This is a genomic window from Ensifer sp. ENS10, from assembly GCF_014852025.1.
GTDB lineage: Bacteria > Pseudomonadota > Alphaproteobacteria > Rhizobiales > Rhizobiaceae > Ensifer.
Genome location: NZ_JACVAS010000002.1, coordinates 1 through 899502 on the forward strand (window position 1 = coordinate 1; position 899502 = coordinate 899502).

At 62.9% G+C, this 899502-nt stretch carries 857 protein-coding genes, 3 tRNA genes, 2 other RNA genes, 12 pseudogenes and 5 riboswitches (1 of these 879 only partly in view); of the genes and pseudogenes, 395 read left to right on the plus strand and 479 right to left on the minus strand.

Features of this window, described 5'->3' with window-relative positions; translation table 11 throughout:
* Window positions 1-635: pseudogene (locus IB265_RS07030) on the plus strand (ISNCY family transposase); the annotation flags it as partial.
* 304 nt (window positions 636-939) lie between these two features.
* On the opposite strand, the gene IB265_RS07035 reads toward IB265_RS07030, so the two are convergent.
* The gene (locus tag IB265_RS07035; RefSeq protein WP_246805906.1) at window positions 940-1446 is read right to left on the minus strand and encodes a hypothetical protein; all 507 of its coding nucleotides are present in this window, start codon (window positions 1444-1446) and stop codon (window positions 940-942) included.
* Window positions 1447-1864: 418 nt separating this feature from the next.
* Between IB265_RS07035 and IB265_RS07040 the strand changes: the two genes are divergently transcribed.
* Entirely contained in the window at window positions 1865-2287 is a 423-nt protein-coding gene (locus IB265_RS07040) for a DUF4864 domain-containing protein (RefSeq protein ID WP_057250316.1), read from the plus strand.
* Window positions 2288-2320: 33 nt separating this feature from the next.
* On the opposite strand, the gene tgt is transcribed toward IB265_RS07040, so the two are convergent.
* The 5 genes from tgt to coaD form a co-directional block, all read right to left on the minus strand.
* Window positions 2321-3451 carry a tRNA guanosine(34) transglycosylase Tgt gene (gene tgt / locus IB265_RS07045; protein WP_057250314.1) on the minus strand — a complete coding sequence of 377 codons (1131 nt, stop codon included), beginning with the start codon at window positions 3449-3451 and terminating at the stop codon, window positions 2321-2323.
* The gene (queA, locus tag IB265_RS07050) at window positions 3452-4534 is read right to left on the minus strand and encodes a tRNA preQ1(34) S-adenosylmethionine ribosyltransferase-isomerase QueA (protein WP_057250312.1); all 1083 of its coding nucleotides are present in this window, start codon (window positions 4532-4534) and stop codon (window positions 3452-3454) included.
* Between the two features lie 73 nt (window positions 4535-4607).
* The gene (locus IB265_RS07055) at window positions 4608-5117 is read right to left on the minus strand and encodes a peptidylprolyl isomerase (RefSeq protein ID WP_057250311.1); all 510 of its coding nucleotides are present in this window, start codon (window positions 5115-5117) and stop codon (window positions 4608-4610) included.
* Between the two features lie 22 nt (window positions 5118-5139).
* A complete protein-coding gene (locus IB265_RS07060) occupies window positions 5140-5712 on the minus strand; it encodes a peptidylprolyl isomerase (protein ID WP_057250310.1) in 573 nt (190 codons plus the stop codon).
* A gap of 35 nt (window positions 5713-5747) precedes the next feature.
* Window positions 5748-6242, minus strand: a complete 495-nt coding sequence (coaD, locus tag IB265_RS07065; protein WP_058324186.1) for a pantetheine-phosphate adenylyltransferase — start codon at window positions 6240-6242, stop codon at window positions 5748-5750.
* 360 nt (window positions 6243-6602) lie between these two features.
* Here coaD and IB265_RS37295 point away from each other — a divergent pair, with 360 nt between their 5' ends.
* Window positions 6603-6731 (plus strand): hypothetical protein, encoded by a 129-nt coding sequence (locus tag IB265_RS37295; protein WP_256436624.1) that lies wholly within the window; start codon window positions 6603-6605, stop codon window positions 6729-6731.
* 135 nt (window positions 6732-6866) lie between these two features.
* Here IB265_RS37295 and IB265_RS07070 read toward each other — a convergent pair whose 3' ends face one another.
* From IB265_RS07070 to IB265_RS07080, 3 genes are all read right to left on the minus strand, one after another.
* Window positions 6867-8279 carry an MATE family efflux transporter gene (locus IB265_RS07070; protein WP_110878586.1) on the minus strand — a complete coding sequence of 471 codons (1413 nt, stop codon included), beginning with the start codon at window positions 8277-8279 and terminating at the stop codon, window positions 6867-6869.
* A 142-nt stretch (window positions 8280-8421) separates the two neighbouring features.
* Window positions 8422-9744 carry a TCR/Tet family MFS transporter gene (locus IB265_RS07075; protein WP_082641120.1) on the minus strand — a complete coding sequence of 441 codons (1323 nt, stop codon included), beginning with the start codon at window positions 9742-9744 and terminating at the stop codon, window positions 8422-8424.
* Between the two features lie 166 nt (window positions 9745-9910).
* The gene (locus IB265_RS07080; protein ID WP_057250302.1) at window positions 9911-10819 is read right to left on the minus strand and encodes a LysR family transcriptional regulator; all 909 of its coding nucleotides are present in this window, start codon (window positions 10817-10819) and stop codon (window positions 9911-9913) included.
* A 119-nt stretch (window positions 10820-10938) separates the two neighbouring features.
* Between IB265_RS07080 and IB265_RS07085 the strand changes: the two genes are divergently transcribed.
* Window positions 10939-11931 (plus strand): aldo/keto reductase, encoded by a 993-nt coding sequence (locus IB265_RS07085; RefSeq protein WP_057250300.1) that lies wholly within the window; start codon window positions 10939-10941, stop codon window positions 11929-11931.
* 61 nt (window positions 11932-11992) lie between these two features.
* Here the strand turns inward: IB265_RS07085 and IB265_RS07090 are convergent, their stop codons facing one another.
* Window positions 11993-12931 carry a neutral zinc metallopeptidase gene (locus IB265_RS07090; protein WP_093235850.1) on the minus strand — a complete coding sequence of 313 codons (939 nt, stop codon included), beginning with the start codon at window positions 12929-12931 and terminating at the stop codon, window positions 11993-11995.
* A gap of 254 nt (window positions 12932-13185) precedes the next feature.
* Between IB265_RS07090 and IB265_RS07095 the strand changes: the two genes are divergently transcribed.
* The 3 genes from IB265_RS07095 (at window position 13186) to IB265_RS07105 (ending at window position 17511) form a co-directional block, all read left to right on the plus strand.
* Window positions 13186-13440: a hypothetical protein gene (locus IB265_RS07095; protein ID WP_110878590.1), complete on the plus strand. Its 255-nt coding sequence runs from the start codon at window positions 13186-13188 to the stop codon at window positions 13438-13440.
* Window positions 13441-13524: 84 nt separating this feature from the next.
* On the plus strand, window positions 13525-17016 hold the full coding sequence (carB, locus tag IB265_RS07100) for a carbamoyl-phosphate synthase large subunit (RefSeq protein WP_058324182.1): 3492 nt from the start codon (window positions 13525-13527) through the stop codon (window positions 17014-17016).
* A gap of 219 nt (window positions 17017-17235) precedes the next feature.
* Window positions 17236-17511 (plus strand): DUF6894 family protein, encoded by a 276-nt coding sequence (locus IB265_RS07105; protein WP_063893379.1) that lies wholly within the window; start codon window positions 17236-17238, stop codon window positions 17509-17511.
* A gap of 28 nt (window positions 17512-17539) precedes the next feature.
* On the opposite strand, the gene IB265_RS07110 is transcribed toward IB265_RS07105, so the two are convergent.
* Complete coding sequence (locus IB265_RS07110) at window positions 17540-19030, minus strand: MFS transporter (protein ID WP_058324181.1); 1491 nt, start codon at window positions 19028-19030, stop codon at window positions 17540-17542.
* Window positions 19031-19323: 293 nt separating this feature from the next.
* Here IB265_RS07110 and greA (IB265_RS07115) point away from each other — a divergent pair, with 293 nt between their 5' ends.
* A complete protein-coding gene (greA, locus tag IB265_RS07115) occupies window positions 19324-19800 on the plus strand; it encodes a transcription elongation factor GreA (protein WP_058324180.1) in 477 nt (158 codons plus the stop codon).
* Between the two features lie 86 nt (window positions 19801-19886).
* A complete protein-coding gene (locus IB265_RS07120; protein WP_057250291.1) occupies window positions 19887-20945 on the plus strand; it encodes a glycosyltransferase family 4 protein in 1059 nt (352 codons plus the stop codon).
* Window positions 20946-20986: 41 nt separating this feature from the next.
* On the opposite strand, the gene IB265_RS07125 is transcribed toward IB265_RS07120, so the two are convergent.
* The 3 genes from IB265_RS07125 to IB265_RS07135 are packed head-to-tail and all read right to left on the minus strand — an operon-like array spanning window position 20987 to window position 23318.
* On the minus strand, window positions 20987-22009 hold the full coding sequence (locus IB265_RS07125) for a glycosyltransferase (protein WP_192494685.1): 1023 nt from the start codon (window positions 22007-22009) through the stop codon (window positions 20987-20989).
* A gap of 7 nt (window positions 22010-22016) precedes the next feature.
* Entirely contained in the window at window positions 22017-22838 is an 822-nt protein-coding gene (locus IB265_RS07130; protein WP_058324178.1) for a glycosyltransferase family 2 protein, read from the minus strand.
* A gap of 9 nt (window positions 22839-22847) precedes the next feature.
* The gene (locus IB265_RS07135; RefSeq protein WP_053247447.1) at window positions 22848-23318 is read right to left on the minus strand and encodes an Lrp/AsnC family transcriptional regulator; all 471 of its coding nucleotides are present in this window, start codon (window positions 23316-23318) and stop codon (window positions 22848-22850) included.
* Window positions 23319-23975: 657 nt separating this feature from the next.
* Between IB265_RS07135 and trxB the strand changes: the two genes are divergently transcribed.
* The 5 genes from trxB to IB265_RS07160 all read left to right on the plus strand — a co-directional run bounded on the left by trxB (window position 23976) and on the right by IB265_RS07160 (window position 28908).
* On the plus strand, window positions 23976-24950 hold the full coding sequence (gene trxB, locus IB265_RS07140) for a thioredoxin-disulfide reductase (RefSeq protein ID WP_057250287.1): 975 nt from the start codon (window positions 23976-23978) through the stop codon (window positions 24948-24950).
* A gap of 117 nt (window positions 24951-25067) precedes the next feature.
* Window positions 25068-25964 carry a LysR family transcriptional regulator VtlR gene (locus IB265_RS07145; RefSeq protein WP_034791460.1) on the plus strand — a complete coding sequence of 299 codons (897 nt, stop codon included), beginning with the start codon at window positions 25068-25070 and terminating at the stop codon, window positions 25962-25964.
* Window positions 25965-26581: 617 nt separating this feature from the next.
* Entirely contained in the window at window positions 26582-26872 is a 291-nt protein-coding gene (locus IB265_RS07150; RefSeq protein WP_058324177.1) for a helix-turn-helix transcriptional regulator, read from the plus strand.
* A 45-nt stretch (window positions 26873-26917) separates the two neighbouring features.
* On the plus strand, window positions 26918-28039 hold the full coding sequence (locus tag IB265_RS07155) for an alkene reductase (protein WP_192494813.1): 1122 nt from the start codon (window positions 26918-26920) through the stop codon (window positions 28037-28039).
* A gap of 65 nt (window positions 28040-28104) precedes the next feature.
* The gene (locus tag IB265_RS07160; RefSeq protein ID WP_192494686.1) at window positions 28105-28908 is read left to right on the plus strand and encodes an aminoglycoside phosphotransferase family protein; all 804 of its coding nucleotides are present in this window, start codon (window positions 28105-28107) and stop codon (window positions 28906-28908) included.
* A 2-nt stretch (window positions 28909-28910) separates the two neighbouring features.
* Here the strand turns inward: IB265_RS07160 and IB265_RS07165 are convergent, their stop codons facing one another.
* Window positions 28911-29480: an XRE family transcriptional regulator gene (locus IB265_RS07165; RefSeq protein ID WP_192494814.1), complete on the minus strand. Its 570-nt coding sequence runs from the start codon at window positions 29478-29480 to the stop codon at window positions 28911-28913.
* Between the two features lie 37 nt (window positions 29481-29517).
* Between IB265_RS07165 and IB265_RS07170 the strand changes: the two genes are divergently transcribed.
* Window positions 29518-30027 carry a GNAT family N-acetyltransferase gene (locus tag IB265_RS07170; RefSeq protein ID WP_057250279.1) on the plus strand — a complete coding sequence of 170 codons (510 nt, stop codon included), beginning with the start codon at window positions 29518-29520 and terminating at the stop codon, window positions 30025-30027.
* Window positions 30028-30125: 98 nt separating this feature from the next.
* The gene (locus IB265_RS07175) at window positions 30126-31070 is read left to right on the plus strand and encodes a lytic transglycosylase domain-containing protein (protein ID WP_309140263.1); all 945 of its coding nucleotides are present in this window, start codon (window positions 30126-30128) and stop codon (window positions 31068-31070) included.
* Between the two features lie 49 nt (window positions 31071-31119).
* Here IB265_RS07175 and IB265_RS07180 read toward each other — a convergent pair whose 3' ends face one another.
* Window positions 31120-32136 (minus strand): SDR family NAD(P)-dependent oxidoreductase, encoded by a 1017-nt coding sequence (locus tag IB265_RS07180; protein ID WP_210334435.1) that lies wholly within the window; start codon window positions 32134-32136, stop codon window positions 31120-31122.
* Window positions 32137-32228: 92 nt separating this feature from the next.
* Between IB265_RS07180 and IB265_RS07185 the strand changes: the two genes are divergently transcribed.
* Window positions 32229-33158 carry a LysR family transcriptional regulator gene (locus IB265_RS07185; protein WP_058328218.1) on the plus strand — a complete coding sequence of 310 codons (930 nt, stop codon included), beginning with the start codon at window positions 32229-32231 and terminating at the stop codon, window positions 33156-33158.
* A 110-nt stretch (window positions 33159-33268) separates the two neighbouring features.
* Here IB265_RS07185 and IB265_RS07190 read toward each other — a convergent pair whose 3' ends face one another.
* A complete protein-coding gene (locus tag IB265_RS07190) occupies window positions 33269-33664 on the minus strand; it encodes an SgcJ/EcaC family oxidoreductase (RefSeq protein WP_058328219.1) in 396 nt (131 codons plus the stop codon).
* 276 nt (window positions 33665-33940) lie between these two features.
* On the minus strand, window positions 33941-36718 hold the full coding sequence (gene gyrA, locus IB265_RS07195) for a DNA gyrase subunit A (RefSeq protein ID WP_057250270.1): 2778 nt from the start codon (window positions 36716-36718) through the stop codon (window positions 33941-33943).
* Between the two features lie 422 nt (window positions 36719-37140).
* Here gyrA and IB265_RS07200 point away from each other — a divergent pair, with 422 nt between their 5' ends.
* The gene (locus IB265_RS07200) at window positions 37141-37770 is read left to right on the plus strand and encodes a MarC family protein (RefSeq protein WP_057250268.1); all 630 of its coding nucleotides are present in this window, start codon (window positions 37141-37143) and stop codon (window positions 37768-37770) included.
* 121 nt (window positions 37771-37891) lie between these two features.
* Here IB265_RS07200 and IB265_RS07205 read toward each other — a convergent pair whose 3' ends face one another.
* On the minus strand, window positions 37892-38449 hold the full coding sequence (locus IB265_RS07205) for a single-stranded DNA-binding protein (RefSeq protein ID WP_057250266.1): 558 nt from the start codon (window positions 38447-38449) through the stop codon (window positions 37892-37894).
* 279 nt (window positions 38450-38728) lie between these two features.
* On the opposite strand from IB265_RS07205, the gene uvrA reads away from it, so the two are divergent.
* The 4 genes from uvrA to IB265_RS07225 all read left to right on the plus strand — a co-directional run bounded on the left by uvrA (window position 38729) and on the right by IB265_RS07225 (window position 47578).
* Entirely contained in the window at window positions 38729-41650 is a 2922-nt protein-coding gene (uvrA, locus tag IB265_RS07210) for an excinuclease ABC subunit UvrA (RefSeq protein WP_065373649.1), read from the plus strand.
* Between the two features lie 45 nt (window positions 41651-41695).
* Window positions 41696-42148: a GNAT family N-acetyltransferase gene (locus tag IB265_RS07215; RefSeq protein WP_057250263.1), complete on the plus strand. Its 453-nt coding sequence runs from the start codon at window positions 41696-41698 to the stop codon at window positions 42146-42148.
* A 41-nt stretch (window positions 42149-42189) separates the two neighbouring features.
* A complete protein-coding gene (locus IB265_RS07220; protein WP_192494689.1) occupies window positions 42190-42993 on the plus strand; it encodes a DUF72 domain-containing protein in 804 nt (267 codons plus the stop codon).
* Between the two features lie 781 nt (window positions 42994-43774).
* Window positions 43775-47578, plus strand: a complete 3804-nt coding sequence (locus IB265_RS07225; RefSeq protein WP_192494690.1) for a vitamin B12-dependent ribonucleotide reductase — start codon at window positions 43775-43777, stop codon at window positions 47576-47578.
* Between the two features lie 248 nt (window positions 47579-47826).
* On the opposite strand, the gene IB265_RS07230 is transcribed toward IB265_RS07225, so the two are convergent.
* From IB265_RS07230 to IB265_RS07240, 3 genes are all read right to left on the minus strand, one after another.
* Window positions 47827-50175 (minus strand): ethanolamine ammonia-lyase, encoded by a 2349-nt coding sequence (locus IB265_RS07230; RefSeq protein WP_057250258.1) that lies wholly within the window; start codon window positions 50173-50175, stop codon window positions 47827-47829.
* Window positions 50176-50380: 205 nt separating this feature from the next.
* Complete coding sequence (gene adhP / locus IB265_RS07235; RefSeq protein WP_110878641.1) at window positions 50381-51406, minus strand: alcohol dehydrogenase AdhP; 1026 nt, start codon at window positions 51404-51406, stop codon at window positions 50381-50383.
* A 668-nt stretch (window positions 51407-52074) separates the two neighbouring features.
* On the minus strand, window positions 52075-52758 hold the full coding sequence (locus tag IB265_RS07240; RefSeq protein ID WP_192494691.1) for an RNA ligase family protein: 684 nt from the start codon (window positions 52756-52758) through the stop codon (window positions 52075-52077).
* Window positions 52759-52942: 184 nt separating this feature from the next.
* Here IB265_RS07240 and IB265_RS07245 point away from each other — a divergent pair.
* The 5 genes from IB265_RS07245 to IB265_RS07265 all read left to right on the plus strand — a co-directional run bounded on the left by IB265_RS07245 (window position 52943) and on the right by IB265_RS07265 (window position 61763).
* Window positions 52943-53018, plus strand: a tRNA-Ala gene (locus IB265_RS07245).
* Window positions 53019-53227: 209 nt separating this feature from the next.
* The gene (locus tag IB265_RS07250) at window positions 53228-53893 is read left to right on the plus strand and encodes a CBS domain-containing protein (protein ID WP_058328223.1); all 666 of its coding nucleotides are present in this window, start codon (window positions 53228-53230) and stop codon (window positions 53891-53893) included.
* A gap of 211 nt (window positions 53894-54104) precedes the next feature.
* A complete protein-coding gene (locus IB265_RS07255) occupies window positions 54105-56567 on the plus strand; it encodes a phosphoketolase (RefSeq protein ID WP_192494692.1) in 2463 nt (820 codons plus the stop codon).
* Between the two features lie 22 nt (window positions 56568-56589).
* Complete coding sequence (locus IB265_RS07260; protein WP_192494693.1) at window positions 56590-60441, plus strand: GH36-type glycosyl hydrolase domain-containing protein; 3852 nt, start codon at window positions 56590-56592, stop codon at window positions 60439-60441.
* A 2-nt stretch (window positions 60442-60443) separates the two neighbouring features.
* Entirely contained in the window at window positions 60444-61763 is a 1320-nt protein-coding gene (locus IB265_RS07265; RefSeq protein WP_112946834.1) for a glucoamylase family protein, read from the plus strand.
* A 121-nt stretch (window positions 61764-61884) separates the two neighbouring features.
* On the opposite strand, the gene IB265_RS37300 is transcribed toward IB265_RS07265, so the two are convergent.
* Together IB265_RS37300 and IB265_RS07270 are read right to left on the minus strand one after the other, a co-directional pair.
* Entirely contained in the window at window positions 61885-62010 is a 126-nt protein-coding gene (locus tag IB265_RS37300; RefSeq protein WP_255571446.1) for a hypothetical protein, read from the minus strand.
* Window positions 62011-62224: 214 nt separating this feature from the next.
* A complete protein-coding gene (locus tag IB265_RS07270; RefSeq protein ID WP_058328308.1) occupies window positions 62225-62467 on the minus strand; it encodes a hypothetical protein in 243 nt (80 codons plus the stop codon).
* A gap of 270 nt (window positions 62468-62737) precedes the next feature.
* Between IB265_RS07270 and IB265_RS07275 the strand changes: the two genes are divergently transcribed.
* On the plus strand, window positions 62738-63658 hold the full coding sequence (locus IB265_RS07275) for a DnaJ C-terminal domain-containing protein (protein WP_192494694.1): 921 nt from the start codon (window positions 62738-62740) through the stop codon (window positions 63656-63658).
* Window positions 63655-63969, plus strand: a complete 315-nt coding sequence (locus IB265_RS07280; RefSeq protein ID WP_057250244.1) for a chaperone modulator CbpM — start codon at window positions 63655-63657, stop codon at window positions 63967-63969. Before IB265_RS07275 ends, IB265_RS07280 begins: the two co-directional genes overlap by 4 nt.
* Here IB265_RS07280 and IB265_RS07285 read toward each other — a convergent pair.
* On the minus strand, window positions 63933-64394 hold the full coding sequence (locus IB265_RS07285; protein WP_057250242.1) for a nuclear transport factor 2 family protein: 462 nt from the start codon (window positions 64392-64394) through the stop codon (window positions 63933-63935). The genes IB265_RS07280 and IB265_RS07285 overlap by 37 nt on opposite strands.
* A gap of 209 nt (window positions 64395-64603) precedes the next feature.
* Between IB265_RS07285 and IB265_RS07290 the strand changes: the two genes are divergently transcribed.
* A complete protein-coding gene (locus tag IB265_RS07290; RefSeq protein ID WP_112946833.1) occupies window positions 64604-64960 on the plus strand; it encodes a hypothetical protein in 357 nt (118 codons plus the stop codon).
* 18 nt (window positions 64961-64978) lie between these two features.
* Here the strand turns inward: IB265_RS07290 and IB265_RS07295 are convergent, their stop codons facing one another.
* Window positions 64979-65965 carry a DUF1775 domain-containing protein gene (locus IB265_RS07295; protein WP_058324156.1) on the minus strand — a complete coding sequence of 329 codons (987 nt, stop codon included), beginning with the start codon at window positions 65963-65965 and terminating at the stop codon, window positions 64979-64981.
* A gap of 76 nt (window positions 65966-66041) precedes the next feature.
* Window positions 66042-66431 carry a hypothetical protein gene (locus IB265_RS07300; RefSeq protein ID WP_112946847.1) on the minus strand — a complete coding sequence of 130 codons (390 nt, stop codon included), beginning with the start codon at window positions 66429-66431 and terminating at the stop codon, window positions 66042-66044.
* 162 nt (window positions 66432-66593) lie between these two features.
* Window positions 66594-66681: riboswitch (glycine riboswitch) on the plus strand.
* A gap of 141 nt (window positions 66682-66822) precedes the next feature.
* Between IB265_RS07300 and gcvT the strand changes: the two genes are divergently transcribed.
* From gcvT to gcvP, 3 genes are read left to right on the plus strand one after another with little or no spacing between them, the layout of a single operon-like run.
* Window positions 66823-67962 (plus strand): glycine cleavage system aminomethyltransferase GcvT, encoded by a 1140-nt coding sequence (gene gcvT, locus IB265_RS07305; RefSeq protein WP_192494695.1) that lies wholly within the window; start codon window positions 66823-66825, stop codon window positions 67960-67962.
* 16 nt (window positions 67963-67978) lie between these two features.
* Window positions 67979-68341 carry a glycine cleavage system protein GcvH gene (gene gcvH, locus IB265_RS07310; RefSeq protein ID WP_025427112.1) on the plus strand — a complete coding sequence of 121 codons (363 nt, stop codon included), beginning with the start codon at window positions 67979-67981 and terminating at the stop codon, window positions 68339-68341.
* Complete coding sequence (gene gcvP / locus IB265_RS07315; protein WP_058324155.1) at window positions 68341-71205, plus strand: aminomethyl-transferring glycine dehydrogenase; 2865 nt, start codon at window positions 68341-68343, stop codon at window positions 71203-71205. The genes gcvH and gcvP overlap by 1 nt, the downstream gene beginning before the upstream one ends.
* Before the next feature lie 164 nt (window positions 71206-71369).
* Here the strand turns inward: gcvP and IB265_RS07320 are convergent, their stop codons facing one another.
* The 9 genes from IB265_RS07320 to IB265_RS07360 all read right to left on the minus strand — a co-directional run bounded on the left by IB265_RS07320 (window position 71370) and on the right by IB265_RS07360 (window position 80643).
* Window positions 71370-71798 (minus strand): response regulator, encoded by a 429-nt coding sequence (locus tag IB265_RS07320; protein WP_057250231.1) that lies wholly within the window; start codon window positions 71796-71798, stop codon window positions 71370-71372.
* A 10-nt stretch (window positions 71799-71808) separates the two neighbouring features.
* Window positions 71809-73314, minus strand: coding sequence for an ATP-binding protein (locus IB265_RS07325; RefSeq protein WP_192494696.1), 1506 nt, complete (start codon window positions 73312-73314; stop codon window positions 71809-71811).
* Window positions 73315-73407: 93 nt separating this feature from the next.
* Entirely contained in the window at window positions 73408-73800 is a 393-nt protein-coding gene (gene sufA / locus IB265_RS07330) for a Fe-S cluster assembly scaffold SufA (RefSeq protein ID WP_112946829.1), read from the minus strand.
* A gap of 97 nt (window positions 73801-73897) precedes the next feature.
* Complete coding sequence (locus IB265_RS07335; protein ID WP_057250224.1) at window positions 73898-74278, minus strand: SUF system Fe-S cluster assembly protein; 381 nt, start codon at window positions 74276-74278, stop codon at window positions 73898-73900.
* A 69-nt stretch (window positions 74279-74347) separates the two neighbouring features.
* Entirely contained in the window at window positions 74348-75589 is a 1242-nt protein-coding gene (locus tag IB265_RS07340) for a cysteine desulfurase (RefSeq protein ID WP_058324153.1), read from the minus strand.
* A gap of 128 nt (window positions 75590-75717) precedes the next feature.
* On the minus strand, window positions 75718-76998 hold the full coding sequence (gene sufD, locus IB265_RS07345; protein ID WP_058324152.1) for a Fe-S cluster assembly protein SufD: 1281 nt from the start codon (window positions 76996-76998) through the stop codon (window positions 75718-75720).
* A 22-nt stretch (window positions 76999-77020) separates the two neighbouring features.
* Window positions 77021-77776, minus strand: a complete 756-nt coding sequence (gene sufC, locus IB265_RS07350; protein WP_192494697.1) for a Fe-S cluster assembly ATPase SufC — start codon at window positions 77774-77776, stop codon at window positions 77021-77023.
* Window positions 77777-77856: 80 nt separating this feature from the next.
* On the minus strand, window positions 77857-79326 hold the full coding sequence (gene sufB, locus IB265_RS07355; protein WP_058328235.1) for a Fe-S cluster assembly protein SufB: 1470 nt from the start codon (window positions 79324-79326) through the stop codon (window positions 77857-77859).
* A gap of 150 nt (window positions 79327-79476) precedes the next feature.
* The gene (locus tag IB265_RS07360) at window positions 79477-80643 is read right to left on the minus strand and encodes a cysteine desulfurase family protein (RefSeq protein ID WP_192494698.1); all 1167 of its coding nucleotides are present in this window, start codon (window positions 80641-80643) and stop codon (window positions 79477-79479) included.
* Between the two features lie 224 nt (window positions 80644-80867).
* Between IB265_RS07360 and IB265_RS07365 the strand changes: the two genes are divergently transcribed.
* Window positions 80868-81545 carry an alpha/beta hydrolase gene (locus IB265_RS07365; protein ID WP_057250211.1) on the plus strand — a complete coding sequence of 226 codons (678 nt, stop codon included), beginning with the start codon at window positions 80868-80870 and terminating at the stop codon, window positions 81543-81545.
* Window positions 81546-81783: 238 nt separating this feature from the next.
* On the plus strand, window positions 81784-82686 hold the full coding sequence (locus tag IB265_RS07370; protein WP_309140316.1) for an alpha/beta hydrolase: 903 nt from the start codon (window positions 81784-81786) through the stop codon (window positions 82684-82686).
* 11 nt (window positions 82687-82697) lie between these two features.
* Here IB265_RS07370 and IB265_RS07375 read toward each other — a convergent pair whose 3' ends face one another.
* Together IB265_RS07375 and IB265_RS07380 are read right to left on the minus strand one after the other, a co-directional pair.
* Window positions 82698-83897 carry a diguanylate cyclase gene (locus tag IB265_RS07375; protein WP_058328237.1) on the minus strand — a complete coding sequence of 400 codons (1200 nt, stop codon included), beginning with the start codon at window positions 83895-83897 and terminating at the stop codon, window positions 82698-82700.
* 135 nt (window positions 83898-84032) lie between these two features.
* The gene (locus IB265_RS07380) at window positions 84033-85160 is read right to left on the minus strand and encodes an anhydro-N-acetylmuramic acid kinase (protein WP_058328238.1); all 1128 of its coding nucleotides are present in this window, start codon (window positions 85158-85160) and stop codon (window positions 84033-84035) included.
* Window positions 85161-85258: 98 nt separating this feature from the next.
* On the opposite strand from IB265_RS07380, the gene tyrS (IB265_RS07385) reads away from it, so the two are divergent.
* Window positions 85259-86512: a tyrosine--tRNA ligase gene (tyrS, locus tag IB265_RS07385; RefSeq protein WP_093233047.1), complete on the plus strand. Its 1254-nt coding sequence runs from the start codon at window positions 85259-85261 to the stop codon at window positions 86510-86512.
* A 51-nt stretch (window positions 86513-86563) separates the two neighbouring features.
* Here the strand turns inward: tyrS (IB265_RS07385) and IB265_RS07390 are convergent, their stop codons facing one another.
* A complete protein-coding gene (locus tag IB265_RS07390) occupies window positions 86564-89956 on the minus strand; it encodes a DUF3971 domain-containing protein (protein WP_192494699.1) in 3393 nt (1130 codons plus the stop codon).
* Window positions 89957-90368: 412 nt separating this feature from the next.
* Here IB265_RS07390 and IB265_RS07395 point away from each other — a divergent pair, with 412 nt between their 5' ends.
* From IB265_RS07395 to IB265_RS07415, 5 genes are all read left to right on the plus strand, one after another.
* Window positions 90369-90836 (plus strand): peroxiredoxin, encoded by a 468-nt coding sequence (locus tag IB265_RS07395; RefSeq protein WP_058328241.1) that lies wholly within the window; start codon window positions 90369-90371, stop codon window positions 90834-90836.
* Between the two features lie 8 nt (window positions 90837-90844).
* Window positions 90845-91672 carry a ferritin-like domain-containing protein gene (locus IB265_RS07400; protein WP_058324144.1) on the plus strand — a complete coding sequence of 276 codons (828 nt, stop codon included), beginning with the start codon at window positions 90845-90847 and terminating at the stop codon, window positions 91670-91672.
* Window positions 91673-91775: 103 nt separating this feature from the next.
* A complete protein-coding gene (locus IB265_RS07405; RefSeq protein ID WP_058324143.1) occupies window positions 91776-93107 on the plus strand; it encodes a M23 family metallopeptidase in 1332 nt (443 codons plus the stop codon).
* A 199-nt stretch (window positions 93108-93306) separates the two neighbouring features.
* A complete protein-coding gene (locus tag IB265_RS07410; protein WP_058324142.1) occupies window positions 93307-94821 on the plus strand; it encodes a DEAD/DEAH box helicase in 1515 nt (504 codons plus the stop codon).
* Between the two features lie 8 nt (window positions 94822-94829).
* Window positions 94830-95297, plus strand: a complete 468-nt coding sequence (locus IB265_RS07415; protein WP_058324141.1) for an NUDIX domain-containing protein — start codon at window positions 94830-94832, stop codon at window positions 95295-95297.
* Window positions 95298-95394: 97 nt separating this feature from the next.
* On the opposite strand, the gene IB265_RS07420 is transcribed toward IB265_RS07415, so the two are convergent.
* From IB265_RS07420 to IB265_RS07450, 7 genes are all read right to left on the minus strand, one after another.
* Window positions 95395-95712, minus strand: a complete 318-nt coding sequence (locus IB265_RS07420) for a TfoX/Sxy family protein (protein ID WP_058324140.1) — start codon at window positions 95710-95712, stop codon at window positions 95395-95397.
* 4 nt (window positions 95713-95716) lie between these two features.
* Complete coding sequence (locus IB265_RS07425) at window positions 95717-97333, minus strand: NTP transferase domain-containing protein (protein WP_192494700.1); 1617 nt, start codon at window positions 97331-97333, stop codon at window positions 95717-95719.
* On the minus strand, window positions 97330-98037 hold the full coding sequence (locus tag IB265_RS07430; protein ID WP_058324138.1) for an XdhC family protein: 708 nt from the start codon (window positions 98035-98037) through the stop codon (window positions 97330-97332). The genes IB265_RS07425 and IB265_RS07430 overlap by 4 nt, the downstream gene beginning before the upstream one ends.
* Before the next feature lie 2 nt (window positions 98038-98039).
* Window positions 98040-98372, minus strand: coding sequence for an XdhC family protein (locus IB265_RS07435; protein ID WP_058324137.1), 333 nt, complete (start codon window positions 98370-98372; stop codon window positions 98040-98042).
* Between the two features lie 24 nt (window positions 98373-98396).
* The gene (locus tag IB265_RS07440; RefSeq protein WP_192494701.1) at window positions 98397-99650 is read right to left on the minus strand and encodes a VWA domain-containing protein; all 1254 of its coding nucleotides are present in this window, start codon (window positions 99648-99650) and stop codon (window positions 98397-98399) included.
* A 2-nt stretch (window positions 99651-99652) separates the two neighbouring features.
* The gene (locus IB265_RS07445) at window positions 99653-100582 is read right to left on the minus strand and encodes a MoxR family ATPase (protein ID WP_058324135.1); all 930 of its coding nucleotides are present in this window, start codon (window positions 100580-100582) and stop codon (window positions 99653-99655) included.
* Between the two features lie 125 nt (window positions 100583-100707).
* Entirely contained in the window at window positions 100708-101157 is a 450-nt protein-coding gene (locus IB265_RS07450) for a flavin reductase family protein (protein WP_110878723.1), read from the minus strand.
* Window positions 101158-101488: 331 nt separating this feature from the next.
* Here IB265_RS07450 and IB265_RS07455 point away from each other — a divergent pair, with 331 nt between their 5' ends.
* The 7 genes from IB265_RS07455 to IB265_RS07485 all read left to right on the plus strand — a co-directional run bounded on the left by IB265_RS07455 (window position 101489) and on the right by IB265_RS07485 (window position 107453).
* On the plus strand, window positions 101489-102577 hold the full coding sequence (locus IB265_RS07455; protein ID WP_192494702.1) for a branched-chain amino acid ABC transporter substrate-binding protein: 1089 nt from the start codon (window positions 101489-101491) through the stop codon (window positions 102575-102577).
* A complete protein-coding gene (locus IB265_RS07460) occupies window positions 102574-103581 on the plus strand; it encodes a P1 family peptidase (protein ID WP_192494703.1) in 1008 nt (335 codons plus the stop codon). Before IB265_RS07455 ends, IB265_RS07460 begins: the two co-directional genes overlap by 4 nt.
* Before the next feature lie 75 nt (window positions 103582-103656).
* Entirely contained in the window at window positions 103657-104334 is a 678-nt protein-coding gene (gene rpe, locus IB265_RS07465) for a ribulose-phosphate 3-epimerase (protein ID WP_110878656.1), read from the plus strand.
* Window positions 104331-105074 carry a DUF2259 domain-containing protein gene (locus IB265_RS07470; RefSeq protein WP_192494704.1) on the plus strand — a complete coding sequence of 248 codons (744 nt, stop codon included), beginning with the start codon at window positions 104331-104333 and terminating at the stop codon, window positions 105072-105074. Before rpe ends, IB265_RS07470 begins: the two co-directional genes overlap by 4 nt.
* Window positions 105071-105631 carry a hypothetical protein gene (locus IB265_RS07475; protein WP_192494705.1) on the plus strand — a complete coding sequence of 187 codons (561 nt, stop codon included), beginning with the start codon at window positions 105071-105073 and terminating at the stop codon, window positions 105629-105631. Before IB265_RS07470 ends, IB265_RS07475 begins: the two co-directional genes overlap by 4 nt.
* A 62-nt stretch (window positions 105632-105693) precedes the next feature.
* Window positions 105694-106995 (plus strand): adenylosuccinate lyase, encoded by a 1302-nt coding sequence (gene purB / locus IB265_RS07480; protein WP_058324132.1) that lies wholly within the window; start codon window positions 105694-105696, stop codon window positions 106993-106995.
* Between the two features lie 152 nt (window positions 106996-107147).
* Window positions 107148-107453, plus strand: a complete 306-nt coding sequence (locus IB265_RS07485) for a PilZ domain-containing protein (protein WP_110878658.1) — start codon at window positions 107148-107150, stop codon at window positions 107451-107453.
* 92 nt (window positions 107454-107545) lie between these two features.
* Here the strand turns inward: IB265_RS07485 and IB265_RS07490 are convergent, their stop codons facing one another.
* Window positions 107546-108361: a DUF2189 domain-containing protein gene (locus tag IB265_RS07490; RefSeq protein WP_057248964.1), complete on the minus strand. Its 816-nt coding sequence runs from the start codon at window positions 108359-108361 to the stop codon at window positions 107546-107548.
* A 258-nt stretch (window positions 108362-108619) separates the two neighbouring features.
* Between IB265_RS07490 and IB265_RS07495 the strand changes: the two genes are divergently transcribed.
* Window positions 108620-109174: an alpha/beta hydrolase gene (locus tag IB265_RS07495; RefSeq protein WP_058324128.1), complete on the plus strand. Its 555-nt coding sequence runs from the start codon at window positions 108620-108622 to the stop codon at window positions 109172-109174.
* Between the two features lie 186 nt (window positions 109175-109360).
* The gene (locus tag IB265_RS07500) at window positions 109361-111895 is read left to right on the plus strand and encodes an EAL domain-containing protein (RefSeq protein WP_192494706.1); all 2535 of its coding nucleotides are present in this window, start codon (window positions 109361-109363) and stop codon (window positions 111893-111895) included.
* 53 nt (window positions 111896-111948) lie between these two features.
* On the opposite strand, the gene IB265_RS07505 is transcribed toward IB265_RS07500, so the two are convergent.
* Window positions 111949-112263: a DUF1476 domain-containing protein gene (locus tag IB265_RS07505; protein WP_057248961.1), complete on the minus strand. Its 315-nt coding sequence runs from the start codon at window positions 112261-112263 to the stop codon at window positions 111949-111951.
* A gap of 336 nt (window positions 112264-112599) precedes the next feature.
* Between IB265_RS07505 and purC the strand changes: the two genes are divergently transcribed.
* From purC to IB265_RS07525, 4 genes are all read left to right on the plus strand, one after another.
* On the plus strand, window positions 112600-113364 hold the full coding sequence (gene purC, locus IB265_RS07510; protein ID WP_057248960.1) for a phosphoribosylaminoimidazolesuccinocarboxamide synthase: 765 nt from the start codon (window positions 112600-112602) through the stop codon (window positions 113362-113364).
* A gap of 18 nt (window positions 113365-113382) precedes the next feature.
* Window positions 113383-113625, plus strand: coding sequence for a phosphoribosylformylglycinamidine synthase subunit PurS (gene purS, locus IB265_RS07515; RefSeq protein ID WP_057248959.1), 243 nt, complete (start codon window positions 113383-113385; stop codon window positions 113623-113625).
* A 165-nt stretch (window positions 113626-113790) separates the two neighbouring features.
* Complete coding sequence (gene purQ, locus IB265_RS07520; RefSeq protein ID WP_192494707.1) at window positions 113791-114462, plus strand: phosphoribosylformylglycinamidine synthase subunit PurQ; 672 nt, start codon at window positions 113791-113793, stop codon at window positions 114460-114462.
* A gap of 56 nt (window positions 114463-114518) precedes the next feature.
* Entirely contained in the window at window positions 114519-114926 is a 408-nt protein-coding gene (locus IB265_RS07525) for a hypothetical protein (protein ID WP_057248958.1), read from the plus strand.
* A gap of 90 nt (window positions 114927-115016) precedes the next feature.
* Here IB265_RS07525 and IB265_RS07530 read toward each other — a convergent pair whose 3' ends face one another.
* The gene (locus IB265_RS07530) at window positions 115017-115271 is read right to left on the minus strand and encodes a DUF1127 domain-containing protein (RefSeq protein WP_192494708.1); all 255 of its coding nucleotides are present in this window, start codon (window positions 115269-115271) and stop codon (window positions 115017-115019) included.
* A gap of 82 nt (window positions 115272-115353) precedes the next feature.
* Here IB265_RS07530 and IB265_RS07535 point away from each other — a divergent pair, with 82 nt between their 5' ends.
* From IB265_RS07535 to IB265_RS07570, 8 genes are all read left to right on the plus strand, one after another.
* Window positions 115354-116772 carry a PLP-dependent aminotransferase family protein gene (locus tag IB265_RS07535; RefSeq protein WP_192494709.1) on the plus strand — a complete coding sequence of 473 codons (1419 nt, stop codon included), beginning with the start codon at window positions 115354-115356 and terminating at the stop codon, window positions 116770-116772.
* 91 nt (window positions 116773-116863) lie between these two features.
* Complete coding sequence (locus tag IB265_RS07540) at window positions 116864-117445, plus strand: acyloxyacyl hydrolase (protein WP_192494710.1); 582 nt, start codon at window positions 116864-116866, stop codon at window positions 117443-117445.
* A gap of 196 nt (window positions 117446-117641) precedes the next feature.
* Window positions 117642-119873 (plus strand): phosphoribosylformylglycinamidine synthase subunit PurL, encoded by a 2232-nt coding sequence (gene purL / locus IB265_RS07545; RefSeq protein WP_192494711.1) that lies wholly within the window; start codon window positions 117642-117644, stop codon window positions 119871-119873.
* Between the two features lie 234 nt (window positions 119874-120107).
* Window positions 120108-120341, plus strand: a complete 234-nt coding sequence (locus IB265_RS07550) for a BolA family protein (RefSeq protein ID WP_057248940.1) — start codon at window positions 120108-120110, stop codon at window positions 120339-120341.
* A 6-nt stretch (window positions 120342-120347) separates the two neighbouring features.
* Window positions 120348-120593 (plus strand): hypothetical protein, encoded by a 246-nt coding sequence (locus IB265_RS07555; protein ID WP_057248939.1) that lies wholly within the window; start codon window positions 120348-120350, stop codon window positions 120591-120593.
* A gap of 234 nt (window positions 120594-120827) precedes the next feature.
* Complete coding sequence (gene grxD / locus IB265_RS07560) at window positions 120828-121166, plus strand: Grx4 family monothiol glutaredoxin (protein ID WP_058328257.1); 339 nt, start codon at window positions 120828-120830, stop codon at window positions 121164-121166.
* A 461-nt stretch (window positions 121167-121627) separates the two neighbouring features.
* Window positions 121628-122866 (plus strand): multidrug effflux MFS transporter, encoded by a 1239-nt coding sequence (locus tag IB265_RS07565; RefSeq protein ID WP_192494712.1) that lies wholly within the window; start codon window positions 121628-121630, stop codon window positions 122864-122866.
* Between the two features lie 49 nt (window positions 122867-122915).
* Window positions 122916-124208 (plus strand): multidrug effflux MFS transporter, encoded by a 1293-nt coding sequence (locus IB265_RS07570; RefSeq protein WP_192494713.1) that lies wholly within the window; start codon window positions 122916-122918, stop codon window positions 124206-124208.
* Window positions 124209-124285: 77 nt separating this feature from the next.
* Here IB265_RS07570 and IB265_RS07575 read toward each other — a convergent pair whose 3' ends face one another.
* From IB265_RS07575 to IB265_RS07595, 5 genes are all read right to left on the minus strand, one after another.
* Complete coding sequence (locus tag IB265_RS07575; RefSeq protein WP_112996132.1) at window positions 124286-125110, minus strand: inositol monophosphatase family protein; 825 nt, start codon at window positions 125108-125110, stop codon at window positions 124286-124288.
* Entirely contained in the window at window positions 125107-125991 is an 885-nt protein-coding gene (gene ttcA / locus IB265_RS07580; RefSeq protein WP_192494714.1) for a tRNA 2-thiocytidine(32) synthetase TtcA, read from the minus strand. Before ttcA ends, IB265_RS07575 begins: the two co-directional genes overlap by 4 nt.
* Window positions 125992-126122: 131 nt before the next feature.
* Complete coding sequence (locus IB265_RS07585) at window positions 126123-127070, minus strand: glutaminase (RefSeq protein ID WP_112996130.1); 948 nt, start codon at window positions 127068-127070, stop codon at window positions 126123-126125.
* A 135-nt stretch (window positions 127071-127205) separates the two neighbouring features.
* Window positions 127206-127823, minus strand: a complete 618-nt coding sequence (rpsD, locus tag IB265_RS07590; protein ID WP_057248932.1) for a 30S ribosomal protein S4 — start codon at window positions 127821-127823, stop codon at window positions 127206-127208.
* Between the two features lie 227 nt (window positions 127824-128050).
* Window positions 128051-128578, minus strand: coding sequence for a MarR family winged helix-turn-helix transcriptional regulator (locus IB265_RS07595; protein ID WP_192494715.1), 528 nt, complete (start codon window positions 128576-128578; stop codon window positions 128051-128053).
* 118 nt (window positions 128579-128696) lie between these two features.
* On the opposite strand from IB265_RS07595, the gene IB265_RS07600 reads away from it, so the two are divergent.
* A complete protein-coding gene (locus IB265_RS07600; RefSeq protein ID WP_192494716.1) occupies window positions 128697-129032 on the plus strand; it encodes a cupin domain-containing protein in 336 nt (111 codons plus the stop codon).
* Window positions 129033-129094: 62 nt separating this feature from the next.
* Here IB265_RS07600 and IB265_RS07605 read toward each other — a convergent pair whose 3' ends face one another.
* Window positions 129095-130612: an ATP-binding protein gene (locus IB265_RS07605; protein ID WP_058324118.1), complete on the minus strand. Its 1518-nt coding sequence runs from the start codon at window positions 130610-130612 to the stop codon at window positions 129095-129097.
* A 256-nt stretch (window positions 130613-130868) separates the two neighbouring features.
* On the opposite strand from IB265_RS07605, the gene IB265_RS07610 reads away from it, so the two are divergent.
* On the plus strand, window positions 130869-131054 hold the full coding sequence (locus IB265_RS07610) for a hypothetical protein (protein ID WP_192494717.1): 186 nt from the start codon (window positions 130869-130871) through the stop codon (window positions 131052-131054).
* On the opposite strand, the gene murI is transcribed toward IB265_RS07610, so the two are convergent.
* The 3 genes from murI to IB265_RS07625 form a co-directional block, all read right to left on the minus strand.
* Window positions 131051-131896, minus strand: coding sequence for a glutamate racemase (murI, locus tag IB265_RS07615; RefSeq protein WP_192494718.1), 846 nt, complete (start codon window positions 131894-131896; stop codon window positions 131051-131053). The two genes, IB265_RS07610 and murI, sit on opposite strands and share 4 nt — an antisense overlap.
* Window positions 131883-132728 carry an RNA methyltransferase gene (locus IB265_RS07620; protein ID WP_057248928.1) on the minus strand — a complete coding sequence of 282 codons (846 nt, stop codon included), beginning with the start codon at window positions 132726-132728 and terminating at the stop codon, window positions 131883-131885. The genes murI and IB265_RS07620 overlap by 14 nt, the downstream gene beginning before the upstream one ends.
* 65 nt (window positions 132729-132793) lie before the next feature.
* Window positions 132794-134770, minus strand: a complete 1977-nt coding sequence (locus tag IB265_RS07625; RefSeq protein ID WP_192494719.1) for an FUSC family protein — start codon at window positions 134768-134770, stop codon at window positions 132794-132796.
* Window positions 134771-135046: 276 nt separating this feature from the next.
* On the opposite strand from IB265_RS07625, the gene IB265_RS07630 reads away from it, so the two are divergent.
* The gene (locus IB265_RS07630) at window positions 135047-136261 is read left to right on the plus strand and encodes an NADP-dependent isocitrate dehydrogenase (protein WP_192494720.1); all 1215 of its coding nucleotides are present in this window, start codon (window positions 135047-135049) and stop codon (window positions 136259-136261) included.
* A 114-nt stretch (window positions 136262-136375) separates the two neighbouring features.
* On the plus strand, window positions 136376-136855 hold the full coding sequence (locus IB265_RS07635; RefSeq protein WP_192494721.1) for an N-acetyltransferase: 480 nt from the start codon (window positions 136376-136378) through the stop codon (window positions 136853-136855).
* A 238-nt stretch (window positions 136856-137093) separates the two neighbouring features.
* Here the strand turns inward: IB265_RS07635 and IB265_RS07640 are convergent, their stop codons facing one another.
* Window positions 137094-137945 carry a GyrI-like domain-containing protein gene (locus IB265_RS07640; protein ID WP_058324114.1) on the minus strand — a complete coding sequence of 284 codons (852 nt, stop codon included), beginning with the start codon at window positions 137943-137945 and terminating at the stop codon, window positions 137094-137096.
* A 190-nt stretch (window positions 137946-138135) separates the two neighbouring features.
* On the opposite strand from IB265_RS07640, the gene IB265_RS07645 reads away from it, so the two are divergent.
* Entirely contained in the window at window positions 138136-139794 is a 1659-nt protein-coding gene (locus tag IB265_RS07645; protein ID WP_192494722.1) for a SulP family inorganic anion transporter, read from the plus strand.
* Window positions 139795-139890: 96 nt separating this feature from the next.
* On the opposite strand, the gene alaS is transcribed toward IB265_RS07645, so the two are convergent.
* Both alaS and recA read right to left on the minus strand, forming a co-directional pair.
* Window positions 139891-142554, minus strand: coding sequence for an alanine--tRNA ligase (gene alaS / locus IB265_RS07650; protein ID WP_057248922.1), 2664 nt, complete (start codon window positions 142552-142554; stop codon window positions 139891-139893).
* A gap of 229 nt (window positions 142555-142783) precedes the next feature.
* The gene (gene recA, locus IB265_RS07655; protein ID WP_057248921.1) at window positions 142784-143875 is read right to left on the minus strand and encodes a recombinase RecA; all 1092 of its coding nucleotides are present in this window, start codon (window positions 143873-143875) and stop codon (window positions 142784-142786) included.
* Between the two features lie 321 nt (window positions 143876-144196).
* Between recA and IB265_RS07660 the strand changes: the two genes are divergently transcribed.
* Entirely contained in the window at window positions 144197-145144 is a 948-nt protein-coding gene (locus IB265_RS07660) for a carbohydrate kinase family protein (protein ID WP_058328265.1), read from the plus strand.
* A 31-nt stretch (window positions 145145-145175) separates the two neighbouring features.
* Entirely contained in the window at window positions 145176-146105 is a 930-nt protein-coding gene (locus IB265_RS07665) for a pseudouridine-5'-phosphate glycosidase (RefSeq protein ID WP_057248919.1), read from the plus strand.
* Window positions 146106-146204: 99 nt separating this feature from the next.
* Here the strand turns inward: IB265_RS07665 and cckA are convergent, their stop codons facing one another.
* Window positions 146205-148832, minus strand: coding sequence for a cell cycle histidine kinase CckA (cckA, locus tag IB265_RS07670; RefSeq protein ID WP_110878670.1), 2628 nt, complete (start codon window positions 148830-148832; stop codon window positions 146205-146207).
* A gap of 264 nt (window positions 148833-149096) precedes the next feature.
* On the opposite strand from cckA, the gene IB265_RS07675 reads away from it, so the two are divergent.
* Complete coding sequence (locus IB265_RS07675; RefSeq protein ID WP_192494723.1) at window positions 149097-150098, plus strand: flagellar biosynthetic protein FliO; 1002 nt, start codon at window positions 149097-149099, stop codon at window positions 150096-150098.
* Window positions 150099-150224: 126 nt separating this feature from the next.
* Here the strand turns inward: IB265_RS07675 and dksA are convergent, their stop codons facing one another.
* Window positions 150225-150644: an RNA polymerase-binding protein DksA gene (gene dksA, locus IB265_RS07680; protein ID WP_034794589.1), complete on the minus strand. Its 420-nt coding sequence runs from the start codon at window positions 150642-150644 to the stop codon at window positions 150225-150227.
* Window positions 150645-151060: 416 nt separating this feature from the next.
* Here dksA and IB265_RS07685 point away from each other — a divergent pair, with 416 nt between their 5' ends.
* From IB265_RS07685 to IB265_RS07695, 3 genes are all read left to right on the plus strand, one after another.
* Window positions 151061-151579, plus strand: coding sequence for a histidine phosphatase family protein (locus IB265_RS07685; RefSeq protein WP_058328269.1), 519 nt, complete (start codon window positions 151061-151063; stop codon window positions 151577-151579).
* Window positions 151580-151710: 131 nt separating this feature from the next.
* A complete protein-coding gene (locus tag IB265_RS07690; protein WP_112946810.1) occupies window positions 151711-153207 on the plus strand; it encodes a YcjX family protein in 1497 nt (498 codons plus the stop codon).
* On the plus strand, window positions 153204-154289 hold the full coding sequence (locus tag IB265_RS07695) for a YcjF family protein (RefSeq protein ID WP_192494724.1): 1086 nt from the start codon (window positions 153204-153206) through the stop codon (window positions 154287-154289). The genes IB265_RS07690 and IB265_RS07695 overlap by 4 nt, the downstream gene beginning before the upstream one ends.
* Before the next feature lie 141 nt (window positions 154290-154430).
* Here IB265_RS07695 and IB265_RS07700 read toward each other — a convergent pair whose 3' ends face one another.
* Entirely contained in the window at window positions 154431-155222 is a 792-nt protein-coding gene (locus IB265_RS07700) for a molybdopterin-binding protein (protein WP_058324104.1), read from the minus strand.
* Entirely contained in the window at window positions 155219-156082 is an 864-nt protein-coding gene (locus tag IB265_RS07705; RefSeq protein ID WP_057248911.1) for a cytochrome b/b6 domain-containing protein, read from the minus strand. The genes IB265_RS07700 and IB265_RS07705 overlap by 4 nt, the downstream gene beginning before the upstream one ends.
* A gap of 237 nt (window positions 156083-156319) precedes the next feature.
* Between IB265_RS07705 and IB265_RS07710 the strand changes: the two genes are divergently transcribed.
* Complete coding sequence (locus IB265_RS07710; protein ID WP_057248910.1) at window positions 156320-156871, plus strand: hypothetical protein; 552 nt, start codon at window positions 156320-156322, stop codon at window positions 156869-156871.
* An 89-nt stretch (window positions 156872-156960) separates the two neighbouring features.
* Here IB265_RS07710 and folK read toward each other — a convergent pair whose 3' ends face one another.
* From folK to folP, 3 genes are all read right to left on the minus strand, one after another.
* Complete coding sequence (gene folK, locus IB265_RS07715) at window positions 156961-157485, minus strand: 2-amino-4-hydroxy-6-hydroxymethyldihydropteridine diphosphokinase (protein WP_058324103.1); 525 nt, start codon at window positions 157483-157485, stop codon at window positions 156961-156963.
* The gene (gene folB, locus IB265_RS07720) at window positions 157475-157843 is read right to left on the minus strand and encodes a dihydroneopterin aldolase (protein ID WP_057248908.1); all 369 of its coding nucleotides are present in this window, start codon (window positions 157841-157843) and stop codon (window positions 157475-157477) included. Before folB ends, folK begins: the two co-directional genes overlap by 11 nt.
* Window positions 157844-157968: 125 nt before the next feature.
* On the minus strand, window positions 157969-158820 hold the full coding sequence (gene folP / locus IB265_RS07725; RefSeq protein WP_058324102.1) for a dihydropteroate synthase: 852 nt from the start codon (window positions 158818-158820) through the stop codon (window positions 157969-157971).
* Between the two features lie 107 nt (window positions 158821-158927).
* Here folP and IB265_RS07730 point away from each other — a divergent pair, with 107 nt between their 5' ends.
* Window positions 158928-159557, plus strand: coding sequence for a DUF922 domain-containing Zn-dependent protease (locus IB265_RS07730; protein WP_058324101.1), 630 nt, complete (start codon window positions 158928-158930; stop codon window positions 159555-159557).
* A gap of 532 nt (window positions 159558-160089) precedes the next feature.
* Here IB265_RS07730 and IB265_RS07735 read toward each other — a convergent pair.
* Both IB265_RS07735 and IB265_RS07740 read right to left on the minus strand, forming a co-directional pair.
* Window positions 160090-160410 carry a 2Fe-2S iron-sulfur cluster-binding protein gene (locus tag IB265_RS07735; protein WP_058324100.1) on the minus strand — a complete coding sequence of 107 codons (321 nt, stop codon included), beginning with the start codon at window positions 160408-160410 and terminating at the stop codon, window positions 160090-160092.
* A gap of 222 nt (window positions 160411-160632) precedes the next feature.
* Window positions 160633-161001, minus strand: coding sequence for an Hpt domain-containing protein (locus tag IB265_RS07740; protein ID WP_057248904.1), 369 nt, complete (start codon window positions 160999-161001; stop codon window positions 160633-160635).
* Window positions 161002-161539: 538 nt separating this feature from the next.
* Between IB265_RS07740 and IB265_RS07745 the strand changes: the two genes are divergently transcribed.
* Together IB265_RS07745 and IB265_RS07750 are read left to right on the plus strand one after the other, a co-directional pair.
* The gene (locus IB265_RS07745; RefSeq protein ID WP_192494725.1) at window positions 161540-168283 is read left to right on the plus strand and encodes a kinesin; all 6744 of its coding nucleotides are present in this window, start codon (window positions 161540-161542) and stop codon (window positions 168281-168283) included.
* A 242-nt stretch (window positions 168284-168525) separates the two neighbouring features.
* Window positions 168526-168948, plus strand: coding sequence for a VOC family protein (locus IB265_RS07750; RefSeq protein ID WP_057248902.1), 423 nt, complete (start codon window positions 168526-168528; stop codon window positions 168946-168948).
* Window positions 168949-169151: 203 nt separating this feature from the next.
* Here IB265_RS07750 and IB265_RS07755 read toward each other — a convergent pair whose 3' ends face one another.
* Window positions 169152-170084 (minus strand): ribose-phosphate pyrophosphokinase, encoded by a 933-nt coding sequence (locus IB265_RS07755; RefSeq protein WP_210334436.1) that lies wholly within the window; start codon window positions 170082-170084, stop codon window positions 169152-169154.
* 268 nt (window positions 170085-170352) lie between these two features.
* Between IB265_RS07755 and IB265_RS07760 the strand changes: the two genes are divergently transcribed.
* Entirely contained in the window at window positions 170353-170895 is a 543-nt protein-coding gene (locus IB265_RS07760) for a GrpB family protein (protein ID WP_113132892.1), read from the plus strand.
* Window positions 170896-171062: 167 nt separating this feature from the next.
* On the opposite strand, the gene IB265_RS07765 is transcribed toward IB265_RS07760, so the two are convergent.
* The 6 genes from IB265_RS07765 to IB265_RS07790 all read right to left on the minus strand — a co-directional run bounded on the left by IB265_RS07765 (window position 171063) and on the right by IB265_RS07790 (window position 178471).
* Window positions 171063-171932: a cytochrome c1 gene (locus IB265_RS07765; RefSeq protein WP_057248900.1), complete on the minus strand. Its 870-nt coding sequence runs from the start codon at window positions 171930-171932 to the stop codon at window positions 171063-171065.
* A 32-nt stretch (window positions 171933-171964) separates the two neighbouring features.
* Entirely contained in the window at window positions 171965-173245 is a 1281-nt protein-coding gene (locus IB265_RS07770) for a cytochrome b N-terminal domain-containing protein (protein WP_058324095.1), read from the minus strand.
* Window positions 173246-173259: 14 nt separating this feature from the next.
* Window positions 173260-173838, minus strand: coding sequence for a ubiquinol-cytochrome c reductase iron-sulfur subunit (petA, locus tag IB265_RS07775; protein ID WP_057248898.1), 579 nt, complete (start codon window positions 173836-173838; stop codon window positions 173260-173262).
* A gap of 369 nt (window positions 173839-174207) precedes the next feature.
* On the minus strand, window positions 174208-176073 hold the full coding sequence (locus IB265_RS07780) for an ABC transporter ATP-binding protein (RefSeq protein WP_192494726.1): 1866 nt from the start codon (window positions 176071-176073) through the stop codon (window positions 174208-174210).
* A gap of 120 nt (window positions 176074-176193) precedes the next feature.
* Window positions 176194-178047 (minus strand): ABC transporter ATP-binding protein, encoded by a 1854-nt coding sequence (locus tag IB265_RS07785; RefSeq protein WP_057248896.1) that lies wholly within the window; start codon window positions 178045-178047, stop codon window positions 176194-176196.
* Window positions 178031-178471 carry a hypothetical protein gene (locus IB265_RS07790; RefSeq protein ID WP_162770954.1) on the minus strand — a complete coding sequence of 147 codons (441 nt, stop codon included), beginning with the start codon at window positions 178469-178471 and terminating at the stop codon, window positions 178031-178033. Before IB265_RS07790 ends, IB265_RS07785 begins: the two co-directional genes overlap by 17 nt.
* Between IB265_RS07790 and IB265_RS07795 the strand changes: the two genes are divergently transcribed.
* Entirely contained in the window at window positions 178459-179031 is a 573-nt protein-coding gene (locus IB265_RS07795; protein WP_192494727.1) for a GNAT family N-acetyltransferase, read from the plus strand. The genes IB265_RS07790 and IB265_RS07795 overlap by 13 nt on opposite strands.
* 6 nt (window positions 179032-179037) lie before the next feature.
* The gene (locus tag IB265_RS07800) at window positions 179038-179499 is read left to right on the plus strand and encodes a tRNA (cytidine(34)-2'-O)-methyltransferase (protein ID WP_057248894.1); all 462 of its coding nucleotides are present in this window, start codon (window positions 179038-179040) and stop codon (window positions 179497-179499) included.
* An 80-nt stretch (window positions 179500-179579) separates the two neighbouring features.
* Here IB265_RS07800 and IB265_RS07805 read toward each other — a convergent pair whose 3' ends face one another.
* Entirely contained in the window at window positions 179580-180155 is a 576-nt protein-coding gene (locus tag IB265_RS07805) for an NADPH-dependent FMN reductase (protein ID WP_192494728.1), read from the minus strand.
* A 76-nt stretch (window positions 180156-180231) separates the two neighbouring features.
* Here IB265_RS07805 and soxR point away from each other — a divergent pair, with 76 nt between their 5' ends.
* On the plus strand, window positions 180232-180702 hold the full coding sequence (gene soxR / locus IB265_RS07810) for a redox-sensitive transcriptional activator SoxR (protein ID WP_057248892.1): 471 nt from the start codon (window positions 180232-180234) through the stop codon (window positions 180700-180702).
* A gap of 15 nt (window positions 180703-180717) precedes the next feature.
* Here soxR and IB265_RS07815 read toward each other — a convergent pair whose 3' ends face one another.
* Window positions 180718-180978: a hypothetical protein gene (locus tag IB265_RS07815; protein ID WP_057248891.1), complete on the minus strand. Its 261-nt coding sequence runs from the start codon at window positions 180976-180978 to the stop codon at window positions 180718-180720.
* Window positions 180979-181195: 217 nt separating this feature from the next.
* Between IB265_RS07815 and hemF the strand changes: the two genes are divergently transcribed.
* Window positions 181196-182107, plus strand: a complete 912-nt coding sequence (hemF, locus tag IB265_RS07820; RefSeq protein ID WP_057248890.1) for an oxygen-dependent coproporphyrinogen oxidase — start codon at window positions 181196-181198, stop codon at window positions 182105-182107.
* Between the two features lie 46 nt (window positions 182108-182153).
* On the opposite strand, the gene IB265_RS07825 is transcribed toward hemF, so the two are convergent.
* Window positions 182154-182330, minus strand: coding sequence for a hypothetical protein (locus IB265_RS07825; protein ID WP_156414592.1), 177 nt, complete (start codon window positions 182328-182330; stop codon window positions 182154-182156).
* Between the two features lie 153 nt (window positions 182331-182483).
* Here IB265_RS07825 and IB265_RS07830 point away from each other — a divergent pair, with 153 nt between their 5' ends.
* Window positions 182484-182756, plus strand: a complete 273-nt coding sequence (locus tag IB265_RS07830) for a BON domain-containing protein (RefSeq protein WP_057248968.1) — start codon at window positions 182484-182486, stop codon at window positions 182754-182756.
* 6 nt (window positions 182757-182762) lie between these two features.
* Here the strand turns inward: IB265_RS07830 and IB265_RS07835 are convergent, their stop codons facing one another.
* From IB265_RS07835 to IB265_RS07850, 4 genes are all read right to left on the minus strand, one after another.
* Window positions 182763-183377: an ABC-type transport auxiliary lipoprotein family protein gene (locus IB265_RS07835; RefSeq protein ID WP_057248889.1), complete on the minus strand. Its 615-nt coding sequence runs from the start codon at window positions 183375-183377 to the stop codon at window positions 182763-182765.
* Between the two features lie 75 nt (window positions 183378-183452).
* Window positions 183453-184823: an MlaD family protein gene (locus IB265_RS07840; protein WP_192494729.1), complete on the minus strand. Its 1371-nt coding sequence runs from the start codon at window positions 184821-184823 to the stop codon at window positions 183453-183455.
* An 81-nt stretch (window positions 184824-184904) separates the two neighbouring features.
* Entirely contained in the window at window positions 184905-185714 is an 810-nt protein-coding gene (locus IB265_RS07845; protein WP_192494816.1) for an ABC transporter ATP-binding protein, read from the minus strand.
* A 22-nt stretch (window positions 185715-185736) separates the two neighbouring features.
* Complete coding sequence (locus IB265_RS07850) at window positions 185737-186864, minus strand: ABC transporter permease (protein ID WP_082641105.1); 1128 nt, start codon at window positions 186862-186864, stop codon at window positions 185737-185739.
* Window positions 186865-187120: 256 nt separating this feature from the next.
* Here IB265_RS07850 and dgcA point away from each other — a divergent pair, with 256 nt between their 5' ends.
* Window positions 187121-188104 (plus strand): N-acetyl-D-Glu racemase DgcA, encoded by a 984-nt coding sequence (gene dgcA / locus IB265_RS07855; RefSeq protein WP_192494730.1) that lies wholly within the window; start codon window positions 187121-187123, stop codon window positions 188102-188104.
* Here dgcA and IB265_RS07860 read toward each other — a convergent pair.
* Both IB265_RS07860 and IB265_RS07865 read right to left on the minus strand, forming a co-directional pair.
* Window positions 188056-189276: an MFS transporter gene (locus tag IB265_RS07860; protein ID WP_113399123.1), complete on the minus strand. Its 1221-nt coding sequence runs from the start codon at window positions 189274-189276 to the stop codon at window positions 188056-188058. The two genes, dgcA and IB265_RS07860, sit on opposite strands and share 49 nt — an antisense overlap.
* Window positions 189277-189373: 97 nt before the next feature.
* Window positions 189374-190210: a UDP-2,3-diacylglucosamine diphosphatase gene (locus tag IB265_RS07865; protein WP_058324085.1), complete on the minus strand. Its 837-nt coding sequence runs from the start codon at window positions 190208-190210 to the stop codon at window positions 189374-189376.
* 173 nt (window positions 190211-190383) lie between these two features.
* Here IB265_RS07865 and IB265_RS07870 point away from each other — a divergent pair, with 173 nt between their 5' ends.
* The 4 genes from IB265_RS07870 to IB265_RS07885 all read left to right on the plus strand — a co-directional run bounded on the left by IB265_RS07870 (window position 190384) and on the right by IB265_RS07885 (window position 195734).
* The gene (locus tag IB265_RS07870) at window positions 190384-192696 is read left to right on the plus strand and encodes an NADP-dependent malic enzyme (RefSeq protein ID WP_057248882.1); all 2313 of its coding nucleotides are present in this window, start codon (window positions 190384-190386) and stop codon (window positions 192694-192696) included.
* A 282-nt stretch (window positions 192697-192978) separates the two neighbouring features.
* On the plus strand, window positions 192979-193716 hold the full coding sequence (locus tag IB265_RS07875; RefSeq protein WP_057248881.1) for a LuxR C-terminal-related transcriptional regulator: 738 nt from the start codon (window positions 192979-192981) through the stop codon (window positions 193714-193716).
* A 142-nt stretch (window positions 193717-193858) separates the two neighbouring features.
* Window positions 193859-194500, plus strand: a complete 642-nt coding sequence (locus tag IB265_RS07880; protein ID WP_058324083.1) for an acyl-homoserine-lactone synthase — start codon at window positions 193859-193861, stop codon at window positions 194498-194500.
* A 127-nt stretch (window positions 194501-194627) separates the two neighbouring features.
* Entirely contained in the window at window positions 194628-195734 is a 1107-nt protein-coding gene (locus IB265_RS07885) for a DUF2865 domain-containing protein (RefSeq protein WP_192494731.1), read from the plus strand.
* Between the two features lie 117 nt (window positions 195735-195851).
* Here IB265_RS07885 and bluB read toward each other — a convergent pair whose 3' ends face one another.
* From bluB to IB265_RS07900, 3 genes are all read right to left on the minus strand, one after another.
* The gene (gene bluB, locus IB265_RS07890) at window positions 195852-196547 is read right to left on the minus strand and encodes a 5,6-dimethylbenzimidazole synthase (protein WP_112996095.1); all 696 of its coding nucleotides are present in this window, start codon (window positions 196545-196547) and stop codon (window positions 195852-195854) included.
* A 45-nt stretch (window positions 196548-196592) separates the two neighbouring features.
* Window positions 196593-196805, minus strand: a riboswitch (cobalamin riboswitch).
* Between the two features lie 141 nt (window positions 196806-196946).
* The gene (locus tag IB265_RS07895; RefSeq protein ID WP_192494732.1) at window positions 196947-197759 is read right to left on the minus strand and encodes an SDR family oxidoreductase; all 813 of its coding nucleotides are present in this window, start codon (window positions 197757-197759) and stop codon (window positions 196947-196949) included.
* An 89-nt stretch (window positions 197760-197848) separates the two neighbouring features.
* Window positions 197849-199042 (minus strand): phytanoyl-CoA dioxygenase family protein, encoded by a 1194-nt coding sequence (locus IB265_RS07900; protein ID WP_112996091.1) that lies wholly within the window; start codon window positions 199040-199042, stop codon window positions 197849-197851.
* 104 nt (window positions 199043-199146) lie between these two features.
* Between IB265_RS07900 and IB265_RS07905 the strand changes: the two genes are divergently transcribed.
* A complete protein-coding gene (locus IB265_RS07905; RefSeq protein WP_112996088.1) occupies window positions 199147-200166 on the plus strand; it encodes a LacI family DNA-binding transcriptional regulator in 1020 nt (339 codons plus the stop codon).
* On the opposite strand, the gene IB265_RS07910 is transcribed toward IB265_RS07905, so the two are convergent.
* The 5 genes from IB265_RS07910 to IB265_RS07930 form a co-directional block, all read right to left on the minus strand.
* Window positions 200141-201688 carry a GGDEF domain-containing protein gene (locus IB265_RS07910; protein WP_192494733.1) on the minus strand — a complete coding sequence of 516 codons (1548 nt, stop codon included), beginning with the start codon at window positions 201686-201688 and terminating at the stop codon, window positions 200141-200143. The genes IB265_RS07905 and IB265_RS07910 overlap by 26 nt on opposite strands.
* A 245-nt stretch (window positions 201689-201933) precedes the next feature.
* On the minus strand, window positions 201934-203667 hold the full coding sequence (locus IB265_RS07915; protein WP_192494734.1) for an ankyrin repeat domain-containing protein: 1734 nt from the start codon (window positions 203665-203667) through the stop codon (window positions 201934-201936).
* Window positions 203668-203832: 165 nt separating this feature from the next.
* Window positions 203833-204660 carry a TolB family protein gene (locus IB265_RS07920; protein WP_192494735.1) on the minus strand — a complete coding sequence of 276 codons (828 nt, stop codon included), beginning with the start codon at window positions 204658-204660 and terminating at the stop codon, window positions 203833-203835.
* 27 nt (window positions 204661-204687) lie between these two features.
* Window positions 204688-205023, minus strand: coding sequence for a hypothetical protein (locus tag IB265_RS07925; protein WP_113737256.1), 336 nt, complete (start codon window positions 205021-205023; stop codon window positions 204688-204690).
* 3 nt (window positions 205024-205026) lie between these two features.
* Window positions 205027-206709: an NAD+ synthase gene (locus IB265_RS07930; protein ID WP_113737257.1), complete on the minus strand. Its 1683-nt coding sequence runs from the start codon at window positions 206707-206709 to the stop codon at window positions 205027-205029.
* Between the two features lie 268 nt (window positions 206710-206977).
* On the opposite strand from IB265_RS07930, the gene IB265_RS07935 reads away from it, so the two are divergent.
* The 5 genes from IB265_RS07935 (at window position 206978) to IB265_RS07955 (ending at window position 213058) form a co-directional block, all read left to right on the plus strand.
* Window positions 206978-208909 carry an LTA synthase family protein gene (locus IB265_RS07935; protein WP_082615755.1) on the plus strand — a complete coding sequence of 644 codons (1932 nt, stop codon included), beginning with the start codon at window positions 206978-206980 and terminating at the stop codon, window positions 208907-208909.
* 137 nt (window positions 208910-209046) lie between these two features.
* Window positions 209047-209595, plus strand: coding sequence for a DUF1003 domain-containing protein (locus IB265_RS07940; protein ID WP_057248868.1), 549 nt, complete (start codon window positions 209047-209049; stop codon window positions 209593-209595).
* A gap of 186 nt (window positions 209596-209781) precedes the next feature.
* Complete coding sequence (locus IB265_RS07945) at window positions 209782-210204, plus strand: TadE/TadG family type IV pilus assembly protein (RefSeq protein WP_058324072.1); 423 nt, start codon at window positions 209782-209784, stop codon at window positions 210202-210204.
* A 1-nt stretch (window position 210205) separates the two neighbouring features.
* Window positions 210206-211945 carry a pilus assembly protein TadG-related protein gene (locus IB265_RS07950; protein ID WP_192494736.1) on the plus strand — a complete coding sequence of 580 codons (1740 nt, stop codon included), beginning with the start codon at window positions 210206-210208 and terminating at the stop codon, window positions 211943-211945.
* Between the two features lie 195 nt (window positions 211946-212140).
* A complete protein-coding gene (locus IB265_RS07955; protein WP_192494737.1) occupies window positions 212141-213058 on the plus strand; it encodes a hypothetical protein in 918 nt (305 codons plus the stop codon).
* Between the two features lie 4 nt (window positions 213059-213062).
* Here the strand turns inward: IB265_RS07955 and IB265_RS07960 are convergent, their stop codons facing one another.
* The 5 genes from IB265_RS07960 to rpiA form a co-directional block, all read right to left on the minus strand.
* On the minus strand, window positions 213063-213461 hold the full coding sequence (locus tag IB265_RS07960; protein WP_057248864.1) for a GFA family protein: 399 nt from the start codon (window positions 213459-213461) through the stop codon (window positions 213063-213065).
* Window positions 213462-213648: 187 nt separating this feature from the next.
* Window positions 213649-215022 (minus strand): class II 3-deoxy-7-phosphoheptulonate synthase, encoded by a 1374-nt coding sequence (locus IB265_RS07965; RefSeq protein WP_057248967.1) that lies wholly within the window; start codon window positions 215020-215022, stop codon window positions 213649-213651.
* 256 nt (window positions 215023-215278) lie between these two features.
* Window positions 215279-216667: a glutathione-disulfide reductase gene (gor, locus tag IB265_RS07970; protein ID WP_112996241.1), complete on the minus strand. Its 1389-nt coding sequence runs from the start codon at window positions 216665-216667 to the stop codon at window positions 215279-215281.
* 187 nt (window positions 216668-216854) lie between these two features.
* On the minus strand, window positions 216855-217400 hold the full coding sequence (locus tag IB265_RS07975; protein ID WP_058328291.1) for a DUF2059 domain-containing protein: 546 nt from the start codon (window positions 217398-217400) through the stop codon (window positions 216855-216857).
* Window positions 217401-217521: 121 nt separating this feature from the next.
* Window positions 217522-218217, minus strand: a complete 696-nt coding sequence (gene rpiA, locus IB265_RS07980) for a ribose-5-phosphate isomerase RpiA (protein WP_057248861.1) — start codon at window positions 218215-218217, stop codon at window positions 217522-217524.
* Between the two features lie 224 nt (window positions 218218-218441).
* On the opposite strand from rpiA, the gene IB265_RS07985 reads away from it, so the two are divergent.
* Window positions 218442-219119: an HAD family hydrolase gene (locus IB265_RS07985; RefSeq protein WP_192494738.1), complete on the plus strand. Its 678-nt coding sequence runs from the start codon at window positions 218442-218444 to the stop codon at window positions 219117-219119.
* 49 nt (window positions 219120-219168) lie between these two features.
* Here the strand turns inward: IB265_RS07985 and IB265_RS07990 are convergent, their stop codons facing one another.
* Window positions 219169-221058: a murein L,D-transpeptidase gene (locus IB265_RS07990; RefSeq protein WP_058324069.1), complete on the minus strand. Its 1890-nt coding sequence runs from the start codon at window positions 221056-221058 to the stop codon at window positions 219169-219171.
* 450 nt (window positions 221059-221508) lie between these two features.
* Between IB265_RS07990 and fumC the strand changes: the two are divergent.
* Both fumC and IB265_RS08000 read left to right on the plus strand, forming a co-directional pair.
* Window positions 221509-222961 (plus strand): annotated as a pseudogene (gene fumC, locus IB265_RS07995) (class II fumarate hydratase).
* Between the two features lie 191 nt (window positions 222962-223152).
* Complete coding sequence (locus tag IB265_RS08000) at window positions 223153-224223, plus strand: GGDEF domain-containing protein (protein ID WP_057248857.1); 1071 nt, start codon at window positions 223153-223155, stop codon at window positions 224221-224223.
* 115 nt (window positions 224224-224338) lie between these two features.
* Here IB265_RS08000 and IB265_RS08005 read toward each other — a convergent pair whose 3' ends face one another.
* The 3 genes from IB265_RS08005 to IB265_RS08015 all read right to left on the minus strand — a co-directional run bounded on the left by IB265_RS08005 (window position 224339) and on the right by IB265_RS08015 (window position 226839).
* Window positions 224339-225130 (minus strand): M15 family metallopeptidase, encoded by a 792-nt coding sequence (locus IB265_RS08005; protein WP_309140264.1) that lies wholly within the window; start codon window positions 225128-225130, stop codon window positions 224339-224341.
* 64 nt (window positions 225131-225194) lie between these two features.
* Window positions 225195-225803 carry a pyridoxamine 5'-phosphate oxidase family protein gene (locus IB265_RS08010; RefSeq protein ID WP_192494741.1) on the minus strand — a complete coding sequence of 203 codons (609 nt, stop codon included), beginning with the start codon at window positions 225801-225803 and terminating at the stop codon, window positions 225195-225197.
* Between the two features lie 127 nt (window positions 225804-225930).
* Entirely contained in the window at window positions 225931-226839 is a 909-nt protein-coding gene (locus IB265_RS08015) for an alpha/beta fold hydrolase (protein WP_192494742.1), read from the minus strand.
* Window positions 226840-226856: 17 nt separating this feature from the next.
* Here IB265_RS08015 and IB265_RS08020 point away from each other — a divergent pair, with 17 nt between their 5' ends.
* Window positions 226857-227369: a MarR family winged helix-turn-helix transcriptional regulator gene (locus tag IB265_RS08020; protein WP_093232993.1), complete on the plus strand. Its 513-nt coding sequence runs from the start codon at window positions 226857-226859 to the stop codon at window positions 227367-227369.
* Window positions 227370-227387: 18 nt separating this feature from the next.
* On the opposite strand, the gene IB265_RS08025 is transcribed toward IB265_RS08020, so the two are convergent.
* A complete protein-coding gene (locus tag IB265_RS08025; protein WP_057248853.1) occupies window positions 227388-227762 on the minus strand; it encodes a gamma-butyrobetaine hydroxylase-like domain-containing protein in 375 nt (124 codons plus the stop codon).
* Between the two features lie 253 nt (window positions 227763-228015).
* Between IB265_RS08025 and moaA the strand changes: the two genes are divergently transcribed.
* Window positions 228016-229065 (plus strand): GTP 3',8-cyclase MoaA, encoded by a 1050-nt coding sequence (gene moaA, locus IB265_RS08030; protein WP_192494743.1) that lies wholly within the window; start codon window positions 228016-228018, stop codon window positions 229063-229065.
* Between the two features lie 284 nt (window positions 229066-229349).
* Here moaA and IB265_RS08035 read toward each other — a convergent pair whose 3' ends face one another.
* Window positions 229350-231893, minus strand: a complete 2544-nt coding sequence (locus IB265_RS08035; RefSeq protein ID WP_192494744.1) for a methyl-accepting chemotaxis protein — start codon at window positions 231891-231893, stop codon at window positions 229350-229352.
* A gap of 453 nt (window positions 231894-232346) precedes the next feature.
* On the opposite strand from IB265_RS08035, the gene IB265_RS08040 reads away from it, so the two are divergent.
* From IB265_RS08040 to mobB, 3 genes are read left to right on the plus strand one after another with little or no spacing between them, the layout of a single operon-like run.
* Window positions 232347-233255 carry a DMT family transporter gene (locus tag IB265_RS08040; RefSeq protein ID WP_058328844.1) on the plus strand — a complete coding sequence of 303 codons (909 nt, stop codon included), beginning with the start codon at window positions 232347-232349 and terminating at the stop codon, window positions 233253-233255.
* A 10-nt stretch (window positions 233256-233265) separates the two neighbouring features.
* Window positions 233266-233928, plus strand: coding sequence for a molybdenum cofactor guanylyltransferase MobA (gene mobA, locus IB265_RS08045; RefSeq protein ID WP_058328845.1), 663 nt, complete (start codon window positions 233266-233268; stop codon window positions 233926-233928).
* On the plus strand, window positions 233925-234446 hold the full coding sequence (gene mobB, locus IB265_RS08050) for a molybdopterin-guanine dinucleotide biosynthesis protein B (protein ID WP_192494745.1): 522 nt from the start codon (window positions 233925-233927) through the stop codon (window positions 234444-234446). The genes mobA and mobB overlap by 4 nt, the downstream gene beginning before the upstream one ends.
* 22 nt (window positions 234447-234468) lie before the next feature.
* On the opposite strand, the gene IB265_RS08055 is transcribed toward mobB, so the two are convergent.
* From IB265_RS08055 to IB265_RS08065, 3 genes are all read right to left on the minus strand, one after another.
* On the minus strand, window positions 234469-236070 hold the full coding sequence (locus tag IB265_RS08055; protein ID WP_192494746.1) for a tetratricopeptide repeat protein: 1602 nt from the start codon (window positions 236068-236070) through the stop codon (window positions 234469-234471).
* Between the two features lie 269 nt (window positions 236071-236339).
* Window positions 236340-237083: a polysaccharide deacetylase family protein gene (locus IB265_RS08060; RefSeq protein ID WP_110878695.1), complete on the minus strand. Its 744-nt coding sequence runs from the start codon at window positions 237081-237083 to the stop codon at window positions 236340-236342.
* Between the two features lie 145 nt (window positions 237084-237228).
* Window positions 237229-239622, minus strand: coding sequence for an OmpA family protein (locus IB265_RS08065; RefSeq protein ID WP_192494747.1), 2394 nt, complete (start codon window positions 239620-239622; stop codon window positions 237229-237231).
* A 417-nt stretch (window positions 239623-240039) separates the two neighbouring features.
* Here IB265_RS08065 and IB265_RS08070 point away from each other — a divergent pair, with 417 nt between their 5' ends.
* The 4 genes from IB265_RS08070 (at window position 240040) to IB265_RS08085 (ending at window position 243053) form a co-directional block, all read left to right on the plus strand.
* On the plus strand, window positions 240040-240822 hold the full coding sequence (locus IB265_RS08070) for an ABC transporter substrate-binding protein (protein ID WP_057248843.1): 783 nt from the start codon (window positions 240040-240042) through the stop codon (window positions 240820-240822).
* Window positions 240823-240990: 168 nt separating this feature from the next.
* A complete protein-coding gene (locus IB265_RS08075) occupies window positions 240991-241794 on the plus strand; it encodes an ABC transporter permease (protein WP_057248842.1) in 804 nt (267 codons plus the stop codon).
* Complete coding sequence (locus IB265_RS08080) at window positions 241791-242621, plus strand: ABC transporter permease (RefSeq protein ID WP_057248841.1); 831 nt, start codon at window positions 241791-241793, stop codon at window positions 242619-242621. Before IB265_RS08075 ends, IB265_RS08080 begins: the two co-directional genes overlap by 4 nt.
* Before the next feature lie 165 nt (window positions 242622-242786).
* Window positions 242787-243053 carry an usg protein gene (locus IB265_RS08085; RefSeq protein ID WP_057248840.1) on the plus strand — a complete coding sequence of 89 codons (267 nt, stop codon included), beginning with the start codon at window positions 242787-242789 and terminating at the stop codon, window positions 243051-243053.
* Window positions 243054-243171: 118 nt separating this feature from the next.
* Here IB265_RS08085 and IB265_RS08090 read toward each other — a convergent pair whose 3' ends face one another.
* A complete protein-coding gene (locus tag IB265_RS08090) occupies window positions 243172-243897 on the minus strand; it encodes a DUF2270 domain-containing protein (RefSeq protein WP_057248839.1) in 726 nt (241 codons plus the stop codon).
* Window positions 243898-244100: 203 nt separating this feature from the next.
* Here IB265_RS08090 and IB265_RS08095 point away from each other — a divergent pair, with 203 nt between their 5' ends.
* On the plus strand, window positions 244101-244928 hold the full coding sequence (locus IB265_RS08095) for a class I SAM-dependent methyltransferase (protein ID WP_057248838.1): 828 nt from the start codon (window positions 244101-244103) through the stop codon (window positions 244926-244928).
* A gap of 205 nt (window positions 244929-245133) precedes the next feature.
* Here the strand turns inward: IB265_RS08095 and IB265_RS08100 are convergent, their stop codons facing one another.
* On the minus strand, window positions 245134-246102 hold the full coding sequence (locus IB265_RS08100; protein ID WP_057248837.1) for a DMT family transporter: 969 nt from the start codon (window positions 246100-246102) through the stop codon (window positions 245134-245136).
* A gap of 401 nt (window positions 246103-246503) precedes the next feature.
* On the opposite strand from IB265_RS08100, the gene IB265_RS08105 reads away from it, so the two are divergent.
* Both IB265_RS08105 and IB265_RS08110 read left to right on the plus strand, forming a co-directional pair.
* A complete protein-coding gene (locus IB265_RS08105; protein ID WP_057248836.1) occupies window positions 246504-247373 on the plus strand; it encodes an NAD(P)-dependent oxidoreductase in 870 nt (289 codons plus the stop codon).
* The gene (locus IB265_RS08110; protein WP_113737270.1) at window positions 247370-248071 is read left to right on the plus strand and encodes a DNA alkylation repair protein; all 702 of its coding nucleotides are present in this window, start codon (window positions 247370-247372) and stop codon (window positions 248069-248071) included. The genes IB265_RS08105 and IB265_RS08110 overlap by 4 nt, the downstream gene beginning before the upstream one ends.
* 19 nt (window positions 248072-248090) lie before the next feature.
* On the opposite strand, the gene IB265_RS08115 is transcribed toward IB265_RS08110, so the two are convergent.
* The 3 genes from IB265_RS08115 to IB265_RS08125 all read right to left on the minus strand — a co-directional run bounded on the left by IB265_RS08115 (window position 248091) and on the right by IB265_RS08125 (window position 249950).
* Complete coding sequence (locus IB265_RS08115; RefSeq protein ID WP_113737271.1) at window positions 248091-248579, minus strand: Lrp/AsnC family transcriptional regulator; 489 nt, start codon at window positions 248577-248579, stop codon at window positions 248091-248093.
* A 65-nt stretch (window positions 248580-248644) separates the two neighbouring features.
* On the minus strand, window positions 248645-249283 hold the full coding sequence (locus IB265_RS08120) for a uracil-DNA glycosylase family protein (protein WP_057248833.1): 639 nt from the start codon (window positions 249281-249283) through the stop codon (window positions 248645-248647).
* Window positions 249276-249950, minus strand: coding sequence for a thermonuclease family protein (locus IB265_RS08125; RefSeq protein WP_244495557.1), 675 nt, complete (start codon window positions 249948-249950; stop codon window positions 249276-249278). Before IB265_RS08125 ends, IB265_RS08120 begins: the two co-directional genes overlap by 8 nt.
* A gap of 226 nt (window positions 249951-250176) precedes the next feature.
* On the opposite strand from IB265_RS08125, the gene IB265_RS08130 reads away from it, so the two are divergent.
* Both IB265_RS08130 and IB265_RS08135 read left to right on the plus strand, forming a co-directional pair.
* On the plus strand, window positions 250177-251712 hold the full coding sequence (locus tag IB265_RS08130) for a HAMP domain-containing sensor histidine kinase (RefSeq protein ID WP_058328857.1): 1536 nt from the start codon (window positions 250177-250179) through the stop codon (window positions 251710-251712).
* Between the two features lie 3 nt (window positions 251713-251715).
* The gene (locus tag IB265_RS08135) at window positions 251716-252261 is read left to right on the plus strand and encodes a GNAT family N-acetyltransferase (RefSeq protein WP_057248830.1); all 546 of its coding nucleotides are present in this window, start codon (window positions 251716-251718) and stop codon (window positions 252259-252261) included.
* A 4-nt stretch (window positions 252262-252265) separates the two neighbouring features.
* On the opposite strand, the gene IB265_RS08140 is transcribed toward IB265_RS08135, so the two are convergent.
* Window positions 252266-252679 (minus strand): diacylglycerol kinase, encoded by a 414-nt coding sequence (locus tag IB265_RS08140; RefSeq protein WP_057248829.1) that lies wholly within the window; start codon window positions 252677-252679, stop codon window positions 252266-252268.
* Between the two features lie 228 nt (window positions 252680-252907).
* Entirely contained in the window at window positions 252908-253924 is a 1017-nt protein-coding gene (gene cobT, locus IB265_RS08145; RefSeq protein WP_057248828.1) for a nicotinate-nucleotide--dimethylbenzimidazole phosphoribosyltransferase, read from the minus strand.
* A gap of 213 nt (window positions 253925-254137) precedes the next feature.
* Here cobT and IB265_RS08150 point away from each other — a divergent pair, with 213 nt between their 5' ends.
* From IB265_RS08150 to IB265_RS08160, 3 genes are read left to right on the plus strand one after another with little or no spacing between them, the layout of a single operon-like run.
* Window positions 254138-254926, plus strand: a complete 789-nt coding sequence (locus IB265_RS08150; RefSeq protein ID WP_113737273.1) for an adenosylcobinamide-GDP ribazoletransferase — start codon at window positions 254138-254140, stop codon at window positions 254924-254926.
* A 36-nt stretch (window positions 254927-254962) separates the two neighbouring features.
* Window positions 254963-255184, plus strand: coding sequence for a DUF1289 domain-containing protein (locus IB265_RS08155; RefSeq protein ID WP_057248826.1), 222 nt, complete (start codon window positions 254963-254965; stop codon window positions 255182-255184).
* Complete coding sequence (locus IB265_RS08160) at window positions 255181-255882, plus strand: TIGR02281 family clan AA aspartic protease (protein WP_057248825.1); 702 nt, start codon at window positions 255181-255183, stop codon at window positions 255880-255882. Before IB265_RS08155 ends, IB265_RS08160 begins: the two co-directional genes overlap by 4 nt.
* A gap of 38 nt (window positions 255883-255920) precedes the next feature.
* Here IB265_RS08160 and IB265_RS08165 read toward each other — a convergent pair whose 3' ends face one another.
* From IB265_RS08165 to IB265_RS08200, 8 genes are all read right to left on the minus strand, one after another.
* The gene (locus tag IB265_RS08165; RefSeq protein WP_057248824.1) at window positions 255921-256682 is read right to left on the minus strand and encodes an ABC transporter permease; all 762 of its coding nucleotides are present in this window, start codon (window positions 256680-256682) and stop codon (window positions 255921-255923) included.
* Window positions 256679-257605: an ABC transporter ATP-binding protein gene (locus IB265_RS08170; RefSeq protein ID WP_057248823.1), complete on the minus strand. Its 927-nt coding sequence runs from the start codon at window positions 257603-257605 to the stop codon at window positions 256679-256681. The genes IB265_RS08165 and IB265_RS08170 overlap by 4 nt, the downstream gene beginning before the upstream one ends.
* A gap of 105 nt (window positions 257606-257710) precedes the next feature.
* Complete coding sequence (locus IB265_RS08175; RefSeq protein WP_057248822.1) at window positions 257711-258193, minus strand: YeeE/YedE family protein; 483 nt, start codon at window positions 258191-258193, stop codon at window positions 257711-257713.
* Complete coding sequence (locus IB265_RS08180) at window positions 258190-258597, minus strand: YeeE/YedE family protein (protein WP_057248821.1); 408 nt, start codon at window positions 258595-258597, stop codon at window positions 258190-258192. Before IB265_RS08180 ends, IB265_RS08175 begins: the two co-directional genes overlap by 4 nt.
* Entirely contained in the window at window positions 258594-258926 is a 333-nt protein-coding gene (locus tag IB265_RS08185; RefSeq protein ID WP_057248820.1) for a metalloregulator ArsR/SmtB family transcription factor, read from the minus strand. Before IB265_RS08185 ends, IB265_RS08180 begins: the two co-directional genes overlap by 4 nt.
* A 635-nt stretch (window positions 258927-259561) precedes the next feature.
* Window positions 259562-260818 carry an extensin family protein gene (locus IB265_RS08190; RefSeq protein WP_057248819.1) on the minus strand — a complete coding sequence of 419 codons (1257 nt, stop codon included), beginning with the start codon at window positions 260816-260818 and terminating at the stop codon, window positions 259562-259564.
* A gap of 320 nt (window positions 260819-261138) precedes the next feature.
* A complete protein-coding gene (locus IB265_RS08195) occupies window positions 261139-261690 on the minus strand; it encodes a Kazal-type serine protease inhibitor domain-containing protein (protein WP_057248818.1) in 552 nt (183 codons plus the stop codon).
* A gap of 268 nt (window positions 261691-261958) precedes the next feature.
* The gene (locus IB265_RS08200; RefSeq protein WP_057248817.1) at window positions 261959-263773 is read right to left on the minus strand and encodes a methyl-accepting chemotaxis protein; all 1815 of its coding nucleotides are present in this window, start codon (window positions 263771-263773) and stop codon (window positions 261959-261961) included.
* 275 nt (window positions 263774-264048) lie between these two features.
* Between IB265_RS08200 and IB265_RS08205 the strand changes: the two genes are divergently transcribed.
* From IB265_RS08205 to IB265_RS08215, 3 genes are all read left to right on the plus strand, one after another.
* Complete coding sequence (locus IB265_RS08205; protein ID WP_057248816.1) at window positions 264049-264441, plus strand: acyl-CoA thioesterase; 393 nt, start codon at window positions 264049-264051, stop codon at window positions 264439-264441.
* Window positions 264442-264509: 68 nt separating this feature from the next.
* Window positions 264510-265043, plus strand: coding sequence for a hypothetical protein (locus tag IB265_RS08210; protein ID WP_210334465.1), 534 nt, complete (start codon window positions 264510-264512; stop codon window positions 265041-265043).
* Window positions 265044-265179: 136 nt separating this feature from the next.
* Window positions 265180-265815, plus strand: coding sequence for a TerC family protein (locus IB265_RS08215; protein ID WP_057248814.1), 636 nt, complete (start codon window positions 265180-265182; stop codon window positions 265813-265815).
* 104 nt (window positions 265816-265919) lie between these two features.
* Here IB265_RS08215 and IB265_RS08220 read toward each other — a convergent pair whose 3' ends face one another.
* Window positions 265920-266273 (minus strand): DMT family protein, encoded by a 354-nt coding sequence (locus IB265_RS08220; RefSeq protein WP_057248813.1) that lies wholly within the window; start codon window positions 266271-266273, stop codon window positions 265920-265922.
* A 485-nt stretch (window positions 266274-266758) separates the two neighbouring features.
* Here IB265_RS08220 and IB265_RS08225 point away from each other — a divergent pair, with 485 nt between their 5' ends.
* Window positions 266759-267202: a TIGR02594 family protein gene (locus IB265_RS08225; RefSeq protein ID WP_057248812.1), complete on the plus strand. Its 444-nt coding sequence runs from the start codon at window positions 266759-266761 to the stop codon at window positions 267200-267202.
* A 218-nt stretch (window positions 267203-267420) separates the two neighbouring features.
* Here IB265_RS08225 and IB265_RS08230 read toward each other — a convergent pair whose 3' ends face one another.
* Together IB265_RS08230 and IB265_RS08235 are read right to left on the minus strand one after the other, a co-directional pair.
* Entirely contained in the window at window positions 267421-267936 is a 516-nt protein-coding gene (locus tag IB265_RS08230; protein WP_057248811.1) for a GNAT family N-acetyltransferase, read from the minus strand.
* A 100-nt stretch (window positions 267937-268036) separates the two neighbouring features.
* Window positions 268037-268774 carry an aspartate/glutamate racemase family protein gene (locus IB265_RS08235; protein ID WP_309140265.1) on the minus strand — a complete coding sequence of 246 codons (738 nt, stop codon included), beginning with the start codon at window positions 268772-268774 and terminating at the stop codon, window positions 268037-268039.
* Window positions 268775-268922: 148 nt separating this feature from the next.
* On the opposite strand from IB265_RS08235, the gene IB265_RS08240 reads away from it, so the two are divergent.
* Together IB265_RS08240 and IB265_RS08245 are read left to right on the plus strand one after the other, a co-directional pair.
* Window positions 268923-270677 carry an adenylate/guanylate cyclase domain-containing protein gene (locus IB265_RS08240; RefSeq protein ID WP_057248810.1) on the plus strand — a complete coding sequence of 585 codons (1755 nt, stop codon included), beginning with the start codon at window positions 268923-268925 and terminating at the stop codon, window positions 270675-270677.
* Between the two features lie 6 nt (window positions 270678-270683).
* Complete coding sequence (locus IB265_RS08245; RefSeq protein ID WP_192494748.1) at window positions 270684-272855, plus strand: CHASE2 domain-containing protein; 2172 nt, start codon at window positions 270684-270686, stop codon at window positions 272853-272855.
* 202 nt (window positions 272856-273057) lie between these two features.
* On the opposite strand, the gene IB265_RS08250 is transcribed toward IB265_RS08245, so the two are convergent.
* Window positions 273058-274074: a FecR domain-containing protein gene (locus tag IB265_RS08250; RefSeq protein WP_058324038.1), complete on the minus strand. Its 1017-nt coding sequence runs from the start codon at window positions 274072-274074 to the stop codon at window positions 273058-273060.
* A 183-nt stretch (window positions 274075-274257) separates the two neighbouring features.
* Window positions 274258-275232 carry a FecR domain-containing protein gene (locus tag IB265_RS08255; RefSeq protein ID WP_058324037.1) on the minus strand — a complete coding sequence of 325 codons (975 nt, stop codon included), beginning with the start codon at window positions 275230-275232 and terminating at the stop codon, window positions 274258-274260.
* A 320-nt stretch (window positions 275233-275552) separates the two neighbouring features.
* Between IB265_RS08255 and uvrB the strand changes: the two genes are divergently transcribed.
* The gene (uvrB, locus tag IB265_RS08260; RefSeq protein ID WP_113737670.1) at window positions 275553-278495 is read left to right on the plus strand and encodes an excinuclease ABC subunit UvrB; all 2943 of its coding nucleotides are present in this window, start codon (window positions 275553-275555) and stop codon (window positions 278493-278495) included.
* Window positions 278496-278672: 177 nt separating this feature from the next.
* Here uvrB and IB265_RS08265 read toward each other — a convergent pair whose 3' ends face one another.
* The 4 genes from IB265_RS08265 to IB265_RS08280 all read right to left on the minus strand — a co-directional run bounded on the left by IB265_RS08265 (window position 278673) and on the right by IB265_RS08280 (window position 283555).
* The gene (locus IB265_RS08265; protein ID WP_192494749.1) at window positions 278673-280244 is read right to left on the minus strand and encodes an ATP-binding protein; all 1572 of its coding nucleotides are present in this window, start codon (window positions 280242-280244) and stop codon (window positions 278673-278675) included.
* Complete coding sequence (locus tag IB265_RS36610) at window positions 280165-280875, minus strand: SIR2 family protein (RefSeq protein WP_162261327.1); 711 nt, start codon at window positions 280873-280875, stop codon at window positions 280165-280167. The genes IB265_RS08265 and IB265_RS36610 overlap by 80 nt, the downstream gene beginning before the upstream one ends.
* Before the next feature lie 237 nt (window positions 280876-281112).
* Window positions 281113-282320 (minus strand): IS3 family transposase gene (locus IB265_RS08275; protein WP_192494750.1). Its coding sequence is split into 2 segments (ribosomal slippage): window positions 281113-281997 and window positions 282000-282320, totalling 1206 coding nucleotides; the frame shifts between segments, so codons are not numbered across the junction.
* A 15-nt stretch (window positions 282321-282335) separates the two neighbouring features.
* A protein-coding gene (locus IB265_RS08280) for an IS3 family transposase (RefSeq protein ID WP_113738009.1) occupies window positions 282336-283555 on the minus strand; the annotation gives its coding sequence in 2 pieces (ribosomal slippage) (window positions 282336-283222 and window positions 283222-283555; 1221 coding nt in all).
* A gap of 285 nt (window positions 283556-283840) precedes the next feature.
* Here IB265_RS08280 and tyrS (IB265_RS08285) point away from each other — a divergent pair.
* On the plus strand, window positions 283841-285103 hold the full coding sequence (gene tyrS, locus IB265_RS08285; protein ID WP_113133790.1) for a tyrosine--tRNA ligase: 1263 nt from the start codon (window positions 283841-283843) through the stop codon (window positions 285101-285103).
* A 651-nt stretch (window positions 285104-285754) separates the two neighbouring features.
* On the opposite strand, the gene IB265_RS08290 is transcribed toward tyrS (IB265_RS08285), so the two are convergent.
* Window positions 285755-286108: a helix-turn-helix domain-containing protein gene (locus tag IB265_RS08290; protein ID WP_286161489.1), complete on the minus strand. Its 354-nt coding sequence runs from the start codon at window positions 286106-286108 to the stop codon at window positions 285755-285757.
* A 164-nt stretch (window positions 286109-286272) separates the two neighbouring features.
* Here IB265_RS08290 and IB265_RS08295 point away from each other — a divergent pair, with 164 nt between their 5' ends.
* Window positions 286273-287157 (plus strand): NAD(P)-dependent oxidoreductase, encoded by an 885-nt coding sequence (locus IB265_RS08295; RefSeq protein WP_244495703.1) that lies wholly within the window; start codon window positions 286273-286275, stop codon window positions 287155-287157.
* A 58-nt stretch (window positions 287158-287215) separates the two neighbouring features.
* On the opposite strand, the gene IB265_RS08300 is transcribed toward IB265_RS08295, so the two are convergent.
* Window positions 287216-287950 (minus strand): LssY C-terminal domain-containing protein, encoded by a 735-nt coding sequence (locus IB265_RS08300; RefSeq protein ID WP_113133791.1) that lies wholly within the window; start codon window positions 287948-287950, stop codon window positions 287216-287218.
* Window positions 287951-288166: 216 nt separating this feature from the next.
* Window positions 288167-288808: a J domain-containing protein gene (locus IB265_RS08305; protein ID WP_093232964.1), complete on the minus strand. Its 642-nt coding sequence runs from the start codon at window positions 288806-288808 to the stop codon at window positions 288167-288169.
* Window positions 288809-289472: 664 nt separating this feature from the next.
* Between IB265_RS08305 and IB265_RS08310 the strand changes: the two genes are divergently transcribed.
* Window positions 289473-289685, plus strand: coding sequence for a cold-shock protein (locus IB265_RS08310; RefSeq protein WP_034788487.1), 213 nt, complete (start codon window positions 289473-289475; stop codon window positions 289683-289685).
* 215 nt (window positions 289686-289900) lie between these two features.
* On the opposite strand, the gene dusA is transcribed toward IB265_RS08310, so the two are convergent.
* Window positions 289901-290998 (minus strand): tRNA dihydrouridine(20/20a) synthase DusA, encoded by a 1098-nt coding sequence (gene dusA / locus IB265_RS08315; RefSeq protein WP_057254294.1) that lies wholly within the window; start codon window positions 290996-290998, stop codon window positions 289901-289903.
* A gap of 292 nt (window positions 290999-291290) precedes the next feature.
* Here dusA and IB265_RS08320 point away from each other — a divergent pair, with 292 nt between their 5' ends.
* The 9 genes from IB265_RS08320 to IB265_RS08355 all read left to right on the plus strand — a co-directional run bounded on the left by IB265_RS08320 (window position 291291) and on the right by IB265_RS08355 (window position 295858).
* Complete coding sequence (locus tag IB265_RS08320; protein WP_192494751.1) at window positions 291291-291674, plus strand: hypothetical protein; 384 nt, start codon at window positions 291291-291293, stop codon at window positions 291672-291674.
* A 143-nt stretch (window positions 291675-291817) separates the two neighbouring features.
* Window positions 291818-291940: a hypothetical protein gene (locus tag IB265_RS37305; protein ID WP_255570991.1), complete on the plus strand. Its 123-nt coding sequence runs from the start codon at window positions 291818-291820 to the stop codon at window positions 291938-291940.
* A gap of 156 nt (window positions 291941-292096) precedes the next feature.
* A complete protein-coding gene (locus tag IB265_RS08325) occupies window positions 292097-292387 on the plus strand; it encodes a hypothetical protein (RefSeq protein WP_057254292.1) in 291 nt (96 codons plus the stop codon).
* Between the two features lie 206 nt (window positions 292388-292593).
* Window positions 292594-292986 carry a hypothetical protein gene (locus IB265_RS08330; protein WP_057254290.1) on the plus strand — a complete coding sequence of 131 codons (393 nt, stop codon included), beginning with the start codon at window positions 292594-292596 and terminating at the stop codon, window positions 292984-292986.
* A 115-nt stretch (window positions 292987-293101) separates the two neighbouring features.
* Window positions 293102-293338, plus strand: coding sequence for a hypothetical protein (locus IB265_RS08335; protein ID WP_093232960.1), 237 nt, complete (start codon window positions 293102-293104; stop codon window positions 293336-293338).
* A 197-nt stretch (window positions 293339-293535) separates the two neighbouring features.
* Complete coding sequence (locus IB265_RS08340; RefSeq protein WP_082616090.1) at window positions 293536-293772, plus strand: DUF982 domain-containing protein; 237 nt, start codon at window positions 293536-293538, stop codon at window positions 293770-293772.
* A gap of 332 nt (window positions 293773-294104) precedes the next feature.
* Complete coding sequence (locus IB265_RS08345) at window positions 294105-294311, plus strand: hypothetical protein (RefSeq protein WP_057254287.1); 207 nt, start codon at window positions 294105-294107, stop codon at window positions 294309-294311.
* A gap of 253 nt (window positions 294312-294564) precedes the next feature.
* Entirely contained in the window at window positions 294565-295251 is a 687-nt protein-coding gene (locus IB265_RS08350) for a fumarylacetoacetate hydrolase family protein (RefSeq protein WP_057254473.1), read from the plus strand.
* 76 nt (window positions 295252-295327) lie between these two features.
* A complete protein-coding gene (locus IB265_RS08355) occupies window positions 295328-295858 on the plus strand; it encodes a gamma carbonic anhydrase family protein (protein ID WP_057254285.1) in 531 nt (176 codons plus the stop codon).
* A 50-nt stretch (window positions 295859-295908) separates the two neighbouring features.
* On the opposite strand, the gene IB265_RS08360 is transcribed toward IB265_RS08355, so the two are convergent.
* Genes IB265_RS08360 through IB265_RS08370 form a run of 3 tightly spaced genes read right to left on the minus strand, consistent with a single transcriptional unit; the run spans window position 295909 to window position 298032 of the window.
* Window positions 295909-296304 (minus strand): Fur family transcriptional regulator, encoded by a 396-nt coding sequence (locus IB265_RS08360; protein WP_057254283.1) that lies wholly within the window; start codon window positions 296302-296304, stop codon window positions 295909-295911.
* The gene (gene znuB, locus IB265_RS08365; protein WP_112995598.1) at window positions 296304-297134 is read right to left on the minus strand and encodes a zinc ABC transporter permease subunit ZnuB; all 831 of its coding nucleotides are present in this window, start codon (window positions 297132-297134) and stop codon (window positions 296304-296306) included. Before znuB ends, IB265_RS08360 begins: the two co-directional genes overlap by 1 nt.
* Complete coding sequence (locus IB265_RS08370) at window positions 297127-298032, minus strand: metal ABC transporter ATP-binding protein (protein ID WP_057254279.1); 906 nt, start codon at window positions 298030-298032, stop codon at window positions 297127-297129. The genes znuB and IB265_RS08370 overlap by 8 nt, the downstream gene beginning before the upstream one ends.
* A 184-nt stretch (window positions 298033-298216) precedes the next feature.
* On the opposite strand from IB265_RS08370, the gene znuA reads away from it, so the two are divergent.
* Both znuA and zigA read left to right on the plus strand, forming a co-directional pair.
* Window positions 298217-299239, plus strand: coding sequence for a zinc ABC transporter substrate-binding protein ZnuA (gene znuA, locus IB265_RS08375; RefSeq protein WP_057254278.1), 1023 nt, complete (start codon window positions 298217-298219; stop codon window positions 299237-299239).
* Between the two features lie 365 nt (window positions 299240-299604).
* Window positions 299605-300807 carry a zinc metallochaperone GTPase ZigA gene (gene zigA, locus IB265_RS08380; protein ID WP_113736684.1) on the plus strand — a complete coding sequence of 401 codons (1203 nt, stop codon included), beginning with the start codon at window positions 299605-299607 and terminating at the stop codon, window positions 300805-300807.
* Between the two features lie 505 nt (window positions 300808-301312).
* On the opposite strand, the gene IB265_RS08385 is transcribed toward zigA, so the two are convergent.
* Together IB265_RS08385 and IB265_RS08390 are read right to left on the minus strand one after the other, a co-directional pair.
* The gene (locus IB265_RS08385; protein ID WP_058324214.1) at window positions 301313-301714 is read right to left on the minus strand and encodes an RcnB family protein; all 402 of its coding nucleotides are present in this window, start codon (window positions 301712-301714) and stop codon (window positions 301313-301315) included.
* 125 nt (window positions 301715-301839) lie between these two features.
* On the minus strand, window positions 301840-303468 hold the full coding sequence (locus tag IB265_RS08390) for a glycoside hydrolase family 43 protein (protein ID WP_057254272.1): 1629 nt from the start codon (window positions 303466-303468) through the stop codon (window positions 301840-301842).
* A 347-nt stretch (window positions 303469-303815) separates the two neighbouring features.
* Between IB265_RS08390 and IB265_RS08395 the strand changes: the two genes are divergently transcribed.
* Window positions 303816-304391 (plus strand): TRAP transporter small permease subunit, encoded by a 576-nt coding sequence (locus tag IB265_RS08395; protein WP_058324212.1) that lies wholly within the window; start codon window positions 303816-303818, stop codon window positions 304389-304391.
* Window positions 304388-306241 (plus strand): TRAP transporter large permease subunit, encoded by a 1854-nt coding sequence (locus IB265_RS08400; protein WP_057254268.1) that lies wholly within the window; start codon window positions 304388-304390, stop codon window positions 306239-306241. Before IB265_RS08395 ends, IB265_RS08400 begins: the two co-directional genes overlap by 4 nt.
* 305 nt (window positions 306242-306546) lie before the next feature.
* On the opposite strand, the gene IB265_RS08405 is transcribed toward IB265_RS08400, so the two are convergent.
* The 11 genes from IB265_RS08405 to IB265_RS08455 form a co-directional block, all read right to left on the minus strand.
* Window positions 306547-306960, minus strand: a complete 414-nt coding sequence (locus IB265_RS08405; protein ID WP_057254267.1) for a cupin domain-containing protein — start codon at window positions 306958-306960, stop codon at window positions 306547-306549.
* 185 nt (window positions 306961-307145) lie between these two features.
* Complete coding sequence (locus IB265_RS08410; RefSeq protein WP_057254265.1) at window positions 307146-308252, minus strand: TRAP transporter substrate-binding protein; 1107 nt, start codon at window positions 308250-308252, stop codon at window positions 307146-307148.
* 275 nt (window positions 308253-308527) lie between these two features.
* On the minus strand, window positions 308528-309556 hold the full coding sequence (gene mgrA / locus IB265_RS08415; protein WP_113736686.1) for an L-glyceraldehyde 3-phosphate reductase: 1029 nt from the start codon (window positions 309554-309556) through the stop codon (window positions 308528-308530).
* A gap of 388 nt (window positions 309557-309944) precedes the next feature.
* On the minus strand, window positions 309945-311123 hold the full coding sequence (locus IB265_RS08420; protein WP_113736687.1) for a Gfo/Idh/MocA family protein: 1179 nt from the start codon (window positions 311121-311123) through the stop codon (window positions 309945-309947).
* 15 nt (window positions 311124-311138) lie between these two features.
* On the minus strand, window positions 311139-311900 hold the full coding sequence (locus tag IB265_RS08425; RefSeq protein WP_093232952.1) for a sugar phosphate isomerase/epimerase: 762 nt from the start codon (window positions 311898-311900) through the stop codon (window positions 311139-311141).
* A 64-nt stretch (window positions 311901-311964) separates the two neighbouring features.
* Complete coding sequence (locus tag IB265_RS08430; RefSeq protein ID WP_113736688.1) at window positions 311965-312654, minus strand: D-lyxose/D-mannose family sugar isomerase; 690 nt, start codon at window positions 312652-312654, stop codon at window positions 311965-311967.
* A 5-nt stretch (window positions 312655-312659) separates the two neighbouring features.
* Window positions 312660-315134 carry a glycoside hydrolase family 2 protein gene (locus IB265_RS08435; protein ID WP_113736689.1) on the minus strand — a complete coding sequence of 825 codons (2475 nt, stop codon included), beginning with the start codon at window positions 315132-315134 and terminating at the stop codon, window positions 312660-312662.
* An 89-nt stretch (window positions 315135-315223) separates the two neighbouring features.
* Window positions 315224-316318, minus strand: a complete 1095-nt coding sequence (locus tag IB265_RS08440) for an ABC transporter ATP-binding protein (protein WP_057254254.1) — start codon at window positions 316316-316318, stop codon at window positions 315224-315226.
* 4 nt (window positions 316319-316322) lie between these two features.
* Window positions 316323-317150 (minus strand): carbohydrate ABC transporter permease, encoded by an 828-nt coding sequence (locus IB265_RS08445; RefSeq protein WP_210334467.1) that lies wholly within the window; start codon window positions 317148-317150, stop codon window positions 316323-316325.
* Window positions 317151-317265: 115 nt separating this feature from the next.
* Window positions 317266-318174 carry a carbohydrate ABC transporter permease gene (locus IB265_RS08450; RefSeq protein ID WP_058324203.1) on the minus strand — a complete coding sequence of 303 codons (909 nt, stop codon included), beginning with the start codon at window positions 318172-318174 and terminating at the stop codon, window positions 317266-317268.
* Window positions 318175-318388: 214 nt separating this feature from the next.
* The gene (locus tag IB265_RS08455) at window positions 318389-319624 is read right to left on the minus strand and encodes an ABC transporter substrate-binding protein (RefSeq protein WP_113736691.1); all 1236 of its coding nucleotides are present in this window, start codon (window positions 319622-319624) and stop codon (window positions 318389-318391) included.
* Window positions 319625-320144: 520 nt separating this feature from the next.
* Between IB265_RS08455 and IB265_RS08460 the strand changes: the two genes are divergently transcribed.
* The 4 genes from IB265_RS08460 to IB265_RS08475 all read left to right on the plus strand — a co-directional run bounded on the left by IB265_RS08460 (window position 320145) and on the right by IB265_RS08475 (window position 324088).
* On the plus strand, window positions 320145-321200 hold the full coding sequence (locus IB265_RS08460) for a LacI family transcriptional regulator (RefSeq protein WP_057254246.1): 1056 nt from the start codon (window positions 320145-320147) through the stop codon (window positions 321198-321200).
* A gap of 307 nt (window positions 321201-321507) precedes the next feature.
* Window positions 321508-323130: an ABC-F family ATP-binding cassette domain-containing protein gene (locus IB265_RS08465; protein WP_058324201.1), complete on the plus strand. Its 1623-nt coding sequence runs from the start codon at window positions 321508-321510 to the stop codon at window positions 323128-323130.
* 370 nt (window positions 323131-323500) lie between these two features.
* Complete coding sequence (locus IB265_RS08470; RefSeq protein ID WP_058328736.1) at window positions 323501-323731, plus strand: hypothetical protein; 231 nt, start codon at window positions 323501-323503, stop codon at window positions 323729-323731.
* 177 nt (window positions 323732-323908) lie between these two features.
* Entirely contained in the window at window positions 323909-324088 is a 180-nt protein-coding gene (locus IB265_RS08475; RefSeq protein WP_057254241.1) for a hypothetical protein, read from the plus strand.
* 292 nt (window positions 324089-324380) lie between these two features.
* On the opposite strand, the gene gndA is transcribed toward IB265_RS08475, so the two are convergent.
* The 5 genes from gndA to ccoG all read right to left on the minus strand — a co-directional run bounded on the left by gndA (window position 324381) and on the right by ccoG (window position 330503).
* Window positions 324381-325811, minus strand: a complete 1431-nt coding sequence (gndA, locus tag IB265_RS08480) for an NADP-dependent phosphogluconate dehydrogenase (protein ID WP_192494752.1) — start codon at window positions 325809-325811, stop codon at window positions 324381-324383.
* Between the two features lie 180 nt (window positions 325812-325991).
* Complete coding sequence (gene ccoS, locus IB265_RS08485; RefSeq protein WP_034788403.1) at window positions 325992-326150, minus strand: cbb3-type cytochrome oxidase assembly protein CcoS; 159 nt, start codon at window positions 326148-326150, stop codon at window positions 325992-325994.
* Entirely contained in the window at window positions 326147-328438 is a 2292-nt protein-coding gene (locus tag IB265_RS08490) for a cation-translocating P-type ATPase (protein ID WP_113737659.1), read from the minus strand. Before IB265_RS08490 ends, ccoS begins: the two co-directional genes overlap by 4 nt.
* Window positions 328435-328932: a FixH family protein gene (locus tag IB265_RS08495; protein WP_058326996.1), complete on the minus strand. Its 498-nt coding sequence runs from the start codon at window positions 328930-328932 to the stop codon at window positions 328435-328437. The genes IB265_RS08490 and IB265_RS08495 overlap by 4 nt, the downstream gene beginning before the upstream one ends.
* Window positions 328929-330503: a cytochrome c oxidase accessory protein CcoG gene (gene ccoG, locus IB265_RS08500; protein WP_113737658.1), complete on the minus strand. Its 1575-nt coding sequence runs from the start codon at window positions 330501-330503 to the stop codon at window positions 328929-328931. The genes IB265_RS08495 and ccoG overlap by 4 nt, the downstream gene beginning before the upstream one ends.
* A 313-nt stretch (window positions 330504-330816) precedes the next feature.
* Between ccoG and IB265_RS08505 the strand changes: the two genes are divergently transcribed.
* From IB265_RS08505 to IB265_RS08515, 3 genes are all read left to right on the plus strand, one after another.
* Window positions 330817-331614, plus strand: a complete 798-nt coding sequence (locus IB265_RS08505; RefSeq protein ID WP_162771009.1) for a helix-turn-helix domain-containing protein — start codon at window positions 330817-330819, stop codon at window positions 331612-331614.
* A gap of 63 nt (window positions 331615-331677) precedes the next feature.
* Window positions 331678-332088 (plus strand): SRPBCC family protein, encoded by a 411-nt coding sequence (locus tag IB265_RS08510; protein WP_113737656.1) that lies wholly within the window; start codon window positions 331678-331680, stop codon window positions 332086-332088.
* Between the two features lie 4 nt (window positions 332089-332092).
* Window positions 332093-332446, plus strand: coding sequence for a VOC family protein (locus IB265_RS08515; RefSeq protein ID WP_113737655.1), 354 nt, complete (start codon window positions 332093-332095; stop codon window positions 332444-332446).
* A 478-nt stretch (window positions 332447-332924) separates the two neighbouring features.
* Here the strand turns inward: IB265_RS08515 and ccoP are convergent, their stop codons facing one another.
* From ccoP to ccoN, 4 genes are read right to left on the minus strand one after another with little or no spacing between them, the layout of a single operon-like run.
* Entirely contained in the window at window positions 332925-333788 is an 864-nt protein-coding gene (ccoP, locus tag IB265_RS08520) for a cytochrome-c oxidase, cbb3-type subunit III (RefSeq protein ID WP_113515106.1), read from the minus strand.
* A 4-nt stretch (window positions 333789-333792) separates the two neighbouring features.
* Window positions 333793-333945, minus strand: a complete 153-nt coding sequence (locus IB265_RS08525; protein WP_057254226.1) for a CcoQ/FixQ family Cbb3-type cytochrome c oxidase assembly chaperone — start codon at window positions 333943-333945, stop codon at window positions 333793-333795.
* 13 nt (window positions 333946-333958) lie between these two features.
* Window positions 333959-334690 (minus strand): cytochrome-c oxidase, cbb3-type subunit II, encoded by a 732-nt coding sequence (ccoO, locus tag IB265_RS08530; protein ID WP_058323179.1) that lies wholly within the window; start codon window positions 334688-334690, stop codon window positions 333959-333961.
* Between the two features lie 13 nt (window positions 334691-334703).
* Window positions 334704-336335 carry a cytochrome-c oxidase, cbb3-type subunit I gene (gene ccoN / locus IB265_RS08535; protein WP_058323180.1) on the minus strand — a complete coding sequence of 544 codons (1632 nt, stop codon included), beginning with the start codon at window positions 336333-336335 and terminating at the stop codon, window positions 334704-334706.
* 189 nt (window positions 336336-336524) lie between these two features.
* Between ccoN and IB265_RS08540 the strand changes: the two genes are divergently transcribed.
* Together IB265_RS08540 and IB265_RS08545 are read left to right on the plus strand one after the other, a co-directional pair.
* On the plus strand, window positions 336525-337025 hold the full coding sequence (locus IB265_RS08540; RefSeq protein ID WP_057254471.1) for a hemerythrin domain-containing protein: 501 nt from the start codon (window positions 336525-336527) through the stop codon (window positions 337023-337025).
* 304 nt (window positions 337026-337329) lie between these two features.
* Window positions 337330-338695: pseudogene (locus IB265_RS08545) on the plus strand (DUF1254 domain-containing protein).
* A gap of 95 nt (window positions 338696-338790) precedes the next feature.
* On the opposite strand, the gene IB265_RS08550 reads toward IB265_RS08545, so the two are convergent.
* On the minus strand, window positions 338791-339363 hold the full coding sequence (locus IB265_RS08550) for a PAS domain-containing protein (protein ID WP_309140317.1): 573 nt from the start codon (window positions 339361-339363) through the stop codon (window positions 338791-338793).
* Between IB265_RS08550 and IB265_RS36615 the strand changes: the two genes are divergently transcribed.
* Window positions 339274-339561 carry a hypothetical protein gene (locus IB265_RS36615; RefSeq protein WP_246805933.1) on the plus strand — a complete coding sequence of 96 codons (288 nt, stop codon included), beginning with the start codon at window positions 339274-339276 and terminating at the stop codon, window positions 339559-339561. The two genes, IB265_RS08550 and IB265_RS36615, sit on opposite strands and share 90 nt — an antisense overlap.
* A 303-nt stretch (window positions 339562-339864) precedes the next feature.
* Here IB265_RS36615 and IB265_RS08555 read toward each other — a convergent pair whose 3' ends face one another.
* The 7 genes from IB265_RS08555 to hemN form a co-directional block, all read right to left on the minus strand.
* Window positions 339865-340794 (minus strand): lipid A biosynthesis lauroyl acyltransferase, encoded by a 930-nt coding sequence (locus IB265_RS08555; RefSeq protein WP_057254466.1) that lies wholly within the window; start codon window positions 340792-340794, stop codon window positions 339865-339867.
* 11 nt (window positions 340795-340805) lie between these two features.
* Window positions 340806-341834 (minus strand): zinc-binding dehydrogenase, encoded by a 1029-nt coding sequence (locus tag IB265_RS08560; RefSeq protein ID WP_113737652.1) that lies wholly within the window; start codon window positions 341832-341834, stop codon window positions 340806-340808.
* 101 nt (window positions 341835-341935) lie between these two features.
* Window positions 341936-343219 carry a beta-ketoacyl-ACP synthase gene (locus IB265_RS08565; RefSeq protein ID WP_065774608.1) on the minus strand — a complete coding sequence of 428 codons (1284 nt, stop codon included), beginning with the start codon at window positions 343217-343219 and terminating at the stop codon, window positions 341936-341938.
* A gap of 12 nt (window positions 343220-343231) precedes the next feature.
* Window positions 343232-344434 (minus strand): beta-ketoacyl-ACP synthase, encoded by a 1203-nt coding sequence (locus IB265_RS08570; RefSeq protein ID WP_093234592.1) that lies wholly within the window; start codon window positions 344432-344434, stop codon window positions 343232-343234.
* A 1-nt stretch (window position 344435) separates the two neighbouring features.
* Window positions 344436-344921, minus strand: coding sequence for a 3-hydroxyacyl-ACP dehydratase FabZ family protein (locus IB265_RS08575; RefSeq protein ID WP_113737651.1), 486 nt, complete (start codon window positions 344919-344921; stop codon window positions 344436-344438).
* Between the two features lie 130 nt (window positions 344922-345051).
* Window positions 345052-345336 carry an acyl carrier protein gene (locus IB265_RS08580; protein WP_089044188.1) on the minus strand — a complete coding sequence of 95 codons (285 nt, stop codon included), beginning with the start codon at window positions 345334-345336 and terminating at the stop codon, window positions 345052-345054.
* Between the two features lie 159 nt (window positions 345337-345495).
* Window positions 345496-346845, minus strand: a complete 1350-nt coding sequence (gene hemN, locus IB265_RS08585) for an oxygen-independent coproporphyrinogen III oxidase (protein WP_113737666.1) — start codon at window positions 346843-346845, stop codon at window positions 345496-345498.
* Window positions 346846-347061: 216 nt separating this feature from the next.
* On the opposite strand from hemN, the gene IB265_RS08590 reads away from it, so the two are divergent.
* Window positions 347062-347799 (plus strand): Crp/Fnr family transcriptional regulator, encoded by a 738-nt coding sequence (locus IB265_RS08590; protein WP_113737650.1) that lies wholly within the window; start codon window positions 347062-347064, stop codon window positions 347797-347799.
* A gap of 238 nt (window positions 347800-348037) precedes the next feature.
* Here the strand turns inward: IB265_RS08590 and IB265_RS08595 are convergent, their stop codons facing one another.
* The 6 genes from IB265_RS08595 to IB265_RS08620 all read right to left on the minus strand — a co-directional run bounded on the left by IB265_RS08595 (window position 348038) and on the right by IB265_RS08620 (window position 353305).
* Entirely contained in the window at window positions 348038-348466 is a 429-nt protein-coding gene (locus IB265_RS08595; protein WP_058323186.1) for a L,D-transpeptidase, read from the minus strand.
* 148 nt (window positions 348467-348614) lie between these two features.
* A complete protein-coding gene (cbiB, locus tag IB265_RS08600) occupies window positions 348615-349586 on the minus strand; it encodes an adenosylcobinamide-phosphate synthase CbiB (protein WP_113737649.1) in 972 nt (323 codons plus the stop codon).
* On the minus strand, window positions 349587-350606 hold the full coding sequence (gene cobD, locus IB265_RS08605) for a threonine-phosphate decarboxylase CobD (protein WP_113737648.1): 1020 nt from the start codon (window positions 350604-350606) through the stop codon (window positions 349587-349589).
* Window positions 350603-351904, minus strand: coding sequence for a cobyrinate a,c-diamide synthase (locus IB265_RS08610; protein ID WP_093234596.1), 1302 nt, complete (start codon window positions 351902-351904; stop codon window positions 350603-350605). The genes cobD and IB265_RS08610 overlap by 4 nt, the downstream gene beginning before the upstream one ends.
* Window positions 351901-352740: a uroporphyrinogen-III C-methyltransferase gene (cobA, locus tag IB265_RS08615; protein WP_375293058.1), complete on the minus strand. Its 840-nt coding sequence runs from the start codon at window positions 352738-352740 to the stop codon at window positions 351901-351903. The genes IB265_RS08610 and cobA overlap by 4 nt, the downstream gene beginning before the upstream one ends.
* A gap of 130 nt (window positions 352741-352870) precedes the next feature.
* Entirely contained in the window at window positions 352871-353305 is a 435-nt protein-coding gene (locus tag IB265_RS08620) for a cobalamin biosynthesis protein (protein WP_113737646.1), read from the minus strand.
* Between the two features lie 550 nt (window positions 353306-353855).
* On the opposite strand from IB265_RS08620, the gene IB265_RS08625 reads away from it, so the two are divergent.
* The 3 genes from IB265_RS08625 to IB265_RS08630 all read left to right on the plus strand — a co-directional run bounded on the left by IB265_RS08625 (window position 353856) and on the right by IB265_RS08630 (window position 356441).
* Window positions 353856-354641, plus strand: coding sequence for a TSUP family transporter (locus IB265_RS08625; RefSeq protein ID WP_057254193.1), 786 nt, complete (start codon window positions 353856-353858; stop codon window positions 354639-354641).
* Between the two features lie 730 nt (window positions 354642-355371).
* Entirely contained in the window at window positions 355372-355494 is a 123-nt protein-coding gene (locus IB265_RS37310) for a hypothetical protein (protein WP_256436634.1), read from the plus strand.
* 353 nt (window positions 355495-355847) lie between these two features.
* Window positions 355848-356441: an isoprenylcysteine carboxylmethyltransferase family protein gene (locus IB265_RS08630; protein WP_113737645.1), complete on the plus strand. Its 594-nt coding sequence runs from the start codon at window positions 355848-355850 to the stop codon at window positions 356439-356441.
* A 663-nt stretch (window positions 356442-357104) separates the two neighbouring features.
* Here the strand turns inward: IB265_RS08630 and IB265_RS08635 are convergent.
* The 5 genes from IB265_RS08635 to cobU form a co-directional block, all read right to left on the minus strand.
* Window positions 357105-357530 (minus strand): EamA family transporter, encoded by a 426-nt coding sequence (locus IB265_RS08635; RefSeq protein WP_113737643.1) that lies wholly within the window; start codon window positions 357528-357530, stop codon window positions 357105-357107.
* Window positions 357530-358174 carry a cob(I)yrinic acid a,c-diamide adenosyltransferase gene (gene cobO / locus IB265_RS08640; protein WP_057254188.1) on the minus strand — a complete coding sequence of 215 codons (645 nt, stop codon included), beginning with the start codon at window positions 358172-358174 and terminating at the stop codon, window positions 357530-357532. Before cobO ends, IB265_RS08635 begins: the two co-directional genes overlap by 1 nt.
* Window positions 358175-358327: 153 nt before the next feature.
* Window positions 358328-362095 carry a cobaltochelatase subunit CobN gene (gene cobN, locus IB265_RS08645; protein ID WP_113737642.1) on the minus strand — a complete coding sequence of 1256 codons (3768 nt, stop codon included), beginning with the start codon at window positions 362093-362095 and terminating at the stop codon, window positions 358328-358330.
* 101 nt (window positions 362096-362196) lie between these two features.
* Entirely contained in the window at window positions 362197-363261 is a 1065-nt protein-coding gene (gene cobW, locus IB265_RS08650; protein WP_113737641.1) for a cobalamin biosynthesis protein CobW, read from the minus strand.
* Between the two features lie 3 nt (window positions 363262-363264).
* A complete protein-coding gene (gene cobU / locus IB265_RS08655; RefSeq protein ID WP_113737640.1) occupies window positions 363265-363789 on the minus strand; it encodes a bifunctional adenosylcobinamide kinase/adenosylcobinamide-phosphate guanylyltransferase in 525 nt (174 codons plus the stop codon).
* Between the two features lie 127 nt (window positions 363790-363916).
* A riboswitch (cobalamin riboswitch) is annotated at window positions 363917-364374 on the minus strand.
* Between the two features lie 243 nt (window positions 364375-364617).
* Between cobU and IB265_RS08660 the strand changes: the two genes are divergently transcribed.
* The gene (locus tag IB265_RS08660) at window positions 364618-366849 is read left to right on the plus strand and encodes an adenylate/guanylate cyclase domain-containing protein (protein WP_192494753.1); all 2232 of its coding nucleotides are present in this window, start codon (window positions 364618-364620) and stop codon (window positions 366847-366849) included.
* Between the two features lie 40 nt (window positions 366850-366889).
* Here IB265_RS08660 and IB265_RS08665 read toward each other — a convergent pair whose 3' ends face one another.
* Together IB265_RS08665 and IB265_RS08670 are read right to left on the minus strand one after the other, a co-directional pair.
* Complete coding sequence (locus IB265_RS08665; RefSeq protein WP_113737638.1) at window positions 366890-367516, minus strand: trans-aconitate 2-methyltransferase; 627 nt, start codon at window positions 367514-367516, stop codon at window positions 366890-366892.
* A gap of 150 nt (window positions 367517-367666) precedes the next feature.
* Window positions 367667-369124, minus strand: coding sequence for a cobyric acid synthase (locus IB265_RS08670; RefSeq protein WP_113737665.1), 1458 nt, complete (start codon window positions 369122-369124; stop codon window positions 367667-367669).
* A gap of 250 nt (window positions 369125-369374) precedes the next feature.
* Between IB265_RS08670 and IB265_RS08675 the strand changes: the two genes are divergently transcribed.
* From IB265_RS08675 to IB265_RS08695, 5 genes are all read left to right on the plus strand, one after another.
* Complete coding sequence (locus IB265_RS08675; RefSeq protein ID WP_093234608.1) at window positions 369375-369518, plus strand: hypothetical protein; 144 nt, start codon at window positions 369375-369377, stop codon at window positions 369516-369518.
* Window positions 369519-369598: 80 nt separating this feature from the next.
* The gene (locus tag IB265_RS08680; RefSeq protein WP_162771008.1) at window positions 369599-369967 is read left to right on the plus strand and encodes a hypothetical protein; all 369 of its coding nucleotides are present in this window, start codon (window positions 369599-369601) and stop codon (window positions 369965-369967) included.
* A 340-nt stretch (window positions 369968-370307) separates the two neighbouring features.
* Window positions 370308-371306 carry an ABC transporter substrate-binding protein gene (locus tag IB265_RS08685; protein WP_057254177.1) on the plus strand — a complete coding sequence of 333 codons (999 nt, stop codon included), beginning with the start codon at window positions 370308-370310 and terminating at the stop codon, window positions 371304-371306.
* 294 nt (window positions 371307-371600) lie between these two features.
* Window positions 371601-372512, plus strand: coding sequence for a proline/glycine betaine ABC transporter permease (locus IB265_RS08690; protein WP_057254175.1), 912 nt, complete (start codon window positions 371601-371603; stop codon window positions 372510-372512).
* Entirely contained in the window at window positions 372505-373551 is a 1047-nt protein-coding gene (locus tag IB265_RS08695) for a glycine betaine/L-proline ABC transporter ATP-binding protein (RefSeq protein WP_057254173.1), read from the plus strand. The genes IB265_RS08690 and IB265_RS08695 overlap by 8 nt, the downstream gene beginning before the upstream one ends.
* A gap of 325 nt (window positions 373552-373876) precedes the next feature.
* On the opposite strand, the gene IB265_RS08700 is transcribed toward IB265_RS08695, so the two are convergent.
* Window positions 373877-374746, minus strand: a complete 870-nt coding sequence (locus tag IB265_RS08700) for a D-alanyl-D-alanine carboxypeptidase family protein (protein ID WP_057254171.1) — start codon at window positions 374744-374746, stop codon at window positions 373877-373879.
* A 371-nt stretch (window positions 374747-375117) separates the two neighbouring features.
* Here IB265_RS08700 and IB265_RS08705 point away from each other — a divergent pair, with 371 nt between their 5' ends.
* On the plus strand, window positions 375118-376476 hold the full coding sequence (locus IB265_RS08705) for an O-antigen ligase (RefSeq protein WP_113737637.1): 1359 nt from the start codon (window positions 375118-375120) through the stop codon (window positions 376474-376476).
* Window positions 376477-376541: 65 nt separating this feature from the next.
* Entirely contained in the window at window positions 376542-377558 is a 1017-nt protein-coding gene (gene bmt / locus IB265_RS08710) for a betaine--homocysteine S-methyltransferase (protein ID WP_192494754.1), read from the plus strand.
* A gap of 103 nt (window positions 377559-377661) precedes the next feature.
* Here the strand turns inward: bmt and IB265_RS08715 are convergent, their stop codons facing one another.
* The 3 genes from IB265_RS08715 to IB265_RS08725 form a co-directional block, all read right to left on the minus strand.
* Window positions 377662-379632: an acyltransferase family protein gene (locus IB265_RS08715; protein ID WP_192494755.1), complete on the minus strand. Its 1971-nt coding sequence runs from the start codon at window positions 379630-379632 to the stop codon at window positions 377662-377664.
* Between the two features lie 176 nt (window positions 379633-379808).
* Window positions 379809-380954 (minus strand): aminotransferase class I/II-fold pyridoxal phosphate-dependent enzyme, encoded by a 1146-nt coding sequence (locus tag IB265_RS08720; protein ID WP_113737634.1) that lies wholly within the window; start codon window positions 380952-380954, stop codon window positions 379809-379811.
* A gap of 99 nt (window positions 380955-381053) precedes the next feature.
* Window positions 381054-381689, minus strand: coding sequence for a transcriptional regulator (locus IB265_RS08725; protein ID WP_093234612.1), 636 nt, complete (start codon window positions 381687-381689; stop codon window positions 381054-381056).
* A 241-nt stretch (window positions 381690-381930) separates the two neighbouring features.
* On the opposite strand from IB265_RS08725, the gene IB265_RS08730 reads away from it, so the two are divergent.
* Window positions 381931-382278, plus strand: coding sequence for a hypothetical protein (locus IB265_RS08730; RefSeq protein WP_058323203.1), 348 nt, complete (start codon window positions 381931-381933; stop codon window positions 382276-382278).
* A 307-nt stretch (window positions 382279-382585) separates the two neighbouring features.
* On the opposite strand, the gene IB265_RS08735 is transcribed toward IB265_RS08730, so the two are convergent.
* From IB265_RS08735 to IB265_RS08760, 6 genes are all read right to left on the minus strand, one after another.
* On the minus strand, window positions 382586-384634 hold the full coding sequence (locus IB265_RS08735) for a VWA domain-containing protein (RefSeq protein WP_162771007.1): 2049 nt from the start codon (window positions 384632-384634) through the stop codon (window positions 382586-382588).
* Entirely contained in the window at window positions 384631-385158 is a 528-nt protein-coding gene (locus IB265_RS08740; RefSeq protein ID WP_113737633.1) for an RNA polymerase sigma factor, read from the minus strand. Before IB265_RS08740 ends, IB265_RS08735 begins: the two co-directional genes overlap by 4 nt.
* 137 nt (window positions 385159-385295) lie before the next feature.
* A complete protein-coding gene (locus IB265_RS08745; RefSeq protein WP_113737663.1) occupies window positions 385296-386045 on the minus strand; it encodes a phosphodiester glycosidase family protein in 750 nt (249 codons plus the stop codon).
* An 84-nt stretch (window positions 386046-386129) separates the two neighbouring features.
* Window positions 386130-386681, minus strand: coding sequence for a hypothetical protein (locus IB265_RS08750; protein WP_210334438.1), 552 nt, complete (start codon window positions 386679-386681; stop codon window positions 386130-386132).
* Window positions 386682-386919: 238 nt separating this feature from the next.
* Complete coding sequence (locus IB265_RS08755) at window positions 386920-387621, minus strand: 4Fe-4S dicluster domain-containing protein (RefSeq protein WP_058327015.1); 702 nt, start codon at window positions 387619-387621, stop codon at window positions 386920-386922.
* A 107-nt stretch (window positions 387622-387728) separates the two neighbouring features.
* Window positions 387729-389303, minus strand: coding sequence for a trimethylamine methyltransferase family protein (locus IB265_RS08760; RefSeq protein ID WP_058323207.1), 1575 nt, complete (start codon window positions 389301-389303; stop codon window positions 387729-387731).
* 335 nt (window positions 389304-389638) lie between these two features.
* Between IB265_RS08760 and IB265_RS08765 the strand changes: the two genes are divergently transcribed.
* Complete coding sequence (locus IB265_RS08765) at window positions 389639-390337, plus strand: B12-binding domain-containing protein (protein ID WP_057254147.1); 699 nt, start codon at window positions 389639-389641, stop codon at window positions 390335-390337.
* A 120-nt stretch (window positions 390338-390457) separates the two neighbouring features.
* Here the strand turns inward: IB265_RS08765 and IB265_RS08770 are convergent, their stop codons facing one another.
* Entirely contained in the window at window positions 390458-390616 is a 159-nt protein-coding gene (locus IB265_RS08770; RefSeq protein ID WP_057254143.1) for a hypothetical protein, read from the minus strand.
* 39 nt (window positions 390617-390655) lie between these two features.
* Between IB265_RS08770 and IB265_RS08775 the strand changes: the two genes are divergently transcribed.
* Window positions 390656-391276: a DUF1638 domain-containing protein gene (locus IB265_RS08775; protein WP_113737631.1), complete on the plus strand. Its 621-nt coding sequence runs from the start codon at window positions 390656-390658 to the stop codon at window positions 391274-391276.
* A 31-nt stretch (window positions 391277-391307) separates the two neighbouring features.
* Here the strand turns inward: IB265_RS08775 and IB265_RS08780 are convergent, their stop codons facing one another.
* A complete protein-coding gene (locus IB265_RS08780) occupies window positions 391308-391922 on the minus strand; it encodes a LysE family translocator (protein ID WP_113737630.1) in 615 nt (204 codons plus the stop codon).
* Window positions 391923-392279: 357 nt separating this feature from the next.
* Between IB265_RS08780 and IB265_RS08785 the strand changes: the two genes are divergently transcribed.
* The 8 genes and pseudogenes from IB265_RS08785 to IB265_RS08820 all read left to right on the plus strand — a co-directional run bounded on the left by IB265_RS08785 (window position 392280) and on the right by IB265_RS08820 (window position 396272).
* A complete protein-coding gene (locus tag IB265_RS08785) occupies window positions 392280-392498 on the plus strand; it encodes a hypothetical protein (RefSeq protein ID WP_113737629.1) in 219 nt (72 codons plus the stop codon).
* 118 nt (window positions 392499-392616) lie between these two features.
* On the plus strand, window positions 392617-392934 hold the full coding sequence (locus tag IB265_RS08790) for a hypothetical protein (RefSeq protein ID WP_057254138.1): 318 nt from the start codon (window positions 392617-392619) through the stop codon (window positions 392932-392934).
* Between the two features lie 62 nt (window positions 392935-392996).
* A complete protein-coding gene (locus IB265_RS08795; RefSeq protein WP_113737628.1) occupies window positions 392997-393290 on the plus strand; it encodes a hypothetical protein in 294 nt (97 codons plus the stop codon).
* 173 nt (window positions 393291-393463) lie between these two features.
* Window positions 393464-393967, plus strand: coding sequence for a ferritin-like domain-containing protein (locus IB265_RS08800; RefSeq protein WP_113399757.1), 504 nt, complete (start codon window positions 393464-393466; stop codon window positions 393965-393967).
* A 46-nt stretch (window positions 393968-394013) separates the two neighbouring features.
* Window positions 394014-394390 (plus strand): annotated as a pseudogene (locus IB265_RS08805) (DUF1638 domain-containing protein); the annotation flags it as partial.
* Window positions 394391-394659: 269 nt separating this feature from the next.
* Window positions 394660-395181: a hypothetical protein gene (locus IB265_RS08810; RefSeq protein ID WP_113737627.1), complete on the plus strand. Its 522-nt coding sequence runs from the start codon at window positions 394660-394662 to the stop codon at window positions 395179-395181.
* A 140-nt stretch (window positions 395182-395321) separates the two neighbouring features.
* Window positions 395322-395951 (plus strand): annotated as a pseudogene (gene dmeF, locus IB265_RS08815) (CDF family Co(II)/Ni(II) efflux transporter DmeF); the annotation flags it as partial.
* 45 nt (window positions 395952-395996) lie between these two features.
* Window positions 395997-396272 carry a metal/formaldehyde-sensitive transcriptional repressor gene (locus IB265_RS08820; RefSeq protein ID WP_043619696.1) on the plus strand — a complete coding sequence of 92 codons (276 nt, stop codon included), beginning with the start codon at window positions 395997-395999 and terminating at the stop codon, window positions 396270-396272.
* Window positions 396273-396531: 259 nt separating this feature from the next.
* Here IB265_RS08820 and IB265_RS08825 read toward each other — a convergent pair whose 3' ends face one another.
* Together IB265_RS08825 and IB265_RS08830 are read right to left on the minus strand one after the other, a co-directional pair.
* Complete coding sequence (locus IB265_RS08825; protein ID WP_113737626.1) at window positions 396532-397644, minus strand: AI-2E family transporter; 1113 nt, start codon at window positions 397642-397644, stop codon at window positions 396532-396534.
* A 500-nt stretch (window positions 397645-398144) separates the two neighbouring features.
* Window positions 398145-398516 carry a hypothetical protein gene (locus IB265_RS08830; protein WP_057254125.1) on the minus strand — a complete coding sequence of 124 codons (372 nt, stop codon included), beginning with the start codon at window positions 398514-398516 and terminating at the stop codon, window positions 398145-398147.
* A gap of 134 nt (window positions 398517-398650) precedes the next feature.
* Between IB265_RS08830 and IB265_RS08835 the strand changes: the two genes are divergently transcribed.
* Window positions 398651-398905, plus strand: coding sequence for a hypothetical protein (locus tag IB265_RS08835; protein WP_143032969.1), 255 nt, complete (start codon window positions 398651-398653; stop codon window positions 398903-398905).
* A 12-nt stretch (window positions 398906-398917) separates the two neighbouring features.
* On the opposite strand, the gene IB265_RS08840 is transcribed toward IB265_RS08835, so the two are convergent.
* Window positions 398918-399076: a hypothetical protein gene (locus tag IB265_RS08840; protein ID WP_162771004.1), complete on the minus strand. Its 159-nt coding sequence runs from the start codon at window positions 399074-399076 to the stop codon at window positions 398918-398920.
* 550 nt (window positions 399077-399626) lie between these two features.
* On the opposite strand from IB265_RS08840, the gene IB265_RS08845 reads away from it, so the two are divergent.
* The 4 genes from IB265_RS08845 to IB265_RS08855 all read left to right on the plus strand — a co-directional run bounded on the left by IB265_RS08845 (window position 399627) and on the right by IB265_RS08855 (window position 401543).
* Window positions 399627-399932 carry a hypothetical protein gene (locus IB265_RS08845; protein WP_113737623.1) on the plus strand — a complete coding sequence of 102 codons (306 nt, stop codon included), beginning with the start codon at window positions 399627-399629 and terminating at the stop codon, window positions 399930-399932.
* A gap of 45 nt (window positions 399933-399977) precedes the next feature.
* Window positions 399978-400100 carry a hypothetical protein gene (locus IB265_RS37315; protein ID WP_093234627.1) on the plus strand — a complete coding sequence of 41 codons (123 nt, stop codon included), beginning with the start codon at window positions 399978-399980 and terminating at the stop codon, window positions 400098-400100.
* A gap of 92 nt (window positions 400101-400192) precedes the next feature.
* Window positions 400193-400456: a DUF1488 domain-containing protein gene (locus IB265_RS08850; RefSeq protein ID WP_057254121.1), complete on the plus strand. Its 264-nt coding sequence runs from the start codon at window positions 400193-400195 to the stop codon at window positions 400454-400456.
* A 313-nt stretch (window positions 400457-400769) separates the two neighbouring features.
* Window positions 400770-401543: a pyrroline-5-carboxylate reductase gene (locus tag IB265_RS08855; RefSeq protein ID WP_058323486.1), complete on the plus strand. Its 774-nt coding sequence runs from the start codon at window positions 400770-400772 to the stop codon at window positions 401541-401543.
* Between the two features lie 16 nt (window positions 401544-401559).
* Here IB265_RS08855 and IB265_RS08860 read toward each other — a convergent pair whose 3' ends face one another.
* Complete coding sequence (locus IB265_RS08860; RefSeq protein ID WP_058323485.1) at window positions 401560-401985, minus strand: pyridoxamine 5'-phosphate oxidase family protein; 426 nt, start codon at window positions 401983-401985, stop codon at window positions 401560-401562.
* 203 nt (window positions 401986-402188) lie between these two features.
* On the opposite strand from IB265_RS08860, the gene IB265_RS08865 reads away from it, so the two are divergent.
* From IB265_RS08865 to IB265_RS08900, 8 genes are all read left to right on the plus strand, one after another.
* Window positions 402189-402368, plus strand: coding sequence for a hypothetical protein (locus IB265_RS08865; protein WP_058327025.1), 180 nt, complete (start codon window positions 402189-402191; stop codon window positions 402366-402368).
* A gap of 45 nt (window positions 402369-402413) precedes the next feature.
* Complete coding sequence (locus IB265_RS08870) at window positions 402414-403217, plus strand: formyl transferase (protein ID WP_058327067.1); 804 nt, start codon at window positions 402414-402416, stop codon at window positions 403215-403217.
* Between the two features lie 340 nt (window positions 403218-403557).
* Window positions 403558-403860, plus strand: coding sequence for a virulence factor (locus IB265_RS08875; RefSeq protein WP_113737622.1), 303 nt, complete (start codon window positions 403558-403560; stop codon window positions 403858-403860).
* Window positions 403853-404455, plus strand: coding sequence for a methylenetetrahydrofolate reductase C-terminal domain-containing protein (locus tag IB265_RS08880; RefSeq protein ID WP_093234630.1), 603 nt, complete (start codon window positions 403853-403855; stop codon window positions 404453-404455). Before IB265_RS08875 ends, IB265_RS08880 begins: the two co-directional genes overlap by 8 nt.
* On the plus strand, window positions 404452-405543 hold the full coding sequence (locus IB265_RS08885) for a methylenetetrahydrofolate reductase (protein WP_057254108.1): 1092 nt from the start codon (window positions 404452-404454) through the stop codon (window positions 405541-405543). The genes IB265_RS08880 and IB265_RS08885 overlap by 4 nt, the downstream gene beginning before the upstream one ends.
* 98 nt (window positions 405544-405641) lie before the next feature.
* Window positions 405642-406604, plus strand: coding sequence for a methyltetrahydrofolate cobalamin methyltransferase (locus IB265_RS08890; protein WP_093234631.1), 963 nt, complete (start codon window positions 405642-405644; stop codon window positions 406602-406604).
* Between the two features lie 140 nt (window positions 406605-406744).
* Window positions 406745-407077: a hypothetical protein gene (locus tag IB265_RS08895; protein ID WP_057254103.1), complete on the plus strand. Its 333-nt coding sequence runs from the start codon at window positions 406745-406747 to the stop codon at window positions 407075-407077.
* A 154-nt stretch (window positions 407078-407231) separates the two neighbouring features.
* Complete coding sequence (locus IB265_RS08900) at window positions 407232-409304, plus strand: ASKHA domain-containing protein (RefSeq protein WP_058323480.1); 2073 nt, start codon at window positions 407232-407234, stop codon at window positions 409302-409304.
* Between the two features lie 32 nt (window positions 409305-409336).
* Here the strand turns inward: IB265_RS08900 and IB265_RS08905 are convergent, their stop codons facing one another.
* Complete coding sequence (locus tag IB265_RS08905; protein ID WP_245299211.1) at window positions 409337-409792, minus strand: hypothetical protein; 456 nt, start codon at window positions 409790-409792, stop codon at window positions 409337-409339.
* A gap of 148 nt (window positions 409793-409940) precedes the next feature.
* On the opposite strand from IB265_RS08905, the gene IB265_RS08910 reads away from it, so the two are divergent.
* Window positions 409941-410252, plus strand: a complete 312-nt coding sequence (locus tag IB265_RS08910) for a hypothetical protein (protein WP_057254099.1) — start codon at window positions 409941-409943, stop codon at window positions 410250-410252.
* A gap of 217 nt (window positions 410253-410469) precedes the next feature.
* On the opposite strand, the gene IB265_RS08915 is transcribed toward IB265_RS08910, so the two are convergent.
* From IB265_RS08915 to IB265_RS08950, 8 genes are all read right to left on the minus strand, one after another.
* Window positions 410470-410955 (minus strand): BA14K family protein, encoded by a 486-nt coding sequence (locus tag IB265_RS08915; protein WP_065376572.1) that lies wholly within the window; start codon window positions 410953-410955, stop codon window positions 410470-410472.
* A 376-nt stretch (window positions 410956-411331) separates the two neighbouring features.
* A complete protein-coding gene (locus IB265_RS08920; RefSeq protein ID WP_192494756.1) occupies window positions 411332-411799 on the minus strand; it encodes an SRPBCC family protein in 468 nt (155 codons plus the stop codon).
* 64 nt (window positions 411800-411863) lie between these two features.
* Window positions 411864-412202 carry a helix-turn-helix transcriptional regulator gene (locus IB265_RS08925; protein WP_113737620.1) on the minus strand — a complete coding sequence of 113 codons (339 nt, stop codon included), beginning with the start codon at window positions 412200-412202 and terminating at the stop codon, window positions 411864-411866.
* A gap of 112 nt (window positions 412203-412314) precedes the next feature.
* The gene (locus IB265_RS08930; RefSeq protein WP_113737619.1) at window positions 412315-413172 is read right to left on the minus strand and encodes a transporter substrate-binding domain-containing protein; all 858 of its coding nucleotides are present in this window, start codon (window positions 413170-413172) and stop codon (window positions 412315-412317) included.
* 72 nt (window positions 413173-413244) lie between these two features.
* Window positions 413245-414021 carry an ABC transporter ATP-binding protein gene (locus IB265_RS08935; protein ID WP_113737618.1) on the minus strand — a complete coding sequence of 259 codons (777 nt, stop codon included), beginning with the start codon at window positions 414019-414021 and terminating at the stop codon, window positions 413245-413247.
* A gap of 2 nt (window positions 414022-414023) precedes the next feature.
* Window positions 414024-414746: an ABC transporter permease gene (locus IB265_RS08940; protein WP_113737617.1), complete on the minus strand. Its 723-nt coding sequence runs from the start codon at window positions 414744-414746 to the stop codon at window positions 414024-414026.
* The gene (locus tag IB265_RS08945) at window positions 414746-415465 is read right to left on the minus strand and encodes an ABC transporter permease (protein ID WP_192494757.1); all 720 of its coding nucleotides are present in this window, start codon (window positions 415463-415465) and stop codon (window positions 414746-414748) included. The genes IB265_RS08940 and IB265_RS08945 overlap by 1 nt, the downstream gene beginning before the upstream one ends.
* A gap of 33 nt (window positions 415466-415498) precedes the next feature.
* Window positions 415499-416923: a M20 family metallopeptidase gene (locus tag IB265_RS08950; protein ID WP_093234636.1), complete on the minus strand. Its 1425-nt coding sequence runs from the start codon at window positions 416921-416923 to the stop codon at window positions 415499-415501.
* Between the two features lie 274 nt (window positions 416924-417197).
* Between IB265_RS08950 and IB265_RS08955 the strand changes: the two genes are divergently transcribed.
* A complete protein-coding gene (locus IB265_RS08955; RefSeq protein ID WP_058327032.1) occupies window positions 417198-417854 on the plus strand; it encodes a GntR family transcriptional regulator in 657 nt (218 codons plus the stop codon).
* 246 nt (window positions 417855-418100) lie between these two features.
* Window positions 418101-418499 (plus strand): hypothetical protein, encoded by a 399-nt coding sequence (locus tag IB265_RS08960; protein WP_192494758.1) that lies wholly within the window; start codon window positions 418101-418103, stop codon window positions 418497-418499.
* Window positions 418500-418653: 154 nt separating this feature from the next.
* Here IB265_RS08960 and IB265_RS37320 read toward each other — a convergent pair whose 3' ends face one another.
* The 4 genes from IB265_RS37320 to IB265_RS08975 form a co-directional block, all read right to left on the minus strand.
* Window positions 418654-418782 (minus strand): hypothetical protein, encoded by a 129-nt coding sequence (locus tag IB265_RS37320; protein WP_255571003.1) that lies wholly within the window; start codon window positions 418780-418782, stop codon window positions 418654-418656.
* A 140-nt stretch (window positions 418783-418922) separates the two neighbouring features.
* Window positions 418923-419156, minus strand: a complete 234-nt coding sequence (locus IB265_RS08965) for a hypothetical protein (RefSeq protein ID WP_093234639.1) — start codon at window positions 419154-419156, stop codon at window positions 418923-418925.
* A gap of 233 nt (window positions 419157-419389) precedes the next feature.
* Window positions 419390-420037 (minus strand): VIT1/CCC1 transporter family protein, encoded by a 648-nt coding sequence (locus IB265_RS08970; RefSeq protein ID WP_113737615.1) that lies wholly within the window; start codon window positions 420035-420037, stop codon window positions 419390-419392.
* A gap of 74 nt (window positions 420038-420111) precedes the next feature.
* The gene (locus IB265_RS08975; protein WP_057254074.1) at window positions 420112-421002 is read right to left on the minus strand and encodes a LysR substrate-binding domain-containing protein; all 891 of its coding nucleotides are present in this window, start codon (window positions 421000-421002) and stop codon (window positions 420112-420114) included.
* 112 nt (window positions 421003-421114) lie between these two features.
* Between IB265_RS08975 and IB265_RS08980 the strand changes: the two genes are divergently transcribed.
* The gene (locus tag IB265_RS08980; RefSeq protein WP_057254072.1) at window positions 421115-421393 is read left to right on the plus strand and encodes a hypothetical protein; all 279 of its coding nucleotides are present in this window, start codon (window positions 421115-421117) and stop codon (window positions 421391-421393) included.
* Window positions 421394-421492: 99 nt separating this feature from the next.
* Window positions 421493-421696: a hypothetical protein gene (locus IB265_RS08985; RefSeq protein ID WP_057254070.1), complete on the plus strand. Its 204-nt coding sequence runs from the start codon at window positions 421493-421495 to the stop codon at window positions 421694-421696.
* Between the two features lie 122 nt (window positions 421697-421818).
* Here IB265_RS08985 and IB265_RS08990 read toward each other — a convergent pair whose 3' ends face one another.
* Complete coding sequence (locus IB265_RS08990; protein ID WP_162771003.1) at window positions 421819-422541, minus strand: hypothetical protein; 723 nt, start codon at window positions 422539-422541, stop codon at window positions 421819-421821.
* Window positions 422542-423084: 543 nt separating this feature from the next.
* Here IB265_RS08990 and IB265_RS08995 point away from each other — a divergent pair.
* On the plus strand, window positions 423085-424089 hold the full coding sequence (locus IB265_RS08995; protein WP_057254457.1) for a GlxA family transcriptional regulator: 1005 nt from the start codon (window positions 423085-423087) through the stop codon (window positions 424087-424089).
* 150 nt (window positions 424090-424239) lie between these two features.
* Window positions 424240-424839, plus strand: a complete 600-nt coding sequence (locus IB265_RS09000) for a YdeI family protein (protein ID WP_192494759.1) — start codon at window positions 424240-424242, stop codon at window positions 424837-424839.
* 36 nt (window positions 424840-424875) lie between these two features.
* Here IB265_RS09000 and IB265_RS09005 read toward each other — a convergent pair whose 3' ends face one another.
* The 6 genes from IB265_RS09005 to IB265_RS09030 form a co-directional block, all read right to left on the minus strand.
* Window positions 424876-425283 (minus strand): DUF805 domain-containing protein, encoded by a 408-nt coding sequence (locus IB265_RS09005; protein ID WP_158539409.1) that lies wholly within the window; start codon window positions 425281-425283, stop codon window positions 424876-424878.
* A gap of 226 nt (window positions 425284-425509) precedes the next feature.
* Complete coding sequence (locus IB265_RS09010) at window positions 425510-425986, minus strand: VOC family protein (RefSeq protein ID WP_113737613.1); 477 nt, start codon at window positions 425984-425986, stop codon at window positions 425510-425512.
* Between the two features lie 122 nt (window positions 425987-426108).
* Window positions 426109-427377, minus strand: a complete 1269-nt coding sequence (locus IB265_RS09015; protein ID WP_063891512.1) for a diguanylate cyclase — start codon at window positions 427375-427377, stop codon at window positions 426109-426111.
* Window positions 427378-427684: 307 nt separating this feature from the next.
* A complete protein-coding gene (locus IB265_RS09020; protein ID WP_113737612.1) occupies window positions 427685-428530 on the minus strand; it encodes a response regulator in 846 nt (281 codons plus the stop codon).
* A gap of 184 nt (window positions 428531-428714) precedes the next feature.
* A complete protein-coding gene (locus IB265_RS09025; RefSeq protein ID WP_192494760.1) occupies window positions 428715-429788 on the minus strand; it encodes a cyclic nucleotide-gated ion channel in 1074 nt (357 codons plus the stop codon).
* A 141-nt stretch (window positions 429789-429929) separates the two neighbouring features.
* Entirely contained in the window at window positions 429930-430340 is a 411-nt protein-coding gene (locus IB265_RS09030; protein WP_057254052.1) for a GFA family protein, read from the minus strand.
* Window positions 430341-430529: 189 nt separating this feature from the next.
* Here IB265_RS09030 and IB265_RS09035 point away from each other — a divergent pair, with 189 nt between their 5' ends.
* Window positions 430530-430946, plus strand: a complete 417-nt coding sequence (locus IB265_RS09035) for a nuclear transport factor 2 family protein (RefSeq protein ID WP_057254051.1) — start codon at window positions 430530-430532, stop codon at window positions 430944-430946.
* A gap of 139 nt (window positions 430947-431085) precedes the next feature.
* Here IB265_RS09035 and IB265_RS09040 read toward each other — a convergent pair whose 3' ends face one another.
* Window positions 431086-432483, minus strand: coding sequence for a DUF1254 domain-containing protein (locus IB265_RS09040; RefSeq protein ID WP_246805891.1), 1398 nt, complete (start codon window positions 432481-432483; stop codon window positions 431086-431088).
* A gap of 264 nt (window positions 432484-432747) precedes the next feature.
* Between IB265_RS09040 and IB265_RS09045 the strand changes: the two genes are divergently transcribed.
* Entirely contained in the window at window positions 432748-434157 is a 1410-nt protein-coding gene (locus IB265_RS09045) for an adenylate/guanylate cyclase domain-containing protein (RefSeq protein ID WP_058323463.1), read from the plus strand.
* Window positions 434158-434390: 233 nt separating this feature from the next.
* Here IB265_RS09045 and IB265_RS09050 read toward each other — a convergent pair whose 3' ends face one another.
* Window positions 434391-435152, minus strand: coding sequence for an MBL fold metallo-hydrolase (locus IB265_RS09050; RefSeq protein ID WP_058327043.1), 762 nt, complete (start codon window positions 435150-435152; stop codon window positions 434391-434393).
* 227 nt (window positions 435153-435379) lie between these two features.
* Between IB265_RS09050 and IB265_RS09055 the strand changes: the two genes are divergently transcribed.
* Window positions 435380-436132 carry a hypothetical protein gene (locus tag IB265_RS09055; RefSeq protein ID WP_113737610.1) on the plus strand — a complete coding sequence of 251 codons (753 nt, stop codon included), beginning with the start codon at window positions 435380-435382 and terminating at the stop codon, window positions 436130-436132.
* A 53-nt stretch (window positions 436133-436185) separates the two neighbouring features.
* Here IB265_RS09055 and IB265_RS09060 read toward each other — a convergent pair whose 3' ends face one another.
* The 8 genes from IB265_RS09060 to IB265_RS09095 form a co-directional block, all read right to left on the minus strand.
* The gene (locus tag IB265_RS09060) at window positions 436186-437742 is read right to left on the minus strand and encodes a caspase family protein (protein ID WP_113737609.1); all 1557 of its coding nucleotides are present in this window, start codon (window positions 437740-437742) and stop codon (window positions 436186-436188) included.
* A gap of 451 nt (window positions 437743-438193) precedes the next feature.
* Window positions 438194-438472: a hypothetical protein gene (locus IB265_RS09065; RefSeq protein ID WP_057254041.1), complete on the minus strand. Its 279-nt coding sequence runs from the start codon at window positions 438470-438472 to the stop codon at window positions 438194-438196.
* Window positions 438473-438639: 167 nt separating this feature from the next.
* The gene (locus IB265_RS09070) at window positions 438640-441453 is read right to left on the minus strand and encodes a mechanosensitive ion channel domain-containing protein (RefSeq protein WP_375293053.1); all 2814 of its coding nucleotides are present in this window, start codon (window positions 441451-441453) and stop codon (window positions 438640-438642) included.
* Window positions 441454-441579: 126 nt separating this feature from the next.
* Entirely contained in the window at window positions 441580-442140 is a 561-nt protein-coding gene (locus IB265_RS09075) for a DUF924 family protein (RefSeq protein WP_057254039.1), read from the minus strand.
* A gap of 229 nt (window positions 442141-442369) precedes the next feature.
* The gene (locus IB265_RS09080; RefSeq protein ID WP_192494761.1) at window positions 442370-443437 is read right to left on the minus strand and encodes an iron ABC transporter permease; all 1068 of its coding nucleotides are present in this window, start codon (window positions 443435-443437) and stop codon (window positions 442370-442372) included.
* 3 nt (window positions 443438-443440) lie between these two features.
* On the minus strand, window positions 443441-444238 hold the full coding sequence (locus IB265_RS09085) for an ABC transporter substrate-binding protein (protein ID WP_375293059.1): 798 nt from the start codon (window positions 444236-444238) through the stop codon (window positions 443441-443443).
* A complete protein-coding gene (locus tag IB265_RS37720) occupies window positions 444165-445109 on the minus strand; it encodes an ABC transporter ATP-binding protein (protein ID WP_375293054.1) in 945 nt (314 codons plus the stop codon). The genes IB265_RS09085 and IB265_RS37720 overlap by 74 nt, the downstream gene beginning before the upstream one ends.
* A gap of 160 nt (window positions 445110-445269) precedes the next feature.
* Window positions 445270-445683, minus strand: coding sequence for a DUF1636 domain-containing protein (locus IB265_RS09095; protein ID WP_113737995.1), 414 nt, complete (start codon window positions 445681-445683; stop codon window positions 445270-445272).
* A 104-nt stretch (window positions 445684-445787) separates the two neighbouring features.
* A riboswitch (cobalamin riboswitch) is annotated at window positions 445788-446004 on the minus strand.
* 215 nt (window positions 446005-446219) lie between these two features.
* On the opposite strand from IB265_RS09095, the gene IB265_RS09100 reads away from it, so the two are divergent.
* From IB265_RS09100 to IB265_RS09115, 4 genes are all read left to right on the plus strand, one after another.
* A complete protein-coding gene (locus IB265_RS09100; protein WP_058327048.1) occupies window positions 446220-446513 on the plus strand; it encodes a DUF1330 domain-containing protein in 294 nt (97 codons plus the stop codon).
* A gap of 521 nt (window positions 446514-447034) precedes the next feature.
* Window positions 447035-448723, plus strand: a complete 1689-nt coding sequence (aspT, locus tag IB265_RS09105; RefSeq protein WP_245296076.1) for an aspartate-alanine antiporter — start codon at window positions 447035-447037, stop codon at window positions 448721-448723.
* Window positions 448724-448782: 59 nt separating this feature from the next.
* Complete coding sequence (locus tag IB265_RS09110) at window positions 448783-450435, plus strand: bifunctional aspartate transaminase/aspartate 4-decarboxylase (RefSeq protein ID WP_057254032.1); 1653 nt, start codon at window positions 448783-448785, stop codon at window positions 450433-450435.
* A gap of 268 nt (window positions 450436-450703) precedes the next feature.
* Window positions 450704-452383, plus strand: a complete 1680-nt coding sequence (locus IB265_RS09115) for a TrkA C-terminal domain-containing protein (protein ID WP_192494763.1) — start codon at window positions 450704-450706, stop codon at window positions 452381-452383.
* A gap of 81 nt (window positions 452384-452464) precedes the next feature.
* Here IB265_RS09115 and IB265_RS09120 read toward each other — a convergent pair whose 3' ends face one another.
* Complete coding sequence (locus tag IB265_RS09120) at window positions 452465-454240, minus strand: SLC13 family permease (protein ID WP_058327051.1); 1776 nt, start codon at window positions 454238-454240, stop codon at window positions 452465-452467.
* A gap of 483 nt (window positions 454241-454723) precedes the next feature.
* On the opposite strand from IB265_RS09120, the gene IB265_RS09125 reads away from it, so the two are divergent.
* Window positions 454724-455020, plus strand: a complete 297-nt coding sequence (locus tag IB265_RS09125) for a hypothetical protein (RefSeq protein ID WP_057254026.1) — start codon at window positions 454724-454726, stop codon at window positions 455018-455020.
* A gap of 17 nt (window positions 455021-455037) precedes the next feature.
* Here IB265_RS09125 and IB265_RS09130 read toward each other — a convergent pair whose 3' ends face one another.
* Window positions 455038-455946 carry a LysR substrate-binding domain-containing protein gene (locus IB265_RS09130; protein ID WP_065377312.1) on the minus strand — a complete coding sequence of 303 codons (909 nt, stop codon included), beginning with the start codon at window positions 455944-455946 and terminating at the stop codon, window positions 455038-455040.
* Window positions 455947-456088: 142 nt separating this feature from the next.
* Here IB265_RS09130 and IB265_RS09135 point away from each other — a divergent pair, with 142 nt between their 5' ends.
* From IB265_RS09135 to IB265_RS09145, 3 genes are read left to right on the plus strand one after another with little or no spacing between them, the layout of a single operon-like run.
* A complete protein-coding gene (locus IB265_RS09135; RefSeq protein ID WP_113737993.1) occupies window positions 456089-456481 on the plus strand; it encodes a RidA family protein in 393 nt (130 codons plus the stop codon).
* 41 nt (window positions 456482-456522) lie between these two features.
* On the plus strand, window positions 456523-456915 hold the full coding sequence (locus IB265_RS09140; protein ID WP_113737992.1) for a RidA family protein: 393 nt from the start codon (window positions 456523-456525) through the stop codon (window positions 456913-456915).
* Between the two features lies 1 nt (window position 456916).
* Entirely contained in the window at window positions 456917-458029 is a 1113-nt protein-coding gene (locus tag IB265_RS09145) for an NADH:flavin oxidoreductase (protein ID WP_113737991.1), read from the plus strand.
* Window positions 458030-458104: 75 nt separating this feature from the next.
* Here IB265_RS09145 and IB265_RS09150 read toward each other — a convergent pair whose 3' ends face one another.
* Together IB265_RS09150 and IB265_RS09155 are read right to left on the minus strand one after the other, a co-directional pair.
* Window positions 458105-459070 (minus strand): MBL fold metallo-hydrolase, encoded by a 966-nt coding sequence (locus IB265_RS09150; RefSeq protein WP_192494764.1) that lies wholly within the window; start codon window positions 459068-459070, stop codon window positions 458105-458107.
* A 73-nt stretch (window positions 459071-459143) separates the two neighbouring features.
* Entirely contained in the window at window positions 459144-460160 is a 1017-nt protein-coding gene (locus IB265_RS09155; protein ID WP_192494765.1) for an alpha/beta fold hydrolase, read from the minus strand.
* 118 nt (window positions 460161-460278) lie between these two features.
* Between IB265_RS09155 and IB265_RS09160 the strand changes: the two genes are divergently transcribed.
* Window positions 460279-461310: a GlxA family transcriptional regulator gene (locus tag IB265_RS09160; RefSeq protein ID WP_286161594.1), complete on the plus strand. Its 1032-nt coding sequence runs from the start codon at window positions 460279-460281 to the stop codon at window positions 461308-461310.
* 357 nt (window positions 461311-461667) lie between these two features.
* Here the strand turns inward: IB265_RS09160 and IB265_RS09165 are convergent, their stop codons facing one another.
* The 9 genes and pseudogenes from IB265_RS09165 to IB265_RS09200 form a co-directional block, all read right to left on the minus strand.
* Window positions 461668-462057 (minus strand): DUF1515 family protein, encoded by a 390-nt coding sequence (locus tag IB265_RS09165; RefSeq protein WP_309140267.1) that lies wholly within the window; start codon window positions 462055-462057, stop codon window positions 461668-461670.
* On the minus strand, window positions 462029-462286 hold the full coding sequence (locus IB265_RS36625; protein WP_113736983.1) for a hypothetical protein: 258 nt from the start codon (window positions 462284-462286) through the stop codon (window positions 462029-462031). Before IB265_RS36625 ends, IB265_RS09165 begins: the two co-directional genes overlap by 29 nt.
* A gap of 120 nt (window positions 462287-462406) precedes the next feature.
* A complete protein-coding gene (locus IB265_RS09170) occupies window positions 462407-462610 on the minus strand; it encodes a hypothetical protein (protein WP_058323330.1) in 204 nt (67 codons plus the stop codon).
* Window positions 462607-463455, minus strand: a complete 849-nt coding sequence (locus tag IB265_RS09175) for a hypothetical protein (protein ID WP_162770931.1) — start codon at window positions 463453-463455, stop codon at window positions 462607-462609. Before IB265_RS09175 ends, IB265_RS09170 begins: the two co-directional genes overlap by 4 nt.
* 25 nt (window positions 463456-463480) lie before the next feature.
* Window positions 463481-463915 (minus strand): hypothetical protein, encoded by a 435-nt coding sequence (locus IB265_RS09180; RefSeq protein WP_246805892.1) that lies wholly within the window; start codon window positions 463913-463915, stop codon window positions 463481-463483.
* 25 nt (window positions 463916-463940) lie between these two features.
* Window positions 463941-464734, minus strand: a pseudogene (locus tag IB265_RS09185) (phage portal protein); the annotation flags it as partial.
* A gap of 241 nt (window positions 464735-464975) precedes the next feature.
* A complete protein-coding gene (locus IB265_RS09190; RefSeq protein ID WP_113736985.1) occupies window positions 464976-465452 on the minus strand; it encodes a hypothetical protein in 477 nt (158 codons plus the stop codon).
* The gene (locus IB265_RS09195) at window positions 465452-466891 is read right to left on the minus strand and encodes a terminase large subunit domain-containing protein (RefSeq protein ID WP_112995535.1); all 1440 of its coding nucleotides are present in this window, start codon (window positions 466889-466891) and stop codon (window positions 465452-465454) included. The genes IB265_RS09190 and IB265_RS09195 overlap by 1 nt, the downstream gene beginning before the upstream one ends.
* Window positions 466776-467165, minus strand: coding sequence for a hypothetical protein (locus tag IB265_RS09200; RefSeq protein ID WP_113133112.1), 390 nt, complete (start codon window positions 467163-467165; stop codon window positions 466776-466778). The genes IB265_RS09195 and IB265_RS09200 overlap by 116 nt, the downstream gene beginning before the upstream one ends.
* Before the next feature lie 413 nt (window positions 467166-467578).
* Between IB265_RS09200 and IB265_RS09205 the strand changes: the two genes are divergently transcribed.
* The 4 genes from IB265_RS09205 to IB265_RS09215 all read left to right on the plus strand — a co-directional run bounded on the left by IB265_RS09205 (window position 467579) and on the right by IB265_RS09215 (window position 469642).
* Entirely contained in the window at window positions 467579-467947 is a 369-nt protein-coding gene (locus tag IB265_RS09205; RefSeq protein WP_057254007.1) for a tetratricopeptide repeat protein, read from the plus strand.
* A gap of 433 nt (window positions 467948-468380) precedes the next feature.
* Window positions 468381-468548 carry a hypothetical protein gene (locus IB265_RS09210; RefSeq protein WP_176907390.1) on the plus strand — a complete coding sequence of 56 codons (168 nt, stop codon included), beginning with the start codon at window positions 468381-468383 and terminating at the stop codon, window positions 468546-468548.
* A gap of 334 nt (window positions 468549-468882) precedes the next feature.
* On the plus strand, window positions 468883-469014 hold the full coding sequence (locus IB265_RS37325) for a hypothetical protein (RefSeq protein ID WP_255571009.1): 132 nt from the start codon (window positions 468883-468885) through the stop codon (window positions 469012-469014).
* A gap of 325 nt (window positions 469015-469339) precedes the next feature.
* A complete protein-coding gene (locus IB265_RS09215) occupies window positions 469340-469642 on the plus strand; it encodes a hypothetical protein (RefSeq protein WP_113398944.1) in 303 nt (100 codons plus the stop codon).
* A 127-nt stretch (window positions 469643-469769) separates the two neighbouring features.
* Here IB265_RS09215 and IB265_RS09220 read toward each other — a convergent pair whose 3' ends face one another.
* Both IB265_RS09220 and IB265_RS09225 read right to left on the minus strand, forming a co-directional pair.
* A complete protein-coding gene (locus tag IB265_RS09220; protein WP_110879491.1) occupies window positions 469770-470315 on the minus strand; it encodes a BA14K family protein in 546 nt (181 codons plus the stop codon).
* A gap of 117 nt (window positions 470316-470432) precedes the next feature.
* Window positions 470433-471515 (minus strand): D-alanine--D-alanine ligase family protein, encoded by a 1083-nt coding sequence (locus tag IB265_RS09225; protein ID WP_057254003.1) that lies wholly within the window; start codon window positions 471513-471515, stop codon window positions 470433-470435.
* Window positions 471516-471542: 27 nt separating this feature from the next.
* On the opposite strand from IB265_RS09225, the gene IB265_RS09230 reads away from it, so the two are divergent.
* Together IB265_RS09230 and IB265_RS09235 are read left to right on the plus strand one after the other, a co-directional pair.
* Window positions 471543-471686, plus strand: coding sequence for a hypothetical protein (locus IB265_RS09230; protein WP_156414718.1), 144 nt, complete (start codon window positions 471543-471545; stop codon window positions 471684-471686).
* A gap of 19 nt (window positions 471687-471705) precedes the next feature.
* Window positions 471706-472287 carry a dienelactone hydrolase family protein gene (locus IB265_RS09235; RefSeq protein WP_113736986.1) on the plus strand — a complete coding sequence of 194 codons (582 nt, stop codon included), beginning with the start codon at window positions 471706-471708 and terminating at the stop codon, window positions 472285-472287.
* 463 nt (window positions 472288-472750) lie between these two features.
* Here the strand turns inward: IB265_RS09235 and IB265_RS09240 are convergent, their stop codons facing one another.
* Both IB265_RS09240 and IB265_RS09245 read right to left on the minus strand, forming a co-directional pair.
* On the minus strand, window positions 472751-473644 hold the full coding sequence (locus IB265_RS09240) for an SDR family NAD(P)-dependent oxidoreductase (protein WP_093234673.1): 894 nt from the start codon (window positions 473642-473644) through the stop codon (window positions 472751-472753).
* A 111-nt stretch (window positions 473645-473755) separates the two neighbouring features.
* On the minus strand, window positions 473756-474214 hold the full coding sequence (locus IB265_RS09245; RefSeq protein ID WP_063891506.1) for a MarR family winged helix-turn-helix transcriptional regulator: 459 nt from the start codon (window positions 474212-474214) through the stop codon (window positions 473756-473758).
* 494 nt (window positions 474215-474708) lie between these two features.
* On the opposite strand from IB265_RS09245, the gene IB265_RS09250 reads away from it, so the two are divergent.
* Complete coding sequence (locus IB265_RS09250; RefSeq protein ID WP_057254444.1) at window positions 474709-475659, plus strand: hypothetical protein; 951 nt, start codon at window positions 474709-474711, stop codon at window positions 475657-475659.
* Between the two features lie 15 nt (window positions 475660-475674).
* On the opposite strand, the gene IB265_RS09255 is transcribed toward IB265_RS09250, so the two are convergent.
* Window positions 475675-476298, minus strand: a complete 624-nt coding sequence (locus IB265_RS09255) for a LysE family translocator (protein ID WP_093234675.1) — start codon at window positions 476296-476298, stop codon at window positions 475675-475677.
* A 115-nt stretch (window positions 476299-476413) separates the two neighbouring features.
* Between IB265_RS09255 and IB265_RS09260 the strand changes: the two genes are divergently transcribed.
* The 3 genes from IB265_RS09260 to IB265_RS09270 all read left to right on the plus strand — a co-directional run bounded on the left by IB265_RS09260 (window position 476414) and on the right by IB265_RS09270 (window position 478242).
* Window positions 476414-476866 carry an Lrp/AsnC family transcriptional regulator gene (locus IB265_RS09260; RefSeq protein ID WP_057253994.1) on the plus strand — a complete coding sequence of 151 codons (453 nt, stop codon included), beginning with the start codon at window positions 476414-476416 and terminating at the stop codon, window positions 476864-476866.
* Between the two features lie 250 nt (window positions 476867-477116).
* Window positions 477117-477500: a DUF4440 domain-containing protein gene (locus IB265_RS09265; RefSeq protein WP_112995609.1), complete on the plus strand. Its 384-nt coding sequence runs from the start codon at window positions 477117-477119 to the stop codon at window positions 477498-477500.
* Between the two features lie 91 nt (window positions 477501-477591).
* Entirely contained in the window at window positions 477592-478242 is a 651-nt protein-coding gene (locus tag IB265_RS09270) for a glutathione S-transferase family protein (protein ID WP_057253992.1), read from the plus strand.
* A 108-nt stretch (window positions 478243-478350) separates the two neighbouring features.
* On the opposite strand, the gene IB265_RS09275 is transcribed toward IB265_RS09270, so the two are convergent.
* Window positions 478351-479157: a class I SAM-dependent methyltransferase gene (locus IB265_RS09275; protein ID WP_057253990.1), complete on the minus strand. Its 807-nt coding sequence runs from the start codon at window positions 479155-479157 to the stop codon at window positions 478351-478353.
* A 341-nt stretch (window positions 479158-479498) separates the two neighbouring features.
* Between IB265_RS09275 and IB265_RS09280 the strand changes: the two genes are divergently transcribed.
* Both IB265_RS09280 and IB265_RS09285 read left to right on the plus strand, forming a co-directional pair.
* A complete protein-coding gene (locus tag IB265_RS09280) occupies window positions 479499-479963 on the plus strand; it encodes a cupin domain-containing protein (RefSeq protein ID WP_057254440.1) in 465 nt (154 codons plus the stop codon).
* A 235-nt stretch (window positions 479964-480198) separates the two neighbouring features.
* The gene (locus IB265_RS09285; protein ID WP_057254438.1) at window positions 480199-480669 is read left to right on the plus strand and encodes a nucleoside deaminase; all 471 of its coding nucleotides are present in this window, start codon (window positions 480199-480201) and stop codon (window positions 480667-480669) included.
* Between the two features lie 159 nt (window positions 480670-480828).
* Here IB265_RS09285 and IB265_RS09290 read toward each other — a convergent pair whose 3' ends face one another.
* The 4 genes from IB265_RS09290 to IB265_RS09305 all read right to left on the minus strand — a co-directional run bounded on the left by IB265_RS09290 (window position 480829) and on the right by IB265_RS09305 (window position 483398).
* The gene (locus IB265_RS09290) at window positions 480829-481431 is read right to left on the minus strand and encodes a hypothetical protein (protein ID WP_057253988.1); all 603 of its coding nucleotides are present in this window, start codon (window positions 481429-481431) and stop codon (window positions 480829-480831) included.
* A 104-nt stretch (window positions 481432-481535) separates the two neighbouring features.
* Window positions 481536-482213, minus strand: coding sequence for a helix-turn-helix domain-containing protein (locus IB265_RS36630; RefSeq protein WP_244495697.1), 678 nt, complete (start codon window positions 482211-482213; stop codon window positions 481536-481538).
* A complete protein-coding gene (locus tag IB265_RS09300; protein ID WP_143032972.1) occupies window positions 482203-482739 on the minus strand; it encodes a hypothetical protein in 537 nt (178 codons plus the stop codon). Before IB265_RS09300 ends, IB265_RS36630 begins: the two co-directional genes overlap by 11 nt.
* 458 nt (window positions 482740-483197) lie before the next feature.
* Window positions 483198-483398: a hypothetical protein gene (locus tag IB265_RS09305; RefSeq protein ID WP_057253982.1), complete on the minus strand. Its 201-nt coding sequence runs from the start codon at window positions 483396-483398 to the stop codon at window positions 483198-483200.
* 1017 nt (window positions 483399-484415) lie between these two features.
* Between IB265_RS09305 and IB265_RS09310 the strand changes: the two genes are divergently transcribed.
* Entirely contained in the window at window positions 484416-485063 is a 648-nt protein-coding gene (locus IB265_RS09310; protein ID WP_057253980.1) for a S24 family peptidase, read from the plus strand.
* A 374-nt stretch (window positions 485064-485437) separates the two neighbouring features.
* Here IB265_RS09310 and IB265_RS09315 read toward each other — a convergent pair whose 3' ends face one another.
* Window positions 485438-485686, minus strand: a complete 249-nt coding sequence (locus tag IB265_RS09315) for a hypothetical protein (RefSeq protein WP_057253978.1) — start codon at window positions 485684-485686, stop codon at window positions 485438-485440.
* A 247-nt stretch (window positions 485687-485933) separates the two neighbouring features.
* Between IB265_RS09315 and IB265_RS09320 the strand changes: the two genes are divergently transcribed.
* From IB265_RS09320 to IB265_RS09330, 3 genes are read left to right on the plus strand one after another with little or no spacing between them, the layout of a single operon-like run.
* On the plus strand, window positions 485934-486359 hold the full coding sequence (locus IB265_RS09320) for a hypothetical protein (protein WP_112995530.1): 426 nt from the start codon (window positions 485934-485936) through the stop codon (window positions 486357-486359).
* Window positions 486356-486619 (plus strand): hypothetical protein, encoded by a 264-nt coding sequence (locus IB265_RS09325; RefSeq protein ID WP_110881668.1) that lies wholly within the window; start codon window positions 486356-486358, stop codon window positions 486617-486619. The genes IB265_RS09320 and IB265_RS09325 overlap by 4 nt, the downstream gene beginning before the upstream one ends.
* Window positions 486620-486654: 35 nt before the next feature.
* Window positions 486655-487059, plus strand: a complete 405-nt coding sequence (locus IB265_RS09330; RefSeq protein WP_057253974.1) for a hypothetical protein — start codon at window positions 486655-486657, stop codon at window positions 487057-487059.
* 187 nt (window positions 487060-487246) lie between these two features.
* On the opposite strand, the pseudogene IB265_RS36635 reads toward IB265_RS09330, so the two are convergent.
* The 5 genes and pseudogenes from IB265_RS36635 to IB265_RS09345 all read right to left on the minus strand — a co-directional run.
* Window positions 487247-487369, minus strand: a pseudogene (locus IB265_RS36635) (entericidin); the annotation flags it as partial.
* Window positions 487370-487817: 448 nt separating this feature from the next.
* A complete protein-coding gene (locus IB265_RS09335; RefSeq protein WP_057253972.1) occupies window positions 487818-488234 on the minus strand; it encodes a hypothetical protein in 417 nt (138 codons plus the stop codon).
* A gap of 326 nt (window positions 488235-488560) precedes the next feature.
* Window positions 488561-488926, minus strand: coding sequence for a hypothetical protein (locus IB265_RS09340; RefSeq protein ID WP_057253970.1), 366 nt, complete (start codon window positions 488924-488926; stop codon window positions 488561-488563).
* Window positions 488927-489056: 130 nt separating this feature from the next.
* Window positions 489057-489254 carry a hypothetical protein gene (locus tag IB265_RS36640; protein WP_244495696.1) on the minus strand — a complete coding sequence of 66 codons (198 nt, stop codon included), beginning with the start codon at window positions 489252-489254 and terminating at the stop codon, window positions 489057-489059.
* A complete protein-coding gene (locus IB265_RS09345; protein ID WP_244495695.1) occupies window positions 489229-489756 on the minus strand; it encodes a 50S ribosomal protein L11 methyltransferase in 528 nt (175 codons plus the stop codon). The genes IB265_RS36640 and IB265_RS09345 overlap by 26 nt, the downstream gene beginning before the upstream one ends.
* A 216-nt stretch (window positions 489757-489972) precedes the next feature.
* Between IB265_RS09345 and IB265_RS09350 the strand changes: the two genes are divergently transcribed.
* The 3 genes from IB265_RS09350 to IB265_RS09360 all read left to right on the plus strand — a co-directional run bounded on the left by IB265_RS09350 (window position 489973) and on the right by IB265_RS09360 (window position 491883).
* The gene (locus IB265_RS09350; protein WP_057254434.1) at window positions 489973-490989 is read left to right on the plus strand and encodes a glycosyltransferase family 2 protein; all 1017 of its coding nucleotides are present in this window, start codon (window positions 489973-489975) and stop codon (window positions 490987-490989) included.
* A gap of 253 nt (window positions 490990-491242) precedes the next feature.
* Window positions 491243-491512 (plus strand): hypothetical protein, encoded by a 270-nt coding sequence (locus IB265_RS09355; protein WP_057253968.1) that lies wholly within the window; start codon window positions 491243-491245, stop codon window positions 491510-491512.
* 149 nt (window positions 491513-491661) lie between these two features.
* Window positions 491662-491883, plus strand: a complete 222-nt coding sequence (locus tag IB265_RS09360; RefSeq protein ID WP_057253966.1) for a hypothetical protein — start codon at window positions 491662-491664, stop codon at window positions 491881-491883.
* A 371-nt stretch (window positions 491884-492254) separates the two neighbouring features.
* Here IB265_RS09360 and IB265_RS09365 read toward each other — a convergent pair whose 3' ends face one another.
* The gene (locus tag IB265_RS09365; protein ID WP_113736988.1) at window positions 492255-492515 is read right to left on the minus strand and encodes a DUF1127 domain-containing protein; all 261 of its coding nucleotides are present in this window, start codon (window positions 492513-492515) and stop codon (window positions 492255-492257) included.
* A gap of 701 nt (window positions 492516-493216) precedes the next feature.
* Here IB265_RS09365 and IB265_RS09370 point away from each other — a divergent pair.
* The gene (locus tag IB265_RS09370) at window positions 493217-493648 is read left to right on the plus strand and encodes a GFA family protein (protein WP_113132960.1); all 432 of its coding nucleotides are present in this window, start codon (window positions 493217-493219) and stop codon (window positions 493646-493648) included.
* A 37-nt stretch (window positions 493649-493685) separates the two neighbouring features.
* Here the strand turns inward: IB265_RS09370 and IB265_RS09375 are convergent, their stop codons facing one another.
* Together IB265_RS09375 and IB265_RS09380 are read right to left on the minus strand one after the other, a co-directional pair.
* The gene (locus IB265_RS09375; RefSeq protein ID WP_156414716.1) at window positions 493686-493838 is read right to left on the minus strand and encodes a hypothetical protein; all 153 of its coding nucleotides are present in this window, start codon (window positions 493836-493838) and stop codon (window positions 493686-493688) included.
* 143 nt (window positions 493839-493981) lie between these two features.
* Window positions 493982-494057: transfer RNA gene (locus tag IB265_RS09380), tRNA-Lys, on the minus strand.
* A gap of 366 nt (window positions 494058-494423) precedes the next feature.
* On the opposite strand from IB265_RS09380, the gene IB265_RS09385 reads away from it, so the two are divergent.
* Window positions 494424-494499 (plus strand) — tRNA-Lys (locus tag IB265_RS09385).
* Window positions 494500-494554: 55 nt separating this feature from the next.
* Here the strand turns inward: IB265_RS09385 and IB265_RS09390 are convergent.
* Together IB265_RS09390 and IB265_RS09395 are read right to left on the minus strand one after the other, a co-directional pair.
* Window positions 494555-495472, minus strand: a complete 918-nt coding sequence (locus IB265_RS09390) for a PhzF family phenazine biosynthesis protein (RefSeq protein ID WP_113736989.1) — start codon at window positions 495470-495472, stop codon at window positions 494555-494557.
* A 289-nt stretch (window positions 495473-495761) separates the two neighbouring features.
* On the minus strand, window positions 495762-496691 hold the full coding sequence (locus IB265_RS09395) for an MBL fold metallo-hydrolase (protein WP_113736990.1): 930 nt from the start codon (window positions 496689-496691) through the stop codon (window positions 495762-495764).
* A gap of 352 nt (window positions 496692-497043) precedes the next feature.
* Here IB265_RS09395 and IB265_RS09400 point away from each other — a divergent pair, with 352 nt between their 5' ends.
* The gene (locus IB265_RS09400) at window positions 497044-498303 is read left to right on the plus strand and encodes a calcium-binding protein (RefSeq protein ID WP_110878568.1); all 1260 of its coding nucleotides are present in this window, start codon (window positions 497044-497046) and stop codon (window positions 498301-498303) included.
* A gap of 226 nt (window positions 498304-498529) precedes the next feature.
* On the opposite strand, the gene IB265_RS09405 is transcribed toward IB265_RS09400, so the two are convergent.
* A complete protein-coding gene (locus tag IB265_RS09405; protein WP_113736991.1) occupies window positions 498530-499255 on the minus strand; it encodes an NUDIX hydrolase in 726 nt (241 codons plus the stop codon).
* Window positions 499256-499257: 2 nt separating this feature from the next.
* Window positions 499258-500364, minus strand: coding sequence for an endonuclease/exonuclease/phosphatase family protein (locus tag IB265_RS09410; protein ID WP_113736992.1), 1107 nt, complete (start codon window positions 500362-500364; stop codon window positions 499258-499260).
* 332 nt (window positions 500365-500696) lie between these two features.
* Between IB265_RS09410 and IB265_RS09415 the strand changes: the two genes are divergently transcribed.
* The gene (locus IB265_RS09415; RefSeq protein ID WP_246805893.1) at window positions 500697-502148 is read left to right on the plus strand and encodes a CHAD domain-containing protein; all 1452 of its coding nucleotides are present in this window, start codon (window positions 500697-500699) and stop codon (window positions 502146-502148) included.
* 158 nt (window positions 502149-502306) lie between these two features.
* Window positions 502307-502519 (plus strand): hypothetical protein, encoded by a 213-nt coding sequence (locus IB265_RS09420; protein WP_058323863.1) that lies wholly within the window; start codon window positions 502307-502309, stop codon window positions 502517-502519.
* A gap of 160 nt (window positions 502520-502679) precedes the next feature.
* Here the strand turns inward: IB265_RS09420 and dapA are convergent, their stop codons facing one another.
* Both dapA and IB265_RS09430 read right to left on the minus strand, forming a co-directional pair.
* Window positions 502680-503585, minus strand: coding sequence for a 4-hydroxy-tetrahydrodipicolinate synthase (gene dapA, locus IB265_RS09425; RefSeq protein ID WP_113736994.1), 906 nt, complete (start codon window positions 503583-503585; stop codon window positions 502680-502682).
* A gap of 426 nt (window positions 503586-504011) precedes the next feature.
* On the minus strand, window positions 504012-504407 hold the full coding sequence (locus IB265_RS09430) for an Ohr family peroxiredoxin (RefSeq protein WP_057253948.1): 396 nt from the start codon (window positions 504405-504407) through the stop codon (window positions 504012-504014).
* A gap of 154 nt (window positions 504408-504561) precedes the next feature.
* Here IB265_RS09430 and IB265_RS09435 point away from each other — a divergent pair, with 154 nt between their 5' ends.
* Window positions 504562-505047, plus strand: a complete 486-nt coding sequence (locus IB265_RS09435) for a MarR family winged helix-turn-helix transcriptional regulator (RefSeq protein ID WP_113736996.1) — start codon at window positions 504562-504564, stop codon at window positions 505045-505047.
* Between the two features lie 138 nt (window positions 505048-505185).
* Window positions 505186-505425 (plus strand): hypothetical protein, encoded by a 240-nt coding sequence (locus tag IB265_RS09440; protein WP_113736997.1) that lies wholly within the window; start codon window positions 505186-505188, stop codon window positions 505423-505425.
* Here IB265_RS09440 and IB265_RS09445 read toward each other — a convergent pair.
* The 4 genes from IB265_RS09445 to IB265_RS36645 form a co-directional block, all read right to left on the minus strand.
* Entirely contained in the window at window positions 505374-506399 is a 1026-nt protein-coding gene (locus IB265_RS09445; RefSeq protein ID WP_113736998.1) for a DUF3095 family protein, read from the minus strand. The two genes, IB265_RS09440 and IB265_RS09445, sit on opposite strands and share 52 nt — an antisense overlap.
* 267 nt (window positions 506400-506666) lie before the next feature.
* Window positions 506667-507149 carry a transcription elongation factor GreA gene (gene greA, locus IB265_RS09450; protein WP_113736999.1) on the minus strand — a complete coding sequence of 161 codons (483 nt, stop codon included), beginning with the start codon at window positions 507147-507149 and terminating at the stop codon, window positions 506667-506669.
* A gap of 304 nt (window positions 507150-507453) precedes the next feature.
* Entirely contained in the window at window positions 507454-508593 is a 1140-nt protein-coding gene (locus IB265_RS09455; RefSeq protein WP_246805894.1) for a phenylacetate--CoA ligase family protein, read from the minus strand.
* A gap of 14 nt (window positions 508594-508607) precedes the next feature.
* A complete protein-coding gene (locus tag IB265_RS36645; protein ID WP_246805895.1) occupies window positions 508608-508832 on the minus strand; it encodes a hypothetical protein in 225 nt (74 codons plus the stop codon).
* Window positions 508833-509219: 387 nt separating this feature from the next.
* On the opposite strand from IB265_RS36645, the gene IB265_RS09460 reads away from it, so the two are divergent.
* Both IB265_RS09460 and IB265_RS09465 read left to right on the plus strand, forming a co-directional pair.
* Window positions 509220-509873 (plus strand): glutathione S-transferase family protein, encoded by a 654-nt coding sequence (locus IB265_RS09460; protein WP_113512727.1) that lies wholly within the window; start codon window positions 509220-509222, stop codon window positions 509871-509873.
* Window positions 509874-509960: 87 nt separating this feature from the next.
* Window positions 509961-510506, plus strand: a complete 546-nt coding sequence (locus IB265_RS09465; protein ID WP_210334441.1) for a putative immunity protein — start codon at window positions 509961-509963, stop codon at window positions 510504-510506.
* A gap of 24 nt (window positions 510507-510530) precedes the next feature.
* Here IB265_RS09465 and gcvA read toward each other — a convergent pair whose 3' ends face one another.
* Window positions 510531-511439, minus strand: coding sequence for a transcriptional regulator GcvA (gene gcvA / locus IB265_RS09470; protein ID WP_113737002.1), 909 nt, complete (start codon window positions 511437-511439; stop codon window positions 510531-510533).
* 125 nt (window positions 511440-511564) lie between these two features.
* On the opposite strand from gcvA, the gene IB265_RS09475 reads away from it, so the two are divergent.
* Window positions 511565-512269, plus strand: coding sequence for an SDR family oxidoreductase (locus IB265_RS09475; protein ID WP_112997053.1), 705 nt, complete (start codon window positions 511565-511567; stop codon window positions 512267-512269).
* 75 nt (window positions 512270-512344) lie between these two features.
* Here the strand turns inward: IB265_RS09475 and IB265_RS09480 are convergent, their stop codons facing one another.
* Entirely contained in the window at window positions 512345-513118 is a 774-nt protein-coding gene (locus IB265_RS09480) for a transporter (protein ID WP_113737003.1), read from the minus strand.
* A 354-nt stretch (window positions 513119-513472) separates the two neighbouring features.
* On the opposite strand from IB265_RS09480, the gene IB265_RS09485 reads away from it, so the two are divergent.
* The 3 genes from IB265_RS09485 to IB265_RS09495 all read left to right on the plus strand — a co-directional run bounded on the left by IB265_RS09485 (window position 513473) and on the right by IB265_RS09495 (window position 514851).
* The gene (locus tag IB265_RS09485) at window positions 513473-513844 is read left to right on the plus strand and encodes a DUF2750 domain-containing protein (protein ID WP_113737004.1); all 372 of its coding nucleotides are present in this window, start codon (window positions 513473-513475) and stop codon (window positions 513842-513844) included.
* A gap of 136 nt (window positions 513845-513980) precedes the next feature.
* Window positions 513981-514124 (plus strand): hypothetical protein, encoded by a 144-nt coding sequence (locus IB265_RS09490; RefSeq protein ID WP_192494766.1) that lies wholly within the window; start codon window positions 513981-513983, stop codon window positions 514122-514124.
* Window positions 514125-514440: 316 nt separating this feature from the next.
* Window positions 514441-514851 carry a hypothetical protein gene (locus IB265_RS09495; RefSeq protein WP_246805896.1) on the plus strand — a complete coding sequence of 137 codons (411 nt, stop codon included), beginning with the start codon at window positions 514441-514443 and terminating at the stop codon, window positions 514849-514851.
* A 104-nt stretch (window positions 514852-514955) separates the two neighbouring features.
* Here IB265_RS09495 and IB265_RS09500 read toward each other — a convergent pair whose 3' ends face one another.
* On the minus strand, window positions 514956-515858 hold the full coding sequence (locus IB265_RS09500; protein WP_113737005.1) for a LysR family transcriptional regulator: 903 nt from the start codon (window positions 515856-515858) through the stop codon (window positions 514956-514958).
* A 297-nt stretch (window positions 515859-516155) separates the two neighbouring features.
* On the opposite strand from IB265_RS09500, the gene IB265_RS09505 reads away from it, so the two are divergent.
* From IB265_RS09505 to IB265_RS36655, 10 genes and pseudogenes are all read left to right on the plus strand, one after another.
* A complete protein-coding gene (locus tag IB265_RS09505) occupies window positions 516156-516929 on the plus strand; it encodes an SDR family oxidoreductase (protein WP_057253927.1) in 774 nt (257 codons plus the stop codon).
* Between the two features lie 442 nt (window positions 516930-517371).
* Window positions 517372-517929 (plus strand): thioredoxin, encoded by a 558-nt coding sequence (locus IB265_RS09510; protein ID WP_113737006.1) that lies wholly within the window; start codon window positions 517372-517374, stop codon window positions 517927-517929.
* Between the two features lie 274 nt (window positions 517930-518203).
* A complete protein-coding gene (locus tag IB265_RS09515) occupies window positions 518204-520483 on the plus strand; it encodes a mechanosensitive ion channel family protein (RefSeq protein WP_113737007.1) in 2280 nt (759 codons plus the stop codon).
* Window positions 520484-520574: 91 nt separating this feature from the next.
* Window positions 520575-520756 (plus strand): annotated as a pseudogene (locus IB265_RS37565) (hypothetical protein).
* Between the two features lie 184 nt (window positions 520757-520940).
* Window positions 520941-521360 (plus strand): hypothetical protein, encoded by a 420-nt coding sequence (locus IB265_RS09520; RefSeq protein ID WP_113133743.1) that lies wholly within the window; start codon window positions 520941-520943, stop codon window positions 521358-521360.
* Window positions 521361-521659: 299 nt separating this feature from the next.
* Window positions 521660-521782, plus strand: a complete 123-nt coding sequence (locus IB265_RS37330; RefSeq protein ID WP_255571016.1) for a hypothetical protein — start codon at window positions 521660-521662, stop codon at window positions 521780-521782.
* Window positions 521783-522197: 415 nt separating this feature from the next.
* Window positions 522198-523298: pseudogene (locus tag IB265_RS09525) on the plus strand (MFS transporter); the annotation flags it as partial.
* 232 nt (window positions 523299-523530) lie between these two features.
* Window positions 523531-523662, plus strand: a complete 132-nt coding sequence (locus IB265_RS37335; RefSeq protein WP_255571017.1) for a hypothetical protein — start codon at window positions 523531-523533, stop codon at window positions 523660-523662.
* Window positions 523663-524484: 822 nt separating this feature from the next.
* Window positions 524485-525351, plus strand: coding sequence for a glycosyltransferase family 39 protein (locus IB265_RS36650; protein ID WP_246805897.1), 867 nt, complete (start codon window positions 524485-524487; stop codon window positions 525349-525351).
* Window positions 525345-526082, plus strand: coding sequence for a hypothetical protein (locus IB265_RS36655; RefSeq protein ID WP_246805898.1), 738 nt, complete (start codon window positions 525345-525347; stop codon window positions 526080-526082). The genes IB265_RS36650 and IB265_RS36655 overlap by 7 nt, the downstream gene beginning before the upstream one ends.
* A gap of 396 nt (window positions 526083-526478) precedes the next feature.
* On the opposite strand, the gene ftsZ (IB265_RS09535) is transcribed toward IB265_RS36655, so the two are convergent.
* The 3 genes from ftsZ (IB265_RS09535) to IB265_RS09545 all read right to left on the minus strand — a co-directional run bounded on the left by ftsZ (IB265_RS09535) (window position 526479) and on the right by IB265_RS09545 (window position 529547).
* Window positions 526479-527513, minus strand: a complete 1035-nt coding sequence (gene ftsZ, locus IB265_RS09535) for a cell division protein FtsZ (RefSeq protein WP_093234707.1) — start codon at window positions 527511-527513, stop codon at window positions 526479-526481.
* A gap of 463 nt (window positions 527514-527976) precedes the next feature.
* Window positions 527977-528585: a glutathione S-transferase family protein gene (locus IB265_RS09540; protein WP_113479431.1), complete on the minus strand. Its 609-nt coding sequence runs from the start codon at window positions 528583-528585 to the stop codon at window positions 527977-527979.
* 164 nt (window positions 528586-528749) lie between these two features.
* Entirely contained in the window at window positions 528750-529547 is a 798-nt protein-coding gene (locus IB265_RS09545) for an aminoglycoside phosphotransferase family protein (protein WP_112994438.1), read from the minus strand.
* A 258-nt stretch (window positions 529548-529805) separates the two neighbouring features.
* Here IB265_RS09545 and IB265_RS09550 point away from each other — a divergent pair, with 258 nt between their 5' ends.
* On the plus strand, window positions 529806-530102 hold the full coding sequence (locus IB265_RS09550) for a hypothetical protein (RefSeq protein ID WP_112994439.1): 297 nt from the start codon (window positions 529806-529808) through the stop codon (window positions 530100-530102).
* Here the strand turns inward: IB265_RS09550 and IB265_RS37725 are convergent.
* From IB265_RS37725 to IB265_RS09575, 5 genes are read right to left on the minus strand one after another with little or no spacing between them, the layout of a single operon-like run.
* Window positions 530023-530451 carry a type II toxin-antitoxin system death-on-curing family toxin gene (locus IB265_RS37725; RefSeq protein WP_113133969.1) on the minus strand — a complete coding sequence of 143 codons (429 nt, stop codon included), beginning with the start codon at window positions 530449-530451 and terminating at the stop codon, window positions 530023-530025. The genes IB265_RS09550 and IB265_RS37725 overlap by 80 nt on opposite strands.
* On the minus strand, window positions 530448-530747 hold the full coding sequence (locus IB265_RS09560) for a hypothetical protein (protein WP_113133970.1): 300 nt from the start codon (window positions 530745-530747) through the stop codon (window positions 530448-530450). Before IB265_RS09560 ends, IB265_RS37725 begins: the two co-directional genes overlap by 4 nt.
* A gap of 54 nt (window positions 530748-530801) precedes the next feature.
* Entirely contained in the window at window positions 530802-531857 is a 1056-nt protein-coding gene (locus tag IB265_RS09565) for an ABC transporter ATP-binding protein (protein ID WP_113133971.1), read from the minus strand.
* Window positions 531845-533617 carry an iron ABC transporter permease gene (locus tag IB265_RS09570; protein ID WP_082616050.1) on the minus strand — a complete coding sequence of 591 codons (1773 nt, stop codon included), beginning with the start codon at window positions 533615-533617 and terminating at the stop codon, window positions 531845-531847. Before IB265_RS09570 ends, IB265_RS09565 begins: the two co-directional genes overlap by 13 nt.
* A gap of 8 nt (window positions 533618-533625) precedes the next feature.
* A complete protein-coding gene (locus IB265_RS09575) occupies window positions 533626-534606 on the minus strand; it encodes an ABC transporter substrate-binding protein (RefSeq protein WP_057253902.1) in 981 nt (326 codons plus the stop codon).
* A gap of 175 nt (window positions 534607-534781) precedes the next feature.
* On the opposite strand from IB265_RS09575, the gene IB265_RS09580 reads away from it, so the two are divergent.
* The 3 genes from IB265_RS09580 (at window position 534782) to IB265_RS09590 (ending at window position 536574) form a co-directional block, all read left to right on the plus strand.
* A complete protein-coding gene (locus IB265_RS09580) occupies window positions 534782-535045 on the plus strand; it encodes a hypothetical protein (RefSeq protein WP_057253900.1) in 264 nt (87 codons plus the stop codon).
* A 201-nt stretch (window positions 535046-535246) separates the two neighbouring features.
* Window positions 535247-535717 (plus strand): carboxymuconolactone decarboxylase family protein, encoded by a 471-nt coding sequence (locus IB265_RS09585; RefSeq protein ID WP_057253898.1) that lies wholly within the window; start codon window positions 535247-535249, stop codon window positions 535715-535717.
* Window positions 535717-536574, plus strand: coding sequence for a sigma-70 family RNA polymerase sigma factor (locus IB265_RS09590; RefSeq protein WP_057253896.1), 858 nt, complete (start codon window positions 535717-535719; stop codon window positions 536572-536574). Before IB265_RS09585 ends, IB265_RS09590 begins: the two co-directional genes overlap by 1 nt.
* A gap of 249 nt (window positions 536575-536823) precedes the next feature.
* Here IB265_RS09590 and IB265_RS09595 read toward each other — a convergent pair whose 3' ends face one another.
* On the minus strand, window positions 536824-537990 hold the full coding sequence (locus IB265_RS09595) for an IS481 family transposase (RefSeq protein WP_057253894.1): 1167 nt from the start codon (window positions 537988-537990) through the stop codon (window positions 536824-536826).
* 164 nt (window positions 537991-538154) lie between these two features.
* The gene (locus IB265_RS09600; RefSeq protein WP_057253892.1) at window positions 538155-538577 is read right to left on the minus strand and encodes a RidA family protein; all 423 of its coding nucleotides are present in this window, start codon (window positions 538575-538577) and stop codon (window positions 538155-538157) included.
* 168 nt (window positions 538578-538745) lie between these two features.
* Here IB265_RS09600 and IB265_RS09605 point away from each other — a divergent pair, with 168 nt between their 5' ends.
* Window positions 538746-539336 carry a TetR/AcrR family transcriptional regulator gene (locus tag IB265_RS09605; protein WP_057253890.1) on the plus strand — a complete coding sequence of 197 codons (591 nt, stop codon included), beginning with the start codon at window positions 538746-538748 and terminating at the stop codon, window positions 539334-539336.
* Between the two features lie 24 nt (window positions 539337-539360).
* Here the strand turns inward: IB265_RS09605 and IB265_RS09610 are convergent, their stop codons facing one another.
* From IB265_RS09610 to IB265_RS09625, 4 genes are all read right to left on the minus strand, one after another.
* Complete coding sequence (locus IB265_RS09610; protein WP_057253888.1) at window positions 539361-541265, minus strand: adenylate/guanylate cyclase domain-containing protein; 1905 nt, start codon at window positions 541263-541265, stop codon at window positions 539361-539363.
* Window positions 541266-541510: 245 nt separating this feature from the next.
* The gene (locus IB265_RS09615) at window positions 541511-542116 is read right to left on the minus strand and encodes a deaminase (RefSeq protein WP_057253886.1); all 606 of its coding nucleotides are present in this window, start codon (window positions 542114-542116) and stop codon (window positions 541511-541513) included.
* 364 nt (window positions 542117-542480) lie between these two features.
* Entirely contained in the window at window positions 542481-543992 is a 1512-nt protein-coding gene (locus tag IB265_RS09620; protein ID WP_113133629.1) for a nucleobase:cation symporter-2 family protein, read from the minus strand.
* 303 nt (window positions 543993-544295) lie between these two features.
* Window positions 544296-544793, minus strand: a complete 498-nt coding sequence (locus tag IB265_RS09625; protein WP_057254424.1) for a helix-turn-helix domain-containing protein — start codon at window positions 544791-544793, stop codon at window positions 544296-544298.
* 157 nt (window positions 544794-544950) lie between these two features.
* On the opposite strand from IB265_RS09625, the gene IB265_RS09630 reads away from it, so the two are divergent.
* The 3 genes from IB265_RS09630 (at window position 544951) to IB265_RS09640 (ending at window position 546545) form a co-directional block, all read left to right on the plus strand.
* Window positions 544951-545490, plus strand: a complete 540-nt coding sequence (locus IB265_RS09630; protein ID WP_057253882.1) for a hypothetical protein — start codon at window positions 544951-544953, stop codon at window positions 545488-545490.
* A 32-nt stretch (window positions 545491-545522) separates the two neighbouring features.
* Complete coding sequence (locus tag IB265_RS09635) at window positions 545523-546149, plus strand: isochorismatase family cysteine hydrolase (RefSeq protein WP_057253880.1); 627 nt, start codon at window positions 545523-545525, stop codon at window positions 546147-546149.
* A 102-nt stretch (window positions 546150-546251) separates the two neighbouring features.
* Window positions 546252-546545: a putative quinol monooxygenase gene (locus IB265_RS09640; protein ID WP_057253878.1), complete on the plus strand. Its 294-nt coding sequence runs from the start codon at window positions 546252-546254 to the stop codon at window positions 546543-546545.
* A gap of 95 nt (window positions 546546-546640) precedes the next feature.
* Here the strand turns inward: IB265_RS09640 and IB265_RS09645 are convergent, their stop codons facing one another.
* A complete protein-coding gene (locus tag IB265_RS09645) occupies window positions 546641-547279 on the minus strand; it encodes a glutathione S-transferase family protein (RefSeq protein ID WP_057253876.1) in 639 nt (212 codons plus the stop codon).
* A gap of 235 nt (window positions 547280-547514) precedes the next feature.
* Here IB265_RS09645 and IB265_RS09650 point away from each other — a divergent pair, with 235 nt between their 5' ends.
* Entirely contained in the window at window positions 547515-549263 is a 1749-nt protein-coding gene (locus IB265_RS09650) for an adenylate/guanylate cyclase domain-containing protein (RefSeq protein WP_113479429.1), read from the plus strand.
* Window positions 549264-549495: 232 nt separating this feature from the next.
* Here the strand turns inward: IB265_RS09650 and IB265_RS09655 are convergent, their stop codons facing one another.
* Together IB265_RS09655 and IB265_RS09660 are read right to left on the minus strand one after the other, a co-directional pair.
* The gene (locus IB265_RS09655) at window positions 549496-549825 is read right to left on the minus strand and encodes a hypothetical protein (RefSeq protein WP_112994448.1); all 330 of its coding nucleotides are present in this window, start codon (window positions 549823-549825) and stop codon (window positions 549496-549498) included.
* A 154-nt stretch (window positions 549826-549979) separates the two neighbouring features.
* The gene (locus IB265_RS09660; RefSeq protein WP_113132233.1) at window positions 549980-552415 is read right to left on the minus strand and encodes an arylsulfatase; all 2436 of its coding nucleotides are present in this window, start codon (window positions 552413-552415) and stop codon (window positions 549980-549982) included.
* Window positions 552416-552738: 323 nt separating this feature from the next.
* Here IB265_RS09660 and IB265_RS09665 point away from each other — a divergent pair, with 323 nt between their 5' ends.
* Window positions 552739-553131 (plus strand): hypothetical protein, encoded by a 393-nt coding sequence (locus tag IB265_RS09665; RefSeq protein ID WP_112994450.1) that lies wholly within the window; start codon window positions 552739-552741, stop codon window positions 553129-553131.
* Between the two features lie 584 nt (window positions 553132-553715).
* Window positions 553716-554726 (plus strand): aldo/keto reductase, encoded by a 1011-nt coding sequence (locus IB265_RS09670; protein WP_058324842.1) that lies wholly within the window; start codon window positions 553716-553718, stop codon window positions 554724-554726.
* A 26-nt stretch (window positions 554727-554752) separates the two neighbouring features.
* On the opposite strand, the gene IB265_RS09675 is transcribed toward IB265_RS09670, so the two are convergent.
* The 4 genes and pseudogenes from IB265_RS09675 to IB265_RS09690 all read right to left on the minus strand — a co-directional run.
* Window positions 554753-555685: a LysR family transcriptional regulator gene (locus IB265_RS09675; protein WP_057253867.1), complete on the minus strand. Its 933-nt coding sequence runs from the start codon at window positions 555683-555685 to the stop codon at window positions 554753-554755.
* Window positions 555686-555758: 73 nt separating this feature from the next.
* Complete coding sequence (locus tag IB265_RS09680) at window positions 555759-556631, minus strand: NAD(P)H-binding protein (RefSeq protein ID WP_057253865.1); 873 nt, start codon at window positions 556629-556631, stop codon at window positions 555759-555761.
* 87 nt (window positions 556632-556718) lie between these two features.
* On the minus strand, window positions 556719-557591 hold the full coding sequence (locus IB265_RS09685; RefSeq protein WP_057253863.1) for an AraC family transcriptional regulator: 873 nt from the start codon (window positions 557589-557591) through the stop codon (window positions 556719-556721).
* Between the two features lie 128 nt (window positions 557592-557719).
* Window positions 557720-557959 (minus strand): annotated as a pseudogene (locus IB265_RS09690) (efflux transporter periplasmic adaptor subunit); the annotation flags it as partial.
* A gap of 225 nt (window positions 557960-558184) precedes the next feature.
* Here IB265_RS09690 and IB265_RS09695 point away from each other — a divergent pair.
* The 3 genes from IB265_RS09695 to IB265_RS09705 all read left to right on the plus strand — a co-directional run bounded on the left by IB265_RS09695 (window position 558185) and on the right by IB265_RS09705 (window position 562051).
* Window positions 558185-560125 carry a DUF3604 domain-containing protein gene (locus tag IB265_RS09695; RefSeq protein ID WP_057253858.1) on the plus strand — a complete coding sequence of 647 codons (1941 nt, stop codon included), beginning with the start codon at window positions 558185-558187 and terminating at the stop codon, window positions 560123-560125.
* 82 nt (window positions 560126-560207) lie between these two features.
* A complete protein-coding gene (locus IB265_RS09700) occupies window positions 560208-561056 on the plus strand; it encodes a peptidyl-prolyl cis-trans isomerase (RefSeq protein WP_112994530.1) in 849 nt (282 codons plus the stop codon).
* Window positions 561056-562051 carry a HupE/UreJ family protein gene (locus IB265_RS09705; RefSeq protein WP_112994453.1) on the plus strand — a complete coding sequence of 332 codons (996 nt, stop codon included), beginning with the start codon at window positions 561056-561058 and terminating at the stop codon, window positions 562049-562051. Before IB265_RS09700 ends, IB265_RS09705 begins: the two co-directional genes overlap by 1 nt.
* Window positions 562052-562205: 154 nt before the next feature.
* Here the strand turns inward: IB265_RS09705 and IB265_RS09710 are convergent, their stop codons facing one another.
* The gene (locus IB265_RS09710; RefSeq protein ID WP_112994454.1) at window positions 562206-564164 is read right to left on the minus strand and encodes an elongation factor G; all 1959 of its coding nucleotides are present in this window, start codon (window positions 564162-564164) and stop codon (window positions 562206-562208) included.
* A 288-nt stretch (window positions 564165-564452) separates the two neighbouring features.
* On the opposite strand from IB265_RS09710, the gene IB265_RS09715 reads away from it, so the two are divergent.
* Window positions 564453-565133 (plus strand): glutathione S-transferase family protein, encoded by a 681-nt coding sequence (locus IB265_RS09715; protein ID WP_057253852.1) that lies wholly within the window; start codon window positions 564453-564455, stop codon window positions 565131-565133.
* 340 nt (window positions 565134-565473) lie between these two features.
* Here IB265_RS09715 and IB265_RS09720 read toward each other — a convergent pair whose 3' ends face one another.
* The gene (locus tag IB265_RS09720) at window positions 565474-566394 is read right to left on the minus strand and encodes a transporter (protein WP_309140278.1); all 921 of its coding nucleotides are present in this window, start codon (window positions 566392-566394) and stop codon (window positions 565474-565476) included.
* Window positions 566395-566686: 292 nt separating this feature from the next.
* Between IB265_RS09720 and IB265_RS09725 the strand changes: the two genes are divergently transcribed.
* The 5 genes from IB265_RS09725 (at window position 566687) to IB265_RS09745 (ending at window position 572044) form a co-directional block, all read left to right on the plus strand.
* Window positions 566687-567736: an aldo/keto reductase gene (locus IB265_RS09725; RefSeq protein ID WP_057254418.1), complete on the plus strand. Its 1050-nt coding sequence runs from the start codon at window positions 566687-566689 to the stop codon at window positions 567734-567736.
* A gap of 312 nt (window positions 567737-568048) precedes the next feature.
* Window positions 568049-569806: an adenylate/guanylate cyclase domain-containing protein gene (locus tag IB265_RS09730; RefSeq protein ID WP_057253850.1), complete on the plus strand. Its 1758-nt coding sequence runs from the start codon at window positions 568049-568051 to the stop codon at window positions 569804-569806.
* A gap of 201 nt (window positions 569807-570007) precedes the next feature.
* Window positions 570008-570412 carry an antitoxin Xre-like helix-turn-helix domain-containing protein gene (locus IB265_RS36660; protein WP_057253848.1) on the plus strand — a complete coding sequence of 135 codons (405 nt, stop codon included), beginning with the start codon at window positions 570008-570010 and terminating at the stop codon, window positions 570410-570412.
* Window positions 570409-571098, plus strand: a complete 690-nt coding sequence (locus tag IB265_RS09740) for an RES family NAD+ phosphorylase (protein WP_057253846.1) — start codon at window positions 570409-570411, stop codon at window positions 571096-571098. The genes IB265_RS36660 and IB265_RS09740 overlap by 4 nt, the downstream gene beginning before the upstream one ends.
* 499 nt (window positions 571099-571597) lie before the next feature.
* On the plus strand, window positions 571598-572044 hold the full coding sequence (locus IB265_RS09745; RefSeq protein WP_057253844.1) for a GNAT family N-acetyltransferase: 447 nt from the start codon (window positions 571598-571600) through the stop codon (window positions 572042-572044).
* A 71-nt stretch (window positions 572045-572115) separates the two neighbouring features.
* On the opposite strand, the gene IB265_RS09750 is transcribed toward IB265_RS09745, so the two are convergent.
* Window positions 572116-573312, minus strand: coding sequence for a TCR/Tet family MFS transporter (locus tag IB265_RS09750; RefSeq protein WP_057253842.1), 1197 nt, complete (start codon window positions 573310-573312; stop codon window positions 572116-572118).
* Window positions 573313-573779: 467 nt separating this feature from the next.
* On the opposite strand from IB265_RS09750, the gene IB265_RS09755 reads away from it, so the two are divergent.
* The gene (locus tag IB265_RS09755) at window positions 573780-574298 is read left to right on the plus strand and encodes a GNAT family N-acetyltransferase (protein ID WP_057253840.1); all 519 of its coding nucleotides are present in this window, start codon (window positions 573780-573782) and stop codon (window positions 574296-574298) included.
* Between the two features lie 69 nt (window positions 574299-574367).
* Here IB265_RS09755 and IB265_RS09760 read toward each other — a convergent pair whose 3' ends face one another.
* The 3 genes from IB265_RS09760 to IB265_RS09770 form a co-directional block, all read right to left on the minus strand.
* On the minus strand, window positions 574368-575900 hold the full coding sequence (locus IB265_RS09760; RefSeq protein WP_162261324.1) for a sensor histidine kinase: 1533 nt from the start codon (window positions 575898-575900) through the stop codon (window positions 574368-574370).
* Between the two features lie 218 nt (window positions 575901-576118).
* Window positions 576119-576886, minus strand: coding sequence for an adenylate/guanylate cyclase domain-containing protein (locus tag IB265_RS09765; protein ID WP_057253836.1), 768 nt, complete (start codon window positions 576884-576886; stop codon window positions 576119-576121).
* Between the two features lie 112 nt (window positions 576887-576998).
* Complete coding sequence (locus tag IB265_RS09770; RefSeq protein ID WP_057253834.1) at window positions 576999-577886, minus strand: LysR family transcriptional regulator; 888 nt, start codon at window positions 577884-577886, stop codon at window positions 576999-577001.
* Window positions 577887-578011: 125 nt separating this feature from the next.
* Here IB265_RS09770 and IB265_RS09775 point away from each other — a divergent pair, with 125 nt between their 5' ends.
* Window positions 578012-578368, plus strand: a complete 357-nt coding sequence (locus IB265_RS09775) for an antibiotic biosynthesis monooxygenase (RefSeq protein ID WP_057253833.1) — start codon at window positions 578012-578014, stop codon at window positions 578366-578368.
* Between the two features lie 181 nt (window positions 578369-578549).
* Here the strand turns inward: IB265_RS09775 and IB265_RS09780 are convergent, their stop codons facing one another.
* The gene (locus tag IB265_RS09780; RefSeq protein WP_057253831.1) at window positions 578550-579989 is read right to left on the minus strand and encodes a DUF1254 domain-containing protein; all 1440 of its coding nucleotides are present in this window, start codon (window positions 579987-579989) and stop codon (window positions 578550-578552) included.
* Between the two features lie 407 nt (window positions 579990-580396).
* On the opposite strand from IB265_RS09780, the pseudogene IB265_RS09785 reads away from it, so the two are divergent.
* Window positions 580397-582335: pseudogene (locus IB265_RS09785) on the plus strand (GTP-binding protein).
* A gap of 240 nt (window positions 582336-582575) precedes the next feature.
* Here the strand turns inward: IB265_RS09785 and IB265_RS09790 are convergent.
* The 8 genes from IB265_RS09790 to napE form a co-directional block, all read right to left on the minus strand.
* On the minus strand, window positions 582576-583424 hold the full coding sequence (locus tag IB265_RS09790; RefSeq protein WP_057253830.1) for a hypothetical protein: 849 nt from the start codon (window positions 583422-583424) through the stop codon (window positions 582576-582578).
* Window positions 583425-583898: 474 nt separating this feature from the next.
* Entirely contained in the window at window positions 583899-584321 is a 423-nt protein-coding gene (locus tag IB265_RS09795) for a YciI family protein (protein WP_057253827.1), read from the minus strand.
* A 570-nt stretch (window positions 584322-584891) separates the two neighbouring features.
* Window positions 584892-585590: a NapC/NirT family cytochrome c gene (locus IB265_RS09800; RefSeq protein WP_057253825.1), complete on the minus strand. Its 699-nt coding sequence runs from the start codon at window positions 585588-585590 to the stop codon at window positions 584892-584894.
* A gap of 4 nt (window positions 585591-585594) precedes the next feature.
* Window positions 585595-586050, minus strand: coding sequence for a nitrate reductase cytochrome c-type subunit (locus IB265_RS09805; protein WP_057253823.1), 456 nt, complete (start codon window positions 586048-586050; stop codon window positions 585595-585597).
* A gap of 110 nt (window positions 586051-586160) precedes the next feature.
* A complete protein-coding gene (gene napA, locus IB265_RS09810; RefSeq protein ID WP_057253821.1) occupies window positions 586161-588668 on the minus strand; it encodes a periplasmic nitrate reductase subunit alpha in 2508 nt (835 codons plus the stop codon).
* Window positions 588665-588949, minus strand: a complete 285-nt coding sequence (locus IB265_RS09815; RefSeq protein ID WP_057253819.1) for a chaperone NapD — start codon at window positions 588947-588949, stop codon at window positions 588665-588667. Before IB265_RS09815 ends, napA begins: the two co-directional genes overlap by 4 nt.
* Window positions 588942-589448: a ferredoxin-type protein NapF gene (gene napF / locus IB265_RS09820; RefSeq protein ID WP_375293055.1), complete on the minus strand. Its 507-nt coding sequence runs from the start codon at window positions 589446-589448 to the stop codon at window positions 588942-588944. Before napF ends, IB265_RS09815 begins: the two co-directional genes overlap by 8 nt.
* A gap of 2 nt (window positions 589449-589450) precedes the next feature.
* A complete protein-coding gene (gene napE / locus IB265_RS09825; protein WP_057253815.1) occupies window positions 589451-589639 on the minus strand; it encodes a periplasmic nitrate reductase, NapE protein in 189 nt (62 codons plus the stop codon).
* A gap of 388 nt (window positions 589640-590027) precedes the next feature.
* Here napE and IB265_RS09830 point away from each other — a divergent pair, with 388 nt between their 5' ends.
* Window positions 590028-590402, plus strand: coding sequence for a DUF4180 domain-containing protein (locus IB265_RS09830; RefSeq protein ID WP_057253813.1), 375 nt, complete (start codon window positions 590028-590030; stop codon window positions 590400-590402).
* A 79-nt stretch (window positions 590403-590481) separates the two neighbouring features.
* Here IB265_RS09830 and IB265_RS09835 read toward each other — a convergent pair whose 3' ends face one another.
* Window positions 590482-591924, minus strand: a complete 1443-nt coding sequence (locus IB265_RS09835; RefSeq protein ID WP_113479424.1) for an MFS transporter — start codon at window positions 591922-591924, stop codon at window positions 590482-590484.
* Window positions 591925-592234: 310 nt separating this feature from the next.
* Here IB265_RS09835 and IB265_RS09840 point away from each other — a divergent pair, with 310 nt between their 5' ends.
* Window positions 592235-593146 (plus strand): LysR family transcriptional regulator, encoded by a 912-nt coding sequence (locus IB265_RS09840; protein ID WP_057253809.1) that lies wholly within the window; start codon window positions 592235-592237, stop codon window positions 593144-593146.
* A 322-nt stretch (window positions 593147-593468) separates the two neighbouring features.
* On the opposite strand, the gene IB265_RS09845 is transcribed toward IB265_RS09840, so the two are convergent.
* On the minus strand, window positions 593469-594362 hold the full coding sequence (locus tag IB265_RS09845) for a LysR family transcriptional regulator (protein WP_057254416.1): 894 nt from the start codon (window positions 594360-594362) through the stop codon (window positions 593469-593471).
* A 155-nt stretch (window positions 594363-594517) separates the two neighbouring features.
* Here IB265_RS09845 and IB265_RS09850 point away from each other — a divergent pair, with 155 nt between their 5' ends.
* Entirely contained in the window at window positions 594518-595171 is a 654-nt protein-coding gene (locus IB265_RS09850) for a hydrolase (protein ID WP_057253807.1), read from the plus strand.
* Window positions 595172-595383: 212 nt separating this feature from the next.
* Here the strand turns inward: IB265_RS09850 and IB265_RS09855 are convergent, their stop codons facing one another.
* Window positions 595384-597120 (minus strand): adenylate/guanylate cyclase domain-containing protein, encoded by a 1737-nt coding sequence (locus IB265_RS09855; RefSeq protein WP_057253806.1) that lies wholly within the window; start codon window positions 597118-597120, stop codon window positions 595384-595386.
* 353 nt (window positions 597121-597473) lie between these two features.
* On the opposite strand from IB265_RS09855, the gene IB265_RS09860 reads away from it, so the two are divergent.
* A complete protein-coding gene (locus IB265_RS09860; protein WP_057253804.1) occupies window positions 597474-598397 on the plus strand; it encodes a bifunctional helix-turn-helix transcriptional regulator/GNAT family N-acetyltransferase in 924 nt (307 codons plus the stop codon).
* Window positions 598398-598464: 67 nt separating this feature from the next.
* On the opposite strand, the gene IB265_RS09865 is transcribed toward IB265_RS09860, so the two are convergent.
* From IB265_RS09865 to IB265_RS09880, 4 genes are all read right to left on the minus strand, one after another.
* The gene (locus IB265_RS09865; protein ID WP_057254414.1) at window positions 598465-599070 is read right to left on the minus strand and encodes a histidine phosphatase family protein; all 606 of its coding nucleotides are present in this window, start codon (window positions 599068-599070) and stop codon (window positions 598465-598467) included.
* A gap of 56 nt (window positions 599071-599126) precedes the next feature.
* A complete protein-coding gene (locus IB265_RS09870; protein WP_057253802.1) occupies window positions 599127-599405 on the minus strand; it encodes a hypothetical protein in 279 nt (92 codons plus the stop codon).
* Between the two features lie 10 nt (window positions 599406-599415).
* Entirely contained in the window at window positions 599416-600111 is a 696-nt protein-coding gene (locus IB265_RS09875; protein WP_057254411.1) for an SOS response-associated peptidase, read from the minus strand.
* A gap of 173 nt (window positions 600112-600284) precedes the next feature.
* Window positions 600285-601688, minus strand: a complete 1404-nt coding sequence (locus IB265_RS09880) for a DUF1254 domain-containing protein (protein WP_057253800.1) — start codon at window positions 601686-601688, stop codon at window positions 600285-600287.
* A gap of 305 nt (window positions 601689-601993) precedes the next feature.
* Here IB265_RS09880 and IB265_RS09885 point away from each other — a divergent pair, with 305 nt between their 5' ends.
* From IB265_RS09885 to IB265_RS09925, 9 genes are all read left to right on the plus strand, one after another.
* Window positions 601994-602569 (plus strand): TetR/AcrR family transcriptional regulator, encoded by a 576-nt coding sequence (locus tag IB265_RS09885; RefSeq protein WP_058327140.1) that lies wholly within the window; start codon window positions 601994-601996, stop codon window positions 602567-602569.
* Window positions 602566-603537: a DMT family transporter gene (locus tag IB265_RS09890; protein ID WP_057253796.1), complete on the plus strand. Its 972-nt coding sequence runs from the start codon at window positions 602566-602568 to the stop codon at window positions 603535-603537. Before IB265_RS09885 ends, IB265_RS09890 begins: the two co-directional genes overlap by 4 nt.
* Window positions 603538-603553: 16 nt before the next feature.
* On the plus strand, window positions 603554-604477 hold the full coding sequence (locus IB265_RS09895; RefSeq protein ID WP_057253794.1) for a DMT family transporter: 924 nt from the start codon (window positions 603554-603556) through the stop codon (window positions 604475-604477).
* A 72-nt stretch (window positions 604478-604549) separates the two neighbouring features.
* Window positions 604550-605281 (plus strand): hypothetical protein, encoded by a 732-nt coding sequence (locus IB265_RS09900; protein WP_192494767.1) that lies wholly within the window; start codon window positions 604550-604552, stop codon window positions 605279-605281.
* Window positions 605282-605811: 530 nt separating this feature from the next.
* Window positions 605812-606246, plus strand: coding sequence for an Rrf2 family transcriptional regulator (locus IB265_RS09905; protein ID WP_057253788.1), 435 nt, complete (start codon window positions 605812-605814; stop codon window positions 606244-606246).
* A 195-nt stretch (window positions 606247-606441) separates the two neighbouring features.
* Window positions 606442-607326: an NAD(P)/FAD-dependent oxidoreductase gene (locus IB265_RS09910; RefSeq protein WP_057253786.1), complete on the plus strand. Its 885-nt coding sequence runs from the start codon at window positions 606442-606444 to the stop codon at window positions 607324-607326.
* Between the two features lie 129 nt (window positions 607327-607455).
* Window positions 607456-608274, plus strand: a complete 819-nt coding sequence (locus IB265_RS09915) for an arginase family protein (RefSeq protein WP_057253784.1) — start codon at window positions 607456-607458, stop codon at window positions 608272-608274.
* A 92-nt stretch (window positions 608275-608366) separates the two neighbouring features.
* The gene (locus IB265_RS09920) at window positions 608367-609161 is read left to right on the plus strand and encodes a DUF1194 domain-containing protein (protein ID WP_057253782.1); all 795 of its coding nucleotides are present in this window, start codon (window positions 608367-608369) and stop codon (window positions 609159-609161) included.
* Between the two features lie 388 nt (window positions 609162-609549).
* Complete coding sequence (locus IB265_RS09925) at window positions 609550-609891, plus strand: DUF6616 family protein (protein WP_057253779.1); 342 nt, start codon at window positions 609550-609552, stop codon at window positions 609889-609891.
* A gap of 22 nt (window positions 609892-609913) precedes the next feature.
* Here the strand turns inward: IB265_RS09925 and IB265_RS09930 are convergent, their stop codons facing one another.
* Window positions 609914-610345: a GNAT family N-acetyltransferase gene (locus IB265_RS09930; protein ID WP_112994464.1), complete on the minus strand. Its 432-nt coding sequence runs from the start codon at window positions 610343-610345 to the stop codon at window positions 609914-609916.
* A 338-nt stretch (window positions 610346-610683) separates the two neighbouring features.
* On the opposite strand from IB265_RS09930, the gene IB265_RS09935 reads away from it, so the two are divergent.
* Entirely contained in the window at window positions 610684-611193 is a 510-nt protein-coding gene (locus tag IB265_RS09935; protein WP_057253774.1) for an NUDIX hydrolase, read from the plus strand.
* Window positions 611194-611344: 151 nt separating this feature from the next.
* The gene (locus IB265_RS09940) at window positions 611345-611812 is read left to right on the plus strand and encodes a group III truncated hemoglobin (protein WP_057253772.1); all 468 of its coding nucleotides are present in this window, start codon (window positions 611345-611347) and stop codon (window positions 611810-611812) included.
* 21 nt (window positions 611813-611833) lie between these two features.
* Here the strand turns inward: IB265_RS09940 and recX are convergent, their stop codons facing one another.
* From recX to IB265_RS09955, 3 genes are all read right to left on the minus strand, one after another.
* Window positions 611834-612394, minus strand: coding sequence for a recombination regulator RecX (gene recX / locus IB265_RS09945; RefSeq protein ID WP_256436637.1), 561 nt, complete (start codon window positions 612392-612394; stop codon window positions 611834-611836).
* A 263-nt stretch (window positions 612395-612657) separates the two neighbouring features.
* Complete coding sequence (locus IB265_RS09950; protein WP_057253769.1) at window positions 612658-613428, minus strand: siderophore-interacting protein; 771 nt, start codon at window positions 613426-613428, stop codon at window positions 612658-612660.
* A 270-nt stretch (window positions 613429-613698) separates the two neighbouring features.
* Window positions 613699-614928, minus strand: a complete 1230-nt coding sequence (locus tag IB265_RS09955) for a PLP-dependent aminotransferase family protein (RefSeq protein ID WP_057253767.1) — start codon at window positions 614926-614928, stop codon at window positions 613699-613701.
* A gap of 553 nt (window positions 614929-615481) precedes the next feature.
* Here IB265_RS09955 and IB265_RS09960 point away from each other — a divergent pair.
* The 3 genes from IB265_RS09960 (at window position 615482) to IB265_RS09970 (ending at window position 618608) form a co-directional block, all read left to right on the plus strand.
* A complete protein-coding gene (locus tag IB265_RS09960) occupies window positions 615482-617119 on the plus strand; it encodes an arylsulfatase (RefSeq protein WP_082616045.1) in 1638 nt (545 codons plus the stop codon).
* Between the two features lie 162 nt (window positions 617120-617281).
* Window positions 617282-617728: a hypothetical protein gene (locus IB265_RS09965; protein ID WP_057253765.1), complete on the plus strand. Its 447-nt coding sequence runs from the start codon at window positions 617282-617284 to the stop codon at window positions 617726-617728.
* A gap of 283 nt (window positions 617729-618011) precedes the next feature.
* A complete protein-coding gene (locus tag IB265_RS09970) occupies window positions 618012-618608 on the plus strand; it encodes a bifunctional 2-polyprenyl-6-hydroxyphenol methylase/3-demethylubiquinol 3-O-methyltransferase UbiG (RefSeq protein ID WP_057254407.1) in 597 nt (198 codons plus the stop codon).
* Window positions 618609-618778: 170 nt separating this feature from the next.
* Here IB265_RS09970 and IB265_RS09975 read toward each other — a convergent pair whose 3' ends face one another.
* Window positions 618779-619996 carry an RDD family protein gene (locus tag IB265_RS09975; protein ID WP_057253763.1) on the minus strand — a complete coding sequence of 406 codons (1218 nt, stop codon included), beginning with the start codon at window positions 619994-619996 and terminating at the stop codon, window positions 618779-618781.
* A gap of 712 nt (window positions 619997-620708) precedes the next feature.
* Here IB265_RS09975 and IB265_RS09980 point away from each other — a divergent pair.
* Together IB265_RS09980 and IB265_RS36665 are read left to right on the plus strand one after the other, a co-directional pair.
* Window positions 620709-622013: an arylsulfatase gene (locus IB265_RS09980; RefSeq protein ID WP_246805899.1), complete on the plus strand. Its 1305-nt coding sequence runs from the start codon at window positions 620709-620711 to the stop codon at window positions 622011-622013.
* Window positions 621959-622219: a hypothetical protein gene (locus tag IB265_RS36665; protein WP_246805900.1), complete on the plus strand. Its 261-nt coding sequence runs from the start codon at window positions 621959-621961 to the stop codon at window positions 622217-622219. The genes IB265_RS09980 and IB265_RS36665 overlap by 55 nt, the downstream gene beginning before the upstream one ends.
* Before the next feature lie 39 nt (window positions 622220-622258).
* Here IB265_RS36665 and IB265_RS09985 read toward each other — a convergent pair whose 3' ends face one another.
* From IB265_RS09985 to IB265_RS10020, 8 genes are all read right to left on the minus strand, one after another.
* Window positions 622259-622561, minus strand: a complete 303-nt coding sequence (locus IB265_RS09985) for a hypothetical protein (RefSeq protein WP_244495711.1) — start codon at window positions 622559-622561, stop codon at window positions 622259-622261.
* A 123-nt stretch (window positions 622562-622684) separates the two neighbouring features.
* Window positions 622685-623392, minus strand: coding sequence for a L,D-transpeptidase (locus tag IB265_RS09990; protein ID WP_057253759.1), 708 nt, complete (start codon window positions 623390-623392; stop codon window positions 622685-622687).
* Entirely contained in the window at window positions 623389-624303 is a 915-nt protein-coding gene (locus tag IB265_RS09995; protein WP_057253758.1) for a glycine betaine ABC transporter substrate-binding protein, read from the minus strand. Before IB265_RS09995 ends, IB265_RS09990 begins: the two co-directional genes overlap by 4 nt.
* Before the next feature lie 380 nt (window positions 624304-624683).
* Window positions 624684-625214 carry a metal-dependent hydrolase gene (locus IB265_RS10000; RefSeq protein WP_057253755.1) on the minus strand — a complete coding sequence of 177 codons (531 nt, stop codon included), beginning with the start codon at window positions 625212-625214 and terminating at the stop codon, window positions 624684-624686.
* Window positions 625215-625351: 137 nt separating this feature from the next.
* Window positions 625352-625567 (minus strand): hypothetical protein, encoded by a 216-nt coding sequence (locus IB265_RS10005; protein ID WP_057253754.1) that lies wholly within the window; start codon window positions 625565-625567, stop codon window positions 625352-625354.
* Window positions 625568-625621: 54 nt separating this feature from the next.
* A complete protein-coding gene (locus IB265_RS10010; RefSeq protein ID WP_057253752.1) occupies window positions 625622-626671 on the minus strand; it encodes an MBL fold metallo-hydrolase in 1050 nt (349 codons plus the stop codon).
* Window positions 626672-627050: 379 nt separating this feature from the next.
* Complete coding sequence (locus IB265_RS10015) at window positions 627051-627713, minus strand: peroxiredoxin (protein WP_057253750.1); 663 nt, start codon at window positions 627711-627713, stop codon at window positions 627051-627053.
* 518 nt (window positions 627714-628231) lie between these two features.
* Entirely contained in the window at window positions 628232-628702 is a 471-nt protein-coding gene (locus IB265_RS10020) for a c-type cytochrome (protein ID WP_375293056.1), read from the minus strand.
* 329 nt (window positions 628703-629031) lie between these two features.
* On the opposite strand from IB265_RS10020, the gene IB265_RS10025 reads away from it, so the two are divergent.
* Window positions 629032-629967, plus strand: coding sequence for an IS110 family transposase (locus IB265_RS10025; RefSeq protein WP_192494768.1), 936 nt, complete (start codon window positions 629032-629034; stop codon window positions 629965-629967).
* Between the two features lie 30 nt (window positions 629968-629997).
* On the opposite strand, the gene IB265_RS10030 is transcribed toward IB265_RS10025, so the two are convergent.
* The 4 genes from IB265_RS10030 to IB265_RS10045 form a co-directional block, all read right to left on the minus strand.
* Window positions 629998-630981: a threo-3-hydroxy-L-aspartate ammonia-lyase gene (locus tag IB265_RS10030; protein ID WP_057253746.1), complete on the minus strand. Its 984-nt coding sequence runs from the start codon at window positions 630979-630981 to the stop codon at window positions 629998-630000.
* A gap of 71 nt (window positions 630982-631052) precedes the next feature.
* Complete coding sequence (locus tag IB265_RS10035) at window positions 631053-631457, minus strand: hypothetical protein (protein ID WP_210334445.1); 405 nt, start codon at window positions 631455-631457, stop codon at window positions 631053-631055.
* Between the two features lie 292 nt (window positions 631458-631749).
* The gene (locus IB265_RS10040) at window positions 631750-632433 is read right to left on the minus strand and encodes a redoxin domain-containing protein (RefSeq protein WP_057253744.1); all 684 of its coding nucleotides are present in this window, start codon (window positions 632431-632433) and stop codon (window positions 631750-631752) included.
* A gap of 170 nt (window positions 632434-632603) precedes the next feature.
* Window positions 632604-634088 carry a PLP-dependent aminotransferase family protein gene (locus IB265_RS10045; RefSeq protein ID WP_309140283.1) on the minus strand — a complete coding sequence of 495 codons (1485 nt, stop codon included), beginning with the start codon at window positions 634086-634088 and terminating at the stop codon, window positions 632604-632606.
* 87 nt (window positions 634089-634175) lie between these two features.
* Between IB265_RS10045 and IB265_RS10050 the strand changes: the two genes are divergently transcribed.
* From IB265_RS10050 to IB265_RS10105, 13 genes are all read left to right on the plus strand, one after another.
* Window positions 634176-634799, plus strand: coding sequence for an FMN-binding negative transcriptional regulator (locus IB265_RS10050; protein WP_057253740.1), 624 nt, complete (start codon window positions 634176-634178; stop codon window positions 634797-634799).
* A gap of 117 nt (window positions 634800-634916) precedes the next feature.
* The gene (locus IB265_RS10055; RefSeq protein WP_057253739.1) at window positions 634917-635549 is read left to right on the plus strand and encodes a LysE family translocator; all 633 of its coding nucleotides are present in this window, start codon (window positions 634917-634919) and stop codon (window positions 635547-635549) included.
* Window positions 635550-635645: 96 nt separating this feature from the next.
* Complete coding sequence (locus IB265_RS10060) at window positions 635646-637232, plus strand: acetolactate synthase large subunit (RefSeq protein ID WP_057253737.1); 1587 nt, start codon at window positions 635646-635648, stop codon at window positions 637230-637232.
* A gap of 282 nt (window positions 637233-637514) precedes the next feature.
* Window positions 637515-637757 (plus strand): helix-turn-helix domain-containing protein, encoded by a 243-nt coding sequence (locus tag IB265_RS10065; RefSeq protein WP_057253735.1) that lies wholly within the window; start codon window positions 637515-637517, stop codon window positions 637755-637757.
* Window positions 637758-638254: 497 nt separating this feature from the next.
* Window positions 638255-638464: a cold-shock protein gene (locus IB265_RS10070; RefSeq protein ID WP_057253733.1), complete on the plus strand. Its 210-nt coding sequence runs from the start codon at window positions 638255-638257 to the stop codon at window positions 638462-638464.
* 119 nt (window positions 638465-638583) lie between these two features.
* Window positions 638584-638856: a hypothetical protein gene (locus tag IB265_RS10075; RefSeq protein ID WP_057253730.1), complete on the plus strand. Its 273-nt coding sequence runs from the start codon at window positions 638584-638586 to the stop codon at window positions 638854-638856.
* 45 nt (window positions 638857-638901) lie between these two features.
* Window positions 638902-639141 (plus strand): 30S ribosomal protein S21, encoded by a 240-nt coding sequence (rpsU, locus tag IB265_RS10080; protein ID WP_057253728.1) that lies wholly within the window; start codon window positions 638902-638904, stop codon window positions 639139-639141.
* 43 nt (window positions 639142-639184) lie between these two features.
* Complete coding sequence (locus IB265_RS10085) at window positions 639185-639406, plus strand: hypothetical protein (protein WP_057253726.1); 222 nt, start codon at window positions 639185-639187, stop codon at window positions 639404-639406.
* Between the two features lie 260 nt (window positions 639407-639666).
* Window positions 639667-640065: a hypothetical protein gene (locus tag IB265_RS10090; RefSeq protein WP_156414711.1), complete on the plus strand. Its 399-nt coding sequence runs from the start codon at window positions 639667-639669 to the stop codon at window positions 640063-640065.
* 379 nt (window positions 640066-640444) lie between these two features.
* Entirely contained in the window at window positions 640445-640567 is a 123-nt protein-coding gene (locus tag IB265_RS37340) for a hypothetical protein (protein WP_255571031.1), read from the plus strand.
* Window positions 640568-640736: 169 nt separating this feature from the next.
* Window positions 640737-641651 (plus strand): pyridoxal-phosphate dependent enzyme, encoded by a 915-nt coding sequence (locus tag IB265_RS10095; RefSeq protein ID WP_057253723.1) that lies wholly within the window; start codon window positions 640737-640739, stop codon window positions 641649-641651.
* Between the two features lie 147 nt (window positions 641652-641798).
* The gene (locus IB265_RS10100) at window positions 641799-642572 is read left to right on the plus strand and encodes a TIGR01458 family HAD-type hydrolase (RefSeq protein ID WP_057253721.1); all 774 of its coding nucleotides are present in this window, start codon (window positions 641799-641801) and stop codon (window positions 642570-642572) included.
* Window positions 642573-642808: 236 nt separating this feature from the next.
* Window positions 642809-643033: a hypothetical protein gene (locus IB265_RS10105; RefSeq protein ID WP_057253719.1), complete on the plus strand. Its 225-nt coding sequence runs from the start codon at window positions 642809-642811 to the stop codon at window positions 643031-643033.
* Between the two features lie 374 nt (window positions 643034-643407).
* Here the strand turns inward: IB265_RS10105 and ilvC are convergent, their stop codons facing one another.
* A complete protein-coding gene (gene ilvC / locus IB265_RS10110) occupies window positions 643408-644427 on the minus strand; it encodes a ketol-acid reductoisomerase (protein WP_057253717.1) in 1020 nt (339 codons plus the stop codon).
* A 165-nt stretch (window positions 644428-644592) separates the two neighbouring features.
* A complete protein-coding gene (locus IB265_RS10115; protein ID WP_210334446.1) occupies window positions 644593-645234 on the minus strand; it encodes a TetR/AcrR family transcriptional regulator C-terminal domain-containing protein in 642 nt (213 codons plus the stop codon).
* Between the two features lie 228 nt (window positions 645235-645462).
* Here IB265_RS10115 and IB265_RS10120 point away from each other — a divergent pair, with 228 nt between their 5' ends.
* Window positions 645463-646041 carry a hypothetical protein gene (locus IB265_RS10120; RefSeq protein WP_057253712.1) on the plus strand — a complete coding sequence of 193 codons (579 nt, stop codon included), beginning with the start codon at window positions 645463-645465 and terminating at the stop codon, window positions 646039-646041.
* 337 nt (window positions 646042-646378) lie between these two features.
* On the opposite strand, the gene IB265_RS10125 is transcribed toward IB265_RS10120, so the two are convergent.
* The gene (locus IB265_RS10125; RefSeq protein ID WP_192494770.1) at window positions 646379-647227 is read right to left on the minus strand and encodes a LysR family transcriptional regulator; all 849 of its coding nucleotides are present in this window, start codon (window positions 647225-647227) and stop codon (window positions 646379-646381) included.
* A gap of 127 nt (window positions 647228-647354) precedes the next feature.
* Between IB265_RS10125 and IB265_RS10130 the strand changes: the two genes are divergently transcribed.
* The 3 genes from IB265_RS10130 to IB265_RS10140 all read left to right on the plus strand — a co-directional run bounded on the left by IB265_RS10130 (window position 647355) and on the right by IB265_RS10140 (window position 651458).
* Complete coding sequence (locus IB265_RS10130) at window positions 647355-647978, plus strand: cysteine hydrolase family protein (RefSeq protein ID WP_113133722.1); 624 nt, start codon at window positions 647355-647357, stop codon at window positions 647976-647978.
* A 178-nt stretch (window positions 647979-648156) separates the two neighbouring features.
* Entirely contained in the window at window positions 648157-649506 is a 1350-nt protein-coding gene (locus IB265_RS10135) for an efflux RND transporter periplasmic adaptor subunit (RefSeq protein ID WP_057253707.1), read from the plus strand.
* 8 nt (window positions 649507-649514) lie between these two features.
* Complete coding sequence (locus tag IB265_RS10140) at window positions 649515-651458, plus strand: MacB family efflux pump subunit (RefSeq protein WP_057253705.1); 1944 nt, start codon at window positions 649515-649517, stop codon at window positions 651456-651458.
* A gap of 661 nt (window positions 651459-652119) precedes the next feature.
* On the opposite strand, the gene IB265_RS10145 is transcribed toward IB265_RS10140, so the two are convergent.
* A complete protein-coding gene (locus IB265_RS10145; RefSeq protein ID WP_246805901.1) occupies window positions 652120-652479 on the minus strand; it encodes a Type 1 glutamine amidotransferase-like domain-containing protein in 360 nt (119 codons plus the stop codon).
* 23 nt (window positions 652480-652502) lie between these two features.
* Here IB265_RS10145 and IB265_RS10150 point away from each other — a divergent pair, with 23 nt between their 5' ends.
* Together IB265_RS10150 and IB265_RS10155 are read left to right on the plus strand one after the other, a co-directional pair.
* Window positions 652503-652733 carry a hypothetical protein gene (locus IB265_RS10150; RefSeq protein ID WP_192494771.1) on the plus strand — a complete coding sequence of 77 codons (231 nt, stop codon included), beginning with the start codon at window positions 652503-652505 and terminating at the stop codon, window positions 652731-652733.
* A gap of 43 nt (window positions 652734-652776) precedes the next feature.
* Window positions 652777-653346: a nucleotidyltransferase family protein gene (locus IB265_RS10155; protein ID WP_057253699.1), complete on the plus strand. Its 570-nt coding sequence runs from the start codon at window positions 652777-652779 to the stop codon at window positions 653344-653346.
* A gap of 91 nt (window positions 653347-653437) precedes the next feature.
* Here the strand turns inward: IB265_RS10155 and IB265_RS10160 are convergent, their stop codons facing one another.
* The gene (locus IB265_RS10160; RefSeq protein WP_162261323.1) at window positions 653438-653683 is read right to left on the minus strand and encodes a hypothetical protein; all 246 of its coding nucleotides are present in this window, start codon (window positions 653681-653683) and stop codon (window positions 653438-653440) included.
* Window positions 653684-653757: 74 nt separating this feature from the next.
* On the opposite strand from IB265_RS10160, the gene IB265_RS10165 reads away from it, so the two are divergent.
* Entirely contained in the window at window positions 653758-654651 is an 894-nt protein-coding gene (locus IB265_RS10165) for a LysR family transcriptional regulator (RefSeq protein WP_057253695.1), read from the plus strand.
* Here IB265_RS10165 and IB265_RS10170 read toward each other — a convergent pair.
* Both IB265_RS10170 and IB265_RS10175 read right to left on the minus strand, forming a co-directional pair.
* Entirely contained in the window at window positions 654648-655256 is a 609-nt protein-coding gene (locus tag IB265_RS10170) for a hypothetical protein (protein ID WP_057253693.1), read from the minus strand. The genes IB265_RS10165 and IB265_RS10170 overlap by 4 nt on opposite strands.
* Window positions 655257-655271: 15 nt before the next feature.
* The gene (locus IB265_RS10175; protein WP_057253691.1) at window positions 655272-655679 is read right to left on the minus strand and encodes a GFA family protein; all 408 of its coding nucleotides are present in this window, start codon (window positions 655677-655679) and stop codon (window positions 655272-655274) included.
* A 165-nt stretch (window positions 655680-655844) separates the two neighbouring features.
* On the opposite strand from IB265_RS10175, the gene IB265_RS10180 reads away from it, so the two are divergent.
* Window positions 655845-656594, plus strand: coding sequence for an SDR family oxidoreductase (locus IB265_RS10180; protein WP_057253689.1), 750 nt, complete (start codon window positions 655845-655847; stop codon window positions 656592-656594).
* An 83-nt stretch (window positions 656595-656677) separates the two neighbouring features.
* Here IB265_RS10180 and IB265_RS10185 read toward each other — a convergent pair whose 3' ends face one another.
* Entirely contained in the window at window positions 656678-657133 is a 456-nt protein-coding gene (locus IB265_RS10185) for an Lrp/AsnC family transcriptional regulator (RefSeq protein ID WP_057253687.1), read from the minus strand.
* Window positions 657134-657249: 116 nt separating this feature from the next.
* On the opposite strand from IB265_RS10185, the gene IB265_RS10190 reads away from it, so the two are divergent.
* On the plus strand, window positions 657250-658233 hold the full coding sequence (locus IB265_RS10190; RefSeq protein WP_057253685.1) for a nucleoside recognition domain-containing protein: 984 nt from the start codon (window positions 657250-657252) through the stop codon (window positions 658231-658233).
* A gap of 10 nt (window positions 658234-658243) precedes the next feature.
* Here IB265_RS10190 and IB265_RS10195 read toward each other — a convergent pair whose 3' ends face one another.
* Together IB265_RS10195 and ftrA are read right to left on the minus strand one after the other, a co-directional pair.
* On the minus strand, window positions 658244-658831 hold the full coding sequence (locus IB265_RS10195) for an immunity 26/phosphotriesterase HocA family protein (RefSeq protein ID WP_113133719.1): 588 nt from the start codon (window positions 658829-658831) through the stop codon (window positions 658244-658246).
* On the minus strand, window positions 658828-659853 hold the full coding sequence (gene ftrA, locus IB265_RS10200; RefSeq protein WP_375293060.1) for a transcriptional regulator FtrA: 1026 nt from the start codon (window positions 659851-659853) through the stop codon (window positions 658828-658830). Before ftrA ends, IB265_RS10195 begins: the two co-directional genes overlap by 4 nt.
* An 86-nt stretch (window positions 659854-659939) precedes the next feature.
* Here ftrA and IB265_RS10205 point away from each other — a divergent pair, with 86 nt between their 5' ends.
* Together IB265_RS10205 and IB265_RS10210 are read left to right on the plus strand one after the other, a co-directional pair.
* The gene (locus IB265_RS10205) at window positions 659940-660371 is read left to right on the plus strand and encodes a rhodanese-like domain-containing protein (protein ID WP_057253681.1); all 432 of its coding nucleotides are present in this window, start codon (window positions 659940-659942) and stop codon (window positions 660369-660371) included.
* A 181-nt stretch (window positions 660372-660552) separates the two neighbouring features.
* A complete protein-coding gene (locus tag IB265_RS10210) occupies window positions 660553-661041 on the plus strand; it encodes a GNAT family N-acetyltransferase (protein WP_057253679.1) in 489 nt (162 codons plus the stop codon).
* 385 nt (window positions 661042-661426) lie between these two features.
* On the opposite strand, the gene IB265_RS10215 is transcribed toward IB265_RS10210, so the two are convergent.
* The gene (locus tag IB265_RS10215; RefSeq protein WP_057253677.1) at window positions 661427-662659 is read right to left on the minus strand and encodes an HlyD family secretion protein; all 1233 of its coding nucleotides are present in this window, start codon (window positions 662657-662659) and stop codon (window positions 661427-661429) included.
* Window positions 662660-662662: 3 nt separating this feature from the next.
* Window positions 662663-663103, minus strand: a complete 441-nt coding sequence (locus IB265_RS10220; protein WP_199536405.1) for a hypothetical protein — start codon at window positions 663101-663103, stop codon at window positions 662663-662665.
* Between the two features lie 270 nt (window positions 663104-663373).
* On the opposite strand from IB265_RS10220, the gene IB265_RS10225 reads away from it, so the two are divergent.
* Window positions 663374-664099, plus strand: coding sequence for a bifunctional 2-polyprenyl-6-hydroxyphenol methylase/3-demethylubiquinol 3-O-methyltransferase UbiG (locus IB265_RS10225; protein WP_057253674.1), 726 nt, complete (start codon window positions 663374-663376; stop codon window positions 664097-664099).
* 25 nt (window positions 664100-664124) lie between these two features.
* On the opposite strand, the gene IB265_RS10230 is transcribed toward IB265_RS10225, so the two are convergent.
* The 4 genes from IB265_RS10230 to IB265_RS10245 all read right to left on the minus strand — a co-directional run bounded on the left by IB265_RS10230 (window position 664125) and on the right by IB265_RS10245 (window position 667206).
* Complete coding sequence (locus IB265_RS10230) at window positions 664125-664577, minus strand: hypothetical protein (RefSeq protein ID WP_156414710.1); 453 nt, start codon at window positions 664575-664577, stop codon at window positions 664125-664127.
* Window positions 664578-664747: 170 nt separating this feature from the next.
* Entirely contained in the window at window positions 664748-666016 is a 1269-nt protein-coding gene (locus tag IB265_RS10235) for an NAD(P)/FAD-dependent oxidoreductase (RefSeq protein WP_192494772.1), read from the minus strand.
* Window positions 666017-666141: 125 nt separating this feature from the next.
* Window positions 666142-666735, minus strand: coding sequence for an isochorismatase family protein (locus IB265_RS10240; protein ID WP_057253669.1), 594 nt, complete (start codon window positions 666733-666735; stop codon window positions 666142-666144).
* 6 nt (window positions 666736-666741) lie between these two features.
* On the minus strand, window positions 666742-667206 hold the full coding sequence (locus IB265_RS10245) for an Lrp/AsnC family transcriptional regulator (RefSeq protein ID WP_057253667.1): 465 nt from the start codon (window positions 667204-667206) through the stop codon (window positions 666742-666744).
* Between the two features lie 185 nt (window positions 667207-667391).
* Between IB265_RS10245 and IB265_RS10250 the strand changes: the two genes are divergently transcribed.
* Window positions 667392-668111, plus strand: coding sequence for an aspartate/glutamate racemase family protein (locus tag IB265_RS10250; protein WP_082616040.1), 720 nt, complete (start codon window positions 667392-667394; stop codon window positions 668109-668111).
* A gap of 61 nt (window positions 668112-668172) precedes the next feature.
* Here the strand turns inward: IB265_RS10250 and IB265_RS10255 are convergent, their stop codons facing one another.
* From IB265_RS10255 to IB265_RS10270, 4 genes are all read right to left on the minus strand, one after another.
* A complete protein-coding gene (locus IB265_RS10255; protein WP_057253664.1) occupies window positions 668173-668538 on the minus strand; it encodes an NIPSNAP family protein in 366 nt (121 codons plus the stop codon).
* Window positions 668538-668918, minus strand: coding sequence for a VOC family protein (locus tag IB265_RS10260; RefSeq protein ID WP_057253662.1), 381 nt, complete (start codon window positions 668916-668918; stop codon window positions 668538-668540). Before IB265_RS10260 ends, IB265_RS10255 begins: the two co-directional genes overlap by 1 nt.
* Window positions 668919-668980: 62 nt before the next feature.
* The gene (locus IB265_RS10265; RefSeq protein ID WP_057253660.1) at window positions 668981-670261 is read right to left on the minus strand and encodes an NAD(P)/FAD-dependent oxidoreductase; all 1281 of its coding nucleotides are present in this window, start codon (window positions 670259-670261) and stop codon (window positions 668981-668983) included.
* A 367-nt stretch (window positions 670262-670628) separates the two neighbouring features.
* A complete protein-coding gene (locus IB265_RS10270; protein WP_057253658.1) occupies window positions 670629-671033 on the minus strand; it encodes a helix-turn-helix domain-containing protein in 405 nt (134 codons plus the stop codon).
* Window positions 671034-671232: 199 nt separating this feature from the next.
* Here IB265_RS10270 and IB265_RS10275 point away from each other — a divergent pair, with 199 nt between their 5' ends.
* Together IB265_RS10275 and IB265_RS10280 are read left to right on the plus strand one after the other, a co-directional pair.
* The gene (locus IB265_RS10275) at window positions 671233-672117 is read left to right on the plus strand and encodes an NmrA family NAD(P)-binding protein (protein ID WP_057253656.1); all 885 of its coding nucleotides are present in this window, start codon (window positions 671233-671235) and stop codon (window positions 672115-672117) included.
* A 201-nt stretch (window positions 672118-672318) separates the two neighbouring features.
* Window positions 672319-672702 carry a VOC family protein gene (locus tag IB265_RS10280; RefSeq protein WP_057253652.1) on the plus strand — a complete coding sequence of 128 codons (384 nt, stop codon included), beginning with the start codon at window positions 672319-672321 and terminating at the stop codon, window positions 672700-672702.
* 152 nt (window positions 672703-672854) lie between these two features.
* Here the strand turns inward: IB265_RS10280 and IB265_RS10285 are convergent, their stop codons facing one another.
* The 3 genes from IB265_RS10285 to IB265_RS10295 form a co-directional block, all read right to left on the minus strand.
* Entirely contained in the window at window positions 672855-674069 is a 1215-nt protein-coding gene (locus tag IB265_RS10285; protein WP_057253650.1) for a multidrug effflux MFS transporter, read from the minus strand.
* Between the two features lie 109 nt (window positions 674070-674178).
* Window positions 674179-674811, minus strand: a complete 633-nt coding sequence (locus IB265_RS10290) for a histidine phosphatase family protein (protein WP_057253648.1) — start codon at window positions 674809-674811, stop codon at window positions 674179-674181.
* A 62-nt stretch (window positions 674812-674873) separates the two neighbouring features.
* The gene (locus IB265_RS10295) at window positions 674874-675626 is read right to left on the minus strand and encodes a pyridoxine 5'-phosphate synthase (protein WP_057253646.1); all 753 of its coding nucleotides are present in this window, start codon (window positions 675624-675626) and stop codon (window positions 674874-674876) included.
* A 449-nt stretch (window positions 675627-676075) separates the two neighbouring features.
* Between IB265_RS10295 and IB265_RS10300 the strand changes: the two genes are divergently transcribed.
* The 3 genes from IB265_RS10300 (at window position 676076) to IB265_RS10310 (ending at window position 679320) form a co-directional block, all read left to right on the plus strand.
* The gene (locus tag IB265_RS10300) at window positions 676076-677188 is read left to right on the plus strand and encodes a hypothetical protein (RefSeq protein ID WP_057253645.1); all 1113 of its coding nucleotides are present in this window, start codon (window positions 676076-676078) and stop codon (window positions 677186-677188) included.
* A 582-nt stretch (window positions 677189-677770) separates the two neighbouring features.
* On the plus strand, window positions 677771-678448 hold the full coding sequence (locus tag IB265_RS10305; RefSeq protein ID WP_057253643.1) for a MerR family transcriptional regulator: 678 nt from the start codon (window positions 677771-677773) through the stop codon (window positions 678446-678448).
* A 197-nt stretch (window positions 678449-678645) separates the two neighbouring features.
* The gene (locus IB265_RS10310; RefSeq protein ID WP_057253641.1) at window positions 678646-679320 is read left to right on the plus strand and encodes an MnmC family methyltransferase; all 675 of its coding nucleotides are present in this window, start codon (window positions 678646-678648) and stop codon (window positions 679318-679320) included.
* 171 nt (window positions 679321-679491) lie between these two features.
* Here the strand turns inward: IB265_RS10310 and IB265_RS10315 are convergent, their stop codons facing one another.
* Both IB265_RS10315 and IB265_RS10320 read right to left on the minus strand, forming a co-directional pair.
* Entirely contained in the window at window positions 679492-680016 is a 525-nt protein-coding gene (locus tag IB265_RS10315) for a hypothetical protein (RefSeq protein ID WP_156414709.1), read from the minus strand.
* Window positions 680017-680041: 25 nt separating this feature from the next.
* Entirely contained in the window at window positions 680042-681169 is a 1128-nt protein-coding gene (locus tag IB265_RS10320; protein WP_057253637.1) for an ATP-dependent RecD-like DNA helicase, read from the minus strand.
* Between the two features lie 437 nt (window positions 681170-681606).
* On the opposite strand from IB265_RS10320, the gene IB265_RS10325 reads away from it, so the two are divergent.
* Window positions 681607-682695, plus strand: coding sequence for an AbrB family transcriptional regulator (locus tag IB265_RS10325; protein ID WP_244495689.1), 1089 nt, complete (start codon window positions 681607-681609; stop codon window positions 682693-682695).
* Between the two features lie 12 nt (window positions 682696-682707).
* Here IB265_RS10325 and IB265_RS37730 read toward each other — a convergent pair.
* Window positions 682708-683587: pseudogene (locus IB265_RS37730) on the minus strand (LysR family transcriptional regulator).
* Between the two features lie 96 nt (window positions 683588-683683).
* Between IB265_RS37730 and IB265_RS10335 the strand changes: the two are divergent.
* From IB265_RS10335 to IB265_RS10350, 4 genes are all read left to right on the plus strand, one after another.
* Window positions 683684-684667 (plus strand): quinone oxidoreductase, encoded by a 984-nt coding sequence (locus IB265_RS10335; RefSeq protein WP_057253634.1) that lies wholly within the window; start codon window positions 683684-683686, stop codon window positions 684665-684667.
* 256 nt (window positions 684668-684923) lie between these two features.
* Window positions 684924-685298: a hypothetical protein gene (locus tag IB265_RS10340; RefSeq protein WP_057253632.1), complete on the plus strand. Its 375-nt coding sequence runs from the start codon at window positions 684924-684926 to the stop codon at window positions 685296-685298.
* The gene (locus IB265_RS10345; protein WP_057253630.1) at window positions 685282-685836 is read left to right on the plus strand and encodes an RNA polymerase sigma factor; all 555 of its coding nucleotides are present in this window, start codon (window positions 685282-685284) and stop codon (window positions 685834-685836) included. Before IB265_RS10340 ends, IB265_RS10345 begins: the two co-directional genes overlap by 17 nt.
* Complete coding sequence (locus tag IB265_RS10350; RefSeq protein WP_057253628.1) at window positions 685833-686666, plus strand: anti-sigma factor; 834 nt, start codon at window positions 685833-685835, stop codon at window positions 686664-686666. Before IB265_RS10345 ends, IB265_RS10350 begins: the two co-directional genes overlap by 4 nt.
* Window positions 686667-686703: 37 nt before the next feature.
* Here the strand turns inward: IB265_RS10350 and IB265_RS10355 are convergent, their stop codons facing one another.
* The 5 genes from IB265_RS10355 to nthA all read right to left on the minus strand — a co-directional run bounded on the left by IB265_RS10355 (window position 686704) and on the right by nthA (window position 690371).
* Entirely contained in the window at window positions 686704-687549 is an 846-nt protein-coding gene (locus IB265_RS10355) for a glycosyltransferase family 2 protein (protein WP_057253626.1), read from the minus strand.
* Between the two features lie 30 nt (window positions 687550-687579).
* Window positions 687580-688482, minus strand: coding sequence for a glycosyltransferase family 2 protein (locus IB265_RS10360; RefSeq protein ID WP_375293057.1), 903 nt, complete (start codon window positions 688480-688482; stop codon window positions 687580-687582).
* Window positions 688483-688715: 233 nt separating this feature from the next.
* Entirely contained in the window at window positions 688716-689090 is a 375-nt protein-coding gene (locus IB265_RS10365; RefSeq protein WP_057253624.1) for a nitrile hydratase accessory protein, read from the minus strand.
* Complete coding sequence (gene nthB, locus IB265_RS10370; protein ID WP_057253623.1) at window positions 689077-689736, minus strand: nitrile hydratase subunit beta; 660 nt, start codon at window positions 689734-689736, stop codon at window positions 689077-689079. Before nthB ends, IB265_RS10365 begins: the two co-directional genes overlap by 14 nt.
* On the minus strand, window positions 689733-690371 hold the full coding sequence (gene nthA, locus IB265_RS10375; protein WP_057253620.1) for a nitrile hydratase subunit alpha: 639 nt from the start codon (window positions 690369-690371) through the stop codon (window positions 689733-689735). Before nthA ends, nthB begins: the two co-directional genes overlap by 4 nt.
* A gap of 458 nt (window positions 690372-690829) precedes the next feature.
* On the opposite strand from nthA, the gene IB265_RS10380 reads away from it, so the two are divergent.
* The 3 genes from IB265_RS10380 to IB265_RS10390 all read left to right on the plus strand — a co-directional run bounded on the left by IB265_RS10380 (window position 690830) and on the right by IB265_RS10390 (window position 694563).
* The gene (locus IB265_RS10380) at window positions 690830-692464 is read left to right on the plus strand and encodes a DUF1254 domain-containing protein (RefSeq protein ID WP_197423424.1); all 1635 of its coding nucleotides are present in this window, start codon (window positions 690830-690832) and stop codon (window positions 692462-692464) included.
* Window positions 692465-692788: 324 nt separating this feature from the next.
* Window positions 692789-694084, plus strand: coding sequence for an SDR family oxidoreductase (locus tag IB265_RS10385; RefSeq protein WP_057254397.1), 1296 nt, complete (start codon window positions 692789-692791; stop codon window positions 694082-694084).
* A 2-nt stretch (window positions 694085-694086) separates the two neighbouring features.
* Complete coding sequence (locus IB265_RS10390) at window positions 694087-694563, plus strand: DUF2269 domain-containing protein (RefSeq protein ID WP_057254395.1); 477 nt, start codon at window positions 694087-694089, stop codon at window positions 694561-694563.
* Here IB265_RS10390 and IB265_RS10395 read toward each other — a convergent pair.
* Window positions 694555-695148 (minus strand): LysE family translocator, encoded by a 594-nt coding sequence (locus IB265_RS10395; protein WP_057253616.1) that lies wholly within the window; start codon window positions 695146-695148, stop codon window positions 694555-694557. The genes IB265_RS10390 and IB265_RS10395 overlap by 9 nt on opposite strands.
* Before the next feature lie 239 nt (window positions 695149-695387).
* On the opposite strand from IB265_RS10395, the gene IB265_RS10400 reads away from it, so the two are divergent.
* Window positions 695388-696233, plus strand: coding sequence for an aldo/keto reductase (locus IB265_RS10400; RefSeq protein ID WP_057253614.1), 846 nt, complete (start codon window positions 695388-695390; stop codon window positions 696231-696233).
* A gap of 20 nt (window positions 696234-696253) precedes the next feature.
* On the opposite strand, the gene IB265_RS10405 is transcribed toward IB265_RS10400, so the two are convergent.
* Window positions 696254-697216: an acyl-CoA desaturase gene (locus tag IB265_RS10405; RefSeq protein ID WP_057253611.1), complete on the minus strand. Its 963-nt coding sequence runs from the start codon at window positions 697214-697216 to the stop codon at window positions 696254-696256.
* Window positions 697217-697395: 179 nt separating this feature from the next.
* On the opposite strand from IB265_RS10405, the gene IB265_RS10410 reads away from it, so the two are divergent.
* A complete protein-coding gene (locus IB265_RS10410; protein ID WP_057253609.1) occupies window positions 697396-697740 on the plus strand; it encodes a metalloregulator ArsR/SmtB family transcription factor in 345 nt (114 codons plus the stop codon).
* A 275-nt stretch (window positions 697741-698015) separates the two neighbouring features.
* On the opposite strand, the gene IB265_RS10415 is transcribed toward IB265_RS10410, so the two are convergent.
* From IB265_RS10415 to IB265_RS10425, 3 genes are all read right to left on the minus strand, one after another.
* Entirely contained in the window at window positions 698016-699032 is a 1017-nt protein-coding gene (locus IB265_RS10415; protein WP_057254393.1) for an NADP-dependent oxidoreductase, read from the minus strand.
* 394 nt (window positions 699033-699426) lie between these two features.
* Window positions 699427-699999 (minus strand): acetolactate synthase small subunit, encoded by a 573-nt coding sequence (gene ilvN, locus IB265_RS10420; RefSeq protein ID WP_034792687.1) that lies wholly within the window; start codon window positions 699997-699999, stop codon window positions 699427-699429.
* A 23-nt stretch (window positions 700000-700022) separates the two neighbouring features.
* Window positions 700023-701801, minus strand: a complete 1779-nt coding sequence (locus IB265_RS10425; protein ID WP_110878477.1) for an acetolactate synthase 3 large subunit — start codon at window positions 701799-701801, stop codon at window positions 700023-700025.
* A gap of 583 nt (window positions 701802-702384) precedes the next feature.
* On the opposite strand from IB265_RS10425, the gene IB265_RS10430 reads away from it, so the two are divergent.
* On the plus strand, window positions 702385-703194 hold the full coding sequence (locus IB265_RS10430; protein ID WP_057253605.1) for a DUF2092 domain-containing protein: 810 nt from the start codon (window positions 702385-702387) through the stop codon (window positions 703192-703194).
* The gene (locus IB265_RS10435) at window positions 703191-703403 is read left to right on the plus strand and encodes a hypothetical protein (RefSeq protein ID WP_082616034.1); all 213 of its coding nucleotides are present in this window, start codon (window positions 703191-703193) and stop codon (window positions 703401-703403) included. The genes IB265_RS10430 and IB265_RS10435 overlap by 4 nt, the downstream gene beginning before the upstream one ends.
* 117 nt (window positions 703404-703520) lie before the next feature.
* Here the strand turns inward: IB265_RS10435 and IB265_RS10440 are convergent, their stop codons facing one another.
* Entirely contained in the window at window positions 703521-704588 is a 1068-nt protein-coding gene (locus tag IB265_RS10440) for an alkene reductase (RefSeq protein WP_057253603.1), read from the minus strand.
* Between the two features lie 107 nt (window positions 704589-704695).
* Here IB265_RS10440 and IB265_RS10445 point away from each other — a divergent pair, with 107 nt between their 5' ends.
* Window positions 704696-705574, plus strand: a complete 879-nt coding sequence (locus tag IB265_RS10445; RefSeq protein WP_057253601.1) for a LysR family transcriptional regulator — start codon at window positions 704696-704698, stop codon at window positions 705572-705574.
* A gap of 169 nt (window positions 705575-705743) precedes the next feature.
* Window positions 705744-707477: an adenylate/guanylate cyclase domain-containing protein gene (locus tag IB265_RS10450; protein WP_057253599.1), complete on the plus strand. Its 1734-nt coding sequence runs from the start codon at window positions 705744-705746 to the stop codon at window positions 707475-707477.
* A gap of 48 nt (window positions 707478-707525) precedes the next feature.
* Here the strand turns inward: IB265_RS10450 and IB265_RS10455 are convergent, their stop codons facing one another.
* The 3 genes from IB265_RS10455 to IB265_RS36485 all read right to left on the minus strand — a co-directional run bounded on the left by IB265_RS10455 (window position 707526) and on the right by IB265_RS36485 (window position 709734).
* Window positions 707526-707894: a hypothetical protein gene (locus IB265_RS10455; RefSeq protein ID WP_057253597.1), complete on the minus strand. Its 369-nt coding sequence runs from the start codon at window positions 707892-707894 to the stop codon at window positions 707526-707528.
* A gap of 410 nt (window positions 707895-708304) precedes the next feature.
* Window positions 708305-709402, minus strand: coding sequence for a calcium/proton exchanger (gene cax, locus IB265_RS10460; protein ID WP_057253595.1), 1098 nt, complete (start codon window positions 709400-709402; stop codon window positions 708305-708307).
* An 86-nt stretch (window positions 709403-709488) separates the two neighbouring features.
* Window positions 709489-709734 carry a hypothetical protein gene (locus IB265_RS36485; protein WP_210334489.1) on the minus strand — a complete coding sequence of 82 codons (246 nt, stop codon included), beginning with the start codon at window positions 709732-709734 and terminating at the stop codon, window positions 709489-709491.
* Between IB265_RS36485 and IB265_RS10465 the strand changes: the two genes are divergently transcribed.
* Window positions 709684-711759, plus strand: a complete 2076-nt coding sequence (locus IB265_RS10465) for an ATP-binding protein (RefSeq protein WP_110878473.1) — start codon at window positions 709684-709686, stop codon at window positions 711757-711759. The genes IB265_RS36485 and IB265_RS10465 overlap by 51 nt on opposite strands.
* A 236-nt stretch (window positions 711760-711995) precedes the next feature.
* Entirely contained in the window at window positions 711996-712397 is a 402-nt protein-coding gene (locus IB265_RS10470; RefSeq protein ID WP_057253593.1) for a VOC family protein, read from the plus strand.
* Window positions 712398-712426: 29 nt separating this feature from the next.
* Here the strand turns inward: IB265_RS10470 and IB265_RS10475 are convergent, their stop codons facing one another.
* Together IB265_RS10475 and miaA are read right to left on the minus strand one after the other, a co-directional pair.
* On the minus strand, window positions 712427-712714 hold the full coding sequence (locus IB265_RS10475) for a hypothetical protein (protein WP_057253590.1): 288 nt from the start codon (window positions 712712-712714) through the stop codon (window positions 712427-712429).
* Window positions 712711-713649 (minus strand): tRNA (adenosine(37)-N6)-dimethylallyltransferase MiaA, encoded by a 939-nt coding sequence (gene miaA / locus IB265_RS10480; protein ID WP_057253588.1) that lies wholly within the window; start codon window positions 713647-713649, stop codon window positions 712711-712713. Before miaA ends, IB265_RS10475 begins: the two co-directional genes overlap by 4 nt.
* Between miaA and serB the strand changes: the two genes are divergently transcribed.
* Together serB and IB265_RS10490 are read left to right on the plus strand one after the other, a co-directional pair.
* Window positions 713648-714535, plus strand: coding sequence for a phosphoserine phosphatase SerB (serB, locus tag IB265_RS10485; protein ID WP_057253586.1), 888 nt, complete (start codon window positions 713648-713650; stop codon window positions 714533-714535). The two genes, miaA and serB, sit on opposite strands and share 2 nt — an antisense overlap.
* Entirely contained in the window at window positions 714532-715098 is a 567-nt protein-coding gene (locus tag IB265_RS10490; RefSeq protein ID WP_057253584.1) for a GNAT family N-acetyltransferase, read from the plus strand. The genes serB and IB265_RS10490 overlap by 4 nt, the downstream gene beginning before the upstream one ends.
* Before the next feature lie 86 nt (window positions 715099-715184).
* On the opposite strand, the gene IB265_RS10495 is transcribed toward IB265_RS10490, so the two are convergent.
* The 11 genes from IB265_RS10495 to IB265_RS10545 all read right to left on the minus strand — a co-directional run bounded on the left by IB265_RS10495 (window position 715185) and on the right by IB265_RS10545 (window position 724625).
* A complete protein-coding gene (locus IB265_RS10495; RefSeq protein ID WP_057253582.1) occupies window positions 715185-716087 on the minus strand; it encodes a LysR substrate-binding domain-containing protein in 903 nt (300 codons plus the stop codon).
* Window positions 716088-716301: 214 nt separating this feature from the next.
* Window positions 716302-717081 (minus strand): RDD family protein, encoded by a 780-nt coding sequence (locus IB265_RS10500; protein WP_057253580.1) that lies wholly within the window; start codon window positions 717079-717081, stop codon window positions 716302-716304.
* A gap of 335 nt (window positions 717082-717416) precedes the next feature.
* A complete protein-coding gene (locus IB265_RS10505; protein ID WP_057253578.1) occupies window positions 717417-718898 on the minus strand; it encodes a DegQ family serine endoprotease in 1482 nt (493 codons plus the stop codon).
* A 350-nt stretch (window positions 718899-719248) separates the two neighbouring features.
* Window positions 719249-719635 carry an ACT domain-containing protein gene (locus IB265_RS10510; protein ID WP_057253576.1) on the minus strand — a complete coding sequence of 129 codons (387 nt, stop codon included), beginning with the start codon at window positions 719633-719635 and terminating at the stop codon, window positions 719249-719251.
* A 6-nt stretch (window positions 719636-719641) separates the two neighbouring features.
* Window positions 719642-719827 carry a DUF2065 domain-containing protein gene (locus IB265_RS10515; RefSeq protein ID WP_057253574.1) on the minus strand — a complete coding sequence of 62 codons (186 nt, stop codon included), beginning with the start codon at window positions 719825-719827 and terminating at the stop codon, window positions 719642-719644.
* Between the two features lie 7 nt (window positions 719828-719834).
* The gene (gene hflC, locus IB265_RS10520) at window positions 719835-720758 is read right to left on the minus strand and encodes a protease modulator HflC (protein WP_057253572.1); all 924 of its coding nucleotides are present in this window, start codon (window positions 720756-720758) and stop codon (window positions 719835-719837) included.
* Window positions 720755-721867 carry an FtsH protease activity modulator HflK gene (gene hflK / locus IB265_RS10525; RefSeq protein WP_057253570.1) on the minus strand — a complete coding sequence of 371 codons (1113 nt, stop codon included), beginning with the start codon at window positions 721865-721867 and terminating at the stop codon, window positions 720755-720757. Before hflK ends, hflC begins: the two co-directional genes overlap by 4 nt.
* Window positions 721868-722022: 155 nt before the next feature.
* Entirely contained in the window at window positions 722023-722559 is a 537-nt protein-coding gene (locus IB265_RS10530; RefSeq protein WP_057253568.1) for a dihydrofolate reductase, read from the minus strand.
* On the minus strand, window positions 722552-723157 hold the full coding sequence (locus tag IB265_RS10535) for a glutathione S-transferase (protein ID WP_057254388.1): 606 nt from the start codon (window positions 723155-723157) through the stop codon (window positions 722552-722554). Before IB265_RS10535 ends, IB265_RS10530 begins: the two co-directional genes overlap by 8 nt.
* A 161-nt stretch (window positions 723158-723318) precedes the next feature.
* Window positions 723319-724113, minus strand: coding sequence for a thymidylate synthase (locus tag IB265_RS10540; protein WP_057253566.1), 795 nt, complete (start codon window positions 724111-724113; stop codon window positions 723319-723321).
* Window positions 724114-724316: 203 nt separating this feature from the next.
* Entirely contained in the window at window positions 724317-724625 is a 309-nt protein-coding gene (locus IB265_RS10545; protein ID WP_057253564.1) for a DUF2853 family protein, read from the minus strand.
* A gap of 146 nt (window positions 724626-724771) precedes the next feature.
* Between IB265_RS10545 and ssrA the strand changes: the two genes are divergently transcribed.
* From ssrA to IB265_RS10570, 5 genes are all read left to right on the plus strand, one after another.
* Window positions 724772-725131: a transfer-messenger RNA gene (gene ssrA, locus IB265_RS10550) on the plus strand.
* 132 nt (window positions 725132-725263) lie between these two features.
* Window positions 725264-725776 carry an SspB family protein gene (locus IB265_RS10555; RefSeq protein ID WP_057253562.1) on the plus strand — a complete coding sequence of 171 codons (513 nt, stop codon included), beginning with the start codon at window positions 725264-725266 and terminating at the stop codon, window positions 725774-725776.
* Window positions 725777-725900: 124 nt separating this feature from the next.
* The gene (locus IB265_RS10560; protein WP_057253560.1) at window positions 725901-726113 is read left to right on the plus strand and encodes a DUF4169 family protein; all 213 of its coding nucleotides are present in this window, start codon (window positions 725901-725903) and stop codon (window positions 726111-726113) included.
* 193 nt (window positions 726114-726306) lie between these two features.
* On the plus strand, window positions 726307-726543 hold the full coding sequence (locus IB265_RS10565; RefSeq protein WP_057253558.1) for a ribbon-helix-helix domain-containing protein: 237 nt from the start codon (window positions 726307-726309) through the stop codon (window positions 726541-726543).
* Between the two features lie 288 nt (window positions 726544-726831).
* Complete coding sequence (locus IB265_RS10570) at window positions 726832-727620, plus strand: hypothetical protein (protein WP_057253556.1); 789 nt, start codon at window positions 726832-726834, stop codon at window positions 727618-727620.
* A 114-nt stretch (window positions 727621-727734) separates the two neighbouring features.
* Here the strand turns inward: IB265_RS10570 and IB265_RS10575 are convergent, their stop codons facing one another.
* Together IB265_RS10575 and IB265_RS10580 are read right to left on the minus strand one after the other, a co-directional pair.
* Window positions 727735-729069 carry a TadE/TadG family type IV pilus assembly protein gene (locus IB265_RS10575; protein WP_057253554.1) on the minus strand — a complete coding sequence of 445 codons (1335 nt, stop codon included), beginning with the start codon at window positions 729067-729069 and terminating at the stop codon, window positions 727735-727737.
* A 287-nt stretch (window positions 729070-729356) separates the two neighbouring features.
* Entirely contained in the window at window positions 729357-730169 is an 813-nt protein-coding gene (locus IB265_RS10580) for a sulfite exporter TauE/SafE family protein (protein ID WP_082616029.1), read from the minus strand.
* Between the two features lie 102 nt (window positions 730170-730271).
* On the opposite strand from IB265_RS10580, the gene IB265_RS10585 reads away from it, so the two are divergent.
* Window positions 730272-730853 (plus strand): cation transporter, encoded by a 582-nt coding sequence (locus IB265_RS10585; RefSeq protein WP_057253552.1) that lies wholly within the window; start codon window positions 730272-730274, stop codon window positions 730851-730853.
* Window positions 730854-731076: 223 nt separating this feature from the next.
* On the opposite strand, the gene IB265_RS10590 is transcribed toward IB265_RS10585, so the two are convergent.
* Together IB265_RS10590 and IB265_RS10595 are read right to left on the minus strand one after the other, a co-directional pair.
* Window positions 731077-734814: an AsmA-like C-terminal region-containing protein gene (locus tag IB265_RS10590; protein WP_244495709.1), complete on the minus strand. Its 3738-nt coding sequence runs from the start codon at window positions 734812-734814 to the stop codon at window positions 731077-731079.
* 243 nt (window positions 734815-735057) lie between these two features.
* A complete protein-coding gene (locus IB265_RS10595) occupies window positions 735058-736464 on the minus strand; it encodes an FAD-binding oxidoreductase (protein ID WP_192494773.1) in 1407 nt (468 codons plus the stop codon).
* A 324-nt stretch (window positions 736465-736788) separates the two neighbouring features.
* Between IB265_RS10595 and IB265_RS10600 the strand changes: the two genes are divergently transcribed.
* The gene (locus IB265_RS10600; protein WP_057253547.1) at window positions 736789-737223 is read left to right on the plus strand and encodes a DUF1772 domain-containing protein; all 435 of its coding nucleotides are present in this window, start codon (window positions 736789-736791) and stop codon (window positions 737221-737223) included.
* Between the two features lie 26 nt (window positions 737224-737249).
* Here the strand turns inward: IB265_RS10600 and IB265_RS10605 are convergent, their stop codons facing one another.
* Complete coding sequence (locus tag IB265_RS10605) at window positions 737250-740387, minus strand: efflux RND transporter permease subunit (RefSeq protein WP_057253545.1); 3138 nt, start codon at window positions 740385-740387, stop codon at window positions 737250-737252.
* Entirely contained in the window at window positions 740384-741568 is a 1185-nt protein-coding gene (locus IB265_RS10610) for an efflux RND transporter periplasmic adaptor subunit (protein WP_112994809.1), read from the minus strand. Before IB265_RS10610 ends, IB265_RS10605 begins: the two co-directional genes overlap by 4 nt.
* A gap of 318 nt (window positions 741569-741886) precedes the next feature.
* Between IB265_RS10610 and IB265_RS10615 the strand changes: the two genes are divergently transcribed.
* The 4 genes from IB265_RS10615 to IB265_RS10630 all read left to right on the plus strand — a co-directional run bounded on the left by IB265_RS10615 (window position 741887) and on the right by IB265_RS10630 (window position 747237).
* Window positions 741887-742708 (plus strand): cyclase family protein, encoded by an 822-nt coding sequence (locus IB265_RS10615; RefSeq protein ID WP_113132884.1) that lies wholly within the window; start codon window positions 741887-741889, stop codon window positions 742706-742708.
* Window positions 742709-742768: 60 nt separating this feature from the next.
* Window positions 742769-743176 carry a carboxymuconolactone decarboxylase family protein gene (locus IB265_RS10620; protein ID WP_112994808.1) on the plus strand — a complete coding sequence of 136 codons (408 nt, stop codon included), beginning with the start codon at window positions 742769-742771 and terminating at the stop codon, window positions 743174-743176.
* 188 nt (window positions 743177-743364) lie between these two features.
* The gene (locus IB265_RS10625) at window positions 743365-745830 is read left to right on the plus strand and encodes an ATP-dependent helicase (protein ID WP_192494821.1); all 2466 of its coding nucleotides are present in this window, start codon (window positions 743365-743367) and stop codon (window positions 745828-745830) included.
* Between the two features lie 156 nt (window positions 745831-745986).
* Complete coding sequence (locus IB265_RS10630; protein WP_058321265.1) at window positions 745987-747237, plus strand: adenylate/guanylate cyclase domain-containing protein; 1251 nt, start codon at window positions 745987-745989, stop codon at window positions 747235-747237.
* A gap of 84 nt (window positions 747238-747321) precedes the next feature.
* Here IB265_RS10630 and IB265_RS10635 read toward each other — a convergent pair whose 3' ends face one another.
* From IB265_RS10635 to IB265_RS10645, 3 genes are all read right to left on the minus strand, one after another.
* The gene (locus IB265_RS10635; protein ID WP_112994805.1) at window positions 747322-747783 is read right to left on the minus strand and encodes a GNAT family N-acetyltransferase; all 462 of its coding nucleotides are present in this window, start codon (window positions 747781-747783) and stop codon (window positions 747322-747324) included.
* A 65-nt stretch (window positions 747784-747848) separates the two neighbouring features.
* Window positions 747849-748487, minus strand: coding sequence for a cysteine hydrolase family protein (locus IB265_RS10640; protein ID WP_113134002.1), 639 nt, complete (start codon window positions 748485-748487; stop codon window positions 747849-747851).
* 164 nt (window positions 748488-748651) lie between these two features.
* Entirely contained in the window at window positions 748652-749320 is a 669-nt protein-coding gene (locus tag IB265_RS10645; protein ID WP_112994804.1) for a phosphoribosyltransferase, read from the minus strand.
* Window positions 749321-749722: 402 nt separating this feature from the next.
* Between IB265_RS10645 and IB265_RS10650 the strand changes: the two genes are divergently transcribed.
* Together IB265_RS10650 and IB265_RS10655 are read left to right on the plus strand one after the other, a co-directional pair.
* Window positions 749723-750967 carry a diguanylate cyclase gene (locus IB265_RS10650; RefSeq protein ID WP_246805904.1) on the plus strand — a complete coding sequence of 415 codons (1245 nt, stop codon included), beginning with the start codon at window positions 749723-749725 and terminating at the stop codon, window positions 750965-750967.
* Between the two features lie 165 nt (window positions 750968-751132).
* On the plus strand, window positions 751133-751630 hold the full coding sequence (locus IB265_RS10655; RefSeq protein ID WP_112946575.1) for a CreA family protein: 498 nt from the start codon (window positions 751133-751135) through the stop codon (window positions 751628-751630).
* A 143-nt stretch (window positions 751631-751773) separates the two neighbouring features.
* Here the strand turns inward: IB265_RS10655 and IB265_RS10660 are convergent, their stop codons facing one another.
* The 3 genes from IB265_RS10660 to IB265_RS10670 form a co-directional block, all read right to left on the minus strand.
* On the minus strand, window positions 751774-752076 hold the full coding sequence (locus IB265_RS10660) for a hypothetical protein (RefSeq protein ID WP_082616023.1): 303 nt from the start codon (window positions 752074-752076) through the stop codon (window positions 751774-751776).
* Window positions 752077-752316: 240 nt separating this feature from the next.
* Window positions 752317-752781, minus strand: coding sequence for a chemotaxis protein CheW (locus IB265_RS10665; RefSeq protein ID WP_057253527.1), 465 nt, complete (start codon window positions 752779-752781; stop codon window positions 752317-752319).
* Window positions 752782-752783: 2 nt separating this feature from the next.
* A complete protein-coding gene (locus IB265_RS10670) occupies window positions 752784-754886 on the minus strand; it encodes a methyl-accepting chemotaxis protein (RefSeq protein WP_113134003.1) in 2103 nt (700 codons plus the stop codon).
* A 368-nt stretch (window positions 754887-755254) separates the two neighbouring features.
* Here IB265_RS10670 and IB265_RS10675 point away from each other — a divergent pair, with 368 nt between their 5' ends.
* The 4 genes from IB265_RS10675 (at window position 755255) to IB265_RS10690 (ending at window position 760012) form a co-directional block, all read left to right on the plus strand.
* The gene (locus tag IB265_RS10675) at window positions 755255-755413 is read left to right on the plus strand and encodes a hypothetical protein (RefSeq protein WP_192494774.1); all 159 of its coding nucleotides are present in this window, start codon (window positions 755255-755257) and stop codon (window positions 755411-755413) included.
* Window positions 755414-755734: 321 nt separating this feature from the next.
* Window positions 755735-756334, plus strand: coding sequence for an SCO family protein (locus tag IB265_RS10680; protein WP_057253523.1), 600 nt, complete (start codon window positions 755735-755737; stop codon window positions 756332-756334).
* A gap of 158 nt (window positions 756335-756492) precedes the next feature.
* Complete coding sequence (locus tag IB265_RS10685; RefSeq protein WP_058326743.1) at window positions 756493-757368, plus strand: 50S ribosomal protein L11 methyltransferase; 876 nt, start codon at window positions 756493-756495, stop codon at window positions 757366-757368.
* Window positions 757369-758176: 808 nt separating this feature from the next.
* Entirely contained in the window at window positions 758177-760012 is a 1836-nt protein-coding gene (locus IB265_RS10690; RefSeq protein ID WP_192494775.1) for an aminopeptidase P family protein, read from the plus strand.
* 122 nt (window positions 760013-760134) lie between these two features.
* Here IB265_RS10690 and IB265_RS10695 read toward each other — a convergent pair whose 3' ends face one another.
* From IB265_RS10695 to panC, 5 genes are all read right to left on the minus strand, one after another.
* Window positions 760135-760374: a hypothetical protein gene (locus IB265_RS10695; protein WP_192494776.1), complete on the minus strand. Its 240-nt coding sequence runs from the start codon at window positions 760372-760374 to the stop codon at window positions 760135-760137.
* A gap of 141 nt (window positions 760375-760515) precedes the next feature.
* Window positions 760516-760830, minus strand: a complete 315-nt coding sequence (locus IB265_RS10700; RefSeq protein ID WP_058321312.1) for an AzlD family protein — start codon at window positions 760828-760830, stop codon at window positions 760516-760518.
* 2 nt (window positions 760831-760832) lie between these two features.
* Window positions 760833-761549, minus strand: a complete 717-nt coding sequence (locus tag IB265_RS10705; RefSeq protein WP_113132988.1) for an AzlC family ABC transporter permease — start codon at window positions 761547-761549, stop codon at window positions 760833-760835.
* A 211-nt stretch (window positions 761550-761760) separates the two neighbouring features.
* Window positions 761761-762582, minus strand: coding sequence for a 3-methyl-2-oxobutanoate hydroxymethyltransferase (gene panB / locus IB265_RS10710; protein WP_057253510.1), 822 nt, complete (start codon window positions 762580-762582; stop codon window positions 761761-761763).
* Window position 762583: 1 nt separating this feature from the next.
* On the minus strand, window positions 762584-763459 hold the full coding sequence (gene panC, locus IB265_RS10715; RefSeq protein ID WP_093233702.1) for a pantoate--beta-alanine ligase: 876 nt from the start codon (window positions 763457-763459) through the stop codon (window positions 762584-762586).
* A gap of 303 nt (window positions 763460-763762) precedes the next feature.
* Here panC and IB265_RS10720 point away from each other — a divergent pair, with 303 nt between their 5' ends.
* Window positions 763763-764005 carry a hypothetical protein gene (locus IB265_RS10720; protein ID WP_245296060.1) on the plus strand — a complete coding sequence of 81 codons (243 nt, stop codon included), beginning with the start codon at window positions 763763-763765 and terminating at the stop codon, window positions 764003-764005.
* A gap of 36 nt (window positions 764006-764041) precedes the next feature.
* Here IB265_RS10720 and IB265_RS10725 read toward each other — a convergent pair whose 3' ends face one another.
* The 4 genes from IB265_RS10725 to IB265_RS10740 all read right to left on the minus strand — a co-directional run bounded on the left by IB265_RS10725 (window position 764042) and on the right by IB265_RS10740 (window position 767531).
* A complete protein-coding gene (locus IB265_RS10725) occupies window positions 764042-764431 on the minus strand; it encodes a VOC family protein (RefSeq protein ID WP_058321252.1) in 390 nt (129 codons plus the stop codon).
* A gap of 218 nt (window positions 764432-764649) precedes the next feature.
* The gene (locus IB265_RS10730; protein ID WP_112994798.1) at window positions 764650-765627 is read right to left on the minus strand and encodes an aldo/keto reductase; all 978 of its coding nucleotides are present in this window, start codon (window positions 765625-765627) and stop codon (window positions 764650-764652) included.
* Between the two features lie 15 nt (window positions 765628-765642).
* Window positions 765643-767100, minus strand: coding sequence for an MFS transporter (locus IB265_RS10735; RefSeq protein ID WP_113133025.1), 1458 nt, complete (start codon window positions 767098-767100; stop codon window positions 765643-765645).
* A 23-nt stretch (window positions 767101-767123) separates the two neighbouring features.
* Window positions 767124-767531 carry a cupin domain-containing protein gene (locus tag IB265_RS10740; protein WP_058321249.1) on the minus strand — a complete coding sequence of 136 codons (408 nt, stop codon included), beginning with the start codon at window positions 767529-767531 and terminating at the stop codon, window positions 767124-767126.
* A gap of 124 nt (window positions 767532-767655) precedes the next feature.
* Here IB265_RS10740 and IB265_RS10745 point away from each other — a divergent pair, with 124 nt between their 5' ends.
* Entirely contained in the window at window positions 767656-768549 is an 894-nt protein-coding gene (locus IB265_RS10745) for a LysR family transcriptional regulator (RefSeq protein WP_058321248.1), read from the plus strand.
* 165 nt (window positions 768550-768714) lie between these two features.
* Window positions 768715-769122, plus strand: a complete 408-nt coding sequence (locus tag IB265_RS10750) for a VOC family protein (RefSeq protein ID WP_057253499.1) — start codon at window positions 768715-768717, stop codon at window positions 769120-769122.
* Between the two features lie 93 nt (window positions 769123-769215).
* Here the strand turns inward: IB265_RS10750 and IB265_RS10755 are convergent, their stop codons facing one another.
* From IB265_RS10755 to aqpZ, 10 genes are all read right to left on the minus strand, one after another.
* Window positions 769216-769584: a hypothetical protein gene (locus IB265_RS10755; protein WP_057253497.1), complete on the minus strand. Its 369-nt coding sequence runs from the start codon at window positions 769582-769584 to the stop codon at window positions 769216-769218.
* Window positions 769585-769618: 34 nt separating this feature from the next.
* Window positions 769619-771772, minus strand: coding sequence for an NAD-dependent DNA ligase LigA (ligA, locus tag IB265_RS10760; protein ID WP_112994796.1), 2154 nt, complete (start codon window positions 771770-771772; stop codon window positions 769619-769621).
* A gap of 65 nt (window positions 771773-771837) precedes the next feature.
* Window positions 771838-773511, minus strand: a complete 1674-nt coding sequence (recN, locus tag IB265_RS10765) for a DNA repair protein RecN (protein WP_112994795.1) — start codon at window positions 773509-773511, stop codon at window positions 771838-771840.
* A gap of 37 nt (window positions 773512-773548) precedes the next feature.
* A complete protein-coding gene (locus IB265_RS10770) occupies window positions 773549-774415 on the minus strand; it encodes an outer membrane protein assembly factor BamD (protein ID WP_057253491.1) in 867 nt (288 codons plus the stop codon).
* A gap of 174 nt (window positions 774416-774589) precedes the next feature.
* Window positions 774590-775543 carry a UDP-3-O-acyl-N-acetylglucosamine deacetylase gene (gene lpxC, locus IB265_RS10775; RefSeq protein WP_058321246.1) on the minus strand — a complete coding sequence of 318 codons (954 nt, stop codon included), beginning with the start codon at window positions 775541-775543 and terminating at the stop codon, window positions 774590-774592.
* Between the two features lie 334 nt (window positions 775544-775877).
* Window positions 775878-777665 carry a cell division protein FtsZ gene (ftsZ, locus tag IB265_RS10780; RefSeq protein WP_093233707.1) on the minus strand — a complete coding sequence of 596 codons (1788 nt, stop codon included), beginning with the start codon at window positions 777663-777665 and terminating at the stop codon, window positions 775878-775880.
* A 106-nt stretch (window positions 777666-777771) separates the two neighbouring features.
* Window positions 777772-779103: a cell division protein FtsA gene (gene ftsA, locus IB265_RS10785; RefSeq protein WP_057253485.1), complete on the minus strand. Its 1332-nt coding sequence runs from the start codon at window positions 779101-779103 to the stop codon at window positions 777772-777774.
* Entirely contained in the window at window positions 779100-780050 is a 951-nt protein-coding gene (ftsQ, locus tag IB265_RS10790) for a cell division protein FtsQ (RefSeq protein WP_192494777.1), read from the minus strand. The genes ftsA and ftsQ overlap by 4 nt, the downstream gene beginning before the upstream one ends.
* On the minus strand, window positions 780038-780964 hold the full coding sequence (locus tag IB265_RS10795; RefSeq protein WP_057253480.1) for a D-alanine--D-alanine ligase: 927 nt from the start codon (window positions 780962-780964) through the stop codon (window positions 780038-780040). Before IB265_RS10795 ends, ftsQ begins: the two co-directional genes overlap by 13 nt.
* A 307-nt stretch (window positions 780965-781271) precedes the next feature.
* Entirely contained in the window at window positions 781272-781958 is a 687-nt protein-coding gene (aqpZ, locus tag IB265_RS10800; protein ID WP_057253478.1) for an aquaporin Z, read from the minus strand.
* A gap of 323 nt (window positions 781959-782281) precedes the next feature.
* Here aqpZ and IB265_RS10805 point away from each other — a divergent pair, with 323 nt between their 5' ends.
* Window positions 782282-783592, plus strand: a complete 1311-nt coding sequence (locus IB265_RS10805) for an MFS transporter (protein WP_112946587.1) — start codon at window positions 782282-782284, stop codon at window positions 783590-783592.
* Between the two features lie 308 nt (window positions 783593-783900).
* Here IB265_RS10805 and murB read toward each other — a convergent pair whose 3' ends face one another.
* The 17 genes from murB to IB265_RS10890 form a co-directional block, all read right to left on the minus strand.
* The gene (murB, locus tag IB265_RS10810; RefSeq protein ID WP_112994792.1) at window positions 783901-784875 is read right to left on the minus strand and encodes a UDP-N-acetylmuramate dehydrogenase; all 975 of its coding nucleotides are present in this window, start codon (window positions 784873-784875) and stop codon (window positions 783901-783903) included.
* Window positions 784876-784877: 2 nt separating this feature from the next.
* On the minus strand, window positions 784878-786287 hold the full coding sequence (gene murC / locus IB265_RS10815) for a UDP-N-acetylmuramate--L-alanine ligase (RefSeq protein WP_112946589.1): 1410 nt from the start codon (window positions 786285-786287) through the stop codon (window positions 784878-784880).
* Complete coding sequence (gene murG, locus IB265_RS10820; RefSeq protein WP_058326755.1) at window positions 786284-787408, minus strand: undecaprenyldiphospho-muramoylpentapeptide beta-N-acetylglucosaminyltransferase; 1125 nt, start codon at window positions 787406-787408, stop codon at window positions 786284-786286. Before murG ends, murC begins: the two co-directional genes overlap by 4 nt.
* 3 nt (window positions 787409-787411) lie before the next feature.
* On the minus strand, window positions 787412-788566 hold the full coding sequence (gene ftsW, locus IB265_RS10825; protein WP_057253468.1) for a putative lipid II flippase FtsW: 1155 nt from the start codon (window positions 788564-788566) through the stop codon (window positions 787412-787414).
* Window positions 788567-788669: 103 nt separating this feature from the next.
* Window positions 788670-790061 (minus strand): UDP-N-acetylmuramoyl-L-alanine--D-glutamate ligase, encoded by a 1392-nt coding sequence (gene murD / locus IB265_RS10830; RefSeq protein ID WP_058321241.1) that lies wholly within the window; start codon window positions 790059-790061, stop codon window positions 788670-788672.
* A gap of 7 nt (window positions 790062-790068) precedes the next feature.
* Window positions 790069-791169 (minus strand): phospho-N-acetylmuramoyl-pentapeptide-transferase, encoded by a 1101-nt coding sequence (gene mraY, locus IB265_RS10835; protein ID WP_057253465.1) that lies wholly within the window; start codon window positions 791167-791169, stop codon window positions 790069-790071.
* 250 nt (window positions 791170-791419) lie between these two features.
* Entirely contained in the window at window positions 791420-792859 is a 1440-nt protein-coding gene (locus IB265_RS10840; RefSeq protein WP_057253464.1) for a UDP-N-acetylmuramoylalanyl-D-glutamyl-2,6-diaminopimelate--D-alanyl-D-alanine ligase, read from the minus strand.
* 1 nt (window position 792860) lies between these two features.
* Window positions 792861-794324 carry a UDP-N-acetylmuramoyl-L-alanyl-D-glutamate--2,6-diaminopimelate ligase gene (locus IB265_RS10845; RefSeq protein ID WP_058321311.1) on the minus strand — a complete coding sequence of 488 codons (1464 nt, stop codon included), beginning with the start codon at window positions 794322-794324 and terminating at the stop codon, window positions 792861-792863.
* A gap of 66 nt (window positions 794325-794390) precedes the next feature.
* Window positions 794391-796139 (minus strand): penicillin-binding protein 2, encoded by a 1749-nt coding sequence (locus tag IB265_RS10850; RefSeq protein ID WP_057253461.1) that lies wholly within the window; start codon window positions 796137-796139, stop codon window positions 794391-794393.
* On the minus strand, window positions 796139-796522 hold the full coding sequence (locus IB265_RS10855; RefSeq protein WP_057253459.1) for a hypothetical protein: 384 nt from the start codon (window positions 796520-796522) through the stop codon (window positions 796139-796141). The genes IB265_RS10850 and IB265_RS10855 overlap by 1 nt, the downstream gene beginning before the upstream one ends.
* A gap of 6 nt (window positions 796523-796528) precedes the next feature.
* A complete protein-coding gene (rsmH, locus tag IB265_RS10860; RefSeq protein ID WP_113132989.1) occupies window positions 796529-797554 on the minus strand; it encodes a 16S rRNA (cytosine(1402)-N(4))-methyltransferase RsmH in 1026 nt (341 codons plus the stop codon).
* Between the two features lie 14 nt (window positions 797555-797568).
* Window positions 797569-798009, minus strand: coding sequence for a division/cell wall cluster transcriptional repressor MraZ (mraZ, locus tag IB265_RS10865; RefSeq protein ID WP_057253455.1), 441 nt, complete (start codon window positions 798007-798009; stop codon window positions 797569-797571).
* Between the two features lie 609 nt (window positions 798010-798618).
* An RNA gene (gene rnpB / locus IB265_RS10870) (RNase P RNA component class A) lies at window positions 798619-799019 on the minus strand.
* A gap of 105 nt (window positions 799020-799124) precedes the next feature.
* Window positions 799125-800315, minus strand: coding sequence for an FAD-binding oxidoreductase (locus IB265_RS10875; RefSeq protein ID WP_113132990.1), 1191 nt, complete (start codon window positions 800313-800315; stop codon window positions 799125-799127).
* Window positions 800316-800615: 300 nt separating this feature from the next.
* Window positions 800616-801143, minus strand: coding sequence for a lytic transglycosylase domain-containing protein (locus tag IB265_RS10880; protein ID WP_057253452.1), 528 nt, complete (start codon window positions 801141-801143; stop codon window positions 800616-800618).
* Window positions 801144-801367: 224 nt separating this feature from the next.
* Window positions 801368-802132 (minus strand): N-acetylmuramoyl-L-alanine amidase, encoded by a 765-nt coding sequence (locus IB265_RS10885; RefSeq protein ID WP_113132991.1) that lies wholly within the window; start codon window positions 802130-802132, stop codon window positions 801368-801370.
* Entirely contained in the window at window positions 802129-802836 is a 708-nt protein-coding gene (locus IB265_RS10890) for a DnaJ family molecular chaperone (protein WP_058321238.1), read from the minus strand. The genes IB265_RS10885 and IB265_RS10890 overlap by 4 nt, the downstream gene beginning before the upstream one ends.
* 429 nt (window positions 802837-803265) lie before the next feature.
* On the opposite strand from IB265_RS10890, the gene IB265_RS10895 reads away from it, so the two are divergent.
* From IB265_RS10895 to IB265_RS10905, 3 genes are all read left to right on the plus strand, one after another.
* Window positions 803266-804483, plus strand: a complete 1218-nt coding sequence (locus IB265_RS10895) for a pyrophosphate--fructose-6-phosphate 1-phosphotransferase (protein WP_057253446.1) — start codon at window positions 803266-803268, stop codon at window positions 804481-804483.
* A gap of 130 nt (window positions 804484-804613) precedes the next feature.
* Entirely contained in the window at window positions 804614-805249 is a 636-nt protein-coding gene (locus IB265_RS10900; protein WP_112994785.1) for a LysE family translocator, read from the plus strand.
* Window positions 805250-805365: 116 nt separating this feature from the next.
* On the plus strand, window positions 805366-806412 hold the full coding sequence (locus tag IB265_RS10905) for a lytic transglycosylase domain-containing protein (RefSeq protein ID WP_057253442.1): 1047 nt from the start codon (window positions 805366-805368) through the stop codon (window positions 806410-806412).
* A 42-nt stretch (window positions 806413-806454) separates the two neighbouring features.
* Here IB265_RS10905 and IB265_RS10910 read toward each other — a convergent pair whose 3' ends face one another.
* Together IB265_RS10910 and IB265_RS10915 are read right to left on the minus strand one after the other, a co-directional pair.
* Entirely contained in the window at window positions 806455-807807 is a 1353-nt protein-coding gene (locus tag IB265_RS10910) for a serine hydrolase (RefSeq protein WP_057253440.1), read from the minus strand.
* A gap of 214 nt (window positions 807808-808021) precedes the next feature.
* Window positions 808022-809572 (minus strand): bifunctional diguanylate cyclase/phosphodiesterase, encoded by a 1551-nt coding sequence (locus IB265_RS10915; RefSeq protein ID WP_082616020.1) that lies wholly within the window; start codon window positions 809570-809572, stop codon window positions 808022-808024.
* Between the two features lie 175 nt (window positions 809573-809747).
* On the opposite strand from IB265_RS10915, the gene IB265_RS10920 reads away from it, so the two are divergent.
* From IB265_RS10920 to IB265_RS10940, 5 genes are all read left to right on the plus strand, one after another.
* On the plus strand, window positions 809748-810998 hold the full coding sequence (locus IB265_RS10920; protein WP_112994782.1) for a DUF3419 family protein: 1251 nt from the start codon (window positions 809748-809750) through the stop codon (window positions 810996-810998).
* 4 nt (window positions 810999-811002) lie between these two features.
* Window positions 811003-811671 carry a class I SAM-dependent methyltransferase gene (locus IB265_RS10925; protein ID WP_057253433.1) on the plus strand — a complete coding sequence of 223 codons (669 nt, stop codon included), beginning with the start codon at window positions 811003-811005 and terminating at the stop codon, window positions 811669-811671.
* A 252-nt stretch (window positions 811672-811923) separates the two neighbouring features.
* Window positions 811924-812709, plus strand: a complete 786-nt coding sequence (locus IB265_RS10930; RefSeq protein ID WP_057253431.1) for a GH25 family lysozyme — start codon at window positions 811924-811926, stop codon at window positions 812707-812709.
* A 255-nt stretch (window positions 812710-812964) separates the two neighbouring features.
* A complete protein-coding gene (locus IB265_RS10935) occupies window positions 812965-814194 on the plus strand; it encodes a lytic murein transglycosylase (RefSeq protein ID WP_192494778.1) in 1230 nt (409 codons plus the stop codon).
* 515 nt (window positions 814195-814709) lie between these two features.
* Complete coding sequence (locus tag IB265_RS10940; RefSeq protein ID WP_057253427.1) at window positions 814710-815648, plus strand: DMT family transporter; 939 nt, start codon at window positions 814710-814712, stop codon at window positions 815646-815648.
* A 525-nt stretch (window positions 815649-816173) separates the two neighbouring features.
* On the opposite strand, the gene metF is transcribed toward IB265_RS10940, so the two are convergent.
* The 4 genes from metF to IB265_RS10960 all read right to left on the minus strand — a co-directional run bounded on the left by metF (window position 816174) and on the right by IB265_RS10960 (window position 820975).
* Window positions 816174-817124 (minus strand): methylenetetrahydrofolate reductase [NAD(P)H], encoded by a 951-nt coding sequence (gene metF / locus IB265_RS10945; RefSeq protein WP_057253425.1) that lies wholly within the window; start codon window positions 817122-817124, stop codon window positions 816174-816176.
* Window positions 817125-817126: 2 nt separating this feature from the next.
* Entirely contained in the window at window positions 817127-818146 is a 1020-nt protein-coding gene (locus IB265_RS10950) for a metalloregulator ArsR/SmtB family transcription factor (protein ID WP_057254375.1), read from the minus strand.
* A 229-nt stretch (window positions 818147-818375) separates the two neighbouring features.
* Window positions 818376-820025 (minus strand): energy-dependent translational throttle protein EttA, encoded by a 1650-nt coding sequence (ettA, locus tag IB265_RS10955; protein ID WP_057253423.1) that lies wholly within the window; start codon window positions 820023-820025, stop codon window positions 818376-818378.
* A gap of 167 nt (window positions 820026-820192) precedes the next feature.
* The gene (locus tag IB265_RS10960) at window positions 820193-820975 is read right to left on the minus strand and encodes a ribonuclease T2 (RefSeq protein WP_244495687.1); all 783 of its coding nucleotides are present in this window, start codon (window positions 820973-820975) and stop codon (window positions 820193-820195) included.
* Window positions 820976-821160: 185 nt separating this feature from the next.
* On the opposite strand from IB265_RS10960, the gene IB265_RS10965 reads away from it, so the two are divergent.
* Genes IB265_RS10965 through IB265_RS10975 form a run of 3 tightly spaced genes read left to right on the plus strand, consistent with a single transcriptional unit; the run spans window position 821161 to window position 824753 of the window.
* Complete coding sequence (locus tag IB265_RS10965) at window positions 821161-822096, plus strand: alpha/beta fold hydrolase (protein ID WP_057253416.1); 936 nt, start codon at window positions 821161-821163, stop codon at window positions 822094-822096.
* 11 nt (window positions 822097-822107) lie between these two features.
* Window positions 822108-823061 (plus strand): DMT family transporter, encoded by a 954-nt coding sequence (locus IB265_RS10970; RefSeq protein ID WP_057253414.1) that lies wholly within the window; start codon window positions 822108-822110, stop codon window positions 823059-823061.
* Window positions 823062-823106: 45 nt separating this feature from the next.
* Entirely contained in the window at window positions 823107-824753 is a 1647-nt protein-coding gene (locus IB265_RS10975) for a thiamine pyrophosphate-binding protein (protein WP_057253412.1), read from the plus strand.
* A 264-nt stretch (window positions 824754-825017) separates the two neighbouring features.
* Here the strand turns inward: IB265_RS10975 and IB265_RS10980 are convergent, their stop codons facing one another.
* From IB265_RS10980 to IB265_RS10990, 3 genes are all read right to left on the minus strand, one after another.
* A complete protein-coding gene (locus tag IB265_RS10980) occupies window positions 825018-825368 on the minus strand; it encodes a cupin domain-containing protein (protein WP_057253410.1) in 351 nt (116 codons plus the stop codon).
* A 65-nt stretch (window positions 825369-825433) separates the two neighbouring features.
* Window positions 825434-825772 (minus strand): TIGR01244 family sulfur transferase, encoded by a 339-nt coding sequence (locus IB265_RS10985; protein ID WP_057253408.1) that lies wholly within the window; start codon window positions 825770-825772, stop codon window positions 825434-825436.
* Window positions 825773-825862: 90 nt separating this feature from the next.
* On the minus strand, window positions 825863-826696 hold the full coding sequence (locus IB265_RS10990; RefSeq protein ID WP_057254373.1) for a DUF4432 family protein: 834 nt from the start codon (window positions 826694-826696) through the stop codon (window positions 825863-825865).
* Window positions 826697-826863: 167 nt separating this feature from the next.
* Here IB265_RS10990 and IB265_RS10995 point away from each other — a divergent pair, with 167 nt between their 5' ends.
* The 3 genes from IB265_RS10995 (at window position 826864) to IB265_RS11005 (ending at window position 830893) form a co-directional block, all read left to right on the plus strand.
* Window positions 826864-828291 carry a L,D-transpeptidase gene (locus tag IB265_RS10995; protein ID WP_057253407.1) on the plus strand — a complete coding sequence of 476 codons (1428 nt, stop codon included), beginning with the start codon at window positions 826864-826866 and terminating at the stop codon, window positions 828289-828291.
* A 497-nt stretch (window positions 828292-828788) separates the two neighbouring features.
* A complete protein-coding gene (locus IB265_RS11000; RefSeq protein ID WP_057253405.1) occupies window positions 828789-830078 on the plus strand; it encodes an FAD-binding oxidoreductase in 1290 nt (429 codons plus the stop codon).
* 284 nt (window positions 830079-830362) lie between these two features.
* Window positions 830363-830893 carry a dihydrofolate reductase family protein gene (locus IB265_RS11005; protein ID WP_057253403.1) on the plus strand — a complete coding sequence of 177 codons (531 nt, stop codon included), beginning with the start codon at window positions 830363-830365 and terminating at the stop codon, window positions 830891-830893.
* A gap of 95 nt (window positions 830894-830988) precedes the next feature.
* Here the strand turns inward: IB265_RS11005 and IB265_RS11010 are convergent, their stop codons facing one another.
* From IB265_RS11010 to IB265_RS11045, 8 genes are all read right to left on the minus strand, one after another.
* Complete coding sequence (locus IB265_RS11010; protein ID WP_192494779.1) at window positions 830989-832509, minus strand: globin-coupled sensor protein; 1521 nt, start codon at window positions 832507-832509, stop codon at window positions 830989-830991.
* A gap of 464 nt (window positions 832510-832973) precedes the next feature.
* The gene (locus IB265_RS11015; RefSeq protein ID WP_192494780.1) at window positions 832974-833693 is read right to left on the minus strand and encodes a ParA family protein; all 720 of its coding nucleotides are present in this window, start codon (window positions 833691-833693) and stop codon (window positions 832974-832976) included.
* A 186-nt stretch (window positions 833694-833879) separates the two neighbouring features.
* Window positions 833880-834626, minus strand: coding sequence for a ParA family protein (locus tag IB265_RS11020; RefSeq protein WP_192494781.1), 747 nt, complete (start codon window positions 834624-834626; stop codon window positions 833880-833882).
* A 238-nt stretch (window positions 834627-834864) separates the two neighbouring features.
* On the minus strand, window positions 834865-836010 hold the full coding sequence (locus IB265_RS11025) for an iron-containing alcohol dehydrogenase (protein ID WP_192494782.1): 1146 nt from the start codon (window positions 836008-836010) through the stop codon (window positions 834865-834867).
* Window positions 836007-837392, minus strand: a complete 1386-nt coding sequence (locus tag IB265_RS11030; protein WP_057253394.1) for an aldehyde dehydrogenase family protein — start codon at window positions 837390-837392, stop codon at window positions 836007-836009. The genes IB265_RS11025 and IB265_RS11030 overlap by 4 nt, the downstream gene beginning before the upstream one ends.
* Before the next feature lie 83 nt (window positions 837393-837475).
* Window positions 837476-838840 carry a glutamine synthetase family protein gene (locus tag IB265_RS11035; protein ID WP_057253392.1) on the minus strand — a complete coding sequence of 455 codons (1365 nt, stop codon included), beginning with the start codon at window positions 838838-838840 and terminating at the stop codon, window positions 837476-837478.
* Between the two features lie 150 nt (window positions 838841-838990).
* Window positions 838991-840538 (minus strand): amino acid permease, encoded by a 1548-nt coding sequence (locus IB265_RS11040; RefSeq protein WP_057253390.1) that lies wholly within the window; start codon window positions 840536-840538, stop codon window positions 838991-838993.
* Between the two features lie 113 nt (window positions 840539-840651).
* Window positions 840652-841425, minus strand: a complete 774-nt coding sequence (locus tag IB265_RS11045; protein ID WP_192494822.1) for an N-formylglutamate amidohydrolase — start codon at window positions 841423-841425, stop codon at window positions 840652-840654.
* Window positions 841426-841599: 174 nt separating this feature from the next.
* Here IB265_RS11045 and IB265_RS11050 point away from each other — a divergent pair, with 174 nt between their 5' ends.
* The 7 genes from IB265_RS11050 to IB265_RS11080 all read left to right on the plus strand — a co-directional run bounded on the left by IB265_RS11050 (window position 841600) and on the right by IB265_RS11080 (window position 848042).
* Window positions 841600-842478: a MurR/RpiR family transcriptional regulator gene (locus IB265_RS11050; protein WP_057253386.1), complete on the plus strand. Its 879-nt coding sequence runs from the start codon at window positions 841600-841602 to the stop codon at window positions 842476-842478.
* 205 nt (window positions 842479-842683) lie between these two features.
* The gene (locus IB265_RS11055) at window positions 842684-843790 is read left to right on the plus strand and encodes an ABC transporter substrate-binding protein (protein WP_057253383.1); all 1107 of its coding nucleotides are present in this window, start codon (window positions 842684-842686) and stop codon (window positions 843788-843790) included.
* A 185-nt stretch (window positions 843791-843975) separates the two neighbouring features.
* Window positions 843976-844857 carry an ABC transporter permease subunit gene (locus tag IB265_RS11060; RefSeq protein ID WP_057253381.1) on the plus strand — a complete coding sequence of 294 codons (882 nt, stop codon included), beginning with the start codon at window positions 843976-843978 and terminating at the stop codon, window positions 844855-844857.
* Window positions 844854-845636, plus strand: a complete 783-nt coding sequence (locus IB265_RS11065; protein ID WP_057253380.1) for an ABC transporter permease — start codon at window positions 844854-844856, stop codon at window positions 845634-845636. Before IB265_RS11060 ends, IB265_RS11065 begins: the two co-directional genes overlap by 4 nt.
* Window positions 845637-845647: 11 nt before the next feature.
* Window positions 845648-846709 carry an ABC transporter ATP-binding protein gene (locus IB265_RS11070; RefSeq protein ID WP_057253378.1) on the plus strand — a complete coding sequence of 354 codons (1062 nt, stop codon included), beginning with the start codon at window positions 845648-845650 and terminating at the stop codon, window positions 846707-846709.
* Window positions 846710-846804: 95 nt separating this feature from the next.
* On the plus strand, window positions 846805-847149 hold the full coding sequence (locus IB265_RS11075) for a TfoX/Sxy family protein (RefSeq protein ID WP_162261321.1): 345 nt from the start codon (window positions 846805-846807) through the stop codon (window positions 847147-847149).
* A 177-nt stretch (window positions 847150-847326) separates the two neighbouring features.
* A riboswitch (FMN riboswitch) is annotated at window positions 847327-847477 on the plus strand.
* 91 nt (window positions 847478-847568) lie between these two features.
* Window positions 847569-848042 carry a 6,7-dimethyl-8-ribityllumazine synthase gene (locus IB265_RS11080; protein ID WP_057253375.1) on the plus strand — a complete coding sequence of 158 codons (474 nt, stop codon included), beginning with the start codon at window positions 847569-847571 and terminating at the stop codon, window positions 848040-848042.
* A gap of 388 nt (window positions 848043-848430) precedes the next feature.
* Here IB265_RS11080 and IB265_RS11085 read toward each other — a convergent pair whose 3' ends face one another.
* From IB265_RS11085 to IB265_RS11175, 19 genes are all read right to left on the minus strand, one after another.
* The gene (locus IB265_RS11085; protein ID WP_192494783.1) at window positions 848431-849714 is read right to left on the minus strand and encodes a low temperature requirement protein A; all 1284 of its coding nucleotides are present in this window, start codon (window positions 849712-849714) and stop codon (window positions 848431-848433) included.
* A 155-nt stretch (window positions 849715-849869) separates the two neighbouring features.
* Entirely contained in the window at window positions 849870-850310 is a 441-nt protein-coding gene (locus IB265_RS11090; protein WP_057253372.1) for an RpiB/LacA/LacB family sugar-phosphate isomerase, read from the minus strand.
* A gap of 43 nt (window positions 850311-850353) precedes the next feature.
* The gene (locus IB265_RS11095) at window positions 850354-851121 is read right to left on the minus strand and encodes a triose-phosphate isomerase (RefSeq protein WP_192494784.1); all 768 of its coding nucleotides are present in this window, start codon (window positions 851119-851121) and stop codon (window positions 850354-850356) included.
* Window positions 851118-851903, minus strand: coding sequence for a DeoR/GlpR family DNA-binding transcription regulator (locus IB265_RS11100; protein ID WP_057254371.1), 786 nt, complete (start codon window positions 851901-851903; stop codon window positions 851118-851120). Before IB265_RS11100 ends, IB265_RS11095 begins: the two co-directional genes overlap by 4 nt.
* Before the next feature lie 100 nt (window positions 851904-852003).
* Complete coding sequence (locus tag IB265_RS11105; RefSeq protein ID WP_057253369.1) at window positions 852004-852942, minus strand: sugar phosphate isomerase/epimerase; 939 nt, start codon at window positions 852940-852942, stop codon at window positions 852004-852006.
* A 14-nt stretch (window positions 852943-852956) separates the two neighbouring features.
* Complete coding sequence (locus IB265_RS11110; RefSeq protein ID WP_057253367.1) at window positions 852957-853802, minus strand: TIGR01459 family HAD-type hydrolase; 846 nt, start codon at window positions 853800-853802, stop codon at window positions 852957-852959.
* Window positions 853799-855079, minus strand: coding sequence for an FGGY-family carbohydrate kinase (locus IB265_RS11115; RefSeq protein WP_057253365.1), 1281 nt, complete (start codon window positions 855077-855079; stop codon window positions 853799-853801). The genes IB265_RS11110 and IB265_RS11115 overlap by 4 nt, the downstream gene beginning before the upstream one ends.
* Window positions 855076-856128, minus strand: coding sequence for a class II aldolase/adducin family protein (locus IB265_RS11120; protein WP_057253363.1), 1053 nt, complete (start codon window positions 856126-856128; stop codon window positions 855076-855078). Before IB265_RS11120 ends, IB265_RS11115 begins: the two co-directional genes overlap by 4 nt.
* 11 nt (window positions 856129-856139) lie before the next feature.
* Window positions 856140-857675 (minus strand): glycerol-3-phosphate dehydrogenase, encoded by a 1536-nt coding sequence (locus IB265_RS11125; protein ID WP_057254370.1) that lies wholly within the window; start codon window positions 857673-857675, stop codon window positions 856140-856142.
* Between the two features lie 12 nt (window positions 857676-857687).
* On the minus strand, window positions 857688-858350 hold the full coding sequence (locus IB265_RS11130; protein ID WP_057253360.1) for a class II aldolase/adducin family protein: 663 nt from the start codon (window positions 858348-858350) through the stop codon (window positions 857688-857690).
* A gap of 10 nt (window positions 858351-858360) precedes the next feature.
* Complete coding sequence (locus IB265_RS11135) at window positions 858361-859398, minus strand: 2-hydroxyacid dehydrogenase (RefSeq protein ID WP_057253358.1); 1038 nt, start codon at window positions 859396-859398, stop codon at window positions 858361-858363.
* The gene (locus IB265_RS11140; RefSeq protein WP_057253356.1) at window positions 859395-860972 is read right to left on the minus strand and encodes an FGGY-family carbohydrate kinase; all 1578 of its coding nucleotides are present in this window, start codon (window positions 860970-860972) and stop codon (window positions 859395-859397) included. The genes IB265_RS11135 and IB265_RS11140 overlap by 4 nt, the downstream gene beginning before the upstream one ends.
* Window positions 860972-862096 (minus strand): ABC transporter ATP-binding protein, encoded by a 1125-nt coding sequence (locus IB265_RS11145; protein ID WP_057253353.1) that lies wholly within the window; start codon window positions 862094-862096, stop codon window positions 860972-860974. The genes IB265_RS11140 and IB265_RS11145 overlap by 1 nt, the downstream gene beginning before the upstream one ends.
* Window positions 862093-863211 (minus strand): ABC transporter ATP-binding protein, encoded by a 1119-nt coding sequence (locus IB265_RS11150; RefSeq protein ID WP_057253351.1) that lies wholly within the window; start codon window positions 863209-863211, stop codon window positions 862093-862095. Before IB265_RS11150 ends, IB265_RS11145 begins: the two co-directional genes overlap by 4 nt.
* A 3-nt stretch (window positions 863212-863214) precedes the next feature.
* Entirely contained in the window at window positions 863215-864072 is an 858-nt protein-coding gene (locus tag IB265_RS11155; RefSeq protein WP_057253349.1) for a carbohydrate ABC transporter permease, read from the minus strand.
* An 11-nt stretch (window positions 864073-864083) separates the two neighbouring features.
* Window positions 864084-865007, minus strand: coding sequence for a carbohydrate ABC transporter permease (locus IB265_RS11160; RefSeq protein ID WP_057253347.1), 924 nt, complete (start codon window positions 865005-865007; stop codon window positions 864084-864086).
* Window positions 865008-865192: 185 nt separating this feature from the next.
* Complete coding sequence (locus IB265_RS11165; RefSeq protein ID WP_057253346.1) at window positions 865193-866635, minus strand: extracellular solute-binding protein; 1443 nt, start codon at window positions 866633-866635, stop codon at window positions 865193-865195.
* A 122-nt stretch (window positions 866636-866757) separates the two neighbouring features.
* Complete coding sequence (locus IB265_RS11170; protein WP_057254368.1) at window positions 866758-867723, minus strand: sugar-binding transcriptional regulator; 966 nt, start codon at window positions 867721-867723, stop codon at window positions 866758-866760.
* Between the two features lie 231 nt (window positions 867724-867954).
* A complete protein-coding gene (locus IB265_RS11175; RefSeq protein ID WP_375293061.1) occupies window positions 867955-868725 on the minus strand; it encodes a LuxR C-terminal-related transcriptional regulator in 771 nt (256 codons plus the stop codon).
* A 218-nt stretch (window positions 868726-868943) separates the two neighbouring features.
* On the opposite strand from IB265_RS11175, the gene IB265_RS11180 reads away from it, so the two are divergent.
* From IB265_RS11180 to IB265_RS11200, 5 genes are all read left to right on the plus strand, one after another.
* On the plus strand, window positions 868944-870026 hold the full coding sequence (locus IB265_RS11180) for an ABC transporter ATP-binding protein (RefSeq protein WP_057253341.1): 1083 nt from the start codon (window positions 868944-868946) through the stop codon (window positions 870024-870026).
* Between the two features lie 70 nt (window positions 870027-870096).
* A complete protein-coding gene (locus IB265_RS11185) occupies window positions 870097-871257 on the plus strand; it encodes a spermidine/putrescine ABC transporter substrate-binding protein (protein ID WP_057253339.1) in 1161 nt (386 codons plus the stop codon).
* 266 nt (window positions 871258-871523) lie between these two features.
* Window positions 871524-872390 (plus strand): ABC transporter permease, encoded by an 867-nt coding sequence (locus IB265_RS11190; RefSeq protein ID WP_057254366.1) that lies wholly within the window; start codon window positions 871524-871526, stop codon window positions 872388-872390.
* The gene (locus IB265_RS11195; RefSeq protein ID WP_057253338.1) at window positions 872390-873208 is read left to right on the plus strand and encodes an ABC transporter permease; all 819 of its coding nucleotides are present in this window, start codon (window positions 872390-872392) and stop codon (window positions 873206-873208) included. The genes IB265_RS11190 and IB265_RS11195 overlap by 1 nt, the downstream gene beginning before the upstream one ends.
* 4 nt (window positions 873209-873212) lie before the next feature.
* The gene (locus IB265_RS11200) at window positions 873213-873974 is read left to right on the plus strand and encodes an SDR family NAD(P)-dependent oxidoreductase (RefSeq protein WP_057253336.1); all 762 of its coding nucleotides are present in this window, start codon (window positions 873213-873215) and stop codon (window positions 873972-873974) included.
* A 242-nt stretch (window positions 873975-874216) separates the two neighbouring features.
* Here IB265_RS11200 and IB265_RS11205 read toward each other — a convergent pair whose 3' ends face one another.
* From IB265_RS11205 to IB265_RS11235, 7 genes are all read right to left on the minus strand, one after another.
* The gene (locus IB265_RS11205) at window positions 874217-875023 is read right to left on the minus strand and encodes a class I SAM-dependent methyltransferase (RefSeq protein ID WP_057253334.1); all 807 of its coding nucleotides are present in this window, start codon (window positions 875021-875023) and stop codon (window positions 874217-874219) included.
* Window positions 875024-875428: 405 nt separating this feature from the next.
* A complete protein-coding gene (locus IB265_RS11210; protein ID WP_192494785.1) occupies window positions 875429-877087 on the minus strand; it encodes a urocanate hydratase in 1659 nt (552 codons plus the stop codon).
* Between the two features lie 488 nt (window positions 877088-877575).
* The gene (locus tag IB265_RS11215; protein WP_057253330.1) at window positions 877576-877905 is read right to left on the minus strand and encodes a TfoX/Sxy family protein; all 330 of its coding nucleotides are present in this window, start codon (window positions 877903-877905) and stop codon (window positions 877576-877578) included.
* 13 nt (window positions 877906-877918) lie between these two features.
* Window positions 877919-879013 carry a DUF917 domain-containing protein gene (locus IB265_RS11220; protein WP_057253328.1) on the minus strand — a complete coding sequence of 365 codons (1095 nt, stop codon included), beginning with the start codon at window positions 879011-879013 and terminating at the stop codon, window positions 877919-877921.
* 1 nt (window position 879014) lies between these two features.
* Complete coding sequence (locus IB265_RS11225; protein ID WP_057253326.1) at window positions 879015-880298, minus strand: Zn-dependent hydrolase; 1284 nt, start codon at window positions 880296-880298, stop codon at window positions 879015-879017.
* A complete protein-coding gene (locus IB265_RS11230; protein WP_057253324.1) occupies window positions 880298-881674 on the minus strand; it encodes a dihydroorotase family protein in 1377 nt (458 codons plus the stop codon). Before IB265_RS11230 ends, IB265_RS11225 begins: the two co-directional genes overlap by 1 nt.
* Before the next feature lie 28 nt (window positions 881675-881702).
* On the minus strand, window positions 881703-883241 hold the full coding sequence (locus IB265_RS11235) for an aromatic amino acid lyase (protein ID WP_057253323.1): 1539 nt from the start codon (window positions 883239-883241) through the stop codon (window positions 881703-881705).
* A 219-nt stretch (window positions 883242-883460) separates the two neighbouring features.
* Between IB265_RS11235 and IB265_RS11240 the strand changes: the two genes are divergently transcribed.
* On the plus strand, window positions 883461-884639 hold the full coding sequence (locus tag IB265_RS11240) for a LysR family transcriptional regulator (RefSeq protein WP_162261319.1): 1179 nt from the start codon (window positions 883461-883463) through the stop codon (window positions 884637-884639).
* Between the two features lie 102 nt (window positions 884640-884741).
* Here the strand turns inward: IB265_RS11240 and IB265_RS11245 are convergent, their stop codons facing one another.
* The gene (locus tag IB265_RS11245) at window positions 884742-885713 is read right to left on the minus strand and encodes a GlxA family transcriptional regulator (protein ID WP_057253319.1); all 972 of its coding nucleotides are present in this window, start codon (window positions 885711-885713) and stop codon (window positions 884742-884744) included.
* A 108-nt stretch (window positions 885714-885821) separates the two neighbouring features.
* Here IB265_RS11245 and IB265_RS11250 point away from each other — a divergent pair, with 108 nt between their 5' ends.
* The 9 genes from IB265_RS11250 (at window position 885822) to IB265_RS11290 (ending at window position 898066) form a co-directional block, all read left to right on the plus strand.
* Entirely contained in the window at window positions 885822-886724 is a 903-nt protein-coding gene (locus IB265_RS11250) for a 3-keto-5-aminohexanoate cleavage protein (protein WP_058321823.1), read from the plus strand.
* Between the two features lie 16 nt (window positions 886725-886740).
* Complete coding sequence (locus IB265_RS11255) at window positions 886741-888234, plus strand: carnitine 3-dehydrogenase (protein ID WP_057253315.1); 1494 nt, start codon at window positions 886741-886743, stop codon at window positions 888232-888234.
* A 136-nt stretch (window positions 888235-888370) separates the two neighbouring features.
* Complete coding sequence (locus IB265_RS11260) at window positions 888371-889531, plus strand: acyl-CoA dehydrogenase family protein (protein WP_057253313.1); 1161 nt, start codon at window positions 888371-888373, stop codon at window positions 889529-889531.
* Window positions 889532-889726: 195 nt separating this feature from the next.
* Window positions 889727-891793, plus strand: a complete 2067-nt coding sequence (locus IB265_RS11265) for an acetate--CoA ligase family protein (RefSeq protein ID WP_057253309.1) — start codon at window positions 889727-889729, stop codon at window positions 891791-891793.
* A 5-nt stretch (window positions 891794-891798) separates the two neighbouring features.
* Window positions 891799-892581, plus strand: a complete 783-nt coding sequence (locus IB265_RS11270; RefSeq protein WP_057253307.1) for a carnitinyl-CoA dehydratase — start codon at window positions 891799-891801, stop codon at window positions 892579-892581.
* A 338-nt stretch (window positions 892582-892919) separates the two neighbouring features.
* On the plus strand, window positions 892920-894509 hold the full coding sequence (locus IB265_RS11275; protein WP_057253305.1) for an ABC transporter substrate-binding protein: 1590 nt from the start codon (window positions 892920-892922) through the stop codon (window positions 894507-894509).
* Window positions 894509-895618, plus strand: a complete 1110-nt coding sequence (locus IB265_RS11280; protein ID WP_057254364.1) for an ABC transporter permease — start codon at window positions 894509-894511, stop codon at window positions 895616-895618. The genes IB265_RS11275 and IB265_RS11280 overlap by 1 nt, the downstream gene beginning before the upstream one ends.
* Window positions 895615-896442 (plus strand): ABC transporter permease, encoded by an 828-nt coding sequence (locus IB265_RS11285; protein WP_057253303.1) that lies wholly within the window; start codon window positions 895615-895617, stop codon window positions 896440-896442. Before IB265_RS11280 ends, IB265_RS11285 begins: the two co-directional genes overlap by 4 nt.
* Window positions 896435-898066 carry an ABC transporter ATP-binding protein gene (locus IB265_RS11290; RefSeq protein ID WP_057253301.1) on the plus strand — a complete coding sequence of 544 codons (1632 nt, stop codon included), beginning with the start codon at window positions 896435-896437 and terminating at the stop codon, window positions 898064-898066. Before IB265_RS11285 ends, IB265_RS11290 begins: the two co-directional genes overlap by 8 nt.
* Before the next feature lie 259 nt (window positions 898067-898325).
* Here IB265_RS11290 and IB265_RS11295 read toward each other — a convergent pair whose 3' ends face one another.
* A complete protein-coding gene (locus tag IB265_RS11295) occupies window positions 898326-898583 on the minus strand; it encodes a DUF1127 domain-containing protein (protein WP_057253298.1) in 258 nt (85 codons plus the stop codon).
* Between the two features lie 149 nt (window positions 898584-898732).
* Here IB265_RS11295 and IB265_RS11300 point away from each other — a divergent pair, with 149 nt between their 5' ends.
* A protein-coding gene (locus IB265_RS11300; RefSeq protein WP_057253296.1) for a LuxR C-terminal-related transcriptional regulator crosses the window boundary here: on the plus strand, window positions 898733-899502 show its 5' portion. It continues 661 nt past the right edge of the window; 770 of the gene's 1431 nt are visible here — the first part of the coding sequence; its start codon is at window positions 898733-898735; its stop codon lies off the right edge, out of view.

Here is an 899502-nt window from a genome sequence, read left to right on the forward strand (position 1 = left end):
CCAAAGGTCGCGTCGAGCGGATGAACCGGACGCTGCAAGATCGCCTGGTCAAGGAATTACGGCTGGCGGGTATCGACGACATGGAGGCTGGCAATAGGTTTTTGCCGGGCTTCATAGAGCACTACAATGCGCGGTTTGCGATCGTCCCTGCCCGACCCGATGACCTGCACCGCCCGCTGAATCTCGCCCCGGATCGGTTGCGCGACGTCCTGTGCAAACGTGAGCAGCGCTATGTTGGATCGCAGCTGACGTTTTCGTTCGAGCGCCAGCGGATCATGCTCGAGGAGACCGAGGTGACACGCGGCTTGGCTGGTCGCTATGTCGAGACCTATGCCTATGCCGATGGTCGATTGGATGTGCGGTGGAAAGGCCATTCCCTGCCCTACCAGATGTTCGATAAGGACCAGCGGGTGACGCATGCGGCGATCACCGAGAACAAGCGGCTCGGTGATGTCCTGGCCTATATCAAGGAACGCCAGGAGCAGCAGACGCAGCCGGCGGTGAAGACGAACAGCGAGAAGAATGGCTACAAACCGCGTGGCCGCAAGCCGGGCAAGCGGACGGATTTCATGAACGATCCGGTGGTGATTGCTCGGCGCGAGCAGGCCCTGTCCCGACTTGATGCTGCGGAATGATCCCCTGACCGAGCTCTCAAAGCTAAAGCCGAAGGAGTGCTCCCCACCCGCCCCGATCTGATCTTGCAACCGGGTCAGCCGGTCAGATCGGGGCTGGTCGCTGTGCAGTAGGGCAGCTCAAGTGACATTTCTACTTTGCGCCAAAGCGGACAGTTCAACCTGGCCGCCACATTGTGTGTGACCGGGCGGATTCCATTTTCAAATGCAACATGCCAATCGATTCCACCCTCACCACTTTGTCGAACGCAATGAGCCGATGCAAATGAAGCAGTCTGGTGCGGGTCTCACCTTCGCCCCGTTCAGCTTATGCCGTTTCGACCTCGGCGCGATTCGCCATATAGGCCGACGGACTGGGCGCGCTTTTCATCATCGTTTTTCGCCAGGCTTCCTGCTCGGCATTGATCAGAGCCAGTTCCCAAACACAGGCAACAACAGGTCTCCGTACGGTGTCCAAGGGTTCAGCAGCCGAATAAAGCTTCCGATAGATATGCTGGCAAAGAACCGAACCCTGTATCCACCAATGGGCCGAGATGGAGATACCAAGGGTGCCGGCATGAACGATCACAAAGCCCATGCCGTTGCTATCACCTTCATCCGTGACACGCGGCAAGACGTCATGTCGGATGAAGGACTGCGCCAACGCCACCATCGGCCCATCGATTTCCTTGCGATCGGCAACGAGGCCATAGGCCTTGAGCTTGAGACCGCCGATGTCCCATTCACCCAAATTCAAAACAGGACGCGGCTGGTAGATTTCGATTGTCTTCGCGCTCATCGCAATCGCTCCATACGGGCATTTCGAGGCAATCATCACTGCAGGTTACAGGATCACCATATGTTCAGGTCGCCGCGCCCCACAACAGGCTCGCCCCCGAGCCAAGCAAGAGCGCGAGCCAAGGCGACGGCCGCGATGTGGCGGCAGGGTCCAACTCGGTCTTTGTGCTCGCCACACACCATGCCGCCGATACATGCGATCACAGTCGCGTTGAAGGCAATCCCGCGCCAACTCTCCCCGAAAACGTCGCTTGCCAGCAGGAGCGCCCCCGGCCAAATATCACCAATTTATGATATTTAAAGTAATATACATAAACTGTGATATAAGTGATTGAATTTGAACACATGTATTGTCTTGCGTGCGTTGCGAAGACGCCTAAAGAGACTGGCGCCTCCGTTTCCAAAGCGCACCGCTGTCCTATGCTCTTTGGAAGCTGGCTGCATGGAGATCGGCGATGTTCAGGACCTTTGCCATTGCCCTCGGACTGACGACCCAACTTTTCACTGCAAGTGCGGTCCGCGCCGATGAACCTGTCGATACCGCGCGCGCGATCATTCAGGAGCAGATCGCAGCCTTTCTGCATGATGATGCAGAAACCGCCTATTTCTTCGCCTCACCGGCGGTCCGCGGCAAGTTTCCCGACAAGACCACATTCTTCGACATGGTCAAACGCGGCTACCAGCCCGTCTACCGGCCCGGCAACTTCGCCTTTGGCCGGTCGAAGGTCGTCGGCGATCAGGTCCTGCAGGAGGTGTTGATCTCGGCCCCTGATGGCAAGGACTGGACGGCAATCTACCAACTGGTGAAGCAACCGGACGGGAGCTACAAGATCAACGGCGTCATGATGCTGCAGGCAGCACCGGGGCCGGCGATCTAGGCCCTGCACAAAGCGCCAAGCGTCCTCCAACCGTCAGACCGGCGGAAGGTCCCCTCGCCGCCAGGTTTCCTGAGTTTCCGCCATGAAGTCGGCGAAGCGACCTTCGTCGATCGCCAGACGGATGCCGGCCATGAGCTCCTGGTAATAGGCCAGGTTATTCCAGCTCAAGAGCATGCCGCCGAGCGACTCGTTCGAACGGATCAAGTGATGCAGATAGGCGCGCGAATAGTCGCGCGCCGCCGGGCACGAGGATTCTTCGTCGAGTGGGCGCATGTCTTCGGCGTGCCGCGCATTGCGCAGGTTGATGCGGCCATGACGCGTGAACGCGAGGCCATGGCGCCCCGAGCGGGTCGGCATCACGCAGTCGAACATGTCGATGCCCTCGGCCACCGACCGCAGGATATCATCGGGCGTGCCGACCCCCATGAGGTAACGCGGCTTGTCCACCGGCATGATCGGGCAGGTAATGTCGAGCATGCGCAGCATCACTTCCTGCGGCTCGCCGACGGCCAGACCGCCGACAGCGTAGCCCTTGAGATCGAGCCCCTTCAGCGCCTCGGCCGAGCGTTCGCGCAGCTTTGGAATGTCGCCGCCCTGCACGATACCGAACATCGCCTTGCCTGGCTGGTCGCCGAAGGCCACCTTGCAACGCTCTGCCCAGCGCAGCGACATTTCCATCGCGCGCTCGATTTCCTTGGGCTCGGCCGGCAGCGCCACGCATTCGTCGAGCTGCATCTGGATATCGCTGTCGAGCAGGCCCTGGATCTCGATCGAGCGTTCCGGCGACATGTGGAAGAGCGCGCCGTCGACATGGCTCTTGAAAGTGACGCCCTGCTCGTCGAGCTTGCGAAGGCCCGCAAGCGACATGACCTGGAAGCCGCCGCTGTCTGTGAGGATCGGTCCCTGCCAACGGATCAGGCCGTGCAGACCGCCGAGCCGTGCGACGCGCTCGGCGCCGGGGCGTAGCATCAGGTGGTAGGTATTGCCGAGAATGATGTCGGCGCCGAGATCCTTCACTTGGTCGAGATACATCGCCTTGACCGTGCCGACCGTGCCAACCGGCATGAAGGCCGGCGTGCGGATCGTGCCGCGCGGCATGGACACTTCGCCGCGACGGGCCTTGCCGTCGGTCTTGTGAAGCTTGAACTGGAAGGTCTCGGTCATCTAGTCTTTCCGGAAAAGCAGGCTGGCGTCGCCATAGGAATAGAAGCGGTAGCCGGTTTCGATCGCATGTGCGTAAGCCGCGCGCATAGTTTCCAGGCCTGAGAAGGCCGAAACCAGCATGAACAGCGTCGATTTCGGCAGATGGAAATTGGTCATCAGCATGTCGACGGCGCGAAAGCGGTAGCCGGGCGTGATGAAGATGCCGGTCGGCCCGGACCACGGCTTGACGATACCCTCTGCCGAGGTCGCGCTTTCGATCAGCCGGAGCGAAGTCGTGCCGACGCAGACGATGCGGCCACCCCTCGCCTTCACGGCGTTCAGCCGCTCGGCGGTGCGGGCGTCGACGTGGCCGATCTCCTGGTGCATCACATGGTCGTCGGTGTCGTCGGCCTTGACCGGCAGGAACGTGCCCGCCCCGACATGCAGCGTCACAAAATGCCGTTCGATGCCGGCCTCGTCGAGCTTGGTGAAGAGACGGTCGGTGAAGTGCAGTCCGGCGGTGGGCGCGGCTACGGCGCCCTCCTCCCGGGCATACATCGTCTGGTAATCGGCGCGATCCTGGGCGTCCTCGGCGCGCTTGGAGGCGATGTAGGGCGGCAGGGGAATGTGGCCGACCGCCATGATCGCCTCGTCGAGCGACGGGCCCGAGAGGTCGAAGCGCAGCGTCACCTCGCCGGCATCGCCCTTTTCCTCGACCGTCGCGTCGAGTGTGCCCAGCAGGCAACTCGAACCGCCATGGCCGAAGGCGATGCGGTCGCCGACCTTGAGGCGCCGCGCCGGGCGGGCAAAAGCCTTCCAGCAATCGGGTGCCGTGCGCATGTGCAGCGTCAGCGAAACCGGTGTGGTGATCTCCTCGCCGCGGCGGCGGATGCCTTCCAGTTGCGCCGGGATCACCTTGGTGTCGTTGAAGACCAGTGCGTCGCCTTCCCTGAGGAACGACGGCAGATCGAGCACACCCTTGTCGGACAGAACTTCCGCGCCATCAGGGCGAACGACAAGCATGCGGGCGCTGTCGCGCGGGCTTGCGGGCCGAAGCGCAATCGAGGTTTCCGGAAGGTCGAAGTCGAACAGGTCTACGCGCATTGTTATCTTCAGACAAAAGCAAACCCGCCCCGGCGCAGTTGGCGACCGGGGCGGGTCCGTGCATTAGCGCAAATCAGGCGTCTGCGGCAACCCGCATCGTGACGATCGAGTCGGGATCGCGCACCGGTTCGCCGCGCTTGATCTTGTCGACATTGTCCATGCCTTCGATGACCTGACCCCAAACGGAGTACTGCTTGTTGAGCCAGGGGGCATCGGTGAAGCAGATGAAGAACTGCGAGTTTGCCGAGTTCGGCATCTGGCTGCGGGCCATCGAGCAGGTGCCGCGAACGTGGCTGACGTTCGAGAATTCGGCCTTCAGATCCGGCTTGGAGGAGCCGCCCATGCCGGCACGCGCCGGGTTGAAGTGCTCGCCGCCGGTCTTGCCGTACTGAACGTCGCCGGTCTGCGCCATGAAGTCCTCGATCACGCGGTGGAATACCACGCCGTCATAGGCACCTTCGCGAGCCAGTTCCTTGATGCGGGCGACATGACCCGGAGCGACGTCAGGCAGAAGCTCGATGACGATCTTGCCCTTGGTGGTCTCCATGATGATCGTGTTTTCCGGATCCTTGATCTCGGCCATGGGTTTTCTCCTTTTGTTGACTTTACTTGCCGACCTTGACGTTGATCATGCGGTCGGGATCGGTGACGGAGCCGTTGTTGGCATCGTCGCCGAGCTTGATCTTGTCGACGTTCTCCATACCCGAAACGACCTTGCCGACGACCGTGTATTGGCCGTTCAGGAAGTCGCCCGGTGCGAACATGATGAAGAACTGCGAGTTGGCGCTGTTCGGATCCTGCGAGCGCGCCATGCCGACCGTGCCGCGTTCGAACGGAACGTCGGAGAACTCGGCCGGCAGATCGGGCTTCGACGAGCCGCCGGTGCCGGCAGCCTGTGGCTGGTAGCCGTTTTCCATATCGCCATACTGCACGTCGCCGGTCTGGGCCATGAAGCCCTTGATTACGCGATGGAAGGCAACGTTGTCATACTCGCCGGCGGCGGCAAGCGCCTTGATCTGCTCGACATGCTTCGGGGCAATGTCCGGACGCAGTTCAACGACGACCGGCCCATCCTTGAGCGTGATCGTGATGAAGTTGTCGGCCGATTGTGCGATCGCCGTTCCCGTCCAGGAGGCAAGCGCAAGGGCGCCGGCAAAAGCGAGGTGGAGGATTTTCATGGTTTCTCCCTGCGTGGTGTAAAGAGGGCCGCGCCTCAAGCGCGGCGTTTGGCCTGCAGTGCTTGGTAAACTGCCGCGGGCACGAAGGCGCTGACGTCACCGCCCATGGCGGCGATCTGGCGGACCAATGTGGCCGTAATGGGCCGCGATGCCGTGCCTGCGGGCAAGAATAGCGTCTGGATGTCGGGGGCCATCTGCCGGTTCATGCCGGCCATCTGCATCTCGTAGTCGAGGTCCGTGCCGTCGCGAAGCCCGCGCACAAGCAGTTTCGCGCCGCGCTCGCGCGCCGCGTCGACGACCAGATTGTCGAAGGCGACGACGTCGATATCGCCGACCCGGTCGGGCAGGAATTCCTGAAGCGACCGACGGATGAGTTCGGCGCGTTCGTCAAAGGTAAACAGCGGCGCCTTCCCCGGGTGGATGCCGATTGCGACGATGACCTTCGCCGCCACATTCAGCGCCTGCACGAGTACGTCGAGGTGGCCGTTCGTCATCGGATCGAAGGAGCCGGGATAAAATGCCGTGGTCATCGCACCTGTTTCCGTTTGGTGAAGCCTTTTGTCACGGACGGCGACGGATCGCAAGAGTTGTGCCGATGGCTAGAGCTGTTCCCTGGGAAACAGCGGGACAGAAAGAATGAATGCTAAATGAATGCCATGTTCAACGGTGCTTCACACGCAGAACGCTAGTGTAAGCGCAGTAAACAACGGAACTTTTCGAACGTACTGCCGTTTAGGATGCGAAAGGATTACGGCTATGGGACTTGCTCTGTTTTCGATGGCGATGTTTTTCGCGATGCTGTTTGCGACGATACATGGACTTCGCAATGAGTCCCGTGCCCGGCGCGAGCAATTCGTGACCCAGAAGATCTTCCGTTGATGGAGGGCGTCATGGCCACCCTGTTCATGATCGCGGCAGCGGTCATCAGTTTCGTTTTTTTGATCGATTTTGCCCGGACGATACGCGACCTCCAGCGCGATCGCCAGGGTTCGGAGGGGCTTGACGGTTTCAACGTTTAGCGGTTTCGAGGCTTCGGAATCGAAGCTTGGTAGTAGGCGACGCCGTTCCCTTCCCCTGAGGCGGTCGCCATTGCAAGCCGGACGGCATCCCCTGCCCGTCCGGCTTTTTCTTTGCCCGCAGCCTGGAGCCTATCTCTAGATCGCGGTCTGCCTCGGGGGCGTGGTCGAAATCGCGCCGATCATCCGGAAGAAGCGCCAGTTCAAAAGCACGGCGGCTGCCGCGAGTCCGAGGACGAAGCCGAACCAGACGCCCATGCCGCCGAAGTTGAACGGAAAGGCGAAGGCCCAGGCGCAGACGAAGCCGATCGGCCAATAGGAGATCAACGCCAGCAGCATCGGCACCTTGGTGTCCTTCAACCCGCGCAGCATGCCGGCGGCGATCGCCTGCATGCCGTCGACGAGCTGGAAGGCGCCGGCAATGACGATGAGCGGCGCGGCGAAGGCCAGTACTGCCGCGGCATCCGGGCGGTTGGTGTCGAGATAAAGGGCGGCGAGATGGCTCGGGAACAGGGCAAAGATCGCGCTTCCGACGACGGCAAAGCCCGCACCGAGCACCAGTGATGCAACCGCCGCGCGCCGGACGCCCAGCATGTCGTTTCGGCCGTAGGCAAGGCCGACACGCACCGTGGCGGCTTGCGCGAGCCCGAGCGGGATCATGAAGGCGAGTGAGGCGAACTGCAGGGCGATGCCGTGCGCGGCAAGTTCAATCGTGCCGATCGTGCCCATCAGCAGCGAAGCGACGGTGAAGAGGCTCACTTCGGCAAGGATCGTCAGCGAGATCGGAATGCCGAGAGACACGACCTCCCAGAACGCCGTCCAGTCAGGCCGCCAGAATCGGACGAACAGTTCGTACTGGTTGAGCTCAGGCTTGCTCTTGATGTAGCCGATCGTCAGCGCCGCGCCGAGCAACGCAACGCCGAGCGCCGCTACCGCTGCACCGAAGATGCCGAGCTGCGGGAAGCCGAAATGGCCGAAGATCAGCACGTAACAAAGAGCGGCATTGAGTACGAGAGTCGCCAGCGTCACGTAGAGAATGATTCCTGCCCGCTCGAGGCCGCTCAAGAAGGCTCTGAGCACCATGAAAATCAGGCCGGGAAAGATCGCCCACTGGGCGATGCGGATGTATTCCCCTGCAAGGGCTGCGACCTCGGGTTGCTGACCGGCGAAAAGCAGGATCGGTTCGGCCATCCAGAGCACCGGCGCCGTCAGCACCCCGTAGAGCAGCACGACCCACATGCCCATGCGCACGGAGCGGCGCACCGAAACCTTGTCGCCTCGACCAACGGCTTGGGCTGCCATCGGAACCACCGCGTTGGCAAAGCCGTTCCCGAAAACATAGACGGTGAAATACATCTGCGTCGCAAGAATGATCGCCGCGAGTTCGGTGGCGCCGAGCTTGCCCACCATCAGGACGTCCGTCGTGTTGATCGCGAGCTGGGCGAGCTGGGCGCCGATAAAGGGCACGCCGAGATAGAAGCTCGCGCGATAATGCATCCGCCAGGAGTTGTCGGTCGTCAACGGCTTCGGGCTCGCATTCGCGGTCAGCATGGCAGATTCCTGGCGGTCGATGCGGCCTCGGCCGCAACTAAAGGTCGGAGGGAGGAAAACCGGAGATAGAATACCCCCGGGCAAAGAGCCAGCCGCAAGGGCGAGGTTGCTCAAACTTTCATCGATAGATCACGAAAATTGATCAATTTCCGTGCATTCTTGGCTGTTCGATCCCTTCAGCCTCTTCCGCTGCTGCAACCGCAGCCGCAGCCGGCTCGATAGCCTCCTCCAGCCCTTGCGGTCCTACCGCCCTGCTTCTGGGTATCTTCAACAGGAACACGACGAGCGCGCCGACGAGGAAGCAACTCGCGAGCGCATAGGGCGCACCGGCGAAGGCGACGGGAGCGCTAGGGCTGGTGAAATAGCCGAAAGCCTGGGTGAAGACCAGCGGGCCGATGATCGTGGTGATGCTGCCGATGCTGGTCAGCGCGCCCTGAAGTTCTCCCTGTGCCGATGGCGGCACGTGGGCGGCAGCGATACTGCGCAATGGCGGATCTGCGAGGCTTTCGAGCGCGGTTGCGATGATCACCGCATAGATCATCCACCCCTGCCAGGCACCCGCATAGCCGATGGCGCCAAGGGTGGTGAAGGTCAGTCCCAGCACCGCCGTCCGCCACTCGCCAAGCCGTGGCACGACGCGCGGCAGTATGACGGCCATGACGAACGCGCCGCCGATGCCGAAGATACCGAGAGATAGCCCGATCTGCCCCTCGCTCCAGCCATAGCGGTAGTTGGATACGAAGGACCAGACCGCCGGATAGACGGAGTGGGCGAGCCAGAAGAGAAAGAAGACGAGCCCAACCCAGCCGATGCCTGGGTAGTTGCGCATCTGCTTGAGGGCGCCGAGCGGATTGGCGCGCTTCCACTCGAAGCGACGGCGATTGGCGCGATCCAGCGTCTCGGGCAGCAGAAATACGCCGAGAATGAAATTGACGAAGGAGAGCGCCGCGGCACCGTAGAACGGCACGCGTGGCCCCAATTCGCCGAGCAGACCGCCAAGCACCGGGCCGAGGGCGAAGCCGGTCCCGAAGGCGATGCCGATCAGCCCAAAATTCTTGGCGCGGTTTCCGTCATGGCTGATGTCGGCGATATAGGCCGATGCGGTGCCGAAACTTGCACCGCTGATGCCGGCGAGCACACGGCCGATGAACAGCATCCAATAGCTGGTGGCGAGCGCACAGATCAGATTGTCGAGTGCGAAGGTGAAGACCGATGCGAGCAGCACCGGACGGCGGCCGAATCGGTCGCTGAGGTTGCCGATCAGCGGCGCGAAGAGAAACTGCATCGCCGCATAAACGAGCAGCAGCCAACCACCGTCGATTGCCGCTTCGCTGATATCGGAGCCGGTCAGTTCCTCCAGATAGGTCGGCAGCACTGGAACGATGATCGCAATGCCGATGATATCCAGGAACAGGATGAGGAAGACGAGGAACAGGCCGCGTCGCACAAACTTCTCGTCGCGCATGCGATCCCTCCCCCGAGCGGCCTGCCCCGGGATGCGGGACAGAACATGAACAACGCTACCAATTTAGGTGTAACGGATCATTTCGCGCGAAACAATCCGTGAACGTCTCAAATTATCTGATGGGACTATCGCAATGGTTGATGTGACGGGTGACGTGCATCTGCCTTCACCCGTTGTCGCGCCGCTGTTCAAGCTTCAAGAAATCCACGAAGGCGCGCAGCGGCGTCGGCATATGCCTGCGGCTCGCATAGTAGAGAAACGGTCCGGAAAAACTCGTCGTCCAGTCTTCAAGAATGGGCCGGAGCCGTCCTGCCGCGATGGCCGGGGCGACGAACTCCTCGAAGGTCCGGATGATGCCAAGCCCGTCAAGGGCAGCGCCGAGTTCGAGGTCGATCGTATTGGCGGTCACGACGGCAGGAGGCGCGATCGTCAGCGCCGCCTCCCCTTCACCGAACTCCCAGGGAAGAGAAATGCCGCTGGCGAAACGGTGGCGAATACAGCCATGGTCAAGCAGATCGCGTGGATGTTGGGGCACGCCGTGCCTGGCGAGATAATCCGGTGCCGCCGCGGTGACGTAGCGTTGCCGGCTCGGCCCGATCGGTATGGCGATCATGTCGCGCTCGACCCGTTCCTCATAGCGAACGCCAGCGTCGAAACCCGCCGCCAGAACGTCGACGAACCCATCTTCCGCCGTCACTTCCAAGGAGATTGCCGGATGCTTGCTGAGGAAGCGGCCGACGATCGGTGGTAGGATTTCGCGGGCAACGATGGTCGGGACATTCAGTTTCAGCGTTCCCGCCGGACTGTCGCGCATCTCGTTGACCTGATCGAGCGCGCCGGCAATCTCGCCGAGCGCCGGCGTCAGCCGATCGAGCAACCGCATGCCCGCCTCCGTCAGTGTCACGCTGCGGGTCGTGCGGTTGAGCAGGCGCACTTGCAGCTTGGCTTCGAGCCGTCGCAGCGCCTCGCTCAGCGACGACGCGGAAACGCCGCGCTTCTTGGCAGCGGCGCGGAAGCTGCGCGTCGCGGCAACGGCGGTAAAGGCATCGAGATCTGCAAGCGGCAGGTCGTTCATTGTGCGGAATTTCGTACAAGTCGTTCGATTGAGGTCGGATTATCGCACGACGCCAAAGGAAGTAAACAAGAGACCGATCAACGGCCGGCGGATTTCGGCCATGTCGAAGGAGAACGAGAATGGATTACGTTTCACTCGGAAAGACCGGCCCCTCGGTGTCGGCGCTCGGACTCGGCTGCATGGGCATGTCCGGCATGTACGGCCCGGCCGACCGTGCCGAAAGCATCGCCACCATCCACGCCGCGCTGGAGGCCGGCATCACGCTGCTCGATACCGGTGACTTCTATGGTATGGGCCACAACGAGATGCTGATCGGCGAGGCGCTGAAGGGCGGTAGGCGCGACAAGGCGCTGTTGAGTGTGAAGTTCGGCGCATTGCGCGATGCTGCGGGCAACTGGGCTGGCTATGATTGCCGGCCGAAGGCGGTTCGCAACTTTCTCGCCTATACGCTGCAGCGGCTTGGCGTCGATCATATCGACATCTATCGTCCCTCAAGGCTCGATCCCGACGTTCCGATCGAAGATACCATTGGTGCGATCGCTGACATGGTGAAGGCTGGATATGTCCGCCATATCGGCCTCTCCGAGGTTGGGCCCGAGACCATCCGCCGCGCCGCTGCCGTCCACCCGATCTCGGATCTGCAGATCGAGTATTCGCTGATTTCACGCGGCATAGAGAGCGAGATCCTGCCGACCTGCCGCGCTCTCGGTATCGGCGTCACCGCCTATGGCGTGCTGTCACGCGGCCTGATCAGTGGCCACTGGCAGAAAGGCGCGGCCGGCAAGGGCGATTTCCGCGCCATGAGCCCGCGGTTCCAGGAGGGCAACATCGACAAGAATCTCGCCCTCGTCGAAGCGCTGAGGCAGGTCGCTGAAGAGAAGGGCGTTTCGGTGGCTCAGATCGCGATTGCCTGGGTAGCCGCCCAGGGCAAGGACATCGTGCCGTTGATCGGTGCACGCCGGCGCGACCGCTTGGCGGAAGCCCTCGCGTCGCGCGATGTCGATCTCAGTGCCGGCGATCTGGCGGTGATCGAACAGGCGGTTCCGAAAGATGCCGCCTCGGGCGCCCGCTATCCCGAGGCCCAACTCGCCCATATGGACAGCGAACGCTGACCCGACAAACGAAAGGGCCGGCAATCGTGCCGGCCCTGACGGTTTTCTTGTATAGAAGCGGCTAGACGGCGCCCGAGAAAGTATCGCAGGCCGACATCTTGCCGCTGTCGAAGCCACGCTTGAACCAGCGCATGCGCTGTTCGGAGGTGCCGTGGTTGAAACTCTCCGGAACGACGTAGCCCTGCATCCGCTTCTGCAGCGTGTCGTCGCCGATCTGGGTGGCGGCGTTCAGCGCCTCTTCGAGGTCGCCTTGCGAGAGCAGGCCCTTCTGCTCGGTAAATTTGCCCCAGACGCCGGCGAAACAATCGGCCTGCAGTTCGACACGCACCGACATCTGATTGGCTTCGGTTTCGCTCATCGACTGGCGCATCTGGTTGAATTTCGGCAAGACGCCGATCAGGTTCTGGACGTGGTGGCCGACCTCGTGCGCAACCACATAGGCCTGGGCGAAGTCGCCGGATGCATCGAACTTCTGGGCGAGTTCATCGAAGAAGCTCATGTCGAGATAGACCTTGTGGTCTCCCGGGCAATAGAACGGTCCGGAGGCGGCGGACGCGAAGCCGCAGGCGGAGCGCACCTGGCCGCGGAAGAGCACCATCTTGGGCTCTTCGTACTGTTTGCCGCTCGCCTGGAAAATGCCGTTCCAGGTATCCTCGGTCTCGGCGAGCACGGTCGCCATGAAAGACTTCATTTCCTCTTCCTGGGCCGAACCACGCGGTGCCGGCGAGCCGTCACTCTGCTCGAAACCGGGCAACTGTACCTGACCGCCGCCACCTTCCAGCACCTGCAGCATGTCGATGCCCATGGCCTTGAGGATAAAGTAGAGGATGACGAGGAAGATGATCGTTCCGAAGCTCATGCCGCCGCCGGCGCGCCGCATACCGCCTCCGCCGCCCGGCATGCGGAAACCACCGCCGCGCCCGAACGGATTGCCGCCACCCGGGCTCGCGCCGCGCTGGTCTTCGATGTTTTCGGATTGGCGGCGGCCTTTCCATTCCATGATCTGTCCTCCCAGCCTCTGTAAAAAGGGCGTTGTCGGTTTGCTCTTTTATAAGATGCGCCCAACGTCGTTGTAAAACGCAATCGCCGCCCGTAAGTTCGCGATCTGGCCAAACTTTTTGCGGCGGCTGCTAGCTCCCGCTACGGATATCGGCAGCGAAAACTCCGCCGGCTGAAGTCTGCTCCGCTCTCCTTGACGCAAAGCCGCTTTGCCGCTCCTAAGCCACCCGCAGAGCGGGACGAGGCGGAGCCTTCGTGAAGGCGTTGCGGCTTGAAGGAATCGGTCGCCTCGGCGTGGAAGAAGTGCACAAACCCCTGCCCGATCCGCACGACCTGCTCGTCCGGGTCGAAGCCGCCAGTGCGCGCCGTCGGCGCCTAACGCTTTGGCGCGGTTTTAGTGCCGCCGAGCGAGCGATAAAGCAGAGGACGCGCAAATATGCCGGCTTCTTGTCGATTCCGGTATTTTCGGGGTTTCGCTTGCAGATACATTTGCCTATAAGCCGCTTCTAGCCTGAAAAGACCATCAATGCGTGCCCGGCCGGTGACCTCCCACTTTGGCCGGTTTTTCGCGCAGCTAGAAACGGATGACCGACCATGCCGAAGCGCCAAGATATCAAGTCCATTCTTATCATCGGCGCGGGGCCGATCGTCATCGGTCAGGCATGCGAATTCGACTATTCCGGCACCCAGGCCTGTAAGGCGCTGAAGGAGGAAGGCTACCGCGTCATCCTCGTCAACTCCAACCCGGCGACGATCATGACCGATCCGGGCCTCGCCGACGCGACCTATGTCGAGCCGATCACCCCGGAAGTCGTCGCCAAGATCATCGCCAAGGAGCGCCCGGACGCGCTGCTCCCGACCATGGGCGGCCAGACCGCGCTCAACACCGCACTGTCGCTGCGCCGTATGGGCGTTCTCGACCGCTACAATGTCGAGATGATCGGTGCCAAGCCCGACGCGATCGACAAGGCCGAAGACCGTGCCCTCTTCCGCGAGGCGATGGCGAAGATCGGCCTGGAGACGCCGAAGTCGCGGCTGGCGAACGCCACCGACATCAAGGACCATGACCGCAAGGTGCATGAGGCCGAGCGCGCCGAACTGAAGGGCCGACTGTCCGGCCCGGACCTCGACAAGGCGCTCGACGAGCTGGAGAACCAGTGGAACCTCGGTGAAGGCGACCGCAAGCAGCGCTATCTGAACCATGCGATGGCGATCGCCGCGCAGGCGCTCGACGATGTTGGCCTGCCCGCGATCATCCGCCCGTCCTTCACGCTCGGCGGCACCGGTGGCGGTATCGCCTATAACCGCACGGAATTCTTCGACATCGTCGGCAGTGGCCTCGACGCTTCGCCCACCACCGAAGTGCTGATCGAAGAATCGGTGCTCGGCTGGAAGGAATACGAAATGGAGGTCGTCCGCGACACGGCGGACAACTGCATCATCATCTGCTCGATCGAAAACATCGATCCGATGGGCGTGCACACCGGCGATTCGATCACCGTTGCTCCGGCGCTGACGCTGACCGACAAGGAATACCAGATCATGCGCAACGCCTCGATCGCGGTTCTGCGCGAGATCGGCGTCGAGACCGGCGGCTCGAACGTGCAGTTTGCCGTCAACCCGAAGGACGGCCGTCTGGTCGTCATCGAAATGAACCCGCGCGTATCGCGCTCCTCGGCGCTCGCCTCCAAGGCGACCGGCTTCCCGATCGCAAAGATCGCGGCGAAGCTCGCCATCGGCTACACGCTGGACGAACTCGACAACGACATCACCGGCGGCGCGACGCCGGCCTCCTTCGAGCCCTCGATCGACTACGTCGTCACCAAAATCCCGCGCTTCGCCTTCGAGAAGTTCCCGGGCGCCTCGCCGGTCCTGACCACCGCGATGAAGTCGGTCGGCGAAGTCATGGCGATCGGCCGCACCTTTGCCGAATCGCTGCAGAAGGCGCTGCGTGGCCTTGAGACCGGCCTCACCGGCCTCGACGAAATCGAAATCCCCGACATGGACGACAACGGCGATGGCCGCAACGCCATCCGCGCCGCGATCGGCACGCCGACGCCGGACCGGCTGCGTATGGTTGCCCAGGCGCTCCGCCTCGGCATGAGCGAGGCAGATGTTCACGAGGCGAGCAAGATCGATCCGTGGTTCATCGCCCAGTTCAAGGCGATCGTCGACATGGAGGCACGCATCCGCGAGCACGGCCTGCCCCAGGATGCCGAGAACCTGCGCATGCTGAAGGCCATGGGCTTCTCCGATGCGCGCCTCGCTACGCTCGGCGGCAAGCGCCCGAAGGAAGTGGCCGAACTGCGCAACGCGCTGAATGTTCGCCCGGTCTACAAGCGCATCGATACCTGCGCCGCCGAATTCGCCTCGCCGACCGCTTACATGTACTCGACCTACGAAACGCCCTTCGTCGGTGCCGCCCGGTCGGAAGCCGGGGTTTCCGACCGCAAGAAGGTCGTTATCCTTGGTGGTGGTCCGAACCGTATCGGCCAGGGCATCGAGTTCGACTACTGCTGCTGCCACGCGGCATTCGCGCTGAAGGATGCCGGCTACGAAGCGATCATGATCAACTGCAACCCGGAGACGGTTTCGACCGACTACGACACCTCCGATCGCCTCTATTTCGAGCCGCTGACGGCCGAAGACGTGATCGAGATCATGCGCGCCGAACAGGAAAAGGGCGAACTCGTCGGCGTCATCGTGCAGTTCGGCGGCCAGACGCCGCTGAAGCTGGCCGAAGCGCTGGAAAAGAACGGCATCCCGATCCTCGGCACGGCACCCGACATGATCGACCTTGCCGAGGACCGCGACCGCTTCCAGAAGCTGCTGATGAAGCTCGACCTCAACCAGCCGCGCAACGGCATCGCCTACTCGGTCGAGCAGGCCCGCCTGGTCGCTGCCGAGATCGGCTTCCCGCTGGTCGTGCGCCCGTCCTACGTTCTTGGCGGCCGCGCCATGCAGATCATTCATTCGGAAAGCATGCTGCAGACCTATCTGCTCGACACGGTTCCGGGCCTGGTTCCGGAAGACATCAAGCAGCGCTACCCGAACGACAAGACCGGCCAGATCAACACGCTGCTCGGCAAGAACCCGCTGCTCTTCGACAGCTACCTGACGAATGCCACGGAAGTGGACGTCGACTGCCTCTGCGACGGCAAGGACGTCTTCGTCTCGGGCATCATGGAACACATCGAGGAAGCCGGTATCCACTCGGGCGACAGCGCCTGCTCGCTGCCGGTGCATACGCTCGACACGGCCATGGTCGACGAACTCGAACGCCAGACGGCAGCGCTTGCCAAGGCGCTCAATGTCGGCGGCCTGATGAACGTGCAGTTCGCCATCAAGGACGGCACGATCTACGTGCTTGAAGTCAACCCGCGCGCATCGCGTACCGTGCCCTTCGTCGCGAAGACGATCGGCGCGCCGATCGCCAAGATCGCAGCCCGCGTGATGGCCGGCGAAACGCTCGACGTCGCGATCGCCGCCTATGGCGAGAAGCCGGATCCGCGCAACCTGAAGCACATTGCGGTGAAGGAAGCGGTCTTCCCCTTCGCCCGCTTCCCCGGCGTCGACACGCTGCTCGGTCCGGAAATGCGCTCGACCGGCGAAGTCATCGGTCTCGACACCGACTATGCGCTGGCCTTCGCCAAGTCGCAGCTCGGCGCAGGCGTCGACCTGCCGCGCGATGGAACGGTGTTCGTTTCGGTGCGCGACGAGGACAAGACCCGGGTTCTTCCGGCGATCCGCATTCTCGTCGATATCGGCTTCAAGGTCATGGCCACGGCCGGCACCGCGCGTTTCCTCGGTGAAAACGGCATTGCCGCCACCAAGGTCAACAAGGTCCAGGAAGGCCGGCCGCACGTCGAAGACGCGATCCGCAACCGTCACGTCCAGCTCGTCATCAACACGACCGACGGCAACAAGGCGATCTCGGACTCCAAGTCGCTTCGCCGCGCGACGCTGATGCAGAAGGTGCCCTACTACACCACCATGGCCGGCGCGGAAGCGGCAGCCCATGCGATCAAGGCGCTGAAGGCCGGCAGCCTCGAAGTGCGTCCGCTGCAGAGCTATTTCAAGGCCTGATACGACGAGCGGCGCGCGACAATCTCGCGCGCCGTTTTCGCTCCCCGCGAAACGATCGTCCGTGTGGGATGCCGTATGGCGCGACCTTTGTCCGGCACCTCCGGCTGAATGCCCGATGAACGAGCGGTTCAGCCTGCATTCTTCCGCACCATGCTCTTATACGCCTGCGCACTTCGGGATCGGAGAAACCTCCGGCATGGCGCGATATGGGGCAAGATCGTGCAACTCTATTTCTTCGATCTGCATTGCGGCGACGAGCACTTCGTCGACGAGGACGGCATCATCCATTTCGATGAGGGCTCGGCCCTCTATTATGGTCAGCGCATCGCCGACAAGATCGGCCGCGACGCGGACTATGGATCGCTGAAGGTCGAAGTCTTCTCCAGCAATCGCAGGCTGCTCGCAACGATCGTGCCATCGATCGGGCGCGGCGGCGAGCAACGGGCGCTTCTTGGGCGCCGTCACGTCGGTACGCCGCTCCACGCAGCTGCCTAGAACGTCATCTGTCTGAACGCACGGCGCTCTAGTCTCCTGCGAGCGCCCCGAGCGCCGCTCCTCCTTGGGCGTGCCGCGATCGTTTGCCTGCAAGCCGCACGGTTCTGACGCCGAAATAGAGCGATGCCGTCGATATCACGGATGCGACCACAAAGACGGTGAACAATGCGCCATGCATCGTCGCCACGCTTGCCTTCTCGTCAAAGCCGCGGAGATTTGCGGTAAGCCCGCAGATTGCAGCACCGATGGCGTAGCCGGCCGATTGCAGCGTCGGCAAAAAGGCTGACGTCTTGTCGCGTTCCTTATGCGGCGACACATCCATCATCAACTGGCTGAGCGTGCCCCAGGAGATGCCAAAGCCGGCGCCAATCGCGATCTGGCTCGGAAAGACCAGGCGGAATTCGTCGATGGCGACCGCGATCGTCAGGCCGGCAAGTCCGATACTGAGAAGAGCCGGCCCGGCCTGGATCAGCTTCACGCGCAGATCATGTGAGCGCAGGCTCGCAACGAGAATTGCGGTCAGGCTCCAGGAGATCGCCATCAGCGCGCCGGAAAAGCCGGCGGCCGTCGGGCTGAAGTTCCACACGTGCTGCAGGCCGTAGATGAGGTAGATCGAGCCGGATGCCTGCGCCAGCGGCATCAGCAGCACCACCCAAAGGCCGGTGCCGAGCGGTTTTGCGAGCGTGAAAGCGCCGGCAGGCAGGATCGAATGTTCTGCGCGCCGGTCGGTCTGGACCACCGCCCAGAGGATCGTTAGCGCTGTCGCTAGCGCTGCGACCATCAAGGGGACGCTTCTGGCCGTGGTCGATACCGATATCAGCAATATGCCGGTGCCGACGATGACCAACCGTAGAAGCGGGATCGGACGTGATTTCGTGGTTGGTATCTTCTGTGCCGGCACGATGGCGAGGACGAGCACGACGAAGATTGCGGCTGCCGGAATATTGACGCCGAAGGCCGCCCGCCAGGACCAATGTTCCGTCAGGAAGCCGGAGACGAGCGGACCGCCAAAGGCAGCCATCGCCCAGACGATGGCTTCGGCTCCGAAGACCTTCGGCACCAGCCGCGGCGGGAAGAGTTCCGGGATCAGTGCGTAGCAGACCGCGGCGATGATACCTTCGCCGAATCCCTGGAACACCCGTCCGGCAAGCACCTGCGGCATGCTGCTCGCGGTCGTCGCGATCATGGTTCCGGCGACAAATACGACGGCGGCAGCAATCAGCGTGCCACGTGCGCCGAACCTCGCCTTCAGATTGGCGGCAAGCGCCCCGCCGAGAATCGCAAAGACGAGATAGAGCGTAACCGCCCATGAAAGCAGCGTGGCGCCGCTGATCTGCGCGACAGCCGTCGGTAGCGCCGTCGAAATGAAAAATTCATTGAACGCAAAGAGTGCGACCCCAAGGCAAAGTGTGACCGTTGCCGCCAGATAGTCGGGCCGGAGCAGTTCGCTCCAGCGGCCATCCGCTTGCGGCTCCGCGTTCGGGCCTGTCTTGATGTGGTGATCCTTGGCCAGATCCATGGGCCATGCTTCCTCGTGATATTCTGCAGGAGCAGTTCTGATACGACCTCAACCGCAGTTGAGGTAAAGCTGTTTCTGCAAAACTTGCCACCGGTTTCCTTCGTCTACAAGTTGCGGATGGTTTGTTGGCTTCGGTGGATGGTGGCGAAATATCTGGCTTTCGCGCTTCCGTTTCTGCTATAACGAAGGTTCGAAGTTTCGGACGGTTCCGGTGTTTACGCGCCGGAGACCGTTTTCTTTTGCGTTGGCGCCGCCCAAAGGGCGGCGCCTCGTGCTTGATGAAGGACAATGAAATGGTCGAAAAAGTGCCGATGACACAGGGTGGATTCGTCAACCTGCAGGAGGAGCTGCGCTGGCGCCAGCAGGAAGAACGACCACGAATCATCGAGGCGATTGCCGAAGCCCGTGCACATGGCGACCTGTCGGAAAATGCCGAATACCATGCCGCCAAGGAGGCGCAGAGCCACAACGAAGGCCGCGTCACCGAGCTCGAAGACTTGATCGCCCGCGCGGAAGTCATTGATCTCTCGAAGATGTCCGGCTCCAAGATCAAGTTCGGCGCCAAGGTCAAGCTGGTCGACGAAGACACCGAAGAAGAAAAGACCTATCAGATCGTCGGCGACCAGGAAGCCGACGTGAAGGCTGGCCGCATCTCGATCTCGTCGCCGATCGCGCGCGCCCTGATCGGCAAGGAAGTCGGCGATTCCATCGAAGTGAACGCCCCCGGCGGCTCCAAGGCCTACGAAATTCTCGCGGTCAACTGGGGCTGATCAGCCCCGGCAGGGGCGAAGCCTCCCTTCGCCCCATTTCTCTCTTTCCAAAAGACGAACGTTGCTCGCGCAAGGAGTGCGCTTTCGTGGCCGATATCCGGAACGTCGAGGTCATCGCTCCCAATTTCAAGCGCCGCCTCTCGGGCGTGACGTCCACCATTATCCAGTTGGTTCCGATCCAGCGCGCGCTTGGCGAAAAGGTCGCCGTGCTTGGCCCGGGGCTGCCGGACACCCTGCCCTCGATCCGATTCCGCGATCTCCTGCGCTTGTGGAGCGCACCGGATGGCCGCCCCTGCCGGGTCTGGCATGCACGCCGTAACGTCGAGATGCTGCCGGCAATCGTGCTGCGCGATCTGCTCGGTATGAAGCTGAAGATCGTCTTCACCTCGGCTTCGCAGCGGCGCCACACCGGCTGGAGCAAGTTCCTGATCTCCAGGATGGATGCGGTGATTGCGACGAGCGGCAAGACCGCCGCCTATCTCGAAGTGCCGAACACGGTCATCCTGCACGGCATCGACACGAAACGCTTCCAGCCGCCGGCGGATACAGTCGCCGCCAAGTCTGCGCTCGGGCTCGATCCGGCGCAGAAATATGTCGGCTGCTTCGGACGGGTGCGTAAGCAGAAGGGAACCGATCTCTTCGTCGATAGCATGATCGCGTTGCTCCCCTGCCGGCCGGGCTGGAGCGCCATCGTCGCGGGGCGCGCGACCGGCCCGCATGTGGCGTTCGAGAACGAGTTGAAGGAACGGGTCGCAAAGGCCGGGCTGACGGACCGCATTCGTTTCGTCGGCGAGCACACCAACATTCCCGATTGGTATCGCGCGCTTGATCTCTTCATCGCGCCGCAGCGCTGGGAAGGTTTTGGCCTGACGCCGCTCGAAGCCATGGCAACCGGTGTGCCGGTTATTGCGACCGATGTCGGTGCGTTTTCGGAACTGGTCGTCGTCGGCGAGCAGGAAACCGGTACGGTCATTGCGGCAAACGATCTGCAGGCGATGGTTGAGGCGACTGCCGGCTTCATGGATGATGATCGCCGCCGCACGATGGCAGGCGCCAACGGCCTGGGGCTCACCTGCGCCTCCTTCGCCATCGAGGGCGAGGCCCGTGCGATCAACGCCGTCTACGAACGGCTGATGCGTTCCTGATCGGCTGCCATTCGTGTGGCAGCCGCGCGAGCGAAATTAGCTCAGCGCCTGGAAGCGAAGAGCTTCAAGTAGGCGTCAGTGATCGCCTGCTTCGAGAACTGGTTCATCAGCGTCTCGTGGCCGCGTTCGGCAAGGCGTTCGCCCAGTGACGCGTCGCTCGCGATGCGGTCGATCGCTTGCGCGAAACCGTCGGCGTCGCCGATATCGACCATCAAGCCGTTCTCGCCGTCGCGCATGAACCATTGCGGCCCTTCCGAACGGCTGGAGACGACCGGCGTGCCCTGGGCCCAGGCCTCGAGGATGACATTGCCGAGCGGTTCATGGCTCGATGCCATGACGAAAATGTCCGAGGCAGCGAGGAAAGGCCGCGTATCCTTCTGCCAGCCAGCAAAGCGTACGCGCTTTGCCACCCCGAGGTCGGCCGCAAGTTTCTTGAGGTTTTCCCGCTCCTCGCCGTCGCCGACCAGCCAGAGATAGGCGTCCGGCACCTTGGCGATCGCCTGGATCAGGGTGTGGAAGCCCTTGCGCGGCACGAACCGCCCCATCGACATGACGACCGGCACATTCTCCGGCGTGTCGAGCGTGGCGCGACTGACTGGCGCGACGCGTTCCGTCCCGGTGAAGTTGGAGATCACTTCGACGTCGCGTTTCCAGCCGATCTTGCGCACATGCTCGGCAATTCCGGGCGTGTTGCAGACGAGACAATCCGTGTTACGGAAATAGTCGAGGCGCAGCGGATAGTCGCCGAGCCGGGAGATCTTGATGCAGCCCTTGTAGTTCGGCATCAACCGGCTGGCGCGCGGCATCCAGGCAAAGAGCGCGTCCGGCTTCTCGCGGCGCGCCATGCTGCTGACCTTCATCGGCAAAAGGATCCGGTCGAGCGACAGGTTGCGGAAATTGCTTTCGATGATGCGCGTCGCACCTTCGATATCCTTCCGCCAGATGCGTCCGGGCCGGATGACCGAGGTCTGCTCGACGCCGCGCTCGCCAAGCGCATTCACCAGATGAACGAAGAAGCGCTCTGCGCCGCCGTCCTTGCCGAAATGAAAGTGCATGATTTTCATGGGAACCTCACGGACTGGTCTGGCGCCGATCCATGTCGTCATGGTTCGGACGGCGCTTCAGCGCGTGCCTCTGATAGATCTTGGCTGCGGTCAGGAAGGCGTAGACTGCCCCCGTCGTCGCTTCGATGAAACCCGGAAAGCCGCAGCGCCAAAGGCCATTGCGGAAATAGAGCCGGTAGAAATAGAGCGGTGGGCTGAACAGCATCTTGTAGGGTCGCGCGGACTTTCCGGCCGCAAACTGCTGGTCTGCCTTCAGCGTCGAGTATTTGTTTTCCTTGAGGATCTGTTCGTCAATGATCAGCGGCCGGTAGTGCAGCAGGCTGCCCTTGCCTGCGGCGCTGACGGCACCGTCCGGAACGATCCCCTCATGGACCTTCTGATTGAGGTCGTAGCGTCCCCTGCCCTGGCGGATCAGCCTGAGGTTCCGCCGCTCGTGCACCCGCTCGGGCGTGTAGCCGTAACCGATCAGATAGGGCCTGCGGGCGACGCGCCAGCCGACCGTCTCCGCCGGTGCATCGAGCAGCGATGGCAGCAGCGCCTTCAGCGGCTCATCGAGGCGTTCGTCGGAATCGATGTTGAGGCACCACGGCTGCGTGCACTGATCGAGGGCGAACTGCTTCTGGCCGGCATAACCCCGCCAGGGCTCATGCAGGAAGCGGATCGGCCAGCCCTTGTCGATATAGGACTGCACGAGTACCGGCGTGCCGTCGGTCGAACCGGAATCTACGATGACGATTTCCGCGCATTGCTCGAGGCTCTCGATGCAATTACCGAGGTAGGCTTCTTCGTTCTGGCAGATGATGAAGGCGGAAAGCGGAAGCTTGCTCATGGGCGGGCCTTAGATCTGAACGAGGCCGATATCCTTGACCTGGCGAATGGTCAGCATCGTGCGCACCGTGTCTACCCGTTCGTTGGCCGTCAGCACTTCGATGACGAAATCCTGGAAGGCCGTCAGATTCTCGGCGACACAATGCAGCAAAAAGTCGCTTTCGCCGGAAACTGTCCAGGCTTGGCGGACGATCTGCCATTCGGCGGTGGCGGCCGCGAAAGCCTTCAGGTCCGCTTCCGACTGGCGCTTCAGACCGACCATGCAGAAGGCGACGAGATCGAAGCCGAGTGCCGGTGCATTCAGCAGCGCGTGATAGCCCTTGATGACGCCGGTTTCCTCGAGCTTGCGCACGCGCCTGAGGCACGGCGGCGCAGAGATGCCGACCCTTTGGGCGAGATCGACATTGGTCATCCGGCCATCACGCTGGAGCTCGCGAAGGATCTTGAGATCGATTGCGTCGAGCTCGACTTGTTTCGTCATGAACGTTCGTCCTTTTTGCGTGGTGACATTTTGCGCGAGGGCAAAGTCAAAAACTTTGTATTTGCTGACGGTTGAGCTGGCCCCGATGGCCGGCGATGTTGACTGGTGCGTCCCCTATCCCGGCGCAGCCGCGATCATCTCGGTCGAGATTCTCGGCAAGGCGCGCTCCAGGAGGGCGAGGTCGTCTCGAGTCGGTGCGTGGCCGAGCGCAGCGCGATGGAACCAAGCACGGCCGGCATTCAACCCCATATGCTTCTCCAGCAAAGTGAATCCGCGTGAAATATCGCCAAACCCGCTGGACAACAAGCAGTCCCGCCGACTATTCGCGGGAAAATGGCATGGCTGACACCGGTCTTACCGCAAAAATGGGCCGCCACCGTCCGAAGCGGCATCGGCTTGGCCCGATGCGGCATTCATTCCGCTGTCGCACTGCTCCCGGCGCATGGCTCGGTAAAGACGGATCGCATGGCCGAAACCTGGTGCACAAACGCGTCATCTGGTGGCAAAACTAGGCTTGGCGCTCAAGCACTTGTGTGTATCAGGGCCGACGCCCTTGAAAGTCGTGGTAGGGAATACCTAAACTATGGAACTATTTCCCATTGACGCAATGGAATCGGACGAGAGCGTTCCCTCTCCCCGTGAACGAAGGACAAGACTATGACTGCCCGTCACGTGAAAGTGCTGATCATCGGCTCCGGCCCGGCCGGTTATACGGCCGCCATCTATACGGCGCGCGCCCTGCTCGAGCCGGTGCTGATCGCCGGCCTGGAACAGGGCGGCCAGTTGATGATCACCACCGACGTGGAGAATTATCCGGGCTATGCCGACCCGGTCCAGGGCCCGTGGATGATGGAGCAGATGCTGAAGCAGGCGACCCATGTCGGTGCCGAGATCGTCAACGATCTCGTGACTGACGTCGATCTGTCCGTGCGTCCGTTCCGCATCAAGACCGATAGCGGCACCGACTGGACGGCGGACGCCCTGATCATCGCCACCGGCGCCAAGGCGAAATGGCTTGGGATCGAGACCGAGCCGACCTTCATGGGCTTCGGCGTCTCGGCCTGCGCCACCTGCGACGGTTTCTTCTACCGCAACAAGGATGTCATCGTCGTTGGCGGTGGCAACTCGGCCGTTGAAGAAGCGCTTTACCTGTCGAACCTTGCCAAGACCGTCACCGTCGTGCACCGCCGCGATTCCTTCCGCGCCGAGAAAATCCTGCAGGAGCGCCTGTTCGCCAAGCCGAACGTCAAGGTGATCTGGGACCATGAGGTCGTCGAATATCTGGGCGCACCGGCCAAGCCGCCGATGCCCGCCTCGGTCGACGGCGTGAAGCTGCGCAACACCAAGACCGGCGAAACCTCCGACATGGTCACCGACGGGGTGTTCGTCGCGATTGGTCACGCCCCGGCGGTCGAACTTTTCAAAGGCAAGCTTCGGCAAAAGTCCAACGGCTATCTGTGGACCGCGGCCGATTCGACGGCGACCGACGTGCCCGGCGTTTTTGCCGCAGGCGACGTGACGGACGACATCTATCGTCAGGCGGTGACGGCGGCCGGCATGGGCTGCATGGCAGCGCTCGAGACCGAGAAATACCTGGCGGGTCATATGCCCGTCGCAATTGCAGCCGAATAGAAGCTGCGAATCGGGGTGGTGCCGCTGAGGCACCTCGCCCCGTGTGGGAACAGACGCATCAGCCACATCCGGAAGACAGGACCCCGTCTTCCGGAGTGGTTTCTTATGGGGGACTTCATGTCGCTGGACTGGGACAAACTGCGCATTTTTCACGCGGCGGCCGAGGCTGGGTCGTTCACGCATGCGGCAGACAAGCTCCATCTTTCGCAATCGGCGATCAGCCGGCAGGTGAGCTCGCTTGAGCAGGACGTCGGCATCAAGCTGTTCCACCGCCATGCGCGCGGCCTGATCCTCACCGAACAGGGCGAGATCCTCTACCGGACGGCGCACGAAGTGCTGATGAAGCTCGAAAGCGTCAAGGTCCAGCTGAGCGAAACCACGGACAAGCCAAGCGGCAAGCTGCGCATCACCACGACCGTCGGCCTCGGCCAGGGCTGGCTCACCGACAAGATCCAGGAGTTCATGTCGCTGCACCCGGACGTGCAAGTCCAGCTCATCCTCGACAATGAAGAGCTCGACGTGAACATGCGCCATGCGGACTGCGCCATCCGCCTGCGCCAGCCGCAGCAGTCGGACCTCATTCAGCGCAAGCTGTTCACGGTGCACATGCACGTCTATGCAGCACCCTCCTATATCAACAAATACGGCGAGCCGCAGTCGGTCGAGGATCTCGACAATCACCGCATCATCACCTTCGGTGAGCCGGCGCCGAACTATCTGCTCGACGTCAACTGGCTCGAAATCGCCGGCCGCGATTCCGACAATCCGCGCGTGTCGCACCTGCAGATCAACAGCCAGACCTCGATCAAGCGGGCCTGCCTCCTGGGCATCGGCGTTGCGATGCTGCCTGACTATATCGTTGGCCGCGATCCGGGCCTCATACAGCTTCCGATCAGCGCCGACATCCCCTCGTTCGATACCTATTTCTGCTATCCGGACGAGATGAAGAATGCCGCCAAGCTCAAGGTCTTCCGCGATTACATCGTCGCCAAGGCCCGGAACTGGAACTTCTGACGTTCAATCGGCAAATGCTCTTTTTGTGAGCATTTCTTGGCTGTTCCCGTAACTATATGTTTTTAATTTGATATTTTGAATGCGCCCTCTATTTTATGCGGCGCATTTTCTTTGTGCGATGCAGAAATGGGCAGGGATGCGCACATGACATGGCTGTCATGCATATTAAATGATTGCTGCCCGCCCAAAAAAGCAGCATACCAAACTCAGCTGATGCATCTTTGGTGGCTTCTCCTCCCAGTGCCACCGCAGCAGCTGTTCCCCTCTGGAGGTTTAATTACCTTCACAACTTATAAGGGCCCAAGTCATCTTGTGGCCCTCTTTTTTTGTCTACTGTTTGAAGACGAGCGAGCAGTGACGAAAATCACAGTCGGCTATTGAAAGCCGATACTTCGCTTCCCATATCAAAATGCAGCTGATGCATTCTTGGTGGCTCCTCCTCCCCCGCCACCGCATTAGCTGTTCCCCTCTGGAGGTTCTTATTACCTTCACAACTACAAGGGCCCAAGTTTTCTTGAGGCCCTCTTTTTTTGCCGTCATGGTGTTCACGGTCTTGTGATTTGAATATCGAGTTTTGGCGATACATCTATCGCTAAAACACGATATGGCGATATACAATGGATCGAGACGAGATATTGAAGGCGCTTGCCCATCCAGTGCGGGTGAACATCCTCGCCTGGCTGAAGGAGCCTCAGCTCCATTTCCCAACACAGGAACATCCGCTCGATCTCGGCGTATGCGCCGGTCAGTTCGAACGCTGCGGCCTGTCGCAGTCGACCGTTTCCTCGCATCTCGCAGTGCTTCAGCGCGCCGGCCTCGTGACAACGCGCCGGGTTGGCCAGTGGATCTTCTACCGCCGCGATGAAGAGACGATTGCCGCCTTCCTCAAAAGCATCGGCGATCTCTAAAAGCAAACAGCTCCTCCCAAGCAGACCTCCATGAAAGGACCTCCCATGGCCTCGCTTTTCGACCCCATCACCATTGGCGACATCGCGCTGAAGAACCGCATCGTCATGGCGCCGTTGACACGCAATCGTTCTCCCGGCGCCGTTCCGAACACACTGAACGTCACCTATTACGAGCAGCGCGCGACGGCCGGCTTGCTGATCACCGAGGGAACGGCGATCACCCAGCAGGGCCAGGGCTATGCCGACGTGCCCGGTCTCTATACGCCGGAGGCACTGGAAGGCTGGCGCAAGGTGACGGATGCGGTGCATGCGAAGGGTGGCCGGATCGTCGTCCAGATGTGGCATGTCGGCCGTATCTCGCACAATTCGCTGCAGCCGGATGGTTTGAAGCCGGTTGCGCCCTCTGCAATCCGTGCCAAGTCCAAGACCTATCTGATCAATTCTGACGGTACCGGTTCCTTTGCCGAAACCTCCGAACCGCACGCGCTTGATGTCGCCGAGATCGGAGGTATCGTCGAGGACTACCGCAAGGCTGCGCGCGCTGCGATCGACGCCGGCTTCGATGGCATCGAGATCCATGCGGCCAACGGCTATCTCATCGACCAGTTCCTGCGTTCCGGCTCGAACCACCGCACGGATGCCTACGGCGGTTCGATCGAGAACCGTGCCCGCTTCCTGTTTGAGGTCATGGATGCCGTGACGAAGGAAATCGGCGCCGGACGCGTCGGCATCCGCCTTTCGCCCGTCACGCCGGCCAACGACGTTTTCGATCCGGAGTCGCAAACGCTCTTCGGCTATGCGGTCAAGAACCTCGCTCGTTATCCCCTCGCCTACATCCACATCATCGAAGGCGCGACGGGTGGTCCACGTGACCATCAGCAGGGCGACCGGCCATTCGATTATGACGCGCTGCGTTCCACCTATGTCGCGGCGGGCGGCAAGGCTGCCTGGATGACGAACAACGGCTATGACAGAGCGCTGGCGGTGAAGACGATCAAGGACGGCGAAGCCGATCTCGTCGCTTTCGGCAAGTCGTTCATCGCCAATCCGGATCTCGTCGAGCGGCTGAAGCTCGACGCCCCGCTCAACCCGCCGGACCAGGCGACCTTCTATGGTGGCGGCGCCAGGGGCTACACCGACTATCCGGCCCTTGAACAGGTCGCCTGACGCTCCCACATGGCCGATGCCCCGTCACCCGACGGGGCATTTGTCCATTGGGAAATTAACCCCCTATGTTTTCTAGATATTTTGAAAAATGGTCATTGCAGCCTGACGGCGAAATTATCATTACGCCTTCCAGCCATCTTCATCCCGTCCGCTACCGCAACCAGCCAGCGATGCTGAAAGTCGCGCAGGATCCCGAGGAAAAGTTCGGTCGCCTGCCGATGCTCTACTGGAACGGGCACGGCGCCGCGCAGATCTATGAGTCCGATGGCGATGCCGTCCTGATGGAGCGCACGGACAGCCAGCGCAACCTGTTCCACATGGCGATGACGGGAAGCGATGAAGACGTGACGCGCATCATCTGCTGCACGGTTGCCGAGCTTCATGCTCCGCGTTCGACACCCGTTCCCCAGGATCTCGTGCCGCTCGACAAATGGTTCGCTTCACTTGAGGCGGCGGCTCCTGCTCACGGCGGCTTTTTTGCCCGTGCGCTTGCGGCGGCGAAAGGCCTGTTTGCCGCTCCGGAACCACCTGTCGTGCTGCATGGCGACGTGCATCACGCCAACATCCTTGATTTCGGCGACCGCGGCTGGCTGGCAATCGACCCGAAGCGCGTCCTTGGCGATCGCGGCTACGACTATGCCAACCTGTTCTGCAATCCGCAGCTGCCACTGGTAACCGCGCCGGGCCGGCTGCAGCGGCACCTGCCCATCGTCGCCGAGGAGCCCGGCCTTCACCCGCGCCGGATCCTGAATTGGGTATTGGCCTATGCCGGGCTTTCCGCCGCCTGGTTCCTGGAGGACGGTGACGACTTCGGCGTGGAGAGCGACCTGACGATGGCGCAGATCGCAATCGCCGAGCTCGACCGTTGAGCTCAGCCGGTCCTCAACAGGACGACGGCGTAGATACAGGTCTCGCCGCTGGCGTTGCGGAAAACGCAATCCTGCGGCGGGCCAAGCTCCAGGCAATCCCCCACGCCGAGAACATGGGTCTCAACGCCTTCCACAAAGGTCAGGCTGCCCTGCTTCACCCACATCCATCGACGATGAAGCGCATAGGCGGATGCCGGGATCGGCACGTCGGCGCCTGCCGGAAGCTCGATCTCGACAAGTTCGAGCGGCAGCTCGGACATCGGTGACACGTGGCGCCGGAGATATCCTGTTTGTGGATCGCGCCAGACCGATTGATCCTGGCGTCGCGACAGCCTGCTCTGGCTCATTTCTGCGCGCGCGATCAGGCTGGACATGGTGAGCCCGAACGCGCCCGCAAGCTTGGCGAGCAATGTCGCGGTCGGGCTGCTGTCGCCCCGCTCGACCTTGTGGATCATCGCACGCGAGACACCCGAGCGCTCCGAAAGCTCGCTCAGCGACCAGCCGCGCGCTTCTCTTTCGAGCCGAATTCGTTCACTGAGCCGTTGATCCAGGCTGTCTACTTTAGTATCCATATCGTAGTCATATAGTGAACGAATGTGAGGAGCAAGCATGCTGATCAGGGCGGCCATCCAAGACGATCTGCCAGTCATCTGCGAAATCTACAACGACGCCGTGGCGAACACGACAGCGATCTGGAACGAGACTCTGGTGGATGTCGCCAATCGAACCGCATGGCTGAAGGCCCGCGCGGACGCAGGCTATCCGGTGCTTGTGGCCGTCTCCGACGAAGGCGACGTCGTCGGTTATGCGTCCTTTGGCGATTGGCGCGCCTTCGATGGCTATCGCCACACGGTCGAGCACTCCGTCTACGTTCACAAGCATCGGCGCGGCGGCGGCATTGGCCGCAAGCTCATGGTCGCGCTGATCGCCGAGGCCGAACGGCTGGGCAAACACGTGATGATCGCGGGCATCGAATCGGAGAACACGGCCTCGATCCGCCTTCATGCCCAACTGGGCTTTGTCGAGACCGGCCGCATGCGCGAGGTTGGCACGAAATTCGGCCGCTGGCTCGATCTGACATTCATGCAATTGGTGCTCCCGACAGGTTCGCCGCGCTAGGCCGCCTCGACAATGACCGTTTGTCGAGGCGGTCTTAGATGCTATGTACGCGCAAGGATTGTTTCTGGAAACACTTCAACGTGGGTCTTCGGCGGAAGGTGAGATCTGGCGCTTGGGCACGGGTCGCGAGAGCGGCGCTGGCGCTGCTTGTCGGCATTCCGGCATACCGAGCGGTCCCCGCGGCCGCTCGTATCGATGAACTCGTCCCCCAACCGAAATGCGTCTATTCAGGGCGGTCGGTCATCGATCCGGCGAAGGCACTCTGCATCAGCAAGGAGAATTTCGCCCGCGATGTTTGCGGCGTGATCGACCATTACGCGACGGTGAACGACCTGCCCGCGGCCTTCTTCGCCCGCCTGATCTGGCGTGAAAGCCTGTTCCGGCCGAATGCGGTCAGCCCCAAGGGGGCCGAAGGGATCGCGCAGTTCATGCCTGGAACGGCGAAGATGCGGGGGCTCAACAACAGCTTCGACGTCGTCGAAGCGCTGGGCAAGTCGGCGGAATATCTGAACGAGCTCAAGTCGCGCTACGGCAATCTCGGCTTTGCCGCCGCCGCCTACAATGCCGGAGAAAACGGGCTGGAGCGTTTTCTCGAGGTCGATTGGCTGCCGACTGAGACGCGCAACTACGTCCTGGCGATCACCGCCTACAGCGTCGAGGACTGGCGCGACAATCCACCGAAGACGCTCGACCTGATGCTCGACAAGGGCAAGACCTTTCTCGATGGTTGCGTGGCGCTCGCCAGCACCCGCAACCTTCGCGATATCGAGGTGATCGACGAAGCCGAATGGGCGCCCTGGGGCGTGCAACTCGCCGCGCACTTCCAGAAGTCGGTGGCGCAGCGATTGTTTGTGCGTGCTGCCAAGCGCCTGCCGGAACCGATCCGCAGCGAGAAGGCCCTCCTCCTCAGGGAGCGCAATGCCAGCTTTGGCCTCAGGATCCGCTACGCCGCACGCATCGGCCGCGAGACCCAGGCGGAAGCAAACAAGCTCTGCGCCACCATTCGCAAGAGCGGTGGCGCCTGCCTTGTCTTCAGGAACTGACGCCGGCTGCAACGGTTCGACGCGCTAGCCATGCGGTTAGCGAAGGGATTCACGCAAGAACGCGATCACCGGTGGCTGTGCTGCCCTCTGCCTCTGTCGGCATGCAACCAAGTCCCCTGAGCGTCGTTGCAACCGCCTCGTCGATCGGCGTATGCGGTTCTTCGCCGAGAACCGCCAACAGCCGCTCGTTCGGCATTCTCAGAGGCTCGCGCCAAACGTAGCGCATCTTGCGCAGTTCCCTGAAGAGCGGGACGAAGGGCGCGGCAAGGCCGATCAGCCACCAGGGAAAAGCCCGAACGGGTAGCTCCGGCTTACCGACGACGCGGAGGATCGCCGCCACCATCTCCGTTCCGTTCCGGTCGAGGAAGCCGCGCATGTGATAGACGGCAAAGCGCGGCAGGCTTTCGGCACGCTCGACGAGGCGGATCATGGTTTCCGCGACATCGGGTAGATAGGCCCACTGGTGCGCGGTGCCTTCATGGCCGGGATAGGAAATCGCCGTCAGCGGTTTTCCGGGCTTTACCAGCCCTTGCGAGAACCAGTTGTTGGCGGCTCCCGGGCCGAAGAAGTCTCCTGCCCTGACGATGATGACGCCGATGCCTGCCTCGGACGCGTCCTTCAGGCGACGTTCCATCTCCTTGCGGATCAGGCCCTTGTCGGTGTCCGGGTTCTGCGGTGCGTCCTCGGTCAGAACGGGAAAGGCATCCCGGCCGAAATTATAGATCGTTCCCGGCAGGAGGATGCGCGCGCCTGAGGCTTTCGCAGCAGCGATGGTGTTGTCGAGCATCGGCAGCACCAGGGTTCCCCAGTTGCGGTAGCCGGACGGATTGACGGCGTGCACGATCAGATCGACCCCTTGCGCCGCAGCGTGAACGTCGCGCGCGATCATGGCATCGCCTTGCCGCCAGTCGAACGCCGGCTCCGCCTGCGCCGCCTTCTCGGCGTTTCGGTTCAAGGCGCGCACCTGCCAGCCGCGTTTGCTGAGCCCGCGTGCCACGGCGCTGCCGATGCCGCCCGTCGCCCCGAGCACCAGCGCGATCCTCATTCTTTCCCGCATCTCGGCCATGTCTCGCTCCATCCGTTTCGATGAAGACAGGATCACGCATCGCCGAGCTAAACGGAATTGCCGAAAAGTCTTGACCAGATATACTGAAATGTATGAGCAGAATAGATTTGAGCTGGGACTTCTACAGAACGTTCCTCGCGGTGCTGCGGGAGGGGTCGCTGTCGGCGGCCGCCCGCGAGCTCGGCTTGACGCAGCCGACTGTCGGCCGGCACGTGGACGCCATGGAAGCGGCACTCGGCTATCCGCTCTTCGTGCGCTCCCCGCATGGCCTGCTGCCGACCGATGCCGCGCTGGCGCTGAAGCCCTATGCCGAGACGCTCTCGGCGACATCTGCGGCACTGTTGCGGGCGGCGTCCAGCCAGCGTGATGCCGTCAGCGGTACCGTGCGCATCAGCGCCAGCGAGGTCATCGGCATCGAGGTCCTACCGCCGATCCTGGCGGAGCTGCACGAGGCCTATCCGGAGCTGACGATCGAACTTTCCGCCTCCGATGCGGTCGAAGACCTGTTGCGCCAGGAGGCCGATATCGCGGTGCGTATGGTCGCGCCCGCGCAGGATGCATTGATCGCCCGCCACCTCGGCGTCGTCCCCATCAGTTTTCACGCCCACCGCCGCTACATCGCGCGGCGCGGCATGCCTCGGGCACTGACCGACCTCGCGGATCACAGCCTGATCGGCTACGACCGGGAAACCGCGGCGATCCGGGCGATCATCGCACGTTCGCCAGAACTGCCGACGGCACGGTTTGCGCTCAAGGCCGACAGCAACCTTGCCCAGTTCGCAGCGATCCGCGCCGGCTTCGGCATCGGCATCTGCCAGAACGGACTGGCGGCGCGCGACCCCGACCTTCTGCCGGTGCTGCCTGGCCTCTTCGAGATGAAGCTCGACACCTGGCTGGTGATGCACGAGAACCTGAAGACGGCGCCGCGCTGCCGCGTCACTTTCGATGCGCTCGCCAAGGGGCTGCGCGACTACATTCGCGGTGTCGCACCCGCGGCCCAGGACGGGGATGCTTCCACTTAGAGCAACTCCAGGAAAAGTGCGAAACGGTTTTCCGTCCGGAATTGCGTAATTTCAAAGACTTAGGTCATTTCAGTGTTTCAATGAAACACTGAAATGATCTAGCGCGGCGACTACCCATCAAGCAGCGTTGTGCCGTAGGAATTGTCGATGACGCAAAGCCATTTGCCGGCATCCGTCTTGCGGAAGACATAGGTCGCCCGCCTCACGATGGAGACATCGGCGCCCTCCGCGTCCACCGTATCGAGCACCGTTTCCATGATGACGAGCGCGGTGTCGCCACCTTCGATCACTTTCATCTCGCCCTGGCGGACTTTCATCTGGTTCTTGAAATGGGCGGCGATCGCCACGAACGCTTTTTGGATCTGGGACTTTCCGGTCGCGTTGAGACCGGGTTTGACGACCAGTGTCGCGTCGTCGGCGTAGAAATCCATCAAGCTCTCAAAATCTTCCCCCGTGATTGCACGGTCGGCAGCTTGGATAACCTGTTTCAGTTCGTGATCTGACATGTCCGTCTCTTGGGTTTGCGCAAGACGGATAAACAAAACCCGCCTTGCGGCGGGTTGCTGCTTTTGGAAAAGGAGCGCGCGTCAACCCACCATTCGAAGAATGGTGCGAATAATCGAAGCGTTGACGTTGCCGACATTTTCCATGGTTCGCGTGTAACGCGCTTCGATCTCGTGGGCAAGTTGCGTCGCTCGCAAAGGGACGCGTGCGCCGCCAATAGAAAAGCCCGCCAAGATGGCGGGCTTTCAAAATCCTTGGCGCTTCTATCGCGTGGGCAGTTAACCCTCGGATTCAGCTGGCGTTTCCGGCGCTCCGTTCTCGACAGCCGCCTCCTCGCCTTCCTCGTCGCCGTCAGGCTCGCTGATGCGCTCGACCGAAACGACCTTCTCGTCCTTGGCGGTCGAGAAGATGGTGACGCCCTTGGTCGCGCGGCTCGCGAGCCGGACGCCATTGATCGGCACGCGGATCAATTGGCCACCATCGGAGACGAGCATGATCTGGTCGTTGTCTTCGATCGGGAAGGCTGCAACGAGTACGCCGATTTCCGTCGTCTTCGAGGTATCGGTGGCGCGGATGCCCTTGCCGCCGCGGCCCGAGGTGCGGAAATCGTAGGACGACGAGCGCTTGCCGAAGCCCTTCTCCGAGACCGTCAGCACGAACTGTTCGCGTGCCTTTAGTTCTTCGAAGCGTTCGTTGCTGAGTTCGCCACCGTCGGTGACTTCCTCGCCGACCAGAGCGATTTCTTCCTCTTCGCCGTTCGTCGTGCGCCGCTCGGCGGCTGCACGCTTCAGATAGGCTGCCCGTTCCCACGGCTCAGCATCGACATGGCCAAGGATCGCCATCGAGATGATGCGGTCGCCGTCGCCGAGGTTGATGCCGCGAACGCCGATCGAGTTGCGGCCGGCAAAGACGCGCACGTCGTCGACCGGGAAGCGGATGCACTGGCCGAGCGCCGTCGTCAGCATGACGTCGTCATGCTCCGTGCAGGTGTCGACGGAGAGGATCTCGTCGCCCTCCTCCTCGAGCTTCATCGCGATCTTGCCGTTGCGGTTGACCTGGACGAAGTCCGACAGCTTGTTGCGGCGAACCGTGCCGCGGGTCGTCGAGAACATGACGTCGAGGTTTTCCCAGGTCGCCTCGTCCTCGGGCAGCGGCATGATGGTGGTGATGCGCTCGCCGGGCTCCAGCGGCAGCATGTTGATCAGCGCCTTGCCGCGCGATTGCGGGGTGCCGATCGGCAGGCGCCAGACCTTCTCCTTGTAGACGATGCCACGCGAGGAGAAAAACAGAACGGGCGTATGGGTATTGGCGACGAATAGCCGGGTAACGAAATCCTCGTCCCTGGTCGCCATGCCCGAGCGGCCCTTGCCGCCGCGGCGCTGCGCCCGGTAGGTCGTCAGCGGCACGCGCTTGATGTAGCCGAGATGCGAGACGGTCACGACCATATCTTCACGGGCGATGAGGTCCTCATCGTCCATGTCAGGGCCGCCTTCCATGATCTCGCTTCGGCGCGGGGTGCCGAATTCGTCACGGATAGCGATGAGCTCGTCCTTGACGATGGTCATGATGCGCAGGCGCGAGGACAGGATGTCGAGGTAATCCTTGATTTCCTCGCCGATCTTGTTGAGTTCGTCGCCGATTTCGTCGCGGCCGAGCGCAGTCAGGCGCTGGAGGCGCAGGTCGAGGATGGCGCGGGCCTGCTCTTCCGACAGGTTGTAGGTGTTGTCTTCATTGATCCGGTGGCGCGGATCGTCGATCAGCCGGATGAGGCTGTCGACGTCATGGGCGGGCCAGCGGCGTTCCATCAACTGTTCGCGTGCGGTCTGCGGATCGGGCGCATGCCGGATCAGCTTGATCACTTCGTCGATGTTGGCAACGGCAATTGCGAGACCGACCAGGACGTGGGCGCGGTCACGCGCCTTGCGCAGCAGGTACTTCGTTCTCCGGCTAACGACTTCCTCGCGGAAGGAGACGAAAGCACGCAGCATATCGAGCAGCGTCATCTGTTCCGGCTTGCCGCCGTTCAGCGCCACCATGTTGCAGCCGAACGAGGTCTGCAATGGCGTGTAGCGGTAGAGCTGGTTCAGGATGACGTCGGCATTGGCGTCGCGCTTCAGTTCGATGACGACGCGATAGCCTTGACGGTCCGATTCGTCGCGCAGATCCGAGATGCCCTCGATGCGCTTCTCGCGCACGAGTTCGGCCATCTTCTCGATCATCGTTGCCTTGTTCACCTGGAAGGGGATCTCGGTGATGATGATCTGCTCGCGGTCGCCGCGCATCGGCTCGACATGCGCACGGCCACGCATGATGACCGAACCGCGGCCGGTCTCGTAGGCCGAACGGATGCCGGAGCGGCCGAGGATCAATGCGCCGGTCGGGAAGTCCGGGCCCGGGATGATCTCCATCAATTCCGGCAGTTCGATCGCCGGATTGTCGATCAGCGCCATGCAGCCGTCGATGACTTCGACCAGGTTATGCGGCGGGATGTTCGTCGCCATGCCGACGGCGATACCGCCGGCGCCATTGACGAGCAGGTTGGGGAACTTCGCCGGAACGACGGACGGCTCGCTCAGCGTGCCATCATAGTTGTCGCGGAAATCGACGGTTTCCTTGTCGAGATCATCGAGCAGCGTATGGGCCGCCTTCTGCAGGCGGCATTCGGTGTAGCGCTCGGCTGCCGGCGGGTCGCCGTCGACCGAACCGAAGTTGCCCTGGCCGTCGATCAGCGGCAGGCGGAGAGACCAGTCCTGCGCCATACGCGCCAGCGCATCGTAGATCGCTGCGTTGCCGTGCGGGTGATACTTACCCATCACGTCCCCGGTGACGCGGGCGCATTTGACGTATTTCTTGTTCCAGTCGATGCCGAGCTCGCTCATCCCGTAGAGGATGCGGCGGTGCACGGGTTTCAGACCGTCACGCACGTCGGGAAGCGCGCGGCTGACGATGACGCTCATCGCGTAATCGAGATAGGACCGCTGCATTTCCTCGATGATGGAAATCGGCTCGATGCCTGGCGGAGTTTTTCCGCCGCCGGGAGTGCTTTGCTCAGTCAATGGTGATCACGATCTTTGTTCAGAATCAGTCGGATATTTATAGCGGATTGCCACGGGAAGCGCCAATTTGCGGCCCTTCGCGCCGTTCACCCGCCAACCTGTGAAGATGTCACTGTAACGCTTTGATTCGCTGCATGATTCGTTCGACAGTCCAGATCAGGAGCCGAAGAGCCATGCGGCAGTTGTGAACAGTCTTTTGCCGCCGGAGCAGGCTTTTCTAGGGCATCGCGCGGGAAATCGGAAGACCCCTGCCGCCAATCGCCGCGACGCCGCGCATTTGCGGTCCGATTGCCGCAAGGGATTGCTCATTAAGTCATTGCTGAGACTTTGTTTGCCGCCCTCTTCCCAAGCCCGTGCCGCTTGCCTAACAATGCCTTCATGCCACCGGGAAAACCCGGGGCGAAATCCGGAAGGGGAAACGGATGTTCAATGTCGACCTCCTGGTCAATGCACTCACCACGCTTCTCGTCACGCTCGATCCGCCCGGCCTCGCGCCGATCTTCCTAAGTCTGACGGTCGGTCTCAGCCGACAGGAGCGCTTTCAGGTGGCCACGCGCGGCTCGCTGATCGCCTTCTTCATCCTTGCCGCCTTCGCCGTGTTCGGCAACGGCATCCTCGGGCTGCTCGGCATCTCGATCGGCGCCTTCCGCATCGCCGGCGGTCTTCTACTGTTCTGGATCTCTTTCGAGATGATTTTCGAGAAGCGGCAGGAACGCAAGGAAAAGACCGGCGAGAACGCGACCACCAAGGATCACATCCATAACATCGCGGTCTTTCCCCTCGCGCTTCCCCTGATTGCCGGGCCAGGCGCGATCTCCGCGACGATCCTGCTCGCCGGCTCGTTCCCGACGGCGGTCGAGCGCACGCAACTCTTGATCGTCATCGCGCTGTCTATGCTCAGCCTGTTCCTTGCGCTCGTCATCGCCGAGCGCATCGACCGGTTTCTCGGTGTCACCGGCCGCGCCATCCTGACGCGCCTGCTCGGCGTCATCCTGGCGGCGCTGGCGGTGCAGTTCGTTGTCGACGGCGTCAAATCGGCAATGGCGCTTTAGAGCCGCGGCTGATCGCCTTTGTCGCCGAACGAGCGACAAAGAGAACGGACAACAAAAAACGCCATGTCCCAGAGGACATGGCGTTTTGCGTCAATACTGATCGACACTGATCGATGGGCGATCAGAACGGAATGTCGTCGTCCATGTCGCGCGAGAAGCCACCGCCCTGGCCGCCTTGACCGCCCTGGCCACCGCCCGAACGGCCGCCACCGGAAGACTGGCGCGACTGGTCGTAGTCGTCGTAACCACCGCCGCCACCACCGCCGTAGTTGCTGCCGCCAAAGTCGCCGCCGCCACCGCGGCTGACGCCGGAGCCGCCGCCCTCGCCGCGACCGTCCAGCATCGTCAGCGTCGAGTTGAAGCCCTGCAGCACGATTTCGGTCGAATAACGGTCGTTGCCGTTCTGGTCCTGCCACTTGCGCGTCTGCAGCGCGCCTTCGATATAGAGCTTGGCGCCCTTCTTCACATATTGTTCGACGACCTTGCAGAGGCCCTCGTTGAAGACGACTACCGTGTGCCATTCGGTCTTTTCCTTGCGCTCGCCGCTGTTGCGGTCGCGCCAGGATTCCGAGGTTGCGATGCGCAGGTTGGCAATCGGCCGGCCGTCCTGCGTGCGCCGGATTTCCGGGTCTGCCCCGACATTTCCGATCAAGATTACCTTGTTGACGCTTCCAGCCATGTTGCTTTTCCCGTGGTTTCACCGGGCCGCCGGCCCAGCTTGGAATTTCAAGAGCGCGCATCTTAGCGGTCCGATGCCGCCGATACGCCCCGCCTCGCACATAATCCACAACAGATTTGGTCGTTTTATGGGCGATTTGTTCTTTCTTTGTTCTAGTATTTGGCTATGATCCTGTCAACCGACTCGAATTGGCCGCCTGTTTTGCCGATTGCGCCTCGACATGGGCGTTAGCGTCATTACATAGGGGGCTTTCAACCGACATGCAAAAGCTGGCTTCCGATGAGTGAACTCAAGACCATCTCCATTCGTGGTGCGCGCGAGCACAATCTGAAAGGCATCGACCTCGATCTGCCGCGCAACAAGCTGATCGTGATGACCGGACTTTCCGGCTCCGGCAAGTCCTCGCTCGCCTTCGATACGATCTATGCCGAAGGGCAGCGCCGCTATGTCGAGAGCCTGTCGGCCTATGCGCGTCAGTTCCTCGAGATGATGCAGAAGCCGGATGTCGACCAGATCGACGGCCTGTCGCCGGCGATCTCGATCGAACAGAAGACGACCTCGCGCAACCCGCGCTCGACGGTCGGCACGGTCACCGAAATCTACGACTATATGCGCCTGCTCTTCGCGCGCGTCGGCGTGCCCTATTCGCCGGCGACGGGCCTTCCGATCGAGAGCCAGACGGTCAGCCAGATGGTCGACCGCGTGCTGGAATTCGGCGAAGGCACGCGCCTTTACATTCTTGCGCCGCTCGTTCGCGGCCGCAAGGGCGAATACAAGAAGGAACTCGCCGAGCTGATGAAGAAGGGCTTTCAGCGCGTCAAGGTCGACGGCACCTTCTACGAGATCGCCGAAGTTCCGGCGCTTGACAAGAAATACAAGCACGACATCGATGTGGTGGTCGACCGTGTCGTCGTCCGGCCCGACCTCGCCTCGCGCCTCGCCGACAGCCTGGAGACCTGCCTGACGCTGGCCGATGGGCTTGCTGTGGCCGAGTTTGCCGACAAGCCGCTGCCGCCGGAAGAAACCGCCGCCGGCGGTTCGGCCAACAAGTCGCTCAACGAGACCCATGAGCGCGTGCTGTTCTCGGAAAAATTCGCCTGCCCGGTCTCCGGCTTCACGATCTCCGAGATCGAGCCGCGCCTGTTCTCCTTCAACAACCCCTTCGGCGCCTGCCCGACCTGCGACGGCCTCGGCAGCCAGCAGAAGATCGACGTGGCGCTGATCGTTCCGGAGGAGCACCGGACGCTGCGCGACGGCGCGATTGCGCCCTGGGCCAAGTCCTCCTCGCCTTACTACAACCAGACGCTCGAAGCGCTCGGCAAGGCCTTCGGCTTCAAGCTCGGCAATCGCTGGAACGAACTGTCCTCCGCAGCGCAGAATGCGATCCTGCACGGAACGGAAGAGAAGATCGTCTTCCACTATGAGGACGGCGCTCGTTCCTACAACACCACCAAGAATTTCGAGGGCATCGTGCCCAATCTGGAGCGTCGCTGGAAGGAGACCGACAGCGCCTGGGCGCGCGAGGAAATCGAGCGCTACATGTCGGCGGCGCCCTGCCCGGCCTGCGCCGGCTTCCGGCTGAAGCCTGAGGCGCTTGCGGTCAAGATCGACAAGCTGCACATCGGCCAAGTCACCGAGATGTCGATCCGCATCGCGCGCGACTGGTTCGAAGCGCTGCCGGCGCATCTCAACACCAAGCAGAATGAGATCGCGGTTCGCATCCTCAAGGAGATTCGCGACCGTCTGCGCTTCCTCAACGACGTCGGCCTTGAATATCTCAGCCTGTCGCGCAACTCCGGAACGCTCTCGGGCGGTGAAAGCCAACGCATCCGGCTCGCGTCGCAGATCGGTTCGGGGCTGACGGGTGTGCTCTACGTGCTCGACGAGCCGTCGATCGGCCTGCACCAGCGCGACAACGCCCGCCTGCTCGAAACCCTTCGCCACCTGCGCGACATCGGCAACACCGTGATCGTCGTCGAGCATGACGAAGACGCGATCCTGACGGCCGACTATGTCGTCGATATCGGTCCGGCCGCCGGCATCCACGGCGGCGAGGTCATCGCGCAAGGGGCGCCCGCCGATGTCATGGCCAATCCGAAATCGCTGACCGGCAAGTATCTGTCCGGCGAGCTTTCGGTCGCGGTTCCGAGCGAGCGCCGCAAGCCCAAGAAGAAAAAGGAAATCACCGTCGTCGGCGCGCGCGCCAACAACCTGAAGAACGTCACCGCCTCGATCCCGCTCGGCGTCTTCACCGCCGTAACTGGCGTTTCCGGAGGCGGCAAGTCGACCTTCCTGATCGAAACGCTCTACAAGTCCGCCGCCCGCCGCATCATGGGCGCGCGCGAGAACCCAGCCGAGCATGACCGTATCGATGGCTTCGAGCATATCGACAAGGTGATCGACATCGACCAGTCGCCGATCGGCCGCACGCCGCGTTCGAACCCGGCGACCTATACCGGCGCCTTCACGCCGATCCGCGACTGGTTCGCCGGTCTGCCGGAGGCAAAGACGCGCGGCTACCAGCCGGGCCGCTTCTCCTTCAACGTCAAGGGCGGCCGCTGCGAGGCCTGCCAGGGCGACGGCGTCATCAAGATCGAGATGCACTTCCTGCCGGATGTCTACGTCACTTGCGACGTCTGCCACGGCAAGCGCTACAACCGCGAAACGCTCGATGTGCACTTCAAGGGCAAGTCGATCGCCGACGTGCTCGACATGACGGTCGAGGAAGGCGTCGAGTTCTTTGCCGCCGTCCCGGCCGTGCGCGACAAGCTGGTGACGCTCAACCAGGTCGGCCTCGGCTACATCAAGGTGGGTCAGCAGGCAAACACGCTCTCGGGCGGCGAAGCCCAGCGCGTTAAGCTCGCCAAGGAACTGTCGAAACGTTCGACAGGCCGTACGCTTTATATCCTCGACGAGCCGACGACCGGGCTGCATTTCCATGACGTAGCCAAGCTTCTTGAAGTTCTGCATGAGCTCGTCAACCAGGGCAATTCCGTCGTCGTCATCGAGCACAATCTCGAAGTCATCAAGACCGCCGACTGGGTCATCGACTTCGGTCCCGAGGGCGGCGATGGTGGCGGCGAGGTCATCGCCAAGGGCACACCTGAGGAGGTGGTCAAGGAGAAGCGTTCCTATACCGGCCAGTTCCTGAAGGAACTTCTCGATCGCCGGCCGATGAAAAAGGTCGAGGCGGCGGAGTGAACGCCTCGGCGCCTATCAGCGACCGGAAGAGGTGAGCGCGTTGTGATGCGGCCTGCGCGTTTGGAAGATCTGGCTGCGATGCAAAGCGTCACGGAGGCGGCCTACGAGCCCTATCGGGCGCTGCTTGGCGGGCCGCCGCTCCCGGTAACCGAAGACTACGCGCCCCGCATTCTTCGCAGCGAGATTTGGCTTCGGGAGCAGGATGACGTTGTCGCGGCCCTTGCCGTTTTCGAGCGGCACGCCGATCACCTGCTGATTTTCAGCATTGCAGTTGCGCCAGCCTGTCAGGGTCAGGGGCTGGGCATTGAACTGCTGAAATTCCTGGACAGCAAGGCGGTCGAGTGGGGCTTGCCGGAGGTGCGGCTCTACACCAATTCACGAATGGAGCGAAACATCGCGCTCTATCGCGCCTATGGATTTCAAGAAACGGGTCGCCGACCCAATCCCTATCGTCCAGGGTGGACACTCGTGGACATGACGAAATCGATCAAAGACTGAAAGCACGCGGTCAAGCGACGACCGTTGTTGAGGAGGATGGCATGGCAAAATCCGGAAAGATCCGCGTTGGCATCGGCGGCTGGACCTTCGAGCCCTGGGAGGGCACCTTCTATCCGAGCACGCTGGCCAAGAAGCGCCAGCTCGAATTCGCCGGCAAGCAGCTTCGCGCGATCGAGGTGAACGGCACCTATTATTCGTCGCAGAAGCCCGCGACCTTTGCCAAGTGGGCCTCCGAAGTGCCGGAGGATTTCATCTTTTCGTTGAAGGCAAGCCGCTTCGTCACCAACCGCAAGGTTCTCTCGGAAGCCGGTGAATCCATGGAGCGATTCCTGACGCAGGGCTTGACCGAGCTTGGGCCTCATCTCGGACCGATCCTCTGGCAGTTCGCGCCGACGAAGAAGTTCGAGCCTGACGACTTCGAGGGTTTTCTGAAACTTCTGCCGGCAAAGCAGGATGGGCTTCCGCTCCGCCATGTGGTCGAGGTGCGCAATCCCACCTTCCAGGCTCCGGAGTTCGTGGCGCTGCTGGAGAAATACGGCGTTGCCGTGGTGCTCGCCGAGCATGCGGATTATCCGATGATCGCAGATGTCACCGCCGACTTCGTCTATCTGCGTCTGCAGAAGGGCAGCGACGATATCGAGACCTGCTATGCGGCCGACAAGCTCGACCTTTGGGCCGAGCGCGCCAAGAGCTTTGCCAGTGGCGACGAACCGAGTGGGCTTGAAAAGAGCGCCCCGGACCGCAAGGCCAAGAAAGAGCCGCGCGATGTGTTTGCGTACTTCATCACCGAGGGCAAGGTGAATGCGCCGAATGGTGCCCGCGAGTTGCAGAAGCGCGTCGATTGATTTCCAAGGCGGGATCAGTGCGTGCCGCTGATCCCGCTCACCCCCTCACGAACCTGCCAGTCTTTGCACGTGCGCCGTTTCACTGGCCAAGAGTGAGATCTAAATAGGCTCTATAGGTAATGCCGGTACTCCGTTCGGAAGCCAAAAGGCCAGCGGCCTCAAGGCGTAAGGCGCGAATCACCACGCCCACCCCATATCGTTTTCCTGAGCGCAACCGAGGGTACCGTTGGGGATGGTTTTTATGCGGTTTTTTACCCGTCAATTTTTTGATTTGGCGCTGACCGTTGCGTTAGTCTCACAGGCAACCTCTGGAAGTGCCTGATTTTCATGGGGTTGGCCGATGTCCCCGTTTTCCACAGTCGGTCCACACAACATCTAGCGCTCAAACTTCCGTCACAAACCACCCCTTGACGCCCCCGGACGATTCACGGTTAATGGATTTCACGTTGCGACGGCGGCGGACCGGATTGTTTAGCGCCCGGTTCATCTCACCAAATCGGCGGTTCTGACAGGCGGCAGTCATGGATTTCACCATGCGGTCGCCGTGAGGATTTCTGTGCGATTTTTTGGGCCTGCTGGGGCAATATTTGGCTGGCATAAAGATGCTGTTAACACTATATTTAGTGCTTGCAGCCAGCCTATCTCACAAGATACAGGGTCACCCAGTTATGGGTTTCTCTCCAAGGACGGAAGCTGAGACTGGCTGCGGGATGCCCCTCGCGGCCGGGCGGGGACAATTGCGCCTGTGGCAGGCGCTAGGCAACACGAAGGACCAGGGACAATGAAGATCGAACGTCGTTTCACGAAGGCCGGGCAATCCGCCTATGCGGAAATCGAATTCCGCAAGGCTACGAGTGAAATCAAGAACCCCGATGGTTCGATCGTCTTCCGCCTTGCCGATATCGACGTGCCGGCCCAGTTCAGCCAGGTCGCTGCCGACATTCTCGCCCAGAAGTATTTCCGCAAGGCGGGCGTGCCCGCCAAGATGAAGCGCGTCGAGGAGAACGATGTCCCCTCCTTCCTCTGGCGCTCCGTTCCCGATCAGGACGCGCTGAAGGCGCTGCCGAAAGAAGAACACTACGGTTCCGAAACCGATGCTCGCCAGGTCTTCGATCGCCTGGCCGGCACCTGGGCCTATTGGGGCTGGAAGGGCGGCTACTTCGACACCGAGGAAGACGCGTCCGCCTTCCAGGACGAACTTGCCTATATGCTTGCCACCCAGCGTGTCGCTCCGAACTCGCCGCAATGGTTCAACACCGGCCTGCACTGGGCCTATGGCATCGACGGCCCCGGCCAGGGCCACTTCTACGTCGACCCCTTCACCGGCAAGCTGACCAAGTCCAAGTCGGCCTACGAGCATCCGCAGCCGCATGCCTGCTTCATTCAGTCGGTCGCTGACGATCTCGTCAACGAAGGCGGCATCATGGATCTCTGGGTGCGCGAAGCGCGCCTGTTCAAGTATGGCTCGGGCACCGGCTCCAACTTCTCGCATCTGCGCAGCGAAGGCGAAAAGCTCTCGGGCGGCGGCAAGTCCTCGGGCCTGATGTCGTTCCTGAAGATCGGCGACCGCGCCGCCGGCGCGATCAAGTCGGGTGGCACCACCCGCCGCGCCGCCAAGATGGTCGTCGTCGACATCGACCATCCGGATATCGAGGAATACATCAACTGGAAGGTCAAGGAAGAGCAGAAGGTTGCTGCCCTCGTCACCGGTTCCAAGGTCGTCGCCAAGCACCTGAAGGCGATCATGAAGGCCTGCGTCAACTGCGACGGTACTGACGACGCCTGCTACGACCCGAAGCAGAACCCGGCGCTGAAGCGCGAGATCCGCGCCGCCAAGCAGGCGCTGGTTCCGGAAAACTATGTCCAGCGCGTCATCCAGTTTGCAAAGCAGGGTTACAAGGACCTCGAGTTCAAGACCTACGACACCGACTGGGATTCGGAAGCCTATCTGACGGTTTCCGGCCAGAACTCCAACAATTCCGTCTCGATCAAGGACGACTTCCTGCGCGCCGTCGAAGCCGATGGCGACTGGCACCTGACTGCCCGCAAGGACGGCCGCGTGATGAAGACGCTGAAGGCGCGCGACCTCTGGGAATCGATCTCTTACGCTGCCTGGGCGTCTGCCGATCCGGGCCTGCACTTCAACACGACGATGAACGACTGGCACACCAGCCCGGCCGCCGGCCCGATCCGCGCGTCGAACCCGTGCTCGGAATACATGTTCCTCGACGACACCGCCTGCAACCTCGCCTCGCTGAACCTGATGATGTTCAAGGATGCAGCGACCAAACGCATCAACATCGCCGACTACGAGCACGCCGTCCGCCTGTGGACCGTCGTCCTCGAAGTCTCGGTCATGATGGCGCAGTTCCCGTCCCGCGAGATTGCCGAACTCTCCTACGAATACCGCACGCTCGGCCTCGGCTATGCCAACATCGGCGGCCTGTTGATGTCCTCGGGCATCCCCTATGACAGCGCCGAAGGCCGCGCGATTGCCGGTGCGCTCACCGCAATCATGACCGGTGTCTCCTACGCCACCTCGGCCGAGATGGCAGAGAAGCTGGGTCCGTTCCCGGGCTTTGCGCCGAACCGCGACAACATGCTGCGCGTCATCCGCAACCACCGCCGCGCCGCCTATGGCGAGACGACCGGCTACGAGGCGCTCTCGGTCAACCCGGTCGCCCTCATCCATGGCGACAACCCGGACCAGGACCTCGTCATCCACGCCATGAGCGCCTGGGACAAGGCGCTGGAACTCGGCGAGAAGCACGGCTACCGCAACGCCCAGGCGACCGTGATCGCGCCGACCGGCACGATCGGTCTCGTCATGGACTGCGACACGACCGGCATCGAGCCCGACTTCGCGCTGGTCAAGTTCAAGAAGCTCGCCGGTGGCGGCTACTTCAAGATCATCAACCGCGCCGTACCGGAAGCGCTGCGTTCGCTCGGCTACAGCGAAAGCCAACTCGCCGAGATCGAGGCTTACGCAGTCGGCCATGGCAACCTGAACCAGGCGCCGGCGATCAACCCGTCGACGCTGAAGGCCAAGGGCTTCACCGACGAGAAGGTGGAAGCGGTGAACGCCGCGCTGAAGAGCGCCTTCGACATCAAGTTCGTCTTCAACCAGTGGACGCTTGGCGCCGACTTCCTGAAGGGCACGCTGAAGGTCACGGACGAGCAGCTCGGCGCGATGGACTTCAACCTCCTCGACCATATGGGCTTTACGAAGAAGGACATCGAAGCGGCCAACATCCACGTTTGCGGAGCGATGACGCTCGAAGGCGCCCCGTTCCTGAAGAACGAGCACCTGCCGGTCTTCGATTGCGCTAACCCCTGCGGCAAGATCGGCAAGCGCTACCTCTCGGTCGAAAGCCACATCCGCATGATGGCGGCTGCCCAGCCGTTCATCTCGGGCGCCATCTCCAAGACGATCAACATGCCGAACGAGGCGACCGTCGAGGACTGCAAGAACGCCTACATGCTTTCCTGGAAGCTGGCGCTGAAGGCGAACGCCCTTTACCGCGATGGTTCCAAGCTGTCGCAGCCGCTGAACGCCTCGCTGATCGAGGACGACAAGGACGAGGATGCGCTGGAGGATCTGATCCAGGCGCCGGCCGCCGCTCAGGCCGTGACCATCACCGAAAAGATCGTCGAGCGCGTCATCGAAAAGGTGATCCGCGCCCGCGAAAAGCTGCCGAACCGCCGCCAGGGCTACACCCAGAAGGCCGTTGTCGGTGGTCACAAGGTGTATCTGCGCACCGGCGAATTCGGTGATGGCCGCCTCGGCGAGATCTTCATCGACATGCACAAGGAAGGCGCTGCCTTCCGTGCGATGATGAACAACTTCGCCATCGCCATCTCGCTCGGCCTGCAATATGGCGTGCCGCTCGAAGAATATGTGGAGGCCTTCACCTTCACCAAGTTCGAGCCGGCCGGCATGGTCCAGGGCAACGATGCGATCAAGAACGCGACGTCGATCCTCGACTACGTCTTCCGCGAACTCGCCGTCTCCTATCTCGGCCGCCACGACCTCGCCCATGTCGACACGTCCGATTTCAGCAACACGGCGCTCGGCAAGGGGATCCAGGAAGGCAAGACCAACCTGATCTCCACTGGCTGGACCCGTGGCTACAAGCCGACCATCGTCGGTGGCACGGCCGAACGCGCCGGCGAGCCGAAGGGCTCGGCAACGGCTGCTCCTGCCCGCGCCTCTTCTGGCGCAACCGTAACGGCGATCGCCGGCAACACGGTGCGCAAGATCGAGACGACAACCGCCATCGCGACCTCCGAAATCGTCGCCTTCAAGCGCGATTACGAAGAACGTGCGGCGGAATTGGCCGAAGAGATTGCCGAGGAAACGGCTGAGACGGTTACGGAAGTGACGGCTCTCTTCTCCGACAAGGCAGCCGCCGAAGCGGCATCGGCCAAGACGGACGCCAAAAAGGTGGAGGCCGAGCGCCGCGCCCGCTCGATCATGCAGGGCTACACCGGCAACATGTGCACCGAGTGCCAGAACTTCACGATGGTGCGCAACGGCACCTGCGAGAAGTGCGACACCTGCGGTGCGACGAGCGGCTGCAGCTAACCTGCTCCACCGAGATGGTGGTGGTTGTGGTGACGTATCAATCAGTCACGCGGTTTTCATGGAACGCGTGACTGTCCCCCGACCAGAATTTTGCCCAGGGGCGTTTGAGCCGTGCCCCTGGGTTTTTTCGTGGATGGGACGTGACTCGGTCAGTCAGCGCGTCCTGTCGTGCTTGTGTGCAAAGCTGACGCCGCTGTTGCCGCTCCCAGGGCAGATACCGCTCTGCTGTCCTGCAGCACGATGCGCGATCATCCATATCGTCGGCTGCCGTTCACATCCTTGCCGATGATCTCCCGGATGATGGTCAGGGTCTCCCTCGCCGCCTCTTTAGGTGCAAGCGCGGTATCGGCGACGTTGCTGACCAGTTTCGTCATGTCGTGATCGATGTCCTTCTCAGCCCAACGCTTGCCTTTGGCGACGGTGATATAGACCGAGTAGGCGTGGTGCATGGTTCCGGGCCGCTCGCCGATGATGTGGAGAATTCCGCGGAAACTGTTGGGGTCGGCATCCTTAAAGAGCATCTCGCCGATCCTGTAGCCGGCCCGCACCCTGCCGCTGGTCACCAGGATGTTCTTGTCGCTCACCGTGACACCGGCGTCTCCAAGCAACCTTCGCATCTCTTCGAGGTAAGGCGCTAGATGCCCGTCATCCATGATGGCCTTGGCATTGAGACCGTCCGATATGACGATCTGACCTTTGGGCATGTCGGCCTTCCACGAAGCCCTTACCCGCTCAATCTCCTTGATGGAATCCGGGCTCAGCGTTTCACCGGTGGTCGGGTGCGCAATGTAGTCGTTTCGGTCCTTGGACAGGGTGCGAACCGGGACGACGCCGGGCACGGCAGCGATAAACTCCGGCGTAAGTTCGGCCCAAAGAGATTGTTTGGCGTCGTCATATAGACCCCTTACTTTCGTCGCGAGCGCAGGGTTGAGATCCCAGATCTTCTCTCCGTGGCCCGTCGCCAGGTCGACGCCTCTCGCTTCGACCTCCATCATCATCTGCCTGCCTTCGGCGTAGACAGTTTCCTTTGGCCGCTTGTCACCCTTGGCGAGGCGGTACTGGTAGTAGACCCAGAGGGGATCCCCGTAGTTTGACGTGTAGCTGTTGTCGTTGCCGACGATCCCGATGCGTTTGTAGAAATCCCACATCGCATCGTTGACCTTGAAGCCAAATTTCTCCCGTACGCGCACGTGATCCTGAAACGCGGTCGTGAGATAGCTCAACATCGGGTCATTTTTGGTGGGCAGAGCAATTAGGTAGGCCGGATTGGCCGGCATGATCTGGTCCTGGCACCAATCCAGATCGTCCAGGCTGACAGTCATATGCAGGGTGGTGCAGATATCGAGGCCGATGGTCAGCCCATGGAGCTTGCCCATGACCATGTCTTCGAGGCAGCACCGTACGAGTTGTTCGCGACTCTTGAAGACCTCCGGCCCGATGAAGCCGGCAACATCGTTGACATGGAGCCATGCGCCCTTGGGCTGCACCTTCGCAAGCTCCATGCTGACCGCTCTGCTGAAGCCATACTTTCGAGACTCAAGCACCATCATGTCGACGCCGTTTGCCACGCCGTTGGTGAATTCCGAGCCCTGCCCGGTCTCGAAGTAGAGGCCATATCTTTCCCCTGCCTTCGCGCTTGCATATTTCAGGATCTTCTCATTGGTGATGTCGAAGATCTTGTTGCAATCATCCGTTCCTGCGAGGCTCTGGAACACCGTGGAAACCGTTCCGGGGAAGCTCTCGCTCACCTCGGCCTGAACGTCGATGTGGGCGAGCACGCACCAGGGAATGACGTCAACCAGCTTGAAGGTATCGACGATATCCTTGAGGGCACGTTCCACCGTGACGACGCTGTTGACGGTACTGTCCACCGGGTTAGTGCCGATGACGATGTCGCCAGTCGCATAGGAGAATGCGTCGAAGACCTGCCACATGATGTCGTCGGGGTGGTCGGTTGGCGAATTCGGCTGAATACGCGCGCCCATATACCCCTTGGCCCCCAACTTGGTGCCGGGCATGACGTTGAAGATCTTTTGGCTGACGGAGATGAGCTCTTCGTTGCTCATCAGTTTCGGCACGCAACCGATCGTATCGCTGGTCAGCCCATTCATGATGCCTTTGATCTCTTCTTCCGATGCAGTCAGGAGAAACTCCTTCAGCTGGCCCATGGTCCAGTCTTTGACCTTTTCGTGCTGGGCCTGGTCCGTTGTCTGCCAGATCAGCCTTTGCAGATCGTCCTCAAGCAGCGGGCGCTGGTGAAGGTCTCCGATCTTCGTGCTTGCCAGAAGGGTCCGGGCGTTCGTTCGCGATGTGTCATTTTCCGCCACCACCCCGATCGTCTGATCTCCTTCCTTGAACGCGTTCGCACACCCCAGCACCTGCCGATAGGTCGTCTCGTCAAAACCGCCCTTGATCCTGCTGATATAGGCAAAGACGTCCTCGCCCTGCTTCACCTCATCGATCACAAGGGTGCCTCCGCCCGGTGCTGCCCGGGCAGCCTGGCTGTATGTGGCGAGCGTGGCCGCCGCAGTCCCTGCCACCAGCAGGAGATCTCGTCTGGACAGACCGTGCTGATCCGAGAACATGCCCTTGCTCATTGCCATTTCCTTTCTGCAAAAGGTCTCCGGGCATTTCGCCAAACGGCCCTGGTGAGGACGGCGATTTGAGGAGGCGCGCAGTTTGGGTGCGCAATACATTCTCCACTCCGGGCATGGGCCTGCTATTCCCATCGATCGATGCGGCACCGTTCCTTTGGCGGAAACGAAGCGGGGCCTCTCGACCGGACGGGCACGGCTGCGCCGGCTACTGCAGGCTCATGACGATGCGCCCGTCGATCTTGCCGGCCTCCATCCGGTGGAAGATCTCATTGATGTTCTCGAGGCTGTCCCATGAGAAATGCGGCGCCACCTTGCCTTCAGCCGCAAACTGCAGCGATTCCTCCAAATCCTGGCGGGTGCCGACGATCGATCCGCGCACCGTTATGCGCTTGAGCACCGTTTCAAATACCGGCACGGAGATCATCCCAGGGGGAAGGCCGACGAGCGCCATCGTGCCCCGTGATCGCAGGAATCCGAACGCCTGTTCCATTGCAGCAGGTGAGACCGCAGTTACGAGCGCCCCATGCACGCCGCCGGTCGCCTTGATTACCTGCTCTACGGCATCCTTCGCCTTACCGTTGACTGTAATGTCGGCGCCCAGCTGCTTTGCAAGTGCCAGCTTGTCGTCAAAGATGTCCGCGGCGACGACATGCATGCCCATCGCCTTGGCGTACTGCACAGCCATGTGGCCAAGGCCACCGATGCCGGAGACCGCGACCCATTCGCCGGGGCGGACTTCCGTTTCCTTCAGGCCCTTGTAAACGGTCACGCCGGCGCACAGAACCGGTGCAGCAGGGCCGAACTCCAGCCCGGTGGGCAGGCTGCCGACGAAGTCAGGATCCGCCAGTCCATACTCGGCAAATGTTCCGTCGACGGAATATCCGGTGTTCGACTGTGATGCGCAGAGTGTCTCCCAACCGGTACGGCAATGCGGGCAGTAACCACATGCGCTGTGAAGCCAGGGAACGCCGACCCTGTCCCCCTCTTTCACTCTCTTGACACCGGCACCCACTGCCGAGACATAGCCGACGCCCTCGTGTCCCGGAATGAACGGCGGGCTAGGCTTTACCGGCCAGTCTCCATTTGCTGCATGGAGGTCGGTGTGGCAGACGCCCGTTGCTTCATATTTGACGAGGATCTGCCCAGGTTGCGGCGTCGGCACCGCCACCTCCTCGATCACAAGGGGCGTGCGGAACTGCCGAACGACGGCGGCCTTCATCGTCTGGGCCATTGCTAATCCTCCTCCAAATCGCCGGGCCCACTGAGAGGCCCATTAAGGGAAGTGCGGAGCCGGCAGGCGCCCATGTCGGATACCGAAAAAGTGCACATTGATCCGGGCGCCATGGACGTTCGCGGCCGGGACTCGGGCGTCATTCATGGCTGACGCGCTCCGGCAAACTTGAACGAGGTTCGGGTGATGCCGTCGCTTGTATTAGCCTAAACCCGCGAGCATGGTTCGACAAGCGCATGGGGACGTGGCCTACGGTAACATACGGCGGCACGCGTCAATGACGCCCGTGCAGCTACAAACGCGCAGTCCTAGCCTGTGGCGCGACGCGTTCAGAACGATCGAGCTCGGCGCTCGAGAAGGCATCAGACCCGCCCAAAACCTGGCTGGCTCTGCTTCGAATCTGGCGCGCTGAGACCGGGGCCGCGACCGGCGGGCTCGACGCCACGGATGGCAACGGCTGGGCCTTCGTCCACTATCTCGCCATTGCCGAGCAGTATCGCGGCCAGGGCCTTGGCTTGACACGTTCGAATTCCAGGCCCGTCCCTTCATGAGAAGCTCGGTTTCGAAGTGTTCGGCGAGCTCGCAGGAGGACTGGGGGCGCGATTACGCGCTATTCCTGAAAAAGCGATCCTGAAATCGAGCACCGAGCAGCGGCGCGGACTTCCGGCCTATGGCGTCGCGTCAAGCCCCTCTCGCAACTCGTTCGGCACGACCGGGCCGGCCATCCAGTGTTTTTCATTTATAACGTGGCTAGATCGCACCCACTTGGCGATGCCATCAAAGAACCGAGCAGCGCTGCCCGCGCCCGCGGGGTAAGGCATCCGGTCGGCGAGCCGGACGACAAAGCCTTCCTGGCGCGACGTATCCAAGCCCGCTACCACATTTTGGATGACGTCATCGCTGAACGGTCCATCATAGAGGACCGGAACCGGCTCGATTTCCAACATTTCCAGGATTTCGAGCGTGGTATCCCAGTTCAGAAGCTCATTGCTGTCATCCCAGACGCCAAAGCCGTAAAAGAACGACCGCAGGGCGTTGCCGGATATGCGGGTATAGGCAACCGAGTGCCGGGCATAGAGATACTCGCCGGAAATCCGCCAATCATCCGGGATATGCGGTGCACGGCGCGCGTGGTAAGCGCGCAGCCAGTCACGTGACGGATGATAGCCGCTGTCCGGCGATCGGGCATAGGACCTGACCGTGGTCAGAGTCGTGCATTCGCCATCCATTTTTTCGGTAATGATCACACGTTCCCCCCGAAAGGGCGCAAGGTCCGGTATCCGCTTGTCGTCGCTTTGGAGCCCGGGACTTGTCGGCAGGTGATAGGTACGCGGGTATTTCAGATCATCCATCAGAACGTCTCTGCACGAACGGTGTGGCGTTGTCGATATGGGAATGTGCTCTACCTGTCAAAGTTGCACGCGCGAACACGACTTTGGCGAATGACCTGCCGCGACCCTTGTATTTCGAGCGGACCAAGGTCTGCTACGTTGCCCTTGCAAAGACCGTGGATTTGTTCATGATCCCACTTGCAATGGGGCCGTAGCTCAGTTGGGAGAGCGCCGCAATCGCACTGCGGAGGTCGAGGGTTCGACTCCCTTCGGCTCCACCAGAACACAACCGCGCGCGTCGAGAGCTAGTTAAATCCAATCGGGCTGTGCACGAGTGTTTGGGCTCGACTAGAAGCTGCAGCACGGGTTCTGCCAGCGCCAGCGCTCAACTCGAACATCTCCCCCACGAACAGGTTGTCGAACCGCCGCGATAGGTTTACCTTACGCCCGCTAATGACGGTACCAAGGTCCTTTTCGGAGTTGGATCGACATGCGCGTCAAAGATGTGATGACGACAAAGATCGTCAGGCTTTCGCCTGACAACAGCGTCAGACAGGCAGCCCGGATCATGTTCGACAGCCACGTCAGCGGCCTTCCGGTCGTTGACGATGAAGGCCGTCTCATTGGGCTGATCAGCGAGGGCGACTTGATCCGGCGGACGGAACTCGGTGGCGGCGGACCGCTGGCGGACGTGACGCTTGCGGCCGATGACAGGGCCCACGCCTATATACGCCGATCCTCCTGGAGGGTGGGCGACGCCATGACAGCCGATCCCGTTACCATCGACGAGGATGCGCCGCTCTCGCGGGTGGCGGCGCTGATGCAGGAACGTGGCATCAAGCGCCTTCCCGTTCTCAGGAACGGCGTTCTGGTCGGCATCGTCAGCCGCGCCGATCTGTTGCAGGCGGTTTTGTCGGCAAAGCAGGACGAGACGGCCGCGGGTGATGAAGCGATCCGGCGCAGCATTCTCGTGCGCCTCGGCGAGAACACCGGCCTCGAAGGTCTGGATGTGAAGGTCGCAGTGACCGATGGCATCGTTCATCTCTGGGGCAACGTGGAGACGGCCGAGTGCCGGAGGGCCGCACGGATCGTGGCCGAAAATGTCCGTGGCGTTCGGGGCGTGGTCGAGCACTTCTCGGAACCATATCCGCAATAGCGCCCCTTTTAATTGTGCCGCGACACGCAGGTGTTCGCGACACCGAGTTGGCAAGACGATCCCAGCCGCTGTCGTCCGAAGACAGGTGTTCCATCATTCTGCCCGTCGCCGGCAAACAGCAACGACCGTAGCGAATTCAAGAGACTGCAGTGGCTTGCACGACTGCAAGTCGGAGAAATCCAGGCAATGTCCTAATGATCGGGAGGTTCAGATGGTTTCGCCTGAAACGGTATCGATGAAAGAGACGGCATCCGGGAGCTCGCATTCAACAACGCCATTGTCGGCAGACGAACTCCGCCTGATGGACGCCTATTGGCGCGCCTCGAACTACCTTTCTGTCGGCCAGATCTATCTGCTCGACAATCCGCTCCTGCGCGAGCCGCTGAAACGCGAACACATCAAGCCGCGCCTGCTCGGCCACTGGGGCACGTCGCCCGGCCTCAACATGCTCTATGTGCATCTCAACCGCGTGATCAAGCGCGACGACCTCAACATGATCTATATCATCGGGCCGGGGCACGGCGGGCCGTCGCTGGTGGCGCATGCCTATCTCGAAGGGACCTACACCGAGTTCTATCCGAACATCGGTGAAGATGCCGAGGGCATGCAGCGGCTCTTCAAGCAGTTCAGCTTTCCAGGTGGCATCCCGAGCCATGTGGCGCCGGAAACGCCCGGCAGCATCCATGAGGGCGGCGAACTCGGTTACGCGTTGAGCCATGCCTACGGTGCCGCCTTCGATAACCCGGACCTCGTCGTCGCCTGCGTGGTCGGCGACGGTGAGGCCGAGACCGGGCCGCTTGCTACCGGCTGGCAGAGCAACAAGTTCCTGAACCCTGCCCGCGACGGCTGCGTGCTGCCGATCCTGCACCTGAACGGCTACAAGATTGCCAATCCGTGCTTCCTCGCCCGCATTCCGCGCGACGAGTTGCAGAAGTTCTTCGAGGGCATGGGCTACAAGCCCTACTTCGTCGAAGGGCATGATCCGGCAAGCGTGCATCAGCAACTCGCAGCTGTGCTCGATACGGCGACGGCCGAGATCCGGCGGATCTGGGACGATGCCCGCGTGAGGGGCAATCTGAAGCGGCCGGCATGGCCGATGATCGTCTTCCGCACGCCGAAGGGCTGGACCTGCCCCCCCGAGATCGACGGCAAGAAATGCGAGGACTACTGGCGGGCGCACCAGGTGCCGATGGGCGAGATGGACAAGCCCGAGCACATCCGCATCCTCGAGCAATGGATGAAGAGCTATCGCCCCGAGGAGCTTTTCAGCGATCAAGGCCGGCTGAAGCCGGAGATCGCAGCGCTCGCGCCAACGGGGCATCGCCGCATGAGCGACAATCCGCACGCCAATGGCGGCCTGTTGCTGCGTGACCTGAAGATGCCGGCGTTCCGCGACTATGCCGTCGAGGTTCCCCGTCCCGGCGGGACCAATGTGGAAGCGGCCCGCGTCATGGGCAAGTTCCTGCGCGACGTGATGAAATCCAACATGGACGCCAAGAACTTCCGCCTGTTCAGCCCGGACGAAAACAATTCCAACCGCTGGCAGGACGTGCTGGAGGTCACCAATCGCTGCTACATGGCCGAAATCTATCCGGAGGACGACCACCTCTCACCGGATGGCCGCATCATGGAGGTGCTGAGCGAACACCAGTGTCAGGGCTGGCTCGAAGGCTATCTGCTGACCGGCCGCCACGGCTTCTTCTCCTGCTACGAAGCCTTCATCCACATCATCGACTCGATGTTCAACCAGCATGCCAAGTGGCTGAAAGTCTGCAACGAAATTCCCTGGCGCCGGCCCGTCGGGTCGCTGAACTACTTCCTGAGTTCCCATGTCTGGCGGCAGGACCACAACGGCTTCAGCCATCAGGATCCCGGCTTCATCGATCACGTCGTCAACAAGAAGGCTGACGTCATCCGCGTCTACCTGCCGCCGGATGCCAACACGCTGCTGTCTGTCACTGACCATTGCTTGCGCAGCCGCAACTACATCAACGTCGTCGTGGCCGGAAAGCAACCCGGGCCGCAATGGCTGACAATGGAACAGGCCGTGCGCCATTGCAGCATGGGCGTCAGCATCTGGGATTGGGCGAGCAACGATGCCGACAGCGAACCGGATGTCGTCATGGCCTGCTGCGGCGACGTTCCGACGCTCGAAACGCTGGCCGCGGTGCAATTGCTGCGCGAGCATCTTCCGGAAGTGAAAGTGCGTGTCGTCAATGTCGTCAACCTGATGAAACTGCAACCGGCAGAAGAACATCCCCACGGCCTCACGGACCGTGACTTCGATGGTATCTTCACCAGGGACAAGCCGATCATCTTCGCCTTCCACGGCTATCCGTGGCTGATCCATCGCCTCACCTACCGCCGCACCAACCACGGCAACCTGCACGTTCGTGGCTACAAGGAGGAAGGCACGACGACGACGCCGTTCGACATGGTGGTGCTCAACGAGCTCGATCGTTTCCATCTCGCCGGCGATGTCATCGACCGCCTGCCCCAACTCGGGGCGCGCGCCGCCTATTTCAAGCAGGCAATTCAAGCCAAGCTGATCGAGCATCGGGAATATATCGAGAAGCATGGCGACGACATGCCGTCGATCAGCGGTTGGAAATGGGGCGTTCAGGGTGCGCAACAGGCGAAGCCGAGGACGTCGACCGAGGGTGACAACGTGTAGCCCGCAATGAAGGATCGGTCTGATGGTCCGGCCAGTTGGCAAGGTTGACGTCAGTGCGACACATCAGGCAGGCGTGCCTCCTGACACGATCCTGCTTTCGAATGGGCACTACAACGTGCTTCTGACCGAGGCCGGCGCCGGGTATGAAACCTGGCACGGCCTCGATATCACGCGTTGGCGTGAGGACGGCACACGCGATTGCTGGGGCCAGTTCTGCTACATCCGCGACCTTGAGAGCGGTGAGGTCTGGTCGATTGGCCGGCAGCCGATCTGCCATCCGGATGCGATCTACGAACACACGTTTCGCGGCGATCGTGCCGAGTACCGCTGTTTGCTCGGAGACATCGATATTCGATGGGACGTGTCGGTCGCACTGGATTGCGATGCCGAGGTGCGTTTGCTGAAACTCTGCAACAAGGGTAAGAAAGCGAGAAAGCTTGAGCTGACAAGCTATTCCGAAGTCTGCCTGAATGGCCGAAGCGCCGATAGCGCACATCCGGCATTTGCCAAGCTTTTCATCGAAACCTGGTTCGACACCGAAACAACCGCTTTGTTCGCGCGGCGCCGGCCGCGCAGTGCATCGGAGCGCCCCGTCTGGGCGGTGCACGTGTCTGCGTCAAGCCGCCAGGGCCATGCGGTGGAATATGAAACGGACCGCTACAGATTTCTTGGCCGGCGGCGGACGGCTTCAAACCCTGACGCCCTGGCGCCGGGGAGCCGTCTATCAGGGACGACGGGTCCCGTGCTCGACCCTATCTTCAGCCTGCGCCGGACAGTCGATCTGGAACCCTCCGGAGCGGAAGTGATCGCGTTCGTAACGGGCGCAGCCGATAGTGATGTAGACGCTGCCGCAATAGCAAGACGCTTCGCCAATATCGACGCCGCGCGCCAAACGTTGGTGGATGCCGAGAAAAACAATGAAGGCCCGCCCCGGTCACCCTCTCCTCAAGAGTTGGCCGTCTACAATCGGCTCGTAGCACATCTGGCATTTTCTGTTCCCGGCTTAAGGGAAGGCAGCACGCCCGACACGAGGCGGCTGAACCGCGACGACTTGGGATCGGCGGGACTATCGGGAGCCATCCCAATTCTCCTGCTGCGTATCGACAAAACAGGCGAGGACTCTCTCGTCGACAATGTCATCAAGGCCCACGCATTCCTTGCCAGTCGCGGATTTCCCTTCGATCTCGCGGTCCTCGATGAAAGGGAAGCCAGCGAAAGCTTGCAGTTGAGCGCCAAGGCGACGGCCCATGTGGAGCAAACCCTCGGCAAAGCCGGGGGTATTCATTTCCCACCGAGGGCCAGTGTTTCGGCCAGTGCAGAAAATGCGATCACGGCCGCCGCGCGCCTCGTCCTTTGCTGCAGTCAAGGATCCCTTTCAGATCAACTTTCGGCGAGATCGGCCACCACTTTTCCGACGCTGAAGGAGACCAGGACGAATGTCTCCGCCGCGCACGAAAGGCGTCACGAGGCACCACAGGATAGCCTGCTTTTTTGGAATGGCCGTGGAGGGTTTACCAAAGACGGGCGCGAATATGTGATCGCAGCGGACGCGACGCCAACGCCGTGGTGCAACGTCCTTGCCAATAGCGCGTTTGGCTGCCTGACCAGCGACAGCGGTCTTGGGTACACTTGGGCGGGCAACAGCCAACTGAACAGGCTCACGCCTTGGTCAAACGACTCGGTCTCGGACCCGCCGAGTGAAGTTATCTACTTGCGCGATGAGCAGACGGCGGAGCTATGGACGCCGACGCCTTTGCCTCTTGGCCAAACATCGACGACGAGAACGAGGCATGGCCAAGGTTACACGTGCTACGAAAGCAGTCGCGGACCATTGCATCATGAAATGGCTGTCCACGTGCCGGCCTCGGGAGCGATCAAGGTTGTGCGCCTTGCTATTCGCAACGACGGAAAACGACTTCGCCGCCTTACCGCCACCTACTTCGTTGAATGGGTCCTCGGCACGCTGCGCGAAAGCGCATTCTCCCGGATCGAATGCGAATTTGACAGCGAGATCGGTGCTATCGTTGCCCGGAGCGTCTGGGAGGGTGATTTCTCCGGAACGCTCGCATTCGCCGCCTCAAGCGCGCCTGTCCGATCGTTCACATGCGATCGGCGCGCGTTCCTCGGCAGAAACGGTTCCACCGCTCAGCCGGTGGGATTGGAAGGCTTCGATCTTGGGGGACAAACCGGTTCTCTGCTCGACCCCTGCGCAGCCCTCATGGTCAGCGCCTCAATCCCGCCGGCAGTGACCGTCGAGCTGGTATTCGTGCTCGGGCAGGCCGAAAGCCGCGAGGAAATGCGCAGGCTCGTCCGCGAACATGCCGAACCGAGGGGCGCCAGGAACGCGCTGGCAGCCGTTTCACAACAGTGGGATCATCTGCTGAACGCCGTCACGGTCCGAACGCCAGATACGGCCTTCAACCTCATGATGAACCGCTGGTTGCTCTATCAGGTGTTGGCTTGCCGTATCTGGGCGCGAACCGGGTTCTACCAATCCGGCGGCGCCTATGGATTTCGCGACCAGCTGCAGGACGTCGCAGCCCTCGTCCATTGCGCGCCCGATGAAGCGCGAGCGCACATCCTTCGCGCTGCCTCGCGCCAGTTTACCGAGGGAGATGTTCAACATTGGTGGCATCCGCCATCGGGTGCCGGCGTGCGCACACGCATGACGGACGACCTCTACTTTCTGCCCTACGTCGTCCATCACTATGTATCGGTCTCCGGAGACTACGGGCTCCTCAGCGAGCAGGTTCCTTTCATCGTCTCGCCGCCTCTAGAGGACGAGGAGGAGGAGCGTTACGAGGTGCCTCCGGCCAGCCAGGAGAGCGGGACCGTCTATGAGCACTGCTGTCGGGCCCTTGACCGAGGTTTGCGGCTAGGCAGCCACGGGCTTCCGCTTATGGGAACGGGCGACTGGAACGACGGCATGAACCGGGTCGGCGCGGAAGGCAAAGGCGAGAGCGTATGGAACGGATGGTTCTTTCTGACCGTCCTTGGATCCTTTGCCGCCATCGCATCGGCGATGGCAGATGACGAACGGGCCAAATCGTGCAAGGAGCGCGCCGAGACCCTGCGCATATCCCTGGAAACCCACGCCTGGGATGGCGCCTGGTATCGCCGTGCCTACTTCGACGATGGTACGCCCCTCGGGTCCCTGTCGAACGACGAGTGTCAGATCGACGCGATCCCGCAGGCCTGGGCAGTTATCTCGGGTGCTGCAGATGCCGAGCGCGCCGCGCAGGCAATGCGCGCGGTTTGGGAGCGGCTCGTTCGTACCGACAACGGCTTGATACAGCTTTTCGATCCGCCGTTCGACAAGGGCTCGCTACAGCCCGGCTACATAAAGGGCTATGTGCCCGGAATTCGGGAGAATGGCGGCCAGTACACCCACGCGGCCACGTGGGTGGCGCTGGCGACAGCATTGCTGGGGGATGGCGATCGGGCGTTTCAGCTCTGGAGCATGCTCAATCCCATCAACCATGCCCTGTCACCCAAAGACACCGACCGTTACATGGTCGAGCCCTATGTTGTCAGCGCCGACGTCTATGGGGCCGCTCCTCACACCGGCCGCGGGGGCTGGACCTGGTATACGGGATCGGCGGGCTGGCTGTACCGCGTTGGTCTTGAGGCCATTCTCGGCATTCGCCGTCAGGGGCCCCGGCTTTTTGTCGAGCCATGCATACCCGCCGGGTGGTCAACATACGAAGTGGACTTTCGTCATGGCAGATCAACCTATCGTATCAAGGTGAGCCGAGATTCCAAACGAGGACAGAAGCACTATTCGCTGAGCCTTGATGGCAGGAAGGTCGCTGACCGAAGTGTTCCACTCGTGGATGACGGACGAGATCACGACGTCCGCCTCGTGGTGGCCTAGCCATGCCGGGATTGTTGTCGACAGATCCCGAACTGAACCGGATGCCGACCGAGCAGGATCTTGCCCGGCTGCAGTTCACGACGCTGCTGTACTATCTGCATTGCACCAATCCCGACAACGGTCTGGTGCGCGACAAGACGCAGGAAGATGCACCCGCAAGTATTGCGGCGATCGGCATGGCGCTCGCGACGATACCCGTGCTTATCGAGCGGGGCATTGTCATTCGCAAGTTCGCCGCAAAGATCGCGCGTCGACGGCTGCAGTTTCTTCTGCAATGTCCGCAGGGGCCGGAGCCGGATGCTTCCGGCTACAAGGGCTTCTTCTATCACTTCCTTGACATTGAGTCCGGCAGGCGCGTTTGGGAATGCGAATTGTCGACGATCGATTCCGCCTTCCTTTTTGCGGGGGCGTTGACGGTGGCCGCCTATTTTGATGGCGATACGCCGGATGAAATCGAAATTCGCCGGTCGGCAAATGCGCTCTATGAGCGTGCCGACTGGAACTGGGCCTGCGATCATGGACTTACGCTGACCCATGGTTGGCGGCCGGAGAACGGCTTCATTCCCTATCGCTGGCGCGGCTACGATGAGGGCCTGCTTCTCTACATACTCGGCCTCGGCTCGCCGACCCATCCGCTGCCGGCCGAAGCCTATGCCGCCTATACTGAAAGCTACGACTGGCGGAACCTTTATGGTCGCGAGCTGCTCTATTCGGGCCCTCTCTTCACGCACCAGCTCTCGCATATGTGGATCGATTTCCGCGGGATCCGTGACGAGTTCATGCGCGAACACAATAGCGACTACTTCCAGAACAGCCGGCACGCGACATTCGTCCAGCAGGAATATGCCATCCGCAATCCGCTGAATTTCGTCGGCTACGGCGAGCATTGTTGGGGGTTCACGGCGAGCGACGGGCCAGGCTGGACCAAGCGCACCGTGAACGGCAGCGAAAGGGAGTTTTTCGATTATCTCGCCCGCGGTGCGCCCTTCGGCCCGGATGACGGAACCGTGTCGCCCTGGGCCGTCGTCGCCTCGCTGCCGTTTGCGCCGGAGATCGTCATCCCGACAGTCTGGAACTGCGCCCGCATGAAGCTCGGCATGACCAGGCTTTATGGCTTCAAGCCATCCTTCAACCGAAGCTTTCCGGTGGAAGGAACCGAAACTGGTTGGTGGGTCAGCCCCTACCACTTCGGCATCGACCAGGGCCCGGTTGTCCTGATGATCGAGAACTACCGAACAGGCTTGCTGTGGAACATCATGCGCCGGTGCGCGCCCGTGGTGGTGGGTTTGAGGCGAGCAGGTTTTTCCGGCGGCTGGCTCTGAGGGGGCGGCCAAAGCCTGTCACTTTGGGCCGGCGGCCGCTGGCCACCAGGCTAGCCGAGCCTTTTCCCTCTTGCGAAGGCGCGCTCGCGGCAGCCAAGTGATCGATGGAAAACGATCGCAGTTACCGGGGGGCGACGATGCCCTGGTAGTAATCGCCGTCACCGCCAACATAGTGCGTGCCACCGCCGCCGGTCTGTGAGCAAGCGGCCAGAGTGACGAGTGCGAACAGCAATACGATCGTTCTCATGAAGTCGGTTCCTTTCGGGCCTTAACAGCGGCTATGTCCTTGAGACTAGTGGGTATATGAGGATTAGCGTACGGGACAAGCAGCATATAGTCGGTGGTATAACAAAACGTTTGATCGTTGAAGATGTAATTTGTACCGGCGATCACTTGGCCGCTCGTGCATCCCGGATTTCCATGGATTTACGTAAATCTTGGTCAATAATCGATGAGCGCGGCTAGATCGGCTGCTGCTTGTTCCCCTGCTCCCGCTCCTGCCAGTACCTGAGGCGAAGCCGTGGCGCCATGATCCAGGCGACGAACGGCGTCGTGACAAAGCAGGCGACGACCAGGGCCGGGATCGAATACTTCGCGTTGTCGGCGAGAACCGGGATCGACAAAACCGTTACGATGCCGATCCCGAACAGGATGGCATTGATCATCAGGCCGACCATGATGGCGAGTTGCAGGCGGACGGACATTTCGACCTCCCCGAGCTTCGAGGCAACGTTGCACCCCAAAGAAAACTTTCCGGCGTTGATTGTATCAGAGATCGCGAATTCGCGAAATGGTCGAAGGTGCAGAGCCGCAACCGGCCGCGCCGGCGACAATGCGTCACGCATGGTGCGCCGCCCCTGTCGCGCGCGAAAATCCGCCCTATGCTCTTAGGCGAGTGATTGAAGACGCATGATCGCAACGCACGCAGAGCGTCGGCGATGCGACCTCAATCGATGCCGCCTGAGGGAGACCGCATGACGAGCCCATACGAAACGCTCGGCGTCAGCCGCGAAGCGACACAAAAGGACATCCAGAGCGCCTATCGCAAGCTCGCCAAGAAATTGCACCCGGATCTTAACCCGGGAGACAAAGGAGCGGAGGACCGCTTCAAGGCTGTTTCGGCGGCCTACGCCCTCCTCAGTGACGAGGAGAAACGCGGCAAATACGATCGCGGCGAAATTGACGAGACGGGTGCGGAGACTGCACCCCGCCACTACTACCGCGACTATGCCTCGTCTGGAGATACGGCGGGACGCTACGAGAGCGCACATGGCTTTTCGGATTTCGCGGATGCGGACGATATATTCTCGAGTTTCTTTTCCCGTCGCAGCGGCGGCCAGCAGCAACGCCAGCGCGGCCGTGATCAGCACTTTTCCATGGAGATCGGCTTTCTCGACGCGGCCAACGGCACCAAGACCGAGATCAGCCTGCCGGGCGGCGGACCGGCGCTCGATCTCACCATCCCGCCCGGCACGCGCGACGGCCAGACGCTGCGGCTGCGTGGCAAGGGCGAACCCGGGTTCAACGGTGCGCCGGCCGGCGACGCGCTGATCGATATCCGCGTCAGGCCGCATCCTCTTTTTGCAACCGATGGTGACGACGTTCGCTACGAGGTGCCGATCTCACTGAGTGAAGCGGTGCTCGGCGGCAAGATCCGGGTTCCGACGATCGACGGGGCGGTCAATGTCACGATCCCGCCGCACTCCAACACCGGCAAGACATTGCGTTTGAAGGGCAAGGGCCTGCACAAGTCCGGCGGCGGCCATGGCGATGCCTATGTCAGCCTGAAGATCGTGCTGCCGCAGACCCCCGATCCGGCGCTATCCGCCTTCGTTGAAAGCTGGGCAGACGGAAAGACGGAAGACCCGCGCAAAGACATGGGAGGGCAAGCATGAACGACCGCGAATTCTGCGAACACCTCGACATCGAGGTGAAGGTCTTGCGCATCTGGATCGAACAGCGTTGGCTGATGCCGCGCGAGGCCGACTCCGGCTGGCTTTTCGAAGACGCCGACCTCGCCCGCGCCCGTCTGATCCAGGATCTGACAGGTCCAATGGGCGTCAACGACGACGGCGTTGATGTCGCCATGCGGCTGCTCGACCAGATCCACGGCCTGCGCAGCCGCCTCGCCGTGTTGATGAACGCCATCCGATCCCAGGAACCGGAAGTTCAAAGGCTCATCCTGTCCAGAGTTGAGGACGAATAGTCTCTGTCCCGCGCGTCCAGTAGCCCGATCGTTTCGGCGACGAACAAGGTGTCAACGAACTCCGTCAGATCGACGATCCACCCGTCACGGAACGTGAACTTGTCGATGATTTCGGTCCGTTGACGGGTTTGCGATGGAATGAAGCAAACGACGCCGGCGCGGTGGACGACGATAGTATCGCCGTCAGCGTAAGCGCCAACCATCTCCATCTCGCTCAGGTCCCAGTTCTCAACGAGGGCCTGGAAACTGCTGCGCACCGTTTCCGGCGTGTTGACCCCGAGCGCCATCGTGCCGAGCCTGCCGTTTCCGACGATGCGGAAGCTGAAGTCCGGATCGAGTTGCGCCATCATGGTGTCGAGGTCGTTGACGTTGCGGGCAAGGTAGAGGGCCCGAATCCTGGTTTCCAACACGCTTCGCTCGGTCATTTGAAGCCTCTCCGTTTCTATCTGGGCGAGTGTGCGCGAACTTTAGTAATATCGCAAGTAAAGGTTCGCGCTTCGGGATTCGTTCACCGCAACTGCCACGAATCTGGCCGTCGTTAGGATTTTATTAAAAGGCAGGTGCCGGTTTTTACACGCCTGCAAGTGGAGTTGAGCGACAAGAAAGGATTGAACGACGGGAAGGCAGGAAAGACGTGACACAGGTCGTCACAGTATCCGCGACGACAGCGGCCTATGCAGCGGAAGCGCTGAAGCCGTCTGCACGCGTGCGGGGTGACGGTCCGACCGACGAAGCGATCACGCTGCTTTCGATCCGGCGCGCCGAGGAGCCCGCGCTGACGCCGGTCTCGATCCCAAAGACCAAGGGCGCCCTGCCCCTCTCCTTCATGCTCATGAGCGCCGATGGCCGGTTGCCGGAACGCTCGGAAGCCGAAGCGCTGCGCCGCTATCTCGAATTCATGCGCGATGACGACGACGGAGCCGAGAGCCGCGAAAACGAAGGCCGGCAGGATGAACCGGCCGGCCAAGAGGATGAAAGCGACGCCGCCTGAGGCGTCACAATCTCTCAATCAGTGATGCTTGTGGCCGCCGGCCGCCGCGCCGCCCTTGGCCGAGCCAACCGGGAATGCCGCATCGACCTTGCCAGCCTTTTCGAAGACGAGCGTGACGGGAACGGCATCACCTTCCTTGAACGGCGTCTTCACGTCCATGAACATCAGATGCAGGCCGCCGGCCTTGAGCTCGACCGTTTCACCGGCCGGTACTGCAACGCCGTCATCGAGCTTGCGCATCTTCATCACGTCGTTTTCCATTTTCATCTCGTGGATCTCGACGCGAGCAGCCGCGGGGCTTTCGACGGCCACGAGCCGATCCTCGCCTGCCCCGCCATTCCTGATCGTCAGGAAGCCGCCGCCGACCTTGGCGCCCGGCAACATGGCCTTAACCGAGCCGCCTGATATCTCGAGGTCGCCAAGTTTCGCTGCCCCGTCGGCAGCAGCCATATGCCCGCCATGGCCGGCATGAGGATCGGCAGCGTCGGCCATGGTTACCGTCACGGTCGGCGCCGGGCTCTTCAGGTCATGCGCGTTCTGGCCTTCGGCAGCAACCTGATCCCAGACGACCTTGCCTTCGGTTCCGCAAAGCTGCGTGGTCGGGAACGCAAGCACGGTTTCCTTGTCGAAGCCCGAGAGTTTGCCGCGTACGACAAAGGTGTCGTAGTAGTCGTCCGAGAGGTTGCCGCCCTTCCAGCGGATTTCCACCGGGCCGGACGAGACCTTCTCGCCATGATTGTCATAGGTTTTCTGGTAATCGCCCTTGATCACCTCGAGCTCCCAGCCGGGCTTCGGCTGCGGCTTGGCGAAGACGAAGCCTTCGGGCAGCTTGATCTGCACTTCCGTCGTCGGCTTGCCGTCGCAGCCGTGTGGCACCTGCAGCACCGCCTTGAAGGTGCTCTCCACCGGCGCCGTGTCGTTTTCGAAGGTGGCGTGCGCGTGGGCAATGCCGCTTGCGGCAAGGCTAAGGCCGAGCGAAAGCGAAGCCAGTCTGGTCGTGTTCATGTCGTAATCTCCTGACCACGGGCGTGGTCCAAGCCGCTTGAGGGCGGCGAATTGTAATGGGAATGCGAGAGGAGGATTACGAACGCACAGGCGGCCCGCGCGAATGCGGCAGCAGGCGCAGATGCTGATGGGGCGTGGCGTTCTCAGCGAGAACCGGCGATAGCTGCCATTCGCCGGCATCGGCGCGAACGCTCTCGGTCGGCGGAACTGGCAGGAGGATCGAACCCGAGAGCCGGCAGGCTTCGCAGATCGGGGCCATCGATTGGCCCTTGCCGCTTTGGTGGTCGACGCCGTCCAGGCCGAAGCAGATTTCGGCCATCGAACCATCAGGCAGCTGATAGGCGGCGATCTCGGCCGGCGTCAGCGTCTTGGCCATGAGCGGCTTGTGGGCAAAGGCCAGGAAAACGAGCGCGAATACGGCGATCAGCCGCACTGCTATCCCGAATTTTCCTTCGCGCCCTGTCATGGTCATCCCCGGTATTTCACTTGGGTTATCCTCAACCGGAGAAGAATGCAAAGACAGAATTGCCGCACCCGCCCGGGCTGCGGCCTTTGGTCGTGCGACAAAAATGTGTTTCACCGCGACACCGCCCCCTTGCCAAGCTCCCGCCTTCGCCGTTATCTGGAGACGATCTTGTTGGGAGAAGCCGGCTCAAACCGGTGCCGAAGGAGCAACCGCCCCGGAAACTCTCAGGCCAAAGGACCAGCAAGGTGCCGGTAGGACTCTGGAGAGAAGCGTTTCAACGCTCGCCGAAGGGATAACAATCTCAGGCAAAGGGACAGAGGGGGCTCGAATCGACGGCGATTGATGCCGGAAGTGTGAGCCGGCGCGGGAGCGCCAGACCTGGAGGCCGGATTTGGAACAGAATCCCCATTTGAAACATACGCCGCTGCATGCGCTGCACCTTTCACTCGGCGCGCGCATGGTGCCCTTTGCCGGTTACGACATGCCGGTGCAGTACCCCGATGGCGTGATGAAGGAGCACCAGCACACCCGTGTTGCCGCCGGTCTCTTCGACGTTTCGCATATGGGCCAGGTCATTGTCCGGCCGAAGTCCGGCAAGATCGAAGATGCAGCGCTTGCGCTTGAAAAGCTGGTGCCGGTCGATGTGCTCGGCCTTGGCGAAGGCCGGCAGCGTTATGCGATCTTCACCAATGCCGAAGGCGGCATCCTCGACGACCTGATGATCGCCAACCGTGGCGACCACCTGTTCCTCGTCGTCAACGCCGCCTGCAAGGATGCGGATTTCGAGCATCTGAAAAAGGGGCTTGCCGACACCTGCCAAGTCACCATGCTCGACGACCGCGCGCTGATCGCGCTGCAGGGTCCTCATGCCGAAGCCGTGCTGGGCGAATTGTGGGCCGATGTCTCGGCCATGCGCTTCATGGACGTCGCCGAAGCCGATCTGCATGATGTTGCCTGCATCATTTCCCGCTCCGGCTACACCGGCGAAGACGGTTTCGAAATCTCCATTCCCGTCGCATCCGCAGTGGATGTCACACAGCGGCTGCTCGAGCATCCCGATGTCAAGCCGATCGGCCTTGGCGCGCGTGATTCGCTGCGTCTGGAAGCGGGTCTTTGTCTTTATGGCAACGACATCGACACCACGACCACGCCGGTCGAGGGCGCCATCGAGTGGGCGATGCAGAAGGCCCGGCGGGCCGGCGGCGCCCGTGAGGGAGGCTTCCCCGGTGCCGATCGCATCCTCGGCCAGCTGGCCGATGGCGCTTCGCGCCGTCGCGTTGGTTTGAAGCCGGAAGGACGCGCGCCCGTGCGCGGCGGCGTCAGCCTTTTTGCGGATGCCGAGGGCAAGAGCCCGGTGGGTCAGGTGACGTCGGGCGGCTTCGGTCCCTCCGTCGATGGTCCTGTCGCCATGGGCTATGTCGATGCCGGCCACACGGAAAATGGCACCACCCTTTTTGCGGAAGTGCGCGGCAAGTACCTGCCGGTAGCGGTCGCCGCCCTGCCCTTTGTCAAACAAACCTACAAACGCTGATCAGGAGAAAGCGCAAATGTTGAAGTTCACCGACGAACACGAGTGGCTGAAGGTCGAAGCTGGCGTCGCAACGGTCGGCATCACCGAACACGCAGCCGGCCAGCTCGGCGACCTCGTCTTTGTGGAACTACCGGAAACCGGCTCCACTTTCGCCAAGGGTGACACGGCGGCAACCGTCGAATCCGTCAAGGCAGCATCCGACGTCTATTGTCCACTTGATGGCGAAATCGTCGAAGTGAACCAGGCGATCGTCGACGACCCGTCGCTGGTCAACAGCGATCCGCAGGGCGCTGCCTGGTTCTTCAAGCTGAAACTCGCCGATCCGAACGCAGCCGACGCCCTTCTCGACGAAGCGGCCTACAAGGAGCTCGTCGCCTGATGAGCATGCCCAAGGATTTCACCTTTACCGACTACAAGCCGTATGACTTCGCCAACCGGCGTCATATCGGCCCGTCGCCGGCCGAAATGGACGAGATGCTGAAGGTCGTCGGTTACCCGTCACTCGACGCGCTCATCGACGATACCGTGCCACCGTCGATCCGCCAGAAGACGCCGCTCGCCTGGGCCGCGCCGATGACCGAGCGCGAGGCGCTCGACAAGATGCGCGAAACGGCCAACCGCAACCAGAAGCTCGTGTCGCTGATCGGCCAGGGCTATTATGGCACGATCACGCCGCCGGTGATCCAGCGCAACATCCTGGAAAACCCGGCCTGGTACACGGCCTATACGCCCTACCAGCCGGAAATCAGCCAGGGCCGCCTCGAGGCGCTGCTCAACTACCAGACCATGGTCTGCGACCTGACCGGCCTCGACGTCGCCAACGCCTCTCTGCTCGACGAAGCGACCGCCGCAGCTGAAGCCATGGCGATGGCCGAGCGCGTCTCGAAGTCGAAGGCCAAGACCTTCTTCGTCGACGAGAACTGCCACCCGCAGACGATCGCTCTCCTGAAGACCCGCGCCGAGCCGCTCGGCTGGCAGATCGTCATCGGCAATCCCTTCACCGATCTCGATCCGGTCGATGTTTTCGGCGCGATCTTCCAGTATCCGGGCACCTACGGCCACGTGAACGATTTCACCGGCCTGATCGCCCGCCTGCACCAGACCGGCGCGATCGCAACCGTCGCCGCCGATCCGCTGGCGCTGGCTCTGCTGAAGTCGCCCGGAGAGATGGGCGCCGATATCGCTATCGGCTGCACCCAGCGCTTCGGCGTGCCGGTCGGCTATGGCGGTCCGCATGCGGCCTATATGGCGGTCAAGGACGCGCACAAGCGCTCCATGCCCGGCCGCCTCGTCGGCGTATCGGTCGATGCGCGCGGCAACCGCGCCTATCGCCTGTCTCTGCAGACCCGCGAACAGCACATCCGCCGCGAGAAAGCGACGTCGAACATCTGCACCGCCCAGGTGCTGCTCGCCGTCATGGCCTCGATGTACGCGGTGTTCCACGGACCGAAGGGCATCAAGGCGATCGCCCAGAGCGTTCACCAGAAGACCGTGCGTCTCGCCATGGGCCTTGAAAAACTCGGCTATACCGTAGAGCCCGATGTGTTCTTCGACACGATCACCGTCGAAGTCGGCAAGCTGCAGGGCATCATCCTCAAGACCGCGGTCGCCGAGGAAGTGAACCTGCGCAAGATCGGCGAGACCAAGATCGGCATCAGCCTTGACGAGCGCTCGCGCCCGGTCACGCTCGAAGCCGTCTGGCGCGCCTTCGGCGGCGACTTCAAGGTGGAACAGTTCGAGCCGGGTTACCGCCTGCCGCAGCCGCTGCTGCGCACAAGCGAGTACCTGATGCACCCGATCTTCCACATGAACCGCGCAGAAAGCGAGATGACGCGCTACATCCGCCGTCTGTCGGACCGCGACCTCGCGCTCGACCGGGCGATGATTCCGCTCGGCTCGTGCACGATGAAGCTCAACGCGACCGCGGAAATGCTGCCGATCACCTGGCCGGAATTCTCCGAGATCCATCCCTTCGTGCCGAAGGAGCAGGCGGCTGGCTACCAGCACATGATCGAGGACCTGTCGGAAAAGCTCTGCGCCGTCACCGGCTACGACGCGATCTCGATGCAGCCGAACTCGGGCGCGCAAGGTGAGTATGCCGGTCTGTTGACGATCCGCGCCTATCACATCGCCAACGGCAACGGCCATCGCGACGTCTGCCTGATCCCGACCTCGGCGCACGGCACCAACCCGGCCTCCGCGCAGATGGCCGGCATGAAGGTCGTCGTCATCAAGGTGAGTGAAAACGGCGACATCGACATGGACGATTTCCGTGCGAAAGCCGAGCAGTACGCGGAAAACCTCTCGTGCTGCATGATCACCTATCCGTCGACCCATGGCGTGTTCGAGGAGAACGTGCGTGAGGTCTGCGAGATCGTGCACAAGCACGGCGGCCAGGTCTACCTGGACGGCGCCAACATGAACGCCATGGTCGGCCTTGCCCGCCCCGGCGACATCGGTTCCGACGTCAGCCACCTCAACTTGCACAAGACCTTCTGCATCCCGCATGGCGGCGGCGGTCCCGGCATGGGCCCGATCGGCGTCAAGGCGCACTTGGCCCCGTATCTCCCCGGCCATCCGGAAACGGACGGCCATGAGGGTGCGGTCTCGGCGGCTCCCTTCGGCTCGGCTTCGATCCTGCCGATCTCCTGGAGCTACTGCCTGATGATGGGCGGCGAGGGCCTGACCCAGGCGACGAAGGTGGCGATCCTCAACGCCAACTACATCGCTGCCCGCCTGAAGGGTGCCTACGAAGTGCTCTACAAGTCGTCGAAGGGCCGCGTGGCGCATGAGTGCATCATCGACACCCGCCCGCTGGTCGAAAGCGCCGGCGTCACCGTCGACGACGTGGCCAAGCGGCTGATCGACTGCGGTTTCCATGCGCCGACCATGAGCTGGCCGGTTGCCGGCACGCTGATGATCGAGCCGACGGAATCGGAAACCAAGGCCGAGATCGACCGCTTCTGCGATGCGATGCTGGCAATCCGCGAGGAAGCCCGCGCCATCGAGGAAGGCCGGATGGACAAGGTCAACAACCCGCTGAAGAACGCACCGCACACGGTCGAAGACCTGGTCGGCGAATGGGATCGTCCCTACTCGCGCGAACAGGCCTGCTACCCGCCGGGCGCCTTCCGGGTCGACAAGTACTGGTCGCCGGTCAACCGTGTCGACAACGTCTTTGGCGACCGCAATCTCGTCTGCACCTGCCCGCCGCTGGAAAGCTACGCGGAAGCGGCAGAGTAACGTCAATAAAGCCGGCGGGGCGCTCGCTCCGCCGGTTTCCTCAGCGCCTTCTGGCGCCCGTGGCAGCGCGCAGCGCGTGCCCGCATCCAGATTGATTCCCGAAATCTACAAGGATCGACACCAGGACGTGACGCGTTCGTCCGCCCGCGTTTTTTGGCGCGCACTTACCGACGCGTGGTCATTCCGGGAGGCAGGATGGTGTTTTCAATCCAGAAGCGGACGAAGGCCTCGGCAAAGTGCCTGTAGCCGGCGACCGAAGCAGGTTTGGCGACATAGGCATTGGCGCCGGCGCGGTAGCAATGGAGCACGTCGGTCGGATTGCTGGATGACGTCAGCACGATGACCGGGATCAGGACGGTCGCCTGCCCCCTGCGGATGCGCCGCAGAAGCTCGATACCGTCGCTGCCGGGCATTTTGATATCCAGGAGCACAAAGTCGAAATGGGTGCGGGCAAGCTGGGCGATCGCGTCGTCCGCATCCGCCGCCAGCACCAGATCGATGGTCTCGTCGACCTGTGCGAAGGCACGCATGACGAAGCGCGCGTCGTGCGCGTCGTCCTCCACCAAGAGCAGTCGCTTTGGCGTCGAGACCACCTGTTCCGCCCTAGTTTGCCTTCCGTAGCCGCCTCGGAAGAAGCACGATGAAACGTGCGCCTTCGCGGAAGGTGGTGTCAAGTCGGATCGAGCCGTCGTGGCTTTCGGCTATGCGCTTGGCAAGTGCCAGACCTATCCCCGTGCCGCCATAGACGGTCTCGTCCTTGTGCAGCCGCTGGAACACTTCGAAAATCCGCGTCGAAAAGCGCGGGTCGATGCCGATGCCATTGTCTTCGACGACCAGCTCAACGATCTGATCGGCGACGCCGCCGTGAATGCAGATCACCGGTTGGCGGTCGGTGTGCCGATACTTGATCGCATTGCCGATCAGGTTCTGGACCAGGCGGCGCAGAAGCTCCGGGTCCCCTTCCACTTCCGGCAGGTCGCCAACCTCGAAGGTTGCCTGCGCGTCCTGTATATCACCGGCCAGGATCGTCAGCGTCTCGGCAACAATGTCTGTGAGCCGCACCTCCGTCCAATGGGTGATCCGGTGCGCGATCTGCGCATAGTCGAGCAGGCTGTCGATCACCCGGTTCATGCGTTTCACGCTGTCGCGCAGATGACGCGCATTCTCGGCGAGTTCAGCCTGGCTTCCTGCCGCCAGATCGTCCTCGATCATTTCGGAGAACATGGAGATGTGTCTGAGCGGCGCTTTGAGGTCATGGGAGACCGTCGCGGTGAATTGACCGAGGGCCTCGTTCTTGTGCTCGAGTTCCTGCCTCTGGCGCTCAAGCGCGAGCTCGGCGCGTTTGAGATCGGTGACGTCGACGCGTGCGACGACGGTGTTGCCGTCCTTCGCCTTGATATTCTCCACGCGCAGCCAACGATCGTCGGCATAGCGGTATATCTTCGGGCGACCATCGGGGTGACGGAAATCGCGCAGGCGCGAAGCGATCCACTCGTCGCCCTCGCGGGTGCCCGGCAAGGCATCGGGATAATGGCCGCCCTGTCGCGCCAGAAGCAGGATTTCTTCGGCCGTGATGCCGGGCTTCAGCGCTGCCCCCGCCGGCCCGCAGATTGCCTGATACGCCCTGTTATAGACGACCAGCCGCTCTTGCCGGTCGAAAATGGCAAAGCCCTCTGGCATCGCTTCCAGCGCTGCGTTGAGCATATTGGAAGCCTTCTGCCGCTCGCCCACAGCCTCCGTGAGATCGGAAACGTCGCGGATGATGCCGATGAGCGCCAGTTCCGCGCCCTGATCGTCGAGCAGCGGCGTCGTGCGAAGGTGGCCGGAAAATGTCGATCCGTCGCGCCTGACATAGAGATAGTTCGACGTCCGGGCCGCGGTTTCGTCCACGCGTGCCGCGCGGTTCCGCAGGCGCTTCTCGTATTCCGCGTCGTTGGCGTAGATCAGCCGCACCGAGCGATCGATGAATTCTTCGGCGGGATAGCCGAACTGGCGCAGGGCGGCATTGTTTGCGGAGCGGATGACGCGCTCGGCGTCGATGATGATCACCGGATCGGGAAACGTCTCGTAGAGCGCCTTGAAGACGAGATCCTCATTGAACGCCGCCATGCCCAATCCCCCGTTCCATGTTCAAGCATCTCAGCAGAAAAATGGCCCGGCGAAAACCGGGCCAACCTATCCGTTTGAAAGAATGGAGGAAATTTAGTTGGCGCGCACCGCCGCATCGCCCTGTGCGGCCAGAGCCGCGAGGTCGGCGGGCTTCAGTTCGACCGATTCGCCACAGCCACAGGCGGACGTCTGGTTCGGATTGTTGAAGGTAAATCCGGAGCGCAGCGTCGTGACTTCGAAATCCATCTGCGTGCCAAGCAGGTAGAGCACGGCTTCGGGCGCCACCCAGACCCTGGCGCCCTGATGTTCGATCAGGTCGTCCTTGGGGTTGGGCTCGGTCACCAGGTCGACGGCATACTCCATGCCGGCGCAGCCACCCTTCTTGATGCCGACGCGAATGCCCTTGGCATCGGCACCGGCGCCTTCGACGATCGAACGGACGCGGTCGGCGGCAGAATCGGTCAGGCTCATTACGGCAAAGCCCATGGGCTCATTCTCCTTGTCGTCACCGGGGTAAAGGCCCGGCGCCTTACAGAATCAAATGTAGTATCCGTGCCTTAACGGATCAATATGCGGCGCCGGCTCAATACCAGCCGACAGCGACCTGCGCCTCCTCGGACATGCGGTCCGGCGTCCATGGCGGATCGAAGGTCATCGAGACTTCGACGCCCGATACGCCCTCGACGGCGCCGACGGCATTCTCGACCCAGCCCGGCATTTCGCCGGCAACCGGGCAGCCCGGTGCGGTCAGCGTCATGTCGATCTTGACCATCCGGTCGTCTTCGATGTCGATCTTGTAGATGAGGCCAAGTTCAAAGATGTCGGCCGGGATTTCCGGATCGTAGACGGTCTTCAGTGCGGCGATGATATCGTCGCTGAGGCGCGCCAGTTCCTCGGTCGGGATCGCCGAATGCACGATGCCCTCGCGGACATCGACCTTTTCTTCCGTTGCATCAAGGCTCATATCGGCCTCCTGGACTTTCTCTTTTGGTTCAAAAGACTACGAGAACTCTTTGAACCTTTTACCAATTTCTTAGGCGAAAAACTTGCGTGCATGCTCCAGCGCGTCCGCCAGCGCGTCCACTTCGGCCCTGGTGTTATAGAGGCCGAAAGATGCACGGCATGTGGAGGTAACACCGAAGCGTTTCAAGAGCGGCTGAGCGCAATGCGTGCCGGCGCGAACAGCGACCCCGGCGCGATCGATGACCATCGAGACGTCGTGGGAATGGATGCCGGCGATCTCGAAGGCAAAAATGCTGCCCTTATCGGGCGCGTCGCCGAAAACCCGAAGCGAATTGACCGCCGAAAGACGCTCGCGCGCATAGGCCGTCAGGTCTGCCTCATGCGCCTGGATCGCTGCGCGGCCGAGCTTTTCCATGTAGTCGAGCGCGTAGCCAAGCCCGATCGCCTGTACGATCGGCGGCGTGCCCGCCTCGAAGCGGTGCGGCGGATCGTTATAGGTGACGTAATCTTCGGTCACCACCTCGATCATCTCGCCGCCGCCGAGGAACGGCCGCATCTCCTTCAGCCGGTCCATCTTGCCGTAGAGCACGCCGACCCCGGAGGGGCCGTAAAGCTTGTGGCCGGTCATCACGTACCAGTCGCAATCGATGTCCTGGACGTCGACCGGCATGTGCACGGCACCCTGGCTGCCGTCGACCAGAACCGGGATGCCGCGTTCGCGAGCGATGCGGCAGATCTCCTTGACCGGAACCACCGTACCCAGCGCATTCGACATATGGGTGATGGCGATGAGCTTGGTGCGGTCCGTCAGGCATTTGACGAAGTCTTCGACGTGGAACGCGCCGTTCTCGTCCACCGGCGCCCAGACAAGCTTGGCGCCCTGACGCTCACGGATGAAGTGCCAGGGAACGATGTTGGAGTGGTGCTCCATGATCGACAGCACGATCTCGTCACCCTCGCCGAGCTTCGGCATGCCGTAGCCATAGGCGACCGTGTTGATCGCTTCGGTCGAGGATTTGGTGAAGATGATGTTGTCGGGCGAAGGGGCGTTCAGGAAGCGGCGCACCTTATCGCGCGCCGCCTCATAGGCTTCCGTCGCGGCATTCGACAGGAAATGCAGGCCGCGATGGACGTTGGCATATTCGTTGGAATAGGCATGGGCCACCGCGTCGATCACGACCTGTGGTTTCTGCGCCGATGCGCCGTTGTCGAGATAGACAAGCGGCTTGCCATAAACGGTTCGCGATAGGATCGGGAAATCCTTGCGGATCGCTTCGACGTCGTAGGCAGGCACCGGTACGGAGTGTTCCATGTGTTTCAATCCAATTTCGCTACAGCGCCGCGCGTCATTCCGGACGCGCTAAGGTCGCTGTAACATGTTGAACTGCTGCATAATTCTATCCCTAAATCGCTTCCGAATTAAGGAATTACGCAATAGCCTTAGGCGTGCTTGTCGAGCCAGGTCGAGATGACGTCTTCGAGTGCCTCGACCAGCGCTTCGTGCTCTTCCAGCTCTTCGACGATCTCGGCGACGAAGGCGTTGACGAGCATCGCCCGCGCCTTGTTCTCCGGAATGCCGCGCGCCAGCATGTAGAAGAGCTGGGTGTGGTCGATGTCGGTAACCGTCGCACCGTGACCGCACTGGACGTCGTCCGCGAAGATCTCCAGTTCCGGTTTCGCCGACAGGTCGGCATCGTCGGACAAGAGCAGCGTGTTGCACGCCATCTTCGCGTCGGTCTTCTGGGCGTCCTTGGCGACCAGGATCTTGCCCTGGAAGACGCCCTTGGCGCGGTCGAACACGACGTTGCGGATGACCTCCGTCGAGGTCGTGTGCGGCACGTTGTGGCCGAGCGTGAAGGTCACGTCCGTGTGGCTTTCACCACCGAGCAGGTTGATGCCGCGCAGCTTGAAATCCGCGCCCTCGCCGCTCGTCTTGCCGTGGATCTCCTGGCGCACCAGCTTGCCGCCGGCATTGATCACGAAGAGATGCAGCTTGGCGTTCTTGCCGAGGTCGAAGCGGAGCTGGCCGAGATGGGTATCGGAAATGCCCTGCTGCTGCAGGATGATCCAGATGATCTCGGAACCTTCCGCAAGCGTCACGTCGCTGACAGACGAGACGAAGCTCTCGCCGGCATCGGTCGAAAGATGCCGCTCGATCACGGTTGCCTTGGTGTTGGCGCCGAAGGCGACCGGGAAGCGCGTATGCGCCTGGCCGAGGCTCTGCACCAGCTGGATTTCCAGCGGATCTTCCAGAGCAGTTTCAGCAGCCACGTCGATTTCGAGACCGCCGCGGACAAGACCGCCATTGATGCGGCCGATCGCGTCGTCAAAGCCGAGCACGGCGAGGCCGGCGGCCGCCGAACCGTCGAGCAGGCTGTCGACATAGGAACGGACGGTCACGCCATCAGGCAGGCTGGCCTTGACCTCAGCCTGGCCGTTGCGGACGGAAAGTACTGTCGAGCCCGGAACCAGCGCATCGACGCGATCGGCAAAGGCCGTCGGGTCGGCGGCCGGCACTGCGCGCAGCAGGGTGCGCAGGTCGGTATAGTGCCAGGATTCGACGCGGCGGGTCGGCAGGCCAGCCGTCTTCAGTTCGTGCACCAGCGTGTCGCGGACCGAGAGAACCGAACCATCACCCGGCAAATCGCCGATCTGCGCGGTATAGGCATCGACGAGCGCCGTCTCGGCGGCCGTCATCTTGATTGCCTGTTGCATATTCATTCGAACACTCCTTCAACAGGCGTCAAGCCGCGGCATCGATGATGTCGGCGTAGCCGTTGGCTTCGAGTTCGTGCGCCAGCATCTTGTCGCCCGACTTGATCACTTGGCCCTTGTAGAGGACGTGCACCGTGTCCGGAACGATATAATCGAGCAGGCGCTGGTAGTGGGTGATGACGACGACGGCGCGGTTCGGCGAGCGCAGCGCGTTGACGCCGTCTGCAACGATCTTCAGCGCGTCGATGTCGAGGCCCGAGTCTGTCTCGTCGAGCACGCACAGCTTCGGCTGGAGCAGCGACATCTGCAGGATTTCGGCGCGCTTCTTCTCACCGCCGGAGAAGCCGACGTTCAGCGGGCGACGCAGCATTTCCGGAGCGATCTTCAGCTCGGCTGCAGCTTCCTTGACGCGGCGCATGAATTCCGGCGTCGTCAGTTCGTCTTCGCCGCGATACTTGCGCTGCTCGTTCATTGCCACCTTCAGGAACTGCATCGTGGCGACGCCGGGGATTTCGACCGGATACTGGAAGGCGAGGAAGATGCCCTTGGCCGCACGCTCGGAAGCGTCGAGCTCCAGGATGCTCTCGCCGTTGTAGAGGATGTCGCCTTCGGTGACTTCGTAGTCTTCACGGCCCGAGAGGATGTAGGAGAGCGTCGACTTGCCGGAGCCGTTCGGGCCCATGATGGCAGCAACTTCGCCTGCCTTCACCGTGAGGTTCAGGCCACGGATGATTTCGGTGCCATCTTCGGCGATGCGGGCATGCAGGTTCTTGATTTCAAGCATTTCTATCGTCCTCTTGGGAAACGAACGTTTGTTCGCGCGCAAACACGACGTGCGCGCCATTCAATATTCAGTTCAGGGCCTTAGCCGACGGAACCTTCCAGCGAGATGCCAATCAGCTTCTGCGCTTCGACGGCGAATTCCATCGGCAGTTCCTGGATGACTTCCTTGACGAAGCCGTTGACGATCAGCGCGATCGCCGCTTCGGTCGGGATGCCGCGCTGCAGGCAGTAGAACAGCTGGTCCTCGGAGATCTTGGACGTCGTGGCTTCATGCTCGAACTGCGCCGTCGAGTTCTTCGCCTCGATATAGGGCACGGTGTGCGCGCCGCACTTGTCGCCGATCAAAAGCGAATCGCACTGGGTGAAGTTGCGGGCGTTCTCGGCCTTGCGGTGGGCCGAGACCTGGCCGCGATAGGTGTTTTCCGAAACGCCGGCAGCGATGCCCTTGGAGACGATGCGGCTCGACGTGTTCTTGCCGAGGTGGATCATCTTGGTGCCCGAGTCGATCTGCTGGTGGCCGTTCGAGACCGCGATCGAATAGAACTCGCCGCGCGAACCGTCGCCGCGCAGGATGCAGGATGGATACTTCCAGGTGATCGCCGAACCGGTTTCGACCTGCGTCCAGGAGATCTTGGAGTTCTTGCCACGGCAATCGCCACGCTTGGTGACGAAGTTGTAGATGCCGCCCTTGCCTTCCTTGTCGCCCGGATACCAGTTCTGCACCGTCGAGTACTTGATCTCTGCCTCATCGAGGGCGACGAGCTCGACGACGGCAGCGTGAAGCTGGTTCTCGTCGCGCTGCGGCGCCGTGCAGCCTTCGAGATAGGACACGTAGGCGCCCTCCTCGGCGATGATCAGCGTACGCTCGAACTGGCCGGTGTTCTTCTCGTTGATGCGGAAATAGGTGGAAAGCTCCATCGGGCAACGAACGCCCTTCGGCACGTAGACGAAGGAACCGTCGGTGAAGACCGCGGAGTTCAGCGTCGCATAGTAGTTGTCGGTCGTCGGAACGACGGAGCCGAGATACTTCTGCACCAGCTCGGGATGTTCGCGGATCGCCTCGGAGATCGACATGAAGATCACGCCGGCCTTCTTCAGCTCTTCCTTGAAGGTGGTGACGACCGAGACGCTGTCGAACACGGCATCGACGGCGATCCTCGACTTCTGCACGCCGGCGAGGATTTCCTGTTCCTTCAGCGGAATGCCGAGCTTCTCGTAGACCTTGAGAATTTCGGGGTCGACCTCGTCGAGCGACGTCGGACCGGTGAGGCCCTTCGGCGCTGCGTAGTAGTAGATGTCGTTGAAGTCGATCTTCGGATAGCTGACGCGGGCCCAGGTCGGCTCCTCGAGTGTCAGCCAGCGGCGATAGGCGCCAAGGCGCCACTCGAGCATCCATTCCGGCTCGTTCTTTTTGGCCGAAATGAAGCGGATGATGTCTTCCGACAGGCCCTTCGGGGCCTTCTCGACTTCGATGGTCGTTTCGAAGCCGTATTTGTACTGGTCGACGTCGATCTGACGGACCTGATCAATGGTCTCCTGCACGGCAGGCATGTCGTTCTCCAATCTTTCCGGATCCAAGGTCCGGTAGCTTGTCAACACGATGCGACTGAGCGCACCGCTTATGTAATGGCTAAAAGGCGCTTTTCACCCTGTTTGCCAAGCGGAAAATTGCTTTTCCGCAATTTCGTCCCGTCGTCCGCGTCAGGCGGCCTGCCCCGGTGCCCGGCGTCGTGCTGCTACCTTTGCAAAGGCCGCGGCGCAACGTTCGATGTCAGCCGCGGTCGTCGCCTCGCCGATCGAGATCCGCAGTGCACCCTGGCGCGGATCGTAGCCCATCGCCGTCAGCACGTGACTCTGTCCCACCTTGCCGGACGAACAGGCCGATCCGGCCGAAAGCGCGACGCCTTCGAGATCGAAGGCGATCTGTCCCGTCTCGGCTTTCAGGCCAGGGAGCGTGAAGAATGTCGTGTTGCCAACGCGCGAAACGTCGCGGCCGTGTATGACCACATCCGTTGCCGCTTTCAGCATCTCGCCTTCGAGCTTGTCGCGCAACGCTCCAACGGCGCTCATCCGCTGGCCAACGCCTTCGCCGACCTTTCTGGCGGCGGCGGCAAAGCCGGCAATCGCCACAGGATTTTCAGTCCCGGAACGATGCCCCTTCTCCTGCCCGCCGCCGCGGATCAGCGGTGCGGGCATCAACACCTCGCCGCGCGCCACCAGCGCGCCTGCGCCTTTCGGGCCACCGATCTTGTGCGAGGAGAGAATGAGAAAATCGGCGTTCAGCTCTTCGATCGCCAGCGGCAGCCGGCCCGCGGCCTGCACCGCGTCGACGACAAGTATACCACCTTTGGCGCGAACGATTTCGGCAATCTCGGCAATTGGCTGAATGATGCCGGTCTCGTTGTTGACCAGCATGACGGCGACCATCGGCAAGCCAAGTTCACGGTCATGCGCTGCGAGCAGTTCGCGAAGCACCTGAAGATCGACGACACCCGCCGAGGTCACGGGGATTTCGCAAACGGCTTCGCGCGCAAAGCGTCCGCCTTCGCGTATCGCAGGGTGTTCGATCGCCGACGCGTATAGCCGGCTGATCTTGAGCGGTGTGCGGCCCATGCGGAAATCGGGCGTCAGCACCAGATTGGCCGCTTCCGTCGCCCCGCTGGTAAAGATGACGCTGGCAGCTTTCGCACCGCAAAGGGCGGCCACATCGCGGCGGGCATTTTCGATGAGCGTGCGCAGCGCACGGCCCTCGCCGTGGACGGAAGAAGGGTTGCCGACGAGGTCGATCGCGAACAGGCAGGCCTCGCGCGCTTCGCTCAGAAGCGGCGCCGTGGCATTCCAGTCCATGTAGATGCGCGAACCCGACATGATTTCCTTCGCTAGACCAACAGGCCGCAAGCCGGCAACCTCTGGCGATGCATTTTCCTTGAATTTTCCGCGTCGCTTGCCTTAAGAGACGAAGCACAAGGCGGAATGCCCGCACAGAAGTTTTGAACGGTTCTAAACTAGGTTTTAGAAAAGCTGACTGCTTTCGTCAAGACTGATCGCGATCTGAACCCAAGATTCGAACCAGGAACACTCCCGGAGAGCCAATGCCCGAAATCATTTTCAACGGACCCGCCGGCCGCCTCGAAGGCCGTTATCAGCCTTCGAAGCAGAAGAGCGCCCCGATCGCCATCATCCTGCACCCGCATCCGCAGTTCGGCGGCACGATGAACAATCAGATCGTCTACCAGCTCTTCTATATGTTCCAGAAGCGCGGCTTCACCACGCTCCGTTTCAATTTCCGTGGCATCGGTCGCAGCCAGGGTGAGTTCGACCACGGCGCCGGCGAACTGTCGGATGCGGCGTCCGCGCTCGATTGGGTGCAGAGCCTGCATCCGGATTCCAAGAGCTGCTGGGTTGCCGGCTATTCCTTCGGCGCCTGGATCGGCATGCAGCTCCTGATGCGCCGTCCGGAGATCGAAGGCTTCATGGCCGTGGCACCGCAGCCGAACATCTACGACTTTTCGTTCCTGGCGCCCTGCCCGTCCTCCGGCCTGATCATCAACGGAGATTCCGACAAGGTCGCGCCGGAGAAGGACGTGAACGGTCTCGTCGAGAAGCTGAAGGCGCAGAAGGGCATTCTCATCACCCACCGCACGGTGCCCGGCGCCAACCACTTCTTCAATGGTCAGGTCGACGGACTGATGGGCGAATGCGAGGACTATCTCGACCGTCGCCTGAACGGCGAACTGACGCCGGAGCCGGCCGCCAAGCGCATTCGCTGACCGTTTGGTAGATTGAGCAGTAGAGCCGTGCGTTCTTCGGACCGCACGGCTCTTTTCGTTTGCGGCGAGCTTTGCGTACGTTTGAGCGCTGCGCCGCGTCGCTGTTACCCTCATTTAACTCCGAAGTCCGGTCGTCCTTCACCCGGTGGGGTGATTTCAGAGCCGCGCAAACGGCGTATGGTGCAAGTCTGAGCTGTTTAAAGGACGGCAGGGTTATTTGGAGTTGATCCGTTTGTCCGTGCTGGCGTGCGCGTCACGCCAGGCGCTTTTTTGGGGGATCGCGATGACGGGAATGTTGGGCGTTTCATTTGGCGAACCGAAATGGCAGACCCTTCCGGACACTCCGGCGCTTCCAGCGGCCACGCAGAACGGGTTCGTACCGGTATCGGGTGCGGAAATCTGGTACTCGGTCTACGGCACAGGCGAGCCCATCATCATGTTGCATGGAGGCCTGGCCAATTCCGACTATTGGGGGCGCCAGGTTCCTGAACTCGCCAAGTTCTACCAAGTCATCGTTCTCGACAGCCGCGGCCACGGCCGCAGCACCTGGGACAACCTTGTCGGTTACGACCTCATGGTTTCCGACGTCGTCGGGGTGATGGAACAGCTGAACATACCCAGAAGTGCCATTGTCGGCTGGAGCGACGGTGCCATTACCGGCCTCAAGCTGGCGATGCTGCATCCCGAGCGGGTCAGCGGCGTATTCGCCTTCGGGGCAAACAGCAACCCGTCCGGAACCTTCGATCTAACCAATAGCGCCATGTTCAACGCATACGAGGCCCGGGCCCGCGTCGAGTACGAGCGGTTGTCCCGCACTCCCGGCGGATACGCTGCCTTCTATGATCAGATGCTGAAGATGTGGACCTCACAGCCAAACATGACGGACCGCGATCTCCAGGGAATCCGGGTTCCCGTCTGGGTCGTGGATGGCGATCACGAGGAAGTCATCAAGCGAACGGATACACTGTTCATCGCCGACAACATTCCGAACTCCGGTTTGCTGATCCAACCGGAAGTCAGTCACTTCTCCCTCTTGCAGGATCCTGACCAGTTCACTCTGGACATTCTTCGCTTTCTGCAGGCGAAGGGTATCGGCAAGACATCCGGCGCGCTTGCGGACGCCAGTCCAATCTATGCTTGAGCCCGCGGCCCCTAGGGGCGACCGACCCACTGCGGCACGGTCGGATTGACGACCGTGGTCGGCGTCTCCGTGCATTCGACCCGATTGCGCCCGTTTGCCTTGGCCGAGTAGAGCGCCATGTCGGCGCGCTGCATGACGGGATCCAAGGCCTCGCCGCTGCCGACGGCGGTGACGCCGAAGCTCGCCGTCACGCGCGCTGCTTCCGGCAGGCCGGCGATTTGCTGGGACATGATGGCAGCGCGCATGCCGTGCGCGACGACGCGCGCTTCTGACAAGTCCGTGCAGGGCAGAAACACCGCGAATTCCTCACCGCCAAGGCGGCCTGCCACGGCACGGTTCGGCATGACGTCCATCAGCACCCGCGCAAAACGACGGATCACCTCGTCGCCGGCGAGGTGGCCATAGGTGTCGTTGACCAACTTGAAGCGATCGAGGTCGGCGAGGATAAGCGTGCCCGGCGTCTGGGTCGCACGCGCATGCAAGAGCGGCATGACGCGATCCATGAAGCCACGGCGATTGTAGAGCCCCGAAAGCAGGTCGATTTCCGAACGGGCCTGCACATCGTCAACGATGTCCTTCACCATCACGCCGAGCATGGCAAGCCCTGCCCCGACGATCAGCATCGCGCCGAGTGCCTGGGAAATGAGCGCGAATGGGCTCGAGACGTAGTCCTGGGCGGTGACGCCCGAGCCGGCCGCAACGGCGGCATAGATTTTCACGAGATAATAGAGCGAGCAGAGCGCCAGAAGACCGAAAAGCAGCCAGTCGGAGAACGAGCGTCGCCCCGAGCGCAGCACCACGGACGCGGTCCACACCTGGATCAGGAAGAAAGGCATCTGGTAAGGGATGGCGTGCTGCCAGGTGCCGCGCGGCAAATCGTAGATCTCCATGTCGAGCGCAACGCCCACGACGAAACACGCGGCAAGCACCGGCCAACGCACCGGAACCTGATAGAAGAGGCCGAGGCCAAACCGCAGGAGACAGAAGCCGCCGAGCACGCAGGCGAAGGCGCCGATGGCAAAGAGCCGCGGTGTCGACGAGAAGGGAACGATCGCTTCGCAAACGGCAGCAAGCGACGCGACGGTAAAACCGGCCGCGCACCACAGCGCCGCGCGGCGCTGTCGGCTCTTTACGGCAATGGTGAGGAATGCGACCGTGAAAATCTGCGCAATGATAAAGTTCACAGCCAGCAGAGAGATCGCACCACCCATCGAAGAACCCGAAACCTTCGTCCTGCGGCTAGCCGCCTTTCGCCACCTCCGGTGGTCGCGGAGGCCGATCCTAATTGGCCGATGCGAAGAATTGATTAATCCATTCGGTGGATAGCATATACCGTTTCGGGCCTATCAGCGAGCAGGTCTGGCGGCTTGTTTTCCGCCCGTGACAGGCCGCCGGACCCCGGTCGTTCCCGGATAGGTCAGCGGCAAGCCCTGCAGCGATCTTACGGCGAGATAGGCCCAGGCCTCGGCCTCCATGGAATCGCCGTTAAAGCCGGCGTCCTCCGCCGGCAGCACCGCTGCACCCTCTTCCTTGGCGAGCGCCGCGAGGTCGCGCATGATCACCGGATTGAGGCGGCCGCCGCCGCAGATGATGTAGGTCGATGGCCGCTGCGGCAGGTGTACGGCCGACTTGAGGATCGCCGCTGCGGTCACATGGGCAAGCGTGCGGGCGCCGTCGGCAAGACCGGCGTCGCTTCCCGTCGGCGGCGCAAAATCGTTTCGGTCGAGCGACCGGCGCTGCTTCGCGGTGAAAAAGGGATTGGCGAGGTAGCGCTCCGCGAGATCGGGAAGAACGGCGCCCTCGCTGGCGATCATGCCGCCCTGGTCAAAGGGAATGCCGGCATGTGCCTCGACCCATTGATCGATCAGCGCGTTGCCCGGGCCGCTGTCATAGGCAACGAGCGTTTCGCCCGCGCCGATGAAGGTCAGGTTGGAAATGCCGCCGATATTGACGAAGACGACCGGCGCCGCGAGACCGGCTGCACCCCGCGCCAGAGCGGCGTGATAGGCGGGGATCAGCGGCGCGCCCTGCCCGCCATGCACCATGTCGTTGGCGCGCATGTCGTAGACGACGTCAATAGCCGTTTCGCCGGCAAGCAGCGGGCCGTCGCCGATCTGTACCGTCAGGGCTTCGTCGGGACGGTGCAGCACGGTCTGCCCGTGGAAGCCGATCACGTCGATAGCCGTCGGCGACAGGTCGTTTTGCTGCAGGAAGGCTTTGACTGCTTCGGCATGCCGCAGCGTCAGGTCGCGCTCAAGCTGCGACAGCGCGCCGGGCCTTTGATCCCGTTGCGTGATCGTCTTTGCGTCGACCAGTCCCTGCTTCAGCCGGTCGCGAAAGCGGGCGTCATAGGCAAAGCCGGCGGAGGGGCCGCGCTCGACGATGTCTTCGCCGTCGGTCCTCAGCATGGCGACGTCGATGCCGTCCATGCTCGTGCCGCTCATCAGGCCGATTGCCGTTCTTGTCCGTGTCATGCCGTCAACATTTCCAGAATCACTTTTGAAGTGATTATGCGCGGAAACAGTGCTAAACGCCCGTTCGTTCAAAAACTTCCCCGCAAGAGAGACAGATCATGTCCGGTTTCAAGTCCGATTTCCTTCACACCCTCAGCGAGCGTGGTTTCATCCACCAGATCTCCGACGAGTCTGGCCTGGATGAACTGTTCCGGAAGGAAATCGTGACGGCCTATATCGGCTTCGACCCGACCGCACCGAGCCTGCATGCCGGCGGTCTCATTCAGATCATGATGCTGCACTGGATGCAGGCGACCGGCCATCAGCCGATCTCGCTGATGGGCGGCGGCACCGGCATGGTGGGCGATCCGTCCTTCAAGGACGAGGCGCGCCAACTGATGACGCCGGCGACGATCGAAGCCAATATCGCCAGCATCAAGACGGTCTTCTCCAACTATCTCACCTATGGCGACGGCCCCAAGGACGCGTTGATGATCAACAACGCCGACTGGCTGCTCGGCATCAACTACCTCGAGTTCCTGCGCGACGTCGGCCGTCACTTCTCGGTCAACCGCATGCTGTCCTTCGACAGCGTCAAGACGCGGCTCGATCGCGAGCAATCGCTGTCGTTCCTTGAGTTCAACTACATGATCCTGCAGGCCTACGACTTCGTGGAACTGCACAAGCGCACCGGCTGCCGCCTGCAGATGGGCGGATCGGACCAGTGGGGCAACATCATCAACGGCATCGACCTCGGCCACCGCATGGGCACGCCGCAGCTTTACGCGCTGACCTCGCCGCTTTTGACGACGGCGTCGGGCGCCAAGATGGGCAAGTCGGTCAACGGCGCGATCTGGCTCAACCCGGATATGCTGTCGGCCTATGACTTCTGGCAGTACTGGCGCAACACCGAGGACGCCGACGTCACCCGCTTCCTGAAGCTCTATACGACGCTGCCGATGGCGGAGATCGAGCGGTTGTCAAAGCTCGGCGGATCGGAGATCAACGAGGTCAAGAAGATCCTGGCGACGGAAATCACCGCCATGCTGCACGGCCGATCGGCCGCCGAGCAGGCGGCGGAAACCGCGCGCAAGACCTTCGAGGAAGGCGCGCTCGCCGACAACCTGCCTTCGGTCGAAATCCCGACCGCCGAGCTCGAAGCCGGCCTCGGGCTTTTGACGCTGATCGTGCGCGCCGGCCTCGCCGCCTCCAACGGCGAAGCCCGTCGCCACGTGCAAGGCGGTGCCGTCAGGATCAACGACGAGGCGGTCAGCGACGAGCGTCGTCTGATCGGCACCGGTGACGTCACCGCCGATAATGTCGTCAAGCTGTCGCTCGGCAAGAAGAAGCACATCCTCGTGCGCCCGGCTTGAGCCGAGCCACAACGAATAGATGACTGAGGCCGGCCACCACGCCGGCCTTTTTCATTGGAACTCGAAGATGCTGCGGAAGACGCCCGGCGCGATGATCGACAGGGGATTGACCGTCAACTTCGGCTGATTGAAGGGACCGTTGAGCTTGAAAGTGATGCCGAGCAGGCCGCGGTCGCGGCCATTGCCGAGCAGAACGCCGATCAGCGGCAGTTCGCCAAAGATACGGTTCAAGCCATAGGCCGGCATGAAGGTGCCGGTCATATCCATGATGCCGTTGTTATCGCGCACCGTCCCCTGGAAGGTCGCGCCGACGTCGGTGCCGCGCAACACGCCGCCATCGACGCGGATCGCGCCGCGGTCGAGCGCGAGCTGGGCGAAACCGCGCTCGAAGCGGGCCGAGCTCACGTCGATGTCGCGGCGGACGGCCTGGTTGAGGCTTCGCCCGTCGGCGCCTGTTGGCGTCGACACCATCGATTGCAGGCGTTGTTCGCCGACGAGCTGGAACTTGCGGATGTCGACGCTCCCGCGCCAGGAACGCCCGCCACGATCGCGCAGTTTGAGATTGAGCAGGCCGCCGCGCATGTTCTGGTAGATATCGGCAAAGCGTGCCAGCGCGCCGGCGTCGCCTGTGGTCAGCTCAAGCGTATTATCGGCGCCGGCCTTGGCAATCCGGGCGACAAGTGCCTGACCGCTGCCGGTGACAGCCGAAAGATTGACGTCCTCGATCTGGCTGCCGCGTTCGGCATAGACCAGGTTCACATTCGACAGGGATTCGCCGTTGAAGCCAGTGACGCGATCGAGCTGTGCCTTGATGGTGATGTCGTCGCCGCCGCCCTGGCTCTGGTCGCTTCCCGCCTTCATCTGCGCGAGGATCGGCCTGATGTCTGCAGCGGCGCCGCTGAGCGTGGCCGTATAGCCCCCCTTGCCGCGGTCGACCGAAACCTTGAAGTCGTCGCCCTGGGCCAGTCGGACGTTGTCGAGGCGGGCGGAGACCAGTCCGCCACCGTCCACCTGCAGATCACCCCGTGCACCGAAACCGTCTCCGGCGACGGCAAAATCGGAGATGACGACGGTGTCATTAGACTTGCTCGCCGTGAAACGCGCCTCCGCCGGAATGCCGGCTCCTTTGCTCCAGCCGATCCACGGCAAGGACAGAGCGGCCTTTGCGAGCCCGATCTTCGCCTCTACCCGATCCTGATCGCCAATCGTCACGTCGGCACTGATCGGTCCGGAGACGATCTTCGACAGGCCCGGCGCCAGCTTCTGCCAGACACCCTGGTCCAAGGTGCCTGAAATCTCACGCGAGCGCTTGACCTTCGAATCGCTATCGACCGGTTCCGTCAACGCAATGCTGACCTTGGCGCCCTCCAGTTGCGCGTCGGCATCGAGCACGGCCTGCTGATTGTCGACCCGGAACGTTCCGACGAGGTCGGATACCGGCCGGCCATAGAACGCCCTGTTGACGCTGACCTTGTCCAGTTGCATCTCCACCTGCCACAGCGGCTTGGGCGGGCGCTGGTCCGAGATCAGGCCGAAGCGCGCACCGACAAGCGCGGTGAGAGGACCGCTGAAGTCCTCCGGCAGCAGCGACGTCTTTTGCAGTGCCTGGATCGGTTTGTAGGTGACGAGTTCGGCAATCGCATCCGCAGCACCTCCAACCTCGATCTTCATCTCCGCCATCAGCGGCTTGGTGTAGACATCGGGGAGGATGAAGTCGCCGCCGTTGAGCGCCACGGACCGTCCCGACGGGAAATAGGCGGTGCCCTGCCCGATCTCAACCGTCATGCGCTGGCCGCTCAGCTTGAACTTGCCGGAGGTGTCGCGCAGCGGCGGTATCTCGCCGGTTATGTTGATGCGGGTGTCGTCGATCTCGAAGTTGATGTTGAGCTCCTGTTCGTTGAGCTTCAACTCCCCTTCGTTGTTGGCAATCCGGCCTTCGGCAACTGACACTTCGATGCGCGCATTGGTGACTATGCCGCCGAAGAGGTTGCCGATCGCCCAACGGCGAGCGCCCTTGGCGATCCACCACGGCCACAACTGCTTGACGGCCGTCGCCTCCATGCGGTCGCTGACGGCGGCAAAGCTGATCTGCGGCGAGGTCTTGCCGAAGGCGACCGAAAGCGAGCCATACATCGAGCCAAGCGGGCTCGACACGGCGAGCTGATCAAAGATCAACCGGTGGGTGTCTGCGGTGAACCGGCCGCTTGCCTTGGCATCGAAGGTCAGCGGCTGATCGGTGACGTCTTCCGGGGCCGAGCTTGCGTTCTTCAGGAGGAGATCGATCGCGAAGCCATTGTCCGTGGCGCCGGCAAGTTTGTCGAGGTCGATGACCGCGCCGGTGAACGGAAAGGTCGAGCGGCCGATCTTGACGACCGATGGCAGGATCTCGACCGCGGAGCGCCCGAAATCATAGGCGATGTCCATTTGCGACGGATTGAGCGTCGAGACGAGGCCGCCGGCATGGAAGGTGCCCTTGGAGGTGCGCACTGCCACGCGCAGATCCGGCTTCGCCTCCCCGACTGCCCGCGTCGCGTTCAACGTCAGCCCTGCCGTCGCGTCGATGCCAAAGGCCTGCTCCGCACCCGACTTGCCGTGGTAGAAGAACGGCGCGAGAGGCAGATTGGTGATCGCCGCATCAAAGCCGGTCACGTGCCCTCTCTGGCCAAGCGCGTCGGCGGTGATATCGACCTCGACACCATCGACGGTGGCGCTGCCCTTGACGCTCATCGAACCGCTGGCATCCCGGTTGAATTCGAGTGCGGAGGCGACGACCGGAACGACGCGGTTGCGGGCGCCGACGACGGAAAAACTGAAGTCGGAGAGTGTTACGGTCTGGCTGCCCCGCCCGGCCGCCATCTGCGACATGCGGTCGACATGGGAGAACAGGGCCTCGAGCGCATCGCCGACATCGGCGATACGGATCTTGGTGAGATCGAGCGGCTCGCCCCGAGGAAGGAGCCCGGTATCGAAATCGCCGCCTTCCGCTTCAAGGCTGGAGACGGCGATGCGGCCGGTCATCAGCGCCAATGGGTCGAGTGCGATCGAGATCGAGCGAAGCTTCGCGACGGGTTGGCCGGATGCCGCTTCGCTGAGCGCCACCTCGCGGGCCTTGAGCGCAATCGCGCCGCTTGCCGTCACGCGCACGACCGTGCTGCCGACGTCGGCGCGGTAGGCGTCTCCGAGCGCAGCATTGAGGGCCGTCCGGGCACGCGCGTTCAGCGTGCTGTCCATCATGCCGCTTTCGATCACGGTCACGAGGATCGCCCCTATGATGAGGGCGAGCAGGGATATGGACAGGGCAATTTTGGCACAGAGACGCAGCAGGGCGCGCTTGCGTGGTGCGTGCACGATCATGGGATCGTGAGCCTGCGCCGAAGGCAACGCATGCAGCGCGACGATGTCTTTCTTGCGAAAGCCGACTTTTTCGCCGCGGATCTCACTCATCAGCGCGGACGTCCTCCGTTCGATACGAGCTTTTTCGCCGCGCCTTCTTTTCAATCGTTGCGGACGGCTGGTTCTCGTTTCCTGTAGACCACATGTCGTCGTGCAGAGTCACCATGAGACGCGGGACCATGCTGTGGAAAGCCACCACCCTCAACGGGAATCGCGCGGGCGAGCGACTGCAACGTTTCGTAGCGGCTGACGCCGTCCGAAACCTGTCGAATCTAGCACAAATGCGCTGGACGGCAGTCGACGAATTTCGATATGCCCTACAGCGCGGCGTGCCTTAAGAGGCGCGCAGAAGTCGCTGTAGAACTTTGAGTTGCCGCAGATTTCGCATTGATCGGCAACGATCAAGGGCCACATGCAGTAGCGTTCGATTGTCTGCAAAACTTGGCAGAAGGAAGGTTTAATCATGGCAAGACCCGCTCCCGGAGATGTCGCTCCCGACTTCACGCTGCCGCGCGATGGCGGCGGCACGATCTCGCTTTCCGCCTTTCGCGGCCGCCCCGTCGTGCTGTTTTTCTATCCGAAGGACGATACGCAGGCCTGCACGCTGGAGGCGATCTCGTTCTCCGAACTTGCCGAAGAGTTTGCCGCAGCCGGCATAACGCTGATCGGCCTCTCCCCCGATTCGGTGAAAAAGCACGATCGCTTCGCCAAGAAGCACAACCTCACAGTGACGCTCGCTGCCGACGAGGAAAAGGCGGTGGTGACTGCCTACGGCGTCTGGGTTGAGAAAATGATGTACGGCCGCAAGTACATGGGCGTCGAACGCAGCACCTTCCTGATCGGCGCCGACGGCGTCGTCGTCAGGGTATGGGAAAAGGTGAAAGTCGACGGTCACGCCCAGGAGGTCCTGGCCGCCGCAAAGGCCCTCTGAGGAAACCCATGACCGAATTGCCCGTGTTTCACAGCCTGCGGGGCGGCGCAGTCGAAGCGATTCGCGCCGCCGACCTCGAGGTCAAGACGGCGCTTGCGCAAGAAACGGCACGGCGCTGGCAGCGCCGCACGCTGTCGCTGCGCTCGCCGCTCGACCGACCCGTTCCGGTTCGCCCCGGGCGGCCGGACAAGCCCGTACTGACACCGCCGACGCAGGTGAAGCGGCGGTCGCTCGGTTCCCTCAAGGGCCGCATCGCCTTGCTGCACTCGATCGCCCATATCGAGTTGAACGCCGTCGACCTGGCCCTCGATATCGTCGCCCGCTTTGCGACCGAGCCGGTGCCCAATTCCTTCTTTGACGGCTGGATGCGCGTCGCCTTCGAGGAGGCCAAGCACTTCCGGCTGGTCCGGCAGCGGCTGAACGATCTCGGTGCAGACTATGGCGACATGCCTGCCCATGACGGGCTCTGGCAAGCGGCGCACGATACCCGCAACGACCTGACGGCCCGCCTTGCCGTGGTGCCGCTCATTCTCGAAGCGCGCGGTCTCGATGTGACGCCGGCCCTTCAGGCCAAGATGCGCGAAACCGGCGACGTCGAGAGCGCCGCCGTTCTGGATGTGATCTACGAAGACGAGAAAGGCCATGTTGCCGTCGGTGCCAAATGGTTCCGTTTCCTCTGCGCCCGCGAGAAGAAGGATCCCGCGGTGACCTTCCAGGCGCTGGTGCGCGCCAATTTTCGCGGACCATTGAAGGCACCGTTCAACGACATTGCCCGCGCCGAGGCAGGCCTGACGCCGTCCTTTTATCGCTCGATGACCGCCTCGACCAACCGATAGCCGCATCACGCAACCGCAATCATCCTTACCAATTGTTAACCCTAACGAAGTGTAATGATCCGCAGGTGATGCGAGGCAACGCGCACATGGCGGGAGAGAACGGGTGTCTGGACGTTCGGCAAATCGTGCCTTCGGAAAACGTAAGGAAAATCACGTTCTGATACTGGCAAGTGGCGACAAGGTTCGCCACATGACGGTTCGTCCCTGGATGGCGGCAATCGCCGTATCCTTCGCCGGCGTCTGCAGCATCGGCTATCTCGCGGCCACATCCTATCTGGTCCTGCGCGACGATCTCATCGGCGGCACGATCGCCCGCCAGGCGCGAATGCAGCACGAATACGAGGATCGAATCACGGCATTGAGAGCGCAGGTCGATCGCGTCACCAGCCGGCAACTGCTCGACCAGCAGGTGGTCGAAGAAAAGGTCGAGAAGCTGCTGCGCCAGCAGATGGCGCTGACCTCGCGCAACGGAAAGCTCGGCGCCCTGGTCGAAAGGGCCGAAAGTTCCGGCCTGACGACGGAAAGCAACGGGACCCCGGAGATTGAACCCCTCGCCTTTGAGAAACGGGCCGACGCCAGCAGCGGCGGCGTAAAGGCGATCGAGAAATTGATGGGCCTGAGCGGCGCGTCGGTCACCGGTGCAATTCGTCCCGCTCCCCTCGCCTATGCCGCACCCGATGCGGCCGAATCGACCTCGGACCGTGCCGACCGGATATTCTCCAAAGTGACGCTGTCGCTGAAGGACGTCGAACTCGAACAAATGGCGCGACTGAAGCAACTGACGGATGGTGCTGCAAAGACGTCGGGTGCGATTCGCTCGATCGTCGGTCGGACCGGCGTCGACCTGCCGGTCGGCGATGTCGCAGCAATGGTCCCCGTCGCGACGTCTGACTCTGTCGATAGCGCCATTGGCGGCCCGTTCGTCGAACCGGCGAATGATGACGAGTTCGGCCAGTCGCTGGCGGCTCTCGATACGGCTCTTCTGGAACTGGAACGGACCCGGGCGCAGGTCCGCGCGCTGCCGTTCGGCAACCCGTCTCCGGCGAGCGACATCACCAGCGACTTCGGCAACCGTCTTGATCCGTTCCTCGGTCGCCTGGCGCTCCATGCCGGCATCGACTTCCGCGCGACGGTCGGCACGCGCATTCGCGCGGCCGCGCCCGGCACCGTGACGAATGCCGGCCTGACCGGCGGCTACGGGAACATGGTCGAAATCGACCACGGAAACGGCGTGTCGAGCCGATACGCCCACCTTTCCGCCGTTCTGGTGAAGGTTGGCGACCAGGTGACGGAAGGTGAAGTCATTGCCAAGTCCGGCAATACGGGTCGTTCCACCGGTCCGCACCTTCATTATGAAATCCGCCTGAATGGCGAGGCGGTGGATCCCATGCGCTTTCTCGATGCCAGCCGGAAGCTCGCCTCCTACATGAACTGACGGGTCGTTTGGCTGTCTCCAGGTCTTGCGCGGCTTGACAAGAAATGCGACAGATTCGCCACTATTTACCTTTTGCTGCTTCAACGTGCTGGATTTCTTGACTTTCAGCGACGTTCAGCTTATGAGCGCGGCCACGTCTCGTGCGTTTTCCATCGATCGATCAGTGTTCTATTGAACCGGAACGGAAACAGATTTCCCTTTGACCAATTTTGCTGACCTTGGCCTGAGCCAAAAAGTTCTCTCCGCTGTCACCGATGCGGGCTACACAATCCCGACCCCGATCCAGGCTGGCGCCATTCCGCCGGCCCTGCAGCGTCGTGACATTCTGGGCATCGCCCAGACGGGAACGGGTAAGACCGCTTCGTTCGTGCTGCCGATGTTGACGCTGCTGGAAAAGGGCCGCGCGCGCGCCCGCATGCCGCGCACGCTCATCCTGGAGCCGACGCGCGAACTCGCCGCCCAGGTCGCGGAGAACTTCGACAAGTACGGCAAGAACCACAAGCTCAACATCGCGCTTCTGATCGGCGGCGTTTCGTTCGATGAGCAGGATCGCAAGCTCGAGCGCGGCGCAGACGTTCTGATCTGCACGCCCGGCCGCCTGCTTGATCACTTCGAGCGCGGCAAGCTGCTGATGACCGGCGTCGAGATCCTGGTCATCGACGAAGCCGACCGCATGCTCGACATGGGCTTCATTCCCGACATCGAACGCATCGCCAAGATGATCCCGTTCACGCGTCAGACTCTGTTCTTCTCGGCGACCATGCCGCCGGAAATCCAGAAGCTCGCCGATCGCTTCCTGCAGAACCCGGAGCGCGTCGAAGTCGCCCGCCCGGCCTCCACGGCACAGACGGTGACACAGCGCTTCGTCGCGGCGCACGCCAAGGATTACGAAAAGCGCGCGGTGCTGCGCGATCTGATTCGCGCCCAGGACGATCTGAAGAACGCCATCATCTTCTGCAACCGCAAGAAGGATGTCGCCGACCTCTTTCGGTCGCTCGAGCGTCATGGCTTCTCGGTCGGCGCCCTGCATGGTGACATGGACCAGCGCTCGCGCATGGCCATGCTTGCCGGCTTCAAGGACAACAATATCACGCTGCTCGTTGCATCCGATGTTGCTGCCCGCGGCCTCGACATCCCCGATGTCAGCCATGTCTTCAACTTCGACGTTCCGATCCATGCGGAAGACTATGTTCACCGGATCGGCCGCACCGGCCGTGCCGGTCGCTCTGGCGCCTCCTTCACGCTTGTGACCAAGCGCGACACGAAGTTCTCCGATGCGATCGAGAAGCTGATCGGCCAGAAGGTCGAATGGCTGAACGGCGACCTTTCCAATTTGCCCGAGCCGATGGAAAGCCACGACAGCGGTCGCCGCGATCGCGGTCGCGATCGCGATGGCCGCAAGGACCGGAAAAAAGATGGGGATCGCGGCCCGAGGGCTCGCGCCGATCATAAATCCGATACCGTGCGTGTCGATAGTGAGGCCGAAGTTGCAACAGTCGTGGAAAGGGCGGAATCGGTGAAACCGGCACGCAGCGCAGAAAACAAGCAGGGACAGAACAACCGCGCCGATCGTCCGGTGCGCGCATCGAACCCGGCCAACGATGACAATCGCGATCGCCGCAACCGTCACCGCCGCGACTATGATGACGGCCCGACGCCCGTTGGCTTCGGCGACGAAATCCCCGCTTTCATGCTGATTGCCGGCAAGGCCTGATTAAACCTATGGGCCTGCCGGGCATCGATTTTCCGGGTCTCGGCTGCGGACTTGCAATCGTGCGCGACGGCAAGATCCTGCTCTACAAGCGCGTTAACGCGCCTGAAGCCGAGCACTGGAACATCGTCGGCGGCAAGGTCGATCATATGGAACGCTCGGAAGCCGCAGCGCGGCGCGAGGCCGAAGAGGAAAGCGGCCTCCAGATCCGTTCGAGCGAGTTCCTCTGCCTCAGCGAACAGGTGATCGAGGCTGACCGCCAGCACTGGATCTCGATGATCTATGTGACCCGGGACTTTATCGGTGAGCCTGAACTCACCGAGCCGGACAAGCTTTCCGCTCTCGGCTGGTTCGATCTCGATGCCCTGCCCCAGCCGCTGTCACGTTTTACGGCCGACGCAGTCGATGCGTTGCGCAGGCTGGAGCACAAGAGCGCCGTGCGTTCAAGCGAAGGCACAAAGGACGCTCTAGCACTTTGATTATAGAGCATCTTTCCGCCTCCAGTGATTCCACTTGAGAGCGGGATGCTCTAGCGGCGCAGTCGTCGCGGATTGCCTCCGCTGGCGGGTTTATCCTCTATTTTCTCGATCGTAACGCTGCTTCATAGGCAAGCCGCACCCAGCGCGCCATCTCGTCGGGGTCGTCAAAGGCGTCGTCCGGTATGCTCCAATAGGGCATCTTCACCGGCTTGCCCTTGCCATCATAGGCCCATTGCCGGGAGCCGGCCGCCTCGAAGGTCGGCGCCGTCTGCTCGTCCCCCTTCAGGAGGATTTCTCCGTCCACCTCGAGTGCGAAGATGATGCCCTGGCAATAGATCCCCTTGCCGCCGAACATCCGCTTGATGGTCACCGGCCCCAGCGTCTCGAACATCTCCTCGATGGCAGCATTGTCCACGCGTTCATTCCTCCAGGATACCGCCGGCAGCCACAATCTGCTCCGGCGTGTCGAGATCAAGCCGCGCCGCCGAACCAAGCTCGACATCGATGACCGGCAGTCCGCACTTCTCGATGATGTGCCTTGCGCCAACGTCTCCAACCAAAAGACGGACAGCGGAAAAGGTTTGCCGCGGCAGGATGACCGGATTGCCGCGTTGCCCATCGGCGGTTGCCCGAATGACGGCGCGGCCGCCTTCGGCCGCAAAACGATCGAGCAACCTGCGCAGATCGTCGCTGCTGACGCCCGGCATGTCGGCGAGCATGACCAACATGCCCGCGGATCGCTCGTTGATGGCCGAAAGTCCAATCGTCAGAGATGAGGCCATTCCGGACATGTAGTCTGGATTCGAGACGAGCTTCGCGGGCAGACCCTCCAACGCAGCGCGGATATCGGTCTCGCGGTGGCCGGTGACCACGACAACCCCGCCGGGGGCCGCAGCAATCGCTGCCTCGACGCTGCGGCGAACCAGCGGCACGCCGTCAAAGGTCGCCAGCAGCTTGTGCCCGCCGTCCGGTCCCATCCGGCTGGCGCGGCCGGCGGCCAGAACGACGATCTCGACCGGTCCTAACGGCAACGCCGTTGCTTTTTCGCGCGGCTGCGGCCGGGTCGGGATTTCGCCGAGCAAACCACCGACGCCAAGGCCGGTTATGTCGTCGAAGCTCGGCCACTCGCCGGCGAGGATACGGTCGAGGATCCAGTCGAATCCGTTCTCGCGCGGGCTGCGGGCGCATCCGGGAGCCCCGATCACGGGGATCTCGCCGACACGGCCAAGAACGAGAAGATTGCCGGGATCGACGGGCATGCCGACATGATCGACGACGCCGCCTGCCCGACGAACCGCCGCGGGAATCACATCATCCGGATCGGCGACAGCGGAAGCACCGAAGACCACCAGCAGGTCATGGTCGGCCCGGAGTTCGTCGATTGCCGCGGCGACCGCGCCTTCCGTGTGTGCGACGCGTCGCTCGGTCACAAGCTCGCTTCCCGATTGCCGCAGGCGAGCCGCCAGGATGGTTTTCGTCTTGTCCATGACCTGGGGTTTCAGTGTCGGCAACTGAGTTGCTATTAGCGCTGCGCGTCGCGCGGAAAAGGGTTTTACTTCGAAGGCGGCATGGCTCCGGAGCAGCTTCTGTGCTTCCTCGACGAGTTGGCCGGCCACGGCGAGTGGAATGATCTTGATCGTCGCGACCATGTCGCCGGCCTGCACAGGCACATGGTCGGCAAGGCAGGCGAGCGTGATGGCGGGATCGATGCGGTTCAATCGGTTGACGGTGTCGCGCTTCGCGACGAAGAGGCCGGCAACCCGAGAGTAGACGTTCACACGCCCGGTTGCCGCCTGAGAGAAGCGCAGGTGGTCGGGTGCAATTGCCGCCGCAATGCGCGTTGCGGCCTCGTCTTCCATGAGATCGCCGGGGTCAAGGCGCGCAACAACCACCTCCAGCGTGCCGCAGGCGATCAAGGCGGCGATATCGGCGGGCGAAAGCCGGTGGCCCTTCGGCAGCCGGATCTCATCCGTCTTGACCGCATGCGCCAGCATGGCGCCCTCCGCTTCGCTGGTCTTGACCGGCCCGAACCTCACGCAATCACTCCTTTGACATGGCTGGTATCGCGGCGCCGTAGCGCCTCGATGATTTCGGCCAGGATGGCGACGGCGATCTCGGCCGGGCTCGCCGCACCGATATCGAGGCCGATCGGTGCGCGGATGCGGGCTATGTCAACATCGGAAACACCGGCCTGTCGCAACCGTTCGACCCGTGTCGCATGGGTTTTCCGGCTGCCGAGCGCGCCGACGTAGAAACAGCCGGCTGCAAGGGCGACCCGGATTGGTTCGTCGTCGATTTTCGGATCATGGGTGACGGCCAGCACGGCGGTGAAGCGGTCGAGCGGCCTCTGTTTCAGGGCATCCTCGGGCCATTCGGCGATGAGCTCGACGCCTGCGAAACGTTCCGGCGTTGCGAAGGCAGTACGCGGATCGATGATCGTCATGTCGAAACCGGCAACGGGCGCCAGCTGGGCCAAGGCCTGTGAAATATGCACGGCGCCGATGACGAGAATGCGTGGCGGCGGCAAGTAGACATTGAGGAAGAAAGAGCCCTGCTCCGTCTCCACGATCCCGGCCTTGCCGGATTGCAGGGCGCGCGCGACCGGGCCGCGCCAGACATCCGGACAATCATCGCCCTCGAGATAGACCTGGCTGCTGCTGCCGGCTAGAGCGCTGACAGTGACAACCGCCCGACGCGCCGAACGCGCCGCATTGAGTGCTTCAAGAATCCTCCGTTCCATCGCTAGCCTTCGACCCGTTCAACAAGGACCCGGATCCTGCCGCCGCAGGAAAGTCCCACGCGCCAGGCGGTTTCGTCCGCAACGCCGAAATCGAGGATCCTTGGCGCGCCCGAAGCGATGACATCTGCCGCTTCGGTGATGACGGCGCCTTCGACGCAGCCGCCGGAAACCGAGCCCTGAAAATTGCCGTCGCCGTCGATCACCAGATGGCTGCCGACGGGGCGCGGCGCCGAGCCCCAGGTTTCGATCACGGTGGCAATCGCCACCTTACGCCCTTCCTTCATCCAGGCTTGGGCGATGTCGAGCGGATCCAGAACATTTGCAGCTTCCAGCATGTTGCCACCCTCCCGCCGGACAGATCAAGATCTGAGGAACCGCCGCGGGTTAGCCTGCCGGGAACCCTGCCCGGAAAGCGCCTTCACCAGTTCCCCAATCGATTCAAGATTGTGCACCGCCCGGAATTCGTCAACATGCGGCAGCATCGCTCTGACGCCGCGCGCACGCGCCTCGAAGCCGTCGAAGCGCAGCAGCGGGTTGAGCCAGATCAGCCGGCGGCAGGACCGGTGCAGTCGATCGATTTCGATTTCAAGATCGCCCACATCGTCACGCTCCAGGCCATCGGTGATCATCAGCACGATGGCGCCTTGTCCGAGCACGCGCCGCGACCAGCGTCTGTTGAATTCATGCAGCGTTTCGCCAATGCGCGTACCGCCGGACCAGTCCTTCACCGCAGCCACGCAGTCGTCGATCGCGGCATCCGGATCGCGATTGCGCAACTGGCGGGAGACATTGGTCAGCCGTGTGCCGAACAGGAAGGTGTGCACGCGCCGCCGCTCCTCGGTCAACGCATGCAGGAAATGCAGAAAGATGCGGGTGTACTGGCTCATCGAGCCCGAGATGTCGGCAAGCACGACGAGCGGCGGATGCACCACGCGCCGCTCCCGGAACCGCGGCAGGATCAGTTCCCCGCCGAAACGCATCGCGTCACGCATGGTGGCGCGCGGGTCGATGCGGATCTGCCTCTTCGATGGGCGGAAGCGACGGGTTACGACACGGTCCATCGGCAGCGTCAGCGCGGCAAGGGCGCGTTTCGCCTCGGCAAGTTCGGCAGCACTCATCTGCGCGAAATCGGCCCGACGCAGGAGCTCGCGGCCCGAAACCGTGAAGCGCGCATCGATATCGATCTCGGGTTCCTCACGTGGCGGTCGATCCGCTTCGTGCCCGGAAAGCAACGCATCGCTGACGCGTGTCTCGCCGGCACGCCGCTGGTGCCGCTCGCTTTCGCGCTCCGGCGCCAGCGGCGACATCATCGCGATCATCTTCTCGACGAGGCCGCGCGAGCGCCAGAACAGCCGAAAGGCTTCGTCGAACACCGGCTGGTCCTCGTGGCGCTTCACGAAGACGCATTGCAGTGCGGCGTAAAACGCATCCCGGCCGCCGATTCCGATCAGTGCCACCGCATCGATGGCATCGGCGATGGCACCGGGCCCGATCTTGATGCCGGCGCGACGCAGGGCGCGTGCGAAGAAGACGATGTTGTCGGCAAGCCGGCCGTCGCTTTCCCCAAGCGGCGGGACAATGGCACCATCCCTGTGCTCCTCCCGCTCCTTCATGGTCAGCCCGCCGCCAGCAGTTCCGCCTTGACTTCGGCGAGCAGCTTGCGCCCCTCGGCACCCTCGATCCTGGCGATGTCGTCCTGATACTTGAGCAATGTTCCGAGCGTATCGGCGATCGTTTCCGGATCGAGCGCCAGCCGGTCGAGTTCCGTCAGGGCCGTTGCCCAGTCGATCGTTTCGGCGACGCCGGGGTTCTTGAAGAGGTCGATTGTCCGCAGCCGCTGCACATAGGCGATGACCTCGCGCGACAGCGTCGCGTTGCAGCCGGGTACCTTGCGGCGGATGATTTCCAGCTCCTGCGCCGCCTTGGGATAATCGACCCAATGATAGAGGCAGCGTCGCTTGAGCGCGTCATGGATTTCGCGGGTGCGGTTGGTGGTGATGATGACGATTGGCGGTTCGTCCGCCCGGATTGTTCCAAGTTCCGGTATCGTGACCTGAAAATCGGACAAAACTTCGAGCAGGAACGCCTCGAAGGCCTCATCTGTCCGGTCAAGCTCGTCGATCAGGAAGACAGGCGCGCGGCCCGCGCTGGAAGAAATTGCCTGCAGGACCGGGCGGCGGATCAGGAAGCGTTCGGAAAAGATATCGCTTTCGATCCGTTTTCGATCGACCTTGCCGGCTGCTTCCGATAGGCGGATTTCCAGCATCTGTGCCGGATAGTTCCATTCGTAGACGGCCGAGGCGACGTCGAGGCCCTCATAACATTGCAGCCGGATCAGAGGCCGATCGAGCGCCTTTGCCAGAACCTTGGCGATCTCGGTCTTGCCGACGCCTGCTTCGCCCTCGAGAAAGAGCGGGCGCTTCATCCTGAGCGCCAGAAACAGCACCGTCGCCAGCGCCGTTCCCGCGAGATAGTCATGCGCCTCCAGCAGCGCCATCGTCTCCTCGATGGACTGCGGCAGGGCTGTGGTCGCCTGTGTCGCCATGTCTCCTCCGCCACGGCTCGAATCGATAACTTGATGTGAAAAGCGAATGAATTCACTCTTCCAACTCAAAGGCTTATGGCGATCTTCTCATGTCTCGATGGGCACGAAATCTCGCCACGTAAAACTTATAGCGAGTGGTATCCGCGGTCCACATAAATGAGTGGCGGCCGCGCCGGCCCGATGGCGACATCGACGACCTCGCCGAACAGCACCAGATGCGTGGCGATCGTCTTCACCTCGATGAGCCGGCAATCGAACGAAGCGATCGCGTTGGTGAGGATCGGAGAGCCTGTCGTCAGCTTGGTCCACTGGCCAAGGGCAAAGCGCAGATTCATGTCGAGTTGATCGCGGCCGGAAAAAGCGTGTGCCATGGCGCGATGTTCATCGCCAAGCAGATTGAGCGCGAAACTGTCGCTGCGCGTGAAGATCTCATTGCGCGGATTGGCGCCGTTGAGGCAGGCCAGAACCGTCGGCGGACTGTCGGACACGGAGCAGGATGCGGTGACCGTGACACCGCGCCGCTCGACACCATCGGCCACGGTGATGATCTGCACGTGACCGGCCAGGCGACTCATGGCGTCGCGATAACTGATGGGGTCCAGCCGGCTCTTGTCCAACAATTCTTTCTCCGAGCGAAGTCAGCCACATACATAGACAGTACCGGGAAATATGAAACCCGCTGCAAGGAGAATCTTGCAGATCTGCGACACGGCAGCGACGCGGATAGAACCATCCGCGTCCGAAGTCACATCTTTTCCTTTGACGCGGTAGGGCACATCCTTAAAACATGCGGCCACTACCGTGCCGCGCGCCAGTCGCGACCGGCACGGAAAAGGCAACGTAAGGGCTCGCCGCGGGGTCAGGATCCCTCCTGATCCGGGGAAAATGCGGCAGCGGAGAAAATGGATGCTTCGATTGATCGTCGCCAGCCTTGTCGTGGCCGGACTGGTACAGGCCGCACCCGCCGCGGCAGCCGGCATCAAGGTGGCCGTCGTCGCGCCGGTCGAAGGCCCGTTTGCACCTCTCGGCAAGCAGATCATCGATGGCGCCGCGTTCCAGGCCGGCGATCGCGGCAGTGAGATCGTCGTCATTCCAGAGACTTGCGATACGGCCGGCAACGAAGCGCTGACCAAGGCGCTGCTTGCGGCAGGCGCCGAGGCAGCGATCGGGTTTCTCTGCACCGAAAGCCTGGACGCCACACTTCCGGCACTTGCCGAAGCGGGCCTTCCCGCCATCACCCTCAGTGTGCGTTCCGATGTCCTGATGGAAGATGCGCTGAAGAAGAAGTGGCCGCTCTTCCGTCTTGCGCCGAGCGGCAACGCCGAGGCTGCCAGCATCGTCGACACCATCGTCCAGCGCTGGAAGGACAAGCCGATCGCGTTGATCGACGATGGAACCATCCACAGCCGGGAACTGGTCGAAAGCGTGCGCTCCGCCCTCGGCGAAATTGGGCTGACACCGGTCTTCACCGACACCTATCGGCCCGCCCAGGAGCAGCAGGTCAACCTGGTGCGGCGACTGGTGAAGAGCGGCGCGACCCATGTCTTTACCGGTGGCGACAGGCAGGACACGGCGGTGATCGCGCGCGATGCGCAAGGCGAAGGCGCGAGCCTCACCTTGCTCGGCGGAGACGCGCTGAATGCCGCCGATCTCACCGTGCCGCTCGCCGATGGCGTTTTCGCGGTCACCCTGCCGGACGCATCGCAATCGCCCGAGGGCAAGCCGGTCGCGGACGCCTTGCGGGCCGCCGGAACCGAACCGGATGGCTACGTATTGTCCGCCTTTGCGGCGGTCTCCCTGCTCGAGCAAGCCAAGGACCAGGCGGAAAAGGACGACAAGCCCCTTCTCGACGCATTCGCCAAGGGACCCTACCCGACCGTGCTCGGCCCCATTGCCTTCAACGCGCAGCACGAGCGCGCCGAAAATCCCTATCGCCTGATGCAGTGGCAAGGCGGCCGCTTCGTGCCAGTGCCCGCCGAAGGAACCGCCCAATGATGCGCACCGGACCGCTGAACCTGATTACCGACGTCGCGGGCCTGACGGTCGGCAATGCCGAGGACCACCGACTGAAGTCCGGCGTCACCGCCATCGTCTGCGATCCGCCGGCAACCGCTGCGGTTCAGGTGCTGGGCGGCGCGCCCGGAACGCGGGAAACCGATCTGCTCGACCCGCACAATACGGTGCAGACAGTCGACGCCCTGGTGCTTTCCGGCGGTTCGGCCTTTGGCCTCGATGCTGCGTCCGGAGCCCAGGCCGCGCTAAGAGAAATGGGCCGCGGCTTTGCCGTCGGTCCGCACCGGATACCGATCGTGCCCACCGCCATCCTGTTCGACCTGATCAACGGCGGCGACAAGGATTGGGGACGTTACCCGCCCTATCGCGAACTCGGCTTCGAGGCGGTTCGTTGCGCCGGCCCGTCGTTCGCGACCGGAACCGCCGGCGCCGGTACCGGCGCTCTGACCGCCGCCTTCAAGGGCGGCCTCGGCTCGGCATCGACCGTTCTGCCAAGCGGCATCACCATCGGCGCGCTGGTTGCGGTCAACGCGCTCGGTTCGGCGACCGTTGGTGATAGTAGGCATTTCTGGTCCGCACCCTTCGAGCTTGACGGCGAGTTCGGTGCGCTCGGCCTGCCGCATCCACTGCCCGCTGACGCCGCCGATATCCGCATCAAGTTCCGGGACCGGCAGTCCGCAGCCGCCAACACGACGATCGCCGTCATCGCGACGGATGCGGTGCTTACAAAGGCCGAAGCGAAGCGCCTGGCAATCGCCGCCCATGACGGTTTTTCCCGAGCGCTCTGGCCGGCGCACACGCCGCTCGATGGCGATCTCATCTTTGCGCTTGCCACCGGCGCCAGCGGCAAGACCCCCACACTAGAGGATTTCATCGATCTCGGCGCGGTGGCGGCATCGACGATGGCGCGCGCCATCGCCCGTGGCGTTCATGACGCGAACCCGGCCGAAAACGACCTCATGCCGTGCTGGTCGCAGCTCAGGTGACGCAGCTTTGATCGCGAGCATGTTGTTTGCGCGCCCCGCCGGTGCTATTGCGCGGAAAACACGCTGGAGTGCGCCATGACCCACCCTATCCGCATTGCTCCGTCGATCCTGGCGGCCGATTTCTCCAAGCTCGGACAGGAAGTCCGCGACGTCGTCGATGCCGGCGCCGACTGGATCCATCTCGATGTCATGGACGGGCACTTCGTGCCGAACATCACCTTCGGCCCCGACGTGATCAAGTCGCTGCGCCGCTACACCGATGCGACGTTCGATTGCCACCTGATGATTTCGCCCGCCGATCCGTTCCTCGAAGCCTTTGCGAAAGCCGGCTGCGATATCCTCACCGTGCATGCCGAAGCCGGTCCGCACCTTCACCGTTCGTTGCAGACCGTTCGGTCGCTCGGCAAGAAGGCCGGTGTCTCGCTCAACCCGGCAACGCCGGAAAGCGCCATCGAATACGTGCTCGATCAGGTTGATCTCATCCTGGTCATGACCGTGAACCCGGGCTTTGGCGGACAGAAGTTCATCGAAGCTACGGCGGAAAAGATCCGCCGCATCAAGGCGATGATCGGCGATCGTCCGATCGAGATCGAAGTCGACGGCGGCATTGCGCCCGACACGGCGGCCTTCGCAACCGGCGCCGGCGCCAACGTTCTCGTCGCCGGTTCGGCGATCTTCAAGGGCGGCTCTGTCGAAGCCTATCGCACGGCGATCGAGGCGATCCGCACGCCGGCAGAAAAGGCCTATCGATGAAGCCGCGCGCGGCACTGCCCGGCGTGCTTTTGCTGGGCGCTGCGGCAGCCGCAGCGCCGGCCTTGGCGGGCGACTATGCCGCGCTCCAGCCGATCGGCTTTTCGGCCGACGGCAATGTCTTCGCCTTCGAGGAATACGGCGTTCAGGATGGCTCCGGCTTTCCCTATTCGACCATCTATGTGATCGATACGCGCAATGACAGTTTCTTGCCCGGCGCGCCGGTGCGCGCCGTCAGCCGCGAGGATGGCAGCCCGCTCTCCAAGGCGCGTCACGAGGCACGCCGCCGTGCGGCACCCTTGATCGACGCCTATCGCCTGGCTGATGCGCCCGGGCTGCTTGCCGCCTATAATCCGATCACCGAGGCGAACGCCAAGCCGCTGGCGCTGACCTACGATTCCTTTGCGGCCGACGAAGGGTTCCGCGAGACCTATTCGGTAACGCTCGAAGAGAAAACCTTCGAGCCGGAAGGCATCTGCAAGGACTTCCTGAAGGAGGTCAAAGGCTTTCGTCTGTCGATGACGATGAAGGCCGGCAAGCCGGCAACAGACGTCCTGCAGGACGATAGCCGCTTGCCCGAGAGCCGCCGCTGCCCCGCCGGCTATCAGGTCGGTGGCGCTGTCACCCATCGGAATGACGACGGCTCCGATACCCATGTCATCATGGTTCTCGTCAAGTCGCTCGGCTTCGAAGGCACAACCGATGGACGCTGGATCGCGATCCCGACCCGGATCGCGAAATGAGCGATGCGGCGGCCGGCGTCGAGGCAAAAGCAGATCTGGCGCCGGTAGGCGTCCTGCGTCGACGCCGGCTCGCCCAATCCCTTCCGACGATGCGGGAGCTTGTCATCGGTGCGCCGCTCTGGGGCGGCGCGATGGTGCTTTCGGCCTGGTGCGGCCTCTGGCTTCGCGAGCGTGCTCTCACCTTTCATCTGTCCGAGCTGCTTCTGATCTTCGGCTTCGGGGCGCTTCTGGCCTGGGCGCCATCGCTGTTCCTGGCTCGACTTGCAGCTTTGGGGGGCCGGCCGGAAACGCGTTTTGCGGCTTACCTCTTCTTCCTTTCGCTCGGCACCGTCGCGATGACGGCGATGCTCTATGCCCTCTACTACCGGCAGTTTTACGCCCAATGGCACGCGCCTGCCGGCACCAGGACCTGGTTTTTCCAGCTCGCCTTCACCTCGCTCATCGCGTTCTACCAGTTTCTGGTGATGGGGCTTCGCCTCTATCTGCCCCTCGGTGGTGCTATACTCGTCGGCGTCAGCCTGTGGCTGGCGAGCGAGCGCACGAGCCAAACGCGTTGAGCTTCACGGCTATCTTTGCTAGAGGCACGGCCATCCTCCACTGACGACGAAAGCTAAAGCCCATGATCCCGCGCTACTCCCGTCCGGAAATGGTGGCCATCTGGTCGCCGGAAACCAAGTTCCGCATCTGGTTCGAGATCGAGGCTCATGCCTGCGATGCGCTTGCCGAAATCGGTGTGATCCCGAAGGATGCGGCCCGCACGATCTGGGAGAAGGGCGGCGCTGCCACCTTCGACGTCGCGCGCATCGATGAGATCGAAGCCGTCACCAAGCATGACGTCATCGCCTTCCTGACGCATCTTGCCGAATTCGTCGGCCCGGACAGCCGCTTCATCCACCAGGGCATGACCTCGTCCGACGTGCTCGACACCTGCTTCAACGTCCAGCTCGTCCGCGCGACCGATCTGCTGCTCGCGGATCTCGAGCATCTGCTCGAAGCTCTGAAGCGCCGCGCTTTTGAACACAAGGACACGGTGACGATCGGCCGTTCGCACGGTATCCACGCCGAACCGACGACGTTCGGCGTCAAGCTGGCGCTTGCCTATGCCGAGTTCGACCGCTGCAAGCAACGCCTGCTGGCCGCACGTGAGGAAGTCGCCACCTGCGCGATCTCCGGCGCCGTCGGCACCTTCGCCAACATCGATCCGCGCGTGGAAGAACATGTCGCCAAGGCGCTTGGCCTGAAGCCGGAACCGGTTTCGACACAGGTCATCCCGCGCGACCGTCATGCCATGTACTTCGCCACCCTCGGCGTCATCGCCTCGTCGATCGAGCGCCTGGCGACGGAAATCCGTCACCTGCAGCGCACCGAAGTGCTCGAAGCCGAAGAGTATTTCTCGCCGGGCCAGAAGGGCTCGTCGGCAATGCCGCACAAGCGCAACCCTGTTCTGACCGAGAACCTGACGGGTCTCGCCCGCATGGTCCGCGCCTTCTCGGTACCCGCAATGGAAAACGTTGCCCTCTGGCACGAGCGCGACATCTCGCACTCCTCTGTCGAGCGCATGATCGGACCGGATGCGACGGTGACGCTCGACTTCGCGCTTTCCCGCCTGACCGGCGTGATCGACAAGTTGCTCGTCTACCCCGAGAACATGATCAAGAACATGAACAAGTTCCGCGGTCTGGTTCATTCGCAGCGCGTGCTGCTGGCGCTGACCCAGGCAGGGGTATCGCGTGAGGATGCCTACCGCCTCGTGCAGCGCAACGCCATGAAGGTCTGGGAACAGGGCAAGGACTTCCTTGAGGAACTGCTGGCCGATACGGAAGTCCGTGCGGCGCTTTCCGAGGAAGACATCCGCGAGAAGTTCGATCTTGGCTACCACACCAAGCACGTCGACACGATTTTCAAGCGCGTCTTCGGCTGAGCCTGACAGTGCGCGGGTCACACGCCCGCGTTGCGCCTCATGAATATGCCCGCATTTGGCGCACATCGCTCAAATGCGGGCATTTCTTTTAGCGCGATATTCAGTGATCGTGTGTGACGATCCGGGCCTGTCAATTCAGGTTCGAGGATCACATGGCCTACAAGGACAGTACGGAGCGTGCGGGAGCACGCACACAGACGAAGATCACTGGCATGGTCACCTGCAAGACCGGGTCCAGCAACGGCGTCGTCAAGGACCTTTCGGACGAAGGCATCTGTTTCCAGCTCTATTTCGACATCGGCGCCAAGACGGGGCAGGAAGTGACGATCAGGAGCGAGGAACTGGGCTTCCTGACCGGCATGGTACGCTGGTACCGCGGCGACAAGATCGGCATCAAGCTCAATCTGTCGTCCAACACGGCGGCGCAGATTTCCTCCTACTACAAGTACTTTCGCTAAGCCGTAAGACCGGTCTTCGCTCACGCTTGAAAGCGCCGCAAGTCGATTGACCTGCGGCGCTTTTCGCGTTGATAGGTTGCGCCGTGACTCGCCTATCGTGAACCGGCGCGCGGACCTGGCTCCACCATCTTGCGATAGATATGCCATGTGGCGTGGCCGAAGATCGGCATGATGACGGCAAGACCGACGAAGACCGGGATCGAGCCGATCACCAGACCAGCCGCGATGATGAAGCCCCAGAGCGCGACGGGTACCGGATTGACGAGGGTCGCGCGGATCGACGTTTCCACCGCCGCGACGGCGCCGACATCGCGATCGATCAGCAATGGGAAGGATACGACCGTTGTCGCGAGCACGATGACGGCGAAGACGAAGCCGACGGCGTTGCCGACGAGGATCAGGTTCCAGCCCTGTTCGGTACCGATGATGCCATTCCAGAAGGCAGCGATCGAAGCCGGCGGTTCGGCCCCGAAGATTTGTACGTAGAGCGCCTGGGCGACCAACAGCCAAACAATGAAGACCACGAAGAGCATGGCGGCAACGGCCATGATCGATGGCAAGGCTGGAGAGCGATGCAGGCGAAGCGCATGCGGCCATGAATAGTCCATGCCGAGTTCACGCCGTCGACTGATTTCGTAAAGACCGATCGCCGCGACAGGGCCGATCAGGGCAAAGCCCGAGACCAAGGGATAAAGCAGCGGCAGCATGTTTGCGCCTGCACTCCAGGTAATCAGCACGGCGCCGGCAATCGGGTAGATCAGGCATAGAAAGACGTAGTGCGACGGCTTTTCGCGAAAATCTTCAAATCCGAGACGCAAGGCGTCGAACACATCCGAGACACCAATCTTCTTTATCCCGGGGTGGGCGACACTCGCATCCGCCCCCGACAGAACATGGAATGTTGTCATGGCTCACTCCTCAACGAACTAGAGCGGCCGCGGAACAGAGATGCGACGAAACAAAGTCGCACCAACCGCGACCGTCATGGCGATTATACAGAAAATGAAGGCGCTGTCGCCTGCTGCCTGTTTCTCCAGGTCGTCACCGATCCAGGGATGAAAACATCCAGTCCTTCGAGGTGCTGCTGCGACCATGGCGCCTCTCAAATAGCGCACGGCGTTGCAGGTCTTGACTTCGGCCGCTTTCAGCGCCACATCGCGGCCACTATGAAAGTATCCGACGCCCATATCCTCATTGTCCCTGGCTACACCAACTCCGGACCGGAGCACTGGCAGACCCGCTGGGAGCGCAAGATGTCCACCGCGCGCCGCGTCGAGCAGGCGGAGTGGGCAAAGCCCGTGCGTGAAGATTGGGTGGCGCGCATGATCGAAGAGGTCAATGCGGCGGAAAAGCCGGTCGTCATCGTCGCCCATTCGCTTGGCGTCGCGACCGCCGTGCACGCCCTGCCCCACTTCAACAAGCCGATCGCTGGCGCCTTCCTGGTAGCACCTCCGGATGTGGCCAATCCAACGATCCGCCCGAAGCATCTGATGACATTCGGCCCCTATCCGCGTGATCCCCTGCCGTTCCCGTCGCTGATGGTTGCAAGCCGCAACGATCCTTTCGGTTCCTACGAACACGCAGACGATATCGCCAATGCCTGGGGTTCGCTGCTCGTCGACGCCGGCGAATCGGGCCATATCAACACCGAGTCCGGGCATGGCCCCTGGCCGGAGGGAACGATGGTGTTTGCTCAGTTCCTGAGCCGCCTGAAGCCCTGATGCTTCGCCGCCCTGGTTGACGGCTTCCCATTAATCCGACGTTCATTGTCCGCGGTCATCATCGTTTGGCATGGCAACGTGACTCGTCCTCAAGGGGCGTTGAGCGTTGTCGAATCTTGATTTGCAGCCTGATTTCCGGCTCCCCGTGCCTTGGAAATGCGGCCGCAAACGCTGGACATGGGATAAGTGGCCGTCAACGAAGGTCTCACCAAAGGTGCGCGTGGCGCGCCGGCGAATTCGGATGTTCTCACGCAGGCCGCTCTGGAGCGCTTGCCGGCCGGAGCAATCATTGCCAATGATCTGGGACGGATCCTAACGACCAACGCGCGCGCCGGCGAACTGCTGCTAAGGACACCCGCTTCGCTCCGCAAAGCCCTTCTCGCAGATCTCGTGCTGGATGAGGACCGGCCGCTGTTGCCGGCGCGGAACATCTTGCCGCCCACGACGACCGCGTCCACGACGCTCCGTTTCGAAAGCCTCTCCGGTCCGCTGCCGATGCTTGTCTCCTGGTCACCTGTGCTTTTTGCCGACCAGGACGCCTTTCTCCTGCTGATGCTCCCCGCCCATGAGCTCGTCGACGAAATCGCCGGTCTTCGCAACGACGAAACCCGCTGGAAATATGCGCTCGACAGCGCACTTGAAGGCGTGTGGGATCACGACTTCGAAACCGGGAACCTGTTTTACTCCACCACCTGGAAGCGGCTTCGTGGCCTGCCCGACGATGCCGAAGTCGACGGTAGTCTTGAGACCTGGATCCAGAACGTCCACCCCGACGACCACGCGCATGTGCGTGCCGCAATCGAGCGCCAGGATTCTGGCGAGGCTGTGTTCAACACCTTCGAGTACCGCGAGCGCCATGCGGACGGGCATTGGGTCTGGATCGAGAGCCGTGGCGCGTCAGTTGCCTATTGGCCGGATGGCAGACCCTCCCGCATCATCGGGACGGACACGGACATCACGGCGCGCAAGGAGGCGGAGGCCCGTCTCGAAGAGGTCTCTCGCCGCCTGAGGCTCGCTCTCGGCGTTTCGAAGATCGGCGTGTTCGACTTCAACCTCGACGCCCAGAGGGACGACTGGGACGAGCGCATGTTCGAGATCTACGGCCTCGACCCAAGTGATGGGCCGCCGAGCTCCGAATCCTGGGAAAACACCCTGCATCCCGACGACCGCGACAAGGTCATCGCTCGGACCAACGAAGGCATCGCTTCCGGCAAGCCCTATAGCAATGCCTTTCGGATCGTGCGCCCGGACGGCACGATCCGGCATATCCGCTCCAATGCGGCGACCTATATCGATCATCTCGGGACGCGAAAGCTCATCGGGGCGAACTGGGACGTCACCGAAGACATCGCATTGCAGGAGGACTTGCGCCAGGCCCAGGCTTCCGCCGAAGCGCGCAACCGCGAGCTCGAGCTGGCGCGGATAAGGATCGAATACAACGCCCTGCACGACTACCTGACGGATCTGCCCAACCGGCGCTACCTTGACCAGATGCTGGCGGAAAACGTCGCGGTCAACGCCATCCTGCATATCGACCTCGATCGTTTCAAACAGATCAACGACACGCTTGGGCACCAGGCTGGTGATGCCATGCTGACCCATGCCGCTGCCATCCTTCGCGCGCACGCTCGACATGACGATTTCATTGCCCGTATCGGCGGCGACGAATTCGTCATTCTCTGCCGCCGCGGTCGCAACCTGCCGCAGCTCTCCGAGCTTGCCGAGCGCATCGTGCACGCCTTCCGTCGCCCCATTCCCTACGAGGGCCAGCTCTGCCGCCTGGGCGCGAGCATCGGCATTGCCTGGAAAGGGCATGACGATTTCGATGCGAAGCAGTTGTTGATGAATGCCGACATCGCGCTCTACCGGGCAAAGAGCCTCGGCCGGGACCGGGTCGAAGCCTTTTCTGAACAGATCCAGACACAAATTCTGACGGCCAAACGGATCGGCGACGATATTCGCCAGGCGATCGAGGAAGGGCAGTTCACGGTTTACTATCAGCCGCAGTTCGATGCGCGTTCGCTCGAGATAACCGGTGTCGAGGCTCTGGTCCGCTGGAACCATCCTGAGCGCGGGGTGCTCGCCCCCTTCCATTTCCTGAAGGTCGCGGAGGAGATCAATGTCCTGCCGGCCATCGACCGAAAGGTCGTAGAGCTCGCCTATGCCGACTTTCAGTCCTGGCGGCAGTCCGGCCTCGCCATTCCCAAGATCTCGGTCAACATGTCGTCGCCGCGCCTGCGTGATCCCGGCCTGATCACCGACCTGCGTGATCTGCAGATCGCCCCTGGCGTCCTCTCGTTCGAATTGCTCGAATCCATCTTCCTCGACGATCCGGAAGATGAAATCGCCGAAACCATCTCGGCCCTCGGCGCGCTTGGGATCGAGGTGGAGATCGACGACTTCGGCACCGGGCACGCCTCGATCATCGGACTGCTCAATCTCAATCCGGCGCGGCTCAAGATCGACCGGGCGCTGGTCGGACCGATGACGGAGAGCGCGAAACAGGCCAAGCTGGTCCGCGCGATCATCGACATCGGGCATTCGCTCAACATCGAGGTCGTCGGCGAAGGCGTCGAGACCTGGGAGCATGCAGCGATGCTGCGGGATCTTGGCTGCGATGTGCTGCAGGGCTACGCGCTGGCCCGCCCGATGGATCGTCTGGAGCTTGAGCGGCGCCTGCGGCGCGGATGGAAGCCGGTCTTCGGCACGGAGGACAAATAAAAACGCCCGGCTTCATGGCCGGGCGTGAATGGTCGGCATTGGTGCCTGAAGGCTTACTTGTTCTGGATCTGCTGGACGGCTTCGCCGAGAAGCTCGAGCATCCGCAAGCGGATCTGATCTTCCGTCTGGGCAACGCCTGCAGCGTCAAAGTCGGCCTTGATCTTACGGACGACGTCTTCGTGGCCGGCCTCTTCGAAGTCGGCAACCACCACTTCGTTGGCGTAGGCGTCGGCGTCGGCCTTGCCGAGCAGACCGGCAGCCCAGAGACCGACAAGCTTGTTGCGGCGCGCTTCAGCCTTGAACTTCAGCTCTTCGTCCAGCGCAAACTTCGCCTCGAAGGCCTTTTCGCGATCCTGCATCGTCGTCATCAATCGATCTCCCTGAAAATTCCATGCCGGAAACAGTTATCGCCATAAACCAAAACGGAGGTCAAACTGCAATGCGTAGTTTTCCGGTTTGATGACTTTCATGTTACCCTCCGTATGGTTCCTGAAATCGCCTTCGATTCAAGGACTACATACGTCGCAGCGCCCAAAGTGACACGGCGACCTTGACGCGTCCAGGTAGAGACGCGCGGGCGCCCTATGCAAATCAGGGGACGGGAAGATACGCCGATTGTGAAATCCGTTCTTTTCAGTTATGGACCCCGAGAGATATTCCATGCGCGCGACCCAAGAGCGCCAACAACCACAGAGACAGAATCCATGAATCGTCGCCGCCGTATCTACGAGGGCAAGGCCAAGATCCTCTATGAGGGTCCAGAGCCGGGCACGCTCATCCAGTTCTTCAAGGACGACGCGACCGCCTTCAACAAGAAAAAGCATGACGTCATCGACGGCAAAGGCGTGCTGAACAACCGTATTTCCGAGTACATCTTCACGCATCTCAACAAGATCGGCATCCCCACGCACTTCATCCGCCGGCTTAACATGCGCGAGCAGTTGATCAAGGAAGTCGAGATCATCCCCCTCGAGATCGTCGTGCGCAACGTTGCCGCCGGCTCGCTGTCCAAGCGCCTCGGCATCGAGGAAGGCACCGTTCTCCCCCGTTCGATCATCGAGTTCTACTACAAGGCCGATGCACTGGAAGACCCGATGGTCTCCGAAGAGCACATCACCGCCTTCGGCTGGGCAAGCCCCCAGGAACTCGACGACATCATGGCGCTCGCCATCCGCATCAACGACTTCCTTTCGGGCCTGTTCCTGGGCGTCGGCATCCAGCTCGTCGACTTCAAGATCGAGTGCGGCCGTCTGTTCGAGGGCGACATGATGCGCATCGTGCTCGCCGACGAGATCTCGCCGGATAGCTGCCGTCTCTGGGACATCGAGACCCGCGAGAAGCTCGACAAGGACCGCTTCCGCCGCGACCTTGGCGGCCTCGTCGAGGCCTACCAGGAAGTCGCCCGCCGTCTTGGCATCATGAACGAGAACGAACCCGTGCGCGGCACCGGTCCGGTTCTGGTGAAATAACTTTCGGGGAAAATCAAAGTGATCAAGGCACGTGTAACCGTGACGCTGAAGAACGGCGTTCTCGATCCGCAGGGCAAGGCAATCGAAGGTGCGCTCGGCGCACTCGGCTTCGACGGCATCGGCCAGGTCCGTCAGGGCAAGGTTTTCGATCTGCAGATCGAATCCACAGACAAGGCCAAGGCCGAAGAAGACCTCAAGGCGATGTGCGAAAAGCTGCTCGCCAACACGGTGATCGAGAACTACAGCATCTCGTTCGCCTGATCGATCAGGCATGAAGATCGGTCCGTGCCTTCGGGCGCGGATCCAGACGTTAAGAAACGCCGAAGCAGCACGAACGCCCAACGGAGCGGTGCTGCGATCGGGAGATGCCTGGCTCGTCGGGGTGGGGCATCAAGATTTGATCTCGCCGCTAACGGAGACAGAGATATGAAGTCAGCCGTCGTTCAGCTTCCGGGCCTCAACCGCGACCGCGACATGATCGCGGCCCTCACCAAGATTTCCGGCGAGGCTCCGGTCACCGTCTGGCAGACGGAAACGGATATCCCCGATGTCGATCTGATCGTCATCCCGGGCGGCTTCTCCTATGGCGACTATCTGCGCTGTGGCGCGATCGCAGCGCGCATGCCGGTCATGCAGGCGATCAAGGCCAAGGCGGAAAAGGGCGTCAAGGTTCTCGGCGTCTGCAACGGCTTCCAGATCCTCGTCGAGGCCGGCCTCCTGCCGGGCGCGCTGATGCGCAATGCCTCGCTGAAGTTCGTCTGCCGCGAGATCAAGCTCGAAGTGGTCAATGCCGACACCGACTTCACCCGCGCCTACTCGAAGGGCCAGATCATCCGCTCGCCGGTCGCCCACCACGACGGCAACTACTTCGCCGATGCCGAGACGCTGAAGACGATCGAAGGCAATGGCCAGGTGGTGTTCCGCTATGCCGAAGGCACCAACCCGAACGGTTCGATGAACGATATCGCCGGCGTGATGAATGCCGAGGGTAACGTGCTCGGTATGATGCCGCATCCGGAAAACCTGATCGAAGCGGCTCATGGCGGCTCCGACGGCCGCGGCCTCTTTGCGTCTGCGCTCGAAGTAATCGCCGCTTAACCATCCGGCTGATAGAAGGCATCCGACCCATCCCCCAAATGCGAGCGAGACCGTCGATGCCTTCATTTGTCCCTGCACGCCTGGCCGGCCTTGCCTGCGCAACGTTTGGCCTGGCCCTTCTCGCTTCGTGCCAATCGCCGAAGCCGCCGGCGCCGAGCCCGAACACGGCGGCACTGCCGACCATGGAGCGCGTGGCGCTTGGCGCCAACGGCTGCTGGTTCAAATCGGGCGATTCCGAGTTCAAGTCCTATCGCCTGGCGCCGGAGCTTAATTCCTTCTCGGGCCGCCCGCGCATACTGATCGTGCCGCGCAAATCGCCGGAAGCACGCCCGCTCGCCGTCGTTCAGGCCGAGGGCAACCCGGCACGCCTGCAGGCCTTCGGACCGTTGATGAGCGAACCCGTCGGCACGCGGATGGCCGCCGATATCAAGCGCTGGGCTGCCGGCGGACAGGGCTGCAAGTAGACCCCAGTCAAATTGGCGAATTGACCAATGGCCGCCGACCTCAAAGGGCGCCGGCCATTGTGCATTGTCGGACAGTCGTTCTAATCCGAGCTAGCGCCAGAACGGGACAGTCGATTCCTGGCGCGCGTCCTTCTCGGAAACACCGATATCCCTAAGCTGCCAATCGCTCATTTCCCCGAGCGCCATGCGACCGCGTCGCTTCGCCGCCAGTTCGCGATAGAGCCCCCAAAACCGCTTCAACAGGCCTTCGCGTTCGTCCGAATAGTCGCCGCCCAGCAATGTGCTGGTGCGCTCGACGGACTTCGCTTCCGCGCGGGACAAACAAATTGTATCGATTGTACTCATTGATAACCCCAATGCAGCGATTGCTATCGTTGTATCGGTGATAATTGACATATTTCGCGCTGTAATCTAAAGAATTGTCACTATGACAAGTTGGCTCCCAGACATTCAGCAGGGTCACGGTCCGCTCTATGCGCGGATTGCTGACCAGATCGAACAGGCAATTGGCAACGGGGCCCTGCCCGTCGGCGCCAAATTGCCCCCCCAGCGCAACCTCGCCTACGACATCGGCGTGACAATCGGCACGATTGGACGCGCCTACAATATCGTGCGCGAACGGGGACTGGTGAGCGGTGAAGTCGGTCGCGGCACCTATGTGCTCGATCATCCCGAGAGCCGTCCGCCGGAACAGGCGGATCCGCTGACGACCTCGCTCGCCGGCACCCGGCCGCTCGTAGCACCTGCCGGTAAGTTGAGGTTCGACAGCACAGCTGCGCCCGATATCGGCCAAGGCACGGTCTTGAGCGAGGTGCTTGGCGAGATCAGTCACGACCACCATGCGGACATCGCAAGCTACGCCCGCAACTTCCCGGACCATTGGTTCGAGGCGGGTTGCCTATGGCTGGCGCGCGGCGGATTCCGCCCGAAGCCGGAAAACATCGTGCCGACGCTCGGCGCCCATGCGGCCGTCGTTGCCGTCATCACTGCGGTTACCGCGCCCGGCGACCGTATCGCTTTCGAGACGCTCACCTATTCGCAGGTGAGCCGCAGCGCCGGTCTGGTCGGTCGCCGGACGACGCTGGTCGAAAGCGACGAGTTCGGGATGATCCCCGAAGATTTCGAGCGCGTCTGCGCGCAGCAGCATCCGAAGCTCGCGTTCCTGATGCCGAGCGCCCAGAACCCGACCGTCGCCGTCATGCCGCTTGCGCGCCGCCAGGCGATCGCCGACATCGCCCGCAAATACGGTGTCTGGCTTGTTGAGGACGATCTCTATGGCGCAATGACCGGTGATCAGACGCCGCTCTTGGCCGAGCTTGCGCCGGAACGCACCTTCCTGGTTGGCGGTCTTTCGAAGTCGGTCGCTGCCGGTGTCCGTGGCGGCTGGGTCGCCTGCCCTCCGCATTTCAGTCAGCGTATTCGCATTGCCCACAAAATGGTGAGCGGTGGCCTACCCTTCATCCTGGCCGAGCTTTGCGCCCGACTGGTGCTTTCCGGTTCGGCAGCAATCCTGCGCAGCAAGGGCATTGAAGAGGTGCGCGCCCGCGAGGCGATGGCCCGCGAAATTTTCGAAGGTATCGAGTTCACCTCGCACCCCTGTATTCCGTTCCTCTGGATGAAGCTGCCCGATCCGTGGCTCTCCGGCACCTTCAAGCAGGCTGCCCTGCAGGAGGGCGTGCTCGTCGACGACGAGGACGAGTTCAAGGCTGGACGAACCGACCGCGTCTTCCACCGCATTCGCATCGGTTTTTCCTCGCCGCCGGACCGAGCCCAGGTAAGAGCAGGTTTTCAGGCGCTGAAGCGGCTGCTCGACAGCGGGCGGGCGGGCTACGACAGTTTTGAGTGACTATAGAAATCCACGGGGTGACTTTCGGGCAAGGTTGAGCAACATACTACTTTAGCAGTTTGCGCACATGATTCGCCTCTAAGGATTCCGCATGCCGCTACCGTTCAACCCCGCCTTGTCGCGTCGCATTGCCTATCTTCTTCTCGCCACCACCACATTGACCGCCGCCGCCCCGGCCCTTGCCGCGGACGGTGTTTTCGACGAAATGCGCTTCGGCGTGACGACGTCGATCGCCGCCGGCGACAAGCAGGAAGACGGGGTCTTTCCGTCATTCACCGTGTATTTCGACCCGTTCGACGCCGATGGGGCGACCGACCTCGGCGAAAAACTGCTGCGCCCACGGGTCTATACCGGCGCAGCGGTTGCGACGTCGTCAAACGGGGTCAATCAGGCCTATGGCGGTTTGAGCTGGACCTTCGACATGACCCAGCGCCTCTTTGTCGAATTCGGCGCCGGCGGCACGATTCATGACGGCGATCTCGATGACCCCAATGGTTCCGGTCCCCAACTCGGCTGCCGCGTCCTCTTCCGCGAATACGCCGCTGCCGGCGTCCGCCTCGACGAGCACTGGAACGTCTCGGCGACCGTGGAACATGCTTCGCATGCCAACCTGTGCGACGGTCCGAACAACGGCCTGACACGCGCCGGCCTCGCGCTCGGCTACAAGTTCTGACGCTGGTCGCCGCACTGCCTTCTGCAAAGCTTTATACGGGCGTCAACCGCTGTTGATCGCCCGTATTTTTCTGTCGCGCCGCGCCGCAGCATAGGCTAAAGAAGCCGCAAAGCGCTCCCTGTGTCTGTTGCGGTTCGCACGCGCCATATTCCTCTTAAGTGGATTGCGCGCCGCCCGAAGGATTTGACGGTCGACGATGACGATTTCGAACACCCGCCCCATCACCCCGGACCTCATCGCATCGCACGGGCTGAAGCCCGACGAATACGAGCGCATCCTGAGCCTGATCGGGCGCGAGCCGACTTTCACCGAGCTCGGCATCTTTTCGGCGATGTGGAACGAGCACTGCTCCTACAAGTCCTCGAAGAAGTGGCTGCGCACGCTGCCGACCAAAGGCCCGCGCGTCATCCAGGGTCCGGGTGAAAATGCCGGTGTGGTCGATATCGATGACGGCGACTGCGTCGTCTTCAAGATGGAGAGCCACAACCACCCGTCCTATATCGAGCCCTACCAGGGCGCGGCGACCGGCGTCGGCGGCATCCTGCGCGACGTTTTCACCATGGGCGCGCGTCCTGTGGCTGCAATGAACGCGCTCCGCTTCGGCGCGCCGGATCATCCGAAGACCCGCCACCTCGTCTCCGGCGTCGTTGCCGGCGTCGGCGGCTACGGCAACTCTTTCGGCGTTCCGACCGTCGGCGGCGAAGTCGAGTTCGACGCCCGCTACAACGGCAACATTCTCGTCAACGCCTTTGCCGCCGGCCTCGCCAAGAGCGATGCGATCTTCTACTCCAAGGCCGAAGGCGTGGGTCTCCCCGTCGTCTATCTCGGCGCCAAGACCGGCCGCGACGGTGTTGGTGGCGCGACCATGGCCTCGGCCGAGTTCGACGAGTCGATCGAAGAAAAGCGCCCGACCGTCCAGGTTGGCGACCCCTTCACCGAAAAATGCCTGCTGGAAGCCTGCCTCGAGCTGATGCAGACCGGCGCCGTCATCGCCATCCAGGACATGGGTGCCGCCGGCCTCACCTGCTCGGCCGTCGAAATGGGCGCCAAGGGCGACCTCGGCATCGAGCTTAACCTTGATAGCGTTCCCGTTCGCGAAGAACGCATGACCGCTTACGAGATGATGCTGTCGGAAAGCCAGGAGCGCATGCTCATGGTGTTGGAGCCCGCCAAGGAAGAAGTCGCCAAGGCGATCTTCGTCAAGTGGGGCCTCGACTTTGCCATCGTCGGCAAGACCACCGACGACCTGCGCTTCCGCATCCTGCACCAGGGCGAAGAAGTGGCGAACCTGCCGATCAAGGAACTGGGCGACGAAGCGCCGGAATATGATCGTCCTTGGACCCCTGCCAAGACCTCGACTCCGCTGGCAACCAACGACATCCCGGCTGCTGACGTCGCCGACGCACTCGTGAAGCTCGTCGGTTCGGCCAACAACTCCTCGCGCCGCTGGGTCTACGAACAGTACGACACCCTGATCCAGGGCAACTCGCTGCAGCTTCCGGGCGGTGACGCTGGCGTCGTGCGCGTCGAGGGTCACGTCTCCAAGGCGCTGGCCTTCTCCTCCGACGTAACGCCGCGTTACGTCGAAGCCGATCCGTTCGAAGGCGGCAAGCAGGCGGTCGCCGAATGCTGGCGCAACCTGACGGCAACCGGCGCGCTGCCGCTGGCAGCCACCGACAACCTCAACTTCGGCAACCCGGAACGCCCGGAAATCATGAGCCAGCTGGTCCATGCCATCAAGGGCATCGGCGAAGCATGCACCGCGCTCGATTTCCCGATCGTTTCCGGCAACGTCTCGCTCTACAACGAGACCAATGGCCAAGGGATCCTGCCGACCCCAACGATCGGCGGCGTTGGCCTGATCAAGGACTGGTCGAAGATGGCGCGCATCCGCTTTGCTGCGGAAGGCGAAACGATCCTGCTTGCCGGTGCACCTGTTGGCCTGGGCACCCACATCGCCCAGTCGGTCTACATGCGAGACGTTCACGGCCGCACCGACGGTCCGGCGCCGCATGTCGATCTGGCGCATGAACGCAAGGTGGGCGATTTCGTCCGCGGCCTCATCGTCGATGGCCTCGTGACGGCCGTTCACGATTGCTCGTCGGGTGGCCTGGCGCTTGCGGTCGCCGAAATGGCGATGGCCTCGGGCATTGGCGCCACGGTTGATGCCGTCGGCGGTCACAACCCGATCGCGACCTTCTATGGCGAAGATCAGGGCCGCTACGTCGTAACTGTTGCCGCTGGCGCACTCGACGCGGTTACCGCCCGCGCTAAGGCCGCAGGCGTTGCCCTGCCCGTCATCGGCAAGACCGCTGGCGATGCCGTCAAGCTCGGCGATGCCAGGGCGGTTTCGGTCGCTGAGCTGCGCTCGACCCACGAAGGCTGGTTCCCGGAATTCATGCAGGGCGATCTCGCTCCCGAGAACTGAGAAACGACGACGGGAGCCGCTGATCGGCGGCTCCCGTCTGGCTCTTCGCATGCCTCGAAAGGTGTCATCTGGGGACGCGATCAAGCGTGATCATCTGATCGTACCGGCGCCAGCAACTGGCCGCCCTCACCCAATTCAGCAATTGCGTTCCGCCCCTGAATCGTGGTTCCCTAATTTCATGGATGGCGTCGGCAGGCTGCTGACGTTGCAGAATAAAAAGGGAGTTGGCGTATCATGCCCATGACACCAGGCGACATCGAAGACATGATCAAGGCAGGGATTCCCGGTGCCAAGGTCACGATCCGCGATCTGGCCGGTGACGGCGACCACTATGCCGCCGAAGTCGTGGCCGAGGCGTTTCGTGGCAAGACCCGCGTGCAGCAGCACCAGATGGTCTACAACGCACTCAAGGGCAACATGGGCGGTGTTCTACACGCCCTCGCCCTGCAGACGAGCGCGCCGGAGTAAGCCGGAATGGCTGACCTGATCAAGGAACTCGTCAGCGGCGTCGTTGACAGTGCATTGAAGGAAATCCTCAAGAAGACCGGCGTCAAGCGAACCTCGACCAAGCGGACAAAGCGCCGGACGCGGACGACTTCGTCCGGCGGTGGTATCCTCGCGGATATCCTCGAAGCGGCCATTCGCAAGCCGGCCAAGAAGCAGGTCAGCCGTCGCAAAACGGCTGCGGCGCGCAGCAAGACCCGGCGCCGCACCGCCTGACTGCATGTTTCCTTAACTCGTCGAGGATTTATGGACAAAAACATGCAGAAAATCAAAGTGCTACAGCGACCTTTGCGCGTCTGGAAAGACGCGCGCCGCTGTAGTGGTAATAAAACCACATCTTGAGGCCCATCAATATTTGTTGCGATTGGGTGGTGAAAATCACCAATATGCATGCTATCTAGAACCCAATCGATATCCGGCCCTTGAAGCCGGCGCAGGAAGGAAGACGAGATGAGCGGAATTCACGAATTCATCGACAACGAAGTCAAGACCAACGATGTGGTGCTCTTCATGAAGGGTACGCCGCAGTTCCCGCAGTGTGGCTTCTCCGGTCAGGTTGTCCAGATTCTCGACTACATCGGTGTCGACTACAAGGGCGTCAACGTGCTCGCCGATGCTGACCTGCGCCAGGGCATCAAGGACTACTCCAACTGGCCGACGATCCCGCAGCTCTACGTCAAGGGCGAATTCGTCGGCGGTTGCGACATCGTGCGTGAAATGTTCCAGGCCGGCGAACTGCAGTCTCACCTTGAGGCACAGGGCATTGCCGTCAAGGGCGCCGCCGCCTGATCTAAGGACGCCTCGTCCCGATCTTTCGGAGAAGGCGGGCAACCGCCTTTTTTGATTCTGGCTGTAATTCCGCATCGCCTAATTTTCGTTGTCCTTCAGAAGGACTTGCGCGTGCGATTCGCGCAGGTGCCGCCAAGATACGTTCAGAGCGCGCTTCCTTCGGGGAGCGAAGGGCCGGATGTCCGGCCTGTCATGAATCGGTTGCGATCGTTCGGCATAAGCTGCCTGTAGAGGGTCTCGCCTCGCCCCTTGGCGCCCGGAAAATCCGGTCCCTGCCGCTCGACGCTTCCTACGCTTCATGCCGGCCCGGTCCGTGCGGTTGGTTTCCAATCGCCCCGGCTGCACCCGCTCAATTTCGATATGTCTGCTGGCATGGCGTCAGCCGACACCCTTCTTTTCCGGATTTGCTCCGGACCAACCTGTTTCGCTTGCGCCCGGTGCGCCGCTAGGACTTTTTGCAAATGACCAGCACGACCAACGAAGACGCCCGGCCCGGGGTCACGAAATTCCAGTTCATCGCGCTGATGGCCATGCTGATGGCAACCAACGCCATCTCGATTGACATCATGTTGCCAGGTCTGCAGCAGATCGGAGCCAGCCTCGGCGTCGCCTCTGAAAATGAGCGGCAGTACATCATCACCGCCTATCTGCTCGGCATGGGGGTGGCACAGCTGTTCTTCGGCCCGCTTTCGGATCGCTTCGGGCGTAAGCCACCGCTGATTGCCGGCCTTGCCCTCTATGCGCTCTGCGCGCTGGCGATCGCGATCGTACCGAGCTTCGGCCTCATGCTGGCGCTGCGCTTCGTGCAGGGCGCCGGTGCTGCGGCGACGCGCGTCATCACCATCTCGATCGTCCGCGACGTCTATGGCGGCCGACAGATGGCTGAGGTCATGTCTCTGGTCATGATGGTGTTCATGATCGTGCCGGTTGTGGCGCCTTCGATCGGCCAGCTCATCATCAGCCTTGCCGATTGGCACATGATCTTTATCGTCGTAGCACTCTATGCCGTGATGAACATTGCAATCGTCGTGTCAAAGCTCGGCGAGACGCTCGATCCGGCCCATCGCCGCGCCTTCACGCCGGCGGTCATCCTCAGCGGTTTTCGCATCGTGCTCACGAACCGGGTGTCGCTGCTTTACACGCTCGCGACCTCGGTGATCCTTGGTGCACTGTTCGGCTTCATCAACTCGGCGCAGCAGGTGCTCGTCGGCGTCTACGACCTCGGCGTGTGGTTTCCGCTTGTCTTCGCCGCCTTCGCCAGTATGATGGCGGTCGCTTCCTTCACCAATTCCCGCCTTGTCCGCCGCTTCGGCATGCGGCCGCTATCCCATGCGGCACTCATCGGCTTCACGCTGGCGAGCTTCGTCTGGATGTCGGCCTCGCTCTATGCGCCGCTGCCCTTCCCGGTCTTCGTGGTCCTCTACTGCGCCACGATGTTCCAGTTCGGGCTGATCGCGCCGAACTTCAACGCCATGGCCATGGAGCCGCTCGGCCATGTTGCCGGAACTGCCTCCTCGGTTCTCGGATTCATGCAGACGATCGGCGGAAGCGTGATTGGAGCCTTCATCGGCCAGTCCTTCGACGGCACCGCAACGCCGCTCGCCACTGGCTATTTCACTGTCGCCGCGATCGGTCTCGTGTTCGTTCTGATTGCCGAACGCGGCAAGCTCTTCAAACCGCACCATCAGCCGGCCGGTTGATCCCAGAACCGGCCAGTCCTCATTTTTGAAGAATTTACGGGCTCATCCAATGACCACCATCACCAATCAATCCGAACATATCGACGGGGTTTCCGGGGCTCAGCGCCTCAACATGGGCATCGTCGAGTTCATCATCACCATCGCCGTCATGACGGCGAGTGTCGCCATCGCCATCGACAGCATGCTGCCAGCGCTGCCGGCGATCGGCCAGTCGCTGAATGTCGCCAACACCAATGATAGCCAGTTGGTGATCGGCGTCTTCTTCCTCGGCTTCGGCATTTCGCAGATCTTCTTCGGCAGCCTCTCCGATGCCTTCGGCCGTCGCCGCGTGCTGCTCGGCGGCCTCGCCTTCTTCACCGTGTCGATGTTCGCGGCCGCCCTCACCCAGAGCTTCGAGACGCTGCTCATCCTGCGTTTCATTCAGGGCATCGGCGCGGCCGCGATCCGTATCACCACCATGGCGATCGTGCGCGACTGCTTCGGTGGCCGCGAGATGGCGCGTGTGATGTCGTATGTCATGATCGTCTTCATGATCGTGCCGATCGTTGCGCCCTCGATCGGCCAGCTCGTGATCCTTTATGCCAACTGGCACTGGATCTTCATCCTGATCGGCGTCATCGGCGCGATCCTGTTCGTCTGGGCCTTTTCCCGCATGAAGGAGTCCCTGCCGCGCGAGGAGCGCATGCCGCTTTCTGTCGGGGCGGTTGCCTCGGGCTTCAAGACTGTTCTCACCAACCGCATCACCTGCGGCTACATGATCGGCATGACGCTGTTCACCGCGGTCATCTGCGCCTACATCGTCACGGTCCAGCAGATTTTCGGCGAGGTCTACGGCCTCGGTGACTGGCTGCCGATCGCCTTTGCCGGCACGGCCGGCGGCATCGCGGTCGCGAACTTCGCCAACGGCTTCTTCGTCCGCAGCTTCGGCATGCGCCGGATCTCGCACGTCTCGATGATCCTGTTCACGCTGCTTTCGGTCGTCGGCTTCGCGATGTCGCTCTCCGGCACGCCGGCCTTTGTCGTCAGCTACCTGATGTTCTCGGTGCTCCTGATGTTCTTTGCGGTGATCGCGACGAACTTCACCGCGATTAGCCTTGAGCCGATGGGGCACCTTGCCGGCACGGCGACGGCGATCACCGGCTTTGTCTCGACCACCGGTGGCGCCTTGATCGGCGGCACCGTCGGCCAGCTCTTCAACGGTACGCTGCAGCCGCTCTTTGGCGGCTTTGCCCTCTTCGGCATCCTGACGGTTCTGGCGACGCTCTGGGCCGAGAAGGGTAAGCTCTTCACCCATCCTGGCGACAAGGACGTCACCATGGATCACGGTGGCGGCCACATGTAACTGGCTACCGAATGACATGAAAAAGCCCGCCCGGAGCGATCCGGGCGGGCTTTTTGTTTCAGCACTGGCTGTTGAAATTAGACCGTGAAAACCTCGCGGCGAAGCGTCTCCCAGCTCTCCTTGTCGGTCGCCAGCAGCAGGCCGCCGTTGAGATGCGCAGGCAGATAGGGCGAACCGTCGAAGCGGGCCGCATAGGCACCGGCTTCCTGCGAAATCAGCGTTCCCGCCAAGTGATCCCAGGGCATCAGCTTCTGGTACATCAGGAAGTGCAGATGCCCGGCGGCGAAGATGCGGTATTCGTGGGCCGCGCAGCGGTAGCTGGTGGCCATACGCACCTTGGCCATATTGGCCATGACTTCACGCCGTGCTTCCTGCTGGTAAAAACCTGTCGAGGCGCCACCGACCATGGCTTCCAGCGGCACGCCCGCCGTCACCGACATACGCTCCTGCGAGCCGTCAGGACGGCACATCCAGGCGCCCGAGCCCTTCTCCGCGATCACCCAGTCATTGCCGAGCGGATCGTAGATGATGCCGGCGACCGTCTCGCCCTTTGCGACGACGCTTGCCATGACGCCGAAGAGCGGCAGGCCGGCGGCGAAATTGAAGGTGCCGTCGATCGGGTCGACGACGACGGCGAGATCGGCCTCGTTGAGCTTGTCGAGAAGGGTCGGATCGGCCGCGACCGATTCCTCGCCGACAAAAAGCGCACCCGGTGCCACCTCTTCGATACGTGACTTGATCAGCCGTTCGGCCGCCTCGTCGCCTTCGGTCACGAGATCGATCGCTTCCGACTTCATCCGAACATCGCCTGCATCAAGATTGCGGAACCGCGGCAGGATCTCTTTGACCGCCGCTTCCTGCAGGAGGTTGGCAAGGCCGGCGATGTCAACGGAATGGCTCATTCTTTGGGCTCCGGTGTAAGGGACAGGAAATCGAACAGCTTGGGATCGAGCAGATGCGACGGGTTCACGTGACCGAGCGCGCGCAGCATCGTGTCCTTGCGGCCGGGCATGCGCCGCTCGATATCGGCCAGCATCGCCTTCATCGCATTGCGCTCGAGACCATCCTGCGAGCCGCAGAGGTCGCAGGGGATGATCGGAAACTCCATCGCGGAGGCAAACTTGGAAAGATCGTCCTCGGCCGCATAGGCGAGCGGGCGAAGCAACATCAGGTCGCCTTCATCGTTCAGCAGCTTCGCCGGCATCGAGGCGAGTCGGCCACCATGGATGAAGTTCATGAAGAAGGTTTCGAGAATATCCTCGCGGTGGTGGCCGAGCACCAGTGCGTCGCACCCCTCTTCGCGCGCAATGCGATAGAGGTTGCCGCGGCGCAGCCGCGAACAGAGCGAACAGTAGGTCGCCCCCGTCGGTACCTTTTCCTTCACGATCGAATAGGTGTCGCGATACTCGATGCGGTGCTTGACGCCGATCGATTGAAGATATTCCGGCAGGATATGCTTCGGGAAGTTCGGTTGGCCCTGGTCGAGATTGCAGGCGATGAGCTCCACCGGCAGCAGCCCGCGCCATTGCAGGTCCATCAAGAGCGCCAGCAGGCTGTAGCTGTCCTTGCCGCCGGAAAGGCCGATCAGCCAGCGCTTCGCGCCCTTCAGCATGCCGAAGTCGTCGAGCGCCTGCCGCGTCTGGCGCAGCAGGCGCTTGCGCAGCTTGTTGAACGAGACGGAGGACGGCATGCGGCTGAACAGCGGATGCGTGCCGGCGTCGATCTCGCCCTCATCGAAAGTGGTTTCGGCCTGGTCTTGCGACACGTTAAGCGAAAGGTCCATGGCGGGGATCCTGTGCGGCAGGCACGGGCGCAACCCGCGCCCGGCAAATCTTGGCCTGCACTTGCCCGCTCCGGCCGTCAAGATCAAGGGAAATCGGCCGGATTGTGCTGGTTGCGATGACGCAGAAGGTCCTAGGACCCGAAGACCGACCAGCCGGTGCGCGCTGCCAGCATCTCAAGCGCCAGCGAGCCGAGCAACGAGTTGCCGTTTTCGTTGAGACCAGGAGACCAGACGGCAACGGACGCCTTGCCCGGCGCCACCGCCAGAATGCCGCCACCCACGCCGCTCTTGCCCGGCAGGCCGACGCGGTAGGCGAAATCGCCCGAGCCGTCATAGTGGCCGCAGGTCAGCATCAGCGCGTTGATGCGTCGCGCCCGCTGGCGCGAGACGACGTTATGGCCCGTCAGCGGATTGCTGCCGCCAGCGGCCAGAAACAGCCCGGCCTTGGCCAGCTGGCTGCAGGTCATCGCCAATGCGCAATGGTGGAAATAGACGCCGAGTACATGCTCCACCGGATGGTCGAGCTTGCCGAAGGAGCGCATGAAATTGGCAAGGGCGAAGTTCCTGTAGCCGGTGGCCGTCTCCGAACGCGCAACTTCGTGGTCGATGACGATCTCGTCGTCGTCGGCAAGGTAACGGATGAACTGCACGATTTCGCCGATCAGTTCCCGCGGCGTATGGCCGGCGAGGATCAGGTCGCTGATGGTGATGGCGCCGGCATTGATAAAGGGATTGCGCGGCTTTCCGCCTTCCTGCTCCAACTGGACGATGGAGTTGAAGGCCGAGCCGGATGGCTCGCGGCCGACACGGTGCCAGATGTTTTCGCCGTGTTTGCCGAGTGCCAGCGTCAGTGTGAATACCTTGGAGACGCTCTGGATCGAAAACGGCACTTCGGCATCGCCGACCCGGTAGATCTTGCCGTCGGTGGTCACGATCGCCATGCCGAAATGTTTGGGATCGACGCGCGCGAGTTGCGGAATGTAGTCGGCGACCTTGCCCTGGCCGAACCTTGGGCTCAGCTCCCGGTGGATATCGTCGATAATCGCCTGCAGGTCCTGCGCAGCGTTCTGCTCGGGCATCGGCTTCCCTCTCACTCATCGCCTGTCGAAGGGATGAAATCGCGCCATGGACGGCAGCGCAAGGTAATCGCTACCGAAAAAAAAACCGCCCGTTTCCGGGCGGTTTTCGATACGTCACAAGGCGTGAGCCCCGGATTAACGCGAATAGAATTCGACGACCAGGTGCGGTTCCATGACGACCGGGTACGGAACGTCAGAGAGGCCCGGAACGCGGACGAAGGTCGCAACCATCTTGTTGTGGTCGGCTTCGATGTAGTCCGGAACGTCACGCTCAGCGAGCGAAACCGATTCCAGAACGGTTACGAGCTGCTTGGACTTTTCCTTGACTTCGATAACGTCGCCCGGCTTGCAACGGTAGGAACCGATGTTGACGCGGACGCCGTTGACCTTGACGTGGCCGTGGTTGACGAACTGACGGGCAGCGAAGACCGTCGGAACGAACTTGGCGCGGTAGACGATCGCGTCGAGACGCGACTCGAGCAGGCCGATCAGGTTTTCCGGGGTGTCGCCCTTGCGGCGGGAAGCTTCAGCGAAGATCGCGCGGAACTGCTTCTCGCGGATGTCGCCGTAGTAGCCCTTGAGCTTCTGCTTGGCGCGCAGCTGTACACCGAAGTCCGAGAGCTTGGACTTGCGGCGCTGGCCGTGCTGGCCCGGGCCGTATTCGCGGCGGTTTACCGGGGACTTCGGACGGCCCCAGATGTTTTCGCCCATACGGCGGTCAATTTTGTACTTGGACGATTCGCGCTTGCTCATCGCATTTCCTTTCAAACAGTTACACCGGTCTGTTTCCAAACCGGATCAAGGAAACACGCCCTCCTCTGAACCCATTTTCGGGATTCTGACAGGTTTCTCACGATCACGCTGACGGAGAAGCCACGGGACATGTCAAATGAAACACCGGACATTTCTGCCCGGCGTTGGGGCGGCTTTAGTGCGTCCGGCCCCTATTGTCAACGAAATTGTGACAAACCGGCATCCGTTCAAGCCGGATCAACGGCTTCGGCCCGCTCCAGCGAGACGAGCAGTTTCCTGAGGAGCGCCGCCAATGCGGCGCGATCCTCCTTGCTCAGCCCTGCGAGGTACTGCGCCTCGTTGGTCATATCCGCACGAATCGCCGTTTCCGCAAGCGCTATTCCTTTCTCGGTCAGTCCGACGACGCTGCTTCGGCCATCGGATGCCGAGCGTTCGCGCACGATCAGCCCTGCCTTTTGCAGCCGGTCGAGGCGATGCGTGAGCCCGCCCGACGAGATCATCAGCAATGTATAGAGGTCGGTCGGCGTCAGGCGATAAGGCGGGCCTGAACGCCTAAGCGTCGAGATCACGTCGAACTCGCCGCGGTCGAGGCCGAATGAAGAGAATGTCTCCTCGATCGACGGGCGCACAAGGTTGGAAAGGCGGTAGGCGCGCCCAAGGATGGTCATCGGCTCGGTATTGAGGTCGGGCAGTTCGGCCGCCCACTGCGCCTGCAGCCGGTCGACGTGATCCCTCGCCTCGTTCTCATTCTGCATTGCTCACCTCGGTAATTCATCAAAATATCTTGACGAGAAGATAGTTTCGAATAATATCTTCTCGTGAAGATAATTCATCCACTGCAGGAAGCCAAGCCGACCGGAGATGGAGGCCAGCATGTTTCATGTCATTCCGCGTGCAGAGCAGAAGCAGAGCCCCAACCGAACCATCCTGTTTGAAGGCGGGCAATACGGCACGCCCATCTCGCTGTTCCTGATGGATGCAGCGCCCGGCCCGGGGCCTGCCCTTCACGTCCATCCCTATCCGGAGACCTGGATCGTGCATTCCGGCGAAGCGGAGTTCACTGTCGGTGAGCAAAAGATCATGGGCAAGGCCGGCGACATCATCGTCGTCGATCCCGAGACGCCGCACCGTTTCGTCAACACTGGCACCAGCCGGCTGCAGATGACTTGCATCCACGCGTCGGATCGGGTGGTTCAGACCTGGCTCTAGCGTTCGTGCGCTTTTGGCTGTGACAGTAGCCCAAAGGCGCGGGAATCGGGAATGGAGGCGGCTTACTCGGCCGCCGTGGCCGTCGTGTTGCCCATATCCGGTCCGTTCGCATCCCCCGGCGCGGTTTCGCTGCCAAGGTCCGGAAAGGCGACGATGCGCTTGCCGGAGAAGTCCGCATGGATGACGATCAGCCCATGCTCCTCGAAATATCCAAGCAGTCGGCGCGCACGGCGCGCGGAATGCGTGCCGTAGGCGCGCGCAATCATCGCGTCTGAAGGACACGGCAGGCGGCGGACAGCGGCCTGCGCCATCATCAGGAACACGGCTTGCAGATCCTCGGTCACACGATCGGCAAGCAGCAAGGCCTGCGCCCAGGTCTCGGTCGCCGCCGTCTCGGCGTCGACACCGGAACGGGCAACCGCCATCTTGCGGCGGAAGGCACTGAGGGAAAGTGCTGCACCTGACGGCAGGCGGCGAATGCGGCAACGCACCAGGAAGTCCTGGAACAGTTCTGCATCGGGACGGAAGGCCGCCTCCGGATTGGTGAGGATTTCCGCGAAGACGCTGTCGAGCAGGCTTTCTTTCTCGTCAGCGGTCATCTCCGGCTGAACCGGCCTCGCCTCGATTGGCGCTGCTGCTTCCGGCCGCGGGCGTGATAGTTCGGCGAGGATGTCCGTTGTCGGGCGCGGCGGCGCGACCGCGCGGCGCATGATCGGCCGGGTCAACTCGTCCGGGTCCGGCGTGAAGATCAAATCCTCGACGTCCTGCGGCGCCTCCGGCAGCGGCATGAGCTTCGGGCTCGTCGAACGGGCCGATGTCTCGACCGTGCCGATCGTCACCTTCAGCGGCCTGCGCGACAGCGCCGGGCCGAGTGCGACGAAGGAGCCGCGCTTGAGGTCACGGAACATTTCCGCCGTGCGCCGGTCCATGCCGAGCAGATCGGCCGCACGCAGCATGTCGATGTCGAGGAAGGTACGACCCATCAGGAAGTTGGAGGCTTCGGCCGCCACGTTCTTGGCAAGTTTCGCCAGACGCTGCGTGGCAATCACGCCGGCAAGTCCGCGCTTGCGGCCGCGGCACATCAGGTTGGTCATGGCGCCGAGCGAAATCTTGCGCACCTCTTCGGTGACGTCGCCGGCAACGGACGGCGCAAACATCTGTGCTTCGTCGACCACGACGAGCACCGGATACCAGAACTCGCGGTCGGCATCGAACATCGCGTTGAGGAACACGCCGGCATTGCGCATCTGCTGCTCGATATCGAGCCCTTCGAGCGAGAGCACGCAGGAGACGCGGTGCTGGCGAATGCGGTTGGCGATGCCGATCAGCTCCGCATCGGTCCGCTCGCCCTCGACGACGACATGGCCGAACTTGTCGGCGAGCGTGACGAAGTCGCCTTCGGGATCGATGATGCATTGCTGCACCCAGGGGGCGGATTGCTCCAGCAGCCGGCGCAACAGGTGCGACTTGCCCGAGCCGGAATTGCCCTGCACCAGCAGACGGGTGGCCAGAAGCTCCTCGATATCGAGCGAGGCCGATGTCCCTTCGGACGTCGCTCCCATGTCGATGCCGACCTTCATTTCCACCTCTTGCTGAATTGATTCGCGCTCGGGCGCAGACCGCCGAGCCGGCGACACCTAGCACGCTTTTGCCGGAATGCGTGCCTCCGACGCAGAAAACCCACAGGGAATACATGCCGGAAAGTCACCCGGAAAGCACCGGATGCACAATCCGCTCGCTGCAAGATAAAGTTGAAACTGGCTAAGGATCGTACTTTTGCGAGCAAAGACGAATGCCCATATCGGTTATGGTCGAAGCGTTTTGCCAGGGGCAGTGATGGAACACTACGAAACAGAACAACAAATGGAGATGAACAATCTCGATCAGCGCATGCGCGACGCTTACAAGGATGGGCAACGCATCACGTCAAGAGATGAAGCCGCACGCATCAGCCGTACGCACTTCCGGACCGCCTGCGTGCTGGCTGCCTTGATCGGAATTTCGCTGGCGATCTTCTTCTAGCCGATCGTCTCAGTCCGTCCCACCCGGTGCTCGACGGTCGCGTCGGGCGTTACCGTCAGGCCGAATCCCTGCATCAGCCGCCGGGTCGCAAAATCCGGCTTACCGGAGGTAAAAATTGCCGGATCCTGGCCATTCAGCGGCTCGAAGCCGTTCGGCAGCGGCACGAGCGAACGCGCCCGCCGGGCAATCGCTTCGGCCGGATCCAGCCAGTCGACCGGCCATGGCGCGAGCTTTCGGAAGACATTGGCCATGAAGGGATAGTGCGTGCAGGCCAGCACGACGATATCGGTCTTCCTGCCGTCCATCTCGACGAAACACGGGGCGATTTCGGCGAGGACCGTCTCATCATCCAGCTTCTCGCCACGAATATAGGCCTCCGCCATCCTGGCGAGGTTCTCCGAGCCGACGAGGCGCACGTGACACTGGCTGGCGAAAGACTGGATGAGATCACGCGTATAGGCGCGCTTGACGGTGCCCGGCGTCGCCAGAACAGACACAAGACCGGAGCGCGTGCGCTCGGCCGCCGGCTTGATGGCCGGGACCGTGCCTACGAAGGTCATCTGAGGATAGGCCGCGCGCAGATCCGCGCCGACAAGCGTGAACGCGGTGTTGCAGGCGATCACGCAGATTTCCGGATCATGCTCGGAAAGCAGCCGGCCGAAGAGTTCGATCACCCGCGCCTTCAGCGCCGCCTCTTCCCAGCCGCCGTAGGGAAAGCCGGCATCGTCGGCCACATAGATGAAATGCCGCTCGGGCATCAGCACCCTCGCCTCGCGCAGCACGGTCAAGCCGCCGATGCCGCTGTCGAAGACGAGAATGGGTTTCAGTTCACTCGCTGTCACCTTTGTCTCGCGCTTTCCTGTTGTGCTCGCCCCTGCTGTGATCACCCGGAGCGCCGGAGCCCCGCGGGTTTTCCCGCGTGAACCGGTCGAGCGAAGAAATGACGCCGCGCAGCACCTGGATTTCGGATTCGGTAAAGGATGGTCTGGTCAGAACAGCGCGCAGGTTTTCGACCAATTTCGGCTTTTTGTCGGCGGAGCGGAAATAGTTGCGCGCGTCGAGCGCTTCCTCGACATGCTCGAAGAGCCCCTGCAGATGTTCCTTGGTTGCCGGCCGCTGCTCGATCGCCTGGAAGGAGGTCTGGTCCTCCGATTCCATGCCGGTCTTCAGCCACTCATAGGACATGAGCAGCACCGCCTGAGCGAGATTGAGCGACGCGAAGGCCGGGTTGACCGGAAAGGTCACGATTTCGTCGGCAAGCGCCACTTCCTCGTTGGTAAGCCCGGTGCGCTCGCGCCCGAACAGGATCCCGGTCTTCTCGCCGCCCTGGAAGCGCTGGCGCAGCGTGCGCGCTGCGACAATCGGAGAGCGGACCGGCTTGTAGCCGTCGCGGTCGCGAGCGGTCGTCGCATAGACGAAGTTGAGGTCGGCAATAGCCTCTTCGACCGAACCATAGAGCTTGGCGCTGTCGATGACGTGGTCGGCGCGGCTCGCAGCCGAGCGCGCCTTTTCGCTCGGCCAGCCGTCGCGCGGATTGACGAGCCGAAGCTCTGCCAGACCGAAATTCGCCATCGCTCGCGCAACCATGCCGATGTTTTCGCCGAGCTGCGGATAGGCGAGAATGATCGCCGGTCCTTCCACCAGAAGTTCGCGCTCGCTGTTCGTACCTGCCATTTTCCCGTGCCTTCGCCTGTCGTTCGGCGCTTCCCTTGCACAAATACCGCGGAAATTAAAGTCCACTACAAATGAAGCCGGTTGAGAGAGACGCCGATCATCTCGAGACCAAGCTCCGCATCGTCCTTCGAGATCGGCAGGTGCCGATCGACCGGCGCACCGATCCGGCCGACCTCGTAGAAATAGGCGGACGCCTTGTCGCGCACCGACCGAACGAGTTCGAGATTGGCGTCGATGTCCTCTTTGAAATCGGTGCCCTCCAGCTCCGCATCCGTGCCGACGCGTCGCGCGAAGACCCGTGCCCAGTAGGTGCAGGCCATGAAGATTGCCAGCGCCTGGCGCACATGGCCGGGGCGCGTCACCAGCTGCCACGGAAGCCCGAGCGGTTTTGCCGCCGCCGCGAGCTCGCGATAGGCCCGGTCGAGCGCCTGAGAGCGGGCAACGAGAACCATGCCGGAAGTGCCGTCCCGCGCAGCCTGCAACAGGCCGATCAGTTCGTCGCACCAGGTCGCGACAGCTGCATCGAGCGTGGTGCGGGTGCGCGTCGGAAAAACGACGAAGGCGACGGCCGCACCGGCGATCGAGCCGATCATGGTTTCCTCGAGACGAAGCTGCAGGAGATGCGGCGTCAGCACGCCCATGAGGCTGTAGACCAGCGACAGCACGACGGAAATGAAGAAGGTCATCGTCGCGTAGGAAACGGCGAGGAAATAAAAGGCAAGAAAGACGCAGAGGGCGCAGAGCGGCAGAACGAGATAGATATTGCCGCCAACCAGCGTGCCGACGACGATGCCGACCACGATGCCAAAGAGGGTGCCTGCCGAGCGCTGCAGCGCCTTGACGGCCGTGTCGCCACGCGAACGTGTGTTTGTGAAGACCAGAAACGCCGCGAGCGCCGCCCAGAACCAGCGCTCGCGTGACAGCATCAGCCCGAAGACCATGGCGATGCCGGAAGCAAGCGTGATCTGGATCGCTGCCTTCAGCGCCGGGTCAGTAAGCGATGGCTTCCAGCGGCTTGGTCCGCCACTCATGTGTGCCTGCGGCTCTTCGAGGTCGGCCGGCGTCAGCTTTGCAAGGCTGCGGGCAAGCCTCTGCCTGACATTGCGAAGCCAGAGCAGCGCCTTCACCGTTTCCGCGCGGCGTGGTGCGGCATCGCCGAGCCGCGCGATCTCCTCGTCGATCCGCTCGCCGTCACGCGCCAGCATCGCCTCGACCAGTGCTGGCGGCGGCATCGACTGGAAACTCACCACGATCACGCTTTCGGCCGCGAGATGCAGGTCGAAAAGATTGACGACGACATCGGCCGAGGCGAGGCCCGGCTCCGGTTCCGGCCGCCGGTTCTCGGTCGGAATGAAGCTTTCGGCCATCAGCACCGCTTCCTTCAGCCGCTCCTCCGCCGTGTGCAGCCGACGCCGATCGACCTCGGAGAGAACCGGCTTGCGGGCGATCTCCGCCAGTTGCAGCAGCATCTGGTCGACGCGGCGCTGCACGCTGGCCGTCGCGCGCAACAGGTCCTGGTAGCGATCATCCGGCAGCAGCCGTGTGCGAACAAGATGCGCGACCGTGGCTGACACCGCCGTGCCGAAGAACAGCGCCGGCAGCTGGTCGAGCGTCGGTCGCAGATAGGCGCCGGTGAAATAGGACATGAAGGCGAACATGCCGACGGCAAAGCCGCGGGGCCCGAAGGACCGGCCATAGACGGCGAGAAATATGATCAGCAGGAAAACGACATCAGATGCGTAGCGATGAGTCTCGAGAACCGATGCAAGCCCGACCATGGAAACGCCGACGGCGACGGCGATGATGCGGGTCAGGCGCTGGCCTGCCACCGTCGTGTCGCGAACAGCGAGACCGCCTTCGATCGACAGCGATGCGGCGAGGCCGAAGGCGGCCGGCGGCAGCGGCGCCACGAGATAGTGAAACGCCATCAGGAGCAGAATGGAAACGACGATCGTCGCGGTGATGCGGGAGGCCTGCCGCAGGCGGGAGAAGGCCGGATCGTTGGCAAGAAGCCAATCGCGCATACGGGAACGAAATGCCATCGGATGCCTTTGTCTGTCGGCGTTCGCCTTCAGACGAGCGCCGCTTTCGCCAGTTGTTCCTGCATAGCGGCAGGCGCGATCTTTGCAAGGCCGGCGCGCTGAAGGCCCAGCCGGAAAGACATGCCGAAGCCTTGTTTACGGCCAGTCGCAACCTCCGTCCAAAGTTTCAACCAAGCACGCTTTGCCTTGCCGGTTCTGAGTGCTATAGGGCACAGGATTTTTCAGAGAGGAAGGGACATCGCTCCCGCTGTCCCGCATAAGCTACGAGGCATATTCATGGCAAAGATCAAGGTCGCCAATCCGGTCGTCGAGCTCGACGGCGACGAGATGACCCGCATCATCTGGCAGTTCATCAAGGACAAGCTGATCCATCCCTACCTCGACATCGATCTGGAATATTACGACCTCGGCGTCGAAAACCGCGATGCCACCGAAGACCAGGTAACGGTCGATGCCGCGAACGCGATCAAGAAGCACGGCGTCGGCGTCAAGTGCGCCACGATCACGCCGGATGAAGCCCGCGTCGAGGAATTCAAGCTGAAGAAGATGTGGAAGTCGCCGAACGGCACGATCCGCAACATCCTCGGCGGCGTCATCTTCCGCGAGCCGATCATCTGCAAGAACGTTCCGCGCTTGGTTCCGGGCTGGACCAAGCCGATCATCGTCGGCCGTCATGCCTTCGGCGACCAGTACCGCGCCACCGACTTCAGGTTCCCGGGCAAGGGCAAGCTGACGATGAAGTTCGTCGGCGAAGACGGCAAGGAAATCGAATACGACGTCTTCGACGCACCGTCGGCCGGTGTTGCCATGGGCATGTACAACCTCGACGATTCGATCACCGAATTCGCGCGTGCTTCGTTCAACTACGGCATCCAGCGCAAGGTTCCGGTCTACCTCTCGACCAAGAACACCATCCTCAAGGTCTATGACGGCCGCTTCAAGGACATCTTCCAGAAGGTCTTCGAGGAAGAATTCGCCGAGAAGTTCAAGGAACTGAAGATCTGGTACGAACACCGCCTGATCGACGACATGGTCGCCTCCGCTCTGAAGTGGTCCGGCGGTTACGTCTGGGCGTGCAAGAACTACGACGGCGACGTGCAGTCGGACATCGTGGCCCAGGGCTTCGGCTCGCTCGGCCTGATGACCTCGGTTCTGATGACGCCGGATGGCAAGACGGTCGAAGCCGAAGCTGCCCACGGCACGGTTACCCGCCACTACCGCCAGCACCAGAAGGGCGAGGAAACCTCGACCAACTCGATCGCCTCGATCTTCGCCTGGACCCGTGGCCTTGCGCACCGCGCCAAGCTCGACGGCAATGCCGAACTCGCGAAGTTCGCCGACACGCTTGAGAAGGTTTGCGTCGACACCGTCGAATCCGGCTTCATGACCAAGGACCTGGCGCTGCTCATCGGTCCCGATCAGCCGTGGCTCTCGACCACCGGCTTCCTCGACAAGATCGACGAGAACCTGCAGAAGGCCATGGCTGCCTGATAGGGCGCCAGACACTTCGAAAAACACGGAACCCGGCCATGCGCCGGGTTTCTTTTTTACCAGCACCGTCGCTCAGCTGATCTCCGCGGCGGCAAGCCCTTACGGGAACGACCGATGATCTCATTCAGACCGATGCTTGATAGCGAATACCCGGCCTATCTCGACTATTTCATTCCGGACTACGCCATTGAAATTTCGGCCAACTACCGCTTTTCCGACGCTGACGCGCTGGTGCAGGCAAGACGTGAAATCGCACAAGATCTGCCGCAGGGCGTGAAGACGCCGGGCAACGTGCTGCTCTGTGTGATCAATGAGACCGATTCCAGCCTCATAGGCTACCTCTGGTATAGACCAGACCTCGCCGGCCATTCGGTCTTCATCAGCGATTTCCACATCCTTGCCAGCCAGCAGGGGCAAGGTTTCGCCAAGCAGGCCCTCAATGCGCTCGAAACCGAGCTTTCAGCGAAAGGCTTTAAGCAGATAAAGCTGCGTGTCGCGGAGAACAATCGACGTGCCAAACACGTCTACGATGTCGCAGGTTTTCGCGTTACCGGCATCAATATGAGCAAGTTGATCAAGCCTTGCGGGCCGTGAGGGGCGAAAGCCGACGGCTCGATAGCATGCGATTGCTGGCCACGGATGTAACCGGCACTGCAAAATGGCGGACGAGGAGAGGTCGGCTCAGCCGGCCCTTCTTGTTTGTGTGGCCGGATGTCTGCGCTTGGATCGGCAGGTGCCATCAGGAAAAGGCAGACAAGGCTTGAAACCTTGTCGGCCGTTCAGAGGTGTTCCACTTCGCCGATCGCAACCGACCACCGACGTCTTGCAAGCCTCACTTCAGCGGCAGGTAGATCTCGCTCAAAAGCTCCGTCGGCGCCACTTCGCGGGGATTGTTGAGATACTTCTCGAACATCAGGCTGTCGCGGATTTCACGATCTGACTGTGGCAGCCAGGTGCCGTAGAGCCATTGGTAAGCGTTCGGCATATCCGCATAGGGACCCTTGTGGCGCAGCACGGCGTAGCGGCCGCCGTCGAGGTGCTGCGGTGTCAGCGGCGTCTCCACCGGCATCTGTTCGCGAACGCTGACGCAGGCGAAGGAGCGCAGCTTGTCGGTCGGAACCAGTTCGGGGTCGTCGAGGTAGATGCCGATCATCTCCATGTCCGGCCGGAACAGCTGGCGCGAGAACAAGGTTCCGTAGAGCGTCTCGAACGCCCGCCCGATCTCCATGTAGGAGCCGCTATGGGCGACGCCGACGAGGTCGAAGGCCTCGACCTCCTTGAGGGTGACTTCATACATATCAGGGATTCCTTCCGTTGATGCGGTTTCAAAGGCGACATGGCTGCCCTCCTTCCGGTAGCGCGCCGGCGGCAGCCCGTAAGCTCCCTTGAAGGTGCGGTTGAAGGATTGGAGATTGGGGTAGCCAGAGCGCTGCGCGATCGCTTCGACAGGAAGATCGGACTGGGCGAGATCGGCCGAGGCCCGCTGCAGTCGCAGCCGCTTCACGGTTGCGGCCAGCGTCTCGCCATGGACCGCACGATAGATGCGGTGCCAGTGGTGCGGCGATAGACAGGCGATCTCGGAGAGACGATCGAGGTCGAGATCGCCGTCGAGATGGCCATAAATGTAGTCGCTGACCCTGTGCAGGCGCCGTTCATAGGTCGCCCACGCTACCCGATCGTCCATGTCTACCCTTTCGCGCTTTGCTCACGGATCGGTAGACCATAGATCAATTTGACAAATCCTGCGGACTTCTCCGGCGTACCGCCACAATTTTGCAAGCGCCGCGACTCAAGCTAGCTCTATTATCATTGCCGTCTTGCAGGCTCCGCCCGGGATCCACCGGACGGAACTCTTCTGGCCGAAGGCCCAGCCGATGACCGATACTCTTGTTCCGAAGATCGTAAGCGTTTTCACTGAAGGATATGACGGCGCCCGCCTGCGCGCCGACGCGATCGCCGGCCTCACTGTCGCAATCGTTGCCTTGCCCCTGTCGATGGCGATCGCCATCGCATCGGGCGTCACGCCTGATCGCGGCCTCTATACCGCCATTGTCGGCGGCTTTCTTGTCTCCTTCCTCGGCGGCAGCCGCTCCCAGATCGGCGGTCCGGCTGGCGCCTTCATCGTGCTGGTCGCTGCCACGGTCAATCGCCACGGCGTCGACGGTCTCCTGCTGGCGACGATGATGGCCGGGGTGATGCTGATTGCTGCCGGCTATTTGCGGCTCGGCAAATACATCAAGTTCATTCCCTATCCCGTCACCGTTGGCTTTACCGCCGGCATCGCGGTGATCATCTTCGCAAGCCAACTGCGCGATCTTCTCGGGATCACGCTTGAGGGCAATGAGCCCGGCCCCTTCCTCGACAAGATCACCGCCCTCGCTGCCGCGATCGACACGATCAACCCGGCGACCGTGGCAACCGCGGCACTGACGATTGCTGTTATCTTCGTCCTGCGCAAGCTGAGGCCGCATTGGCCGGGCATGCTGATCGCGATCGCCGTCGCGTCTGTCGCCGTCGCCCTGTTACACCTGCCGACCGAAACGATCGGCACCCGCTTTGGCGGCATCCCCGGCGGCCTGCCGAGGCCGGCGCTGCCGCCGTTATCCTTCGACCGGGTCGCTGCGGTCTTCCCGGATGCAGTTTCGTTCGCGCTGCTCGGAGCCATCGAATCCCTGCTTTCCGCCGTCGTCGCTGACGGCATGACCGGCCGGCGTCATCGCTCCAGCGTCGAACTGATCGGCCAGGGCATTGCCAACATCGGCTCGGCACTCTTCGGCGGCATCTGCGTCACCGGCACCATCGCACGCACGGCGACGAATGTGCGGGCCGGCGGCACCAGTCCGGTGTCGGGCATGCTGCACGCGGCTTTCCTTCTCGCTTTCATGCTGGTGGCTGCTCCGCTTGCAAGCTATATCCCGCTTGCAGCCCTTGCCGGCATGCTTGCGGTCGTCGCCTGGAACATGGTCGAGAAGCCGGCCTTCATGGCGTTGTTGCGATCATCAGGCGGCGATGCCGTGGTGCTGCTCGCCACCTTTGCCATCGTCGTCTTTCGCGATCTGACCGAAGGTATCGTCGTCGGCTTCGCGCTTGGAGCCGTTCTCTTCATCGACCGTATGGCCAAGAGCATCGCCATCGGCAAAGCGAAGCGCCCAGGATCCAGCGCGGAAGAAAATGGCGCCGAGGAACACCCCGTTGCCGCCGACGACCCGGATACGGTGATCTATCACATTTCCGGCGTCTTCTTCTTCGGCTCAGCGGCAACTGTTGGCTCGGTGCTGGACCGGATTGCCGACCAGCGCCGCAACTTCATTCTTGATTGCAGCGACGTGCCTTTCATGGATTCAACCGCGGCTAATGTGATCGAAGGCACCGTCCGAAAGGCAGAACGGACCGGCGTGCGCTTCATCGTTACCGGCGCCTCGCACCAAGTTCGGCGCATGCTGGCGAGCCACGACGTGCACGAGCCACGTGTCGCAACGTTTGCGTCCATCGAACTTGCGCTCGACAACATCCGCGGTGCGACGAAAGAATAGCGAATTCAGAGCGATGCCGACGTTTTCTAACAATTTGAGGACATCGAACAAAAAAGGGCGCCGAAGTGGCGCCCTTCTAGTTTCTGTCTTTGACGGTTACCCGGCCAGTGCAACGGCCACGGCCTCGATGGCTTCGGCCGCCTTCTCACCATCCGGACCACCGGCCTGGGCCATGTCAGGACGTCCGCCGCCACCCTTGCCGCCGAGCGCGGCTGATGCGACGCGAACGAGGTCGACGGCGCTGAGCTTCGAGGTCAGATCGTCGGTGACGGCCACGACCGCACTCGCCTTGCCATCGCCGGACACGCCGACGAAAGCGACGACGCCAGAGCCGAGGCTCTTCTTGCCGTCATCGGCAAGGCTCTTCAGATCCTTGGGCTCGACGCCCGAGACGACCTTGCCGAGGAAACGAACGCCAGCGATGTCGCGGGCTGCGTCGGCGGAACCCGCCTCGCCGCCACCGCCGAGCGCCAGCTTCTTCTTGGCTTCGGTCAGTTCGCGTTCCAGCTTGCGGCGTTCGTCGAGCAGCGCCTCGACGCGGCCGAGCACGTCGCCCGGCTGAACCTTCAGCGTGTTGGCGAGTGTCTTCACGCGCTCGTCCTGCTCGTTGAGATAGGCGCGTGCGGCTTCGCCGGTCAGCGCCTCGATGCGGCGAACGCCGGCGCCGACTGCGCTTTCCGAAACGACACGGACGAGACCGATGTCACCGGTGGCCGACACGTGGGTACCGCCGCAAAGCTCGACGGAATAGGCGCGGTTGGCCTTGGAACCGTGAATGCCGCGGCCCATCGAGACGACGCGCACTTCGTCGCCATACTTCTCGCCAAAGAGTGCCATCGCGCCTTCGGCGATCGCATCGTCGACGCTCATCAGGCGCGTGGTCACCGGCGTGTTCTGCACGATGATCTCGTTGGCCATTTCCTCCACGATCTTCAGCTCTTCCGCCGTCATCGGCTTCGGATGCGAAACGTCGAAGCGCAGGCGTTCCGGGGCTACCAGCGAGCCCTTCTGGGCGACATGGGTGCCGAGCACTTCGCGCAGCGCCTCATGCAGCAGGTGGGTTGCCGAGTGGTTGGCGCGCAGGCGCGAGCGGCGCGCATGGTCGACGTCGAGCTGCGCGGCGTCGCCGGTCTTCACCGTACCTTCAGCAACGGTCGCGAAATGAACGAAGAGCCCCTCGCCGCGCTTCTGCGTGTCGGTCACGACAAGCTTGCCGGTTTCGGTGGTGATCGTGCCGGTGTCGCCCATCTGGCCGCCCGATTCGCCGTAGAACGGCGTCTGGTTGAGCACCACCTGGACCGTGTCGCCCTTGGCTGCCGAAGCGACGACGGCGCCGTCGCGCACGATCGCCTGGATCACGCCTTCGGCGGTCTCGGTGTCATAGCCGAGGAAGTCGGTGGCGCCGTGCTTTTCCTTGAGCTCGAACCAGATCGTCTCGGTCGCCGCTTCGCCCGAGCCGGCCCAGTTGGCGCGGGCTTCGGCCTTCTGGCGCTCCATGGCGACAGAGAAGGCGTCGGTATCGACGGTGATGCCCTTGGCGCGCAGGGCGTCCTGGGTCAGGTCGAGCGGGAAGCCGTAGGTGTCGTAGAGCTTGAAGGCGGTTTCGCCGTTGAACTGGTCGCCTTCCGAGAGATCGGCAGATGCGTCCGAAAGCAAGTTCAGACCGCGCTCCAGCGTCTTGCGGAAGCGGGTTTCCTCAAGCTTCAGCGTCTCGGAGATCAGCGCTTCTGCGCGCATCAGTTCCGGATAGGCGCGGCCCATCTGGCCGACCAGCGCCGGCAAGAGCTTCCACATCAACGGATCCCGGGCACCGAGCAATTGCGCGTGGCGCATGGCGCGGCGCATGATGCGGCGCAGCACGTAACCGCGGCCTTCGTTCGACGGCAGCACGCCGTCGGCAATCAGGAAAGCGGACGAACGCAGATGGTCGGCAATGACACGATGGCTGGCGCGCTGGTCGCCCTCGGCCTTGACGCCGGTTGCTTCCTCGGAAGCTGCGATCAGGGCGCGGAAAAGGTCGATGTCGTAGTTGTCGTGCTGGCCCTGCAGCACCGCTGCCAGGCGCTCGAGGCCCATGCCGGTGTCGATCGACGGACGCGGCAGGTTGACCCGCTCTTCCTTGGTGATCTGCTCGTACTGCATGAAGACGAGGTTCCAGATCTCGATGAAACGGTCACCGTCCTCGTCGGCCGAGCCGGGCGGTCCACCCCAGATATGGTCGCCATGGTCGTAGAAGATTTCCGAGCATGGGCCGCAGGGCCCGGTATCGCCCATGGCCCAGAAGTTGTCGCTCGTCGGAATGCGGATGATGCGGTCGTCGGAGAAGCCGGCGATCTTCTTCCAGAGATCGAAGGCTTCGTCGTCGGTGTGGTAGACCGTGACCAGCAGGCGCTTGGCGTCGAGGCCGTATTCCCTAGTGATCAGGTTCCAGGCAAGCTCGATGGCGTTTTCCTTGAAGTAATCGCCAAAGGAGAAGTTGCCGAGCATTTCGAAGAAGGTGTGATGGCGCGCGGTGTAGCCGACATTGTCGAGGTCGTTGTGCTTGCCGCCGGCGCGCACGCATTTCTGCGCGGTCACGGCCGTCGAATAGGGACGCTGCTCCAGCCCGGTGAAGACGTTCTTGAACTGCACCATGCCGGCATTGGTGAACATCAATGTCGGGTCGTTGCGCGGCACCAACGGGCTCGACGACACGACCTCATGACCGTTCCTGCGGAAATAGTCGAGAAAGGTCGACCGGATTTCATTCACGCCGCTCATCTTGCGTCCTATTCTTAAGCATCAATTCCGGCCCGGCCGCAGCCATCGCCGCGCCACTAAGCCATTGTCCTCAAAGCCCCGTGGCCACCCAGGGCGGCCACGCCCTCCAACGCCCTCGGCCGCCGGAACCAAAGGCTTTTATCGCTCACGTACCACACTGTCCAGACGGCAGCAAAAAACCGGCCGTCATAGGACGACCGGTTCTCCGGAAGCTTCAGTTCCTGGTGTTTCACGCCTCGGCGGCGTCGTCGCTGCCGTCGTCGGGTTCCGGGCCGCCGTTTTCGAGGAACCGGTCGGCGATCAGGCCGGCGTTCTGGCGCAGCGCCGTCTCGATCTCACGCGCCAGGTCCGGGTTGTCGCGCAGGAACGTCTTGGCGTTCTCGCGGCCCTGGCCGAGGCGCTGGCTGTTATAGGAGAACCAGGCACCGGATTTCTCGACGATGCCGGCCTTGACGCCGAGATCGACGAGTTCGCCGGTCTTGGAAACGCCTTCGCCATACATGATGTCGAACTCGACCTGCTTGAAGGGCGGCGCCATCTTGTTCTTGACGACCTTGACACGGGTCTGGTTGCCGACGACCTCTTCGCGCTCCTTGACCGAACCGATGCGGCGGATGTCGAGGCGGACCGAGGCGTAGAACTTCAGCGCGTTGCCGCCGGTGGTGGTTTCCGGCGAACCGAACATGACGCCGATCTTCATGCGGATCTGGTTGATGAAGATGACCATGCAGTTCGACTTGGAGATCGACGCGGTCAGCTTGCGCAGCGCCTGGCTCATCAGGCGTGCCTGCATGCCCGGCAGGCTGTCGCCCATTTCGCCCTCGATTTCGGCACGCGGCACGAGCGCTGCGACGGAGTCGACGACGAGAACGTCGATCGCACCGGAGCGCACCAGCGTGTCGGTGATCTCAAGCGCCTGCTCGCCGGTGTCCGGCTGCGAGATCAGGAGGTTTTCGAGATCGACACCGAGCTTGCGCGCATAGATCGGATCGAGCGCGTGTTCGGCGTCGACGAAGGCGCAGATGCCGCCCTTCTTCTGTGCTTCGGCGATCGTCTGCAGCGCCAGCGTCGTCTTACCCGAGCTTTCCGGGCCGTAAATTTCAACGATGCGGCCCTTCGGCAGGCCGCCGATGCCGAGCGCGATGTCGAGGCTGAGAGAACCCGTCGAGACGGTTTCGATCTCGATGATGCTGTCCTTCCCACCGAGCTTCATGATCGATCCCTTGCCGAACGACCGTTCGATCTGGGAAAGTGCCGCTTCAAGTGCCTTGCTTTTATCCACCGATTTGTCCTCTACGAGCCGCAAAGAGTTTTGTGCCATTTGGTCCACCTTTAGGTTATTGAAGCTACCGAGGCAATGAAGCCGCCGCAGGAGTTTTTGTACATGTTTTGTTCCGTATTTGCAAGAGCAGGACAATATATTGAAAAACAATGATTATCTTGGTTTCGTTCTTTTCATGTTCACGGGATTGAAACCATAGGTTCTCAAATGCGCGCAGTACGTCTTCAAACCTGCCCCTCAGGGCTTGGCCGATTCGCCTGAGACGAAGAGATCGGGCGCATGGGTCCTTGGAATTTGGACCTCGGCCATTGCAGAAAGCCAACAGATATTTCGGCCGATGGGCCAAGCAGAGGAACATTCATGACGGAAGCTGAAATCGCCGTCTTCGGCGGAGCGCATATCGACAGGCGCGGCCGCATATCGGGGACGACCGCACCGGGTTCCAGCAATCCCGGCACCTGGTTCGAAGAGGCTGGCGGTGGCGGCTTCAACGCGGCCCGCAACCTTGCGCGCCTTGGCCATGGCGTGCGCATGATCAGCACTCGCGGCGGCGATGCCGCCGGCGAGATGGTGACGGCGGCGGCGGCCGCAGCAGGGGTCATCGACAGCCCCCTCACCTTTCTCGATCGCCAGACGCCGAGCTACACCGCGATCCTTGAAAACGACGGCAATCTGGTGATCGCGCTCGCCGACATGGAACTCTACCGGCTGTTCTCGCCGCGACAATTGCAACGCCGGGCGCTCCGCGATGTCGTCGCCACGAGCAGGCTCGTGCTGACGGACGCCAACCTGCCGGAGGAAACGATCGCCGCGCTGGTCCAGTCGGCCGCGGGCAACGGGCGCCTCGTCGCCGGCATTGCCGTTTCGCCCGCCAAGGTCATCCGCTACCGGCCGTGCCTCCCCCATCTCTCCTTCCTGTTCATGAATGAATCCGAGGCACGGGCGCTGACCGGCAAGGACGCGGCCGAGGCGGAAGCATGGCCGGCGCTTTTGAGAAGCGCGGGCCTCAATGGCGGCGTGGTCACACGCGGCGGCCGCGCGGTCGTCGCCTTCGATGGCGACAGCATCTGCGTTGCCGTTCCGCCGGCGCTCCCGGCACTGGCCGACGTGACCGGCGCCGGTGATGCGCTTGCCTCCGGCTTCCTCTCCGCGCGCCTCGCCGGCTGCAATCTGACCGAGTGCCTGCGGCACGGCATCGCAGCCGCCGGAATCACATTGCGCTCTCCCTTGGCCGCATCCGAAGAGATGTCCGCGGCCAATCTCGAACAGGCGCTGGCTCTTGTGCCCACGCCCCAAATGCTGTCATGACAATTGCCAGCAGAACTCCCAAGGAAAGACCATGACCAAACCCGCTTCTCCCTCCCTGCCGATGGCATATTCCGACGAGGTCGCAGCCGCCAAGGCGCGTGGCGCGCCGATCGTGGCGCTGGAATCGACCATCATTACCCATGGCATGCCCTATCCCGGCAATCTGAACATGGCCCGCAGCGTCGAAGCGATCATCCGCGAACAGGGTGCCGTGCCGGCAACGATCGCCGTCATCCATGGCGTGCTGCATATCGGCCTTGATGACGCCAAGCTCGAGGAGTTGGCGAAGACGGAAGGTGCGATGAAGGTCTCGCGCGCCGACCTCGCGTTCGCGATCGCCGAGCGCCGCACGGGCGCAACGACCGTTGCCGCGACGATGATTGCCGCTGCCCGCGCCGGCATTCGCGTCTTTGCGACCGGCGGCATCGGTGGCGTGCACCGCGGCGCCGAACTCAGCTTCGACGTCTCCGCCGACCTCGACGAACTTGCCCGCACCGGCGTCATCGTCGTCTGCGCCGGCGCCAAGGCGATCCTCGACATTCCGAAGACGCTCGAAGTGCTCGAAACCCGCGGTGTCCCTGTCGTCACCTACGACAGCGAAGTCTTCCCGGCCTTCTGGTCGCGCGACAGCGGCCTCAAGAGCCCGCTGATGCTGAACAGCCCGGCGGCGATCGCCAACTTCCAGAACATGCGCGAACTGCTCGGCGTCGACGGCGGCATGCTGGTCGCCAATCCGGTGCCGGAAGAAAGCGAAATCCCGCGCGAAGAGATGGAAATCTACATCACCCGCGCGCTCGACAATGCCGAGAGCGACGAGATCACCGGCAAGGCCGTCACGCCTTACCTGCTCGACAATCTCTTCCACATGACCGAAGGCCGCAGCCTCGAGACCAACATCGCGCTGGTCGAGAACAATGCGCGCCTTGCTGGCGAGATCGCGGTCGCGCTCAACGCCAAGTAATTCCTATAGGATAACAGACGAAAAAGCCCGGCACGCAAGCGCCGGGCTTTTTCATGTCCGACTTCCACCGGCTGATGATTTCAGTGTCAGATCGCTGATCTAGGAGTCGAGCATTTCGCGCACGGAGACTGCGAGCTGCTTCAGCGAGAACGGCTTCGGCAGGAAGCCGAACTTCGCGTCGGCCGGCAGGTTGCGGGCAAAGGCGTCTTCGGCATAGCCGGAAACGAAGATGAACTTCAGGTCCGGGTACTTTTTGCGCAGCTCGGTCAGCAGCGTCGGTCCGTCCATCTCCGGCATCACCACGTCCGAAACGACGATATCGACCGCACCGTCGAGCTCGTCCATGATATCGAGCGCCTCGACGCCGGAGCCCGCCTCGTAGACTGTGTAGCCGCGCGTTTCCAGCATGCGCTTGCCGCCGCGGCGTACCGCCTCCTCGTCCTCGACAAGCAGGACGACGGCTGAATCCCCGGTGAGATCGGCCGGCTCCTCGGTCTTTGCCGCCGGTGCTGCAATCGCCTGCGCTACCCGCGCCGGAGCCGCCTCCGCCGTTGTTGTCGCCGCCAGATTGGTCTCTTCGGCCACTACCGGCACCTCGATGTGGCGCGGCAGCAGGATGCGGAAGGTGGTGCCCTTGCCGACTTCCGATTCCGGATAGATGTAACCGCCCGACTGCTTGACGATGCCATAGACCATCGACAGGCCGAGACCAGTGCCCTTGCCGACTTCCTTGGTGGTGAAGAACGGTTCGAAAATCTTGTCGAGGATCTCCGGCGGTATGCCGGTCCCCTGGTCGGCGACCTCGACCATCACGAAATCGTCGTCCGGCAACTCGCGTCGTCCGAAGGCGGCAACCTCGGCGGCAGGCAGGTTGCGCGTCCGAAGGGTGATCGTGCCGCCCTCCGGCATTGCGTCGCGGGCATTGACCGCCAGGTTCAGCAGCACCTGTTCGAACTGGCCGAGATCGGTCTTGACCGGCCAAAGATCGCGGCCATAGTCCACCTCGACCTTGACGTTGGTTCCGGTCATGCGATCGACCAGCATGCGCAGGTCGCCGATCACATCCGTCATATTGAGCACCGTCGGCCGCATCGTCTGCTTGCGCGAGAAGGCGAGCAATTGGCGCACAAGCACCGCAGCGCGGTTGGCGTTGCGCTTGATCTCCATGAGATCGGCAAAGCTCGGATCTGCCGTACGGGCCGACAGGAGCAGGTGGTCGGACGACAGCAGGATCGCCGTCAGCACGTTGTTGAAGTCGTGCGCGATGCCGCCGGCGAGCGTGCCCACGGCGTTCATCTTCTGGGTCTGCGCCATCTGGTTCTCGAGCGCCTTCTGCTCGGTGATTTCAAGCGCATGGATGATTGCCGCTTCCTCTGGCGACTGATCGCTCTGGTCGATTACGGCGTTGATATAGAAGCGGAAGTGGCGCTCTCCATCCTTCGGGTGCAGCGCATCGATCGGCGCGATGTCACCCTGCCGGTCCTTGGCTGCCGCCAGCGCCTCGTGCAGACGGCCCTTTTCGGTTTCGTGCACCACGGCTTCGATCAGCGCCCCGCGCTCGACCTCGTCCTGCGAGACGAGGCCGGAGAAGAGCTTCAGGAACGGCGCGTTGGTGCGCAGAATCCGGCCATTGCCATCGACCGAGGCGATCGCCATCGGCGTGTTGTTGAAGAAGCGGGTAAAGCGCATTGCCGCGCTCGACGCCGATTGCTCGTTGTCCTCGCCGCCCTCGCGCGACATGACGATGGTGCGGCTTTCGCCGGGTGCTCCGTCGCGCGTCGAGGAGACGCGGTGGATCATGCGCACCGGCAGGCTCTGGCCGTTCAGCTTGCGCAGATCGAGGTCGAGCATTTTGGTCTTCTTCAGGCCAGGCTCCGCCTGCACGGCCTGAACGAGCGTCAACCCCTCGCCGGCCACCAGGTCGCCGATGCTGATCGACCCTGGCTGGAACTTGGTCAGGTCGATGCCGAGCCAATCGGCGAGCGTGGCATTGATGTAGAAGATCTCGCCCTTGCGCCCGGCGGAGAAGAAGCCGGCCGGCGCGTGGTCGAGATAGTCGATCGCGTTCTGCAGTTCCTTGAAGAAACGTTCCTGGTCGTCACGTTCGGCTGTAATGTCGGCAATCTGCCAGAGATAGAGCGGGTTGCGCTCGCTGTCTTCGAGCGGCAACACCCGCGCCTTCAGCCGGAACCAATGGGCGCCGGAGCCACTGGAGGTGCTGGTCGCGAGCGGCTTCAGCAGGCGGAATTCCTCATGCCCCTGCTTGCCCTCGTGCAGACCGTTGGTTAGCCGGTAGATCGCTTCCGTCGCCTCGCGATTGCGCGACAGGATGGTTTCCAGCGACTGGATGCCGGCGGCACTCTTGGCACCCGTCAGCGCGCCATAGGCGGCGTTGGCGTAGATGATCCGGCCCTTGCGGTCGGTGACGATCGTGCCGTCCTCATGGGCATCGAGAAAGGCGCGCGCCAGTTCGTCCGGGCGCGACTGCGGCATGACCTCGATGAAGCCGATGACGGAGGAGACGAGGAAGAAGATGCCGACCATGGCAAGAACGCCGAGGATGCCGAGAACGATCTCGTTTTCCATCTCGTTCTTGAAGATCACGAAGGCGATGGCTGACACGGTGAGGACGATCGCGAGCAGAACGATCCGCAGCACGGTGCCTGGCCTGACGCCACGGTCAACAACCGGCATCTGGTAGTCGCCTGACTGCCGCAATTTCGTCATCGGATCCTCTTATGCGGCCGGCACCGCGCGCGCGGGCCGGCACTTCCGGCCGGTATCCGCGTAATCCGCCGGGCGAAATCGGTCATTCCCGATACGCCCTCGATCATTCGGACAAGAATCATCTTTAACAATCAGAGATAACAGCAAAAAGCACCTATGCGGAAGCATTGCAGCCAATTCACAGGGAATGTCGGCGAAGTCCTTGTCCGGGCCCGAAAAAAGCCGTCAAATACTGGCACTCGAAAGGCAGAAGGAGTTCAGCCTATGATGGAAACGATCATCGCAGACAATGGCAGCCGGTTCGTCATCGCCGCCGCAGCCGTCGCGATCGGACTTCTCTGCCTCGTGGCCGTGCTCTGGATCATGCGAAATCGTCCCTCCTCGCCCTTCATTCGCGGCGGCAAGAACCGCCAGCCGCGCCTTGCCGTGCTCGATGCCGCTGCCGTCGACACCCGTCGCCGCCTGGTGCTCGTGCGCCGCGATGATGTCGAACATCTGATCATGATCGGCGGCCCGACGGATATCGTCATCGAGAGCCGGATCGGTGCGCCCGAGGATCGCGCGGCCGTCGTGGAGCGCAAGGTAGAGGCACCGCTGGCCGTGGACAGCCGGCCGGCAACGCGGGAGCTTCCGCAACAAGCCGCACCTTCACTTGAAGCTGAAACCGTCGCCGCCGTCACGCCGGTCCGGCCCGTTGCCCAACCGGAGGAACAACCGGTCACCCGTATCGAGCCGGCCGCGCCGCCGCGCGTTGTCGTGGAGCAGCGCCCGGTCGCCGCACCCGTCCTTGCGGCCGAACAACGTCCGCCTGTCCGTCCGTCCGTGCAGCAGGCTCCGGAAATCCCGGCTGTCACGGCCGCTTCGGCGCCCCAGTCGAACTTCGAAATCGCCATAAACAGGTCCGCACCGGCGGTCCAGCAAGTCCAGGCGCAGCCAATCCCCGTACAACCCGTGCAGTTGCAGCGCCCGGCCCCCACCATCCAGCAGCCCCAGCCGGCGCCGGCCACTGCCCTCACGGATTTCGAGCGCCTGCTCGATGCGGAGATCAGCGGCGACCTGCAGCGTCTTGGCCCGGCCACAGTACCGAACCCAGGCACCGTTGCCTCCACGAACATGGTGGCACCGGAGAGCCGCTCCCTGGCGCCATCCGGCCGTCAGGAGCCGACGCTTGGCGCCCCCGGCGCCGAAGGCGGCCGCAAGGAGCCGACCATCGAAGAAGAAATGAACCGTATGCTGGCCGATATCTCCGCCGGCCGGAAGCCATAGCTTCCCCTCGCGGGTGACGCCGCTGGGCATCGCGAAGCGGTCCACCCTTGGTAAGCAATCGGTCCAAAAGAAAAAGGCGCGGTTTGAGCCGCGCCTTTTTTCAGACAGTTCCGATAGTCGGATATCTTATTCGTCCCGGTAGACCTTTTCCCGACGTTCGTGACGCTCTTGCGCCTCGATCGACAGGGTTGCGATTGGCCGTGCGTCCAGCCGCTTCAGGCCGATTGGCTCACCGGTCTCTTCGCAGTAGCCGTAGGTGCCTTCATCGAGCCGTTGCAGCGCCGCGTCGATCTTGGAGATCAGCTTGCGCTGACGGTCCCGGGCTCTGAGCTCAATTGCCCGATCCGTTTCGGAAGAAGCCCTGTCTGCGAGATCGGGATGATTGGCGCTCTCCTCTGCCAAGTGATCCAGTGTCTCGCGTGCCTCACGAAGGATGTCATTTTTCCAAGCGTTCAACTTGGCCCGGAAATACGCCCGGTGGTTGGCATTCATGAATTCATCGTCCTCGGACAGGACGAAGGTACTAAGATCGATCTTCTCACTCAACGCGATTCTCCTGAAGAACATCTCATTGCGGCGCTGTATAGACCTATGGAAGCCTCGATTCAAGCCTCGGAACAGGCACTCAACCGTATTTTAATATTGCTCGCGATTCAGGCTAACTGACGAATATTTCATCAAAATTACACATTGGAACTTGAATTCCTGCTTGTACGTACCGCTGCGTCCGGCCGTCCTCGCTGAAAAGTGACACTGATGTGTTTGCGCCATTGGATCGCCTGATCGCGACCGCGGCAAAGCGCAGCAGCTTGCCGATCCCCGGAAAAAAGCAGCCGGCAGCTTGATCTTTGCGGTTCCCGAGGGAAAAGGTGGAGGTCTGCCGGGCGGCGCGCAAGCTGTGCCCGGACAACACCATTCGACCCTGCCGCCACAAGCGACAGGCAGCCACCGGAAACCGCTCGATGCAAGACAGCGCCCCCAAGGCCCTTCGCCTTTACCTTCTGCGGCACGCACGCTCCGGTTGGGCGTTGCCCGGGCAACGCGACTTCGACCGGGCGCTGGACGAGGTCGGTTATGTCGATGCGGAACGGCTCGCGCAGATGGCTGCCGACCGCGGCATCCGCCCCGAGCGCATCCTCTGTTCCACCGCCGTGCGCTGCCGCGAAACCGCCGAACCGTTCTTTCGCACCGTCAGTGAAAGTCTCGATATCCGTTACATCGATGCACTCTATTCGGGACCGGCAACCGTCTACTTCGATCTCATCGACGCCCATCGGCATCTGAATTCGCTGATGCTGGTCGGGCACAACCCGATGATCGAGCAATTGCTTCACCGGCTGATCGGAGACGACGCAGCGCGTGAGGCGTTTGCCTACGGTTATCCGCCGGGGGGGCTTTCGATCCTCGACCTGCCCGTCGTCGCGCCGAAAGATGGCGCAGCGGTCGCGACATTGGTCTCGATCCTGCTGCCCAACCAATAGAAGAATTGCCGGATCCTCGTTGCGACCGGGGAAATATTGCCTATATCGCGGTGGCTGCCTGCGTGCGACAGTTCTGCCGGACGACGCCAGCAGAACGCCCCACGGAACTACGCCGCAAGAAAGAGCAAGATTTGGCGCCCAACCTGACCAGCTTCAAAGACGACGCCCTGATTGCGCTCGACAATCTGACCGACCGAGCCTCCGGCCTCGTCAATCCCTCCATCCGCCTCGGTGTCACCGGTCTGTCGCGCTCCGGCAAGACGGTTTTCATCTCGTCGCTGGTGCACAATCTCCTGAACGGCGGACGCCTGCCGGTGTTCGAGCCGGTGCGTTCCGGGCGGGTCTCGAAGGTCAGGCTTCAACCGCAGCCGGACGATGCCGTACCGCGCTTCCAATACGAGGACCACATCGCTGCCCTGGTGCGCGATCGCATCTGGCCGGATTCGACCCGCGCCATTTCGCAACTGCGCATCACGATCGACTATGAGAGTGCCAGCGGCTGGAACCGGCTGTTCTCTCCCGGCCGCCTGTCGCTCGATATCGTCGATTACCCCGGTGAGTGGTTGCTCGATCTGCCCCTGCTGGCACAGGATTTCCGCGCGTTCAGCAACAACGCCGTGGCACGCGCCCATGCCGCCAGCCGGAGCACCTTTTCGGCGGAGTGGCTGACGCTGGCCGCTTCGGCCGGACCGACGGCCGTTGCCGACGAGGCGAGCGCCCGCAGGCTTGCCGAAAGTTTCACGGGCTATCTGAGGGCCTGCAAGGCGGACGAACGCTCTCCTTCGACCCTCCCGCCTGGCCGCTTCCTGATGCCGGGCGATCTCGAGGGGTCGCCGGCACTCACCTTCTCGCCGCTTCCCGATCTCCCGGATGGCCGCGCACCGAAAGGTTCGCTCTGGGCGATGATGGAGCGGCGCTACGAGGCCTACAAGAAGCATGTGGTGAGCCCGTTCTTTCGCGAACACTTCGCACGGCTCGACCGCCAGATCGTGCTGGTCGATGCGCTCCAGGCGATCAACAATGGCCCCGAAGCGCTGCTCGATCTCGAGCAGGCGCTTGCCGACGTGCTCGCCTGCTTCCGCCCGGGAACCAACAGCTGGCTCTCCTCCTTCCTGACACGCCGGATCGACAAGGTGCTGATCGCCGCGACGAAGGCGGATCATCTGCATCACGAAAGCCACGACCGGTTGGAGCGCATCGCCGCGCGCCTGGTCGATCGCGCCGCGCAGAGCATCGGCATGAGCGGCGCCGGCCTCGAGGTCATGGCGCTTGCATCCGTCAGGGCGACCCGCGAAGCGACCGTCAACCACGACGGCCATGCGCTGCCGGTGATCGTCGGCACCCCGATCGCCGGCGAGGAGATCAACGGCGAAATCTTTGACGGCGAGAAGAAAACCGCAATATTTCCCGGTGACTTGCCGGAAGATCCTGAAGTGCTCTTCAAGGCGATCGAGATGCAGTCGGGCGGAACGACCTTCGTCGAAAGCGCCCACCCTCTGCCAGAGCTCAGCTTCGTCCGCTTCCGCCCGCCGCATCTCGAAGAAACCGGCGGCGGCTTAAAACTGTCGGTACCGCATATCCGTCTCGACCGAGCCATGCAATTTCTGTTCGGAGACCGGCTCGCATGAGTGACGATAGTAACGGCCGCAGCCGCCGACCCGGCGCCTTTTCGGTTGGAGAGGAGAATCCTGTCCAGGCCGCCCCACAGTCGCGCGTCCCGCGTTCGCCCGCGAGCTTCGATGACAATGTGGTGCTGACGCCGGATGCGGAAGATCCGTTCCGCGAGACCACGCTGGCGGTCGAGGCGCTCGCGTTGCCGGAAGCAAGCCCGCGCAAGCGTCGCCTGTCGGTCGGCAAGATCGCGATCGGCGCTCTCGGCATCATTCTCTCGCTGGCCGCCGGCCTTTGGGTCGACCGCCTGCTGCGCGATCTCTTCACCCGCGCCGATTGGCTCGGTTACACCGCCCTTGCCGTCGTCGCGATCGGACTGCTGGCGCTGCTGATCGTCGTTGCCCGCGAGCTCTCCGGGATGATGCAGCTTACCGCCATCCAGAAGCTGAAATCGGAAACGGAGGCTGCAGCGACCTCGGGCAACACCAAGCGCGCGCGGTCGGCGCAGACGAAGCTCGTCCATCTGCTGGCCAGCAATCCACGAACGGCACGCGGCCGCACGCGGCTGAAGGAAACCGAGGGCGAGATCATCGATGGGCCGCATCTGATCGAACTCACCGAACGCGAACTCCTGAGCCCGCTCGACCGCGAGGCCCGCCGCCTCATTCTTGCCGCCTCGAAGCGCGTATCGATCGTCACAGCCGTCAGCCCGCGTGCCTTGGTCGACCTCGGTTATGTGCTCTATGAATCCGCCCGCCTGATCCGCTCCATGGCCGAACTCTACGGCGGCCGCCCCGGCACGCTCGGTCTGCTGAGGCTGATGCGCGACGTCATCGCCCATCTTGCCGTTACCGGCTCGATCGCCGCCGGTGACAGCCTCATCCAGCAGGTGCTTGGTCACGGCCTCGCCTCGAAGCTCTCGGCGCGTCTTGGCGAAGGCGTGATCAACGGCCTGATGACAGCGCGCATCGGCATCGCGGCGATGGACCTCTGCCGTCCTATGCCGTTCCGCGCGTTGAAACGCCCTGGTATCGGCGATTTTCTGGCCGACTTAAGTCCGGGTGCCGGGCGCGCCGGCAGCGAAGGCGGCGAGAAATAGGGCATGTTCGGTTGGCACTGGAGCATCCCGCTTTCAAGTCGAATCACGTGAAAGCGGAAAGATGCTCCAGAAACGCGGAAAGATGCTCCAGAAACAAAGTGCCAGAGCGGCGTTAGTGCGTTCATCTGAACGCACGGCGCTCTAGATACCGGCATACCAGTCGTAGCCGAGATCTTCCCAATAGCCGCCGCGTCCTCCGCCAATCTTCGAGAGATCGGAGACCACTTCGATCGCCCGGATGTACTTCGCCATCTTGTAGCCGAGCTGGCGTTCGATGCGCACACGCAACGGCGCGCCGTTGGCGACTGGAAGCAGCGTTCCATTCAGGCCATGGGCCAGAATCGTCTGCGGATGGCGGGCGTCGATCATGTCGATCGATTCATAGTAGGCTGCCGAGCCCGCAAGCCCGAGCGACATGCTGTCGAAGCAATGGAAGACAACGTAACGTGCGTCGCTCTTCACGCCTGCCTCATCCAGCACTCGGGCCAGCGGCACGCCCGTCCACTTGGCGACGCAACTCCAACCTTCGACGCAGTCATGCCGTGTGATCTGCGTGCGTGACGGCATGTTGCGGAGTTCGTCGAGCGTCAGTTGCATCGGTCGCTCCACGAGCCCCGAGACATTGAGCCGATAGGCAGCAAACTCCGCGTCCTTCAGCGCGAGATAAGCCGGGTCGGTCGGGTCCGTCGAGCCGTTCGGCCGCTGCCCCTGACGGATCTCGCTTTCCGAGAACTCCGGTGCGAGCCGATCCACGGGGATCAAAAGTCGCTGCAACCGGTAGGTCAGTGTGTTGGCCGATGCGAGAAAGCCACGCACCGGATCGTCGCCCGCAAGCAACCCATCGAGCATATCGCAGCCGGCAAGCGGAACGGTGGATGCAGCCACCCCGGCGATGCCCATGAAACGACGGCGACTGACGAACAAGCGCGTCATCTCGCATTCCCTCCCTTGTGTCGATCGTCGAGACGGTAGCGGCCGGTAATCATCGACCGCATCTCGTTGATCGGCCCGGCGGCAAACACCATGAACAGGTGCACGACGAAGAACCCGACGAGAAGGAGCATAACGACGAAGTGGATCGTGCGGGCCGTCTGCCTCCCGCCGAAGAGGTCGAGCAGCCACGGCCAGGCAGCGTTCATGCCCGGTGACATCGTCAGGCCCGTCAGGATCATCAGCGGGAAAAACAACAGGAGAACAAGCGCGTAGGAGAGTTTCTGCAAGCTGTTGTAGCGCCCATCGTGGTCGAAGTGAAAGCGAATGTGCTCGGTCAAGGTGTGCGGCAACGCGCGGATATCGCCCCAGCCGGGAAGGATATCGCGCCTCAGGTGCCCATTGATCACGCTTGCCATGAACCAGATGGCGTAGACCGTCGCAAAGACCCAGGCGAAGAAGAAATGCACGACCCGTCCCGTAGCAAGGTCCTGGTAAGATGGCACGGTCAGCCAGGCGGGAAAGGCCCTGTAGGCGCGTACCTGCTTGGCCCCGCTGACGCCGAGGACGCCGGTGGTATCGAAGTTTCGCCCCAACACGGTCGTTATACCCCGGACCTCGCCATTCCGGTCGCGACTCGGCTGGATTGAAAAGACGCCGTTGTCGAAGGCGAAGCCGGATTGCTGGCCAATATAGAGCGCCGGATGCGCGTTGAAGATTTGCAGGCCGCTGAGCAGCAGCAAGAACAGGGCCACCGCCCACGCCCAATGGGTAAGACGCGTGACAAGTCGGTGCCGCCGGATCGTCAGTCTTGCCTGCGCGCGTGTCGTGATCGTCTGGGGATCATATTCCGTCGTGTTCATGGGAAATCTCCCGTTTCCCATGACTATACGTAGGGCGGTCGGGACAAGTTTCACACGCGTCCGCTGCGTCCGGCAGAGCACTTCCGGCCGGTGGCTCCGACACGCCGGAGACCCTGTGAACAATCGCCCCGACGGCCACAAAGAAGCCACAACATCAGGCGCCCGGAAACCGTCCGTTAACCATTTGCGCGCAAATGTGGCTTCCAGTTTCGGACGTTGACCCATCAAGGATCGTTTATGTTCTCGCGCCCCTCTTTGATCGCTCGCGGCACTGCCGCCATCGCGCTTGCGGCTACCGTCGGCGTTGCGACGCCAGCCCTTTCCGGCGCCAAGGACAAGGCCTTCTTCGAGAAGGTTGCCGGCCAGTGGAAAGGCCCGGGCGAGATCGTCGCTGGCAAGTACAAGGGTACCAAGTTCACCTGCGATCTCTCCGGCGAACCGGTTGCCGGTGACGACACGGGCATCAAGCTCGACGGCTTCTGCCGCGTCGGCGTGTTCAAGCAGCCGATGTCGGCGGTGATCACCCGCAAGGGCAACAGCTACAGCGGCAAGTTCCTCGACGGCGCCGAAGGCAAGGGCCTCGATGTCGTTTCCGGCAATGTCGCCAAGGACAAGGTCGTCGTCGGCATCAACCGCAAGAAGCTGAACGGCGCCATGATCGCCCGCCTTCAGGACGATCAGACGATGAACATCACCATTTCGGTCAAGGTCGAGGAGACGATGGTTCCGGTCATCGGCGTCAGCCTCAACCGCCAGCTCGATGCGATTGCCGTCGGCTCGATCAAGTAACTCCAAAGCACAGTCAAACAATAAAGCCCCGGCAGTATTTGCCGGGGCTTTATCGTTTTAAAAAGGTCTCATCGACTTGATGGGAGAGGTCAGGTGTCTGCGCGCCACCAGGTCATGTCGCCATCGGCCACCTCTATGCCTGCTACATCCGCCCCACCCAACCAGTCGCCGACCGTGCGCCCGCGCACCGGCAAATCGGCGGCGATGTCGGCAAGCGGCATCAGCACGAAGCCCCGGTCCGTCATTCTCGGGTGCGGCAGTTCCAGCCGTGTTTCAGCCTGGGCCACCTCTTCATAGGTCAGAACGTCGATATCCAGCGTGCGCGGTCCCCAGCGCTCGTCACGCACCCGCTTCATCGAACGTTCGATGTCGAGACACGTATCGAGCAAAGCCTCGGGCTTCAAAGTCGTCCTGACCTGAGCACAGGCGTTGAAGAACCAGGCCTGATCGGTCTTTCCCCACGGTGGTGTGCGATAGAGCCGCGACACAGCCTCGACGACGCAGTCGTCGCGCGCATCGAGAGCCCGCAGCGCCTCGGCCATCGCCTTGCGCGGATCGCCGAGGTTGCCGCCGAGGCCGAGTGTGGCGACCCGCCAGCCCGCCTCAGACGACATGCTCGACCGTCACTTCGACATAGTCAAGCACGCCGGGCACGGGCGCGTTCGGCTTGCGGATCGAGACCTTGGCGCGCTTGATCTGCGGAAATCGCACACAGAGCGTCTTGGCGACTTCCAGCGCCAGCGCCTCGATCAGGTAACGGCGGCGCCCCGTGACGATGCGCTCGATCTCCTGAAAGGCAATGCCATAATGGACGGTGTCTTCGATCGAATCATCGACGAGCGCCGTTCCCTGCTCGACTTCGAGCTCGGCATCCACAAAAAAGCGCTGCCCGAGGAGCTCTTCTTCGTCGAAGACGCCATGGCGCGCGAAGAAGGCACAGTTCTTGAGAGTGATTGTGTAAGTCGGGCTCATGCTTCTCCGTCCCGTCGGCTTTTCTGGGATCACGCTGATATTGGGTCAGGCCGACCTAATTCATGACGTGATCGATTCTGGTCAGTTGCAGTCGGATGCGGGAAAAGAGCCGCACGCGCTTTTCCTCATTCCGCCCTGGCCTTGAGCATAGCATCGGCCATGGCCAGCGCATCCCTGCTGTTTGCGACATCGTGTACGCGGAAAATCGAGGCGCCGGCAGCACGCAGCAGCGCGGTGGTCGCCGCCGTCGCCACATCCCTGTCGCCCGCCTCGCGGCCGCTCACCGCCCCAACGAAGCGCTTCCGGGACGTTCCGACCAGGAACGGAAGCTCGAAACGGTGCAACTCGGCAAATCGCGCCATGAGTTCGAGGTTTTCATCCGTATCCTTGGCAAAGCCGAAGCCCGGATCCAAGACGATATGGTCGCGCGTGACACCGGCGGCTTCGGCGATTTCGAGGGATCGTTCGAGGAAATGGAACTGATCGTCGATCACGTCGGCGAGCTTTTGCCGGTCGCGGCCCGTATGCATGATGCAGAGCCCTGCTCCGGTATCCGCGGCAACGGTCGCGATGTCCGGCTCGCGCTGCAGGCCGTGCACGTCATTGACGATGTGCGCGCCTGCCTCGACCGCCAGCCGCGCCGTCGAAGCGCGGTAGGTATCGACGGAGATCAGTGCATCGGTGTCGCGGCTGAGCGCGGAGATCACCGGCAGGATGCGCGCCTGCTCCTCCTCGGCGCTCACTGTCGCCGCATCCGGCCGGGTCGATTCACCGCCGATATCGAGGATCAATGCGCCCTCCTCAAGGCACCGCACGCCCTGCGCTGCCGCTGCAACAGCATCGATGAAACGTCCGCCATCGGAAAAAGAATCCGGGGTAACATTGACGATCGCCATCAAAACGCCACGCGGCCCGAGTTCCAGGCTGCGCCCATGCGCCAGCTTCCAGCTAATTTTCTGAAATGGATTGTAAGTCATTTTCCCTCACGATCCGCATTCGGCCGAGAGCCCTCGATTTGCTGTTGCGCCGGTCGTGGCTATGCCCCAAGCTTGATCGAAGTTCAACTGAAGAGAACCACGCATTGATGTCCCGAGTACGCGTCCCGTTCAAAGCCGCCCTCCTCGCTCTCCTGGTCGCCGCCCCCTTGAGCGCTGCGTCGGGCGAAACCGTGATCAACAAGAGCTTTTCCTATTTCACGATCGGTGGACGGACTGCGGAGGAACTCGACAAGGCGCTTTCTGCCGGCGGCCCGATGATGAAATCCACCGGCGCGCGCCACCCGGGCGCCACACGGATAAAGTTCGGCGGCTCCATCACCTACGTCAACCGTGGCGGCCGCTGCGCGGTCGGCTCGGCGCGCGTAACGCTCAGCACCCGCATCATCCTGCCGCGTTGGAAATACCGCCGTCAGGCCGGTCGTGACCTGGCTCTGGTTTGGGACACACTCTCGAGCGACATCAAGCGCCATGAGGAGCGGCACGCTGAAATTGCCCGCAACCACGCCCGCCGCATGGAAAAGATGTTCCTCGCCCTGAAGCCGGAAGCGGATTGCGAACGCATGCAGGCAAGCGTCGCGCGGGTCAGCATCACGGCGATCGAAGCGCACGACAAGGATCAGGCGCGCTTCGATCGCACCGAAGCCGCCAATTTCGACAAACGCATGATCCGGCTTTTGCAATACCGGCTCGAAGCGCTGAAGAAAACGCAACAATAGGTAGCGGGGGCCATACCCTGAAGAAGAGCCTGACTATAGTCCGGCTCGGCGCGATTTCAGCGCCAATACCCACAGTATTTTATTGGTGAAATATAACGATGGCTGGCAGCCGCCGACTCATCTATATTGAAACCATGGAGCGAGGGGCCGGGATAAAGACTAGCCTCCGCCGAATGAGCGGGTTAAGCGCGGCGCAGTAGTTTTGCGAAGAGCTTAAATGTTGCCGTTACTTTAGTTTAGGCGGCGTTGTTCAATATTAAAAAGAAGAAACTGAACAGCGAGGCCAACGTGGGTTCTCCTGGCGTGTCTTGGTGCTGCAGATGTCCCCTCCCTCATCTGTCAGCGATACGCCCTCCTCGCCTCGCTTGTCCAACGACTGGCGAGGCGCTTTTTTTGTGCGTCAGCTACAAATTGGCAAGGCGCCGCAGTACGGCGCGGAGGGCTAAGACATGTCGCGCAAAACTGCGCAGCGGTTTTGCGCCAACGACATGAGAAAGCGCGAGGAGCGAAACAAAAAAGATCGCGGCGCGCTTTAGGCCTGGCGCTCCGGCACATGCACGACGAGACCGTCGAGTGCGTCGCTCATCTTAATCTGACAGGAAAGCCGCGACGTCGGCCGGACATCATAGGCAAAGTCCAGCATGTCTTCTTCCATGGCTTCCGGAGCGCCGACTGCAGCCGACCAGGCGTCGTCGACATAGACATGACAGGTCGCACAAGCGCAGGCTCCGCCGCATTCGGCTTCGATGCCGGGAACCGAATTGCGAACGGCATTTTCCATGACCGTCGAGCCGTTTTCGACATCAAGTTCATGGCGCGCGCCATCAAAGGCAACGATCGTAAGTTTTGTCATGTCTCTTTCCGGAATGAACTGCTGGGACTGGCAAGGCGCAAAGCCTGTTCAGAACGCACGCCGCTCGGGCGCAAATTCAGTGGAAGTTCTTCCAACAAATCCGCCGGCCAGTCAACAACGGCAATCGCCGGGTGCCTCGCGCGCAGCAGGCGCGAGGCCGCTATCTTGAAATGTGGGACGCCGGGAGAGCGTTGGCCGTCTCCGGCGACGTCGGGCCGCGATTTAGCGGCTGAGCTTCAATATGAAGAGCTCGGCCTCCAGCACAGCGGCCGAAAGCGTGTCGGAGAGCGAGGCGTCTGCCGGGTCCTGCTCGATCGCGCCGGCAATGCTGGCAACATCGACGGCGCCGACTGCAAGTGCAGCGCCCTTCAGCCGATGGGCAGCCTGAGCGCGAAGCGTGCTCTCTCCCTCGACGATCTCTTTCATGACCTGGCGCGCCTGGCGCGCGAAGAGTTGCAGCACTTCTATTTCAAGTGCCTTGTCACCCATCGTCTGTGCCGCAAGGTGGGCGAAGTCGATCGGCTTCTTGCCGGTCGCTGCAGAGTTTCCCGGGGTGTCCGGAGCTTCGAAGGCAATCCTGAGGGCCGCCATGAGCCAAATTCCCTATTGTTTATTGCATGTTGGTCTTGTTTTCGGTGTCGCCATATTGCCCACACCTACACGCGCAAACTCAGATACACATCCTTTGCGGGTGCGGGCTGCTATCAGCTTAAATCGGGGCGCAATATGGGCAGGAATCTGGGGAAATGGTTAACGGCTGTTAAACCGTCTGATTTCCTTGTATTTTCTGGCTTTGGCACCGCTATCGCATTAAGATTTCATTAGGATTTTAATCAAGCCCGAGCGCTCATAATTGTAAGAACCCAGCTAATGTGTCACTACGATACGCTTAGGAACTTGCCTGCGTACGAAAATGGCAACCGTTCCGGTGGATAAGCTCAACTCGTGGTCCCTTTCGGCCACAAATGTGACTATCCGTCGAGGCAATGCAGTGTGTGATCAGTAGGGTATTGCGTAGATCCGATGCGCGTATCTTGCCGTCACAGCCCGCGAGGAAGGAGCCGGCCCGCCCGTTGTGCGCGAGCGCTGGCAGCTTTGTCGCTGGCAAAAGGTAATGAGGCGTATCCCTATGGCGACGAAAAAGAGCAATGAGTCAATCGACGAGAAGGCCTTCCAGGCTTTGGAAGCGGCCCTGACGATCGATTTCGACGAGCTTAACTCGAGCCCGAACGACAAGACTTCCTTGGATGATCCGGAGGAAAATGTGTCTCAGCCCGGCAATCAGGCGCCCGCGCCCGATCAGAATAAAAGAGCAAAGTCTCAACCGGAGCCATCCCGCGCTGCGCGTGCTGCCGAAGCGGCCAAGACGCTCGCCCCGGAACCTGCGCCCAAATCCCCTTCCCTTTCCGCCGCCAACGACGATGGCCGCCGTTCGCCGGCTGCGATGCTGCGCGCACTCGACGTGCGCTCCAATCGCGCCGCGATCCGGGTTGCCGCGCTGGTGTCGATCATGTGGGCCATCGCCGGCCTCGGCATTGCCAACCTGCTCTATGGCCCGCAGATCTGGCAGATCCGCTCCCTGAGCGATCTGGCTGCGACGCCCGGCGCCATTGGCGTTGCAATCGGCATCCTGCTGCCGGTCATGCTTTTCTTCTCCTTCGCCATCATGATCGCCCGTGCGCAGGAACTGCGCAACGCCGCCCGCTCCATGGCTGAAGTGGCACTGCGCCTTGCCGAGCCCGAAACAGCCGCAGCCGATCGCGTCATGACTGTCGGTCAGGCCGTTCGCCGCGAAGTCTCGGCGATGAACGAGGGTATCGAGCGCACCATCGCACGCGCCACCGAACTCGAAACGCTTGTTCATTCCGAAGTCAACGCGCTCGAGCGCAGCTACAGCGAAAACGAACTGCGCGTCCGCACGCTGGTCCAGGAACTCGGCCTCGAGCGCGAAGCGATCATTGGTCATTCGGAGCGTATCCGCTCGGCCATATCTGGCGCCCACGGCAAGCTGAAGGATGACCTGGAACAGGCGAGCGACGACATCGCCTCGCGCATCGCGATTTCGGGCGAAGCCTTCGCCTCGCTGATCGACACGCGCGCCGCAGCCCTTAGCGAAAAGTCGGACACCGCCCTGCAGTCGATCGGCACCATGCTGTCATCCCGCACGGATGCGCTGCTTTCCGGCCTGACGGCGGCCGGCCTTGGCCTCAGCACCGAATTCGATACACGGCTCGACCAGTTGAGCGAGACGCTGACGAAGCGCGGCGACGACCTGCTCAGCCAGTTCGAGACGCGCGCCTCCTCGCTCGACGCCAGCACCGAAAGGCTGAACGCGGCATTGAACGACCGCGCACGCCAGCTCAACGAGACGCTGATCGCCCGCACGCGTGACCTGAATGAAAGTCTCAGCGTCGGCCAGCAGGCGATCACCGGCGGCCTCGATCATGTCCTCGCCTCGCTCAACGCCACGCTCGACGAGAAAGGCGCAAGCTTCCGTCAGAGCCTGCGTTCCAGCGCCGACGATGCGATCATGGATCTGGACCTGCGCGGCGGCTTCTTCGAAGAAAAGCTGCAGACCACCGTCGGCCAGCTTGCGACCGCCTTCGACGAGCGTTTCCACGAGTTTGCCTCGGCCTTCGACAAGCGCGCAAGCATGCTCGACACCAAGCTCATGGAAAGCCTGCACCGCATCAACGAGACCGTCTCCGGCGGATCGGAAGCGATCGGCGGCGCGCTCGACAGCAGCATCGAGAAGATTGGCTCCGCCCTCTCCGACCAGTCGTTGACGCTGGCCGCGACGCTCGGCGCGACCCAGGACTTCATCGAGGAAACGATCACCAGCCGGACCTCGGAGCTCGGCAACCTGGTCGGCGATGCGCACAGCCGCATCGACAGCGTCCTTTCCGAGAAGACCAGCGGCCTCATGGGCGCCCTCTCCCAGGCGCAGGAGCGCATCGAAAACGGCTTCGGCCAGCGCGCCGACGCGCTTGCAAGCGCGCTCACCACCAGCGAACAGCGCCTGACCGAGGGGCTCGACACCCGCACCGCCGCCTTCGTCGACGGCCTGCACGCCGCCCATGCCCGCATCGAACAGACGCTCAGCGGCTCGACCGACGAAATCACCAGCGCGATCGCTGCCAGCCAGCACCGCCTGGACAACACGCTCTCCGAGCGCACGCTCACCCTTTCGACCATTCTGTCCATGGGCGCGGACTCGATCGACAACGCCGTCAGCGGCACGGCCGACCGGCTGGAGCGCGTTCTGTCCGAGCGTGGCGAAGCGATCTCCGAAGCGCTCACGACCCAGACGTCGGCCCTCGATGGCGTCCTCGCCGAACGTGCCGCCGCCATTACCTCGACGATGTCGTCGCGCGCCAATGAAATGGCCAACACGCTGAGCCGCCACGCCGAAGACGTGGCCGACAGCCTGACGTTCCGCGCAACGGCCGTCGCCGAAACCATGACCGACCGCGTCGGCGATATCGAGCAGAAGCTCTCCGAGAGCGTCAGCTCGATCGCAGAAAACCTCGGCGGCCGCGTCAGCCTGATCTCCGACACCCTCACCCAGACGAGCGCCCGCATCGCCGAGGATCTCAGTGGCCGCGTCGGCAAGATTTCCGACACGCTGACCGAGACCAGCGCTCACATCGCCGATGCCCTGACCGCACGCACGACCGAAGCGACCGCCTCGCTCGCCGGCAAGGCAGCCGAAATCGAGCAGACGCTGAGCGGCCGCGCCGAGCATCTGCGCGATACGCTGTCGTCGACGCACGAACAGATCCGCGCCACGCTCGACGATCGGATCAACGCGATCAACCTCGCCGTCGGCCAGGGTCGCGATCAGCTCGAAGGCATGCTGGCCGATCAGTCGACCGCTATCGCCACCACGCTCGCCACCAGCGCCAGCATGCTGGAAATGTCGCTGGAAGAGCGCCAGTCCGCGCTTGCCGGCGTCATCGACCGCAGCGGCGAAACGCTCGACACGCGCATGCGTTCGACGACGGGGCACATCGCAGACCGGCTGGCCGAGACCGCCAACCAGATCAGCCTCGCGGCCGACAGCCTCACCAACCGCGTCGACATGTCGATCAACGGCATCAACGACCGCCTCGACGATACCGGCTTGCGCATCGAGACGAGCCTTGGCTCCATTGAGGAGCGCATGCGCGAAAGCGCGGGCAACATCGGCTCGATCGTCGATGAAACGGGCATGCATATCGAAACCCGCGTCGGTGTGCTCGAAGATCGCATTCGCAACACCGTCGGCAATGTCGGCACGGTCGTCGACGACACCGGCGCCCGCATCGAAAGCAACCTCGGCGCGCTTGAAAACCGCATCCGTGGCAGCGTTGCCAATGTCGGCTCCGTCGTCGACGATGCCGCTGCCCGCGTCGAAGGCGGCCTCAGTGCGCTGGAAGATCGGATCCGCGGCAGCGTCACCAGCGTCGGTTCGGTTGTCGGCGATACCGGCACCCTCATCGAAAACAGCCTCGGCGCCCTGCAGGACCGCATCCGCGGCAGCGTCAACGACGTCAACGCCCTGGTCGACGATACCGGCCTCCGCCTGGAAGTCAGCCTCAGCTCACTTGAAGAACGCGTCCGTGACAGCGTCGGCAGCGTCAACGAGGTCGTCGACGGCGCCGGCCAGCGCATCGCCTCCAGCCTCGGCGAACGGGCGGGCGACATCGATCGCATGAGCGAGACGGCGGCAAGCCGGATCTCCGGCGCCATCGAGGCTGGTGCGGAACGCATCGCTGAACGTCTCGGCACCATGGATCGTGCCCTCAACATCGGCCTTGAAAACGTCAACCGGACAATCGAAGGCAAGGCCGCCGTTCTCGTCAGCAGCCTGCGTGGTGCGGTCAGCGAAGCGACGCAGGATCTGGACGCGGAAGCCTCCCGCCTCGAAGGCAAGACCACCGATCTCGTCAGCAATCTGCGCAGCGCAGTCGGCGACGTGGCTCAGGAGTTCGATGCAGAGACCGTCCGCATCGAGGACAAGGCTTCCGGCCTCGTCACCACGCTTCGCGGCGCAGTCGGCAACGTGGCCAAGGAGTTCGATGCAGAAGCCGTCCGCATCGAGGACCAGGCCGCCGGCCTCGTCACTACGCTTCGCGGCGCTGTCGGCAACGTGGCCCAGGAGTTCGATGCAGAAACCGTTCGCATCGAGGACCAGGCTGCCGGCCTCGTCACCACACTTCGCGGCGTTGTCGGCGATGTCGCTCAGGAACTCGGCGCAGAAGCCATCCGCATTGAGGACAAGGCTGCTGGCCTCGCCACCACCCTTCGTGGCGCCGTCAGCGACGTTGCCCGGGAGATCGACGCGGAAGCGGCACGCTCGGCCGAACTCCTCTCCAGGGCCGGCGACGACTTCGCTTCGGCGCTCGCGGCCCGTCAGGCCGAGTTCGCCAACACGATCGACCAGACGGCAGCAGCAACCGCCGCCCGCCATGCGGACCTTGCCAATACGATCGAGCAGAAGGCTGCTGCCAGCGCAGCGCGTCACGCCGATCTTGCCCGGTCGATCGCCGACGCGGCCGATACGGCAACGGCACGGCTTGCTGCCACGCACAGCCAGATCGCCAGCCACGCCGACAACATCCACCAGGGCCTCGCCAACACCGAGAAGGCACTGGAAGCGCGCGGCGAAGCGATCCGCAACACGCTCGACGACCGCACCCGCGAGCTCAACTCGATGCTCGCCGGCCGCTCGCTGGAGCTGTCGCGCCTGATCGACGAGCAGGCCCGCCCGGTCATCGACCAATATGCCGCCACTGGCCGCGAGGCCGCCGAACGCATCGCCGCCGTGACCCAGGAAAGCGCCGATCGCCTGCGCGCGGAAAATGCAGCCCTGGTCAACGCCATTGCCGAGCGCACGGGTGAAACGCTGAACGCGATCTCGCACCGCGCCGAGGAAACGGCGAAGGCGATGAAGATGGTCGAGAACCGTCTGCAGTCGACCGCCATGGGCCTGATCGACCAGCTCGCCAACAACAACGCTGCGATCGCCACGGTCATCGACCAGGCAAGCAACAACCTCGGCGAAATGGACCAGCGTCTGGAATCGACGATAGCCCGCGTGTCGGAATCGACCCGTCAGGCCTCCGACATGCTCTCGACCTCGACCCGCCTCATCGAAGGCAAGGTCGACAAGCTGTCCGACATTTCCGCCTCCACCCTGTCGAAGATCGGCGGCATCGTCGGCCGCTTCGAGGACCATTCGAAGGTGCTCGGCCAGGCGTCCGACCTGCTCGGCGCCGCCCAGTCGAACCTCGTCAGCACGCTCGAAGAGCGCCAGGATGCACTGCGTACCCTGTCGGTCGGGCTCGTTCAGCGCTCGGAAGAGATCGAACGGACGATGCGTGCGCTTGAAGGCTTCGTCGATGGCGCCTTCCAGCGGGCCGAAGAACGCTCGGGCCTTGTCGCCGGCAACCTGCGCAGCGGCATCCAGCAGTCCTTCTCGGATGTTGGCCGCCTTCTGACCAGCGCCGAACAGCGCGCAGCCGAAGCAGCCGAAGCGATGCGCAACACGCTGGCCCAGGCGGGCGACGAAGCAGGCGCCTCGGTCGAGCAGGTCTTCAGCCGAGCCGAGGAGCGCTCGCGCCAGATCGCCGACACGCTCCGCTCCGGCGTCGAGACCTCGTTTGCCGACGTCAACAAGACGCTCTCCTCGGTCGAGGGCCGTGCGCTCGGCGCCTCGGAAGCGCTGCGCCAGGCGATCGCCAAGGTCGGCGAAGATGCCGGTGCATCGATCGAAGGCGCATTTGCCAACGCCGAGGAACGCTCCAAGGAAGTCGCCTCGCGTCTGCGCGGCAGCGTCGCAGCCTCGGTGTCCGACATCGAGCGCATGCTCGCCGAAAGCGGCAAGAAGTCTGACGGCGTCGCAGGGCAACTGCGCGACGCGGTTCGCGTTGCGATCGACGAGGCTATCGGCCGCTTCAGCGGTGCGACCGACGAAATCCGTCGCTCTGCCGGCGAGATCCGCAAGGAACTCGATATGACCCGCGAAGAACTGAAGCGCGGTGCCTTTGACCTGCCGGAAGAGGCCAAGGAAAATGCGGCGGTCATGCGTCGCGCCGTCGGCGAACAGATCAAGGCGCTGCAGGAACTGTCCGACATCATCGGCAAGTCCTCGACGCAGCTCGAGGTCGCCCAGCCGCTGCGTCAGCAGCCTGCCGCCGCTCCGGTCGCTCGTCCGGTGCAGCAGCAGCCGGCGCCGCAGCCGGTCATCCAGCCCCAGCCTGTTGCCCAGCAGCCCGTAGTCCAGCAGCCCGTGGTGCAGCAGCCAGCCGAGCAGACGCGCCGGCAGGAACCGGCCCCGGCGCTGCGCGGCAGCCTCGGCATCGAACAGCCGGCCGTTCGCCAGCCCGCTCCGTCGCAGGCGGTGACCAGCGAGGTTGCAGAAGGTGGTGGCTGGATGCGCGATCTGCTGCGTGCGGCATCGCGCGAAGAGGCCCCCTCGCCGGCGCCACAGCGCCCGGCCGAAGCACAGCCTGCGGCGCGCACCGGCGACAGCCGCAACCCGCGCCACGTCGTCGAGTCGCTGAACTCGCTCTCGGTCGACATCGCCCGCGCCATCGATCACGATGCCTCGGTCGAACTGTGGCGCCGTTACCAGCGCGGCGAGCGCGACGTCTTCACCCGTCGCCTCTATACGCTGAAGGGCCAGCAGACCTTCGACGAGATCAAGCGCAAGTATGATCGCGAACCGGAGTTCCGCACCGCCGTCGACCGCTACATCGCCGACTTCGAGAAGCTGCTCGCCGATGTTGCCCGCAACGATCCGGACAAGCGCATCACCCAGACCTATCTGACGTCGGATACCGGCAAGGTCTACACGATGCTCGCCCACGCCGCCGGCCGCTTCAGCTAAGCGGCGCTGGCATATGATAAAGAAACGGCCCCGTCGCAAGACGGGGCCGTTTTCGCTTATGCAAACCCGCCAAGACCAACCGGGACCGGTAGCAGGGGCAGTGCTACCTTCGTGCATGGGCTCGGCCGTCACGCCGACCGCCATTACTACCGCTCAAAAAGCAGGCGTCCTCCGTTATAATGTATTGGAAGCAGCGCGGCCCATCCGGCAGCGTCTCTCCGTTTTCAGATCAGGAGGCGGACATGAAACCACGGTTGAAAGTCCTTACGCTCGCGGTAAACGATCTCGAAAAGTCTCTGGCCTTCTATCGCGACGGCATGGAGCTGCCGACGAAAGGAATTATCGGCCAGGAGTTCGAAGACGGCGCAGTGGTCTTCTTCCATATGGGCGACGACCTGATACTGGCGCTCTATCCCGCGCCGTCACTTGCCAAAGATGCAAAAATAACCGCGACGCAGACGCGGCTCGGCGCAGTGTCGATCGGGCACATCGTCAAATCAAAGGAGGAGGTCGATGTGGTCATGAAACAGGCCGAAGACGCCGGCGCGACCATCACCGATCGCCCACACGACCGCTTCTGGGGCGGCTATTCCGGCTACTTCCAGGATCCCGACGGCCACCTTTGGGAGATCGCCTGGAACCCGCAATGGACTGTCGCGGATTGAAAGGCTCGGGTGGCGCCCGCTACGATCAACAAAGCGGCCGGCGGTGTTAGAAAACACAACGGCCCGTCGCAAGACGGGGGCGTTTTCATTTGCGCGATCATCACGAAGCAAACCTGCTGGTAGCTTCCGCTGCCACGTTCCTTCGAAGATGCCCTTGTGGAGGGGCGATCCTCAGTCGCGGGGTCGTCGCGGCTTGTGTCGGCTTAGTTGAAAAGGCTTGAAACGCTTTGCTCTCTCGCCGTGCGAGCTAGCGCTTCGCCTATCAACGGCGCGATGGTGATGCGTCTGATGTTGGGGGTCTCACGTTGCGCTTCGGTTTCGTGAATGGAGTCGGTCACGACCAATTCCTTGAGCTGGCTGGCACCAATGCGTTCGCAGGCACCTTCGGAAAGAACGCCATGGGTGATATAGGCCGAAACGTCCTTGGCGCCAGACATCAACAACGCTTCAGCCGCGTTGATCAACGTGCCGCCGCTATCTACGATGTCGTCGACCAGAAGACATCTCTTCCCGGAAACATCGCCAATAATGTTCATCACTTCGGACACGTCAGCACGGGGTCGCCGTTTGTCGACGATCGCAAGATCGGTACCAATGCGCTTGGCGATGGCACGAGCGCGCGCCACGCCGCCCACATCAGGCGAAACGACCATTAAGTTCTCGATGTCGTAGTGCTGCTCAATGTCACGGGTCATCACGGGTGCTGAATAAAGATTATCGGTGGGGATATCGAAAAACCCCTGTATCTGGTCAGTGTGGAGATCGACCGTTATCACGCGGTTGACGCCTGCAGCGGCGATCATGTTGGCTACCAACTTCGCCGAGATCGGCGTGCGGCCAGTGGCGCGGCGATCCTGACGGGCATAGCCGAAGTAAGGGATAACGGCGGTGATACGGCGAGCGGATGAGCGGCGCAGTGTATCGGCCAGGAGAAGCAACTCCATAAGATTGCCGTCGGCGGGGGCGCTTGTCGACTGGAGAACATAGACGTCCTCCCCGCGTACATTTTCATGAAGTTGAACGTGGATTTCCTGGTCGGCGAAGCGCTTGACCGTACAATCTGTGAGGGAAAGATCTAAGTGGTTGGCAATGGCTTCGGCAAGGGCGCGGTTGGAGTTACCGGTCACCAGCTTCATTAGCGCGATCCTGTTTCGAGGAGCCTTCGGGAGCAGAAGTTTGAGCTTGGGGCACATTTAGAGACTTGTGCGTGAAATCACAACCAGGCGCTGTACATTCTTGCGAGATGATCGGCCTCCGTTGGACCGCGGCCTTGGCCGGCTTGCCGATTGCGGACGACGAACCTATTTACGCCGTCGTCTCCAAACCAGCCGGTTAATCCGCCAGCGTAGAGCCCGACAGGAGCATGATCTCTCAACGCCAATGAACACAGCGCCGACAAATACGATGCAACCGATTGAAATCTGCGCCTGGTGTCCCGAATGGCCAACTCAGTTCGCCGTCAAGGCAAAGCTCATCCGAAGCGTGTTGGACGCGCACGCTATGCGCATCGACCACATTGGCTCGACGGCGATCCGAGGTCTGGCGGCAAAGCCGATCATCGACATTCAAATTTCGGTGGCCGATCTGCAATCCGTCGAAGTCCTGAGGGAGAGGATGACGGCCATTGGATACGTGTGGCGACCATCGAATGCTGACCTGACCAAGCGCTATTTCCGAGAGGCGCCAGGCAACGAGCGTACGCATGTTCATGTGCGCGGGCGCGGAAGCTGGAGCGAGCAATGGTCCTTGCTGTTCCGGGATTACATGCGTGCCCACGCCCATGAGCACGCGCCCTATGGAGAACTCAAGCGCGCCTTGGCGGCGCGATACCAGAATGATCGAGTGGCCTACACCGAGGCCAAGTCCGAACACCTCTGGACAATTATCCATCGTGCAGATCGCTGGGCGGCCCAAACCGGCTGGCAGCCGGGCCCGTCCGACGCTTGACCGCACGCGCCACAGCGAGCGCGAGCACTCTGCGGCCAGCGCCAGGTCGGCTGGCCCCCTGCAAGGCCTGCATCCCGCCGCGACCGGACTTCCAAAAGAAAAGGCCCCGGACGAACCGGGGCCTTTTCTTTGGATCTTAATCAGAGCCGGCTTAAGCCGGCCGACGATCAATGTTCCTTGTTGGCGTAGACCGACTTCTTCGTAAGGTAGACGAGGCCGGTGAAGATCAGCAGGAACACCATGACCATGAAGCCGGTGCGCTTGCGGTCTTCGAGGTGCGGCTCGGCCGCCCACATCAGGAACGACGCAACGTCCTTGGCGTACTGGTCGACCGTCTGCGGGGTGCCGTCGTCGTAGGTGACCTGGTCGTTCGAGATCGGCTGCGCCATTGCCAGAGCGGCAGCGTTCGCGAAGTACGGGTTGTAATGCGTGCCTTCGGCGACTTCGACGCCCTGCGGCGGCTCCTGGTAGCCGGTCAAAAGCGCATGGATGTAGTCCGGGCCGCCTTCCTGGTAGGGCCAGAACATGTCGAAGACGAACTGCGGGAAGCCGCGTTCGATGCCGCGTGCCTTGGCGATCAGCGAGAAGTCCGGCGGGGCTGCACCGTTGTTCGATGCCGCAGCCGCTTCCTTGTTCGCGTAAGGCGACGGGAAGTGGTCGGACGGCAGAGCCTTGCGGGTGAACATCTCCCCGTCCGCATTCGGGCCGTCCTGAACTTCGTAGTTCGCCGCAAACGCCTTCACCTGTGCTTCCGAGTAGCCGAGGCCTTCGAGCGTACGGAAGGGCACCAGGTTCATCGAATGGCAGGCCGAACAGACTTCGGCGTAGACCTTCAGGCCGCGCTGAAGCTGGCCCTTGTCATAGTGACCGAACGGGCCGGCAAAGCTCCATTCCTGCTGTTCCGGCTTGTGGATCGGATAGTGAGGCGTACCGCCGCCGTGCTCCTCGCCGCCCTTCGCCTCTTCGGCGATAGCTGCACCGAGACCGAGACCAGCGACGACAGCGAGTGACAGAATGCCTGTAACAAGCTTTTTCATTGTTGTGGGTTCCTTATCAATCGCTGTTCTGATCAGGCGCGCGCGGCGGCCGGCTGGGCCTTGGCATTCTGCTTTTCCAGCACCGCTTCGGTGATGGAGTTCGGAATGCGCTTCGGCGTTTCGATCAGACCGAGAACCGGCATGACGACGAAGAAGAAGCCGAAGTAGTAGAGCGTGCCGATCTGCGACATCACGACGTAGAGGCCTTCTGCAGGGCGCGAGCCGAGCCAGCCGAGCATGATGGCGTTGACGACGAAGATCCAGAAGAACAGCTTGTACCACGGACGGTAGACGGCCGAACGGACCTTGGACGTATCGAGCCAGGGCAGGAAGAACAGGACGATGATCGAGCCGAACATCACCAGAACGCCGCCGAGCTTGGAGTCGATCGGGCCGATGTTGAAGGTGATGGCGCGCAGCATCGCGTAGAACGGCAGGTAGTACCATTCCGGAACGATGTGAGCAGGCGTCTTCAGCGCGTCAGCCGGGATGTAGTTGTCCGGGTGGCCGAGGAAGTTCGGCATGTAGAAGACGAACCAGGCATAGACGAGCAGGAAGACGGAGACGCCGAGCGCATCCTTCAGCGTCGCATAGGGCGTGAAGGCAACGGTATCGGTCTTGGACTTCACTTCAACGCCGGTCGGGTTGGTCTGGCCGACGACGTGCAGCGCCCAGATGTGCAGCACGACAACGCCGGCGATCATGAAGGGCAGCAGGTAGTGCAGCGAGAAGAAGCGGTTCAGCGTCGGCTGGTCAACGGCAAAGCCGCCAAGCAGGAACTGCTGGATCCACTCACCCACCAACGGGAAGGCGGTGAAGAAGCCGGTGATAACGGTCGCGCCCCAGAAGGACATCTGACCCCAGGGCAGAACGTAGCCCATGAAGCCGGTCGCCATCATCAGCAGGTAGATGACCACGCCGAGGATCCAGAGGATTTCGCGCGGAGCCTTGTAGGAACCGTAGTAGAGACCACGGGCGATGTGCAGGTAAACGGCGATGAAGAAGAAGGATGCGCCGTTGGCGTGCATGTAGCGCAGCAACCAACCCTGGTTGACGTCGCGCATGATCTTTTCGACCGAGTTGAACGCAACGGTCGTTTCGGCGGCGTAGTGCATCGCCAGAACGATACCGGTGAGGATCTGGACGACCAGCATCACCGAAAGCATGGCACCGAAGGTGTATGCGTAGTTCAGGTTCCGCGGAACCGGATAGGTGATGAAGCTGTCGTGAATCATACGCGGCAACGGCAGACGGGAATCAACCCATTTCTCAATGCCAGTCGTCGGCGTGTAGGTTGAATGTTCAGCACTCATTATCAGTAGTCCCCTCAACCGATCTTGATAACTGTGTCGGAAACGAACGTGAAGGTCGGCACGTGAAGGTTCTCCGGCGCCGGACCCTTACGGATGCGGCCGGCCGTATCGTAGTGCGAACCGTGGCAGGGACAGAACCAGCCACCGAAGTCACCGGCCTGACCAAGCGGCACGCAGCCGAGATGGGTGCAGGAACCGATCATGACGATCCAGTTTTCCTTGCCTTCGCCGGCAGAGCGATCGACGTCGCTTGCCGATGCGTCGGCCGGAAGGTTGGCATTGCGCGCAACCGGATCCTTCAGGTCGTCGAGCTTGACGGCCTTTGCCTCTTCAACTTCCTTCTCAGTACGGTTGCGGATGAAGATCGGCTTGCCGCGCCATTTCGCCGTCAGCGACATGCCGGGCTGCAGGCTCGAAACATCAACCTCGATCGAGGCGAGCGCGAGCGTCGATGCATCCGGACGCATCTGGTCGATGAACGGCCAAGCGACAGCACCGGCGCCGACGACGCCTGCCATACCGGTAGCCAGATAAAGGAAATCGCGGCGAGTGGGCTCGCCCAAGGCCTCGCTTGAAGTGTCGTGTTCGCTCACGGCTAAACCATCCTCTCACGCAATGTTGCGGAAACCGCATCCGCCCCCGGCGAAATTCCTGCCCCTTGCGGTTTGATCCAGGTCAAGGAACCACGCCCTATTCATAGTGCTAACGCCCCCGCCGTTTTGCGCCTGCAAACACGACATCGGCACCAGAATCCGGAAAAATTCTGCGCACGCACGGCACACAGATTCCCCGTCAATCCGGCGCGTTCTATGCTTGATCGCAAATTATGTCCAGCCTTGACAAGGGCATGTGGGCAGATTGTCGCGGGGAAAAGCGCGGCCAATCGGCACAAGGACTTGACGGTCGCCAGTTAGGCTGAATTCGGGCCGGCCGAGCGGCCGTTGAAGCGGTCTTGAACCGCCCTACTCCGCCGCTTCCTCGCGGGCGAGAAATCCGCCCGACTGACGCGACCAGAGCCCGGCGTAAAGCCCGCCGCGGGCAACGAGTTCCGCATGGGTTCCCTCCTCGACGATCCGCCCCTTGTCCATCACCACGAGCCGGTCGAGCGCCGCGATCGTCGACAGCCGGTGCGCGATCGCCAGCACCGTCTTGCCCTGCATCAGGCGGTCGAGATTGGACTGGATCGCCGCTTCGACCTCAGAATCGAGCGCCGAGGTCGCCTCGTCGAGCACGAGGATCGGCGCATCCTTCAGCATCACCCGGGCAATGGCGATGCGCTGGCGCTGACCGCCCGAAAGCTTGACGCCGCGCTCGCCGACATGGGCATCGAAGCTCTTGCGGCCGCGCTGGTCCTGCAGGCCGAGAATGAAGTCGTAGGCTTCGGCCTTGCGCGCGGCGGCAATCAGTTGCTCCTCGCTCGCATCCGGCCGGCCGAAGAGGATGTTGTCGCGGATCGAGCGATGCAGCAGCGAAGTATCCTGGCTGACCATGCCGACCTGGGCGCGCAGTGACTCCTGCGTGACCGCTGCGATATCCTGCCCGTCGATACGGATCCGGCCGCCCTCGAGGTCATAGAAGCGCAGCAGCAGATTGACGAGCGTCGACTTGCCTGCGCCGGAACGGCCGACGATGCCCACCTTCTCGCCCGGGCGAACGATCAGCGAAAAATCGTCGATGACGCGCTCGCCCTTGCCGTAATGGAAACGGACGTGTTCGAACCGGATTTCCGGCTGGCTGACGGCGAGCTCTGCGGCATCGGGCCGGTCGACGAGACCGATCGGCTGCGACACGAGTTCGGCCGAGTTCTGGATCGTGCCGATGTTGCGCATGATCGAATTGAACTGGGTCATCATGCGGCCAAGCAGCATGTTGAGCCGGAGCACCAGCGCCAGCGTGAAGGCGACGGCGCCGGAACTGATCGCGCCGCCGAGCCAGAGATGGATCGCATAGATGGCGATGGCCGTGATCATCATGCCGGAAAGCAGCGCCAGCGAAGCGCGCACCGCCGTCAGAAGCCGCGTGAACGGAATGACCGCATGCTGGAACCGATCGAAGCCGGAGCGGATATAGCGGTCGTTCTCGTCGTCGCGACCGAAGAGCTTCAGCGTCTGGATATTGGAATAGGCATCGACCATGCGGCCATTCAGCATCGAGGCCATCTCGGCCGTATCGCGGGCATGTTTGCGGATGCGCGGAACGAAGTAGCGGGCGAGCGCCAGGAAGACGACGATCCAGAAGGCGACCATCGCCGCCAGACGCCAGTCGAGTTGCGCCACCAGCGCCATGGTCGAGGCCGTGTAGATGACGATGAACCAGACGACCTGCAGCAGCGAGACGATCAGATCGCTCGTCGCCTGGGCGCCTGCCCAGACCTTGGTGACGATGCGGCCGGAAAAGTCGTTCTGGAAGAAGGTCAGCGACTGTCGGGCCACATGCACATAGGACTGCCAGCGCACCAGATTGAGAAAACCGGTGATGATCGATTGTTCTTCGACGAGCGCCGCCAGCGACACCGCAATAAAGCGGAACACCATCACCGTCAGCAGCATGAACAAAAGTTCGGGGCCGTTCGCGGCGATGAGCCCGCTCCAGCCGGCTTCCGGCTTCACCGTGTCGAGAACGTCGACCAGTCGCCCGACGAAATAGAACAGCCCGGCCTCAAGCATGGCGACGAGACCGCCGAGCACGGCCATCGCGATGAACGGTCCCTTCGCCTGCCTGGCGTAGAACCAGGCGAAGCCCCAGAGCGATTTGGGCGGCTGCAGGCGCTCGCGCGGCGCGAACGGCTTGATCCAGTTCTCGAAGAGGCGGACGATGGCGCTGAGCATGGTTCCGATATAGGCGGTTCGGCGGGAACAGCAATCGGTTTCCGCACAATTGCAGATTACAAATGCGTAACGTCTAAGAGAGCGGCCCGCCGCTCTCTCGAACGGCGGGCCGACGGCATCTTACTCTGCCGCCTCTTCCTTCTCGACGTCGTCGGCGATGAAACCGCCGGACTGGCGAGACCAGAGGTCGGCATAAAGCCCGCCCTTGGCGACGAGTTCGCCGTGCGAGCCGGTCTCGACGATCCGGCCCGCTTCGAGGATCACCAGCCGGTCCATCTCCGTCAGCGTCGACAGGCGGTGGGCGATCGCGATCACCGTCTTGCCGGACATCAGCGCGAAGAGGTTTTCCTGGATCGCCGCTTCGACTTCGGAATCGAGCGCCGAGGTCGCCTCGTCGAGGATCAGGATCGGCGCGTCCTTGAGGAAAACGCGCGCGATCGCGACGCGCTGCCGCTGGCCGCCGGAAAGCTTGACGCCACGTTCTCCGACCTGGGCGTCCAGCGCCTTGCGGCCCTGGTTGTCCTCGAGCCCCTGGATGAAGTCCCAGGCGTTCGCCTTCTTCGCCGCGGTAATGATCGCCTCGTCGTCCGCCTCCGGATGTCCATAGGCGATATTATCGCGAATGGAGCGGTGCAGCAGCGAGGTGTCCTGCGTGACGACGCCGATTTGGGCGCGCAGGCTGTCCTGCGTGACGGTGGAGATATCCTTGCCGTCGATCCGAATTGCGCCGTCCTCGAGATCGTAGAAGCGCAACAGCAGGTTCATCAGCGTCGTCTTGCCGGCGCCTGAGCGACCAACGAGACCGATCTTCTCGCCCGGCTTGATGTCGAGCGACAGGTGATCGATGACGCCCTTGGCCTTGCCGTAGTGGAAGCGGATGTTGTCGAAGGCAATCGCCCCCTTGTCCGCCTTCAGCGCCTTGGCATCCGGTTCATCGACGATATCGTGCGCCTTTGTCATCATGCCGATGCCGTCATAGACCGTGCCGATGTTCTCGAAGAGCGCCGAGACTTCCCACATGATCCACTGCGACATGCCGTTGATGCGCATCGCCAGACCGACCGCAATCGCGATCGCGCCGACCGAGATCGCACTCGTCAGCCAGAGATGGATGCCAAGCGTGGCGATGGCAAAGAGTGCGATGCTGTTGTTGGCATAAACGAGGATATGGAACAGCGTCACCTTGCGCATCTGGCGATGTACGGTGTCGAGGAAACCGTCCATGCCGTCACGCGCATAGCCTTCCTCGCGGCCGGCATGCGAGAACAGCTTGACCGTGCCGATGTTGGTATAGCTGTCGACGATCCGGCCCGTCATCATCGAGCGCGCATCGGCCTGCTCCTTGGAGATCTTCTGCAGGCGCGGCACAAAATAGCTGACGATGCAGATGTAGATCGCGAGCCAGATGGTGAGCGGGATCACGAGGCGCCAGTCGGCGGTCGCCACGACCGCGAGCATGGTGACGAAGTAGCTGACGACATAGACGAAGACGTCGAGGATCTTCATCACCGTTTCGCGCACCGCAAGCGACGTCTGCATCACCTTCGTCGCCACGCGTCCAGCGAACTCGTTGGCAAAGAAGGTCATGCTCTGGCGCAGCAGGTAGCGGTGCATCTGCCAGCGGGCGATCATCGGATAGTTGCCGAGCAGCACCTGGTGCATGATCAGCGAGTCGATCGCCACCAGGCCAGGCAGGCCGATGAGGACGAGTGCGCCCATCCAGAAGAGCCTGCCGCCCTCGGCCTCCAGGAATGTGTCGCGGTTGGCGCTCGACAGCCAGTCGACCATGTTGCCGAGGAACTGGAACAGCGCCACCTCGCCGACGGCGATCAGCATGGTGCAGACGGACATGATGAGTAGCCACGGCACGGCCGGCTTGGAATAATGCCAGCAGAAGCCGAAAAGGCTTTTCGGCGGGAGCGTCGGCTCCTCCGCCGGATAGGGATTGAGGCGGGATTCAAACCAGCCGAACATTGCATTGCTCCTTCAGAGTATTTTGAAGGAAAGCGGGGTTTCCCCGCATTCTTATGATGAAAAGGTCAGTCCGGAAATGCAGCCCGAAAGAGGGTTTCGTCTTCCGGAGTCCCGGAAGCGCGTCGATCTCTTTTAAAAGATAGGTCGCGGAACCGGTCAGGCCAAACGGTGGCCCACTACTCCAGGAAGGCGTGTCAACATCAATACATTCATGTTTGCCTCCGTCGGTTCGCGTTGAAGAGGCCTGATCTCTACCCTTATTCGCGCCGGCATGCCAGATTGTCGCAGGCTGTTTCTTGCACATTTTTTCACCGTTCGGGTATCTGTTGCCGTTTCGGCACAGATTAGCGCCGGCAATATCAGCGACCGCAAAAGCACGCAGCGCCGAGCCTTTGGCAGCGGAGAACACGGATGACTGCTTCATCGGATACGCCTCCTGATCTTCAAGGTGTCGGTTTCGTCCTTCGCCGCCCCCGCGACGGTGATGTGGATGCGCGCCTGAGGCTCGGCCGCCATCCGGAAATCTACCGAATGTTCGGTGCGGGCCGGTCCTTTCCCGGCCTCTTCAGTCAGGGAGAGGCAGCCGCCTGGGTTGCGCGGATCGCCGGACACCCGGCGGCCTGGATCATCGATCAGGACGGCCTCACCGGCGAAGTGAGGCTCGACAATCTCAATCACGTCGATCGGCGTGCGAGCTTCGCCATCGGCATTTTCGATCCGGAACGCCTCGGCAAGGGGCTTGGCACGGCGGTCACCAAGCGGGTATTGGCCTATGCCTTCGATGAACTTGCCCTTCATCGGGTGTCGCTCAGGGTTCTCGCCTTCAATGAGCGGGCGATTGCCGCCTATCGCAAGTCCGGCTTCTCCATCGAGGGCCGCGAACGTGAGTCGGCTCTGATCGACGGAGCGTGGCATGACGACATCATGATGGGCATCCTGGCCGCGGAATTTGACGCGCGGCGTGATGCTACCGGAAACGAGTGACCTGACGTGAGCAATCTGCGCATCGCCCTCTACCAGCCCGACATTCCCGGCAATACCGGCACGATCCTGCGTCTTGCCGCCTGTCTCGGGCTTTGCGTCGACGTGATCGAACCGGCTGGCTTCGACCTCTCCGACCGCAACCTGAAGCGCGCCGGCATGGACTATATCGCCTCGGTGGCGCTCACCCGCCATGTCAACTGGGAGCGCTTCGAAGAGTGGCGAGCGGCGAGCGGACGCCGACTGGTGCTCGCATCTACCAAGGCTGCCCTGCCCTATACGCGCTACGAGTTTCGCCCCGACGACATCCTGCTCTTCGGACGGGAGAGCGCCGGCGTGCCCGACCACGTGCACGAGCGTGCCGACGGCCGAATCCTCATTCCAATGGCGGAGGGCCAGCGCTCGCTGAACATCGCAATCTCCGCCGCAATGATCGCCGGCGAAGCGATCCGGCAGGTTTCTCCAGCCTGACAGTGTAAACATTGCTACCTCCTTGGCTGTCGATCGAGGGGCGCCGAAAGCGGAACCGGCCACCGTCAGTGGTCGGCGCGTTACGCCGCCACCTCGTTGTAGGGTGCGCTCTTGCGCGCCTGTTTCAGTACACGCGCCCACCAGGTCAGCCGGTCGATCATCACGAACAGCGGCGCACGCAATTCCTCGGGCTTGTAGAGGTTGCCGGCAGCGTCGAACTTCGACCACGCCTTGGGGAGAGTGATCCCATCGCGCAGCGTCACCGTATGCAGCTCCCCGAACACCTGGCGCAATTGCTCGACGGCGCGGATGCCGCCCGAGGCGCCGCCATAGGAGACGAAGGAGACAGGCTTTGCGTGCCAGGGCTCGTAGACCGAATCGATCAGTTCCTTGAGCGCCGCCGGATAACCGTGATTGTATTCGGGCGTGACGACGATGAAGGCGTCGGCCTCGGCGATCTTGCGCTCGAGCCACTCGCCCGGATTGACCGCGGCCCCCAGCCCACGCGAGGTCCTCAGCCGCGCCGGATCGATGATCGTCAGGGTGAACACATCAGAAGCCGAAAGTTCCCGGATCAGCCAGTTGGCGACCGTATCGCAGAAGCGACCCTGGCGCGCGCTGCCATAGATCACGGCAAGGGTCATTTTCTCAGTCATGGGATCAAGCTCCTGTTGTCGACGTCATGGAGCCAATGCTATAAAACCTCAACAATAGTTGAGGTCAATAGCCATCATGACAGTTGTGAAAAGCAGCGAATTGCGCCGCGAGCTGACGGTCGGCGAAGTGGCGGAGCGAAGCGGCGTCGCCGTCTCCACCCTGCACTTCTACGAGGCCAAGGGGCTGATCCGCAGCAACCGCACCCGCGGCAACCAGCGCCGTTATCCGCGCAGCGTGCTGCGACGGGTCGCCGTCATCAAGGTGGCCCAGCGCACCGGCATCCCTCTGTCGGAGATCCAGGACGCTTTGTCGGTATTGCCGGACGATCGTCCGTTAACCGTCGAAGATTGGGGCAGATTGTCCGAAAACTGGCGCGAACAGCTGAACGAACGCATCGCCAACCTGATGGCATTGCGCGATCATCTGACGGGCTGCATCGGCTGCGGCTGCCTGTCGCTGCGTGAATGTCCGCTGCGCAACCCGCACGACGTGCTGTCGATGGAAGGCGCCGGACCGCGGTTGATGGATGATGATGGCCACCCTTGAGGGCAGTTAAATGAGTCAATCCGCACTCGGCAGGCGGCGCATGGTGAATTCGATCTCGTCGCCATCGAGCTGCCGCCAGCTTTCGACCTCGGTCCAGTAGGCGGCCTTCGGCCAGGTATCGAACCATTCCCGTGCCTTCGCCCGGGCGGCGCTGCGATCGAGCCGAAAGGTTTCGCGCACGAAAAGGCCATCGCCTCGTGTCGGTTTGTCCCGGCGATGCCGGGCGATCTGCCGCCGCAATCCATCGAGCGGCGGGCCTGCAGGTATTCTTGCCATGGGCTATACCTCTGATAACTAAGATAGTGACGGCGCTAGAGCTTTGCCAGAGGATTGTTCTGCGGCAGGCTCGCGCTGCCCATCAGCGCTCTGGTGCGACAGACCGCCCCGAGGTGCTGGACCGACGTTGCCATCGGCGCGAAAGTGTGAACTGTGGCGACTTCAATCGAATCGGCGGCATTTCATCGGGAAACCCGCCAACAGGACGCAATTTTCCATGGAACGACCGCAGCTCCCCCCGGGCCTCCCCGCAGATATCGAAGTGAAGAAGGCCGAGGCGCGTGCGTGGTTCGAAGGGCTGCGCGACACCATCTGCGCTGCCTTTGAAGGCATCGAGGATGAACTGACCGGTCCCCTCTCCGATCGCGCGCCCGGGCGTTTCGTCGCCAAGGATTGGAGCCGGGACGATGGCAAGGGCGGCGGTGGCCGCATGTCGATGATGGAAGGCCGCGTCTTCGAAAAGGTGGGCGTCCACACCTCGACCGTCTTTGGTGAATTCTCGCCTGAATTCCGCAGCCAGATTCCGGGCGCCGCCGAGGATCCGCGCTTCTGGGCCTCCGGCATTTCGTTGATTGCCCACCCCGTGAACCCCAACGTGCCGGCCGTGCATATGAACACCCGCATGGTGGTGACGACGAGCAACTGGTTCGGCGGCGGTGCAGACCTCACGCCGGTGCTCGACCGCCGCCGCGTCATGACCGATGCGGACACGCAGCTCTTCCATCGCGCCATGGAAATCACCTGCAGCCGCCATGCGGTCGCCGACCACGCCAAGTTCAAGACGTGGTGCGATGACTACTTCTTCCTGCCGCACCGCAACGAGCCGCGCGGAACCGGCGGCATCTTCTACGACTGGTTGCGCTCGTCGGAGGAACAGGGTGGCTGGGATGCGGACTTCGCCTTCACCCGCGACGTAGGCAAGGCCTTTGCCCTCGTCTACCCGAAGATCGTCCGCACCAACTTCAACATGCCCTGGACCGAGGAAGACCGGGATGAGCAGCTCGTGCGGCGCGGTCGCTATGTCGAGTTCAACCTGCTCTATGACCGCGGCACGATCTTCGGCCTGAAGACCGGCGGCAACGTCGAGTCGATCCTGTCGTCGCTGCCCCCGGTGGTGCGCTGGCCCTAAGGCAAGCACAGAGAACGTTTCGCCAGGCACGAACGCTCTCGCCACCTCAACTGCATATCCGCACCTTCTTCAGGATGACCCTGCCATAGGCGCCGTAGGTCTTGACGGTTTTGACGACGCAGCTCTGCCTGTAGCCATAGCTGTAGTTCCCGGCTTGCGCCGGTGTGCCGAAGGCAAGTGCCATCGCTATCGCCAGAGCCATGGCGAAAAAAGAGCCGCGCATCGATATGTCCCCTGCATGCTGATCGTGACCGCGACAGATCCCGTCGCTTGAGGAGACACATGGCACGACTGAGGATTTCCCGCTGTTTCGAATGAAACAGGCGAACAAAGCGTGGCATCCGACGTTTCCCCTGCGTTGAGCGAGGTGGATGCGATGATTTTCAAGAAGCGAACATTCTACGGCGACGAGCCGGAGCGGCAGGCCGCGGATCACCCGGCCGAGCTCGAGCGCCGCGTCGCCCATTTTCTGGCGGTGGCGCCCGGCCTCGATGCCGCCGATCTCACGGTGACTGCCAAGGGCAACACGATCATCCTTGCCGGCTTCGTCGCGACCGCGGCCGAAGCTGCCCGCGCCGAAGAGGCGGCAAGACACATGCAAGGCGTCGCGGAAGTGATCAACCGGATCGAAATAGCCGGCATAAAATAGAAGGCGTCAGATGGAGCCCAGCGTCCAGCTGACGATCTCGGCGGAAACGCTGGCGAAAGCCTGATCCATCGCCTCGATGAAGGCCGGGTTACCCGCACCCTTCACGCTGGCCGTGGCCCGAAACGCCTTTTGCACCCGCACCGTGCCATTGCGGTCGTTGAGGATTTTCGCGAAGATTTCGACGACGGCCGTATCGGCACCTTCCGTCGAGATCTCGAAGGCGCGGATTTCGGTGATGACTTGGTAATCGATCGCAAGGCCCTGGCCCGGCTTGCCGACGCCGCCGATCTTGCCGGTGTCTTCGAAGGCCTGCACGAGCTTCGACTGCACCAGCTTCGGCAGGCGATCGCTCCATTGTGCCTTGGAGAGATATTGCAGCTCGGAACCGGACAGGCGGATGACGACTTGGTCGCTGTCGAGCGCCTTCAGCGCCGTCGGCTCGGGCACCAGGATTTGTTTGCCGGTCGATGCCCGTCCTTCAACGAGAGGTGTAGCCGAAAGGCTGTACGTGTCGTTGACGGCTTTCGTACCGCAGCCGGCAAGTCCGGCTGCCAGCACGAAAATCAGGGCGGAGCGCCATGCTCCTGCTACTCGCACACCCACCAGCCCCGGAAAACTCATACTGCCAATACCCTTGTCCCAAACACCTTGGCGCACTTTTGAGCCGAAGCACAACGCCTGTTTGCCACGCCCGAATCAGCGCCGGGTACGGCCATCATATTGCTTCACCGTCTCGCCGCCAAAGAGAAGACGCTGCGGGTTCTTGTCGAATGTGGAGATGGTGTTCTCCAGGCTCTGGACCGTACGCCGCGTATCGGTGACGAGTGCTTCGACGTCGCGCAGGCCCGAGCCCGAGAAGCGCTTGAGGTTCTCGGCGATCGGGCCGATCTGCGCGTTGAGATTGTCGGCCATCTTGCGGAATGACGCGAGCGTCGCACGGGCGTCAACCGAAAGCGAAGGCGCATCCGCATCACCAAGGAAACCATCGACCTTGACGAGAATGCTGTCGACCCGGTTGGCAGAGGCGTTCAACTTGCTCGCCAACTGGGTGACATCGGTGATCGTGCGGTCGATATCCTGCTGCCGCGCCGTGATCTTTTCGGCAAAGGCGGAAATGTTGGCCACCGTCTTCCGGGCGTCTGCGGTCGCTGCTGTAATGTCGTTGACGACGAGCTCGACCTTCTCCTTGTCCACCGAGGCCACCAGCGTATCGACCCGCTCCAGCGTCTTCTGTGCGTTCTTGCCGAACTGGTCATAGGTCTCGACCGTTCGACGCAGCGCAGCAAGCGTCTCCGTCACTCCGCCCGAAGCCGCCTTCAGGTCGTTGCTGATCTGCTCGACGTTCGAAACGATGTGGTCGATCTTCTTCGGATCCACCGACTTCACCAGGGTCTCGGCAGCCTCGAGGGTCGAATCGAGTTTCTTGGAGGCTGCGCTGACCGAACCGGAAAGCTCCGTCACGCTTCTGAGGAAATCGTCAATCGCGCCGGAATTGTTGGCAAGCGCCGTCGAGAACGTCTCCGCATTGCCGATTGTTTTCGTCAGCGGGCCGCGCACATCGGTCACAAAACCCTGGATGTCGGTGATGGCGTCGTTGGCCCGGTCCATGATCTGGTCGGCAGTCGCCAGCAGGCTGGTAACGCTCGACTGATCCGCAAGGATGCGCGCCTGTGTGCCATTTTCGATCGCGGATCTCAGGATGTTCTCGTCGCCCTTGCGGCCGCCGCTGAGCTCGATATAGGCGGCGCCCGTCAGGCCCTGCACTTCCAGCGTCGCCTTGGTCGATTTCAGTACCGGCGCATCGATCGAAACCTCGGTGACGGCAATCGAATAGCGCGGGTCATTGGCGTCGATCGCAAGATTGCGCACCGTGCCGACGGGGATACCGTTGAAGCGCACCGGCGAGCCGACGGAAAGACCGTTGGCTGAACCCGGAATATTGACCACCAGCTCGACCATCTCGCCGCTGCGGCCGTATTGCGACATCCAGTAGACGAAGCCGAATGCGGCCGCGATCACGAACACCGTGAAGAAACCGACAATGGCGTAGTTCGCTTTCGTTTCCATTCGTACCGACTACCTTCGTGGCCGCTTCACCGGCTCTTGCTCCGATCTCGACATGTGTGCGTCAAAACCGCCTTCTCGAAATCATTGATCGTCCCGCACGATCGAACGTGCCCGCTTGCCCCTGAAATAGGACTGCACCCAGGGGTCGTCGCAGGCCAGCATGTCCTCCACGGTCCCCTCGACCAGAACCTTCTTCTTGCCGAGAACCGCGATGCGGTCACAGACGGAAAACAGGCTGTCGAGGTCGTGAGTCACCATATACACGGTCAATCCCAGCGTGTCGCGCAGCTTGGCGATCAACTCGTCGAACTCGGCAGCCCCGATCGGGTCGAGGCCCGAGGTCGGCTCGTCCAGGAAGACCAGGTCGGGATCGAGCGCCAGTGCGCGTGCGAGAGCCGCGCGCTTGATCATGCCACCCGAAAGCTCCGACGGGTATTTTTCCGCCGCCTCCGGCTCCAGGCCGACCAGCTCGATCTTCACCCGCGCCAGTTCGTCCATCAGGCTCTGCGGCAGATCGAGATATTCCCGCATCGGCACCTGGATGTTCTCGCGCACCGTCAGCGCCGAAAAGAGCGCGCCATGCTGGAAGAGAACGCCAAGGCGCATGTCGAGCGCGATGCGCTCGGCTTCAGTGATCTTGTCGTAGTCGGCGCCCAAGATCTCGATCTTGCCGGAACGCTTCGCCAGCAACCTCAGCACAGTGCGCATCAGCACCGACTTGCCCGTGCCGGAAGCGCCGACGAAACCAAGGATCTCGCCGCGGTAGATTTCGAGGTTCAGCTTGTCGAGCACGATGTTGGAGCCGAAGCCCACCGTCAGGTCACGGACGGAAAGAACGGACTCCCGCCCGTTCGCCTCGGTCGCCTGGTACGCATCGTGCCGTTTTTCCAATGGGTTCACGCTGTTCTCCGCCTCAAAAATCGATTGACGCGTAAAACATGGCGAAGAGCCCGTCGATCAGGATCACCACGAAGATCGACTTGACCACCGAGGACGTCACGTGACGGCCAAGCGATTCCGCGCTGCCGCCGACCTTCAACCCCTCGACGGCCGCCACCACCCCGATGATCAGCGCCATGAACGGCGCCTTGATCATGCCGGCGGCGACGGACGAAAAATCGACCGCTTCCTGCAGACGGGCAAGGAAGGTCGGGATGGTGATGCCGGAATAGCCCCAGGCAACCAGGGCTGCGCCGGTCAAGGCCGCGAAGTTCGCAATGATCGTCAGCAGCGGCAGAGCAACGGTGAGCGCGACGAGGCGCGGAAAGACGAGAACGCCGATCGGGCTCAGTCCCATTACCTTCAGTGCGTCGACTTCCTCGCGCATCTTCATCGAACCGATTTCGGCGGTAATGGCACTGCCGGAACGGCCGGCGATCATGATCGCCGTGAGAAGAACGCCGATTTCGCGCAATTGCAGGATGCCGACGAGATCGACAACGAAGACTTCCGCGCCGAAGTAACGGAGCTGGAACGCGCCCTGCTGCGCAATGATCGCACCGATCAGGAACGACATCAGCATGATGATCGGCACTGCCATCACGCCCATCCGGTCGATCTGGTGAACGATCGCCGCCGGCGAGACACCGCTGTGCCGCCCAAGCTTCAGCTGGGCGCCGCGCACCGCAGAGCCAAGAATATACATGGCAGCGACGATATCTTCCCAGGTCGCGATCATGACCTCGCCGACCGGCGCGAATATGCGCTGGAACAGCGGCACCCGCTCCTTGCCTTCATCGGGCGAACGCAGTTCTGCCGGCAAGGCGTCGATCAGCTCGACATAGCGCTGCCCGCCGTCGGCGAAGTGAACGTCATCTCTGGACGGCCCGACGACACGGGTCACGAAGCGGCGGATGATCCAGGCCCCGGCCGTATCCATCGCGGTCACGCCGGAGAGGTCGAACTGAGCGGCGCTGTCACCCTTGCGCGCGAGTTGGTCCAGCTTCGCCGCCATCGCCTCGGCTGTTTCATGCCGCCAGACGCCGGTGAAGACATAGCTTCGCTCGCCACCACTTTCGGCCAGCGCGACATCAGCGGTCATCTTGCGGGCAGGTTGCGACACGTGGCTTCTGTTTTCCCGAATTTCTACTGCATAATTCCCTGGATCGGGGTCGGTCTCAGGACAAATTTATGCAGCGGGCCTAAAGTGTTACAGCGAACTTTGCGCATCTCAACGCGCGCCGCCGTAAAGATTCGTAAATCCTTACACCGTCATAACCGCTCGTATCGTTGCTGTCACCCGAACCTTCGACCGGTGGCGATACCAGCCCTTCAGAATGCAGGCCGGAGACGTTTTCATGTCACTTTCTCTCGATGCAGCGGTGGAACATTTCCCGATCGCAGGCACCTTTACGATCTCGCGCGGCTCCAAGACGACGGCGAGCGTCGTTACTTGCCGAATCAGTGACGGCACCCACACCGGTTCCGGCGAGTGCGTGCCCTACGGCCGCTACGGTGAAACGATCGATTCAGTGTTGGCCGAGATCGCTTCCATTCGCCCGCGCATCGAGGCTGGCCTGACCCGTGTCGAACTGCAGCGCCAGATGAAACCAGGCGCCGCACGAAATGCCGTCGATTGCGCATTGTGGGACCTGGAGGCCAAACAGAAAAACAAGCCTGTTCATGCGCTTGCGGGCATAGCCTCACCCGACGCACTGACCACCGCCTACACGTTATCGCTCGCCGAGCCAGACACCATGCGCGAACAGGCGGCGAAATATGCCCACCGCGCACTCCTCAAGATCAAGGTCGGCACACCGGACGATGCCGCGCGTATCCGCGCCGTGCGGGCGGGCGCGCCCGAGAGCCGCATCATCCTCGATGCCAATGAGGGTTGGACGCCCGAAACCCTCGCCTATCATTTCGCAATCTGCGCCGAGGAACGGATCGACCTGATCGAACAGCCGCTCCCCGCCGGGCGCGACGAGGCGCTGGCGACGATCGCCCGCCCCGTGCCGATCTGCGCGGATGAAAGCGTGCACGCGACCGAGGACCTTGCCGCGCTCGTCGGCCGTTATGACGCGGTCAATATCAAGCTCGACAAGACCGGCGGCCTCACCGAGGCGTTGCGCATGCGTGATGAGGCCGTGTCCCTCGGCCTTAAGGTCATGGTCGGTTGCATGGTCGGCAGTTCGCTGGCGATGGCCCCGGCGATCCTGGTGGCCCAGGGCGCCGATTTCGTCGATCTCGACGGGCCGCTGCTGCTCGCCGAAGACCGCACACCCGGCCTGCGCTACGAGGCTTCGCTGGTCTTCCCGCCGGAGCCGCGCCTCTGGGGCTGAAGATACCAGGCGGCGACCGCAAAGCAGCAGCCGGCAAAGGCGACGACCGACATCGAATAGAACCCCTTCACCCCGTACCAGGCGTAGAAGTAGCCCGATAGGAACGTCAAGATCGCGGTGAAGATGCCGGTGTAGAAGAAGTAGAGCCCCTGGGCGGACGCTTCCTGGGATTCCACCACCCGCTCGACGAGCTTGTGCTGCATGCCGGTGTGCATGATCGCATAGGTGAAGGCGTGGAAGCACTGGAGGATGAAGTAGCCGCTGAAACCGAGATCCATCGGGAAGATGATCCAGCGCACCACGGCGAGCGAACAGCCCGACAGGATCATCACCCAGACGCTGAAACGGCGGCTGATCGCCTTGGCGAAGATGAACATCGTCACTTCGGCGGCCACGCCCGCGCTCCAGAGCAGGCCGATCTCGGTGCCGCTGTAGCCGATGTGCTGCCAGTAGATCGCCGAGAAGGCAAAAAGCATCGCGTGGCTGGCATTGACCAGCGTCACACCGATCAGGAGCAGCTGCAGGTCGAGCTGCTTGAGCGACTTCGGCGGCGGCTCGGTGAGCGCGGTGATCGGCGATGGCCGGCGCGGCTTGCCGACACGCGGCGCCGCATAGGCCATGGCAATCGTCAGGCCGAAACCGATCGCCATCGCCGGCAGCACCATGTCGCTGCCGAATATGCCGACCATCCAGCCGCCGAGCATGGTTGCGCCGATGAAGGCGACCGAGCCCCAGAGCCGCATATGGGCGTAGTCGAAGCCCCAGCGGCGGACGCCAGAAAGCGCGATCGCCTCGACGATCGGCACATAGGGCGAATAGACCGCCGATTGCAGCGTGTAGATGACCAGCACCGGCCAGAAGTCGCGGAAATAGAACAACACCAGAGCGGTTGCGAGCGACAGGAAGCCAGACCAGATCAGCACGATCGTCCGCTCGCCGAGGCGGTCGGCGATGACGCCGGCGATCGGCGCGGTGATGACGCGCACGAACATCGGCAGCGCCAGCACGACGCCGATCTCGAAGTCGCTCATCGAGAGCGTGCTGAGCCACATCGGAAAATACGGCATCGCGAAGCCGTTGACGATCAACGGCGCGCAGAAGAGCAAGGCGATGCGAAGCGCGAAATGGCGCGGCGGAGGGCCCACGGATGCGGGCGCTGAGGAGGGAATCATCGGCTGACCTGATGGCTGTGCTCAATCTCTAGCACAGCCCTGGCATGCCTCGCCATAACCTAGTTTTCGCGACAGGAGGTGACCTGTCGCTCTCCGGTTACGCAGCGCGCTGTGTCAGCAATTGGGCAAGCAGCTTGTCGGCTTCACCAGAGGCTTCGCCCTCAAGCGCGCCACCGCGCATCTGATGCCAGGTGATGAGTTCCATCGTGCCATCATGGTGCTCGGCGATCGCCGTGCAGCTTTCCACCCAGTCACCGGTATTGATGTAGCGGATATCGCCGATGTCCTCGATGACGGCATGGTGGATGTGGCCGCAGATCACCCCTTGAGCGTCGTGGCGACGGGCTTCCTCGGCAACCACCTTCTGGAACTCGCCGATGAAGTTGACGGCATGCTTCACCTGGAGCTTGGCCCAGGAGGAGAACGACCAATAGGGCATGCCGAGGCGGCGGCGAATGGCGGCCAGGCCGATATTGATGGCGATCGCCGTGTCATAGGCCCAGTCGCCGAGATAGGCGAGTACGCGGGCATTGCGGACCACGACGTCGAATTCGTCGCCGTGCAGCACCAGATAATTACGGCCGTCGGCACCCTCGTGCATGTAGCGCTGCGCCACCTCGATGCCGCCGAAGTGCACGCCGGGAAAATCGCGCAGGAACTCGTCGTGATTGCCGGGGATATAGACGATGCGGGTGCCCTTGCGGGCCTTGCGCAAGAGCTTCTGGACGACGTCGTTGCAGTTCTGCGGCCAGTACCAGCTGCGCTTCAGCCGCCAGCCGTCGACGATGTCGCCGACCAGCACGATCGTCTCCGCTTCGTGATGCCGCAGGAAATCGAGCAGGAAGTCCGTCTTGGCGGCCTTCGACCCGAGATGGACGTCGGAGATGAACAACGTCCTGAGCTTTCGTACGGAGTTGTCTTGCTGCGCCGTCATGCCAGCCTCGTCTTTAATTACGCTTCCTGCCCCCGTGAAAACCAGACTCGTGTTTCAGGAAGATGACATGAGCGCCTTGCCGCCGGTCTGGCCGCCGAAATCAGCACGGCAAAACTGTACCTCGCTCCGAATTCATGCCAAAAGGCACGACCACGAATGAGGAATGTGAGAGCATGAACACGGGCGACAAGACGAAATCCCACATCGGTCCGGCCAGCGGCGACATCGACCAGCAGGCCCTTTTCTTCCACCGTTACCCGCGCCCGGGAAAGCTCGAAATCCAGCCCACCAAGCCGCTCGGCAACCAGCGCGATCTGGCACTCGCCTATTCGCCCGGCGTGGCCGCGCCATGCATCGCCATCCGCGACAACCCGGAAACGGCCGCCGACTACACGGCGCGCGCCAACCTGGTCGCGGTCATCTCCAACGGCACGGCCGTGCTCGGTCTCGGCAATATCGGGCCGCTCGCCTCCAAGCCGGTGATGGAAGGCAAGGCCGTCCTTTTCAAGAAGTTCGCCGGCATTGACGTCTTCGACATCGAGATCGACGCTTCGTCCATCGAGCGCATGGTCGACGTGATCTCGGCGCTGGAGCCGACCTTCGGCGGCATCAACCTTGAAGACATCAAGGCACCGGAATGTTTCGAGGTTGAGCGCCAGCTGCGTGAAAAGATGCAGATCCCGGTCTTCCATGACGACCAGCACGGAACGGCGATCATCGTCGCCGCCGCCATCCTCAACGGCCTGGAACTCGCCGGCAAGGATATCGCCAAGGCGAAGATCGTGACGTCGGGTGCCGGTGCGGCAGCACTCGCCTGCCTCAACCTGCTCGTCATCCTCGGCGCCAAGCGCGAGAACATCTGGGTGCACGATCTCGAAGGCCTCGTCTACAAGGGCCGCGAAGTGCTGATGGACGAGTGGAAGTCCATCTACGCCCAGGAGAGCGACAACCGCGTGCTCGCCGACAGCATCGGCGGCGCAGACGTCTTCCTCGGCCTTTCCGCTGCCGGCGTCCTGAAGCCGGAGCTGCTGGTTCAGATGGCCGAAAAGCCGCTGATCATGGCGCTTGCCAACCCGACGCCGGAAATCATGCCGGAAGAGGCCCGTGCCGCCCGCCCGGATGCGATGATCTGCACCGGCCGCTCGGACTTCCCGAACCAGGTCAACAACGTTCTGTGCTTCCCGCACATCTTCCGCGGCGCGCTCGATTGCGGCGCAAGCACGATCAACGAAGAAATGAAGATGGCGGCGGTCCGCGCCATTGCCGGCCTTGCCCGCGAGGAGCCGTCCGACGTTGCCGCCCGCGCCTATTCCGGCGAAACCCCGGTCTTCGGCCCCGACTACCTGATCCCCTCGCCCTTCGATCAGCGCCTGATCCTCAGGATCGCGCCGGCCGTCGCCAAGGCGGCCGAGGAAAGCGGCGTCGCCACCCGTCCGATCCAGGATTATGACGCCTATCTCGACAAGCTGAACCGCTTCGTATTCCGCTCGGGCTTCATCATGAAGCCGGTGTTTGCCGCCGCGAAGAACGCCCAGAAGAACCGCGTGATCTTTGCCGAGGGCGAAGACGAGCGCGTGCTGCGCGCCGCCCAGGTGCTGCTGGAAGAAAGCACGGCCCGGCCGATCCTGATCGGGCGTCCGCAGATCATCGAGACGCGCCTGCGCCGTTACGGCCTGCGCATCCGTCCGGATGTCGATTTCGAAGTGGTGAACCCCGAAGGCGATCCGCGCTACCGCGACTATGTCGAGGATTATTTCGCCCTCGTCGGACGCCTCGGCGTCATCCCGGAGGCGGCCCGTACGATCGTGCGCACCAACACGACGGTGATCGGTGCGCTTGCGGTCAAGCGCGGCGAAGCCGATGCGCTGATCTGCGGCGTCGAAGGCCGGTACTCCAGGCACATGCGCGACGTTTCGCAGATCATCGGCAAGCGTGAAGGCGTGCTCGACTTCTCCGCCCTCAGCCTGCTGATCTCGCAGCGCGGCGCGACCTTCTTCACCGACACCTATGTCAGCTACTGCCCGAGCGCCGAGGAGATCGCGCAGACGACCGTCATGGCCGCGCAGGAAATCCGCCGCTTCGGCATCACGCCGCGTGCAGCGCTCGTCTCGCATTCGAACTTCGGTTCGCGCGACTCGGAAAGCGCCACCAAAATGCGCAAGGCGCTTCAGCTCGTGCGCGAACTCGCGCCTGACCTCGAAGTCGACGGTGAAATGCACGGCGATGCGGCGATCTCGGAAGCGCTGCGCCAACGCGTCATGCCGGACAGCAGCCTGCCGGGTGAAGCCAACCTGCTGGTCTTCCCCAATCTCGATGCCGCCAACATCACGCTCGGCGTCGTCAAGACCATGACCGACAGCCTGCATGTCGGTCCGATCCTGCTGGGTTCGGCGCTTCCCGCGCACATCCTTTCGCCTTCGGTCACATCGCGCGGTGTCGTCAACATGGCGGCCCTCGCGGTCGTCGAAGCCAGCCATCCGGGCTGACATGATACCGCGGAGATCGCCTTCGATCTTCGCAGCTATCAGGCGCCAGACCGGCGCCCCCAATGCCATATCCAGGCGTCGCGCAGTTGTTGAGCGCGACGCTCTATCGCCCGAGAATCACAGCGGAATCATCCTCTGCTGCCCGCTCGCGCGATCCGGTCGCAAGAACCGGCAATCGAAAATTGCAAAATTGGCACCACACACCAAACGGGTAAGTTTGCGCTGGACAAAAGGTGAACCTCTAACCATGCTGTGGCTTCGGACGAGATTCGGTGTTGTGGCATGACTGAGCAGCAGGCTGTCCTCGACATGCTGGAAATCCTGGAAGGCGGGGGCTGTGTCGAGCCCGCTCATTTCTTTACGCTGATGCGCCGCACGTTCCGCATTGCCCATCTCCTGTACCTCGAAGCCGAGCCCTATGCGGACGAGCTCAAGATCTGCCGCCTGCATCACACCTTCGGCGCCTATGCCGCCGAGATCTACCGTTCGCGCGGCCTTCACCGAATCGATCCGATCCTGAAGCTCGCGCTTGGCGGCGTGCGCCCGGTGGAATGGACGATGGCGCGACATCGGTTCCCGGAATGCGAGCCTTTGTTCCAGGCCGCGCAGGAAATCGGCATTTCCACCGAGGGCGTTGCCTTGCCGCTGCCATCGCCCGCAGGTCGGACGGCGCTGCTGGCAATCAACGTCAACATGCCGGCCGACGAATGGACGGCCTATCGGCGCCAACATCTGCGCGATTTCCAGCTCGCCGCGAATCTTTTCCATGCGGCCATGCTGGAACATGGCGCAATGGCCGGCGGCCTTTCGGCGCGTGACATGCGCCTCACCGGTCGCGAAACCGAGGTTTTGACCTGGGCCGCCGCCGGCAAGAGCTATTGGGAAATCGCCACTATCCTCGGCATTTCCGAACGCACTGTGCGCTTCTTCATGACCAATGCGAGGCGCAAGCTGAATGTCGTCTCCAACACGCAAGCGGTCGCCCAGGCCGTCCGCCATGCGCTGATCCCCACCGTTTGACGCAGCTCGCGCCAATGCCCTCCCAAAACCCCTCGAAATCTAGTGGGAAATATCGCTGATTTAAACTGTCACTACCGACAGTTACGCGACCGCCGCCAGCCTGACAGCATCCGCCCATCCCAAGACAAGGATGGAGAAAAAGATGATCAGGATCCTGAACGGAAAGACCCGAGCACAGCACCCGCAGGCCGTCGACGACATGTTCCGGCTGCGCAAGCGGGTCTTCCACGATTTCCTGAAATGGGACGTTCAGACGGACGGCGCATGGGAAATCGACAACTACGACACGGCGAACCCGCTCTATGTGCTGTCCTACGCTCCCGACGGCCGGCTGCGTGGCTCGCTGAGGCTGCTGCCGACGCTCGGTCCCAACATGTTGGACGATACCTTCCCGATCCTGCTCGGCGACAATCCGGAAATCCGCAGCGCCTCGGTGTGGGAATCGAGCCGCTTCTGCATTGAGCCTGAGATTTCGCAGGACCGCGCCTCCAATCAGGTGACGATCGCCGCCGCCGAGTTGATGTGCGGTGTCGGCGAACTCGGTCTCGCCTCCGGCATCAGCCACATCGTCACGGTCACCGACGTGTTCCTGGAGCGCATGTTCCGCCGCATGGGATGCCCGGGCGAGCGCATTGCCGAACCCCATCGCATCGGCTCGGTCTTCGCCGTTGCCGTCGCCTGGGAAGTGACTAACGACCTGCTTCAGCGCATGAAGGCCATTGCCGCCATCGAAGGCACCGTTCTCGAACGCCCGATGTCGCTCGAAACCGCCCGCGCCGCTTGAATGCCATCGCCGGCCGGAGCCGTTAACGCAAACCGCCGCTTGTCGTTGCACGATCACCGACAAGCTCTATGATGGAGGTGAAACAGGAATTGCCGCTGGCAGCCGCCCATATCAGAAGGCCGGCATCATGCGGCATCAGGAAGAGACTTCGCCCGTGTTCCCGCGCTTGAAACACGTCGCTGTGGTGCTTGTGCCGCTGGCCCTGGTCGGTGCCGATCCTTCGCTGGCATCGACCGTGTGCGACCGGCTGAATACCCGGCTTGCGCAACTGCCCGACATGGTCGCCACCACTGCGGATGCCCGGGACTATGCCAGCGCCATCTCACGACAGAATATCGAGCTGCGCCGGGCGAAGAACGACCGCCGCCGCGCGGGCTGCGGTGGCGGCAGCGTCGTCACCTTCGATGGCGGCGACCCCGACAGCTGCGGGGAGCTCGACAGCCTCATCGCCGAGATGGAAGACAATCTGCGCATGCTGAAGTCGGAGCGCGAGCAGATCGTCGCCGGCGGCAGCGAAGACAGCCGCCGCCGCATCCTTGCCGCGCTTGAAATCAACGGCTGCTACAGCGACAGCGAGGAGTTCGCCAGCGTCGAGCCCGAAGAGCCCGAAACGCACCGCAACATCATTGCCGACCTGCCACCTGAGGACGCCTACGGGCCGATGCTCGGGCATAACGAAGACAGTTATGCGCCGCAGGATGGCTATTACCGCGGAACGCTCAGGACCATGTGCGTGCGCACCTGCGACGGCGCCTTCTTCCCGATCTCCTCGGATGCGACGCCGGCCGACTTCCCGCGTGACGAACAGGCCTGCCGGGCGCGCTGCCCTGGCGCCGAAACGGAACTCTACTTCCACGATATCAACACGGAAGAGAGCGAACAGATGGTCTCGGCCGTGACCGGGCTACCCTATACCGAAATGCCCAATGCGTTTGCCTATCGCACCCGCGGCATCAGCAAGCCTGGCATGTGCGGCTGCCAGATACCGCAGACTGCCGCAACCTCGCCGAAGACGACCGGCACCAAGATCGGCGACGATCAGTCGTCCATCGTCGTGATCGAAACCAAGAAACCGGCGGACACCACGACCGCCAAGGCGCCGGCCGAGGAGCGGCCCTACGACCCGTCCAAGAGCAAGGTGCGCGTCGTCGGCCCGACCTTCCTGCCGCAGGAAGAAACCTCGATCGACCTGAAGCACCCGAAGGGACCGGCCTATCAACCGGTCCAGAACTGATCCTGGCGCCGCCTTAAAGCCCGTCGCGATCTTTTAGATTCGCTCATTGCACTTTAAGTTTTTGATACTTCGCACGTCGTTATCGCAAAACCGCTGCGCACTTTTGCGAGACGGGTTTTAGGAACTCTCGCCGCAGTTCCCCCAGCCTTCCTCAAACACCAGCTCTTCCAGCGGCAGGCGTTGCCGCCATCCCTTCACCGCCAGTTCGGGCTGCTGGTAAAGGCGATCGACATAACCGAGGCAGAGCCAGGCGACGATCTCGATATGATCGGGAATGCCGAGGATCGCCTTGATCTCGGCCTCGTGAAAGATGCTGACCCAGCCGACGCCAACTCCTTCGGCGCGGGCCGCAAGCCACAGGTTTTGCACGGCGCAAACCGTCGAATAGACATCCATCTGCGGATTGTGCGTGCGGCCGAGAACGACGGCGCCGCCGCGCGTGCGGTCACAGGTGACGCAAATGCTGAGCGGTGCCTTGCGAATGCCTTCGAGTTTCAGCGAGCGGTATTTGGTCTGCTGCTCTGCCTCGAACATCAGCGCCGCCTCATCATTGGCGCGGCGAAACGCCTGCCAGACGCGCTCGCGCGTTTCTGCCCCCCGCACCAGTACGAAATTCCAGGGCTGCATGAAGCCAACCGACGGTGCACTGTGCGCCGCCGTAAGCAGGCGTTTCACCAGATCGTCGGGAAGAGGCTCTGCCAAGAATTCGTCGCGCACGTCGCGGCGTGTTTCGATAGCGCGGTAGACAGCCTCCCGCTCATCCAGCGAGAAGGCACCGGCAGCCGCAAGGCCGCCCTTCGGTTCAGTCAGCATCGTTCGATCCCCAACAATGCGAAAACCTCCCGCCGTCCGCGCGGGGTTCGGTCTATCTCGCCAGGCCGGTCTTCTGACTTCGGTTCAACCGGTCGCCTCACCTTCCCAGATCGATTTAAGATCCAGTGGCAAAACCTTGAATCAATTCAAGGCACTTGTAGAGGCGACCGTCCCCGTCACAGCGTTGGGCACGTTCCGGAATGACACCGGATTCCCGATTCTCCCGCTTGCGCGGGCACCTGACGGCGTCATAAGGGCACAGCCACCAGCGAAAGACAAGCGCCCGTCAGAGCGGGATGAGGAAAAGTGCACGCAGTTTTCCGCCCGCATTCCGCTCTAACTTCTAAGGACCGATCACGTTTATGATTTTGGATCGATCCGACCCAAAATCTTCGTGATCTAGAGCGGCGCCACCGGATGGGGCGAACCGTCATAGCCGCCCCAGACCGATTGGTCGAAGCAGATCACCGATCCGGTCATCAGCCCGGATTCCGCCGAAGACAGGTAGGCGCAGGCTCGCGCCACCTCGGCCGGATCGACGAGCCTGCCGAAGGGTTGGCTGGCGGCCGCCTTTTCGAGCCAATCCGCGGCAGCGCCGTGAAATTCGCGCTGGATGCGGTCCTCGCCTTCGGAAGCCATCCAGCCGATATTCAGGCCGTTGACGCGGATGCGGTTGCGCAGAAGCGCATAGGCAGTGTTCTTGGTCAGCGTCTCCAGAGCGCCTTTCGACGAGCAATAGGCCGCAATGAAGGGCTGCCCGGCCATTGCCGACATCGAGCCGATATTGACGATGGTGCCTTCCGTTCGCTCGCGCCGCATCACCTTCACCGTCTCCTGCATCAGGAAGAACGGCGCCCGCACATTGATGGCGAACATCCGGTCGAAGAGTTCCGGTGTCGTGTCCAGGATCGTGCCGCGATCGGTGATGGCGGCGGCATTGACCAGCGCATCGACCCGACCGAATTCCGCATCGCAGGCGGCAACGACCTTGCGCGCGTCGTCCACCTTTTCAAGATCGGCCTCGACATAGACCACTTTCGCGCCGCTTGCCTTGCCGATTTCTTCGGCCTTCGCCTTTCCCTTGGCGGTATTGCGTCCACAAATGACGATACCCGCCGCACCGCGTTCGGCGAATAGACCGGCGATCGTTGCGCCCAGCCCTTGCGTGCCGCCGGTGACGATGGCGATCTTGCCTTGCATCTGTCCGTTCATCGAGTTCCTCCCTCGCAGATGATCGTGTGAAACAGCTACGGCTCCCGAGCGAAACGCACCGGGAGCCTGTCAATTGTGAGACTGACCCGTCAGCTCAGCTTGCGCTTCGCCTGCGCGTCGAGTGCCGACTGAAAATCCTGCTCGCTCGTTCCTGCGGCCAGTGCCTCGCGCATCAACTGCGCCTGGGTCTTCGGCGCCAGCCCGCCAAGCGGCGGATCGCGGTCGAGATTGGTTGGGAAGGAATAGCCCTCGGCGCAGGACGCGATGGCATTGGCCGCTTCCGCTTCGGTCAGCTTGCCCTTCGCCAGCAACGCCTTCAAGGCCGGATAGAGCGTCGCGCTCATCGTCAGCCGATCGACCGTTTCCATCGCCCGGCCAAAGGCCGAGGACACCTGCAGCAGGTTCGCCACGCGGCGGATGTCGGTGGAGCGGTTGTTGCCGGCGGCGTGGAAGAGCGCCGGATTGAAGAAGACCACATCGCCCTTCTCGAGCGGAAGCTGGACATGATGCTCGTCGAAATAGGCCCGGAACTCCGGCCGATTGAGCGCCAGATAACCCGGCACATAGGTCTGGCTATAGGGCAAAAACAGGGTCGGCCCGCTTTCAAGCGGCATGTCGCAATGGGCGACCGCCCCTTGCAGGGTCAGCACCGGCGAAAGCTTGTGAACATGGAGAGGGTACTGCTCGATCACCGCGGCGGTCTGGAAGCCGAGATGGTAGTCCCGGTGCGCCGATTGTGCCGCGCCGCCCGGATTGACGCGGTTCACCTGCGCCGTCATCTGGTAATTCGGCCCAAGCCAGGCTTCGCTGACAAGCGCAATGATGGCATTGCCGTAGTAGGCGGCAAAATTCGCCGGCGCCTTCAGGCAGTGCTTTTCCAGCGAGTTCCAGATGCGATCATTGGCGCCAGGCTTGGCGAAGTGGTCGCCGCCGCCGCTGTTGCTGCGATGCTGCTCCTCGATGATCTCGTCGAAGACGGTGCTCGCGACATCCACCGCGGCGGTGTCGGCAAAGGCGCGCTTGAAGACCGCCACACCGGGGCCGGTCGCCAGCGCCTCACAGATTTCGGCAAGCACCGCCCGCCGCGTTTCTGCATTGCCGCAGGCGGCAATCAGCTCGACGCTATTGTAGATCAATACGTTCTGGTCGCAGCTTGAAGCATAGGGATAGTCGGCCAGGTTGGTCCGACGCTCGACTTCCGCGCGGAACGCTTCGATATCGCAGGCCGCTTCGGTGAGCCAGACACGCTCGATCCGCTGCCTCGCACTGTTGTCGGTCTTCATCCCGTTTCCTCCTCCGGAACATCTTGATGGACACGACTATAGGCGGCGGCAAAACATGATATAGAGCAAGAATCCATCAAAAATCCATCAGGAGAGCAGCGGCGATGGCCCATCCGTTTCTGGTCAAGGACATTGCCTTTCAGGCCGGCCTCAGTACCGCGACGGTCGATCGCGTGCTCAACGAGCGCCCGGGCGTTCGCCGCCAGACCATCGCCAGGGTTCGCGCGGCCATCGAGGAGCTGGAGAAGCAGCAGGCGGGGCTCGACATTCAGGGCCGCAAGTTCGCGATCGATATCGTCATGGAGGCGCCGGAGCGCTTTACCGATGCGGTCCGGCGAGCCTTCGAAAGCGAGGCCATCACGCTGGCGCCGACGATCTTTCGCTGCCGTTTTCACTTCGCCGAGACCATGCGCCCGCAGGACATCGCGCAACTGCTCGACCGCATCCGCCTGCGCGGAACCGACGGGCTGGTATTGAAGGCGCCGGATGTGCCCGAGATCGTCGGCGCCGTCGCACGCTTCGAGACAGGCGGTATTCCCGTCGTGACGCTGGTGACCGACCTTCCCAACTCCCAGCGCACCGCCTATGCGGGCGCCGACAACCGGGCGGCCGGAGAAACGGCTGCCTATCTGATTGGCGAACGCTTTGCAGGTGCCGCGGCCACGGTCCTCGTGACGCTATCCAGCGGCCGCTTCCGCGGCGAGGAAGAGCGGGAGATCGGCTTCCGCCGAGTGCTGCGTCAGCACTATCCGACAATCAGGATCGTCGAGATCAGCGAGGGGCATGGTCGCGATAGCGAAACCGGCGCGCTGGCGGACGCAGCGCTCGCCGCCAACCCCGACATCAATGCCGCCTATTCGATCGGCGGCGGCAACCGCTCGGTGCTGGCAGCCTTCGATCGCCTCAACCGCAACTGCGCGCTCTACATCGCCCATGATCTCGACGATGACAATCTGGCGCTGCTGCGCGCGCGGCGCATTCATTTCGTCCTGCATCACGACCTGAAGACCGACGCGCGCACGGCCTTCCGCACCATCATGCTTTACGGCCGCGTGCCGTCCGCCGCAGTCGGCCCTCAGCTTTCGGCCGTGGTGGTCATCACGCCCTATAACGTACCGGAGTAGAAAAATCGCCCAGGCCGCTTGGCCCGGCGGTTGGCTGCTCGCCGGTGGTTTCACCCGGCAGCACCGTATCGTCAGCGGTCTCGACGCGGTTGCGGCCACGTCGCTTGGCAAGATAGAGCGCCTCATCTGCCGCCAGCAGCAAGGCACGCGCGGTCAAACCATGGCGCGGCGCGAAGGCGATGCCGGCGCTGCCGCCGACGACCAGCAGCTGGCCGTTGAACCCAACTGGTGTCTGCGCATCGGCGACAAGACCGGCCGCAAGCCCACGGGCTTCGGCCTCGCTGCAATCGCCGAGGATGATTGCGAACTCGTCGCCGCCGAGCCGTGCCACAGTACCCTTGGGTCCGGCGCGGTTTCGGAAACGCTCGGCCATAGCGACAAGAACAGCGTCGCCGGCCGCATGACCATAGCGGTCGTTGACCGCCTTGAACGCGTCGAGGTCGGCATAGACGAGCGTGAACGGGTGCGTCTTTGCCTTCAACAGCGCCGCCGCCAGCATGTCGTCGAAGCCGCTGCGATTCAGCAGCCCCGTCAGCCGATCGTGCTTGGCGAGGTGCCGGTTGAGTGCCTCGCTCTGCTGCAAGGCGGCAAAGAGCGTCGAGAAGCGGAAGGCAACGAACGCCATCAGCAGCGCTGCGACGATTGCCATCACGATGACGCTCGGCAGCAACTCGGCGCGCACGAACCCGCCAGGCGATTGCGGCATCCAAGCCGCCACCAGACAGGAGGCGTCAGAACAGCGGCCGACCGATGTGTAGACGCTGCCCTTCGGCCGCTCGGTCAATGGCACGAAAGCAAGACCCCGGACGCCCAAACGCGTCGCGATCTCTCGCGTCATCTTGGCCGTCACCGGTCGCACCGAAACCATGAGCACCGGCGCCCGGCGCTCCGCTGGAACGGCCAGCGTTTCCGGGATGACCGCCTGCACCACGGCGACGCTCATGCGCCCGTCGATCTCGCGCAAGTCCACGGCGTGGATCCCGGGTACGGACGGCATCAGCGATTGCGGGTCGGGCGTCACGACATCGAGCACGTAGGAGCCGGGGTTGTTTCTGAGCACGTTATCGTAGCGGCGTTTGGCCTCGTCGAGCAGGTCATCGACCTCTTCGAGCGGGACACGGGCCGTCTCGCTCGGCACGGCAACACCGTCCTTCAACACAGTCGACGTGTTGTGATCCACGCCCGTCATGATCAGCCAGGAGAAGCCGTAGTCTTCCCACAGCCAGCCCGACAGCTCGTCCGCAACGAATGCGTCGCTGACGTGCCCCTTGGCCAGTTCTTCGTAGGTCTTGTCCCAGAAGGAAAGCTGCGCCTGAAACTGAACGACGGCATCCATCTGGTGGCGCAGTTCGTTTGCCACCAGCCGGCGCTCCGCCGAAAGGCCGAAGCGATCCGCCTCGGCGACGGACCGATCCAGAACGAAAATGAGGCTCGCGATGATCAGAACCGCGACCAGGGTGCAGGCGGCATGGATCGCCCAAACCGTTCTGCTCCGCTTCGCCAGCCGCAAAGTCTTGTCCATGATGCGATCGCCCCCTCGTCCGGCCGGCTGTCGCGCGCATTCTCGCGCCTCTCCAAGCGCGATACGCAGCCACGGCGGCCAACTTGGGCAGCACCGTAGCGATCAAAATCAAAGTTTGGCTTAAATAAGCTGGTGTTGAAATACTTAACGATTTCAACCGGCTGAATCCGCCAGCAATCAGCAGTCGCAGGCGGATTACAGGGAGCGCAAACCAATGTCAGCGCTCCCCATTTGGACGGAGCGTTCTATTTCGGAACGGCTGCCGGGCGCAGCAATGCGATGACCTCCTCATTGCCCTTGTCACGCGCCAGATCTCGTATCGAGGGGCCCGCGACACCGTCACGTATGCCGGCGTTTGCGCCTCGATCGAGAAGCAGCCGCACAGCGGCCGGCTGCCCGTTGACCACGGCGAACGCCAGTGGCGTCATCCAATCCTGTTGCGGTTCCGGACGGCCGCGCCCCCGGAACCTTCCGAACGGCGTTTCGAGCAACTCTGGCTCCCGATCGAGGATTTCGGCAACCCATTCGACCATGCCGAAGGCCGCGGCCGCGAAGATATCCAGCGGCTGCTCCTTCAGGAAGCGCACCATCTCGGCCTTGCCGTTGTACTCGGCCCAGCCGATCGGCGGCGCATGGTGGTAGGGATCACGGGCCGTTGAATTGGCACCGTGATCGAGCAACAGCTTCGCCATATCAACATTGCCGTGCAGTGCCGCCTCGTGCAGCGGCGTGCGCGATGTCATGCGGTTGACGTCGAAGCCGAGCGACAACATGAGCGTGGCTTCGGCGCGCCTGTCGTCACCCGCCGCCTCGTGCAGAAGCGCCGGATGCGCGGTCTGCGCGCGTGTGATCAGCGTCGGATCCGCATTAACGAGCGCCCTCGCCGCATCGGCCTTCATTTCTGAGATAGCCCGGGCCAGCCGGTCAACATCGTCCAGCGGTGCCTCCGTTGCCCCGCGCGAAACGAGAAACGCAGCCAGCGCCGCATCACCGCCGAGCTCTGCCCATTGATAGGGCGTCCGGCCCTTGATGGGACGATTGACGTCGGCACCATGCTCGACCAGCAGGCGCACGCGCTCGCCCATGCGTTTTTCGAGCGCCCAGGCGAGCTGGTAGTCGAAAACGCGTTCGCCGTTTTCAACGAAACCGCCATCGTTGCGAACCAGCCAATTGTTCCGATCGTTGGCGCCAAGGCCATAGTCGAGCAAAAGCTTGAGGCACGTGTTGTCCGGCTCGAACATCCGGTTGTACAGCGCCTGGCTGTCATTCGCCCTGGCACCGGCATCGAGCAGCAGCCGCGCGAAAGCGACGCAATCCGGATGTTGCGGCTGCCGCTCGGGGCCGGCCTCGCCTTCGCCGAAGACGCCCGTCAGCGCCGTGAAGCGGTACTGACCGTCGTCAAGCCAATGCGCATCGGGACTGGCACCCCGTTCGATCAGGCGTCGGCCGGCGGGCAGAGAGGAATGGCCGGGAACCCGGGCATAGGCAGCGTAGAGCAACGGCTCCCAGTCATACGGCCCGCCGCGTTTGCCTACGAGTTTCGGATCGCGATCGAGCCAGCGGTCAATTGCCTCTACGTCGCCGAGCGCGGCTGCAACGTGGATGCTGTCGCCGGCGATATCGGGATGTTCTTCCAGCAGTGCAAGCGCCTGGGTGAACCGCTCGGGATCAGCGGCTATGTCGCCGAAGTAGGAGACGGTCGCCAGAGACAGAAAGCGGTTTGCAAGCTGCTCGGTTGCAGGTGCATTGCTCCCGGATTTCTCAAGATGCCGCTTCAGCCGTGTCCAGCTCGAAAAGCCGAACTCGCGGGCGAGCACCAGTTGCGCATCCTGGAGCCCCATTGCAGCGGGATCGGCAAAATAGGGAAACGCCCGCTGCCTTGCACTGGCATCATCGGCCTTCACGGCTTTCAGAAAAGCCTTGGCCTGCTTGCGGATCGTTTCGAGGGTAAGGTTCGCGGGAAGATCGCGCGCGATCATGAAAGACCTCCTTTCATTCACGTCCGGTATCCGCGCCCACAGACTGAAAAGAGGTGTGGCAACCAAGTTCAGTGAGACAGGTGGGCCTTGCCCTTCCCGCGGATCGGATGCGCCCTGCGAACGAGGTCATCGCTAGCACGCTGCCCTTATACTTGTCGAGCGCGCTCAGCTTTCAGGCTGATACCGAACGAAGGCGAAGCGATCGCCTGACGGCGACCAGTTGGGAACGTTGATGGTTCCCTGCCCGCCGAAAAGTTCGAACAGGATGCGCGGGTTGCCGCCGTCCATATCCATCAGCCGCAGGCGGACATCGAGATCCCTCGGATGATCGAAAACATCACCGTCATAGGAGAGCACCAGCAGATGCTTCCCATCCGGCGACGGATGCGGAAACCAGTCGCCATAGGGGCTGTCGGTGATGCGCGTGACGTCACTGCCATCGGGGCGGATGCGCCAGATCTGCATGCGTCCGGTGCGGCTGGAGTTGAAATAGATCCATTCGCCATCCGCCGACCAGTCGGGTCCGTCGTTGCGCCCTTCCCCGTGGGTCAGCCGCTGCTCCTCGCCGCCATCAACCGAAATCGTATAGATGTCGAAGACTTGGTCGCGGATGCCGCAATAGGTCACCCTTCCCCCATCCGGCGACCAGCCGTGCCAATAGGACGGCAGATTGCGGGTGACGAGCCGCGGCGTGCCGCCTCTAGCCGGCAGCAGATAGATCGCCGACTTGCCGAACTCGGTCTTGTCGCTGATCGCGATCGTGCCGCCATCGGGCGAAATGCCGTGATCGTTGTTGCAGAGCGTGGCAAAGCCGGTGTCGATCTCCACCGGCTCCGAACCGTCGAAGCCGAGGCGATAGAGCCGGCCATCGCCGTTGATGACCAGATGCGTGCCGTCCCGCGACCAGTTCGGCGCCTCGACCAGCCTGTCGGTCTGCCAGACGACGCGCGTTTCACCGGTAACGATGTCATAGGTCTCTATGGAACTGCGCATCCCTTTCTCCCGCCACAACCAAGGCAGCTATTTGCGTTCTTCGCCTCTCGGCAGCGTCGCCGAGACCTTGGCGCAGATCGACTGCATCAAATTGGAATTGCGTTGGTCTCGCCAGGTCGAGACGACGCCCCAGGCCAACAGCAGAAGGATGCAGACGAAGGCCACGCCGACGATGGCGCTACTGCCGCTTGCAAGACCATAGATGCCGAAGACCGCCGGCGTCGCGAAATAGGCGATCTGCGCCGAGAGCTGCCGGCCAGCAGAAACGTCGCTCAGCGACCACAGCCGGATCAGCCGGATTTCCTCGTCCGTGAACTCCGGACAGCTTTCCTTGCCGTCCCGCCCTTGGCCGAACGCGCTCATCGGCTACCCTCGATCGCGGAAGCGGTTGGTGATCGGGTACCGCCGGTCGCGGCCGAAATTCTTCTTGGTGATCTTGACGCCCGGCGCCGATTGCCGCCGCTTGTATTCGGCAATGTAGAGCAGGTGTTCGACCCGGTGAACCGTCGCCTCGTCATGGCCACGGGCGACGATCTCGTCCGTCCCCATTTCCTTTTCCACCAGGCATTCGAGAATGTCGTCGAGTACCGGATAGGGCGGCAACGAATCCTGGTCCGTCTGGTTGGGACGCAATTCAGCCGAAGGCGCTTTGTCGATAATATTTGGGGGAATGACGACGCCAGAGGGGCCAAGCGCGCCCGGCGGAACCGTGGTGTTGCGCCAGCGCGAAATCGCATAGACCTCCATCTTGTAGAGATCCTTGATCGGATTGAAGCCGCCGTTCATGTCGCCATAGAGCGTGGCATAGCCGACCGACATTTCCGACTTGTTGCCCGTCGTCACCACCATCGAGCCGAACTTGTTGGAGATCGCCATCAGGATGGTGCCGCGGGTACGGCTCTGCAGGTTCTCCTCGGTGATGCCGGATTCGGTCCCCTCGAACATGTCGGAGAGCGCGCTTAAGAACCCTTCGACCGGCTCGGAGATCGGCACGATATCGTAGCGGCAGCCGAGCGCTGCGGCACATTCCTTGGCGTCCTTCAGCGATTCCTGCGAGGTGTAGCGATAGGGCAGCATGACGGTGCGCACCCGCTCCTCGCCGAGCGCATCGACCGCCAGCGCCGCGCAGATCGCGGAATCGATACCGCCGGAAAGGCCGAGTACGACGTTCTTGAAGCCGTTTTTGTTCACATAGTCACGGAAGCCGAGCATGCAGGCGCGGTAGTCCGCCTCCTCGCGCTCCGGCAGGCGCGACTGCAGCCCGCTTTCGCAATGCCAGCCGCTTTCGCCCTTCTTCCATTCGACGATCGAAATCGCCTCTTCGAACTGGCTCATCTGGAAGGCGAGAGACTTGTCGGTGTTGAAGGCGAAGCTTGCGCCGTCGAACACCAGTTCGTCCTGGCCGCCGAGCTGGTTGGCATAGATCATCGGCAGGCCGGTCTCGAGCACCTGCTTGAGGACCACCTGGTGGCGCACATCCACCTTGCCACGAAAATAGGGCGAACCGTTCGGCGACAGCAGGATTTCCGCGCCGCTTTCCGCTAGTGTCTCGCAAACGCCGAGATCGCCCCAGATGTCCTCGCAGATCGGAATGCCGATGCGCACGCCGCGGAAATTCACCGGGCCCGGCATCTCGCCCTGGTCGAAGACGCGCTTCTCGTCGAACTCGCCATAGTTCGGCAGATCGACCTTGTCGCGGAACGCGATCACCTTGCCATCGTCAAGCACGGCCACCGAATTGTGCCGGCCGGTCTTGGCCTGGCGCGGGAAGCCGATGATGACGCCCGGGCCGCCGTCCGCCGTTTCGCTCGCGAGCTTCTCGACCGCCTGGAGGCAGGCCTTCAGGAATGCCGGCTTCAGCACGAGATCTTCGGGCGGATAGCCGGAAATGAACAGCTCCGTCAAAAGCAGGAGATCGGCGCCCTGGCGCGCCGCATCGGCACGCGCCTCACGCGCCTTGGCCAGGTTTCCGGCGATGTCGCCCACCGTCGGATTGAGCTGGGCGATTGCGATGCGCAGGAGCGAGGGGGCGATCTTGTGAGCGGTCATGAGCGGGCCTGTCGGTCTGTTCTGAGCGATTGCGTCTGACTTTCGCAATGTTCTTTAGCGCAATCCGCCGGAAAATACCCACAGGCAATCGCCGCTCCGCGAAAAAAACCGAAAAATTCTGTCTTTCCCGGTTCTTATGAAGGGCCGTTGCAGCGCCCTCACGCGACGAAAAGCTGTTCCCAAACCCCGTTAAGAAACCATTCATCCCCTGTTCAAAATGACGGGCGTATGACAGTTACACGACACATTTATGAAACTGGAGAACATGTTGGCTAGTATCGATTCCGCTGTCGCGAGAGGTTCGCGCGTCTATGTCGATAGACCCGGCTTCACCGCACGGCACGCCAAGACGCTTGCGGCCACCCGCAGCGCATTGTTCTCCCTTTTTGTCGCAGCCGCTCTCGTCTTCGCCGTCGAGCTGATCGTGCGCCAGTCGATGGCCGATACGCTCGCCTATATGCTCGACCCGACGCGCCCGGCGCTGACGACTGTCGGTGCATTCTTCCTGATGCTGCTGGCCGTCGACGGCATTTTCGGTCGCGAACATAAGTCGGCCGTGGTGATTGCGCCGCTCGCCATCATACCCGCCGTCGTCTGCCAGCAGAAGCAGGTCTTCCTGTCCGATCCGCTTTATCCGACCGATTTCCTGTTCGGCCGCCAGATCATGGAATTGATGCCGGTGCTGGTGAAGGACCGCCCCTGGACCGCCGTCGGCATCGTCGTCGGCCTCATCGCCGCCGTTGCCGCCATCGGCCTCTTGCTGCGCTACGCCTGGCGCAATTTCCCCAAGCTGACGCGCCGCGAGCGCATCGCTCGTGCGGCCTTTGCGCTGCCGCTGCTCTTCGCCTTCTGGCACATCATGGATTACAACCAGTTCTCCTGGATCCGTGATCGCCTGAAGGTCATCCCCATCATGTGGGACCAGACCGAGAACTATAAGCACAACGGCTTTGCGCTTGCCTTCGCCATCAACCTGCCGATGGCCAATGTCAGCGCGCCCGCTGGCTACATGGCCGACGCCATCGATCGCATTCCGGTGAAGCCGCTTCCGGCTGGCACCTCGCACCGCGGCAAGCCCGACGTCATCGTGCTGATGAGCGAATCCTTCTGGGATCCGACCCGCCTGCCCAACGTCAAGCTCTCGCCCGATCCGATGCCGACGATCCGCGAGATGCAGTCGGGCAACGTCTTCTCGCCGGAATTCGGCGGCATGACCGCCAATGTCGAGTTCGAGGCGCTGACCGGCTTCTCCAACGCCTTCCTGCCCTATGGCAGCATTCCGTACCAGCAGTACATCCGCAACCCGATCCCGTCGCTCGCTACCTTCTTCCGTGGCGAAGGCTATGTCTCGCGCGCCATCCATCCCTTCCAGAGCTGGTTCTGGAACCGTACCGCCGTCTACAAGGCCTTCGGTTTCGACACCTTCAAGTCGGAAGAGAACATGCCGCCGATGCAGAAGCGCGGCATCTTTGCCTCGGACGAGTCGCTGACGCATGAGATCATCCGCCAGGCCGACGCCATGGACGATCCGTTCTTCTTCTTTGCGGTGACACTGCAGGGCCATGGCCCCTATGAGGCAAACCGCTATGCCAAGAACACCATCAAGGTCGAAGGCAACCTGCCCGAAAGCGACCGGCAGGTGCTGGAAACCTATGCTCAAGGCATCAAGGAAGCCGACGAGAGCCTGAAGAAGCTGATGGACTGGGCAAAGAAGCGCGATCGCGAAACGATCATCGTGCTGTTCGGCGACCACCTGCCGCCGCTCAACACGGTCTATACCAGCACCGGCTTCATGAAGGGCGTCACGGCGGAGCGCAAGGGCTCGAAGGACCAGATGAAGGCGCAGCACGAAACGCCGCTCGTCGTCTGGTCGAACAAAACAGGCCCGAGAAAGAACGTCGGCACGATCAGCCCGGCCTTCCTCTCCTACCAGATCCTCAAGCAGTCCGGCTACGAGCACCCCTATTACACCGGGTTCCTCGGCAAGGTTCATGACCAATACCGGGTCGTCGACCGCTACATGCTGATCCGCAGGAACGGCAAGGAAGTCGCCGAGTGGTCGCGCCAGCCGAAGGTGCCGGCTCTCTTGCGTGACTATCGCTTCCTGCAGCACGACATGATGTTTGGAGACCGCTTCTCGACCGACCGGTTCTTCAAGTCCCACGCCGACCTCTTCGCAAGCGCGGCCGAGACCCACTGAACCACGAGCGCCGGACCGGCCACACCCGGTCCGGCTCTTCATGCTCTCGGTCGGCCAGATTTTTCCGCGACGCAAAACCGCCACGCACATTTGCTGGAAATGCTCTAGATTTTCTCCGGTCAACCCCGGAGATCGCCATGCCGCATTTCAACAACATCTCGCACCAGTTCTTCGGCAAGCCGCTCAGCGAACTCGGCGAGATCGAGCGCCGCATCCTCGCCTACGCCCGCGAGCGGCGCACGCTGACCACCGATACCAATGCGGCCTTCGCTGCCGAGCAAACCTTAGGCGACAGGCTCGCCGACAACATTGCCCGCGTTGGCGGCTCCTGGAGCTTCATCGTCACCTTCTGCAGTTTTCTCGTCTGCTGGGTCATCGTGAACTCGGTGCTGTTGGTGACCGGAGCGTTCGACCCCTACCCCTACATCTTTCTCAACCTCGTGCTTTCCATGCTTGCCGCACTGCAGGCCCCAATCATCATGATGTCGCAGAACCGTCAGGCCGAACGCGACCGCTTCGCAGCGTCCAAGGACTACGAGGTCAATCTCAAGTCGGAAGTCGAACTGATCGCCCTGCATCACAAGGTCGACGACGTGTTGCTGCGTGAGATTTCGGAACTGCGTGCCGACCTCGCAACGCTCAACCGCCAGCTCGAGCACTACCGTCCAGCACCCGGGCAGGACTGACCGAACACCCACGACACGCAGGATCAGATCCCGCGGTGCCGCGGCGTAGCGCGGGCGCCCACACCCCCGCTTCGCTGCCATCGGCAACTTATTGGAGTATGAAAAAATTAATATTTGAGGACCATCTTATGGGTGCAGGGACATTCGAAAAAAAATACAGCAACGTGGGTACGCGGAGATGCTGCAATGTCCAACTTCAAGCGCCTTTTCGGCGGCCGAGACGGCGCCGCTGCAATCGAATTCGCAATCATAGCGCCGCTCTTCTTCCTTTGCGTGCTGACCTTGATCGCCTACGGCGTCTATCTCAGCACAGCGCATTCCATACAGCAGATCGCCGCCGATGCCGCGCGCACAGCCATCGCTGGACTATCCCAAGGCGAGCGTGAACGCCTCGCGACCGACTACATCCGCCGCACCACGATGGATCAGGCCTTCATCAAATCCTCGCGTATGACCGTGACCGTCAAAGACGACGCCAGCAACGCCAACCAGTTCACCGTTCGGATCAAATACGACGCCGCCGACCTCCCGATTTTTAACCTTTTCACGTTCGCGATGCCGAGCAGCCAGATCGAGCGCTTTGCAACCATACGCGTGGGAGGGGTCTGACATGGCGTGGAAATCAACGCGACTGCGCACGCTGCTCCGATCACAAGACGCCAATATCGGCATCTCTGCCGCACTGGTCATGCCACTGGTCATCGCCTCAATGGGGCTCGGCATCGACTACGGCTATCTCACCGTGCAGAAACGTGAGATGCAGTCGGCGGTCGACCTTGCCGCGATCGCAGCGGCCGCCAATATCACGTCGGCCGAGAAGGCCGTGCTCAACCATTTCTCCAACAATGGCCTCAACTACGCCGTGGCCACGCCGACCGGGCTGATGACGGTCGATGGCAAGGTGCTGCCGCTGAGCGATGTCGGCACGGGCAAGGTGGATGGCGTGGCCACGCTGGCGCGCGGCCGCTATATCCCCGACCCGTCCGTCGAGGCCGGACAGCGCTTCATCAAGGACGCAACGCCGACCGATGCCGTTCAGGTTCTGCTGGAAAAGAAAGGCCAGATCTTCCTTGCCTCCATGTTCAGCGCGCCGCCGGATTTAAGCGTCATCGGCACGGCCGCCAGCTCCAAGATTGCCGCCTTCTCTGTCGGCTCGCGTCTCGCCAGCCTGAACGACGGATTGTTGAATTCGATCCTCGGGCAAATGCTCGGCACGACCATCTCCCTCAAGGTGATGGATTATCAGGCTCTCATCGACGCCGACATCGACGTCCAGCCGTTCCTGAAGATCGTCGCGACAAAGCTGAACCTGACCGCCGCCTCCTATGAGGACGTGCTGAAGGCCAATCTGACCATGCCGCAGTTGCTCTCCTCGATGCGGCTCGTCCAGGGTCTTTCAGGCACAGTGACAGCCGCGCTGAAGAGCATCGAGCTTTCGACCGCAAACAACAAGAAGACCGTCACACTGGCCCAGATCCTCAACCTCGATCCGAAAAAGAGCCTGCAGATCGATGCCGGTTCCGATTGGGCGATGAAGATCAGCGCGCTGCAGATCGTCTCCGCGGCCGCCGCAATTGCCAATGGCGAACACCAGATCGCGCTCAACGCCGTGACCGGGCTTCCCGGCATCGCTTCTGCCAAGGTCAAGCTCGCGATCGGCGAGCCGCCGGTCCAGACGCCCAGCCACCGCCTCGGAACCCCGGGGGCGGCCGTGCGCACCGCCCAGACCCGCCTCGCCGTCGAAGTCAACGTCGATGGCCTTGCGGCCCTTGCCGGCATCCGCATCAGACTGCCGATCTACGTCGAACTTGCCTATGCCGAGGCGAAACTTGCCGACATCCGCTGCTACGGCGGTACTCCGGAAAACGCGGCGGTCAGCGTCGACGCGGTGCCGGGCATTGCCGAGATCGCGATCGGCGACGTCGACCCGGCAGTGCTCTCGAACTTCTCGTCGGATGCCCGCGTGCAAAGGGCCCGCCTCGTCGATGCCCTCGTCGTCAAGATCGATGCGCTCGCTCATGTCGAAGCACAGAACCTCAAGGTCTCGCGCCTGAGCTTCAGCCCATCCGAGATTGCGGCTCGATCGATCAAGAGCGTCTCCACGAAGGATATTCTCACCTCCACGACCCAAACGCTGCTCAACAACCTCGACGTCAACATCCAGGTTCTGTTCCTCACGCTCGGCAGCCCGACGATCGTCCAGCAAGCCCTGGCCCAGACCTTGGGTTCCGTCACCAAGCCGGTCGATGATCTCCTCTACAACCTGCTCCTGCTCGTCGGCGTCCGGGTCGGCGAGGCCGATGTACGCGTCACCGGCGTCAAGTGCCAGCCGCCTGTGCTGGTGCAATGATCGAGATCCAGCAATCGAACGGGGCGCCTGACGGCTGAACGTCAGGTGCCCCGTTTGAACAAAATCGGTTGTTCGCACGTTATGGGCAAGCTACTCCTACTAAAAGGGGTTAGGCTGAGTGGCGGCTGGCGACCGGGCATCTTGAAATTCAAGCATCCGGCACGCCGCGCAAGCTTCGGGGGGTGTGCGCAGCAAATGCGTGTCGTGGCAGAGCATGAGGGCGTTGCGCCAGTTGGTGCGCTTGCCTTCACCGCAGAAGATTTTCGCAATCATCCGAACTTCCGGGCGATCCTTCAGGCGAGCGCCCGCGATCTGATGTCGGTGTTTGATGTCTTCCCTCGAGTTGCCCGCCTCGTCGCCTCCCATCAGAAATGGACGCTGAGCCAAGCCGTCTACACACTTCACCTCGAGCGCGATCCAGCGAATCCGGAGACGGGTATCACCACCGCGCGCCTGCTAAAGTTCATGCATGAGATGGGCGGCGCCAGCCGCAATACCGCTGCCGCCTTCATTGCCGAACTGCTGACCTACAAGCTGCTGCGCGATACTAATGGCGGTCGTGCCAGAAAGAAAGTGCGGCCCCTGGAGCCGACCGAAATCAGCGAAGGGGCGATGTTGCGCTGGTTCATGAGCCAGATGGGCACGCTCGACCGTTTCGACGGCAAGGGCCGCCTTCAGCGCGTCGAAGCCGATCGGACGATCTTTGAGCGCGCCCAACCGATCGCCACCCGCCTGCTGCTCGCCGACCGGCGGTGGAACGAGCCGCCGGAAGCTGTGGCCGCCTTCGTCTGGACCGAATGCGGCGGCCTGCTGCTCGACGATCTCATGTCGCGGCCGCAAAGCCTCGATCCGGTCGACGGCAAAGTCTGGCTCGAAGCGAGCCTCTCGGAACTCGCCACGCACTACATGATCTCCAACACGCATATCAGGCGCATTTTCACCCGCGCCCAGGATGCGGGCCTCATCGGCCGCGCCGGCGAAGGCCAGCGCGGGCTGTTCTGGCTAGGCGAACGCCTGCTCGACGAATATTGTCAGTGGCAATCGGTCAAGATGGCCGGCCTTGCCAATGGCTATGAGCAGGCGGTTCGGCAGGCAAAAAGCATGCCGGAGTGATCGCTCAGCTGCGTCCGGCCGCATATTTCGGCAAGTCGTCGGTGATTTCGTAGAAGTCGCCCTGGTCTTCGCAGAAGATGTGATAGCCACCCTTCAGCACGGTCGGCTTCTCGAAGGCCCCAGCCATGATCGAGATGTAATCCTGCCCGTCGCCCTTCCAGAACAGGGCCGAGCCGCAGATCCGGCAAAAGCCACGGCTGGCGCTGTCGCTTGCCCGATACCAAGTGACATGCTCCATTCCCTCGACCTCAAGGCCGTCGTTCCGGACATTCGTCGCGGCGTAGTAGAGCCCGGTCTGCTTCCGGCATTGGCTGCAATGGCAGTAGATCAGCTCGCGCAGCTCGCCCTGTGCGGCAAAGCGCACTGCCCCGCAAAGACAGCTTCCCTTGTGAACGTCCGGCATTGTTCCCCCAAAGCGAAATCGTGATGCATCACCCTGTCATGCGGTGGATAAGGCGGCACGATTGCGCGCGCCGCTTCCTGCTCCAGACACGAAAATGCCGGACCAGCTTCCAGAGCGGGCCCGGCATTGTCAAATTCAAAACTCCCAAGCGACGTTCAGAAACCCTGAACGATGCCAGGGGATTAGATCAGCCGTTGACGACCATCTTCTTCTCGTCGCGGCCGCCCTTCATGCGCTCGGCCAGCAGGAACGCGAGTTCCAGCGCCTGGTCCGCATTGAGGCGCGGATCGCAATGGGTGTGGTAGCGGTCGGCAAGATCGTCGCCGGAAAGCGCGCGCGCACCGCCGGTGCATTCCGTCACGTCGTTGCCGGTCATCTCGATATGGATGCCGCCCGGATGCGTGCCCTCTGCCCGGTGAATCTGGAAGAAGCTCTCGACTTCCGACAGGATCCGCTCGAACGGGCGGGTCTTGTAGTTGTTGAGCGTGATCGTGTTGCCGTGCATCGGATCGCAGGACCAGACGACCTTCTTGCCTTCGCGCTCGACCGCACGGATGAGGCGCGGCAGATGCTCCGCCACCTTGTCATGGCCGAAGCGGCAGATCAGCGTCAGGCGGCCGGCTTCGTTGGCCGGGTTCAGAAGATCGATCAGCTCCAGGAGACCATCGGCCGTCAGCGACGGGCCGCACTTGAGACCGAGCGGGTTCTTGATACCGCGGCAGTATTCGATGTGCGCATGGTCGGGCTGGCGGGTACGGTCGCCGATCCAGATCATGTGGCCGGAGGTGGCGTACCAGTCGCCCGAGGTCGAGTCGACACGCGTCAGCGCCTGCTCGTAACCGAGCAGCAGCGCCTCGTGGCTCGTGAAGAAATCGGTCTCGCGCAGGCTCGGATGGTTTTCCGAGGTGATGCCGATCGCCTTCATGAAGTCCATGGTCTCGGAGATGCGGTCGGCGAGCTTGCGGTAGCGCTCTGCTTGCGGGCTATCCTTGACGAAGCCGAGCATCCACTGGTGCACGTTGTCGAGGTTGGCATAGCCGCCCATGGCGAAGGCGCGCAGAAGGTTCAGCGTTGCAGCCGACTGACGGTAGGCCATGATCTGGCGTTCCGGGTTCGGGATACGCGCTTCCTCGGTGAACTCGATGCCGTTGATGATGTCGCCGCGGTAGGACGGCAGCGTCACGTCGCCCTGCTTCTCGATGTTGGACGAGCGGGGCTTGGCGAATTGGCCGGCGATGCGGCCGACTTTCACCACCGGCTGCTGTGCGCCGAAGGTCAAGACGACGGCCATCTGCAGGAATGCGCGGAAGAAGTCGCGGATCGTGTCGGCGCCATGCTCGGCGAAACTTTCAGCGCAATCGCCGCCCTGCAGCAGGAAGCCGCGGCCTTCGGCAACATTGGCAAGTGCACTCTTCAGACGGCGCGCTTCGCCTGCAAACACCAGCGGCGGATACTTCGCGAGGCTCGCTTCGGTCGCCTCAAGCGCTGCCAGGTCCGGATAGTCCGGCACCTGCTGGATGGGTTTCTGCCGCCAGCTGTTTGGAGTCCAAGTTTGTGCCATTTCGATCACCTGTTGTCTGCCGCGGATCTATCCGCGCGGGTCGCGCCCTGACGGCCGAAGGTGGCCGCCCGGTATTCGGAAATTTCACTCATGTCCGCGTGCCCTGCCCCAACGCAAGATTATTGCGCCAAGCTCGCCCGAAGCCGGTGACTTCGCGGATGCGGGCTTATAGACGTTAAGCGAAGGCTTGGAAAGACATCCTACCAGAATTCATCGGCTCCGGCGCCTGCAAAGCAAGGCACCGGCTGCCGGGGCCTCAGACCCGCTCGCCCTTGCGGATGCGGTAGGACGGCGAATACATCGTCACCAGTTCTTCCGCCGCCGTCGGGTGCACCGCCATCGTCCGGTCGAAATCGTCCTTGGTGCAGCCGGCCTTCAGCGAGATGCCGAGCAGCTGGGCCATCTCGCCCGCATCATGGCCGAGGATGTGGGCACCAAGCACCTTGCGGTCGGCAGCGTTGACGATCAGCTTCATGATCATCTTTTCCTTGCGGCCCGAAAGCGTCGCCTTCATCGGCCGGAATTCGGCGCGATAAACGTCCAGCTCGTCGAAGCGGCGCGTCGCCTCTTCTTCCGTCAGACCGACGGTGCCGATCTCCGGCTGCGAGAAGACGGCGGTGGGGATCAGGTCGTGATCCGGCGACACCGGATTGTTCTTGTACTCGGTCTCGATGAAGCACATGGCCTCGTGGATCGCGACCGGCGTCAGTTGCACGCGGTCGGTGACATCGCCAAGCGCATAGATGCCAGGCGCACTGGTGCGCGAGAACGCATCGACGATGATGGCGCCGCGCTCATCGGTCTTGACGCCAGCCGCTTCGAGGCCGAGGCCCGTGGTGTTCGGCACGCGGCCAAGCGCCAGCATCACCTGATCGACGGCGATGTCGCCGTGCTTCATCGTGCGCGCGACACGCTTCCCAGCATCATCGAGGGCGACCGACTGGATAAGGTCCTCGCACAGGATACGGATGCCCTTCTCTTCCATGGCCACATGCAGCCCGCGGCGCAGGTCTTGGTCGAAGCGCGACAGAATTTCCTTGCCGCGATAGATCAGCGTCGTCTCGACGCCGAGGCCGTGGAAGATGTTGGCGAATTCGACGGCGATGTAGCCGCCGCCCGCAATCAGGATCGACTTCGGCAGCTCCTCGAGATCGAAAGCCTCGTTCGAGGAAATGCAGTGCTCGTGTCCCGGCAGCGCGTCATGCGGCGTCGGATGACCGCCGACGGCGATCACAATCCGCTCGGCCGTCGCCGTGCGGCCGCTGTCGAGCAGGCGAACCGTATTGGGACCGACCAGCTCGGCGCGCGTATGCAGGATTTCGGCGCCGGCATTGTTCAGACCCTTCTGGTAGAGCCCTTCGAGCCGGGTGATTTCCTGTTCCTTGGCGGCGACCAGTTTCTGCCAGTCGAACCGGCTTTCGCCGACCGACCAGCCGAAACCGGCTGCGTCCTCGAAATGTTCGGAAAACTGCGACGCGTAGACATAGAGCTTCTTCGGCACGCAGCCGCGAATGACGCAGGTGCCGCCGTAGCGAAACTCCTCCGCAATCGCCACCTTCTTGCCGAGGCTCGCTGCCAGGCGCCCGCTCCTGACGCCGCCGGATCCGCCACCGATTACGAAGAGGTCATAGTCGAAAGCGGGCATGGACAGTCTCCTGAAAGCAGCGGCCGAAATGGCGAAATGGAAAGCGCGCCGAACGATCTCGCGTTCGGCAGCCGGTGCGACCAGCCGAAGGCCGCGCCGCAGGCACATATAGTGGTGCCTCCGGCCAAAAGAAAAGCCCGGATCTCTCCGGGCTCCTCGAAACGTGATGAACCGTGGCCGGCGACGGTTATTGCGCCGGCGCCTGGACGGCGCCCTCGGCAGCCGGCTGCGTGCTGCCAACCTTTTCGTCGAGCGACTTGGTGGCTTCCTGGGTCAGATCGCGGGAAACGCCTGCGGCCCAGATGTCGGCGGCCTTCAGCAGTTCGCGCGAAGCGATCGGGCCGTTATCCAGGAGCTTCTTGCCGGCGGACGAGCCGTAAAATTCGGTGATCGCGTTCAGTTCTTCGAGCGAGAAGGTCTTGGCGTAGATCGTCGCCGCTTCGTTCTCGAGATCGGCACGGCGCGCGGCAAGGCTAAGTGCCTTCTCGTCGACGGTTGCCGTGATCAGTTCCTGATGGTTCGGCGATGACTGGATCAGCGTGTTCTTCAGCCGCTCGGCAAGGTTCGGCAGAATGTTGTCGAAGCTGTTGGTCACGCCAAGCGCTGCGATCGTCGCGCGCGCTGCCTTGATCTGCTCTTCGGAGACGTCCTGGGCCTGCACCGCCGGAATCGATGCGGAAAGCAGAATCGCGGTGGCAGCGAATGTGCGGACAAGACCTGCGAGTTTGTTCATTTTTACCCTTGCTCCTGTGTTTGTCGCATGCTGCCCGGGCGATTTCCGCCGCCAGGCCCGCATGTGTGGAAACCTGTTGTCTTTACCGCTCCCAGCCCATTGCGGGCTGTCGGGAGCCAGCTCAGGACGCAGTCAGAATGCGTGCCTGCTCCGGCCCTGCAATGATTGCCAGCGACGCGATATCGATGAAAAGCCCGTGCTCGACGACGCCGGGAATGGCATTCAGCTCCCCCGCGAGCGCATCTGCATCAGGAATACGGCCAAAAGATGCATCGAGAATGAGGTGTCCACCGTCGGTCTTGAAGGCGCCGTCGTGCGATTGACGCACGGCGATTTCGCCGGAAAGGCCGAGCCGCGAAGCGACTTTCTCGATCGCGATCCGCGTTGCCACCTGACCGAAGGGATTGACCTCGATCGGCAGCTTGAAGGCACCGAGGACCTCGACCACCTTCGATTCGTCGGCGATCACGATCATTCGCTTCGACGTGCTCGCGACGATCTTTTCGCGCAGCAACGCGCCGCCGCCGCCCTTGATCAGCCGCAGCCGGCCATCGACCTCGTCGGCGCCGTCGATCGTCAGGTCCAGTTCCGGCAGCTCATCGAGCGATTTCAACGGCACACCGAGTTCGAGGCAGAGCCGCGCCGTGCGCTCCGAAGTGGGAACGCCTTCGATGCGGAAGCCGGAGGCGACCTTCTCGGCCAGCAGCCGGACAAATTCCTCAGCCGTGGAGCCCGTACCGATGCCGAGGCGCATGCCGTCTTCGACATATTCCAGAGCCGCAGCCGCGGCTTTGATTTTCATTTCGCGGGCGTCCATGCGCCAGTCGCTCCCTTGTAATTCCGACGGACGGCTTTGCTGCAAGCAGCGAACGGCCGGCCCGTTTTCCGCTGAGACACTTACACGCCCGGCGACGCAAACAAAAGTCAAAATGAAATTGCCGCCAAGGATTCCGCAGGACTTGGGACATGTACTCCCCATTGCATTCTGCTGTCACTTCGCCTACCCGAACGGCAACGTTTCCGGTGCCATGAGGTTTTTCGGTGTCATCTCCCATAGTCGTCTTCGATCTCGATGGAACGCTTGTCGATACCGCGCCGGACCTGGTCGCGAGCCTCAACCATGCGGTGACCCAGGCCGGCATCGCACCGGTCGGCTATGCGGATCTGACCCATCTTGTCGGGCACGGCGCACGCGCCATGATCGAGCGCACCTTCGCGCTCCGGCAAAAGCCGCTCGCTGAAGACGTCCTGGAATGGCAGCTCAAGGAGTTCGTCGATTTCTACCACGGCTCGATGCCCGGCGATTCGCTGCCCTATCCGGGCCTCATCGACGCGCTCGACCGGCTCTCCGGCGCCGGCTTCAAGCTGGCGGTCTGCACCAACAAGCCGGAAAAGCTGGCAACGCGCCTGCTCGAACGCCTGGGGCTGATCGAACGCTTCGCCGCGATTTCGGGTGGCGACACTTTCGAAGTGCGCAAGCCGAACGCCGAGCACCTCCTGAGAACCGTCACCAATGCCGGCGGCTCGGCGGAACGCTCGGTGATGGTCGGCGACAGCCTCAACGACTTCCTCGTCGCCCGCAATGCAGCGGTGCCGTCGATTGCGGTTCCTTTCGGCTACTCGGACGTTCCCGTCGAAAGTCTCGAACCGACGAAAATCATCAGCCACTTCGACGAGCTGACACCGGAACTGGTCTCGGCGCTGCTCGAGACCCGATGATCGAACAGAAAAAAGGCCGCTCGAAGCGGCCTTTTCTTATTCTTGTGTCCTATCCTTCGGCCCTGCGGGCGCCGCGCGTCGCGTCAAAGGCGCGGTTCATGTACATGTCGCGCTCATAGACGTCGTCGAAATACTCGACGACACCATCCTTGTTCGGCCAGGCCGTGAAGTAGGCGACATAAACCGGCACCTTCACCGGAACCTGCAGCGCCTTGTTGCCGCCGCCGGCAATCTCCTTGCCGACGTCCTCGACGCTCGTGCCGAGCACGGCCGCCGCCATCAGGCGCGGATCGGCAAGCCGCACGCAACCGTGGCTGAGTGCCCGGTTGTCGCGCTTGAAGAAGCTCTTCGACGGAGTGTCGTGCATGTAGATCGCATGCGCGTTGGGGAACAGGATTTTCAGCTCGCCGAGCGCATTGTCGCTGCTCGGCGGCTGGCGTACTGCGACCGAAGCGGTTGAGCCGTTCCAGTTGACCGACGCCGACGGAACCGGCCGGCCGCCGACCTCGACCTGGTAGCCCATGCGATCGAGATAGTTCGGGTCGCTGCGGAGCTTCGGCAGCATCTCGTTGACGATGATCGACTGCGGCACGCCCCAGTACGGATTGACCTCGACGGTCTGGATCTCGTCCTGGAAGAAATAGGTCTGGTTCGTCTTCGAGCCGACGACCACGCGCATCGAGAACTGCTCGGCGTCCTGGTCGGTATAGGTCGCGGTGAAGGCCGGTTGGTTGATGAAGACGTAGCGGCCGCCGAGGCCATCCGGCAGCCAGCGCGCCTGCTCCATGGCGATCTCGAGCTTGTTGATCTTGTTCGCCACGCTGTCGCCACCCGTCAGGATGCGCACCGACGCCTGGCCGACGACCCCATCAGCCTTCAGCCCGTGTTCCTTCTGGAAGGCCTCCACCACGGTTACCAGTTCCGGCGTGTATTCCGGCGCTCCCTGGTAAGCGGCAAGAACCGCCGCATGTTCGGTCTTCAGCGCTTCCGAGCCCTTGAGGCGAATACCGGCAATGATGTTGGCGAGCTCGGGATTGCTCTGGCCCGGCTTAAGCAGCGTGCCGGGCGCGATCTCGACGCGCTGCTCAGCGCCCGTTTCCGCCCTCAGCTTCTCCAGTTCGACGGAGAGTGCCGCAAATTGTGCGCTCTTCGGGTTCTGGTCGTTGAGAAGCGTGGCGACGTCGTTGCTCGCAGACAGCTTGTCGAGAAGCGGGGCGAGTTCGACAGTCTTGCGCTTGAAGTCGTGGTAGCCGGAGATCTTGTTCGGATCGATGCGGCCGCGCACGGTGTCCTGCGTATAGGTCAGCGTTGCCGCCGACAGCGCGATTTCGAACTGCAGCAGTTCCTTTTCGCGCGCGATCATGTCGCCGCGGTCGAAAGTGTCTGCCGGTACGTTGACGGCATAGTCCTGCGGGTCGAGACCGACCTTGGCGGCATCGGCGAGGACGGCGACCGCCGCCTTTGCCTTGGCGTTCACGCCTTCGGCGCCGATCCAGATGTAATCCATGCGGGCGCCGTAATGGGCTTCGACCGCCTTGGCGACGTCGCCGGACGCGCGAACGTTGATATCCGGCAGGAACTGCCGCGCGTCGGCAAGCGGCGTGCGCAGCATCGGCGGCAGCGCATCGTTGCGCACGGAGCCGGTAACGACCGGGTCGAGCAACTTGTCGGTTGAGATGCGACGCAGCGGCTCCGCCTTGTAGGTGTAATATTTGGGGCCCGTGACCTTCGGCAGCGGCTTGGCCGCCTGCTGCGGGTCGACCATCGTGCCCATGCCCGGCAGCGGCTGGTTCGGCTGAACCTGCTGAGCCTCGGTCTTCTTCCGGCCCGCCCGGATGAAATCGCCAAATGTGAAGGCCGAAGCCGGCCGCACATCCATGGTCGCGATCGCACAGCCGCTCATGAGCGCCACGACCGCTGCCGTCTTAATTACTCTCATATGAAACTACGTCCCCGTATCGCGTTGTCGCCGAATTCGACTGAAGCCAGATTCTCGCCACGCCCTCGTGCACTGAAAGTTATAGAAAAGGATGGTGAATGAAAAGGAAACGCGCCCGCGAACATCGACCTTGAATCTCCTTCCTCGTCCCAGCAAACGCCTCGATTCCATAACGTTCGAAGGGGGATAAAAATTTGATCCATATGGATTTTATTTCAGCGGAAGGTCATGGGCCGGTTGCAGCCGCCGATTGGCGGCTAAAAAGAACGCCGCGCCTGTGACCTAAAAATCACAACGGCGCCCGCGGCCCGCAAGCGACCGAATCACCATCGTTCCGGGCCGGCCTTGTTGCACGTCAACGTTTCAAACGATTGTAGCATGGCAAGCCGCGCCACGCCCCTTTACAAGCTCCGGCAGGCGGGGCAGAGAGAGGCCCGGCACCCTGGGGAGATGCGCCACCCGGCCCCTCGCCCAGGCTTCATGAACCGCATGATCCAAGGCAGGTATCACGATGACATCGACGCGCACGGAAACAGACACGTTCGGCCCCATCGAAGTGGCAAGCGACCGCTATTGGGGCGCCCAGGCCCAGCGCTCGCTCGGCAATTTCAAGATCGGTTGGGAAAAGCAGCCGGCCTCGATCGTCCGGGCGCTCGGCATCGTCAAGCAGGCAGCCGCCCGCACCAACCAGGCGCTCGGCCGTCTGGATTCCACCGTCGCCGATGCCATCGTCAAGGCATCGCAGGAAGTGATCGACGGCAAGCTCAACGACCATTTCCCGCTCGTCGTCTGGCAGACCGGCTCGGGCACCCAGTCGAACATGAATGCCAACGAGGTGATTTCGAACCGCGCCATCGAACTGCTCGGCGGCGTCATGGGCTCGAAGAAGCCCGTGCATCCGAACGATCACGTCAACATGAGCCAGTCGTCGAACGACACCTATCCGACGGCGATGCACATCGCCTGCGCGGAACGGGTGATCCATGACCTGCTGCCGGCATTGAAGCACCTGCACAAGGCGCTGGAAGCCAAGGTCAAGGCATTCGATCACATCATCAAGATCGGCCGCACCCACACCCAGGATGCAACCCCGCTGACGCTTGGCCAGGAATTCTCCGGCTATGCCGCGCAGGTCGCTTCCTCGATCAAGCGCATCGAGATGACGCTTCCCGGCCTTTGCGAACTCGCCCAGGGCGGCACGGCCGTCGGTACCGGCCTCAATGCGCCGGTCGGATTTGCTGAAAAGGTTGCCGACGAGATCGCCAAGATCACCGGCATTGACTTCACCTCGGCGCCGAACAAGTTCGAGGCGCTCGCCGCCCATGATTCCATGGTCTTCAGCCATGGCGCGATCAACGCGACGGCTGCAGCCCTCTTCAAGATCGCCAACGACATCCGCTTCCTCGGCTCCGGCCCGCGCTCCGGTCTCGGCGAACTGTCGCTGCCTGAAAACGAGCCTGGCTCGTCGATCATGCCCGGCAAGGTCAACCCGACCCAGTGCGAAGCGCTGACCCAGGTCTGCGTCCAGGTCTTCGGCAACCACGCCGCCCTCACCTTCGCCGGCAGCCAGGGCCACTTCGAGCTCAACGTCTTCAACCCGCTGATGGCCTACAACTTCCTGCAGTCGGTGCAGCTGCTTTCCGATGCGGCCGTGTCCTTCACCGACAACTGCGTCGTCGGCATCGAGGCACGCGAAGACAACATCAAGGCGGCACTCGACCGCTCACTGATGCTGGTCACCGCCCTCGCCCCGAAGATCGGCTACGACAACGCTGCCAAGATCGCCAAGACCGCCCACAAGAACGGCACGACGCTGCGCGAAGAAGCCGTCGGCGGCGGCTACGTGACGAACGAAGAGTTCGACGCGATCGTGCGCCCCGAAACGATGATCGGCCCGGCCTGATCCATTTTGACACACCACGGCGCCTCAACGGCGCCGTGGGTTCAAGTCGCAAACGCTAGGATAGATCGGCGGGAATGGCCGCAGTCGATCGAACTGCGGTGCACCGCGGCGGCAAATATTAAGACTTCGCAAATCATTTGCCCCTAAAAATCATAACCCGTAAGCAGTGATTAATATTAGGGGGTTTGCACATGCAAACGGCAAACTCGGGCAAAGCACAGACGCCCGATATCGCAGCGCAAGTAACCCATGCCATGCGCATGATGGGTGTCGCGCCTATCCCCCGCAACTACGAACTCTATTACGAAGCCTATCTCGGCTCCAACCCGCAGCTGTCGAAAGAACTCGCGGCGCTCGGTAGCCGCGCGACCCAGGAAGAGCTGGATGCGATCGGCGCGCAGTACTTCAGCCACATCCACCGCTCGAACGGCATCGAGCGCGCCCACACCACCCTTGCAGCCAAGCTTGCCGAGCTCGTTACCCTGTTGCGCGACGAGCAATACGCGCTTGAGAACTACAACAAGGTTCTCGATGAGGCCTATGTCAACATCGTCAGCAAGAGTGCATCGAGCGCGGATATCCTGCGCCACGCGATCGGCATCCTGACCGAGGCGACGGCCGAGACGATGAGCCAGGGCAAGGAGCGCGTCGAGACCGTTGTGCAAAAGTCCTTCGAAATGGAGGTCATCCGGCAGGAACTCGACGAGTACAAGCGCATCGCCAACACGGATTCGCTCACGCGTCTCGCCAACCGGCGCGCCTTTGACGACAATCTGGCGGCCGTCTACAACAATGAGCACCTGAGAAATTACACTGGCCTGCTCGTTGCCGACATCGACCATTTCAAGAAGGTCAACGACACGTTCGGCCATCCGGTCGGCGACAAGATCCTCGCGACCGTCGGCGGCGTCCTTCGCGCCAACCTGCGCCGTGAGGCGTTCGTTGCCCGCACCGGCGGCGAGGAATTTGCCATTATCCTTGGCGACAGCACCCAGGAAGAATGCCTGCAGATCGCCGATCGCATCCGCACGGTTCTTGCGGCAACGCCCTTCCGCAATTCGAAGACCGGTGTCAACTACGGCCCGATCACGCTTTCCGTTGGCGTCTGCATGGCGACCGCAGCAGAAGACCCTGTCGATCTCTACAACAAGGCGGATATCGCGCTCTATTCGGCCAAGAATGGCGGGCGCAACAAGACCGTTCTCTTTGAAGACGGCATGCGCAAGGAATCCGGCCGCAACTGGCTGATCTATCGACGCTGACCTACGGCGCTCTGCGATCGAACTGACAATCGGCGCTCTTCATGGGCGCTCTTTGTTTGCCGCTGCTCGGGCATGCGTGAAGCACCGCCCGCTCTGAACGCTGCGAGGCAGCCGACTAGTGGCCGCAGGCATCCGCGCCCGCCGCCCGCGCGATCGCGATCAGCTCCGGCCGGTACTCGAAATGCATCGTATCGAAGTGGTACCAGCGGCCACCCCAGATGAAGCCGTGCTTCTCGAAAATCTCGACGATATCCAGCGGATAGCGGTTGCGATAGCCGTGCACCCCCTTCCCGGACCAGCGCCAGTAATCCGCAAAGCCCGTATTGAGATCGATCGCCGCGCCGAAGCTATGGACCGACAGCGTGGCAGCACCGGCAATCGGCCGCCAGTTGAAGGTGCCGGCGCTTGGGCTGAGATAGCGTTTGAGTTCAGCATGTCGCGAAAGATCCGCGGCGATCGCCTTCAGCGCCGCGGCCGTTCCGTGCTTCCGCGTCACCCGCAGCCGCTCGCCGAACCAGTCCACAGTGACGAGATCCCGCCTGACAGCCGTAGCACTGCTGCCATAGAGCCGCTTCAACAGTGCTTCGCTGCGGATGCGACCCGGATCGAAATCGACGGCCGGCGCTTTCGCACACGCGCCCAGCGGATAGATCTGTGACAGGCTGTCCTCGATATCCGCCGCGGCCAGTTTCTCGGCATGGCTCTTCTTCTTGCCGTCGTCGATGTCGAGCGGCGCCCCACCATCCCTGAGAACCAGGATATTGCCATCGATCCGCTCGATGGCATCGGGGTAGGCCTTAGCCAGCAGGCTGAGCTTCTCGGATAGACTTGACTCGCCGGCTGTCGCCTTGCCGGCCAAGAGCGCGAGCAGGAGTGCTGATGCACCTGTCAGAGCCTGCCGCCGCACCCTTGCCTCCACCCGCGCGCTTCGCTGAGATGGGCGACCGTACCGGTCAGCCCCCCGCAGCAGCCTACCACATGGTCTTGGCGGCGCGCTCCGGCCATTCGCGGTCATAGGTTTCGCGGTCGAAATCCGCCTTGGCCGCCTTCAGCAACGTGCCGGGCGTCGGCAGCGATGCCGGATCGAGGAAGCGTTCCGGGTTCCAGAGCTGCGCCCGCATGACGGCGCGGGCGCATTGGAAATAGACTTCACCGATGGTCACGACAATCACGCTGCGCGGGTGCTTGCCGTCAACCTCGAAACTCCCAGTCAATTCCGGATCGATGCTGAGCACCGCCGTGCCATTGATGCGCATCGTCGTGTTCGAGCCGGGGATCAGGAACATCAGCGCGACGCGCGGATCGCGGACGATATTGGCGAGCGAATCGACCCGGTTGTTGCCGCGCCAGTCGGGAAGCAGCACCGTCCTGTCGTCGGCGATCCGAACCACGCAATCGTCGTCACCGCGCGGCGAACAGTCGAGGCCTTCCGTCCCGACGGTTGCGAGCGCGCAGAAAGGCGAGGCCTCGATCATCAGCCGATACTCCGCCGTCAGCGTCTTGGTGACCTTGGCCACCGATGCTTCGCTGACACCGCCATAGAGCGCGTTGAGTTCCTCGACCGAGGTGATGACCGACATGCCGTCCTCCAATACCGAAAAATCTCCGGATCGATGGCGGGGCGCGGATTGCGAAGCGATTCCGGAGGCTAAAGCGACCCTTCGACCGATAGCATGACAGTCTGATGACGGCAGCTACGAAAAATAGTCAGGCGGCGGCTTTTTGATCTTCCGCGTGTATGAAGGCATTGATCCGCGCGATCACGGGTGCGGCCGAAACGATGCGGCGATGGCCGAAACCGTTTGCCCAAAACATCTCCACGTTCGGCCCGGCCGCTGCATAGCGGCGGGCGTGCTCGGCGGCGACCTCCTTGTCGTCCTCGGCATGGATGACCAGCGTCGGCACGGCGAGGACGCCGATGATCCGCGCGGCGTCGAAATCCTCGAGGCGTCTGCCGGCGAGACGCTCGACAACATCTTCGAAGGCCGCCTGCGTCTTCGGCGCCAGGCGAAGAATTTTGCCGAAACGTTTGAAAAGCCAAGTCATCTCGCTCGGCGCGCCGATCAGCACCAGCTTCTTCGCCACATGGCTGCGCACGTCGCAGACGATGCCGCCCGCCGCACAAGCAAGGCTTCCCCCGCCAAAGGAATGACCGACGCAGACATCGAAATTGCCGAAATGCCGCCAGGCGGCGTCGATCGCCCTGACCGCTGCAGGCATCGTGAGTGTGCGTCCCGGCGAACCGCCATGCCCCGGCCAGTCGAGCGTCACCACTTCAGCGCCGCCTTTGACCAGGCCATCGATCATCGCAGCCAAGTAGTCGCTGCGCGATCCCCAGCCATGCACGAGCAGGATGCGCTTGGCGTTGGCGGCATTGCGCGGAGCGGCGAACTGGCGTGCCAGCACCCAGCCGCCGGCATAGGAAAGCGTCACCGGCTGCCCCGTGGCGATCACGGGCGCCGCGGCCGCGAGCGCCGCCCTCTCCTTGGCGTTCTTAGGCTTCCGGCCGGGCGTCACGCTGAAAAGCTTGAAGGCAAGCCTGCCGGCGGCCTCGGGCGAGAACGCTGCCACGCCTTTCAGCGTGTGGCGGATGACCTTGATCGCAAAGGGTGCCATAGTGGGAATCTCTTGTTATGTTCAATGCTGAACATAATTGTACAACGTTGAACAAAAATCAAGTGACGACAGAACACCATTTCCCTTGGGATCACCCCCGTTTCCGCAGCTGGATCGCGGTTGCGCGCGCCTGCCAGCTCATGCAGCAGACGGTGACGCGCGAGATCGCCCATCTCGACATCAAGCCGCCACACCTCGATATCCTGATCAACCTCTACCGCTTCGACGGCATTTCGCAGCAGGAACTGGCACGCAAACTGCTGGTGGGCCGCTCCAACATGAGCATGCTGTTGCCGCAGCTGGAAAAGCGCGGCCTGATCCTGCGCCGCGGTGACGAGAAGGACAAACGGGTGCTGCGGTTGTCGCTGACACAGGAGGGCCGCAACCTTACGGAGGCAGCCATGGAGATCCACACGGCGCTGATCGAGAAATTGCTGGACGACGAGCCGTTGGAGGACTGCATGGTGGTCACCCGATCCATGGAGCGGCTGATCGGGATACTGCTGAAAGAAGAGGACGAACTGGCCTGACGACAGGCACAGTCGAGATCAGCGCGGCTTTTCCGTCTTGTCGCGCGACATGCCCTTCTCAGCGAGTTCCTGTTCATAAGCACCGAAGAGCTCTCCACCCTTCTCGCCGAGTTCGCGCAGATAGCTCCAGGTGAAGATGCCGGTATCGTGAAAATCGTCGAAACCGATGCGCACCGCGTAGTTGCCGGTTGGCTGCACTGAAATGATCTGCACGTTGCGCTTGCCGGGCACCGTCACCCGTTGGCCCGGCCCATGGCCCTGCACTTCGGCAGACGGCGATAGTACCCGCAGCATCTCCGCCGAGAGATCGAAGGATGCGCCATCGTTGAAGGCGACGACGAGCCGGTGGCGATCCTTGGAGACACGCAGTTCCGTCGGCCAGATTTCACTCATATTGCCTGCTCCTGTTCGCGAACGGCAAACGCGATGCCGTCCATTCGCCGTGATCCGCCTGAAAGCTCCATCGCACCTTGCTTGCTGAAACCTCCTATCCCTGATGCGGCTTTGACTTAGGGATGAGTATGCACTAGCGCAGAAATCGGCTGGCGAGAATTACCCTGCTCTTCCGATCAACACTTTGCGACAGTATGCGCCTTGACGCGAGCAGGTTCGACAACGACATTGAAAGGGCTGGGAGAAAGACGTTTTGAACACAGCCACGATAGACAGGTTCGGCGCCAGGCCGCTAGAGCAGAAGACCGTTCCAATGATCGACCCCTTCGGTCGGGCGATTACCTATCTGCGCGTGTCGGTCACCGATCGCTGCGATTTCCGCTGCACCTATTGCATGGCGGAACACATGACCTTCCTGCCGAAGAAGGATCTGCTGACGCTCGAAGAATTGCACCGGCTCTGTTCCGCCTTCATCGCCAAGGGCGTGCGCAAGCTGCGGCTCACCGGCGGCGAGCCGCTGGTGCGCAAGAACATCATGTTCCTGGTGCGTGAACTCGGCAAGGAGATCGAGGCCGGCCGGCTCGACGAGTTGACGCTGACGACCAATGGCTCGCAGCTCGCGAAATATGCCTCCGAGCTTGTCGAGTGCGGCGTCAAGCGCATCAACGTCTCGCTCGACACGCTCGATCCGGCGAAGTTCCACCAGATCACCCGCTGGGGTGACCTCTCCAAGGTCATGGAAGGCATCGACGCGGCCCAGGCTGCCGGCCTCAAGATCAAGATCAACGCCGTGGCGCTGAAAGGTTTCAACGACGCGGAGATCCCCGATCTCATGCGCTGGGCCCATGGCCGCGGCATGGACCTGACGCTGATCGAAACCATGCCGATGGGCGAGATCGAAGAAGACCGCACCGACCACTACCTGCCGCTCTCCGAGATGCGCCGGCAATTGGAACAGAGCTTCACGTTCTCGGACATCCCCTATCGCACCGGCGGCCCTGCCCGTTATCTCGAGGTTGCGGAAACCGGCGGACGGCTCGGCCTTATCACGCCGATGACGCATAACTTCTGCGAAAGCTGCAACCGCGTCCGCCTCACCTGCACCGGCACGCTCTACATGTGCCTCGGCCAGAACGACGCGGCCGACCTGCGCACTGCGCTCCGCGCCTCCGACGACGATGCCTATTTGAGCCAAGTGATTGACGAAGCGATCGGCCGCAAGCCGAAAGGCCACGACTTCATCATCGACCGGGAGCACAACCGCCCCGCCGTCGCCCGCCATATGAGCGTCACCGGCGGCTAACCGTCCCGCACGACACCACTTTGGACGAACAACCGGCAGGCGGCCCCTCAACCGCCTGCCGGCACCTTCTCCCTCGCCAAGCGGGGAGAAGGGAATGTGGGGCACACGCTCGTGTCCCCACGTACTCCGCACAGATGCGTCGACGGCTTGCGCTTTCCGGCGACCTACATTCGGATGTCTTGCCGCAGTGCACGTCCCCCTCGCCCCGCCTGCGGGGAGAGGGTTAGGGTGAGGGGCTGACAAGCCGGGCGGCAAGCCTTGAAAGCCGCCGTCGGAGGAACAGATCAGGCCGCGTAGCTCCCGCGCCCCTGCGCCTGCGCACCCATCCCCTCCGTACCGGTGCGGAAGCGCTCGATCTTCTCGTTAAGCGCTTCCACCTGCCGGCGAAGCCCGTGGATCTCGGCGGTGTTCTCCTCGACCATCGCGGCGTTCTGCTGGGTGATCAGCTCGACCTCATGCACTGCAGAATTGACCTCGTTGAGGCCGGTGTACTGGTCGGCTGCCGAAGCCTCGATATTGCTGACGAGGTCGTGGATCGTGGTGATGTGGCTGTTGATGACGGTGAGCGCATCGCCCGTTTCCTGCACCAGAGCAACGCCGCTCCGCACCTGCGCCGAGCTTTCGGAAATCAGCCCCTTGATCTCGCGAGCAGCTCCTGCGCAACGCTGGGCAAGCTCGCGCACTTCCTGCGCCACGACGGCAAAGCCACGGCCCGCCTCGCCTGCCCGCGCCGCCTCGACGCCGGCATTGAGCGCCAGGAGGTTGGTCTGGAAAGCGATCTCGTCGATGACGCCGATGATCGTGCTGATCTTCTCCGACGAGCGATTGATCTCCGCCATGGCGTCGATCGCCTTGGCCACCACCTGGCCGGAATGCTTGGCATAAGAATTGGTTTCGCCCACCGACACCGTCGTCTTGCGCGCACTTTCCGCCGTCGTGCGAACGATCTCCGTCAACTGCCGAAGGGCACGCGAGCTTTCCTCGAGTGCGGCCGCCTGCTGCTCGGTGCGGCGTGCCAGGTCGTCAGCCGACGACGCGAGATTGCCGGTGCCACCGGTGATCTCGCCTGTAACGACACGCACGTCGGCCAGCGTCGCGCGCAGTGCCTCGACCGCATTGTTGTAGGTGCGGGCCATGATGACGTAGTCGGCCGGCAGGTCCTCCGCCATGCCTTCCTCGAGATTGCCGTCGGCGAGAGCAGCGAGAACATCCGAAAGCGCATTCAGCGCCTGCATCTGCTCGGCCTCAACCCGGGCACGCTCCGCGGCGCGGCGCGCTTCTTCTTCTGCCGAAAGCGCACGCGCCGCCTCCGCCTCGCGCCCCAGCCGCACGTTCTCGAGGGCATTGTCGCGGAACACGGCAACGGAGCGCACCATGTCGCCGATCTCGTCGCCGCGGTTGCGACCCTCGATGGCAACGTCGAGATCGCCGCCGGCAAGCCGCGTCATCGTTTCGGTCACGCGCTTCAGCGGGCCACGCAGCGTTTCGACCAGCATCAGGCCACCGATGATGGCGAGCAGCGTGCCGGCAATCATGGCGACGATCGAGACATCGGCCGAGCGCTGGCTGTCGACCTTGCCGGCTTCCTGCGCGCTGCTGACGAAACTCTCAAGCGTGGTGCTGGCAGTGGCCACGAGTGCCGAAGCTTCCGCCTTGGCCGCCAGCCAGCGGCCGCCGACGTCGATCAGTGCCGCGGTGTCCTTGTCGATGTTGCCGAGCGAGGGCCCAAGCTTCGCCGGAAGATCGCGAAGCGCCGCGTTCTTGCCGCCGAGTTCGCCGAGCTTGCCCGCCGTTTCGCGAACCGTCTGGATGTCAGCCATGACCGGCTCGCGGCCCGCGGCATCGAGCTTGCGGTGCAACTCGCTGATATGCAGCCGCGTGCTGTCGAGCCCCTTGAAGGTATCGCCCATCAGCGCGATGAGGGTCTTCAGTTGTGAAATCTCGGCATCCATGCCGACGAAGCGCTTGGCCGCCGTATCCGAGTTCTTGGCTGCCTCCTTGGCGAAGTCCGCTTCATATTTGGAGAACTTGCTGAGGATCGGCACCAGCGCGTTCTTCTTCGCCTCGCTGTCCTCGGTACCGGCAAGGATCGCCTGAACCTTGAGCGCCTGTTCCTTCACGTCGGCAATCGGCGCTTGCACCTTTTCCGAGGCAATCTTTTCGGCCTCATCGATCTGCTTCACGAGATGCGGCAGCAGCTTGCCCGCCTGATCGATCTTGGCATCCGGATTGACGGCCATCGTGACCGGCAGTCGGAATTTCTTGATGCGCTCGGCCAGGCCCTGATAGGCGGCGGCATCGAAGAGCAGCGCCTTGGCGAAGGCTTCCTTCTCGCCGGATTCCTTGCGGATGATGTCGATCTGCTTGTAGGCACTGTTGCCCTGCTCGGTCATGTCGGCGAGCGCCGTTTCCAGCGATGCCGTCACCTGGTCCCGCTCGAGCTTGGTCACCCAGAGCTTTTCCGTCTGGCTGCGCATCGCCTCGCCCAGCGCCAGCACCGAGGCGATCTCTGCCTTGTCCTCACCGCGCGTCAGCAGGCTGTCCAGCGTCTTCACGCCGCTTTCCTGCTCGTCGATCTGGCTCGCCAAAGCAGCCCGCGTTGCCTCGCTCGGCGCATCGGCAAAAGCCTGCAGCGCGCTGCGCAGCGCCTGGAAATCCGAGAGATTGTTGATGGTTTCCCGCGTCACGGTCATATGGCCGTTGAGCGTGCGGGCGGTAAAGAAGCCAATGAGACCAATACCGGCAATCAGCGCCACAAGCGGAACCACGAAAAGCAGAACCTTGGTGACGATCCGCAAGCGCTGCAGCAGGCGATCGATGAAAGACATTGCGCACCCCTGAATTATTCTTATGGGAAGCAGGCCCGCGCGGCGGCTTTTCTTGGTGGAAACACCGATGGGACGAGTGCCGAAGGCTCTCCTAAGCCTGGGCAGACGTCCCTGGAATGGCCACCCTGCAAGGTTACTGCGGCGCCACCCCGCCGATCGCGTCATGCGAATGGATGCGGAATTGCAGCGACGATAGGCAGCGAAACTTAAGATTCCGCGAATAAGTTCATGTTCGCCGGCGGACATTTTAGCGGCCTGCCACAGTCTTCCGGGCAATTGAACTCGGCTGGGGCGAACCGTTCTACTTGCGCTGAAAGAAAAACGGCCGCCGCATGCGATCCCGTTTGCACAAGCCGGCAGCCAATGCTTAAACATTAGGCGATCCATCCCGTGGATTCGCCTCCCCATTCGTCGACAGCGTAGCCCGCTTTCCGGCGCCGCAGGACAGCCAGCATGCAAGCCTCCACCAATTTCCGCGGCATTCTTTTCATGTGCCTGGCGATGGTCACGTTCTCCTGCAACGACGCGCTGGTCAAATCCGTCACCGGCGCGATGAATGTCGGCCAGATCATCTTCGTGCGCGGGCTGCTGACGACGCTGATGGTGGTGCTCGCCGCCTGGCAGTTTCGCGCCTTTCGGCCGCTCCGCACCCTGATGAAGCCGGTGATCCTGCTGCGCATCGCCATGGAGGCGCTCGCCTCGGTCACCTATATCTCCGCCCTCGGCCAGATCCCGCTCGCCAATGCCTCGGCGATCATGCAGGCGCTGCCCTTGGCCGTCACGCTCGGCGCCGCCCTGTTCCTCGGCGAGCCAGTCGGCTGGCGGCGCTGGACGGCGATCATCGCCGGCTTCATCGGCGTGCTGATCGTGCTTCGGCCCGGTCCCGAGGGCTTCACGCCGGCGGCACTGACCGTCGTCGCCTGCGTGTTCGTCACGGCAACCCGCGATCTCTGCACCCGCCGCATCGGCCATGACGTGCCCTCGCTTTACATCACCGTGTCGACCTCCCTTGTCACAACCATCGTCGGTGCCGTCCTCATCCAGCCGATGGGCGGCTGGCAGCCAATGTCGGCGACGACCTTCAGCCACATCGCCGCCGCGAGCATCCTGCTGATGCTCGGTTACCAGACGATCGTGCTGGCAATGCGCGCCGGCGATATCTCGGTCATTGCGCCCTTCCGCTACACCAGCCTGATCTGGTCGATCGCGATCGGCATCTTCTTCTTTACGGAAGTGCCCGATACCTGGATGCTGGTCGGCGTTGCGGTCATTATCGGTTCGGGCCTCTACACCTTCTACCGCGAGACCCTGCGCGGCCGAAAAGCGGTCGCCCAGCGCTCGCTGACCGGCCCTTTGGAGTAGGAGCCGCGCGATGCCGGACACCTCACGCCGTCTGATCAGCGAACCGCTACCCGCCGTCATCCTCGCAGGCGGACTGTCGCGCCGCATGGGAAGCCCCAAGCCCGACCTTCACCTGGGTGGCCGCACGATGCTTTCGCACATCATCGAGCGGCTTCGTCCCCAGGTCACCAGCATAGCCGTCAACCTCAACGCCGAACCGGCAGACGCCGTCGACGGAAATACGCCCGTCATTGCCGATACGGTTCCGGGTTTTCTCGGACCGCTCGCCGGCGTGCTGACGGCCATGCGCCATGTGGCAGGGGCTACGCCGGAAGCATCCCATGTCTTGGTCGTTCCCACCGACACGCCCTTCTTTCCCGATGACCTCGTCGCGCGACTGATCGCCGCCTTGACCCAACGTCAACAGATTGCCGTGGCGGCATCCGTCGGCCAGATGCATCCACTGTTTGCGCTCTGGCCAGTTGCGCTCGCCGACGAGCTGGAGACCTGGCTGACGAGCGACCCGAAGCGCCGCGTCCGTGCCTTCATCGAACGCCATGCCTCGGTAACGGTCGACTTTCCTGTCACCATGACGCCGAAGGGCGCATTCGATCCCTTCTTCAACGTCAACACTCCTGCGGATCTCACCGAGGCGAAGGAATGGTTGAGCTTTTTCGAGGACAGCAGAGCATGAACGCCATGAAGATCTTCGGCATCGCCGGCTGGAAGAATTCCGGCAAGACCGGACTGATGGTGCGGCTCGTCACCGAATTGACGCAGCGCGGCTACGTGGTTTCCACCGTCAAGCACGCGCACCACGACTTCGACATCGACAAGGTCGGCGCCGACAGCTACCGCCATCGCGAGGCTGGCGCCCACGAGGTGACGATCGTCTCCGGCACGCGGTTTGCGATCATGCACGAATTGCGCGGCGCACCGGAACCGTCCTTCGAGAACATCCTTGCGCGGCTTGCCCCTTGCGATCTTGTGCTCGTCGAAGGCTACAAGCGCGAACCGATCCCGAAAATCGAGGCCCGGCGCCTGGAATCGGCGAACCGAGAGCCGCTGGCCCCCACCGATCCGCACATCTACGCGATCGCTGCCGATCACCCGGTTGCCAATGCCGATCTTCCGCTTTTCGACCTCGACGACACCATCGCGATCGCCGATTTCGTGGAGAAGGTCACAGGGTTGCAGCGCAAAGGCGTCTGAAAGGCGCGAAGGCGCTGCAGGCTCAACGCTGCGAGGCGCGGCGATACTCTTCGGGCAGCTTCGCCAGCAACTCCTGCGCCTTCCGCATCCCCTGCGCGGCGGCCTTGGCATACCATTCGGCCGCGGCTGAAAGGTCCTGCTCCACCCCATCGCCTCTCGCATAGGCGATACCGAGAAAGAATTGCGCGTCGGCATTTCCTTGCTCCGCCGCCTTGCGGAACCACCGGACGGCAGCCGGAGCGTCAATCTCCACGCCGATGCCGTTCAGATAGGCCATGGCGAGATTGAACTGCGCCAAGGCATAACCCTGGTCAGCCGAAAGCTTGTAGAGCCGCGCCGCTTCCTTCACGTTCTTCTCTATACCTTGGCCGTTCGCATACATGACCGCCAGGTTGAATTGCCCCTTGGGATCTCCGCGATCAGCAAGCATCAGGAACCAGCGGTGCGCCTCCGCGTAGTTTTCATTAACGCCGGCACCCGTCAGGTACATGGCGCCGACATTCATCTGGGCTTGCGGGTTCCCCTGTTTTGCCGCCTTCAGGAACAGCTCGAATGCCTGAGCCTCGTCCTTCTCGACGCCGCGACCCAGCATGTAGAAGATTGCCAGATCCACCTGCGCCGAGGCCATTCCCCGGTCGGCCGCCAAGCGGCACCACTTTACCGCTTCCCGATCGTCACGCCCGACGCCGAATGCGCGCACGTAGATGGTGCAGAGGAGATTTTGTGCCTGCCCATTTCCGGCACGCGCAGCAAGCCGCAGCCAGCGATCCCCCTCCTTGGTATCGACCCGCCCGGCCTCGCTGTTGAAATAGAGCCTGCCGGCATTCGTTTGTCCTTCGATGTTCCCCTGCTCGGCTGCTCGCACATACCAGTTGAGCGCCTCGGGAACGCTACGTTCGACACCGGTGCCTCTCTCGTACATGACACCGAGATTGAACTGAGCGCGGGGTTCCCCGCCGATCGCGGCGCGCGACTCCCATCGGTAGGCCGCTGCGTCATTTCTCAGCGTGCCGTTGCCCTGCAAGTAGGCGACGGCGAGATTGTGCATGGCCGCAACCAGCCCCTGCTCTGCCGCCTTGCGATACCATTCGAAGGCCTCAGCAAGGTCGCGCTTCGTTCCACGCCCCTCCTGGAGCAGGTAGCCCAGGTTGTATTGGGCGGTGGCGTAACCTTGTTCCGCACCCAACCGATAGTAGACGATAGCCTGCGCCTCGTCCTTCGCGACACCCAAGCCGCGTTCGTAATGAACCCCGAGACTGAATTGGGCGGCCGGCATCTTCTGCTCGGCTGAAAGCCGATACCAGCGTAGCGCCTCGGCATAGTTCTGCCTCACGCCCTCGGCACCGTTGAAATAGATAGTGCCAAGCAGGAATTGCGCTTTCGCGTTACCCTTCTCGGCCGGCCCCCGATACCAGCCGATGGCTTTCAAAACGTCGCGCGCAACACCCTCACCTGTCTGGTAGCGTATGCCGATATCGATCTCAGCCTCGACATCGCCTTTCTCGGCGCGCTCCAGCACTTGCTCGAACGGCTGCAATGGCGCACTCGCACCATCTGCGCGCGCAGGCGACGCGAATGCCTGCGATAGCAGCGCGACAACGAACCCGATAACGATACGCTTCATCCACTCCTCCAGAGCCAGACGCATAGCTCGACAAGCCTAAGGGGGAGCTGCCGGCAACGGAAAATGGAATTCGACAAGCCGCTACTTTGCGTCGAGCAGCGGCCTTGCAACTGTCATGAGAGAAACGGCTTGGTCGAGCACGCACAATCCACCACGAGATATGGGATATGGAACGTCGCCGCGCTCGGGGAGATATCACTCGACGCAGACATTTTCCGGCGCTGACCATTTCCTGACGGACATTTTCCGCAGCCAGCCGCCAAAATCCGTCAATTCGTCGCGCCGACTGTCATTTCATCCGGGATGTCGTTCAGCCGGACGAAGCTGTAGCCCTTCGCCTTGAGATCGAGAATGCCGCGCGCGACGCCGGCGCCGGCGGAATGGGTCGGCTGGTTGATATGGGCGATGATGACGTCGCCGTCCTTCGCTGCGCGAATGCGCTTTTCGGCGACGGCTGCGCCGAGCAGCGAGCCGCCGTCGCCGTTCACCGAGTAGCCGGCGATGCGATAACCCATGGCGCGGATCTGGCTCATCGACGAATGGGTATATTTGGCGGTTGCCCCACGGAACCAGTGCGGCGCCGGCAGGCCATGCGCCTTGATCGCCGTCGCACCGCCATCGACTTCGGCCGCAACCGCAGCCTCCGACCCGGCCGCCGCCAGACCATAGACCGAGACCTTCACGTCGATCGGCGGCACATGCATCGCGCCGTGATCCTCGATCTCGAACAGATCCGGATGCGCCTTCATCACCTCGACGACGAGGCCGTTGCGCTTCAGCCAGCGCGCGGTCACGAAGATCGTCGCCGGAATGTGGTTCTCGATCAGGGTGCCGAGGATGCGCATGTCGGTCGCGCCGCTGCAGGCATCGAGCGTCAGGGCGACGCGCGGCGCCCCGCTCTTTCCATCTGGATTGGCCGGCAGCCGCAGATCCGGCTCCACGAGCCCCGGTGCTGCGACAGCCGATTGGGTGAGCATGGCGAAGGCGAGGAACGGCAGGGCAACGGCTTTCATGGCAATCCGGAAATTAAAGAGGCTGGAGATCTGTGAAACGACGGAAACCCGCCTTTTGCGAGGCGGGTTTCCTAGAGCTATTCGGACATTCCTGCCCGAAGCTTGATCAGCGCTGTGCGACTTTGATCAGCGCTGGGCGACTTTGTTAGCGCTGCGCGACCGGACGGACCAGCGGCGTGACGCGGCGAATGGTGACGCGGCGGTTCTGCTGTTCGGCCTCCTCAGTCCGCACCTTGAGGAAGCGCTCGCCGTAGCCCTGGGTCACCAGGTTTTCCGGCGGGATGCCGTAGACCTCGGTCAGCAGCGATGCGACCGATTCGGCGCGCTTGTCCGAAAGCACGAGGTTCGAGCGGTCCGAGCCGACGGCATCAGTGTGGCCTTCGATGAAGAAGGTTTCACCCGGATCCTTCGCCAGAACCTTCTCCATTGCGGCCGCGACCTTGCGCATGGTTTTCGCCTGCGACATCGACACTTCGGCGCTGCCCGTCGGGAAGGTGATCGTATCGAGATCGATACGGCGAACCTTGTCGCGCAGGCGGGCCGAATGACGCACCTCGTCCATCGTGTAGACGCGCTCGACACGCTCGACCGGCGGCTCGGCCAGGAACTCGTAGTAGTCACGGTCCGGGTCGTCGGAAACGTCGGCAATATAATCACTCACCGGGATGCGCAGGCGCATCGGCGGCAGTTCGTAGCCCACGTCGATGATCGCCGGACGCGGACCTTCGTCACGCTCGGGCGCGTAGATCATCAGGTATTCGTTGCCGTCACGGTCAACGCGCGAGCGCTGCAGGATGTCGCCGTAACGGTTGTAGACGGTGACGATCCTGTAGCCGCCCGGACGCAGGATGGTTTCGCGGGTGCGGCCGCGCGGAAGTTCGTCGTAATAGGTCTCTTCCGCATCGTGGCGCAGGCGCGGACGATCGTCGCCACGCACGAAGATCTGGTCGCCGACGCCGAGGATGACCCGATTGTCGACCTGCTCGACGACCTTCACCTCGGTGATGTTGTTGGTGACGTTGTTGACGGTCGTGTTGTTGTTGATCACCGTGTTGTTGATGACGGTGTTGTTGACGATGTTGGTCGTCTCCGGAACCACGAAGACCGGCGCCTCATCGACGCGCGTGCCCTTTTCGTTGAGGTTCGCCTCGATCTTCTGCGTCAGGTCGGCCGGGGTCTCGGCGGTGATGGCAGCCTGGGATGCGGCATCGTCTGCCGGCGCCGGCGCGTCTTCTTCCTTGGCGCGCAGCTCCTCGCGCAGCTTCTGGCGCTCTTCGCGCGCCTGGTTGCCGCCGGCATTGTCGGCGTCCTTGTCGCTGTCGAGCACGGCCGCACCGTTTTCAACCGGCAGAACGACGGTCTCGTCGGTCGCCGCCGGGTCTTCGGCGATCTTCACCTTTTCTTCTTCGGTGCGGGTGTCGACCACTTCCGGAACCGGCTGCTGCACCTGCGGCTGCTGCTCGGCGGTCGCCGGCTGCTCGGTCCCCGGGACGGGCTGACCTTCGCCGGTCTGCGGCTGCTCGGTGCCAGGCACAGGCTGGCCCTCGCCGGTCTGCGGTTGCTCCGTGCCCGGCACAGGCTGGCCCTCGCCGGTCTGCGGCTGCTCCGTGCCAGGTACTGGCTGGCCTTCGCCAGTCTGGGGTTGCGGCTCCGTGCCCGGCGCCGTTTCGGTCGGCGCGGGTTGTTCGCCGGCCTTCTGCTCCTCGGTCACGGGCGGCTGCTCGCCGGCCTTCTGCTCCTCGGTGGTCGCAGGCTGTTCGGCTGCGTTGCCGCCTTCCGGCGGGCAAGCGGTCGATGCATCCTGACCTTTTGGCACCACGCAGGTACCGGGCTGAGCCTGTTCCGCAGCTTTCTGCTGTTCTTCAGCTGCCTTCTGCTGTTCGGCAGCCTGGCGGGCCGCTTCGTCTTCTGCGGCCTTCTGCTGTTCAGCGGCTTTCTGTTGCTCTTCGGCAGCCTTCTGCTCGTCAGCGGCCTTCTGCTGCTCGGCCGCCTGGCGGGCAGCTTCTTCCTCAGCCGCCTTCTGCTGTTCAGCGGCTGCACGGGCAGCCTCTTCCTCGGCAGCCTTCTGTTGTTCAGCCGCCGCGCGGGCAGCCTCTTCCTCGGCAGCCTTCTGCTGTTCAGCCGCCGCGCGGGCAGCCTCTTGCTCAGCGGCCTTCTGCTCGTCAGCGGCTTGGCGGGCAGCCTCTTCCTCAGCGGCCTTCTGCTGTTCAGCGGCCTGGCGCGCGGCTTCTTCCTCAGCGGCCTTCTGCTGTTCCGCAGCCTGGCGCGCGGCCTCTTCTTCCGCAGCCTTCTGCTGTTCCGCCGCCTGGCGAGCAGCCTCTTCTTCGGCCGCCTTCTGCTGTTCGGCCGCCTGGCGTGCTGCCTCTTCTTCAGCCTGGCGCTGCTTCTGCAGCAGCAGCTCTTCCTCAGACTGACCGCCACCCTCCTGTGCAACCTCGAATGGCTTCATCAGGTTGTCGGCGACAGCGGGCGGAACCGCGACGGACACCGACAGCACCGGCAGCGCGACGGTTGCAAACAGTTTGGATCGAATCGACATTTGTCTTCCTTCCTCTTCTTGGGAGGTCCTGGTCCCGCATCCTCTTCCCAGCGTATGACACGGCTAAGAATGGGTGCGAACGCGAATACTCACGGGGCCTTGACCCAAGGTTCCGGCTTTTTTGTGTTGCCAACGACACGCGCCGTCAAGTGCAATGCCCGAGCCACGCGCCGGTTCCTTGATAAGGGCTAGCGGAGGCAAGATTAACCGGCGCTGAACGCACCGTTCATGTTCATTGCGCGACCCGCCACCACAATCTGCGGTCGAAATCCTTTTCCCGGTGAGCACCTTCGCTTTCCTGTTGATTTTTACAGGAAAAGAGTACGAATATCGCCGCAACCGGAGGCAAACGCTCCGGCAGAAATTGGCATCCGTGAAAAACAAAAAACCGGATGTCGGCCAACAGAGAGGACTATCATGCGTATTTCCAAGCGGCTGGCAGCCGCCGCATCGGCTGCCGTTTTCGTGCTCATGGCAGGCTCGGCCATGGCCGACGGCGAAAAGGTCGTTATCGGCACGGAAGGCGCCTACCCGCCCTTCAACAACCTTGCAGCGGATGGCACGCTGACGGGCTTCGACATCGACATCGCCAAGGCACTGTGCACGGAAATGAAGGCCGAATGCACCTTCGTCACGCAGGACTGGGACGGCATCATTCCGGCGCTGATCGCCAAGAAGTTCGACGCCATCATCGCATCCATGTCGATCACTGCCGAGCGCAAGGAAAAGGTCGACTTTACCAACAAGTACTACAACACGCCGCCGGCAATCGTCGTGCCGAAGGATTCGCCGATCACCGAGGCGACCGAGGCAGCGCTTGCGGGCAAGACGCTCGGCGCGCAGGGCTCCACCACCCATTCCAACTATGCCGAAGCGCATATGAAGGGTGCGGACATCAAGCTCTATCCGACGGCTGACGAATACAAGCTCGACATCGCCAACGGCCGTATCGACGCCGTCATCGACGACGTGGTCGTTCTCTCCGAATGGCTGAAGTCGACAGACGGTGCCTGCTGCAAGCTGCTCGGCACGCTGCCGATCGACCCCGTCATCAACGGCGAAGGCGCCGGCATTGCCGTGCGCAAGGGCGACGACGCGCTGCGCGAAAAGTTCAACAAGGCGATCGAAGCGATCCGCGCCAACGGCAAGTACAAGGAAATCAACGAAAAGTACTTCCCGTTCGACGTTTATGGCAGCTGATTGACGGGATCCGGCGCGATTTCCTAGTGAATCATGCCGGAGAAACGTCAGTTCATGCGAAAAATGCAACGGCGGACGGCTTGCCCTTCCGCCGTTTTTGTTTGACAAGAGCCTAAAACAAAGCGCGATCGATACACACAAAAACGGCGCAAAGGGGAAACTTCTGACATGAGCGGGTTGTTTGCCGGCTTCTATTCCATCCTTTCCTGGATCGGATCGATCGTCGATCCATTCTGCGGCCCCGTCGGGGTCTTTCGTTGGCTGGCGCCCGGCACCTTGCTGGCCTGCGGCGACACAGGCTGGGGCGACGATATCGCCTACGGCTTCGTGGTTACCGCGAGCCTTGCCATCGCGACGCTGCCCGTCGGCCTGCTGATCGGCTTTTTCATCGCTCTCGGAAAGCAGTCCGAAGAGCGCACCATACGGTTGGCCGCCAACATCTACACGACGATCTTCCGCGGCCTGCCCGAACTGCTGACGCTCTTCATCGTCTATTACGGCCTGCAGATCCTCGTTCAGCAGCTGCTGGCGACGCTCGGCTACGAGGGGCCGGTGGAGATCAACGCCTTCTTCGCCGGCATGATCGCGCTCGGCGTCGTGTTCTCCGCCTATTGTTCCGAAGTGCTGCTCTCAGCCTTCAAGGCCATTCCACATGGACAATACGAGGCCGGCGATGCCCTTGGTTTGCATCGCGGCAGGACCATGCGCCTCATCATCCTGCCGCAGCTCGTGCGCATCGCGCTGCCCGGTCTCGGCAATCTCTGGATGGCGCTGCTCAAGGACACCGCCCTCGTCTCGGTGGTGGGCCTGACCGACATCCTGCGCCAGACCGGCGTCGCCGCCCGCGTTACCAAGCAAGCCTTTGAATTCTATGGTGTCGCCTGCGTGCTCTTCCTGATCCTCGCGATGATTTCCTCGATCGTCTTTGCGAACCTGGAACGCTGGACCAAACGTGCGGAGATGGGCCGATGAGCACTGTTGCAACGATGATCCCGCCGCAGGCCCCGCCTCCGGTTCCGCCAAGGCCCTATACGCTGACCCGCTTCGTCGGCAGCGTCGCGCTCGGCGTCTGGCTGGCGCTTGGCGTCGGCATCTTCCTGACCGTCGTCAATGGCTGGGACCCGGAGAAATTCGCGAAATACGGTCCGCGCTTCCTCTCCGGCCTCGGCGTCACGCTGATGCTGGTCTCGATCTCGATCGTCCTCGGCGCCCTTCTGTCGCTGCCGATCGCGTTTGCCCGCATGTCGAAGAACAAGCTCTGGTCGTGGCTCGCCTACGGCTATGTTTATTTTTTCCGCGGCACGCCGCTGCTCGCGCAGCTCTTCCTGATCTATTACGGCCTCGGCAGTTTCCGCCCGCAGCTGGAAACGGTCGGCCTGTGGTGGTTTTTCCGCGATGCGTGGAACTGCGCGCTCTTCGCCTTCACGCTCAACACCGCAGCCTACCAGGCGGAAATCCTGCGTGGCGCAATCGGGAGCGTGCCGCGCGGACAGCGTGAAGGTGCCGCCGCCCTTGGCCTGCCCGAGCGCGTCGCTTTCTGGAAGATCATCCTGCCGCAGGCGATGATCGTGGCGCTGCGCCCCTACGGCAATGAAATCATCCTGATGATCAAGGGCTCGGCGATCGTCGCGATCGTCACCGTCTTCGACCTGATGGGCGAAACCCGTTACGCCTTTTCCCGCACCTTCGACTTCCAGATGTATATCTGGGCGGCCATTCTCTACCTGATCATGGTCGAGATCCTGCGCAACATCTGGAGCATGCTGGAAGCGCGGCTAACCCGTCACCTCAAGCGCTGATTCCGGAAATCACCGACGAGCAAAGCTTGGCAGCACTCTCCGTGAGATGCTGCCAAGCTTTTGTTATTTCTTACGAAAGTTTCATTTCAGGGCAAATATTAGCCCTTGATTAAGAAATCGGGCGTTTCATCATAGAGACCAACCTTTGCGAGAAGTGAGGTCCTAATGACGAACGAAATGGAACTGCAACTGAAGGGCTACGGCCTGACGACCGCTCAGATCCTCTACCACATGCCGGATCATCCAACCTTCCTCCAGACCTATGTGTGGCAGCACTACGACCTGGCACCGGACTTTCCGGAAATGCGCAGCTTCCTGAAATTCTGGGAAGAGAAGCTGGATGGACCGCTGCATTCGGTGCGCTATGTGCATCGCAAGCTGATCTCGGCGACGGAATGGCGCGCGCTCAAAGGCGAGTTCATTCTGCACTGAACCGCCGATCGAAACCGAGGAGCCTAAGGTGGCCTTCGGTCAGGCTACCGGCGTTGCGATCGGCAAGCCCTGATAACCGCGATCGCTCAGCGTTGCGGACGCTGCAGCCGATGCGCTCTCAGACATGCACCTCGCCATGCGCCAGTTCGCCTTCACGCGGCTCCCTGTGCAGCGAGCCGTAAAGGACAAGCGCATAGAACAGCAGAACGCCCAGGACCACCGGCCAGCCAGGCAAAGGGCCGAGTGCGGCATTCTCGGCGACATCGGTCCAGGACCGCACATGCCCGAAGGGTTCGCCATTGGCCGACATCTTCGGCGAGGAGATCTTCAGCGCCCAGGCCAGCAGCAGGATCAGATACATCCAGCAATAGTTGCGCTGCAGCCGCCGACAGAGCGCCTCGCGATAGGTCATCAGAAATGCCGGCTTGCGCAGGCTCTTGGCGATCGCCGCCGCCCAATTGAAGTTCGGCGCGCCGTCCGGCGCCAGGATTTGCGCGAAGTATCCGCGTTCCAACTGCCGCACGCGGGCGCGATAGACATCGAAGAAGCGGTAACGCCGCGCCTCGATCAAGAGCAGCAGCGTAATCAGCAGCATCGCGAAGAGCAGCACGCCGTGATGTGACGTCGGCGTCGACAGCGATACCGAAAGCAGCGCCGCAACCACGGTGATCGCCCAGTTCGAGGTTCGGTCGATGCGGTCGCGCCAGCCGGCCATACGGCCCATTTCACCGCGATAATAGTGCACGACCGCGTTGATCTGCTCCTGGGATGTTTGCGGCAGCGGCGGGCCCTTCGGCTCCTTGACCTCCGCACTGATGATCAGCGGACCGAGCTCGGCGGACATCGGCGTTCCTCCCGTCTTTTCTTATGCTTGCGATGATGACTCCTTTCCTCTCGCCGATAAATCCCGACGGCGTCGCAGGGCGCCGTTTTTCGTTCAAAAGGCCAATGAAAACCTATTTGTCGTCCGGATACCGATTAATCCGCTCCGGTAAACGATCGCCGACGGCGATTGCCAAAGCGCCTCTGCGGACGTAAGAAGCGCCCATGACCCAGAAGAGCACGAAAATCGACGAGGAAGCGCTGGCGGAAGCTTATAACCGCGCCCTCTCCCTGGAAAAATCCGGCAAGTTCGATGCCGCCGCCGATGCCTATGCCGAAGTGCTGGCGCTCGACCCGGAAGACCACGGCGGCGCTGCCGTGCGCCTGGCCTCGATGGGACGCGGCGAGACGCCGGTGAAGGCGCCTGACGCCTATGTCGCCACCCTCTTCGACCAGCATGCCGAAGTGTTCGACAACGTGCTCGTCGACCAGCTCGGCTACTGCGTGCCGCTCCTCGTGCGCCAGCGGCTGCAGGCGCTTGAGCTTGGCCCGTTCGATCGTGTGCTCGATCTTGGCTGCGGCACGGGCCTCACCGGCGGCGCGCTCCGCGACATGGCCGACGACATCACCGGCATCGACCTCTCCGAAAACATGGTCGAGATCGCCCATGAGAAGGATCTCTACGAGACGCTCTACGTCGCCGAAGCGGTCGATTATCTCGACGACAACGACGACGAGCCCTTCGACCTGATCGTTGCGACCGACGTGCTTCCCTACATGGGCGCGCTCGAAGCGCTGTTTTTCGGCGCGGTCGACAACATGGTGCCCGGCGGCCTGCTGATCTTCTCCAGCGAGACCCTGCCAACCGAGACCTTCGCCGGCCGCGATTTCATGGTCGGCCCGCACCAGCGCTTCGCCCACGCCGAGAGCTACCTGCGCAACCGCCTGGCCGCCACCGGTTTCGAGATCGTCGAAGTCGGCGACATCACCGTGCGTCTGGAAGAAGGCGAGCCGATCGCCGGCCATCTGGTGATCGCGCGCTTCAAGCCCTGATCACCTGCAGCTTCCTTAAGTCGTCTGCTATGTAAGGATAAAAATAGGGTGCCGCGGCGCTGAAGGCGGCGCGGCATGACCGCATGAAAAGGGCGCATCCCACTTTGCGCCCTTCCCTCTTTTCGAGAGCTATCTAACAGGTGCCACCAGTCGCACCTTTTGGCCCATAGCGACTGGGCGCCGACAAAGATCGGGCGCGGAGCCCTTACTGGTGCGCCAGCGCCGTCTTGCCCAATGAAAACTGCCTTTCGTAGAAAATCCGGACGGACAGAACGACCCCGCCAATGAGGATTGCGATCCCTGCAGCTTCCATCGCGGTCGGCCATCGAGCATGAACGACGAGACCGCCGATGACCCCAAATGCCGTTTCCGAAACGATCAATTGCGCGGCCAGTGCAACGGGCAAGGTTCGAGACGCGACATTCCACGCCCACACTCCGCATACGGTTGCCAGAAGCGCGAAGGATGTACCCCAAAGATAGAGTGAGCCGGCGGCGTGCCACCCAAAACCGAGTTTTGGAAGCTGAAAGAGACCCATCGCTGCTCCAGCCGGGTAGAAGGCCAGCATCAAGATACCTCCGCCAACGAGGATAAGCGCGGACCACACACCGGAGGGCATTTCAGGTCGGACGGCCAAGGCGGCCTGATTGGCAATCGCAAACCAGACCCACAATGCCACCGCCGCAAGCGCCAGCGGAACACCGATCCAGAAGGAACGGACGGATTCCAGTCCCTCTGCCGTGAACGCTGTGCCATTGACGAAAACAAGACCGAGCAGCACCAGCATGAGAGGCACCGTCAGGGATTGCCATGAAACCGATCCCTGCCGCTGGTTGCCGACCACCATCAGAACGAGCGGAACCAAACCGAGAAAGGCGGGAGCAATCACCGGCCCAGCAAAGATGGCAGCTCCTGTCACCGTCAGGAAGTAGCCGACGTAGCCGATGAAGGCGAGCCAGATTGCTGAAAGCCAGTTTCGGAGCGTCAGGTGTTGTATCACCCCCCGATCCGAAAACAGAATACAGAGGCCGACCAGAGCCGAGACCACATGACGGACAAGAGCAAAATCAAAGGTGGAGTAGTCGCCGATGATGAAAGGCACAACGAAGTTGAGCGAAAAGGCGAAGGCCGCGAAGAGTGCGGCAAGAACGCCTACGTAGAAACTCTTGTCCATAGTCCGGCCTCATTGGTTTTTCGGACGCTAATGCTTCCCTTCACGGTCCGCCATGCATGTGTTTGACAAACACCTTTTCCAGATTGGAAGTCGGCGCTTGAACGACCTAGCAATTGAGCGAACTGTGCCTGGAAGGGCGCGTTGGACTTCAACTTCGGGGCCAACGTCGCTGGATTAGAGCGGCTCCATGTATACGGCGTGTGTTTGGCGAGCGCAGATGTGTACCAGAATGTACGGCGGGCGGGTTTTCTCGGCAGTTGAGGCACCTGGTGACTGCTCGCGGTACGCAACTGCCAACGCCACCCTCGTCACCATTGCTGGCCTGTGCCACATAACAGCACTCTTTTCCGCTCCCGTTCCATCGGCTACACCAAAGCGAAAGCAATGGGAGTATTCGGAAAATGGCAAAGGTCGCATTCATCGGTCTCGGCGTCATGGGCTATCCCATGGCCGGCCACCTCAAGGTCCGCGGCGGACACGAGCTGACGGTCTACAACCGTACCTTCGCCAAGGCCGAGAAATGGGCGGCCGAGTTCGGCGGCCGCGCAGCGCGGACACCGGCCGAAGCCGCCGATGGCGCCGAGTTCGTCTTCTCTTGCGTCGGCAATGACGACGACCTGCGCTCGGTAACGACCGGCAAGGACGGCGCCTTCGAAACGCTGAAGGCCGACGCCGTCTTCATCGACAACACCACCGCTTCGGCCGAAGTCGCCCGCGAACTCTATGCGGCAGCGAAGGCGCGCACCGCTCACTTCATCGATGCGCCGGTCTCCGGCGGCCAGGCCGGCGCCGAAAACGGCGTACTGACCGTCATGTGCGGCGGCGATGAACCGGCTTTCGATCGCGCCAAGCCGGTCATCGAAGCCTTTGCCCGCATGGTTGGCCTGATGGGCCCGGCCGGCGCCGGCCAGATCACCAAGATGATCAACCAGATCTGCATCGCCGGCCTCGTCCAGGGACTGGCCGAAGGCATCCACTTCGGCAAGAAGGCCGGGCTCGACATCGAGAAGGTTGTGGACGTCATCTCCAAGGGTGCTGCCGGCTCCTGGCAGATGGAAAACCGCCACAAGACGATGAACGCCGGCAAGTACGACTTCGGCTTTGCGGTCGACTGGATGCGCAAGGATCTCGACATCGTGCTGGCGGAGGCCCGCCGCAACGGTGCCAAGCTGCCGGTGACCGCTCTCGTCGACCAGTTCTACGGCGATGTCCAGGAAATGGGCGGCAACCGCTGGGATACGTCCTCGTTGCTCGCCCGCCTCGAAAAATGAGCCTCGGCCCGTCCTCGACCGCAGACGAGATCATCGCTCACCTGCGGTCGCTCGGCTCTGAAGACAATCTCGCCGGCATGGCGCGCTTCGGCATCGTCACCGAAGCCGCCCTCGGGCTCTCCAATGTCGAGCTGCACAAGGTGACGCGGCAGGTGAAGGTGGATCACCGCCGCGCGCTGAAGCTTTGGCAGTCCGGCATCCGCGAGGCGCGCATCCTGGCCGCGTTTACCGCCGACCCGAAAGAACTGACGCTGGAAGAGGCGCTCCGCTGGGGCGACGATTGCAATTCGTGGGAAGTGGTCGACACCGTTGCCGACCTTTTCATCGCCGCCCGCTTCGAGCGCGAACTGATCCCGGAATTCGCGGCCGACGAACGTGAATTCGTCCGGCGCATCGCCTTCGCGATGATTGCGACCGCTGCGGTCCACCTGAAGAAGGAACCGGACGCGACGCTCCTGAACTGGTTGCCGCTGATCGAGCGGCACGCAACCGACGAGCGGAACTTCGTGAAGAAGGCGGTCAACTGGGCGCTCCGACAGATCGGCAAGCGCAATTCCGCCTGCCATGGTCCTGCACTGGCGCTCGCAGAGCGCCTGGCCGAAAGCGCAAACCGCGCCGCCCGCTGGACGGGCAAGGACGCGGTTCGCGAACTTAAGAGCGACAAGGTGCTCGCGCGGCTTGGTCTCGATCAAAGCTGAGCCCGCTAGCGCAGGCGCCTCAATCCTCGGCGGATTTCGCCTGGTCGATCATCATGTAATCGAGCGGAAGCTCGGTCGTGTACTTGATCTGCTCCATGGCGAAGGCAGAAGAGATGTCACGGATCTCGATCTTGGCAATCATGCGCTTGTAGAATGCGTCGTAGGCGGCAATGTCAGGCACGACCACGCGCAGAAGATAGTCGACGTCGCCGCTCATGCGGTAGAATTCGACCACCTCGGGAAACTCGGACACCACTTCGGAGAAGCGGCGAAGCCATTCCATCGAGTGCGAGTTTGTGCGGATCGACACGAACACCGTGACCTTGGTGTTGATCTTCACCGGATCGAGAAGGGCGACACGGCGGCGGATGACGCCGTCCTCTTCCATCTTCTGGATGCGCCGCCAGCACGGCGTGGTCGAAAGTCCCACCTTCTTGGCAAGGTCGGCAACGGCCAGCGTGGAATCCTCCTGCAACAGGCGCAGGATTTTGCGGTCTAGGCGGTCCATGAAAGTCCCTCTCGAATTATTTTTCCCTCTATAGCGCGAAATTGGTGAAGATAAAGAAAATTGTTTCAGGTTGTGAGCATAAGAACCCGCTCCCGCAGGAACGGCAGAACATCGGCCTCGAACCAGGGATTGCGCTTCAGCCAGCCGGTGTTGCGCCAGCTCGGATGCGGCAGCGGCAGAATGGCGGGATCCGCATTGCGCATCGCGTAGCGCCGCCAGTCCTTTACCGTCTCCGTCATCGATTTCGGGCATTCCGGACCGATGTGCCAGCGCTGCGCATAATGCCCGATCGCCAGCACCAGCTCGACCTGCGGCATCTGATCCATCACCCGCTGCCGCCAGAGCGGCGCGCATTCCCGACGCGGCGGCAGGTCGCTGCCATGGGCGTCATAACCGGGAAAGCAGAAGCCCATCGGCACGATCGCGAATTTCGCCGGATCGTAGAAGCTCTCGCGGTCCACCCCCAGCCATTGGCGGAGCCGATCGCCGGATGCATCGTTGAACGGCAACCCGCTGTCATGCACCCGAAGCCCGGGCGCCTGTCCGGCGATCAGGATGCGTGCCGTGGTCGAGATCACCGCGACCGGTCGCGGCTCATGCGGCAGACGGTCGTCGTCGCCACGCAGCGGACTGTCGCGGCAGATGCGGCAGGCGGCAATTTCCGCTCTCAGCCGCTCCAGGTCCGGGACATCGTTCTCAGGCATTGCCGATACCCGCAAACAAGGCGGTCAGCCGCTCCAGCAGCCAGCGCCTGATGGTCTCGAGCCAACCATCGACCAAATGCGGCCCCTCGTCCGGATGGTCATTCGTGCGGCGCCATTCCTGCGGGGTCGTGAACGTGCCGACCCAGATGCCGCGCCGCTCTTTCTCTGCCCGTGCCTCTTCCGCTTGATAGTGCCCATAGCTGACCGCATACCCGGAGAGCACCATCTCACGGCCAATGTCCCGCCCGCCCGCTTCGCATGTGCCGAGGTCGCGGCCGTACCGATCGCGTCCGTGAAAACGACAGCGGACATCGCCGGCGGAAATCAGCGCCCTCAGGCGTTCGCGCGCCTGGCGGCCGCAATCCCAGGTCTCGCCGTCGCGCTCGCAGCTCTGGTCGAGTTCCGGCGCATCGATCCCCTCGATGCGAATGCGCTTGCCGTCAAGGCGAAGACTGTCGCCGTCGCTCGCGGACGCCGCTCCACGCGCCTCCCCGGTTGTGGCACGCTCCCCCACGGGCAGCTTGTCGGCGTAATAGGCGACGATCGAAAGCAGCAGAAGAATGATCCATCCGCCGAGCATGCCGCCACGGCCGGCCGATCGCGACCGGCCCGAAGACCCTCCGCCTCGCCCGCCGGTGAAGCGGTATCTCGCCCGGCCTGATTTCACGTTTCCTGCACCTTTATCGCTACGCGCGCTCCCTGATCGAACCGGGACCGCATCACAAACATCGACGATTCCAAAAACTTAGAGGCGGAATCTCATGTGCCGGCTCTCAACTTTTGGCCAAGGACACCACCGCGCCATAATGGTTGTCGAATCCTTCACACACGGCAGCAACTTCTTAAGGATTGCTCACTAGACTGCAACGAAACCATAACCTTTGCATAAGAGCATGAGTATCGCTGCCAGCACCTCGACAGATAAGATCATTGTCGACAAGTCGCGAAACCATCGAAACAAGGCCGTTTCGAGGACGGTTCGCGCGACGCGAGAGCGGCTGCAAACGGGCTCGTCCGTGCCTTCGGGCTTCGAGCGCGAAATGCTCAATCTTTACATCGATTCGGCCCTGCACGGCGCCATCGCCATACCGGTGCTCGTCGCCCTGATTGCCGCCGTCGGGGTCTATCTCTCCGGCAATCTCAGCATCATCGTCTGGGCCGTCATGACCCTTTCGGCGCATGCGGTGACGCTGGTGCTAGCGAGGAAGGCGTGCAAGAAGGACATCGTTGCCGAAAAGGTCCCGGTCTGGCGCCGGCGCTTCCTGCTCGGCCAGCTGTTGATTGGCCTCTGCTGGGCAGCCTTCGTTGCGCAGGATTGCGCGTCGTGCGGTGATGTCCGCTTCGGTTTCTTCGAGGGCACTGCCCTGCTTTTCGCGCTTGCGGCCACTGCCATGGGCACGTTCCTGCTGCGCAATGCCCTGCTCTGCACCTTCACGCCCGTGGTCGCCGCACTGGCCTTTGTCTCGCTGACGACTGGCAATCCGATCTATATCGGCCTCACGGGCATCATCTCGCTGGCGCTGCTCTTCCTCGTGTTCATGACCGATCGCATGAACCGTGCCAATGTCCACATCCTCTCGGTTCAATCGGAGAAGGATGACCTGATCGCCGAGCTCGAAGTGGCAAAATCGATGTCGGACGAGGCACGGCGTCGGGCGGAGGAAGCGAACCTCGCCAAGTCGCGCTTCCTGGCCTCCATGTCGCATGAATTGCGCACGCCGCTGAATGCCATTCTCGGCTTCTCCGAGGTCATGTCGACGGAGGTTCTGGGTCCGCTCAGCAACCCGACCTACAAGGAATACACCAACGATATCCATCGTTCCGGCGAGCATCTGCTGAACCTGATCAACGAGATCCTCGACCTGTCGCGCATCGAAGCAGGCCGCTACGACCTGAACGAGGATGCGGTCAGCCTCGTCGAGATCGCCGAGGACTGCGTCGGCATGGTGCAACTGAGGGCGCGCGCCAAGAACATTACCATCCACTCGCAGTTCGAACTTGGCATGCCCTCGGTCTGGGTCGACGAGAAGGCAATGCGGCAGGTCATCCTCAATCTGCTGTCCAACGCCGTGAAATTCACCAATTCGGGCGGCGAAGTCACCTTCAAGGTCGGCTGGACGGCCGGCGGCGGACAATATCTCTCGATCAAGGACAACGGTCCGGGCATCCCGGAAGAGGAAATCCCGATCGTTCTGTCGGCCTTCGGTCAGGGCTCGATCGCCATCAAGAGCGCCGAGCAGGGCACCGGCCTCGGCCTGCCCATCGTCCAGGCCATTCTCGCCAAGCACAATGGCGAATTCATCCTGCGCTCCAAGCTTCGGGAAGGCACCGAGGCGATCGCCATCCTGCCGGCCCGCCGCGTGCTCGAGAGCCTGCCGGCAGTCGAGGACGTGGCAGCCCCGATCCGTCGTCGCAAGAGTTTCGCCTGATCCATGTTCATCGAAACGCAACGCTTGAGGCTTCGGCCCTGGGAGCAGCGCGACGTCGCGCCCTTTGCCGTCGCCAATGCCGATCCGGACGTGCGCCGCTACTATTTTCCTGACATTCTGACGCGGGAGGATACCGCGGCGATGATCGCCGACTGCGACCGGCACCTGCGCAGACACGGCTTCGGCTTTGTGGCCGTCGAGCGCAAGGCGGACGGAGCGCTCATCGGCGGTCTTGGCCTTTCGCATGCCGGAGCCGAAATTCTCGGTGGCCCGCATGTCGAAATCGGCTGGATCCTCGCCCGACCCTACTGGCGGCAAGGATATGCGCTCGAAGCAGCAAGCGCCTGCCTGCACCATGCATGGTCGGCACTCGGGCTTGCCGAGGTCATCGGCTATACCTCGCGCATCAACGAACCATCGCGCGCGCTCATGGAAAGGCTCGGCATGCGCTCGGATCCGGCGGAGGATTTCGATGACGTGACGGTGCCGGAGGGCAACCCGCTGCGCCCGCACGTGCTCTATCGGATCGCGCCGAACGACCGGCGGTAGCAGATCAGTTCATGAAGCCGTCGAAGATCACGACGTAGCCGGCATAGACGCCGTTGGCGATGATCAGGCAGAGGCAGGCGAAGGAGCCGAGATCCTTGGCGTTCTTGCCCATTTCCGAGATTTCCGGCGAGACGCGATCGACGATTTCCTCGATCGCCGTGTTGATCGCCTCGAAGGCCATCATCAGCAGGAACAGGATCGCCATCGCCACGAACTGGAAGAAGGTCGCGCCGACGATGGTGAAGGCAACCATGGCGATGCCGAAAGCGATCAGCTCATGGCGGAAAGCAGCCTCGCTGATCAGCCGTTTCGCGCCGCCCAGCGAATAGCTGGCGGCGGCGAAGAGATGCCGAATGCCGGTCTGCTTCTCGACGGGACCCGTCGGTCCAATGCGGTGCGTGGTGTTCTTGACGTCCATTTCTTCTCGACAAGGCTTGAAACTGCGCTTGCTTCGACATCGTGAATGAGGCGAATGCAAGGCGTTTGCCGGTTGCAGGAGCCCAAGCCTATAGTTAGGGCTGCATGTGCGCTTTGGATAGGCGAGAAGCACGCGGCCATCAAGGCCCGCCACACGCGGGAATAGCGCCCGCGACAGGCTTTGGACAGCAATCGGCCGGCTTTGCCGTGAAAGCCGGCCGGATCTTGATTATTCCTTGTTGCTGACGCCAGCCTGCGCGAAGGTCGCCATGCCGCTGTGGCAGGCCGCTGCCGCCTTGACGATGCCGGCGGCAAGGGCCGCCCCCGTGCCCTCGCCGAGCCGCATGCCGAGTGCCAGCAGCGGCGTCTTGCCGAGCTTCTCGATCGCGCGGATATGACCCGGTTCACCCGAGACATGGCCGATCAGGCAGTGGTCGAGCGCTGACGGATTGGCCGCCTTCAGGATTGCCGCTGCCGCAGTCGCCACGTAGCCATCGATGATGACGGGCACTTTCTGCACGCGGGCCGCGAGGATCGCGCCCGCCATCGCCGCGATCTCGCGACCACCGAGGCGGCGCATCAGCTCGAGCGGATCGGAAAGGTGATCGCGATGCAGCGCCACCGCCTTCTCGACAGCGGCGATCTTGCGCTTCAGTACCTCGCCTTCGGAACCGGTACCCGGACCGACCCATTCCTCGGCCGTACCACCATAGAGGCCGAGATTGATCGCCGCCGCAATGGTGGTGTTGCCGATGCCCATCTCGCCGATGCACAGCAGATCCGTGCCGCCGGCGATCGCCTCCATGCCGAAGGCCATGGTGGCCGCACAATCCCGCTCCGAGAGCGCCGCTTCCTCGGTGATGTCGCCGGTCGGATATTCAAGCGCCAGGTCGAAAACCTTGAGGCCGAGGTCGTGGCTGACGCAGATCTGGTTGATCGCAGCACCACCGGCAGCGAAATTCTCGACCATCTGGGCGGTAACGGACGACGGGAACGGCGTGACGCCCTGACGGGTGACGCCGTGGTTGCCGGCGAAGATCGCCACCAGCGGCCGGTTGACGGCCGGCGCCTTGCCGGTCCAGGCGGCGAGCCAGAAGGCGATCTCTTCGAGACGTCCGAGCGCGCCCGGCGGCTTTGTCAGCTGTGCGTCCCGCTCGCGCGCCGCGACCAGGGCCGCCGCATCCGGCCCCGGCAGGTTGCGCAACAATTCGCGGAAATCATCAAACGGCAGGCCGCTGGCACTCATGCTGGGAATCCTTGCATATCGTGAATCTACGCTCCTCATAGAGGGCGTCGAATATTCGGGCAACGGCATTTGCGCCAATCGGCGTCGCCGGAGCATGATCCGTCACCGGACGGACGATTCGACGCACGACGTTTTGCATGCTCACACTACTCTCACTTGCGGGCGGCGGTGACATCTGCGATTGCGGCTGAGGGCCGGATCTTTGGAGGAGCCATGGGCTTTCTGGGCGATTTCTGTGACGACGTGGCGCGCTCGATCGGCTTCCTGAGCCGTATCCCCATGCCGGGACGCCACTTCGTCGAATATGACGGACGGCTGGACCGGGCCGTGCGCGCCTTCCCGCTTGCCGGCATCGTGATAGTCCTGCCCTCCGCAGCCGCTGCCAGCGCGATGATCGCACTGCATGTCAGTTCGCTTTTTGCCGCCTTCGTCGTCGTCGCCATCCAGGCGCTGCTGACCGGCGCACTGCACGAGGACGGACTTGGTGATACCGCCGACGGCTTCGGCGGTGGACGCGACCGCGACGCGGCGCTCGCGATCATGAAGGACAGCCGCATCGGCACCTATGCCGCTGTCGCTCTCATTCTTTCTTTCGGCCTGCGCGTCTCGGCGCTCGCCTCGATCCTGCCGCTGTTCACGCCCCTTGGCGCCGGCATGGCGATCCTTGGCGCCGCAGCGCTCAGCCGCGCCGCCATAGTGTGGCACTGGTCCAGCCTGCCGCCGGCACGCAGCGGCGGTGTTGCGGCTTCCGCCGGCGCGCCGGAGCCGGGCGCTGGCCGTTTTGCCCTCGGCTTTGGTCTTCTCGCCGCGATGCTGCTCTTCTATTTCGCCAAGGTCCCGGCCCTCGGCCTGATCGCAACGCTCCTCGCCTTCCTTGCCGCTGTCAAAGGCTTCGGCCGGCTCGCAGCCGCCAAAATCGGGGGACATACCGGTGACACGATCGGTGCCACGCAGCAGCTCACGGAAATCGCGGTGCTCGGCGCCCTTGCGCTGACGGTTTGAAAGATCGATATAATCCGGGAAAAACTGGGCAACGCCATGGAATCTCCCTGCATTCTCGTCTGTTCCATCGATGACAAGACCGGCTACTGTTTCGGCTGCGGCCGCACGCGTGACGAGATCGGCCGCTGGACGCTCTACACCGACGCCGAACGCCGGGCGATCATGACCACGCTGCCCGACCGGCTCGAGACGGTCGAACGCAAGCCTCGGCGCGAAACGCGCCGCGGCCGCATGGCGAGGGAACGCGGAGAAGCATGACCCGTCTCGCCATCCTGCTCTCGATCCTGGCCATTGGCCTCATCCTGCTGATCGTCAACCACGATGCCGGCCGCACCATGGGCCTTGCCAACGACGATTTCGGCCGACTGGTGTCACTCGGCGCCATCGCCACGTTGATCGGCGCCGGGGTCGTACAAAGCCGCCGCCGTTTCGGCGAAGGGCTGCGCCAGGTCGCCGTCTGGCTCCTCATCACGCTCGCCCTCGTCTCGGCCTATGTCTACCGCTTCGAACTTCAGGGCTTCGGCAATCGCCTGCTCGCCGGCCTCGTTCCCGGCCGCGCGACCGTGATCACCGACAGCGAAGGCCGGCAGGAAGTGGTGCTGCACAAGATGCTGAACGGTCATTTCGAAACCGGCGCAACGGTCAACGGCAAGGACATCAACATGCTGGTCGATACCGGCGCCAGCAGCATTGCGCTGACCTACGAGGATGCCGAGCGGATCGGCCTTGATCCGGAAAACCTCAGCTACATCGTCACCGTCATGACGGCGAACGGCCGGGCCCAGGCCGCACCCGTCATGCTCCAGGAAATCTCCGTCGGCCCGATCACCCGGCGCAACATCGGCGCGACCGTGGCCGCCAAGGGGCGGCTCGACCAGAGCCTGCTCGGCATGAGTTTCCTGTCGACGCTGGAGATGCTGCAGATGCGCACCGACGAGCTGCGCCTGCGCGACTGAGCCACAGGCGTCAGAACAAACCGCAGCGGCGCCTGCCGTCAGTTTCTGAGCCGGTAGCCGGTGCGGAAGATCCAGGCGAGGATCGACATGCAGGCCGTCAGGAAGGCGAGGATGATCACGGCGCTGAAGATCGGGTTGACGTCGGAAACCTCGAAGAAGCTCCAGCGGAAACCGCTGATCAGATAGAGCACCGGATTGAAGTGACTGACCGCCTGCCAGAAGGGTGGCAGCATCTTCACCGAATAGAAGCTGCCGCCGAGGAAGACGAGCGGCGGGATCACCAGCATCGGGATCAGGTTCAGCTGCTCGAAGTCCTTGGCCCAGATGCCGATAATGAAGCCGAACAGGCTGAAGGAAATGGCCGTCAACACGAAGAAGAACACCATCACGAACGGATGCGCGATCGTCAGGTCGACGAACAGCGAGGCCGTCAAGAGGATGATCGTCCCGATCATCAGCCCCTTGGTCGCCGCCGCGCCGACATAGCCGAGCACGATCTCGACCATCGACACCGGCGAGGACAGAACCTCGTAGATCGTGCCGGTGAATTTCGGGAAATAGATGCCGAAGGAGCCGTTGCCGATGCATTGCGTCAAGAGCGTCAGCATCATCAGGCCGGGCGTGATGAAGGCGCCGTAGGAAACGCCGTCGATCTCCTGGATGCGCCCGCCGATCGCAGCGCCGAAGACGATGAAATAGAGCGAGGTCGAGATAACGGGCGACACCACGCTCTGCAGCAGGGTGCGCCGGGTACGGGCCATCTCGAAGAAATAGATCGACTTGATCGCTTCGATATTCATCGCCCTGCCCCCACAATTTCGACGAAGATGTCTTCCAGCGAGCTCTGCCGCGTGGAAATGTCCTTGAGCCGGATACCGGCTTCGGCGAGGGCCGCCAGCAGAGTGGTAATGCCGGTGCGTTCAGCGCTCGTGTCGTAATCGTAGATCAGACAGTGCCCATCGCCCTCGAGCGTCAGATTGTAGCTCGACAGCGTTTCGGGAACGCCATCCAGTGGATTGGCGAGATCGACGCGCAACTGCTTGCGCCCGAGCTTCGACATCAGTGCCGCCTTGTCTTCGACCAGCAGGATCTTGCCGCCGTTGATGACGCCGATGCGGTCGGCGATTTCTTCCGCTTCTTCAATGTAATGCGTCGTCAGGATGATGGTGACGCCGGAAGCGCGCAGCCGCTCGACGACCTCCCACATGCTCTTGCGCAGATTGACGTCGACGCCGGCTGTCGGTTCGTCGAGGAAGAGGACCCTCGGTTCGTGCGACAGCGCCTTGGCGATCAGCACGCGCCGTTTCATGCCGCCGGAGAGTTCGCGCAGCATGTTGTCCTTCTTGTCCCAGAGCGACAGGTCCTTCAGCACCTTCTCGATATGGGCGGGGTTCGGCTTCTTGCCGTGCAGGCCGCGGGAGAAGGAGACCGTGTTCCACACGGTTTCGAAGGCGTCGGTGGTCAGTTCCTGGGGTACGAGCCCGATCATCGCGCGCGTCTCGCGAAACTCGCGCACCACGTCATTGCCGCCAACCGTCACCGTTCCGCCGCTCGGATTGACGATGCCGCAGATGATCGAGATCAGCGTCGTCTTGCCGGCGCCGTTCGGCCCGAGCAGCGCCAGGATCTCGCCTTCCTCGATATCCAGGCTGACGCCCTTCAGCGCCTGAAAGCCGGAGGCATAGGTCTTCGACAGATTGGAAACGGAAACGATAGGCGCCATGAAGCAGATCCGGATGCGGGGGGCAAAGTCGGCAGGTTTCGCCTATATGGGACAATTGATTGCGATTTGCAGCCTACCGGATGGAAAAAACAAGGTGACGCTTTGTCAATGCGGCTGCGACAGGCGAGCTGCCGTCCCCGCGCCGCCGCCCATTTGCGAAGGTTTGCGCGCCACCAGCCGGTCATGGATGAGCATGCCCGCAACCATCGCCGCGACGAAAAGGAACGTCGGCGGCAAACCGAGCGACAGCGAAGCGAGCGCCGGGCCCGGGCAAAGCCCCACCAGCCCCCAGCCGATGCCGAAGATTGCCGCGCCGACAATCAGTCGCCTGTCGATGACCTGATTGTCCGGCAAATGGAAGGTTTCGTCGAACAAAGGATGCTTGAGCCGGCGCGTCAGCAGGACACCGAGCGCGGAAACAAAGACGGCGCCGCCGAGCACGAAGGCAAGGCTCGGGTTCCAGTTGCCGGTGATATCCAGAAACGCCCGCACGCGTGCCGGATCGAGCATGCCGGACAGCGAAAGACCAAAACCGAACACGAGGCCGGAGACGAGCGTCGCCGCGAGGCGAAAGAAGGCTCCGTTCATGCAAGCAAGCCCATGACAAAGACCGTGACGATCGCCGCGGTCATGAAGGTCGCAACCGCCGCAATCGAACGTCGCGACAGCCTTGCAAGACCGACGACGCCGTGGCCGCTGGTGCAGCCGGAGCCCATGCGGGACCCGAAGCCGACCAGCAGCCCGCCAGCCATCAGAAGCGGCCAAGAGGTTGTGACCGTCACCACCGGCCAGGCGCCGACGACGAGGCGAAAAAGCAGCGGCCCCGCCATCAGTCCCAAAACAAACAACATGCCGGTAGGAACCTGCGCGCCCTGCAGCAGACGTCCGACGATACCGCTGATCCCGGCCACCCGGCCATTGGCCACCATCAGGATCGCTGCCGAAAGGCCAATCAACAGCCCACCCGCCAGCGCATTCTCGTATTCATTCATGTTTTGGAACCATCCCGACAGAAGATCTGATAGAGCGCGCCAACCAGACGCGCCACCTTGTCGTGACTAAGCCGATAGAACACTTGCTTGGCCTGCCGACGGGTCGAGACAATGCCGGCATCACGCAACACCGTCAATTGCTGCGAGAGGGTCGGCTGGCGAATGCTCAGGCTCTCTTCGAGTGCCGCCACCGAGTGCTCACCCTCCAGCAAAGCACTCACGATCAACAGACGATTTCGATTGGCGAGAGTTCTCAGTATTTTCGAAACTTCGGCAGCGTGCACGGCCATATCCGTGCGCACCCCCGGAAATTGCATAACAGTTCCCATAACTTCCTCCTGTCGTTGCCCTAGGAGTGAGTGGAGCCCCAATGCTTGCTGCGGTTTACCGACTACTATCCGTGATTGTTATACGAAGTAATATATTATCGTATTACTTATTAATAAACCAGACGAAACAAGACAGCGCGATCAGCCCTAGCCCCCCTGGCCTGTCCGTTGACTGTCAAATCATATAGAAAATTCAGATCGTTACAACGAGACCGCAACAGGGATGAAAACGCCATATTTGGGGCAACCGCCCGGACTATCTCAGGCAGCGGTAAAACTTCTGGTATAGTGATCTCAAATACGAGCCTGCGACGACACTTCGGGCCCCCGGCCCGAACGCCCGAAACTGCATTTCGGCGGAGGGTAAACGCCGGCGCAAATGCAGGCATCATCCGTTATCCGGCGAAAGATCTGCGAATGAATCGTCGCCAATCCCGTTCCCTCGTCACGAAACGGTGATGGTCTTCGAGCAATTTGCTCGCGCGGCGCGATATCGCCCTTTTGATTCGCGCTCGTGATTTGCACGCCGGAGCCTCCCCCTTTTGCTCCGGTTGTTGGGCCGGCCTCCCCGCCGGCCTCTTTTTTTGCCGCATGCCATTTTCGCAGCCGCCAGCAGGAAGGTCCCGCACACCACGTCAGTCGCAGTGACGGTAGCCGGTCTTGCGGGTTCTCAGATCGAAGTGGAAATGGTCCTTGTGGAACGGGTCGCTGCCCGGCCCGAGCACGGTGTTGAAATATTTGCAGCTATCGGAGCGCACAGCCTTCAGGAGGCCGCGTTCGCGGAACGCGAAGAAGCCCTTCTTGCGGACATCGATTTCCTTGCCGTTCTTCAAGACGAACTTGCCGACATCGATGGCGTTCCCGTGCGCATGTTCGGACATCGGATTGCCGCGGCGGGAATTCATCGTGCGGCAGGAATAGCCGCCGAGCGGCTTGATCGTCTTGACGCCCGACCAGTAGCGGTAGCGGGACGACGGCGCGAGTTCGTACTTCACCCACTTGGCGAAGGCTTCCGTCACCTCGCAATTGAGCTTGACCGCCGGCTTCACGCCAATACCGCCGGAGAGACCGCTGAGCTCGATCGGGTAGTCGATGCCGCAGGACGGCCCGTTGCTGATGCGCGGAATATCACGGAACACCACGCCGAGTTTCTTCAGGCGCTGGCGGCAGGCAATCTCGGAAGCCGGCATTTCGCCGGTGTAGTGGGGCGTCGACATCGGATTGCGCACGCGCGGCAGGAAGGCGACCTGCTCCGGCTCCTGGCTCCGCTGAATGGCGCGCTGCTCTTCCATGGCGCGTGCACGCTGCGCCTCTTCGGCCGCGGCCTTCTCGGGAGAAAGCGGCGGCAGGTCCGGATCGTAGCCAAGGTTCGCCTCGTCCGCTGGCGCAGCTCCGGACGCCCCGCCGAGCTGGCGCACATTGTCTTCGCCGATGCCGTCGACGACCGGCTGGCTGGCATTGCCCTCGGCGATCTCGTTGCTCTGCTCTTGCGCCAGGCCGACGACCGGCTGCTCGACGCCGAGCATGGCATCCATGTTGACGCCTTCATCGGGAATGGCCGTGGAACCTGCATTCGCCGGCTGCGCGCCGGAGGAAACCGCCTCGTCGCTATCGATCATCGGCAGCGAGCGCCGCGTTTGTTGAGGCGCCGCCTGCGCCGGTGCAACATAGTCCGGATTGCCGTTGCCCGTCGAAGCCGATGTTGCGGCGGGATAGGCCGCCACCTCGTCTTGCGGCACCGCGTCGACCGGCACGGGCCCGATCGAACCGACCCGGGAGCCGCCATCGATGCGGCCCGGCGGCGAAAGCGCGTCGTCGGTCGAACAGGCGACAAGCGATAGTGTCAGAACGAGTGCCGTCAGCGGGCGATGGAGACGAGTAACATACGCCATACCGGACTGCGCCTTCCTTCGGGCGGTCAGAAGACCACCACTCATCACCCCACCGCCCCCGCAACGGCGTACCCAGAGGCACGCAAGGATCGCTGCAGCACTTCGAATTGCTGCCTTTCGCCTGTGTCGCAAACCGGGCACAGCTGTCGAAAGACCTGATTTCGGGGGCATTTTATTCAAATACGGTAAACGAAGCCTTGCGTCCGATACCCGCGATCAAGGGTGCGGATGCTTGCCGTTCCGACTGACCGCCGATAGCAAGAAGCCCGCGTCTTCGTCAGACGCGGGCTTCAAGTTTTCAGCTACGGATCCGCTGGATATCAGCGGCACTCGCCGCGATGCACGACTCGGAAGCCAGCACCGCCAGCCTCGCAGGCGTTCGAGAAGGTTTGCACGCGGCCGCCGCGCTGGCCGCAGACCGGCGCGAATTCGCGGGTGCAGAACTGGCCTTCGGAGGGACGGTCATCGTCGCGACGGCATTCGCCGCGGCCGATCACCTGGAAGCCCTCCGAGCGCGCCTGGCAGGCGTTCGAGAAGGTCTGCGTGCGCCGTCCGCGCTGGCCGCACACCGGATTGTACTCCATGGTGCAGGCCTGCGGTTCGCGATCCGGCGGGCGATAGTCCGGACGGCATTCGCCACGGTGGATCACATTGAAACCGTCGGCCCTTGCCTGGCAGGAATTAGGGAAGGTGCGCATGCGATTGCCACGCTCGCCGCACACGGGCGCATATTCCATCGTGCAGACCGGCGGGCGGGTCGGCCTCGGCCCCGGACGAGGCTCGTCGACGACCACCGTACAGGCCGAGAGGAAGCCGAGCGCCAGCATCAGCACGGCGATCGGGCGCGTCAGAAGAAGTTTGAGAAGTGCCATGGATGTCCCCTCTAAAGCGGCGGTCAGCAACCGGAGCGACGCCCCGTCGAACACCTCCCGCATCTCGCGTATCTATCCGCAGCTATCGTAAGGTCAAGACTGTGCGGCCTGCTTTGCACGGCAATCACGGACGCAGGTTGCGGGGGCACTGCCCGGATCACGGAACGATGTGGAGCTCGATTGCAGCCGCGCGACATTTCTTCTTGTCAGCGCACAAGGCCCGCGTGGTATCGCCACGCGGGCCTTGTGCGATTCCAGACTATAGCGATCAGGCGGCGCGGCCGTAAGCCGAATGCGATGCCGAGGACTGCAGCCGGAACTTCGTCAGCAACGACTTCAGTTCCCGGCTCTCGGCAGCCAGCGTCTGGCTTGCGGCAGTCGTTTCCTCGACCATCGCGGCGTTCTGCTGGGTCATCTGGTCCATGCTGTTGACGGCGACATTGACCTCCTGCAAGCCGGTCGCCTGCTCGCGTGCGGCGGTCGCGATCGAGGCCACCTGCTCGTTGACCCGATTGACCAGCGTCTCGATCTCCGTCAGCGCTTCGCCGGTCGACCGGACCAGCTGAACACCGGCACCGACCTCGCGCACCGAGGCGCCGATCAGTTCCTTGATCTCCTTGGCGGCACCCGCCGAGCGCTGCGCCAACTCACGCACCTCCTGCGCGACGACGGCAAAGCCACGGCCGGCCTCACCGGCGCGCGCTGCCTCGACGCCGGCATTGAGCGCCAGCAGGTTCGTCTGGAAGGCGATCTCGTCGATCACCCCGATGATCTGGCCGATCCGGCCGGACGAGCCTTCGATCCGCCCCATGGCGTCGATGGCATTGCGCACGATGCCGCCGGACTTGGCAGCGCTCGCCTTGGTCTCGTTGACCATGTCGCGCGCCTCGTTCGCCCGCTCGGAAGCGTGGCGGACCGTCGAGGTGATCTCGTCAAGTGCTGCCGCCGTCTCTTCGAGGGCCGCTGCCTGCTGCTCCGTCCGGCGCGAGAGATTGTTCGCCGCTTCCGAAATGTCGCCGGCACTGGCAGTGACGATCTCGGTCGAGTGCGAGATGGAGCCGATGACATCGCGAAGCGCCGCGACGGCCGTGTTGAAGTCCTCTCTCAGCTTGCCGTATTCCGGCGCGATATGGCCGATCTCGGCGGTCAGGTCGCCGCTTGCCAAGAGCTCGAGCGCGGCACCGACGGTCTCCATCGCATCCGCTTGCGCTTCCGCCGTTGCCCGCTGGCGCTGCTCGTTGCCGCGCCGCTCGGAACTCAGCCGCTCCTGCTGCTCGGCCTCGCGTGAACGCAGTTCCAGCCGTTCGCGAACGGAATCGCGCAGCACCACCAGCACCTTGGCCATCTGGCCGATCTCGTCGCCGCGGTCCGTCTCCGGCACCTCGGACGAAAGATCCTCATCGGCGATCGCCCGCATCGACGCCTTCAGCTTCTCGACCGGCTTGACGACGCTGCGCACGATCGCAAGCGCCGCCATCAGAATGGCGAGTGCGGCGGCGGCGAGGATGCCGGCGACCTGCCAGGCGCGCTCACGGAACATCGCCGCTAGGTCGTCGGCATAGACGCCGGTACCGACCACCCAGCCCCAGGGCTTGAAGCCGGCAACGTGCGAATATTTCAGCACCGGCGCGTCAGCGCCCGGCTTCGGCCAATAATAGTCGACGAAGCCCTGGCCGCTCTTTTCGACAGTCTTTACGAACTCGACGAAGAGGTGCTTGCCGTTGGGATCCTTGTTTTCAGTGAGGTCTTTGCCGTCCAACTCGGGCTTGATCGGATGCATCACCATGGTCGGATGCATGTCGTTGACCCAGAAATAGCCGTTGCCCTGGTAGCGCATCGCCTTGATTGCCTCGAGCGCGCGCTTCTGCGCCTCCTCACGCGAAAGCGTGCCGGCCACCTCCTGCTTGTGATAGGCGTCGAACACCGCGATCGCGTTCTCGTCCATTGCCGCGAGCATCGCCTTGCGCTCGCCGACGAGCTTGTCCTGCGCCTGAAACAGACCGAATGTCAGCGCTGCTGCCATGGTCAAAAGCGCAAATGCCACCAGCGCGTAGAGACGCGCCGAGATCCTGAATTTCTTCATTGCCAATCCCCTGCCCCTTCGGCGCCCCCGGCGCCGCCCCGTCGCAACCTGGCCGCCGCCGGCATGGCCGGCCGCACTCCAAGAGCCTGCAGGTTAGGTAGAGGTCTTTGCAAAGCCCCTAACAACCGATCCCTAAATTTGACATTTCTGAAGAACCCCTTCGAAAGTCTAAGGTGGCGGCACGGCGGGATGCTGCCCGCATTTGTGCGGCGGCGGGCCTTCCCTCGGCAAGCGCGGTCGGGTTACATCTTTCATCCAACAGGGAGACAGGCCGCATGACCGAACAGACCAAACCGACCGGCGAGCTGACCTTGCGCACGCTCGCCATGCCCGGCGACGCCAATGCGGCCGGCGATATCTTCGGCGGCTGGGTGATGGCACAGATGGACCTTTCCTGCGGTATCCGTGCGGCCGAGCGCGCTCGCGGCCGTGTGGTTACCGCGGCAGTCAAGGAGATGGCCTTCGCGCTTCCGGTCAAGATCGGCGACACGCTCTGCATCTATACCGATGTCGTCAAGGTCGGCCGCACCTCGATGACGCTCAAGGTCGAGGCCTGGGCCCAGCGCTATCTCTCTTCGCATCGCATGGAAAAAGTGACGGATGCGATCTTCGTCATGGTCGCGCTCGACGAAAACGGCAAGCCCAAGCCGGTGCCGGCGGAGGAATAGGAGCGGCGGCCGTGGATCAGGTTCCGACCAACCCGGAAATCTTCCCGCATATCCGCACCGTCATGGGCATGGTCGTCAGCCTGAGCCTGGCGAGACTGCTCAGCGGACTGGCGCTTTTCGTGCAGCACCCCGGCAAGACGCGCGTCTACTGGATCCACCTCGGCTGGGTCCTGTTCATGTTCGTCTTCCTCGTGCATTTCTGGTGGTGGGAGTTCCACCTGCATTCGCTGGCCGTGATCGACGTCAGTGTCTACCTGTTCGTCATCCTCTATTGCTGCGTCTTCTTCTTCCTCTGCGTGATGCTGTTCCCGACGACGCTCGAGGACTATAGCGACTACGAACACTATTTCATGTCGCGCCGTGCCTGGTTCTTCGGTTTCCTCGCGCTTGCCTTTGCCGTCGACCTCGTCGACACCGCGCTGAAGGGCAAGCAGTATTTTGCCTCCTACGGTCTCGAATACCCCGCTCGCAACACCGCCTATATCCTCTTCTGTATCGCCGCCGCCTGGACGGCGAATCGGCGCTTCCATGCCGCCTTCGTTGTCGCTGCGGTCGCCTATCAGCTTCTCTGGATGTATCGGGCCTTCGACCTGCTGGATTGAGACCGTCGATCGGATCGTCTGCGGAGGTTTTCCGCCTGGGGGTGCACCTCGCCCCTTGATCCCGAGGCGAGGCGATGCTTTATCCGTTAGACATATTTGAATCTCGCATCATGGCACGTCGGGGGACTGTCGCATCATGGAAATCTTTACCGCCGCCGGTCTGGCAGCGCTTCTGCAAGTCATCGTCATCGACCTCGTTCTCGCCGGCGACAACGCCGTCGTCATCGGCCTTGCCGCGGCCGGGCTGCCGACGGAGCAGCGCAAGAAGGTCATCCTCGTCGGCATCATCGCGGCAACCGTGCTGCGCATCGCGCTCGCCAGCGTCACGGTCCAGCTCCTGGAAATCATCGGCCTTTTGCTCGCCGGTGGCATTTTGCTGCTGTGGGTCTGCTGGAAGATGTGGCGCGAAATCCGCGAGCAGCAGGCAGCGCACGCGGCAGGCGAAAGCGGCGCTGGCAGCAACGCGCCCCAGAAAACCTTCATGCAGGCGGCCATCCAGATCGTCATCGCCGACATCTCGATGTCGCTCGACAACGTGCTGGCCGTCGCAGGCGCCGCCCGCGAACATCCGACGATCCTGGTTATCGGCCTTGCGCTTTCGATTGCGATGATGGGCGTGGCAGCCGGTTTCATCGCCCGGCTGCTCAACCGTTATCACTGGATCGCCTATATCGGCCTCGCAATCATCCTCTATGTCGCGCTCGACATGATCTATCGCGGCTGGGTCGAGGTCTGGCCGCACGTCGCGCCGGCCGTGGCAGCCATGGTCTGACGCCAGCGCGACGCGCTGCAGACCGTTAACAATGCAAAAGGCAGGGCTTGGGCCCTGCCTTTTTGTTTGCAGCGGTCTTAACCGCTACAGCGGCCGGACGCCTGTTAGCCCTTGAAGATGAACGAGGCGCCTAAGGCGATCAGGGCGAAACCGACCAGATGGTTCCAGCCGATCGACTCCTTCAGCCAGAAAACTGAGAAGGCGGCAAAGACCAGAAGCGTGATCACCTCCTGCATCGTCTTCAGCTGTGCGGCGGAATAGACCTGATGGCCGATGCGGTTGGCCGGCACCGCCAGGCAATATTCGAAGAAGGCAATGCCCCAGCTTGCCACGATCGCCATGTAGAGCGGTGACGACGTGTATTTCAGATGCCCATACCAGGCGAAGGTCATGAAGACGTTGGAAAACAGGAGCAGAAGAATCGGCCAGAGATAGGCCGGAGAGAGAGTGAAGGACATAGAGAACCTCGGGGCGCGAATCATGCTCCGACGATGCCCCGCAGCCCCGTCCGGGCGCAAGTCCTGCCGGCCTTCCATTGGCTCAAGTGACGCCTCGGAGCGAGCCGATACGGGATTTTCTGCAGGTCAGGGTGTCGAATCGACGACGAACCGGCATTTTTTCCGTCATTTAGCAAGTCATGCCCCAATATTTTACGGGTTTTGCCACAATTTTGTACTGGCGCATGAGCAATGTCGCTCGACTGTCCGACGGGACAGGCAGGGGAATACCACACTTCGAAACGGCGGTTGCCGTGAAGTTGGCTCCGCGCCTTGCGCGCGGTTCGCCGACACGCCGATGCTGCGTATCAGACGCTGGGCACGCGCATGTCCGCTGAAATTTCCCATGGGAACATTGGAAACAGTTGAGCAACCGGGTGCCATGCCGGCGATCGCCAGGCCGCCCCGACCGTTCGCACCCAGCAACTTGTCAAGGAGACCTGACCATGAAGGTCCTGGCGTTTCTTGCGGCTGCCTATGTCGCGCTCCTATCGCCATCTCTTGCCAGCGCGGGCATGCTTGCCCAGGCGCAGCAATACAAAGGCCTGCACGAGGTGAAGAACAACAAGACCCTTCGCGCAGCGCTCGGCATCAACCCGGCACGTACCCCCTGGTGCGGCCATTTCATGGGCATGGTTGCCCGCAAGTCCGGCCGCAGTCCACCGCAGAGCTTCGGCTTCGCCCGCTCGTGGCTTCGGTTCGGTGCACCGGTGAAGCTCGCCTATGCGCGCGCCGGCGATATTGTCGTCGTGCGCACCGGTCGTGGCTACCACGTCGGCATCCTGTCCGCGATGTCGAAGTCGACGGCCCAGTTGATCGGCGGCAATCAGTCCGGCGGCGTCAGGGTCTCGCAGTTCGCCCGGGGCCAGGTCGTCGGCGTCCGGCGCTAGAGCATCCCGCTTCAAGTGGAATCACTTGAAGCGGAAAGATGCTCTAGAAACAATGTGCTAGAGCGACCCTAGTGCGTTCATCTGAACGCACGGCGCTCTGGAGCGGCAAGCCAAGGGCGAGGAACCACTTCGCACCAGGCCTTGCGCCGGAGGGCCTAAAGCCCAACCCGGACCAGAGATCAGCATCGCCGCATCGGGCGGATCGCTGACGCGCGTCCTCACACAAGCGTCAGGCGCATTGCACAGCGCCGCTCTGGCGGAATGCCGTGAGCGCCCTCGTTTGCAAGGATCTGCGCGAGACGCGCGTCGAGTTCGTCCCCGGCAAGCGTAGCGAAGCCGAGTGTGCGGTAGAAGTGCTCGTTCCATTTGAGATCGCGGAACGTCGTCAGCGTTACCGCGGCAAGCGAACGGGCGCGCGCATGCGCGATCGCAGCCAGCATCATGGCGCGCCCAAGCCCCCGGCCCTGGCTTTCCTCCAACACGGCAAGCTGCCAGATGTGCAGCGCGCCCTCTGCGCTCGCGGCACAAAGGAAGCCGAGCGGTCGATCCTGCTCGTCGACGGCCACCAGGGACAGGCCGGTGCGCAGGAAGTCGACATGAGCTTCCGCGGACTGGACATCGTCGTCGGCAATCCAGGCCAGGTCGGGGATGGTGCGAAAAAGCGCGCCGGAGGAGCGCTCTATGTCGGGCAGCAAAGCTGTATCGTCTTCACGTGTGGGTCGAATCAGGGTCATAGTGACCGCATCCTACAGCGCAGGCCGTCATAGGGGATGCGCGAAGTTCGCTGCCGCCCTTCAAAATCCCGAGAATCATTAGCCGGATAACGGAATATCGCTAGTCGGCGATCATATTCATGGCCTGCTCAAGCCCGGCCGCCGGACTCGACAGCGGCCGCGGTCCGTTGCGGACATGATCGGCGGCGCCAGCCATGGACGCCTGGGCCAGCGCAACGATGGAGGCTCCATCCCCATAGGCCGCTTCTGCCGCCCGGGCGATCGCAGCAAGGTAGCCGTCACGGCTTCCCGCCTTGAACAGCGCCCACGCACCCTCGACCAGACGAACCTCGAGGACAGCGCCGGAACGGCGCGCCGCGTCGGCAAAAAGCGCCGTAGTGGGTGCGACCGTCGTTTCCACCGCGCAAAGCACTACCAGCTTGCCGCCGGTCGCGGCCGCCTTCTCCGCCAGCGCCGCATCGACGCGCAGGATCGGGACGGCAGTGCCCAACCCGGCCCTCACAACGCTCGGCCCGAGCGTCGAGCAGGTGAGCAGCACGGCGTCGGCCTTCGCCGCCAGCGCCGAGAGAACCGCCGCTGTCTGCTGCGTGATGTCCTCGGTCAGGCCGCCCGCTTCCTCCGCCGCGCGCAGCAGATCGGCGCGGACCGTATGGCGCAAGTTCGCGGAGGAAAGTCCGAGTTCGCGCGCAGCATTCTCGAAAACGGCGACGTTGCTGTCGGCCGTATGCAGGCAGGAGATGATCAATTGGCGGCCCTTGGATGGCGAACGCCTGACGGCGCGGTTCTGACTTTGCGAAACTTGCACAATCGTCGCACGCCGGGAAGCGTCGCCGGACACAATCTGTCGTAGAGGCCACGCGAACCGTCTATTTGCGCCTCCGGCCCAGCAATGGACACAAATCGGGGCAATTTATGCTTCTCGACTTTTCTAATTTAAGTTACGCTTATTTTCCTTCTGACCAGATGCCGCGGGAGGGGCTGCCCTCTTGGAACGGAAGCTCGCCGTGATCCTTGCTGCCGATGTCGCTGGCTACAGTCGCCTTGTCGCGATTGACGAGGAAGGTGCGCTCGCAACACTTGCCACCTATTGTGCAACGATTTCAAGCCTTGTGACCGAGCATGGCGGGCGCATCTTCGGCGCCGCTGGCGATAGCCTTGTCGCGGAATTCCAGAGTGCAGTGCAGGCGGTTCGGGCAGCGGTCGCCATCCAGCGGACCCTGCAGCGGAGAAACGCCGACCTCGCGCCGGAGCGGCGCATGGAGTTCCGCATCGGCCTCAATCTCGGCGACGTCGTGGTCGACGGCGGCAACCTGCTCGGCGACGGCGTGAATGTGGCGGCGCGGCTGCAGCAGGTGGCGAAACCGGCCGACATCTGCATCTCCGGTGCGTTGCACGACCAGATCGTCGGCAAGCTGGAGTTTCCCATGCACCGGCTTGGCGATCGCGCGCTCAAGAACATGCCGCGCCCGGTGCCGGTGCACCGCGTCGACTGGCATGAGGACCCGGTGAGGCCGGATCTGCCCGGCATGCCGCTTGCCCTGCCCGACAAGCCGTCGATCGCCGTTCTGCCCTTCGTCAACATGTCCGGCGACCCCGAACAGGACTTCTTCGCCGACGGTCTGACCGAGGACATCATCACGGCGTTGTCGCTCTACCGCTGGTTCTTCGTCATCGCCCGCAACTCCTCTTTCGCCTACAAGGGCCGCGCCGTCGACGTCAAACAGATCGGCCGCGATCTCGGCGTGCGCTACATCGTCGAGGGCAGCGTGCGCCGCTCAGGCTCGCGCGTGCGCGTCACCGGACAGTTGATCGAGGCGGAAACCGGCATCCATCTCTGGGCGCAGCGCTACGAGCGCGAATTCGCCGACATTTTCGCCATCCAGGATGAGATCACCCAACATGTGGTCGCGGCGATCGAGCCGGAGATCCTGATTGGCGAAAACCGCCGGGCGCTGCTACGCGGCAGCGACAATCTCGACGCCTACGAATGCCACATGCGCGGCACGCTGCTGCATAATGCGCAGGACTCCGCCGCGCACTTCGACGACGCGATCGAGTGGCAACGCCGCGCGATCGCCCTCGACCCCGAATTCGGCCGCGCGCACATGATGCTGGCCCGCTCGCTGTTTGCCCGCTGCTATTTCGGCTTCAGCGACGACATTGACCGGGATAGCGCGGAGTTGGCGGCGGAGGCTGCGCGCGCCGTCGTGATCGAGGATCACGATCCCTATTGCCACTATGTCATGTGCCTCGCCAATTTCGCTGCCCGGCGGCCGCATGCCGCGGTCCAGGAAGCGCAACAGGCGATCGATCTCAACCCCAATTTTGCGCTCGCTCACATGGCGCTCGGTTGGGCGCGCATCTATATCGGCCGTTTCGCCGAGGCATTGGACCCGCTGCACAAGGCGCTGAGGCTGAGCCCGCACGATCCGCTGACCTACCTCTTCTTCAACCGCATCGCTCTCGCCCACTACCACCTCGGCAATTACGAGGAAGCGCTGCGTCACGCCGAACGGGCGCTGCTCCTGCGCCGCACCTATTTCAACCTGGTCATTCTGCTCGCCTGCCTTGGCCAGCTCGACCGCAACGAGGAAGCCCGCAGGATCGTTCCCGAGGCCGTCGCCAACGCGCCTGTCGATTTACCGCGCTACTGGCGCTTCTTCACCGGCTATGTCGACCCTGCCGACCACGCACATTTCAAAGACGGGCTCGTCAAGGCGGGCCTGCCCATCGTCCCGTAGGCCGCCATGACACGAGCCCAGCTGTTCGGCGTTCTCATCGGCCTCACAGTGGTGGCGTTCTTCACGGTCCTGCGCGCAAACGATCCGCAGCTTCTGAGGCAGGCGCGCGACGTCACCTTCGACGAATACCAGCGGATCGCGCCGCGCGGCTTCGAGACCATGCCGGTCAAGGTGATCGATATCGACGAGGCGTCGCTGCGTGAATTCGGCCAATGGCCCTGGCCGCGCGACCGCCTGGCGAATTTGACCAACCGGCTGACCGAGATGGGCGCGGCAGCGATTGCCTTCGACGTGCTCTTTGCCGAGCCCGACCGCCTGTCGCCGCGCACGGTCGTGCGCGACGTCGGCGGCGTCGATCCATCCTTCGTCGCAACCCTGCCCGATAATGACGAGATCTTTGCCCAGGCGATCCAAGACAAGCCGGTCGTGCTCGGTTTCGGCCTCACCAACGACGGCAGTTACCTGCCGTCGGTCAAGGCGGGCTTTGCCTTCACCGGCGAAACCGCTGCCGAGGCGCCGCCGCGCCTGCACGCCGCAACGCCGCTACGGCCCCAGCTCGAAGCCAACGCCGCCGGGCTCGGCCATATCAGCCTCAATCCCGGCTCCTCCTCCGCGGTGGTGCGGGCCGCACCGCTGTTCCTCAGCGACGGGCAGCAGTTCTACCCGAGCCTCGCCCTGGAGGCGCTGCGCGTGGCGCAGGGCGCCTCGACCTATGTGCTCGCCGCAGCACCCAACGTCGCCAACACGCTCACCGCCGTCAAGATCGGCGACTTCGTCGTGCCGCTCACCTCGACCGGCGAACTCTGGCTCTACGTCACGCCGGACACGACGGAGCGCTACATTTCCGCCCGGCGGGTTCTCACGGACGAAGCCTCCTCTCCGGACGTTCGCGCCGCGATCGAAGGCAGCATCGTCTTCATCGGCACGTCGGCTGCCGGACTGCAGGACGTGCGCACCACCGCGCTCGGGCAGAACGTGCCCGGCGTCTCCATCCATGCCCAGATCGTCGAGCAGATCCTCTCCGGCCGCTATCTGTCGCGTCCAGACTGGGCCGACGGGCTCGAAATCCTCTCGATCGCACTGGCCGGCACGCTGCTCGTGCTGTTGACCACTTTCGTCAGCCCCGTGGTGGCGCTGGTCTGCGGCCTCGCGGTCACGGTGTTGGGGCTCACAGCCTCCTGGCTCGCCTTCTACTATGGCGGGCTGCTCGTCGATCCGCTGGCGCCGATCCTCGCCGCCTCGATCACCCATTTCTCCGCCACCGCCTATCGCTTCCTGGTGACGGATCGCGAACGACGCGAGGTCCGCCAGGCTTTTGGGCGCTATCTCTCGCCATCGCTGCTCTATCGCATCGAGCACACGCGCAATGCGCTGAGCCTTGGCGGCGACGACCGCGAGCTGACGGTGATGTTCGTCGACGTGCGCAGCTTCACCGAGATGAGCGAGCGCATGACGCCGACCGAGGTCGTCGCCTTCCTCAACACGCTGCTCGACGCGCTGAGCCGCCATGTGCTCGCCAATGAGGGCACGCTCGACAAGTTCATCGGCGATTCCATCATGGCCTTCTGGAACGCCCCGGTCGATGTGGTCAACCATCCGCAAAAGGCACTTCGCGCCGCGCTCGGCATGCGCGAGACCCTGGCCCGGCTGAATGCCGAAGACGCCTTCGGTTTCGGCTCCGGCCATGAGGTGCGCATCGGCATCGGCATCCATACCGGGCTCGCCTGCGTCGGCAACATGGGTGCCGAAACCCGCTTCAACTATTCGGCGGTCGGCGACACCGTCAACATCGCGGCCCGCATCGAAGCGGCCTGCAAGGACGTCAACTTCGACGTGCTCGTGTCGGAAGCAACGGCTGAGGCATTGCCGAATTGCGCGCTGCTGGATGCGGGAAGCCTGGGCCTCAAGGGAAAGACGACGCGAACCCGGCTTTTCGCGGTCGCCGGAGACGAGAACCTCGCCGCCTCGCCCGCCTTCGCGGAATTGCGGCTGCTGCATGACCGGCTCGTCTCGGTGCTACGCACGCGCGCGACCTCGAGCCGCAGCATCATCAACGCAGCGAAGCTGAAGTCTGCCGCCCTGGCACCGGGCCTGGTCGGCTTCTACGCCCGGATGTCGCGCCGATCGGAGCATTTCGCCGAAACGCCGGTCGAAGACGCCAAGCGCCCGGCGGAGTGAAACGTGCCGGACCTCAGCCGCAGACGACCGCCCGGCACATCGCCTCGACCTGGGCTCTCGGATCGTTCGCAAAGCTTTGATTTGTCGTTGGTTTAGCGCCGGCCCGCTTGTGCCTAGCGACAGGTCGTTGCCGACGCATCGTGAACGCTGCGCCGAAAGCGTTGGCAAACGACAGGCCGTCAGCGGCGCACACGGTCGGCGCTCAATTCTGGCTTTGGGTCTGGCTCTGGCTTTGGCTCTGTTCCTGGCGCTGCGTTCCACCGCCCTGTTGCGACTGTTCCTGCCGCTGTTCCTGTTCCTGGCGTTGGCTGCCCTGGCCCTGCCCTTGTTCCTGCTCCTGCCGCTGGGACTGTTCCTGCCGTTGGCTACCCTGTCCTTGTCCCTGTTCCTGGCGCTGCTCCTGCCGCTGCCGCTGGCTCTGTCCGCTCTGCTGCTGCCGCTGCCTTTGTTCCTGGCGCTGCGTCCTGGGTATCAGCGGTATTGGTTGACGCTGCTCGACGGCGGGGGGTTGCACAGTTTGCGGTTGGCGTTCGAGATCCTCCTGGAACACCGCCGCAAGGCTGCAGCCCCCCCCCGCCCAGCCCAGCGCTCCGGACAGTCGTTGCCCACCGGAGAGGAAAGGAAGGGCTTGCGCATTGCCTAGTGATTTCAATGTATTGCGACTGACTCTTCTCGGATCGCTGATGCCGCCGCCAGGCTTGGCGACGACGCAGTCGCAACGCTGCGTCAATTGCCGGCAGCCGCCGGCGCCACAGAAGCTTGCGGCGCCGCTGAGCAGCACGACGGCGGTGGTGCCGTCGCGGCCGACATAAAAATCGAAGGCGGTGCCGCGAACGCCGATCGTGCCGGCCGGCGTGACGATTTGATAGGCGGAGTGCCCGGACTTGCCGCTGATCCAGCGGAACGTGCCCTTCGCGGCCATGATCGTCAGTTTCTTCACCGACTTGGCATCGTCATAGACGAACTTGTCGATGACCACCGACGAGCCCCAGCCGACCGCAAGCTTGGTGCCATCCTGGAAGACGAACTGGCCGAGACCGGACTTCGATGTCGAAATCCGTTCGTCCTTGTAGACCGGGTCCTTGACCGCGATCGGACCGCGTGCGCCGCTGACTGACGTGCGAATCTGCACCGCCTGGCCGACAGGTTCGGCGGCGATGGTCGGACTGAATGTCACGGCACAAAACGCGATGAGTGCGGCACCACGCAAGCAGAACATGGCACCCTCCAAAGTGCTATTGTTATCACGTCACAGGGATTTATGTCTTGTCGCCCAATCGGGGTAACGCCATGCCGCAACCGTAAGAGTTAGGCGGTCATGGCCGCTCGCCCAGTCGTGGCCATTGGAGGCAATCGGCGGCGTGCGCGGAAGGTACCGAGCGTCAGGCGGCCTGCCGGTTCGTCAGTCATTGTGATGACTGCGCCCCTTCTGATGCCCCTTGTTCTGATGGTCGTTGGCATGTTCGAGCACATCCTTGTGGTTGGCATCCTCGCCGCGGATATCCGGATGTTTCATCTCCCAGTGGCGATTGCGGTAGCCTTCTTCCTGCACAGGCTTCTGAGGTTTTTCCTCCGGCTTCTGAGGTTTCTCCTCCGGCTTGTGCGGCCTCTCCTCGGGCTTCGGTTTTTCCTCGGGAGGCCTTTCTTCGACGGCGGGGGGTTGCACAGTTCGCGGTTGGCGTTCGAGATCCTCCTGGAACACCGCCGCAAGGCTGCAGCCGCCCCCCGCCCAGCCCAGCGCTCCGGACAGTCGTTGCCCACCGGAGAGGAAAGGAAGGGCTTGCGCATTGCCTAGTGATTTCAATGTATTGCGACTGACTCTTCTCGGATCGCTGATGCCGCCGCCAGGCTTGGCGACGACGCAGTCGCAACGCTGCGTCAATTGCCGGCAGCCGCCGGCGCCACAGAAGCTTGCGGCGCCGCTGAGCAGCACGACGGCGGTGGTGCCGTCGCGGCCGACATAAAAATCGAAGGCGGTGCCGCGAACGCCGATCGTGCCGGCCGGCGTGACGATTTCATAGGCGGAGTGCCCGGACTTGCCGCTGATCCAGCGGAACGTGCCCTTCGCGGCCATGATCGTCAGTTTCTTCACCGACTTGGCATCATCGTAGACGAATTTGTCGATGACCACGGACGAACCCCAGCCGACCGCAAGCTTGGTGCCATCCTGGAAGACGAACTGGCCGAGACCGGACTTCGATGTCGAAATCCGTTCGTCCTTGTAGACCGGGTCCTTGACCGCGATCGGACCGCGTGCGCCGCTGACTGACGTGCGAATCTGCACCGCCTGACCGACAGGTTCGGCAGCGCTGACAGGAAGCGGTTGGCAAAACGCAGCACAAATCGAGATGAGTGCGGCGCCACGCAAGTAGAACATGGCACCCTCCAAAGTGTTATTGTTACCACGCTGCAGGGATTTATGTCTTGTCGCCCAATTGGAGTAACGTAACGGCACATCGCAACCGTAAGAGTTATATCAACGAGCCAGTCCGGCTCGTCGCGGTTGAGGCAAGCGTGACCCGGCCGTCGGCCCGAGTGGTGGCGCTGCCACTCGTTCGGCGCCCAGTCGTCCGCAAATTCAACGCCACGCCCCTGCCGTTTCGCGTGCAAAGTTGTCGCCGAAGCACTGCGAAATGTTGCCTTTTTGTACTCACTCGCCCCTTTTCTTTCGACCGGACTCTCGCCATATTCCCCGCCATGACCAAAGCTCCGAAGAATGCCCCGCCGAAGCCCTCCACGCCGTCCGGTTTCGAAGAAGCGCCGCAGGCGCCCTTGTCCGGCACCCCGCTCAGCGGCAACGTCTCGGATTGGGTGAAGCAGCTCGAGGCGGATGCGGAAGCCTCCGCTTTCGAAACCCAGCGTCAGATCGCCTCCAAGGCCGGCAAGCACCGCAAGACGGTAGAGATCGCCGCCTCCAAGGCGGCGCGCAAGGCCGCGGGCGCGGATGACGAAGCACAGCCGAAGAAGGCCGGGAAGAAGAGCAAGGTCGAGATCGTCGGCAGCAAGTCCGCGCGCGGCACGTCGATGGGCGGCTCGACCGATCCGAAGACCCGCGCCGCCGCCGGCCTCAACCCGGTCGCGGGCCTCGACGTGTCGCTGGAGGATGCCGACAGGCTGACGGCCAAATCCGGCGTCACCGCCACGGTGGAAGCGCTGTCGGCGCTGATCGAAAGCGGCAACCCGCTGTTCAAGGACGGCAAGCTCTGGACGCCGCACCGGCCTGCCCGGCCGCCGAAATCCGAAGGCGGCGTCGAGATCCAGATGGTCTCCGATTACGAGCCGGCCGGCGACCAGCCGACGGCGATCGCCGATCTGGTCGAGGGCCTGACCTCCGGCGAGCGCAGCCAGGTGCTGCTCGGCGTCACCGGTTCCGGCAAGACCTTCACCATGGCCAAGGTAATCGAGGCGACGCAACGTCCCGCCGTCATCCTCGCGCCCAACAAGACGCTGGCCGCGCAGCTCTATTCCGAGTTCAAGAACTTCTTTCCCAACAACGCGGTCGAGTACTTCGTCTCCTACTACGACTACTACCAGCCGGAAGCCTACGTGCCGCGCTCGGATACCTTCATCGAGAAGGAATCCTCGATCAACGAGCAGATCGACCGCATGCGCCACTCGGCCACCCGCTCGCTGCTGGAGCGCGACGACTGCATCATCGTCGCGTCTGTCTCGTGCATCTACGGTATCGGCTCGGTCGAGACCTATACCGCCATGACCTTCCAGATGAGCGTCGGCGACCGGCTCGACCAGCGGCAACTGCTCGCCGACCTGGTGGCGCAGCAGTACAAGCGCCGCGACATGGATTTCCAGCGCGGCTCTTTTCGCGTGCGCGGGGATACCATCGAGATTTTTCCGGCCCACTTGGAGGATGCCGCCTGGCGCATCTCCATGTTCGGCGACGAGATCGACGCGATCACCGAGTTCGACCCGCTGACCGGCCAGAAGACCGGCGACCTGAAGTCGGTGAAAATCTACGCCAACTCGCACTATGTCACCCCGCGCCCGACGCTGAACGGCGCCATCAAGGCGATCAAGGAAGAGCTGGTGCACCGGCTCGCCGAGCTGGAAAAGGGCGGCCGCCTGCTCGAAGCCCAGCGGCTGGAGCAGCGCACCCGCTACGACATCGAGATGCTGGAAGCGACCGGCTCCTGCGCCGGCATCGAGAACTATTCGCGCTACCTCACCGGCCGCAACCCCGGCGAGCCGCCGCCGACGCTGTTCGAATATATCCCCGACAACGCGCTGCTGTTCATCGACGAGAGCCACGTCTCCGTCAGCCAGATCGGCGGCATGTATCGCGGCGACTTCCGCCGCAAGGCGACACTGGCCGAATACGGCTTCCGCCTGCCCTCGTGCATGGACAACCGTCCGTTGCGCTTCGAGGAATGGGACGCGATGCGCCCGGACACGATCGCCGTTTCGGCGACGCCCGGTAGCTGGGAACTGGAACAATCCGGCGGCGTCTTTGCCGAACAGGTCATCCGCCCGACCGGCCTGATCGACCCGCCGGTGGAAGTGCGCTCGGCGAAAACCCAGGTCGACGACGTCTTGGGCGAAATCCGCGAGACCGCCGCCGCCGGCTACCGCACGCTCGTCACCGTGCTCACCAAGCGCATGGCCGAAGACCTCACCGAATACCTGCACGAACAGGGCATTCGCGTGCGCTACATGCACTCCGACATCGACACGCTGGAACGCATCGAGATCATCCGCGACCTGCGCCTCGGCGCTTTCGACGTGCTCGTCGGCATCAACCTGTTGCGCGAGGGCCTCGACATTCCCGAATGCGGCTTCGTCGCCATTCTCGATGCCGACAAGGAAGGCTTCCTGCGCTCCGAGACCTCGCTGGTGCAGACCATCGGCCGCGCTGCCCGTAACGTCGACGGCAAGGTCATCCTCTATGCCGACCAGATCACCGGCTCGATGCAGCGCGCCATGGACGAGACCAGCCGCCGCCGCGAAAAGCAGATGGCCTACAACGAGGCCAACGGCATCACGCCGGAATCGGTAAAGGCGAAGATCTCCGACATCCTCGACTCGGTCTACGAGAAGGACCACGTCCGCGCCGACATCTCCGGCGTCGCCGGCAAGGGCTTCGCCGACGGCGGCCACCTCGTCGGCAACAACCTGCAGGCCCACCTTAACGCGCTGGAAAAACAGATGCGCGACGCCGCCGCCGACCTCGACTTCGAAAAGGCCGCCCGCCTCCGCGACGAGATCAAACGCCTCAAGGCCGCCGAACTGGCCGCCTTGGACGACCCGATGGCGCGGGAAGAGGCAAGGTCGCAGGAAGGGGGCAAGCGGTCCGGCTCCTCGACGTCATCCTCGTCCTCGGGTTCAACCCGAGGATCGAGCCGAGGATCCAAGACCACGGACGAAAAGTCTCTCTTCCAGAAGCCCGACCTCGACGACATGGGCCGCGACGTCGCGACACCCGCCGGCTCGGACAAATCGCTATTCCGCCGGAACACCCTCGACGAAATGACTGTCGGCCGCACCGAAAAGCCGGTGATCGGCCATGTCCCGGATAAACCGATCCTCACCCGGGCGAAACCGGGCGTCGGGTCCTATGAGGATCCGGTGGACGAGAAGCGGCAGAAGGGCCGGACGAAGGGCAAGACGGGACGGCCGGGGCGGTAGGCAAATCAGGAAAGACAACGACTCGGTGCCCGCGCTCGGAAGACGGCAAACTGCCAAGCAAGGGCGAGCCCAGTGCGTTGTGGGGAGATGTCTCGCAGGATAGAGAGGGAGAAGCCCTCCTCCTCCGGCAAGACACCCCCTCTGCTCAGAAGATAGTCGGTCCGGGGCGGCTGCAAGCTAAATCAAAGCTCTAAGATTGCGCAAATTGTCCCCAACCTCATGATCCTTTGGGAAAAGTTTCTCTGCTTCGAGCAAAAGGTCGCGAACACGCTGCATCTGCGTGCTCGACATCACACCGCCGCGCTCTAGATACTCTCGCGCTCCGCGGAACATGGTAACATACGGGTGCACCGACTTCCGCGCCCAGCTTTTTTCAATCTTGATTGCGCGGTCTGAACAGTCAAAAGCTTCGTTGAATGCGCCTACTCTCGAGTACCCCGGGACAACCATCTGAATAAACAATATTTTACTTAGTGTGGTTAGTGGCAGCGGATGATTTTCGATGGACGCAGCATGTCTCGCGTTTTGGACTGCCGAGTCCAAGTATTCAGTCATTCCACGAACGCCTGAGCTATTGTGACGCGAAACATTCATGAGCGCCACCTGCTCCCAGTATCGCGAGTTCCACTGCCACGCTTTTTGGGTCGCCTCATAAAACGCAGGGGCCAAGTCTCCCAGTATGCCGTCGACCACAGAGTCAAAATCGAATAAGCGGCTCGCCAATCGTGCTTCAGAACTGCGCTGTTTAATCGCTTTTCGGTTTACGCGTGGTGCAAGTGTACTTGCGAGCCTAGTAAAAATATCCAGAAGTCGGCGCGGATCGCGCTTCGACATATTGTCGAGAATACGCATCGCGATCGTAGAATTCTGCGGTACGACATGCGTATTCGTACGACGGTCATAATATGACAAAGGCAGTGCATGCTCTTTGCTAAGCTGCTCTCTGTATCCCTGGGATCCGAGAATACTAGAGAGAATCTCGTGACGAACGCCACCGCCGAAACAATGCTGAGAAAGGGCCGCTATCAGATATCTGTTTTGATCAACTTCGTTGCATTCCTCCATCAAGTCGAAGGCAATTCTGTCGAGCGGCCTGAAGTCGTTGAGGACCCTGCAACATACAACCGCCATCGGATCATCAGCGGCTGATTTTATAAAGCCGTTTAGATCTCTGATTGCACGTGACGTTCCGACAATGCCTAACTCTGTATACCGCTCAACTATAGCCTCAACATCGACCGCACGCATCTTTAGCGCCGCAGCGCGATGATAAGGGACGCCGGACAAGCTCTGAAATAAGTATCTATTTCTGTACCCTCTCTCTGAAGCAAGAACGACTAGATCTTTTTTCCGAGTTTTTGATACAATTTCAGCAAACGGGGACACTTGGTCTGCAAAATTATCAACAACTATTAAGAGTGGACCTTCTATACCGTCAACAATGCTTAATGTCTTATCATACTCCAACCGACTCAATGCAGAGCACACCAGGGTGTGAATTCCTCTTCTAGATATCTCAAAAGCAACTCTTCTGACGACAGTTGTCTTTCCGGTGCCAGGCTCATCTGTCAGAATAATAATTCTGCTCTCTTCTACTGTATTATTTAGCAGATTTTCGACATCATTAATAATGGAGGATGTTATCGAGCGACTGACATCAAACCCAGATTCAAAATCCGACCATTCTGGAGCGTGCCCGTAGAAGAACCTCGACGCGGATTCCTGGGGCCTTTGGCTCGACGGAACCAACTCGAAATCGGAATAGAATGCCAGAGCTTCTGCACCAGTTATCTTTTCGGGAAGAATATTTCTGGATTCCGTTAGTGAGAAACTGCGAGAGAACAGTCATCCAAGGACTGTTCTCTTTCATTACTTGTATGTATTCGTCCCGTGCAAAGACGTAACCTTTCGAAGCGTGCGTCACAGAGCCATGTAGCTTGACCAGAAGCAAATCGGAAAGAACCCGCTCATCGTTGTAGTCGTCGCGAAAATGTGCTGTCACAAGTTTCTGCTTCGCACCTTTTAATCGATAAGCTGCCTCCAACGCGTCATCGATATTCCAAGTAAATGCTCGGCGCCAAACGAACGTTGAGAGAGTCGATAGCGTCGCGCCTGCGGTGCATCCAGAGAACCTTTTTGTAATGTATTGATCAACTTCGGATTCACTGAGAAGTGCGAAAACTTTTTGAAGAGATTTGTTCTTCGAAACACCCTTCAAATCACATAATTCGTCGCGAAGAGTGGTTCCAGACGGCAGCTTCCCGATACTATTTTCGGAATCAAGGCTAACACCGGCACCCAATAGCAAATTATACTGACCTGCCTTAAGGGACGACACAAATGCATCATGTTGCTCATTGCTAATTTTGACAAACGACACCGCAAAAACCTCCACCCAATTCCGACTGTAAATTGTCAAATCTATCAGGTACACTACCGATTACGGCGTGCATATAAAGATTGAATTGCCGAAAAATACAACTCTACACGGCCACGATCCCCACCCTTGCCGCCTCCCCCATTCCTCGCTACAACCACAGCATGATCAAAACCGCGCTCATCGCTGCCATCTATTATGCGACGTCCCCTGGAGTTGCCCCCAAAAGACCGGACGTGCTCAGGTTTGAGATTGCGAGCTGATGAACTCGCGGGGTGATTGATATCCTAATGCCTTATGCGGGTGAAGATCGTTGTAATGATCGAACCAGAAGGGCAGTTGTGCGATGACGGTTTCGGCATCCGGAGTTGGGTTTACCGAGACGTAATCGCGCTTGAATGTTTTGACAAAGGCCTCCGCCATCCCGTTCGACTGCGGGCTGCGCACCGGCGTCGAGCGCGGCTCCATGCCGATGTCGCGGAGCAAGGATTTGGTGTCCTTGGCGATGAAGCAGGAGCCGTTGTCTGTGAGCCATTCGATAGGCTGCGGCAACATGTTGATGCGGCCAAAGCGGTTCTCGACAGCCGTGATCACGAGGTCCTGCACATCCTGGCTCTTGATGCCTTCCGTGGTGGCGATATGGGCGATTGCCTCCCGGTCGCAGCAATCGAGAGCGAAGGCAACACGGACCTTCTCCTTGTTGTCACAGCCGATCTCGAAGCCATCGGAGCACCATCTGGTGTTCGAGCGGGCGACGGCGACCTGGCCGTCGTGAAGACGATCATCGACGGCTCCGGTATGTCGCACGAGCAGCAGATGGTGCAGCTTCATGACCCGGTAGACGCGCTTTGCATTGGGCCATGACTTGCCCTGTTTTCGGGCATTCCTGCGCAGGATGGCATGGACCCGGCGATAGCCGTAGGTGGGCATGTCGGCGATGACGGCCTTGATATCTTCCACCAGCTCCCGATCCGGGAGTGGCGGGCGTCCTCTGGCTCTGGAAGGGGAACCTGTGGCACGGGCAGCGATATTCGACCGGGCGACACCCAAAGTCTCGCAGACGGTCTTCATTTCAAAAAGTCCTTCGGAAGAGAGAGCGAACGCAACATCTGTTTTTTTGGGCCGGTGGCGATTTCGAGGGCTTCCTTGAGGATTTCGCCTTCCATTGTCTTCTTGCCCAACAGGCGCTGCAACTCCTTCACCTGGGCCTGAAGCGCCCGGTATTCGGAAGCCGGAACGACCTCCTCCTCGGCGGCCGTCGCCGTCAGCGCCCCTTGAGACGCCAGCTTGCGCCATGCGAACAACTGGTTCGGCTGAATGCCGTGCCGCCGGGCAACGATGCTCACCGTCGCGCCCGCCTCGTAGGTCTCTTGAATGATGGCCAGCTTCTCCGCCGTGCTCCAGCGCCGTCGCCGTTCCGGACCCGAAAGGACTTGGAGTTGCCCCATAAAAACCGGACAGGATCAGGTTTCTGTTTGACGGTTTAAGAACTCGCGCGGTGATCGATATCCCAAAGCCTTGTGCGGGTGAAGCGTGTTGTAATGCTCGAACCATAAGGGCAGTTGGGCGATGACGGTTTCGGCGTCCGGAATGGGATTGACCGAGACGTAGTCGCGCTTGAAGGTTTTGACGAAGGCTTCCGCCATTCCGTTTGACTGCGGGCTGCGAATGGGTGTCGAGCAAGGCTCCATCCCGATATCCAGCAGCAGCGATTTCGTGTCCTTCGCAATGAAGCACGAGCCATTGTCAGTCAGCCATTCGATGGGCTTTGGAAGGGCGTTGATGCGACCGAAGCGGTTCTCGACGGCGGTGATGACAAGGTCCTGAACGTCCGCGCTCTTGATGCCTTCAGTGGTGGCGACGTGGGCAATGGCCTCGCGGTCACAGCAGTCGAGGGCAAAGGCAACGCGCACCTTCTCTCTGTTGTCGCAGCCAATTTCGAATCCGTCCGAACACCAACGTAGGTTCGACTGCTCCACAGCGACGCGGCCGTCGTGGCGACGGGTATCACTCGCACCAGTATGGCGCTGAAGGAGCAGGTCGTGCACCTTCATCACCCGATAGACGCGTTTGACGTTTGGCCAGGAACGGCCATCGTTGCTGGCGTTTCGGCGCAGAATGGCGTGAACCCGGCGATAGCCGTAGGTCGGCATATCGGCGATGATCGTTTTGATCTCATCCACCAGGCCCTGATCAGCAAGCGGCGGTCGCCCACGGGCTTTGGAAGGGATTTGCTTCACGCGCTCTGCAATGTTTGATCGGGCGACACCCAAAGTCTCGCACACCGCCGTCATCGCGAACTGCCCTTCGGCAATGACAGCGAGCGCAACAGGTGTTTTTTTGGGCCGGTGGCGATCTCAAGCGCTTCCTTGAGGATTTCGCCTTCCATCGTCTTCTTGCCCAACAGGCGCTGCAGTTCCTTGACCTGGTTCTGAAGGGCTCGATATTCGGATGCCGGAACGACGTCTTCCTGCGATGCGGTTGCGGTGAACGCTCCCTGCGCTGCAAGCTTGCGCCAATTGAACAACTGGTTCGGCTGGATGCCGTGACGCCGCGCGACGATGCTGACCGTCGCATCCCCTTCATACGTCTCCTGAACGATGGCGAGCTTCTCGGCCGTCGACCAGCGACGGCGGCGCTCAGGGCCGGACAGCACTTCTATCTTCGGGTTGTGACTACTCATAATGGGGACATTACTCCTCACACTTAACAAGTGGGAGATCATGTCCGGGGATTTATGGGGCCATTACAGGACTTCCATCTTAAAGTTGCTACTAGTCATATTACCAACACTACTCCTACCCACTTAGCTAAGTGGGGAAGCATGTCCGGACCTTTCGGGGGCTAATTCAATTATGCGACGTCCCCATAGGGAGCGGCGCGTTTCGATCATGTCTTGAAACAAGCCGCCGTCAGGCGGCTTTGTTTTGTTCGGTGCTCCCTGGCGGCAATGCCATGGAGAGCTCTAATGACAATTTCCGACAATCCCACTGACGCCTTTGAGCCGCGCTCGACGATCACCGGGACGCTGCTCGAGCGCGGCTATGTCAACCAAGTGACGGACCTTGAGGGCGTCGATCGCGCCTTTGCGGCCGGCATCGTGCCTGTCTACGCCGGCTTCGATGCGACGGCGGACAGCCTGCATGTCGGCCATCTCTTGCCGATCATGGCGCTTCGCCGGCTGCAGCAGGCCGGGCACAAGCCGATCGTGCTGATCGGCGGCGGCACGACGCGGATCGGCGATCCGAGCTTTCGCTCGGCGGCACGGCCAATGCTGTCGGAGAATGAGATCGCGGCCAATATCGCCGGCATCCGCAAAGTGTTCGAGCGGTTGCTGACCTTCGGCGACGGCCCGACCGATGCTGTCATGGTCAACAATGCCGATTGGCTGGACCGGATGGCCTGGATCGACATGCTCCGGGACGTCGGCAAACACTTCTCCGTCAACCGCATGCTCTCCTTCGACAGCGTGAAAACGCGGCTGGAACAGCAGGAGAACCTGAGCTTCCTCGAGTTCAACTACATGATCCTGCAGGCGGTCGATTTCCTCGAACTGTTTCGCCGCACCGGCTGCCGGCTGCAGCTCGGCGGCGGCGACCAATGGGGCAATATCGTTGGTGGCGTCGATCTGGTGCGGCGGATCGAGGGCGCGGAAGTCTTCGGCATGACCACGCCGCTGCTGACGACGGCATCGGGCGTCAAGATGGGCAAGACCGCGGCCGGCGCCATCTGGGTGAACGAGGACCGTCTGTCGCCCTACGACTACTGGCAGTTCTGGCGTAACGTCGAGGATGCCGACGTGGTGCGCTTCCTCAAACTCTTCACCGATCTGCCGCTCGACGAGATCGAAAGGCTGGGTCGCGCCGAGGGCGCGGACCTGAACGTGGTCAAGGAGCGCCTCGCCAATGAGGCAACGGCGCTGGCGCATGGAGCAGACGCAGTCCGGCGGGCGCAGGCGACGGCGCGGCAGGCATTCGGCGGAGGTGAAGCGGCCGAGGGGTTGCCGACGGTCGTGCTGAGCGATGCCGAGCGCCTGAAGGGCATAGGTCTCGTTGACCTCGTGGTACGGGCAGGACTGGCCTCATCGAAGGGCGAGGCACGGCGGGCAATCGCCGGGCGCGGTGTGCGCCTGGACGGAGAAGTCGTTGAGGATGCAGAGACAATCGTCTCACTCGGCGAGCATCCGGTTCGGCTCTCGCTTGGCCGCAAGCGCCATGCCGTGGTGAAGTAGCGCAGCGATCACGCGTCCCACCGCCCGCATTCCCATGCCTGTCACAGGCATCCCCCTGCCGCGCTGCGGCGGGGGGATGCGCCGACCAATACGAGAAAGTCTTCGTTATGGCTCGGGATCTCTCGCCGCGCGGACGCGCGGCGGCTGGATCTCTGTGACAAGCACAGAGATGAGGGTGGACAGGATTGCCGCTACGAAGATCGTTGCCCCCAAGGGAACCGGATGCCAGGGATGAAAATTCCGCAGGCGCAGGAAATCTCGGGCACCCAGAGCCACAGGATTCGACGTCACAACGGCATCTGACGAAGTGCCGCGGCCGCGTACCACCTCGCTCATTCCTGTGCTTGTCACAGGAATCCAGCCGCGCCGAATCGGCGGCGCGAGGGGATGCGTTGCCCCGAATGCGCGAGCACCCAGCGTACCGGCTCGGCATACCCCGCCGCGCGGACGTGCGGCTGCTGGATCTCTGTGACAAGCACAGAGATGAGGGTCGAGCGGGGCTGTGACCGCTAAGATCGCCGCTCCGGAGGGAGGTGCTCAGGGGCGTGGACACAAGGGCGCGGTCATAAGGGCGCGGTCATAAGGGCGTGCCCAAAGGCGCGCGCGCTTGCGGGTGCCGCCACTGTTTCACCCGGGCGACGCTACCGCCGGTCAGCCCGCAGCAACCACCCTCGCCTCCGGCCGCACCTCGTCATCGCCGCCAAACTCCTCGCCCCACTTGCAGAGAGCCGCCGCCGCCACGTTCAGCGCCGCGCCGCGTTCGGTCAGCGCGTACACCACCTTTGGCGGGATTTCCGGATAGGTGGTGCGGCTGACGAGGCCATCGGCCTCCAATTCACGCAACTGCTGCGCCAGCATCTTCTCGCTGATTAAAGGGATCGCCTGGCGCAGGCGGCCGAAGCGGCGGGCGGCCTTGCCGAGTTCGCAGAGAATATCGACCTTCCACTTTCCCTCGATCGCCCTGAGCGCAGTTGCAAAGCCGCAGTTTTCCATTGCTGTCGTCACATCATCCTCCCTTACGTCGCGGTAAGCACTTACCATCCGGTGCGTATTGCGACCCGGGCCGCCCACCTTACGTCTGAACCGCGACGACAACCGCGTCGCTGTGGAAATCAGGGCGGGATAAGGGTGCAGGCGCCCTTCCCGCGCCATGGATATGGAGACTGGGAATGCAACCTGCAATCAGCGTATTGGGAATGGGGCGCATGGGATCGGCGCTGGCGCATGCGCTTCTCAAGGCCGGGCACCCGACGACGGTGTGGAACCGCACGCCGGCAAAGGCGGCGCCGCTCGCTGCCGCCGGGGCCGAGGTGGCGGCAAGCGTGCGCAATGCGGTCGCCGCATCTGAGGTCGTCATCGTCAATGTCAGCGACTACCAGGCGACGCAAAGCCTTCTGCGCGACAAGGAGGTCGCCGGTGCCCTCGAGGGCAGACTGATCATCGAACTCACGTCAGGCACGCCGGATGGTGGCCGCGAGGCGCACGGCTGGGCGCAGCGGCAGGGTGCCCGCTATCTCGACGGCGCGATCCTGGCGACGCCGGACTTCATCGGCACCGAAGCGGGCACGCTGCTTGTCTCCGGTCCTTCAGCTGTTTTCGAGGAAGGCCGTAACGTGCTCGGCGCCCTCGGCGGCAATGTCCAGTTCATCGGCGAGGATCCGGGCCTCGCCAATGCGCTCGACAGCGCCGTGCTGGCGCTGATGTGGGGCGCATTGTTCGGTGCGCTGCAGTCGATCGCCGTTTGCCGGGCCGAGGCGATCGATCTCGGCGTGCTGGCAAGACAATGGACGGCGACGGCGCCGGTGGTCGAGGGGCTCGTCTCCGACCTCATCAAACGCAGCGCCGCCGGGCGCTATGACGCTGATGCCGAAACGCTCTCGTCCGTATCGCCGCATTACAGCGCGTTTCACCATTTGGTCGACCTGATGGAAGCCCGCGGCATCGACCGCACGATCACTGGGGGATACGAGGCGATCTTCCGCCGGGCGATCGAGGCCGGCCACCTGCACGACGATTTCGCATCGCTGTCGCAGTTCATGGGGCAGCCGGCGTAAGTCGAAAGGCGCGCTGGGGGCTGGCTCCACAAGGCGAGGCAGCACGAGCCGCCGAGCCTCACTTGGCAATCCCCGCGCCGCTGCCCACTGCTGCCGGCCCGAGCACACCGACCAAAGCCTTGCCGTCGGTGAAATAGGGGTCGCCGCCGCCGTTGCGGCCGGTCTTGGTGGCACCGACGCCGGGGATTTCATAGGTCGACGAAACCTGCCCCGCCTTCTTGAGGTCGCCGATCACCAGATCGCGTTCGGCATCGAGATCGGGGCCGATGTGGTGGGTGATCTGGCCGGTGTCGTGGCTCAAGCCCACGCCGCGGTCGAAGCTCGCCGAACCGAGCCAGAGCGGGCCACCGCCCTCCGCAGGCGTCGCGGTCTGCCAGAAGCGCACATGGTTGCGCTGGTCGGCGCTGCGGCCGACCGGCTTTTCGAAGGCCAGATCCTGCTCGCGACCCTCGTAGAACAGCGGACTGACAGGTGCATCGAGATCCGGGCGGTCGAGCACGACGCTGAGGCCTATATCGACGGACGATCGCAGCGTGACCTTGTCGGCAGCATCCCAGCCTGCGGCGTTAAAGGCGCGGATGATCTGCTCCTTGGAGCCGACCAGCCCGACATTGATCGGATCACCGGGAATGCCCTGCTCCGTCGATGTCACCATGGGATTGAGCGGAACCTTCCGGCGGTCATCGTGGAAGAGCCATAGCTCCGGGACCAGGAAGTAGCTGACCGCGAGGTAGGCGGCGAGCACGATCCCCAGAAGAAGAAAGGCAACGCGCATGTTCAAGCGACGGCTCATGCCACTCTCCTTCGCTCCAGGCTATGGCGGAGGTCCCGGCCACCCGGGACAGACGCAGACTATGACACCGACAGAAGCCGCTGCACAGCGGCGGCGCGTAGGCGAACGCCGCCGACAGCAGGATCGGCGATCAGGGAGCCGGCAGCCGCATATCAGGCGCGGCCATGCCTTTCGTCGCAAAGCCAGAACGAACGCGACAGCGCCCGAGGCGGCGCCTTACTCCGCCGCGTGCGCCTTCATCTCCAGCGCCTCCAACTCGTAGCTGTAGCCTTCCAGCATCTCATAGGCCTGCTCTATCGTCTTGATCTGCTCGTCGGCATTCTTGATCGCCTCGGCGATTGACCGCGAGCGGGCGCGCAGCATCGAGCCGAGCACGTCGGTCTCCGGCCGGCGGCCGAGGCGGTCGAGGTGCTTGCGCACGCGGGCGCGGTGACGCTCGAGCTCGAGAATATGGAAGCGGCTCTTGACGATATCGTCGGAGAGCTTGCGCCGCATGGCGGCGACAGGATCGAAGGTTCCGGGCTCGCGCTCGTCGAGAATGAACTCGTTGACCAGCGTTTCCAGCATCATCAGCCCCTTGAGGTCGCGCGGATCGGCGAGCTGCGGATCGTAGCCGGTGTCGTCATAGACCTTGCGGCGCACGGGATCCTTGAGCAGCTCATAGGCCACCTGCAGCCGCGCAAACTGTTCGGGATCGCCGCCGGAATCCGGATGCGCGGATTTCGCCGCCTTGCGATAGGCGCTGCGGATCGCCTGATTGTCGGCGTCGCGTTCCAGTCCAAGCAATTCGTAAGGGTCGATCACGCTGTCCCCACTTCGTCTGTCATTTCCGCCACCCGGTCGAGCCAGCCGGCGCATTCTCTGGGCGACACTTCGCCCTCTGGGCGACACTTCGCCCAGTCTTCCCGGTTATCGCCCGGCCAAGGCGACTTAATCGTCCAGGCTAGGCGACCTTCGTCCGCTCCAGGCGGAATGTCGGCCCGTCGCCTTTGCCAGTGGCTACGCCATCGCCAGCGAAGACGGAACCAACCTTCGGTAAAGCCTGCGCGTTATCCCGAGGATGTGCAAGCCTTAGGCACGCGGCCAAGCGCAACGACAGCATCCGCTGCGATCCGCGACCGGCCCCGTCGGCGGCGCGCACGTTCGGTCGCGGTCGGGACGAAATTGTGTCGAGAAACGGACCGTCCCCGATTTTTCTGCCGGAGGCGTGAATGGAGTGGCGAGAAATCGGCCAAAGCCTTGCAAAGCCTGACACTCCGCGCCTTGATGCGTCGTACAAGGCGCTTGCCTTTTTCTGCAAATCCTGTCACTTCTTGCGCCGTTCGGGCGATTTCTATCCCGGAGACTGGACTTTCAACTGCGCCCGGCTTCGTGCCGGACCGCCGGCATCGGCACCGTAGACGTCTTTTCCCCGATATCGTGACCACTCGACGCCTTTCCGCTTGCAAGCGGAAGACGAGATGCCCACATCCCCTCGGGGGCGCGGGCAACGCAAATTGACTGAAGGAAAAGGACTTCTTCCATGGCCACCAAGGGCATCGTAAAATTCTTCAACCAGGACAAGGGCTTCGGCTTCATCACGCCGGATGGCGGCGCGAAGGACGTGTTCGTACACATCTCCGCCGTTCAGGCCGCTGGCCTCGCAACGCTCAAGGATGGCCAGCAGGTCACCTTCGACACCGAGCCGGATCGCATGGGCAAGGGCCCGAAGGCCGTCAACATCCAGGCTGCCTAAGCCGGATCGTCCAGTCGGACATTCATTTGGAAACGGCGCTCCGCAGGGGGCGCCGTTTTCGTTTGGGGGCACGAGGTTTTGGCCGCGCGTCGGCGCGGCGAGACCTCCCCCAACGACAATTGACCTCTGTCCTCTTCTGCGCCGCAGACGCGGCGCTGCTGGATTCCTGTGACAAGCACAGGAATGAGGGAAGAAACTTCAAGCGCCAGCCGACGCTATTCCGCCGCCTGCTTGGCCGCCATGGCCTCGAACACCGCGTCGAAGGCAGCGTGGATCACTTCGGGCCCGGCGCCCTTGCGCGTCGCGTCGGCGGAAAGCAACTGCCGATAGCGCCGCGCGCCCGGCCACCCCTGGAACAGACCGATCATATGGCGCGTCACATGGATCAGGCGGCCGCCATTGGCGATATGCGCGGCGGCGTAGTCCGCCATCACGTCACGAACATCCGCCCAGAAATCGAGATCGAAGCGATGGCCGCGCTCGGAGAAGGCGTTGGCTTCCTGCATCACCGGCGCCGCCCCGGTCAGCGGATGCGGGAAATGCCCATCCGCCGCCGTCAGCATGGCGCTGTCGTGATAGGCCGCACGGCCGAGCATCACGCCATCCAGATGCTGCAACTGCTCAAGCGCCTGACTCAACGTTTGAAGGCCGCCATTGATGCCGATGAAAAGATTGGGATTTTCCTGCTTCAGCCGATGCACGAGACCATAGTCGAGCGGCGGGATCTCGCGGTTCTCCTTCGGGCTCAGGCCCTGCAGCCAGGCCTTGCGCGCATGCACCCAGACGGCATCCGTGCCAGCGTCGACGACCCGCGAAACCAGTGCTCGCAAGGCCACTTCCGGGTCCTGATCGTCGACGCCGATGCGGCATTTGACCGTGACCGGGATCTTCACCGCCGCCTTCATCGCCGCAACGCAGGCAGCCACGGTCTCCGGTTCCTGCATCAGGCAGGCGCCGAAGGTGCCGGATTGCACCCGGTCCGACGGGCAGCCGACATTCATGTTGATCTCGTCGTAGCCGAAGTCTTCGGCGATAACAGCCGCTTCCGCCATCTTCCGGGGATCGCTGCCGCCAAGCTGAAGCGCGACCGGACGCTCGGAAGCATCAAAGCCAAGCAGCTTCTGCTTGTCGCCGCGCAGGATCGCATCGGCGACGATCATCTCGGTATAGAGCAGCGCATGCCGCGACAGTTGCCGCGCAAAGAACCGGTAGTGCCTGTCCGTCCAATCGATCATAGGCGCCACGGCAAAGACCGGTGCGTTGAAATAGTGACGGTTGCCCGGATTTCCGGGCTGTGCGCGGCCTTCTGCCATGCTCGATCAGCTCTCGTTATTCTGGTTTTGCGCGCCGGCGCTACACTGTAGCACTCACGGCAGATTTGCAGCACTGGCGCCCGATTGGCGCCAAAGCCCCCAGATGGGACGGCGCCTTATACAGCGCAACGCCGAAGAATGCGAGACCGTGTCGAACGACACGGCCCAGCCCCCGATTCTCGCCCCCCTGCAATGCGGTGGTAGCCGCATGACGGCCCCTATCCGATTGATATTGCAGCCGCACGACGCGCCGGGTACAACCTGCGCGGCAACGACACATGGGGAACAACGAATGCTGAAATACCTCTCTCTCGCACTGGCTGCTCTTGCGCTTTCGGGCTGCCAGCCGCCGGCGCCGGACTCCGTTGTGGCGTCGCAAAAACCGCCGTCGGCAGCGGTGCGCAAGGAGTATGTTGCAGTGATGCGGGCCATCGACGCCAAGGGCGCCCAGTTCAAGATGGCCGAGATATCGAGTGTGGTCTTGCTCAGTCCCGAAGCCAAGATCTACGCCTTCTGTGTCCGCTTCAGGGAAACCCGGATCCAGGAGGTATTGCAGGTCGGCGGTTATGCCTTGCGCGATGGGAAGATCGTCGACTCGAGCTCGTACGATTCCCGCTGCAGCGACAAGCGACTGCGCTGGTACGACTTCCCAGAACTCCGCTCGATGCGGAGCTGATGGGATCACCACTCCAGCCGCGGCAGAGCGCCTCAGCGAGGAGCGCTCGCCCTCCGGTCCCCCCGCCGGCAATCTGGTTTCCATTTTGTTAAGCAGAATCTCCGATTGTTCCGCTTTGACATGATCGTCGTCGGAGCGAAGACATGAGCTACGATTGGAGCGGCGCACGGCGCCGGCGGACAATAGCGACCGTCATAGGGGCAGCGTTCCTTCTGGCGGCGCTGGCCGCCACGGTTGCCGCGGCAGTGGCCGGCAGCATCTTCTGAGATACCCCTTTTGGGTGAGGCAGGCGGCGAAGGCCGCCTGCCTGTATTCGAAGAACCAACGCCGGACCGAACCGCTTGCCGAACTCCGGCCAACTTGCCTTCTTCGTCGGGAATTGATCGCCTTTCGCCGCAACCAGCAAGCGAAGGAATCACGCGATGTCGAAATCCCCGGACGAAATGAGCGCAGAAGAGCTGCTCCTCCATGGCGACGCCGCCCAGCTCGGGCAACTCTCGATCCTGAATGCGACGGTTGCGGCTCTCGTCATGCAGGCCGAAGACAAGCAGGCGATCGTCGATTCCATCGCCAATTGCCTCGCCGATCTCAAGGCCGCCTGGCAGAACGAAACGGATGCGAGCTCTTTTGGCGAAGCGGCGATGGCCGGCGCGCAGGCGTCCGCCAATCTCTTTCTCTACTTCGCAGGCCCGCCCGCGCGGCACGACGCGTGACGCGATCCGCCGTCACCACCGCTTCCTGGACTTGACAGAAGCGACCGAAGGCGATTACAGCGCCGCGCGTCTATCGAGATGCCAGCGGTCGCTGTCCAGGAACCTGCTCCCTAGTTTCGCCCATCAATCGATTCCGAACTAAGGATTTGCACGGTAAGGCAGTGCCCCCTGTATCGATACAGTTGACAGGAAAAAGGACGGACGGCATGAAACGCGCGATCGCGGCACTGCTCACGCTTCTCTTGGCCGGATGCCAGTCGATGGAGTTGGAGGCGCCTGAAGTCGCAAGGCCGAGACCGGCTGCCCCCTCCGTACCGACGCTTTCCGGCGACGCGCTCCAGGCCTTCCTCGTCGGAAAGACGCTGCGCTACAACCTCAACGGCGTCAATTCCACTTTCTACGCCGACGGCCGCTACGGCTATCGCGACTACGAGGTGCGCGACGGCGGCAGCTACACGATCACTGGCGACGAGGTTTGCATCACCTTCGAGGACGGCGGGCGGCGCTGCGACCAGTATGCGCAGATCGGCCCCGACTATTATCGCATCGAGGAAGGCGGTCGCCGCACCAAGGTCGACCGCGTCGTGCCCGCGGCCTGATAGCCGATCTCCGATTAATCGCTAGACCACTGGAACCCCTCATTCCCAAGGGGTCAAATTCGCTTGCGTTCTGCCATAGTGCCGGGCGGGGAAATGGGTGCTGCGGGAGGAACAGGTGGCCCCTTTGCGAGCGACACAATGCCTTGCCCTGTCGAAGGGTGACATGGAGAGGCTGCAACGTGTCTTCGACGAGCTTTGCCGGGAACAGGGCTGGGCACGCGACGGCGAACGGGCGCGGCGCCATGCCCGCATGCTGATCGACGACTACCTTGCCGGCAATACCAACGAGATGCACCTGCTTCTTGCAGGACGCGCCTTTGCCGAGCGCCTGCGGCACGACGTCTCCCTTTAGGGTCGTGGCGTCCTTTTCGGCCATCGCCGCACGCCGCCAGCGCGTGCAGCGCGCTGATCAAACACGGAAAAGCTGCTTACAAATCCCTCCTCCTGCGCTACATTAGCAAGATCGACTGTCGATGCCGCTTGAGAGGAGCCAGGGGGCCGACAGCCGCAGTGCCGACATTCATTGAGATGATCTCGAGGAGGAGACGCATGCAAGTAGTCTGGAAACAGCCGATCGAGCTCGACTTTGTTGGCGGCATGTGCCGCACCGTGAAAGGCCCCTCAGACGCGCTCGCCTGCCTTGCCGACCATTGGCCCCGCCGCGGGCCGTTCTATGTTGCCGCCCGCAGTGCCTGCCGCGCCGCAATCGATGGTCGCCGCACGGCCGAGGAGGCGCGAACGCTGTTCATATCGGCTGCCGAAGAGGCCGAACTGGACGCTCACTGAGGCGCAACCGCGCCGGACCGTATCCCGCCGCACGAAGCGGCGCACGCTCGCCAGCGGCGGGCGCAAGATGACGTTTTAGTTGAAGCCGCAGACCCCAATACCCGTCGACGAACGGCTCAGATACCGGGCATTTGCCCAAAAACCGCATCATTTCGGCGCATTATCGCCCAATCATGCATGATTTTTCCAGAAACGGCCCGATTTCTGTCGTGAAGCCTTCACTTCTTCCGGCTATATTCTGAGGTGCCTCACAAAAACCAATTTCGGAGCGCTTTATTCCCCGCAAGGGAATTAAAAAAAAACGATAGAAAACGATATACGGGAGAGAACATATGAGCGAGAGCAATCTCTATCGCATCGTTGAAGTCAGCGTGAAGCGTGAAGGTGGCCGCCGTGACGTCGGTATCATGACGGTGCGCCAGGCCCTTGAGCTTCCCCAAGTTCCCAGTCTCGAATACAGCCATCCGGAGCTCAATTCGCGTTCCGACGGCAGGTTCCTGACCCGCGATCAGCTTCAGGCCTACGCACACTGCGCCTGAGTTTGCCGCTCACGGCATCCTCTCGGCTGCCGTGATCTCGCGCGCCCATCCGGGCGCGCTTTAGTCCCAAAATCCTTCTCAAACCTTCGTCTTATTTTTCATCGGATCGATTCCGATTCGCGGATTTATGCAGTAACGTCCGGATTCTTCCCTGCCTCGCTCGAAACCGCACTCGGTCGACGGCGAGCGCCTATCAAACGCGCAGCGATCTTTCTGTCCGTTGAGACCGATGGACGCCCAAGACCGGACGATCATGGAAACTATCATCCCTCCTCCGCTTCCCGTGCTGCTGCCGATCTCAGGCAGTCTGGTCGGCTTTCCGGTTCGCCGGGTCTATTGCGTCGGCCGCAACTATGCTGCCCACGCCATCGAGATGGGGCACGATCCGGATCGCGAACCGCCGTTCTTCTTCCAGAAGAATCCGGACAACCTGCTTGCCGCCGGTAGCGCCTTCCCCTATCCGCCGCTGACCGCCGACGTCCATCACGAGGTGGAACTCGTCGTGGCGCTGAAGCGCGGCGGCAGCGACATCGCCGTCGAGGACGCGCTGGATTGCGTCTACGGCTATGCCGTCGGCATCGACTTCACCCGCCGCGACCTGCAGGCCGAGGCCAAGAAGGCCGGAAAGCCCTGGGCTGCCGCCAAGGCCTTCGAACATTCCGCTCCGGTCTCGGCGATCGCGCCGGCCGAAGCGATCGGCCATCCGGTCAACGGCAATATCTGGCTGAAGGTGAATGGCGAAATGCGCCAGCAGGGCGATCTCGATCAGATGATCTGGAAGGTGCCGGAAGTGATCGCCGAGCTCTCCAAGCTCTTCACGCTGGCTCCCGGCGACGTCATCATGACCGGCACGCCCTCGGGCGTTGGTGCCGTCGTGCGCGGCGACCAGGTCACCTGCGGCGTCGACGGCGTCGCGGCGCTTGCGGTTACAGTTCTCTAGAGCGCCGTGCCAGGAGCGGCATAACGCGCTCTTCCTGGCATTGCATCATTTCAGACGACATGAAGGATACCTGCCGATGCCGCTTTATGCCCTTGGATCGCTTCGCCCGCAGACCCCGCCGAACGGCGGCTACTGGGTGGCCCCGGATGCCAACGTCATCGGACAGGTCGAGATTGGCGACGAGGTTGGCATCTGGTTCGGCGTGACGCTGCGCGGCGACAATGAGCCGATCCGGCTCGGCGCCCGCACCAATATCCAGGAAAACGTCGTCATCCATGTCGACCCGGGCTTCCCGGTCACGATCGGCGAAGGCTGCACCATCGGCCATGGCGCCATCATCCACGGCTGCACCATCGGCGAGAACTCGCTGATCGGCATGGGAGCAACCGTGCTGAATGGCGTCAAAATCGGCCGCAACTGCCTGGTCGGTGCCAATGCGCTGGTGACCGAGGGCAAGGAGTTTCCGGACAATTCGCTGATCGTCGGCGCGCCGGCCAAGGCGATCCGCACGCTGGACGACGCTGCTGTTGAAGGGCTGAAGCGCTCGGCAGCGCACTACGTCAAGAACTGGCGGCGCTACGCCTCCGATCTCACCCGGCTGGATTGAACCCCAGGCCAATCCGAAAAGGCGGTCCGCCCTGATTGGCGGGACCGAACTTACACGCAGCTCTGGCAATGGCCGCGGATCTCGATCGTGGTCTTCTCGGTCTTGAAGTTCTGCGCCCGCGTCAGCGTCGAAAGCCGCTGCTCGATCGCCTCGTCATGAAACTCCGTCACCTGGCCGCAGCCCTCGCAGATGGTGAAGGCGGTGACGCCGTGGTCGTGCTCGTGATCATGCGGGCAGCTACAGGCGACGAAGGCGTTCAGGCTCTCCAGCCGGTGCACGAGGCCGTATTCGAGCAGCTTGTCGAGCGCGCGATAAACCTGCAGCGGCGCACGAAAACCATGATCGCGCAGCTTGTCGAGGATCGTGTAGGCGCTCATCGGCCCTTCGGAATGGCTGAGCGCATCCATCACCAATGTCTGGTTCTTGGTCAGTTGCGGCGTCGCCATCAGTGGTGTCCTCCGGGCGTGGAATGATGCGCTGCCTCAACCGGGCGGCGGCCGATCGGTAGCAGACTCAGAACGAAAAGCCCAACCGCAGCAACGACGATAGACGGTCCCGATGGCGTATCCCAGTGCAGCGAGCCGAAAAGTCCGCCGGTTACCGCGAGCGCACCGATGACGGATGCGAGAACCGCCATCACCTCCGGCGAGGTCGAGAAGCGCCTTGCGGTCGCGGCCGGGATGATCAGCAGCGAGGTGATCAGCAGGATGCCGACGATCTTCATGGCGATCGCGATGACAAGCGCCATCAACAGCATGAAGAAGAGCCGCGTGCGCTCAGGCTTCAGCCCCTCGGCTTCGGCGAGTTCCGGATTGACGGTGGACGCCAAGAGCGGCCGCCAGAGATAGACGATGGCGAAGATGACGAGAATGCCGCCGCCCCAGATGATGTCGATGTCGGATTCGGAGACAGCCAGAATGTCGCCGAAGAGGAAGCCGACGAGATCGATGCGCACCCAGGTCATGAAGGCGACGATGACGAGGCCGAAGGAGAGCGCCGAATGGGAGAGAATGCCGAGCAGCGCATCGGTTGAAAGCGCCCCTCGCCGCTGCAGGAAGAGGAGCAGTACCGAGACGACGGCCGCGACGATAAAGACACTGAGCATCAGGTTGAGCTCGAGAAGCAGCGACAGCGCCACGCCGAGCAGCGCCGAATGCGCCATGGTGTCGCCGAAATAGGCCATGCGCCGCCAGATGACGAAGCAGCCGAGTGGCCCGGCCATGACGGCAATGCCGATACCGGCGATCAGCGCGCGCACGAAGAAATCGTCAAGCATCGCGCTTCTCCTTCATGTCGTAACCATGCAGCCGCGTATGGTGGCCGCACCCGCAATCCTCGCCGTGGTCGTGCACGTTTTCCTCGTCGTCGTGGTGGTGGCCGTCGCCAGGGAAGCAATGTTCCGTAATCGATCCGTCGGCATGGAGCACCCGACCATCGGGCAGATGGGTATGGTCGTGATGGTGGCTGTAGACCGCAAGCGTATTGGCCGCCCGCCTACCGAAGAGCTTCTGGTATTCCGGGCTCTGGCTGACGGCCTGCGGCGTACCGCGGCAGCAGACGTGGCCGTTCAGGCAGACGACCGTGTCGGTCTCGGCCATGACGATGTGCAGGTCGTGCGAAATCAGAAGGATGCCGCAGCCTGTGCGGTTGCGGATCTGTTTGATCAGTTCGTAAAGCGCAATCTCGCCGCTGAAATCGACGCCCTGCACCGGCTCGTCCAGCACCAGCAGGTCGGGCTTGCGGGCGATGGCACGGGCAAGCAGCGCCCGCTGGAACTCGCCGCCCGACAGATGCTGGACTTCAGCTTTCGCCAGATGCAGCACGCCGGTCGCCGAAAGCGCTTCCTCGATCTCCCTGCCCTTCAAGGGGCCGGTCAGCGTCATCAGCCGCTCGACCGTCAAGGGCAGTGTCCAGTCGACGGCGAGCTTCTGCGGCACGTAGCCGACTTTCAGGCCCGGCTTGCGCTCGACATAGCCCTCATCCGGCTTCAACACGCCGATCGCCGCCTTTGCCGTCGTCGATTTGCCCGAGCCGTTCGGCCCGATCAGCGTGACGATCTCGCCCGGGCTGATCGAGAATTCGACGCCGCGCACCAGCCAGCGGCCGTTGCGGCGCACACCGGCATTGCTGATATTGACCAACGGCAGCGTGTCTGGGGAGCGGAAATTCAGCATGAAAAAATTCCGGATTGGATGGTTGCCACTGGCTATCGCACACGTTATAGCATAACGCAATTGATGTAATAACATTACATGATTGCTTCAAGCCCTTCAATGGCCTGTTGCATCGATGCTTTGCATGCCCGACAGCGTGCCCGGTCGATAGGGCCAGGCGCGCCATTCAAGCCCGGAGAACCCGATGAAATCGACTTCCGCCCTGCTTTTTGCCTCCACCATGCTTCTCGCCGCACCGGCCATCGCGGCCGGTCCCAATGTGGTGGTTTCGATCAAGCCGATCCACTCCCTCGTCGCCTCGATCATGCAGGGCGTCGGCGAACCGTCGCTGATTGTCGAGGGCGCCGCTTCGCCGCACACCTACAACATGAAACCTTCCAACGCCTCTGCCCTGCAGGCGGCAAAGGTGGTCTTCTGGGTCGGCCCCGGCCTTGAAGCCTTCCTCGACAAGCCGCTCGACGCGCTGAGTGGCAGCGCCAAGGTGGTGGAACTCAGCGAAGCGCCAGGCCTCGAGAAGCTGAAATTCCGCGAGGGTGGCGCGTTTGAGGCGCATGACCATGGCGATGAAGGACACGGCGACGAAGGCCACAAGCATGCGGAAGGCGAAACGGAGCATGATGACGCCGCAGCGCCGGAAGCGGCCGCCGGGCACGATCACGGCCATGATCATGAGCACGGCCACGGCGATACCGACATGCACATGTGGCTCGACCCTGTGAATGCCAAGGCGATGGCTGCCGAGATCGAGAAGACGCTCGCCGAAGCCGATCCGGACAATGCCGGCGCCTACAAGGCCAATCTTGAGGCGTTGAACAAGCGGCTGGACGACCTTGATGCAAAGCTTGCCGAAACGGTCGCGCCGGTGAAAGACAAGCCCTTCGTCGTCTTCCACGATGCCTATCAGTATTTCGAGCACCGCTACAAGGTCCGCGTCGCCGGCTCGATCACGGTCAGCCCGGAAGTGCTGCCGGGCGCCGAGCGACTTTCCCAGATCCATGCCAAGATCAAGGAGCTAGGTGCGACCTGTGTTTTTGCCGAGCCGCAGTTCGAGCCGAAGCTGATCAATGTGGTGATCGAAGGAACGCCGGCGAAATCCGGCACGCTCGACCCGGAAGCCGGCACGCTCGACGCCGGCCCGGATCTCTACTTCCAGCTGATGGAAAACATCGGCACATCGCTGAAAACCTGCCTCGCCTCGGCAAGCTGATCCGTCCTCCCAAGACGGCAAAGGCGGGCGTTCGCTTCTCTCGAATGTGGGGAGCGCCCGCCTCGCTCCGCTGGCAAAGCGTGAGATGGCATGCTTGCGAGCGGTTATCCCACACTCCGTCATCCTCGCCCTTGTGGCGGGATGCAGTGACCCGACGTCCGTCGGGTAAAAAAACTCTTTCGACCCAAGGACTTGGGCCAGCTGGATTCCTGTGACAGGCACAGGAATGACGGAGGTGTTGACCCTGCCTTCATCGGCGGGCCCTCCCGATCGGAGGCGGCTTTGTCAGCAGGCTGAAGCGGGCGATCGTGCTCGCCTTTTTTACCCGCAACAACCGTAACGATATAACATACAGGAAACAATCGATGGAAAAGCTTCCCGTTACCGTTCTCTCCGGCTTCCTCGGCGCCGGCAAGACGACGCTGCTCAACCACGTGCTTTCCAACCGCGACGGCCTGCGCGTCGCCGTCATCGTCAACGACATGAGCGAAGTCAACATCGACGCGGCGCTGGTGCGCGACGGCGGCGCCGGCCTCTCGCGCACGGAAGAGCAGCTGGTGGAAATGACCAATGGCTGCATCTGTTGCACGCTGCGCGAGGATCTGCTGAAGGAGGTCCGCAACCTCGCCGAACAGAACCGCTTCGACTATCTGCTGATCGAATCGAGCGGCATTTCCGAGCCCCTGCCCGTCGCCACCACCTTCGACTTTCGCGACGAGGACGGCGAGAGCCTGGCCGATGTCGCGCGCCTCGACACGATGGTCACCGTCGTCGATGCCGTGAACCTGATCGCGGACTATTCCTCGCTCGATTTCCTTGCCGATCGCGGTGAGACGGCGGGTGAAGGCGATACACGCACGCTCGTCGACTTGCTTGTCGAGCAGATCGAATTCGCCGATGTCGTCGTTTTGAACAAGATCGGCACCGCCACGCCCGAGCAGCTGGACGCCGCCCGCAAGATCATCGTCGGCCTTAATCCGGATGCTCAGCTGATCCAAACCGACTTCGGCAAGGTGGCGCTTCGCGACGTGCTCGGAACCGGCCGCTTTGACATCATCAAGGCTGAGCAGCACCCGCTCTGGTACAAGGAGCTCAACGGTTTCAAGGATCATGTTCCCGAGACCGAAGAATACGGCATCCACTCCTTCGTCTATCGCGCCCGCCGGCCTCTCGATCCCATGCGCTTCCAGGCTTTTCTCAATCGCTCCTGGCCGGGCGTGCTCAGGGCCAAGGGTTTCTTCTGGCTCGCGACCCGGCCGCACTATGTCGGCGAGATCAGCCAGGCGGGTCCGCTCGTCAGAACCGGCAAGATGGGCCTCTGGTGGTCCGCGGTGCCGAAGGAGCAATGGCCGCGCGACCCTGGCTTCCTGAAGGCTGTCGGTCCCTATATCGATCCGGTCTGGGGCGACCGACGCCAGGAGATCGTCTTCATCGGCGCCGATCCGATGGATGAGGCAGCACTTCGCGCCGAACTCGACGCCTGCCTCATCGCCGACAAAGCCTTCCAACCGGAGCGCTGGCGCGATCTCGCCGATCCCTTCGCCAACTGGTCGCCGCGGGCCGCCTGATGGCAGAGGCCGCGCCAATTCCGCGTCGGCCGCGCTTCATGTGCATGGCGCTCAACACCGCCGGGCGGCCGGTGCCGATGTTCGATCCGTTTCTTGGAGAGATGCCTGGGGATGAGGAGACACCTGAGGTACCGGGCGAGGTCGAGTGGTTGCTGTTTGGCGAGCGGGAAACTCGCCGACCCTCGGAACGGTAGCGGTGTGCGCCAAGTGAAGGGGCAAACAAGACTCGAAGAGGCGCTTGTGAAGTGCAACAGCCGCAAAAACCTCCCTCATTCCTGTGCTTGTCACAGGAATCCAGCCGCGCCGCGTCGGCGGCGCGAGAAAACTCCAGGCGTCCAGCATTCCTTTCGCCGTGCCGACGCACGGCGGCTGGATCTCTGTGACAAGCACAGAGATGAGGGAGGTCTTGGTCGGCGCCGGGCGTCCGGGGGCATCCTCAGAATGATAGAAATGCCATTGCTGGCCAGCGGCGGCGCAACCGCCGCCCCTGGCCAGAAGATTGTCCTCACCGTGCCGTCGCCAGGCCGACGATGACGCCGGTTGCAAGGCTGATCAGAAGGAAGTCGTTGTCGACCCGCACCCACTGCTGGCCGCGCGGCGGCGGACGCAGCTTGTAATAGCGATAGTCGCGCACCTGGGCCATGTGGCGGCGGTCGGCCGGCGACAGGCGATGGCCGCGCGCCCAGCGTTCCTTCTTCTTGACGATCACCCGTTTCTCGATCGTGACGTGCTTGTCGACGTGGCGGTCGACGTGACGATCCATCTGGCGATCGCCATTCCGGTCGATTGGGCGGCGGGAGCGGTCATAGTTCTGCGCCACCTCGAAGGATCCTGCCGGCTGGGCAAGTGCCGCGACCGGCGCGATCAGAACGGAGCTGGCGACGAGCGCGATCAGGAGACGTTTCATTCGGGTGTCCTTTCGTTGTCTTCACCCGAAAATTAGCCCCCTCTTCCTGAACCGAATATGAAAGCGCTACATTACAAATACGTAATGATATCTGACGCTTATGCTGCATTCCTAATATCCATTACTCAACCTTCCGCAAGGCTGACGTAGCGGAAATGGTCGAAATCGGCGGCCTTGCCCACCCCCGACGTGTCGAAGGCGAACATCCCGGCAAAAGCACCGGTGAAGGATCCATGCTCGCCGCGACCGCCCTCGTCCGAAACGACGCCCGCATCGAGAACCGGGCCGATCGCGCGCCAATCCCCTGTTCGTGTCTCCCGCCAGAAGAACTGCAGATCGTTGTCGCGGATCTCCATGGCAAGGTCGATCGGTCCGTCGGGGATGGCGATGCCGCTGCCAACAGGGAACTCCAGCCGCCCATGCGGGAAATCGCCGGGGCATGAGAGGATGGTCAGCGCCCGCCCGAGCGTTTCATGCCAGGTGATGCCGAGCGCATGGAACTTGTGACGATTATAGTAGTGCGTCAGGCCCGCGACCTGCTGATAGGTTTCGGCCTTGAAATCGGCCGTCGTCTCGGCGCGGAAGGCGTGATGTTCCTGTCGGCGGGCGACCAGCGCCTGCTCGAACCAACTGCCGATGCTCTCGCGCCCGAAGAGCCGGAGATGCCCGGGCCGCCATTCGAGCGAAAAGATCCGCTCCGGCGCAGGCGTGCGCAGCCACTGGAACTCGATCGGCAGCGCGCTGTCGTTGAAATCCGTCTCTACGACGGTCGCTGCCGGTATCCGCTCGACCTGAACTGGAGCGGGCACGAGCACCTCCGGCACCGGGCCACCGCTTTCGAGATAGAGCCAGCCGTCATCGCGCCAGACGCATTTCTGCAGCGCCGTCTCGCGGCCGAGCGTGCAGCGACGCTGCGGCGGCAGCGGCCGGCCGCAGAGATGCGTGTGATAGGCCTGACCATCAGGTGTTTCGACATATTGCCCGTGTCCCGCGCGCTGCAGCGGCGCCTCCGGGTGATCCTTTGATGTCATCAGGTAGGTATCCGGATGCATCTCGTAGGGACCATCGATCGTGCGCGACCGCGCCATGGTCACGGCATGATCATATCCGGTGCCGCCTTCCGCCGTCGTCAGGTAGTACCAGCCATTGCGTTTGAAGAGATGCGGCCCCTCGACCAGGCCGAGCGCCGAGCCCGCAAAGATGTTCTTCACCGGACCGACAAGCTTGCGTGTGCGCTCGTCCCACTCCTGCAGCAAAATGCCGTCGAAAGCCGGATGCTTGGGCGAACCGCCGAAACTCTCGGTGCGGTGATTCCACTGCATGTTGAGGAACCACTTGCGGCCGTCATCGTCGTGGAAGAGCGACGGATCGAATCCGGAGGAATTGACGTAGACCGGATCCGACCAGGTCGCCTCGATCGCTTCCGCCGTGACGATGTAGTTGTGCGCGTCCTTGAAGTTGCCGTCGAAGCGCTTGACGTCTGTGTAAACCAGCCAGAACAGCCCGTCGTTGTAGGACAGGCACGGCGCCCAGACGCCGCAGCTATCAGGGTTGCCGCGCATGTCGAGCTGGCTTGCCCGCTCCAGCGGCCGACGCACGAGCCGCCAGTTCACCAGGTCACGCGAGTGATGGATCTGCACGCCCGGATACCATTCGAAGGTGGAGGTCGCGATGTAGTAATCGTCGCCGACGCGGCAGATCGAAGGGTCCGGGTTGAACCCCTTCAGGATCGGGTTGCGGATCATGGCAGTCATGGGTTTCGGCGTCCTCCGTTGGTGCGCACATCCGATCTCAAAAATCATACGATTTCAAGACTGCAACGTTGCAGTAAGACGTTCAAGCACCTCTCTATGGCCGTCTTTCCACACCGATTCGCACCGCTGACGCGCCGGCGGGAACCGTCCGCTCACGCTCAGACCGACGAAGCGGTACGGGTTTGCACAAACAATGGGCAGAGCGCCGGGACAGCTTATTCTACTTTAGTCGGAGGCGGCCGAACTACACGGGAAAATCGTACCTCGGACTTGAACGCGCGCTTGAAATCGGCACTCTGGCTGTGCTTGGCACAAGAACCATAAGAGCCATCGCGGGGAGGAAATCGATGAGAGCTTTGCTCGGCTTCAGCCGATTAATAGACACGATCACGGAATTCATCGGAAAGAGCGTTTCATGGCTGATCCTGGCGGCAGTGCTCGTCAGCGCCGGCAATGCCGTGATCCGAAAAATCTTCAACATGTCGTCGAACGCCTGGCTCGAGGCGCAATGGTACCTGTTCGGCGCCGCCTTCATGTTTGCCGCCGCCTACACGCTCAGCCAGAACGAACACATCCGTATCGACGTGGTCTACGGCCAGTTCTCGCGTCGCGTGCAGCACTGGATCGATCTGCTCGGACACCTGCTGTTCCTGATGCCCTTCGTTCTCCTGGTGCTCTACTACCTCTTCCCCTACGTGAAGATGTCCTACGTCTCAGGCGAGGTCTCCTCCTCGGCCGGCGGCCTGATCATCTGGCCGGCCAAGGCCATCCTGCTGGTCGGCTTCCTGCTGCTCGCCTTCCAGGGTGTGTCGGAAATCATCAAGAAGATCGCGATCATGACCGGAAACATGGAAGACCCGACACCCTATGTGCCGACCCATGCGCCGCTTGACGATGTCGTGTCTCCGGAGACCCGTCCATGATCGAATTCATTGCTGAAAACCTGGCGCCGATCATGTTCGCGTCGCTGATCGTGTTCCTGCTCTTGGGATACCCGGTCGCCTTCTCGCTCGCCGCCAACGGCCTGCTGTTCTTCATCATCGGCGTCGAGCTCGCGCCGCTGTCGGACTCGATCAATCTTTCCTGGCCGCTGCTCAATGCACTGCCGGACCGGTTCTGGGGGGTGATGTCAAACGACACATTGCTCGCCATCCCATTCTTTACCTTCATGGGGATCGTGCTCGAGAAATCGGGCATGGCCGAAGACCTGCTCGATACCGTCGGCCAGCTCTTCGGCCCGATCCGCGGCGGTCTTGCCTATGCGGTCATCTTCGTCGGCGCGCTGCTCGCAGCCACCACCGGTGTCGTTGCCGCCTCGGTCATCGCCATGGGCCTGATCTCGCTGCCGATCATGCTGCGCTACGGCTATGACCGGAAGGTCGCCTCGGGCGTCATCGCGGCTTCGGGCACGCTTGCCCAGATCATCCCGCCGTCGCTCGTGCTCATCGTTCTTGCCGACCAGCTCGGCCGCTCGGTCGGCGACATGTACGCCGGCGCCCTGATCCCGGGCCTCGTGCTGACCGGCCTTTACATGGTCTACATCCTGCTGATGACCTTCATCCGGCGCGATTCGATGCCGGCCCTGCCGCTGGAAGCCCGCACGCTCGGTTCCGGCGTCACGTCGCTCGCCGTTGCGCTGGCGGTGGCGGCAGGCATCGCGTATGCCGCCCACGTTTATCTCTACCCGACCCAGGGCGAGAATGCCGACATCCTCGGCGGCACCGTCGGCGTCATCGTCATCTACGTCGTCGCGCTTATCGACCGCGGCCTGAAGATCAATGCGATGTCGAGGCTTGCCCAGCAGGTCATCATCGTGCTGATTCCGCCCTTGGCGCTGATCTTCCTCGTCCTCGGCACCATCTTCCTCGGCATCGCGACGCCGACCGAAGGCGGTGCGATGGGCGCCGTCGGTGCGCTGATCATGGCAGCCGCCAAGGGCCGTCTCAACATGGACGTGGTGCGCGGGGCGCTCACGGCAACGACCCGGCTTTCGGCCTTCGTGCTGTTCATCCTGATCGGTGCGCGCGTCTTCTCGCTCACCTTCTATGGCGTCAACGGCCACATCTGGGTCGAACACCTGCTGACGGCGATGCCGGGCGGCGAAACCGGCTTCCTCATTACCGTCAACCTGCTCGTCTTCTTCCTGGCCTTCTTCCTGGATTTCTTCGAGCTCGCCTTCATCATCGTGCCGCTCCTGGCGCCCGCCGCCGACAAGCTCGGCATCGACCTCATCTGGTTCGGCGTTCTGCTCGGCATCAACATGCAGACGAGCTTCATGCACCCACCCTTCGGCTTCGCGCTCTTCTATCTGCGTTCGGTCGCGGCAAAGGTGCCCTATCTCGACAAAATCACCGGCAAGACGATCCAGCCCGTCACGACCGGGCAGATCTACTGGGGTGCGGTGCCTTTCGTCGGCATCCAGATCCTGATGGTGGCGCTGACGATCATGTTCCCGCAGATGGTCATGCACTACAAGGGAACGGGCACGGGCGTCGATCCGAACACAATCAAGATCGAGGTGCCGGGCTTTGCGCCGGGTGGTGGCCTGACGCTTCCGGACAATGGCGGTGGCCTCGGCCTTCCGGGCGGCCTGCAGCTTCCAGGCGGCAGCCCGCTCGACCAGAAGCCTGCGGATCAGGGCGGCGGCTCCGGCGCCCAGCCGCAGACCGCGCCCTCGAACGACCTCAGCCAGCCGCCTTCGTTCGGCGGCACGGGTGCCCAGCCGCAGACGGCACCGTCAAACGACCTCAGCCAGCCGCCTTCGTTCAAGTAAGACGGCTGGCACACAAAACATAAGGGCGGCCCCGCAAGGGCCGCCCTTTTCGTTTGCCGACAACAATACTCGATGCCTGTAGGAGGTCGAGCGCAAACCACACTCTCCCCCATTCCTGTGCCTGTCACAGGAATCTAGCCAGCCCAAGTCCTTGGGCTGAAAAGAGTCTTTCGATCCGACGGACGTCGGATCGCTGGATCCCCGCCACAAGGGCGAGGATGAGGGAGAACGGGGCACGCATATCGCCGCAGGCCATCGTCGAGGTCTGTCAGCAATCTCAGGGCAGCCACACCAAACGCACTTGCTCAATCGATCCTCTTGGCCGGATTGTCGCGATACCAGTCGACGATCATGGGCATCATCTCCTCGAACGGTCCGCCGACATAGACGTTGAGCAGACCCATGCGCGATGCGCTCTCATTGCGGAAATCATGCATCGTTCCGCGCGGGATGACGCAGAGCGAGCCCTTGGCCATCTGGTGCCAGGTGTCGCCGACCAGGATGCTGGCGGTGCCCTCGATGACGTAGAAAATCTCGTCATTGTCGTCGTGCTTGTGAGCGCCGGGTCCTTCATGCCGAGCATCGAGCCACCATTCCGAGATCGAAAAGCGGCCTAGGGTTTCCGGGCGATCGGCTTTGAAGACAGCCTGTATGGCACCCATGTCGTACCGGCGGCCCTGATGGGGACCGAGCACGACCGATTGGCCTTCGCTTGGCATTGCACCTTCTCCCTTTCATCAAGGCCGCAACCATACCACGAAACCGCTGCCGTGCCGCGCCTCCTGCGCATGCGTAGGGATCAGAAATGCAGGGTCGTCGGGACGCCGGCGGCCTCCGGCCGAAACGAAAAGCCGCCCGCAACAGACGTTGCGAGCGGCCTTTAATCATCAGCAACAGCGAAAGCTTAGAGCTTGCCGCCGCGCTGCTGGATCATCATGAAGGTGTCGTAGTTGTATTCGGCGATCTGGGCGTTGAGGTAGTACTCGCCGCGGAAGGCCTTGATCGAGTCCCAGATCTTCTTGAAGGTCGGGTTCGAGTCTTCCATTTCGGCATAGACTTCGTTCGCCTTGTCGAAGCAGGCCGACAGGATTTCGGCGCTGAACGGGCTGAGCTTGGCACCAGAAGCCACCAGGCGCTTGATCGCCGACGGGTTCAGGTAGTCGTACTTCTGCAGCATGTTCGCGTCGGTCGCCTGGCAAGCGGTGCGCAGCAGCGACTGGTAGTTCTTCGGCAAGCCGTCGAAGGCCGCCTTGTTGAACATGGCGTGGACCGTCGGGCCACCTTCCCACCAGCCGGGATAGTAGTAGTAGGGCGCGACCTTGTAGAAGCCGAGCTTCTCGTCGTCATAGGGGCCGACCCATTCGGCGGCGTCGATGGTGCCCTTTTCGAGCGCCGGATAGATGTCGCCGCCGGCGATCTGCTGCGGCACGACGCCGAGCTTCTCGACGACCTTGCCGGCGAAGCCCCCGATGCGCATCTTCAGGCCCTGCATGTCGGCGACCGTCTTGATCTCCTTGCGGAACCAGCCGCCCATCTGCACGCCGGTATTACCGTTGGGGAAACCGACGAGGCCCTGGGTTCCCAGGAACTCGTTGAAGAGATCGATGCCGCCGCCGTGGTAGTGCCAGGCGTTCATGCCGCGCGCATTGAGCGCGAAGGGAACGGCGGCACCAAGCGCCCAAGTCGGGTCCTTGCCCCAGTAATAGTAGGAAACCGTGTGGCAAGCCTCGACCGTACCGGCAGCCGCCGCGTCAGCAGCCTGCAGGCCGGGGACGATTTCGCCGGCGGCGAAGACCTGAATCTGGAAGTTGCCGTCGGTCGCTTCCGACACATGCTTCGCCAGCACTTCACCGCCGCCATAGATCGTGTCGAGCGACTTCGGGAACGACGATGCCAGGCGCCAGTTGATCTTGGGGTTTGCCTGCGCAATGGCCGGCGTTGCAAGCGCGGCAGCACCCGCTGCGGCCAAGCCACCGAGGCTTGCGTTTTTGATAAATGAACGGCGATCCATGGTTCCTCCCCTAGTTCTCGCCAAAAGGGCGGCCGCGATCAGCGCTACCACCCATCAATCCACCCTGCCCCTTCCCGGGCGACGGTGGCTCCTCCTCGTTAACCTGCCGAAACGACGCAAATCGGCGTCGCAATCGACCGGCATTCCAGCACCTTACAGAAACACCGGACCATGTCCAGAAGGCGCTTTCCGGCACCTATTCGACTTTTGTCTAATGCGCCGGAAAGCAGGCAATTTTGCCCAAAATGCAGGCAAATCAATGTTTTCAGCCGAAATTAGCGTTCGGCCGACGATGCCCAGAGGTTGATGTCGGCCTCACGCGCATAGAGATCGATCTCGGCCAGCTCCTCCGCCGTAAACGTGTCGTTTTCGAGCGCCTTGACGCAATCGACGATCTGCTCGGAGCGGCTGGCGCCGATCAGCGCCGAGGTGATCCGGCCGTTGCGCAGCACCCATGCAAGCGCCATCTGCGCCAGAGTCTGGCCGCGCTTTTCGGCGATGCCGTTCAGCTTGCGGATGTTGTCGATGATCTCCGGGCGGATGAAGTCCTTCTTGAGGAAGTGGTTCTGCGCCGCCCGGCTGTCGCTCGGAATGCCCTGCAGATACTTGGTCGTCAGCATGCCCTGGGCAAGCGGCGAAAAGACGATCGAGCCGATGCCGAGATCTTCGAGCGTGTGGATCAGGCCATCGTCCTCGATCCAGCGGTTGAGCATCGAATAGCTCGGCTGATGGATGAGGCACGGTGTGCCGAGATCCTTGAGAATTGCAGCCGCTTCGCGGGTGCGCTGCGAATTGTAGGAGGAAATGCCGACATAAAGCGCCCTGCCCGAACGCACGATATGGTCGAGCGCGCCACAGGTTTCTTCAAGCGGCGTGTCCGGATCGAAACGGTGCGAATAGAAGATGTCGACATAGTCGAGCCCCATGCGCTTCAGGCTCTGGTCGCAGGATGCGATCATATACTTGCGGCTGCCCCATTCGCCGTAAGGACCTGCCCACATGTCATAGCCGGCCTTGGACGAGATGATCAGCTCGTCGCGCAGACCTGCGAAATCCGTGCGCATGATTTCGCCGAAGGCAGTCTCGGCCGAGCCCGGAGGCGGGCCGTAATTGTTGGCGAGGTCGAAATGGGTGATGCCGAGGTCAAACGCGGTGCGGCACATGTCGACCTTGCGGTCATGCGGCGTGTCGCCGCCGAAATTGTGCCAGAGCCCCAGCGAGATCGCCGGCAACTTCAGGCCGGAGCGGCCGACGCGGTTATATTTCATGGTGTCGTAGCGGTTTTCCGCCGGTAGCCAGGTCATCGCAAAAATCCTCCGCGATCCGTATCCGGATGGCGGCTGGAAACCACCATCGCTCCAAACGAGAAGGGTTTCCGTGATCACGGAAACCCAAGCTTGCTGTCAAAGATATCTCTAATCACCGAACGCTCACGAGGGAAGCTTGGCGCCAACCAAAACCTCCGTCATTCCTGTGCTTGTCACAGGAATCCCTAGCAGTTCCGATGGAACTGCGGACCAGCCCAAGTCGTTGGGCTGAAAAGTCTTTTGACCCGACAGACGTCGGGTCGCTGGATCCCCGCCACAAGGGCGAGGATGAGGGAGGTTGGGGTGCAGCTCTCCCCCCGGAAGCCTCTCTTCCGAGTTTGCAGAGGGACCCCTGGTCCGCGGCGCGCGTGCCGGACGGCTGCCGCTATGAAGCCGCAGCGACCCGATTTCCCGATATTTCTTCCTCCGTCTCGCGCAGCAGCGCCCGCGCCTCCTCGATGCCGAGGGCGGCCGGCTGCGTGCAGGTGGTGGAGAGCTCGATGAAGCGGCCCTCCTCGCCGGATTTCAGGATCGAGACCATGACATCGACGCCATGCAGCGAGCGGTCGAGCGAGCAGCGGGCATCGCGGCCCTCAAGGATCGCCTGCGCCATGTCGGCAAGGCCAGCGGTGCGGTAGTTCGCCATCGGCCCCTGCGGGTGCTCCTGGTTTTCGACGCCGAAGGGATGATCCCAGGGTTCCAGTGGCTCAATGTTCCTGTCGCGACCGCTTATCTCCACCTTGCCGCCGAAGAAGTTCGGATCGGGCACGTAGAGCGAGCCTTCGGTGCCATAGAGCTCCATATTGGCATGGCGATGCGACCAGACATCCCAGCTCGCCGACAGGGTGATCGTCGCGCCATTTTGGAACTCGAGCAGCGCGTGGATGTTGGTCGGGGTCTTGACCGGGATCTCCTCGCCCTTGCGTGGCTCGCTGGTGATGGTGCGGGTCGGGTTGGCCATGGAGGACAGTGCTGCGACGCGCTTCACCGGCCCGATCAGGTTGATCAGGTTGGCGATGTAATAGGGGCCGAGATCGAGGATCGGGCCGCCGCCGGGCAGGAAGAAGAAGTCCGGGTTCGGATGCCACATCTCCATGCCCGGGCTCATCACGTGGCAGGTGCCAGACGTCACCCGGCCGATCTTGCCGGCATCGATGGTGCTGCGGGCCAGCTGGTGCGCGCCGCCGAGGAAGGTGTCCGGTGCGCAACCGACGGAAAGGCCTTTGTCCCTAGCGATCGCCCTGAGGTCTTCGCCCTGTTCGAGCGAAAGCACCAATGGCTTTTCAGAGTAGACGTGCTTGCCGGCCTCGAGGATCGCCTTCGACACCGGGTAGTGCGCGTCCGGGATCGTCAGGTTGACGACGATGTCGACGTCAGGATTGGCGAGCAGCGCTTCGATGCTCTGCGCCTCGACGCCGTATTCGGCTGCCCGCGCCTCGGCTGCCGCCGGGTTGATGTCGGCGCAGGCGACGACCTTGATGCCCTTAAAGAGGGGAGCGAGCTTGAAGTAGGTGGTGGAGATGTTGCCGCATCCGATGATGCCGACGCCAAGTTCCTTGGTCATGGATGAACCTGCTTCTCAATAGGATTGGATGGAGGCGAGCGAACGCTTGGCGAAGCGCTTGAAATCGCTCGGATTGTCATGTTCCGCAATGAAGTAGCGGGCCTTGGTTCCTGAGAGCGCCTGGAACAGGCCTTTCCAGTCGACTGTGCCCTCGCCGACATCGGCCCAGCCGTCCTCGTCCTTCTTCTCGCCGGTGGGCGCGATGTCCTTCACGTGGACGGCGGTGATGCGGTCGCCGTATTTCCTGATCCAGGCGATCGGGTCGGCACCGCCGCGGATGATCCAGGCGATGTCGGCTTCCCAGGAAAGATCCGGTCCGCCTTCGAAGATCAGGTCCTGCGGAATGCTGCCGTCAGGAAGGGCAAAGAATTCGAAGTCGTGGTTGTGCCAGCCGAAGATCAGCCCGGCATCGCGATAGGGCTTGCCGGCCTTCTGCAGCCGCTCTCCGAAGGCACGCCAGCCGGCCGCATCCGTCGGGCGCTGGTCGGGCATCAGGTACGGGCAATAGATCGCCTGGATGCCGAGCGCCTTGGCGATCTCCAGCACGCGGCCCGGATCGCTTTCGAGCATGTCCAAGCCAAAGTGCGCCGTCGGCATGGCGAGGCCATTGCTGTCGAGCCCTTCCTTGAAGCTCGCGATCTCCGCGTCGCTGAGCGCCGCATAGAGTGCGCCATAGCCTTCGACCTGGCTGTAGCCGGCCTGTCCGAGTGCCTCGAGCACATTGGCGAACGGCGGGAAATTGCGGGCGCTATAAAGCTGGAAACTGACGTCCTTCATGAAATCCTCCTCGAAAGATCGTTTGGTCTTGGGTCAATTGCCCTTGGGGGTTGGGGTCCTGGGATCACTTGAGCCAGGTGTCGTAGTCCGACACCAGCAGGTGGGTGGGTGCCGCGTCCTCCTCGATCGCCGAGAAGCGACCGACGGGCTCGCGGAAATAGTTGTCGGTGAGATCGTCGTTGACGGTCGAAACCTCGCCCATCAGCACGTCCGTGCCTTCGGCCCAGAAGGCGTGCCAGTTGCCGGGCAAAAGCGTGACGCTTTCGCCGGCCTTGAGCTTCAAGAGTTCGCCAGCCTTGAGTGTGCGAAGTCGCGCATCGGTGGCGACGACGACATCGCTCTCCTCGTCGACGGTGCCATCAGGCCTCGAATTGTACATCTGCAGCACCAGCGAGCCGCCGCCGCGGTTGATGATGTCCTCGGTCTTCACCGCATGGCGGTGCAGCGGATTGACCTGGTCCTTGGCGGTGATCATCAGCTTCTCGGCATAGATCATGCCGTGGCCGGTCGTGAGGTTCGCGGCATTGCCATTGCGCAGCGTGAAGAGCACCAGCCCGAATTCATCGAAGCGTCCCTTGCCGTAGTCGGTGATGTCCCAGCCGAGCCGGGCCTCGAAGATCGTCGGGCTGTCAGAGGCGACCCGCGCCTTCAGTTGTTCTGGCGACCAGTAGGCAAAGGGCGGCAGCGTGAAGCCGTAGCTCTTCATGAAGGCACCGCTCTCGGCGATGATATCGTTGACGTGGCTGCGTTTCATGGCGGTCAACCTTTTCCCTGGCAGGATTCAAGATCGAAGGCGGCAAAGCGCGGAAGCTCGCCTGCGGCGAGCGGCACCTTCGGCGTGAAGCGGACAAGCTTGGTTTCCCCGGCCAGCAGATCAAAGGCATTGTCGGAGTATCGGCCGGCGACATCGGCCTCGATCATCACATGCAGCGCCAGGCCGCTTGCCTTGACGCTGACGTCGAAAGCGCCTTCGCCCGCCGGCGCCACATCGAGTGTCAAACCGGACGGTTGCAGGTCGAGTGCCTTGTAGGTGCCGTTGGCGTGGTGCCCCTCGCCGCGCATGCCGTTCGATGCATCGAACGACCAGAACAACAGGTGATCCGCCGGAATATCGGAAGCCGCAAGCGTCACCAGGGTCGCCGCGCGATCCGGGCTGCAGGTGCCGGCGGCCGCCGTCAGCGGCGTGCGCTTGCCATCGAGCGAAACCAGGAAGGTCTGAAGCTCGACCGTCACCGGCTCCGCCGTATCGTTGACCATCGAGAAGGCGATCTCTCTGCCATCCGCCGATGGGATGGCCGCGACCGAAACCGGCTGGAAGAACCGGCGGACCATATAGTGCATCGCCTTCCAGCTGCCACCATAGTCGAGGCTCGACCAGGAGGCGACCGGCCAGGTGTCGTTGAGCTGCCAGTAGAGCGTGCCCATGCAATGGGGTTTTAGCGAGCGCCAATAGTCGACGGCCGTGCGGATCGCCAGCCCCTGCTGGACCTGGCTGAGATAAACGAAAGCCGGGAAATCCTTGGGGAAGCGGAAATATCGGAACATCGTGCCGGCGATGCGCTCATTGCCGCCGACATTCTTCTGGTGGCTCTCGATCACAGGCGACGCGATGTTGAGGTCCTTCTCCGCCGCAAACTGCCGGATGACCGGCATCGACGTATAGGACTGGAAGCCGAACTCCGAGCAGAAACGCGGGCGCACGGTGCGGTAATTGTCGAAGGACTTGTTCTCGTGCCAGACCGACCAGTAGTGCATGTCGCCGGAACCATCGGCATGCCAGGCATCGCCGAAATCGAGATAGCCGGACGCCGGGCTCGACGGCCACCAGATCGCTTCGGGAAGTGCCGCTTTCAGCGCCACCTCGATCGTGCGGTTCAGCCGGTCATAGGAAACGAGATAGCGGTCGCGATCCTTGCGCGGTTCGTCGAACCAGGTGAGCGCGCCGACCAACTCGTTGTCGCCGCACCAGACCGTGATCGATGGATGCGACGACAGGCGCTTTGCCTGATAATCCACCTCTGCCGCGACATTCTCCAGGAAATCCGGGGTCGAGGGATAGAGGTTGCAGGCAAACATGAAGTCCTGCCAGACCATGAGCCCGAGCCGGTCGCAGAGATCGTAGAACCAGTCCGGCTCGTAGAAGCCGCCGCCCCAGACCCGGATCATGTTCATGTTGGCGTCCACTGCCGAGGTCAGCAGATCCTCGACGCCCTCTGGCGTCACCCGTGACATCAGCGCATCGGCCGGGATCCAGTTGGCACCCTTGCAGAAGATCTCGCGGCCGTTGACGCGGAAGGCAAAGCGGCTGCCAGCCTCGTCCTTGTCGGTCAGCAGCTCGATCGCGCGGAATCCGATCTGGCGGCTCACCTGCTCCTGCGGCAGGTCCACTGTCAGGCGCGACAGGTGCTGCTCGCCGCTACCCGCCGGCCACCAGCGCTTCGGCCTGGTCACGGTGAAGACATGGGTGATGCGCGTCTCGCCTTTGCCGACGGCGCAGTCCAGCCGTTCGCGGTCCTCGTCGAGCGAAAAATGTATGGGCACGATGCCGGGCGCGTCGGCAAACAAGGTCACCGTCACCACGAGATCGACCGAACCGTCCTCAAGCCAGACCTGCTTGGTCGTCACATGCTCGATGCGGGCGATCTCCAGCCGGCAGAGAGCAATCTCGCCGTAGACGCCGAGCGGCGCGATCGCGAGGTTCCAGTCCCAACCGAAGTGGCACTGGGGCTTCCTCAGCATGTTGCCATTGGCGATCGGCGAATTGCCGGGATGGTAAGGCACGTAGAAGGGTTGCTCGGCCTGCCGGCGCGCGCCTTCGGAAATCGAGGAATGCAGCACGATGCGGATGCGGTTTTCGCCGGCGACGATCGCGCGCGAGACCTCCGGCCTGTAGCGGCGGAAGCAGTTCTCCGCTTCGAGCACCAGCGTGTCGTTGACGAAGACCGAGGCAACGGTATCAAGGCATTCGAGGTCGAGATACCAGTAGCCCGCGAGTTCGTCGGCGGCGACCGTGACCGTTCGCTCGATCACCCAGTCCTTATGCGCCACCCACTGAACGTCGTTCTCGTTGCGACTGACATAGGGGTCTTCGATCACGCCCGCTTTCTGCAAGGCCGAGTGCACGTCGCCCGGCAGCGCCATCGCCAAGCTGTGGCTGTTGTCGACCGAGCTGAGCTGCCAATCCCCCGAAAGGTCGAGACGGATGGCGGTTCGGGTGAAATCCTCAGAGAGCATTGTCGTATTTCCATGGATCGACCGGCGACGCCGGCGCTGTCATTGCTGGGAGATGCCGGGCAGAGGTCCCTGCCCAGCATCTCCTTATCTCAGAGTCGGTTCTCGCTCGTCGCATCGAAGATCGAGGCGACGGCCATGTCGAAGGAGAGCGTCACCGCCGTGCCGGGCGCATAGCGCCGCTGGCCGGCGATGCGCACCGACATCGACTGCCCGGCGAGTTTCAGCCATAAGAGGTTGTCGGCGCCCATCGGCTCCTCGATATCGACCACCGCCCGGTGCGAGGCCGCGGCCCCGCTTGCCGCCTCGTCGACGCGCACATGTTCGGGCCTGAGGCCGAGGACAACCTTCTGCCCGTGCACCAGGGGTGCCCGCGACGGATAGGCGGACACGTCGAAGTCGACGCCGTTGGCGTGGACGTAGGCGCGCTGGTCGCGAAGCTGCAGCTCGCCGCGGAAGAAGTTCATCGACGGCGAACCGATGAAGCCGGCGACGAACAGGTTTTCCGGGGCGTTGTAGATCGTCATCGGGTCGGCCAGCTGCTGGATCACGCCGCTCTTCATGACAGCAATACGATCGGCGAGCGTCAGCGCCTCGATCTGGTCGTGGGTGACGTAGATCATCGTGTTCTTCAGCGACTGGTGCAGCCTCTTGATCTCGACGCGCAGCTCCGAGCGCAGCTTGGCGTCGAGGTTGGAAAGCGGCTCGTCGAAGAGGAACACGTCGACATCGCGCACCAGCGCCCGGCCGATCGCCACCCGCTGGCGCTGGCCACCGGAAAGCTCAGACGGTTTGCGCTTCAGGAGCGGCTGGATCTGCAAGATCTCGGAGGCGCGGCGCACGCGCTTGTCGATCTCCTCCTTCGGGACCTTTGCGACCTGCAGGCCGAAGGAGAGATTCTTCTCCACCGACATCTGCGGATAGAGCGCGTAGGACTGGAACACCATGCCGATGCCGCGGTCCTTGGGCTCCTCCCAGGTGACGTTCTTGTTTTTGATGAAGATCTGCCCGTCGCTGACATCGAGTAGACCGGCGATGCAGTTGAGCAGGGTCGACTTGCCGCAGCCGGACGAGCCGAGTAGCACCAGGAACTCGCCGTCCTTGATGTCGAGGTTGAGCGTGTCGAGCACAGTGACGGCACCGAAGCTCAACGACAGGTCTTTGACCGATACGCTGACGTTTTGCATGTTGTTACCCTTTCACTGCGCCGGCGGCGATGCCGCGGACAAAAAGCCGTCCGGAAACGAAGTAGACGAAGAGCGGAACCGCCCCGGTCAGGATCGTCGCCGCCATGTTGACGTTGTATTCCTTCACGCCCTGGACCGAGTTGACGATGTTGTTCAGCTGAACCGTCATCGGGTAATATTCCGGCCGGGTGAACACGACGCCGAACAGGAAGTCGTTCCAGATGCCGGTAACCTGCAGGATCATCGCCACGACGAAGATCGGCAGCGACATCGGCAGCATGATCCTGAAGTAGATGGTCCAGAACCCGGCGCCATCGACGCGCGCCGCCTTGAACAGTTCCTCCGGCAGGCCGGCGAAATAGTTGCGGAAGAGCAGCGTCAGGATCGGCATGCCGAAGATCGTGTGCACGATGATGAGGCCGGTCAACGTGCCGTAGATGCCCATTTCTCGGAGCACGATGACGATCGGGTAGATCATCACCTGATAGGGAATGAAGGCGCCGACGATCAGGATGGTGAAGAACAGCTCCGCCCCCTTGAAGCGCCAGTTGGCAAGCGCGTAGCCGTTGACCGAGGCGATCGCGATCGAGACGATCGTCGAGGGAACGGTGATGCGCACCGAGTTCCAGAAGCCGCGCGAAAGGCCGTCACAGTTGAGACCGGTGCAGGCACTCGCCCAGGCCTTCGCCCAGGGCTCGAAGGTGATTTCCACCGGCGGGGCGAAGATGTTGCCGAGCCGGATTTCCGGCATGCCCTTGAGCGAGGTCATGACCATCACATAGAGCGGCAGCAGGTAGTAGAGTGCGACCACGATCAGCGTGCCGTAGATCATGATATTACGGCCCGACAGCGCCCGGCGGGGTTTGCGACCGCGTGGGCCGGCAATGACGCGGTCCGTCTGCGCCTGAGGTGCGGCTTCGTCAGCCACCGAATTGAAAGCAACGATATCAGACACGCTTGCGCCCTCCCCCGAATTCCAGATAGGCCCAAGGCACGATGATGATGGCGACGGTGATCAGCATCATGGTCGAGGCGGCGAAGCCCTGACCGAGGTTCTGCGCCTGGAACATGTAGTCGTAGACGTATTTAGCGGGCACTTCAGAGGCGATGCCGGGGCCGCCGCTCGTCTGCGCCACCACCAGGTCGTAGACCTTGACGATGCCGCTCGCGATAATCACCAGCGTGGTGATGAAGACGCCGCGCATCATCGGGATGACGACGAAGATGTAGGTCTTCCACATCGGAATGCCGTCGACGCGCGCGGCCTTCCAGATGTCCTCGTCGATGCCGCGAAGCCCCGCAAGCATCAGGCACATGACAAGCCCGGTGCCCTGCCAGAGCGCGGCGATCAGAATGCCGTAGATGACGATGTCTGCGTTATAGAGCGGGTCGAAGGTGAAGCTCTCCCAGCCGGCCGAACGCACCACAGACTGGATGCCGAATTCCGGATTGAGCAGCCATTGCCACACCAGGCCCGTCACGATGAAGGACAGGGCGAAGGGATAGAGCATAATGGTGCGGAAGGTGTTTTCGAAGCGGATCTTCTGGTCCATCAGAGCCGCCAGCACGAAGCCGATGACCAGGCTGAAGATCAGCGAGAAGATGCCGTAGATCGCCAGGTTTTGCACCGAGACCAGCCAGCGCGGCGCGTCCCAGAGGCGCTCGTACTGATCGAGGCCGACGAAGGATAGCCGCGGCAAGAGCTTGGAATTGGTGAAGGAATAGACGACCGTCCAGATCGTGCCGCCGAGAAAAATCACCACGGCCGTCAGGATCATCGGGACGGAGGCAATCTTCGCGTTCAGGTTCCGCAGCCACTGGTTCGGTCGGCCCGAACCTTGTGTGTGACCTGCCATGTTTCGTTCCTCCGGAACTGCATTGGGTTTCGGACGATGGGCAGCGCCGCGCGCTCAACGCGCAACGTCCTGCCGCATCAGGGCGACAACCGCTCCCTTGAGGTACCGCGTAAAGCGAGCTCACACGCGGCCGCCGGCGCGGTCACCCCGCACCGAAAGGGAGGCCTTGGCCGGCTCCACATCAAGGCGGAGCCGGTCAATCAGGCAGTTGCGGTCACTCCGCCGCGGCGATGATGTCGGCGAAACGCTTCTGCGCGTCTTCCGGCGTGATCGACGAGTTGGCGAAGAATTCGGAGAACAGGTCCTCCTTCTGCTTCTGGCTGTCGGCCGAAAGCAGCTGGTCGGTGCCCTGGATCACGTTGCCCTTGGCAAGGATGCCCAGGCCCTTCTTCATGCAGTCGTTGGCGGCTGCGAGGTCGACGTCGCCACGCACCGGCAGCGAGCCCTTCTTGAGATTGAAGGCGACCTGGGTCTTCGGATCGAGCAGCGTCGAAGCCAACGCCTCCTGCGCCTTGGACTTTTCTTCGTCCTTCAGCAGCGGGAAGTAGAATGCGTCGCCACCGGTCGAAATGATCTCGTTGACGCCGAGACCCGGAAGGCAGGTGTAATCCGTTCCGGCCTTCTGGCCGGCAAGCGCGAATTCACCTTGAGCCCAGTCACCCATGATCTGGCCGCCGGCCTTGCCGGTGATGACCATGTTCGTCGCCTGGTTCCAGTCCTGGACATTGGTGCCCTTGGACATGCGGCGGGCGTCGTCAGCGGCCTTGAAGACCTTGGCGATCTCAGGACCGGCCGCGACTTCCTCATCCTTGTCGCCGAAGACCTTCTGGAACGTGTCCTTGCCGGCGATCGCCACCATCAGCACGTCGAAGGCGCCGGCTGCCTGCCAGGGCTGGCCACCGACTGCGAGCGGCACGATGCCGGCCTTTTCCAGCGCCGGTGCGGCGGCAACAAACTCGTCCCAGTTCTTCGGAACTTCGACGCCGGCCGTCTTGAAGGCGGCGTTCGACAGCCACAGCCACTGCCAGGAGTGGATGTTGACCGGGGCGCAATAGATCTTGCCGTCGATGGTGCAGGAATCGAGCAGGCTTGCCGGCTTGATGATGTCCTTCCACTTCTCGCGGGTCGCGACGTCGGTCAGGTCGCGCATCAGGCCGGCCTGAACCAGCTCTTCTGCCTGGCGGCCGTGGTTGAACTGCGTGGCGCCCATCGGATCACCGCCGGTGATGCGGCTGATCATGATCGGGCGGGCAGTGCCGCCGGAGCCGGCGATTGCGCCGTCAACCCAGTGATTGCCCGTTGCGTCGAAGGCCTTCGCGAGTTCCGCGACCGCGGCTGCTTCGCCGCCGGACGTCCACCAATGGGTTACTTCAAGATCGGCGGCACTGGCCGCACCGAGTGGCAGGGCCACCGCGGTCGCGAGCATGGCTGCAAAAGAACGTATTTTCATGAGTCTCCTCCCTCACTGTAACGTTACCGTAAAAAACTTAATGCAATCGATTACAGGACGCAACACCCACCACAATCGATTTAAACAGAATCTTAGAAAACACCTATTGCGTGCAGATGACAGCGGACGTCCAAAGCGCTTTGCGCCCGGCGCCTGCCCCTTCGCGTCTTGCAGAAGACTCGCTTATATAGCTGATATTTATAGAACTTCAGCGAGTGCCTTGCGCCGTTGTGGAGATCATCGTCTCGCAAGCGCAAAAGACACCCGCCCCAAGGTGCGATTCAACCAGACCGCTTCAGATTCCGCAGTGCAGCAACGAAAACGCTCGACATCGCAACTGTATCGTTACAGATTTGAAGCAATTTTATCGGTCCAAAGCAGGATAGCCGCTCGCTGCTTTTCGTATATAAGGCGATAAAGTGACGCGGCAGGCAGCAGTGGACAGGGCTGAACCGACGCGTTTCGCCGCCGGGCGGGCAAAACTGGCGGCGCGCGGGCAGAGAGTGGGCGGGTGACGGCAATGGACAGCAAGACGAAAAACAGGCCGCAAACACTGCCGGATGGCGGCCGGCCAACGCTGAAGACGATCGCCTTCATGACCGGGCTCGGCATCACCACGGTTTCCCGGGCGCTGAAGGATGCGCCCGATATCGGCGCGGAAACCAAGGAACGCGTGCGTCTCGTCGCCAAGCAGATCGGCTACCAGCCGAACCGCGCCGGCGTGCGGCTCAGAACCGGCAAGACCAACGTCATCAGTCTCGTATTGACGCTGGAAGAAGAGATCATGGGCATCACCAGCCCGATGGTCGTCGGCATCACCGAGATCCTCGCGGGCACGCCCTATCACCTCGTGGTCACCCCCTATAGCGCCGTCAAGGATGCCCTGGCGCCGATCCGCTACATCCTCGACACGGGCGCTGCCGACGGCGTGATCATCTCGCGCACCGAGCCGCACGATCCGCGCGTGGCACTTCTGACCGAGCGCGGCCTGCCTTTCGTCACCCACGGCCGCACCGAAATGGGCATCGTCCACCCCTATCACGACTTCGACAACGAGCGCTTCGCCTATGAGGCGGTGCGCAAGCTCGTCGCGCGCGGCCGGCGGCGCCTGGTGCTGCTCGAGCCGCCGCCGCATCTCACCTTTTATTCGCATATGCGCGCCGGCTTCGAACGGGGCCTTCGCGACTTTCAGGCCGATGCAATCGGCTTCCACCAGACCAATATCGACCATTCTCTGGTCGAAATCCGCGACGCCTTCGAGGTGCTGATGCGCTCGGAGGACGCGCCCGACGGCATCATCTCGGGCAGCGGTTCAGGCGCGATCGCGCTGATCGCCGGTCTGGAGATGGCCAAGAAGAAGCTCGGCGAAGACTGCGACATGGTTTCGAAGTCCCCGAGCGACTTCCTGCGCTGGCTTCGCCCGGAGGTGATGACCATGTACGAGGACATCCGCGTTGCCGGTCGCGAACTGGCAAAGGCGGTCATCGGCCATATCGACGGCCAACCGCCGGAAACGCTGCAGAGCCTCAGCCAGCCGGAGTTCCAGCCGCCGATCACGCGCGGTCTGCGGGCCTGAGCCGAAAACATCTCCGCCCTCATCCCTGTGCCCTGTCACAGGGATCCAGCAGCGCCGCGTCCGCGGCGCGGAAGAGTCTTTTCGGCCCAAAGACTTGGGCCTGACTGGATTCCTGTGACAGGCACAGGAATGAGGATCTGGGAGACGGCGTGCCCCTCTGTCGTCGACCAGCGACAGTTTGCCATGGGCGTCGTGAAACGACGCGGAAGCACCCTGAAGTCTTGCTTGTGACGCAGAAACCTGCGACAGGCCGGGGCAACAATCGGGCGCGACGGCGCCCCACACCTCCCTTCAGGCTACAGCAGACATGATCCGCATCGAAAACATCAGCAAGCAGCTCAGCCACCGCATCCTTTTCATCGAAGCCTCCGCCGCCCTCAACCGCGGCGAAAAGGTCGGCCTCGTCGGCCCGAACGGCGCCGGCAAAACCTCGCTCTTCCGCATGATTACCGGCGAGGAAGTGCCTGACGAAGGCCAGGTCGCCGTCGATAAGGGCATCACCATCGGCTACTTCAACCAGGACGTCGGCGAGATGGCGGGCGGCAGCGCGGTTGCCGAGGTCATGAACGGCGCCGGGCCGGTCAGCGAAGTCGCCGCCGAACTGCGCGAGCTTGAAGCCGCGATGGTCGATCCGGATCGGCTCGACGAGATGGATGCGATCATCGAGCGCTACGGCGAGGTGCAGGCACGCTACGAGGAGCTCGACGGCTACGCGCTGGAAGGCCGCGCCCGCGAGGTGCTGGCGGGCTTGAGCTTCAGCCAGGAGATGATGGACGGCGATGTCGGCGCGCTCTCGGGCGGCTGGAAGATGCGCGTGGCGCTTGCCCGTATTCTTCTGATGCGGCCCGACGTGATGCTGCTCGACGAGCCGAGCAACCATCTGGATCTCGAAAGCCTGATCTGGCTCGAGGACTTCCTCAAGAACTACGACGGCGCGCTGATGATGACCTCGCACGACCGCGAGTTCATGAACCGCATCATCACCAAGATCATCGAGATCGACGGCGGCTCGCTCAACGCCTATTCGGGCGACTACGGCTTCTACGAGCAGCAGCGCGCCCAGAACGAGAAGCAGCAGCAGGCGCAGTTCGAGCGCCAGCAGGCTATGCTCGCCAAGGAGATCAAGTTCATCGAGCGCTTCAAGGCCCGCGCCTCGCACGCCTCTCAGGTTCAGAGCCGGGTGAAGAAGCTCGACAAGATCGACCGGGTCGAGCCGCCGAAGCGCCGCCAGAGCGTCGCTTTCGAATTCCGCCCGGCGCCACGCTCCGGCGAAGACGTCATCAACATCAAGGGCGTGCACAAGAAATACGGCAGCCGCAGCATCTATGAAGGGTTCGACTTCATGGTGCGCCGGCGCGAGCGCTGGTGCATTATGGGCATCAACGGCGCCGGCAAGTCGACGCTCCTGAAGCTCGTTGCCGGCTCGACCGAACCGGACGCAGGCAACGTCGCGCTTGGCGCCAGCGTCAAGCTGGGTTACTTCGCCCAGCATGCCATGGACGTGCTCGATGGCGACCGCACGGTGCTGCAGCAGCTTGAGGACACGTTCCCGCAGGCAGGCCAGGCACCGCTTCGCGCGCTTGCCGGCTGCTTCGGCTTTTCCGGCGACGATGTCGAGAAGAAGTGCCGGGTGCTTTCCGGTGGCGAGAAGGCCCGCCTGGTGATGGCAATCATGCTGTTCGATCCGCCGAACCTGCTGGTTCTCGACGAGCCGACCAACCACCTCGACCTCGACACCAAGGAAATGCTGATCAAGGCGCTGGCGGACTACGAAGGCACCATGCTCTTCGTCTCGCACGACCGCCACTTCCTCGCCGCACTGTCCAACCGTGTGCTCGAACTGACGCCGGACGGCATCCACCAGTATGGCGGCGGCTACACCGAATATGTCGCCCGCACCGGCCAGGAAGCTCCCGGTCTGCGGAGCTGACACGAAAATAGGCGAGCTGGGCGTCGCGCGCCGGCGCCCAGCATTCGCAGTGCCCGCCTTCCTCGGCGGGGACCGAGGGTCCACAAGCAAAGCCCGAACGCACAACGCGACTCCGCTCTAAATCGGTACTGAAAAAACTAGGTTCTTGTGAAGTGCTACCGTAGCAGCTGCTACAGATCCTACCGGATGGCCGCTTGAAATCGATGGGACTTTGGTCCGATTCGCGCAGTCAAAGGTCCGAGTGTCATTGTCGCGACGCTCCCCATTCACATATTGCTGGGCTGGCTGGGGCGCCATCGCAGCATCTGCTGCCAATCACTTCAGACAGGTGATGTTCGGCATGACACCGAAAATTGCATGGAAAGACCGAATGACGAACCGCGTATGGGGCTTTGTATCCAACCCCTTCACCATCGGCATCTACCTTGCGCTGGCCACCCTTTGCGCTTTCTTCGGCAGCGCGGCGACCGGGATCCCGGCATACGTGCTTATGGCCGTCGGGTTTCTGCTGGTGATCTTTGTCGATCCGCCGAAAAGGCTGGGCAAGCTGCGGGCACAGCGCCGCCGCTCGGGTGGCGACCGCAACGCCTATCGGCGTTAGTCACGCCCATCGGCGAAAGCGCCTGGCGACAATCGCAGCGCCAGGCGCCCTTCCCGGAACAATACGCGACGTCAGCAGTTTCCCGACGAAGCAAGCAAATTCACATGAACGGACGTATGACGTCCACGGTGCACGGAAGCCATCATGCGCAGATGGCGATGAAAGCGCGTGGGCACGATGAAGACCAAGCACTATGTGCTGCAGATCTTTCGAGCCACCTTCACCGACAGGCTGGTGCTGATCATTATTGTGCTGATGATTGCCTCGGTGTTCGCCGTCCTGCCAATCAAATCCTGCTCCAATCCGGGGGCATCGGGCGGCACAGGGATATCAGCGACCTCATCGATGACGGGCTAAAGCGTGTCGCGCAAAAGTGCGCAGCGGTTTTGCGGTAACGACATACGAAATATCAAAAACTTAAAGGGCGGGAGCGAATCTGAAAGATCGCGACGCGCTTTAGCATCTTGTCCGAACGAAGCGGCGGCATCGGCCCAAAACGCAAACGGGGCAGCCAAGGCCGCCCCGTCTCAAGCTGCTCTATCGTCGAGACTTAGATCACTTCATTGTTTCATCGAAACTGAAGCGATCTAAGTCTTTGAAATCACGCAGTTCCGGACGGAAAACCGCTTTGCACTTTCCTGGAATTGCTCTAGCCGTTGAGGCCGCTGCCCCACGGGCCGTGATGGCTGTCGGCACCGTCGACGCGGTCGAATCCGTGGGCGCCGAAGAAGTCGCGCTGCGCCTGGATGACGTTGGCCGTGCCGCGGCCGCGGCGGTAGCTGTCGAAGTAGCCGAGCGCCGAGGCAAGCGCCGGCACCGGCAGGCCGCCGAGAACGGCAGCCGAAACGACGCGGCGCAGGGCTGCGTCGGTTTCCTTGACCATGGCGGCGAAGGCCGGGGTGACGATCAGGTTGGCAGCATCCGGCGCCTTGGTGAACGCGGTGGTGATCTCGTCGAGGAACTGCGAGCGGATGATGCAGCCGGCGCGCCAGATCTTGGCGATCGTCGGCATCGGCAGGTTCCAGTTGAACTCCTTCGATGCCGCCGACATCACCGCGAAGCCTTGCGCATAGGCGCCGATCTTGGCGGCCAGCAGCGCGCTTTCGAGATCCCTGATGAAGGCTGCCTTGTCGGCCACCTTGAAGTCGCCGACCTCAGGCAGCCCGAGGATCTTCTCGGCCGCCTCGCGCTCGTCCTTCATCGAGGAGATGCTGCGCGCGGCCACCGCCGCCTCGATGCCGGTTGCCGGCACGCCCATGTTCTGCGCCTCGATCACCGACCACTTGCCGGTGCCCTTCTGGCCGGCCTTGTCGAGGATCAAATCGACGATCGGCTTGCCGGTCAAAGGATCGGCCGCCTTCAGCACCTTCTCGGTGATCTCGATCAGGTAGGAGTTGAGGCGACCCTTGTTCCAGGTGCCGAAGACGTCGCCGATTTCGGTCGCCGACATCTTCAGGCCGTCACGCAGGATGCCGTAGATTTCGGCAATCATCTGCATGTCGGCATATTCGATGCCGTTGTGGATGGTCTTGACGAAATGGCCGGCACCGTTTTCGCCGAGCCAGGCAACGCAAGGGTCGTTGTCGTATTTCGCGGCGATCGAGGTCAAAACGCTCTCGACGCGCTTCCAGGACGCCTCCTTGCCGCCGACCATGATCGACGGGCCGTGGCGCGCGCCTTCCTCACCGCCGGAAACACCCATGCCAATGAAGGTCAGGCCACTGTCCTTCAGCGCCTCGAAGCGGCGCATGGTGTCGCGGAAGTTGGCGTTGCCGGCGTCGATCATGATGTCGCCCTTGGAAAGGTAGGGCTCGAGGATCTTCATCTGCTGGTCGACCGGCTCGCCGGCCTTGATCATGATGATGATCGGGCGCGGCGGACGGATGGCGGCAACAAACTCTTCAATGGTGTCGCAGGGCACGATCTGGCCCTTGAGTTCACCGGCTTCCGCGTAGAATTTGTGCGTCGCCTCGACGGTGCGGTTGAACACCGCGATCTTGTTGCCCTTTTCAGCGATGTTGAGCGCCAGGTTCGAGCCCATGACGCCGAGACCGATTAGGCCGATTTCCGCCTGTGACACGTGATTGCCTCCATTGGACAGAAGTGCCGGGCGCGATCGGGATAAGCGCGTCGGTGCCGGCCCTTCGAATTGAACTTCGCCCTCTCGCGGCGGGCTCTGTCGAAGGCCCTGGCGCGAGAAGCGACGGCGGAGGATGTTTTGGCATTCAAATCGATTAACGACAAGCGATTACTGACAAAATCACTTCTTTTCGGGCTTGCCGTCGCCATCGTCGAGCACCCGCCAGGACGCGCCTTCGAGGTCTTCGTACTGGCCGCTCTTCAGCGCCCAGAGGAAGGCGGCGAGACCGATGCCGCCGAGAAACAACGCGATGGGAATGAGATAGATCAGCGTGTTCATGAGGCATTCCCGACTGGACGAAGGGCGGCAGGCGCTTGGCCGTCGCGCGCCTCCTCGGCAACATTGCCGGTGGCAGCACGCAGACGCAAGGCATTGGCAACGACGATCACCGACGAAGTCGACATGGCAACGGCTGCGATCAGCGGGGTGGCGTAGCCGAGGATCGCGATCGGAACGGCAATCACGTTGTAACCGATCGCCAGCGCGAAGTTCTGGCGGATCAGCCGCCCAGCCCGGCGCGAGGTGTCGATCGCCATCGGCACGGCATTCAGCCCCTGGTGCAGGAAGACGAAATCCGCGGCCTGGCGCCCGACATCGGCCGCCGTTGCCGGGGCCATCGAGACATGGGCTGCGCGCAGCGCCGGCGCGTCGTTGATGCCGTCGCCGACCATCAGCACGCGGTGCCCACCTTCGGCCGCAAGCGCACATTCGTCCACCTTGCCACGCGGCGTCAGCTCGGCCTTGAAGCTGTCGATGCCGACCCGGCGGGCAAGGGCCGCCACGACAGGCTCGCGGTCACCGGAGAGAATGCCAGTCGACAGGCCCAGGCGACCGAGCTCCTCAATGCTTTCGCGGGCGAACGGCCTGAGCCGATCCTCGAAGCGGAGGCAGCCAAGTTCGCGGCCGTCGAGCGACAGGATCGCCTCGGATTGGCCGCTCGCCTCGCCGGCGTCGCCACAGGCAAAAGCGCGGCTGCCGAGCCGGTAGATGCCCGCTTCCGTGCGGGCCTCGATGCCGGCACCGGGAATCTCGCGGATCTCGCCGGCAATGACGGGCGCAACCTTCGCCGCATCATGAATGGCCATCGCCAACGGATGGCGCGAATGAACAGCCAGCCCCGCCGCCGTCGCCAGCACGGAGGGCTGAATGTCCCCGCCATTGACGAGCCGTGGCTCGCCCACCGTCAGCGTGCCGGTTTTGTCGAGCAGCACCGTGTCGATCTCGGCCAGCCGCTCCATGGCCGAGCCGTCCTTGACCATGACGCCATTCTGGAACAGCCGTCCGGCGGCAATCACCTGCACGACCGGCACCGCAAGCCCGAGCGCGCAGGGGCAGGTGATGATCAATACCGCGACCGCAACCAGCATCGCATGGTGGAAGTCGCCATTGACGAACATCCAGCCGATGAAGCTCAAAAGCGCCAGGAGGTGCACCGCGGGCGAGTAATATTGCGCCGCCCGGTCGGCGATACGGCGATAGCGTGCCCTGCCCCCTTCGGCGGCCTCCATCAGGCCCATGATCTCGGCAAGCAGCGAGTCGCGCGCCGCAGCGGTCGCCTCGATCGTCACCGGTCCGGTGAGGTTCAGCGTGCCCGCCTCGACGCTGTCGCCTGCCTTGACCGGCACCGGCGCGCTCTCGCCATTGACGATCGAGCGATCGAGGTCACTGGCGCCGATGAGAATGCGACCATCGACCGGGATGCGTTCGCCGGCGGCGATCGCCAGCTTTTCGCCCGGCTTGATCTCGTCGACCGGACGATATTCGCGCCCGCCGTCTGCATCGAGCACCATCGCGCCGCGCGGCGACAGCCTGGCCAAGCTGCTGATCGCAGAACGCGCACGCCCGCGCATCATATGATCGAGCGTGCGGCCGATCAGCAGGAAGAAGAGAAGCATCACCGTGCCGTCGAACCAGGCATGGGTGCCGTGGGTAATCGTCTCGTAGAGCGAGATCGAGAAGGAGAGCGTGATCGCAAGCGCGATCGGCACGTCCATGTTGGTGCGGCCGTGCTTCAGCGCATTCCAGGCGGACGCGTAGAAGAAGCGCCCGGAATAGATCAGCGTCGGCGCGGCAATCAGCGCCGAGATCCAGTGGAAGAGATCGCGCGTGGCCGCCTCCGCGCCCGACCAGACGGAGACGGAGAGCAGCATGATATTGGCCGAGGCAAAGCCCGCAACGGCGACGGCGCGCACCAGCTGCTTCAGCGTCTGGTCGCCGTCTTCCTCGCCCGGCGCGAAGAGATGGGTCTCGTAGCCCCGCGCGCGGATGGTGCGCGCCAGTTCCCGCGGATCGGTGCGGGCGTCATCGACCTCTTCCTTCCAGACGATCGCCACCCGCCGCGACGAAAGGTTGACGCGCGCCCGCTCAACCTCGGGCCGCGCTTTCAAGGCGCCCTCAAGTGTCGCGATGCAGGCGCCGCAATGCACGCCGGGTACGCTGAGGTCCGTCTGGCGCAACCCGCCGCCGAGCGACCGGCTCGTCAGCCAGAGCTCTTCCGATGTGGGCAGTCCCTGCCCGGCCCTGTCGATCTCCAGAGCCATTTCGGTTCCAGGAGCGCAGCAGCTCATTGCGCTGCTCCCGGCGCCATGAAGCGGATGGCCTGGCGATAGACGACCGTGTCGCCCTTGGTCGCGGTGATATCGGCGATCCACTGGCCGCGCTTCAGCGTCGCGGCGGCAACGAACACGCCCTCGCCCTGATGCGCCATCTCGACCGTCACATCCTCATGCTCCTCGACCGGGCGCTTCAGGACCGCGACCACCTTGTCCGCGGTCAGTTCCGGCTTGCCCTGTCGCGTCAGCGTGTAGCGCAGCGCTTCCTGTTCGACACTGAGCTTGCCTTCGAGCCCGCTGGCGGCGAAGGCCTTCGCCTCCTTCACCTTGCCGTTGAACTGCTGGCTCGCGACATAGGTGTTCTGCACGACCAGCCCGCTCCAGCTATGGCTGGCATTCCAGGCCATGATCAGGTTGACGGTGATGATCGTGCCGAAGAACAGCACCATGACGCCCAGCATATGCCAGCCGGTGAAGGGCCGCGGTGCCTTTGCCTGTTTGGTGATCATTTCGCGGCTCCCGGGCTGTTGAAGTTGGCCTTGTAGACGTCGCGCTCGTGGCTCGACGGATCCTCAACGATCAGGCTGAAACCGTCAGCCGCTTCGCCAAGCTTGTCCTTCGGCAGCGTCACGAACACCTTGACCGCCGTCACCTTGTCCGGATCGACGCCGATCGCAAAGGTGCGGCCGTCGCCCGCCGCCTGGCCGGCGATGCGCATCGTCGCCGAAGACATACCGTCGATCGCGAGCGTGATGGTGCGTTGTTCGGGGATCATGTTCAAGAGCTTGACCATGTAGCCGTTGCGCACCGAACCGTCGGATTCGACGACGAATTGCGGGTTGCGGTCGTGCAGCACGTTGAGCTCCAGCCGGTCGCGCGACAAAAGCGCATAGAGCAGCCCGATGCCGACGAGCGTCCAGACACCGAGATAGACGAGCACGCGCGGACGGAAGACGATCTTCCAGTTGAAATGGCGGACCTTGTCGGAGAAGGCGCCATCCGCGTTGCGAACCCGGCTCGGGTCGATCGCCGTCGTGCCGCCATTGGTGGCAAGCGCCATGTTGGAGGCATAGTCGTTCAGCGTCGCATAGGAGATCAGTCCGCGCTCGCGGCCGACTTTGTCCATGACGCCGTTGCAGGCGTCGATGCAGAGCGCGCAGGTGATGCATTCGAGCTGCTGGCCGTCACGGATGTCGATGCCCATCGGACAGACGACGACGCAGGCGTTGCAATCGACGCAATCGCCGATGGCCTCCCCGGCTGCCACCGCCTTCTTCTGGTGGCGCGAGCGCGGCTCGCCGCGCCAGTCGTTATAGGTGACGACCAGCGAATTCTCATCGAGCATCGCCGCCTGAATGCGCGGCCAAGGGCACATATAGGTGCAGACCTGCTCGCGCATCAGCCCGCCGAAGACATAGGTGGTGGCGGTCAGGATGCCGACGGTCATGTAGGCGACGGTTGGCGCTTCCAGCGAAACGAAGCTTTTCAGAAGCGTCGGCGCATCGGCGAAATAGAAGATCCAGGCGCCGCCGGTGGCAATACCGATCAGGATCCAGATCGAGTGCTTCGACACGCGCTTGACGATCTTGGCGCCCGTCCAGGGGCCGGTGTCGAGTTTCATGCGGGCGTTGCGGTCGCCTTCGATGTAGCGCTCCACCACCAGGAAGAGATCGACCCACACCGTCTGCGGACAGGTATAGCCGCACCAGGCGCGCCCGACGGCAGACGTCACCAGGAACAGGCCGAAGCCTGCCATGACCAGCAGGCCGGCCACGAAGAAGAATTCCTGCGGCCAGATTTCGATGAAGAAGAAATAGAAGCGACGGGCGGCGAGATCGACCAGCACCGCCTGATCTGGCGCATGTTCGCCGCGATCCCAGCGGATCCACGGCGTCAGATAGTAGATGCCGAGCGTCACCAGCATCACCAGCCACTTGAAGCGGCGGAAGCTGCCCTCGGCGCGTTTCGGGAAGATCTTCTTGCGCTTTTCGTAGAGCGGCTTGCGCACATGCGCCGCATTGACCGGTTCGGCCTCGTGGCGTTCGACGGATGCGGCGTTGGCGGCGGATTGAGAATTCATAAGTGGGACATCCCGGATATCGCGTATTGAGCCATGTCTTGCCCGATTTGACCGCCGAAAACGTTGATCTGTGTCAAGTTTGCGGCCTAAGGCCGCGCCATGCGGCGAAACGTCCGAGCCATCGGAACCACAGCGGTCGGCAACGACCTTTGGTGCGGAAGGACGCCAAGGGCCTTGCGCTCGAGCCCATCTGCACCACAACGCCACGCGCCTTATGAGACGCGCAAAGGTCGCCGTAGTACTTTGAATTGCTGCATGTTTCCCTATATCGGCTATGCTGAAGGCAAGGCAGGACAGTCGCGAAGGAGAAAGCATGCACGGCTCCCTCGAGCCCCTGACGCTGGCCAAACAGCGCGGCACCTATCGCGAGCGTGCCGCGCCTCACGCTCTCGCCGGGCATGTCGAATGCCTGTGGAGCCACCAGATGCCGGAGGGACCGCCCGCGCCGATCGCGGTCGTCCCCGACGGCTGCGTCGACATCCTCTGGTCCAATCGCGGTCTCGTCGTTGCCGGCCCTGATCGGACCGCTGCCTTTCCCGTGATCGCGCCGGGCGCCAAGGTCATCGGCCTGCGCTTCCGCCCGGGCGTCGCCGCGTCGTTTCTGCGCGCATCGCTTTCGGAAATCACCGGTCAAATCGTCCCGCTCGATGCCTTCTGGGGCAAAGCCGCGCGCGAACTTGATGCCAAGCTTCAGGACGCGCCGGATGCCATCCGCGCCGATATCATGGCGGCAGCAGTGCTAGAGCGCTCACCGGCCGTCTCCCCGCCGCCCGGCGATGTCGCAGCCGCGCTCGCCCATCTCACGCAACGGCGCGATTCGTCCGACAACCCCATCAGCGCATTGGCCGCCGCCACCGGCACCAGCGAGCGGACGCTGCGCCGCCGCTGCCACGAACATTTCGGCTATGGCGCCAAGACCCTCGATCGCATCCTGCGTCTGCAACGATTCCTTGGGGCATGCCGCGGCGAGCCATCCGTAGGCCTCGGCATCCTCGCCCTTGATGCCGGCTATGCCGACCAGGCGCATCTTTCGCGTGAGGCCAAGGAACTAACGTCGCTTTCACCGTCGGAAATCCGCCGCCAGCTTGGTGGCCATCGGCAGGCTGCCTGACTGGCCGTTTCGTTCAAGACCGGTGAGGCCGCCCGTGCTAGTCCTCGCTCAGGAGAACCGAGCATGGCGACACTTGAAGCAAAAATCATCCACACCACCATCGCCCGCAACTGGCGCGAGGTCTATGCCTTCATGGCCAAGCCCGAGAACATGCCGCGCTGGGCGTCCGGCCTATCGTCGGGCCTGACGCGCGACGGCGAGGACTGGCTGGCGCCGGGACCGCTCGGCGAGGCCCGTGTGCGCTTCGCCCCCGCCAACGACTTTGGCGTCGTCGATCATCTCGTCACGCTCGCGGACGGTACCGAGGTTCATAACGCGCTGCGCGTCGTGCCGAACGGCGACGGGGCGGAGGTGATGTTCACGCTGCTGCGTCAGCCGGGCATGAGCGCTGAACAATTTGCCGGCGACGCCGGTTGGGTGGCAAAGGATCTCGCCACTTTGAAATCAATCATGGAATCCGGAAAAGACAGGTAGGAAAATGGGCAACAAGGGCAACGACAGCCGCATCGACTATGTCGAGTTCAACGTCTCCGACATCGCTGCCGCCAAGGCCTTCTACGGCAGCGCCTTCGGCTGGACCTTCACCGACTACGGCCCGGAATATTGCGAATTCCAGGACGGCCGTCTGACCGGCGGTTTCACCACCACGGGTCCCGTCGGCAGCGGTGGGCCGCTGATCATCCTCTATGCCGACAACCTCGAGGTCATGCTGGCCCGCGTCGAAAAGGCCGGCGGCAAGATCGTCAAGCCGATCTTCACCTTCCCCGGCGGCCGCCGCTTCCATTTCGCCGACCCTGACGGATACGAGCTGGCGGTTTGGTCGGCGCAGTAAGGGCAGTCGACGCCCCAGACCAGCACGGGAACGAGGGCTGCCCCTTCGGCAGGCTGAGCGACCGCAGCCATCTCCACCCTCATCTCTGTGCTTGTCACAGAGATCCAGCAGCCGTGCGTCGGCACGGCGGGAGGAGCGAGCCGGGACGCCTGATTTGCAGACTGCAAGGGGTCTCCCGCGCCGCCGACGCGGCGCTGCTGGATTCCTGTGACGAGCACAGGAATGAAGGAGGTGATTAAGGCGCCATCCATATCCTGTGGACACCCATCCCCACTTTACGACTTTAGAATCGCCCCTCACTGTCCTGCCGGACATCTCTCCCCACACGCGGGGAGAGAAACGCTTGGCTCGCTCTCTGTCGCCAAGCCTCAACGCTCGAGATTGGCGATGCTGGCGCCGCGTTTCCCTTCTCCCCGCCTGCGGGGAGAAGGTCGCGGCAACGGGATGAGGGGCCGCCGCCCGTTAAAGCGCCAGCGGACTACTCGCCCCCGCCCAGCGAATGCACGAACACCGCAAGCTGCTTGACCGTGGTGTCGCCGAGGCGCGGCAGCCAGGCGGGCATGACGCCGTGCTTGGGTGCCTTCATCTGGGCGATGATCGCCTGCTCGCCCTCGCCGTTCAGCCACAGTGCGTCGGCGAGATCAGGCGCGCCGAACTCGCGGTTGCCCTTGGCATCGGCACCATGACAGGAGGCGCAATTGGCTTCGAACAGTGCCTTGCCCGGCTCGACCATCGAGACGTCCGACGGCGTGCCGGTGAGGCTGACGACGTAGGCCGCCGTCTGCTTGATCTCTTCCGGCTGCAGGATTTCGGCAAAGGACGGCATTTCGGAAACGCGGGTCTCGCCGTCGCCAGTGTAGCGAATGCCGTGAGCGATCGTCTGGTAGATCTCCCCGGGCTTGCCGCCCCAGAGCCAGTCGTCGTCGTTCAGGTTCGGGAAGCCGGCGGAACCCGCAGCACCCGAGCCATGGCACTGGGCGCAGTTGACCTTGAAGGCCGATGCGCCGCCGGAAACGGCGAACTGCTGCAGCTGCGGATCGGCAATGATCTGCTCGATCGAGCTCGAGGCGATCTTTTCGAGATTGCCGGCCTGGGCCGCCTTGGCGCTTGCGAGTTCCGCGCTCACCTCGGCGCGGCTCGAATAGCCGAGCACACCCTTGGTCGCGTCCGTCAGAAGCGGCACCGCCGGATAGACGATCATGTAGCCGACCGCCCAGACGATGGTCGCGTAGAAGGTATAGACCCACCAGCGCGGCATCGGGTTGTTCAGTTCGCGGATACCGTCCCACTCGTGGCCGGTGGTCTCGACGCCGCTGATTTCGTCGACGTGTTTGTCCGCCATACTATTAATCCTCCTTCAGGGGGATGGCTGCGGCATCATCGGCGGCCTTCTTGGCGCCGGGCCGGAAGATGAAGCCGACGACGCCCAGGAAGAAGAGCGTCATGGCAAGGAGCGCCCAGCTATCGGCGAACTGGCGCATGGCCGTGTAGGTTTCCATGTGCGTGTCTCCCTTAGCGATAACCGGTGGTGTCGTCGTAGGTGGAGAAGTCGACCAGCGTGCCAAGCATCTGCAGATAGGCGACGAGCGCGTCCATCTCCGTCAGCCTCTGCTGGTTGCCGTCGAAGTCGCCGAGCTTGGCCTTCGGATAGCGCGCCTCGACGCCGGAGGTGTCGGCATTCGGATCAGCCTGCGCCTTGATGTCGGCGAGCGCGTTGTCGATCATCTCGTCCGTATAGGGAACACCGACCGCCTTGTTCGCCTTCAGGTTCGCGGCGGTGTTGTTCACGTCGAGCGTCGTCTCCTTGAGGAAGGCGTAGCTCGGCATGACCGATTCCGGCACGACCGAGCGCGGCTCGGTCATGTGCTGCACGTGCCATTCGTTGGAATAGCGGTCGCCGACGCGGGCGAGGTCCGGTCCGGTGCGCTTGGAGCCCCACTGGAACGGATGGTCGTACATGGATTCCGCCGCCAGAGAGTAATGACCGTAGCGCTCCACTTCGTCGCGGAACGGCCGGATCATCTGGCTGTGACAGACGTAGCAGCCTTCACGCACATAGATGTCGCGACCGGCGAGCTCCAGCGGCGAATAGGGCCTCATCCCCTCCACCTTCTCGATGGTGTTTTCGAGATAGAAGAGCGGCGCGATTTCCACGATGCCGCCGATGGAGACGACGAGCAGCGAGCCGACGAGCAGCAGGGTGGCGTTGCGTTCAAGGGTCGCGTGTTTGTCGAGAATGGACATGGTCTATGCCCTCCTATTCCGCAGCTTTCAGCGCGGGCTGAGCAGCACCGAAGATCGGAGCTTCGTCACGCACGCGGCCGAGGATGGTCATTGTTACGTTGAAGGCCATGAGCAGAGCCCCGGCGAGGAACAGTGCGCCGCCAAGAGCACGCAGCACGTAGTAGGGAACCATGGCCGCGACCGATTCCGCGAAGGAATAGACGAGGAAGCCCTGGTCGTCGTACTCGCGCCACATCAGGCCCTGCTGGATGCCGGCGACCCACATGACCGCCGCATAGACGACGATGCCGAGCGTGGCGAGCCAGAAGTGCCAGTTGACCATGCGCACGCTATAGAGCCGCTCGCGGTTCCATAGCTTGGGCGTCAGATAGTAGATCGCGCCGAAGGTGATGAGGCCGTTCCAGCCGAGCGCACCCGAATGCACGTGGCCGATCGTCCAGTCGGTGTAGTGGCTGAGCGAGTTGACCGTCTTGATCGACATCATCGGACCTTCGAAGGTCGCCATGCCGTAGAAGGCAACCGCCATCACCATCATGCGGATGATCGGGTCGGTACGGATCTTGTCCCAGGCGCCCGAAAGCGTCATCAGGCCGTTGATCATGCCGCCCCAGGAGGGCATCCACAGCATGACCGAGAAGACCATGCCGAGCGTCTGCGCCCAGTCGGGCAGCGCCGTATAGTGCAGGTGGTGCGGACCCGCCCAGATGTACATGAAGATCAGCGACCAGAAATGGATGATCGACAGGCGGTAGGAATAGACCGGGCGATTGGCCTGCTTGGGGATGAAGTAATACATCATGCCGAGGAAGCCGGCCGTCAGGAAGAAGCCGACGGCGTTATGCCCGTACCACCACTGCGTCAGCGCATCCTGCACGCCGGCAAAGGCCGAGTAGCTCTTCGAGCCGAGGAAGGAGACCGGCACCGCCAGGTTGTTGACGATGTGCAGCATCGCGATCGTGACGATGAAGGCGAGGTAGAACCAGTTGGCCACATAGATATGCGGCTCCTTGCGCGTCAGAAGCGTGCCGAGGAAGGCGATGAGATAGGCGACCCAGACGATCGTCAGCCACAGGTCGACATACCATTCCGGCTCCGCATATTCCTTCGACTGGGTGATGCCGAGCAGGTAGCCGGTGGCCGCCATGATGATGAAGAGCTGGTAGCCCCAGAACACGAACCAGCCGAGATTGCCGCCGAAAAGGCGCGCGCGGCTGGTACGCTGGACGATGTAGAAGGACGTCGCGATCAGCGCGTTGCCGCCGAAGGCGAAAATGACAGCCGAAGTGTGCAGCGGCCGCATGCGGCCGAAGTTGAACCAGGGCTCGATGTTGAGGTCGGGAAAGGCAAGCTGGAGCGCAACCACGACGCCCACGAGAAAGCCGACGACGCCCCAGAAGACGGTGGCGATCACGCCATACTTGACCACCTCGTCGAAATATTCCGACTGCGGCGGTGGTGGTGGCGCCCTGCCGGCGGAAACCGGGCTGAACTCGATGCGTCGCATCAGCATGACAGTGCCGGCGAGGAGCACGAAGAACAGCACCCACATATGGGCTTCAAAGTGCCGGTCCTGCGCAAATCCGGCGCCGACGAGCGCCAGGAAAGCACCGACCCCGAGCAGGATCATCTCGAATGTGTATTTCATGGTTGGGTCCCCAACTTGGTCCGATCGCACGCGACGACACGCCCCAGAACGAGGCGCGCCACCGCAGCTGGCCGGAAAGTGTCAGAATCGGGGCATCCTGGCCTTGATTCAGATCAAGGCTGCACCACCTCGATTGGATCATCCTCGGCAAATAACAGGGAGCGCCGTGGGAGCTGGCGTTTGAAGCCGATGAAAAAGACTTTTGAAGAGGGACGAATCCGGAGCCGGCTGGAGCCGCCTCCCCGCGCTGTCCCGGTGGCCGAGCCTTTCGCATGGCTCGCCCGCGCGCATGAGGAGCAGCTTGCGCTCTGCAACTGTCTCGAGGAGATCGCCGACAGCCTGCCAGCAGAAATCGATCGGCAGAAATGCGTCTACGCCGCCAAGGTGCTCGGACCGATGATCCGCGAAATGCATTCCGGCGAGGAAAGCCTGGTCTTCCCGTGGATCGAGCGCACCTTCCGCGGCGACCCGACGCTCGGCGCGACGCTGGAGCGGCTGAAATACGAGCACTGCGAAGACGAGTGCTTCGCCGAAGAACTGACGGAAATGCTGGAACGCCTCGGCGCCGCCGACCAAACGGTCAATGCCGAAACCGCCGGTTATATGCTGCGCGGCTTTTTCACCAGCCTCAGGCGACACGTCGGCTTCGAACAGGAATGTTTGCGCAGCATCACCTCGCCGGTTGGGTGAACCGGCAGACGGGGCGGTCGGCACGCGGCAAGGTAGGATTGTTCGCGGCTGTAAGCGCAGCGCCATTCGTGCTGTACGCGAAACTGGATCGAGTTTGGGAGCAACGCGGCCCCAATCATTCTGGTGATGTGCGGTGGCGCACGTTACATACCTGTATAAAATTTCACTCACCTACTCATCTCTCCTGCGAATTCACAGGTCCACACGGCGCTGATGAACGATGCAGAACGTCATGCGCCAACCGAGGAAGGCGATGCCCATGACAACGATCACACGAAGAGCTTTTGTCGGCGGGATCGCCCTGATGCCGTCATTGCGCTTCCCAGGCACTGCGGCCGCCCAGAGCGAAATCACGCCTGACGAGGCACGAAAGATCGCCAAGGAAGCCTATATCTACGGCTTCCCGATGGTGGACAGCTACCGCATCCAATACGCCTATTTCGTCGACGACAAGAACCCGGAATACAAGGCGCCGTGGAACCACCTCAAGAACATCCCTCGCGTCTACACCCCCGCCGATACGGCGATCCAGACGCCCAACTCCGACACGCCCTATTCGATGATCGGCATGGACCTGCGTGCGGAGCCGATGGTCCTCACCGTACCAGTGATCGAGAAGGACCGGTACTTCAGCATCCAGCTCATCGACGCTTATACGTTCAACTTCGACTATGCCGGCAGCCGCACGACCGGCAACGACGGCGGCAGCTTCCTGGTCGCCGGCCCGGGCTGGAAAGGCGAGACGCCTGCGGGCATCAAGAAGGTGTTTCACGCCGAGACCGATCTCGTTCTCGGGGCCTATCGCACGCAGCTATTCAACCCCGACGACTTAGACAATGTGAAGAAGATCCAGGATCGCTACAAGGCAGAGCCGCTTTCGACGTTTCTCGGCGGGGCGGCGCCTGCGGCCGCTCCCGCAATCGACTTCACCAAGCCGCTTTCGCCGGACGAAGAGAAGAAGTCGCTGGAGTTCTTCAACATCCTGAATTTCGTCCTGCAGTTCTGCCCGACTAATCCATCCGAGACCGAGTTGATGGCGCGTTCTGCCAAGATCGGGGTTGGTGCAGGCAAGACCATAGACGTTGCGGCGCTCTCGCCGGACATCAAGACCGCCATCGAGCAAGGTATGGCCGACGCCTGGGCCGATCTTGAGGGCTTGAAGAAGCAGATCGACGCCGGAACGGTGACCTCGGGCGACCTCTTCGGCACGCGCGAATACCTGAAGAACAATTATCTCTACCGCATGGCGGCGGCCGTTCTCGGCATTTACGGCAATTCGAAGCAGGAGGCGATGTATCCGGTCTACGCCACTGACGTCGAAGGGCAGAAGCTCGACGGCGCCAACCGCTACACCGTCCATTTCGCCGCCGATAAGATGCCGCCGGTCAACGCCTTCTGGTCGCTGACGATGTATGATCTGCCGGCGAGCCTGCTCGTTGCCAATCCGATCAACCGCTATTTGCTTAACAAGCCGATGCTCCCGCAATTCGTGAAGGATGCCGACGGCGGCTACACCTTCTACGTTCAGAACGAGTCGCCGGGCAAGGACAAGGAGCCGAATTGGCTGCCGGCGCCCAAGGGTCCCTTCTTCGTCGCGATGCGGCTCTATTGGCCGAAAGACGAGGCGCTCAGGCATGTGGAAGCATCCGCCCATGACCAAGACACCATAGTTTGTTCAGTTCGCCCGCGGGTTCGACGTCGCGATCCCCGGCCGGGTCTTTGGGGTCCTCACTCTCTCTTGATTGGTAGCGCCGGCAATGACGTGTCAGGCCGCGATCGCGCGGCGGCGGTCGGCATGTTCCTGGATCACGAGGATCGCGCCGATGAGCTTGCCGGAGCTGGACATGCATGGCGTCAGCCGGCAACGCACGACGACCGTGCGCGCATCGACGGTCTTGGCGAAGGTATAGTCGACCACCTCGCCCGCAAAACAACGATCGAGATAGGATTTCACCCGCTGCTCGAAGCGCTGGATGCCGATGAACTCGACGATGTGCCGGCCGATCAGATCCATCGGGCGGCTCTCCAGATGGTCGGCATTCCGGGGGTTCGTGTAGAGGTAGCGGTAGTCGGGCGTGATCACCGCGATCCGATCCGGAAAGCTGTCGAGGATCGCCTCGTTGAGCAGGCCTTCATCCGCCCTGCCCTTGCTCGGCTGGGCCGGCAGCCGCTCGAGCTGGAGGTCGGCGAATTTCTCCGCGCCCGTCGCCGCAAAATAGCGGTTGATCAGCGACTGTAGCAATTGCGAGTGCCGGAGCACGCAGGAGATGTCGTCGGCTTCGACGCGCAGGATGTCGATCAGGAACTGGAACTGAAGTCGGGCATCTTCGACGCTCACCGCCTTCTCGTCGTAGACGGATCTGAGGATCGGATCCAATTCGCGATCCAGAATGCCGATCAAATGCTCGTCTGCCGTACGTACGGCATACTGCAGCTGCGAATACTTGAACCAGAACAGCTCAATCAGTGCGTTCAATTCGAAACCCCAATTCCCCCACGGCAGAGCCGCTTCGATGCACTTCAAGACAGGCGTTGATGCTGCAGACACTGATTTAGTTTTGAGGCTTCCCCACCCTTTCCGTGTAAAACCACACCGCTCCGGCCACCCAAAGCGCTTGCAATCTTCCCCTCGCGAGACAACGTTGAGTTTACACTCATTGCGTTAGCGTTCAACAGCAGAAAGAAAAACTTAACCTTTTGAAGCAATTTCGGGACAAAGGGCATGCGCTGCCGCGGACGGACCACGAAGGTGATGCTCGCCGAACCGAAATCGGAACGCGCCGAATTCTCAAGGCTGCCCGGAAGCAAGCTCAAGCGCGATCGTTCGTGCGGAGGGGAATCAGTCCTTGAGGTAGCGCTTGATGTGCCAGCGGTCGTGATACCAGAGCCACTGGCCCGGATACTCGCGCACCCAGCTTTCCACCTTGTCGTTCAGCACCTGCGCCGTGGCGGTGACGTCGACATTGCCGTCGGCCTTGCGGGGAATGGCGATCGCCGGTTCCAGCTCCAGCCGGAAACGGCCGCCCGGCAGCCTTATGCAGCGGGCCGGATAGACTTCGCAGTTGAACTGGCGGACGAGCTTGGCCAGCAGCGGATTGGTCTGCACGTCCTGGCCGAAAAACTTGGTCTTCAGCCCCTTGCGGAACTTCTGGTCGACGAGAACGCCGACGCCCAGGCCCCGTTCGAGCTGGCGGGCGAGTGCGAAGGACGAGCCGGCGTGTGACGGCACCAGATTGCCCATGCGCTCCTCGCGGAACTTGAACACTTTTTCCGCCACGTAAGGGTTGTTCGGCGGCCGGAACAGCACGGTCACGTCGAGGCCGAAGGCGGAGCCGGCGACCGGCAGCATCTCGAAATTGCCGCTGTGCGCGGTGAAGACGATGAAGGGGCGCGGATTGTCGCGAAGCTCGAGGAACAACGGGATGCCCGACACCTCGACACGGCCGGGCGTCGTGCGCTCGGGGTCGAAATCGAACAGACGGTCGAGGAACACGTATTCGGCCGCCATGCGGCCCATGTTGCCCCAGCTCTCAAGCGCGATCGCGTTGATCTCCGCCTCGCTTTTCTCAGGAAAAGCGTTGCGCAGGTTGGTGAGCGTCAGCTTCTGCCGGCTGGTCTTCGGCCCGATGAACCGCAGGGCACGATCCATGAAGCGGATCGCGGCATCGGCCGGAAACATCTTCAGGATCGTCAGCAGCAGGAAAACGAACTGCGCGATCAGCCACTGGCGGGTACGATCCGCCGCCAGCACCAGCCGTGTGATCAGCATGCGCACGTCGATCAATCCATCTTCAGGATGATCTTGCCGAAGATCTGGCGCGATTCCATGCGCTCCAGCGCCCGGTCGATCTGATCGAGGCTGATTTCAGTGTCGATGACCGGATGCACCAGGCCGCGGGCCATCTTCTGCATGGCGTTCGCCATGTTCTCCATGCGGCAGCCGAAGGAGCCGAGCAGCTTCAGCTGCTGCTGGAACAGAATCATCAGGTTCATGTCGGTGGAAACGCCCGAGGTGGAACCGCAGGTGACCAGACGGCCGCCGCGCTTCATGCAGAGCATCGAGCCCGCCCAGGTGTCCTTGCCGACGTGTTCGAACACGACGTCGACGCCCTTCTTCTTGGTGAGCTTGCGCACCACGCCTTCAAAGCGATCGGTGCGGTAGTTGATGACGTGATCGGCGCCGAGCGCCTTGGCCTTCTCGATCTTGTCGTCGGAACCGACGGTGGTGATCACCGTGCAGCCGATCTTCTTGGCAAGCTGGATCGCCGCCGAGCCGATGCCGGAGCCGCCGGCATGGACGAGGATGGTTTCACCCGGCTCAAGCTTGGCATTGTCGAACAGCATGTGCTCGACGGTACCGAAGGTGACCGGAGCAAGCGCTGCAGCGACGGCATCGACACCCGGAGGCGCCGGGACCAGCAGGCGCGCCGGCAGGTTGATCTTTTCCTGCGCGAAGCCGTCGAGATGGAAGCCGTGCACGCCGCCGACATGTTCGCAGAGATTGTCGCGGCCTTCCTTGCACGGACGGCAGAGGCCACAGGTACGCGCGCCATAGATCGATACGAGCTGGCCCGGAAGCACGCTCGAAACGCCCGGACCGATCGCGTCGACCACGCCGGATGCTTCCGCGCCGATGACGAGCGGCATCTTGCGCTTGGCAAAGGCCATGCCGCGCCAGCCCCAGACGTCGATATGGTTGAGCGCAACCGCCTTGACGCGCAGGGTCACCTCGCCCGGGCCGGGCGCTTCCGGTTCCGGAATGTCGGTGATTTCGAGCTTGCGGTCATCGAGCAGTTGCAGGGCGCGCATGGTTCTTCCTCTGCCTTGGCGGCATGTTTGCGTCTTGGATTTTGCAGCGCCGCGCGCCCGACGGGGCGCGAGAAAGGCGCTGCAGCTCTTGAGTTTCCGGCTTAGGCCGGCTCGGCGGTCATGACAAGGCTGGCGTTCTGGCCGCCGAAGCCGAAGGAGTTCGACAGCACCGCAGTCACCTGCTGGCTGCGCTTCACGTTCGGCACCACGTCGAGCACGATCGCCGGATCGGGGTTCTGGTAGTTGATCGTCGGCGGCAGCGTACCGGTCAGCATCGTCTGGATCGAGAACACCGCCTCGACCGCACCGGCGGCCGTCAGCGTGTGGCCGATCATCGACTTGTTGGACGAGACCGGGATCGACGGCAGGCGATCGCCAAAGACGGCCGACATCGACAGATATTCCATCTTGTCGTTTTCGGGCGTCGAGGTGCCGTGCGCGTTGATGTAGCCGATACCGTCCTCATTGATGCCGGCGTCGGCAAGGGCCGCGCGGATCGTCGCGATCGCCGGGCCACCGTCCGGTGAAGAGCGCGTGCGGTGGAAGAGGTCGGCCTTCTCGCCGCAGCCCTTGAGGATGCCGTAGACGCGGGCGCCGCGGGCAACAGCCGCTTCGAGCGATTCCAGCACCAGGGTCGCGGCACCTTCGGCAATGACGAAGCCGTCGCGGTCCTTGGTGAAGGGCTTGGAGGCCTTTTCCGGCGGATCGTTCTGGGTGGAGAGGGCCGAAAGCAGCGCGAAGCGGATCAGTGCCTCGGCGCTGACCGAGCCGTCGGTCGCAACCGTCAGCGCACGATCGGTGCGGCCCTGGCGGATTGCCTCGACGCCGAGCTGGATCGCGGTGGCGCCCGAAGCGCAAGCGGTCGACAGCGTCACCGGCAGGCCGCGCGTGCCGAAGCGATCGGCAAGGCGTTCCGAGATCGAGCCGAAGAGCACGGCCTCGTGGAACACCGGATCGGCCTTCTGGCGCATGGCGGCGAGGAAGCGGTTATAGGCATCACCCGGCTGTTCCGAAGGCGGCGAACGGTCGGCAAGCTCGAAGCGCGCGCTCCATTCCGGCTCGACCGGCGGGGCAGCCAGGAACAAGGGGCCGTTGAAATCGCCGGAAATACCGGCCTGCGCCAAAGCTTCCAGCGTCGTTTCGCGCGCCATGGCATAGGAACGCTCGACGGAGTTGGCAGCGGGGATATCGATGAAATCGACCGTGCCGGAGATGCGGGTGTTCAGGCCTTCCGTCGGGAAACGGGTGATCTTGTGGATGCCCGAGACGCCGCCCGAAAGGGCTGCCCAGTTGTCTTCGACCCCCTGGCCGAGCGAGGTGATGACGCCCATGCCGGTAATGGCGATGATCGGGCGGCCGAGATGGTCCTTGTAAGCGTTGCTCATGGTCCGCTCCTGTTATTCCGCCGAAAGAACGGCGACGCCTTCGCCGCGCGAATGGCCGATGGTGGTGACCACGGCGCTTTTCGCCGCCGCCGTCATCGGCTTTTCCGCACCGGCGTCAAAGGCCGGCACCTTGGCGCCCTCGCCCAGCGTCAGTGCTGCCAGCGCCAAGCCCAGTGGGAACTGCGCCTCGATGCTGTGGCCGACGAGACCGCCATAGGCACGCACCGGCGCACCGGCAAACGTCTTGTCGAGGAACGCCTTTTCGCGCGCCACGAGCTCATGGAAACCAGACGTACCGGAGAACACGACGGTTGAGGCCGCATCAAGCTTTTCCGCAGGCTTGGCGAGGTCGCCAAGACGCGCTTCGAGCTTGCCGCCGTCGCGCGCGCCGCGGTCGCCGCCGATCGCGTCGATCGAAGCATAGATGCGGGCGCCGCGGGCTTCGGCATATTCGCGCGATTCCAGCACCAGGAAGGCGCCGACCGAGCCGAGGATCATGCCGCCGCCATTATCCTGGCTGCGCGACCAGATCGGGTGCCAGTCACCGAGCGCATGGCCCTGGATCGCTTCGATGAGGAGGATGATGTCGAGACGCTCGGCCGAAAAGGCGCCGCCGACGAGCGTGTGCGTCGACTGGCCGGCCTTGATCCGGGCAAAGGCGGTTTCGATCGCCGAGATGCCGGCCGCTTCCTCGCCCATGAAGGTGCGCGAAGAACCGGTGACCTTGTGCACGATCGAGATGTTGCCGGCGAGCAGGTTGGAAAGCTGGGCGAGGAACAGCGTCGGGCGCAACTCTGTCGTCAGCTTTTCGTTGAGGAGCTGTTCGCGATCGTTGCGCTTCAGCGCTTCGTCGACGATCAGCGAGTCGACATTGATGTCGCGCTCGCCGCCGCCGGCAGCGACGATCATGTCCATGCTGCCGCAGGCTTCGAGATTGTCCTTGAGGCCGGCATCATCGAGCGCCAGGCCGGCGGCAAACACGCCGAGGCGCTGCCAGTTTTCCATCTGGCGCTGGTCGCCACGCTTGGCGATCTGCTGCGACCAGTCGATTTCCGGCAGCGGATGCACCGGATAGGGGCTGAACTTTTCTGTCTCGACCCGCACGGCCGGCGATGTGCCGGCGGTGAGCAGCGCCAGATGCGGCTCGACGCCGACGCCCTGGCTGGTGACGATACCGACGCCGGTAATGACAACGTCGTTTGCGGATTTGCTCATCTTACTTCTCCGAACCGGCTGTTGCCGAAAGAGCCGCCATCAGACCCACTTCCTCGGCCCGCTTGCGCACGATATCGCCGAGCGGAACCTGATCGAACGGCATCGTCCTCAGTTTCAGCTGGGCGTCGCACACCTTTTTGCCGGCCGAGGTGATCTTCGCCTTGGTGACGGCAAAGCCCGAGCCTTCGTGTTCGAGGAAAGCCTCGATCTCAAGTTCGGCCGAGGGCTCGACGAAGGTGCGCATCTTGGCGCCGTCGACCGACATCAGGAAGGGCATGGCGGCAAAATTGGTGGCGGCCAGCACCAGGAAACCGGAGGCCTGCGCCATGGTCTCGATCAGGAGCACGCCCGGCACCAGCGGGTAGCCTGGGAAATGGCCTTCGAACACGGGGCTCTTCTCTGGCACCACGGACCGCGCCGTCAGCCGGCCAGCCGCAAGATCGACCGCTTCGACACGATCGATCATCTGGAAGTATTCAAGGAGCATTGAGGCTCACCCTGTTCGTTTTCGGGCCGTTCGTTTCGGGCTCAAGTAAAAACGCCAATGCCGCCTGTCAAGCGCGGGGCGCGACGGGCGGCATTGGAATTGGTGCGGCAAGGCTCGGGCGAAAGCCCGATCAGCCCTTGGCAGCCCGCAGTTCGTCGATCTTGGCGCAGAGGTTCTTCAGAACGAAGTACTCTTCGGTCGAAACCTTGCCTTCGTTGACTTCCTGCGTCCACTGCTCGAGCGGGATCTTGATGCCGAATTCCTTGTCGATCGCAAACACGATGTCGAGGAAGTCCAGGCTGTCGATGCCGAGATCGTCGATCGTGTGGCTTTCCGGCGTGATCGTCTCGCGATCGATCTCGCTCGTTTCGGCGATGATGTCGGCAACCTTGTCGAATGTAGCTGTCACGCGCATACCTCTTTATTCTATGTCGAGTCTCGGCGATCCTATAGGTAAATGCGCCGCAAAAGCCAATGGCCTAGATGGCAACGGTTTGCAAATAGGAAACCGGTGTTGCCAGAGCGCCGCGCGCACAAGGCGCTCTGATGCCCACAGTACGGATAAGCGCATCGGTCAGACCGCCACCGAATGCCGGCCACGGCCGTTACCGAGATAGGCATCAAAGGCCGCCGCCACCGAGCGGGCAAAGGGTCGGCCGCGCTCGGTCAGGCGGAAGATGCCGTTCTCGATCGTCGTCAACCCGTCGGCATCGCGCGCCCGAAACAGCCGCGATTCCTCGATCACCGCGCCGGCCAGACCCGGAAATGCCTGCTCGACCTCGTCAAAGGAGAAGGCGAAACGGCACATGATGTCGGCGATCACTTTTGCCCTCAGCCGGTCGTCCGGCGTGAAGCGGTAGCCGCGAACCGCGGCCAGCCCCGTCCCTTCCACATGACGCAGATATTCACCGGTTGCCGGCATGTTCTGGACATAACCTTGACGAAACTGGCCGATCGCCGAGGCGCCGAGGCCAACAAGCGTTTCCGCGGCATCGTCCGTATAGCCCTGGAAATTGCGACGGAGACGCCCTTCCCGGCTGGCACGCGCCAAGCTGTCTCCGGGCTTTGCGAAATGATCGATGCCGATGGCTTCGTAGCCCGCCGCAACCAGCATCTCGCCGGCGCGGGTCATCTGGCCAAAGCGCTCGACAATGCCGGGAAGGCTCTCGTCCGGGATCATCTTCTGATGCGTCTTCATCCACGGCACATGCGCATAGCCGAAGAGCGCAACGCGATCCGGAACAAGCGTCAGCACCGCCTCTATCGTGCGCTCCAGCGACTGGAGGCTCTGATAGGGCAAACCGTAGAGAACGTCGCAATTGACCGAGTGGACGCCCCTCGCCCGGGATGCCTCGATCGCACCGCGCGTCTGCTCAAAGGTCTGGATGCGATTGATCGCCTTCTGCACCTCAGGATCGAAATCCTGGATGCCAAAGCTCGCCCGTGTCATGCCGATCACGGCCAGCGCATCATGGCGCGCCTCATCGAGGTCGTTCGGATCCATCTCGACACTGATCTCGCAATCGGGCGCGAAGGTGAAGTGATCGGTGAAGGTGCGCTTAAGCGCGATCATGTCATCCGGCCGGACGAGCGTCGGCGAGCCGCCGCCGAAATGCAGCGCCGTCACCTTGGCCTCGCGGCTCACCCGCCCCCCGATTTCTGCAACTTCGCGATGCAGGCCATGCAGATAGGTCGCAACGGGATCATAGCGCAGCGTCTGCTTGGTGTGGCAGGCACAGAACCAACAGAGCCGGTCGCAATAGGGCACATGGGCATAAAGCGAAATCGCCTCCCCGGCGCCGATCGCATCGAGCCAGCTTTCATAGTCCGCAGCGCCCACGGCCTCGGAAAAATGCGGGGCCGTGGGGTAGCTGGTGTAGCGCGGCACAGGGCCTGAATGTTTGAGGATGAGCGCGTCTTCCATCGGTCTCTCCGCTGTCTTGGAAACGGCATAGGCCAGATGCGCGGAGCGGCCTTTGATTTTGATCAAGTCGGCAAATTAACACGTTAAAATTGACAATACTCAAGCCAGCATGAGACATTGTTTCGCGCTTTCGAAATTAGCACCTGTCAACTCTTGATTTAACGCCGCGCATCCTCTTTGGTCATCCAGGGAGTAATGGAATGCAGGTAGAAAGAATTGCAGATCGTGAACGAACATCGCCGTAAGGATATCCACAATTCGGACATTCCAACCGTCTGCGCAGCCTGCGAGGCGCGTCATGGCGGCGTTTGCGGAACGCTCACCCCGGATCAGCTTCTCGACCTCTCCCGCCACTCGACACGCCGCAGCATCGAGCCCGGCCGCGAAGTCGTCGGCCAGGGCGAGACGACCGACAGCTATGCCAACATCATCAGCGGCGTCGTCAAGCTCAGCAAAGTTCTGGCCGATGGCCGCCAGCAGATCGTCGGCCTGCAGTTCGCGCCCGACTTCATGGGACGTCCCTTCACCCGCGAAAGCGCGCTGACGGCGGAAGCCGCCGTCAACACCGACATCTGCACCTTCCCGCGCAACGTCATCGAGCGGCTCGTTTCCGAGGCGCCGGGGCTGGAACACCGACTGCACGAGCAGGCCCTGAAGGAGCTCGACGAGGCGCGCGACTGGATGCTGACGCTCGGGCGCAAGACCGCCCAGGAGAAAGTGGCGAGCTTCCTCTACATCATTGCCACCCATATCGACCCCGAACAGGGGACCGCGAACGAATTCGACCTGCCGCTTTCGCGCGCCGACATCGCCGACTATCTGGGCCTGACGATCGAAACCGTCAGCCGGCAGATCACCAAGCTGCGCAAGGAAAACGTCATCCGCATCGAAAACAGCCGCCACGTCACCGTGCCGAGCCTCGAGCGGCTGATGCATGTCGGCGGGATCGACTGAGCCGCGCTCAGCGGTGGCTGCGAAGACGCTCGCAGATTTGCGGTGTTACACCGAATTTCCCAGCAGCGAAATTTGCCCCTCACCCTACCCCTCTCCCCGCAGGCGGAAAGAGGGAACGTCGCCTGCGGTTAGCCCCCCCGAAGGAGGCCGCCGATGATGAAACGGAAACGGCGCCACAGGTCCCTTCTCCCCGCCTGCGGGGAGAAGGTGGCGGCAGCCGGATGAGGGGCAGCTCCGATCAGCGCGCAATCACGATGCGCGTGTTCTTCAGCCCATGCTCGCGCGTCAGCGCGAAGAACTCGGCGGCGTTGTTCGGATGCAGCCGCACGCAGCCATGCGATGCCGGGCGGCCGAGGCGCTTGATGTCATAGGTGGCATGAATGGCGTAACCGCCATTGAAGAACACCGCATAGGGCATGGGCGCGTCGTCGTATTTGCTCGAGCGATGGTAGCGTGAGAGCCATTTGGCCCTCCAGCTGCCGCGCGGCGTGACATAGCCCCTGCGGGCGGTAGACACCTTCCAGCGGTACATGACGATGCCGTTCTGTTTGACGGTCATGGTCTGCGACGACAGGCTGATATTGGCAATGAGATTGGCGGCGTTCGCCGGCTGAACGGAAAACTGCATCAAAGCGGCAACGAGCACAGTCAAAAACGCATTCCGCATGCTTCTCTCTCCGGGAGGACAAACACTTACCGGTGGAACCAAACGTCCGAAGAGAATAACCGGCCGAGTATGAAGCAATCTTAATACATATGGAAAGCAAAGTCTTAATGCGAAGCACGATTTCGCAAGACGGGAGCCGCCGAAACGATCAAATCATCGCGACGGCAAGAACAAAAACGGTCATCACCGTGCAGGCGCCATAGAATACAGCGATGCCGGCATCGATATCTTCGCTTCGCGCAACGGCGCGACCCGGACCATTGATCATCGGCTCGCTGACCTTGACGCCGCCATAGATGCGCGGACCGGCAAGCTGCAGATCGAGCGCCCCCGCCATCGCCGCTTCCGGCCAACCGGAATTCGGCGAGCGGTGCAGGCCGTGATCACGAAGGGCCGCCGTCAACGCATCCTTGGCGGCGCGCGTGCCACGGTGGATCAGCGCGCCAGCGGCGATCAGCAGGATCGAGAGCCGTGCTGCCGGCAGGTTGGCAAGATCGTCGAGCCGCGCCGAAGCCCAGCCGAAGTGCAGATATTTCGGCGATTTGTGGCCGATCATAGAGTCGGCCGTGTTCAGCATCTTGTAGGCGAGCAGACCGGGCAGACCGGCGATCGCATACCAGAAGGCCGGCGCCACGACGCCGTCGGAGAAGTTTTCGGCGAGGCTTTCGATCGCCGCGCGGCAGACCGCCGGTTCGTTGAGCGTCTTCGGATCGCGGCCGACGATCATCGAAACGGCCGCCCGCCCGCCTTCGAGCCCCCCTTGCCGCAAGCCCTCGGCAACGCGGCGCACATGATCGGCAAGGCTCTTCTGCGCCAGGAAAACCGCGACCAGCGCCGCCTCCAGCAGGAAGCCGACGGGACCGAGAGCGGCGAACAAGCGGTGCAGCAGGTGGCCGAACCAGGCGCTGACGGCAAGCAGCAGCACGATGGTGACAACGCCACGAAACCTGGCCGCGCCGTCCTCCAGATTCTCGCGGTTCAACCTGTCATCGAGGAAGCCGATCGCCTTGCCGAAGAAGACGACCGGATGCGGCAGACGCGCCCAGAGCCAGTCCGGGTCACCGACGACGCGGTCGATCACCAGCGCCAGCGCGAGGATGAGAAGGATGGTCTCCGACATTCAGAGCTCCATCCGCGCAAGCGCATCCGCCAGTCGCCGGTCACCCACCGCATCCGGTGCCAGACCGATCCTCAGCCACTCCGGCGCATAGTCGAACTTGCGCGTGAGGATATGCGCCTCGCAGAGCCGCTGCTGCAACAGAGCGGCCCTCGGATGCTCGACCAGCACGAAGAGCCCTGTTCCACCGATCCGCTTGAGCCCTGCTCCATCAAGCGCCGTATCGAGGCCGGCTCGCCGCTCGAGGATACCGGCCGCAATCGCCCTGGTGTCGCCCTGCATCAACGCTTTCGAGATGGTCAGCGCCGGGCCGGAGACGGCCCAGGGACCGAGCCAATCGGCAAAGGACGCAAGCACAGGCTCCGTCGCGACGACGAAGCCGAGGCGCAGACCGGCGAGCCCGAAGAACTTGCCGAAGGAGCGGAAGACGATGAGGTTGCCTTCATCGCGCACATGGCCGGCGACGCTCAACTCCGGCTCAAGATCGCCGAAGGCTTCGTCGACCAGCAGCAGCCCGCCGTTTGCCTTCTGCCTCGCCGCCATCGCCAGAAGTTCGGCGGACGCGAAGGCACGGCCAGTCGGGTTGTTGGGGTTTACCACGATGACCAGGGCATGCTCGGCGCTGAGCGCAGCGGCATGTTCGACGCGATCGACGGCAAAGCCGGCTGCCGACAGCACACGGGCATATTCGCCATAGGTCGGCCCGAAGATCGCGACGCGCCTGTTCGCCGGCGCCTTCCCGTTTTCATTTATGAGACGCGGCAAAAGCTGGATCGCCGACTGGGTGCCCGGCACCGGCAACGGCAGCACGCCATTGGTGCGGTAATAATCTGCCGCTGCCAGGCGTGCGTCATCCACCGTCTGCCGATCCGGCAGCCGGTGCCACGCGCGTTCCGGCACCGCCGGCACGGCGACGGGGCAAGGATTGATACCGGTCGAAAGATCGAGCCAGTCTTCGAAGCGGCCGCCAAAGCGGGCTGCGGCTTCGGTGATGCCGCCACCGTGAACGATCGGTGCGCTCATGGCGCGCCTGCGATGTCGATGAGATGCATGAAGGAGCCGGCGACATTGCCGCGCCTGAGGCCCGCATGGCCGAGATTCTCGCCGGCCGCATCGCTGACCGCAAACAGCCGGTCCGCCGCACCTTCGGCGACGATGGTCGCATAGTGGAATTCGTGCGCCGTCATGGGTCCATCGAAGAAGGCGTTGTCGACAGGCACGACGCGGCGATAGCCGAGGTGCCGCCTGCGCTCGGCAAAACTGGTCGTCAGCGGCAGCAGGCCGAGCATGTCGTAGCGTGCGCCATCGGCGGCGACAAGCCCTTCGCCGAGCACCATGTAGCCGCCGCATTCGCCGAAGATCCGGGCGCCGCGTTCCGCCGCGGATTGCATGCCGGTACGGAAGGTTGAAGCAGCACTTAAGTGCCCCGCATGCAGCTCCGGATAACCGCCCGGCAGATAGACGGCGTCGGCCGAAGGATCCGGCGCTTCGTCGGCGAGCGGCGAGAAGAACGAGATTTCGGCGCCGCCCCGCTGCCAGTCGAACAACAGATGCTCGTAAGAGAAGGCAAAGGCGATATCGCGCGCCACGGCGATGCGTTGCCCGAGCGGCCGGAACCGCTCGATCCTCGTGACCGACCCGTGCGGAAAGATCGTCGCAGCGCGGCCGACGGCATCGAGGTCGCAGTTCGCCTCCACGCGTTCGGCAGCAGCCCCGATGAAACCTTCGAGCGCCCCATGCTCGCCCGCCTGCACGAGGCCGAGATGGCGCTCCGGCAGTTGCAGCGCACTGTCCTGCCGCAAGACACCGAAAACCGGCATGCTCACCCGCTCCAGCGCATCGCGCAGCATCATCTCGTGCCGGTCACTGCCGACCTTGTTGAGGATGACGCCAACCACCCGAATATCGTCGCGATGGTCCGCATAACCGCGAACGAGTGCGGCGACCGAATGGGACAGGCGGGCGCAATCGACAACGAGGATGACGGCGAGATCGAGCGTCGCTGCGAGATCGGCGGGCGAACCGGAGCCGTCGGCGGCGCCGTCATGCAGGCCCATCATCGCCTCGACGATCAGCGTGCGGCCACCGGTCGTGGCATGCGAAGCGTTCGCAAGCAGCAGTTCCGGCCGCATTGCCCAGGGGTCGAAGTTGAAGCAGGGCTCGCCGGTCGCGGCCGCATGGAAGGCGGGATCGATATAGTCAGGTCCCGCCTTGCCGGGCGCAATCGCAACACCGCGCTTCTTCAGCGCCCGCATCAGCCCGAGCGTCACCGTCGTCTTGCCCGAGCCCGACGACGGTGCGGCGATCAGCAGTCCGCTCATGCCGGGTTCCTGAGAATGCGGTTGGCGAAGGGGTCGGCCGAGAGCTTGCGGCCATCAAGCGCACCGATCCAGTCGAGCGCTGCCCGGAGCCGCACCACCTCGCCGACGACGACGATCGCGGGCGGCTCAAGCCCGGCCGCCTCGACATCGGCCTCGGCGCGCGAAAGCGTCGTTTCGAGCACCGTCTGGTTCGCCGTCGCCGCATTGCAGACGAAGGCAACCGGCTCGTCCGGCGAACGGCCGCCGGCAATGAGGTTGGCGGTGATCGCGCCGATATGTTTCATCGCCATGTACATGACGATCACGGGCGAGCCGCTGGCGATGCCCCGCCAGTTGATGCGATCGGGCACGAGGCCGGAGGAATCGTGGCCGGTGAGGAAGGTGACGGCGTGATTGACCTCGCGGTGCGTCACGGGAATGCCGGCATAGGCAAGACCGCCGATGCCGGCGGTGATGCCGGGCACGATGCGAAACGGGATCTGGTGCTCGACCAGCGTCAGCGCCTCCTCGCCGCCGCGGCCGAAGACGAAGGGATCGCCCCCCTTCAGCCGCAGCACCCGGTTGCCGGCACGCGCAAGCTCGACCAGCCGAAGCGAGATGTCGCGCTGCTTCGGCGAAGGCTTGCCGCCGCGTTTTCCCGCAAACTCAAGCACGGCGCCCGGTCTGGCGAGCTTCAGGCAATCCTCGTTGACGAGCGCATCATGCACGATCACATCCGCCTGGCGCAGCGCATTGGCCGCATGCAGCGTCAAAAGGCCCGGGTCTCCCGGACCTGCGCCGACGAGCCAGACCGAGCCTTTCTCGAGCGCCGGCAATCCGGCAAAGAGGTCGTCGATCATGCGTGCTGCCTCACCTGTATACCGGCACCGTTTGACGCCGTGCCTAAATCGAGCCGCGAAGAACTGGATTCCATTTCAGAGCAAACCCGGACAAAAGATTGATTCAATTCAACAACATAGAAGCGCATCAGATAACCTCCGCCGCCTGGAGGCACTCTTCGACACGCAATGCCGCCGGCCCGGCAAGCGCCGCCGTCGCATGCGCGGAGATGATCTTCGCCACGATCAGCACCGCTTCGCGTCCGGCGCCGACAAGGGCAGCACCCTCGGCCACGCCATGACAGCCGGTGTGGGCAAAGACGATCTCGGAGGGATTGGCGAGACGGGAGGCTTCGGCCTCCAGCGTGGCCGCATCGTAGAAAACCGCAAGAACGGAGAAGTGCTTCGCGGCTGCAAGGATTGCCGGCTCCTCGGCGCGGGCATCGAGCGAGGCGACCAGCCGCAGATCGCCGGCACTGGCACCGGCGTCTGCCAAAGCGCGCTCGGCAAGTGCGATCACCTCTTCGGCCGGCGTGCGGCGCTCGCAACCGAGCCCGAGCACCAGCCCGGCCTCTTCTTTCATTTGTGCCAGAACGTTATTTTCACGCGATTCCGGACGCAAAACCGCTGCGCACTTTTGCTGGAATTGCTTTGATCCGCTAACCGATGGCATCGGCGGCCGGCTCCCTTCGTCGGTTTTCCTTAACGAAGCGCCGGCTGGAACGAACCGTTCCGGCCGATCTGGACAGCACCGGCTGATGGCCCCCTGGCTGGGTCGGCCGCACCGGACGCTCTTTCAGTCCACCGAAGCGGACGCCGTCGCATGATTGTCATTTTTACCGGAGCGCGGGAGACCGGTCAAACCGGATTGCGCCATCGCCATGTCGCGATTGACGAAGGCGCACAGTTGCCCGGCGGATCGCTATAGCCGCCTGTGTCGGCCGCCATTCGATCGCCGGCGCCTCCATCCAGAAACACAGCGACTCAGGACAAGGTTTTGATTCCGTGAAAGATTCGAAGGTCGTCCGCCCGGGCGGCCAACAACGCCGCAACAGAAGGCTTTGCAAATCGTGGCCGGCTCTGACACAAGGCGGCAAAACCTCCATACGTCTCCCTCTCCCCGAGTCCCTCCCGTGCAAGATCTCGCCTTCCACCTGCTCGCCTTCTTGTTCGTTGCCGCCTTCATCGCCGGCTTCATCGATTCGATCGCCGGCGGCGGCGGCATGATCACCATTCCCGCCATGCTGATTGCCGGCATTCCGCCGCTGCAAACGCTCGGCACCAACAAGCTGCAGGGGCTGTTCGGCTCGGGTTCGGCAAGCCTTTCCTATGCGCGGCGCGGTCACGTGAACCTGAAAGAGCAATTGCCGATGGCGCTGATGTCGGCGGCAGGCTCCGTGCTGGGGGCGCTGCTTGCAACCATCGTTCCAGGCGACGTGCTGAAGGCCGTGCTGCCCTTCCTGCTGATCGCCATTGCGCTCTATTTCGGGCTGAAGCCGAACATGGGCGACGTCGACCAGCACCGTCGGATCACGCCCTTCGTCTTCACGCTGACGCTTGTGCCGTTGATCGGCTTTTACGACGGCGTCTTTGGTCCCGGCACCGGCTCCTTCTTCATGCTCGGCTTCGTCACCCTGGCCGGCTTCGGCGTCTTGAAGGCGACAGCGCATACGAAGTTCCTCAACTTCGGCTCCAACGTCGGCGCCTTTGGCGTATTTCTCTTCTTCGGCGCCATCCTCTGGAAGGTCGGCCTGATGATGGGCGTCGGCCAGTTTCTCGGCGCCCAGGTCGGCTCGCGCTATGCCATGGCCAAGGGCGCCAAGATCATCAAGCCGCTGCTGGTCATCGTCTCGATCGCGCTCGCCATCCGGCTGCTGGCAGATCCGACGCATCCGCTCAGAATCTGGCTGGGGCTTTGAGTCCCGGCGCGCATTCCTGGCTCTCTTAGACTGGAACCAGATGCCGCGACTTAAGTGAACGTCACTTGACTGTCACACCAACGTCGGGCGCGCCTGTGGTCGACCAGCATGAGCATTCTTCGCCTGCTGGCCCGGCGCCGTAACCACATATCTGTTTGGGGGTCTTGCATTGCCGAGGACTGCGCGCTTCTGCACGCGCCTTTGCCTCAGCTTCCGCTGCGGCTCTCTGCTTTCGGCTCATCTTCGGCGTGGGAGCCGCCTTTGCTTTGGCTGCCTGCTGGACCGCGGATGCGCTCGCCTTGGTCGTTTGGGCTGGGCCGGTTTCACTGCATGATGCGATTATCAAAAGCGATGCGATAGCAAACGCAACTCTAGCAACGGTCTTCAAGGTACACCCGCGATCTAAACAATGTGGGCATCTATATGCGTGCTTCCAGAAGCCTCATCAAGGCCCCCCGCACAGAGGGCAACCCTAAACGCGGCTGTGCCGCCGCCTCGATTTGCCCACATTGAACGTCTGATGTCGGGGCATGGACAAAGCTGGTATCGCCTTCCTCATGCTCATCTGCGTTCTCGTCGCTCTCGTAATAAGCATTCTGGCGGTTCGGCCGGATTTGGAGAACGCCCCATCGCCCACGCCTGCAATTGTTCCTGCCAACTAGACCAAGTCCGGGAACCAAGGCCTTCGCCGGGTGTTGCTGTAGATCGCACCGACCACCGGGAAAGCCGAATGCGTATAGTCGTGAATGCAATAGTCGCCTCGATCATGAGCATACTTGTTTTCAAGTATGTCGACGGCACGTTCGGCAGCTCCGAGATCGCCGCAACGGCCGAGGAACTCTCGGACCACTAAGAACGATCAGGACAAACCAACGCCGGATCGCTTCCTGGAAACGGAAGGCGACCACCCTGCGCATAGATGTCGGTCATTGGGTGGTCATGGGGCGATCTGGCTTGTCTCAATCTAGGCAATGTGCGGATATGGCGGTGACATCCTCCCTGAGGCCCGACGAGCATTCCCTGTCATCGACACTCGCTGATACAAAATGCGCTAACCAAAACGAAGGTCGAGTGCGCACCCCCTTGAACCTCTAGCCGCTAGAGATTGCAACTTGCAGGAAATACGTCGCGGAAGTCGGGCGAGCCAGAGACTGTCAGACAGGCGCCCGGCCGCAAGCGTCCCCCTGTCGTTGCCCAGAGGTTCCAATGTTCACCACCCTGCCCGCCATCCTGATGCTTATCGTCGGCCTGTTCACGCTGGCGCTGGCAGCGCTGCGCCGCGTTCAATCCGGCCGCTCACCCGTCGTGCTGACCTATGGCGGCGATGCCGAGGGGTTTGCAGGCAAACTCTTTCGCGTGATCGTGGCGGCGCTGGTGGTTCACCTGCTGGCGGTCGCCGCCTTTCCGGAGGCGGTCGGCGCTTCGCTCGGCAGGATCCCAGTGCTCGACCGGCCGCTGCTTCACACCGCCGGCCTTGTACTCATGGCGCTCGGCGGCGGGCTGACGATGCTGTCGCAATGGGCGATGCGCCATTCCTGGAAGATCGGCATCCCTGAGAAACAGGACGCGCCGCTCGTGACCTCAGGCCTCTACGCCTTCTCACGCAACCCGATCTATGTCGGCATGGCCACGGCGCTGATCGGCACGGTGCTGGCAGTCCCGAACGTCGTCTCGGTGGCGCTGGCGCTCTCCGCCTGGATCTCGATCTCCTACCAGATCCGCATGGAGGAAACCCACCTCTCCCGCGCTTTTGGCGAGGCATACAGTGCCTATTGCGGGCGCGTCCGCCGGTGGGTTTGATTTTGACGGACTGGCAGCAACTACGTCACCGGCTTCAGTCGCGACCAAGACCGTCTCTGTGAGCTTTGAACAAAAAATAGGCGACTCCTGAAATTACATAGGCCGACATCATGTTGATCATTAACACTAAAATATAAAACACAGACGCACCCCCATGAGAACATGAAGATACGAGCAACGATGGGATGATGAAAACGTTACTGCTCAGAAACATTATCGCGAACGGGAAAATACACAATGACCCGACAATAGCGACACCAACAAAAAGGAGAGAATTGAACTTATACGAGAAATATAATGCAACGACAAAACTGAAAAATACTACGATCGATAGGAGCTTATGCGAAATGTAAATTGAGTTCGCGATCCAATAAGATGCACTCACACATGTTTCGAGGCTCAGCCCCTCGATCCCGAGCCGCCTTACGATTGCCTGATCGTCGAACAACGTTAAGTATAAGTAGACAACAATGGTCGCGAAAAGAAAACTGACGGACAAGAATACCGCATAGGGACCAAATGCCTTTCTGAGGCCGACATCGCCGTAATTCATTTTGGAAATACCATTTAGCGCTGAGCAGATACCATCCATTCAGTTACCGCGATTGCCTCTTAAAGTTCAGTGAGCAAATCGCTTCGAAGCAACAAACCGATCATGAAACCTCAAAACACCGCCAGAAGCAGCGCGCCGGCGGCGATGAACACGACGCCCAGCCAGTTCATCAGGTTGAGCTTTTCGCCCAGGAACAAGACGCCGAAGATCGCGACCATGACGATCGAGAGCTTGTCGATGGGCGCCACGCGGGCGGCGTCACCGAGCTTCAGCGCCCGGAAATAGGCAAGCCACGAGGCGCCGGTGGCAAGGCCGGACAGTGCCAGGAACAGCCAGGTGCGGCCCGGGATTTCCGATGGCCGCTGCCACTGCCCTGTTGCCGCCACGATGCCGGCAAGCACAAGCAAGATGACGACGGTGCGGATCAGCGTCGCGAAGTCGGAGTTGATCTGCGCGACCCCGACCTTGGCGAACACAGCCGTCAGGGCAGCGAAGGCTGCCGAAAGCAGCGCCCAGAACTGCCAGCTCTGGCTCATCAGAACTCGACGCCCTGCTGCGCCTTGATGCCGGAGCGGAACGGATGCTTGATCAGCTCCATCTCGGTGACGAGATCGGCAATCTCGATCAGGTCTTCTTTGGCGTTGCGGCCGGTCAGGACCACGTGGGTCATGTGCGGCTTCTCTTCCTTCAGAAAGCGCACGACTTCCGCGACGTCGATATAGTCGTAGCGCAGCGCGATGTTGATCTCGTCGAGCAGCACCATCGAGTTGCGCTCGTCGCGGATCAGCTCCTTGGCCTTCTCCCAGGCCTTTTCCGCCATCGCCACATCGCGGGCGCGGTCCTGCGTTTCCCAGGTGAAGCCCTCGCCGAGCGTGTAGAACTGGCAGACGTCGCCGAAATGCTTTTCGATCAGTTCGCGCTCGCCCGTCGCCATGGCGCCCTTGATGAACTGCACGACGGCGCAGGGCATGCCGTGGGCGATATGGCGGAAGATCATGCCGAAACCGGCGGTCGACTTGCCCTTGCCCTTGCCGGTATTGACGATGATCAGGCCCTTCTCGTCGGTCTTCGTCGCCATGATCTTTTCGCGGGCGGCCTTCTTCTTCGCCATCTTCATGGCGTGGCGGGCATCGTCCTTCTCGGCAACAGGTTCGCCGCTGTTTGTCGTCTCGTCGCTCATGATAACTCCCTCGATTTCCGGTTGGCGGGATGGATGCAAAACCGCAGCTCTGATCCCGCATCTGTTCCTTTTCCGTATTTCACTGAACGCGAAACGGAACCCAAGTCTTTGCTTCCAGGCAATTCCGGACGGAAAACCGTGCCCGGAGCTGCTCTATTCGTTGCCGGCGCGAAGCCGGGTGGCGGCGCCGCTGATGCCACCAAGTTCAAACCGCGCCGAGTTCGAGCGCGGGGTCCAGAGATTGCGGTCGATCGCTTCCAGCAGCCGCTCGGCAAGCTCGGCAAAGGCGGCGGGGTTCTTGTCGCGCAGAAACTCCGCCACCCGCTCGTCGACGACGAAGGCCTGATAGGCGGCCTCGAAGTGATGGTCGCGCACCGCACCCGTGGTCGCGGCAAAGGCGAACATGTAGTCGACGGTGGCGGCGATCTCGAAGGCGCCCTTATAGCCGTGGCGCATGACGCCATCGATCCACTTGGGATTGACGACGCGCGCCCGCACGACGCGGCCGATCTCTTCTTCCAGCGAGCGGATGACCGGCTTTTCCGGCCGGGAATGGTCGTTGTGGTAGATCGCCGGCCTGGTGCCACCGAGATGCTCGGCGGCAGCGCTCATGCCGCCTTCGAACTGGTAATAGTCGTCGCTGTCGAGCAGGTCATGCTCGCGGTTGTCCTGGTTCTGCACCACCGCCTCGATCGAGCGCAGGCGCTCCTCGAAGAGATCGCGCTCGGCCTTGCCCTCCTCGCCGGCGCCATAGGCATAGGCGCCCCAGGTGAGATAGGCCTCGGCGAGATCGGCTCTGCTGTCCCAGCCTTTCTCATCGATCAGCGCCTGCAAGCCGGCGCCGTACGCTCCGGGCTTGGCGCCGAAGATGCGATAGGAGGCGCGGCGCGCGGCCTCGGTGGCGTCAACGCCTTCCGCCTCCAGCCGCCGGGTCTCGGCGCGCATGCGCGCGGCGATCATGTTGTCGGCATCGTCTTCCTCGAGTGCGCCGACGGCGCGGATCGCCTTGTCGAACAGCGCGATCTGGTCCGGGAAGGCATCGCGGAAGAAACCGGAGATGCGCAGCGTCACGTCGACGCGCGGCCGGCCGAGCACCGCGAGCGGCACGATCTCGTAGCCCGTCACCCGCCGCGAGACCACGTCCCAGACGGGCTTGGCGCCGATCAGCGCCAAGGCCTGGGCGATATCGTCGCCGCCGGTGCGCATGTTTGCCGTGCCCCAGGCCGTGAGCCCAAAGGACGACGGCCATTCGCCGTGATCCTGCAGATAGCGGCGGATCAGCAGTTCGGCGGACTTCTTGCCGAGCTCGTAGGCGGCCGGCGTCGGCACCGAGCGGCTGTCGACGGAATAGAAGTTGCGGCCGGTCGGCAGCACGTCCGGCCGGCCTCGTGTCGGCGCTCCAGAGGGACCGGGGGCGACGAAGCGGCCATCGAGGCCGGTGAGAAAGCCGGCCATTTCCGCAGCACCAGAGCCCGTGATCGAGGGCTTGAGGCGGGTTTCGATCTCGTCGAGTACGGCTTGCGTGTTCGTCCAGTCCGCCGGGCAAGGCTGCTCACCCGAGACGAGGCTTGCCGCCAGCAGCTCGATGCGTTCGACCGTGTCGCCGGCAGTGCGCCAGGGGGCGTCGGAGATGTCGGCGAGGATAGCCGGTTTCGGGCCTGTCCACACGTCCGACATCACGCAATCGAGCGGATCGAAGGCGAGTCCCGCATCCGCCGCGATCGCCCGCTGCAGGCTTTGGTCGCCGCCTTCGCCAAGCCCGCGTGGGACGCGCGCCAGAGCCACGGTCAAGTCCGTCAGCAAGCGCCCGTCCGGCGCCACGCCGAAGATATGCAGGCCGTCGCGGATCTGCATTTCCTTGAGGTCGCAGAGATAGGCATCGAGCTTTTCCAGCGCCTTGTCGTCGCTGTCGCCCTTGTCGATACCGGCATCGCTGTCGAGGCCGATGTCGCGCACGAGATCGAGGATCTGGCGGCTCAAGAGCCGGAGCCGTCGCGGATCGCCGCCGGCGGCGTCGTAATATTCATCGACCAGCGCTTCCAGGTCCTTGAGCGGCCCGTAGGATTCAGCGCGCGTCAAGGGCGGCGTCAGATGGTCGATGATGACGGCGCTGGTGCGGCGCTTGGCCTGCGTGCCTTCGCCCGGATCGTTGACGATGAAGGGATAGATATGCGGCAGCGGCCCGAAGATCGCCTCGGGATAACACCTCTCCGACAGCGCCAAGGCCTTGCCCGGCAGCCATTCGAGGTTGCCGTGCTTGCCCATGTGCACGATCGCCTGCGCGCCGAACTGATGGCGCAGGAAGGCATAGAAGGCGAGATAGCCATGCGGCGGCACCAGATCCGGCGAGTGGTAGCTTTCCTTCGGATCGATATTGTAGCCGCGCGCCGGCTGAATGCCGACGATGACCTCGCCGAAGCAGGCGAGCGGCAGCGCGAAGCCGCCGTCGAGGAAGAACGGATCGGCCTCCGGCGCGCCCCAACGGCCGCCAACTTCATCCTGAATCTGTTTCGGAAGCGAATCGAAGAAGCGCTTGTAATCGCTGAGCGAAATTTTTTCGCGGATCTCGCGGTCTCGGCCTGCTGCATTGGTCGGGCCGGCCATCAGGTAACGCATCAGCGCGTCGCCATCCGCCGGCACCGCCCCTACCACATAACCTTCTCGCGCCATGGCGCCGAGCACCTCGACGGTGCCGGCCGGCGTGTCGAGTCCGACGCCATTGCCGAGGCGGCCGTCGCGGTTCGGATAGTTGGCCATGACGATGGCGATCCGCCGCTCGGCGGGCTTCGTGCGACGCAGCTTCGCCCAGTTGACGGCGAGGCTTGCGGAAAAACACACCCGGTCTTCAAGCGGCTCATGGCCGACAATGTTAGCCTCGACTTTCGCATCGTAGATCGACGCCGCCTTGAACGAGACGGCGCGCGCGAGAATGCGGCCGTCGACCTCCGGCAGCGCAACGTTCATCGCCAGATCGCGCGCCATCAGCCCTTGCGGCGATGTCTCCCATTGCGCCCGCGACGAGCCGGAGAAGATCACCTGCAGCACCGGCGCGCCGGTTGATTCCAGTACCGTCGGCTGCCGGTCGGCACCGGGCGAGGAAACGGCAAAACCGGTGGCGTTCATCACCACATCGGGTGCGGCCTCGGAAAAAATCGCCTGCAGCGTGCCGACGGACACGGCATCCTTGAGGCTCGACACGAACACCGGCAGTACCCGAACCCCTTGCGCCGCCAGCGCATCGATCAGCGCCTCCACCGGCCGTGTCTCGCCACTCTGGACCAGCGCGCGGTAGAAGCAGATGGCGATGGTGGGATTTGCGCATGCGGGGGCTCCAGCCCCCACAACACTCAACCAATCCGAAACCCCGATCACGCCCCGCCCCGGCCACCAGATGCCGGCTTTCAGCAAAGGCTTGGCCGGCTGCGGTTTCTCGGCGCCTGAAACCAGCGCCTCGGCATAGTCGAGGAACAGGCCGGCATTGTCGGCGCCGCCCTCGTTGAAATAGGCCCAGAGCCGCTGGCGGTCATCGGCCTCAACCGTAGAAAACGGTTCAAGGCCCGGGTCCGGCTTGTCGTCGCCCGGCAGCACCGCGATCTGGAAACGGTGAGTGACGGCCGCCGCATGCAAGGCTTCGAGCAGATAGCGGAAATAGCTGGCGCCACCGAGCGGCCGGACGACGATCAGCTTCGCATGACGTGCCGTGCGCTCGACATAGGTGTCGACCGACATCGGGTGCATCAGGCTCATCAGGCTGGCAATGCGCAGACTCAGGCCTCCGTCGCGCCGGCCGTGGGCCGCAGCGATCGAGGAAAGCTCGGTGTCGGCGGCCGACAGGAAGAGGATATCGGCCGGCGTTTGCCCAAGGTCGATCGCCTCGTTGCCGTCGGCGATCGTTCCTTTCTGGGCGAGAAGCAGATGCATGATCTTGTCCGTTCGGGCAATTCCGAACGGAAACGCGTGAAGCGGCTTCCGTCCGGAATTGCGTTATTTCAATGCGTTAGATCATTTCATTCAATGAACGATCAGACGAGCGCAGCAATCGCAGCGCGCACCGCCGCCTCGTCCATGTCGTGCAGGCCGATGACGACGAGGCGCGTACCGCGCTTTTCGCCGGCCGCCCAGGCCCGGTCGTAATACTGGTCGATGCGGGCACCGACGGCCTGGATCAGCAGGCGCATCGGCTTGCCGGGCACATCGGCAAAACCCTTGAGGCGCAGCACGTCGTGCTCGGCGATGACGCCCTTGAGGCGATCGATGAAGGCGGCCGGATCGGCGATGGCGCCGAGCTCGACGACGAAGCTGTCGAACTCGTCATGGTCGTGCTCCTCGCCCGTTTCATGCTCCATCTCGTGGTGCGACTTGCGGTTGGCGATATCGCTTTCGGTGCCGACGCCGAGGCCGAGCAGGATGGCGGCGGCCACTTCGCCGTTCTTTGCCTCGATCATGGTCGGCTTGCGGCTGGTGCGCGAGGAAACCTCGTCGCGCACGGCCTTGAGGCCGGACGCGTCGATCAGATCGGTCTTGTTGAGCACGATGAGGTCGGCAGCGGTCAGCTGATCCTCGAACAGTTCCTCGATCGGGCTTTCATGGTCGAGATTGTCGTCCTCGACGCGCAGCGCATCGACCTTGTCATGGTCGTCGGCAAAGCGGCCGGCGGCAACAGCAGCGCTGTCGACCACGGTGACGACGCCATCGACGGTGACTTCGCTGCGGATGTCCGGCCAGTTGAAGGCGGCGATCAGCGGCTGCGGCAGCGCCAGGCCCGAGGTCTCGATGATGATATGGTCCGGGCGGTTTTCGCGTTCGAGCAACTTGGTCATGGTCGGGATGAAATCATCGGCAACGGTGCAGCAGATGCAGCCATTGGTAAGTTCGATGATGTCGTCCTCGCTGCAGGCCTCCGCGCCGCAGCCCTTCAGCACATCACCATCGACGCCGAGATCGCCGAACTCGTTGATGATCAGCGCGATGCGCTTGCCGTCGGCGTTCTGTAAGAGGTTGCGGATCATCGTCGTCTTGCCGGCGCCGAGGAAGCCGGTGATGACGGTCGCCGGGATCTTGCCGTGGCTGGTTCTCGCAGTGGTCATTATTCAACCCTTCATTTTCAGCGGCAAACCGGCCGCGACAAAGTAAACTTCAGCGGATTTCTCCGCAACGATCTGGTGAAGCCGGCCAGCATGGTCGCGAAACTCGCGGGCCATGCGGTTCTCGGGCACAATGCCGAGGCCGACCTCGTTGGAAACAAAGACGAGGCGCGCCCGCGCCTGCGGCAGGAAGGCGGCAAGCGCTGCGAACTCCGCCTCGATGTCGCGCTCCTCAAGCATGAGATTGGTGACCCACAGCGTCAGGCAGTCGATCAAAACGACATGGGTGGGGTCGTCGATGCGCCGCAGAATGCCGACGAGATCAACAGGCTCCTCATGCGTCGTCCAGCCTTCGCCGCGGCGCGTCCTGTGATGGTCGATGCGCGCGCGCATTTCGTCGTCCCAGGCGCGGCCGGTGGCGACATAATGTTTGGTAAGGCCGGACGTTCCGACGAGCTTCTCGGAAAAGCTGGACTTGCCGGAACGGGCGCCGCCGAGGACCAGGACCGGTCCGGCGCTGGGATTGCTCATCGTGACCGCGCCAAGGTCAGCGGCAGATGGCAACAGCCGTGCGACGCGCCGGCGGCGCGTTCGGGAAAGTATCTGAGAGCCAAAACAACCTCCGTGATGGCGTTGGAGACGACACGTCTCCTCGGGCGGAATGCCCATGTCGGGTGGCAGGTCTCCTGGCTCACGGCGTCACGGGCCCCACATCGCCTCGCCCCGAATGGACGAGGTTCCGATGTCAGGACCCGAGCGGCCCGCCTCACCTTCCCGGCGCTTTCCAGTGCCACAGCGAACCTTTGCGCGTCGTCTCCGACGCATGGGTGCTGTGGGCGACATCATGAAAGGCGGACGATTCGTAGAAGAAGAGGCGTCCAACCCGGCTGATCACGATGCCACGCCAGTGGCTTTTCCGGCTCGATTCCGCACTGCCTCGATTGCCCCATGCAACCGGCTGGCAGCTCTGAATTTGAGCCCGATGGCGAACCCTGACCGTTCTACAGTCGCGGGGTCGGCTGCGATAAGGATGCCCGGTTTGGGTCCATCCGTCACATTCCCAATTATTCCCCCCAATCGCCACGACAAGGGGGAACCATCCAACATCCGATGATTAGGAAGCGGGCGCCGCAAAGTCAATCGACGCTTGCGACACCTCCCCGGCCGACTTGCGTCGCGCGACGATTTGTCGAGCGCGAAGCCGCACCGGACATGAGGCGAATGGCAGATCGCGAACGAACATATTTTAGCAATTACAGATGTTGCGTTAAACTGCAGCGCCGCGCGTCCTATGGACGTGCAAAGGTCGCTGAACCATCCCGCAACCGACCCGAGGGGCTTCGTTTATCCGGTAGGCACATGGAACGCAGGCTCGCCGCCGTGATGATTGCCGACGTTTGCGGCTATGGGCTGCTTACCCAGGCCGACGAGGAGGGTACCTGCGCCCGCTTTCAGGCCGACCTGCACGAACTATTCGAACAAAGCATCGAGACGCATCGCGGCCGGCTGATCAAGACCATGGGCGACGGCCTGCTGGTCGAGTTCCACAGCGTCGTCGAGGCAGTCCGATGTGCGGTCGAGGTGCAGCGCGCCAAATCTGATAGTCGCGGTGTGGACGCGGGGCGGCTGCAATTCCGCATCGGCATCAATCTTGGCGACGTGATCGTCGAGGGCGACGACATCCACGGCGATGGCGTCATCATCGCCGAGCGCCTGCAGGGCCTGGCCGAACCGGGCGGCATCGTCATCTCGGGCACCGCCTACGACCAGGTCGAGAAGCACCTCGATGTCGGTTTCGTCTTTCTCGGCGAGCAGCGTCTGAAACACGTCGAAAAACCGGTTCGGACCTACCGTCTCTGGCTGGACGAAGCCCACGCCCGCAAGCCGAAGGCCAAAGCGCACCGCGGGAGACGCTGGGCCGCGCTGGCCGCGGCATCTGCCCTGGCATTCGCAGCCGCCGTCAGTGCCGCCTGGTGGCGCCCGTGGCAGCCGCCTGCCGACATCCGTCCGGCTCAGGCCGTGGACTTCAGCCAGGCAGACAAGCCCTCGATCGCCGTGCTTCCCTTTGCCAATGTCAGCGATGACCCCAAGCAGGAATTCTTCGCCAATGGCATGACCGACGGCCTTGTCACCGAACTGGCCCAGATCTCCGGCCTGTTCGTCATCGCGCGCAACTCGACCTTCACCTACAAGGGGAGATCGGTGACAGCCAGGCAGGTGTCGGAAGAGCTCGGTGTCCGATATGTGCTTGAAGGCAGCGTCCAGCGTGCCGGAGAGCAGCTTCGCATCAATGCGCAGCTCATAGATTCCCTTGATGGCGGACACGTCTGGGCCGGAAAGTTCGACGGATCGCTCACCGATGCCTTTGCGCTGCAGGACGAAGTGATGCGCGGCATTGCCGAAGCGCTTGCGTTGCGGCTGGACCCTGACCAGCAGATGGCCTTCGGGCGCAAGGAAACGGCCGTGCCAGCGGCCTTCGATGCGTTCCTGCGCGGCTGGGAGCATCACCGGCGCACCACGCCCGAAGACTTCGCGAAGGCCCTGCCCTACTTCGACCAGGCGATTGCGCTCGATCCCGCCTATGGACGTGCCTATGCCGCCGCAGCCATGGTCTATGCGCGCATTTACCTGTGGCGCTGGCACTATCAGCTGGGCATCACGCGCTTCGAGGCGCGAGCCAAGGCGCGGCAGTTTCTGCGGATGGCGCAGAAACATAAGACGGCACTCGCCTATCAGGCAGCGGCCCTCCTTGCCGAAGTGGACTGGCGGCATGCCGACGCGCTCGCAGACCTCAAGGAAGCGATCGCGCTGGAACCCGGCGACTCCTGGAGCTACGCATTGACGGCCTTCGTCCTGACATCCGCCGGCCGGCCGGCGGAGGCTCTGCCCTATATCCGCACGGCGATCCGCCTCGATCCGCACTCCCCGTCCTTCTTCCTGTACGTCCTCGGCCTGACGCAGTTCAGCCTGGAGGATTTCGAAGCGGCAGCGGCAGCGGCGAAAAGCAGTATCGCACTCAACCCCCAGGATGACGGTCCTTTCCTTCTCCTTGCCTCTGCCGCCGGACATCTCGGTCACCGCGCGGAGGCTGAGGCGGCAGTCGCCCGCTACGACGCGCTTCGCATCAGCCGTGGCGGAACGCCCGTCTGCATTTCAGAGCGCCCGCCGCTGGACCTGGCGCAGCCGCATGCCAGCGAGAAGCTCTATCAGGGACTGCGTCTGGCGGGCGTGCCTGAGACCCTGATGAACACCGACGTCAGCATTCGCGACAGGCTGCCAGCCGATGAGCTCCGTTCGTTGTTCTTCGGGCACCGGTTGCGTGGACGCATGCTGGATTCGGGCGAGGAACATGAAGCTGTCGTTTCGCCCGAGGGCATCGCCACCTTGACGGGAGACTGGGCTTCGCTCGGCGCCGGCAGGATGAGCAACGTCGAGGTCCGGTTCGAGAAGGACGAGGTTTGTTTCCTGTGGCTGAAAACGACGAACCTTTGTGGGGTGGTCTCGCGGAACCCCGGAGGACTGAGCGCCCGGGAAAACGAGTTCATCTGGTACCACGGCGACAGAGCCTTCACCTTCTCGCAGATGCGCTAGCCACGGCAGAAGCGACGCAGGCGCCAAACCGGTTGCGGCCCTAGTGCGTCACCCGCTGCAGCACGCTGAACTGGAAGGCCTGCGTCGAGTTCCACGGCGTCGTGTGCTGGTGCATGATATGCTCGACAAGCCGGAAGGACGGTCCGATCACTTCGGCCAGCGCCGCCGGGTCGTAACGCGCCACGGGCAGACCGCTGCAGCGCTCCGGACCATCGGGCGCGAAGGTGGCGATAACGGCGTGTCCGCCCGGAACGACGGCCGCCGTCAGGCGTTCGATATAGGCCGCCCGGTCGTCCGGATCGGTCAGGAAATGAAAGGCGGCGCGGTCGTGCCAGATGTCGTAGGTCCGATCCGGCCGCCACGCGGTCACATCGGCCGCAACCCAGTGGACCGCGTCGGCCCGCGGCCCGAGCCTTGCCCTGGCGGCATCGAGCGCCGCCGGCGACAGATCGAGCACCGTCACTGATTTCATGCCCTCGTCGAGCAGCGCGTCCACCAGCCGCGAGGCGCCGCCGCCGATATCGATCAGCGACGCGGTGGCGATCGTCACGTGCCTGCGGATGAGATCGAGCGAAACGGCGGGCGCATCTTCGAACCAGCTGACCCCCGCTTCGCCTTTCGATTGATAGGCTTTGTCCCAATGGGCTCGTCTGGTTTCGTCCTGCATTGCAACACCTGTCTCCGAGCGCGCGGCCGCAGCTGAGCGCTCCGTCCTTCCCAGTGAATTCTACAGCGGAACGGCGGAAGATGCTGGGGTTTCAGGCTTGTCCATGCTGTCGCCAGGAATCCCGATGATTTCCGCTGCCCGCCTTTTCGGTTATCTGCCGAGCAGTCCGTCCAGCCAGCGCCGGTCGAGTACCGCCTCCAGCTCGCCGGCGACATCGTCGAGCGCCGCATCGACCGACTCGCGATAGTTGCTGGCGCCGCCTTCAATGCCGAAGCTCTTCAAAAGTGCTGTGCGATAGGCGTCACTCGTGAACAGCCCGTGCAGATAGGTACCCATCACCCGGCCGTCGGCAGAAAGCGCACCATCCGCACGGTTGCCGATGCGAACCGAAGGTCGGTCGCAATCGGCCCCTTGCGTCTTGCCCAGGTGGATCTCGTAACCCTCGAGGGCCACGTCATGCTCCAGCGACCAGGCGCGGCTGTTGCGCACGGTCTTTTCCGGCGCCATCTCGGTCTCGACGTCGAGAAGCCCGAGGCCCTCGACCGCACGTTCGCCACCCTCGATGCCGAGCGGATCGGTGACCCGACGACCGAGCATCTGGTAGCCGCCGCAAATGCCGATGACCCGTCCACCGCGGCGCACATGGCGCTCGAGATCGCGATCCCAGCCTTGCGCCCGAAAATCGATGAGATCGCCGATGGTCGACTTCGATCCGGGAATGACGACGAGGCCGGCATCAGCGGGGATCGGGTTGCCCGGCCGGACGAAGACGAGATCGACCTCGGGCTCGGCGGCCAGCGGGTCGAGGTCGTCGAAATTGGCGATGCGCGACAGCACCGGCACGGCAACCTTCAGCGCCCGTCCCTCGCCGCGCGTCAGTTTCTCCAGCACGACCGAATCTTCTGCCGGCAGCCTGGCTGCTGCCTTCAGCCATGGCACGACGCCAAAACAAGGCCAGCCGGTGAAGCGGTTGACGGCGGCGATGCCATCATCGAACAGCGTAACGTCGCCGCGGAACTTGTTGATAAGGTACCCGGTGACCATGCGCCGGTCCTCGTCCGAAAGGATCGCATGGGTGCCGACGAGCGAGGCGATCACCCCGCCGCGGTCGATGTCGCCCACGAGCACGACCGGCACGTCGGCGCGTGTCGCAAAGCCCATATTGGCGATATCGCCGGCCCTGAGGTTGATCTCCGCCGGCGAGCCCGCGCCCTCCACCACCACGAGATCGGCGCCGGCCGAGATCTGTTCGAAGCTTTCCAGCACGGCGCCAAGCAGCTTCGGTTTCAGCGCCTGGTACTCCCGGCCCTTGGCCTGCCCCGTCACCTTGCCCTGCACGACGATCTGGCTGCCGACGTCGGACTGCGGCTTCAAAAGCACGGGATTCATGTGCACGGACGACGGCACGCGCGCGGCCAGCGCCTGCAGCCATTGCGCCCGGCCGATCTCGCCGCCGTCGTCGGAAACGGCGGCGTTGTTCGACATGTTCTGCGGCTTGAACGGCCGGACCTTTAAGCCCCGATTGGCGGCGAGCCGACAGAGCCCCGCCACCAGTACCGATTTTCCGACATCCGAGCCGGTTCCCTGCAACATGATCCTGCGTGTCATGCGGCCATCGGTAACACTGAAACGGTCAGCGGCAAAGGTCTGTTTCGACACGATTTCGCCGCAATTAAGTGAGGCTTCTCACGCATTGTTTCGGCCTTTCGCAAGGCTTGTCGAAAATGCCGCAGCCGGTAGCCAAATTGCGACATCGCATGGCGAGTTTGGCATTCATTCTATTGCAGCGCACACCTATATCAGCGGCATAGCAACACGCTCCGGGGGACAGGCCTCCGGCCTCTCAAGGTTTACGTCCATGCTGTACATCTTCAGCAAGCCCAACTTCGTCCAGATCGCCTGGAACTCCAAGGTTCCGACCAGCCAGTCACGCGTGCGCAACCTCGTCGTCGACGCTCCCTTCGGTCCGCTCGGCTTCATCCGTACGTCGAACGTCGGCTAGGTCCGCGATCGGGGCGCAGATGCCCCTTCGAGCTCTCCTCCCAGAGCCTCCTCCACCGCCCCATCCGGGGCGGTTTTTTTATGTCCGACGCTGGTGCTGAAATGCGAAGGCCGCATCAACCTCGAAAAGAGGGATGCGGCCACCCAAAAAACGCCTGGTCACTTCGGGGTAACGCACCGAAGGTTCGCTTGAAATCCGGGACGCACTACCTGATCCGGACCCGCGGCAGTCCCCCGCCGCGAAAAGAACAATTAGCTGGACATCGTTACCGGATGGTTATTGAGGATTTAACCAAAGATGAATTTCGGCTTTTTTTGAATTTTTTTCGCGACATGCGCGACAATCGCCGTGACGCAATCACGACAGGAAACGTCAGGATCTCGACAGGGATTCGAACGATGTGGCGCATAGCGCCATTTTTTGCGGCAGGAATTGTCGGTATTGCTTAAATTCGGCCTTCCTCATGCTCAAAAAGCGCCCGCCGGCGATGTCGCAGACAGAACGCGTAAAGAGCGGCGGCGACCCGACGTTCCGATTGAAGAGGTTGATTTCTCAATGAGAATACTTAGGCTTGGCTGGCGGTATAAGAGGAGATTGGCTGGCGACAGGGTTCCGCGGCCAGGGCTGAAAACGAACTCCCGCACCGTCCGCAGCAAGGGTGAACCTTGGCTTAATTTGATGCCGAACCCCAGGCTGCATAGTTGCTCCGGGTGACGGAGGATGCTCGGCATCCGCCGTGGGTTCCCGTTTGGAAATTGGCTGCAAATAAAGACTGGGAGGTCTTGCAACATGAAGAAACTCCTCGCTTCCACCATTCTCGCCGCGGGCCTCTATGCTCTGGCGGGTTCCGCGCAGGCTGCGGAATGCGGTGAAGTCAGCATTGCCGAAATGAACTGGGCTTCCGCCGGCGTCGCCGCCCAGGTGGACAAGTTCATTCTCGAAAACGGTTACGGCTGCACCGTGACGCTGGTCACCGGCGACACCATGCCGACCTTCGCTTCCATGAACGAAAAGTCGCAACCCGACATGGCGCCGGAACTCTGGGTCAACGCCGTGCGCACGCCGCTCGACGCCGCGATCAAGGAAGGCCGGCTGATCGAAGCCGCCAAGATCTTGAGCGAAGGCGGCATCGAGGGCTGGTGGATCCCGAAATTCCTCGCAGACGCGCATCCTGACATCAAGACGGTGCAGGACGCCCTGAAGCATCCGGAACTCTTCCCGTCGCCGGAAGATTCGTCGAAGGCCGCCGTTCACAATTGCCCGTCGGGCTGGAACTGCCAGGTCTCGACCGCCAATCTCTATCGGGCACTGGACGCGGAAAAAGCCGGCTTCCTGCTGGTCGATACCGGTTCGGCCGCCGGCCTCGATGGCTCGATCGCCAACGCCTTCGAAAAGAAGACCGGCTGGCTCGGCTACTACTGGGCGCCGACCGCCATTCTCGGCAAGTACGAAATGACCCGCCTCTCCTTCGGCGTCGACCACGACAAGGCCGACTGGGACGCCTGCACCGCCGTTCCTGACTGCCCGACACCGAAGGTCAACTCCTACCCGGTTTCCGACGTCTACACGGTCGTGACCAAGTCCTTCTCCGAGAAGGCCGGCGTCGCCATGGATTACGTCAAGGCGCGCAAGTGGGACAACGGCACCGTCAACAAGGTTCTCGCCTGGATGGACCAGAACCAGGGTACCAACGAGGATGGCGCCAAGCACTTCCTCGCCGAGTTCCCGGACATGTGGACCCAGTGGGTGAGCCCGGAAGTGGCCGAAAAGGTCAAGGCGGCACTCTGACACGACACAAGGGCAGGCGCGCCGTCCCTCACGGCCGCCTGTCCGTTCCGGTTGTGATGCCGGAACGGGGACAATGCAGCGCTCTCACGGGTTCCGTTCGAGCGCGCGTCGTTCCAGAGGCGGCGAAGCGAGGCCGTCCGCGTCGCAAACAGTAAAGCGGACGCCACATTTCGCTGACACAGTTCAAGAGCCGGGCCCAAAGAGGCCACCAGCAGTGTGCGCAGGCATCGACGCAAATCGATGCCGAGACGCAACCGGCGAGATAAAAGACTTCCGGCCAAGAAGGGGATACATATGGCATCCATCTGCAGTGTCTTGCCAGCTTTGCTCTGCAAGTTCCCTGCCATTGACGAAGGCACGATCCGGCTCGCTCGCAAGACCGTCGATGACGGCTTCAAGGGATTCGTGCGGTCCTATGGCGACATCATCGACAGGATGGTCCAGCCGCTTCAATGGTTCCTGAACTACCTCGAAAGCCTGTTCGTCGGCTCGCCCTGGATCCTGGTCCTGGTGCTCATGGTGGCGGTCGTCTATTTCGGCAGCCGCAACATCAACGTCACCATCGGGACGGCGCTGTCGATGATCGCCATCGGCCTTGTCGGGCTTTGGAACGACACGATGGTCACGCTTGCGATGGTCACCGTCTGCACGCTCATCTCGATCGTCATCGGCATTCCGATCGGCATTCTGATGGCGCGCTCGGACCGGGTGCAGGCCTTTATCAACCCGATCCTCGACGTCATGCAGACGATGCCGAGTTTCGTCTACCTGATCCCTGTCGTCATGGTCTTCGGCCTCGGCAAGGTGCCGGGCCTCATCGCGGTCGTCATCTACGCCGTGCCGCCGATGATCCGGCTGACCAATCTCGGCATTCGTCTCGTCGACAAGGAAGTGATGGAAGCGGCCGACGCCTTCGGCTCGTCGTCCTGGCAGAAACTGAAGAATGTGCAGATGCCGCTCGCCTTGCCGACCATCATGGCCGGCATCAACCAGACGATCATGATGTCGCTGGCGATGGTTGTCGTCGCTTCGATGATCGGCGTCGGCGGCCTCGGCAAGAACGTGCTGCAGGCGATCGCCAACCAGTTCTTCACCGTCGGCTTCCTCAACGGCTTTGCCCTTGTCGGCATAGCCATCATTTTCGACCGTACCAGCCAGGCCTTCGGCAAGCGGCTGCAAAAGCACTCGGAGGTTATCCATGGCTAGTCACGCGATCGAGGTGAAGAACCTCTACAAGATCTTCGGACCCCGCGGCGGCGACTTTGTCGACGCCGTCAAGAAAGGCTTGGGCAAGGCCGAGCTCAACGAGAAGCACGGCCACGTGCTCGGCCTGCAGGACATCAACATCTCCATGCCCGCCGGCGGCGTCATGGTGGTCATGGGTCTCTCCGGCTCCGGCAAGTCGACGCTGATCCGCCACATCAACCGGCTGATCGACCCGACCTCGGGCGAAGTGCTTTATGACGGTGTCGATGTCTGCAAGATGAACGACGACGCTCTCCGGGAATTCCGCCGCCACAAGACGGCGATGGTGTTCCAGAAATTCGCGTTGCTGCCACACCGTACCGTGCTCGACAACACCGTCTACGGCCTCGAAATCCAGGGCATCGAGCGCAAGGAGAGCGAGAAGCGTGCGCGCGGCTGGATCGAGCGCGTCGGCCTCAAGGGCTTCGAGAACCACTATCCGAACCAGCTTTCGGGCGGCATGCAGCAGCGCGTCGGCCTTGCCCGCGCGCTCACCAACGATGCCGATATCCTCTTGATGGACGAAGCCTATTCGGCGCTCGATCCGCTGATCCGCGTCGACATGCAGACCGTGCTTCTCGACCTGCAGAAGGAACTGAAGAAGACCGTCGTCTTCATCACCCACGACCTCGACGAGGCGCTGCGCCTCGGCGACAAGATCGCCATCCTGCGCGACGGACGCGTGGTGCAGCAGGGCACCGGCCAGGAGATCGTGCTTTCGCCGGCCGACGACTACATCACCGCTTTCGTCAAGGAAGTGAACCGTGGGCGGGTGATCAATGTCGAAACGATCATGCGCCCGCTCTCGGGCAATGCCGAAGGCGTACCGCTCGTGACCGGCACCGTGCTGGAATCGGCCGCCCGCATGATGACCGCTGCCCGAGTCACAAGCGCCCATGTGGTCGACGTCAACGGCCGCCCGATCGGTGCACTCGACCTTTCCACCGTCATCTCCGCCATGGTCACGCCAACGAGCCACGAGGATCGCGCGGCGGCTTGAAACGGGATGATCGGGGTCAGCCGCGCCAACTGACGAGGCGCCTCTCATCCGCCTGCCGGCACCTTCTCCCCGTTCTGACGGGGAGAAGGGACTCGCGGCAAGGCCGCATTCCCTAACCTGACAAGATCATCCAGCTCCCCAGCCAATGGCTGGCGGTTGGCGACCGGGCACGTCCCCTCGCTCCGCCTGCGGGGAGAGGGTTAGGGTGAGGGACAGACTTTCTCGCCGATGATCAATCACAAGAACCGAAGATTCGGCTTAGAGGCGGATTGAACCTGTATCGGAAGGCGAGTCTGCCCCCCGACAATCGAAATCGAAACGCGTGTTAGTTCGTCGTGTTCGCTGCCGTTGCCGCTGCAACCGGCTCGGCGACGCTTGCAGCGCTTGCGTCTTCCTTCGGCGGCAGGAACTTGTCGAGCAGAGCGATCATGTCGTCGTCGCGCGCCTGTGCAGTCTTGCCGCCCATGACGACGGCGACGAGGCGGGTGCCGCCGCGCTTGGCAGACGTCACCAGGTTGTAGCCGGAGGCGTCCGTATAGCCGGTCTTGATGCCGTCGACGCCTTCGTAGCGCTTCATCACGCCGTTATGGCCGCGCAGCTTCATGCCGCGAAACTCGATCGTCTTGTTGGCGAAAAGCTGGAACTCCTGAGGAAAGTCGCGCATCAGCGCGAGACCAAGCGTCGCCATGTCGCGCGCCGTCGTCACCTGGGCCGGATCCGGCAGACCGTTGGCGTTCTTGAACACGGTGCGGCTCATGCCGAGAGCCTTGGCCTTGCGGGTCATCATCTCGCCGAAGGCGGGCTCGTTGCCGGCAAGCGTCTCGCCGATGACGACGGCTGCGTCGTTGGCCGAAAGCACGACCATGCCCATGACCGCTTCGCGCACGGTGATCTGGCGGCCAGCGCCGACGGCAAGCTTGAACGGCTCAAGGCCGTTGGCGTGTTCGGAAACGGTCAACTTCTGGTCCCATTGCAGGGTGCCGTTCTTCAGCGCTTCGAAGGCGAGATAGATCGTCATCATCTTCGTCAGCGAGGCCGGAAAGTTCAGCTCGTCCGCATTGTCGGCTTCGAGAATCGAGCCGGTCTCGGCGTTGACGACAAAATGCGCCTGCCCGGCAGCGGCAAAGGAGGCGCTGCCAATGAGCAGGCTCACGGAGACCGCGGCGGACGCGACCATACGGATAAGGGACTGCATATCGTGTTTTCTCGTTTCGACGCTATCGAACGACCTCGGGACGAAAATCGTGATCGAATTATGGAAGACATGCCGCTGAAAACGGCAGCGGCCGCGTTTTCCACGGCCGAGACATCCCCGCCTTTTTACGGGTAGGAGGCCGGCGCGGCAAGCACCTGCGGCAATCCGTCTGCAAATATCACATTCCCGGCGACCGAGGCACCAAGCCGTCGCCGCGGGCAGGACCATCTCGCGCTTCACCGAGGTTTAACCTGATTGCGCCAAGGTGACCGTCTCCCCTGCCCGGCCAGCCTCAACGGCGACACCGGCGTGGGTTCACAAACGAAGGCGTCGCCCGCGACGCGGCAAACTTCCACCCGTTTCGGCAGGCCATGCACCCGAACTCAGCCACGGCAAACCTATCCACCGAACGTCAGCGGGTGCCGGCTGCCTTCGATGCCGGCCTGGCGGAGCTCGTCCACGGTCTTGCCGCGCTGCTCTCGGGCCTTGGCCTGTTCCTCATCGTCTTCACGCTGATCCCGTTTGAGGGTGCGGTAACCACGGACCCCAACGCCGCCAACGAAGGCAATATCATCAACCAGGTCGGCTACCTGGTGCTCGGCGCGGTCTATTTGTTCGCCATGCTGCTTACGGTCGACAGGCGGATATTGGCCCGCCTGGTCTCGCCGAGCTGGATCGCGATCTTCGCGATCGCCTATCTCTCCTGCCTGCAGTCCTATGACCCTGCGGCTTCCGCCCGCGGCCTGACGCTGAGCCTCATTGCGATGATCATGGTGGCGGGCGTGCTGGTGCTGCCGAGGAGCGAGCGAGATTTCGTCAATGCCGGCGCCAACGCCATCCTGCTTCTGATCCTGATCGACTATGCCGCGCTCTTCGTGGCGCCAGACCGCGCCATCCATTCGGCCCTCGGCGACGAACCCTGGCATGCGGGCTTCTGGCGCGGCCATCTGCTGCACAAGAACGTCTCGGCCCCGGTCTTTTCCATCCTCTGCATGTTCGGCATCTATTGCCTGCGTGCCGGTGCGCCGCTGCGCGGCTGGGCAATCACGCTTCTTGCGGCCAATTTCGTGCTTCATACCGGGTCGAAGACAACGATCGGCTTCCTGCCGATCGCGATCGGCCTCGTCTTTGCCGGGCGCGCCGTGCGCAGCCCCAGCCTGATGATCCTCGCCCACCTCGCCATGTCGGCTCTGATCTTCGGCCTGACCCTCGGCACCATCTATTCCGACACGCTGCTTTCGATCACCAAGGCCCTGATCGACGATCCGACATTTACCGGCCGCGACGACATCTGGAAATTCGCCAGTGCCAGCATCGCCGAGCGCCCGTGGCTCGGCCAGGGCTATGCGAGTTTCTGGCTATCGCCCGTGATCATGGGAATGGAAGCGAATTTCGAGGCGAGCTGGGACGTGCGCGGCATCGTTACCGGTCACAACAGCTATCTCGACGCGGTGCTGATGTTCGGCGCGCCGGGCGGCATTCTGATGACGGCCCTCCTCTTCGTCAAACCGCTCTTCGATTACATCCGCGCCTATCGTCGCCCGCAGGCGCGCATCTTCGCCGACTTCTGCGTTATGGTGGTCATCTTCATGACCTATAACGCCATGCTCGAAAGCTTCTTCCTCAATCGTGCCGACCCGATGTGGCTGCTGACCGCGCTTACCGTCTTCGGGCTCGGGCTTGCCGGCCGCATGAGCATGCGCGCGGAAGCGCCAGCCTCCCGACGCTGAACGCTTGCCAAGACATAAAGATATCTTTATATCTTGTTGCAATCTCTTCTAGCCGGGAAAAACCGATGACCGCAGCATCCAATGTCCTCTCCGCCCTCATTGCCGAAAAAGGCATTCTTCTCGCAGACGGCGCCACCGGCACGTCGCTCTTCGCCATGGGGCTCGAGGCCGGCGAAGCGCCGGAACTCTGGAATGAGAGCAAGCCGGAGAACATCACCAAGCTGCACCAGGATTTCGTCGACGCCGGCGCCGACATCATCCTCACCAACACCTTCGGCGGCACCCGCCATCGCCTGAAGCTGCACCAGGCGGACGACCGCGTGCATGCGCTGAACAAGCGCGCCGCCGAGATCGCCCGCGCCGTTGCCGACAAGGCACCGCGCAAGGTCATCACGGCCGGCTCCGTCGGCCCGACCGGCGAACTGCTGATTCCGCTCGGCGCGCTTTCCTATGAGGACGCGGTTGTCGCCTTCATCGAGCAGATCGAAGGCCTGAAGGCCGGAGGCGCCGAAGTCGCCTGGATCGAAACCATGTCCTCGCCGGACGAGATTCGCGCGGCCGCAGAAGCAGCCGCCAAGGTCGGCCTGCCCTACGTCTATACCGGCTCCTTCGATACCGCCGGCAAGACGATGATGGGCCTGCATCCGAAGGATATCCACGGTGTTGCCAGCGATCTCGGCAACGGCCCCGTGGCCGTTGGCGCCAATTGCGGCGTCGGCGCTTCGGACATCCTTTCCTCGCTGCTCGACATGACCGAAGCCGCCCCTGAGGCGACCGTGATCGTCAAGGGCAATTGCGGCATTCCGGAATTCCGCGGCTCCGAGATCCACTATTCCGGCACGCCGCCGCTGATGGCCGAATATGTGCGGCTTGCGGCCGATGCCGGCGCCAAGATCATCGGCGGCTGCTGCGGCACCACCTGCGACCACCTCGCCGCCATGCGCGTGGCACTCGACGAGCACGTGCGCCGCGAGCGCCCGACGCTTGATCTGATCATCGAAAGGATCGGCCCCTTGCGCAACAAGACCGCCAACGAAACGGCAGCCGCGCCGGCCCGCGAGCGTCGCAGCCGCCGCGCCTGATCTGAGCGACAAGCCAAATCAAAAGCAAACGCCCCGGCATCGCACGATCCGGGGCGTTTGCTTTTGGAGATTGATGAACAGCGCCCGGTGGTGGCACACGCCGTTAAAGATCGGCGCTCCCGAAGAGCGGCAGAGTGCCCGGCTCACGCCAGGAAAGAGCATCGCGCTCCGCCGCCTGGATGAAGGAGCGGTAGAAGTCGAAGGCTCGGCCCATCTGGCGAGATCCTTGCTCGGAGAAATGCCCGAAGTCCTCGAAGAGCGAGACACCCTTGTCCTCGACCTTGCAGCTATCCGCATCGCAGAGATAGTTCATGAAGCTGACGACCGGATATTCGTCGGCGATATCGGCGACCACCTTGAGCACGTCCTGATCATATTTGCGCACGTCCTTCAGCGCCGGCTCGCAGCGCTGATCCGGTTCGCCGAGCAACCGTGCCCTGGCCACGCAGAGCCCCGTGTCGCGGCCGTCATGCGGCGTCGGCGCCACGAAGACGGCTTCGAAGCCGTTGGCCTTCAGCCAGGCGAGCGTCGTCCGCAGGCCATCACTGAGAAGGCTCACTTCCGACCGCATTTCCTTGCGGCCGTCGACGAGCACCGTCTCCTGCTGCAGATACTGGCTGAGCTGCGAGGACAGAACGACGTAGCGGATCGACCGGTTGGCGAGCAGAAAGCGGCGGACGTCGTCGTTGTAACGCGCGCAGTCCTGCGGCCAGTTGCGACCGAGCCGGGGAACGACGGGCGCCAGGTTCAGGAACGGCCCGCAATTGTTCTTGGCAAGCTGCACCAGCCGCACGTCCGGCTTCGAGGCGATGACGCCATCGACGAGATGGCGGGCAAAGGAATCGCCCCAGACCGCAACTTCCGGCTTCGGGCTGGTGGCGCATGCGAGATCGGCGACGGCGTCGCATTTCTTGCCGAGACCGACGCTCGGCTGTGTCAACTGCGCGAGCTCGCGGTTCCGGGCAACCAGTCCGTCCGAACCATCAAAGCCGAAGCCGAGTGCGATCGCCGCCGATCCGGCGGCAAGCGTTGCGCCGAAGACCGCGCCGCGCCCGAAGCGCTTGGGATTGCGGAAGGGCTGCTCGACAAAACGCCAGCTGAGATAGGCGAGCGCGAAACACAGCGCGATCAAGAGCGCATAGCCCTCGGCCGGGATCCCATCGATCGCCCTCAGCCGCGCGAAAGCGAACACCGGCTGGTGCCAGAGGTAAAGGCTGTAGCTGATGAGGCCGATCGCGACCAGCGGCTTCAGCGACAGCAGCCGGCCGACGGCGGTGTCGCCGTGCGCAAAGGCAAGAACCAGCGCCGTTCCGAGCACCACGGGCACCGTCGTAAAGCCGGGATAGAAGGCCGATTCCGGCACGAAGAGGTAGCTCGCGATGATCGCGGCCAGGCCGAGGCCCGAGAGCAGTTCGCGGCGGCCTTTTGCCAGATCGAGCCTCGCGGCGCCCATAAGCGCCAGGGCCGCACCGATGCCAAGCTCCCAGAAACGGCTGGGCAGAAGATAGAAATTCGCGGCCGGATCGACCCGCGCCAGGAGCTGCGTCATCGCAAAACTCAAGGCGACGAGTGCCAGCACGACCTTCAGCGTAGTTGCCGCAGACACACGGCGCAGCACAAGCAGGAGCAGCGGAAAGACGAGATAGAACTGCTCCTCGACCGCCAGCGACCAGGTGTGCAGCAGCGGCATCAGATCGGTGCTCGGCTCGAAATATCCCGTCTGATCCCAGAACAGGAAATTCGAGGCGAAGAAATTCACGGCATAAAGGCTCTTGCCAAACGTGTTGAGCTCCTGCGGCAGCATCCACAGAAGCGCGAAAGGGATCGAAACGGCACAAACCAGCAGGAGCGCGGGCGCGAGCCGGCGGGCCCGCCGCTCGTAAAAGCGGACGATGCTGAAGCTCCCGTCGTGGATTTCGCTATGAATGATCGAGGTGATCAGAAAGCCGCTAATGACGAAGAAGACGTCGACGCCGGCAAAACCGCCGGCAACAAGGCCGAAACCGGCATGGAACAGGAGGACTGGCACCACGGCAAGCGCGCGCAGTCCATCGATTTCGGGTCTGTAATGCATCAGCAGGGGGAACACTCGGTGGCAGGGGCCGCTGGTTAACACGGCCCTAACGACAGGACCATTGCTGCCCGGTGTATATCCACATTCGCGCGATTTCTGGGCACGGCCGCCAACCGGCACCGCGGCGACCGAATGCCGCCGCGGGAAAGCACGAGATATCCTTCGGCTTGCGGGTGTCAGGCGGATGCACGAAGCCCGGTGAGATGCCGGCGCCAGGCATCGAGCCCGATCTCGATGTCCTTGCGGCCGAAACCGACACGGAAGCGATCGGTTGCGACCGGAAGAAGATCGGAAACGAAGAGGCTCGAAGGAAGGAGCAAGACGCCCGACTCCTCCACGAGACGCCGGCAATGGGTCTCGACACCATCGGCGCCGAGATAGCGGGCAAATCCGACGCAACCTCCGTCAGGTGCCCGCCATTCGTAGAGATCGGGAAACTCGGCGAAGAAGGTACCGAGCTTTTCGAGATTGGCAGCGACCAGCGCCCGGTTGCGATCGAGGATAACAGCGCGGGCCTTGAGCGCGATCGTCGCCAGCACTTCCGACGGTCGCGAATTGCAGATCGACAGGTAGTGCTTCATCTTCTCCATGCGCTCGAGCAGTGCGTGGTCGCGGCAGGCGATCCAGCCGATCCTGAGGCCCGGAAGCCCGTAGGCCTTGGACATGACGTTCAGCGAGATGCCGCGCTCGAAGCACTCGGCCGCCTGCGGCAGCCGAAGCGAGGGATCGCGTTCCAGGCCGCGATAGACCTCGTCGCTGAAGAGATGGATGCCGCGCTCGGCGCAGAGCGCCACCAGAGCCCGGAACGTTTCCTGGTCGGCGATGGCGCCGGTCGGGTTATTGGGGAAGTTGATGCAGATCAGCCGGGTATTGGGTCTCAAGGCAGCGCGCACGTCGGCGATATCGAGCCGCCAGTTGTTTTCCGGGCGGAGCGGCACACCGGTGACGGCACCGGCGATCGTTACCGGCAAAGTTTCCATCGACTGGTAGTTCGGGACCGTCACGATCGCATGGTCACCCGGCCCGAGCAGCGCCAGCATGGCGCAATAGAGCCCCTCCTCCGCGCCGGCGAAGCAGAGGATGTCTGCGGCCGAAAGGCCTTCATAGGTGGCAGCGATCGCCGCTCTCAACGCCGGCGCGCCATGGGTCTCGGTATAGCCGAGCGTCACGCTTTCCCAGGCGGCGCGGTCCTCGTCGTCGGCAAGTGCGAGCAGATCGCTCATGCTTATCGTCTGGCTGTCGCTCGCGGTCATGTGGTGGCGGGCACTGAACTCCCAGCGGGAGAAATGGGTTTCGAGGCGGAAATCGGGCAAGGTCGTCATGGAAGTCTCCTCCTCTCGGCGCCCGACGGCGCGCGAAACGGTTGCGGATCAGGCAGTTCCGGGAAAGCGCCAAGCCGTCCGGAATTGCGCATGTTTCAATCAGGGTGCCTCGCCGCGTGCCGCAGCAAGATAATTGTAGATCGAGGCGCGCGAGGCGCCGATGAGGCTTGCCAGGTGATCGACGGCATTGCGCGTCTGGAACAGTCCGCGTCCATCGAGTGCTGCCACCAGCGCCACGCGATCGCCGCGCTTCAGGGCCGAAAGTGCCAGCCCCCGCTCCTTCAGCCAGCCATGCAGCGTCGCATTGATCTCCTCGCGCCAATCGCGCGCAAAGAGCGCCTGTGGCCTCGGCTGCTCGGCGCCGGCGAAAGCCGAAAGCAGCTTCACCGCCGAATCGATCATCGACATATCGAGATTGATGCAGAGCAGGCCGACCGCTTCGCCCGTGCCGTCACGCAGCACGGCGGAGATCGACTTGAAGCGCCGGCCATCCGTGCCGGTTTTTTCATAAGGACCGAGCACGGCGTCGGCGCTGCCGACCGCGGCGAACTCTTCCTCGATCAGCGAATCTTCGCCGACCGCGCGCCCGGAAAAGCAGTTCCAGATCCCTGCAACCGTACCGGTCCTGAGATCGTGCAGCACGACTTCTCCATGCGGATAGAGCAAGGCGCTGATCGCAGCGGCCGTCGGCGCATGCGTGGCGAGGATGGAGGCGAAGGCGGGTGCAATGGTCATGCCCGTTTATTTCTGAATTTGTATTTATTGTCAATATTGGACGATTTGCTCAAACACAGCATATGCGCTACAGCTTGCGTACCGATAGCCGCTGGCCTATCCCCGATGACAGGAAGATTCGCTGCTCGCCTGTTCGTACCGGAAACGGACGAAAACATGCAGCAATTCAACGTGCTACAGCGACCCCATGCGCGCCTCACAAGACGCGCCGCGCGCTCGGAAACGCAGACGGGAGACTTACATGAACGCCGGCCCAGCCTCCTTTCCCGACCGGGATACGGTCGCCGAGAAGCTTGGGGCTTTCGCCGAAGCAGACCAGTCCTTCCTGCGCCTGCTGATGGAAAACCCCGAGCAGGACGAGCGTCTGATGGATGGCCTTTATCGCCACCTCGACCTCGCCTCGGAGGCCAAGTTCCTGAACTCCCTGAAACTTGAAAAGCTCGGGCAATGGTTCGGCAACACGGCCCCAGCGCGCCTGCAGATGCGCCTGATGGAAGCCGGCCGCTCCAGCCAGCACGCCGCCTACCAGGCGTTCAAGGCCGGGCTTTCGAAGGCCGGCGGCCTGGACCGCGCTTTTCCGAAGGCGTGAGCACGCGGCGCTGCCTCTCACCCCGCAAGCAGGGAGAGATATCGAGCGCGGCAGGCAATTGGTGCAGCGCGGCGCCTGCCTCTAATGATTGCCCCTCACTGTCCTGACGGACATCTCTCCCCGCAGGCGGGGAGAGAACAGCTAGGCGCCCGCTCCAGTGCCAGACCTCAAACGTTTCGTCGTTCAATCTCCGCCTCGCGATGGGCAAAACCGTCACCGCTCGTCCCTTCTCCCCGTAATGACGGGGAGAAGGTGCCGGCAGGCGGATGAGGGGCTTCCCTGAGCGCGGAGATAAGCGGACTGCCACTCAGTTGCGGGAACCGCCGAGCCCCTTCGCCAACCTCACCAGATTGACGAACTCGGCGCGGTAGCCGAACGGATCGGCGCCCTTGGCAGCCGATGCGAGGTCGATGACGGCGTCATAGGCATAGTCGTTGAGGGCCGTGACGCCCGCGAGCTTTTGCCCGAAGGCAGCGACTGCCACCGAGAAACGCACGTCGCCCGACGCCTCAGCGAGCGCCGGCACGGCATTGGCCTCGGTCACCGGCGTGGTGATCAGTTCGCTTTTGTCTCCGTCTGGCTTCTTGTAACGGATCTTCAGGAAGGCGAGTTCGCCGCCATGCGGGCTTGCTTCTGCCGCCGGCTTCTGTGCCTCCGCATAGCGCAGGTCGTCGTTCAGCACCGCCGGGCTGCCCGTCGGCGTCACCTCGTAGATCGCCGTGACGCTATGGCCGGAGCCGATATCGCCGGCGTCCACCTTGTCGTTGTTGAAGTCTTCGCGCTTCAAGGCGCGCGTCTCGTAGCCGATCAGGCGGTATTCGGCGATCGCCGCCGGATTGAACTCGACCTGCAGCTTGACGTCCTTGACAATCGGGAAGAGCGACGAGCCCGCCTCCTCCACCAGCGTCTTCTGCGCTTCGGCGAGCGTGTCGATATAGGCCGCCGTGCCGTTGCCGTTCTGGGCGATCGTCTGCATCAGCGCGTCGTTGTAATTGCCGCGGCCGAAGCCGAGGACCGACAGGAAGATGCCGCTCTGGCGCTTGTCTTCGATCAGCCGCTTCAGGTCGTCGTCGCTCGACGGACCGACATTGAAGTCGCCATCCGTCGCCAGCATGACGCGGTTGACCCCGCCCTTGACGAAGGCTTTCTCGGCGAGCGCATAGGCCGCATCGATGCCTTCGGCGCCGGCCGTCGAACCGCCCGGCTGCAGGGTATCGATCGCCGCAAGGATCTTCGCCCTGTCCTTCACCGCTGTCGGCTCCAGCACCGTTCCGGCATTGCCGGCATAGGTGACGATCGAAACCGTATCTTCAGGCTTCAATCTCTCGACGAGCAGCCGGAAGGCGCTCTTCAACAATGGCAGCTTGTCCGGCTCGTCCATGGAGCCGGAGACGTCGATCAGGAAAACGAGGTTTGCCTTCGGCGCTTGCGCTGGCACGACGTCGTAGCCCTTGATCGCCACATGCATCAGCCGTGTGCCGCCGTTCCACGGCGTCGGGGTCACCGTCACCGTCGCCTTGAACGGCTCGGCGGCGGTTTCCGGGCGTGGCCAATCATAGGGGAAGTAATTGACCATCTCCTCGACCCGCACGGCGTCACGCTCCGGCATCTGCCCTTCCATCAGCGAGCGGCGCACGAAGGCGTAGGCCGCCGTGTCGACATCGACCGAAAAGGTCGAGACCGGGTCAGTCACAACACTTTTGACCGGATTGCTGTCGGCCTTGCCGAAGCGTTCGCGGTTTTCCGGCGGTGCGATCAGGCTCTCCTCTTGGGCGATCGGCGCAGGCTGATAGGTCATCTGCGGCTGCATGCCACCGACGGCCGAGAGCGGAGCGGCACTGTCGGTCGCAATACGGTTGGCCATGGCGTCGGCTTCGGCGGCTGGCGCCGCAGCCTCGCTTTCCACCGAAGCGCTGGCGGGCGCCTCCAGGGTTTTTGCCTCCCGCTGGCGCGCAAGTTCGTCTGTAGCCGCCTTTTTGGCCACCATCTGCGGCTCGGCCTTTTGCCTTTCCACTTCCTTCTTCGTCTCGTCCTTCAGTGCGATCTCCTGCGCGCTCTCGCCGAAGGGCGCACCGTTGCGCGTCAGTTCTAGCGTCAGAAAGGCTGCGGCAGGCACGACGAGAAGTGTGGCGAGTGCCGATCCGGCGAGCAGTTTCCGGTTCATGATGGGGCTCCATATCCGGTTGAAGATGGAGCTTTGACGAACCGGCTGGACCGATCCTTGGGTGGCAGTCGAATTTTCTTCTGCGGCGTCGAAGGATTGCATCGCGGCAGCGAGTGCGCGGGCGCGCGCCTCCGCAGAGGCCTTCGGCGGGGTGAGCCCGGAGAGCTTTTCGAAATCGTCGCTCATCGTCACACGGCCTCCTTGCCGAGCAATGTCTTCAGTCGCTTGCGCGCCTCGTGCACATGCCAGGATATGGTTGCTTCCGAGCATCCGAGCACGTCGGCGGCAGCCGCATGGCTCAGCCCCTCGGCGTAAACGAGCAGCACCGCATCGCACTGCTTTTCCGGCAGGTCCCGCACCGCCGCCCACAGCGCCTCGCGCTGCTCCTCATCGGGATCCTCGGGCGGAGCGATCGTCGCCTGTTCGCTGGCATAGGCCTGCATGCGCCGGTCATCGCGCGCCTGCCGTCTCTTGTGATCGCGGGCGGCATTCAAAGTCAGCGTATAGAGCCAGGTGCGAAACCGGCTGGTGCCGCGAAAACCACGGATCGCGCCCCCTAAGCGCAGGCAGACATCCTGGGCGATATCCTCGGCATCCGACGCATTGCCGGACCAGCGCCAGGCGACCGCATGGACAAAATCATAGTGTCGCTCGACCAGCTGGCCAAAAGCCTGCCGGTCTCCACTTATCGCCTTTTCGACGAGTTCAGCGTCCAAATCCGTGCCCGCCCTCACCTCATTTGAACCTTAGACGTTGCAGGCTGCCCGTTCCTTGGGTGGAAGACATATTTTTTTCCAGCGGGATGAGGAAAAGTGCGTGCGGTTTTCCGCCCGCATCCCGCGTCCAGAGAAAATCAGCGGGGAAACTTCCCGACGACGGCGATCATCGGCCCCATCGGAAACAGCCGGTCGTGACGATTGATCTCGGGCGCGTAGACGCTGGAAATCGTGCCGTCGAGGAAAAGCGCATTGGGGCAATCAAGCGTGTCACGAAAGAGCGTCGCGAAATCGTGGAAACGCACCGGGCGTTTCGAGATGACGAAGACCACCTCGCCCTTGTCCGTCACGCCGACGCCGTTGCGGGTCTTGAAACTGGTGCTATCGGGCAGGAAGCGCGGATGCAGCTTTCCGTCGATCACCAGCATCGGCCCGGATTGCGTGGCGAAGCGCGGTGTGATCCCGGCATCACGATAGGCTTCCGCCCCCATCACCCCCGCCTTGCCGTCGTCGATGTAGAACACCCCATTCGGCAGCAGATGGAAATTGCCCCAGCCGGTATTGGTGTTGAGCGGCGCCTGCTCGCGCCCCTCCTCGATGTGCAGGCCGACGGGCGACAGGTCGTCGTGATACATGCCGCCGTTCATGGCGAAGGCCATGTACTCCTCACGGTGGCGCAGTTCGAGCGACAGCGCCCGGAACGAGCGAAAGGGCACGCCCGCCTGGTCTTTATTGTACAGGCGAATATCGCTTGTCGCCGGATTGAACGAACAGGCGAGATAGTCCTGTCCGAGATGGCTGACGTCGCGGCAGGCGCCAGCAGCAGGCCCGGCAAGGCCAGCCGACAGAACAGCACCGACGAGAAAAGGCTTTGGGAAAAGCGGCATGGCAAAAGGTCCAATCGAATCAGACGTCAAGCATGACGGAGATTGCGGCGGTTCTGGCGCAACGCCAACGACAAGCATCCGCCCTCAGCCGGCGGCGATCAGCCCCATGGCAATCACAAGTCCATAACTCCCGACCGCAGCCGCCAGCCCGAAGATCACGCAGAGGCAGGCAAAGCCGCCGACGCCAGCAAGCACATAGGATTTGGGATCGCGGTTCAGCACATCCTGCGACAGCGAAAGCAGCAGGCGCTTTTCCCTGAGCGTCGTCGCGAGCTTCACCGCATGGCGCTTCGCTTCCTTCCGCACCTCGCCGAAGTTGTTGCCGATGGCCAGGAAGGTCAGGAACAGGCCAAGGGCGCTGACGGTCAGCGCGAATTTCCGGAGCAGGTCGATGGCATCGGGAAGGAAACCGCCCGAAAACACCGAACGGTCCACCAGCGCATCAAAGCCGGTGATGCAGGCGGCAATGACGGCGGCGTGGCCGGCGCCGATCGCCAGCAGGCGCTTGAAGGCTTCATCGAGGACCTGGCTGTTTGCGGCGTGGATGCTGTTAAGACGAGAGATCTGCGCTTCCACCTCCTCGCGCGAAAGGTGCGGAGGATAGTTACTCACGGATACGACTGGGCTACCTCTCATACGATGGACTCCAACGCCACGCCGTCCAGATCGGTGTAAATTCGATAATATTATCTTTCCAAGACATCTCCAATTTTAGTCATTTTGGAGATTTCCACCATCTTTGCGGACAAGGAGGATAGCCGGATCGCCGAGACCACAGTGATTTTTGGGGCGCTCCTCCAAATCATAAACGCGATCGATTCTCGTAAGTTAGGGCGATGCGGCCGAAAGACCGAGACACTTTCCTCGTCCCACTCTAGAGGCTAAGCGCTGCCATATGGAAGCGAAGCTGTTCCTGACGATAGCGATAGTCACTCCCGACAGGACAGGCATCGCGCGAAAGACAGCCTGCCGACAGGCAACCCCTGGCCGCTTCGCTGCGCAGATGCCCGCGGCAGAGGCCGACATCGAAGCGCTCTTCGACAAGCGCATTTGCTGGACAGGCTGACATGCAGGGCTTTGCGGCACAACGATCGCAAGGGTGCTGCGCCGCCCGCTCGCCGGTTTCGGGAAGCGGCCTGTCGAAAGCAAGGGCGCCACGATAACCGTGCCAGAGCCCGTAACGCGGATGGATGAGGATGCCGAGCGGCGAAGGTTGCAGGCCCTCTGCCCGCATCGCCCATTGCTGGAAGGGCTGCCACGGCGGATCGGATGGGAAATAGACGGTCGCCCCGCAGGCTGCGGCAACCGGCCCTATCACCATCTTCGACCAGGTGTCGAGCGGATCGGCACCGCCACGATCCGGCAGGCCCTCCCGCCAGGCATTGAAGGCCTGCCACAGCGAGCCGCCGATATTGCCGATCAGCAGCACGCTTGCCGCCGGTCGCCCATCGGCCAGCAGCGGTGCTGCCTCTGCGGAAGAGAAGTTCAGCGTTCCGCGCAAAAAAAGTCCGTGCGGCGCCAGCGCCGCACGGACTATCTCGACAATCTTGTCCGCTGTCGCGGAAGGCGCCGTCATTTCGGTTTCGGCCCCTGGTGTTCGTAATGCGGGCGCCAGACCTCCTTCTGGATCATGTCGGCCACCTGCGCCGCGCCGCCTTGCTCCCTGGCTCGCTCGGGACCCTTTCAGGTGAAAGCGTCCGGCATCGAATTCTTGCGCTGGTCGATAAAGGCCTTGAGCTTTTCGTCGATCGCGGGATCGAGGTAAGGCGCTTCGTAGTGTTCCAGCCAGCTGCGGGCGAGCGCATTGGCGCGCTGCTCGATGCGCTTTTCGCCTTCCACTTCCCACTGCTCGAAGGAATTGTTGTCGGCGAGCGGCGAGCGATAGAAGGCCGTCTGGAAGTTGGCCTGGGTATGGGCGCAGCCGAGATAATGGCTGCCCGGGCCGACTTCGCGGATTGCGTCCAGCGCCTGGGCTTCTTCCGAGAGATCGATGCCCTCGGCCATCTTCTGCATCATGCCGAGCTGGTCCTGGTCGATCATGAACTTCTCGTAGGACGAGACGAGACCGCCTTCGAGCCAGCCGGCCGCATGCAGCACGAAGTTGGTGCCGGCAAGCAGCGTCATGTTAAGCGTGCTGGCCGATTCGTGCGCTGCCTGTGCATCCGGAACCTTGGAGCCGCAGAGCGAGCCGCCGGTACGGAACGGCAGCTTCAGGCGACGGGCGAGCTGGGCAGCACCGTAGGAAACCAGCGACGGCTCCGGCGTGCCGAACGTCGGAGCGCCCGACTGCATCGAGATCGAGGCGGCGAAGGTGCCGAACAGAACCGGCGCGCCCTTGCGGATGAGCTGGGTGAAGGAGGCGCCGGCGAGAACTTCGGCGAGAATCTGCGTCAGCGTGCCGGCAACCGTCACCGGGCTCATGGCGCCCGAGAGGATGAACGGCGAAAGCACGCAGGCCTGGTTGTGGCGGGCATAAACCTTCAGCGCCCCCACCATGGTCTCGTCGAAGACCATCGGCGAGTTGGCGTTGATGAGGTTCAGCGTGACGCAATTGTTTTCGACGAACTCATCGCCGAATACGATCTTCGCCATGGCGATCGTGTCTTCCGCGCGCTCCGGCGCCGTCACCGAGCCCATGAAGGGTTTGTCGGAATATTTGATATGGCTGTAGACCATATCGAGGTGACGCTTGTTGACGGGAATATCGACCGGCTCGCAGACCGTGCCGCCCGACGAATGTATCGACGGCGCCATATAGGCAAGCTTCACGAAATTGCGGAAATCCTCGATCGTCGCATAGCGGCGGTTGCCCTCGAGGTCGCGCACGAAGGGAGGGCCGTAGACCGGCGCGAAGATCGTCGCCTTGCCGCCGACCTGGGCGCTGCGCTCCGGATTGCGGGCATGCCAGGTAAATTCGGATGGCGCCGTCTTCAGGAGTTCGCGGCAGAGCCCCTTGGGGAAATGCACGCGCTGGCCGCGCACGTCGGCACCGGCCTCTTTCCAGAGTTCGAGCGCCTCGGCGTCGTCGCGGAATTCGATGCCGATTTCCTCAAGGATCGTGTCGGCATTGCGCTCGATGAGCTGCAGGCCTTCCTCGTCGAGGACCTCATATTCGCGAATCTTGCGCTGGATATAGGGCAGAGACGGTCCCGGACCGCCCCCGGTGCGCGACGCACGCCGTGCTGCCGCTCCCCGTCCCTCGCCACGCGAGCGGCGACCGCCGCCTTCACCCGCGCCCTGATCTGTCACGTCGCTCATTCGCTTTTCCTCTCCCGCGCATCACTTTTTGCGCCTTCAAGCATCAATTGGTCCTAATGCTACCAAGCATAGGGGGCCTTGCGGGTCTCAATGCGCCAAGGAGTGGCGCAACTCGAACACTACCGAGAAGCGACCACAGGACGCCAAAAACCGCGTGGCGCGAATATATTGTTTTTGTTAAGAATATGCAGGCGTCAAAAGAAGCTGCCCTCCCGTCGCTTTTTGTCATATGCGACGTCGCTTTCGAAAACAGATTTTTAGAAATCGAACGCTATGGATTGATGGACGCGCCCGGAATATTTGCGCGGCCGTGCCAGGAACCGAGGAACCCCAATATGGCAGACGATGAAATCATTCTCGAGGACCTTTCCGACGAAGAACTTGTGCAGCAGATGCACGACGACCTCTATGACGGTCTGAAGGAAGAAATCGAGGACGGGACCCACATCCTGCTCAAGCGCGGCTGGACGCCCTACGATGTCCTGACCCAGGCGCTGGTCGAAGGCATGCGCATCGTCGGCATCGACTTCCGCGACGGCATCCTGTTCGTGCCGGAAGTACTTTTGTCGGCTAACGCCATGAAGGCCGGCATGACCATCCTGCGTCCGCTGCTTGCCGAAACCGGCGCGCCGAAGCTCGGCAAGATGGTGATCGGCACCGTCAAGGGTGACATTCACGACATCGGCAAGAACCTCGTCGGCATGATGATGGAAGGTGCCGGCTTCGACGTCGTCGACCTCGGCATCAACAACCCGGTCGAGAACTACCTCGAAGCGATCGAGCGCGAGCAGCCGGACATTCTCGGCATGTCGGCGCTTTTGACCACCACCATGCCCTATATGAAGGTCGTGATCGACACGCTGAAGGAAAAGGGACTACGCGACGACTACGTCGTTCTCGTCGGCGGTGCGCCGCTGAACGAAGAATTCGGCAAGGCCGTCGGCGCCGACGCCTATTGCCGCGACGCGGCGATCGCCGTCGAAACCGCCAAGGACTTCATGAAGCGCAAGCACAACCGGCTGGCAGCTGGCTAAGCTTCGGGCAATCCGAGATGAAAAAGCCGGCCGCAGAAGTGAAATCCGCGGCCGGCTTTCTTATGTCTGGCTGGTTCGGCGTGGGCGACGGAGGCCGTGCCCAGTCGTTTGCCGTCAGGCTTAGTTGACGGAGTGTGCCACCTTCTTGCCGGCCGACTGTGTCGCGTTGACAGTGTTTGCAGTATCCTGCCCGATGCCGCGGATGGTGTTGCCGCAGGCGGTGAGCGTTGAGAGGGCGACGAGAACGGCGCCGACGGTTGCAAGGGTCTTTACTGTCATGGTCAGGTTCCTTCCCGCTTATAGCCACATGGAATCAAGATGGAAAAAATATCGTCGGCAATAGAACGTGCACAACCGAAAAAAGTTCACGTGATCGGTTGTGGCGCCATCGCGCGCGAAATCCTGGCGATCTGCGAGGCAAACGGGCTCGCCCATATCGACCTCAACTGTCTGCCCGCCATCTGGCACAACACGCCTGAAAAGATCACGCCGGGCATTCGTGACGCGATCGCCAAGGCGCGCGCCGAAGACTTCGAGCGCATTTTCGTCGCCTATGCCGATTGCGGCACCGGCGGCCATCTCGACCGGCTCTGCGAGGAGGAAAAGGTCGAGCGCATCCCCGGCCCGCACTGTTATTCCTTCTTCGCCGGCAACGCGGATTTCGCCCGCCGTTGGGACGACGACATCACCGCCTTTTTCCTCACCGATTTCCTCGCCCGCCAGTTCGAAGCCTTCGTCATCGAACCGCTCGGCCTCGACCGGCATCCGGAACTGCGCGACATGTATTTCGGCCATTACCGCAAGTTGGTCTATCTCTCGCAGCAGGAGGACAAAGCCCTGCAGGAAAAGGCGAAGAAGGCAGCCGAAACGCTCGGGTTGGAATACGAATATCGCTTCACCGGTTACGGTGATCTGGCGACGTCGCTGATCAGGGCGTGATGGAACGGCGGCCGAAGTGGCCGCGGCAGATCTAGCTGCGCGCGGCGATCACGAGGCCGGTGGCAATCATGGCGCTGCCGGCCACCCGGTTCAGCGCCCGGACCGCCCGGGTGGTGCGGAACCACCGTGACGATGCCGCAGACAAGAGCGCATAGCCACCCATCGTGACAACATTGACCGCGAAAACGACGGCAAGCACCGTCCCGATCCCGAAGCGATCAAGGCTTTCGAGGTCGAGGATCAGCGGCATCAGGCTGGCATGAAAGAGGATCGCCTTCGGATTGCCGAAGCCGATGGCAGCGCCGAGCGCCAGCGAGCGCATCCATCTGCGCTCGCCCGATGCCACCTCCGCCTCAACCGTCGCAGCCGCGCGCCACATCCGATATCCGAGGAAAATCAGATAGCCGGCGCCAGCATATTTGATGGCAAGAAACAGCCAGCCGAACGTCTGTGCAATGACCGTGAGGCCAGCAAGCGCGACGCTTACGAGCACCATATCGCTGAGCGCGATACCGAGGCCACAGGCCAGCGCCGGGCCAACGCCACGGCTGATACTGGTGGAAATGACCGCGAACATGGCAGGCCCCGGGGTGACCGCGGCCAGGAACAGTGCCAGAGCATATGTGGAGATAACAGCAAGGGTCATGGCTAAGGCCTGGGAAAATTCCTCGATCCAAGCATATAGGCACGATCGCTCGACCTACACAAATAGACAAACACACAAAAAATTGGATCCACGCGCATATACAATGACATGCGCAAGACAAACCGAAACAATCTTCAAGAGAAGAAACACTCGAAAACATATCTCGAGAAAAACCAGGCCTCACGATCTGTAACTATTCAATTTAAATCTCGTCGACTTCAGAATTTATTTTGGAACCATGTGCGCTCCACCTCGTTTAGCTACCAGATCATATCTCCACCCCTGACGCTTCCTCTGCCGCCTGACAATTGGCCGTCTTTGCGCCAAGCACCGATCCAACACGCGGGAGCGTCTCCAGTGACCAGGCATTTCAAGTATGACAAAGAGGCCCTGCTTCGTGGCTGGGACGCAGTCTACGATCTCGAAGAGTTCATTGTGGCCTATCGCCTGCCACCGCTTGCCGCGCGCGAAATCTTCGCAAAGGCCGGCCCCCGCCGGCTCGATCTGGCAAATGCGATGGACGCACGAGACATAACGGCGCCCCAGGACCAGTCGAAACACGCTCAAGGTGCTTGAGTGAAGTTCTTTGCGCTGGCGCGACAACGCGTGCAGGGTGCTCCATCGACAGCGATTGAAGCGGGCGCTGTCGCAAACAGGCCTTTCCGTGCCTGCGCCCCAACCAAAGGAGGACGTAGTGTCTTCCAGCAATCCAGAACACTATCTTGATTCAGACGACCTCAGCCTGTTGGTCGAGGTGCTTACCGTTGCCGGTTTCTACGGAACGACAGCGACGGCAGATCCGGCCGGACGGCTTGCCGCGGCACGCTTCCTGATGACTGCTCTCGAAAGCGGCATCGACACCAGTGCGACGCTCGCCGCAGCACTTGTAGAGCGTGCGGATGCCTCAAACGGCGAACATCAGACGCCGGCACAGTTAAAAGCCGAGGCGATTGACCGATGGGATGACGAGGGCGGCGCCGTTTCGGATGTCGTCGCCAAGCCTGCGGCCTGACCGCCGCTTGCGGCTAACCGATTGATCGCGTGCGCTATTCCGGCGCCGGAAGGGAGAATTCGATGTACACGCTGCCCAACCTGACGGGCCATAATCTCAGCCACCACGACATCGTGGTGGTCCGGAGGGTTTTTGAAGCGACCTGCTCGAAAATATGTATTCAGCGTCCCGGCGACCATGCCGACCGCCTGGCCAGATTCATTGTGGACGAGTTTCGGTTCGGCAATACCGACGAGGCTTCGCTCCTTGAATGTGCCCTATGGCACGAGACACGGGGCAGCCTGCCCGAGGCGAAGCGCCACTCGATCGTTGACATACAAACAGCATTGGCCCGAGAGAACCACGATCTCGGCTGAACACAGGCAACAGATTTGCGGTCGAGACGCCCAGTAGTCGCTCTACCCGTCGAACTGTAACCGCCGTTCCAACCGTCCGATTTCTGCTATCTGGCCGCCGCTCACGAGCAGCCAGCACGGCCAGGCGCGTCGCCTGGAACATGACAGTGAGCCCTCGAACAACAGGAGCCATCATGGCCAAGGACATCAAGACACTGGACGTGCTTTTTCACGATACGTTGAAGGACGTCTACTTCGCCGAGAACAAGATCGTCGACACGCTTCCGAAGATGCGCGATGCCGCCAAGAGCAAGCCGCTCAAGGACGCGTTTATCAAGCATCTCGCAGAGACGAAGGTCCATGTCGAGCGGCTGGACGAAGTGTTCAAGATCATCGGCAAGAAGCCTGAGAAGAAGACCTGTGACGCGATCATGGGCATCACCAAGGAAGGCGCCTCGATCATGGAAGCGTATCAAGGCTCGCCCGCGCTCGACGCCGGACTACTTGCAGCCGCACAGGCTGTCGAACACTACGAAATGTCACGCTACGGCACGCTGAGGACCTGGGCGCTGGAGTTGGGCATGAAAGACGCCGCCAAGCTGCTTCAGACGACGCTCGACGAAGAGCAGGCGACGGACATTGCCCTGACCGCGATCGCCACCAAGGTCGTCAATCAGACCGCCGAAAAAGCGGCCTGACACAAGCACCAGCCCGGCTTGATCCTTTATCGAGCCGGGCAAAGGCTGCGGTTCCGGCGGCCATCTCGACCGGCTCTGCGAATTGAAGAGGTCGAGCGCATCCCCGGCCCGCACCGTTATTCCTTCTTTGCCGGCAACAGGGATTTCGCCCGCCGCCGGGACGACGACATAACCGCTTTTTTCCTTACCGATTTCCTCGCCCGCCAGTTCGAAACCTTCGTCATCGACCCGCTCGGCCTCGACCGGCATCCGGAGCTGCGCGACATGTATTTCGGCCATTACCGCAAGCTGGTCTATCTCTCGCAGCAGGAGGACAAAGCCCTGCAGGAAAAGGCGAAGAAGGCAGCGGACTATCTCGGGCTTGAATGCGAGTACCGCTTCACTGGCTATGGCGATCTCGCGACCTCGCTGATCAGGGCGTGAGTATGCGACTTGTCGCGCATGGCGCGCGGTGTCGCAGGTTGGGGCATCACACGCTGGCCCTGCTAGCGCGCATTTACTCTATCGGTTGATTGGGCGCTCCGACCGGCACACGCGCCACGATGGGCCTTCCCGCATAGGACAGAACGCTGCACAACCTGCTGGCTGCAACTCCACCGCTGACCACAGGATTGCCCGTCATGAGCGCACTGCTTTCCGCCGAACTCGCCTAGTACGCCACCGGCCGCTTCTACGAGGCGAACGACGGCACGTTGGCCGACTACGGCTATTTCCTGCACCTGCCTTTTCTTGATGCCCAGATGTTTGATGGAGAACCGGGCGAAACGACTGCCCATTTCACCTTCGCCGCCAAGCCTTTCAAGGCGCAAGCGGCGGCAAACGGTGTCCTGTCTCTCGGCCTCGACCCGGTCGGCGAATTTTCGCTCTATCTTCAGCGCAAGCCGGTTGGAACCTTCGATGACCCCGCCTCCTTCGCCAAGGGAGAATGCATAGCCACGTTCCGGCGGATCAGCCTGGTGGTGGGAACCACGGTCTCCGACACCATCGCTGGGACAACGGCGGTGCTGTTCGGCACCAATGTGTTTTCGGCCCGCCTGATTGCAAGCGCACCGTTCGATTTCGGCGGTCGCCGCCATGATTTCGCACACTATCTCGGCGCGGGCATCACGCAATTCGGCACGTCCGCCGCCACGCAGATCGAGCCGACGCCGGTGGGCTACAAGCGGGTGCTGCCGTTCACGGGCTCGGCCATCGCCCTCGGTCGAGCCGGCTAGAGCCGATCACGGAGGCTGATGCCGCCAGCGCCCATTGCCGCCGGCAACGACATTGTCTGACGGCGGCGGAAGCAGGAACCGAGCACTTTACGGCGAGCCTTATATAGGGTACCCCCCTATATAATATTGGAGCCAGCGGCATGAGCAATCACCAACACGACCATCATCACCACCACAGTCACCACGGGCATTCGCATGGCGAAGGACGCGTGCTCGCGGCGCGCCACGATCACGTCTTCCTTGGCGGCAATCACGAGCGCAACGAGCGGCGGACCTGGATCGTCATCGCGGTCACCGCGACGATGATGGTGATCGAGATCGCGGCCGGGCAGGTCTTCGGGTCGATGGCGCTCGTTGCCGACGGCTGGCACATGTCGACCCATGCCGCCGCGATGCTGATTGCTGCACTCGCCTATCTCTATGCGCGCAAGCATTCGAACAACCGCCGCTTCACCTTCGGCACCGGAAAGCTTGGCGACCTCGCCGGCTTTTCCAGCGCCATCGTGCTGGCGCTCATCGCGCTGCTGATCGGTTGGGAAAGCCTCCAGCGCCTGAGCGCACCTGTCAGCATCGATTTCAGCGAGGCCATTCTCGTCGCCGTGGCCGGCCTCGTCGTCAACCTGGTCTGCGCCTGGCTGCTGAAGGATGATCACGGCCATCACCATCACGAACACCATGGGCATCACCACGGACACCACGGCGGGCAGGATCGAAACCTGCGCGCCGCCTATCTGCACGTCCTCGCCGATGCGCTGACCTCGGCTCTCGCAGAAGCACGGGCCGCATAGTGACGGCGCCCGAAACCGGAGTGACCGATGACCCATACCATCCGTGAAAAACAGAAGCTCATCAACCGGGTCCGGCGGCTCCGGGGCCAGATGGAGGCGGTCGAACGGATGCTCGAGGAGGAAAAGGGCTGCGCCGAGGTCATGCAGGTGATCGCCGGCATCCGCGGCGCGGTCAACGGCCTGATGGCGGAGGTTGTCGAGGACCACATCCACATGCATCTGGCCGCGGCCGACCTGTCGCAAAAGGACCGGGATGAAGCGGCGGCGGAACTGGTCGACGTGGTGCGCGCCTATATGAAATAGGCCGGGCGGAAAGGACACCGCCTCCGCCGCCGGAATTAGCGGCATCCCCCGCCAAGCTGCTTCAGACGCGACGCTCGACGAAGAGCAGGCGACGGACATTGCCCTGACCGCGATCGCCATCGCCACCAAGGTCGTCAATCAGACCGCAAATGCTCACCTCGCCTTTTTCGTCTGAAGAATTGGACCGATGGGGAAAATCAGGGTGGCGGCATGGCGTTTGATCGCGCCGCAACACCTGGAACGTTCCATTGATCGGAGCTCAGTTTCTTGCCGTGGTTCTCGTATCCTCGGGCACGCCGGAAGGGGACACTGTTTGCGCCCGTTCTTCGAGCTCGGCTGCGACCCACTCGAGAAACAAGTTGTAAGCGACCGCCAACAGGGTGGGTCCAAGAAAGAGCCCGATCAGCCCAAAGGCAAGCACTCCGCCGACGAGTCCAAACAAGCCGAGCAACACCGGCAGGTTGCTGTTTTGGTTGAGCAGATACGGCCGAAGAAAGTTGTCAATGCTGCTGACGAGCAGGAGCCCCCAGACGGCGACGAAGATCGCCCAGCCCATGGAACCTTGCAACAGCAACCAAAGCGCCATCGGTACCCAGAGAAACGGCGGGCCTCCCGGCACGAATGACAGTGCAAAGGTCAGGCCGCCCAACAATATCGGTTGGGGCACACCGGCGATCCAGAACCCGGTGCCGGCCAGCAAGCCCTGCGCAAGGGCAGTTCCGATCATGCCGTAGACGACACCCTTCACGGTCATACCGATGACCATCAGCAATCTCTTGGCGCGGGGACCGGCAACGCGCTCGCTGATCTGGCGCATGAAGCCGATCATACGGCGACCATGCAGGAACAAAAAGAAGGTGATGAATATGCTGAGTGCGAGCTCAAGCAGGACGGCCCCGAGGGCCGCTCCGCCTGCAAGCGCCATATCGGTGACGGGTCCCGTCAGTTTCTTGAGTTCAGCTATGAACGCTGGGGCGTCATGAGCGAGGTTCTCCCAGTAGGCCGCAACGCCTTCGCCAATGATCGGCAGGCCCTTGACCCAGTTGGGCGGCACCGACGGCCCCTCTTCCAGGACGTGCGCAATCGCTTCGGCAACAGTCTTTATATCGTCCACGAGCGCGGTCACAAGGAACGCAAGGGGTGCTGCCAAGACAAAGACGACCAGCATCGTCATTATCGCCGCGGCAGCTGGGCGATATCCTCCGACGGCACGTTCGCATTGGCGGTAGAGCGGCCAGGTCGAGAAACAGATCACCGCAGCCCACAACAAAGCCGACAGGAAGGGCCAGAGGACCAGGGCGCAACCGATCACCAGCAGGGCAAGCGCGCCCGTACCGAGAACAGGCCCTATCCATCTGCGAGAATCTGACATTGCCCGATCCGCCTCCTCCAGGGGCACCTTTTCACAGACGACACACTCGCCGGATCGAGCAGACGACGAGCCTAGGCCGGCATCCGATGGACTGCCGGCGCAGGTCCGACGAGGCTAGAGATTTGAGTGACCGCAACGTGGCTCGCTCACGAACTCATACGACGCAATGTCGGGCAATTGCCCGCCTTGCTAGGTCTCCCTCGGACAACCCGATCCATTCAGAAAGGGCCTACGTGTCCGTCCGTAGACGAATGGCTCAATACCAGCGACCGCGACCGTACCAGCCGCCGCCGCCGAGCAAGAGAACGATGAGAACGATGATGAGTAGTGTGGTGATATCCATTTGGGTCTCCTGGGAGTACCCTGGTTATCGTCGATCAAGATGATGGACGATGCTATTTTTTGCTGTACTCCAACGTAGGATGTAACGCGCCAGATGTGCCTTCGTTCCGGCGCCCAGAGGCGGGCGGCCATAAAGCCGCCCGCCGTCGTTTGGGGTGTTATTTGGCGCGGTGCCAGACGCCGTTGACGCCGTCACCCTTGACGTCGCCAGCCTTCGTGTCTTCGGCATAGGTGTAAAGCGGCTTTCCGTCGTAGGCCCACATCTGCTTGCCGGCGGTGTCCTTGACCAACGACCACTCGCCATCTGCCTTTGCATTCGCTGCGGCGTGGAAGGCCGGCCATTTCTTCAGGCAATCGGCGTCGCAGTTCGACTTGCCCTTGGTGTCCTTGTCGAACGTGTAGAGGGTCATGCCTGTATCCGTGGCCATGACCTTGCCCATCTTCGTGTCGACCATCTTGCCTGGTTCTGCGGCAAAGGCCGTCCATGACGTAGCGGCAGCCACGCCCAATGCGATCAGAAAGGTTTTCATGATTTTTCCCATCGGGGATGCCGGCGGAATGCCAGTAGTGCCCCGAAGTCTAACACATGCAAACGTGTCGCTTCGATTGCGGTTCCACGAACGCGAAGTTGGAGGCGTCTATCGGCTCGGACAAGAGCGGAACCTTGACCGACAACGTCAACCGCCGTGGCGGCTGCCTTGGTGCGGCGGAACTAGCTCTCATCTTCCGGCGGGCGGGGCGGAACCTTTATCGTGCCCCTGCGTATGCCGTCTTTGAGATTGAGAATATCCAGAAGATCATCCGCTTCATCGCGCGGCAAGTTCGACAGCAGAGAGCCGTGAAGAACGACCGGCTGCCCGGTGAAGACATCGACCACCGCCCAGACATTGTTGGCTTCGACCTTGAGACCGTACCGTAGCGTTGCCATGGTTCAGCCCAGTCCACAATCGGGGTTCACGACCTGGCCCTGATCCGCCAGATGCGGCATGGCTGAGCGACCATCGGCGTTGCCCTGAGGCGGTCTGAAGGCCCAGACAAGGACAACCGACAGGGCAAACAGAAGCAGGCAGAAGACCAAACGGGAGGACATTGCGCCTCTCCTTCTTCGAATGAGATCATCGCGGCCGGGCGTCATCAGGCTTGAGTAAGGAAACGTGCAAGCGCCTTTTGCAAGGTGTCGGCAGCCGTTCGGTTCAGGGCCCCTTCGATCGCAGTCTCCAATTCCAAACGATGAGCTTACCACATCGGCAATTGACGCGGGGCTTTATCGAGCGGACAACGGAAAACCGTGAGGGAGTGACGGTTGATGAGCCCCGACATCCGGAGAACCTCCGGCAAGCCCGCCAACAGGCGCGCGCATCCCCGCCAGCAGACACAACCGCCTCAATTGAAACTCAATCGACGCGCTATATTAAGCCAAGTAGATTTGGCCGATGTGGCTTTCGCGGTATCAGAACTTCGAACCGCCCCGATCTCCTAAATTTTCGACAGATACGCAAGCTTCGGTTCCAGTGCTTGGGCCAACGCTTCGTCTCGAAGCACATCTCGCTTCGGGACATCTGTTCGCCCGCGCCAAGCCATCTTTGAGCAGCTGTCCGGCCGACCGTGCCCAAGCACATTTTTAGAGGACTGAGACCATCATGAACACGCTAACGTTCACCAAACGCATCATCCGCAGTCCGCGCGCCCAGTCGCCTGTCCACCGTTTTCACGTTGGCCAGCTCGTTCGCTCCAGAGGGGCGCTGACGAGGGAGTCAATTGTCGGAGAAACATATCGCATTACCGCGACGCTGCCGATCCGCGACAATGCGCTCCAGTACCGCATACGCAGCAACGGCGAATGCCATGAGCGGGTAACCGATGAAGGCAATCTCGAACTCGTCAATGCCGGCAACGACGCGATCGCACGGGCCGAACGGGCGTTCAGAACTGCACACATCTTGTAAACACCAAGCCAAGCGGTCCGAACAGATCAGCCACAGGAGGCGATCATGAAGTACCACATACCGGCTCAGATCTATCTCTTCGACTATCGCGGTCTGCTTGCCTGGATTGCCCTTTCGCTCGCGATCGCCGTCGTCGTTACCACAATCCTCTTCGGGCGGATCTTGTGATGGCGCGGCGCGAAGATGAATGCACGTCTTCACGCGTCTACCCGGCCGACCCACCGCTGGCCAACTTGGCTTACCGCTAAAAGGATCACACCATGCCACTGAGCTTCCCAAACCAATCCCGAAGCTTCGATGGTGCGAGGAACGCCGTTCGCTTCCTTGGCCACGACGGCATGTTCGAAGTGCCCTTCTATGTCGAGGCGGCGGCTCTGGCCCGTGGCGCGCCCACCCGGACGACCGAGGCGGCCTGCCTCCAGGCATTCGACGCCGCACGCAACTCGATCTACGAAGTCGCAAGGGCAGCCTATGCCAACGGGCGCCGGACAATCTATATCCTCACAGCCGCGGACTTCCGCTAGATCTCGGCCGCTAGATCTCGGAAGGAAACCCGCGGCACCCGCTCGCGCCCAACACCCCTTGGTCTCACAGGATCGCCGCCCTGTTCGGCGACTTCACTGTCCACGTCCCCTCTCCCCGCAGGCGGCGACAGGGTGTGGCAACCTCAACTCCGTTGTTGAAATGCGTCCCGCTACCCTGTGGGCGACGCTGTCGCGACCGCTTGTCGCCAGCGCCTTTGGTATTATTGTTCCGCGAACCACAAACCAGGACCCGTGCATGCGGCACCCGGCAGTTTCACGGATCTGCTGAAATCACCAAGCGACAGGACTTCTCATGAAACTCGGCTTCATCGGCACCGGCGCACTCTCGTCTGCGATCGTCACCGGGCTCAAATCGCTTCCGGGCGAAACCACGCCGGTCGTGCTGTCGCCACGCAACGAAGAGATCGCGGCGGGCCTTGCCGCGCGGTTTCCCGATGTGCGGGTGGCGGCCGACAATCAGGCGGTCCTGGACGATTGCGACACGGTCATGCTTGCCGTCCGGCCACAGATCGCCCGCGAAGTGCTGCCGCTGTTGCGCTTCCGGCCGGATCACCATGTCGTCAGCCTGATCGCGACCTTCTCCTGCAATGAGATCGCCGCCATGGTCGGCCCGGTGAAGCGGGTGACCAAGGCATTGCCGATGCCGATGATCGCGATCCGCCAGGGGCCGACGATCATTTTCCCGCCGGATCCGGAAATGGCAGCGTTTTTCGGCAGGCTCGGCAAGGCGATCGAGGTTGAAAGCGAGAGCGAGTTCGATGTGCTGAGCGTGGCGACGGCCACCTATGCCAGCTACTTCAAATATCTCGAAACGATCCATGGCTGGCTGAAAGACAACGGCGTGGAGGACGCCAAGGGCCGCGACTATGTGGCCTCGCTGTTTGGGGCTTTGGGTCAGGCACCGGCAACGACACCGGATGCCAGCTTCGCGCATCTCGCCGAGGATTACGCGACACGCGGCGGCATCAACGAACAGGTGCTGCGAGAGCTGACGGAGCACGGGACGTTCGAGCGGTTCAAGGAAAGTCTCGGCGGTATTCACCGCCGCATCACCGCGGCTTCATGACGGCAAGGTCCAAACTTCAGAAGCCGAGCTCGATCACGTCGGGAGGAGTCTTGCTGTAATCGGAGTAGCGAATCCAGCGCGGTTCGACCCGGAACACCACGGCACCCTTCTCGACAAACTCTCTTTCGGCCGGAACGCTTTTCACATGCGCTTCCTGGTATCGCTCGAGATCATCGGCGGAGACCTTCGTCGCGTCGCCCTCATATTGAACGGTGATGTTGTTGTCCCAGCCGATGACGAGCGCGATGCGGCTCTGCTCCAAGAGGTTTGCGAACTTGCGGGTATGTTCGAACGTGTCGAACACGATTTCCAGGTCGTCTCGCACCGAGAAATCGATAGCCGCCGCTTCAGGCCTGCCATCCCGGCCGCAGGTCGCGATCACGGCCAAGGTGTGCTGCCTCAAGAAGTCGAGGATCATGCGTCTGGATTGAATGTCGCCCATTGCTTCATCGTCCTGGATGGCTGGGTGCGTTGCCGGCGGAACGAATTCAGGCTTTCCTGCCAAGCGCAGCTTGACAAGGCAATGGAGGGAGTCAAGGTGATCTCATAGCCATCGGCAACCATGCGGCGAACCATCAGCAGCGCGGCGCCCTTGCCGTGAGGCTATGTTGAAGAAGATCGCCACGCCTGTCGGAGGAGACAGCAGTGAAATTCCTCGAATATCTGCCCTATGCGCTTGGATGTGCGGCCGGCCTGCTTCTGGCTCTGCTGATCGGTGCGGTCTGCAACCTGACGGAAGACGTAGCGCTGCTCGAGTCCGTGGCATTGGTCGTGCTCGGCGGCGGTGTGGCCGAATGGTACTGGAACCAGTTAAGCCGCCGGTAACGGGCGAGCCTGCATATCTTGGCCCTGTTCACGCATGGGGCCGCCATGACCGAAATCGCCAGTCCGAATCAAGCCGCCGGCAAGCGCCCCGGCCCTATCGTCGTGGTCACGGCGGGCGGTGAGAACCCGTGGATCATGATCAACGCGCTCGCTGGCCGCTTTTCCGATGTGACCGTCATCGAGGAACAGCCGGAATCCAAGGGCCTGTTCCTGCGTCGCCGCGCCCGCAAGCTCGGCTGGCCGATGGCGCTCGGGCAGCTTGCCACCATGATCGCCTCGCGCTTCGGCAAGCGTTTTACCCGTAGCCGCGCGGAAGAAATCTTCGCCACCTACAAGGTCTCGGGAAAACTCGATTCGTCGATCCCGATCAAATCCGTGGCTTCGATCAACGACGCCGACGCCATCAAGCAAATCCGCGCGCTGAAACCCGGCGTCATCTTCCTCATCAGCTGCCGCTTGCTGAAGGCCGAAACGCTTGCCGCGATCCCCTGCCCGGTCCTCAATTTCCATGCCGGCATCAACCCCACCTATCGCGGCCTGATGGGCGGCTACTGGGCGCTGGTCAACGACGATGCGGAGAACTTCGGCGCGACCGTGCATCTGGTCGATGCCGGCGTCGACACCGGCGGCGTACTCTACCAGTCACGCCAAAGGCCGAGCCAAAGCGACACGATGCACACCTATCCGCTGCTGCAGACGGCTGCTTCCACCGATATTGCGATTGCCGCAGTCACAGATGCGCTTGACGGAAAACTGCGGCCCGTCGATGTCGCAGGTCCGTCACGGCAATGGTTTCACCCGCCAATCTGGGCCTGGGTGTGGAATGGGCTCACACGTCGTATCTGGTAAGCGGTGCAAAGGGTTAACGTTCCTGTCACATGCGCGCTAAAAGCCTGAAACTGTGGGCAATCCGCTCCGAACGGCATTGACACGCCCGGCCGCTCGACCGACGCTCGCGCGTCCCGTGAAGCGCGCCCGCGGCGGCTCGTCGCCCAGCGTCGTTTTTGGACATATCCGACGTCGTGGCGAGATGAGCCCGGACGCCTGTACATGCGCATTGTCGCACCTACAGCGCTGCGCGTCGTATCAGGCGCGCAAAGGTCGCTGTAGCGCTTTAGAGTGCTGCATGTTTTTGATCCTTAATCGGCTCCGATTAAAGGAAACATGCAGGGGAGGAGAACGACACCCGATGGCAGATCGCATTATCGTCTACTGGCGCGACATTCCGGCCCAGGTCATCATCAAGAAGGGCCGCACGACGGCGAAGCGCGAGCTGTCGCTGCGTTTCACCGAGGCGATCGACATGTGCGCGATGCGCACCGGTGCCGCCGAAACCGACGATTATCTCGCCGAATGGCGCAAGGCCGATCCGGTGCCGGTGTCCGACGATCTGGAAGCGGAAGCCGACGGCGCTGCCGCCGAGCTTGAAGCCGCCTATGACCGCGAACGCCTCGTGGCGCTCGTCAAAGCCGGAGGCCGTGACAATGGCTGACGCCAAGCCCGCAGGCGAACCGAAGATCATGAAGGGCAACGCAGCACCTGGGGCAAAGGCTGCGACAGGCGCCTATACCCCGACCGGGGTTTCTCCGAGCCGCCGGTCGCGCCACAAATATACGGTTCGCCTCTGGGCCGTGCGCAACTCCCGTTTCCTCGAGTGGTTCTACAACCGCTTCGCCGATGTATTCCTGCTCTTGCATCCGCTCTGGAACGCCCTCGGCTACGGCCGGGTCGAGCGACCGATCACCTTCGTCGAGCGTCACGTCAAGGGTTTCCTCTTCGACTGTCGCATGTGCGGCCAGTGCGCGCTGTCTTCAACTGGCATGTCCTGCCCGATGAACTGTCCGAAGCAGCTGCGCAATGGCCCCTGCGGCGGCGTGCGCGCCAACGGCAATTGCGAGGTCGAGCCGGATATGCCCTGCGTCTGGGTGCAGGCCTGGAAGGGCTCGCAGAACATGGAGAAGGGCAATGCGATCATGAACGTGCAAAAGCCGGTCAACCAGTCGCTGCGCGAAACTTCGTCCTGGCTGCGCGTGACGGCGGAAGCCGCAGCGCAGCGTGAAGCGGCATCCAAGGAAGGCCAGGCATGAGCCCCGATATCAATCCCTTCGATCCCGGCGCGCCGCTTGAGCCCCTGCCCGGCCATTCCTCCCGCGGCCGTCTGGAGCGTGTTCTGCGTCGCGGCGAATTTGCCGTCACCGCCGAGCTCAACCCGCCCGACAGCGCCAACCCGCAGGACGTCTACGAACGCGCCGCGGTCTTCGACGGCTGGGTCGACGGCATCAACGCGGTGGATGCATCCGGCGCCAACTGCCACATGTCCTCGGTCGGCATCTGCGCGCTTTTGACCCGCATGGGCTATGCGCCGATCATGCAGATCGCCTGCCGCGACAAGAATCGCATCGCCATCCAGGGCGACGTGCTCGGCGCTTCGGCCATGGGCGTGCAGAACATCATGTGCCTGACCGGCGACGGCGTGCAGGCCGGCGACCAGCCGGGCGCAAAGCCGGTCTTCGACCTCGACTGCATGTCGCTGCTCGAAACCGTGCGCATCATGCGCGACAACTCGAAGTTCCTTTCCGGCCGCAAGCTGACGACGCCGCCGCAGGTGTTCCTCGGCGCCGCCATCAACCCCTTCGCCCCGCCTTACGATTTCCGCCCCTATCGTCTCGCCAAGAAGATCGAGGCCGGCGCGCAGTTCGTGCAGAGCCAGTACTGCTTCGACGTGCCGATGTTCCGCGAATACATGAAGAAGGTGCGCGACCTCGGCTTGCACGAGAAGTGCTATATCCTCGTCGGCGTCGGGCCGATGGCATCGGCCAAGACCGCCCGCTGGATCCGCTCCAACGTTCCGGGCATCCATATCCCCGACAGCGTCATTACCCGCCTGGAAGGCGCGCAGGACCAGAAGAAGGAAGGCAAGCAGCTCTGCATCGACATCATCAACGAGGTGAAGGAGATCGAAGGTGTCTCCGGCATCCACGTGATGGCCTATCGCCAGGAAGAATATGTCGCAGAGATCGTGCATGAATCGGGCGTGCTGAAGGGCCGCCGGCCCTGGAAGCACGAGACGCTGCCTGAGGATGCGCTCGTTGCCGAGCGGCTGGAGCATATTCGCGAAGGCAAGGAAGAAAACCAGCAGGAGATGGCCGAAGCCGCAGCCCATCATCCGCACTGACCAGACCGCAGACAAAACCGGCGCCTATCAGAAGGCGCCTATCATCGACTTCCTGGGCGTGATTACATAGCCCGACGCCAATTGACAAAGGACCCTGCATGACCCGGACCATCGTCGCTTCCGCCACCCGCGAGATCATCATCGGCTTCGACCAGCCGTTCTGCGTCATCGGCGAACGCATCAACCCGACCGGCCGCAAGAAACTCGCCGCCGAAATGATCGAGGGCAACTTCGACACGGTGATCAAGGATGCGCTGGAGCAGGTGGCAGCGGGCGCGACGATGCTCGACGTTAACGCCGGCGTCACCGCCGTCAACCCGAACGAGACCGAGCCGCCGCTGCTCGTCAAGACGCTCGAAATCGTCCAGGGCCTCGTCGATGTACCGCTGGCGATCGACAGTTCCGTCACCGCCGCGATCGAGGCGGCACTGCGCGTTGCCAAGGGCCGCCCGCTGGTCAATTCCGTCACCGGCGAAGAGGAGAAGCTCGAGGCGATCCTCCCGCTCGTCAAGAAATACGACGTACCGGTGGTGGCTATCTCCAACGATGAAACCGGAATCTCGATGGACCCGGACGTGCGTTTCGCCGTCGCCAAGAAGATCGTCGAGCGCGCCCTGGATCACGGCATCAAGCCGCACGACATCGTTGTCGATCCGCTGGTCATGCCGATCGGCGCCCTGGGCGACGCTGGCCGGCAGGTCTTCGCGCTGCTGCGGCGGCTCCGCGAGGAGCTCAAGGTCAACACCACCTGCGGCCTCTCCAACATCTCCTTCGGCCTGCCGCACCGCCACGGCATCAATGCCGGCTTCATCCCGATGGTCATCGGCGCCGGCATGACGTCGGCCATCATGAACCCCTGCCGCCCGCAGGAAATGGAGGCCGTGCGCGCCGCCAACGTTCTGAACGGCACCGACCCGAACTGCACCCACTGGATCAAGACCTATCGCGACCACAAGCCGGCCGACGGTGGCCACGTCGTTGCGGCCGCACCGGCAGCCGCCAGCGGTGGACGCCGCGGCGGTCGCGCGGCCCGCACCGGCGGTGCGGCAGCGAGCGAGTAGGTTACGTCTTGCGAGGGGGAACGGCATGAGAAGCCATCCGCGTCTCGTCGCCGCCCTCCTCCCGTCGCATTCGCGGTGATACAAACGGGAGCGCTATACCACCGACTTCGGCACCCCACCTCACAGCACAAGGGATCACCATGACACGCCGCCTTCGCCTCGACGCCGCGACCCTCTGGTTCGAAGCCCCCTTCGTCATCGCCGTCCGGCTGCAGGAGATGCAGATGGCGGCGCTTACGGGCAAGTCCCACGACGTAACCGAGCTTCACCGCATGATCTCCGAGAAGATTGCGGCCTCAGCGGAAAGCGTCATGGCCGTGAACATGGCCCTTTGGAAAGCTGCCTTCGACAACACGCTGCGGCTGATGGCCGGCGGCACGGCCTCCGGCCACGGAACGGCGATTGCGTCCGCAGCGCTCAGGCCCTATGGCAAGCGGGTGCGCAGCAACGCCCGGCGTCTATCGCGCAAGTAGCCTGACCGGCCACCAAGCCTCACGCCTTAACTGTTTGAAACAGATGCTTCCATGTCGGGATTGGACAACTATCGGGCGGCGTTCCGGTGCAGTCTGAAACCGTTTAGCCGTGCTTCGCTCACCTGTTGAAGCGGACCTGACGAAAGACTAGAGCATGCGCATCGAAGGCACTTCCGAGATCGAGACCAACATGACCGAAGCCGCGCAAAAGGAACCTCTGGTGCTGTTCATGCCTTCGGGCAAACGCGGCCGCTTCCCGGTGGGCACCCCGGTTCTCGATGCGGCGCGCAAGCTCGGCGTCTATGTTGAAAGTGTGTGCGGCGGGCGGGCCACCTGCGGGCGCTGTCAGATCGTGGTGCAGGAAGGTAACTTCGCCAAACACAAGATCGTTTCCTCCAACGAGCACATCTCGGAAAAGGGCGCCAAGGAAGATCGCTACGAGAAGATCCGCGGCCTGCCCGATGGCCGCCGCCTCTCCTGTTCCGCCCAGATCCTCGGCGACCTCGTCATCGACGTGCCGCAGGACACTGTCATCAACGCGCAGGTCGTGCGCAAGGCCGCGACCGATCGGGTGATCGAGCGCAATGCCGCCGTCCAGCTCTGCTATGTCGAGGTGGACGAGCCCGACATGCACAAGCCGCTCGGCGACCTCGACCGTCTCAAGGTGATGCTGGAAAAGGACTGGGGCTGGAAGGATCTCCTGATTGCGCCGCACCTGATCCCGCAGGTCCAGACGATCCTGCGCAAGGGCAACTGGGCCGTCACCGCCGCCATCCACCGCGACATGGATTCGTCCCGCCCCTTCATCGTCGGCCTGTGGCCGGGCCTGAAGAACGAGGCCTATGGCGTTGCCTGCGACATCGGCTCGACCACCATCGCGATGCATCTGGTGTCGCTGCTCTCGGGCCGCATCGTCGGCTCCTCTGGCGCCTCCAATCCGCAGATCCGCTTCGGCGAAGACCTGATGAGCCGCGTCTCCTATGTGATGATGAACCCGGACGGCCGGGAAGCCATGACCAAGGCGGTGCGCGAAGCGGTCAACGGCCTCATCGGCAAGGTCTGCGCCGAGGGTGAGGTCGACCGCCACGACATTCTCGACATGGTCTTCGTTGGCAACCCGATCATGCACCACCTGTTCCTCGGCATCGACCCGACGGAACTCGGCCAGGCGCCGTTTGCGCTCGCCGTCTCCGGCGCGCTGCAATATTGGGCGCACGAGATCGACATCGACGTCAACCGCGGCGCGCGGCTCTATATGCTGCCCTGCATCGCCGGCCACGTCGGCGCCGATGCGGCGGGTGCCACGCTCGCCGAAGGTCCCTATCGCCAGGACAAGATGATGCTGCTCGTCGATGTCGGCACCAATGCCGAGATCGTGCTCGGCAACAAGGACCGCGTCGTCGCCGCCTCGTCACCGACAGGCCCAGCCTTCGAGGGTGCTGAAATCTCCTCGGGCCAGCGCGCCGCCCCCGGCGCCATCGAGCGCGTGCGTATCGACCCCGAAACGCTGGAACCGCGCTTCCGGGTGATCGGCGTCGACAAGTGGTCGGACGAGGAAGGTTTTGCCGAGGCGGCCGCCTCCGTCGGCGTGACAGGCATCTGCGGCTCGGCGATCATCGAGATCGTCGCCGAGATGTACCTTTCCGGCATCATCTCGCAGGATGGCGTCGTCGATGGCGCGATGGCGGCGAAAAGCCCGCGCATCATCCCCAACGGCCGCACCTTCTCCTATCTGCTGCACGAGGGCGAACAGCGCATTACCGTGACGCAGAACGACATCCGCGCCATCCAGCTTGCGAAAGCTGCCCTCTATGCCGGCATCAAGCTGTTGATGGAGAAGCTCGATATCGAGCATGTCGACACCATCCGCTTTGCCGGCGCCTTCGGCTCCTTCATCGACCCGAAATACGCGATGGTCCTGGGCCTCATTCCGGACTGCGACCTCGACGAGGTCAAGGCCGTCGGCAACGCCGCCGGCACCGGCGCGCTGATGGCGCTGCTTAACCGCGGCCACCGTCGCGAGATCGAGCAAACCGTCAGCAAAATCGAGAAGATAGAGACGGCGCTTGAATCAAAGTTTCAGGAGCACTTCGTCAACGCCATGGCGATGCCGAACAAGGTCGACGCCTTCCCGAAGCTTTCTGCAGTCGTGACTTTGCCGGAGCGCAAGGTGACGGGCGATGATGGCGAGGGTGGCGGTCGTCGGCGGAGAAGAAGCCGGGAGTAGAGTGAGTCGGCTAAGCTGCCGTCTTCAGACCGTCATCTCAAGGCGCTCATCAGCGTCCTGGGCAGCGGCCCGCCTCGCTCGTCATGAAGCTCGAGCGAGACCGTCTCGAACAGAACCTCGATCGTTACGTCGTTAAAGGATATGAGCCAGAAACGCGGATTGAGGACTTTCCATTTGGCCGCTTCGTCACCGTCCACGACTTCATTGAACGCCCATGGACGGATTGGGTACCTGCACTCCGGCAGGCCATCGACATTCATCGGCGTAATCCGGAAATCGATAACGTCGCCGAACTTGAGAACGACATTACCGCCGCCAGCGCTCGGAGCAGCTTCATAACAGACAAAAGCGCTGAGCCCATCGTAGAGCACAGCGGGATTTGCGACAGTTCCCAACGCGGGAAAAGCCTCCTGCGGTATCGATATCTGCATGATTTGATTGTGGGCACTGTTTCTGTTGACGACGAGATGGTTCCGGTCAGCCGCCACTTTGTCAACTCTTCTGCCGTCTCGCACCGTCTGGAACGCTGCCTGACCTCTTCACCAGACGTGGACACTCGATATTTCGGCTTGCCTTAATTCCGGCGGCGGGCGACGGTCTGATGAATCGTATTCTTTGAACTGGCATCCAAAACCCATGAACGACAAGATTCTCGATACCCTGACCGGCATGTACTTCACCGTCGACGATCCCGATGGCACCTATGGCACCGGCCAGGTGGTCCGTCTCGCCGCCGAAGGCATCTATTTCATTCGCTACGACGGCAACGAGGTGGAGCTGCCGATGGAGCTCGTCTCGCTCGGCGAGATGCTGCAGACGACCGAAGAAGATTACAAGCTCTGGCGGTTCTTCGACACGATCGAGGAACGGGACAAGTGGATCGAATGGCTGGATGCGCCATCAAAGCCACGCGTCGTCACGCTGGTGCGGCCGACACCAACAAAATAAAGGTTCGCCGCAACGCTCTCGGCCGCCAACCCTGCCGCTCCTCGCGCGAAATCGGGCAACCCACCAGACTGGTCGGAAGGTGGAGACGACGGCCGTCCCGAAGCTTTCGGCCGCCGTCATTGCCAAAGGGCAAACTGGCGGCGGACGAAGGCGGCCACGGGGCATCGATGGCCATCAAGGCTTCGAACCCATGGCCACCGTCAAGCAGGCGTGCTGATCAGTAATACGGCGACACGCATTCCTGGCGCGGCCCGTAATAGGGCTGGAAAGTGTTGTCGTAGGCGTTGTACGAGCGGTAGCGGTCATAGCACCATTCGACATGCGCAGACGGCGCGTTGGAATAGACCCTGCGAGGTGGCTGCGCGATCGCGCCACCGATAACCACTCCTGCCCCGAATGCCGCCAGAGGATACCACCATCCGTCACTGTGCCGACGGTAACCGTCGCGACGGTAGCGGTAGCCCTCGTAGCCATTGTAATAGCCGTATCGTGGACCTGCATTGTAACGGTTGCCGCCGTAACGGTAGCCGTTATACCCGCGTTTGTGCGGCGGTCCGCCGTAGTGACCTGGCTTGTGGTGGATCAACTCGACAGGCTGGGAAACTGACTGCCCCACCGAAACGGGAGACATGGGCACGGCCTGCGCCGAGACCGCCGACAGTGCCGTAGCCGCGGCTACGAGTACTGCACCTATTCTTTTCATGGCATCGTCCAACTGTTGTTCGTCGGGTCATTTTCCGGCACCCGTCATGAACCTCAGATGAACGTGCGCAGCTTGGCGCAGCGTCGAACCTCAAAGCAGCGGGAGCCCATGACCAGATGAAGATCATCATTCCGTAGTGGGGCCAACAAAAAAGGCCGGGGCGAAACCGCACCGACCTTCCTCATCATCGCTCTTACACCAGTGCCAGTACATCCGTGGTCAAAAGTCTAAAGCGACGCGGCGATTGCGAGCGGCGAGAATTTTCAGCGCTCATAAGCAATACCGATGGCCGGGTGTATACGGGGCGATTGTGTTCGAAACAAGGTTGGAAGCGCGCCGCCCTCGATGCGACGCCAAACCAACCGGGCTCGACACTTCACCCCACCTTCGCCGCAAACGCTGCGAGCAGCCCTGCCCAGCCACCGTCGGAATCAAGCGAAGCACGGGCCACCTCCGCCTTCGCGCCGTAGTTGGCGAGGTCGCGATGTTCGAGCCGCACGGTGGTGCCGCCTTCCGGCGTGGGTTCGAAGGTCACCTCCACCTCGGTTGCGAAATCGGTATCGAAGGTCCATTCGGCATTGAGCTGCCAGGCGAAGAGGATCCGCTTCGGCGGCTCATAGGCGAGCCCCCGCCCCCAGTCCTTTTCCTCGCCCGAGGTGCCCACCTCATACCAACGGCCGCCGGCGGCGGGCTCGACGATAACAGCCCTCTGGCCGCTCGCCGTTAGGCTGTGGGTCTTCAGCCACCAGTCGCCCATGCGCGCGACGAAGATCTCGAAGGCGCGCTCCGGTGGAGCGTTGACGGTTACGGATTTGCGCACCGGCGCCGGCTCGATCATATGCATATCCTTTCCTCCCGTTGCTGACGTGGTCGCGGCGGAGGCGTGTCGACTGTAGGGCTTCCGCCCCCTATCGCTCCGGTTCCCTCGGCTCAGTTCCCGAAGCCTCGTCGCTTTCGGCCAGCGCCTTGAAGGCGGCTAACTGATCCTCCCAGAAGCGGTCCAGCCATTGCCTGAGCGGCCCGAGGCCCGCCGGATCGATCGAATAGATGCGCCTCTGGCCCTGAGGCTCGTCGGTGACCAGCCCCGCCTGCTTCAGCACCTTCAGATGCTGCGAGATCGCCGGCTGCGAGACCGGCAGGGACCGGGCGACATCAGCAACCGAGGAACGTCCCTTGGCAAGTTTCTCGAAGATCGCCCGGCGCGTCGGGTCTGCGAGCGCAGTGAGCACTTTTCCTTCATAAGCCATGACTTATCATAAGGCGCTACTTATGAGAGTCAACCGTTAGCGCCGCCACGCAAAAGCGCCGCGCATTCGAGAGAACACGCGGCGCTTGGGTTGAGAGCGGTGGCGGACCGCCTTATTGCGGCGTCAGGTCGAAGCCAAACCACTTTTCGGACAGGCGCTTGATGGTGCCGTCGGCCTTGGCGGCCGCGATGGCGTCGTCGAACAGCGCCTTCAGCTCGGTATCGCTCTTGCGCAGACCGACGGAGCTGCCGGCGCCGAGGAAGCCGCCCTGGAAACGGGGGCCGACGATGACCATGTCGCTATTGGCCGGCTTTTCGACCGCGGTCTTCAGATAGCCCATCGACGCCATGACGAAATCGACGCGGCCGGCGACGAGATCGAGGTCGTGCTGCTCGGTCGTCTTGTACTCGCGCACCTCGACGACGTCCTTCAGGTATTCGTCGATGAAACGTGCGGCGATCGAGGCGGTCTGGACGCCGACGGTCTTGCCTTCGACCAGCGGCTTCAATTCATCGACCGCCTTGCGCGCGCCGGCCTCGTTGGAGGCGAGCGAGAACAGTTCGCCCTTCATCGGCAGCGTTTCGAGCTCGCCGCCCTTCAGCGTCGCGAAGGCCTGGCCGGTGCTGCCGTAGGACATCGAGAAGTCGATGACTTCCTTGCGCTTTTCGGTCGCCGACATGCCGGCCATGATCGCGTCGAACTTGCCGGCGTTGAGCGCCGGGATCAGGCCGTCGAAGGATTGGGCGATGATGGTGCATTCGACCTTCATATGCTCGCAGAGATATTTGCTGAGCTCGATCTCGTAGCCGTCGAGCGTGCCGTCCGCCTTCGTCAGGTTATAGGGCGGAAAGGCGCCTTCGGTGGCGATCGTGATCTTGGTCCACTTCTTGTCTTCGGCCTGAGCCGGCATGGACATCAGCCCCGCGGCAACGGCAAGCGCCGAAGCCATGATTGCGGTCATCTTTTTCATTACAGCATTCCCCTTTTTGTGGATGTTGATTGGTTTGGTTGTTGGTAATCGGTCTGCAGCTCGCGGCAGATCTCAACTCTTGATGAACTGGCGGAAGCGTTCGGACTTCGAACGGGTGAAGACCTCGTGCGGCGGCCCCTCCTCCTCGATCGTTCCCTTGTGCACGAACACGACGCGGCTCGAGACGTCGCGGGCAAAGCCCATCTCGTGGGTCACCACCAGCATGGTCCGCCCCTCCTCGGCCAGCCCCCGCATCACGCGCAGCACCTCGCCCACCAGTTCCGGGTCGAGCGCCGAGGTCGGTTCGTCGAACAGCATCGCCTTCGGGCGCATGGCGAGTGCGCGGGCGATCGCGGCGCGCTGCTGCTGGCCGCCGGAGAGATGCGAGGGATAGTGGTTGCGCTTGTCCGCGATGCCGACCTTGGCAAGCAGCGCTTCGGCCTCTTCCATCGCCTCGGCGCGCGGGCGCTTCAGCACATGCACCGGCGCCTCGATGACGTTTTCGAGCACGGTCTTGTGGGACCAGAGATTGAAGCTCTGGAACACCATGCCGAGTTCGGAGCGGAGGCGGTCCACCTGCTTCTGATCGGCCGGACGGCTGCGCCCGTCGCTCAGCGTCTTCAGCCGGATCGCCTCGCCGGCGACCTCGATCGTACCCGAATTCGGTACTTCCAGCATGTTGATGCAGCGAAGCAGTGTCGACTTGCCCGATCCGGACGATCCGAGAATGGAAATCACTTCGCCCTCGCGTGCGTCAAGTGACACGCCTTTCAGGACTTCGACGGGGCCGAAGCTCTTGTGAAGATCGTGCACGCGGATGGCAACCGGTGCGGTGACGGCGGCGGACATGTTCAATGGGCTTCTCCCTTGAGTTCGGCAGAGATCGCCAGCGGCGCGCGCAGTTGCGGGCTCAGCCTGTGTTCGGCGAAAGCGACGAGCCGGGTCAGCGCGAAGTTGATGGCGAGATAGATGACCCCCGCGACGACGAAGACCTCGATCACCCGGTAGCTCTCCGAAATGAGCTTGGCGGCGACGCCAGTGATTTCCATCAGCGTGATGATCGAGGCGAGCGAGGTCGCCTTGACCATGGAGATCATCTCGTTGCCGTAGCCGGGCAGCGCCTGGCGAAGCGCTTGCGGCATGACGATGCGGCGGAAGATCATGAAGCGCCCCATGCCACAGGCCCGCGCCGCCTCGACCTGGCCGTGCGGGACCGAAAGCAGCCCGCCGCGGATGATCTCGCTGGCATAGGCGGCCGTGTTCAGCATCAGCGCCAGCACCGCGCACCAGTAGGGTTCACGGAGGATCGGCCAGAAAATGCTGTGGCGCACGGCCGGAAACTGGCTGAGACCGTAATAGATCAGGAAGATCTGCACGAGCAGCGGCGTTCCGCGAAACAGGAACACATAGACGCGGGCAAAGAGATCGAGCGCGAGAATGCCTGACAGACGCGCGAGCGCCAGCCCCAGGGCCAGCACCGAGCCGAGCACGATCGACGTGGCGGCAAGCTCAAGCGTCAGCGGCAGGGCCGCCGCCAAGCTCCAGAAGGTTTCGAGGGCAAATTTGATATCCATCAGCCCCTCCTGACGCCGCGCGAGAACCGGCGTTCGGTGACCTGAAGAACGAGGCCCGAGACCGTGGAAATCGCGAGATAGATCATCGCCGCGATGAAGAAGAAGTCGAACGGGCGGCTGGTCGATCCGGCGCCGATCTGCGCCTGGCGCAGCAGTTCGACGACGCCCGTGACCGAGACCAGCGCCGATTCCTTCAGCACCACCTGCCAGACATTGCCGAGGCCGGGCAGCGCGTAACGCAGCGTCAGAGGCGCGGTGATGCGACGGAACTTGAGCAGCCGCCCCATGCCGCAGGCGGTTGCCGCCTCCAGTTCGCCCGGATGCCCGGCGCGAAAGGCGCCGCGATAGACCTCGGTCTGCTGCGCGCCCGAGGTGATGCCGACCGCAAGCGCGCCAGCGATGAAGCCCGGGAAACTGACGAAACCCTCCGCTCCGAACAATTGACCGACGGCCGTCACCACGGCACTGCCGCCGAAATAGAAGAGATAGATGACCAGCAGGTCGGGAATGCCGCGCAGGATGGTTGTGTAGGCTTCGGCAAGTGAGCGAAGCAGCGGACCACCTGAAATTTTCGCCCAGGCACCGAAGGTGCCGATGACGCCGCCGATCGCAAAACCTGCGATCGCGATCAGGATCGTCATCCACGCGCCGGCCGCCAGCGCCGGCCCCCAGCCGTCAGGCCCGAAGCTAATGATGTCAAGGAAACCGGGCCCAGTCATCGCAGCGCCTCCCTTCGCTTGTCGACCGATGACTTAACCATGGCTCACTCCGGGGATCGGCGGGTCGACATCATCAGGGATGGGATTGACGAAGGGCGTGCCCTCCAGCCGTGCCGCGTGGTCGGCCTTGGCGGCGGCGATGAGCGCCGGATCGAGGATCAGCTCGATCGCCGTGCTCGCCATCACCTTTGCCGCATGCTCCATGCCCTTGTGGGCGGCCGGAAGCTTGCCTTGCGCGACCAGCTGCCAGGAGTGGCCGGGCGTGCCGATCGCGTAAGTTGCGCCGCGCATCTGCACCGTCGGCACCACCCAGCTGACCGTTCCGACATCGGTGGAGCCGACGAGGGTTCCGGCGCCGTTTTCCGGCGGGAAGATCGTGTCGCAGAGCGAAATGCCGCGGCGCAGTCTCAGGCCGAACCGCTCGAAGGCGGAGGCGATATCCTCGCCGGTAAAGGTCTCCTGGAATTTTGCCGCCATCCTGCGGTCGTCCTCATCGAACTGAGGCGGCCCCAGATGCTCGAGCTGGCGATGCATCAGCGCCTCGAGCGGCGTGTTGCCGATCAGGTTGGCGTCACCGCTGACGATCTCGTCCGTGACCGTCGTTCCCGTCATCAGCGCCGCACCCTTCGCCACGCTGCGGACGCGTTCGACGAGGTCAAGTAGCTCCGGCAGGCTGCGGGCGCGAACGAGATAGCGCGCCTTCGCGCGGGCCTGGACCACGTTGGGCGCATTGCCGCCCGTATCCGTCACCGCATAGTGGATCCGCGCCGACGACGGCATGTGCTCACGCAGATAGTTGACCCCGACATTCATCAGCTCAAGCGCATCGAGCGCGCTGCGGCCGAGATGCGGTGCCGCCGACGCATGCGACGCCCGACCGCTGAAGCGGAAGTCGAGCTCGTTGCAGGCGAGCGAGATCGGGTTGTTGACACCGGCAAAGGGCGCCGGATGCCAGGAGATCGCAATATCGACATCGTCGAACACGCCGGCACGAACCATGAAACCCTTGGAAGAGCCGCCCTCTTCCGCCGGGCAGCCGTAATAGCGGACCCGCCCCTTGATGCCGTTGGCGGCGAGGTAATCCTTGACGGCGGTGGCCGCCATCAGCGAACCGGCGCCGAGCAAGTTGTGGCCGCAGCCGTGGCCATTGCCGCCTTCGCTGAGCGGCCGTTCCTCGGCAACACCTGCCTCCTGGCTCAGGCCCGGCAACGCATCGAACTCGCCGAGAATGGCGATGACCGGTCCGCCCTCGCCCGCCTCGCCCATGACCGCCGTCGGCATGCCGGCAATGCCACGCGACACGCGGAAACCCTCGGCCTCCAGGAGGCGCGCATGCTCGGCCGACGAGCGAAACTCCTCGTAGTTGGTTTCCGGCGTATCCCAGACCCGGTCGCTGAGCACGAAAAACCGCTCGCGCTTGGCTTCAAGGAGGTCCCAGACGGCATCGGCATTTTTCATCGTTTATTAACTTCCGCAACAATAGTAACCAGAATTGGCGCCAATTTATGATAACATTTTTGGATACACAAGAGGGTCATGAAATATTTCCACCGATGTGCACAACAGCGAAAGGCGGACAAGGAAAGCCGTTCTGGCGCATTGAATTGTCCAGGGCAGCATCATAGTTTCTCCAAAAATGGAACCAATTTCGCCGCAGCAGGCGACGTGAGCCACGCGCAGGCGACGTGAGGCGCGAGGAAGACCATGCGGCAAGAGAGAGTGTAAGGCAGGAATGAGCGACGATCTGACGGAAATGCTGGCGGCCGAGGAAAAGCCCGAGGAGAAGAAGGATGTCACCGACCTGTTGCTGCACGACATCCTGACCGGGACATTGCCGGCGGGCACCTGGCTGAAGCAGATCGACCTGGAGCGCCGCTACGATTGCACCCGGCCGGAGGTGCGCCGGGCACTCGACCGGCTGTCGCAGCGACGGCTGGTGCAGCACAATCCCAACCGCGGCTATCAGGTCTACGAACTTGACGACCAGCGCACGCGGGAGATCAGCGATATCCGCGTGATCCTGGAGACCGGCGTCGCCGACCGGATGATCGCCAATGTCACGCCTGCGGCCATTGCCGAGCTGCGTGGGCTTGCCCGTCGGTTCGACGAAATGTCGTTCCGAGGCTCCATCATGGAGCACTACGACGCCAACCTCGCCTTTCACCGCGCGCTTCTGCTTCTTGCCGGCAACTCCGAACTTGTCGACGTCGTCGCCGAAATTCGCCAGCGAACGGTATCGGCCCCGGTTTCGCAATGGCGCACGCGTGCCCGCATCGAGCAATCGGCGCGCGAGCACCACCTGATGGTCGATGCGCTGGAAGCCAGGGATCTGGCTGAACTGAAGCGTCTGATCGAAATCCACATCCGCCAGGCGCCGATCAGGACCTGAGCGTCTGGCCTTTCGGCGCTTCGCCGGTCAGGCGCCTACGCAGTGCCGAAGACTGAGCCAAGAGGGGACGGCAACTTTGCACCACTTGCGGGCATGCCGAGTTGCCGTTGTTTGACGGTTGGTGGCGAGCGACATAGCAAGGGAAATACCGGCTGCGCTGATTGCCGAGAAATCGCTGAGTTTTTGAGATGATGAAGACCGCTGGCCGGCAGGACGATAGAGGAGTTTCGCAGATGCGCGTTCTACATGGATGGAGAGCTTCTGGCTGAACACGTCCTACTGTTTTTCAAAATCGAGGGCTCTTGGTACTCCATCTCGTTTTCCGATGGCGAAATGACGTTTCGACGACAACAGGAAGAGCCGCAACTGAGCGAACGTGATGGCTTTGACACGGATTTTTCCTACCCGGTTTTCACCGTCGATTCGCTCAGCAAATATGCAGGCAGAGAAGTACGTTCCACCTCGCTCTATATCGCTAAAATCCCTACCAGAGATCTTTTTGGGATTTATGTATCCTACGGCGACAACGGGTTCAGCTTTCTCGATGAAGCGAATGGCGATTATTGCTATCTTCAGGATGGTACTCTCGATACCACCGATGACAGCTTTGAACTGCTGAACCGGGATCTCTACCTGGAGATCTGAGGCGACTATTAATGTCCGCTTCGGGCCGATAAGGTCCTTGGGAACGCACGACCGTGAGGGGTAGTTCAAGCCCCTCAATCTGACGCATGACCGGCGCCGACGACTCCATGAATTGGAGCGCCGGCTTGGCCTAGCGAAGCGCCTCAGGCGAAAGCTACCCTCCAAGCGCGATCGTAACCGCCACCAGTACCGCGCCGATCGCGGCCATGGAGAAAGCCGCCTTCAGGTCGCGGCCCGTGACGGCCTTGTGCCTGGGATCGTGGCCGAGCGCCCTCACCCTCAAAGGCAGCGCCTCGGTTTCCTTGGGCGAGGATACGCGGCGCGTCGTCCGGTAGGTTATCGAGAAACCTCTCGCGGGCGCGGGGCAGCGAGGGTGATCAAGCAGCCGTCACGCTAGGCCCCGTTTGACGTCGTGCGAAGGCTTCACTCAGCCGAAAATTTCACCGTCACGCCGCGCTGGCGAAAGTATGCCTGCATCAGCTTCCTGCCGGAACGGTTGTTCTGCACGAGCCTGGCCGGGTCGAATACGGCTTCTTTCAACCCCGCCCGCGCCAACGCTGCCTTGAGGGTCGCAATATGCACGTCGATGTCGGCATTGTCCGCCTGGAGCGATTCATAAATGCGGTTGGTTGCATCTGCTACGGTCGGTTCGCTCACGGTTACACTCCTGTTGGTGTGTGGCTGGCGCTCGCCACATTCGTCGGCTTGACCCTATTGTGAAGAAAAATGCCCACGTCAATGGGTGACGATCGATTGGAGCATCGCGTCCGCTTTCGAAAATGCGGCACCGCAAGCAGACCAGGAACCGGCCCTTTCGGTCGAGACGCCACGGCTGCTTCGCGCCACAACGCCGGTTGCGATTGATCCGAGCGCGGCGCCTGCGGCGAAAGCTAACCGCCAAACAGGATTGTTACCGCCACCAGCACCGCGCCGATCGCCGTCATCGCAAAGGCCATCGGCCAGGGGCTACGGCCCGTGTATTGCCCGAGCCGCGCGCCGACGACGAAGAGCATGACGAGCGCAATACCGTTGGAAACGCGCATCGCCAGCGCGACATCGTCGATCAACAGGAAGGGAATGCTAGGCGGCAGCGTCGAGGTGACGACGAGCAGGAAGATGGCGAAGGCCGCTTTCAGGTCATGCCCCGTGACCGCCCTGTGCCTGGGATCGGAGGAAAGCGCCCTCACCCGGAGCAGCAGCGCCTCGGTCTCCTTTGGCGAGGACACGCGGCGAACGTCGTCCGGCAGGCTTTCCAGGAACATTTCGCGGGCGCGGGCAAGCGGCTCGCGCCGGAGGGCGTCAAGGAAGCCGCGGCGGCGCACCCGCTCGACAGCCGTCGTCAGCACATACATGACGCCATCGACGATACCCCAGGCGATGTTGCAGCCGAGGGCGGCGACGAGCACGGCATTGACCCCACCCTCGCTGCCCGTGACCGTGCTCATCGTTCCCGTGAAGGAAAGCGCCATCAGCAGCCCGAAGATGATTTCCGAGAGGCGATCGATTGGATCGAGAACGGGGCGTGGATGGTCGCTCAAGGTTGTTCGCCCCGCGAGAAGAACCGAAGGGTGGAAGACAGGGGGCGGAAGGCGGCGAACCGCATGCGACCTCCCTATTGCATCTGCAGGTCGGCGAAAGCGTCACGCACATGATCGGCAACGGCCAGTACCGGTGCCGGCGCGTCAGTAATCACCTGCAGGCCGATATTGTAGTGGCCGAGATCCGGCAGGCCGTCGCGCTCGCCAAGCTGCACCATCTCGCCCTGGACGAGGTAGCGCGGCAGCGGCGCGATCGCGAGGCCGGCGAGAACGGCAGCACGCTGGCCGGTCGTATAGGCGCTCAAGAAAGCAATGCGGAACTTGCGGCCGGCGCGTGACAGCTTCTCCACCGCATCGGCCCGCCAGACACAGCCATCCTCCCACATCGATACCGGCAGCGGATCCTTCAGATGCGCGTTGCCGCACTTGGCGCCGGCCCAGACCAGCTTCTCCTGCATCAGGATTTCGCCGTTTCTCGGCGTTCCCTCGGTGAGGCTGTTGAAGATGGCTATGTCGAGCCGGTGCTCGTCGACCTTCTTGCGCATGGCGTTGCTCATGCCGATCGACACGTCGATCGTCACGTTCGGATAGGACTCCGCAAAACGCTTCAGCACTTCGGGCAGGATGCGCTCGCCGACATCCTCCGGCGCACCGACACGCACGACGCCATTCATGTCCGGCAGCAGGAAGCGCGACACCGTTTCATTGTTGAGCGACAGCAGCCGGCGGGCAAAGCCGAGCAGCATTTCCCCTTTCGGCGTCAGCGTCACCGAGCGCGCGTCACGCAGGAAGAGCGTACTGCCGAGCATTTCCTCGAGCTTCTTGATCTGCATCGAGACCGCAGACGGCGTGCGGTAGACGGTTTCGGCGGCGGTGGTGAAATTGCCGGTCTCGGCGATGGCGACAAAGGTCTTCAGCACGTCCATTTCAAGAAGCGGAAGCGCGTGGCGCATCATCATGTTCATGGCGGCATCCTCGATCAGAAAAACTGAAAGATAAGTTCACTTCATTTCGTTTGATTGAACATCAGCAATGACCGATAGTCAAGCTCAAGGACGACGAAGGAAGGAGAAGCCCATGTCCGCCGCCGCGCTTGTTATCGCCGCTTCGAAGAGTTCCCTGTGTAACAGCCCCGCGTCGCAGGTAGTGGTACAGATTCAGGATCGAAGGAGCAACGACATGGTCCTCAACACCCTTACCCAAGTGATCGCCGTACTCGACGGCGTTGTCCGGCAGAGACGCGAAAAGCAGATCGCACGAAATCGGGTGGAAGCCCGGCGCGAACTGGCAAAACTGCCGAAGAGAGTCCGCGACGACGTGATGTTTGCGGACCCGCTAATCAATCACCAAGTTTGATGGAAAGCATCAAACATATTCGTTGGAATGATAGATCAGGTTGCGCCATATATACGATTATGGTCGCGACCTGCTGAGAAACTCAGAAGGAGCCATGAAATGTCCAACATTCAGTTTTCATCGGCCTCGGAACGGGCATCCTCCCACTCGTCCCTTCCGGGTCTCTTCAACCTGCGCGTCCGTGCCTGGGCAGCGTGGAAGCGTCACCGCCAGGAACGGGCGCTGGAAAATCTGTCCTATGACACCCTGAAGGATATCGGCTTCCCGTCGGTAGACGATGCGGTGCATAAGACCGAACAATGAATGACGGCTTGACCTGCCTCGGCGGGTCGAGCAGCCGTATACGATGAAGGGCATTGCCGAGAAGGCGGTGCCCTTTTTCTTTGCGCCCCATCTTTCCTGAGCGAGAGCTGCCCGCCGATGGTTTAGTCCGCTTCGACAATGCGGCAGGTGCGGAAGCCAAAGACCCTGCTCATCTTTGCCTCTCGCAGCGCTTGCGTAAGGCGGTCGCTCAGAAAAAATATGCGATTTAAGGGAGGGCTTACCCACAGATCGGAACCCTCGAGTGCGGCCGGACCGACGGCCACTTCGTCGTCTTGAAGGTTTGGCGACATGCTCAATGTGCCGTCACCGAATTCGATGACCCTTTGCGAATGCTGGCGCAGGAAAGCCTCTTTGCGCTCGCCGATGTTGAGACAAAAATACTCGCCCTCCACCGGCGTCTTGCGGTCATGCTGGAAAAGCTTGATCGGATAGAGCGAGGAATGGCCGAGACCGAATTGCCGCAGCACATTGGCGCAGGCCGCCGAAACCACCACCACTCCTGCGGCAAGCACGAGATGCGCCTGCTTCTTTTCCTTCTTGTCCGGATACTTGGCAAAGATCTCCTTTGGGAAATGCTCCGCAGACATCCGTTCGCCGGCTTCATTCAATTCGGCCATCTGGCCGAGGCCCATCCCCGACGGCAGCGGATCGGCAGTAAAGCCTTTGATCCGTGTCGAATCCATGAAAGCGCGGCTGGCCCAGACCCGTACGTTTTCCGATTGCGTCATAGCGGCATAGCCTCCTGCAACTCGAACCACATGCGTACAGAGCCCCTTCCGGCAAAGCGCGATGCATCGCCAAGCTGTGAAGCCGTCTGGCGCCATCGGTGATTGCGCCCAACGATGATCGCTACCATTTAACATTTGCTAATACAATCGGCGCCTGCCGCCTCCGCACAGAACCCGATCTGATTGAATCGTGGAGGATTTCAAGTTAGCGATTTGATTTGATCCGCTCGCTGGAGATCGGTAACAGGCTGAGAGTGTTGTCGGCGGATTCTCTTGCGCGGGACTGGGTTGTCGTGGCGACACGTCCAATGCATCGCCAGCTGAGCGAGACTTGTCTTATACCGACACCGCGGCACTGGACGCCGAAAGCGTCGCAATCGGAAGATGCAACCTTGGCGCGCGCTTTGCGATTGTTGCGTATCTCTGGAGGTTCTTGTCAGATAACGTCAAGAGCGCTGGAAAAACTGTCGCTTTCCTTACAAAAGCCTGAAAGACCGGCGGAACCGCCTCTTGCCGCCCGATGTCGCAATGCGAAATCTCTTTGCGGTCGTTGCTTTCCATGCCAATGTCGCAAACAGACAAGCCGAAGAGTATCTTCCAAGCGACGAATATACGCCATCGCCAAGCATGGGAAGCCTCATGAACAAGCCACTGACCAAAAAGCGTTCTCTCGTCTTCTTCCTGGTGCCGAACTTTTCCATGCTGCCCTTTTCGGCGGCGATCGAAACGCTCCGCATCGCCAACCGCATGCTCGGCTACGAGGCCTATACCTGGCGCCTCGCTTCGTCCGACGGCGAAAAGGTCCTGTCGTCGAGCGGGATCGCGCTCGAGGTCAACTCGTCGCTCGCCGACGAGCGCAAGTTTCTCGGCGGCGAGAACCGCCCATCGATGGTGCTGGTCTGTTCCGGCATCTATGTCGAGGATTTCAACAACAAGTCGGTCAATGCCTGGCTGCGCGAGGTCTATAACCGCGGCGTCGCCGTAGGCAGCCTCTGTACCGGCGCCCATGTGCTGGCGTCTGCCGGCCTTTTGACGGGCAAGCGCTGCGCCATCCATTGGGAAAACCTGCCGGGCTTTTCCGAAAGCTTCCCGCAGGTCGACGTCTATGCCGACCTCTACGAGATCGACAGCAACATCTATACCTGCGCCGGCGGCACCGCCTCGCTCGACATGATGTTGAACCTGATCGACCAGGATTTCGGCGAGAACCTCGTCAACCGCGTCTGCGAGCAGGCGCTGACCGACCGCGTGCGCGGGCCGCATGACCGCCAGCGCCTGCCGCTGCGCGCCCGCCTCGGCGTGCAGAACGCCAAGGTGCTGTCGATCATCGAACTCATGGAGGCAAATCTCGCCGAGCCGCTGTCGCTGCTCGAAATCGCCGAGGGCGCCGATCTCTCGCGCCGCCAGATCGAACGGCTTTTCCGCCAGGAAATGGGCCGGTCGCCGGCCCGCTACTACCTGGAGATCCGCCTCGACCGCGCCCGGCACCTGCTCATCCAGTCGTCGATGCCGGTCGTCGAAGTGGCGGTTGCCTGCGGCTTCGTCTCCGCCTCGCATTTCTCGAAGTGTTATCGCGAACTCTACAACCGCTCGCCGCAGCAGGAGCGCGCCGACCGCAAGCTGACGCTGCAGATGGCGCGGTAAAGACCGACATAAAGACCAGTCGAAGGGCGGAGCGATCCGCCCTTTTTCGTTTTGCCTGTGACACGTTTGGCTTGCGTCGTCGCGCCGCTTGCACGCTCCTTCTTTTTGGGTTGAATGGCTGGCGTTTCAGAACAAGAGGCAATGCTTCCTATGGCACCCGTCGAAATCAATCCTGCCAAAGTCCACGAATTCAGGGATTTGCAGTGCTTCTACGACTGGCTCGGCGCCCATCATCAGAGCGAGGACGAGGTCTGGATCAAGACGCACAAGGTGAACTCCGGGCTAGCCTCGATCACGCCCAAGGAAGCGATCGATGTGGTGCTTTGCTGGGGCTGGATCGATGGCGTGCGCAAGGGGCTGGACGACAAGAGCTTCCTGCAGCGCTATTCGCCGCGCGGCAAGAAGAGCATCTGGAGCAAGATCAACGTCGACAATGTCGCCCGGCTGATCGAAGAAGGCCGTATGACCGAGTTTGGCCTGCGCCAGGTGGAAGCAGCCAAGGCTGATGGCCGCTGGGATCGGGCCTATGCCAGCGGCAAGGACATGCAAATCCCCGACGACCTGCAGGCGGCGATCGATGCCGAGCCCAAGGCGAAAGAAATGCTCGCCAAGCTCAGCGCCCAGAACCGCTTCGCGCTCGCCTTCCGCACCCACAACATGAAGACCAAGGCCGGTCGCAAAAAGAAGATCGAGGCCTTCGTCGAGATGCTGAAGCGCGGCGAGACGATCTATCCGCAGAAGCTGAAATAGAACGCCGCAGCCGCGCCTGCCAACTTCACGCTATGGCTAAGCGCGCCCGAACCGCTGGCTCGGCTCTTCGGCGCCTGTGACGGCCGGCGGACCGAAGCGGTTGTCGCCCTCTTCTCCCGCAAGGAAGCCCAGCATCACAAGGCCCAGGAGCGGCCCGACGACCGGGACAAACAGCGCAAGGTTCCACCATCCGGAGCGACCGTGGTCGTGCCAGCGCTTGGTGTTGACGGTGAAGCTGAAATAGAGGTTTGCGATGAGGATAATGAAGACAAGCGAATGCATGAGGCTGAAGCCCGCCGCATAGTTATCGACGCCCGAAAGCGCCAACAGCGCCGCTCCGGCGAACATTGCCGCCGCCGTCGCAATCCAGACAACGATCTGCGCCAACCACCAGGTCTGGCGTCCGATACGACCATCAAAACTCGTAAAAGTCTGCGAATTCACGTCGTCCCCTCCCCATCGGCTTCTCCGCATCCAGGCGCGCCTCCGCGCTGGCCTGCCCTTCCCCTCATATAGAAGATTCGCTAATAAACGCGTAGATGTCATGGCGACAGAAAGCGCTTCATGGTTGCGTAAACAAGTCGCCTCGGAGCTGCCCTCCGGAGCCGTTGGAAGCGCCTCGCTCTCCGTTCCCTCCGCTCAAGGACCAGCCCCACAAACGAGTGCGACCCTAACCGTGGAAGGCGCGCTCCAGTTCGGCGATGTCGAGTTTTATCATGCCGAGCATCGCCTCCGTCGCCCGCTTGGCGCGCTCGCGGTCCGAATGGGCGACCATGTCGCCAAGCACCCGTGGCGCGATCTGCCAGCAGAGGCCCCAGCGGTCGCGGATCCAGCCGCATTGCTCAGGTTCTCCGCCGTTATCGAGGATCGCGCTCCACAGCCGGTCGATCTCCTCCTGGCTGTCGCACTGGATCATGATCGAGAAGGCATGGTTGAACGGGTCGAGCGGTCCGGCTTCGAGCGCCATGAACTGCTGATTGCCAAGCATGAACTCGATGACCTGAACGCTGCCGGGCGGTCCGCTCGGGCTTTCCGCCGGCAAGGTGGTGATGCGCGTGATCGCCGAGTTGGGAACGAGGGAAATATAGAAGTCGACCGCCTCGCGCGCTTCCTTCGCAAACCAGAGATTTGAAACAACATTCGTCATCAGTCGGCTCCTCTTCGTACCGCTTGATCATGTGCGGGTAACCAAAGGACGTTCGACTTCGTTCCAAGCCGACACGGAGCGCATCATATTTCTGGAGGAGGGTTGCGGCTCGGCCAGAGACTTCACGACGCCAGCGCGTCAAGCAGTGCCAATTCCGAGATCACCCGGTTTCGCCCCGCATGTTTCGCCATATAGAGAAACTGATCGGCGGCGTGCAGATAGTTTTCGAAAGCTTCCGACGTCTCGATGGTGGCAAGGCCGATCGACACGGTGATCGTCAGTTCCTCGTCGTCGGCGACGATCCGCGATTTCGCCAGCTCCAGCCTGAGCGCATCGCAGAAGGCGAAGGCGCGGCGCACATCGCAGCCGTTGAAGAGGATGCCGAACTCCTCGCCGCCGAGGCGGGCAAGCAGGTGCTCCTCGCCCACCAGCACCGCCAGGCGCTTGGCCACGTGTCTCAGCACGATATCGCCGATCTCGTGGCCGTAGGTGTCGTTGAGCCGCTTGAAATGGTCGATATCGAGTATGGCGATCGCCGTCGGCTCGCCGCGCCTCAGGCACTGCTCCACCAGGCGCGGGCCTGCAAGAAAGAAATGGCGGCGGTTGTAGAGATCGGTGAGATAGTCGCTGGCCGCCTGCCGCTGCAGCGTCTGCAGGCGCTTCTGGATGCTGGCGGCTTGCGCGATGCGGCCGTTGAACTCCGCTTCGAGGAACGGTTTCTGGATGAAGTCGGTACCGCCTGCTTCGAGAAAGCGGGCGCCCGCCCTTCGGTCGCCGCTGTCGGAAAGCCCGATCACCGGCAGCGCGCCATCGCCCTGCCGGCGTTCCACTTCGGCAAGAAGTGCTGCCCCGGTCATGTCGGCGAGATCGAGATCGGTGACGACCAGATCGACCGCCTCGCCGCTGTCGAGCACCTGCAGCGCATCGGCAGCGGACGCGACCTCGCAGACGGAAATCCGCTGCCTTCTCAGGATACCGGCAAGCTCGCTGCGCGAGGCGGCATCGGAATCGGCAAGCAGCACCGTCGTCTTGCCATTGGTAAGCGCACGGTCGACGGCGCCGATCAGGAGGTTGATCGATTCAGGCTGATGCTTGATGACGCAATCGAGCACGCCGCGCCCGAGTATCTCTTCGCGCGTTTGGTCGTTGAAGGCCGCGGTGAAGACGACGGCCGGCACCTGATTGTCGAGGACGAATTCGAGCGCCTCGCAATTGGGCGCGTCCGGCAGGTTGAGGTCGAGCACGGCGAGCGAGAAGCTTTCCGGCGCCTGCTCCAGCGTTTCCCTGAGCGCCGCAAGCGAGCTGCAATGGGTGACGCGGATGCCATGGACGGACTCGAGCCCGTATTTCAGCGCCGTCGCGAACATCCGGGAATCTTCGACAAGGAGCATGCGCTTGTCGCTGTGCTTTTGCACAGAATTCAGCCGGCCTGGCGTGCGGCGCAATCTCACGTCCCTGCAACCCCTCTCGAGCCGCAGGCGTGCTTCCCTTGAAGGGGGTGACGCTGGCTCCGAATATATGAATAGACCCTGCCACTGACCGCACCGACCCATTGGCCGGCGTGGTCTGGTGTGACCGGGCTCCCCGCTCCTGCTGGGGCGGATTGAAGACCGATCGGATTGCAATTTCGTTAATGGAGCAACCTGCGCGCGGGATTTCGCGCAGATTGCAACAAAATTTTGGGGATTATTTCTCGTATCAGGCCGAAGCCTGCGCCGGAACCCTAACCTTTTCACTGAGGGTGCGGATCTTCGTCAGCGTGTCCAGGTTCTGGTTGACGCGGCAGTAGAATTCCTCGTTGACGAAGGGACGGACGATGAAGTCGTTGCCGCCCGCTTTGAGGAAACGCGCCGACAGGAGCCGGTTGGTGGAGGACGAAACACCGATGATGCGCAGCTGATGCGGCCCGTAGGAACCGCGGATGCGCCGCGTCAGCTCGAATCCGTCGATATCGGGCATGTTGTAGTCGGTGATGACGAGGCCGATATCGGGATTGCTCTTGAGAAGTTCGAGCGCGGCTGCGCCGCTGTCGGCCGGGCTGGTGCGGAAATTGTAGCGCTTCAGCTGCGTCGTCAGAAGTGCGCGCGCGGTCGGGCTGTCGTCGACGATCAGCACGTGGTGCTTGTGGTTGGTGAGGAAGCGGCAGACCGATTCCGCCAACATGTCGACGGCAAAGACGCTATCCTTGATAACGTAGTCGACGATCTCCTTGGCGAGGATCTTCTCGCGCGTCGACTCCTGGAAGGAACCGGTGAAAACGACGGTCGGCACGCTCATGTCGATCAGATAGTTGAGCGCCTCGCCGTTCTCCGCCCCCGGCAGGTTGATGTTGGAGATGGCGAGCGACGCCGGAAAAGTCGCGTTTTCGACCGCGAACTGCAAATCGTCATAGTCGCGGCAGACGATGACATCGATGTCGAACAGCTCTTTCAGCCGCTTCGAAACCATCGACGAGAAGAGGTTGGAGTCCTCGGCGAGCACGATACGGTGCTGGGCAAGGGATTCGCCGGAATAATACATTCCGGAAATGCCAAAAAACGACATTGAACGCCTATGTGAAAGAGTGTTCCCCTACAGCGCCCAAGCGTTCTTCGTGCCCGCAAAGTCACTGTAACTTGCAGCCGCCATGCTAGAGGAGAAAGGCTTTCTCTGGTGTTAATGAGCGACCGGCGAAATAACGAGGTCGCGTGCCGGCATGACACGAGGGCCGCCGGATGCCACCATCCCGTCAATCCCTGGACGTCCCGCCACGCCGCGCCTCCGCCGTCTTGCGGATGACTTCGGCGATCTCCGGATTGCTGCTCGACAGCATCTGGAAATCCTCCGCATAGAGCGACAGCAGCGAGACCTCCGTGGCTGCGCTGACGGTCGCCGAGCGCGGCTCGCCCGTGATCAGCGCCATTTCGCCGAAGAAGCTGCCGGGGCCGAGTTCGATGGGTGTCGGCGAAGGGGTCGTAATGCTGACGCGGCCCTCGACGATGAAGAACATCTGGTCGCCCGCCTCGCCCTTGCGGCAGATGATGGCACCCGCCGGAACCACCCGCGGGCGCAGTGCCCGCACGATCTCGACGAAGGCGGCCGAGCCGAGCTTCTGGAACAACGGCACGGCCGCAACCAGCTGCCAGTTGCGCACAAAATCCTGGCGGCGCACCTCCTCGAAGAAGCCGGTGGCAAGAATGCCGGCCCACAGCGCGAAGATGCCAATGCCGCACATCATGACGAGGCCCGCCAGCACCCGACCGGCAAAGCTCATCGGAATCTCGTCGCCATAGCCCGTGGTCGAAAGTGTCACCACCGCCCACCACATGGCCTGGGGAATGCTGCCGAACTTGTCGGGCTGGATATCGCGCTCGATGAGATAGGCAAAAAGCGATGCGCCGAAGAGAACGATGCCGAAGACCGAGGTGACACCGACGAGATTGGGTGCCGCCCGCGCCACCACCCGGCCAAGCAGGCGGAAGAAGGTGAAATGACGCAGCGGCTTCAACAGCCAGATACCGCAATAAAGGCTCTGGTCACGCGGGCCAGCGAGAAGAAATCCGGCAAGCGGAACCACGACGGCAAGCAGATCGATGATGAGCTCGGGCGTCCGCCCGCGATCGTCCTTCGCCCGCTGCCGCATCACCGTATCGGCCAGTTGCAGAACATAGATGGCCCAGATACCGGCCAGCACAAGCTCCAGCGACAGCTTGGCCGTCAGGCCAATATCCCGCGCCGTCAGCTCCGCGACCGTAATAAGCCCCGCCGCCGCCAAAAGCCCGTTGAGCGGCGCGGAGATTTTCAGGAAAGGCCGTGCCGACATTCACTCCCCCAGCGACCCGCGCTCTCAGGCGATACCTCGGCCCGACATGCCAGCAGCGCAGTAACGCTTTGATCTTAAGCACAATTCCACCGATGAATCGACGCTTAATTAAGGGATGGCAGATTGACGGTGACGCGCGCTCTAGTAGCGCGTGTCGACCGGCCCTTCGTCGGCTGCCCGTTCGCGATCCTCCTGGTACTGTTCGGCCCCCTCGACCGGCCTTAGCCATGGCTCGCGCCGCTTGATCCAGAGCTCGTAGCTCGGCTTAAGCGAGGTCGGCGCGTCGGACAAGATACCGAGCTTGACCTCCGCCTCACGCGCATCGACCGAAAAAACCCGCGACCCGCAACCGGGACAGAAACACCGTCCCTGAAACTCCGACGTGTCGCCGGTACGTTCAAATTGATCCGCGGGCCAGATGCCATAGAAGGTGAAGGCCGAACCGCTTTCCTTCCGGCAATCCATGCAATGGCAGATACCGACGCGCAGAGGTTCGCCACGAAGCGATACTTGCACCTGGCCGCAGAGGCATTTTCCCGAGAAGATCCTCATGTGTCTCATCCTGCTTCGCAACTGCTGGATCCGGAAAACGACAGAGGCGGGTGTTGGGTTCCCGCGGGGCGGTTCGGCTTCGATCTCACGCGGTCGCGCAAAAAATGCGCGCTATGCGGCGAGGTCTTTTTGGTCGGAACCTTTGTCCGTCCCATGGCTTCTGCAAATTGTAAACGGAGGAATCAAACCATGGCACATGCCGACGAACAGGAGATCATCGATCTCGAACAGGAATTCTGGCGAACCATCCTGGAGAAGGATACCGAGGCGTCCGTGGCCATGCTGCCCGAACGGTCGATCGTCGTGGGGGCGCAAGGGGCGGCCATTCTTACCCGCGATGACTATCGCAGGATGGCCGACCAGGCCGAAGGTTCCTGGAAGCTCAACGCGTTTCGCCTCGACGACGTCAGCGTCATCTTTCCGCGCGAGGACGTCGCCGTCATCGCCTACACGGTGACGGAGGAGATGGAAGTCGAGGGCGAGCCTCTGACGATAAAGGCGGCCGACGCCACCACCTGGATCCGCAAGGACGGTGGATGGCTGGCCTCCTTGCATACGGAATCGGTGCTCGGCGATCCCTTCGGCCGCGACCGCAAGGCGGCTTAGAGATAACCGGACGCCGACGCGGCCACGTTCCAGTGCCCGCGCGCAGATCTGCAAGGCTACGGGCACCTGAGCGGCGATCGGCGGAGCACGTCCGACGTCGTCGTTCACTGGCCCCCAGACATGCGGGCCGACGGAAGGTTCAGTGAACCGCGATAACCTCCGGCGGAAGCCATTTGCCTTCAAGAAATTCCTCGCGCGGCGAGTAGAGGCGCATGAGCAGGGTGAACGGTGCCTTGCCGACCGGCAGCCAATTGGCGTCCTTGTCTTTTCCAGGAGACTTCGCCTGGATGTAGAGATCGACCGAGCCGTCGGCGTTCGTGACGAGCCTGTCGCGGTCGCCAATCGCCTGGCGCTTGAGCTCGTTGGGGATGAAGTGGCCCTCGATGTCATAGGCTGTCACAGACCAGAATGCATCGACCGGCGGCAGCTTGCCCTTGTCAAAGTGCAGGACGTAATTGGTGCTGCCATCGAGCGGCCGCCTGTCGCTGTCGGTCGAGAGTGCCGGATAGACGGCATCCTGCGGCAAGTTCTCGCCGAGGCAGCATTGCGCGATTGCGGCGCGGTAGAGATAGTCCACGCCATAGGCGCCGCTGCGCATGGTGTAGATCCATCCCTCGCCGCCGACGCCCCCGGCCTTGTTGCCTTCAGCCTGCACCAGGGCCTTGCCATCGGCGTAGCCACGCTCGACTGCCTTTCGCAGGGCGTCCGATGCTGCTTTCAGGTCGAAGTCTTGGCCAACCTTGAACCCCACCCGTTCAAGGCGATGGATCATCGGATAGTCGACCTGGTTCGGTGGGTTGTCCTTCAGCAGTTCGGCAAAACGGCCAAAGTAGGTCGCCGCATCCATCTTGTCCACGACGAGCGGCGGCGGTGATTTCATGTCGATGCTGGTATCGACAGTCCCTTTCGGCGGCACATAGTCGCCCTTGCCCAAGGCAGAGAGCGGCGTCACCTTAAAACCGTCTTGGATCTTGTGAACGTTCTCATAGTCCGCCTTGCCGTTCGTTTGGATACGGCCGATGATCCAGACATAGCGGGTAGGACTCTTGATGACCTCCATATCCGCAGGAACGTCACCGCTCCAGTTCGGTCCAGCAACGAGAAAATTTCGGGCGCTATTCTTGCCGAGCGTACGCGTGCCCAACACATCGAATACATCCGACCAAAGGCTCAGCATCGGCAGCAGGAAATAGCGATCGGTGGCGGGAGCCGTGATCACCATCGGTTCGGCCTTCAAGTCAAGCGTAGCGCCCGAGTAGAGCGTGTCGACGTTCATGCGGATGACAAGCTTGTCACCCGCGTCAGGGAATGCACGCGCGTGGTGAAAGTCATTGACCGGTCCTGCAGTTGTACCCGCGACAGGCTCGGCGAAGTTGGAGTTCCTCAGCACAGTGGCATGCGTCAGCATCAGCGGATAGGCATAGACATAGGCATCCTTGGCTATTTGGTAGGCCTCCCGCTCGGAGGCGCCCTCGGCTGCCGCCGGACCAGCGAGCGCCAGAAGCGCAACCGTGATCAATTTGAGGGCTACTCTCATCAGGATGGTTCTCCTTTGCGGCCGTCGTGTGCACTGTGCGACGAACGGAATGAAGGCACGAGAAAGGCGCTCGCAGAACGATGCGCGATTCACGGCGCCGTCTGCCTTTCAATTGCATGGCACTGTCAATAACGGGAAGTACGTAACGGTTACATCAAAGGATCACTCGCAAATTTCTCGTGCGCAGATCAGTCACCAGGCGGCCTGTCCACCCCGCCGACAAACCGGCTGCCCCGCCGGCTCTTTTCAGTGTAGGATGCAATCATGAGTGACGCTCAGCCTCTCTTCGACATGCTGCGCCAAAACGTGCAGCCTGACATCGCCGGCGTATTGGAGCGATTTGTCCGGGAAGCGCCGGACCGCAAGCTCTGCCGCGTCAATGCGCTCGCCTTTGCCGCCGAACATCGGCTGGACGAAGAAAAGGTCATCGCCGCCTTCCTGCATGCCTCACGCCTCGGGCTCTTCGAGCTGTCGTGGAATGTGCTCTGCCCCGGCTGCGGCGGTGTGCTTGACAGCAATACCTCGCTGAAGACCGTGCAGAGCGACACCTATACCTGCTCGCTCTGCGCCGCCGGCTATGAGCCGACGCTCGACGAGATGGTGGAAGTGACCTTCACCGTTAACCCGCGGGTACGCCACATCGAGGCCCACAACCCGCACGAGCTGCCGCCGCTCGAATATTTCCGCCAGATCTACTGGGGCTCCGGCATAGATTTGCCGGAGGACGACTACGAGGCCCAGGTCGACGATTTCATGATCGAGGCGCTCGAACTGCCGCCCGGCGAAAAGGCGGTGATCTCGCTGCAGATGCCGGCGGAATTCATCATCGTCTTCGAGCCGGTGACCCATGCCGCGCAATTCATCGACGTCAAGGGCGAGCCGACCAAGGAGCGGCGGACGCTGTCGCTCGTCTTCGATCGCGGCCATCGCCACGACGAGGCGTTGACCATGCAGCCGGGTCCGCTGCGCATCCAAGTGGAAAACCATACGGATGTGCGCACCCTGCCCTCGGTCTGTATCGCCAATGACACCCTGCACGATATTCTCGGCCGTCGGCGCCCGTTCCTCACCGCCAAGCGGCTGCTGTCCAACCAGACCTTCCGCGATATCTACCGCACCGACACGATCGACGTAGACCAGCGGCTGAAGATCACCAGCCTCACCTTCCTCTTCTCGGATCTGCGCGGCTCGACCGAGCTTTACGAACGGGTCGGCGATCTCGCAGCCTTCGATCTGGTGAAGACCCATTTCAGCGCCGTCAACGAGATCGTTGCCGCCGAGGCCGGCGCCGTGGTCAAGACGATCGGTGACGCGGTCATGGCAACCTTCCCGACGCCGGATCGCGCGGTTGCCGCGGCCATGCGCATGCGCGAGGCGATGCGACAGCTCAACGAGGACCGGGGCTCCGAGGATCTGCTGTTGAAGATCGGCATCCACGAGGGGCCGTGCATCGCCGTCAACCTCAACGAGCGCCAGGATTATTTCGGCCAGACGGTCAATATCGCCTCGCGCGTCCAGCATCTCGCGAGTTCGCGCGAGATCTTCGCCACCAGCTCCGTGCTCGACGACCCGCGCACCTCCGGCCTGCTCAGCGACCGCGGCCTCAATCCGCAGTCGCACAATGTCGCTCTGCGCGGCATCACCAACGAGATCAGTATCTTCTCGATCCCGTAAGCGCGGCCGGCCTTCTGGATCGCCGCAATTCCGGACGGAAAACCGTTTCACACTTTTCCTGGAATTGCTTGGAACCTCCGCAATTCCGGACGGAAAACCGTTTCACACTTTTCCTGGAATTGCTTGGTATCTCCGCAATTCCGGACGGAAAACCGCTTCGCACTTTTCCTGGAATTGCTTGGTATCTCCGCAATTCCGGACGGAAAACCGCTTCGCACTTTTCCTGGAATTGCTCAGACCACCGGCGGTATCAGCGTCAGCACGTCGCCGTCATCAGGGATCACCAGCTTCGTCAAGGGGATGCCATGGGCATCGGCTGCTGCCCGCAGCTCCTTTCGGCTGACCGTCGCGTGATCCAGCGCCTCCATGTGCGTTGCAATGACGGTGCTGTTTTTCGCCGTCTCGCAGACCTTGATCGTCTGCTCGGCATCCATGACGATGAGATCGCCATCCCACTTCGCTCCGCAGGAATGGGTGACGATGATGTCAGGCTTCGTTTCGCGGATCGTCTTCTCGATCGCCGGGTAGAAAACCGTGTCGCCGGCCCAGTAGACCGTCGGCTCGCCCCTCGCCTCAAGGCTGAAACCGATGACAGGCCCCATGTCCTGGACCACAGGGCCGAGCCCATGACTGCCATCGCGCCGGGTCAGCGTCAGCCCCTGCCAGCTGGCCTTGTCGGAAAGCGGCGTGACGTCGCGAAAGCCGGCGGCACGGATCGCCTCCTCGTCGCCCGGCTGGCAGAGGATCGGCAGCCCCTTCGGCACCCGCTCCTTGGCGGTGTCGTCGAAGTGGTCCTCATGCAGATGCGAGATGATGACGAGTTCGACACCGGCCAGGATGGTGTCGATATCGACCGGCAGCTCGACCGTCGGATTGGGCGAGCGCCCGGCAAAAGACGGCAGGCTGTCTTTCGGCCCCAGAAAGGGATCGATGAGCACGGTATGGCCGGCATAGTCGAGCTTGAGCGTGGCGTTGCGGATAAGCTGGAGTTTCATGGGGAGTCCTCCCTTGCCGGAGCCGGCTTGAACGTGGTGTCGATCCTTACGCAAGCCGCGATGAAATCAAGCCCTGAAATGCGGCCAAGCAACGCAAGTGCTCAGGATCGGCGCACGAGGCACGCAAAGGAACGCAGATAGATAAAATTGCAACCTCTATTTGAGATTGGCCTTCACATTTCCCTGTCAATGCTATCGGACAAAAGCGAACACAGGGAGAGTTTCTGGTGGCAATCACTGAAGGCGGCTGGCGCTACATGCGGGCATGGGGGATATGGCTTGCGCTGCTCATTGGCTTTTTCTTGGCCCTTCCTTACCTGGTGTACTGGCTCGTCCATGCCCTGGGCGCAAATGGCTCCCCGGCCGCCGGCATGCTGGCCGTTGTCCTCGCCGTCTACTCGAAGGCAATTGCGTGGGTGATCTTTGCAGCCGCTATTGCTGCGGTATGCGCCGCGCGGACAAAAGCTATCGGGATGCCCCGCAAGGTCGCGGCCTCCATCACTCTCCTTGTGCTGGCAGACATTCCCTTCGGCCTGATGTTCGACCCAGGCTGGATTACCGCCTTTGCCGTTCGCCTGAGCCTGGTACCGACACCCGCTTCGCTCCTGGCGGCTGTGATCGCCCTCGTTGCCCTCGCCTTCATCCGAGAGCCTACGGAGCCGAGGCCGGAGCGCTATGGCAAAGCCTATCGCCTGTGGGCCGCGCTGCTCGCATTTTTCGCGACGATCGGGTTCATGGGCCTTCTATCTCATTTCTGGCTGCTGTTTTTCGGGATGAAGGGGCTCGGCCTTAGAAATCTGCTGCAGACGATCGACACCTCGCTTCGCTTCCTTACGCTTTACCCGAGCGTACCGCTGCTACTCTTCGCCGCCGCCTCCATTCATCTCTGCCTCAGCAGCCGTGAGCAAGGCGGCGGACGGGCCGACGCACCGCAGTCTGGGGGCGGCGCAGCGAGAGCACCGCTCGGCGGACGAAGCTGAGGCACCTCAGCCAACGCCGGCCGAGCGCGCACCGCGCCAGCCTACACGCAGCCTCACCGCCAGCCGCAATCCCAGGGCTGGCCCCGCGCCGCCCGGTGGCAAGCAAAGGTGCGGCCGCAGGAGTGCGTGGCGGTAATCGTCGTCCTGCCGCGGCCAGAGCCGCGGGAAAACATCTGCCGGAAGGCAACGTCCGCATTGTCGGGGCAGCCGGCATAGCTCTTCTTTTTCAGCTCGGCCGGCGGGCTGATCGCTCGCGTGCCGGTGCTCTTCGCCGGTGTCTTGGCGGTGCCCTGGGTCGCACTCGGCTCGGGCAGTTTGGCCTCGCGCCGGATCGTCACGCAGCGGCCGTCTTTTGCCTCCTGGTTTCGCGCGCAGGCAAGCGGGCATATCCGCGCCTTCTCGGCCTTCAGGCGTTCGAGCACGTCGCTGGAAGGTTCGAGCGTCGCGAGTTCAAGCTTGCTGTGCCTGGCAAATGCCTCCAGCGCCTTGCGGCTGCCGGCGCCCCACAGCCCATCCTCGCTGCCGGCCTGACAGCCGAGCCGGTTCAGCTGCTGCTGGATCGATCGGGTCAAGGCGCGATCGTCGGTGCCCGCAGCGGCTGCGGCCGGATCGACGGCCGCCACGGCCTGGCCGGAGGGCACCTCGGTCACGCCCTCGGTTGCCGGGGCAGAGACCCGCTCGATGATGCGGATCTTGGCCCTCGCCAGGGATGCGAAAGCGCCATCGGGATATTGTTGCAGATAGGCGTCGAACAGATCGCGGTCCGTCCCATCCTTGATCGTGTCCCAATAGGCAAGCTCGGCGGTCTGATCCGTCGCCGGCTCTTTGACCGACGCCGGTTGGCCGCCATCGGCAGGCTTCAGCACCACCTCGCCGGTCAGCGAGGAATTGTCCCAGGGCACCTGCTTGCCGCCGGTTGCCGAAAGAACGTCGCGGCGCACCTCGATCAGCTCGCGGGTGATGTCGCGTCCCGGCTGGCCGAGATGCCGGAGTAGCGCCGACGTAAAGGGCGAGTTTCGCCCGCTGCCGTCGAGCGCGACATTGCCGGGCTGGGTGGCAAAGGCGATCAGCGTGCCGATGCCGGTGCCGACCTTGGCAAGCCCGCGGCCGACCGAGGCCGATCGGGTGCCCATGGAGCGGGCGAGATTGACCGCAAGCGGATTGTCGCGACACGCATCAAGCAGCACGACATTGACCCTGGTGCTGCGCTCCATCGCCGACAGGATCAGGTTCATCGGCACCGCCTCGAAATCGAGATCGACATGGGAGGCGAGCTTGGCGTCGACAGGGGCAAGGTAGTTCTCGCCATCCACCTGAAGGCCGTGGCCGGCATAGTAGAACAGCGCCAGATCGGCGCCATCGAGACGGCCGACGAAATCGCGCAATACGCGCCGCACGCCCGAGAGATCGAGATCCACACCGGTCACCACCTCGAAGCCGAGCCCTTCGAGCTTGGCCGCCATGTCGGCAGCGTCATTGCCAGGATTGGGTAACGCCGCCACATGCTGATAGGCGGAATTGCCGATGACCAGCGCCACGCGCTTCTCGGCAACCGCCTCCGAGGCGCAAAACACCAATAGGACGGCCAAGGCGATGCGAAGGAATGGCATGGTTCCCCTCCCGCAATGCGCGAACGACCGTGGCGAGCAACGTCGGCCGAACAGCCGAGCGTGCTACCGGGCATGGGTCGTGTCAATGCGCTTCGATGGGATGGCAAAGGCATTCGCCGGGGCCACCCCGTCTCTCGTCGTATTGACGGGCGGGAGTGCCGGTTCATTCGCCATCCAATGGGATTGGCGCGCCGTGATTAGCTGTGGGCGCCAATGCATTCCGCTCTCAAGTGGAAACATTGAGAGCGGAAAACTGCTCTCGACTTCAAGAGCCAGAGCGTCTTTGTGCGTTCGTCTGAAACTGCGGCGCTATAGAGCGTCCGAGTGGAATCACTTGAAGCGGAAAGATGCTCTACGATCAAAGTACTAGAGCGTCCTTTGCGCGTTCGTCTGAACGCACGGCGCTCTAGGGGCGCGGAAGAGTCCGCGCCCTTCAGTGGCTGGTTTCCGGTTACTTCACCACGACATTGCCGTTGACGATCTCGACATTCTCGTCGCCCTGCAGGCCGATGCGGTCGCCGCTCGGCGCCGTCACGAAACAGCCGCTCGGGCAGATCATCTCCGTGGCGCCTGCGGCGATCGCCACTTCCATGCGGCTTTCGCCCTCGACGACGACCAGGACGGCGGTCTCGCTGTCCTTGTTCGTGACCGTCGCGGCACTGGCCGCGCCTGCCATAGGCACGTAGGCCACCAGTACGCCGGAAAGCAAAGCAATCACAGATTTCTTCATTGCCCATCGGCGCCCGAAGCGCCGCCCTCTCGCCGAGCCGGCCGCCCCGTCGGTTTCGCGACGCTGCGCCGGCCACCTCTTCAGCCGATGACAACGTAATCGGTCACCAGAAGAATTGCATGCTTTTTATGGCACGCCGGCTGAATAGCGGCTGAACGCTCCGTTTATCAGCGGTTCGGGTTTGCGCGGCGGCTGGCGGTTCGGCGACTGCCCGTTTCTTCTGCCTCGCGTTCCTCGTTGAGCGGCGCTGCGGAAGCAGCCGGTTTGCCTGAAGCCGTCGCCTTGGCCGACGCTCTTGCCTCGGCGGAGGTGGCGCCCTTCGGTTCGCCCACCTCTTCCGGGTGGTGGCTTTCGATGCCGGTCTGGTCCTCGACCGGCACGTCCTCGATCTTGACCGGGAACGGCTCGCCGATCCGCTCGTCGCGGAAACGCTCGTAGATCGACACGCGCAGGTCGTTGCGCACGCCGCCGCCGGTCAAGACGTCGGCGACGTAAATCCGGAGCTCGAAGGTCATGCGCTCGTCGCCAAAGGCGGTAAAACCGACGGTCGGCGAAGGGTTCTTCAAGACCATCGGATGGGCGGCGGCGATCTCGGACAGCAGTTCCATGATCCGGCGCGGATCGCTGGCATAGGTGACGGTGACGGCGATTTCGGAGCGGCCGAGCTTGTTGCGGTGCGTCCAGTTGCCGACCGAGGCGTTGATCAGCAGCGAGTTCGGCATCATGATCGACTGATGCTGGAAGGTTTCGATCTCGGTCGCGCGTACCGAGATGCGCTTGACGAAGCCTTCCGTCGTGCCACTGACGATCCAGTCGCCCACCTTGAACGGCCGCTCGACGAGCAGGATCAGGCCCGAGACGAAATTCGAAACGATGTTCTGCAGACCGAAACCGACGCCGAGCGAGAGAGCACCGGCGACGAGCGCGAGGTTCGAGAGATCGATGCCCGCTGCCGAGAGGCCGATGAGGCACGCAAGGCCGACGCCGGTATAGCCGATGCCGGTGCGGATCGAGTTGCGCACGCCGGCATCGACCCGGCTTCTCGCCATGATGTTGCCGTCGATCCAGCGCTGCACGAAGCGGGTGACCGCAAAACCGAGCGCGAAGAACAGGACGCCCGCGAGGATGCCGACTAGCGAGATGGTGATCGAGCCGATCCTGATCTCGGTCACCATCCGGTAGGCCCAGGACTCGATGTCGGCGACCTGGAAGCCCCACTGCAAGAGGATCAGCGGGATGAAGACCATCACGACCAGGGCATAGATGCTGAGGCCCGCGGCAAGACCGATCTGGTCGAGCGCCACCTGTTCCAGATTGTAGCGGCGCTCGAGATAGCGCCCGGCCGCCGTCTCGGCAAACGCACCCTGCTTGGCCACGGCCCGGCCGGTGAGAATGCCGATATACATCGTCACCAGGATCGCGCCGGTGATGATGATCTGCGTGGCGATGAAGCGGGCGAGACCGACATAGCCGGAGACGGCCGCAATGATCAGCAAGGCCCCGGTCGCAAGCAGCGCGAACGACACCAGCCGCGGCCAGGCGCGGCCATGGGCATCGAAGGACTCGTCCTTTCTGAGCGTCGGCTTGATCCAGGCCGACGCCATGATGATGAGGCCGATGACGATCGAGGCGATGTAGCTCTTGACGACGGTCAGCACCACCGGCGAGCCGAGCGCCTCGCTGACGCCGCCGAACAGGTAATCAAGACCGTTGACCAGCGCCATGGCGAAGATCGCGATCATCAGCATCCTGGCGCCGCGATCGGAAACCCTGACGAGCCGCCAGCGCGCATCGCGCGGCGACAACACCGCCTGGGCGAGCCTTGTCACGAAGAACACCACCACCGCCACCCCCAGCGTAATGGCAATGATCGGTGCGATGTCGGAGCGCAGCACGTTGAAGCCGCGCAGGAACAGGAAGCTTGAAATCGCGAAGGCGGCCGAGGCGATCGTCGGGATTAGCGTGGACCAGAAGGCGACCGACAGGCGGCGGAAGTAGCTCGGCTCCTCATCGGTAATGTCATGCTGGATCAGCGGGCGAAAGAGCCTGCGGCTGCCGGCAAGGAACACGAGCGCCGCCAGCAGCGACAGGAACAGCGCCGTCAAAAGCGGCACGCGCTTGTAGTTCCAGGCAAAGCTCAGCCAGCTCCCGACACTGCGCGAGAGCACGCGCGTTTCGTCCGCCGTCGCCGTCAGAGCGTCGTCGAACATGCCGGTCGAGACTTCGGTGTTCTTCAGCAGCGTGTTGGAAAACAGCGCGCGCCTTGTCGCGGTAATGGTGTTGGAAAGCTTCGTCGCCTGGATCGAAAGACCCTCGGCCTCGCCGGTGAGCGCGTTGATGGCGCCGCGCTCGACCATCAGCCGTTTGCGCTCTGCGGTCACGATGTCGGCTTCGGGCGGCTGTCCCTCGGCCGGCGGATCGCCGAGTTCGGTGAGCCGCCCCTTGATTTCGTCGAGGCGCGGCCGGGTCGAGACCGACACGCCGATGATTTGCTTGGCGAGCGCGTCGACCTGAACCTTGAGGTCGGCAAGCACGATGTCGTCGTCCTTGGCCTTGTCGACGAGGTCCGTCAGCCGCTTGAGATCCTCGGCGGCCTTGGAAAGCTGATCGGCCGCCTGGCTCTGGGCCGGCGGCGTGGCATCCTCCGGAACCGCCTCGCCGGCCGGCGGGGTTGCCGTCTGCGCCGGCTGAACCGCCGTCGCGGCCGGCTGGGTGGCAGCGCCGGGTGTCGCGCCGCCGGGTGCCGCGCCTTTGTCAGCGGGCTGCGCACCATCCTGCGCGGGTGCCGCCGCCTTGCCGGCTGGTTGCGTTGCGGTCTGGGCCGGCTGAGCCGGCGTCGCCTTCTGCTCTGGCTGAGTTGCGCTCTGGGTCGTACCTTGTGCCGGTTGCGTCGTGCCTTGCGCCATGACCGGGCCGGCGGCGGCAAGCGCCAGCAGGCAGACGAGAATGGCAGGCAATTTTCCGACAGAACGCAATTTCATGATCCTTGCAGGTTGAGACCATGGTGCGGAATCGCGTCAGTGGTCGTCACAATGCGGTGTGAATACGAAAGACGGCGGAAAGATGCAAAAGACGCCGCCAATTGCGCTCCAGCGCCGGATTTTTCGTCAGAAGCCGGCGCCGGGCTGTGCCAGATAGGCAAGCTCGGCGTCTGTCGAGACGCGGGCCAGGAGCGCATTTCGGTGCGGGAAGCGGCCGAATTGTTCGATCACCTCGCGGTGGCGGATGGCATAGTCGAGATAGTCGGCATCGCCGAGTTCGGTGAAAAGCTTCACCGACATGGTCTGGTCGGTCAGGTTTTCCGAATGCTCGAACGGCAGATAGACGAAGGCGCGCGCTTCCGGCTTGATCGCCATGTCGGCACCGATGCCGACGGCAAGCTTCGCCTCGTGCAGTGCCAGGCAATCGGTCGCGAAGGCAAGCGGCGTGCCGCGATACATGTTGCGCGGCATCTGGTCGAGCAGGATGATCGCCGCCAGCCGGTTCTCCGGCGTTGCGCGCCAGATCTCGCTGACCCCGCGGGCAAGCGCCAGGTGCGATGCCTGGAAACGACGAATGCAGGCCTTATCCAGTTCGCCGCTCATCGTGAACCAGTCGTCATAGGTGAGCTCGCCGAACCAGAAGCTCAAAACGTCATCCGGCGTGCAGATTTCAACTTCGTTCGTCATTTGCTCCCTCGCACCGCTCTTCTGCCGGTCCTGCCCCTTTCGAGGCCTGATCGGGCAGCCATGCATGCGCTACAGCGCCGCGCGTCTTATCAGACGCGCAATGGTCGCTGTAGCACTTTGATTTTCTGCATGTCTTTGTCCTTAAATCGAGTTCGATTCAAGGAGACATGCGCTAAGACATAGGCGCGGACCGGCCCATTTCCATGCATGCCCAATGTCGATGCACGCCTTACGCGCGCCGCGTGAGGATGGCAACAAAGGCGATGCCGCCGACAATGCCGGTAACGACGCCGATCGGCATGTCCTCCGGCGCCATGATGACGCGGGCCACGAGGTCGGCCATGATCAGCGTCAAGGCGCCAAAGAAGGCCGAGAACGGGATGACCCGGACATTGTCGCTGCCGGCAAAGAGCCGCACGAAATGCGGCACCATCAGCCCGACGAAGCCGATCGCTCCGGAAAAGGCCACCATGACCCCGGTCAGGAGCGCGGTGACGACGAAGAGCGTCAGACGGAAGCGGCGCACGGGAATGCCGAGCGTCATCGCCGTCTCGTCGCCCATGGCAAGCGCGTTGATTTCCCGCGATCGGACGACCAGCCAGCCGAGCGAGACTGACAGCACGAGCGCCGGATAGATGAGATGCGGCCATTGCGCCAGGCCAAGGCCGCCGAGCATCCAGAAGATCACCGTGTGCGTCGCCCGCGGATCCCCCAGGAAGATCATGAGATTGCCGATCGACGTCAGCACGAAGGCGACGGCGACGCCGGCAAGCACCAGGCGATCGGCACTGGTGCCTAGAGCGCGGGAAACGAAAGCGACCAGCACGGTTGCCAGCAGCGCGCCGCCAAAGGCAAAGAGCGGCACCGTGAGAAGACCGAGGATCATTCCGGTGTGGAGCAGTGCGACGATCGCCCCGAGCGCGCCGCCCGAGGAGACGCCGAGCAGATGCGGATCGGCAAGCGGATTGCGCGTGACCGATTGCAGCACGGCGCCTGTCAGCGCCAATCCGGCGCCGACAAGCCCCGCCAGCATGACCCGCGGCAGGCGCACGTCCCAGACGATGCTTTCGCGCCCCGCCGACCAGAAGGCCTCGACGCTGCCGGGCGCGAGCTTGCTGGCGACGATCGACCAGACGGTGGTTACCGGGATCGGCGCCGAGCCGAGCGACACGCCCACGGTCACAGTCAGAAGAAGCAAAAGCAGCGCCGCGAACACCCCGACCCCGCCGCGGATCGCCCGAACGGAGAGAACCCGCGAAACGGTAGCGGGACCAGGCGACGTATCCTCAGCCAGCATCGGTTACAGGCCTTCGCCGTGAAAGACCTCGGCGAGCCGGGCAATGGCGTCGATGTTGCGCGGCCCCGGCGTCGCCTCGACATAATCGAGGACCACGAAGCGGTCGTTTTTCACCGCATCGATATTGGCGAAGGCCGGATTGTTCTTCATGAAGGCAATCTTGTCCTCGGCCTTCACCTCGCCGTAGTTGACGATCACCACGACCTCCGGATTGCGATCGATCACCGGCTCCCAGGAGACCTCCACCCAGCTCTTGTCGACGTCGTCCATGATGTTGGCGCCACCGGCCGCCTCGATCATCGCCGTCGGGATGCCGAAGCGGCCGGATGTGAAGGGCTTTTCTTCGCCGGAATCATAGACGAAGACGCGCGTCGGCTTTTCGCGGCCGGCATTTGCCTCGGTGATCGCGGCCAGTTGGCGGCGGTAGCCGTCGACCAGCGCCTCGGCGCGATCCTCGACCCCGAAGATGCGGCCGAGGTTGAGGAGATCGACGAACATGTCGCCCATCGTAGGCTTTTCCCTGGCCATGACATGGATGCAGGATTCGGTCAGTTCGTAGACGCCGATCTTGAACGGCGCCAAGGTCTCGGGCGTCACCTCGCCGCCGACCTTCATGCCGTAGTTCCAGCCGGCGAAGAAGAAATCGGCGTCGGCGTTGAGGAGCACTTCCTTGGTCGGATATTTCTCCGCAAGCTCCGGCAGTTCCTTGACGCCCTCGCGCAGCTTTTCATCCAGCGTCTTCCAGCCGGAAACGCCGGTGTAGCCGACCATGTGGTCCTGCAGTTTCAGCGCCAGCATCATCTCGACCAGATTGACGTCGTTGGCGATCGCCCGCTTCGGCGCGGCATCGAAGGTCACCTCGCGGTTGCAGCTCTTGACGGTGACCGGATAGGCGAGCGCCGGCACAGCAGTGGCGATGAGAAACAGGAAGGCAGAGGAGGCAATGTTGATCTTCATGAAATGGATCCCGAGGAAGTGAAAAGGAGAAACGGGCGGTGCCGGCAACGGCGGTGCTGTGGGCGGTGGCGGTGACACCGAAGGCGGAGGACAGCGCCCGCGGGCTCAGCACCGCGTCGGGTGTGCCAAAGGCGGTGAGCCGCCCCGCCGTCACGATCGCCACGTCAGTCGCGAATTCGGCGGCGAGATTGATGTCGTGCAGCGTCGATACGATCGTCAGCTTCAGCGTCTGCAAGAGCTCGAGGATTTCGAGCTGGTGGCGGATGTCGAGATGGTTGGTCGGCTCATCGAGGATGATGATGCGCGGCTCCTGGGCAAGCGCCCGGGCAATCAGCACCCGCTGTTTCTCGCCGCCCGAGAGCGTCGAGAACTGGCGGCCGGCCAGATGGGCGAGATCGAGATGGGAGAGCGCGTGCTGCACGCGCTCACGGTCGGTGTCCGTCCAGCCGTTGAGCCCCTCCCGCCGCGGGATGCGGCCCATCATCACCACGTCGCGCACGCTGAAGGGAAAATCGCCGGGCATTTCCTGAAGCACGACGGCGATCGTTTTCGCCGCTTCGCGCGCCGAGGTCGACCAGAGGTCGACGCCGTCGACCTCGATGCGGCCCGCATTCGGCTGCACCGCCCGGTAAAGGCAGCGCAGAAGCGAGGTCTTGCCGGCCCCGTTCGGCCCGAGGATCGCAAGCCGGCTGCCCGCCTCGATCGCGAAGTCCATGTCGTCGACCAGCTTCAACCCCGGGCGCGGCCCCCAGCAAAGCCCCTTAACGCGAAGGGCGGCTCCTGTTGCGGTGCAGGTCATGGTCTGATCCCACCCCGGCAGCGCCACGCGTCCATCCCCGACGCACCAAACGCGCTTGAGCGCATGCGTGTCGCACTCATTGGAAATGGCCCGCAACGTCTTCGGAGACGAGCATGGCCGCCGGGATGCGGGCGAGCGTCTTGCCCTTCAGTCCGCGCGGCCGTTCGGCAGCCCGCGTCATGCCGTCGCCGCGCTCCACATAGGTGGCGGCAAAGCGGACGAGATCGTCGATGTCCTCTTCCGGCGAAATGTCGCCAAAGAGATAGGTCGCCTTGCCCGTCGCCTGGAAGGCGATGGTGCAGGGGCGCGTGCATGCCGCCATGCAGACCGTGCCGGCAATCGAGAAATCACTATCGAGCGGCGCGCCGAGGGCGGCAATGCTGCGGTTGAGCCGCTTTATCAGCTCGGCGCCCGGCATGCAGGGGCCGCCGGTAAAGCGGCAATCGGTGCAGACCGTTATCTTATGCTGTCTTGAAGTCGGCTCAGCCATTCTCTCTCTCCGCCGGACTGACGGCAAGAGATGGCGAAGCGGCAGGGTGACGGAAAACCGTCGCGCGAAAGCCAGTTCTTTTCCATCGGAACACCCCGTCCGTTGTGGTTGATCGGTTCGATGGCAGGTCTCCTGGCTCGCGGGTCGCGGCGCATCCACGTCTTCCCGGCCTTTGGCCAGTGACATGGTGTGAATGCGCTGTCCGCTCACAGTTGCGGGGGCAGCCACGGTTTCGGTCCCGTCAGGGTCGTCCGTTCCGTGTTCCCTTTTCAGCCGCTTCCGCATTGTCGCGGACGCAGCACCATCGCGCTCTTCCTCGCATGAATCGGCAGCGGATACAACCGATGGGGTTGGGCGGCCGGGATCTATCAACATGCCGCGTTTCGTCATGTACCGACTGTTATAAAATAACATAACAACAATCAACAAGGAAATGATCCTAAGTCACCCTGCCGGCCGCCGCGGGCGAGAGTCTCGCCTGACGGCGACGACCGGCGTATCCTTGCTCCTTGGCTTGTCGGGAAAGGAGCTCTGCCATGGCTGCCTATTTGATCGCCGATGTCGATATCACCGATGCAGCGACCTTCGAGGAATACAAAAGAGAGGTGCCGGCGACGGAGGCCCGCTATGGCGGGCGTTATCTCGGCCGCGGTGGCGCAACCCGGGTGCTTGAAGGCGACTGGGAACCGCACCGGCTCGTCATCCTTGAGTTCCCGGACATGCAAGCCTTGCTCTCCTGGTACCAATCGCCGGACTATCAGCGCCTGAAGGCGATCCGTGAGCGCTGTGCCAGGACACGGATCATAGCACTCGAAGGCGTCGCCATCTGAAGCGGAGCGCAAGACTGGCCGCAATTGCCGGCCTTGCTCGTGAAACGAACGGATGAGCGCCCCCGTCACTTCAAGCTTCGCGGCGCGCGGATGAAGCAACTGCGGGGGCATGTGCTCCGGGTCCATCGACATGCGGCGTTTCGTCATGTCCATCCGTTATGCGATAACATAGAAATACAATGCCAGAGTTGAATAGCCGGCGAAATCCGCCGTAGTGGGACCGTGTGCCTTCATCGGGACCGGCGCGCCGCCGCCCTCCCGAACTTGCCTTCGCACGACCGCCCGACCCGACGCTTTCGGACCGATGCCGCGCAGCGCTCATCAGCCCCCACTGGCCGCAAAAGCCAGAAATTTAACGTACGTTACGCTCACGTAACCCCAAGGCCGTTGAGAAAATCAGCAGCCGAAGCGACAATTGCCAAAGCTAGGATTGGGCATCGACAAGCCACCGATAAAATCAACTTAGCCGCGCAAGTCCCGAAATGAAGTGATGGCAACGCAACTTTCTACAGGGGATGGCAGTGAATCCAATTGACTTCTTCGTCGAGACGCTTCGGACCTATCCGCCGGTCGCCGTCTTCCTCGCCCTCGGCATCGGTTTCCTGATCGGGCCCATCAAGGTCGCGGGGTTCAATCTCGGAAACGTCACCGCTACGCTTCTGGCGGGTGTTCTCATCGGGCAGCTGGGCATCCAGGTTTCCGGTGATCTGAAGTCCACCTTGTTCCTGATCTTCCTGTTCGCCGTCGGCTACGGTGTCGGCCCGCAATTCGTGCGCGGCTTGAGCACCGATGGGCCGAAACAGATTGCCTTTGCGCTGTCTGTCCTGGTGCTGTGCCTCATCGTTCCCTATCTCTGCGCGCTGATCGCCGGGCTTCCGCTTGGCTACGGCGCCGGCATGTATGCCGGGTCGCAGACGATCTCGGCTGCGATCGGCGTTGCCACGGACCAGATCAATTCGCTCGGGCTGACGCCGGAGCAGGCCAAGACCTTTGCCGACCAGATTCCGATTGCCTATGCGGTCACCTACATCTGGGGCACGATCGGCTCTGCCATCATCCTCGCCCAGCTTGGCCCAAAACTTCTCGGCATCGATCTTCCGGCGGCCTGCAAGGAGTATGAGGCCAAGCTCGGCGGCGGCACCGAGAGCAGCGAACCCGGCATCACCCGCGCCTATCATGATTTCGGCCTTCGGGCCTATCGGATCGACGAAGCAAGCGGGCTAACCGGAACGCCGGTCAAGAACCTGCTTCCCGGCATTCGCGTCTTCGTCGAGCGCCTGCGAAGAGGCGATCAGATCATCGAAGCGGATGGCAACACCGTGCTGCAGCCGGGCGACGTCGTCGCCTTCTCGGGCAGGCGCGCCCTGCTCGTCGAAAACCTGGACAGCAAGCTGACGGAGGTCGAGGACAAGGAGCTTCTGAACGCGGAGGCCGAGATCGTCGACGTCTACGTGACCAGCAAGGCGCTGGCCGGAAAGACACTCGCCGAAGTCAGCACGATGGATTGGGCGCGCGGCGTCTATGCCCGCAAGATCGTGCGCTCGCTGGTCGAGATCCCGGTCCTTCCCGGCACGACCGTCGAGCGTGGCGACATCGTCACCATCGGCGGCGCCAGGAGGCACGTCGAAGCGGCGATCAAGGCTCTCGGCTTTGCCGATCGCCCGGTCGAAACCACCGACATCGCCTTCCTCGGCTGGGGTCTGTTCATCGGCGCGATGATCGGGGCGCTGACGATAACGATCGGCGGTATTCCGATCGGGCTATCCACGTCAGGCGGCGCCCTGCTTGCCGGTCTCGTGCTCGGCTGGCTGCGCACCACCTACCCCGCCTTCGGCCGCATCCCGTCGCCGGCGCTGTGGCTGTTGAACACGCTCGGCCTCAACATCTTCATCGCCGTGGTCGGTATCGGCGCCGGACCGGGCTTCGTCGCAGGCCTCCAGGAGGTTGGCATTTCGCTGTTCATCTGGGGAGTCGTTGCAACCTCCATCCCGATGATCGCCTCGGTGCTGATCGGCCACTATGTCTTCAAGTTCCACCCGGCGATCCTGTTTGGCGCCTGCGCCGGCGTCAGGACCACGACCGCAGCGCTCGGCATGATCCAGGAGGCGGCCAAGAGCAAGGTGCCGGCGCTTGGCTACGGCATGCCCTACGCCATCGGCAACACGCTGCTCACCATCTTCGGCCTCGTCATCGTCATCATGCTCGCCTGAGGCGCGCCGGCGAACCGAGACCATTGTTCCAATTTCATAGATCACAGGGAGTGTGGATCATGTTGGACAGAAAATTCTACGACAGCATTTCCGATCTCAGCCCGTTCGAAATCAAGGACGAACTGATCAAGCTCGCCAAGACGAGCTCGCAGAAATCCGCCAAGGCCTTCCTCAATGCCGGCCGCGGCAACCCGAACTGGACGGCAACGCGCGCCCGCGAAGCCTTCTTCCTGCTCGGCCAGTTCGCCCTGACGGAGGCTAAACGCGCCTACTACGATCCGAAGGCGGGCGTCGCCGGCATGCCGCCCCAGGACGGCGCGCATGCGCGGTTCCAGAAGTGGATCAAGAAACAGCTTCAAAGCACGGAAACCGTGGACGAGGAAGACGAAGGCGTCCCGGCCGCCAAAACCCTCGGTGACGCCGTCGCCTATGCCATCAACACCTTCGGCTTCGACCCGGATGGATTCGTGCATGAGCTGACCGACTCGATCATCGGCGACAACTATCCGGTCCCCGATCGGGCGCTGCATCACAACGAGATCATCACCCACGAATATCTGATGTGGGCGATGTGCGCCGGCCACCGGCCAAGCGTGAAATTCGACCTCTACCCGGTCGAAGGCGGCACCGCCGCCATGTGCTACATCTTCAAGGCCTTGAAGAACGCCCGCATCCTCAACGCCGGCGACACGATCGCGCTCGGAACGCCGATCTTCACTCCCTATCTCGAGATGCCGCAGCTCGAGGACTACACGCTGAAGACCATCAATGTCAGCGCCGAGCAGGAAGATCGCTTCCAGTTCACCGACGATGACATCAAGGCGCTGGAAAACCCCGAGGTGAAGGCGCTGTTCCTGGTCAACCCCGGTAACCCGTCGGCCGTCGCGATGGATCCGGATTCGATCAAGCGCCTTGTCGATCTCGTAAACAACAAGCGTCCCGATCTGATCATCCTTACCGATGACGTCTACGGCACCTTCGTCCCGGGGTTCCAGTCATTGCTCGGCCATCTGCCGCGCAACACCATCGGCGTCTATTCCTATTCGAAGTACTTCGGCTGCACCGGCTGGCGCCTCGGCGTGGTGGCCGTTGCCCAGGACAATATCTTCGACGAGAGGATCAAGGCGCATCCCGAGCCGATCCAAAAGCTTCTGGAAAAGCGCTACAAGGCGATGACGCCGAAGCCGCGCGAGGTGAAGTTCATCGACCGCATCGTCGCCGACAGCCGCGACGTGGCGCTGAACCACACCGCCGGCCTGTCGCTTCCCCAGCAGGTGATGATGTCGCTCTTCAGCCTGGTCGAGCTGATGGATGTCGAGAAGGCCTACCAGAAGGCCTGCATCGCCATCTGCACGAAGCGGTTCTGGAACCTCGTAAACGGCATGGGCGTCGAGTCCAACCCGGGCATCTATTTCGACCACTATTACGGCATCATCGATTTCGAGTTCTGGCTGCGCAAATATGTCGGGCAGGATGTTGTCGAATGGGTGAAGGACAACATCCATCCGCTCGACATTCCCTTCCGACTGGCCGAGGACCACGGCATCGTTCTCTTGAACGGCTCCGGCTTCGACGCGCCAAACTGGTCGGCGCGCGTTTCCTTCGCCAACCTCAATGACGACGCCTATTCGCAGATCGGCCGTGCCGTGCGCTCCGTGGCGCGTGGCTACGTGCAGACCTACCAGGCGGCCAAGGGCCTGAAGATCAGCTAGCCGAGCAAAGCGGCCGGCAAACCCGTCGGCCGCCTCCCCCTGCAGCGCCGCGCGTCCAATTAGACGCGCAACGGTCGCTGTAGCATTTTCGAATGCTGCATGTTTTGTCCTTCAAGCGGCGACGATTGAAGGACACATGCAGAAGGGCGTGAGCAGACGCCCTGATACCCAGCCACCCCGGATTTTCCGGCAGGGTCCTGCCGGCAAGTGAGCAGCGCATCATCAGGCTGAAGGCGCCCCTTCGGCATGGAGTTGGGAGTAAAGCGGCGTGATCGATCACCTGTTCGGCATCCTCAGAGCGCATCCGGAGCTCGCCCTCTTCCTCGCGCTCGGCATCGGCTACGCCGTCGGCAAGATCACCATCTTCGGCGTGACCATCGGCGCCGTTACCGGCTGCCTGCTGGCGGGCGTGCTGATCGGACAGACGGGCGCCGTGTTGTCGAACGACGTGAAGCAGGCGTTCTTCCTGCTGTTCCTCTTCGCCATCGGCTACCGCACCGGCCCGCAATTCTTCCAGAGCCTCAATGCCGATGCCCTGCCCCAGATCGCCGTCACGGTGACGCTCTGCGTCGCGGCGCTCGCGGCGGCGATCCTTCTTTCGATCCTGTTCGGTTTCGATCTCGGCACGGCCGCAGGCGTCCTTGCGGGCGGGGCAACGGAATCGGCGACCGTCGGCGTCGCCATCGACACCTTCCGCAAGACGGCGCCAACACCCGAAGCCGTCACCCAATTCGAATCCGCCGTGGCCACCGGCTTTGCGGTCGCCTATCTCGTCGGCGTCGTCACCGCGATCCTCGTCCAGTCGCAGCTCGCACCGCGCATGTTCGGCCGCTGCCTGAAGGAAGCCTGCGCCGAGCTCGAAGCCGAACTCAACATCGCCCCGGAGAACAGCGGCGATACCGCCCGCCGCGAGATCGAAGCGCGCGCCTTTGAGATCGCCGATAATCTGGTCGGCCTGACCGTGGCGGAAGCGGAGGCGCGAGTCCCTGAGCATCAGAAGGCCTATGTCGAGCAGATTCGCAGGGGCAATGAGATCATCTCCCCCGCCCCGCAAGAGCGACTGCAGGCCGGGGACATCATTGCGGTCGCCGGGCTTCGCGGTTTCCTGGTGGAATATGCCAGCCGGATCGGCACCGAGACCGATGACCGCGAGCTTCTCGACATTCCGGTCGAAATTCTCGACGTGGTGGTGACCAACAAGGACGTCGCCGGCAAACGCCTTTGGCAGCTCAAGCAGCAGCCCGAGGCGCGCTCGGTCTTCCTGCGCGGCATCCTGCGTGCCGGCCAGCCGATCCCGATTTTCCCCGGGCTGACAATCCGCCGGGGTGACGTGATGTCGATCGCCGGTGCCAGGCGCCATGTGGAGGATGTCGCTGCCCGGCTCGGCTATGCGGATCGCAAGACGACGGCGACCGACATGGTCTATGTCGGCGTCTTCATCTTCCTCGGCGGCCTCATCGGCATACCCGCGCTGAAACTCGGAGCGCTCGAAATCGGCCTCGGCGTTGCGGTCGGCGTGCTGATCGCCGGTCTCGTCGCCGGCTGGCTGCGCTCGGTCAGGCGCACGTTCGGCTTCGTGCCGGAGGCAACCCTCTGGTTCTTCGACAGCGTCGGGCTCTGCGCCTTCATCGCCTGCGTCGGCATCTCGGCCGGCCCGAGCTTCGTCACGGGCCTCGTTCAGTCCGGTCCGGCGCTCGTGATCGCCAGTCTGCTGATCTGCCTGATTTCGCACCTCGCAGCACTTGCGCTTGGCCGTTGGGTCTTCCGCATGAACGAAGGCGTGCTCGCCGGCACCTGCTGCGGCGCCGGAACCTCGGCGCCGGCGCTCGCCGCGGTGCAGGAGGCTGCCGGCAGCCAGGTGCCAACCCTCGGCTACGGCCTTGGCTATGCGATCGGCAACGTGCTCCTGGCGCTCTGGGGGGCTGTGCTTGTCACGGTTCTTGGGTAGCGTCTAAACCGCCGACGTCAGCATGCCGTGCCGGCCGATTGCTGCGTCATGCACGGAGCGGCCTGACGTCAGGTCAGGAAACTACCGCAGAGGCCAGACCACCATCAGCGTCGGTATGCTGACGATAACGATCACGAGCGAGAGCGGCAGGCCGAGGCGCGGATAGTCGCTGAACCGGTAGCCGCCCGGCCCCATGACCAGTGTGTTGCACTGGTGGCCGATCGGCGTCAGGAAATCGCAGCCGGCGCCGATGGCGGTCGCCATCAGGAAGGCTTCCGGCCGATAGCCGAGCGCGTCGGCGAAGCTCGCGGCGATCGGCGCCATGACCAGCACGGTCGCGGCGTTGTTGAGGAACGGTGTGACCGCCATTGCCGCAAGCAGGATGATGGTCAACGCGCCTGCCGGCGGCAAGCCGGCGGCAACCGTACCGAGCCACCCGGCAATGACTTCCGTCCCCCCGGTCGTGCGCAGGGAATCGCTGACCGGGATCAGCGCCGCCAGCATCACGAGGATCGGCCCGTCGACGGAACGGTAGACGTCGCGCAACGGAATGATGCGGAAGATGACCATGGCAAGGGCCGCTGCGAAAAAGGCGATCGGCACCGGCACGAGGCCGACTGCCGTCGAGCCCATGGCGGCGGCCAGGACCAGAAGCGGCAACGGCGCTTTGCGCGTGGTGCCGAGCAGGATCTCGCGCTGCGCGAGCGGCAGGCAGCCGAAGTCCTGCAGAAAAGACGTCAATTCGCGCCGCGCGCCTTGCAACACAATGACGTCGCCGGCGCGCAGACGAATGCTGCCGAGCCGCTGCTTCAGCCTTTCGCCCTGGCGGCTGACGGCGAGCAGGTTGATGTTGTGGGTGTTGAACAGCGCCAGGCGCTGCGCCGACATGCCTTCGATCGGCGAGCCGCTGCCGACGACCGCTTCCACCGCCTCGATCTCGGACCCTGCCTTCTCGCGGCTACCCGGCGAGCGGTCTCCGGCGATCTTCAGCTTGGCCTGCGAGACAATACGATCGAGCGCCCCCGGCCCGCCTTCAAGCAGCAGGATGTCGTCGGCTTCAAGCGTGATGTCGGGCAGCGGCGCCAGATGCAGGCCGCGGCGAAAAATGGCGATGACGACGGCACCGCCATCGCCGAGCTTGACCAGAGCGCTGAGTGACTTGCCGATCGCGGGAGATCCGGCAGCAACGACGGCCTCCGACGTATAGTCGGTAATCTCGATCGCCGAATGAACCGAAACTTGGCTGCTGGTCCGTTGCGGCACGAGCTTGTAGGCAAAGAGCAGGAAGATGCAGCCGACCAGCGCCAAGGTCGCGCCGACGGGCGTGAAGTCGAACATCGTAAAACTCTCGCCGGTCAGTTCCTGACGCACGCGCGACACGACGATATTCGGCGAGGTGCCGACCTGCGTCATCAGCCCGCCAATCAGCGAACCGAAGGCCATCGGCATCAGGAAGACCGAAGGCTGGACATTCGACCGCCGGGCGAACTGGAAGGCGACCGGCAGCATGATCGCCAGCGCCCCGATATTCTTGATGAAGGCGGAAAGCACCGTCACCGTGATGACCAGCAGCGCAAGCTGGGCCCGGACCGACGAGATATTGGGCAGGAAGCGCTGGATCGCCGCATCCACCACGCCTGAGCGCGCCACGCCGGCGCTGACGATCAAGGCACTGCCGACGATGATGACGATGTCGTCGCTGAAACCGTCGAAGGCATGATCGTAAGGCACGATGCCGACGGCCACCGCCAGCATCAGCGCAGAACAGGCGATCACGTCGTATCGAAACCGCCCCCAGATGAAGAAGACCATCATGGCGCCGATGACGATAAACGCGAGAGACTGTTCGGCGGTCATGCAATACCCGGGTTCGGCGAAAGGACTGGGCGGGACGGAACGTGCAGTTGGCGCAAGGCCGAAACGCGCGATCCGCCGGAACGTTCACGAGAGAAGTAACGCATCTTTCTCCGCACCGGAATCCGGCTCAGCGACAAATCTGGGTACGAAGGCGAAATTCTCCAGCGACCGCAAGGCATTCACGCGACGTTGCCGACTTGGAAAACACCGTTGCCGCCCTACACTTTAGCAAAGGGTGTTGGAGCGCCTTGGCCGCCGCTTTTGCCGCCGGTGCCGGCGGACCATCTGCTTCCTCCACCGCGTCGCCCCAGGCTTGCTCGAAGCAGGCGCTAGGCTTGCCTAGATAATTGCGAGCCCTTGGATTTGCATCAGGAAATTGTACAATAGATCAAAGTGTTGCAGCGCGTTCCGTAGTCCATTTGAAGGCGAGGAACCTGACTGCGCCTCCCCTACCAAGCGCACCCGTAACCGAGGATCGCCGACATGAAAAACGCCCTTGCCGCCCTCTCCGTCGTTCTGCTTCTGAGCGGCTGTACCGCAAGCGGCGGCTCCAGCTATTACGGCTATTCGTCGAACCTCGAGCCGATCCCCGGCAGCATCACCTATGGCGGCCAGCCGCGCACCAAGCTCACAAAGTCGCCTGTCGGCAGCATCGTGCCGCACCAGTTCATCGACCAGTACGGCCGCAAGGTCTACGAAACCTATATCATCGAGCCGGACCGGTCGTTGCGCCTCACCAGCCGGCGCTGGCAGCCGGATGATATTTTCGATTTTGACTGACGCATTTCGTGGGGCGACTATGGGAGGGAGCGGCAGTCGCCGCTGCCGAATTGCGCGATCACCCAATCGCGCAACAACTGCGTCGCCGGTCGATCTGCCATCCGTGGGCTATAGACGAGATCGTAGCGGTCGCTTTCGAGCGTCACAGGAAAAGGCTGGACGAGAATGCCCGAGGCGAGTTCCTCGGCGACCAGCGTCAGGCTCAAAAGGCCGATGCCCTGCCCGGCTACGGCGGCCTGAACGGCATGGATTTCATCGGTAAACGAAAGACCCGCGTTCGCATCGACATCTGCGATGCCAGCCCGCTCCAGCCATTGCCGCCAGACCGGCGCACGCGGCTCGTCTCGCCGAGCCGCACCCCAATCGAAATGAATGAGCGTTGAGCGTTTGAGATCCGCAGCACTTGCCGGCACCAGTCGCGGCGCGCAGACCGGGGCGAAACGATCGGCAAAGAGCGGCTCGGTTATGAGACCCGGGTAGTGTCCGCCACCGAGACGGATTGCGGCGTCCGCGTCCGCCTCCAGGTCGATCGTCCGGTTGGAAGCGTCGAGCCTCAGCGTCCAGTCCGGATAGGCTTCGCGAAACGAGCCGGCGAGCGGCGCCAGACGCTTGGCGACGAAGGCGACCGTCGAGGTCAGCCGCGCGACCTTGCTCCCCTGCTGGCGGCGCACGTCGGCAATCGCCTGCTCGAAGCGATCGAGACCATCGCGCAGCACCGGAAACAGCGCCTTGCCGGCAGCCGTCAGATGCACCTGTCGCGTCTCGCGCTCGAAGAGCTTGACCTCCAGCATCTCCTCCAGCTGCCGGATCTGGTGGCTGACGGCGGTCGCCGAAACGTTCAGCTCTTCCGCCGCATGCTTGAAGCTCAGTCGGCGGGCGGCCGCTTCGAAGACCCGCAAGGCGCCGAGCGGCGGCAGCTTCCTCATCGCATCCTCATGGAAGAATTCATCTCATCTATCAGCTGAGAAATCACTCTTTGTCAGCCTGCTATCTCCTCAGCATATTGAGTTCAACAGCCAAGGCAACAGCGCCAAGCTGAGAAAATCTCAAGTATGCAAGGATAATCTCATGTCTCTCGAACAGGTCATCACCAAGCCCGATCCCTACGCGCCCTTCCTGCTTTCGCAAGCGATCAAGGCCAACGGCTTCGTTTTCGTCTCAGGGCAGGCGGCGATCGGCGATGACGGCGAGCTCGTCGGCGAAGGCGATTTCGACCGCCAGGCCGAACAGGCCTTCCGCAACCTCGACCGGGCCTTGAAGGCCGCCGGTTCCGGCCTCGACAAGATCGTCAAGGTTACGATCTTCCTGCGCTCCATGGAGAATTTCGCAAAGATCATCGAACTCCGCCGGAAGTGGTTTTCGGCACCCTACCCCGCCGACAGCATCGTCGAGGTCTCCTCGCTCTATTCGCCAGACGCGCTGATCGAGATCGAAGCGATCGCGCTCGATGCAGGCCGTTGAGATGAGCGCCGGAAATCGTTCCGTTATCGAAAGGACATTCCATGCATCTTGAACAGGTCGTCACCGCGCCGGATCCCTACGCGCCGTTCCTGCTCTCCCAGGCAATCAGGGCCAACGGCTTCGTCTTCGTCTCTGGCCAGGCGGCAATCGGTGACGACGGCGAAATCGTCGGCATTGGCGATTTCGACCACCAGGCCAACCAGGCTTTTCACAATCTCTACCGCGCCTTGAAGGCCGCCGGCTCCGGGCTCGACAAGGTCGCCAAGACCACGATCTTCCTGCGCTCCACCAAGGACGCGGGAAAGATGGTCGACCTTCGCCGCAAGTGGCTTTCGGCACCCTACCCGGCCGAAAGCATGATCGAGGTTTCTTCTCTCTATTTACCCGATGCACTGATCGAGATCGAAGCGATCGCGCTTGACGGAGACCGCTGACATGAACGCGCCACAGATCCTCCCATCTCCCATTTTCACTGGCGTCACCTTCAAGGGGCTCGATTTCAGCAACCGCCTGTCGGTCGCGCCGATGACCCGCATCAGCGCTTCGGCTGCAGGCGTTCCAGGCGAACGCATGCGCCGCTACTACGAACGCTTCGCCCGAGGCGGCTTCAGCCTGATCACGACCGAAGGCATCTACACCGACAAGGCTTATTCCCAGACCTACAGGGACCAGCCCGGCCTGACCGACAGGGAACAGGCGGCTGCCTGGCGCCGCGTCGTCGATGCAGTCCACGCCGCCGGTGGCCGCATCTTCGCGCAGCTCATGCATGGCGGCGCATTGGCACAGGGCAACCCCTACCGCCCGGATACGGTAGGCCCCTCGGCCATACGTCCGAAGGGCACCCAGATGACCGGCTACCATGGCGACGGCCCCTATCCTTTGCCGCGCGAGATCAGCGAGGTCGAGATTGCCGAAGCGATCGAGGGCTTCGCCAATGCCGCTCGCTTGGCCATCGAGGTCGCCGGCTTCGACGGCATCGAGATCCACGGCGCCAACGGCTACCTGCTCGATCAGTTCTTCACCGATTTCTCGAACCGGCGGACAGACCGCTGGGGCGGCGATATCGTGCAGCGGCTCGGTCTGTCGCTCGAGGTGCTGAAGGCTGTGCGCGCGGCGATAGGCCCCAACGTCCCGCTCGGACTGCGCCTCTCCCAGGGCAAGGTCAACGACTTCAGGCACAAATGGGCCGAACGCGAACCGGGTGCAGCGCGCGTGTTCAAGACGCTGGCCGAAAGTCCGGCCGATTTCGTTCACGTGACCGAGTTCGAAGCCTGGAAGCCGGCCTTCGACGGCGGCGACGCCTCACTCGTGGCGCTTGCCCATCGCCACGCGCCGCGCCTGTTCCTCATCGCCAATGGCAGTCTGCACGATCTCGCACGCGCAGAGGAGGTGATGGAAGCCGGGGCCGACATGATCGCGCTTGGCCGCGGCGCGCTCGTCAATCCCGACTGGCCGCGGCTGACCGCCAAACGCAACGATCTGCGTCCGTTCGACCTGCCGTTCCTCGCGCCGATCAGCGACATCAAGGACAGCGAGCTCGCACTCTGAGAATGGATCGATGGGCGCTTGAGAAGGCGCCCGTCGGCAACGTCGCTCGCGTTCGTTGAGGACTACTCGTCGCGGTTACAACGCCGCGACGAAACGATAGGCTGAGCCGTTCCGCTCGGCGCGCCCGATCCCCGGATGGGCCCAGTGATAGCCAAGCAACGCTAGCCGCTCCGATGCCGCCCTGTCGATCAGGGCCTTGCGGTTCTTCAAGGCCAGTTCGGCATCCATGTCGAAGCCGAAATGCCAGTCGGGATGTTCGAAAAAGACGACATTGCTGGTCACCGCATCGCCCGTGATCACCAGGCCGTCATGTCCCGCCCCGTCGCCACCGGCAAGCTGAAGCGAGATGTGGCCGGGCGTATGGCCGCGCGTATCGAACACCTGCATGCCGCTGACGATCTCGTCGCCGGGCTTGACCAGGGTCAGGCGGTCCTGAACGGCAAAGAGGTCGCGCTGCGCGCCCTTGGCAAAGCCATGCAACGCCTGCGGCATCACCTTTTCGAAGTTCGGATCGGTCCAGAACTGCCACTCGGCCTCCGAAACGAAATACTGCGCGTTCGGAAAGGTCAGTTTGCCGTCGACGCCAAGGGTGCCTCCGGCATGATCGGGATGGGCGTGGGTCAGTACCACCTTCGTCACCAGGCCCGGATCGATGCCAGCGGCCAACAGATTGGCGCGGAGCTTGCCGGCGCTCTCCTGGAAGTGATTGCCGGAGCCGTCGTCGACCACGATCAGATCACCGCCGGTGCGGATGACGGGGATATTGGTATGAAACGGCGCGCGTTCGGGCGTGCCGCCGAGGCGGCGCATGATGTCCGGCCGCTCTTCAGGCGTCGCATCCGGCAGCACGATGCTCACCGGCAGCATGATGAAGCCGTCGCTGACGACGGAAATATCGAAGCTGCCGTGCCGAAGGCGATGGATGTCAGCGGCGTAGGCACCTTTCGGCAGGAGGACGGAAGCAGCAATCGCGCTGGAACCGGCAAGGAATTCACGACGATCGAGACCGGATGCGTCGGTGGAAATGCGGGAAGAGGTCATGGCTTTAGTCCTTGGCTGAAACGTCTGAGGAAAGGTGCCGGTGCGCCCCTTGGGCGCCACCGGCGAGCAAGCATCAGGCCTTGGCAAAGGCGAGCAGGTCGGCGCTGAGCTGGTCCTTGTGTGTGTCGGTGATGCCATGCGGGGCACCGGCATAGACCTTCAGTTCCGCATGTGGGACGAGCTTCTTCGAAGCCCGCGCGGCCGCGTCGATCGGCACGATCTGGTCGTCATCGCCATGGATGATCAGGGTCGGCACATCGAACTTCTTCAGGTCCTCGGTGAAATCGGTCTGCGAGAAGGCAACGATCGAGTCATAGGTGTTCTTGTGACCGCCCATCATGCCCTGCAGCCAGAAACTGTCGATCATGCCCTGAGAGGCAACCGCACCCGGGCGGTTGAAGCCGAAGAACGGACCCGAGGCGATATCGCGGTAGAGCTTCGAGCGATCCTTGAGGCTTGCCGCCTGCAGCCCGTCGAACACCTCCTTCGGCAGGCCGCCGGGGTTCTTGTCGGTCTTGACCATCAGCGGCGGCACCGCCGAGATCAACCCGGCCTTGGCGACGCGGCTGGTGCCGTGGCGGCCGATGTAACGGCTGATCTCGCCGCCGCCGGTGGAAAAGCCCGCAAGGAAGATGCCCTTCAGATCGAGCGCATTGATCAGATCGGCCAGATCGTCGGCATAATGATCCATGTCGTTGCCGTCCCAGGGCTGCGACGAGCGGCCATGGCCGCGGCGGTCATGGGTGATGACGCGGAAGCCATTGGCGGCGAGGTGGAAGGCCTGCGCTTCCCAGCTGTCCGACGACAGCGGCCAGCCGTGGCTGAGCACGACGACCGGGCCATCCTTTGGACCCCAGTCCTTGTAGTAGATCTCGACGCCATCGCGGGTGGTGATGCGGCTGCCCATGGTCTTTGCTCCCTCGGTGCCGGACGCGCCGGCGGTTGATGCGGTGGCGGATGCGGCCTTGGCCGGAATGTTCATTGCGTTGACCGCGGCGGCGGTGGCGGCGGCACCGAAGGCTGCCGAAAGAACGTTGCGGCGCGAAAGGCCATTGGAAACGGTTGCGGAAACTGCTTTTGCCTGTGTCATTGTCCTCACCTCTTTGATCTCTGTTGCCCGGCTTCCATCCCGTGGAAGCGATGGTTGAATTGATAAATCGGGGGGCCTAACCTCTCGACCGGCAAAGCTGACAACGATGGGGGCAGAAGTGACAAAACGAGCGGAAAGCGAACCGGCGGAGATCGGCATCGTCGTCTACCCGCGCGCCCTGATGTCGGCGATCCACGGGCTGACCGACATGTTCCAGGTGGCGAGCATGCAATCGGTCGAACAGAGCGGGGTAGACGCTCCCCAGATCCGCATCAGCCATTGGAAGCTGCAGGAAGACGGCTCGGTGGCGAAATCACGCGACACCCACCAGGATCCCTCCTCGAGCCTGGTGGCGCTGATCCTGCCGCCGACGCTCGCCGATCTGCCGGTCGGGGAGCGCATCGGCACCCTGCCCGCCTTCGTGCGCGAGCAGCATCAACGCGGCACGACCATCTGTTCGGTCTGCGGCGGCGCCTATCTGCTCGCCGAATCGGGCCTCGCTGCTGGCCGTACCATCACCACGCACTGGTCGCACCAGGACCTGATCGCCAACCGCTACGGCAATATCCGCGTCGACACCGACAGGCTGCTGATCGACGAGGGCGACATCATCACCGCCGGCGGCATGATGGCCTGGATCGATCTCGGGCTGAAACTCGTCGACCGGTTCCTCGGAACCGACGTCATGCTGGCAACGGCGCGGTACATGATTATCGATCCCGGCGCGCGCGAGCAGAGCTACTACAGCGTCTTCGCGCCGAAGCTCGATCACGGCGACAACGTCATCCTCAAGATCCAGCACTGGCTGCATGGCACCAGCACCAAGGGCGTGACGCTGCAGATGATGGCGGAGCGCGCCGGGCTCGGCGACCGCACGTTCCTGCGTCGCTTCCAGAGGGCGACCGGCTTCAATCCGACGGAGTATTGCCAGCGGCTGCGGATCGCCAAGTCACGCGATCTGCTGGAGCGTTCGCATCTCTCGATCGAGCAGGTTGCCTGGCAGAGCGGCTATGACGACACCAACGCCTACCGCAAGATCTTCCGCAAGATCCTCGGTCTCTCGCCAAAGGAATATCGCCTCCGCTTCTCGGTATCGGATGGTGCCCGGCGAATGGCCGCAGGAGCGCCGAATGCGGTGCCGGCTTTGTGACCTAGGGCGCTCCATCGATTGAGCGCGCCAGCAAGCTGCATCCGCTCAAGACCCGACCAAAGTGACAGCCCACAGCGCATCTCCTGGTAGGTTCTCGCCACCTGGCGCTCCCCCGATAAAGGACAACAAGCCGATCATGGGCGCCGCGAAGGCCTAAGCTGGGTCGACGAGATTTGCCGGCCGAGTTCCGAGACAAGTCAGATCTGGATTGACCGCTCGTCCAAGGAAGATCGTTCCAAACCACTATATTCAATGCACGCCGCGCGCCCCAACGGGCGCGCGGCGGTTTTTGCGTTTTCTATCCCTTCGGGGTCACCAAGACGGCGTTGCCGTCGCCTCCGATCTCAGACGGCCCCGTCAGCCCTTGCCCATGATGACAAAGACGACGCGGCGGATCGCCTCGGCGAAGCTGACGCCCAGCGCCATCGCCGCGATGCCGGTGACGCCCAATGCGCCGATCCCCATCAGCTTCCAGCGCCTGACGTCGTCGGTCACCGGCTTCATCTCCGCGACGTCCGCACCGATCGCCGAGACAGACGCCTCGATCTCACCCACGCGATCGACCAGCTGCTCCATGCGTAGATGTACGCTGCCATGAATGGCGGCGTACTTGTCCTCGGCACGGCGGCTGCCCTCCTCGATCCGGCGGATGGATTCTTGCAAGCCGCGCATGCCCGCAACCAATTCGCCGAGCTGGCGGTGAACGGCAACATCGATTTCAACTGCCGACATCGGCGCGCCCACCATGCCTGGCGCATTCCGCCCGTGTCCAGATTTCCGCAGCACAGAGGCCAACGGCCGTGCGATCAATCCGGCGTTGATCGGCCGCAGTCGCGCCGCGCGCGCCGACGAGATCAGTTCCGACGACGCCCCGCAGACCCGGAACACTGGCCGGTTGCGAAGTTCCACAACCCGCCTGCATCAAGGCAGGAATCGTAATCAAAGCGCTTTTCGCGAGCGCGGCTCTGAGCGTCATTGTTCTGCCTTTCGATAGCATTGGCTATGGAACGGGCACCGTCGGCCCGGATTTCGTGAACGAGCCAGACGATGCCGGCGAGTAACAAGCCGCCAGCCAACAACTTCGGCCAGGGTAGCATCATCTGGCCCAGCCAAGGCGGCGCGCGAGCACGTACCAGGTTTCGGAGAGGACGCCGGCAGCAAGGCCGACGCCAACCTCCAACAGCATCTGGATGTCCGGATCATCGGCAATCGCGGGACCGGTTTCAGGCGCCAGCAAGCCCTTCGCAACAAGCAAGCCGGCGCCATAGCGCAACACGATGCGGATCATCACGGCGCTCATTTCGCCCGCCTCGCGAAAATTGAGACAATCACGGTGACAAGGCGTTCGAAGATGTTGCCAAGAGACAGGGCCGAAGCGCTGACGCCCTCGCCTTTTGCCTCCGATCCCGACGTTCCGGGTCGAAGCACCACGATGACGCCCGCCTCTGCCGGCCCCACCTTTTGCTGGCCACTCCGGCCATATCCGGCTTCCCGCAATGCCGCCTCGAACGCCCGACCATAAGCCTCGATCTTCGGACCATTTTGCCTGATGTCACCATTGATGATCGCGCGGGATGCCGCATAACGATAGCCGGTTGCCGCCCCGGAAAGGCTCTCGTCCGTGTCGAAGTCGGAAAGCCGTTTCCCGGTAAAAAGCCCCTCCGTCATGCCGTCGAACAGGATGCGCACTGCGGTCGCCATCTCGCTCGCCTGTTCAGGTGCCGCCGCGATGCCGAACTTCGCATAATTCGCCTTGCCGGTTATCTGGGCCAAACCGCGCCCGCGATAGCGCCACCCGTCATCGGCCTCCACATTCCCGAGCCGCCCGCCATAGACCCGGTTCGCAAGCTTTTGCGGCTTGCCAGCATAGGGTTCGGCACTCGCAAGTGTCGGGAATCGAGCAGGCCACACTTGGGTGAGCCGCTTCGCGGAATAATTGAGATTTTCTTCAACCGGCAGCATGGAGCTGCCGGTTTCGTGGTAGACGGTTGCAAGGATCGCTGCCAGTTGGCAGAGGCTGACACCACGGCGACGCGCCTCGTCGACGATAGCGTCAACGCCTGCCATCTGTAGGACAGATAGAGAGATGCCGAACACCACGCTGCCCCGTCGCCGGAGAGCGGCAAAGAATACCGATCGGTTCATAAATCACCTGTATAGCAGAGGGCGGCTAGAGATTGACTGCCGCGAGCCACAGAGCATCGACCTGCAGATCTGACAGGCCCAGCCCAACCGCAACCGTCGCGACGAGTGGGTGCCCACGCTGAAACGTCTCGGCATATTCCCACTCAATCTGTGCCTCGTCTCGTTCGGGGCCCACAGGTATCGCGGCAATCGTCGTTGCCACGGCCTCTGGCGAAGCGCCCGCACTAACGAGACCGAGACGGAATTGCCGCGCGGAGAGCGATGGCATCACTCTACGGCTCTCCTCATCCGTCGGAGGAACATACTTGGCAATTGGAAAATCATGGTTGCCGTCGAGCCATTTGCGGATGGCCGGATTGAGACCAAAACGCCCTGGCTCTGCCGTCGCAGGCGTTGCCGTTGCCAAGGCACCCAGCGCCATCAGAACGCGTATGGAATTGCCAAATCCAACAGCGCACATTGCCTTCCTCCACTCCCGAAGCCTATCGCCTGCGGGCAAATTCTTCGTCCTCGCCATCGGCATTACCGGCAATGGCAAAACCTTCGACGAGATCACGGTCGTAGCCATGGCGATCAGATCCGAGCGGCGCATCCGCCGCTTGATGCCGGCAATCGGGCTGTCGTCGATCGAGATCGCATCTGGATGAACGAGGAATTCCTCGAGCGGCACGGCGGCAAGCCTTGTCGCCCCACGCTCGGCCGTACGGCGGATCTTGACGGTGAAGACCGGCTGCTCCACCGGCCCGGTGGGCAGCTCGATCCGTTCGACCGATTGCGCCTGTTCCAGCACCTCCACCGTGTCGTCGGCGATCAGTTGCACCAGGGCGGCCTCGTCGAGCCCGCTATGGGTCGAAACCTCGACGCTTTTCTTCTTCTCGTACCACCAGCGGATCACGCCGTTGCCGAGCTTCAGCGCGTCATGCGCTGCATCCTGCACCGCGTCATAGCCGTCGCTTTCGGGAAAGACGATGTAGTTGATGTAGTCGGTCGCCTGCTCGGCGCCTGCCTCGTCGCCCTGGTTGACCGGCTGGTATTCCACCACCTTGTCATTGCCAAGCACGGTGCGGATGAGCGAAGGCAGCACCTTCTTCACCGCCGCCCGCACGTCGCGCGAAACCACCTTCGAGCGGTTCGCTTCCGCCGGCACGTCGGCCATCACGCCGTCGTAGTATTCCATTGCCCGCACACGCGTGGCCGAAAGCTGGTCGCGATAGTCCTCGCAATCCCTGACGAGCTGGCTCACGAGCTCCGTCAGTTCCGGTTTCGTCATCGCTGCCATCAGAGAACCTTTCAGGGAGGAATATGGTTGAGATGCTGCCGTTGTCACGCGCGGCCCGAACGGGTGCGGCCGCGCCCTGGGGTTGATCGGCAGCGGAAAGATGTCGCATGAACATCGTTTTGTCGTGAGGGATTGGTGACGGCGAACACCGGGGTGAGAAACCTTAGGTCGCCAGCTCACCGCTTGTTGTTGCAGAATGTTGGACAGGTCGGCAACGGAGGGCAGCCGTCGATCGATTGCATCACCCCTTGCGGCGAGACCTTCGATGAGACCTGACCGCGGCCAACCAGTCTGGGAGAACGAATATGCCACTGGCCGACGCGACGAACTGAGCGATGGGCATGAACCCCTCTTGCCGCGCCATGCCACTCGACAGGGCAGCGAACGTCACTAAGCCTCCGAGCCCCAGGTAGGCTCGCTTCATCTCTGCCACCGGAATAACGTCGAAGAACCTGGAAACGTAGTCGGGCTCGCGCCACAGTATCAACGCGGCAATGAAGGTGAAAGACAGTATTGTCCAGGCATAGACCGAGAGCGTGGCGCTCCTGGCCGTTACGATGCCGCTCTGGTGCAGTAGGCGGCTGAAATCGAAATCGCCAACAGCACGCCAAGCAGCGCCCAAATCAGCCTTCGTTTGCTTCCCCAGAAAAAATACATACCCGCACTGGTAGCGAGCCCGCGTTAAAAGTTCGCTTCCGGCAAGGGTGTTCTCTGCCATCAGAGAACCTTCCGATCGGTAAAGGCCCAGGCGGCGGCGTCCGCCTTCACCCGGGCAAAGCGTTTCATCATCAGCGCATAACGAGAGGCCGAAATCACGTCGTCGCGCTCTTTCACGATCCGGCCATCCTTGCGGTGGTAGAGCCTGAACTCCTCGAACCATTCGCTCGCAGTGGAAAACACCTTGAAGCGCCCGGTCTGCATGCGCTGCAGCATGTCGGAGATCCCCGCCTCGACGCCGTTGGTGCCGTCGTCGAAGGTCGCACGCTCCAAAAGCATCGCCAGCCCCTGCCCGCGATATTGCGCCGCCAGCTGCTCGCCCGAGCCCTTGTCGTGCTGCAGCCCGTCATGCGGCCACGCCCACGGCAGCCAGGGCCCCCAAGGTTTGAGCGCCGCCGCATGGATGATCGGCGTCGCCTCGCGCTCGCGGTAGACCCGGGTCACATAGAAGACATCGGCCTCCCGGTCCCAGGCGCAAAGCGCTGCGGCAAAGGGGTGGTCCCAGCCGAAGTCGAGCCCGCCGATCTGCACCCAATGCCTGGGTATCTCGAACGGCTCGACGCGGATCTGTTCCTCGGTCACCGGGAAAATCCGGCCGGAGCCGAGTGTCGGCACACCCTTGGTGCGCGCTTCCTTCTCATGCGCCGGGTAGCTCGCAACGATCTTCGCGCGCTCCTGCGGCGTGTAGTGCTCGGCATCGTCAATCGTCATCGTCACCACGGTCCGGTCTTCGGAGGGTTCCAGCAGGTAGCGGCTGACGACCGAGCTCATGCCTTTCAGCGGCGTAAAGGTCACGGCGACCGAGCCGCCCGTCGCATTGGTGCGGGTGATGCCCTCGAAATAGACATCCTCCGGCGGCTCCTCGTCGAACCAGACATAGTCCACCGTGTTTGCCTGCCATTTCGCCCGGCCCTGCTCATAGGCTTTGAGAAGCAGCGTCGAGGTGCCGCCCGAAGCATGGCGCACCGTCACGCTGTCGAGCGCGCCGGAAGCGCTGGAACGCCGGGTCCAGCCTGAAATATTCGATTTCGGGATATAGCCGGTGCCCCAATCCTCCTCGCTCATCGGCGGGCCGACGAGCAGCCGCTGCACGCCATCGCGTGTCAGCTCGTGCGATTCCGAGCCGCCGATCATCGTGATCGGCCGCTCGAACCGTCGGCCCGCCCACCAAGAGGGATAGTCGCCTGTCAGATGCATCGCCGCTTCCGCAGCACCGGCCAGCGTCTTGCCGAGCTGATTGCCGGCCATGAACAGCCGCTCGCGGAACGTGGCCCCTGCTTCATGGAATGCCGTCTGCCTCGCATAGGGCCGGTAATAGAGCAGCCTATTCGTGTTCTGCCGGCGCCCGATCTCCATCGCCAGCTCCATCCGCTCCTTGAGCAGCAAGGAAAGGCCGGATGGTTTGGTCGAGCTTGCGGATCCGCTGAAGGAGTTGTTCATCCGTCATCTCGCCGATCTGGTTGGCATTGATGGTCACGTCCTTCGGCATCAGCGCCGCGACGGCCTTCAGGAAATCATGCGGGTTCTTCTCGATCAGCGCGTGGATCGCCGCTGCCCCGCGGCTTTCCCAGGCCGAAAGCATGTCTTCGAGGAAAAGCTCGCCGAGTTTGGTGCGTACCGCCTTGCGGGCGCGCGGCCGGATGACCGCACCTGCCCGGTCGGCGCGCGGCAAAAAACGCCCGGTTTTCGGGTCCTTGGCTGGTTTGCTTGTCATGGAAATTACTCCGGGCAGGCTGAGCCGCTGAGCCTGCTGGCAGCCGCGGCTTTGACAGAAAAGGCACTCGGCCTCGACTTCGGTCCGTCACCTCGTCTTTGCTCGAATGGCTCGGCGCACCTGCCAATCGTCGAGCGCCGTCACCGCGGACAGCGCAACGCGCGCCGAGCGTGACAGCCGATCACAGAAAATTGCGGGTGTCACGCCGGATGTCACGCTTGCAACCTTGACTTCAGGTTGTATCCGGTCATCAATGCGGCCCACCGGGTTGCCCCGTTTCGGGTCCTCTTGGCGGAATGCATCGCAAGCGCCCTGCTAGCCAGGGAAAAGCCAAAGTAGTTCAAGATTTTGAGTAATTTATCAGCCTAGCAGGCCCGCTGCGGGAACCGTGCGATGGATGCAACAGGTGTCAGATGATCCGCAACGCGTTCAGTAAGTTGAAGACCATTTTCACCCCGCGGCCCTCCGCAACGAATATCTCGCCCAGGTTGCTTGAACTGGCCACCTCGGGGAACGTCGACGCCCAGGCAAAACTGGCCGAAATCTATTTCAACGACGGCGGCGAGGAACACTACGCCGCCTCGCTTCACTGGAACCGGCAGGCCGCCCGCCAGGGTCATCCCGCCGCGCAGGCCCGTCTCGTCACCATCTATCAAAGGGGGCTCGGCGTCGAGCGCGATCCGAAAGAGGCCTCGCGCTGGCTTCGCAACATTGGGCAACCGCGCGCGCGAATTGAGCCCGCCCGCGCCGTTTCCGGCAAGATCGCCAAACAGGAAGCATAGCAAGCGCCAACCGGCCTTCGCGAAGCACCGTAACGATCCGCAACGGTCAGGCGACCTTTGCGCGGCTGATAAGACGCGCGGCGCTGTAGGCCGCTCGCCTTAGCTGACCCCGGAATCAAAAAGGCCGCTTCAATGACGAAACGGCCAGCCTGTAATATCCTTAGCCCGCTTCTGGCCGTTTGGCAAGCCCCTTTGCCTAAATTTGTTTCTGTTTTGTTCTTTTTTCGCGAGCCGCCTGCGTCGCTCGCCTCACGCCCACCTGCCGTCTCGCCCGCCCGCTCCCATCGTTTGGTGATATAGTTACGCCCGGCACGCGACACTGCCTTTGCCCCGCGGTCCCGCGGCAATGGAGCGCCGGCCATGACCAAGCGCGCCATGTCCGGTTCGATGGCGAGGCGGTCGAAGGCCGTTCCCACGACGACGGGAGGATCCCATGACCCCACGATATCTGCTTGCCGCTGTTATCGCGGCGCTTGTCGCGCTTGCCGGCTGCACCACCGACCAGGCCAGCCGCAGCACCGCCCCTGCCCCAAGCCAGGGAAACCAGGGCACGCAAGGCGGCCAAGGCATGAGCCAGGGCGGCGGAAGCTCCGGCTACTAAAGCATGTCGCGCAAAAGTGCGTAGCGGTTTTGCGATAACGACATGCGACAAACCAATAAAGCACGTCGCGCAAATGTGCGCAGCGGTTTTGCTGCGACAACCCAAAACTGAACGGCCCTGTGACGAGCGTCGCCGACCGCAGGCTGCCTGTCCAGTCCGCGTATGACAGCACCGCCATGCACGGAGCCTGCCGGCACCGTTCGCCTCGCTTCGGCGCTTGCTGATTGAACCTCCGGCGCCGAAACGCGTTGAGTAACCATGACGCGCAATCTCGGTGCCACGCCATTTGTTTGCGCGCATTCTGTGTTAAGCTTCCCCTTGGGAGGAAAATGCCATGGAGAATTTCTTCGCACTCGCCGCCATCGTCGTCGGCTCCGCCATCCTGGGGCTTGCGCTTGCCTACGGAATGCGCCGCAAGGACGCACACCGTCCTCCCGATCATGACGACGCCCGGTTGAAGTTCTAAAGCCTGTCGCGCAAAAGTGCGCAGCGGTTTTGCGACAACGACATGCGAAATATCAAGAACTTAAAGCGCAAGGAGCGAATCTGAAAGATCGCGACGCTTTAGAGCCGCTGGCTCTTCCATGAAACGTGCTAAGCGCGCAAGCGCCCGCTTCGCAGCGCCACTCGTTCGCCGGGCCGCACCATCTTGAGCGCGGACAGCGTCGACTGGCGACAGCGAGCACTTTGGCTCCCTTCCTCTCACAGACGTTCCCCTTGCCCGGCAGCCGGGAACCTTTCCCGCCTCCTCGCCTTACTCCTTCGACATGACCAACCGAGGAGATGCGAGGATGAGCAAGGCGAACCCGAAATCACGTGATCTCAGGCAGACACCCGAAGACCTGTCGCAACCCGCAGAACCGACCGTCGTGCCGATCGGCAGGATCCCGCCGTTGCCGGTCGATCTGGTTCCTGAGGGCGATGACATTCCGCCGGGTGACCAGGGCCGCGTGCCGCCGGTTCCGAGCCGCGATGAGGCCAATGTGAACCCGGACGACGCCCTGCCCGAAGACGGCGAGGAGAAAATCCTCGACGACGACCCGGCGCGCGAAAAGACCCGCTTCGACGAGGAGCTTCCGAAGAGCAGCCGATAGGCATGTCGCGCAAAAGTGGGCAGCGGTTTTGCGATAAACGACATGCGGCTAACTGACTTGCAAGCATGAACAGAAAAGCCCGCCGGTCACCACAACCGACGGGCCTTTTTTTTGGAACGCGCTTCGCTCAGAAATAGGGCGAATAGCACTGCTGGCGCGGGCCGCCATAGGGCTGGAACGAATTGTCCCAAGCGCGGTACGAGCGGTAGCGGGCATAGCACCAGTCCACGTGCCGCGGGTTCACGCCGGCATCCGCCCGGCGCGGCGGCGCGGCAATGGCGCCGCCGATGATGACGCCGGTGCCAAAGGCCGCCAGCGGATACCACCAGCCGTCATTATGGCGGCGATAGCCATAGCGCTCGTAGCGATAGCCGCGGTAGCCGTTATAGTGTCCATAGCGGTAGCCGCCATCCCAGCCCGGACGCGGACGATAGCCGCCATGCCAGCCTGGCCGCGGACGGTAGCCGCCGTCCCAACCGGGGCGCGGGCGATAGCCGCCATGCCAACCCGGCGGACGCCGGCGATAGTGTCCGCCGTTCCATTCCCGGTGCTGCACCAGCTCGACGTCGCTCTTCTGCGCCCGCTCGATGGCAACCGCCGGCACGGCATTCGCCGGCGTGATGCCCGAAAGAGCCGTAACCGCCGCCATTATGACGATGGCAATCTTCTTCATCTCATCACCTGTCCGTTTGGAAACAGGCGGCAGTTTCGCGGAATGACGTGAACCCACAATGAATGCGATACATCTAATATGTAATACAACCCAAAGGCAGCATCCGCGGCTAGTGTTTCATGCGCGCGCGGCCCCATCCCCACGCAACGCGAGCGCATGCGCAATCAGCGTTTCCACCGCCGCGACATAGGAGATTCCGTCTGCCGCAAGCGCCTTGGCATACATGCTGATATTGGTGAAGCCGGGAATGGTGTTGATCTCGTTGATGACGAGGCTTCCATCTGGCCGCAGGAAGAAATCGACGCGCGCCATGCCGGCGCAGGCCAGTGCCCGGAAGGCCCGCTCGGCCATCTCCTGCGCCCGCGCGCCCACCTCTTCGGCAAGGTCCGCCGGCGCATTCACGATCGCGCCGCCAGCGTCGACATATTTGGCGTCGTAGCTGTAGAAACCGTGGCTTTCGGCGGGGATGATCTCTCCCGGCCGCGACACGGTGAGCCTGCCCTTGGCGTCTTCCAGCACCGAGCACTCGATCTCGCGGGCCTGCACGAACTCTTCGATCAGCACCTTGTCGTCGTGGCGAAACGCCTCTTCCAGCGCAGCCGCAAGCCCGTCGAGGCTATTGACACGGCTGACGCCGACGGATGAGCCCTGCCGCGCCGGCTTAACGAAAACCGGCAATCCCAGTGTTTCCAGGATGGTTTCGCCGGAATAGGCGTCCTCCTGATGCAGCGCGATGGCACGCGCGACTGGCAACCCCTCGGCCGCAAGCAGGCGCTTGGCGAGCACCTTGTCCATGGCGGCTGCCGAAGCCGCAACGCCGCAGCCGACATAGGCGACATCGGCCGTCTCGGCGTAACCCTGCACCGTCCCGTCCTCGCCGAACGGCCCATGCAGCACCGGAAAGATCAGGTCGACGGCCGGCAGCAGCCCTTGCGTTCCGTCGGCGGCAATGGTGACCGCCCGGCCCTTGCCGCCCGGGATCAGCGCAACTTGCGTTCCTGCCGCCGGAATGGTCCGGGGCAGCTCGCCGTTTTCAAGCTCGAGCAACAGCCAACGCCCATCTTTGGCAATGCCGATCGGCACGATCTCGTAGCGTGCTCTGTCAAGCGCGGCGACGACATTGCGCGCCGACATCAGCGAAACCTCATGCTCCGCCGAACGCCCACCAAACAACACGGCAATGCGCAACTTCCCTGTCATGACGTCTTTCCTTCAGAATCGTGACCAATGCTGATCCGCAAGGAAGCGGTCGAAGATGGCAACAAGACGTCAAGGAAACGTGCTATCGCTGCGACAGGAAAATTTTCTCAATCGACCGCAACACCGCTTGACCCTTCAGGCGGCGAGACACAATTGGAACGCGAAGGATAATTTGAAGGAGAAGTCGTCCATGGCCGAGGTCCTGCTCTTCCATCACGCCCAGGGGCTGACCCCGGGAATGCACGCTTTCGCCGAGGACCTCCGGGCCGCCGGCCACACCGTGCACCTGCCTGATCTCTTCGAGGGGCGCACCTTCGCAAGCATCGAAGAAGGCCTCGCCTATATCGGCGAGGTCGGCTTCGATGAGATGCGCGAGCGCGGCGTTCGCCTCGCCGACGCGCTTCCCCAGGGCCTCGTCTATGCCGGCTTCTCCTTCGGCGTCCTGCCGGCCCAGAAGCTCGCCCAGACCCGGCCCGGCGCCCGCGGCGCCCTACTCTTCTACTCCTGCATCCCGATCAGCGGTCAGTGGTCCTTCGGCCCCTGGCCGGATGGCGTGCCCGTCCAGATCCACGGCATGGACAACGACCCGATCTTCGTCGGCGAAGGCGACATCGACGCCGCCCGCGAACTCGTCGAGAAGGCCGACGATGCCGAGCTCTTCCTCTATCCCGGCGACCAGCACTATTTCGCCGACAGCTCGCTGCCGTCCTACGACGCGGCGGCAACGGCGCTGCTGACGGATCGGGTGCTTGCTTTTCTCAAGCGGGTCTGAAGCTGCCCTATTGTAGGAAAAGCTCGGAGTTGCTCAGCAATCCCACCAATCGGTCATGGTGGCCTTGGCCGCTTTGCGCCAACAGTAGACATTCGCCGACCGCGGCGCCGTGGCCGATATGGGGCCGAGAGCGGGACGGCAGGTTCCGGGCAGCAGCATTGATGAAGCGGACATTCGCTATCGGCTTAAATCAGCAGGTCGGCCATTGACTGCTGTCGACCCCTCCAGGTCGTACCTTGACCTGGATGTGAGCATCTGCTTCGGCCAAAAGCTATAGTCCATCGAGTGCGCAGCTGCCAGTCGCTACGCACTCGAGGATTCAGCTCAGTGGCCGGTGAATTAATCGCAAAGCCATGGCATTTTCGAGGTGGACGATGCAGCTCCGAAACATGCGTTCCGGATAGCCCCGGTTAGCGACCTGGATTAGTCACCCTGATATATCCGCCCCAAAACGTACAGGATTCTAATTTCGGTCGACTGACGTTTGCGCTTCACGGACGAAGCGCGCCCGGTTCGCGTTGACGAAAGCTTCTACGGTCATCAGCGGGCCACCAATAATCTTCGTGCCGATGTCATCGAGACCGGCGAGGAGACCCTCTTGCTGGTCCAGCTCCGCAGCTTCGAAGTGCCGCCGCAAGACGGTGTCATCCTCGAGCCCCGCGAGCTCCAGAAAGGCCGATACGGTAAGCTGCTCGAAGGGCAGATCGACTCCGAGGACCCGACCAACCTCTGCTGCGAGCTCCTCGTGACTATACTCCTTCGGGCCGTGCAGCTGGTAGGCTTGGCCGCCGTGGCCTTCCGGTTTCTCCAGGATGTTGGCGATGATCTTCGCCGTATCGGCCGCGGCCAGCGGAGCAAAGCGGCCATCCTTGTTGAATGGCATGACGTAGCGGCCGCGCTGGATGAATGTCGAGATGTAGAGGAGCCACTCGGCGAAGAAGGTGATGCGCAAGTTCGTCGTCGGGATGCCTGACCACTTGAACACCTGCTCCGAAAGCCAATGGTTCTGGGTCACCTTGCTGCGCGCGTCGGGCCTGGATTGCTTGTGGGACAGGTTGACGATGTGCTCGACGCCCTGCTCTCTCGCCACCTGTGCGAAGATGACTGCCGCCTCCACGAGACCGTCGGCAATGGGATAGCAGAAGTAAGCGCGGTCGACGCCGTCGAAAGCCAGCCGCATATCGCGCAGGCTGGTGATGTCCCCATAAACGATCTCGGCACCCAGACTGGCCAGCTCCTGCGAGCGAGCGTCCTCCCGACGAGCGAGGGCGCGGACCTTTAGGCCTTTCTTCAGCAGTTCCTTCACGGTCGGACGCCCCGTATCTCCGGTTGCACCGGTCACCAGAATCGTTGTCATCGCATTTCTCCTTTCGATAATGGCATCAGGCGCTCCGCGGCGTCCTAATGCTGCATATACAACACATGGGAAGCAGTGTTGTATATGCAATACCATAATTTCAGATTCCGGCTAATCGCGCGGAATGTCGTCCGCGACGGTCTTGATTGCGCTCAAGCCTGCTTGCCCAAGCAGCTTGGACGCTCGTTCCTGCCCCGCCCGCCAGGCCGGCATGGATGAAAACAGCAGGTCTTCGCCAGCTTTGCTCAGCCGAAGGGGGCGCTGACGACCTTGAACCTTGTCGGGGACCTCTTCGATCCATCCCGCGTCCAGCATCAGCTTGAGGTTTCTCGTCAAGGTGGAGCGATCGAGGCAGTTGGCTCGGCCGATTTCGGCACGCGTCGCGACGCCCATCCGCATGATTGAACCGAGTAAGGTGTGTTGCGAGGACACTAGGCCGAACGGCCGCAGTTCCTCGTCGAAGATGTTGGTCATAACGCGTGAGATAAGGCGCGCCCGCGAAATTACGCAGGCATCTTCCAGTTCCCGCAGCATTGCTCGTCTATCGTCGGGTAGGGAACGCAGGTTCATAAGTCTCTCGATGATGCATCTACAACATGTAGTCAACCAGTATCGCGTTTCAAGGAGGATACGAAACCCTGATGTCTCAGCGCATGCCACGGGCGATGATCTGCATAAACGCCGGAACGTTCGCTCTCGCTGGAAGCTGCCGTTCGCCGTATCATCCGAGGACGGCAGCAGAGTCCCATTGAGGCCGTTGCCGCTCAGCGCCGCTCCACGTGAATGAATGGCAGCTTCTGGGCTCGGCGATCGGCGCGCTGAACGGCTCAAATGGGGGCGCAAAGCAGCCGTCCGCGATGCGAACCTCTATGTCCGGTTTGAGCCGAAAGCTGCCGAAACGAACGACCGCTGAAGCCGTCAGCCGAAATGAATATTGAAATCCTCTTGCAGAAAGTCCTAGGCACTGGAAATCCCAGGCGAATTCACACTAATATAACGTCGCCGAACAAGCTTCGGAAATTGGAAATATACTACTGCAAACCTTGAAATACTTCGGAGCAACCGTGCTTATCTACTCGGACGAAAACCTTGAGGTCATCCATCGCCCGGGCGCCTCGGCTTACCTCCTCATCACCTTCAACGAGATGGAAATCCAGGCAAACGGGAGCCGCTACTGGGGCCAGCGCTTTTGCGAGAAGGCGGATATCGCCGCCCTCGGCTTCATCAGCAAGCGTCCCAACTGGTTTCCGGCCGAAAGCGTGGTCAAGGCGGTCGAGGCTGCGGCGCCGATCCTGAAGGCAGCACCCGAGCGCATCCTCTACGGCCATTCTCAGGGCGGTTATGCAGCGCTTCGCTACCGCCGGCGTTTCAACGCCACGACAGCCATCGCCTTCTGCCCGCAAATCTCGATCAATCCCAAAGCCGTTCCCTACGACAATCGCTTTCTCAGGCATTTCTCGCCCGACCTGCACGCCAATATGAGTATCGCCCCCGACCATGCCGCCGGCCGCGCCTATCTCTTCTACGACCCGTTCCACGCGATCGATCGCAGGCATGCCGAGCGCATAGCGGAACTGCAGGCGGAAACGCATCTCGTGCCCGTACACATGACCGGTCATGGCACGGTCAGGGTCTTCACCGGAACGCAGCGCGCGCTTTCGCTGATCGATGCCTGCCGCGCCAATGACCTTGCTGCCCTGCGCGCCCTTGCCCGCTCCGCGCGGATCGACGCGCCGATGCGGCCTTACCAGAACGCCGTCGCCGCCATGGCCCGCCACCCGGCCTGGGCCGATCGCCTGCACGCCCGCTTCGGCGATCGCTTTGCCCCTACAGAGCAGGTCAACTTCCTCTTCCACCGCGCCAATCGCCATATCCGCGACGGCAACCTCGTCACGGCGCGCGACATGCTGACGAATGCCCTGTCGCTCCTGCCCGGCCACCCCGCCGTCACGCTTCGCCTGCGCGACCTCGACGCCCGCATCGGTCGCGAAGAAAAGCTGGCTAAAGCGTCCTGAGGCGGCCGCCACGCCTCATCGGACCATGACAAGCTGCTCGGCGAGCAGGAACAGCGCGATCGCAATCATCGCCGCGCCTGAGAACTGGCTCACCAGACGGGCCACGCGCGGGCGCGTCCTGAGGACCATGCTCGAACCCGTGCCGACAAGCGAGTAGATCAGCGCACAGTTGAGCATATGCACGGCCCCGAGCGCCGCGATCTGGCTCGGGATCGTCCAGCTCCCGTCGCGGCTGGTAAACTGCGGCAGCAGCGCCAGGAAAAGAAGTAGCGCCTTCGGGTTGATGCCGCTCACCGCGAAACCGCGGACGATCCACCCGGTCCAGCTCCTGGCCGCCTGATCTTCATCGGCCACCGGAACAGGCGGATGGGCCAGAACCCCGACGCCGAGCCAAAGGAGATAGCCCGCTCCCAGCACGGTAAGCACCGTCAGAACCGCCGGAACGCCGGCGACGAGCGCGCCGACGCCGGCCGCGACCACCAGAGTGATCGCAAGATAGCCAAGCAGCATGCCGGAAACGGCCGGCATGATCGCCCTGTCTCGCAATCCCGCCGAGATCGCATAGGCCCAGTCTGCGCCGGGTGTCAGCACCAGCGAAAACGATATCGCCCAAAACGCCGTCAACAGACCCATTTCCATCTCGCGCCACCTTCCTTCGGATACCCGCGCCATCAAAGGAAGAATAGCGTTGCATCACGGGGATTAGCTCCATATCTCTTGCCGAGATGTGGCATCTTGAGGTAATATCTCCCTCATGGATGATACGGACCGCAAGATTCTTGCTGAGCTTCAGAAGGACGGGAGACTGTCGGTTACCGAGCTCGGCGACCGCATCGGGCTCAGCCTTTCCCCCTGCCATCGCCGGGTCAGGGCGCTCGAGCAATCCGGCGTGATCAGCGACTATCGCGCCAATATCGATGCCGCCAAGGTCGGCCTCAATTTCTCGGCGATCGTCTTTGCGACGCTCAGGGAAGGCAGCCGCGAGAACGTGCATGCCTTCGAAAAGGCTCTTTGGGCGATACCGGAAATCACGCAAGCCGAGCGTCTGTTTGGCGATCCCGACTACATGCTGCACGTGGTGACTGAGGACCTGAAGGCTTTCCAGGCGCTCTATGACGAGAGCCTGCTTGCGCTGCCGAGCGTGCTGCGCCTGACCTCTACCCTTGTGATGAAGAGCATCTTCCAGAACCGGCCGCTTCCTCTTTGAACGGCTGGCTCGCGCCGCCCCGGATGAACTGGTGCGCCACGGCTACAGCGTCCTTTGCGTTCATCTGAACGCACGGCGCTCTGGCAGTTGCCGTCCGAGGTCTCAGCAGATTACAGCGCCGCGCGTCTTATCAGACGCGCAAAGGTCGCTGTAGCACTTTGATTTTCTGCATGCCTTTGTCCTTAAATCGAGGTCGATTAAGGAGACATGCAGTAGTGTACCGGCAGCCCTCGCCCACAGCGGAACAATCATGATGCACGCTCTGCCCCCTCTCGATGAAATCCGTGCGCTTGAAGAAGCACTGCACCGCCCGGAGGTTCGCCGGTCGCGTTCAGCCGTCGAGGCGCTGCTCGCCGAAGGCTTCGTCGAGTTCGGGGCTTCCGGTACGATCTATCATCGTGCGGAAATCATCGATCTGCTTGTGCAGGAGCCAGAGCAAGACGATGGCGAACTGCGCGCGAGCGATTACCGCCTGACCGCCATTTCGCCGGAAGCATTGCTCTTGACCTACAGAACCCATCGCAGAGAAAGCGATGGATCGGAGCGGCACGCACTCAGAAGCTCTGTCTGGAAGCGAAACGGAACCAGGTGGCAGATGCTGTTCCACCAGGGAACGGTGACGGGAGCGGCCTGAGCGGCCCGTCCAGGCGCGACTTTCGCGACGACGTGTCGGGATCGCGGGCTGCCATCCGTCTTCAAGGGAGACCAAGCGATGGAGGACAACGATGACGATCACCATTACCGCTTTCGAACGGTCACCGGATCGCGGCAAGGGGCTCGCGCGCGACATGCGTGTCCGCTGGGCGCTCGAGGAAGTAGGCCTGCCCTACGAGGTTCGCCTTCTGTCGTTCAAGGCGATGAAGCAGCCGCCGCATCTCTCCCTTCAGCCCTTCGGCCAGATCCCGACCTATGAGGAAGGCGATCTCGCCCTCTTCGAGTCCGGAGCGATCGTGCTCCATATCGCCGAGCGCCATGCCGGCCTGTTGCCAGACGAAGCCAATGCCCGGGCGCGCGCGATCGCCTGGATGTTTGCCGCGCTCAACACCATCGAGCCGCCGGTCTTCGACCGTAATCTCGTCCAGATCCTCGAACGCAACGAGCCCTGGTACGAGCACCGCCTGCGTGCGCTCGACGAAACCATCCGCAGACGGCTTGGCGGCCTTTCCAATCACCTTGGCGATGCCGACTGGCTCGATGGCGCCTTCAGCGCCGGCGACCTCCTGATGGTGACGGTGCTGCGCCGGCTGCATGGATCAGGGATTCTTGAGGAATACCCGAACCTTGCTGCCTATGTCGCTCGCGGCGAAGCACGGCCGGCCTACAAGCGCGCCTTCGAGGCCCAGTTGGCGGTTTTCACCTCCGCATCGGCAGGCTAACCCGGAAGCGGCAACCGAGTTGCGTCACTCTGACAGAGCCGCATCACCCGGTTGACCTCTTTCTTCAAGTCTCCAGCGATCCCAGGGGTATGAGCCGCCGCCCTGAATTCAACCTGGCACCACACCTTTGACGGCCCAGGCGACCGCGACATAGGACCGTGGACCATCGACCTCGCCATCGAGATAGGCAGAACGGACCGCATCGCGAAGCCGCGTGCGCGCCGGCTCATTGAGTGTCGCGATATATTCGGCCCCTGGGCCATCCTTGCCGAGATAGGGCGTCCAGTAGTCGTCGAAGGAAGCGTACTCCATGCGGATCGCAAGCTCAGCCGTCTCGACCTCGACAAGGCCGGCCCTATGCCAGGCCGCCTCCAGTTCGCCAGGCCGGGTCATCGGGCGGGTGAAGGCGCGCTCGCGAAGCCGGCGGGCGGCGGGATCAAGGGCTGCCGCCGTATCGAGGAACAGGCGGCTGGCAACGAAACCGCCGCGACCGTCCCACACGGTGGCAGCGACCGTTGCGCCAGGCCGCGCAACGCGGCGCATCTCCGCCACGGCCCGTTCCGGCTCAGAAACGAAATGCAGCATCAGCAGCGACAGGACCCGATCGAACGCCGCATCCTCAAAGGGCAGAGCGCATGCGTCGCCAATCTGGAAGGAGACGCGCGGATCCGGATTGCTGCGGCTGGCGTGTTCGATGTAGGGCGCTGCGCAATCCACCCCGCAGACGGCGGAAAGGTCGGGCCGCGCGGCCAACAGGAATGTCAGGCTGCCGGTGCCGCAGCCGACATCCAGCACCCGTTCGCCCGCCGCGGCTCCGGCAAATGCCAGGAAGGGCACGGCCAGCCTTCGGCTCCAGCGCCCCATCTGCAACTCATATCCGTCGCCAGTGTTGGCATTGAACGTCGATGCAGCCATCACAGCACACTCCAGCCAGCTGAACGGGCGAACTCTACCACAGGCTGGGCAAGCCGAGACATCGGTGCTGGCAAACTGCCGCGTCGATCGGTTTACCGGGTTCGAGACCGATCCCCGGCATGCGGAACCGATCGCCATTCGCGCGCGGTGGATATTTCGCCATCCTCTCGGTAAGCCGGCCAGACAGGGCGCCGCCCCGGCTCCATCGGCGCCGGATCGGACCGTGCCGCACCTCACCCTTCGTCCTGATGTCGCCGCCGACGCATGCAACCATGCCGCCGCGCTTCCTCGGGAGCGCAGCGGACAGGACCGCTCCTGCGAAATTCGATGGGGTATTTGCGATGAGCAGCACAGAACCGAAAGCATTCGCCCTCGCCGGCGTCGTCATGAAGCGTCTGTTGTCCGGCAGCCAGACCGACGGCCAGTTCTGCCTCTTCGAAAACGTCAGCGGCGGCGACACCAGGACGCCAATTCACGTCCACGCCAGCGACGACGAAACCGTCTACATCCTCGAGGGCGAACTGACTGCGGTAATCGGCGGGACCGCGCACCGGTTGACCGTGGGCCAGAGCATCTTTCTCCCGCGCCGCGTACCCCACCAGCTCCTCAACGTCAGCCGCCGGCCGGCGCGCTACATCCTGATCGGCACGCCAGCCATCTTCGACCGGTTTCTGGAGGAAGCCGGCCGTGAACTTGGGCCGGGCGAAGCGGTCAAGCCACCGACATCGGAAGAGCTTGATCGGCTTCGGAGGGCCGCGCCGAAGTTCGGCATCACCCTGCTTGCCGACTGGTCGGATCAAGATTGACCCGCCGCCAGCGCAGGCTGCGGCGGTTGGGGAAAGACCGGGCAATGCGACCGCCTCACCTGTCGCAAGGAGAACGGAGACACACTCCCCTTTGCAAGCGCAGCACCCGCTGGCATGGCGGATGTCTTGCGAAATTGCGGGCAGCGGCGATATCGGACATTCGATTTTCGAGCTACGATCGTCCGAACGGCACCGTCCAATCGGTGGCGTCCACGACGTTGGGGAGCGACAGACCATGACCCGCGATCAGATGCTCGCCCACCTTCGCGCCGCCGACGAAGTCGCGCGCGAGGCCGCCGCGCACGGCCATCATCCTTTCGGCGCGGTCCTGGTCGGCCCCGACGACAGCATCCTGATGCGCCAGGGCAATATCGACACCGTACGCCACGCCGAGACCGAGCTTAGCCGGCGTGCCGCGACCGCCTATCCGGCGAAATTCCTATGGTCCTGCACGCTGGTTTCAACCGGCGAGCCCTGCGCCATGTGCACCGGCACGCTCTATTGGGCGAATATCGGTCGCCTGGTCTACGGCTTCGAGGAGGAAAAGCTCCTTGCCGAAACCAGCGACCACCCCGAAAACCCGACCATGAACCTCGCCTCGCGCACGGTGCTTGCCTCCGGCCAGAAGCCGATCGAGGTTTTTGGCCCCTTCCCCGAGATCGAGGACGAACTACTCAGCCCCCACCGGACCTTCTGGCGCCGCTGATGCGGCGCGCCCGATGGAGTTAGACTGCAAAAGTATCCCGCGGCCGGGTGTGACGAAGCGATTTAGGTGGGGCGTCGCCATATGTCCCTTCTCCCCGCCTGCGGCGAGACGGTGGCCGGCAGGCCGGACGAGCGGTCCAGAAGATGGGCGCCATCTACCTCACCCCTCCTTCTCCCGCGACAGCCCCAAGTGCCAGTGCAGCTCGGTCAGCCCGCGTTTCAGCCAGGCGAGCTGCCGTTCCGGCATGGTGCGCAGCATCTCGTAATCCATGATGCAGACGTTGAAGACCGTCGTCTTCACCTGCGGTCCGTCCTGCAGTTTCAGGAGCACGCCTTCCAGTTCCATCATCCGGTTCGCCGCCTGGCGGGCGCTCCGGGCACGCTCGGCGGAGGTCTCGCCGGCAAAACCCTTGACGCTGAAGAGCGACTGCGCCCTGACACTCGGAAAGGGAATGCCGGTGAGGCTGTAATAGCGCGCCATCTGCCGGGCGTACTCGTCGCCCGCCTCGCGCTCATGCGCCGTCAGCTTGCCGTCGAGGAACATGCGGCCGAGTGTGTAGCCGGCAAAGGGGCTCGCAACATCGACGTCGCGCTTGCCGGAAAAATGCATGCGCTTGCGCGCGTCGAGCGCCACGGAGCGCACCTCCCGTTCGGTCTCGCCGTGCTTGATCTGCCCACCGGGATAGCGTGCCACGTCGGCCTTGCGCGGCCGGCCGGCCCGGCTGGCGCGCTTGATGCGGATGCGTTCTGCCTTGGATGTCATCGTATCGTTTCCTCGTTTCATTCATTCGTCATCGCTGCTTGGCCGTACCGCCGGCCCCGGCTTCGCGCTGACGCAAAATCAATCCAAAAATCAAAAGGCTGCCGTCATCGGCTGGCGCCGCGCCTGTTCACCGCATGCAGCACCGACGTATGGTCGCGGTGGAAGATGCGGCCGAGCGCCGGCAGCGACAGATCCTTGCGCTCCTCGTAGACTGCCGCCATGCAGCGATGGCGCGGCTCGACCAGGCGGCGCTCGCGGCCAACGCCGATGATCTCCTCCCAGGTGATGCCGGGATAGGCGCCAAGCACGTCGTCGATGATCTCGCGCACCGGCCGCCGGCTGAAGAGATCGCCGCCTGCCGCATCCGCCGCGCCGCAAATCATCCGCGCCTGCGACAGAAGCCGCGCCTCCGCATCGGCGAGCGCCAGTTCCAGCTCCGCGATCCGCCGCGTTTGCGTGCGCACCTGAACCGCGACCATGCCCGCCAGATCCTCCAGCGTCGCGGCGGGCGCCGCCTCGCGGTCAGCCGCGGCCATCCCCACGGAACCTTCGGCTTGCGCGTGACCACGCGCGGCCGCCTTCTGCCTCACCTCGTCGCCTGCCGTCATCCGCATTGCCATAGCCTCTGCGCCGCTTTCCGCGCGCGCCTGTCCACGGTGGCGCTTTCCCGTATCGTCGTCACCGCCAGCCCCGGGCACGGCCCTCGCCCGCGCCGCAACGGCGCTTGTCCTGCCGCCTGCAGCTGTCTGCCCTGTCATGAATTCCGTTGCCTCAGGCTGCATGGTGGATCTCCCGGGTTGCAAGCGCGCTTACGTTCTGGGCGGCCGCCTTGGCCGCTGCGTGTGTCCGCCGAAACGCTTCGAGCCTGGCGCGAACGCGGGCACGACTGGCTTCGGAACGGCCGGTATCCCGGGGCTTGAGGGCGGCGATCGTCTCACGCTTGCGGGCAAGCTCCGCCCGCATGCTCAGCGCCTCTGCCTTTGCCAGTGCCGCCAGCACCGGCGGCTTCGGGATCGTGCCCAGCAGCACATTGGCGTTGGCCGCATAGTCGCCGCGGATCAGCTTCTGCGTCGCCGCCGTTAGCCCACAGCCCGGCACGCCGGAGAGCGCATAATGGTAGACGGCGAGGATCTTTTTCGGCTCGATCCCCTGCGGCATCGTCATGCCGGCCGTCTGCATCGCGTCGAGGCTGCGCAGCACCGCCGCCTCGCTGGCCGGCGCCAGCCGTTCAGTGAGCGCGGTAATCTCCCGGCTCAAGGTCGAAAGCCGGGCCTGCGCCGGCAAACTCATCATTTCCAAGAGGGTCATTGTTTCGGTTTCCTTTGATTTCGCTTTCAATCGCTTGCCTGCATTCCCGCTGGTGGCGGGCAAAGGCGGTCTCGTGCGGCGGCGCCTGCTGGCGATGTCCGCGTCGCGGTGGTCCGGCGTCTCCGGCCCGGCCCGCCGCGGTTGATCGGCTCGCGACTTGGGGGCCGCCAGCCCTGGCTGGTCGGCCGGCATTGCGCATCCAGTTCCGCCAGGTGGCCGCCCAGTCGAGCTTGGTGGCATTGCGGCCGGATTTGGCGGTCCAGTAGTCGCGAAACTTGTCGAATTCGATTGTTGCCTCGGCCGGCCCGAAGCCGAGCCCGGCGGCAAACGCCCAGTCGGGCTCGAAGGTCGCGGGCAGCCGGCTGGCCCTGCGGCCGCGCCCCGACCGCGCTGCATTTTCCGCCCCCAGGTGGAGATCGAGCTGAGGGCCGCTCCCGGCCGGAGTCGTGTCGGGAGAGTTAGAGGACACCCGCCGCTGTCGCCGTGACATCGCGTGACGTCACGCGCGCCCTGTGACGCTGCTGCCGTTCGCGATCGCCTGCCCGGCGCCGCTCGATCTCCGACTGCTGCCCGGCTTCGGCGGCGCGCACGGCGCAAAGGATCATCTCCGGCGACGCACCGGATTGAACCAGCGCCTCGACGATCGCGGTGATGCGCATGGCCGCTACTCCCCGCTCGGCCGGGATGCGGCCCCGGCCCTGGCCTTGCCGGGCGCCGCGGCAACAGCGCTGCCGCAGACGCGTACCAAAGGCGGCAGGACGCCCGCGCCCTTGCTTTCCGCCTGTCCTCTAGAGCGCCGTGCGTTCGACCGAACGCACAAAGGACGCTCCAGCACTTTGATTCCAGAGCATCTTTCCGCCTCCAGCGTTTCCACTTGAAAGCGGGAGGCTCCAGGCCTTCCTGTCAGACTGTCCTGCGCCATGCCTTTTCCCATGCCTTCGCCTTTGGCCGCCCCGTCTGGCACGGCCATTCCATCGCGCTCATCGCGCGCCAAATCCGCTTGTCTCCCCACCCCGCCGACAAGCCGCTTCCAGCATCCGCCCCTGATGGGCGGACCGGTCAGGCCCTTCGGTCCCTTGCGCCGCGCATCCCAAAGGAATGCAGGCGGGACGACGGGCGCCACTTCGGGCTCGTGAGCCGGCACCGCACCCCCAAGGAGCGCAGCCGCCTGCTCCCGGCGCCCGGACCGCGCACGCCGCCAGCCGCAACCATTGCCAGTTCCGGAGGCATGCGCCGGTGACGGCTTGCCGGCGACGAATTGCAGCGAGAGGAGGAAAAGTGCTGACGGTTTCCCGCCCGCGTTCCGCTCGCGCCAATTTCGATCGCGCTCATGTTGCCGGGCCGAGCCGACCCAAGATCATCGTAATCGAAGAGCGAGAGGCTCCGGGGAGGAAGCGGAACCTCTCGCCCGCTGCGCACCCCGAAATCGTTGCCGATCGGGAAGACAGCAGCTTTTCTCAAAATGCTCACCGCAATTGCTGCGGAGACCGATCTGTGGGGCCATTGACAGCGCCGCGCGTCTTTTAAAAACGCTGGCGATGCCGGCCGCCGCCGGAAACTCAGGCGATTTGCACCGCTCATTTCCGTTGACATCCTATTCATAGTAGGATTTCCTACACTCATCAAGAGGAAATTTCCTATTGGACGTAAGAAACGGAATCTGGGATGCCAGTGCCATGGACGAATTGCGCCGCCTTATCCGGGAAGCAGTCGACGCGAAGAAGACGACCTACAAGGATCTGTCGATCGCGATCGCGAAGAACCACGCCTATATCCAGCAATTCGTCGAGCGCGAGACACCGCGGGAACTGCGCGAGCGCGACGCGCGCACGATCGTCGATCTGATTCAGGGCGCCCCCGCCGCCGAAGCGGCACCGAGACGTGCGCCCGGCTTCGCACCGCAGATCGTGCCCGGCGAACAGCTCGTCGGCCATCGCGACCTACCGATCTTCGCCGCCGCGCAAGGCGGCGACGGCCACGTGATCGTCACCTTCGATGCGGTCGAATATGTCAAGCGCCCCTCGGTGCTTGAGGGCGTCAAGGGCGCCTACGGCATCTACCTCACCGGCAGCTCGATGATCCCGGCATACGAGCCCGGCGACATGGCGCTCGTCCACCCGCATCTGCCGCCGGCGCGCGACAAGGACGTGGTGCTCTATCACGTGCCGCCCGCCAACGACGCCGAAGCGATCATCAAGCGGCTGGTCTCCTTCAACGACCGCGAATGGACGCTCCGGCAGTACAACCCTTTCCTGGAATTCACCGAGAGCCGGGTCGAGTGGTCCTTCTGCCACCGGGTGGTCGGCAAATACAGCGCCCGCTAGAGCCTGCAGGGCCAAGCGACGATATCCTTGCATATTCAACGTGCTATATCGCTTACCTGATTCAAAGCAGCATGCCGACCACATAGCTGCTCACCCCCTGAACAGGGCCGCGATGGGCGCCAGCTTGTCTCGACGACTGGCAGTGGGGTAGCGAGTCCCGACCACAGGCACGTCAATTCTGCACCAAGTGCCAGCCGATCCAGGGACAAATCCCGCACGCCACAGGCACTGGCTGGTTCGCCCCTCACCGCCAGGCGAGGATGCCGCGGGCAAGGCATCGCCTCGGGGCAGTCCTCAACACTTCGCCATGCAATCGCCGCCGTTCCGCATGCCGTCACAAAGCGTTCGGTCCGCTGCCTCCTGCCACTTGACACTCAGGCCGCCATCCCCTCCTCGATCTCCATCGGCAGGTCGCCCGACATGAAGAGCAGCGTGGCGTCCTCGAACTCCCCGGTCGCGAGATCGCCTGAGCGGCTGAAGGCCACGACGCCCACCTTGGTCGCTGCCAGCCTTTCGGCCAGCCGCACCGCATGTTCGGCCCCGGTCGCCTGCACCGGATTGTCGGCAAGCAGCGCCCCGCGGCTCCCCAGCGTGAAGCTCTGAACCACGAAATAGGTGATCATCCCATGCTCCTTTTCCGCCACCTGGAATGGCGGCTCCAAGGTGGCGCAATCGATCGAACAAAACAAGAACAAATAATCGCCTATCGACAACTCAAAGCGGCCGCGCGAAGAAAATTCCTGCCGGCAGTGCCTTTCCTATTGAAGTATAAATAGGAATTTTCCTATATTGCCACAGAACGAAACCGGAGGGACCGATGGCACCCGCAAGGGCGCGCCAGCGCGCACCTCGAACAGGCCGAGGTGAACGATGCCCGACGTGTTGATCGCGGATGCTGTGACAGGCCCCGCCCCGTTCCTTCACGGGCGCGAGGTCATTCTCGCCGTCATGACGCTCGGCACCGGCTATTTTTGCGAGGAGACAGACACGGTCGGCACCACCTACCGCACCGCTGCCGATTGGCTTCGGGTCCACGATGGCGAGCATGTCGCAAAGCTGATCCGCTTCGATCTCGACGTCCTCCACGGCGAAGACGTGACCGAGACGGTCGCCGACGCCTGGCTCGAAGGCTACGACCAGAGCCCGCAAGAGGAGCACAAGCTGCCGGCCTTTGTCCGCACCTCCGACGCCTGGGAGCGCTGGTGCGCGGATTTCGACGCGGAACGCTCCCCCTACAGCCAGGCCGTCCACGGCACCCTCAACCACCGCCAGCAGTTCGGTGCCGATCTCAGATGACCATGACGCTCGACAAGTCCGCCCTCTTCGCCGCCATGGAAGCCTTCTGGGAAGCCGAAGGCGGCAATGAGCGCGGCGTGGAAGCCGCGATATCCGCCTATCTGCAGCGCCAGAACCTCACCGCTTTCAACGACATGGCCACGCGCAAGCGCGCCGCATTGGCCGCGGCAACCGCCCGGTCGCATGGATCCGCTCGCGGGCATGACGACGGCGCAAAGTGCCCAATATTGGCAATCATTATTAATTTGCAAAAATGCTAATAAAGTAAGCGGGGAGCATCAAGAGGAGAGAATCGATGCCGCGCCTTGCTCAATTGTATTTCAAGACCGCAATCATATTCCTGATCATCGGCCTCTGTATCGGCCTGCACATGGCTATCAGTCAGGATCATGCCGCCACGCCGGCGCATGCCCATACAAACCTGCTCGGCTGGGTCACGATGGCAATCTTCGGCATCTATTATGCGCTCAATCCCGCCAAGGCCGAGCGCCGGCTCGCCATGATCCAATATTACGTCTACACCTCAGGCGTCGCCGTGCTGGTGCCGTCGCTCTATCTGATGGTCACCGGCAGGCCCGAGATCGAGCCCATCGTCGCCGCGGCCTCGATCGTCGCCTTCGTCGGCGTGCTGCTGTTTGCAGTCGTCATCTTTTCGAGCAGCGAAACGGTCGCTCAGCCGAACGCCTTGCGGCCGCGATAACGCTCGTCCGGGCACCGACCGCACCACCATCGAGCGCGAACACAGGAAAGGCCGAAGTGCCTTTCCTGCATCGGGTTCTTGCGCCCTAGATCATTTCATTGTTTCATCGAAACACTGAAGTGATCTAAGTCTTTGAAATTACGCAATTCCGAACGGAAAACCGTTTCGCACTTTTCCTGGATTTGCTCTATTTCGAGGTCGACTTCAGTACCCGGTGCGTCGCGTCGTCGAGTGCGTGGCCGGTCTCGGCTCCATCCTGCCGAAAGCCGCGCGCCGTGTTGCCACAGGCCGAAAGGGCAAGAAGCGCTACAGCGCCGCGCGTCTTATCAGACGCGCAAAGGTCGCTGTAGCACTTTGAATTGCTGCATGTTCTTGTCCTTTAATCGGGTACGATTAAAGGACACATGCAGTAGGCAGAGGACCATGAGCATCGTCTTTGACATCATCGTCTCCGTCAGTTTCTCCTTTCGGAAATGAGGCGGAACGCGGCAAAGTCAATCGGCGCTGCTCAAGACCGGGACCGCGAAAGACGGGCGCGGCGGCCATGGCCCGCCGCTCGGCTCTTCTCAGGATTTATTTTGGCGAGCGTACCGGAATCGCCGAATCAGGCCTTCCCCCGGCTGGCGGATGCGCGTTAGCTTCCGTACCGCGCAGTACGTTCTTTCTGACTGCGCTTCCCCGCACCCCGAGCCATTTTGGGTGCTCGCTTGCCCCGCCCTCGTGCGGGGCTCTTTCTTTTTCGCGCTTTGTCGCGCGCGTCAGACGACCTTGAATACGGCGTCGCCGACAAAGACGATCACATATTGCCCGCCTTCGCCCGCGCGCGCCCAGCGCTGCAGCGTCTCGGCATAGGGCGTCTGCTTCCAGATTTCCGGATAATCGGGATCGACGAGAACGGTGACCTGCGGCCCCTGCCGATAAATCATCATGCGCGAGCGCGCCGGATCCCAGGTGTCGTCCAGGCCCTCATCCGTGCGCCAAAGACAGAGGAAGTCGCGACAGAGCTGCGGCCGCTGCTCATAGATCCGGCACCCCTCACCGTCGATGCAATGCCGGCACCAGTCGTTTGCCGGTTTTTCCAACGCGTCGATATCCGGCAGCCGGCAGCAAAGGGTGCAGGTGCCGCAGGCACGCTCGCCGAGCGGTGTGGATGTCGAAGAGGTCGGAATGATCATCGGCGGACGCTATATCACATTGCCCTTCCTCAAGGGAACGGACCAGCGGCGTTCACCCCATTGCGGCGAGCCAGGCACGAGCATCACGCCGCCGCCTCGCACTGCGGAATACGGAACGAGGAGCATTTGCCGCGTGTCCTTTGCGCGGCGCAGGCAATTCCCGACTGCGCCCTCGACCGCGCCCCCTGACCGCACCAAGCGCGCGGTCGAGACAGGGAGACACGTTAGAGCAATTCCAGGAAAAGTGCGAAACGGTTTTCCGTCCAGAATTGCGTAATTTCAAAGACTTAGATCACTTCAGTGTTTCGATGAAACAATGAAGTGATCTAGCGGATGCGCGGGCAACCGCTGCGGTTGGCGAGATAGATCCTGGCGTATTGTCCACGCCGTCCGATGCCCTCGACGACGATTCGGTTGCGGCTCATTCCGGCGATCTCGGGATCACGCATGCCATAGCCATAGGCGCGGCGAATGGCCTGGCGGGCGCTGCAGCCGCGCCGCGGGCTGTAGTAATCGTCGTCATAGCGGCGTTCGCGCCGATAGTCCCGATCCCAGTCGCCATCGTCGCCGCGAGGTCCGATGTAGAGATCAAGGGACTGCGCCGGAGATACCGAAGGCAGCGCCGTGACGGCGCCTACGGCGCCTGCGGCGACCAGGAGCACGGCCAGAAGTTTGCTCATCTTGTGTGTCATATCAGTCTCCTCCACCCGCTACCCATTGAGAGGACCTCAAGGCTAGCCCAGTGAACGTGAATGCAGGAGTAACCAACGACCCGCCAAAAAGTTGCGATGGTCGCGTCATGGCGAGCGAAATCGGCTGCGTTCAAGCGCGGTTCCGGTGGAAATGGAAGGTCTTGCGGTCGGTCTCGCCTTGCCGGAACCCCTTGTCCGCCAGGATCGCCTTCAATTCCTCGACCTTCGCCTCGCCGATGACATGCGGGTGCAGTTCCACCAGGATATCCCTGAACGAGCCGAAATCGGCAACGCGCAGCAATTCATCCTCGCTGCCTTCCACATCCATGATCAGCACATCGGGGCGATAGGTCTGGAGTACCTCGGAGAAGACGTCGCTCCACTTTCGCGCCCGGCAGCTGACGGTCGTAGGCGCTCGACGAAATGATGTTGTCGCTCCGGAAGAAGGAGATCCTGCGCCCTTCGGCCGTCATCGCTCTGAGCCGCAAGGCGGGCTCGATGCCGTTCAGCCGGAAGTTCTCGCGGATCAGCGGCTCCAGCGACGCATTGGCCTCATAGGTCAGCACGTTCGAAGCGCCGCAGATCCTTGCCGCAAGCAGCGCGATGAAGCCGACGCCGGTGCCGACTTCCAGCACCTTCGAGCCGGGCTTCAGCAGCCGAAGCAGGATGTTGCGCTCCGTATCCTCGTAGACTTCGCGATACATCAGGTCGCGCACGACGGCCGGAACGCGCGCCGCGTCGGACACCAGCCGGATGCCGTCGATCGTCACCGTGCGCGCATTGGTGAAGTAACGAATTCTCTTTCGGATCGAACGAAGAAGACGCTTCATGCCTTGCCTCAAGGATCTTTTCACCGCCAGTTAGTGCGATTTCGCGCTCCAGAGACAGGCAATGCGCCACTCGCGGCATCGCCGGGTCGATGCCATCAGGCAATTGCCTCACCGGTGTTTTTGATCTAAGTCGCCCCATATTATGTATGAAGAATACATATCGGAATGGGAATGAAAGACATTACCTATCCCTTCAGGGATCAATCCGACGCCGAGATGATCTCGGACCGAAACCTCTTCGATCGCCTCATCACCTGGTACGAATCCGCCAAGGTCGAGCGTCGCGAACGGACGGAGGGCCGCGAAGTCGACCTGCGCTGCGTCAGCCCGCAGGGGCAAACGTCGCTCTACCCTGATGATCTCCCGCTGGTTTTCCTCAGCCGCAATGACGCGAAGCTGATGCCCGGCTTTCTGGCGCATTACCGGTCGTTGGGCGTTACCCGTTTCATCTGTGTGGATGATGCCTCGACCGATGGGACGCGTGAATATCTGCTGGGCCAGCCCGATGTCGACCTGTGGGCGTCTGCGCTTCGCTACGCGGAAGCCCGGCGCGGCCGCCTCTGGAGGGAGGCGCTGTTTGCGCGCTATGGCGGCGACCGCTGGTACGTCAACGTCGATTCCGATGAGTTCCTGATCTACGACGATTGCGAGAACCGCACGCTGTGGTCGGTGATCCATACGCTCGAGAATCTGAAGATTTCACGGCTGCCCGCACCGATGCTGGATATGTATCCGGTCAATCTGCGCACGGCAGACGTCAATCAGCTGAAAACCCGAGCCCCGTGGGAGGTCGCCGATCATTTCGATAGCCGTGGCTATTCGCTGGCAACGACCGCGCGAGCGATCACGGTCAAGGGCGGCGCGCGCCACCGCGAGTTTGAATCCGACCTGGAACTGATCAAGTATCCGTTGATCTTCTGGGACGAGGACTGTCGCTTCGGCGCCAGCATCCATCAGCCGCTGCCCTATCAACGCAACTTCTCCTCGGTGCTCGGCGCGCTGCTGCATTTCAAGTTCTTCGCCGACTACGAAAAGGTCATCGAGGATGCCGTCGCCGACGGCCAATACTTCGACGGTTCGGCGGCCTATGCGAAGATGACGGAAGCCCTCGCCGGCACCGGCGCGCTGCAGCTCTTTTCCCATTCCTCGGTGAAATTCGGCGGTTCGAAGCAATTGCTGCGGCTCGGCTTCATCACCCCCGTGCCCAAATCCACCGCCGGCGGCGAGCGCTAGGCTCGCGGTCCGCGGCCCTTACCAGTCAGCCTTCACACACCGGAAAAGCACCGGCTCTCCCGGCACAGGCACGCTCGAGAACTCATCACCGCGCCGCTCCCGGCTATGTCTCCAGGCCGAAGATCAACGGCACGGCCGGTCGCTGCGCGACCGGATGGATCGTTTTTCAACCGATCCGCGAGTTTGGCCGTTGATTATTCGACCGACCGCTCCATTTACACCTCTGAGGCACTTAACCTGAGGAGAAGCCTGCATGAATCGAAACACAGTCATCGGCATCGTGGTTGTGATCGTGCTCATCATTCTTGGCGTCGTGTACCTGAAACCGGGGGCCAAGCAAGCCACCGAGACGGCACCGGCGACGACGACGACGGAGCCCGCGACGACCGAGCAGAAGCCAGCAACGACGCAGCAGCCGGCAACGACTGACCAGTCGACGACGCAGCCCTCGACCACTCAGCCGTCCACGACCGAACCGTCAACGACGCAGCCGTCCACGACGCAGCCGGCAACGACACCGTAACGGCCACGAAACGCGACCACCCCTGCCGCACCGCCGGCCAGCGGGTGGTCGCATGAAACAAGGGCTATCAGGCAGCCCCCCAAGCACAAGCACGTGTTTCCTTTCGGTTCGCTGATGATAAGAATCCGGCACCCGCAAAGGAGCCTTGAATGCGCGTCGCGTTGCTATGTTTGCTGCTGCTTCTCTCGTCCTGCATGCCGCACATCCCCGAAGAGGTTCTCGACGCAAACTGGTGCAGGGACATGGCGGCAGCAAAGGCGAAGGCCACCGGTACCGGGCGAGCGAACCTCGCAGCGGCGATGATAAAACACGACTGCGCCGCCAAGCTCGCCGCCGAACAACAATCGGCGGCGACCGCGCTGGCACCCTGATCTCCGATCGGCCTGCAACGCGCTGGTGACGAGAGATGACTTGCCGACTGCATGTTTCCTTTGTTCGTAGCCCGTTAAAGGGCAAAAACATGCGGCAATTCAAAGTGCTACGGCGACCTTTGCGCGCCTGAGCAGATGCGCGGCGTTGCAGGATCAGCCGCGTTCACACACAAGCGGCGCTGCCACCCAATTGTGCGCTGGAACTGCGAGACCAGCCCAAGTCCTTGGGCCGAAAGGTCTTTCGACCCGAAGGACGTCGGGTCGCTCACATCCCCGCCACAAGGGCGAGGATGACGGAGAATGGGACACCCTTCGCGGCAGAAAGCCATCTTTAGGGTTTGCCAGCAGCCTGAGGCCCGCTGACGCGGGCCTCAGTTCTGTCTCGTAACCGGATAGCCGACCGGCATTTGCCAGAGGGATATGTCTGCTATCTCGGGCTTCTTCACGCCTTCCTCCGCGCCGATATCGCGGAGCATGTGATCCGAGAGATGGCTGAGCTGGTTGAGCGTCCGACGACGCCTCCAGGCAGCCAGAATGAAGGCACCGACTGTCCGCCGGAAGCCGAACGTTCGAAACAGGTCGTCCATGATCGCCAGCAGGGTGCCGGCGGAGGTGAGTTGCAATTCGCGCATGTTTATTCCCGCCGCCGCGAGCGGCCGGGTCCTCTAGATTATGGATGCGCGCGGACACGGAAACGCGTTCCGGGAACCGGTCACATCAAGTCAAAATGGAAAATACGAAAAGGCGGAACTCGGGTCGCGTTTATGCGCCGAAGTAATTCACAGAATTGTGGCACACTCGTCGTGACGAGCAAGCCATTCCACCAGAGGCGAGCATCTGAACAAAATTATGATTCATCGTATGCCTCCTCTAGTTTGAGCTCCGATTTGGTGAAAATTACACGAGTTTACTTCTGCGGCAAGAGCACAATCGCAAACTGTCGGAATGACGAAGCGCCTGTTGCACGGGAGCAACAGGTGACGGGTGCGAGCGTGCCGCAGGGGTCGATCCGGCCTTTATCGCCAACAGACGCGGCTTTTCCACCGCGGCGAAGAGTTCAAAACGGAGCGATTGATTGTCATTGTCTCGTTCTCCGTCTTCTTCGCACTGATCTGCATCGGCAGCATCGTTGACATCGCGACCACAGAGCCACGCCCCTCACGCCACGACGTCGAGGCGCTGCCGCGATGAGGCGGAGAGGCCTCCAAGGGTCGTCACGGCTGTCCTCACCTTCCGCCCGGCATGCCATTCGCTTTGCCCGCACTTGAGCATCCGCAATCCAGCCCCTAAGAAAAGGACGTCAATTGCGCTTCAAAATCAGATGGATGCTTCCATGAATCTCGACGTTCAGGACCTCAACGGCGCCTGTCACTGCAAAACAGTTCGTTTCAATGTTCGATTGAAGAACGGTCTTCATACGGCCCGCCGCTGCACCTGCTCTTACTGCCAGTTGAAGGGCGCGGTTGCCGTCTCCGCCGCAAAGGACGGCGTCACTGTGCTTTCAGGCGGTGAGGCGCTGACCAGGTATCAGTTCAACACAAAGGCGGCCGAGCATTTCTTTTGCTCAAAATGCGGCATCTACACCTTCCACAGGCCGCGCGCGAACCCCGATTTCTACGGCGTCAATGCAGCGTGTCTCGAAGGCGTGAGCCCCTTTGATTTTGAAGAATTGCCCGTGAACGACGGCATCAATCACCCGATGGACGCCCAGGGATCGACCGGCCCGCGGCTCGCCGGAACGCTCCGATACTTTCCCGCCAAATGAACGGCAGCAGCGTCTGACGACGATATTGGTCACGCCGTTATGAATGTTCGGCGCACCGTTTGATGAGGGCGTGGTCGGTGCCGTTGGCGTCGCCCGCGACCGGCTCGACCAGGCGACCAATCGCGCTGGTCGAGCGCTGCACATATCGCCGGTCGGGATTATGGCGCCGCTGATGCGCCTCGTAGGCCATCGCAACAAGTGTCGGCGGACAGGACGGCACGCGGTCACGCCGGATGCTTAGGAACGGGCCGTGGATACCTCCCAGAACCTGGAAAGCGCACCAATATGCCTGCCGGAAAAATTGGAATTTAATCAGCGTCTTAGGAGAAGTTTTGGTGGGTGATCACGGGCTCGAACCGTGGACCCGCTGATTAAGAGTCAGCTGCTCTACCAACTGAGCTAATCACCCATCCGTGGCGTCGCTTTAGCGCACGGGCCGATGACACTCAAGAGGGTATTTGCGTCACGCGACGATAAACCCACAGCGTTTCCATCCGGCTCCGAGTTGATTGCGTTTGCTCTCGCCTGGCCGCGCCATCAGCGCACGCCGATGAAGCGGCCGCCCAGGTCAAAGCGGCAGTTGTCAAACGCGTCTTTCGTCGTGACTCCCGTGTTCCCTACAACCACGGCGGTGTGCGGGGCGTTCTCCACAGGGCGCGCCTTGGCCCCATGAAGTTTTTCAAAAGATTTTCACAAAGGCGCTGGACAAGCCAATCGAACGCCTTTATACGCCCCCTCACGACAGCGACGGGACTTGACCGACGCGGTCGCGGATGGGTGATTAGCTCAGTTGGTAGAGCAGCTGACTCTTAATCAGCGGGTCCACGGTTCGAGCCCGTGATCACCCACCAAATTCTCCTAAAACGCTGATTGAATTTCTCTTTTCCAAAAGGCTTGGCTCCCGCTTCAGACGAAAAGTTCGCCTGCGCCGATCTTCACCGCGTGGCCGCCGATGCGGGCATTGCTGATCTCGCCGCCGGCGATATCCAGATGCAGGTGGATGAAGGACGGCCGTCCCATTTCCACCCCCTGCTCGACCAGCACCGGGTGATGACCGTCGACGAACTGGTCGAAAAAATGGATGGCACCGGAGAGAGCGGCCACGGCCGAGCCGGTCGCCGGGTCCTCGAGGTTGCCGGCACCGGGGCCGAACTTGCGCGCGTGGAAGCGCGCCGTGTGGTTCACGCCGCCGCGGCAATAGACATAGGCCGGGGCCAGCCGCCCCTCGGCCATCGGCGTCAGTTGCTCCCAGCGTTGCGAATCGAACTCGATCGAAGAAACCGCCGCAACATCGTGCACCGGCACCATGACGAAGGGCGCGCCGGCACTCCAGAACGAAGGCACGTGGTTCTCGAAGCCGATCTGTGATTGTTTCAGGCTCAACGCATCGGCGATCGCCTGCCGGTCGAAGCGGGCATCGAGCCGTACCGATTTGCGCGGCAGGTCGAACTCGGCAAAGCTCGCAGCCCTCGACTTGAGGCGGACGGCGCAGCGCACCGGACCCACCTTCTCCTCCAGCACCTGCACAAGGTCGATCCCCTCCTCGATCGCGCCATGCTGCGCCTCGGCGATAGCGATCGCCGCGCCAACGGTCGGATGTCCGGCAAAGGGCAGTTCCTGGCTGGGGGTGAAGATCCGGAGCTTCGCCGTATGCGCAGCACCCCCGGGCCTGCGGATGAACACCGTCTCCGACAGGTTGAATTCCTGCGCGATCGCCTGCATCGCCTCGTCGTCCAGCCGGTCGGCGCCGAAGACCACAGCCAGTGGATTGCCTTCGAGTTGCCTGTCGGTAAAGACGTCGTAGATCGCGTAACTCAGCGTCATTCATGTCCCCTTGCGAAGATGCCCCGAACTTTGCAGCGTCGGGGCGCGGGCGGCAAGGGTTAAAAAGCACCCGTGCACAACTCGGAGCAGGTGTCATGGGTTCGTAGCGCTACGCACCTCTATTAAAGCTCACGAGAGCCGTCCAAACTTCCGGGATTATGTCGCAATACCTGCAGACATTGACCGAGCTTATTTGCTGTCTTCCGCGTAAGCCCTCGTCGGACTTCCTCGGGAAAATCCAATACCAATCGTTCGCCGGTTGCGAGCCACCGACGGCTGAACTTGGCTCTTAATGGCGCGGTGCAACAGCCTCCGGATGAAAGTGATACGTGCCGTCGCCCAATGGCACGACGTCCCCAATTCCCGGGAAAGGGAAATGGTAGCCATGATAGCGAATACCCTCGGTCACGACCTTGGCGAAAATCGCGGTCTTCGCATCCGCGGCCTGCTGCGGGTTGGTATCGTAGTCCATATGGAAATACCATTCCGGATGAGCCGGGTCGTATACCTGATGGTGGCAGACGTCACCGGTGAAGACAATTTTTTGCCCTTCGCTCTCGAAGATGTAGGCGCACATCCCGGCGGTATGACCCGCGACGGAAAACGTGGACACTCCCGGGAACAGGGTCTCCCCGACTGAGAAAAGCCTCAGCCTGTCGCGATAAGGAGCCACTGCTTCAAGTGCTCCTCCCGTCCACTCCGATCGGAAGTCATTCCGATTCAAGTTTTCCGGATCGGTCCATTCAGCCCATTCCCGATCGGTGCAGAAAAGCTTCGCGTTGGGGAAGGTCGCGCTACCGTCGGGATGGATGAGGCCAAAGGCGTGATCCGGATGCAGGTGGGTCATCAGGACCGCGTCGATGTCTTTCGGATCAATACCGGCCGCGCCGAGATTGTCTATCAGACGACCCATGTCGCCACGCCATGTAAGTGTCCGCCCCGCGCCCGCATCGATGAGAAACAATCTGTCGCCCGTGTTCATCACGACTGGGTTGATATCCATTGGAATGTGGTCGATGGGCAACCGATGGACGGATTTCAGGCGGGCGATTTCGGCCGGATCAGCATCTGGGTAGAAGCCCTCGTAGCTGTGATGGATATAACCATCCCAGACAACCGTCCCCTCGAATACCCCCAGTCGGAAACGGTACCAACCGACGTCTTGGACGCAGTGTACCTGCCCCCATTCCCCAGGCGTGAAACCTGTCCCCGTTGCCATGAGCGCTCTCCCATCTTGCTCAACAGCCTGCGGCACACAGTTACCGCGCTACTTTCCATCATCTCGACAACAGTAGCAAAGTTGAAGGAAACATCAGCAACTACTAACAATCGTAGATCCGAGTCTTGCCAGCCGTCCCGCGCCTGGCTCGGGCGCTTCGGGCTAGCGTCATCGATCTCAACGCCAGTTGTTCCAGGATCGCGCCGGCTTTCAGTTATTTGAATGACAGTGATGGATATTAATTTAAGTTTTGAATTATAATTGAAATACAATAAATTACTGCACTTAATAAATATAATACTTGTTTGCAATTGTTGTTTGCTTATAGATTGCTTTCAGGAGGATGAAAACAATGGCAAAGATAGTCGGCACTGATGCGAACGACACCCTGTTCGGGACAGACGAAAACGACAATATCTGGGGTCTCGGCGCCAATGACACGCTGGACGGCGGGCTTGGGAACGATTTTCTCTATGGCGGGGCCGGTAACGACGGCTTGGTGAGTTTCAGCGGCTATGACGAGCTCGATGGCGGCGATGGCGATGACCGGCTGGAACTCAACGGAACGGGCGGCGTGGCGCGGGGAGGTGCCGGCATCGATACGCTGGTCATCAATCTTTCAGGGACGGGCAACCGAGTCACGTTTAACGGCATGAACCGCCACGTAACCTTCGGTGACCCGGCTGAGACCGACAATCACATCTTCTACCGCGGCATTGAGCGGCTGGAGCTGACGACCGGTAGCGGCAAGGACATTGTTGAGGGTGGCACGGGTGACGACGTGATCTCGACCGGAGACGGCGCGGACATCATCGGCGGCCAGTCATTGCCGAACACCCATAATCAAATGAGTTCCCTGGGTGCTGATGTTATCGACGCCGGTGCGGGCAACGACACGATAATCGATCGGTTCGGGGCCAATCATCTTTCTGGCGGCAGTGGCGACGACAGCATCACAACGACACTTTCATCTGCCGAACTCGACGGCGGCGACGGTGACGACACGTTACGGTTCGAGGATGCGGATCGGACCGATGATGTCACGGTCGATGTGGTCAATGGCGTTACATCGACCGGTACGGCCTTTCACAATTTTGAGCGGGTTTACGCACATACCGGCAGCGGCAATGATACTTTGCTCGGTGGCCTCAGTCGCGACAACCTCTTCGGCGGCAATGGGGCCGACCGCCTGTTTGGCGGCGAAAATAATGACTATCTCTATGGCGAAGGCGATGATGACCGCCTTGAAGGCGGTGCCGGAGTCGACTCACTTAGTGGGGGTGAAGGCGATGACCACCTCTCTGGAGGCGACGGTGCGGATCGTCTGATCGGCGGTGAGGGCGCTGACACATTCCACTGGAGTGGATTTGAGGTTCGCCATAGCAGCATCGACCATATCGTCGATTTTGACACCCAAAGTGGCGACGTGATCGAGTTGGGGGGCTTCTATCCTGGCGACACCAACATCTATAATTTCGATTCCTTTGTGGCTGCCTCGCATGACACAGAGGAGGGTCTCTATGTAGCCTTTCATGGTGAAACCGAAGGTATCCTCATCGAAGGCGTTTCGCTTGCGGACTTATCTGCCGACGATATTGCTTTCACGTTGTGAGACTGCAGTGTCGGTGGCCGGTCCGGCGGAAGTCCGCTTTCCACCCTGCGCGGTCCTTCCTGATTATTGGGATGTGAGGACCGAGGGGCGCGGGCATGTGTGAAGGCGTGGCAGTTCTTCCTGCGCATCAACAGGGCCTAAGGCGCAAGCAGACGCGCGCGGCATAAGCACTACAAATACAAAAAGATAGCGCGATTTATTGATTCAAGGCCGTGGCGAGCGGATGTTACCGAAACAGCCACTTCAGGATAGGCAGGATGAACGGCGGATAGTTGTGCGCCCCAGGGTCCGGCCCGAAAATGGCGATCGCCTCGTCGATCTCCGGCTCGGGATCACCAGCGATGTGCGCCGCGACGCGGGCAACCAGCGCCGCCGCCGTTTCCGGATAGCGGTAGACGCGAAGCACGGTCACGGCGCGGTCCATATGCAGGAGGTGATAGCCGGGCTCGGCCGTCGCAAGCGCGAGGTCGATGCCGGTTTCCTCAAGCGCCTCGCGGCGAATGTTGCCGGCGATGTCGCAGCGGCCGTCGACGATATCCTCGGGCTCCAGCGAGCCGGAGGGGCTGTAGACGCGGGCCGGATTGGCGGTGTGCGACCCCATGCGCACCAGGATCAACGCGCCGTCGGAGGACAGGATCGCCGGCATGGCGAAGAGATGGAAGGCGCCTTCGGCCCGCGTCTTCCGCCACCAGAGAAAGGTCGAATAGGGCACAACATGCCCCTCGCCCCGGATCCGCCCATCCTCGATGCGGAGCACCCGCTGCAGCACCATTCGGCCATCGAAGAGATGCGGGTTGGCCGCGATTTCGCGTTGCCAGTTCTCCTGCGCCCGCTCGACCTCGTCGAGGTGAAACGGATGCGCCGCGCCGTTGACGCGGATATCGACGTCGTCGATCGGGATGATGACGCCCTCGGCCGGCCACGCTGCCCTATTGCTTTCAAGAGCGCCCATGATCACACATCCAGCGTTATGGCCACGGGGCAATGGTCCGACGCCTTCGGCCGGTCCCAGCCGGTGCGCGGGTAGCGCTCCACGTCAAGCCCCGGCGGAAAGATCGTGCGGAAGGGCTGGCCGCCGCGGATGACCTCGGGCACCTGGGAGTGGTTGCGCTTGGCAAGCGCCGGCGACAGCCAGATATAGTCGAGCTGGCAGAGGTGCCGCTCCTGCGGCCCGCGGCTGTGAAACAGCGTCCAGCGGTCCATCACCGGCCGGCGCAGCATCGGGTTTTCCACGAAGCCGTCATGGCTGAACACGTCGAGCGAGCTCGTTTCCTCCTCGTGCGGCACGAACTGGTAGCCGTTGCGCCGGTCGCCGAGGATGTTCACCTTCTCCTGGTAGTCGTTCATGTCGCCGCAGATCGCAAACATCTTGTCGGCGGTCTTCCCGCGGCCGAAGCGGCTCTCGATGATATGGCGCACGGCGCTCGCCTCCGCCACGCGCAGCGGCATCGTCGCCTGCCGGCCGTCGAGCCCTTCGCGCGCCGGCCCCATCGACTTGAAGTGCACGACATAAAGCGTCAGCGGCCGCCCGCCGATGCGCAGGTCCAGCTCCAGGCAATCGCGCTTGAAGATCCGGTCGGCCGGCCGGTTGGTGAGCGCGAGCTGGTCGTTGAAGAGGTCGAGATCCTCATAGGTCAGCCCCGCATGGCTCTTCACATCCAGGCACTCGATCGGCTGGCCGTCGCGTGTCTCCTCGCGCATCAGCACGGCCACGTCGATGCCGCGCGAATCATTGCCTTCGATCAGGTATTTCTGCCGGTAGCCGTTACCCACCATGCGGAAGAGATAGTTGTATTCGAAGGCCTGCAGCGAGGCCATGTTGTCGGCCTCCTGCAGGCAAAGGATATCCGCATCGCAATCGGCGATCGCGAGCGCCGACATCTGCCGCGTATCATCGGTGTGCGCGATGGTGCGCGCCTCCTCCAGCCGCTGGTATTCGGCTTCCGTCTTCACGTCGAAGAGCCTGAGGACCCGGTCCTGCTTGAGTTGGTTGCGAAAGCCGGAAAAATCGAAGCGGCTCAAAAGGTTCTCGATATTGAAGGTGGCAAGGCGAAGCGACATTTATCAATTCCGTGGCATGAAATGCCGGGAGCTTAAAGCAATTCCAGGAAAAGTGTGAAGCGGTTTTCCGCCTGGAATTGCGTCCAATACAAAGAGCAATTTCAGGAAAAGTGCGAAGCGGTTTTCCGTCCGGAATTGCGCAGATGATCCAGGCATCGAGCGGCAAATGTCGAGCCTGATTTCCTTGTCGGCCAGTCACGTCTCGGCGAGCGCGACTTCCCGGCCGATCGGATTTCCGTCTCTGCGCCCGCAATATGATCCATGTCATCCAGAACGCGAACCAATGTGCTCAAATGGCGTTAGTGTATGACCTTGCGCTCATGGAGGATGGTTTGAACACCGAAATCGAACTCAAGCTCGAGCTCTCTCCCGAAGATCTTGACCGCTTTGCCGCATCCGGCCTCCTTGGTGAGCCGGCGCGCACGGAGCAGCAACGGTCCGTCTATTTCGATACGCGCGGCCGTGATCTCTATCAGTCAGGCTTCACGCTGCGCATCCGCACGGTCGGCGCGGCACGCACCCAGACGATCAAGGCGACCGGCCCCCGCGCATCGGTCTTTGCCCGTCCGGAATGGGAGCAGCCGCTTTCCGCCGATGAGCCGGTCGTCGATCACACCACCCCGCTTGCCGCCGCGTTTGACCTTGAGCCCGACGATCTGGAGCCGCACTTTACCGTCGAGGTCGAGCGCAGGACCTGGGAGGTTCACCAGGACGGCACGCAGATCGAAGTGGCCCTCGACCGTGGAATGATCGCCTCAGGCAATCGCCAGACCGCCGTCGGCGAAATCGAACTCGAGCTGAAGGATGGCGACCCGAAGGCGCTTTTCACCCTCGCCCGCCGCATCGAGGCGATCGTTCCCTTCCGCTTGGGCGTTCTTTCCAAGGCCGAGCGCGGCTTCCGTCTGATCGACGCCAGGCCGATCGTCTTCAAGGCGGAGCCGGTCGTGCTCGACCGCGAGATGCGGGTGACGAAGAGTTTCCGCACCATCGCGCTTGCCTGTCTCAGGCACTACCGCCTGAACGAGGACGTGCTGCGTGAACGAAAGAACCCGGAGGCGCTGCACCAGGTCCGCGTCGCCCTTCGCCGCCTGCGCTCGGCTATCTCGCTCTACAAGGATATGCTTGGCGATGAGGAGAGCGCGCGCATCAACGGCGAGCTGAAATGGCTGGCTGGCGTTTTCGGCAAGGTCCGCGATGTTGACGTTCTCCTGACGCGTGATCCGGAGCCGGAGTTGCGCGACCGCCTGAAGACGGCGCGCGCCGCCCGCTACGTCGAAGTCTTCGAGGCCCTCGACGGCGCACGCGGCCGCGCCCTTCTTCTCGATATCCAGCAATGGCTGCACTGCGGCGACTATCTGTCGACGCCGCCCGCCGAGCTTCGCGACCGGCCGGTGGCCGATTTCGCCGAAGCCGTTCTCGACCGCGCGCGCCGCAAGCTCAAGAAACATGGCCGCGCACTCGCCAAGGTCAGCGACGAGGAGCGGCACGAGGCCCGCAAGGATGCCAAGAAGCTGCGTTACGCCGCCGAATTCTTTGCCGCGCTGTTTGACGACAAGCGGGGCACGCGGCGCCACAAGCGGTTCATCGATGCGATGGCCGGACTGCAGGACCGGCTCGGCACGCTGAACGATCTCGTGTCCGGTCCGCTCGTGCTCGGCGAGATCGGCCTTGAGGATCATCCGGACGCCGAAACGCTCGTTGTGCACGCCGACAAGGACAAGCTGATCGACCACGCGCAGAGCGCACTTGACGACGTGATCGACGCCAAGCGCTTCTGGCGCTGAGCCACGGCCGCGCCGACCCGGCCATCGCACACAACCGCAAGGCTTCATTGTATTCGCCGCGAAACGGCGCATACTCACGCCCATCGTTGGACTGTTTATACGGGCTCCAACGGCTGAAAGTTCATTCGCGCTTTCGCCCCAGTTCTGGAGGTCGCGCGATGCATTCCACGACCCGCCAACAGGCGATACACCCCCATGACATGCAGGAGATCGAGCGCATCTTCGACGACATCCTGCGTGATCGCGGGCTGACGCGACGCTGCGAAGCCGCAGAGCGGATCGCAAAGCGGCTTGTTGCGATCTACCAAAGCGGCGTCCGTGACTGCAGCGCGCTGAAGGCCCTGGCTAGAACATCCCGCTTTCAAGCGTGATCGCTTGAAGCGGAAAGATGCACTACAGCGCCGCGCGCCTTATCAGGCGCGCAAAGGTCGCTGTAGCACTTTGATTCTAGAGCATCTTTCCGCCTCCAGTGATTCCACTTGAGAGCGGATGCTCTAGCCGAGCGACAATGGCCGGGCTCCAGCAAGCCCGTCAGCCTTCGCTGTCCTGGCTGGCGATCGCCCGGTCGATCCGTGCTGCCAGCTCGTGGCTGACCGGCACCATCGGCAGGCGCATTTCCGGGCTGTCGATGAGCCCTGAGCGCCAGAGCCAGTGCTTGATCGGAGCCGGGCTCGGCTCGGCAAACAGCAGCCACGGCAGATCGGCAAGACGCTGCCAGTCGGCCAAAGCCCCCGGTTGATCGCCGGATATCAGCCTGTTGCGAATGGCGGCGAAGGCTGCCGTTTGAACATGCGCCGAAGCCGTGATCCCGCCTTCCGCCCCTTGAGTCAGCGCCGTGTAGAACAGCGGGTCTTCGCCGGTCAGCACCGAAAAACCTTGGGGCTTGTGGCGCAGCAGATCGAAGGATTGCGTCGCATCCGCCGAACAATCCTTGACGCCGACGATGTTTTCCCGCTCCGCCAGTTGCAACATCGTCTCGTTGCCGAGGTTCACCCCGGTTCTGTAGGGAATGTTGTAGATCAGGATCGGCCGTGCGGTGGCATCGGCAAGTGCCGAGAAATGGGCGAAGAGCCCGCGTTGCGACGGCCTTGTGTAATAGGGGCAGGCGATCAGATAGCCGGTGATATCCCAAGGCGCCGTCCGCTCCAGCGCCTTTACCGTCTTCAGCGTGTCGCTGCCCGAAAGGCCGAAATAGACCGGTATGGACTTGCCCGCCGCAGCCAGGGTCTCGTTGGTGATCCCAACCAGCCGCTCGCCTTCCGCCTCGCCGAGCGCCATGCCCTCCCCGGTGGTAGCACCCAGGATGAAGCCGTCGATCGGCTCTGCGGCATAGTGCGTCACCAGCCGGCGCAGCGAGCGCTCATCGAGTTCGCCATCGCGAAACGGCGTGATCAGCGGCAGCCAGAGGCCGCTCGGCATTGAATATGTGGTTTCCATGAAATTCCATCTCCTTCAAGAAACCGGAGACGGAGCGCAAGCGAAAACCCCGTCCGAACCGGCGGGGTCGATCTGATCCTTGTGCTTGCTATGCTCTGCGCGCAACGACCGACAGCCCCGGGTACGGGGCTTTTTTCGAGGTCGTCAGTTTGGCGAGACGGCAGATCATGAGGCGAAACTCGAACAGTCCTCCATCTTTGTCAAGCGGCGACGGAGGGCATCGGCCCGGGAGGCGACACGTTCCATACAACGGGAGTTCTGCCGATCAGCCCAATTACATTCCCCTGAGGTCGGACCGGAAGACCGCCTCCGCCCGCGATCGGCGCGCAAGGACGAAGCCCCTGAAACGGTATCGGGATGCGCCGCGGCTGGAGATCCAGGTCCGGCACATCCCGATGATATCAATAGGATTTTCGGAGGGCGAGATCAGACGAGATTGGTCTCGACTTCGATGTTGCCACGGGTCGCCTTGGAGTACGGGCAGATCTCGTGGGCGGCGTGAATAATTTCATGGGCGAGGTCGCGATCGAGGCCCGGCAGGCTGACATTCAGCCGAGCGCTGAGGAAGTATGAACCGTCGTCGACGTTGAGATTGATGTCGGTCTCGACCTCGGGGCCGGCCGGCAGCTTCACCTTGCGCTGTTGCGCAGCAAGCTCGATCGCGCCGATGTAACAGGCCGACCAGGCGGCACCGAACAGGTTTTCCGCGGCCGGATGCGGCTGCGACAGCTTCAGTTCCAGCATGCCGTCTTGGCTGCGGGTGCCGCCGTTGCGGCCGCCGGTGTTGTGGGTCTTGCCAGTGAATACGAGCTTCGTGGTCATGTCATTTCCTCTCTGTTTGATTTATTAAGCGGATCCGCTTCAATCGGATGCGATGTATATAGATGAAACCGGATGCGACGTCAACACCATTGCGATTTAATCGGATACGATTTATATTAAGTGCAGATACGGAAAGAGAAAAAAGGACACCCCCATGCCCGCCTCCAAAACAGCGAGCCCTGAGACCACGCCTGCACAGGGCGGCAAGAAGCTCTCCAACTTCCTGTGCTTTGCGATCTATTCCGCAAACCTCGCCTTTGGCCGCGCCTATAAACCCCTGCTCGACAAGCTGGGCCTGACCTACACCCAATACGTGACCCTGGTGGCGCTGTCGGAGGAAGACGACCAGACCGTCAGCATGCTTGGCGAAAAGCTCTTCCTGGAATCGAACACGCTGACGCCGATCCTCAAGAAGCTCGAAGCGGACGGCTATCTGCAGCGCCGTCGCGACCCTTCGGACGAGCGGCAGGTGCGCCTCACCTTGACGCCGGCCGGTCGCGAACTGGTGGACGCGGAGCCGGGTTCGGCGCTCCTTGACGCCACCGGCCTCGGCGACGACTTTCCGGTCGTGCAGCAATCGGTGGCAAGCCTGCGCGACAACCTGCTGCACTCGATACAACGCGGATCCCAGAAGGAATAGCCGTCGCTTCGATCCCTATGGCCGGCAACCAACGACGACGGGCGGCATGAGACCGCCCGTCCTCTCCACCCTCATCTCTGTGCTTGTCACAGAGATCCAGCAGCCGTGCGTCGGCACGGCAGGAGATGCAGAGCCGGAATGCCGACGCTCGACATCAGGATGATTTCCCGCGCCACCGACGCGGCGCCGCTGGCTGGCGACGGGCTTTTTCAGCATGCCTGGGATGATCAGAGATATCCTTGTCAGCAGTCTGAGGGCGGCCGCTGGCCGCCCATTGTCGTTTCGCCGGCTCGGGGCTGCTTTGAAGCGGCCCGTTTCGATCGCACTTACGCCTCGACGCGCCTGCGCGACTCCATCATTTCGGCCGCCCGCGCGTAGCCGCCATCCATGCCGTCGAGAAAATGCAGATGCGCATCCGGCCGGGCTGACGGTACCAGGCAGGTCATCAGCGCATGTGATTGCCGGTGCAGCCCGAATTTGACCTCACCCCTTGCCCTTGCCGCAAGGAGGATCGCTTCGACCCGATCGATCTGCCCGACTGCGGCGTCCACCGTCAGGCGAAGACCATCGTCGTATTTGCGAAAGTCCGAATTGGCGGCAACGCCCAGCCAGCGCTCTGGCGCGATATAGACCCGCTCATCCTTCGGCACGCCCATTTCCGCGGGCAACGGATGCGACTGCCGCGCCGCCTCGTCGAAGACGGCAATCACGTCTCTGGCGAGCGCCGCGAAACGCGCCGGCGCCACATCGTCCGTCGGCTCGACCAGCAGCGACAGAATCTGCCCGCGCCGGCTCGGAAACGGTCGCCACTCGCAGGCAAGCCCCGTCAGATCAGGTTTGGTGCCATCCTTGTCCGGCTCAAGCTGGTAGCGTCCCCTCTTCAGCTGCTGCTCCGCCCATTTGAGCCCGCCGCCGGCAAACATTGCGTAAGTGGCATCTTTCGAAGCGGCGTAGCGTGCGATCGTCACGTCCTGCCCGTTGGCGCGAATTTCTCTGACGCTCAGCAGGCCGACGCGAAGGTTGAGGCGAAATCGATCCTTCACGAAGGCTGCAATCTGCCTGAGCGCCGCGGTCGCCGTCATTTCCCCTTCCGGCGGAAGCGCAAAGGCGGCGCCATCGCCCCGAAAGACGAAGGGGAAATCGAAATTGCCCCAGGCATTGCCGATCGCGGCGATGGCCGAGGCGCCCGTGTAGTTGACGTCCTCGTAGCGCCCGGACCTGATCGCCCCGGTCGAATCGACGACATCGGTGATCCCCACCAGCCAGTCGTCGGGCAATGGCTCATAGGCCTTTGGGTCCAGCACCAGCGAAAACTCGCTATAGGCCTGTACGCGTTGGGGCTCAAACTGCATCAGCTTCCTCCAGTCGACGGACTGATCGCTGTGGACGGGGCTTTTCCAGGGAATGCCCGAGCGCTCTGAGGCGCACCGGCATCCATGGGCTTGCCGCCTCACATTAAATCGGATGCGATATAAATACTGAAGCGTGTCACAATGTCAATACAATGCGATTTAATCGCATACGATAATAATCACGGCGAAGATAGCTATACCAAAGCGTGGGTATCCTGAGGGATTGCCGCGGGGCTGAGGTTCCGCCCGATGGTTGCAAGAGCGTGCTCACGCGATCGCGGTGATTTCCAGCTCCTGGTCGCCGACGCTCATGACGTCGCCGACCGCCTTGCCCAGGAGCATCCGCGCCACCGGCGAGACATAGGAGATCGACCCGGCCTTCGGATCGGCCTCGTCCTCGCCGACGATCCGGTAGGTCTGCACCCGCCCGTCGTTGCGGCTGAAAGTGACCGTGCTGCCGAAGGCGACGATATCGTTGGACGCTGGCTCCGGCATCAGTTGCGCCGTGCGCAACCGCTCGGCGAGATAGCGCAGGTCGCGCAAGGGGCCGGCCTGCTGACGGCGCTTTTCGTTCACGTCGTCGACTGTGGCCGCCGCCTCATAGGCCGCACGCGCCTCCTGCACCTGCGCCTCCAGCGCCTTCAAGCCCGCCTCGGTCACGAGGTTCGGATGCGGCGAGATCGGGCGATCCGGCAGCAATGTTTCGGCCGCGGTCTCTGCACTTTCTTCCTTGGTGAAGGCAACGCTCAATCTCTGGAACTCCGTCTGGCAGTATGGCACGCAGCGTCCTTATCGGCCGGCTGCCTGCCAATCAACACTATACGCAATTGCGGTCGCTGGGTGGAAGAACAACGGCGCCGCCTCGCGAAGGATCTCAGACGATCGGCTTTCCACTCGCCCAGAATTCATCGACCTTGCCCCACCATCGAAGGGTCTCCGGCCGCAGCCATGGGCGAAACGCCTCAGGATGCGTCCCGCGGTGCAAATGTCCATTCTGCAAGTCTTCGAGAAGGCCGACCGTAGCCGCCTCTCACGCTCCCGTCACCGGTCCTGGCTACTCGATGGCTGGCGAGGCGACAACCAGTTTCTGCTTGGCGCCGGACCCCGAGCGCTCGATGGCATCCACCACCCTCACCCGCACGCCGCCCGCCTCGGCGCCCACCGCATCGAGCGCCGCCTTGGCGGCCTCATCGACCTTAGCGCTGACGGCGGCAGCATCCACGCCTCCAAACACGGCGATGGTGATCTCCAGCCCATCGGGCAATTGCACGAACTGGAATTGTCGCACCCCGGCGGTGCCGGTCAGGGGCGAGCGCAGCCGGTGCGCGTGCACGCGCACGACGCCGCCGCCTCGCCCGGGCAGATGCAGTGTCTCTTCCCTGCGTCCGGCGATCGATGCGATCCGCCAGAACGGCAGGCCGCACGGACAGGGTTCCGTCGCCATCGCAACGATGTCGGAGATTTCGTAGCGCACCAGCGGCAGCACGCGATTGGTGAGCGTCGTCACCAGAAGCTTTGCGCCCTCGGTCCCATCCGGCACCGGGCGATCATTCTCGTCCACCACCTCGAAGACGAAGGAATCCTCGGCCAGATGCAGCCCATCGCCAAAGATGCACTCGTGGCCCATGGGCCCCGCCTCGGTGCACACATAGCTGTTGGCGATAGCCGCCTGCCACGTCTCGGCGGCGAGGTCGCGCACCTCCGGCGTCAGCGTTTCGGCGCTGGTGCGAAACAGCCGGGGCCTGATCCGCAGGCGACCGGCCTGCTGCTCCGTCGCCAGCACCCGCACGAAGGAAGGATAGGCCGAAATCACCTCCGGCTGGTGCAGGTTGAGGCCCTCGACGATCTCCTCGATCGGCATGAGCACGTTGAAGCGTGGCGCAGCCGGCCGGATCGCGCGAAGCTCCACGCCGATATGGTAGGAAATATGCACCGGCGACGAGGCAAAGATGGCAACGCTGCGCGTGGTGTCGTCAATGCCGACGATCGCCTGGAAGCGCACCATGTTGGCGATTGCCGCAAGCCAGGCGGCATCGTCGAAGGCTGCGATACCCCGCTCGCCCGTCGTGCCGCCGGTTGCCACCACACGGTATTGTCCGAGAAGAAGCGACCCGGGATCGTCTCCATCCAGGTGCTGCTCGATCAGGCCGCGACTCAGCCTCGGATCGGTGACGACCCGGTCGAAATTCTCCATCAGCGCCCGCTTCGTCAGCACCGGAAGGCATGAAACGGCGCACCGCTAGCCACCAGCTCGCCAATGCTCTCGCGGTAATAGGTCGATGCCCCGACAGCGTGCCGCAAGGCGGACTGCAACTCGCTGCGCTGAAAGGCCAGTAATCGCTCCCTCGACCATTCCGCGCGCAAAAGACGCGCCTGCGATTGCCTGAGCAAAAGATCGGGATCGAGGGTGGCAGATGCGGTCACTGGTGGCATCGAATTGGTCCTCGTGTCTTGCTTCTGCGGCGCGGCCGCACGAGCGCTCGCCTCGCCCGGCGCGGCCTCGACAGGCGACCAGGCTGGCAGCCCGTGGACAGGACCCGGCGCGCGCCCTTTCGCAACCGGGGTTTGCAAGCGATCATGCCTTTGCACCTCAAGGCCTTGATTGTATCGCGAAAGCCGGGATCTATGCGACAGCGATGCGATGGAGAGCTTCGCCCGCGCGACGTGTCAGCGGCGCGAATGCCGCCGCACCGCTTTGGTATTACTGCATGTTTTCCCTTGAATCGCATCGCGTTTGAGGGAACGTGCAGGTGAGTCTCGAACGGACCTGGGCAGGCTTGAGCCCGAAGCCCTGCTGCGTCATGCGAAGGAGAAAGATCGTTGGCCGAACCGTTTATCGTCTATGGCGCGTCAGCCTCGGGATCCGTTCCGATCGAGGCAACGCTGACCCTTCTCAACCTGCCCTATCGCGTCGAGGAACACGCGCCCTGGGAGGGCAAGCAGGAAGCAAACAGGCTCGCCCGCATCAATCCGCTACTCCAGGTTCCGGCCCTGGCGCTGCCGACGGGCGAATTGATGACCGAAAGCGCCGCGATCCTGATCTGGCTGGCCGATGCCCACCCCGACGGGCGGCTCGCACCGGCGCCGACAGACCCGGCACGACCGGCCTTCCTGCGATGGATGACCTTCGTATCGGCGGCCATCTACGCCCTCTACTGGATTGCCGACGACCCATCCCGCATCGTCGAACGGGAAGAGGACCACGCCGCCGTCAAGGCGCGCCTGTTCGAGCGCATCGCCCACTGCTGGGCGCGGATGGGTGCGGAGCTGCGCCCGGGCAGATACCTTCTCGGCGACGACGTGTCGGTGCTCGACCTCTATGTGGCAACGGCGTCGCGCTGGTCTCCCGGTCGGCGGCGCTTCTACGAGGTTGCACCGGGGCTCGCGGAAACCGTCCGCCGCGTCGACGCCGATCCCCGGCTGGCGACCCTGTGGGCCGAACGCTTCCCCTTCACGCCCGGCTGGGAGCGCTAGTCCTCTCCGTTTCGGATCCCTGAAGCCCGTCAACAAAGCCGCCGGCTTTCCGCTGGATCTGCCGCCGCAGGCTCGCTCAAAACACCGATGTCGCCTCCAATGACCAACGACGCACTGCCACCGCTCCTCACCGAAGACGACCTACGCCACATTACCGGATGGGCGGTGCTCACAGCCGAGCGGGCGCTCCCGGTCTTCGAGGCGGCCGTGCCGGGCGACGACCGCCCGCGCGAGGCGATCGCGGCGGCCCGCGCCTTTGCGCAAGGGGGCCCGCGCACCGCGCATCTGCGCAAGGCCGCGTGGGGCGCTCAAGCAGCGGCGCGCGCGGTCGACGATCCCGCCGCCAAGGCTGCCGCCCGCGCAGCCATTGCCGCTGCCGGTGCGCCCTACACCCACCCGATCGAAACGCCGCATCAGATCAATCATATCCTCGGACCCGCCGCCTATGCCGTCCAGGCGCTGGCGCTCGGAGCGGACGACGAAGCCGGTACCAGCGAAACCGAACTGCGCTGGGCGATTACCGCCGCATCGGAAGAGATCCGGCGCATTGTCGCGAAGATGCCGGGGCGCAAGCCCAGCAAGGGCGCGTTTCACGCCCTGCTCTACCGGCTCGATACCGCCCTGCGCCCCTGACTTTACGCGTGGCGAAGCGGCAGATCACGCCAGGGCGCGCTCGCGTGCCTTGCCGGCTTCCTCGCTGATCCACGCGATCACCGTCTGCAGCGCCGGCGATTTGCGATAGCGCGGCCAGACGAGGTAGAAATCCGAAGGCCCCGACATTGACCCCGCGAAGATGCGGATCAGCCGACCTTCGGTTATATCCTGCGCCACGAAATCGCCGTTGGCGAGCACGATGCCCTGGCCGGCGATCGCCGCCTCGATCGCGTGCGAGGTCTGATTGAAGCTGATGCCCTTGAACGAGGCCTGCCGGCTCCCGCCGAAATGCCGTTCGATGAACTCCGGCCAGAAATTATGCGCGTCGTGCAGCAGCGTATAGCCGGCAAGCGCGTCCGCAGTCTCAGGCACGCGTCGGCCGGCCATCAGCATCGGGCTGCACACGGCGACGATCTCCTGCTCGAACAGCAGCTCGACAGCCAGCCCCGGCCCGAAGGGCGGCCGCCCGTAGCGCACCGCCAGGTCCACGCCATCGGCCTGGAAATTCGACATGCGATCGGTCGCGAGAATATGCAGGTCGAGGTCCGGATGGCGCGCGGTGAAATCCGGCAGCCGCGGGATCAGCCATTTCGAGGCGAAGGATGGCGTGGTGCTGATCGTCAGCCGCACCGGCTGCGGCTTCAGCTCATCCGTCGCCCGGGCGATGATGTCGAGGGCGCGCCTGACATCGGCGATATAGGCCCGCCCCTCGCCGGTCAGCGCCAGCATGCGCGGCAGCCGCTCGAAGAGTTTCACCCCGAGCTCGGCTTCCAGCCCGCGGATCTGCTGGGCGACCGCCCCTTGCGTGACGCCAAGCTCCTCGGCCGCCAGCCGAAAGTTCAGATGGCGCGCCGCCACCTCGAACACTTTCAGCCCATTCAGCGAAGGGAGCCTTCCCGGTGCGTCACTCATCGAATAGTTTTTCTACTGGCATAGGAAAGCGATACTGCCTCGTCGTTGCATCCGAGAGATGGTATTTCAATCGCAATACCAGCACAATTGGCACTGCGCCGGATGCGACACGAGAGGATAGAACCATGGCAGTAGAAAAAGTAGCCGTTATCACCGCCGGCGGCAGCGGCATGGGCGCCGAAAGCGCGAAGCGTCTTGCCGCTGATGGCTTCAAGGTCGCGATCCTTTCCTCCTCCGGCAAGGGCGAGGCGTTGGCCGCTGAACTCGGCGGCATCGGCGTTACCGGCTCCAACCAGTCGAATGACGACCTGAAGCGCCTGGTCGACCTGACCGTGGAGAAGTGGGGCCGGATCGACGTGCTGGTCAACAGCGCCGGCCACGGCCCGCGCGCCCAGATCCTCGAGATCACCGACGAACAGTGGCACACCGGCCTCGACGTCTACCTGATGAACGTCATCCGCCCGGTCCGCCTCGTCGCACCCATCATGCAGAAGCAGAAGTCCGGCTCGATCGTCAACATCTCCACCGCCTGGGCGTTCGAGCCCTCGCCGATGTTCCCGACCTCCGCCGTCTTCCGCGCCGGCCTTGCCTCCTACACCAAGATCTTCGCCGACACCTATGCGGGCGACAATGTGCGCATGAATAACGTGCTGCCCGGCTGGATCGACAGCCTGCCGGCGACCGAAGAGCGCCGCGACGCCGTGCCAATGAAGCGCTACGGCACCAGCGCCGAAATTGCCGCAACCGTCGCCTTCCTCGCCTCTGAAGGTGCGGGCTACATCACCGGCCAGAACCTGAAGGTGGACGGCGGCCTGACGCGCTCGGTGTGAGGGCGGAAGACGCCGGAGAGCGGCGCGGCGGCGGAAGCCGCGGCGCCGCTGAAACATAGCGTCGGCGCGAACGACTTACTTCGGAAACAGGAAGGTCAGCGTCGCGCGCACGCCCCAGCTCGGCGCGCCCTGCGGCGCCTCGGCATAATATTTCCCACCGATCTGGGCCTGAAGCATCTGGTCGCCCACCTTGAAGACCTGCGAAACGCTGAGGTTGATCGGCACGGTCCATTGATCGGCCTCCCAGTCGTAGGTCGACTCCGTGTTGAGTGTCAGGGTCGCACCATGGCCGAGGCCGTAGGACAGAAAGGGTTGCAGGAAGGTCTGGCTCACATCCGCCCGGTCACCCTCGCCGGCAACGCTCCAGATGTGGTTTCCTAGCGCGCCGACGGTCCACGGTCCCTCCTGCTTCAGCACGACCGCCGTCGGGCCGATGCCGAACTTGCCGGTGCCGAGGAAATCGTCGGTGGCGGTCGGGATCAAAAAGGCCGGACCGACACCCCAAACGATGCCCGAAGGGCCGGGATTGGCCGGCGACAGGAAGAGGCTCTGGGTGATGTCGCCGAGCCCGAACGTATCGCCGTCGGGCGGCGGCAGGTAGTCGCGATAGGCGATCGGCAGGATCGTGCGCGAGATCAGGTTCCAGTCCGCGTTCAGCGTGATGGGAATGACCGGCTGGACGTTGAGCGTATAGGAGAAGCCATCCTCCTCGGCGCCGGCGCGAAAATCGAAATTGCTCTGGAACGGTACGCTGATCAGGTCGGCGACCGGGTTCGAGAGCTTCTTTGCGAGGTCGTCCGCATCCTGGGCCAGCGCCTGCTGCCCCTGCATAGCGGCGGCGACAAGCATCGCCACCCAAATATTGGCTCCTATCTGCCCCACGCGCAATTCCCCCTTGCAGCGTCCGCGGCGGCGTCGCCAGTCTCAGTTGCACCGGACCACACCTCGACCGAATGGCCGCAGGTTACGTCACCCCTGCCGATTCGGGAACTTGCATTTTCTCTAAAGCAACCCGGCGCCCGGCCGCTGGACGGGCGCTCGCCATCCCGGACGCTGAGACGACCGGACGCCATCGGACGGCCTTGCCGCGGCGTCACATGACGTTGCGGCAACGCGTCGGAGCGGGATGAGGAGAGACATCCCGCTCTGATCCGTGACCCTCACAGGGTTGCAAACACCTGATATCACTGCTTACGTCGCGCGATGAGCGTCGCGCCCCTCCACACACATGCTTTCTTCGAAGAAGTCCTGGAGGCCGGCTTCGTCTGGACGATTCGTGACGCAACAGGTTTCCCGACCTCGACGAACCAGTCGAATGAAACCGCGATGCCGTTCTGGTCGTCGCTCTCCAGAGCCCGGCTGATAATCGACCGGATACCCACCTATCGCAGCTTCACGCCTCATCAACTGTCACTGGACGTCTTTGTCGATCGCTGGCTACCGGGCCTTGAGAAGGACAATTTGGTGATCGGCACAAATTGGAGCAGCGCCACGGTAACCGGTTTCGATTTCGCGCCTGCCGATGTCCGCCGGCGGTTGCAAAGCTTGAGGCCAATAGTTCGTCAACACCAGTGACGTGCCACGCCATGCAATTCGACGCAGCCGCAAAGATCGGCTGGACTGGCGTCCCTGCGTGAGTTCCGCCGCTATCCTGTTGTCTTTCGTGCAGAAGCGCCTACTTCCCTGTCGAAACCGCATAAAGGAGCTCGGCATGAACCGAAACGGCCTCTATCTCGTCATCGCCTTGCTCGCCGTCGCCGTCGTCGGCCTTGGCCTCTACGTCTATCAGGAAGAGACGAAGCCGGGCGTCGAGATCAAGATCGGCCGGGACGGCGTTTCGGTTCAGGAAAACTAGGGCTCAGGCAAAGAGCCTGGACGATGAGGATGAACTCAGCGCAAAGCCGAACCCCGCCAATTGCCGCGAGCGCGCATCGCTAGGAACTCTTCAACGTGAACCTCTGCCTCTTTGGCGCTTGCGTGCTCGCCCGTTAACCCGTCGCCGAGAAGGCCACCCGGTCGGCGACGGTGAGGAGCGTGCCGGCAACGGGCGTTAGAGCATCTTGATTTTGCGTCCCGAATGATCGCCCATGGCAGCAGCCGTCACGACTCGTTCGCGCCACGATCGCGGCGCGAGGTAACGGCAACATGCCCGACACGCCAAAGGTGCCGCGTTGATAGCAAGCATTTCATGGACGGCTGCAAGCCTGCTCGCGGCCTCGGTCGCATTTGCCGCGATGGCCGGCGAGAGAGCCCCCTCGGGAGCCTATTGCGGCCAGCTCTCGTCCGCCGGCGTCCTGTCGGACGCGCAAACGCACTTCGAGACCGATGCGAGCGGCACGATCATTGGGGAATATATGTTCTCCGATCAGGGCCAGCCCGTTCACGGCGAGCTTGCCGAGACCGGTGACGACGGCGACGGCAGCGATCGGACCCGTACCTTCATGTGGCGCGACAAATACGGCTACGGCCAGCTGGTCGTGACCTTCACGCCGGACTTCTCCGAGTTCGAAGGCAAATGGAACGCCGGCGGATCGGAGTTCCTGCCGTGGAACGGCCGGCGCTGCAACCAGACGATCAGCTAGAACATCCTTATGCGTTCACCTGAACGCATCGCGGTCTAGAATGCGCAGGCGAAGTTGAGCCACAGGATGCGGCACGCTTGACGGCCGCATCCATATCCGCTCCCTCACGCCGCAATCACCTCCCGCATCAGCCCTTCCAGCCAATTGGCAAACACCTGCAATCGGCGCGATAGGTGCTGGCGGTGCGGGTAGAGCAACGCCATCGGCATGGGTGCGGCTGAATGGTCTGGCATGACCTCCACCAGGCGCCCCTCTTTCAGATGGTCGATCACGTCGAAGGCCGGGATCTGGATAAGGCCGAGGCCGGCGAGGCAGCAGGCGATGCTGCCTTCGGCGCTGTTGACGCTGATGCGGCCGGGAACGGCAACCGTGCGCGCCTCGCCGCCTTCGATCCACTCCCAGTCCTCCACCCGGCCGCTTGAGGGCGAGGCATAGTTGACGGCGAAATGGCTGGCGAGATCGGCGGGCGTTCGCGGCGTGCCATACCGCTCGAGATAGTCGGGGCTTGCGACATTGATCAGGCGAAGCGTGCCGAACGGCCGGGCGATCAGGCCGGAATCGCTGAGCGGCCCGACCCGCAGCGCACAGTCGACGCTTTCCTCTATCAGGTGCACCGCCCGGTCGGTCATGCCGAGATCGATGTCGATGCCGGGGTAGCGCGTCAGGAACTCCGGCAGCGCCGGCGCCACGATCAGCCGGCCGATGCGGCTCGGCAGGTCGACGCGCAGCCGCCCGGTCGGGCCGGAAGCGCTGCGGCGGAACAGGTTCTCCGCCTCGTCCATGTCCTCAATCAGCCGCAGGCAGCGCTCGTAGAAGGCGGCCCCATCCTGCGTCGGCGCCACCTTACGGGTCGTGCGGTGCAGCAGCCGTGTGCCGAGCCGGGTTTCGAGCGTCTGCACCGCGGCCGAAACGGAAGAGCGCGGCAGCCCCAATGTGTCGGCCGCGCGGGTAAAACTCGCGCTTTCGACGACGCGCGTGAAGATGCGGAAAAGCTCGATCCTGTCCATGCCGGGCCACGCCAATTGTTCGTCAATTCTGACAAGTCATGTCACGAACTGGCGCTTTATACCAGCGGCGCGGACGGTATTCTCAACCCTGCGATGCCTGTCGCACCGCTGACCTCTCGCGTTGGCGGCGGCAAGGCCCGCGCTATTTGAAACGCGGCGTGCGGCGTTCAGGACAGACAACGTGTTCGGGACAGGCCGTCAGCGCCAGAGCAGCCCGGGGACCTGCGCACCTTTCGCGCCGGCGTTCCCGCTCGCCGCAAACCGGCCGCAGCAAGCGGCCGATAACAGGAGAAACCCATGGCAGACCACAGCATCAATGGTAAATCCGTTCTCATCGCCGGCGGCGCAAAGAACCTCGGCGGCCTGTTGGCGCGCGATCTCGCCGAACATGGCGCCCGCGGCGTCGCGATCCACTACAATAGCGCCGCCACCAGGGCGGCAGCCGAAGAAACCGTGGCGGCAATCAAGGCAGCCGGTGCTGCAGCCCACGCCTATGCCGGCGATCTCACCAGCGCGGCCAATGTCGAAAAGCTCTTCGCCGATGCCAAGGCGGCGCTCGGCGGCATCGATATCGCCGTCAACACCGTCGGCAAGGTGCTGAAGAAGCCCTTCGTCGAGATCACCGAGGCCGAATATGACGAGATGAGCGCGGTCAACGCCAAGTCCGCCTTCTTCTTCCTGCGCGAAGCGGGCAAACATGTGAACGACAACGGCAAGGTCTGCACGCTCGTCACCTCGCTGCTTGGCGCCTTCACGCCCTTCTACGCCGCCTACGCCGGCACCAAGGCCCCGGTCGAGCATTTCACCCGCGCAGCCGCCAAGGAGTTCGGCGCACGCGGCATCTCGGTTACCGCCATTGGCCCCGGCCCGATGGATACGCCCTTCTTCTACCCGGCCGAAGGCGCCGACGCCGTCGCCTACCACAAGACCGCGTCGGCCCTCTCGGGCTTCTCCAAGACCGGCCTTACCGACATCGAGGACATCGTCCCCTATATCCGCTTCCTCGTCTCCGACGGCTGGTGGATGACCGGCCAGACGATCCTGGTCAATGGCGGCTACACGACGAAGTAAGTGACTGGCCCCTCATCCGCGCGGTGAGTGAAACGCCCCTCATCCGCCTGCCGGCACCTTCTCCCCGTAATCACGGGGAGAAGGGACACGTGGCTCTCTCCGCGCTCTACTTCGGCGCACCGCGAGGCGTCGTGCCACGGTATACCTCGGGAACCAGGACGTCCGCGTGTGGCTGTATTCGCGGCCAAGGCAAGAAGACGAGAGTGCAGCACACGCGGCGCCGTCCCCTCTCCCCGCCTGTGGGGAGAGGGCTAGTCCTCGGGTTAAACCCGAGGAGAGGGGCAGCGGCTGTCAGGGATGCCCCGCCCCAATGATATCACCTAGCGTGGCACACAAGCCTGATGCATGCTCTGCCCATGGACGGTTCAGCGACAATCGAAACTGGAAAACTCTGAAAATTCAACGATCCCAACCCGTCGACCCTGAAAAGAGAGGAAGTCCCATGACCAACTCAGCTTGGCACGCCGATCCACTCACCTGGGGCACCGGTCCACATCTCTTCGAGGTCTTTCTGGAGCCGACCGATCCTTACTCCACCAAGGCATTTAGCAAGCTCGACGCCCTGCTCGACCAGGCCGGCGAAGACAACGTCACTATTAAGATCCGCCTGCAGTCGCAGCCCTGGCATATGTATTCCGGTGTCATCGTTCGCTGCATCATCGCGGCCTCGACACTTGAGGGCGGCAAGAATACCGCGAAGAAAGTCATCGCTGCAGTCGCTGCGCATCGGGAAGAGTTCGAATTCGTCCATCATGCCGGCGGCCCCAATCTGGACGCTACACCCAACCAGATCATCGAGCGCTTGGAAGGCTATAGCGGCGTCAAGCTCAAGGCCGCATTCGCGATCCCGGATCTCGACCGGGAAATCAAGTGGCATTGCAAATTTGCGCGACAGAACGGCATCCACGTCTCCCCGACCTTCATGATCGACGGAATCGTGCAACCGGACGTCAGCAGCGGCGATGATGTTTCGGACTGGGCAAGGAAGTTGCTTGGTTGATGGGGTGCGCGGAAGGCTGGAGCAGCCGGGTCCGTTAAAGTGCTCATGCACATATGCTTGTGGGGAATTGCGCGGCTCGGCCAGGCGACCACCTCTTGGTCGGCTTTACCCATCGGGCATTCCGGCCGAGCTCGCTTCCAACCCGAAGCGATCTGGCAGAGCGTGCGTGCTGCTGACGCCCCTTCCATTCAAAATAGGATTGGAATTTTAGGACGTTGTGTAATGTGATGCGGATGAGCGCATGGCGCGCGACGGGGCTCGATGAGTGAAATTCATGGCATATAACTGCTTTTTCTGCCGCCACCTGCTGGCGAGCCTGGCGCTGCTTCTCGCGCTCGCCCTGCCCGCCCTTGCCCAGACGGCACCAGCGCCGATCACCGTCATTCTCACGCCCGGCCAAAGCCCTGCCGAGATCGAGGAAACCTTGCGCGCCGCGGCGAAAGCAGGCGGTCCGGTCACGGTCGAGTGGCGCGACGCGGCAAATCAGGCCGCAGCGCCGGCCAGCGCGGCGACACCTGACAACACCCACGCCGCCACACCGGCCGTCGCCGCGACGCCGGCGGGTACGCCACAGCAAGCCGCTCCACTCGCTGACCCCGAGGATTCCTTTGACACCCTTTCCGCCCGTTTTCTCAATGGCTTGCAGATGGGCTTTGCGGGCATCTCCGGCATCGCCGGCGTGATGGCTGACGTTGCGGCAGGCATCCGCGCCGAAGGCTGGTCGGTCGTCTCGGTTGCCGCCATTTCCGTGCTGGCCATTGCCGCCGGGCTGGCCGCCGCCTTCGCCAGCCGCTCCCTTATCCATCGGCTGTTTGGCGCTTCCTTCGAGGTGGTCGACCTCTTGCACCGCGTGCGCGCCTCGGTGATCCGGCTCGGCTTCGACATCGCCTATCTGGTGATCTTCGCCGCCGTCGGCCACACGATCGCCCAGCTGCTCCTGACGCGCGGTACGGGCTCGGCCGAGCTTGCCCATGCCCTGATCACCATCGCCGTCGTCGCCGCCGTCTATGCCGTCGGCGCCCGCTTCCTCTTCGCGCCGACGCGACCCGAAATCCGCCTGCTCGATATCGCCCATCCGCGCTTCCACGCCAACATGCTTGCCACCTATGGCGCGGCCAGCGCCGTCGTCGGCGCCAGCATGCGTTTCGCCCATCAGCGCGGGCTGGACCTTTCCGCCACCGATGGCTGGCTGCTGATCGGCGTCAGCATCCTCACGGTGGTGAAGCTCCACTGGTTCATCGGTGGCGCGGGTGATATCCGCGCGCTCTTTGCCGGCGAGAACCCCGGCCCCGTGCGTCGCGCCATCGCCTTCGGCGTGCCGGAGTTTTATGCGCTGAGCGCCATCGTGCTCTGGCTGATGAGCGTCATCGTTGCCGGCAGCCCTAATAGCGCGGCCTGGAGCTTTGCCGGCGGCACCACGCAGATCATCCTGCTTGCGCTGCCGATCCTTGCCTTCGGCATCCATTCGCTGGCCGGTGCGGCCGCCGCGCGTCGGCGCACGCCGGCCTCGCACGCCCTGCATGCGGCGATATCAGGCAGCATCCAGACGGCGCTTGCCGGCGCCACCTGGCTGATCGGCCTGCACATCATCATCGAGCTCTGGCGCCCGATCATGGTCCAGGACGACACCGCCGCCGCCGTCGGCTGGATCGTCGTTCTCGAGCGCATCAGCCTTGCGGTCGTGGCCGCCTGGGTGATCTGCAGCTTCCTCTGGCGGAGCTTCGAAGCCTTCTCGCCGTCTGCCCGCGTCGCCATGCCCGGCGACAGCGAGGACGAGACGATGGTTCATCAGACAAGCCGGCTGTCGACCATCCTGCCGCTCGTCCGCAACCTCATCTTCGGCGCCATCTTCGCTGTCACCAGCCTCGTCGTCCTCTCAGCACTCGGCATCAACATCGCGCCGCTGCTGGCGGGCTTCGGCGTGCTGGGTCTGGCGCTTTCCTTCGGCTCGCAGACGCTGGTGAAGGATGTCGTCTCCGGCATCTTCTTCATCGCCGACGACGCCTTCCGCGTCGGCGAATATGTCGATACCGGCAAGCTCAAGGGCACGGTCGAGCGCATCTCGCTGCGCTCGCTGAGGCTGCGTCACCAGAACGGCCAGATCCACACCGTCCCTTACGGCCAGCTTCAGGCGGTGACCAATTTCAGCCGCGACTGGAGCACGGTGAAGTTCGAGCTGAAATTCGAGCGCGACGCCGATCCTGAAAAGATCCGCAAGGCCATCAAGAAGGTTGGCCTCGCCATGCTGGAGGACCCGGAGATCGGCAGCGAATTCCTGGTGCCCTTGAAGATGCAGGGCATCCAGGACGTCACCGAAAACTCCCTCGTCGTCCGCCTTAAGTTCACCGCCCGCCCCGGCAACCCCAGCATCCTCCAGCGCGAGGCGATGAAGCGCCTGCTTCCGGCGCTGCGCGAAGCCGGCCTCGACCTCGCCTCCAACGCCGTCACCGTACGCTCCGGCGCGGCCGGTGCGGCGGAAGCGGAGGCTGCGGCGGCAAACCTGGCGCTGGCGAAGAAGCCGGTGGCACCGGAAGCAGCAGACGCGGAAGGGTAACGGTCAATCCGGCGCGACGCGGCGACAGACTTCCTGCGTTCGTCGCGGCTGGTGTCAGCATGGCCTTGCCATCGGGCAACGCCTGAACCCTATCAACGACAAAGCCTTCTACAGCTTGACCGGCATGCATTTTCACGGTCGACGATCCCGATGGAACCTACGGCACCGGCCAGGTCATCCGGCTTGCTGCCGATGGAACGCGACAAATGGATCGACTGGCTGGACGCCCCCGCAAAGCCGCGGTTCATCTCGCTCGTCAAGCCAACCAAGTAGGGCCAACCAAGTAGGCCCGATCAGGCCAAGCAAGACCGCGCAATTAAAAAGCGCGACCGACGGCCAACACCCGCTACAGTTTTGACATCATTGTTGCATTACCTCAAACGCACAGACGAGGCTTAGGCGCTGCAGCACCCTGCCGACGCTGCCATGTTGCCGCTGCCACCGAGGATGTTGCCTGATGCGATCCATGCGCCTCGCCCCGTCTGCTCTAGCCCTGTCTGCCCTTGTCCTTTCGCTTCTGCCCGTGGCCACCGTCCACGCCGAACCGCCCACCTACGCGATGCACTATGCGCTGATGCTGGACGGTGAGGAGCCCGTGGCAGGCGAGGTCGCCTGTGTCGTCGGGGAACCGTGCGAGTTCACGCCGTCCCCCGCCAGCAAGATGACCTTCAAGTTGAGCAGGCGGCAAAACGAAATTGAGATCACCTGCCCCGAGCGTGAATGCTCGCTTGGCTATGGCGAACGCCGAACATATTGCGGCACCTGCGAGAAAGTCGACATCTTCGAGGGGCGCGACTATGGCGGCGGCGCAATCGAGTTGGTGCTGCGCAGGTACCCGCGGCTCGGCACTCTGCTGTTGCGCTACCAGACACCGTAACCACGCTTCCAGGCTGGCGTTGCCTGGCCGCCCTGAGTTCTCACGCGCCCCTTGGGGTGAGGCGCGACCAGTCCTCCTCGCTCCATCACGGCAGATCACAGGCGCATCCGGCGGCAAGGCGTGGCCGCCGTCGCGGTCCCTTGCCCCCTGTCCCCGCGGGAACAACATCCACCCGGTTCCGTTGCTAAAACAAATGCACAAAGGCCGGTGGCCTTTCAATCGGGGCATCGGTTCCGGTTCGGTCAACGCCTGGCCCAACGAAAGATCATGGTCAGGCAGCAAGAGCTCGGAGCGCCCCAATGCGTATCATCCTGGTAGCCCTCGTCGCGTCAGTCATGAGCATTCTGGCGTTCAAATATGCCGATCATTCCATCGGCAACACGCACATCGTTGCGACGGCCGAGGAACTTGCCGCCCTCTGAGCGGTCTTTGCAAATAGACCGGTCGCCCCCTCCCGCTCCCAGCGGGTCCTGACCACCGGACCGGCTCGGGCGATGCTCGCAGAAGTCGTTCAGCCCCTCCCGCATAGGTTTCATTCCGTCTTGCAGCGATCTCCGTCTTCTGCAATCCTCATCGCATGCGATCGTATCGGCTCATCATTGCTGCCAAACGTCTGACCGCCCCGGCGGCCCCACTCCCTATGTGCGTCTCTGGATAGCAGCGGGAACGGCTTGGCCGACCTTCTCGCTCTAGGGGCGGGAGATCAGGCCGATCCTTCCAACTGATATCGAGACGTTGACGATGCGACATGCGCTCTCCCGCAGCCTGGTGATCCTGCTATGACAGGATCATCCAGCGCTTCCTTCACCTTCATCCTGCTCATACTGCACCGCGCTTTCCCTTGCCGGCACCGACCTGATCCTGCCGGGCGTGTTTTCCGCCAGCGAAGCGACCGCGCAGATGGTGCTTGCCGCCTATGTCGGCGGCAGTGCACTCGGCCTCCTGCTCTTCGGCCACCTCGCCGATCACTTCGATCGCAAGACGCTGATGGTCGCAGCCCTTGCCGCCTTTGCCGCCACCTCCCTTGCCGGCGCCTTTGCGCCTGATATCGCCGTCCTCATCGGCCTGCGCTTCCTGCAGGGTATCGCCGCCAGCGCTGCGCCCGTGTTTGCGCCGGGCGTCATCCGGCAATTGTTCAGCGAGAAGACGGCCGTGCGCGCCATCGGCTTTCTCGGAAGCGTCGAGTCGCTGGTTCCGGCGCTTGTGCCCATCGCCGGCGTGGCACTTCTTGCGCATTTCGGCTGGCAATCGTCGTTCGAGCTTCTCGACGCCGCCGGAGCGATCGTCTTCGTCCTGATGCTGGCGATCGGCCTTCCGCGCGAACAACGAAGAAGCGGCACCCAAGGAACCTATCTGCAGCTGCTGACGGATCCCGTCTTCATGCGCTACGCACTGAGCCAGGCCATGACGCTCGGTGGCGTTTTGACCTTCGTGTTCGGCATTCCCATGGTGATCGTCGAGACGATGGGCGGCACGCTCAACGATTTCATCATCGTGCAGATCGTCAGCGTCGCGGGCTTCATCGTCGCCGCCAATCTGACCGCGAAGATCGCCGAGCGCTTCGGCACGGAAGAAGTCATCATGGCCGGCAGCGCGATGGCCGCCGCAAGCGCGTTCGCTCTCCTCGCCTATGGCCTCTCAGGCGGAACCAATCCGTTGCTCGTGCCCGTTCTCTTCCTGCCCATGGGCATTGGCCTCGGCCTGCGTGGCCCCATCGGCTTCTACCGCGGCATCGTCGCTTCCGGCGGCAATGATGCTCGCGGCTCGGCGCTGATCGTCTTTTTCATCTTCATGACGACCACATTGGGCACGATGGCGGCAGCGCCTGTCATCACCAAAGGACTGCCGGCCCTCGCCCTCGTCGTTAGCGCAATTCACCTGCTTTCGGTCGCCATCCTCTGCGCACTGCCGAAGGTGAAGGAGGCTCCGTCCGCATAGCCGCGACCGCGGCAGACGACCGCGCCCCTGGGCGCGCGGTTTCGTGCCGCCGGCGGGAACTCTCCCTGGATCCCGCAAACATGGCCAGCCGGGGCGCACCCCGACTGCCGCGCGCCCGGCTTGCGCTTCCATCCCCGGGGTATTCTAGTAGGAATATCCCCGGGGTGTTCTGGTAAGAGCATCCCCGGGTGGTTCTGGTAAGACCGGAACGTGCAAAACGGAGCGCTGCAACATGAACAATGACAATCTTTGGTACTGTCTTGTCGGCACGGGCGACACCAACACCGGCATGCTGCGATTCATCGGCGCCGTCGTCGCCTTCATCCTCGTGTTCGGCGCGCTGTTCTGGTTGCTGGGCCTGTAAACCTTTCCCCTTGCCCGCGACGCGGGCGGCCGTCACAGGGTGGCCGCGCCTGCCCCAGCCGCGGCCTGTCTATCGTTCCGCCACCCGGAAATTGGTCGCGCCCAATTGCGCAATGACTAATACGCGACGAACGATGAGAGAACGCTCCAAGCACGAAAGCGGTCTCGCTCTAACCATTTCCCCCAATTGGGTGAGGAACAATTCGTGAAAGCGACCGCGCGAGACTTGCGCGTCGGCCGTTCGGCGTTCACGCCTCCACTTGGTGTCACGATCCTCAGGCGCCTTGCCAAACGGCAAAGTTGCGATAGAAGATCACAAGAGACAACTTAACCGATCACCATCTTGAACCTTCGTTTTGTTGCCGGCGGCCTGGCCGTCGCGCTGTTACCCGAGCCGGCGGACTTCAGGAGGGCGATCGGCCCGTCCCAACAAAAAAAGGCCGGAGCGCGCGGCTCCGGCCCTTCTGTTCTTTCGCTCTCAAAACGCGTGCCAGTACATCCGTGGTCAAGGTCGAAAGCAACGCGCAACTGCGAGCGTCGTGCTCAACAGTTTGCTTGTACTAATTTTATAGGACCGGGCGCGTTTCTGGACAAGCTGTCCCTTTGGGCTACGGCACACGCCAGGGATTAGTCTTGGCGACGCATCGAGGCCCGAAAACGGGGCCGTTTTCCAGCTTTTCCCACCAAGACAATCAGCGATTACTTAATTATATTCGTCCTAGACTAAGGGATACAGGCGACGGCGCATGGCGGAAGCCTACCGCAGGGCACCCATCTCGCTCGCGGTCGTCGTCAGGGTCGTTCGGCGCGCCTGGGGAGGCATATGTCGGGGTTCGATCACAGGCACATGAATGGCGCGATACTCGCCGCGATCCTGGTGCTCGCCGCCCTGTTCCGCCTGCATGACGTTCAGCAGCCGTTGGTCGATGCCTTCAGCTGGCGCGAGGCGAGCACGGCGATGATGGCCGACAATTTCTTCCTGCGCAGCTGGAACATCTTCTTTCCAGAGGTGAGCTGGACCGGTCCCGACCCCTCCTATCAGGGCCGCGAACTGCAGGTCGTCTCCTACATCACCGCCCTTCTCTATGCCGTCTTCGGCTGGGACGACACCTGGGGCCGGCTCGTCGCCATCGCCTTCGGCGTCCTTGGCGTCTTCGCGCTGCATCGGCTGATTGCGCGGCTCTGGGACGAGGCCCACGCCCATGCCGGCGCCTTCCTGCTGGCGATCATGCCGGGCGCTGTCATGATCGACCGCTCGTTTCTGCCGGATCCGGCCATGCTGGCGCTGGTGACGACGGGCGCCTGGACCTATGTCGCCTATCTGCAGAACGATCGCCTGCCCGTTCTCATCGCGGCCGGCCTCCTCACCACGACAGGCGTGCTTGCCAAGCTCCCGGGCATCGCCGTGGTCGTGCCGATGACCTACGCGACCTTCGTCGTTCTGCACCAGCGCGGCAGGCTCAGCGTCGGCCGGCTCTTGGCAATCCTGCCCGTCGCACTCGCCGCCGGTGCGCTCATTCTCGGCTATTACTGGTGGGCGCATTATCTCGGCGCCAACTATCCGCCATACCATGTCGCCGGCAGCGGCTATCTCTGGAGCGACGGGCTTCCCGGTTCCTCGACGAAGCCTTCTACATTCCCGCCACGTGGAGGATCGCCAGCAGCTGGCTTTTCACCCTGCCGGTGGTGATCCTCACCGGCATCGCGCTCCTGACCGCGCCGCCGGCGGCAAACGAAGCGGCGCCAGACGACGCTTCCCCCGCCGGCGCGCCCTGGTTCTTCCATGTCTGGTTCCTGGGGGCGGCGATCGTCTATGTCTTTGCCGCGCGCGAGATCAAGACCAACCCCTGGAACTTCCATATCTTCAATGTGCCGATGGCGGCACTTGCCGGGCGCGGCCTGATCCTGCTGGTCGGCATCGGCCGCGAACAGGGATTTCGCACGCGCGCTCTGCGCCTCGCGGCGATCGCCGCCGTCGTCGTCATCGGCGGCAGCATCCCCGGCCTCTCGCTGATGAAGGCGCCCTATGCCGATCATGGTGAAAAGCTCGGCACGAAGCTGAGCGAACTCAGCCAGCCCGGCGATCTCGTCATCACCGCAACGCCGACGATCGGCGATCCCGTGGCGATCTATTACAGCCGCCGCCGCGGCTGGGTCTTCCCGCCCGGCGGCGGCGAAACCGAATGGTCGATGCTGATGGAGGACAACGATGCGATCGAGGCGCTGGAGGAGCTGCGCGCCCGGAACGCCACCTGGTTCGGCATCACCAAGAACGCCCGCGACATGCAGCGGCGCAAGCTCCTCGAATACAATAAGGGCCTGATCGCGCATCTCGACCGGACAGCCGAGCGCGTCGTCGACGACGATACGATGCTGATCTACCGGCTGGCGCCTCGGGCGGATGCGGCGGCTTCGAATTGAACCGCTCGGCTTCACCCGTCGCGGCGCGTTTGCGGCTCTCATGGGCGCGCGACATGGGTTTTCATAAAGCCGTGACGAAGCCTTTCCGGTTGGCCCCGCCCCTCACCCTGACCCTCTCCCCGCCTGCGGGGAGAGGGAACCGCGCGCAGCTCCCACGTCTCCTTTCCGCCACCTCTGGCATACGGAAACAAGAAGCCGGCTGTGCTCCCTCAAGGTATCCTGCGGCTGCAAGCGAGCAGAGGAAACGGTGAGCATGCCGCAACGTCCCTTCTCCCCGCCTGCGGGGAGAAGGTGCCGGCAGGCGGATGAGGGGCTCATACAGGAAACGCCATGCACCCGGATGAGCGCATGGCGTCCTGTTGTCTTGAAGCAGCGCCCGCTTGGGGCGTGTGAGCCCTACTGCAGCGTGCGGGTCGGGGCCGGTGCGGGCTGGCCAGCGGCAGCGCCGGCGGCATTGTTGGCCGAACGCGCGGAATCGAGGCCGGTCGCGACGACGGAGACGCGGAAGGTGCCGTCGAGCGTGCGGTCGAAGATCGAGCCGACGACGATATCGGCCTCGTCATAGACCTCTTCGCGGATGCGGGTCGCGGCTTCGTCCACTTCGAACAGCGTCATGTCCATGCCGCCGGAGATCGAGATCAGCACGCCCCTGGCGCCGCGCATCGACACTTCGTCGAGCAGCGGGTTGGCGATCGCCGCTTCGGCAGCCTTCAGCGCCCGGCCCTCGCCGGTTGCCTCGCCGGTGCCCATCATCGCCCGGCCCATGCCCTTCATGACCGACTTTACGTCGGCGAAGTCGAGGTTGATCAGACCTTCCTTGACGATCAGGTCGGTGATGCAGCCAACGCCGGAATAAAGCACCCGGTCGGCGATCACGAAGGCATCGGCAAAGGTGGTCTTGGCGTCAGCGATGCGGAAGAGGTTCTGGTTGGGGATGACGATCACGGTGTCAGCAGCCTCGCGCAGCCGCTCGATACCCTGCTCCGCCGTCTCCATGCGGCGCTTGCCCTCGAAGCTGAAGGGCTTGGTGACGACGCCGACCGTGAGGATACCGGCCTTGCGCGCCGCAGCCGCAATGACCGGTGCCGCCCCCGTGCCCGTGCCGCCGCCCATGCCGGCGGTGACGAAGCACATATGCGTGCCGCCGAGGTGATCCATGATCTCGTCGATCGATTCTTCCGCCGCCGCCCGGCCGACATCCGGCAGCGAGCCGGCGCCGAGGCCCTCGGTCACGGCAGCGCCGAGCTGGATGATGCGCGACGACTTCGACATGGCGAGCGCCTGCGCGTCCGTATTCGCCACCACGAATTCCACGCCCTGCAGCCCTTCGTTGATCATGTTGTTGATGGCGTTGCCGCCACCGCCGCCGACCCCGATGACGGTGATCTTCGGGCGCATTTCGGTGATCGTGGGCTTCTTGAAATCGTTCATGGCTTGTCTCCTAGAGCCGACGCCCTGCAGGCGCCGACGGCGGGCGAATCGGGCAGCTGTTATTTTAGGAATTGAAAAAAGCCATGGAGAAGGCAAGGAAAAAGGACAGAACGCCTATCCACATATGAATTTTAGCGGGTCCTTTCGGTGGCAACTTGGCGCACTGCCCCGCGCCGCGCCAGACCAAAAAATGATATTCGGATCAGTATCTTGCCTAGGCCCGGGCCTAGGCAATTGCCCCTCACCCTAACCCTCTCCCCGCCTGCGGGGAGAGGGGACGAGAACCAACGCCGCCTCACGATCTGACATTGTCCGTGCAAGAAGCGGCAACGGAGACTGGCCGAGATGGAACGAGCGGCCGCCGCGAGTCTCCTTCTCCCCGCGTGGCGGGGAGAAGGTGGCCGGCAGGCCGGATGAGGGGCAGATCCGCAGTACAGGCAACCGCCCTGCCCTTTGTTGAGCCCTAAGCCTCAAAATTCGGCCGCGAGCGCACCCGCTCCAGCCAGCTTTGAACATGACGGGCCGAAGCCGGGATCTCCATGCCGAAGACATCGCAGAGCCAGGCCGTCACACCTGCAGTGATGTCGGCGATCGAGAACTCATCACCGGCGAGGAACGGCCGGCCATCCGAAAGTTCGTCGTCGAGCCAGCCCCATTTCTTCGGCACCGCCTCCCGCTCGGTCTCGGCAAAAGCCGGAAACTGCGTCAGCCGTTCGGCGAAGAAGGCGTCCGAATGCAGCGCCACATTGCCGACGGTGCCGAGGATCACCAGTTCGGCGCGACGGTTCCACATCTCCACCTTGGCACGGCTGACGGCATCGCGGCCGAAGAGCGGGTGCTCGGGATTCGTCTCCTCGAGATAGCGGCAGATCGCAACGCTCTCGGTGATGATGGTTCCGTCGTCGAGCTCCAGCACTGGGATCTGCCCGAGCGAATTGACCGCCAGGAACTCCGGCGCCCGGTGTTCGCCCTTGGCGAAATCGACATCCACCATCGGCACCGAAATCTCCTTCTCCGCCATGAAGATGCGTACGCGATACGAATTCGGCCCCATGCCCTGATAAAGCTTCATCTTATCCTCCTGTCGATGAGGCCACCCGCCTCGTTTCCCCAACGCATCTACGCGGGATACTGGTTGTATATAGCAACCGGTTTCATTTAACTCAATGGTTTATTTCAAAGGACAGCAAATCTTTTCACTGAGCCATCGGCCTGTCCTCGGTGCGTCAAAGGCCGCTACGCAATGTTTAGCGACAGCAATGCCCTATGGCGCTCGAAGGCTTCCCGTTCCCGCTGCCAGTGATCGAGATGCCCGTCCCGCTTCAGGCGCTCGGTCGCGGCCGCGCCGATCATCGCCAGCATTGCCGCCTCGTCGCCCATATGTCGAAGCACCTCGACCACCATTGTGAGCAGCGCGTCGTCGCAGGCACGACCATAGACCGCACACAGGCGCTTCAGCCGCCGGCTGCCGTCGCCGAGATCCGCGAGCGCCGCCGCCTTCAATTCCTCGGCATGGAAGGAAAGCGGCACCATCCAGTAGGCGAGATAGGCCAGATCGCGCAGGCGAGGCCCGGGCCCAGCGAGATCGAAGTCGATGATCCCCGCCGGTTCGCCGCCGCGGAAAATGAGATTGTACGGCGCAAAATCATTGTGGCAGACGACCTCCGAGCGGCTTTGATCCGGATCCCGGAAGGCCCAGAGATCGGCCGCCGTGAATTCGAAATCGGCAGTCGCGTCATGATAGGCCCTGAGCAGCGCGGCAGCGGCGGTCAAGGCACGCTCGGAAAGCCAGATCTCGGAAGACACGCCGGCCTCGCCATCAAGGAAGCTCAGGACCTCGCGCCCACGATCATCGAGGCCCAGGAAGCGCGGCGACGCCTGAAAGCCCCTTGCCTCCAGATGAAGGAGCAGCCGGTGGACGCTTGCGCTCTGCGGCGCGGTTGCGCGACGCACCGTATCGCTCACACGCACGACGCTTGCGTTGACGTTGCCGCCGGCAAGCGGCGTTTCTTGTGCCGAGGTTTCGGATGTCATCGGACCGTTCGGGAGGCTGGAGACGAAGTCGGGCCGAGGATCGGCTTCAGGCTACTGCATGTTTCCTTTAATCGTACCCGATTAAAGGACAAAAAACATGCAGCAATTCAAAGTGCTACAGCGACCTTTGCGCGTCTGATAAGACGCGCGGCGCTGTAGCAACTGTCAACGGATCGCGTCCCTCGGCGTGCCGATCAACCCGATATGCTTGAACTTGCTCAGCCATCTTGCTTGCCTCTCCCAAACAGGAGCCTTGCCATGTTCGCCCGATCGACCGTCTGCTGCCTCGCCCTCCTTCTTGCCGCCAGTCAGGCGGCTGCAGCCCTTGCGCCGAACTATCAGCGCGCCCGCGAACTCACCGCCGTCATCGACGCGGTTGCCGCCGCGGTTCCCAGATATCCGATCGACAAGATCATCAGCCAGGGCCGCGACCGCTTTGCGGTGATTGCGGGCAAATGCACCGTCATCGCAAGGATCATCGGCCTGCCGTCGAAACCCGGACTGGTCGGCCCGCGCCAATTCGAGGTCCGGCTCGACAAGCCGGATTGTGATTGAACAGCACTCTAAAAAGCGGGCAATCGGCATCGGCGACAGACCAGATGACATCGCGCATATCCTTCTGGGTGGCGTCAAGCCGGTAGCCGAGGATGAGCAATTGCATGGCGAGTGCGAATAGCGCTGCACGCTTGTTGCCGTCGGTAAAGCCGTGCGCCTTGGCGATACCAACGCATACGGCCGCCGCCAGCCTCCCGACGGTGACCTCACCTTCATAGAGCGCAATGTTGACGGGACGCGCGATCGCGCCTCGAATGGCCCCTTCATCCCGGATGCCCGAAACACCGCCGTGCCGCTTGATGGTCAGGTCATGGGCCTGCACCAAGGCGTCGAAGGATATTGGCTTCATTTGGCGAGTTCGGAGAGCGTCCAATCAAAGCGGGCGAACACGTCTTCTGCCGCCTCCTTTGAGATGTCGTAGGTTTCGTCGCTACTGTCTGCCGCAGGCGCTTGCTCCTGTTTGACGACAACCGTCTGCGGTCGTAGGTTCGAAGTGGACCGCGAAGATCCGACTACGGATTGAGAAATAACTTCGCTATTGTACTTCAGCCGTTCGTGAAAAATGCCGTCCTTGTCGCGGTAAAGCTCACGCCTTATCGCGGCATCCGCAACTCTTCCCGTTGTCTTCCTGACATTCTTGACCATAGCTACGATATAGCATTTGGAAGTGGCGTTCCCAAGAAGGCGCAACCTCCTTCCCTAAAGCCGCCAGCCCCTGCCAACAACGAAGCGCCCGGTCTCTCCGGGCTTCATCGCCTGGTCGCCATAGGCCTTCAACGCCTGCCCGTCGGGCAGCGAAAGCGTCAGCGCAAAACGCTCGCCCTCGAAGGAGCAGGCGATGACCCGAAGCGCCACCCCCTCGCCGTCGCGGCGCACATGCTCCGGCCGCACAAGCACATCGCGCATTGGCACGTCACGGATCGCCCCATTGCTCGCACCCGCCTCGCGCATGCCGCCAAGTGCGGTCCGCAGCGCCGGCCACTCCAGCGCCCTGGGCGCCCCCTCGGACAGCGGCAGCCTGAGCACCGAGCCGCGGCCAATCAGACCGCCGACGACGGCACCCTCAGGCCTCGCGTAAATCTCCGCCGGCGACGCCATCTGCATCAGCCGCCCCTCGGACATGACGGCGACATCGGTCGCGAGCGCCATCGCCTCGGCCTGGTCGTGGGTCACGTAGATCATCGTCGCGCCCGAGCGCTCGTGGAAGATGCGGAAGGTCTCCTCCATCGACTTGCGCAGATGCTGGTCGAGATTGGCGAGCGGCTCGTCGAGCAGCACCACATCCGGCGAGGTCACCAGGCAGCGGGCAAGCGCCACGCGCTGGCGCTGGCCGCCGGAAAGGGCCGCGGGCCGGCGATCAGCATAATCGGTGAGCTTCACCAGCGCCAGCGCCTCGCCGACACTTCGTCGCCAGGCTTCACCGGAAATGCCGCGCACCTTCAGCGGATAGCCGACATTCTCGGCCACCGTCATATGCGGCCACAGCGCATAGGACTGAAACACCATCGCCATGTTGCGCCGTTCCGGCGGCAGCGCCCGCGATGCGTCGGAAAGCCGCCTTTCGCCGAAATCGATCGAGCCGTCGGTTGGTTGCTCGAAGCCGGCGATCATGCGCAGCACCGTGGTCTTGCCGCAGCCCGAGGGACCGAGCAGCGCCAGGAAGCCGCCTTCCCGCACGGTCAGCGAAACATCCGATACCGCCGGCCGCCCGCCGCCGAAATGTTTCGTGAGGTGATTGAGGATCAGTTGCGCCACGGCAGCACGCCCTCGGGAAGATATTTCGCAAGCGCCTCGAGCGCCGCCATCAACAGCACGACCATCACCACGACAAGCACCGAGAGCGCTGCGGCAAGATCGGACGAACCGCTGTCGTCGAGATTGAAGATGGCGACACCGAGCGTCTGGGTGCCGGCCGACCAGAGCAGTGCGGAGACCGTCAGTTCGTTGGCAGCGATGAGGAAGACGAGGATGATCGCAGCCCCGGCGGCGGGCGCCACCAGCGGCAGGATCACGTCACGCATGCGCCTGAGGAAGCCGGCACCCGAGAGACGCGCGGCCTCCTCGAGCGACGGATCCATCTGCAGAAAGGCGCTCATGACGGGTTTCAGGCTGACGGCCAGGAACGAGGAGAAATAGGCGATCAGGATGATCCAGATGGTGCCGTAGAGCGAGACGCTGAGGAGAGGCAACGGAGCCGCAAAGGTGAGAATGAAGGCGACAGCCAGCACGATGCCGGGCAGCGCATAGGGGATCTCGATAAGGATGCCGAGCGTATTGGCAAGCAAGCCCTTGCGCCGGGTCATCAGGTAGGCCGCGGGTACGGAGACCGCGAGCAGGCCAAGTGCTGCGGTGGTCGCAAGGAACGTCGAATTGCCAAGCGCCTTCAGCGTCATCGACTGGCGAAAGAGGATTTCTTCGTAAGCGCGCAATGACACGGTCTGAAGGTTGAGCGGCACGCCATAGGCCGGCACCATCGAGCTTGCGACAAGCGCAGCCAGCGGCGCCACCAGCACGAAGAACAGGATCGCGACCAGCGCCATCTCCACGACCAGGCGATAACGCCCGAGCGCGAAAGCGGCATTGGCGCCGGAGAGGCCGATGATGCGGTAGTCCTTCCCTGAGAGCGCCCGCTGCTGCAGGATCAGCCCGGCCGCGGCGATCACGGCGATGAGGCTCGAAAGCAGCGCGATCTCGCCGAAGGTGCCGGCACCGAAGCTTGCCAGCCTCGTGTAGATCAAGGTCGGCAGCACCTCGATCCCAGCGGGAATGCCGAGGATCGCCGGAATGCCGAAATTGCCCACACCCGAAACGAAGGCGATCGCCGCCCCGGCAATCAGCCCCGGCAGCGACAGCGGCGCGACGATATCGCGGAAAACGCGGAACGGCGTGGCACCGGCAAGCCGTGCCGCCTCCACTCCATCCCGCGGGGAAGCTGAAAGCCCGGCTTTCAGCGCCAAGAAGACCAGTGGTGCGTGCTGTACGCCGAGAAGCAGCGAGATGCCCGCGAGCGAATAGAGCGGCTGCGGGCTGCCGAGCGGCGGCGCGATCCCCAGCGTCTTCAGAAGCGGGCTCGCCGGCCCGGTCATCTCCACCCAGGCGAGTGCGGTCACCTGCGGCGGGATCATCATCGGCAGCATGAAGGCGAAGCTTAAGCTCTGCTTGCCGCGCACATCCGTCAGCGCCACGGCGAAGGCGAAGATAGCGCCGATAACGACGGAGACGATCATGCCGCCGGTCGCCGTTATCAGCGTGTTGCGGATCGCTGCAAAGGTCGCGGGTTCGGTGAGCACGCCGATCGACTGCCCGGAGACGAGCCCGGCAAAGCCGGCCTTGGCCAGGCTGATGAGCGGCAGCAGGCACAGCAGAAACAGGCAGGCGAAAACGAAGGGCACCAGCCAGCGCGGCTCGGCGGCGGGTCTGGCACCCACCCTCGCCTGCGGCACGTCCTGCGTCCGGCTTTGAAAGGGAAAGCGCAGCCAGCGGGGCCGGCTGCGCAGGTCATTGCGTTCAAGCATTCCCGATATCAGTTCGTGCCGAAGATGCCGGAGAAAGTCTTGAGGTCGGCGTCGGAGTTCTTCACCGCGTCGGCGGCGTTGACCGGCAACACCTTGATCGTCTCGCGGGCCGGATAGCCCTCGGGCAGCGCCACGCCGTTGCGGGCCGGGATGTAGCCCATCTTCACCGCCGTCTTCTGGCCCTCCTCGGAAAGCAGGAAGTCGACGAACTTCTTGGCGGCGTCGACGTTCTTGGCAGTCTTCAGGATGCCGACTGGTTCGGTCACAGCCGAAACGCCCTCGGCCGGGAAGACGAATTCCACCGGCGCGCCCTTGGCCTTTTCGCGGATCGCCATGAAATCGACGAGCATGCCATAGGCCTTCTCGCCGGTCGCAACCGCCTTCAGCACGCCGCCGTTGCCGCCAGCGGCCGTGGCACCATTTGCCGCGAGCGCCTTGTAATAGTCCCAGCCGAGACCATCGATGTTGGTCAGCGTCTGCGCATGGATCAGCGCCGCGCCCGAGGTCAGCGGGCTCGGCATGGTCACGAGGCCCTTGGCTTCCGGCTTTGTGAGATCCTGCCAGCCGGCAGGCTTCATCGCGGCCGCGGTGTTGTAGACGATGCCGGTCGTGATCATCTTGGTGGAGTAATAGGCGCCGTCGGCATCATAGAGCGAAGCATCGTAGTTGCCCGCTTCCGGCGACTTGTAGTCGGCCAGATGCCCGGCTTCCTTCAGCCGCTGCATCGTCACGGTGTCGGCGATCAAGAGCACGTCGGCGACCGGATTGCCGGCTTCGATCTCGGCCATCAGCTTCGCCATGATCTTCGTCGTGCCCTCGCGCACCCATTCGACCTCGATGCCCGGATTGGCCGCCTGGAACGCATCGACGGTCGCCTGCGCGTCCTCGTTCGGCTGGCTGGTATAGAGCACCAGGCTTTCGGCGTAGGCCGCGGTCGAAAGCAGGCCCGCGACGAGAGCGCCGGCAAGGACGGAAACAAAGGATTTCATGGATATACCCTCGTGTTGAAACTGGCGCCGAGGGATAGAGAGGACGTTTTACAGGGGTATGACAGACCAGAACCGCAAGCCCCCTGTCGCGCTCCCTTAGCGAGAGAACGCACGCTCCCTTGACAAGACGTGCAGACGGAGAAAGTTTGCACGGAATGCGAGTGGAGAAACTGCCATGGACACTTTTCTGAAAATTGCCGGAGCGGTGCTTATCGTCGTATCGCTGGCGGATGCGCTGCACGCAATCGTGCCGTCTTTCGGCTGGCTGGGCATTATTCTTGCCGTGCAGTCGGCATTGCCGACCGTCGGCGCAGGCATCGCGCTTGCGGCCTTCGGCTCGTTGCTCGGACAGCTCAAGAAAATTCGCCTCGCCGCCGAGCGCCAGGCCGATCTGTTTCAGTCCATATTGGAACGCCGCAGCCAACCTTCCGCCGAATAGGCGCTGCCGACCGTGTGGATCGCGGGTGGAAAGGGCGTGATCGGACGGGGAAGGATGCCGCCAGATGCGCCTTCAAATGTTGCATCAACCAAGCTACCGACGAGCCCGCCGCAAAAGATTCCGTAAAAAATTTCGCGCCGATGTCACACCGGCCGTAGCTCGCTCGTCATGGTATCGGAACCAACGAAAGGAAACGGAACCATGACTGCCAAGATCGACCTTTTCGCTGCCGCCCCCCAGCTGATGAAAAACTGGATGGGCACCTCCGTCGCCGTTGCCGCGAGCCTGGACCCGACCATCATCGAACTCGTCAAGATCCGCGCCTCGCAGATCAATGGCTGCGCCAACTGCATCAACATGCACACCCAGGAAGCGCGCGCCAAGGGCGAGACCGAGCAGCGCATCTACTTGCTTGCGGCCTGGCGCGAGGCGCCGTGCTATTCCGATCGCGAGCGCGCCGCGCTAGGCTGGACCGAAGCGCTGACGCGGCTTTCGGAAGGCCACACCCATGAACAGGCCTACGAAGCGCTGAAGGACCATTTCACCGAGGAGGAACAGGTGAAGCTCACGCTGATGATCAACGTCATCAATGGCTGGAACCGCCTGGCCGTCGGCTTTGGCCTCTGGGTCGATCCGGCAGAGGCAAAGGCCGCAGCCGAGAAGGCCGCCTGATGACGGGCACCCCCCAAGAGGACGCAGCGGCGGTTTTCGACCCGCTGCGTCCGAAGCTGATCCGCGTCGCCTACCGCATGCTCGGCTCGGTCGCCGATGCCGAGGACATGGTTCAGGAGGCCTTCATCCGCTGGATGGGGGCCGACCGTGCGGCTGTGCGCGAACCCGAAGCCTTCCTGCGCCGTACCGTGACCAGGCTCTGCCTCGACCAATTGAAATCCGCGCGGCTCAAGCGCGAAACCTATGTCGGCCCCTGGCTGCCCGACCCCGTGGTCGAGGAGGAGCCGGAGGATGACGTCACCCTGCCCCTGATGCTTGCGCTTGAACGGCTCTCCCCGCTGGAGCGCGCCGCCTTCCTGTTGCACGACGTCTTCGGCCTGAGTTTCGACGAAGTCGCAACGACGATCGACCGCGATGCCGCCGCCTGCCGCCAGCTCGCGGCCCGTGCCCGTACCCATGTGCGCGAGGAACGACCGCGCTTCCAGATCGAACAACAGCGTGGGCTCGAACTGGCCAATGCCTTCTTCGCGGCCTCCAGAAACGGCGACATGAAGACGCTCGGCGCGATGCTGGCGGCCGATGTCAGCGTCCATTCCGACGGCGGCGGCAAACGCCCGGCGGCGATGCGGCCAATCCTCGGCTTCGATGCCGTCATGAAGGTGCACCAGCAACTGGCCGCCCTCTTTGCCAAACACGGCTCAACCCTGGTGCGCACCGGCTTCATCAACGGTCTCCCCGGCTTCGTAACGAGGGAAGCCGACGGCGAGTTGCAGACGACCGCGCTTGAGATCGAGGACGGCAAGGTGGTGGCGATCTATGTGGTGCGCAACCCGGACAAGCTGGTGCATCTGCATTAGGCGTGGGCATTATCCGGCGTTACTGTTCCGGGCGGCACTAAGCCACCCGACAGACTGCTGACAAAACTATGTTTGATCATTGTAAGCTTGCGGGAGAAGCCGGTGCGTCAGCCAAAATCTCCGTCATTCCTGTGCTCGTCACAGGAATCTCTAGCAGTTCCAATGGAACTGCGGACCAGCCCAAGTCCTTGGGCTGAAAGGTCTTTTGACCCGACCGACGTCGGGCCGCTGGATCCCCGCCACAGGTGTTCAGTCCGGGGAGATAGCGGACACCTGTTCGGAGAGATGACTGACAGTTTTGGGTTTGGTCAAGTCGATGGTTGCGACCTTGTGTGAGGCGAAGAAGACGCCATAGGTGCCGTCCCGGGTCAGGGGGCGGATAGCGAGGCGTTCTCCGCAGAAGGCTCTTGGCACACGCCATAGCCTGCCCTTGAAGCTGACATAGGCCTTGGTGGTGGAGACGACGTCGCCGCTGTCGTAATGCGGGTCGAGGAGGCAGCCGGGCATGGCCCGTGCGCTCGGTCGGTAACGGCTGGCTGGCGGGTTCTGGCCCAGGGCTTCGTGGGGCCGTTGGTGATTGTAGATCTCACGCCAGCGATCGAAGGCGATCTGGGCCTGGCCCAGATCGCTGAAGCCGCGCAGATCGAGGACTTCGGCCTCCAGAGTTCGGTGGAAGCGTTCGATCTTGCCGCGGCTCTGGGGATGGTAGGGCCGGCTGTGCCACACCTCGACGCCGAGCTTGAGCAGCCAGACGCACAGGCGGGTCCACCGCTCGCCGCCCGGTTCGCCCCAGGGCTGGCCGTTATCGACGAAGAAGGCCTGGGGCAGGCCATAGCGCCGGAAGGTCCGCGTCAGCTCAGCCTTGACCGTCACGCCCTGCTGGTCGGCACACGCCCTCAGGCAGGGCGAGAAGCGGGAATGATCGTCGACGATGGTCAGGGGATGGCAACGCTCGCCTCCCGTCGGCTTGACCCAGCCCTTGAAGTCCATCTGCCAGAGCTGATTGGGTTCGGCTTTTTCGAAGCGTTGCCAGGCCTTGCCGGGACAAGTCGGGAAGCCATCGATCCGGCCGTGACGGCGCAATATCGCGTGGACGGTCGAGACCGCCGGCGGCTCCAGCCCGTCGCGCCGCAGGCAGGCGGCGATCTTGCGGGCGCCCCAGGCCGGATGAGCGTCGCGCACCGAAAGCGCCGCAGCTTCGATCCTCTCGCTGCAGCGGCCGGGACTGGCATGAGGACGACGCGACCGGTCCCCCAGATCGCCATCGCCTGCCGCCCATCGCGCCAGCCACTTGTAGCCAACATCCGCGCTGATGCCGAACCGACGGCAAAGCTCCCGCCGGTTCGCTCCTTCCATCATCGCCAGACGAACGAACTCGCGACGTTCTTCCATCGCCGACACCTCTCGCCAGGGCATGGACCGATCTCCTCAAGACCAAATCCAGCCGATGATGTGTCAGCTATCTCCCCGAACACCTGTCAGGTATCTCCCCGGACTGAACAACAGGGGCGAGGATGAGGGAGAATGGGACAACCCTCGCCAAAAAGCATTTCGGCTTTGTCAGCGGTCTACCGGCGGTGTCAGGCCGCCCGCTCGCGCCCAACTCCAGCACTCTCCGGAATCCGCGCAATCACCTTGATCTCGAAATCAAAGCCGGCAAGCCAGTTGACGCCGATGGCGGTCCAATTCGGATAGGGCTTTTCCGGGAAGATCCGGTTCTTGATTGTCATGATCGTCTCGAACTGGTTTTCCGGGTCGGTGTGGAAGGTGGTGACATCGACGATGTCGTCAAAGCTGCAGCCGGCCGCGGCGAGCGTTGCCTTGAGATTGTCGAAGGCGCGCTCGACCTGGCGGGCGAAATCCGGTTCGGGCGAGCCGTCCTCGCGGCTCCCCACCTGCCCGGACACGAACAGCAGATCCTGAGAGCGGATCGCGGCCGAATAGCCGTGGGCCTCGTAAAGCGCGTGCCTGTTTGCGGGAAAGATTGCGTCGCGTGAAGTCATCTGTCTGGTCCTTTGCTAAATCCAGGGCGCAGAAACGGGCGAGCGCTGCCCGATCCGGCAGAACTTCACAAAACCTGCTTCATTTGATATACGCCACGTATATGAACTAACCAAATACGGCGCGTATGTCAAATTCATATACGCATCGTATATGAATTTGAGGACAACATGGCCAGAACGCGCCAGGAAACGATGGAAGAAAACCGCGTGAAGCTGATAGCGGCGGGCCGAAAGGCCTTCGCCGAAAAGGGTTACGCCGCCGCTTCCATGGATGAGCTCACCGCCGATGTCGGCCTGACGCGCGGCGCGCTCTACCATAATTTCGGCGACAAACGCGGGCTGCTCGCCGCCGTCGTCAATGAGATCGACGGCGAAATGGCCGCGCGCGCCAAGGAGATCGGCGGCGCAAACGACGACGCCTGGCAGTCCATGCTTGCGGAAGGTGCCGCCTATATCGAGATGGCGCTCGACCCGGAGGTCCAGCGCATCGTGCTGCTCGACGGCCCCGCCGTGCTCGGCGACCCCTCGAAATGGCCGAGCCAGAACAGCTGCCTGGTGGCGACGAAGCGGTCGGTGGAGCAGCTGCTGGAGAAAGGCGTGCTGAAGCCGGTTGATCCGGAAGCCGCCGCAAGGCTCTTGAGCGGTGCCGCGCTCAACGCCGCCCTATGGGTCGCCGCCAGTGATGATCCGCAGGCCGTGCTGCCGAAGGCGATTGATGCTTTCCGCGCACTGGTCTCGGGCTTTCTGGCGGATCGATGAGGCAGGCGGCGCGATCCGCCGGCCCTACCCGCCGCGTTCCCCCACCAGTTCCCAAAGGTCGATCTTCGCAGCGCGTCCCTTGACCTGCACTAGCCCGATTTCGCGGAAAACAAAGCTGCGGGCGACCGCGTCGTGCACGGCGACGCTCACCAGGATCGACGTATTGAACTCCTTGTTCAACCCTTCGAGCCTGGAGGCGACGTTGATGGTGTCGCCCATGGCCGTGTATTGCTGGCGCGAGGCCGCCCCGATGCTGCCGACGACGGCCGGACCGGTGTGCAGACCGAAGCGTGTGAACAATTCGGGCCGGCCCGCCTGGCGGTTGGCAGCATTCAGGCCCTCGACCGCCGCCTTCATCGCCAGCGCGCAACGACAGCCGTGTTCGGCGTGCCTGATATCCTCGACGGGCGCATTCCACACGACGAAGATGGAATCGCCGAGATATTGCACCACGGTCCCGCCATGCTCTTCGGCGATGCCGTTCAGGAGCTCGAAATAGGCAGAGAGAATGTCGACCACATCCTCCGGCGAATGCTGCTCGGAAATGGTGGTGAAGTCGCGAATGTCGGTGAAGAGTGCCGTCACCTCCTGCCGCCTGCCCTTGACCACCGCCCCGCCCTGAGGGTCTATGATCCGCCGCACCACCTCGCGCGGCACGTAGAGCGCAAATTGCACGATGGCACGGCGGCTGGCAGCAAGCGCGCCCCCGAGCGTGTTGATCTCGGTGATCCACGAATGCGCCACGCCCTTGCCGGTGAAATTCAGATCGCCGATCCGGCGCGCCTCGTCGGCAAGCCGGTAAAGCTTCTGGCTGATCACCCGCGACAGCATCAGCGATCCGAACACGCCGGCCACCAGAAGGCCGGCGGCAATCAACAGGTTGCGCACCAGCAACCGGTTGGCCTGCGCCACGAGATCGTCGAGCGGCACGACGATTGCGACCGAGCTCCCCTTGAACAGGCCGTCAACGCTGACCGGCGCGACCTGCGCCAGATAGCTTTCGCCCTCAAGATCAATCTCGGCAAGGCCACCATTGGCATAGCGCGGATCCTTGCGCAGTCGCGCCACGGCCTCCACGCTCATGTCGAGGCTGCCCATGTCGACGGCGCGCCCGCCCGACCAGGTTCCCAAGATCCTGCCCATGATCGCCGGGTCGGAATGGGCGACGATCGTGTCGCCGTCGCCGATGATGAAGGACCGGGCGCGCGGCGAAATCTCCCGCGGATCGAGCAGCCGGCTGACGGTCTGCAGGTGAATGTTGACGCCAACCACGACCCGGTGGTCGCCCTTCATCGGCGCGGCCAAAGCGAGCGTCGGAACCCGGAGCGTTCCCGCGACGAAGGGCCCGACGGACACCGGCGCACCGCTTGAAACGGCGGCCTGATACCACGGACGTTGCCGTGGATCGAAGGATGTCGGCTCAAACCTCGGCTCTCCGATCGGCCTTGTCTCGCGGTCGAGAAACTGAAGGGTCGACTGAGCCTGCGAACCCTGCCTGGGCGTGATCGTCCGGATGGCGAAGTTCGCCTCCGCCGGCGCCGAAAGGCTCTGGCGGACATAGTCCCTCTCGGTGTTGATCACCTGCACGTAGGAACCGTCAGGATAACCGGCATAGATGCTCGTCGCGTTGGACACGCTTCGAAGCACCTCCAGGAAGAACTGCTGTTTTGCCTCAAGTTCCGCAGGCGGCGTGGGTATGAGCTGAGGTACCGCGGACGCCAGTCCGACGGCCTCATGTCCGCCTTCCAACGCATTCCTGTAGCCTTCGATCAGCCGAAAGCTCATCTCGCGCATGTGCTTGGCGCCGCCGAGAACGGCCGCCGCCCTGCCCTGGCTGAACGCCATCCAGATGATCGGCGTCGCCGTGCAGATGAGCAAGGCGACGACCAGAACGCTGAGGTGCACCCTGAGAGGCCTGGACCAGTTCACGCAACTCCCCCGAAACGTGACTTTATTTCGGCGAAACTATCACCTGCTCGGGCCGGCAGGAATGCGCAATCTTTCAAACAAATAGACCATTTCATTGAATCAACTGCATGTTTCCTTCGATCGTAGCCGATTGAAGGACACAAACATGCAGCACTTCAAAGCGCTACAGCGCCGCGCGTCTGATAGGACGCGCGGCGCTGCAGGAGACAATGAAATGGTCCGATGCGCAGGCCGTCTTTCAGGCCTCAGTTCAGCGGGATGGCGTTGCCGTCCTTGCTGTCCTGGTAGGTGGAGGAGAGTTCGTCGTACTTCGCGCGGATCGCGTCTGCGCGAGCCTTCAAATCCTTGCGCTGCGGCTCGGGCAGGCCGTCGATCAGCGCGTGGATCGACTGGCCCTTCCAAAACGCGTTCGTGCGGTTGTAGCCGCCGGGCTCCAGCGTGAAGACCTCCTTCAGGATTTTCAGGTCGTGCGGAATGGAGAAGCTGTCCCGGGAATCCTCGTGGCTGAAGAAGTAGTAGAAATTGTCGAAGCCCGCCCAGGTGATCGCCGACAGACACATCGAGCAGGGCTCATGCGTGGAGAGGAAGATGAGATCGCGGGAGTCCGGGCGCTCAGTACCCTCGATCTCGTAGAAGCGCTTCAGCGTGTGCACTTCGCCGTGCCAGAGCGGGTTTTCCGTTTCGTTGTTGGTCTCGACGAGCACGGTCGAAAGATCGGACTTGCGCATCAGTGCCGCGCCGAAGATCTTGTTGCCGGCAGCAACACCGGCTTCCGTTGCCGGGATGATGCCGCGCTCCATCGTGCCAAGCAGTGCATCGAGGAGTTGGTAGTTATCGGTCTGCTGTGTCATTCCCAGTGTCCTTTTGTTGGGTTTTGAGAGCAACGCCAGGAAAAACAGGAAACGGCTTCCTGCCCGGAATGGCGGGTTTCAAAGCAACTCCAGAAAAAGTGCGAAGCGGTTTTTCGTCCGGAGTTGCGTATTTCCGAGCAATCCCAAGAAAAGTGCGAAGCGGTTTTCCGTCCGGGATTGCGGGTCTCAGAGCAACTTCAGAAAAAGTGCGAAGCGGTTTTTCGTCCGGAGTTGCGTATTTCAGAGCAATCCCAGGAAAAGTGCGAAGCGGTTTTCCGTCCGGGATTGCGTGTTTCAAAACAATCCCAGGAAAAGTCTGAAGCGACTTCCGCCCGGGATTGCGTGTTCCAAAGATCGGGCCGGCTCAGTGCGCCTCCGCCGCAATCAGCGGCACTTCCGCGCCCTTGGCATCGTAGAGCTTGCCGTTGAGGAAGTAGTCGCCGTCATGCAGACGGGCGATGTCCTGGTAGCGGATCGTGCGCTCCGTTGCCGCGGCGAAGACCGACTGCTGATCGGAATTGCCTGCCGTGAAGTGGTTGAACAAGAGGTTGAGCAGGATCGCCATCACGGCGGCCGACGAGATGCCCGAATGGAAGATCGTCGCGACCCAGGCCGGGAAATGCTCGTAGAAGCCGGGGGCCGCAATCGGGATCATGCCGAAGCCGATCGAGGTGGCGACGATCACCAGGTTCATGTTGTTGTTGTACTCGACCTTGGACAGCGTACGGATGCCGCTAGCCGCGACCGTGCCGAAGAGCACGAGGCCGGCGCCGCCGAGAACGGAGGTCGGGACGGAAGCAACGACGCGCCCCATGATCGGCAAAAGGCCGAGCGTCACCAGGAACATTCCGCCCGTTGCCACCACATAGCGGCTCTTGACGCCGGTGACCGCCACGAGGCCGACATTCTGGGCAAAAGCGCTCTGGGTGAAGGAGCCGACGACAGGTGCCAGGATGCTCGACAGCATGTCGGCGCGCAGGCCGTCGCCGAGCCGGCGCGAATCCACCTTGGTCTCGACGATCTCGCCGACGGCGAGAATATCCGCCGAAGTTTCGACCAGCGTCACGATGATGACGATCAGCATGGAGATGATCGCCGCCAGTTCGAAGGTCGGATAACCGAAGTGGAAAATCTTCGGCAGCGCGAAGACCGGGCCGTTTGCCACCTGCGAAAAGTCGGTCATGCCGGCGACGTAGGCGATGCCCGTGCCGATCACGATCGAAAGCAGGATCGAAAGCCTGGAAATCGAAGCACTGCCGAGCTTGCTGAGCAGCAAGACGATGACGAGCGTCACCGCCGCAAGCTGAATGTTGGCGGTGCTGCCAAAGTCCGGCGCCGCCTTGTTGCCGCCCATGGCCCAGAACGCTGCCACCGGCATCAGCGTAAGGCCGATGGTGGTGATGACGATGCCGGTAACGAGCGGCGGAAAGAAGCGCGTGACGCGCGAGAATATCGGCGTGATCAGAAGACCGATCAGCGAGGCCGCGATGACGGCGCCGAGAATGGCCGGAATGCCGCCATTGCCTGAAATCGCGATCATCGTCGCGACGCCCGAGAACGAAACGCCCTGCACCAACGGCAGGCGGCTGCCGAAGAAAGGCAAGCCGATCGTCTGCAGGATAGTTGCGAGACCGCCAGCAAAGAGCGATGCGGTGACGAGCAGGCCGACATCGGCGGAATTCAAGCCCGCCGCCTGGCCAAGGATCAAGGGGACGGCAACGATGCCGCCATACATGGTCAAAACGTGCTGCAGACCATAGGCGAGGTTGGCGCCGATGCTCAGCCGTTCGTCTTCGGGATTCTGGGCCGGATTCTGGGCCAGATTCTGGGTACGCGTAGTGTCCTCTGAAATGCTTGCCAAGGGTCTCTCCTCCATCCCTTTGCGACGCGTCCCGTCTCCAGCGGGACAAGGCAAAGGCTACTGAAGGAGGGCAAATCGCGCTTGCCTAAAAAACGCGAAACACCTTTCGGATTTTGGGCGGGAATGGTTGGGCGGGAAAGTCGGCGAGACAGGCCGCTTCTCGGCCATTTCCGGCGATTGCAGCCGCAAGCGTCCGACCGCCCGGGCGGTCTGGCGCCGTCACCCGGCACGTCCAGAGGAGAGCAGAGATGATCGCATTCCGCAATGGCCTGGCAGTGGTGTCTCAGGCGTGCCGCCCGCCCGGCAGCGGAATGCGGACTACCGGCTCTCCTTGAACCGTTCCCACCGCTCTTCCCTTTCCTGGGCATAGGCCGGATTGAGCTCGGCGCTGAGATCCGCCCGCTTCAAGGGCTCGCCGCAGCTCTCGCAGAGCGGACCCAGCCCTGCCGGTTTGCCGCAGGTCAGATGGGTGTAGTTGACCGCCCGCCCCTCTTCGGGTGCCTTCACCCAGGCTTCGCCCCAGGCGCGCAGCGCCAGGATGACCGGGTAGAAGGCGTTTCCCTTTTCCGTCAGGTGATACTCAAAGCGCGGCGGGCGCTGGTTGTACTGGCGGCGTTCCACCATGCCTTCCGTTTCCAGCGCCTTCAGGCGCGCGGTGATCATCTGAGGCGTGCCCCCCGTCTGCGCCTGGATCTCCTCGAAGCGATGTCCGCGCATGAACAGCTCGCGCAGGATCAGCACGGTCCAGCGGTCCCCCACGACGGCCTCGGAGCGCGCCACCGGGCACAAGGTGCGTTCGGCAGAATTCTTTTCCACTTTGTCACTTTCTTTTTCATAGGCACTTGTCACTATGATTTTCATATCTAATATAAGCGATGTCGCACGGAATGCAACGGGCCATGAGGGCCCCCGCGATGCGGCCAGGCATTCAAAGGCCAAGCATGAAAAGGCCAGACATGAAAAGGAGTCTGCCATGAACAGCCACGAGACCGGCGATCTCGAGATCGTCGATTCCAGCTTCAGCGCCATCATCAACGCCCCCTTCGAGAAGGTCGACATACCGAGCTGGTGCTTTACGCTTGCCGAGGAGGAATACCGGCTTTGCTCCCCGGCCCATATTGCCGCCGGCGTTACCACAGCGCCCGACGGCAGACGCATGTCGATCAACGTCGAAACGATTGGCGGCACCCTGATGGTGCAGCACTATGTGGAGACGCTGAGCGAGAAGCATCACCTGGTGCTGGAGTCGGTCTCGGATCTCTTCCCGCCTTCGGGCCGGACCACGATCCATGTGCTTTGGGAACTGAGCGTCAGGCGCATTGACGAGCACACGTGCGAATTCACCAACCACGTTCGCTCCAGGGCGACGGAGGAATTCAAGGCCTCGCTCGACCGGCAAGGCATCCCCTTCGACGTGTTCCGCGCGCAGCGACAGCCGATGTCGATTGCGCACAACAAGGGCGAGACACCGCTGTTTGCTGCCAGCATCGAGCGTGCGGCGCTTCGAAACTAGGTCTCTATGAACCAATAAAAATGGAGACGACCATGTCAAAGCCGAATTACAGCAAAGAGACGACAGCCCTGCTCTTTGTCGACCCCTATAACGACTTCCTTTCGGAAGGCGGCAAGATCTGGGACCGGATCAAGCCGATCGCCGAGGACGTCGGGCTGATCGAGAACCTGAAGTCGATCGATGCCGCAATCCGCGCCGCCGGAATACGCGTCTTCATCGCCCCGCATCGCCGCTGGGAACCGGGCGACTACGAAGACTGGGCGCATCCCAGTCCGACCCAGCAGGCCATCATGCACCGCCACTCGTTCGCCCGCGGCGAATGGGGCGGGGAATGGCATCCGGATTTTGCGCCGAAGCCGGGGGACGTGGTGGCCAAGGAGCATTGGGGCCAGAGCGGCTTTGCCAATACCGACCTGGACCAGCAGCTGCGGCAACGCGGCATCACGCATCTCATCATCGTCGGCCTGCTCGCCAATACCTGCATCGAATCCACGGCCCGCTACGGCATGGAGCTCGGTTATCACGTGACCCTTGTGCGCGATGCGACGGCCGCCTTCACGCATGAAATGATGCATGCCGCCCACGATCTGAACGGCCCCACTTTCGCGCACGCGATCCTGACAACGGGCGAACTGCTCGAGGCCCTGCCGGCTTCGTGACGAAAGGCGCCGGCGAGAGCCTCGGGCCCGCTGCTCTGAAACGAAGAGACACGGACGGCACGCCGGTTTGTCGCGCCGTCCCCAGTGACCAGGGAAATGACCATGTCAAAATTCGTAGTACTTGGAACAATCGAAGCCGTTGCCGGCCATCGAGAACAGCTCATCCCCCTGTTGCAAGCCCATCGGGCTCGCTGCCTGCGTGATGAGAAAGGAACGCTCCGCTTCGACATCATGACGTCGAACGATGACGAGGCGAAAATCCACATCCACGAGGTCTATCAGGATGCAGCCGCTTTCGACCTGCATCTCGACGGCCCCTCGATCAAACAGTGGCGCGAAGAAACCGCAGGACTGGTCGCGGGCGTTGTCGTCCACAAAGCGACACCTGTCGAATAGGCGCCGAGGGTATGAAGCTCGGCAGCGGCGACCGCCGGCATCACCACGCGGGCCGCTGCCAGCGCCGTCCGAACCAAAGGCAAAATCTGTACCCTTCACCCCGGCAGCGGCGGCAGTTCAGGCGCGACCAGACCATGGAAAGGATCACGCCACGTCTCGATCTCTTCAAGCCGCCGCGACCAGCGCATGAGCGCCGGATAATCACCGATCGGTAGCCGCGCCGCGTCGTTAAAGGGCAGGAATGTCGCCATGCGGAAATCGGCGAAGGACACCGTGTCGCCGACCAGCCACGCGCGACCGGAGAGCTCAGCCTCGAGTATCCTCGCCGCCCTATGAAACTCCCGCAGCCCCTCCTCCACCATCGCTTCCTCGCAGGGGCCGATGCCGTAGCGCAGCTTGGTGCCGCGCTCCCAATGCACCATGTCGCAGGCTTTCACGAAGTTCTCCTTCCCCCAGCTGATCCAGCGGATCATCTCCGGCTCGTCGTCATCCGTCCGCCAGAAATTGGAACCGGTCTGGCGGGAAAGATAGCAGGCGATCGCATCCGCCTCCCAGAGCGACCGGCCGGTGCGCTCCAGGATCGGCAGCAGCAGGTTCGGATTGAGTGACCGGAAACGTTCGGCCTGGCCCGGCGCCATGGGTTCGGCAAATTCGAACGCGACCCCGGCCTGCAGATACCGCGCGACGGCAACCGCCAGGCGAGGATTAGGATTGCGGCTGAAGTAGAGCTTCATGCGGTGGCTCTCCGTTGGTGCACGTCATGAAGACGAACGAAGGCGCCGCGCGCCGACAGGTACGAAAGAAAAATCGACCGCCGCTTCGTCGCGAATGACTCCTAGCAGACCTGACGCGTAGCAGCCTGACTTCGCTCTGGGACAACTGGTTGCGGCCAGGCGCGGCTATGTATGCTATCCTGTCATCAACCAGGCTCTGCAAGGGAGCCCAGGTGACCAACAGGGACACTATCGAGTGGTGGACAAGTCCGTTCAGCGCCGTCTGGCTGCCATCCTTGCCGCCGATGTAGTCGGTTACAGTCGCCTCATGGGCGTGGACGAGGACGGCACCTTGGCGGTCGTGCGGAACCTCCGCGCCGAAGTGATCGAAACCAGGATCGCCGAGCACCAAGGTCGGCTGTTTAAGTCTATGGGGGATGGCTTTCTCGCGGAATTCCCCAGCGTCGTGAAGGCCGTGGCCTGCGCAGTCGCATTACAGAAGGATATGGCAGCACGGAACGCAGAGCTGTCAGAGGACCGAGCCATCCAACTCCGCATTGGCGTCAACTTGGGGGATGTGATTGCTGAGGATGGCGATGTTTTCGGTGAAGGCGTGAACGTCGCTGCGCGGATCGAGGGACTTGCCCCGGCGGGCGGCATTGCAGTCACCGGCATGGTTCACGACAACGTAGGAAGTCGCCTTGATCTCTCGTTTGAAGACATGGGTGAGCAGCAACTCAAGAATATCGCCCAGCCGGTCCGGGTCTATAGTCTGGGAGCTCCCTCAGGAACATCGGTGCGACCAACAGCGGTAGAACGAATCAAACCGTCCATAGCAGTACTGCCATTTACCAACATGAGTGGTGATCCCGGGCAACAGTACATTTCCGATGGGATCACCGAGGATATCATTACCGAACTCGCCCGCTTTCACGGCCTATCCGTAGTAGCTCGCCACGCGTCGTTTCATTTTGCCAACAAAGGAAAAAGTCATAGCGAAGTAGCGCGGGAACTGGGCGTTGCCTATGTAGTTGAGGGTAGTCTACGCAAATTGGGCGACCGAATACGCATCACAGCCCAGTTGGTCGATGCCATAACCGGCACTCACGTCTGGGCCGACCGCTACGATCGCGATGCGCAGGATATCTTCGCTGTCCAGGACCTTGTTGTGGCCGCAATAGTAACAATGCTGGAGGGCCGCATGTACGCTGCAGAAGCAGCAAAAGCCCGTGCAAAACCAACTACTAGCTGGTCGGCTTATGACTGTCTGTTACAAGGCCGCAATCTATGTGACCATCAGCGTGATGCCGAAGCCGTACCCCTACTTGAGCGGGCAATTGCCGTCGATCCGCATTTTGCACTTGCGCATGCCTGGCTGGCGATAGCTCTTACCATCAGCAATATCATTGTGCTCGATGACGATCAGATGGCCAAGGCCGAGAGCGCTTCGAAACAAGCGCTGGAACTAGATGCCAACGACGCCACGTCTCATTGGGCAAGAGCGCTCTACTACCTTTGGACAGGAGACCATGACCGTTCACGCTTCCATTTTGACAGGGCGCTGACACTCAATCCGGCCGATATACAGATTAAGGGCGACTACGCGAACTGGCAGCGCGCCAGTGGCAGGCCGGCCGATGCGTTGGCCACAATCGATGCCGCCATAGGCTTGGGTCCCTTCGTGCCCGATTGGTTTGCAGCGGTTCGCGGCCTGACGCTCTTTGACCTCGCTCGATATGCTGACGCAGTCGAAGCGCTCGAGAGTGTCCCTGTACAACGCTCCAGTGGCCTCTTGTACCTAGCCGCCGCGCGCGCGCAATTAGGCGACTTAACTGGTGCAAGTGAGGTGATCGCCAAGGTGAAGCTGGTGAAACCGGATTTATCGCTTCGAAATGTGATCCAGGTACTGCACTACGCACGCCCTGAAGCTCAGCAACACTTGATTGATGCCCTGCGGAAGGCGGGGCTGCCGGAGCAGTATGTGCGCCCCTTACGAGCAAGTTGAGTTAACTTCTGCTTGTGGCCCATTGCTTCTTTTAGCTGCGCTGCAAACGTTGGTCGCTTTCGGTGCATAGCGGACGCCGGCAAGTCGTCCGCCCGGCTGATTTATGGGTTCACGGCCTAGCGCATCCCGCTCTCAAGTGGAAGCACTGGAGGCGAAAGATGCTCTAGAATCAAAGTGCTAGGGCGTCCTTTGTGCGTTCAGTCGAACGCACGGCACTCTAGGTGACGTTGGGTTAGTTGCGACTGCGCCAGAGCAAGACCGACAGCACCGCATGAACTGCGACCGCGGGCCACAGAAGGACGCCCGCGGAGCCAGTTAGTCCGAAATAGGCCAGATAGAGTGTGACTGCCGCACTGTAGATCAGCATGCCGAGGAGACCTGAGTTCCTCCAGCAGGCAACGCCGAGTGCGATCAGGGCAATACCGGCCACCCGGGCCGTCGGGATAGCGGGCCCGGTCAGTGCCTCGCCAAGCAATACCTGCCCCACGAACGAAGGCAGCACCACCAGCGCGAGGCCTGTTGCCATCTCCGCGAAGGCGGCGAGATCAAGCACGCGTATCATAGGAACGCACCTCTGCTAGCCGTTTATGTCCAAGCCTTGCGATGCACCGGCGCTAGAGCATCCCGCTCTCAAGTGGAATCACTGGAAGCGGAAAGATGGCCTAGATTCAAAGTACTAGAGCGTCCTTTGTGCGTTCGCTTGAACGCACGGCGCTCTAGGGCGTTGCGTTTGGCTTCAGCTCAAAAGTCAGCTTGTCGATCTTGCCCGTGAAGCGGAAGGGCGTGTCGTAGCGGTATTCCAGCAAGGCGACGCCGGTGCGTGTGTCGAGACCGACGTCAAAGGTCTCATCCTCGGGGAAGGTAACCGGGATGCCGTGGTCGATGCTGTTCGTGGCGACCTCCTGGCCGTCGACCGACAGAACGCCCGTGCCGCCGGCGCCAAGTCCCTTTCCATCCGACTTGAAGTCGAAGACGATCGTGTGTTTGCCGGGTTCGAGTTCCGGTCCCTCCCACATGGTGCGCTTGAGGTCGAGGAGATTGTAGAGGAACACGACCTTCCCACTGCCGACACCGAAGTCTCCCTGGCTGAGGAAGAGGCCGTAACCGCCAAAGCGGCCGCCTTCGGTGACGATCATGCCTTGCGCACCGCCGTCCGGTATCTCGACGTCGGCAGTAATCGTATAGGACTTGTTCAAGGTGCTGGGCGCAGCACTGCCCGGCACACCGCTCAATTCTCCCTGATAGGTGAATTCCGTCCGTCCGGCCGTCAGGTTGGGTCGAGGGGCGTTCCAGCGTGCGAGCGTCGAATTGTCGAGCGGCAGCACGTTGTACTTCTTCGCTTCGGCATAGAAGAGGTCCTGCAATTCCTTGAGCTTGTCAGGCATTTTGGCGGCAAGATCGGTGAACTGCGTCGGGTCTTCGTCGACGTTGTAGAGTTCCCAATTGTAGCCGGTGATCACGTCGGGAGGCGTCTTGGTGCTGAGTTCCCACGGCAGTGTTGCGGGCGTCGTCGCGGCGACCCATCCCTCGTGGTAGATCGCGCGGTTTCCAAGCATCTCGAAGTACTGCGTCTGGTGTTGCGTCGGGGCAGTGGCATTCGCCTTGTCCCATGTGTAGGCCAAGCTGACGCCTTCGATCGGCTCCTGCTTGATGCCGTTGATCGTCTCCGGTTGCGGGATGCCGGCCGCCTCCAGGATCGTCGGCACGATGTCGATGAAATGGTGGAACTGCGCGCGGATGCCGCCCGCGTCGTTGATATGGCCGGGCCAGGACATGACCATGCCCTGCGCCGTCCCGCCGAAATGCGACGGCACCTGCTTTACCCACTTGAACGGTGTCCCCATTGCCCAGGCCCAGCCGGCTGCGAAATGCGGGAATGTCCGCTCCGAACCCCAGAATGGATACCAGAGAAACTGGTCCTTAACCGGAACTTCGACACCGTTGAATGTGGTGAACTCATTCGGTGTGCCGTTGAGCATGCCCTCGGCGCTCGCTCCGTTGTCGCCGCCGATGTAGATGATCAGGGTGTTGTCGAGCTCTCCGAGGTCTTCCACCGCCTGGATGACCCGCCCGATCTCGTTGTCAGCATAGGCAAGGTAGGCGCCGTACACATCGGCCTGCCTGATGAACAGTTTCTTCTGCTCGAAACTGAGCGAATCCCATTGCGGTAAACTGTCGGGCCAAGGCGTGAGCTTCGCGTTCTCAGGCATGATGCCGAGCCGCTTCTGATTGGCGAAGATCGTCTCGCGAACCTTGTTCCAGCCCTCGTCGAAGAGGTGCATGTCGCTGATCTTCTTGATCCATTCGGGCGTCGGGTGGTGCGGCGCATGGGTGGCGCCAGGCACGTAATATACGAGCCAGGGCTTGCCGGGGGCGATCTCGCTCAGTTGCTTGATGTGCTGGATCGCGTCGTCGGCCATGGCCGTTTCCAGGTTCCATTTGGGATTGCCTTCAAACGGATAGATGGCAGTCGTGTTGCGGAACAGGTTCGGTTGCCACTGGCTGGCATCGCCGCCGACGAAGCCGTAGAAATAGTCGAAGCCCATGCCCGTCGGCCACTGGTTGAAGGGCCCCGCCTGGCTCGATTGATAGGACGGCGTGTTGTGGTTCTTGCCGAACCACGCGGTGGCGTAGCCATTTTCCTTGAGGATCGTGCCGATCGTTCCTTTCTCGATGGGAATGATCGAATCGTAACCGGGATACCCGGTAGCGATTTCGCCGACCACGCCGAAACCGACGGAATGGTGATTGCGCCCGGTGATCAGCGCCGCACGGGACGGCGAGCAAAGCGATGTCGAGTGGAAGTTCGTGAAGCGCAACCCCTCTTTGGCGATGCGGTCCATCGCCGGTGTCGGAATGACCCCGCCGAAGGTGCTCGGCGCGCCGAAGCCTTGGTCGTCCGTCATGATGAGCAGCACATTGGGAGCGCCTTTCGGAGGCACGACACGCGGCGTCCACCAGGGCGTCGATTCCGAGGCTTTTTCCTTGATCACGCCGCCAAAAGCCGGACTTGGCGACGGAAGCTGCTTACCCGTAATTGTCGTGGTCGCTCCGGGTGCGCCGAGCGTCCCTGAAACCTGCTGTGCCCATGCGGACGTAAAACCAAGCGCGAAGAAGGCTGCACCCGCAAGCATGCTCTGGCCAATGGTCATGGCGAACACCTCTACTGCAGATCGTTGATTTCTCTCCGAATTAGAACGGTCTAATATACGCATATCACTGCGTGTGGGAAAGGTAAAAGACCGGTCGTAAAACTCGCGCGCGTTAGGTTCAATGTCCCAAGGCGGCTGATGCCGACACAGGCAAACATGAATCACGCAAAAACATGCTCGTTTGAGCGGGACTCACGTATAGCGATGCAAGCATCCCAGCGATCGACGCGGGCGTCGCGTCTTTCGTTGCCTGAACAATTCCGTTCTGGCTGCGTTCATAATTACGAGCGCTAAATGGGACCGACGTTTAGGAGGTGACATACATGAAGAAGATCATTTCAATCAGCCTGCTGCTCGCGTCGCTGATACCGGGCGCAGCACTGATGCCGGGCACAGCACTGGCCCAGGGCGTAGAGCTCTATCTCGATGACGGTGGGCCAAGATATGACGATGGCCGACGCTATTACGACGAGGACTACGGCGACGACTATTATCGCGACCGCTACTATCGCGACCGCCAGTATCGCGATCGCCGCGCCCAGCGCCGCATTTGCACCCCGCAACGCGCTTTGGCTATAGCGCGGGCCGAGGGCTTGCAGGGCGCCAGAGTCGGTCGAACCACCAATCAATGGATCGAAATTAGAGGGTCGCACCGTCGCACGATCGTCTTCGGCCTTCAGCCCAACTGCCCGGTTCGCGGCTACAACAACTGGTAAAATGCATTGCGGGGCTTTCCGTCGACGGTTGGGGCGATCTCCGCCCCAACCCGGCGGCCCGCTATCTCAGGCCCCGCCCCCGGCTGAAAACGGGGGGCCGGCCCGGACGGTGAACCTCGTCAGGCGTTCATGGACGGACGATACTGGCGCTTTTCAAGCACCGTGACAGCGTGAAGGTCTGTGCTCCCTCACGAGGTTTCGGCCTCGCACCCTGTGAACCTCCCAAGCAGTTTTTTTCCCTATTTCCCGCCGGAGCTTTGCCCGGCCGGCTTACAGCCGTTCGTCTCATGGAGATGGCGCGCTGCATCAGGCTGACGAGAGAGCGCACCCTGCGCGGCCAAACGGATCGCCCCCACCCTGCGCCTGGAGCGCTGGCCGGGCGGTCCCATTCGGCATCGACCCTGCGGCGCAAGATTGCGAGCGCCATGCCGCCCCCAACAGATCGACCGTCTCGGCATCTGTGAATTTGCTTCCTAATACCTGCGAACCCGGTCTGCCTACCGGCGATCCACGGGCTGACCTATTTCTCTGTCCACCCTCGACGCAGGCAGGGCCTGCCCCATTGATCAGCAAAGGACAGTGAAATGGCACTCAAGGACATTCTTCCCGGCACGCTCGGCTTCGGCGCCGCACCGCTCGGCAACATGTTCCGCGATATCCCGGAACAGGAGGCGCTCGGCACCGTGGAGGCCGCCTGGGACGACGGCATCCGCTATTTCGACAACGCCCCCTTCTATGGCGCCGGCCTCGCCGAAATCCGCATGGGCGAATCGCTGGCCGGCCGTCCGCGTGACGAATACGTCATCAGCACCAAGGTCGGCCGGGTCATCCTCGACGAGATCGAGGATGTCAGCGCCCGCGATCTCGGGGAAAAGGGCGACGTCTTCCGCTATGGCCGGCCCAACAAGATCGTCAACGACTATTCCTATGACGCGACGCTGCGCTCGATCGAAGACAGCCTGAAGCGCCTGAAGACCGACCGGATCGAGATCGCCTTCGTCCACGACGTCGCCCAGGATTTCTACGGCGACGAATGGCTGGATGTGTTCGAGACCGCCCGCAAGGGGGCGTTCAAGGCGCTTGACCGGCTGCGCGACGAGGGCGTGATCAAGGCCTGGGGCCTCGGCGTCAACCGTGTCGAGCCGATCGAACTGCTGCTCGCGCTCGAAGGCCCCCGCCCCGACGGCTTCCTGCTTGCCGGCCGCTATACCCTGCTCGATCACGACCGCGCCCTGCAGCGCGTCATGCCTGTTGTCGCCGAACGCGGCCTCGGCATCATCGTCGGCGGCCCCTATAGCTCGGGTGCCCTGGTTGGCGGACCGAACTTCGAATATGCCCCGGCCACGCCCGCAATCCTTGCAAAGGTCGCGCGCATCAAGGCGATCGCCGACCGCCACGGCATCAGCATGAAGGCCGCGGGTCTGCAATTCGCGCTCGCCAACCCGGCGGTCGCCGCCGTCATCCCCGGCGCCAGCCAGCCGAGCCGCATTGCGGAAGACCGCGCGGCGCTGAACGAGGTCATTCCCGCCGATTTCTGGCGCGAACTCAGGGCAGCCGGCCTGGTCAATCCCGCCGCTCCCCTGCCGATAGCCTGAGCGAGAGCGTGAACTGTGCCCGCCCGCTATCTTGCGGGCGGGGCAGCCGCTACCGGATCCTCCGCCAGAAAGCGCTGCAGGCGCGGCACGGCAAAATCGAGGAACGCGCGCACGCGCGCCGGCAGATGCTGGGCACCGCGATAGAGCGCATGAATTTCATCAGCCTCGGCAATGGCGCTGTCGGCAAGCACCTCGACGAGTTCTCCGCGGGCGATCGGGCCGCGGACGTGATAGTCGGCGATCCGCCCGATCCCGACGCCTGCCATCGCCATGCGGCGGATGGTTTCGCCGTTATTGGTCAGAAGCGAGCCGCTCAGCATCCGCTCGACGATCCGCCCGCCCTCGCGCATCGGCCAGACGGGGTTTGCCCGGCGAAAATTGAACCCCAGGCAATTATGCCTCAGCAGATCCTCCGGCGTTTTCGGCACGCCCCACCTGGCGAGATAGGCGGGTGAAGCGACGATGCGCCTTTTTGTCGTGCCGATCTTGCGCGCCACCAGATTGGAATCCGGCAGGCGCCCGACCCGGATCGCGACATCGGTCCGTTCGAGATAGAGGTCGACCACCTCGTCGGACAGCGAGAGGTCGATGACGATCTTCGGATAGGCTTCAAAGAAAGCGGGCAGGATCGGCTCCAGCGCCGCCGTGCCGAAGCTGACGGACGAACTCACCCGGATCAGCCCCTCGGGTGCTGCACCTCCTTGGGCGATCTGCTGCTCGGTCTCGTCGAGATCGGCAAGCAGCCTCTGGCTCCGCTCGTAATAGAACGCGCCTTCATCCGTCAAAAGCAGCCGCCGCGTCGAACGCTCGACCAGGCGGATGCCGAGCCGAGCTTCCAGCCGTTGAATGAGCTTGGATACGGTCGACGGCGTCATCATGAGCTGCCGCGCCGCCTCGGAAAAACTGCCGGCCTCGACCACCTGGACAAAGACCATCATCTCGCCTGCGCGGTTATCCATGACGCCACCCGGTTCGAATTCGAAAACCCGCCGTCAGGCTATCGCGGAAACCTCGACCTGTCGCCCTGTCCCGTCATGCCGGTACGAACGGCCGGAGAGCCTCGACCAGTTCGGTGGTGCCGTAGCAAACCTCGCCCTGCGGCTCGATGTCGATCAGCCCGCCTTTGTTGTGCGCGTCGTAGAGATCGACCAGGAGCCCGGCGGTGCTCGCGCTCACAGCCCGCTCAAGCGCCGCCTGCCAATGCTCGCGCCGCACGGCCTGAGCGGTGATCGTGCGGCCCAGCAACTGGCTGAGGGCGCCGGCAACATCCGCGGCACTATAGCGGCGCGGTCCTTCGGCGTGAACGATACGCTCGACCTTTTCCATGCTCGGGCGGCGCAGGAGGTCGGCTGCCGATCGGCCCACATCGCCGGTCGAAACGGCGGCAAATGTCCGCTCGACCGGGTGGTGCAGGCTCGGCAGAATGCCCGTCGCGATCGCCGTGGGGATACTGCGGGCCCAGCCCTCCATATGCTCCGCCGAGCGCAGGAACACCTTGGGCATGGCGAGCTCGCGAAGGCGATCCTCGAAGTGACGGAACACAGTGGGCATGCCGATATCTTCGTCGACATGGGCGCCGTAGTCGGAGATCGCCAGCACGCGTTCCGGCCCTGCGCGCGCAATCGCCTCGGCCATGTTCGCCGTCATCCGGCGCATTTCAGCTCTGGCGTCCTCGGCTCTGAGCGGCGGCGGCAGGATGATCTGCACGGCTTGCGCACCCGCGAATGCCTGACGGAGTGCCGCCGGGTCCTGCAAATCGGCGAGCGCGACGTCACAACCGATCGCGCGCAATTTGTCCGCCCTGGCCGCGTCGCGCAGCACCGCCCTGACCGGCAGGCCCGCCGCGCGCAGTGCCGATGCCGTTGAAAAGCCCACCTTTCCGGCGGCCCCGAGGATAACAAACATGATCTCGTTCCTTGCTGAAGATCGGCAAGTTCTAGGGACCGCGAGGGCCCTCGTCGCACAGATTCGGCCAGGATTTTGCAGCTTCGGTCAGATTTCGGCCGCGCGTCGCATGATCTCGCCAGGCGTCTCGCCCAGAAGCCGGCGCATCGTTGAAGCCATATGGCTTTGATGGGCGAAGCCGGCGGCGACCGCAATCTCGCTCGCCGGCATCATCGTCGTGGTCATCAGCGCACGGGCATGCTCGACGCGGCGGCGGATCACATATTGGTGCACCGGCAGGCCGGTGCTGTTGCGAAAGAGCGTCTTCAGCCGCGTGGCGCTCAAGCCCGCGACCGCGGCAAGGTCGGCAAGATGAAGCCTCTTGTCCAGATGGGTCTCGATGAACTCGGTCAGAACCCGCAATTGCCGCGCCGAGAGTTTCGGTTCGCTCCGCCCTTCCGGCCGTTGCGGTCCGCCCGTCGCGGTCTCGATCAGCCGCACGGCAAGCGCATTGGCAAGAAGGTCGATATAGAGCGGATCGGATGGCGTGTCGGCCTCCAGATCCGCCTTGATCGCCCAGCCGATCGCTTCGAGCCTGGTGTCACGCAGCTGCAATTGCGGCATCAATTCCACCCTGTCGCCATGCCGCCCGAGGTCGGCCGCGACCCGGTCGAGCAGCGATCGCGAGAAACTGAGCCGCAGGATCCGGCAGTCGGCATCATCCTCCCAGGAACCGTCGACGCCGGCCGGAATGATGTCGATATCGCCCGGCTTCTGCACCCGCCGCATGCGCCGACCGCCGCATTGGCAATCGGCGTTGACCGGCGGACCGAAATGCATGCCCAGACGGTGCATCTCGCCGCCCGGCACATGCACCCGGCCGCGCGGAATATGGATGAAGTCGGCCGAAAGCACGTTCCATGCCCGCCCGGCACTGGTGAGCAGGATCTGTGGCGATGGTTGAATGGAAGAAAGTGACATGACCTGCTGCGACCTGGACCTCGGCATGGGGTGGCCATGCTACGTCGCAACAGGCGGCTTAACAACGGCGGGCGCGCAGTTGATCGCCACCTTTGCTTCCGCTGCCAGATCAGGCTTCCGTTGCTCCATCAGAACGGGTTGATATAGTTGGTGATCGCGATCTGGCGCAAAAGCACCCGGCGGATCACATGCGCCGCCTTTACCCGGTCGGTGAATACAGCGGCAACCCCTGCCGCGCCCGCGGGCAGCCTTGCGGCAAAGGCCTCGTCATCCAGCCTGATCCGCACGATGAAGGGTGCGGCCGATACCGCCTCCGGCGCCACCGCCGTGCCGGAGACGCGCGCCTGCCCGGAGGCGATCGCCTGCAGTCAGAGGAACGGGAAGGTCGCAACGCCGAGTTTGCCAACTGACCGTTAGCTGGCATCGGAGGGCGGCGGGCGAGCTTTTGCCCGCTTGTCCTGCTCGCTGGCCCGCCCCCTCATCGCCCTGGTGATCTTGATCAAAGTCAAGGAAATCCCCGCAGCGCCGTGCGATTGTTTCCGTGCAGTAGCTCAGTCTTTCGCGAAGCGGCCGTGCCGCACGGAGGGAAAGCGATGAGAAACAAGTCTGCCAAATTGATCCTTGCAAGCATTCTGAGCCTTGGCCCGGCGCTCCCGGCAGCCGCACAGGAACATAACGACACCGGCACGCTGGACACGGCCAAGGCCGAAAAGGCTTTTGCCGCCAAGCCGCTCTATTCGCCCTACGCAGGCCGCAATTTTCCGACCCGCCCCCTGTTCGGCGACACGCATCTTCACACCGGAGCCTCATTCGACGCCGGCGCGTTCGGGGCGCGGCTGACGCCGCGCGACGCCTATCGCTTCGCCCGCGGCGAAGAGGTCATGGCGTCGAGCGGCCAGCCCGCCAAGCTGTCGCGCCCGCTCGACTTCCTGGTGGTCTCCGACCACTCCGACAACATGGGCATGTTTCCGGACCTCTTCGCCGGCAAGCCGGAGGTTATCTCCGATCCGCAGGCCAAGACCTGGTACGACATGATCAAGTCGGGCCAGGGCGGCAAGGCGGCGATGGAAATCATCGTCGGGTTCAGCGAGGGCACCCTGCCGCAGTCGATGATCTACGGGCCCGACACCCGCCCCTACAAGAACGCCTGGCAGGACACGATCAAGGCGGCCGAGGAATATAACGAGCCCGGCCGCTTCACCGCCTTCATCGGCTACGAATGGACATCGAACACAGCGGGCAACAACCTGCACCGCAACGTCATCTTCCGCGACAATGCCGACAAGGCGAACGAGGTCTTGCCCTACACGACGCTGAAGCCGCTCGGCAGCGACAATCCGCGCGACCTGTGGAAGTGGATGCAGGCCTACGAGGACAAGACCGGTGGCAGTGTGCTGGCGATCGCCCACAACGGCAACCTGTCCAACGGGCGCATGTTCCCGATGATCGAATCCTTCACCGGCAAGCCGGTGGACAAGGACTATGTCGAGCAACGCGCCCGCTGGGAACGGCTCTATGAGACAACCCAGACCAAGGGCACCGGCGAGGCGCACCCGGCGCTCGCGCCCAATGACGAGTTCGCAAACTTCGAGATCTGGGACTTCGGCAACCTCGATGCCAGCGAGCGCAAGACGCCGGACATGCTCGAATTCGAATATGCGCGCTCGGCGTTCAAGAACGGCCTCAAGCTCGAGGCTCAACTCGGCACCAATCCCTACAAGTTCGGGTTGGTGGGCAGCTCGGACTCGCATACCGGTCTGTCGGCCATGGAGGAAGAGAACTTCTTCGGCAAGACGACCCCCCAGGAACCGAGCCCGGAACGACTGACTGCAACCTTCGTCAAGAACCCTAAGACCAACATAACGGTGATGGACTGGGAGGTCGGGGCGTCTGGCTACGCAGCCGTCTGGGCGGTGGAAAACACCCGCGAGTCAATCTGGGACGCCATGCAGCGCAAGGAGACCTATGCGACAACAGGACCGCGCATGCTCGTGCGCTTCTTCGGCGGCTGGGACTTCGAACCGGCCGATGCCGAAGGCCGCAATCCCGGCGCCATCGGCTATGCCAAGGGCGTGCCCATGGGTGGCGATCTGACGGCGGCGCCTGAGGGCAAGGCACCGACATTTCTCGTTGCCGCGCTCAGGGACCCGATCGGCGCCAATCTCGATCGTTACCAGGTCGTCAAGGGCTGGCTTGACGACAAGGGCGAGACGCACGAACAGGTCTACGATGTCGCCTGGGGCGGAGACCGCAAGCCGGGCCCGGACAGCAAAGTGCCGTCTGTCGGCGATACGGTCGACATCGAGAACGCCACATGGACCAACACCATCGGCGCGCCCGAGCTGATCGCCGTCTGGAAGGACCCGGAGTTCGACCCGAAGCAGAAGGCCTTCTACTACGGCCGCGTCATCGAGATCCCGACGCCCCGGTGGACGGCCTATGACGCCAAGCGTTTCGGGACGAGGCCGCTGGAAGGCACGCGCATGACCGTGACCGAGCGCGCCTACACCTCTCCGATCTGGTACACGCCATAATCCGGGAGATGGATGACCGCATGCGGGCGGACGCACGAAGACCATGCGCCCGCCGCCCTCCGTCAAGCGAGCGAGCACGGCCATGCTGAAACGCATCTTACGAGAGCCGCTGGTCCATTTCCTGGCACTTGCACTTTTGATTTTCGCCGCGCACGGCCTTCTGCGCACCGGCGCCGATGCGCCGGAAAAAATCGTCGTCAGTGCGTCGAAGATCGAGCAGATGGCAAAGGTCTTCACCAAGACCTGGCAGCGCTCGCCGACGGCGGACGAGCTGAAAGGCATGATCGACGACTATGTGAAGGAAGAAATTCTGGTCCGCCAGGCGCTGGAACTCGGGCTCGACCGGGACGACACGGTCGTGCGCCGCCGCCTGCGCCAGAAAATGGAGTTCCTGAACGCCGCCGACGCCGTCCCCGTGACGGTCACCGATCCGGAACTGGAAGCCTATCTCGAGGCCAATCCGGCAACCTTCGCCACCGATGCGAAGCTGGCATTCGAGCAGGTGTTTCTCAATCCCGCCCGGCACGGCGACACGATTGCTGAGGACGCCGCCGCCTTGCTCGCGGAGCTCCGCAGCAACGAAATGGCCGACCCTGCTTCGCTTGGCGATGTCTCCCTGCTTCCCGCGGCAGTTCTGCTCACAAGCAAGGCGGCGATCGACCAGACCTTCGGCGGCGACCTTGCGGACGGGCTCGAAAAGGCTCCGCTCGGTCAGTGGACGGGGCCGATCGCCAGCAGCTTCGGCCTCCATCTGGTCCGGGTGTCCGAGCATGCGCCGGGCCGGGTGCCGCAACTCAAGGACGTCCGCGACGAAGTGGCAAGGGAGTGGGAAAACGCCAAGCGTGCCCAACTTGAGCAGCAACGCTTCGGTGAATTGCTCGCTCGCTACCAGGTGAGCGTCGAAGCCGCCACCGCTGCAGGAGACAACTGATGAGACCGCTTGGCGCGCTTCTCGCCTTGCCGATCCTCCTGCTGCTCGGCGCTTCCGCTATCGCTCATGAGGTTCGGCCGGCATATCTCGACATACGCGAAACGGCGCACGACACCTTCGCCGTTCTCTGGAAGGTGCCGGCGCAGGGCAGGATGCGGCTGGCGCTCGACGCGCATCTGCCAAAACAGTGCATCGAAAGGGCCACGCCGATCCGGTGGTTCGAAGGCAGCGCCTATCTTGAGCGGTGGACCGTCGACTGCGCGGGGGGATTGCGGAATGGCACGATCGTCATCGACGGGCTCAAGGCCACGCTGACCGAAGCACTGGTGCGCATCGAATACGAGAATGGCGGCACCGAGGTTGGGCGCCTCATGCCCGAGGCGCCCACCTTCACTGCGGCCGGCACCCAGCCCAGTCTTGAAGTGGCCCGGACCTATTTCCTGCTCGGCGTCGAGCACATACTCCTGGGTTTCGATCATCTGATCTTCGTGCTCGCGCTCATGTTGCTGATCCATGACCGCTGGATGCTGTTCAAGACGATCACGGCCTTCACCGTCGCCCACAGCATCACGCTTGCCGGAGCGTCGCTCGGCTATTTCAGCCTTCCCCAGAAGCCGGTCGAAGCAACGATCGCCCTCAGCATTGCCTTCGTCGCAAGCGAACTGCTCAAGGCCAGACCGAACGAAGCGCGCCTGTCGGAAACCTATCCCTGGGTCGTCGCCTTCGCCTTCGGCCTGCTGCACGGTTTCGGCTTCTCCGGCGCGCTGAAGGAGATCGGATTACCGCAATCGGATGTGCCGCTGAGCCTCTTGACCTTCAACCTCGGTGTCGAGGCGGGACAGATCATCTTCGTTGCCGCGGCTCTGGCGGTTGCCTGGGCGGGGCGCGCGGTGGTTGGTTACCACGCCGCCTTCGCGCGCCGGGCAATCGCCTACGGCATCGGCACCAGCGCGATGCTCTGGTTCATTCCCAGGATCGCCAGCCTGGCAGCCTGAAGCGCGGCGCTCTTGCGCGACATGCAGCCAAGCAAAGTTCTACAGCGACCTTTGCGCGTCTGATAAGACGCGCGGCGCCGTAGAGCCCGGCAATCGAGTTGAGCCGTCCGCACCACCCCATGAACACCGACATCTGCCCGAAGGGCCGCTCGCCTCACCCCGCCTGCTGCGCCCCATGCGCGTGGATCACCGCATCGGCCTCCTTGCCGTAGAGCTCCTCGAAATGGTCGAAGCTCTTGGAAAAGTAGCCGATCCCCTGCGTGGCCGCCCGCAGTGCCCGGGCGAGATCGTCGAGCGCCGATCCGGGCACCAGTGCGCGAAAGATGTCCCAGCCCTTGGCGGTCTCGTCGCGGTCGAAGCCGAGCACCTGGCCCTTGTAGGTGGAGACAATCGGCACCAGGCTGCCGGAATAGATCGAGGGGATGTGGATCTCGATGCGGATGACCGGCTGCATCAGCACGGCGGAGGCCTGCGACAGCGCCTGGCGCACGCCCATCTTGGCCGCCGCCCGAAAGGCGAAGTCGTTGCTGTCGACCGAATGGTGCTGGCCGTCGGTCAAGGTCACGCCGACATCGATCACCTGAAAGCCGAGCGGGCCTTTCTCCATCGCCTCCCGCGCCCCGGCCTCGATCGCCGGGATGAAGTTGCGCGGCACCGCCCCGCCCTTCACCGTCTCGGCAAAGGAGAAGCCGGTGCCGCGCTCGTTCGGGTGCACGCTGAGCTTGACGTCGGCAAATTGCCCGGCGCCACCCGTCTGCTTGCGGTGGCGATAATGCACGTCGGAGGGTTTCAGCACCGTCTCGCGATAGGTCGGGCTCGGTGGCTTGTCGGTGACGCCGACGTGGAAGACGTCGGCGAGCGTCTTGCAGAGATCGCGCAGGTGCATCGGCCCTTGCACGCAGACGAGCTGGGCGCCGGTTCCCTCCTCCTGCATGACCGCAAGCCCGCGGTCGGTCTCGGCGAGTTTGGCGAGCGTGCCGGAAAGCTTGGTCTCGTCGCGCTCGCTGTCCGGCACCAGGATGCGCTCCAGCATCGGCGTCGGCGGCACCGTCCAGTCCGGCGCCTCGGCCGTGCTATTGCCGGCAAGCAGCGCCGGCACCGGCAGATGCTCGGATTTGACCGCCGCGATGATCGCGCCCGCCTCCGGCGTGGCGTTTGGCAGCGGTTTTCCGGTCGCCGGGTCCTGCAGCGAGCCGAGGCTGCCGCCGCCGAGCGTTGCGCCCTGCTTGATCCCCGATGTCAGCGCCCGCACCAGCACGGTCTTGCCGACATTGGCGCGGTGGTAGGCATGGAAGCTGACAGCCGAAAGGGTGGTTTCGGCAATCGAGCCGGCCGCAGCCAGCCGGTTTCGAAGCGCATCGACAGCGGGCGCCTCATGGCGCAGCGCCTTCATCAGCCGCATGATGCCATTGGCATGGCTCGCCGAGCCGACCAGCACCGGGATGATCCGGTTTTCCTTAAGCAGCCGCGTGGAGATCGCGTAGATCGTGTCGCTTGCCGGTGCCCGATCTTCGATCAGCTCCTCGAGCAGCCAGTCGTCGAACTCGGAGAAATGTTCCAGCAGTTCGGTGCGCGCCTCCTTCTCGCGCTCCATCACCGTATCGGGGATCTCGATCAGCGCCGAGGTCTGGCCTTCGCGGTAGCGCCAGGCGCGCTCGGAGATCAGGTCGCAGGTGCCGACAATCTTGTCGCCTTCGCGGATCGGCACCTGGCGCAGGAGCAGCATGTGGCCGGAATAGTCCTGGAGCGCGGCGATCACGTCACGCAGCCGCGCCCGCGGCTCGTCCATGCGGTTGATGAAGAGAATGCAGGGCGTGCCCGAGGCCTCGATCACCTTGAGATAGGGCGCGGCCAGCACCGCCTCCTCCGGCGCCGGCGAGACGCAGAGCACGCAGGCATCGCTGGCAATCAGCGCATGCTGCGCGTGGCCAAGCGCCTCGGTTCCGCCGGGTGCATCGAGCGCGCACCAGGGTTCGCCGCCAAACTCGAATTCCGTGAGGTTCAGTCCATAGGGCGAAACAGCTTTTCTGGAGGCCCCCTCCAGACCGGCCAGCTTTTCTGCCAGCGTGGTTTTTCCGGTCTGTGAGGGCCCAAGTACCGTGAAGCAGCGCATCGGCGATCCTCCCCTGTCGCGATTGCCAGAAGGCGCCGAGCGTTGCGACGCCCTTACTCTATTAATTCTAGGGCAGCTTTTGCGCTTTCAATGGCTATGCGCAAATTCGGCACAGTTCCGGTGCCCGCTGCGTCGACAATCGGCGTCGCCGGATGCCCATAATCTGATTGTCAATTTAAACCGGTTGTGAAATTATATCATTGTCGAGATCGACAATCGAAAGCGCGGCGCTAGTTCTATCGAAGCGCCATCCATTCATTGGAACCGTCCGAGCCGGAGACCGTCCGCATGTCCCTCACGCTTTACCAGCATCCGCTTGCGTCCTTCTGCCATAAGGTGCTGATCGCGCTTTACGAGAACGATACCCCCTTCAAGAGCAGCCTTGTCGATCTGCTCGATCCTGAGGAAGCGGCCCGCTTTGCAGCACTCTGGCCGGTCGGCAAGATGCCGGTTCTGACCGACAGCGCCCGTAATGTCGTGATGCCCGAAACCTCCATCATCATCGAATATCTCGACCGCCACTATCCCGGCCGCCAGCGGCTGATCCCCGACGATCAGGATACGGCCCTCAAGGCGCGCCTCTGGGATCGCTTCTTCGATCTCTACATCCATGTGCCGATGCAGAAGATCGTCACCGATACGCTGCGTGCATCAGGCGAAAACGACCATCGCGGCGTCACCGACGCCCGCGCTTCCCTTGCCGTTGCCTATGGCATGGCCGACAAGCATTTCACTGAGAACACCTTCGCCGCCGGCGATGCCTTCAGCCTTGCCGATTGCGCGGCCACGCCTGCGCTCTTCTATGGCGGCATCGTCGAGCCCTTCGATGAGAAATACCCGCATCTCGCAGCCTATTTCGAGCGCCTGCTTGAGCGCGCCTCCGTGCGCCGCGTGCTCACCGAAGCGCGGCCTTATTTCCATATGTTTCCCTACCGGAACCTGATGCCCGAGCGGTTTTTCGAGATGTGAGCCAAGCGCTAGAAACACAAGGGGATACAGGGAGATAGAGCGCCTTCGTGAATCGATATGGGAAAGACGCGGTGACGCCTTCCACCGCCCCGTCCGCTCCTGAAAGCGCCAGCATGAGCGAAGCTTGCCCCTCTCCTCGGGGTTAACCCGAGGACTAACCCTCTCCCCGTCTGCGGGGGGAGGGAACGTGCCCCTTCGCAGCGTTGTCGAGCGGAGCCGCCGTCAGAGAAAAATCGAAGATGCTTGCTGTTGAGACGAGCGGTTGCCACATGTCCCTTCTCCCCGCCCGCGGGGAGAAGGTGCCGGCAGGCGGATGAGGGGCTTCCCTCTATAGTCGATGCTACTTCACCTGCGCCGGCGGCGTGCCGATGGGGAAGGCGATGGTGACGAAGCCGGCGGAACCCTCCGGCCGGTTCTTGGCGCCGAATTCCTGGAAAATCTTCAGCGTCAGAGAGACCGGCGTCTCGGCCATCTTGAAATTGTAGCCCATGGTGCCGCCGATTGCGGCGATACGGCCCTTGAAGTCGCCGAGGCTTGCACCGGGACCGCTGTCGCCCGTCACCTGCTGGTAGAAGTAGCCCGCCACGCCGGCGGAGAATTCCTGGCCGAAGTGCCTGGTAACCGCCCATTCCGCGTGGAATTCCGTACCCGTGCGATAGTCCGTCGCCGGGTTCTCGCCGTTGAAGGCGAAGCCCGCGGCACCCGAAAGGTCGAAACCGGCTTCCGGGTTGAACCAGGTGCCGGCAAGGGTGAAGTCGCCTGCCCAGCGATTGAAGGAGAGATTGGCGAGCTCGCCTTTCTGGTAGTCGCCGATCGGCACGTTGAGGCTGGCGTTCGCCGTCCAGTGGAAATCGCCTTCGTGCCAGCCGAGCACGACGCCAACCACCGGGTCGCCGATGGTGAAGATCGAGTCGCTTGCGGAGGCCGAACGGCCGGCCCTCGGCGCTGACAGCGTTGCATCGATGTCGGGGCCGCCGAAAGGCACGATCGCGGTAAAGCCGAGATTGCCGCCTTGCACCTCCTCGGGCATGACCCAGAGGCCGGTGCCGAAGACGCCGATCAGGGTCGCGTCGACTTCGCCGACGATCTGGCCGCCGAGCGGAAGCTGCTTGTTGCCCTTGAGCTCACCGACATAGAAATAGGTGTCGTTCTGAAAGTAGGTTCCGGGCGGTGCGAGAAGGCCGGCCATCGGGCCACGGGCACCGAGCAGATAGAAGCCGGCACCGTTTTCAGCCGCGTTCGCCGTCGAAGGCGCGACCACGCAACACAGGCCGGCAGCGATTGCCTATGCGGACAGCAAACTCTTGGCAACGCTCATCGAGTGACCCCCCTCATCTCTCGGCAGAGACGATAGCATTCCGCCATCTTCAAGCCAGCCCTAAGAAACAGGAGCCTCAAGAACCGCAACATCCGATTGCAGGACGGTGCAGGCATACACATCTTGCCCGCCCGGCACAGGCCGCTACCTTACCGCCTGTCGCCTTCGGTTTGTTCCACAACGGAGGCTTGCGTTTTCGTTGCTTTCCCAGCGCATCAGCAAAGGATCCGAGACCATGGAATACCGGCTGCTCGGCCGCTCCGGCCTGAAAATCTCTGTTATCACCATGGGCACGATGACGATTGGCGGCCGCGGCAAGTTCGCCGAGGTCGGCAATGTCGGCCTCAAGGACGCCCGCCGCTACGTCGATCTCTGCCTCGACGCCGGCGTCAACCTGATCGACACCGCCGATATCTATTCGACCGGCTACTCAGAGCAGATCATCGGCGAGGTGCTTGGCGGCAAGCGCAAGAACGGCGTGCTGGTCGCCACCAAGGCACGCTTCTCCATGGGGCCCGGACCGAACGACGGCGGGCTCTCGCGCCACCATCTGATCGCCGCCTGCGAGGCGAGCCTGAAGCGGCTGAAGACCGACGTCATCGATCTCTACCAGGTGCATGAATGGGATGGCCAGACGCCGCTCGAAGAAACGATGGAAGCGCTCGACAGCCTCGTCCGAAGCGGCAAGGTCCGCTACATCGGCTGCTCCAACTATTCCGGCTGGCACATCATGAAGGCGCTCGGCATCAGCGCGCTCGAGGGCCGGCAGCGCTTCGTCAGCCAGCAGATCCACTATACGCTGGAAGCCCGCGAGGCCGAATACGAACTGATGCCGATCTCGATCGATCAGGGGCTCGGCGTGCTCGTCTGGAGCCCGCTTGCAGGCGGCCTGCTCTCGGGCAAGCATCGGCCGGGCGAGACATCAGAGGGAACGCGCCAGCTCGCCGGCTGGAACGAGCCGCCGATCCGCGACGAGGCGCGGCTGTGGAAGATCGTCGACATGCTGGTGGCGATATCAGGCGAGCGCGGCGTCTCCCCGGCGCAGGTGGCGCTCGCCTGGCTGATCGGCCGCAAGGGCGTCACGTCCGTCATCATCGGCGGCCGCACGGAAGCACAGTTCAGCGACAACCTCGCCGCCGCCGGCCTGAAGCTTTCCGACGAGGAAAAGGAACTGCTCGACGCCGTCAGCCTGCCGCCGGTGATCTACCCCTACTGGCACCAGCTCCGGAGCGCCAAGGACCGGCTCGGCGAAGCGGATCTGTCGCTGCTGGGGCCGCATTTGTAGAGGAAGGTGCCCTATCCGGCTCGCCAACGCCTCTTCAGCATCATGGAGCAAGTGCCACAAGATTCCGATGAAGGCCGACGCGATCTCGTGAGGAAAACCGACCTCCCTTCTCCATTGGACCGCAACAGACCTTTGCAGTGACCGCTTCGCGGATCCTGTTCCTGTTGAAGGCGGTACTCTCGTGAAGCGTCGCTATACGACCGTCTCAGTGGTATCATGAACCAGCACGGTCGCGGTGTCGGGCAGCCGGATGGTGCATGTCGCGTCAATTGCCTGGCTTCATCCGGCGGATCTCCTGAGGGGGAGACAGCCATGGCAACTGCAAGAGCAGAGCGGCGGCTGGCCGCGATCCTGGCCGCTGATGTCGTCGGCTATTCCCACCTCGTCGAACATGACGAGGCTGGGACGGTGTCGGCCCTCAAGGTTCTGCGCCGGGAGGTGATCGATCCGCTGCTGGCCGACCATCAGGGCCGTATTGTCAAGCTGATGGGCGACGGTGCGCTCGTGGAGTTCGGCTCGGTCGTCGATGCCGTCGCGTGCGCGGTCGCCATCCAGAAGGGGGTTGCCGAGAACCAGGCCGATATCCCGACGGAGCGACGCATCATCTTCCGGATCGGCGTCAATCTCGGTGATGTGATCCATGAGGTTGATGGGGATCTCTACGGCGATGGCGTCAACATCGCGGCCCGCCTCCAGACCTTGGCGGATCCAGGCGGCATTTGCATTTCCGGCACGGCGTACGATCACCTCCCGGGCAAGCTTGACTGCGGCTATGAGTACCTCGGCGAACGCGCGCTCAAGAACATGGAGCGGCCGGTGCGACTGTACCGCCCCCTTCTGGAAAGGACGACCGCAGGAACGGTATCGCCCAGGCCCGCACTTCCGGATCGACCATCCATTGCCGTGCTGCCGTTCAACGTCATGAGCGCCGACCCGGAGCAGGACTTCTTCAGCGATGGACTCACCGAGGACATCACCACCGCGCTATCCAAGCTCAAGGGCTTCTTCGTGATCGCCCGCAACACGATGTTCACCTACAAGGGAAAGCCCGTGGATGTGCGCGCCATCGGGCGCGAACTCGGGATCCGCTATATTCTCGAGGGGAGTGTGCGCAAGTCCGGCAACCGGGTAAGGGTGACCGCGCAGCTCATCGATGCGGCCTCCGAAGTCCAACTCTGGGCCGAGAGGTACGACGGCGACCTCGGCGACATCTTCGTCATTCAGGACGAAATCACTGCAAGCGTCGTCGGCCGCATCGGGCCGGAACTCCTGGCGGCAGAGCATGCCCGCGAAAGCCCCAAGCCGCATCATGGCCTTGATGCTTGGGAATGTGTCGTGCGGGCGGTGTTCCTGTGTTCCCAGTTGTCTGAGGAGAGCAGCGGCAAGATGCTCCCCCTGCTCGATCGGGCAATCGGACTGGCTCCCGGTTATGCCCAGGCGCTCGCGATGAAAGGTTGGATTACCGTGTGGCGCGCGTTCCAGGGGTGGGAGGACATGGGACACGCCCTGGCCCTTGCCAGGGATTTCGTCCAACAAGCCATTGCCGCGGACGATAAGGAACAGTGGACTTACCTTGCGCAGGCGATGATAGCCTTTGCGACGCGTGACAATGTCCTGGCGATGGCAGCGATCAGCCAGGCTGTCGCGATCAACCCCAACTCCGCGTTTGCGCACGGCCAGTTGGGGCTTGCGCATGCCAACGGGGGCCGCGCGGCGGACGCCATTCCTTGCATCGACTACGCCCTCAGACTGAGCCCCCGCGAGGCTTTTCTCGGCGACTTTCAGTTTTACTACGCCATGGCTTATTTCCAGGGCGCGAATTACGAACTTGGATTGAGTTACGCACGGGAGGCGCATCGCTTGCGGTCCGGCCACGCGGTTCCGCTGATCATCGGCACGGCCTGTGCCGGACTTCTGGACAACCAGGAGGCTGCCACGGACTTGCTCGGACGGCTTAAGTCGCTAGTCCCTGACATCTCACGGGACGCCGTCGCAGCAACATCTTCTTTCGTTCGCGCCGAGGATCGGGCGCGTCTCATCGAGGGACTTGCCCGTGCCGGCCTGAATTGACGGGTTGGATCGACCTCGAGAACCGATCGCTCCCCATCAGAGGCACGCACGCAGGAAAATTCCGATCCAGCCGGAGCCACGGCGGTGATGTCTCTCCGGCAGCACCCCGCACAGCAAACGTCGCCATCGCCCCTTGACTTCTCGCCCAGCATCGCCATTTCATATCATATGATACACGAAGTCGCGGCATAGGAGACAAAAATGGCCAGCGCTCAACCGGCTTTCGCCCCCGATCGGCAAGCGGCCCGGCAGGAAGAGGCGGTTATCGTCAAGGCCGTGGTCAAAGCCTGCGACTTCTGGAACCTCACCAACAGGGAGGCCGCCCAGCTCTTCGACGTGCCGATCGCCACCTGGAACCGCATGAAGGCCGGTGACTTCAAGGGCAGGCTCGACCAGGACAAGCGCATGCGCGCGAGCCTGATCGTCGGCATCTTCAAGGGGCTGCGGCTCTTCTTCAACGGCCCGCTCACCTATCAATGGCCGAAGGCGGTCAATACCGGTCCGCTGTTCAATGGCCACTCGCCCGTCGATCTCATGATCGAGGGCGGCATTCCGGTGATGCTGAAGGTGCGACGCTATCTCGATGGCCTGCGCGGCGGCCTATGATATCAGAGAACGACTTCAACGAGCCGGCGACCGTCCGGCTGATCTCGACCGCCTATATTGACGAGCCCGCCGTCAAGCCGCTGGCCGACGATGACGACGAGATCGATATCCTCAACCGGCTGGAGGCGATCACCTCGGCGCGCCTCAGCCCCCTCGCCCTGCCTGTCGGCGTCGATCCGGCCGAACTGCTGAACGAGACCTTCGGCTACGGCTGGTCGCTGATCAATGCCGCCTTCTGCCATGCGCGCCCGCCGGGCAACCGCTTCAACGGCGAGGAGCGCGGCGCCTGGTATTGCGCCTTCGGCCCGCGCGCGCTTCAAACCTGCCAGGCGGAAATCGTCTATCACCGCACCCGGGCGCTCAGCGAAGCCGGCAGCTTTCACGACATCGGCCGCTACCGCGAACTGATCGCCGGCTTCACCTGCCGCTTTCATGATGCGCGCGGAGAAAAGGGAGCCGCCTATCTCGATCCCGATACCACGGTCGCCTACCCCGCCGGCCAGGCGCTCGCCGCCACCATTCTGGCGGAAGGCGGCAACGGCCTGATCTACCCTTCCGCCCGCGACCCCGAGGGCGAATGCCTCGCCGTCTTCCGCCCCGCCGTCATCCAGAACATCCGCCAGGGCCGCACCATCACCTTTCAATGGTCGGGCGCGCCCGAGCCGCGCATCCTGGACGAAGACTGATCCTCAGGAGCCGGCGGAAGTGCCGAGAGCGGCCCCGCAATGTTCCCGCAATGCAGCCTAACGACAAGGACTCGCCTTTCCGGATTCCCGCGCTAGACTTGCCGGGGGCCGGATTCGGCCTGAACAGAAACAACTTATAAATCAAATTGTTATTGACGCCTTTTCCCGGCGGAACACGCGCCACGCGTCGCGCAAATCTGCCCCTCACCCTCCCCTTTTCCCCGCCTGTGGGGAGAGGGAAACGGTAAGCGTCCCGCCTCGCCGTAGCCGGTTGAAGGCTGCGACCAGACCGTATTGGCCCGACCTGCGAACGCTAGAGATGGACACAGGCAGGCGCCACAGCGTCCCTTCTCCCCGCAGGCGGGGAGAAGGTGCCGGCAGGCGGATGAGGAGCAATCCTCACCGTGCGGATGAGGGGCAATCCTCACCGTGCGGATGAGGGGCGTGCTGCAAACGCCGCGCCGGATACCGGCACCGAGCGTCAAACACGAGGAAACGAATGACGATCACACTTTTGCCAGTCGATGCCGTCGATCCCGACACCATCCGAAAACTGGACGTGCATGAAAACCAGATGGACTTCATCGCCAGCAACGAGGAGTCGCTGCAAGAACTCGCCGAACGCCCCGAATGCGTCGGCTTTGCTGTGATAGCCGAAGGCGCCCCCGTCGGCTTCGCCATGTATGCGCTCGATCCGGATGACGGCAACCACTGGATCTACCGCCTGATGATCGACGCCCGCCACCAGGGCAAGGGCTACGGTGTCAAGGCGCTTGCCGCCCTGCTGGAACATATGGCCGGCATCCCCGAATGCGGCGACATCTATCTCGGCGTCTACCCTGAAAACACCCGCGCCCACGCCCTTTATCACCGCTTCGGTTTCCGCGAGACCGGCATGATGCTCGGCGAGGAGAAGGTGATGCGGCTGGATCGCCCATCGAAATAGCCCCTCGGAGCATCGTCCCGCTCGGCAGCGGATGGGATCATTGCGATCCCATCCACATGCCCCGCGGGGCGTTATGACGCGACTGAGGCCGCCACCGGTTTCGTCAGGCGCAGGCCGAGAACCAGCAGCCCGCCCAGCGCATAAACGACGACGACCGAAAGCCAGATCGCGCCCGGCCATTGCGCGCGAACGACGAAGTAGATGCTCGAGAACGCGAGCGGACTGATGATCGATGCCAGGCTCACGGCCGAGGCCAGCACGCCCTGGAACTGGCCCTGCTGGTTCTCGTCGACCTGCCGGGTCGCGAGCGATTGCAGCGCCGGCACGCCGATGCCGCCGAGCGCAAAGACCGGCATGATCGCGAAGATCATCCAGCCCTCGGTCGCAAAGGCCATGACGGTCAGGGCAACGCAGACGCCGGCGACGCCCACCAGAATGGCGCCGCGCTCGCCGAAGCGTTTTACGGCCGGTCCCGGGAGAACCGCCTGGGCAAACGTCTGGCAGACGCCAAAGGCGCCGAGCGATAGGCCGATCCAGAGCCCGTTCCACTGGAACGTCTCGCTGCCCCAGAGCGCCCAGCAGGTGCCATAGGCCTCGCCCGTGGCGCTGAAGATCAGGAAGAGAAAGACGATCGGCAGCACGCTCTTCACCGAGAACACCCAGCGCAGCGGCCGAAGCGGGTTGAGCGCGGCAAGGTCGATCCTCTCGCGGCTCGGTGCGCGCGACTCCGGCAGCACGAAGTACGCCAGAGCCAAATTGCAGCCGTTCAGGACCGCCGCGGCGACGAAGGGCAAACGCAGCCAGTGGTCGCCGAGCACGCCGCCGAGAACCGGGCCGATGATGAAGCCGATGCCGAACATGGCGTTGAACAGGCCGAAGCGCTGCGCACGCTTGTCCTCGGGCGTGATGTCGGTGAGGTAGGCGGTTGCGACCGACATGTTGGCGCTCGTCAGCCCGGCGATCGCACGGCCCGCAAAGAGCATCCAGAGATTGGGCGCAAAGGCGAGGAACAGATAGTTGACCGCAGCACCCGCGAGCGAGATCAAGAGCACGGGCCGGCGGCCCAGCCGATCGCTGAGCGCACCCAGCACCGGCGCGCAGATGAACTGCATGACCGCGTAGAGCGCGGTCATCGTGCCGATATAGGGCGCCACGTTGTCGGCATGGATCACGTCCTTCAGCAGCGAAGGCAGGATGGGAAAGATGAGGCCGATGCCCACGGCATCGAGCACAATGGCAGTAAAAATGACGATGAGGGATTTCTTCATGATGCGTTCCGATCAACGCAAGCACGCCCACGCCAAGAGGCGCCGATGCCTTGCGATTGGGTGACCTGACGATGCAGGCGATAGGTTTTGGGAAACGCTGGCCGATCCGTGCTCAAACGGCAGGGATGGCGTGTGCTTGACTGCCTGGACGTGGATTCGTCCACCTGTTTACTCCGCCACTGAGCGGATCAAGGGAAGCAGTCGCTTTTCGCGATGGCATGCAATTAACACCGGATGGCGGGACGCGGCAAGCCCCACGTTTTTGCGGAAGCAGAAGCGCGCCGCGCTCAGCACCGGCAAATGGTCAACAGGGCCTTTTTCGACTACAGTTGCGGCAGAAACCACGACATTCGTCAGAGCGGACAAGTCCTTGAGCCCGGCCCGACTGTGGCCTCCCTTTCGGTGGCCGCGGAACTCGGGACGGAGCGCCCGCTTTCCGATGCAGAATTCGTGAGTGGAGCGCAGCGATGGAACAGAACTCCGAGATCGGCCCGGCCGAAGCTGACGACTTTCCTGCCATTCGATCCTTGTGCAACGGCTTCCTCGACTGGTGCCGATCGCGCTATGGCGAAAACGCCTGGTTCGTCGACCGGTACTACACGCCGGAACAATGGGCCGCACTCCTGGACAGCCTGCCGAAAATCCATTCGGCTCCAGATGGGGAGATTCTTGTTGCCCGCCTGAACGGAAAGGTGGTCGGCTGTGTGATGATGCAGCGGATCGACGAACGTACATGCGAGATGAAGCGAATGTTCATCAGCCCGGAGGGCCGAGGCTTGGGGCTGGGCCGCCGTCTCGCCGAGGCCCTCGTGCGCGTGGCTGCCGAGCGGGGCTATGCCGCCATGCGGCTGGATACCGGCCGCAACCACGATGAGGCGTTGAGCCTCTACCGCTCCCTGGGATTCCAGGAGATCGCACCCTACTACAAAGCACCTCCCGAACTGCGCAACCATCTCATCTTCATGGAAGCCCCTCTGGCCGGGTAGTCGCGTCCCCCCTCGCGATGTGTCTTCGCAGTGGCAGAGCAAGGTTGCAGAACAGTGTCGAAGCCTGCCTCATCGAGCCATGTTGAGCTCGGAGACCGGCATGGAGATGGTGCAGCGCAGGCCATTCGGCCCAAGGGCGAAGCTCGTTCTCGCCTCAAGCTGGTAGGGCAGCGCCCGCTCGATCAGTTCGCGCCCGTGCCCGATGCCCTCGCCGGCACCGGTTGCCGGCGGCATGCGCACGCCGCTTTCGTGCCAGTCGATGTGAAGCCAGAGCTTTTGATCCTGCCCGGCCTCGACATGCCAGCGAACGGAAAGTGCTGCACCGGCCTGACCCAAGGCACCGTACTTGACGGCATTGTTGGCCAGTTCATGAAGGGCCATGGTCAGCGTTTGCACCGTCGACGAACGCAGCTTCACGCCGCTGGGACCGTCCAGCCGCACACGCCCCATATCCGCATCCACCGCCGCCAGTTCTGCCCGGAGCAGCTCATCGAAGGTGACCCGCTGCTGGTTGGCCAGGCGCGACAACAGGCCCTGGACCCTGGCCAGCGCCGACAGGCGGCTGCGAAAATGCGCGCTGAAATCCGGCAGGTCCTTGGCTCTGCGGGCGGTGGTTTCGGCAACGGCCCGGACAACCGCCATGAGGTTTCGGGTGCGATGCTGCAGCTCGGCAACCAGCGCCTTCTGGCGGTCTTCCCATTGCCGCCGCTCGGTGGTGTCGGTCATCGCGCCCACCATGCGGATCGCCTGCCCGCCTTGATCGTAGAAGAAACGGCCGCGGCCGTGCAGCCAGCGAACGGCGCCATTCGGATGCAGGGTGCGAAACTCCGTGACGAACTCTGTGCGGGCCTCCCGCGCGTGCTGCAGCAAGGCCTCGGTCTCCGCCCGGTCATCCGGGTGGATGCGCGCGGACCAGTTTTCATAGCTGGGCGTCACCTCGTCCACCCCGTAACCCAGCATGCGAAAATACTCGTCGCTCCAATGCACCTCTCCGGTTAGGACATTCCAGTCCCAGAGCCCCAGACCGCCGACCTCCACCGCCGTCCGCAACCGTTCCTCGCTCGCCCGAAGCGCCGTCTCCGTCTTCTCGCGCTCGATCAGGTCGGCCGCCTGTCGTGCCAGCACGTCGAGGAGACGCAGTTCCCGCTCCTTCGGTCGGTGCACATGCGCCCAATGGGTCGACAACATCCCGATGAGCGTTCCGACGCGGGAATGGAGCGGCGTGGTCTGCACGGCGCGTATCCCGCTCTGCCGGTAATGGGCCAGATCCGCCGTACCCTGCATGAACGCAGCGGTTTCGACATCCGAAACGACGACGCGCCGCCCGGTGCGCAGGGCGAGCGCGCAGGTGGAAGCCCGGTCCATGCTGACCCAATGCCAGAATTGCGCGGCCTCGTCGCTGAAGCCGCGATGGGAAAGCAGGCGTAGCTCTCCAGCGGCGCCCCGGTCGGCATCCAGCATCTGCAGGCTGGCGAATTGCGAGCGCATGATGGCGGCCGCACCATCCAAAATGGTCTCGTAGACGGCCTGCGGTCGCCCGTCCTTGATCAGTTCGAGGCTGATGGCCTGCAGCCGCTCGCTGTCTTCCAGCTCGGCCTTCATCTGTTCCGGGCCTTGATGGTGTGCAATGGTCATCGAGGCGCTCCCTTCCCGACGAGACACCCAAGGGCGCAGCGGCAGCGGCACAAAGGACGTTGTCGCGCAAATCCGCGCCAACTGCTGGCAGCTTGCTCCGGGCCCACCCCTATCGCCTCAGTGTAATCTCCCTCTACACACCATTTCGGCGAGTGGGCTCCCTCCAGTTGCAACGGTGCGCCGGATCAGTGCGCCGCCAGCACCCGCGCCTCCACCGGTTGGTCGATGCCCTTGAGGACAAGCAGCCGGGTTCCGGCGCCCATCGTGAGCGCTGCCGCCTCGGCGGCGGTCTCGGGTGAGATCAGGATCTCGCCCGCCTCGGCCTGGGATTCGAGCCTTGAGGCCAGGTTGACCGTGCCGCCGATCGCGGTGAAATCGCTGCGGAAGCTCGAGAACTCGCCGATCTCGACCTCGCCCGAGTGGATGCCGACACCGACGCCGAGCGTCTCTCCCTTGAGGTCGTCGAACTGCAGGCTGCCAAGTGCCGCCGCGCAGAGCCGCTGGATGTCCCTCCCGGCCCGGATCGCGGCTTCCGCGTGATCCTTCCTGATAATGGGAAAATTGAAGATCGCCATCAGCCCGTCGCCCATCTGCTTGTTGACGATGCCGTCATGCGCCCAGATCGCCTGGGCGCAGCGGTCCTGAAACAGGCTGACGATTTCGCTGAGCCGGATGCGCTCGATGCGCTCGGACAAATGGGTGAAGCCGCGGATGTCGGCAAAAAGAATGGTCGCGCTTGCCGCAACGTGACTCTGCTTCTTGACGTAACGGAAGGAGCGTTCGCAGATCGTGCAGATGTTCGGGTTCATCTTGCTGCGGGTGATGCCGAAGGCACGAAACGGCAGCGCCAGCGGCCCGCGAATGGGGATCGGCATGTGCATCTGGTCCCAGCATCCGCGGCAGATCCTGGCGTCGCCGCGATTGGCCGGCTGCATGGTAGAGGCTTCGGTCATGGTCTGCATCTCCGGCTCACATGGCCAAAGGGGCGTAGACGGAGCTTCTGCCATTTGTCGCGCTTTAGCAACGGCTGGAATAACACAAGGCGCCTGCCGTGCGGCCCGGCCGTCACTCGGCAAACAGGTTCGCGGCCATGAAGTCGACGAAGGCACGGACCTTTGGCGAGAGATATCGATTGGTCGGCCACAGCACGCGGAATGTGCCCGTTTCGCGAAGGCAATCCTCCAGCAGCGATACCAGCTTGCCTTCCGCCAGTTCCGACGACACGGCGAACGGGGGCAGACAGGTGATGCCGAAGGATCGCTCCGCCAGGAAGATCAGGGGCTCGAGTGTGCTCGCAACCGTGGTCACGGGCAGATCGAGCTTGACCTCGTGCCCGTGACGAAAGAGCGGCCAGGGTTCGAGGCGGCCGGAGTTCGCGTACCGGTGATGGAGGCAGCGATGCCCGAGCAGGTCTTCCGGCACCTTCGGCCGACCGTGCGCGGCGAGATACTCCGGAGCCGCGACGATCCTGTGCCGGAACGTCCCGAGCTTGCGGCTCATGAGCCGCGTATCCTTGACCTCGCCTGTTCGGATGACGGCATCGAAGCCCTCCTCGATGACGTCGACCAGCCGATCGGTGAAATCGAGGTCGAGGTTGATCAATGGGTAGGCTCGCATGAAATCCGATATGGTCGGCATCAGGAGCATGCCGGCCAAGGGCAGGCTGACACGAAGCTGGCCGCGCGGTGTCGCGTGCGACCGCGACAGCTGCGCCTGGGCTGCCTCGAATTCGGATTGGATGCGGCGACAGGTATCGAGAAAGAAGCTCCCGTCCTCGGTCAGCGCCATGCTTCTCGTCGACCGATTGAAGAGACGCACGCCCATCTCGTCTTCGAGCCGCGCGATGGCCTTGCCGACCGCAGAACCCGAAAGGCCGAGCCGATGGCCGGCGGCCACGAAGCTGCCTGCCTCTGCGACCTGAATGAAAATGCTGAGCGTTCCGAGCTTGTCCATCGTCTGCCGATTGCGGAATTAATTTCCGAAGTGATGAGAATACCCGCTCGTTTATCCGCTATTTCTCCGTCGATATCCAGATGTCGTCGCGGTCGATGCGCTGCGACGTTCAAATGGAGAGCCCCATGAATACGAGCCTTACCCCCACTTTCTCAGCTTCCCCCGCTCCGACGACCTTTGTCGTCAACGTCATCCACGCTCACCCCGGCAAGCAGGAGGAAGCCTTCGCGATTATCCAGGACGTCGTGCACTACGTCGCCGAACGGAAGGAAGGCTTTTTGTGGAGCACCTTGGCGAAGAGCACGGACGGACAGACGGTCGTCAATGTCGAGGCAATCCAGGGAACCGGAAATGTCGGTGAGTTCTTCTCCGACCCGGTGTTCGTGGAGAAGTTCCGGAAGCTGGACGAGGTCTCCCGGAGCGAGTTTCACACCTACTCGGTCGGCGATCTCGTCCTGCCGAAGCGCGTATCCGTGGCCTGATCGCTGCTGCATGTTTCCCTTAGCCGTACCCGGTTAAAGGACAAAAACATGCAGCAATTCAAAGTGCTACAGCGACCTTTGCGCGTCTGACAAGACGCGCGGCGCTACTGCATGTTTCCTTTAATCGTACCCGATTAAAGGACAAAAACATGCAGCAATTCAAAGTGCTATAGCGCCTCTATCATCCCGCCTTCTTCACCGGCGGGATGACCCATGAGCCATCGAGAATGGACGGCGGGCTGTCGTCGGGCCAGTAGAGCCGCATCATCAGGATGAACTTGCCCTTCGGCGCGGGCAGCCAGTTGTTCTCCTTGTCAGCTCCGGGCGTTTCGTTCTGGATGTAGATCTCCGTCGACCCGTCGGCATTGGCCTTGGGGCTGACGCGTGCGCTGATCGAATAGCGATTGAGCGGATTGTCGACGAAGAAATAGTCCTCGTCATACATGGTGATCGACCAGAAACCGCGCACCGGCGGCAATTGCCCCTTCGGGAAGGTGATGACGTATTTGTTGGCGCCATGGTAGGCGCGGGAGAAAAGGCCGTCCTTGGATTTCAGCGACGTCGGATAGATCGCATCCTGAGGACGATTGGCGCCGAGACCGATCGCCGTGATCAGTGCACGCTGCAGGTAGCCCGTGCCGTAAATGCCGGTCTTGGTGGTAAAGCCCCAGCCATTGATGTCCTGGACGTCGCCATCGCTGAACTTGAAATGCAGCATGATGCGATGGAACGCCATGGCGGGAATGCGCGAGATGAAAGCGGCATCCAGCTTGCTCTTGTCGAAATCCTTGCCGGGCACGATGCCGATCTCGGCGAACTTGGCGACCGCTTCCGCATCCGCAGCCGTCGGCGGATTGGTCTTCATCAGTTCGCAGAGCAATGTGAAGTACTCGACCGCGTCCATGCGGTTGACCTGTTCGCGCACCGCCGTCTTCATGTCGATGGTCGGGTCGATCTTGCCCGCCGGTGGCGTCCAGTCCTTGCCATAGGCGCTGAGCGGCGAGAGCTTGCACTGATCCTGCAGCGCGTGAACCGCCGCATAGTCCTCGGGCGAGCCATCGCAATAGATGCGACCGAGGATCCAGACGACGCTCGTTGCCGACTTGTATTCGGTCACGCCGTCGGGAATGGTGCCCTGCCAGCCGGGCCCGGTGATCGCGTAGGACTGCGCCCCGTTGCCGGTCGTCCGCTTGCCCGGCACCTGAAACACCGTCGTCCAGCCGTCGAGCATCGGGAACAGGAAGTAGCGATCCTTCATGTCCGGGATCGACAGCACCCAGGGCTCCTTGCTGACGTCGACGAAGGCCGTCGTATAAAGCGTATCGGCGTTCGGCGCGGTCACGTCCTTGAAGGAAGCGTTCGGATACTCCCTAAGCTTGATGATATGCCCCATCGGCCCCTTGCTGCCCTCAGGCTGTGCCACATTGGTGACGACGCGGCGGGTCATTTCCGTCGTCACCAGCGGATAGCCGTAGATATAGGCTTCCACCGCCAACCAGAATTCGTCAGCCGCCTCGACCGGATCGATCAGCGGAGATTCCAGAGCATTCGCAGGTAAAGTTGAAACCGTTGCGAGCAGGCCAGCGCCTCCCAAAGCGACGGCACGGCGTGTCATGTCCATATTCGCCTCCCTCTTGCCCTCATGGCGACGAGAGGTTAGCACATACTAAATAATGCTACTAGGCATTGTATTTCGCGACATGTGCACCGGGTTTGCGGTGCGCAGAGTGCTCGATGAGCTGAAGCGAAGCCTTCGTTGGGGGCTACCGCTTTCAAGTGTACAGGCCGCGTCCGAGCCCGACGTCATGCCTGGTGCCTCCGTCCTCCACGCCCCCTCGCAAATCTGCAACACCAATTCAGAGTTGGCCGGCAGCGCTTGACGCCTGCAGCCGCGCGTCATTAGATTCGACGCGTACTCCTCGCCGATTAAAGGGCGCGGTACCGGAAAGAAGCCGAAGCTGGAGGTCCCAATGCACCGAGTCACTTCTCAAGAAACCCAGATCCGAATTTTTGAGAAGCTGATGGATTATGCGCACATTGAATCTGGGCATCCTCGCCCATGTAGATGCAGGAAAGACTAGCCTTACCGGAACGACTGCTTTTTGATACCGGCGCGATCGACAAGCTCGGCAGCGTCGATAGCGGCAACACCCAGACCGACAGCCTTGAACTGGAACGACAGCGCGGCATAACGATTGCCGCCTCCGTCGTGTCGTTCAACCTTGGCGACCTGGTCGTCAACCTTATCGACACCCCCGGACACCCGGATTTCATCGCCGAAGTCGAGCGGGTGCTGCAAACACTCGATGCCGCCGTGGTGGTCGTCTCGGCGGTGGAAGGCGTGCAGGCGCAGACGCGCGTGCTGGTGCGCGCCTTGCGTCGGCTTGGCGTCCCTTTCCTGTTCTTCGTCAACAAGATCGACCGCCTCGGGGCGCGTCCCGCCGAGGTCATCGACGAGATCGCTAGCCAGCTCGCGGTCCGCCCTGTCGCGATGTCGGTGGCGATCGACGCCGGCAGCCGGAACGCGAGAGCGGAGGCAATCGACTTTGAAGAGGAGCCATATTTCTCCGCGCTCTCAGAAGCGCTTGCCGCCAACGACGAGACCTTGCTCGACGACTATGTGCTGGCGCCCGAGCGCCTGACCGTCGAGCGGCTGAGGACGGCGCTCGCCGCGCAGCTTGCCGCCGGCCTTCTGCATCCGGTCTATTGCGGCATCGCCATGACCGGCGTCGGTGTGAAGGACCTGATCGCCGCGATCGAGACGCTTCTGCCGAGCAAGCAGCCGGCGTCGGATGCGCCGGTCGCGGGCAGGATCTTCAAGATCGAGCGCGGCTGGGGCGGTGAAAAACTCGCCTTCCTCAACCTGACGTCGGGCACGGTGGTTGCGCGCGACTATCTCGCCCTTCCCGCCGGTGCGGCGAAGGTCACGAGCATCCAGCTCTTCGATCAGGGCCGCTTGCAAAAGGTCGATCAGTTCACGGCCGGCCGCATTGCCAAGATCGGTGGGCTCGCCCAGCCCCGCATCGGCGATCAGGTCGGGACCGGCACAAGCACCTCCGGCGGGTTTCACTTCGCGCCGCCGACGCTCGAAACCCTCGTGCGGCCGACGCGCCCCTCTGACAACACGGCGCTGTGGCTTGCCCTGCAGCAGCTGGCCGAACAGGACCCGTTCATCAACCTGCGCACCAACGACGATGCCAGCGAAATGTTCGTCTCGCTCTATGGTGAGGTGCAGAAAGAGGTGATTGAGGCCACCCTGTCCGTCGATTTCGGCCTCGGCGTCATCTTTGAGGAAAGCACCGTCATCCGCGTCGAAAGACCAGTCGGAACCGGAAGCGGCATCGAGATCATCTTCCGGGAGCCGAACCCTTTCCTTGCCACGGTCGGGCTCAGGATCGAACCGCGGCCGGCAGCAGCGGGCAACAGCTTCGCGCTGGAAGTCGACGTGGGCCAGATGCCGGCGAGCTTTTACAGGGCCGTCGAGGAGGCCGTTACAGAGACGCTGAAGGCAGGCCTCTTCGGCTGGCAGGTGATCGATTGCCACGTCGCCATGACGGCTGCGCGCCAGACATCGCCCGCCAGCACCGCCGTCGATTTTCGCAGGTTGACGCCCCTGGTCCTCGCCGCGGCGCTATCATCCGCCGGCACGGTCGTCTGCGAGCCGATCGACCGCTTCCACCTCGAAGCGCCCGCATCGACCTTGACGGCCATCCATGCGCTCCTCGCAAAGTCTGGCGCATCGACGACGGATGCGGTGATCGATGGCGGTATCGCCAGGCTGACGGGGATCGTGCCATCGGTAATCGTCCAGAGCGTCCAGCGACAATTGCCGGGGCTCACGAGCGGAGCCGGCGTGCTTGAAAGCACGTTCGATCACTACGCGCCGATCTCAGGCGCGCAGCCGTCCCACCCCCGATTGGGCAGCAACCCCTTCGATCGGGCCGATTATCTGAGGAGCTTGCGGTGAGGCTCGAAGGACCCGTTTGCCCGGCGAATAATGCGGAGGTTTCGCTTTCCCCGCTTGGCGCGGGGAAGCGTTGGGGTTGAGCGGCAAGGCCACCCTGAACATGACTTCAAAGGCATGGCTTCGAGGGCCCCCTTTGTCGCTGCGCCCACAAGCTCGCTCGGATGAAGGTCGTTTTATCCGAGCGGCGGCTGCCCCGGATGCCGTAGCAGCAATGGATACCCAAGACTGCGAAACAGCCGATCAGAACGACAGGCGGTTGTTGGACCAGACCGGGCCGAGGCGCTCTTCTTCCTTAAGCGTCGCGGAACCGTAGGAGAAGCGCAGGCCCCCGAAGATGGTGCTGGTGTCACCGGAGACCGATGCGCTCAGCCCCGACAGCTCCTCGTTGGTGTATTTGTAGCCGGCAAAGAGCGTGACCGGGAAAGCGTCCAGCCGGTAGTTGGCCGTCAGCTTCAGGCTGCGCAGATCGTAATCCAGGTCGTTTTCGCTCATGCGATGAAGCGAGCCGTCGACGTCGAAGCGCAGGTTGTCGGTCGCGTAAATGCGGGCACCGAGCGAGCCCATATAATGATCGGCGTCGATGTCGTCGAAGTCTTCCACGCTCGCCTGGCCGTAGCCGACCGCGCCATGCAGCGTCCAGGTATCGAGGAAATAGGCCCCTTCGACGCCACCCATGTAATCGTTGAGATCGACGCCAATGCCCGGGTCGAGGCGTGCGCCTTGCACGAAGACGCCGGCCGCATAGAGATCGTTGCGGTAGTAGCCGTGCAGCGCGCCGTCATAGCTGTTGGTATCGACGTCTTCATAGGACGCGCGCGTGTAGCCGAGATCGACCTGCAGGTTCAGGCCGGCACCGGCATCGAAGTTCACGGCGCCGCGCAGGTCCCATGCATCCGTATCGATATCACCGGGTGTATCGACGCCGGCTCCATAGGAGCCCTCGATGTAGCCGACGATGCCGCCGGATGCTTGCTCCACCGGCACTTCATAGGCGTCCTGCGTCCCGACCAGCGGACCGTCGATATCGGCAGCCGCCGCGAGCTGAACGCTTGAAAGAAGAAAAATGACGAAACCGCTCGCCCTGACCATTGCCCCACTCCGGTTAAAACCCCTGAGAACAGGTAAGCAAATATGGTTAATACAATCTCTACGGGAAACCGACCGAGCGGGGACCGCTAACGGCGCCACGGTTCGGACACTGTGGTAGCCGCTCATCCGGCATGCGGGCTGCTTTCTTCCCGCTCACCGCCCAACACTTGCGGCTGCCCCTCATCCGCCCGGTGAGGGCTTGCCCCTCATCCGGCCTGCCGGCCACCTTCTCCCCGCGCGGGGAGAAGGGCACGCGTGGCGCCCGCTCGCCTCGACAACAAGCGCCACAGTTTCACTCCGGGCTAATTGGTTTGCCCCCGACTAAACCCCGTTTGACCCTGACTGCGGCCGCGTTCGAAAACGCCGCGAACCGGGCTCGTCCCCTCTCCCCGCTTGGCAGGGAGAGGGTTAGTCCTCGGGTTAAACCCGAGGAGAGGGGCAAGCCCACCCTTAACCGTCAGCAGAGTGACGTCCCTACTGCTTGGCGATCTTCTCGCGCAGGCGCTCGTCCTGTGCGGCGATCTCGGGCGTCAGTGCGTCGCCGAAATCGGCGGCCTCGAAGACCGGGCGGATTTCGATTTCGCTCGGGCCCGGCATCGGGTTCGGGCAGCGCTTCACCCAGGCGATCGCCTCGTCCATGTCCTTGACCGTCCAGATCCAGAAGCCGGCGACCAGTTCCTTGGTCTCGGCGAAGGGGCCGTCGATGACCAGTCGATTGGGCCCGTCGAAGGCGACGCGGGCGCCCTTGGAGGAAGGATGCAAGCCTTCGCCCGCCTGCATGATGCCGGCATTGACCAGTTCCTCATTGTACTTGCCCATGGCTTCGAGAAGCTCGGTCGTCGGCATCTTGCCCGCTTCGCTGTCCTCGGTCGCCTTTACAAAAACCACTACGCGCATCGTCCAATCTCCTCTGTCACGCCGGTCCCGGTCGTTGCGACCCCTGGGGGTATCGGCGCGGTGAAACCCAGATAGTGAGAGCGGTTTGCGGGCGAAAGGCCCGCGCGGATTTTTTTCCTATCCCGCTCCGGTGGAGGAAGCCAGATTGGCCTCCCTGGCTAAATGACGAACGGGCAACGATGGGTCCGACATCGCTGGCGAAATTTTTCAGGAAAAATGATGATGTGGAGGGAGGCGAACGGAAAGCCAAGGCCAGCCTGTCCATTGCCGCCCGTCCTCGTAGGCTCCGTAGGCTCGGCGGTCGCAGCACCCTCCACCCTCATCTCTGTGCTCGTCACAGAGATCCAGCCGCCGTGCGTCGGCACGGCGGGAGATGGAGTGCCAACACTCGACATTTGGAAGATCTCTCGCGCCGCCGACGCGGCGCGGCTGGATTCCTGTGACAGGCACAGGAATGAGGAGGCCTTGATGGGCGTCCCACTGCCCAATGAACGAACAAGGGCCACGCCGCGCCAGCATGGCCCCTGTCATCGTGCGTTCTCTCCGACCGAAAACCTCGGCCACAGCACCCTACTGCACCTGCTGATGCAGCTCCGCCAGCGCCTGCCTCAGATCGTCGATCGGCGTCTGGTTCGCCATCTTCTTGCCTTCCAGCTCCGGCGGCATCTTCCAGCCGGGGTCGATGCCTTCCATATTGGGCAGCTCATGCGCGATGCCCTTGTGGCAGTCGATGCAGGTGGCCTTGCCCGAGAGCAGATAGCGGGTATGGATCTCGGCCGCCCGCTGCGTCTGCTTCTGCAGGTCCATGGCGACGGAGGAATGGCAGTTGCGGCATTCCAGGCTGTCGTTGGCCTTCATGCGCGCCCATTCGTGCTGCGCCAGCTCCAGCCGTTTTTCGAGGAATTTCGACCTTGTGTTGATGGTGCCGAAGATCTTGCCCCAGACCTCCTTCGACGCCTGCATCTTGCGGGCGATCTTGTCGGTCCACTGGTGCGGCACGTGGCAATCCGGACAGGTGGCGCGCACGCCGGAGCGGTTGGAGAAGTGGATGGTGCGCGTCAGCTCCTGGTAGACGTTGTCGTGCATCTCGTGACAGGAGGTGCAGAACTTCTCGGTGTTGGTGATCTCCAGCGCGGTATTGAAGGCGCCCCAGAACATCACGCCGCCGATGAAGCCGCCGAGCGTGAGGAAGCCCAAGCCCAGCGTGCCGGCCGGCGTCGCCATGATGTGCCAGGCCCAGAGGATAAGTTTCCTGATCCATGCGATCATGATGTCACTCGCTTCCGGCCGGCTTGAAACCCAACTCGCTCATATCCTTGAAAGTGCTCGGCACCAGCGGGCTGGTGTCCGCCTGCGGCACATGGCAGGCCGTGCAGAAATAGCGCCGCGGCGAAACGTCGGCGATCATCTGCCCGTCGCGCGTCATGTAATGGGTGACGCTGATCATCGGCGCGCCCGAATCCTGGGTGAATTCGCGCTTGTGGCAGGAAAGGCAGCGGTTGGCATTGACCGAAAGCTCGTAGCCCTCGATCGAATGCGGGATGACCGGCGGCTGGTCGGGATAGGCGCGCATCTTGCGCTTGTCGTCGACCACCCATTTCGGCAGCGGTGCCGCGGCTTCGGTGGCCATCTGCGGCGTCGGGCCTTCGAGCTGCGGCACCAGCTTTTCCGCAACTTGAGCCACGGCGGCGGTGGTGACGAACACCATCAGCCCGGCGGCCATCGCCATCCAGACGGGCCGCTTCGGGCCAGCAAAGGTGCGAAGCGGACTTGCCTGAGGAACTGCCCCGAAACAAAGAGACAGGACGTTTCCGCAAATCCGCTTCAGCCGAGAAAACCCTAGAGGGTGACGGGAACGATCTTGACCGCGCATTTTTTGAAATCCGTCTGTTTGGAGATGGGATCGGTGGCGTCGAGAGTGACCTTGTTGATGAGCTGGCTCGCGTCGAACCAGGGAACGAAGATGACGCCAGGCGGCATGCGGTTGCGGCCGCGGATATCGACGCGCGAGCGGATTTCGCCGCGCCGCGAGACGATGCGCACTTCCATGCCCTGGTTGATGCCGCGCTTGCGCGCGTCCTCGGCATTCATGAAGACGCGCGCGCCCGGAAACGCCTTGTAGAGTTCCGGCACCCGCATGGTCATCGAGCCCGAGTGCCAGTGTTCGAGCACCCGGCCGGTCACCAGCCAGGTGTCGTACTCCTCGTCGGGGGATTCGGCCGGCGGCTCGTAGGGCACGGCGAGGATGATCGCCTTGCCGTCCTTGTTGCCATAAAACTTCACGCCCTCGCCCGCCTTCACGTAAGGGTCGAAGCCCTCGCGGTAGCGCCACTTCGTCTCCTGGCCGTTGACGACGGGCCAGCGAAGCCCACGCACCTCGTGATAGGTGTCGTAGGGCGCCAGGTCATGGCCGTGGCCGCGGCCGAAGGTGGCATATTCCTCGAACAGGCCCTTCTGGATGTAGAAGCCGAAGTCCTTCGCCTCGTTGTTGTCGTACTCGGCGCTGACGTCGGTGATCGGATAGCGGTCGACCTCGCCGTTCTTGAACAGGACTTCGAACAGCGTCTTGCCGCGATATTCGGGGCTGGCGTCGAGGATTTCCTTCGGCCACACCTCGTCGGTTACGAAGCGCTTGGAGAATTCCACCATCTGCCAGAGATCCGAGCGCGCCTCGCCGGGCGCCTGGACGAGCTGGTGCCAGACATGAGTGCGCCGCTCGGCATTGCCGTAGGCCCCTTCCTTCTCCACCCACATGGCCGCGGGCAGGATCAGGTCGGCGCTCATCGCCGTGATCGTCGGATAGGCATCGGAAACGACGATGAAGTTGTCCGGATTGCGATAGCCCTGCCAGGTCTCGTTGGCGGTATTGGGTCCCGCCTGGACGTTGTTGTTGACCTGCACCCAGTAGAAGTTGAGCTTGCCGTCCTTCAGCATCCGGTCCTGCTGCACGGCGTGATAGCCGGGCTTTTCCGGGATGATGCCGTGCGGGATGCGCCAGATCTCCTCCGCATGCTTGCGGTGCTCGGGATTGGTCACCACCATGTCCGCCGGCAGGCGGTGCGCGAAGGTGCCGACCTCGCGCGCCGTGCCGCAGGCCGAAGGCTGGCCGGTCAGCGAGAACGGGCTGTTGCCGGGCTCGGAGATCTTGCCGGTCAGAAGGTGCAGGTTATAGACCATCTGGTTGGCCCAGACGCCGCGCACATGCTGGTTGAAGCCCATGGTCCAGAGCGACATGACCTTGCGGCTGGGGTCGGCATAGAGCTCGGCAAGCTGCTTCAGGAATTCCGGCTCGACGCCGGTCAGTTCGACGGTCTTTTCCAGCGTGTATTCCGAAACGAATTCCTTGAACGCCTCGAAATCCATCGGCTCGGTCTTGCCCGGGTCCTTGGAGTTGGCGGCATTGACCTCGACCGGATTGTCGGGCCTCAGGCCATAGCCAATGTCGGTGACGCCGCGGGCAAACTTGGTGTGCTTGCTGACGAAGTCCTCGTTGACGCGGCCAGTCTCGATGATGTGGTTGGCGATATAGTTGAGGATCGCCAGATCCGTGCCTGGCTTGAAGACGATCGGGATGTCGGCCAGGTCCATGCTGCGATGGGTGAAGGTCGAAAGCACGGCGACCCGCACATGCGGCTGTCCGAGGCGACGATCGGCGACGCGCGTCCAGAGGATCGGGTGCATCTCCGCCATGTTCGAGCCCCAGAGCACGAAGGCATCGGCGTTCTCGAAATCGTCGTAGCAGCCCATCGGCTCGTCCATGCCGAAGGTGCGCATGAAGGCGACGGCGGCAGAGGCCATGCAGTGGCGGGCATTGGGGTCGAGGTTGTTGGAGCGGAAGCCCGCCCGCATCAGCTTCGTCGCGGCATAGCCCTCGAAGATCGTCCACTGGCCGGAGCCGAACATGCCGACCGCCGTCGGCCCCTTCTCCTTCAGCACCTTCTTCGCCTGCTCGGCCATCACGTTGAAGGCCTCGTCCCAGCTCACCTGCTCGAACTCGCCGTCCTTGGCGTAGGCGCCGCCGCGCTTGCGCAGGAGCGGCGTCGTCAGCCGGTCGTTGCCATACATGATCTTGGAGAGGAAATAGCCCTTGATGCAGTTGAGGCCGCGGTTGACCTCCGCCTGCATGTCGCCGTGGGTGGCGACGACCTGGCCCTCCTTCACCCCCACCATCACGCCGCAGCCCGTGCCGCAGAAGCGGCACGGCGCCTTGGACCATTTGATCTCCAGCGCGTTTACACCGCCCGGCACCGGCTGTGCGGCGGCAGGCAGCGTTATGCCGGCCGTGGCGGCGGCGATGCCGGCTGCGTGGGCTTTCAGAATGTCACGCCGCGTCAGTTGTCCGCTCATGGCTCCTGCCTTTCCTCTTCCATTTCGACATGCTCGAAAACCATGTTGGCCGAGATCACCCCATCAAGCAGCGAGATCTTCGTCAGGCACTCGCCGAGCTGGCCCGTGCTTCTGCCTTCGATGACGACGACGATCTTGCCGCCGCCGTGGCCGTGGATTTCGACGTTTTCCATTCCTTGCAGCGTCTGAAGGATGCTCTCGGTGCTGTCAGGCATCGTGGCGACCACGGCGCTCGAAATGTGATAGGGCGTGCCCGCCTTTGCCGTTGCGGCCTCAGACATGAGCCACCTCCGCTTCCATTGCCTTGACCGCGATCGCGCTGACCGGGCAGCCCGAGAGGCAGGCGCCGCAACCGGTGCATTTGGCCTCGTTGATCTCAGGCAGGAACGGCCCGCCGATGCGCGGGCGAAAGCGGATCGCCTGCTCCGAACAGCTTTCGCCGCAGGACTGGCAGGCGACGTTGCGGCGCGCCAGGCACGTATCGGTGATCGCGGCGACATGGGGGAAGCGCCGCACGTCCTTTGCCTCGAACACCGGCTGAGGACAGGCTTCCTCGCAGGCGCCGCAAAAGGTGCATTCGCCGCGCGAAAAGTCGACGAAGGGGAGACCGTCTGCGAGACGGATTATGCCGGTGGGACATCGTTCCCCGCAGGCGCCGCAGCCGGTGCAGGCCGCAAGGCTTGCCTCCGAAACACCGGGCGGCCGGATGCGGGCGGGCTTTGCGGCGGCGCGGCCGGTAAAGAGTTCACGGCGGGAAAGAGGTTCGATGCCCATGGCCAACCTCAATGTCCCGGAGGACCAGGCGGCCCGAAGATGATCTGCAGCATCCAGACGAGGAAGCCATAGCCGCCGACGATGCCGACGGCGACGATCGGCCAGATGCCGAAGGCGAGCACCAGGAAGGTGAGCAGCTCCGCACGCCGCGAGCGCGGCGGCCTTTCGATCGGCTGTGGCTGAACGAGTTCTGGCATTTCTGCGTCCCCCAACACAATCTAAGGTAAGATGCGCCACCCGAAATAAAAATCAATCCCGTAACCGGCAGATGACAAGAATGTATCCTGTTGCAGAATAGATAGCGAACTGAGCGGGTCATTGATCTGGGTCAAAACAACAGGATTCCAACGGGAAAATCGTCCGAAACTCTCGGATCGCGCGCCGAAATAACTCGCGAAGAACAAACAATTTTACGAGATTCGTTATGTTTAAAAGAATACATCGATTCAGGACCGATCGCCCGAGCCAGTCAAACAGCGCAAACGTCGGGCGAATTTCACGGACGGTGAACGCGGCGCTTGCTCGGCCGCAGCGCCTGACACGACCCCTCTTGCAACCCAGGGCTTTATCCCCTATCCCGAACGCATGACACAGCTTCTCGAAATCGGAACCGCGCGCGTGCTGAAATGCGCAAATGATGGCCCCCTTCTCAAGGTGCCGGGCGACGCCAATGATTTTCTCGGCGACGCCTGGGCGCATGAGGCCACCCTGGTGGCGATCCCTGTGGAACGGCTTGGGGCCGATTTCCTCGATCTTTCGACCCGTATTGCCGGCGACGTGTTCCAGAAGTTCGTCAACTACCGCATGCGGCTCGCCATCGTCGGCGATATCAGCGCCAGGCTCGAAGGCAGCAAGGCGCTGACCGATTTCGTGCGCGAGACGAACAAGGGAAATTCCATCTGGTTCGTCCCGGATTTCGAGACGCTCAGCGCCAGGCTTGCGAGCGCGCCGGTCGCCTGATCCCGGGCCGGCAAGGGATAGGAGAACGAGCACGTGGTTTGGCACGACCAAACCATCGTGATCCCGCATCCGTCCCTTGTCACGAGGCGTTACGAGAGCCCATGCTCGCTCCGCCCAACACCCGGCTCCCGGCCGCGATCGCCAGTGCGATCACGGTCAGCACACCCGCGACCACAAAGGTCACCCGCATGCCACCCGCGACCGCCTCCGGCGCGGCTTTGGCGATATCGCTTGCGGCCACGGCCAAGGCGAAGACCGCGCCCATGACCGATGCACCGGTGACCAGACCGAGATTGCGCGAAAGGTTGAGCAGGCCGGAAACGACGCCGCGCTGGTCCGGGCCGACGTCGGCCATGACGGCCGTGTTGTTGGCCGCCTGGAACAGCTGGTAGCCGGGCGTCAGCATCGCGATCGCCGCGATATAGCCGGCGACGCCAAGGAGATCCGGTAGCAGCGCAAGAGCAGCACACCCCGCGACCATTGCCACGAGACCGGCCGTCACCACCGATCGCGCCCCCAGCCGATCGACAATCCGGCCGGCGACCACGCCGCCGAAGGCCGAGATGACCGGCCCGACCGACATGACGAGCCCGACCGTCGCCGCATCGAGCCCGAGCCCGCGGGAGAGATAGAACGGCCCGACCACCAGCGTCGCCATCATCACCGTCGAGACCAGCACGTTGGTCGAAAGCCCGACGCTTAAAGCGGGGTCGCGAAACATCGACGGCCGGACGAGCGGCGAGGCGACCTTCGTTTCGACCAGCAGGAACAGCCCAAGCCCGAGAGCCGCGGCCGAGAGCAGCACGACATTGAGCACGCCGAAACTGCCGCGCCCCAGCGTCATCGCCAGCGCATAGGCGCCGAGCGAAAACGCCAGCAGCAGCGTGCCCGGCACATCGAAGCGCGGGCGCTGCCCGCCCTCAGTCTTCCGGTCGGCCGGCAGATGCCGACGGACGAGAAAGAGCGCCACGAGACCAAGCGACACGTTGACGAGAAAGATCGCCCGCCAGCCCGGACCGGCAATCAGCGCACCGCCAAGCGAGGGCCCGAGTGCTGTGCCGACCGCCGACATGGTGCCGAGCAGGCCCATGGCGCTGCCGGTCCTCGCCTTCGGCACCGCCTCGCCGACAAAGGCCATGGTCAGCGCCATCATGATAGCGGCGCCGATCCCCTGCACCCCACGCGCCGCAATCAGTAGTGCAAAGCCTGGCGTGAGGCCGCAAAGGACGGAAGCCGCGGTAAAGAGCGCGATACCGGCAATAAGCAGCCGCCGCCGGCCGACGATATCGCCAAGCCGCCCGACGCTGACGATCAGCGTGGTGATCGCCAGCAGATAGGTAAGCACCACCCATTGCACCGCCTGAAAGGACGCGCCGAAAGCGTCCGCCAGCGCCGGCAGGGCGACATTGGCGCTGCTGGTGCCAAGCGAGGAGAGCAGCATGGAAAGCGAGAGGCTGGCGAGCACCCAGCGAACGGAAGGCGCTAGAGCGGCCGGGGGCATGGTGGTGTCTGTCGAGGTCATCGGCCACCTCCCGCGCACAAGGCTTCGCGACGCGCAGTTCTCGCACAGAAAATCCCTTGAAAATAAAGAGTTAGAGCAACTTCGTGACTCTGTTTATGCGGCAATCCCATGCGATTGGACCGGGGCATCGGGGACATCGGAAAACGGCCAAGGGCCATGGGCGCCAGTCGGCGTGTAAGCATCGGGAAACCCTCCAAATTCGGTTCCCCGAGAACCTAATCTCCTGAAACATAGGGCGGAAGGCGCAGCATTTGCACTTCATTCGTGCGTTTGACGCCACATCATGGTCGAACTCATGCTATGAAAGGCCATGACCAGACCCGACCTCAACCTGCTCGTGACCCTTGATGTGCTGCTTTCGGAAGGCAGCGTCGCCCGCGCCGCCAGGCGCCTGCAGCTCAGCCCATCCGCCATGAGCCGGGCGCTGGCCCGGCTGCGCGAGGCGACCGGCGATCCGCTGCTGGTGCGCGCCGGCCGTGGCCTCGTGCCCACGCCAAGGGCCCTCGAACTCGCAGCCCGCGTCGGCCCGCTGGTCGAAGCGGCCGAAGCCTGCCTCCGCCCCGCCGAAAGCCTGGACCTGAAGACGCTTACCCGCACCTTCACGCTCAGGAACCGCGAGGGTTTCGTCGAGAATTTCGGCCCGGCGCTGATTGCCCGCGTAGCCAGGCAAGCCCCCGGCGTGCGCCTTCGCTTCGTGCAGAAACTCGACCGGGAAAGCAGCCCGTTGCGCGAAGGCAGCGTCGACCTCGAAACCGGCGTGATTGGGGAAGCGACAGGCCCGGAGCTTCGGGCGCAGGCCCTCTTCCACGACCGCTTCGTCGGCGTGGTGCGATCAGGCCACTCGTTTTCGAGCGGCGAGATCACCGCCGCCCGCTACGCCAGAGGCCGCCACGTCCACGTCTCCCGACGCGGCAACGACACCGGCCCGATCGACGCCGCCCTTCAGCCCCTCGGCCTCAAACGCGAGATCGCCACATCCGTCGGCAGCTTCTCCGAGGCCTTAGCGCTCGCCCGCGCCACCGACCTCATCGCCAGCGTCCCCGAACGCTACACCGGAACACTCCGCGAAAACCTCTTCACCTTCCCCCTGCCGGTCACCCTGCCCGAGATCACCATCTCGCTGATCTGGCACCCCCGCCTCGACGCGGATCCAGCGCACCGGTGGTTAAGGTTGTGTGTGCGGGAGGTGTGTGGGGGTGGAGCTGGAGGGATCCGCGGCTGATCTCACCTGACCAATGGACGTATCACTTGCATGTTCGAGGAATTAGGTCACGTCAGACTAACGGATGCGGAATAGGTCGAGCCAGCGATGATGAATCGTCAGCGGAAGATCCCGCGCTATCCCTACTGCATGTCTCCTTAAATCGACCTCGATCTAAGGACAAAGACGTGCAGCAAATCAAAGCGCTACAGCGACCTTTGGGCGTCTGATAAAAAACGCGGCGCCGTAGTGCCCCCAAACCAACGTGGACATTCGCCACGACCGATCATCCCCGCATCCTGACATCGATTGAGATCGGCCGGGGCTGCGCACCGGTCGTGTCTTAGAGACCGACGCCCGCAGGGTCCGGAGTTTGTTCGAAACACTCGATCAGCATTTCGGTGAGGACACGTACCTTCCTTGCGGGATGCTGCCCCGGCGGACGGATAACATATACACCTGCCGGAGGTGGCGGATGGCGTGTCATGACCGGAACCAGCGCGCCGGAGGCTATATATTCATGGGTGACGCCATCGGGGAGCCACGCGATGCCGAGTCCTGTCAATGCAGCGGCGGCGAGAGCTAGGGCGTTGTCGGCCTTGAAGCGCCCCCGCGGATAAACCGTAATGATCTTGTCGCCATCCATAAATTGCCAGCCCTCCGTTCCTTGCATGAGGGCCTGATGGGCGACGAGTTCCTCCAGCGTCTCGGGGGAACCATGCGTTTTGACATAGTCCGGGCTCGCGACCAACTTCCCGTAGATCGGCCCGACGCGTCTTGCGACCAGGTTAGAGTCCTGGAGATACCCAACCCGGATCGCGCAATCAAAGCCCTCCGCGATGAGATCGACGAAGCGATCACTGTAGGCGGCATGGATATGGAGCTGCGGGTGGCGTTGCGCCATTTGCGCGAGTACGGGCGCGAAGTGGGTCGGGCCGAAAGAAAGCGGCACAGCAACTCTCAAGCGGCCGCAAAGGTCACCGGCGGGTAGGATCGTTTCCCTTGCCATGTCGATCTCGGCACAGACTCTGGCTGCATGGTCCCGAAACGTGATCCCGGCTTCTGTGAGAGCTGCGCCGCGGGTTGTTCGTGCAAGAAGTTGCACGCCAAGTTCCGCTTCAAGTCGGACGAGCCGCCGGCTGACCATTGACTTGGAGACGCCCAGCCGCCGCGCGGCGGGCGAAACGCCCCCAGCATCAGCCACTTCCACGAATGTCCGCAGATCTTCGATATCCACTTTGGCGTTCCCCATTTCGCGACACAGCTTGGCACAAACGAAGGCTACCGTATCAAAAATGGGAATGGCAGTGTCCGTTTCGTAGGCAGCGCCGCTGTCAGCGCATGTCTGCCGGTAAGCCGACCTCACACAAAACGGCAGCAGAGGATGTATTCATGACCTTTCGTAACGGCCTTGCTTCGCTTCTTCGCCCGGAGGATTCCGTACTCGTTCTGATTGACCATCAGCCCTACCAGCTCGCAAACCTAAACAGCCACGATCCGCAGATGGTGGTCAACAATTCGACGGCTCTGGCGAAGGCCGCCAAGGCCTTCGGCGTACCGACCATCCTGACCAGCGTGATCGCTGAGCGTGGCGGTCTCATCTTCCCGCAAATCACCAATGTGTTCCCGGGCCAGGAAGTGATCGACCGGACGTTCATCAACACCTGGGAGGACCGGAAGGTGGTGGATGCGGTCAAGGCGACGGGCCGCAAGCAGTTGATCATCGCCGGCCTGTGGACCGAGATCTGCGTCGCGATGCCGGTGATCCAGGCCCTCGGCGAAGGCTGGGACGTGACGGTCATCACCGACGCTTCGGGAGGGACTTCGGTCGAGGCTCACGAGGTCGCTATCCAACGGATGATCGCGGCCGGTGCGAACATGATGACCTGGCTGGCGCTGGCGTCCGAATGGCAGCGCGACTGGGCCCGCACCCAGCATGCCGCCGAGCTGACGGACGTGCTCAAGCATCATGCCGCTGGTAGCGGCATCGCGTTCCTGTGGGAGCAACAACTGCTCAACACGCCGATACCGAGCAACGCAGGCTGATGCGTGGCGAATTCTCAAGGCTGCCCATTTGAGCGGCCTCTGAAACTGGGGCTGGTCGCTAGAAACGCGACCAGCGTCGCTAACTGGAATTGCAGTTTTTCCGGCTTTGGCGGTCAAAATTCCAGAAAATCGTGGCGAGCTACAGTCGTTTTTCCGGGCGCCACCAGGGCGACCGTCATCGCGCAATGCCCGTCGCCTGGCGTCGAGACAGCTCACCCCGCCCCAGCCTTGGTGAGCCCCTCACGCAAATGCTGCGCATCGCTCTCCTGCGCATAATGCAGCGTCGAAAGAAACGTCTCGATCCCAAACGTCGGCGCCAGCGTCCGAACCTTCTCCATATGCGCGTTCGCCGCAATGTTGTCGCCGAGCCAGCCGTGGCAGGCGGCGACGAAGGCGTGTTGCGTCTCGTCCATGCTCGTAAGATGCATGAAGGCCTCGATCGCCTCGCCATATTGGCGGGCGGCGAAATGGGCCTTGCCGAGGTGGCTCCAGAACCGCTCCGGATGATGCGGGTTGAGGCGCATGGCCTTCAGGATCCATTCCACCCCCTCTTCGGGCCGTCCGAGCCAGGTCAGGAGTTCGCCCTGCTGCACCACGACAAGGTCGTAGTTGGGGTTGAGGAAGAGCGCCCGCTCCTGGTGATAGCGCGCCATCGTCAGCTCGTTGTTGTTGACGTTGACGGCCGCAAGGATGCGGTGCACGTCGGCGTCGTTGTCGTCGAGCGCCAGCGCCCGTTCCAGTTCGGCGTTGACCTCCACCCAGGTCGCGTCCTTGTCGGCGCACCATCCGTAGACCCAGGCCTGCCCGAGGATGCAGGCCCGCCAGGCATGGGCATGGGCATAGCCGGGGTCGAGTGCCACCGCCCGGTCGATCAGCGATTGGGCTTGGCTGTTGTCGGCGACGGTGCTGCGATGGTGCAGCACCTTGGCGGCGAGCGCGCATTCATAGGCCGCCATGTTGGCCGGCTTCGTGCGGGAGAGCTGGTCGCGCTGGGCGGCCTCGACGCGGCCCGGCAAGGTGGCGGCGATCGCCGCCGTCACCTCGTCCTGAATGGCGAAGATGTCGTCCAGCTGCCGGTCGTATTTGTCGGCCCAGATATGGGCGTCGTTGAGCGCGTCGATGAGCTGGACGGTGACGCGCACCCTCTCGCCGATCTTGCGAACGCTGCCTTCCACCAGGTATTGCGCCCCGAGCCGTGCGGCCACCTCGCGCGCGTTGACCGGCTGGTTCTTGTAGACGAAGCTCGAATTGCGCGAGATGACGAAGAGCTCATGGCGGCGCGACAGCGCAGTGATGATGTCTTCGGTCAGGCCATCGGCGAAGAACTCCTGATCCGGGTCGCCGCTCATGTTGTCGAACGGCAGCACCACGATCGTCGGCTTGCAGACGGCCCTTTTCGCATCGGCCTCGTCGGGCGAAGCCGGCAGGATCACGCCTTCGGGCCCGATGCGATAGAGATGCACGGGGCGGCTGATGTTCTTCAGTATCTTCTCGCCAAGGTCTTCGATCGGCAGTTCGAGGCGGTCGGCCACCTGTGTCGCCACCGCGGCGGTCACGCAGATGCCGCCGACATCGGCCAGTTGCTCGATGCGCGCGGCGATGTTGACGCCGTCACCGAAGATGTCGTCGTCCTCGAAGATGATGTCGCCGAGATTGATGCCGATGCGGAATTCGATCCGCCGGTCCTCCGGCACGTCGCTGTTGCGCCGCTTCATGCGCTGCTGGATCTCGACCGCGCATTTGACCGCATCGGTCACGCTCTGGAACTCGACCAGCATTCCGTCGCCGGTGGTCTTGATCAGCCGGCCCTTGTTCTTGGCGATCGCCGGATCGATGAGCTCGATGCGGTGGGTTCTGAGCCGCGCAAGCGTGCCCGCTTCGTCGGCCTCCATCAACCGACTGTAGCCGGCCATGTCGGCCGCCAGCACTGCGGCGAGTCTCTGCTCCATGGGCTTGCCAAACACTTTGAAAAGCGGCCCGTTCCGGGCTTCCGGACCAAGGAGATCACCGCAGAATACTATCGTACGGCGACGCGATCGCCTACCTAAATTAGCACTCACCAAATCAAGAGGGAGCAAGTGTCCGGAAGCAACCCGGCGCTGCGCATCATTCGATTGCGGCATCGAGCGACGAACCAGGCGGTCGAGGCTTCTCGAAAGCTGCTCGCGAAGCAAGCCTGGGTCAGAGCAGATTCCCGTTCAGGTCGTCGAGCCTTGGGGCCTACGGTGCCGTCTCCACTTGACATTAATTGACTTAGGCAACTATTTATATGCTCACGGCAACTTTATGAAGGCGTCACCGCATGTCTCCGCAACAAATCGACGACCGCGCCCAGACGGTGCGGCGCTTCAACCGGTTTTACACCCGCCTGATCGGCCTGCTGCACGAGCACCTGCTCGCCAGCGCCTTCTCGCTGACGGAGGTTCGCATTCTCTATGAACTGGCGCACCGGCCGGCGCTGACGGCAACCGACCTCTGCCGCGAACTTGGCCTCGATGCCGGCTATCTGAGCCGGGTCATCGCCGGCTTCGAGAAGAAGGGACTGGTCGAAAAGACACGCTCGCCGGCGGACGGCCGGGTCGCACAGCTGGAACTGACGGAAGCGGGGCGCGCGACGTTCCAGCCGCTGGAGGATGCCTCCCAGCGCGAAGTCGTCGCCATGCTGGAAAAGCTCTCGGTGCCGGAACAGCGGCAACTGGTCGCCGCGATGGGCGAGATCGAGAGCCTGCTGCGGGACGAGCGGACGCCAGGCTATATCCTGCGCGATCCGCAACCGGGCGACATGGGCTGGATCATCCATCGCCAGGGCGCGCTCTATGCGCAGGAATACGGCTGGAGCACCGAGTTCGAGGCCCTGGTCGCGGAAATCATCGTCAAATACATGCGCGACTACGACCCCGCTTCGGACCGGTGCTGGATCGCTGAAAAGGATGGCAAGGTGGTCGGCTCGGTGTTTCTCGTCCGGCACGACGCAACGACGGCAAAGCTCCGGCTACTCTATGTCGAGCCGAGCGCGCGGGGCCTCGGTATCGGCCGCCGCCTGGTCGAGGAATGCATGCGACACGCCCGCCTTCAGGGCTACAGGCGCATGGTGCTGTGGACCAATGCCGGCCTCGACGCTGCCCGCCACATCTATGAGAAGGCCGGTTTCGCGCTGATCGAGGAAGAGCAGCACCACAGTTTCGGCAAGGATCTTACCGGCCAGACGTGGGCACGCGATCTGTGAGGATCTTGCCGGCGGCTTGCACGCGACAGAAGGCCGAAGGCCATGTCGTCCCGCCGGGCGCACCCGTTTACTGCGTTTGCAGTGATGGGGCACGCACCGGCGAGCCGCTGACGAGGCTGAACGTCCCGTCACAGAGGCGGTAGAATCCGTTCTGCGGAACCGGCAGTTCCAGCATTTCCCGCCGCGAGAGGCCGGCATAGACGCCGCGCACCAGCCGGCCAAAGAGCCCGTGGGATATCGCGACCGTCGGCCCCTTGATATCGGCGAGCCAGCTCTTTGCCCGGGCGCAGGCTGCGTCGAAGCTCTCTCCATCCGGCGATCGAAAGTACCAGTCGAAGGCGTCGGAACCGTCGAGCACGCCCGGAAACTCGTTGTCGATCTCGAACATCGTCAGACCGTCCCAGGAACCGACGGAAACCTCCATCAGGCGTGCGTCCTCGCGACGCGCCAGCGGCAGCACGCGCTGCACCCGCTCCGCTGTTTCCCGTGTTCTGCCGAGGGGACTGACGTGCAACTCGACAGTATGCGGATCGTCCGTCATTTCCTCCAATAGCAGCCGCGCAACGAAATCCGCCTGCTCAAGCCCGCGTCCGGTTAGTGGCGAATCCTGCTGCCCCTGGAAGCGGCCAAGGGTGTTCCAGACGGTCTCGCCGTGGCGCAGAAGGTAGATCACGGTCGGCACAGCCGACTTTGAAAGGGAAGCGTTGGTTCGGTCCACCGGAGTTTCGCTCAGAACAAAGGGATGGAGAAACCGGCTAACAAGGTAGCCCAAATAAGTATGCCCATAGGATAGCCATAGAGTAATTTTTCCCGAGGCGACATCTCAAAGTCAGGATCGGTCGAATCTCCCTTGTACATCTTCGGCCCGAAATCGACGGTAAAATCCCAGCCATTGCCTTTGTAAAAGCGCAATGACCAGATGAACCAATAGGTTTCCCGGATCAGAAATGCGGCGAGTACAGGTACGACCAAGTACAGTACGTAAACGGGGTCTTCGTTCTTCAGCAAGATGATTCTCTCACTCCACCGGATCGAGAATATCCGGCGTATCGTTCTTCGGCGAGCCCACCTTGCTGCCGATCTTCCACATGGTCATCAGATCAGGCGGAAACGGTTTCATCAGGTCAGGGGCTTCCGGCTCTGGCGAAAGCCAGCGCTCGTAGTCCTCAGGGTGAAGGATCACCGGCATGCGGTCGTGGATATCGGCGATCATGGCGTTGGCATCGGTGGTGACGATCGCGAAGGTGCGGATATCTTCGTCGGTTGCCGGGTCGCGCCATGTCTCCCAGATGCCGGCAAGGCAGAAGGGTTCGCCCGATTTCATGGCGATGGCATAGGGCTGCTTGTCCTTGCCGGTGCCGTGAATGTCCTTCCACTCGAAGAAGCCGTCGATCGGCACCAGGCAGCGGCGCCGCTGATAGGACGAACGGAACTTCGTCGCGATCGTGTCGCTGCGCACGTTGACGAGCGGCCGCCCTGCCTTCGGATCCTTCGTCCAGCTCGGGATCAGCCCCCAGCGCGCCGAAACGAAGACCGGGCCGAAGAGATCGGGATCGCGGATCACGTCGCGGATGATGATTGGATAGATCAGCGTCGGCGCGCCGTTATAGCGCGGAAACTGGTTGGCGAGCGCTTCGACGCCGCCGCGCGTCGCAAAGCCGAAGGCGCGCAGCAATCCCTCGAGATTGGTCTTCAGATAGACGCGTCCGCACATGATCGCTCCTCTGGAACCGGCGGCAAAACGAACGGCAGCATCGGCTTTGCGCATTCAACAGGCGCCGGAGCCGCAGGCAAAAGGTATAGCCCGGCCGCTCCGGGTCAACGGCCGTAGCCCATGGCCCTCTCCGGGCTCCAAGAAGTTTGGCGCCAGCGCCCTCTTCTAGCGCGTCACTTCATCTTCTCGACATCGGGCAGCTTCCAGCTCTTTTCGAACAGCGGCTTTTCCGGGCCGTAGAGCCTGAAGAGCAGCTCGAACTTGCGGCTCGGATCGACCGGCACCCAGTTGGCCTCCTTGCCCGCTGGCGCCTTGGCGCCGAAGAAGACCTCGACCGAGCCGTCGGCGTTCTTCTGAACGCCTGACCCGATCGAGGCGACACTTGCCTTGTCCATGTTGCGGATCAGAGCATGGGTCTCGCGGTCATAGGCCGTCACCGACCAGTATTGCTTGACCGGCGCATCCTTCGGCACGACGAGGCGATAATTGGCGCTGCCGTCGAAGGCGTTGCCGTCCTTGTCCTTGTTGGCCGTCAGGTAGAACTGCGCCGTGCCGATATGCTTGATGCCGGTGAAGCCGAGCGTGTAGGTCACGCCGCGGGCGTCGACCGGATAGCTGTTCGGGTCGGCATAGGCGTCCGTGGCGGCCGCCACCATGTCCGGCAGGCCGGCCGGAAACCAGCGGATGCCCTCGTTGATCACAGGGAAGCCAGCGTCATAGCGTGCGGAAAGCTCGGCCTTGGCCTCGGCGGCCGCCGCGTCGAGAAGCTTCTTCGTCTCGTCGCTTGGCTGGTAGGGCTTGCCCTTCTCGATCCCGAGCGTTTTCAGATGATCGATCATCACCCGGTCGCGTTCGAGCCAGGGCTCCGTCTGCACGACGCGGTTCAGGTTGTCGAAGAATCTCGCATCGTAGCGGATGGTGCTGTCGAACAGCACATCATAGGCGTCTGTAAAGACCGTTTCCGGCGGCTTGTCGGTCACCGGCATCGGGTAGATCTTGATCTTCTTGCCATAGGCGACCGATTTTTCGATATCGGCGTCGGCATGGCTCTTCAGGTTAGAGCGCAGCAGCGCAAAACCTGTGAAGGTGTCCGAGCGAAGCGGAATGAAGCCCTCCGGCACCTCGCCCATGTAGTCCGGCGGCAGGATCAGGTACTTGCCGCCCTTGCCCTTGTCCGCTCCCTCCGGCCCGGCATCCTCAAGCGGCATCTGCCAGGCATTGACGATGTTGCCGGCGATCGATCCGCCTTCTGCCGGCGGGATTTCGATGACGATGGGTCCGTCCTTCACGTTCCAGAACGACATGAAGTAGATCGCGTCCGGGTTCGGCGTCAGCGTCTGGTTCTTCCAGTTGACCGGCCGCGACCAGTAGACGATCTCGTTGACCTTGGCCTTGGTCTTCGAAAGCGCCTCCTGCAGCATCAGGTCGGCGTTGACCGCCGGCATGCCCCAGATGACCGCCTCCGTCGCCCGGCGCTCGACGGCGCGGCGCTGAAGACTTTCCGGCGAAACGTCCTGTGCGACGACACTCGCCGTTCCGGCAAGGAGCGCAAGCGCTGTAAAGGCAACCCGAAGCATGTGGATCCTCACTTTCGGCAATGTCCATCTGAAGCGCGAAACGCAATGCGGCGTGACGCCAGGCCGCATCTTTCCACCGCGATGAACCGCTGGGAAGTAGACCTCCCGCCTTTTCGCCGCGGAAGTACGTAACAGTTACCTAAATCAGAAAACCAGGCCCGTGATCGCCGGCTCCTCCTCAGACCGGACACTGCCTTGGCATTGAGCCCTTGGCATAGCGCCCTTGGCATCCGGCCCCTTACATCCGGCCCTTGACATCAGGACAAATTAGGTAGATCGGTCTACCTAACGTTTTGGAGAAAGCGATGAGCGAGAAAGCGCCGGCGCGCGAGCGCCTGCTGAAGGCCGCGGCCGAATTGTTCTATCGAGATGGGGTCGGTGCCACCGGCATCGATGCAATCACCGCGCATGCGGGCGTCGCCAAGATGAGCCTCTACAACAACTTCTCGTCCAAGACCGATCTGGTGAATGCCTATATCGAGGCCCGGCACAAGGAATGGCAGGAGCTTTACCGTGAGCGCCTGGCACACGCGGCAACGCCGCGAGACCGGGTGCTGGCGATCTTCGATAGCTATGTCGACCACGCCGAGATGGCTTACTCCTGGGGCTTCCGCGGCTGCGGGCTGCTGAATGCCGCAGCCGAGCTTTCCGTCGGTGACCCCGCCCGCGCCATCGTCGCCCTGCAGAAGGACGAGGTCGAAACGCTGTTCAAGCAGTATCTCAGCGAGATGCGGCCCGACGCCGGGGCCGCGATCGACGAAACCGCAGAGCATCTCTCCTTCTTGCTCGAAGGCGCGATGTCCCGCGCCGGCCTTGACGGCAACGACATCAGGCTGAAATCCGCGCGCAGGATCGCCATCTCCATCATGGACCAGCTATGACCTCCCAGAATTCCGTTTCTTTCGTCGGCTTTGCCTGCGTGCTGATCGCCTCCGCCCTCTGGGGCACGACCGGCACCACTGCCACCTTTGCCGCAGGTGTCAGCCCGCTCGGCATCGGCGCCGTCGCCATGGGTTTCGGCGGCCTGCTCCTGGCGCTGACGGCGCTGCACTCGATCGTCAAGAGCAGCAGCCGGATCGCTGCACAATGGCCGATGCTGGTCCTCGGTTCGCTCTCGGTCGCGATCTATCCACTCGCCTTCTACAGTTCCATGCACCTCGCCGGCGTCGCCATCGGCACCGTCATCTCCATCGGCTCGGCGCCGCTGGCAGCCTCGCTGATCGAGCGCATCTTCGACGGCCAGAAGCTCACGACCCGCTGGCTACTGGGCGCTGCCGCCGGCCTTGCTGGCGCCGTGCTTCTCACTTTTTCCGAAAGCGCCGGCCACGGCGGCGGAAACGCTCAGGACGCGGCGGCGGTCCTTTACGGCGTTCTGCTCGGCCTCGTCTCCGGCCTGCTCTATGCGCTCTATTCCTGGGTAGCGCGCCGGCTGATGCAGGCGGGCATCCCGCCGCGCGCCGCCATGGGCTCGATCTTCGGCGTCGGCGGCGTGGCTCTCCTGCCGGTGCTCGCCTTCACCGGCGCGCCGCTGCTCGCGTCGTGGACGAACATCGCCGTCGGCGTCTACATGGCGCTCGTGCCGGTGCTCGTCGCCTATGTGCTCTTCGCCTATGGTCTCGCCCGCGTGTCGGCCACCATGGCGACCACGCTGTCGCTGCTCGAACCGGTCATTGCCGCCGTGCTTGCGGTCGTCATCGTCGGCGAGCGCCTGCCGGCCGAGGGCTGGGTGGGTATCGGCCTGATCGTCGGCTCGCTCTTCGTCCTGACCGTTCCGGTGCCGGGGCGGCATCGCCGCGCCAAGCCTGAGCGATCCGATGCCGCGATCGACGCGGCGCTCCACACCCGCTGAAGCCGGAAGCCTTGAGATGAGCGACGTTGCTGCGCTGCCCCAACGCCAGGCAAACCGGTTCTCCGCGATCGTCATTCTGATCTTGCTCGAAGCGGCGCTGGTGGTCTCCTGGAGCGCCGGCTTCGTCGGCATCCGATTTGCCATCGACCATGCGCCGATCTTCCTGATCCTGCTCTGGCGCAGCCTCGTCTCCGGCCTGTTGCTGCTGCCCTTCGCGCTGACGATCGGGCCGAAAATCCGGCTGAAGAATGCGGCGCCGCAGATGCTCTTCGGCGCACTCGCCATGTCCGGCTATCTCGCCGGCTTTGCGCTCGCCATCTCCTACGGCGTGCCGACCGGCCTCGTGGCGCTGATCGCCGACATGCTGCCGCTGGCGGTCGCGATCCTCTCCTGGCCCATTCTCGGCCAGGCGCTCAACGCCCGCCAATGGCTCGGCTCCCTCATCGGCCTGACCGGCGTGCTCATCGCCTCCGGCTGGTCGCTCGATCTCGGCAAAGTTCCGCTCTGGGCCTATGGCCTGCCTGTTCTCGGCACCCTGTCGCTGGCGCTGGCCACACTTCTGCAGAAACGCAGCCCGGCAGGCGCCATGCCGGTGCACCAGAGCCTTTGCATCCAGTGCCTGTCGGCTGCCGCGATCTTTGCCCTTTTCGCCTGGCACGAAGGCGGCGTGCTGCCTGTTCTCGATCCGGGTTTCGTCGGCGGCATCCTCTGGCTGGTCTTCATCGCCACCTTCGGCGCCTGGAGCCTCTATTACCTGGCGCTCAAGAAGTCCTCGCCCGCCCGCGTCACCGCGATCCTCTATCTGAGCCCACCCGTGACGATGATCTGGGCCTTCGTCATGTTCGCCGAGCCTCTCTCCTGGGCCATGGCCGCCGGGCTCACCGTCTCGCTTCTCGGCATCATCATCGTCGCACGGGCACAACGGCCGGTTCTCGGCTGACAGGACGGCTTGCATCTTGCGGTGGTCCTTGCGAAAGCTCTCCACCAAACAATCAGGGCAGCGGTCACGTCCATGAGCTTTTCCGAAGTCAAACCACGTCACGTGCTCTGCCTGCTCGGCGGAGAGCGGCCCTTCTCCGAGCTGTGCGGCATGATCCAGTCGGCGATCGACAGTTTCGCCCGCGGCTTCGAGATCGACTATACGTTTTCCGAGGACGCGCCGGATGACCGCATGCCGATGTCCTTCGAGGTCTGCTGGGATCGCGTGCAGAAGGGTGCGTGGACTAAAGACGACGAAGAGGCTGTCGGCGACCATCGCTCTGTCATCTATGTGCTCGGCCCGCCGATGACGGCGGAGGATACGGTCAAGACTTCGGCCGTGGCGCTTCGGCTGGTCGTTCATACGCTCGAAAACGGCATCGTGGCCGCCAAGGGCGAGAGCGCCGGCGTCGCGCACGGTGTTGCCAGATGGCAGCAGCTTGCCCGCGACGCGGAAGGCTGGACGGGTGCCGCCCTCGCCCGCCCCTGCCGCCTCGCCTTCGGCAAGCGGCCGGTCGGCACCGCCGAATACCTCTACAGCATCGGCTTCCATCTGGTCGGCATCCCCGACGTCTACGCGCCAAGAAACCTGTCCGACGACGAACTGGCGCTGAGCGCGATCATCGACAGCGTTGCCGAGGAGGTTTTCGCCGAGGGTGTCGAAAAGGTCGTGGCGCGCCGTGGCGCCAAACTGCTGCCCGTGGATGCCTATGACGAGGACGAGTTCAAATACAACCCCTATGGCGCCATCCATCTGGCGCCTTAGGCCTAGCCTGGGGTCAGCATGGTCCCCATCGCTGCCCTGTCTGCTTGCCACGAGAGACCCCCACCCACCCTCATCTCGGTGCTCGTCACAGAGATCCAGCAGCCGTGCGTCGGCACGGCGCGAGATGTGACCCCGGCGCTGACTCCCACATTTGTGGAGAAGCCCCTAGCGCCGCGGACGCGGCGCTACTGGATTCCTGTGACAAGCACAGGAATGAGGGAGGTGTTGTTGGCGTCAGTTGCGTCCAAAGTTTCTCTGGCTGTTTGGAGTGAGGGAGCCCCACCCACCCTCATCTCTGTGCTCGTCACAGAGATCCAGCAGCCGTGCGTCGGCGCGGCGTAATAGGCGGTCCCGGCGCGATGCCTTCTAGCTTTGTGGGAAGAAGTCCCTCGCGTCGCGGACGCGGCGCGGCTGGATTCCTGTGACAAGCACAGGAATGAGGACTGGAGAAACGCCTTGCCACACCGTCAGGCCCGCTGCCCGTCACACCCCCCTTGCATCACGCTTCGATTCGTAATAATTGAAGTTACATGAAAAAAGACAGCCGCCTTTCCTCCGTTCTGCACGCGCTTCTCCACATGGCCGAGCGCGGCGAACCTTTGACCTCGGACGAGCTTGCGCTCTGCATGCGCACCAATCCGGTGGTCGTCCGCCGCACCATGGGCTTCCTGCGTGACGCCGGCATCGTTTCCTCCGCCCGCGGCCATGCGGGCGGCTGGGCGATCACCGCCGATCTCAAGACCGTGACGCTCCGGCAACTGCATGAGACGCTCGGCGAACCCGCGATCTTTGCCATCGGCAACCGGCAGGAAATGCCGGAATGTCTCGTCGAGCAGGCGGTCAATGCCGCCCTCGACACTGCCTTTGCCGAGGCCGAGGCACTGCTGCTCGAGCGCTTCGCGCATGTGACACTCGCCGATCTCGCCGAGGATTTCGCAAGGCGGCACCGGCTTCGATCGCAATGACAGCAGCCGATCGATCCACGTTATGACGTGATCGATCCCGATACATCCGGCATTCCCGGAACCGCATTTAGCGGCTCCCGGAACCGCTTAAAACGCGGTTTTCCGGCCGGAATTCTATTGCCCAAAGGCTCGGGTCGAGGCGCTGGTTCCGTGAACCGGTGGGCTGGTCCGCGCGCAACCGAAAGGACTTGAACGATGCAACAGGACGTCATCATCATAGGCGGCAGCTATGCCGGCATGGCCGCCGCCCTCCAGCTTCTGCGCGCCCGCCGGCGCGTGGCTATCATCGACGAGGGCATTCGCCGCAACCGGTTTGCCAGCCACTCCCATGGCTTCCTCGGCCAGGACGGCATCGCGCCCGGCGAGATCGCCGCAACCGCGCGGGCGCAGCTCTCCGCCTATCCGACGCTCACCTGGATCGAGGGCCGCGCCGTGACCGCCAGCGGCAAGCAGGACGCCTTCGTCGTCACCACCGCCGACGGTGCGTCCTTCGAGGGCCGACGCCTGCTCTTTGCAACCGGCGTCAAGGACGGCCTGCCTGACATCGAGGGGCTGGCCGAGCGCTGGGGCAGAAGCGCCTTCCATTGCCCCTATTGCCACGGCTACGAGCTCAACGAGGGCGAGATCGCGGTCATCGCGGCAAGCCCGATGTCGATCCACCAGGCGCAGCTCATTCCCGAATGGGGCAAGGTGACCTTCTTCACCAATGGCGCCATCGCGCTCGACAAGGAGGGCCGCGCCGACCTCGTCAAACGCGGTGTCACCATCGACGAAACCCCGATCGTCAGGCTCGAAGGCCTCGCGGAAGTGGTGCTGACAGACGGCCGCCGCCTGCCCTTCTCCGGCCTCTTCGTCGCCACCCGCACGACGCCCGCCAGCGACATCGCCGAACGCTTCGGCTGCGAGATCGAGGAAACACCGATGGGGCTGCAAATCCGGGCCACGGCCGCCAAGGAAACGACCATTCCCGGCGCCTATGCCTGCGGCGACGTCGGCCGCGTTCCCCACTCCGTCTCGCTCGCCGTCGGCGACGGCGCCTGGGCCGGGGCGCAACTGCACCGCTCGCTGGTTTTCGGATAGAGAGCAGCCACCGCAGGGCCTGCGGTGGAAGCCGAACGGACGCATCCGCCCTGCGTCGTTCGGCTTCCAGCCTTGTCAAATCGACTGCCCCTGTGCTTCGTTCGGTCCGAACGTAAGTTGGAGTGATCGATGGCAATAGCCCTCACCTGCTTCCAGGGTCGCGCCGGCGACCACAATGACCTGGCCATTCCGGGCGCCCGATCGATCGCCTCCCATCTCGCTCGAAGGCTCGGTCTTGAAACCGTCGTGATCGGAGAGCCGGAACCGGCGCTGAACGGCCATTGGACGGTCGAGCTCGAAGCCGCGATGCCGGCACTCCGGCGCATGCAGGATCGCTTCGACGCGGTTTACGCCGAAGGATCGTTCTCGCTGGCGGCGACGAGCCGTTGCGCGGTGTCGCTAGCAACCCTGCCTGCCGTCGCCAGGCACCATGACGATGCCGTCGTCGTCTGGTTCGACGCGCATGGCGATCTGAACACACCTGATACCAGCAGCACCGGCTATCTCGGCGGGCTGGCGCTTTCGGGGCCGTGCGGCCTCTGGAAATCCGGCCTTGGGCACGGTGTCTCCGTTCGCAATGTCGTCCTGGTCGGGCAGCGCGACCTCGATCTGTTCGAAGTTAGCCTCATCGCTGTGGGGCACATCCCGCATATCCGCCCCGGCGCCGACCTTGCGCAGAAGCTTGCCGAGGCCGTCGCCGGCAGGCCTGTCTATATCCATCTCGACTGCGACGTGCTGAACCCTGGCATCGTCCCGACCGATTATCAGCATGACGACGGGCTGTCGCTCGACGACTTGCGCGCGGCCTGCGAAGTCCTTGCCAAGAGCAAAGTCGTCGGCTTGGAGATCGCAGAGTTTCAGAACGCCTGGTCGGAGGGCGGCGAACCGGTGACGCCTGAACCGTTGATCGAGGCACTGGAACCGCTTCTGCAAAAGCTGCGCCGCTGACCTCGCCCTCGGCAGGCTGCCAACGCTCCTCATTGCGGACAGCCGGTTTGGGCGTAGCATGATCCTCCTGCTTGCGTTCGGTATCGGCTGCAATGACGCTCAGATCGGTCCTTCTTGCCTGCGCCTGTCTGCTCGGCGGAAGCGCCTCCGCCAAGCCGCTATCGGTCGATCTCGAACTGGTGCTCGCCGTCGACGTCTCCTACTCCATGGACCTCGACGAGCAGCGGCTGCAGCGGCAGGGTTATGTCGCCGCCTTTCTCGAGCCCGAGCTAATCGAGGCCATCGAGAACGGCCCGCTCGGCCGCATCGCCGTCACCTATGTCGAGTGGGGCGGCTCGGCGGTGCAGGTCACCCCCTGGACGCTGATCGACGGTCGCGGCACGGCGGCGCAATATTCCGAGCTCCTGCGTCGGCAACCGATCCGGCGGATCGCCTTCACCTCGATCTCCAACACCCTTGCGTTCACGCGACGGCTGTTCGATTTCAGCCCCTTCGAGGGCAGCCGCCGCGTCATCGATATCTCCGGCGACGGCCCCAACAATTCCGGCGTCCCGGCGCCGGTCGCCCGCAATTCCACCGTCGCCCGCGGCATCGTCATCGATGGCCTGCCGATCATGCTGAAAACACACGCAGCCTCGGACTCAGCCTCCATCCCCGACCTCGACGCCTATTACCGCGAATGCGTGATCGGCGGCGACGGTGCGTTTCTGGTGAAGGTGTCCGATAGCGGCGAGTTCGCCAGCGCCATCCTGCGCAAGCTGATCACCGAGATCTCCGGCCTGGAGGTAAGTCGCATGGAGCCGGCCACCGTGCGGCCGGTTCAGGCCGGCAGCGGCTACAATTGCTTCATCGGCGAGGAGATGCAGGAGCGGATGATCGGACGGTAGACACAATCTTGCTGCCCTGTTGCCGTGGAGCGTCCTTCTGCCCTCAAGTGATGCGGCTTGGAGGCAGGATGCTCTAGTCCGCCACATCCCCACCCGTCATCCTCGGGCTCGACCCGAGGATCCATGCGCGCAACGTAAAACACTCAGGCCACAGTTCTGGATGCTCGGGTCAAGCCCGAGCATGACGGAGGGCCAGGTGCGCCAGCTAAGGCACGCGGCGCTATGCGCCATCAGCGCGGTTGCAGGCGCGCCGCTTCAGTCAACGACCGGGATCTCCATCCACAGCCAACAACAGGCAACGTGTTGACTCTGAAATTGCAGGAGCATGAAACGGCTCTCCGACCGAACACTCCGATTTCAGACTGACAAGCAGACACGAAAGCAGACTATGCCTCACTACCTGACCGAACTTTACAGCGCCAAGCCGGCGTGGCTTGCCCTTTCAAGGCAGGGACGCCAGCAGTTCTTCACCGCGATCGGCTCCGCCATGCCGGCGCTGACGGCGCTCGGCGTGGAGCTGATCACCTTCGGCAAGGTCGACCAGTCCAAGCTGCACGCGGCCTCGCAGACCTTCTTCGCGGTGTGGCGCTGTCCGGATGCGACGGCGCTGGAAGCGCTCGTTTCGGGTATCGCGCAATCCGGCTGGCATGAGTATTTCGACACGATCAACGCCGGCGGCAAAGGCATCGATTTTGCCGGCCACCTTACGCAGCTCGGCGAAGCCGCATAGGTCCTGCCTGTGTCCCGCTTCCTTAACTCGCGATCGGCTTGAGAGGGCTGTAGAAAACGATCTCCGGGTCGTTCTCGTCCAGATTGTCGATATAGCCACTCGGCCGAAAACCGGCCCTGATCAGCAGATCCTGCATGACGCGGTTGGACATGTTGGTCGAGGTAAAGAGTTTTGAGCCGGCGCACATCGCCTGGAAATGCCCGATCAACGCCGCGCCGAGACCACGCCGGCGATGGGAGGCTCCGACCATCAGCATCTCGATGAAGGCGTGACCAAAGAAGTGGCGGGTCAGCACGCCATAGGCCGCAACCTCGCCATCGATCTGGACCAGATGGCAGCAGCCATTTTCCAGCCAGCCGGCGATATCAGCGCATCGTGTTGGGTCGCCCGCCGCAACGGTGTCGATCGCACAGAGCGCCGGATGGTCATCCTTGACCGCAGGTCGAATTCGCATGGCCCGGTTCCGCAATTTTCGCGGGAACCTACGGCGATTGAGCGATCCACGCAATGACGATGGAATGCGGGCCCCAAAAGGGCGCCATCCCCGCCGCCAGCGGTCGCCGGCGGCGGGGATGGCGCCTTAGCGCGGCGACAGTTGTACGTAACGGTTACGAAGTGGGACGCTTGGCGCGCGCAGTTGCGCGCCTCGCGGCGGCAAATATTCGGTGGATGAAGCACGCCCGATCATCGGATTGCCATCCGCCACCGCTTCCGCGTAACAAGCGGTTGCCATTAGTATCTCGCCGCGAAACTGCCGGCGCTCGCAACAAGGGCGCGACAGAAAAGGGACGCATGAAATCGACCAAGAAGGACAGCGGGCAAAAGACCGGCAAGGCCGGAACGCTCTTGCAACAACTTGCAAGATCGCCCGAGAAGCTGTTTTCAGGGTCGTTTCGCCAGCAAATCGCCGCACTTTGCTTCCGCCCAACGAAAAATGGCAGCGGCATCGAAATCCTGGTGGTCACTTCGCGTGAGAGCGGTCGCTGGGTCATTCCCAAGGGATGGCCGATGAAGCGCAAGAAGCCATACGAGGCGGCGGAAATCGAGGCCTGGCAAGAAGCCGGCGTGCGCGGCAAGGTCAGGAAAAAGCCGGTCGGCAGCTACACCTACCTGAAATCGCTCGATGACGGCGACGTCGTGCCCTGCGTGGTCGATATCTTTCAGATCGAAGTCGATGAAGTGGCGGATGATTTCAAGGAACGCGGCGAGCGCGTTCTTGCCTGGGTCAGTCCCGACGAAGCAGCGCGCCGTGTGCGCGAAATCGAACTGAAGTCACTGCTGGTCGAATTCGTGCCGCGCTGAACGATGGCTTCCTGCGGCCACGCCCAAACCGCAAACACTCGCCCCCACATTGACGACAGATTGCCGCAATCGGCGGTTCGGCCGTTGGCGCCGGCGCCAACAGCGCCTATATGAGGCCGGCAAAGCCGAGGGCCGAAGCCGGGGTAATAAGATGAACGATGAACTGCAGGGCCGCGCCGTCCATGTCGCGGCGATCCGCGAACGGGCGGAAACCGAGATGAAGGCGATCGGCGTCGACGAGACTTTCATCGGTCATCTGGTCGATACGTTCTACGCGCGCGTGCTCGCCCATCCGGAGCTTGGGCCCGTCTTCGACGCCAGGCTTTCGGGCCGCTGGCCGGAGCATATGGAAAAGATGAAGAGCTTCTGGTCGGCCGTCGCCTTCCGCAACGGCGCCTATGGCGGCAAGCCGGTGCAGGCCCATGTCGGCGTCGCCAACATGACGCCGGATCTCTTCCCGAAATGGCTGGAACTTTTCTCCACCACCCTCGATGACATCGCGCCCAACCATGAAGCCAAGGCCTGGTTCATGGCAACGGCCGAGCGCATTGCCCGCAGCCTGACGCTCTCACTGTTCTACAATCCCACCCTCGACGACCCCGCGCTGAAGCGCGGGTGACGACCGGGCCTTGCCCTGCCGTCAGAGCAAACGGCCCGCGATCAGGATTTCCTCGGCCTCGTCAAAGGACATTGCGAAAACCCTTTTGCCCAGCTCGAAGCTGAAACCGGCCCGGGCAAAGGCGGAAAGCTCCTTCGTCGTGCGCTTCTCGTCGAGATCGATCTTGCGGAACGGGCCGAAGGCGCGCTTTCGCGCCAGAACGACGGCGGCATAAAGGTCGTCGGCCTCCGCAACGGCCGCGGCAACATCGGTTTTCGCGATGCCCTTCTGCGACAGTTTCTGCGCGATCGCCCGCTTCGACTTGCCGCCGCGCATGCCCGAGCGAGTCTTGATCTCGGCATAGGCCTGATCGTCGAGCGCGCCATTGTCATAGGCGAAGGTCACGGCGGCAGCGGCCAGAAGTTCCACCTGGGTGGTGCCGATATCCTCGAACTTCTCCCGCGCCTTGCGCGCGATCGCATCGAAAAGCTGCTTCTCCGTCAGCATCTGGCGGTGAAGCCGATAGGCCGCGGAATTGCGCGCCCAGGCATACATGCGTGGCGTCGGCTGATCCGATTGCTCTGTCTCGTCGTTGAGGTCCAAGCCTGCCCTACCCTGGTAGTGACCACAGTCAGCAACAGCCGATCGCAATCCGACGGATCGGATCAGTGCCGCATTGAAATGCGAAATGACCTGACTCTCCCGGACAAGGCAATTGCGCCGCCAACCCGGCTCACAGTTTTCGCGGGCGTTGTTCCGTTGGAATGGTGGCGAGCGCACCGAAAGGCGGGCGCGGGCATGAGGGGCGCGGCGACGGAAGGGCCGCGCGGATCTTTCGAACCGGTGGCCCTCCGTTCTCGCGGTCGCTAGTCGAACTTCTCGGTGCTGTCCGCCTTACCCTTCACCCAGTAGCCGGAGGCCTTGAGCCAGGTGAGCGGCAGGCCACGCTCCTCGACGAAGTGGGTGCGGATCGCCCGTGTCACCGCGGCCTCGGCTGCGATCCAGACGAAGGTGCCGGGCTCGAGCTTCAGCGAACGCACGACCGAGAGCAACGCCGAAGGGTCGCTCGCCCTATCGAGCGGGCGATAGGCCCAATGGGTCGTGAGCGCCGCTTCGGTGCGGAAGACCTGCCGTTCGTCCGGCCCGGTGACAGCGGCGATGCTGGTGATCTCGTGGCCATCAGGCGTCTCTTCGATCCGCCGCCCGATGGCCGGAAGCGCCGTTTCGTCGCCGATCAGCAGCCAGCGCCGGAAATCTCCAGAGACGACCGCCGAACCGCGCGGGCCGCCGATTTCGAGGTGATCGCCGACCGCAGCGTTCATCGCCCAGGCGGTCACGGGTCCTGCCTCATGCAGCGCGAAATCGAGCGCCAGGATGCGTGCGTCGTTGTCGTAGCGCCGGGGCGTATAGTCCCGGTGCTCCACGGTGCCATCGGCGCCGGGCACGAAGATCTTGATGTGGTCGTCCGCCCCGAGGCTGACGAAGTCCGCGAGATCTTCACCGGAAAGCGTGATCCTCAGCATGCCGGGCGTAATACGCTCGATGCCGGAGACGACGAGAGACCGCCGCCTGAGCTCATGGCGAACACGCTCGATGCGCGGCGCAGCAAGGTTGGAATAGTTGAGAGGATTGTCCATTTGCATCCCTTAGGGGGCTCGAAAACCTCGATCCGCAGGACACAGTCGCGCAGATCGAAGCCGCTTCAAGCCGTTCGATCATACGCGTTGAGTGACGTTAACGCTTACGTGGCCGGGATACGCCCGGTCATGTCACGCCTTCTGTCTACCGGAAGGGCCTGCACCGATCAATGCGTCATCCTGATCACATCTTCGTGGTGGCGCCAGCCAAAAGAAAAACGCGCCCGCCGTAGCGGACGCGTTCTTTTTCTGAACCGGAAGCTTGGCGTCTCAGGCAGCCAGCGCCGCCGCTTCGCCGCGGACGAGATCGCCGAGGCGCCGAATGCCCTCGTCGATCATCTGGTCGTTGGCGCAGGAGAAGGAGACGCGCAGCGTATTTTCGCCCGAGCCGTCGGCAAAGAAGGCGCGGCCGGGCACGAAGGCGACCTTCACCGTCTCGATCGATTTCGCCAGCAGTGCCGCACCATCCATGCCCTTCGGCAGCGTCACCCAGACGAACATGCCGCCTTCCGGCTTCGTCCAGGAAACACCCTCGGGCATGTACTTTTCGAGCGCCGCCAGCATGGCGTTGCGGCGCTGCTTGTAGACCCGGTGGATCTTGGCCACCTGCTGGTCGAAGCCGCGCTCGGCAACCGTGCAGATCGCCATCTGGTTGATCGTCGAGGAATGGAGATCGGCCGCCTGCTTCAGAAGCACCAGTTTGCGGATCACCTTTTCCGAGGCGCAGACCCAGCCGACGCGAAGGCCCGGGGCCAGCGTCTTCGAGAACGAGCCGCAATAGATCGTGCGGGTGTTGTTGATGTCGCCCTTGCGCGCGATTTCGAGCGCCAGGATCGGCGGCACCGGCTCGCCGTCGTAGCGCAGCGACTGGTAGGCCGCGTCTTCGATGACGGCGATGTCGAGGTCTTCGGCAAGCGCCAGCACGCGCTCGCGGCCGGCCCGGTCGACGGTCTCGCCGGTCGGGTTGGCGAAATCGGCCGACAGATAGGCGAACTTGACGCGGCCGCCCGCTTCGCCTGCCGCCTGGCGGTAGGCTTCCGGCGTGCGGTTGCCGTTCGGGTTCAGCTGGTCGTAGGTCGGCTCATAGGCGTTGAAGGCCTGCAGCGCACCGAGATAGGTCGGCCAGGTGACGAGTGCGGTATCGTTCGGCGACAGGAACAGCTTGCCGAGATAATCGAGGCCTTGCTGCGAACCCGAAGTGATGAAGATGTTGTCGGCGCCTGCGGGAATGCCGATTTTTTCCATCTGCTTGGCGAGCCATTCGCGCAGTGGCTTGTAGCCTTCGCTGACCGAATACTGCAGCGCCGCGCCAACGGCCGGGCCTGCGAAGATCTCCGCATAGGCGTCCTTGAATTCCGCATCCGGAAACAGCGCGGGGTCGGGAATGCCGCCGGCAAACGAGATGATGTCAGGACGATCGAGCAGCTTCAAAAGTTCGCGGATTTCCGAGGCGCGCATCCGGCTCGAGCGCGTCGCGAAGATGTGTTCCCAATCCAGCATGGGGTGTTTCCTCAGAGATTATTGGTGCGGAAAGCGGTTCTCCGCTTTCTCCCGCGTCGTTGTAGAGCGCCGTGCTTTCAGGTGAACGCACAAAGGACGCTCGGGCATTTTCGTTCTAGAGCATCTTTCCACTTCAAGCGATCCCACTTGAGAGCGCGACGCTCTGGACGGCGAAGCGACAGGACCACGATGGCTAATTTATGTCAATATTATTGACCTAAATCCGTGCGTTTTTCGGGCTTTTTGGGCTCTTCGCACGTTGCGTCCGGGGCCTGACGTTACGTCAGTCCAAGCCGAATGCCACGCGGCCCCGGGCAAAGCAAGCCACTGCGTAACTGTTACGCTCTTGCCGCCTGCCTCTGCCGGGCGCACAGTCATGCGTCCACCGATTGTGTTTCATGGCAGCGCCGTCTGTCCGGACGGACGTCAACGGCCGCTGCAGCGCTTTCACGTGCCGCATGATTTGCCCTCGGCTCGATCCGATCGCAGGCCCGATCGCAGCAATGACGCGGCACAAAGGTCCCGATCCACTGGCGATATGGAGCGACATGCCATGAGCAAGCATCCAATATCCGATCAACCCGAACAGAACGGACAGCCTCAGAACGAACCGCTTTTGAGTGTCAGCCGCCGCGACCTGCTGCTTGGTGGCAGTGCATTGGCCGCAGCGGCGCTGACCGTCTCCGCCCCCGCGGCGCACGCGCAGCAATCAGCAGCGCCTGCCGCCGGCGGCGGCAAGCCGAACATCCTGATGATCATGGGCGACGATATCGGCTGGCTCAATCCGAGCATCTATCACCGCGGCATGATGGGCTATCGCACGCCCAACATCGACCGCATCGGCAATGAGGGTGCTCTCTTCACCGATTGGTATGGCGAGCAGAGCTGCACCGCCGGGCGCGCCGCCTTCATCACCGGCCAGTCGCCGATCCGCACCGGCCTGACGAAAGTCGGCCTGCCCGGCGCCGATCTCGGCCTGCAGCCGGAAGACCCGACCGTTGCCGAACTGCTCAAGGCGCAGGGCTATGCCACCGGCCAGTTCGGCAAGAACCACCTGGGCGACAAGGACGAGTTCCTGCCGACCGCCCACGGCTTCGACGAGTTCTTCGGCAACCTTTACCACCTCAATGCCGAGGAGGAGCCGGAAAATCCCGATTATCCGAAGAGCCCGGAATTTGCCAAGCGCTTCGGCCCGCGCGGCGTCATCCACTCCTATGCCGATGGCCGGATCGAGGATACCGGCGCGCTGACGAAGAAGCGCATGGAAACGGTCGACAGCGAGTTCCTGGCGGCCGCCCTCGATTTCATCGACCGCCAGCACAATGCCCAGAAGCCGTGGTTCTGCTATTTCAACTCGACCCGCATGCATATCTTCACGCACCTGAAGGCAGAGTCTCAAGGCAAGACCGGCAAGGGTCTCTACCCCGACGGTATGGTGGAGCATGACGGCCATGTCGGCGAGCTGCTCAAGAAGCTCGAGGATCTTGGCGTTCTCGAAAACACCATCGTCATCTACACGACCGACAACGGCGCCGAAGTGATGAGCTGGCCGGATGGCGGTACGACACCGTTCCGCGGCGAGAAGGCCACCAACTGGGAAGGGGGATATCGCGTTCCGATGCTGATCCGCTGGCCGGGCGTCATCAAGCCGAACACGGTCTATAATGACATGTTCTCGCATTACGACCTGATCCCGACCTTCTGCGCCGCCGCGGGCGAGCCGGATATCGTGGCGAAGTGCCTCACCGGCTATGAGGCCGGCAGCAAGACGTTCAAGGTCCACCTCGACGGCTTCAACCTGATGCCCTTCTTCCGCGGCGAAGTGATGGATTCGCCCCGGCGCGAATTCCTCTACTGGAACGATGACGGCGAACTGGTGGCGATCCGGGTGCAGGACTGGAAGGTCAACTTCAAGATCCAGGAACACACCGGCATCGGCGTCTGGCAGCGCGAATTCACCAGCCTTCGCGTCCCCTGGATCATCAACATCCGCGCCGACCCCTTCGAGCGCGGCCCGGAATCCTTCGAATACGACCGCTGGATGGCAGAGCGCGCCTTCATCCTCGTGCCCTCGCAGGCGCTGGTCGCCAAGTGGCTGGAAAGCTTCAGGGAGTTCCCGATCCGCCAGAAGCCGGCAAGCTTCAATCTCGACGAGGTGATGGACAAGCTCTCGACCGGCGGCAAACAATAGGCATGATGCCCCTCGCCGCTTCCATCTCGCAGGGCAGCCTCTGCGGGATGGCGGCGGCGGAAGAAGCCGCACCCGTTGCCGGAGAGTTCAAAGGAACGAAATTGCGGACAGAGGAGCTGAAGAGTAGAATTTCGCCCTTCATTCGACCGGAGGGACTAGGCCATGAGACTGTTTATCCTGTCGGCTGGCGCCACCCTGGCGCTGGCATCCGCAGCCTTTGCGGCACCCACGGCGCCCGCGACGCAACCCCTGAAGATCTCCAAGGAGTGCAGCCAGTTCACCGGCGACACGCCGAGCTTCTGCACCATCACGGAATCGAACCTTGAGGCGATCCCGGCGGGCACCAAGATCCTCTACTACGGACCGGTGATCACCAATCCGCTCTTCTCCAGCAGCAATGCGGTCATCGCCGTCGGAAACGGCGACTCGGCGCTCGGATACTGCATCGTCTACGAATCGGCCAGCCCGCCGCTTGGAACCTGTGCGTTTCATGCGGGCAGCGGCACGCTCGCCGGTTTCCAGGCGATCGTGAAGGTCACGGTCGACGACAAGCAGATCTGGCACTGGGACGGAGGCTACGTCCTCGGCGCCACCCAGGCCGCCAAGTGAGACGTTAAGAAGCCGGTCTCGCCGGCTGTTTGACATGAGTTCAGGGCGTGACACCTGATCAGGTGACATTGGCGGCGAGGCCGACGTTCGCCACGGACGTCAGTCGCGGATCGATCGGATCGGATGGCTTCAAGCCTTCCGAAGAGAAATTCCAGTGTTTGCAATAGTGATCGGCACCGACGAACCGGTCGTCGAGCGGCCTGCGCCGCGCAGGCCTTGACAGTGGCAGGCGACTACCATCCGCTACGCTCGCTCTCTCATGGACCGCAGCCAAGACGAACGCATGGCCGAACCCGACGACACCCTCGCCTTTTACCGCGACAACGCCGCCACCTATGCCGCACGCGACCGCAAGCCGCCGACGGCGCGGCTCGCCGCCTTCATGCGCGCGTTGCCGCCGGGCGCCGCCGTCCTCGACCTTGGTTGCGGCGGCGGGGACGACAGCCTCGTCATGCTCGAAGCCGCTCTCGACGTCACCGCCTGCGACGGCTCGGCGGAACTGGCCCGCGAGGCGGAAAAGCGCATCGGTCGCAAGGTCAAGGTGATGAAGTTTCAGGAGATCGACTGGCACGACCGCTTCCATGGGATCTGGGCCGAAGCGTCGCTCCTGCACGTGCCGCGCGCCGAGCTCGCCGACGTCCTCGAGCGCGTTCATCGGTCGCTGAGGCCGGGCGGTGTTCTCCACGCGAGCTTCAAGGCCGGCGAGGCGGAGGGGTACGACCGCCTGGGGCGCTACTACAACTATCCTTCGGCAGAATGGCTTCGCACTTGCCTCCAGCACAGCCGCTGGTCGAACATCGAGATCAGCGAGGCCGATGGCGGCGGCTACGACGGCGAGCCGACCCGCTGGCTGCATGTCGCGGCAATCCGATCGGCCTGACGCCCGCTCAGCGCCCGAGTCTCGCCAACCTGCGTGTCCCCAAGGCCTGTCGCATGAAAAGGTGTCACACGCCAGGCTTTAAGCTCTTGTTTTCATGAACGTCGTCGCCGCAAAACCGCTGCACACTTCTGCCCGACAGGCATTCGATCCCCCACCGATGCAAGCGACGCCTACTTCGGCGCCGTTGCGAACATGGCGTCGACAAACCGCTTCGCCTCCGCCTGCTGCTCCCCAGAACTTCCGCGGGTGTAGACCAACGTTCTCCACGCGTCGCGTCCGCTGACGGCCACCGTCACTTCAACACGCGTATCCTCGACACCCAAAGCCTTCCCCGTTGCCTGCAAGGCTGTCATGTCGAGGACCGTGACTGGCTGCCACGCAGAGGTGATCTTGATATCCGAGGCCAAGGCGAACGCAAGCGCCTCCGCATAAACGGCGGTTTCGACGCCTTCGGACGGGAGCTGTTCGTGACCGAACACCGCCTCCGACAGAAGTTCGGCGGAAAAGAAATAGAAGGCGCGACCATCCTCGACTTCGAGTTCCTCGGGCTGCCAGGACGCTCCGATAGTTGCCGCCCTCTGCGTCACCGGATTGGACCAGGATTGGGTTGTGCGGAGGTTCCTCTCCATCTGCCGATCCTCCATCCCGAGCACGGAGGTGCCGACAAACAGAGCGGCCGAAACGGCGAGCGCGACCCCGAAACGAACCTCTGAGGGATCGGCAAGAACTGCCGGATTGCCATCGTCGTAGCTCGCGGGCTGCCCCAGGGCAACGCGCCGGTGCTGCCGGATTTGCGTGAACAGGGAAACGAAGGGAATGCCGAACCCCAGGCCCGCCACCCAGACCATGAACTCCCTGACCAGGAAGAACGCGAAGCGGTCGCGACCGGGCGGCACGGGAACTCGCACACCGACGATTGCCTTGCCGGGCGTGGTCCCCGTGACGGCCATGCTGATGGCAAGCACCACCGCGACGAGGGGCAACAACATCAAGCCCAGCAGCACGCTGGGCATGGAAACCATTCGCAGGTAGGTGCTCGGCGCGTAGAAGACAGCCCACAGACCGATGCCCGCGCCAAGCAGCGGGATAAACAGGAAATTGTCGATGAAGCGCGCCCAAAACCGCGGCCAGGGCCGGTAGCTGACGGCCGGCCTTGGCAGGACCGCGACCGGTTCGGCGACAGGTTCCAGCGCGCCCGGTTGCTCCGGCAGCGTTGCGAAGACCTCGGCAAGTTCGGGATGGCTTGCGGCCACCCGCCGTTCTTCCGCCCCTTCCCGCCAGACGACGGTCTCGTCCGCAATCTTGCCGTCTCGAATGAGGGTACGAACCTCGTCGTCACCGACAGGCCCATGTTGTTCTGGTCCTGCTGAGTAGTACCAAGCTGCCATGCTGTTGCCCCTTGCCTTGCGGCACGAGTAGCAAAAGCCATCGCAGCGGTAAAGTTGCGGAAATCAAAATGAACATTCCAGGAGTTGTCGCCGCGCCGTCGCCACAACAACAGCTCTGGCGCGCCGAAGCGGCAGCAGCCGGCACCGCGCATCGGCCGAACCCGGTATCCGATCCGCTTCGCCTCAGGCCTCGCTGCTAAAGTAACTCAGGATCAAAAGCGTGCAGATCGCTGCAACGATCAAGGCGTCGAAAAGTGCAAAATGCTCGAAGAACGAGAGCATGGCATTTCCTCCTTCCAACTAAACCTATGAGAGCACATATTTCCACGGTTTGGAAGAAGAATACCGGGCTATACTGACGTTCAATCGATATTACTCGGCATTATTATTGCTCTGCAGCAAATTTATTTCGGCACCGCACAATACGACTTCAACATCGAGACCCGGCACAACTTGAAGATTCGGCTCTCGATCGGAATGCCGAACGACTTGATTTCCTTCAACCGCCCGGGACGCGCCGGCCCGCTTGGAGGTGACGCCAGTCCTGCCCGTGGCGGCCTTCAGTCGCCTTCGTCGACGAACGGCTCTGAGGAAAAAGCCCAGCGCCGGCGTCGCGGCAAACCGATTGACGGCGCTACCGGAAGATGTAGACATTAGTAATATCGAATAAAAAGATCCACCGGCCGGCGGGTCTATTTTCCAGGGGGTGCGCATGTCTGAACTGCAAGCGAACAACGCCCGCGCGGGCGGCGAAACGGCTGTCGCCGACAAGGACAAAAGCGGCTTGACGCGGCGCGAGGCGCTCATGAGCGGCGCGGCGTTTGCCGTTGCCGCCGGCATGCCGGCTGGCCTTGCCGCCTTCTCCCCAAACCCGGCCCTCGCCAATGGCACGACACCGCCGAACATCGTCTACATCATCGCCGACGATCTCGGCTGGGCCGATGTCGGCTTCCATGGCTCCGACATCAGGACGCCCAATCTCGACAAGCTCGCCGAAACCGGCGTGACCGTCGACGAATTCTACACCCAGCCCATGTGCACGCCGACGCGCGCCGCCTTCCTCACCGGCCGCTACCCCTTGCGCTACGGACTGCAGACCGGGGTCATCCCCTCGCCCGGCTCCTACGGGCTGGCGCTCGACGAATATCTGCTGCCTCAGGTGATGAAGGATGCCGGCTATAAAACCGCGCTTGTCGGCAAGTGGCATCTCGGCCACGCCAAGGTGGAATACTGGCCGAAGCAGCGCGGCTTCGATACGTTCTACGGTGCGCTGGTCGGCGAAATCGATCACTTCAAGCATTCCTCCCACGGGGTGAAGGACTGGTACCGGGACAACAAGCCGCTCGAGGAAAGCGGTTTCGACAACACGCTCTTCGGCGATGAGGCGGCGCGGGTCGTGGAAGGGCATGATGCCGCCGCTCCCCTGTTCCTCTACCTCGCCTTTACCGCGCCGCACACGCCGTTCCAGGCGCCTGAGGATTATCTCGACCGCTACAAGCACATCGCGGATGAAAACCGCCGCGCCTACGCGGCGATGATTTCCGTGCTTGACGATGGCATCGGCAAACTGGTGGCAGCGCTCGAAAAACGCGGCATGCGCGACAACACGCTGATTGTCTTTCACAGCGACAATGGCGGCGTGACAAGCTCGCTCTTTGCCGGCGACAACAAGGTCAGCGGCGGATTGCCGGCGAACAACGGCCCCTACCGCGACGGCAAGGGCACGCTCTACGAAGGCGGCACCCGCGTCGCAGCGCTTGCCAACTGGCCGGGAAGGATCAAGCCGGGCAAGGTCGGCGGCATGGTCCATGTCGTCGACATGTACCCGACGCTCGCAGCCATCGCCGGTGCGCCGCTCGGCAAGAACAAGCCGCTCGACGGCATGAACCTCTGGCCGGCCTTGAGTGAAGGCAAACCTTCGCCGCGCGGGGAGCTCGTCTACAATGTCGATCCGCTGGTGCTGTGCGCAAGGACAATTGGAAGCTCGTCTGGAAGGCAGCCCTGCCCTCCAGGCTAGAGCTTTTCGACATCGCCGCCGACCCGTCCGAGACGAAGGATCTCTCGGCAGAGAACGGCGACAAGCTGCGCGAACTTCAGGACTGGATCACCAGGCTCGCCGGCGAAATGGTCCAGCCGCTTCTTCTCATGGATGCCGCGCGGCTGACCTTCTATGCACCGCCGGTCGTCGCCGACCCTGCGACGCTGTTCAGCCTTGGAGATTGATTATCAGCGAAGGTCGCGCAAGCGCGGGCGCTTGCCCGCCTAAACCGGCGTCACGGATTTCACGCTGCCGGTACTATCGACGACGCAGTTGTATTTGCGGCCGCCTGCGTCGAGATCGACGCTGTAGCTTGTCGCGTCGAGCGCCCGGGAGCTCGTCGGTAGCACCTTGGTGCTTTCGAGCTTCGCCGTGCCCGCGACCGCGTTGGCGCAGATCAGCTGCAGGTCGGCCGGCGCCGTCTGCAGGCTCGTGCGCGCCATATCCTCAGGTTTGGGCGCTGACTGGCAGCCACCGATTATGGCCAGCGCCAAAGCCACGGGAACAAACCCCTTCGAACGCAACATCCCCTCGCTCACTATCTGTTCTCCCCTTTGAGTATTTGCCTGTCACTGGGTCCTGCGGGACGGATTGGCCACGCCTGACCCTGCGGCCAATTAAAAGCACTCGCCACCCCTGTTCGAGCGACGTCATACCCCCTTGTAGAGTGCTGCCCCCTGCATCAGCACGATCACCTTGGCGCCGATCTCGATGCGGGAATGCAGGTCGGTGACGTCGTCATTGTTCATGCGGATGCAGCCGGACGAAACGTCGAGCCCGATCGTCCAGGGCTCGACCGTGCCGTGGATGCGGTAGATCGTGTCCTGGTCGCCCTCGTAGAGATAAAGCGCGCGGGCGCCGAGCGGATTGTCCGGCCCGCCGGGCATGCCGGCCGCCCATTTGGCGGCGTTCGGGTCGCGGGCCACCATCTCGGCCGGCGGTGTCCAGGTCGGCCATTCCGCCGTGCGTCCGACGCGCACGATTCCGGCCCAGCCGAAGCCCTCGCGGCCGACGCCGATGCCGTAGCGGATCGCCTGGCCGCCCGGCTGCACCAGGTAGAGGAAATGCTGGTTGCCGTCGATGATGATGGTGCCGGGTTGCTCCGCCGTGCGGAACGGCACCACCTGGCGGCGGAAGGCTTCCGGCAGCTGGTTGTTGCGGGCGAAGTATTGCCGCGCTTTCTTCTTGTCGTAATTCACCCACTTCTTGGTGCGGGCATCATAGATCTGCGTCTGTGCCAGTGCGGCCAGCGGACCGAGGCAGAGCGCAGCGGCAAGAACGGCAGCACCGAGCTTGCGCCGCGTCCATGCCGGCTGATCCTTGCTGACAGGACGGTTATGGTCGGATGTCGCGGTCATGGCTTGGCCCACCCGTCGATGCGCGCTGCGTTGTCCTCGGCCCATTTCTTCGCATAGTCGGCCGGCGCCTGCCGCTCGACCTCCAGCGCGTAGCTCATCTTCGTCACTTCCTCCGGCGAGAAATCCACCTTCTCCAGGAACTTCGCAATGTCAGGGTGCTTCTTGCCGAAGGCGGTGGCATAGGCGATCTGGAAATGCGCCGCCTCCCAGGCGGTCGAGGCGCTGGATTTCGACACCCAGAGCGGGTCGCTCGGCGGCACGATCTTCCACTTGGCGGCATCGTGCGGCGGCTCTTCGAGCCTGGCAATCTGGTGCAGCTCGAACACATGGTGCGGCGCGTAGCAGTAAAACACCATCGGCCGCCCGGTCGCGACCGCCGCGTCCACCGCCGCCATCGCCACTTCCTCTTCCGCCTCGAACAGCGTCAGGGTTTCGCCATAGCCGTAGCCCGCCGCCCGCGCCCGTTCGATACCGGTCGAAAGCCAGGTCGCAGCACCGATCCACATCTCGCCCTTGCCGTCGCCGTCAGTGTCGAGGATCTTGGTTTTCTCGGGGTCGCTGAGATCGGCGACCGTCTTGATCGTCGCGGCGGCTTCCGGCGTGGCGCAAAGCCCCTGCCAGGCCGGCACGCTGCGTTCCGTCAGCTGACCGACACCCTTGTCGGTCACGTATTTGCGCACGACATCCTCGAAATTCGGCCGCCAGACTTCGGGCTGGATATCGACCGTGCCCGTCTCGAAGCCGACGAAGGCATTGAGCGTGCCGAGCTCCTTGACCTCGGCATCGAGGCCGAACTTCTTGGCGATGCCGACCTTCAGGATATTGGCCGTCGCCTGGCCCGACGGCCAGTTCGGCATGGCGATCACCAGGTCGGCGGCAGTGGCCGGCACGGTCACGGATGCGGCAAGCATGACAGCCAGCGCCGCTGGCAGATACCTCGACTTTCCCTTCACAGTCCCCTCCGGCCTCGATTAATCGATGCGAATGACGTCGTGAATGCGTATCAGGAATGCGTCCAAGTTCCGGGGCAACACGAGGCGCGCGCCACGGCTATGCGAATGCTATCAAAGTGATACAGCGACCTTTGCGGGTCCGGTAAGACCGCGGCGCTGCAGTGTTCCCTGTGCCGTCTGCCGGCATCTTCGTTTCTTGGCCGGCAGGATGCATAGAACGACGGCCTTCGTCAACGATCCGGCTACACCGCACGTTGCATGGGGAGGGCCTCTTCATCGGCGTTCACGCCGCAGCACCGCGCGAGACCGCAAGCATTGCATGCCGGAGTTCGTGGAGCCTACGGCTCTGCCGCACGGGCAGCCTCTTTCCCGATGGCGCGCCGCGCCCTGAAATCGCGCAGGGCGAACTGGCCTGCAACCAACCAAATCGCCAGCTCAAGCGCAAAGGTCCAGTGCAGCAGGAAGTTCAGATACCAGGGCTTATAGACTGCCTGCACATGCACCAGGTTCACCCGGAGATCGGCGAAGGGAAAGAGCCAGCGGATATCTGCCGCGATCGAATCCATCACCAGATGCAGGAGCACGCTGATGAGCCCGACACTGACGAGGACGAGCTGATTGCGTCGCCCGGTGGCGATGAGGAGAAGCGCGATCGCCGCCGCCAGCACCAGCCAGAAGACCGGCGTATGCACCCAGTAGTCGTGATGCGGCGTGCGGCGCTGGTCGATCAGGTAGAAATAGGCGAGATCGAAATCCGGCAGAACGGAACAGAGCAGCCCGATGCCGAAGATGGCGCGGGCCTGCGAGGGATTGCGACGCGCAAAGGGGCGGCTCAGCAGATAGCCTGCCGGCAGATGGGCAATGAACAAGGCAGGTTTCCTCCTGAAGCGCAATCCCGCGGAACCGCGTCTTTCACACCCGCAGTCGAGACGTGAATGCTTGAGGATTTGCAACCGAAAATGTCGGATTCGTGGCTGTTGCCCACAGCCGCCGCTGCCAGCGGGTGCTACCAGTTGCCCGGATCAGCACTGTGATCGATGCTGGCGAATTCGTCGGCCTTTTCCCGGTCGAGCGTCAGGCTGGTGGCTTTCTTCGCCGCATCGGTGACGGCGTAGGTGAGCGGCGCCGGCTCGCGCGTCAGATACTGGTACATCAGAAGTGCTGCTTCCTCGGCGCTATCGGCCTCGAACTCTCTGACAACGCTGACGGAAAACTTGTGCATGGCCGGCCCCTGCTCTTTGAACGCACCTATGAGATGGCGCGCCCGCGCCCGGCGTCAATGCGTCACGGGCCCATCCGCCTTCTTCCAGGCGGCGATGCCGCCCTCGATATGGCAGGCGCTCGCGATGCCGGCTTGCTGTGCCGCCTCGACAGCCATCGCCGAACGCTCGCCATAGGCGCAGTAGAAGACGATGCGTTTGCCGGTCGCCTCCGCCAGTTCATGCAGCACGCCGCCGGTCGCGATGTTCTGCTCGAGATCCGGATAGGGCGCGTGCAGCGAGCCGGGAATGACCCCGTGCTTTTCCCGCTCGGCCTTCTCCCGGAGATCGACCAGCGCGATCTTCGCCCGGCCGCAGAGCGCCAGCGCCTCCTTGGCCGAAAGCGCCCAGCCACGCCGCGCGATCTCGTCCTGGTGCAGGCCGATATGGACGTTGGCCGGCACCGCCACATCCATCATCTTCGGGTTCGGCAGCTTGAGGTTGTTCATCAGGTCGACATATTCGTCGACGGATTTCACCCTGAGACGTGGATTGAAGTGCTTCTCTTCGCCGATGGTCGAAACCGTGTCGCCCTTGTAGTCGTGCGCCGGGTAGACGAGCGTCTCGTCCGGCAGCTTCAGGAGCTTGTTGAAGATCGAGTCATATTGCTGGCGCGGGTCGCCGTTCTGGAAATCCGTGCGCCCGGTGCCGCGGATCAAGAGCGTGTCGCCGGTAAAGACCCGCCGCCCCATGTCACCGCCCATCAGGAAGGAATAGGAATCGTCGGTATGGCCGGGCGTATAGAGCACGTCGAGGCTTAGACCCTCGATCGACACCCGGTCGCCCTCCGCAACCCGCATGGAAACGACGTCGGCCGCCGTCTGCTCACCCATCACGGTGATGCAATGGGTCTGGTCGCGCAGCGCCCCGAGGCCGGTGATGTGATCGGCATGGAGATGGGTGTCCACGGCCTTGACCAGCCGGAGGTCGAGTTCGCGGACGAGCTGCAGGTAGCGCTCGACCTTTTCCAGCACCGGATCGATGATCAGCGCCTCGCCGCCCTGGCGGCTGGCGATCAGGTAGGTGTAGGTGCCGGACACGCTGTCGAACAATTGACGGAAGATCATCGGCGGCTCCTTGCATCGAGGCGTCATGCAACAGACGGCGGCCCGCCCCTCATCCGCACGGTGAGGGGATGCGCCCCTCATCCGCCTGCCGGCACCTTCTCCCCGCAAGCGGGGCGAAGGGACGTTGCCGGACGCCCGAGTTTGCCCTCTCCCCGTGCGGGGGGAGCTAAGCTTGCACCCACGACCGCGCCAGCCGCAACCTCCAAACGTTGGAGGAGGCGAAGAGCCGAGCGGGTACCGCATGTCTCCTTCTCCCCGCCTGCGGGGAGAAGGTGCCGGCAGGCGGATGAGGGGCATTTCCCTCACCGCGCGGATGAGGGGCAATTCCCTCACTGCGCGGATGAGGGGCACTTCCCTCACCCTTTGCCGATGCGACGCCTCAGCCCTTCGGCTGCGGCACGATGCGGATATAGGGCTTCGGAGCCTTCCAGCCTTCCGGATAGACCTTGCGGGCGTCCTCGTCGCTGACCGAACCGGCGATGATGACGTCGTCGCCCTGCTTCCAGTTCACTGGCGTCGCCACCTTGTGCTTGGCGGTCAGCTGCAGCGAGTCGATGACGCGCAGCACCTCGTCGAAGTTGCGGCCGGTGGTCATCGGATAGATGAGGACGAGTTTGATCTTCTTGTCCGGACCGATGACGAAGACGTTGCGCACCGTCTGGTTGTCGGCTGGCGTGCGCTTGGTCGGGTCGCCGGAAACAGGCGCCGGCAGCATGCCGTAGAGCTTCGAGACGGTGTAGTCGACGTCGGCGATCATCGGGAAGTTCGGCGCATGGCCCTGCGTTTCCTCGATGTCGGCGGCCCAGCCGGCATGCCGGTCGAGCGGATCGACGGAGAGGCCGATGATCTTGACGCCGCGCCGGTCGAATTCCGGCTTGATGCGCGCCATGTAGCCGAGCTCGGTGGTGCAGACGGGCGTGTAGTCCTTGGGGTGCGAGAACAGGACCGCCCAGGAGTCGCCGATCCAGTCGTGAAACCGGATGGTGCCATCGGTCGTTCCGACCTCGAAGTCCGGTGCGAGGTCATTGATTGCAAGCGTCACGATACCCTCCAATGTGTGTGTGCGCCGCGCCCGCCGGGCGCGATGGGAGCACTCTATTTTCTTGACAGCGCCGCGTCCGGCAAGGCGCCCAACGGCCGCTGCAATCCTCTGCTTTCGTCCATTGTTTACGCTCCGGCGACAACCGTCCGGAGGAAAAATTCCTTTAGAAAATCAAATCATTACGGCAGCCTTGGAGCACACCGGGAAGCCCGGCGCCAAGGCGCGATGCCCAGTGTGCCACTTTTGCCGCTTAAGGCAACCGGAAAGACGCAGCCATTGCAACCGGCCGGATCGAGGCTTGCATCATCGATCGTCGGTCGCCGCGGCAAGCCAGCCACGCGTCGAAATGTTGTCGCAACGTCAGCCTCGCCGCTGCACGCGTGTGCAGACGCGCCAAGCGCCATTGATCTTATCCTTGGCTATTCGACAATGCGGACATCGCTCGCCGGTTTCATCCGCCAATGCCGGAAGGTTCGCATCCGACGGGCGACTTGAGCAGGCTCGTATGCCTGTCGCTGCTACTCTTTCTTCATTCGGAATTTCTCGTGACAGCTGCCGCAATTCGTGGTTACCGCGTTGAACTGCGTCTTAAATGCTTCGAGATCCTGCGGATTGGCAGCGACGGCAGCGGCCGCATCCACCCGGAATTTCTCGGCAGCCGCCTTGAACGCGGTCATATCTTGCCAAATTGCCGGCAAGGCGGCCGTGTCTCCGGTTTCGCTGCCGGCGGGAAACAAGACGTCCACGTCGAATTTTTCTGCGTTCTCGCTAAGGCCCTTGAGGGCGGTCATGGCAACGGCAGCGTCAAACGGCTTTTCTCCCTTGACCATGGGAGCGACGGTGCCGACCAGTCTACCGCGCTCCTTCATGATAGCCTTGCGATCTGCAATTGGATCAGCGAAGGCGCTGGAGCCCGTAAGCGCGAGTGCGGCGATGGCAAGAATGAGCGTTCTCATGAGCAAACCCTCTAGATTGCGGTTGAGCGGCATGACGAAACCCAACCAAAATACACGCAAAAAATTCACCCCCCCAATTCACGCTTTCGTGTTGTTCTGGTTTGGAATTTCGCAATTCCGGAAGGAAAACCGCTGCAAACTTTCCCTGGAATTGCTTGTCTTATGACATTGGCTGCCGAACAGGTCAGAACGGAACCGCTGCGGGAGGGTCGCCGCCCTCCCGCAGCGGCGAGGGTCGGATCGTTGGAATTGCGGACCTTTTGATGGGTCGAGCTAGAGTCGGATCGCCCTCGTCTTTCCCTTGAGGCCTGAACGGATACCCGGAGTTCGGCTCCGGATGACAAGCACAGGACAAGCGAAAGATGATGAACGATAGCATCGGGGTCGACATCTCGAAAGACCATCTCGACGTCCACAGGCTGAGCGACGGTGTGAGCCGGCGCTTCGCCAACGACAGCCGTGGCCATAGGACATTGATCGGCTGGTTGGAGCGGCCTGGGCTGCGTATCGTCTGCGAGCCGACAGGCCCCTATCATCGGGACCTTGAGCACAGGCTGGCAGAGGCGGGCTTCGCGCGGGTCAAGGTCAATCCGCGTCAGGCGCGGCGATTTGCCGAGGCCACCGGCAGGCTCGCCAAGACCGACCGGTTGGATGCTGCGATGCTCGCCCGCATGGGGGCGTTGCTCGAACTTCAGGCGCGGCCGGCGCGAGGCCCGACCCTCAACGATCTCAAGGACCTGCGCATGGCCCGCGAGGCATTGGTGAAGAACCGAACGGCGGCCAGGAACAGGGCGAAAAACCTGACCTTGCCGATCCTCAAGCGCCACAACGCCGAACAGCTCAGGCAGATCGAGCGCCAGATCGCGGCCCTCGAAAACGAGATCATGGCGCTCATCAAGGTCGATCCCGACCTCGCACGACGCTTCGACATTCTCGTCTCGATCCCGGGCGTGTCAGCAATCACCGCCTTCGCGCTTCTCATCGACATGCCCGAACTCGGTACACTCGACCAGGCCCAGGTCGCTTCCCTCGCCGGCCTCGCTCCGGTCGCTCGCCAGTCCGGACAGTGGATCGGCCGCGCCTTCATCCGCGGCGGCCGGGCCAATGTCCGACGAGCACTCTACATGCCCGCGCTCGTCGCCATCCGCTTCAATCCCGACCTCAAGGCCAAATACGACCGGCTCAAGGCCGCCGGAAAAGCCTCAAAACTCGCCATTACCGCCGTCATGCGAAAGCTCATCATCATCGCAAACGCATTGCTCAGGGATGGCCGCATATGGGAACCAACCCGTACTTGACCAACACGGATACTCTGGGACCGCCGCTCTCTACTGCAGCAGCGCACAGAACGTCGCGAGATCGACATTGCCGCCACTGATCACGATGCCCACTCTTTGCCCGGCGCAGGGAAGCACGCCCTGCAGCACGGCGGCCGCCGCCAGGCATCCGGTCGGCTCCACGATCATCTTCATGCGCTCGGCGAAGAAGCGCATGGTCTCCACGAGTTGGGCGTCGCTCACCGTGACGATCTCGCGGACACCGCGCTTGAGGATCGGGAAATTGTGTTCGCCGATATGATTGGTGAGCGCCCCGTCGGCGATCGATTTCGGCACCGGGATATGGACGATCTCGCCCTTCCTGAGCGACTGCTGGCCGTCATTGCCAGCCTCCGGCTCGACGCCGACGACGACCGCGCCCGGCGAACGCTCCTGGGCGCTGAGTGCCGTGCCGGCGAGCAGGCCCCCGCCGCCGAGCGGCGTGACGATCAGGTCGAGTTCGCCCACCTCCTCGATCAGTTCCAGCACCGCCGTGCCCTGCCCGGCGATCACATCAGGATGGTCGAAGGGCGGGATGAGGACGGCATCGCGCTCGGCCGCCAGCTTCGCGCTGATCGCCGACCGGTCCTCGGTGTAGCGGTCATAGAACACGACATCGGCGCCATAGCCGCGGGTCGCCGCCACCTTCATTTCGGGCGCATCCTTCGGCATCACGATCGTCGCGGCAACACCCTGCAGCCGTGCGGCATAGGCGATCGCCTGCGCATGATTGCCGGAGGAGAAGGCGACGACGCCGCGCTTCTGGCCGCCTTCCTGCAAGGCGGCGATCGCATTGTAGGCACCGCGGAATTTGAAGGCGCCGGCGCGCTGGAAATTTTCCGCCTTGAAGAAAAGCCGCGCGCCGGTGGCGGCATCGGCTGTACGCGAGGTCAGCACCGGCGTTCGATGCGCCATGCCGGCGATGCGGTCCCGTGCCGCCTGCACGTCGTCGAAAGTTGGAAGGCGCAATGCCGCCTCTGCCGCTGAAACTGCCATGAGCCTCTCCCTGAGCTTGCCACTTCCGAGGCTATTGAATGCGGTCCTGCAAGGCAAGGATGCCAGCGCGGCTACCCACTGCTGGAAACGACGGTGCGGTAGTGATCGACCGCGAAGCTGAAAAGCACCTTCAGCATGAACAGGGCCGACACCGCCGCCATCGCCGGCGTCAAGCCCGGCAACAGCGGCAAGCCAGTGAGGCCGACCGCCAGCAGCAGCCCGCCGACAAAGGTCTGTGCGGCGCGTCCCGCAAGCAGATTGACGACCGCGGCCGCAGCGATCGTATAGGCCCAGACGGCGACCGCAGCACCGAGCCCGGTGCCGACGAGCAGCGCGACGATGACCACATGGAAGTGGATCGCGATGAAGATCCAGCGATTGCGCGGCCGCGCCGCGTAGAAGTCGAGGGCGTGAAGTTGGCGATGCAGCCGGCGGCGATATCGAGGACGAGGACAAGCGCCAGTGCCGCCCGCCACCAGGCAAGGCCTGCCAGCATCTGGCCCGCCGACAGGGCAAAGGTGGCCGCAACACCGACACCGAACAGGAGGATCGCCAGCAGATAGGCCGGCGGCTGCTATTCACCGAACATGTCGTGAAGCTGGGGATGTATGCGAAGAGATCTCATGAAGGCCACACCGCCACACTGAAGAGTTGGCCACTGTGAGCAGACCCGGCCAGGGCGCAAGCAGCTAACCGTAACGCGCGGCCGGTTGCGACCTTGGCCTGCACCCTGTTTGCAGGCCCCGGCTTGCAAGCCGGTTGCCCGTACTAGGTTGCGACCCTCTTGACGGCCGTCATGATCTCCGCGGCGCTCGGGAACACGCCCAGTTCGTCGGGGCCGAAGCGCGCCTCGATCTCGCTCCAGCTGATGATGCCGGCTGCATCGACCAGGAAGTGGCCGACCAGTTGCGTGCCGTGTTCGGCAAAGATGCGCAGATCGGTCTCGTCCGGCTCGAAGCCTTCGCGTGCATTGAGCAGCTTATTGGCCTGCATCGGATGCATCGGTTCGGCGAGCTCGCCTGTCGGGTTGATGCGCGCTGCGGCGAAATCGGCAGGCCGCGTGCGATGGGGCCATTGCGGCGTCTCCGTACTTTCGGGCGGAAGCAGCGCGGCCTGTGGCGCGCCGAAATCCCTGTGCGTCTGGCAGTCCGGATCCGCAAGGACCGTGACCGGCGTCGGCTGGAAGCGGAAATAGAGGCGCGCCCGTTCGACAGGAGTATTGACCACCGCCAGCGTTTCCACGCCGACGGCGCGCAATGCCGGCTCGACGGAGGAAAACTGCCGCATCTGGCGCCGGCAGAACGGGCAGTGCAGGCCGCGGAACAGGCCAATCAGAAACGGCCGGCCGCGAAGGCTCGCAAGCGAAACCGGATCGTCCCGATTGGCGCTTGCAAGCTCGAAGGCGGGTGCGGGTTGTCCCGGCTGCAACGGCTGCACTCTCCGGTCTGCCATCTGCTCCCCCAGTCGACGCCCCTGCGCCGCTCCGTCCCTGCCCGTGATTTTCGCTCCCATTGCCGCCCGCCCCGAGGCCGGGCCATGGCGGAAGATAGCCCCACCCTATCACAGGTGGACGCACGGCCCACGCCGAATGGTGATCTGCATGGCGTTTTGTGCCGCCGGTGCTAATCGAGCCAATCACCCAGCAGCTTCGCGAGCGCCGCGACACCCTGACCGATCTGCGGCACTTCGAGGCTTGCGTAGCCCATGACGATGCCGGCGCGGTCCGGCCGGTGACCGGCTTCATCGGCGCCGTAGAGGGGCGAGATCGGATAAAGGCCGATGCCCGCTGCCCGCGCCCGCGCGATCAGTTCGCCTTCCTGCGTCCGGTCCAGCCGCTCGAACCAGACGACGACGTGCAATCCGGCATCGGCGCCCGATATCGTCACCTCGTCGCCGAGTTCCGCCTTGAGCGCCGCGAGCAGCGCCTCGCGGCGGCGGCCATTGCTGCGCCGGCTCCTGCGGATGTGGCGTTCATAGGCCCCGCTTGCAATCATCGTCGCCAGCGCTTCCTGCTCGAGGCTGGGCGAATGCCGGTCGACGAGCTGCTTGGCGGCGGCGAAGACGGCGCGAAGCGGCGGCGGCACGACGAGATAACCGAGCCGGAGCATCGGCGACAGGCTCTTCGAGATCGTGCCGAGATAGAGGACGTTCTCCGCATGGCGCATCGTCTGCAGCGGCGGGATCGGGCGGATATCGTAGCGATACTCGCCATCGTAATCGTCTTCGATCACGTAGGCGCCGCTGCGTTGCGACCAGGCGAGAAGCTCCTGCCGGCGCCGGGCCGATAGCACGCCGCCGAGCGGAAACTGATGCGAGGGCGTGACATAGGCGAGCCTGACGGCGTCAAGCCCCGCGAGCGCCTCGGTCCGCAGCCCCTCCCCGTCGACGGCAATCGGAACCACCTCAGCACCGGCGGCCGCAAACACCCGGCGCGCCATGACGTAGCCGGGATCCTCGATCGCAACGCGGTCGCCGGGGTCGACGAGCACGCGGGCGGCAAGATCCAGTCCCTGCTGCGAACCGTTGACGATGATGATCTGGTCCGGCGCACATCTGAGCCCGCGTGCCCGCCAGAGATAGGCCTGAAGGGCTGCCCGCAGCTCCGCCGAGCCGCCGGGGTCGTCATAGGCGAGCCGCGGCTGGCGCCGCCGAAGTGCGGCGTTGACCGACCGGCGCCAGGCTTCCGCCGGGAAATCGGCGGCCGACAGGTCGCCGTAGCGAAAATCGGCGATCAACCCACCGGACTGCGGCGGCACCCAGGTCGGCCCGTCGCCAAGGGCCGCTCCAAAGCGCGACAGGCGAACAGGGGCTGCCGGTCTCGGCGCAGGCCGGAAAGTCGTCCCTGCGGGGCGTGGCTTGACACCCTCATGCGCATGCAGCAGCGCCACCCTTGAAGGCGCGCCCTGCCGGCTCTCCAGAAACCCCTCGGAAAGAAGCTGCTCATAGGCCGCAGTCACGGTGGTGCGCGAGACGCCGAGCTCGGCCGCCAGCGCCCGCGTCGATGGCAGCCGATCCTCAGGACCATAGGTGCCGCCGAGGATCTGCGCCTTCAGCGCTTCGTAGATACGCCGGGTGGTCCCGCCCCTCGCCTCGTTGCTCTCCGTCACCAACTGGCCCACTCATTTATACGGAAACTGGATATTCGTTCTGGTCCAGTTTGCCTCTATGAAGTGGCAAGCACAAGGAGCGAGATCATGTACACACCCGCAGCCTTCAAGAAGGAAACACTGAGCGTGCTGCACGCGATCATCGAGGCCGCATCGCTTTCCACTTTCGTCACCGCCACGGCCGATGGCCTGCTGGCCACGCCGCTGCCGCTGCTGCTTGATCGCGACGAAGGCCCCCATGGCACGCTCTACGGCCACCTCGCCCGCGCCAACCCGCAAGGGACGACCGCGCCGATCGGCGCGGCCATGGCGACCTTCATGGGGCCGGACGCCTATGTCACCCCCTCCTGGTACGCCTCCAAGCGCGAGCACGGAAAGGTCGTGCCGACCTGGAACTATTCGGCCGTGCATGCCTATGGCGAGGTCGAGTTCTTTACCGACGAGGACCGGCTTCTCGATGTCGTCACCCGCCTGACCAATCGTCACGAGGCGGCGCGTGCCGAACCCTGGCAGGTGAGCGACGCGCCACCCGCCTTCGTCAAGGCCCAGCTTCGCGGCATCATCGGTCTGCGGCTGCCGATCGACCGCCTCGACGGCAAGCGCAAGTTCAGTCAGAACCGCAGCATTGAAGATCGTCAGGGCGTGGCCGCAGGGCTCGCAGCCAGCGCGCGGCCCGAGGATCGCCTCGTCTCCGGGGAGATACCGGTCTGACGCTCAACGGGCGCCTCGTCTAGCATCTCACCCGATGGATGAGACGTTCCGATTTTCCGTCAACTTTCCCGCGCAAGACCTTAGAACGACTCCGCGCATCAGCAGACGAGGTATCCCATGCCGTCGCTCGACATTCTCCTCACCTTCTTCGTCACCACGGCGATCTTCGCCTATATTCCGGGACCGGCGATGCTCTACGCCGCTGCGCAGACGATGGCGCGCGGCCGCTTTGCCGGGCTGATGGCCTCGCTCGGCATCCATCTCGGTGGTTACGTGCATGTCCTTGCGGCCGCCGCCGGTCTCTCGATCCTGTTCCATGCGGTGCCGACGCTCTATCTCGCGGTGAAGCTAGCCGGTGCCGCCTATCTCGTCTGGCTGGGCTTCACGCTGATGCGTGCCAAGGCGAGCGGCGATGGCCACCTGCCCGCGGTCGAGGCGAAATCGGCCCGCCGCGCCTTCTTCGAAAGCATCACCGTCGAGGTTCTGAACCCGAAGACCGCGATCTTCTTCGTCGCCTTCCTGCCGCAGTTCACCGATGCCTCCGCCGCCTTCCCGGTGTGGGTGCAGTTTCTGCTGCTCGGCACCGTCGTCAACCTGATGTTCTCCTCCGCCGATCTCGTCTGCGTGTTTCTCGCCGATGCCGTCGTCGTCAAGATGCGCCGCTCCACCCGGGCACAGCGCCTGCTGCAGCGCGCCGGCGGCACGGTGCTGATCGGGCTCGGCGCCCATCTCGCCTGGCAGCGGACGTAACCCCACTTGGGCGGCGCATCGAGCGCCGCCGCAAGCCTACCTTGCACCCGCATCACTTGCAGCTATCATGCGTGAACGCCATCGGGGGACACGCGCATGGGAGAAGGCGGCCAACCTATTCGCACCACAGGTGCGGACATCCTCGTCGATACACTTCTGGCAAACGATGTGAATGTCTGTTTTGCCAATCCCGGCACGTCGGAAATGCACTTCGTCGCCGCCCTTGATCGCAAGCCGGAGATGCGCTGTATTCTCGGCCTCTCCGAAGGCGTCGTCACCGGTGCGGCCGATGGCTATGCGCGCATGACGGGTCGCCCGGCGTCGACCCTGCTCCACACCGGTCCCGGCCTCGCCAACAGCCTTGCCAACCTGCACAATGCGCGGCGCGCCCGCACGCCTGTCATCAACGTCGTCGGCGACCATGCCTCCTACCATCTTGCGCTCGATGCCCCGCTGACCAGCGATATCGAGGGCCTGGCCCGCCCGATGTCGAACTGGGTGCGGCGGGTGCAAGATCCCTCCGACGTGAGGCCGACGGCGGCGGCCGCCTATCGCGCGTCGTTGACGCCACCGGGCGTTGCCACCATGATCCTGCCGGCAGACGCGTCCTGGGGCGCGCTTTCCACCGACGCGCCTGCGCAAAAGGTGCTTGTCGAAGCCCCGCGGCCGGCAAGTGCGGAGACGGTCCGCGAGGTGGCCCGCCTCGTCCGAGCAAACCCGGAAGGGGTCGCCATGGTCTTAAGCGGCGCCGCCGCAAGGGCCGAGAGCCTCGCCATCGCCGGGCGGATCGCGGCAGCCTGCAACGTCCAGCTTTTCAACGAAGTGCTTGTCGCCCACACCCAGCGCGGCCGCGGGCGGGTGGCGCCGCGGCGCATCCCCTACCCGATCGACATGGCGCTCGAAACGCTCCGCGACGTCAAGGTTCTGATCCTCGTCGGCGGACCGGAGCCGGTGGCTTTCTTCGCCTATCCCGGAAAGCCCGGCCGACTGGTGCCGGAAGGCTGCGCGGTGGTCACGCTTGCCCGCCATGGTGAAGACCTGAAGGGAACGCTCGAAGCGCTGCGCGACGAACTCGGCATCAGCCCGTCCCACCCTCTGCCGACACCGAGCGTCCCCACAGACGAAGGCGAACCTTCGGGCGCGCTGACGGAAGACGCAATCGCCGTCATCGTCGCCCATAAGGTGCCCGAAAATGCGATCGTCTGCGACGAGGCGGCCACTTCGGCCCGGCGTTACTTCGCACTTTCGGCCTTCTCTGCGCCGCACGACTTCCTCATGCAGACCGGCGGCGCGATCGGCGAAGGCATCCCGCTTTCCACCGGTGCCGCGATCGCCTGTCCCGACCGCAAGGTGATCTGCCTGCAGGCCGATGGCTGCGCCATGTACAATATTCAGGGCCTGTGGACGCAGGCGCGCGAAAACCTCGACATCGTCACCGTCATCTTTTCCAACCGTACCTACGCCATCTTGCATGCCGAAATGCGCAATGTCGGCGTCGAAGAGATCGGGACGAACGCGCGCCGCATGCTGAACCTCGACAACCCCGCGCTCGACTGGGTTTCGCTCGCCCGCGGCTTCGGCGTCGAGGCGGCCGTCGCGACCTCCTGCGAAGCCTTCGCCGCGCTCTTCGATGCCGCGCTGTCGCGGCGTGGACCCTTTCTGATCGAGGCTCGCCTTGTGTGAAATTCCCTGCCGTTTTTGCACTGCGTCGAGCACCGGCGCGTCGTAGAGATGATGCTCCTGACCGATGGGATTTACCGGCCTCCGGGCGCGGAAATCACAGGATAAACAATTGATTTAAATAGGCATTTCACAAAAATTCGACCGCAAACTTGCGCCCGGAAACTTCTCGCTTATATTAGCGGCGCCCTAGGTTCGCGCTCATCTGTCCGAGTCGCATTTCAGTTTTGGGCCCCCTTCAACCGACAATGTTCTTTGTCGGTGGACCAACGAAGGAGACACTTCATGTCCTTTAAGAAAGACCTAACCAAGGCCCCCGGCGCATCTCTGTCCCGCGTCAATATCGGAGCCGCCATCAAGCATTCGCGTGAAACCGCCGGCTATACGGTCGACGATCTCTCGGTCACGACTGGCCTGACGGAAGTTGAAATCTCAAAGATCGAGCTTGGCGCCGATACCGATCCCGCCAAGCTGCAGCGCATCGCCGCCGCATTGCAGGTCTCGCCGCAGACCTTTACAAGCGCCTGACAAGCGGGGGCGGTGCGCCGAAGACAGCGCGCCGCCGCCTTCTACCTTCGCGCCTCCTGTCGCGACCGGCCGCTTTGGTCGAAATGGCCAGCGACAGCCCGCTTGCCGATCCAAGAATCCGCTTGCCCGCCCTCAAAGCAGCGCCTGCCTTTTCATTCAGCAGCTATGCGTCCGGAGCACCGCGCAACGCCGGGTCGCGGCGTGGCTCACGCGCACAGCGTCTGGCTCTCGAGAAGCCGTATCAGCTTGAATAACAAGAAAAATAAATGGACGAAAAACCCGCCATTTCAGGCCTTTGCAGATGTTTTCGCGATCGCTCAAAATCAAATAATTTAATATTTTCATTGAGTTTCAAAAAGTATCGTCTATATATCACCTCATCGAATATTGCTTGTGACCTTTGACACGGCGCTTCCGCGCGGCCAGATCTCCTCTCAAATATCGATCACCGCCAGAGAAATATTTCTGGTAAATTCAGCGATTGAAAGGAAATCGTCATGGCTTCAGGCACGGTAAAATGGTTCAACGGCACCAAGGGCTTCGGCTTCATTCAGCCCGACGACGGCAGCACGGACGTGTTTGTACACATCTCCGCGGTCGAACGGGCTGGCATGCGCTCGCTCAACGAAGGTCAGAAAGTGACCTTTGACGTTGTTGCCGACCGCAGAACGGGCAAGAGCTCGGCCGACAATCTCAGGGCCGAATAATTTGTCATTCGCCCTCCTCTGACCACGGATGTACTGGCAGGGAGGCGCTTGAATGACGGGAAGAGGTCGGGGAACAACCCGGCCTTTTTGCGTCTCAGGGCCCTTTTCAGGAGACCACCATGAGCCGCAAAACCTATGAGATTGGCGACAAGGTCACGCTGAGGGCGAGTGCCGCTCAGTCGACCTTGAACAGCCGTCTTGGTCTGATCGTCGGCCTTTTGCCCAATGATCGTGGCGAGGCGCGCTTTCGCGTAAGGGTCGAAGGCGAGACGTTCGAACGCTGCGTGCTGGAGACTGACATCGAGCATGCCGAGACTTCGAAAGAGGACGCCCCCCAGGCGGCCATCACCGGGCCCTGGCTCAAAAAATTGAGCACCAAACCCGGCAGATAACCGCGGCTACAGGGAAAGCCGCGACCGACAACAGGAGAACATCTTTTGCAGGTACTCGTTAGGGACAATAACATCGACCAGGCCTTGCGCATCTTGAAGAAGAAGATGCAGCGCGAGGGTCTGTTCCGTGAATTCAAGGCGCGCAGCAGCTACGAGAAACCTTCGGAAAAGCGCGTCCGCGAAAAGGCAGAAGCGGTACGGCGCCAGCGCAAGCTGCAGCGCAAGAAGCTCCAGCGCGAAGGCCTGCTGCCGGGACCCAAGAAGGCAGCGCGACCTTCGCGCTGAGGCTTGGGGTCGGCAAAAATCCGCCCGTTTCAGGAGACAGGTCATGACGCCACACCCCAACACGGCATTTAAACCGGCCAAGACCTCCGCGAGCGAGAAGGCCTCCGCCACCGATCACACGGCGAGAGCAATCGTTGCTGCCGAAAAGATCGCCCGCGACAAGAAGACCGAGAAGCTCAAGGCCCAGCGCCTTGAGCGCGCCGCCGCCGAACCGCCTGCGGAGGTGCCCGCAAGCAAACCATCCCGAAAATCGCGCCGGCCGTAATATCGACTGAAACCGAACGCGCAAGCCCGGACATGGGAATAAGGACTTGCGCAAGCACCGACAGCGCCGCGCGTCTTATCAGACGCGCAAAGGTCGCCGTAGACTTTGACTTGCTGCAAGTCTTCGTCCTTAAATCGAGATCGATTGAAGGAGACATGCAGTAGGAGAGAATTGTCGGAGAGTCCTTTGTGCGTTCAGATGAACGTACGGCGCCCTGGACGCGCCGAAAACGACGTTTCCCGTCAACAGGAGGTGGCTTCATGTCACCCGCTCAGCGGCATCCATTGGCTCCCTCCGACCTGGCAATGCTCGATGGCGTGTTGCGGCGCGCGGGCTTTCATCAGCGCGTCGACCTTGACGATCAAGACAGCCTTCGCCTTGCCGCCGTCTTCCTTGTCAGAAGGTTCCAGGCGGGCGTTACCACCGCGGATATCCTGCTTGCTGAACTGCAGAACCGGGATGGGCTGCGCACCCCGCGGCAGATTGAAACCGCAAATCTCGAACAGTGGGAAAACGACGGCGGCGCGCCGCAAAGACCCAGCGCGATTACCCGCTACACCGGTGCCCGACGCCTCCCCTGGCCGGGCGCGATATCGCCCCTGAACCCGACACCCCGTCCCGGCAAGCGCCCGAAATCCGGCAAGGTCCCGAAATCCTGATAGGCCCGAAATCCGGACAGGCCCGTAACCCGGACAGGCCATGAGTGCCGGAACGTCGAAGGGATGCCCTTCGAAGGGGATCTCCCTTGTGCTGGACACATTTGAGGCGCATGGTTCGACGATCGACACTGGCCGACTTGGCATATCGCGGTGGGGGGCTCCCGACCGCCAATTTCCTCCTTTATCGACAGCAGTACGTCCGCGACGTTGCGCGGAGGCGAGAGGCAACCGTGAGCCGAACGGGTGTGTACCGGGTGTGTTCGGGGGCTGAGCAGACATTCTCGCCACAGCCAATTTACGGGCGCTACATTTTACGGGCGCCGCATTGCGCTTGAACGAACGGCGAGGAGCCGCAGATCCCTTACGATTGGACGAACACATGTTCCAGACGCTCACACACAGACTTCGCCGATACGACTATACTCTGGCAGCCATCAAGGCATCGCTCGTCCTGTCCCTGCTCTTCATCACGCTCATGACATTGAGCGGCCTTCTCTGGTGACGGGCGCGGTAGACCCATCGTATCCCACGACAGGACACGGCCATCCGCGACTGCACACCTCCCCGTGTTGCGTTGAACTAGCGATCAGGGGAGAATTGCTTCAAGATTCTCCCGCAGGAGCCATTGCAACAAACCGGCCTCCAGCACCGCGCGCTCAACGGAACATCCCATGGCACTTCACCTCGAAACTCCCCTCCTTGAATCCCGCCCGCTAAGCCTCGCGTCCGATTGCTCCATCTGGCTGAAGATGGAGGCGCTGCAGCCGCCCGGTTCGTTCAAGATCCGCGGCGTTGGTGCTGCCTGCGAGCACCATGCGCGAAACGGCAAGCGGCGTTTCGTCTCCTCCTCCGGCGGCAATGCCGGCATGGCGGTTGCCTATGCCGGCCGCCAGCTCTCAATCCCCGTCTCCGTCTTCGTTCCCGAAACGACCACCGAACGGGCAAAGGCGCTTATCCGCCAGGAAGGCGCCGAGGTGATCGTCCACGGCGCCGCTTGGGATGAAGCGAATGCCCGCGCGCTCGCATCCGCCGATGCCGAGACCGCTTTCATCCATCCCTTCGACGATCCGCTGCTGTGGGCCGGGCACGCGACGATGATCGACGAGGTCGTCAAGGCCGGCCTCGCCTTCGATGCTGTCGTGCTCTCTGTCGGCGGCGGCGGGCTGCTGTCGGGCGTCGCCGAGGGACTGGAGCGCAACGGGCTCCGGGAAATTCCTATTGTCACCGCGGAGACCGAAGGCACCGCGTCCTACCTCGCCTCCGTCAAGGCGGGAGAGCTGGTGGAGCTTCCCTCGATCAGCGGCGTCGCCACTTCGCTCGGCGCCCGAAAGGTCTGCAAGCGTGCCTTCGAGATCAGCCAGATCCGGCCGGTCGAATGCGTCGTCGTCAGCGACCAGTCGGCGGTCGACGCCTGCACCCGCTTCCTCGACGACCACCGCGTGCTGGTGGAACCCGCCTGCGGCGCCGCCCTGGCCATCGCCTACGAGCACGCCGATCAACTCCTGCGCTTCGAGCGCGTGCTGATGATCGTCTGCGGCGGGGCGACGACGACGGTGGAACGGCTGCAGGCCTGGCAGGCAGTCTGACCTTTGGGCGGCACCGCCGCCCCTTCCCGCGTGCAGTGGGAAGACAGCAGCCAGTCCCCAAGGTGCCGGCGCGATAGGCGCGGACCGATTGGGAGGCGTCCGCCGCCCAACGTTGACCATGGTCTGGCGCTCAGGCAGTCTCTTGCCATGGCAAGAGGCGTGCTGCTCGATCTCTCCGGCGTGCTCTATGACGGCGACACGGTGTTGCCGGGTGCCATCGCGGCGGTGCTGCGGCTGCGCGCAGCTCGCCTCCCCGTCCGCTTCCTGACCAACACCACCCGCCAGTCGAAACGCCAGATCGTCGCTCACCTGCAGCGCCTTGGCTTCGATTGCGCTGCCGACGAGGTGTTCACGCCGGTTGCCGCCGCGCGCGCCTGGCTCAAGGCGAACAGCCACCAGCCGCACCTGCTCATTCATCCCGCGCTTGAGGAAGACTTCGCCGATTGCCGCATGGACGGCCCCGTCGCCGTCGTGCTTGGCGATGCCGCGGAGCGCTTCAGCTATGAGGGCCTCAACGCCGCGTTTCGCGCCCTGATGGCTGGCTCGCCGCTGCTGGCGCTCGCCCGCAACCGGTTCTTCCGTGATCGCGACGGCGAGCTGAGCCTCGATGCCGGCCCCTTTGTCGAGGCGCTGGAACATGCGAGCGGTATCAAGGCGAAGCTCTTCGGCAAACCCTCTGCCGATTTCTTCCTGGCAGCAGCAGCGAGCATGGGCCTTGACCCGGCCGATTTGGCCATGATCGGCGACGATGCCGAAAGCGATACCGCCGGTGCGCTTGCCGCCGGGATCGGCACCGCGATCCTCGTGCGCAGCGGCAAATATCGCGATGGCGATGAGCAGCGTTTCCAGCCGGCGCCTTCGGCGGTTGTCGACGACATTACGGCCGCCTGCGATCTCATCCTGGCGGCGCAGCGGGACTGACACCCGAGGTACAGCGCCGCGCGTCTTATCAGACGCGCAAAGGTCGCTGCAGCACTTTGATTTGCTGCATGTCTTTGTCCCTTAATCGAAGCCGATTAAAGGAGACATGCGGTAGCCGAAACGGAACGGCCCTCTCTTCGGACCTCCTCGCTCCTGGCCCCTGGCGATTACGCATACGCGAACTTATATGCTGAAGTGAACCATAGATTGTTCTGCTCTCAGCCAGGAAGGCAAGCATGCGCGAGACGTTCCTGTTTATCGTTCGGGTCACAGTCGTCTGTGCGGCGACCGCCTTCGGGGCCCTGCTCGGCTGGCAAGGTCACGGCTGGGACGGAGCGCTCGGTTTCGGCGTGGTCGGCTTCGGCGCCGGTTCGGCCTTTGTCGCCTTCCCTGGCTTTTGGCTGGACCTGCTTGGGAGTCTCTGTTTGGATCTACTTCGGTTTCTCTGGGAAGTCGTCTAGGGCGCCGTGCGTTCAGATGATCGCACCAATCACGCTCGAGTGCTTTGGTTCTACAGCGCCGCGCGTCTTATCAGACGCGCAAAGGTCGCTGTAGCACTTTGAAGTGCTGCATGTTTTTGTCCTTTAACCGGCCACGATTAAAGGAAACATGCAGTAGCCCATCTTTCTGTCTCAACTGGTTTCACTTCAGGCAGGATGCTCCAGGCCGACTGCTTGCATCTTGCCGCCGCACGCCGTCAGGCTGCCACCCGTCTGCCTCGACCAATCTCGCGCCGATCCGGCAGCAATGACGCGGTTTTGCAAATGGCCTGCCCACGTCACGAAAAAAGCCGGGGCACTGCCCCGGCTTCCTTCATTCAATCGTTCGATAAGGCTTAGTTCTTCGCCTTGTCGACCAGCTTGTTCTTGCCGATCCAGGGCATCATGCCGCGCAGCTTGGCGCCGACTTCCTCGATCTGGTGGCTGTCGTTGACGCGGCGGATGCCCTTGAAGCGGGCCGCACCCGACTTGTATTCCTGCATCCACTCCGAGGTGAACTTGCCGGTCTGGATGTCGGTGAGGACGCGCTTCATTTCGGCCTTGGTTTCTGCCGTGATGATGCGCGGGCCGGTGACGTATTCGCCCCACTCGGCCGTGTTCGAGATCGAGTAGTTCATGTTGGCGATGCCGCCTTCATAGATCAGGTCGACGATCAGCTTCACTTCGTGCAGGCACTCGAAATAGGCCATTTCCGGAGCGTAACCGGCTTCAACCAGCGTTTCGAAACCGGCGCGGATGAGTTCGACGAGACCGCCGCAGAGAACGACCTGTTCGCCGAAGAGGTCGGTTTCGCACTCTTCCTTGAAGTTGGTTTCGATGATGCCCGAACGGCCGCCGCCGACGCCGCAGGCGTAGGAGAGCGCGAGGTCGAGAGCGTTGCCCGAAGCGTCCTGGTGAACGGCAACGAGGCAGGGAACGCCGCCGCCCTTCTGGTATTCGCCGCGAACCGTGTGGCCCGGGCCCTTCGGCGCGATCATGACGACATCGAGCGAAGCCTTCGGCTCGATCAGGCCGAAGTGAACGTTAAGGCCGTGGGCGAACGCGATCGCAGCGCCGTCACGGATGTTGCCGGCGATGTCGGCCTTGTAGATTTCGGCCTGCAGTTCGTCCGGGGTTGCCATCATGATGAGGTCGGCCCACTTGGCGGCTTCCGCAACCGACAGAACCGAGAGACCGTCGGCCTCGACCTTGGCAGCCGTTGCCGAACCCGGCTTCAGCGCGATGCGGATTTCCTTGGCGCCGGAATCTTTCAGGTTCAGCGCATGGGCGCGGCCCTGGCTGCCGTAGCCGACGATGGCGACCTTCTTCGACTTGATCAGGTTGATATCGGCATCACGATCGTAATAGACGCGCATTTTAGTGGTCCTTCCCGTTGTTGTCAGTTGTCTCCGCTACATGGCTCAGGAACCATGCAGCAATTCCTTGTGCTGCAGCGACCTTTGCGCTTCTTGCGAAGCGCGGCGCTGCCATTCCTTGTGCTGCAGCGACCTTTGCGCTTCTCACGAAGCGCGGCGCTGCAGTTACCTTTTCGTGCCGTAAAGCGCGAGGAAGGCTGAAACCGCCTGCTCCGCCTTGCGGCTGAAACTCTTCTTCATCTCGCCGGCCTCTTCGCCGAGCAGCATCTTCAGATGCCAGTCGGAGACAACAAGCCCGTAGAGCGCACCATAGGCCTCGTCGGCGTCGTCGAAGGTCAGCAGCCCCGCCTTGCGCCCGGCTTCGAGCAGTGCGGCCGCACGGCGGCCGATCTGCCGGCGCCCGCGCTCCTGCAGCATATGGCCGAGCTTGGAGCCGTCGCGGCTCGCCTGGCCGATCGCCAGCCGGTTCAGCGCCAGCGACACGTCGCCCGCGAGCACCTCGAGCAGGTCCTTGGCAAACACGATCAGATGACGCTCAAGGCTCTCGGCATCGAGCGCCCTGGCGGCGACGTCCTGGGTGCGCACCTTACTCGCCTGGAAACCGATCATCGCCGAGATCAGCCCGTCGCGATCGCCGAACCACTTGTAGAGGCTTTCCTTGGAGCAATTGGCAGCGCGCGCGATGCCGGCCGTCGTCAGCGCCTTTTCGCCGCCATCGACCAGAAGACGCAATGCCTGTTCGAGAACGGCGCCCTGACGTTCCGTCAGCCCCTCCCCGGCATTCGCCTCCCTTATCGCCGCAGTCATCTGCACGTCGCCTCGCTCCCGATCAGTACCGTACGGTACGGTTCGCACTCTTCTAGTGAAGCGCCCCGGAGGCGTCAAGACGATTCTCACAACGGGGCGAAATTTCGGCGGTGACGGCGAAAGGCGGAGCCCATAGGTTTCGAGCCGACTGAACGAGATCGACCTGCCACCGCCCAAATGGGCTGATCACGGCAAGATCGATCACTCGATATCGATGGAGTTCAACGCATGCAGCAACCGCCCCTGGGTCTTCTGATTGGAGGAAGTTCGCACGTCGGCAAGTCGACATTGGCTAGCGCTCTGGCAAGCTCTCTCGGTCGCGAGCTGATCTCGACGGACAATCTGGGCCGCCATCCCGGCAGGCCGTGGCCATCGGTCCGCCCGCAAGTCGCCGAATATTATGCCAGCCTGTCCGACGAGACCATTCATTGGTTCCTGAAGGTTCACCATGAGAATATGTGGCCGCGCATCCGCCAGATCATCGAAAGCCATCGGCAACTGGCAAAGCCGTTCGTGCTGGAGGGCGCCGCGCTTAGACCGGAATATGTGGCTCAACTCGAACACGGTGAAGTCCTCCCTCTTTTCCTCTACGCGGATAACGATTTCCTGCGTCGGCGCATGTTGGAAGAACCCCGCCGCGGTAATGCGGACAAGCCGGAGGCCGCAATAATCGATAAATTCATCGAGCGCTCGATCCGCGAGAACAGAGACATGCTGGAGGCCGCCCGGGCCGCCAACATCCGCTGTGTCGACGTCGCGGCTCCGGGGGCGCTCGACGCTCTGGTACGGGAGTTTTCGGCGGATTGATCGATCACCGCCGACGATCGCCTGTCATGCGTGGTTTTGGTGCTCTCCTGGTTCAACGACGGCGCCCCTCATCCGCGCGGTGAGGGAATTGCCCCTCATCCGCCTGCCGGCACCTTCTCCCCGCAAGCGGGGCGAAGGAAGCGTGCGGCGCCCGCTCGCCCCAACAATAAGCGCCCCCGATTCCCCGCTAAGGCTCCGTTCTACGTCGACGTTTCTCCGACAGCTGCTCCTCAGTGGTGGGCAGCCGTCGCCCGCGTCCCCTCTCCCCGCCTGCGGGGAGAGGGCTAGGGTGAGGGGCAGAACCGAACGCAGCTTGGATCCGTGTGAACGAACCCGACTACCTCCACCCGCGCACCGCCTCCTCGATGAAAGCCGCCACCGCCGCCACGCTCGGCACGCGCGCCCTCTCCGGATGCATCATCAGGAAGACCGGACGCTCGGCTGTCGTCTCCGGTTCGTCCACCGCCTCGAAGCGCGGGTCGCGCATGGCCGAAACCTCCGGCAGCATCAGTTCGGCGCCGAGCGAAAGCGCCGCCTCCATCAGGATTTCCAGCTTGTCGGCGGTCAGCGCCACGCGCGCATCCGGCCGCAGCCGGTTAAGCGCCTGCATCTCCGGCACGTGGGCGAGCCCCGGACCGTAGCGCACGACCGGGCAAGGCCCCGTCCCCAGCCCCTTTGGCCGGAAAAGCCGGAAGCGAAGCGTGCCGAGGCTTTTCACCCGCACCGAATCCTCGCCCGTGCGCGCCATGCGGATGGCGATATCGGCCTCGCGCCGCTCAACGCTCAGCATCTGGTTGTCGGCAACGAGATCAAGGGTGAGGCCCGGATGCCGCTGCTCAAGGCGCGCAAGCGACGGCGCCAGGATGGCGCTCAGCACGAAGCCGATGCTTGTCACCCGTACCTGGCCCTTCAATTCCGCCGTCCGCCGCAAAAGCGTCGCGAGCGCCAGCGACGCTTCTTCGGAGATCGTCCGCAACCGCTCGACAACAGGGGCAAGCACCGGCGTCGGCGTCAGCCGGCCGTCGATGCGGTCGAAGAGTGCTGCCCCCACCCGCCGCTCCAGCGCTGCGAGCCTGCGCGAAACCGTCGTCTGGTCGACGCCGAGCGAACGGGCGGCCTGGCTGAGCGTCGCGCCGCGCACCAGATGATCCAGCAGCTCGAGATCTGCCCACGTCCCTGCATTCATGCAGATCATCCTCCGAAAACTTCGGGTCACTCTGCATCAATGCAGTCGCTAAGATCAAGCCCATCGACAGACCGCTTTGACGACCCGGTTCACAACGGCCACTTCGACCAAACCAAGGAGCCTTCCCATGTCCGATTCCGCCACCCCTTCGCCCGCCGCCCCGGCAACCCTCTTCACGCTCGCCGGCGTCACGCTCACCCCGCCGCCGCTGGGTGATGCGACGCTGATCCTGATCGACTATCAGAACGAATACCTGGCCGGCCCCTTGCGGCTTTTCGAACCGGAAGCCGCCGTCGAGAAGGCGCGCGAGCTCTTGCTCGCAGCCCGTGCCGCGGGCGCCAAGATCATCCATGTCGCCCATCGGGGTTCGGCCGGCGGCGTGTTCGACCGGGCGCAGCATCGCGGCGCGATCGTCGATGCGCTGGCGCCGCTTGCAGGTGAAACCGTCGTCGAGAAGCCGCGGCCCAACGCCTTTTCGGGTACCGACCTTGCCGAGATCGTCGGTCCGGCCGGCACGCCTGTTATCATCGCCGGTTTCATGACGCACAATTGCGTGTCCTCGACAGCCCGCGCCGCCAAGGACCTGGGCTACGGCATCACCATTGCAGCCGACGCCTGCACCACCCGCGACCTGCCCTCGCCGAACGGAACCGTCCCGGCGCGCGCCTTGCATGATGCCGAGCTCGCCGGCCTTGCCGATCACCACGGCGCCGTCGTGGATGTCGCCGCATTGATTGGCCCGTGCGGCTGACAAACCCGCCCTTCGCAATCGAAACCCGAGGGCGTCCACCTGTCATGGGCGCCTTTGCCGCACGGCCGATGACGAAGATTACGAAAATATAATGATCTCAATGCTTTTCGCCGCGTCCATTCGCTTCTATTTTTGACCTATCCATTTTGGCATCGACGATGCCGGTTAGGCGCATGCGATGAACAAGACAGCCAAGACGGCGCGAGCCGACGCCACGCCCCGCGACGACGCGACCCCCAACGTCACCTTCATTCCCGGTGCGGTGCAGAAGGTGAAGCGCAAGCGCCGCACGCGCCGCTGGCTGTGGCTGCCGGTCGTGCTCGCCGTTGCCGGTGCCGGCTATTACGGCTGGGTGCGCTACGGCGAGGAACCGGCAACGGCTGCCATGGTGACCGATTTGGTGACGCGCGGCGACATCGAAAACAGCGTCACAGCCGTCGGCACGCTCGATGCGGTCAAATCCGTCGATGCCGGCGCGCAGGTCTCCGGCCAGTTGAAGGCGCTGCATGTCGAGATCGGCGACAAGGTCACTCAAGATCAACTGGTCGCCGAAATCGACCCGGCAACGATCGAGAATCGCATCGAGATCGACCAGGCGGAGCTCGCCAATCTCCAGGCGCAGCTGATTTCCAAGAAGGCGCAGCTGGTGCTGAAACAGGCCAATATCGACCGTCAGCGCAATCTCGTCGAAACCAAAAGCGTGGCGCAATCGACGCTCGACCAGGCGATCGCCGATCTCGCTGCCGCTGAAGCCGACGTCAACGCCATCGAGGCGCAGATCCGCAAGCAGCAGGCGACGCTTGCCGGCGACAAGGTCGATCTCGGCTACACCAAGATCTATGCGCCGATGACCGGCACCATCGTCGCCAACCCGGCGAAAGAAGGCCAGACGCTGAACGCCAACCAGACGACGCCGACCATCGTCACCATTGCCGACCTCTCGACCATGACGGTGAAGGCACAGGTTTCGGAAGCCGACGTTACCAGGCTGAAGGTCGGCATGGATGCCTATTTCACGCTGCTCGGCCAGCCGGGCAAACGCTTCGTCGGCAAGCTCCGGCAGATCCAGCCGATGCCCGACACCACCAACAACGTCGTGCTCTATTACGCCCTCTTCGACGTCCCCAATCCCGACGGCGAGTTGATGATGTCGATGAGCGCGCAGGTGTTCTTCGTGCAGGCCGCCGCCAAGGACGTGCTGATCGTGCCGAGTGCCGCGCTGAGCCACCCCGCCAAGGGTACCGGCGAAGCGGCCGGCCAGGGCAACGGCCGACGCGACGGCCAGGGCAATGGCCAGGCGGGCGGCGCACGGGGTGAAGGCCGCAAGGATCAGGTCACCGTCGTCGCCGCCTCCGGCGCGCTCGAAACGCGAGACGTCGAAGTGGGTATCCGCAACCGCGTCAGCGCCGAGATCAGGAGCGGCCTTAAAGAGGGCGAGAAGATCGTGGTCACCACCGGCTCCGGCAGTAGCGGCAACGCCCGGGACGGCCGCAGCCAGCGCGGCATGCGCATGCCGCCGATGTTCTGAGGTTGGCCATGTCCCCGCTCATCTCGCTCAGGCACGTCAGCAAGACCTATTTCAACGGCGATCTCGCCGTCGAGGTCCTGCACGGCCTCTCCCTCGATATCGAGGCGGGCGAGTTCGTGGCGATCGTCGGCCAGTCCGGCTCCGGCAAGTCGACGCTGATGAACATTCTCGGCTGCCTCGATCAGCCGACCGGCGGCGACTATCTGATCGACGGCGAGAGCGTCGCCGACCTCGATACCGATGAGTTGGCCGCCCTGCGCCGCCGCACCTTCGGCTTCGTCTTCCAGAGCTACAACCTCATCCCGACGGCAAGCGCGAAGGAGAATGTCCAGGTGCCGGCCGTCTATGCCGGCATGTCGGCGCGCGACCGGCACGACCGCGCCGAGGCGCTGCTCGAAGCGCTGAAGCTCGGCGAGCGGCTCGACCATCGGCCGAACCAGCTCTCCGGCGGCCAGCAGCAGCGCGTCTCCATTGCCCGCGCCCTGATGAACGGCGGCCGGGTGATCCTCGCCGACGAGCCGACCGGCGCGCTCGACAGCCAGAGCGGCTCGGACGTGATGGCGCTCTTGCGCGACATGAACAACCAGGGCCACACGATCATCGTCATCACCCACTCGCGCGAGGTCGCTGAACAGGCCGACCGGCTGATCGAGATCCATGACGGCCGCATCGTCGCCGACCGCGCCAAGAAGAGCCGCAGCAATGCCGAAGGCGCAGCAGCCCTTGCCCACCATGTCAGCGAGGGTTCGGCGGCGATCGCCGATGTCACCGAAGCGGTGAAGATGGCGTTCCGGGCGCTGAAGGCCAATCTCTTCCGCACCATCCTGACGCTGCTCGGCATCGTCATCGGCGTCGGTTCTGTCGTCGCAATGCTGGCGATCGGCACCGGCGCGCAGGATTCGGTGCTGAGCCGCATCTCTTCCATGGGCTCGGACCTGCTGGTGGTACGCCCCAGCATGGCGAATTTTCGCGGCAGCGCCGGCGGCAGCAACGTGACGCTGGTCCCGGCCGATGCCGATGCGATCCTCGAAGTGCCGAACGTCGCCTTCGCCGTGCCCGAGATGACGAGCTCCGTCACGCTTCGCCACGGTAACATCGACTACCAGACGACCGCCAACGGCACCGTGCCCCAGTTCACGACGGCAAAATCCTGGAAAATGGCGAGCGGCGAGTTCATCAACCAGAACGACATGGACACTTACGCACCTGTCGCCGTCCTCGGCCAGACGGTGGTGAAAACCCTCTTCCCCGATGGCGACAATCCGATCGGCCAATATGTGCTCGTCAACAAGATCCCCTTCCAGGTGATCGGCGTGATGGCGGAAATGGGCGCGACGTCTTTCGGCAACGACCAGGACGACGTGGTGCTGGTGCCGCTGACGACGGGCAGCATCCGCCTCTTCGGCCAGCGCAACATCAGAACCATCACCGTGCAGGTGAAGGACGGCTCGGCGATCGACATAACCCAGCAGACGATCCAGGCGCTGCTCGACCAGCGCCACAAGCGCCAGGACACGCAGATCACCAACATGTCCTCGGTGCGCGAGGCCTTCACCGAGACCTCCAACACGCTGAAGCTGTTCCTGGGTTCCGTCGCCGCGATCTCGCTCTTGGTCGGAGGCATCGGCGTCATGAACATCATGCTCGTCTCGGTCAGCGAGCGCACCCGCGAGATCGGCGTGCGCATGGCGACCGGCGCCCGCCAGCGCGACATCCTGCTGCAGTTCATCATCGAGGCCCTGGTCGTCTCGGCGATCGGCGGCGCGCTCGGCGTGCTGCTCGGGCTCGGCACCGGCGCGCTTGCCGGCCAGTTCGGCATGCCCGTTTCCTTCACGCTCGGACCCGTGGCGCTCGCGTTTACCTGCGCCTTCCTCACCGGCCTCGCCTTCGGCTTCCTGCCCGCCCGCAACGCCTCACGCCTGCAGCCGGCGGTGGCGCTGAGTGCGGATTAAGCGGCGCGCGGCCCTCGGCGGGGCCGTGGACAAATCGAGTGCCACCACCGAAGATAGCAACCGGGCAACCGGGATGATTCGCGATGTAGAAAGCGTTTGCAGTACTTTACGGGCTGATTTTCATTTTTCTCCTGTCATTGGCTTTTGTCACGTTGCCACCTGAAATAGCACGCCAGCTGTCGTCCGCCGACCGAGCGCTGTTCTATGTAGGTCTGGTCGTGGAATTTGCGGTCACGATAGGGCTGTTTGCCTACGCCTTCGACCTGAAGATCCCGCCCTTTCCGCTGTGGCGGCCGTTCAGTTGGTTTCTCGCTGGCTGGTGCCTCTACACCTCGCTGGCCAAGGTTTGGGACCTCGTCTCACTCATCACCTCACCCCAACCCCGGACCGCAGCTTCTTCCTTGCTGCCCGGTCCTATTACGGCCGATACGGCCTGTCCTCTACAGCGATCAGCTTTTCCCGAAATGTTCGGCGATCGATCGAACGGAGACGAAGGCTTGATATCAGGTTTCTTGGGTTTGCTGCTCTTGCTTCTGCTCAAACTATTTCAGCTGGCTCGGCGCCTGCACGGGCAAGCTAGAAAACGGAACGTTCGGGAACGGTGTGAAGACTGGACAATCCCGTGCGGTCGCAGGCGCGGGAAAGCAGGAGGTCAAGATGGTCAACCTCGTCGGGCCGGATGCGACATAGGCGATGCGGCGTCCCGGCCCAAGCGCCTCAAGCATTTCCACGAGCCTGCCATGTCCTCGGGTATCAGGCCAATGAAGAGCGCGTCCGTCGTGATCGTCGGGGCCATGAGGATGGCGCCGGCGCTGACGCCGATCAGGATGCCGCCGGCGAGGGCCCAGTCTCGGATCGGACCGAGCATGCGGCTTTGCTTCAGCCGTTCGAGAAATCCGCCGGTATGTCCGCCCGAAAGGTGAATGGCATCTGAGGCGAAGAGTGCTGCGATGTCTTCTGCCGAATGGGGCTCGTCGAGATCGTAGAACAGCGCGAGATCGAGCGGCGTGTATCGCAGCAACAGACGGCGACGCGCTCGATCTCGTGCCGTTCGCGTTCTTTCCGCATCTCAGCGACGACGACACTTACCTGCCCGCGCTCTTGCGCTACAGCACGCATACGGCACAGCCGATCGTCGCCTGCAACGACGGCGACGGCATCGTCGTCACAGGCAGGCGGGTCGAATGTTTTGGAGATCCCGTGTGGATCGCCGCTGGAACCGTGCAGACAGCGGGCGATATCAGGCTCGACGGATTCTCGATATCCAGGGCGTGACATGGCAGATGCTGAGATCCTCTCAGACCGAAGGCAAATTCCGATGCGCGGGCACGAGGAGCTGCGGGCCATCGTCCTCAAGAGCCCGCTACTTTCTCCGATCCTCGGAAACTGGGAGAAGATTGCCCTGCCGGCTGGCTGGCTGGTGGCCGGGGCAATCGCACAAACCGTCTGGAACCATGCCTTCGATTTGCCTCCCGCACATGGGATCAGCGACATCGACGTCGTCTATTTCGACGCTGACGACCTTTCCGAAGAGGCGGAGGCCGCGCACGCCACCCGGATCGGAAACCTGTTCACTGACTGGTCCGTCCGGATCGATGTCAAGAACGAGGCGCGTGTCCATCTCTGGTACCGGGAGAAATTCGGCAGCCCGATCAAGCCCTATAGTTCGATGGAAGAGGCCATCGCGACATTCCCGACCACAGCCACCGCTGTCGGCATTCGCCCGGCCGACGACGGGCTCGACATTTGCGCACCCTTCGGCCTTGGCGATCTGCTGGCCCCCATCGTGCGGGCCAACAAGAGCCAGATCACGCGCGAGATATACGAGTGGAAGGTCAATCGCTGGCGCGCCCTTTGGCCGGGCCTCACGATCGAAAGCTGGGATTAGCGTCGGATTGAGCCAAGGCTTTCACGCGTTTGGCCGGCGCCCCTCGCCCCACCGCCTCAAGAGGCGAAATCGTCGCCCATACCTGCAGCGCCTACATCGCCCCTGCCCGCACAGCTTCGGCATGCCGTGGGGGCATTGCGCTCTCTCGCGCCCGCATCGGGGCTGCCTTGCGCCTTCCAAGCTGCGCTTCTCCCGCTGTGATCCCGATGTCGGCAAGGCGCTCCGCGTCCAGTTCGCGCAACTGCTGCAACTGCCAGTACCGCGACTGCGGCGAGGCGACGAGATAAAGGCCGATTTCCCGGAACATGTCGAACACCCATGTTTTGTTTCTCACCATGGGCACAGTCTGCGCCTCGACATTCCATAAAAGAAGCTTAGCTTTCATATCTAACGCATAAGAGAAACTTTGATATGAGCACCCTCGATCTCGATTATCTCAAAACCTTCGCGCTGGTGGCCGAACTCGGCAGCTTCTCGGCGGCCGCCGAGCGACTGGGGCTGACGCAGCCGGCAATCAGCCTGCAGGTGCGTGCGCTGGAAAAACAGCTTGGCGTGCGCCTGGTCGAGCGCGTCGGCCGCACGGCAAGGCCGAGTGCGGCAGGCGAGGAACTGCTTGCCCATGCCGGCCGCATCGAGGCTGCAACCAGCCAGGCCATCGAAGCGGTGGCGCGCCATGCCAAGGGCGTGCTTGGCCGGGTGCGGCTCGGCACCGGTGCTACCCCTTGCGCCTTCCTGCTGCCGCCGCTGCTCGCCGATCTGAAGCGCCGCTTCCCCGACCTCGATATCACGGTAACGACCGGCAACAGCGCCGACATCGTCCGGGCGGTCGATGAAAACCTGCTCGATATCGGACTGGTCACCCTGCCCGTCACCGGCCGCATCTTCGATGTCGCGCCGCTCTTCGACGAACGCTTCGTCGCAATCGCCCCTCTGGGAACCGATCTCCCCGAGAGCGTGACCGCAAAAACCCTGGCGAAGTACCCGATGATCCTCTACGAACCGGGCGCCAACACCCGCCGGATTACCGATGAATGGCTGGCGTCGGGCGGCACCGACGTCAAACCGCTGATGTCGTTCGGCAGCGTCGATGCGATCAAGGAAATGGTCGCCGCCGGCCTGGGTGCTGCCCTCGTTCCGGAGATCGCGCTGCGCGCCGGGGATCGCGAACGGCTGGAGGTGCGGCAGGTTACGCCGCCCTTCTCACGCCGCTCCGCCCTCGTGCTTCGCCGCGACAAGCGGCTCGACCGGGCGCTGCGCGAAACGCTCAATGCCCTGAGGACGCTGGAGAACCTGGACGAGGACTAGTGGGAGTTGGACAGGTCACGGAGACCGCCAGTCCCTATCGACGCCGCCTCTCGGGGACGGCACTGTTCGAGATCACGCATTGCACCCAGTTCCCGCAAGAGTTTGAAGCCCACGTAATCACTGCGCGAAAACTGCCAACGGTAGTAGCAGTCCCAATAGCTCATCACCCGATCACACGTGAGCATATAAAACACCGGGTTCGCCCTGATAAATGCCGAGACGACGTCCCGCTCCAGGTCGAGTAGAGCCGCGTGGATATCCCGGATGATTTCGACGACGTATTCGCCGATCAGCGCGATTACGAAGGGAATGGACCAGGGCTGATTGATGCGAAGGACTTCTTGCAGAGCGGCCTGGCGTTGGAAGCCGTCCGTGCTGCGCGTGAGCAAGCAAAGGGCCATCTGCCGCTCGAACAGGCTCAGTCCCGGGAACTCCGGCCTTGCCGATAGATGAACTCGGTTGGGTATGCGCAAGGTCTCGCCGAGAATGTTGACCGAAAACTGGCCGGATACATAGTCGGAATTCAACCTGAGTGCCGAAACAGCATTCACGGACTGACAGCGAAGTGCGATCGGGAAAGCCTCAGGAAACGTCTTTTCCACCATCAATCAATTCCAGCCCTACAAATGCCGCACCTCGGCCGGCATCGAACCCCAGTTGTTGTTGAGCCCATCGCAATAGGTCACGGGGGCTGAGACTAACTCGTCGATATCGACGCCATCGAGGCAGGCGACGTTGATGTTGTAGTAGGTCTCGTCGGTCATGTTCGGCGCGTCGATCCGCTCGAATGGCCTGACGCCGCACTGGCTGCAGAAGAAATGATGGGCGACCGGGTTGCGCCCGCGATAGTCCGTCAACGCCTCTTCGCCGGCGATCAGGCGGAAAGCCTCGGGCTTCACCACCACCGACCAGAGCCGCATCTTCACGCAGATCGTGCAATTGCATTTCCCGGTGCCGGCGCTGATGTCCATGTCCGCCTCGATGCGCACCGCGCCGCAATGGCAGCTCCCCCGATAGGTCCTCAGCATCCCGTTCCTCCCTGCCCCTCTTGTCGGCTCGGACTATGCCACCGGCCCCGCCGATTGAAAATCGTCGTCCCTCAACCGTCTTCCGAATTGAGTGGGCGGAAATCGGGTGGGCGCTCCCCCCTCCCAGCATTAGTCAAGGCGCCTCAACCAAAGAGGAGAAAGTCCATGACCATGCTGCAAGACAAGATCGTTATCGTCACCGGTGCCTCCTCGGGCATCGGCCGCGCAGTCGCCAAGCTCTTCGCCGCCGAGGGTGCGAAGATCGTCGCCAATGCCCGCGGCAAGGCGCAGCTTACGGCCGTTGTCGAGGCGATCCGCGAGGATGGCGGCGAAGCGATCGCCGTCAGCGGCGACGTTACCGACGAAGCCACCCATATCCGGCTGGTGGAGGCGGCGCTGAAACAGTTCGGCGGTCTCGACATCGCCGTCAACAATGCTGGCGTCGTCAACGTCATGAAGCCGGTCGCCGAGATCACCGCTTCGGAATGGCAGCAATCGCTTGCCACCAACCTCACCTCCGCCTTTCTCGGCGCCCGCCACCAGATCCCGGCGATGCTTGCGCGTGATGGCGGATCGCTGGTCTTCACCTCCACCTTCGTCGGCACCAGCGTCGGCATTCCCGGCATGGCCGCCTATGGCGCAGCGAAGGCCGGACTGATGGGCCTCGTAAAGGGCATCACCGCCGACTATGGCGCAAAGGGCATCCGCGCCAACGCCCTGCTCCCGGGTGGAGTCGATACGCCGGCGGGCGGCAGCAAGGAGCAGAAGGAATGGGCCGCCGGCCTGCACGCGATGAAGCGCATCGCCCAGCCGGAAGAAATTGCCCAGGCCGCCCTCTTCCTCTCCGGCCCGATGGCAAGCTTCGTCTCCGGTGCGGCGCTCTTTGCCGATGGCGGCAATGCTGCGGTGAAGTGACGGTCGCGACAGTCTTGTGCGCCGGGGCACGTTGCCCCGGCGCGAACCAAGCGCGCGGCGATACCGAGTGTCCCGATGCGACCCTACCCCAGCGGAATCTCCGTCGTCTCCTTGCCGGTGCGGATCACGAACGACGTGTAATAGCGCGCAACGTTGCTCTCTTCCTTGAAAAGCCGCTCGGTCAGCGCGTCGAGCTCGTCCATGTCTTTCAGTCGCAGCATCAAGAGCGCATCGGTCTCGCCGCTGACGCTATAGGCCTGGATCACCGCCGGCTCCTTGGCGGCCATGTCGAGGAAGCGGCGGACGAATTGTTCGCCGTGACGCTCGAGCTCCACGGTAATGATCGCCTTCATCGTTCGCCCGGCCTTTGCCGGATTGAGGACAGCGACAATCCGGTCGATGACGCCGGTCTGGTGAAGGCGCCTTATGCGGCGCAGGCAGCTTGACGGCGACAGGCCGACTTCAGCCGCGAGATCGGCATTGGTGCGCGACGCATCCTCCTGCAGCAGCCTCAGAAGCTTGCTGTCGATCTTGTCCATCTCCGTCCCCCTGTTGTAGCCATTTGCAATTTTATTGCATGAAAGTGCATATTTTGACCACAACTGCGAAGGGCCTCGCGCTAGTCCTTGGACAACACATTCAAGGAGACACCGTCATGGCCGTTCACATGATTTTCTACCGCAAGACGCTCGCCACACTCGAAGTCTACCTTGACCTGGTCCGCATCATCGTGCCGGTTACGATCGTTACCCATGTGCTGCAGGAACTCGGCGTCATCCGCGCGGTCGCACCCGCCTTCGAGCCGCTGATGACACTCGTCGGCCTGCCGCCAGAGCTTGCCTTCGCCTGGCTGACCGGCCTGCTTGTCGGCATCTGGGGGGCGGTCGTCGTCGTCTTCGCGCTGGTCCCGGTCTCGGAGCTGACGACTGCCGACATGACCGTCTTTTCGGCATTGATGCTGGTGGCGCATGCCATCCCGATCGAGCAGCGCATCATCCAAAAGGCCGGGCCGAGCTTCCTCGTCACCGGAGCATTCAGGATTGGCGGCGGCCTCGTCTTCGCGGCATTGCTACACCAAGTCTTCGCGGTAACCGGATGGCTCACCACGCCGCTGAATCCCACATGGATACCGGTCAACGAGGGCTCCGGCTGGCTCGCCTTCGGCTTGAGCACGCTGAAGACGCTCGCCACCATGCTCGTGGTGCTGCTCGCCTTGAGTTGGACGATCGAGATTCTGAAGCTCGTCGGCATCCTCGGCTGGCTGAACCGGGGCATGGCGCCACTCTTCCGCCTTGCGGGCATCCAGTCGCAAACGGTGCCCTTCGCCGCCGTCGGCGTGCTCCTCGGTATCTCCTACGGTGGTGCACTGCTGATCCGCGAGGCCCGCGAAGCCAAGGTCGAGCCGCGCCAGGTCTTCCTCGCCTGCGTCTTCATGGGCTTTGGCCACAGCCTGATAGAAGACACATTGGTGGTCGTCGCGCTGGGCGCGGATTTCACCAGCGTGTTCTTCGGGCGTCTCGTCTTTGCCATTGCGGCAACAGCCATCGTCGCCCGGGTCATCGCCTCGGCGCCGGACGCCGTGTTCTTCCGGTCCTTCTTTCGCAAGGACGGTACCGAACCTGCGCTGTCGGAGGCGTAGCGGCCAGCGGCTAAGCTCGGCTTGGTGATGTCAGGCGGGCCGTGTCGATTTTCAGCGCCTCGGCCCATCGGTTCGGCCGCCCCGCTGCATGATCGCGTAGCCGGTCAACGACGTGCTCCGGTTCCCATACCGCGACGCATTCGAGGCCTGTACATTCAGCAAGGGAGGCAGGACGCTCAAAATTCTGATCGGCGAAGGTGGAATGATAGAGAAAGAGGCGGCCGTTGATGATGTCCTGTCTGAAGAAGAAGGGCTCCTGCGCATTTTCTGGCGTCAACGGCTGCGAAGCGATTACAGGCCATACACCCTTGGTCACTGCATACCTGAACACACCAAGCGTAAACACGACGGGCAGCGTAGGAATTTCCTCGATTGCGACGTCTTTTGTGAACACGCCGTCGAAAAAGACAATCAACGGCTCGCTCGCAACCTGCGCATAGGCGTGCTGGCCAGACCCCAGGTCGATGCGCAGGATATCGCCGACCTTGCGCCTGACCCTCTTTGGCTTTGAGCTCGTCACACCATTTGTCCCTATTTTGTCAACTTCGGAGATCGCAAGGAGCGCGCACGCCGACGCAACGTATACCGCCAAGGTCATTCCGCAGCCAGGTTCGTAGCCGCTAAGATTCGCCCAAACGCCGCGCGGTAGGCGGCAGGTGTCGTCGAAAGCTGCTGGCGGAAGTGGTGTCGCAGCGTCTGGGTCGAGCCGAAGCCGGAGGCTTCGGCCACCTGCTCCATGCCAAGTGCGGTTTCCTCCAGCAATTGCCGGGCGCGGGAAAGCCGCTCGGTCAAGAGCCAGCGCGCCGGCGTCGTGCCGGTCGCGGCCTCGAAGCGGCGAAGGAATGTGCGCTCGCTCATGCCCGCCGCCTTTGCCAGCACGGCGATCGAGAAGTCTTCACCCAGCCGTTCGCGCATACGGTCGAGCAAGGGCCCGAGCCGGGCGCTCTCGTGCACATCAGGCACCGCCCGCTCGATGAACTGCGCCTGCCCGCCGTCGCGGTGCGGCGGCACGACCAGGCGGCGGGCCACGCGGTTGGCCGCCTCGCTGCCGAAATCGCGGCGGATCAGATGCAGGCAGAGGTCGATGCCGGCGGCACTGCCGGCAGACGTCAGCACCTGCCCGCTATCGACATAGAGCACATCGGGCACCACCTCGATGTCAGGATAAAACGCCCCAAGCTTGTCGGTATAGCGCCAGTGGGTCGTCGCCCTCCGGCCCGAAAGCAGGCCTGCCGCCGCCAGCACGAAGACGCCGGAACAGATGGAAAGGACGCGCGCGCCGCGCTGATGCGCATCCCGCAGTGCCTGGCAGACTGCCTCCGGCACCGGCTGGTCCGCGCCGCGCCAACCGGGCACGATGATCGTGCCCGCCTCGGCCAGAAGCTCGATGCCGCCATCGGCCACAAAGCGCACGCCGCCGGTTGCCCTCAGCTCGCCGGGATCGACCGAGGCGACGGCGAAGCGATACCAGTCCTCGCCCATTTCCGGCCGTGGCAGGCCGAACATCTCGACGGCGACGCCGAACTCGAAGGTGCACAGCCCGTCATAGGCGAGCGCCACGACGAGCGGATTTTGGAGCGATCGGGTAGCGGAAAACGACTTTGGCATGATCTTGAGCATATATGGCAATGTTGCCAACTGCCAGCCCTCATCGGGTGCTGCTACATATCTCTTCGTCAACACGCACCGAGCCAAGGAGAGCCCCGATGAGCTACGTCACCGAAACCCCCGCTGCTTCCCCCGAGATTGCCATTGCCCATTTCGCCGGGCGCCTCAGCGTCGAAACCGATTGCGCCGACGTCGCCCATGCGCTGAAGAGCGGCGAGCAGGATTTCGTGCTCTTGCATGTGGTCGGCTCGGACGCTGCCTATGCCCGCCGCCACGTGCCGGGCGCGATCCACCTGCCCCACCGCGAGATCAGTGCCGAGCGCATGGCCGAGTGGCCTGAAGATACCATCTTCGTCGCCTACTGCGCCGGCCCGCATTGCAACGGCGCCGATCAGGCGGCCCTCAAGCTCGCCCGCCTCGGCCGCCCCGTGAAGATCATGATCGGCGGCATCACCGGCTGGGAAGACGAAGGCTTCGCCTTCGCCACCGGCGCAGCACCGGGTGAAGCGCAGGCCCTGCTCGCCGCCTGAGCGCCGGTCAGCGCGCACCACTGCGGCGTGCGCCTTGTTCAAGATCGCTACGGCACTTCGAACCGCTGGATAATTGTCCCTAAATGGGTTGCTATCCAAGGAATCTGCAGCAAGGCCGGCGTCCCCGCCGGCCTTCAGTAACCCACACCTAACGGGTACCCCCCTTGCACGAGATGTCGAGATGAACGCATCACCCCTCACCGTCCGCCCCTTCGAACGCCACGACGTGACTGATGTGCTGGAGCTGATGCGCGGCCTTGCAATCTTCGAAGGTTACATCGACAAATTTTTCGTGACCGAAGCGGATCTCATCGAACACGGGCTTGGCGATAACCCGCGCTTCGGCGTGCTCGTCGCGGATCTCGGCGGTCGTGCAGTCGGCATCGCCGTACACTATGTCATCCCGTGGACCTACGATCTGAAGCCGACGCTGGTGCTGAAGGAACTTTTCGTTGATGAAACAGCACGTTCCTCGGGCGCAGGCGCCGCATTGATCGCAGCTTTGAAGCGCCACGCCGCCAGGATCGGCGCGCCGCGCATCAACTGGACCGTGCTTGCGACCAACGACGCCGCCAAGCGTTTTTACCGACGCGAAGGCGGCAGCCACGATGCGATCTGGGAACCCTGGACGATGCCGGTGGAGATCACCGCGGATGGCGGCGAAAGCTAGCGATCAGCCTGGCCATGGGCCGCAAAAATGACGTCTAACCCCGGCAAAGCCTTTCTAATCCGCTTGGGCAGGCCGCCGCGCGGCCCTGCCTAGCTCGAATTGACTACTCAAATGCCACATAAATTTGATTGATTTCAGACCCCGCTTTTGTCACACTGCACCTGTAATTGCACACCGCAAACATACAATCCCCGGAAGAGTAGTATGGTTGCGTTTTTATTGCCGTGCAGTTGCTTTATTTGTTTTTATTGCGCGCCTGAGCCTCCGTTCCCCGCGGAGGCTCAGTTCATTTGAGGAACAGGCAAAGAGAAAGGGCCCCGACCAGTTCCGGTCGGGGCCCTTATATTGACTGCCGCAGGGGCACTGCAGAGGCTACACCGCCCCCTCAATGCCCGCCGAGCACCAGCGTCTGCACCGGCAGCATCAGGGCCTGCATGCGCAGGATCATCGCATGGACGAGGCCCACGGCGTCGACCACGTGCAGATAGGCCCAGCGGGCGGTGCTGATATCGGGCGACTCGAGCTCGTCATGGCTGTTGGTATAGGCATTGGCGATGCAGCTGCTGCCGGGCGGAATGTCCTCGAGCACGCCGGGATAGAGCGGCTCCATGACCACGGTGAGCGTGCCGGGCTGCGAGATCTGGGCGACGTCGATCAGCTGGTCGCTCGCCCTCACCTGGCCGGAGGCGATCACGTCCTGCACGTCGGTGACGACCAAGGGAATGATGGTGAAGGGCTTGCCGATGCAGGTGGCCTCGCCGATCATGCCGACCTTCATCACCTGCGCCTCGATCTGCCCGAAGCCAGCGACCAGCTGCGCCCGGCCGGCATCTTCAGGGACGAGAACGCCCGCTGGCCGCAGAAGCGGATTGACGACCTCGCCGACCCGGAGTGCGAACTGCTGCACCCGGCCGGACACGCCGGCGCGCACGGTGGTCTTGCTAATATCGACCTCCGCCTCCTTCAGGGCCGCTTCGGCGCTCGCCTTTTGCGAAGGCAGCAGTGAAACGAGCTTGGTCTCCAGTGTCTGCTTGTTGGAAAGGACAGCGGTGAGTGCGCCCTTGCGCCCTTCGAGGTTGACCTGCCGACGCTCGATCTCGCGCCGTGCGACGACGTTGGGGTTCAGCTTGTTGAGTTCGACCTGGGTGTCGTACTCGTCCTGAGCCTGTTGCACGGCCGCCTGGGCTTCCACGATCGCGCCATCGGCGGCGACCAGCTCGGTGCGAGCGACGGCGAGCTCCGCTTCCACTTCGGCGATCTGGCGGCGGGCAACCTCGGCGGCGGCTTCCTGTTCGGAGCTGTCGAGCTTGAACAACGGCTGGCCGGCCTTCACCTTCTCGAAGCGCGTCGCATAGATTTCCGAAACGCGCCCGCCGGCTTCCGGCAGGATGGCGACCGTGCGGAACGCCGCGGTGACATTCTTCGTCGACGGGTGGAAGTAGAAGATCAGCGTGATCAGCGAGATCGTCAGGATGATGCAGGCGGTGATGCCCCAGCGCAGTTCGAACCACACCGAATAGATGGTGATCTCCCGCCCGAACCTTTTGCCCTGGACATAGCGGCGGAAGAGATAGTCAGGAAGGATCGTCAGCATCGAGCAAAGCATGAATTCGAACATGGCTCAGGCCTTCCCTTCCATCGACGGCTGATCTGCAGGTGCGGCCGGATGGCTCGCCACCGGCTCGAGCTCGGGCGGCACCGGTTCAGTTGATGCATCCACCTTGCCGGCGATCCTCTCCAGAGAGCGGGAGATCGACGAGAGCGGCGACGAAAAATCCGGCAGGTCGATCAGCGCCAGGATCAGCGCCGCGATCCAGAAGATGTTGTTGTGCGTGAGCAGCGAGATCAGCCCCAGCACCGCCACCAGCTCGTATTGCACCTTGTGGCTCTTGTGCGCCATGGTTTCGGGCAGCGAATGCAGCCTGAGATAGAAGGTGCCGAGGGCGAAGATCGCCAGGATCATGAAGACGACGACGACGTTGAACAGGACGTCGCTTTGTCCCGGCGCCGTGATGAATGCCGGCAAATGATGGATTGCAGTGGGATGGATGGCCTCGGACATTACGCCTCCACAAAACGGACTGGACCAAGAGAATCGTACATTAACACACCCCCAAAAAACACAAGTAAAACCTTGCACCTCAGCCGCAACTTGACCTTGCGGCGCTCGGCGCCCTATCAGATCAACGCGCTAGCACTTTGAAATGCCGGAGGTTTCGAGCAGGATCCTTGCCGGCATGCTGTTCCCAAGGTAACGGCAAACGATGCCCGCTCGCCCTATCGCGCGCGGCAGACGACCGCGCTCTTGCCCATTGCCCCGAAGGAGACCGATATGGCCCAGAACATTTACGACAAGCCGGAATTCTTCGAAGGCTACAGCCAGCTCGGACGCTCGGTGCATGGCCTTGCAGGTGCTGCCGAATGGCCGGCGATTCGCGCCCAATTGCCGGATTTGTCGGGAAAACGCGTCGTCGATCTCGGTTGCGGCTTCGGCTGGTTCTCGCGTTTTGCCCGCGAGGCTGGTGCGGCCCAGGTGCTCGGACTTGATCTCTCGGAAAAAATGATCGCCCGCGCCAGGGCCGACACGTCCGATCCGGCGATCGACTACCGGATCGCCGACCTCGACCAGCTCGACCTCCCCGAAGAGAGCTTCGACTTCGCCTATAGCTCGCTCGCCTTCCACTATGTCGAGGATTTCGGCCGGCTCGTCACCACCATCCACCGGGCGCTCGTGCCCGGCGCCCACTTCGTCTTCACCGTCGAGCACCCGATCTATATGGCGTCGCTCAATCCCGGCTGGCGGCTTGAGAACGGCGAGCGCACCTGGCCGGTCGATCACTATTCGGCCGAGGGACCACGCACCACCGACTGGCTGGCAAAGGGCGTGATCAAGCACCACCGCACGACAGGCACGACGCTCAACACGCTGATATCAACGGGCTTTGCCATCCGCCACGTAGAGGAGTGGCGCCCGACGGAAGAGCAGATCGCGGAGATCCCTGCCCTTGCCGAAGAAGTCGATCGCCCGATGATCCTGATCGTGAAGGTTGAGAAGTAGGTAGCCACTTTGGCCCACCCTCGCGTCACGAGCCTGAGAGGAATGTTTCCATCGCCGCGCTGCGGCACGCATGGGTGACCCCGATCAGGGCCGCTTCGCGACGAGAAACATTCGCTTTGTCCCAATAGGCCTGTCCGGATTTGGCGCTCGGCCTGGACGTCGTCTCCAACATCTCAGGGAGTGTTTTGTTCACGCACCCCAGGACGAGCGCACGTACCGCCTGAATGCCGCATTCAGCGCCGTGTGCGTTCAGGCGGATTTGGGGCATTTCCTTCAGCTGTTGATCCACACCCCTCAGCAGGAAGGCGGTTTCGTCCCGTGGGAACGCATTCGCCGAGAGCACCTTTTGCAGCCGGGCCCGTTCCGCCGAGTAGCTGATCTTGGGGCAGGACGGCGCGGCTTCGGCAGCCGGAGCACTGAAACCGGCAAGCGTGAAGGCCATGGCATAAAGGCAGCCCAAGCGCTGATGTCTCGTCATCTGGATCCCCGACTCCCTGAAATGAGACGGGAACATAGAGATCAGAGCACCATCCAGAAAGTGCAATTCTGCAGCACTGCACGCCTTTGCCGACGCGCAGCGCTGTCGCCCTTTCGGAGTTGCCGCATGTTTGCCCTCCGGTCGGCTGGAATCATGCGGCAAAGAACCCCTCAGCCCTTCTCCTTCAACGTCTCCTTCTGGGTGATCAGCCGGGCGCTGTGCTGGCCGCTGAGATAGGTCCAGAACCAGCTCCAGGCGACCGCGAAGCGGCTGCGCGTGCCGATCAGGAAGTAGATGTGGGCGATGCCCCAGATCCACCATGCAAGCGCGCCCTTCAGCTTGAACCGGCCGAAATCGATGATCGCGGCGCGGCGGCCGATGGTGGCGAGGCTGCCCTGGTGGCGGTAGCGGAAATCGGCGGGCGGATTGTCGCCTGCAAGCCGCGCGCGGATGACATCGGCCACATAGGCGCCCTGCTGCTTGGCGGCGGGCGCAATGCCCGGCACCGGCTTGCCGCCGTCATAGGTAACCGAAGCCGTGTCGCCGATGACGAAGACATCGGGATGATCGGGTGCAGTCAGATCGGCGCCGACGATCGCCCGACCGGCGCGGTCGGCGGCGATATCAAGCCAGCGGGCGGCGGGTGACGCCTGGACGCCCGCAGCCCAGACGAGCGTGCGGCTGGCGACGAATTCCGCGCCGATCATCACGCCCTCTTCGGTGCAGGATGTCACCGGCGTGCCGGTGCGAACCTCGACGCCGAGGCGCTCCAGTTCCTTGACCGCATAGGCCGAGAGATCCTCGCTGAACGCAGCGAGAATGCGCGGACCCGCCTCGACCAGGAGCACGCGCGTTTGCCGCGTATCGATGCGGCGAAATTCGTCTGGAAGCGTGCGATGCGCCATCTCGGCGATGATGCCGGCAAGCTCGACGCCCGTCGGGCCGGCACCGATGACGGTGAAGGTCAGGAGCGCTGCGCGGGCATCCGGATCCTCTTCCAGCTCGGCGCGCTCGAAGGCGAGCAGCACGCGGCGGCGGATCGTCGTCGCGTCCTCCAGCGTCTTCAGGCCGGGGGCGAAGGGCTCCCATTCGTCATGGCCGAAATAGGCATGCGTCGCCCCGGTCGCCAACACCAGCGTATCGTAGCCGATGCGCTTGCCGTCCCTGAGAACGACCGCCTTTTCGGCCGCGTCCACATCCGTCACCTCGCCGAGCAGCGTCGTCACCTCCGGCCGGTCGCGCCAAAGGCTGCGGATCGGCCAGGCGATTTCCGAGGTGGCGATCAGCGTCGTTGCCACCTGATAGAGCAAGGGCTGGAAAAGATGGTGGTTACGCCGGTCGATGAGGGTGCTGCGAACCGGCGCGCCGGCGAGCCCTTTGACGAGCTGCAATCCGCCGAACCCGCCGCCAACGACGACCACATGATGCCTGTCCTGCATGTTTGCTTCCAGCTGGCTCCCAGCCGGCCTTCTATTGGACATGCCACAAGATTGGGGTTGTGGTCAGCAAGGACAAGCGCAGCCACCTCATGTCACCCTTGCAAAAAGTCAAGAACGGCCGGCGATCAAGGCCTTGTCGCGAAGGTGATCTCGTCGGCCGCGTCCACCAGCACGATCTCGTCACCGAGCGACCATTCGGCCGCGCGCGCGGCCAGACGCGCCGGCACCATCGGCGAGCGGCCGGGACCGGGCGGCACGTCATAGGTGGCATGGGCGTCGTTGGCGAGGATCACGGTGAAGCCCTTGGCGATCGCCGTGCGGGCCGTCGCCGCCAGGCACATCTCCGAGAGCATGCCGCAAATTGCGATCGTTTCGATCTCTCGCTCCCGCAACAGATCCTCAAGGTCGGTGCCATCGAAACCGTCGTCCTTCAGTTTGCGCACCACCGCCTCTTCCGCCTCCGCCGAAAAGAAGAGCTGCCAGCCGTCGGTCTCCGGCTCGTCGGAGGCACCCTCGGGTCCGTCATTCTGCAGGAAGATCACCGGCACGCCTGCCGCACGAGCCTGCCGCAACAGAACCCCGACGGCGCGCTGAAGGCCGACATGGCCGGGCACCGCCTCCGGCCCGGAGATGAAAGCGCGCTGGACATCGACGACCACAAGCGCATCGGCAACGTCGCCTTCGTTCGCGGTGCTCGCCTCGTTTGCCTCATCCGTCATTGATTCTTACTCCGCATAATCGACCGGCACCGCCGTGCCGCTCTTCAGGATTTCCATCGAGATCGAGGCGGAAACGTCGAAGAGCTCCACCTTTCGCACGATCTGCTTGTAGACCACGTCGTAGTGCTCGACGCGCGGCAGCACGACCTTGACGATATAGTCATGGTTTCCCGTCAATCGATGTGCCTCGACGATTTCAGGGATATCGCTGATCGCGCGGCGGAACGTCTCGATCCACTCGTCCGAATGATGCGCCGTCTTGATCAGCGCGAAGACGGTGGTCGGCACGCCCATGCGCTCGCGGTCGAGCACGACGATCCGCCTGGCGATGTAACCCGCCTCCTCCAGCCGCTGGATGCGGCGCGAACAGGCGGAAAGCGAAAGATTGACCCGCTCTGCCAATTCGCCGACCGCGACGCTGGCATCCTGCTGCAACAGCCCAAGCAGCTTCCTGTCTCTCTCGTCAAGCACGCCGATCCCTCCACCCAATGCGATTCAATGCCGTATATATTTGCACAAATTTACCTCTATGCGCAAATTTTTCGCGCCGAACGGCATTCCTCTCGCGAACAAAGCGAACCATTCCGGCGGCTTCGGCCGCATAGTTCTGGCCATCGAACAACGGCGTGCCCGGCGCGCCATAAAGGGAAAGAGGAATGGCGATGCGCAAGATTGGTCTGATCGGCGGTATGAGCTTCGAAAGCTCGGTGGTCTATTATCGCATGGTCAACGAGGCGGTTCGCGAGCGCCTGGGCGCGCTGCACTCGGCCGAGGTGCTGCTGCATTCCGTCGACTTCCAGTCGATCGTCGACCTGCAGAAGGCTGGCCGCTGGGATGATGCCGCCAAGCGGCTTGCCGATGTCGCCCGTGGCCTGGAAGCGGCCGGCGCCGATTGCGTGCTGATCTGCACCAACACCATGCACCTGATCGCAGACGCGGTGCAGGCGGCGGTGAACATCCCGCTGATCAACATCATCGACGAGACGGCGCTCCGCCTCAAGGCCGCCGGCAGCCGCAAGCCGCTGCTGCTCGCCACCCGCTATACCATGGAGCACGGCTTCTACGCAGAGCGCATGCGGAGCCACGGCATCGACATCATGGTGCCGGACGCGGATGGCCGGACGCTCGTCCACAACGTCATCTTTGACGAACTCTGCGCCGGCAAGGTGCTGCGCTCTTCCCGCAGGGCGTTGATCGACCTGATCGACAAGGCCGAGGCGGAAGGCGCGGACGCCGTCATCCTCGGCTGCACCGAGATCTGCCTGACCCTCGACCCCAGGGCCCTGCCGCTGCCGGGCTTCGATTCCACCGCGATCCACGCGGACGCTGCCGTCGAGTTTGCGCTCGAGGGCGCGTTGCTGGCACGGGCTGCCTGAACGGGACCGAGAAACGGGTGCAAACGCAGGGCGGGAAATCCGCCCTCCGCTGTGCGTCCAGTCATTTTCTTGGAAGCGGCTGCAGGAAGATGCGCTCGTAGCTGATGAACGGCGGATCGTCCGCGTAACGCGCATTGGCCGCGATGCCGTCCGGATCGCTGGCAACGTCACGGCGATAGCGGCGGTAAGCCGCCTCGTCCGGAAAGGTAAAGAGCGCGATGGCGACATCGCCAGCGCCCTCTTCACCAAGGCCGGGAAAGCTCGTGCCGATGCCCTCGGGCTTTTCGCGCGGGACAAAATAGCCGTGGTGCGTTCCGCCGTGCCGCTCGATGAGCGTCATCCAGGTTTGGGCATAGGCATCGAACTCCGTCATCCGGCCCTGCGCGAGCCGGTAGCGGATTTCACAGGTGACGGGACTATCCGGCATCAGGCTTCCTCTCTCTTATATCCGGTTCTCGGACCGCGAAGGCCGATGCAATTGCCCCAGGGATCGCGCACCTGGCACATCCAGAGCCCCTCCTGGATCGCCATCGGTCCACGATAGAGAGGTGCGCCGAGCGCTTCGAAATGGGCAAGCGCCCGGTCGAAGTCCTCGACCGCCCAGTAGACGACGGAACCTGCGGCACCACTCGCCACCTTCTCGTCCGCCTGAACGATTTCGAGATCCACCGTGCCGACCTTGAGATAGGCGAAGTCGAACGCCTGAAGCCACCGGCGTTGTGCCGTTGGGAAAGCACGCTGATACCAGGCGAGCCCCGCTTCCGTGTCGGGAACATGCACCAGTATGGCCGCCACGCTTTCGGTCATCGCAATTTCTCCATCCCTCCATCCGCCATCCCGTTGCCCTCGATACAGGATTCGTCGACTGCTCAGGCGGAAATCGCGTCCGAGGCGGATCGCAGCAGGCCGTCCGGGCGCGCGCCGAACGCCTGCCAATCGCATTCGGCAAGCCCGGCCGGCGCGAAGGGATCGATCAGCGTGCCCGAGACGATCGAGGCGAGCAGCGCCTGCATCGGCGGCGTGCGGGCGATCGTCGCGACCAGCCGGTCGCGCAGCCAGGCGAGAAGTGCCGAGTCCGACTGGTAGAACGGCGTAAAGGCCAGCGACAGAAGCTGGAACAGCGCGACATGATTGCGCCGCGCGGCAGCATAGGTGGCAAGGGCGCAATTAAGATCCGGCGTGGTCTCCAGCGCATGCGCCAGCGCCGCCACGTCGAGAAGCGCCATGTTCGCCCCCTGCCCGAGCTGCGGGCTCGTCGAATGTGCACTGTCGCCGAGGAAGGCGATACGGCCGGAGGCGAGCGGGCGCATGGTGCGATGCGCATAGCGCGCCAGCGTCAGTTGCTCCCAGTCGGCGACCTGATCGAGCAAGGGCGCACAATCCGGCCAGTAGTCGAGGATACGCGCCTTCCATCGGTCGAGCCCAGCCTCCCGTACCCTGTCCGCATCCGCGACCCTCAGGCTCCAGAAGAAGGCGACACGCTCCTTCTCGCCGACCTGCGCCCTGCCCGCCGGCAGGATACCGATCATCACCCGCGCCCGGTCGTAGCGCTGCACCAGGGCGTGGGGATCATGGACGAGCCCGTCGCTGTCGAGCGTAGCCCAGAAGGCACCATAGGTGAGCTCGCGCACTTTGGGCGCGACAGCGGAGCCGGCCGATAGCGTCGAGCCCGCACCGCTCGCGTCGATCACCAGATCATAGGCGCCCGTCTCCCGCCGCTCTGCATCCAGAAGCACGGCCTTGCCACCGGCCATTCGAACATCAGCGAGCGTGACGCCGGTGCGAACCGGCAAACCGGCGGCGATCACGGCATCATGCAGCGTGTTGAAAAGCGCCGCCCGCTGCACCGCCAGCCCGAAGCGGCCACCGGCAATTGCGTCGTAGCGCACGTCGAGAACAGTGCGGCCGGATTTTGCGTCGGCGCCATAGAGTCGGTCGATCCGGCTGCCGAGGGCAAGCATGGACGGCAGCAGATCGAGCGCGTTCAGCACCGTCAGTCCCGTCGGCTGCAGCATCAGGCCGGAACCGACCGGCGAGGCCACGTCGAAGCGTTCGAGGATTTCCACCCGATGCCCCTGCCGCGACAACATCAGCGCCGCCGCGAGCCCCGCCGGGCCAGCGCCCGCAATGCCGATATCAAGTGTCTTCATGGGTCCCCGAGGTGACGTGGAAGTCGACGAAACTATAGGGAAAATCAAGGCGCTAGGGCAAGTCTGCACGACGGGACACGAGGTCGCGCCTCGCAACCGCCCCTCATCCGGCCTGCCGGCCACCTTCTCCCCGCAAGCGGGGCGAAGGAGACTCGCGGCACCCGCTCGCTTCACACCACTGCGGCATGCTCTGACAGCAGTCCTGGTTGGAAGGCGGCCATCGTCCACGTCCCCTCTCCCCGCCCGCGGGGAGAGGGTTAGGGTGAGGGGCAAACTTCGCTAGCGAAAGCCCGGAACGAGAGAGAAAGCGCCGCATGCACCAATGAATTGGCCCCCACGGCGAATTTCGCACCGGCAGGGAAACGCACTACGCCTCCGCGTCGTACACCTCGCGTGCCGCGCGGATCGCTCCGTGGTTTTCCAGTGACCAGTCGACGAAATGCTTGAGCAGGCCAAGCAGCGAGCGGCCGAGATCGGTCAGCGCATATTCCACGCTCGGCGGCTGGGTCGGAAAGACGGTGCGGTGAATGTAGCCGTCGCGCTGCAGGTCGCGCAGCGTCTGGGTCAGCATGCGCTGGGAAATGTCGGGGATCAGCCGGCGAAGCTGCGAGAAACGCAAGGGACCGTCGGCCAGCGACAGGATCATCAGCGAGTTCCACTTGCCGCCGATATTGTCCATGACGTCGCGCACGGGGCAGTTCTCCATGTCCATCGGAACGCCGCAGACGATCGCCACGCGCTTGCCCTTCACTTCCCCGGTCAGCTTGTTCATAGGCGGTACCCTTCCTGTAACCACAGCAGAAAAAACTGCCTCCTTTACAGCTGTACCGAGATTACGAGATAAGAGCAAGTCTCAAAAAGAGACCATGTGCCGGCGACCTCCCAGGCCGCCGGCATCAACGACGAGCGAGGAAAGTGCGGGCGATCTCCCGCGGCCATCCCGTCTCAGGTTTAGAGGAAAAGGAAAGACCATGTCCGATACATTGCTCGTCACCGGCGCGACCGGCCAGCTCGGCAAGCTCGTGCTCGACCAGCTTCTTGGCTCCGGCGTCGAGCCGGCGAGGATCATCGCCACCAGCCGTGACACGGCGAAGCTTGCCGACTACACGGCCAAGGGCGTTCAGGCCCGCGTCGCCGATTTCGACGACCCGGCCTCGCTCGACAAGGCCTTTGCCGGCGCCGACCGGATCCTGATCATCTCGACCGACGCGCTGGATCAGCCGGGCAAGCGCCTGAAGCAGCACCTCGCCGCCGTGGCAGCTGCGAAGAAGGCCGGCGCCAAGCATATCCTCTACACCTCCATGCCCAGCCCCGAGACATCGGTGATCCCCTTCGCGCCCGATCATCTCGGCACCGAAAACGCCATCAAGGCGACCGGCATCCCCTACACCATCCTGCGAAACGGCTGGTACATGGAGAACCTGTTCATGGCCCTGCCGCACGCGCTTGAGACCGGGCAATGGTATTCCTCGTCCGGCGAAGGCCGCCTCGCCCACATCGCCCGCGCCGATGCCGCCAGGGCAGCCGCCGCTGCGCTTGCCTCAGCTGTGAACGAGAGCCGCACCTATACGTTGACCGGCGGCGAGCTGCGCTCGACCGACGAGATCGCGGCCCTCGTCGCCAAGGCGACCGGCAAGCGGCTCGATGTCGTGCACATCTCGGACGAGGCGCTCGCAGGCGGCCTGAAGGGCGCCGGCCTGCCGGACTTCCTCATCCCGATCGTCGTCTCCTTCGACGCCAACACCCGCGAAGGCCATATCAACATGGTCACGAACGACGTGACGTCTCTGACGGGTGCAACGCCGGTAAAGCTCGGCGCTTTCCTGGAAGCGAGCAAGGCGAGACTTGCCGGCTGAGGAAGGAATCCGGTCCGAAACGACGCGAGCCCGGCCATCCGTGCCGGGCTCCCAGATTGCGACGAGGGAGATGCCCAATTGCGTCTTCCGCCCCGGCAGCAGGATCTTGTCAGTCGCCGTCGCCACATTTTGTTCTTGTTATGTTCAGTATGATGCGCTATGCATTCCCCCCACCTTCACCACCGGAGAAAGGGGGACATTATGAGCGCTTATTTGACCGTGGGTGCCTTGGACTGCGCCCGCTCGAATGCCTTCTATGACGCAATTCTCGCGACCATCGGATGGAGCAAGCACATAGAGTTTCCGGACTGGCGCGCCTATTCCGAAGGCGGAGCCGGCAAAGGCTTTGTCCTGTGGGTCTGCAAACCTTTTGACGGTGAGCCGGCGACCGCCGGAAACGGCTCCATGGTCGGGTTCATGGCCAAGTCGCCCGCGGAGGTGGATGCTTTCTACCAGGCCGCCATGATCAATGGCGGGGCGGACGAAGGCGCACCCGGGCCGCGTCCACACTATGGGCCCGACTGGTACTCCGCCTACATGCGCGATCCATCCGGAAACAAGATTTCAGTCGTCTACAACGGCTAGGGTTGCCGTAGCGGACAAGCTTTGCGAAAACGACGTGCACGGACGGATCGCGACCATGCTTTGCGGGTTCCCCTGGGCTTGTTTCCCTGGGGGCTGGACGGGCCGTGCGCAGGGCCGCGCCTGCCGCACGGTCCGCTCGGATCTTGCCTGGCTTAGCGTACGGCCTCCACCGGCGAGGCATCTGCCCGCAGCGCGATCTCCGCAAGCACGAGCGCGCTGGTTCCGGCGACAAAGAACCCGGCGGAAAGATTGAGCGTCGTGCCGTCGTAGAAGGCGCCGAATGCGATCGCGAACAGGGTCGCGATCAGGCTCGAGCCGGAGGCGATCAACGACGCCCCGAGGCCCGCCACCTGCCCCAGCGAGCGCATGGCCATGGCGTTCAGGTTGCCGAAGAGCACCCCGATCGCAAAGAAGGCCGCAAAGCCGAGCACCAGCAGCACGGCAAGAGGCGGCCGGCCGGCCCAAAGGGTGGATGCCGCCAGCATGGCGAGCCCCGCCACCGCCAGGCCAATGAAGCCATAACGCGCCATCGCCTCCGAACCAAAGCGCTGCACGAGCTTGGCATTGAGGAACGAGGCAAGCCCGATGCCGGTCGCCAGCATGGCGAAATACAAGGGGAAGGTCTGCCCGATCCCGTAGGCGTCGAAGAACAGATCCGCCGCGGTGCTCAGATAAAGAAGCTGCGCGCCGAAGACGAGCCCGGTCGCCAGGATCAGCAGCGTCACGCGGCGATTTGAGAGGATACGCCGCCCGTTCGACACGAGAAGCCGCGGGCGAAAGGGAATGCGCTTCTCTAGCGGCAACGTTTCCGGCTGGCGCACCACCAGCCACATGCCGAGAAGTCCCGCCGCCGCTAGATAGACCGCAAAGACGCTACGCCAGCCACCGACGGTGATGATCCCTTGCGCGAGCGTCGGGGCCAGCATCGGCACGAGAATGAACAGCGTGAACATGAACGACATCACACGCGCCATGGCGTCACCTTCGAACTGGTCGCGGATCATCGCCCGCGTCGCAATCTTCGGCCCCGAGACCCCGACGCCCTGAAGGAAGCGGCCGAGAATCACCATCTCGAGCGAGCCGGCCGCCATGGCGATGATCGTTCCGAGCGCATAGACGCCAAGCCCGAGAACAAGCGCCCTCTTCCGCCCCATCGCATCGGAGAGCGGCCCCAGCAGCAGCTCGCCAAACGCCATGCCGAGGATGAAAAGCGAGATGATGTGCTGGGTGGAAAGTGGCGGCCGAACGCCGAGATCGGCCCCGATCTGGCGCAGGCCGGGCAAGAGCGCATCGATGCTGATCGAGGTCAGCGAGGTCAAAAGCGCATAGAGAACGATGCGCTCACGGAAACTGGTGGGGAATGTCATTGGCCGCTTACGAGGGAAGGAATGGACTCTACCTATAGCAGACCCACGGCAAAGTTGTAGGCTACAGAAGCGTTGCCGATCACCATGCACTGTTCTGATCGGCGAGATCTTACGATGGCGCAAAGCGCAGGTGCGAAGCATCCGCAAGATTGACGACCGCCCGGTTTCGGAAGAAATCGTCCTGGCGCAGATGCGTGATGCTTCCCGATTTTGCCGGAAAACTCAGGAATCCCGTGGCGCCGATCGGGATCTTCATCCAGGCGGCAAGCACCAGCGTCAGCGTGAAGCCGTGGGTGACGATGATCTGCGTTTGGCAGGGCCGCGCGACGATGGCGTCGACGCAAGGGAAGACGCGCAGCGCCACCTCGCGCCGGGTTTCTGCGCCATCGATCCCGCAGGGATCATCGAGCCGATTGTCATCCGGCGCCGGGGTGTAGCGCGCATCGAGCCAGGCCTGAGGCCTGCCACCGGCAACGCCATAGCTGATTTCCCGGAGATCGGCGGTTTCCATCACCGGCCGTTGAAAGCGCCTTGCTATCGCATCGGCCGTCTGGGTGGCGCGGCGCAGATCGGAGCTATGGATTTCCACGTCCCTTCCGCCAACCAAAGCCACCAGCCGTTCGGCCGTTAACTCCGCATCCTCTCTGCCGCGGGCGGTCAGATCCGTGTCGTACCAGCCACCCACCTTGCCTTCCAGGTGATGGACGGATTCCGTGTGGGTGACGACGAAGAGATCCTTCATGGCATCGCTCGGGTTTCCGCAACGCGCTGCTGCCGCGCAAGAACTAGGGCGCAAATGTCGCCTCAGACCTCCTGCCCGCAGGCGCGACGGAAGCGGCGCACCGTCTCGGCCATACCGTATTCCAGCGCATCGGCCGTCAGGCCGTGACCGATCGAGACTTCGGCAAGATCGGGGATGTGCCGGGCGAGCAACGGCAGGTTGGCCACCGTCAGGTCGTGGCCCGCATTGACGTCGAGCCCGAGGCTTGCGGCAATCGCAGCCGTGCGGCCAAGTTCGGCGGCGATCTTCTCGGCCTTGTCCGGGTCGTCATAGCAACCGCCATAGGGGCCGGTGTAGAGTTCGATGCGATCGGCGCCGGTTTCCTTGGCAATCCGCAAGGCCTCCGTATCCTCGTCGCCATCGGCAAACAGCGAAACGCGAAAACCCTTCTTCTTCAGCCGGCCGACGACATTGCCGAGCAGGTTGTGGTTCTTGCGGAAATCCCAGCCGTGGTCCGAGGTCGCCTGCGCCGGATCGTCGGGCACCAGTGTCACCTGCTCCGGCCGATGCATCTCCACGAGGCCGAGGAATTCCTCGTTCGGATAGCCTTCCATGTTGAATTCCGTCTCCGGAAACGCCTGGTCGATCAGGTCGCGGATCGGCTGCAGATCGCTGAAGCGGACGTGGCGCTGGTCGGGTCGCGGATGCACAGTGAGACCGGCAGCCCCCGCTTCGAGCGCGATGCGGCCAAGCGCGGTGACGGAAGGCCACGGCAGATCGCGCCGGTTGCGGAGCATTGCGACGGCATTCAGATTCACGGACAGTTTTGCAGGCATGTCTGAACTTTCCAGAAAGCGGGCCCAAGGCGGGCCCAGACGCAGGCAATGTGGTTGCAATGTTCTACTGCATAATTGCTGAAACCGAAAACAGTTTGAGGTCCGATTATGCAGCAATTCCAAGGAGGTCGCAGGGGAGCGATGCGACGTTTGCGCGCGGTTCGTTTGCCCGCCTTGTCTTGACCAAGTCTTGACAATCGACGTCTCTAATATGCGGGAAGGCTCAATCACGGACGGCGAAAATGGCCGACTGGACTTCCGCTACCATCTGCCACAGGGAGAACCGGCGCAATTTTTACGTTTATTTCAGAAAAAACTCAAATTTGGCGTCTACACCCCTGACAACCACCTTTTTAGGGCTTAACTTTCCGAATCAGATCGAATGGCCCAGCCCGCGCCGCGATCGCATTTCATAGATTTTAATTCACATGACACTGGAGCAAGAACGGATGACGACGGTCGAAAGACCCTGCGACGAGACGATTCGACGGGCCCTCCGCCGTATCCTCGAAAGCAAGGCTTTCGCACGTTCAGAGCGCCTCAGGGCCTTCCTCACCTATGTGGTCGAGAAGGAGATGGCCGGCGAAGGCTATCAGCTCAAGGGCTACTCGATCGCGATCGACGTCTTCGACCGGCCCCAGGCTTTCAACGCCGACAGTGACCCGCTCGTGCGGGTGCACGCCGGCAAATTGCGCAAGCTGCTCAAGGCTTTCTACGAGGCCGACGGTGCCGACGACGAATGGCGGATCGCCATTCCCAAGGGAACCTATGTTCCGGAGTACCAGCGCGCCCGCAACGAGGAAGAGCATCAGGCCGCAAGCTCGCCCCGCCAGCCGAAACTGACGAAGCGGCGTTTTGCCGGGCACCGGCCCGCCTGGCCGCCGGCGCCCTTCTCGTCGCCGCTCTCGGTGCTGACCGTGCTGCCGCTGCTCCTTTTCGCGCCGATGCCCTCGCAGGAAATGACGCTGGACATCGACGCGCAGGCAAAACTCTTCAACGCGCGCCACGCGACCGAGCGGGTACTGCCCTCGGTTCAGGTGAAGATGGCCGGCGCCGAAAACGAAGATGCAAAAGCGTTTGCCACGGCGCTTCGCCTTGCGGCCCAGCGCCACAAGACGCTGGCCCGCGCCACCGACGGCGACACCGGTCGACCCGTTTCGCGCAATTCCGCCCTGTCGTTCACCGTGCAGGTGACCTGGTACGATGCGCCGGCGCAGGGCATCCGCGTCACCCTCTCGCATGATGGCGAGAACGTGCCGCTGCGCCAGGACTTCATTACCTGGAAGCGGCTCGCGTCCGAGCCGGACCTGCTTTACGAGAGCATGTCGCTGGCGTCGGAACTGTTTTCGCTCGACGGCGAGATCTACGAGCACGCCCGCCAGGAGCAGATCGAAAGCCCCCTCATGGGCTGCATGGCCGCTACCCAGCGCTATCGCAAGCACCTGACCCGGGGTGCCTTCGAGGAAGCCTGGTCCTGCCAGCAGAAGCTGTCGCCGTTGCGCGGGGACGAACCACTGTTCATCCTGAGCTCCAACAGCCCGCTCAAGGTCATCGGCCACTGACCGCGTGCGCCGCATCTTCGAGGACGCGGCAAGCTCACCGTAACGCTTTGAATCACTGCATGTTTTCCTGGATCGGCCCACAGCGCCGCGCGTCTTATCAGACGCGCAAAGGTCGCTGTAGCCCTTTGATTTTCTGCATGTCTTGGTCCTTAAATCGAGGTCGATTCAAGGAGACAGGCAGTAGGAAACCATGCAGTGGCAGCGGCCCCTCCAGTCGGGGAAAACGGGCGTCAGCCTACCAATATTAAGGACTGGTCATATATTTGATTCGCGTATACGGTGCACGCATGCGTTGGGAATGGATGCCTGGTTGCTCGTCAGGCAAGCATCGAAGTCCTGAGTAGAACCGCGTGGTCCACGCGGGATGCCCCAGCCGAGCAGCAGGCATTGTCGTTGTCGATCAACGAGTGCCTCAGCACGCGGACGCGGTCCGCACCTATGAGACCCGGTGATCGCCGCCGCTTCCGGACGCGGACTGTTATACCCTGGGTCGGCCTCGATTCAGGTCAAATATGCGGAAAATCAAACGTTACAGAGACAACGCGCCGGATAGGCGCGGCCTGTAGACCGGGGACAATCGATATGCCGCGAGACCACTGGAAATACGAAGGCATGCTCGCCGCGCCCGAACGCGTCGGCTTCCTGCCCATCCTTCCCCTTCCCCATCATGATCCGACGGCCCCGCTGGCGATCGCCGACATGGCCGATGCCTTCGGCGTCACCCACCGCACCCTGCATTTCTACGAGGAGAAAGGCCTTCTGACCGCCGCGCGCATGGGGCCGATGCGGGTTTACAACGAAGAACACATCCGCCGCATGGCTGTCATCAACGCCTGCCGCGAGATCGACATGCCGATCGCCGCCATCCTGGAGCTTTTGACCGGCCTTGCCGGCACCGAAGAACAGGCAGACGCCGACCAGTTGTTTCGCGAGGCGCTACTGGCGCGGCGCCGGGAACTTGCCGCCCAGCAGGCGAACCTGCGCCGCCAGATGCAGCGCATCACCGAACTGCTCGAAAGCAGCGATGGCAGCGGTACCGCGACCGATGAAGATGACCATGTCCACCTTTCCCCGATCGAGAGCGAGTGTCTGACCTTCATGGCCGACGGTTATCCGGCCCCGCGCATCGCCGGCCTGATGGAGATGGACGTCGCCGCGGCGCTCACGCTCGAAGCCGGCATCATCCGCAAGTTCGGCGCCAACAACCGCTTCCAGGCAATCGCCAAGGCCGTACTCGCCGGAATGATCTCGGCGGAGTAACCGAAGCACCTTACGGCGGTTTTCGTCTTCGGCTGGAGACGTGTCAGCGCGTCTGGAGGCGGCACGGCCAAAGCCTGACCGGTAGCCGGCCATACCGCCGGTTCGCCGGCGTTTCTCCCGGGATCGTCGACAATGGGATGTCTTCGACGCCGCGCTCATGTTACGAGGCGCTGAAACGACATGAGTGAGATATCCCGATGCTTCCCTGGATCCAGCTAGACCGCGCCACCATTCCCGGAGACGGCGACGAGTTGCGCCTGAAGCAGCGCGGCCAAGAATTTTCCATCATGCTCGGCTCGACCGAACTAATGAACAGCCGGCTGAGCGGCTCGGAAGAGGCGCTGGCGACGCTCGCCTACGAGCGCATCGCCGGCGGCAAGAACATCAGCATGCTGATCGGCGGTCTCGGCATGGGGTTCACATTGCGGGCGGCCCTCGCCGTGCTGCCGGACGATGCCAGCGTCGTCGTCGCAGAGCTCGTGCCGGCCGTCGTCGACTGGGCGCGCGGGCCGATGGCGGACCTCCACAAGGGCACGCTCGACGATCCCCGCGTCGATATCCATGTCGGCGATGTCGGCGCGCTGATCCGCTCGAAGAAGGCCGCTTACGATGCCATCCTGCTCGATGTCGACAATGGCCCGGACGGATTGACGCGCCCCTCCAACGACAGCCTTTACAGCCATACCGGGCTTCGCGCCGCCCAGGCGGCGCTGCGGCCCAGCGGCGTGCTTGCCGTCTGGTCCTCGGCGCCGGACAGCGCTTTTACGCGGCGATTGCGTGAGGTCGGCTTTGCCACCGACGAGGTCAATGTGCGCGCCAATGGCAAGCGTGGCGGTGCGCGCCACGTGCTGTGGATGGCGACCAAGCGATAATCGTCCGTTATGCGGCCGGCCTTATCCAGCTTGCCGCCTACAGCGCCGCGCGTCTTATCAGACGCGCAAAGGTCGCTGTAGCACTTTGATTTTCTGCATGTCTTTGTCCTTAAATCGAGTTCGATTTAAGGACAAAGACATGCAGTAGGTCAAAAGCCCGGACTGGTGAGCCTAATTTGCTTCGTCGATACATACCGAGCGGATGTCGCCGTTGCTCAGCGTCGTCTTGCACCGCTGGTTCGATTTGCAGTTAGGGTCACCGTTGCCCGTCACGACACCGCCAACGCGCTCACATTCCTGGGCAGTCAGTTCAGCAGAGCCGACCGTGGTCTGTGGGCCGGTTGCTCCAGCCTTGACCGACGGCGATTTCACCAGCGGCTTCTTGGTCTCTGCCACCAGAACCAGGTCCGATGGATTTGCAGCGGTGGGGCTGGTCCAGGACGGACTGTTTGTCATGTTGATAGGCGCTGCGTGGATCGTCGTTGCAAAGCCTATTGAGAATGCGGCGACGGAAAGGAAGCGAGCCCGAGACATTTTGCCCTCCACAACCGGTGGTGAAGCTATGATATTAGCAGCAAACAGGGCGGTGCGGAATCCACGTGTCGCTTGGCAGAGAAACGGGTTGTATCCGCCAGCCGAAATCGCGTCCACTATGCTGACAAAAGGCCTCGACGCGATGATCCTGTTGATCGGCAACGTCGCACCCCTTCCGTAGCCGCCCTTAGCGAACGATCGTCAGTCGCTCCGCCGCGCGGGTAATCGCGGTGTAGAGCCAGCGTTCCCGCGTATCGCGGAAGGCCCAGCTCTCGTCGAACAAAACGACGTTGTTCCACTGCGAGCCCTGCGCCTTATGCACCGTCAGCGCATAGCCGTAGTCGAACTCGTCGTAGCGCTTGCGCGTCGTCCAGGGGATCTCGCCCTCGACATCCTCGAAGGCCGCCTTCAACAGCTTGATCTTGGCGGCACCGCGATCCATGTCGTCGTCTTCGGGCCGGATCATCAGGTTGATGCCCGGCTTCACCGTTTCCTTCGACGAGCTCATCACCTGCCACAGCGAACCGTTGAGCAGGCCTTTGGCCGGATCGTTCCTGAGGCAGACGAGCTTGTCGCCGGACTGCGGATAGTCGCTGGTGAAGCCCTTGAGTTCGCGCAGGCGCTGATTGTAGCGCCGGCGGGTCTTGTTGGTGCCGACAAGCACCTGATCCGCTTCCAGCACCAGCTCCTGGTTCACCTGCCCGCGACCGATCACCTGCGTGGTGCCGTAGTCGCCATGCATGATCTCGTTGCCTTCGCGCACCTGCATCGCGAGTTGGATGATCGGATTGTCGCGCGCCTGACGATGGATGTCCGTCAGCAGATAGTCCGGCTCCTGGTTGGTGAAGTAGCCGCCGCCGGATACCGGCGGCAGCTGCCCGGGATCGCCGAGCACGAGGATCGGCGTGCCGAAGCTCATCAGGTCCTTGCCGAGCGCCTCGTCCACCATCGAGCATTCGTCGACGATGATCAGCGCGGCCTTGGCGACCGGGCTCTGGCGGTTGATCGCAAACATCGGCGCGATCGAGGTCTTGCCGGTTTCCTCATCGGAAACCTCCTCCTCGCCGCGCGGACGATAGATCAGCGAGTGGATGGTCTTGGCGTTGCTGGCACCCTTGGAGCGCAGCACCTGCGCGGCCTTGCCGGTGAAGGCGGCAAACAGCACGTCGCCATCGACATGTTCGGCAAAGTGCCGGGCCAGCGTCGTCTTGCCGGTGCCGGCATAGCCGAACAGCCGGAAGAGCGGCGAGCGGCCCTCTTTCAGCCACTGCGAAACGGCCTTGAGGGCCTCGTCCTGTTGCGGTGCGAACTGCATGGGCTTGAGTGTCAGGATTCGGGCGGCACACGCAAGCCCGGATTTATGGGCTGCACGGCCCCTGTGACGGCAGGTTGGCGAGCACTCCGCGGCAATTCACGAAATTGCCACGCAAAATCAATATCTTTTTGCCTGACCGCATCTGTCGCGCTACCCGAGCCAGAGATCTTTTGTTCACGTTTTTTTCTCACAACGCGCGTTCGTCACACAGCTGCGAGCCTTCCCGGCAAGTGTGGCGACACCGCTCCCCTTGTTTCCGGCCGACGGCAGCTGTGGCACTTTCTTGCCGTGCCCCTTGAATGCAACGCCGCATTGTTGCTAACGAGCGGGACATTGATGGCGCCGCGATCCTGCTGGTGACGACCATCGCTCGAAGCCCGTCGAGGCCGGCCACGAATGGCCGCTCCGCCTTTACGGGGTCATGCCGGAGAATGCCCGTGACGACCGACAAGCCCAAAGCCGCGTCCTCTCCGGAAAAGGTCGGCATCGGACGGCTGGCCCCGTGGCTGCAATGGTGCCTGCTCTCGGCAATCTCCATTGTGCTCGCCTCGTTCTTCGAATTCATCGGCCTTCCGGCCGGGCTGTTGATGGGCCCGATGCTCGGCGCCGTTCTCGTCGGCATGAACGGCGGCACGATCCGGCTGCCGCGGCAGCTCTTCTTCTGCGTGCAGTTCATCCTGGCGATGATGATCGCCGGCGCTATGACGCCGGGCATGCTCGTGACCTTCTCCGGCAACTGGCCGCTGTTCCTCGCCGTCATCCTCTCGGTCATCGCCGTCAGCACGCTCTGCGGCTGGGTGATCACCCGCATGCGCATCCTGCCGGGCACGACGGCGATCTGGGGCTCGTCGGCCGGTGCCGCCTCGACCATGCTCTTGATGGCCGATGCCTACGGCGCCGACGCCCGCCTCGTCGCCTTCATGCAATATCTGCGCGTGATCTTCGTCGCCAGCACCGCAACGGTCGTGGCGCATATGTGGGTCACCGGGGCTGAAGCCGAGCAGACCACGCACTGGTTCGCGCCGATCGACGGCTTGCTCTTCCTCGAGACCATGGCCGTCGGGCTCGGCGCCGCCCTTGCCGGCCGCTTCCTGCGCGTGCCGGCCGGCGCCTTCCTGCTGCCCTTCCTCGTCGGCGCCGTGCTCAACGTCAGCGGCGTCATGACCACCGTGCTGCCGCAATGGCTGCTGGCGCTCTGTTTTGCGGCTCTCGGCTGGAACATCGGCCTTGGCTTCACCCGCCAGATCCTCATCCACGCGCGCCGCGCGCTGGTGCCGACGGTCATCTCGATTATCGTGCTGATCTCCTTCTCGGGTCTGCTCGCGGTGCTCCTGATCAAGGTCGTCGGCATCGATCCGCTGACCGCCTATCTCGCCACCAGCCCCGGCGGGCTCGATTCGATCGCGGTCATTGCCGCATCGAGCAATGTCGATCTTTCCTTCGTCATGGCGCTGCAGACCGCCCGCCTTCTGATCATCACCATGATCGGTCCAGCCCTCGCCCGCTTCGTCGCCGACCGGGCTTGAGCCGCTTGGCATCTACACGCCCGACCGCACCTTGAAGCGCGCCAGCGCCGTGATGACCGCCTCCTTGACCAGTTGCACCCGCGGCAGTTCCGCCGCCTGTTCATGGACCAGCATCCAGAGATCCGGGGCCAAGGGCGGCACCTCCGGCAGCAGAGGCACGAACCCTGCCGACTGGACCGCAAAGGCAGGCAACACGGCGAGCCCGAGCCCGTTTTTCACCGCCGCCATCTGCGCACCGAGGGAGGTGAGACGCATCGACGGCTGGAGACCGGGGCAGAGCGTTTCGACCCAGGCCACCATGATCAGGTAACTCAACTCCTCGCTCCAGCCGATCACCCGGTGGCGGTAGAGGTCAGCCGGCGTACGTACCGTGGCGTTCAAGGTAGCTGGGTGCTGCATAGAGGCCGAAGGCGAGAGAGCCGATCTTGCGCTGACGATAATTGCCCTGCTGCGGCCGGACGAGGCGCAGCACGATATCCGCCTCCTCACCGATCAGCCGCACCGGCCGGACGCTCGAATGCATCTCAAGGCGGATCTCCGGATGGCTTTGCAGGAGCCCCGCCAGCCCGGGCAACAGCACCTCCTGCCCGAGCAGTTCCGGCACGTCGATACGGACCGGCCCGGCGAGATCGCTGTCCTTCTCGCGCGCCGTGCGCTCGAAGACGCGCATCTGCGCCTCGGCGCGCTCAGCCGGCGCCACCAAGTCTTCGCCGGCGGGCGTCAGGTCATAACCGTCGCGATGGGGCCGGAAAAGCTTGACCTGCAACGCCGCTTCCAGTGCCTCGATCCGGCGCGACACGGTCGACGCGCTCACACCGAGCCTGGCCGACGCGGCACTCAACGACCGCGCATTGGCGACGGCCAGAAAGAACTTCAGATCATTCCAGTCCATTTGCTTTCCATTTTTGGAAAATCGGATTGCACAAAGGTTTCTCGACCGACGCTGAAAAATCAAGCAGATTCCGCGAAATCCCTTGGAGAGAGCAGCATGGCGATCGAGAATGAAGTCTTCCGATTTTCCGAATTTGGCGCGCCAGAGGTGCTCGCTTTCAAAGCCGAGCCACTGGCCGACCCCGCGCCCGGCGAGATCCAGATTCGCCACCTCGCGATCGGCGTCAATTACATCGACATCTATCATCGCCGCGGCACCGCCCCCCTCCCGCTGCCTAGCGGCCTCGGCGTCGAAGGCGTCGGCGTCGTCACGGCACTTGGCGAAGGGGTGGCGGGCTTTGCTGTCGGCCAACGCATCGCCTATGTCGGCGGCCCGCCCGGTGCCTATGCTACCCACCGCGACTTGCCCGCAGCACGGGCGCTGGCGCTGCCCGACGAGTTCGACAGCCTTGAGGTCGCAGCACTCGTCTTCAAGGGGCTGACCGTCGAGTATCTCATCCGCCGCTGTTTTCCGGTCAAACGCGGCGACACGGTGCTGTTCCATGCGGCGGCTGGCGGCGTCGGCTCGATCGCCTGTCAATGGCTGAAGCACCTGGGCGCGACCACCATCGGCACGGTCAGCTCCGCCGAAAAGGCCGAGATCGCCCGCGCCAACGGCTGCGATCATGTGATCCTCTATACCGAGGAGGATTTTGAGGCGCGTGTCGCCGAGATCACCGGCGGCATGGGCGTCGATGTCGTCTATGATTCCGTCGGCGCCGAAACCTTCGCCAAATCGCTCGATTGCCTGCGCCCGCGCGGCACGCTGGTTTCGTTCGGCGCCTCCTCCGGCCCGGTGCCGCCGCTTGACGTCTCCTTACTTGCGGCCAAGGGCTCGCTCCATGTTACCCGCCCCTCGATCGCGCACTACACCGCGGACCGAAGGGAATACGAGACGGCGGCGCGAGACCTGTTTGGCGCGATTGAGGCAGGGATCGTTCGCGCCTCCGCCATCACCACCTATCCGCTGTCTGAAGCGCGCAAGGCGCATGAGGACCTGGAGGCCCGTCGCACGACCGGGTCCGTGGTTCTGCTGCCCTGAACAGCGGGCTGCTTCCAGCAAATCACCGTCCTTTTGCCGGCCGCGCGATTGCCGATCGCGCGGCCGGTCGCTCCGTTTGCTTCGGTTCCGGCAGCGAAATGGCGGAACCGAAACAGCCACCAGTTTTCCGGGAATAAATCCCCCGCGCACCGTGTCTCACGGTTGGATCTGCAAGCATGCGGCTCTTGCGGAACGGGACGAGGAGGCATCCGCCCGTTTCCGGATAGGAAAATCATCTTGAGGAAGGACAATTGCCATGAGAACGTTTCCATTGACGATCGCCATGCTCCTTGCCGCCAGCGTCACGGCCTTCGCCGCGCCGCCGGTCAAGGAAGTCGAATCGGCCAAAGGCAAGGTACTGGCCGGGGAAAACGGTATGACGCTCTATACCTACAAGGACGACCATGGCGGCGTGTCCAGCTGCTACGACAATTGCGCCAAGAACTGGCCGCCCTTCCTGGCGGAAGCCAGCGCCAAGGCCGAAGGCGCCTATACGCTGGTCGAGCGCAAGGACGGCAAGAAACAGTGGGCCAAGGACGGCATGCCGCTCTATTTCTTCGTCAAGGACAAGAAGATGGGTGACATTACCGGTGATGGCGTGAAGGGCGAATGGGATGTCGCAAAGCCGTAATGGCGGCAATGCGGATGCGGGGGCCGAAAACCCCGCATCCGACCGGTTCGAAGAGGACGTGCTGGCGCTGGTGCCGGCGCTGAGGCGCTATGCCCGCAGCCTCGTGCGCTCGGATCCGGATGGCGAGGACCTGTTGCAGGATTGCGTGGAGAAGGTGCTTTCGCGCCGCGCGCAATGGCGCGGCGTCAACCTGCGCGCCTGGGCCTTCACCATCATGACCAATCTCGGCCGCAACCGGCACCGCTACCTCTCCATGCACCCGCAGGTGGCGCTGGAGGAGGATCTGGGGCTCGAGGCGGAGAACCGCGAAAGCGACCCGCTCGAACGCTCCAAGCTCGAACGGGCGCTGAACGGCCTTTCCTCGGAAAACCGCTCGGTGCTGATGCTCGTGGTGATCGAGGGATACCGCTACCAGGACGTGGCCGAGATGATGGCCATTCCAATCGGCACCGTGATGTCGCGGCTCTCACGCGCCCGGCGCCAGCTTGCCGAAGCCATGAAGGACGACAATGTGATCAGCATGCGGAGACCGAAATGACGGAAGATCTCAACACCGTCTCCGAAGACGACCTGCACGCCTATGTCGACGGTTTCGTGACCCCACGGGAACGCGAACGGATCGAGCAATGGCTGGAGAGCAACCCCGCCCGCGCCGAAGAAGTCCGGCAATGGCAGGCGCAGGCGGTGGACCTTCGTGCGCTCTTCGCCGGCTACGCCCACAGCGACACAAACGACCGCGCCCTGCTATCGAAAAGCCGCAACGATCTTCCGCAATCGGACCCGGACAAGGGCAAGCGATCCGCCACCGGCCGTCTGCGCGCCATCGCCGCCGGTCTCGCCCTGTTTGCCGCGGGCGCGCTGACCGGCCTCTACGCGCCATCTCTGATTTCTGCCGATGGCGGCAACCAATCGATCGAGACCGCCGACAGCTTGCCGCGGCAGGCGCAATCAGCCTTCCTGGTCTATGCCAGCGAAGTGCGCCACGCCGTCGAAGTGGGCGCCGACGAGCAGAGCCATCTCGCCACCTGGCTCGGAAAACGCCTCGAACATCCGCTGTCGATCCCCGATCTCTCCTCGCTCGGCTTCTCGCTGGTCGGCGGCCGGTTGCTGCCGGTCAATGGCAAGGCGGGTGCGATGTTCATGTATGAGGACGGCACCGGACGCAGGCTCACCGTGCTTCTCGGCCGGAACGACGACAACCGCGAGACCAGTTTCCGTATCGACAGCGTCGACGGCGTCGAGACCTTCTACTGGATCGACGGCCCGATCGGCTACGCCGTCACCGGCGAGGTGCCGCGCAGCCTGCTGCAGCAGGTGGCCGACGAGTGCTACCGCCAGTTCGACAAGAGCGAGGCGAAGGGAAGTTGAGATCGCGGCGCGCCCTCTCCGGCGCGTGTCCGCCCAATCAGAAAAAGCCGAGGAGCTTGTAGCGGGTCTTGCGACGCGCGTCGTTCCAGAACATCCGGAACAGCAGGAACTTTGTCCACGGCGACATCGGCGGCAGCTTGTCCTTCAGCCGATAGCAGCCGACCGTATAGTCCCAGCGCTGCGAGAACTTTTCCCGGAAGGTCTTTGCGCCATAGCGCTGAACCGATCCCGAACCCTCGATGAAATGGAACTCGGGCCCCTCAACATAGGCGACGAGATCGCGCACCACGAACTCCGTGACGATGTAGGAGGCGCCGGTCCAGGGATAGCTGAACTCCGCATAGCGCCGGAGCAGGATCTCCAGGCTGCCTTGCGACCGATAGATGCCGTAGACCCATTCGGACGGATAGCTCAGATTGCGCGGGATGTTACCGTCGCGCACGCGCTGGGCAAAATTGAAGACGTCGCGGTTGGGGCTGGCAAGGCGTCCCTTGCCGTTGTTGATGCGCCTGACGTCCGAAACCCCGAGCAGCTTGGTCTTATCCGCGTCCAGGGCGGCGACGAGGCGCGACAGGTAGTCGAGCGTCGAAAAGTCGTCGCAGGCCCTGAGGCAGAAATACTCGCCGAGTTCGGTGCCGAGGTGGAAGCACTTGAGGAAGTTCTCGTCAGCCTTGAGGTGCACTTCGTTCTCGAGTACTTCGAAGCGAGGATCCTTCGCCGCGAAGGCTTTGGCGATCTCCAGCGAACCATCGGTCGACCTGTTCTCGACGATGATGGCGCGAAAATCCCTGAAACCCTGATCCGCGATGCACTGCAGGCACTTTTCCAGGGTCTTCGCACCATTGAAGACCGGAAACAGAACGACGAGTTTCGCCTTCTCCATTCTCACTCCAGACATTCGCCGAGCCGCGCTTCAGGCGCGCTCAAGCCGCGTTATAAATCCGAGATCCAGTAATTGCCTCGATCCGGTGAAGCGCACCGAAACATCCGACGTCAATTGCAGACCGCCGGCGTTTGCGATGTTCTCCTTGATCTTCACATAGACGGCGGAGGCATCGAAATACTGCCCGCCTGCCGCGGCCGCATCGACGACCTCGGCGTAATCGGCAAAGAACTTGAAATGCAGCAGCACGCCCATGGCGGCCGGAAAATTCCGGTCATAGGGCAAGGGCTGATGGATGCTGGGCCCGAAACAGCACTCGCCGTCCCAGAACAGCACCGGATACTTGACCATCTCCAGGTCGGTTCCGAACTTGCGATAGCGCGGTCCGCCCTTGACGCTGAAGGCCCGCTTCATCGCATGCATGGCGTAGCCGGTGGCATCGAAATGATCGGCAATCTCCCAGGGGGCCTGTTGCTCCAGCTTTTCAACGTCGGCGCGCTCGAGATCGACCGGATACATGTCGAGCATGGGGGCGAGCATGCGGCGGGCGCCCATGCGCTCCAGCGCCGGAATGAGCCACTTCAGTCCGCGTTCCTCATAGCCATCGTAGACGAGATACTCGTCGGAATCGACATTGACGTACCATCGGCCGGTGCCATAGCGCTCGAACAGCGTTTCTCGCCATTCGCGCCCGCGCCGCGCCTCCTTGAAGCGGACGATGGACGACCAGACGTCGACGTCCGGTTGTGCCACCAGATATTCGCGCGTGCCGTCGGATGAGACGTCGTCGATGCAGATGAAGCGTGTCACCCCGAGCTTGCGGTAATGCGCCAGGAACGACGGCATCAGCTTGAGGTCGTTGTGGGTGATGAACATCAACGGGATATCGTCGGGCGACAAGGTCGCCGGCCCGCGCGCGTTCAGGCACGTCAACGCGTGCCGGCGTCTCTTTTTTCTCTCCCGCCGGGCCATCCTTTTGGTTTCCAACCATGTGCTGAGGCGTTCGAGCGGCGTTCTTTTGAACATCTCCGCCGCCGCCTCCATGGAGGAAAAAGGATATCGCGTTTCGCCCACGGCAAGCTCCAGATCGTTTAGATTAGCAGCCTCTACGTGAAAAACCGTCTGCGATCAACTTGCGAAAATCCTGCCGATCGGAGCCTTCGAAATCAGGGCCGCTCAGGGTCGTTGGCGAGCACGATCGGGTGCCCGTGCGGCGTCGCTTCCGCCGCCCGCTGCCAGCTCTGCGTCAGGTGCTCCAACTCACGGCCAGACGCGATCGAGAGCTCGGTGACGAGGCGCGAGAGCGCGGCTACCCAGCAATCGTAGTAGTCGCTGGCATCCGCCTTGCGACCAGGCTTGTAGAGCTCGGCCGAAAGCGCCTCGGCCCATTCCGGCCAGGAGAACACGCCCTTTTCATGCAGGCGTACGGTCATGGCGAAGGCGTTCGCCTGCCAGGGCTCGGCAAAGACAGGATCGCCCTCCGGCGATTTCGGCAGTTCGGCCGAGGCAATGAGCGGCGATGTCACCTTACACGTGTTCAAGGTAGCTCTCCCAGGCATCGATCGAGACCGTCAGCGTCGGATCGGCGCCCTCGCCCCAAATCTCGGGCCCATCGAAGACGACCGTATACACCCATTGCGGATTTTCGCCGCGGCCATGGGCGTTATCGTCAGGAAAGACGAAGAAGCCCTGCACCGCCTCTACCCGGCCGAGCTTGGCGCGAGCGTAGCGCGGCAGCCGCGTGTGGGTCTCCGGATTGAAATTCTTCGTCTTCACCGGGTCGCCGGCAGCAAAGCGCGGCAATCCTTCCGCCGGGCGGTCGCAAGGCGCGCCCTTCGCCAGCACGCCGGCCACCATGTCGGCCTTCAGCACCCGCTTCGGGCTCGCACACGGCTCCAGCCTGTGGCCGCCATCGAGCTCGGCCTGACTTACAAAACCATGGCGTTTGAGCAGGGTCTCCAGCGCGCGGGTCCAGATCTCGTAATAGCTCGCCGAAAGATAGGTCGCCGGCGGCAGGCTTTCGCGCGCATGCCGGCTTTCGTCGATCGTCCAGGCGCCGAAGGCGCCGCAGGAGAGCGTGACGCCGAGCGCCCGCTTCTCCCATTCGCCGTGGAAATAGGGCTCGTCCTTTTCCGGCGCCACGGGGCCGAGGCCGTGCGCGCCGCCGAGATCGTGCGGACCGTTCATCGAAGCGTCTCCCCGGAAAGCGCGAGCCCCGTGCCGATCATGGCATCGCGCGTCACCAGCCCCGCGAGTTCCTCCTCGCTGAAACCGTCGGTATCGGCCGGACGCTCTGGGATCACCAGATAGCGCAGCTCCGCCGTCGAGTCCCAGACGCGGATGCGCGTTGTCTCCGGCAAGATCAGACCGAACTCCTGGAGCACCCCGCGCGGATCGATGACCGCGCGCGAGCGATAGGGCGGCGCCTTGTACCAGACCGGCGGCAGGCCGAGCACGGACCAGGGATAACAGGAGCAGAGCGTGCAGACGACGAGGTTATGGGTCTCGGCCGTATTGAACACGGCGCGCATATGCTCGCCCTGCCGGCCGGTATAGCCGAGGCTGGCGATCGCTTCGGTCGCATCGCGCTTCAGCCACTCGGCAAAATCGGGATCGACCCAGGCCTTGGCCACCACGCGGGCACCGTTGCGCGGGCCGATCTTCGTCTCATAGGTCTCGACGATCGCGTCGATCGCCGCCGGATCGATCAGCCCCTTCTCGGTCAGCACCGTTTCCAGCGCCTTCACCCGCGCTTCCATGTCGGTGAAATGGTTGTCATGGTGATGATGGTCGTGATCGTGACCATGATGGTGTTCGGACATTGCCTGGCTCCTCGCAACGGCGCACCCCTCGGGCGCAGACGGCGCTGCCTCCTCACTCGCGCGATAGTGGTAGCTGATGAGATCCGGATTCGAAATCGAATTCATCAGCGACCGGCGACCAGAATTGTCACCGTAACAAGTCCGGTTCCATGCGAACCGGCAGCATTGAAAAATGCGCTATTATGTAGGATCCACCAACGCGCGAGGCTAAAGCCAGCAAGAGCGCCGTTTTCCACGTATGTTGCAGTAACGTAATTGCTATTTCACGGCCTCGTGAAAGGGTTCACGCTGTCCGATTTGCAGACCCGCTGACTCAAACTCTCATGAAGACAAACTTGTCCAAAAGGTACTCGCGGAGCATGCTCGGGAGTCGGGAAACGTGCATCGCGCCATAGACATCCGGCAACGTGGTGTTGTCCGCGCCAATCCAGAGTCTTACTCAACAAATGGAGGGCAGCATGAAACCTATTAGAAGCAAGCTTCCACTATTTGCAGCTCTTGTCGCCGCAACCATCGTCAACGGCGGAAATCCAGCTTTTGGCCAGACGGCGACCGAAATCCCACCGATTCTGGTTACCCCGGATAAAGTAGAGTCTCGCATCGGTACGCTCAATTTCAAGGATGGCGCGCCGAGTGCAGACACCGTCGACAAGGTTTATGACACGCTTGATTTCACTCGCGCCCTTGACGCGTTCCTCAACAGCTATGGCGGCGCATCGGCCTATGCGATCCGCAAGGGTCTTCTCAGCATCGGCGCAGAGGACAACACGGTCACCCTTTACCCTGAACTGATGGATTCGAAGTCGCTGTTCCTCACGGCCAATGCCGATACCGTCTACTATTTCAGCATCGTGGATCTGACGAAGGGGCCAACCGTGGTCGAGCAGCCTCCTATGGGGGTAGGCACGATCAACGACATGTGGTTTGGCTGGATCATCGATGTCGGGTTCCCCGGTCCCGACCGCGGCGAAGGCGGAAGATACCTGCTGCTGCCACCAGGTTATGACGGTCCGGTTCCGGAAGGTGGTTTCTATGTTGCGCGGTCGAAGACGAACCGGGTCATCTATGCATCTCGCGGTTACCTTGTAGACAACGATCCGAAGCCGACCGTCGAGAACATCAAGAAAAATATGAAGATCTATCCCTACACGCCGGGCGGTGTCGGCACGAGCATCGCAACGGCGCTCGAAGGCAAAGTCAGGCTTGAAGTGAATCCGCCGGTTCCTGAAACCAAGTTCCTCGAGGCGAGCGGCAAGGCGTTCAATACGATCCCCCCAAGCGACTATTCGTTCTTCGAGATGATCAACGCCAATGTTCAGGCCGAGCCGGCCGATTCCTACGATCCGGAACTTGCAGGCCAGTTGGCAGCCATCGGTATCGTCAAGGGCAAGGAATTCAACCCGGACGACCGGATGAAGAAGATTCTGACCGATGCAGCAGCGGTGGGAAACGCGGCCAGCCGTGTGTTGAACTGGCGTTTCAGCGGGCCCCATCCTGATTGGTCGTACTATCCAGACTCAATGTGGGGAAACATGCTGTGGCAGGGTGGCGCAAATTTCGAAACGCCGCCGCCGATGATCACAAAGGATGGCCTGTTCGACCCGCTACCGCCGACTGGCGCGCGTACCCTCGATTCCAAGACGGCCTTCTACTTCGGCTACACGCTCGACTCGCCCGGCATGATCATGCGGCTCCCCAAGGTCGGGTCGCAATATCTCATGGGTTTCCTGGACGCCAACAAGAACGACCTCGACGGCGGCAAGACCTACAAGGTGACGCTGCCGAAGGACATTCCGGCGGCCGCGTTCTGGTCCTTCACGCTCTACGACAACCAGTCGCGCTCGATGCTACAGACGCCGCAAGGCTACCCGCGCGCCGGCAGCCAGAGCTATCCATCGCCTGCCGCGGAAGCGGAACCGGATGGCTCGACGACGATCTATTTCGGCCCAACCCAACCCGAGGGGGTGAAACGCGGCAACTGGATCCAGACCATGCCCGGCAAAGGCTGGTTTACGCTCCTGCGTCTCTACAGTCCGCTGGAATCGTTCTTCACGAAGGAATGGCGGCCGAGCGAGATCGAACTCGTGCCCTGATGGTGGGAATGTGGGAGCAATGCTGACAAATCGCGGGGGAAGTAGCCTCCCGCGAGGTGCGACGTGATCGCGAGAATTCACACCACCGCTGCGCCTTGCCCATGTGATCGGCGCCGCCGTGCTTTTCGGCACCGGCGCACCCCTCGGGCGCAGACGGCGCTGCCTCCTCACTCGGGCGATAGTGGTAGCTGATGAAATCCGCATTCGAAATCGATTTCATCAGCGACCGGCAACCAGAATTGTCACTGTAACAAGTCCGGCCGCGACTAAACTTTGACGATACATGATGCTTTCGCGCGCAACCGCCTCCGCTATTCTAGCCGCATGAAGGTTCTGATTCTCGGCGCCACCGGCTTCATCGGCTCGACCCTACTCGATCGTCTTGTCAGCGACGGACACATGGTAACCGGCCTCGGCCGCCATGTCGCGAGCGCGCGGCTGAAACGGCCGCAGGCGCAATGGTTCACGGCCGACCTCGCCGACATGCGCGCTGCCAGCAACTGGCGAGGGTTGGTCGAGGCCCATGACGTCATCGTCAACTGCGCCGGCGCGTTGCAGGATGGTTTGGCCGATGATGTCGGTGCGACCCAGGAGACGGCGATGCTGGCGCTTTATGCGGCTGCGAAGGCATCGCCGGTGCGGATCGTCCAGATCTCCGCACCCCAGATCTCAGCGTCATTGGGCGCCGCCGGCAGCGACAGCGCCTTCCTCGCCACCAAGTTCCGTGCCGACACGGCGCTCGCGGCAAGCGGCATCGCGCATGTCATCCTTCGCCCGGCGCTGGTGCTTGGCCGCAACGCCCATGGCGGTTCGGCCCTGCTGCGTGCCCTTGCCGCCCTGCCCTTCGCCATCCCGCTCGTGCATGTGGGGTCACGCGTCGAAACGGTCGCCATGAGCGATGTTGCGGAGGCCGTCAGCGCGGCTGTTGCCGGGCTGATGCCCGAGGGAAGCGATCTCGTGCTTGGCGACGAGACACCGCCGACGCTTGGCGAACTCGTGGCACTGCACCGTGAGTGGCTTGGCCTGCCCGCCGCCAGAACCGTCTCGTTGCCCGCAGCACTTGCAGCACCCGTCGGTTTCCTTGCCGATATCGCCGGCAGGCTTGGCTGGCGTTCGCCGCTGCGCTCGACCGCGCTTTCGGTGATGGCCGGCGGCGTTTCTGCCGCGGGTTGGCCCCGAGCCCCTGGCCCGTTCCTGTCCGCCCGCCAGAGTCTTTCAGCCAATCCATCGGGCGTTCAGGATCTCTGGTTCGCCCGGCTCTACCTGCTGAAGCCGCTGATGGTCGTCGGGCTTTCGCTCTTCTGGCTGCTGTCCGGACTGATACCGCTTTTTGCCTTCGACGCTGCTCGGCAGCATTTCCTGCGGTTTCTCACCGATGGCCCGGCCACGGCGATGACGCTTGCAACCTGCCTTGCCGATATCGCCCTTGGCATTTCCGTCCTCGTCCGCCCCTTGGCGAAGCGTGCGCTGCTGGGCATGCTCGCGCTGACTTTCGGTTATCTCGCCACAGCAAGCCTCGTCGAACCCGCACTCTGGGCCGAACCGCTCGGACCGCTCGTCAAGGTCCTGCCTTCGATCCTCGCCACACTTGCGACGCTTGCCATTCTGGATGAACGCTGATGCTGCTCGAAGATGTACTGCGCCTTGCCCATGTGATCGGCGCCGCCGTGCTCTTCGGCACCGGCGCAGGCATCGCCTTCTTCATGCTGATGGCCCGGCGCACCCGCGATGCACGATTGATCGCCCATGTCGCCGGAACGGTGGTCATCGCCGATACGGTCTTCACCGCCACGGCCGTGCTGACACAGCCAATCACCGGCTATCTGCTGGCGACGAGCATCGGCTGGTCGCTGACGGAAGGCTGGATCGTGTTGTCGCTGATCCTCTATGTGGTCACCGGTCTCTTCTGGCTCCCGGTCGTCTGGATCCAGTTGCGGCTGCGCGATCTTGCCCGTCTTGCAACGGCAAACGGTGCGTCGCTGCCACAGGAATTCGACCGGCTCTACGCCATCTGGTTTGCCTGCGGTTTCCCGGCCTTCCTGGCCGTGACCGGCATCTTCTGGCTGATGCTCACCAAGCCGCAATTCGCACTATTTTAGCATCGGCCAGAGGCTGACGACGAGCAGTACCGCCATGGTGATGTTGAACCACTTGAGCCGCGACGGCTCCGACAGCCATTGGCGGAGCGCCGAGCCGAAGCCTGCCCAGGTGGAAACGCTCGGCACATTGACCAGCGCGAAGACCAGACCGACGACCAGCACGCTGAAGAGGTAGCTGTCGCTGCTGGTATAGGTCGCCATCGCCGAGACCGCCATGACCCAGGCCTTGGGGTTGACCCATTGGAAGGCGGCAGCAGAAAGGAAGGTCATCGGCTTGGCGCCGGCCTTGCCTTCGCCGAGCGAACGCGAGGTGCCGATCTTCCAGGCGATCCAGACGAGATAGGCGCCGCCTGCGAATTTCAACGCCGTGTAGAGCAGCGGCACGGAGTGGAGCAGCGCGCCGAGACCGAAGCCGACGGCGATCAAGAGCAGGAAGAAGCCGGCACCGATGCCCAGCATATGCGGAACGGTACGCACGAAGCCGAAGTTCACGCCCGATGCGAACAGCATCATGTTGTTCGGTCCCGGCGTGATCGATGTGGTGAACGCAAACAAAAACAACGCCAGAAGCGTATCGGCCTGCATGGTTTCCTCCGGCTCAATTGGGTCAACATAATTGACCTATTGACCGGCACCAGTCGCGAACTTGTCACCATGACAAATTGACGACGGCCATCTCATCGACCTTTACGCGAAATTAGCCGGCCGCAGCGCGATACTGCTTTGCCCGACGGCGTGGGCTCGAAAGCGCGATGCTTTGCGCTAGATTGCCGATCGGACAGAACAACCGCCCGTCCAACACATACGCCTGCGAGGAGAGCCCGATGCATGATCCGATCCCGACAACCACGCTACCCGATGGCCGCCGCGTGCCCGTGCTCGGGCAAGGCACCTGGCGCATGGGCGACGCGCCGTCGCGCAAGAACGATGAAGTGAAGAGCCTGCAGCTTGGCCTCGATCTCGGCATGACGCTGATCGACACCGCGGAGATGTACGGCAATGGCGCCTCGGAGCGGGTCGTTGGCGAAGCGGTCAGCGGCCGGCGCGACGAAGCCTTCATCGTCAGTAAGGTGCTGCCATCGAATGCCAGTCGGATCGGCACCGAAGCCGCATGCGAACGCAGCCTGAAGCATCTCGGTATCGACCATATCGACCTCTATCTCCTGCACTGGCGCGGCGGCTATCCGCTCGCCGAAACCGTCGCCGCCTTCGAGGCGCTGAAAAAGGCCGGCAAGATCGGCGCCTGGGGTGTGTCGAATTTCGACGTCGACGACATGGAGGAATTGCTTGCGGTGCCGGACGGAAAGAACGTCGCAGTCAACCAGGTGCTCTACAACCTCTCACGCCGCGGCATCGAATTCGACCTTTTGCCCTGGTGTCAAAAGCGTGGCATCGCGATCATGGCCTATTCGCCGCTCGACGAAGGCCGGCTGCTCCGCCATCCGGATCTCATCCACATCGCCAAGGCGCATCAGGCGACGCCATCGCAGATCGCGCTTGCCTTCCTCAAAACCCGTCCCGGCGTGATCTCGATCCCCAAGACCGGTTCGGCGGACCGCGCCCGAGAAAACCTCGACGCGATGGACATTCACCTGACGGCGGAAGACCTCGGCGACCTCGACCGCGCCTTCCCGCCGCCGAAGCGCAAGCGATCATTGGAGATGATCTAAACCAGCCGCCAGCTTAAGCATTACCGCAGCAACGCGCGCAGGACCGGACAGGCCTTTCTCTGGCCGGTCAGTCCTTCCGGACTTGCAACGATGCGTCTGAGACCGGCGCGTCGTCGCGTATTGGACGGCAGCTTGATCGCCGAAGCCAGCCCCAGGCGCGAAAGCAGGCGGATGAACCACCAGCCCAGATCGATCTGCCCGTCCTCGATCCCGAGCCTGGCGGATTCCGGAAAGGCGTGGTGGTTGCCGTGATAGGCTTCACCGAAGGTCACCAGACCGAAACGCGGCAGGTTGTAGCCCTGCACCGCGACGCCATCGACGCGCCACCCCTGCTCGCCGCCGCGATGGGCGAAGTGACCGACCAGCCAATGACCGGTGAGCGAGACGGAAACACGGACCGCCACGCCCCAGATCACCCAGGAAATGCCACCGAAGACGAAAAGCACCAGCGCCAGCGGCGCCTGCTGCAGCATCCATGTCACTTCAAGGAAGCGATAGAACCGATCCTGCGCGACACGGTCTTCAATGATAAATCGCGGCGGATGATCGAGCGCGACCACGCAATGCATCTGCCAGAAGGCGTCCTGAAGGAAAGGTCGGCGGTGCGCGAAGAGATCGTGGCAGGCCTGCTGGCGCTGCGCCCAATCGCGAATGTCATGGGCGTAGATCATGCCGAACGGCCCGGCCATGCCGACAAGCACACCGAAGGTGACGAGGATGCGCTCGAGCCAGAGCGGCGCCTCAAAAGAGCGATGGATCAGTAGCCGGTGCATGCCAACCGAATGGCCGAGGCAGATCGTAAGGGCCGTCAGAACGATGAAGATCACAAGGGCGTCCACCGAAAACGTCATTGGCGCACCGATAACGGCCACGAGCGTCATTCCGGAGATCCAGAGCGACTTGCCCGGAACCCAGACGACCCGGCCGTTCACCGGTTCGCTATCGCGCAGCGCTATCATTCTGCCAGTCGACACGACATCCATGGCACCCTCCACGACAAAACCCTGACCAGTTTTTCAGGCAACACTGAAGGACCCGATTGAAAACAACCGGCGCAGAAGTTATTTAGGAAATAAACTAATTACATATTTACCCGCGAATAGGTATTTAGGCAATATCCTAATTACCTATTGATCGACCTGCCGGCGACAAAGGAGATTTTGTGAACGACGACACGCTCAACCCTGATGCAGGCGGATCGGCGCAACGGGTGTTCAACGCACTATCGTCGCTGCATCGGCGCAAGATTCTGGCCTATCTCTCAGCCTCCAGCCTGACGGCGGGCGAGATCGCCGAGCGCTTCAACATGAGCAAGCCCTCGGTGTCGCAACATCTGACCGTGCTGGAGAACGCCGGCTTGATTGCCAAGGAAAAGCGCGGCCAGTTCGTTCACTACACCATTGTGACCAACAATCTGATCAACACGCTGAACGGCTTTGCCCAGGAGGTCTGCCCGGTCAGCCGTCCTCTCAAGCGGGAGAGCGAAGCCAAGGCGAAGTCAAAGTAGGACAGCCCTCATCCGGCCTGACGGCCACCTTCTCCCCGCCTGCGGGGAGAAGGAAATCGCCGCGCCCGCTCGCCCCAACAAAACCGTTGGCGTCCTGCTCGTCCCTGAAAGAACTCCGGGCGGTCAGCGCACAACCGCGTCCCCTCTCCCCGCCTGCGGGGAGAGGGCTAGGGTGAGGGGCTGTCAGGGGGCGGCAGCCCGCGTAACCCACGCTGGAAATCATAGTCCCTACGGGCCGCGGTTCATGGCGGCGATGCCGTTGCGGCAGACTTGGGTCAGCCGGAGCGACTCCCGATCTCCACCACCACCTTGCCCTTGGCGTGGCCGGATTCCAGATAGGCAAAGGCTTGCGCTACATCCTTGAGCGGAAACACGCGGTCGATGACGGGCCTGATCGCCTTGGTCTCGATGAGATCGGCAAGTTCGGCAAGCTCGGCACCATCAGGATGCATGAAAAGGTAGCGGTAGGCGACGCCATGTTTCCTGGCGACGGCGCGGATCCGGTAGGATGCAAGCCAGAAAAGCGCCCTCAGGAACAGGCCACGGCCGAGGTCCTTTCGCGCGGTTTCAGGCTCGGGCATGCCGGCGATGGAAACCACTTTGCCGCCGCGCTTGACCACGCCGAACGACTTCATGAGCGTTTCGCCGCCAACCAGATCGAAGGCGCCGTCCATGTCGCGCAACTGCTCCTCGAACCGTTCTGTCGTGTAGTCGATCACCACGTGCGCGCCGAGCTCTTCGACAAGCGCACGGCCACGCGTCGACGCCGTGGTCGTCACCTCCGCCCCCAGCCATTTCGCCAGCTGGATCGCGAAGGTGCCGACGCCGCCGGCGCCGCCGGGTATGAAGATCCGGCTGCCTTGGCTCACATGAAGCTCGTCGCGCAGCGCCTGTAAGGCCGTGAGGCCGGCAAGCGGCACGCCGGCTGCCGTGTTGAAATCGATCGATGCGGGCATCTTTGCCAGAAACTGTTCAGGCACGACCGCATACTCGGCCAAGCCGCCCATGGCCTCCTTGGGCATACGCGCAAAGACACGATCTCCCGGCGTGAAGGACGTGACGTCTTCTCCCAGCGCCTCGACGACGCCGGCAAGTTCGTTGCCCATGACGGTTGGCAGCGAGTAGCGCTGGACGACCTTGAGCATGCCTTCCCGCGTCTTGTAGTCGACGGGATTGAGACCTGCGGCGTGCACCCGCACGAGCACCTCGCCGCGCGCGGCTCGCGGACGCGGCACGTCACGCAGCTCGGCAGCATCAGGGCCGCCGTATCGTGTGAGTACCAATGCCTGCATCGTGGAGCTCATCCGGCACCTGATATCTTCGGATTTCCTGTCCGGGATTAGTCGGCGAGAAATGCCGGCGAAGTCAACAGAGTGGCGTCCGGCAGGTTCCATCGAGGTTCAGCCTGCCCCTCATCCGGCCTGCCGGCCACCTTCTCCCCGCCTGCGGGGAGAAGGACACGCGTGGCGACCGTCGGGCACAAGCGCACCACGTCGATTGTAGAGACGCTGGTTTTTTGGAAAGTCTGGAAGGGAGAGGCACGAACGGCGCCAGTCCCCTCTCCCCGCCTGCGGGGAGAGGGCTAGGGTGAGGGGCATTCCCAGCCCAAGAGCGTGAGCGCAAATCCAGCTTGAGGGCAGCGACGGGCGCCAAGATCGCATGAGCGGCCCCTCGCCCGCGCAAAAATCACATGCCCTGCGGGCCGCGGTTCATCGCCGCAATACCCGTGCGGCAGACTTCGATGAGGCCGAGTGGCTTCATGATGGCGATGAATTGCTCGATCTTCGACGGCTTGCCGGTGATCTCGAAGACGAAGTGATCGATGTTGGCGTCGATGACCGAGGCGCGGAAGGCGTCGGCCAGCCGCAGCGCCTCGACGCGGTGGTCGCCCGAGCCATGCACCTTGACGAGCGCCAGTTCCCGCTCGATCGGCCGGTCGTGGCCGAGGCTTGCGGCGCGGACCGTCAGGTCGACGACGCGGTGGACCGGCACCAGCCGCTCGAGCTGGTTCTTGATCTGGTCGAGCACATGCGGCGTGCCGCGCGTCACGATGGTGATGCGCGACAGGTGCGCCTCGTGTTCCGTTTCCGAAACCGTGAGGCTTTCGATGTTGTAGCCGCGGCCGGAGAACAGGCCGATGACGCGGGCAAGGACGCCCGGCTCGTTGTCGACGAGAACCGAAAGCGTGTGGGTTTCGGCGACCTCGGTCTCCTTGGCGATGAAGTAGGCGGAGCCGGTCGGTTGAAGGTGTGCGTTCATGTCAGTTGGTTCCTCTACCTATCTCAGACGAGCTGACGGCCCTTGGCGTCGATCGCGTTGGCGACCGCTTCGTCCGTGGCTTCGTCGGGCAACAGCATCTCGTTATGAGCCTTACCCGAGGGGATCATCGGGAAGCAGTTGGCGAGATTGGCAACGCGGCAATCGAAGATGACGGGCGCCGGCGTGTCGATCATGCGGCGGATCGCATCGTCGAGTTCGCCGGGCTTGTCGCAACGGATGCCGACGCCGCCATAGGCTTCCGCCAGCTTGACGAAATCAGGCATCGCCTCGGTGTAGGAGTGCGACAGGCGGTTGCCGTGCAAGAGCTGCTGCCACTGGCGAACCATGCCCATGTACTGGTTGTTGAGGATGAAGATCTTGACCGGCAGGCCGTACTGGACCGCGCAGGACATTTCCTGGATGCACATCTGGATCGAGGCGTCGCCGGCGATATCGACGACGAGGCTGTTCGGATGCGCGACCTGGACGCCGATGGCGGCCGGGAAGCCGTAGCCCATGGTGCCGAGACCGCCCGAGGTCATCCAGCGGTTCGGCTGCTCGAAGCCGAAGAACTGCGCTGCCCACATCTGGTGCTGGCCGACTTCCGTGGTGATGTAGGTGTCGCGGCCCTTGCTCAGCTCATAGAGTCGCTGGATCGCATATTGCGGCATGATGACGTCGTCGTTCGGCGCATAGGCGAGCGAGTTGCGGGCGCGCCACTTGGTGATCATCTCCCACCAGTCGGAAAGCCGCGCCTTGTCGGCGCTCTTGGACGCGGCGCGCCACAGGCGAACCATGTCTTCCAGAACCGTGCCGACATCGCCGAGGATCGGCACGTCGACGCGCACGTTCTTGTTGATCGACGACGGGTCGATGTCGATGTGGATCTTCTTGGAGTTCGGCGAGAACGCGTTGAGGCGGCCGGTGATGCGGTCGTCGAAGCGGGCGCCGATGCAGATCATGACGTCGCAGTCATGCATCGCCATGTTGGCTTCGTAGGTGCCATGCATGCCGAGCATGCCGAGCCAGGCCTTGCCGGAGGCCGGATAGGCGCCGAGGCCCATCAGCGTCGAGGTGATCGGGAAGCCCGTCAATTCGACCAGCTCGCGCAGGAGATGCGAGGCTTCCGGACCGGAATTGATGACGCCGCCGCCGGAATAGATGATCGGCTGGCGCGCATTGCGCATCAGTTCGACCGCTTCCTCGATCTTCTTCAGATCGCCCTGCTTCTTCGGCTGGTAGCTTTTCTGGGTCGGAACGGCTGATGGAGGCGTGTAGGTGCCGGTCGCAAACTGGATGTCCTTCGGGATATCGACGACGACGGGACCCGGGCGGCCGGACTGGGCAACGCGGAAAGCCTCATGGATGATGCGGGCGAGATCGTTGACGTCCTTGACCAGCCAGTTGTGCTTGGTGCACGGCCGGGTGATGCCGACGGTGTCGCATTCCTGAAAGGCGTCGGAACCGATCAGCGAGGTCGGAACCTGGCCGGAGATGCAGACGAGCGGGATGGAATCCATCAGCGCGTCCTGCAGCGGCGTCACCGCATTGGTGGCGCCGGGACCGGAGGTGACCAGCATGACACCGACCTTGCCGGTCGAGCGGGCATAGCCTTCGGCCATGTGGCCGGCGCCCTGCTCGTGGCGAACGAGGATGTGCTGGATATCGTCCTGCTGGTGGATCTCGTCGTAGATCGGAAGCACGGCGCCGCCCGGATAGCCGAAGATATGCTCGACGCCGTTGTCTCTCAGTGCCTGGAGAACGATCTCCGCGCCTGTCATCTGGTTTTCTGTACCGCTCATTGACTTGCTTCCGTCCCTTTTCCCAGTTGGGTGCTTAGCTTGTTTGAAGGCATAAAAAAAGGCCCCGTCAGGAGCCTCGTTCAGCGCATGGGTGGCTACCGCCGGATGGTTACACCATCCTGCCCATGCGCCGTCCCACCACAAGAATAACCGCGAAATTTTTCATGGGCCGAGTTGATAACCACAAAAGCCCAAGGCGTCAACGGCTTTTAGTTACACGATCGGGCTTCCGCGCGGAACATTGTTGCGCAAGCAGGGGCGCCCGACCCGTGGCCGGTTGAGAAAACCGGGCGGCAAGGTGCCGAAGCGGCTCATTCCGGCACCAGATCATGTCAGCCTGTCGCGTGCCGATCAGAACGCCGGCGCAGCGGCCCTGCAATCGCGTCGACACTATTTGATTAACCTGCTAGTATCCGTGACTTCCGATTGCAAGCGTACGTTTCGGCGCGAGGTATCCATCTCAAGCGCGCGAGGTGGATCTCCGTGCGATCATTTGTCTGCCATTGATCGCCACCCTCGGAGCGCTCGCTGCCGGGAGGCGACCTCATGTAAGCCAAGTGCGGCATAGAGGGAGAACAATCAGATGGTGAAGCTTGTGCAGAAAGCGGTGGTGCGTTCCACCGCGACGGTGTCGGCTGCGGTATTGGCATTAATCGTTGGCATGGGAACACCTTCAGGCGCGAAGGCCGGGGATGCTGAGGCCAAGAGCCTGCTCAAGGCCATGTCCGACTATTTGGCGGCGCAGAAGACCATATCTTTTGGTTATGATACTAATCTCGAGGTTGTTACCAAGGATCACCAGAAGCTCCAACTGGCGAGTTCTGGAACGATCGATCTCACCCGGCCCGACAAGATTCGTGCGACGCGCACTGGCGGCTTCGCCAATGTCGAGATGATCTTCGACGGCAAGACTCTCACGGTTGTCGGCAAGGACGCCAATCTCTATACCGAGGTCGAGAAGACCGGCACGCTGGACCAGCTCGTCGACGAGTTGCGGGAAAAGCTCCAGAAGCCCATGCCTGGCGCCGATTTGCTTCTGTCGAATGTCTACGATGTGCTGATGACCGACGTTGTTGACGTAAAGGACCTCGGCAGCGGCGTAATCGGCGGCACCGAATGCGATCATCTGGCATTTCGCACCAAGGAGATCGATTGGCAGATCTGGATCGCTCAGGGCGAGCGCCCCTATCCCTGCCGGTATGTCATCACCAGCAATCAGCTTGACCAGGCACCGCAATACAGCGTCCAGACCAGGGACTGGAAGACCGGCAGTGAGGTTGCTGCGGACGATTTCGGCTTCAAGAACGAGACCAACGCAAAGAAGGTCGATCCGAAGGAACTCACCGATATTGATGAACTGCCCGGCCATCTGGCCATAGGAGGCGGCCAATGACCGTGTCAAAGAAATTGAGAATTTTGCTGCTCGCCGGCATCGTCGGCTTTCCAGGACTGCAAGCTGCAGAGCGCATTCCAGCATTGAGTTCGTACAGTTTCGTCTCGACAGCCGAGGCCAGGGTCGGGCGTCCGCTTACGCCGGTCAGCGTGGCCGGAGTGGCGCGGCGCACCGTGCGCCGCTGCGCAGTTGGCGTCTACTACTGCTAAATCGCAGCCGAGAAGCTCAATGCGCTCCTATGGTCGGGTGATCAAGACGTGCAGCTACTGCATGTTTCCTTTAATCGTAGCCGGTTAAAGGACAAAAACATGCAGTAGGCTCCCACTTCAGGCGGTAGCGGCGAGCGCCGGGTAGTCGACGTAGCCCTTCCCGGTGCCGCCGAAATAGGTCATGCGGTCGGCGTCGTTCATCGGCGCCTCGGCTTTCAGCCGGTGAACGAAATCCGGATTGGCCAGCACCATCTGGCCATAAGCCTCCAGATCGGCGAGCCCGGATGCGAGATCGGAACCGATCGCGTCGCGTCCGCGGCCGGGCCTGTTCAGGATCAAGGGCTGCGTCCAGAGCTTGCGGATCGAGGCGAGCAATGGCTCGTCGCCCGCATGCATGATGTGCAGATAGGCAAGGCCCAGCCTGTCGAGTTCGGCAACCAGATAACGATAAAGATCAGGCCCTTCGGCGCCCTCGTCGATGCCCCACATCGCAAGGCCGGGAGAAAGCCGGATGGCGGTGCGGTCCGCGCCGATCTCCTCGGCGATGGCCGCGGCTACCTCGATCGCAAACCGCGCCCGGTTCTCGATTGATCCGCCATATTCGTCGGTGCGGATGTTGGCGCTCGGCGCCAGGAACTGATGGACCAGATAGGCGTTCGCGCCATGGATTTCGACGCCATCGGCACCGGCCTCGATCGCGCGACGGGCCGCATGGCGGAAGTCGGCGACGGTCCGGCGCACTTCCTCTGACGTCAGCGCCCGCGGCGTCGGGATGTCCTGCATGCCCGTTGCCGTGAACATGCCACTCCCCGGCGCAATCGCCGAGGGCGCTACGCCCTGGCGGTGATGCGGCGTGTTGTCCGGATGCGACATGCGCCCGGCATGCATGAGCTGGACGAAAATATGACCGCCCCTCTCGTGCACGGCAGCAGTGATCTTCTTCCAGCCGGCGACATGCGCATCGGTGTAGATGCCGGGTGTCGTGAGATAGCCCTGGCCGTCGTCAGAAGGCTGGGTGCCTTCGGTCACGATCAGGCCGACGCTGGCGCGCTGGGCGTAATATTCCGCGGCGAGTGCGCCGGGCGTACCGTCATATTCGGCGCGGCTGCGGGTCATCGGCGCCATGGCCAACCGGTTGGCAAGCGTGTAGCGACCGATGCGGACACGGTTGAATAGCAGGCTCATCAGGATCTCCTTCGAGGCTTGTCCTTAAGTTGGAGTCCTTGTCCACTATTCCGTTTCCGGGATAAATATAGCCATACTGAATTTACTATTCCACTGATGGAGCAAAGATGACCCATTTGAACGACATGGCACTGTTCGTCGAAGTCGCGAAAGCCAGAAGCTTTCGCAAAGCCGCCGAAATCGTCGGCATGCCCAACTCCACCCTGTCGCGGCGGATCAGCGAATTGGAGAAGGCGATCGGGCTGCGGCTGCTTCACCGCACGACGCGAAAGATCGAACTCACCGAAGCGGGCCAGCTCTATTTCGAGCGCAGCAAACGCATCGTCGACGAAGCGCGCCTCGCCCACGAGCAGCTCGGCGCGATGCTGGAGCAGCCGAGCGGCCTCCTGCGCGTGTCGATGCCGGTCGATTTCGCAACCATCTACATGACGCCGCTGATCGCGGAATTCGCCCGGCGCTATCCCGGCATCACCTTCGATTTCGACCTGACACCACGGCGCGTCGATCTGGTGGCGGAGCCCTTCGACGTGGTGATCCGTGCCGGCGAACTGCAGGATTCGCGCCTGATTGCACGGCTGCTCGGCCGCCACGCACGCTATCTCTACGCTTCCCCTGCCTATCTGGCGGCGTCTGGGGAGCCGCAGGATCCGGCGGATCTGGCCCGTCACGACTGCATCTCTATGCCGAGGGCAACGGACTGGACGCTGCATGATGGCCGCAACAACAAGATCGAGGTATCGGTCGGCGGCCGCTTCACGGTCAACAATGTCGGCATGATGAGCGCGCTTGCCGTCAACGGCCAGGGCATCGCCTTGCTGGCCGAGCGCATTGCCGGCGACGATTTCGCCGAGGGCCGGTTGAAGCGTGTGCTGCCCGCCTGGGAAGGCACCTCCGTCGCAATCCACGCCATCACCGAAACACGGCTGCTGCCGGCCAAGACCCAACGCTTCATCGAGTTTCTGCAGGAACAGATGGGACGCAGGTAGAGTAAGTCGCGCAGAAGTACGCAGCGGTTTTGCGAAACGACATTCGAAAAAAATCGAAAAAACGCAAGGAGCGAATCTGAAAGATCGCAACGCGCTTTGACCGCGAACGCCTTCATCTTCCGGCCCTAGTGAGAACACGCTAAAATATAGACAGCATGCGGAGAGCAGGATGGCAAACGGGCGCGTCGAGCGGCGACTTGCGGTCATCATGGCCACCGACATTGTCGGCTACTCCCGTCTAACGGAGGCCGACGAAATTCGCACGCTCGGCACTATGAAGCGGCTGCAGACGTCCATCCTTGCTCCCAGCATCGCCGCCTGCGGCGGGCGGATCGTCAAGCTGATGGGTGACGGCACGCTGGTCGTCTTCGACTCCGCCGTCAACGCGGTGGATTGCGCCCTATCGCTGCAGGAGGCGCTCGCTTCCGATCAGCTGGAGCAGCCTCCCGACGACCGCATCCTCGTCAGGATCGGCATCAATCTCGCCGACGTCGTCATTGAAGGAGACGATCTCCTTGGCGACGGCGTCAACGTCGCCGCGCGCCTGCAGGCCTCGGCGTCCCCCGGTGGCATATGCATCGCCGATGTCGTCCATCGGCAACTCAGCGCCAAGAACCGATCGGCCTTCCTCGACGGCGGCGAGATCGCGCTGAAGAACATCACGCGCCCCATCCGCGTCTGGCACTGGACGGACGCACCGACAATGGGACCGGCGGCCTCGCAAGCCTGCGCGCACACGTCGATCGCGGTCCTGCCATTCGAGAACCTCGGCGGCGCGACGGAGCAGACCTTCTTCAGCGACGGCGTCAGCGAGGACGTCATCGGCGGGCTCGCGCGGTTCCGCTCGCTTTCCGTCACATCAGCCAGTTCATCCTTCAGCTTCCGCGATCGAAGTGTCGATAGAAGGGAGATCGGCCGCCGGCTCGGCGTCACCTACCTCGTCGAGGGCAGCGTCCGCCGCGCCGGCGAGCGGATCCGCGTCACCGCGCAGCTGGTCGAGGCAGCGAGCGGCGCGCACCTCTGGTCGGAGCATTACGACCGAAGCCTGACGGATATTTTCGCGGTGCAGGATGAGGTGACCCGGACGATCGTCTCCACCCTCGTCGGGCAGATCGAGAGCGCCGGCATGCGGCAGGCGCTCCGCAAGCCCCCGACGAGCCTTGCGGCCTATGAATTCTACCTGCGTGGGCTCGCGCATATTCGCGGCTACGAGCCGGAAGACAACCGGCAGGCATGCGCCATGTTCCAGGCGGCGGTCGACCGCGACCCGCATTTTGCCTTGGCTTACGCCCATCTGGCACTCGCGACCACCGCCGCGCAAGGCTACGCCAATGCCCCGCAGGACGTTCTCGACTGTGCCCTGGCCATGGCGCGCAAGGCGGTCTCGCTCGACGAGACCGAAGGCGGTTGCCAGCGGCTGCTGGCGCTCATTCACGTCAATCGCCGCGAATTCGAGTTGGCCGAGCGGCACTATCGGCGCGCCTATCTGCTGAACCCCAATGATGCCAGTACGCTGGTGCAGATGGGAGGCCTCTTTGCGCGACGCGGCAAGCTTGATGAAGCAATGGAGTGGATCAACGAAGGCTTCCGGCTGAACCCATTTCCGCCGCCCTGGTATAGCGCTGCACTCGGCAACGCCCTTTATATCCTCGGCCGCTATGAAGAGGCGGCCGCGGCGCTCAAGGAGTTGCCCAATCCCGGCCCCTTCACGCTCGCGCGCCTTGTCGCCTGCCATGCGCAGGCCGGCAGCAGCGCCGCCGCCGAGGAGACGAAGGCCCGCCTTCTGCAGGTGCGCCCGGACTTCTCCACGGAAGACTTCATCCGGCGCGGCCTCCTGCTTGAGCTGGACGAACACCGCGACCTGTTCCGCCAGGGCCTGCTGAAGGCAGGACTGCCGGCGTGACGCAATCGGCTGGCCCGATCATGGATCCGTTTCACACCGGAATTGGTTTCAGAACCGCGAAAAGCCCGTGAGCGGCGGCATGATGAAACCGCGCCCATCACCGATGAACGGCGCAAGCCCCTTGGCCACCGCCTCGCTCGGATTGCCGTAAACTTCGAGCCGCTCCACCGTGCAATGGGCAGACACATCCTGGATATGCGCGTCCGACATCTGCCAGTGCCGGAGCACGTCCTGCGAATTACGATAGAGCTGTATGCTCACCGCCTGCATCGCCTTCTCGTCGATGAAGGTCTGCACCATCAGCTGCGGCGCGTGCCTTTCGACGAATGCGATTGCGCCCAGCACCGCCTCGCGGAACGGATCGAGATGGCCGGGGGCGATCCTCATCAGGTTTCGAAAAAGCAATTGCTCGGTCATGCCCGTCCTCCATGTCGCTTGTCGTTTGGCTCCCCGGGCCGGGCTGGAACCGGGAATGACGCTCCGACGCGTTGTCATGGAAGGGTTTGTAGAAGCTCAACTATAGTTGAGGTCAAGCCTGATAAAACGACAAAGTTTTAGGGGCGAACGCTGTTCGTGCACCCCGCATTAACACTTGCCGTGGAAGATTCGCATTGCTGCATGATGCAGCTTCAAACCAAGGGCAATGATATGCTTGACCTCCCTGTGTTGATGCCGCTCGTCATCAGCTTTGCTGCGATCTACCTGTTCTTCCGCTGGGTCGTATTCGACATGAACTCCCCCAAATAGCCGGCAGCCGCGCGCCACCTCGATCCCCGCCATCCCGCCCGAAGATCCCTTGATATCGTCGACCAGACGGAAGCCGCGTCTCACGGCTGTTGTGGTGGCAGCAGGAACAGGGTCATGCCGAAGATCACGTAGACCGTCAGCGCCAGCACGCCCATGTACCAGGCAGAACGGCCGGCATTCGACAGCAGCGTCGCCGCCATCGTCGCGACCAGCATCATCACGATGGCCCCCGGCCAGAACTGCAGGTCCATCGGCTGCGGCCCGAGCACATAGCTCAAGAGCACCAGCAGCGGCGCGACAAAGAGAGCGATCTGCACCGCGCTGCCGAGCGCGATGCCGACGCTCAGGTCGAGCCGGTCCTTGCGCGCTGCGGAAAAGGCGGTCGCCATCTCGGCGGCGGCCCCGACCAGCGCCACGACGACGAAGCCGACGAAGGCCGGCGTCATGCCAAGCTCTTCCGCCGCCACCTGCACCGAGCCGACGAAAACCTCGCTGACGAGCGCCACCAGCACGGTCACCGCCAGAAGCACGCCGATACCGGTCGCCAGCGGCCAATGCGCCTCCTCTCCGCCATGCCCGGAGCCGGCGGAGATGAAAAGTTCGCGATGGGTCCTGAGCGAAAACAGCATCCAGAGCCCGTAGACGACGATCAGGACAACAGACAGGCCGGCGCTCAATTGCTGGGTGAAGGGCGTCTGCGGCTGTCCGTCGGCTGCGCCGATGAGCGACGGCACGAGAACCGCGACCGTCGCCATGAACAGAAGGCTCGCCAGGAAGCGCGCATTCACCCGGTTGAACTCCTGCAGGTGATAGCGCAGTCCGCCGAAGAGGAACGAGCCTCCGAGCATGAAGAGCGTATTGGTGACGATGGCGCCGGCGATCGAGGCCTTGACCAGCAGGTATTGACCGGCGGCGAGCGCCATCAGCGCGATGACGAGTTCCGTCAGGTTGCCGAGCGTCGCGTTGAGCAACGCGCCGATCGTATCGCCGGTTCGTGCCGCGACGGACTCCGTCGCCTGGCTGAGCAGGGCCGCAAGCGGCACGATGGCAGCCACCGAAAGGAGGAACAGCAAAGTGTGTGCCCCCGGCCAGATGTGCTCGCCCGCGATCGCCAGGGGGACGAAAACGAGAAGCCAGAGAATGGGTGTCCGGCGCACGTAATCAAATGCACTGCCCATGGCCGCCTCCCCACGCCAACCGGCAAGCCTAACCGGATGCCATGTCCGGCTGGATGCTGTTGGTCAGGGCATAGGATTATTCCGCTTCAGGCAAAGGCGCATTGACTTTTATCAAGTCGCACGCGCCACGGCCCTACCGTCGACCCGCCGCGCCACGAGATCGCCGAGCAGGCGCTGCCGACCGTGCTGATCGGCGCCGCCTCGGCCGGCATCCTGCGCCACCTCCTGGGCTGAGCGTCGGGCAAATCCGCGAAACCACTTGTTAAATCCCCCCGGCTAACATGAGCGACCGTGATGCCGGGGTTTTTGCGTTGCTGAACAATGATCTTCATTCCTCAATCCGCGCGGGAGAGCAGGATCGCCGTGACGGCCTGAAGCCCGGCAACCGGTTCCTGGGGCGTGTCGTCGCGTGCAGCGGCGCGCGCGCCACGATCGCTGCCGTCGCCGAAAACGGCGAAACGTCGCTGACCGAACTCTGGTCGGTCGGGCGACTGATCTCGATCTCCGTCGGCAGAAACCGCGTCGTGGCGCTGGTCTATTCCATGCAGACCGCCTCGGCCGAATGGGGCGAGGAAGCCAACAACACCTTCCGCATCGAAGTCGAACTGATGGGCGAGGTCCACAAGGGGGCCGATGGGCGCGAGGCGTTTTCCGCCGGCATCAGCCAATATCCCTATCTCGGCGCCATCGTGCACCGCATTCGCGCGGCCGACCTTGCCCGCATCTACGATTCCGGCCGCAACGACAGCTGCATCATCGGCAAGCTCACTCAGGATGAGAGCCTCGACGCGACGATCCACGTTCCCTCGATGCTCGCCAAGCACTTCGCCATCGTCGGCACGACCGGTGTCGGCAAATCGACCGCAGTCACGCTGCTGCTCAACAAGGCGATCGCCTCGGATCCGAAGCTGCGCGTGCTGATCCTCGACCCGCACAACGAGTTCGCCGCCGCCTTCCCGGAGCTTGCGGTCGTCATCGACACCGACACGCTCGACCTGCCCTTCTGGTTCTTCCGCCTCGAGGAATTCGCCGAGGTGATCTTCCGCGGCCGCCCGGCGCCGCCGGACGAGCTCGACATGCTGCGCGACATCATTCCCGAAGCGAAGAAGGCTTTCCGGGGTGGCGAATCCGGCCTCATGCGGCGCCAGACGGAGAAAAGCTCGATCACCGCGGATACGCCGGTGCCCTACCGTATCGCAGACCTCTTGGCGCTGATCGACGAACGCATCGGCCGGCTTGAGGGGCGCAACGACAAGCCGCATCTGCGCTCGCTGAAGGTCAAGATCGTCTCGGCGATCAACGATCCGCGCTACCATTTCATGTTCTCCTCGAACACCATCACCGACACGATCCAGGACACGATCGCCAAGATCTTCCGCATTCCCGGCGATGGAAAGCCGATCGCCACCTTCGAACTTGCCGGCATTCCCTCGGAAGTCGTCAATTCCGTCGCTTCGGTGCTCTGCCGCATGGCTTTCGAAATCGGCCTGTGGAGCAATGGCGGCATTCACATGCTTGTCGTCTGCGAAGAGGCGCACCGCTACGTGCCGGCCGATCCCTCGCTCGGGTTCCTGCCGACCCGCCAGGCGATTGCCCGCATCGCCAAGGAGGGCCGCAAATACGGCGTCTCGCTCGGCGTCATCACCCAGCGCCCCGGCGAGCTCGACCCGACGATCCTTTCCCAGTGCTCGACGGTCTTTGCCATGCGGCTTGCCAACGACCGCGACCAGGAGATCATCCGTTCGGCCATCCCGAACTCCTCGACCTCGACCACCAGCTTCATCTCCTCGATCGGCAACGGCGAAGCGATCGCCTTCGGCGAGGCCGTCGCGGTGCCGATGCGCATGCGTTTCAACCGGATAGCCGAAGAGCGCCTGCCGCGCGCCCACGGCATCGTCGACCGGATCGACGAAGACGCACCGCCAACCGTCGACCTGCGCTCGATCGTCAGCCGCATGCGGGCGATCAACGGGCCGGATATTTCCGGCTTCCAGCAGAGCTACATCGCGGCGACGACCGGCAGCGAAGAGCAGCGCTGGGACAGCGAACTCGGAGCCACATCCGCAAGCGAGGCGGAGCATGGCTTCGCCGACGAGGCCCTCTCTGCCGAGCCCTACCGCCCGGACATGCTTCCACGCAGCACCATTTCCCCCAATCCCGAGCTGGAGCGTTTCAACCAGATCCGCCAACAGCTTCTGAACGAAAAGCCCGCGGCCGAGCAGCCCGCGCCTCGCTTCGGGGCACCGCCGCCGACGGCACACGATTCGCCGCCGACCGCGGGCGATCGACCGCGCGAAGGGTCGCTCCGGGAAAGCCTGCTAAAGCGGCCGCTCGGCAGCATCATCCGCAAGACCTAGCGCAAATTCCCGTCGCTCCTTGCGCGACCCCTGGCCTTGCCAGGGAAATTGGGCCTCCGATAGAATACGGATCATGATTGTCTCGTGATCCGGGCGCTCATCCAAAGGTGCGGTCGCAAGGCTTCTGGAATGCCAAGGAACCTTTGCAGCGCCCCGTCGTTGGTCTGCGCAATCCTGTAGCGCGAACAGACAGCGGATCTTCAAGCACTCAACGAAAACGAAGTCAGGAGGCCGCCATGGTCGCAAGCGTAACCCCTTTCTTGATGTTCCAGGATGGCGTCGCGGAGGCAGCCATGGCCTTCTACATCTCGCTGTTCCCGAATGCCGAGGTGCTGGAGATCGAGCACTATGGCCCGGGCGAGCAGGGTCCTGAAGGCAGCATCAAGGTCGCGCTGTTCCGGCTCGGCGCACAGAGGGTCAAGTGCATCGACAGCCCGGTCAAACACGCCTTCGATTTTACCCCCTCCTTCTCCTTCTTCGTCGAATGCCAGAGCGAGGACGAGATCATCACGCTCGCGACCATGCTGGCCGAGGACGGTGCCGTGCTGATGCCACTCGACAACTACGGTTTCAGCCAGCGCTTCAGTTGGGTCAACGACCGCTTCGGCGTTTCCTGGCAGCTGAATTTGGCGGCCTGAGCGCAACTCTGCCGAGCGAGACTGACGTGTCAGCCCCTCAAATCGGCATAGTCCCACGATGCCTCAAGCCGGAGACGGGCCTCTTTGACGACGTCGGCGTAGTCTGCCCGAAAAGGTGCGACCAGTTGCTTTTCCAGATCCGCAAGCAACCCGTGCAGCACAGCGCATTCAGCGGTGCTTTCGAAGCACTCCGCGGCCGGCGTGGGAGCATCATTCTCCTCGCACCAACGGGAAAGAAGGTCGAAAAATACGAGGGCTTCATCGGGAGAAAGGCGGATTTCCGCGCTGTCGGGAAGTGATTTCTGCTCGTTTTTCATGGTCGGGAGTTGGCCCCTCCGCTCGACAACACGGCCTCGGCGCGCTCGATCCGCCGCCAGCTCTCGTCGAGCTGATTGCGGAACCAGGTCATCTGGCGCTTGGCATATTGCCGCGTTGCCGCAGCACCCATCTCGATCACCTCGGCCTCGTCGAGTTCGCCCCTCAAGAGTGCCGCAATCTGGCTGACGCCGATCGCCTTCATGAGGGGCATTTCCGGCGGCAGGTCGAGCGAAAGCAGCGTCCGCACTTCGTCGATCGCGCCGCCCGAAAGCATCAACTCGAAACGGCGATTGATGCGGTCGTGCAGGAGCTTTCGCTCCGGCAGCACCACGTATTTCTCCGCCCGGTCCGGATCGACGATCATGGGGCCGTTCTGCTTTTGGAAGAAGCGGATCGGCTTGCCGGTCGCCTCCACCACTTCGAGCGCCCGGACGATCCGCTGGCCGTCGCCGACGTTCAAGGTCGCCGCCGTCTCCGGGTCCTTGGCCTCGAGCACGCGATGCAGGGCTTCGGGCCCTTCCGCCTTCAGCCGTTCGCGCAGCCGCTCGCGGATCGCGGCCGGGATTTCGGGCATGTCTGAGAGACCGCCGGTCAGCGCCTTGAAATAGAGCCCGGTGCCGCCGACGAAGACCGGCATCCGCACCTCCTGCTTGAGCCGCGCGACCAGCGCCTGCGCCTCACGCACCCAGGCGCCGGTGGAATAGGCTGCGGCGGCCGGCACATGGCCATAGAGACAGTGCTCCACGCCGCCCATATCCGCTTCGTCGGGCCGCGCCGTCAGCAATCGCAGCGTGTCATAGACCTGCATGCTGTCGGCATTGACGACCACGCCGCCGTGCCGGCGCGCCAGTTCGACCGCAAGCGCAGACTTGCCGCTGGCGGTCGGCCCGGTTATCAGGATCGCGTCGCTCTCGGTTTCAAGGTTATTGTCCATGGCTCTCGTTGCCACGCTTATCGCCAATCCGTCAAATCCTGTTCTGACGCCAGCACTCGCGGAAACCGCCGCCGATGCCGTCAAGGCGTCCGGCCTCTATTGGCTGGCCGATGGCGTCGCCTGCGATATCGCGCTCGCCGACGGCACCGACCCGGATGCGGCCGAAACCCTGCTGCGCGATGCAATCGGCGGCGCGCCGATCGATGTCGCCGTGCAGGACGCCGAGAGCCGCCGCAAGCGGCTTTTGATCGCCGACATGGATTCGACAATGATCGGCCAGGAATGTATCGACGAACTGGCCGCCGAAGTCGGCCTCAAGGACAAGGTGGCGGCCATCACCGCCCGCGCCATGAACGGCGAGATCGCCTTCGAGCCGGCGCTGATCGAGCGCGTCGCGCTTTTGAAGGGCCTGCCACTCAGCGTCGTCGACGAGGTGATCGCCAAACGCATCACTCTGACGCCGGGTGGACGCACCCTGATCGCGACGATGAAGAGCAAGGGGCATTACACCGCGCTCGTCTCCGGCGGCTTCACCGTCTTCACCGGACCGATCGCCGAGATGCTCGGCTTCGACGAGAACCGCGCCAACACGCTGATCGCCGAAGATGGCGTGCTGACCGGCGAGGTCGCCTCCCCCATCCTCGGCAAGCAGGCCAAGGTCGATGCCCTCATCGACATCGCCGGCCGCCTCGGCATCTCGACGGACGAAGCGCTTGCCGTCGGCGATGGTGCCAACGATCTCGGCATGATCCAGCTTGCCGGCACCGGCGTGGCGCTGCATGCCAAGCCCGTGGTCGCCGAACAGGCCAAGGTGCGCATCGACCACGGCGACCTGACCGCCCTTCTCTATCTCCAGGGCTATCGCAAGACGGATTTCGTCGGATGATCATCACCGAGACCGAGCGGCTGCGCATTCGGGCCTGGAAGGAAAGCGACCGCGATCTCTTCTTCGCCATCAACAGCGACCCCAAGGTCATGGAATTCTTCCCCTTCCGCCGCAACCGAGCGGAAGCCGACGCGCTCTTCGATCGTGTCGGTCGCGGCATCGCCGAGACCGGTCTGGGCTTCTTCGCGATAGCGCTGAAGGCCGACGACCGGCCGCTCGGCTTCTGCGGCCTCGCCTTGACCGACCTGGAGCCGCACCTGCCCAAGGGAACGGTCGAGATCGGCTGGCGACTGGCGCCGTCCTATTGGGGCAAGGGCTTTGTCACGGAAGCCGCCTGCGAGCTCCTGCGCTACGCCTTCGAGGAAAAGGGGCTCGACGAGGTCGTCTCCTTCGCGATCGCCGCCAACAGCCGCTCGACGGCGGTCATGCAACGGCTCGGCATGCACCGCGACGCCTCCCGCGACTTCGACCACCCCCGCGTCCCCGCCGACCAGCCGGCACTCGTGCGCCACGTGCTCTACGCCATCAGCGCCGCCGAGTGGCGGAAGCGGAACGCGAAGTAGCCAGGCCTTCTTTCGACAGGATTGCCCCTCACTATCCTGCCGGACAGAGAGGGGCCGATCACAACACTCTTGACTCTTGGCGCGCCTCACCTCTCCCGCCCGGCGCCCGGGTAGCTCCGCTCGATCCATTCAACAAACGCCTTCGCCGCATCCGACAGTGCATCGAAGCGCCGCGCCACGAGAAAGAACGCGCCATAGGGCACAGATACCTCGAAAGGCTGGATCAACCGCCCGGCGATCACATCATCGCGCGCATGGTCGCGGTCGATCAGCCCTGCGCCGCTGCCACGGAGCGTCGCCTGCAGCACCATCGAACCATCGGCAAAGATGGCGCCGCGCTCGAGCTTCACCGGCGCGGCACCGGCGGTCGTGAACCATTGTTCCCAGAGAAGCCGGTTGTCCTCATGCAGAAGCGCGTGCTGCAGCAGGTCGTCGGGGCGATCGAGCGGCTGCCCGGCGCCGGCGAGCGCCGGCGCGATCACCGGGATCATCTCGACTTTCGCGAGCGGTCGCGCCTCCACCCGCGGCCATGAAACGGCGGTCAAGCTGTGGCGGATGGCGATGTCGGCGTCGCCACTGCGAAACTCGGCGAGCCGGGATTCCGCATCGATCACCAGGTCGATCTCCGGGTGCGCCTCCTGAAACTCCTGCAGATGCGGCACCAGCCAGCACCCGGCAAAGGAAGGCTCGGCGCTGACCTTCAGCGTGTGCGAGAGCCGCCGCCCCGAAAGCATATCGAGGCTCTCTCCGACCATGTCGAATGCCGACGTCAGCACGCCAAGCAGCACGCGGCCATCGGCCGTCAGCCGGACGCTGCGATGATGACGCTCAAACAGCGGTCGGCCGATCAGATCCTCGAGCTCGCGCACCTGACGGCTGATCGCCGCCTGCGAAACGAAAAGCTCGGCGGCGGCCAGCGTGAAGCTCTCCAGCCGTCCCGCCGCCTCGAAACTCCGCAGCGCCGTCAGGGGCAATCGTCCGCGCTTCATGCATAACCTCAAGTTATCCTAAGCCGACAGTAAACTCGTTTGAGGGACAGGGGCAAGTGCGGTGAAATAAAGGTCAGAAAGGAGGTGCGGCCATGCTCGCGATCATCGACATCCTGTTCGAAGCCCTGCGGCGGATGACCTTCCAGCCGGCCCGCAGGAAGTCCTGCATGCACCCTCGAGCGGCAGAGCGTGGCGACTGTTAGTCTGCGGCGCTTCAACTCCGCACCCAGACCGAGGTTCCGGCAGCACGATCGTAAACGGGGTCCCGCTTTCGGATGACACTCACGGTAATCCAAGCAAACCATCCGACGAATATGAGCCCTGCGAGAATGTTGGCGCCGACGAAGAAAGGGTGGGTGAGCAGAACAAACGGGTCCCAGGCCCCACGTGCCACAGCGAGTTCAAATCCCAACGTCACCAGCATGCCGGGAACGACCGCAGCAAACATCACGGCGTAACGCAGCAAAGCCGAACGGACAGGTACGCCAACGGCGAAGGCATCCCGATGGCTCGCCGTTCTGATAGAAAGCAACTGCTTACCGAGGGTCGCGCCGCGGCGGCTTTCCAGCACCACGAGATACGCCAGGAATACGATAATGCCGAAGAAATCGACGGGCCAGACGTCGCGTTGTTTCCCGTCTGCTCCCAGATAATAGGTTTGCGAAATCCGGGTCGTGGTCCCAGCTTCAACGGTAATCTTGCTGACCGTCAAAGTTCTTTTCAGGTCGAACCCAGCCAACGTAACCCGGCATTCAACGACGCTATTGTAATCGGCTGGTGGCGGTGGCGTAGGCGCTATCGGAAGATCACCGATATCTTCGCAAACCGTACTATGGAAACCAAAACTGGCCTGCACGGCTCCGCCGGTTAGCATGAACAGAACGACGACCACAGCCTGCATCGGCAGGGCGACAAGCATAAAGTCTATGAGGAATGCTATGGCTCGTCGCCAGAAGCCTGCGCGCGATACGACATTCTCAACGCTGTACGTCATCAGATTCCCCCGGCGAAATGGGATCTGTTCGACCCCAGTTCGCTAGGTGTAAAGACAACCTTGCGGGGAAATCAATACCTGCCCTACCCGCGCCAGCCGCTCGTCGCCACAATCGCATCCAACTCCGAAAGAAACGCGGACAACCGCACGCCCTTTTCTGGTCGCGGACGCAGGATGAGGGGCGGCAGCAAACCACTGAAGAGATCTGAATCAAAAACTGAACAGGTGGATTCTATCTTCAAGCCTGTCCGCCGATCGCACTGAAAAGACTCGACAATCGGCGGCATGACCGCAGCAAAACACGCGGCGGCGGCTGGCCATCGTGGCGGGCTCGCCTACTCCACCCGCACCGTGACGAAGCGCAGTTCGCCGGTCTTGCTGGAGAGCATCAGGAGCGCGTTGCGGCGGCCGTTCGACTTCAGCTCCTCGACGCGATCGGCAACGTCGCCGGGCGTATCCATCGCCTCCTGGCCGACCTCGACGATCACGTCGCCTGGCTCGACACGGCGTTCCGCCGCCGCCGAATTCGGCGAGACCTCGGTGATGACAACGCCGTCCACGTCTTCGGCAATGCCGTATTTCTTCCGCGTCTCCTCGTTCAGCGTCGCAAGCTTCATGCCGAGCACGACATCGGTCGCGGGCAGCGGGGCTGCTTCGGGCTTGTCCGGCTTTTGCGTCTCGTCGTTGGTTGTCGCCGCCGGCGCGGCAGCGACCTCATCGCCATCTTCGAGGCGACCGAGCGTCACCTTGACCGTCTGCTCCTTGCCGTCACGGACGACCACCACGTCGACCGCCTTGCCGACAGGGCTTTCGGCAACGGCACGCGGCAGATCGCGCATCTCCGTGACGTCACGGCCGTCGAACTTGACGATGACGTCGCCGGCCTTGATCTCGCCATGGGCAATCGGCCCGCCCTCGATGATGCCGGAGACGAGCGCGCCATGCGGCGTCGCCATCTTCAGGCTCTCGGCGATATCGTCGGTCACCGGCTGGATACGGACGCCGAGCCAGCCGCGCCGGGTCTCACCGAAATCCTTGAGCTGCAGCACGACGTTGGCGGCAAGCTCCGTCGGTACCGAGAAGCCGATGCCGATCGAGCCACCCGACGGCGAGATGATCGCGGTGTTGATGCCGATCACTTCGCCGGCCATGTTGAAGAGCGGCCCGCCGGAGTTGCCGCGGTTGATCGCCGCGTCCGTCTGGATGAAGTTGTCGTAGGGACCGGCATTGATGTTGCGGCCGCGCGCCGAGATGATGCCGACGGAAACCGAGCCGCCGAGGCCGAACGGATTGCCGATCGCCATCACCCAGTCACCGATGCGCATCTTGCGGGAATCGCCGAAAGGCACCGCCTTCAGCGGCGTCTTCGGCTCCACCTTCAAGACCGCGAGATCGGTCTTGGTGTCCTTGCCGACGAGCTTGGCCTTGAGCTTGCTGCCATTGGCAAAGTTGATCTCGATATCGTCGGCGCCTTCGATCACGTGGTTGTTGGTAACGATGAAGCCGGTGGGGTCGATGACGAAGCCGGAGCCGAGCGAATCAACGGTGCGCTGACGGTTGCCGCCCTGGCCACCCTGCCCTTTGAAGAACTCGTCGAAATAGGGCTGGTAGGGCGAGCCCTCCGGCACCTGCGGTGCCGGCGCATCGTCATCGTTCTTGACCTTTTGCGAGGTCGCGATGTTGACGACCGCGTCCAGCAGCCCGGCGGCGAGATCGGCAACGGAAGCGGGACCGTTGGTCGGCGGGCGAATGGCCGTGTTCTGGGCGAGCGCCGTGCTGCTGAAGGCAAGCGCGCTTGTCAGCGCCAGAACGCCCAAGGTGGCGCCAAGCGAGTGAGCTCGGAATTTCGTTCGCGTGGACAAGTCGCTTAAGCTCCTCTGGCTGTTCGATGGTCGACCGCTTCTCTTGGCCGCCACCTCTCCTGCCTACGGCGCCGAGCGCCATAGCACTTTGATTCTTCGCACAATTTTGCGTCGACCGGAACCGGCAAGAGCGCCTATGCGGTAGGAACCGTCGACGCAATCCGCAAACCGCGCGACTTTCGATTTTCACCTGAAGATAAGGCGGAATTCGGAAGCGTCCACACACGATTTCCTGATCCCCGCGCAGAGGACTGCGAAAGGCTGGAGGGTACCGGCTGCGTCTTCTTGGAAGGAGGCGCGACGTGTCAGGTCGTCAGGTCGTGCCCGTGGTCTTTCAGGGCCTGCACGGCCTTGTCGAGATCGGAACCGGCGACGAAGACATAGTCGGTGCTGAAGGTCGAATTGGCGAAGACGCCGACGCCGGCGGCCGAAAGCGGCCTGAGCACGGACGAGAGCACGCCGGGAACGTCAAAGGCAAAGTGCTGTTCGACGCGGAAGCAGCGCCAGCCGAGCGAGCTCTGGACGCTGGAAGGCACGCGGGCGGCTCGGCAGACCAGCGTCATCTCCTCGCGGGAGCTCGACACCGTCCAGAAGCCCGGCCCCGGCAACCATTCCGGTATGCTGGAGCCGATAGTGAGGCGGGTGATCGCGTATTCGGCATCGACCAGCCGGATCAGCAGTTTATGTGGCATTTCGCATTATCCTCGAAGCAACCATACAAGTCCGACCCCGGCAGCCACGGAAAAGAGCCCCGCCAGTCGAAGCTGATGTTCGGGGACATACGGCAAACGCTTCGCCATTTCCACCAAAACCAAAGGGGCCAGTGCGTACACCAGCCCCTCGATGATCAGGAAGAAAGCGATTCCCGTCAGGAAATCTGACATCGTCCGCTTAGTTCCCGGTGGTTGCTGGCGGCGCCGCGGCAGCCGGTGCAGTGCCTTCGGAGTCGTTGAAGTAACGGAAGAATTCCGAATGCGGCGAAAGCACAAGCGTCGTGTCCGGGCTACCGATCGACTGGGTATAGGCCGCCATCGAGCGGTAGAATTCGAAGAACTTCGGATCGCGCGCAAAGGCGTCGGCAAAGGTCCTCGTCCGTTCGGCTTCGCCCTCACCGCGCAGAATTTCCGAATCGCGCTGCGCCTCGGCGACGATCTCGACGACCTGACGGTCGGCGATGGCGCGACGACGCTGGCCGGCTTCGTTACCGCGGGCGCGGATCAGTTCGGCTTCGGCCAGGCGCTCGGCCTTCATGCGGTCGAAGGTCTGCTGCGAGACTTCCTGCGTCAGGTCGGTGCGACGGATGCGAACGTCCTCGATGTTGAGGCCGAGCGATTCGGCATCGGTTTTGAGGTCGGCGCGAACTTCGCGCATCATCGATGCACGCTCGTCCGACAGTGCCGCTTCGAAGCCACGCAGACCGTAGACGCGGCGCAGCGATGCGTCGAGACGGGTGCGCAGGCGTGCCTCGGCCGAATCGCGGTCGCCCGAAACGGTTTCGCGGAAGCGGCGGGGATCGGCGATCTTGTAGACGACGAAGGCATCGACTTCATAGAACTTGCCGCCCGAGACCTGGACGCGGATGTTGTCGAGGTCGAAGCGCAGCGCCTGGTCTTCGACATATTGCACGCGGTCGGCATCCATGAAGGCGAAGGGCAGCTTGAAGTAGAGGCCCGGCTCGGCCTTGACGTCCTGGATCTGACCGAAGCGCACGACGATCGCCTGCTGGCGTTCGTTGACCACGAAGATCGACGAATAGAGACCGACGAAGACGACGGCGAGCAGGATCAGGATGACTGAGGTACGATTGTTGATCACTGTGCTGCTCCCGCTGCTGCTGCTGCTGCACCCGACTGGGCAGGCCGGCCAATTTCATTCAGCGGCAGATAGGGCAGAACGCCCTGCCCGTTCTTCTCGTCGATGATGACCTTCTTCGACTTGCCGAGAACGCCCTGCATCGTTTCGAGATAGAGACGTTTGCGGGTGACTTCGGGCGCCTTGGAATATTCGTCATAGACCGAGATAAAGCGTTGCGCCTCACCCTGTGATTCCTTGACGACGCGGTCCTTGTAGGCGGCCGCCTCTTCACGGATCTGCGCGCCCTGACCGCGGGCCTTGCCGAGCACCTGGTTGGCGTACTGGTTGGCTTCTTCGACGAAGCGGTCTTCGTCCTGTTCGGCACGCTGCACTTCGTCGAAGGCGTCGGCCACTTCGCGCGGCGGCGCCGCATCCTCGATCGCGACGGTGTTGACGGAGACGCCGGCACCATAGGTGTCCATCGTCGCCTGGATCGTGCTCTTCACGTCGGCGGCGATTGCCTGACGGTTGTCGCGGAAGATGTCCTGGGCCGGACGGCGGCCGACGACTTCGCGCATGGCGCTTTCTGCGACCCGCTGCAGCGTGTCGGACGGGTTCTCGACGTTGAACAGATAGGCCTTCGGGTCGGTGACCGAGTAGAGCACCGAGAACTGCACGTTGACGATGTTCTGGTCGCCGGAGAGCATCAGACCCGAATTGGACTGACCACCAGTGCGCCCGCCAATGTTTTGCTGCTGCTCCGTCACCTTGACGATCTCGACCGTTTCGAGCGGCCAGAAGTGATAGTGCAGGCCCGGCATCGAAATTTCTTCCTTCGGCTTGCCGAAGCGCATTTCGACGCCGCGCTCGTCTGGCTGCACCGTGTAGATCGAATTGATCAGGATGAAGCCGACGATCAGCAGGCCGACGATGGCGAAGACACCGCCGTTGAAACCGCCGGGAACGACATTCTTAAGCTGGTCCTGACCACGGCGAATGATCTCTTCCAGATCCGGCGGGCCACCCTTGCCGCCACGCGGCCGATTGGGCCCCTGGCCCCATGGGCCCTGATTGCCGCCGCCGCCGCCGCCCCATGGGCCGCCGCCGCCATTCTGATTGCTCCAGGGCATCAAAACCTCTCTATTGACACTTCCCACGCCAAACGGCCGCGCCACCGCGCGGTCGTTTACGATGTGAAACCGTTATAGGTATCACCCGCACCGCTTTCAACGCGATAGGCCCGAGTTCACCGTAAATGGTTCAAAATAGTTGACGATCCGGCGCGTCAGGCTGTCGCACGCCGCTTCCAGGTAACGAAATGCATGGCGTGACTGTCCTTTTCGCCCTGCGGCAGGTCTTCTTCGAACACCTTCTCGAACACTTGCGCGTCGATATCAGGAAAGCGCGTGTCACCATCGACCTCGGCCTGGACCTCGGTCACGTGCAGGATATCCGCCATGCCGATCGACTGGCGATAGATCTCGCCGCCGCCGATAACGCAGATCTCATCGACGCCCGCCGCCTGAGCCTCGCGGTTCGCGACCGCGATCGCGGCATCGAGCGATGGCACGACATCAGCGCCTTCGGCGACAAAATCCGTGTTGCGGGTGATGACGATATTGGCTCGGCCAGGTAGCGGACGGTTCAGCGAAGCCCAGGTCTTGCGCCCCATGATCACCGGCTTGCCGATCGTCAGCGCCTTGAAGCGCTTGAGGTCAGTCGAAAGCCGCCAGGGCAGATCGCCGTCTCGCCCGATGACGCCGTTGGCGGCAACGGCGACGACGATCGATATCTTCGGATGGATGCTCTTCGTTTCAGTCATGGAACCCGTTCGGTTTGCTGTCGATTTCCCTTGCCCGGTCGTAGGCCGCCCGGTCCGTCACCACGCGGATGTAGCGGTCGACCACCGTGCTTTCCGGCAGGATCTTGCGCATCCATTGCAGCGCGCTTGCGAGCAGCAGGTCGGCCGCACTCATCGTTTCGCCGAGCAGATAGGTCCGGCGGGTGAGCACGTCGATCACATGAGCGCACATTTCGTTGTAGAGCCGCGCCTGCGCCGGATTGTTGATGGTCGCACCGGAGATATGGGCGAGCGCCGTCGGCTCGATCACCCCGGCATAATAGGCGAGCCAGGAGAGATAGGCGCCGCGCTCCTTGTGACCGGGCGGCCGACCGAGGCTGCAATCGGGATGGAGGTCGGTCAGATATTGCACGACCGCCGCCGATTCCCAGATCACTGCGCCGTTGTGAATGAGCGCCGGCACCTGCTTGTGCGGATGCGGATTGTTATCGTCCGGCGCGCCGGAGCCATCCCAGCGGCGGATCGAGACGTAGCGGATCTCGTATTCGGCACCCAGTTCCTCAAGCAGCCAGACGATGCGCGACGACCGCGACAGGGGCGCATGGATCAGTGTGAGCATCATACCTCCCTTGAGGGCCAGCCCTCCCCGGCCACTCTCCGCTGCAGCCCTCGCCAATCGGCTCCATGGCCACGCCCGTATTGTCATGCATGGCAGCGAGGCCCACCCGCACACGCCGGGTCGTCGCTGGCGCGCAGGCGGGTCCGCCCCGCCCAGGTGCCTTAGACCGCGATCGGCGCCTTGATCGTTGAATCAGCTTCGTAGCCGACGAGCGTAAAGTCTTCGAAGCAGAAAGAAAACAGGTCCTTCACGTCAGGATTGATTTCCATCCGCGGCAACGCCTTCGGCGTGCGGGTCAGCTGCAGCCGGGCCTGTTCGAAATGGTTGTGGTAGATATGCGCATCGCCGAGCGTGTGCACGAAATCGCCGAGCTTCAGGCCGGTCACCTGCGCCACCATCATCGTCAAAAGCGCGTAGGACGCGATGTTGAACGGCACGCCGAGGAAGATGTCGGCGGAGCGCTGATAGAGCTGGCAGGAGAGCTTGCCGTCCGCCACGTAGAACTGGAACAGGCAGTGGCATGGCGGCAGCGCCATCTCGTCTACCAGTGCCGGGTTCCAGGCCGAAACGATGTGGCGGCGCGAGTTCGGGTTGGTCTTGAGGCTCTCGACGAGGCCTTCGATCTGGTCGATGTGACGCCCATCCGGCGCGGGCCAGGAGCGCCACTGATAACCGTAGACCGGGCCGAGATCGCCGTTTTCGTCGGCCCATTCGTCCCAGATGGTGACGCCGTTTTCCTTGAGGTAGCGAACGTTGGTATCGCCCTTCAGGAACCAGAGCAGTTCATGGATGATCGAGCGCAGATGCAGCTTCTTTGTCGTCAGCACCGGGAAACCTTCGGCGAGGTCGAAGCGCATCTGGTGGCCGAAGACCGAGCGCGTGCCCGTACCCGTCCGGTCGCCCCGGTCGGTTCCGTTGGTCATCACATGGTCGAGAAGGTCGAGATATTGCTGCATGGTCTGGCGCCGCCGATTCGTATTGCCCTGAATTTAGGACGAAGCCGGCGGCGAACCAATGACCTCCGGGCGATTATCCCGGATAATTCGGCTGCCTTAGAGCGGGATGAGGAAAAGTGCACGCGCTTTTCCTCATCCCGCTCTAACTATGAGAGGCGATCACGTTTATGGTTTTGGGTCAATCGACCCAAAACCATCGTGATCTACAGCGCTTGCAGCTTCCCGAGGTTCTTCGCCACCAGGTAATAGAAGGTAACGCGCGACTTGGAGCGATCGGCAGACATCTCCTTGACCGTGGCGGCGATCGCCGTATCCGCATCGCCGCCGCTGATGCCGAGCTTCTTCTCGCACCATTTCTCCTTGACCCGCTCGAGCTCCTTCGGATCGGTCGCCGACACGAGCGAAGAATCCTTGTTGCGAAGCGCAATCCCAAGGTGACGCACGATCTTGTTCACGATCGCCTCGTCGGCGCCGCTGTCGTATTTCTGCACATCTGCGAGGTAGTCCGTCATGAGGCCTCCAGGTTGCTTTGTTTCTCGAAACTGCGGCCGGACAATGCCTGCCGCATGCAGCAGCGGGAGTTTTTCATGGATGCCGGTCAAGTCAAGGCGGTTCGGGGCCGGCACAGTCCGGGACAAAGTCATATATCCGACACATCCCCCTTTTCTTGGAGACAGGAAAGACCTATATGAACGGTGCCGTCTTCGGGCGGCTATGGCAATAAACGGGCGATGAAATAAACCCATTGGACCCGGGGGCGGTACCCGGCGCCTCCACCAAAAACCGATCTCCTGAGGATCGGCTTTTGATGGGGGCGAAATAGGATCGACAAGGGCGTAAAGATCGACTTTTTGCTCGGCATTGTACCACCGTTATCGGGCTAAACTTATAGTTGCAAACGACAACTATGCTGAAGCACGTCTCGCTGCTTAATCGCGGTGCGACACTTCAAATCAAGTCCTTCCGGGTAGCACCGTAAGGCGGGGTCCGAAGGCACCTGGCAACAGAAGCCTTCACCTTCTCCCCCGCCTCGAAATGGTCTATAGATGCTCAAATAATTGACTCGTCCCTTGTGGATGGGCAATGAAGCGTGACGGCGGCTAGCCGGCAGCAAGCAGTAAGATTGAGTTCGAGGAAAGACGGGACACTCATGGGCCAGGACCACATCCGCTACGACATTCTGGCACAGGACGCGCTCCGCAGCGTCATCCGCAAGGTCCTGACCGAAGTCGCCACGACAGGCCATCTGCCCGGCGAACACCACTTCTTCATCACCTTCCTGACCGGCGCGCCGGGCGTGCGCATCTCGCAGCACCTCAAGGCGAAGTATCCCGAGCAGATGACCATCGTCGTCCAGCACCAGTTCTGGGAACTGAAGGTCACTGACGTCGGCTTCGAGATCGGGCTTTCCTTCTCCGACACGCCGGAACGCCTGGTGATCCCGTTCAACGCCATCCGCGGCTTCTACGACCCCTCGGTCAATTTCGAGCTGGAGTTCGATGTCGCCGCCGGCGAGGAAGAGGAAGTGGAATCGGCCGAAATCACCGCCTATCCGGTCCCGGAAGAAAACGGCGAAGCCACGGCCAAGGAAGACAAGCCTACCGAACCGAAGAACGGCGGCGGCTCCGTCGTTTCGCTCGATTCCTTCCGCAAGAAGAACTGATCACCACCGGCTGCAAGCCGCCTCCAGTCGCAGCCGATTGGGCGGCCAGGATCATGCAGCCACGCGAAGTGCTACAGCGGCCTTTGCGCGTTGAGGACGCGCAGCGCTGAAGGAGCATCGGATCATGACCGGCGACGTCGTCAATCTGCGCCAGTTCCGCAAGCGCCAGCAGCGCACGGAAAAGGAAAAACAGGCCGAACAGAACCGCATCTCCTTCGGCCGCACCAAGGCTGAAAAATCCCTGACAAAGGCGCTGAACGACAAGGCGGAGACCCGCCTTGACCAGGGCCGCATCGAGCGGCCGGCCAAGGACGAAGGCGGCGACAGCAAGGACTGAGCCGCCCTTCCCGAAGAAAAGGCTTCCGGAGCAAGGACTTGCGACCGCTTTTCGAATCGAATTGCCAAGCAGTTGAATCGATCCCGCAGCCCGCGTGCGGCAACTTTCCGCCGCAGCACGCTCCAACTTATTACAATCGATCCCGTTTACGGGGCGATCCGCCCCAAAGTCATTTTGATCCAGAGACCGGACAATGATCCGTAAGCACTCCGCGACCCTGCACGGCCACCGCACCAGCTTCTCGCTCGAAGACGCGTTCTGGCAGGAACTGAAGGCGATCGCCGAGACAAGGGCGATGCCGCTCGCGCAACTCATCGCCGAAATCGACGACCAGCGCACGCCCGATAGCAACCTTTCCTCGGCGCTACGGGTCTACGTGCTGGAATGGCTGAAATCGAAACTTGCGCTGCCGTCGCCTGACGCGAACTGACGCGCAACCCATTGCGCCAACAACAAGAAATCACCTACAGCGCCGCGCGTCTTATCAGACGCGCGGCGCTGTAGCACTTTGATTTGCTGCATGTCTTTGTCCTTAAATCGAGGTCGATTCAAGGAGACATGCAGTTCGCCACTGTGTGGCGCTTGCAACAGCAGCACCGGTTTTGCCCGCATCCGCTCCCGTTCGCCGCCGAATTCGGTTGTTTTCGCAGCAACTTATATAAAGATGTGCGTATCGAGGGTGGCAAGTCTGAGTCGCCACCACTGCGGGAGGCGTATCATGAGAATCTCTACGCGTATCGGCCTTACGGCCTGCTTGAGCTTGGTGTCCTGCCTTTCGGCCAATGCGGCCGATATCACGCCGCTGATGGCGCCGACGGCGCCGGTGGAAGAAACCGAGAGCGGCTGGCAGTTTACCGTCGCCCCCTATTTCTGGATCGCAGGCATTTCCGGCGACACGGCGCAATTCGGTCTTCCCACCGTCCATATCGACTCTGACTTCGGCGACATCTGGGACAATCTGGATTTTGCGGCCATGGGCATAATTGAAGCCCGCAAGGACCGCTTCAGCATCTTCTCCGACTTGATCTATTCCAAGCTTTCCGGCGACGGTAAGGCGCGTGGCATCTTCACCGACACGGTGGACGTGAAGTCCGAAACCTTCGCCGGCCTCTTCGCCGTCGGCTATACGGTGTTCGAGGATCAGCAATCGCACCTTGACGTTGTCGGCGGCGCCAAGGTCTGGTCGGTCGATACCACCATCTCCTTCCAGGGCGGGCCGCTCGACGGCGTCAGCCGTGAAGACGGCGAAACCTGGGTCGACGGCATGGTGGGCTTGCGGGGAGCCTACTACATGACGCCGGAAATCTACCTGACCGGCTGGGGGATCGTCGGTGCTGGCGGCGCCGATATCGATTGGGATGTAGGGCTCGGCCTCGGCTACCGCTTCAGCGACACCATCTCGGCTGTCGCCGGCTATCGTGCGGTCGGCGTCGATTACGACAACGACGGCTTCATCTTCGATACGGTGCAGCAGGGCCCGATCCTCGGCGTTTCCATACGCTTCTGAGCATTCGCATGGGAAAGAACCCGGTTGCCATGCAACCGGGTTTAAGAGGTGGTGACCCAACCGTCACGTTTGTCCGCGCGTCTCCCGACCGCCGTAGCAGACGTCGCACGCAGACTATCTGACCAGGCGAATTGCACCCGGATTGTTGATGGTGTTGTTCGCAAGCGCCGCCTTGCAATCCAGCTTGAAGCTGCTGTTGCCGATCATGGTGATCTCCTGCGCGACGATGCGCACGCATTCGCCGCCAGTGGAGCCATTGCCAGCATACTGGATCTCACGCGAGGCCGGCATGTAGATGATGCCCGCAAGCGACGAGGCGCTGTTGCCGTTGATCGTCGCCGTCGCCGTATTGTTCCTGGCGGCAACGATCGAGAAGCCTGCCCAGTCACCCGTCAGGAATGGCGTGACGTTGAAGGTCGCGCCGCCGTGAATATCGAGTTGGGCACCGTTCAGCAGGAAGAAGGTGATGCCCTCACCCGTGAGCACCGACTGGCTGGCGAGTTTCAAGGTGCCTCCATCGATGATGTAGGAGCCCGGCCGCAAAAGAACCTTGCCCTTGATCTCCAAGCCGCCATAGGTGCCGGGCTTCAGTTCGACGGTATAGCCGGCAGGCGCGTTGTTCGGCGTCTTGCTCGTGCCGTTGCAGTCGCCATTGCCGCCACCGCCGGCCACGAAGTTCTGTCCACATCCGGATAGGTTCACCCAGCTTCCCGTCGTCGGCATTTTCTTGGACCAGAAGGGGTCCGGGATTGGCGGAACATCTTCCACTGCCTTGCCGCAGGCGAGTTCGAGATGGGCAAGCGTCGCCGAGACCTTGCCCGTTGCATAAAGACATTCGGCCTTCAGCGTGGCCGAACCGCTGAGATAGATCGACTGCGCATCGCTCGAATCCGACGTGATTGTACAGCCCGACGTATCGACAGTGGCACTGCCGCTCACTTCGAACGCCCGGGATGCGGTCGGGTGCAGTGCCAGAATGCACGCTTCCCTACCCGGCATGCGCGCGGCGACACTTTCGCGAGTGATCGTATAGGGTTGAAGGCCCCAGAACAGCGGAGCGTATTTGAGCGCATAGGTGGTCGTCGCCGTGCTTTCGACGCCAAGAGCGCCGAAAACAACCTTGATCGCCTGGGTCGCCACCGGCGTCGAACTCCCCGATCCGATTTCGTCGACGATCTCCGGCACACCGAAATTGGCGAAGAAGGTGGTGTTCGCCAGATCTTTCGCTTTGGCTTCATCCTCCCCTTCGCCATAGGACTTGACCGCGGAAAAGGCGGCCGCATCGAGCGCGGCCTGCATCTTGGCGGATTCGAGATTGATGCGGGCGAGATTGATGGCGATGGAAGCACCCGTGAACAACGGTAGCATCACCAGAGCAGTCATGACGGCAAAGTTGCCGTTTTCGTCCTTAAGGAAGCGGACGAGCTTGTTCTTCAGATCGCTTGGCATCTGTTTGTTGCCCCCTCGGCAGATCACGACGACTTCAGAGCCAGGTGGCCCCAAAGCAAAAAGGCGTCATCGATTCCAATGAGTTGGAGCTAGATGCGGCCAGCTGGCCGCGCCCCTCCCTGCGCTCCAAAACAGATTGCTAATTTAGTTATCAATCGTGGAGAAATGACTTCAGAAATTGTTAAACTTTGTCGAAATCGGTACTGCGCGGAGGTAATCCCCAGCGGAAAATGGAGCATTGCCACTATCCGGCGACGAGCGCATCTGCAGAAACGTGGCAAGTCTGCCTAGGTATGTCGCCAGACCTTCACGGCAGAGATCACCATAATCACGGCGAGCACAGGCAGCAGGACCGCATTGGGCACGACGCCTAAGAGCAATCCGCCAATGAATGTACCCAGAACTGAGCCCGACGCCATGACCAGCAGAAAGCGCTTGTTCTTTCCAAGAACGGCGAAGCTTTGATCGCGACTGTAGCGGGTAAACCCGACAAGCATCGTCGGCAGGCTCACGGCGAGTGAGAGACTACCGGCAAGTTTAATGTCCGCACCAAATAGGAGCACCAGCGTAGGAATAAGCAACTCGCCACCCGCCACACCAAGGAGCGACGCGACAATTCCAATGGCGAAGCCGGCCACCACACCTGCGATGAGCTGTGCGGATCCAGCCAAGGCTGGCTGCCCCGTCGTCGTCGCGTCATGCCCCATGACCAGAACGACCGCGATCGCAACGAGCAAAGCGGCGATGACCTTGTAGAGGGTTTCGGATTTGAGACGTGTGGCCCATCCCGCCCCGTACCATGCGCCCATTAGGCTGCCAGCGAGCAGGTTGGCCACAATGCCCCAATTTTCCGTGATCGCGCCAAACGGGACAGTTGCCGTTCGAAACGGAAGCGCCGTCGCAACGACGACCAGGCTCATCGCCTTGTTGAGGATGACGGCTTCCAGAGCGGCAAAGTTGAACATCCCAATGAGCAGCGGCAATCGGAACTCGGCGCCCCCAAGGCCGATCAAGCCACCGAGTGCGCCGATAGTTGCGCCTCCAAAAAATGCAGCCGGCGTATTGCGGGCAGCCGGGGACGTATGTGCAGAATTTTCCATGAACGATAGATATGTCGAAACGCAACGCTATGGATAGCAATCTGATGCCAGCAAGTGTGTCAAATTGCCGATGGTCTATCTCGTCAGCGAAGGAACCCTTCAGTGGATAACAATCTCCGTCGCGTCGTGTTCTTCGTCGCCTTGTTGAACCTGGGCTACTTTGCGGTTGAATTCGTCGTTGCGTTGGCCATCGGCTCGGTGTCCCTCCTGGCCGACAGCGTTGACTTTCTCGAAGATGCGTCCGTGAGCCTTCTGATTTTCTTTGCGCTGGCATGGACGGCGCGGAGCCGCGCTCGGGTCGGCATGGCAATGGCATTCATTCTGCTTGTCCCTGCGCTGGCTTTTTTATGGACGGCGTGGGCGAAGTTCATGGATCCAATCCCGCCTGAGCCCTTTGCCCTGTCCCTGGCTGGCTTTGGCGCTCTCCTGACCAACCTGTTCTGCGCGTACCTTCTTGTCGCTTACCGTCATACGAGCGGCAGCCTCACACGGGCTGCGTTCCTGTCTGCCCGCAACGATGCTTTCGCCAATGTCGCGATCATCGGCGCGGGTCTGGCGACAGCTTACCTGTGGCAATCAGCTTGGCCGGATTTGATCGTTGGCCTGGGGATTGCACTGATGAACCTGGATGCCGCGCGGGAAGTCTGGGAAGCTGCGCGCGAGGAACACGACGTCGCGGTCTAAAGCCTGTCGCGCAAAAGTGCGGAGCGGTTTTGCGATAACGACATGCGAAATATCAAGAACTTAAAGCGCAAGGAGCGAATTTGAAAGATCGCGACGCGCTTTAGTTCATCTGGAGCCTCTTGTGGCTCTCGATAGGCCTGCAAGGCCCGCCGGACCTGCACGGGCGCAACGCACGGAAAACCACCTCAGGAGGCGGGCCTATCGTTTCAGATTCGAGCGCTGGTTATTGCACCGTGACGTCGGGCAGCACGTCGAAGTCCAGCTTCTGGCCGGGTGCCCGCCCGGTACTGCCGCCCTGGACATCGTCGGAGCCGCTCTGCGGCGGGATCGGCTGCTGTTCCTGGCCGGCACCGCGCACGCGCGATGGCCCCTGTTGTGCCCGGCGCACAGCTTCGGCCTGCCGTTCGGCTTCGGCCCTGCGCTCCGCTTCGGCCTTGCGCTCGGCCTCGGCGCGCGCTTCCACTTCAGCCTTGACGCGGGCCGCTTCCGCAGCCCCGGCAGCACGCCGGCGCTCGTCGGCAATGGCACGTCGCCGTTCGAGTTCGCGTCCTTCCACCTTCGCCTTGTAAAGCGCCACTTCGCGGCGCAGCCGCTGCTTCTCCAGCACGTTCGCCTGCAGGATCTCGACCCGGCGGCGCTCGCGTTCGAAGGCGCGCAGCGACAGGAAATTGGCCAGATCGGCCACGTCGAGGCTGACGCCCGGCGCCTCCAGCAGGCCGGCATAGCCGATCCGCACGCGTGGTTCGGTACCGGCAAGCGCTTCCTCGCCGGGCCGGAAGGTCAGGTCGATGCCGCCATCGATCCGGCCGGCCGCAAGGTCAAGCGCCGCTGCGCCCATGAAGGCGGCACTGCCATCGCCAGCCGTAACGTTCTGCACCCTCAGCACGCCGCCGGCGACGCTGAAGGGAGCCTTGACGACGCCGACCACCGATTGGCCGGAGAACACGGCCGCTTCCGCCGCGCTGCGGATGCTGTCCGCCGAAATCTGCCTCTTTTGGCCATCCGCGGCAGCAATCAACTGCGGCAAAGCCGCACTGTTGATGCCGTTCAGCGTCATGCCGTTGAAGGTCGCGGTGCCGGAACCGCTTGCCGCATGGGCCATCGCCTCCGGTGTTGCGCCGGATGCTTCCAGCGCGACGGAAAGATCGAATGTCCCGGTCGCCACCGGTGCGCCGGCATGGGTCCAGCCCGCCTGGGTCAGGTCACCGCCCTTGACGTCCAGGCGCGAGCGCAGGAACCCGGAGCCGTTGGCGTTCCCGACCTGCACCCGCCCGGCAAGCTTGCCACCCAGCCAGTCGCCGGTGGCATCGGTCAGGGAAAGCTCGTCGCCCTTCCACTCCATCTTGCCGGCAAAGCTCGTGATCGCGCCATAGACGCCCGGCCAGAATTTTCCTGCCTGCACGTCGAGCGCGACGTTGAGGCCGGTCCAGGCCGGCTGCGCCAGGGCGCTCTTCGAGAACGCGCCGTTCGCATCCTCGACCGCGCCCAGGATGCCCTCGCCCAGCCAGGCAAGATCGAGCGTATCGACGGTGAGCTGGCCGGTGGCGGCGCCCGGCGATTTGCGGTCCACGGTCAAGGTGCCGGTAAAGGCGTTGTTGTCTGCCTTGCCCTCGACCGCCGTCAGCGCGATCGCCTCCGGGCTTGCGGCGACATCGGCCGAGATCGTCAGTGGCAGGCCGCTCCCCATCTGCGGCAGCGCGACCCCCTGCAGCAGCAGATAGGGCTCGACGTCCCGGGTCTGGAGCGTGACTTTTGCCTGGCCTTCGAGGAAGTGGTCGCGGGAAAGATCGACATTGCCCTTGGCTGCCAGCGACGACTTCTCGGTGGTGAAGGTCACCGTGCCGTTGGCCTTCGACCCTTCGGTGCTTTGCAGCTTGACCGAGAGGATGCCGTTGGCGTCCGCATCGAAGGGCAAGGGATCAAAACCGGTCTGCCCGAGAAGCAGGCGGGTTTCAGGGTTTTCAAGCGTCGCTTCGAGCAGCATCGCCTTGCCGGTCAGCGCCTGCACCATATCCGGCGCCTGGTAGCTGGCCGCAATCTTGGTGCCGTTCGCCGTGCCGAAGATGCCGAAGGTCGCCGGCGCATTGCCTTCCTTGTTGCCGGCCGTCAGCGTCACGTCGAAAGCCGCGTCGCTATAATAGGGTCCGGCCTTGATCAGCTGCCGCAGCGCCGGATGGTTGACCGCGTGCCGGCCGATCATTTCCAGGAATGGCGTCAGGTTCTTGGCGGCAAGTTTCATCTTGGCCGAGACGACGGGCTTGTCCAGATCGCCGCTAGCCCGACCGGAGAAAGCCAGCTGAGCGCCGGCGAGCGCGCCGATCGCCAAGCGTTCGGCCTGAAGCTGGCCGTTCTTCAGCGTCAACACCGCCTGCACGTCCTTGGCTTCTTCACCGAAGGCGGAGAACTCGTCGGCCGAGAGGTCGGCGGCGATCGCATGCTGAAGCAGCGTCTGCGTGGAGGCATCGCCCGCCACCAGTCCAGTCAGCGCCTGAAGCGCCTCGAAATCGATGCGGTTGCCCTTGAGCTGCAGCGAGAGGTTCGGCTGCTGCTCGGCAAAGGACTGCCGTTCGAGCCGGCCCTTCAGGCTCGCCTCACCTGCGGCCAATTCGAGGTTTTCGAACTGCTGCAGCGTATCGGTCAGGTTCACCTTGGCCGAAAAGCCGGCGGTCTTCAGCTTGCGGATCGCCGGGTCGACCGAGCCCGCCAGCCAGTTCGCAAGACCAGAGGGCTGGTTGGAGGCGAGCAGCAGGTCGCCGCGGAAGCTGCGCTGTCCCTTAAGGTTCAGCCGCCCCTTCGCTTCGAGTTGCGTGCGCCCCGGCAAGAGGGCCACGACATTGTCGATCACCCAGCCGGCGCCATCGGGCTGGACGTCGATGCGCACGTCGCGCACCGTCGTGTCGCCGACGACGATCGCCGGCAGCTTCAGGCTGGCCCGGCCTGGCACCTGCGGAATGGGAATCTCGGCAGCAATAGCGAGCATCGCCTCCAGTCGCTGGCGCATGGAGATCGCCGGGTCGCGGCCGGTCTTGGCATTGCGGCTGGGACCGATGCGGCTGACGTCGATCTGCTGGCCGTCGGCGATCAGCAGGAACTTTTGGTCCTTGCCGGTATCGAGCGTCGCCTCGCCGGTGACCACATAGGGATCATCCGTCGAACCGACCTCGAAGCGATAATCCGGAACGCGGATGCTCTCGTTGGTAAGCTGGAAATCACCGTTGATGCGCAACGGCGCCCGCGCGTCATCCTTCTCCTCGCCCTGCCGGTTTTCCGTCAGGGTGAAGCGGCCGCTGTAAACGGGCTTGAAATCGACGATCTTCAGCGCGCCATCGGTCTCGACGCCGAAGGGGCGCTTGTCGGGCGTCACCCTTGCCTTGAGGCTGAGCGCCCCCGCTGCGTCCACCTCGTTGCTGGTAAAGGAGAAGCTGCCCACTTCGCCGTCGAGCGCCGCACGCCCCTCCACTTTCCAGGGACCGGTAAGCGAGCGGGCGGAAACATCGGCAGCAAGCCCGCTCACGCGACGGGTTCGGCCGGTCTGCTCGTCGACAAATTCGATCTGGCCATTGGTGATCTCGACGTTTTCGAGCACGACGGTCTTAGCCGGGATCGAGGTGCGGCGACCGCGCGCCCAGTCGAGCGTACCATCCGGCAACAGCCTTACCTTGGCCTTCGGCCGGTCGAGCCGCATGTCGAAGATCAGCGCCTCGCCGCTTAAGAAAGGCGCCAGTTCCGCGCTCATGGAAAACTGCGCCACCCGGATCAGTGGCTCACCGTCTTCGCTGGCGCCGACGCGCACGTCGTTCAGCGTCACGGTCGGGAACGGGATCAGCCGCGCATCGACGCTGCCATGTACGACGACCGGCTTGCCCATGATGCGGCTCGCCTCGCGCTCGAACTCCTTGCGAAAATCCGTCCAGTCAATGAACCACGGAGCGATCAGCGCCGCGAAGAGCGCAACGACCACAAGTCCACCGACGGCAAGCAGAATTCGCGAAAGCACCGTGCCTACATTCCCATTCAATTCATCGGCGCGTTGCGCGCCGCGCATCACTTGACCGCCAGAGGCTCGCGCCCTGACGCTCTGATTTGCCGCATAATTCGGTCAAGGTCGATTCCGACTTCGGAACTATGCAGTACCACACTTTGGCGCCGGCGCATTGCCCGAAAAATTGGGCCAAAACCAGACGCCCCCGCGCGGGGTTCCGCCTCAGGCGAAGATCTTGCCTGGGTTGAAGATATTGTCCGGATCGAGCGAACGCTTGACCTGCCGCATCAGGTCCAGCGCGTCACCAAGCTCGGCTTCGAGAAACGGCATCTTTCCCTGGCCGATGCCGTGTTCGCCGGTACAGGTTCCATCCATTGCAAGCGCCCGGGCGTTCAGCCGCTCTACAAAAGCCTCGGCCCGCGCCACGTCGGCTGCGTCCTTGTCGTCGAACAGCAGGCCGACATGGAAGTTCCCGTCACCTGCATGCCCGACGATCGGCGCCGTCAGCCCGTGGGCGGCGCTGTCCTCCTGGGTAGCGACGACGCAATCGGCCAGCCGCGAGATCGGCACGCAGACGTCTGTCGACAGGATTGCCGCACCCGGGATCAGGCTTTTCTGCGCCCAATAGGCATTGTGCCGCGCTTTCCAGAGCCGCGCTCGCTCTTCCGGATTGGTCGTCCACTGGAAGCCTGACGAACCGAACTCCGAAGCGATTTCGCCAAACTGGCGCGATTGCAGCTCGACACTCTCGGCGCTGCCGTGAAATTCGACGAAGAGCGTCGGCGTTTCGGCATAGGAAAGGCCGGAATAGCCATTGCAGGCCTTCATCTGCAGCGCATCGAGAAGCTCGATGCGCGCCACCGGAATGCCCGACTGGATGGTGAGGATCACCGCGTTGCAGGCGTCTTCGATCGTCGGGAACGGGCAGACGCCGCCGGAAATGACCTCCGGGATGCCCTGCAGCCTCAGCGTGATCGAGGTGATGATGCCGAGCGTGCCTTCCGCGCCGACGAAAAGCCGCGTCAGATCGTAACCGGCCGAAGACTTGCGGGCCCGGTGCGCGGTGCGGATCTCGCGCCCCTCAGCCGTCACCACCGTCAGCGCCAGCACATTTTCCTTCATCGTGCCGTAGCGCACCGCATTGGTGCCCGAAGCCCGCGTCGAGGCCATTCCGCCGATCGAGGCATTGGCACCGGGATCGATCGGGAAGAAGAGACCGGTGTCGCGCAGATAGGTGTTGAGCTCTTCGCGGGTAATGCCCGGCTCCACCCGGCAGTCGAGATCCTCGGCATTGACCTCCAGCACCCGGTTCATACGCTGAAGATCGACCGAGATGCCCCCGTGCGGCGCATTGACATGGCCTTCGAGCGAGGAGCCGGTACCGAAGGGGATCAGCGGCACCTTGTGCCGGGCCGCGATCTGAACGATCTCACGAACGTCTTCGGCGCTTTCGGCAAACACCACCGCATCGGGAAGCTGCGCCGGAATGTAGGTGGTGGTGTGGGCGTGCTGGGCGCGGATCGCCTCGCCCGTCTGGAACCGGTCGCCGAAGCGGATGCCCAGTTCTTCCTTCGCCGCCGTGATGCCGGCCTCGTTTCTCACGCCAGCTCTGATCGCCTTCAATGCCACGGAAAACGTCCTTCCTCTTGCATCTGCGGCATCCCCTTTGCAGATGCCCGGGAAGCGCAGTCATTTCAAGGCGCTACTGTGCAAATCGGAATCACTTTGTCCAGACGCTCGCGCACTTCTTGGGGAACGTAGCGCAGGAAAACGCCTGACGTGAGACCGGACTGTCACAAGAGGCTGCGTCGCGCCATCTCGATGCGTCATCTGACGGCGGGCGAACCACTGAAGATCCTTTCGGCAATGCCACGTATGAGGGCAAAAGCCGCAGAAAACACCTACTCAATTGCGGGCATTGGATTATCATGTTGGCGTGAAGGGAGAGAGGCAATGCTGGGTCTCACCGCTTTGCTCACCGCGTCGATCTTTTTCGGCGCCGCCATCTACATCAATCTGGCCGAACAGCCGGCAAGGCTCCATCTCGACGATCGCGCCGCACTGGCGCAGTGGGTTCCTTCCTACCGCCGCGCTTTCGAAATGCAGGCGACGCTCGCCCTCATCTCGGGCCTGCTCGGCGCTGCCGCCTGGGGAAGGACTGGCCATGTGCTCTGGGGCATGGGTGCCGCCATCATCATCCTGAACTGGCCCTATACGCTGCTCTTCGTCATGCCGGTCAATCGCAAGCTGGAGGCAACGCGGCCGGAGGAAACTGGCGAAGAAAGCCGCAGCCTGCTCAAGCGCTGGGGCAGGCTCCATGCCGGGCGAACCGCACTCGGCGGGCTGGCGGCAACGATCTTTCTCATTGCCGCCTGGCTCGAAATGTAGCGTAGGAATGTCCGCCAGTTACCGGCTCAATGCGCCTCCAGCGCCGCCGCTGCATCCATCTCTTCGTGCAGCTTGCGCTCCTCGTCCGCATGCGGCTTGGTGAAGCGGGCAATGACGAGGTAGGCGACCGGCGTCAGGTAGAGCGTGACGATCACCGCCAGCCCGAGACCGCCGACCAGCACCCAGCCGAGCGCGATGCGTGCTTCCGCACCCGCGCCGCTTGCCAGCACCAGCGGCACCGCGCCGACGATGGTGGCGATCATCGTCATCATCACAGGGCGCAGGCGGATATTGGCCGCGTTCTCGATCGCCGAGCGCACGTCCTGGCCGCGATCGCGCAACTGGTTGGCGAATTCGACGATCAGGATGCCGTTCTTCGCCATGATGCCGACGAGCATGACCAGACCGATCTGGCTGTAGATGTTGAGCGTATTGCCGGTCATGATCATCGCGAAGACCGCGCAGGCAAGGCCGAGCGGCACCGTCGACATGATGATGAGCCCGCTGACGAAGCTTTCGAACTGGGCGGCCAGCACCAGGAAGATGATGACGAGCGCAAAGCCGAAGGTGACGAAGAGGCCATTGGCGTTTTCGTTGAGCGTCGCGGCTTCGGCGAGCGGCATGATGCGCGAACCCGGCGGCAGCAGCGGCTCGGCCATCTGCTCGACCATGGTCAGCGCTTCGCCAAGCGCAAGGTCCGACTTGAGGCCCGCGGAGAGCGAGACGGCGCGAAGCTGCGATTCCCGCGAGAGCTGCGGCGCCACCGCCATCTCCTCGACGCTGGCGATGGTCGACATCGGCACGATCTTGCCGTCGCCGGCCTTCAGGAAGATGTTCTGCAGATCGGTCGGGTCGTTGACCGGATTGGTGGAGGAGAGCAGCTTCACCGGGTAGGATTCGCCGTCGACATAGACATCGACGACGCTGTTGCCGTCGAGCATCGCCTGCAGCGCCCAGGCAAGGCCGCCAATATCGACACCCATGTCGGAGGCGCGCTCGCGGTCGATGGTGATCGAAAGCTGCGCCTGGTTGGCCTCGTAGTTGAGCCGGACGTTCTCGAAGCGGCCGGTGTCTTCCATCTGGCGCACCAGCTTCGCCGCCGCATCGCCGAGCTTGTTGTAGTCGTTGCCGACAAGCGCCACCTGCAGGCCGCTGCCGGCGCCGCGAATGCCGAGACTGTTGGGCTGCATCGCAAAGACGCGGACCGATGGAATGCGCGCCGTCACCCTGTTGATCTCGGCGACGATCTCCTGCTGGCTGCGGTCGCGCTTCTCCCAGGAAGCGAGCGTCAACACCATGAAGCCGCTGTTGACCGAGCCGCCCTGCCCCGAGATCGAGAAGATGTTGTCGATCTCGCCGGATTTGACGAGCGGCTGCAGCCCGTCCTCGATGCGGCGCATCTGCGCCTGGGCATAATCGAGCGAGACACCCTGCGGCGCGTTGATGCGCATCATCACCTGCGAGCGGTCTTCTGTCGGTGTCAGCTCCGATTTCAGCGTCAGGAAGCCGGCGGCCCCCATCACCGTGAAGAAAGCGGCAACGGCGAAGACGATCAGCGGCGAGTTGAGGCAGGCGCGAAGTGTCACCCGATAAAAACCGGCCGCCCGCGCGCCGAACCGCGCCATCGGCCCCGGCACCGTATGCTGCTCCTTCGTCAGCATGCGCGAGGCCAGCATCGGGCAGAGCGTCAGCGACACGAAGGAGGAAAGCAGGATCGAGAAGGCGAGCACGAAGCCGAACTCGCGGAACAGACCGCCGGTCTGCCCCGGCAGGAACGACAGCGGCACGAAGACGGCAGCAAGTGTCGCCGTCGTTGCCAGCACCGCGAAGAACACTTCGAGCGTGCCGTGCACGGCGGCCGCCCGTGGCCCAAGCCCCTCGGCGCGCCGCCGCACGATGTTTTCGAGCACCACGATGGCATCGTCGACGACGAGGCCGGTCGCAAGCACGATCGCCAGCAGCGTCAGGATGTTGATGGAAAAGCCGGCGAGATAGATCGCCGCCACCGTGCCGATCAGCGCGATCGGCATGCTGATCGTCGGGATCAGCGTCGCCCGCCAGTCGAGCAGGAACATGTAGATGACCAGCGTTACGATGAAGACGGCGACGATCAGCGCGATCTCGACCTCATGGATGGCGCCGTTGATGAAGACGGCATCGTCGCTGGTGATCCTGAGCTGCGTGCCCTCGGGCAGGATCTGCGTCTGGATCGTATCGACGACCTTGCGCACGCCCTCGGAAATATCGACGGTGTTGGACTGCGCCTGGCGCACGATCCCGAGGCCAATGCCCTGGCGGCCGTTGGAGCGCAGCGCCGTCGTGCCGGTATCGGGACCGAGCGTCACGGTGGCCACGTCACGCAGGCGCACATTGTTGACGAGGATCAGGTTTTCAAACTGCTCCGGCGTCTGCAGGTCGGCCGTGGCGCGCACCGAGATGTCCTGGCTGGCGCTGGTCAGCTTGCCGGCCGGCACGTCATAGGAGGCGTTGGCGAGCGCGGTCCTGAGGTTTGCGACCGTCACCCCGCGCCCGGCGAGCTTTGCCTGGTCGAGGTCGATGCGGAAGATCTTCTCCTGGTCGCCATAGACGGCGACGTCGGCCACGCCTTCGACGGCAGCCAGCCGGTCGCTGATCTCGTTTTCGACGAGCAGCGTCATGTCTTCCATCGACATGGTGTCGGAGGTGAGCGCCAGCCGCATGATCGGCTGGCTATCGGCATCGGCTTTCACGATGCTCGGCTCGTCGACATTGTCGGGCAGCTGGTTGCGCACCCGGCCGAGCGCGTCGCGGATGTCGTTGGAGGCCTGGCCGATATCGGTGGTGTCGGAGAACTGCAGCGTCACGCGGCTGCGGCCGAAGGACGAGGTCGACGAGATGTCGCGGATGCCCTGCACGCGTGAGACCGCACCTTCGACGACCGAGGTCACCTCGCGGTCCATCGTCTCGGGGGCGGCGCCATCGAGCGTGGTGGTCACCGAGATGACAGGCTGGTCGACCTGCGGCAGCTCGCGGATCTCGATGCCGTTCCAGGCGGCAAGACCGGCAACGACGATCAGCGTGTTGACCACCAGCGCGAAAATCGGCCGGCGGATGAAGAGTGCGGTAAAGCCGGTCTTGCCGCGCTCGCGGGCGGACGTCTTGCTGTGCGCTTCGCCGCCGCTCACTTGGTTTCCTCCGCGACCTTCTGCGCAGGTTCTTGCTTGCGCTCGCGACCGGCGATGCGCACTTCGCCGCCGTCGCGCAGGCGCTGCACGCCTTCGGTCACGATCTCGTCGCCTTCGTTAAGGGCCGCGTCGACAAGCACCTTGTCCGGATTGCGCTGGATGATCTTCACCGGCACCTTTTCGCTCTTATCGCCGGCAACGCGCCAGATGTAGGAGCCTTCCGAGCTCCACTGGATCGCCAGCGGATCGACCGTCGGATAGGTGTCGCCGTCAAACGCGACGGTAACGGAAAAGGACATGCCCGCCCTCAGCATGTCGTCAGGGTTTTCGAGCCGTGCGCGCACACGCAGCGTGCGGCTTGCCTGATCGAGGCGGTTGTCGATCGCGTGGATTGCGCCATCGAGCTGGCTGCCCGGCTGGGCGATCGCAAAGGCGGTGACCGGCTGGCCGACGGTGATCTTGTTGGCGAAGCGCTCCGGTACCCAGAAATCGACGAGGATTTCCGAGCGGTCGTCGACAACGGCGATCGGCGTCGTGGTCGTGACATAGTCGCCGACATTGACGGTGATGATGCCGACCACACCCTTGGACGGTGCGACGATATCGCGGCGCTTGAGGTCGAGTTCGGCAGTCTTCAGCGCCAGCTCCGCTGTCTGCATGGCGATTTCGGCGTCGCGCACTTCGACGGCGGTCATAGCGCGTGCGTTGCTGAGATTGCGGTAGCGCTCGACCTTTTCGCGGGCGCTGTCGCGGTTCAGCCGCGCCTGGTCGGCGGCGATCTTCTGGTCGTCGCTGTCGAGCTTGGCGATCACCTGGCCCTGGGCCACCTTTTCGCCGGAGCGGACGAGAATTTCGGTGAGGTTGCCGGTTGCCGTCGGCGTCACGGTGACCGAGTGGATCGCTTCGCCGTTGCCGATCGCGTTCAGCCGGTCGTTGACGACAGCGGTCGCCGAAGGCCGGACCATGACGAGGATGGCATTGTTGCCACCCTGGCCGCGGCCATTGCCGCGCTCGCCACCCTCACCGCCACCGGCGCCGGGCTTGGACAGGGCATCGATCAGCGGGTGCGAAACGCCGATGGCGGCGAGCGTCTCACCTGCGCCGGGTACGAACCGCAGCCAGACGGTTGCGCCCACGAGAAGCACAGCGGCGCTCACCGCAAGCTGTTTCCAAACCCGCATTCAAGTCTCCAGATTAAGCATAAAACACGCCCCAGCGCGGCGCGGCCGGCGGTTCGTTCCGATTGGGCGGAGTATCCCCGTTCGCGCGCGTCGGGGCAATGACGGAATGCCATCATTACGCAATTGTAATAAAAGCGAATTTGGTGGCGGCATGATGACGTGCAGAGCAATTCCAGCGCAGCTTTCAGCGTGAACCGCACCTTGCTGCATAGGCCGGCATTTACAGCGGCGTCGGCCGCGCTATCCTGCAACCGCCGGCCGCTTTTTCGAGCGGTTTCGCCGTCTGGTTTTCAAGTTTCTTGAAGGAGAGCAAGAACGATGTGCGATGCCTGTGTGATGGAAACGGTGAAGGCGCGCATGCTGTCGCGCCGCAGCTTCTTCAAAGCCGCTGCAGTTGGAACCGCCAGCCTCGCCGCCGCGAGCGTCGGTGCAGCACCCCCGGCATTGGCTCAGGGACATAGTAGCGTCACGGACTTGACCCACGAACTGCACGAGGATTTCCCGACCTTCTTCGGCCAGCAGCAGTTCTTCCGCGAGCAAAAGTTCAGCTACGCCAAAGAAAAGTTCAATCTGTTCGAACTGCGCATAAACGAACACACCGGCACCCATGTCGATGCGCCCCTGCACTTCTCCGCCGATGGCCTGTCGGTCGCCGAGCTGCCGGTGGAAAAGCTCGTCGTGCCGCTCTGCATCGTCGATATCCGCGAGAAGGCAACGGCCGACGCCGATGCGCAGGTGACGCCCGACGACCTCAAGGCCTGGGTCGCCGCCAATGGCGAGATCCCGGAAAACGCCTGCGTCGCCATGCTTTCGGGCTGGGGCGCGCATATGGGCACGGAGAAATTCCGCAATGCCGATGGCGGCGGCAAGTTGCACTTCCCCGGCTTTCACGCCGAGGCGGCGAAGTATCTCATCGAGGAGAGCAAGGCCGCCGGCATTGCCGTCGACACGCTGTCGCTCGACCATGGCCCCTCACCGGATTTCGCCACGCATTATGCCTGGCTGCCCGCGGGCCGCTGGGGGCTGGAGGCTGCCGCCAATCTCGACAAGCTGCCGGCCAAGGGTGCGACGCTCATTCTCGGCGCGCCGAAGCATCGCGGCGGCACCGGCGGCCCGGCGCGCGTCTTCGCCCTTGTTTGATCCATACTCTTCAATCCGGCGGCGCAAGGCCGCCGCCGGCAACGCCATGCAGGGAAGACCATGAGCACCGTTACTCCGCCGAAGAACCCGGAAACCGATCCGCGCGTCAAAGCCGTGTTCGACGATATCCGCGCCACGCGCAAATCCGATTTCATCAACAATATGTGGCTGTGGCTCGCCTTCGACCCGGATCTGCTGGAGCAGACCTGGCGCGACGTCAAGGCGGTGATGGCAACGCCTTCTGCGCTCGATCCGCTGGTGAAGGAGATGCTCTATATCGCCGTTTCCGTCAGCAATGGCTGCGGCTACTGCGCCCATTCCCATACGGCCGCGGCAAGGGCGAAGGGCCTGAGCGATGCCGAGCACGCGGACCTCTTGCGGGTGATCTCGCTCGCCGCCCGCACCAACCAGCTTGCGACGGCGCTGCAGGTCCCGGTCGATACCGTCTTTGATAAGACGGCGGGATAAAGCATACCGAGCAAAAGTGCGCAGCGGTTTTGCGATACGACATGCGACAAATCAAAACGTGCGACCAAGAATAAGCGGTCTCGAAATCGCCTGTCTTTCCACAGGCTTGGTGCGGCTGGCGCAGAAAACGGAATAAAAGAAGAACATCCTTTCTGGCCTTTCCCCACCGAATCACTACATTGAGCCGCATGATGACTGGTTTCGACGACATTCCTTTCTTCGACGAGGAGCCGGCGCCGCGCAAGCAGCCGCCAGCCCCCGGAGGTATCCCCGCCGCCGGCGGTATTGCCGCGCGCGCCATGGCTGCGCGCGATCGCGCCCAGCCGCGCCCGGATTATCTCTCCGGCCTCAACCCGGAACAGGCCGAGGCGGTCGAAACGCTTGACGGTCCCGTGCTCGTGCTTGCCGGTGCCGGCACCGGCAAGACCCGCGTGCTGACGACCCGCATCGCCCACATCCTTTCGACCAACCGCGCCTTCCCTTCGCAAATCCTTGCGGTGACCTTCACCAACAAGGCGGCGCGCGAGATGAAGGAGCGCATCGGCGTGCTCGTCGGCCATGCGGTCGAAGGCATGCCCTGGCTCGGCACCTTCCACTCGATCGGCGTCAAGCTGCTCCGCCGCCACGCCGAGCTTGTCGGCCTGCGCTCCGATTTCACAATTCTCGACACCGATGACGTGGTGCGGCTGATCAAGCAGCTCATCCAGGCCGAAGGCATCGACGACAAGCGCTGGCCGGCCAAGCAGTTCGCCGGCATGATCGACGGCTGGAAGAACAAGGGCCTCGATCCCGCGCAGATCCCTGAGGGTGACGCCCGCGCCTTTGCCAACGGCAAGGGCCGCGAACTCTACGCCGCCTACCAGAACCGGCTGCTGACACTGAACGCCTGCGACTTCGGCGATCTGCTCCTGCACCCGATCCGCATTTTCCGTAACCATGCGGACGTGCTGAAGGATTATCACGACAAGTTCCGCTACATCCTCGTCGACGAGTACCAGGATACCAACACGGCGCAGTACATGTGGCTGCGGCTCTTGGCCCAGCGGCCGAAGGGCGTTCCGCAGAATGTCTGCTGCGTCGGCGACGACGACCAGTCGATCTATGGTTGGCGCGGCGCGGAAGTGGACAACATCCTGCGCTTCGAGAAGGATTTCCCGGGCGCCAAGGTCATCAAGCTCGAGCGCAACTATCGCTCGACCGAGCACATCCTCGGTGCCGCCGGCCACCTGATCGCCCACAATGAGGGCCGTCTCGGCAAGACGCTCTTTACCGACCGCACCGATCCGGATGATGAGAAGGTGCAGGTGCACGCCGCCTGGGATTCCGAAGAGGAGGCCCGCGCCGTCGGCGAGGAAATCGAACAGCTGCAGCGCAAGAGCCACAAGCTCAACGACATGGCGATCCTGGTGCGCGCATCGTTCCAGATGCGCGAGTTCGAAGACCGCTTCGTCACGCTTGGCCTCAACTACCGCGTCATCGGCGGCCCGCGCTTCTACGAGCGCCTCGAAATCCGCGATGCGATGGCCTATTTCCGCCTCGTCTGCCAGCCGGCCGACGACCTCGCCTTCGAGCGCATCGTCAACACGCCGAAGCGTGGCCTCGGTGACACCACCGTGCGCACCCTGCACGACTATGCCCGCGCTCGCGATATCCCGATGCTGGCTGCCGCCAGTGACATCATCGAGACCGACGAGTTGAAGCCGAGGGCGCGGAAAGCCCTCTTCGACGTCGTCACCGATTTCCGCCGCTGGCAGAGCCTGCTGGAAACCACCGTGCACACCGAGCTTGCCGAGCAGATCCTCGACGAGAGCGGCTATACCGCCATGTGGCAGAACGACAAGTCGGCCGAGGCCCCCGGACGGCTGGAAAACCTCAAGGAACTCATCCGCTCGATGGAAGCCTTCGAGAGCCTGCGTGGCTTCCTCGAACACGTCGCCCTCGTCATGGATGCCGAGCAGAACGAAAACCTCGACGCCGTGTCGATCATGACGCTGCACTCGGCCAAGGGGCTGGAGTTCGACACGGTGTTCCTGCCCGGCTGGGAGGAAGGCCTCTTCCCGCACCAGCGAGCGCTCGACGAAGGCGGCCGCTCCGGCCTGGAAGAAGAACGGCGCCTTGCCTATGTCGGCATCACCCGTGCCAAGCACCGCTGCCACATTTGGTTCGTCTCCAACCGTCGCATCCACGGCCTTTGGCAATCGACGCTGCCCTCGCGCTTCCTCGAAGAGCTGCCGCTCGCCCATGTCGACGTGGCCGAGAGCGAGCAATCCTATGGCGGCTATGGCCGCGGCGGTTACGGCCAGTCACGCTTCGACAAGGCCGATCCCTTCCAGAACACCTACTCCACCCCCGGCTGGAAGCGCGCCCAGCAGCACCGCTCGGACGCCACCCGCGACAACTGGGGCACCCGCTCCGGCCACGCGGTCGAGCGCATCGGCTACGGCGAAAGCGGCCCGCGCGGCCGCACGATCGACGGCGAGCTGGTGGCGAAATCCACGGCCACGGAACCTTCACGCTTCTCGGTCGGCGACCGCGTCTTCCACATGAAGTTCGGCAACGGCAACATCGCTGCGATCGAAGGCAACAAGCTCACCATCGATTTCGACCGCGCCGGCCAGAAGCGCGTGCTGGATGGGTTTGTCGAGAAGGTGTGAGGAGGTCAGAGCCCTCCTCACGTGCATTCCCCGGTGACCGCGCAACCGGCGATCTCATGGCGTCGACCGGCGAAGTGTACTAATAATTGCAGGCACAATTCTCGCGTTTGAACGAAACCTTGCACCGATCTCCCTCGACGCGAAGTGGATGGAGACATGTCCTGGACGAGCGCTGTTCGCGGCCTGCTGGAGGTAGGCGCTTCAAATGCTGCCGAGGATGACCGCGAAGGCATTCTCGTTGCGAATGTCGCGGCGTGCGTGATCGTCGTCACCACCACGGGCTTTGCTCTCATCTACGCACTCCACGGCGAACCAAGTCTGGTCCCGCTCGTCTATGCCAATCTCGCTCTGGCGGCGGCCGCCGCGCTGACGCCCCTCTTTCATCGGTTCGGGCGCGTGGCATCAGGGCTTTGGGAATTCGGGATCTGCGTCGTGATCCTCGTGTGGATCGCCTCCTATGTCGGCAGAGACTCCGGCGTGCTTTTGACGCTGCTCGGCGCAACGCCGGTCGCCTTCGCGATCCTTGGGTTCCAGAACGTCGCCCTGGTGGCGGTCTTGAGCGCCACGGCCACGATCACGGTCATCGCGGCATCCATCGCGTTCCCGGAGGCGCGGTCAGGCGTCTATGACGCCAGCGGCTTCCTGCAGCTCATCTATTCCTCATCGATCGTCACCCTCACCCTCATGTGCTTCGCCACGATCTACTATGCCTTCCACTTGGCGAGAGAAGCACAAGGGCGGCTGGCCCGCCTCATGGCGTCGATCATGCCGGACGAGATCGTGGCGCGCCTGCTGAGGAATGAGCGGGAAACGATCATCAACGAATTCGAGCACGCGACCGTGGTCCTGACCGACATCGTCCAGTTCGTGAGCCTGTCAAACAGCCTGGGACCGGAAAGGACCGTGAGCCTGCTCAACGAACTCTTCAGCGAATTCGATCGGCTGGCGGCGGCGGTCGGTGTTGAGAAGATCAAGACCATTGGCGATGCCTATCTTGCGGTGGCCGGCGTGCCCGCCCGACACCCCGCCCCCGAGAAGGCGGCCGCCGCGTTCGGCTTCGGCGCCATCGCCGCTGCCCGCGAGATCGGCGAACGCTACGATGTCGTGCTGAGGCTTCGCGCCGGCATGGCGTCGGGATCGGTGACGGCCGGCGTGCTTGGGCGAACGAAATACGCCTACGACGTCTGGGGGGCGCCGGTGAACCTCGCCGCGCGCCTGGAAGCGATCGGCAAGCCCGGCTGCATCACGACGACCGCGGAGATCAGGCGGCGCCTGAACGAGCACTTCCAATTCGAATGCTCGGGCCATGAAGACATCAAGGGCTTCGGCTTGACCGAAATCTGGACCATGCAGTTGCCGAGCGCCGGTACAAACGAAGTCGGCAACCTCGCAAAGGCGGATATGTGAGGTGCCGCACACCGCTTTGCCGCGCCGTGCGCAGCAGTTTTGCGATAACGTCGTGCGAAAAGATCGCGACGCGCCGTAAGCGCCTCAAACCATCTTGCGATAGACGATAAATCCCGACTTCTCCGCCACCTTGTCGTAGAGCGCCATCGCCGTCTCGTTGGTCTCGTGCGTCTGCCAATAGACCCGTGGCGAGCCGGCCGCCCGCGCCGCCTCGTAGACGCCCTCGATCAGTGCCCGCCCGACGCCCTTTCCGCGTGCCTGCGTGTTGGTGAAGAGGTCCTGCAGATAACAATTCGGCTGGATCGCCGTCGTGCTGCGGTGAAAGAGGTAATGGGTGAGCCCAATCAGCCGCCCCTCGCTCTCGGCCACCAGCGCATGAACAGGCGCATAGGCATCGAAGAAGCGCGACCAGGTCATCGCAGTGATCGCGGGGTCGAGCGCGGTTTCGCCGGATCGGCCGTAAAAGGCGTTGTAGCCATCCCAGAGCGGCAGCCATTGCTCATAGTCAGCTCTGGTTATCGGGCGGATGCGGAGGTTTTCGGTCATTGCCGGTTCCGTAGTGGGTTGAATAGAACAGGCGGCGGCAGCGGCACTGCCGCCCTACCCTCTGGTCATCGCCCCTTGGTCATCGCCGCCGTGATCGCCTGAACGTCGGTCATGATCGCATCGCCCATGAAGACGATGTTTTCCATCGAGCGTTCGCCGGCCTCATGATGCCCTGCACCGCAAGCGTCGCGCACCACCACCGGCACGAGACCAAGGTCGGTGGCGTGGCGCACGGTCGGGTCGATGCCGATTTCGGTGGCGATGCCGCAAATCGCAAAGGAGGTGAGCCCGAGATCACGCAGGATCATGGCAAGCGGCGTGCCCTCGAAGGCGGAGAACGTGATCTTGTCGAGGATCGCCTCGTCCTCGCGGGGCGCAAGCTCCGGCACGAGCTCGAAGCCCGGCGTGCCGCGCAGGAACCAGGGATGCACCGCATCCGGATCGTCCGTCCGCTGCCACGCCATCGCCTGGCGCATCTGGAAGGCGCCCATCAGCGGCTTCGGCATTGAGAGGTGCCGAAGGAAGATCACCGGAAAGCCGCCTGCCCGCGCTGCATCCAGCACCTTCAGCACCTGGCCGGTAATCTCGGCGCCATTCTTCATCTGCCTGGTGATACCCACCTGCATGTCGTAGACGACCAGCGCCATGCGCTCCGGACGACAGAAATCCTCGAGCGTCTTTCCAATTTCCAGCTTCGCGGCCATAATCTCTCCTCGGGGTCGCCTCCTCCGGCGCCCACTCCGCCAACATCACGCGCCGGGAATGTGGCGCGTGAGGCCTGCCGTTGCAATACGGGTGAGCGCGCTTCATGCAACTATTCGGACGGGTTTCGGCGTTCACGGCAACCGAGGCGCCAGCGTCGACGCATTCAACTCTCGTCTTCCCGCCGTGCCTTCTTCATCAACGCGATCACTTCCTCATCGCTCGTCTGCTCGAAGTCGCGGTAGTGCAGGCCGACGGCGCGGAAGGCAAAGGGGGTGGCGAGGCAGATGACGAGGTCGACGGAGCTGCGCAGCTCGGCGATTTCGCTTTTCGGCGCCACCGGAACCGCAAGGATCAGGCGGCGTGGGCTTGCCCGCCGCAACGCCCTGATCGCCGCGCGCACGGTCCCGCCGGTGGCAATTCCGTCGTCGACGAGGATCACGTCGCGATCCCTGGGTGAGATTGGCGTGCGATCGCCGAAGTAAAGGATACGGCGCCGCAGGATTTCGGCATGCTGGCGTTGGGTTTCCGCCTCCAGATAGCCCTTTGCCGGACGCACAAGCCGGATCGCCTGGCGATTGAGAACCAATTCAGGCTCCTCGCCGTCGACCAGCGCGCCGAGCCCGAATTCCGCGTGCCCCGGTGCGCCGATCTTGCGCACGATCAGGATGTCGAGCGGCGCGCCGATGCGAACCGCGATCTCATAGGCAACCGGCACGCCGCCGCGCGGCAGCGCCACCAGCAGCGGATCGATCAGCGTCTCGCCCGCGATCGTCTCGGCGAGCTGCCGTCCGGCATCCGCCCTGTCTTCGAAGAGCCATGTTCCCGTAAACACCTCATCTCTCCCAGGTTTCCACCGTCACCGCGGGTCGGATCCCCATCCAGTTGACGAGGAGGAATTTGGCCCGCAGGCGCGGAATGAGGAAAACCCGCTCGGGTTCCCCCCGTCCGGCGTTTGCTGTCAGGCCCGGTTTCCAGGTCGTCTCGCGCGGCCCTGGCATCGGCCAAAGGACATCCATGGGTCTCTTATCCTGGCGCGCCTGAAGGCCGGGACAATCCACCATCTATCGGTTGCCGGGGTGCGCATGTGAACAACCGTGCCAATCCCGACCAATCGGTAAAATTGCAACGGATTTCACCGGGTTTCGTTAAGGCGCCCTCGCTACCAATTGGCCTTGCATATCTGGCTGAGACGCAAGCCGCCTTTGTTGACTTTAGCACGACAGGCCGTTTCGAAATGAGCTTTCTCCCTGCCATATCGATCATCGCACTCCTGGCGATGCTCCCGGTCCTGATTACGCTGCGGGCCTCGATGATCGAGGGCGGCACGGACTTCGCCGCGGCCTGTGCGGTGGCCAGTGCCGCGACCCTGTTCATGATGCTCTCCGCGTTTCCGACGCTGCAGCCTCTGTCCCTGATCGGTCTCGTGTTCCTGGCCGGCGCCTGCCTGCTCGTGCTTTGCGGTTTTCACCACGCGCTCGGCGTTCAAAGACGCACCTCGACGTCCCTCGTCGCGGCCGCGTCCCTGGCGTTCGTCGCGCTGTTGATCGCCGCATTCGGTGCCATGAGCACCACCTTGCATGCGCTCTCCGTCATCGGCATTGCCGCCGCCTTCGTGCTGATCATCGCCGTCTGTTCGCAGCACCGGCGCCAGCCGCCCGGGCCGATAGAGCGGCTCTGCGTCATCGCCTGCGTGGCAACCGGCTGCTCGACGCTGCTCGCGGTCACCGTGTTTTCGCCCGCCGTCCACGCGACCGCATCGGTTTCGCCTGCACCCGTCAGCTGGGATTTCGCCTGCGCCGTCATGCGTTACTTCTACCTGCCTGCGCTGTTCCTGGGCGTGATCCTGATGATCCAGAACCGGGTGATCACCGAGCTCAAGACCACGATCGCGCGCGACGAGCTGACGGGCGTTCTGTCACGGCGTGCCCTGCTCGATCTCGGCCAGCGCGCCCTCACCACCAGTCTCGCGCGGCAACAGCCGGTATCCTTCCTGCTGCTCGATCTCGATTACTTCAAGCAGATCAACGATCGCTATGGCCATGCGGTTGGCGATGCCGCCCTCGGCCATTTTGCCGGAACCGTCGCCACCTGTCTCACCGGCCGCGGCACGCTGGGGCGCATCGGCGGCGAAGAGTTCGGCATTGTCCTGCCCAATTGTACGGAAGATGCCGCTTTTACGCTTGCCGAGGAGATCGGCCGCGTGGTGCGCGACACGCCGATCGGCCGTTTCGATCGGCCGATCCGGCTGACGGTGAGCATCGGTCTTGCCGAGGCTGTCCCGGGCGACACGATCAGCGACATCATGATCCGCGCCGACATGGCGCTCTACGATGCCAAGGCCGACGGGCGCGACCGCTGCACGATTGCCGGCCGCTTCCAGCCGGACGCGAGCGCGCGGGCGCTGGCGGCCGCAGCCGCACAGATGCGTGCCGCCGATAGCCGAAGCTTCGAGCCGCGGCTGCTGCGCGATACCGGCTGACTGACCCCCGCGGCTTGTAATGCCGCTTCCCGAACCTATGTGAGCTTGGCCAATGCATGTCTCCTTGGACCGCAACCGGTTCGCGGACGAAACATGCAGCCATTCGAAACGCTACGGCGGCCTCTCACGCGTCTCAGTGACGCGCGTCGCTGCAGGAGGACATCCATGTTGCGTGCTGTTCGCGCTCTCTTCGTTGCCGGTCTCGCCGCCGTTACGGTGACCGCCCTGCCCGCCCGCGCCGAAACGGTCGGCGAGGTCGGCGTCGACTGGCTCGGAAACGATATCATGATCGATGCCGTCACCGACCCGAAGATCAAGGGCGTCACCTGCCACGTCACCTATTTCGACCGCAGCGTCATCGACAGGCTGAAGAACGGCAACTGGTTCGAGGACCCATCGAACAACTCGATCGCCTGCCGGCAGACCGGCCCGATCGAAATCGGCGACATCGAGCTATCGAAGGAAGGCGAGGAAGTGTTTCGCTCAGGGCTTTCGCTTGTCTGGAAGAACCTGCTGGTCACAAGGATTTACGACCGGAAGAACGATACGCTGATCTATCTCGCGCATTCGCGTGAATTGACCGACGGCTCGGCCAAGATGTCGATCAGCACCATTCCGCTCTACGGCCAGACGGTGACCTGGCAAAACGGAAAGCCGCAGTAAGGGTCCCCTGCCGCCTGCGTCAGCCTGCAAGGATATCCGTCTCAAGAGTGCGAAGCGCCCGCCCCTTCACGGGCGCTCGCGAAACCTCATCAGGGCGGAACAGGGCGAAGTGTCTGGGAGCACCCCATTCCACTTCCGCTGCCCTAGTAGGAGTTCGGCGGGACGATGCCCTGATAATATTCGCCGTCACCGCCCTGATAGCCGCCGAAAGGCTGACGATCGCGATAGACGGGGGTCGGTGTGGAGGTTCTGTTGATGCTGCCCGTCGACATCGTGTCAACCGTGGCAGAGGGCCGCTTCATCAGCGGCATGGCCTTTTGCGTGTTCCGCGTTCCGGGAGGATTGTTGGCGTCGATGCCCTGATAGTAGCTATCAGCCAGAGCCGGGCCAGCCATCAACATCGTTACGGAGAGCGCGGCTACAAGTTTCCTTACAGAGATTGTCATGAGTCCAACTCCTGTTGTCGGGACCGAGCACCCGGCCTCCGTTCGGGCACTCAGCAACAACGGTAAGTTAGTACAAGTATTCCAGCTCGCCACATGACGATTTGTCACAATGGTATCGCCCAAGCGTGAAGATCATTGCCGAAGTTTAATTTGACCGGCGCGATCCACTACCTGCCGAAACGAAAAACACCCCAGCGGAGATCCCGCCGGGGTGCCCGTCAATTCTGCCAGGTGTCGAACTCAGGCGGCCTGGGCCAGCTCGTCGGCAATGACCGTGTCGAGGTTGAGGAAGCAGACCATCGTCTTTTCCAAAGCGACGATGCCGCGGCAGAAGGCGCGCTGCGCTTCCGGAATGATCTCAGGCGCCGGCTGCAGGGCTTCGCTCTTGATCGTCATCATGTCGGAGACCTGCTCGACCAGCAGGCCGACGAGCTTGCCGGCAATGTCGGTGACGATGATCGCCGAGCGTTCCGACGGCTCCGTCATTTTCATGCCGAGGCGGGCGGCCATGTCGATGACCGGGATCACCGCGCCGCGCAGGTTGATGAGGCCGAGCACGTAAGGCGGCGTGTGCGGCATCGGCGTCACCGGCGCCCAGCCGCGGATTTCGCGGATCGCCATGATATCGATGCAGAATTCCTGGTCGCCGAGATGGAACGACACGATTTCGAGATAGGCACCGGACTGCTTGAGTGCGTTGGTCATGATCAGAATTCTTCCCAGTTTTCACCGGAAGCCGTCGTCGACGGCACAGAGCCCGGTTTGTTGCCGAATGCGCCCGCCAGCTTGCCCATCAGGGCCTTTGCGGGAGATGGAGTTGGAAACGAGGCCATTTTGGCGGTGCCGATCTTGCGCAGCGGCACCGGTTCGCCGGTGCCCTTGGCGGCCGGCCGTTGAACGGCAGAAGCCGAAGGGGCTTTCGTCTGCACCGAAGCAATTGCCGCCCTTGCCGGCGGCGCCACCGGGGCCGGCGCCAAGGTGGGCATGGCGCGCTGCATCGTGTGGCCTTCGCGGAACTGGCCGACGAGGCCGGTCAGGCGCTCGGCGTCCTGCGCCAGCGTGTGGCTCGACGCGTTGGTCTGCTCGACCATGGCGGCATTCTGCTGCGTCATCTGGTCGAGCTGGCCGACGGCGGTGCTGATCTCGTTGAGGCCGGTCGACTGTTCGCGCGCAGCCATGACGATCGAGGTCATGTGTTCGTTGATGCGTGCGACATCGGCGCCGATCCGGCCGAGCGCCTCGCCCGTCGCCTGGACGAGCTTGACGCCGCTGCCGACCTCGTTGCCGGAGCGGCTGACCAGCGCCTTGATATCCTTGGCGGCACCGGCGGCGCGCTGCGCCAATTCGCGCACTTCCTGCGCCACGACCGCAAAGCCCTTGCCGGCCTCACCGGCGCGGGCCGCCTCAACGCCGGCATTCAGCGCCAGAAGGTTGGTCTGGAAGGCAATCTCGTCGATGACGTTGATGATCTTGCCGATCTCGTTCGAGGCGCTTTCGATCCGCGCCATGGCGGCGATCGCCTCACCGACAATCCGGCCGGATTCCTCCGCATTGGTGCGCGTCTCGCCGACCATGCGGCTTGCCTCTTCGGCGCGCTGGGTCGCGGTGCGGACCGTGACGGTGATTTCGTCGAGGGCTGCCGACGTCTGCTCCAGCGAGGCGGCCTGCCGCTCGGTGCGACGCGCGAGATCGTCGGCGGCCGTGCGCATCTGGCGACCGTTCGATTCGATCGAGAGCGCATTCTCCTTGACGCTCGAAAGCACCACGCGCAGCCGCTCGACCGTCTGGTTGAAGTTCTGGCGGAGCTGATCGAGATTGCCGTCGAAGGGCCGCTCGATCGCCACGGCAAGATCGCCATCGGCGAGCTGCGTCAGCGCACGGCCGAGATTGTCGATCGCCGCCTGGATACGGCGCACCGCTTCCTCACGCTCGCTCTGCTGCTCTTCGCGTTCCTTCTCGATTTCCCGCCGGCTGAGTGCGGCGCTCTGTTCGAGCGATTGCTTCTCGATGGCCGAAAGACGGAAGAGATCGACCGAGCGCGCCATCGCGCCGATTTCGTCGCCGCGGTCGAGCGCCTCGACCTTGGTTGAAAGATCGCCGTTCTGGATCCGCTGCATGCCGTTGCGTAGGCCGAGGATGCCGGCGCGGAGCGTGCTGCCGTGGAACCAGAGCAGATAAAGCAGTGTGGCCATCGCCAGCAGCCCAGCCGCCACCTGAAGCTGGAATGCCTGGTCGGACACAGTGCGCGCCTCGGCAACGCGCGTCTGCACCAACTCGGTCGCCGCTTCGGAAAGTCCGGCCAAAGCCGTGGCGACCCGTTCGCCGGCGCCATCGATCGCATCATCGATCTTGCCGAAGTCGTCGGCCGAAGCCTTGCCTTCGATCAACGTCTTCAGGTCGGTGCCGATCGCCTTGCGCAGTTCCGCGACATCGGCGTCGAAGGTCGAAAGCACCTCGCTGCGGTCCAAGAGCTTGGCAAGCGCCTGGATCTCGACGGACTTCGTTTCGAGCAGCTTCAGGATCTCGGCAATGCTGGCGGCCCGCGCCGGCTGGATCGCGCCCTCTTCTCTGTCGATGATGCTATCCATCGCGTTGAGCACGAGATTGGTCGTCGCCAGATGGACCTCATCGACGGTCGTCAGGCCGTTCTGCGCCGCGACAGCGCCCTGCAAGGCGTTATTGGCTTGGCTGCCCTGGTACCAGCCCACCCCGAGCACGGAGCCAAAACCGACAAAAGCGGCGCCGGCAAGCGTCGCCAGCCGCTGGCTCACGGAAAGATTGCGTTTCAGGGAAGGAGATGTGGCAGTCATAGGGAGTCCATGGTCACGGATCCGCGTGAAGCGGAGTCCTCCTACGATCGATACGGAAAACCGGGGCCGATAAAGCTGGCTGACCTCATGTCATATCGGAGCACGAACACTCCGACCGCGTGGAAAAACAGTGTCAAACAGACCTTAAGCATTCGCTAAGGCGGTCGCCCAATCCCCAGCGAAATCGGCTATTTCAATGTTTGCGCATATGCGCTGCAAGCTCTGGTTTCCCGGCATTTGCGGGCACAATCGAATGGAACCTCAGGCGCGGTTTTCCACCGTTTCCTGCACCGACCGGAACGCGCCTCCGGCCGCACCCGGCAAATCGCCCGGCTTCCCCTTGCCGCGCCAGCTGTTATGATGACGCCATGAACACGAAGACCCAGCCCTCGATCCGCCTTCCCCTTGCCGCAAGCCTTGCGGCTGCGATTGCGGTTGTGCTCCTGCTCGCCTTCCGCGGCTGGATCGAAAATGGCGCCGATATCTTCCTGGCGCTCGCCCAATCCGGCCTTTCCTGGTGCTTCTAGGACGGCCCGACAGCTTCGAGGCCCGCCTCCACCCCTCACCCTAACCCTCTCCCCGCATGCAGGGAGAGGGGACGAGAACGATCGCTGCGTCAGAGCGCCAAGGATCACTGTGGAGCAAGGGTGCGCCACGCGGTTCCTTCGCCCCGCCTGCGGGGAGAAGGTGGCCGGCAGGCCGGATGAGGGGCTGAAAGCACCTCCGCGGCCCCAACCCGGCCACAACCTGCGGCAATTGTCCCATTTGCGCGGTCCCGGTGAAGGCGGTATCAAGGGCCGATCAACCGGACATGGCCGTCTTCGGCCCCAACAAAATCGGTAGCACGCATGAAAACCATCCGCATCGTCCTCTGGGCCGCCGTCGTCGTCATGGCGGGCATCTTGGGGTGGCTGACCTATGAAATGACCCAGTCGAAGCAGGAGGCCGCCACCGGCCCCTTCGGCGTTCCCTTCACGCTGGTCTCGCAGGACGGCAAGGAGATTACCGAGAAGGCGTTTACCGGCAAGCCGACCGCGCTTTTCTTCGGCTTCACCCATTGCCCGGAAGTCTGCCCGACGACGCTGTTCGAACTGAACGGCTGGCTGGAAAAGGTCGACCCGGAAGGCAACAAGCTGCAGGCCTATTTCATCACCGTCGATCCCGAGCGCGACACGCCCGAAATCCTCGGCCAGTACGTCTCCAACGTTTCCAAGCGCATCACCGGCATTTCCGGCCCGGCCGACAAGGTGATGGAGATGGTCAAGGGTTTCCGCGTCTACGCCAAGAAGGTGCCGGTCGACGCTGCCCAGCCCAACGGCGACTACACGATGGACCACACGGCCTCCGTGTTCCTGCTCGACGCCAACGGCCATTTCTCCGGCACCATCGCCTATGAGGAAAACCCGGAAACGGCGGTCAAGAAGCTGGAAAATCTGACCAAGGGCTAACCGTCGCCCTTGACCGATCGATTGCAAGCGCCGGCCCTGCCCGGCGCTTTGCGTTTGCGGGGCAATCGTGATAGCGCACAGCGCACGATTGCCGACGCTTAGCGCACCCCTCCACGGTTTGATGCGGGCGGCGGATTTCCCAGCCGAAGGACAGGGCCTTGAGCGAGATCAGACTTTTCGTCACCACCACCGAGAAGCAGGCGGAAGCCGTGCTCGACCGCCTGAGCGAAGTCTTCGGCGAAGAGGACTTTGCCATCGGCACGACGGAAGTCGACGAGAAGCGCGACGTCTGGGAAGCCTCGATCTACATGATGGCAGTCGACGAGGAGAGCGTGAACGAACGCCTCACTGACGCACTGGCCGAAGACTTCGCCCATCTCCCGATCGAGCGCGAAGTGCTGCCGGATATCGACTGGATCGCCAAGTCGCTCGAGGGGCTGGCGCCGGTGCGCGCCGGCCGCTTCGTCGTGCACGGCTCGCACGACCGCGACAAGGTGAAGACCGGCGAGATCGCCATCGAGATCGACGCAGGCCAGGCCTTCGGCACCGGCCATCACGGCACCACAGCCGGCTGCCTCGAAGTGCTCGCCACGGTTGCCCGCACCCGCACCGTGCGCAACGTGCTCGATCTCGGCACCGGCAGCGGCGTGCTTGCGATCGCCGCCTGGAAGCTCATGCACGTGCCGGTGCTTGCCACCGACATCGACCCGATCGCCACCCGCGTCGCGGAAGAAAACGCCCGGGTCAACGGCGTCGTCACCGGCATGACCTTTGCCACCGCCCCCGGCTTCCACTCGACCGCCTTCAGCACCAACGGCCCGTTCGATCTGATCATCGCCAACATCCTCGCGCGCCCGCTGATGAAGATGGCGCCGCAGCTCGTCGCCAATCTCGCCCCCGGCGGCTCGGTGATCCTGTCCGGCATTCTCGCCGAACAGCGCTGGAAGGTGCTTGCCCATTACAACGGCCAGCACCTGCGCCACGTGCGCACCATCTGGCGGAACGGCTGGGTGACGATTCATTTGGAGAAGTGAGGCGTAGGCGCGGACGCTTGAAGCTGCCCCTCATCCGCCTGCCGGAACCTTCTCCCCGCATGCGGGGCGAAGGGACCTGCCGCACCGCTTCATCCACCGGTTAACTTCCGACTCGTTGCGGCTGCTTTCAGCCGCGCCCCGACCGGCAGCGAAAGCCCCAGCGCATGACGGCCGCTATCGGGCACGTCCCCTCGCCCCGCCTGCGGGGAGAGGGTTAGGGTGAGGGGCAAATGCGGATTGCCGCGCCGGCTGTTGGCCGCAGCGCCTATGCAAGAAGCTTCACGAGAAATGCCGCGAGCATCGGCGTGACAGCGACAGAAGCAAGCCAGGAAAAAACGAAAAGGCCGCCTCGTCTATCATGACGGGCGGCCTTTCGAAACAAAGGCGATGCCAGGGGCATCGCCTGCTGGTTGGCTTGTGGCCAACCATGCCCGCGAGCCTGAGGAGGAGGAGTGCTCGAGCGGGCGTCTACCGTTCCGAAGCTGGCCACCCTTGAGGGAGGAGGAGAACAGAATGACCAACTATTCTCGGAACCGCAGTCTTTTGAACCACCGGATGTTCGTCCGTGTTCGTTGAGGCGGCTTATAAACTATCATTCCGATAGAGAAAGGGGCTTCTTAGCATGGGTGCCATGCGCTGAGCGCATATGTATGGTAAATGGGCAATTGCTCTCCTGCCAAGCTGCAACCAGAAGCGTCACTGTGTACTGGATCGCAGGATATCGCCTCTTTCCCGGCACGGGCGATTTCCGCTAACATGGCTGCACATCTTTCCCGCGGTTTACCGCTCAATCTACCGGAATTCCCCCATGTTTCAGTCTTTTGAAGTCACCTCCACGCCGCAATTCGGCAAGGAGCGCACCGAGGCCCTGCGCGCGTCCTTCGCGGCCCTCGGCATCGACGGCTTTCTCGTGCCCCGCGCCGACGAGTTCCAGGGCGAATACGTACCCGCCTCCTCCGAGCGCCTGTCCTGGCTGACCGGCTTCACCGGCTCCGCCGGCGTTGCCCTCGTCACGCGGCGTGAAGCGGTTGTCTTCGTCGACGGACGTTACGTCACGCAGCTGAAAGAACAGGTCGACGGCAGCGTTTTCACCGGCGGCGACCTCATCGGCGAGCCGCCGCATCTCTGGCTGGAAAACCACGGAGCCAAGGGCTTCAAGCTTGGCATCGATCCCTGGCTGCACACCGGCGCCGAAGTCCGCCGGCTGGAAAAGGCGCTGGCCATCATCGGCGGCGCGCTCGTCTTCCTCGATCACAACCCGCTCGACAGGATCTGGACAAACCGTCCAGCGGCACCGCTCGGCAAGGTCAGCATCCAGCCGATCGAGCATGCCGGCGAACTCGCCAAGGACAAGATCGCAAGAATCGCGGCGGGTCTTTCCAAGGCCGACGCCAGTGCGGTGGTGCTGACGGATCCTTCCTCCGTCGCCTGGGCCTTCAACATCCGCGGCAGCGACGTGCCGCATACGCCGCATCCGCTGGCACGCGCCATTATCCACGCCGACGGCCGCGCCGAGCTCTTCCTCGACAAGCGCAAGACCGGCATCGAGCAGGAAGCCTACCTCACCCAGATCGCCGACATCGTCGCCCCCGCCACCTTCGACGATAGCCTGAGGGCGCTGGGTGCCGCTGGCGCGTCGGTCATGCTCGATCCGGATCTCGCTTCCTTCGCCATCTCCGAGCTGATCCGCTCCAAGGGCGGCAAGGTGGTCGAAGCGGTCGATCCCGCCCGCCTGCCACGTGCCCAGAAGAACCAGGCCGAGATCGACGGCTCGACCCGCGCCCACCTGCAGGACGGCGCCGCCATGGTCGAGTTCCTGGCATGGCTCGACAGCCAGCAGCCGGGAACCGTCACCGAGATCGCCGCCACCAACCAGCTGGAAGCGGCCCGCGCCACCGTCGGCGAGCGCATGCAGAACCCGCTCAAGGACATCTCCTTCGACACGATCTCCGGCGCCGGCGCGCATGCGGCGATCATGCACTACCGCGTCACCACCGCCACCGACCAGCCGATCGAAGCGGGCACCATGTTCCTGATCGATTCCGGCGCGCAATACATCAACGGCACCACCGACATCACCCGCACGGTCGCGATCGGCGCGGTTCCCGAAGAGCAGAAGCGCTTCTTCACCCTGGTGCTGAAGGGCATGATCGCGATCAGCATAGCCCGTTTCCCCAAGGGGTCGCGCGGCGTCGATCTCGACCCCTTGGCCCGCATCGCGCTCTGGAAGGCGGGCGCCGACTATGCCCACGGCACCGGCCACGGCGTCGGCTCCTATCTCTCGGTGCATGAAGGCCCGCAGCGCATCGCCCGGCTTTCCACCCAGGAGCTGCTTCCTGGCATGATCCTCTCCAACGAGCCCGGCTACTACCGCCCTGGCGCCTTCGGCATCCGCATCGAAAACCTCGTGGTGGTGCAGCCGGCAACGATGGTGGACGGCGGCGACCTGCCGATGCTCGGCTTCGACACCATCACCTACTGCCCGATCGACCGCCGTCTGGTATTGCCGGCGCTGTTGACGGACGAGGAACTCGATTGGCTGAACGCCTATCACGCCGAGACGCGCGAAAAGCTGATGCCGCTGCTGACCAGCGACGAGACCCGCGACTGGCTGAAAGCCGCAACGGAAGCGCTTTCACGCTGAGTCAGGCGTTCCGCCTGGGCTCCTGAATGGGAGCCCAGGCAACAGGCATTGCGCGCCCGCAGCCGCCTCTTTGCTACGAGGCTCAAGGGGCGGCAATGGGCCGGAGAACCAGGCCTCTGCGCTTAGATTCCCAACAGCTTCTTCGCTTCGCCGAGCGTCGCCTCGGAGGCGGCGTGATCGCCGGCCTTGTGCTGTTCCTCACCCTTCGCGCGCAGCTCCTTCACCTTGGCCATGTCGGCCTCGGAAAGAGAGGCCGTCGGCATCGCCGCATCGATCGCAGCCATCATGGTCGGGCATTGATTGGCAAAGGCGGTTGCCGGCGCGAGCGCCAGCAAAATGGCAATCGAGATCCTGGTTAACATGGTCGCTCCTCCACCGCCGGGAGGCCGCGCCTTGCAGAGGCAGCGCAGATGGCGCGTGCGGCTTTGTCGTGCCTCTCCGGCAGTGGAAGGATCATAATCCAGGATGCATGCGCAGCCAAACGGGCGCCGCGGACGGGCGCCCTACATCACCACATGCCGGATCAGCATCACCACCACCCAGCCGATTACCAGCATGCGCAGGGTCGACAGGTTGAGGCCGAGCGCGATGGCGAAGGCGATGAACATGGCGATCGTCACGTCGAGCCCGCCATAGACGAAGGCTGGCGCCACCAGCGTCGTCAGGACGGCGGCCGGCACGGCGTTGAGCGCCGCTTCCAGCCGCGGTGGGATCTGCTTCATCTGGGTGATGAGGATGTAGCCGCCGACACGTGTCAGGAAGGTCGCGACCGCAGCCGCAATGATCAGGTAGATGAGGTTGAGGTGTTGCGGGTCCATGATCATGCCTCCTTCTCGACGCCGGTCGGTGCGGCAGCCGTCCCGCTCGGCGGCAGGCAGGCGGCAAGCACGATGCCGGCGAGCGCCCCGATGCTCACATGCCAGGGCGAGCCGACGAAATGCATGCCCGCAACCGAGGCAAGCGCCGAGACGGTGACGATCGGCAGGAACCGGTCGCGCTTACGGAAGCCCATGACCAGCCCCATGAAGTAGACCGGCAGCAGCACATCGAGGCCGATCGCCTTGGGATCACCGATCATCTGCCCGAAGATCGCCCCGACCAGCGTGTTGATGATCCAGGGAATGTAGATCACCAGGCCGAAGCCGAGATACCAGGAAAAGCTGATCGGCAGGCCGCGCTCGCCGCGCTTCTCCGTCTCGGCATATTGCGGATCGACCAGCAGGAAGAAGGCCAGGAATTTCTGCTCGAAGGTGAAGTGCCGGACATATTTGGCGATCGAGGCCGAATAGAGCACGTGGCGGAAGTTGACCGCAAAGACCGAGAGCACGACCAACCAGGGCTGGACGTGATTGCCGAAAAGCTCGATGCCGACCATCTGGCTGGCGCCGGCATAAACGGTCGCGCTCATGAACACCGCATCGGCAATGGTAAAGCCGTTGTCGACCGCAAGCGCCCCGAACAGTGCGCCGAAGGGCGACGCCGCCAGCATGATGGGAAAGCCGCCACGCACGCCTTCCCAGAATTCGTCTTTTGTCATGGAAACCTCCGCCGGCCAAGGCGATGAAAGCGCCATGCGGCCGGTGCCGGACTGATAGGCGCTTGCGCCCCCGGCAACAACTCAAATGCGCTGATACATTGATTGAATTTTATGATGCCTTGGCGAACGAGGCTTGAACAAAAGGCGCACCGATCGGGAAAACCGGTGCATCTTGTCTATCAGTTTCACGGGCCCGTGCCGGACGGGCGTCCTACTTCTTGACCTGGAACGTGTGCTCGATGCCCGGGAAGGTGCGCGCCTTCACCTCGGCCGCGTAATCCTCGGCAGCCCTAGAGATCGCCGGCGCGAGCTCGGCGAAGTGTTTGACGAAGCGCGGCTTGAAATCGTTGAAAAGGCCGAGCATGTCGTCGGAGACGAGGATCTGGCCGTCGCAGGCGGGCGATGCGCCGATGCCGATCGTCGGCGAGCGCAGTTCCGCGGTGATGTCGCGCGCCACCGGCTCGACCGTGCCCTCGATCACGATGCCAAAGGCGCCGGCATCGTCGATCGCCTTGGCGTCGCGGCGGATCTTCGCCACTTCCTTGTCGTTGCGGCCGACGGAGCGATAGCCGCCGGTCGTGTTGACCAACTGCGGCATCAGCCCGACATGGCCGAGCACCGGAATACCGCGGCTGACGAGGAACTCGACCGTCTCGGCCATTTCCGCGCCGCCTTCGAGCTTCACCGCGCTGCAGCCGGTTTCCTTCAGGATGCGGGCAGCACTGCGGAACGCCTGTTCCTTCGATTCCTGATAGGAGCCAAAGGGCATGTCGATGACGACGCAGGCGCGCTCCGAGCCGCGCATCACCGCCTGGCCATGGGCGATCATCATCTCGAGCGTCACGCCGACCGTCGTGTCGAGGCCGTAAAGCACCATGCCGACGGAATCGCCGACAAGCAGGAAATCGACATGCGGATCAAGCAGCCTTGCGATCGGCGTCGTATAGGCCGTGAGGCTGACGATCGGGCGCTCGCCCTTCAGCGCTTCGATATTGGCGGGGCTCAGGCGACGCTTGGCGGTCTGGACGCTCATGTCAGGCAACCTTTGCAAATGACGCGGATTTCGGGGCGATCACGCGGTTGTCGAGCAGCTTCGTCGTGCCGAAGCGAACGAAGAGCAGGAGCAGCACCGGCCGGTCGCCGATCGTCTCGATGGTTTCGAGCGTCTCGGGATCGCGCACGGCCACGACCTCTGGCCTGGCCAGCGATTCGCTCGACAGAAATTCGGTGACGGCATTTTCGAGCGCCGCCGCGTCGCTGACGCCCGACGCCACCAGGCGCTGCGCCTCGTCCAGCGCCTTCGGTACGATCGCCGCAGCCCGGCGCTCCTCTGCCGTCAGATAGACATTGCGCGACGAACAGGCGAGCCCGTCGGCCTCGCGCACGGTCGGCACGCCGATGACCGTCACCGGCTGGGCGAGGTCATCGACCATGCGGCGGATGATCTGCAACTGCTGGAAATCCTTCTCGCCGAAATAGGCGCGGTCCGGCTGGACGATGTTGAAGAGCTTGGTGACGACGGTGGCGACGCCGGCGAAGTGGCCGGGGCGGACCGATCCTTCAAGCTCGCTGCCAAGCGTCGGCACGTCGACGACCGTTTCCATCGGCCGCGGATACATATCGGAGACACCGGGCGCAAAGAGATAGTCGACCTTACCCTCTTCCAGCATCGCTTGGTCGCGTGCGAGATCGCGCGGATATTTCGAGAGATCTTCGTTGGCGCCAAACTGCAGCGGATTGACGAAGATGCTGGCGACGACGATGTCGTTTTCTTCGCGGGCACGCCGCATCAGCTCCATGTGGCCGACATGCAGGTAGCCCATGGTCGGCACGAAACCGACCGATTTGCCTGCCCGGCGATGTTCGGCAATTGCTGCACGCAGTTCGGCAATCGTGGTGAAAGTCTTCATGTCCGGACCCTCCAATCCGCGCCGGCGCCCTGCCCTTAAGGGTGCTGGTGCGCTGCCTTCGGGACTGGCGACGACCCTGCTCCGCGAAAAGGCATTTGCACAAAATTCGGCTGCAATCCTCTATCTTGTGCAGCGCAAAAAAACAATCGGATTGATGACAGGTTGATGACGCTCGGCCGCGCTTGACTTCCATCGGCAGCCCGTCCGGTTGGCCATCGACGCCACTGCAACCCACGCTGGAGAGCGACATGAAAGCCGGCTTGCGCATTCTTGGTATTGCTCTCCCGACGCTGGCCTTCGCCGGTGGGGCGGAAGCGAAGATCCCTCGTCAACGCCACCTGCCCCGGCAAGATCGAGGTCCACGCCGATGAGGGTGGCCGGGTCTATATCAACGGCAAGGAAGCCAAGCTCAAGGTGTTCAACGAGAACTATTACGAGGCGCACGGTGCCGGCGTCACCATCTCCTTGGGCATCAATCCCGACAGCTCACCCAGCGTCTCCTACACCGGCAAAGGCGGCGCCAATGGTGTGTGCACGCTGAGCTGAGCGGCAACGCTCGCAGCGCTGTTCTTGAGGGCGCCGTCACCTGACCGCTGCGTCTTGCGGCAGCCGCCAGGGCGGATCGATCCGGTTCGCGCCTGCGAAATAGAGCACGATGCGGTTGCCGCCGGGATCGAATAGCTCGGCTTCTCGCCACAACCAGCTCTTGCCCACGGGCGCATGCGCAAAGACGATGCCGGCCTCGGTCAGCCGGTTGACGGTCACATCCAGATCGTCGCATTCGAAATAGACGGTCGTGCCACCGCCGGTCGCGTTTCCCTCGTGCAGGGAAAAGGTTGCCTCCCCAACCGGGCAGAGAAACCGAACATAATGCGGCCGGGCGTCGACGATAGGCGTGAGCCCGAGGCGGCGATAGAAATCCCAGCCGGCATCGAGGTCCGGCATGGTGACAGTCACCTGGTTCAAGCGCATGCGTTCCTCCCGCCATTCGATTCCCCGATCGTGCCGGAAGCTGCAGTCAACGGAAAGCCTATCAGGCGCGCAGGCTACTGCATGTTTCCCTTAGCCGCGGTCGACGAAAGGACAAAAACATACAGAAAATCAAAGTGCTACAGCGGCCTTTGCGTGTCTGAGAAGACGCGCGGCGCTCTAGAGTACGCGCCTGATGGAAGGATATCTGTCGAGTTCGCCTACTTCCCAACGCGCTGCTGCAGATGCTGCGGATAGCGCGCGCCCTGCACCTCGACGGCGGAGAGCGCCGCCTGGATGTCGCCAAGCTCTTCGGCCGTCAGAATGACATCGGCAGCGCCGAGGTTTTCCTCGAGCCGATGCAGCTTTGTCGTGCCGGGAATGGGCGCGATCCATGGCTTTTGCGCTAGCAGCCAGGAAAGCGCGATCTGCGCTTTCGTCACACCCTTGGCCTCGGCAATCACGCCCAAGAGATCAACCAGCGCCTGATTGGCTCTGCGCGCCTCCGGCGAAAATCGCGGCACGATCGTGCGAAAATCGCTTTGGTCGAAGGTCGTGTTCTGGTTGATCGCGCCTGTCAAAAATCCCTTGCCAAGCGGACTGAAGGGCACAAAGCCGATGCCGAGCTCTTCGAGGAGCGGCAGGATTTCGGTTTCCGGCTCCCGCCACCAGAGCGAATATTCGCTCTGCAGCGCCGTCACCGGCTGAACCGCATGCGCCCGGCGGATCGAATCGGCGCCCGCCTCCGACAGGCCGAAATGGCCGACCTTGCCTTCCGCGATCAGCTTTTTCACCGTGCCTGCGACGTCCTCGATCGGCACATTGGGATCGACGCGGTGCTGGTAGAAGAGGTCGATGCGGTCGGTCCGTAAACGCTTCAATGCCGTCTCGGCGACCTCGCGGATGCGCTGCGGCCGGCTGTCCATGCCCCGGCTGACATCGCCGTTGACGAAGCCGAACTTGGTGGCGATCACCACCTCACCGCGGAACGGGGCCAGCGCCTCGCCGACCAGATCCTCGTTACCGGTATAGGCTTCGGCGCTGTCGAAGAAGGTCACGCCGCGTTCATGCGCCGCGCGGATCAGCCTGATCGCCTCACTGCGCTCCGTTGCCGGGCCATAACCGTAGCTGAGGCCCATGCAGCCAAAGCCGATGGCCGAGACTTCGAGATCGCTTTTTCCTAGCCTACGTTTCTGCATTGTCTTGCTCCTTGATCAGGCCGCGAGGTCTGGGGAAACCGAGCGGCAATTCTGGCAGGCGACGGACCGTCCGATCGCCGGACGCTCCACCCGCTTTGCATTGTGCGGCCGCACGATCAGCGCGACGACGGCAAGCGCCAGCGCCAGCAGGACCGTGCAACCGATGAGAACATTATCGACCCGATGGGCAAGCAGAGCGCTGCCATCAAGCCCATCGGCACCGAGTGCTGCGACAGCGACCAGCACGCTGAGACCGAGCGAGTTGCCGAGCTGGTGGGCGACATTGACCACACCGCCCGCCGCCCCCGCGTCACCGGGAGCGATACCGGCAATGCCGGCGACCGTCAGCGGGCTCAGAGTGAAGCCCTGGCCAAGCCCGATCAGCATCAAGGGCGGCGCCATGCCGAAGAGAAAGGACGTGTCGGCCGAGATCTGGCTGATAGAGACCATGCCGATCAGCGCGGAGATCAGGCCAAAGGCAAGCAGGCGGCGGTTGCCGAAACGTGGGCTAAGCCTTGGAACCAAGATCGCCGCAACGAAATTGACTGATGTTGCCGGAATGAAGGCAAGGCCGGAGGCAAGGGGGTCGAAGTGCCGAACACCTTGCAGATACTGGGTGAAGAAGAAAAAGAACCCGATCATCGCGGCGAGGAACAGGACACGCGCCAGATAGGCGCCGACCCTCTCGCGGTTGGCAAAGAGCCGGAGCGGCATGATCGGCTGCCGGGCGCGACGCTCGTTGACCACGAAGACGGCAAGAAGCAGAAGACCCATGGCAAGCGCTGCGAGCGTCAGCGGATCGTACGCCCCCTCCTCCGCCGAACGGACGATGCCATAGACCAGCGCCGTCATGCCGAGCGTCGAGCTTACGGCGCCCGCAAGGTCGAATTCACCCGTGCGCCGTTCCGTTTCGCCGACGTACTTGTGCGCCGCGAGCATCAGGGCGATGCCGATCGGCAGGTTGATGAAGAAACCGACCCGCCAGCTGAGCCAGCCGGCAAGCAGACCGCCGAGCACCATGCCGAAGCTCGCGCCGATGCCGGCGACCGAACTGTAATAGGCGACCGCCCGCGTGCGTTCAGGTCCCTCGGAAAAATACGTCTGGATCAGCGCCAGCGTGGCGGGGGCGAGGATCGCCGAGCCGAAGCCTTGCACGGCGCGCGCGCCAAGCAGCCATTCCGGCGACGGTGCCAGCCCGATCACGACGGAGGCCGCTGTGAAGATGGCAAGCCCGGCAATGAACAGCCGACGCCGGCCGAGAATGTCGCCCGCCCGCGCGCCCAGCAGCAGGAAGCCGCCAAAGGCGAGCGTATAGGCGCTGTGCACCCAGGAAAGCCCGGCGTCGCTGAACTGCAGCTCGTCGCGAATCTTCGGCAGGCCGGTGATCACGATCGAGATATCGAGCACGATCATCAGGTAGCTGACGATGACGATCGCCAGCACCGCCGTCTTGCGGGCTGAAAGGTGTTTCATCAACGTGACGTCCATCGTCGTGCCTACTCCGCCTGCGCAGCGCCGTATTGCGCGTCCGTCACCTTTTCCATCCAGTCGACCGCCTTGCCGTCGAGCGTCTCCTGGATGGCGATATGGGTCAGGGCGGTCGTCGGTGCCGCCCCGTGCCAGTGCTTCTCGCCGGGCTCGAACCAGACGACATCGCCCGGCCGGATCTCCTCGATTGGCCCGCCCTCCCGCTGCACCCGGCCGCAGCCGGAAACGACGATCAGGACCTGGCCGAGCGGATGCGTATGCCAGGCCGTGCGGGCGCCGGGCTCGAAGGTGACGGCATTGCCGGCAGTGCGCGCCGGCTCGCGCACGGGAAACAACGGGTCGATGCGCACGGTGCCGCTGAACCAGTCCTCTGTCCCCCGGGCCGAAGGCTGCGAACCGCTTCTCTTGATCTCCATGAGGTCTTCTCCTTGGCGAACCGGACGACCCGCCGCCCGTTCTGTTGCTGTGCACAATCTAGCGATGGCCGCCGCCAACAATTAGATGGTATAAACGGCATGGACCTATGAGAGAGATTCATGAATGCTGCGCGAGAACATCAATGACCTGATCGCCTTCGCGGCGGTGGCGCGCGAGCGCAGCTTCACAAGGGCCGCCGCCCAGCTCGGCGTTTCGCAATCGGCGCTCAGCCACACCATGCGGGCGCTCGAAGCACGGCTTGGCGTGCGCCTGCTCACCCGCACCACGCGCAGCGTCTCCCCGACCGAGGCCGGCGAGCGGCTGCTTGCCACCCTCGTCCCGCACTTCGAGCAGTTGGAAACCGAGCTCACCGCCTTGAGCGACGTGAGGGACAAACCCGCAGGCACGGTGCGCATCACCACTGCCGAGCACGCGGCAGAGACCGTGCTCTGGCCGAAGCTCGAAAAGCTTCTGCCCGATTATCCCGATATCAAGGTCGAGATCGTCATCGACTACGGCCTCACCGATATCGTCGCCGAACGCTACGACGCCGGTGTCCGGCTTGGCGAGCAGGTCGCCAAGGACATGATCGCCGTGCGCATCGGGCCGGACATGCGCATGGCGGTCGTCGGCGCGCCCAGCTATTTCGAAAAGCATCCGAAGCCCGTCGTCCCTCAGGACCTGACCCAGCACCGCTGCATCAACCTGAGGCTTCCGACCTACGGCGGCATCTATGCCTGGGAGTTCGAAAAGGACGGCCGCGAGCTAAAAGTCCGCGTCGACGGTCAGCTCGTCTTCAGCCGGCTGGCGCACCGGCTTACCGCCTGCCTCGCCGGCTTCGGCCTTGCCTTCGTCCCGGAGGAATCGGCCCTCACCCACATCGCCGAAGGTCGCCTCATCCGCGTGCTCGAAGACTGGTGCGACCCGTTCCCCGGCTACCACCTCTATTACCCCAGCCGCCGCCAGTCCTCACCGGCCTTTGCTGTGCTGGTGGAGGCGCTGCGGTATCGGGGGTAATGGCGGCAAGACCGGCTCCTCCGCACGACCCGCAATTGCTGTTGAAAACCCGGGGTTGCGCCCCACATCTCTCCAGCTAAAAAAATGTTTGAGCCGGTGTCGGAATCGTCGATCGGCATTCGTCCTTAGTCCGTAGACACAAAATCCATTCCCAAGGAGCATTTCATGCGCATGATTTTCGTAAACCTGCCGGTCAAGGATCTGAAGGCCTCGCGCGCGTTCTTCGCTGCCCTCGGCTTCACCTTCAACGAGCAGTTCTCCGATGACACCGCCGCCTGCACGGTGATCTCGGACAATATCTTCGTCATGCTTTTGACCGAGCCGAAGTTCCGTGACTTCATCACCGGCGAGATCAGCGACGCCCGGAAGGGAACCGAAGTCATCACCGCCCTTTCGGCCGGAAGCCGCGCCGAAGTCGACGACATGCTCGCCAAGGCGCTTGCCGCTGGCGCCAAGCCGTGGAAGCCGGCGATCGACTACGGCTTCATGTACGGCATCTCGTTCCAGGACCTCGACGGCCACGTCTGGGAATTCATGTGGATGGACCAGGAAGCCGCCCAACAGCAGGGCTGATGGCCCAATTCAAGAGAACGTTAAGACAATCGGCCCGAGCCTTCCCAAGCCCGGGCCGATTGCTTTGTGTCGATAGCCAACCATGCCCTGCTGCTAGGGGCCGAGGCGCGCCACCAACTCCGCGATGAGCGGATCGGTAAGGTCGGCAATCGGGTCATCGCTCCCGTCTTCTGCCCGGTGGTACTCCCCGGCATCGAACGCTTCATAAACGACGTAAAAAGGCTCAGGCAGCGCATTGCGGCCGGCTGTGAAGCCCGCCTGCACCGCGCGCCAGAGATCGTTCATGACGCCGTCGCAGAAGCTATAGGTCAGCGCGCCGTGATGGTATTTCCTTGCGATTTCGACAGCAGCGGCGTTGTAGAACTCCCAGTTGTCCAAAGCGCCTGCCCACCGAACCACATCATCATGTGTGATGCGGCCTTCCGGCCCCTTGGCCAGAACGAACTCTAGGAAGTCAGACATCTCTCTGCTTTCCCCCCGAACACCAAGAAAGCCCCTACCCGCCGATCAGCGCCAGCCACTCGTCCTCGTCCATGGTCTCGACGCCGAGTTCGCGGGCCTTGTCGAGCTTGGAGCCGGCACCCGGACCCGCAACGACGATATCGGTCTTCTTCGACACGGAGCCTGCCACCTTGGCGCCGAGGCTTTCCGCCTTGGCCTTGGCCTCGTCGCGCGTCATCTTTTCGAGCGAACCGGTGAAGACCACCGTCTTGCCGGCGACCGGGCTGTCGCTTGCAACCGGTGCTTCCGCCGCCTCCGGCGTCACCTCGGACAGCAGACGCGTGACCACTTCGAGGTTACGCGGCTCCTTGTAGAACTCGACGATGGCGCGGGCGACGACCTCGCCGATGCCGTCGATGCTGTTGAGTTCGTTCCAGGCGTCGCCCGAGAAGGCCGACGCTTCGCCCATCGCCGTGCCAAAGTGCTCGTAGCTGCCATAGGAGCGCGCGAGCAGCTTCGCCGTCGTCTCGCCCACATGGCGGATGCCGAGCGCATAGATGAAGCGATGAAGTGCAATCGAGCGGCGTGTGTTGATCGCCTCATAGAGCTTGCGCACGCTGACCTTGCCGAAGCCGTCGATATTTTCGAGCTTGGTCAGCGACGTCTCCTGGCGCTTTTCCAGCGTGAAGATATCGGGCGCCGTGCGGATCATGAGCGTCGGGTCTTCGCTTTCGAAGAAGAACTCGATCTGCTTGGAGCCGAGGCCTTCGATGTCGTAGGCGTTGCGCGAGACGAAATGCTTCAAGTGCTCGACGGCCTGGGCGCGGCAGACGAAACCGCCGGTGCAGCGGCGCACCGCATCCACCTTGCCGGTCTTCTCGTTGATGTCACGCACCGCATGGCTGCCGCAGACCGGGCATGTGGTCGGGAAGCGATAGGGCTCGGCGCCTTCCTTGCGTTCGTCCATGACGACGTCGACGATCTGCGGAATGACGTCGCCGGCGCGCTGCACGATCACCATGTCGCCGATGCGGATATCGCGGCCCTCGCGGATCGGCTCGCCGGAATTGCCGAGCCCCTTGATGTAGTCCTCGTTGTGCAGCGTCGCATTGGTGACGACGACGCCGCCGACGGTGATCGGCTCGAGCCGCGCCACCGGCGTCAGCGCACCGGTGCGGCCCACCTGGATGTCGATCGCCGTCAGCCGGGTGAAGGCTTGCTCGGCCGGGAACTTGTGCGCCGTTGCCCAGCGCGGCGAACGCGAGCGGAAGCCGAGGCGGGCCTGCAGGTCGAGCCGGTCGACCTTGTAGACGACGCCGTCGATATCGTAGTCGAGATCCGGCCGCTCGCGCTCGATGTGGTGGTAGTGCTCCAGGAGCGCGTCGGCAGACGTCAGCCGCTGCATCAGCGGGTTGACCGGGAAGCCCCAGGACTTGAACACCTCGACCATGCCCATTTGCGTGTCGGCCGGCATCGCCGAGATCTCGCCCCAGGCATAGGCGAAGAAGCGCAGCTTGCGGCTGGCCGTCACCTTGGCGTCGAGCTGCCGCAGAGAGCCGGAAGCGGTGTTGCGCGGGTTGACGTAGAGCGGCTTGCCCTGCGCCGCCATTTCGGCGTTGAGCGCGGCAAAATCGGATTTCGCCATGTAGATTTCGCCGCGCACCTCGACCACATCGGGCGCGCCCGCCGGCAACGTCTGCGGGATCATGCCGATGGTGCGGATATTGGCGGTGACATTTTCGCCGGTCGTGCCGTCGCCGCGCGTGGCGGCCGTTACCAGCCGGCGGTTCTCGTAACGCAGCGACATCGACAGACCGTCGATCTTCGGCTCCGCCGTGAACGCGATCGAATTGTCCGGAAGCTGCCCGAGGAAGCGATAGACCGATGCGACGAAATCGCGGGCGTCTTCGTCTGAGAATGTGTTGTCGAGCGACAGCATCGGCCGGGCGTGGACGACCGGCTGGAAGGTGACGGAGGGTGCCGCCCCAACCTTCCTCGACGGGCTGTCCTCGCGGATGAGCGCCGGAAACTGCGCCTCGATCGCGTCGTTGCGCCGTTTCAGCGCGTCATAGTCCGCATCCGAAATCTCCGGCGCGTCCTGGCCGTGATAGAGCGAATCGTGACGGGCAAGCTCGGCGGCGAGAAAGGCCAGCTCCGCGGCCGCTTCCGTTTCGTTGAGATTCTCGACGGGTTTCAATTCATTGGACATGCGCGACGACTCCGGATTCGGAGTCGTTTTGTAGAGCAACCATCGCGAAAGAAAAGAGCCTGTGGCTAGCCGTTACCCGCCAGCAACCGTGCCGCTGCCGCCCTCGCCTCTTCGGTGATCGAGGCGCCGGCGAGCATGCGGGCGATTTCCTCGGTGCGCGCCTTGTCGTCCATGCGGGCAACGCGGGTCGCGATCGTCTCGGCCTTCTCGGCGGACGGTCCCTTGGAGATCAGGAGATGCGTTGCGGCCCGCGCCGCCACCTGCGGCGCATGGGTGACGGAAAGCACCTGGACGGTGCCGGAAAGCCGCTTCAGCCGCTGGCCGATGGCATCCGCCACGGCACCACCGACACCGGTGTCGATTTCGTCGAAGACGAGCGTCGGCGCCGAGCCGCGATCGGCAAGCGCCACCTTCAGCGCCAAGAGGAAGCGCGAAAGCTCGCCGCCCGAGGCGACCTTCATGATCGGCCCCGGCCGCGTGCCGGGATTGGTCTGGACATGGAACTCGACGAGATCGATGCCGTCGGCCGTCGCCTGCGTCGCATCGCTTTGAACTTCCACCATAAAGCGTGCACGTTCGAGCTTCAGCGCCGGCAGCTCGGCCATGACGGCGGCGGAAAGGGCCGACGCCGTGCGCTGGCGCTTTTCCGAGAGCGAGCGCGCCGACGCGTCGAAGGCTGCCTTGGCAACGCCGACCTGGCCTTCGAGCTGCTTCAGTCTTTCCTCGCCGGCATCGAGATCGGCGAGATCAGAGATCATGCGCACGGCGAGCGCCGGAAGCTCGGTGACCGGAACGGAATATTTGCGGCTGGCACCACGAAGCGCAAACAGGCGTTCTTCCACCCGCTCCAGCTCCTTCGGGTCGAACTCGGTGTTGCGCAGCGCCCGCTCGACCGCCATCTGCGCGTCGGAAAGCTGGTTCAGCGCCCCGTCGAGAAGCTCGACGGTTTCCTCCAGCAGACCCGGCGCCTCATGGCTCTTGCGCTCGAGCCGGCGTACCAGCGAGGCGATCAGCGGAACCGGCGAACCATTGCCGTTCAAGAATTCGGAGGCCTCGTTGATGTCGCCGGCGATGCGCTCGGACTTCATCATTCGCGCCCGCTTCTCGGCAAGCTCGTCCTCTTCGCCGTCGCGCGGGCTGAGCTTTTCTAGTTCCTCGACCGAAGAACGCAGGAAATCCGCCTCACGCGCGGCAGCCTCGACACGTTCGCGGTGTTTCTTCAGACCGCGCTCGGCGTCCTTCCAGGCGCGATAGAGATTGCCGACATGTTGCGCCTCGTCGGAGGTGCCGCCGAAGGCGTCGAGCAAGGTGCGGTGCGCGTCGATGTCGACAAGCGCGCGATCGTCGTGCTGCCCGTGAATTTCGACGAGCGTCTGCCCGAGCTGGCGCATCAGCTGGACGCTGATCGGCTGGTCGTTGACATAGGCCTTGGTGCGGCCGTCAGCGGATTGCACGCGGCGGAAGATCAGGTCGCCATCATCGTCGATGCCGTTTTCGTGCAGCATCAGCCGCGCCGAATGACCGACGGGCACGTCGAAGACCGCTGTCACCTGCCCCTTGTCGGAGCCATGGCGCACCAGCGAGCCGTCGCCACGGCCGCCAAGGGCCAGCGACAGGCTGTCGAGCAGGATGGACTTACCGGCGCCGGTTTCACCGGTCAGCACCGAGAGCCCGGCATCGAAAGCCAGATCAAGCCGTTCAATCAGGACGATATCGCGGATCGAAAGCTGGGCGAGCATCCGGGTTCGTATCTTCCTTGACGGGCGCTGATAAGGATCAAGCGCCGATGAGGTTCTTGGCAGCGCGCGATATCCAGGAGTTGCCGCTTTCACGCGGCTCCAGGCCGCCAGACTGCAGCAGCTTGAAGGAATCGGAGTACCACTGGCTGTCCGGATAGTTGTGGCCGAGAACGGCAGCAGCGGTCTGCGCCTCCTGGGTCACGCCCATCGCGTAATAGGCCTCGGTGAGGCGCGCCAGCGCTTCCTCCACCTGGTTGGTGTTCGGATACTGCTCGATGACGACGCGGAAGCGCGATACGGCCGCGAGATATTCCTTGCGCTCGAGATAGTAGCGACCGACCTGCATTTCCTTGCCGGCGAGCTGGTCGCGGGCAAAGCGGATCTTCGACTTGGCGTCGTCGACATATTCGGAGTCCGGATAGCGATCGACGACGGCCTGCATGGCCTCGATCGCTCTCATCGCCGGCTTCTGGTCCTGCGTCACCGCGGGGATCTGCTTGGTATAGGCCAGCCCCTGGATGTACTGCGCATAGGCCGCGTCTTCCGACTGCGGATAGAGATTGAGGTAACGACCGGTGGCGTTGATCGCCTCCTGGTACTGCCCGTTTCGGTAGGAAACGAAGGCGTTCATCACCAGTGCCTTACGGGCATATTCCGAGAACGGATGCTGGCGGTCGAGCGCTTCGAACTTGCGCGACGCTTCCGTCGTCTTGCCGGCGTTGAGGTTGGCAAGGCCCTGATTGTAGAGCACTTCCGGCGGATCCGTCTCCGCCGTCAACTTGGTGATGTCGATATCGGGATCGTTCTGGCAGGCGGTAATCAGGGCGCTGCCGGCAATGGCCGCGACGATCACGGCGGCGACGCGCGCTGACTTTCTCAGATCAACAGAAACTGCAAGAACCATCGGATATTCCCGTTCCACGCTGCGGGCTTGGACCCCGCCAGACATGCGCTTTTAGAGCAAGTTACCTTGAGACCGCAACGTCATGATCGGTGATTCATGCAAATTTGTGGCGGCCCTATCATGAAAATGCCGGCCTTTCGGCCGGCGACTGGAGGAGATGATGACTTTTTTTGTTTATGCGGACCAGGGCGCAAAGCCCGGAACTGCAACTGCAACCATGTCGCGGGCGCGGGTGCGCTGACGCGGGGTCGCCGTTTCGACGACTTCGTAGGCCGTCGGATCGCTGAGAAGCGCCTTCAGTGCGTTGGCGTTCATCTTGTGACCGCCGCGGTAGGAACGGTAGCAGCCGATGAACGGCGCGCCGGCGAGCGAGAGATCGCCGACCGCATCGAGCGTCTTGTGACGAACGAACTCGTCCGTGTAGCGCAGGCCCTCGACGTTGATGACGGTGTTGTCGTCGGAGATGACGACCGAGTTTTCGAGCGAGGAGCCGAGCGCAAAGCCGGCAGCCCAGAGCCGCTCGACATCACGCATGAAGCCGAAGGTGCGGGCGCGCGACAGTTCGCGCTTGAAGACGGACGGCGTCATGTCGCCCTTCCAGGACTGGCGACCGATCAGCGGGCAATCGAAGTCGATCTCGACCTCGAAGCGCATGCCGTCATAGGGCGTGAACTCCGACCAGGACGCGCCCGATTCGATGCGCACCGGCTTGACGATGCGGATGTAGCGACGCTTGACTGCAAGGGCGCGAACGCCCACCTGCTCGATCGCGTCGATGAAGGGTTCGGAGCTGCCGTCCATGATCGGCATTTCGGCGCCGTGAACTTCGACCGTCAGGTTGTCGAGGCCGAGCGCATAGATCGCGGCCATCACATGTTCGATCGTGGCAATCGACGTCGCCGGCGACATGCCGAGAACGGTGCAGAGATCGGTGTTGCCGACCTGCGAGGAAACCGCCTTGTATTCGCTGATCCGGCCATTGGCGAGAACGCGCTGGAACACGATGCCCGCATCGGCTTCCGCCGGATGGAAGGTGATCGACACTTCTGCACCCGAGTGAACGCCATTTCCCTTCAGCGTTACCGGGCTTGCAATCGTCGTCTGAAACCCGAGCAATTCGATTCCCATTCTCGTCACTTTCAATACCTGTGGCCGATGGCCAAAACCTGCTGGCGGACGCAGCGAACTTCAGGGCACAAACAAGGCGCCCGAGAGTCTCGGAGCAAAATCCGATCCTCTGCGTTTCGAACAGACAGCGCTTGATCGAATCGCATGCGTCCCCAATTCCGAGTCTGAAAATAGGAGTTTGGAGGCACCATTCCAAATCACTGTTCGTTTCGCTTTGTTACGTATTTGCGACGGTCCGCAACATCGAATCAAACATCTGAAATGATGAAGAAAATGCAAAAATGCCCGGGCAGTTGCCCGGGCATTCGGCAAGGTGAAGGAACGGGCCTTCCAATCAGTTCGACTGACGGCGCAGGAACGCCGGGATTTCGAGCTGATCATCTTCTTGCGGGCGCGTCTGCTGCGAAACGCGACCGTGATCGTCAAGCTGGCCGCGACGCGGCGCATAGAGGCTCGCTTCCGGCGAGAGCGGCCGGCGCTGCTGGGAAGCAGCGGTCGGTGCGGAAGCCGTCATGTCGGCGGCCGCTGGGGTCTGTTCGCGCTCACGCAGGCCAAGCGAGCTGGTGATGCGGTTGAGGAGACCCATCGGGCCACGCTCTTCCGCGATCGGGGCTGCCGGCTGGGCGCGGCGGTCCATCTCGGCCTTCACAACTGGCGGAAAGTCTTCGACCTTCGGCATACGAACCTGTTCCGGCTGCTGGCGCATGACCGGAGCAACGGGCTCCTGGCGCATCACCGGCTGCGGCTGAGGCTGGGCCTGAACCGGCTGCATCTGCGGCTGCGGCTGGCGCATGACCGGAGCGGCCTCTACCGGTGCTGCACCGGCGAAAAGCTTGCTCTGGGGACGGAAGTTCTCTTCATGCGCTTGCTGAGCCGGAGCCTGGACCTGTGCCTGGGCGGCGCGGGTCGCGATATCGAGCTCGCGCTCCATTTCGGCTTCGCGGATCGCAGCCGCGATGTGATCGACAGACGGCTGCTGCTGAACCGGCTGCACCGGCTGGGCGACGGGCTGCTGCATTACCGGCTGATGAACCGGGGCCGGCTGGTGCTGGGCAACCGGCTGCGGCTGCTGGGCAGGAATGGCGGCCGACGGACGGACGACCGGTTTGGCTGCTACCGGACGAAAGTCAGCGGAACGACCCGCCACCTCCGCGGCCGTACGGTCGATGCCGGTGGCGACGACCGAGACGCGGATCAGGCCTTCGAGTTCTTCGTCGAACGTCGCGCCGAGGATGATGTTGGCATCCGGGTCGACTTCTTCGCGAATACGGGTTGCGGCTTCGTCGAGTTCGAACAGCGTCAGGTCGCGGCCACCGGTGATCGAGATCAGGAGGCCCTGGGCGCCCTTCATCGAGGTCTCGTCGAGCAGCGGGTTGGCAATCGCGGCTTCGGCAGCGGCCAGTGCACGGCCTTCGCCCGAAGCTTCGCCGGTACCCATCATGGCGCGGCCCATTTCACGCATCACCGAGCGGACGTCGGCGAAGTCGAGGTTGATGAGGCCTTCCTTGACCATGAGGTCGGTGATGCAGGCAACGCCCGAATAGAGAACCTGGTCGGCCATCGCGAAGGCGTCCGCAAAGGTCGTGCGGTCGTTGGCGATGCGGAAGAGGTTCTGGTTCGGGATGACGATCAGGGTGTCGACCGACTTCTGCAGTTCGGCAATGCCTTGGTCGGCGAGGCGCATACGGCGCGCGCCTTCGAAATGGAACGGCTTGGTGACGACGCCGACCGTCAGGATGCCCTTGTTGCGGGCGGCCTGGGCAACGATCGGGGCTGCACCAGTGCCGGTGCCGCCGCCCATGCCGGCGGTGACGAAGCACATGTGGGTGCCGTTCAGGTGGTCGATGATCTCATCGATGCACTCTTCGGCGGCCGCGCGGCCGACTTCCGGCTGCGAACCGGCGCCGAGACCTTCGGTGACGGCGACGCCCATCTGGATGATGCGCTCGGCCTTGGTCATGGTCAGTGCCTGGGCATCGGTGTTGGCGACGACGAAATCGACGCCCTGGAGGCCTGCAGTGATCATGTTGTTGACGGCGTTGCCACCGCCACCACCCACGCCAAAGACGGTGATGCGCGGCTTCAGCTCCGTGATATCCGGCTTCTGCAAGTTGATAGTCATTGTACCCGTTCCTTCTGTTTTCTGGCCGCCTTGCCGAGCCGGCCAAATCTCTCAAAGTCCAACATTTCCTTCATCCGACGCCGTCCCTGTCGGCGCCGAACGTCACTCAAAAGCTCTCTTTCAGCCACTGCCCCATGCGGGCGATGCGACCGTTGCCGGCGCCGAGCGCCGAGAACATGCCGCCGTGGGCGGCATGGGTCTCGAGGTCGGCGACCTGCGGATAGATCATCAGGCCGACCGCCGTGGAGAAGGCCGGCCCCTTGGCAGCCGCGGGCAGCCCGGAAACTCCGAGCGGACGGCCGATGCGAACATTGCGGGCGAGGATGCGGCGCGCCGCTTCCGGCAGGCCCGTGAGCTGGCTTGCGCCGCCCGTCAGAACGATGCGCTTGCCGACGATCGGGCTGAAGCCCGAGCGCTGGATGCGGTCGCGGATCAATTCGAGCGTCTCTTCGATGCGGGCGCGCACGATGCGCGAGACGAGCGCGCGCGGCACATGCGTCGGCTGATCGCGGTCGTCCTCGCCGATCGGCGGAACCGAGACGATGTCGCGTTCGTCGGCGCTGTTGGGCAGTGCCGAACCGTGCACGACCTTCAGCCGCTCGGCGTCTTCGATGCGGGTCGAAAGACCGCGCGCCAGGTCCGTCGTCACGTGGTGGCCGCCGAGGCTGACAGCGTCCGCATGAACGAGCTTGCCTTCGGCAAAGACCGAGATCGTCGTCGTGCCGCCGCCCATGTCGATCGCGGCACAGCCGAGCTCGACTTCGTCGTCGACGAGCGCTGCAAGACCGCTAGCATAGGGGGTCGCCACCATGCCCTCGACCGAGAGGTGAGCGCGGTTGACGCAGAGTTCCAGATTCTTGAGCGCTGCACGCTCGGCCGTCAGCACATGCATGTCGACGCCGAGAACGTCGCCGAACATGGCGAGCGGATCACGGATGCCGCGCTCACCATCGAGCGAGAAGCCCGTGGGCAGCGAGTGCAGGATGGCGCGGTCGGAGCGCAGCGACTGCTGGCCGGCGGCCGACAGAACCTTGCGCAGATCGTTGGCGTCGACTTCCTGGCCGCCGAGATCGATCGTCGCGGTGTAGACGTCGCTCTGCAGCCGGCCGGCCGAAACGTTGACGATCATGCTGTCGATGGTAAGCCCGGCCATACGCTCGGCCGCGTCGACCGCGAGCCGCACGACGCTTTCGACCGCATCGAGATCGGCGACGACGCCGTTCTTGACGCCCCGCGACTTCTGATGGCCGATGCCGATGATTTCGACGTTGTGGGTGCGGTTCGGCAGGATCTGGCTCTCGGCGCGCGGCGTCAGCCGGCCGATCATGCAGACCACCTTGGTCGAACCGATATCCAGCACCGAGACAACGTGAGACCGCTTCGAAGAAAGCGGCTTCAGGCGCGGCAAGCCAAAGCTGGAGGAACCGAACAAACTCATATCCGCCCCTCTTTCTTCTTTTCGGTCTCCTGCGCCTTCAGCATTTTGTCCCTCGCCTTCAAGGCAACTTCGCGCCGGGTGACTGCACCCGGAGTCAACTGAACTGTGGTTCGATCCTGCAGCCTCAGATCCACGGCCGCGATGTCGCGCTCCAGGAGCTGGTGCCGGCTTTCCATGTCGGAGAGCACTTGCATCGCCTGGGCGACGTCGTGCTCCGGCAACTTGACGATGATGCCGTTATCGAGGCGCAGGTCCCAACGGCGACCGGCGACGCGAACGAAGGCCCTCACCCGCGAGCGGATCTCCGGCCAGCGGGAAAACTCGTCGTAGAAATCGGCGGCCGCCGTTTCGGCATCGCGGCCAACGAACAGCGGCAGCGCCGCAAACTTGTTGTCGCGCAGCGGCGCAATCACGCTGCCGCTTCTTTCGATCAGCGAAAGATCGGAGCCGTGCTGCCAGATGCCAAAGGCCTTGCGCTCGGTAAGGTTGACCTCGATCGTGCCGGGATAGACCTTGCGCACCGTCACGCCCTGAACCCAGGGCATTTCCGCGATCAGCTTGCGGGCCTCGGCGATATCGAGCGCCACCAGCGACGTCGTGCCGTCCAGGCCGAGCTGCTGGAGGATATCGATCTCCGAGGTCTGGTCGTTGCCGGAAACCTTGACGTCTTCGATCGCAAATCCCGCGGCGGTGGTCGAAGCTTGCGCGAAGTTCTGTGTATGACCGCCGAGCGACATGCCGTAGAAGCCCGTCGCAGCAAAAAAGGCGAGCGCCGAGATCGTGCCGGTATGGGCCGGAAAGCGAACGCGGCCGGCACCAAGACTGACGAAGAAGCGCACGACACGACGGAGCGGACGCGGCAGCACACGGCCGCCGTCCACATCGACGGCTGCAGCGCCATCGAGGTGACGAACCCTCTTGCCCCTTCTGCCCCTCAACGCAAACACGACGCTTCCTCCACCATCCAACTCAAAAACTCACCGAAACTATAGCCGGCATGCGCGGCCATCTCGGGCACCAGGGAGGTTGGCGTCATGCCGGGCTGGGTGTTGATTTCCAGCCAGATCAGCTCGCCCTCACCGGAGGAACTGTCATCGAAACGAAAGTCGGATCGGCTGACGCCCCGGCAACCGATTGCCTGATGCGCCTTCAGAGCGAGTGTTTGTATTTTTTGGTAAATATTTGGTGAAATCTGTGCCGGAATGACGTGGCGAGAACCACCTTTTACGTACTTGGAGTCATAATCGTAGAAGGCATGGCCCTGCGGGATGATTTCGGTCACGCCAAGGGCCTTGTCGCCCATGACGCCACAGGTCAGTTCGCGGCCGGCGACATAACGCTCGACCATGATTCGGTCGCCATAGCGCCATTCGCTCGAGGTCACCACCTGCGGCGGATGCGACTGATCTTCCTTGACGATGACGACGCCGAAGCTCGAGCCCTCACGGACCGGCTTGACGACATAGGGCGGCTTCATCGGGTGCTTCGGGCCAAAGGCATGGCGATCCATCACCTGCGCGTCCGCAACCGGAATGCCGGAGGCGGCAGCAACGTGCTTGGCCTGCGCCTTGTCCATGGCGAGCGCCGAGGCGAGCACACCGGAATGGGTGTAGGGAATCTCCAGATATTCGAGAATGCCCTGGATCGTGCCGTCCTCGCCGAACGGACCATGAAGAGCATTGAAGGCGACGTCCGGCCGGAGTGCCGCGAGCACCTCGGCAACGTTGCGATCGACGTCGATTCGGGTGACGCGGTAGCCGGCGGCCTCAAGGGCATCCGCGCAGGCAGCCCCGGACGACAGGCTAACCGGTCGCTCCGAAGAAAATCCGCCCATCAGGACAGCCACATGCTTGCCGCTCATTCAAACCCCCAAACAATACGCCACTATCGCAAGGTTTCCTTGCGTCTGGCTGATTCCGGTCCCCGCGAGTCACCGGTGCCATTGGGTCACTAGAACGGCATTATGGTTAACGAACCGTTTACTTTCGTTAACCTTAGTCGGGAAACGAAACACGCGCCGTGCGTGCACGCGCGTAGTCGACAGGGCATTTTGGCGGGAGATCAAAGGGTTGCGGAGCAATCCTGAATCGAATGCGTAACAAGCGAAAAAAATGAAAAACCCGCCGCAAACGAGGCGGCGGGCTCCAATCTGACGATGCGATGAGGGATTAGTCGTCGTCGCCGACGATCTTCCAGACGATGCCGGCGATTGCCGCGCCGACGATCGGCGCCACCCAGAACAGCCATAGCTGTGCCAGCGCCCAATCGCCGACGAAGAGCGCCTGCCCCGTCGAGCGGGCCGGGTTGACCGAAGTGTTCGTCACCGGGATCGAGACCAGGTGAATAAGGGTGAGCGCCAGGCCGATGGCGATCGGCGCGAAGCCGGCCGGCACGCGGCCATGGGTGGAGCCGAGAATGATGAACAGGAAGAAGAAGGTCAGCATCACCTCGGCGACGAGCGCTGATGTCAGCGAATAGCCGCCCGGCGAATGTTCGCCATAGCCATTGGCGGCAAAACCGCCGAGCTGGAAACCGGCCTTGCCGCTGGCGATCAGATAGAGCACGCCGGCAGCGGCGATCGCGCCCAGCACCTGGGAGACAACGTAGCCGACGAGCTTGTGGGACGGAAACTTGCCGGCGACCATCAGCCCAACCGAAACGGCCGGATTGAAGTGTCCACCGGAGATGCCGCCGACCGCATAGGCCATGGTGAGTACGGTGAGACCAAAAGCAAAAGAAACGCCGAGCAGGCCGATGCCGACCTCAGGAAAGGCAGCCGCCAGCACCGCGCTGCCGCAACCGCCGAAAACGAGCCAGAATGTACCCAGAAATTCCGCAGAAAGCCTTTTGAACATGCATTCGCTCCTGAAAAACGAAGCCGATCGCTTCAAGTGCCCAGAGTTTGCCACAATTTGATTCCGGTCAAGATGGGTTGTGAGGCGATGTCAAACGCGCGCAAAAGGTGAAATCGACCAAGCGCAGCTCAATATATTGCCCAAGGAACAGGCAGACCCAACCTCTGCCGCAGAGAGCCATGCACCAGCGGAATAATGCTGCGCATGACGCCGATATCGTTCGCATTTCTTACGGTTTCCGGGTTTCGCCATGCCGAAACTTGCGTTAATAGCCCTCAACCGCCTCCCAAGACGGTATGAAATCCATATCAGGAACCATCATAATGACAGACGCGACAACCTCCCTGTCGCCGAAGGACAATGCGTCGAAGCACGCGGCAGTGAACTCCCCTGCCCGGGTGCTGTTCGCAAGCCTCGTCGGCACGACCATCGAATTCTTCGACTTCTACGTTTACGCCACCGCCGCAGTGCTGGTCTTTCCGCACCTGTTCTTCCCGACCGCCGACCCGACCTCGGCAATGCTGCAGTCCTTCGCGACCTTCTCGATTGCCTTCTTCGCCCGCCCCTTCGGCGCCGTCATCTTCGGCCATTTCGGCGACAAGGTCGGCCGCAAGGCGACGCTCGTGGCGGCACTGATGACCATGGGCATATCTACCGTCGTGATCGGCCTTTTGCCGACCTATGCGACGATCGGCGTCGCAGCGCCCCTGCTCTTGGCCCTTTGCCGTTTCGGCCAGGGCCTCGGCCTCGGCGGCGAATGGGGTGGCGCTGTGCTGCTCGCCACCGAAAACGCGCCCGAGGGCAAGCGCAGCTGGTACGCCATGTTCCCGCAGCTCGGCGCACCGATCGGTTTCATCCTGTCGGCCGGCACCTTCCTGATCCTCGGCGAAGTCATGAGCAACGAAGCCTTCCTCGCCTGGGGCTGGCGCGTGCCCTTCATCGCCAGCATCCTGCTGGTCGCCGTCGGCCTCTATGTCCGGCTGAAGATCACCGAGACGCCGGAGTTCCAGAAGGCGGTAGACAAGCACGAGCGCGTGCAGGTTCCGATCGCCGAGATCTTCCGCTTCCACAAGCGCAGCCTCGTTCTCGGCACCTTCGTGGCGCTCGCGACCTTCGTGCTGTTCTATCTGATGACGGTGTTCTCGCTCTCCTGGGGCACGGCAAAGCTCGGCTACTCGCGCGAGCAGTTCCTCGTCGTACAGATGACCGGCGTCGTCTTCTTCGGCCTGATGATCCCGGTCGCCGGCATCCTTTCGGACCGGTTCGGCCGCCGCCTGATCCTGATCGTCACCACCATCGGCATCGGCGTCTTCGGCCTGTTCATGGCCCCGCTGCTTGCCGGCGGCCTTGGCGGCGCCTTCCTGTTCTCGATCATCGGCCTCGGCCTCATGGGCCTGACCTATGGCCCGATCGGCGCAGCCCTTGCCGCCCCCTTCCCGACCTCGGTGCGCTACACCGGCGCGTCGATGACCTTTAATCTCGCCGGCATCTTCGGCGCGTCTCTGGCGCCCTACATCGCCACCTGGCTCGCCACCAACTACAGCCTGGATTACGTCGGCTACTACCTGCTGGCAGCCGCCGCCATCACGCTGCTTTGCCTCGTGCTGTCGACGGAAGACGAGGTTTCGGCCTGATATCGGACTGGCCGCGCCCCTGTGCCCGGCCGACCGCAAACAAGGAGAGCCGCAGCGGCAACGCTGCGGCTCTTTGTTGTTGGGGATGGGGCCGATGAGGAATGTCCTCTCCCGTTGCCCCACCCACCTGCCGTCATCCTCGGGCTTGACCCGAGGATCCACTTCCAGGCGACCCAGGCGGAGCATGGATGCTCGGGTCAAGCCCGAGCATGACGGAAGGTGTGGGATCCTCGTTGGCTCTCATCAAACAAAACGAAAGGGCCGCAGCGTCGCCGCCACGGCCTCTCCAAAACATCCTCGCAACAGCCTCAGGCGATGCCGCGGCCGAGGAATTCCTTGATCTCGTAGCCCGGCATGAAATTGCCGATGCGCTTGATTTCCCATTCGAGCCGGACACCCGAATGTTCGAGAACTTGTTGGCGCACCGTTTCTCCAAGGTATTCGAGCTCGTAGCCGGTCGCCTGGCCGGTATTGATCATGAAATTGCAGTGCAGCGGCGACATCTGGGCGCTGCCGACCATGAGCCCCCGGCACCCGGCTTCGTCGATCAATTTCCAGGCCGAGTGGCCCTCCGGGTTCTTGAAGGTCGAACCGCCGGTCTTTTCGCGGATCGGCTGCACCGTTTCGCGATGTTGACGCACCGCATCCATGTCGGTGCGGATCTTGTTCTTGTCCTCGGCGTAACCTTCGAAGACCGCGTGGGTGAAGATCAGATCCTTTGGTGCCGACGAATGGCGATAGGCGTAGCCCATATCGGCATTCGACAGCACATGCTGGTTGCCCTGGCGGTCGACGGCATGGACTTCGACGACACGCTCACGGGTCTCCGTGCCGTTGGCGCCGGCGTTCATGCGCAGTGCGCCGCCGAGCGAGCCGGGGATGCCGTAGAAGAAGTAGAATCCCCCGATGCCGTGATCGAGCGCCATGGCCGCGATGTTCTTGTCCGGGCAGATGGCGCCGGCCTTGATGCGATTTTCGCCGACGAGCTCGAGATCGCCGAAGCCCTTGGCCGAGAGGCGGATGACAACGCCGGGAATGCCGCCGTCGCGCACGAGCAGGTTCGAGCCGACACCGACCACCATGACCGGCACTTCGGCCGGAACCAGCTTCAGGAAGGTGACGAGATCATCCGTGTCGTGCGGCTGGAACATCAGCTCGGCAAGGCCGCCGGCGCGGAACCAGGTGACGCGATCCATCGGCGCGTCGGGCGTGATGCGGCCGCGCACAGCGCTGACACCGCTTCCGAGCGATTCCAGTAGTTTCTGACCGTTGACCTGTTTCATGCTCAAATTCCTGAAATATCCGCGAGTTCCTTCGGCAGGGCAGCAGCCCAGTAGGTGATGCTGCCAGCCCCCAAGAGAACCACAAAATCGCCGGGCTGCGCAATCTTGCTGACAACCGGCGCGATCGCTTCCGGACCGGAAACGTAACGGGCGTCGCGATGGCCGCCGGCCTTGATGCGATCCACCAGCTCCTCGGCCGTCGCGCCCGGGATCGGTTCTTCGCCGGCCGCATAGACCGGCGCGATCAGGATCGTGTCGGCATCGTTGAAGCAGGCGGAGAATTCCTGGAACAGGCTCGAAAGGCGCGAGTAGCGATGCGGCTGGTGCACGGCAATGATTCGGCCCTGGCAGGCCTCGCGCGCGGCCCTTAAGACCGCCTTGATCTCGACCGGATGGTGGCCGTAGTCGTCATAGACGCGCACGCCGTTCCATTCGCCGGTCAGCGTGAAGCGGCGCTTGACGCCGCTGAAAGAGGCAAGCCCCCTGGCGATCGCTTCCGGGCTGATGCCGAGGCGCTGCGCAACCGCAATCGCCGCAGTCGCGTTCGATACGTTGTGGCGCCCGGGCATCGGCAGGCGCAGATCCTTCATCGGGATCACCTGACCGGTGCGGCGACGGCGGATCTCGATGTCGAAGATCGAGGTGCCGTTCTCCATGCGGATGTTGTGGAAACGCACGTCGGCCTGCGGGTTCTCGCCGTAGGTCACGACCTTGCGGTCCTCGATATTGCCGACCATGGTCTGCACTTCCGGATGGTCGAGGCAGAGCACGCCGAAGCCATAGAACGGCACGTTCTCGACGAACTGTCGGAAGGCGGCGCGCACCGCGTCGAAATTGCCGTAGTGGTCGAGATGTTCGGGGTCGATATTGGTGACGACGGCCACATCGGCCGGCAGCTTCAGGAAAGTGCCGTCGGATTCGTCGGCCTCCACCACCATCCACTCGCCCTCGCCCATGCGGGCATTGGTGCCATAGGCATTGATGATGCCGCCGTTGATGACCGTCGGGTCGAGATTGCCGGCTTCGAGCAGCGCCGCAACCATGGAAGTCGTCGTCGTCTTGCCATGCGTACCGCCGATCGCGATCGCGTTACGGAAGCGCATGAGCTCGGCGAGCATTTCGGCGCGACGCACGACGGGAAGGAATTTCTCGCGGGCGACGATCAGTTCCGGATTGTCCTTCTTGATCGCGGTCGAAACGACGATCACTTCGGCGTCGCCGAGATTTTCGGCCTTGTGGCCGACGAAGACCTCGATGCCCTTGGCGCGCAAGCGCTGCACATTGGCGCTGTCGGCCTGGTCGGAACCCTGCACGCGGTGGCCGAGATTGTGAAGGACCTCGGCGATGCCGCTCATGCCGATGCCGCCGATACCGATGAAATGGACCAGCCCGATGGTTTTCGGCATTTTCATGAGCGTGTTTCCCTGAATTTCTCGACTGTCAAACCGCTGGCAATAGCCTCTACGAGGGATGCAAGCAAGCTTGCTGCGTCCGGCTTGCCGGTTTCCCGGGCGTTTGCCGCCATCTGGGCGAGCGATTGCGGGTTGCCGATCGCATCCTTGAGGATGCCTGCAAGGCGGTCTGCGGTGAGTTCACCTTGCGCGATCACCCGCGCGCCACCCTTGGCGGCGAGTGCTGCGGCATTGGCCGCCTGGTCGTGGTCGAGCGCATAGGGATAGGGCACCAGAATCGCCGGGCGGCCGATGACCGCAAGCTCGGAAACCGTCGAGGCGCCGGAGCGGCAGATGACGAGTTGCGCACCGGCGATGCGCTCGGCCATGTCGGTGAAGAACGGCGAAACCTCGGCCGGTACGCCAAGCTTCTCGTAAGTGGCGATCACGCCGTCCCTGTCTTCCGGGCGCGCCTGCTGGGTGACCTGGAACCGCTGACGAACGTCGTCCTCGAGCCGGCAGATCGCCTGCGGGACTGCCTTGGAGAAATATTGCGCGCCCTGGCTGCCGCCGAAGACGACAAGATGGAACGGCGCGTCGCCGCTGGCGGCGGCATAGGGCGAATTGGCAGCGGCCAGCACGGCCGGGCGCACCGGATTGCCGGTTGTCACGGTCTTCGCAGCAAAGGCGCCCGTACCCTCCGGCAGGAAGCCGCCGGCGATCGCCTTGACGCGCGAAGCCAGCGCCTTGTTGGCCCGGCCCATGACGGCATTCTGCTCATGGATGATCGACGGCACGCCCATGCCGGTTGCGGCAAGCAGCGGCGGAACGGTCGGATAGCCGCCGAAGCCGACGACAGCCTTGGGCTTCAGCCGCGCGATCAGCTTGCGCGCCGCACGCATGCCGGTCCACAGCGTCCACAGCGACTTCGCAACACTGATCGGGTTCTTCGAGCCGATCGTCGCCGAGGGCACGACATGCACCTCGTCGGCCGGGAACTTGCCGGCATAACGCTCTGCGCGGCTGTCGGTGACGAGATGGACCGAATAGCCATTGGCCTTCAGTTCGTGGGCCAGCGCCTCCGCCGGAAACAGGTGGCCGCCGGTACCGCCGGCGGCGAGCAGGATGATGCCTTTAGTCATGTTTTACTCCGCCGGCACACCAATGCCGGACCGAAACAGGCTGCGCTCCACGGCGCGCTTCTCCGGACGGTGACGAGTCAAAGCCAGGATGAAGCCGGCAGTGACGCAGATCGCCACCATGGACGAGCCACCATAGGAGATCAGCGGCAGGGTCATGCCCTTGGCCGGGAGCAGTTCGAGGTTCACGCCGATGTTGATCATCGACTGGATGCCGATCTGGAGAACCAGGCCGGCAACGGCGAACCGGTTGAAGTCGTTGCGTTCGCGGAAGGCATGGTTGAGGCCGCGCATCACCAGGAAGGCGAAGATCAGCACGATGACCATGCAAAAGACGATGCCGAATTCCTCGGCCGCAACGGAAAAGACGAAGTCGGTATGGCTGTCCGGGATGATGCGCTTGACGATGCCTTCGCCAGGACCCCGGCCGAACCAGTCGCCGCGAATGATCGCCTCGCGTGCGGTATCCATCTGGAAGGTGTCGCCCTCGCCGGTCAGGAACTTGTCGATACGGGCCGCCACGTGCGGCAGCATCGTATAGGCGACGAAGAAACCGCCGAGCGCAGCACCGCCGAGCAGGATGATCCACAGCCAGGGCATGCCGGCCATGAAGAACATGCCGCCCCAGACCGCGGTCGTCAGGATCGTCTGGCCAAGGTCGGGCTGGGCGACGAGAAGCGCTGCGACGATGCCGAAGAGCAGGATGGCAAAGAGATTGCCGGGGATTTCCGGTTGGCGCGCATGTTCGGAGAAGAGCCAGGCGCAGACGACGACAAAGGCCGGCTTCATGAATTCCGAGGGCTGGATCGAGATGCCGGCGATGGAAAGCCAGCGCATCGAGCCCTTCACCTCCTCGCCGATGAAGAGCACCAGCACCATCATCGCGAGCGAGCCGCCGAGAAGCAGGATCGCAGCGCGCCTGACCTGGCGCGGCGAGAGGAACGAGATACCGACCATCACCACCAGTGACGGCAAGAGGAAGAGCGCGTGACGCTTGACGAAGTGGAAGCTGTCGAGGCCGATGCGCTCGGCGACGGCGGGGCTTGCGGCGAAGGACAGCATGAAGCCGACGCCCATCAACAGGATGAAGGTCGCCAGAAAGAACCTGTCGATCGTCCAGAACCAGTCGGCCACGGGGCCACGTTCGGCTCGGCTTACCATCTTGTCAGTCCCCTTCTCCGGCGCCTCTTGCGCCCCACGTCCGAATACCTGCACCCGCTTCCGTTTCGACCGGTGCCTTCAGCACCAGCCTGACGGTGACGGACTAAATCAGCATCGTCACGCCATCGATCGCGCGCACATGGCCGACAAACGCATCGCCGCGCACCTCGAAGTTCTTATACTGGTCGAAGCTTGCGCAAGCCGGGGATAACATCACCGCCGAAGGGCCGGCTTCGTCCTTGCCTGCCTCTGCGGCCGCATGCGCCACCGCCTGCTCCAGCGTGCCCGAAATTTCGTAAGGAACCGCCTCGCCGAGCGTCGCCGCAAAGGCAGGCGCCGCCTCGCCGATCAGATAGGCCTTGACGATCTTCGGGAAGAAGGGCGCAAGCGTCGTGATGCCCCCTTCCTTCGGTAGACCGCCGGCAATCCAGTAGATGCGCTCATAGCTCGAAAGCGCCGGCGCTGCCGCGTCGGCATTGGTCGCCTTGCTATCGTTGACGAACACGACCGCGCCCTTGCGCCCAACCGGCTGCATGCGGTGCTTGAGACCGGGGAAGCTCTTCAGCCCGTCGCGGATCTCCACCGCGCTGACGCCAACTGCGAGGCAGGCGGCAATGGCCGCTGCCGCGTTCTGGGCGTTGTGGCCGCCGCGCAGCGTCTGAATGCCATCGAGATCGACGAACAGGCTGGACGTGCCGCCTTCTGCCTTCAGGATGCGCGAGCCTTCGGCATAAAGACCATTGGCAAGCACATGGCGGCGCGAGATCCGCACCGTCTTCGTGCCGGCGCGTTCGACGCGGTCGGCGATCAGGGCCGAGAAGCTGTCGTCGACGCCGACGATGGCTGTGCCGCTGCCGGCGACCAGCCGCTCCTTGATGTCGGCGTAATGCTGCATCGTGCCATGGCGATCGAGATGGTCGGGTGTGAGGTTCAGGAGGATGCCGGCGGTCGGGTTGAGAGTCGGCGCCAGATCGATCTGGTAGGACGAGCACTCGACCACGTAGAAGCGGCCGGCCTTGGGCGGATCGAGGGTCAGAACCGCCGTGCCGATATTGCCGCCGAGCTGAGTGTCGCGACCGCTTTCCTTCAGGATATGCGCGATCAGCGCCGTCGTCGTCGACTTGCCGTTGGTGCCGGTAATCGCGATGAACGGGCAATCGGGCGCATGCGCGCGGCGTTCGCGCACGAAGAGCTCGACGTCGCCGATGATCTCGACGCCCGAAGCATGGGCGAGATCGACCGTCCAGTGCGGCTTCGGATGGGTGAGCGGCACGCCCGGCGAAAGCACGAAGGCGGCAAAAGCGGCCCATTCGACGGAGCGCAGGTCCGCCGTCAGCACGCCCGCGGCGGAAGCCTTGGCGACGCTGTCCGGGTTATCGTCCCAGGCGGTGACGTCCGCGCCGCCGGCCACCAGCGCCTGCGCCGTTGCGAGCCCCGAGCCGCCGAGCCCGAAAAGAGCGACCTTCCTACCGCTGAATGTGGAGACCGGGATCATCGTCCGCTCACCGCAGCTTGAGGGTGGAGAGGCCGACCATCGCCAGGATGACGGCGATGATCCAGAAGCGGATCACAACCTGGCTTTCGGTCCAGCCCTTCTTTTCGAAGTGGTGGTGGATCGGCGCCATCAGGAAGACACGACGGCCGGTGCGCTTAAACCAGAACACCTGGATGATGACCGACAGGGTTTCCATCACGAAGAGGCCGCCGATGATGACCATGACGATCTCGTGCTTAACGGCAACGGCAACGGTGCCAATCAGGCCGCCAAGTGCGAGCGACCCGGTATCGCCCATGAAGATTGCCGCCGGCGGCGCGTTGAACCAGAGGAAGCCGAGGCCGGCGCCGATGACGGCGCCGAGGATGACGGCAAGCTCGCCGGTGCCAGGCACGAAATGGATCTGCAGGTAGTTGGCAAAGACCGCGTTGCCGGCGAGATAGGCGATCAGGCCAAAGGCAGCGGCGGCGATCATGACCGGCACGATCGCAAGGCCGTCGAGACCGTCGGTCAGGTTCACGGCATTGCCGGCGCCGACGATAACGAAGCCACCGAACAGCACGAAGAAATAGCCGAGATTGATCACCAGGTCCTTGAAGAAGGGGAACGTGACCGAGGAGCCGAAGGTCGAGCCGGCGGTACCGCTCGAAAGCGAAGCCTGCATCATGAAGAACACCGCAATCGCTGCGATGATGAATTCGAAGCCGAGGCGCGCCTTGCCGGAAAAGCCCTTGTCCGACTGCTTGGTGACCTTGAGGTAGTCGTCATAGAAGCCGATGGCGCCGAAACCGAGGGTGACGAGCAGGGTCGAGACCACATAGACGCTGGAAAGATCGGCCCAGAGCAGCGACGAGACGACGATGCCGGCCAGAATCATCAGGCCGCCCATGGTTGGCGTGCCGGCCTTCTTGAAATGCGTCTGCGGCCCGTCGGCACGGATCGGCTGGCCCTTGCCCTGGCGGATGCGCAGCGAAGCGATCATCGCAGGGCCGAACAGGAAGACGATCATGGCCGAGGTGAAGAGCGCCGCGCCGGTGCGGAAGGTGATGTAGCGAAAAAGATTGAAAAACTGAAAGTGGTCCGCCAGTTCCACGAGCCAAATGAGCATAAGGGACCTTTCCCCAAAGGTTTAGCAATAGACGTCGTCCAACAGAATCATCTGAAAAACGATACGCATTACAGCGCCGCGCGTCTAACTAGACGCGCAAAGGTCGCTGTAACAATTTGATCCGCTGCATAATTTTTCCCCTAAATCGATTCCGATTTAAGGAGGTATGCAGCAGCATGCGAAGTGTTCGGGCGCGCCCACCTAACCCCAGGCTGTATCCACCGCGCCCATCATGGGTGGTGTCGCCGGCTTATTCCTCGGCTTCAGGTCCCTCGGTATCCGCTGCCGGATAGGTCTCGATCAGCGCCTGCACGATCTTGGCGCAGCCGGTCCCCTTCGACGACTTGATCATGATGACATCGCCGGGCGCGACGGCGGCCAGCGCATACGTCTTCAGGTCCTCGACGCTCTCCCGATAGATCACGGAGACCTCGGGCGGCAGCGCATCACGCAGATGCGCCATCAAAGGTCCGGCAAGCCAGACATCGGTGATACCGGCTTCGACGAGCGGACGGGCGAGTGCGGCATGCACCTCGACGGCGTGTTCGCCCATTTCCAGCATGTCGCCGAGCACGGCGATGCGGCGGCCGCCGACCGGCGGTTCGCTGTCGCGCAGGAGCGCGATCGCCGCCCGCATCGAGCTCGGATTGGCATTGTAGCTCTCGTCGATCACCTTCAGCGTGCCGGTGCCGATCACTAGCGTATGGCGTCGCCCCCTGCCCGTTTCCGCCTGCATGGTCGCAAGGGCCGAAGCCGCATAGTCGAGATCGCCGCCGGCAAGCTTCACCGCTGCCAGAACGGCCACCGCGTTCTCGGCAATGTGCCGTCCGGGCGCGCCGATCGCCACTTCCAGCGTCCGACCACCGATGCCGGCCCAGAGAATGGAGCCTTCCGGACCGCCACTGAATTCGACCAGGCGGAATTCGGCCTTGGGATTGGCGCCGAAGGAATGGATGTGGCTGACGCCGGCCGTAGCCGCGGCATTTTCCAGAAGCTTGTATTGAGGGCTGTCGTGAATGATCAGCGCATGGCCGCCATTGACGACACCTTCGAAGATCTCGGCCTTGGCCTCGGCGATCTCATCGAGGCTCTTGAAGTTGCCGAGGTGGGCGGCGGCGATGCTCGTCACCATGGCCACGTGCGGCCGTACCATGGCAGTCAACGGCCGGATCTCGCCCGGATGGTTCATGCCGATCTCGAAGATGCCGAAGTCGGTTGCCTCGGGCATGCGTGCGAGCGTCAACGGCACGCCCCAGTGATTGTTGAAGGATGCGACCGAAGCATGCACGCGGCCCTGGGGCTTAAGCACATGGCGCAGCATCTCCTTGGTCGTCGTCTTGCCCACCGAACCGGTGACGGCGATGATCTTGGCGGCGCTGCGGTCGCGCGCCGCGCAACCCAGCCGGATCATCGCTTCGAGCACGTCGTCGACGACGATCATCGGCGCGTTGAGGCGTCCGAGCGCCGGCAACTTGCCTTCGCTGACGACCAGCACCGCCGCGCCATTGGCGAGCGCAATGCCGGCATAGTCGTGGCCATCGACGCGATCGCCCTTGATCGCGAAGAAAGCTTCGCCCTTGCCGATCGAACGGCTATCGATCGAAATACCCGAGATGCCCTCGGGCAGGTTGCCAACCGGCCGGCCGTTCATCGCGGCCAGGAGATCGCTGCTTGTCCAGAGCCAGTTCAAATCACAAGCCTCCCAATGCCTTGCGGACCTCCGCATGATCCGAGAAGGGCAGCGTCACGGAGCCGATCGTCTGACCCTCCTCGTGTCCCTTCCCGGCAACGATCAGCGTGTCGCCGGTCTTCAGCATGCCGACCGCCGTGCGGATCGCCTGGGCGCGGTCGCCGATCTCGATCGCGCCCTTGGCAGCAGTCATGATTTCGGCGCGGATCACCTCGGGGATCTCCGAACGCGGATTGTCGTCGGTCACGATCGTCACATCGGCAAGCCTTGTCGCGATCTCGCCCATGATCGGGCGCTTGCCCTTGTCGCGGTCGCCGCCGCAGCCGAAGACCACGACGACGCGGCCGGTCGTGAACGGACGCACCGAGGCCAGCACATTTTCCAGCGCATCCGGCTTGTGGGCATAGTCGACATAGGCGAGCGCGCCGTCCTTGGTCTGGCCGACCAGTTCGAGGCGGCCGGAGGCGCCCTGCAGCTTTTCAAGCGCGGAGAAGGCGGCCTTGGGGCTGATGCCGGTCGACATGGCGAGACCCGCCGCGACCAGCGCGTTCGCCACCTGGAAATCGCCGGCGAGCGGAATGTGGATTTCGAAGATGTCGTCGCCGACATGCACTTCGGCCGATTGCTTGTGGCGGAAGTGCTCGACGCGCTTCAGTGAAATGTAGTCGCCCTTGCGGCCGACCGTGCGTACTTCGAGCTTCGCCTTGCGGGCAGCCGCGATCGCCTGCTCCGACCATTGGTCGTCGGCAAAGATCACCGCCGGCGCACCCTTCGGCAGCAGGGCATTGAACAGCCGCATCTTGGAGGCCATGTAGTGCTCGACCGTCGGATGATAGTCCATGTGGTCGCGGCCGAGATTGGTGAAGGCGGCAGCCGAAAGGCGAACGCCGTCGAGGCGGCTCTGGTCGAGGCCATGGCTGGAGGCTTCCATCGCCGCATGGGTGACGCCGGCTTCGGCAAGCTCGGCCAAGAGCTTGTGCAGCGACACCGGGTCGGGCGTCGTCAGCGAACCGTAATCGTTGCGGCCGGGAGCGACGACACCTGTCGTGCCGATCATCGCGGCCGCGAAGCCCGAATGCGCCCAGATCTGGCGGGTGAAGGAGGCGACCGAGGTCTTGCCGGCGGTGCCGGTCACGGCGACCATGGTTTCCGGCTGGCGGCCATAGAAGGCGGCAGCGGCGCGCGCCAGGAAAGCGCGCGGTTCAGAGAGCTTCAGGACCGGCGCCGACGAGGCATCGGCGTCCGAGCCCGCTTCGGTGACGACGGCGACCGCGCCGCGCTTCAGCGCGTCGGCAATATAGGTGCTGCCATTGGCCTTGCTGCCGGTAACTGCGACGAAGAGATCCCCTGGCTGAACCTGCCGACTATCGGCCGTCAGTCCGGCAACGTCGATATCGGCGGCAGCGCCGCCCAGTTGCGCCGAAAGTTCCGGGAAGTTCGATCCCGCCAGGTCTTTGATCTTCATGAACGCACGTCTCGCATCGATTTCGATCCGCAAGAATCGCGAATCGTCCGCTTTCTCATTTCATGTCTAATAAGACACAAGCAAGGCAGAACCGTCTTCTCCAAACTTTGGTTCGACACCGAGCAGCGGCGCGGAGCGGCTGATGATGTCGCGAACCATGGGAGCAGCGTTCGAGCCTGCCGTGCGCCCGCCGCCCTCGCCGGTCTTCGGCGCGTCGATGAAGGTCAGCACGATGTATTTCGGGTTGTCGATCGGGAAGGCCGCGAGGAAGGCGTTGAAGTTCTGGTCGCTGGCATAGCGGCCATTGACCACCTTGTCGGCCGTACCGGTCTTGCCACCGACGTTGAAGCCCGGCACCAGCGCACGCTTGCCCGAGCCGGCAATGCCGTTCCAGCGCAAGAGGAAGCGCATGTCGTCGCTAGTGCTCTTCTTGACCACCGGCGTGGCGACTGCGTTGGCCTGCTCCTCGGTGCGCGGCAGGAAGGTCGGCTCGATCAGCTTGCCGCCGTTGACGAGTGCAGCACCCGCAACCGCCGTCTGCAGCGGCGTCGTCGAGACGCCGTGGCCGAAGGAGATCGTGACCGAGTTGATCTTCTTCCATTCGCGCGGCTGCGTCGGGGTTTTCACCTCCGGCAGCTCGGTCGGCAGCTTCGAAAGCAGACCGATGCGGGTCAGGAATTCCTTGTGGCCGGGAATGCCGATGAGGTCAGCGATCTTGGCCGTGCCGATGTTCGACGAATACTGGAAGATTTCAGGCACGGTCAGCACGCGGCGCTTGCCGTGGAAGTCCTTGATGGTGAAGCCGCCGATGCGGATCGGCGCCGAGGCGTCGAAGCTGTCGTTGAGCGTCACCTTGCCGGAATCCAGCCCCATGGCGATGGTGAAGGTCTTGAAGGTGGAGCCCATTTCGAACGTGCCGTTCGACATGCGGTTCATCCAGCCCTCTTCCGCACCTTCGGCCGGCTTGTTCGGGTCGTAGTCGGGAACGGACGCCATCGCCAGAACTTCGCCGGTGTTGACGTCGAGCACGACGGCGCCGGCGGCCAGCGCCTGGTAGTTCTTCATGCCGGCGTCGATGACGTCGCGCACGATGTTCTGCACGCGCACGTCGATCGAGAGCTTCACCGGCTCGAGCTTGGCGTCGCTGGTCATGCCGATCGCGGCAAGGTCGGCGAGCCCCTGGCTGTCGATGTAGCGCTCCATGCCGGCAACGCCGCGGTTGTCGATGTTGACGTGGCCGAGAATATGCGCGGCGGTGTGGCCGCCGGGATAGAAGCGGCGTTTTTCCGGACGGAAGCCGACGCCGGGAATGCCGAGCGCCAGGATCTCGCTCTGCTGCTTCGGGGTCAGCTGGCGGCGCAGCCACTGGAAGCGCGATTTCGACTTCAGCTTGTTGTAGATTTCGCGCGCATTGATATCAGGCAGAACCGTCGACAGGCGCTCGACTGCCTCATCGGCATCGACGATCTTGTGCGGCTCGGCATAGAGCGAGACGGTGCGGATGTCGGTCGCGAGGATCTCGCCGTTGCGGTCGAGAATGTCAGGGCGCGAGGCCATCAGGTTGTCGGCCCGGCCGATGCTGGAAACCGTTTCCGGCTGCGCCATGCCGTATTGCACCAGGCGCCCGCCGATGACGGCATAGACGATGCCGAAGCTCGCGATCACGATGGCGACGCGGTTCTTCGCCTGATTGGTGGTCTTCTTGCGCGTCCCCTGAAAGGTGACGTTGAGGCCGCTTTCGGCCGGCCGGTTGTTGCCGCCTGCCGAGAAATGCGCCTTGCTCTTCAATACCATGATGCGGGAGAGAAACGACATCAGCGCGCCACCGAGCCAGTTGCCATGTTATCGGTCTTGTTGATGATCGAGGCGATACCGTCCTTCGCCGACTTGTCTTCCGGCACCGGCAGATCCGCCTTCAGCATCGGCAGTTCCTGCGGCTGGGCGAGCTGTGTGGAAGGCGTCGGCGCAAGCTGCAGGTCGGCACCGAAGGTACCGACCAGACGCTCCAGCCGGTTCGGCTGCGTCAAGAGCGCCCAGTCGGCGCGAAGCAGATCGATCGTGTCCTCTTCAAGCTTGATCGCCACGTCGAGCTTGCGGACTTCCTCAAGCTTGTTTTCGGCGCGATGCTTGATCGTATAGGTCACCGTCGCGGCGGCCGTCATGACGACGATCAGAACGATATCGAGCGTTCGAAGCATGTCTTGTCAGCCCCCCAACCGTGCAAGGCTTGCCAGTTCCGGCAGATTGAAAATGGATAGATCGTTTCCCGGCGACGCGGCTTGCGTGCGGATGCCGGCGCGCAGCTTCGCAGAGCGGGCACGCGGATTGAGGGACGCTTCTTCCTCGCTGGCTGCCACCATGGGCTTGCCAACCGGCGTGAAGGTTGCCGCGCGCGACGAAACCATCGGCAGATGGCGCGAACCGCTCGCCTTGCCGGAGCGATCCTGGAAGAAGGCCTTGACGATGCGGTCTTCGAGCGAATGGAAGGTGACAACGACAAGACGGCCGCCTGGCTTCAGCGCCTTTTCGGCGGCAAACAGCGCTTGAGCGAGCTCGCCGAGTTCGTCGTTGACGAAAACGCGCAGCGCCTGGAAGACGCGGGTCGCCGGATGGATCTTGTCTTTTGCCTTGCGCGGCGTCACCACCTCGATCAGGCCAGCAAGGTCGCGGGTCGTCTCGAAGGGCTGCTCGGCCCGGCGCTTCTCGATTGCGCGGGCAATGCGGCCCGCCTGCTTCTCTTCGCCGAGAAAACCGAAGATGCGGATGAGATCGGAGACCTTGGCACGGTTGACGACATCGGCGGCCGAAACGCCCGAGGCCGACATGCGCATGTCGAGCGGCCCCTTCTTCTGGAAGGAGAAGCCGCGCTCTGCCTCATCGATCTGCATCGAGGAAACGCCGATATCGAGCACGACGCCGTCCAGCCCCTCGGCCGGCGCATAGGCGGCAAGTTCGGAGAACTGCGAATGAATAAGCTTCAGCCGTCCGCCCCACTCGGCGACCTGCTTCTCGCCGGCGGCAATCGCCGTCGGGTCGCGGTCGAGCGCGATGACGTCGGCGCCGGCCTTGAGGATTGCGGAGCTGTAGCCGCCCGCACCGAAGGTGCCATCGAGGATGACCTTGCCGGGCGCAGGCTCGAGCGCCGCGAGAACCTCCGACAGGAGGACGGGAATGTGACGAACCGGTCCGCCTTCGGCTTCAGGAATACCTCCGCCTTGTTCCGTCACCATTCCGCCTCTCCATTCTAGTCTGGACGCAACCCCCGTGATTTGCGCCCTTCCCGGGCCACCGCCTGCGCCTTGACAAAGGCCTGCGGCTCCCAGAGCTGAAAATAATCGCCCCGCCCGACGAACATCACGTCGGTCGAGATTCCGGTGAAGTCGCGGATGAAATCCGTCACCATCAACCGGCCTTCCGGATCGAGCTTCACGAAGACGCCACCCCCATGAACGAGCAGCGACATCTCGTTGGCCTCCGAGGAAAACGGATCCTCGGCCGCCATCTGCTTCTCGAACCGATCCAGGAGCTCCGGCCCGCCGACGCTGATCGCCGGGAAGACGAAATCCTGAAAACAGTATAGCTCCCGGACGCCCCCATCCGACAGCACGGAACGAAACGCCGAGGGAACGGAAACCCGCCCCTTCGCATCGATCCGATTGGCAGCATGTGACAAGAAGCGGTTCATAACGCGAAACGGCCGCCCAAGACTGACGGGCCACAATCATCGACCCGCGAGAACACGTAACCGCACACACAAGACACCCCTGCCGGACACCGGAATGTCCGCCTACCCTCCGAAGCCGGAAGGCACTGGATTCTTGCGATGTTGGGCCGCGAAGCAGCCCCTGCGCAGTGCCATTATGGGATATCATGGGACCATATGGGCGTCAATGGGAATGGGCTCGTAAACAGCCGTCGGGCTGATCAAATATTGATAGGTTGTTAAGTTTAACGAAGGGTTACGAAGAGACCCCCACCGTCCGGGAATGCGACAGCGGAACGGCTTCAAATCGTTGGAAAATCAGAATGTGAGAAAGAGCGCAGTTATGCCTCCGGCACGGGGCGAAAAAACAGCTCACCGAGACGGGCCGGTTCATTTCCAAACGGACACGCATGGAAAATGCGGGCCAGATCAAGCCGGCGCGAAGCAGCCGAAACGCATGATTTGCCTGTCGGCCGACCTGATGTTGCGGGCGTCGGCAACGTCGACGCCTTACCCCGGCAGACGCCGACCCTCGGGTCCGCTTCGAAAGAGAATTCGAGACGGCTCTGTGCCGGACAAAACAAAGGAGAAATCGCCAGTTGGCCTGTAAGCCGGGTTCTGTATGGCCCCGCAGCCCGAAGGCAACGGAACGTGGCAGCCATTCATCTGGGACTGCGCTTGCACGCAGCCTCTTGCAACCCACCCGGATGACTGGCCCGGAAACAGGCTGGACGCTTGCGCGCCCGCGTCATCCCTATTCGGTCTTGCTCCCGGTGGGGTTTGCCGTGCCGTCCATGTCGCCATGTCCGCGGTGGGCTCTTACCCCACCCTTTCACCCTTACTCCGCCAAGCGGAGCGGTTTGCTTTCTGTGGCACTTTCCCTGAGGTCGCCCTCGCCGGACGTTATCCGGCACCGTACTTCCGTGGAGCCCGGACTTTCCTCCCCCCGCGGCCTTTCGGCACTTGCGGAGAGCGGCTGCCCGGCCAACTGGCACGCGCTCCTTAAACCAGCCCGCCGCAGCGCGCCAGAAAAAACGGCAGAGTTTTTGAGCCGCCAACAGGGCAGATCGGAGCAAGGCGGTCCTGGCGCACCCGATCTAGCGAAACGCGACCGAGAAATCCGCATCGTATTCGGGCTCGTCGATCCGGCCGTTGAGCACGAGGACCGCGCCGAGCCGGCCGATCTCGTCGGAGCTCTTCGCCGCCTGGCCATTGCCGCCGGTGACGACGGCGAGACGGCTCCCCTCGGCAAAGCCGATATAGGGCAGTCCGTGGCGGGTGAACGAGGTGACGCAGGGCGAAAAGTGGGTGGAGACCGGCTGGAAGCCGGGCATCACCTCGGCCAGCAGCCCGCGCAGATGCTCCGCCGTTGTCGCGCTGCCCGGCCCGCGGAACCATTGCCGCACCGCCGCTTCGCCCTCGAGGATCCTGTCGGTCGGATCGCCGCCGATCTTGATGTGATGCTTGCCGTCCGCATAGCCGACCGGTGGCAGCAGGTAGTAGCTTTTCTCCTGCTCCGGCGCCGCGCCGATCAGCGACGGCATGCGCTCGAAACCAGACAGATCGCTGCTTGCCACCTCGGCAAAGAATACGGTTCGCGCCTTAACGGTGAGATCGATCGGCCGCGGCAGGAGTGCTACGGAAATCGAGAACCCGCCGGCGGCAACGATCACCCGGCCTGCCACGAAACGCTTTCCGTCGACGGTCGCGACAACCACACGGTCGCGCTCCTCCGCCACGGTCACAACCTCGCTGCGCACGATCCGGGCTCCCGCCTTCTCGGCGCATACCGTCTGCGCCGCGACCAGCGCCCGCGGGTTGATGTAGCCGGCCCCGCGCCTCTCGTGAACGCCGGCGGTGCCATCGGGGAAACGGAACCAGGGAAAACGCTGCGACAGCGCCTCGCCATCGTAGAGCGGCGCCCCGACGCCAAGCGCGTCGCGCGCCTTCTCGACTTGCTCGATATAGTCGTAGGAAGATCCGGGCGCCGGGCCGGCGATCAGGCAGCCAACTTCGTGGTAGAAGCCGATGCCGCTTTCGCCTTCGATTTCGCCGTAACGCTCGATCGAGCGTCTGGCGAGCCGCGCCCACACTGGATCGTCATCGATCGTGCGGGTGATGCGGGCATTGTCGTAGTGGCTCGAAAAGACGCCGGTATGATTGGCCCAGTCCGTCGGCTCATCAGGTCCGATCAGCGCGACCTTGGCTCCCGAAAGCGCCAGGTGGCGGGCGGCCGCAGCACCCATCATGCCCTTGCCGACGACAATGAAATCAAAGCTTTCCGACATGCCGGTCCTCGTCCCTTTTGCTCAAGGGAGATAGCATGCCGGCGCCTGTATGACACGATGGTTGTAGGGTTTTTCCCTGTGCGCCGGAACGCGAGACCTGTCCGGCTAGAGCATCCGCCATCGCCGGATATGGCTGGCGGATGAAGCTCTTCGTTGACTGCATGTTTCCATTGATCGTAGCCGGTTAACGGACAAAAACATGCAGAAAATCAAAGTGCTACAGCGACCTTTGCGCGTCTGATAAGACGCGCGGCGCTTTCGCCAAGCGAAAGAACGCGCCGGCGCTCGTCATGCAATCGATCAGTCGATGATGTTCTGCACCTTGCCGCAGTAGCGCTTGGAAACCGGGTTCATGCGCTTGGCGCCGTGGCCGGCATTGTACTTGAGAACCGTGCCGCACGTCGTACCGCCGGACAGCTCATGCGCCATGGCGAGGTACTTCATGCCGAACTTGATGTTGGTTTCCGGATCGTAGAGACCCTTGGAGGAACCGGAATAGCCCATCATGCGAGCGGTAGCAGGCTTGATCTGCATCAGGCCGATTTCGCCGGCGCTGCCGCGTGCCTTGGGATTGAAATTGCTTTCGACCTTGACGATCGCATGCGCCAGATCGACCGGAACGCCGTATTGCTTGGCGTAGGACTTGATCAGACCCGTGTACTGGACGTTCGAGACGAGATCCGGCTTGGGATAGCCTGTGGTCCGGGTGACGGACTGGATGGATGAGGTCTTGATGGTCTTATCGACATTCCCCGCATACGACGTACCCATCCCGGCGAAGAACATGCCAAGGCATGCCGCCACCGCAGCAACAGACGATATTCTCATTTAGTTTGAATTCTCCGGCCTGGGGAATGGACCGAAGCGCACCCCGCTTCGAACCTCACTTCCCGATCGTTTCATTCACAGGAAGTGAGCGTTGCGCCCTGATACCCCTGCAGTTCCAATGGGGCCGGAAATGAATGCCGCATCATGGTAAACATGTGGCAAAGCTAAAAAAACATGCCAAGAATATCTGCAGAAGTGCCGTTTTGACGAAAAAATCTTCCGCGTCAGGCGGTAAATTCCGGCAGGCCGGAAAGCAATCGGTGAAGCGTATCGAGGGTTGAGATGTCGGCAATGCCATCGACCCTTTGTTGTCGGAAGTGCCGCTGGAACGCCGCGACCGAGCCCTCGGTCTTTTCACAGAATTCGCCAGTTACATCAATGCCATAACCGTAGAGCGACAGCATCGACTGGATGGCCTCCACCGGCTGGCCCTGGTCGCCGCGCTGGAAAAAGCGTCCGCCGCCGATCGGGGCCGGTTCCACCCAGTGCCCGACCCCTTCGCGATGAAGAATGTGCCAGGGAAATTTTTCTCCCGGATCGACCTTGCGAATGGGGGCGATATCGCTGTGTGCGAGCACTCTCTCGGGCGCGATCGACCAGCGGTCGCCGCAGTCCCGACACAATTCCACAACTGCCGCGATCTGTTTTTCCGGAAAGTCCGGCAGACCGCCCGGGTGACCCGGGTTGGCGATCTCTATTCCGATCGAGCAGGAATTGATATCGGTCTCGCCCTTCCAATAGCTCTTGCCGGCATGCCAGGCACGGCGCGCCTCCGGCACGAGTTGATCGACGCGCCCATCCTCGTGGACGAAGTAATGGCTGGAGACCTGGCTTTCCTCGCGGCAAAGCCATTCGAGCGCCGAAGCGCCCGTCGGCATGCCGGTATAATGCAGAACGATCATATCCGGGGCGCGCTGGTCGACGCGGTCGCCGAAATTGGGCGACGGCATGAAGCGTGCACCCGGATAGTCGCAGTATTTGGAGGTCATGCGGCTCGGCGTTCTTTCTCGATCGCCTCATAGGCGGCATTCAATGCCGCCATGCGATCATTGGCGATCGCGTGGAATTCGTGCGGTACGCCGCGCGCAACCAGCATGTCCGGATGGTTCTCCGAAACGAGTACCCGGTAGCGCCTGCGGATATCGGCGAAGTCATCCTTACGCGAAACACCGAGCACCTGATAGGGGTCGCGGCCGTCACCATGGACATGACGGGCCATGATGCGCTCGAAATGTCCCTCGTCCATGCCGAAGATGTCTGCCACGCGCAACAGGAAGGCGAGCTCGCGCTCATGCACGGCGCCATCCGACTTGGCGATGTGGAACAGGCCGTCGACGATATCCTCGAGGATCGGGCAATTCTTTTCGCAGGACGAACACAGCGACGCCATCTTCTCCGCATAGGCCTCGTAACCGGCGACGTCCTGGCGCGCCAGGTTATAGAGACGCGCGACGTTCTGCGCCTGATCCGGCGGAAACTGGAAGATGTCGCGGAAGGCGTCGACCTCGGCCTCGGTCACGATGCCGTCGGCCTTGGCCATCTTGGCCGAAAGCGCGATCATGGCGACGGAGAAGGCCACCTTGCGCCGTGTTTCCGGATCGCCCTCGAACAGGGTGCGCACGGCCTCGACCACGCCGGCAAGCGCATTGCCGGTGGCGATAACGATCTTGAGGAGGCTGTCCCAAAATGACATGCGAGGTTCCCTGTCTCTCCACTCTATAGCATGGACCGATGTGGTGGCAAATCGCAAGCGGTGGACGGCCCGGACCACAAGGATGACGAATTTGTGATGGCCCCTCACTATTGTCAATCCATCGATTGGAACTTGCGACAGTCAGCCGATGGAAAGCTGTTCCCGCGGGAACAGCCATTAAATAAAAAAGAGATGTCATCGCGGCCCGAAAAGGCAGCAATTCCACCGTTCGCAACAGCCAGCCTGCGCGCCCGCGGGCAGCGCGCCCTGCGACAATCCGCGCGCACCTGCCCTGCCCGCCATTCCGGCGCTCAATGGCTCCTTTCGGCAGCAGCTCGACACAACATCCACAGACCCGTCATTTAATTTCCATCCGATTTGCGTTATGGAGGCCCCACCCATCGCATGCCAAAGTCCCGAGGAGGAAACATGGCCAAGAAAAAAGTCGCAATGCTGACGGCCGGCGGGCTCGCGCCCTGTCTGTCATCTGCCGTTGGGGGACTGATCGAGCGCTACACGGACGTCGCGCCCGAATATGAGCTGGTCGCCTATCGCTCCGGCTACCAGGGCGTGCTCTTAGGCGACCGCATCGAGATCACCCGCGACATGCGCGAGAAGGCGCATCTCCTGCACCGCCATGGCGGCTCGCCGATCGGCAACAGCCGCGTCAAGCTCACCAACGCGGCCGACTGCGTCAAGCGCGGCCTCGTCAAGGATGGCGAGAACCCGCTGCGCATCGCCGCAGAGCGGCTTGCCAATGACGGCATCTCGATCCTCCACACGATCGGTGGCGACGACACCAACACGACCGCGGCCGACCTTGCCGCCTATCTCGGCGCCAACGGCTACAATCTGACCGTGGTTGGCCTGCCGAAGACCGTCGACAACGACGTCGTGCCGATCCGCCAGACGCTCGGCGCCTGGACGGCCGCCGAATACGGTGCCCGCTTCTTCGACAATGTCAGCAACGAGCAGAGCGCCGCACCGCGCACGCTGGTCGTCCATGAGGTCATGGGCCGCCACTGCGGCTGGCTGACCGCGGCCACCGCCCGCTCCTATATCCAGACGATCGACGACAAGGAGTTCGTCGACGGCTTCATGATGAACCGGCAGATGAAAAACATCGACGGTCTCTACCTGCCGGAGATGAAGTTCGATCTGCAGGGCGAGGCCGATCGTCTGCGTAAGATCATGGACCGCACCGGCTTCGTGACGCTGTTCGTCAGCGAAGGCGCCTGCCTCGATGCGATCGTCACTGAGCGGGAAGCGGCCGGCGAAACGATCAAGCGCGATGCCTTCGGCCACGTGAAGATCGACACGATCAATGTCGGCAATTGGTTCTCGAAGCAGTTCGCAGCACTGCTCGGCGCCGAGCGCGCAATGGTGCAGAAGTCCGGCTACTACGCCCGCTCCGCACCGGCCAACGGCGACGACCTGCGCCTGATCCAGAGCATGGTCGACCTCGCCGTCGAAAGCGCGCTCAACAAGGTCTCCGGCGTCACCGGTCACGACGAGGACCAGGGCGGCAAGCTGCGCACGATCGAGTTCCCGCGCATCAAGGGCGGCAAGCAGTTCGACACCTCGGTCAAGTGGTTCGGCGACGTGATGGACGTCATAGGCCAAAAGTGGCAGGCGCAGAAGCACTGACCATGCGAACCCCGGCGGGTGCGTATGCCGCCCGCCGACAACGCCTGATTTAAAAGATTGACGGCTCCGCGTTTCCATGGCTGGCTCGGCCAATTCATTGCCGAGATCTAGTTAAACGCGGAGCTTTTTCATGTCCTTTGAACATTGGTTTGCCTTTGCCGCAGCCTCTGCCGTGCTGCTCGCCATTCCCGGCCCCACCATTCTTCTCGTCATTTCCTATGCGCTCGGCCACGGCCGCAAGACGGCAGGCGCCACCGTCGCCGGCGTCGCGCTCGGCGACTTCACCGCGATGACCGCCTCCATGCTCGGCCTCGGTGCGCTGCTGGCGACCTCGGCGGCGATCTTCACCGTGCTGAAATGGGTGGGAGCGGCCTATCTCATCTGGCTCGGCATCAAACTCTGGCGCACGCCGGTCGCAACCGGCTGCGATGCCGACGTCGAAACCACCCCCACCGAGCGCCCGCTGCGCATCTTCTTTCACACCTATGCGGTCACCGCGCTCAATCCGAAGAGCATCGTCTTCTTCGTGGCCTTCCTGCCGCAGTTCCTGGATCTCAGCCAGCCGCTCTTCACGCAGATGGCGATTTTCGAGCTCACTTTCCTGACGCTCGCGATCGTCAATGCCAGCCTCTACGCGGCCCTTGCGACCGCGGCGCGCAGCACGATCTCGCGGCCTAATATTCTCCGCATCGTCAACCGCGCCGGCGGCTCCATGCTCATCGGCGCAGGGCTTCTGACGGCGACGATGAAGCGCGCCTCGGCGTGAAAATGTCGCCCGCGCTTGCCGCCGCCAGCCTCATAGGTTAATGGAGATTCACTCTTGGCGGCTGGCAACCGCTGATTTGCAGGGGCTACGGGGCCCAGAAGCACGAAAGTGACAGAATGGCGAAGTACCGTATTTCCCTTACCAAACAGACGTTTGGCGTGGCAGCTATACTGTCGGCGACCATCGTCTCGGGATGCTCAACGGTAGAGCACACGTCGCTCGAAGAACTGACGGCCGTGCAGACGGTCACCCCGCTCGCAAAGCCCGGCACTGAAATGACGGCCTACGCGCTGCCCACGCCTGATGGTGTGGCCACCGCAACGAGCGCTGCGCTTATGGCACAGACGGCAGCCCAGGCATCGGGCATCGCGGTCACCTATCCGGTCGCGGCTGACCTGGCGCAAGGCGCCGAAGCCGCCCCCTCGATGGTCGCGGTCCCCGCTGCCAAGCCGGGCGACTCCATGGCGCTTGCCATGGTTGCTCCGACAGCGCAAACGAATGCGACCGCTGCCATCGCCGCCGCCGAAACCCCGCTGTCGGGCGACGCGACGCAACTGGCGGCAGCGGCCGCTTCGCCCGCCGCGACCAAGACGGCCCGCGTCCAGGATCTTCCGGTTTCGACGCTCGCAGTTGCCGCCGCGATGGAATCGGACTTCGACACCGGCGAGCCCGTCGGTCTCGAAACGCTGGTCGCCAACCGCATGATCGTGCCGACCGAGCGTCCGAAGACCGGTGTCATCGGCTCGACGGTCGCAGCCGTTGCCAGCGTCATTCCGGATTCGATGAAGCTCACCAAGGCGCCGACCAGCTCGCGTCCCGACCTCGACAAGCTGATCAAGTATTATGCCGATCTGAACGATATTCCGGTCGAGCTGGTTCACCGCGTCGTCAAGCGCGAGAGCAACTACAATCCGCGCGCCTACAGCAAGGGCAATTACGGCCTGATGCAGATCCGCTACAATACCGCCAAGGGCCTCGGCTATGACGGTCCGGCGGAGGGCCTGTTCGACGCCGAAACCAACCTCAAATACGCGACGAAGTATCTGCACGGCGCCTGGATGGTGGCCGACAACCAGCACGACGGCGCGGTCAAGCTCTATGCCAGCGGCTACTACTACCACGCCAAGCGCAAGGGACTTCTCGACGAACTCGGCATGAAGTAAGCGAAGCCCGCTTACTGATATTCGAACCGTTTTATGAGGCGCTCAATCGAGCGCCTCTATTATTTTGGCGTTGAGCTTCTGTACGTCGTAGCCGAGCCTCGAAGGCGTGAGCCCCAGCCGGACCACCGCGAGCTTCAGCGAAGGCACCAGCATGATCGCCTGGCCGTCATGGCCGAGCATCCAGAAGGCGTCCGCCGGGAAACTGCCGGAACCGGCGCGCACGCCGTTTTCCTCCAGCCACACCTGGCCCTGGCCGTATTTGCCACCTGAAGCCTTGGCCGGCGCGCGCATGAAGGCGACGTAGTCCTTCGGCAGCATGGCCCTCCCCTTCCAGACGCCATCCTGCAATAGGAACTGCGCGAAGCGCGCCCAGTCCTGCGCGGTGGCATACATATAGGACGAGCCGACGAAGGTGCCGCTCGCATCGGTTTCGAGCACGGCGCTGCTCATGCCCAAGGGCGCAAACAGCGCGTCATGCGGGAAGGCAAGTGCGGCCGCTGGATCATCGAAGGTCCACATCCAGATACGCGACAGCAACGTGCTCGTGCCGCTGGAATAGCTGAACGTCGCGCCGGGATCGGACGTCAGCGGTTTGGTGGCCGCATAACCCGCCATGTCCTTCTCGAGATAGAGCATGCGCGTCACGTCGGTGACGTCGCCATAGTTCTCGTTGAATTCGAGACCGCTCTGCATGCCCATCAGATCGGCAAGCGTGATGCTGGCCCGTTCGTCGCTCGCCCACTCCGGCAGGAGCCCGGCACGCGCCACTTCCAATCGGCCCTCGGCCACACGCAGTCCGATCAGCGCCGCCGTGACCGATTTCGTCATCGACCAGCCGAGCAACGGCGTCGAGCGGTCAAAGCCCCGACCATAGTTCTCGGCGACCAGGCGGCCATCGCGAATGACGGCAATCGCCCGCGCGCCCGGACCGGCGAGATCGGCATCTTCGATAAGTCTCTGCAGGGCGGGATCGATCGCGGCTCCCTCGCCTTCCGGCCAAGGTGCTTCGGAAGCCGGCGCCGCCACAGCCGCCGCGGTCGTGATCGGCGGCAGGCTCGTGCCGCCGCCGTCCGGCAGGCTCGTGCATCCTGCGCCCGGCCGGTAGGCGGCGTAGCCCGCCGCTGCAAAGCCGAGGATCCGTGCGGTCACCATCTGTTTTTCCGGTTCGACGGCAACCTTCACCAGCTTCAGCAAGGGGTGTCCCGGCGCCTGGACATCATCGGCCAGCACCGACTGGGCATCGCGTCGCGCAATGAAGACATTGGAGCAGACGATCTTCGCGGCGTACCCATCGCCGACCTTGAGCAATTCCGGCGGCGCGAGCGCGAGCCAACCGAACAGCGCGACGACACCCAACACCAGCGCCGCACCTGATATCCTCAACATGCGTCTCATGCGTTCCCTCCGGCCGTCTCAAATATCCTTGGAGTCTTGCCGACCAAGGACAGAAAGATGCAGCAATTCAAACAGCGGTGGTACTGGTCCGATGGGACGCGCGGTCGCTGTCGAGTTGCAGAGAGAACCAGCATTTCGCCGACAGGAAAAGCCCGCAGACTGCAAGTTTCCAATTTCTGGGGAATGGGGACCCTGGAGTGCTGGTCCCGCGGCGTTAGGCCGAGCGTCGCAAATCCGCCGCTTCGCCTGTCTCAGGCAATGCCGCCACATCCGTGAGCGCCGGCGATATCCACGGACCGCGGACTTCCGCGGCGCCGCTTGCCTGCGCGCAATCCATCTCGCTTTGCTTTTCGATGCCGCGCACGGCGATCGGCAGGCGCAGTACCTGGCCGGTCTTGATGAGGCAGGCGAGCAGCGCAACGCTGCGCTCGCTGCCGTGGGTCGCCCGGATGGCGGTAAGATCGATGGTCACCTGGTCGGGCTGCAGTTCGGCAATCAGGTTCAAGGGCAAGGATGAACCGGCGCCGCCGCCAAGCACAATCCGCACACCAAGCGCGCGCAACCCCTGGAGATTTTCGGAAATCAGGGCGAGATCTTCGGTCGAAAAGTCCCCGGTGATCTCGATCGTCAGGCGTCCCGGCGGCAAGCTCGCCTCGGCGAGGCATTGCCTGACCTGCGCAACAAAGTCTCGATCCTTGAGTTGCGGGGCGAAGGGGGCGACCGTCAGTCCGGTCGGCGAAGCCCAGCGGGCAGCCTCCGTGCAGGCCGCCTGAAGTGTCCAATAGCCAAGCGAAAGCGCACTCGTGCTCTGCTCAGACGGCTCTATGAAGGCTTCCGCGCCGATGACGCCGCGAAGCGGGTGCCGCCAGCGCAGCAGCGCCTCGAAAGCGCGGATGGCTCCGCTTGCCGTCCCGGCAATCGGCAGGAATTCGAGGAAGAATTCGTCGTCCTCGAGCCCGCGTGCCACATCGCGCTCGGCCTCCGCCCGCTGCCGGGCGGCGTGGGTCAGCGTTTCCGAGTGGAAGGCGTGGCTGTTGCCGCTCATCGCCTTCGCCTCGTAGAGCGCCAGGTCCGCACGCTTCAGCACGTCGCCCGTCGCCGTATCGCTTCGCTCGACGAAGGCGATGCCGATGCTGCAGCCGGATGCGACCCGTGCATCGCCAAGATCGAACGGCGCTTCGAACAATGCCTTTACCCGCATTGCGAGTATTTCCGCTTCGACCTGTGACGCGGCATCGGCCGCTGCAAGCACGAACTCATCTCCGCCGAGCCGGTAGACGGTTGCCTCCCCGGAAAAGGCGCGCCTCAGCCGGGCGCCGAAGAGTGCAAGCAGCCGGTCGCCGGCATCGTGACCCATCGTATCGTTGATCGCCTTGAACCGGTCGAGATCAAGTAGGAGCAGGGCATTGCGCTCGAAGGCCGGCCCTTCGGCACAAAGCGCCTGACGAATGTCCGCTTCCAGCGCCGCGCGGTTTGCGAGCCCTGTGAGCTTGTCGCGGTGGACTTCGTGGCGCAAGCGCCGCTCGGCGCGGCGGGCTGCATGCAACTCGTGTTCGAGGCGGCGCGAGTAACGCCAGCGATAGAAGGATCCGCCGAGGAGGAGCGGCATGGCGCCAGCCGCAAGCATTGCCGGAACATCCCAATGCGATTGTTTTGCGAGCACGGTTTCCGTCGCCAGCCACACCGCGGAAACCAGAGCCCCCAATGCCGCGCCGGCAGCCGCAAATCGCTGCTCGGGCTTCGGCAGAAACGTTCCTAACATCATGTCGACGCCCCCGAATATAAGCCGGTGCTAGCACGCCAGGGTTTAATGATTTCTTATGGGTGAAAAATTGTATGGCGGCCGTTCGAGCGCGCTCTGGGGCTGTGGAAACCTCGTCATCAAAGTGTAGCGGAGTCACTTTAGAAGCGGCTAAGTTTCAACTGGATGAGCGGCAGAGATGACCGAACTAGCCCCCGACGTCGGCTTTGGCAGAAAAAATCCGAAGCTGAAAAACGCCCTGCTCCAGCACAAGACCTTCTCCCTTGCCGGCCTCTCGGAGCGTCTCTTCGGCCTGCTTTTTTCCGGTCTTGTCTACCCGCAGATCTGGGAAGATCCGATCGTTGACATGGAAGCGATGCAGCTCGGCCCGGACCACCGGATCGTCACCATCGGCTCCGGCGGCTGCAATATGCTGACCTATCTGTCGGCCGGCCCGCGCAAGATCGACGTCGTCGACCTCAACCCGCACCACATCGCGCTGAACCGCCTCAAGCTCGCGGCCTTTCGCCACCTGCCGAGCCACAAGGATGTCACGCGTTTCCTGGCGACCCAGGGCACGGCCACCAACGTCCAGGCCTTCGACCTCTTCATTGCGCCGAAGCTCGACACCGCGACGCGCAGCTACTGGAACGGCCGCGACCTGACCGGCCGCCGCCGCATCGGCGTCTTCGGCCGCAACATCTATCGCACCGGCCTGCTCGGCCGCTTCATTGCCGCAAGCCACCTGCTCGCCCGTCTACACCGCGTCAACCCGGAAGAATTCGTCCAGGCCGGCTCGATGCGCGAGCAGCGGCAATTCTTCGACGAGCGCCTGGCACCGCTTTTCGATCGCCCCGTCATCCGCTGGATTACCGGCCGCAAGAGCTCGCTATTCGGGCTTGGCATCCCGCCGCAGCAGTTCGACGAGCTGGCAAGCCTCAGCAGCGAGAAGTCGCTCGCCGCCGTGCTGCGCCATCGGCTTGAAAAGCTCACCTGTCACTTTCCGCTGCGGGAAAACTACTTCGCCTGGCAGGCCTTTGGGCGCCGCTATCCGCTGCCGCACGAAGGCGAGCTGCCGCCCTACCTCAATGCCCGCGCCTACGAGGCGATCCGCAACAATGCCGAGCGTGTCGAGGTCCACCACGCAAGCTACACCGAGCTCCTGGCGAGCAAGCCGGCGGCTTCCGTCGACCGCTACATCCTGCTCGATGCCCAGGACTGGATGACCGACCAGCAGCTCAACGATCTCTGGACCGAGATCACCCGCACGGCCGATACCGGCGCGATCGTCATCTTCCGCACGGCGGCAGAAGACAGCATCCTGCCCGGCCGTGTCTCCTCGGCCCTGCTCGACCAGTGGCACTACGATGCCGAAGCATCGGTCAAGCTCGGCGCCGAAGACCGCTCCGCCATCTATGGTGGTTTCCACATCTACCGGAAGAAGGCTTGAGCCGATGCGTGAGGCCGGGATTTCGCACGCGCGGCGCATGGACCACATGTACCGCTACCAGCGGCATTTCTACGATCTGACGCGGAAGTACTATCTCTTCGGCCGCGACACGCTGATCCGGGAGATGAACCCGGCCCCCGGTGCCTCTGTGCTCGAAGTCGGCTGCGGCACCGGGCGCAATCTGGCGCTGATCGGCCGCTGCTTCCCTTCGGCCCGTCTCTTCGGCCTGGACATTTCCTCGGAAATGCTGACCTCCGCCGATGCAAAGCTCAACCGTAGCGGCAAGCGTCGTGCCGAACTTCAGGTCGCCGACGCCACGGATTTCGACCCCGCCATCTTCGGCGAGCGCGGCTTCGATCGCATCGTCATCTCCTATTCGCTGTCGATGATCCCCGATTGGCAGAAGGCGATCGATGCGGCCATCGCCGCGCTCAATCCAGGCGGCTCGCTGCACATCGCCGATTTCGGCCAGCAGGAGCGCCTGCCGGCGAGCTTCCGCCGCGCGCTGCACGGCTGGCTCGATCGCTTCCATGTCACGCCACGCGCAAACCTCTTCGAGGTTCTGCGCGAGAAGGCGAGAGTAAACGGCGCCGATCTCGAACGCCGCGCGATCGGTCGCGGCTACGCCTGGCTTGCGGTCTATCACCGCCCGGCGGTCGCAATCGCCGCCTGAACCGGGACCCGGTCGCGCAGTCGGCTGGCGACCGCCCTTATCTCACGTCGCCAGAGAGCACCGAAATCACCAAAGGGATTTCGCGTTGGAGTAGAAATCGGCGAACTCCCGCCCACCTGCAATTCCCGCTTGAGCTAACCCAATTTTTACGATGATATGGTGAAGATGAGGTTCACGCCTCGCGGGGGAAATCACCGATATGAAAGCCATCGTGTGAGGCAGGATCGTCGCTCGTCTCTAGACAGGTACCTCATGCGCCGGCTTCTTCTGGCTCTACTGCCCATTGCCACCCTCCTTTCCGCCTGTTCGTCGACCGATTACGACCTGATGCAGACGGCATCGATCCCGCCGCGCTTCCAGGATACGGACCCGCAGAACTTCGGCGACCGCACCCCGCAGCACCACAACATCCACGGCATCGACGTCTCCAAATGGAATGGTGATATCGACTGGATGAAGGTGAAGAATTCGGGCGTCTCCTTCGCCTTCATCAAGGCGACGGAAGGCAAGGACAGGGTCGACACGCGCTTCAACGAATATTGGCAGCGGGCGCGTGCCGCCGGCATCCCCTACGCGCCCTATCACTTCTACTATTTCTGCTCGACCGCCGACGATCAGGCCGACTGGTTCATCGCCAATGTGCCGAAAAGCGCGGTCTATCTGCCTCCGGTGCTCGACGTCGAATGGAACGGCGAATCGAAGACCTGCCGCCACCGCCCGACTCCAAGCGAGGTCCGCGCCGAGATGAAGCACTTCATGGATCGCCTCGAAGCCCATTACGGCAAGCGCCCGATCATCTACACCTCGGTCGACTTCCACCGGGACAATCTCGTCGACCAGTTCAAGGACTATCACTTCTGGGTGCGCTCGACCGCCAAGCACCCGAAAGACGTCTATGTCGAGCGCCGCTGGGCCTTCTGGCAGTACACCAGCACCGGCGTTATCCCGGGCATCGACGGCAGTACCGATATCAATGCCTTCGCCGGCTCGGCGAAAAACTGGAAGAACTGGGTCGCAGCAGTCTCACAGCCGAAGTAAGACTGGCATTCTTGCCGGCAACCGCGGCAAGGCACCCCATTTTCTTCTTTCGGTCATAATGCTCTGGAAGAGCAAAGGCAGATTTACAGCGCCCGCACATCTCCAAGGACGCGCAAAGGTCGCTGTAACATTTTTGAACCGCTGCATGATTTGTCCCTAAATCGGTGACGATTTAAGGCGTTATGCAGGTCATCCAGCAATTTGGCTGCCCGTGGTGGTGTCTCCCGCACCCCGCGGCCAAAGAAAGGAATTATGATGATCCGGACTACCCGGCACGCCCTGGCCTCCGTCGCCCTCCTGGCGCTTACCGCCTCCACCGCCTTCGCCCAGACCGCGCCCCAGACGGGCACGCAGAGCGCCGCTCCGGCTGCTGCCTGCGGCGGCGACCTCGGCGCGTTTCTTCAGGGCGTGAAGGCCGAAGCTGTCGCCAAGGGTGTTCCGGCCGATGTCGCCGATCGTGCGCTCGCAGGCGCCGTGATCGACCAGAAGGTGCTGAGCCGCGACCGCACCCAGGGCGTCTTCAAGCAGACCTTCACCGAGTTCTCCAAGCGCACGGTCAGCAAGTCGCGCCTCGATATCGGCCAGCAGAAGATGAAGGAATATGCCGACGTCTTCGCCCGCGCCGAGAAGGAATTCGGCGTGCCGGCCCCCGTCATCACCGCCTTCTGGGCGATGGAAACCGACTTTGGTGCCGTGCAGGGCGACTTCAACACCCGCAATGCTTTGGTGACGCTCTCGCACGACTGCCGCCGCCCGGAAATGTTCCGACCGCAGCTGATCGCGGCCATCGAGATGGTCCAGCACGGCGATCTTGACCCGGCAACGACCACCGGCGCCTGGGCCGGCGAGATCGGCCAGGTGCAGATGCTGCCGGAAGACATTATCGCCTATGGCGTCGATGGCGACGGCGATGGCCACGTCAACCTGAAGAAGAGCTCGCCTGACGCGATCCTGACCGCGGCCAAGTTCATCCAGAGCCTCGGCTTCAAGGCTGGCCAGCCCTGGATCCAGGAAGTCAGCGTTCCCGAAGAACTCCCCTGGGAAAAGACCGGCCTGCAGACGGGCATGAAGGCTTCGGACTGGTTCGCGCTCGGCGTCAGCCCACGCGACGGCAACACCGCCAACGGCAATCTCGAAGCCTCGCTGGTGCTGCCGCAGGGCCTCAAGGGTGTGGCCTTCCTGACCTACCCGAACTTCAACGTCTATCTCGAGTGGAACCAGTCGTTCATCTACACGACCTCGGCCGCCTACTTCGCAACCCGCCTCGCCGGCGCGCCGACCTATGAAGGCGGCAACCCGGAACCGGGCCTCGACGATGTCGCCATGAAGGCGCTGCAAACCAAGCTCCAGACGCTCGGCCACGACGTCGGCAAGGTCGACGGCATCCTCGGCTCCGGCACCCGCGCCGCACTCCAGAAGGAGCAGCTCCGCCTCGGACGTCCCGCCGACGGCTGGGCCACGTTGGAACTCTTGAACGCGCTCTAGAGCAATTCCAGGAAAAGTGTGAAACGGTTTTCCGTCCGGAATTGCGCAATTTCAAACAGTTGGAGCAATTCGCCGTTTCAATGAAACAGTGAAATGCTCTAAAGCCTGTCGCGCAAAAGTGCGCAGCGGTTTTGCGACAACGACATGCGAAATATCAAGAACTTAAAGCGCACGGAGCAAATCTGAAAAATCGCGACGCGCTTTAGGTGAACCTCGGGCCACCGATGTGGCTCGTGCGCAGGATGCATCACCCCGGGGATCGGAACCGATCTCCGGGGTTTCTTGTATCTGCGGTCCAGGCGCCACGACCGCAGATGGGACCGCCCATGCCCGAACGCCCCCTTGCTCACGAATACGACAAGAACCGGGTGGTCCCGGCGAAGGCGCCGGGCTATGAAATAATCGTCAGATCGCAACCGGTCCGGGAATGTCGGGCGCAGCTTTTGCGCCACGATCACGATTCTCCGCCTGGGCGAGGCTGACGGACGATGCAATCAGCACGGACAGGCACACCCATGAATGCGCGAGCCACAGTCGACGGCCATCAGATGAGCGTCAGAACCTGGGCGCTGCTCGCCCTGCTCGGTCTCATCTGGGGCGGGTCCTTCTTCTTCGCCCGCGTGGCCGTTGCCCATGTGCCGCCATTCACGCTGGTGGTGCTGCGTCTGGGCCTGGCGGCACTTGCGCTGCATCTCTATATCCGCGGCCGCTTCGGCATGTATCAGGCACTTTCCGGACGCTGGCGTGAATTTGCGCTGATGGGACTGATCAACAACGCCATTCCGCACGCCTTCATTTTCCTCGGCCAGACCCAGATCGGCGCCGGCCTGGCGGCGATCCTCAACGCCACGACGCCGGTCTGGACCGTCATTATCGCCAACATGGCGACCGAGGACGAGAAGCTGAGTTCTGCCAAGATCGCCGGCTGCCTGCTCGGCCTTGCCGGTACCGTGGTGCTGATCGGGCCGAGTGCGGTTGCCGGCCTGTTCGGTACGACGAGCGGCGTTCCGCTCTGGGCGCTCGTCCTTCCGGTGCTGGCCGCCGTCAGCTATGGCCTTGCGGCAACCTACGGCAAGCGCTTCCGAAATCTTGCACCGCCGGTGACGGCCGCCGGCCAGCTCACCGCTTCGACGCTGATGATGCTGCCCGTTGCGGCCTTCACGGATGCGCCCTGGACCTTGCCGATGCCGCCAATGGAAGCAACGCTTGCCATCCTCGGCCTCGCGTTCGTCTCGACCGCCTATGGATACATTCTCTTTTTCCGGATCATGGCGGAGGCCGGCGCCACCAACGCTTCGCTCGTCACCCTGCTGGTGCCGCCAAGCGCGATCCTGCTCGGCTATCTCTTCCTCGGCGAAACCCTGCAGGCGGCCGATGTCGGCGGAATGGCGCTGATCGCCCTTGGGCTCGCCGTGCTCGACGGCCGCATTCTGCGGCTCAAACGTGCCGTCTGAACGGGGAATCGAACCGCCGAATTCGTGCCCTTCTGAAACGCTCACGCACGGTTACAAACGTTTATATTAACCTTGCGGAAGCGATTGTGAAAAAAATGTGGCAGCCTGAAAAAGATAAATATCTCAATATTATAGCCCTGTGAATAAGGCCGCTCCCCCTCACGGATTTCGCACTGCAGCACAAGTTTCGCTTTAACACATCGTGATTTCGCCCTATGTTTTAACGCGTTAACGCAGGGAGGGTCATCCATGGGCCTTACACATTCGCTGAATGTCCTCATGATCAGTGCAGCGTTCGTATTCGTGGCCACGATGCTCTTCATCTGATGAGCGGCTGCTGAGAGTCCAAACCGAATAGGGACTTAAATTTCCGGAAATCCATTTTGCAGCACCAAGCAAACTAGACCGCCAAGAGAGCAAAGGGTCTAATCGCTGCGACAAACAAGAAAGCGCCTGAAGATCGATCTTCAGGCGCTTTCTTTTTGATGGTATTTCCGCCCGGGAAATCGGGTTCGGATCCTGGGTTCAGGCGGCGGCGCCCGCCGCCCTCGTCCGTGGCGCTTCGTCGAGAGCATTGTTCGCCTCGAGCGCCACCTGCTCGAAACCGACGAGATCCAGGACCGCGGTCACCAGCGGCGAACGGTTCATTGTGTAGAGGTGGAAGTCGCGAACACCGCGTCGGGCGAGATCGACGATCTGCTCGGCAGCGATATGGGTCGCCTCCTTGAAACGCTCGACCGGCTGGTCTTCCAGATGCACGAGCCGGGTGACGATCGCCTCCGGCACGCTCGCGCCACAGAGGCCGGCAAACTTCTGCACCTGCGCCAGATTGTTGATCGGCAGGATGCCCGGCACGATCGGAATGTTGATACCGGCGCGGCGCACCCGTTCGAGATAGCGCTCGAAATCGTTGTTGTCGAAAAAGAACTGGGTCAGTGCCCGGTTGGCTCCGGCATCGACCTTGCGCTTCAGCATGTCGATATCGGCGGCCACGTCAGGGCTCTCCGGATGCTTCTCCGGATAGGAGGAGACGGAAATCTCGATATCGTCGCCCCGCGCGCGGATCGCCCGCACCAGGTCGGTGCTGCTCGCATAGCCGTCCGGATGCGGCTGATAGGCGCTGCCGATGCCGCCCTGCGGGTCGCCGCGCAGCGCCACGAAATGGCGGACGCCATAATCGATGTACTCATCGATGACCGCATCGACTTCCGCCTTCGGTGCGCCGACGCAGGTCAGGTGCGCGGCCGTATTGGCAAAGCCCTTCTCCTCGACCATCCGCCGCACGGTCGTCAGCGAGCGCGCCTTGGTCGAGCCGCCTGCGCCGTAGGTAACCGTCACGAAGGCAGGACCGAAGATGGAAAGATCTCCCGCCGTCTGGAAGAGTTGCACTTCCATTTCGTCGGTCTTGGGGGGGAAGTACTCGAAGGAGAGCCTCAGATTGCCACGCTCGGCCGGATAAAGCGTCTGTGCCGTCATTCTCAAACTCCCCCTGCATGGACGCGCGGCCGCGGCGTTTCATTCTCATTCACGGCGCGCCGGTCGCGCGCCAGCCAGATCGTCACCGTCAGCTTTTCTTCCTCGGCCCCTTCCGGCGAAAGGTCCGTGGTCTTTTCGAGCACCAGGCCGGCCTTGGCGAGCCAATCGGAGATTACCTGATGCGAGAAGCCAAGGCGCGCATGGGCGTGTTCGTCGCGCAGATGCTCGAGCCCGTGCGGCGCAAAGTCGATGATGACAAGACGACCGCCCGGCATCAGCATGCGTGCAGCTTCCGCAATCGCCGCCTCCGGCTCGTCGAGGAAATGCAGCACCTGGTGAATGGTGACGAGATCGAAGGCGTGCCCGTCGAGCGGCAGGTTGAAGATATCGCCGTGGCGGATTGACGCCTTGGTAATGCCGGCGCGTTCGAGATTGGAGCGCGCCACGGCCAGCATGTCGCGGCTGGCATCAACGCCGACGCCGCGACGATAGAGCCCTTCGAAGAGCTGCAGGATGCGCCCGGTGCCGGTTCCGAGATCGAGCAGGCTCTCGACCGGTTCGTCGCCGACCATCTCGCGCAGCTTCGCCTCGACATCGCGCTCGCTGACATGCAGGCGGCGAAGCTCGTCCCAGCCGGCGGCGTTGCGGCTGAAATAGGCCTGCGCCTTCTCGGCCCTCGCCTTCTTCAGGGTGGTCAGCCGCGCCGCATCGCGCGAAAGCACCGCGTCGTCAGCGGACGCCGGCGCCAGCATGGCCCGCACGAGCCCAACACGGGCACCCTCCTGCCTGAGACGGAAATAGGCCCAGGCGCCTTCCTGATAACGGTCGATGAGCTCGACTTCGGCAAGCAGCTTCAGGTGCCGCGAAATACGCGGCTGCGATTGCCCGAGAATTTCGGTAAGATCGGTAACGGTGAGGTCGCCGGCGGCAAGCAAGGCGACGAGACGCATGCGGGTCGGCTCTCCTGCCGCCTTCAGCACGTCCACCAGCGCATCCAGACCCAGTTCTTTCTGAACAGCCATCGCGATCCCCATCAACACATAAAGATATGTTTATGTGATTTGCGAGGTCGGTGCAAGCGGATTTGCGCGGAGAGGCCAAACAATGACGCTTGCGGAACAGGGCATGCAAAGGAAAACGGGCGGAGCCTGCGCTTCGCCCGTTCCCGTACAATAGACTTTCAGTTCCAGCGTTCGCGGCGCTGCCGCGATGCACTGGGCGCCGCAAGGAAATGCGGCGCCTTGGCTCTGATCAGCGCGTCAGGCGCTTGTAGGTGACGCGCTTCGGGTTGACCGAGTCCGGGCCGAGGCGGCGGATCTTGTCCTTCTCGTAGTCTTCGAAGTTGCCTTCGAACCATTCGACCTGGCTGTCGCCTTCAAAGGCGAGGATGTGCGTTGCCAGGCGGTCGAGGAACATGCGGTCGTGGCTGATGATAACGGCGCAGCCGGCGAAGTTTTCGAGCGCGACTTCGAGTGCTGCGAGCGTCTCGGTATCGAGGTCGTTGGTCGGTTCGTCGAGCAGCAGCACGTTGCCGCCGGCCTTCAGCATCTTGGCGAGGTGAACGCGGTTGCGCTGACCACCCGAGAGGTTGCCGACCTTCTGCTGCTGGTCGCCGCCCTTGAAGTTGAAGGTCGAGCAATAGGCGCGCGAGTTCATCTCGTACTTGCCGAGCTTGATGACTTCGGCACCGCCGGAGATTTCTTCCCACACGGTCTTGTTGCCGTCGAGCGCATCGCGGCTCTGGTCGACATAACCGAGATGCACGGTGTCGCCGATGCGGATCGAGCCGCTGTCGACCTGCTCCTGGCCGGTGATCATGCGGAAGAGCGTCGTCTTGCCGGCGCCGTTCGCGCCGATGATGCCGACGATGCCGCCCGGCGGCAGCTTGAGCGACAGGCCGTCGATCAGCAGGCGATCGCCGTAGCCCTTGGTGACGCCCTCCATCTCGATGACCACCTGGCCGAGACGTTCGCCGACCGGGATGATGATCTGCGCGTCGCCCGGACGCTGGTTTTCCGCCGCGTTGACCAGTTCGTCATAGGAGCGGATACGCGCCTTGGACTTGGCCTGGCGGGCCTTGGGGCTCGATGCGATCCACTCCTGTTCGCGGGCGATCGCCTTCTGGCGGGAGGCCTCTTCACGGCCTTCCTGCTGCATGCGCTTGGCCTTGGCGACGAGGTAGGCCGAGTAGTTGCCTTCGTAGGGAATGCTGCGGCCACGGTCGAGCTCGAGGATCCAGCCGGTGACGTTGTCGAGGAAGTAGCGGTCGTGGGTGATCATCAGCACGGCGCCGGGATATTCGCGCAGGTGCTTTTCGAGCCAGGCGATGGTCTCGGCGTCGAGATGGTTGGTCGGTTCGTCGAGCAGCAAGAGGTCCGGCTGCGAGAGCAGCAGCTTGCAGAGAGCCACACGGCGCTTTTCACCGCCGGAAAGGCTGGTGACGTCGGCATCACCCGGCGGGCAGCGCAGCGCTTCCATGGCCATCTCGACCTGGCTTTCGAGATCCCAGAGGTTCTGGCTGTCGATGATGTCCTGGAGCTTGGCGCCCTCTTCCGCCGTCTCGTCGGAATAGTTCATCATCAGTTCGTTGTAGCGCTCGACGATCGCGGTCTTCTTGGCAACGCCTTCCATTGCGTTCTCAAGCACCGTCTTCGTCGGATCAAGCTGCGGCTCCTGCGGCAGATAGCCGACGGTGGCACCCTCGGCTACCCAGGCTTCGCCGGTGAATTCCTTGTCGAGGCCGGCCATGATGCGCAGAACCGTCGACTTACCGGCGCCGTTCGGGCCGAGGATACCGATCTTGGCGTCCGGGTAGAACGACAGATGAACGTTCTCGAGAACCTTCTTCGCGCCGTAGGACTTATTAAGTCCGGCCATATGATAGATAAACTGACGTGCCATAAGGGAATGCTCCGCAGGGAAAGGAAATTTGCCCGCTATGTAGGCGAATTATAGGAAGGGGGCAATGAGCAAAGGCATTCGCCTCGGCTTGTCCCCCCACCTATCCCATGCGGCAACCCTGCGCCTCCAGCACATTCGCTGCCGAAGAACAGTGCCTGCGAAGCGGCTCAGCTTCGCCCGGCCGTATCGGCAATACCCTTGGCGCATTTGAACTCGGTCGGCCCGGCCGCCTGGATCAGCGGCGCGAGGCTGGACGCCTTCATGACGTCGCCGGTCAGCCCGATCGTCAGCCCGGTGATGATGCTGCGCCCCTGAACCGTCTGGCATCGCATGCGCACCCGGTCGCCGGCGCCAGTGCCAAAACTCTGGTCGAAGGCTTGCTTGATCGTCGCCTCGTCGAGTTCGGAGCCGATGCGCTGACGGAACAGCGCGCCGACCGCCGAGCGGTTGAGCTCCTCCAGCATGCGCAGCTGCGCCGAGAAATAGTCGTCGACCGAGTCGCTCTGGCAGGTGCCGCTGCGCAGCCACTGGTGCCGGTCGAGGCCGGATTGCACGCCGGGCATGGCGATCAGCAGCCGCGCCGCCGTGTCGTCTGCCATGGCGAGTTTCGGCAGTTCAAGCCAGCTGCCCTTGCGATCCTTCGCGCGCACCTCGGCCGTTACCCCGCAATAGCTTTTGCGCAGGGGCCAGAGGCCATGCAGCGAGAGATTGGTGGCGTCGAAACGCTCTGCGGTCTGGCTTTCGCATTCCTTGCGTTGCGGCCGCGTTTCGCAGAAGCCCGGCTGCCAGCTCACCGCCAGCACATATTCCGTGCGGCTGGTCGCGCCTTCGGAACCCCCTTGATCCGACATTTCCTCGCCGGCAGCAAAGGCGGCCGGCGCAAGGAACAGCGCCAACGCCGCCAGCAGTCCTGCCATCGGACCCGATATCGCCTTACAGAAACTAACCATGATATCCTCCTGCGGAAACAAAACAGGAACGAATATCGCTCAAAACGGGAAAATTGCAACTCTTAATTAAGATGAGCGCACATTCGCGTGTGACCTCATGCGCAACGAGCAACAAGCGGCGATTGCCTTTGCCTTGCAAATCGATTTGATATCGAATTGGTCTGTCGTTGTTGCCGGGGGAAATCGTGTTCGGGCAGGTGAAGACACATCAGAGCCCGACCGGAGCCACCTTGAGCTGGCGCCATTTCCCCGCGACCGCTCATGCGCGCGGCATCCTCCTCATCAGCCACGGCCTTGCCGAACATTCCGGCCGCTACGCCCGCTTTGCCGAAGCGATGGCCGCGCATGGCTTCCAGGTCTATGCCCACGACCATCGCGGCCATGGCGAGACGCGCGCGCCCGACGCCCCGCTCGGCATGTTTTCGAGCCGCGACGGCCTCGACAAGATCTTCGCCGATATCCGGGCTGTGCGCGAAATCGCGACCGCCGCCCATCCGGGTCTTCCCGTCATCCTCTTCGGCCATTCCATGGGCGGGCTGATTGCGCTGAACGCAGCCGAGGCTGATCCCGGCCTCTATGATGCGCTCGCCGTCTGGAACTCCAATTTCCGTCCCGGCCTCGCCGGCCGCGGCGGCCAGATGATCCTGAAAATCGAGAAGGCGCTGAAGGGTTCGGATGTGCCGAGCCCGCTCCTGACCAAGCTTACCTTCGGCATGTGGGGCGGCGCGATCAAGGATCGCAAGACCGATCTCGACTGGCTCTCGCGCGACGATGCCGAGGTCGCGAAATACGCGGCCGACCCGCTCTGCGGTTTCGATGCGACCGTCTCGCTCTGGCTCGACCTTTTCCGGCTATCCTTCGGCGGCGCCCGGCCCGACCGGCTGACGCGGCTCCGCAAGGACCTGCCCATTCATCTCGTCGGCGGCAGCGCCGACCCGTCAACCGAGATGGGCAATGCCATTCGCTGGCTCGGCGCCAAGATGAAAGCGGCCGGTCTGACCAACGTTACCGTCACCGTTTATGACGGCATGCGCCACGAGACCCTCAACGAACTCGGCCGGGAACAGGCGACGGCGGACTTTGCCGCCTGGTGCTTGGGCGCCGTCGCAGGCAGGCGCTGACCGGAAATATCATGGCCGACATGTCCCTTCAAAAGATCGCCACGGACCACAACCGCATCTCCTTCGGGCTGACGCTGATGGTGATCTCGGTGCTCCTGTCGCCGCTGATCGACATCTTCGCCAAGCTGGCGATTGCGACCGTCCCTTCGGCCGAAATCACCGCCGTCCGCTTCCTGCTTCAGGTCGTCTTCATCCTGCCGATCGTGCTCTTCCGCGGCAGCCTCTTTGATCTCACCTGGCGCAAGACGGGTCTGCATGCGTTGCGCGGCGGCCTCCTGGTCGTGACGATGCTCTCCTTCATCACCACGCTGAAGGTGATGGAGGTTGCCGACGCAATTGCGATCTTCTTCGTCGAGCCGATCATCCTGACGATCCTCGGCAGCATCTTCCTGAAAGAGACCATCGGCTGGCGGCGTTACACCGCCTGCGGCGTCGGCTTCTTCGGCGCGCTGCTCGTCATCCAGCCGAGCATGCAGGAGGTCGGTTGGATCGCGCTTCTGCCTGTTGTCGCCGCCTTCGGCCTTGCCGTGTTCCTGCTCGTCACCCGCATGGTCGCGCAGAACGAGGACCCCTGGTCGATGCAATTTCATGCCGGCATCTGGGGCGGGCTCTTCTGCCTCGTGCTTCTCTATTTCGGCGAAGGCACCGGTTCCGGCATCTTCGATCCGGTCTGGCCGCAGGGCTACACCTGGTACTATCTGCTCGGCGTCGGCGTCACCGCCACCATCTCCGGCGTGCTCGGCGTCTACGCCTATCGTGCGGCCCCGGCGTCGGTGCTGGCACCGCTGCAATATCTGGAAATCGTCTCGGCGACGATCTTCGGCTGGCTCGTCTTCGGCGATCTGCCTGATGCACTGAAGTGGCTCGGCATCGCCATCATCATCGGCTCCGGCCTCTACATCATCTGGCGCGAGCGCCGCATACACAAGGACACGAGCGTCGCTCCGGTGTCGCCAGCCATCTGACAACAACAATCAGACTACAAAAGAAAGACCATCGGGAGGAAGATCATGAAAACTGGAGGCCAGCTCGTCGTCGACGCACTCGTCGCCAATGGCGTGAAACGCATCGCTTGCGTGCCGGGGGAGAGCTACCTGGCTGTGCTGGACGCGCTTTACGACACCGACATCGACGTGCTCGTCTGCCGCCAGGAAGGCGGCGCCGCAATGATGGCGGATGCCTGGGGCCGGCTGACGGGTGAGCCCGGCATCTGCATGGTGACCCGCGGCCCCGGCGCGACCAACGCGTCGGCGGGTCTCCATGTCGCACGGCAGGACTCGATCCCGATGATCCTCTTCATCGGCCAGGTGCAGAGCGAGGCCCGCGAGCGCGAAGCCTTCCAGGAGATCGAATACCGCCGCGCCTTCACCGAAGTGGCCAAGTGGGTCGGCGAGATCGACGATCCTGCCCGCATTCCGGAATTCGTCACCCGCGCCTTCGCCGTCGCCACGTCCGGCCGCCCCGGCCCGGTCGTGCTGACGCTGCCCGAAGACATGCTGACCCGCAGCGCCGAGGCGCCGGCCGCCAAGGCCTACCAGCCGGTCGAAGGCCATCCGGGCCCGGCGCAGGTAAAGCGGCTCGGCGAAATGCTTGCCGCCGCCAAGCGGCCGATCGCCATTATCGGCGGCACCCGCTGGACCGCGGAAAGCGTCGCGGATTTCCAGCGCTTCGCCGAGCGCTGGAAGCTGCCCGTCGGTTGCTCCTTCCGCCGCCAGATGCTCTTCGATCACCTGCATCCAATGTATGCCGGCGATGTCGGCATCGGCATCAACCCGGCACTCGCCAAGGAGATCAAGGAGGCCGATCTCGTGCTGCTTCTCGGCGGCCGCTTCTCGGAAATGCCGTCCTCCGGCTACACGCTCATGGATAGCCCCTACCCGCGCCAGACGCTGGTGCATGTGTATCCCGATAGTTCCGAGCTCGGCCGCGTCTACCGGTCGGAGCTGGCGATCGCCGCAAGCCCGAACGACTTCGTCGCCGCCCTCGAGGGCCTTGCGCCCGCAGGCGAACCCGTCTGGTCCGAGCGCACGGAAATCATGCACGCGGCCTATCTCAAATGGTCGACGCCGCCGGAGACCGGTCCAGGTGCGGTGCAGATGGGCCCGATCATGAACTGGATCGAGGCGAACACGCCTCAGGATACCATCTTCACCAACGGCGCCGGCAACTATGCCACCTGGGTGCATCGGTTCCACCGCTTCCGTCGCTTTGCGACGCAGGCCGCACCCGCCTCCGGCTCCATGGGTTACGGCCTGCCGGCCGCCGTTGCCGCCAAGCAGTTGCATCCGGATCGCGAAGTCATCTGCTTTGCCGGCGATGGCTGCTTCCTGATGCACGGCCAGGAATTCGCGACCGCCGTGCGCTACCGCCTGCCGATCATCACCGTTGTCGTCAACAACGGCATCTACGGCACGATCCGCATGCACCAGGAGCGTGAATATCCCGGCCGCGTCAGCGCCACCGACCTCACCAATCCGGATTTCGCGGCGCTCGCCCGCGCCTATGGCGGCCACGGCGAAACGGTCGAGAAGACGGAAGAGTTCGCCGACGCGTTCCTCAGGGCGCGCGCCAGCGGCAAGCCGGCAATCATCGAGATCAAGCTCGATCCCGAAGCGATCACGCCGACGCGCACGTTGACGGATATCAGGAACGGCTGATCGGGTCTTGTTGGCGAAGGTTCAATCACGGCGCGGACGCGCCGTGGCTGGATTCCTGTGACAAGCACAGGAATGAGGGCGTTGGGACCTAGCACCCCGGTCATCCGACGTAGTCAGCCTCCGTGGAAACCAGGCATAACTATGCGGCAGCATCTCCTGGCATTCCCTCATTCCTGTGCTTGTCACAGGAATCCAGCAGCGCCGCGTCGGCGGCGCGGGAAATAGCCACGCCTGCAACCGACCCTATCCTGCGACCCGAGCCGCCTACTCCAGCCATTCCGTCGAGAACGTACCGGCCGCATGCAGGTCGGTCGTCTCCAAGCGCCCCGGCCCGAGATTCTCGAACTTGTGCGGCACGTTGGCCGGCGCCACGACGATCTGGCCGGCTTCGGCGTCGATCGTGCGATCGCCGACGGTGAAGCGCGCCCGGCCGACGCGTACGATGAAGGTCTCGGGATAGGGATGGCGGTGCAGCTTCGGCCCGTAGCCGATCTCGTCCGTGGAAACGAAGATCACCGAGAGTCCGGCGCCAAAGGCGCCGCCCTCGAATTCGCCCTTCCAGACCTCGGGCTCATCCGCCCATTGCTCACGCGAAATCAGATGCGCTTCGGCCATGCCGATCCTCCGTCGTTCGATCACACGAACGCGGCCGAGCGCGATCTATAGAACTGGAGCCTGGCTCAGCCGCGGATATGCTGGGTCTGCTGGTAGACGGCCGTCGAGCGCGCGCCGGAGCGGCAATAGCCGAGCATCGGGCGCTGGAACTCGTCGAGCGCATCGACCATGCTCGTTACCGCGTCTGCCGTCACGCCCATCGGGCCGACGGGGATGTGCTTGGTTTCGATGCCGAGCTCTTCGGCGCGGGCAGCGATCGAATCGAAGGTCGGCTGATCCGGCGCCTCGAAATCCGGGCGGTGGCAGACGATGGACTTGAAGCCGAGCGCTTTGATCTGGTCGAGATCCTCGACGGTGATCTGGCCGGAGACCGAGTATTCGTCGTTGATCTGGCGGATGTCCATGGTCGTCTTCCTCAGGAAATGTGGTGGCCTCTGATGTAGGCGCAGCCCTTCCCCGCGTCAATTCAAAAGCCGCGTGTTCCAGATGCCAGATCAGGCAACTGAGAAGGCGATCGCGTAGCTCCGTGCCTCACCCGGCAGGAGCGGGATCAACTCTCCGGCCGCCGCCAGCTCCGGACGCTTGGCGATGCGGTGCGACACCGGCTCGATGCTGATCACATCCGCCTCGCCGCGCTGACAGCGCCACATCTGCAGGAAGGGCAGCGTGTCGATGCGGAACCGCACCTGGAGATTGCGCCCACCGAGCCCGGCAAGGCCTGCGAGGGTGACATCCGACCAGCCGTCGAGACCGATGGCCGCTGGCAGGCAAAAATGCGCACTCTCGCCATTGCCGAAGCGCCAGATGCTCTCCCCGTCTGCAAGCGAAGCGCTGAGGATACGGGTGACCGGCCCGAGCAGCCTGCCGGCGATGTTGACGTGATACATCATCATCGGCGGAAAGGCCGAGGTCCCCACGTTGACGACGCGATCCTCGAGCACGACTTCGTGCCGCCCCGCATCGATCCGCCACCGCCGCTCGATCCGCGCCTGCCCGCCATCGGCTAGCGCCACCTCGATCGTCGCCGTGCACTCGGCTCCATCGCTCGCCATCTGCGTGTGGCTGACCGCAGTCCCGGCAAGCGACCCATGCAGCGGGTAGCGCGCGCCGCCCTCGATCGGCTCAGGATGGCGGATATGCTCGGGGCCGCAGGTGAAGAGAAATCCGGCAAGCGCCCGGTCGATCCTGATATCGCCGTCAGAGGGGATCGCGGCACCCGGCGACAGGTCGACGCCATCGACGACGAAGGCGGCGATGTCGAGCGCGGAAAGACGATCGAACAGCACATGATTCTCTTGGCCGTCCGCAGGTTCTTCGAGCGTTCTCAGCATGTCCTCTTCCTCAAATCGGCCGTAGAATCACTGCAATCACAAAGCGATGATATCTGAGGAGAGCCACATTTCATTGGTTGAAGCCGAAGTCTGCTCCGCCTAGATAGAATTTAACCGCTTGTTCATGATGAATTCATTTTTTTCACATTAACGTCGAAATCCAAATGTACCGCGCCACATTCGCTACAATGAAGACAGGTTCTCACGTGACGTCAGCGACCCGCATCGGCCTCTCGCTTCTCGCCGCAGCCGGCTTTCTCGCCGTGGATTTGACGGCCGCTTTCGCGCAGGACTATCGCGGCAGAAATCGCTATGGCGACGACGTCATGCTGGTCACGCCCGATGGCGAAATTCTCGACTACGTGCCGCGCGCCGATGAGGTGCAGACCATGCGCGACAGCCGCGGGCGCACGCTGCTGATCGATAGCTGGGGCAATGTGGTGGCGACCGTCGTGCCCAATCGCGGCCGCCAGGATGGCTATGGCGGCTATCGCCGCGAGGGCGACGTCGACATCTATTCGAACCGCCGCAATCGCGACACCGAGCGCGGCTACGGCTATTCCGAGCCTGGCGAAGTCACCGGTTCCATCCCCGACTACCGCGACGTGGTGCCGCCATCCACCGATGGCAACGAGCTGCCGAACAGCCTTCCGGGCCTGATCGACGGCACTGAAGAAGCCGCGATCGATCCGAACGACACCCAGCCCATGCGCCAGTCGATGCCGCCGGCAATGACGGTCAAGAGCAAGTCGCGCGCCGAGATCACCGCCCTGCAGGTTTTCCTCGACCGAGAAGGTTTTTCGCCCGGCGTGATCGACGGTAAGATGGGCTCGAACGTGACCAAGGCGATCGAGGCCTGGCAGCAGTCGACCGGCGAGACGCTCGACCCCAACAACACCGAGGACATCCTCGAGCGGCTGCGCATGAGCGGCGGCATGCCGATCACCAGCTATACGATCACGGCTGCCGACGCTGCCGGCCCCTATGTCGCGTCGATCCCGGAGGACTACGCGCACAAGGCGATGCTGCCGCATATGTCCTTCACCTCGACGACGGAAATGCTCGGCGAAAAGTTCCACATGGACGAAGCCTATCTGCGCGAGCTGAACCCGGGCGTCGACTTCACCATCCCGGGCACCATCATCAAGGTGATCAATCCGGGTGCGAACAAGGCCGGCAAGGTCGCCCGCATCCTCGCCGACAAGGCGCGCAAGCAGGTGCTCGCCTATGACGACACCGGCAAGCTGATCGCCGCCTATCCGGCAACGATCGGCTCGTCCGACACGCCATCGCCTTCGGGCACCGTCAATGTCGAGCGCATCGCGCTCAATCCCGGCTACACCTACAACCCGAAGATCAACTTCAGGCAGGGCAACAACGACAAGATCCTCACGTTGCAGCCCGGCCCGAACGGCCCGGTCGGCACCGTCTGGATCGCGCTCTCGAAGCCGACCTACGGCATTCACGGCACGCCGGAACCCTCCAAGATCGGCAAGACCCAGAGCCACGGCTGCGTGCGCCTCACCAACTGGGATGCGACCGAGCTCGCCAAAATGGTCAGCCCCGGCGTGACCGTCGAATTCGTCGATTGACGCCATTGCGTTCGGCTACTGCATGTTTCCTTTAATCTTAGCCGATTGAAGGACAAAAACATGCAGCAGTTCAAAGCGCTACAGCGACCTTTGCGCGTCTTGATAAGACGCTCGGCGCAGGCCAACCGCCGCTGCCGAAAGCTTTTTTGCACCATTTCCCCCAATTGGGTGAGTGACTTCCGCCAAACGGCATAGAAGATGGCGTTGCCTGATTGACCATCCACGACAGGCACGTTTTTAAAGATGTATCGCCGAAGCGAGACGACGTTTCGGCAAAGATTTTTCAGACGTATACATTTACAAGACCGCAGCTGCCGACGACCCAGCTGCGGTTTTTCTCATCACCCCCCATCGCACAGCGCCCCGATGCCTCTCGCGCCGGCCTTGCATCATGACTTCATGAAACATTGTCATGAGAATTTTCCCCGCAATCGGCTATCACCGAGAGAACCCTGACCTATAGCCGGACGTCCGGCCGCACTTGAAGGATTGCCGCGATGGCGACGGAGCGCACCCTGCCCAACCTCTGGCATGCGACGGCACCGGCCGCGCCCGAAACCAGGCCGCTCAGCCGCGACCTGACGACCGATGTCGCGATCGTCGGCGGCGGCTTCACCGGCCTATCGGCAGCCCTGCACCTCGCCGAAAAAGGGATCAAGGCAACGGTGATCGAGGCGAAGATGATCGGCTTCGGCGGCTCCGGCCGCAATGTCGGCCTCGTCAATGCCGGCATGTGGGTGAAGCCCGACGATCTCATCTCGACCCTCGGTCCGGCCGCCGGCAACCGCCTGCTCACCGAGCTCGGCGATGGCCCGTCGATGGTCTATGCCCTGGTCAAAAAACACGGCATCGCCTGCGAGGCGGTGCGCAACGGCACGCTGCACATGGCCGTCGGTAGCGAAGGTGTCACGGAAATCAGGGATCGCGAAGCGCAATGGCAGAAGCGCGGCGCCCCGGTAGAGGCGCTCTCCGCCGAGCGGGCGCATGCGCTCACCGGCGCCGAAGGCTTTTCCGGCGCCCTGCTCGATCGCCGCGCCGGCACCATCCAGCCGCTCGCCTATGCCCGCGGCTTGGCACGCGCAGCCCTTGCCGCCGGTGCCGAGATCTACACCGACACGCCGCTGACAGGCGCCGAACGCCAGGGCGAGACCTGGGTGCTGAAGGCAGGCAACAGCGTCATCCGCGCCAAGCAGGTGATCCTTGCCACCAACGCCTATGGCGGCCTCTTCGCCGAAAGCCCGTGGCAGGCGCATACGCAGGAACTAACGATCCTGCCCTATTTCCAGTTCGCCACCAATCCGCTGCCCGATGCGGTCGCGGGCCGTATCCTGCCGGAACGCCAGGGCACCTGGGACACCGGCCTCGTCATGACGTCGTTCCGCATGGACCAGCAGGACCGGCTGATCTTCGGCTCGATCGGCAGGCTCGACGCGATCGCCGAAGGCACGCACCGCGCCTTTGCCGCCCGCTCGCTGCGCAAGCTCTTCCCCTATATCGGCGACTTCCGCTTTGAATACTGGTGGGACGGCCGCATCGGCATGACCACCAACAACCTGCCGGCCATGCACACACTTGCGCCCAACGTCGTCTCCGTCAGCGGCTACAACGGCCGCGGCATCGCCCCGGGCACCGTCTTCGGCCGCGCACTCGCCAACCATGTCACCGGCGAGACCTCGGCGATCCCACTTGCGGAAACGCCCGTCACGCCCGACACCTGGCGCACCGTGAAGTCGGCCTTCTACCACGCCGGCGCCCAGGCCAAACACTTCATCGACCGGCGCTTCTGAACGCTGCTTGGCGGATAGGCTGACCGGTCATGCCGGTCCGCCACCTCCACTTCCTTTTCCGTCATCCTGGAAGCTCCGCGCCCCCTGAGTGGACGGTCCCGGCAGACCGGCCATCTCCGCGCCGTCAGCCGGTCGGCTGGAGTTCTCGCGGCTGTTCGCTAGCGCGCGGGCTCATGCGAAACCCAAAACCGATTGCAAAATAGCATCAGTAGATCTAACTTACACCGATTGCACATCGCAATCAGATCGGTGCGAACGTGCCATTCGAGACAAGGAATTGGCCCATGGCAAAGCTCGTGTTCGGAATGAACCAGTCGCTGGACGGTTACGTCGATCACATGGAGTTTGCGCCAAGCCCGACGCTCTTTCGCCACTTCATCGAGGAGGCCGAGCGGCAGGCGGGCAGCCTATACGGTCGCCGTATCTATGAGATCATGCGCTACTGGGACGACGAGCATCCTGAATGGGATGAAGACGAACGGGCCTTCGCGACGGCGTGGCGGAAGCAGCCGAAATGGGTCGTTTCGCGCTCCCTGACCTCTGTGGGCCCCAATGCCCGGCTCGTCGACGGTGATCTAGCGGCCGCGGTGCGCAAGCTGAAGGCCGAGCACGACGGCGAGATCGAGGTGGCTGGCCCGGTCCTCGCGCACAGCCTCACCGAGCTTGGCCTGATCGACGAGTACCGGATCTACCTGCACCCGGTCGTGCTCGGTCGCGGCAATCCCTATTTCGCCGGCCCCCGACCGCCGCTCCGTCTCGTAGCTCACGATCCGATTGGCGAGGATGTGGTGAGGTTGACCTACGTTCCTGCTTGATCTCGCTGGCGAAAACGCAGGCCGCCCAGTCCTACAAATAAACGCCCCGGATCATGCCTGACCCGAGGCGTCGTCTTTCAAGACGGAATGCACGATCACGCCGCCGCGCGGTAACCCGAACCAGCACTGACCTGTACCTGCGCAGAGGTCCGGAAGGCGCGCAGGCGCATGGCGATGTGCTCGGCCTCGCCCGTCAGCGCCTGGCTTGCGGCGTTGGCCTGTTCGACCATCGCGGCATTCTGCTGGGTGATCTGGTCCATCTGGGTGATCGCGGTGTTGACCTCCTGCAGGCCGGTTGCCTGTTCGGCGGTGCTGGCGCGGATGGCGCCGAAGACGGAGCTGACTTCGACCACCTGCGCCACGATCTGCTGCAGCGACTGGGCCACCTGGTTGACCGAGTTCACCCCATCGTCCACCTGGCCGCGTGACTTGGCGATCAGCCCCTGGATATCCTTCGCTGCGTCGGCACAGCGCTGTGCGAGCGCGCGGACTTCCGACGCAACAACGGCAAAGCCCCTGCCCGCCTCGCCGGCCCGCGCCGCTTCGATACCGGCGTTCAGCGCCAGCAGGTTGGTCTGGAAGGCGATCTCGTCGATCACGTCGACGATCCGGGCGATGCTGGCAGACGACGTCTGGATCTCCTGCATCACCTCGATCGCGTGGCTGACGATCTCGCCGCTCTGTTCGGCATTGGCGCGCGCCGCGATCACCGTCGAATTCGCCTGGTTGGCGCCTTCGGCCGTCTGCTTGACCGTGCGCGTCACCTGCTCGACGGCTGCCGCCGTTTCTTCGAGATTGGCCGCCTGCCGCTCCGTCCGCCGGGCAAGATCGTCGGCCGCCGCTGCGATTTCCTTGGCGCTCGTGTGGATCTGGCTGGCGCCGGCCTCGATGCCGCCGATGGCACGAGAGAGCTCGCCGATCGCGTGGTTGAAGTTTTCGCCAAGCTCCTGATAGGCGACCGGCAGATCGGCGCCGATGCGCGCCGTCAGATCGCCGTCGGCGATCTTCTTCAAGGCGGCGCCGAATGTCTTGCTGATCAGCGCGCGCTCGGCCGCCAGCACTTCCTCCTGGACGGCCCGCTGCTTGGTCACGTCGGACGCATCCATGTAGACCGAGATCGACAGGTCCATATCGAGGAACACGCCCTTGACGAGGCTCGACAGCATGGCGCCCAGCTCTTCTGCCGAGGTGGTCTGGCGCGAAAACAGACCGGCCTTCGGCCAGTACGCCCTAACGATTTCGGTGATCAGATGTTCGGCGATCAGCGCATAGCCGCCGATGTACCAGCGCGGCTCGAGGCCGATGCGCGCGTGGACCTGGCCGATGGTGCGGACCTTGGCGCTGTAGTCTTCATTGAAATTGGCGTCGGCGATGTTTGCCCAGTGGCCGACCTGCGCGCCCTTGGCACGGTCGATATGGCTGTCGGACGAGAAGAAGCGCTTCGTCTCGGGCGTCGCCTTCACCTTGCCATAGAACTTGTCGAGCGCCGGCTTCAGTTCCTTTTCAAGGATCGGCTTCAGCGCCTTGAGGCTCGTTCTGGCGGCATCGTCGAGCGCCATGAAATTCAGACGACCGGCAACATCCTGCGTACCGGCAGCGGTGTGTTCCGTTTTCATGCGCGAGCTTCCTTGCATGCTCTACTGCACGTCCCCGTAAATCGCATTCGATTTGAGGACAAAAACATGCAGCAGTTCAAAGTGATACAACGACCTTGGCGCGCCCGATAAGACGCGCGGCGCTGTTGTGGATCATGGAGACAGGATCGACGGCGCACTGCATGTTTCCTTTAATCGTATTCGATTAAGGGACAAAAACATGCAGCACTTCAAAGTGCTACAGCGACCTTTGCGCGTCTGATAAGACGCGCGGCGCTGTAGGCGTCTGAGATCATGGCCGCAGTCATGGCGGCCGATTGCCCGATTGCTGATATCGCGGGGCAAGCTGTGTCCTTGGCCACTGTTAGAAGCACAGGGTAAAAGAAGCCTTACGGACGACAGCTATTTCGCGAAGGCTGAAACAGGATTCAACCGGAACTGACGAACGTCAATTCCGGTTGAAAGGGAACAATTCGAGGAAAAGATCAGGCGGCGTTGCGCGACGCCCAGGACGGCATGCGTGCGGCCCAGGAACGGCGCGCCTTGACCGGCAACAGCGCCTGCACTTCTTTTGCCAATGCGAAGGCGTTTTCGCGCGCCTTGTCGAGGTTGCTGACACGGGCCGGATCCATCGTCTGCAGCGTGCCGCCGCAGTCGAAAATCTCGCGATAGGCGGCACGCTCGACGATCGGCGTGTCGAGCACCGAAACGCCGCGCTCGGCGAGCATGGCTTTGATCGTCTGCAGCGCGCGCGTGGTGACGAGCGAATTGACGCGGGTGAGCACGACCGAATGGTTGATGCGTTGCTTGGACCGATCCTCGATCTGGCGGATGAGTTCGAGAATCTGCGCAGCGCCGCGCGCATCCATGGCGCAACCCTGCGCCGGGATCAGCACCTGATCGGAAATGGCCAGCGCCAGTGCGACAATCTGGTCTTTCGCGCCCGCGAGATCGATGACGATGTAATCCGCCTCATCCTTCATCTCGCGAATATGACATTCGAGCGAGCCGGGCGTGATATGCGAGATCACCGTGAGGTTGGCGATGTGGCCGGAAGCTTCGGACCAGCTCGTGATCCAGCGCTGCGGATCGGCATCGAGAACCACGACACGATGTCCTTGCCTTGCCAGCTCCGTCGACAGGATCAGCGCCGCCGTCGTCTTGCCCGCGCCGCCCTTTGCATTGGCGAAAGTGATGACCGCCATGATATTCCTCATTCTGTGCGTGTTCCGCGCCGAACCCGGCCATGGCCGGTGGTTCGCCTCTTAACGAAACCTTTCAGATCATGGTTAACGAATTGGTAACGCGGCTACGTGAAACCTGACAGTCACGCGGCCGGAAGACCGGCGGTACGCCGCAATGAAGATGAAAAGGAGCAGAGGTTCCGGCTCTCAGGCCGGCAGTGCGACCGGGTCCGGCGCCCGCTCCGAGCGGTAGCACATCGATGAGAACGGACCGTGCCGCATCGTTTCTCCGGCCGGGTTGAGCAGCCTCAGCACGTCATCGGCAAAGGCGCGTGCATTGGCCTGGGCCTTTGCCAGATTACTGACCCTGGCAGCATCGAGCGAATAGAGCGTATCGCCCTGCTCGAACAGTTCGCGAAAAGCCGTGCGTTCTACCAGCGGCGTATCGACGAGGCGGATCTTGCATTCGGCCAGCATCAGCTTGACCTTGCGCATCGCCCGCGTCGTCACGATGGCGTTGACCCGTGTCAACAGCACCGCATGGTTGATATTGGCGTGCGCATTGTTCTCGATATAGCGGATCAGTTCGAGCACCTGCGTGGCGCCGCGCGCATCCATGACGCAGCCCTGAACCGGGATCAGCGTCAGATCGGAAAGCCCGATCGCAAGCGCGACCAGCACGTCGGCCGCTCCCGAGAGGTCGATGACCACATGCTCGACGCGACCGCGCAGCCGCCTGAGGTGGTCGCTGAGGGTGGTCGTGGTGACACCGGAGATGACGGAGAGATTGCTGTCGCTTCGACCGTGCCTAAACCAGTCGGTCATGCAGGCGAGTTGGTCGCAATCGAGAACCGCAACCCGGTCGCCGCGCCGGGCAAGCTCGCTGGCGAGCAACAACGCTGCCGTCGTCTTGCCAGCTCCCCCCTTCGCATTCGCGAGGGACATAATCGCCATTGCTCGACCCTAACTCACCGCGGCCCTTGGTTCCGGGCCGAAACATACGCACACCCTAATGGAAGCGTTTCAGATCGCGGTAAACGAACTGTGAAGGCCGCGCTTCCAGCGAACCAAATCGTGACAGTTCCGTGACAATTAGGTGACAAATCGGCTGCAATGGCAAGTGGTATTCTCGACCCCTCTAAACTAAGGGAGATCTGGCGCCTCACCCGGGCGAGGCGCCAGCAACACTATGTCAGATGCACTCGCGGAAGAGTTTCTTCGCGGCATCCAGCGTCAGTTCGACCGGGTTGCCGCCCGCCGTCGGGTCGACGATCGCCATCTCCGACATCTCGTCGATGCGGTCGGTCCCGACGCCGAGTGCCGACAGCTTATCCGGTACGCCGAGTTCCTCGCGCAGCTTCAGCACGTAGTCGTAAAAACCATCGAAGCCGCCGGCAATGCCGAGATAGGCGGCGGCACGCACGATCTTCTCTTCGATTGCCGGGCGGTTGAAGCGCAGCACCGGCGGCATCACCACCGCATTGGTCATGCCGTGATGGGTGTTGTAGATCGCGCCGACCGGGTGCGACAGCGAATGGATCGCGCCGAGGCCCTTCTGGAAGGCGACGGCACCCATGGCAGCGGCACTCATCATGTTGGCGCGGGCCTCGATGTCGGCGCCGTCCTTGTAGGCGCGCGGCAAGTACTCTTTCACCAGGCGCATGCCTTCGAGCGCGATGCCGGCCGACATCGGATGGTAGAAGGGCGAGGAGTAGGCTTCCAGGCAATGGGCAAAGGCATCCATGCCGGTGCCGGCAGTAATCGCCTTCGGCATGCCGACCGTCAGTTCCGGGTCGCAGATCGTGACTGCCGGCAGGAACTTCGGGTGGAAGATCACCTTCTTCACGTGGCTTGCCGAATTGGTGATGACGCTGGCGCGGCCGACTTCAGAGCCGGTGCCGGCGGTCGTCGGCACGGCGACGATCGGCGCGATGCCTTCGACGCTTGCGCGCGTCCACCAATCGCCGATGTCCTCGAAGTCCCAGACCGGGCGGCTCTGCCCGGCCATGAAGGCGACGCACTTGCCGAGATCGAGGCCTGAGCCGCCGCCAAAGGCGACGACGCCATCATGACCGCCATCCTTGAAGGCCTTGACGCCGGCTTCAAGGTTGACGTCATTCGGGTTCGGATCGACATCGGCGAAGATCGCCCGGCCGAGACCGGCGGCGCTCAGGATATCGAGCGCGTTCTGGGTGATCGCCATCGGCGCGAGGCCCCGGTCGGTGATCAGCAGCGGCTTCTTCATGCCCGCCGCCTTGCAATGGTCGGCAAGCTCCTTGATCCGGCCGGCACCGAACTTGATGGCGGTCGGATAGCTCCAGTTGGCGGTGATGGTCATGCGGTGACTTTCTTCAGATGGTAGGATTTCGGACGCGTAAGGTTCTGGAAGCCGATGACCGAGAGCGAGCCGCCACGGCCCGTTTCCTTGACGCCGGTCCAGCAAAGCGCCGGGTCGAGATAGTCGGCGCGGTTCATGAACACCGTGCCGGTCTCGATGTCGGCGCCGATGCGCGCGGCGCGCTCGGCATCCTTGGTCCAGAGCGATGCGGTGAGGCCATATTGCGAGTCGTTCATCAGCTCGATCGCCTGGCTGTCGCTCTTCACCTTCATGATGCCGACGGCCGGACCAAAGGTCTCTTCGCGCATGAAGGCCATGGAGTGATCGACATTGGTAAGGATCTGCGGCGCGAGATAGGCGCCGCCATCGTCCTGCGGGAACAGTTTCGGATCGATCAGCGCCTTGGCGCCCTTGGCAACCGCATCGGCGATCTGCTCGCGCACGGTCGCGGCAAAGCGCTTGTTTGCCATCGGCCCGAGCGTCGTTTCCGGATCGAGCGGATTGCCGAGCTTGTAATTGGAAACCCAGGCGACCGACTTCTCGACGAAGGTGTCATAGAGCTTTTCATGCACGTAGATGCGCTCGATGCCGCAGCAGCACTGGCCGGAATTGTAAGTGGCGCCATCCATCAGCGTGTCGACGGCCGCATCGAGGTCGGCGTCTTCCATGACGTAGCCCGGATCCTTGCCGCCGAGTTCGAGGCCGAGACCGGTGAAGGTGCCGGCAGCCGCGCGCTCGATCGACCGTCCGCCCTCGACCGAGCCGGTGAAGTTGACGAAATCGAAGCTCTTGGCAGCAATCAGCGCCGCTGATGTCTCATGGTCGAGGAAGATGTTCTGGAAGACGTCGGCGGGAACGCCGGCCTCGACGAAGGCGCGCACCATGCGCTCGCCGACGAGGATCGTCTGGCTCGCATGTTTGATGATGACGGTATTGCCGGCCATCAGCGCCGGGGCGACCGTGTTGATCGCGGTCATGTAAGGATAGTTCCACGGCGCGACGACGAAGACGACGCCATGCGGCTCGCGGGCGATGCGGCGCTCGAAGCGGTCGCTTTCCTCGATCACCAGCGGCTTCAGCGCATCGGCGGCGATCGTCGCGACATAGTTCGAGCGCTCGTTGAAGCCTTTGAACTCGCCGCCGTAGCGCACCGGCCGGCCCATCTGCCAGGCAAGCTCCGGCACCACCTCGTCGACCATTTCATTGAGGCGGGCGACACCTGATAGCACCAGGTTGACGCGCTCGTCGAGCGGACGGCGCGCCCAGGCCTTCTGCGCCTGGCGGGCGCGGGAAACCACCTGTTTTGCCAGCTCCAGCGGCATCGCCGGGCGTTCCGCGTAGACTTCGCCGTTCACGGGCGAAATGCACTTGATCATGCTCATGATCGTTTTCCTGCTTTCATTGCGAATGATGCGGTGGCCGACCCTGCCAGGATCGGCCACCGTGTGAGAGATAGGGACCAGGATCAGGCCCGTTCGAAACCGCGTGCGACCTCCCAATCGGTGACGCGGCGGTCGTATTCTTCCTGCTCCCAGCGCCCGGCCCGCGCGTAATGCTCGATGACCTCGTCACCAAAGGCGGCGCGCAGCATCTTGGATTCGCTGAGCGCTGCGGTCGCGTCTCTCAGCGTGCGCGGGATCTCGCGCACGTCCTTGCCGCCATAGGCGTCGCCGACGAAGGGCGCTTCCAGTTCCATCTTGTTCTCGATACCGGAAATGCCGGCCGCGATCAAAGCCGCGAAGGCGAGATAGGGATTGAGATCGGAGCCGCCGACGCGGCATTCGATGCGGATCGCCTTGGTGTCCTCGCCGCAAAGGCGATAGCCGGCGGTGCGGTTATCCTTGCTCCAGACCGCCTTGGTCGGCGCGAAGGTGCCGGCCATGAAGCGCTTGTAGGAGTTGATGTAGGGCGCAAGGAAATAGGTGATCTCGCTCGCATGGGTCAGCAGCCCCGCCACATAGTGGCGCATCATCTCCGACATGCCGTATTTGCCGCTCTCGTCGAAGAATTTCGAGGTCTTGCCGTCGGCACTCCAGAGCGACTGGTGGATATGCGAGGAGGAGCCGGCGGCCGAATAATTCCACTTGGCGAGGAAGGTGATGGCCTTGCCGCGCGACCAGGCGATCTCCTTGCAGCCATTCTTGATGATCGCGTGCCGATCGGCCATCGTCAGCGCGTCGGCATAACGCACGTTGATCTCTTCCTGCCCGGCCGACGCCTCGCCCTTGGAATTTTCGACCGGGATGCCGGCGCCCTGCAGGCCGTTGCGGATCGCCCGCATCACATCCTCTTCCTTGGTCGTCTGGAAGATGTGGTAGTCCTCGTTGTAGCCGCTGACGAGTTGCAGGTCGCGATAGCCGGATTGGCGGGCATCGTCGTAGGACTGGTCGAACAGGAAGAATTCGAGCTCGCTCGCCATGTAGGCCTTGAGCCCCATCTTCTCAAGCCGCGCCACCTGCTTCTTCAGGATCGCGCGCGGCGAGTGCGGCACTTCCTCGTGGGTGTGATGGTCGAGCATGTCGCAAAGCACGAGCGCCGTGCCTTCGAGCCAGGGAATGCGGCGAAGTGTCGAAAGGTCCGGCTTCATCGTATAGTCGCCATAGCCCTTCTCCCAGCTCGTCGCCTTGTAGCCGGGAACGGTCTCCATCTCCATGTCGGTCGCAAGCAGATAGTTGCAGCTATGCGTTTCCTTCCAGGCGCCGTCGACGAAGAACTGCGCGTGGAAGCGCTTGCCCATCAGCCGGCCCTGCATGTCGACCTGGCAGGCGAGAACCGTATCGATGCGCCCGGCGGCGACGTCTTCCTTCAACTCATCAAACGTATAGCTCATCAACTTCCATCCCATGTTTGGTCACGCGGCCGTTCCCTTGGGTCACGATATTTTTGGGCCGCGTGGACGTGATTCGTTCAAGTAACCGGACAAGCTCCGGAAAAGAAAAGGCGGAAGTCGCGGTCGCGCTCCCGCCCATTTTGTTGGTGTTCAGACTTCGCCGACGGCCTTTTCGGCAGCGGCAATCTCGGCCTGGCGGCGCGCCACTTCGTCGCCGATCGGCGGGCCGCGGAAGCGGCGGGTTTCGAAGCCGAACCAGATCAGAGCCGTCAGCACCAGGAAGCCCACGGTGATGTAGAGCGCCCAGTCGTTCGGCGGTTGGATACCGAGAACGAAGATCAGCACCATGGCGATGATCGACAGAACCGCGAAGAGCTTGAACATCGCCTCGCCCAGGTTCCACGGGCCCATTTTATCCCACTTCGAGGTTCCCCAGGCGAAAAGGCCGAGCGTGATCGGGATCGCGAAGGAGAAGAACAGGAAGATGACCGTGCACGAGACGACGATCGTATAAACCGGCGTTTCGCCGATCGACACGAGCGACGAGCCCCAGACGAACAGGACCGAGAGGATCGAGCCGGTCCAGATCGCCGCAACCGGCGAGCGGTGGGTCGGACTGACCTTGGCGAGCGCCCTGGAGGCCGGCAGACCGCCGTCACGCGAGAAGGCGAAGATCATGCGTGATACCGAGGTCACCGTCGCCAGGCCGCACAGCCACTGGCTGACGAGGATGGCGAGATAGAGGATGTCCTTTATGACCGGGTTGACTTGGGCGTCCATCGCCCAGAAGAACACGTTCCAGCCCTGCTTGGCAGCTTCGTCCATGTTCGGGATCATCAGCACGAAGGCGCACAGCATGATGTAGCCGAAGAGCGCCGACCAGAGCACGGAAGAAACCATACCGCGCGGCACGGATTCCGCCGCCTTGACGGTTTCTTCCGAGGTGTGGGCAGAAGCGTCGTAGCCGGTGATCGTGTAGATCGGCAGCAGAAGGCCGAGCAGGAACACCCAGGTGCCCGACGTCTGCGGCCAGACGTTGCCGCCGGCTTCACCGGAATAGTTGGAGAAGGTGAAGAGCCTTGCGATGTCGTAGCTGTCGGCGGCCGCAAGGCAAACGACGGCAAGCAGGATCGCAGTTGCGAAGATCAGGTAGCCGGAGAAATCGGTGAGCTTGGCGGTGAGCCCGATGCCCATGTGGTTCACGAGCGCCTGTGCGCCGGTGATGATCGCCAGGAAGACGATGCGGGTAGTGGTTGTGTCCTCCAGCGCGAAATAGGGCGTGCCGAAGGAACCCATGAAGAAGTAATAGGTGCCGACGTTGATCGCGCCGAGAACGGTGACGAGACCGAGCAGGTTGAACCAGGCGGTCACCCAGCCGGTAAAGCGGTTACCAAGGATCGAACCCCAGTGGTAGAGGCCGCCGGCCGTCGGATAGGCCGAGCTGATCTGCGCCATGGCGACCGCAAAGACCAAGGAAATGAAGCAGCCAAGCGGCCAGCCGATGCCGATCGCGGCGCCCCCTGCGCCGGCGGTCGCCTGGGCGAGCGAATTGATGCCGCCGGAGAGAATGCAGATGATCGAGAACGACACCGCGAAGTTCGAGAACTGGCTCATGCGCCGCTCGAGCTCCTGGGCGTAGCCCATCGAGTGCAAGACACTCATGTCCTGCTTTTTGTCCAAGTCGCTGTAGTCTGACATTTTTCTTCCCCTGATTTCTTCAGACCAGGCCGCCCCATTGCGGCTGGGTCCCATCAACCACCTGTCCCGGCGAGCCGGCACAGGACCGCGGCCAAGCCGCTCCCCAGGGTCTTTTATTGTGCTGAAAGTGCCGCCGCGCCTTTGCGCAGCAGTCCTTCCAGATAGTCGGCCATGACCCTTTGGCCGATGTCATTGCGAATGAGATCGTTGCGGATCTCGATCATCACATTCGGCAGTCCGTTGAGGACGCCGTATTCAATCAGACTGTGAGTAACGCCGTCGACCGGGCCATAGGGCTCGTTGCGGCGGATGTCGTAGGCGACCTGCCCCTTCGTCGCGACCGCCAGCATGTGGTCGGCAAGGCGGCTGTCCGCATCGTGCAGGATACCGACCTCGACGGCCCGCGGCTTGCCGAAATAGACGGGCGTGAAGCTATGCATCGTCACCAGGATCGGCGGCCTGCCGGCGGCCTTGCGCGCGGAAACGAAGCGCGCGACCGAATCGTGAAACGGGCGATAGATCTCATCGACCCGCGCCTGCCGCTCGTCGTCTGTCATCGTCCGGTTTCCCGGGATCTCGTAAACTTCGCTCAGAACCGGCATCGCCGCCTCCGCCTCGGGCGGACGGTTGCAATCATAGGCAAGCCGCGAGAAGCGCTGGTAGATCAACGCCGCATCGAGCTTGCCGGCAAGAAGCCTGGCGACGGCCAGCGCGCCCGGGTCCCAGGCGATGTGGCTTTCGAGAGCCTGCTCGGTAAGGCCGAGCGTACCGAGGCGCTCCGGAACCCGACGCGAGGCGTGCTCGCAGACGAGCACGATATCGCCCTTCCCTGTGGCGTTTTCGATCGCAACCGGATCGCCATCTGCTTCGGTCAAAAGTCGCGTCAACACCGGCATCCCCTTTTGCCCGTTAGACGTTCGTTAATGAAAAGAATTCTTCAGAGATTGGCGAGTGTCAATCAAAATCTGAAACGATCTCTTCAAAATTGCGATTGACTCCAATTGTGACAGCGATGTTTAATCTGTCACAAACCGGCTCTAGATCGGTTCAGGGGAGACATTTTGAGCAGCAAGGCGACATCGACGACGGTGTCGGATGTGATCAATGCCCACTTCACCGCGCTGACCCGCGCGGAGAAGCAACTGGCGGAGACACTTCTCGACAATTATCCCGTATCGGGACTCGGCTCGATCACCACGGTCGCCGAGAACGCCGGCGTATCGACTCCGACCGTCGCGCGCATGGTGCAGAAGCTCGGCTTCCGCGGCTTTCCGGATTTCCAGGCGCGGCTGCACCAGGAACTGGAAGCGACGATCTCCAATCCGATCACCAAGCACGACCGCTGGGCCGCCAATGCGCCGGGAACCCACACGCTCAACCGCTTCGCCGACGCGATCACCAGCAATCTGCGCGAGACGCTGACCCAGATCGATCCACGGGAATTCGACGAGGCCGCCGCCCTCATCGCCGACCGCAAGCGCAGCATCTATCTGCTCGGAGGCCGCATCACCCATGCGCTTGCCGACTATCTCTTCACCCATCTTCAGGTCATTCGTCCGGGTGTCACCGAGATCGCCTCCAACGCCAGCGCCTGGCCGCACTACGTGCTCGATATGCGCCAGGGCGACGTCTTGATTCTGTTCGACATTCGCCGCTACGAGCAGGAGATGGCGACGCTCGCCACATCCGCCCGCGAGCGTGGCGTCGAGATCATCCTCTTCACCGATCGCTGGACTTCGCCGGTCGCCAAATCCGCCTCCCGCGTGTTCCGCTCGCAGATCGAAGTACCGTCGGCCTGGGACAGCTCGGTGGTGATCCTGTTCTTGATCGAGGCTCTGATCGAGGCGGTGCAAAGTTCGAACTGGGAGGAAACCCGGGATCGAATGAAAACGCTCGAAGGCCTTTTCGATTCCACCCGCATCTTTCGCAAACCCGTCTAGGAGTGCTCGCCGACCCGTTCACGGAATTTCATACAGTTGTGCGACAGTGAGCCACCCCGCCAGAAAAAGAAATGTTCTTCCAACGACATAGGCGGCGCGAACGGATAAACCGCTGTCACATTACTTTCATGGCATCTCTTTAACAGCCTAGCCGAAATCGACTGAATACCCCACGAATTTGACTAAACCCATAAGGAGAACACCAGTGATTTCAAGAACCCATCGCCTGCTTTCGCTTTCCACCGCCGTTTTCCTGGCGACGACCGCAATCGCCGCCGCCGAGCCGAGCGCCGAACTCATCGAAGCCGCCAAGAAGGAAGGCATGCTGACCACCGTCGCCCTGCCCCACGACTGGTGCGGCTATGGCGACGTCATCGCCTCCTTCAAGGCCAAGTATCCGGAAATCCAGGTCAACGAACTGAACCCGGACGCGGGCTCGGCTGACGAAGTCGAAGCCGTCAAGGCCAACAAGGACAACAAGGGTCCGCAGGCCCCTGACGTCGTCGACGTCGGTCTCGCCTTCGGCCCGCAGATGAAGGCCGAAGGCCTGCTGCAGCCCTACAAGGTTTCCACCTGGGACGAGATCCCGGACAGCGTCAAGGACGCCGAAGGCTACTGGTACGGCGACTATTACGGCGTGATGTCGTTCCTCGTGAACAAGGACCTTGTCCAGACCGCTCCGAAGGACTGGGCTGATCTCCTGAAGCCGGAATATGCCGGTCAGGTCGCTCTCGCCGGCGATCCGCGCGCGTCGAACCAGGCGATCCTCGGCGTTCTCGCCGCCGGTCTCGCCAAGGGTGCGAAGTCGGGCAAGGAAGCCGGTGAAGCTGGCCTCGGCTACTTCGCCGAACTCAACAAGGCCGGCAACTTCGTTCCGGTCATCGGCAAGTCCGGTACGCTCGCCCAGGGCTCGACCCCGATCATCGTTGCCTGGGACTACAACGCGCTCGGCTGGGCCAAGACCCTCAACGGCAACCCGCCGACCGAAGTCGTCGTTCCGGCCAGCGGCGTTCTCGCCGGCGTCTACGTTCAGGGCATCTCGGCCTACGCGCCGCACCCGAACGCAGCGAAGCTGTGGATGGAGCACCTCTATTCCGACGAAGGTCAGCTCGGCTGGCTCAAGGGCTTCTGCCACCCGACCCGCTTCAACGCGATGGTCAAGGCCGGCAAGGTTCCGCAGGCACTGATCGACGCCCTGCCGCCGGCAGCGTCTTATGAAAAGGCCTACTTCCCGACGCTCGAAGAAGTCGATGCCAACAAGGCTGCCGTCACCGGCGGCTGGGATTCCGTCGTCGGCGCGAACGTTCAGTAAGTCTTTCCACAGACATGTCGCCTCGGCCGGTTTTCCGGCCGGGGCGACATAAGTTATTCGTAAGGAATTCAAGTCTTTGGAGCGGAATGAGGAAAAATGTGCGCGGGTTTCAGCCCGCACCCGCTCTAACTTGCAAGTATCAATAACGCCCGCGTCGATAACGCGGTTTCAGGGGCGCGAACGGAATGTCATCTGCTAAACCCGACGCCAGCCCGCCGGCGCGTCGCCTACCGCTTCACTGGCTGGGCATTCTGCCCTTTGCCGCCTTTGTGACGCTGTTTCTGATATTGCCGACGGCAAAGATCGTGGTCGGCGCCTTTCAGACACCGGATGGCAGCTTCACGTTCGAGAACATCCGTGGCCTGTTCACGCCCTCGATCCTTGCGGCCTACTGGATCTCGATCAAGATCAGCATAGCCTCGGCGCTCCTCGGCTGCCTGATTGGCTTTGCCATGGCCTCGGCCATTGTCTTCGGCGGCTTGCCGAAGGGCATCCGCGGGCCGCTTCTGACCTTTTCCGGCGTTGCCTCCAACTTTGCCGGCGTGCCGCTCGCCTTCGCCTTTCTCGCTACCCTCGGCCCGGTCGGCATCGTTACGGTGTTCCTGCGCTCGAACTTCGGTCTCGACCTCAGAATGCTCGGCTTCAATCTCCTGTCCTTCTGGGGGCTGACAGTCACCTACCTCTTTTTCCAGATCCCGCTGATGATCCTCATCATCACGCCGGCGCTCGACGGCCTGAAGCGCGAATGGCGCGAGGCCGCCGAAATCCTCGGTGCCACCGGCCTGCAGTACTGGCGCATGGTCGCCTTCCCGATCCTGCTTCCCTCGCTGCTCGGCACGCTGGCGCTGCTCTTCGCCAATGCCTTCGGCGCCGTTGCGACCGCGATCGCGCTCACCGGCTCGTCGCTGTCGATCGTGCCGATCCTGCTGTTCGCCCAGATCCGCGGCGACGTGCTCGGCAATCCGCATCTCGGCTATGCGCTCGCCTTCGGCATGATCGTCGTCACCGGCATTGCCAACGCGATCTACATCTGGCTGCGCGGCCGCAGCGAAAGGTGGCTGAAATGAAGAAGATCTGGGCCTGGGGGGCCCTCGTTTTCGGCCTCCTCTATTTCACCCTGCCGCTCATCGGCATGACCAACTTCTCCTTGAAGATGCGCCGCGGCGAATATTCCTTCGACGCCTATCAGAAGGTTTTCGCCGATCCGCGCTTCCAGGAAACCTTCAGCTATTCGGTGCTGCAGGCGCTGTTCACCATCGTCTTCGGCGTGCTGCTCGTCGTACCTACCGCCTATTGGGTCCGGCTGAAGCTGCCGCGGCTGCGCCCCTATATCGAGTTCATCACGCTTCTGCCGCTCGTTATCCCGGCGATCGTCATCGTCTTCGGCTATATCCGGCTCTACAACACCTCGAGCTGGCTGCCGCTGACGGGCTCGCTGACGGGGACCAACATCCTCCTGATGTTCGGCTACGCGACGCTCGCTCTGCCCTACATGTACCGCGCGGTCGACACCGGCCTTCGCACCATCGACGTCGCCACCCTGACCGAAGCCGCCCAGAGCCTCGGCGCCGGATGGGCCACGATCCTCGCCAAGATCATTCTGCCGAACGTGCTCGTCGCGGTGCTTTCAGGCGCCTTCCTGACCTTTGCCATCGTCATCGGCGAGTTCACCATGGCGGCACTTCTGAACCGCCCGGCCTTCGGCCCGTACATGCAGCTCTTAGGCGCCAACCGCGCCTATGAGCCTGCCGCACTCGCCGTTATCGCATTCGGCATCACCTGGGGCTGCCTCGGCCTCATCCAGCTCGTCTCGCGCTTCCAAAAAAGCGCGCCTCCCAAGGCCTGAGGACCGCACCCATGAGTTTTCTGTCACTCACCAGCATCAAGAAGTCCTTCGGCCCTGTTCACGTCGTGCACGATTTCGACATGGACATCGAGAAGGGCGAATTCGTCTCGTTCCTCGGTCCGTCCGGCTGCGGCAAGACGACCGTCCTGCGCATGATCGCCGGCTTCGAGACACCCTCCGCCGGCTCTATCGTGATCAACGGCAAGGACCAAGGGTCGTTGAAACCCAACCAGCGCAACATCGGCATGGTGTTTCAGGCCTATGCGCTGTTTCCGAACATGAACGTGCATGACAACGTTGCCTTCGGCCTCAAGGTCGCAGGCACTGACAAGTCGGAGATCGACGCACGGGTGAAGCAGATGCTCGGGCTGATCAAGCTCGAGCACCTGGCGGACCGCTTCCCCTACCAGCTCTCCGGCGGCCAGCAGCAGCGCGTGGCGCTTGCCCGCGCCATTGCGGTCAAGCCGCAGGTGCTGCTGCTCGACGAGCCGCTTTCGGCGCTCGACGCCAAGATCCGCGTGTCGCTGCGCGAAGAAATCCGGCAGATCCAGCAGCAGCTCGGCATCACCACGGTCTTCGTCACCCACGACCAGGAAGAGGCGCTGTCGATCTCCGATCGTATCGTCGTCATGAATGCCGGACGTGCCGACCAGATCGGCACCCCCTTCGAGATCTACAACACGCCGTCAACGCGCTTCGTCGCTTCCTTCGTCGGCACGCTGAACATCATCGAGGGCAAGGTCGCGGATCCGGCCTCGGGCGCCGTAACGATCGGCAACCAGCAGGTGGCTCTGAAAGACCCGATTGCCGGCATGAAGGGTGGCGACAGCATCTCGCTGGCGTTGCGCCCTGAAGCGGGCTCGATTGCCGAAGGGGCGCAAGGCGATACGGCGCTTGCCGGCGAGGTCGTCTCGACGAGCTTCCTCGGCTCGGTCATCCGCACGCGGCTTCGCGTCGGCGGCGATGTCATCTCCTTCGACATGTTCAACAATCCGGGCGTAACCCCGCCGGTCTCGGGCGACAACGTCACCCTGCGCTTCGCCGCCAAGGACCTGCTCGTTATTCGCGAGTAGGCCTTGCAGAAGACCGATGAACGCTGGCGCGCAGGGCGCCAGCGAGTATGCAGCGGTTCGTTGCACCATTGCCGGAGACCCGCGAGGTTGCAATCATGGCCAAGGCTGAACCAAGTGCCTTCGTCAGGCATATCCAGGATGAACTCTCCGATCTCGGGCCTGTTCAGATTGACCGCTTCTTCGGCGGCTGGGCCTACGTCGTCGCAGACAAGCGCTTTGCCGTCAGCATCAAGGACCGCCTCTATTTCAGGGTTGATCAGGCGCTGAAAGACGCGCTGATATCAGAGGGTTGCCAGCCGTTCACCTATGAGAAGGGCGGCAAGACCGTGGTCGTGCATCGCTTCTACGAAGCGCCTGTCGACTGCCTCGACGACCGGGATGCCCTCCTCCACTGGGCCGGACGCGCGGTTACCGCGGAAGACGACGATCTGCGCGGATAAGTGCCACGCGGTCGGAATGTTGCCGCCATGACTGCATGGCAACCTGACCATCCGGATTAATGTCCTGGCGGGAACGAATTTGTCCTCACCAGCACCCCACAAGCAAAAATCTGTCGTGATTTCCGCTCTTTTCGTCGCGGCGTGCGTTTGACCGGGCAATCCCGGCCTATATAGTCGCGGTGTTCTCAGGGCGGGGCGAAATTCCCCACCGGCGGTAGCGAGAGAAACCTCGAAGCCCGCGAGCGCTCTGGAGCTTACGCTCCAGGGGTCAGCAGATCCGGTCGAATTCCGGAGCCGACGGTCACAGTCCGGATGGAAGAGAGCAAGCAGGAACGTGGGCCCCGCGACGGGACCTCACGCGCATGCATGTTCGCCCGACGGGATCATTGGAAACGCCAAACCCTGGAAGGCTTGAGACCATGACTATTCTTTCCCACCCCACCGCCAAGATCGCGATCGTTCGTGCCCGCTGGCACGCCGACATCGTCGACCGCTGCGTCGACGCCTTCGTCGCGCAGTGGACGAAGCTCGGCGGCTCGGCGGCCGACGTCGAGATCTTCGACGTGCCGGGCGCACTCGAAATCCCGCTGCATGCGCAGACGCTGGCCAAGACCGGCCGCTATGCGGCGATCCTCGGCACCGCCTTCGTCGTGGATGGCGGCATCTACCGCCACGACTTCGTCGCCGGCACCGTGCTCGACGGCATGATGCGCGTCCAGCTCGACACCGGCGTGCCGGTGCTTTCGGCCGTGCTGACGCCACACAATTTCCAGGAAAGCGAGCCGCTCATCGCCTTCTTCCGCGAGCACTTCGTCACCAAGGGCACGGAAGCGGCCAACGCCTGCTCGCAGATTTTGGATGCCCGAGCCAAGCTGGCGCTTGTCAACGCCTGATCGGCGACGCGCCCACGTGATCCAGCGCACCGCCTGATGGGCGCGCCCCTCATCCGGCTGCCGCCACCTTCTCCCCGCTCGCGGGGAGAAGGACACGCGTGGCACGCTCCGTGCCCGACCGCGGCCGTTTGATACAAGCAGGATTGACGATGCTTCGCCGCAGCACCGCTCCTACATCCGCTACGGAATGAGAAGCCCGCGGCACGCTCGACTGTCCCCTCTCCCCGCCTGCGGGGAGAGGGCTAGGGTGAGGGGCAAAGCGCTCCATGCGCTCCAAGCTCACGGCCCCTCATGGTGACGGCGCGCCTTTTGAATCAACCTCTGAACCACCTGAATCAAACCGCCAGCCCCGGCCGATAACCTCCTGTTCCGACTCTCAAATTCGCGCCTACCGCGCTGCCTCGCCCTCATGCAGGCTGCGCTCCAGCGCCGCCATCCGGTGACGGTGGCCACCGGCCTCGTAGCCGACGATGGTGACGACGGGCGCGAACATCAGGATGATCAGGCACATCGCCATATCGAGCCAGGCCATCGCCGCAACGACGGACGCGGCCAGCACCAGCGCCGTGCCGAAGAGCAGCCAGAGATGCAGCCGGTCCGTCTGTCGCAGCAGATAGGCGTACATTGCGTAGAGCAGCCCGATATAGAGCGCGACGGGGACGGCAACGGTCAGCACGGTCGCCACCGAACTGATATGGGCCTTGTGCTCGATATAATAGGCCGCCACATGCAGCCCGGCGCCGGTGGCCACGATCGAGGCGAAGATCGGGATGTGGCCATAGCCCCAGACGAAGGACCGCTTGAGGCGGTGATGGTGCAGGACCTCGGCGCTCGGCAGCAGAAAATAGATCCACCACATGCCGAAGGTGAGCCCGGTGCCCGCCAGGCAGACAAGAGCAACGTCAAGGTTCCAGCCATCGCCGTCGACGACCGCGGAGATCGAGGCGACCGTGCCGACCACCCCCTCCCCGAGCGCGATGATCGCCAGCAGCCCGTAACGCTCGGCGATGTGATGCGCGTGCCAGGGCGTTCCGCCGTAGCGCATCTCGGCGATGCAGGGGCCGACCATCTCGACCGCGGTCAGCGCGACGACCATGGCAAAAGTCACGACGAGGGAGAAGTCGAAGAAGATCAGTACGATCCAGCCAAGCTGGGCGGCGCTGATCGCCTTCACATAGGCTATGCAGGCTTGCCGCCGCGCAGGATTCTGCCGGCTGGCGCGCAGCCACTGGAAGACCATGGCCACGCGCATGACGACATAGCCGAGCACCATGACGCCGTTGTTGAGGTGCTCGCCCTTGTCGATCGATTCGAACATCGGCGGCAGTCCGATTGCCAGGATCAGCACGCCGACCATCTGCACCATGGTGACGCTGCGAAAGATCCAGTCGTCGGTGTCGTAGGCCGATGCGAACCAGCTGAAATTGATCCAGGCCCAGCAGATGGCAAAGGTGGCAAAGCCGAAGCCCATCAGCCCCGCCGTGAAATGGCCCTCGGCAAAGAGATGCGCAAGCTGCGACGCAGCCAGGCTGAAGGCGATGACGAAGGTGAGGTCGAACAGAAGCTCGAGTGTCGTCGCGGTCCTGTGATGCTCAAGCGTATCGCGACCGCTCATGCGGGCCACGTGGTGATGAGCGCTCGGATGCGGTTCAATCGAGGTTGGTTCGCTCATGCGATAAGGTCCCTGCTGACATCTGCAAGCACATTCAAATATTTGCGGAAGCGTCGTCAAGGCGTGGTGCGCGCCAGAAATGAAAACGCCCGGCATCTCTGGCGGGCGTCTCGTCACGATGCCTGAGGGAGGATCAACGGGCGTCGCGATGTTCTTTATGCCTTGGCAGCATCGAGACGGTCGATCGCTTGCACGTTGCCGGCCGAAGCGCCCTGCGGATCGAATTCGGACGCGAGCCAGGTGTCGACGATCGATTTCGCCAGCTCCGGCCCGATGACCCGCGCACCCATGGTGATGATCTGGGCGTTGTTCGACTTCGCCGCACGCTCGGCCGAATAGGTGTCGTGCGTCAGTGCTGCACGGATGCCCGGCACCTTGTTGGCCGAGATGCAGACGCCGATGCCGGTACCGCAGAAGAGGATGCCGCGGTCGTGCTTGCCCTCGACGACCTGCTGCGCCAACTTCTGCGCGAGATCCGCGTAAAAGCCGGACTGGCTGAGGTCCACGACTTCGACGTCGGCCCGGCCCGCGAGATGGGCGGCAATGACGTCCAGCAGGGGCTTGCCGGCGCTGTCTGCCCCGATTGCAATCTTCATGATTGTTCCTTTCCATTCTTCAGGAACTGCCGCGGCCGAAGGCTCAGATCGCCTTTGCGACACGCTGCAGAATGTCAAGATAGCCGGCGACGTCCCAGGCGGAGCGGCCGATGAAGAGGCCGTCGATATGCGGCTCAGTGATCAGTTCTTCGCAATTGCCGGGATTGACGCTGCCGCCGTAGAGCACCGGCACGCGCCGGCCGAGCGCCGCTTCGGCGACGTCAGCGATGCGCTTGTGGCGCTCGTTGGCATAGTCTGATGTCGCGGGAATGCCGTTGACGCCGATCGCCCAGACCGGCTCGTAGGCAAGCAGGATGGTCGCGTTCTTCGCCTCGCCTTCGAGCAGCGCCAGAGCGCCCTCGACCTGACGCTTCAGCACCGCGTCCGCTTCGCCCGCCTCACGCTCGGCCAACGTCTCGCCGATGCAGATCAGCGGCACCAGGCCATGGCGCACGGCCGCCGCCGTTTTCAGGCCGACGGTGCGATCCGTCTCGCCGAAATGTTCGCGCCGCTCGCTATGGCCCAACTCGACCACGTCGAGATTGCAATCCTTCAGCATCAGCGGCGACACCTCGCCGGTCCAGGCGCCGGCATCGTCCCAATGCATGTTCTGCGCGCCGACCTTGACGCTGGCGCCTTCAAGCCGCGCCTTGACCTCACGCACCGCCGTGAACGGCGGGATGACGAAGCGCTGGATCCGTTCGTCGCGCGCTGCGTCTGCCGTAGCCAGGCCTTCGGCAAAGGCCATCGCCTCGGCGAGCGTCTTGTTCATCTTCCAGCTGGTGCCGACCCAGAGCCCGGACTTGTTCATGCTTTCTCCGATGTCTTGCTATTGCCAACCCTGACCAGCCGGATGCCCGCCTCTTCGAGGGGTGCTGCATGCTCGGCAGCCACTTCGGCGCCGGTCAGCACCGCGTCGAAGGCATCGAGCCCGGTCAGGAAGTGGAGCGCCGAGCGCCCGAATTTGTCGTGGTCCACCAGCAGGTATTTGCGCTTGGCCGCCTTCACCATCAGGCGCTTGGCCTGCACCACCTCCTGGTCCTGGTGGAAGGCCGTCGTCCCTTCGATCGCAGAGCTGGAGAGAAAGGCGATGTCGACGCGCAGCGACCGCAGCGCCTCGTCGGTGACGATGCCGAAGAAGCCATTGAACTTCTTGCTGTACTGGCCACCGAGCGCGATGACATTGATGCCCGACGCACCCGAGAGGCTGGTGATCACGCCGAGATTGTTGGTGATGACCGTCAGCGGGCGAATGTCGCGGATACATTCGGCAATCGCGCCGGTCGTCGAGCTGTCGTCGATCAGGATGCTCTGCCCGGGCTCGATCAGCCCCGCCGCATATTCGGCGATCCGCCGCTTTTCGGCGGTGGCGATCTTCTCACGGTAACGGATGTCGCTTTCGAATTGTGGGCTCGACTGGATCGAGGCGCCACCATGCACCTTGCGCAGCAGGCCCGCCTGTTCGAGGTCGTCGAGGTCGCGATGCACCGTCATCTTGCTGACGCCGAAGCGCAAGGACAGGTCTTCGACGGACGCCGCTCCGGCCTCCATCAGCACATCCATGATCGCCTGTCGCCTGTCTTCCGGCTTCATCATCTCGGTCCCGATCACGCGCAGCCATGGCCGCGCTCACCGTGAGAAGATAACACCTATTTGTGATATTTCAATTTCTATGGTGTGATTTTGTGATCTTTCAATGTGATTTCTGTGGGCGATTGAAACCGGTATCGATGTGGGGTTCCCAGAACTCCACCGACTCCCGGATCATCTCCACGACGGTGTGGTCGGTCGGCTCGCGCTCGCGGAAGGAAAGCTCGAGGCAGATCTCGTTGTCGGTGCCGCCGCCAGCCTTGACCGCGCCGATCAGCTTCTCCGGCGTGATGCGGCCGTCCCGGTTGTAGGCAGCGGTAAACGGCCAATGGCCGCCCTTGTTCATTGATGACTGCTTGATGTGGATGATCGGCGAACGCTCGGGAAACGCCCCGGCCCAGGCATAGGGATCGATATCATCGGGATTGTCCGAGGTGACGTCGCCATGGTCGATGTCGACCATCATCTTCATTGGAATCGGCAGATCGGCCTCGGCCAGCCGCCGGTCGAGCGATCGGCATTCCTCGATCGTGTGGCCGAATTCGCGGCCGACCGACATCGGCTCCCAGAAGACGTAGGAGAGCCCCGCCGCCTTGCCGTGCTCTGCCACTTCGCGCCAGCATTCGATGGCGATCCGCATCATCTCCTCGCGCCGCGCCGGATCGTCGTAATCCCTCAGCGTGAAGATCGCGAACTGCGTGCCCATGCCGGAGGCGCCGAGCTCGGCGGAGATATCGGCAAAGGTCTTGAACCAGTCGACATAGTAGCGCCTCACATCCGGATCCGGATGGCCGAAATGGTTGAGCCGGCCATAGGGGCCGGTCATGCCCGAGGTGATCTTCACCCCGGTGCGGTCCAGCGCTTTGCGAAACTGCCTGACGGTCTTGGCGATCGTCGCCGCCGGCCAGCCCGGATTGACGAATTCATGCGTCAGCTGCACGTAGCCGATGCCGATCTTCTCGGCGATCGTGTCGATCAGGTCGTCGGCCTCGGCGAAGCGGTTGACCAGCGGATTGGTGTTGAGCGACAGCGTGAAGGCCACGACCTTACTCCCGGCTACCAGTGAAATTTCGGAAGGATGAAATCGGGAGACGCGCCGTGCTCGGCAAAGAGCCGGCGACGTTCCTCGTCCACGGCGTGTTCCAGGATCCCGGTCGTCACCAGCACGGAATGCAGCCCCGCATTCGCCGCACCGGCGATGTCATGCTCTATGCTGTCGCCGATGGCACAGACCCGCGTCGGATCGGGATGACCGAGGAAGTCGAGCGCGAGCGCGTAGATGTCGGCGAAGGGCTTGCCGATCCAGCGCACCTTGCCGCCAAGTTCTTCGTAGAGGTCGGCGATGCGACCGGCACCAAAGGCGGTACCCGTCTTCGTCAGCATCACCTTGTCGGGATTGGTACAGAGGCAGGGAACGCCACGCGCGGCCGCCGGTGCCAGCAGCGCCTCATAGTGAGAGAGCGGATAGAGATCGCCTTCGCTCGCCGAAAGCAGCACGATATCGGCATCAGCGCCGCTTGTCGTGCGCTCGAGGTCGAGCCCTTTGATCGGCGACAGATCGTTGTCACGGCTGATCAGCAGGCACTTGCGCGGCGTGCCTGCGCTGCCTGCGCCTTCTCGCTTGAGGATCTGCCAGGCGACCTCCCCCGAAGTCAGGAACCAGTCCCAGCTGCCGGCGGCAAAGCCGATGTCTACAAGGCGACGGTCGTTCTCCGCGGAACGTTTGCCCGAGTTGGAGAGGATGATGATGCGTTTTCCGGCATCCTTCAGCCGCACCAGCGTGTCGGCCGCCACCGGATACGGACCGCGCCCGTCGCGCAGCACGCCGAACTGGTCGATCAGGAAGGCGTCGTAGCGATCGGCAATCTCGCTGAGGCCGGCGATCGTCTCGATAACCGTCACAGCACACCCGCCTTTCTGGCGCCGGCAAGCGCAAGCCGCGCCGTGCCGGCGGCTGCCTCTTCGGACAGAACCGGCAGGAATGGGACGCCGAGCTTGCGCATGCGGATCGCGGTCCAGGCCACATTCTTCGCGCCGCCGCCGACGCTGCGGAGCGAACGGAGCGCCGGTCCGCCGAGCTCGGTCAGCCGCTGGTAGGCAAGGCTCTCGACCCCGGCGATGCCTTCGAAGATTGCCTTCAGAAAGGTCGCATCGTCGGCCGGCCGTGGGCTCATCCGCGGCAGAAAATCCGAATCGGCGACCGGAAAACGCTCGCCGGGTTTGACGAGCGGATAGTAGTCGAGCCCGGTATCGACGACCGGGTTGATCTCCTCAGAAAGCACGGCGATCCTTTCCGGCGAGAAATGCTCGGCGAGCACCACCCCGCCGGTATTGGATGCCCCACCCGCAAGCCACATCTCGCCGATGCGGTGGCTGTAGAGCCCATATTCCGGCGCAAACAGCGGCCGTTCGGAGAGCATCTTCACCGTCAAAGTCGTGCCAAGCGCGCTGACGCCGTCCCCCGGCTGATCGGCGCCCGTTGCCAGGAACGAGGCGCACCCGTCCGTGGTGCCGGCAACGATCACCACGCCGGCCGGTAGATCAAAGGCTTCGGCCGCCGCCGGCGCGATGGTCGCGATCGGCGCGCCGGCTGGCAGCACGTCTGGCAAAAGCTCGACACGCGCCCCCGTCCTTCCGATCCACTCCGGCCACGAGCGTGATACCGGGTCGTAGCCAGTCTTGAGGGCATTGTTTTCGTCGGAGACATCATAGAGCCCGGTGAAGTGCCCGGCGAGCCAATCGGCTTGATGGATCACCCGGAAAACATCCGGCACCGACTGGAAGGCGAGAAGCTTGGCAAGGCCGGATGTGGCGCCATGGGCAGCACTCTCCCGCGGCGCATGGGCGGAAACCGCATCGAGAAGAGCCCGGTCGGCAACCGGATCGTTGTACATCATCGGCGTCGCCAGCGGCGCACCGCTTTGATCGACCGGCAGCATCGTTCCGGACGTGCCGTCGATCGCGAGCGCTGTAACCTGTCGCCTGTCGATACTTCCGAGCGTTTCGCCGAGCGCCGCCTGCACCGCCTTCCACCAGCCGATGGGATCGCGATGATCCCCGGAGAAGGACGCGAGTCTCGCCGCACCCGATGCGACGACGACGCCATCCGCGGCCATGGCCACTGCCCGCGCGCCCGAGGTGCCAATATCGATGCCGAGGACCAGCTTGTCACCGCTCATTGCAGCACCTGTCCGGCGCAGTTGAGCTGCTGGCGGTATTTCTCAGCATCCCATCCGAGAAGTTCCGCGTTTTCCGCTTCCGTCAGGTAGCGCAGGCGAGCATCCGCCGGAATGCGTGCCGTCACGTCGGCAAGGCACCGCGCCATGGCGAAGGCGCCGGCGGACATCTCCTTCTGCACCAGCACGCCCTTGCCGGGGAAAAGCAGCAACGGCGGCAGGCTCTCGCCGGCAGCACGCCGCTTCGCCTCGATCGCAAGCGCGGTCTCGCCGGGAGCGGCTACTACGACGCCCTTGCCGAGGAAAATCACGTGGTCGGGATAGAGGCTGCCGCCGGCGGCAAGCCGGCAGCTGTCGAGGTCGGCCGCCACCGCGTGCAGGTACGGATCCTCCGGCAGCCGGTAGTCGCTGTCGACGGCAAGCCGCGAAAGGGCCGCCACATCCGCCGTCGGCGCCTCCCGCCTCTGCCCGGTCAGGCAGCGCGTGATGTCGGTCAGCAGGATGGTCGCATCGACCACGCTCTCGGCAGCGACGACAAGGCCATGATTGCCGAGGACCAGCACCGATGTGTTGTCCTGCACCCGTTCGGCGATCGCCCTGGCCAGCGGCAGGCCCGGCCGCGCATAGGGCACAAAGACATGCGGAAAGCCGGCAAGCCGCTCGGCGGCGATCGCAGCACCGTTGGTCTGCACGGCCGTCGCGATCGTCTCGACGCAGTGCACATGCACGACCACTCTTTGCGGCATCAGCGCATGCACCGTCGTTTCGATCGAAGGGCGCAGGCCCGAGGGGTTGCGCTCGGCAATCACGAAGTCCTGGGCCTTCTCCGTCGCCGGATCGCTCCGCTCCAGCGCATCGAGCAAGGGATCGAGCGCCACCGGCACCATGACATCGCGCTGGCGCGCATGGGCCAGCCAGAAGCCCGAGGCCTTGATCCAGAGCGCCCCACCCTCCTTGATCGAGGTATTGCCGCCCGCCCCCTGCACCAGCAGCGGATCCGACCCGATACGGGCCGAAAGATCGAGAAGCGCTTCGAATTCCAGACTTCGCATCTCAGTCTCCTTCAGGCCGCCGCCTGCTGGCGTTCCAGCCAATGGGTGAAGGCCTGCCGCTCGGCCAGTGTCATGTGCAGGCCGTGTTTTGTCCGACGGTCGAGAATGTCGTCCGCCGTCAGCGCCCATTCGTTTTCGATGAGGAAGCGCGCCTCGCGCTCACGAAGGAGCGAACCGAAGGCCCGCCCGAGATCCTCGACCGCGGTGGCACCGGCGAGCAGCGCATGCGTCCGCGTGCCGTAGAGCCGCGCATAATGCTTGGCGAGATCGGCGGGCAGCCAGCGGTAGCGCGCCTTGAGATCACCCAGGAACTGCTCGAAATCGGCATCCGCCATATCGCCGCCCGGCAGATGCGCGCTCGCCGTCCAGGCTGGCCCCATCTTGTGGAAGAAGGGCTTCAGCCGTTCCAATGCATGTTCGGAAAGCTTGCGGAACGTGGTGATCTTGCCGCCGAAGACCGAGAGCAGAGGCGCCTGGCCATCGGCCGCATCGACCTCGAAGATGTAGTCGCGGGTGACGGCGGAGGGGTTTTCGGCATTGTCGTCATAGAGCGGGCGCACGCCGGAGAAGCTGTAGACGATATCGTCAGAGGTCAGTTGTTGCTTGAAGTAGCGGTTTACCGACTTCAGCAGATAGCTGATCTCGTTGCCGTCGGCCGATACGTCCTCCGGCCGGCCTTCGTAAGGGATATCCGTCGTCCCGATCAGCGCCAGGTCATTCTGGTAGGGGTTGATGAAGATCACCCGCTTGTCCGGGTTCTGCACCAGGTAGGCCTGCCGTCCCTCCCAGAACTTCGGCACGACGATGTGGCTGCCCTTGACCAGGCGCACGCTGCGGCTGGAGTTCAGCCCGCCGATCCGGCCGATGACGTCGTTGACCCAGGGGCCGGCCGTGTTGACCACACACCGCGCCCTCGCCTCGGTCTTCGCCCCGGTTCGCGTATCGGTCATCTCGATAAACCAGAGCCCGTCCCGCCGGCGGATCGCGCTGCAGGCGGTGCGCGTCAAGACCCGGGCGCCACGGGAGCGTGCATCGAGCGCGTTCAGAACCACGAGGCGGGCGTCATCCACCCAACAGTCGGAATACTCGAACGCCCTGCGATACTCGCGCTTGATCGGCGCGCCCTCAGGCGCGGTCGAAAGATTGAGGCTCCGCGTCCCCGGCAGCCGTTTGCGTCCGCCGAGATGGTCATAGAGGAAGAGCCCGAGCCGCACGAGCCAGGCCGGCCGATCCTCCGGGTTGTGCGGCAGCACGAAACGCATCGGCCAGATGATGTGCGGCGCGGACTGAAGCAGCACCTCGCGTTCGATCAGCGCCTCGCGCACCAGACGAAACTCGTAATATTCGAGATAGCGCAGACCGCCATGCACCAGCTTGCCCGAACGCGAGCTCGTGCCCTGCGCCAGATCGTCCTTCTCGCACAAGAGAACCGAAAGCCCTCGCCCGGCGGCGTCGCGCGCAATGCCCGCGCCATTGACGCCGCCGCCGATGACAAACAGATCATACACTCTGGTCTCGGAACCCACCGTCGTTACTCCTGTCGCCATCGCCGCCATGCCTCACGCCGCCTTCGTCTTGTCCTGCAGGCCATAGGTGGAGAAGCCCTCGATCACGCCTGATATCTCGGCCTCCGACAGGAGCACCGGGCCGCCGATCAGCAGCGTGTGGTAGTACTGCTTGGCGATCGTCTCGAGCTCGACCGCCGCCCACATCGCCTTCTCCAGGCTCGCGCCGGTCGCGATCATGCCGTGGTTCGCCATCAGGCAGGCACTGCGGCCTTCGAGGGCGCGCAAGACGCTGTCGGAGAGCGCCTTGGTGCCATAGCGCTCGTAGTCCGCGACGCGCACATCACTGCCGCCGAAGGCCGCGATCATGTAGTGGCACGCCGGGATCGGCTTGCGGGCGATCGCCAGAATGGTCGAATACATCGCATGGGTGTGGACGACGGCACAGACCTCCGGCCGAGCGCGCAGGATATCCAGGTGAAACGGCCATTCGACCGACGGCTTCTTCGGCCCTGACCAGCTTCCGTATTCGCCCTCGATCTGCATGGCGACGATCATCTCGGACGTCATCTCGTCATAGGGAATGCCCGAGGGCGTCACCAGCATGGTCTCGCCGTGGCGCAGGCTGATATTGCCCGACGTGCCCTGGTTGAGCCCGATGGCGTTCATGTGGCGGCAATGGTCGACGATCGACTGGCGCAGTTCGCGTTCGCTCATAACTGTCACCTCAGCAGGGATGAACCGGCGGCAGGCCGGCGATGTAGCGGCGGACTTCCTCGGCCGCCATTTCGGCGGCAAAGGTCACGGTGCGCACCGAGGCGCCGGCGATATGCGGCGTCAGCGTCACATTGGGGAGTTGCAGCAGCGGCCAATCCTCCGGTACCGGCTCCACGGCGAAGGTCTCCAGCATCGCCGCCGAGAGATGGCCGCTCAGCAGGTTTTCATAGAGCGCGTCGTAGTCGCAGAGCGGGCCACGCGCCGTGTTCACGAAGATCGCGCCCGGCTTCATCTTGGCGAAGGTCTCGGCGTTCATCATATTGCGCGTCTCCTCCGTGACGCGGGGATGCAGCGTCACGAGGTCCGAGCGGGACAGAAGATCGTCGAGCGAGACCTGCTCGACGCCAGCATTGAGGTCGTCCGCCGAAAGCTGCACATAGGGGTCGTGCACCAGCACCTTGGTGCCGAAGGCGCGCAGCAGACGCACGACCTTCGTGCCGATATTGCCGTAACCGATGACGCCAACGGTCATTTCGCAGAGTTCGCGGCCGGTGCGGTCGGCGCGATAGAGATCGCCGCGCCATTCGCCCTTGCGCAGCGCCTCATGCCCGGTGCGGATCAGCCGCGTCTCGGCGAGGATCGCGCCGAGCGTGAATTCGGCAACGGCGCTCGCATTGCGGCCGGGCGTGTTGACGACGCGCACACCTGCGTCGCGCGCCGCACCCATGTCGATATTCACAGGTCCGCCGCGCGAGACCGCGACGAGCTTGAGGCCGGGCAGTGCCGCAAGCATCCCTCGCGACAGCGGCGCCAGCTGCGTCACCAGGATTTCCGCGTCACCGATGAATTCGACGATGTCCTCGGGCTTGCCGAGGTATTCCTTCAGCCCGTCCATGCCTTCGACGGCATAGCCGTGCTCCATCGGCACATCGGGCCAGGGCAGTTCGAGCGTGCGGATGTCATGGCCGTTGCCGGTCGCCTCGACGATCTTGTCGCGGAAGACGTCCGGCAGCATGAACCGGTCGCCGATAATGGCTATCTTCTTCATTTCGGTCTTTCCTGTTGATTTCCGGCGTCAACACCTTGGGAGAGTGCGTGCCAGACGGGTCTGAGCGCTGTTCGCGACTGCTGGTAGGCGGGGAAGAGTTCGTCAAAGCGACAGCTAAGCACCGGATCGGCGGCTTCCGCCGGTCGTTGGTAGGGGGTGACCCAATCGCCGAGGCAATCGGCCATCGAGGGATAGATGCCGAGCGAGACGGCGGCGATCATGGCAGCACCGGCAGCACCCGCCTCTTCCCGTTCGCTCGTCTGGACGCTGGCGCCGAGCGCCGCTCCGAGGATGCGGCGGAGCGAGGCGCTGCGGGCAGCACCACCCGTCAGCTGGATGCGCGCCGGCAGCGGCCCCATTTCCGCGTAGCAATCGCGCGCCGCCATGGCGAGCCCGTCAAAGACCGCCTTCACCATGTCGCCGAAGCCGTGGGTGATCGAGAGGCCGACGAAGGAGGCGCGGGCCGAGGCGTCGACGAAAGGCCCGCGCTCGCCCGCCTCCGAGATATAGGGCTGGAAGATCAGCGGCGTGTCCTTGGCGTCCGCAAGCCAGCCGTCGACATGGGAAAGCAGTTCGTCCTTCGATTTTTCGACGCCCATGCCCTTGAGCAGCCCGGATGCCACCGACAGGATCCAGTCGATGTTGAGCGTCGCTGCCATATTCGACTGCATCTGCGCATAGGTGCCCGGGATCGGCATGCACATGGTGTAGCCGGTCAAGTCGCGGTTGAGGCGCACATCGTCGGCACCGTTGGCCAGTCGCATATGCATGCCGGTCGAACCGATGATCGAGCAGCCAGTATCGGTGCCGGGATCATAGAGGCCGGCACCGAGCGCGGTGCAGACCACATCGACGTAACCGAGCACAACAGGCGTGCCTTCGGTGAGCCCCGTGATGCGAGCGGCTTCGGCCGAAAGCAGGTGATGGGTCGAGGCACCATCGACGATCTCGGGCAGCACATGCTTCAGCTTTTCGAGGCCGAGGAAGGCGATGACGTCGTCGTTGTAGCTGCGGGTGCGGAAATTGCCGAAGCTGAAATTGGCCTCGGATGGGTCGGTCGCCCGCTTGCCGGTCAGCTTGAAATAGAGCCAGTCCTTGCAATGGAACGTCGTTGCGACACCGTTGAGCATCTCGGGCGCATGGTCGCGCATCCAGCGAAGCTGCGGGCCCTGCTGGCAGGCGGCGAGCCCCACGCCCGTGCTTTGAAAGCGGTCGATATCGCCGCTGTCGGCGCGCAGCCGCTCCACCGTCTCGCCGGCGCGCGCATCGAGCCAGAGCCAGCCCTTGCCGACAGGCGCGCCGTCCCTGTCGATCATCCAGGTGCCGTCCCCCTGACCGGTCACCGCGATCGCGGCAACACGGCCAGGGAGGTTTTCGATCTTGTCGGAGAGCTGCTTGAGCGTCGCTGCCGCATCGGCCCAGGTGCGGTCGAGATCCTGCACGCTGCCGGCGCGGCCCACGGCCTCATAGGCGTTCGGCAGGGCCGCCATGGCGATCTGCCGACCGCGCAGGTCGAAGGCCACCGATTTGATGACCGACGTACCCGCATCTATGCCGATGAGGATATCCCGCATCAGGCGAGCTCCTGTCCATGGCTGATCGCCCGGCCGCTTTCGCCGTCGAAGACATGCAGGCTCGACGGGTCGAGATGGATACCGATCGGCTGGCCGACATCAAGCTCCGTCCGGTCGTGCTCGACCAGCACCATGGTGCCGCCGGCAAAATCCGCGGCGATATGGGTCTGGTCACCCAGCCATTGGTTGACGGCGACGCGGCCGGTGACGCCGTCGGCGCTGCGGCGCACCGAATAGGGCCTTATGCCGAGCACCACCTTCTGCCGCTGAACCAGCGCATCACGCACCGCATGCGAGAAGTCCGAGGCTGGATATTCGAGCCGCACGCCATCCTTGAGGCCGAAGGCAACTTTGCTCTCCGATCCCGAAACGCTGGCCTCGAAGACGTTCATCGGCGGCTCGCCGACGAAGGTGCCGGTGAAGAGATTGGCCGGGCGCTCCTTGATCTTCTGCGGCGTGTCGAACTGCTGCAGCACGCCGCCTTCCATGACGGCGATGCGGTCGGCGAGCGCGTTGGCCTCGGTCTGGTCGTGGGTGACGAGGATCGCCGTCAGCCCCCGCTCCTTGATGTAGTGCTTGATGCGGCCGCGAAGCAGCGCGCGAAGCTGCGGCTCCAGTTGTCCCATCGGCTCGTCGAGCAGGTGCAGGCTGGCATCGCGGATGAGAGCCCGCCCAAGCGAGGCGCGCTGCTGCTGGCCGCCGGAGATCGAGCTTGGATAGCGCCCGAGAATGTCTTCGATCTCCAAAAGCTTGGCGATACCAGCGACCTTCTCGTCGACGACACCCTGCGAAAGCTTCGAAGCCTTGAGCGCGAAGGCGATGTTCTCGCGCACCGTGAGCGGCGGGTAGAGCGAATAGCCCTCAAACGCCATGGCGACGTTGCGGCGCACCGGCGGCAGGGTCTGCACCGGCCGGCCAGCAAGCGAGATCGTGCCACGCGAGACCGCCTCGAAGCCGGCGATCATCCGCAATGTCGAGGTCTTGCCGCAGCCGGACGAGCCGAGCAGCGCGATGATCTCGCCCTTCTGAACATCCATGTTCAGCTTCTTCACGGCATGCACGCCGTAATCGACAGGGCCGTAGAACTTGTCGACGTCCTTGATCAAAAGAGCGGTGTCGGTCATGCCGCTTCTCCACTGCGCTTGGCTGCGAGGTCGGCGCGCGGCAGCAGGGCGCCGCTCGTCTTGTCGAAGAGGAAGGCCTGGGTGCCATTGACGGCAATATGGGCCGGGCCGGCGACCGGACCAGGCGTACCGGCCGGACGCGACACCAGGATTTCGCGGCCGCGGGCGGTCAGTGCCAGCGTCACGGTCTTTTCGTTGAGCGGCGTTTCCGCCTCCACCGTCACGGGGATCGCGCCGGGTGCAACGGCATCGGCAAAGCTGATCGCCTCCGGCCGCAGGCCGAGGACGCATTCCTTACCCGCGACATCGGCATCATAATCGGCAAGGCGTACCCGGACATTGGAGAGCTCGACGAACACGCCCTCGCCGCTGCGCTGCGGCACCACGTCGAGCAGGTTGATGGTGGGATCGCCGAAGAGCCGCGCGATCTCGATATCGGCCGGCGCATTGTAGATTTCCTGCGGCGTTCCGACCTGGCGGATGCGGCCGGCAGCCATGACGGCGATGCGGTCACCGAGCGCCATCGCCTCCTTGTAGTCCTGGGTGACGTAGACGACGGTGGCGCCTTGCGCCGCGAGCAGCCGCGGCAGTTCCAGCCGCATCTCGAAGCGGAGCTTGGCGTCGACGTTGCGCAAGGGATCGTCCAGCAGCAAGAGCGGCGGCGAGCCGACGAGCGCGCGGGCAAGTGCCGTTCTCTGCTTCTGGCCGTTGGAAAGCGCCTTCGGATGATGCGTCAGCACATGGTCGATCTTGAGCAGTTTCGCGACCTTCTGCACGCCGGCGGCGATCTTCTCCTTCGACGATCGCGTCGCCGTCAGCGGGCTTGCGATGTTGTCGAAGGCGCTCATGTGCGGGAAGAGCGCGAAGTTCTGGAAGGCCATGCCGACGCCGCGATGTTCGGCATCGACATCGGTCATGTCCTCGCCGCCGATCAGCACCCTGCCCTCATCCGGCTCGATGACGCCGGCCACCAGGCGAAGCAGTACGGTCTTGCCGGCGCCGGAGGGGCCGAAGAGCACCAGCCGTTCACCGTCGGCGACGTCAAGCGTGAGATCGTCGAGAACCGTCTGGCTCTTGTAGCGCTTGACGATATTCTTCAGTTGCAGCGTGGTCATGAGTTACCCTTTCACCGCGCCGAGCGACAGGCCTTCGACGAGGTAGCGCTGGGCGTAGAGTGCAAGTGCGAGCGTCGGCGTGACCGAAAGCACGATGGCCGCGGCGATCTGTCCGTACTGGATGCCCGAGGAGGTGACGAAGGCAAGCGCGCCGACCGTCACCGGCTGCTTGTCAGCAGATGCCAACACCAGCGCGAAGACGAAATTGTTCCAGGCGAAGATGAAGGCGAGCAGGCCGGCAGCGGCAATGCCCGGTCCGGCAAGCGGCAGAGCAATCTTGCGGAACGTCGCAAACCAAGAATGGCCGGCGATGCGATAGGCATATTCGACGTCGGCCGAGATATCCTCGAAGTAGCCGCGCACGATCCAGAGGATGAGTGGCAGGCAGATGAGCTGGTAGACCCAGATCAGGCCGAAATAGGTGTTGGAGAGGCCGAGCCACTGGAAATACTGCGTCAGCGGCAGTAGCACCAGGAGAGGCGGCGCGAAGCGGAAGGACAGCAGCGTAAACGCGATGTCCTCCGAACCTTTGAACTTGTGGCGGGCAAACGCATAGGCCGCGGGCACGCCGAGCACGAGCGCTACGGCAACGGAGGCGACCGACAGGAAGATCGAGTTGCCGAGATTGCGCATGAAGGCGATGTCGAGCGTACCGGCCGCCGTCTGCAGCTTGCCGGTGATCAGCGCCGCATAGTTCGAGAGCGTCGGCGAGAACACGATCGACGGTGGGATGGCGAGGATCGTCTCGTTCGTCTGGAACGACATCAGGAAGATCCAGAAGATCGGGAACATGAAGAAGACGACGACGAGCGTGAGGGCGAGACCGCGCAAGACCCGTTCGAGCGGAGACATGGTTTCCATTGGTCCCTCCCTTAAGCTTCGCCGCGAGCGCGTTCGCGCAGCCGCAGCCAGTTCTTGATGAAGACGTTGGAGAGCGTGTAGGTGATCGCCCACAGGATGATCAGCAGCGCCGCCGAACGGCCGACATTGGTCGACTGGAAGAAGTTGAGATAGGCCTCGACCTGGAAGACGGTGAGCGTATTGCCGGGGCCGCCCTGCGTCATCGCGTAGATGATGTCGAACTGCTGGATACTGTCGAGCAGCCGGAAGAGCGTCGCCGTCAGGATATAGGGCGTCAGCATCGGCAGCGTGATGCGGAAGAAGACGAAGCTGCGCGGCACGCCATCGAGAGCCGCCGCCTCGAAGGGCTGCGTCGGCAGCGAGCGCAGGCCCGCCAGAAGCAGGATCATGATGAAGGGCGTATAGACCCAGATGTCGACGAGCACGACGGTCAGCAGCGCCGTATCCGGCGAGGATGCCCAGCGGAAATCATGCAGGCCGATCAGGCTTGCGAGATAGCTGAGAATGCCGAAGCTCGGATTGGTCATCAGCTTCCACATCAGCGCGGCCAGCGCCGGCGCGATCATCAGCGGCAGAAGCAGCATGATCGAGATGAAGTTGTTGATGGTCGAGCGCCGCTGCAGCAGCAGCGCGATGCCAAGGCCGAGCAGCAGTTCCAGCGTCACGGTGATGCCGGCATAAAGCAGCGACACCTTGAGCGTGTTCCAGAAGGCGGGGTCGGTGAAGAAGTTGAGGTAGTTTTCGCCCCAGTTGAACTGGCGGCTCCAGGGCTGGCTCAGCCGGTAGCGCTGGAAGGAATAGATCACTGCCGTGAAGAACGGGATGAGGATGCCGATGCAGACGAGCAACGCCGGCAGGCTCAGCACGTAGGGAAGCATCTTCCTGCTGATCCTGAAACCGGAGGCCGGTCTGCGGAGGGTTTCTGTTGAAGCCATGTTGAGCTCCGTTCCTGAAGTCTTTAAAGAGCACGCGGCACGCGGGAGCCTATAGGCGCCGCGCCAGTCCCTCGGCATCTCGGGTTGATTTCGGTGCAACCTCAAACCGGTCGCAACAGGCCGGCTCAGCCGGCATCTCGGGATGCCCGGCGCTTGTCAGCGCCGGGCATCGCTTGGGAGGCCTATCAGCCGAGACCCGCCTCTTGGAGCTGGCGGTTGATGCTTTCTGCAAGCTGGTCGAGACCTTCATCGACAGGCACCTGCTTGGCGACCATCTTCTGCAGCGTCGCCGCCCATTCGGTGGTGACGTCGAAGAACAGCGGCTGCGGCGTGAACTTGATGGAGGCGCCGGCGGCCGAGGCGTCGAACATTTCGACGTAACCCGGATACTTGCCGTTCAGCTTCTCGCGGAAGATCTCGTCCTTCCAGATCGACTGGCGAACAGGATCGACGAAGTCCATCTTTGTGGCGCCGAACAGCGCATGTTCGGGACCGGAAGCCCACTGCAGGAAGTACCAGGTGGCGTCCTTGTCCTTGGAGAAGTTGGACATGGCAAGCGACCAGATCCAGATGTTCGGCGTTGAGGCGGTGGCCTCCGGGTTTGCGGCAAAGGCGGCATAGCCGAGCTTGCCGGCCATCTTGTTGTCGCCGCCGTTCATGAAGTAACCCAGGCAATCGGCGTCAAAGATCATGGCCGATGCGCCGGCGCCGAGGTCGGTGCCGACCTGGTACCAGGTATAGGTCGACCAGTCCTTCGGGCCGCTTTCCTGGATCATCTGCACGAACTTGGCGTGATAGGCCTTCGAACCGTCGGTGTTCATCGCTGCCGACAGCTTGCCGTCCGCGCCGACGTTCAGGTCCTTCTGGTTGAAGTTGGCATAACCCGACAGGAAGCCCGGATGGATCGTTGCCCAGGAGCGCGAACCACGCACGCCGATGCCGTAAATGCCGCCGATGTCCTTCTGCAGCTTGGCCGCAACCGCGATCATGTCGTCGAGGTTCTTCGGCAATTCGACGCCGGCCTTGTCGAACATCTCGCGGTTATAGGTGATGTTGTTCTGTTCGAACGCCCACGGAATGCACCATTGCTTGGCGTCTTCCGACCCAAGCGCTCCGCCCGGCTGGCCGTTCCAGGCGCAGGAGTTCTTCACGCCGGCAAGGAAATCGTCCCAGTTGTAGTTGGGGTTGGTCTTGGTCGGATCCTTGATCCATTCGTTGAGGTCGGCGATCCAGCCGGCCGGACCATAGGTCCAGGTCATGTAGGCGCCGGTCATGAAGGCGTCGTATTCTGCCGATCCCGACGACAGCGCCGCCGTCACCTTGTCGAAATAGACGTCTTCCGGGAACACGTCATAGGTGACCTCGATGCCCGTCAGATCCTTGAAGGCCTGCAGGTTGGCGATCATCGCGTCGGCGTAAGGGTGCTTGTTCAAAAGCAGCTTCAGCTTCTTGCCGGAATGCGCCTTCCAGTCGAAATCGGCAGCAAGCGCCCGGGTCGACATCATGTTGAACAACGTGCCGGCCGTGCCGGCGGTCAGGCCTGCGGCACCCAATCCCTTGAGCATGCCACGGCGGTCCACCTCCCCACGCAGGAATGCGCTGATGAGGTCCTTCTCCTTCTCGTACATTCGTCTTCTCCTCCGTTGCGGGTATGATTGCGACTGCCGGCTACCCCACCGGTATTCCTCCCTTTAAGGCCTGGACGGCAGATCCTCCCTGCCCTCCGCAATGGCCCCGAATGTTCAGCGCCTCATGCGCTCTCAGCGGCAAGCGCCCGTGCAGTCCGCTCGTCGGTGATGAGGCCGCTCAGGTGCCCGCTTGCGAGCACGGCGCGAATGGCCGGCACCTTGATCTTGCCGCCGGCCACGGCAACCGTGCGGCGGTTCTTCAGGTCGTCGCGGCTGAGCGTGAAGGTCCGGTCGGACAACGCTGTTTCGACTGGTGCGCCGTCCTTGTCGAAGAAGTGGCCGAGCAGCTCACCCATCGCCCCGCCCTTCTGGATCTCCTCGATCTCGCTCGTCTCGATCATGCCGGTCGAGACCAGCGACGCCTCTCGCTCGACGGTGCCGATGCCGACCATCAGCAGGTCGGCGGTCTTGGCGAGATCGAAGACCTCGCGCACGCCACGCTGGCTGAAGAGCACGTCGCGATCCTCGACCGTGTTGGCGAAGAACGGCACCGGCATGACATAGGCCTCCGCACCGGTGCGCTCGGCGAGCCGGTGGATCACGTCATGCGGGTTGGCCGAGAACTTGCGGGTGAGCCCGCCGAGCAGCGACACGAAGCGGGTGTTGCCGCTTGCCATGCGCGGCAGATATTCGACGCACGCGGCAAGCGTGCGGCCGTGGCCGACGCCGACCAGTGCCGTCTCGCCGCGCTCGATCTCGCGCTTCAGGAACTGCGCGCCGGAAATGCCGAGCGCCTTCAGGGGCAGATCGTCGGAATCGAAGTCCGGCACCACCTCGCAATAGTCGAGGCCAAAGCGGGCCGAAAGCGCCTGCTCGAGCTCGACACACTCCGAGACTTCGCCGTCGATATAGACCTTCACCAGTCCTTCCTGGTTGGCCTTCATGATCAGCCGATGGGCCTTGAGCGAGGTAAGCCCCAGGCGCTTGGCGACCTCGGCCTGGGTCAGCCCGCCGGCATAGTGCAGCCAGGCCGCCCGCGTCGCCATGCTGGTCTCGTCGTCACGAATACCTGTCCCGCCAATCGTCATTGTCTCCACCCGGTCCTTGTTGCGCTGCATGATATTTTTTGCACCTCGTGATATTTTTATCCGTTAATGAAAGAAATTTCATGGCGTGCAAAAAATGTCAATAGCGATCAGCCGCGCGATCGATCACGTTTGTGGAGGAATGGGATTGGGAGAGCCGGCATCGACTGGCGCGGCGCGCCGTCGGGGCGCCGCTACGGGCGGGCATGCAGTGATGGGCGGCGCCTACACGGCTTACTGCCCGAGGTTTCTCAGATACAGCGACAGCAATTGCGTCTGCGAGGAAATGCCGAGCTTGCGGTAGACGTTCCGGCGGTGAACCTTGACCGTACCGGTGGAGATACCGAGCCTGAGGCCGATCGATTCCGACGAATGGCCCTGCAGAACCAGTTCGATGATCGAGGATTCCCGCTCCGTCAGATTGAGATGCTGCCAGACGCCATCGGCCGGTGGATGCGTCGCCTTGCGGCGGCTGCGGCCGGTTTTCGCCAGCGCCGCATCGAACCGTCGGCCGAGACCCGCCCAATGATGGCGCACCAGTGCCGAGACCAGCGGCTCGACCTTCTTCAACAGCGCAAACTCCGCCGGGCTGAACGGCCCCGTCGCCTCGCGCCGCATCAGCGACAGCACGACGGTGATCTGCTCGTCGACCGGCACGAAGAAGCCGACTTCCTCCGCAAGCCCGGTCTGCACATAGTAGGTGCGGTAGTATTCCGAGGAGAAGAACCGATCGGGCGCAAGCTCCCGCATCCGCCAGATGCCCGGCTTGCCCTGTGACGCCGCATGGTAGAACGGGTCAAGCAGATAGGGCCCCGCCTGGTAGAGGCTGACGAAAAGCACATGATCCTTGGCGTTGAAGGTGCTGAAGAGATCGATCGGCCGTTCCTTGCCGCGATAGGCAAAGACGACCACATAGTCGAAGGTCATCAGCGTCGACATCAGCCGCCGATAGGCGGTGCCGACCGCCTCGTCGTCTAGCGCAGGACCTGCCACCAACGGTGCCATGACCTGAAAAAGCCCCTCGAGATCGACGCTCAAACCGCCCTCCCGGCCGATATTTCCTGCTCCGGGGTATACTCCTCACACAGAGCATTCCACGTTGAAATACCTCTCTCGGGGTATATACCGGCAGGGTGCGCGCTGACTAGGCTGCGTATCAATGACGGTGGAGTGCCAGGACGGAGATTCCTGGCTGCATCCGAAAACAACCGCAGGGAACAGACGTGACATCCGCTTCGACGAACGACATCGAATTCCGTTCGGTCGCCAAACGTTATGGCGCCGTGACGGCCGTATCGGACATTAATCTCGAGGTGCCGCGTGGCGCCTTCATGGCGCTTCTCGGGCCTTCCGGCTGCGGCAAGACCACCTGCCTGCGCATGATCGGCGGCTTCGAGCAGCCGAGCGAGGGCACGGTCTTCATCAGCGGCGAGCCGATGAACGGTGTTGCCGCCTACCGCCGCCCGGTCAACATGGTGTTCCAGCACTATGCGCTGTTTCCCCATCTCGATGTCGAGCAGAACGTCTCCTACGGCTTGAGGCAGATGCGGCCGCGCATCGCCAGCGCCGAGATTTCCCGCCGCGCCCAGGAGGCGCTGGAAATGGTGCGGCTCGGCGGCTTCGGCAAACGCCGCATCCATGAAATGTCCGGCGGCCAGCAGCAGCGCGTGGCGCTTGCCCGCGCCATCGTCAACAAGCCGAAGGTGCTTTTGCTCGACGAGCCGCTGGCGGCCCTCGACAAGAAGTTGCGCACCGCCATGCAGATCGAGCTGCAGACGCTGCAGCGCGAGCTCGGCATCACCTTCGTGCTCGTCACCCACGATCAGGAAGAAGCGCTGTCGATGAGCGATTTTGTCTGCGTCATGAATGCCGGCCGCATCGTCCAGGTCGGCCCGCCGCAGGAGATCTACGATCGTCCCGCAAGCCTCTTCGTCGCCGATTTCGTCGGCAAGACCAACCGCATCGATGCGACCGTCGACGGCGCCTCGTCGCTTGTCCTTGCCAACGGCGCCCGCTTCGCCACCCCTGCCGTCAATGGAACGAAGGGTGCGGCAACGGTGGCGCTCAGGCCCGAAGCGATCCGCCTGACGCGCAACGGCGCCGCCAGCGCAGACGCGCTTGCCGGCACCGTCACTCACCGGATCTTTTTGGGCTCAGCCGTCGAATACTCCGTCGCGGTCGACGGGCTCGGCGATTTCCTGGTGACGGCCGACCGTCGGACGCTCGGCGACAGCGAACTGGTGGAGCCCGGCGAAAAGGTCGGCCTCGCCTTCGATCCGAACGCGCTGCACGTCTTTCCAGCCTGAACTCTCCCGGCCTCACCAAGCCGGTTCTGCCGCCTACGCATGAACGTCAAACGATAAAGGGAACAGCGTCATGAGCAAATGGTACAGAGAAAATGCCCCTATCACCGCCGATCAGCTCTCGGACGAACTGATGCGCCTGAAGCGCGGCTCGGTTACGCGCCGTCATTTCCTCGGCGTCACCGGCCTCGGGCTTGCGACAGCGGTTCTCGCGCGCCAGCCGGGCCTCTTCAACTCCACTGCCTTTGCCGGCGACCTCGGCACGCAGATGTCGATCGCCACCTGGCCGAACTACCATGATCCCGCGACCTTCGAGGCCTTCCAGGCCGCAACCGGCGTTGCCGTCGAGGTCAACGTCTTCGGCTCCAACGAGGAAATGCTCGCCAAGCTCCAGGCCGGCGGCACCGGTTGGGACCTCTTCGTTCCCACCAACTACACGATCTCGACCTATGTGAAGCTCGGGCTCATCGACGAACTCGATCTTTCCAAACTTCCGAACTACGACGCTGCGACCGAGACGGCGCGCTTCACCAACGAAGGCGTCGTCGACGGCAAGACCTATGCGGTGCCGAAGAACTGGGGCACCACCGGCATCGCGCTCAACTCGAACAAGATCAAGACGCCGGTGACGAGCTGGAAGGACTTCTTCGAGATCGCCATGACCGAGGCCGACGGCCGCGCCATGGTCCACGACTACCAGCTCACCACCATCGGCAATGCGCTGGTATCGCTTGGGTTTTCCTTCAACTCGATCAAGCCGGACGAACTCGCCAAGGCCGAGGAACTGCTGATCAAGGTCAAGCCGCATCTCTACGCCATCAACAGCGACTACCAGCCGTCGATGCGCGCGACCGATGCCTGGATGACCATGTGCTGGACCAATGACGGCGCCCAGCTCAACCGCGACATGCCGGAAATCCAGTTCGTGCTCGGCAAGGACGGCGGCGAGATCTGGTCGGATTTCTACGCGATCCCGAAGAGCGCCGCCAACAAGGCCGCCGGCTACGCCCTACTCAACTACCTGATGGCGCCGGAAAACGCCATGAAGGAGCACATCGCCAACGGCGCCCCGACCACCGACAGCCGCGTGCTGAAGCTGCTTCCGGCCGACGTCACCGGCAACAAGATCGTCTATCCGGACGAGGCCTCGCTGACCCCGCTCGAATTCGGCGCCGCCGTGACGCTGACCGACCCCGGCCGCGCAGAGCTGATGGCGCGCTTCAAGTCGGCTTGAACCTGGAAATTGCCCCTCATCCGCCTGCCGGCACCTTCTCCCCGCTTGCGGGGAGAAGGAACAAGCGGCGAGCTCCCTGCCCTCTTGCTTCTGTCGGAAGAGAGGGACCAAGCGAGGGCCACGAGTGTCCTTCGCCCCGAAAGCGGGGAGAAGGTGGCCGGCAGGCCGGATGAGGGGCGCTTACCCACTGTGTGCAGAAGAGGGGCATTTTCCCTCACCGCGCCAAGCAGACCGAAACACGACTGAAACTCGAACGGATGAACTTTATGCCCGCGGCAACGAACACGAAGAGAAACCTGGTGACGGCGGCGCTGGTGGCGCCGGCGGCGGCCTGGCTGATGATCTTCCTCGTGCTGCCATTCATCGCCATGCTGGTCTTCGCTTTCGGCGAACGCGCACCGGAAGGCGGCTATCAGGCGGCCTTCACCTTTGCCCAGTTCGCCAACCTGCCGACACGTGCGGCGGCCTTCTGGAACACGCTCGTTCTCGCGCCGATCGGCGCGCTCGCCTGCCTGCTGATCGCCTATCCGGTCGCCTATTATCTCGCGGTCAAGGCGAACCCGCGCTACCGGCTGATCCTCGTATCGCTGGTGGTCGTACCCTTCTGGACCAGCCTGCTCGTGCGCACCTATGCCTGGATGTACATCCTTGGCTCGCGCGGCATCCCGAACCTTTTGTCGGTGATCGGCATCGAGGACGTGAGGATGCTCAACACGCCCGGGGCCGTGCTGCTCGGCATCGTCTACGGCTACCTGCCGCTAATGATTATGCCGATTTATGTGAGCCTCGAAAAACTCGACCGCCGGCTGCTCGAAGCCTCCGCCGATCTCGGCGCCAAGCCGGTCTCGACCTTCTTCGGCGTCACCCTGCCTTTGTCGCTACCAGGGGTGATGACCGGTGTCGCGCTGGTGACCATCCTGCTTCTTGGCGAATACCTGATCCCGCAGCTCTTGGGCGGCGGCAAAGTGTTCTTCATCGGCAATGCACTGGTCGATCTCTTCCTGCAATCGCGCAACTGGCCCTTCGGCTCGGCGATCGCCGTCACCCTCGTTGCCGTTGTCGTGGTGATCCTGATGGTGGCGATGCGCATTGCCTTCCGCGTTGCCGGCACAAGACAGGTGGATCTCGTCTGATGCGCGCCTTTATCTCTTCCGTCTATCTCTTCCTCTACGCGCCGATCGCGCTCGTCGTCTTGTTCTCCTTCAACGCCGGGCGTAACGCCAGCGAGTTCACCGGGTTTTCGACCGCCTGGTACGGCAAGGCGCTGGGCAACACCTTCCTGGTCTCGGCCTTGCAGAACAGCCTGCTGATCGCCTTCACCAGCGCCACGCTTGCGGCGATCTTCGGCACCATGGCGGCCCTTGGCATGGAGCGGCTGGCGCCGCGCAACCGGGCGATCTTCGATGCGCTCTTTGCAGCGGCAATCGTCGTGCCCGGCGTCGTCATCGGCATCGCGACGCTGGTGGCGTTGGTCGCCGTCTTCTCCTTCATCAATCCGGCGCTCGCCACCATCTGGCCGGGCGATCAGCCGCCGCAGCTCGGCCTCGGCTACGGCTCGATCATCGCCGCCCACGGCCTGTTCTCGATGGCGCTGGTGACGATGATCGTGAAGGCCCGCATCGCCAGCCTCGGCCGCGATATCGTCGAGGCTTCGAGCGACCTTTACGCGACACCGCTCACGACCTTCCGGCTGATCGTGCTGCCGCAGATCCTGCCGTCGATCCTCGCCGGCTTTCTTCTGGCCTTCACCTTCTCCTTCGACGATTTCATCATCGCCTTCTTCGTCGCGGGCTCGAAAACCACGCTACCGATCTACGTCTTCGCCTCGATCCGCCGCGGCGTGACGCCCGAGATCAACGCGATCGCGACGCTGGTGCTTGTCGCCTCGCTGCTTCTGATCCTGACCGCCCGCATCCTGATGCGAGAGAAGAAAACAAAATCCGGGGAGTGAAACCATGATCCTGAAAGACCGGGTCGCGATCGTGACCGGAGCCGGCTCCGGGATCGGTCAGGCGGGTGCTGCCATCATGGCGCGCGAGGGCGCCCATGTCGTCGTCGTCGACCGCAGCCTTGCGGCTGCCAGCACCGCCGTCGCGGCGATCGCCGCCAAGGGCGGCAGCGCCGAGGCGCTGGCGATCGACGTCACCGACGACGCAGCGCTCAGCGATGGTATCGCCGATATCCTCTATCGCCACGGCAGCATCGACATTCTGCACAACCATGCCGGCGCTCAAGTGGCGGGCGATCTCGAAGAGGTCGAGATTTCGGGCTTCGACCGTTCCTGGAACCTCAACGTCCGCGCCCATTTCATGGCCGCACGCCTCGTCATGCCGTCGATGAGGGCGGCCGGCCGCGGCGTCATCGTCAATACCTCGTCCTCCTCAGGCGTGCTCTATGATCGCGAGATGATCGCCTACACCACCACCAAACACGCCGTCATCGCCATGACCAAGCAGATGGCCGGCGACTACGCACGCCACGGCATCCGGGTCAACGCGCTCTGCCCCGGCTGGGTCGACACGCCCTTCAACGAGCCCTTCATCGCCCAGATGGGCGGGCGCGGCGCGATCGAATCCTATATCCGCGAAAAGGTGCCGCTCGGCCGCTGGGCAAGTGTCGACGAGATCGCCGAGTCGATCCTCTTCCTCGTCTCCGACCGCTCCTCCTACATGACCGGCCAGATCCTGGTGGTGGACGGTGGCGAGACGGTGGTGTGAAGATGCTGACGTAGCATCCTCCCGATGTCGCGAGGTGCGGCAATCGCGCGTTCCCCTCATGCAGTTGGGCTTGGAGCGTCTCCTCCCCTCCCTCATTTCTGTGCCTGTCACAGAAATCCAGCCATGGCGCGTCCGCGCCGTGAATGACTCTTTAGAACGCCGGATCGAAGGTGCCTTTCGCACCACCGACGCGCCGCTGCTGGATCCCTGTGACGAGCACAGGGATGAGGTTGGCGACCTTATCAGGCCTCCGGAACCGTCCCCCGGCATGCCCAAGCCACCGCCGCAAAGGACCGGGGACCGTCGGGCTGGCCGGCCTCATAGGCGGCCTTGACCGCCGCATCGACCTTTGCCCGCAGCGCCTGATCCAGCCCGCCGACATATTTGCCCAAGGGTCCCTCGCCCGCCGCGATCGGCTGCCAGAAATCCTCGAACGACTGATAGTCCATCCGGATCATGAGAGAGGTCTGCTCGATCTTTTCAAGGCCATGCGCCGCAAAGCTCTGCATCATTTCGCCCGGCCGCATCATCGGCTGGAAGCAATAGCGGCTGCGTATTTGTTCCGCATTCTCATCGAGCATCGCCGCCGTATCGAGCACCATGCGCATGCCTGGCATGCCGCCAAGATGATCCCAGACCACAGCGGCGACCACGCCGCCCGGCCGCGTGACCCGGCGCATCTCGGCAACCGCCTTTCCCGCCTCCGGAACGAAATGCAGCACCAGCAGCGCCAGCGCCCGGTCGAAAGAAGCATCGGCAAAGGGAAGCGCGCAGGCATCGGCCTGCTGGATCCTGATCCGTGGATCGCTGTTCGCCCGGGTCGCCGCCTCGACGAAGACGGGTGAAAAATCGATCGCGACAATCTCGCTGAGATTTGCGGCATGCGGCAGCGCGAAGGTCAGGCTTCCGGTGCCACAGCCGACGTCCAGCACCCGTTCGCCGTCGGTAATGCCGGCAAAGTCGATGAACAACGGCGCCAGCTGCCTGCTCCACCGCCCCATCAGTTGTTCATAGCCGGCCGCACTCTGCACATTGAAGCTCGACGTCATGATCGCCTCCGGGCAGCAAAGGCGGCATATTAGCGCTTGCATTGCTCAAGCCCAAGCCTCAGAGCCGGACAGGTGGAATCCCGCAAGTCAGCGAGGCAGGCCAGCTGTTGATCGGCCGCAAAGCCAGCGACGATCGTCACATTTTCTGCGCTCTGTCTGAGGCCGGCCATCGCCGCCTCGACCATCGCCCTTGCCTGAGGACCTGGAGCGTTTCCTCTTCTCCCTCATTTCTGTGCTTGTCACAGAAATCCAGCCACAGCGCGTCCGCGCCGTGAATGACGCTCTGCAGTCAGCGAAAATGAAAGCGTCTCTAGCGCCGCCGACGCGGCGCTGCTGGATTCCTGTGACAGGCACAGGAATGAGGTCGGTGAATGTGACGGCCCTGCGCGGGCCTTGCGCCAAGGCCTACACCTTCACATGCCCGATGCCCTTGGCGGCGATCTCCTCGAAGCTCTCGTCGTAGCCGGCATCGGCATAACGGATGACGCCGAGCGCGGTATCGTTGGTGAGCGCATGGTCGAGCCGCTCGTCGGCCTCAGCCGTGCCGTCGGCAACGACGGTCACGCCGCAGCTGGTCATATAGCCGGCATAGCCGCCGCCGCCGGAATGCACGACGACGAGATCGGCCATCGACGAGCAGAGCAGCATGGCGTCGAGCAAGGGCCAATCGGCGATCGCGTCCGATCCGTCCTTCATCCGCTCGGTCATGATGTTCGGGTGCGCCATGGCGCCAGCATCGAGATGGTCGCGCGAGAACGCGATCGGCCCCTTGAGTTCGCCGGACGCCACCAGTTCGTTGACGCGCCGCGCCAGTGCCGTGCGCTCGCCATGGCCGAGCCAGGCGATGCGGGCCGGCAGGCCCTCGAACGGGATATGCTGACGTGCGAGCTTGATCCAGTTGGTGATGATCTTGTTGTCCGGGAACATCTCCAGCAAAAGGTCGTCGATGCGGGCGATGTCGCTCTCCTCGCCTGACAGCGCCATCCAGCGGAACGGCCCGATGGCGCGGGCAAAGAGCGGCCTGAGATAGGCTTCGGTGAAGATCGGAATGTCGAAGGCATTGGCAACGCCGCCCTCGCGGGCCTGGGTGCGGATCAGGTTGCCGTTGTCGAAGACTTCCGAGCCCTTTTTCTGGAAGTCGAGCATCGCCTTGACGTGTTCGACGATCGAGGCACGGCTTGCCGCCATCAATTGCCCCTGGCCGTCATCGCGCAGCGACTTCACCTGGTCGAGGCTCATGCCCTTCGGCACGTAGCCGTAGACGAGATCATGCGCCGAGGTCTGGTCGGTCACCACGTCGGGCACGATGCCGCGCCGTGCGATTTCCGGGTAGATTTCCGCCGCATTGCCGACGAGGCCGACGGAAAGCGCGCGCTTCTCCTTCACAGCCGCGTCGATCATCGCCAGCGCCGCATCGAGATCCGGCGCGATCTCCTGGAGATAGCCGATCTCCCGGCGCTTCTTCGCCCGCTCCGCATCAATGTCAACGCAGAGGATCGCAGCCCCCGCCATGCGGCCGGCGAGCGGCTGCGCCCCGCCCATGCCGCCGAGACCCGCCGTCAGCACGAAACGACCGAAGAGATCGCCGCCGAATCGGCGCTCGGCGATGCGCATGAAAATCTCGTAGGTGCCCTGGATCACCCCCTGGCTGCCGATATATTGCCAGGCGCCGGCCGTCAGCCCGCCCCAGCAGATCAGCCCCTTGCGCTGCAATTCATAGAACACCTCCGCCTTCGCCCATTGGCCGACGATGTTGCAATTGGCCATGATCACCAGCGGCGCCTTGGCATGGGTCTGGAGCAGACCCACGGGTTTGCCCGACTGGATGATCAGCGTCTGGTCCTCGTCCATCTCGGTGAGCGTCTTGACGATGGCGCGATGCGCCGGCCAGTTGCGCGCCGCCTTGCCGAGTGCGGCATAGACGATCAGATTGTCCGGATCCTCGCCGACCGAAAGCACGTTTTCGAGGAGCCGCAACAGCGCCTCCTGCCGCCAGCCCTTGGCGCGCAGCTCCGGCCCGCCGGGGATCGGAAAATTAGGGTGCCGGGGATTGGCCTTGGGCATCGTCTTGTTCCTCTTTGTTGTCTCGCCGACCGGCGACGAACGCCTGTTTCATTTCGCAGGCAGCGATTCACATTCTTTGACCAACTCGTCCCAGTAGAAAATGCTCATCCCTAGAATGGTTTCTCTGAAAGCAGGATCCTTCTTCCACCTCTCTCTATCTGTCGCATCCGCTAAAATAGACAGATAGGCCCGCCAGTTCGCGGCCATGTAAATAAGCCAAACAGGAGCGAAATATAAAAGAACTGAATACAAACTATAATTATATGACTTTATCATGATTCTGATTACATCAATACTAACACTGCCGATAGACAATCTATAATTTAAATACAATATCCATGCATTTATATACATTGATAAAATTGCAAAATAGGGCAAACCAACACCGATAAAAAAATGAACTAAGCTAGCTGATCGCGATCTAAACATAAAGCAATCCTCGCCAAGACATATAACTTGGATGATACTACATTCTCCGTGTCATCACATCACTTCGGCGGCAGCGTCTCCACGAACGCAACCGCCCCATCGAGCAGCCGCCGGCGCAAGGCATCGTCGCCGTAGGCATCCGCGCCTGCGCGCACCCAGCCGTGCATCGCCCGCCCGTTCATCACCATCAGCTCGATATCGGGTAGTGCCAGCGCCCAGCCGTCATTGCCCTTGCCGAGCCGCACCAGCAGCGAGCCCTCGCGTGCGCCAAGGAGCAGGTTGCCATGCAGCAGATAGGCCCAGCCGCCGAACATCGCCTTTTCCGAAAGGCCGGCTCGCTCGCCGAGTTCCTCCCGTATCAGTTCCTCAAGCCCTGCATCACGCGCCATGGCATCGCTCCCGTCAGCTTTCGGAAAGCGCGTAGCGGGCAAGCTCGATGCCCATCGCCTTTTCGACGGATGGATAGACCGTCGGGTCGAGTACGCTGGAAGAAAGCGGGATCACCGTCTTCGGCACATGCAGCACGAAGATCCTCATCCCCACCTGCAATTGCCCGACGCTCAAGGGTTCGCCGTCGGGCGAAAGCGTGGTGATGACGTCGGGGAAGGTCGCGCGCCTTTGGCCTTCCGCAGAGTCAACCGCCATGTATTCGTTCATCACGTGCAGTACCGTCGAGTCAGCGCCCTTCCCCAGCGTCACCGTGCCAATGTCGAAGGCTTCCTTGGTATAGACGACCGATTTGTCGGTGATCGTGCCTTCGGCAAGGATCGCGCCATTGGTCGCTTTGACGATCGCGTCGATGATAGCGCTGCCGCCCTTGGCTTCCGCCGCGATGATCGCCTCACCCAGAGCCAGCGCCAGCGAGATACCTCCGAGCGCCGCATTGGCTTTCACGTAGGACGCCCTCACCGGATTGCGGCAGGATGCGATGAAGCCGCCCGACATGTCCGACGCGGTGCGCAGGACCGGCGAGACCTTGGCGGTGGCGCCGCGCACCACCAGCTCGATATAACGGTTCTCGTCGCGATTTCCGCCGACCGCCGTCTGGATCATCGGTTCGGGTGAACCAGCAAGGCCGATCGAGCCCATGTCGCCGGTCGGATGCGCGCGGATATCGCCGACCGCGTCAACCACCTTGGTGCCGAGGATTGCCGAGGGCAGCCAACCGTTGAGCGTCGAGGACTTGCCGTTCTGGCCGATGATCAGGCCCGAGAGCTTCTCGCCGAGCGCCTCCTGCAACAGTTGCACCGCCTTGACGTAGTCGACGCCGCGCATTTCCCAGGGCGTGGTCGAGGCCGGGGCGCCGATGGCCGCTGCCGTCGCCACCCAATCGTTGGCGTCGAGCTCGTCGATCGACACCAGCTCGGGCTTGCCGATCGAGACCGCGGCGTAGCCAAGCATGCGGCCATGGTCGGCCCAGCCGCCACCGCCGGCGGCATAGACGGAGCCGCCCTTGACCGCCGCCTCGACGTCCTTTTCCTTCAGTATCCGGCCCATCTCACACCTTCTCCTGCAATCGTCTGTCGAGCCTCTTCACCGCATCGAAAAGAACGGCGGCGCCAAGCGCGATGTCGTCGTTTTCGGCCCATTCCTCCGGCGCATGCGAGCGCCCGCCGAGGCAGGGTATGAAGATCATCGCCGAGCGGGTGATGCGCCCCATCCAGGCGGTATCGTGGCCGGCACCGGACGCCATGCGCCGGTGCTTGGCGCCGATTGCGTCGCAGCTTTCTTCCAGCGTCGAGAGCAGCAGCGCATCGCCCGGCGTCGGGTGGTTGTCGGAAATCACATTGGCAGGCGCGATCGTCACGCCCGATGCCTCGGCGAGGCCGTTGCAAAGGGGCCCAAGCGTCGCGAGAAACCGCTCCATCTGCGGCCTGAGCTCGGCACGCGCGTCGATCAACAACCGCACGCGCGACGGCACCACATTCGCCGCATTCGGCTCGATCGCAAATTCGCCGACCGTTGCGGTGAAATGCCCCTCGCCTTGCGAGAGTTCCATCGCCAGCCGCTCGATCTCCAGCACGAGCCGCGAGGCTGCGACCAGCGCGTCGCGCCGATGCCCCATCGGCGTCGTGCCGGCGTGATCCGCCTGCCCCTCGACGATGATCTCGATGCGAGTGATGCCGGAAATGGCGGTCACGACGCCGACATCGAGCCGCCCGGTTTCGAGCACCGGCCCCTGCTCGATGTGCAGTTCCAGAAATGCCCTGATGTCGGAGCGCTTGGAACCCGAAAGCCGCGACGGATCACCGCCGACCTCGACGATACCCTGCCGCAGACTGAGTTCGCCCTGGGTACGGCTCAGCCAGCCATCAGGCAGCACGCCCGCCATGCCGCGGCTGCCGACGCAGGAAACGCCGAAGATCGACACTTCCTCCGCGAGAAAATCGACGATCTCCAGATCATGGTCGAGCTCGATGCCGTTGTCGGCCAGGGCCCGCGCCACTTCGAGCGCGGCCGCAACGCCGGCGATACCGTCGAAGCGGCCGCCGTCCGGCACCGTGTCGGAATGGGAGCCGAGCATGATGGTGCCGAGCGCCGACTTGCGCCCCTTGCGCCGGCCGATCAGATTTCCGGCGGCGTCGATCCGGGTTTCGAGCCCGGCGGCACGGAAGCGCCGGTCGAGGAAGGCGCGGCCCTCGAGAAACAGCGGCGTGAAAGCGCGGCGTGTGTAGGGCCGGTCGAGCTCGGTGATGCCGGCCAAACCGTTCACGATGCCGGCGATCCGGCCGGCATTGACAGGCAGATTGGCCGGGACCTTGTTGTGGGCGGTCTTGCTCATCACGCCTCCTGCAGCGCCAACGTGGCCAGCGGCCGGACGAATTGCCCAACACCGGGCTCGGCCAGCACCTCGCGACCATCGAAGGCGAGCCTGCCGCGCAGATACGTGGCAGATACCCGCCAGGGTAGCCTGATACCGTTATAGGGCGACCAGCCGACAACGTTGTGACCGCTTGCCGCTGCGTCATAGACATAGGGCTCAGGCGTCATGACGATGATATCGGCGTCCTTGCCGGATTCGAGCGCGCCCTTCTGGTGGTCCAGACGAAAATGCCGCGCCGGGTTCAGCGTCATCAGTTCGGCTGCTCGCGTCAACGGAATGCCCCGTTCGAGCGCGCCTTTGACGAAGAGCGGCACCATGACTTCCAGCCCCGGCACGCCGGAGGCATTGGCCAGCATGTCCGGATTGGTCTTGCGGTCCTCCGACCAGCTCACATGATCGGTCGAGACCATCGTCACCGTACCATCGGCCACATGCCGCCAGAGTTTCTCGACCTCGGCGCGCGGGCGGATCGGCGGATTGATCTTCGCCTTGCCGCCGAGGCGCCGGACGTCGTTTTCCTCGTCGAGCGTCAGATAGTGGATGCAGCACTCGATCGTCGCCGCATGTCCTTGCGCGCGGTAGGCGGCGGCAATCTCGTAGCCACGGCCGAGCGAGCAGTGCACCACATGCGCGGGGCAGCCCGTGGCAGCGCCGGTCTCATAAATCTGGTTGGTGGCAAGCAGTTCCGTCAGCGGCGGGCGCGACAGCCCGTGGGCGCGGTAGTCGGTGATGCCCGCCGCCTTGACCTTATCGATCGCGGCGCGCACCGCCTCGTCGTCCTCGTTGTGGACGCCGGCGGCAAGCCCGGTTGGCGCGATCGCGCGGAAGCAATCTTCAAGGAGCGCCGCCGGAATGCGCGGAAAGCGCTTGGGATCGGTGCCGAAGGTCGAGAACTTGAAGGCGGCGACACCCGCCTCCACCATTTCGCCGATGCGTGCCGGCCCCTCCTCTGGGTCGACGGTGCCATAAAGCGCGAAGTCGACACGCGCCTGCGGACCGGCATGGTCGATCTTGCGGCGAAGGGCTTCAGCCGAGCAGACGAGATTGCCCTCGTCATAGGGCATGTCGACGATGGTGGTGACGCCGCCGGCAGCCGCCGAACGCGTCGACCAGATGAAATCCTCCTGGTTCTTCTGCGACAGCGAATGCACCTGCGCATCCACGGCGCCGGGCAGGATCAGCGCATTCCCGAGATCATGCCGCTCGCGTGCCGCCGGTGCCGCTCCCTGGCCGACATGCACCACCTTGCCGTCGCGAACCGCCACGTGCCCGCCCTCGACGATCCGGTGAGGGAGAACAACGGTGCCTTTCAGAACGAGATCGAAATCGGACATGCTGTACTCCCGATGGGTCAGGTGTGGGTCACTTGCCGAGCGCGAAGAAGTCGTCGAACTCCGGCATCGGTGCGGTGGCGACGAAGGAGCGCAGCAGATCGTGGCAGGTGAAGGCATCCTGCAGCGCCTCGATCTCCTTCGAGAGCGGCCGGTCCTTGAGATACATAGGGCTGACGGAACGGGTCTGGTCGTAGGCGCGCTTGACGACGCCCTGCGGCTGGTCACCGACGAGATCGATCGCCTGCGACGACAGCATCGCCTCGATGGCGGCAAGCTGGCGCAGGTCCCGCACCTGCGTTTCCATGCGCTCGACGATCAGCGGCAGGAAGGTCGCTTCTTCTTCGAGACCGCCGGCAACGACGATCGATTGCGCCGAGAGCGGCACGGCCAGCGACTGCACCCGCATGTAAAGTTCGACGGCGAGCTTCATCAGCGGGCCGAGCCCGGTCGCCACCTCTCCCGGCGCGACAAGATTGACCGAGAGATTGCGACGTCCGCCGTTCGACAGAAGGATGCAGCGGTTCAACACGTTGCGTGCCGCATGCGAAAAGGCGATCTGTGCCGCTTCGATATAAAGCGTCGTCGTCAACGGCAGCGACGCACCGGAGGAATGCACCTGGCCGCCGAGCACCACCGGGTTGTCGTCGGAGAGATAGGTCGCCTCCACCAGCCGCCCGGCGGCAACCATCAGTGTATCGACGACGGCGCCGAACACCTGGGCGGTCATGCGCAGGCTGAGCGGATCGTGGATGGCCGTCGGCACCGGCCAGTCTGCAACACCGGATTGACCGTAGAGCCAGGAGCCGACCAGCGCCTCGCCGCGGGTCGAGAGCGTTGCCGCCACCCGCCACGGATCGGCCGACGCGCCAAGCGCTAAGGATGACATAACGCCGGTGACGAGCAGCACGCGGATCGCGGCCGCCGCCTCGCGCAGCACGTTGGCCGCCGCGGCGAAGGAAATGGCATTGACGCTGAGCGCCGCCAGCGCGTCGCGCGGCTGCATGACGAATGGCTTCAGGCCCGCTTCGGCAAGCGCCGTCTCGGCCGAAACGAGGCGCCCTTGATAGTAGGCCTCGCCGACGCCTGTCAGCACCGAGGCGATCTGCCCCATCAGGCCGATATCGGCGCAGCCCATCGAGCCGTGCCGGCGCACGGCCGGAATGATGTCGGACGCAAGAAGGGACAGAAACGCCCGGATCAGATCCGGGCTGCAGCCGGTGTGGCCGCGCATGGCGGTGTTGACGCGGATGGCGATCGCCATGCGCACGATCGCCGGCGCGAAGAACTCGCCGGTGCCGAAATGGTGGGCTCTGACCAGCGAATTGTTGAATTCAGCCAGATCGTCGGCCGTCCAGAGACGGTCCTTCATCGAGCCGACGCCGGTGTTGGAACCATAGACGGGAAGCCCCATCGCGACACGCTCGGCAACCACCTTGTGGGCCGCGGCCACCCGCTCCATGCCGCCGTCATCGGCCACCGGCCGAACCCTTCCCGCCCCGATGTCCTCGAGCGTCGCGAAGTCCAGCGGTTTCCCGCAGAGAACGATGGATTTGACCTGATGCAGCATGCCGATGGATACCTTCCCGCGCAGGAGCCGCTTCGGTTTCGAAACGGTGCGCGGATGCTCTGATGTCTCGCAACCGCCGCTCGCAAGGCCTTGGTTGCTTTGTGCATGCTATGCGCTTATCGCCCGCTCGTGCTATATCCCAAATCTGGAACGGGCAATGCGTAATCATGGACATGCCATCGGCGCATGGTACCGCTCGTCTGGCAGAAGGATCGCCGAATGGACTTAGCAACGATCGTGATCGTCGATACGGTGCTCCGCGAAGGCGGCATCCGCCGCGCCGCCACGCTCAGCGGACGCGCCCCCTCAAGTGTCAGCGCCGCCATCAAGCGCTTTGAACAGGCGATCTCCATGTCGCTGTTCCGGCGAGAAGAAACCGCACTCGTCCTGACGCTCGAAGCGCGCGCCCGCACAACTGAAATCAGGGAGGCAACGACCAAGATTGCTGCCATCATGGAGGCGGCAGGCAAGGAGGCGATCGATCCCACGCCGCCGATCGGCCTCGTCGCGCTCGACCGCTTCGTCCGGATCGCCCGCTCCGGCAGCATCCGCGCCACCGCCAAGGCGCTCGGCCTCGGCCAGCCGCAGCTGACACGGCAGATGGCCGACCTTGAACGCCATCTCGGCAGCCGCCTGTTCGAGCGCTCTCATGGCGGTGTCCTCGGCACGGCAACCGCAGAGCGGATCATTCCATTTGTCGACGCCCTGCTCGACATCTGGGCGCGGCTGACACACGCATCCGCCGATCGCTTCCGCCGCGACGCCGCCACCTGGCGCCTGGGCGCCGTCATGCCACTCGGTCCTGAAAGCGAGATCGCCCGCATGCTGGCAGCGCTGACGGCGAACTGGCAACGTACCCGCCCGCGCCAGCCGCTATACATATCCAGCACCACGGCGGATGAACTTTTGGCTGGCCTTAGAAGCAGGCGGTTCGACGCCGCCCTTCTCGATGTCGCCGAGATCCCCTTGGATTGCGACGGCAGGCTGGTGTCGCAGATGCCACTGGCGCTGGCAGGCCCCGCCTCCGTCCTTTCCGCGTTCGCAGGCGACCTGCCAAGGCTGCTCGCCGCCTGCCCGATCGCAGTGCCAAGCGTCAGGAGCGGATTGCGCCGCGAGACCGCCCGCTTCCTCGACGACACGCTTGATGAGACCGAGCGTCGCCGCATCGCCCTCGTCGAAGTCGATTCCATTCCTGTTATCATCAACCTCGTCGCTCAGCACGGCTACCTCTCGGTGCTGCCGGAATCCTCGCTCGCAAGGATGCACCGGCCTCCGGCGATGATCCGGCTTGGCCCTGCTTACCGGCAATCCCTAACGCTTGTCTGGCCGCGCGGCGCTTTCGCCGGCGAGATCGGCGAACTGATGATTTCGATGATGAAGGCGAGCCCACGGGCCTGATGGCAACGGTGCCGCCGGCGGAATCAAACTTTGATCCCCTGCGGCCAACCGCCTGAAACGACTCGGAAAACTTCCTTCTGAATCAACACATGAAGTGGGTGTTCAAGTCTTGAGCTTCAGTCGTCGCCGGGTCTCGCTCGGGCTCTCGCGATAATGCGCCCGGTAGCTTCGCGAGAAGGACGACGACGAGTTGAAGCCGGAGATCGCCGCGATGTCGGCAAATTCCAGACGTGTCTCGATCACCTTGCGCCGCGCCGCATTGAGGCGAAGCGCAAGGTAATGCTCGTGCGGCGCGACGCCCATCGTGTCGCGAAAGAGATCCTGCAGGTGGCGCGTGCTGACACCGATGCGGCGGGCAAGCCGCGCCAGCGTCAACGGCGCTTCCACGGTTTCCTCCATCAGCTTGACGGCGGCGCCGACGCGCGGATCGAGGATGCGCATGTTGCCGATCGCCGGCATCTGCAGGAGGTCGCCGCGGGTGCGCTCCTGCTCGTAGATGAAGAGGCGCGACACTTCGAGCGCCAGCGAGTAGCCGTGCGCACGGCGGATCAGTTCCAGCATCAGATCGAGCGTCGGTAGCGAGCCGCCGGTCGTGATGCGCTTGCCGTCGATGACGAAGCGCTCGCGAACCATGATCACCTGCGGATAGGTGGTGGTGAAATCCTCGAAATCCTCCCAGTGGGTGGTCGCCTTGAAATTGTCGAGCAGGCTGGTTTCGGCAAGCAGCCATGAGCCGGATTCGATGCCCGCCATCATCTCGCGGTGCCGTGCGGTCTGCGAAAGCAGCATCTTCAGTTGCGAGGTGGCGCTACGCTGCCAGTTGTAGCTCGACAGGATGAAGAGCGGCGACGTTTCACGCTGCGGCCGGAAGATGCCCGAGACGGGGATGGGTATGCCGCTCTTCGTCTCGATCGGTTCTCCATCCGGGCTGTAGATCGTCCAGTCGTAGAGCGGCCGCCCGGCGATGCGGTTGGCCGCACGCATCGGCTCGATCACCGAGGCAACGAGGATCAGATTGGTCTCCGGCAGCACCAGGATATCGACGTGCTGCACCTGCGAAACGTTCTGATCCATATCTAAACTTCTCCGCGCCATCGCCGATAATGTATAGGATGAAGCCGATTATGAAAAGCAGCGCGCCCTTTCTTGGCTCGTAATGGGGTCAATAAAAGGGAGACAGCAATGCCGCTCAGCATGAACCGCGAGGTATTCATCACCTGTGCCGTCACCGGCTCGGGAGACACCGTTTCGAAGTCCAGCCATGTTCCGATCACGCCGAAACAGATCGCCGAAGCGGCGGTCGAGGCGGCAAAGGCCGGGGCCGCCGTGATCCACTGCCATGTTCGCGATCCGGAAACCGGCGCGCCCTCCCGCAGGCTCGATCTCTACCGGGAAGTGACCGACCGCATCCGCTCCGCCGATATCGATATCGTGTTGAACCTGACGGCCGGCATGGGCGGCGACCTGGTATTCGGCAATGTCGAGAGCCCCTTGCCCGTCAATGAGAAGGGCACCGACATGGCCGGCGCCACCGAGCGCGTCGCCCACGTGGCCGAATGTCTGCCGGAAATCTGCACGCTCGACTGTGGCACCATGAACTTCTCGCTCGGCGACTACGTCATGACCAACACGCCGTCGATGCTGCGCGAAATGGCGCGGCAGATGACGGCACTTGGCGTCCGCCCCGAGATCGAGGCCTTCGACACCGGCCATCTCTGGTTCGCCAAGCAACTCGCCGAGGAAGGTCTGATCGAGGATCCGGTGCTGATCCAGCTCTGCATGGGCATTCCGTGGGGTGCGCCTGACGACCTCAACACCTTCATGGCGATGGTCAACAACGTGCCTGATAACTGGACCTTCTCGGCTTTCTCCATCGGCCGCAACGCGCTTGCCTACCCGGCAGCGGCGGTCCTTGCCGGCGGCAACGTCCGCGTCGGCCTCGAAGACAACCTTTATATCGGCAAGGGCCAGCTCGCCACCAACGGCCAGCTCGTCGAAAAGGCGGTCGGCGTCATCGAAGGCATGGGCGCCAAGATCATCGGGCCGAAGGAAGTCCGCGAGAAACTGAAGCTGACGAAGCGCTGAGCAAGGGCAGAACACCATGAGCTTTATCACCAAAGCAGCCTGTGTCGGCGGCGGCGTCATCGGCGGCGCCTGGGTGGCGCGCTTCGCGCTCGCCGGCATCGACGTGAAGATTTTCGACCCGCATCCGGAAGCCGAGCGCATCATCGGCGAAGTCATGGCTAATGCCGAGCGCGCCTACGCCATGCTGACCATGGCGCCGCTTCCGCCGAAGGGAAAACTCACCTTCTGCAAGAGCATCGAGGAAGCAGTCGAAGGCGCTGACTGGATTCAGGAAAGCGTGCCGGAACGGCTGGAACTGAAGCGCGGCGTTATCACCAAGATCGATGCGGCCGCAAAGGCCGATGCGCTGATCGGCTCGTCCACCTCGGGTCTTTTGCCCTCCGATCTACAAGCCGAGATGCACCATCCCGAGCGCATGTTCGTGGCGCACCCCTATAACCCGGTCTACCTGCTGCCGCTCGTCGAACTGGTCGGCGGCAAGAAGACGTCGAAGGCGACGATCGAGCGCGCCATGTTGGGCGTCGAGCAGATCGGCATGAAGGGCGTCGTCATCGCCAAGGAGATCGAGGCTTTCGTCGGCGACCGCCTGCTCGAGGCGCTCTGGCGCGAGGCGCTCTGGCTGATCCAGGATGACATCTGCGATACCGAAACGCTCGACAACGTCATGCGCTATTCCTTCGGCATGCGCTGGGCGCAGATGGGCCTGTTCGAGACCTATCGCATCGCCGGCGGCGAAGCCGGCATGCGCCACTTCCTCGCCCAGTTCGGTCCCTGCCTGAAATGGCCCTGGACGAAGTTCACCGACGTCGTCGATCTCGACGATGCGCTCGTCGAAAAGATCGGCGCCCAGTCGGACGCGCAGGCCGCCGGCCGCTCGATCCGCGAGCTGGAGCGCATCCGCGACGAAAACCTCGTCGGCATCATGCACGCGCTGAAATCCGGCAACGGCGGCGAAGGCTGGGGTGCGGGCAAGCTGCTTGCCGATTTCGAGGCCAAGCTCTGGGCCAATGCCAAGAAGCCGGAAGCCGACCTCGGCGACGTCAAGCCGCTGCGCATCGTCGACACCAAGGTGAGCGCCGCCTGGGTCGACTACAACGGCCACATGACCGAGCACCGCTATCTCCAGGTCTTCGGCGACACCACCGACGGCCTGCTGCGCCTGATCGGCGTCGATCTCGACTATGTGCGCGACGGCCACAGCTACTACACGGTCGAGACCCACATCCGGAACCTCGGCGAGGCCAAGCTCGGCGACGCGCTCTATTCGACCTGCCAGGTGCTGTCCTCCGACGAGAAGCGCCTGCACATCTTCTCGACGATCTACAACGCCGAGACCAATGAAGCAGTGGCGACCGCCGAGCAGATGGCGCTCCATGTCGACAGCAAGGCCGGTAAGTCCGTGCCGGCACCGGAACACGTATTGAGCAAGCTTGCCGCCATTTCCGAAGCACATGCGCAGCTGCCGGCACCGGAAGGTGTGGGCCGCTTCGTCGGCCAGAAGCGCGCCTGACCGCAACAGCGGCAGGACATCAACAGGCGACTTCGCCCTCAGGCGGAGCCGCAAACCGCAGCCAAGGCTCGCTTGAGGAGGTGGGCCGAGGCTCCGGGACGGACGTCAGCGGCGCGAAAACGAGGGGAACAACACAATGAATTTCGCACTGACCGAAGAACAGCAGATGATCGTCGATACGGTCAGGAGCTTCGTCGAAACGGAAATCTATCCGCATGAGGACGAGGTCGAGCGCACCGGCGTGGTGCCGCGCGAGCTTGGCCAGGAGATCGCCCGCAAGTGCAAGGAAATCGGTTTCTTCGGCTGCAATTTCCCTGAAGAAGTCGGCGGCGCCGGCCTCGACCACACCTCCTTCACGCTGGTCGAGCGCGAGCTTGGCCGCGGCTCCATGGGCCTCACCGTCTTCTTCGGCCGCCCCTCGGGTATCTTGATGGCCTGCAATGCCGAGCAGCGCGAAAAATACCTGCTGCCGGCGGTCAAGGGCGACAAGTTCGACGCGCTTGCCATGACCGAGCCGGACGCCGGCTCCGACGTGCGCGGCATGAAGTGTTTTGCCCGCAAGGATGGCGACGACTGGATCGTCAATGGCACCAAGCACTTCATCAGCCATGCCGACATCGCCGATTTCGTCATCGTCTTCATCGCCACCGGCGAAGAGGACACGCCGCGCGGCCCGAAGAAGAAGATCACCTGTTTCCTCGTCGACCGCGGCACGCCCGGCTTCGAGATCCGCAAGGGCTACAATTCCGTGTCGCATCGCGGCTACAACAACTGCATCCTGACCTTCGACGATTGCCGCCTGCCCTCCGCCCAGATCCTCGGCGAAGTGCACAAGGGCTTCGACGTCGCCAACGACTGGCTGTTTGCCACCCGGCTGACGGTGGCTGCGACCTCGGTCGGCCGAGCGCGCCGCGCCTTCGACTATGCGCTGAATTACGCCGCCGAACGCAAGCAGTTCGGCAAGCCGATCGGCGCCAACCAGGGCGTCTCCTTCAAGCTCGCCGACATGATCACCGAGATCGACGCCGCCGACCTCCTGACGCTGTCTGCCGCCTGGCGGCTCGATAATGGCCTGCCGTCGAACCGCGAGATCGCGTCGGCCAAGGTGTTCGCCACCGAGATGCTCGCCCGCGTCACCGATGAGGCGATCCAGATCTTCGGCGGCATGGGCCTGATGGACGATCTGCCGCTCGCCCGCTTCTGGCGCGACGCCCGCGTCGAGCGCATCTGGGACGGCACGTCCGAAATCCAGCGCCACATCATCAGCCGCGACCTGCTCCGGCCGCTGGGAGCGTGACGGGATGACGGCCACCCTCTCTCCCTCCCTCATCCCTGTGCTTGTCACAGGAATCCAGCAGCGGCACGTCCGTGCCGCCCATGACCAAAGCAACAAGCGCATGCGCTTCGAGATGGAAAGAGTTCCTATCGGCTTGCCGACGCAAGCCGGCTGGATTCCTGTGATAAGCACAGGAATGAGGGAGAGCAAGACGGCATGACCGACGCCCCCCGCTCCCTCGACCGCCTGATCCGTCCGCGCACCATCGCCGTCTTCGGCGGCAAGGAAGCCCGGCGTGTCATCGAACAATGCGACAAGATGGGGTTTTCCGGCGAGATCTGGCCGGTGCATCCGCGCGAGGACCAGATCCTCGGCCGCAAGTGCTACCGCTCGGTGGCGGAACTGCCAGGCGCACCGGATGCCTCCTTCGTCGGCGTCAACCGGCAGCTGACGATCGATATCATCCGCGATCTCGCGCGCCGCGGCGCCGGTGGTGCCGTCTGCTACGCCTCGGGCTTTCGCGAGGCGGCAAGCGAGCTTGACGACGGCAACGACATGCAGGAGGCGCTGGTGGCGGCTGCCGGCGACATGCCGATCGTCGGGCCGAATTGCTACGGCTTCATCAACATGCTCGACGGCGCCCTGCTCTGGCCGGACCAGCATGGAATGCAGCGCGTCGAAAAGGGCGTCGCCATCCTGACGCAATCCTCCAACATCACCTGCAACATCTCGATGCAGACGCGCGGCCTGCCGCTCGCCTATGTCATGACCGCCGGTAACCAGGCGCAGACGGGCTTGTCCGACATCGCCTGCGCCGTGCTCGAAGACCCGCGCGTCACCGCCGTCGGCCTGCATATCGAAGGCTTCGACAGCGTGGCAGCCCTCGAACGGCTGGCGACGCGGGCGCGCGAACTCGGCAAGCCGGTCGTGACGCTGAAGGTCGGCAAATCGGAGGCGGCGCAGCTTGCGACCGTCTCACACACCGCTTCACTTGCCGGCAACGACCGCGTCTCCTCGGCTCTGCTTGCCCGCCTCGGCATCGGCCGCGTCGATACGCTGCCAGCGCTTCTCGAAACGCTGAAGCTCCTGCATGTGGCCGGCCCGCTCGACAGCAACGACATCTCCTCGATGAGCTGTTCCGGCGGCGAGGCCTCGCTGATGGCGGACGCCGGCGAGCGCTACCGGGTGAACTACCGGGCACTGCGTGAAGAGCAGAAGAAGCCGCTCAAGGATGCGCTCGGCGAGATGGTGACGATCGCCAACCCGCTCGACTACCACACCTTCGTCTGGGGCAACCGCGAGAAGCAGACCACCGCGTTTACCGCCATGATGAAGGGCGGCTATGCGATCAATCTCCTCGTGCTCGATTTCCCGCGGCTTGACCGCTGCGACGCGACCGACTGGGAGACGACCTGCCACGCGGTGATCGACGCGGCACGGGCGACCGGCGCCCGCGCCGGCATCGTCGCGAGCCTTGGCGAGAACATGCCGGAGGCGACGGCGCTCTTCCTGATGAAGGCGGGTGTCGTCCCCTTCTTCGGCATCGAGGAGGCGCTGGCCGCGATCGAGACGGCCGCCGACATCGGCGCCGCCTGGATGAAACCGGTCCCGCCCCGCCTGCTCGACGGCAGCGGCAGCGCCGCTGGCGAGGCGATCACGCTCAGCGAACATGAGGCGAAGGTGGAGCTTGCCGCTTCGGGCCTCAAGGTGCCTGAAGGCAGAACGGCGGCGACCGCCGAAGAGGCCGCAAACGCTGCCGAGGCCCTCGGTTTCCCCGTCGTGCTCAAGGGTCTGGGCGTCGCCCACAAGACCGAAGCGGGCGCCGTGAAGCTCAACCTTGCAAACCGCGATGACGTTTATGCGGCAGCAAAGGCAATGGCCGCCGTCGCCTCGGGTTACCTGGTCGAGAAGATGGTGGCAAAACCCGTCGCCGAACTGATCATCGGCGCCATGCGCGACCCCGTGGCAGGTCCGGTACTGACGATCGGCGCCGGCGGCATCCTGGTGGAACTGCTCGACGATTCCGCCATCCTGACGCTGCCGACGACACCGGAAGCGATAAACGAGGCAATCGCCGGCCTGAAGATCCGTAAGCTCATCGATGGCTATCGCGGCGGCCCGGCAGGCGATTTCGCGGCATTGGTCGAGGCTGTCGCCGCAGCGGCATCCTATGTCGTTTCAAACGCCTCGAAGCTCGAAGAACTCGATATCAATCCTTTGATGGTGTTGCCGAACGGCCAGGGTGCCGTTGCCGCCGACGCCCTCATCCGCCGAAGGAACTGACCCTGATGACCGGACCGATCCTCACGCGCCGCGAAGGCGGCATTCTCGAAGTCACGATCGACCGGCCGAAGGCCAATGCCATCGACCTGAAGACCAGCCGGGTGATGGGCGAGATCTTCCGTGATTTCCGCGACGACGACAGCTTACGCGTCGCGATCATCACCGGCGCCGGTGAAAAATTCTTCTGTCCGGGATGGGACCTGAAGGCGGCCGCCGATGGCGACGCGGTCGACGGCGACTATGGCGTCGGCGGTTTCGGCGGCATGCAGGAGCTGCGCGACCTCAACAAGCCGATCATTGCGGCGATCAACGGCATCTGCTGCGGTGGCGGTCTCGAAATCGCGCTGTCGACCGATCTGATCCTTGCCGCCGAACACGCGACCTTCGCGCTACCTGAAATCCGCTCCGGCACAGTTGCGGACGCCGCCTCAATCAAGCTGCCGAAGCGCATCCCCTATCACATCGCCATGGACATGCTCCTGACCGGTCGCTGGCTCGACGTGGCGGAAGCCCACCGCTGGGGCTTCGTCAACGAGATCCTGCCGGCAAACAGGCTGATGGAGCGCGCCTGGGAGCTCGCCCGCCTGCTCGAAAGCGGACCGCCGCTGGTCTACGCCGCGATCAAGGAAGTGGTGCGCGCCGCCGAAGGCGAGGCCTTCCAGACGACCATGAACAAGATCACCCAACGGCAGTTCAAGACGGTCGACATTCTCTATTCTAGCGAAGACCAGCTGGAGGGCGCACGCGCCTTCGCCGAGAAGCGCGACCCCGTCTGGAAGGGCCGCTGACAGACCCCGCCATCCTTGGTGGCGCAGGGAACCGAGCCGGGCGACCGGCATTGAGACGTGACGAGACGCGCGGGCAAAGCCGCGCGCCATAAACCACGCGTCCATAAGCCAAGCTTATGGAAATAAATTGTAATTTAGGGCGTTACAAGATCGGTTCCAGCGACTACGCTTATCGATCTGAAGCTAATGCGCCCGGTCGACGAAAGGAGAACGAAACCCGACGAAACAAGAAGCGGCCGCCCGGGCCGATCCGAAATGCCATCGATACAATGGCTGTACGCAGCAATCTCTAACAACCACAACGAACGGCGAATGCCGACAAAGAAGGGAACAGGGGAATGAGCGATTACAAGGATTACCTCACACAACAGGTCATGCTCGGCAAGATGAACCGGCGCGAGTTTCTCGGCCGCGCAGCCGCTGCCGGCATTCTCGCCTCGACGGCAGGCACGCTGTTCGCCACCAGCGCGGCGGCGCAGGAGCCGAAGCGCGGCGGCCATCTGAAGCTCGGCCTCGAAGGTGCCGCCGCCACCGACTCGAAGGACCCGGCCAAGGCGCTTTCGCAATTCATGTTCGTCGTCGGACGCAACTGGGGCGACATGCTGGTCGAAAGCCATCCGACGACGGGCGCACCGGTGCCGGCACTTGCCGAATCGTGGGAGCCCTCGGCCGACGCCTCGACCTGGACCTTCGCCATCCGCAAGGGCGTGAAGTTCCACGACGGCAAGGAGCTGACGCTCGACGACGTCATCAAGACGTTGCAGCGCCACACCGATGACAAGTCGGAATCGGGCGCACTCGGCGTGATGAAGTCGATCAAGGAAATCAAGGCCGACGGCGGCAAGCTCGTGCTGACACTCACGGAAGGCAATGCCGACCTGCCGCTGCTGCTGTCCGACTACCACCTTATCATCCAGCCGAACGGCGGTCTCGACAGTCCCGACGCGATGATCGGCACCGGCCCCTACAAGGTGACGAGCTTCGAACCCGGCGTTCGCGCCACCTTCGAAAAGAATGCCGACGACTGGCGCACGGATCGTGGCTATGTCGATTCCGTCGAACTGATCGCCATGAACGATGCGACGGCCCGCATCGCCGCCCTCTCCTCCGGCCAGGTGCACTTCATCAACCGAGTCGATCCGAAGACGGTCAACCTGTTGAAGAGGGCGCCCACTGTCGAGATCCTGAACACGTCGGGCCGCGGCCACTACGTGTTCATCATGCATTGCAACACGGCGCCGTTCGACAACAACGACCTGCGGCTGGCGCTGAAATACGCGATGGATCGCGAAACCATGGTCGAGCGCATCCTCGGCGGCTATGGCAAGGTCGGCAACGACTTCCCGATCAACGACACCTATGCCCTCTTCCCTGAGGGCATCGAGCAGCGCGCCTATGACCCGGACAAGGCGGCCTTCCACTACAAGAAGTCCGGCCATAGCGGCTCGGTGCTGCTGCGCACCTCCGACGTCGCCTTCCCAGGCGCGGTCGACGCGGCGGTGCTCTACCAGGAAAGCGCCAAGAAGGCCGGCATCGAAATCGAGGTCAAGCGCGAACCGGGCGACGGCTACTGGACAAACGTCTGGAACGTCCAGCCCTTCTCGACGTCCTACTGGGGCGGCCGCCCGACCCAGGACCAGATGTATTCCACCGCCTATCTCTCGAACGCCGACTGGAACGATACCCGCTTCCAGCGCGCCGATTTCGACAAGATCCTGCTCGAGGCCCGCTCCGAGCTGGACGAAGCGAAGCGTAAGGAGATGTACCGGACCATGGCGATGATGGTGCGTGACGAAGGCGGTCTGATCCTGCCGATGTTCAACGACTTCGTGAACGCCTCCACCAAGCAAGTGAAGGGCTACGTGCACGATATCGGCAACGACATGTCGAACGGCTATGTCGCAACCCGGGTGTGGCTGGACGCATGATGATGGAAAGCGGACCGCTCACTGGTCCGGTTCCGACGGACGGGAGCGCGGATGGAACCCATCCGCGCCCTGCCGAACTTTCCGGAGTACCAGCAAAACCCAACCCTGCGGATGGTGAAATCGGCGGCACCTTCTGGCGCCGCTTCACCTTCCGCCGCCCGCTCGCGGCGCTGATCCTGCAGCGCCTGGGCCTGAGCGTCGGCCTGCTCTTCGCCGTGTCGCTGATGATATCAGGCGGCATCGAGGCGCTTCCCGGCGACTTCGCCACCACCTATCTCGGCCAGTCCGCAACACCGCAGGCGGTCGAGAACATCCGCAAGGATCTCGGCCTCGACAAGCCCTGGACCGAGCGCTACCTGTCCTGGCTCGGCGGCGCCGTTCAAGGCGATTTCGGCACTTCCTGGGCCAGCAAGAATTCGGTCGGCGAGCAGATCGGCAAGCGCCTCGGCAATTCGCTGTTCCTCGCCTTCTTCGCAGCGCTCATATCCGTGCCGCTCGCCGTCGGCCTCGGCATGCTGGCGGTCCAGTTCCGCAACAGGCTGCCGGACAAGATCATCAACGTCGTGTCGCTCGCGGCCATCTCGCTGCCCGAGTTCTTCGTCGGCTATCTCCTGATCATGTTCTTCGCCGTCAAATACGGCATCGCGACCTTCCCCGCGACCGTCTATGACAGCATGAGCTTCACCGAACGTCTCTCGGCGATAGCACTTCCGGTCGCGACCCTGGTTCTCGTCGTGCTCGCCCACATGATGCGCATGACCCGAGCCGCGATCTTGAACGTCATGTCGTCGGCCTATGTCGAGACGGCGGAACTGAAGGGGCTCAGTGCCTTTCGCATCATCGCCAAGCACGCTGCTCCCAATGCCGTTGCGCCTGTCATCAACGTCATCGCCCTCAACCTCGCCTATCTCGTCGTCGGCGTCGTGGTGGTCGAGGTGGTCTTCGTCTATCCCGGCATGGGGCAATACATGGTGGATGCGGTGACCGTGCGCGACATGCCGGTCGTTCAGGCCTGCGGCCTGATCTTCGCCGCCTTCTACATCTTCCTCAACATGGCGGCCGACATTCTCGCGATCATCGCCAACCCGAGACTGAGGCATCCGCGATGAACCTGAGATCCATTCCCTTCAGCGCCTGGGTCGGCATCGCCGGCATCGCCCTTGCGATCTTCTGTGCCGTCTTCGCGCCCGTCATCGCCCCCTTCGGCGAACGCGACGTCGTCGGCGACATCTGGCTTCCGGCCGGCGGCGACTTCCTGCTCGGCACCGACAATCTCGGCCGCGATCTGCTGTCGCGTCTGGTCTATGGCGCCCGCACCACGATCTTCGTGGCGCTAGCGGCGACCGTGCTCTCCTTCTCGCTGGGCATGCTCCTGAGCTTCACGGCGGCCGTTGTCGGCGGCTTCACCGACCAGTTCTTCTCCCGCTTCAACGACCTGATGATGGCGATCCCGACGCTGATCTTCGCCCTCGTCGTTCTCGCCGTGCTGCCGCAACATCTGTGGATCCTGATCCTGGTCATGGCAGTGCTCGACAGCACCCGCGTCTTCCGCATCGGCCGCGCCGTGGCACTCGACGTCGCGGTCATGGAATTCGTCGAAGCCGCGAGGCTGCGCGGCGAAGGTTCGCTCTGGATCATCTTCCGCGAGATCCTGCCGAACACGCTGTCGCCGCTGCTCGCCGAATTCGGCCTGCGCTTCGCCTTCTCGATCCTGTTCCTCTCCACCCTCTCCTTCCTCGGCCTCGGCATCCAGCCGCCGTCCGCCGACTGGGGCGGCATGGTCAAGGACAACAAGGATGGCATCATCTTCGGCATTTCGGCGGCCCTGATCCCGGGCGCGGCAATCGCCACGCTGGCGATCTGCGTCAACCTCGTGGTCGACTGGCTGATGAAAAGAACCTCGAGCCTCAAGGGAGGACGCGGCGATGCCTGAGATGCTTTCCGTCAAGAACCTCAAGATCGAAGCGACCAGCTATCCGCCGGGCGAACCGCCCAAGGTCGTGACCCTCGTCGAGGGCGTCTCCTTCGACGTTGAGAAGGGCAAGGTGCTCGGCCTCATCGGCGAATCCGGCGCCGGCAAGTCGACCATCGGGCTTTCGGCGCTCGCCTATGGTCGCGGTGGCGTGCGCATCACCGGCGGCCAGGTCCTGCTCGACGGCAAGGACATCCTGACGCTCGACAAGAACGGTATCCGCTCGATCCGCGGCGCCCGCGTCTGCTACGTCGCGCAATCCGCGGCGGCGGCTTTCAACCCGGCCCACCGGCTTGGTGACCAGGTGATCGAGGCTTCGGTTCGCCACGGCATCATGAGCCGTGAGGAGGCGAAGAAAAGGGCGCTCTATCTGTTCCGGGTGCTGGGCCTCCCCAATCCGGAAACCTTCGGCGACCGCTATCCGCACCAGGTCTCCGGCGGCCAGCTCCAGCGCGCAATGACCGCCATGGCGCTTTGCCCCAATCCGGAGCTGATCGTCTTCGACGAGCCGACGACGGCGCTCGACGTGACAACCCAGATCGACGTGCTCGCCGCGATCAAACACGCGATCGAGGAGACGCATACGGCAGCGCTCTACATCACCCATGATCTCGCGGTGGTCGCCCAGATCTCCGACGACATCATGGTGCTGCGCCACGGCAAGACCGTGGAATACGGCACTACCAAGCAGGTGATCGAGGCACCGCGGGAGGACTATACCCGCGCGCTCGTCAGCGTCCGCCAGACCAAGCGCGACGAGGCGGCCGACCAGACCGGGGCGCAGTTGAAGATCGAGCATGTCAGCGCCGGCTACGCCAACGGCTTCAAGGTGCTGCACGACGTCTCGATGCATCTGCCCAAGGGCCAGACGCTGGCGATCGTCGGCGAAAGCGGCTCGGGCAAATCGACGCTCGCCCGGGTCATCACCGGCCTCTTGCCGCCGACCGAGGGCCGCATCAGCTTCGAGGGCAAGGAACTGCCGCGGGCCTTGAAGGGCCGCAGCAATGACGAGCTTCGCCGCATCCAGATGATCTACCAGATGGCCGACACGGCGATGAACCCGCGCCAGACGGTGCGCGACATCGTCGGCCGGCCGCTCTCCTTCTATTTCGGCATGCACGGCCAGAAGAAGTCGGAGCGGGTCAAGGAACTCTTGGACCAGATCGAGATGGGCAGCCGCTTCCTCGATCGGTATCCGGCCGAGCTGTCCGGCGGGCAGAAACAGCGCGTGGCGATCGCACGCGCCTTGGCCGCCAAGCCGGAGCTGATCCTCTGCGACGAGCCGACCTCGGCGCTCGACCCGCTGGTGGCCGAAGGCATCCTGAATCTGCTTTTGAAGCTTCAGGAGGAAACCGCTGTTTCCTATGTCTTTATCACCCACGACATCGCCATCGTCCGGGCGATCGCCGACAGCGTCGCGGTCATGCATCGCGGCCGCCTCGTGCGCTTCGGGCCGAAATCGAAGGTGCTGTCGCCACCCTTCGACGACTATACCGACCTGCTTTTGAAATCGGTTCCGGAAATGGAGATCGGCTGGCTGGAGCGCGTGCTGAAGACGCGAAGGATGGAAAGCGCCGGAAACTAAGGCAATTCCAGGAAAAGTGTGAAACGGTTTTCCGTCCGGAATTGCGCAATTTCAAACAGTTGGAGCAATTCGCTGTTTCAATGAAACAGTGAATTGCTCTAGGGCCATCGCGGAAAATGCGCGTTGCCTGTTGTGGGACGCAATCTGAAGGGAAGCCGGCTGCACAGAGGCGATCGGCTTCCCTGCCCCCAATGCTCGGTTTCCGGGATCCGCCGTGTCACGACCCGACGGGCGCAGTCACGCTTCGCATGAGCTCGCGTCAATGCTCCCAGAAATGCTTCTTGACCTCGGTATCGACCTGCTTTTCGGTCAGGCCGATATCATCGATCAACTCCGGCGAGTCGGCCGCCATATGGGCAAGCTGATCGCGGTAGTGCTGACGATCGTCCCACATGGCAAAGAGACGCTTCGGGTGAAACCACTTGGTGATGCGGCCATCGCCGGGCTCGGATGTCTGCTCAACGTCCTCGGATACGGAGTGGTAGAAGTCGGACATGCCTGACAGAAGCTTGCTCATGGTCGTCCTCCCGCGTGATGTTCAGCGCAAACTCTAGCCTCATAGGACTATGCGGCAATCGCACATGTGCAGTGTTTTGCTTCCAGCATTTGTAGTATTTTGCTGGAGCCGCAGCAGAACCGAACCGGTGAAACGACAAGGAGGCAGGTATGACCCGCATCCTGAGGCGTCGCTTTGTGCCTGCGATCCTGTCGGATCGCGAGCGTGCAGTCGCCGAACGCTTTGCTGCCGGCCTGACCTACCGCCAGATCGGCGAAGCGCTCTGCATCGCGCCATCGACCGTGCGCAGCCATCTCGCGACGATCTATGGCAAGCTTGGCGTTCGCAACAAGATCGCGCTGGCGTCAGAGATAGCCGGACCAAGGGAGTTAACGACCGCGGCACCGGCAGAGCAAGGGCCACCGGTCCTCGCCCTGTTCCCGATCGAAAGCCTGAACGAAGAGCGGCGCTGGCGCCGGTTTGCCGACGGCCTTTCGTCGGATATCTGCGTCGATCTCGCGCGCTACGCGGATCTGCCCGTTGTCGCCTTTCACACCATGAAGCTGCTCGGCAATCGTGCGGAGAGCTACGACGACCATGTCCAGGCCATCGGCGCGACCTATGCGGTGACCGGCCAAGTGCGCGCCGACGACCGGCAGGTGCGGCTGACGATCCAGCTCTCGGAAACGCGCTCCGGTATGACGCTCTGGAGCGAACGCTACGACCGGCCGATCGGAGACATACTCGCGCTTCAGGACGATTTGACGGAGAGCGTCGTCAACGCGCTGGCAGGCTGCTTCGGCAAGCTGGCCGCCCTCAGGCGCAATGCCAGCCGCAAGAAGGCCCCCTCGAACCTGCATTCCTACGATTACTATCTTCTCGGCGTCGAAGAGCTCAACCGGTTCAGCGCGGAAGGAAACGCCGCGGCAATTCACCTCCT

Excerpts from the sequence above, each read along its gene's own strand:
- IB265_RS07035 (WP_246805906.1), bottom strand. The coding sequence starts at position 1,446 with ATGATTGCCTCGAAATGCCCGTATGGAGCGATTGCGATGAGCGCGAAG.
- IB265_RS07040 (WP_057250316.1), top strand. The coding sequence starts at position 1,865 with ATGTTCAGGACCTTTGCCATTGCCCTCGGACTGACGACCCAACTTTTC.
- tgt (WP_057250314.1), bottom strand. The coding sequence starts at position 3,451 with ATGACCGAGACCTTCCAGTTCAAGCTTCACAAGACCGACGGCAAGGCC.
- queA (WP_057250312.1), bottom strand. The coding sequence starts at position 4,534 with ATGCGCGTAGACCTGTTCGACTTCGACCTTCCGGAAACCTCGATTGCG.
- IB265_RS07055 (WP_057250311.1), bottom strand. The coding sequence starts at position 5,117 with ATGGCCGAGATCAAGGATCCGGAAAACACGATCATCATGGAGACCACC.
- IB265_RS07060 (WP_057250310.1), bottom strand. The coding sequence starts at position 5,712 with ATGAAAATCCTCCACCTCGCTTTTGCCGGCGCCCTTGCGCTTGCCTCC.
- coaD (WP_058324186.1), bottom strand. The coding sequence starts at position 6,242 with ATGACCACGGCATTTTATCCCGGCTCCTTCGATCCGATGACGAACGGC.
- IB265_RS37295 (WP_256436624.1), top strand. The coding sequence starts at position 6,603 with ATGGCCACCCTGTTCATGATCGCGGCAGCGGTCATCAGTTTCGTTTTT.
- IB265_RS07070 (WP_110878586.1), bottom strand. The coding sequence starts at position 8,279 with ATGCTGACCGCGAATGCGAGCCCGAAGCCGTTGACGACCGACAACTCC.
- IB265_RS07075 (WP_082641120.1), bottom strand. The coding sequence starts at position 9,744 with ATGCGCGACGAGAAGTTTGTGCGACGCGGCCTGTTCCTCGTCTTCCTC.
- IB265_RS07080 (WP_057250302.1), bottom strand. The coding sequence starts at position 10,819 with ATGAACGACCTGCCGCTTGCAGATCTCGATGCCTTTACCGCCGTTGCC.
- IB265_RS07085 (WP_057250300.1), top strand. The coding sequence starts at position 10,939 with ATGGATTACGTTTCACTCGGAAAGACCGGCCCCTCGGTGTCGGCGCTC.
- IB265_RS07090 (WP_093235850.1), bottom strand. The coding sequence starts at position 12,931 with ATGGAATGGAAAGGCCGCCGCCAATCCGAAAACATCGAAGACCAGCGC.
- carB (WP_058324182.1), top strand. The coding sequence starts at position 13,525 with ATGCCGAAGCGCCAAGATATCAAGTCCATTCTTATCATCGGCGCGGGG.
- IB265_RS07110 (WP_058324181.1), bottom strand. The coding sequence starts at position 19,030 with ATGGATCTGGCCAAGGATCACCACATCAAGACAGGCCCGAACGCGGAG.
- greA (WP_058324180.1), top strand. The coding sequence starts at position 19,324 with ATGGTCGAAAAAGTGCCGATGACACAGGGTGGATTCGTCAACCTGCAG.
- IB265_RS07125 (WP_192494685.1), bottom strand. The coding sequence starts at position 22,009 with ATGAAAATCATGCACTTTCATTTCGGCAAGGACGGCGGCGCAGAGCGC.
- IB265_RS07130 (WP_058324178.1), bottom strand. The coding sequence starts at position 22,838 with ATGAGCAAGCTTCCGCTTTCCGCCTTCATCATCTGCCAGAACGAAGAA.
- IB265_RS07135 (WP_053247447.1), bottom strand. The coding sequence starts at position 23,318 with ATGACGAAACAAGTCGAGCTCGACGCAATCGATCTCAAGATCCTTCGC.
- trxB (WP_057250287.1), top strand. The coding sequence starts at position 23,976 with ATGACTGCCCGTCACGTGAAAGTGCTGATCATCGGCTCCGGCCCGGCC.
- IB265_RS07145 (WP_034791460.1), top strand. The coding sequence starts at position 25,068 with ATGTCGCTGGACTGGGACAAACTGCGCATTTTTCACGCGGCGGCCGAG.
- IB265_RS07150 (WP_058324177.1), top strand. The coding sequence starts at position 26,582 with ATGGATCGAGACGAGATATTGAAGGCGCTTGCCCATCCAGTGCGGGTG.
- IB265_RS07155 (WP_192494813.1), top strand. The coding sequence starts at position 26,918 with ATGGCCTCGCTTTTCGACCCCATCACCATTGGCGACATCGCGCTGAAG.
- IB265_RS07160 (WP_192494686.1), top strand. The coding sequence starts at position 28,105 with ATGTTTTCTAGATATTTTGAAAAATGGTCATTGCAGCCTGACGGCGAA.
- IB265_RS07165 (WP_192494814.1), bottom strand. The coding sequence starts at position 29,480 with ATGGATACTAAAGTAGACAGCCTGGATCAACGGCTCAGTGAACGAATT.
- IB265_RS07170 (WP_057250279.1), top strand. The coding sequence starts at position 29,518 with ATGCTGATCAGGGCGGCCATCCAAGACGATCTGCCAGTCATCTGCGAA.
- IB265_RS07180 (WP_210334435.1), bottom strand. The coding sequence starts at position 32,136 with ATGGCCGAGATGCGGGAAAGAATGAGGATCGCGCTGGTGCTCGGGGCG.
- IB265_RS07185 (WP_058328218.1), top strand. The coding sequence starts at position 32,229 with ATGAGCAGAATAGATTTGAGCTGGGACTTCTACAGAACGTTCCTCGCG.
- IB265_RS07190 (WP_058328219.1), bottom strand. The coding sequence starts at position 33,664 with ATGTCAGATCACGAACTGAAACAGGTTATCCAAGCTGCCGACCGTGCA.
- IB265_RS07200 (WP_057250268.1), top strand. The coding sequence starts at position 37,141 with ATGTTCAATGTCGACCTCCTGGTCAATGCACTCACCACGCTTCTCGTC.
- IB265_RS07205 (WP_057250266.1), bottom strand. The coding sequence starts at position 38,449 with ATGGCTGGAAGCGTCAACAAGGTAATCTTGATCGGAAATGTCGGGGCA.
- uvrA (WP_065373649.1), top strand. The coding sequence starts at position 38,729 with ATGAGTGAACTCAAGACCATCTCCATTCGTGGTGCGCGCGAGCACAAT.
- IB265_RS07215 (WP_057250263.1), top strand. The coding sequence starts at position 41,696 with ATGCGGCCTGCGCGTTTGGAAGATCTGGCTGCGATGCAAAGCGTCACG.
- IB265_RS07220 (WP_192494689.1), top strand. The coding sequence starts at position 42,190 with ATGGCAAAATCCGGAAAGATCCGCGTTGGCATCGGCGGCTGGACCTTC.
- IB265_RS07225 (WP_192494690.1), top strand. The coding sequence starts at position 43,775 with ATGAAGATCGAACGTCGTTTCACGAAGGCCGGGCAATCCGCCTATGCG.
- IB265_RS07230 (WP_057250258.1), bottom strand. The coding sequence starts at position 50,175 with ATGAGCAAGGGCATGTTCTCGGATCAGCACGGTCTGTCCAGACGAGAT.
- adhP (WP_110878641.1), bottom strand. The coding sequence starts at position 51,406 with ATGGCCCAGACGATGAAGGCCGCCGTCGTTCGGCAGTTCCGCACGCCC.
- IB265_RS07240 (WP_192494691.1), bottom strand. The coding sequence starts at position 52,758 with ATGGATGATCTGAAATACCCGCGTACCTATCACCTGCCGACAAGTCCC.
- IB265_RS07250 (WP_058328223.1), top strand. The coding sequence starts at position 53,228 with ATGCGCGTCAAAGATGTGATGACGACAAAGATCGTCAGGCTTTCGCCT.
- IB265_RS07255 (WP_192494692.1), top strand. The coding sequence starts at position 54,105 with ATGGTTTCGCCTGAAACGGTATCGATGAAAGAGACGGCATCCGGGAGC.
- IB265_RS07260 (WP_192494693.1), top strand. The coding sequence starts at position 56,590 with ATGGTCCGGCCAGTTGGCAAGGTTGACGTCAGTGCGACACATCAGGCA.
- IB265_RS07265 (WP_112946834.1), top strand. The coding sequence starts at position 60,444 with ATGCCGGGATTGTTGTCGACAGATCCCGAACTGAACCGGATGCCGACC.
- IB265_RS37300 (WP_255571446.1), bottom strand. The coding sequence starts at position 62,010 with ATGAGAACGATCGTATTGCTGTTCGCACTCGTCACTCTGGCCGCTTGC.
- IB265_RS07270 (WP_058328308.1), bottom strand. The coding sequence starts at position 62,467 with ATGTCCGTCCGCCTGCAACTCGCCATCATGGTCGGCCTGATGATCAAT.
- IB265_RS07275 (WP_192494694.1), top strand. The coding sequence starts at position 62,738 with ATGACGAGCCCATACGAAACGCTCGGCGTCAGCCGCGAAGCGACACAA.
- IB265_RS07280 (WP_057250244.1), top strand. The coding sequence starts at position 63,655 with ATGAACGACCGCGAATTCTGCGAACACCTCGACATCGAGGTGAAGGTC.
- IB265_RS07285 (WP_057250242.1), bottom strand. The coding sequence starts at position 64,394 with ATGACCGAGCGAAGCGTGTTGGAAACCAGGATTCGGGCCCTCTACCTT.
- IB265_RS07295 (WP_058324156.1), bottom strand. The coding sequence starts at position 65,965 with ATGAACACGACCAGACTGGCTTCGCTTTCGCTCGGCCTTAGCCTTGCC.
- IB265_RS07300 (WP_112946847.1), bottom strand. The coding sequence starts at position 66,431 with ATGACAGGGCGCGAAGGAAAATTCGGGATAGCAGTGCGGCTGATCGCC.
- gcvH (WP_025427112.1), top strand. The coding sequence starts at position 67,979 with ATGTTGAAGTTCACCGACGAACACGAGTGGCTGAAGGTCGAAGCTGGC.
- gcvP (WP_058324155.1), top strand. The coding sequence starts at position 68,341 with ATGAGCATGCCCAAGGATTTCACCTTTACCGACTACAAGCCGTATGAC.
- IB265_RS07325 (WP_192494696.1), bottom strand. The coding sequence starts at position 73,314 with ATGGCGGCGTTCAATGAGGATCTCGTCTTCAAGGCGCTCTACGAGACG.
- sufA (WP_112946829.1), bottom strand. The coding sequence starts at position 73,800 with ATGGGCTTTGCCGTAATGAGCCTGACCGATTCTGCCGCCGACCGCGTC.
- IB265_RS07335 (WP_057250224.1), bottom strand. The coding sequence starts at position 74,278 with ATGAGCCTTGATGCAACGGAAGAAAAGGTCGATGTCCGCGAGGGCATC.
- IB265_RS07340 (WP_058324153.1), bottom strand. The coding sequence starts at position 75,589 with ATGGAACACTCCGTACCGGTGCCTGCCTACGACGTCGAAGCGATCCGC.
- sufD (WP_058324152.1), bottom strand. The coding sequence starts at position 76,998 with ATGAATATGCAACAGGCAATCAAGATGACGGCCGCCGAGACGGCGCTC.
- sufC (WP_192494697.1), bottom strand. The coding sequence starts at position 77,776 with ATGCTTGAAATCAAGAACCTGCATGCCCGCATCGCCGAAGATGGCACC.
- sufB (WP_058328235.1), bottom strand. The coding sequence starts at position 79,326 with ATGCCTGCCGTGCAGGAGACCATTGATCAGGTCCGTCAGATCGACGTC.
- IB265_RS07360 (WP_192494698.1), bottom strand. The coding sequence starts at position 80,643 with ATGTCGGGTTCGCGCATCTACATGGACTGGAATGCCACGGCGCCGCTT.
- IB265_RS07365 (WP_057250211.1), top strand. The coding sequence starts at position 80,868 with ATGCCCGAAATCATTTTCAACGGACCCGCCGGCCGCCTCGAAGGCCGT.
- IB265_RS07375 (WP_058328237.1), bottom strand. The coding sequence starts at position 83,897 with ATGGGTGGTGCGATCTCTCTGCTGGCTGTGAACTTTATCATTGCGCAG.
- IB265_RS07380 (WP_058328238.1), bottom strand. The coding sequence starts at position 85,160 with ATGACACGGACAAGAACGGCAATCGGCCTGATGAGCGGCACGAGCATG.
- tyrS (WP_093233047.1), top strand. The coding sequence starts at position 85,259 with ATGTCCGGTTTCAAGTCCGATTTCCTTCACACCCTCAGCGAGCGTGGT.
- IB265_RS07390 (WP_192494699.1), bottom strand. The coding sequence starts at position 89,956 with ATGAGTGAGATCCGCGGCGAAAAAGTCGGCTTTCGCAAGAAAGACATC.
- IB265_RS07395 (WP_058328241.1), top strand. The coding sequence starts at position 90,369 with ATGGCAAGACCCGCTCCCGGAGATGTCGCTCCCGACTTCACGCTGCCG.
- IB265_RS07400 (WP_058324144.1), top strand. The coding sequence starts at position 90,845 with ATGACCGAATTGCCCGTGTTTCACAGCCTGCGGGGCGGCGCAGTCGAA.
- IB265_RS07415 (WP_058324141.1), top strand. The coding sequence starts at position 94,830 with ATGGGCCTGCCGGGCATCGATTTTCCGGGTCTCGGCTGCGGACTTGCA.
- IB265_RS07430 (WP_058324138.1), bottom strand. The coding sequence starts at position 98,037 with ATGGAACGGAGGATTCTTGAAGCACTCAATGCGGCGCGTTCGGCGCGT.
- IB265_RS07435 (WP_058324137.1), bottom strand. The coding sequence starts at position 98,372 with ATGCTGGAAGCTGCAAATGTTCTGGATCCGCTCGACATCGCCCAAGCC.
- IB265_RS07440 (WP_192494701.1), bottom strand. The coding sequence starts at position 99,650 with ATGAAGGAGCGGGAGGAGCACAGGGATGGTGCCATTGTCCCGCCGCTT.
- IB265_RS07445 (WP_058324135.1), bottom strand. The coding sequence starts at position 100,582 with ATGGCGACACAGGCGACCACAGCCCTGCCGCAGTCCATCGAGGAGACG.
- IB265_RS07450 (WP_110878723.1), bottom strand. The coding sequence starts at position 101,157 with ATGAGTCGCCTGGCCGGTCACGTGCAGATCATCACCGTGGCCGATGGT.
- IB265_RS07455 (WP_192494702.1), top strand. The coding sequence starts at position 101,489 with ATGCTTCGATTGATCGTCGCCAGCCTTGTCGTGGCCGGACTGGTACAG.
- IB265_RS07460 (WP_192494703.1), top strand. The coding sequence starts at position 102,574 with ATGATGCGCACCGGACCGCTGAACCTGATTACCGACGTCGCGGGCCTG.
- rpe (WP_110878656.1), top strand. The coding sequence starts at position 103,657 with ATGACCCACCCTATCCGCATTGCTCCGTCGATCCTGGCGGCCGATTTC.
- IB265_RS07470 (WP_192494704.1), top strand. The coding sequence starts at position 104,331 with ATGAAGCCGCGCGCGGCACTGCCCGGCGTGCTTTTGCTGGGCGCTGCG.
- IB265_RS07475 (WP_192494705.1), top strand. The coding sequence starts at position 105,071 with ATGAGCGATGCGGCGGCCGGCGTCGAGGCAAAAGCAGATCTGGCGCCG.
- purB (WP_058324132.1), top strand. The coding sequence starts at position 105,694 with ATGATCCCGCGCTACTCCCGTCCGGAAATGGTGGCCATCTGGTCGCCG.
- IB265_RS07485 (WP_110878658.1), top strand. The coding sequence starts at position 107,148 with ATGGCCTACAAGGACAGTACGGAGCGTGCGGGAGCACGCACACAGACG.
- IB265_RS07490 (WP_057248964.1), bottom strand. The coding sequence starts at position 108,361 with ATGACAACATTCCATGTTCTGTCGGGGGCGGATGCGAGTGTCGCCCAC.
- IB265_RS07495 (WP_058324128.1), top strand. The coding sequence starts at position 108,620 with ATGAAAGTATCCGACGCCCATATCCTCATTGTCCCTGGCTACACCAAC.
- IB265_RS07505 (WP_057248961.1), bottom strand. The coding sequence starts at position 112,263 with ATGACGACGATGCAGGATCGCGAAAAGGCCTTCGAGGCGAAGTTTGCG.
- purC (WP_057248960.1), top strand. The coding sequence starts at position 112,600 with ATGAATCGTCGCCGCCGTATCTACGAGGGCAAGGCCAAGATCCTCTAT.
- purQ (WP_192494707.1), top strand. The coding sequence starts at position 113,791 with ATGAAGTCAGCCGTCGTTCAGCTTCCGGGCCTCAACCGCGACCGCGAC.
- IB265_RS07525 (WP_057248958.1), top strand. The coding sequence starts at position 114,519 with ATGCCTTCATTTGTCCCTGCACGCCTGGCCGGCCTTGCCTGCGCAACG.
- IB265_RS07530 (WP_192494708.1), bottom strand. The coding sequence starts at position 115,271 with ATGAGTACAATCGATACAATTTGTTTGTCCCGCGCGGAAGCGAAGTCC.
- IB265_RS07535 (WP_192494709.1), top strand. The coding sequence starts at position 115,354 with ATGACAAGTTGGCTCCCAGACATTCAGCAGGGTCACGGTCCGCTCTAT.
- IB265_RS07540 (WP_192494710.1), top strand. The coding sequence starts at position 116,864 with ATGCCGCTACCGTTCAACCCCGCCTTGTCGCGTCGCATTGCCTATCTT.
- purL (WP_192494711.1), top strand. The coding sequence starts at position 117,642 with ATGACGATTTCGAACACCCGCCCCATCACCCCGGACCTCATCGCATCG.
- IB265_RS07550 (WP_057248940.1), top strand. The coding sequence starts at position 120,108 with ATGCCCATGACACCAGGCGACATCGAAGACATGATCAAGGCAGGGATT.
- IB265_RS07555 (WP_057248939.1), top strand. The coding sequence starts at position 120,348 with ATGGCTGACCTGATCAAGGAACTCGTCAGCGGCGTCGTTGACAGTGCA.
- grxD (WP_058328257.1), top strand. The coding sequence starts at position 120,828 with ATGAGCGGAATTCACGAATTCATCGACAACGAAGTCAAGACCAACGAT.
- IB265_RS07565 (WP_192494712.1), top strand. The coding sequence starts at position 121,628 with ATGACCAGCACGACCAACGAAGACGCCCGGCCCGGGGTCACGAAATTC.
- IB265_RS07570 (WP_192494713.1), top strand. The coding sequence starts at position 122,916 with ATGACCACCATCACCAATCAATCCGAACATATCGACGGGGTTTCCGGG.
- IB265_RS07575 (WP_112996132.1), bottom strand. The coding sequence starts at position 125,110 with ATGAGCCATTCCGTTGACATCGCCGGCCTTGCCAACCTCCTGCAGGAA.
- ttcA (WP_192494714.1), bottom strand. The coding sequence starts at position 125,991 with ATGGACCTTTCGCTTAACGTGTCGCAAGACCAGGCCGAAACCACTTTC.
- IB265_RS07585 (WP_112996130.1), bottom strand. The coding sequence starts at position 127,070 with ATGCCCGAGCAGAACGCTGCGCAGGACCTGCAGGCGATTATCGACGAT.
- rpsD (WP_057248932.1), bottom strand. The coding sequence starts at position 127,823 with ATGAGCAAGCGCGAATCGTCCAAGTACAAAATTGACCGCCGTATGGGC.
- IB265_RS07595 (WP_192494715.1), bottom strand. The coding sequence starts at position 128,578 with ATGCAGAATGAGAACGAGGCGAGGGATCACGTCGACCGGCTGCAGGCG.
- IB265_RS07600 (WP_192494716.1), top strand. The coding sequence starts at position 128,697 with ATGTTTCATGTCATTCCGCGTGCAGAGCAGAAGCAGAGCCCCAACCGA.
- IB265_RS07605 (WP_058324118.1), bottom strand. The coding sequence starts at position 130,612 with ATGAAGGTCGGCATCGACATGGGAGCGACGTCCGAAGGGACATCGGCC.
- IB265_RS07610 (WP_192494717.1), top strand. The coding sequence starts at position 130,869 with ATGGAACACTACGAAACAGAACAACAAATGGAGATGAACAATCTCGAT.
- IB265_RS07620 (WP_057248928.1), bottom strand. The coding sequence starts at position 132,728 with ATGGCAGGTACGAACAGCGAGCGCGAACTTCTGGTGGAAGGACCGGCG.
- IB265_RS07625 (WP_192494719.1), bottom strand. The coding sequence starts at position 134,770 with ATGGCATTTCGTTCCCGTATGCGCGATTGGCTTCTTGCCAACGATCCG.
- IB265_RS07630 (WP_192494720.1), top strand. The coding sequence starts at position 135,047 with ATGGCAAAGATCAAGGTCGCCAATCCGGTCGTCGAGCTCGACGGCGAC.
- IB265_RS07635 (WP_192494721.1), top strand. The coding sequence starts at position 136,376 with ATGATCTCATTCAGACCGATGCTTGATAGCGAATACCCGGCCTATCTC.
- IB265_RS07640 (WP_058324114.1), bottom strand. The coding sequence starts at position 137,945 with ATGGACGATCGGGTAGCGTGGGCGACCTATGAACGGCGCCTGCACAGG.
- IB265_RS07645 (WP_192494722.1), top strand. The coding sequence starts at position 138,136 with ATGACCGATACTCTTGTTCCGAAGATCGTAAGCGTTTTCACTGAAGGA.
- alaS (WP_057248922.1), bottom strand. The coding sequence starts at position 142,554 with ATGAGCGGCGTGAATGAAATCCGGTCGACCTTTCTCGACTATTTCCGC.
- recA (WP_057248921.1), bottom strand. The coding sequence starts at position 143,875 with ATGGCACAAAACTCTTTGCGGCTCGTAGAGGACAAATCGGTGGATAAA.
- IB265_RS07660 (WP_058328265.1), top strand. The coding sequence starts at position 144,197 with ATGACGGAAGCTGAAATCGCCGTCTTCGGCGGAGCGCATATCGACAGG.
- IB265_RS07665 (WP_057248919.1), top strand. The coding sequence starts at position 145,176 with ATGACCAAACCCGCTTCTCCCTCCCTGCCGATGGCATATTCCGACGAG.
- cckA (WP_110878670.1), bottom strand. The coding sequence starts at position 148,832 with ATGACGAAATTGCGGCAGTCAGGCGACTACCAGATGCCGGTTGTTGAC.
- IB265_RS07675 (WP_192494723.1), top strand. The coding sequence starts at position 149,097 with ATGATGGAAACGATCATCGCAGACAATGGCAGCCGGTTCGTCATCGCC.
- IB265_RS07685 (WP_058328269.1), top strand. The coding sequence starts at position 151,061 with ATGCAAGACAGCGCCCCCAAGGCCCTTCGCCTTTACCTTCTGCGGCAC.
- IB265_RS07695 (WP_192494724.1), top strand. The coding sequence starts at position 153,204 with ATGAGTGACGATAGTAACGGCCGCAGCCGCCGACCCGGCGCCTTTTCG.
- IB265_RS07700 (WP_058324104.1), bottom strand. The coding sequence starts at position 155,222 with ATGACGCGCTTGTTCGTCAGTCGCCGTCGTTTCATGGGCATCGCCGGG.
- IB265_RS07705 (WP_057248911.1), bottom strand. The coding sequence starts at position 156,082 with ATGAACACGACGGAATATGATCCCCAGACGATCACGACACGCGCGCAG.
- IB265_RS07710 (WP_057248910.1), top strand. The coding sequence starts at position 156,320 with ATGTTCTCGCGCCCCTCTTTGATCGCTCGCGGCACTGCCGCCATCGCG.
- folK (WP_058324103.1), bottom strand. The coding sequence starts at position 157,485 with ATGTCGTCTGAGGCGGGCTGGCGGGTCGCCACACTCGGCCTCGGCGGC.
- folB (WP_057248908.1), bottom strand. The coding sequence starts at position 157,843 with ATGAGCCCGACTTACACAATCACTCTCAAGAACTGTGCCTTCTTCGCG.
- folP (WP_058324102.1), bottom strand. The coding sequence starts at position 158,820 with ATGACTTACAATCCATTTCAGAAAATTAGCTGGAAGCTGGCGCATGGG.
- IB265_RS07730 (WP_058324101.1), top strand. The coding sequence starts at position 158,928 with ATGTCCCGAGTACGCGTCCCGTTCAAAGCCGCCCTCCTCGCTCTCCTG.
- IB265_RS07735 (WP_058324100.1), bottom strand. The coding sequence starts at position 160,410 with ATGACAAAACTTACGATCGTTGCCTTTGATGGCGCGCGCCATGAACTT.
- IB265_RS07740 (WP_057248904.1), bottom strand. The coding sequence starts at position 161,001 with ATGGCGGCCCTCAGGATTGCCTTCGAAGCTCCGGACACCCCGGGAAAC.
- IB265_RS07745 (WP_192494725.1), top strand. The coding sequence starts at position 161,540 with ATGGCGACGAAAAAGAGCAATGAGTCAATCGACGAGAAGGCCTTCCAG.
- IB265_RS07750 (WP_057248902.1), top strand. The coding sequence starts at position 168,526 with ATGAAACCACGGTTGAAAGTCCTTACGCTCGCGGTAAACGATCTCGAA.
- IB265_RS07755 (WP_210334436.1), bottom strand. The coding sequence starts at position 170,084 with ATGAAGCTGGTGACCGGTAACTCCAACCGCGCCCTTGCCGAAGCCATT.
- IB265_RS07760 (WP_113132892.1), top strand. The coding sequence starts at position 170,353 with ATGCAACCGATTGAAATCTGCGCCTGGTGTCCCGAATGGCCAACTCAG.
- IB265_RS07765 (WP_057248900.1), bottom strand. The coding sequence starts at position 171,932 with ATGAAAAAGCTTGTTACAGGCATTCTGTCACTCGCTGTCGTCGCTGGT.
- IB265_RS07770 (WP_058324095.1), bottom strand. The coding sequence starts at position 173,245 with ATGAGTGCTGAACATTCAACCTACACGCCGACGACTGGCATTGAGAAA.
- IB265_RS07780 (WP_192494726.1), bottom strand. The coding sequence starts at position 176,073 with ATGCTCAGCGCCATCGTCCGCCTCTTCGAGAACTGGATCAAGCCGTTC.
- IB265_RS07785 (WP_057248896.1), bottom strand. The coding sequence starts at position 178,047 with ATGTTCGGCTGGTTTGAATCCCGCCTCAATCCCTATCCGGCGGAGGAG.
- IB265_RS07795 (WP_192494727.1), top strand. The coding sequence starts at position 178,459 with ATGACTGCTTCATCGGATACGCCTCCTGATCTTCAAGGTGTCGGTTTC.
- IB265_RS07790 (WP_162770954.1), bottom strand. The coding sequence starts at position 178,471 with ATGAAGCAGTCATCCGTGTTCTCCGCTGCCAAAGGCTCGGCGCTGCGT.
- IB265_RS07805 (WP_192494728.1), bottom strand. The coding sequence starts at position 180,155 with ATGACTGAGAAAATGACCCTTGCCGTGATCTATGGCAGCGCGCGCCAG.
- soxR (WP_057248892.1), top strand. The coding sequence starts at position 180,232 with ATGACAGTTGTGAAAAGCAGCGAATTGCGCCGCGAGCTGACGGTCGGC.
- IB265_RS07815 (WP_057248891.1), bottom strand. The coding sequence starts at position 180,978 with ATGGCAAGAATACCTGCAGGCCCGCCGCTCGATGGATTGCGGCGGCAG.
- hemF (WP_057248890.1), top strand. The coding sequence starts at position 181,196 with ATGGAACGACCGCAGCTCCCCCCGGGCCTCCCCGCAGATATCGAAGTG.
- IB265_RS07825 (WP_156414592.1), bottom strand. The coding sequence starts at position 182,330 with ATGCGCGGCTCTTTTTTCGCCATGGCTCTGGCGATAGCGATGGCACTT.
- IB265_RS07830 (WP_057248968.1), top strand. The coding sequence starts at position 182,484 with ATGATTTTCAAGAAGCGAACATTCTACGGCGACGAGCCGGAGCGGCAG.
- IB265_RS07835 (WP_057248889.1), bottom strand. The coding sequence starts at position 183,377 with ATGAGTTTTCCGGGGCTGGTGGGTGTGCGAGTAGCAGGAGCATGGCGC.
- IB265_RS07840 (WP_192494729.1), bottom strand. The coding sequence starts at position 184,823 with ATGGAAACGAAAGCGAACTACGCCATTGTCGGTTTCTTCACGGTGTTC.
- IB265_RS07850 (WP_082641105.1), bottom strand. The coding sequence starts at position 186,864 with ATGACCGCTGATGTCGCGCTGGCCGAAAGTGGTGGCGAGCGAAGCTAT.
- dgcA (WP_192494730.1), top strand. The coding sequence starts at position 187,121 with ATGTCACTTTCTCTCGATGCAGCGGTGGAACATTTCCCGATCGCAGGC.
- IB265_RS07860 (WP_113399123.1), bottom strand. The coding sequence starts at position 189,276 with ATGATTCCCTCCTCAGCGCCCGCATCCGTGGGCCCTCCGCCGCGCCAT.
- IB265_RS07865 (WP_058324085.1), bottom strand. The coding sequence starts at position 190,210 with ATGACGGCGCAGCAAGACAACTCCGTACGAAAGCTCAGGACGTTGTTC.
- IB265_RS07870 (WP_057248882.1), top strand. The coding sequence starts at position 190,384 with ATGAACACGGGCGACAAGACGAAATCCCACATCGGTCCGGCCAGCGGC.
- IB265_RS07875 (WP_057248881.1), top strand. The coding sequence starts at position 192,979 with ATGACTGAGCAGCAGGCTGTCCTCGACATGCTGGAAATCCTGGAAGGC.
- IB265_RS07880 (WP_058324083.1), top strand. The coding sequence starts at position 193,859 with ATGATCAGGATCCTGAACGGAAAGACCCGAGCACAGCACCCGCAGGCC.
- IB265_RS07885 (WP_192494731.1), top strand. The coding sequence starts at position 194,628 with ATGCGGCATCAGGAAGAGACTTCGCCCGTGTTCCCGCGCTTGAAACAC.
- bluB (WP_112996095.1), bottom strand. The coding sequence starts at position 196,547 with ATGCTGACTGAACCGAAGGGCGGCCTTGCGGCTGCCGGTGCCTTCTCG.
- IB265_RS07895 (WP_192494732.1), bottom strand. The coding sequence starts at position 197,759 with ATGAACGGACAGATGCAAGGCAAGATCGCCATCGTCACCGGCGGCACG.
- IB265_RS07900 (WP_112996091.1), bottom strand. The coding sequence starts at position 199,042 with ATGAAGACCGACAACAGTGCGAGGCAGCGGATCGAGCGTGTCTGGCTC.
- IB265_RS07905 (WP_112996088.1), top strand. The coding sequence starts at position 199,147 with ATGGCCCATCCGTTTCTGGTCAAGGACATTGCCTTTCAGGCCGGCCTC.
- IB265_RS07910 (WP_192494733.1), bottom strand. The coding sequence starts at position 201,688 with ATGGACAAGACTTTGCGGCTGGCGAAGCGGAGCAGAACGGTTTGGGCG.
- IB265_RS07915 (WP_192494734.1), bottom strand. The coding sequence starts at position 203,667 with ATGATCGCGCGCGATCTTCCCGCGAACCTTACCCTCGAAACGATCCGC.
- IB265_RS07920 (WP_192494735.1), bottom strand. The coding sequence starts at position 204,660 with ATGCGCAGTTCCATAGAGACCTATGACATCGTTACCGGTGAAACGCGC.
- IB265_RS07925 (WP_113737256.1), bottom strand. The coding sequence starts at position 205,023 with ATGAGCGCGTTCGGCCAAGGGCGGGACGGCAAGGAAAGCTGTCCGGAG.
- IB265_RS07930 (WP_113737257.1), bottom strand. The coding sequence starts at position 206,709 with ATGACCGCTCACAAGATCGCCCCCTCGCTCCTGCGCATCGCAATCGCC.
- IB265_RS07940 (WP_057248868.1), top strand. The coding sequence starts at position 209,047 with ATGCCGCATTTCAACAACATCTCGCACCAGTTCTTCGGCAAGCCGCTC.
- IB265_RS07945 (WP_058324072.1), top strand. The coding sequence starts at position 209,782 with ATGTCCAACTTCAAGCGCCTTTTCGGCGGCCGAGACGGCGCCGCTGCA.
- IB265_RS07950 (WP_192494736.1), top strand. The coding sequence starts at position 210,206 with ATGGCGTGGAAATCAACGCGACTGCGCACGCTGCTCCGATCACAAGAC.
- IB265_RS07955 (WP_192494737.1), top strand. The coding sequence starts at position 212,141 with ATGCGTGTCGTGGCAGAGCATGAGGGCGTTGCGCCAGTTGGTGCGCTT.
- IB265_RS07960 (WP_057248864.1), bottom strand. The coding sequence starts at position 213,461 with ATGCCGGACGTTCACAAGGGAAGCTGTCTTTGCGGGGCAGTGCGCTTT.
- IB265_RS07965 (WP_057248967.1), bottom strand. The coding sequence starts at position 215,022 with ATGGCACAAACTTGGACTCCAAACAGCTGGCGGCAGAAACCCATCCAG.
- gor (WP_112996241.1), bottom strand. The coding sequence starts at position 216,667 with ATGCCCGCTTTCGACTATGACCTCTTCGTAATCGGTGGCGGATCCGGC.
- IB265_RS07975 (WP_058328291.1), bottom strand. The coding sequence starts at position 217,400 with ATGAACAAACTCGCAGGTCTTGTCCGCACATTCGCTGCCACCGCGATT.
- rpiA (WP_057248861.1), bottom strand. The coding sequence starts at position 218,217 with ATGGACGCCCGCGAAATGAAAATCAAAGCCGCGGCTGCGGCTCTGGAA.
- IB265_RS07990 (WP_058324069.1), bottom strand. The coding sequence starts at position 221,058 with ATGAGAGTAATTAAGACGGCAGCGGTCGTGGCGCTCATGAGCGGCTGT.
- IB265_RS08000 (WP_057248857.1), top strand. The coding sequence starts at position 223,153 with ATGCAAACGGCAAACTCGGGCAAAGCACAGACGCCCGATATCGCAGCG.
- IB265_RS08010 (WP_192494741.1), bottom strand. The coding sequence starts at position 225,803 with ATGTCGGTCATCACCTCGGTCGAGGAACTCAACGCGCTCTATGGCGGT.
- IB265_RS08015 (WP_192494742.1), bottom strand. The coding sequence starts at position 226,839 with ATGGCACCCTTTGCGATCAAGGTCATCCGCCACACGCTGAAAGGCGTG.
- IB265_RS08020 (WP_093232993.1), top strand. The coding sequence starts at position 226,857 with ATGTTCAATGCTGAACATAATTGTACAACGTTGAACAAAAATCAAGTG.
- IB265_RS08025 (WP_057248853.1), bottom strand. The coding sequence starts at position 227,762 with ATGAGTGAAATCTGGCCGACGGAACTGCGTGTCTCCAAGGATCGCCAC.
- IB265_RS08035 (WP_192494744.1), bottom strand. The coding sequence starts at position 231,893 with ATGTCTTTCATCGATCGCCTGCTGCAGCGCTTGCGGATCGTCACCAAG.
- IB265_RS08040 (WP_058328844.1), top strand. The coding sequence starts at position 232,347 with ATGCAAGCCTCCACCAATTTCCGCGGCATTCTTTTCATGTGCCTGGCG.
- mobA (WP_058328845.1), top strand. The coding sequence starts at position 233,266 with ATGCCGGACACCTCACGCCGTCTGATCAGCGAACCGCTACCCGCCGTC.
- mobB (WP_192494745.1), top strand. The coding sequence starts at position 233,925 with ATGAACGCCATGAAGATCTTCGGCATCGCCGGCTGGAAGAATTCCGGC.
- IB265_RS08055 (WP_192494746.1), bottom strand. The coding sequence starts at position 236,070 with ATGAAGCGTATCGTTATCGGGTTCGTTGTCGCGCTGCTATCGCAGGCA.
- IB265_RS08060 (WP_110878695.1), bottom strand. The coding sequence starts at position 237,083 with ATGAAAGCCGTTGCCCTGCCGTTCCTCGCCTTCGCCATGCTCACCCAA.
- IB265_RS08065 (WP_192494747.1), bottom strand. The coding sequence starts at position 239,622 with ATGTCGATTCGATCCAAACTGTTTGCAACCGTCGCGCTGCCGGTGCTG.
- IB265_RS08070 (WP_057248843.1), top strand. The coding sequence starts at position 240,040 with ATGCGTATTTCCAAGCGGCTGGCAGCCGCCGCATCGGCTGCCGTTTTC.
- IB265_RS08075 (WP_057248842.1), top strand. The coding sequence starts at position 240,991 with ATGAGCGGGTTGTTTGCCGGCTTCTATTCCATCCTTTCCTGGATCGGA.
- IB265_RS08080 (WP_057248841.1), top strand. The coding sequence starts at position 241,791 with ATGAGCACTGTTGCAACGATGATCCCGCCGCAGGCCCCGCCTCCGGTT.
- IB265_RS08085 (WP_057248840.1), top strand. The coding sequence starts at position 242,787 with ATGACGAACGAAATGGAACTGCAACTGAAGGGCTACGGCCTGACGACC.
- IB265_RS08090 (WP_057248839.1), bottom strand. The coding sequence starts at position 243,897 with ATGTCCGCCGAGCTCGGTCCGCTGATCATCAGTGCGGAGGTCAAGGAG.
- IB265_RS08095 (WP_057248838.1), top strand. The coding sequence starts at position 244,101 with ATGACCCAGAAGAGCACGAAAATCGACGAGGAAGCGCTGGCGGAAGCT.
- IB265_RS08100 (WP_057248837.1), bottom strand. The coding sequence starts at position 246,102 with ATGGACAAGAGTTTCTACGTAGGCGTTCTTGCCGCACTCTTCGCGGCC.
- IB265_RS08105 (WP_057248836.1), top strand. The coding sequence starts at position 246,504 with ATGGCAAAGGTCGCATTCATCGGTCTCGGCGTCATGGGCTATCCCATG.
- IB265_RS08110 (WP_113737270.1), top strand. The coding sequence starts at position 247,370 with ATGAGCCTCGGCCCGTCCTCGACCGCAGACGAGATCATCGCTCACCTG.
- IB265_RS08115 (WP_113737271.1), bottom strand. The coding sequence starts at position 248,579 with ATGGACCGCCTAGACCGCAAAATCCTGCGCCTGTTGCAGGAGGATTCC.
- IB265_RS08120 (WP_057248833.1), bottom strand. The coding sequence starts at position 249,283 with ATGCCTGAGAACGATGTCCCGGACCTGGAGCGGCTGAGAGCGGAAATT.
- IB265_RS08130 (WP_058328857.1), top strand. The coding sequence starts at position 250,177 with ATGAGTATCGCTGCCAGCACCTCGACAGATAAGATCATTGTCGACAAG.
- IB265_RS08135 (WP_057248830.1), top strand. The coding sequence starts at position 251,716 with ATGTTCATCGAAACGCAACGCTTGAGGCTTCGGCCCTGGGAGCAGCGC.
- IB265_RS08140 (WP_057248829.1), bottom strand. The coding sequence starts at position 252,679 with ATGGACGTCAAGAACACCACGCACCGCATTGGACCGACGGGTCCCGTC.
- cobT (WP_057248828.1), bottom strand. The coding sequence starts at position 253,924 with ATGAGTGCCAGCGGCCTGCCGTTTGATGATTTCCGCGAATTGTTGCGC.
- IB265_RS08150 (WP_113737273.1), top strand. The coding sequence starts at position 254,138 with ATGGGCTTTCTGGGCGATTTCTGTGACGACGTGGCGCGCTCGATCGGC.
- IB265_RS08155 (WP_057248826.1), top strand. The coding sequence starts at position 254,963 with ATGGAATCTCCCTGCATTCTCGTCTGTTCCATCGATGACAAGACCGGC.
- IB265_RS08160 (WP_057248825.1), top strand. The coding sequence starts at position 255,181 with ATGACCCGTCTCGCCATCCTGCTCTCGATCCTGGCCATTGGCCTCATC.
- IB265_RS08165 (WP_057248824.1), bottom strand. The coding sequence starts at position 256,682 with ATGAATATCGAAGCGATCAAGTCGATCTATTTCTTCGAGATGGCCCGT.
- IB265_RS08170 (WP_057248823.1), bottom strand. The coding sequence starts at position 257,605 with ATGGCGCCTATCGTTTCCGTTTCCAATCTGTCGAAGACCTATGCCTCC.
- IB265_RS08175 (WP_057248822.1), bottom strand. The coding sequence starts at position 258,193 with ATGAACGGAGCCTTCTTTCGCCTCGCGGCGACGCTCGTCTCCGGCCTC.
- IB265_RS08180 (WP_057248821.1), bottom strand. The coding sequence starts at position 258,597 with ATGAATGAATACGAGAATGCGCTGGCGGGTGGGCTGTTGATTGGCCTT.
- IB265_RS08185 (WP_057248820.1), bottom strand. The coding sequence starts at position 258,926 with ATGGGAACTGTTATGCAATTTCCGGGGGTGCGCACGGATATGGCCGTG.
- IB265_RS08190 (WP_057248819.1), bottom strand. The coding sequence starts at position 260,818 with ATGGCGTATGTTACTCGTCTCCATCGCCCGCTGACGGCACTCGTTCTG.
- IB265_RS08195 (WP_057248818.1), bottom strand. The coding sequence starts at position 261,690 with ATGGCACTTCTCAAACTTCTTCTGACGCGCCCGATCGCCGTGCTGATG.
- IB265_RS08200 (WP_057248817.1), bottom strand. The coding sequence starts at position 263,773 with ATGAAGAAATTCAGGATCTCGGCGCGTCTCTACGCGCTGGTGGCATTT.
- IB265_RS08205 (WP_057248816.1), top strand. The coding sequence starts at position 264,049 with ATGACCGAACAGACCAAACCGACCGGCGAGCTGACCTTGCGCACGCTC.
- IB265_RS08210 (WP_210334465.1), top strand. The coding sequence starts at position 264,510 with ATGGTCGTCAGCCTGAGCCTGGCGAGACTGCTCAGCGGACTGGCGCTT.
- IB265_RS08215 (WP_057248814.1), top strand. The coding sequence starts at position 265,180 with ATGGAAATCTTTACCGCCGCCGGTCTGGCAGCGCTTCTGCAAGTCATC.
- IB265_RS08220 (WP_057248813.1), bottom strand. The coding sequence starts at position 266,273 with ATGTCCTTCACTCTCTCTCCGGCCTATCTCTGGCCGATTCTTCTGCTC.
- IB265_RS08225 (WP_057248812.1), top strand. The coding sequence starts at position 266,759 with ATGAAGGTCCTGGCGTTTCTTGCGGCTGCCTATGTCGCGCTCCTATCG.
- IB265_RS08230 (WP_057248811.1), bottom strand. The coding sequence starts at position 267,936 with ATGACCCTGATTCGACCCACACGTGAAGACGATACAGCTTTGCTGCCC.
- IB265_RS08245 (WP_192494748.1), top strand. The coding sequence starts at position 270,684 with ATGACACGAGCCCAGCTGTTCGGCGTTCTCATCGGCCTCACAGTGGTG.
- IB265_RS08250 (WP_058324038.1), bottom strand. The coding sequence starts at position 274,074 with ATGTTCTGCTTGCGTGGTGCCGCACTCATCGCGTTTTGTGCCGTGACA.
- IB265_RS08255 (WP_058324037.1), bottom strand. The coding sequence starts at position 275,232 with ATGTTCTACTTGCGTGGCGCCGCACTCATCTCGATTTGTGCTGCGTTT.
- uvrB (WP_113737670.1), top strand. The coding sequence starts at position 275,553 with ATGACCAAAGCTCCGAAGAATGCCCCGCCGAAGCCCTCCACGCCGTCC.
- tyrS (WP_113133790.1), top strand. The coding sequence starts at position 283,841 with ATGACAATTTCCGACAATCCCACTGACGCCTTTGAGCCGCGCTCGACG.
- IB265_RS08295 (WP_244495703.1), top strand. The coding sequence starts at position 286,273 with ATGCAACCTGCAATCAGCGTATTGGGAATGGGGCGCATGGGATCGGCG.
- IB265_RS08300 (WP_113133791.1), bottom strand. The coding sequence starts at position 287,950 with ATGAGCCGTCGCTTGAACATGCGCGTTGCCTTTCTTCTTCTGGGGATC.
- IB265_RS08305 (WP_093232964.1), bottom strand. The coding sequence starts at position 288,808 with ATGCGCCGGCTGGCTCGACCGGGTGGCGGAAATGACAGACGAAGTGGG.
- IB265_RS08310 (WP_034788487.1), top strand. The coding sequence starts at position 289,473 with ATGGCCACCAAGGGCATCGTAAAATTCTTCAACCAGGACAAGGGCTTC.
- dusA (WP_057254294.1), bottom strand. The coding sequence starts at position 290,998 with ATGGCAGAAGGCCGCGCACAGCCCGGAAATCCGGGCAACCGTCACTAT.
- IB265_RS08320 (WP_192494751.1), top strand. The coding sequence starts at position 291,291 with ATGCTGAAATACCTCTCTCTCGCACTGGCTGCTCTTGCGCTTTCGGGC.
- IB265_RS37305 (WP_255570991.1), top strand. The coding sequence starts at position 291,818 with ATGAGCTACGATTGGAGCGGCGCACGGCGCCGGCGGACAATAGCGACC.
- IB265_RS08325 (WP_057254292.1), top strand. The coding sequence starts at position 292,097 with ATGTCGAAATCCCCGGACGAAATGAGCGCAGAAGAGCTGCTCCTCCAT.
- IB265_RS08330 (WP_057254290.1), top strand. The coding sequence starts at position 292,594 with ATGAAACGCGCGATCGCGGCACTGCTCACGCTTCTCTTGGCCGGATGC.
- IB265_RS08340 (WP_082616090.1), top strand. The coding sequence starts at position 293,536 with ATGCAAGTAGTCTGGAAACAGCCGATCGAGCTCGACTTTGTTGGCGGC.
- IB265_RS08345 (WP_057254287.1), top strand. The coding sequence starts at position 294,105 with ATGAGCGAGAGCAATCTCTATCGCATCGTTGAAGTCAGCGTGAAGCGT.
- IB265_RS08350 (WP_057254473.1), top strand. The coding sequence starts at position 294,565 with ATGGAAACTATCATCCCTCCTCCGCTTCCCGTGCTGCTGCCGATCTCA.
- IB265_RS08355 (WP_057254285.1), top strand. The coding sequence starts at position 295,328 with ATGCCGCTTTATGCCCTTGGATCGCTTCGCCCGCAGACCCCGCCGAAC.
- IB265_RS08360 (WP_057254283.1), bottom strand. The coding sequence starts at position 296,304 with ATGGCGACGCCGCAACTGACCAAGAACCAGACATTGGTGATGGATGCG.
- znuB (WP_112995598.1), bottom strand. The coding sequence starts at position 297,134 with ATGCTTGACGATTTCTTCGTGCGCGCGCTGATCGCCGGTATCGGCATT.
- IB265_RS08370 (WP_057254279.1), bottom strand. The coding sequence starts at position 298,032 with ATGCTGAATTTCCGCTCCCCAGACACGCTGCCGTTGGTCAATATCAGC.
- znuA (WP_057254278.1), top strand. The coding sequence starts at position 298,217 with ATGAAATCGACTTCCGCCCTGCTTTTTGCCTCCACCATGCTTCTCGCC.
- zigA (WP_113736684.1), top strand. The coding sequence starts at position 299,605 with ATGGAAAAGCTTCCCGTTACCGTTCTCTCCGGCTTCCTCGGCGCCGGC.
- IB265_RS08385 (WP_058324214.1), bottom strand. The coding sequence starts at position 301,714 with ATGAAACGTCTCCTGATCGCGCTCGTCGCCAGCTCCGTTCTGATCGCG.
- IB265_RS08390 (WP_057254272.1), bottom strand. The coding sequence starts at position 303,468 with ATGACTGCCATGATCCGCAACCCGATCCTGAAGGGGTTCAACCCGGAC.
- IB265_RS08395 (WP_058324212.1), top strand. The coding sequence starts at position 303,816 with ATGAGAGCTTTGCTCGGCTTCAGCCGATTAATAGACACGATCACGGAA.
- IB265_RS08400 (WP_057254268.1), top strand. The coding sequence starts at position 304,388 with ATGATCGAATTCATTGCTGAAAACCTGGCGCCGATCATGTTCGCGTCG.
- IB265_RS08405 (WP_057254267.1), bottom strand. The coding sequence starts at position 306,960 with ATGCCAAGCGAAGGCCAATCGGTCGTGCTCGGTCCCCATCAGGGCCGC.
- IB265_RS08410 (WP_057254265.1), bottom strand. The coding sequence starts at position 308,252 with ATGGATCGCCGTTCATTTATCAAAAACGCAAGCCTCGGTGGCTTGGCC.
- mgrA (WP_113736686.1), bottom strand. The coding sequence starts at position 309,556 with ATGACCTGGCTACCGGCGGAAAACCGCTACGACACCATGAAATATAAC.
- IB265_RS08420 (WP_113736687.1), bottom strand. The coding sequence starts at position 311,123 with ATGACCAAGGAACTTGGCGTCGGCATCATCGGATGCGGCAACATCTCC.
- IB265_RS08425 (WP_093232952.1), bottom strand. The coding sequence starts at position 311,900 with ATGAAGGACGTCAGTTTCCAGCTTTATAGCGCCCGCAATTTCCCGCCG.
- IB265_RS08430 (WP_113736688.1), bottom strand. The coding sequence starts at position 312,654 with ATGAAACGCAGCCACGTCAACGATATCATCGCCGAGAGCGGTGCCTTC.
- IB265_RS08435 (WP_113736689.1), bottom strand. The coding sequence starts at position 315,134 with ATGCTCTCTGAGGATTTCACCCGAACCGCCATCCGTCTCGACCTTTCG.
- IB265_RS08440 (WP_057254254.1), bottom strand. The coding sequence starts at position 316,318 with ATGCAAAACGTCAGCGTATCGGTCAAAGACCTGTCGTTGAGCTTCGGT.
- IB265_RS08445 (WP_210334467.1), bottom strand. The coding sequence starts at position 317,150 with ATGATCTACGGCACGCTGATCGTGGTCGCACTCTACTACCTGCTGCCG.
- IB265_RS08450 (WP_058324203.1), bottom strand. The coding sequence starts at position 318,174 with ATGGCAGGTCACACACAAGGTTCGGGCCGACCGAACCAGTGGCTGCGG.
- IB265_RS08455 (WP_113736691.1), bottom strand. The coding sequence starts at position 319,624 with ATGAAAATACGTTCTTTTGCAGCCATGCTCGCGACCGCGGTGGCCCTG.
- IB265_RS08460 (WP_057254246.1), top strand. The coding sequence starts at position 320,145 with ATGGACAGCAAGACGAAAAACAGGCCGCAAACACTGCCGGATGGCGGC.
- IB265_RS08465 (WP_058324201.1), top strand. The coding sequence starts at position 321,508 with ATGATCCGCATCGAAAACATCAGCAAGCAGCTCAGCCACCGCATCCTT.
- IB265_RS08470 (WP_058328736.1), top strand. The coding sequence starts at position 323,501 with ATGACGAACCGCGTATGGGGCTTTGTATCCAACCCCTTCACCATCGGC.
- IB265_RS08475 (WP_057254241.1), top strand. The coding sequence starts at position 323,909 with ATGAAGACCAAGCACTATGTGCTGCAGATCTTTCGAGCCACCTTCACC.
- ccoS (WP_034788403.1), bottom strand. The coding sequence starts at position 326,150 with ATGAACACGCTGATCTATCTCATTCCCATCGCGTTGTTTCTCGGCGGC.
- IB265_RS08490 (WP_113737659.1), bottom strand. The coding sequence starts at position 328,438 with ATGAGCTGCTGCGCTCCTGGAACCGAAATGGCTCTGGAGATCGACAGG.
- IB265_RS08495 (WP_058326996.1), bottom strand. The coding sequence starts at position 328,932 with ATGATCACCAAACAGGCAAAGGCACCGCGGCCCTTCACCGGCTGGCAT.
- ccoG (WP_113737658.1), bottom strand. The coding sequence starts at position 330,503 with ATGAATTCTCAATCCGCCGCCAACGCCGCATCCGTCGAACGCCACGAG.
- IB265_RS08505 (WP_162771009.1), top strand. The coding sequence starts at position 330,817 with ATGCACGGCTCCCTCGAGCCCCTGACGCTGGCCAAACAGCGCGGCACC.
- IB265_RS08510 (WP_113737656.1), top strand. The coding sequence starts at position 331,678 with ATGGCGACACTTGAAGCAAAAATCATCCACACCACCATCGCCCGCAAC.
- IB265_RS08515 (WP_113737655.1), top strand. The coding sequence starts at position 332,093 with ATGGGCAACAAGGGCAACGACAGCCGCATCGACTATGTCGAGTTCAAC.
- ccoP (WP_113515106.1), bottom strand. The coding sequence starts at position 333,788 with ATGGCGGACAAACACGTCGACGAAATCAGCGGCGTCGAGACCACCGGC.
- IB265_RS08525 (WP_057254226.1), bottom strand. The coding sequence starts at position 333,945 with ATGGAAACCTACACGGCCATGCGCCAGTTCGCCGATAGCTGGGCGCTC.
- ccoO (WP_058323179.1), bottom strand. The coding sequence starts at position 334,690 with ATGTCCATTCTCGACAAACACGCGACCCTTGAACGCAACGCCACCCTG.
- ccoN (WP_058323180.1), bottom strand. The coding sequence starts at position 336,335 with ATGAAATACACATTCGAGATGATCCTGCTCGGGGTCGGTGCTTTCCTG.
- IB265_RS08540 (WP_057254471.1), top strand. The coding sequence starts at position 336,525 with ATGAAAAAGACTTTTGAAGAGGGACGAATCCGGAGCCGGCTGGAGCCG.
- IB265_RS08555 (WP_057254466.1), bottom strand. The coding sequence starts at position 340,794 with ATGCTGATCACACGGCTGGTGCTGGCGGCGGATCGTACCCGCCAGTGG.
- IB265_RS08560 (WP_113737652.1), bottom strand. The coding sequence starts at position 341,834 with ATGCGCGCCCTGCAACTGCTCGATGACCGCAAGCTCGAAATCACCGAC.
- IB265_RS08565 (WP_065774608.1), bottom strand. The coding sequence starts at position 343,219 with ATGAGCAACGCTTACAAGGACCATCTCGGCCGCCCGATCATCGCCATT.
- IB265_RS08570 (WP_093234592.1), bottom strand. The coding sequence starts at position 344,434 with ATGAGCAAATCCGCAAACGACGTTGTCATTACCGGCGTCGGTATCGTC.
- IB265_RS08575 (WP_113737651.1), bottom strand. The coding sequence starts at position 344,921 with ATGCTCCTTGAATACTTCCAGATGATCGATCGTGTCGAAGCGGTCGAT.
- IB265_RS08580 (WP_089044188.1), bottom strand. The coding sequence starts at position 345,336 with ATGCGCGTGACAGCTACATTCGACAAGGTTGCCGACATCATCGCCGAA.
- hemN (WP_113737666.1), bottom strand. The coding sequence starts at position 346,845 with ATGGAAGACGCGCTCATCCTCAAACATTCAGGCCCTGTGCCGCGCTAC.
- IB265_RS08595 (WP_058323186.1), bottom strand. The coding sequence starts at position 348,466 with ATGCGGAATGCGTTTTTGACTGTGCTCGTTGCCGCTTTGATGCAGTTT.
- cbiB (WP_113737649.1), bottom strand. The coding sequence starts at position 349,586 with ATGTCGGAGACCATCCTTCTCATCCTCGCGCTGGCGCTGGTGATCGAC.
- cobD (WP_113737648.1), bottom strand. The coding sequence starts at position 350,606 with ATGAGCGCACCGATCGTTCACGGTGGCGGCATCACCGAAGCCGCAGCC.
- IB265_RS08610 (WP_093234596.1), bottom strand. The coding sequence starts at position 351,904 with ATGAGCGGACTGCTGATCGCCGCACCGTCGTCGGGCTCGGGCAAGACG.
- IB265_RS08620 (WP_113737646.1), bottom strand. The coding sequence starts at position 353,305 with ATGAAAGAAGAGGCCGGGCTGGTGCTCGGGCTCGGTTGCGAGCGCCGC.
- IB265_RS37310 (WP_256436634.1), top strand. The coding sequence starts at position 355,372 with ATGCGTATAGTCGTGAATGCAATAGTCGCCTCGATCATGAGCATACTT.
- IB265_RS08630 (WP_113737645.1), top strand. The coding sequence starts at position 355,848 with ATGTTCACCACCCTGCCCGCCATCCTGATGCTTATCGTCGGCCTGTTC.
- IB265_RS08635 (WP_113737643.1), bottom strand. The coding sequence starts at position 357,530 with ATGAGCCAGAGCTGGCAGTTCTGGGCGCTGCTTTCGGCAGCCTTCGCT.
- cobO (WP_057254188.1), bottom strand. The coding sequence starts at position 358,174 with ATGAGCGACGAGACGACAAACAGCGGCGAACCTGTTGCCGAGAAGGAC.
- cobN (WP_113737642.1), bottom strand. The coding sequence starts at position 362,095 with ATGCATCTGCTTCTCGCCCAGAAAGGAACGATCGCCGACGGCAACGAG.
- cobW (WP_113737641.1), bottom strand. The coding sequence starts at position 363,261 with ATGACCACTGCGAGAACCAGCCACGGCAAGATCCCGGCGACCGTCATC.
- cobU (WP_113737640.1), bottom strand. The coding sequence starts at position 363,789 with ATGAGCAATCCCAGCGCCGGACCGGTCCTGGTCCTCGGCGGCGCCCGT.
- IB265_RS08660 (WP_192494753.1), top strand. The coding sequence starts at position 364,618 with ATGGAACGCAGGCTCGCCGCCGTGATGATTGCCGACGTTTGCGGCTAT.
- IB265_RS08665 (WP_113737638.1), bottom strand. The coding sequence starts at position 367,516 with ATGCAGGACGAAACCAGACGAGCCCATTGGGACAAAGCCTATCAATCG.
- IB265_RS08670 (WP_113737665.1), bottom strand. The coding sequence starts at position 369,124 with ATGACACGCAGGATCATGTTGCAGGGAACCGGCTCGGATGTCGGAAAA.
- IB265_RS08675 (WP_093234608.1), top strand. The coding sequence starts at position 369,375 with ATGCTGTACATCTTCAGCAAGCCCAACTTCGTCCAGATCGCCTGGAAC.
- IB265_RS08680 (WP_162771008.1), top strand. The coding sequence starts at position 369,599 with ATGTCCGACGCTGGTGCTGAAATGCGAAGGCCGCATCAACCTCGAAAA.
- IB265_RS08685 (WP_057254177.1), top strand. The coding sequence starts at position 370,308 with ATGAAGAAACTCCTCGCTTCCACCATTCTCGCCGCGGGCCTCTATGCT.
- IB265_RS08690 (WP_057254175.1), top strand. The coding sequence starts at position 371,601 with ATGGCATCCATCTGCAGTGTCTTGCCAGCTTTGCTCTGCAAGTTCCCT.
- IB265_RS08695 (WP_057254173.1), top strand. The coding sequence starts at position 372,505 with ATGGCTAGTCACGCGATCGAGGTGAAGAACCTCTACAAGATCTTCGGA.
- IB265_RS08700 (WP_057254171.1), bottom strand. The coding sequence starts at position 374,746 with ATGCAGTCCCTTATCCGTATGGTCGCGTCCGCCGCGGTCTCCGTGAGC.
- IB265_RS08705 (WP_113737637.1), top strand. The coding sequence starts at position 375,118 with ATGCACCCGAACTCAGCCACGGCAAACCTATCCACCGAACGTCAGCGG.
- bmt (WP_192494754.1), top strand. The coding sequence starts at position 376,542 with ATGACCGCAGCATCCAATGTCCTCTCCGCCCTCATTGCCGAAAAAGGC.
- IB265_RS08715 (WP_192494755.1), bottom strand. The coding sequence starts at position 379,632 with ATGCATTACAGACCCGAAATCGATGGACTGCGCGCGCTTGCCGTGGTG.
- IB265_RS08720 (WP_113737634.1), bottom strand. The coding sequence starts at position 380,954 with ATGACGACCTTGCCCGATTTCCGCCTCGAAACCCATTTCTCCCGCTGG.
- IB265_RS08725 (WP_093234612.1), bottom strand. The coding sequence starts at position 381,689 with ATGACCATTGCACCCGCCTTCGCCTCCATCCTCGCCACGCATGCGCCG.
- IB265_RS08730 (WP_058323203.1), top strand. The coding sequence starts at position 381,931 with ATGAACGCCGGCCCAGCCTCCTTTCCCGACCGGGATACGGTCGCCGAG.
- IB265_RS08745 (WP_113737663.1), bottom strand. The coding sequence starts at position 386,045 with ATGCCGCTTTTCCCAAAGCCTTTTCTCGTCGGTGCTGTTCTGTCGGCT.
- IB265_RS08750 (WP_210334438.1), bottom strand. The coding sequence starts at position 386,681 with ATGAGAGGTAGCCCAGTCGTATCCGTGAGTAACTATCCTCCGCACCTT.
- IB265_RS08755 (WP_058327015.1), bottom strand. The coding sequence starts at position 387,621 with ATGACGGCGCCTTCCGCGACAGCGGACAAGATTGTCGAGATAGTCCGT.
- IB265_RS08760 (WP_058323207.1), bottom strand. The coding sequence starts at position 389,303 with ATGAGCGACGTGACAGATCAGGGCGCGGGTGAAGGCGGCGGTCGCCGC.
- IB265_RS08765 (WP_057254147.1), top strand. The coding sequence starts at position 389,639 with ATGGCAGACGATGAAATCATTCTCGAGGACCTTTCCGACGAAGAACTT.
- IB265_RS08770 (WP_057254143.1), bottom strand. The coding sequence starts at position 390,616 with ATGACAGTAAAGACCCTTGCAACCGTCGGCGCCGTTCTCGTCGCCCTC.
- IB265_RS08775 (WP_113737631.1), top strand. The coding sequence starts at position 390,656 with ATGGAAAAAATATCGTCGGCAATAGAACGTGCACAACCGAAAAAAGTT.
- IB265_RS08780 (WP_113737630.1), bottom strand. The coding sequence starts at position 391,922 with ATGACCCTTGCTGTTATCTCCACATATGCTCTGGCACTGTTCCTGGCC.
- IB265_RS08795 (WP_113737628.1), top strand. The coding sequence starts at position 392,997 with ATGTACACGCTGCCCAACCTGACGGGCCATAATCTCAGCCACCACGAC.
- IB265_RS08800 (WP_113399757.1), top strand. The coding sequence starts at position 393,464 with ATGGCCAAGGACATCAAGACACTGGACGTGCTTTTTCACGATACGTTG.
- IB265_RS08820 (WP_043619696.1), top strand. The coding sequence starts at position 395,997 with ATGACCCATACCATCCGTGAAAAACAGAAGCTCATCAACCGGGTCCGG.
- IB265_RS08825 (WP_113737626.1), bottom strand. The coding sequence starts at position 397,644 with ATGTCAGATTCTCGCAGATGGATAGGGCCTGTTCTCGGTACGGGCGCG.
- IB265_RS08830 (WP_057254125.1), bottom strand. The coding sequence starts at position 398,516 with ATGAAAACCTTTCTGATCGCATTGGGCGTGGCTGCCGCTACGTCATGG.
- IB265_RS08840 (WP_162771004.1), bottom strand. The coding sequence starts at position 399,076 with ATGTCCTCCCGTTTGGTCTTCTGCCTGCTTCTGTTTGCCCTGTCGGTT.
- IB265_RS08845 (WP_113737623.1), top strand. The coding sequence starts at position 399,627 with ATGAACACGCTAACGTTCACCAAACGCATCATCCGCAGTCCGCGCGCC.
- IB265_RS37315 (WP_093234627.1), top strand. The coding sequence starts at position 399,978 with ATGAAGTACCACATACCGGCTCAGATCTATCTCTTCGACTATCGCGGT.
- IB265_RS08850 (WP_057254121.1), top strand. The coding sequence starts at position 400,193 with ATGCCACTGAGCTTCCCAAACCAATCCCGAAGCTTCGATGGTGCGAGG.
- IB265_RS08855 (WP_058323486.1), top strand. The coding sequence starts at position 400,770 with ATGAAACTCGGCTTCATCGGCACCGGCGCACTCTCGTCTGCGATCGTC.
- IB265_RS08860 (WP_058323485.1), bottom strand. The coding sequence starts at position 401,985 with ATGGGCGACATTCAATCCAGACGCATGATCCTCGACTTCTTGAGGCAG.
- IB265_RS08870 (WP_058327067.1), top strand. The coding sequence starts at position 402,414 with ATGACCGAAATCGCCAGTCCGAATCAAGCCGCCGGCAAGCGCCCCGGC.
- IB265_RS08875 (WP_113737622.1), top strand. The coding sequence starts at position 403,558 with ATGGCAGATCGCATTATCGTCTACTGGCGCGACATTCCGGCCCAGGTC.
- IB265_RS08880 (WP_093234630.1), top strand. The coding sequence starts at position 403,853 with ATGGCTGACGCCAAGCCCGCAGGCGAACCGAAGATCATGAAGGGCAAC.
- IB265_RS08885 (WP_057254108.1), top strand. The coding sequence starts at position 404,452 with ATGAGCCCCGATATCAATCCCTTCGATCCCGGCGCGCCGCTTGAGCCC.
- IB265_RS08890 (WP_093234631.1), top strand. The coding sequence starts at position 405,642 with ATGACCCGGACCATCGTCGCTTCCGCCACCCGCGAGATCATCATCGGC.
- IB265_RS08895 (WP_057254103.1), top strand. The coding sequence starts at position 406,745 with ATGACACGCCGCCTTCGCCTCGACGCCGCGACCCTCTGGTTCGAAGCC.
- IB265_RS08900 (WP_058323480.1), top strand. The coding sequence starts at position 407,232 with ATGCGCATCGAAGGCACTTCCGAGATCGAGACCAACATGACCGAAGCC.
- IB265_RS08910 (WP_057254099.1), top strand. The coding sequence starts at position 409,941 with ATGAACGACAAGATTCTCGATACCCTGACCGGCATGTACTTCACCGTC.
- IB265_RS08915 (WP_065376572.1), bottom strand. The coding sequence starts at position 410,955 with ATGAAAAGAATAGGTGCAGTACTCGTAGCCGCGGCTACGGCACTGTCG.
- IB265_RS08920 (WP_192494756.1), bottom strand. The coding sequence starts at position 411,799 with ATGCATATGATCGAGCCGGCGCCGGTGCGCAAATCCGTAACCGTCAAC.
- IB265_RS08925 (WP_113737620.1), bottom strand. The coding sequence starts at position 412,202 with ATGGCTTATGAAGGAAAAGTGCTCACTGCGCTCGCAGACCCGACGCGC.
- IB265_RS08930 (WP_113737619.1), bottom strand. The coding sequence starts at position 413,172 with ATGAAAAAGATGACCGCAATCATGGCTTCGGCGCTTGCCGTTGCCGCG.
- IB265_RS08935 (WP_113737618.1), bottom strand. The coding sequence starts at position 414,021 with ATGTCCGCCGCCGTCACCGCACCGGTTGCCATCCGCGTGCACGATCTT.
- IB265_RS08940 (WP_113737617.1), bottom strand. The coding sequence starts at position 414,746 with ATGGATATCAAATTTGCCCTCGAAACCTTCTGGAGCTTGGCGGCGGCC.
- IB265_RS08945 (WP_192494757.1), bottom strand. The coding sequence starts at position 415,465 with ATGACTGGGCCCGGTTTCCTTGACATCATTAGCTTCGGGCCTGACGGC.
- IB265_RS08950 (WP_093234636.1), bottom strand. The coding sequence starts at position 416,923 with ATGAAAAATGCCGATGCCGTCTGGGACCTCCTTGAAGCCAAGCGCGAG.
- IB265_RS08955 (WP_058327032.1), top strand. The coding sequence starts at position 417,198 with ATGAGCGACGATCTGACGGAAATGCTGGCGGCCGAGGAAAAGCCCGAG.
- IB265_RS08960 (WP_192494758.1), top strand. The coding sequence starts at position 418,101 with ATGGATGGAGAGCTTCTGGCTGAACACGTCCTACTGTTTTTCAAAATC.
- IB265_RS08975 (WP_057254074.1), bottom strand. The coding sequence starts at position 421,002 with ATGAACATGATGATGCGCCACGCGCTTCCGCTTCTTGAAATGGACGTG.
- IB265_RS08980 (WP_057254072.1), top strand. The coding sequence starts at position 421,115 with ATGTCCGCCGCCGCGCTTGTTATCGCCGCTTCGAAGAGTTCCCTGTGT.
- IB265_RS08985 (WP_057254070.1), top strand. The coding sequence starts at position 421,493 with ATGTCCAACATTCAGTTTTCATCGGCCTCGGAACGGGCATCCTCCCAC.
- IB265_RS08990 (WP_162771003.1), bottom strand. The coding sequence starts at position 422,541 with ATGGCGCCAGACGGCTTCACAGCTTGGCGATGCATCGCGCTTTGCCGG.
- IB265_RS08995 (WP_057254457.1), top strand. The coding sequence starts at position 423,085 with ATGAACAAGCCACTGACCAAAAAGCGTTCTCTCGTCTTCTTCCTGGTG.
- IB265_RS09000 (WP_192494759.1), top strand. The coding sequence starts at position 424,240 with ATGGCACCCGTCGAAATCAATCCTGCCAAAGTCCACGAATTCAGGGAT.
- IB265_RS09010 (WP_113737613.1), bottom strand. The coding sequence starts at position 425,986 with ATGACGAATGTTGTTTCAAATCTCTGGTTTGCGAAGGAAGCGCGCGAG.
- IB265_RS09015 (WP_063891512.1), bottom strand. The coding sequence starts at position 427,377 with ATGCTCCTTGTCGAAGATTCCCGGATGTTCGCGACGGCGCTGAAATAC.
- IB265_RS09020 (WP_113737612.1), bottom strand. The coding sequence starts at position 428,530 with ATGTCGTTTTTTGGCATTTCCGGAATGTATTATTCCGGCGAATCCCTT.
- IB265_RS09025 (WP_192494760.1), bottom strand. The coding sequence starts at position 429,788 with ATGTCGGCACGGCCTTTCCTGAAAATCTCCGCGCCGCTCAACGGGCTT.
- IB265_RS09030 (WP_057254052.1), bottom strand. The coding sequence starts at position 430,340 with ATGAGGATCTTCTCGGGAAAATGCCTCTGCGGCCAGGTGCAAGTATCG.
- IB265_RS09035 (WP_057254051.1), top strand. The coding sequence starts at position 430,530 with ATGGCACATGCCGACGAACAGGAGATCATCGATCTCGAACAGGAATTC.
- IB265_RS09040 (WP_246805891.1), bottom strand. The coding sequence starts at position 432,483 with ATGAGAGTAGCCCTCAAATTGATCACGGTTGCGCTTCTGGCGCTCGCT.
- IB265_RS09045 (WP_058323463.1), top strand. The coding sequence starts at position 432,748 with ATGAGTGACGCTCAGCCTCTCTTCGACATGCTGCGCCAAAACGTGCAG.
- IB265_RS09050 (WP_058327043.1), bottom strand. The coding sequence starts at position 435,152 with ATGAAACTCCAGCTTATCCGCAACGCCACGCTCAAGCTCGACTATGCC.
- IB265_RS09060 (WP_113737609.1), bottom strand. The coding sequence starts at position 437,742 with ATGCCATTCCTTCGCATCGCCTTGGCCGTCCTATTGGTGTTTTGCGCC.
- IB265_RS09065 (WP_057254041.1), bottom strand. The coding sequence starts at position 438,472 with ATGAAGAAATCTGTGATTGCTTTGCTTTCCGGCGTACTGGTGGCCTAC.
- IB265_RS09070 (WP_375293053.1), bottom strand. The coding sequence starts at position 441,453 with ATGAAATTGCGTTCTGTCGGAAAATTGCCTGCCATTCTCGTCTGCCTG.
- IB265_RS09075 (WP_057254039.1), bottom strand. The coding sequence starts at position 442,140 with ATGACGAACGAAGTTGAAATCTGCACGCCGGATGACGTTTTGAGCTTC.
- IB265_RS09080 (WP_192494761.1), bottom strand. The coding sequence starts at position 443,437 with ATGCTGGCTGAGGATACGTCGCCTGGTCCCGCTACCGTTTCGCGGGTT.
- IB265_RS09085 (WP_375293059.1), bottom strand. The coding sequence starts at position 444,238 with ATGATGCTGGCGCTGAAACTGCAGGACCACATGGTCGGCTACACCGGC.
- IB265_RS37720 (WP_375293054.1), bottom strand. The coding sequence starts at position 445,109 with ATGGACTTCGCGATCGAGGCGGGCAGCCGGCTTGCGATCCTCGGGCCG.
- IB265_RS09095 (WP_113737995.1), bottom strand. The coding sequence starts at position 445,683 with ATGGCTGAGCCGACTTCAAGACAGCATAAGATAACGGTCTGCACCGAT.
- IB265_RS09100 (WP_058327048.1), top strand. The coding sequence starts at position 446,220 with ATGGCTGCCTATTTGATCGCCGATGTCGATATCACCGATGCAGCGACC.
- IB265_RS09110 (WP_057254032.1), top strand. The coding sequence starts at position 448,783 with ATGTTGGACAGAAAATTCTACGACAGCATTTCCGATCTCAGCCCGTTC.
- IB265_RS09120 (WP_058327051.1), bottom strand. The coding sequence starts at position 454,240 with ATGACCGCCGAACAGTCTCTCGCGTTTATCGTCATCGGCGCCATGATG.
- IB265_RS09125 (WP_057254026.1), top strand. The coding sequence starts at position 454,724 with ATGAAAAACGCCCTTGCCGCCCTCTCCGTCGTTCTGCTTCTGAGCGGC.
- IB265_RS09130 (WP_065377312.1), bottom strand. The coding sequence starts at position 455,946 with ATGAGGAAGCTGCCGCCGCTCGGCGCCTTGCGGGTCTTCGAAGCGGCC.
- IB265_RS09135 (WP_113737993.1), top strand. The coding sequence starts at position 456,089 with ATGTCTCTCGAACAGGTCATCACCAAGCCCGATCCCTACGCGCCCTTC.
- IB265_RS09140 (WP_113737992.1), top strand. The coding sequence starts at position 456,523 with ATGCATCTTGAACAGGTCGTCACCGCGCCGGATCCCTACGCGCCGTTC.
- IB265_RS09145 (WP_113737991.1), top strand. The coding sequence starts at position 456,917 with ATGAACGCGCCACAGATCCTCCCATCTCCCATTTTCACTGGCGTCACC.
- IB265_RS09150 (WP_192494764.1), bottom strand. The coding sequence starts at position 459,070 with ATGACCTCTTCCCGCATTTCCACCGACGCATCCGGTCTCGATCGTCGT.
- IB265_RS09155 (WP_192494765.1), bottom strand. The coding sequence starts at position 460,160 with ATGACACAGGCAAAAGCAGTTTCCGCAACCGTTTCCAATGGCCTTTCG.
- IB265_RS09165 (WP_309140267.1), bottom strand. The coding sequence starts at position 462,057 with ATGGTGGGCGCGCCGATGTCGGCAGTTGAAATCGATGTTGCCGTTCAC.
- IB265_RS36625 (WP_113736983.1), bottom strand. The coding sequence starts at position 462,286 with ATGACGCTCAGAGCCGCGCTCGCGAAAAGCGCTTTGATTACGATTCCT.
- IB265_RS09170 (WP_058323330.1), bottom strand. The coding sequence starts at position 462,610 with ATGAGCGCCGTGATGATCCGCATCGTGTTGCGCTATGGCGCCGGCTTG.
- IB265_RS09175 (WP_162770931.1), bottom strand. The coding sequence starts at position 463,455 with ATGAACCGATCGGTATTCTTTGCCGCTCTCCGGCGACGGGGCAGCGTG.
- IB265_RS09180 (WP_246805892.1), bottom strand. The coding sequence starts at position 463,915 with ATGTGCGCTGTTGGATTTGGCAATTCCATACGCGTTCTGATGGCGCTG.
- IB265_RS09190 (WP_113736985.1), bottom strand. The coding sequence starts at position 465,452 with ATGGCAGAGAACACCCTTGCCGGAAGCGAACTTTTAACGCGGGCTCGC.
- IB265_RS09195 (WP_112995535.1), bottom strand. The coding sequence starts at position 466,891 with ATGAACAACTCCTTCAGCGGATCCGCAAGCTCGACCAAACCATCCGGC.
- IB265_RS09200 (WP_113133112.1), bottom strand. The coding sequence starts at position 467,165 with ATGACAAGCAAACCAGCCAAGGACCCGAAAACCGGGCGTTTTTTGCCG.
- IB265_RS09205 (WP_057254007.1), top strand. The coding sequence starts at position 467,579 with ATGATCCGCAACGCGTTCAGTAAGTTGAAGACCATTTTCACCCCGCGG.
- IB265_RS09210 (WP_176907390.1), top strand. The coding sequence starts at position 468,381 with ATGACCCCACGATATCTGCTTGCCGCTGTTATCGCGGCGCTTGTCGCG.
- IB265_RS37325 (WP_255571009.1), top strand. The coding sequence starts at position 468,883 with ATGGAGAATTTCTTCGCACTCGCCGCCATCGTCGTCGGCTCCGCCATC.
- IB265_RS09215 (WP_113398944.1), top strand. The coding sequence starts at position 469,340 with ATGAGCAAGGCGAACCCGAAATCACGTGATCTCAGGCAGACACCCGAA.
- IB265_RS09220 (WP_110879491.1), bottom strand. The coding sequence starts at position 470,315 with ATGAAGAAGATTGCCATCGTCATAATGGCGGCGGTTACGGCTCTTTCG.
- IB265_RS09225 (WP_057254003.1), bottom strand. The coding sequence starts at position 471,515 with ATGACAGGGAAGTTGCGCATTGCCGTGTTGTTTGGTGGGCGTTCGGCG.
- IB265_RS09230 (WP_156414718.1), top strand. The coding sequence starts at position 471,543 with ATGCTGATCCGCAAGGAAGCGGTCGAAGATGGCAACAAGACGTCAAGG.
- IB265_RS09235 (WP_113736986.1), top strand. The coding sequence starts at position 471,706 with ATGGCCGAGGTCCTGCTCTTCCATCACGCCCAGGGGCTGACCCCGGGA.
- IB265_RS09240 (WP_093234673.1), bottom strand. The coding sequence starts at position 473,644 with ATGACAACGATTCTGGTGACCGGTGCAACCGGAGATACGGGGCGTCCG.
- IB265_RS09245 (WP_063891506.1), bottom strand. The coding sequence starts at position 474,214 with ATGAACCTGCGTTCCCTACCCGACGATAGACGAGCAATGCTGCGGGAA.
- IB265_RS09255 (WP_093234675.1), bottom strand. The coding sequence starts at position 476,298 with ATGGAAATGGGTCTGTTGACGGCGTTTTGGGCGATATCGTTTTCGCTG.
- IB265_RS09260 (WP_057253994.1), top strand. The coding sequence starts at position 476,414 with ATGGATGATACGGACCGCAAGATTCTTGCTGAGCTTCAGAAGGACGGG.
- IB265_RS09265 (WP_112995609.1), top strand. The coding sequence starts at position 477,117 with ATGATGCACGCTCTGCCCCCTCTCGATGAAATCCGTGCGCTTGAAGAA.
- IB265_RS09270 (WP_057253992.1), top strand. The coding sequence starts at position 477,592 with ATGACGATCACCATTACCGCTTTCGAACGGTCACCGGATCGCGGCAAG.
- IB265_RS09275 (WP_057253990.1), bottom strand. The coding sequence starts at position 479,157 with ATGGCTGCATCGACGTTCAATGCCAACACTGGCGACGGATATGAGTTG.
- IB265_RS09280 (WP_057254440.1), top strand. The coding sequence starts at position 479,499 with ATGAGCAGCACAGAACCGAAAGCATTCGCCCTCGCCGGCGTCGTCATG.
- IB265_RS09285 (WP_057254438.1), top strand. The coding sequence starts at position 480,199 with ATGACCCGCGATCAGATGCTCGCCCACCTTCGCGCCGCCGACGAAGTC.
- IB265_RS09290 (WP_057253988.1), bottom strand. The coding sequence starts at position 481,431 with ATGACATCCAAGGCAGAACGCATCCGCATCAAGCGCGCCAGCCGGGCC.
- IB265_RS36630 (WP_244495697.1), bottom strand. The coding sequence starts at position 482,213 with ATGCAGCCTGAGGCAACGGAATTCATGACAGGGCAGACAGCTGCAGGC.
- IB265_RS09300 (WP_143032972.1), bottom strand. The coding sequence starts at position 482,739 with ATGACCCTCTTGGAAATGATGAGTTTGCCGGCGCAGGCCCGGCTTTCG.
- IB265_RS09305 (WP_057253982.1), bottom strand. The coding sequence starts at position 483,398 with ATGCGCATCACCGCGATCGTCGAGGCGCTGGTTCAATCCGGTGCGTCG.
- IB265_RS09310 (WP_057253980.1), top strand. The coding sequence starts at position 484,416 with ATGGACGAATTGCGCCGCCTTATCCGGGAAGCAGTCGACGCGAAGAAG.
- IB265_RS09315 (WP_057253978.1), bottom strand. The coding sequence starts at position 485,686 with ATGATCACCTATTTCGTGGTTCAGAGCTTCACGCTGGGGAGCCGCGGG.
- IB265_RS09320 (WP_112995530.1), top strand. The coding sequence starts at position 485,934 with ATGCCCGACGTGTTGATCGCGGATGCTGTGACAGGCCCCGCCCCGTTC.
- IB265_RS09325 (WP_110881668.1), top strand. The coding sequence starts at position 486,356 with ATGACCATGACGCTCGACAAGTCCGCCCTCTTCGCCGCCATGGAAGCC.
- IB265_RS09330 (WP_057253974.1), top strand. The coding sequence starts at position 486,655 with ATGCCGCGCCTTGCTCAATTGTATTTCAAGACCGCAATCATATTCCTG.
- IB265_RS09335 (WP_057253972.1), bottom strand. The coding sequence starts at position 488,234 with ATGATCATTCCGACCTCTTCGACATCCACACCGCTCGGCGAGCGTGCC.
- IB265_RS09340 (WP_057253970.1), bottom strand. The coding sequence starts at position 488,926 with ATGACACACAAGATGAGCAAACTTCTGGCCGTGCTCCTGGTCGCCGCA.
- IB265_RS36640 (WP_244495696.1), bottom strand. The coding sequence starts at position 489,254 with ATGGATGTGGAAGGCAGCGAGGATGAATTGCTGCGCGTTGCCGATTTC.
- IB265_RS09345 (WP_244495695.1), bottom strand. The coding sequence starts at position 489,756 with ATGAAGCGTCTTCTTCGTTCGATCCGAAAGAGAATTCGTTACTTCACC.
- IB265_RS09350 (WP_057254434.1), top strand. The coding sequence starts at position 489,973 with ATGATCTCGGACCGAAACCTCTTCGATCGCCTCATCACCTGGTACGAA.
- IB265_RS09355 (WP_057253968.1), top strand. The coding sequence starts at position 491,243 with ATGAATCGAAACACAGTCATCGGCATCGTGGTTGTGATCGTGCTCATC.
- IB265_RS09360 (WP_057253966.1), top strand. The coding sequence starts at position 491,662 with ATGCGCGTCGCGTTGCTATGTTTGCTGCTGCTTCTCTCGTCCTGCATG.
- IB265_RS09365 (WP_113736988.1), bottom strand. The coding sequence starts at position 492,515 with ATGCGCGAATTGCAACTCACCTCCGCCGGCACCCTGCTGGCGATCATG.
- IB265_RS09370 (WP_113132960.1), top strand. The coding sequence starts at position 493,217 with ATGAATCTCGACGTTCAGGACCTCAACGGCGCCTGTCACTGCAAAACA.
- IB265_RS09375 (WP_156414716.1), bottom strand. The coding sequence starts at position 493,838 with ATGGCCTACGAGGCGCATCAGCGGCGCCATAATCCCGACCGGCGATAT.
- IB265_RS09390 (WP_113736989.1), bottom strand. The coding sequence starts at position 495,472 with ATGACGCTGAGTTACGCGATCTACGACGTCTTTACCGACAGGCAACTC.
- IB265_RS09395 (WP_113736990.1), bottom strand. The coding sequence starts at position 496,691 with ATGGCAACGGGGACAGGTTTCACGCCTGGGGAATGGGGGCAGGTACAC.
- IB265_RS09400 (WP_110878568.1), top strand. The coding sequence starts at position 497,044 with ATGGCAAAGATAGTCGGCACTGATGCGAACGACACCCTGTTCGGGACA.
- IB265_RS09405 (WP_113736991.1), bottom strand. The coding sequence starts at position 499,255 with ATGGGCGCTCTTGAAAGCAATAGGGCAGCGTGGCCGGCCGAGGGCGTC.
- IB265_RS09410 (WP_113736992.1), bottom strand. The coding sequence starts at position 500,364 with ATGTCGCTTCGCCTTGCCACCTTCAATATCGAGAACCTTTTGAGCCGC.
- IB265_RS09420 (WP_058323863.1), top strand. The coding sequence starts at position 502,307 with ATGCATTCCACGACCCGCCAACAGGCGATACACCCCCATGACATGCAG.
- dapA (WP_113736994.1), bottom strand. The coding sequence starts at position 503,585 with ATGGAAACCACATATTCAATGCCGAGCGGCCTCTGGCTGCCGCTGATC.
- IB265_RS09430 (WP_057253948.1), bottom strand. The coding sequence starts at position 504,407 with ATGACCACGAAGCTCGTATTCACTGGCAAGACCCACAACACCGGCGGC.
- IB265_RS09435 (WP_113736996.1), top strand. The coding sequence starts at position 504,562 with ATGCCCGCCTCCAAAACAGCGAGCCCTGAGACCACGCCTGCACAGGGC.
- IB265_RS09440 (WP_113736997.1), top strand. The coding sequence starts at position 505,186 with ATGCCGACGCTCGACATCAGGATGATTTCCCGCGCCACCGACGCGGCG.
- IB265_RS09445 (WP_113736998.1), bottom strand. The coding sequence starts at position 506,399 with ATGCAGTTTGAGCCCCAACGCGTACAGGCCTATAGCGAGTTTTCGCTG.
- IB265_RS09455 (WP_246805894.1), bottom strand. The coding sequence starts at position 508,593 with ATGGAGAATTTCGACCGGGTCGTCACCGATCCGAGGCTGAGTCGCGGC.
- IB265_RS36645 (WP_246805895.1), bottom strand. The coding sequence starts at position 508,832 with ATGCCACCAGTGACCGCATCTGCCACCCTCGATCCCGATCTTTTGCTC.
- IB265_RS09465 (WP_210334441.1), top strand. The coding sequence starts at position 509,961 with ATGTCGCCTCCAATGACCAACGACGCACTGCCACCGCTCCTCACCGAA.
- gcvA (WP_113737002.1), bottom strand. The coding sequence starts at position 511,439 with ATGAGTGACGCACCGGGAAGGCTCCCTTCGCTGAATGGGCTGAAAGTG.
- IB265_RS09475 (WP_112997053.1), top strand. The coding sequence starts at position 511,565 with ATGGCAGTAGAAAAAGTAGCCGTTATCACCGCCGGCGGCAGCGGCATG.
- IB265_RS09480 (WP_113737003.1), bottom strand. The coding sequence starts at position 513,118 with ATGCTTGTCGCCGCCGCTATGCAGGGGCAGCAGGCGCTGGCCCAGGAT.
- IB265_RS09485 (WP_113737004.1), top strand. The coding sequence starts at position 513,473 with ATGAGCGTCGCGCCCCTCCACACACATGCTTTCTTCGAAGAAGTCCTG.
- IB265_RS09490 (WP_192494766.1), top strand. The coding sequence starts at position 513,981 with ATGAACCGAAACGGCCTCTATCTCGTCATCGCCTTGCTCGCCGTCGCC.
- IB265_RS09500 (WP_113737005.1), bottom strand. The coding sequence starts at position 515,858 with ATGGACAGGATCGAGCTTTTCCGCATCTTCACGCGCGTCGTCGAAAGC.
- IB265_RS09505 (WP_057253927.1), top strand. The coding sequence starts at position 516,156 with ATGGCAGACCACAGCATCAATGGTAAATCCGTTCTCATCGCCGGCGGC.
- IB265_RS09510 (WP_113737006.1), top strand. The coding sequence starts at position 517,372 with ATGACCAACTCAGCTTGGCACGCCGATCCACTCACCTGGGGCACCGGT.
- IB265_RS09515 (WP_113737007.1), top strand. The coding sequence starts at position 518,204 with ATGGCATATAACTGCTTTTTCTGCCGCCACCTGCTGGCGAGCCTGGCG.
- IB265_RS09520 (WP_113133743.1), top strand. The coding sequence starts at position 520,941 with ATGCGATCCATGCGCCTCGCCCCGTCTGCTCTAGCCCTGTCTGCCCTT.
- IB265_RS37330 (WP_255571016.1), top strand. The coding sequence starts at position 521,660 with ATGCGTATCATCCTGGTAGCCCTCGTCGCGTCAGTCATGAGCATTCTG.
- IB265_RS37335 (WP_255571017.1), top strand. The coding sequence starts at position 523,531 with ATGAACAATGACAATCTTTGGTACTGTCTTGTCGGCACGGGCGACACC.
- IB265_RS36650 (WP_246805897.1), top strand. The coding sequence starts at position 524,485 with ATGTCGGGGTTCGATCACAGGCACATGAATGGCGCGATACTCGCCGCG.
- ftsZ (WP_093234707.1), bottom strand. The coding sequence starts at position 527,513 with ATGAACGATTTCAAGAAGCCCACGATCACCGAAATGCGCCCGAAGATC.
- IB265_RS09540 (WP_113479431.1), bottom strand. The coding sequence starts at position 528,585 with ATGAAGCTTTATCAGGGCATGGGGCCGAATTCGTATCGCGTACGCATC.
- IB265_RS09545 (WP_112994438.1), bottom strand. The coding sequence starts at position 529,547 with ATGACATCCGAAACCTCGGCACAAGAAACGCCGCTTGCCGGCGGCAAC.
- IB265_RS09550 (WP_112994439.1), top strand. The coding sequence starts at position 529,806 with ATGTTCGCCCGATCGACCGTCTGCTGCCTCGCCCTCCTTCTTGCCGCC.
- IB265_RS37725 (WP_113133969.1), bottom strand. The coding sequence starts at position 530,451 with ATGAAGCCAATATCCTTCGACGCCTTGGTGCAGGCCCATGACCTGACC.
- IB265_RS09560 (WP_113133970.1), bottom strand. The coding sequence starts at position 530,747 with ATGGTCAAGAATGTCAGGAAGACAACGGGAAGAGTTGCGGATGCCGCG.
- IB265_RS09570 (WP_082616050.1), bottom strand. The coding sequence starts at position 533,617 with ATGCTTGAACGCAATGACCTGCGCAGCCGGCCCCGCTGGCTGCGCTTT.
- IB265_RS09575 (WP_057253902.1), bottom strand. The coding sequence starts at position 534,606 with ATGAAATCCTTTGTTTCCGTCCTTGCCGGCGCTCTCGTCGCGGGCCTG.
- IB265_RS09580 (WP_057253900.1), top strand. The coding sequence starts at position 534,782 with ATGGACACTTTTCTGAAAATTGCCGGAGCGGTGCTTATCGTCGTATCG.
- IB265_RS09585 (WP_057253898.1), top strand. The coding sequence starts at position 535,247 with ATGACTGCCAAGATCGACCTTTTCGCTGCCGCCCCCCAGCTGATGAAA.
- IB265_RS09590 (WP_057253896.1), top strand. The coding sequence starts at position 535,717 with ATGACGGGCACCCCCCAAGAGGACGCAGCGGCGGTTTTCGACCCGCTG.
- IB265_RS09595 (WP_057253894.1), bottom strand. The coding sequence starts at position 537,990 with ATGCCCTGGCGAGAGGTGTCGGCGATGGAAGAACGTCGCGAGTTCGTT.
- IB265_RS09600 (WP_057253892.1), bottom strand. The coding sequence starts at position 538,577 with ATGACTTCACGCGACGCAATCTTTCCCGCAAACAGGCACGCGCTTTAC.
- IB265_RS09605 (WP_057253890.1), top strand. The coding sequence starts at position 538,746 with ATGGCCAGAACGCGCCAGGAAACGATGGAAGAAAACCGCGTGAAGCTG.
- IB265_RS09615 (WP_057253886.1), bottom strand. The coding sequence starts at position 542,116 with ATGACACAGCAGACCGATAACTACCAACTCCTCGATGCACTGCTTGGC.
- IB265_RS09620 (WP_113133629.1), bottom strand. The coding sequence starts at position 543,992 with ATGGAGGAGAGACCCTTGGCAAGCATTTCAGAGGACACTACGCGTACC.
- IB265_RS09630 (WP_057253882.1), top strand. The coding sequence starts at position 544,951 with ATGAACAGCCACGAGACCGGCGATCTCGAGATCGTCGATTCCAGCTTC.
- IB265_RS09635 (WP_057253880.1), top strand. The coding sequence starts at position 545,523 with ATGTCAAAGCCGAATTACAGCAAAGAGACGACAGCCCTGCTCTTTGTC.
- IB265_RS09640 (WP_057253878.1), top strand. The coding sequence starts at position 546,252 with ATGTCAAAATTCGTAGTACTTGGAACAATCGAAGCCGTTGCCGGCCAT.
- IB265_RS09645 (WP_057253876.1), bottom strand. The coding sequence starts at position 547,279 with ATGAAGCTCTACTTCAGCCGCAATCCTAATCCTCGCCTGGCGGTTGCC.
- IB265_RS09655 (WP_112994448.1), bottom strand. The coding sequence starts at position 549,825 with ATGATACGCGTGCTTGATCTCGCCGCCTTCGCGGAGATGGCAACAGGC.
- IB265_RS09660 (WP_113132233.1), bottom strand. The coding sequence starts at position 552,415 with ATGACCATTGGCCAGAGCATGCTTGCGGGTGCAGCCTTCTTCGCGCTT.
- IB265_RS09665 (WP_112994450.1), top strand. The coding sequence starts at position 552,739 with ATGAAGAAGATCATTTCAATCAGCCTGCTGCTCGCGTCGCTGATACCG.
- IB265_RS09670 (WP_058324842.1), top strand. The coding sequence starts at position 553,716 with ATGGCACTCAAGGACATTCTTCCCGGCACGCTCGGCTTCGGCGCCGCA.
- IB265_RS09675 (WP_057253867.1), bottom strand. The coding sequence starts at position 555,685 with ATGGATAACCGCGCAGGCGAGATGATGGTCTTTGTCCAGGTGGTCGAG.
- IB265_RS09680 (WP_057253865.1), bottom strand. The coding sequence starts at position 556,631 with ATGTTTGTTATCCTCGGGGCCGCCGGAAAGGTGGGCTTTTCAACGGCA.
- IB265_RS09685 (WP_057253863.1), bottom strand. The coding sequence starts at position 557,591 with ATGTCACTTTCTTCCATTCAACCATCGCCACAGATCCTGCTCACCAGT.
- IB265_RS09695 (WP_057253858.1), top strand. The coding sequence starts at position 558,185 with ATGAGAAACAAGTCTGCCAAATTGATCCTTGCAAGCATTCTGAGCCTT.
- IB265_RS09700 (WP_112994530.1), top strand. The coding sequence starts at position 560,208 with ATGCTGAAACGCATCTTACGAGAGCCGCTGGTCCATTTCCTGGCACTT.
- IB265_RS09705 (WP_112994453.1), top strand. The coding sequence starts at position 561,056 with ATGAGACCGCTTGGCGCGCTTCTCGCCTTGCCGATCCTCCTGCTGCTC.
- IB265_RS09710 (WP_112994454.1), bottom strand. The coding sequence starts at position 564,164 with ATGCGCTGCTTCACGGTACTTGGGCCCTCACAGACCGGAAAAACCACG.
- IB265_RS09715 (WP_057253852.1), top strand. The coding sequence starts at position 564,453 with ATGTCCCTCACGCTTTACCAGCATCCGCTTGCGTCCTTCTGCCATAAG.
- IB265_RS09725 (WP_057254418.1), top strand. The coding sequence starts at position 566,687 with ATGGAATACCGGCTGCTCGGCCGCTCCGGCCTGAAAATCTCTGTTATC.
- IB265_RS09730 (WP_057253850.1), top strand. The coding sequence starts at position 568,049 with ATGGCAACTGCAAGAGCAGAGCGGCGGCTGGCCGCGATCCTGGCCGCT.
- IB265_RS36660 (WP_057253848.1), top strand. The coding sequence starts at position 570,008 with ATGGCCAGCGCTCAACCGGCTTTCGCCCCCGATCGGCAAGCGGCCCGG.
- IB265_RS09740 (WP_057253846.1), top strand. The coding sequence starts at position 570,409 with ATGATATCAGAGAACGACTTCAACGAGCCGGCGACCGTCCGGCTGATC.
- IB265_RS09745 (WP_057253844.1), top strand. The coding sequence starts at position 571,598 with ATGACGATCACACTTTTGCCAGTCGATGCCGTCGATCCCGACACCATC.
- IB265_RS09750 (WP_057253842.1), bottom strand. The coding sequence starts at position 573,312 with ATGAAGAAATCCCTCATCGTCATTTTTACTGCCATTGTGCTCGATGCC.
- IB265_RS09755 (WP_057253840.1), top strand. The coding sequence starts at position 573,780 with ATGGAACAGAACTCCGAGATCGGCCCGGCCGAAGCTGACGACTTTCCT.
- IB265_RS09760 (WP_162261324.1), bottom strand. The coding sequence starts at position 575,900 with ATGAAGGCCGAGCTGGAAGACAGCGAGCGGCTGCAGGCCATCAGCCTC.
- IB265_RS09765 (WP_057253836.1), bottom strand. The coding sequence starts at position 576,886 with ATGACCGAAGCCTCTACCATGCAGCCGGCCAATCGCGGCGACGCCAGG.
- IB265_RS09770 (WP_057253834.1), bottom strand. The coding sequence starts at position 577,886 with ATGGACAAGCTCGGAACGCTCAGCATTTTCATTCAGGTCGCAGAGGCA.
- IB265_RS09775 (WP_057253833.1), top strand. The coding sequence starts at position 578,012 with ATGAATACGAGCCTTACCCCCACTTTCTCAGCTTCCCCCGCTCCGACG.
- IB265_RS09780 (WP_057253831.1), bottom strand. The coding sequence starts at position 579,989 with ATGGACATGACACGCCGTGCCGTCGCTTTGGGAGGCGCTGGCCTGCTC.
- IB265_RS09790 (WP_057253830.1), bottom strand. The coding sequence starts at position 583,424 with ATGGTCAGGGCGAGCGGTTTCGTCATTTTTCTTCTTTCAAGCGTTCAG.
- IB265_RS09795 (WP_057253827.1), bottom strand. The coding sequence starts at position 584,321 with ATGCGCGTAGTGGTTTTTGTAAAGGCGACCGAGGACAGCGAAGCGGGC.
- IB265_RS09800 (WP_057253825.1), bottom strand. The coding sequence starts at position 585,590 with ATGATCGCATGGATCAGGAAACTTATCCTCTGGGCCTGGCACATCATG.
- IB265_RS09805 (WP_057253823.1), bottom strand. The coding sequence starts at position 586,050 with ATGGCGATGGCCGCCGGGCTGATGGTGTTCGTCACCACCGCCGCCGTG.
- napA (WP_057253821.1), bottom strand. The coding sequence starts at position 588,668 with ATGAGCGGACAACTGACGCGGCGTGACATTCTGAAAGCCCACGCAGCC.
- IB265_RS09815 (WP_057253819.1), bottom strand. The coding sequence starts at position 588,949 with ATGTCTGAGGCCGCAACGGCAAAGGCGGGCACGCCCTATCACATTTCG.
- napE (WP_057253815.1), bottom strand. The coding sequence starts at position 589,639 with ATGCCAGAACTCGTTCAGCCACAGCCGATCGAAAGGCCGCCGCGCTCG.
- IB265_RS09830 (WP_057253813.1), top strand. The coding sequence starts at position 590,028 with ATGACACAGCTTCTCGAAATCGGAACCGCGCGCGTGCTGAAATGCGCA.
- IB265_RS09835 (WP_113479424.1), bottom strand. The coding sequence starts at position 591,924 with ATGACCTCGACAGACACCACCATGCCCCCGGCCGCTCTAGCGCCTTCC.
- IB265_RS09840 (WP_057253809.1), top strand. The coding sequence starts at position 592,235 with ATGACCAGACCCGACCTCAACCTGCTCGTGACCCTTGATGTGCTGCTT.
- IB265_RS09850 (WP_057253807.1), top strand. The coding sequence starts at position 594,518 with ATGACCTTTCGTAACGGCCTTGCTTCGCTTCTTCGCCCGGAGGATTCC.
- IB265_RS09855 (WP_057253806.1), bottom strand. The coding sequence starts at position 597,120 with ATGGAGCAGAGACTCGCCGCAGTGCTGGCGGCCGACATGGCCGGCTAC.
- IB265_RS09860 (WP_057253804.1), top strand. The coding sequence starts at position 597,474 with ATGTCTCCGCAACAAATCGACGACCGCGCCCAGACGGTGCGGCGCTTC.
- IB265_RS09875 (WP_057254411.1), bottom strand. The coding sequence starts at position 600,111 with ATGTGCGGACGCGTCTATCTGAAGACCAATCTCGAGGGATTGCTGCGC.
- IB265_RS09880 (WP_057253800.1), bottom strand. The coding sequence starts at position 601,688 with ATGCTTCGGGTTGCCTTTACAGCGCTTGCGCTCCTTGCCGGAACGGCG.
- IB265_RS09885 (WP_058327140.1), top strand. The coding sequence starts at position 601,994 with ATGAGCGAGAAAGCGCCGGCGCGCGAGCGCCTGCTGAAGGCCGCGGCC.
- IB265_RS09890 (WP_057253796.1), top strand. The coding sequence starts at position 602,566 with ATGACCTCCCAGAATTCCGTTTCTTTCGTCGGCTTTGCCTGCGTGCTG.
- IB265_RS09895 (WP_057253794.1), top strand. The coding sequence starts at position 603,554 with ATGAGCGACGTTGCTGCGCTGCCCCAACGCCAGGCAAACCGGTTCTCC.
- IB265_RS09900 (WP_192494767.1), top strand. The coding sequence starts at position 604,550 with ATGAGCTTTTCCGAAGTCAAACCACGTCACGTGCTCTGCCTGCTCGGC.
- IB265_RS09905 (WP_057253788.1), top strand. The coding sequence starts at position 605,812 with ATGAAAAAAGACAGCCGCCTTTCCTCCGTTCTGCACGCGCTTCTCCAC.
- IB265_RS09910 (WP_057253786.1), top strand. The coding sequence starts at position 606,442 with ATGCAACAGGACGTCATCATCATAGGCGGCAGCTATGCCGGCATGGCC.
- IB265_RS09915 (WP_057253784.1), top strand. The coding sequence starts at position 607,456 with ATGGCAATAGCCCTCACCTGCTTCCAGGGTCGCGCCGGCGACCACAAT.
- IB265_RS09920 (WP_057253782.1), top strand. The coding sequence starts at position 608,367 with ATGACGCTCAGATCGGTCCTTCTTGCCTGCGCCTGTCTGCTCGGCGGA.
- IB265_RS09925 (WP_057253779.1), top strand. The coding sequence starts at position 609,550 with ATGCCTCACTACCTGACCGAACTTTACAGCGCCAAGCCGGCGTGGCTT.
- IB265_RS09930 (WP_112994464.1), bottom strand. The coding sequence starts at position 610,345 with ATGCGAATTCGACCTGCGGTCAAGGATGACCATCCGGCGCTCTGTGCG.
- IB265_RS09935 (WP_057253774.1), top strand. The coding sequence starts at position 610,684 with ATGAAATCGACCAAGAAGGACAGCGGGCAAAAGACCGGCAAGGCCGGA.
- IB265_RS09940 (WP_057253772.1), top strand. The coding sequence starts at position 611,345 with ATGAACGATGAACTGCAGGGCCGCGCCGTCCATGTCGCGGCGATCCGC.
- IB265_RS09950 (WP_057253769.1), bottom strand. The coding sequence starts at position 613,428 with ATGGACAATCCTCTCAACTATTCCAACCTTGCTGCGCCGCGCATCGAG.
- IB265_RS09955 (WP_057253767.1), bottom strand. The coding sequence starts at position 614,928 with ATGCTGGATTGGGAACACATCTTCGCGACGCGCTCGAGCCGGATGCGC.
- IB265_RS09960 (WP_082616045.1), top strand. The coding sequence starts at position 615,482 with ATGAGCAAGCATCCAATATCCGATCAACCCGAACAGAACGGACAGCCT.
- IB265_RS09965 (WP_057253765.1), top strand. The coding sequence starts at position 617,282 with ATGAGACTGTTTATCCTGTCGGCTGGCGCCACCCTGGCGCTGGCATCC.
- IB265_RS09970 (WP_057254407.1), top strand. The coding sequence starts at position 618,012 with ATGGCCGAACCCGACGACACCCTCGCCTTTTACCGCGACAACGCCGCC.
- IB265_RS09975 (WP_057253763.1), bottom strand. The coding sequence starts at position 619,996 with ATGGCAGCTTGGTACTACTCAGCAGGACCAGAACAACATGGGCCTGTC.
- IB265_RS09980 (WP_246805899.1), top strand. The coding sequence starts at position 620,709 with ATGTCTGAACTGCAAGCGAACAACGCCCGCGCGGGCGGCGAAACGGCT.
- IB265_RS09985 (WP_244495711.1), bottom strand. The coding sequence starts at position 622,561 with ATGTTGCGTTCGAAGGGGTTTGTTCCCGTGGCTTTGGCGCTGGCCATA.
- IB265_RS09990 (WP_057253759.1), bottom strand. The coding sequence starts at position 623,392 with ATGACCGCGACATCCGACCATAACCGTCCTGTCAGCAAGGATCAGCCG.
- IB265_RS09995 (WP_057253758.1), bottom strand. The coding sequence starts at position 624,303 with ATGCTTGCCGCATCCGTGACCGTGCCGGCCACTGCCGCCGACCTGGTG.
- IB265_RS10005 (WP_057253754.1), bottom strand. The coding sequence starts at position 625,567 with ATGCACAAGTTTTCCGTCAGCGTTGTCAGAGAGTTCGAGGCCGATAGC.
- IB265_RS10010 (WP_057253752.1), bottom strand. The coding sequence starts at position 626,671 with ATGATCTTCCGTCAATTGTTCGACAGCGTGTCCGGCACCTACACCTAC.
- IB265_RS10020 (WP_375293056.1), bottom strand. The coding sequence starts at position 628,702 with ATGCCGCTCAACCGCAATCTAGAGGGTTTGCTCATGAGAACGCTCATT.
- IB265_RS10025 (WP_192494768.1), top strand. The coding sequence starts at position 629,032 with ATGATGAACGATAGCATCGGGGTCGACATCTCGAAAGACCATCTCGAC.
- IB265_RS10030 (WP_057253746.1), bottom strand. The coding sequence starts at position 630,981 with ATGGCAGTTTCAGCGGCAGAGGCGGCATTGCGCCTTCCAACTTTCGAC.
- IB265_RS10040 (WP_057253744.1), bottom strand. The coding sequence starts at position 632,433 with ATGGCAGACCGGAGAGTGCAGCCGTTGCAGCCGGGACAACCCGCACCC.
- IB265_RS10050 (WP_057253740.1), top strand. The coding sequence starts at position 634,176 with ATGTACACACCCGCAGCCTTCAAGAAGGAAACACTGAGCGTGCTGCAC.
- IB265_RS10055 (WP_057253739.1), top strand. The coding sequence starts at position 634,917 with ATGCCGTCGCTCGACATTCTCCTCACCTTCTTCGTCACCACGGCGATC.
- IB265_RS10060 (WP_057253737.1), top strand. The coding sequence starts at position 635,646 with ATGGGAGAAGGCGGCCAACCTATTCGCACCACAGGTGCGGACATCCTC.
- IB265_RS10065 (WP_057253735.1), top strand. The coding sequence starts at position 637,515 with ATGTCCTTTAAGAAAGACCTAACCAAGGCCCCCGGCGCATCTCTGTCC.
- IB265_RS10070 (WP_057253733.1), top strand. The coding sequence starts at position 638,255 with ATGGCTTCAGGCACGGTAAAATGGTTCAACGGCACCAAGGGCTTCGGC.
- IB265_RS10075 (WP_057253730.1), top strand. The coding sequence starts at position 638,584 with ATGAGCCGCAAAACCTATGAGATTGGCGACAAGGTCACGCTGAGGGCG.
- IB265_RS10085 (WP_057253726.1), top strand. The coding sequence starts at position 639,185 with ATGACGCCACACCCCAACACGGCATTTAAACCGGCCAAGACCTCCGCG.
- IB265_RS10090 (WP_156414711.1), top strand. The coding sequence starts at position 639,667 with ATGTCACCCGCTCAGCGGCATCCATTGGCTCCCTCCGACCTGGCAATG.
- IB265_RS37340 (WP_255571031.1), top strand. The coding sequence starts at position 640,445 with ATGTTCCAGACGCTCACACACAGACTTCGCCGATACGACTATACTCTG.
- IB265_RS10095 (WP_057253723.1), top strand. The coding sequence starts at position 640,737 with ATGGCACTTCACCTCGAAACTCCCCTCCTTGAATCCCGCCCGCTAAGC.
- IB265_RS10100 (WP_057253721.1), top strand. The coding sequence starts at position 641,799 with ATGGCAAGAGGCGTGCTGCTCGATCTCTCCGGCGTGCTCTATGACGGC.
- IB265_RS10105 (WP_057253719.1), top strand. The coding sequence starts at position 642,809 with ATGCGCGAGACGTTCCTGTTTATCGTTCGGGTCACAGTCGTCTGTGCG.
- ilvC (WP_057253717.1), bottom strand. The coding sequence starts at position 644,427 with ATGCGCGTCTATTACGATCGTGATGCCGATATCAACCTGATCAAGTCG.
- IB265_RS10115 (WP_210334446.1), bottom strand. The coding sequence starts at position 645,234 with ATGACTGCGGCGATAAGGGAGGCGAATGCCGGGGAGGGGCTGACGGAA.
- IB265_RS10120 (WP_057253712.1), top strand. The coding sequence starts at position 645,463 with ATGCAGCAACCGCCCCTGGGTCTTCTGATTGGAGGAAGTTCGCACGTC.
- IB265_RS10125 (WP_192494770.1), bottom strand. The coding sequence starts at position 647,227 with ATGAATGCAGGGACGTGGGCAGATCTCGAGCTGCTGGATCATCTGGTG.
- IB265_RS10130 (WP_113133722.1), top strand. The coding sequence starts at position 647,355 with ATGTCCGATTCCGCCACCCCTTCGCCCGCCGCCCCGGCAACCCTCTTC.
- IB265_RS10135 (WP_057253707.1), top strand. The coding sequence starts at position 648,157 with ATGAACAAGACAGCCAAGACGGCGCGAGCCGACGCCACGCCCCGCGAC.
- IB265_RS10140 (WP_057253705.1), top strand. The coding sequence starts at position 649,515 with ATGTCCCCGCTCATCTCGCTCAGGCACGTCAGCAAGACCTATTTCAAC.
- IB265_RS10155 (WP_057253699.1), top strand. The coding sequence starts at position 652,777 with ATGCGCGGGCACGAGGAGCTGCGGGCCATCGTCCTCAAGAGCCCGCTA.
- IB265_RS10160 (WP_162261323.1), bottom strand. The coding sequence starts at position 653,683 with ATGGTGAGAAACAAAACATGGGTGTTCGACATGTTCCGGGAAATCGGC.
- IB265_RS10165 (WP_057253695.1), top strand. The coding sequence starts at position 653,758 with ATGAGCACCCTCGATCTCGATTATCTCAAAACCTTCGCGCTGGTGGCC.
- IB265_RS10170 (WP_057253693.1), bottom strand. The coding sequence starts at position 655,256 with ATGGTGGAAAAGACGTTTCCTGAGGCTTTCCCGATCGCACTTCGCTGT.
- IB265_RS10175 (WP_057253691.1), bottom strand. The coding sequence starts at position 655,679 with ATGCTGAGGACCTATCGGGGGAGCTGCCATTGCGGCGCGGTGCGCATC.
- IB265_RS10180 (WP_057253689.1), top strand. The coding sequence starts at position 655,845 with ATGACCATGCTGCAAGACAAGATCGTTATCGTCACCGGTGCCTCCTCG.
- IB265_RS10185 (WP_057253687.1), bottom strand. The coding sequence starts at position 657,133 with ATGGACAAGATCGACAGCAAGCTTCTGAGGCTGCTGCAGGAGGATGCG.
- IB265_RS10190 (WP_057253685.1), top strand. The coding sequence starts at position 657,250 with ATGGCCGTTCACATGATTTTCTACCGCAAGACGCTCGCCACACTCGAA.
- IB265_RS10195 (WP_113133719.1), bottom strand. The coding sequence starts at position 658,831 with ATGACCTTGGCGGTATACGTTGCGTCGGCGTGCGCGCTCCTTGCGATC.
- ftrA (WP_375293060.1), bottom strand. The coding sequence starts at position 659,853 with ATGCTCAAGATCATGCCAAAGTCGTTTTCCGCTACCCGATCGCTCCAA.
- IB265_RS10205 (WP_057253681.1), top strand. The coding sequence starts at position 659,940 with ATGAGCTACGTCACCGAAACCCCCGCTGCTTCCCCCGAGATTGCCATT.
- IB265_RS10210 (WP_057253679.1), top strand. The coding sequence starts at position 660,553 with ATGAACGCATCACCCCTCACCGTCCGCCCCTTCGAACGCCACGACGTG.
- IB265_RS10215 (WP_057253677.1), bottom strand. The coding sequence starts at position 662,659 with ATGTTCGAATTCATGCTTTGCTCGATGCTGACGATCCTTCCTGACTAT.
- IB265_RS10220 (WP_199536405.1), bottom strand. The coding sequence starts at position 663,103 with ATGTCCGAGGCCATCCATCCCACTGCAATCCATCATTTGCCGGCATTC.
- IB265_RS10225 (WP_057253674.1), top strand. The coding sequence starts at position 663,374 with ATGGCCCAGAACATTTACGACAAGCCGGAATTCTTCGAAGGCTACAGC.
- IB265_RS10230 (WP_156414710.1), bottom strand. The coding sequence starts at position 664,577 with ATGACGAGACATCAGCGCTTGGGCTGCCTTTATGCCATGGCCTTCACG.
- IB265_RS10235 (WP_192494772.1), bottom strand. The coding sequence starts at position 666,016 with ATGCAGGACAGGCATCATGTGGTCGTCGTTGGCGGCGGGTTCGGCGGA.
- IB265_RS10240 (WP_057253669.1), bottom strand. The coding sequence starts at position 666,735 with ATGACGGATGAGGCAAACGAGGCGAGCACCGCGAACGAAGGCGACGTT.
- IB265_RS10250 (WP_082616040.1), top strand. The coding sequence starts at position 667,392 with ATGGCGATGCGCAAGATTGGTCTGATCGGCGGTATGAGCTTCGAAAGC.
- IB265_RS10255 (WP_057253664.1), bottom strand. The coding sequence starts at position 668,538 with ATGCCGGATAGTCCCGTCACCTGTGAAATCCGCTACCGGCTCGCGCAG.
- IB265_RS10260 (WP_057253662.1), bottom strand. The coding sequence starts at position 668,918 with ATGACCGAAAGCGTGGCGGCCATACTGGTGCATGTTCCCGACACGGAA.
- IB265_RS10265 (WP_057253660.1), bottom strand. The coding sequence starts at position 670,261 with ATGAAGACACTTGATATCGGCATTGCGGGCGCTGGCCCGGCGGGGCTC.
- IB265_RS10270 (WP_057253658.1), bottom strand. The coding sequence starts at position 671,033 with ATGAACAAGCTGACCGGGGAAGTGAAGGGCAAGCGCGTGGCGATCGTC.
- IB265_RS10275 (WP_057253656.1), top strand. The coding sequence starts at position 671,233 with ATGTCCGATACATTGCTCGTCACCGGCGCGACCGGCCAGCTCGGCAAG.
- IB265_RS10280 (WP_057253652.1), top strand. The coding sequence starts at position 672,319 with ATGAGCGCTTATTTGACCGTGGGTGCCTTGGACTGCGCCCGCTCGAAT.
- IB265_RS10285 (WP_057253650.1), bottom strand. The coding sequence starts at position 674,069 with ATGACATTCCCCACCAGTTTCCGTGAGCGCATCGTTCTCTATGCGCTT.
- IB265_RS10290 (WP_057253648.1), bottom strand. The coding sequence starts at position 674,811 with ATGAAGGATCTCTTCGTCGTCACCCACACGGAATCCGTCCATCACCTG.
- IB265_RS10295 (WP_057253646.1), bottom strand. The coding sequence starts at position 675,626 with ATGCCTGCAAAACTGTCCGTGAATCTGAATGCCGTCGCAATGCTCCGC.
- IB265_RS10300 (WP_057253645.1), top strand. The coding sequence starts at position 676,076 with ATGACGACGGTCGAAAGACCCTGCGACGAGACGATTCGACGGGCCCTC.
- IB265_RS10305 (WP_057253643.1), top strand. The coding sequence starts at position 677,771 with ATGCCGCGAGACCACTGGAAATACGAAGGCATGCTCGCCGCGCCCGAA.
- IB265_RS10310 (WP_057253641.1), top strand. The coding sequence starts at position 678,646 with ATGCTTCCCTGGATCCAGCTAGACCGCGCCACCATTCCCGGAGACGGC.
- IB265_RS10320 (WP_057253637.1), bottom strand. The coding sequence starts at position 681,169 with ATGCAGTTCGCACCGCAACAGGACGAGGCCCTCAAGGCCGTTTCGCAG.
- IB265_RS10335 (WP_057253634.1), top strand. The coding sequence starts at position 683,684 with ATGGCGATCGAGAATGAAGTCTTCCGATTTTCCGAATTTGGCGCGCCA.
- IB265_RS10340 (WP_057253632.1), top strand. The coding sequence starts at position 684,924 with ATGAGAACGTTTCCATTGACGATCGCCATGCTCCTTGCCGCCAGCGTC.
- IB265_RS10345 (WP_057253630.1), top strand. The coding sequence starts at position 685,282 with ATGTCGCAAAGCCGTAATGGCGGCAATGCGGATGCGGGGGCCGAAAAC.
- IB265_RS10350 (WP_057253628.1), top strand. The coding sequence starts at position 685,833 with ATGACGGAAGATCTCAACACCGTCTCCGAAGACGACCTGCACGCCTAT.
- IB265_RS10355 (WP_057253626.1), bottom strand. The coding sequence starts at position 687,549 with ATGGAGAAGGCGAAACTCGTCGTTCTGTTTCCGGTCTTCAATGGTGCG.
- nthB (WP_057253623.1), bottom strand. The coding sequence starts at position 689,736 with ATGAACGGTCCGCACGATCTCGGCGGCGCGCACGGCCTCGGCCCCGTG.
- nthA (WP_057253620.1), bottom strand. The coding sequence starts at position 690,371 with ATGTCCGAACACCATCATGGTCACGATCACGACCATCATCACCATGAC.
- IB265_RS10380 (WP_197423424.1), top strand. The coding sequence starts at position 690,830 with ATGAAACCTATTAGAAGCAAGCTTCCACTATTTGCAGCTCTTGTCGCC.
- IB265_RS10385 (WP_057254397.1), top strand. The coding sequence starts at position 692,789 with ATGAAGGTTCTGATTCTCGGCGCCACCGGCTTCATCGGCTCGACCCTA.
- IB265_RS10395 (WP_057253616.1), bottom strand. The coding sequence starts at position 695,148 with ATGCAGGCCGATACGCTTCTGGCGTTGTTTTTGTTTGCGTTCACCACA.
- IB265_RS10400 (WP_057253614.1), top strand. The coding sequence starts at position 695,388 with ATGCATGATCCGATCCCGACAACCACGCTACCCGATGGCCGCCGCGTG.
- IB265_RS10405 (WP_057253611.1), bottom strand. The coding sequence starts at position 697,216 with ATGGATGTCGTGTCGACTGGCAGAATGATAGCGCTGCGCGATAGCGAA.
- IB265_RS10415 (WP_057254393.1), bottom strand. The coding sequence starts at position 699,032 with ATGCAGGCATTGGTACTCACACGATACGGCGGCCCTGATGCTGCCGAG.
- ilvN (WP_034792687.1), bottom strand. The coding sequence starts at position 699,999 with ATGAACGCACACCTTCAACCGACCGGCTCCGCCTACTTCATCGCCAAG.
- IB265_RS10425 (WP_110878477.1), bottom strand. The coding sequence starts at position 701,801 with ATGAGCGGTACAGAAAACCAGATGACAGGCGCGGAGATCGTTCTCCAG.
- IB265_RS10430 (WP_057253605.1), top strand. The coding sequence starts at position 702,385 with ATGGTGAAGCTTGTGCAGAAAGCGGTGGTGCGTTCCACCGCGACGGTG.
- IB265_RS10435 (WP_082616034.1), top strand. The coding sequence starts at position 703,191 with ATGACCGTGTCAAAGAAATTGAGAATTTTGCTGCTCGCCGGCATCGTC.
- IB265_RS10440 (WP_057253603.1), bottom strand. The coding sequence starts at position 704,588 with ATGAGCCTGCTATTCAACCGTGTCCGCATCGGTCGCTACACGCTTGCC.
- IB265_RS10445 (WP_057253601.1), top strand. The coding sequence starts at position 704,696 with ATGACCCATTTGAACGACATGGCACTGTTCGTCGAAGTCGCGAAAGCC.
- IB265_RS10450 (WP_057253599.1), top strand. The coding sequence starts at position 705,744 with ATGGCAAACGGGCGCGTCGAGCGGCGACTTGCGGTCATCATGGCCACC.
- IB265_RS10455 (WP_057253597.1), bottom strand. The coding sequence starts at position 707,894 with ATGACCGAGCAATTGCTTTTTCGAAACCTGATGAGGATCGCCCCCGGC.
- cax (WP_057253595.1), bottom strand. The coding sequence starts at position 709,402 with ATGGGCAGTGCATTTGATTACGTGCGCCGGACACCCATTCTCTGGCTT.
- IB265_RS10465 (WP_110878473.1), top strand. The coding sequence starts at position 709,684 with ATGAGCGACCGTGATGCCGGGGTTTTTGCGTTGCTGAACAATGATCTT.
- IB265_RS36485 (WP_210334489.1), bottom strand. The coding sequence starts at position 709,734 with ATGAAGATCATTGTTCAGCAACGCAAAAACCCCGGCATCACGGTCGCT.
- IB265_RS10470 (WP_057253593.1), top strand. The coding sequence starts at position 711,996 with ATGGTCGCAAGCGTAACCCCTTTCTTGATGTTCCAGGATGGCGTCGCG.
- IB265_RS10475 (WP_057253590.1), bottom strand. The coding sequence starts at position 712,714 with ATGAAAAACGAGCAGAAATCACTTCCCGACAGCGCGGAAATCCGCCTT.
- serB (WP_057253586.1), top strand. The coding sequence starts at position 713,648 with ATGGCTCTCGTTGCCACGCTTATCGCCAATCCGTCAAATCCTGTTCTG.
- miaA (WP_057253588.1), bottom strand. The coding sequence starts at position 713,649 with ATGGACAATAACCTTGAAACCGAGAGCGACGCGATCCTGATAACCGGG.
- IB265_RS10490 (WP_057253584.1), top strand. The coding sequence starts at position 714,532 with ATGATCATCACCGAGACCGAGCGGCTGCGCATTCGGGCCTGGAAGGAA.
- IB265_RS10495 (WP_057253582.1), bottom strand. The coding sequence starts at position 716,087 with ATGAAGCGCGGACGATTGCCCCTGACGGCGCTGCGGAGTTTCGAGGCG.
- IB265_RS10500 (WP_057253580.1), bottom strand. The coding sequence starts at position 717,081 with ATGACGTACAGCGTTGAGAATGTCGTATCGCGCGCAGGCTTCTGGCGA.
- IB265_RS10510 (WP_057253576.1), bottom strand. The coding sequence starts at position 719,635 with ATGCCACATAAACTGCTGATCCGGCTGGTCGATGCCGAATACGCGATC.
- IB265_RS10515 (WP_057253574.1), bottom strand. The coding sequence starts at position 719,827 with ATGTCAGATTTCCTGACGGGAATCGCTTTCTTCCTGATCATCGAGGGG.
- hflK (WP_057253570.1), bottom strand. The coding sequence starts at position 721,867 with ATGCCCTGGAGCAATCAGAATGGCGGCGGCGGCCCATGGGGCGGCGGC.
- IB265_RS10530 (WP_057253568.1), bottom strand. The coding sequence starts at position 722,559 with ATGACTGAAACGAAGAGCATCCATCCGAAGATATCGATCGTCGTCGCC.
- IB265_RS10535 (WP_057254388.1), bottom strand. The coding sequence starts at position 723,157 with ATGCTCACACTGATCCATGCGCCCCTGTCGCGGTCGTCGCGCATCGTC.
- IB265_RS10540 (WP_057253566.1), bottom strand. The coding sequence starts at position 724,113 with ATGCAGCAATATCTCGACCTTCTCGACCATGTGATGACCAACGGAACC.
- IB265_RS10545 (WP_057253564.1), bottom strand. The coding sequence starts at position 724,625 with ATGACGGACTACCTCGCAGATGTGCAGAAATACGACAGCGGCGCCGAC.
- IB265_RS10555 (WP_057253562.1), top strand. The coding sequence starts at position 725,264 with ATGGGCCAGGACCACATCCGCTACGACATTCTGGCACAGGACGCGCTC.
- IB265_RS10560 (WP_057253560.1), top strand. The coding sequence starts at position 725,901 with ATGACCGGCGACGTCGTCAATCTGCGCCAGTTCCGCAAGCGCCAGCAG.
- IB265_RS10565 (WP_057253558.1), top strand. The coding sequence starts at position 726,307 with ATGATCCGTAAGCACTCCGCGACCCTGCACGGCCACCGCACCAGCTTC.
- IB265_RS10570 (WP_057253556.1), top strand. The coding sequence starts at position 726,832 with ATGAGAATCTCTACGCGTATCGGCCTTACGGCCTGCTTGAGCTTGGTG.
- IB265_RS10575 (WP_057253554.1), bottom strand. The coding sequence starts at position 729,069 with ATGCCAAGCGATCTGAAGAACAAGCTCGTCCGCTTCCTTAAGGACGAA.
- IB265_RS10580 (WP_082616029.1), bottom strand. The coding sequence starts at position 730,169 with ATGGAAAATTCTGCACATACGTCCCCGGCTGCCCGCAATACGCCGGCT.
- IB265_RS10600 (WP_057253547.1), top strand. The coding sequence starts at position 736,789 with ATGCTGGGTCTCACCGCTTTGCTCACCGCGTCGATCTTTTTCGGCGCC.
- IB265_RS10610 (WP_112994809.1), bottom strand. The coding sequence starts at position 741,568 with ATGCGGGTTTGGAAACAGCTTGCGGTGAGCGCCGCTGTGCTTCTCGTG.
- IB265_RS10615 (WP_113132884.1), top strand. The coding sequence starts at position 741,887 with ATGTGCGATGCCTGTGTGATGGAAACGGTGAAGGCGCGCATGCTGTCG.
- IB265_RS10620 (WP_112994808.1), top strand. The coding sequence starts at position 742,769 with ATGAGCACCGTTACTCCGCCGAAGAACCCGGAAACCGATCCGCGCGTC.
- IB265_RS10625 (WP_192494821.1), top strand. The coding sequence starts at position 743,365 with ATGATGACTGGTTTCGACGACATTCCTTTCTTCGACGAGGAGCCGGCG.
- IB265_RS10630 (WP_058321265.1), top strand. The coding sequence starts at position 745,987 with ATGTCCTGGACGAGCGCTGTTCGCGGCCTGCTGGAGGTAGGCGCTTCA.
- IB265_RS10635 (WP_112994805.1), bottom strand. The coding sequence starts at position 747,783 with ATGACCGAAAACCTCCGCATCCGCCCGATAACCAGAGCTGACTATGAG.
- IB265_RS10640 (WP_113134002.1), bottom strand. The coding sequence starts at position 748,487 with ATGGCCGCGAAGCTGGAAATTGGAAAGACGCTCGAGGATTTCTGTCGT.
- IB265_RS10650 (WP_246805904.1), top strand. The coding sequence starts at position 749,723 with ATGAGCTTTCTCCCTGCCATATCGATCATCGCACTCCTGGCGATGCTC.
- IB265_RS10655 (WP_112946575.1), top strand. The coding sequence starts at position 751,133 with ATGTTGCGTGCTGTTCGCGCTCTCTTCGTTGCCGGTCTCGCCGCCGTT.
- IB265_RS10660 (WP_082616023.1), bottom strand. The coding sequence starts at position 752,076 with ATGACAATCTCTGTAAGGAAACTTGTAGCCGCGCTCTCCGTAACGATG.
- IB265_RS10665 (WP_057253527.1), bottom strand. The coding sequence starts at position 752,781 with ATGACCAACGCACTCAAGCAGTCCGGTGCCTATCTCGAAATCGTGTCG.
- IB265_RS10670 (WP_113134003.1), bottom strand. The coding sequence starts at position 754,886 with ATGACTGCCACATCTCCTTCCCTGAAACGCAATCTTTCCGTGAGCCAG.
- IB265_RS10675 (WP_192494774.1), top strand. The coding sequence starts at position 755,255 with ATGAACACGAAGACCCAGCCCTCGATCCGCCTTCCCCTTGCCGCAAGC.
- IB265_RS10680 (WP_057253523.1), top strand. The coding sequence starts at position 755,735 with ATGAAAACCATCCGCATCGTCCTCTGGGCCGCCGTCGTCGTCATGGCG.
- IB265_RS10690 (WP_192494775.1), top strand. The coding sequence starts at position 758,177 with ATGTTTCAGTCTTTTGAAGTCACCTCCACGCCGCAATTCGGCAAGGAG.
- IB265_RS10695 (WP_192494776.1), bottom strand. The coding sequence starts at position 760,374 with ATGTTAACCAGGATCTCGATTGCCATTTTGCTGGCGCTCGCGCCGGCA.
- IB265_RS10700 (WP_058321312.1), bottom strand. The coding sequence starts at position 760,830 with ATGGACCCGCAACACCTCAACCTCATCTACCTGATCATTGCGGCTGCG.
- IB265_RS10705 (WP_113132988.1), bottom strand. The coding sequence starts at position 761,549 with ATGACAAAAGACGAATTCTGGGAAGGCGTGCGTGGCGGCTTTCCCATC.
- panB (WP_057253510.1), bottom strand. The coding sequence starts at position 762,582 with ATGAGCGTCCAGACCGCCAAGCGTCGCCTGAGCCCCGCCAATATCGAA.
- panC (WP_093233702.1), bottom strand. The coding sequence starts at position 763,459 with ATGAAGACTTTCACCACGATTGCCGAACTGCGTGCAGCAATTGCCGAA.
- IB265_RS10725 (WP_058321252.1), bottom strand. The coding sequence starts at position 764,431 with ATGCGCTTGAACCAGGTGACTGTCACCATGCCGGACCTCGATGCCGGC.
- IB265_RS10730 (WP_112994798.1), bottom strand. The coding sequence starts at position 765,627 with ATGCAGAAACGTAGGCTAGGAAAAAGCGATCTCGAAGTCTCGGCCATC.
- IB265_RS10735 (WP_113133025.1), bottom strand. The coding sequence starts at position 767,100 with ATGAAACACCTTTCAGCCCGCAAGACGGCGGTGCTGGCGATCGTCATC.
- IB265_RS10740 (WP_058321249.1), bottom strand. The coding sequence starts at position 767,531 with ATGGAGATCAAGAGAAGCGGTTCGCAGCCTTCGGCCCGGGGGACAGAG.
- IB265_RS10745 (WP_058321248.1), top strand. The coding sequence starts at position 767,656 with ATGCTGCGCGAGAACATCAATGACCTGATCGCCTTCGCGGCGGTGGCG.
- IB265_RS10750 (WP_057253499.1), top strand. The coding sequence starts at position 768,715 with ATGCGCATGATTTTCGTAAACCTGCCGGTCAAGGATCTGAAGGCCTCG.
- IB265_RS10755 (WP_057253497.1), bottom strand. The coding sequence starts at position 769,584 with ATGTCTGACTTCCTAGAGTTCGTTCTGGCCAAGGGGCCGGAAGGCCGC.
- ligA (WP_112994796.1), bottom strand. The coding sequence starts at position 771,772 with ATGTCCAATGAATTGAAACCCGTCGAGAATCTCAACGAAACGGAAGCG.
- recN (WP_112994795.1), bottom strand. The coding sequence starts at position 773,511 with ATGCTCGCCCAGCTTTCGATCCGCGATATCGTCCTGATTGAACGGCTT.
- IB265_RS10770 (WP_057253491.1), bottom strand. The coding sequence starts at position 774,415 with ATGGTTCTTGCAGTTTCTGTTGATCTGAGAAAGTCAGCGCGCGTCGCC.
- lpxC (WP_058321246.1), bottom strand. The coding sequence starts at position 775,543 with ATGGGAATCGAATTGCTCGGGTTTCAGACGACGATTGCAAGCCCGGTA.
- ftsZ (WP_093233707.1), bottom strand. The coding sequence starts at position 777,665 with ATGACTATCAACTTGCAGAAGCCGGATATCACGGAGCTGAAGCCGCGC.
- ftsA (WP_057253485.1), bottom strand. The coding sequence starts at position 779,103 with ATGAGTTTGTTCGGTTCCTCCAGCTTTGGCTTGCCGCGCCTGAAGCCG.
- IB265_RS10795 (WP_057253480.1), bottom strand. The coding sequence starts at position 780,964 with ATGAGCGGCAAGCATGTGGCTGTCCTGATGGGCGGATTTTCTTCGGAG.
- aqpZ (WP_057253478.1), bottom strand. The coding sequence starts at position 781,958 with ATGTTCAAAAGGCTTTCTGCGGAATTTCTGGGTACATTCTGGCTCGTT.
- IB265_RS10805 (WP_112946587.1), top strand. The coding sequence starts at position 782,282 with ATGACAGACGCGACAACCTCCCTGTCGCCGAAGGACAATGCGTCGAAG.
- murB (WP_112994792.1), bottom strand. The coding sequence starts at position 784,875 with ATGAAACAGGTCAACGGTCAGAAACTACTGGAATCGCTCGGAAGCGGT.
- murC (WP_112946589.1), bottom strand. The coding sequence starts at position 786,287 with ATGAAAATGCCGAAAACCATCGGGCTGGTCCATTTCATCGGTATCGGC.
- murG (WP_058326755.1), bottom strand. The coding sequence starts at position 787,408 with ATGACTAAAGGCATCATCCTGCTCGCCGCCGGCGGTACCGGCGGCCAC.
- ftsW (WP_057253468.1), bottom strand. The coding sequence starts at position 788,566 with ATGGTAAGCCGAGCCGAACGTGGCCCCGTGGCCGACTGGTTCTGGACG.
- murD (WP_058321241.1), bottom strand. The coding sequence starts at position 790,061 with ATGATCCCGGTCTCCACATTCAGCGGTAGGAAGGTCGCTCTTTTCGGG.
- mraY (WP_057253465.1), bottom strand. The coding sequence starts at position 791,169 with ATGCTCATTTGGCTCGTGGAACTGGCGGACCACTTTCAGTTTTTCAAT.
- IB265_RS10845 (WP_058321311.1), bottom strand. The coding sequence starts at position 794,324 with ATGAAGATCAAAGACCTGGCGGGATCGAACTTCCCGGAACTTTCGGCG.
- IB265_RS10850 (WP_057253461.1), bottom strand. The coding sequence starts at position 796,139 with ATGTCGTTTCTCTCCCGCATCATGGTATTGAAGAGCAAGGCGCATTTC.
- IB265_RS10855 (WP_057253459.1), bottom strand. The coding sequence starts at position 796,522 with ATGCTTCGAACGCTCGATATCGTTCTGATCGTCGTCATGACGGCCGCC.
- rsmH (WP_113132989.1), bottom strand. The coding sequence starts at position 797,554 with ATGGTGACGGAACAAGGCGGAGGTATTCCTGAAGCCGAAGGCGGACCG.
- mraZ (WP_057253455.1), bottom strand. The coding sequence starts at position 798,009 with ATGAACCGCTTCTTGTCACATGCTGCCAATCGGATCGATGCGAAGGGG.
- IB265_RS10875 (WP_113132990.1), bottom strand. The coding sequence starts at position 800,315 with ATGTCGGAAAGCTTTGATTTCATTGTCGTCGGCAAGGGCATGATGGGT.
- IB265_RS10880 (WP_057253452.1), bottom strand. The coding sequence starts at position 801,143 with ATGAGAATATCGTCTGTTGCTGCGGTGGCGGCATGCCTTGGCATGTTC.
- IB265_RS10885 (WP_113132991.1), bottom strand. The coding sequence starts at position 802,132 with ATGACCTCCAAATACTGCGACTATCCGGGTGCACGCTTCATGCCGTCG.
- IB265_RS10890 (WP_058321238.1), bottom strand. The coding sequence starts at position 802,836 with ATGTCATTTTGGGACAGCCTCCTCAAGATCGTTATCGCCACCGGCAAT.
- IB265_RS10895 (WP_057253446.1), top strand. The coding sequence starts at position 803,266 with ATGGCCAAGAAAAAAGTCGCAATGCTGACGGCCGGCGGGCTCGCGCCC.
- IB265_RS10900 (WP_112994785.1), top strand. The coding sequence starts at position 804,614 with ATGTCCTTTGAACATTGGTTTGCCTTTGCCGCAGCCTCTGCCGTGCTG.
- IB265_RS10905 (WP_057253442.1), top strand. The coding sequence starts at position 805,366 with ATGGCGAAGTACCGTATTTCCCTTACCAAACAGACGTTTGGCGTGGCA.
- IB265_RS10910 (WP_057253440.1), bottom strand. The coding sequence starts at position 807,807 with ATGAGACGCATGTTGAGGATATCAGGTGCGGCGCTGGTGTTGGGTGTC.
- IB265_RS10915 (WP_082616020.1), bottom strand. The coding sequence starts at position 809,572 with ATGATGTTAGGAACGTTTCTGCCGAAGCCCGAGCAGCGATTTGCGGCT.
- IB265_RS10920 (WP_112994782.1), top strand. The coding sequence starts at position 809,748 with ATGACCGAACTAGCCCCCGACGTCGGCTTTGGCAGAAAAAATCCGAAG.
- IB265_RS10925 (WP_057253433.1), top strand. The coding sequence starts at position 811,003 with ATGCGTGAGGCCGGGATTTCGCACGCGCGGCGCATGGACCACATGTAC.
- IB265_RS10930 (WP_057253431.1), top strand. The coding sequence starts at position 811,924 with ATGCGCCGGCTTCTTCTGGCTCTACTGCCCATTGCCACCCTCCTTTCC.
- IB265_RS10935 (WP_192494778.1), top strand. The coding sequence starts at position 812,965 with ATGATCCGGACTACCCGGCACGCCCTGGCCTCCGTCGCCCTCCTGGCG.
- IB265_RS10940 (WP_057253427.1), top strand. The coding sequence starts at position 814,710 with ATGAATGCGCGAGCCACAGTCGACGGCCATCAGATGAGCGTCAGAACC.
- metF (WP_057253425.1), bottom strand. The coding sequence starts at position 817,124 with ATGACGGCACAGACGCTTTATCCGGCCGAGCGTGGCAATCTGAGGCTC.
- IB265_RS10950 (WP_057254375.1), bottom strand. The coding sequence starts at position 818,146 with ATGGCTGTTCAGAAAGAACTGGGTCTGGATGCGCTGGTGGACGTGCTG.
- ettA (WP_057253423.1), bottom strand. The coding sequence starts at position 820,025 with ATGGCACGTCAGTTTATCTATCATATGGCCGGACTTAATAAGTCCTAC.
- IB265_RS10960 (WP_244495687.1), bottom strand. The coding sequence starts at position 820,975 with ATGGTTAGTTTCTGTAAGGCGATATCGGGTCCGATGGCAGGACTGCTG.
- IB265_RS10970 (WP_057253414.1), top strand. The coding sequence starts at position 822,108 with ATGGCCGACATGTCCCTTCAAAAGATCGCCACGGACCACAACCGCATC.
- IB265_RS10975 (WP_057253412.1), top strand. The coding sequence starts at position 823,107 with ATGAAAACTGGAGGCCAGCTCGTCGTCGACGCACTCGTCGCCAATGGC.
- IB265_RS10980 (WP_057253410.1), bottom strand. The coding sequence starts at position 825,368 with ATGGCCGAAGCGCATCTGATTTCGCGTGAGCAATGGGCGGATGAGCCC.
- IB265_RS10985 (WP_057253408.1), bottom strand. The coding sequence starts at position 825,772 with ATGGACATCCGCCAGATCAACGACGAATACTCGGTCTCCGGCCAGATC.
- IB265_RS10995 (WP_057253407.1), top strand. The coding sequence starts at position 826,864 with ATGTACCGCGCCACATTCGCTACAATGAAGACAGGTTCTCACGTGACG.
- IB265_RS11000 (WP_057253405.1), top strand. The coding sequence starts at position 828,789 with ATGGCGACGGAGCGCACCCTGCCCAACCTCTGGCATGCGACGGCACCG.
- IB265_RS11005 (WP_057253403.1), top strand. The coding sequence starts at position 830,363 with ATGGCAAAGCTCGTGTTCGGAATGAACCAGTCGCTGGACGGTTACGTC.
- IB265_RS11010 (WP_192494779.1), bottom strand. The coding sequence starts at position 832,509 with ATGAAAACGGAACACACCGCTGCCGGTACGCAGGATGTTGCCGGTCGT.
- IB265_RS11015 (WP_192494780.1), bottom strand. The coding sequence starts at position 833,693 with ATGGCGGTCATCACTTTCGCCAATGCAAAGGGCGGCGCGGGCAAGACG.
- IB265_RS11020 (WP_192494781.1), bottom strand. The coding sequence starts at position 834,626 with ATGGCGATTATGTCCCTCGCGAATGCGAAGGGGGGAGCTGGCAAGACG.
- IB265_RS11025 (WP_192494782.1), bottom strand. The coding sequence starts at position 836,010 with ATGACCATCACCGCCAACTGGAGCTATCCGACCGCCATCAAGTTCGGT.
- IB265_RS11030 (WP_057253394.1), bottom strand. The coding sequence starts at position 837,392 with ATGAGCATGATCAAGTGCATTTCGCCCGTGAACGGCGAAGTCTACGCG.
- IB265_RS11035 (WP_057253392.1), bottom strand. The coding sequence starts at position 838,840 with ATGAGCTATACGTTTGATGAGTTGAAGGAAGACGTCGCCGCCGGGCGC.
- IB265_RS11040 (WP_057253390.1), bottom strand. The coding sequence starts at position 840,538 with ATGTCAGACTACAGCGACTTGGACAAAAAGCAGGACATGAGTGTCTTG.
- IB265_RS11060 (WP_057253381.1), top strand. The coding sequence starts at position 843,976 with ATGTCATCTGCTAAACCCGACGCCAGCCCGCCGGCGCGTCGCCTACCG.
- IB265_RS11065 (WP_057253380.1), top strand. The coding sequence starts at position 844,854 with ATGAAGAAGATCTGGGCCTGGGGGGCCCTCGTTTTCGGCCTCCTCTAT.
- IB265_RS11070 (WP_057253378.1), top strand. The coding sequence starts at position 845,648 with ATGAGTTTTCTGTCACTCACCAGCATCAAGAAGTCCTTCGGCCCTGTT.
- IB265_RS11075 (WP_162261321.1), top strand. The coding sequence starts at position 846,805 with ATGGCCAAGGCTGAACCAAGTGCCTTCGTCAGGCATATCCAGGATGAA.
- IB265_RS11080 (WP_057253375.1), top strand. The coding sequence starts at position 847,569 with ATGACTATTCTTTCCCACCCCACCGCCAAGATCGCGATCGTTCGTGCC.
- IB265_RS11085 (WP_192494783.1), bottom strand. The coding sequence starts at position 849,714 with ATGAGCGAACCAACCTCGATTGAACCGCATCCGAGCGCTCATCACCAC.
- IB265_RS11090 (WP_057253372.1), bottom strand. The coding sequence starts at position 850,310 with ATGAAGATTGCAATCGGGGCAGACAGCGCCGGCAAGCCCCTGCTGGAC.
- IB265_RS11095 (WP_192494784.1), bottom strand. The coding sequence starts at position 851,121 with ATGAACAAGTCCGGGCTCTGGGTCGGCACCAGCTGGAAGATGAACAAG.
- IB265_RS11100 (WP_057254371.1), bottom strand. The coding sequence starts at position 851,903 with ATGAAGCCGGAAGACAGGCGACAGGCGATCATGGATGTGCTGATGGAG.
- IB265_RS11115 (WP_057253365.1), bottom strand. The coding sequence starts at position 855,079 with ATGAGCGGTGACAAGCTGGTCCTCGGCATCGATATTGGCACCTCGGGC.
- IB265_RS11120 (WP_057253363.1), bottom strand. The coding sequence starts at position 856,128 with ATGCGAAGTCTGGAATTCGAAGCGCTTCTCGATCTTTCGGCCCGTATC.
- IB265_RS11125 (WP_057254370.1), bottom strand. The coding sequence starts at position 857,675 with ATGGCGACAGGAGTAACGACGGTGGGTTCCGAGACCAGAGTGTATGAT.
- IB265_RS11130 (WP_057253360.1), bottom strand. The coding sequence starts at position 858,350 with ATGAGCGAACGCGAACTGCGCCAGTCGATCGTCGACCATTGCCGCCAC.
- IB265_RS11135 (WP_057253358.1), bottom strand. The coding sequence starts at position 859,398 with ATGAAGAAGATAGCCATTATCGGCGACCGGTTCATGCTGCCGGACGTC.
- IB265_RS11140 (WP_057253356.1), bottom strand. The coding sequence starts at position 860,972 with ATGCGGGATATCCTCATCGGCATAGATGCGGGTACGTCGGTCATCAAA.
- IB265_RS11145 (WP_057253353.1), bottom strand. The coding sequence starts at position 862,096 with ATGACCGACACCGCTCTTTTGATCAAGGACGTCGACAAGTTCTACGGC.
- IB265_RS11150 (WP_057253351.1), bottom strand. The coding sequence starts at position 863,211 with ATGACCACGCTGCAACTGAAGAATATCGTCAAGCGCTACAAGAGCCAG.
- IB265_RS11155 (WP_057253349.1), bottom strand. The coding sequence starts at position 864,072 with ATGGAAACCATGTCTCCGCTCGAACGGGTCTTGCGCGGTCTCGCCCTC.
- IB265_RS11160 (WP_057253347.1), bottom strand. The coding sequence starts at position 865,007 with ATGGCTTCAACAGAAACCCTCCGCAGACCGGCCTCCGGTTTCAGGATC.
- IB265_RS11165 (WP_057253346.1), bottom strand. The coding sequence starts at position 866,635 with ATGTACGAGAAGGAGAAGGACCTCATCAGCGCATTCCTGCGTGGGGAG.
- IB265_RS11170 (WP_057254368.1), bottom strand. The coding sequence starts at position 867,723 with ATGACGATTGGCGGGACAGGTATTCGTGACGACGAGACCAGCATGGCG.
- IB265_RS11175 (WP_375293061.1), bottom strand. The coding sequence starts at position 868,725 with ATGGCACCGTTGGTGGCAGGTCCTGCGCTAGACGACGAGGCGGTCGGC.
- IB265_RS11185 (WP_057253339.1), top strand. The coding sequence starts at position 870,097 with ATGAGCAAATGGTACAGAGAAAATGCCCCTATCACCGCCGATCAGCTC.
- IB265_RS11190 (WP_057254366.1), top strand. The coding sequence starts at position 871,524 with ATGCCCGCGGCAACGAACACGAAGAGAAACCTGGTGACGGCGGCGCTG.
- IB265_RS11195 (WP_057253338.1), top strand. The coding sequence starts at position 872,390 with ATGCGCGCCTTTATCTCTTCCGTCTATCTCTTCCTCTACGCGCCGATC.
- IB265_RS11200 (WP_057253336.1), top strand. The coding sequence starts at position 873,213 with ATGATCCTGAAAGACCGGGTCGCGATCGTGACCGGAGCCGGCTCCGGG.
- IB265_RS11205 (WP_057253334.1), bottom strand. The coding sequence starts at position 875,023 with ATGACGTCGAGCTTCAATGTGCAGAGTGCGGCCGGCTATGAACAACTG.
- IB265_RS11210 (WP_192494785.1), bottom strand. The coding sequence starts at position 877,087 with ATGCCCAAGGCCAATCCCCGGCACCCTAATTTTCCGATCCCCGGCGGG.
- IB265_RS11215 (WP_057253330.1), bottom strand. The coding sequence starts at position 877,905 with ATGGCGCGTGATGCAGGGCTTGAGGAACTGATACGGGAGGAACTCGGC.
- IB265_RS11220 (WP_057253328.1), bottom strand. The coding sequence starts at position 879,013 with ATGGGCCGGATACTGAAGGAAAAGGACGTCGAGGCGGCGGTCAAGGGC.
- IB265_RS11225 (WP_057253326.1), bottom strand. The coding sequence starts at position 880,298 with ATGAGCAAGACCGCCCACAACAAGGTCCCGGCCAATCTGCCTGTCAAT.
- IB265_RS11230 (WP_057253324.1), bottom strand. The coding sequence starts at position 881,674 with ATGTCCGATTTCGATCTCGTTCTGAAAGGCACCGTTGTTCTCCCTCAC.
- IB265_RS11235 (WP_057253323.1), bottom strand. The coding sequence starts at position 883,241 with ATGCTGCATCAGGTCAAATCCATCGTTCTCTGCGGGAAACCGCTGGAC.
- IB265_RS11240 (WP_162261319.1), top strand. The coding sequence starts at position 883,461 with ATGGACTTAGCAACGATCGTGATCGTCGATACGGTGCTCCGCGAAGGC.
- IB265_RS11245 (WP_057253319.1), bottom strand. The coding sequence starts at position 885,713 with ATGGATCAGAACGTTTCGCAGGTGCAGCACGTCGATATCCTGGTGCTG.
- IB265_RS11250 (WP_058321823.1), top strand. The coding sequence starts at position 885,822 with ATGCCGCTCAGCATGAACCGCGAGGTATTCATCACCTGTGCCGTCACC.
- IB265_RS11255 (WP_057253315.1), top strand. The coding sequence starts at position 886,741 with ATGAGCTTTATCACCAAAGCAGCCTGTGTCGGCGGCGGCGTCATCGGC.
- IB265_RS11260 (WP_057253313.1), top strand. The coding sequence starts at position 888,371 with ATGAATTTCGCACTGACCGAAGAACAGCAGATGATCGTCGATACGGTC.
- IB265_RS11265 (WP_057253309.1), top strand. The coding sequence starts at position 889,727 with ATGACCGACGCCCCCCGCTCCCTCGACCGCCTGATCCGTCCGCGCACC.
- IB265_RS11270 (WP_057253307.1), top strand. The coding sequence starts at position 891,799 with ATGACCGGACCGATCCTCACGCGCCGCGAAGGCGGCATTCTCGAAGTC.
- IB265_RS11275 (WP_057253305.1), top strand. The coding sequence starts at position 892,920 with ATGAGCGATTACAAGGATTACCTCACACAACAGGTCATGCTCGGCAAG.
- IB265_RS11280 (WP_057254364.1), top strand. The coding sequence starts at position 894,509 with ATGATGGAAAGCGGACCGCTCACTGGTCCGGTTCCGACGGACGGGAGC.
- IB265_RS11285 (WP_057253303.1), top strand. The coding sequence starts at position 895,615 with ATGAACCTGAGATCCATTCCCTTCAGCGCCTGGGTCGGCATCGCCGGC.
- IB265_RS11290 (WP_057253301.1), top strand. The coding sequence starts at position 896,435 with ATGCCTGAGATGCTTTCCGTCAAGAACCTCAAGATCGAAGCGACCAGC.
- IB265_RS11295 (WP_057253298.1), bottom strand. The coding sequence starts at position 898,583 with ATGAGCAAGCTTCTGTCAGGCATGTCCGACTTCTACCACTCCGTATCC.